The sequence below is a fragment of the Stenotrophomonas sp. C9D9 genome (assembly GCF_056491205.1).
The window spans coordinates 53,335-759,168 of sequence record NZ_JBSZIF010000003.1; the positions used below are offsets into that span (position 1 = coordinate 53,335).

584 protein-coding genes, 4 tRNA genes, 1 other RNA gene, 48 pseudogenes and 3 riboswitches (1 of these 640 only partly in view) are annotated in these 705,834 nt (G+C 67.1%); of the genes and pseudogenes, 293 read left to right on the forward strand and 344 right to left on the reverse strand.

Translation table 11 applies throughout. From position 1 onward, the window contains the following. The 4 genes from ACXI0D_RS02245 to ACXI0D_RS02260 all read right to left on the reverse strand — a co-directional run. On the reverse strand, nucleotides 1-600 hold the 5' end (the start) of the coding sequence (locus ACXI0D_RS02245) for a phage tail tape measure protein (RefSeq protein ID WP_233490794.1). It extends 1,776 nt beyond the left edge of the window; the window shows 600 of its 2,376 coding nt (coding positions 1-600); it begins with the start codon at nucleotides 598-600; its stop codon lies beyond the left edge, outside the window. A 34-nt stretch (nucleotides 601-634) separates the two neighbouring features. After that, complete coding sequence (locus tag ACXI0D_RS02250; protein WP_233490795.1) at nucleotides 635-877, reverse strand: phage tail assembly protein T; 243 nt, start codon at nucleotides 875-877, stop codon at nucleotides 635-637. Nucleotides 878-957: 80 nt separating this feature from the next. Next, a complete protein-coding gene (locus tag ACXI0D_RS02255; protein ID WP_014037991.1) occupies nucleotides 958-1,302 on the reverse strand; it encodes a hypothetical protein in 345 nt (114 codons plus the stop codon). Further along, nucleotides 1,302-1,760: a hypothetical protein gene (locus tag ACXI0D_RS02260; protein ID WP_014037992.1), complete on the reverse strand. Its 459-nt coding sequence runs from the start codon at nucleotides 1,758-1,760 to the stop codon at nucleotides 1,302-1,304. The genes ACXI0D_RS02255 and ACXI0D_RS02260 overlap by 1 nt, the downstream gene beginning before the upstream one ends. Nucleotides 1,761-2,125: 365 nt before the next feature. Here ACXI0D_RS02260 and ACXI0D_RS02265 point away from each other — a divergent pair, with 365 nt between their 5' ends. Genes ACXI0D_RS02265 through ACXI0D_RS02275 form a run of 3 tightly spaced genes read left to right on the forward strand, consistent with a single transcriptional unit; the run spans nucleotide 2,126 to nucleotide 3,399 of the window. After that, nucleotides 2,126-2,797 carry a dienelactone hydrolase family protein gene (locus ACXI0D_RS02265; protein ID WP_049445708.1) on the forward strand — a complete coding sequence of 224 codons (672 nt, stop codon included), beginning with the start codon at nucleotides 2,126-2,128 and terminating at the stop codon, nucleotides 2,795-2,797. Continuing rightward, entirely contained in the window at nucleotides 2,794-3,216 is a 423-nt protein-coding gene (locus tag ACXI0D_RS02270; protein ID WP_014037994.1) for an HIT domain-containing protein, read from the forward strand. Before ACXI0D_RS02265 ends, ACXI0D_RS02270 begins: the two co-directional genes overlap by 4 nt. 15 nt (nucleotides 3,217-3,231) lie before the next feature. After that, nucleotides 3,232-3,399: a LiaI-LiaF-like domain-containing protein gene (locus tag ACXI0D_RS02275; RefSeq protein WP_005418011.1), complete on the forward strand. Its 168-nt coding sequence runs from the start codon at nucleotides 3,232-3,234 to the stop codon at nucleotides 3,397-3,399. 65 nt (nucleotides 3,400-3,464) lie between these two features. On the opposite strand, the gene dcd is transcribed toward ACXI0D_RS02275, so the two are convergent. Both dcd and apbC read right to left on the reverse strand, forming a co-directional pair. After that, a complete protein-coding gene (gene dcd, locus ACXI0D_RS02280) occupies nucleotides 3,465-4,037 on the reverse strand; it encodes a dCTP deaminase (protein ID WP_014037995.1) in 573 nt (190 codons plus the stop codon). Nucleotides 4,038-4,115: 78 nt separating this feature from the next. Then, a complete protein-coding gene (gene apbC, locus ACXI0D_RS02285) occupies nucleotides 4,116-4,970 on the reverse strand; it encodes an iron-sulfur cluster carrier protein ApbC (RefSeq protein WP_049445600.1) in 855 nt (284 codons plus the stop codon). A 213-nt stretch (nucleotides 4,971-5,183) separates the two neighbouring features. Here apbC and ACXI0D_RS02290 point away from each other — a divergent pair, with 213 nt between their 5' ends. Both ACXI0D_RS02290 and ACXI0D_RS02295 read left to right on the forward strand, forming a co-directional pair. Further along, complete coding sequence (locus ACXI0D_RS02290) at nucleotides 5,184-7,973, forward strand: TonB-dependent receptor plug domain-containing protein (RefSeq protein WP_049445602.1); 2,790 nt, start codon at nucleotides 5,184-5,186, stop codon at nucleotides 7,971-7,973. 412 nt (nucleotides 7,974-8,385) lie between these two features. After that, nucleotides 8,386-11,193: a TonB-dependent receptor domain-containing protein gene (locus ACXI0D_RS02295; RefSeq protein ID WP_049445604.1), complete on the forward strand. Its 2,808-nt coding sequence runs from the start codon at nucleotides 8,386-8,388 to the stop codon at nucleotides 11,191-11,193. 118 nt (nucleotides 11,194-11,311) lie between these two features. On the opposite strand, the gene ACXI0D_RS02300 is transcribed toward ACXI0D_RS02295, so the two are convergent. Beyond that, nucleotides 11,312-14,428 carry a TonB-dependent receptor domain-containing protein gene (locus ACXI0D_RS02300; protein ID WP_049445606.1) on the reverse strand — a complete coding sequence of 1,039 codons (3,117 nt, stop codon included), beginning with the start codon at nucleotides 14,426-14,428 and terminating at the stop codon, nucleotides 11,312-11,314. A 560-nt stretch (nucleotides 14,429-14,988) separates the two neighbouring features. Between ACXI0D_RS02300 and ACXI0D_RS02305 the strand changes: the two genes are divergently transcribed. The 4 genes from ACXI0D_RS02305 to ACXI0D_RS02320 all read left to right on the forward strand — a co-directional run bounded on the left by ACXI0D_RS02305 (nucleotide 14,989) and on the right by ACXI0D_RS02320 (nucleotide 21,601). Continuing rightward, a complete protein-coding gene (locus tag ACXI0D_RS02305) occupies nucleotides 14,989-17,091 on the forward strand; it encodes a M13 family metallopeptidase (protein WP_049445607.1) in 2,103 nt (700 codons plus the stop codon). Nucleotides 17,092-17,313: 222 nt separating this feature from the next. Continuing rightward, on the forward strand, nucleotides 17,314-19,323 hold the full coding sequence (locus tag ACXI0D_RS02310) for a M13 family metallopeptidase (RefSeq protein ID WP_119006577.1): 2,010 nt from the start codon (nucleotides 17,314-17,316) through the stop codon (nucleotides 19,321-19,323). 124 nt (nucleotides 19,324-19,447) lie between these two features. Continuing rightward, nucleotides 19,448-19,942, forward strand: coding sequence for a VOC family protein (locus ACXI0D_RS02315; RefSeq protein WP_119006578.1), 495 nt, complete (start codon nucleotides 19,448-19,450; stop codon nucleotides 19,940-19,942). A 75-nt stretch (nucleotides 19,943-20,017) separates the two neighbouring features. Further along, complete coding sequence (locus ACXI0D_RS02320) at nucleotides 20,018-21,601, forward strand: phytoene desaturase family protein (protein WP_479642262.1); 1,584 nt, start codon at nucleotides 20,018-20,020, stop codon at nucleotides 21,599-21,601. 80 nt (nucleotides 21,602-21,681) lie between these two features. Here the strand turns inward: ACXI0D_RS02320 and ACXI0D_RS02325 are convergent, their stop codons facing one another. The 7 genes from ACXI0D_RS02325 to ACXI0D_RS02355 all read right to left on the reverse strand — a co-directional run bounded on the left by ACXI0D_RS02325 (nucleotide 21,682) and on the right by ACXI0D_RS02355 (nucleotide 28,325). Continuing rightward, a complete protein-coding gene (locus ACXI0D_RS02325; RefSeq protein WP_032128229.1) occupies nucleotides 21,682-22,356 on the reverse strand; it encodes a rhomboid family intramembrane serine protease in 675 nt (224 codons plus the stop codon). 93 nt (nucleotides 22,357-22,449) lie between these two features. Then, nucleotides 22,450-22,878 (reverse strand): MGMT family protein, encoded by a 429-nt coding sequence (locus ACXI0D_RS02330; RefSeq protein ID WP_406753028.1) that lies wholly within the window; start codon nucleotides 22,876-22,878, stop codon nucleotides 22,450-22,452. Further along, on the reverse strand, nucleotides 22,785-23,705 hold the full coding sequence (locus tag ACXI0D_RS02335) for a DMT family transporter (RefSeq protein WP_049445615.1): 921 nt from the start codon (nucleotides 23,703-23,705) through the stop codon (nucleotides 22,785-22,787). Before ACXI0D_RS02335 ends, ACXI0D_RS02330 begins: the two co-directional genes overlap by 94 nt. Nucleotides 23,706-23,889: 184 nt before the next feature. Continuing rightward, the gene (gene gorA, locus ACXI0D_RS02340) at nucleotides 23,890-25,248 is read right to left on the reverse strand and encodes a glutathione-disulfide reductase (protein ID WP_049445616.1); all 1,359 of its coding nucleotides are present in this window, start codon (nucleotides 25,246-25,248) and stop codon (nucleotides 23,890-23,892) included. Beyond that, nucleotides 25,245-26,495: an NAD(P)/FAD-dependent oxidoreductase gene (locus tag ACXI0D_RS02345; protein ID WP_049445618.1), complete on the reverse strand. Its 1,251-nt coding sequence runs from the start codon at nucleotides 26,493-26,495 to the stop codon at nucleotides 25,245-25,247. The genes gorA and ACXI0D_RS02345 overlap by 4 nt, the downstream gene beginning before the upstream one ends. 3 nt (nucleotides 26,496-26,498) lie before the next feature. Continuing rightward, the gene (locus ACXI0D_RS02350) at nucleotides 26,499-27,743 is read right to left on the reverse strand and encodes a DUF418 domain-containing protein (protein ID WP_119006580.1); all 1,245 of its coding nucleotides are present in this window, start codon (nucleotides 27,741-27,743) and stop codon (nucleotides 26,499-26,501) included. Between the two features lie 99 nt (nucleotides 27,744-27,842). Then, entirely contained in the window at nucleotides 27,843-28,325 is a 483-nt protein-coding gene (locus ACXI0D_RS02355) for an FKBP-type peptidyl-prolyl cis-trans isomerase (protein WP_014647924.1), read from the reverse strand. Between the two features lie 111 nt (nucleotides 28,326-28,436). Here ACXI0D_RS02355 and ACXI0D_RS02360 point away from each other — a divergent pair, with 111 nt between their 5' ends. Further along, the gene (locus ACXI0D_RS02360) at nucleotides 28,437-28,976 is read left to right on the forward strand and encodes a C40 family peptidase (protein ID WP_479642263.1); all 540 of its coding nucleotides are present in this window, start codon (nucleotides 28,437-28,439) and stop codon (nucleotides 28,974-28,976) included. Nucleotides 28,977-29,107: 131 nt separating this feature from the next. Next, nucleotides 29,108-29,881 (forward strand): C40 family peptidase, encoded by a 774-nt coding sequence (locus ACXI0D_RS02365; RefSeq protein WP_479642264.1) that lies wholly within the window; start codon nucleotides 29,108-29,110, stop codon nucleotides 29,879-29,881. A 289-nt stretch (nucleotides 29,882-30,170) separates the two neighbouring features. Here the strand turns inward: ACXI0D_RS02365 and ACXI0D_RS02370 are convergent, their stop codons facing one another. Next, on the reverse strand, nucleotides 30,171-31,505 hold the full coding sequence (locus ACXI0D_RS02370; protein ID WP_479642265.1) for a dicarboxylate/amino acid:cation symporter: 1,335 nt from the start codon (nucleotides 31,503-31,505) through the stop codon (nucleotides 30,171-30,173). Nucleotides 31,506-31,659: 154 nt separating this feature from the next. Here ACXI0D_RS02370 and ACXI0D_RS02375 point away from each other — a divergent pair, with 154 nt between their 5' ends. From ACXI0D_RS02375 to ACXI0D_RS02395, 5 genes are all read left to right on the forward strand, one after another. Then, entirely contained in the window at nucleotides 31,660-33,366 is a 1,707-nt protein-coding gene (locus tag ACXI0D_RS02375) for an alkaline phosphatase (protein WP_014038013.1), read from the forward strand. Further along, a complete protein-coding gene (locus tag ACXI0D_RS02380) occupies nucleotides 33,363-33,908 on the forward strand; it encodes a WG repeat-containing protein (RefSeq protein ID WP_119006581.1) in 546 nt (181 codons plus the stop codon). The genes ACXI0D_RS02375 and ACXI0D_RS02380 overlap by 4 nt, the downstream gene beginning before the upstream one ends. 534 nt (nucleotides 33,909-34,442) lie before the next feature. Continuing rightward, nucleotides 34,443-35,729: a tRNA lysidine(34) synthetase TilS gene (tilS, locus tag ACXI0D_RS02385; protein WP_119006582.1), complete on the forward strand. Its 1,287-nt coding sequence runs from the start codon at nucleotides 34,443-34,445 to the stop codon at nucleotides 35,727-35,729. Between the two features lie 36 nt (nucleotides 35,730-35,765). Beyond that, complete coding sequence (locus ACXI0D_RS02390; RefSeq protein ID WP_006381978.1) at nucleotides 35,766-36,026, forward strand: exodeoxyribonuclease VII small subunit; 261 nt, start codon at nucleotides 35,766-35,768, stop codon at nucleotides 36,024-36,026. Next, entirely contained in the window at nucleotides 36,016-36,894 is an 879-nt protein-coding gene (locus ACXI0D_RS02395) for a polyprenyl synthetase family protein (RefSeq protein WP_049447171.1), read from the forward strand. Before ACXI0D_RS02390 ends, ACXI0D_RS02395 begins: the two co-directional genes overlap by 11 nt. Nucleotides 36,895-36,981: 87 nt before the next feature. Here the strand turns inward: ACXI0D_RS02395 and ACXI0D_RS02400 are convergent, their stop codons facing one another. Further along, complete coding sequence (locus ACXI0D_RS02400) at nucleotides 36,982-37,353, reverse strand: DUF4870 domain-containing protein (RefSeq protein ID WP_014038018.1); 372 nt, start codon at nucleotides 37,351-37,353, stop codon at nucleotides 36,982-36,984. A gap of 87 nt (nucleotides 37,354-37,440) precedes the next feature. Next, on the reverse strand, nucleotides 37,441-38,808 hold the full coding sequence (pmbA, locus tag ACXI0D_RS02405) for a metalloprotease PmbA (protein ID WP_049447169.1): 1,368 nt from the start codon (nucleotides 38,806-38,808) through the stop codon (nucleotides 37,441-37,443). A 68-nt stretch (nucleotides 38,809-38,876) separates the two neighbouring features. Between pmbA and yjgA the strand changes: the two genes are divergently transcribed. Continuing rightward, on the forward strand, nucleotides 38,877-39,464 hold the full coding sequence (yjgA, locus tag ACXI0D_RS02410) for a ribosome biogenesis factor YjgA (protein ID WP_014038020.1): 588 nt from the start codon (nucleotides 38,877-38,879) through the stop codon (nucleotides 39,462-39,464). A 41-nt stretch (nucleotides 39,465-39,505) separates the two neighbouring features. Here the strand turns inward: yjgA and tldD are convergent, their stop codons facing one another. From tldD to ACXI0D_RS02430, 4 genes and pseudogenes are all read right to left on the reverse strand, one after another. Next, nucleotides 39,506-40,951 (reverse strand): metalloprotease TldD, encoded by a 1,446-nt coding sequence (gene tldD / locus ACXI0D_RS02415; protein WP_049447167.1) that lies wholly within the window; start codon nucleotides 40,949-40,951, stop codon nucleotides 39,506-39,508. A gap of 58 nt (nucleotides 40,952-41,009) precedes the next feature. Beyond that, a pseudogene (locus ACXI0D_RS02420) lies at nucleotides 41,010-44,866 on the reverse strand (YhdP family protein). A gap of 30 nt (nucleotides 44,867-44,896) precedes the next feature. Next, nucleotides 44,897-46,384 carry a ribonuclease G gene (rng, locus tag ACXI0D_RS02425; RefSeq protein ID WP_005418079.1) on the reverse strand — a complete coding sequence of 496 codons (1,488 nt, stop codon included), beginning with the start codon at nucleotides 46,382-46,384 and terminating at the stop codon, nucleotides 44,897-44,899. Beyond that, nucleotides 46,377-46,985: a Maf family nucleotide pyrophosphatase gene (locus ACXI0D_RS02430; protein WP_479642266.1), complete on the reverse strand. Its 609-nt coding sequence runs from the start codon at nucleotides 46,983-46,985 to the stop codon at nucleotides 46,377-46,379. Before ACXI0D_RS02430 ends, rng begins: the two co-directional genes overlap by 8 nt. 130 nt (nucleotides 46,986-47,115) lie before the next feature. Here ACXI0D_RS02430 and ACXI0D_RS02435 point away from each other — a divergent pair, with 130 nt between their 5' ends. From ACXI0D_RS02435 to arcD, 4 genes are all read left to right on the forward strand, one after another. Then, the gene (locus tag ACXI0D_RS02435; RefSeq protein ID WP_101765886.1) at nucleotides 47,116-47,853 is read left to right on the forward strand and encodes an SIMPL domain-containing protein; all 738 of its coding nucleotides are present in this window, start codon (nucleotides 47,116-47,118) and stop codon (nucleotides 47,851-47,853) included. Between the two features lie 216 nt (nucleotides 47,854-48,069). Beyond that, on the forward strand, nucleotides 48,070-48,720 hold the full coding sequence (locus ACXI0D_RS02440) for an energy transducer TonB (RefSeq protein WP_479642267.1): 651 nt from the start codon (nucleotides 48,070-48,072) through the stop codon (nucleotides 48,718-48,720). A 197-nt stretch (nucleotides 48,721-48,917) separates the two neighbouring features. After that, nucleotides 48,918-51,713, forward strand: coding sequence for a TonB-dependent receptor (locus ACXI0D_RS02445; protein ID WP_479642268.1), 2,796 nt, complete (start codon nucleotides 48,918-48,920; stop codon nucleotides 51,711-51,713). A gap of 106 nt (nucleotides 51,714-51,819) precedes the next feature. Beyond that, nucleotides 51,820-53,241 carry an arginine-ornithine antiporter gene (arcD, locus tag ACXI0D_RS02450; RefSeq protein WP_119006586.1) on the forward strand — a complete coding sequence of 474 codons (1,422 nt, stop codon included), beginning with the start codon at nucleotides 51,820-51,822 and terminating at the stop codon, nucleotides 53,239-53,241. Between the two features lie 20 nt (nucleotides 53,242-53,261). Here arcD and ACXI0D_RS02455 read toward each other — a convergent pair whose 3' ends face one another. The 9 genes from ACXI0D_RS02455 to ACXI0D_RS02495 all read right to left on the reverse strand — a co-directional run bounded on the left by ACXI0D_RS02455 (nucleotide 53,262) and on the right by ACXI0D_RS02495 (nucleotide 61,236). Further along, nucleotides 53,262-54,020, reverse strand: a complete 759-nt coding sequence (locus ACXI0D_RS02455; protein ID WP_479642386.1) for an alpha/beta hydrolase — start codon at nucleotides 54,018-54,020, stop codon at nucleotides 53,262-53,264. A gap of 323 nt (nucleotides 54,021-54,343) precedes the next feature. Then, a tRNA-Asn gene (locus tag ACXI0D_RS02460) sits at nucleotides 54,344-54,420 on the reverse strand. A gap of 22 nt (nucleotides 54,421-54,442) precedes the next feature. Then, nucleotides 54,443-54,913 carry a 23S rRNA (pseudouridine(1915)-N(3))-methyltransferase RlmH gene (gene rlmH / locus ACXI0D_RS02465; protein WP_014038029.1) on the reverse strand — a complete coding sequence of 157 codons (471 nt, stop codon included), beginning with the start codon at nucleotides 54,911-54,913 and terminating at the stop codon, nucleotides 54,443-54,445. A gap of 66 nt (nucleotides 54,914-54,979) precedes the next feature. After that, nucleotides 54,980-55,390, reverse strand: coding sequence for a ribosome silencing factor (gene rsfS, locus ACXI0D_RS02470; RefSeq protein ID WP_005418109.1), 411 nt, complete (start codon nucleotides 55,388-55,390; stop codon nucleotides 54,980-54,982). Between the two features lie 58 nt (nucleotides 55,391-55,448). Next, nucleotides 55,449-56,114 (reverse strand): nicotinate-nucleotide adenylyltransferase, encoded by a 666-nt coding sequence (gene nadD, locus ACXI0D_RS02475; RefSeq protein WP_014647945.1) that lies wholly within the window; start codon nucleotides 56,112-56,114, stop codon nucleotides 55,449-55,451. A 3-nt stretch (nucleotides 56,115-56,117) separates the two neighbouring features. After that, complete coding sequence (gene holA, locus ACXI0D_RS02480) at nucleotides 56,118-57,155, reverse strand: DNA polymerase III subunit delta (protein WP_049447154.1); 1,038 nt, start codon at nucleotides 57,153-57,155, stop codon at nucleotides 56,118-56,120. Between the two features lie 12 nt (nucleotides 57,156-57,167). Next, nucleotides 57,168-57,752 carry an LPS-assembly lipoprotein LptE gene (locus ACXI0D_RS02485; RefSeq protein WP_014038032.1) on the reverse strand — a complete coding sequence of 195 codons (585 nt, stop codon included), beginning with the start codon at nucleotides 57,750-57,752 and terminating at the stop codon, nucleotides 57,168-57,170. Between the two features lie 136 nt (nucleotides 57,753-57,888). Continuing rightward, a complete protein-coding gene (leuS, locus tag ACXI0D_RS02490; RefSeq protein ID WP_119006991.1) occupies nucleotides 57,889-60,531 on the reverse strand; it encodes a leucine--tRNA ligase in 2,643 nt (880 codons plus the stop codon). A 105-nt stretch (nucleotides 60,532-60,636) separates the two neighbouring features. Continuing rightward, nucleotides 60,637-61,236, reverse strand: a complete 600-nt coding sequence (locus tag ACXI0D_RS02495; protein ID WP_479642269.1) for a DUF998 domain-containing protein — start codon at nucleotides 61,234-61,236, stop codon at nucleotides 60,637-60,639. A 156-nt stretch (nucleotides 61,237-61,392) separates the two neighbouring features. Here ACXI0D_RS02495 and ACXI0D_RS02500 point away from each other — a divergent pair, with 156 nt between their 5' ends. From ACXI0D_RS02500 to ACXI0D_RS02525, 6 genes are all read left to right on the forward strand, one after another. Next, complete coding sequence (locus tag ACXI0D_RS02500; protein ID WP_049447147.1) at nucleotides 61,393-61,644, forward strand: hypothetical protein; 252 nt, start codon at nucleotides 61,393-61,395, stop codon at nucleotides 61,642-61,644. A gap of 127 nt (nucleotides 61,645-61,771) precedes the next feature. Further along, the gene (trxA, locus tag ACXI0D_RS02505) at nucleotides 61,772-62,629 is read left to right on the forward strand and encodes a thioredoxin (RefSeq protein ID WP_014038035.1); all 858 of its coding nucleotides are present in this window, start codon (nucleotides 61,772-61,774) and stop codon (nucleotides 62,627-62,629) included. 107 nt (nucleotides 62,630-62,736) lie between these two features. After that, entirely contained in the window at nucleotides 62,737-64,437 is a 1,701-nt protein-coding gene (locus ACXI0D_RS02510; RefSeq protein ID WP_479642270.1) for a FecR family protein, read from the forward strand. Beyond that, on the forward strand, nucleotides 64,434-66,059 hold the full coding sequence (locus tag ACXI0D_RS02515; RefSeq protein ID WP_119006590.1) for a CHASE2 domain-containing protein: 1,626 nt from the start codon (nucleotides 64,434-64,436) through the stop codon (nucleotides 66,057-66,059). Before ACXI0D_RS02510 ends, ACXI0D_RS02515 begins: the two co-directional genes overlap by 4 nt. Nucleotides 66,060-66,125: 66 nt before the next feature. Next, nucleotides 66,126-66,578: a DUF4442 domain-containing protein gene (locus ACXI0D_RS02520; protein ID WP_049447139.1), complete on the forward strand. Its 453-nt coding sequence runs from the start codon at nucleotides 66,126-66,128 to the stop codon at nucleotides 66,576-66,578. A gap of 47 nt (nucleotides 66,579-66,625) precedes the next feature. Further along, nucleotides 66,626-67,342: a hypothetical protein gene (locus tag ACXI0D_RS02525; protein ID WP_119006591.1), complete on the forward strand. Its 717-nt coding sequence runs from the start codon at nucleotides 66,626-66,628 to the stop codon at nucleotides 67,340-67,342. A gap of 8 nt (nucleotides 67,343-67,350) precedes the next feature. Here ACXI0D_RS02525 and ACXI0D_RS02530 read toward each other — a convergent pair whose 3' ends face one another. Beyond that, nucleotides 67,351-68,667 carry a hypothetical protein gene (locus ACXI0D_RS02530; RefSeq protein WP_119006592.1) on the reverse strand — a complete coding sequence of 439 codons (1,317 nt, stop codon included), beginning with the start codon at nucleotides 68,665-68,667 and terminating at the stop codon, nucleotides 67,351-67,353. Between the two features lie 76 nt (nucleotides 68,668-68,743). Between ACXI0D_RS02530 and ACXI0D_RS02535 the strand changes: the two genes are divergently transcribed. The 9 genes from ACXI0D_RS02535 to rnfB all read left to right on the forward strand — a co-directional run bounded on the left by ACXI0D_RS02535 (nucleotide 68,744) and on the right by rnfB (nucleotide 77,878). Continuing rightward, the gene (locus tag ACXI0D_RS02535; protein ID WP_014038041.1) at nucleotides 68,744-69,427 is read left to right on the forward strand and encodes a DUF502 domain-containing protein; all 684 of its coding nucleotides are present in this window, start codon (nucleotides 68,744-68,746) and stop codon (nucleotides 69,425-69,427) included. Continuing rightward, entirely contained in the window at nucleotides 69,424-70,209 is a 786-nt protein-coding gene (locus tag ACXI0D_RS02540; protein ID WP_014038042.1) for a queuosine precursor transporter, read from the forward strand. The genes ACXI0D_RS02535 and ACXI0D_RS02540 overlap by 4 nt, the downstream gene beginning before the upstream one ends. Before the next feature lie 94 nt (nucleotides 70,210-70,303). Continuing rightward, nucleotides 70,304-72,244: a DUF885 domain-containing protein gene (locus tag ACXI0D_RS02545; protein WP_119006593.1), complete on the forward strand. Its 1,941-nt coding sequence runs from the start codon at nucleotides 70,304-70,306 to the stop codon at nucleotides 72,242-72,244. 16 nt (nucleotides 72,245-72,260) lie between these two features. Further along, nucleotides 72,261-73,331: a serine hydrolase domain-containing protein gene (locus ACXI0D_RS02550; protein ID WP_049447132.1), complete on the forward strand. Its 1,071-nt coding sequence runs from the start codon at nucleotides 72,261-72,263 to the stop codon at nucleotides 73,329-73,331. Beyond that, entirely contained in the window at nucleotides 73,328-73,732 is a 405-nt protein-coding gene (gloA2, locus tag ACXI0D_RS02555; RefSeq protein ID WP_479642271.1) for an SMU1112c/YaeR family gloxylase I-like metalloprotein, read from the forward strand. Before ACXI0D_RS02550 ends, gloA2 begins: the two co-directional genes overlap by 4 nt. 410 nt (nucleotides 73,733-74,142) lie before the next feature. After that, a complete protein-coding gene (locus ACXI0D_RS02560) occupies nucleotides 74,143-74,586 on the forward strand; it encodes a DUF2147 domain-containing protein (protein WP_014038046.1) in 444 nt (147 codons plus the stop codon). Nucleotides 74,587-74,688: 102 nt separating this feature from the next. Further along, nucleotides 74,689-76,770 (forward strand): methionine--tRNA ligase, encoded by a 2,082-nt coding sequence (metG, locus tag ACXI0D_RS02565; RefSeq protein ID WP_101765892.1) that lies wholly within the window; start codon nucleotides 74,689-74,691, stop codon nucleotides 76,768-76,770. Between the two features lie 78 nt (nucleotides 76,771-76,848). After that, nucleotides 76,849-77,439 (forward strand): HAD family hydrolase, encoded by a 591-nt coding sequence (locus ACXI0D_RS02570; RefSeq protein ID WP_049447126.1) that lies wholly within the window; start codon nucleotides 76,849-76,851, stop codon nucleotides 77,437-77,439. A gap of 25 nt (nucleotides 77,440-77,464) precedes the next feature. Further along, nucleotides 77,465-77,878: an Rnf electron transport complex subunit RnfB gene (rnfB, locus tag ACXI0D_RS02575; protein WP_119006595.1), complete on the forward strand. Its 414-nt coding sequence runs from the start codon at nucleotides 77,465-77,467 to the stop codon at nucleotides 77,876-77,878. Between the two features lie 52 nt (nucleotides 77,879-77,930). On the opposite strand, the gene ACXI0D_RS02580 is transcribed toward rnfB, so the two are convergent. Next, nucleotides 77,931-78,278: a RidA family protein gene (locus ACXI0D_RS02580; RefSeq protein ID WP_005418155.1), complete on the reverse strand. Its 348-nt coding sequence runs from the start codon at nucleotides 78,276-78,278 to the stop codon at nucleotides 77,931-77,933. 193 nt (nucleotides 78,279-78,471) lie between these two features. On the opposite strand from ACXI0D_RS02580, the gene mprF reads away from it, so the two are divergent. Next, nucleotides 78,472-81,036 (forward strand): bifunctional lysylphosphatidylglycerol flippase/synthetase MprF, encoded by a 2,565-nt coding sequence (mprF, locus tag ACXI0D_RS02585; protein WP_101765894.1) that lies wholly within the window; start codon nucleotides 78,472-78,474, stop codon nucleotides 81,034-81,036. 83 nt (nucleotides 81,037-81,119) lie between these two features. Here mprF and ACXI0D_RS02590 read toward each other — a convergent pair whose 3' ends face one another. The 4 genes from ACXI0D_RS02590 to ACXI0D_RS02605 all read right to left on the reverse strand — a co-directional run bounded on the left by ACXI0D_RS02590 (nucleotide 81,120) and on the right by ACXI0D_RS02605 (nucleotide 83,984). Continuing rightward, on the reverse strand, nucleotides 81,120-82,466 hold the full coding sequence (locus tag ACXI0D_RS02590) for a virulence factor family protein (RefSeq protein ID WP_479642272.1): 1,347 nt from the start codon (nucleotides 82,464-82,466) through the stop codon (nucleotides 81,120-81,122). Nucleotides 82,467-82,544: 78 nt separating this feature from the next. Beyond that, the gene (locus ACXI0D_RS02595; protein ID WP_049447121.1) at nucleotides 82,545-83,162 is read right to left on the reverse strand and encodes a DUF998 domain-containing protein; all 618 of its coding nucleotides are present in this window, start codon (nucleotides 83,160-83,162) and stop codon (nucleotides 82,545-82,547) included. After that, a complete protein-coding gene (locus ACXI0D_RS02600) occupies nucleotides 83,159-83,332 on the reverse strand; it encodes an oxidoreductase-like domain-containing protein (RefSeq protein WP_032958663.1) in 174 nt (57 codons plus the stop codon). Before ACXI0D_RS02600 ends, ACXI0D_RS02595 begins: the two co-directional genes overlap by 4 nt. Before the next feature lie 49 nt (nucleotides 83,333-83,381). Next, nucleotides 83,382-83,984: an HD domain-containing protein gene (locus ACXI0D_RS02605; RefSeq protein WP_119006597.1), complete on the reverse strand. Its 603-nt coding sequence runs from the start codon at nucleotides 83,982-83,984 to the stop codon at nucleotides 83,382-83,384. A 229-nt stretch (nucleotides 83,985-84,213) separates the two neighbouring features. Here ACXI0D_RS02605 and ACXI0D_RS02610 point away from each other — a divergent pair, with 229 nt between their 5' ends. After that, on the forward strand, nucleotides 84,214-85,365 hold the full coding sequence (locus ACXI0D_RS02610; RefSeq protein WP_479642273.1) for a transglutaminase-like domain-containing protein: 1,152 nt from the start codon (nucleotides 84,214-84,216) through the stop codon (nucleotides 85,363-85,365). Between the two features lie 7 nt (nucleotides 85,366-85,372). Here ACXI0D_RS02610 and ACXI0D_RS02615 read toward each other — a convergent pair whose 3' ends face one another. After that, complete coding sequence (locus ACXI0D_RS02615; RefSeq protein ID WP_014038055.1) at nucleotides 85,373-85,708, reverse strand: zinc ribbon domain-containing protein YjdM; 336 nt, start codon at nucleotides 85,706-85,708, stop codon at nucleotides 85,373-85,375. A 192-nt stretch (nucleotides 85,709-85,900) separates the two neighbouring features. Between ACXI0D_RS02615 and ACXI0D_RS02620 the strand changes: the two genes are divergently transcribed. The 3 genes from ACXI0D_RS02620 to ACXI0D_RS02630 all read left to right on the forward strand — a co-directional run bounded on the left by ACXI0D_RS02620 (nucleotide 85,901) and on the right by ACXI0D_RS02630 (nucleotide 87,979). Continuing rightward, complete coding sequence (locus tag ACXI0D_RS02620; RefSeq protein WP_119006599.1) at nucleotides 85,901-87,262, forward strand: Hsp70 family protein; 1,362 nt, start codon at nucleotides 85,901-85,903, stop codon at nucleotides 87,260-87,262. 229 nt (nucleotides 87,263-87,491) lie between these two features. Further along, nucleotides 87,492-87,785 (forward strand): YkgJ family cysteine cluster protein, encoded by a 294-nt coding sequence (locus ACXI0D_RS02625; RefSeq protein ID WP_053462562.1) that lies wholly within the window; start codon nucleotides 87,492-87,494, stop codon nucleotides 87,783-87,785. 11 nt (nucleotides 87,786-87,796) lie between these two features. Continuing rightward, on the forward strand, nucleotides 87,797-87,979 hold the full coding sequence (locus ACXI0D_RS02630) for a hypothetical protein (RefSeq protein ID WP_005410566.1): 183 nt from the start codon (nucleotides 87,797-87,799) through the stop codon (nucleotides 87,977-87,979). A gap of 49 nt (nucleotides 87,980-88,028) precedes the next feature. Here the strand turns inward: ACXI0D_RS02630 and ACXI0D_RS02635 are convergent. From ACXI0D_RS02635 to ACXI0D_RS02645, 3 genes and pseudogenes are all read right to left on the reverse strand, one after another. Then, nucleotides 88,029-88,910 (reverse strand): annotated as a pseudogene (locus ACXI0D_RS02635) (DUF4097 family beta strand repeat-containing protein). An 11-nt stretch (nucleotides 88,911-88,921) separates the two neighbouring features. Next, nucleotides 88,922-89,453, reverse strand: a pseudogene (locus ACXI0D_RS02640) (hypothetical protein). Next, on the reverse strand, nucleotides 89,450-90,028 hold the full coding sequence (locus ACXI0D_RS02645; RefSeq protein ID WP_049447108.1) for an RNA polymerase sigma factor: 579 nt from the start codon (nucleotides 90,026-90,028) through the stop codon (nucleotides 89,450-89,452). Before ACXI0D_RS02645 ends, ACXI0D_RS02640 begins: the two are co-directional and overlap by 4 nt. Nucleotides 90,029-90,152: 124 nt before the next feature. Here ACXI0D_RS02645 and ACXI0D_RS02650 point away from each other — a divergent pair, with 124 nt between their 5' ends. Next, nucleotides 90,153-90,332: a hypothetical protein gene (locus ACXI0D_RS02650; RefSeq protein WP_049447107.1), complete on the forward strand. Its 180-nt coding sequence runs from the start codon at nucleotides 90,153-90,155 to the stop codon at nucleotides 90,330-90,332. 34 nt (nucleotides 90,333-90,366) lie between these two features. Then, nucleotides 90,367-90,939 (forward strand): annotated as a pseudogene (locus ACXI0D_RS02655) (mechanosensitive ion channel domain-containing protein); the annotation flags it as partial. A gap of 579 nt (nucleotides 90,940-91,518) precedes the next feature. On the opposite strand, the pseudogene ACXI0D_RS02660 reads toward ACXI0D_RS02655, so the two are convergent. Continuing rightward, a pseudogene (locus ACXI0D_RS02660) lies at nucleotides 91,519-91,789 on the reverse strand (DksA/TraR family C4-type zinc finger protein). 171 nt (nucleotides 91,790-91,960) lie between these two features. Next, a complete protein-coding gene (locus ACXI0D_RS02665) occupies nucleotides 91,961-92,518 on the reverse strand; it encodes a DUF2058 domain-containing protein (protein WP_479642274.1) in 558 nt (185 codons plus the stop codon). Nucleotides 92,519-92,581: 63 nt separating this feature from the next. Between ACXI0D_RS02665 and ACXI0D_RS02670 the strand changes: the two genes are divergently transcribed. The 3 genes and pseudogenes from ACXI0D_RS02670 (at nucleotide 92,582) to ACXI0D_RS02680 (ending at nucleotide 95,525) form a co-directional block, all read left to right on the forward strand. After that, nucleotides 92,582-93,082, forward strand: coding sequence for a M48 metallopeptidase family protein (locus ACXI0D_RS02670; protein ID WP_043035443.1), 501 nt, complete (start codon nucleotides 92,582-92,584; stop codon nucleotides 93,080-93,082). A gap of 47 nt (nucleotides 93,083-93,129) precedes the next feature. Beyond that, nucleotides 93,130-93,830, forward strand: a pseudogene (locus ACXI0D_RS02675) (RNA pseudouridine synthase). Nucleotides 93,831-93,935: 105 nt separating this feature from the next. After that, on the forward strand, nucleotides 93,936-95,525 hold the full coding sequence (locus ACXI0D_RS02680; RefSeq protein ID WP_479642275.1) for a phospholipase D family protein: 1,590 nt from the start codon (nucleotides 93,936-93,938) through the stop codon (nucleotides 95,523-95,525). 3 nt (nucleotides 95,526-95,528) lie between these two features. Here ACXI0D_RS02680 and ACXI0D_RS02685 read toward each other — a convergent pair whose 3' ends face one another. Next, nucleotides 95,529-96,605 (reverse strand): HDOD domain-containing protein, encoded by a 1,077-nt coding sequence (locus ACXI0D_RS02685; protein WP_075676981.1) that lies wholly within the window; start codon nucleotides 96,603-96,605, stop codon nucleotides 95,529-95,531. 278 nt (nucleotides 96,606-96,883) lie between these two features. On the opposite strand from ACXI0D_RS02685, the gene ACXI0D_RS02690 reads away from it, so the two are divergent. After that, nucleotides 96,884-97,981, forward strand: a complete 1,098-nt coding sequence (locus tag ACXI0D_RS02690; RefSeq protein WP_008264553.1) for a Glu/Leu/Phe/Val dehydrogenase dimerization domain-containing protein — start codon at nucleotides 96,884-96,886, stop codon at nucleotides 97,979-97,981. 46 nt (nucleotides 97,982-98,027) lie between these two features. On the opposite strand, the gene ACXI0D_RS02695 is transcribed toward ACXI0D_RS02690, so the two are convergent. Next, nucleotides 98,028-100,880 carry a S8 family serine peptidase gene (locus ACXI0D_RS02695; RefSeq protein ID WP_479642276.1) on the reverse strand — a complete coding sequence of 951 codons (2,853 nt, stop codon included), beginning with the start codon at nucleotides 100,878-100,880 and terminating at the stop codon, nucleotides 98,028-98,030. A 182-nt stretch (nucleotides 100,881-101,062) separates the two neighbouring features. Between ACXI0D_RS02695 and ACXI0D_RS02700 the strand changes: the two are divergent. The 3 genes and pseudogenes from ACXI0D_RS02700 to ACXI0D_RS02710 all read left to right on the forward strand — a co-directional run bounded on the left by ACXI0D_RS02700 (nucleotide 101,063) and on the right by ACXI0D_RS02710 (nucleotide 103,272). Then, nucleotides 101,063-102,239 (forward strand): annotated as a pseudogene (locus tag ACXI0D_RS02700) (thiolase family protein). A 124-nt stretch (nucleotides 102,240-102,363) separates the two neighbouring features. Continuing rightward, nucleotides 102,364-102,705, forward strand: coding sequence for a hypothetical protein (locus ACXI0D_RS02705; RefSeq protein WP_014038070.1), 342 nt, complete (start codon nucleotides 102,364-102,366; stop codon nucleotides 102,703-102,705). Nucleotides 102,706-102,861: 156 nt separating this feature from the next. Beyond that, nucleotides 102,862-103,272: a hypothetical protein gene (locus ACXI0D_RS02710; RefSeq protein ID WP_010482846.1), complete on the forward strand. Its 411-nt coding sequence runs from the start codon at nucleotides 102,862-102,864 to the stop codon at nucleotides 103,270-103,272. Between the two features lie 314 nt (nucleotides 103,273-103,586). Here the strand turns inward: ACXI0D_RS02710 and ACXI0D_RS02715 are convergent, their stop codons facing one another. Further along, on the reverse strand, nucleotides 103,587-105,224 hold the full coding sequence (locus tag ACXI0D_RS02715) for an acyl-CoA dehydrogenase family protein (RefSeq protein WP_479642277.1): 1,638 nt from the start codon (nucleotides 105,222-105,224) through the stop codon (nucleotides 103,587-103,589). A gap of 113 nt (nucleotides 105,225-105,337) precedes the next feature. On the opposite strand from ACXI0D_RS02715, the gene ACXI0D_RS02720 reads away from it, so the two are divergent. The 4 genes and pseudogenes from ACXI0D_RS02720 to pdeM all read left to right on the forward strand — a co-directional run bounded on the left by ACXI0D_RS02720 (nucleotide 105,338) and on the right by pdeM (nucleotide 111,026). Beyond that, the gene (locus ACXI0D_RS02720) at nucleotides 105,338-106,336 is read left to right on the forward strand and encodes a ligase-associated DNA damage response exonuclease (protein WP_479642278.1); all 999 of its coding nucleotides are present in this window, start codon (nucleotides 105,338-105,340) and stop codon (nucleotides 106,334-106,336) included. Beyond that, nucleotides 106,333-107,939, forward strand: a pseudogene (locus ACXI0D_RS02725) (ATP-dependent DNA ligase). The gene ACXI0D_RS02720 and the pseudogene ACXI0D_RS02725 overlap by 4 nt, the downstream one beginning before the upstream one ends. Continuing rightward, entirely contained in the window at nucleotides 107,936-110,395 is a 2,460-nt protein-coding gene (locus ACXI0D_RS02730) for a ligase-associated DNA damage response DEXH box helicase (RefSeq protein WP_479642279.1), read from the forward strand. The pseudogene ACXI0D_RS02725 and the gene ACXI0D_RS02730 overlap by 4 nt, the downstream one beginning before the upstream one ends. Beyond that, the gene (gene pdeM / locus ACXI0D_RS02735) at nucleotides 110,385-111,026 is read left to right on the forward strand and encodes a ligase-associated DNA damage response endonuclease PdeM (RefSeq protein WP_049447088.1); all 642 of its coding nucleotides are present in this window, start codon (nucleotides 110,385-110,387) and stop codon (nucleotides 111,024-111,026) included. The genes ACXI0D_RS02730 and pdeM overlap by 11 nt, the downstream gene beginning before the upstream one ends. 1 nt (nucleotide 111,027) lies before the next feature. Here the strand turns inward: pdeM and ACXI0D_RS02740 are convergent, their stop codons facing one another. The 9 genes from ACXI0D_RS02740 to rlmD all read right to left on the reverse strand — a co-directional run bounded on the left by ACXI0D_RS02740 (nucleotide 111,028) and on the right by rlmD (nucleotide 118,355). Continuing rightward, nucleotides 111,028-111,297 (reverse strand): hypothetical protein, encoded by a 270-nt coding sequence (locus ACXI0D_RS02740; RefSeq protein WP_014038076.1) that lies wholly within the window; start codon nucleotides 111,295-111,297, stop codon nucleotides 111,028-111,030. Nucleotides 111,298-111,477: 180 nt separating this feature from the next. Further along, nucleotides 111,478-112,746: an FAD-dependent oxidoreductase gene (locus ACXI0D_RS02745; protein WP_101765906.1), complete on the reverse strand. Its 1,269-nt coding sequence runs from the start codon at nucleotides 112,744-112,746 to the stop codon at nucleotides 111,478-111,480. Nucleotides 112,747-112,875: 129 nt separating this feature from the next. Continuing rightward, on the reverse strand, nucleotides 112,876-113,082 hold the full coding sequence (locus tag ACXI0D_RS02750) for a cold-shock protein (protein ID WP_005410590.1): 207 nt from the start codon (nucleotides 113,080-113,082) through the stop codon (nucleotides 112,876-112,878). An 88-nt stretch (nucleotides 113,083-113,170) separates the two neighbouring features. Continuing rightward, nucleotides 113,171-113,917 (reverse strand): S-methyl-5'-thioinosine phosphorylase, encoded by a 747-nt coding sequence (locus tag ACXI0D_RS02755; protein WP_006461208.1) that lies wholly within the window; start codon nucleotides 113,915-113,917, stop codon nucleotides 113,171-113,173. Nucleotides 113,918-113,999: 82 nt separating this feature from the next. Further along, a complete protein-coding gene (locus ACXI0D_RS02760) occupies nucleotides 114,000-114,554 on the reverse strand; it encodes a hypoxanthine-guanine phosphoribosyltransferase (RefSeq protein ID WP_014038078.1) in 555 nt (184 codons plus the stop codon). Continuing rightward, complete coding sequence (gene nagZ, locus ACXI0D_RS02765; protein WP_049447084.1) at nucleotides 114,554-115,561, reverse strand: beta-N-acetylhexosaminidase; 1,008 nt, start codon at nucleotides 115,559-115,561, stop codon at nucleotides 114,554-114,556. Before nagZ ends, ACXI0D_RS02760 begins: the two co-directional genes overlap by 1 nt. A 131-nt stretch (nucleotides 115,562-115,692) precedes the next feature. Further along, nucleotides 115,693-116,388, reverse strand: a complete 696-nt coding sequence (locus ACXI0D_RS02770; protein ID WP_101765908.1) for a DsbA family oxidoreductase — start codon at nucleotides 116,386-116,388, stop codon at nucleotides 115,693-115,695. A 113-nt stretch (nucleotides 116,389-116,501) separates the two neighbouring features. Continuing rightward, the gene (locus ACXI0D_RS02775; protein ID WP_049447080.1) at nucleotides 116,502-116,987 is read right to left on the reverse strand and encodes a CYTH domain-containing protein; all 486 of its coding nucleotides are present in this window, start codon (nucleotides 116,985-116,987) and stop codon (nucleotides 116,502-116,504) included. Nucleotides 116,988-117,020: 33 nt separating this feature from the next. After that, nucleotides 117,021-118,355, reverse strand: coding sequence for a 23S rRNA (uracil(1939)-C(5))-methyltransferase RlmD (gene rlmD / locus ACXI0D_RS02780; protein ID WP_101765909.1), 1,335 nt, complete (start codon nucleotides 118,353-118,355; stop codon nucleotides 117,021-117,023). A 127-nt stretch (nucleotides 118,356-118,482) separates the two neighbouring features. Here rlmD and ACXI0D_RS02785 point away from each other — a divergent pair, with 127 nt between their 5' ends. Beyond that, nucleotides 118,483-119,211 (forward strand): response regulator, encoded by a 729-nt coding sequence (locus ACXI0D_RS02785; RefSeq protein WP_014647994.1) that lies wholly within the window; start codon nucleotides 118,483-118,485, stop codon nucleotides 119,209-119,211. Between the two features lie 701 nt (nucleotides 119,212-119,912). On the opposite strand, the gene recO is transcribed toward ACXI0D_RS02785, so the two are convergent. The 9 genes from recO to rpoE form a co-directional block, all read right to left on the reverse strand. Further along, nucleotides 119,913-120,632, reverse strand: coding sequence for a DNA repair protein RecO (recO, locus tag ACXI0D_RS02790; protein ID WP_049447075.1), 720 nt, complete (start codon nucleotides 120,630-120,632; stop codon nucleotides 119,913-119,915). An 18-nt stretch (nucleotides 120,633-120,650) separates the two neighbouring features. Next, nucleotides 120,651-121,547 carry a GTPase Era gene (gene era, locus ACXI0D_RS02795; protein WP_005410599.1) on the reverse strand — a complete coding sequence of 299 codons (897 nt, stop codon included), beginning with the start codon at nucleotides 121,545-121,547 and terminating at the stop codon, nucleotides 120,651-120,653. Next, nucleotides 121,544-122,224 carry a ribonuclease III gene (gene rnc / locus ACXI0D_RS02800; RefSeq protein ID WP_049447073.1) on the reverse strand — a complete coding sequence of 227 codons (681 nt, stop codon included), beginning with the start codon at nucleotides 122,222-122,224 and terminating at the stop codon, nucleotides 121,544-121,546. Before rnc ends, era begins: the two co-directional genes overlap by 4 nt. Then, nucleotides 122,214-122,597: a DUF4845 domain-containing protein gene (locus ACXI0D_RS02805; RefSeq protein WP_014038086.1), complete on the reverse strand. Its 384-nt coding sequence runs from the start codon at nucleotides 122,595-122,597 to the stop codon at nucleotides 122,214-122,216. Before ACXI0D_RS02805 ends, rnc begins: the two co-directional genes overlap by 11 nt. 52 nt (nucleotides 122,598-122,649) lie before the next feature. Continuing rightward, a complete protein-coding gene (lepB, locus tag ACXI0D_RS02810) occupies nucleotides 122,650-123,444 on the reverse strand; it encodes a signal peptidase I (RefSeq protein ID WP_014038087.1) in 795 nt (264 codons plus the stop codon). Nucleotides 123,445-123,497: 53 nt separating this feature from the next. Beyond that, nucleotides 123,498-125,291, reverse strand: a complete 1,794-nt coding sequence (gene lepA, locus ACXI0D_RS02815) for a translation elongation factor 4 (RefSeq protein WP_014038088.1) — start codon at nucleotides 125,289-125,291, stop codon at nucleotides 123,498-123,500. Nucleotides 125,292-125,471: 180 nt separating this feature from the next. After that, nucleotides 125,472-127,007, reverse strand: a complete 1,536-nt coding sequence (locus tag ACXI0D_RS02820; protein WP_119006609.1) for a DegQ family serine endoprotease — start codon at nucleotides 127,005-127,007, stop codon at nucleotides 125,472-125,474. Between the two features lie 74 nt (nucleotides 127,008-127,081). After that, nucleotides 127,082-127,960 (reverse strand): sigma-E factor negative regulatory protein, encoded by an 879-nt coding sequence (locus tag ACXI0D_RS02825; RefSeq protein WP_014038090.1) that lies wholly within the window; start codon nucleotides 127,958-127,960, stop codon nucleotides 127,082-127,084. After that, entirely contained in the window at nucleotides 127,957-128,577 is a 621-nt protein-coding gene (gene rpoE, locus ACXI0D_RS02830; protein WP_014038091.1) for an RNA polymerase sigma factor RpoE, read from the reverse strand. The genes ACXI0D_RS02825 and rpoE overlap by 4 nt, the downstream gene beginning before the upstream one ends. Nucleotides 128,578-128,813: 236 nt before the next feature. On the opposite strand from rpoE, the pseudogene ACXI0D_RS02835 reads away from it, so the two are divergent. The 4 genes and pseudogenes from ACXI0D_RS02835 to ACXI0D_RS02850 all read left to right on the forward strand — a co-directional run bounded on the left by ACXI0D_RS02835 (nucleotide 128,814) and on the right by ACXI0D_RS02850 (nucleotide 133,880). Beyond that, a pseudogene (locus tag ACXI0D_RS02835) lies at nucleotides 128,814-130,878 on the forward strand (3-hydroxyacyl-CoA dehydrogenase NAD-binding domain-containing protein). Nucleotides 130,879-131,520: 642 nt separating this feature from the next. Continuing rightward, a complete protein-coding gene (locus ACXI0D_RS02840; RefSeq protein WP_049443043.1) occupies nucleotides 131,521-132,384 on the forward strand; it encodes a pirin family protein in 864 nt (287 codons plus the stop codon). Nucleotides 132,385-132,504: 120 nt separating this feature from the next. Next, nucleotides 132,505-133,224, forward strand: coding sequence for an aquaporin Z (gene aqpZ, locus ACXI0D_RS02845; RefSeq protein WP_119006611.1), 720 nt, complete (start codon nucleotides 132,505-132,507; stop codon nucleotides 133,222-133,224). Between the two features lie 197 nt (nucleotides 133,225-133,421). Continuing rightward, nucleotides 133,422-133,880 carry a hypothetical protein gene (locus ACXI0D_RS02850; protein WP_119006612.1) on the forward strand — a complete coding sequence of 153 codons (459 nt, stop codon included), beginning with the start codon at nucleotides 133,422-133,424 and terminating at the stop codon, nucleotides 133,878-133,880. A 131-nt stretch (nucleotides 133,881-134,011) separates the two neighbouring features. On the opposite strand, the gene ACXI0D_RS02855 is transcribed toward ACXI0D_RS02850, so the two are convergent. Continuing rightward, nucleotides 134,012-134,863 carry a pirin family protein gene (locus ACXI0D_RS02855; RefSeq protein WP_119006613.1) on the reverse strand — a complete coding sequence of 284 codons (852 nt, stop codon included), beginning with the start codon at nucleotides 134,861-134,863 and terminating at the stop codon, nucleotides 134,012-134,014. A 215-nt stretch (nucleotides 134,864-135,078) separates the two neighbouring features. On the opposite strand from ACXI0D_RS02855, the pseudogene ACXI0D_RS02860 reads away from it, so the two are divergent. Together ACXI0D_RS02860 and ACXI0D_RS02865 are read left to right on the forward strand one after the other, a co-directional pair. Further along, nucleotides 135,079-137,157, forward strand: a pseudogene (locus ACXI0D_RS02860) (carbon starvation CstA family protein). Beyond that, nucleotides 137,157-137,382: pseudogene (locus tag ACXI0D_RS02865) on the forward strand (YbdD/YjiX family protein). The pseudogenes ACXI0D_RS02860 and ACXI0D_RS02865 overlap by 1 nt, the downstream one beginning before the upstream one ends. A 203-nt stretch (nucleotides 137,383-137,585) precedes the next feature. On the opposite strand, the pseudogene ACXI0D_RS02870 reads toward ACXI0D_RS02865, so the two are convergent. The 3 genes and pseudogenes from ACXI0D_RS02870 to ACXI0D_RS02880 form a co-directional block, all read right to left on the reverse strand. Further along, a pseudogene (locus ACXI0D_RS02870) lies at nucleotides 137,586-138,839 on the reverse strand (DUF819 family protein). Between the two features lie 121 nt (nucleotides 138,840-138,960). After that, on the reverse strand, nucleotides 138,961-140,247 hold the full coding sequence (locus ACXI0D_RS02875) for a sensor histidine kinase (RefSeq protein WP_049443039.1): 1,287 nt from the start codon (nucleotides 140,245-140,247) through the stop codon (nucleotides 138,961-138,963). Continuing rightward, nucleotides 140,234-140,946, reverse strand: a pseudogene (locus ACXI0D_RS02880) (response regulator transcription factor). The gene ACXI0D_RS02875 and the pseudogene ACXI0D_RS02880 overlap by 14 nt, the downstream one beginning before the upstream one ends. Before the next feature lie 131 nt (nucleotides 140,947-141,077). Between ACXI0D_RS02880 and ACXI0D_RS02885 the strand changes: the two are divergent. The 4 genes from ACXI0D_RS02885 (at nucleotide 141,078) to ACXI0D_RS02900 (ending at nucleotide 147,865) form a co-directional block, all read left to right on the forward strand. Continuing rightward, complete coding sequence (locus ACXI0D_RS02885) at nucleotides 141,078-142,781, forward strand: ArnT family glycosyltransferase (RefSeq protein ID WP_049443049.1); 1,704 nt, start codon at nucleotides 141,078-141,080, stop codon at nucleotides 142,779-142,781. Nucleotides 142,782-142,892: 111 nt separating this feature from the next. Further along, nucleotides 142,893-143,645, forward strand: coding sequence for a phosphatase PAP2 family protein (locus ACXI0D_RS02890; RefSeq protein WP_479642280.1), 753 nt, complete (start codon nucleotides 142,893-142,895; stop codon nucleotides 143,643-143,645). Further along, on the forward strand, nucleotides 143,642-145,291 hold the full coding sequence (locus ACXI0D_RS02895) for a phosphoethanolamine transferase (RefSeq protein ID WP_479642281.1): 1,650 nt from the start codon (nucleotides 143,642-143,644) through the stop codon (nucleotides 145,289-145,291). The genes ACXI0D_RS02890 and ACXI0D_RS02895 overlap by 4 nt, the downstream gene beginning before the upstream one ends. Nucleotides 145,292-145,900: 609 nt before the next feature. Further along, entirely contained in the window at nucleotides 145,901-147,865 is a 1,965-nt protein-coding gene (locus ACXI0D_RS02900) for a M2 family metallopeptidase (protein ID WP_014038105.1), read from the forward strand. Nucleotides 147,866-147,986: 121 nt separating this feature from the next. Here ACXI0D_RS02900 and ACXI0D_RS02905 read toward each other — a convergent pair. The 3 genes and pseudogenes from ACXI0D_RS02905 to ACXI0D_RS02915 form a co-directional block, all read right to left on the reverse strand. After that, nucleotides 147,987-148,380: pseudogene (locus tag ACXI0D_RS02905) on the reverse strand (hypothetical protein). 68 nt (nucleotides 148,381-148,448) lie between these two features. Then, nucleotides 148,449-149,343 (reverse strand): annotated as a pseudogene (locus ACXI0D_RS02910) (siderophore-interacting protein). Nucleotides 149,344-149,484: 141 nt separating this feature from the next. Further along, nucleotides 149,485-150,711: a multidrug effflux MFS transporter gene (locus ACXI0D_RS02915; RefSeq protein WP_479642282.1), complete on the reverse strand. Its 1,227-nt coding sequence runs from the start codon at nucleotides 150,709-150,711 to the stop codon at nucleotides 149,485-149,487. Nucleotides 150,712-151,010: 299 nt separating this feature from the next. Continuing rightward, nucleotides 151,011-151,113, forward strand: a riboswitch (glycine riboswitch). A gap of 62 nt (nucleotides 151,114-151,175) precedes the next feature. Here ACXI0D_RS02915 and gcvP point away from each other — a divergent pair. Beyond that, nucleotides 151,176-154,042, forward strand: a pseudogene (gene gcvP, locus ACXI0D_RS02920) (aminomethyl-transferring glycine dehydrogenase). 92 nt (nucleotides 154,043-154,134) lie between these two features. On the opposite strand, the gene ACXI0D_RS02925 reads toward gcvP, so the two are convergent. The 3 genes from ACXI0D_RS02925 to ACXI0D_RS02935 all read right to left on the reverse strand — a co-directional run bounded on the left by ACXI0D_RS02925 (nucleotide 154,135) and on the right by ACXI0D_RS02935 (nucleotide 156,821). Continuing rightward, entirely contained in the window at nucleotides 154,135-154,545 is a 411-nt protein-coding gene (locus tag ACXI0D_RS02925; protein ID WP_049443033.1) for a VOC family protein, read from the reverse strand. Between the two features lie 103 nt (nucleotides 154,546-154,648). Further along, nucleotides 154,649-156,016, reverse strand: a complete 1,368-nt coding sequence (locus ACXI0D_RS02930; protein ID WP_014038111.1) for an amino acid permease — start codon at nucleotides 156,014-156,016, stop codon at nucleotides 154,649-154,651. Between the two features lie 82 nt (nucleotides 156,017-156,098). After that, a complete protein-coding gene (locus tag ACXI0D_RS02935) occupies nucleotides 156,099-156,821 on the reverse strand; it encodes an AraC family transcriptional regulator (RefSeq protein ID WP_014038112.1) in 723 nt (240 codons plus the stop codon). A 107-nt stretch (nucleotides 156,822-156,928) separates the two neighbouring features. On the opposite strand from ACXI0D_RS02935, the gene ACXI0D_RS02940 reads away from it, so the two are divergent. Beyond that, a complete protein-coding gene (locus ACXI0D_RS02940; RefSeq protein WP_119006616.1) occupies nucleotides 156,929-157,288 on the forward strand; it encodes a hypothetical protein in 360 nt (119 codons plus the stop codon). 9 nt (nucleotides 157,289-157,297) lie between these two features. Here the strand turns inward: ACXI0D_RS02940 and ACXI0D_RS02945 are convergent, their stop codons facing one another. Beyond that, nucleotides 157,298-157,999 (reverse strand): alpha/beta fold hydrolase, encoded by a 702-nt coding sequence (locus ACXI0D_RS02945; protein WP_119006992.1) that lies wholly within the window; start codon nucleotides 157,997-157,999, stop codon nucleotides 157,298-157,300. Between the two features lie 132 nt (nucleotides 158,000-158,131). On the opposite strand from ACXI0D_RS02945, the gene ACXI0D_RS02950 reads away from it, so the two are divergent. Then, a complete protein-coding gene (locus ACXI0D_RS02950; protein ID WP_119006617.1) occupies nucleotides 158,132-158,419 on the forward strand; it encodes a hypothetical protein in 288 nt (95 codons plus the stop codon). An 86-nt stretch (nucleotides 158,420-158,505) separates the two neighbouring features. Here the strand turns inward: ACXI0D_RS02950 and ACXI0D_RS02955 are convergent, their stop codons facing one another. Further along, on the reverse strand, nucleotides 158,506-160,629 hold the full coding sequence (locus ACXI0D_RS02955) for a methyl-accepting chemotaxis protein (protein ID WP_119006618.1): 2,124 nt from the start codon (nucleotides 160,627-160,629) through the stop codon (nucleotides 158,506-158,508). Between the two features lie 433 nt (nucleotides 160,630-161,062). Between ACXI0D_RS02955 and ACXI0D_RS02960 the strand changes: the two are divergent. Further along, a pseudogene (locus tag ACXI0D_RS02960) lies at nucleotides 161,063-161,826 on the forward strand (L,D-transpeptidase family protein). 4 nt (nucleotides 161,827-161,830) lie between these two features. Continuing rightward, nucleotides 161,831-162,511: a M23 family metallopeptidase gene (locus tag ACXI0D_RS02965; RefSeq protein ID WP_119006620.1), complete on the forward strand. Its 681-nt coding sequence runs from the start codon at nucleotides 161,831-161,833 to the stop codon at nucleotides 162,509-162,511. On the opposite strand, the gene ACXI0D_RS02970 is transcribed toward ACXI0D_RS02965, so the two are convergent. From ACXI0D_RS02970 to hflK, 5 genes are all read right to left on the reverse strand, one after another. After that, nucleotides 162,441-163,103: a hypothetical protein gene (locus tag ACXI0D_RS02970; protein ID WP_119006621.1), complete on the reverse strand. Its 663-nt coding sequence runs from the start codon at nucleotides 163,101-163,103 to the stop codon at nucleotides 162,441-162,443. The two genes, ACXI0D_RS02965 and ACXI0D_RS02970, sit on opposite strands and share 71 nt — an antisense overlap. Before the next feature lie 117 nt (nucleotides 163,104-163,220). Continuing rightward, the gene (locus ACXI0D_RS02975; protein WP_014038120.1) at nucleotides 163,221-164,513 is read right to left on the reverse strand and encodes an adenylosuccinate synthase; all 1,293 of its coding nucleotides are present in this window, start codon (nucleotides 164,511-164,513) and stop codon (nucleotides 163,221-163,223) included. Between the two features lie 293 nt (nucleotides 164,514-164,806). Further along, complete coding sequence (locus ACXI0D_RS02980) at nucleotides 164,807-164,992, reverse strand: DUF2065 domain-containing protein (protein WP_049443025.1); 186 nt, start codon at nucleotides 164,990-164,992, stop codon at nucleotides 164,807-164,809. 67 nt (nucleotides 164,993-165,059) lie between these two features. Then, the gene (gene hflC / locus ACXI0D_RS02985) at nucleotides 165,060-165,923 is read right to left on the reverse strand and encodes a protease modulator HflC (RefSeq protein ID WP_010482785.1); all 864 of its coding nucleotides are present in this window, start codon (nucleotides 165,921-165,923) and stop codon (nucleotides 165,060-165,062) included. After that, nucleotides 165,920-167,053 (reverse strand): FtsH protease activity modulator HflK, encoded by a 1,134-nt coding sequence (hflK, locus tag ACXI0D_RS02990; protein WP_032127819.1) that lies wholly within the window; start codon nucleotides 167,051-167,053, stop codon nucleotides 165,920-165,922. The genes hflC and hflK overlap by 4 nt, the downstream gene beginning before the upstream one ends. A gap of 154 nt (nucleotides 167,054-167,207) precedes the next feature. On the opposite strand from hflK, the gene ACXI0D_RS02995 reads away from it, so the two are divergent. Then, a complete protein-coding gene (locus tag ACXI0D_RS02995; protein WP_479642283.1) occupies nucleotides 167,208-168,203 on the forward strand; it encodes a YhdH/YhfP family quinone oxidoreductase in 996 nt (331 codons plus the stop codon). Between the two features lie 88 nt (nucleotides 168,204-168,291). Next, entirely contained in the window at nucleotides 168,292-168,663 is a 372-nt protein-coding gene (pilH, locus tag ACXI0D_RS03000) for a twitching motility response regulator PilH (RefSeq protein ID WP_005410644.1), read from the forward strand. Between the two features lie 130 nt (nucleotides 168,664-168,793). Here the strand turns inward: pilH and ACXI0D_RS03005 are convergent, their stop codons facing one another. Beyond that, nucleotides 168,794-169,684: a DnaJ C-terminal domain-containing protein gene (locus ACXI0D_RS03005; protein ID WP_135967611.1), complete on the reverse strand. Its 891-nt coding sequence runs from the start codon at nucleotides 169,682-169,684 to the stop codon at nucleotides 168,794-168,796. Nucleotides 169,685-169,945: 261 nt separating this feature from the next. Between ACXI0D_RS03005 and ACXI0D_RS03010 the strand changes: the two genes are divergently transcribed. Beyond that, on the forward strand, nucleotides 169,946-170,428 hold the full coding sequence (locus ACXI0D_RS03010; RefSeq protein ID WP_032127816.1) for a peroxiredoxin: 483 nt from the start codon (nucleotides 169,946-169,948) through the stop codon (nucleotides 170,426-170,428). A gap of 29 nt (nucleotides 170,429-170,457) precedes the next feature. Further along, the gene (locus ACXI0D_RS03015) at nucleotides 170,458-171,033 is read left to right on the forward strand and encodes a ferritin-like domain-containing protein (RefSeq protein WP_049443020.1); all 576 of its coding nucleotides are present in this window, start codon (nucleotides 170,458-170,460) and stop codon (nucleotides 171,031-171,033) included. Between the two features lie 114 nt (nucleotides 171,034-171,147). Here the strand turns inward: ACXI0D_RS03015 and pbpC are convergent, their stop codons facing one another. The 9 genes from pbpC to prpB all read right to left on the reverse strand — a co-directional run bounded on the left by pbpC (nucleotide 171,148) and on the right by prpB (nucleotide 186,880). Then, nucleotides 171,148-173,529, reverse strand: a complete 2,382-nt coding sequence (gene pbpC / locus ACXI0D_RS03020) for a penicillin-binding protein 1C (protein ID WP_479642284.1) — start codon at nucleotides 173,527-173,529, stop codon at nucleotides 171,148-171,150. Between the two features lie 64 nt (nucleotides 173,530-173,593). Next, nucleotides 173,594-178,501 (reverse strand): alpha-2-macroglobulin family protein, encoded by a 4,908-nt coding sequence (locus ACXI0D_RS03025; RefSeq protein ID WP_479642285.1) that lies wholly within the window; start codon nucleotides 178,499-178,501, stop codon nucleotides 173,594-173,596. A gap of 169 nt (nucleotides 178,502-178,670) precedes the next feature. Then, on the reverse strand, nucleotides 178,671-180,131 hold the full coding sequence (locus ACXI0D_RS03030) for a bifunctional 2-methylcitrate dehydratase/aconitate hydratase (RefSeq protein WP_119006626.1): 1,461 nt from the start codon (nucleotides 180,129-180,131) through the stop codon (nucleotides 178,671-178,673). Between the two features lie 71 nt (nucleotides 180,132-180,202). After that, nucleotides 180,203-181,381, reverse strand: a complete 1,179-nt coding sequence (gene prpF, locus ACXI0D_RS03035; protein ID WP_119006627.1) for a 2-methylaconitate cis-trans isomerase PrpF — start codon at nucleotides 181,379-181,381, stop codon at nucleotides 180,203-180,205. Nucleotides 181,382-181,404: 23 nt separating this feature from the next. After that, complete coding sequence (locus tag ACXI0D_RS03040) at nucleotides 181,405-181,731, reverse strand: type II toxin-antitoxin system RelE/ParE family toxin (protein ID WP_119006628.1); 327 nt, start codon at nucleotides 181,729-181,731, stop codon at nucleotides 181,405-181,407. After that, a complete protein-coding gene (locus ACXI0D_RS03045; RefSeq protein ID WP_006384133.1) occupies nucleotides 181,718-181,975 on the reverse strand; it encodes a type II toxin-antitoxin system ParD family antitoxin in 258 nt (85 codons plus the stop codon). Before ACXI0D_RS03045 ends, ACXI0D_RS03040 begins: the two co-directional genes overlap by 14 nt. 101 nt (nucleotides 181,976-182,076) lie before the next feature. Then, entirely contained in the window at nucleotides 182,077-184,695 is a 2,619-nt protein-coding gene (gene acnD, locus ACXI0D_RS03050) for a Fe/S-dependent 2-methylisocitrate dehydratase AcnD (RefSeq protein WP_479642286.1), read from the reverse strand. Between the two features lie 97 nt (nucleotides 184,696-184,792). Beyond that, entirely contained in the window at nucleotides 184,793-185,950 is a 1,158-nt protein-coding gene (gene prpC / locus ACXI0D_RS03055) for a bifunctional 2-methylcitrate synthase/citrate synthase (protein WP_014038133.1), read from the reverse strand. 36 nt (nucleotides 185,951-185,986) lie between these two features. Further along, nucleotides 185,987-186,880, reverse strand: a complete 894-nt coding sequence (gene prpB / locus ACXI0D_RS03060; protein ID WP_049443047.1) for a methylisocitrate lyase — start codon at nucleotides 186,878-186,880, stop codon at nucleotides 185,987-185,989. Between the two features lie 153 nt (nucleotides 186,881-187,033). Here prpB and prpR point away from each other — a divergent pair, with 153 nt between their 5' ends. Then, entirely contained in the window at nucleotides 187,034-188,617 is a 1,584-nt protein-coding gene (prpR, locus tag ACXI0D_RS03065; protein ID WP_479642287.1) for a propionate catabolism operon regulatory protein PrpR, read from the forward strand. 136 nt (nucleotides 188,618-188,753) lie between these two features. Here prpR and ACXI0D_RS03070 read toward each other — a convergent pair whose 3' ends face one another. From ACXI0D_RS03070 to pdxH, 3 genes are all read right to left on the reverse strand, one after another. Further along, nucleotides 188,754-189,215, reverse strand: a complete 462-nt coding sequence (locus ACXI0D_RS03070) for a DoxX family protein (protein WP_049443011.1) — start codon at nucleotides 189,213-189,215, stop codon at nucleotides 188,754-188,756. A gap of 122 nt (nucleotides 189,216-189,337) precedes the next feature. After that, the gene (gene aacA / locus ACXI0D_RS03075; protein ID WP_049443010.1) at nucleotides 189,338-189,805 is read right to left on the reverse strand and encodes an aminoglycoside 6'-N-acetyltransferase; all 468 of its coding nucleotides are present in this window, start codon (nucleotides 189,803-189,805) and stop codon (nucleotides 189,338-189,340) included. Then, nucleotides 189,802-190,401 carry a pyridoxamine 5'-phosphate oxidase gene (gene pdxH, locus ACXI0D_RS03080; RefSeq protein WP_479642288.1) on the reverse strand — a complete coding sequence of 200 codons (600 nt, stop codon included), beginning with the start codon at nucleotides 190,399-190,401 and terminating at the stop codon, nucleotides 189,802-189,804. Before pdxH ends, aacA begins: the two co-directional genes overlap by 4 nt. Before the next feature lie 40 nt (nucleotides 190,402-190,441). Between pdxH and ACXI0D_RS03085 the strand changes: the two genes are divergently transcribed. Next, on the forward strand, nucleotides 190,442-191,269 hold the full coding sequence (locus ACXI0D_RS03085) for a kinase (protein WP_101765929.1): 828 nt from the start codon (nucleotides 190,442-190,444) through the stop codon (nucleotides 191,267-191,269). A gap of 6 nt (nucleotides 191,270-191,275) precedes the next feature. Here ACXI0D_RS03085 and ACXI0D_RS03090 read toward each other — a convergent pair whose 3' ends face one another. Next, nucleotides 191,276-191,479 (reverse strand): dodecin family protein, encoded by a 204-nt coding sequence (locus ACXI0D_RS03090; protein ID WP_005410663.1) that lies wholly within the window; start codon nucleotides 191,477-191,479, stop codon nucleotides 191,276-191,278. Nucleotides 191,480-191,577: 98 nt separating this feature from the next. Here ACXI0D_RS03090 and ACXI0D_RS03095 point away from each other — a divergent pair, with 98 nt between their 5' ends. The 5 genes from ACXI0D_RS03095 to mdtD all read left to right on the forward strand — a co-directional run bounded on the left by ACXI0D_RS03095 (nucleotide 191,578) and on the right by mdtD (nucleotide 196,222). Next, nucleotides 191,578-192,120, forward strand: coding sequence for a shikimate kinase (locus ACXI0D_RS03095; protein WP_014648049.1), 543 nt, complete (start codon nucleotides 191,578-191,580; stop codon nucleotides 192,118-192,120). Further along, on the forward strand, nucleotides 192,117-193,229 hold the full coding sequence (gene aroB / locus ACXI0D_RS03100; RefSeq protein ID WP_479642289.1) for a 3-dehydroquinate synthase: 1,113 nt from the start codon (nucleotides 192,117-192,119) through the stop codon (nucleotides 193,227-193,229). The genes ACXI0D_RS03095 and aroB overlap by 4 nt, the downstream gene beginning before the upstream one ends. A gap of 143 nt (nucleotides 193,230-193,372) precedes the next feature. Further along, nucleotides 193,373-193,612: a WGR domain-containing protein gene (locus ACXI0D_RS03105; RefSeq protein ID WP_014038141.1), complete on the forward strand. Its 240-nt coding sequence runs from the start codon at nucleotides 193,373-193,375 to the stop codon at nucleotides 193,610-193,612. Nucleotides 193,613-193,637: 25 nt separating this feature from the next. Continuing rightward, a complete protein-coding gene (gene hemE, locus ACXI0D_RS03110) occupies nucleotides 193,638-194,720 on the forward strand; it encodes a uroporphyrinogen decarboxylase (RefSeq protein WP_479642290.1) in 1,083 nt (360 codons plus the stop codon). Between the two features lie 92 nt (nucleotides 194,721-194,812). After that, entirely contained in the window at nucleotides 194,813-196,222 is a 1,410-nt protein-coding gene (gene mdtD / locus ACXI0D_RS03115) for a multidrug transporter subunit MdtD (protein WP_101766438.1), read from the forward strand. Between the two features lie 616 nt (nucleotides 196,223-196,838). Here the strand turns inward: mdtD and ACXI0D_RS03120 are convergent. Together ACXI0D_RS03120 and ACXI0D_RS03125 are read right to left on the reverse strand one after the other, a co-directional pair. Next, nucleotides 196,839-200,366, reverse strand: a complete 3,528-nt coding sequence (locus ACXI0D_RS03120) for a hybrid sensor histidine kinase/response regulator (protein WP_119006635.1) — start codon at nucleotides 200,364-200,366, stop codon at nucleotides 196,839-196,841. A 96-nt stretch (nucleotides 200,367-200,462) separates the two neighbouring features. Continuing rightward, nucleotides 200,463-204,005: a sensor histidine kinase gene (locus ACXI0D_RS03125; RefSeq protein ID WP_049443003.1), complete on the reverse strand. Its 3,543-nt coding sequence runs from the start codon at nucleotides 204,003-204,005 to the stop codon at nucleotides 200,463-200,465. Nucleotides 204,006-204,169: 164 nt separating this feature from the next. On the opposite strand from ACXI0D_RS03125, the gene ACXI0D_RS03130 reads away from it, so the two are divergent. The 3 genes from ACXI0D_RS03130 to ACXI0D_RS03140 are packed head-to-tail and all read left to right on the forward strand — an operon-like array spanning nucleotide 204,170 to nucleotide 205,959. Next, nucleotides 204,170-204,814, forward strand: coding sequence for a YceI family protein (locus tag ACXI0D_RS03130; protein ID WP_014038146.1), 645 nt, complete (start codon nucleotides 204,170-204,172; stop codon nucleotides 204,812-204,814). After that, nucleotides 204,811-205,383 (forward strand): cytochrome b, encoded by a 573-nt coding sequence (locus ACXI0D_RS03135; protein WP_005418388.1) that lies wholly within the window; start codon nucleotides 204,811-204,813, stop codon nucleotides 205,381-205,383. The genes ACXI0D_RS03130 and ACXI0D_RS03135 overlap by 4 nt, the downstream gene beginning before the upstream one ends. A 3-nt stretch (nucleotides 205,384-205,386) precedes the next feature. Then, entirely contained in the window at nucleotides 205,387-205,959 is a 573-nt protein-coding gene (locus ACXI0D_RS03140; RefSeq protein WP_049443002.1) for a YceI family protein, read from the forward strand. Nucleotides 205,960-205,992: 33 nt separating this feature from the next. Here the strand turns inward: ACXI0D_RS03140 and ACXI0D_RS03145 are convergent, their stop codons facing one another. After that, nucleotides 205,993-206,265 (reverse strand): glutaredoxin family protein, encoded by a 273-nt coding sequence (locus tag ACXI0D_RS03145; protein WP_080347449.1) that lies wholly within the window; start codon nucleotides 206,263-206,265, stop codon nucleotides 205,993-205,995. 99 nt (nucleotides 206,266-206,364) lie between these two features. Here ACXI0D_RS03145 and ACXI0D_RS03150 point away from each other — a divergent pair, with 99 nt between their 5' ends. After that, the gene (locus tag ACXI0D_RS03150) at nucleotides 206,365-207,747 is read left to right on the forward strand and encodes an L-serine ammonia-lyase (RefSeq protein ID WP_049443000.1); all 1,383 of its coding nucleotides are present in this window, start codon (nucleotides 206,365-206,367) and stop codon (nucleotides 207,745-207,747) included. Nucleotides 207,748-207,841: 94 nt separating this feature from the next. Continuing rightward, nucleotides 207,842-208,837 carry an alpha/beta fold hydrolase gene (locus tag ACXI0D_RS03155; protein ID WP_432592346.1) on the forward strand — a complete coding sequence of 332 codons (996 nt, stop codon included), beginning with the start codon at nucleotides 207,842-207,844 and terminating at the stop codon, nucleotides 208,835-208,837. A gap of 107 nt (nucleotides 208,838-208,944) precedes the next feature. Here ACXI0D_RS03155 and ACXI0D_RS03160 read toward each other — a convergent pair whose 3' ends face one another. The 3 genes from ACXI0D_RS03160 to metX are packed head-to-tail and all read right to left on the reverse strand — an operon-like array spanning nucleotide 208,945 to nucleotide 212,272. Continuing rightward, nucleotides 208,945-210,012 (reverse strand): homoserine dehydrogenase family protein, encoded by a 1,068-nt coding sequence (locus ACXI0D_RS03160; protein WP_479642291.1) that lies wholly within the window; start codon nucleotides 210,010-210,012, stop codon nucleotides 208,945-208,947. Further along, the gene (locus ACXI0D_RS03165; protein WP_101765934.1) at nucleotides 210,009-211,244 is read right to left on the reverse strand and encodes an O-succinylhomoserine (thiol)-lyase; all 1,236 of its coding nucleotides are present in this window, start codon (nucleotides 211,242-211,244) and stop codon (nucleotides 210,009-210,011) included. The genes ACXI0D_RS03160 and ACXI0D_RS03165 overlap by 4 nt, the downstream gene beginning before the upstream one ends. Continuing rightward, nucleotides 211,241-212,272: a homoserine O-succinyltransferase MetX gene (gene metX, locus ACXI0D_RS03170; RefSeq protein ID WP_049442996.1), complete on the reverse strand. Its 1,032-nt coding sequence runs from the start codon at nucleotides 212,270-212,272 to the stop codon at nucleotides 211,241-211,243. Before metX ends, ACXI0D_RS03165 begins: the two co-directional genes overlap by 4 nt. Before the next feature lie 77 nt (nucleotides 212,273-212,349). Then, nucleotides 212,350-212,468, reverse strand: a riboswitch (SAM riboswitch). Nucleotides 212,469-212,616: 148 nt separating this feature from the next. Between metX and ACXI0D_RS03175 the strand changes: the two genes are divergently transcribed. From ACXI0D_RS03175 to ACXI0D_RS03190, 4 genes are all read left to right on the forward strand, one after another. Then, on the forward strand, nucleotides 212,617-213,501 hold the full coding sequence (locus ACXI0D_RS03175; RefSeq protein WP_119006636.1) for a M23 family metallopeptidase: 885 nt from the start codon (nucleotides 212,617-212,619) through the stop codon (nucleotides 213,499-213,501). 66 nt (nucleotides 213,502-213,567) lie between these two features. Further along, nucleotides 213,568-215,172: a peptide chain release factor 3 gene (locus ACXI0D_RS03180; protein ID WP_014038155.1), complete on the forward strand. Its 1,605-nt coding sequence runs from the start codon at nucleotides 213,568-213,570 to the stop codon at nucleotides 215,170-215,172. Between the two features lie 177 nt (nucleotides 215,173-215,349). Then, nucleotides 215,350-215,988, forward strand: coding sequence for a PAQR family membrane homeostasis protein TrhA (gene trhA, locus ACXI0D_RS03185; RefSeq protein WP_014038156.1), 639 nt, complete (start codon nucleotides 215,350-215,352; stop codon nucleotides 215,986-215,988). Nucleotides 215,989-216,068: 80 nt separating this feature from the next. After that, complete coding sequence (locus ACXI0D_RS03190) at nucleotides 216,069-218,042, forward strand: AsmA family protein (protein WP_479642292.1); 1,974 nt, start codon at nucleotides 216,069-216,071, stop codon at nucleotides 218,040-218,042. Between the two features lie 488 nt (nucleotides 218,043-218,530). Here the strand turns inward: ACXI0D_RS03190 and ACXI0D_RS03195 are convergent, their stop codons facing one another. The 3 genes from ACXI0D_RS03195 to mtgA all read right to left on the reverse strand — a co-directional run bounded on the left by ACXI0D_RS03195 (nucleotide 218,531) and on the right by mtgA (nucleotide 220,755). Then, nucleotides 218,531-218,962 carry a CBS domain-containing protein gene (locus tag ACXI0D_RS03195; protein ID WP_014038158.1) on the reverse strand — a complete coding sequence of 144 codons (432 nt, stop codon included), beginning with the start codon at nucleotides 218,960-218,962 and terminating at the stop codon, nucleotides 218,531-218,533. Continuing rightward, nucleotides 218,922-219,941, reverse strand: a complete 1,020-nt coding sequence (locus tag ACXI0D_RS03200; RefSeq protein WP_101765936.1) for a glycosyltransferase family 2 protein — start codon at nucleotides 219,939-219,941, stop codon at nucleotides 218,922-218,924. The genes ACXI0D_RS03195 and ACXI0D_RS03200 overlap by 41 nt, the downstream gene beginning before the upstream one ends. A 64-nt stretch (nucleotides 219,942-220,005) precedes the next feature. Beyond that, nucleotides 220,006-220,755 carry a monofunctional biosynthetic peptidoglycan transglycosylase gene (mtgA, locus tag ACXI0D_RS03205; protein ID WP_014038160.1) on the reverse strand — a complete coding sequence of 250 codons (750 nt, stop codon included), beginning with the start codon at nucleotides 220,753-220,755 and terminating at the stop codon, nucleotides 220,006-220,008. A 77-nt stretch (nucleotides 220,756-220,832) separates the two neighbouring features. Here mtgA and hslO point away from each other — a divergent pair, with 77 nt between their 5' ends. The 3 genes from hslO (at nucleotide 220,833) to ACXI0D_RS03220 (ending at nucleotide 225,963) form a co-directional block, all read left to right on the forward strand. Next, nucleotides 220,833-221,726 carry an Hsp33 family molecular chaperone HslO gene (gene hslO / locus ACXI0D_RS03210; RefSeq protein WP_049442992.1) on the forward strand — a complete coding sequence of 298 codons (894 nt, stop codon included), beginning with the start codon at nucleotides 220,833-220,835 and terminating at the stop codon, nucleotides 221,724-221,726. 116 nt (nucleotides 221,727-221,842) lie between these two features. Then, entirely contained in the window at nucleotides 221,843-222,691 is an 849-nt protein-coding gene (locus ACXI0D_RS03215; RefSeq protein ID WP_014038162.1) for an XOO1806 family protein, read from the forward strand. A gap of 383 nt (nucleotides 222,692-223,074) precedes the next feature. After that, complete coding sequence (locus ACXI0D_RS03220) at nucleotides 223,075-225,963, forward strand: TonB-dependent receptor domain-containing protein (protein WP_049442991.1); 2,889 nt, start codon at nucleotides 223,075-223,077, stop codon at nucleotides 225,961-225,963. A 141-nt stretch (nucleotides 225,964-226,104) separates the two neighbouring features. On the opposite strand, the gene ACXI0D_RS03225 is transcribed toward ACXI0D_RS03220, so the two are convergent. Next, entirely contained in the window at nucleotides 226,105-226,707 is a 603-nt protein-coding gene (locus ACXI0D_RS03225; RefSeq protein ID WP_479642293.1) for a TetR/AcrR family transcriptional regulator, read from the reverse strand. Nucleotides 226,708-226,860: 153 nt separating this feature from the next. Between ACXI0D_RS03225 and ACXI0D_RS03230 the strand changes: the two genes are divergently transcribed. The 3 genes and pseudogenes from ACXI0D_RS03230 (at nucleotide 226,861) to ACXI0D_RS03240 (ending at nucleotide 230,794) form a co-directional block, all read left to right on the forward strand. Then, nucleotides 226,861-227,778 carry an alpha/beta fold hydrolase gene (locus ACXI0D_RS03230; RefSeq protein WP_479642294.1) on the forward strand — a complete coding sequence of 306 codons (918 nt, stop codon included), beginning with the start codon at nucleotides 226,861-226,863 and terminating at the stop codon, nucleotides 227,776-227,778. Next, on the forward strand, nucleotides 227,775-230,252 hold the full coding sequence (locus ACXI0D_RS03235) for an acyl-CoA dehydrogenase (RefSeq protein ID WP_014038165.1): 2,478 nt from the start codon (nucleotides 227,775-227,777) through the stop codon (nucleotides 230,250-230,252). The genes ACXI0D_RS03230 and ACXI0D_RS03235 overlap by 4 nt, the downstream gene beginning before the upstream one ends. Nucleotides 230,253-230,327: 75 nt before the next feature. After that, a pseudogene (locus tag ACXI0D_RS03240) lies at nucleotides 230,328-230,794 on the forward strand (hotdog fold domain-containing protein). 477 nt (nucleotides 230,795-231,271) lie between these two features. Here ACXI0D_RS03240 and ACXI0D_RS03245 read toward each other — a convergent pair. Then, a complete protein-coding gene (locus ACXI0D_RS03245; RefSeq protein ID WP_479642295.1) occupies nucleotides 231,272-231,622 on the reverse strand; it encodes a DUF1304 domain-containing protein in 351 nt (116 codons plus the stop codon). 30 nt (nucleotides 231,623-231,652) lie between these two features. Beyond that, nucleotides 231,653-232,981, reverse strand: coding sequence for an NTP/NDP exchange transporter (locus tag ACXI0D_RS03250; protein WP_479642296.1), 1,329 nt, complete (start codon nucleotides 232,979-232,981; stop codon nucleotides 231,653-231,655). 284 nt (nucleotides 232,982-233,265) lie between these two features. Between ACXI0D_RS03250 and ACXI0D_RS03255 the strand changes: the two genes are divergently transcribed. Beyond that, nucleotides 233,266-234,666, forward strand: a complete 1,401-nt coding sequence (locus ACXI0D_RS03255) for a serine hydrolase domain-containing protein (protein WP_075676850.1) — start codon at nucleotides 233,266-233,268, stop codon at nucleotides 234,664-234,666. 168 nt (nucleotides 234,667-234,834) lie between these two features. Here ACXI0D_RS03255 and ACXI0D_RS03260 read toward each other — a convergent pair whose 3' ends face one another. Then, nucleotides 234,835-235,593, reverse strand: coding sequence for an SDR family NAD(P)-dependent oxidoreductase (locus tag ACXI0D_RS03260; RefSeq protein WP_479642297.1), 759 nt, complete (start codon nucleotides 235,591-235,593; stop codon nucleotides 234,835-234,837). 114 nt (nucleotides 235,594-235,707) lie between these two features. Between ACXI0D_RS03260 and ACXI0D_RS03265 the strand changes: the two genes are divergently transcribed. Then, entirely contained in the window at nucleotides 235,708-236,601 is an 894-nt protein-coding gene (locus ACXI0D_RS03265) for a LysR family transcriptional regulator (protein WP_479642298.1), read from the forward strand. A 119-nt stretch (nucleotides 236,602-236,720) separates the two neighbouring features. Here the strand turns inward: ACXI0D_RS03265 and ACXI0D_RS03270 are convergent, their stop codons facing one another. Then, nucleotides 236,721-237,239, reverse strand: a complete 519-nt coding sequence (locus ACXI0D_RS03270) for a hypothetical protein (protein ID WP_032130057.1) — start codon at nucleotides 237,237-237,239, stop codon at nucleotides 236,721-236,723. A gap of 183 nt (nucleotides 237,240-237,422) precedes the next feature. Between ACXI0D_RS03270 and ACXI0D_RS03275 the strand changes: the two genes are divergently transcribed. Beyond that, nucleotides 237,423-237,722 (forward strand): hypothetical protein, encoded by a 300-nt coding sequence (locus ACXI0D_RS03275; protein ID WP_135967637.1) that lies wholly within the window; start codon nucleotides 237,423-237,425, stop codon nucleotides 237,720-237,722. A gap of 292 nt (nucleotides 237,723-238,014) precedes the next feature. On the opposite strand, the gene gcvH is transcribed toward ACXI0D_RS03275, so the two are convergent. The 7 genes from gcvH to nudE form a co-directional block, all read right to left on the reverse strand. Continuing rightward, entirely contained in the window at nucleotides 238,015-238,410 is a 396-nt protein-coding gene (gene gcvH / locus ACXI0D_RS03280) for a glycine cleavage system protein GcvH (protein ID WP_006464497.1), read from the reverse strand. A gap of 93 nt (nucleotides 238,411-238,503) precedes the next feature. Continuing rightward, the gene (gene gcvT, locus ACXI0D_RS03285; protein ID WP_119006641.1) at nucleotides 238,504-239,616 is read right to left on the reverse strand and encodes a glycine cleavage system aminomethyltransferase GcvT; all 1,113 of its coding nucleotides are present in this window, start codon (nucleotides 239,614-239,616) and stop codon (nucleotides 238,504-238,506) included. A gap of 155 nt (nucleotides 239,617-239,771) precedes the next feature. After that, nucleotides 239,772-240,074 carry an Mpo1-like protein gene (locus tag ACXI0D_RS03290; protein WP_049442982.1) on the reverse strand — a complete coding sequence of 101 codons (303 nt, stop codon included), beginning with the start codon at nucleotides 240,072-240,074 and terminating at the stop codon, nucleotides 239,772-239,774. 107 nt (nucleotides 240,075-240,181) lie between these two features. Beyond that, nucleotides 240,182-240,511: a YnfA family protein gene (locus ACXI0D_RS03295; protein ID WP_049442981.1), complete on the reverse strand. Its 330-nt coding sequence runs from the start codon at nucleotides 240,509-240,511 to the stop codon at nucleotides 240,182-240,184. After that, on the reverse strand, nucleotides 240,508-241,347 hold the full coding sequence (gene mazG, locus ACXI0D_RS03300) for a nucleoside triphosphate pyrophosphohydrolase (protein WP_049442980.1): 840 nt from the start codon (nucleotides 241,345-241,347) through the stop codon (nucleotides 240,508-240,510). Before mazG ends, ACXI0D_RS03295 begins: the two co-directional genes overlap by 4 nt. Nucleotides 241,348-241,360: 13 nt before the next feature. Next, entirely contained in the window at nucleotides 241,361-242,164 is an 804-nt protein-coding gene (cysQ, locus tag ACXI0D_RS03305) for a 3'(2'),5'-bisphosphate nucleotidase CysQ (RefSeq protein WP_014038179.1), read from the reverse strand. Beyond that, the gene (nudE, locus tag ACXI0D_RS03310) at nucleotides 242,161-242,724 is read right to left on the reverse strand and encodes an ADP compounds hydrolase NudE (RefSeq protein WP_005418435.1); all 564 of its coding nucleotides are present in this window, start codon (nucleotides 242,722-242,724) and stop codon (nucleotides 242,161-242,163) included. Before nudE ends, cysQ begins: the two co-directional genes overlap by 4 nt. A 77-nt stretch (nucleotides 242,725-242,801) precedes the next feature. On the opposite strand from nudE, the gene bioA reads away from it, so the two are divergent. Together bioA and ACXI0D_RS03320 are read left to right on the forward strand one after the other, a co-directional pair. Then, nucleotides 242,802-244,193 (forward strand): adenosylmethionine--8-amino-7-oxononanoate transaminase, encoded by a 1,392-nt coding sequence (gene bioA, locus ACXI0D_RS03315; RefSeq protein ID WP_479642299.1) that lies wholly within the window; start codon nucleotides 242,802-242,804, stop codon nucleotides 244,191-244,193. Beyond that, nucleotides 244,184-244,921 carry a 16S rRNA (uracil(1498)-N(3))-methyltransferase gene (locus tag ACXI0D_RS03320; RefSeq protein ID WP_049442978.1) on the forward strand — a complete coding sequence of 246 codons (738 nt, stop codon included), beginning with the start codon at nucleotides 244,184-244,186 and terminating at the stop codon, nucleotides 244,919-244,921. The genes bioA and ACXI0D_RS03320 overlap by 10 nt, the downstream gene beginning before the upstream one ends. A gap of 102 nt (nucleotides 244,922-245,023) precedes the next feature. Here the strand turns inward: ACXI0D_RS03320 and ACXI0D_RS03325 are convergent, their stop codons facing one another. From ACXI0D_RS03325 to pilG, 7 genes are all read right to left on the reverse strand, one after another. After that, nucleotides 245,024-245,488 (reverse strand): chemotaxis protein CheW, encoded by a 465-nt coding sequence (locus tag ACXI0D_RS03325; RefSeq protein ID WP_014648089.1) that lies wholly within the window; start codon nucleotides 245,486-245,488, stop codon nucleotides 245,024-245,026. Next, complete coding sequence (locus tag ACXI0D_RS03330; RefSeq protein ID WP_197622086.1) at nucleotides 245,485-246,822, reverse strand: chemotaxis protein CheB; 1,338 nt, start codon at nucleotides 246,820-246,822, stop codon at nucleotides 245,485-245,487. Before ACXI0D_RS03330 ends, ACXI0D_RS03325 begins: the two co-directional genes overlap by 4 nt. Then, complete coding sequence (locus ACXI0D_RS03335; protein WP_479642300.1) at nucleotides 246,809-253,540, reverse strand: Hpt domain-containing protein; 6,732 nt, start codon at nucleotides 253,538-253,540, stop codon at nucleotides 246,809-246,811. The genes ACXI0D_RS03330 and ACXI0D_RS03335 overlap by 14 nt, the downstream gene beginning before the upstream one ends. A gap of 100 nt (nucleotides 253,541-253,640) precedes the next feature. Next, nucleotides 253,641-255,677: a methyl-accepting chemotaxis protein gene (locus ACXI0D_RS03340; RefSeq protein WP_014038185.1), complete on the reverse strand. Its 2,037-nt coding sequence runs from the start codon at nucleotides 255,675-255,677 to the stop codon at nucleotides 253,641-253,643. A gap of 41 nt (nucleotides 255,678-255,718) precedes the next feature. Further along, nucleotides 255,719-256,249: a chemotaxis protein CheW gene (locus ACXI0D_RS03345; protein WP_479642301.1), complete on the reverse strand. Its 531-nt coding sequence runs from the start codon at nucleotides 256,247-256,249 to the stop codon at nucleotides 255,719-255,721. Beyond that, nucleotides 256,249-256,611: a response regulator gene (locus tag ACXI0D_RS03350; protein WP_005410717.1), complete on the reverse strand. Its 363-nt coding sequence runs from the start codon at nucleotides 256,609-256,611 to the stop codon at nucleotides 256,249-256,251. Before ACXI0D_RS03350 ends, ACXI0D_RS03345 begins: the two co-directional genes overlap by 1 nt. An 18-nt stretch (nucleotides 256,612-256,629) precedes the next feature. After that, nucleotides 256,630-257,031, reverse strand: coding sequence for a twitching motility response regulator PilG (gene pilG, locus ACXI0D_RS03355; protein ID WP_005418455.1), 402 nt, complete (start codon nucleotides 257,029-257,031; stop codon nucleotides 256,630-256,632). 240 nt (nucleotides 257,032-257,271) lie between these two features. Between pilG and gshB the strand changes: the two genes are divergently transcribed. Both gshB and ACXI0D_RS03365 read left to right on the forward strand, forming a co-directional pair. Continuing rightward, on the forward strand, nucleotides 257,272-258,219 hold the full coding sequence (gene gshB / locus ACXI0D_RS03360) for a glutathione synthase (protein WP_014038187.1): 948 nt from the start codon (nucleotides 257,272-257,274) through the stop codon (nucleotides 258,217-258,219). After that, nucleotides 258,219-259,103, forward strand: coding sequence for an energy transducer TonB (locus ACXI0D_RS03365; protein ID WP_049442974.1), 885 nt, complete (start codon nucleotides 258,219-258,221; stop codon nucleotides 259,101-259,103). The genes gshB and ACXI0D_RS03365 overlap by 1 nt, the downstream gene beginning before the upstream one ends. A gap of 262 nt (nucleotides 259,104-259,365) precedes the next feature. Here the strand turns inward: ACXI0D_RS03365 and tsaB are convergent, their stop codons facing one another. The 7 genes from tsaB to ACXI0D_RS03400 all read right to left on the reverse strand — a co-directional run bounded on the left by tsaB (nucleotide 259,366) and on the right by ACXI0D_RS03400 (nucleotide 270,648). After that, nucleotides 259,366-260,079, reverse strand: a complete 714-nt coding sequence (tsaB, locus tag ACXI0D_RS03370; RefSeq protein WP_075676828.1) for a tRNA (adenosine(37)-N6)-threonylcarbamoyltransferase complex dimerization subunit type 1 TsaB — start codon at nucleotides 260,077-260,079, stop codon at nucleotides 259,366-259,368. A 9-nt stretch (nucleotides 260,080-260,088) separates the two neighbouring features. Next, nucleotides 260,089-262,137: a DNA repair helicase YoaA gene (locus ACXI0D_RS03375; RefSeq protein ID WP_119006995.1), complete on the reverse strand. Its 2,049-nt coding sequence runs from the start codon at nucleotides 262,135-262,137 to the stop codon at nucleotides 260,089-260,091. Between the two features lie 561 nt (nucleotides 262,138-262,698). Next, nucleotides 262,699-263,235, reverse strand: a complete 537-nt coding sequence (locus ACXI0D_RS03380; protein ID WP_049442971.1) for a hypothetical protein — start codon at nucleotides 263,233-263,235, stop codon at nucleotides 262,699-262,701. Further along, a complete protein-coding gene (mrcB, locus tag ACXI0D_RS03385; protein ID WP_101765945.1) occupies nucleotides 263,232-265,673 on the reverse strand; it encodes a penicillin-binding protein 1B in 2,442 nt (813 codons plus the stop codon). Before mrcB ends, ACXI0D_RS03380 begins: the two co-directional genes overlap by 4 nt. A 76-nt stretch (nucleotides 265,674-265,749) precedes the next feature. Next, the gene (locus ACXI0D_RS03390) at nucleotides 265,750-266,703 is read right to left on the reverse strand and encodes a glycosyltransferase family 2 protein (protein WP_049442969.1); all 954 of its coding nucleotides are present in this window, start codon (nucleotides 266,701-266,703) and stop codon (nucleotides 265,750-265,752) included. Between the two features lie 186 nt (nucleotides 266,704-266,889). Then, nucleotides 266,890-268,461: a hypothetical protein gene (locus tag ACXI0D_RS03395; protein ID WP_479642302.1), complete on the reverse strand. Its 1,572-nt coding sequence runs from the start codon at nucleotides 268,459-268,461 to the stop codon at nucleotides 266,890-266,892. A gap of 30 nt (nucleotides 268,462-268,491) precedes the next feature. Continuing rightward, a complete protein-coding gene (locus tag ACXI0D_RS03400) occupies nucleotides 268,492-270,648 on the reverse strand; it encodes a RelA/SpoT family protein (protein WP_075676820.1) in 2,157 nt (718 codons plus the stop codon). A 130-nt stretch (nucleotides 270,649-270,778) separates the two neighbouring features. On the opposite strand from ACXI0D_RS03400, the gene ACXI0D_RS03405 reads away from it, so the two are divergent. Beyond that, on the forward strand, nucleotides 270,779-271,303 hold the full coding sequence (locus ACXI0D_RS03405; protein ID WP_479642303.1) for a hypothetical protein: 525 nt from the start codon (nucleotides 270,779-270,781) through the stop codon (nucleotides 271,301-271,303). Nucleotides 271,304-271,378: 75 nt separating this feature from the next. On the opposite strand, the gene hrpA is transcribed toward ACXI0D_RS03405, so the two are convergent. Beyond that, nucleotides 271,379-275,461 (reverse strand): ATP-dependent RNA helicase HrpA, encoded by a 4,083-nt coding sequence (gene hrpA / locus ACXI0D_RS03410; protein ID WP_479642304.1) that lies wholly within the window; start codon nucleotides 275,459-275,461, stop codon nucleotides 271,379-271,381. A gap of 86 nt (nucleotides 275,462-275,547) precedes the next feature. Here hrpA and ACXI0D_RS03415 point away from each other — a divergent pair, with 86 nt between their 5' ends. The 6 genes from ACXI0D_RS03415 to ACXI0D_RS03440 all read left to right on the forward strand — a co-directional run bounded on the left by ACXI0D_RS03415 (nucleotide 275,548) and on the right by ACXI0D_RS03440 (nucleotide 282,496). Continuing rightward, nucleotides 275,548-276,096, forward strand: coding sequence for a Dps family protein (locus tag ACXI0D_RS03415; RefSeq protein WP_006439098.1), 549 nt, complete (start codon nucleotides 275,548-275,550; stop codon nucleotides 276,094-276,096). 592 nt (nucleotides 276,097-276,688) lie between these two features. Beyond that, complete coding sequence (recQ, locus tag ACXI0D_RS03420) at nucleotides 276,689-278,494, forward strand: DNA helicase RecQ (RefSeq protein ID WP_119006647.1); 1,806 nt, start codon at nucleotides 276,689-276,691, stop codon at nucleotides 278,492-278,494. Nucleotides 278,495-278,648: 154 nt separating this feature from the next. Continuing rightward, nucleotides 278,649-279,032 carry a CopL family metal-binding regulatory protein gene (locus ACXI0D_RS03425; RefSeq protein ID WP_049442964.1) on the forward strand — a complete coding sequence of 128 codons (384 nt, stop codon included), beginning with the start codon at nucleotides 278,649-278,651 and terminating at the stop codon, nucleotides 279,030-279,032. Between the two features lie 75 nt (nucleotides 279,033-279,107). Continuing rightward, nucleotides 279,108-280,895, forward strand: a complete 1,788-nt coding sequence (locus ACXI0D_RS03430) for a copper resistance system multicopper oxidase (protein ID WP_479642305.1) — start codon at nucleotides 279,108-279,110, stop codon at nucleotides 280,893-280,895. After that, nucleotides 280,892-281,902: a copper resistance protein B gene (locus ACXI0D_RS03435; RefSeq protein ID WP_119006649.1), complete on the forward strand. Its 1,011-nt coding sequence runs from the start codon at nucleotides 280,892-280,894 to the stop codon at nucleotides 281,900-281,902. The genes ACXI0D_RS03430 and ACXI0D_RS03435 overlap by 4 nt, the downstream gene beginning before the upstream one ends. A gap of 81 nt (nucleotides 281,903-281,983) precedes the next feature. Then, entirely contained in the window at nucleotides 281,984-282,496 is a 513-nt protein-coding gene (locus tag ACXI0D_RS03440; RefSeq protein WP_101765950.1) for a GNAT family N-acetyltransferase, read from the forward strand. 43 nt (nucleotides 282,497-282,539) lie between these two features. On the opposite strand, the gene ACXI0D_RS03445 is transcribed toward ACXI0D_RS03440, so the two are convergent. After that, nucleotides 282,540-282,842, reverse strand: coding sequence for a TFIIB-type zinc ribbon-containing protein (locus tag ACXI0D_RS03445; protein WP_119006650.1), 303 nt, complete (start codon nucleotides 282,840-282,842; stop codon nucleotides 282,540-282,542). A gap of 149 nt (nucleotides 282,843-282,991) precedes the next feature. Between ACXI0D_RS03445 and ACXI0D_RS03450 the strand changes: the two genes are divergently transcribed. Further along, complete coding sequence (locus ACXI0D_RS03450) at nucleotides 282,992-283,759, forward strand: CPBP family glutamic-type intramembrane protease (protein WP_119006651.1); 768 nt, start codon at nucleotides 282,992-282,994, stop codon at nucleotides 283,757-283,759. Nucleotides 283,760-283,853: 94 nt separating this feature from the next. Continuing rightward, nucleotides 283,854-284,279 carry a response regulator gene (locus ACXI0D_RS03455; protein WP_006385818.1) on the forward strand — a complete coding sequence of 142 codons (426 nt, stop codon included), beginning with the start codon at nucleotides 283,854-283,856 and terminating at the stop codon, nucleotides 284,277-284,279. A 37-nt stretch (nucleotides 284,280-284,316) separates the two neighbouring features. Here the strand turns inward: ACXI0D_RS03455 and ACXI0D_RS03460 are convergent, their stop codons facing one another. The 7 genes from ACXI0D_RS03460 to ACXI0D_RS03490 all read right to left on the reverse strand — a co-directional run bounded on the left by ACXI0D_RS03460 (nucleotide 284,317) and on the right by ACXI0D_RS03490 (nucleotide 288,255). Then, nucleotides 284,317-285,255, reverse strand: a complete 939-nt coding sequence (locus ACXI0D_RS03460) for an alpha/beta hydrolase (protein ID WP_119006652.1) — start codon at nucleotides 285,253-285,255, stop codon at nucleotides 284,317-284,319. 84 nt (nucleotides 285,256-285,339) lie between these two features. Beyond that, on the reverse strand, nucleotides 285,340-286,203 hold the full coding sequence (locus ACXI0D_RS03465) for an alpha/beta hydrolase (protein WP_479642306.1): 864 nt from the start codon (nucleotides 286,201-286,203) through the stop codon (nucleotides 285,340-285,342). Between the two features lie 49 nt (nucleotides 286,204-286,252). Continuing rightward, a complete protein-coding gene (locus tag ACXI0D_RS03470) occupies nucleotides 286,253-286,717 on the reverse strand; it encodes a hypothetical protein (RefSeq protein ID WP_049443439.1) in 465 nt (154 codons plus the stop codon). A 3-nt stretch (nucleotides 286,718-286,720) separates the two neighbouring features. After that, nucleotides 286,721-287,257 carry a glycoside hydrolase family protein gene (locus tag ACXI0D_RS03475; RefSeq protein WP_119006654.1) on the reverse strand — a complete coding sequence of 179 codons (537 nt, stop codon included), beginning with the start codon at nucleotides 287,255-287,257 and terminating at the stop codon, nucleotides 286,721-286,723. Next, complete coding sequence (locus ACXI0D_RS03480; protein ID WP_014038210.1) at nucleotides 287,254-287,451, reverse strand: hypothetical protein; 198 nt, start codon at nucleotides 287,449-287,451, stop codon at nucleotides 287,254-287,256. The genes ACXI0D_RS03475 and ACXI0D_RS03480 overlap by 4 nt, the downstream gene beginning before the upstream one ends. 125 nt (nucleotides 287,452-287,576) lie before the next feature. After that, complete coding sequence (locus tag ACXI0D_RS03485) at nucleotides 287,577-288,005, reverse strand: hypothetical protein (RefSeq protein WP_014038211.1); 429 nt, start codon at nucleotides 288,003-288,005, stop codon at nucleotides 287,577-287,579. Next, on the reverse strand, nucleotides 287,995-288,255 hold the full coding sequence (locus ACXI0D_RS03490; RefSeq protein WP_049443441.1) for a helix-turn-helix domain-containing protein: 261 nt from the start codon (nucleotides 288,253-288,255) through the stop codon (nucleotides 287,995-287,997). Before ACXI0D_RS03490 ends, ACXI0D_RS03485 begins: the two co-directional genes overlap by 11 nt. An 85-nt stretch (nucleotides 288,256-288,340) precedes the next feature. On the opposite strand from ACXI0D_RS03490, the gene ACXI0D_RS03495 reads away from it, so the two are divergent. Next, complete coding sequence (locus ACXI0D_RS03495) at nucleotides 288,341-288,847, forward strand: hypothetical protein (RefSeq protein ID WP_014038213.1); 507 nt, start codon at nucleotides 288,341-288,343, stop codon at nucleotides 288,845-288,847. A gap of 88 nt (nucleotides 288,848-288,935) precedes the next feature. Beyond that, a complete protein-coding gene (locus ACXI0D_RS03500) occupies nucleotides 288,936-289,169 on the forward strand; it encodes a hypothetical protein (protein ID WP_032958956.1) in 234 nt (77 codons plus the stop codon). A 513-nt stretch (nucleotides 289,170-289,682) separates the two neighbouring features. On the opposite strand, the gene ACXI0D_RS03505 is transcribed toward ACXI0D_RS03500, so the two are convergent. Continuing rightward, entirely contained in the window at nucleotides 289,683-290,183 is a 501-nt protein-coding gene (locus ACXI0D_RS03505; RefSeq protein ID WP_119006655.1) for a hypothetical protein, read from the reverse strand. A gap of 110 nt (nucleotides 290,184-290,293) precedes the next feature. On the opposite strand from ACXI0D_RS03505, the gene ACXI0D_RS03510 reads away from it, so the two are divergent. The 4 genes from ACXI0D_RS03510 to ACXI0D_RS03525 all read left to right on the forward strand — a co-directional run bounded on the left by ACXI0D_RS03510 (nucleotide 290,294) and on the right by ACXI0D_RS03525 (nucleotide 293,353). Further along, nucleotides 290,294-290,959, forward strand: a complete 666-nt coding sequence (locus ACXI0D_RS03510; protein WP_119006656.1) for an SOS response-associated peptidase — start codon at nucleotides 290,294-290,296, stop codon at nucleotides 290,957-290,959. An 825-nt stretch (nucleotides 290,960-291,784) separates the two neighbouring features. Then, nucleotides 291,785-292,294 (forward strand): hypothetical protein, encoded by a 510-nt coding sequence (locus ACXI0D_RS03515; protein ID WP_479642307.1) that lies wholly within the window; start codon nucleotides 291,785-291,787, stop codon nucleotides 292,292-292,294. Nucleotides 292,295-292,325: 31 nt separating this feature from the next. After that, nucleotides 292,326-292,742: a hypothetical protein gene (locus tag ACXI0D_RS03520; protein ID WP_479642308.1), complete on the forward strand. Its 417-nt coding sequence runs from the start codon at nucleotides 292,326-292,328 to the stop codon at nucleotides 292,740-292,742. After that, nucleotides 292,739-293,353 (forward strand): hypothetical protein, encoded by a 615-nt coding sequence (locus ACXI0D_RS03525; protein ID WP_479642309.1) that lies wholly within the window; start codon nucleotides 292,739-292,741, stop codon nucleotides 293,351-293,353. Before ACXI0D_RS03520 ends, ACXI0D_RS03525 begins: the two co-directional genes overlap by 4 nt. A gap of 45 nt (nucleotides 293,354-293,398) precedes the next feature. Here the strand turns inward: ACXI0D_RS03525 and ACXI0D_RS03530 are convergent, their stop codons facing one another. Genes ACXI0D_RS03530 through ACXI0D_RS03545 form a run of 4 tightly spaced genes read right to left on the reverse strand, consistent with a single transcriptional unit; the run spans nucleotide 293,399 to nucleotide 297,039 of the window. Then, nucleotides 293,399-294,100: a DNA-methyltransferase gene (locus ACXI0D_RS03530; protein WP_032975090.1), complete on the reverse strand. Its 702-nt coding sequence runs from the start codon at nucleotides 294,098-294,100 to the stop codon at nucleotides 293,399-293,401. Continuing rightward, a complete protein-coding gene (locus ACXI0D_RS03535) occupies nucleotides 294,018-294,272 on the reverse strand; it encodes a Com family DNA-binding transcriptional regulator (RefSeq protein ID WP_081794528.1) in 255 nt (84 codons plus the stop codon). The genes ACXI0D_RS03530 and ACXI0D_RS03535 overlap by 83 nt, the downstream gene beginning before the upstream one ends. Then, on the reverse strand, nucleotides 294,272-295,282 hold the full coding sequence (locus tag ACXI0D_RS03540; protein ID WP_032975091.1) for a phage portal protein: 1,011 nt from the start codon (nucleotides 295,280-295,282) through the stop codon (nucleotides 294,272-294,274). Before ACXI0D_RS03540 ends, ACXI0D_RS03535 begins: the two co-directional genes overlap by 1 nt. Next, a complete protein-coding gene (locus ACXI0D_RS03545; RefSeq protein WP_200867495.1) occupies nucleotides 295,282-297,039 on the reverse strand; it encodes a terminase ATPase subunit family protein in 1,758 nt (585 codons plus the stop codon). Before ACXI0D_RS03545 ends, ACXI0D_RS03540 begins: the two co-directional genes overlap by 1 nt. Before the next feature lie 154 nt (nucleotides 297,040-297,193). On the opposite strand from ACXI0D_RS03545, the gene ACXI0D_RS03550 reads away from it, so the two are divergent. From ACXI0D_RS03550 to ACXI0D_RS03675, 26 genes and pseudogenes are all read left to right on the forward strand, one after another. After that, on the forward strand, nucleotides 297,194-298,063 hold the full coding sequence (locus tag ACXI0D_RS03550; RefSeq protein ID WP_479642310.1) for a GPO family capsid scaffolding protein: 870 nt from the start codon (nucleotides 297,194-297,196) through the stop codon (nucleotides 298,061-298,063). A gap of 33 nt (nucleotides 298,064-298,096) precedes the next feature. Continuing rightward, nucleotides 298,097-299,119, forward strand: coding sequence for a phage major capsid protein, P2 family (locus ACXI0D_RS03555; RefSeq protein WP_479642311.1), 1,023 nt, complete (start codon nucleotides 298,097-298,099; stop codon nucleotides 299,117-299,119). A 4-nt stretch (nucleotides 299,120-299,123) separates the two neighbouring features. Further along, complete coding sequence (gpM, locus tag ACXI0D_RS03560) at nucleotides 299,124-299,831, forward strand: phage terminase small subunit (protein WP_032975095.1); 708 nt, start codon at nucleotides 299,124-299,126, stop codon at nucleotides 299,829-299,831. Nucleotides 299,832-299,934: 103 nt separating this feature from the next. Continuing rightward, nucleotides 299,935-300,402 carry a head completion/stabilization protein gene (locus tag ACXI0D_RS03565; RefSeq protein ID WP_032975096.1) on the forward strand — a complete coding sequence of 156 codons (468 nt, stop codon included), beginning with the start codon at nucleotides 299,935-299,937 and terminating at the stop codon, nucleotides 300,400-300,402. Next, a complete protein-coding gene (locus ACXI0D_RS03570) occupies nucleotides 300,402-300,617 on the forward strand; it encodes a tail protein X (RefSeq protein WP_032975097.1) in 216 nt (71 codons plus the stop codon). Before ACXI0D_RS03565 ends, ACXI0D_RS03570 begins: the two co-directional genes overlap by 1 nt. A 1-nt stretch (nucleotide 300,618) precedes the next feature. Then, complete coding sequence (locus tag ACXI0D_RS03575; protein ID WP_032975098.1) at nucleotides 300,619-300,975, forward strand: putative holin; 357 nt, start codon at nucleotides 300,619-300,621, stop codon at nucleotides 300,973-300,975. Next, complete coding sequence (locus ACXI0D_RS03580) at nucleotides 300,968-301,243, forward strand: phage holin family protein (protein WP_479642312.1); 276 nt, start codon at nucleotides 300,968-300,970, stop codon at nucleotides 301,241-301,243. The genes ACXI0D_RS03575 and ACXI0D_RS03580 overlap by 8 nt, the downstream gene beginning before the upstream one ends. After that, nucleotides 301,243-301,878, forward strand: a complete 636-nt coding sequence (locus ACXI0D_RS03585; protein WP_479642313.1) for a glycoside hydrolase family 19 protein — start codon at nucleotides 301,243-301,245, stop codon at nucleotides 301,876-301,878. Before ACXI0D_RS03580 ends, ACXI0D_RS03585 begins: the two co-directional genes overlap by 1 nt. Before the next feature lie 20 nt (nucleotides 301,879-301,898). After that, complete coding sequence (locus ACXI0D_RS03590) at nucleotides 301,899-302,381, forward strand: hypothetical protein (RefSeq protein WP_191077448.1); 483 nt, start codon at nucleotides 301,899-301,901, stop codon at nucleotides 302,379-302,381. Further along, nucleotides 302,374-302,865, forward strand: coding sequence for a phage tail protein (locus tag ACXI0D_RS03595; protein ID WP_119006666.1), 492 nt, complete (start codon nucleotides 302,374-302,376; stop codon nucleotides 302,863-302,865). The genes ACXI0D_RS03590 and ACXI0D_RS03595 overlap by 8 nt, the downstream gene beginning before the upstream one ends. Continuing rightward, nucleotides 302,858-303,325 (forward strand): phage virion morphogenesis protein, encoded by a 468-nt coding sequence (locus ACXI0D_RS03600; RefSeq protein WP_191077428.1) that lies wholly within the window; start codon nucleotides 302,858-302,860, stop codon nucleotides 303,323-303,325. Before ACXI0D_RS03595 ends, ACXI0D_RS03600 begins: the two co-directional genes overlap by 8 nt. Before the next feature lie 81 nt (nucleotides 303,326-303,406). Further along, nucleotides 303,407-304,297 carry a baseplate assembly protein gene (locus ACXI0D_RS03605; protein ID WP_479642314.1) on the forward strand — a complete coding sequence of 297 codons (891 nt, stop codon included), beginning with the start codon at nucleotides 303,407-303,409 and terminating at the stop codon, nucleotides 304,295-304,297. Next, nucleotides 304,290-305,039: pseudogene (locus ACXI0D_RS03610) on the forward strand (phage head spike fiber domain-containing protein); the annotation flags it as partial. The gene ACXI0D_RS03605 and the pseudogene ACXI0D_RS03610, both read left to right, overlap by 8 nt. Before the next feature lie 111 nt (nucleotides 305,040-305,150). Continuing rightward, nucleotides 305,151-305,705, forward strand: a complete 555-nt coding sequence (locus ACXI0D_RS03615) for a phage tail protein I (protein ID WP_032975207.1) — start codon at nucleotides 305,151-305,153, stop codon at nucleotides 305,703-305,705. Then, nucleotides 305,702-307,156, forward strand: a complete 1,455-nt coding sequence (locus tag ACXI0D_RS03620; RefSeq protein ID WP_479642315.1) for a phage tail protein — start codon at nucleotides 305,702-305,704, stop codon at nucleotides 307,154-307,156. The genes ACXI0D_RS03615 and ACXI0D_RS03620 overlap by 4 nt, the downstream gene beginning before the upstream one ends. Before the next feature lie 9 nt (nucleotides 307,157-307,165). After that, nucleotides 307,166-307,780, forward strand: coding sequence for a hypothetical protein (locus ACXI0D_RS03625; RefSeq protein ID WP_191077431.1), 615 nt, complete (start codon nucleotides 307,166-307,168; stop codon nucleotides 307,778-307,780). 5 nt (nucleotides 307,781-307,785) lie between these two features. Then, the gene (locus ACXI0D_RS03630) at nucleotides 307,786-308,355 is read left to right on the forward strand and encodes a phage baseplate assembly protein V (protein WP_479642316.1); all 570 of its coding nucleotides are present in this window, start codon (nucleotides 307,786-307,788) and stop codon (nucleotides 308,353-308,355) included. Between the two features lie 7 nt (nucleotides 308,356-308,362). Continuing rightward, nucleotides 308,363-308,827, forward strand: a complete 465-nt coding sequence (locus ACXI0D_RS03635; protein ID WP_032975106.1) for a hypothetical protein — start codon at nucleotides 308,363-308,365, stop codon at nucleotides 308,825-308,827. Between the two features lie 138 nt (nucleotides 308,828-308,965). Next, nucleotides 308,966-309,325: a GPW/gp25 family protein gene (locus ACXI0D_RS03640; protein WP_032975107.1), complete on the forward strand. Its 360-nt coding sequence runs from the start codon at nucleotides 308,966-308,968 to the stop codon at nucleotides 309,323-309,325. Between the two features lie 15 nt (nucleotides 309,326-309,340). Beyond that, nucleotides 309,341-310,507 (forward strand): phage tail sheath protein, encoded by a 1,167-nt coding sequence (locus tag ACXI0D_RS03645; RefSeq protein WP_479642317.1) that lies wholly within the window; start codon nucleotides 309,341-309,343, stop codon nucleotides 310,505-310,507. A gap of 26 nt (nucleotides 310,508-310,533) precedes the next feature. After that, entirely contained in the window at nucleotides 310,534-311,043 is a 510-nt protein-coding gene (locus ACXI0D_RS03650) for a phage major tail tube protein (protein WP_032975109.1), read from the forward strand. Nucleotides 311,044-311,094: 51 nt separating this feature from the next. Further along, entirely contained in the window at nucleotides 311,095-311,442 is a 348-nt protein-coding gene (locus ACXI0D_RS03655; RefSeq protein ID WP_191077434.1) for a phage tail assembly protein, read from the forward strand. A 50-nt stretch (nucleotides 311,443-311,492) separates the two neighbouring features. Further along, entirely contained in the window at nucleotides 311,493-311,567 is a 75-nt protein-coding gene (locus ACXI0D_RS03660; RefSeq protein WP_425507120.1) for a GpE family phage tail protein, read from the forward strand. A 70-nt stretch (nucleotides 311,568-311,637) separates the two neighbouring features. Continuing rightward, nucleotides 311,638-314,508: a phage tail tape measure protein gene (locus tag ACXI0D_RS03665; RefSeq protein ID WP_479642387.1), complete on the forward strand. Its 2,871-nt coding sequence runs from the start codon at nucleotides 311,638-311,640 to the stop codon at nucleotides 314,506-314,508. An 11-nt stretch (nucleotides 314,509-314,519) separates the two neighbouring features. Continuing rightward, a complete protein-coding gene (locus tag ACXI0D_RS03670; protein ID WP_032975110.1) occupies nucleotides 314,520-314,918 on the forward strand; it encodes a phage tail protein in 399 nt (132 codons plus the stop codon). Beyond that, complete coding sequence (locus ACXI0D_RS03675) at nucleotides 314,915-315,913, forward strand: phage late control D family protein (RefSeq protein WP_479642318.1); 999 nt, start codon at nucleotides 314,915-314,917, stop codon at nucleotides 315,911-315,913. The genes ACXI0D_RS03670 and ACXI0D_RS03675 overlap by 4 nt, the downstream gene beginning before the upstream one ends. An 80-nt stretch (nucleotides 315,914-315,993) precedes the next feature. Here ACXI0D_RS03675 and ACXI0D_RS03680 read toward each other — a convergent pair whose 3' ends face one another. Further along, the gene (locus ACXI0D_RS03680) at nucleotides 315,994-316,461 is read right to left on the reverse strand and encodes a helix-turn-helix domain-containing protein (RefSeq protein WP_479642319.1); all 468 of its coding nucleotides are present in this window, start codon (nucleotides 316,459-316,461) and stop codon (nucleotides 315,994-315,996) included. An 84-nt stretch (nucleotides 316,462-316,545) separates the two neighbouring features. On the opposite strand from ACXI0D_RS03680, the gene ACXI0D_RS03685 reads away from it, so the two are divergent. Genes ACXI0D_RS03685 through ACXI0D_RS03705 form a run of 5 tightly spaced genes read left to right on the forward strand, consistent with a single transcriptional unit; the run spans nucleotide 316,546 to nucleotide 320,354 of the window. Further along, nucleotides 316,546-316,761: a DNA-binding protein gene (locus tag ACXI0D_RS03685; protein ID WP_479642320.1), complete on the forward strand. Its 216-nt coding sequence runs from the start codon at nucleotides 316,546-316,548 to the stop codon at nucleotides 316,759-316,761. Nucleotides 316,762-316,770: 9 nt separating this feature from the next. Continuing rightward, complete coding sequence (locus ACXI0D_RS03690; RefSeq protein ID WP_032975113.1) at nucleotides 316,771-317,097, forward strand: ogr/Delta-like zinc finger family protein; 327 nt, start codon at nucleotides 316,771-316,773, stop codon at nucleotides 317,095-317,097. A gap of 11 nt (nucleotides 317,098-317,108) precedes the next feature. Further along, entirely contained in the window at nucleotides 317,109-317,429 is a 321-nt protein-coding gene (locus tag ACXI0D_RS03695; protein ID WP_241876258.1) for a hypothetical protein, read from the forward strand. Then, nucleotides 317,426-317,644: a hypothetical protein gene (locus ACXI0D_RS03700; protein ID WP_032975115.1), complete on the forward strand. Its 219-nt coding sequence runs from the start codon at nucleotides 317,426-317,428 to the stop codon at nucleotides 317,642-317,644. Before ACXI0D_RS03695 ends, ACXI0D_RS03700 begins: the two co-directional genes overlap by 4 nt. Before the next feature lie 7 nt (nucleotides 317,645-317,651). Beyond that, nucleotides 317,652-320,354, forward strand: coding sequence for a toprim domain-containing protein (locus ACXI0D_RS03705; RefSeq protein ID WP_479642321.1), 2,703 nt, complete (start codon nucleotides 317,652-317,654; stop codon nucleotides 320,352-320,354). 196 nt (nucleotides 320,355-320,550) lie between these two features. On the opposite strand, the gene ACXI0D_RS03710 is transcribed toward ACXI0D_RS03705, so the two are convergent. Continuing rightward, nucleotides 320,551-320,898 (reverse strand): BrnA antitoxin family protein, encoded by a 348-nt coding sequence (locus tag ACXI0D_RS03710; RefSeq protein WP_479642322.1) that lies wholly within the window; start codon nucleotides 320,896-320,898, stop codon nucleotides 320,551-320,553. Then, nucleotides 320,867-321,151 (reverse strand): BrnT family toxin, encoded by a 285-nt coding sequence (locus tag ACXI0D_RS03715; RefSeq protein ID WP_479642323.1) that lies wholly within the window; start codon nucleotides 321,149-321,151, stop codon nucleotides 320,867-320,869. The genes ACXI0D_RS03710 and ACXI0D_RS03715 overlap by 32 nt, the downstream gene beginning before the upstream one ends. 89 nt (nucleotides 321,152-321,240) lie before the next feature. Here ACXI0D_RS03715 and ACXI0D_RS03720 point away from each other — a divergent pair, with 89 nt between their 5' ends. The 8 genes from ACXI0D_RS03720 to ACXI0D_RS03755 all read left to right on the forward strand — a co-directional run bounded on the left by ACXI0D_RS03720 (nucleotide 321,241) and on the right by ACXI0D_RS03755 (nucleotide 325,548). Further along, the gene (locus ACXI0D_RS03720) at nucleotides 321,241-322,026 is read left to right on the forward strand and encodes a KilA-N domain-containing protein (protein WP_479642324.1); all 786 of its coding nucleotides are present in this window, start codon (nucleotides 321,241-321,243) and stop codon (nucleotides 322,024-322,026) included. A 288-nt stretch (nucleotides 322,027-322,314) separates the two neighbouring features. Further along, entirely contained in the window at nucleotides 322,315-322,551 is a 237-nt protein-coding gene (locus tag ACXI0D_RS03725; protein ID WP_479642325.1) for a hypothetical protein, read from the forward strand. Continuing rightward, nucleotides 322,548-322,820, forward strand: a complete 273-nt coding sequence (locus ACXI0D_RS03730) for a hypothetical protein (protein WP_119006683.1) — start codon at nucleotides 322,548-322,550, stop codon at nucleotides 322,818-322,820. Before ACXI0D_RS03725 ends, ACXI0D_RS03730 begins: the two co-directional genes overlap by 4 nt. A 70-nt stretch (nucleotides 322,821-322,890) precedes the next feature. After that, nucleotides 322,891-323,298 (forward strand): hypothetical protein, encoded by a 408-nt coding sequence (locus tag ACXI0D_RS03735; protein WP_479642326.1) that lies wholly within the window; start codon nucleotides 322,891-322,893, stop codon nucleotides 323,296-323,298. Then, on the forward strand, nucleotides 323,291-323,671 hold the full coding sequence (locus ACXI0D_RS03740; RefSeq protein WP_479642327.1) for a hypothetical protein: 381 nt from the start codon (nucleotides 323,291-323,293) through the stop codon (nucleotides 323,669-323,671). Before ACXI0D_RS03735 ends, ACXI0D_RS03740 begins: the two co-directional genes overlap by 8 nt. A gap of 274 nt (nucleotides 323,672-323,945) precedes the next feature. Next, complete coding sequence (locus tag ACXI0D_RS03745) at nucleotides 323,946-324,149, forward strand: DUF7696 family protein (RefSeq protein WP_479642328.1); 204 nt, start codon at nucleotides 323,946-323,948, stop codon at nucleotides 324,147-324,149. Beyond that, entirely contained in the window at nucleotides 324,146-324,367 is a 222-nt protein-coding gene (locus tag ACXI0D_RS03750; protein WP_032975126.1) for a hypothetical protein, read from the forward strand. The genes ACXI0D_RS03745 and ACXI0D_RS03750 overlap by 4 nt, the downstream gene beginning before the upstream one ends. Continuing rightward, nucleotides 324,367-325,548: a site-specific integrase gene (locus ACXI0D_RS03755; RefSeq protein WP_479642329.1), complete on the forward strand. Its 1,182-nt coding sequence runs from the start codon at nucleotides 324,367-324,369 to the stop codon at nucleotides 325,546-325,548. The genes ACXI0D_RS03750 and ACXI0D_RS03755 overlap by 1 nt, the downstream gene beginning before the upstream one ends. A gap of 248 nt (nucleotides 325,549-325,796) precedes the next feature. Here the strand turns inward: ACXI0D_RS03755 and ACXI0D_RS03760 are convergent, their stop codons facing one another. From ACXI0D_RS03760 to ACXI0D_RS03770, 3 genes are all read right to left on the reverse strand, one after another. After that, nucleotides 325,797-326,429 (reverse strand): hypothetical protein, encoded by a 633-nt coding sequence (locus ACXI0D_RS03760; RefSeq protein WP_479642330.1) that lies wholly within the window; start codon nucleotides 326,427-326,429, stop codon nucleotides 325,797-325,799. A 111-nt stretch (nucleotides 326,430-326,540) separates the two neighbouring features. Then, the gene (locus ACXI0D_RS03765) at nucleotides 326,541-329,060 is read right to left on the reverse strand and encodes an autotransporter family protein (RefSeq protein ID WP_479642331.1); all 2,520 of its coding nucleotides are present in this window, start codon (nucleotides 329,058-329,060) and stop codon (nucleotides 326,541-326,543) included. 310 nt (nucleotides 329,061-329,370) lie between these two features. Then, nucleotides 329,371-329,446, reverse strand: a tRNA-Lys gene (locus tag ACXI0D_RS03770). Nucleotides 329,447-329,625: 179 nt separating this feature from the next. Here ACXI0D_RS03770 and ACXI0D_RS03775 point away from each other — a divergent pair. Beyond that, nucleotides 329,626-330,582: a DUF2268 domain-containing putative Zn-dependent protease gene (locus tag ACXI0D_RS03775; protein ID WP_119006691.1), complete on the forward strand. Its 957-nt coding sequence runs from the start codon at nucleotides 329,626-329,628 to the stop codon at nucleotides 330,580-330,582. 90 nt (nucleotides 330,583-330,672) lie between these two features. Here the strand turns inward: ACXI0D_RS03775 and queC are convergent, their stop codons facing one another. From queC to aspS, 18 genes are all read right to left on the reverse strand, one after another. Continuing rightward, nucleotides 330,673-331,338, reverse strand: a complete 666-nt coding sequence (gene queC / locus ACXI0D_RS03780) for a 7-cyano-7-deazaguanine synthase QueC (protein WP_119006692.1) — start codon at nucleotides 331,336-331,338, stop codon at nucleotides 330,673-330,675. A 78-nt stretch (nucleotides 331,339-331,416) separates the two neighbouring features. After that, nucleotides 331,417-332,118, reverse strand: coding sequence for a 7-carboxy-7-deazaguanine synthase QueE (gene queE / locus ACXI0D_RS03785; protein ID WP_479642332.1), 702 nt, complete (start codon nucleotides 332,116-332,118; stop codon nucleotides 331,417-331,419). A gap of 300 nt (nucleotides 332,119-332,418) precedes the next feature. Continuing rightward, the gene (gene ybgF, locus ACXI0D_RS03790; protein WP_101765957.1) at nucleotides 332,419-333,237 is read right to left on the reverse strand and encodes a tol-pal system protein YbgF; all 819 of its coding nucleotides are present in this window, start codon (nucleotides 333,235-333,237) and stop codon (nucleotides 332,419-332,421) included. A gap of 3 nt (nucleotides 333,238-333,240) precedes the next feature. Next, complete coding sequence (pal, locus tag ACXI0D_RS03795; RefSeq protein WP_014038219.1) at nucleotides 333,241-333,759, reverse strand: peptidoglycan-associated lipoprotein Pal; 519 nt, start codon at nucleotides 333,757-333,759, stop codon at nucleotides 333,241-333,243. A gap of 64 nt (nucleotides 333,760-333,823) precedes the next feature. After that, nucleotides 333,824-335,143 carry a Tol-Pal system beta propeller repeat protein TolB gene (gene tolB / locus ACXI0D_RS03800; RefSeq protein WP_014038220.1) on the reverse strand — a complete coding sequence of 440 codons (1,320 nt, stop codon included), beginning with the start codon at nucleotides 335,141-335,143 and terminating at the stop codon, nucleotides 333,824-333,826. A 285-nt stretch (nucleotides 335,144-335,428) separates the two neighbouring features. After that, a complete protein-coding gene (tolA, locus tag ACXI0D_RS03805; protein ID WP_049442640.1) occupies nucleotides 335,429-336,481 on the reverse strand; it encodes a cell envelope integrity protein TolA in 1,053 nt (350 codons plus the stop codon). Beyond that, nucleotides 336,471-336,899: a protein TolR gene (tolR, locus tag ACXI0D_RS03810; RefSeq protein ID WP_006438804.1), complete on the reverse strand. Its 429-nt coding sequence runs from the start codon at nucleotides 336,897-336,899 to the stop codon at nucleotides 336,471-336,473. Before tolR ends, tolA begins: the two co-directional genes overlap by 11 nt. A 24-nt stretch (nucleotides 336,900-336,923) precedes the next feature. Further along, entirely contained in the window at nucleotides 336,924-337,703 is a 780-nt protein-coding gene (gene tolQ, locus ACXI0D_RS03815; RefSeq protein ID WP_006438802.1) for a protein TolQ, read from the reverse strand. 10 nt (nucleotides 337,704-337,713) lie between these two features. Beyond that, nucleotides 337,714-338,145, reverse strand: a complete 432-nt coding sequence (gene ybgC / locus ACXI0D_RS03820) for a tol-pal system-associated acyl-CoA thioesterase (RefSeq protein WP_014038222.1) — start codon at nucleotides 338,143-338,145, stop codon at nucleotides 337,714-337,716. Beyond that, on the reverse strand, nucleotides 338,135-339,175 hold the full coding sequence (gene ruvB / locus ACXI0D_RS03825) for a Holliday junction branch migration DNA helicase RuvB (protein WP_014038223.1): 1,041 nt from the start codon (nucleotides 339,173-339,175) through the stop codon (nucleotides 338,135-338,137). Before ruvB ends, ybgC begins: the two co-directional genes overlap by 11 nt. A gap of 466 nt (nucleotides 339,176-339,641) precedes the next feature. Then, nucleotides 339,642-341,561, reverse strand: coding sequence for a potassium transporter Kup (locus ACXI0D_RS03830; protein WP_014038224.1), 1,920 nt, complete (start codon nucleotides 341,559-341,561; stop codon nucleotides 339,642-339,644). Nucleotides 341,562-341,610: 49 nt separating this feature from the next. Then, nucleotides 341,611-342,204, reverse strand: coding sequence for a Holliday junction branch migration protein RuvA (gene ruvA, locus ACXI0D_RS03835; protein ID WP_014648163.1), 594 nt, complete (start codon nucleotides 342,202-342,204; stop codon nucleotides 341,611-341,613). 13 nt (nucleotides 342,205-342,217) lie between these two features. Further along, the gene (gene ruvC, locus ACXI0D_RS03840) at nucleotides 342,218-342,739 is read right to left on the reverse strand and encodes a crossover junction endodeoxyribonuclease RuvC (RefSeq protein ID WP_049442642.1); all 522 of its coding nucleotides are present in this window, start codon (nucleotides 342,737-342,739) and stop codon (nucleotides 342,218-342,220) included. A 105-nt stretch (nucleotides 342,740-342,844) separates the two neighbouring features. Beyond that, nucleotides 342,845-343,576, reverse strand: coding sequence for a YebC/PmpR family DNA-binding transcriptional regulator (locus ACXI0D_RS03845; protein WP_479642333.1), 732 nt, complete (start codon nucleotides 343,574-343,576; stop codon nucleotides 342,845-342,847). Nucleotides 343,577-343,738: 162 nt separating this feature from the next. Continuing rightward, nucleotides 343,739-344,371: an esterase/lipase family protein gene (locus ACXI0D_RS03850; protein WP_014038228.1), complete on the reverse strand. Its 633-nt coding sequence runs from the start codon at nucleotides 344,369-344,371 to the stop codon at nucleotides 343,739-343,741. Between the two features lie 75 nt (nucleotides 344,372-344,446). Next, on the reverse strand, nucleotides 344,447-344,968 hold the full coding sequence (locus ACXI0D_RS03855) for a GNAT family N-acetyltransferase (RefSeq protein ID WP_119006695.1): 522 nt from the start codon (nucleotides 344,966-344,968) through the stop codon (nucleotides 344,447-344,449). Nucleotides 344,969-344,999: 31 nt separating this feature from the next. Then, complete coding sequence (locus tag ACXI0D_RS03860; RefSeq protein ID WP_049442643.1) at nucleotides 345,000-345,320, reverse strand: hypothetical protein; 321 nt, start codon at nucleotides 345,318-345,320, stop codon at nucleotides 345,000-345,002. A 16-nt stretch (nucleotides 345,321-345,336) separates the two neighbouring features. After that, nucleotides 345,337-347,088: an aspartate--tRNA ligase gene (aspS, locus tag ACXI0D_RS03865; RefSeq protein ID WP_049442644.1), complete on the reverse strand. Its 1,752-nt coding sequence runs from the start codon at nucleotides 347,086-347,088 to the stop codon at nucleotides 345,337-345,339. A gap of 159 nt (nucleotides 347,089-347,247) precedes the next feature. Here aspS and ACXI0D_RS03870 point away from each other — a divergent pair, with 159 nt between their 5' ends. Beyond that, complete coding sequence (locus tag ACXI0D_RS03870) at nucleotides 347,248-347,994, forward strand: DUF3011 domain-containing protein (protein ID WP_049442645.1); 747 nt, start codon at nucleotides 347,248-347,250, stop codon at nucleotides 347,992-347,994. 145 nt (nucleotides 347,995-348,139) lie between these two features. Here ACXI0D_RS03870 and ACXI0D_RS03875 read toward each other — a convergent pair whose 3' ends face one another. The 4 genes from ACXI0D_RS03875 to blaL2 form a co-directional block, all read right to left on the reverse strand. Then, nucleotides 348,140-348,781 carry a hypothetical protein gene (locus tag ACXI0D_RS03875; protein WP_014038233.1) on the reverse strand — a complete coding sequence of 214 codons (642 nt, stop codon included), beginning with the start codon at nucleotides 348,779-348,781 and terminating at the stop codon, nucleotides 348,140-348,142. Nucleotides 348,782-348,840: 59 nt separating this feature from the next. Then, a complete protein-coding gene (locus ACXI0D_RS03880; protein WP_119006697.1) occupies nucleotides 348,841-350,397 on the reverse strand; it encodes an ArnT family glycosyltransferase in 1,557 nt (518 codons plus the stop codon). A 104-nt stretch (nucleotides 350,398-350,501) separates the two neighbouring features. Continuing rightward, nucleotides 350,502-351,731, reverse strand: a complete 1,230-nt coding sequence (locus ACXI0D_RS03885) for a cation:proton antiporter (RefSeq protein WP_101765961.1) — start codon at nucleotides 351,729-351,731, stop codon at nucleotides 350,502-350,504. 85 nt (nucleotides 351,732-351,816) lie between these two features. Beyond that, complete coding sequence (gene blaL2 / locus ACXI0D_RS03890; RefSeq protein ID WP_479642334.1) at nucleotides 351,817-352,731, reverse strand: L2 family extended-spectrum class A beta-lactamase; 915 nt, start codon at nucleotides 352,729-352,731, stop codon at nucleotides 351,817-351,819. Between the two features lie 175 nt (nucleotides 352,732-352,906). On the opposite strand from blaL2, the gene ampR reads away from it, so the two are divergent. Next, nucleotides 352,907-353,773, forward strand: coding sequence for a LysR family transcriptional regulator AmpR (ampR, locus tag ACXI0D_RS03895; protein ID WP_119006699.1), 867 nt, complete (start codon nucleotides 352,907-352,909; stop codon nucleotides 353,771-353,773). Nucleotides 353,774-353,846: 73 nt separating this feature from the next. On the opposite strand, the gene ACXI0D_RS03900 is transcribed toward ampR, so the two are convergent. After that, nucleotides 353,847-355,712: an ABC-F family ATP-binding cassette domain-containing protein gene (locus ACXI0D_RS03900; RefSeq protein WP_075676456.1), complete on the reverse strand. Its 1,866-nt coding sequence runs from the start codon at nucleotides 355,710-355,712 to the stop codon at nucleotides 353,847-353,849. A gap of 336 nt (nucleotides 355,713-356,048) precedes the next feature. On the opposite strand from ACXI0D_RS03900, the gene ACXI0D_RS03905 reads away from it, so the two are divergent. Together ACXI0D_RS03905 and ybaL are read left to right on the forward strand one after the other, a co-directional pair. Beyond that, complete coding sequence (locus tag ACXI0D_RS03905) at nucleotides 356,049-358,436, forward strand: TonB-dependent receptor plug domain-containing protein (RefSeq protein WP_479642335.1); 2,388 nt, start codon at nucleotides 356,049-356,051, stop codon at nucleotides 358,434-358,436. A gap of 152 nt (nucleotides 358,437-358,588) precedes the next feature. Continuing rightward, the gene (gene ybaL / locus ACXI0D_RS03910; protein ID WP_049443065.1) at nucleotides 358,589-360,286 is read left to right on the forward strand and encodes a YbaL family putative K(+) efflux transporter; all 1,698 of its coding nucleotides are present in this window, start codon (nucleotides 358,589-358,591) and stop codon (nucleotides 360,284-360,286) included. Nucleotides 360,287-360,777: 491 nt separating this feature from the next. Here ybaL and ACXI0D_RS03915 read toward each other — a convergent pair whose 3' ends face one another. Beyond that, a complete protein-coding gene (locus ACXI0D_RS03915; protein ID WP_479642336.1) occupies nucleotides 360,778-362,064 on the reverse strand; it encodes an O-acetylhomoserine aminocarboxypropyltransferase/cysteine synthase family protein in 1,287 nt (428 codons plus the stop codon). 180 nt (nucleotides 362,065-362,244) lie between these two features. Here ACXI0D_RS03915 and ACXI0D_RS03920 point away from each other — a divergent pair, with 180 nt between their 5' ends. From ACXI0D_RS03920 to ACXI0D_RS03930, 3 genes are all read left to right on the forward strand, one after another. Then, nucleotides 362,245-362,982, forward strand: a complete 738-nt coding sequence (locus ACXI0D_RS03920) for a winged helix-turn-helix domain-containing protein (RefSeq protein ID WP_075676450.1) — start codon at nucleotides 362,245-362,247, stop codon at nucleotides 362,980-362,982. After that, entirely contained in the window at nucleotides 362,979-364,268 is a 1,290-nt protein-coding gene (locus ACXI0D_RS03925) for an ATP-binding protein (RefSeq protein ID WP_479642337.1), read from the forward strand. The genes ACXI0D_RS03920 and ACXI0D_RS03925 overlap by 4 nt, the downstream gene beginning before the upstream one ends. 140 nt (nucleotides 364,269-364,408) lie before the next feature. Further along, complete coding sequence (locus ACXI0D_RS03930; protein WP_014038243.1) at nucleotides 364,409-365,209, forward strand: MipA/OmpV family protein; 801 nt, start codon at nucleotides 364,409-364,411, stop codon at nucleotides 365,207-365,209. A gap of 72 nt (nucleotides 365,210-365,281) precedes the next feature. Here the strand turns inward: ACXI0D_RS03930 and clpB are convergent, their stop codons facing one another. Both clpB and ACXI0D_RS03940 read right to left on the reverse strand, forming a co-directional pair. Then, nucleotides 365,282-367,867 (reverse strand): ATP-dependent chaperone ClpB, encoded by a 2,586-nt coding sequence (gene clpB, locus ACXI0D_RS03935; RefSeq protein WP_101765967.1) that lies wholly within the window; start codon nucleotides 367,865-367,867, stop codon nucleotides 365,282-365,284. Nucleotides 367,868-368,048: 181 nt separating this feature from the next. After that, nucleotides 368,049-368,870 (reverse strand): DUF3014 domain-containing protein, encoded by an 822-nt coding sequence (locus ACXI0D_RS03940; RefSeq protein ID WP_479642338.1) that lies wholly within the window; start codon nucleotides 368,868-368,870, stop codon nucleotides 368,049-368,051. A gap of 170 nt (nucleotides 368,871-369,040) precedes the next feature. Here ACXI0D_RS03940 and ACXI0D_RS03945 point away from each other — a divergent pair, with 170 nt between their 5' ends. Then, nucleotides 369,041-369,751, forward strand: coding sequence for a glutathione S-transferase (locus ACXI0D_RS03945; protein ID WP_101765969.1), 711 nt, complete (start codon nucleotides 369,041-369,043; stop codon nucleotides 369,749-369,751). A gap of 79 nt (nucleotides 369,752-369,830) precedes the next feature. Here ACXI0D_RS03945 and ACXI0D_RS03950 read toward each other — a convergent pair. The 4 genes and pseudogenes from ACXI0D_RS03950 to ACXI0D_RS03965 form a co-directional block, all read right to left on the reverse strand. Beyond that, a pseudogene (locus tag ACXI0D_RS03950) lies at nucleotides 369,831-371,437 on the reverse strand (SulP family inorganic anion transporter). A gap of 655 nt (nucleotides 371,438-372,092) precedes the next feature. Then, nucleotides 372,093-373,811, reverse strand: coding sequence for a thiamine pyrophosphate-dependent enzyme (locus tag ACXI0D_RS03955; protein WP_432592314.1), 1,719 nt, complete (start codon nucleotides 373,809-373,811; stop codon nucleotides 372,093-372,095). A gap of 132 nt (nucleotides 373,812-373,943) precedes the next feature. Next, on the reverse strand, nucleotides 373,944-374,801 hold the full coding sequence (locus ACXI0D_RS03960; RefSeq protein ID WP_479642339.1) for an SH3 domain-containing protein: 858 nt from the start codon (nucleotides 374,799-374,801) through the stop codon (nucleotides 373,944-373,946). A gap of 36 nt (nucleotides 374,802-374,837) precedes the next feature. Beyond that, the gene (locus tag ACXI0D_RS03965) at nucleotides 374,838-375,320 is read right to left on the reverse strand and encodes a DUF3574 domain-containing protein (protein WP_479642340.1); all 483 of its coding nucleotides are present in this window, start codon (nucleotides 375,318-375,320) and stop codon (nucleotides 374,838-374,840) included. Between the two features lie 213 nt (nucleotides 375,321-375,533). Between ACXI0D_RS03965 and ACXI0D_RS03970 the strand changes: the two are divergent. From ACXI0D_RS03970 to otsA, 4 genes and pseudogenes are all read left to right on the forward strand, one after another. Further along, nucleotides 375,534-377,968, forward strand: a pseudogene (locus ACXI0D_RS03970) (TonB-dependent receptor plug domain-containing protein). A gap of 166 nt (nucleotides 377,969-378,134) precedes the next feature. Further along, nucleotides 378,135-378,893, forward strand: a complete 759-nt coding sequence (gene otsB / locus ACXI0D_RS03975) for a trehalose-phosphatase (protein WP_479642341.1) — start codon at nucleotides 378,135-378,137, stop codon at nucleotides 378,891-378,893. 41 nt (nucleotides 378,894-378,934) lie between these two features. Beyond that, nucleotides 378,935-380,716 carry a glycoside hydrolase family 15 protein gene (locus ACXI0D_RS03980; protein WP_101766442.1) on the forward strand — a complete coding sequence of 594 codons (1,782 nt, stop codon included), beginning with the start codon at nucleotides 378,935-378,937 and terminating at the stop codon, nucleotides 380,714-380,716. After that, nucleotides 380,713-382,077 (forward strand): alpha,alpha-trehalose-phosphate synthase (UDP-forming), encoded by a 1,365-nt coding sequence (gene otsA / locus ACXI0D_RS03985; protein ID WP_014038253.1) that lies wholly within the window; start codon nucleotides 380,713-380,715, stop codon nucleotides 382,075-382,077. The genes ACXI0D_RS03980 and otsA overlap by 4 nt, the downstream gene beginning before the upstream one ends. 69 nt (nucleotides 382,078-382,146) lie before the next feature. Here the strand turns inward: otsA and ACXI0D_RS03990 are convergent, their stop codons facing one another. From ACXI0D_RS03990 to rluD, 4 genes are read right to left on the reverse strand one after another with little or no spacing between them, the layout of a single operon-like run. Continuing rightward, complete coding sequence (locus tag ACXI0D_RS03990; RefSeq protein ID WP_479642342.1) at nucleotides 382,147-382,584, reverse strand: thiol-disulfide oxidoreductase DCC family protein; 438 nt, start codon at nucleotides 382,582-382,584, stop codon at nucleotides 382,147-382,149. Beyond that, nucleotides 382,559-383,065: a DUF4166 domain-containing protein gene (locus tag ACXI0D_RS03995; protein WP_197587939.1), complete on the reverse strand. Its 507-nt coding sequence runs from the start codon at nucleotides 383,063-383,065 to the stop codon at nucleotides 382,559-382,561. The genes ACXI0D_RS03990 and ACXI0D_RS03995 overlap by 26 nt, the downstream gene beginning before the upstream one ends. A 20-nt stretch (nucleotides 383,066-383,085) precedes the next feature. Further along, a complete protein-coding gene (gene pgeF / locus ACXI0D_RS04000; RefSeq protein WP_197587938.1) occupies nucleotides 383,086-383,856 on the reverse strand; it encodes a peptidoglycan editing factor PgeF in 771 nt (256 codons plus the stop codon). Continuing rightward, nucleotides 383,856-384,845, reverse strand: a complete 990-nt coding sequence (gene rluD / locus ACXI0D_RS04005) for a 23S rRNA pseudouridine(1911/1915/1917) synthase RluD (protein WP_479642343.1) — start codon at nucleotides 384,843-384,845, stop codon at nucleotides 383,856-383,858. Before rluD ends, pgeF begins: the two co-directional genes overlap by 1 nt. Nucleotides 384,846-384,958: 113 nt before the next feature. On the opposite strand from rluD, the gene ACXI0D_RS04010 reads away from it, so the two are divergent. After that, the gene (locus tag ACXI0D_RS04010) at nucleotides 384,959-385,846 is read left to right on the forward strand and encodes an outer membrane protein assembly factor BamD (RefSeq protein ID WP_101765979.1); all 888 of its coding nucleotides are present in this window, start codon (nucleotides 384,959-384,961) and stop codon (nucleotides 385,844-385,846) included. Nucleotides 385,847-386,035: 189 nt separating this feature from the next. Further along, nucleotides 386,036-387,238, forward strand: coding sequence for a lipase family protein (locus tag ACXI0D_RS04015; protein WP_119006710.1), 1,203 nt, complete (start codon nucleotides 386,036-386,038; stop codon nucleotides 387,236-387,238). Between the two features lie 350 nt (nucleotides 387,239-387,588). On the opposite strand, the gene ACXI0D_RS04020 is transcribed toward ACXI0D_RS04015, so the two are convergent. The 3 genes and pseudogenes from ACXI0D_RS04020 to sucC all read right to left on the reverse strand — a co-directional run bounded on the left by ACXI0D_RS04020 (nucleotide 387,589) and on the right by sucC (nucleotide 391,496). Next, complete coding sequence (locus ACXI0D_RS04020) at nucleotides 387,589-389,223, reverse strand: NAD+ synthase (RefSeq protein ID WP_101766443.1); 1,635 nt, start codon at nucleotides 389,221-389,223, stop codon at nucleotides 387,589-387,591. Between the two features lie 205 nt (nucleotides 389,224-389,428). Beyond that, nucleotides 389,429-390,304: a succinate--CoA ligase subunit alpha gene (gene sucD, locus ACXI0D_RS04025; RefSeq protein WP_005410793.1), complete on the reverse strand. Its 876-nt coding sequence runs from the start codon at nucleotides 390,302-390,304 to the stop codon at nucleotides 389,429-389,431. Between the two features lie 20 nt (nucleotides 390,305-390,324). Further along, a pseudogene (gene sucC / locus ACXI0D_RS04030) lies at nucleotides 390,325-391,496 on the reverse strand (ADP-forming succinate--CoA ligase subunit beta). A gap of 405 nt (nucleotides 391,497-391,901) precedes the next feature. Between sucC and ACXI0D_RS04035 the strand changes: the two are divergent. Together ACXI0D_RS04035 and ACXI0D_RS04040 are read left to right on the forward strand one after the other, a co-directional pair. Continuing rightward, a complete protein-coding gene (locus tag ACXI0D_RS04035) occupies nucleotides 391,902-393,515 on the forward strand; it encodes a sensor histidine kinase (protein ID WP_087923443.1) in 1,614 nt (537 codons plus the stop codon). A gap of 60 nt (nucleotides 393,516-393,575) precedes the next feature. Next, nucleotides 393,576-394,949: a sigma-54-dependent transcriptional regulator gene (locus ACXI0D_RS04040; protein ID WP_479642344.1), complete on the forward strand. Its 1,374-nt coding sequence runs from the start codon at nucleotides 393,576-393,578 to the stop codon at nucleotides 394,947-394,949. A 125-nt stretch (nucleotides 394,950-395,074) separates the two neighbouring features. Here the strand turns inward: ACXI0D_RS04040 and pilB are convergent, their stop codons facing one another. From pilB to ACXI0D_RS04055, 3 genes are all read right to left on the reverse strand, one after another. Next, complete coding sequence (gene pilB, locus ACXI0D_RS04045; RefSeq protein WP_119006711.1) at nucleotides 395,075-396,805, reverse strand: type IV-A pilus assembly ATPase PilB; 1,731 nt, start codon at nucleotides 396,803-396,805, stop codon at nucleotides 395,075-395,077. Between the two features lie 224 nt (nucleotides 396,806-397,029). Then, nucleotides 397,030-397,437 (reverse strand): pilin, encoded by a 408-nt coding sequence (locus tag ACXI0D_RS04050; RefSeq protein ID WP_119006999.1) that lies wholly within the window; start codon nucleotides 397,435-397,437, stop codon nucleotides 397,030-397,032. 115 nt (nucleotides 397,438-397,552) lie between these two features. Beyond that, nucleotides 397,553-397,960: a pilin gene (locus ACXI0D_RS04055; protein ID WP_119006712.1), complete on the reverse strand. Its 408-nt coding sequence runs from the start codon at nucleotides 397,958-397,960 to the stop codon at nucleotides 397,553-397,555. A 356-nt stretch (nucleotides 397,961-398,316) separates the two neighbouring features. Here ACXI0D_RS04055 and ACXI0D_RS04060 point away from each other — a divergent pair, with 356 nt between their 5' ends. Genes ACXI0D_RS04060 through coaE form a run of 3 tightly spaced genes read left to right on the forward strand, consistent with a single transcriptional unit; the run spans nucleotide 398,317 to nucleotide 401,070 of the window. After that, complete coding sequence (locus tag ACXI0D_RS04060) at nucleotides 398,317-399,576, forward strand: type II secretion system F family protein (RefSeq protein WP_119006713.1); 1,260 nt, start codon at nucleotides 398,317-398,319, stop codon at nucleotides 399,574-399,576. A 7-nt stretch (nucleotides 399,577-399,583) separates the two neighbouring features. Then, on the forward strand, nucleotides 399,584-400,447 hold the full coding sequence (locus ACXI0D_RS04065) for a prepilin peptidase (RefSeq protein ID WP_005418626.1): 864 nt from the start codon (nucleotides 399,584-399,586) through the stop codon (nucleotides 400,445-400,447). An 11-nt stretch (nucleotides 400,448-400,458) separates the two neighbouring features. Continuing rightward, on the forward strand, nucleotides 400,459-401,070 hold the full coding sequence (gene coaE, locus ACXI0D_RS04070) for a dephospho-CoA kinase (protein WP_119006714.1): 612 nt from the start codon (nucleotides 400,459-400,461) through the stop codon (nucleotides 401,068-401,070). Between the two features lie 146 nt (nucleotides 401,071-401,216). On the opposite strand, the gene ACXI0D_RS04075 is transcribed toward coaE, so the two are convergent. The 9 genes from ACXI0D_RS04075 to ACXI0D_RS04115 form a co-directional block, all read right to left on the reverse strand. Next, on the reverse strand, nucleotides 401,217-401,603 hold the full coding sequence (locus ACXI0D_RS04075) for a hypothetical protein (RefSeq protein ID WP_119006715.1): 387 nt from the start codon (nucleotides 401,601-401,603) through the stop codon (nucleotides 401,217-401,219). A gap of 481 nt (nucleotides 401,604-402,084) precedes the next feature. Beyond that, complete coding sequence (locus ACXI0D_RS04080) at nucleotides 402,085-403,455, reverse strand: sensor histidine kinase (protein WP_075676409.1); 1,371 nt, start codon at nucleotides 403,453-403,455, stop codon at nucleotides 402,085-402,087. Then, a complete protein-coding gene (locus ACXI0D_RS04085) occupies nucleotides 403,418-404,095 on the reverse strand; it encodes a response regulator transcription factor (RefSeq protein ID WP_005410804.1) in 678 nt (225 codons plus the stop codon). Before ACXI0D_RS04085 ends, ACXI0D_RS04080 begins: the two co-directional genes overlap by 38 nt. Nucleotides 404,096-404,258: 163 nt before the next feature. After that, nucleotides 404,259-404,720, reverse strand: a complete 462-nt coding sequence (locus tag ACXI0D_RS04090) for a hypothetical protein (protein WP_119006716.1) — start codon at nucleotides 404,718-404,720, stop codon at nucleotides 404,259-404,261. A gap of 115 nt (nucleotides 404,721-404,835) precedes the next feature. Further along, entirely contained in the window at nucleotides 404,836-405,306 is a 471-nt protein-coding gene (locus ACXI0D_RS04095) for a hypothetical protein (protein ID WP_049442672.1), read from the reverse strand. A gap of 95 nt (nucleotides 405,307-405,401) precedes the next feature. Further along, complete coding sequence (locus tag ACXI0D_RS04100; protein ID WP_049442673.1) at nucleotides 405,402-405,881, reverse strand: hypothetical protein; 480 nt, start codon at nucleotides 405,879-405,881, stop codon at nucleotides 405,402-405,404. A 259-nt stretch (nucleotides 405,882-406,140) separates the two neighbouring features. Then, complete coding sequence (gene rimK, locus ACXI0D_RS04105; RefSeq protein ID WP_005418651.1) at nucleotides 406,141-407,019, reverse strand: 30S ribosomal protein S6--L-glutamate ligase; 879 nt, start codon at nucleotides 407,017-407,019, stop codon at nucleotides 406,141-406,143. A gap of 177 nt (nucleotides 407,020-407,196) precedes the next feature. Beyond that, nucleotides 407,197-407,415, reverse strand: coding sequence for a hypothetical protein (locus ACXI0D_RS04110; RefSeq protein ID WP_041863763.1), 219 nt, complete (start codon nucleotides 407,413-407,415; stop codon nucleotides 407,197-407,199). A 137-nt stretch (nucleotides 407,416-407,552) separates the two neighbouring features. Next, a complete protein-coding gene (locus ACXI0D_RS04115) occupies nucleotides 407,553-408,890 on the reverse strand; it encodes a serine hydrolase domain-containing protein (protein ID WP_479642345.1) in 1,338 nt (445 codons plus the stop codon). A 184-nt stretch (nucleotides 408,891-409,074) separates the two neighbouring features. Between ACXI0D_RS04115 and ACXI0D_RS04120 the strand changes: the two genes are divergently transcribed. Next, nucleotides 409,075-409,671 (forward strand): ArsR/SmtB family transcription factor, encoded by a 597-nt coding sequence (locus ACXI0D_RS04120; protein ID WP_080347439.1) that lies wholly within the window; start codon nucleotides 409,075-409,077, stop codon nucleotides 409,669-409,671. On the opposite strand, the pseudogene ACXI0D_RS04125 reads toward ACXI0D_RS04120, so the two are convergent. The 3 genes and pseudogenes from ACXI0D_RS04125 to ACXI0D_RS04135 all read right to left on the reverse strand — a co-directional run. Continuing rightward, a pseudogene (locus tag ACXI0D_RS04125) lies at nucleotides 409,657-409,811 on the reverse strand (integrase); the annotation flags it as partial. The gene ACXI0D_RS04120 and the pseudogene ACXI0D_RS04125 overlap by 15 nt on opposite strands. 54 nt (nucleotides 409,812-409,865) lie before the next feature. After that, nucleotides 409,866-409,939: transfer RNA gene (locus ACXI0D_RS04130), tRNA-Gly, on the reverse strand. Nucleotides 409,940-410,054: 115 nt separating this feature from the next. Continuing rightward, nucleotides 410,055-411,890 (reverse strand): autotransporter domain-containing esterase, encoded by a 1,836-nt coding sequence (locus ACXI0D_RS04135; RefSeq protein WP_049442679.1) that lies wholly within the window; start codon nucleotides 411,888-411,890, stop codon nucleotides 410,055-410,057. 207 nt (nucleotides 411,891-412,097) lie between these two features. Between ACXI0D_RS04135 and thiS the strand changes: the two genes are divergently transcribed. From thiS to ACXI0D_RS04155, 4 genes are all read left to right on the forward strand, one after another. Next, complete coding sequence (gene thiS / locus ACXI0D_RS04140; protein WP_014038278.1) at nucleotides 412,098-412,298, forward strand: sulfur carrier protein ThiS; 201 nt, start codon at nucleotides 412,098-412,100, stop codon at nucleotides 412,296-412,298. Nucleotides 412,299-412,416: 118 nt separating this feature from the next. Beyond that, entirely contained in the window at nucleotides 412,417-413,211 is a 795-nt protein-coding gene (locus ACXI0D_RS04145) for a thiazole synthase (RefSeq protein ID WP_005418798.1), read from the forward strand. Next, nucleotides 413,211-413,945 (forward strand): tRNA (guanosine(46)-N7)-methyltransferase TrmB, encoded by a 735-nt coding sequence (gene trmB / locus ACXI0D_RS04150; protein ID WP_008268324.1) that lies wholly within the window; start codon nucleotides 413,211-413,213, stop codon nucleotides 413,943-413,945. The genes ACXI0D_RS04145 and trmB overlap by 1 nt, the downstream gene beginning before the upstream one ends. Nucleotides 413,946-413,972: 27 nt before the next feature. Next, nucleotides 413,973-415,820 carry an SLC13 family permease gene (locus ACXI0D_RS04155; RefSeq protein ID WP_049442680.1) on the forward strand — a complete coding sequence of 616 codons (1,848 nt, stop codon included), beginning with the start codon at nucleotides 413,973-413,975 and terminating at the stop codon, nucleotides 415,818-415,820. A 312-nt stretch (nucleotides 415,821-416,132) separates the two neighbouring features. Here the strand turns inward: ACXI0D_RS04155 and ACXI0D_RS04160 are convergent, their stop codons facing one another. Next, the gene (locus ACXI0D_RS04160) at nucleotides 416,133-416,468 is read right to left on the reverse strand and encodes a Rieske (2Fe-2S) protein (protein ID WP_049442681.1); all 336 of its coding nucleotides are present in this window, start codon (nucleotides 416,466-416,468) and stop codon (nucleotides 416,133-416,135) included. 178 nt (nucleotides 416,469-416,646) lie between these two features. Between ACXI0D_RS04160 and ACXI0D_RS04165 the strand changes: the two genes are divergently transcribed. The 5 genes from ACXI0D_RS04165 (at nucleotide 416,647) to ACXI0D_RS04185 (ending at nucleotide 420,479) form a co-directional block, all read left to right on the forward strand. Further along, entirely contained in the window at nucleotides 416,647-416,928 is a 282-nt protein-coding gene (locus ACXI0D_RS04165; protein WP_005410817.1) for a hypothetical protein, read from the forward strand. A 75-nt stretch (nucleotides 416,929-417,003) separates the two neighbouring features. Next, the gene (locus ACXI0D_RS04170; protein ID WP_019660190.1) at nucleotides 417,004-417,720 is read left to right on the forward strand and encodes a fumarylacetoacetate hydrolase family protein; all 717 of its coding nucleotides are present in this window, start codon (nucleotides 417,004-417,006) and stop codon (nucleotides 417,718-417,720) included. 55 nt (nucleotides 417,721-417,775) lie between these two features. Then, nucleotides 417,776-418,180, forward strand: coding sequence for a large-conductance mechanosensitive channel protein MscL (mscL, locus tag ACXI0D_RS04175; protein ID WP_049442682.1), 405 nt, complete (start codon nucleotides 417,776-417,778; stop codon nucleotides 418,178-418,180). Nucleotides 418,181-418,334: 154 nt separating this feature from the next. Continuing rightward, nucleotides 418,335-418,892: a hypothetical protein gene (locus ACXI0D_RS04180; protein WP_152682111.1), complete on the forward strand. Its 558-nt coding sequence runs from the start codon at nucleotides 418,335-418,337 to the stop codon at nucleotides 418,890-418,892. Nucleotides 418,893-419,057: 165 nt separating this feature from the next. Then, nucleotides 419,058-420,479 carry a M28 family peptidase gene (locus tag ACXI0D_RS04185; protein WP_049442684.1) on the forward strand — a complete coding sequence of 474 codons (1,422 nt, stop codon included), beginning with the start codon at nucleotides 419,058-419,060 and terminating at the stop codon, nucleotides 420,477-420,479. 126 nt (nucleotides 420,480-420,605) lie between these two features. Here the strand turns inward: ACXI0D_RS04185 and ACXI0D_RS04190 are convergent, their stop codons facing one another. The 10 genes from ACXI0D_RS04190 to ACXI0D_RS04235 form a co-directional block, all read right to left on the reverse strand. Next, on the reverse strand, nucleotides 420,606-422,057 hold the full coding sequence (locus tag ACXI0D_RS04190) for an alanine/glycine:cation symporter family protein (RefSeq protein WP_049442685.1): 1,452 nt from the start codon (nucleotides 422,055-422,057) through the stop codon (nucleotides 420,606-420,608). Between the two features lie 10 nt (nucleotides 422,058-422,067). After that, nucleotides 422,068-423,060, reverse strand: a complete 993-nt coding sequence (locus ACXI0D_RS04195; RefSeq protein ID WP_101765993.1) for a hypothetical protein — start codon at nucleotides 423,058-423,060, stop codon at nucleotides 422,068-422,070. A 256-nt stretch (nucleotides 423,061-423,316) separates the two neighbouring features. Further along, nucleotides 423,317-424,153 carry a TrmH family RNA methyltransferase gene (locus ACXI0D_RS04200; RefSeq protein WP_101765994.1) on the reverse strand — a complete coding sequence of 279 codons (837 nt, stop codon included), beginning with the start codon at nucleotides 424,151-424,153 and terminating at the stop codon, nucleotides 423,317-423,319. Beyond that, the gene (locus ACXI0D_RS04205; RefSeq protein WP_049442688.1) at nucleotides 424,154-425,665 is read right to left on the reverse strand and encodes an alanine/glycine:cation symporter family protein; all 1,512 of its coding nucleotides are present in this window, start codon (nucleotides 425,663-425,665) and stop codon (nucleotides 424,154-424,156) included. Between the two features lie 213 nt (nucleotides 425,666-425,878). Continuing rightward, on the reverse strand, nucleotides 425,879-426,475 hold the full coding sequence (locus ACXI0D_RS04210) for a GNAT family N-acetyltransferase (RefSeq protein WP_049442689.1): 597 nt from the start codon (nucleotides 426,473-426,475) through the stop codon (nucleotides 425,879-425,881). After that, entirely contained in the window at nucleotides 426,468-429,593 is a 3,126-nt protein-coding gene (locus ACXI0D_RS04215) for an efflux RND transporter permease subunit (RefSeq protein ID WP_049442690.1), read from the reverse strand. Before ACXI0D_RS04215 ends, ACXI0D_RS04210 begins: the two co-directional genes overlap by 8 nt. Continuing rightward, on the reverse strand, nucleotides 429,590-430,696 hold the full coding sequence (locus tag ACXI0D_RS04220) for an efflux RND transporter periplasmic adaptor subunit (protein WP_014038290.1): 1,107 nt from the start codon (nucleotides 430,694-430,696) through the stop codon (nucleotides 429,590-429,592). The genes ACXI0D_RS04215 and ACXI0D_RS04220 overlap by 4 nt, the downstream gene beginning before the upstream one ends. 271 nt (nucleotides 430,697-430,967) lie before the next feature. Beyond that, the gene (locus tag ACXI0D_RS04225; RefSeq protein WP_049442691.1) at nucleotides 430,968-433,031 is read right to left on the reverse strand and encodes a TonB-dependent copper receptor; all 2,064 of its coding nucleotides are present in this window, start codon (nucleotides 433,029-433,031) and stop codon (nucleotides 430,968-430,970) included. Between the two features lie 72 nt (nucleotides 433,032-433,103). Next, a complete protein-coding gene (locus tag ACXI0D_RS04230; protein ID WP_049442692.1) occupies nucleotides 433,104-433,535 on the reverse strand; it encodes a DUF2946 domain-containing protein in 432 nt (143 codons plus the stop codon). 613 nt (nucleotides 433,536-434,148) lie between these two features. Further along, nucleotides 434,149-435,132, reverse strand: coding sequence for a LysR family transcriptional regulator (locus tag ACXI0D_RS04235; protein WP_101765999.1), 984 nt, complete (start codon nucleotides 435,130-435,132; stop codon nucleotides 434,149-434,151). A gap of 208 nt (nucleotides 435,133-435,340) precedes the next feature. Here ACXI0D_RS04235 and cysK point away from each other — a divergent pair, with 208 nt between their 5' ends. Next, complete coding sequence (gene cysK / locus ACXI0D_RS04240; RefSeq protein ID WP_046432270.1) at nucleotides 435,341-436,300, forward strand: cysteine synthase A; 960 nt, start codon at nucleotides 435,341-435,343, stop codon at nucleotides 436,298-436,300. A gap of 271 nt (nucleotides 436,301-436,571) precedes the next feature. Continuing rightward, nucleotides 436,572-437,171: an O-acetyl-ADP-ribose deacetylase gene (locus tag ACXI0D_RS04245; protein ID WP_479642346.1), complete on the forward strand. Its 600-nt coding sequence runs from the start codon at nucleotides 436,572-436,574 to the stop codon at nucleotides 437,169-437,171. A 90-nt stretch (nucleotides 437,172-437,261) separates the two neighbouring features. Here the strand turns inward: ACXI0D_RS04245 and ACXI0D_RS04250 are convergent, their stop codons facing one another. The 8 genes from ACXI0D_RS04250 to gap form a co-directional block, all read right to left on the reverse strand. Continuing rightward, a complete protein-coding gene (locus ACXI0D_RS04250; RefSeq protein ID WP_049442694.1) occupies nucleotides 437,262-438,404 on the reverse strand; it encodes a hypothetical protein in 1,143 nt (380 codons plus the stop codon). A gap of 129 nt (nucleotides 438,405-438,533) precedes the next feature. Then, a complete protein-coding gene (locus ACXI0D_RS04255) occupies nucleotides 438,534-439,538 on the reverse strand; it encodes a class I fructose-bisphosphate aldolase (RefSeq protein WP_006465625.1) in 1,005 nt (334 codons plus the stop codon). A gap of 196 nt (nucleotides 439,539-439,734) precedes the next feature. After that, the gene (pyk, locus tag ACXI0D_RS04260; protein WP_479642347.1) at nucleotides 439,735-441,201 is read right to left on the reverse strand and encodes a pyruvate kinase; all 1,467 of its coding nucleotides are present in this window, start codon (nucleotides 441,199-441,201) and stop codon (nucleotides 439,735-439,737) included. A 174-nt stretch (nucleotides 441,202-441,375) separates the two neighbouring features. After that, on the reverse strand, nucleotides 441,376-442,029 hold the full coding sequence (locus ACXI0D_RS04265) for an HAD hydrolase-like protein (RefSeq protein ID WP_014038298.1): 654 nt from the start codon (nucleotides 442,027-442,029) through the stop codon (nucleotides 441,376-441,378). Beyond that, nucleotides 442,026-443,201 carry a phosphoglycerate kinase gene (locus tag ACXI0D_RS04270; RefSeq protein WP_049442696.1) on the reverse strand — a complete coding sequence of 392 codons (1,176 nt, stop codon included), beginning with the start codon at nucleotides 443,199-443,201 and terminating at the stop codon, nucleotides 442,026-442,028. Before ACXI0D_RS04270 ends, ACXI0D_RS04265 begins: the two co-directional genes overlap by 4 nt. A gap of 581 nt (nucleotides 443,202-443,782) precedes the next feature. Further along, the gene (locus ACXI0D_RS04275; protein ID WP_119006723.1) at nucleotides 443,783-445,159 is read right to left on the reverse strand and encodes a DUF3999 domain-containing protein; all 1,377 of its coding nucleotides are present in this window, start codon (nucleotides 445,157-445,159) and stop codon (nucleotides 443,783-443,785) included. Further along, nucleotides 445,156-447,834 carry a DUF2339 domain-containing protein gene (locus ACXI0D_RS04280; protein ID WP_119006724.1) on the reverse strand — a complete coding sequence of 893 codons (2,679 nt, stop codon included), beginning with the start codon at nucleotides 447,832-447,834 and terminating at the stop codon, nucleotides 445,156-445,158. The genes ACXI0D_RS04275 and ACXI0D_RS04280 overlap by 4 nt, the downstream gene beginning before the upstream one ends. A gap of 125 nt (nucleotides 447,835-447,959) precedes the next feature. Next, nucleotides 447,960-448,964 (reverse strand): type I glyceraldehyde-3-phosphate dehydrogenase, encoded by a 1,005-nt coding sequence (gap, locus tag ACXI0D_RS04285; RefSeq protein ID WP_005414333.1) that lies wholly within the window; start codon nucleotides 448,962-448,964, stop codon nucleotides 447,960-447,962. A gap of 193 nt (nucleotides 448,965-449,157) precedes the next feature. On the opposite strand from gap, the gene ACXI0D_RS04290 reads away from it, so the two are divergent. The 3 genes from ACXI0D_RS04290 (at nucleotide 449,158) to ACXI0D_RS04300 (ending at nucleotide 451,651) form a co-directional block, all read left to right on the forward strand. Beyond that, nucleotides 449,158-449,787, forward strand: coding sequence for an OmpW/AlkL family protein (locus tag ACXI0D_RS04290; RefSeq protein WP_049442699.1), 630 nt, complete (start codon nucleotides 449,158-449,160; stop codon nucleotides 449,785-449,787). A gap of 233 nt (nucleotides 449,788-450,020) precedes the next feature. Further along, on the forward strand, nucleotides 450,021-450,839 hold the full coding sequence (locus ACXI0D_RS04295) for a S1/P1 nuclease (RefSeq protein WP_479642348.1): 819 nt from the start codon (nucleotides 450,021-450,023) through the stop codon (nucleotides 450,837-450,839). Nucleotides 450,840-450,850: 11 nt separating this feature from the next. Then, nucleotides 450,851-451,651, forward strand: coding sequence for an MBL fold metallo-hydrolase (locus ACXI0D_RS04300; RefSeq protein ID WP_049442701.1), 801 nt, complete (start codon nucleotides 450,851-450,853; stop codon nucleotides 451,649-451,651). A 53-nt stretch (nucleotides 451,652-451,704) separates the two neighbouring features. Here the strand turns inward: ACXI0D_RS04300 and ACXI0D_RS04305 are convergent, their stop codons facing one another. From ACXI0D_RS04305 to ACXI0D_RS04315, 3 genes are read right to left on the reverse strand one after another with little or no spacing between them, the layout of a single operon-like run. After that, nucleotides 451,705-452,268, reverse strand: coding sequence for a hypothetical protein (locus ACXI0D_RS04305; RefSeq protein ID WP_049442702.1), 564 nt, complete (start codon nucleotides 452,266-452,268; stop codon nucleotides 451,705-451,707). Further along, a complete protein-coding gene (locus ACXI0D_RS04310) occupies nucleotides 452,265-453,506 on the reverse strand; it encodes a M56 family metallopeptidase (RefSeq protein WP_049442703.1) in 1,242 nt (413 codons plus the stop codon). Before ACXI0D_RS04310 ends, ACXI0D_RS04305 begins: the two co-directional genes overlap by 4 nt. After that, entirely contained in the window at nucleotides 453,499-453,864 is a 366-nt protein-coding gene (locus tag ACXI0D_RS04315; RefSeq protein ID WP_479642349.1) for a BlaI/MecI/CopY family transcriptional regulator, read from the reverse strand. Before ACXI0D_RS04315 ends, ACXI0D_RS04310 begins: the two co-directional genes overlap by 8 nt. A gap of 118 nt (nucleotides 453,865-453,982) precedes the next feature. Here ACXI0D_RS04315 and ACXI0D_RS04320 point away from each other — a divergent pair, with 118 nt between their 5' ends. Next, nucleotides 453,983-454,540 carry a flavin reductase family protein gene (locus tag ACXI0D_RS04320; RefSeq protein ID WP_049442704.1) on the forward strand — a complete coding sequence of 186 codons (558 nt, stop codon included), beginning with the start codon at nucleotides 453,983-453,985 and terminating at the stop codon, nucleotides 454,538-454,540. 33 nt (nucleotides 454,541-454,573) lie between these two features. Beyond that, nucleotides 454,574-456,526 (forward strand): acetyl-CoA hydrolase/transferase C-terminal domain-containing protein, encoded by a 1,953-nt coding sequence (locus tag ACXI0D_RS04325; RefSeq protein WP_049442705.1) that lies wholly within the window; start codon nucleotides 454,574-454,576, stop codon nucleotides 456,524-456,526. Nucleotides 456,527-456,614: 88 nt separating this feature from the next. Here ACXI0D_RS04325 and ACXI0D_RS04330 read toward each other — a convergent pair whose 3' ends face one another. From ACXI0D_RS04330 to ACXI0D_RS04400, 15 genes are all read right to left on the reverse strand, one after another. Continuing rightward, nucleotides 456,615-456,920, reverse strand: coding sequence for a HigA family addiction module antitoxin (locus tag ACXI0D_RS04330; RefSeq protein ID WP_049442706.1), 306 nt, complete (start codon nucleotides 456,918-456,920; stop codon nucleotides 456,615-456,617). 11 nt (nucleotides 456,921-456,931) lie between these two features. Continuing rightward, nucleotides 456,932-457,210 carry a type II toxin-antitoxin system RelE/ParE family toxin gene (locus ACXI0D_RS04335; protein WP_049442707.1) on the reverse strand — a complete coding sequence of 93 codons (279 nt, stop codon included), beginning with the start codon at nucleotides 457,208-457,210 and terminating at the stop codon, nucleotides 456,932-456,934. A gap of 316 nt (nucleotides 457,211-457,526) precedes the next feature. After that, complete coding sequence (tkt, locus tag ACXI0D_RS04340; protein ID WP_479642350.1) at nucleotides 457,527-459,524, reverse strand: transketolase; 1,998 nt, start codon at nucleotides 459,522-459,524, stop codon at nucleotides 457,527-457,529. A 214-nt stretch (nucleotides 459,525-459,738) separates the two neighbouring features. After that, nucleotides 459,739-461,058 carry a dicarboxylate/amino acid:cation symporter gene (locus ACXI0D_RS04345; protein WP_119006726.1) on the reverse strand — a complete coding sequence of 440 codons (1,320 nt, stop codon included), beginning with the start codon at nucleotides 461,056-461,058 and terminating at the stop codon, nucleotides 459,739-459,741. A 57-nt stretch (nucleotides 461,059-461,115) separates the two neighbouring features. Further along, on the reverse strand, nucleotides 461,116-462,831 hold the full coding sequence (locus tag ACXI0D_RS04350) for a BatD family protein (protein WP_049442710.1): 1,716 nt from the start codon (nucleotides 462,829-462,831) through the stop codon (nucleotides 461,116-461,118). Further along, nucleotides 462,828-464,666 (reverse strand): VWA domain-containing protein, encoded by a 1,839-nt coding sequence (locus ACXI0D_RS04355; protein ID WP_049442761.1) that lies wholly within the window; start codon nucleotides 464,664-464,666, stop codon nucleotides 462,828-462,830. Before ACXI0D_RS04355 ends, ACXI0D_RS04350 begins: the two co-directional genes overlap by 4 nt. Continuing rightward, the gene (locus ACXI0D_RS04360; RefSeq protein WP_049442711.1) at nucleotides 464,663-465,667 is read right to left on the reverse strand and encodes a vWA domain-containing protein; all 1,005 of its coding nucleotides are present in this window, start codon (nucleotides 465,665-465,667) and stop codon (nucleotides 464,663-464,665) included. Before ACXI0D_RS04360 ends, ACXI0D_RS04355 begins: the two co-directional genes overlap by 4 nt. Then, nucleotides 465,664-466,113, reverse strand: coding sequence for a DUF4381 family protein (locus ACXI0D_RS04365; protein ID WP_049442712.1), 450 nt, complete (start codon nucleotides 466,111-466,113; stop codon nucleotides 465,664-465,666). The genes ACXI0D_RS04360 and ACXI0D_RS04365 overlap by 4 nt, the downstream gene beginning before the upstream one ends. After that, on the reverse strand, nucleotides 466,110-467,039 hold the full coding sequence (locus ACXI0D_RS04370) for a DUF58 domain-containing protein (RefSeq protein ID WP_119006727.1): 930 nt from the start codon (nucleotides 467,037-467,039) through the stop codon (nucleotides 466,110-466,112). The genes ACXI0D_RS04365 and ACXI0D_RS04370 overlap by 4 nt, the downstream gene beginning before the upstream one ends. Before the next feature lie 8 nt (nucleotides 467,040-467,047). Then, nucleotides 467,048-468,073: an AAA family ATPase gene (locus ACXI0D_RS04375; protein ID WP_049442714.1), complete on the reverse strand. Its 1,026-nt coding sequence runs from the start codon at nucleotides 468,071-468,073 to the stop codon at nucleotides 467,048-467,050. Nucleotides 468,074-468,246: 173 nt separating this feature from the next. Further along, on the reverse strand, nucleotides 468,247-470,220 hold the full coding sequence (locus ACXI0D_RS04380; protein WP_479642351.1) for a type IV pilus secretin PilQ: 1,974 nt from the start codon (nucleotides 470,218-470,220) through the stop codon (nucleotides 468,247-468,249). Nucleotides 470,221-470,241: 21 nt separating this feature from the next. Next, complete coding sequence (locus ACXI0D_RS04385) at nucleotides 470,242-470,775, reverse strand: pilus assembly protein PilP (protein WP_005418914.1); 534 nt, start codon at nucleotides 470,773-470,775, stop codon at nucleotides 470,242-470,244. Continuing rightward, nucleotides 470,775-471,431: a type IV pilus inner membrane component PilO gene (locus tag ACXI0D_RS04390; protein ID WP_005418916.1), complete on the reverse strand. Its 657-nt coding sequence runs from the start codon at nucleotides 471,429-471,431 to the stop codon at nucleotides 470,775-470,777. Before ACXI0D_RS04390 ends, ACXI0D_RS04385 begins: the two co-directional genes overlap by 1 nt. Then, entirely contained in the window at nucleotides 471,428-472,321 is an 894-nt protein-coding gene (locus tag ACXI0D_RS04395; protein ID WP_049442716.1) for a PilN domain-containing protein, read from the reverse strand. The genes ACXI0D_RS04390 and ACXI0D_RS04395 overlap by 4 nt, the downstream gene beginning before the upstream one ends. Further along, nucleotides 472,321-473,379, reverse strand: coding sequence for a pilus assembly protein PilM (locus ACXI0D_RS04400; RefSeq protein WP_014038321.1), 1,059 nt, complete (start codon nucleotides 473,377-473,379; stop codon nucleotides 472,321-472,323). The genes ACXI0D_RS04395 and ACXI0D_RS04400 overlap by 1 nt, the downstream gene beginning before the upstream one ends. A 219-nt stretch (nucleotides 473,380-473,598) precedes the next feature. Here ACXI0D_RS04400 and ACXI0D_RS04405 point away from each other — a divergent pair, with 219 nt between their 5' ends. Next, nucleotides 473,599-476,022, forward strand: coding sequence for a penicillin-binding protein 1A (locus ACXI0D_RS04405; protein WP_119006729.1), 2,424 nt, complete (start codon nucleotides 473,599-473,601; stop codon nucleotides 476,020-476,022). Nucleotides 476,023-476,305: 283 nt separating this feature from the next. Then, nucleotides 476,306-476,950 (forward strand): hypothetical protein, encoded by a 645-nt coding sequence (locus ACXI0D_RS04410; RefSeq protein ID WP_012511978.1) that lies wholly within the window; start codon nucleotides 476,306-476,308, stop codon nucleotides 476,948-476,950. A 289-nt stretch (nucleotides 476,951-477,239) separates the two neighbouring features. Here ACXI0D_RS04410 and ACXI0D_RS04415 read toward each other — a convergent pair whose 3' ends face one another. The 16 genes from ACXI0D_RS04415 to gmk all read right to left on the reverse strand — a co-directional run bounded on the left by ACXI0D_RS04415 (nucleotide 477,240) and on the right by gmk (nucleotide 498,632). After that, complete coding sequence (locus ACXI0D_RS04415) at nucleotides 477,240-477,983, reverse strand: hypothetical protein (protein WP_119006730.1); 744 nt, start codon at nucleotides 477,981-477,983, stop codon at nucleotides 477,240-477,242. A gap of 69 nt (nucleotides 477,984-478,052) precedes the next feature. After that, the gene (locus ACXI0D_RS04420; RefSeq protein WP_479642352.1) at nucleotides 478,053-481,574 is read right to left on the reverse strand and encodes an ESPR-type extended signal peptide-containing protein; all 3,522 of its coding nucleotides are present in this window, start codon (nucleotides 481,572-481,574) and stop codon (nucleotides 478,053-478,055) included. Between the two features lie 58 nt (nucleotides 481,575-481,632). After that, on the reverse strand, nucleotides 481,633-482,340 hold the full coding sequence (locus ACXI0D_RS04425; protein ID WP_119006731.1) for a pilus assembly protein: 708 nt from the start codon (nucleotides 482,338-482,340) through the stop codon (nucleotides 481,633-481,635). Nucleotides 482,341-482,358: 18 nt separating this feature from the next. Continuing rightward, on the reverse strand, nucleotides 482,359-483,492 hold the full coding sequence (locus tag ACXI0D_RS04430; protein WP_479642353.1) for a CfaE/CblD family pilus tip adhesin: 1,134 nt from the start codon (nucleotides 483,490-483,492) through the stop codon (nucleotides 482,359-482,361). Next, the gene (locus ACXI0D_RS04435; protein ID WP_119006733.1) at nucleotides 483,489-486,221 is read right to left on the reverse strand and encodes a TcfC E-set like domain-containing protein; all 2,733 of its coding nucleotides are present in this window, start codon (nucleotides 486,219-486,221) and stop codon (nucleotides 483,489-483,491) included. Before ACXI0D_RS04435 ends, ACXI0D_RS04430 begins: the two co-directional genes overlap by 4 nt. Nucleotides 486,222-486,272: 51 nt before the next feature. Then, nucleotides 486,273-486,782: a CS1 type fimbrial major subunit gene (locus tag ACXI0D_RS04440; protein WP_101766015.1), complete on the reverse strand. Its 510-nt coding sequence runs from the start codon at nucleotides 486,780-486,782 to the stop codon at nucleotides 486,273-486,275. A gap of 336 nt (nucleotides 486,783-487,118) precedes the next feature. Beyond that, on the reverse strand, nucleotides 487,119-487,481 hold the full coding sequence (locus ACXI0D_RS04445; protein ID WP_101766016.1) for a NirD/YgiW/YdeI family stress tolerance protein: 363 nt from the start codon (nucleotides 487,479-487,481) through the stop codon (nucleotides 487,119-487,121). A 342-nt stretch (nucleotides 487,482-487,823) separates the two neighbouring features. Beyond that, complete coding sequence (locus tag ACXI0D_RS04450) at nucleotides 487,824-488,894, reverse strand: hypothetical protein (protein WP_101766017.1); 1,071 nt, start codon at nucleotides 488,892-488,894, stop codon at nucleotides 487,824-487,826. Nucleotides 488,895-489,187: 293 nt separating this feature from the next. Next, the gene (locus tag ACXI0D_RS04455) at nucleotides 489,188-490,465 is read right to left on the reverse strand and encodes a citrate synthase (RefSeq protein WP_053461289.1); all 1,278 of its coding nucleotides are present in this window, start codon (nucleotides 490,463-490,465) and stop codon (nucleotides 489,188-489,190) included. 295 nt (nucleotides 490,466-490,760) lie between these two features. Then, a complete protein-coding gene (locus ACXI0D_RS04460) occupies nucleotides 490,761-491,003 on the reverse strand; it encodes a type B 50S ribosomal protein L31 (protein WP_010484049.1) in 243 nt (80 codons plus the stop codon). A gap of 87 nt (nucleotides 491,004-491,090) precedes the next feature. Beyond that, nucleotides 491,091-492,029: a nucleoside hydrolase gene (locus ACXI0D_RS04465; protein WP_049442726.1), complete on the reverse strand. Its 939-nt coding sequence runs from the start codon at nucleotides 492,027-492,029 to the stop codon at nucleotides 491,091-491,093. A 463-nt stretch (nucleotides 492,030-492,492) separates the two neighbouring features. Then, on the reverse strand, nucleotides 492,493-494,604 hold the full coding sequence (recG, locus tag ACXI0D_RS04470) for an ATP-dependent DNA helicase RecG (protein WP_101766018.1): 2,112 nt from the start codon (nucleotides 494,602-494,604) through the stop codon (nucleotides 492,493-492,495). Nucleotides 494,605-494,611: 7 nt separating this feature from the next. Then, nucleotides 494,612-494,998 carry a RidA family protein gene (locus tag ACXI0D_RS04475; protein WP_005410875.1) on the reverse strand — a complete coding sequence of 129 codons (387 nt, stop codon included), beginning with the start codon at nucleotides 494,996-494,998 and terminating at the stop codon, nucleotides 494,612-494,614. A gap of 289 nt (nucleotides 494,999-495,287) precedes the next feature. Next, nucleotides 495,288-497,450: a RelA/SpoT family protein gene (locus tag ACXI0D_RS04480; RefSeq protein ID WP_005418955.1), complete on the reverse strand. Its 2,163-nt coding sequence runs from the start codon at nucleotides 497,448-497,450 to the stop codon at nucleotides 495,288-495,290. A 106-nt stretch (nucleotides 497,451-497,556) separates the two neighbouring features. Further along, nucleotides 497,557-497,856, reverse strand: coding sequence for a DNA-directed RNA polymerase subunit omega (rpoZ, locus tag ACXI0D_RS04485; protein WP_005410877.1), 300 nt, complete (start codon nucleotides 497,854-497,856; stop codon nucleotides 497,557-497,559). Nucleotides 497,857-497,966: 110 nt separating this feature from the next. Beyond that, complete coding sequence (gmk, locus tag ACXI0D_RS04490) at nucleotides 497,967-498,632, reverse strand: guanylate kinase (RefSeq protein WP_014038334.1); 666 nt, start codon at nucleotides 498,630-498,632, stop codon at nucleotides 497,967-497,969. Nucleotides 498,633-498,922: 290 nt separating this feature from the next. Between gmk and fdnG the strand changes: the two genes are divergently transcribed. From fdnG to selD, 8 genes are all read left to right on the forward strand, one after another. Beyond that, nucleotides 498,923-501,991: a formate dehydrogenase-N subunit alpha gene (fdnG, locus tag ACXI0D_RS04495; RefSeq protein WP_147416415.1), complete on the forward strand. Its 3,069-nt coding sequence runs from the start codon at nucleotides 498,923-498,925 to the stop codon at nucleotides 501,989-501,991. Between the two features lie 10 nt (nucleotides 501,992-502,001). Continuing rightward, on the forward strand, nucleotides 502,002-502,919 hold the full coding sequence (fdxH, locus tag ACXI0D_RS04500; RefSeq protein WP_012481154.1) for a formate dehydrogenase subunit beta: 918 nt from the start codon (nucleotides 502,002-502,004) through the stop codon (nucleotides 502,917-502,919). Next, nucleotides 502,916-503,563, forward strand: coding sequence for a formate dehydrogenase subunit gamma (locus ACXI0D_RS04505; RefSeq protein WP_014038337.1), 648 nt, complete (start codon nucleotides 502,916-502,918; stop codon nucleotides 503,561-503,563). The genes fdxH and ACXI0D_RS04505 overlap by 4 nt, the downstream gene beginning before the upstream one ends. 376 nt (nucleotides 503,564-503,939) lie before the next feature. Next, nucleotides 503,940-504,923: a formate dehydrogenase accessory protein FdhE gene (fdhE, locus tag ACXI0D_RS04510; RefSeq protein ID WP_049446530.1), complete on the forward strand. Its 984-nt coding sequence runs from the start codon at nucleotides 503,940-503,942 to the stop codon at nucleotides 504,921-504,923. 3 nt (nucleotides 504,924-504,926) lie between these two features. Next, nucleotides 504,927-506,351, forward strand: a complete 1,425-nt coding sequence (selA, locus tag ACXI0D_RS04515) for an L-seryl-tRNA(Sec) selenium transferase (RefSeq protein ID WP_101766019.1) — start codon at nucleotides 504,927-504,929, stop codon at nucleotides 506,349-506,351. Further along, nucleotides 506,348-508,279 (forward strand): selenocysteine-specific translation elongation factor, encoded by a 1,932-nt coding sequence (gene selB / locus ACXI0D_RS04520; protein ID WP_101766444.1) that lies wholly within the window; start codon nucleotides 506,348-506,350, stop codon nucleotides 508,277-508,279. The genes selA and selB overlap by 4 nt, the downstream gene beginning before the upstream one ends. Before the next feature lie 24 nt (nucleotides 508,280-508,303). Further along, a tRNA-Sec gene (locus ACXI0D_RS04525) sits at nucleotides 508,304-508,399 on the forward strand. Between the two features lie 26 nt (nucleotides 508,400-508,425). Continuing rightward, nucleotides 508,426-509,505 (forward strand): selenide, water dikinase SelD, encoded by a 1,080-nt coding sequence (gene selD, locus ACXI0D_RS04530; RefSeq protein WP_101766020.1) that lies wholly within the window; start codon nucleotides 508,426-508,428, stop codon nucleotides 509,503-509,505. Nucleotides 509,506-509,562: 57 nt separating this feature from the next. Here selD and ACXI0D_RS04535 read toward each other — a convergent pair whose 3' ends face one another. Beyond that, a complete protein-coding gene (locus ACXI0D_RS04535) occupies nucleotides 509,563-510,423 on the reverse strand; it encodes a YicC/YloC family endoribonuclease (RefSeq protein WP_019661992.1) in 861 nt (286 codons plus the stop codon). 124 nt (nucleotides 510,424-510,547) lie between these two features. Between ACXI0D_RS04535 and rph the strand changes: the two genes are divergently transcribed. The 7 genes from rph to pepQ all read left to right on the forward strand — a co-directional run bounded on the left by rph (nucleotide 510,548) and on the right by pepQ (nucleotide 517,794). Further along, nucleotides 510,548-511,273: a ribonuclease PH gene (rph, locus tag ACXI0D_RS04540; RefSeq protein ID WP_012512000.1), complete on the forward strand. Its 726-nt coding sequence runs from the start codon at nucleotides 510,548-510,550 to the stop codon at nucleotides 511,271-511,273. Then, complete coding sequence (locus tag ACXI0D_RS04545) at nucleotides 511,270-511,659, forward strand: VOC family protein (RefSeq protein ID WP_032956062.1); 390 nt, start codon at nucleotides 511,270-511,272, stop codon at nucleotides 511,657-511,659. Before rph ends, ACXI0D_RS04545 begins: the two co-directional genes overlap by 4 nt. Continuing rightward, complete coding sequence (rdgB, locus tag ACXI0D_RS04550; protein ID WP_049446541.1) at nucleotides 511,656-512,252, forward strand: RdgB/HAM1 family non-canonical purine NTP pyrophosphatase; 597 nt, start codon at nucleotides 511,656-511,658, stop codon at nucleotides 512,250-512,252. Before ACXI0D_RS04545 ends, rdgB begins: the two co-directional genes overlap by 4 nt. A 56-nt stretch (nucleotides 512,253-512,308) precedes the next feature. Next, nucleotides 512,309-513,535, forward strand: coding sequence for a radical SAM family heme chaperone HemW (gene hemW, locus ACXI0D_RS04555; RefSeq protein ID WP_049446544.1), 1,227 nt, complete (start codon nucleotides 512,309-512,311; stop codon nucleotides 513,533-513,535). A gap of 201 nt (nucleotides 513,536-513,736) precedes the next feature. Then, nucleotides 513,737-516,016 (forward strand): DUF1631 family protein, encoded by a 2,280-nt coding sequence (locus tag ACXI0D_RS04560; RefSeq protein WP_119006736.1) that lies wholly within the window; start codon nucleotides 513,737-513,739, stop codon nucleotides 516,014-516,016. Then, nucleotides 516,013-516,387, forward strand: coding sequence for a PilZ domain-containing protein (locus tag ACXI0D_RS04565; RefSeq protein WP_014038349.1), 375 nt, complete (start codon nucleotides 516,013-516,015; stop codon nucleotides 516,385-516,387). Before ACXI0D_RS04560 ends, ACXI0D_RS04565 begins: the two co-directional genes overlap by 4 nt. A gap of 75 nt (nucleotides 516,388-516,462) precedes the next feature. Further along, nucleotides 516,463-517,794: a Xaa-Pro dipeptidase gene (pepQ, locus tag ACXI0D_RS04570; RefSeq protein WP_119006737.1), complete on the forward strand. Its 1,332-nt coding sequence runs from the start codon at nucleotides 516,463-516,465 to the stop codon at nucleotides 517,792-517,794. Between the two features lie 538 nt (nucleotides 517,795-518,332). Here pepQ and ACXI0D_RS04575 read toward each other — a convergent pair. Both ACXI0D_RS04575 and ACXI0D_RS04580 read right to left on the reverse strand, forming a co-directional pair. Continuing rightward, on the reverse strand, nucleotides 518,333-519,655 hold the full coding sequence (locus ACXI0D_RS04575; RefSeq protein WP_119007000.1) for an aminopeptidase P N-terminal domain-containing protein: 1,323 nt from the start codon (nucleotides 519,653-519,655) through the stop codon (nucleotides 518,333-518,335). A gap of 5 nt (nucleotides 519,656-519,660) precedes the next feature. After that, nucleotides 519,661-520,209: a YecA/YgfB family protein gene (locus ACXI0D_RS04580; RefSeq protein WP_014648288.1), complete on the reverse strand. Its 549-nt coding sequence runs from the start codon at nucleotides 520,207-520,209 to the stop codon at nucleotides 519,661-519,663. A gap of 153 nt (nucleotides 520,210-520,362) precedes the next feature. On the opposite strand from ACXI0D_RS04580, the gene ACXI0D_RS04585 reads away from it, so the two are divergent. The 8 genes from ACXI0D_RS04585 to ACXI0D_RS04620 all read left to right on the forward strand — a co-directional run bounded on the left by ACXI0D_RS04585 (nucleotide 520,363) and on the right by ACXI0D_RS04620 (nucleotide 524,513). Next, complete coding sequence (locus ACXI0D_RS04585; RefSeq protein WP_005410898.1) at nucleotides 520,363-520,584, forward strand: TIGR02449 family protein; 222 nt, start codon at nucleotides 520,363-520,365, stop codon at nucleotides 520,582-520,584. Next, nucleotides 520,581-520,877: a cell division protein ZapA gene (locus tag ACXI0D_RS04590; RefSeq protein WP_005410899.1), complete on the forward strand. Its 297-nt coding sequence runs from the start codon at nucleotides 520,581-520,583 to the stop codon at nucleotides 520,875-520,877. The genes ACXI0D_RS04585 and ACXI0D_RS04590 overlap by 4 nt, the downstream gene beginning before the upstream one ends. Nucleotides 520,878-521,030: 153 nt before the next feature. Continuing rightward, a non-coding RNA gene (ssrS, locus tag ACXI0D_RS04595) (6S RNA) lies at nucleotides 521,031-521,216 on the forward strand. A gap of 83 nt (nucleotides 521,217-521,299) precedes the next feature. Continuing rightward, the gene (locus tag ACXI0D_RS04600; protein ID WP_101766023.1) at nucleotides 521,300-521,893 is read left to right on the forward strand and encodes a 5-formyltetrahydrofolate cyclo-ligase; all 594 of its coding nucleotides are present in this window, start codon (nucleotides 521,300-521,302) and stop codon (nucleotides 521,891-521,893) included. Next, entirely contained in the window at nucleotides 521,890-522,369 is a 480-nt protein-coding gene (locus tag ACXI0D_RS04605; RefSeq protein ID WP_119006738.1) for an EVE domain-containing protein, read from the forward strand. The genes ACXI0D_RS04600 and ACXI0D_RS04605 overlap by 4 nt, the downstream gene beginning before the upstream one ends. 22 nt (nucleotides 522,370-522,391) lie before the next feature. Further along, nucleotides 522,392-523,039 carry a ribose-5-phosphate isomerase RpiA gene (gene rpiA / locus ACXI0D_RS04610; protein WP_014038355.1) on the forward strand — a complete coding sequence of 216 codons (648 nt, stop codon included), beginning with the start codon at nucleotides 522,392-522,394 and terminating at the stop codon, nucleotides 523,037-523,039. 21 nt (nucleotides 523,040-523,060) lie between these two features. Further along, nucleotides 523,061-523,504 carry a DUF192 domain-containing protein gene (locus ACXI0D_RS04615; RefSeq protein ID WP_014038356.1) on the forward strand — a complete coding sequence of 148 codons (444 nt, stop codon included), beginning with the start codon at nucleotides 523,061-523,063 and terminating at the stop codon, nucleotides 523,502-523,504. Between the two features lie 163 nt (nucleotides 523,505-523,667). Continuing rightward, nucleotides 523,668-524,513, forward strand: a complete 846-nt coding sequence (locus ACXI0D_RS04620) for a SirB1 family protein (protein WP_049446553.1) — start codon at nucleotides 523,668-523,670, stop codon at nucleotides 524,511-524,513. A 90-nt stretch (nucleotides 524,514-524,603) separates the two neighbouring features. On the opposite strand, the gene ACXI0D_RS04625 is transcribed toward ACXI0D_RS04620, so the two are convergent. Further along, complete coding sequence (locus tag ACXI0D_RS04625; protein ID WP_080347542.1) at nucleotides 524,604-524,828, reverse strand: rubredoxin; 225 nt, start codon at nucleotides 524,826-524,828, stop codon at nucleotides 524,604-524,606. A 34-nt stretch (nucleotides 524,829-524,862) separates the two neighbouring features. Here ACXI0D_RS04625 and thiE point away from each other — a divergent pair, with 34 nt between their 5' ends. Next, nucleotides 524,863-525,489 (forward strand): thiamine phosphate synthase, encoded by a 627-nt coding sequence (gene thiE, locus ACXI0D_RS04630; RefSeq protein ID WP_049446557.1) that lies wholly within the window; start codon nucleotides 524,863-524,865, stop codon nucleotides 525,487-525,489. Nucleotides 525,490-525,505: 16 nt separating this feature from the next. Next, nucleotides 525,506-526,795 carry a glutamate-1-semialdehyde 2,1-aminomutase gene (gene hemL, locus ACXI0D_RS04635; protein WP_049446559.1) on the forward strand — a complete coding sequence of 430 codons (1,290 nt, stop codon included), beginning with the start codon at nucleotides 525,506-525,508 and terminating at the stop codon, nucleotides 526,793-526,795. 120 nt (nucleotides 526,796-526,915) lie between these two features. Here the strand turns inward: hemL and azu are convergent, their stop codons facing one another. Continuing rightward, a complete protein-coding gene (gene azu, locus ACXI0D_RS04640) occupies nucleotides 526,916-527,365 on the reverse strand; it encodes an azurin (protein ID WP_049446560.1) in 450 nt (149 codons plus the stop codon). 123 nt (nucleotides 527,366-527,488) lie between these two features. Here azu and ACXI0D_RS04645 point away from each other — a divergent pair, with 123 nt between their 5' ends. Then, nucleotides 527,489-528,091: an HAD-IA family hydrolase gene (locus ACXI0D_RS04645; protein ID WP_119006742.1), complete on the forward strand. Its 603-nt coding sequence runs from the start codon at nucleotides 527,489-527,491 to the stop codon at nucleotides 528,089-528,091. A gap of 53 nt (nucleotides 528,092-528,144) precedes the next feature. Here ACXI0D_RS04645 and ACXI0D_RS04650 read toward each other — a convergent pair whose 3' ends face one another. Further along, entirely contained in the window at nucleotides 528,145-529,371 is a 1,227-nt protein-coding gene (locus tag ACXI0D_RS04650) for an acetylornithine transaminase (protein ID WP_006467246.1), read from the reverse strand. Between the two features lie 63 nt (nucleotides 529,372-529,434). Here ACXI0D_RS04650 and ACXI0D_RS04655 point away from each other — a divergent pair, with 63 nt between their 5' ends. After that, entirely contained in the window at nucleotides 529,435-530,307 is an 873-nt protein-coding gene (locus ACXI0D_RS04655; RefSeq protein WP_014038363.1) for an ion transporter, read from the forward strand. 106 nt (nucleotides 530,308-530,413) lie between these two features. Here ACXI0D_RS04655 and ACXI0D_RS04660 read toward each other — a convergent pair whose 3' ends face one another. From ACXI0D_RS04660 to ACXI0D_RS04670, 3 genes are all read right to left on the reverse strand, one after another. Then, nucleotides 530,414-531,355 carry a YiiG family protein gene (locus ACXI0D_RS04660; RefSeq protein WP_014038364.1) on the reverse strand — a complete coding sequence of 314 codons (942 nt, stop codon included), beginning with the start codon at nucleotides 531,353-531,355 and terminating at the stop codon, nucleotides 530,414-530,416. 160 nt (nucleotides 531,356-531,515) lie between these two features. Further along, nucleotides 531,516-532,508 carry a YiiG family protein gene (locus ACXI0D_RS04665; protein WP_119006743.1) on the reverse strand — a complete coding sequence of 331 codons (993 nt, stop codon included), beginning with the start codon at nucleotides 532,506-532,508 and terminating at the stop codon, nucleotides 531,516-531,518. 93 nt (nucleotides 532,509-532,601) lie between these two features. Further along, entirely contained in the window at nucleotides 532,602-533,420 is an 819-nt protein-coding gene (locus tag ACXI0D_RS04670) for an SDR family oxidoreductase (protein ID WP_014038366.1), read from the reverse strand. A 108-nt stretch (nucleotides 533,421-533,528) separates the two neighbouring features. On the opposite strand from ACXI0D_RS04670, the gene ACXI0D_RS04675 reads away from it, so the two are divergent. After that, nucleotides 533,529-534,212: a hypothetical protein gene (locus ACXI0D_RS04675; RefSeq protein WP_119006744.1), complete on the forward strand. Its 684-nt coding sequence runs from the start codon at nucleotides 533,529-533,531 to the stop codon at nucleotides 534,210-534,212. A 45-nt stretch (nucleotides 534,213-534,257) separates the two neighbouring features. Here the strand turns inward: ACXI0D_RS04675 and ACXI0D_RS04680 are convergent, their stop codons facing one another. The 7 genes and pseudogenes from ACXI0D_RS04680 to ACXI0D_RS04710 all read right to left on the reverse strand — a co-directional run bounded on the left by ACXI0D_RS04680 (nucleotide 534,258) and on the right by ACXI0D_RS04710 (nucleotide 542,078). Further along, nucleotides 534,258-534,620 carry a DUF4288 domain-containing protein gene (locus ACXI0D_RS04680; protein WP_479642354.1) on the reverse strand — a complete coding sequence of 121 codons (363 nt, stop codon included), beginning with the start codon at nucleotides 534,618-534,620 and terminating at the stop codon, nucleotides 534,258-534,260. An 8-nt stretch (nucleotides 534,621-534,628) separates the two neighbouring features. Beyond that, a pseudogene (locus ACXI0D_RS04685) lies at nucleotides 534,629-535,303 on the reverse strand (RHS repeat-associated core domain-containing protein); the annotation flags it as partial. Nucleotides 535,304-535,318: 15 nt separating this feature from the next. Then, entirely contained in the window at nucleotides 535,319-535,486 is a 168-nt protein-coding gene (locus ACXI0D_RS04690) for a hypothetical protein (RefSeq protein ID WP_479642355.1), read from the reverse strand. A gap of 7 nt (nucleotides 535,487-535,493) precedes the next feature. Then, the gene (locus tag ACXI0D_RS04695) at nucleotides 535,494-540,278 is read right to left on the reverse strand and encodes an RHS repeat protein (RefSeq protein WP_479642356.1); all 4,785 of its coding nucleotides are present in this window, start codon (nucleotides 540,276-540,278) and stop codon (nucleotides 535,494-535,496) included. Beyond that, nucleotides 540,253-540,729, reverse strand: a complete 477-nt coding sequence (locus ACXI0D_RS04700; RefSeq protein WP_479642357.1) for a hypothetical protein — start codon at nucleotides 540,727-540,729, stop codon at nucleotides 540,253-540,255. The genes ACXI0D_RS04695 and ACXI0D_RS04700 overlap by 26 nt, the downstream gene beginning before the upstream one ends. 183 nt (nucleotides 540,730-540,912) lie before the next feature. Then, nucleotides 540,913-541,419, reverse strand: a complete 507-nt coding sequence (locus tag ACXI0D_RS04705; protein WP_479642358.1) for a DUF2867 domain-containing protein — start codon at nucleotides 541,417-541,419, stop codon at nucleotides 540,913-540,915. After that, nucleotides 541,416-542,078: a serine/threonine-protein kinase gene (locus tag ACXI0D_RS04710; protein ID WP_197587781.1), complete on the reverse strand. Its 663-nt coding sequence runs from the start codon at nucleotides 542,076-542,078 to the stop codon at nucleotides 541,416-541,418. The genes ACXI0D_RS04705 and ACXI0D_RS04710 overlap by 4 nt, the downstream gene beginning before the upstream one ends. An 85-nt stretch (nucleotides 542,079-542,163) precedes the next feature. Between ACXI0D_RS04710 and ACXI0D_RS04715 the strand changes: the two genes are divergently transcribed. Then, complete coding sequence (locus ACXI0D_RS04715) at nucleotides 542,164-544,161, forward strand: bifunctional DedA family/phosphatase PAP2 family protein (protein WP_479642359.1); 1,998 nt, start codon at nucleotides 542,164-542,166, stop codon at nucleotides 544,159-544,161. A 167-nt stretch (nucleotides 544,162-544,328) separates the two neighbouring features. On the opposite strand, the gene ACXI0D_RS04720 is transcribed toward ACXI0D_RS04715, so the two are convergent. From ACXI0D_RS04720 to ACXI0D_RS04730, 3 genes are all read right to left on the reverse strand, one after another. Beyond that, nucleotides 544,329-544,907 (reverse strand): LON peptidase substrate-binding domain-containing protein, encoded by a 579-nt coding sequence (locus ACXI0D_RS04720; RefSeq protein WP_119006748.1) that lies wholly within the window; start codon nucleotides 544,905-544,907, stop codon nucleotides 544,329-544,331. Further along, entirely contained in the window at nucleotides 544,904-546,268 is a 1,365-nt protein-coding gene (gene mpl / locus ACXI0D_RS04725) for a UDP-N-acetylmuramate:L-alanyl-gamma-D-glutamyl-meso-diaminopimelate ligase (RefSeq protein ID WP_049446580.1), read from the reverse strand. The genes ACXI0D_RS04720 and mpl overlap by 4 nt, the downstream gene beginning before the upstream one ends. Before the next feature lie 331 nt (nucleotides 546,269-546,599). Continuing rightward, nucleotides 546,600-547,163 (reverse strand): adenylate kinase, encoded by a 564-nt coding sequence (locus ACXI0D_RS04730; protein ID WP_014038375.1) that lies wholly within the window; start codon nucleotides 547,161-547,163, stop codon nucleotides 546,600-546,602. A gap of 136 nt (nucleotides 547,164-547,299) precedes the next feature. On the opposite strand from ACXI0D_RS04730, the gene ACXI0D_RS04735 reads away from it, so the two are divergent. From ACXI0D_RS04735 to ACXI0D_RS04745, 3 genes are all read left to right on the forward strand, one after another. Continuing rightward, complete coding sequence (locus ACXI0D_RS04735) at nucleotides 547,300-548,556, forward strand: 6-phosphofructokinase (RefSeq protein WP_049446582.1); 1,257 nt, start codon at nucleotides 547,300-547,302, stop codon at nucleotides 548,554-548,556. A 165-nt stretch (nucleotides 548,557-548,721) separates the two neighbouring features. Further along, entirely contained in the window at nucleotides 548,722-549,516 is a 795-nt protein-coding gene (locus ACXI0D_RS04740) for a hypothetical protein (protein WP_479642360.1), read from the forward strand. Nucleotides 549,517-549,636: 120 nt separating this feature from the next. Then, nucleotides 549,637-550,026 carry a DUF488 domain-containing protein gene (locus tag ACXI0D_RS04745; protein ID WP_479642361.1) on the forward strand — a complete coding sequence of 130 codons (390 nt, stop codon included), beginning with the start codon at nucleotides 549,637-549,639 and terminating at the stop codon, nucleotides 550,024-550,026. Between the two features lie 122 nt (nucleotides 550,027-550,148). Here ACXI0D_RS04745 and ACXI0D_RS04750 read toward each other — a convergent pair whose 3' ends face one another. Further along, the gene (locus tag ACXI0D_RS04750) at nucleotides 550,149-550,652 is read right to left on the reverse strand and encodes a hypothetical protein (RefSeq protein ID WP_049446586.1); all 504 of its coding nucleotides are present in this window, start codon (nucleotides 550,650-550,652) and stop codon (nucleotides 550,149-550,151) included. A gap of 283 nt (nucleotides 550,653-550,935) precedes the next feature. Between ACXI0D_RS04750 and ACXI0D_RS04755 the strand changes: the two genes are divergently transcribed. Beyond that, nucleotides 550,936-552,963, forward strand: a complete 2,028-nt coding sequence (locus ACXI0D_RS04755) for a sodium-translocating pyrophosphatase (RefSeq protein WP_479642362.1) — start codon at nucleotides 550,936-550,938, stop codon at nucleotides 552,961-552,963. A 497-nt stretch (nucleotides 552,964-553,460) separates the two neighbouring features. On the opposite strand, the pseudogene ACXI0D_RS04760 reads toward ACXI0D_RS04755, so the two are convergent. From ACXI0D_RS04760 to ACXI0D_RS04780, 5 genes and pseudogenes are all read right to left on the reverse strand, one after another. Then, nucleotides 553,461-554,024, reverse strand: a pseudogene (locus ACXI0D_RS04760) (TonB family protein); the annotation flags it as partial. A gap of 127 nt (nucleotides 554,025-554,151) precedes the next feature. Continuing rightward, nucleotides 554,152-554,577, reverse strand: a complete 426-nt coding sequence (gene exbD, locus ACXI0D_RS04765) for a TonB system transport protein ExbD (RefSeq protein ID WP_049446592.1) — start codon at nucleotides 554,575-554,577, stop codon at nucleotides 554,152-554,154. A gap of 9 nt (nucleotides 554,578-554,586) precedes the next feature. Continuing rightward, nucleotides 554,587-555,315, reverse strand: a complete 729-nt coding sequence (gene exbB / locus ACXI0D_RS04770) for a tonB-system energizer ExbB (RefSeq protein WP_479642363.1) — start codon at nucleotides 555,313-555,315, stop codon at nucleotides 554,587-554,589. Beyond that, the gene (locus ACXI0D_RS04775; protein WP_479642364.1) at nucleotides 555,302-555,769 is read right to left on the reverse strand and encodes a YbaN family protein; all 468 of its coding nucleotides are present in this window, start codon (nucleotides 555,767-555,769) and stop codon (nucleotides 555,302-555,304) included. The genes exbB and ACXI0D_RS04775 overlap by 14 nt, the downstream gene beginning before the upstream one ends. A gap of 31 nt (nucleotides 555,770-555,800) precedes the next feature. Then, nucleotides 555,801-556,388 (reverse strand): biliverdin-producing heme oxygenase, encoded by a 588-nt coding sequence (locus ACXI0D_RS04780; RefSeq protein WP_479642365.1) that lies wholly within the window; start codon nucleotides 556,386-556,388, stop codon nucleotides 555,801-555,803. A 106-nt stretch (nucleotides 556,389-556,494) separates the two neighbouring features. On the opposite strand from ACXI0D_RS04780, the gene ACXI0D_RS04785 reads away from it, so the two are divergent. After that, nucleotides 556,495-556,752, forward strand: a complete 258-nt coding sequence (locus tag ACXI0D_RS04785; RefSeq protein ID WP_010483993.1) for a DUF2789 domain-containing protein — start codon at nucleotides 556,495-556,497, stop codon at nucleotides 556,750-556,752. 64 nt (nucleotides 556,753-556,816) lie between these two features. Here the strand turns inward: ACXI0D_RS04785 and ACXI0D_RS04790 are convergent, their stop codons facing one another. The 5 genes from ACXI0D_RS04790 to ACXI0D_RS04810 form a co-directional block, all read right to left on the reverse strand. Then, complete coding sequence (locus ACXI0D_RS04790) at nucleotides 556,817-559,735, reverse strand: TonB-dependent receptor (protein WP_479642366.1); 2,919 nt, start codon at nucleotides 559,733-559,735, stop codon at nucleotides 556,817-556,819. Between the two features lie 290 nt (nucleotides 559,736-560,025). Beyond that, nucleotides 560,026-560,961 carry a FecR family protein gene (locus ACXI0D_RS04795; protein ID WP_119006752.1) on the reverse strand — a complete coding sequence of 312 codons (936 nt, stop codon included), beginning with the start codon at nucleotides 560,959-560,961 and terminating at the stop codon, nucleotides 560,026-560,028. Nucleotides 560,962-561,065: 104 nt separating this feature from the next. After that, the gene (locus ACXI0D_RS04800) at nucleotides 561,066-561,566 is read right to left on the reverse strand and encodes an RNA polymerase sigma factor (RefSeq protein WP_014038389.1); all 501 of its coding nucleotides are present in this window, start codon (nucleotides 561,564-561,566) and stop codon (nucleotides 561,066-561,068) included. Between the two features lie 83 nt (nucleotides 561,567-561,649). After that, nucleotides 561,650-562,126 (reverse strand): hypothetical protein, encoded by a 477-nt coding sequence (locus tag ACXI0D_RS04805; RefSeq protein WP_101766036.1) that lies wholly within the window; start codon nucleotides 562,124-562,126, stop codon nucleotides 561,650-561,652. Continuing rightward, nucleotides 562,126-562,596, reverse strand: a complete 471-nt coding sequence (locus ACXI0D_RS04810; protein WP_246864208.1) for a hypothetical protein — start codon at nucleotides 562,594-562,596, stop codon at nucleotides 562,126-562,128. Before ACXI0D_RS04810 ends, ACXI0D_RS04805 begins: the two co-directional genes overlap by 1 nt. Nucleotides 562,597-562,802: 206 nt before the next feature. Between ACXI0D_RS04810 and ppa the strand changes: the two genes are divergently transcribed. Together ppa and ACXI0D_RS04820 are read left to right on the forward strand one after the other, a co-directional pair. After that, nucleotides 562,803-563,339, forward strand: a complete 537-nt coding sequence (gene ppa, locus ACXI0D_RS04815) for an inorganic diphosphatase (RefSeq protein WP_005410935.1) — start codon at nucleotides 562,803-562,805, stop codon at nucleotides 563,337-563,339. A gap of 152 nt (nucleotides 563,340-563,491) precedes the next feature. Beyond that, nucleotides 563,492-564,613: an HDOD domain-containing protein gene (locus ACXI0D_RS04820; RefSeq protein ID WP_014038392.1), complete on the forward strand. Its 1,122-nt coding sequence runs from the start codon at nucleotides 563,492-563,494 to the stop codon at nucleotides 564,611-564,613. A gap of 59 nt (nucleotides 564,614-564,672) precedes the next feature. Here the strand turns inward: ACXI0D_RS04820 and ACXI0D_RS04825 are convergent, their stop codons facing one another. The 6 genes from ACXI0D_RS04825 to thiC form a co-directional block, all read right to left on the reverse strand. Next, nucleotides 564,673-564,882, reverse strand: coding sequence for a hypothetical protein (locus ACXI0D_RS04825; RefSeq protein WP_049446606.1), 210 nt, complete (start codon nucleotides 564,880-564,882; stop codon nucleotides 564,673-564,675). Between the two features lie 169 nt (nucleotides 564,883-565,051). After that, nucleotides 565,052-567,898: a TonB-dependent receptor gene (locus tag ACXI0D_RS04830; protein ID WP_049446608.1), complete on the reverse strand. Its 2,847-nt coding sequence runs from the start codon at nucleotides 567,896-567,898 to the stop codon at nucleotides 565,052-565,054. 49 nt (nucleotides 567,899-567,947) lie between these two features. Continuing rightward, nucleotides 567,948-568,847: a helix-turn-helix transcriptional regulator gene (locus ACXI0D_RS04835; RefSeq protein ID WP_049446610.1), complete on the reverse strand. Its 900-nt coding sequence runs from the start codon at nucleotides 568,845-568,847 to the stop codon at nucleotides 567,948-567,950. 115 nt (nucleotides 568,848-568,962) lie between these two features. Further along, nucleotides 568,963-571,287, reverse strand: a complete 2,325-nt coding sequence (locus ACXI0D_RS04840; RefSeq protein ID WP_479642367.1) for a winged helix-turn-helix domain-containing protein — start codon at nucleotides 571,285-571,287, stop codon at nucleotides 568,963-568,965. Nucleotides 571,288-571,546: 259 nt separating this feature from the next. Continuing rightward, nucleotides 571,547-572,218: an ion channel gene (locus tag ACXI0D_RS04845; RefSeq protein ID WP_135966832.1), complete on the reverse strand. Its 672-nt coding sequence runs from the start codon at nucleotides 572,216-572,218 to the stop codon at nucleotides 571,547-571,549. Nucleotides 572,219-572,312: 94 nt separating this feature from the next. After that, nucleotides 572,313-574,157 (reverse strand): phosphomethylpyrimidine synthase ThiC, encoded by a 1,845-nt coding sequence (gene thiC / locus ACXI0D_RS04850; RefSeq protein ID WP_049446615.1) that lies wholly within the window; start codon nucleotides 574,155-574,157, stop codon nucleotides 572,313-572,315. A gap of 82 nt (nucleotides 574,158-574,239) precedes the next feature. Further along, nucleotides 574,240-574,341: riboswitch (TPP riboswitch) on the reverse strand. 246 nt (nucleotides 574,342-574,587) lie between these two features. Here thiC and ACXI0D_RS04855 point away from each other — a divergent pair. Further along, nucleotides 574,588-576,165, forward strand: coding sequence for a BCCT family transporter (locus ACXI0D_RS04855; RefSeq protein WP_014038399.1), 1,578 nt, complete (start codon nucleotides 574,588-574,590; stop codon nucleotides 576,163-576,165). A gap of 303 nt (nucleotides 576,166-576,468) precedes the next feature. Here the strand turns inward: ACXI0D_RS04855 and ACXI0D_RS04860 are convergent, their stop codons facing one another. Next, a complete protein-coding gene (locus tag ACXI0D_RS04860) occupies nucleotides 576,469-576,642 on the reverse strand; it encodes a hypothetical protein (protein ID WP_479642368.1) in 174 nt (57 codons plus the stop codon). 110 nt (nucleotides 576,643-576,752) lie between these two features. Beyond that, nucleotides 576,753-578,410, reverse strand: a pseudogene (ggt, locus tag ACXI0D_RS04865) (gamma-glutamyltransferase). 749 nt (nucleotides 578,411-579,159) lie between these two features. On the opposite strand from ggt, the pseudogene ACXI0D_RS04870 reads away from it, so the two are divergent. From ACXI0D_RS04870 to leuB, 11 genes and pseudogenes are all read left to right on the forward strand, one after another. Then, nucleotides 579,160-579,599, forward strand: a pseudogene (locus tag ACXI0D_RS04870) (NAD(P)-binding domain-containing protein); the annotation flags it as partial. Beyond that, nucleotides 579,573-579,860: a hypothetical protein gene (locus tag ACXI0D_RS04875; RefSeq protein WP_479642388.1), complete on the forward strand. Its 288-nt coding sequence runs from the start codon at nucleotides 579,573-579,575 to the stop codon at nucleotides 579,858-579,860. The pseudogene ACXI0D_RS04870 and the gene ACXI0D_RS04875, both read left to right, overlap by 27 nt. Then, nucleotides 579,742-580,140 carry a hypothetical protein gene (locus ACXI0D_RS04880; RefSeq protein ID WP_479642369.1) on the forward strand — a complete coding sequence of 133 codons (399 nt, stop codon included), beginning with the start codon at nucleotides 579,742-579,744 and terminating at the stop codon, nucleotides 580,138-580,140. Before ACXI0D_RS04875 ends, ACXI0D_RS04880 begins: the two co-directional genes overlap by 119 nt. Nucleotides 580,141-580,178: 38 nt before the next feature. Next, nucleotides 580,179-581,915 (forward strand): acetolactate synthase 2 catalytic subunit, encoded by a 1,737-nt coding sequence (gene ilvG / locus ACXI0D_RS04885; RefSeq protein WP_049442927.1) that lies wholly within the window; start codon nucleotides 580,179-580,181, stop codon nucleotides 581,913-581,915. Continuing rightward, the gene (locus tag ACXI0D_RS04890) at nucleotides 581,899-582,150 is read left to right on the forward strand and encodes an ACT domain-containing protein (RefSeq protein WP_014038403.1); all 252 of its coding nucleotides are present in this window, start codon (nucleotides 581,899-581,901) and stop codon (nucleotides 582,148-582,150) included. The genes ilvG and ACXI0D_RS04890 overlap by 17 nt, the downstream gene beginning before the upstream one ends. A gap of 96 nt (nucleotides 582,151-582,246) precedes the next feature. Next, a complete protein-coding gene (locus ACXI0D_RS04895) occupies nucleotides 582,247-583,338 on the forward strand; it encodes a threonine dehydratase (RefSeq protein ID WP_049442926.1) in 1,092 nt (363 codons plus the stop codon). After that, nucleotides 583,335-584,921 (forward strand): 2-isopropylmalate synthase, encoded by a 1,587-nt coding sequence (locus tag ACXI0D_RS04900; RefSeq protein WP_049442925.1) that lies wholly within the window; start codon nucleotides 583,335-583,337, stop codon nucleotides 584,919-584,921. The genes ACXI0D_RS04895 and ACXI0D_RS04900 overlap by 4 nt, the downstream gene beginning before the upstream one ends. Before the next feature lie 10 nt (nucleotides 584,922-584,931). Then, nucleotides 584,932-585,711 carry a class I SAM-dependent methyltransferase gene (locus ACXI0D_RS04905; protein WP_049442924.1) on the forward strand — a complete coding sequence of 260 codons (780 nt, stop codon included), beginning with the start codon at nucleotides 584,932-584,934 and terminating at the stop codon, nucleotides 585,709-585,711. A 60-nt stretch (nucleotides 585,712-585,771) separates the two neighbouring features. Continuing rightward, complete coding sequence (gene leuC / locus ACXI0D_RS04910; RefSeq protein ID WP_049442923.1) at nucleotides 585,772-587,190, forward strand: 3-isopropylmalate dehydratase large subunit; 1,419 nt, start codon at nucleotides 585,772-585,774, stop codon at nucleotides 587,188-587,190. Next, a complete protein-coding gene (leuD, locus tag ACXI0D_RS04915) occupies nucleotides 587,190-587,768 on the forward strand; it encodes a 3-isopropylmalate dehydratase small subunit (protein WP_049442922.1) in 579 nt (192 codons plus the stop codon). The genes leuC and leuD overlap by 1 nt, the downstream gene beginning before the upstream one ends. Further along, nucleotides 587,758-588,819 (forward strand): 3-isopropylmalate dehydrogenase, encoded by a 1,062-nt coding sequence (gene leuB, locus ACXI0D_RS04920; RefSeq protein ID WP_119006757.1) that lies wholly within the window; start codon nucleotides 587,758-587,760, stop codon nucleotides 588,817-588,819. Before leuD ends, leuB begins: the two co-directional genes overlap by 11 nt. Before the next feature lie 48 nt (nucleotides 588,820-588,867). Here leuB and ACXI0D_RS04925 read toward each other — a convergent pair whose 3' ends face one another. Both ACXI0D_RS04925 and ACXI0D_RS04930 read right to left on the reverse strand, forming a co-directional pair. After that, nucleotides 588,868-589,902 (reverse strand): hypothetical protein, encoded by a 1,035-nt coding sequence (locus tag ACXI0D_RS04925; protein WP_479642370.1) that lies wholly within the window; start codon nucleotides 589,900-589,902, stop codon nucleotides 588,868-588,870. A gap of 206 nt (nucleotides 589,903-590,108) precedes the next feature. Further along, the gene (locus ACXI0D_RS04930; RefSeq protein WP_119006759.1) at nucleotides 590,109-590,882 is read right to left on the reverse strand and encodes an SDR family oxidoreductase; all 774 of its coding nucleotides are present in this window, start codon (nucleotides 590,880-590,882) and stop codon (nucleotides 590,109-590,111) included. A 117-nt stretch (nucleotides 590,883-590,999) separates the two neighbouring features. Between ACXI0D_RS04930 and ACXI0D_RS04935 the strand changes: the two genes are divergently transcribed. Beyond that, complete coding sequence (locus ACXI0D_RS04935; protein ID WP_049442919.1) at nucleotides 591,000-591,905, forward strand: LysR family transcriptional regulator; 906 nt, start codon at nucleotides 591,000-591,002, stop codon at nucleotides 591,903-591,905. Between the two features lie 204 nt (nucleotides 591,906-592,109). Here ACXI0D_RS04935 and ACXI0D_RS04940 read toward each other — a convergent pair whose 3' ends face one another. Then, complete coding sequence (locus ACXI0D_RS04940) at nucleotides 592,110-595,271, reverse strand: efflux RND transporter permease subunit (RefSeq protein ID WP_479642371.1); 3,162 nt, start codon at nucleotides 595,269-595,271, stop codon at nucleotides 592,110-592,112. 4 nt (nucleotides 595,272-595,275) lie between these two features. After that, complete coding sequence (locus tag ACXI0D_RS04945) at nucleotides 595,276-596,406, reverse strand: efflux RND transporter periplasmic adaptor subunit (RefSeq protein WP_119006760.1); 1,131 nt, start codon at nucleotides 596,404-596,406, stop codon at nucleotides 595,276-595,278. A gap of 119 nt (nucleotides 596,407-596,525) precedes the next feature. Here ACXI0D_RS04945 and ACXI0D_RS04950 point away from each other — a divergent pair, with 119 nt between their 5' ends. From ACXI0D_RS04950 to ACXI0D_RS04960, 3 genes are all read left to right on the forward strand, one after another. After that, complete coding sequence (locus ACXI0D_RS04950) at nucleotides 596,526-597,206, forward strand: TetR/AcrR family transcriptional regulator (RefSeq protein WP_479642372.1); 681 nt, start codon at nucleotides 596,526-596,528, stop codon at nucleotides 597,204-597,206. A 136-nt stretch (nucleotides 597,207-597,342) separates the two neighbouring features. Further along, a complete protein-coding gene (locus tag ACXI0D_RS04955; RefSeq protein ID WP_014648346.1) occupies nucleotides 597,343-597,990 on the forward strand; it encodes a protein-L-isoaspartate O-methyltransferase family protein in 648 nt (215 codons plus the stop codon). 16 nt (nucleotides 597,991-598,006) lie between these two features. Further along, nucleotides 598,007-599,365, forward strand: a complete 1,359-nt coding sequence (locus ACXI0D_RS04960) for a TolC family outer membrane protein (protein ID WP_049442915.1) — start codon at nucleotides 598,007-598,009, stop codon at nucleotides 599,363-599,365. A gap of 100 nt (nucleotides 599,366-599,465) precedes the next feature. Here ACXI0D_RS04960 and ACXI0D_RS04965 read toward each other — a convergent pair whose 3' ends face one another. After that, nucleotides 599,466-600,710, reverse strand: coding sequence for a hypothetical protein (locus ACXI0D_RS04965; protein WP_049442914.1), 1,245 nt, complete (start codon nucleotides 600,708-600,710; stop codon nucleotides 599,466-599,468). Between the two features lie 223 nt (nucleotides 600,711-600,933). Beyond that, a complete protein-coding gene (gene waaA / locus ACXI0D_RS04970) occupies nucleotides 600,934-602,232 on the reverse strand; it encodes a lipid IV(A) 3-deoxy-D-manno-octulosonic acid transferase (RefSeq protein WP_049442913.1) in 1,299 nt (432 codons plus the stop codon). Nucleotides 602,233-602,292: 60 nt separating this feature from the next. Here waaA and ACXI0D_RS04975 point away from each other — a divergent pair, with 60 nt between their 5' ends. After that, nucleotides 602,293-603,210 (forward strand): LpxL/LpxP family Kdo(2)-lipid IV(A) lauroyl/palmitoleoyl acyltransferase, encoded by a 918-nt coding sequence (locus ACXI0D_RS04975; RefSeq protein WP_049442912.1) that lies wholly within the window; start codon nucleotides 602,293-602,295, stop codon nucleotides 603,208-603,210. A 42-nt stretch (nucleotides 603,211-603,252) separates the two neighbouring features. Here ACXI0D_RS04975 and ACXI0D_RS04980 read toward each other — a convergent pair whose 3' ends face one another. The 4 genes from ACXI0D_RS04980 to ACXI0D_RS04995 form a co-directional block, all read right to left on the reverse strand. After that, nucleotides 603,253-603,702 carry an REP-associated tyrosine transposase gene (locus ACXI0D_RS04980; protein WP_049442911.1) on the reverse strand — a complete coding sequence of 150 codons (450 nt, stop codon included), beginning with the start codon at nucleotides 603,700-603,702 and terminating at the stop codon, nucleotides 603,253-603,255. A gap of 137 nt (nucleotides 603,703-603,839) precedes the next feature. Beyond that, nucleotides 603,840-605,171, reverse strand: a complete 1,332-nt coding sequence (locus ACXI0D_RS04985; protein WP_049442910.1) for an O-antigen ligase family protein — start codon at nucleotides 605,169-605,171, stop codon at nucleotides 603,840-603,842. Continuing rightward, entirely contained in the window at nucleotides 605,152-606,267 is a 1,116-nt protein-coding gene (locus ACXI0D_RS04990) for a glycosyltransferase (protein WP_049442909.1), read from the reverse strand. Before ACXI0D_RS04990 ends, ACXI0D_RS04985 begins: the two co-directional genes overlap by 20 nt. Before the next feature lie 15 nt (nucleotides 606,268-606,282). Beyond that, nucleotides 606,283-606,480, reverse strand: a complete 198-nt coding sequence (locus ACXI0D_RS04995; RefSeq protein ID WP_005410967.1) for a zinc-finger domain-containing protein — start codon at nucleotides 606,478-606,480, stop codon at nucleotides 606,283-606,285. 420 nt (nucleotides 606,481-606,900) lie between these two features. Between ACXI0D_RS04995 and ACXI0D_RS05000 the strand changes: the two genes are divergently transcribed. Next, nucleotides 606,901-610,245 carry a GH92 family glycosyl hydrolase gene (locus ACXI0D_RS05000; RefSeq protein WP_479642373.1) on the forward strand — a complete coding sequence of 1,115 codons (3,345 nt, stop codon included), beginning with the start codon at nucleotides 606,901-606,903 and terminating at the stop codon, nucleotides 610,243-610,245. Further along, a complete protein-coding gene (locus ACXI0D_RS05005; protein ID WP_479642374.1) occupies nucleotides 610,242-610,985 on the forward strand; it encodes a basic secretory protein-like protein in 744 nt (247 codons plus the stop codon). Before ACXI0D_RS05000 ends, ACXI0D_RS05005 begins: the two co-directional genes overlap by 4 nt. Before the next feature lie 443 nt (nucleotides 610,986-611,428). On the opposite strand, the gene ACXI0D_RS05010 is transcribed toward ACXI0D_RS05005, so the two are convergent. After that, nucleotides 611,429-613,720, reverse strand: coding sequence for an NADP-dependent malic enzyme (locus ACXI0D_RS05010; RefSeq protein WP_087923578.1), 2,292 nt, complete (start codon nucleotides 613,718-613,720; stop codon nucleotides 611,429-611,431). A 230-nt stretch (nucleotides 613,721-613,950) separates the two neighbouring features. After that, nucleotides 613,951-615,294: a dicarboxylate/amino acid:cation symporter gene (locus ACXI0D_RS05015; RefSeq protein ID WP_014038427.1), complete on the reverse strand. Its 1,344-nt coding sequence runs from the start codon at nucleotides 615,292-615,294 to the stop codon at nucleotides 613,951-613,953. 332 nt (nucleotides 615,295-615,626) lie between these two features. Between ACXI0D_RS05015 and ACXI0D_RS05020 the strand changes: the two genes are divergently transcribed. Beyond that, entirely contained in the window at nucleotides 615,627-616,796 is a 1,170-nt protein-coding gene (locus ACXI0D_RS05020) for an OprO/OprP family phosphate-selective porin (RefSeq protein ID WP_049442905.1), read from the forward strand. A 66-nt stretch (nucleotides 616,797-616,862) separates the two neighbouring features. Continuing rightward, nucleotides 616,863-619,505 (forward strand): hybrid sensor histidine kinase/response regulator, encoded by a 2,643-nt coding sequence (locus ACXI0D_RS05025; protein ID WP_119006763.1) that lies wholly within the window; start codon nucleotides 616,863-616,865, stop codon nucleotides 619,503-619,505. A gap of 559 nt (nucleotides 619,506-620,064) precedes the next feature. Here the strand turns inward: ACXI0D_RS05025 and ACXI0D_RS05030 are convergent. From ACXI0D_RS05030 to ACXI0D_RS05045, 4 genes are read right to left on the reverse strand one after another with little or no spacing between them, the layout of a single operon-like run. Continuing rightward, entirely contained in the window at nucleotides 620,065-620,715 is a 651-nt protein-coding gene (locus ACXI0D_RS05030; protein ID WP_049442935.1) for a response regulator, read from the reverse strand. A gap of 28 nt (nucleotides 620,716-620,743) precedes the next feature. Next, complete coding sequence (locus ACXI0D_RS05035; RefSeq protein ID WP_049442903.1) at nucleotides 620,744-621,799, reverse strand: ABC transporter substrate-binding protein; 1,056 nt, start codon at nucleotides 621,797-621,799, stop codon at nucleotides 620,744-620,746. After that, the gene (locus ACXI0D_RS05040) at nucleotides 621,796-623,187 is read right to left on the reverse strand and encodes a sensor histidine kinase (RefSeq protein WP_101766049.1); all 1,392 of its coding nucleotides are present in this window, start codon (nucleotides 623,185-623,187) and stop codon (nucleotides 621,796-621,798) included. Before ACXI0D_RS05040 ends, ACXI0D_RS05035 begins: the two co-directional genes overlap by 4 nt. Further along, nucleotides 623,180-623,869 (reverse strand): response regulator transcription factor, encoded by a 690-nt coding sequence (locus ACXI0D_RS05045; RefSeq protein WP_014038433.1) that lies wholly within the window; start codon nucleotides 623,867-623,869, stop codon nucleotides 623,180-623,182. Before ACXI0D_RS05045 ends, ACXI0D_RS05040 begins: the two co-directional genes overlap by 8 nt. A gap of 242 nt (nucleotides 623,870-624,111) precedes the next feature. Here ACXI0D_RS05045 and ACXI0D_RS05050 point away from each other — a divergent pair, with 242 nt between their 5' ends. From ACXI0D_RS05050 to ACXI0D_RS05065, 4 genes are all read left to right on the forward strand, one after another. Beyond that, nucleotides 624,112-625,251: an OprO/OprP family phosphate-selective porin gene (locus ACXI0D_RS05050; RefSeq protein ID WP_101766050.1), complete on the forward strand. Its 1,140-nt coding sequence runs from the start codon at nucleotides 624,112-624,114 to the stop codon at nucleotides 625,249-625,251. A 75-nt stretch (nucleotides 625,252-625,326) separates the two neighbouring features. After that, on the forward strand, nucleotides 625,327-626,655 hold the full coding sequence (locus tag ACXI0D_RS05055; RefSeq protein ID WP_012481220.1) for a CitMHS family transporter: 1,329 nt from the start codon (nucleotides 625,327-625,329) through the stop codon (nucleotides 626,653-626,655). Nucleotides 626,656-626,679: 24 nt separating this feature from the next. Continuing rightward, nucleotides 626,680-627,420: an acetoacetyl-CoA reductase gene (gene phbB, locus ACXI0D_RS05060; protein ID WP_005419193.1), complete on the forward strand. Its 741-nt coding sequence runs from the start codon at nucleotides 626,680-626,682 to the stop codon at nucleotides 627,418-627,420. Nucleotides 627,421-627,648: 228 nt separating this feature from the next. After that, nucleotides 627,649-629,946, forward strand: a complete 2,298-nt coding sequence (locus tag ACXI0D_RS05065) for a TonB-dependent receptor (protein ID WP_479642375.1) — start codon at nucleotides 627,649-627,651, stop codon at nucleotides 629,944-629,946. A gap of 438 nt (nucleotides 629,947-630,384) precedes the next feature. Here ACXI0D_RS05065 and ACXI0D_RS05070 read toward each other — a convergent pair whose 3' ends face one another. Together ACXI0D_RS05070 and rsgA are read right to left on the reverse strand one after the other, a co-directional pair. Further along, the gene (locus ACXI0D_RS05070; protein ID WP_049442898.1) at nucleotides 630,385-631,638 is read right to left on the reverse strand and encodes a flavohemoglobin expression-modulating QEGLA motif protein; all 1,254 of its coding nucleotides are present in this window, start codon (nucleotides 631,636-631,638) and stop codon (nucleotides 630,385-630,387) included. 237 nt (nucleotides 631,639-631,875) lie between these two features. Next, entirely contained in the window at nucleotides 631,876-632,985 is a 1,110-nt protein-coding gene (gene rsgA / locus ACXI0D_RS05075; RefSeq protein ID WP_479642389.1) for a ribosome small subunit-dependent GTPase A, read from the reverse strand. A gap of 114 nt (nucleotides 632,986-633,099) precedes the next feature. Between rsgA and ACXI0D_RS05080 the strand changes: the two genes are divergently transcribed. The 3 genes and pseudogenes from ACXI0D_RS05080 (at nucleotide 633,100) to ACXI0D_RS05090 (ending at nucleotide 635,717) form a co-directional block, all read left to right on the forward strand. Beyond that, entirely contained in the window at nucleotides 633,100-634,374 is a 1,275-nt protein-coding gene (locus ACXI0D_RS05080) for a pyridoxal phosphate-dependent aminotransferase (protein WP_432592924.1), read from the forward strand. 3 nt (nucleotides 634,375-634,377) lie between these two features. After that, nucleotides 634,378-634,995, forward strand: a complete 618-nt coding sequence (locus tag ACXI0D_RS05085; RefSeq protein WP_119006769.1) for an SGNH/GDSL hydrolase family protein — start codon at nucleotides 634,378-634,380, stop codon at nucleotides 634,993-634,995. A 4-nt stretch (nucleotides 634,996-634,999) separates the two neighbouring features. Beyond that, nucleotides 635,000-635,717 (forward strand): annotated as a pseudogene (locus ACXI0D_RS05090) (methyltransferase domain-containing protein). 44 nt (nucleotides 635,718-635,761) lie between these two features. Here ACXI0D_RS05090 and ACXI0D_RS05095 read toward each other — a convergent pair. After that, nucleotides 635,762-636,542: pseudogene (locus ACXI0D_RS05095) on the reverse strand (polysaccharide deacetylase family protein). A gap of 60 nt (nucleotides 636,543-636,602) precedes the next feature. On the opposite strand from ACXI0D_RS05095, the pseudogene grxD reads away from it, so the two are divergent. Next, nucleotides 636,603-637,533, forward strand: a pseudogene (grxD, locus tag ACXI0D_RS05100) (Grx4 family monothiol glutaredoxin). A gap of 74 nt (nucleotides 637,534-637,607) precedes the next feature. Here the strand turns inward: grxD and ACXI0D_RS05105 are convergent. Beyond that, complete coding sequence (locus tag ACXI0D_RS05105; RefSeq protein WP_049442892.1) at nucleotides 637,608-638,147, reverse strand: DUF924 family protein; 540 nt, start codon at nucleotides 638,145-638,147, stop codon at nucleotides 637,608-637,610. Nucleotides 638,148-638,190: 43 nt separating this feature from the next. Then, nucleotides 638,191-638,967, reverse strand: coding sequence for an AMP nucleosidase (locus tag ACXI0D_RS05110; protein ID WP_005414446.1), 777 nt, complete (start codon nucleotides 638,965-638,967; stop codon nucleotides 638,191-638,193). 158 nt (nucleotides 638,968-639,125) lie between these two features. On the opposite strand from ACXI0D_RS05110, the gene ACXI0D_RS05115 reads away from it, so the two are divergent. The 5 genes and pseudogenes from ACXI0D_RS05115 (at nucleotide 639,126) to ACXI0D_RS05135 (ending at nucleotide 643,901) form a co-directional block, all read left to right on the forward strand. Continuing rightward, the gene (locus tag ACXI0D_RS05115) at nucleotides 639,126-640,535 is read left to right on the forward strand and encodes an amidohydrolase (protein WP_049442891.1); all 1,410 of its coding nucleotides are present in this window, start codon (nucleotides 639,126-639,128) and stop codon (nucleotides 640,533-640,535) included. Next, nucleotides 640,535-641,795 (forward strand): annotated as a pseudogene (locus ACXI0D_RS05120) (amidohydrolase family protein). The gene ACXI0D_RS05115 and the pseudogene ACXI0D_RS05120 overlap by 1 nt, the downstream one beginning before the upstream one ends. Before the next feature lie 20 nt (nucleotides 641,796-641,815). Beyond that, entirely contained in the window at nucleotides 641,816-642,448 is a 633-nt protein-coding gene (locus ACXI0D_RS05125; protein WP_479642376.1) for a DsbA family protein, read from the forward strand. Nucleotides 642,449-642,543: 95 nt separating this feature from the next. After that, on the forward strand, nucleotides 642,544-643,485 hold the full coding sequence (locus ACXI0D_RS05130; protein WP_479642377.1) for a DegV family protein: 942 nt from the start codon (nucleotides 642,544-642,546) through the stop codon (nucleotides 643,483-643,485). A gap of 77 nt (nucleotides 643,486-643,562) precedes the next feature. After that, nucleotides 643,563-643,901, forward strand: coding sequence for a hypothetical protein (locus ACXI0D_RS05135; RefSeq protein WP_049442934.1), 339 nt, complete (start codon nucleotides 643,563-643,565; stop codon nucleotides 643,899-643,901). A gap of 89 nt (nucleotides 643,902-643,990) precedes the next feature. On the opposite strand, the pseudogene ACXI0D_RS05140 reads toward ACXI0D_RS05135, so the two are convergent. The 4 genes and pseudogenes from ACXI0D_RS05140 to ACXI0D_RS05155 all read right to left on the reverse strand — a co-directional run bounded on the left by ACXI0D_RS05140 (nucleotide 643,991) and on the right by ACXI0D_RS05155 (nucleotide 649,108). Next, nucleotides 643,991-645,404, reverse strand: a pseudogene (locus tag ACXI0D_RS05140) (efflux transporter outer membrane subunit). Next, nucleotides 645,401-646,483: an HlyD family secretion protein gene (locus ACXI0D_RS05145; protein WP_479642378.1), complete on the reverse strand. Its 1,083-nt coding sequence runs from the start codon at nucleotides 646,481-646,483 to the stop codon at nucleotides 645,401-645,403. Before ACXI0D_RS05145 ends, ACXI0D_RS05140 begins: the two are co-directional and overlap by 4 nt. 23 nt (nucleotides 646,484-646,506) lie before the next feature. Then, a pseudogene (locus ACXI0D_RS05150) lies at nucleotides 646,507-648,018 on the reverse strand (MFS transporter). A 177-nt stretch (nucleotides 648,019-648,195) separates the two neighbouring features. Then, nucleotides 648,196-649,108 (reverse strand): annotated as a pseudogene (locus tag ACXI0D_RS05155) (LysR family transcriptional regulator). 142 nt (nucleotides 649,109-649,250) lie between these two features. On the opposite strand from ACXI0D_RS05155, the gene ACXI0D_RS05160 reads away from it, so the two are divergent. Both ACXI0D_RS05160 and ACXI0D_RS05165 read left to right on the forward strand, forming a co-directional pair. Next, entirely contained in the window at nucleotides 649,251-649,700 is a 450-nt protein-coding gene (locus ACXI0D_RS05160; protein WP_479642379.1) for a universal stress protein, read from the forward strand. A 5-nt stretch (nucleotides 649,701-649,705) separates the two neighbouring features. Beyond that, nucleotides 649,706-650,176 (forward strand): hypothetical protein, encoded by a 471-nt coding sequence (locus tag ACXI0D_RS05165; protein WP_049442883.1) that lies wholly within the window; start codon nucleotides 649,706-649,708, stop codon nucleotides 650,174-650,176. A gap of 54 nt (nucleotides 650,177-650,230) precedes the next feature. On the opposite strand, the gene ACXI0D_RS05170 is transcribed toward ACXI0D_RS05165, so the two are convergent. The 6 genes from ACXI0D_RS05170 to ACXI0D_RS05195 form a co-directional block, all read right to left on the reverse strand. Then, nucleotides 650,231-651,676 carry a GGDEF domain-containing protein gene (locus ACXI0D_RS05170; RefSeq protein WP_049442882.1) on the reverse strand — a complete coding sequence of 482 codons (1,446 nt, stop codon included), beginning with the start codon at nucleotides 651,674-651,676 and terminating at the stop codon, nucleotides 650,231-650,233. Nucleotides 651,677-651,824: 148 nt separating this feature from the next. Then, on the reverse strand, nucleotides 651,825-652,655 hold the full coding sequence (gene fghA / locus ACXI0D_RS05175) for an S-formylglutathione hydrolase (RefSeq protein ID WP_049442881.1): 831 nt from the start codon (nucleotides 652,653-652,655) through the stop codon (nucleotides 651,825-651,827). 22 nt (nucleotides 652,656-652,677) lie between these two features. Beyond that, a complete protein-coding gene (locus tag ACXI0D_RS05180) occupies nucleotides 652,678-653,022 on the reverse strand; it encodes a YqcC family protein (protein ID WP_049442880.1) in 345 nt (114 codons plus the stop codon). 8 nt (nucleotides 653,023-653,030) lie between these two features. Beyond that, the gene (locus tag ACXI0D_RS05185) at nucleotides 653,031-654,140 is read right to left on the reverse strand and encodes an S-(hydroxymethyl)glutathione dehydrogenase/class III alcohol dehydrogenase (RefSeq protein ID WP_049442879.1); all 1,110 of its coding nucleotides are present in this window, start codon (nucleotides 654,138-654,140) and stop codon (nucleotides 653,031-653,033) included. A gap of 65 nt (nucleotides 654,141-654,205) precedes the next feature. Beyond that, nucleotides 654,206-654,481, reverse strand: coding sequence for a formaldehyde-responsive transcriptional repressor FrmR (frmR, locus tag ACXI0D_RS05190; RefSeq protein ID WP_005411009.1), 276 nt, complete (start codon nucleotides 654,479-654,481; stop codon nucleotides 654,206-654,208). A gap of 71 nt (nucleotides 654,482-654,552) precedes the next feature. Continuing rightward, entirely contained in the window at nucleotides 654,553-655,458 is a 906-nt protein-coding gene (locus tag ACXI0D_RS05195) for a LysR family transcriptional regulator (protein ID WP_049442933.1), read from the reverse strand. A 130-nt stretch (nucleotides 655,459-655,588) separates the two neighbouring features. On the opposite strand from ACXI0D_RS05195, the gene ACXI0D_RS05200 reads away from it, so the two are divergent. Together ACXI0D_RS05200 and ACXI0D_RS05205 are read left to right on the forward strand one after the other, a co-directional pair. Then, nucleotides 655,589-656,692 carry an alkene reductase gene (locus ACXI0D_RS05200; protein ID WP_049442932.1) on the forward strand — a complete coding sequence of 368 codons (1,104 nt, stop codon included), beginning with the start codon at nucleotides 655,589-655,591 and terminating at the stop codon, nucleotides 656,690-656,692. A 59-nt stretch (nucleotides 656,693-656,751) separates the two neighbouring features. Beyond that, complete coding sequence (locus ACXI0D_RS05205; RefSeq protein ID WP_049442878.1) at nucleotides 656,752-657,168, forward strand: VOC family protein; 417 nt, start codon at nucleotides 656,752-656,754, stop codon at nucleotides 657,166-657,168. 12 nt (nucleotides 657,169-657,180) lie between these two features. Here the strand turns inward: ACXI0D_RS05205 and ACXI0D_RS05210 are convergent, their stop codons facing one another. After that, nucleotides 657,181-657,876, reverse strand: a complete 696-nt coding sequence (locus ACXI0D_RS05210; protein WP_049442877.1) for a DAPG hydrolase family protein — start codon at nucleotides 657,874-657,876, stop codon at nucleotides 657,181-657,183. 77 nt (nucleotides 657,877-657,953) lie between these two features. Between ACXI0D_RS05210 and ACXI0D_RS05215 the strand changes: the two genes are divergently transcribed. Next, nucleotides 657,954-658,616 (forward strand): TetR/AcrR family transcriptional regulator, encoded by a 663-nt coding sequence (locus ACXI0D_RS05215; RefSeq protein ID WP_049442876.1) that lies wholly within the window; start codon nucleotides 657,954-657,956, stop codon nucleotides 658,614-658,616. A 109-nt stretch (nucleotides 658,617-658,725) separates the two neighbouring features. On the opposite strand, the gene ACXI0D_RS05220 is transcribed toward ACXI0D_RS05215, so the two are convergent. Next, nucleotides 658,726-659,610: a LysR family transcriptional regulator gene (locus ACXI0D_RS05220; protein ID WP_049442875.1), complete on the reverse strand. Its 885-nt coding sequence runs from the start codon at nucleotides 659,608-659,610 to the stop codon at nucleotides 658,726-658,728. 107 nt (nucleotides 659,611-659,717) lie between these two features. Between ACXI0D_RS05220 and ACXI0D_RS05225 the strand changes: the two genes are divergently transcribed. After that, complete coding sequence (locus tag ACXI0D_RS05225) at nucleotides 659,718-660,776, forward strand: NAD(P)-dependent alcohol dehydrogenase (protein ID WP_005419275.1); 1,059 nt, start codon at nucleotides 659,718-659,720, stop codon at nucleotides 660,774-660,776. Between the two features lie 91 nt (nucleotides 660,777-660,867). On the opposite strand, the gene ACXI0D_RS05230 is transcribed toward ACXI0D_RS05225, so the two are convergent. After that, on the reverse strand, nucleotides 660,868-662,232 hold the full coding sequence (locus ACXI0D_RS05230; RefSeq protein WP_014038468.1) for a glutamate--cysteine ligase: 1,365 nt from the start codon (nucleotides 662,230-662,232) through the stop codon (nucleotides 660,868-660,870). A gap of 152 nt (nucleotides 662,233-662,384) precedes the next feature. Between ACXI0D_RS05230 and ACXI0D_RS05235 the strand changes: the two genes are divergently transcribed. The 3 genes and pseudogenes from ACXI0D_RS05235 (at nucleotide 662,385) to ACXI0D_RS05245 (ending at nucleotide 665,573) form a co-directional block, all read left to right on the forward strand. After that, on the forward strand, nucleotides 662,385-663,089 hold the full coding sequence (locus ACXI0D_RS05235) for a VIT1/CCC1 transporter family protein (RefSeq protein WP_049442874.1): 705 nt from the start codon (nucleotides 662,385-662,387) through the stop codon (nucleotides 663,087-663,089). Next, a pseudogene (locus tag ACXI0D_RS05240) lies at nucleotides 663,086-663,905 on the forward strand (helix-turn-helix transcriptional regulator). Before ACXI0D_RS05235 ends, ACXI0D_RS05240 begins: the two are co-directional and overlap by 4 nt. A gap of 696 nt (nucleotides 663,906-664,601) precedes the next feature. After that, complete coding sequence (locus ACXI0D_RS05245) at nucleotides 664,602-665,573, forward strand: MBL fold metallo-hydrolase (RefSeq protein ID WP_101766069.1); 972 nt, start codon at nucleotides 664,602-664,604, stop codon at nucleotides 665,571-665,573. A 73-nt stretch (nucleotides 665,574-665,646) separates the two neighbouring features. Here the strand turns inward: ACXI0D_RS05245 and yihA are convergent, their stop codons facing one another. After that, entirely contained in the window at nucleotides 665,647-666,249 is a 603-nt protein-coding gene (gene yihA, locus ACXI0D_RS05250; protein WP_049442873.1) for a ribosome biogenesis GTP-binding protein YihA/YsxC, read from the reverse strand. Nucleotides 666,250-666,405: 156 nt separating this feature from the next. Here yihA and ACXI0D_RS05255 point away from each other — a divergent pair, with 156 nt between their 5' ends. From ACXI0D_RS05255 to ACXI0D_RS05270, 4 genes are all read left to right on the forward strand, one after another. Beyond that, nucleotides 666,406-667,206, forward strand: coding sequence for a c-type cytochrome (locus tag ACXI0D_RS05255; protein WP_101766070.1), 801 nt, complete (start codon nucleotides 666,406-666,408; stop codon nucleotides 667,204-667,206). 106 nt (nucleotides 667,207-667,312) lie between these two features. Continuing rightward, nucleotides 667,313-667,963, forward strand: coding sequence for a thiol:disulfide interchange protein DsbA/DsbL (locus tag ACXI0D_RS05260; RefSeq protein ID WP_101766071.1), 651 nt, complete (start codon nucleotides 667,313-667,315; stop codon nucleotides 667,961-667,963). A 106-nt stretch (nucleotides 667,964-668,069) separates the two neighbouring features. Then, nucleotides 668,070-668,906, forward strand: coding sequence for a thiol:disulfide interchange protein DsbA/DsbL (locus ACXI0D_RS05265; RefSeq protein WP_101766072.1), 837 nt, complete (start codon nucleotides 668,070-668,072; stop codon nucleotides 668,904-668,906). A gap of 53 nt (nucleotides 668,907-668,959) precedes the next feature. Beyond that, nucleotides 668,960-669,697, forward strand: coding sequence for an endonuclease/exonuclease/phosphatase family protein (locus ACXI0D_RS05270; protein ID WP_182474396.1), 738 nt, complete (start codon nucleotides 668,960-668,962; stop codon nucleotides 669,695-669,697). Between the two features lie 58 nt (nucleotides 669,698-669,755). On the opposite strand, the gene ACXI0D_RS05275 is transcribed toward ACXI0D_RS05270, so the two are convergent. Further along, complete coding sequence (locus ACXI0D_RS05275; RefSeq protein ID WP_032128972.1) at nucleotides 669,756-670,631, reverse strand: EamA family transporter; 876 nt, start codon at nucleotides 670,629-670,631, stop codon at nucleotides 669,756-669,758. A 72-nt stretch (nucleotides 670,632-670,703) separates the two neighbouring features. Between ACXI0D_RS05275 and ACXI0D_RS05280 the strand changes: the two genes are divergently transcribed. The 3 genes from ACXI0D_RS05280 to fhuE all read left to right on the forward strand — a co-directional run bounded on the left by ACXI0D_RS05280 (nucleotide 670,704) and on the right by fhuE (nucleotide 674,106). Further along, entirely contained in the window at nucleotides 670,704-671,186 is a 483-nt protein-coding gene (locus tag ACXI0D_RS05280; RefSeq protein WP_049442868.1) for an Lrp/AsnC family transcriptional regulator, read from the forward strand. A gap of 11 nt (nucleotides 671,187-671,197) precedes the next feature. Then, nucleotides 671,198-671,749 (forward strand): M23 family metallopeptidase, encoded by a 552-nt coding sequence (locus ACXI0D_RS05285; protein WP_049442867.1) that lies wholly within the window; start codon nucleotides 671,198-671,200, stop codon nucleotides 671,747-671,749. A gap of 197 nt (nucleotides 671,750-671,946) precedes the next feature. After that, nucleotides 671,947-674,106 (forward strand): ferric-rhodotorulic acid/ferric-coprogen receptor FhuE, encoded by a 2,160-nt coding sequence (gene fhuE / locus ACXI0D_RS05290; RefSeq protein ID WP_101766073.1) that lies wholly within the window; start codon nucleotides 671,947-671,949, stop codon nucleotides 674,104-674,106. A gap of 642 nt (nucleotides 674,107-674,748) precedes the next feature. Here the strand turns inward: fhuE and ACXI0D_RS05295 are convergent. From ACXI0D_RS05295 to ACXI0D_RS05305, 3 genes are all read right to left on the reverse strand, one after another. Further along, nucleotides 674,749-677,610 carry a TonB-dependent receptor gene (locus tag ACXI0D_RS05295; protein WP_479642380.1) on the reverse strand — a complete coding sequence of 954 codons (2,862 nt, stop codon included), beginning with the start codon at nucleotides 677,608-677,610 and terminating at the stop codon, nucleotides 674,749-674,751. A gap of 271 nt (nucleotides 677,611-677,881) precedes the next feature. After that, complete coding sequence (locus tag ACXI0D_RS05300; protein ID WP_233490800.1) at nucleotides 677,882-678,256, reverse strand: ExbD/TolR family protein; 375 nt, start codon at nucleotides 678,254-678,256, stop codon at nucleotides 677,882-677,884. A gap of 104 nt (nucleotides 678,257-678,360) precedes the next feature. Then, entirely contained in the window at nucleotides 678,361-678,768 is a 408-nt protein-coding gene (locus tag ACXI0D_RS05305; RefSeq protein ID WP_014038483.1) for an ExbD/TolR family protein, read from the reverse strand. Nucleotides 678,769-678,919: 151 nt separating this feature from the next. Between ACXI0D_RS05305 and ACXI0D_RS05310 the strand changes: the two genes are divergently transcribed. From ACXI0D_RS05310 to ACXI0D_RS05320, 3 genes and pseudogenes are all read left to right on the forward strand, one after another. After that, the gene (locus ACXI0D_RS05310; protein WP_479642390.1) at nucleotides 678,920-680,905 is read left to right on the forward strand and encodes a transglycosylase SLT domain-containing protein; all 1,986 of its coding nucleotides are present in this window, start codon (nucleotides 678,920-678,922) and stop codon (nucleotides 680,903-680,905) included. Nucleotides 680,906-681,011: 106 nt separating this feature from the next. After that, nucleotides 681,012-681,248, forward strand: a complete 237-nt coding sequence (locus ACXI0D_RS05315; RefSeq protein ID WP_049442860.1) for a hypothetical protein — start codon at nucleotides 681,012-681,014, stop codon at nucleotides 681,246-681,248. A 113-nt stretch (nucleotides 681,249-681,361) separates the two neighbouring features. Continuing rightward, a pseudogene (locus ACXI0D_RS05320) lies at nucleotides 681,362-682,580 on the forward strand (multifunctional CCA addition/repair protein). Between the two features lie 241 nt (nucleotides 682,581-682,821). Here the strand turns inward: ACXI0D_RS05320 and ACXI0D_RS05325 are convergent. The 5 genes and pseudogenes from ACXI0D_RS05325 to ACXI0D_RS05345 form a co-directional block, all read right to left on the reverse strand. After that, on the reverse strand, nucleotides 682,822-683,829 hold the full coding sequence (locus tag ACXI0D_RS05325) for an RHS repeat-associated core domain-containing protein (RefSeq protein ID WP_479642381.1): 1,008 nt from the start codon (nucleotides 683,827-683,829) through the stop codon (nucleotides 682,822-682,824). A 60-nt stretch (nucleotides 683,830-683,889) separates the two neighbouring features. After that, a complete protein-coding gene (locus ACXI0D_RS05330) occupies nucleotides 683,890-684,099 on the reverse strand; it encodes an SseB family protein (protein WP_479642382.1) in 210 nt (69 codons plus the stop codon). Between the two features lie 134 nt (nucleotides 684,100-684,233). Further along, nucleotides 684,234-684,374, reverse strand: coding sequence for a hypothetical protein (locus ACXI0D_RS05335; protein WP_479642383.1), 141 nt, complete (start codon nucleotides 684,372-684,374; stop codon nucleotides 684,234-684,236). Between the two features lie 49 nt (nucleotides 684,375-684,423). Then, a pseudogene (locus tag ACXI0D_RS05340) lies at nucleotides 684,424-684,758 on the reverse strand (hypothetical protein). Between the two features lie 3 nt (nucleotides 684,759-684,761). After that, nucleotides 684,762-685,794, reverse strand: a pseudogene (locus ACXI0D_RS05345) (S41 family peptidase). A 694-nt stretch (nucleotides 685,795-686,488) separates the two neighbouring features. On the opposite strand from ACXI0D_RS05345, the gene ACXI0D_RS05350 reads away from it, so the two are divergent. Then, nucleotides 686,489-686,641 carry a hypothetical protein gene (locus ACXI0D_RS05350; protein WP_479642384.1) on the forward strand — a complete coding sequence of 51 codons (153 nt, stop codon included), beginning with the start codon at nucleotides 686,489-686,491 and terminating at the stop codon, nucleotides 686,639-686,641. A gap of 157 nt (nucleotides 686,642-686,798) precedes the next feature. Here ACXI0D_RS05350 and ACXI0D_RS05355 read toward each other — a convergent pair. The 6 genes and pseudogenes from ACXI0D_RS05355 to ACXI0D_RS05380 all read right to left on the reverse strand — a co-directional run bounded on the left by ACXI0D_RS05355 (nucleotide 686,799) and on the right by ACXI0D_RS05380 (nucleotide 696,038). Then, nucleotides 686,799-689,834, reverse strand: a pseudogene (locus tag ACXI0D_RS05355) (autotransporter family protein). A gap of 541 nt (nucleotides 689,835-690,375) precedes the next feature. After that, a pseudogene (locus tag ACXI0D_RS05360) lies at nucleotides 690,376-691,458 on the reverse strand (acyltransferase family protein). Beyond that, nucleotides 691,458-692,606, reverse strand: a complete 1,149-nt coding sequence (nagA, locus tag ACXI0D_RS05365; protein ID WP_101766084.1) for an N-acetylglucosamine-6-phosphate deacetylase — start codon at nucleotides 692,604-692,606, stop codon at nucleotides 691,458-691,460. Before nagA (ACXI0D_RS05365) ends, ACXI0D_RS05360 begins: the two are co-directional and overlap by 1 nt. After that, the gene (locus tag ACXI0D_RS05370) at nucleotides 692,606-693,634 is read right to left on the reverse strand and encodes an SIS domain-containing protein (protein WP_049442851.1); all 1,029 of its coding nucleotides are present in this window, start codon (nucleotides 693,632-693,634) and stop codon (nucleotides 692,606-692,608) included. Before ACXI0D_RS05370 ends, nagA (ACXI0D_RS05365) begins: the two co-directional genes overlap by 1 nt. Before the next feature lie 7 nt (nucleotides 693,635-693,641). Continuing rightward, nucleotides 693,642-694,709 (reverse strand): LacI family DNA-binding transcriptional regulator, encoded by a 1,068-nt coding sequence (locus ACXI0D_RS05375; RefSeq protein WP_006391719.1) that lies wholly within the window; start codon nucleotides 694,707-694,709, stop codon nucleotides 693,642-693,644. A gap of 39 nt (nucleotides 694,710-694,748) precedes the next feature. Then, nucleotides 694,749-696,038: a sugar MFS transporter gene (locus tag ACXI0D_RS05380; RefSeq protein WP_049442850.1), complete on the reverse strand. Its 1,290-nt coding sequence runs from the start codon at nucleotides 696,036-696,038 to the stop codon at nucleotides 694,749-694,751. 376 nt (nucleotides 696,039-696,414) lie between these two features. Here ACXI0D_RS05380 and ACXI0D_RS05385 point away from each other — a divergent pair, with 376 nt between their 5' ends. Together ACXI0D_RS05385 and ACXI0D_RS05390 are read left to right on the forward strand one after the other, a co-directional pair. Then, nucleotides 696,415-697,431: a glucokinase family protein gene (locus tag ACXI0D_RS05385; protein ID WP_479642385.1), complete on the forward strand. Its 1,017-nt coding sequence runs from the start codon at nucleotides 696,415-696,417 to the stop codon at nucleotides 697,429-697,431. Nucleotides 697,432-697,574: 143 nt separating this feature from the next. After that, nucleotides 697,575-697,853: pseudogene (locus ACXI0D_RS05390) on the forward strand (TonB-dependent receptor plug domain-containing protein); the annotation flags it as partial. 4 nt (nucleotides 697,854-697,857) lie between these two features. Here ACXI0D_RS05390 and ACXI0D_RS05395 read toward each other — a convergent pair. Together ACXI0D_RS05395 and ACXI0D_RS05400 are read right to left on the reverse strand one after the other, a co-directional pair. Continuing rightward, nucleotides 697,858-698,144: pseudogene (locus ACXI0D_RS05395) on the reverse strand (TonB-dependent receptor plug domain-containing protein); the annotation flags it as partial. Nucleotides 698,145-698,287: 143 nt separating this feature from the next. Next, nucleotides 698,288-699,308: pseudogene (locus ACXI0D_RS05400) on the reverse strand (glucokinase family protein). Nucleotides 699,309-699,687: 379 nt separating this feature from the next. Here ACXI0D_RS05400 and ACXI0D_RS05405 point away from each other — a divergent pair. From ACXI0D_RS05405 to ACXI0D_RS05425, 5 pseudogenes are all read left to right on the forward strand, one after another. Then, nucleotides 699,688-700,977, forward strand: a pseudogene (locus tag ACXI0D_RS05405) (sugar MFS transporter). A 39-nt stretch (nucleotides 700,978-701,016) separates the two neighbouring features. Further along, nucleotides 701,017-702,082: pseudogene (locus ACXI0D_RS05410) on the forward strand (LacI family DNA-binding transcriptional regulator). Nucleotides 702,083-702,089: 7 nt separating this feature from the next. After that, nucleotides 702,090-703,119 (forward strand): annotated as a pseudogene (locus tag ACXI0D_RS05415) (SIS domain-containing protein). Further along, a pseudogene (gene nagA, locus ACXI0D_RS05420) lies at nucleotides 703,119-704,266 on the forward strand (N-acetylglucosamine-6-phosphate deacetylase). The pseudogenes ACXI0D_RS05415 and nagA (ACXI0D_RS05420) overlap by 1 nt, the downstream one beginning before the upstream one ends. Next, nucleotides 704,266-705,356 (forward strand): annotated as a pseudogene (locus ACXI0D_RS05425) (acyltransferase family protein). Before nagA (ACXI0D_RS05420) ends, ACXI0D_RS05425 begins: the two co-directional pseudogenes overlap by 1 nt. Nucleotides 705,357-705,834: the final 478 nt, after the last annotated feature.

Consider the following 705,834-nt stretch of genomic DNA (forward strand, 5'->3'; position numbering starts at 1 on the left):
ATGGACGACCGAGCCCTGCAACGCCTTCTCGCGCGCCTCCAGCTCGCGCAGCGCCTTGGCCTGCTCATGCAGCGTGGCGACCGCCTGCTCCAGGGGCAGCGTGCCCGCCCCCATGCCGAGGCCGGCCTGGTCCATCGAGAACGACATCTGCTGCAGCGACTGCATCTGCTCCTTGTACTCGGCGCGCGCACGTTCGGACGCCTTGACCATGTCCACGTACGCTTCGCCCAGCTTCTGCACCGACGCGATGGCGATGCCCCATGGGCCACCGGCGGCCGTCAGCAGGCCGCTGCCCAGCTCCTTCAAGCCGCTGCCGAGCACATCGCCGCCGACGTTGGCCTTTGCCTTTGTCCCGGCCTTGCCCGTTGCGCCCTCCGGTGCCGCATGCACGCGCGCCAGCGCGGCGGCCGTCCGCTCGGCCTCCGCGCGCAGTGTCTTGAGATTCTGCGTCGCCAGGCGACTGGCCTCCGCCATTGCGGTACGGAAGCCCGTCGTATTGACCCGCAGTACTACGTCTAGATTCTGGTTAGTGGACGCCATACGCGTTCCTCCAAGAATGATGAGGGGCCCCGCAGGGCCCCAGGTTCGATTGCATGCCACACATCGGAGAAGCACTGCCCTGCCCCGCCCGGAATCACGCCGCAGCGTTGCGTCGCGATGCGCTGCCGAACAGTTCAAGCAGCTGCTGCGAGCGCTCCTTTGCCGCCTTCTCGGGCGAAGTGCGGGGACGCACCAGCAGGAAGTCTTCGGCAGTGGTCGTATTGCCGTGCACCTGCGCCAGCACGCTGGTCAGCTGGGCGAGCATCCCCTGCAGGGGCTGGTCCAACGGCTCCAGGCGTGCGAACGCGTACATCTCCGAGAGCTGGCGGGAAGTCACTCCCGCCAGCAGGTGGTCCGGATGCGGGAGGCCCAGCCTCCACGCGATCCGGAACTGAAGCCGGCGCTCAGGCCGGCGGATCAGTTTTTTTCCAGCTCTCCCACGGCCGCATCGCCGAGCGCATTGAGCGTCTGTGCGACACGGAACACGCGATCCAGCGCCGCGGCCGATTTGGTGCCCAGCTGGGCCACCTCATGGTCGGAGAACAGGCGCTCGCCCATTTCATCGACCAGGCACAGGCCGACGAATCGCGCACGGAAGTCATCCACCTTGGGCGTGTCGCCGCCATAGGTCTCCTGCTCCCAGCGATCACGGTCGCGGGCCGACATCATCGCCACGCGCACGTTGCCGCCCCATTCGGGTACGGCGACGTCCTCGTGCCGGCGATCCTGTGCGTCCAGGATCTGCTGCTTGCCCAACAGCATCACGGGGTGCCGCCAGCGGCCACGGTGACCAGCGCGAACTCACGCGGCAGCAGGTCCGCAGTGAAGGTCAGCACCTGGTTGGTACCCGGGGCCACGTTGAAGGCGGCGACCTTGGCGACGAAGGTGGCCGCATCGCCGGTGGGCAGCACCATCAGGAAATGCAGGTCGGCATCCGGATCGGCGTCGCGCAGGATCTCCTGGCCTGCCGAGCTGCCGACCGGCCAGCGGTGGCCGGACACCTGCACGGCCTGGCCGCCGGACAGGCCCGCGATGTTCTCCATCTGCTTCGAACGCAGGTTGGTGGCATCGAGGGTGTTGGCCTGGCCGCGGCCGAACGGGAAGGCAGTCAGGCCGTCGATTTCGGTATAGCCGGCCGGATTGTTCGGCGCGGTCGGGGCGGTGCCGGCCTTCACGTACAGCGCGGAGTCCTGGGCGGAAATGGCTTGATTGATGGACATGGTGTTGAATCTCCTGGAAATGAAAAAGCCGCCTTGCGGCGGCTGGGGTTCGGGGTGATCAGGCTCGGGGCTGCCTGCAGTGGGTCATCGTGGCTGGCCCGTCACAGCCACCGGTTGCGTGTTGCGATCGGCAACACGCGGACAACAAAAAAGCCCCCGGCTCGCGCCGGAGGCTTGTATGTCATCGTGGCTGAAAGCTTAGGCTGCGGGTGTGCACCGGTCAATGCAGAAACAGCCCTCTGCACCGCCTTGGGAACGCACTGCCGCACGCCCGCAGCCGCCCGATCCGGCACAGCCGCTGACGCCGCGCTAACCGGCGCAGCACCGACAATGCAGCTCTGTTCCCAGCAACGAGGAAGATGACGATGGCCGAGTGGATCACCCTGGATACGCATCACGGCCCGGTACGGGCCTGGCAGGCCCTGCCGGAAGGCACCGCGCGCGGCGGCCTGGTGGTGGTGCAGGAAATTTTCGGCGCCAATCCGCACATCCGCAGCGTGGCCGAGCGCTTCGCGGCTGAAGGCTATGCGGTGCTGGCGCCCTCGTTCTTCGACCTGCTCGACGGCCCCGACGCCGATCCGGACGCGTTGCCCTACGACGCCGAAGGCGTGAAACAGGGCCTGGAACGGGTTGGCGCGCTGGGCATGGAACGGGCGCTGGAGGTGGTGCGGGCCGCGGCAACCCGGCTGGCACCGCAGGGCAAGGTCGGCACCGTCGGCTACTGCTGGGGTGGCACGGTGGCGATGCTGTCCGCAGTGCGCCTGGGGCTGCCGTCGGTCAGCTACTACGGTGCGCGCAACGTGCAGTTCCTCGACGAAACGCCCAAGGCCCCGGTGATCTTCCACTTCGGTGCCCAGGACCGCAGCATCCCGCCGGAAGCGGTCCAGGCCCACCGTGAGAAGCTGCCGCAGATGGCCACCTATGTCTATCCGGCCGATCACGCCTTCAACCGGGAGGTCGGACATGCGTATGATCCAGACAGCGCCGCCCTGGCGCTGCAACGCACCCTGGACTTCTTCTCGGAGCATCTTGGATGAGCGAATTCGAACTCGATTCACGCCTGGCCACCGATAGCGTGCTGGTGGCGGAAGGACCGTTGTCGCAAGTGCGGCTGATGAACGACGAACGATTCCCCTGGCTGGTACTGGTACCGCGCCTGGCCGGGGTGACCGAGTGGATCGAGCTGGACGGCGAGCAGCAGGACAAGCTGCGCACCGAGCTCAACCGCGCCTGCAAGGCCCTGAAGGGCTCCGACGGGGTGGAAAAGATCAACATCGGGGCGCTGGGCAACATCGTGCGCCAGCTGCACTTCCATGTGATCGGCCGCCATGACGGTGATCCGGCCTGGCCGGGCCCGGTCTGGGGCAGCGGCCCGGCGCACCGTTACGAGCCGGCGGCGCTGGACCAGCATGTCGCCTACTGGAAGGAACGGCTAGGATATCCGGCCCAGTCCTGAGCCTTCGCCGACCCGATGCGATTCAACCTCGTTGCCGCCGTCCTGCTGATCCTGATCGGCCTGTTCATGCTCGCCAGCAATCTCGGCTGGACGCACCTGAACCTGTCCAAGCTGCTGCTGACCTGGTGGCCGGTGGCCCTGGTGGGTGTCGGCATCGCGATGCTGTTCGGTCGCGGCAAATAAGCAAAGGCGGCGCAAGCGCCGCCTTCGCCCATGCAGAGCCGAGCCTTGCTCGGCTCCAGAACAACTCAGGTCCGCGGCAGGGTCACGCCGGTCTGGCCCTGGTACTTGCCGCCGCGATCGCGGTACGACGTCTCGCAGACGTCATCGGCGGCCGCCTGGAAGAACAGCATCTGCGCCACGCCTTCGTTGGCATAGATGCGCGCCGGCAGCGGCGTGGTGTTGCTGAATTCCAGGGTGACGTGGCCTTCCCATTCCGGCTCCAGCGGCGTCACGTTGACGATGATGCCGCAGCGCGCGTAGGTGCTCTTGCCCAGGCACACCACCAGCGTATCGCGCGGAATGCGGAAGTACTCGACGGTACGCGCCAGCGCGAAGCTGTTCGGCGGGATGATGCACTCGTCGGCGGTGATGTCGACGAAGCTGCCCGAGTCGAAATGCTTGGGGTCGACAATCGTCGAGTTGATGTTGGTGAACACCTTGAACTCGCGCGAGCAGCGCACGTCGTAGCCATAGCTGGACGTGCCATAGCTGACGATGCGCTGGCCGTTGGCCTGCTTCACCTGCCCGGCCTCGAACGGCTCGATCATGCCGTGCTGCTCGGACATGCGGCGGATCCAACGGTCACTCTTGATGCTCATGCTTTGTCCTGGGGGTACGAGGGGGCGCGAGGATTCTAGCAGGGGCCCGGCCTGCGCCGGCGGCCCCTGCACCCGCACTTACAGCAGCGACGACAGGATCGGGATCGAGGCCCGTGGGCGCTTGCCGACTTCCTCGATCAGGCGCTGTGCGGCATGGCGGTAGGCCTGGGCCGGCGCCGAATCCGGCTGGGCGACGGTGATCGGGGTGCCTGCATCGCCCTGTTCACGGATGCCGATCTGCAGCGGCAGCGAACCCAGCAGCGGCACGCCGTACTGCGCGGCCATGCGCTCGCCACCGCCCTCGCCGAACAGGTGCTCGATGTGCCCGCAGCTGCTGCAGGTGTGCACCGCCATGTTCTCCACGATGCCCAGCACCGGCACCTCGACCTTCTCGAACATCTTCAACGCCTTCTTCGCATCCAGCGTGGCGATGTCCTGCGGCGTGGTGACGATCACTGCACCGGCCAGCGGAATCTTCTGGGTCAGGGTCAGCTGGATGTCACCGGTGCCCGGCGGCAGGTCGATCAGCAGGAAATCCAGGTCGTCCCACAGGGTATCGTTGAACAGCTGCGTCATCGCCGAGGTGGCCATCGGGCCACGCCAGATCATCGGCGTGTCCTCTTCGATCAGGTAGCCGATCGACATGGTCTCCACGCCGAACGCACGCAGCGGCTCGATGCTCTTGTTGTCCGGGCTTTCCGGGCGGCCGGACAGGCCCAGCATGGCCGGCACGCTGGGGCCATAGATGTCGGCGTCGAGCACGCCCACGCGCGCGCCAAGCTGCTGCAGCGCCACGGCCAGGTTCACCGAGGTGGTGGACTTGCCGACGCCGCCCTTGCCCGAACCGACCGCGATCACGTTGCGGATGCGGGCATGCGGCGTAAGTCCCTTCTGGACCTGGCTGACATGGGGACGGCGGGGAGAACTGTTCACAACGAGCACCGGCGGGGTCAGGGGGATAACCCGACATCATACAAGCTGGACGTAACCTGACTGAAATTCAGGATTGCGACAGATTCGTGCACAGATTGTTAAGTTCATGTTACGTTCGATAAGCACTGTTTTGAGCTGTGGAGCCGGTTGTTCCGGCCCGCGCGATGGCGCATGCGCAGTGCCGTTTTTGTTTTTGCTCTCCAATGGAACTACATGAAACACGTCAGCAATACCGCACGTCGCAACACGCTCACCGTCGCCCTGATTTCCGCTCTGATGGCCGCCGCCCCGGCAATGGCCCAGGACAAGGCGACCAACCTGGACAAGATCACCGTCACCGGTTCGCTGATCCCGCAGACCCAGGTTGAAACCCAGACCCCGGTGATGTCCATCACCGCCGAAGACATCCAGACCCGCGGCTTCAGCAGCGTTGCTGAAGTGCTGCAGCAGTCGTCGCTGACCACCGGCGGCCTGCAGGGTGGCCAGACCTCGGGTGCGTTCACCCAGGGCGCCGAAGCCGCCGGCATGTTCGGCCTGAACCCGGGCTACACCAAGTACCTGATCAACGGCCGCCCGATGCTCTCGTATCCGGCGCTGTACAACGGCAGCGAGTCGTTCAACAACATCAGCGGCATCCCGATCGACATCGTCGAGCGCATCGAAGTCCTGCCGGGCGGCCAGTCGTCGCTGTACGGTTCGGACGCGATCGCCGGCGTGGTCAACATCATCCTGAAGGAACGCATGGACGGCGGCACGATGTCGATCCGTGGCGGCACCTACACCGAAGGTGGTGGCAGCAACATCCGCTTCAGCGCCGCCAAGGGCTTCAACGCGTTCGACGACCGCTTCCACGCGCTGGTCAACGTGCAGATCGAAAACGGCAGCCCGATCTGGGGCTACCAGCGTGACATCACCAAGCAGAACAACCCGGTCGGTTACACCGCGCAGCTGCCGTCGAACGACTTTGCCGTCATCGGCAACGCCGACAACAAGCTGTACATGATGGACCCGACCCGCTGCGCCAACGTGGCAGGCCTGTACGACGGCACCACCACCGTCGGCAAGCGTGCATCGGGCGAATCGTGCGGCTCGGTGTACAGCGCCGGCTACAAGACCCTGAAGAACGGCAAGAACAGCGGCCAGTTCTACTCGTCGATGACCTTCGACGTGAACGACAATTTCCAGCTGTTCGCCGACGTGCTGTACAGCAAGGAAAAGACCGAGTTCACCTCTGGCTCCAGCGCCCTGTGGTGGGGCACCAAGTCGGTGATGGGCGGCTTCTACGACCAGGGCCTGGGCAAGGTCGTGAACCTGCAGCGCGCGTTCGCACCGGAAGAAATCGGCCCGGGCCACTACAACAACATCCTGAACTCCGATGAGAGCCGTTCCTACCAGGTCACCCTGGGCGGCAAGGGCATGGTCGGCGACTGGGACTACAGCGCCAGCTTCACCCGCGGCGAATACCGCCTGGACCAGAACCGCTTCGCGCGCTGGAAGGACAAGATCGAAGGCTTCTTCGGCGACACCGTGCTGGGCCCGCGCCTGGGCACCACCGCCGATGGTTTCGGCATCTACAACCCGAACTACGCCGCGTTCTATTCGCCGATCACCCCGGACCAGTTCGCCAGTTTCACCGGCTATGGCACCCACCGCAGCAAGACCTGGCAGAACCTGGGTCGCGTGCAGGTGACCAACGGTTCGCTGTTCTCCCTGCCGGGCGGCGACGCCGGCCTGGCCGTCGTGCTGGAAGGCGGCAGCGAAGGTTGGGACTACTCGCCCGACCAGGCCTTCATCGATGGCAACGCCTGGGGCGCCAGCGCCGTGGCCGGTGCCGGCCACCGCAGCAACTACGCGGTGACCAGCGAACTGCGCATGCCGGTGTTCGAGTCGCTGACCATCAGCGCCTCGGGCCGCTATGACGCCTTCAAGATCGCCGACAAGACCGTCGACAAGGCCACCTACAGCATCGGCCTGGAATACCGCCCGGTTGAAAGCCTGCTGCTGCGCGGCAAGTACGGCACCGCGTTCCGCGCGCCGACCCTGTCCGATGCCTTCCAGGGCATGAGCGGCTCGTTCGCCTCCGGCCAGAACGATTACTACCGCTGCAGCCAGATGGGTTACGCCCTGCGTGACGAAGCCTGCTCGTTCTACAAGACCACCTCGGTGTACAGCGAAAAGTCCGGCAACCCGGACCTGAAGCCGATCACCGCCGACGTGTGGAGCGCAGGCGTGGTGTGGGCCCCGGTGAGCAACTTCTCGCTGTCGGTCGACTACTACAACTGGAAGATCAAGAACGAGGTCAAGACGCTGAGCACCGACCAGCTGCTGCTGGCCGAGTACCAGTGCCACAACGGCCTGCCGAACAACACCTCGGCCAGCTGCCAGAACGTGACCGACTGGGTGACCCGCGACGCCGGTGGCAACCTGACCCGCGTGTACACCCCGAAGCTCAACGTGGCCAGCCAGAACCTGGAAGCGGTGACCGTCGGTGCCAAGTACCAGCAGGATCTGGGCCGCTTCGGTTCGCTGATGTTCTCCGGCAACTACACCAACATGCTGAAGCGTGAAGTGGTGGCCCTGCCGGGTGCGCAGAAGCTGGACCTGCTGAGCGATCCGTACAACATGTGGTACTACGACAACTTCGCCAAGGTCCGTGGCGACGTGTCGGTGGGCTGGGCCATCTCCAAGTTCACCACCACCGTGTACGCCAACTACGTCGGCAGCACCCCGAACTACCTGGCCTACACCGGCCGCAGCTATGACTATGTCCACTCCTCCGGCGCCAAGGCCGGCAAGTGGGGCTCATACACCACGTACAACATGAGCCTGAACTACCAGGCGCAGGACGATCTGACCCTGTCGCTGATGGTCAACAACGTGTTCAACAAGCTGCCGGAAGGCCAGCGCTACAACTACCCGGGCAACGAATCGACCCCGTTCAACGACGGCTTCTACAGCGTCTACGGCCGTCAGATCTCGGCCCAGGTCAAGTACGACTTCTAATCCCCGTCGTATTCCGGACTCCGTGTCTGGACCAGGCCCCGCTTCGGCGGGGCCTTTTTTTTTGGAGCGCTGAACGCCTCGACCGGCCTGCAGCAAAAAGCGTGATCGACACCGCACAAACATCTGCGTTCAAGGGAACGCCGGTGGATCACAACGCATTGATTCTGAAGGGACATTCGCAACGTCGACATGCTCCCTTGCACGTCGCCATCTTTTGAAACATGCCAAAACAAATCACCTTACCCATTGATTCAGAAGCTTTTTTCCGCTCTACGGACGCACGTGGATGTGACAGGCCCGTGTTGGCAACGTTAACGACGTGTTACGGTCGACCTGAATGGAATCACACTGAACGAATCATTAATGCGCAGGGAGTGCGCCGCCAAGACATTGCTCACTACGGGGATCCACCATGTCTCGCCAACGTTCCACGCTGTCGCGCCACCCTCTGACCCTCGCCCTGCTCGGCACCCTCCTGGCCTCTGGTACCGCCCTGGCCCAGGACGGCAATGCGCCGACCCAGCTTGACCGTGTGACCGTCACCGGATCGCTGATTCCGCAGACCGAGATCGAGAACCACACGCCGGTCCTGACCGTCACCGCCGAGGATATCCAGACCCGCGGTTTCACCAGCGTCGCCGATGTCCTGCAGCAGTCCTCGCTGTCCACCGGCGGCCTGCAGGGCGGCCAGACCTCCGCATCCTTCACCCAGGGCGCCGAAGCGGCCGGCATGTTCGGCCTCAGCCCGGGCTACACCAAGTACCTGATCAACGGCCGCCCGATGCTCTCGTATCCGGCGCTGTACAACGGCGGCGATACCTTCAACAACATCAGCGGCATCCCGATCGACATCGTCGAGCGCATCGAGATCCTGCCGGGCGGCCAGTCCTCGCTGTACGGTTCGGACGCGATCGCCGGCGTGGTCAACATCATCCTCAAGGAGCGCATGGATGGCGGCGTGCTCAATGTGCGTGGTGGCGCCTACAGCGAAGGCGGCGGCAACAGTTTCCGCCTCAGCGGTGCACGCGGCTTCAATTCGAAGGACGACCGCTTCCATGCACTGGTCAACGTGCAGTATGAAAAGACCAGCCCGATCTGGGGTTACCAGCGTGACCTGACCAAGGTCAACAACCCCGACGGCTACAGCCCGCAGTACGTCTCCAATGATTTCCTGGTTCTGCTGCCGGCCGCCAACAACCGCTACGCGATGATGGACCCGAACCTGTGCGCCAACGTGGCGGGCCAGTTCGACGGCACCACCGTGCTCGGCACCCGGCCGACCGGCCAGGCCTGCGGCTCGGTCTACGGCACCGGTTACAAGACCATCAAGAACGGCAAGGAAAGCGGGCAGATCTACAGCTCGGCCACCTTCGACGTGAACGACAATTTCCAGCTGTTCGGCGATGCGCTGTACAGCCTGGAAGAGGTCAAGTACGCAACCGGTTCCGGCTACACCTGGTGGGGCACCTCCTCGGGGTGGGGCCGCTTCTATGACCAGGCCAGCGGCCAGTACATGAACCTGCAGCGCGTGTTCGCGCCAGAGGACATCGGTGGCGGTGGTTACCGCGACATCATGAACACCGACCGCAACAAGGCCTACCAGGTCACCCTCGGCGGCCGCGGGACCGCAGGCAACTGGGACTACAGCCTCAGCTTCACCCGTGGCGAGTACAAGCTGACCGAGCGCAATTTCGTGCGCTGGAACGACCCGATCAACGATTACTTCGAGCAGCGCGTGCTGGGCCCGGTACTGGGCACCACCAGCACCGGCTATGACATCTACAGCCCGAACTGGGAAGCGTTCTATGCGCCGCTGCCCGCCGGCGACTTCCAGAGCTTCACCGGCTACAGCTACAGCGAAAGCCGCACCTGGCAGAACCTGGCCCGTGCCCAGGTCACCAATGGCTCGCTGTTCAAGCTGCCCGGTGGCGATGCCGGCTTCGCCGTGGTTGTCGAAGGTGGCAGCGAAGGCTGGGATTACACGCCCGACCCGGGCCTGATGGACGGCAGCGTGTGGGGCACCACCGCCGTGTCCGGTGCCGGCCATCGCAGCAACTACGCGGTGACCACCGAACTGCGCATGCCGCTGCTGGAAACGCTGACCGTCACCGGTTCCGGCCGCTATGACGCCTTCAAGATCGGCAGCAACACCGTCGACAAGGCCACCTACAGCGTCGGCATCGAGTTCCGTCCGATCGAAAGCCTGTTGTTCCGCGGCAAGTACGGCACCGCCTTCCGCGCACCGACCCTCTCCGATGCCTTCCAGGGTCGCAGTGGTTACTACGCCAACGGCTCCACCGACTACTACCGCTGCGGCCAGCTGGGCTACGACCCGGCCAACACCACCGGCTGCCCGTACGACAGCGTCTCGGTGTTCGGCACCCGCTCGGGCAACCCGGACCTGGAGCCGATCACCGCCGATGTCTGGAACGCAGGCGTGGTCTGGGCACCGATCAACAACCTGTCGCTGTCGGTCGACTACTACAACTGGAAGATCAAGAACGAGGTCGACACGCTCAGCTCCGACCAGCTGCTGCTGGCCGAGTACTACTGCCGCAACGGCCAGTCCAACAACACCTCGGCCAGCTGCCAGAACGTCAGTGACTGGATCACCCGTGATGCATCGGGCGTGCTCGATGAGATCTACACGCCGAAGATGAACGTCGCCCGCCAGAACCTGGAAGCGCTGACCGCCAGCTTCAAGTACGTGCAGGACATCGGTCGCTTCGGCTCGCTGCAGTTCTCGGCCAACTACACCGACATGCTCAAGCGCAAGCTGCAGCCGCAGCCGGGTGACGAGTACCTGGACCTGCTGCACGACCCATACGCGATGTGGGTGTACGACTCGTACGCCAAGGTGCGCGCGGACGGCTCGATCGGCTGGGCCAAGGACAACTGGACCACCACCCTGTACGCCAACTACATCGGCAAGACGCCGAACTACATGGCTTACGTGGGCAATGGTTATGACTACGTCCACAGCTCCGGCTACAAGGCTGGCAAGTGGGGCTCCTACACCACCTACAACCTGAGCGTGAACTACCGCGCGATGGAGAACCTGACCCTGTCGCTGATGGTCAACAACGTGTTCAACAAGATGCCGGACAACCAGCGCTACAGCTACGCCGGCACCAGCGGCCAGCCGTACAACAACTACCTGTACAACGCCTACGGGCGCGCGATCTACGTGCAGGCCAAGTACGCGTTCGGCGTGAAGTAATCCAGCAACCGTAGCAACGGAAAAGCCCCGCCATGGCGGGGCTTTTTCGTGTCCAGCATGACCGTCCGGAAGAACAGGCCCTGGTACACCAGGGCCTGCCGATTTCCGGCCCTTCCGCTCAGCGGAAGCTGTAGCGCAGGCTGGCCATGTAGCGACGGCCCAGCGCGTCCAGCACGTACGGGAACGGACCGATGTCGTCGGACAGGTTCAGCACCGACAGGTTCACGCGTGCGTTGTCGGTCAGGCGGTAGCTGACATTGGCATCCCAGGTCGTCCAGCTGTCACGCTTGAAGTACTGCCGGCTTTCCGGGGTTGCAGTCAGGCTGAACTGCGAGCCGCTGGTGTAGTTGGACGTAACGCCATAGCTCCACTTGCCGATGGCATGCTGCGCCGTCCAGCGGAACTGGCGCTTGGGCTCGTCGAACGTACCCACGCGCTCCACGAACGGCACATCCGCGTTGGCGGCCTGGCCACGGTTCTTCGGCATGTAGCCGTAGAAGCCCAGTGCCACCTGGCCGAATCGGCCCATGTCCCAGTTGTAGTCCACTTCGGCCGTCCAGCCGCGGAACATCAGCACCGGGCCATTGCCGTACTCGGTACGGATATCGGTGGCCGCACCACTCAGCGGATTACGCGTCACCAGGCTGCAGAAGCGGTTGGCGTTGGGCACGTCGGAGGCATTGAAGTCCGGGTTGTCGAAGCAGCCGGTGATGATGTCGGTCGGGCTGAGGCTGGTGATCACATCGGTGATCTTGATGTCATACCAGTCGGCCGCGACCCGCAGGCCCTTCGCCCAGTCCGGTGCGAACACGATGCCCGCTGTCCAGGACTTTGCCTTCTCGTTCTTCAGGCCGGTATAGCCGTTGACCGAGCCGAGGGTGTTGGTCGGCGACGCCTGGAACGTTGCCGGGTCCGCACCCGGGTAGGCCTGGAAGAAGGCTTCGCAGTTGCGGCGGCGAATCGCGGGATTGGTGCCGCCGTTGATGGCCGACACCGAGCACACTTCCGGGATGTTGTAGTACGCAGGCTGCAGCGAGGTGTAGAGCTCGGCAATCGAAGGTGCACGCAGCGACTGGGTCTTGCTGCCGCGCAGCTGGATTCCCGCGAACGGCTCGTACTGGATGCCATAGGTGTACGCATTGAAGCCACCGGCCACCGAGTTGACCACACGGCGGCCCTTCAGGGTCACGTCCAGGCGGTGCAGGCCCGGCAGATCCCAGTCGGGATTGAACAGCGGTGCAAGGAACTCGGCGAAGATTTCATTGGTGTGATAGTCGCCCTTGGCGCCCTGGATCGGCACCGAACGCCCCTGCCCCAGCCGCTGGTACTCGCTCGGAGTAAATGAACCTTCTTCGCGACGATGCTCCACGCCTGCGGCGAAGGAGAACTCGCCGCCCGGCAGGTCGAACAGGCCACCGGTCACCGACGCGTTGAACACAGTCTGGCGCGTCCGTGCCTTGGCCAGGGTCGGCGTCGACACATAGGCCAGTGCTTCAGGCGATGCCTGGTTCTCGCCGAACAGGTTCAGCGGGCGGCAGTTCGGATCGGCAGTGGTGCCCGGGGCGGATGCATCACAGACGATGTTGCCGCTGGCATCGCGCTTCACGTTGAGCGCATTGATGAAGTTCTGCTGGATCAGGCCGGTTCCCTTGTAGTCGAAGTCGCCTCGACCGTGGGTCACGCTGGTTTCCCAGTTGAAGCGGCGCTCGCCGATATCGAAGAAGCCGTCCAGGCCGAGCACGATGCGGCTCAGGCGCGTATCGGTGCTGGCGTTGTTCATGCTCAGGTCGCGCGAGGAGCGCGACAGGCGGAACGAGGTGATGCCGTTCTCAGCCAGGATGCGGCGCGACTCGGCACTGAGGAACGGATTGTTCGCGCTGAACAGCATCGCGCCGCTCTGGTCACCACTGCCATCGGGGTTTGCGGCACCAAAGCCGGCGGCGTTGTAGACGTTCTGGTCCAACGTCTCGCGCGCGGTGGCGCTGTAGTGCGACAGTTCGAAGAAGCCACGCACGTTGTCGTTGAAGTCGAAGCTGCCGGTCGAATAGACCGTACGGCGTTCGAGGTCAGCGATCAGCGGGACGGTCTCATTGAGGTTGAGGCCATCGCCACCGGACGCATTGCCGCTGGGATAGGAGATGCCCGGATCGAAGGCAACCAGGTCGCCCTTGTTGTTGAAGTGCCAGAGCTTGTTGTTCGGGCCGAAGCCGTTCAACTCACCCGTGGCATTACGCTGGTAGCTGCGCCGCACCTGGATGTCCGATGGCATGATCAAGCCACCGAAGGTCATGCTGGAGATGCGCCGGTTGCGGATCCAGACCTGGTCGGCGATGCCGTCAGCCGGCCCGGTATTGAACGGGATGCTGGGATCGATGCGGCCGTCATTGCCCGGGGTACGCCATGGTTGGAAGCGCGCCACGTTCGCTGCCGTCGGATTGGTCTGCAGGCTGTAGCCGTTGCGGTAGAAGTCGCGCTGGAGCGCGTTCACGCCTTCGCTGTTGTCCAGTTCGGCAGCGATGGTGAAGTGGCCACGACCATCGGCGAAACCGCTGCCGAAAATGGCGGACCACGAGTAACGGTCATTGTCGTTCTTGGTGGTCCTGCCAAAGCCGATCTCAACTTCAGCGCCTTCAAACTTGTCACGCAGGATGATGTTGTTCACGCCGGAGATGGCGTCGGAACCATACGTGGGGGCGCCACCGATGCTCAGACTTTCCACACGCTCGACCATCACGGTCGGGATCGAGTTCATGTCGACCTGGATGCCCGAGCCACCGCCCGCACCGAACACGGTTGGCGGTGCGGAGGTCACGAAGCGGCGACCGTTGACCAGGGTCAGCAGGCGGTTGCTGCCGAGACCGAAGCGGCTGGCGAAGTTCACGCCTGCGCCGAAGCCGGCCTGATCACCGCGCGAGGAGACGCCGGCAGAAACACCGGGAATCTTGGTCAGCGCATCGATCAGGTTGGTGTGCCCGTACGCCTCGATGTCCTGGCGGGACACCACGGCGGCCGGTTCCAGGGTGTCATAGCCGGCGCGGTAGATGTGCGAGCCCGTTACCGTGATGCGGTCCAGCTGGGTGGCCGCGGCTTCATTGGAAGCCTTCTTCGCGCTCTCGGCAGTCTCCTTGGCAGCCTCTCCCTCCTGCGCGAAGGCAGGCAGGGCGACGGCAAGCAGGATGGCCGAGGTGAGCGCGAGACTCAACGGATTACGGGGTAGTGGGCGAGTCTTCTCCATGTCTCTCTCTCTGAAAGTGAAGGCATAAAAAGCTCTGCATCGGCAAGACAGAGGAAAAGTAGTCAGCAACTGTTCACGTGCCGATAACGGAATTCATACACAGATCGACACGAAACGGCAACATTCAGCAAAAGTTCAATTTCATATGACACACCGTGGAATAGAGCATGAGGGCGTGAGCTGGCCCGAGGATTTCTCCAATAATCCTTTCCAATCAGCACCTTGAGTCGACACCACCAGAACCCGCGGCAACCATCGCACGCCCTGGACAGGGTTCCGGACACGTCCTGTCCCGGCAGCCATCCAGCGCCTGCATCCTCGGCAACTGCGAACACGGATTCATAATCAATTCACCCAATGCAACTGGAGAGGGCCGGCCTTCGTTCGGCGCTTCGGCGGAGCCTGGGGTGCCCTTCTGCGCCGCCCTTCTGGCGTCTGTGCGCCCCTTGCGCAGGGGCATGACCTTCGACACCCTTGCAGGTCTGGCCGGCGGCGTATCGTTCGGCCCACGGTCGCACCTGCGGCCACTCCCTGACTCACTCGGCCTGGAGGCCATTCAAGTGACCCGTACTCCCAAGATCGTGCTGCTGACCCTGGCCGTTTCGGCCGCGCTGGTTGGCTGCGGCAAGACTGAAACCCCGGCCAAGGACGCCGCCGCCTCCGCCCCGGCCACCGCCGAAGCCACCAACTACACCTTGGACGACAGCAAGCTGCCGGCCTACAACGCCTTCCAGCCGAGCGACCTGGACACCACCAAGGACGCCTGCACCGCCTTCGGCGACTACGTCAACAGCAAGTGGCTGGCCGCCAACGAAATCCCGGGCGACCGCACCAGCTGGGGCGCGTTCACCATCCTCGACGAGCGCTCGGTGGCCGTGCAGCACCAGCTGGCCGAACAGGTCGCGCAGGTCAAGAATCCGAACCACATCGAGAAGATCGTCGGTGACCTGTGGGCCACCGGCATGGACGAGGCAAAGATCAATGCCCAGGGCATCGAGCCGCTGAAGGCCGACCTGGCTGCGATCGACGGCCTGCAGGACAAGGCGGCCATCGCCAACTACCTGCGCACCAGCGCCGCCAAGGGTGACAACATCCTGTTCGGCTTCGGCGCCGAAGCGGACTTCAAGAACTCCGCCATGAACATGGCCTATGCCAGCCAGGGCGGCCTGGGCCTGCCGGATACCACCTACTACACCGATGCCAAGAACGCCGACAAGCTGAAGGCCTACCAGGCGCACGTCGCCAAGGTGCTGGAGCTGTCCGGCGTGGCCGCGGCCGATGCGGCCAAGCAGGCCGAGGACGTGGTCAAGTTCGAAACCCGCCTGGCCAAGGCCTCCAAGTCGCGCGTGGAGCTGTCGCGCAACGTCGAGCTGTACTACAACCCGGTCACCCTGGCCGACGCCGACAAGCTGACCCCGAACTTCAGCTGGACCGAGTTCTTCAAGTCGCAGGGCGTGGCCGCGCCGGAGAAGTTCTCGCTGGCCATGCCGGCCTTCCATGAGGAAGTGAGCAAGTCGCTGGCCGACACCGATCCGTCGGTGTGGCGCGCCTACCTGCGCTTCCACACCGTGGACAGCGCCTCGCCGTACCTGGCCGATGCCTTCGTGCAGGAGAACTACGAGTTCTACGGCAAGACCCTCAACGGCCAGAAGGAACAGAAGCCGCGCTGGAAGCGCGTGCTGGGCACCATCGAGAATGATGCCGGTGAAGCCTTCGGCCAGCTGTACGTGAAGGTTGCCTTCTCGCCGGAAGCCAAGGCGAAGATGGAAGAACTGGTGAAGAACCTCGCCGCCTCGCTGAAGGACCGCATCCAGGGCCTGAGCTGGATGAGCGAAGAAACCAAGGCCAAGGCCATCGCCAAGTGGGAAACCTTCACCCCGAAGATCGGTTACCCGGACAAGTGGCGTGACTGGGCGGGCCTGCAGACCCAGCGCGACAGCTTCCTGGGCAACGTGCGCGCGGCCAACGAGTTCAACTACAAGTTCAACCTGTCCAAGATCGGCAAGCCGGTGGACAAGACCGAGTGGGGCATGACCCCGCAGACCGTCAACGCCTACTACAACCCGCTGCAGAACGAGATCGTGTTCCCGGCCGCCATCCTGCAGCCGCCGTTCTTCGACCCGAAGGCCGACGACGCGCTGAACTACGGCGGCATCGGTGCGGTGATCGGCCATGAAATGACCCACGGTTACGACGACCAGGGCGCACGCTTCGGGCCGACCGGCAACATGGAAGACTGGTGGACCCCAGCCGACAAGAAGAACTTCGAAGGCCTCACCGGCAAGCTGGTCAAGCAGTTCGACCAGTACAAGGTCGACGGCCAGGCAGTGAACGGCCACCTGACCCTGGGCGAGAACATCGCCGACCTGGGCGGCCTGGCCACCGCCTACGACGCCCTGCAGAAGGCCACCGCCGGCAAGGAAGATGCGAAGGTCGACGGCTTCACCCGCGACCAGCGCTTCTTCTTCAACTGGGCCACCGTGTGGCGCACCAAGTACACCCCGGAAAACGCCAAGGTCCGCCTGGCCACCGACCCGCACGCCCCGGCGCAGTTCCGCGCCATGGGTGCGCCGTCGAACCTGCCGACCTTCGCTGCCGCGTTCCAGTGCAAGGCCGGTTCGCCGATGGCCCGCACCGGCGAGCAGCAGGTGGTGATCTGGTAAGCCACGGCTGACGCTGCGGCAGACCTGCAAAGGCCCGGGAATTCCCGGGCCTTTGTTTTTCCGGGGTGTTTTTCATCCACGCATGGCGTGGATCTACTGATCTCGGCACTCCCCGGTAGCGGCCGACCTTGGTCGGCGAAAGCAGCGTGATGCGTGCATGCCGCGCCCATGCCCGGCTTGCTATAGTGCGCGCGCCCTCAATCCATCACGGATTCGTTCCACATGCCCAATTTCCGTCCGCTTGCCATCGCCCTGGGCATCAGCCTGGCGACCCTGGTCCCGACCCACGATGCGTTCGCCGCCGCCAAGAAGAAGGCCGCGCGCGCCCCGGCCGTCAGCGCCCAGTGCAGCGACTTCTACGACGCCACCAATGCAGGCTGGCTGAAGGCCAACCCGGTGCCGCAGACCGGTGCCACCACCGCGCTCGGCCAGCTGGTCGACCGCAGCCGCCAGCAGCAGCGTGAACTGCTCGACGCCGCAATGAAGTCGCCGCAGGGCAACGTGCAGAAGCTGCTGGGCGACTTCTGGGCCAGCGGCCTGGACGAAGCCGCCGTGGAAGCGGACGGTTCCAACCCGATCGCGCCGCTGCTGACCCGCATCAACGCCATCAAGAAGGCCAAGGATGTGCCGGCCTCGATCGCCGCGCTGCACCAGATCGGCATCCCGGTCGCCTTCAACTTCGGCCCGGACGTCGACCTGAAGGCACTGGACCGCCACATCGGTTACTTCATGCAGGGCGGCATGGGCCTGCCGGATCCGGCGTTCTATACCCGCACCGACGCCGACACCGTGGCGCTGATGGGCCGCTACCGCAACTACGTCAAGCAGATCCTGGCGCTGACCGGCACCCCGGCGGCCAAGCTGGATGCCGAATCGCAGTCGGTCATCGCGCTGGAGACCGAGCTGGCGCGCAATGCGCAGTCGCTGGCCGGCATCAACAACCCGTTCAACAACTACGCGCCGATCTCCACCAAGGAGCTCAACAGCCGTTACCGCAACCTGCAGCTGGACGCGTTCCTGAAGGCACAGGGCGTGGACGACGACCTGGTCTCGCTGGCCGACCCGGGCCTGTTCAAGCAGCTCGATGGCATGGTCACCAAGCTCAAGCCGGACCAGTGGAAGGCCTACCTGCGCTGGCGCGTGGGCGACTCGATGGCGCCGTACCTGTCCAAGGCCTACCGCGACGCAGAGTTTGAGTTCCGTGGCGGCGTGCTGCGTGGCGAAACCCTGCCGCCGCAGCGCTGGGAAGACGTGCTGGACGCGATCAACGTGGCCGCCGGCCCGATGGTCGGCCGCGAGTATGCGGCCCGTTACCTGTCGGCCGAAGACCGTCGCCAGGCGGCGTGGATCGTCGACAAGCTGCGCGAAGTGCAGATCGAGGCGGTCAAGAACAACAGCTGGATGAGCGCCGAAGCCAAGACCGAAGCGCAGGCCAAGCTGGCCGCGCTGAAGATCGAGATCGGCACCCCGCTGCGCGACCTCGACTACAGCGTGCAGCCGATGGGCCGCGGCTCGTTCGGCGGCAACATGCTGATCGCTTCGACCTGGCGCCACCGCGAGGAAATGAAGCGCATCGGCAAGGGCAACGCCGACCGCCGTTGGGATGTGCTGCCGCAGCAGCCGTCGCTGGCCTACGACCTGGCACAGAACCGCCTGATCGTCACCGCCGCGATCCTGCAGGGCCCGGTGTTCAACGCCAAGGCCGACGCCGCCGACAAGTTCGGCAGCTTCGGTGGTCTGGTCGGCCATGAGCTGACCCGTGCGATCGACGCCAAGGGCGCGCTGGTCGACGCCAAGGGCGAACTGCGCAGCTGGTGGACCCCGGCCGACAAGACCGCCTGGACCCTGCTCGGCAACCGCGTGGCCGCGCAGTACAGCGCCTACGACTTCCCGGGCGTGAAGGGTGCCAAGGTCAACGGCACGCTCACCCAGGAAGAGAACCTGGCCGACATCGCCGGCCTGGAGCTGGCCTGGGCGGCCTATACCGCGCAGGAGCCGAAGGCCAAGCAGGCGCAGCAGCAGGGCTTCTTCCGCGCCTGGTCGACCCTGTGGGCACAGCAGCTGTCGCCGAACGAAGCGGTGCGCCGCCTGACCGCCGACATCCGCGCGCCGGGCCTGTGGCGCAGCAATGGCACGCTGGCCAATCTGCCGGCCTTCGGTGCCACCTTCAGCTGCAAGGCCGGCCAGCCGATGCAGCGCAGCGAAGCCGACCAGATCAAGGTCTGGCGCTGAGCCAACCGCCGTACCCGTAATACAGAGGGCGCCTTCGGGCGCCCTTTTTTTGCGGGTGCAGCACGATCCCGGGTTAACACCGCGCATGCTATCGCTGCGCCTTCGTCCATCGCGGAGCCCCGACATGGCACACAAGAACACGATCTGTGTCTGGTACGACAACGGCGCGCTCGAGGCCGCCACCTTCTACGCCAGCATCCTGCCCGACAGTGCGGTGACCGCCGTGCATCACGCCCCCGGTGACTTTCCGGACGGCAGGGAAGGCAACGTGCTGACAGTCGAGTTCACGGTCTGCGGCATTCCCTGCGTCGGCCTCAACGGCGGCACCGCGTTCAAGCACAGCGAAGCGTTCTCCTTCCAGATCCAGACCGAGGACCAGGCCGAAACCGACCGCCTGTGGAATGCGATCGTCGGCAACGGTGGCCAGGAGAGCCAATGCGGCTGGTGCAAGGATCGCTGGGGCATCTCCTGGCAGATCAGCCCACGCATGCTGATCGAAGCGGTGACCAGCAAGGACAAGGCATTGGCCAAGCGCGCCTTCAACGCGATGATGCCGATGAAGAAGATCGACATCGCCACCATCGAAGCGGCAATCAAAAAAGGGGACGGAGGGGATTAAGTCGTTTCTCCCCATCCCTGTGCGCAGATGCAGATTGCGACTTAATCCCCTCCGTCCCCTTTTTGCGAGGTGCTGATGACCTGGGATGCGATCGTCGTTGGTGGTGGCCACAACGGCCTGGTCTGCGCGGCCTATCTGGCGCGCGCTGGAAAGAAGGTGCTGGTGCTGGAACGTCGTGGCGTTCTCGGCGGTGCCGCAGTCACCGAGGAGTTCCATCCCGGCTTCCGCAACTCGGTGGCGTCGTACACGGTGTCATTGCTGCAGCCAAAGGTGATCGACGACCTGCAGCTGCATGCGCATGGGCTGCGCATCGTCAATCGTCCGGCCAACAACTTCCTGCCGCTGGAGGATGGTCGTTACCTGCTGTCGGCCCCGGGCCGCACCCAGGCCGAGGTCGCGAAGTTCTCCGAGCGGGATGCGCAGCGGCTACCCGAATACGAAGCGCGCCTGGAGATCTTCGCCGACGTGCTGCGCGCGTGGGCTCTGCGCGCGCCACCGGATGTCGGCGTTGCCGGTGGTTGGCGCGCGCTGCCTGCGCTGTGGCAGATGGGCCGTCTCGGTCGTGAACTGGCGACGCTGGATGCCTCGCTTCGGCAAGAACTGCTGGACCTGTTCACGCTGTCGGCCGCCGAGTACCTGGACCGCTGGTTCGAGAACGAGCCGATCAAGGCGCTGTTCGGCTTCGATGGCATCGTCGGCAACTACGCAAGCCCGTATACACCGGGCAGTGCCTACGTACTGCTGCACCACGTATTCGGCCAGTGCAATGGCGTGAAAGGTGCATGGGGCCACGCGATCGGCGGCATGGGCGCAATCAGCCAGGCGATTGCGGCCTCGGCACGCGAGGCCGGTGCGGAACTGCGCGTGGAGGCCGGGATGCAGCGCGTGCGGATTGAACAGGGCCGCGCGGTGGGTGTGGAACTGGCCAACGGCGAGATCCTGCGCGCACGCGCGGTGGTCGCCAACGTCAATCCGAAGCTGCTGTACGAACAATTGCTGGAACCGGCACAGGTACCCAACGCAACGCGCGAACGCATGGCGAACTGGCGCTGCGGTTCGGGCACGTTCCGGATGAACGTGGCGCTGTCGCGGCTGCCGGATTTCAGCGCCCTGCCCGGCCCCGGCGATCACCTCAGCGCCGGCATCATCATGGCACCCAGCCTGGACTACATGGACCGCGCCTGGCTGGACGCGCGCCGCGACGGCTGGTCGCGCGAACCGATCGTGGAGATGCTGATCCCCAGCACGCTGGACGATTCGCTGGCGCCGCCCGGGCAGCATGTGGCCAGCCTGTTCTGCCAACACGTGGCGCCGGTGTTGCCTGAAGGCCGCCATTGGGATGATCACCGGGAGACCGTGGCCGACCTGATGATCGCCACCGTCGAACGGCATGCGCCCGGCTTCACCGCCAGCGTGCTCGGTCGGCAGGTGCTGTCGCCGCTGGATCTGGAACGCACCTTCGGCCTGGTCGGCGGCGACATCTTCCACGGCGCACTGAGTGCCAACCAGTTGTTCTCGGCGCGGCCGATGGTCGGCCAGGCCGGCTATCGCGGCGCCCTGCCCGGGCTGTACCTGTGCGGTTCGGGCACCCATCCGGGCGGCGGCGTCACCGGCGCACCGGGGCACAATGCCGCGCAGGTGGTGTTGCAGGATGGGTAGGTGCCAACCTTGGTTGGCACAGAGCGGCAGAGCGAACGCCAACCAAGGTTGGCACCTACCGCGTCAAATGATCCTTCGGATCATTTGACGCTGCGCAGATGGTTCGGGCGCTTCGGTGGGCCGGGCGGGCGGCGCTTGTTGAACGGCGACTGCCCCCGCCAGTAGCGGATCAGCAACCAGCCGAACAGCATGCCGCCCAGGTGCGCGAAGTGGGCCACGCCCGGCTGCCAGCCGGTCATGCCCAGCACCAGCTCACCCACGCCGAACAGGATCACAAAGGTCCGTGCCTTCATCGGGATCGGCGGGAACAGCAGCATCACCCGCTGGTTGGGGAACAGCATGCCGTAGGCCAGCAGCAGGCCGAACACGCCGCCGGAAGCGCCCAGCACCGTGGCCGGGTTTTCCAGCAGCGTCCCCACCAGCAGCTGGCAGACACCGGCACCGGCCACGCACACCAGGTAGTACAGCAGGAAGCGCTTCTCGCCCCAGGTCTGCTCCAGCGGCGCGCCAAACATGAAGACCGCCAGCATGTTGAAGAACAGATGGCCGAAGCTGCCATGCAGGAAGCCGTAGGTCAGCAGCTGCCAGGGCTGGAAGTTGCCGCCCGGCGAGAATGCGTCGAAGCCCTGCTGCAACGGTTGCAGCATGAAGGGCTCGAAGGTCTGCATGCCGAGCAGGAACGGCTGCTGCAGCAGGAACAGGATCGCGTTGGCGATCAGCAGGGCCTTGGTGACGGTTGGCAGTCGCGGGAACATGGGAGCACCGGCATGGAACGGCCTCCATCATAGCCGCAGCATCGTGTCTTGTTGGCGACCCGCAGGTCCGGCCTGTTCAGTCGCCAGCGATGCTCAGCCCGGGCCCCACACGGCCGCGTCCAGCGCCGCCGCCGGATCGGTCGCCGGCATCCGCACCCGGCCGTTCTCCACCACCACGCCCTCGGCGCGCAACCGCTGTGACTGCTCGCGCCAGCCGGCCGACCCTTCTTCCATGGCAATGCGCCCATCCGAGCGCAGCACGCGGTGCCAGGGCAGGTCCGGGTCGTCGTTCTGGCCAAGGATGCGCGCGGTCAGGCGTGCACGCCCGGGCAGGCCTGCACGCATCGCCACCTGGCCGTAGCCCATCACCTGCCCCGCCGGGATCGCGCGGATCACCGCCAGGATGCGCGCACGCGCCTGCTCCGGCGTCAGCGCCGCAGGCGGGTCACCAGCAGAACGCCGATCAGCACCAGCACGGTGCCGGCGATCTGCGCCGGCCCCATCGGTTCGTCGAGCAGCCATAGGCTCATCACGATCGTGGAAACAGGGCCCAGCATACCGACCTGCGCGGCCAGCGACGAACCCACGCGCTGCACCGCCAGCATGATCGCCAGCACCGGCAGCACCGTGCACACGGTGGCATTGACCAGCGACAGCCACTGCACCGGTGCCGGTGCCTGCCACAGCAGTGGCAGCGGATGGGTCACCGCGAAATGCAGCAGCACCAGCACGCTGGCCACGCAGCTGGCATAGGCGGTCAGCCGCACCGCCCCGATGCGCGCGACCACCTGCCCACTGCCGAACAGGTACAGCGCATAGCTGAGCGCGCTGCCCAGCACCAGCAGGCTGCCGACGATGATCTGCCCACCCTCGCGCTGCAGGTCATGGCCGAAGGCCAGCAGCACGCCCAGGTAGCTCAGCACCAGCGCGCCGATCTGCCAGCGGCCCGGTCGCTGGCGCGCCAGCAGCACGTTGATCAGCAGCACCAGGGTCGGGTTCAAGTACAGGATCAGCCGTTCCAGGGTCACGCTGATGTACTGCAGCCCCTGGAAGTCGAGCAGGCTGGACAGGTAGTAGCCGGTGAAGCCCAGCCACAGCACGCGGGTACGGTCAGCCCAGGACAGCGGCTCGGCCCGGCGCGCGGCCCACACGGCCATCAACGCGAACAGGGGCAGCGCCATCAGCATGCGTAGCGCGAGCAGCGTGGTGGCATCCACGCCATGGCGCAGCCCGAGCTTGACGATGATCGCCTTGCCGGAAGCAGCGATGGCGCCGATCGCGGCCAGGCCGATACCCCCCAGCGCGATGCGAGGGGAGGCGGTAGCGATACGGGAAGCGGTGTTGGACATCAGGACGACGGCGGGCCGCGTGGAGCGGCTGGGAAAAGCGTGGGGGCGGCCATTGTCGCATGGGGGCGTCCGGTGCCCGCCCCGGTAGCGCTGAGCGTGCCCGAATGCCGCCTTCTGTAGAGTCGAGCCATGCTCGACTGCTTTCGCACGGCAGTCGAGCATGGCTCGACTCTACAACCGCAGGTCAGCGCATCAGCACCACTTCCTCGGCCGAGGTCGGGTGGATCGCCACGGTGTCGTCGAACTGGGCCTTGGTCGCGCCCATCTTCACCGCCACCGCGAAGCCCTGCAGGATCTCGTCGGCCGCTTCACCCAGCAGGTGGATGCCCACTACCCGTTCGTCCGGGCCGGCGCAGACCATCTTGAACAGGCTGCGCTGGGTGCCGTTGGCCAGCGCCTGCAGCATCGGACGGAAGCGGCTGTGGTACACGCTCACCTGCTCGAAACGCGCGCGCGCTTCCTCTTCGCTCATGCCCACCGCGCCGAGCGGCGGATGCGAGAACACCACGCTGGCCACATTCCCGTAATCCATCTTCGACTGCGGGCGCCCCCCGAACAGCCGATCCATCAGCCGCCGCGATGCGGCTACAGCCACCGGCGTCAATCCGACCTTGCCGGCGATGTCACCCACCGCATGCACGCTCGGCACGCTTGTGGTCTGCCATTCGTCCACCTGCACCTGCTGGTGTTCGCCGATGCCGATGCCGAGCGCTTCCAGGCCAAGGTCACGACTGTTGCCGCGGCGGCCGGTCGCGAAGAACACGGCATCGAACACGTTGTCGAGCGGGCCGTCGTTGCCGAACGCGCGCACGCGTTCGCCATCGCGCTGCAGCTCGCGCAGGCGGTAGTCGAAATGGATGCGCACGCCCTGCTGCTTCAGGTTCTCGGCCAACTGGTCGGTCAGCTCGTAGTCGAAGCGCTCCAGCAGCCGCTTGCCGCGCACCAGCAGGCTCACGCGGCTGCCGAGTGCCTGCAGCAGGCCAGCCAGTTCCACCGCGATGTAGCCACCGCCGATGATCGCCACCTCGGCCGGCGCTGCACGCAGGTCGAAGAAATCATCGGAGACCAGGCCAAGTTCGGCACCGGGAATGTCGGGGCGCAGCGGATGCGCGCCGGTGGCGATCAGGATGTGCTCGGCGCTGTAGCGCACGCCATCGCTGCAGGCCACGGTATGCGCATCAAGCAGATGACCACGTGCCGGAATGCGCACCACGCCGGTTTCGTCCAGGCGCTTGTGGTAGCTGGTATGGATGTTGCTGATGTAGGCCTGGCGATGGATCACCAGTTCCTTCCACGACAGCGCCGGGCGCGCTTGAACATCGAACCCCATCGCGCTGGCCAGGCCGATGCGCTCATGCAGGTCAGCCGCCAGCCACATCGCCTTCTTCGGCACGCAGCCAACATTGACGCAGGTCCCGCCCAGCTCACCGGGTTCCAGCATTGCCACGCGCTTGCCGTGCTGCGCGGCGCGGATCGCACCGGCCAGGCCGGCGGAGCCGCCACCAAGGACGATCAGGTCGTAATCATAGGATGCAGTGCTCATCGGAATCGCTCGGGTCGGTAAGGGGCAGGATCGATCGCTGGCGTGCGGCCGCAGACGAGATCGGCGATCAGCTGGCCGGTGCCGGCGCTCATGCTGATGCCGAGCATGCCATGCCCCGCTGCAAGCCAGACGTGAGGATGCGCGGGCGCGCGGCCGATCAGCGGCACGTCGTCCACGCTCATGGGGCGCCACCCGCACCACTGCTCCTGCAGCTGCGCACCGCGCGGCGCGCGCAGGTAGTGGTCGGCGGCCTGCTGCAGGGCCTGCAGGCGACGCGTGCGCAGCTGCGGGTCGGCGCCGGCGAACTCCATGGTGCCGCCCAGGCGCAGCGCGTCGCGCCAGGCAATCACGAACACGGAATGATCCTTCAGCACGACCGGACGCTGCGGCACCTGCTCCGGTCGTGACCAGGTCAGCGAATAGCCCTTGCCGGGCTGGATCGGCACGCGCAGGTCCAGCTGCCGTGCCCAGTCGCGCGACCACGGGCCGGTGGCCAGCACCAGCTCACGCGCCCGCACGGTCTGCTGGCCGGCCTGCACGCGTACGCCCTGCGCATCGTCACTGAATCCCTGCACGTCCACCTGTTCGTCGATCACTACGCCCTGCGCGCGCAGCACGCGCGCCAGCTCAGCGGTGTAGCGGTCCGGACGCAGCTGCGCATCGCCAGGAAAGTGGATCGCACCGGCGAGGCGATCATGGAACGCGGGATTGTCGCGCGCATAGTCGCCGCCATCGATGCAGGCCGTGACAATGCCCTGCGCGTTCAGCGCCTCGCACTCGGCCGCATGATGGTCGAAGTTGCGGGCGTCACCGAACACATAGTCCAGCCCGCGCGCAGCGAATTCGCAGTCCAGCGCATGCGTCTGCACCCAATGGGCCAGGCGCAGCCGTGAATCATTCAACAACGCGCCGCGTGCCCGTGTGGAGTGCAGCCAGTCGCGCGCATTGCAGCGCGCCCCGAACTGCAGCAACCAACGCCACAGCGTCGGATCCAGCCGCGTACGCACGTACAACGGCGCACGCGGATCGAGCATCCAGCGCAGCGCACGCAACGGCACGCCGGGGGCCGCCAGCGGTGGCGCATGGCTGGGCGTGACGGTGCCGCAGTTGCCATGCGACGTCGCACCGCCGACGCGCCCACGGTCGATCACCCGCACCTGCCGCCCCTGCGCACGCAGCGCGAGCGCGGCGGCCAGTCCAATGGCACCGGCGCCGACCACGATCACGTCCTCGTGTGCGCCCTGCATCGATCAGCCCTGCGCGGCCCCACGCCGCATCGGTGGCCATTGCCGATAGGTCATCGCACGCCATACCCACTCGATCGGGCCGAAGCGGAAATGACGCAGCCACAGGTGCGAAATCACCACCTGGGCGGCAAACAGCAGCAGCGCGAACAGCAGCTGCACGCTGCGCGGCATCATCTCGAACCTGCCCAGCCCATAGTGGTAGAAGGTCCAGGTACACAGCAGCGACTGGCCAAGATAGTGGGTCAACGCCATGCGCCCCACCGGCGCCAGCCACGCCAGCCGCGTGCGCCAGTGCACGATCCACGCCAGGTAGCCCAGGCACATCGGCAGCCCGCCAACCGTGACCAGGGCCATCGCCGCCGTCACTGGCAGGTTGTACGCGCCGGGGGCCAGGTAGGGTTTCCAGGCGACCCCCAGCAGCGTGACCAGCAGGCCCAGCGGCAGTGCGATCCAGCGCAGCGACGCGTACAGCCGCGGGAAGCGCTCCGGCGTCGCCAGCGCACCACTCCTGGCGAACCAGCTACCGATCAGGAACATGCCCAGCACTTCCGGGCCGGTGATCAGCAGCGCGCCCATCGAGGTGCCGAACTCGCTCAGGCGCTGCACGGTGGCCTGCGCCCAGCTGCCCTGCCCGTACACCTGCCGCTGCAGGTCGATGCTCTGCTGCGCCTCGGCAAGCATGCCCCGCACCTCTTCGGCCGAAGCCATCGACACCATCGCGCCCACCAGCAGCATCATCGCTACACCGCCGAGGTAGACGATCACGCCCATCCACGGCAGCCAGCTGCGCGGCGCCTCGCGGCAGGCCAGCAGCGGCAGCGAGATCAGTGCATACATCACCAGGATGTCACCGGACCAGACCAGCAGTGCATGGCACAGGCCGATCAGCAGCAGGCCGGCGCTGCGGCGCAGGTAGAACGGGGTGAAGTCGCGCCCGGCCACCTCGGCGCGTTGCGCCATCACCGCAAAGCCGGCGCCGAACAGCAGCGAGAACAGGGTGAAGAACTTCCCCTGCACGAACACGTAGACGAAGGCGTCGGCCCAGTAGTCGATGCCCCGCCAGTGCACGTCGATGCCGGTGAAGGCCAGATCCAGCGGGCCACTGAAGGCCTCGATGTTCATCAGCAGGATGCCCAGCAACGCGGCACCGCGCAGCACGTCCAGCACGGCGATGCGTTCGCCGGAAGCCACCGGCTGCAGGGAAGGAAAAGCGGCGTTCACGGGGGGTCCGTCGGACAGGTCCGCCATTATGCCGCCGGCCCGTGCACCATGGATGGCCGCGCCGTGTTCCACATACGCAACGGCCCGCCGAAGCGGGCCGTTGCTGCCATCACGATCGCACTGCGATCAGTGCTGGTGGCCGCCGTCACCGTGGACGTGGCCGTGGTCCAGCTCTTCCTTGCCGGCTTCGCGCACGTCGACGATTTCGACGTCGAAGTGCAGGTCCTTGCCGGCCATCGGATGGTTCAGGTCAACGTCGACGACGCTCATGCCGACCTTCTGCACGGTCACCGCACGCGGGCCGAAGTTGGTCTGCAGCACGACCTGCTGGCCCGGAGCCAGCTTGGTGTTGCCGAAGTGCTTCTTCGGCACGCGCTGGGACAGGCCTTCACGACGCTCGCCGTAGGCATCGGCCGCCTTGACGTCGACGTTGAAGGTCGCGCCGGCTTCCTTGTCCATCATGGCGTTTTCCAGGCCCGGGATGATGTTGCCGTGACCGATCAGGATCGCCAGCGGCTCGCCGCGGTCCTTGGACGATTCGATCGGCTCCTGGCCGACTTCGGAAACGGTGTAGTGGAAGCGGACAACGCGGTCTTTTTCGATCTTCATGCGCAACTCTGTCTGGATCTGCCGGAGGCAGGCGGGTTGGGGCGGGTTGTCGCCCGACGGGGACGCCGCCATCATGACGGCCAATCCAAGGTGGCGCATTATCCGGAGATCATGCACATCACGCCAGTTTCGTCCGGCCTGCGCCGGTTCCTCGCCCCGGCCCTGCTGCTGGCCCTGCCCCTGTTGATGACCGCCTGTGGCGGTGGCAAGGCCACCCGCCCGGCGCCGCCCCCGCCCGCGGCGAACTGGCCAAAGACCGTGCCGGACAACCCCGAGGCTGCCAACTCGGTGCTGATGCGCGCCATCAGCCTGGTCGGCACGCCCTACCGCTACGGCGGCAACACCCCGGATTCGGGCTTCGACTGCAGCGGCCTGGTCGCCTATGTCTATCGCGAGATGCTGGACCTGCGGCTGCCGCGCACCTCGCGCGACCTGGCGGCGGTACAGGGCCCGAAGATCGACCCGCAGCGCCTGGCCACCGGCGACCTGGTGTTCTTCGGCAGCCGCGGCAGCGTCACCCATGTCGGCATCTATGTAGGTGAAGGGCGTTTCGTGCATGCGCCGAGCACCGGCGGCACCGTGCGCCTGGACTCGCTCAGCGGCCCCTACTGGAAGGACCACTACACCGGCGCGAAACGTGTCCTTCGCTAAAATGAACAGGCGATATGTTCAAAACTGTGACGCACATCACCCTGAAACTAACGGTTTACTAACGGAATTTTTAACTTATTGCCGCTTTTACAGGGCATGATGCCCCATCGTTTTTTTCCTGTGACCGACGCGTGACGACTGACGACCTGAAAAGCGAAGGCCAGACTTCCGTATCTTCACGTAGTGCCCGCCTGCTGTTGCTTGGCCTGGCACTGTGTCTGACCAGCCTTCCGGCCTGGTCGCAGACTGCTCCGAACCGTTCCGATGTGACCCCGGCCCCGGTGGCCGAGAGCACCGCCCGACCGGCCGCCAAGGCCGAGGCTGCCGCTCCGCAGCGCAGCCGCGTCGATGCCGCCGCCAGTGCCACGCTGGCCGCCCTGCTGCCGCACCTGGCCGCCAACGACACCATTCCGCTGATGGACCGCTCGGCCGTGGTGGCCGGTGATCTCAGCCGCCTGCTCGCCAACTACGACACCAGCAGCGCCGCCAATGGCAGCGTTGTCGGTACCGCCGCCGACAACGGCAAGGTGCAGTCGCTGCTGCGCCGCGCGATGACCCTGCTGGGCACCCCGTACCGTTGGGGTGGCAGCAACCCGGACAGCGGTTTCGACTGCAGCGGCCTGGTCGGCTATGTGTTCCGTTCGGCCCTGGGTATCGAGCTGCCGCGCGTCTCGCGCGAGATGGCCCACGATGACAACGCCGAACTGATCAACGACCGCACCGCGCTGGCTGCCGGTGACCTGGTGTTCTTCGGCCGCAAGGGCCGTGTTGACCACGTCGGCATCTATGTCGGCGACGGCCGCTTCCTGCACGCACCGAGCTCAGGCAAGGACGTCCGCGTGGACACCCTGCTCAGCGGCTACTGGGGCAACAAGTTCATGCAGGCCCGCCGGGTCGATCTCTGATCTGAGCGGTTGGCGCTACCGCGCCGCCTGACACGAGAAAAGCCGCTGCCTTGCAGCGGCTTTTTTGTTGGGCCCACAATGACGGATGGGCGCCGGTCGGCCCCGGTGGGTGCCATCCACGCATGGCGTGGATCTACTGACCTCTGGTGGGTGCCGACCGTTGGTCGGCACTGCCGCCATCCACGCATGGCGTGGATCCACCAGGTGCCCGCCTCGGCCGGTACCGCGTCGGCCATCTCCCAAACAAAAGGCCCGCCGGTCAGGGCGGGCCTTTCGTCTCCACGCAACCTCAGCCGCGTGGCGGTGTCGGGTCAGGATCGTCCACACCCACATTGCTGGACGGGTTGTCATACACCGCCTGGTCGAGCAGCCCGGTTTCCTTGGCCACGATCACCGGCACCAGCATCTGGCCGGTCACATTGGTCATCGTGCGCATCATGTCCAGGATGCGGTCGATGGCATACAGGTAGCCGATGGTCTCCAGCGGCAGGTTGGCTGCGCTCAGCACCACCGTGGCCATGATCACCGCGGTACCCGGCACGCCGGCCGTACCGAAGCTGCCCAGCACCGACGCGATCAGCACCACCACGTACTGCTCCGGGGTCAGCGGCACACCGCTGTACTGCGCGATGAACACTGCGCACAGCGCCGGATAGATCGCACCGCAGCCGTCCATCTTGATGCTGGCGCCCAGCGGCACCGCGAACGAACCGTAGTCCTTGTTCACGCCCAGGTTGTGGGTGATCGAACGCAGCGCCACCGGCATCGCGGCGAAGCTGGACGAGCTGACGAAGGCGACCTGCATGCCCGGCGCCGCGCCACGGAAGAACTTCAGCGGGCTCAGTCCGTGCGCCAGCAGCAGTGCGCTGTAGACCACCACGATGTGCAGGGCGCAGGCCACGTACAGCGCCAGCACGAAATGCCCCAGCGGCAGCAGCTTCTCGAACCCGTAGCTGCCGACCAGGCCGGCGATCAGGCCGAAGGTACCGATCGGGGTGACTTCCAGCACGAAGCGGGTCACCTGGATCATGATGTCGCTCATCTGGCCGACCAGCTTGCGCGCCTCGGTCACCTTCTCGCCCAGCTTGACGATGGCAAAGCCCACCAGGCCGGCGAAGAAGATCACCGGCAGGATCGAGCCGCGACCGGCAGCCAGCACGGTTTCACCGGCCGCATTGACCTTGGTGCCGATGCCGGACAGCGCATAGAAGACATTGGCCGGCACCACGTCCAGCAGCACCTGCACCACGCTGGGCACTTCACGCGGCACGTAGTTGCTGGCCATCGACAGCTGCAGGCCACCGGCGCCGGGCTGCAGCACGGTGCCCACGCCCAGGCCCACGCACACCGCCAACGCAGCGGTGATCACGAACCACAGGAAGGTGCGGCCACTGAGCGCAGCGACCGACTTCTGTCCGTGCAGCGACGAGATCGCGTTGATGACCGCGAAGAACACCAGCGGCACCGCAATCATCTTGATCAGGGTGACGTACAGTTCACCGAGCGGGCCGAACCACGTTTCCGCGGCCGGGCCAAGCGCCCAGCCGGCCAGCGCGCCGAGCACGAAGCCGCCGACCACGCGCTGCCAGAATGGAATCCGCAGCCAGGCAGAGACCAGCTTCATAGGCAATCCAGAGGGGAAGGAAGGGATGCTGGCACGATAGCCCAAGGCGGCCCGCAGAACGACCGCCCGGCCGGCAAATCAGTGTGTCATCGGCGTGCCTTGCAGGGGCGGGCATAATGAACGTCCCGTTACAGTTTGTGAGATCCCAGCGTCCATGCGCCGTTCCGTCTCCCTGTTGGCCGCCTGCGCCACCACCCTGCTGCTGGGCGCCTGCGCCAGCACCGCCCCCGCGTCCGCCCCGGCCGGCCTGAAGGTCGCCGTCGATCCCGTCGCCCATCCGGCCGGCGAGACCCCGCAGTGGTGGTACCGCAGCGGCGCCGCCCAGGCCGCCGCCAACGGTGCGATGTCCGGCAAGGCCAAGAACGTCATCCTGTTCCTCGGCGACGGCATGAGCCTGACCACCGTGGCGGCCTCGCGCATCTACGAAGGCCAGCAGAAGGGTGGCTCGGGCGAGGAGAACCTGCTGTCTTGGGAGCGCTTCCCGGCCACGGCGTTCAGCAAGACCTACAACACCGATTCGCAGACCCCGGATTCGGCCGGCACCATGACCGCCATCACCACCGGCGTGAAGACCCACATGGGCGCGATCGGCGTCAGCGCCGGCAGCCGCACCGACTGCGCCGACAGCCTGTCCAAGGGCCTGCTGACCTGGCTGCAGCTGGCCGACAGCGCCGGCCTGGCCACCGGCGTGGTGTCCACCGCGCGCCTGACCCATGCCACCCCGGCCGCCACCTATGCGCACTCGCCCGAACGCAACTGGGAAAACGATACCGACCTGACTGAAGCGGCCAAGGCTGCAGGCTGCAAGGACATCGCCCAGCAGCTGCTGTCGACCTCGCGCTACGGGCGCGGCCCGCTGGTCGCCCTCGGCGGCGGTCGCGGTGAATTCACCACCGTGGAAGAGCGCGATCCGGAATACGACGACAAGGTCGGCCAGCGCCTGGATGGCCGCAGCCTGGTGCAGGAATGGCAGCAGGCGCACCCGCAGGGTGCCTACGTGTGGAACAGCAAGCAGCTGGCCGCCGCCGCCAACGCGCCGGCCATCCTTGGCCTGTTCGAACCGGACCACATGCGCTACGAGTACGAGCGCCCGCAGGATCCGGGCGGTGAGCCGAGCCTGGCCGAACTGACGGCCGCAGCGATCAAGAATCTGGCCAAGCACCAGGAAGGCTACGTGCTGATGATCGAAGGCGCGCGCATCGACCACGCCAACCACAGCGGCAACGCCTACCGTGCCCTGACCGAGACCGTGGCGCTGTCCGACGCGGTGCGCGTGGCCAACGAGCTGACCTCGGCCGACGACACCCTGATCATCGTCACCGCCGACCACTCGCACACGCTGAACTTCGTCGGCTACCCGGCACGCGGCAACCCGATCCTGGGCAAGGTGAAGGACAAGGGTGGCGAAGACGGCGCCGGCAAGCTGGACTACGCGCTGGACGGCAGCGGCCAGCCGTACACCACCCTGACCTACGCCAATGGCCCGGGACATACCGGCGCCAGCAACCAGCAACCGGCCGGCGCCAAGCGCTACCCGCACAACCCGAGCAGCTTCGAGCCTGCCAACGGCCGCCCGAACCTGCGCGAGGTCGACACCGAGCATCCGGACTACATGCAGGAAGCGCTGGTGCCGATGAAGGCCGAATCGCACGGCGGTGAAGACGTCGGCATCTGGGCGCGCGGCCCGGGCAGCAAGGCGATCCGCGGCACGCTGGAACAGAACGCGATCTACCACATGATCGTGCAGGCCACCCCGGCGCTGCGCGAGCGCCTGTGCCAGGCCGGCACCTGCGATGACAAGGGCGTGCCGGTGCAGCTGCCGGCACCGACGGCCTTCGAACGCAAGGCCGAGGCCAAGTGATCGTGCAGCAGGCCCACCCTGCCCCCGCCCGCGGCCGTTTCGCACGGTCGCTGGCCCTGCTCGGCGCGCTGGCCAGTTCCAGCGCGCTGGCGCAGGCACCGGCCTGCAAGCTGCTGACCGACGAACACGGGTTGTGGCCGCTGCCCAACTGCGAGGTGGTCGATCACCGGCCGAAGATCAGCGCCGACACGCTGAAGGACCTGAACTACGACGACCACGGCCTGGCCGTGGTGTATGCCGACCAGGGCTTCCACTACGTCGACCGCAAGGGCCGCAGCCTGCCGGTGCTGACCTGGGACAACGGCCCGGAAACGCCGCAGGAAGGCCTGCTGCGCGCCCGCGTCGGCCACCGCGTCGGCTACTTCGACCTGAAGTTCCGCCAGGTGGTGCCCGGCACCTTCGATTTCGGCTGGCCGTTCCAGGATGGCGTGGCCGAGGTCTGCAACGGCTGCCGGCGCGGCACGCCGGATGCCGATGGCCACACGCCGATGGAAGGCGGAGAGCGGTTCCGGATCGACCGCTCGGGCCGTCGGGTGAAGTAGGTTTTTGGCAGGGCTGCGCCCTGCACCTGCTACAAGCCAGAGCAACAGCAACAGCCAAAGCGGCTCTGGATTTCCGTTGGTTGGGCGGGGCGGTGTGGGTGGGCAGGACACGCCGTAAACCCGTCCATGGGGGCTCGATGACGCCATCCATGGCGCCAACGGTCCTGCCCACCCACACCGCCCCACCCCCGACAGATTTCCGGTGACGGTTGGATCATCCACGCCATGCGTGGATGAAATCTGTCAGATATCGAATTGAATCCGGGGTCAGATCCGTTTTCCTGCGGAAAACGGATCTGACCCCAAGAGCATTTCCGACAGATCGCGAATATCTGTCGAAGGCGGGGTGGGTCCGGTTGCGGGAGTGTCCGCGGCATGGATGCCGCGGCCAAGCCCCCATGGACGGGTTTACGGCGTCTCCCGCAACCGGACCCACCCCGCCAACCCTCAGGAAACCAGCTTCTGCTGTTGCTGTTGCTCTGGATCGTAGCAGGTGCAGGGCGCAGCCCTGCCGAGCAACCCTATACTTGCCCCGTGACTGCCTTCCCTGCCCTCGTTCCGCTGGATGCGCCGCTGCTGGTGGGCTACAGCGGCGGTGTCGACTCGACCGTGCTGCTGCACTGGCTGTGGCGCTGCGCCCAGGCTTCCGGCACTGCGTTGCGTGCGGTGCATATACACCATGGCCTGCAACCCGATGCGGACGGCTGGGTGCTGCATTGCCAGCAGCAATGCGCAGCACGGGGCATCGAACTGGCCGTGCATCGCGTGCAGGTCGACAACAGCGCGGGCCTTGGCCTTGAAGGTGCGGCACGGCAGGCGCGACGCGCCGCGTTCGCCGCCGAACTGCGCGACGGCGAAACGCTGGCGCTGGCGCAGCACCTGGACGACCAGGCCGAGACCTTCCTGCTGCGGGTCCTGCGCGGATCCGGCGTCGATGGCCTTGCCGCGATGTCCGCGCACAGCTGCCTTGGCGAACAGCCTCTATGGCGGCCGCTGCTGGCGGTGCCACGCAGTGCACTGCTCGACTACGCACGCCAGCACGCGCTGCGCTGGATCGAAGACCCCAGCAACGCCGACGATCACGCCGATCGCAACTTCCTGCGTCTGCAGGTGCTGCCGTTGCTGCGCCAGCGCTGGCCGCATGCCGCCGCGGCACTGGCGGGCAGCGCCCTGCATTGCCGGCAGACCCGCGAGCTGCTGGACGAGGAAGACGCCGAGCTGATCGCGCACCTGGAGGTGGCACCGCGCGTGCTGTCGCTGCAGCTGCTGCGCCAGGTGTCACCGGGCCGCGCGGCGCGCGTGCTCCGTGCCTGGGTGATCGGCCATGGGGCCGCGCCACTGCCGGCCACCGTGCTGCAGCAGGCACTGGACGAGCTGCTGCCGGCCGGCAACGATCGCCAGGCGCGGGTACGCTGGCACGATCATGCGATCCAGCAATGGCGCGATCATGCCTATCTCCTGCCCGCGCAGCTGCCGGCGCTTCCCCATGATTGGCAGGCCGGATGGGATGGACGCGCGCCATTGGCGCTGCCCGATGGCGGTCAGCTGCGCCTGCAGGGCGCCGTGGCCTTCGAACGCCCGCTCCAGGTGCGTGCGCGTGTGGGCGGCGAACGCATCCTGCTGCCCGGTCGCCAGCATTCGCATGCGCTGAAGGACTGCCTGCAACGCGAACACCTCGCGCCCTGGCGACGCGCCCAGCTACCGCTGGTCTTCGATGGACCACAGCTGCTCGCCGCCGCCGACGTGGTCATCGCAGCTCCCCTGCAGGCCTGGTTGCAGGCCCACGACGCGCAGCTGCAGTGGCGTCCGGGCGGCTGGTGAATTGACCCCCGCGCGCAGCCCGTCCACACTTGCCGCATGGCCAAGAAGTCCCCCGAAAACGCCTCCCCGGTCGCCCAGTTCGAGCAGTCGCTCGAATCGCTGGAGCAGCTGGTGGAGCAGATGGAAACCGGCGAGCTGAGCCTGGAAGCGTCGCTCAGTGCTTACGAACGTGGCGTCGGTCTGTACCGCCAGTGCCAGCAGGCGCTGGAGCAGGCAGAACTGCGTGTCCGCCTGCTCAGCGATCCGGCCCAGCCGGAAACGGCCGAGCCTTTCGATCCGCCCAGCCATGACGGCTGAGGTTCTGTTCGCGCGCTGGCGCGACCGTATCGAAAGCCAGCTCGACGCTGCCCTGCCCTCGCCTGCCGAAGCCCCGCAGGGCCTGCACCAGGCCATGCGCTATTCCGTGCTGGGTGGCGGCAAGCGCATGCGCCCGCTGCTGGTGTACGCCAGTGGCCACCTGTTCGGCGCACTGCCTGAAAACCTGGATGCGGCGGCGATGGCTGTCGAGCTCATCCACGCCTATTCGCTGGTGCATGACGACCTGCCGGCGATGGACGATGACGCCCTCCGACGCGGCAAGCCGACCACCCACATCGCCTTCGACGAAGCCACCGCGATCCTGGCCGGCGACGCCCTGCAGACCCGTGCCTTCGGCCTGCTGGCCGATGCGCCGCTGCCGGCCACGCTGCGCGTAGCCTGCCTGCAGACCCTGGCCCACGCGTCCGGTGCCTCCGGCATGTGTGGCGGCCAGGCGCTGGACATCGATGCCACCGGCCAGCAGCAGACCCTGGCGGCACTGACCCGCATGCATGCACTGAAGACCGGCGCGCTGATCCGTGCAGCGGTGCGCATGGGGGCGCTGTGTGGCCAGGCCCACGAACCGCAGCTGGCCCAGCTGGACGGCTTCGCCGACGCGCTCGGCCTGGCCTTCCAGGTGCGCGACGACATCCTCGATGTCGAAGCCAGTTCCGAACAGCTGGGCAAGACCGCCGGCAAGGACCAGGCGCAGGACAAGAGCACCTTCCCCGCGCTGCTCGGCATGGACGGTGCGAAGGCGCAGCTGCGCGAACTGGCGGCACGCATGCAGGCCACGTTGGCCGGCTATGGCGAAGAGGCCGATGCGCTGCGCGCACTGGCGACGCTGGCGGTGGAACGCGATCATTGAATCCACCCGCCGGACAGGGCCCGGCCCTGCCATCCAACAAAAACGCCCGGCACTGCCGGGCGTTTTCGTATCCGCATGTGGCCGGTCTTACTTGACCAGGCGCAGCGCGAACGGGTAGCGGTAGGCTTCGCCGTTGTTGGCCTTGACTGCGGCAATGATGCAGAACACCAGGTTCAGGATGCCGACGATCGGGGCCAGGATGCCGCCGATGATCACGATGGTCAGCACGATGCAGATCAGCATCGCGATGGTGATGGTGATCTGGAAGTTCAGCGCTTCCTTGGCCTGGTCGGTCACGAAAGCCTTGCTGGCGTCATCCTTGTTGATCAGCCAGATGATCAGCGGACCGATGAACCAGGTGAAGATGCCCAGCAGGTGCGCAGCCAGCGCCATGGTGCGCTGGTCGGCCGGAGCCTCGGTGGTGGCCGGCGGCGGCGGGACGTTATCGAATTCACTCACGACAAAACTCCTTTTCATTGGGTGGTCTTGACCCACCAGCACCAAGCTGGTTGCGTCAGGCGCGCATAGCTTACGCCATCAATGCCATCAATCATTACCGGCGATGGTCATCCGCCCCAGCAGGATCGAACCGGTCCGGATGTGCGAGCGCGGGTCGACGTCGCTGCCGACCGCCTCGATGCTGCTGAACATCTCGCGCAGGTTGCCGGCGATGGTGATGCCATCCACCGGGTACAGGATCTCGCCGTTCTCGACACGGAAGCCGCCCGCGCCCCGCGAGTAATCGCCGGTCACCCCGTTCACGCCCTGCCCCATCAGCTCGGTCACCAGCAGGCCATCGCCCATCTGCCGGGCGATCTCCTCCAGCGGGCCGGCATTGGCCGCCAGCTGCAGGTTGTGCACGCCGCCGGCATTGGCGGTGGTCTGCAGGCCCAGCTTGCGCGCCGAATAGCTGCCCAGCACGTAGCGCTGCAGCACGCCGTCACGGACCAGCGCCGAAGCACGGGTGGCCACGCCATCGCCGTCGAACGCGGCCGAGCGCAGGCCGCGACGCAGGTGCGGCAGTTCGTCGATCTGCATCCATTCCGGGAACAGGCGCTGGCCGACGCTGTCCAGCAGGAAGCTGGCCTGGCGGTACAAGGCGCCGCCGGACACCGCCGACAGCAGGTGGCCGACCAGGCTGCGTGCCACTTCCGGGGCGAACAGCACCGGCATGCTGCCGGTGGCCAGCGAACGCGGCTGCAGGCGGGCCACGGTGCGCTCGGCGGCGCGACGGCCGACCAGGCCCACGTCTTCCAGGTCCTCCCGGGCCAGCGCGCTGGTGTACCAGCCATCGCGCTGCATGCCATCGCCCTGCCCGGCGATCAGCGCGCAGCCGACCGAATGGTGGGTGCCGCGCTCACGGCCGAAGAAGCCGTGCGAATTGGCGTACACCGACAGGCTCTGCATGCTCGACACCGAAGCGCCATCGGAATTGCGGATCTGCGCATCGGCCTCGCGGCCGGCGACCTCGCACGCCAGGGCCAGGTCCACTGCCTCATCGGCCTGCAGCGCCCACGGGTGCCAACCGTCCAGCTCCGGGAAGTCGGTGGCCATCAGTGCGGCCTCGGCCAGGCCGGCAGCCGGGTCATCCTCGGTATGCCGGGCAATCGCGCAGGCCTGCTCGACCGTAGCGGTCAGGCTCGCCTCGTTCAGGTCACCGGTGCTGGCACTGCCCTTGCGCTGGCCGAAATAGACGGTCACGGCGATGCCGCGGTCACGCGTGGACTGCACGGTCTCGACCTCGCCGAGGCGGACATTGACCTCCAGGCCGCGGTCCTCGCTGCAGCTGACCTCGGCCTGGCTGGCGCCCAGCGCGCGGGCGCGGTCGAGCAGCTGCTGGGAGAGGTCGGCCAGCCGTTCCAGCCGGGCCGGGCTGTCGTCGCCGACGGCCACTTCAGGGGCGATCACGTTCAATGCTTTATCCTGTACGGGTTGGGCCCGGCATCACGCCGGGCGACTTTTTTTGAGATCAGGTAGGGACGATGCGCGGACGCGACGAAGAAACCGGTGAATTCCACGACAAGAGCCGCAGCCAGAACCGGCGCGACGCACTCGACGTGCTGGCCCTGGGCGAGAAGCTGGTGTCGCTGACCCCGGCCCAGCTGGCGCGCCTGCCGATTCCGGAAGACCTGCTGCCGCACATCGCCGAGTGCAAGCGCATCACCGCCCATATCGCCCACAAGCGCCAGCTGGCGTTCCTGGCCAAGCACATGCGCCGCGAGGAAGACGCCACGCTGGACGCGATCCGCGATGCGCTGGACGCCAACAGCGAAACCGGCCGCCGCGAAGTGGCGATGATGCACCGCGTGGAAGACTGGCGCGACCGCCTGCTGGCCGAGGGTGACAAGGCGCTGGCCGCCCTGCTCGACGACTACCCGCAGGCCGACCGCCAGCAGCTGCGCACCCTGCTGCGCAACGCGCAGACCGAGAAGGCGAAGAACAAGCCGCCGCGCGCCTACCGCGAGATCTTCCAGGTGCTGCGTACGCTGATGCTGCCGGCGGCGCTGGGCCTGAAGACGGCGGGCGACGAACACGCCGGCGATCCGGTCGACGAGGCCGACGAGGACTGAGTCCGCGCCGGCCAGGGCGGTGGCCGCGGCCATCGCCATGCTCAGGCCTGGGTACCGCCGACGGTGATGCCCTCGATCAACAGCGAGGGCTGGCCGACACCCACGGGCACACTCTGCCCGTCCTTGCCGCAGATGCCCACGCCCTCGTCCAGGGCCAGGTCGTTGCCGACCATGCGCACCTTCTGCATGGTTTCCGGGCCGTTGCCGATCAGCGTCGCGCCCTTCACCGGCGTGGTGATGCGGCCATCCTCGATCAGGTAGGCCTCGGTGGCCGAGAACACGTACTTGCCGCTGGTGATGTCGACCTGGCCACCACCGAAGTTGACTGCGTACAGGCCCTTCTTCACCGAGCGGATCATCTCCTGCGGGTCATGCTGGCCGGCGCGCATGTAGGTATTGGTCATGCGCGGCATGGTCAGGTGCGCGAAGGATTCGCGGCGCCCGTTGCCGGTCGGCGCCATGCCCATCAGCCGCGCATTGAGGCTGTCCTGCATGTAGCCGACCAGGATGCCGTCCTCGATCAGCGTGGTGCACTGGCTCGGGTGGCCTTCGTCGTCGATGTTCAACGAACCACGGCGTCCGTCCAGCGTGCCGTCATCGACGATGGTCACGCCCGGGGCGGCAACGCGCTCGCCGATGCGGCCCGCGTAGACGCTGGTGCCCTTGCGGTTGAAGTCGCCTTCCAGGCCATGGCCGACCGCTTCATGCAGCAGCACGCCGGGCCAGCCCGGACCAAGCACCACCGGCATCATGCCGGCCGGCGCCGGCACCGCTTCCAGGTTCACCAGCGCTTGGCGCAGCGCTTCCTGGGCGAGCGCTTCGGGGCGGCCGCTGGCAAACAGGTCTTCGTAGCCATAGCGGCCACCGCCACCGGCATAGCCGGACTCGCGACGGCCGTTGTGCTCGACGATCACCTGCACGTTCAGGCGCACCAACGGGCGCACGTCGGCCACCAGCACGCCGTCGCTGCGGGCGATCAACACCGTGTCGACGCCGCCGGACAGGCTGACCATCACCTGCTTCACGCGGGGATCGGCGGCACGCAGGTAGCCATCCAGGCGCTTGAGCACCTCGACCTTGGCCTCGTTGCCGATGCCGTCGATCGGGTCCAGCGCCGGGTACAGCGCGCGCGCATTGCCGCGCAGCAGCGATCGCCCGGACTGGGCGCCGCCCTCGCGCGAGATCGCGCGCGCCGACTGCGCCGCCGCCAGCAGCGCGTCGGCATGGATGTCATCGGAGTAGGCGAAGCCGGTCTTCTCGCCGGAGATCGCCCGCACGCCCACGCCCTGCTCGATGGAATGGGCGCCGTCCTTGACGATGCCGTCTTCCACGCTCCAGCTCTCGCGGCGGGCGTGCTGGAAATAAAGGTCGCCGAAGTCGACACCGGGGCCGAGCAGCTGGCCGAAGGTGCGCTCCAGACCAGCGGTATCCAGGCCGCCGGGGCGCAGCAGGCGATCTTGGGCAAGCGTCAGGGCGATATCAGTCATGGTCTCGATCTGGGGGTGCGGGGGCGCTCAGGCAAGCCCCGTTAACAGGGAAACGCGCTCAGCGCGAGCGCGGCAGGTCGGTGACGGTCGGCGGAATGGCCGGTGCAGGTGCCGGCACGGGCGGTGATGGGGTCTTGTCGCGGCTGCGCTCGATCACTTCCACCTTCGGCTCCTTCCATGGACCGGTCACCTTGTAGGTACGGGCGCCGATCTCGCCCAGCGGCTTGGACAATACCGCATTGGTGGCCGCACCCAGCGCGGCGCCCACCGGGCCACCGGCCACCGCACCGACCACGGTCAGCAGGTTGCCCGCGCGCGGGTTGACGTCGATGGTCTGGTCGAACTGCTGGTTGCGCAGGTCGGCCTGGCCACGGATGGTGATGTTGGCCGCGGGGCCTTCGATCAGCACCTTGTCGGTGCGCGCCATGCCCTGGCCGAACTGCATGCTGCCGTCGATCTGGTTGAACGCGAAGCCCTTGGAGAAGAAGTCGCGGAAGTCGAACATCAGCCGCCGCGGCAGCTGCGCGACGCTGAGCAGGCCCAGCACGCGGCCGGCGCCCGGATCCAGCTCCAGCAGCTGGCCATTGCGCGCGTGCAGGTCGAGGCTGCCCTGCAGGTTGCCCAGCTGGAAGTCCGACGGACCACCGCTCCACGAGGCCTGCAGCTGCGCCTGGCCGGAACCACCGCGCAACTGGCCGCCGTAATCGAGGTTCTGCATCAACCCGCCCAGGTCCTCGCTGCGCACCTGTGCAGTCAGCTCGGTACGCGCACCACCGGTACGGCCCAGCCAGCGACCGCTGATGTCGATCTCCTGGTCCGGCGCACGGAAACGCAGCTCGTCCACGTTCAGGCCATTGGCCAGCGGTCGCGTGCGCAGTACCGCCTGGCCCAGCACCACCTTGCCGAACTTCAGGTCGGCGATGTCCAGCGCGAACGGCGGCAGCTTGGCCGGATCCATGTCATTGGCACCGGCCTGCACCCGCGCCGGTGCGGCCGGCGCACCCGGTGCCGTCGGCAGTGACTGCCAGTGCACGCGGTCAAGCTGGCCACTGATCGTGCCGCCCTCGGCATTGGGGACGGTCAGGCGCCCGGCCAGCGACGGGCCGTCCAGGCGCACATCCAGTGCCTGCGGGCCCGGGTGCAGCTGCAGCCGGGTCTGCTCGAACACCCCGCCGATCAGCTTCAGCTGGCCGACCTGCACATCCACCGCACGCAGCGGCATGGCATCGTCGTCACCGCCGCCGCGCGCCAGGCTGATCCACTCCAGCGCATCCAGGGTCGGGCTGCGGCCATTGACCGACAGTCCGTTCGGTGGCGGCTCACGGTCGACATGATCGCTGCCCAGGGTGACCTGCACGCCGGTCTGATTGTTGTGGCTGCGTGCGGCCAGGGCCAGGCGCTGGCCGAAGGCCACATCGATGCGGCCAGCCCCCATCGGCAGCTGCGCGGCCACCGTGGTCGCCAGCGGCTCGGAGGCCGGCTTGTCCAGCGGCGCCGGCAGGTCCAGCCGGGTGCCGACCAGGTCCGAACTCAACCGAAGCTCGCTCGGCGGCGCCGGCGCGCCCGGGGCCACCTGGGCAGGTTGACCGCGATGGTCCACGCCGAATTGCCGGAGATGTAAGGCTTGAGCCAGGCCATTTCCGGAGCACGGTCGATCAGTACGCCGGCATCAAGATGGGCCGTCAGCTGCGACTCGAAGGCCCGCGTGCTGTCGTGCACGTAGCCGCCGGCACGCAGGCTCAGGCGACCGTCCTGGCCGAGGTGGCGCACCGCCAGTTCCTCGGCGTCGAAGCCGCCATTGCTGTAGCGCGCCTGCCCATGCATGTTGTCGAAGGTCAGCTGGAAGCGCTTGTCGACCAGCTTCACGCCGGCCAGGTCGACCGTGCCCTGCAGGTGGCCCTCGCCTTCGTCCAGGTGCAGCGGCTGCAGCAGGTCGAAGGTCACATGCGCCGGACCACTGGCGACCAGATTGTCCAGGGTATCGCCGTAGTCCTTGTGCAGCGGGCTCTGGCGCAGCATCGCCAGCAGCTTGCCGGCCTCGCTCGGCGCATCGGCGCGCACGTACAGCGGCTGGTGGCCGAAGTCCGGGATGCCGGCTTCGAACTTCTGCACCGCCACGCCCGCCAGGTCGCCCCGTCCGCGCATGTCGAAGCCGGGGCCGATGAAGGCGATATCGGCATCGACCTGGCTCATCAGCGGCCAGTCGTGCTGGAAACGGATGTCGCCATTGGTGATGTGGCCGGTCGCCTCGAAGCGGCCATCGTTGTTGTCGAACGGCCAATCGTCCAGGTCACCGGTGACCAGGCCGACGCCGCCACGTACCTGGCCGCCGGCCAGCGCCATGTCCAGCCAGTCGGTGGCGCCCTTGCTCATCTTGGAGTGGATCCAGAAGCGCTTGGCCGCCGTCATCGGCACGTCGTCCAGCTTGGCGGCCAACTGCAGCCACGGCCGCGTGCCGTCGCCCTGGAACCAGACCCCGCCACGCACGTCGGCCGCGTAGTCGGTGCCTTCCACGCGCATGGCCGGCGTTCCGATCCGCCAACCGCCACCCTCGTCGCGCCAGCCCACGATCTGTCCGGCCAGGTGCAGGTCATGGCGCACGCCGAAGCCGGTCGGCCAATCGAACTGCAGCTGGCGTTGCGGCAGCAGCTGCAGGCTGAAGCCATCGGCATCGCCTTCGAAACGCCCGCCCAGGCCGCGCAGGCCCGGGGAATCGCCGACGCTGGCAAAGCCCAGCGACTGCAGCTCGCCCTGTGCCCACAACGGGCCATCGCGTTTGCCTGCCAGCTGCAGCTCGCGAATGTCCAACTGTGGCTTGGACAGGAACAGCCAGTGCCGCAGCCCCGGCTCAAGGAGACTGCTCAGGGCCAGTCCGCGCAGCGCGGTTCCGGCCTGCACCGCACCGGCGTTCACCCGCAGCTGCTGGCCGACCTGGAGCTGCAGGCCATCGAGCTGCTGTTCGCCGTCTTCGGTCTTCAGGCGCAGGCGCGGCACCAGCAGCGCCCAGCCATCGGCCTGGCGCTGCCAGCGCAGGCGGGCCTGCAACCGTTGCAGCTGCAGCTGGGGTGCCGCCACGCCGGGCATCGGGGCGCCGTCGATACGCACGTCCCGCAGGTCCGAATCGGTGGTCAACGCCACCGGCGCGAAATCACGCAGGGTCAGCCACAGGTTGAGCTCGCCCTTGCCCTCGCGCAGGCGCACACCGCCGGCCGCCAGCAAGGGCGACCAGGCATGGAAATCGACCGGGTCGGCACCCAGCCAGGCCTGGCCGTTGCCGCGCATGCGGTCCACGTCCAGTACCGCGGTCAGCGGCAGCGCTTCGGCCTGCGCCCAGGCGCGTACACCCACGCGCAGGCGATCGCCATTGACCCGCATGCGCAGGTCGATGCGCGGCAGCGTGGTGTCGATGCCCAGCGCTGGCGCGTGCACGCCCAGGCGGCCCCCGATCACCTGCAGCTCGCCCAGCCGGCGCAATGCATCCAGCGGATCACCGCCGTTGTCGGACTGCGGCAGCCCCCGCACCGTCCAGCGTCCGTCCTCGCCCTGCTGCAGGTCCAGCGCCAGGCCACGCAGGCGCAGCTCGGTCAGCGAGCGCCCGGGCAGCAGCCCGCTGTACATCGATACCAGCACCTCGGCCTCGCCGATCGCCAGGCCCTGCCCGGTGCCGATGCGCAGGCCCTTCAGCTGCAGCAGCGGGCCACGACGGGTCCAGGCTGTCTGCAGCTGGTCGAAACGCACCGGTTGGCCGGCACGCTCACTCAGCCAGGCGGCAATCCTGTCGGGATGTCGCTCAGCCAGCGGCAGCAGCTGGCTGAGCGTGCCCACCAGCAGTGCAAGCCCGACCAGGCCCACCGCACAGGCGGCAATGAAATGACGGCGGATCCTTCGCAGTCGCAGGCGCGGCGGCGCGCTCATCGGCCACCGCCGGCCTGCAGCCGGCGAGGATCAGAGCAGAACGACATCGAATTGCTCCTGCAGGTACTGCTCGTCCGCCTGGAAGCGGATGCTCTTGCCGAGGAACTCTTCCAGCTCGGCCACCGCCGAGGATTCCTCATCGGTGATGCGCGCGACCACCTTGGTCGATGCGATCACCAGCAGGCGCGCGGCATCGAACTGGCGCACGGCACGGGTGATCTCGCGGAAGATCTCGTAGGTCACCGTCTCGGTGGTCTTGATGCTGCCGCGGCCGCTGCACTGCGGGCAGGTCTCCGACAGCTGGCGTTCCAGGCTTTCCACCGTGCGCTTGCGGGTCATCTCCACCAGGCCCAGCGGCGAAAAATCATAGACCGTGGTCTTGGCATGGTCGCGGGCCAGCGCCTTCTCCAGCGTGCGCAGCACCTGGCGGCGATGCTCTGCATCATCCATGTCGATGAAGTCGATGATGATGATGCCGCCCAGGTTGCGCAGCCGCAGCTGCCGCGCCACCGCCTGCGCCGCTTCCAGGTTGGTGCGGAACACCGTTTCTTCCAGGTTGCGCTGGCCGAGGAACGAACCGGTGTTGACGTCGATGGTGGTCATCGCCTCGGTCTGGTCGATCACCAGGTAGCCACCGGATTTCAGCGGCACCTGCTTGTCCAGCGCGCGGCCGATCTCGTCCTCCACGCCGAACATGTCGAAGATCGGGCGGTCACCGGAATACAGCTCCAGCTTCTCGGCCAGCACCGGCATGTACTTGGCGACGAAGGCCTGCAGCTGGCCGAAGGTCTCCTTCGAGTCCACCTTCACCTTGTCCACGTCCTTGCGGATCAGGTCGCGCACCGACCGCAGCGGCAGGCTCAGGTCTTCATAGATGATGCTGCACGACGGCGCTTCGCGGCCGCGGCGTTCGACCACGTTCCATACGCGCGACAGGTAGGCGATGTCCTCGGCGATGGCCTCGGCCGGCTGGCCTTCGGCGTTGGTGCGCACGATGTAACCGTAGCCACCATGCTGCGCCGACAATTCAGTCACCAGCGCCTTCAGGCGGGCGCGCTCGGTTTCGTCCTCGATGCGCGCCGACACGCCCACCACCTTTGACTGCGGCAGCAGCACCATGTAGCGCGAGGGAATGCTGATCTGCGTGGTCAGGCGTGCGCCCTTGGTGCCGATCGGGTCCTTCACCACCTGCACCACGATGTCCTGGCCGTCACGCAGCAGCTCGACGATCGGCACGCTGGCCGGCGGCGGCAGGGTGGTGTTCTCGGTGTCGGCGCTGGCCACCGGTGCCGGACGCACCACGTCGTTGGCGTGCAGGAACGCGGCGCGCTCCAGGCCGACTTCGACGAAGGCGGCCTGCATGCCGGGCATGACCCGCTGCACCTTGCCCTTGTAGATGTTGCCGACCACGCCACGGCGCCAACCGCGCTCGATGTGCAGTTCCTGCAGCATGCCATTTTCGATCACCGCGACCCGGGTCTCGCGCGGGGTCACATTGACCAGGATTTCCTCAGACATCGGCAGCCTCCCTGGCGGCATCGGCAGTGGGGGCCGGCACGCCACAGCGTGCCAGCAGACGATCGGTGTGCAGCAGCGGCAACCCCATGACGCCGGAGTAGCTGCCGGAAAGGTGTTCGATCCAGCGTTCGGCCCCGCCCTGGATGGCGTAGGCACCGGCCTTGTCCAGCGGCTCGCCGGTGGCGACATAGGCAGCAATGTCGGCGGCGTCGATCGGGGCGAAGGTCACCTCGGATATGACCAGCTCGCTGTCCAGGCCGTTGGCATCGACCACCACCACCGCGGTCATCACCTGGTGGGTGCGCCCGGCCAGCCGCGCCAGCATCGCCCGCGCGTCGGCGGCATCGGCCGGCTTGCCGAAGACCTCGCCCTCCAGCACCACCTCGGTGTCCGAACCGAGCACGCGCGCCTGCGGGTCGTCGGCCAGCACCTGGGCCAGGCCGGCGCGCGCCTTGTCGGCGGCGACCCGGCACACGTACTGCTCGGCACTTTCCGTCGCCGCGCGCTGCTCGACGACCTCCAGGTCAAGGGCCTGGAAAGGGCGTCCGAGTCGGGCCAGCAGCTGGTTGCGTCGGGGGGAGCGGGAAGCAAGATAGAGCATCGGCACAGCATAACCTGAGGCCGCCACCTGAATCGTCGGCAACCCGTTACGGAACGCGCACAACCCCGAACAGGCTCACAGCGCGTTCATCGCTACGACACCACCCTCACTGCCACAACAAGGAGATCCCATGCGCCTGACCGCCACCCCGCTGCTGCTTGCCCTGTCCCTTGCCCTTGGAACCTCGATGACCGCCCATGCCGCTCCGTCGTCGCCGTCGATCGCCGCCGCGGCCGAAGGCACCCTGCTGAACATCTCGGCCAACGCCGAGGCGACCCGCGTGCCGGACGTCGCCACCCTGTCGGCCGGCGTGGTCACCCAGGCCGCCGACGGCAACAGCGCCATGCGCCAGAACGCCCAGCAGATGGACAAGGTGCTGGCCGCGATCAAGGCCGCCGGCATCGCCGAACGCGACGTGCAGACCAGTGGCGTCAGCCTCAACCCGCAGTACCGCTATGCCGACAATGAAGCACCGAAGATCACCGGCTACCAGGCCAGCAATACGGTCAGCCTGAAGGTCCGCGACATCGCCAAGCTCGGCAAGGTACTCGATGCGCTGGCCGCGCAGGGCGCCAACCAGATCAACGGCCCCAGCTTCGAGATCGACCAGCCGGAACCGGTCTATGACGAAGCCCGCCTGGCTGCCCTGAAGAAGGCCCAGGCCCGTGCCCAGACCTATGCCAAGTCGCTGGGCCTGCAGGTGCGCCGCATCGTCAGCATTTCCGAGAACAGCAACGGCGGTTTCCGCCCGATGCCGATGATGCGCACCATGGCCGCCGGTGCGGCGATGGACAAGGCCACCCCGGTCGCACCGGGTGAATCGACCGTCTCGGTCAACCTGGACGTGGTGTTCGAACTGGGCCGCTGATCGCGTCCACCACGGCCGGCACAGGCGGGTCCCGCAGGGGGCCCGCCTTTTTCATGCGCGGTGCCGGCGCTGGCTGAAGGCCAGCCCAACGATCATGCCCCTGCCTCTAGGCAGTGGCCGCCATGCCGCGCTACTGATGGACTGCCAGCCGCGTGCGGCAACCCCGCCACGGGCCCTGGTGCGTTGAGGACTTCGTCACTGGCATGGAGGTGGATCATGGTTCGTACGTATCCCGTTGCATCCCCGCACTTCGACCCCGCCCGCGTAGCCGCCTGGAGTGCGGCGATCGCCCTGCATCTGCTGGCCTTCCTGTTGTTGCTCATCCCTGCGACCTACCAGGCCGTGCAGGCCCCGCGTGACAAGACCCCGATCCGGCTGATCGAGAAGATCCCGCCGCCGCCGACACCGCCGGTTCCGGTCCCGCCGAAAGAGATCGTCCAGGTGGTGCCTAAACCGCGGACGCAGCCGGTGGTACCGCCACTGCCCGCCCCCACCGCGACCGTGGAAGAGACGCAGGGCATCGCGTTGCCGGCCGCCGAACCGGCCCCGCCGCAGCTGGCGCCCAGCATCGACACCTCCACCCCATTGGCTGGCGCCCAGCTGCAGTACCGCAGCGCCCCGCCACCGACCTACCCGATCCAGTCCCTGCGCAACCACGAACAGGGCACGGTGCTGTTGCGGGTGGAAGTGGACACCCGTGGCCAGCCGGTCGCCGTCAGCATCGAGCGCAGCAGCGGCTCGCGCAACCTGGACCAGGCCGCCCGCCAGCAGGTGCTCAAGCACTGGCGCTTCGAGCCTGCCCAGCGTGACGGCGTGGCGGTTCCGGCCATCGGCATGGTGCCGGTGCAGTTCTCGCTGCCGGACTGAGCGACCCCACCGGCCCGGCCTTGCGCCGGGCCGGCCCCTGCCTCAGCCGTAGGGAATGCGGACAGTCGAGGACCAAGCGTTACCGATTAAGCAAAAATTCACGACTTCGTCACCTGCTGGAAACCTAGATTGGCGCGTCCCGGTATCGATCCGGCGACAGCCCTCAACGCTACGGTTTTCCAGTTAGGAGAGAAGCTGTGAAACACCCGATCCAACGGCCCGCCAGCCGCCGCAGCAGCACCCTGGCATCGTCCATCACCCACATCCTCACCGGCGGCGCCCTGCTGCTGGCCGGCGCCGTCGCTTCCTCCTCCGCCTTCGCGCAGGAAAAGGCCACCAACCTCGACCGCATCACGGTCACCGGCTCCAACATCCCGCGCACCAACACCGAGACGCCGTCCCCGGTGCAGGTCGTTAGCCGCCAGGAGATCGACCGCAGTGGCAAGACCACGCTGGCCGAGTACCTGCAGACCATCACCGCCGATGGCGCCGGCTCCATTCCCAAGACCTTCGGCAACGGCTTCGCCGGTGGCGGCGCCGGCATCTCGCTGCGCGGCCTCGGTGCCGGCTCGACGCTGGTGCTGTTGAATGGCCGACGCATGGCGACCTACGGCCTGGCCGACGACGGCCAGAAGGTGTTCACCGACCTCAGCACCATTCCGCTCGATGCCGTCGAACGCGTGGAAGTGCTGAAGGACGGCGCCTCGGCGATCTACGGCTCCGACGCCATCGCCGGCGTGGTCAACATCATCCTGCGTAGCGACTTCGAGGGTGCGATCCTGCGCGCGTCCTACGGTTTGTCCGGTGACAGCGACGGCGATACCAAGAAGGCCACCCTGACCGCTGGTACCGGCGACCTGTCCAAGGATGGCTGGAACGCATTCTTCAGCCTGGATGTCGGCAAGTCCGACGCGATCAAGATCAGCGACCGCAAGAACCGCAAGTGGATCGGCACCGGCGACACGCGCCCGTGGGGCTATGCCGCCACCGACGCGCAGTTCCTCGGCGGCGCCTACCTCAGCGGCCGTACCAACGGCGGCGTCGGCCCGAACGGCTCGGTGTTCAACAATGATGCGCCGTCGCCGCACCTGGTCGCCCTGCCGGGCTGCGCCAACCTGAGCACCATTCCGGGCCAGACCGAAGCCTCTTCGGCGGCCCAGGGCTGCCTGTGGGATCCAGCGCAGCAGTATCGCGACCTGACCCCGGAAGAGAAGTACATCAACGTGTTCGGCCGCGCCACGTTCGCCTTCGGCGAAGGCGGCGAGATCTACACCGAGATCGGCTACTCGAAGAAGGAAACCATCTTCAGCAATACCCCTTCCGGCGTGTCCGGTGGCTGGGGCTTCCCCGGCGGCCCGAAGAACGCCAGCAGCGGTGACGGCGCGACGATGCTCTATGCCGGACATCCGGACAACCCGCTGCCGTATGCGGCGCGCCTGCGCTACAGCGCGTGGGACGTCGGCCCGCGCGTGACCGACAACACCAATGAGTTCAACCGCTTCCTGGTCGGCGTCAAGGGCAACTGGGGTGACTGGAGCTACGACACCGCCTACCTGCATTCGGGCACCGACCTGGTCAACAAGCGCACCGGCTTCCTGCGTTACAGCTCCGTGCTGTGCGCGCTGGGCAATCCGAACTGCGCCGGCGGTACATGGCGCATCGGCGACAACGCCAACCTGAACTCGCAGGCACTGTACGACTACATCTCGCCGACCATCAGCGCGCGTGCCAAGTCCAGCCTGGACATGTTCGACTTCACCGTGTCACGCAGCCTGGCCGACCTCAAGGGTGGCCCGCTGGGCCTGGCCATCGGTACCGAGTGGCGCAAGACCAGCAACAGCCTGACCCCGCAGACCTACACCGACCAGGGTGACATCATCGGCCTGGGCTACTCGGCCTACGACGGCACCCAGAACGTGTACGCCGGCTACGTCGAGTTGTCCGCGCCGGTGCTGGAACAGCTGGAACTGTCCGGCGCGGTGCGTTACGACAAGTACGAAAGCGGTGAAGGCAAGGCCACACCGAAGCTGGGCGTGAAGTGGACCCCGGCCGACTGGATCGCCCTGCGCGCCAGCTACGCCGAAGGCTTCCGCGCGCCGAACCCGGCCGAGAACGGTGACGGTGGCCTGGCCGCCTTCTCCAATGCCCGCGATCCGGTGCGCTGTGCCATCGATGCAGACGAGTGCACGCCGCGCTCGATTGCGATCATCACCCGCCCGAACAAGGACCTGAAGCCGGAAGAGTCCAAGAGTTACTCGGTGGGCCTGGTGCTGCAGCCGACCTCGACCACCTCGATGACCGTCGATGCCTGGCAGATCAAGCGCACCAACGAGATCGTGCAGGGCAACACTGCGGCCGCCATCCTCGCCGGCAACGTGCTGCGTGACTCCAACAACATCGGTGGCGTGCCCAATTCCGGCAGCATCCTGGCCGTCAACACCGGCTACGTGAATGCCAGCTCGTCGCGGGTCCGCGGTATCGATACCGATATCCGCCAGACCTTCGATATCGGCCCGGGCCAGCTGGAACTGGACCTGCAGTGGAGCCACATCCTGAAGTTCGAGCGCACCGAGGACGGTGAGACCGTCGACTATGCCGGCACGCACGGCAACTGCGACGTGACCAACTGCATCGGTACGCCGAAGGACAAGATCAACTTCGGCACCACCTGGAAGCAGGGTGCGTGGAGCGTCAGCGGTGTTGCCAACTACATCAGCAAGATGGACAACACCGACAAGCGCGGCGGCGACTACCAGGCGTCCTACGAGGATGGCACGCCGGTGACGAAGATCTCTTCGTTCACCACCTTCGATCTGTCCGGCCGCTGGAACATCACTGATTCCTTCGAGCTCAATGCCTCGGTGGCCAACGTGTTCGACCGCATCGCACCGCTCGACCCGACCACCTACGGTGCGGTGAACTACAACCCGATGCACTTCTCCGGTGCGCTGGGCCGTTACTTCACCGTGGGCGCCAAGTACACCTTCCGCTGATCCATCGCGGCGCGTCACCTGCAAAGGCCCGGGTTCACCCCCGGGCCTTTGCTTTTGCGCACACGCGGCAACGGCGATGATGCAGTCCCTGACCAGAGTTCCATCCATGCCCGCTTCCAACCAACGTCTCGGCCTGCCCGCGTTGACTGCACTGGTAGTCGGCTCGATGGTCGGCGCCGGCATCTTTTCACTGCCGCAGAACGTCGCGCGCAGCGCCGGCCCGGCCGCCGCCTTGATCGGCTGGGCGGTCAGTGGCGCCGGCATGCTGATGCTGGCCTTCGTGTTCCAGGCCCTGGCCAATCGTCGCCCCGACCTGGATACCGGCATCTACGCCTATGCGCGCGAGGGCTTCGGCAACTACATCGGCTTCTCTGCGGCGTGGGGCTACTGGGTGGCGTCGGTGCTCGGCAACGCCAGCTTCTTCGTGCTGATCTTCAGTGGCCTCGGCCACTTCATACCGGTCTTCGGTGAAGGCAATACACCCGCCGCCGTGGCCGCTTCATCACTGCTGCTGTGGACCGTGCACCTGCTGGTGCTGCGCGGCCTGCGCACGGCCGCCATCGTCAACGGCCTGGTGACCGTGGCCAAGCTGCTGCCGATCGCGCTGTTCCTGATCCTGGCGGCAGGCGCGTTCCGCATGGACGTGTTCCGTGCCGATTTCCTCGGCAGGCCCGCACTCGGCGACCTCGGCCAGCAGCTGCGCGGCATGATGCTGGTGACCGTGTGGGTGTTCATCGGCATCGAAGGCGCCAGCATCTATTCGCGGCGTGCCGCGCGACGTGCCGACGTCGGCCGTGCCACGGTAATCGGTTTCCTGGGGGTCTGGCTGCTGCTGGTACTGGTCAGCCTGCTGTCGATGGGCGTGCTGTCGCAGGCAGAACTGGCCGGGCTGCCCAATCCGTCGATGGCCTATGTGCTGCGCGCCATCGTCGGCGAATGGGGCGCAACGGTGATCATCATCGGTTCGATCATTTCAGTACTCGGTGCACTGCTGGCGTGGGTGCTGCTGTGCGCCGAAGTGCTGTACGCCGCGGCCGGCGACGGCACCATGCCGGCCTTCCTCGGCCGCGAGAATGCGCGCGGCGTGCCGGCCAATGCGCTCTGGCTGAGCAACGGCCTGATCCAGCTGTTCCTGCTGCTGGTGCTGGTCAATTCGGGCAGCTACACCGGGTTGGTGTTGCTGGCCGCGTCGATGAGCCTGGTGCCCTACTTCCTGTCCACCGCGTTCGGCGTGCAACTGGCCTGGCGTGGGCAGGCCTATGCCGGGGAACCAGGCGTGCGCTGGCGCGATTTCGTGGTCGCACTGCTGGCCAGCGCCTATGCGCTGTGGCTGGTGTATGCCGGCGGCCTGGACAACCTGCTGCTGTCGGTACTGCTGTACGTGCCCGGCGTGGTGTTGTTCGCATTGACCCGGCGCCAGCGCGGCGAGCAGGTGTTCACGCGCTGGGAGTGGGTCCTGTTCGGCGCGATCCTGGCGGTGGCGATCGCCACGCTGGTGGCGTTCTGCAAGGGTGACCTGAAACTGTAGCGCGGGGCCTACGTTCGGCTCTACAAGGACCTGGGCAACATGCCGATATCCTGCATCCAGCGCTCGGCCAGCCGCGGCCACGCCGCGACCGGTGCATCCTTCAGGCGCAGCCCGAACGCGTGGCCGCCGCGTGCGAACAGATGCATTTCCACCGGCACGCCCGCGTCGACCAGGGCACGGTAATAGGCCAGTGATTCGCGCACGTCGTCGGTGCGATCGTCGGTGGCCTGCGCGATGAACGTCGGCGGTACCTTGTCATCCACGGTGATGTCCCTGACCAGCGACAATCCCTTTCCGTGCCCCGCCCACAGGTGCCCGGAATACATCACCATCGCGAAATCGGGGCGGCTCGGCTGCTCATCCGCCGCATCGACCGGCGCGTAGCTGCGCAGCGCGTGCGTGCTCAGTCCCGCCACCACGTGACCACCGGCGGAAAAGCCGATCACCCCGATCCGCTTCGGATTGATTGACCAGCGCCCGGCCTGTGCGCGCAGCAGGCCCATTGCACGCTGTGCATCCTGCAGGGCCATCGGCACCTTTGGAATGTCGCGGCAGTTGCACTCGGGGTCCCAGTTCGGGCCTGAGGCTGGCACCCGGTACTTCAGCAATGCACAGGTGATGCCCTGTGCGACCAGCCAGTCGCAGATCTCGCTGCCTTCCAGGTCCATCGCCAGCACCCGGTAGCCTCCGCCAGGCACCACCATCACCGCGGTGCCGGTGGCCGGCCCCTTCGGCGGAAACACGGTGAGGGTCGGCACAGCGACGTTCTGCAGCATCATCCAGTGTTCGCCACTGGCTTCGGAGGTCACTTCGCTGACCTGCTCGGGCCCCTTCAACTTCGGCGGCGCGCTCACCGTGCCCTGCGGCCACAATGGAAGCTCGGTAGTGCCCTGTGGTGGATGCCAGGTGGAAGGCGCGGCCTTCGTTGTGGCGAACGGCACCATCGCAAGCAGCAGGGAACCCATGAGCAGGCGTGCGCGCACAATCAACATCCGTAGTCGATGACGCTGCATTGTAGAGTCGAGCCATGCTCGACTGACGCAGCGCGATGCTACAACACGGCAAAAAAAAACCTGCATCTCGCGATGCAGGTTTTTCAAGGTGGCGCCCGAAGTTGGACTCGAACCAACGACCCCCTGATTAACAGTCAAGTGCTCTAACCGGCTGAGCTATTCGGGCAGACGACTAGTATAACCACTCTTCACGCGCGATGGTAGGGGTGATTGGCAATCATTGCGGCGGCCCGATACAACTGCTCGGCCACCACCAGGCGCACCAGCATGTGCGGCAGCGTCAGAGGTCCGATCGACCACTTCTCATCGGCCAGCGCGGACACCTCCGGCGAATGCCCTTCCGGGCCACCAATCAGGAACGCCAGGTCGCGGCCCTGCCCGCGCCAATGCTCCAGCCGCTGTGCCAGCTGTTCGGAACTCAGCTGCCGCCCCGGCACATCCAGTGCCACCACATAGGCGTTCTTCGGCAGCGCAGAGATGACCCGCCTGCCTTCATCTTCAGTGGCGCGGCGCGGATCACGCCCCTTGCCGCGCAGGCCGGGCTCGATTTCCACCAGCTCGAACGGCAGCCAGTGCGACAGCCGCTTCTGGTACTCGGCGAAGCCCTGCGCGACCCAGCTGGGTGCGCGTTCACCGGTGGCGATCAGGCGGGCTTTCATCTACACGGTCCTCCAAAACGTCGACGGCGCCATCGGCGCCGTCGAAGGGATGCATCAACGTGCGGCTCAGGCCACTTCGTCGTCGCTGGACGGCGGCTGGTCGCCAACGGTCCACAGGCGCTCGAGGGCGTAGAACTCACGCACGCGCGGCAGCATCACGTGAACGATCACGTCGCCCAGGTCGACCAGCACCCACTCGGCTTCGCGCTCGCCTTCAACACCCAGCGGCATCACGTCGATGTTCTTGGCGAAGCGCACGACTTCATCGGCGATCGACTTGACGTGGCGGGTCGAGGTGCCCGAAACGACGATCATGTAGTCGGCAACGCTGGACCGGCCGCGCACGTCGATCTCGACCAGGTCCTTGGCCTTCAGGTCTTCGGTGGCTTGGCGGACGCTGGCCAGCAGTTCCGGCACGGACGGCGGCGGGCTGGGCAGATCGACCTTGATGGTCTGGGGCTGGGTCTGGTTGCTCAAAGTGGATCGACTCGATAAACGTGGGGGCGATTATACGGGGATGGCGCGGCCGCGCCATTCACGCTGTGGCCGGGCGGTACAGCCCGTGTGCAGCGACGTAGTCCGCGACGGCCGGCGGCAGCAGGGCGCGCCAGGGGCCACCGGCGGCGATCTGCGAGCGCACGGCGCTGGCCGACTCCTCGCGCAGCGGGTGGTGCAGGCGCAGGATGCGCCCGGCTGGGCTGGCGAACAGGGCCTGCTCATTGTCGGCCCAGCGCCCCTGCAGGGCACGCCCCAGTTCGCCGTCGATCGACGCCTGCAGCGGACTGCCCGGCCGTTCGGCCACCACGAAGTGGGCCAGCCCGAACAGGGCCTCCCATTCGTGCCAGCCGGACAGGCCCAGCAGGCTGTCGGCGCCCACCAGCCAGGCCAGCGGCCGGCTCGGGCCCAGCTCGCCACGCAGCTCGCGCAGGGTATCGACGGTGTAGGACGGACGACCGGGATAGCGCGTGGCACGGTCCAGTTCACGGCGGTCCAGCAGCAGGCCCGGCTCGTCGCCGATGGCCAGCGACAACATGGTGCAGCGCTGCTCGGCGGTGGCGCCGGGCACCGCACGGTGCGGCGGATCGCCTGCCGGCAACATGCGCACGGCCACCTGCAGTTCGTCCCGGGCGGCCCGCGCGATTGCCAGGTGCCCCAGGTGCACCGGATCGAAGGTGCCCCCGTAATAGATCCGCAGGCTCATCGCTCAGGCCCGCGCCAGCAGGCGCACGGCACGCGGTTCGGCCACGGCCACCAGCAGGCGCTCCAGCGCCAGCCAGGCATCGCCGTCGGCCCGCCCCTTGGCGATGCGGTCGACCAGACCGGCTTCGGCCACGAAGCGTTCCCAGCGCTTGCCTTCCGGGTGCCGCTGCAGCGCGCGCTTGTAGGGCGCCTGCCGCGATTCCCAGATACCACGCGATTTCATTTCGGCGGCCAGGTTGCCGCCACGGGCCTGCACCCGGGCCAGGCCGGCACCGGCCAGCAGTTCACGGATCACGATCGGCATCAGTGCGGCCACTGCCTCGCCTTCACCGCGCAGGCCAGCCAGCATGCGCAGCACGGCTGGCGGCTGGCCGGAGAACGTCGCCTCCACCAGCCGGAACACGTCGTAGCGGGCAGCATCAGCCACCAGCGACTCCATCCGCTCCACATCCAGCGGCTGGCCATCGGCCAACAGCGCCAGCTTGTCGATTTCCTGGGCGGCGGCCAGCAGGTTGCCCTCCACCCGCTCGGCCAGGCGCTGCACGGCGGCCGGGTCGGCACGCAGGCCCTTGCCGCGCAGGCGGCGCTCGATCCAGTCCGGCAGTTCGTGCGGCTTGATCGCCCAGGCCACCGACAGCACGCCGATGCGGCTGACCGCCTCGGCCCACTTGCCCTGATGGGCCTTGCTCCATTCATTGGCGGTGATCATCAGCACCACGTCCGGCGCCGGATTGGCGCAGAACTGGCTGATCACCTCGGCGCCGTCCTTGCCGGGCTTGCCGCTGGGCAGGCGCACCTCGACCAGGCGGCGGGCGCTGAACAGGCTGGGCGCATTGAAGCTGGCGTCGAGCTGGTTCCAGTCGAAATCTCGCCCGTCGGCGTCGAACACCTCGCGTTCGCCGATGCCCGCGGCGCGCGCGCGCGCGCGGATGGCATCTGCCGCCTCCAGCACGCGCAGCGTTTCCGGGCCTGCGATCAGGTAAACCGGCGCCAACGGGGTATCAGCGCCCTGGCTGGCCAGCTGCTCCGGACGCAGTTCCATCGTCGCTGCCGCTCAGTGCTTGACGGCAGCGGCCGGCGCGGCCGGCACCGCACCCTCGATCGGCTTGGCCTTCGGCGCGGACAGGCTGCCACCCTTCTCGATCTCAGCACGGACCACGCTGTCGATACGGCGGATGATCGAGGCGGACATTTCCCGGCGCAGCTCCGTGGCCAGGATTTCGCGTTCGGTGGTGGTACCGGTGGCGTCGGTCGGCGGCGACACATAGTCGCGCGACAGTTCGATCACCTGCTGCGGCACCAGTTCGCTGCCATCCTCGCGGCGGAAGATGAAGATCACGGCGTAGCGCAGGCTGTATTCCTGTGCACGGCCCTGCGAGTCGATGGCGATCGGCAGGTCACCCCAGCGCTCGGACAGCACCTGCAGCTGGGCGCTGGGTTCCTTGCTGTCCTCATCGGCCAGCTTGGCACCGGAGGCCAGCAGGCTGCGGTTGAGCAGCTTGACCAGTTCACTGTACGGAGCGGTGGAGACCACCTTCACCGGGGCGGTGTCGGTCGGCAGCATCAGCTTGTTGCGCAGATGGAAACCGCAGCCGGCGAGGCCGAGGACAAGAACGAGGGCAAGCAGGATTCGGGTCATGGAGACAGTCTGGCGGAGCCGGGCGATCACGGCAACACACAGCGTGCCCGAAGCCGCGTGAATGCAGGGCCATCAGGCACCCGGCCCTGCTTCTGGAAAGGCACCGGCCACCGCGCGGGTGACCGGTGCGGGGACATCAGGCAGCGACGATGTTCACGATCTTGCCGGGGACGATGATGATCTTGCGCACCGTCAGGCCTTCCATGAACTTGGCCGCGTTGGGCTCGGCCAGGGCCAGCGCCTCGACCTGCTCGCGCGCGGCATCGGCCGCCACCTCGATAGTGCCACGCAGCTTGCCGTTGACCTGTACCGCCAGGGTCAGCGCATCGCGCACCAGCGCGCTGCTGTCGGCCTGCGGGAACGGCTGGTCTTCCAGCAGCGTCTCGCCATGGCCCAGTACCTGCCACAGGGCGTGGCTGGCATGCGGGGTGATCGGGTTGAGCAGCAGCACGATGGCCTGCAGCGCTTCCTGGCGCACCGCGCGGCCCTGCTCGCTGCCGTCCTCGAACTTGGCCAGCGCGTTCATCAGCTCCATCACCGCGGCGATCGCGGTGTTGAAGCTGTGGCGGCGGCCATAGTCGTCACCGACCTTGCCGATGGTTTCGTGGGTCTTGCGGCGCAGCGCCTTCTGGTTGGCATCCAGCACCGCGGCATCCAGTGCCGGGGCGGCACCGTCGGCGGCGTGCTTCTGCACCTGGGCCCACAGGCGGCGCAGGAAGCGGGCCATGCCGTCCACGCCGGCTTCGTTCCATTCCAGCGACTGTTCCGGCGGCGCGGCGAACATCGAGAACAGGCGCACGGTGTCGGCGCCGTACTTGCCGACCATCGCCTGCGGGTCCACGCCGTTGTTCTTCGACTTGGACATCTTCTCGGTGCCACCGACCACCACCGGCTGGCCGTCGGCGATCAGGGTGGCGCCGGTGATGCGGCCGCGCTCGTCGCGCTGCACTTCCACGTCGGCCGGGTTGATCCAGTCCTTCGAGCCGTCCGGGTTCGGGCGGTAATAGGTTTCGGCGATCACCATGCCCTGGCACAGCAGGTTGCGCGCCGGCTCGTTGCTGTCCACCATCCGCGCGTCGCGCAGCAGCTTGTGGTAGAAGCGGAAATACATCAGGTGCAGGATCGCGTGCTCGATGCCACCGATGTACTGGTCGACCGGCAGCCAGTAGTTGCCGCGCTTGTCGACCGCATCACGGGCACCCGGCGAGGTGTAGCGGGCGTAGTACCAGCTCGACTCCATGAAGGTGTCGAAGGTGTCGGTCTCGCGCTCGGCCGCGCCGCCGCAGTCCGGGCAGGTGGTCTTGCGCCATTCCGGGTCGGTCTTGATCGGCGAGCCGGTACCGGCGAAGGCCACGTCTTCCGGCAGCACCACCGGCAGCTGTTCTTCCGGCACCGGCACCGCGCCGCACTTGGCGCAGTAGATCACCGGAATCGGGCAGCCCCAGTAGCGCTGGCGGCTCACACCCCAGTCGCGAAGGCGGTAGTTGACGCGGCGCTGGCCCTGGGCCTTGCGCTCGAAACGTTCGGCCAGGGCTTCGAAAGCGCCCTGGAAATCCAGCCCGTCGAACTCGGCCGAATTCACCAGCTCGAAGGCACGGCTCTTGTCGCTGTACCAGTCCTGCCAGCGGCTGCCGTCCCAGCTGCGCTCCTCTTCGGTGCGCGCATCCTTCAGGGCGATGACCTGCTTGATCGGCAGGCCGTACTTGTTGGCCACTTCATTGTCGCGCTGGTCATGGCCCGGAACGGCCATCACCGCGCCGGTGCCGTAGCCCATCAGCACGAAGTTGGCGACCCACACCGGCACCGGCTCGCCGGTGACCGGGTGCAGCGCGCGCAGGCCGGTGTCCATGCCGCGCTTTTCCTGGGTTTCCAGTTCAGCCTCGGACACGCCGCCCTGCCTCAGGTCGGCCAGCATCGCCGCCAGCTCCGGGTTGTTCTTCGCCGCATGCAGCGCCAGCGGATGCTCGGCGGCGATCGACACGAAGGTCACGCCCATCACCGTGTCCGGGCGGGTGGTGAACACGCGCAGCGGGTCCAGCGCGCTGCCATCGACATCGCGCACGTCGAACTGGATCTCCAGGCCTTCGGAACGGCCGATCCAGTTGCGCTGCATGGTCTTGACCGATTCCGGCCAGCCCTCCAGCTCATCCAGGCCGTCCAGCAGTTCCTGGGCGTAGTCGGTGATGCGCAGGAACCACTGCGGGATCTCGCGCTTCTCCACCAGCGCACCGGAGCGCCAGCCGCGGCCGTCGATGACCTGCTCGTTGGCCAGCACGGTCTGGTCGACCGGGTCCCAGTTCACCACCGCGTTGCGGCGATAGGCCAGGCCCTTGCGCATCAGGCGGGTGAACATGCGCTGCTCGTGGACGTAATAGTCCGGGCGGCAGGTGGCGAACTCGCGCGACCAGTCGATCGCGTAGCCCAGCGACTTCAGCTGGCTGCGCATGTGGTCGATGTTCTTGTAGGTCCACGCCGCCGGCGCGGTCTTGTTCTTGATCGCAGCGTTTTCCGCCGGCAGGCCGAACGCGTCCCAGCCCATCGGCTGCAGCACGTTGTGGCCGGTCATGCGCTTGTAGCGGCTGATCACGTCGCCGATCGTGTAATTGCGCACGTGGCCCATGTGCAGCGCACCGGACGGGTACGGAAGCATCGACAGGCAGTAGTACTTCGGCTTGTCCGAAGTCTCGTCGACCTCGAAGGCACGGGTGGCGTCCCAGTACTGCTGGGCGGCGGATTCAACCTGCTGCGGGTCGTAGGCGTTGGTTTCAGCGCTGGTCATGGAACACGCGGATGCGGCGGCAAAGCGGTACAGCGTACCGCAGTGCGGCAAATGGCTCCAATCCTGCCTGCCGGACGCCGGCGCCGCGGCGCTCGGGGAGGCGTCTCAGCGCGGTCGCGACAGCGGCAGGGCCGCCGCCAGCCAGACCAGCCAGCAGGCGAAGGCGAGCCGTTGTGCCATCGGCGCCGGCAGCGTGCCCTGCAGGGCAAACGCCGCCAGCGCGGCCAGCACGCCGCAGCCCAGGGCCACTGTGCCCAAGGCCCGGCCATGCGCCTGGCGCAGATGGGACACGCCCAGCAGCACGGTGCCGGCGGCGAAACCCAGCACCCAGATCATCCAGGCGCTCGCATGCAGCTGGCTGGCGGGCCCGTGCAGGTCATCCACGTCCAGTGGCAGCAGCCCCATCGCGGCAAAGGCCAGACCGGCCAGCAGCAGCATCTGGCTGCCGACCCGCGGCGCCCAGCCGGCGGTCGTGGGCAGGCCGCGGCGCAAGCGCTCAGCCACCACCACGGCTAGCACGCCGGGCAGCACGAAACCCAGCAGATTGAAGGGCAGCGCATGCGGCACACCGCGCGCGCCCAGCAACGCCACCGGGTGGCGGGCCTGCGCATAACCCTCCAGGCCGGCACCGAAGCCGGCCACAGCCAGGACGAATACGACGGCCGCAAGCAGCCCCAACCAACGATCAAGCCGGACCACGGACATTGCGCGCAATCACCCGGAAAGGAATGGATCACCGCATTGTCGCGGCAGCGACGCGATGCGCCAAGCGCCGCGCATTTCAGATCATTTCGATATCCGCGCGCGCCTCCTCCAACGATGCTCGCGGAGTGGCAGTTCTGCCATGCAGGGAATTCCCCCATGATCCGACGCATCCTCGCCGCCGCGCTCAGCCTGGGCCTGGCCAGTGCTGCCCAGGCAGCCGAGTTCAGCTGCTTCGCCAGGGTCGGCCCGCCCAGCGCCGGCCAGAACAGCAGCATCCTGATGGGCAGCGTCAGCGCCGGCGGCCTGCAGGCGGCCGAGGCCGAGTACCACCGGCGCACCTCGACCAGCAAGCCGGTCAGCGCGGGCAGGTGGGTGATCCACGAGCTGTACTGCATGCCGCGCTCATGAGGGTGTCACGGCGGGCCTGCGGGCCCGCCAACACCACCTCGAGGGCGTACTCCGTGATGGCAGGGTTGAGACCGACATCGATCGTCACCATAGAATCGGTCTCCAGATGCCAAGCGATGCCTCCCCCATGACCGAGACGACCTACGTATTCGACGCCACCACTGCGACCTTCGAGGCCGAAGTCCTGCAGAAGTCGCTGCAGACGCCGGTGCTGGTCGACTTCTGGGCCACCTGGTGCGGGCCGTGCAAGACCCTGGGCCCGATGCTGGAAAAGCTGGCTGCCGAGTACAACGGTGCCTTCGAGCTGGCCAAGGTCGATGTCGACAAGGAACAGCAGATCGCTGCGGCCTTCCAGATCCGCTCGGTGCCGACCGTGTTCCTGGTCAAGGGCGGCCAGCTGGTGGATGGCTTCCCCGGTGCCATTCCGGAAGGCCAGCTGCGTGAGTTCCTGGCCCAGCACGGCATCGTGCCGGCCGATGTCGGCGATGCGGCCCCCGAAGATGACGCCCCGCTGGACCCGCAGGCGCAGGTCGACGTACTGCGCGCGCAGATCGCCGCCGAGCCGGACAAGGATGAGCTGAAACTCGACCTGGCCCTGGCCCTGCTGCAGATCGGCGGCGTGGACGAGGCCGGCACCCTGATCGACGGCCTGCCGGCCAATCTGGCAACCGACGACCGCGCCGTGCGCGCCCGCGCCCGCCTGGCCTTCGCCGCCGCGCTGAAGGATGCCCCGGCGGCCGAGGTGCTGGAAGCCCGCATCGCCGCCGATGGCAAGGATCTCAAGGCCCGCCACCTGCGCGGCGTGCAGCTGCTGCTCGGCGGCCATGACGAGGCCGCACTGGCGCAGTTCCTGGAAATGCTGCGGATCGACCGTGGATTCGAGGAAGGCCTGCCACGCAAAGCCCTGATCGACGCCTTCAATGTGATCTCCGACGAGGACCTGGTGGGCCAGTACCGCCGCAGGATGGCGTCGCTGCTGTTCTGAACGGGAGCCCGCTCCGTTCAGAATCCCTGCACTGAACGCGGGCAATAATGCGCGCGCTGGCGGCCTTGCGGTCGCCGCGATCCGTTCGGGGGGATGAGGTCGGGGCCATGGGGTCTTGCAGCTGCACCCCCGCATTGCCGGGATTGCAAACTGTGACCGTCGTCCGCTCTCTGTCGTTCGCCATGCGTTTAACGGGCGCCCTGCTCTGCGCCCTCTTCCTGCTGCCTGCCATCGCCGGCGCCCAGGACTGGAACTACCGGGTCCGGCCCGGCGACACCCTGTGGGACCTGGGTGGGCTGTACCTGAAACCCTCGGTACGCTGGCAGCAGCTGCAGCAGCACAACCGCATCGACAACCCCTACCAGTTGCCGCCGGGCCAGCTGCTGCGCTTCCCGATCAGCTGGCTGCGCACCGAACCGGCGCCGGCCCGGGTGCTGTCCGTGCGCGGCAAGGTCGAGCTGTCCGGTGCCGATGGCACCGCGACCCGTGCCATCCAGGCCGGCGAGCAGCTGCATATCGGTGACACCGTGGAAACCGAAGGCGATTCCAGCATCACTCTGGAATTCGCCGATGCCTCGCGCCTGCAGCTGCGCGAATACTCGCGCCTGCGCCTGGACCAGCTGAGCCGCTACGGCCACACCGGCATGGTCGACACCCGCCTGCGCCTGCAGCAGGGGCGTGCCAGCAACCGGGTAACGCCAGCGCGCGGTCCGGCCTCGCGTTACATCATCGATGCGCCCACCGCGACCAGCAGCGTGCGCGGCACGGTGTTCCGGGTCAGCGCCGGGGATACCGGGCACGTCGGCGCCACCGAGGTCCTGCAGGGCAAGGTGCAGGTCGGCAACCCCCATGGCCAGCGCCTGGTCCGGCCGGGCCAGGCCACCCGCAGCAGCAGCGCCGATGCGGCTCCCGCCGCGGTCTCGGCCCTGCTGCCGGCGCCGGCGCTGCGCAATGACGCGCTGCGCCTGGCGCCGCTGCCGACCCTGCTTGCTTGGGAACCGGTCGCTGGCGCCGATCACTACCGGGTGGAAGTGGTGCAGGCGGCAACGCCGGAGATCCTGCTGTTCGCCGCCACCACCGCCGACACCCGGCTGGCGATCGGCGACCTGCCGCCCGGCCAGCTGCGCATCCTGTTGCGCGCGGTCGACGCACAGGGCGTCGAAGGCCTGGATGCGAGCGCCGATTTCGAACTCAGCGACCAGCCACCGCCGCCGCTGACCGTATCGCCGCTGCATGGGCAGACGATCAGCAGCGACCGCCCGCGGTTCCGCTGGAGCCAGGCCCCCGGTGCGCGCAGCAGCGTGCTGCAGATCGCCGCTGAACCCGGCTTCCAGCAGCCATTGCAGGAGCAGGCCACCCATGCGACCGACCTGCGCCTGGCGCAACCGCTGCCGCCCGGCCAGTACTACTGGCGCGTGGCCTCGCGCGATGCCGAAGGCCGCCAGGGCCGCTACGGCCAGGCGCTGCCGCTGCAGCTGAGCAATGAACCGGTGGACCCGGCGCTGCAGCCGCCCGAGGCCGCGCATGGCGAGCTCACCCTGCGCTGGCAGGCTGGCAGCGAAGGCCAGCGCTACCGGGTGCAGGTGGATCGCCGCGGCGACTTCAAGGCCCCGTTGGTCGACGAGACCGTGGCCCAGCCGCAGGTGAGCTTCAAGCGCCCGTGGAGCGGCACCCTGCACGTACGCGTGCAGTACGTCGACGATGACGGCCACGCCGGCGAGTTCTCCCCGGCCCAACAGATCCCGCTGCCATGCCGCCTGTGCTACGGCGCCGGTGGCGGTGCGCTGCTGCTCTGGCTGTTGTTGTGAGGCGTTCGCCGCTGCCATGGTCGAAGCGGATCCTGCTGGCCCTGCTTGCCGGCGTGCTGACCGTCGTGGCCAGCCAGGGCCAATGGCTGTGGCGGCAGGACGAGGCGGCCTATGACGCGCTGGTCGGCAACTGGGACTACCGCCCCGACCCCAGCGTGCTGATCGTGGCCATCGACGAAGGCAGCCTGCAGCGTATCGGCCAGTGGCCCTGGCCGCGCTCGGTGCACGCCCGCCTGCTGGACCGCCTGACCGATGCCGGCGCCGAACGCGTTGCGCTGGACCTGATGCTGTCCGAACCCGACCGTCGCGACAGCCGCCAGGATGACGAGCTGGCGGCGGCGATCCGACGCAATGGCCGGGTGGTGCTGCCGGTGCTGGCGGCACCGGCGGCCGGCGACCGCATGGCCGAGGAAATGCTGCCGATCCCGCAGATCGCCGCCAGTGCCGCCGCGATCGGCCACACCGATGTCGAGGTGGATGGCGACGGCGTCGCCCGCGGCGTCTATCTGCACGCCGGCATCGGCCAACCACATTGGCCGGCACTGGGCCTGGCACTGGCCGACCTGCCTGCGGGTGCGGTACGCGGCCTGCCCGACCCCGACCCGGCGCTGGGCTCGCCCTATCAGTGGCGTCGCGACGATTACGTACGCGTGCGCTACGCCGGCCCGCCCGAGCGGTTGCCGCAGGTGTCCTATGCGGACGTGCTCGATGGCCACGTGGACATGGCGATGCTGCATGGCCGCCGCATCGTGGTCGGCATGACGGCGAGCGGCATCGCCCCCCGCCTGCTGACCCCGACCACCCGCGAATTCTGGATGAGCGGCAGCGAATACCAGGCCAACATCACCTCGATGCTGCTGCAGCACAAGCAGATCGATGTGCTGCCGCACGCGTGGCAGCACGCCATCAGCGGCGTGCTGGTGGCGCTGTGCGTGATCCTGCTCGGCCTGCGCCTGCCCTGGCTGGCCGCGCTGTGTTCATTGCCGATGCCACCGCTGCTGAGCTGGCTGCTGCTGCGCACGGGAGACCTGTGGTGGGCACCGGCCAGCGCGATGCTGGGCGTGGTGCTGGCACTGCTGGTCTGGGCGGTGTGGCGGATCTCGGCCTGGCACCGCCTGGCCAACCGCGATGCCCTCACCGGCCTGGGCAACCGCCTGCGCTTCGAGCAGTCACTGCAGCAGGAATGCGATGCCGCGCGGCGCAGTGGCAAGCCATTGAGCCTGGCGTTGATCGACGTCGACCATTTCAAGCGCCACAACGACCGCCATGGCCACCAGGTCGGTGACCGCGTGCTGCGTGATGTCGCCCGCCTGATCGGCGCGCATGCCCGTCGCCCGCGCGACATGGCGGCGCGCTACGGTGGCGACGAATTCGCACTGGTGCTGCCGGATACGCCGGCCGAGGGCGCGCGCCGCGTGATCGAGGACCTGATTGTCTGCGTGCGTGCACTGCCGGCGCCGGGCGATGGCAGCGATGACGGCGTCACGCTCACCATCGGTGTATTCACCCGCGTGCCCGACGGTGACCTGCAACCGCACCATTTCGTGGAGGGCGCCGACACCGCCCTGTACCAGGCCAAGGCCAACGGCCGCGACGGGTACATGATCGACGGCGGGACGTGACCCCGGGGTGCAACATACGCATGCGAATGGTTAGACTGGGCGCCTCGCCTCGCGCCCCGGACCCGCATGAACGCCCGCCTGTTCCGCTTCGGCATCAACCTCTGGCCGCCGTTCCTGTTCACCGGCATCCACGTCACCCGGATCACGCCCGATTACCGGCAGATCGACGTGGCGCTGCGGATGCGGCCCTGGAACCGCAATTACGTGGGCACGCATTTCGGCGGCAGCCTGTTCGCGATGACCGATCCGTTCTGGATGCTTGGCCTGCTGCACATCCTGGGCCGTGACTACTATGTGTGGGACCGGGCCGGTGCGATCGATTTCCTCAAGCCTGGCCGGGGCACGGTGCGCACCTCTTTCCGCATCGACGATGCATTGCTGGCTGAACTGCGTGCCGAAGCGGCCGGCGGTGAGAAGGTGCTGCGCTGGTTCAGCAACGATGTCGTCGACGAAAGCGGCGAGGTGGTCGCCCAGGTACGCAAGCAGGTCTACCTGCGGTTGAAGCCGCACGCACGCTGATCCAGTACGCGGGCGCTATCCTCTGCCTCCCTGCCATGGAGGCTCCGATGCGCCCGTATGCTCTCGCCACACTGCTGACCACCCTGCCCTTCGCCGCCCACGCCTTGGACCTGCCGCCGGTGCGGTATCCGACGCTGCCGGCCCAGGCGGCCACTGCCGCCGGTTTCGTACCCCAGGGCTGGACACTTGAATCGAGTATCGAAGGCGATCTCGACCAGGATGGCCGCGCGGACCTGGTGCTGGTGCTGCGCCAGCAGGAGCCACGCAACGTCATCGAGCACGATGGCTTCGGCCCCTCGCCGTACGACAGCAACCCGCGCATTCTCGCCGTGGCGTGGTCGCGCCCATCCGGCTATGTGCTGGCGGTGCAGGACCACCAGCTGATACCGCGCCCGGACAATCCGGTGATGAGCGATCCGCTCGAAGACGGCAACGTCAGCATCCAGCGCGGCACCCTGAAGGTCGCGCTGTTTTCATTCGCCAGCGCGGGAAGCTGGTCAATGGGAACGACCGCCTTCACCTTCCGCTGGCAGGACGATGCCTTTGTGCTGATCGGCTACGACCAGAATTCGGTGATGCGCAATTCCGGGCAGACCGAATCAGTGAGCGTGAATTTCTCCACCCGCAAGGTAAAGCGGAGCGAGGGCAGCATCGAGGACGACAAGGACAGCGTGCGCTGGGAGCCCCTGCGCAGCAGCCGCCGCTGGACGCTGCAGACCGTCGGTGATGGCTGGGCATTCGATCCGCTGGCGGGCAGCAACTGAGAGGCTACTCAGTCGCGCGCAGCGGCGGCCGGGGCGCCCTCCATCACCAGCGGCACCGACAGCCATGGGCTCTCGTCGCTGCTGCGCGACGGTGAACGCCGCGGCACCTGCAGACGGCGGCCATCGGCCGACAGCTGCGGTGCCCGCACCGGCGAGCGGAACTGGGCGGGCAGGCGCTGCAGCGCATCCACCGGGTCCTCCGCCTGCTGCCGCAGCCAGCGCTGCGCGCCGATCAGCCGCACCATCGCGGCGGCATCCTGGGTCCGTGACGAATAGGCGGGATAGACCGGGCGGGCGATATCGGTCAGCACGCAGCCCATGATGTTCGATAGGCAGCCGAAGTCATGCTGCGGCGGTGCCGGAACCGGCAGCGGGCGATCCGCTTCCAGCGCGGCCATCGCCGCCGCGCCGCAGGCCCAGCCCAGATTGCCCGCCGCACGCGCCAGGGTGCTGCTGCGATCGAGTACCAGCACCCCGCCGAATTCCTGCGCCGAGGTTTCGATCGCGGCCCGGCTCATCGCGTACTCACCCTGCATCGCACGGCACAGGCTCTGTTCGGCGGCCAGCATCGGCTGCATCGCCTGCTCGCATTCCGCTGGCAGCGGATGGTCGGCCGGCAGCTCGACCAGCATGTCGGCCAGCAGCTGGGCATTGGCCTGCACCAGGCTGGTACCGATGATGCTCTCCACCAGGTAGCTGCCGCCCGTCACCAGCCGGCGGCCCAGTTGCAGCCCACGGCAACTGCCACGCAGCGCGCCATCGATATCGCCCTGCACATAGGCCAGCGCGCGCGCGCTGGTGGCATCGATCATCAGGCCATAGGTCGGCAGCGGCACCAGGATGCCCTCGCCCTTGGGCTGGAACGGCGATGCGAAGTGGTCCGCATCGGCCAGCTGGTCCAGGCGCACATGCAGCTGCTGGTGGCCAGCGTGGGCATCCATGAAGCGCTGCGGGTCGGCGCGCACCTGGCCCAGGCAGTCGCTGGCGGTCGGTCCACAGCTGGCCGCCGGTCGTGATCGCAGCTCGTCATGGCCCTCCGCCAGCTGCGGTCCGGCGCCGCCATTGCCGCGCGGATCCGCCTCCCAACGCTGCACATCCGCGGCCAACGCCTGTTCGCGCTGGCCTGTGTCGAGATCATCGAACGCGAGCGTCCACAGCAGCGCGAAGCCGTTGTGGCCGTGGACGGGCAGGCGGGCCTGCAAGCGCTGCTGGGCCTGCAGCCGCGATTCCGGCACCGGCCACATGCGCGAGGCGCACCACACCACGATGGCCAGCACCAGCAGGCCTGCCAGGGTCCAACCCAGTCCGCGCAGAATCTTCAACACAGCTTCCCTTCCATGTGCCGTTGCCGCAGTCGATTCCCCAGCGTAATCGACCGGCCGTGACCGCTACAATGCGCACATGTCGCTCGAAGCCCCCGCCCTGGTCCCCCGCCCCTCCCTGCAGCGCCTGTTCCTGACCGGCCTGCTCACCCTGCTGCCGATCTGGCTGACCTGGGTCGTGGTCAAGTTCGTGTTCGTGCTGCTGTCGGGCATCTCCAGCCCGTTGGTGGTGCCGCTTTCCGAGCAGATCGCGACAAGCTTCCCGCATTACCTCGGCTGGGTCCGTGCCGAGTGGATCCAGGACACCATCGCCCTGCTGGCCACCCTGCTGGTGATCCTGGCGGTGGGCGTGGCCAGCCGCCGCGTGCTGGGCCAGCGCCTGCTGCGCTGGGTGGGCGCGGTCATCAAGCGCATTCCGCTGGCCAGCATCATCTATGACAGCGCCAAGAAACTGCTGGACATGTTGCAGACCGAACCGGGCAGCACCCAGCGCGTGGTGCTGATCGACTTCCCGCACCGCGACATGAAGTCGGTCGGGCTGGTCACCCGCGTGATCAAGGAACACGGCACCGACCGTGAACTGGCCGCGGTGTACGTGCCAACCACGCCGAACCCGACTTCGGGTTACCTGGAAATCGTGCCGGTGGAGCTGCTGACCCCGACCGACTGGACCGTCGACCAGGCCATGAGCTTCATCATTTCCGGCGGCGCCGTCGCGCCGTCCAGCGTTCCGTTCACGCGCGCCGGCGATCGCAGCGAATGACCGCGGCGCCGATCGAGCGCCCGCTGCAGGACCGCGCGGTCCTGCTGTTCATCGTGTTGGCCGCGTTCTTCTGCGGCAACGCGGTGCTGGCCGAACTGATCGGGGTGAAGATCTTCGCGCTGGAAGACACCCTGGGCATCGATCCGTTGAACTGGAACCTGTTCGGCCAGACCGGCTCGCTCAGCTTCACCGCCGGCACCCTGCTGTGGCCGGTGGTGTTCATCATGACCGACACCATCAACGAGTTTTTCGGCAAGCGCGGCGTGCGCTTCATCTCGTGGCTGGCCGTGGTGCTGATCGCCTATGGCTTCCTGTTCGCCTTCGCGGCGATATCGCTGGCGCCGGCCAGCTGGTGGGTCACCTCGATGGACGGCCACGGCGTGCCGGACTACCAGGCCGCATTCGCAGCGGTGTTCGGCCAGGGCATGTGGACCATCGCCGGTTCACTGGTGGCCTTCCTGCTCGGCCAGTTGATCGACGTGGCGGTATTCCATCGCATCCGCCAGGCCACCGGCGAGCGCCACGTGTGGTTGCGTGCGACCGGGTCCACCGCGATCTCGCAGGTGGTGGACAGCTTCGTGGTGATCTGGATCGCCTTCGTGCTCGGCCCGCAGCACTGGCCGACCTCGCTGTTCCTGGCCGTCAGCAGCGTCAACTACATCTACAAGATGGGCTTTGCGATTGCCTTGATTCCGCTGCTGTACCTGATGCGGCGCGCGATCACCCGCTATCTGGGCGCAGACAGGGCCGCTGCGTTGCGCGCTGCTGCGGCGGCTGACTGAAGCCCCAGCGGCGGCAAGCTGACTGCGCCTTCACGCTGGCCGTACGCGGCCGGATCGTGCAAGCTCCACGGTCTGTGTTCCACGGAAGCTCCTGATGCCGCATCCCACCCGCGCCCTGGCCGCCGCCATCGCCGCGTTGTTCCTGTTCAGTGCCGTGCCGTCGGCCGAAGCAGCGAAGAAGAAGGCCAGCCGCCCTGCCGCCGCGCAGACCCGCCAGGCTGCCAAGCCCAAGGCCAAGCCCGCCCGCGCCACCGCGCCGGCGCGTGGCAGCTCGGCACGCCGCGCCGCGCCGCGCCCGGTCGCACCGGCCCGTGCCGTACCCAAGCAGGTACAGCTGGAACGCCTGTACGACGAATACTGGGATGCCTCGATGCGGTTGAACCCGCTGCAGGCCACCTTCCAGGGCGAACCCCGCTACAACGACCAGCTGCCCAACATCCTCTCCGCCGCCTGGCGCCAGCAGTCGCACGACTTCACCACGCAATGGCTGGGCAAGGTCGAGAAGCTCGGCAGTGACGGTCTGCAGGGCCAGGACCTGCTCAGCTACGAGATCTTCGTGCGCGACGCACGCGCCTCGCTGGCCGCCGAGCGCTACCCGAGCTGGATGATGCCGATCAGCCAGTACTACAACATCGGCAGCATCATGGCGATCCTCGGTGCCGGCGCCGGCGCGCAGCCGTTCAACACCGTGCAGGACTACGACACCTGGTCGCGCCGTTCGCTGGGCATTCCCGAGCTGTTCGACCAGGCCATCGACAACATGCGCCAGGGCATGAAGGCCGGCGTGGTACAGCCGCGCGACCTGATGGAAAAAGTGCTGCCGCAGCTGGATGCAGTGATCAAGCCGACCGCCGAGGAAAGCATCTTCTGGTCGCCGATCCGCACCATGCCGAACACCATCCCGGCTGAGGACAAGGCGCGCATCAGCGCCGAGTACAAGCGCATGATCGAACTGCGCATCATGCCGGCCTACCGCGCCCTGCGCGGCTTCATCGCCACCGAATACCTGCCCGCCACCCGCGCCAGCAGCGGCCTGGGCGCACTGCCCGATGGCCAGGCCTGGTACGCCAACCTGATCGTGCAGACCACCGCCAGCGACCAGACCGCCGCGCAGCTGCACGCGCTGGGCGAACAACGCGTGCAGGAACTGCAGGCCCAGATCGCCACGGTGATGAAGGATGCCAAGCTGCGCGGTACCCCCACCAAGCTGCTGCGCAGCATGCGCAACGACCGCCAGTTCCAGTACGGCGATGCCAACGCGCTGATCAACCGCTACCGCCAGGTGCAGCAGCAGGTCAACGCACGCCTGCCGCAGGTGCTGGATACGATGCCGAAGGCGCCGCTGGACGTACGCGCGGTGGAACCGGAGCGCGCACTGACCGCCGCTGCCGCGGCCTACCAGCCGGCACTGCCCGGGCAATCCGCGGTGCTGTACGTGAACACCCGCGACCTGCCCAGCCGCAAGCGCTGGAACGTGCCGGTGCAGTACCTGCATGAAGCGATCCCAGGCCACCACGTGCAGCTGGGCCTGCAGCAGGAGCTGGCCAAGCTGCCGCGCTTCCGCCGCCTCGGTGGCGATCTTGCCTTCGTCGAAGGCTGGGGCCTGTACGCCGAAACGCTGGGCGAAGACCTGGGCATCTACACCGATCCCTACGACCGCATCGGCTACCTGTACTCGCGCCTGCTGCGCGCCGCCCGCGTGGTGGCCGATACCGGCGTGAACGCACAGGGCTGGAGCAAGCAGCAGGCCGTCACCTACCTGCAGAAGACCGTGGACATGAGCAGCGACGATGCCAACGCCGAAGTCGAGCGGATCATGGCCCAGCCCGGCCAGGCGCTGTCCAACGTGGCTGGCCTGACCACCATTGTTGCCCTGCGCGACAAGGCCAAGGCACGCCAGGGCGCCGCCTTCGACCTGCGCCGCTTCCATGCCGAACTGCTGAAGGACGGCTCGATGCCGCTGGATGTGCTGGACCGCAAGATGGAGCGCTGGATGGTTCAGCCCGCCAGCGCCACGCCCGCCCCGTCACCCTGACCCTTCCGGAGCCGCCATGCGTCCTGCCGTCGCCCTGTTCGCCGTCGTGCTGGGCCTGCTGCCGCTGGCCACCTCCGCCGCTCCGGTGCTGACCCCACCGGATGCGGGCATCGACGGCCTGATGCAGGCCTACGACGGCCAGGTGCCCGGCGCCGCCGTACTGGTGCTGCATGACGGAAAGCCGGTATTCCGCCGCGGCTATGGCCTGGCGGTGGTCGAGGACGGCACCGCGGTCACCGCGGCCAGCAACTTCCGGCTGGCCTCGGTCAGCAAGCAGTTCACCGCTGCGGCGGTACTGCTGCTGGTGGAAGATGGCCGGCTCGGGCTGGATCAACCTGCCCGGCAATGGCTGCCCGAACTGCCACCGGCTGCCGCCGCCATCACCATCCGCCAGCTGCTCTCGCACACCGGTGGCCTGCTCGACTACGAAGACCTGATGGACCCGGCCGACAGCCGCCAGGTGCACGACGCCGATGTACTGACCCTGCTGTCGCACCAGGACCGGCTGAACTTCGCGCCCGGCACGCAGTACCACTACAGCAACAGCGGCTATGCGCTGCTGGCACTGATCGTCGGACGTGCCTCCGGCCAGGATTTCGCAGCCTTCCTGCAGCAGCGCATCTTCCGCCCACTGGGCATGGCGCACACCGTGGCCCACCAGGACGGCGTCGATACCATCGCCGCACGCGCCTATGGCTACAGCTGGATCGATGGCCGTTGGCAACGCACGGACCAGAGCACCACCAGTGCCGTGCTCGGCGATGGCGGCATCTATTCCTCGCTGGACGACCTGGCCCGCTGGGATGCGGCGCTGTACGACGACCGCCTGCTGTCGAAGGCCTCGCGCCGCGCGATGTTCAGCCCGGCCACGGCAACACCCGAACCGGACGTACCGCACTACGGCTTCGGCTGGCGCCTGAATGGCCCGGTGCAATGGCACAGCGGCGAGAGCATCGGCTTCCGCAACGTGATCGTGCGCCACCCGGAGAAGCACCTGACCGTGATCGTGCTGACCAACCGCAACGACCCCGAACCCTATCCGCTGGCGCTGAAGATCGCCCAGCGCTGGCTGGACACCCTGCAATGACCCGCGATGCCGACGCCCTGCTGGGCATCCACCACGCCGCACTGATCTGCAGCGACTACGCACGCTCGAAGGACTTCTACGTGCGCATCCTCGGCCTGCGCGTGCTGGCCGAGAACCACCGCAGCGCGCGCGATTCCTGGAAGCTGGACCTGGCCCTGCCCGACGGCGGGCAGCTGGAACTGTTCTCCTTCCCCTCCCCGCCGCCCCGGCCCAGCCGCCCGGAAGCCCTGGGCCTGCGCCACCTCGCGTTCCGCGTGGCCGCGCTGGAGCCATTCATCCAGCGCCTGGCCGCGCATGGCGTGGCGTGCGAGCCGATCCGCGTGGACGAGTACACCGGCCGCCGCTTCACCTTCTTCGCCGACCCCGACGACCTGCCGCTGGAGCTGTACGAAGTCGGTTGACGCCCCCGGGGGTCAGATCCCTTTTCCGTCGGAAAAGGGATCTGACCCCATCGCCGTCACCGGAAACGCCATCCACGCATGGCGTGGATCTACCGTGTCGACCAAGGTCGACACCTACCCACAGCACACGGAACCTGTCGAAGGCGGGGTGGGTCCGGTTGCGGGGGTGTCCGCGGCATGGATGCCGCGGCCAAGCCCCCAGGGACGGGTTCACGGCGTCCCCCGCAACCGGACCCACCCCGCCATACCGCGGAATGCTGGCTGTTGCTGTTGAGGTTGCCGGCCAGCGGCCGGCACTACCGCGGGTGCAGGGCGCAGCCCTGCAAAGCCCCCCTTTCCCATACCCCGCCGAATGGGTATACAGTCGACCCATGCCGGCAGCGTGCCGGAATGAACCCTGGGAGGGGACCATGCGCAACACCTTCAAGACCCTGCTGCTGGCACTGCCGCTGTGCCTGGCCGCCCTGTCGGCCCAGGCCGCCGACGGCGCCGCCGGCCGCTGGAAGACCATCGACGACAAGACCGGCAAGGTGAAGTCGATCGTCGAGATCACCGAGGCCGCCAACGGCACGCTGACCGGCAAGGTGGTCGACATCCTGCACTCGGACAAGGGCCCCAACCCGGTCTGCGATGGATGTGAAGGCGCCAACAAGAACAAGCCGGTGAAGGGCATGACCATCCTCTGGAACCTGAAGGCCGACGGCGCCAACAAGTGGTCCGGCGGCACCATCCTCGACCCGGCCAACGGCAAGACCTACAAGTCGAAGATGGAGCTGCAGCCGGGTGGCACCAAGCTGGACGTGTCCGGCTGCATCGCCTTCATCTGCCGCGCGCAGACCTGGCAGCGCGAATAAGCGCCCCCGTTCCCGCTTCATCCCCGTGACCCGGCCCCGGCCGGGTCACCTCGTTGCGGGCATGCGATACTCTGCGGTTCCCCTCGGCTTCACCCCGCGACCATGACCCGTACCGCGCTCGTCACCACCGCCCTGCCCTACGCCAACGGCCCGCTGCATCTGGGCCACCTGGTCGGCTACATCCAGGCCGACATCTGGGTGCGTGCGCGGCGAATGAGCGGCGGCAAGGCCTGGTTCGTCTGCGCCGACGACACCCACGGCACGCCGATCATGCTGGCTGCGGAAAAGGCCGGGGTCACCCCGGAAACCTTCATCGCCAACATCCAGGCCAGCCACGAACGTGACTTCGCCGCCTTCGGCGTGGCCTTCGACCATTACGACTCGACCAACTCGGCGGCCAACCAGGCGCTGACCGAGCAGTTCTACCTGAAGCTGGAAGCGGCCGGCCACATCAGCCGCCGTTCGGTGGCGCAGTTCTACGACCCGGCCAAGGGCATGTTCCTGCCCGACCGCTACGTCAAGGGCATCTGCCCGAACTGCGGCAGCCCCGACCAGTACGGCGACAACTGCGAAGTCTGCGGCGCCACCTATGCGCCGACCGACCTGAAGGAGCCGCGTTCGGTCATCTCCGGTGCCACGCCGGAAATGCGCGATTCGGAGCACTTCTTCTTCGAGGTGGGCCACTTCGATGCGTTCCTGCGCGAATGGCTGGCCGGCGATGTCGCCCTGCCGGGCGTGAAGGCCAAGCTCGGTGAGTGGCTCAATGCCGAAGGTGGCCTGCGCGCGTGGGACATCTCGCGCGATGCACCGTACTTCGGTTTCCAGATTCCCGGCCAGCCGGGCAAGTACTTCTACGTCTGGCTGGATGCGCCCATCGGCTACCTGTCCAGCTTCCAGACCCTGTGCGGCAAGCTCGGCGAGGACTTCGAAGCGCACCTGCGTGCCGGCACCAGCACCGAGCTGCACCACTTCATCGGCAAGGACATCGTCAACTTCCACGGCCTGTTCTGGCCGGCGGTGCTGCACGGTACCGGCCACCGCGCGCCGACCCGCCTGCACGTCAACGGCTACCTGACCGTGGACGGCGCCAAGATGAGCAAGTCGCGTGGCACCTTCGTGATGGCCCGTACCTTCCTCGATGCCGGCCTGGAGCCGGAAGCGCTGCGCTATTACTACGCCGCCAAGTCCGGCGGCGGCGTCGACGATCTCGACCTGAACCTGGGTGACTTCATCGCCCGCGTCAACGCCGATCTGGTCGGCAAGTTCGTCAACCTGGCCAGCCGCTGCGCCGGCTTCATCAGCAAGCGCTTCGACGGCCTGTTGGCCGCGCAGCTGCCCGATGCGGCGCAATACCAGCGCTTCGTCGATGGCCTGGCGCCGATCCGTGAAGCCTACGAGCGCAATGACCCGGCCGCGGCGATCCGCCTGACCATGACCCTGGCTGACGAAGCCAACCGCTACATCGACGACGTCAAGCCGTGGGTCATCGCCAAGCAGGAAGGTGCCGACGCACAGCTGCAGGCCGTATGCAGCCAGGGCCTGAACCTGTTCCGCGTGCTGGTCACCGCACTGAAGCCGGTGCTGCCGGCCACCGCCGCGCAGGCCGAGGCCTTCCTGGCCGCGCCGGCAAACGACTGGACCGACCTGGTGCAGCCGCTGCTGGGCCACCGCATCACTGACTACACCCCGCTGTTCACCCGTATCGACCCGAAGAAGATTGACGCCATGATCGACGCCTCCAAGGACACCCTGCAGCCGGCCGCCGCTGCCGCCCCCGCCGCCAAGACCGATGCGGTCAAGCCGGCCGCACCGGCACCGGCCAAGGAAGAAGCCAAGAGCACCGACGCCCCGGCCTACATCGGCATCGACGATTTCGCCAAGCTCGACCTGCGCATCGGCAAGGTGCTGGTGTGCGAGTTCGTGGAAGGCTCGGACAAGCTGCTGCGCTTCGAACTGGACGCCGGCGAACTGGGCAAGCGCCAGATCTTCTCCGGCATCCGTGGCAGCTACGGCGAGCCGGAAGCCCTGGTCGGCCGCAGCGTGGTGTTCATCGCCAACCTGGCCCCGCGCAAGATGCGCTTCGGCCTGAGCGAAGGCATGATCCTGTCGGCCGGTTTCGACGGCGGCGCGCTGGCGCTGCTGGACGCCGACAGCGGCGCACAGCCGGGCATGCCGGTCCGCTGATGCCCGCAGCGGACGCGGTTATCGCCGCGCCCGCCGGCAGCACCGGCCACCGGACGCAACGCGATGGGAAGCAACGGAATGGAACTGGCGCTGTTCGACTTCGACCACACCGTGACCACCTGCGATACCTATGGCCGTTTCCTGCGCCGCGTGGCCACGGCCGAACAGCTGGCGCAGGCGTGGTGGAAGGTCGGCCCGTGGCTGGCCGCGTACAAGCTGAAACTGATCTCGGCCGAACGCATCCGTGCACGCGTCACCCGCCTGACCTTCAGCGACCGCCACAGCGATGACATCGCCACGCTGGCGGCCGGCTTCTCGCGTGAGTTCCTGCCCGAGGTTGTGCGCCCGGAGATGCTGGAACAGATCCGCTGGCACAAGGAACAGCAGCACACCGTGGTGATCGTGTCCGGCTCGCTGGACCTGTACCTGCGGCCGTGGTGCGAGCAGCTGGGCCTGCAGCTGATCTGCAACCGGCTGGAAAGCCAGGACGGCCGCCTGACCGGTCGTTATGCCGGCGGCGACTGCGGCCCGCGCAAGGTCGAGCACATCCGCCGCCAGTTCGATCTGTCGCGCTACGTGCGCATCCATGCCTACGGTGACAGTTCAGAAGACAAGCCGATGCTGGCGCTGGCGCACGAGCGCTGGTTCCGTGGCAAACCCCTGAAGTAATCCCAACGCGCAGCCTTCGCCACGCATGAGCCTGATCCCGCCCCTGACCGAACGCCTCGACCGCCTGCTGCCGCAGACCCAATGCGGGCAATGCGGCTACGACGGCTGCCGCCCGTACGCGCAGGCGATGGCGCGCGGCGAGGCGGGCGTGGACCGCTGCCCGCCGGGCGGCGATGCCGGCGCGCGCGCATTGGCGCAGGTACTGGGCGTACCCGCCGTTCCGTTTGATCGTTCGCGTGGCGAACACAAGGCGCCGCAGGTGGCGCTGATCGTGGAAGCCGACTGCATCGGCTGCACCAAGTGCATCCAGGCCTGCCCGGTGGACGCCATCGTCGGCGGCGCCAAGTACATGCACACGGTCATTGCCGATCTGTGCACCGGTTGCGAGCTGTGCATTCCACCGTGCCCGGTGGATTGCATCGAGATGGTGCCGGCATAGCCGGGGTCAGATCCCTTTTCCAACGGGAAAGGGATCTGACCCCGTTCAATGATTACGGCACCGCGGCCGTCACCACGATCTCGACCTTCCACTCGGCGTGGGCCAGCTTGGCTTCGAACGTTGCGCGGGCCGGGGTCGCACCCTCTACCACCCACTCGTCCCACGCCTTGTTCATGCCGTCGAAGTCGGCGATGTCGGCCAGGAACACTTCGGCGCGCAGCACGTGCTGGCGATCACTGGCGACCAGCGCCAGCAGCTTGTCGATCTCGGCCAGCACCTGCCGGGTCTGCCCGGTGATGTCCTGGCTGGTGTCTTCCGGAATCTGGCCGGAGAGATAGGCGACCTTGTTGTACACGGTCATTTCGGACATGCGCGGTCCGACGTCGTAACGCTCCATCATGGGCGTGGCTCCTGCGGGTGATCAGGCCTGCATTGTCCTCCAAACCGGTAAACGGTGGGTGCAGGGGGAACCTTCGCGCAACATCACTACCGGGCTCCGACACACCTGCTGGTCAAATGACCGCGACAGGCGCACGATGCGCCACGCCCCGCGTTGACACTGCCCTCGCCCCTCCTGACGCACCCTTGCGCCGATGACCCCAGCCACCGACCCCGCCACCGCTTCCTCCCCCCCGGCATGGAAGCGGGTCCTCACCATCGTCGTTCCCCTGCTGATCCTCTCGCTGGCCCTGCATGGCCTGGCCAGTGAATTCGATGAGCACGGCTACCGTGCCATCCGCCAGGCGTTCCGCCATCTCAGCGGCGCCCAGATTGCGCTCACCGTGGCACTCGGCCTGGCCAGCTACGCCTGCCTGATCGGCTTCGATGCCATCGGCCTGCGCCGCAGCGGCATCCGCGTGCATCCGGCGCGCATCGGCATCACCGCCTTCCTCGCGCACACGCTGGGCCAGACCGTGGGCTTTGCCGCGTTGACCGGTGGCGCAGTGCGCCTGCGCGGCTATCGCAGCGCCGGCCTCGACCTGGCGCAGATCGGCCAGGTGGTGCTGATGAGCACGCTCGGCTTCGTGTTCGGTGCGTGGCTGCTGATCAGCGTGGCGTTGTGCATGGAACCGGCGGCGGCGGCGTTGGCATTGCCATTGAATCCCGATGCCGTGCGCATCGTCGGCATCGTCGCCCTGCTCGCCTATCTGGGTACCGTGCTGCTGGTCGGCCGCGATGGCCGGCAGTTCAGCGTGTTCGGCCATGCGTTGTGGCTGCCCGACCGCCGCACCATGATCGGCGTCACCGTGCTCAGCGTGATCGAGCTGGTGCTGGCCAGTGCCGCCTTCTACGTGCTGCTGCCGGACTCCACGCCGACCGGCCTGCCCGGCTTCGTCGGCCTGTACCTGGTGGCGGTGCTGGCCGGCCTGGTCTCGACCGTGCCGGCCGGCCTGGGCGTGTTCGAGTGGAGCCTGCTGAAGCTGCTGCCACAGGTGGCACCGGCGGCGGTGCTGGCGGCGGCGCTGATCTACCGCGTTACCTACTACGTGCTGCCGCTGGTGCTGGCCACCCTGCTCGCCCTTGCGCCCGCCCTGCGGCAGCCGCTGCAGGCCAGCGCCGGCGCCACCCGCGCCGGCTGGAACGCGCTGCGCCCATGGCTGCCGCAGATCATCGCGCTGGCGGTGTTCAGCATCGGCGCGGCGCTGGTCATCGACGGCACGCTGCCGACGCCACGCCGTCACCTGGTGAACGCCTCGCTGCCGATCCTGGAAACCTCGCACCTGATCGGCAGCCTCAGTGGCGTCGCGCTGCTGCTGATCGGCCAGGGCCTGGCCCGGCGCAGCCACGCCGCGTGGATGCTGGCGATGGCGGTGTGCGTGATCACCCCGCTGCCGCTGTGGCTGCGTGGCGGCCAATGGCTGATCGCAGTTTCCGCAGTGCTGGCGGCGATGGCGCTGTGGGCCGCGCGCCGCGAGTTCTACCGCCAGGGCGCACTGCTGGATGAAGCCTGGTCGTGGCCGTGGCTGCGCAACCTCGGCCTGGTGCTGGTGGCGGTGACCTGGCTGCTGTTCTTCACCTACAGCCATGTCGAATACCAGAACGAGTTGTGGTGGCAGTTCGCGGTGTCGGGCAACGCACCGCGCGCGTTGCGTGCACTGCTGGTGGTGGCCATCGCGCTGGTGATGTTCGGCCTGGCGCGGTTGCTGCACAGCACGCGCAGCCCGCTGCAACCCGCCGACGAAGCCACGCTGCAATCGCTGGCGCCGGTACTGGCCGGTGCCACCGATACCCAGGCCTGCCTGGTGCTGACCGCCGACAAGGCGGTGCTACGCGATGATGCAAAGCAGGGCTTCGTGATGATGCAGCGCTACGGCGGTTCGCTGATCGCGATGGGCGATCCGGTCGGCCCGCCGGACGTCGCCCGCGCATTGATCTGGCGCTTCCGCGAGGAAGCCGACCGGCTCGGCCTGCGCCCGGTGTTCTACCAGGTCGGCGAGACCTACTGGCAGACCTATCTTGACCTCGGCCTGGGGCTGGTCAAGCTGGGCGAAGAAGCGATGGTGCCGCTGCACGACTTCGGCCTGGAAGGCCGCGAACGCGCCGACCTGCGCCAGGCCTGGAACCGCGGCAAGCGCAGCGGCCTGTCGTTCCGCGTGGCACAGGTGGAAGAAATTCCCAGCCTGCTGCCACGCCTGCACGCGATCTCCAACGCGTGGCTGGAAGACAAGGCCGGCGACGAAAAGGGCTTCTCGCTGGGCAGCTACGATCCGGACTACCTGGTGCGCTTCCCGGTGGCGCTGGTCGAGGCCGAAGGCCAGATCGTGGCGTTCGCCAACCTGTGGCAGGCACCGGCCGGTGCCGAGCTGTCGGTGGACCTGATGCGACACGTCAACGAGGCGCCAAAGGGCACGATGGACTTCCTCTTCATCGAGCTGTTCCTGTGGGGCCGCGCGCAGGGCTATGCACGCTTCTCGCTGGGCATGGCACCACTGTCCGGGCTGGCACAGCATCGCCTGGCCGGCCGCTGGAACCGCCTGGCCGGCCTGCTGGCGCGGCACGGCGAACGCTTCTACGGGTTCAGTGGCCTGCGCCGCTTCAAGTCGAAGTTCGACCCGCAGTGGCGGCCACGCTATCTCGCTGCGCCGGGTGGCATGCACCTGCCGGCGGCGCTGCTCGATGCCACGCGCCTGATCTCGCTGGACCCGCGGCGCAACTGAGGCCGCGGTAGCGTCGGGCATGGCTCGACGCTACCGCGGCTCGTTCTGGTGGGTGCGAACCGTTGGTTCGCACGCTCTCCGGTTCACGCCCCGCCCTTGAGGATCACTTCGGCCAGGCGGTCGTAATCACCATTGAAGTGGTGGTCGCCAGGCAGCTTCACCTTCTGCACGCCGTCGTTGGCCGGCAGGCCGGGGCACAGCGCGTCATCGTCGTCCTGGCCGTACACGCACAGCGTCTTGCCAGTCGGGAGTCTGGCCACTTCCGGCGCGATCGGCAGGCCGTCGCCGCCACCGCCCAGCCAGTTGCTGACGTGGAATTCGAAGTCGGCCTTCTTGCCTACCGACAGCAGCACGATACGGTCCAGCGCCGCACGGGTATCGGCATCGAGCTGGTTGATGGTCGCCGGCAGCACGTCGGCGCCCTGCGAGAAACCGATCAGCATCACCTTGTCGCGGTGCCACTGCTGGCGGTAGTGGTCGATGATCTTCTGCAGGTCAGCAGCGAAGCCCTTCGGCGTGCGCTCGCTCCAGAAGTAGCGCAGCGAGTCGATGCCGACCACGGCCACGCCATGCTCGTTGAGCGACGATGCCACGTCCTTGTCCAGGCCGGCCCAGCCACCATCGCCGGAAACGAACACGGCCAGCGTGTCGCCGTTGCCGGTCGCCGGTACTTCCACCACCGGCAGGCCCTTCAGCGCGGCCGGCGGCGGTGCCAGGCTGACGCCCACCTGCGCACCCATCACCCGCGCGGCAGCCACCAGGCCCGGTGAGGCATCACCACGCGCGGTGCGCTTGAACTCGCGCGCCATCGCGACCTGCTGCACGAACCCGCTGGCCTCACCCACCTTGCAACCGTGATCACCCGCTGCACTCAACCATGGGAAGTTCAGTTCGGCGGGTTGCAGCGTGTTGCGCTTCACACCATCGCCGCAGACCATGCGCTCGTGGTTGTGGTCCGGGCAGAAGCCGGTGGTGAGCAGGCCGGCGAACACCTGGGTGTCGGCCTGCGCGGCCAGTGAGTAGGCCATTTCTGCACCTTCACCATCGCCGCCGACCAGCGGCAGGTGGTAGCCGGGCAGATGCAGGGAGGCCTGCAGCCAGCGCGAGAAGTTCTCGACGTCGCCGGAGCCGAACGAACAGGTGGGGTCGCCCTCACGCTTGAGCACCCCGCGCAGGTGCGCGATGTCCACGGCTGCGACCATCACACCATCGGCACGCAGGGCCTCGATCGGCAGACGGCTGGTATCGCCACCGGCGGAAGGTTCATGGAACCAGATCACCACCCGCTGCGGCGTTCCCGATGGCATGTGCACCGGAATCTGTTCGAACCGCCCGTGGCTGAACTGCTGCACGGTCGCTGCCGCTGTTGCCGGCAGTGCGGCCAGCGCCAGCACCACACCCATTACCCTGACCAGCCCTGCACGCTTCATATCGCAGCCCCGATGGAATGCGCACACGATACGCTGCCTCCACGTGCACGGCACGTACCGGTGCAGGCTGTTGGGCTTTCAGCAGGCTGCGGCGCGACGACTGCGCCGATACAGCGCCAGCGCCAGATACAGCAGCCAGCCCACGATCACCACGATCACCACTTTCTGCCCCAGCCCGCGCGGCGGCCCGCCACGCCACAGCACGTGCAGCCACAGCAGCACGAAGGCCAGCCAGGCCCAGCCCCAGAGCAGGCCGGCGGCAGATTGCCAGCCCGGTTCGCGGCGCAGGTACCAGGCCTGCAACAGCATGCCGACGCTGGCGCACAGGAACGCGGTGTTGGCCGCCAGCCCATGGATGAATGGTGCCAGCAGCGGCGTGGCTTCGGGCAGCCAACTGTCACCGATGGCGACCGTGGCCAGGCCCAGCGCCGAGACCGTGAACAGCAGCGGCGCTGCCGCGCTGCGCCGTGGGCCGATGCTGCCGCGATAAAGGGCGATGCCGAGCAGGGCGATCGCCAATGCCAGCAGGCAGTAGGCCGCGCGCAACGCCAGCCCCCACGGCCCATGCAGGTAGAGGCTGAGCGTGGCCCGCACCCAGTCCAGGTCGGTGCGTGCGAACTGCGTCCACAGCGCGGTGGCCAGGAACAGAACCAGGGCTGCCAGCGCCAACAGCGCCGCCGGACGCGCGCGGCTCATGCGGAGGCCTCCGGGTGCCGCGCCTGCCATTCGGCCAACGCCTTGCGGTAGCGCTGCAGCTCATCGGCATACAGATCCAGCACGCACAGCGGGCAACCGCTGCCGCAGCATTCGTTGGGACCGGGCTCTTCCGGCGGCAGCGGACGGGGATCGGGATCAGGGACGGACACGGTTGGAAGCGGCGATCGGTGGAAACAGGCCCCAGTGTACCGGGCTGGCTCAGTGGTCCAGCTGGCGGCGCAGGTTGTCGCGCGCGGCCGCGTCGAGGCGCTGGTGGAAGAATTCGCTGAGGAAGATGCGCGGTGCGCGCAGCAGGCCCTGCAGGAAACGGCGACGGCCGGCGCGATACAGGAAGCCCGGCACCACGCCCTTGTACTCCTCGGCCACGCCACGGTCATAGGCAGTGAACACCGGTTCCGGCGCGGCCAGGATCGCCATGTCGCAGTCCAGGAACAACGCGGCCTCGGCATCGACATCGTCCGGGCCGAGCGCGCCATGGCGGGCGGTCAGCAGGATCAGCTGCTCGACCCGGGCGGCATCGACGGCGGCGAGTTCCGGCGCCTGCGCGATCGCCTGCAGGGCCAGCTGCGCCGAACGCGCCTCGTTGTCCTTTCGCCCCGCCACGTAGATCGCATCGTGGTAGAGCACGGCCAGGTAGACCTCGGCCGGTTGCTGCCAGCCGGGGCCGTCGGCAACCTCCTGGCAGTGCTGCAGCACCGCGCGCACGTGGCCGAAGTGGTGGTAGGCCCGTGGCGGCGTTGCATAGCTGTCCTGCAGCGCCTGCCACTGCACTGGAGCGAGCGTCAGCGGGGAAAAGTCCATGCGCGGATCATCCCGCCTGCGCCGGTGGCGGGCAAGCTGTCACTTTTTTCACCACGCCCTCACAAGGCCCTTCGCACTAGGCCGCAGCACGGTTGTCCACAGCTTTGTCGAGCGCTGGTCCACACCGGTTGTGGATGAACCCGCGGACCGACCAGCGGTCGCTGCAGCGGTGCGCGCACAGGTCTACACTCGCCTCAGGCGGGAGCGCCCGCCGCTGCCGGGAGCCGTCATGTACCGTCCTGCCGCCCGATCCGTTCTGCTCGCACTGGCCGCATTGGCGGCACCGTCCGCGATCGCACTCAACCCTGCCGCGACCGAAGCCCCCGCGGTTGTTGCCAGCACCGCCGCGGCGACGATTCCGACGCCGCAGCAGGTGTTCGCAATTCCGCCGGCGATGCGCGACATGCTGCGCACGCAGGTGATCAATCGCAGTTACTCGCGCGAGCAGCGCCTGCAGGCGCTGGTGGAAATGATCTTCGACCGCCACGGCCTGGACCTGCAGTACGACGCCGATGCGACCCTCACCGTCAGCGAGATCTGGCAGCAGCGGCGCGCCAACTGCCTGGCCTTTACCCTGATGTTCGTCGCGCTGGCACGCGAAGCCGGCATCCAGGCACGCGTGCAGGAAGTCGGCCAGGTGGTGTCGTGGTACCAGGACCAGGCCCAGGGCCTGGTCTACAGCGTCGGCCACGTCAATGCCGGGGTCGGCTTCGCCGGCCGCTTCGCCACCGTCGATCTGGATCGCAACGTGCTGTACGACCGCCGCGGGCCGCTGCCGATCAGCCAGGCACGGGCATTGGCACACTTCTACAACAACCGCGGCGCCGAACGCATGGCCAGCGGCGATCTGGTGGGTGCACGCACCTTCTTCAATGCCGCGCTGGCACAGGACAACAGCTTCGCCGCCACCTGGAACAACCTGGGCGTGCTGGAAAACCGTACGGGCGATACCGCCGCCGCGCGCCGGGCACTGGAAACGGCGCTGCGACTGGACGGCCGCCAGGACGCTGCACTGACCAACGCCAGTGCGTTGTACCGAAAGCTGGGCATGGTCGTGCAGGCGCAGGCGCTGGAGCAGCGGCTGCAGTCAGTGCAGCGCGAGGATCCGTTCGCGCAGTACATGCTCGGCGCCGAGGCCGAACGCGCCGGCCAACTGGATCAGGCGATCCGCTATTACCGGCAGGCCGTGCGCCTGTACGACACCGCACACCAGTTCCACTTCGGGCTGGCGCGGGCCTACTTTCTGGCCGGCCAGCTCAAGCGCGCCGATCGTGAACTGCTGCGCGCGCAGGAGCTGGGCGGTGCCCCGCAGCAGGCGCGCTACCAGGCCAAGCTGGACAGCCTGGCCCGCTGGCGCGCACAGCAGCAGGCCAGGCGTTGAAAGCCGCTCAGGCCTTCTTGAGGAAGCAGGTCTTCAGGACCAGGCCCTTGATCTTGTCCGAGTTGCCTTCGATGTGCTCGGCATCGTCCTCGACCAGGCGGATGTTGCGGATCACGGTGCCCTGCTTGAGCGGGATCGAGGAACCTTTCACCTTCAGGTCCTTGATCACGGTGACGGTGTCACCGGCCTGCAGGGTGTTGCCGTTGCTGTCACGCACGACCAGGGTCGAACCGGCACCCTCCTCGGCGGTCCATTCGAAGCCGCAGTCGGCGCAGATCCACAGCGCGCCATCGGCATAGGTGTTTTCCAGGGTGCACTGCGGGCAGGCGGGGGCAGAAGACATCAGCAAGTACCTCAAAGTGAATCAACAGCCGCCATTGTAACCGCCCGGCTCCCCTGCCCTTTTCCGGGCGGCACCCGGCGGACCGCATGACCCGATCCAGAACCCCGATCCGGATCGGGAGGCCGCAGGAACTTGCAGTCGGCGGCGAACTGCAGCAGAGTGCGCGGCCCCTGATCGCCCCCGGAACTCCCCATGCGCCTCGGCATCGACTTCGGTACCAGCAATTCCGCCGCCGCCATCGTGCATGAGGGGAAACTGCTGCCGATCCGCTTCGGCGACGCCGAGCAGTTCCGCACCAGCGTGTATTTCCCCGGCGTGGTACCCGACCCGGACGACTTCCAGCTCGACGACGGCCAGGAACACCAGCTGCAGCAGATGATCGACAGCGCCGCGCGCGCGGCGCGTGCCGCCGGCCAGGAACGCACGCCGCAGGCGCTGCGCCGCGAAGCCCTGCGCGCGCTGCGCCGGGAATGGATGGAAGCCCGCGCCGGCAAGGAACGCAGCGCCAACGACCTGCTGCAGAACGCGGTCTACGGCGACGAAGCGCTGGAAGCCTATTTCGAGGAACACGAAGGCAACCTGGTGCAGAGCCCGAAGTCGATGCTCGGCTACAACCTGCACCCGCGCGCGAAGCAGACCATCACCGGCATCGCCGCGCACATCCTCGAACACATCCGCCTGACCGCCAGCGCCCAGCTCGGCCAGCCGCTGCGCGCCGCCCTGCTCGGGCGTCCGGTGCAGTTCCGCAGTTCGATCGGCGCAGCCGGCAACGACCAGGCGCTGGACATCCTGCGCGAAGCGGCCACCCAGGCCGGCTTCGACCAGATCGATTTCCTCGAGGAACCGGCCGCGGCGGCCATGCACTACCACGCCGAAAGCCGCGAGCGGCACCAGGCGGTGATCGTCGATATCGGCGGCGGCACCACCGACATCGCCCATGCCGAGGTCGGCGGCAACGACGCTCCGCGCATCCACCGCGCCTGGGGTATCGCCCGCGGCGGTACCGATATCGACCTGGCGCTGAGCCTGTCCAGCTACATGCCGCTGTTCGGCCGCGGCATCACCCGCGTGCCCGCCCACCACTACGTGGAAGCCGCCACGGTGCAGGACATGACCCGCCAGCGCGACTTCCGCCTGCACAAGTACGACCATGTGGACGCGCCCTGGGGCGACCGCCTGCAGGCCCTGCAGGACACCGGCAACACCGCCCGCCTGTACCGCGATGTCGAACGCGCCAAGATCGCCCTCAGCGCTGCCAGCGAGCACCGCAGCACGCTGGACTACATCGCCCGCGACCTGCATGCCGACAGCAGCGCCGACGGCCTGGCCGCCGCCGCCCATGGCTACCTGGAGCAGATCCGGGAGCTGCTGGCCCAGGTCCGCAGTGACATCGGCGGCGACCCGGATGCGGTGTTCCTGACCGGTGGCATGTCCCGCGCCGGCTACCTGCGCCAGGCAGTGGCGGCCGCCTTCCCGGGCGCCCGCGTGGTCCACGGCGAGCCCTCGCTGGGGGTGGTCCAGGGCCTTGCGCTGGCGGCAGCCAGCCAGGATTAACAAAACGTTACGCGGTCTAAGTTACTCTTGGTCGGCTAGAACCCTGCTGCACCTTCCACCGGCCACGCCGGTGTGTGTCCACGGTGCAGCCTGGCCCGCCCAGCGGGCCTAGCGGCCATGCCTTCCTGGCTCGTTCATGGTCCGCGCAGCACCTGAGCCGCCATCGAGACCCGCTTTGGGCACCCGCCAGGCCCCTGAGGCCTTACAACCTGACACAGCACCTGCACCCATCGACTGCCGCCGTTGTGACGCGGTCTGTTGCCGGTTGCCCGTGCTGCTGCAGCCCGGCGACCACGTGCCCGGCCAGTTCCTGTCACGCGACACCCACGGCCGTGCCGTGATGGCGCGCAACGAGGAAGGCTGGTGCGCGGCGATCGATCCCTATCACCTGCGCTGCACGATCTATTCGCAGCGCCCGGCGATCTGCCGCCAGTTTTCGATGGGCGGCGATGACTGCCGCCGCGAGCGGCAGGACTACCTGCGCCAGGCCGACGCCTGGGCGCTTTCCTCCCCTTCCACCTGACAGGAGCAACCATGCCCCGCAAGGCAAAGACCCCCGCGAAGGCCAGCAACAGCATCCGCAGCGAACGCAAGGGCGCGGCCGCCAGCACCGTGGTCAGCAGCGATTCGATCGCTTCGGACCTGGCAGCGTTCCGCAAGGCCGGTGGCAAGATCGAAGTCCTCGGCACTACCTGGGCGCTGAAGAAAGCCAGCTGACCCAGCTCCGACCGCGGCGGCGCTGCCGCCGCGGCCTGCCGGATCGCGCTCAGCGATCCAGGCGTACCCGGACACTGCCCGAATGCGACTGGATGCGGATGTCACCGTCGCCATTGCCGAGCCGTGTATCGAGATGGCTGCCGGGGCCGTAGCGCGGCCGCTCCACCTGGCCGGCATCGCTGTTGATCGACCCGCTGAAGCTGTTCACCGACAGCTGCGCCGAGACCGTGCGCGGCAACCGCAGGTTGACCGACGCACTCACCGATTCGACATTGATACGGCCACCTGGTGCCAGCCCGGCCGCCGACAGGTCGATGCTGCCCGACACGGTTTCCACCGCCAGCCGCTGCACCCGCCCGGCATCGACCTCGACCCGGCCGGATACCGTCTGTGCACCGATGTCACCGGACACGCCGCCGCCAGCTTCGATGCGGCCACTGACCGTGTTCACGTCCAGCTTCGGCGTCTGCAGGCGCGCGATGACACCGCCGCTGACCGTATTGAGCTTGCTGTCGCCGCTGCGACCGGAGGCGCTCAGGCTGCCGCTGACCGTGTCGGCCTGCAGGCGGCGCACATCGATGCCGCTGATGTCCTGGCTGGCACTGACCGTGCTCAGCAGCAGTTCCACCGAGCGCGGCACGTTCAGCACCAGGGTGGCGCCACCGTTGTTGTTGCGACGCGGGTACTCGATCTCCCAGCGCACGCGGTTGGCACTCTTCTCCTGGCGCAGCTGCAGGCCATCGCTGAGCGTACCGGTGAGCTGCACGTCATTGCGGTCCGGCCGCGCACGGTCACTTTGCCGGCCACGTTGCTCAGTTCGATGCGGCCACCGGCAGGCCAGGTTGTGGCGCTCGTCGATCTGGGTGTCAGCCAGGGCCACCGCCGGCAGCAGCAACAGCGCGGCGCAGCAGGTCATCAGGAATCGTGTCATCAGGGGTCTCCTCAGGTCGTCAGGCCGGACTCGGCGGCATAAGCCGCCTGCCGGGTCAATTCCAGCCGCAGCGCGTAGGTGCGCTTGAGCTGGCCAAGCAGATGCGGCGCACGCGGATCCTGCGCCAGCGCGGCCTGGATCTGTGCCGCGCTTTCATCGAGTTCGTGCAGCGCCGGCTGCCATTCCGGCGCCCGGCCTGCGGCAACGAGGCCACTGCCTGCTGGTACTGCGCGGTCATCGCCGCGGCCTGCAGCTGCAGGGCAGAGGGCACCGGCGCGTCCGGCTGCGCATGGCGCCACGGCGCCACCGCGTAGAGCGCCAGGCTTGCGGCCAGTGCGGCCCCCACCGGCAACCACCAGCGCCGGCGCGAACGTGCAGGCATCGCCACAACGTTGTCGGCCGGCGCAGGCGCCGCCTGTGGTTCACGCGGCGGCAGCTGCGCGCCAACCGCGCCCAGCCATCGGCGGGCAGGCTGCGTTCGGGCGGCAGCGCGCGCAGTCGGGCCGCCAGATCGTGGTCGGAATCGTGTTCGCGTGTACTCATGTCATGTCTCCCAGCCGTGCGCGCAACAGGCCGCGCGCACGATGCAACTGTGCCTTGGAACTGCCGACGGCCATCTGCAGCTGCTCGGCGATCTCGTGGTGTTTCCAGCCTTCGATGTCATGCAGCACCAGTACCGCGCGCGCCCGTGGTGGCAGCGTCGACAGCGCCCGTTCGAGGTCGCGTTCGGTGCCAGCACAACTGTCATGCACCGCCAGCTCCTGCAGTCCTCCGTCCACATCATCAAGACTGTCGTGGTCCTGCCCGGCGGCGCGCCCACGCAGTTCCATCAGCGCAGCGTTGACGCCCAGACGATGCAGCCAGGTCGACAGGCTGCTCTCGAAACGGAACCCGGGCAGCGCCTTCCACGCCTGCAGGAAGGCTTCCTGCAAGGCATCTTCGGCACGCGCCTGCTGGCCTCCGCACAGGCGCCACAGCACGGCGAACACGCGCGGCGCATGCCGCCGGTACAGTAGTTCATAGGCCGAGGTATCACCAGCAGCCGCCGCCCGCACCAGGGCGGGTTCATCGACGGCGTCGTGGGCGGCAGGCGGCGCGGGCATGGTGGTGTCGAGCATATCGCTTGGATGCGGCGGCCCGGGAAAAGGTTTAGAGCCGGACGACGATCACTGCCGTGCAACCTTTTTGATGGCTGCTGCATCCATGGAAGGTCCTTCGCGAAATTGCCGTCAGGATCCCTGCATGTCCAGCCCATCCTGCGCCGCCCTGCTGGTGATCGCCGCCTGTGTCGTGCTGCAGGCGCTGGGCCTGTCGCTGCACCTGCACCCCGACAACGGCCGCGCCTGCCTGCAGCAGCATCGCCAGGAGCTGGTCTGCCTGGCCTGGGTACCGGCAGTCGAAACCGGATCACACGCCGGGTAACATCGGGGGCCGTTTCCCCCTCCGTAGTCACCCCATGATGTTGTCGCTGAAGGATCACCTGCCGCCTTGGACCCACCCCTGGCTGAATGACGTGGGCATCGCCGTGAAGATCCTGCTGACCCTGCTGGCGGCCTGGCTGCTGCGGGTGCTGGCACGGCGCCTGATCCGCCGCTTCGCCGAGCACTACACGCTGCCACCGGAGATGGCGATGGGCGCGCGCCGGATCACCAGTTTCGTGGTCTATTTCAGTGCCCTGCTGTACATCCTCAGCCTGCTCGGCGCATCGCCATCGGTCCTGTGGACCGCCTTCACCGGCTTCGCGGCCGTGGGCGCGGTGGCCTTCTTCGCCGCCTGGAGCGTGCTGTCCAACATCTTCTGCACGCTGCTGATTTTCACCGCCCGTCCGTTCCGCCTGCACGACTACATCGAGGTGCTGGAGAACGGCGAGAAGCCGGGCCTGAAGGGCCGGGTGATCGACGTGAACCTGATCTACACCACGCTGCAGGAGACCGGCGACGGCCACGAGGGCACGGTGCTGCAGCTGCCGAACAACCTGTTCTTCCAGCGCACGGTGCGCCGCTGGCGCGACCCGGCGCAGGCCCCCGGCGGCATCCAGAGGCGACGGCTGGGTGGTTTTCGGCAGGGCTGCGCGCCCTGCACCTGCCGAAACAACGTCAACTTCAACATCAAGAACGGGCATTCCGTGGGATGGCGGGGTGGGTCCGGTTGAGGGGGGCGCCGTAAATACGTCCATGTAGGCTCGGTCGCCGCATCCATGCGGCTCACGCCCCCTCAACCGGACCCACCCCGCCCTCGACAGTTTCCCGCGATCTGCCGGAACGGCGTTCCGCTCTGGTGGGTGTCGACCTTGGTCGACACAGTAGAGCCACGCCATGCGTGGATGATTCATTCGATATCTGGCAGCAAAATCGTGTCGACCAAGGTCGACACCTCCAACAGCCGCGCGTTCCAACAGCCGCGTGAACCCGTCGAAGGTGGGGCGGTGTCGGAGTGCGGGGTGTCCGCGGCATGGATGCCGCGGCCAACCCCCATGGACGGGTTTACGGCGTCCCCGCGCTCGACACCGCCCCGCCATCCCGCGGAATGCCAGCTTTTGCTTTTGCTGTTGATGTTGCCTTGGCTTGAAGCATCTGCGGGTGCAGGGCGCAGCCCTGCCGAGCAACCTTCACCTCAACTGGCTGTCCTTGCTGCCGCGCCGGTTGTAACCGGCATGCGCCTGCGCTTCATCATCATGTGCCTGCTGGCACACCACGCACAGCCGAACACCAGGCACAGGCCTGGCGCCGCGCCAACGGGATCGGCGCGTCAGCCATTCCTCACAGTGTTCCAGACCCGGGCCCTCGCGCAGTTGGCGCCGCGCGCGGGCGATCGCATCGTCGACGGTGGCGTCGATCTAGGTCCTGGACCGCGCCGTCTCCCGCCCAACCGGTGGCCATGGCCATCCTCCGCAGGTGTGTCGCCTGATATGGGGACGATACACCACGCACAAAGGAACAGACCTGTGGCGAGCCGAGCCATGCCCGGCGGGCCTTCAGCAGGCCGAGCAGTAAAATGAACGGGTCCGATCAGGCCGATTACGGCTTAATCCCCTCCGTCCCCTTTTTTGCTTACCAGACCAGGTCGTCCGGCACCTGGAACTGCGCGTAATAGGCGTCGTCCTCGGCGTTGCCGGTGGAGATCTCGGCGGTCGAGCCCGGCTGGCCGTGATCGACGATGATCGCCTCCGGCGCGCGCTCACGCACCTTCTCGGCGGCAGCACGCGGCAGCAGGGCGTAGCCCTCGCCATGGGCAACGATGACCAGCACGCCCACCGACAGCGCCTTGCGCAGCTTGGGGTCGATCAGCAGGGTACGGATCGCCGCGCCGTCGCTGAAGCGGTACTCGTCGTCGCCTTTGTGGGGTACGGCGCGGGCCGTGATGATCTGCCTGGCCTGGGCCTTCTGTTCAGCCTGCCTGGCCTGGGCATTGCGTTCGGCGGCCAGTGCGCGGTCGCGCTCGACCTTCTCGGCGCGGGCACGTTCAGCCTCCCGCTGGACCTCGGCCGAGGTCGATTCGGCCTTGCCCTGGCGGGCCTTGGCCTGGGCGCTCGCGGCGGCGCTGGCCTGCGACTTCTTGGCCAGGCCGGCCTTGAGCAATTGTTCCTGCAGCGCGTTGGGCTTTGCCATGGTCGGTGCGTACCGCGTGTAATCTTGGATGTCCCCATTCTACCGACGCCCCGCCGCCCCTGCATGGCAGTCCTGAAGTACCTCACCGGCTATCCCGAACCCCTGGTCGCCCAGGTCAGCGAACTGCTGGCGCAGGGCAAGCTGGGCCCCTGGCTGCAACAGCGCTACCCGGACCCGCACGAGGTGCGCAGCGACCGCCAGCTGTACGACTACACCCAGGAGCTGAAGGACCGTTACCTGCGCAAGTCGGTGCCGCTCAACAAGGTCTGCTACGACAACACACTGGAAGTGATCAAGCACGCGCTGGGCACCCATACCGCCATTTCCCGCGTGCACGGCGGCCGCCTGAAGGCCAGCCGCGAGATCCGCATCGCTACTGTGTTCCGCCAGGCGCCAGCGGCGTTCCTGCGCATGATCGTGGTGCATGAGCTCGCCCACCTGAAGGAAGCCGACCACAACAAGGCCTTCTACCAGCTGTGCCAACACATGGAACCCGATTACCTGCAGCTGGAGTTCGATACCCGCCTGTACCTGACCGAGCTGGCCAACCGCGGCCAGCGCTGACCGGCCGCAGCAGCTACACTGCGCGCCCCCTGCCCGACCTGCCTGCCATGGAACCGATCCGTCTCGACAAACGCCTGTCCGCCCTGCTCGGCATCCCGCGCGGCGAAGCGCGGCGCTACATCGAAGGCGGCTGGGTCACGGTCAACGGCGAAGTGGTGGAACAGCCGGCGAGCGCCCGGTCGATGACAGCGCGGTGATCGTGGTGGCCGAACAGGCCAGCGATGAAAAGGCCGAGCGGGTCAGCATGCTGCTGCACAAGCCGGCCGGTGTCGCCACCGAAACCCTGTGTGCCCTGGTCAGCAGTGACAGCCGCAGCGAACTTGATGCCAGCGACATCCGCCCGCTGCAGCGTCACTTCCACGGCCTGCAGCTGGCCGCCTCGCTGCCGGCCAGCGACAGCGGGCTGGTGGTGGTCAGCCAGGATCCGGCCACGCTGGCCCACCTGCAGCGCAACCTGGGCCGCACCGAGCAGGAATACCTGATCGAAGTGGCCGAAGGCGGTCCCGAGCGCGGCCCCTGGCTGATGGCGCGGCTGCAGCAGGAATCGGGCGGCGCCAAGGTCAGCTGGCAGAGCGAGCAGCGCCTGCGTTTCGCCGGCAAGGGGCTGACTGCCAAGGGCCTGCGCGTGGCGGTCACCGCCGCCGGCCTGCAGGTCACAGCCGTGCGCCGCCTGCGCATCGGACGCGTGGCGCTGGGGCCGCTGCCGCCGGCGCAGTGGCGCTATCTGGGCAGCGACGAGCGGTTCTGACGCTTCATCCCTCGGGGTCGGATCCCTTTCTGCGGGAAAGGACTCCGACCCCGTCCACGCGTGGCGTGCGTCTACGGCGATAGCTCTGCCGGCTTTCATCCACGCATGGCGTGGCTCTACCATCGGGGCATGAGCCTGCCCACACCCTTGTGGCGACGCCTGCTGCGCGTCGCTGCGATCGTCATCGCCGCATTGTTGCTGCTGGTCCTGTCCGGCCTGCTGCTGGCCGACCACCTCACGCCGCAGGCGCACGGCGCGCCCTCGCAGGTGCTGCCACTACAACCCGCGCAGACCCGTATCGACCAGCAGATCGTGCCATTGCAGGAGGCCCATCCCGGCCAGTCGGGCGTGGCGTTCCTCAGCGATGGCATGGATGCGTTCGCCGCGCGCGCGCTGATCACCACCCACGCCGGCCGCAGCCTGGACCTGCAGTACTACATCTGGCACGACGACCTGATCGGCCACCTGATGGCCAAGGCGCTGTATGACGCCGCCGAGCGCGGTGTGCGCGTGCGCATCCTGCTCGACGACATGAACGCCAAGGACAAGGACGCGTTGATGATGGCACTCGATGCGCACCCGAACATCGAGATCCGCCTGTACAACCCGTTCCGCAACCGCAGCGGCATCGCACGCACGCTGGAACTGGTGCAGCGCGCCTTCAGCGTGAACCACCGCATGCACAACAAGAGCTGGATCGCCGATGGCCGCGTCGCGATCGTCGGTGGCCGCAACATCGGCGAGGAGTACTTCAGCGCGCGCGACGATGTGAACTTCCAGGACCTGGACCTGGTGGTGGCCGGCCCCGCCGTGCAGCAGGCCAACCGGATCTTCGACGACTACTGGAACAGCAGCGCGGCGATCCCGATTTCCGCGCTGGCCTCGTACAGCGATCAACAGCTGCGGCAACTCGTGCGGCAGTCGGACCTGGATGCGATGCATGCCAAGGCGCAGCCCTACCTGCAGCGCGTTGCAGAGTCGCGCCGCCTGCAACGCCCCAGCCCGGAGCCGCTGCACTGGAGCGCGAACGTGCGCATCGCCTCCGATCCGCCGATGAAGCACCGCGACGATGATCGCCGCAACTGGCTGGTCAACACGCTCAGCGACGAGCTGGCAACCGCCCGTCGCAGCGCACTGCTGATCTCGCCCTACTTCGTCCCTGGCAGCGAAGGCGTTGAAGGCCTGTCGGCGCTGGCCGCGCGCGGTGCGCAGGTCGGGGTGGTGACCAACTCACTGGCCGCCAACGACGTGGCGGCAGTGCACGGCGGCTACATGGGTTACCGCGTTCCACTGCTGAAGGCCGGTGTACAGCTGTACGAACTGAAGGCGCACGGCCAGCTGGATACCAGCCTGTTCGGCAGCAGTGGCGCCAGCCTGCACACCAAGGCGTTCGTGGTCGATGATCGCCGCGGCTTCGTCGGCTCGTTCAACCTCGACCCGCGCTCGGCCTACCTCAACACCGAGATGGGCGTGCTGTTCGACGATCCGGTGCTGGGCGCGCAGCTGCGCGACGAGTACCTGCGCCTGGCCAGCCCGGATCACAGCTGGTGGCTGGCCCTGGGACGCGATGATGGGCTGCGCTGGCTGCAGCGGCAGCCGCCACCGCATTGGGTGGAGGCCGAACCCGGGGCGAGCCTGGGCAAGCGCTGGACCGCGCGGGTGATCAGCTGGCTGCCGGTGGAATCGCAGCTGTAGCGCTCAGGACGCCGGACTGGCCTCGTCCTGTCCGGCCTCATCCAGCGTTTCCACGTTGCGCCCATGCAGGCGCCGCCAGATCCAGCGCAATGCATGCGGCGGTGCCGAAGGCAGCTGCTCCAGCAGGGCCAGCATGCGGCTCTGGCTGGCATGCCCATGGCGGCACAACAGGCTGGCCGCTGCGGCCGCGCTGGCCAGGCGCAGGCTGTCGGCCAACGGTCCTTCCGCATCCACCGCCAATGCCTGGTGAACCGGCTCAGGCAACTCCCATGCGGCGGCGACCCGCTGCGCCAGCGGCAACGACCACTGCTGCAGCAGCTGCAGGGCCAGGGCCGGCTCCACGGCCTCGCCACGGGCCTGCGCCTCCTGCAGCAGCTGACGCATCACCAGTGCCGCACCCAGCCCCTGCACCAGGCCCAGCCACTGCGCGGCGAAGGCATCGCCGAAGGTGACCGTGCGTGCGTGGTCGGCTGCTGCACGCGATGCCAGCAGCGCGTGCTCCCAGATGATCGCGCTGAACTGCGGGAATACCTCGCATTGCACCTGCATCACCGGCTGCACCAGTACCGCACTGATGATCTGGCGCACGCCCTCGGTGCCGACCAGCGTCACCGCCCGTTGCAGGCTCTCTACCGGGCGCTCGTGGACCTTGTAGGCCGGGCTGTTGGCGATGCGCAGCAGGTTGCCGGTCAGCACCGGGTCCTGGCCGATGATCGCGGCCATCACCCGGGCCGAGGCGGCATCGTCGTTGACGGTCTGGATCAGCTGCGGCAGCAGCTGCGGCCGGCGGGGCAGCTGCCTGGCCGCCCAGTCGCGGTCCTGCAGCGCGCGTGCCACCGCCTCGCCCAGGCCGGGGTCCTGCACCGGCGTTGGCTCGCCGGCCAGCCGTGGGTACAAGGCAAGCGCATGCAGCCCGCGTTGCAGGTGAGCGGCGATCTCCGCCGAGGGCAGCGCCTCGCCCTGCAGGCTTGCGGCTGCGGCGGCCACCGCCTGGCGGGACGCGGCAACCAGCCGCGCCGGTGCCGTCCCGGTCGAACGTGTCAGCCAGCCGCGCAGCGAGCGCCACCAGGCCGCTGTCATCGCCGCCCGTCCTGTCGTTGTGATGCCCTTGCCGTCACTGACCGCCCTGCCTCTTCACGCCCATCCGGCCACCCGCCGTCGTCGCAGCATCGGCCGCACTTTCATCTTCTTTAACCGGACGGCCGCCAACGTCGACGGCACCGGCCGGGGGAATGGACTAGAATGGCGCCGCGCGACCCGTCCCCCAGCCATGACGACGTCGCTTTTTTTGTTTTGGGACCCTACCGTTCACTGGCCGTTCGCTGCAGTTCGCCGCTGTTCGCGCCATCGGAGACGCCATGCTATTCGAAACCCTCGCCACCACCGGCCACGAACAAGTGGTGTTCTGCCACAACCACGACGCCGGCCTGAAGGCGATCATCGCCATCCACAACACCACCCTGGGCCCGGCCCTGGGCGGCGTGCGCATGCGCCCCTACGCCAGCACCGACGAGGCACTGGCCGACGTGCTGCGGCTGAGCCGGACGATGACCTACAAGAATGCGCTGGCCGGCCTCAACGTCGGTGGCGGCAAGGCGGTGATCATCGGCGACCCGAAGGTGGACAAGACCGAGGTGCTGTTCCGCGCCTTCGGCCGTTACGTCGACTCGCTGGGCGGCCGCTACATCACCGCCGAAGACGTCGGCACCGACGTCAACGACATGGAGAACATCTACCTGGAGAGCCAGTTCGTGACCGGCGTGCACCAGGTCCATGGCGGCTCTGGCGATCCCGCCCCGTTCACCGCCTACGGTGCGCTGCAGGCGCTGATGGCGGCGATGCGCTTCAAGTTCGGCCATGAGGAAGTGGGCAAGACCAGCATCGCGGTGCAGGGCCTGGGCCACATCGGCATGGAGCTGGTGAAACTGCTGCGCGACCGCGGCGCCAAGCTGTATGTCACCGACCTGGACAGCGCGCTGGTCGATCGCGCGGTCAGCGATTTCGGCGCCGAAGCGGTCAAGCCGGACGAGATCCACGAAGTGAACGCCGACGTGTTCGCACCGTGCGCGCTGGAAGGCGCCATCAACGCCGACACCCTGCCGCGGATCAAGGCGAAGATCATCTGCGGCACCGCCAACAACCAGCTGTCGAGCCTGGAAATCGGCGATGAACTGCACGCGCGCGGCATCCTGTATGCACCGGACTATGCGGTCAACGCCGGTGGCGTGATGAACGTGTCGCTGGAGATCGATGGCTACAACCGCGAACGCGCGATGCGCCTGATCCGCAGCATCTATCACAACCTCACCCGCATCTTCGAACTGTCGCAGCGCGAGAACATCGCGCCGCAGCGTGCGGCCGACCGCATCGCCGAAAGCCGCATCCTGTCGATCGGCAAGCTGAAGATGCCGCTGGGCCGCAGTACCCCGCGCCTGGGCAACCTGCGCGGCGGCTGAGCCTGCGATGTCGCGCCGGGGCTGACGTCCCGGCGCGACCGCCCACTCAGAACCCGGTGCTGTAGCGCAACGCCGCCTGGCGCGCGCCTTCGCCACCGACGCGCTGGTCGAAGCCCAGGCTCAGGCGGCCATTACGGCCCCACCACGACTCCAGCGCCACGCCGAACAGCGCACTGCCGCGCGGCGCGTTCCAGCCCGCCAGCGGCGCCCAGGCATCGACACCGACGAAACTGGCCTGCCAATCCGCATCGGCACCATCAAGCCGCTGCTGCCACTCGGCATGCCCACGCAGGGTCCAGCGCCCCCAGCCGCGTTCGCCACGGATACCGGCCAGCATCTGGCTGCGCTGTACGCGGTTGGCATCGCCACGCAGGCCGAAACCGAAACCACCCAGCTCGTTGAAGGCATCGGTATCCACGCGCGTGGTGCTGGCACCCAGATACGGTGTCAACGACGCACCCGCGCGGCCGAAACGATAGCCGCCTTCGACGCTGGCACTGCTGAAGCGTCCGCCATAACGTGCGGAAACACCGTAGGCGCCTGCGCCCAGCAGCAGTTGCCGATCCAGCGCACGGGTGAACTGGCCGCTGCCGACCTGGGCCAGCGCATAGCCCCGGCCCAGGTTCCAGCCGGCGTACAGCTGCGCCTGCGCCTGGCGATCACGCCCGCGATCACCGCCGAAGCTGCTGCCACCATTGCTGCGGGTCTCGCCAAAGGCCACGCCCATCAGTCCATTGCTGCCCAGCGGTAGGTCCTGACCGGCCATCCAACCGCGGCTGTCGGCGGCATTGCCTGCAAAACTGCCCTGCCCGGCCTCACCGAGCGCGCTCTGCCAGGCCCCGCGCAGTCGCGGCGCCGCCTGCACGCGATCGAAGCGCTCGGCGATGGCACGGCGCGACATGTCGATGCTGTCGAAGGTGGCCGACTCGGCCCGCGCATGCGCCTGCCCGGACAGGCTCTGCAGGCTGGCTGCCAGGCCCTCGCTGCCACCGCCGGTCCACTGCAGCGCACCGGCCGCCGTACCGAATGCCGAGCCCTGCAGGGCGGGACTGCCATCGAGCACGCTGAACGCACCTTCCAGTCGTTGCGCAGCGGACTGCGCCGAGGCCGTGAGCCCGGTCGCCGCCGCCGTGACGCTGACCTGGGTCAGGTTCAACCAGGCATTGTTGCTGTCATAGCCATAGCTGCTCTGCAGCAGCGACAGGCCCTGCAGGCCGCTGGAGGTGGCCGGGCTGCTGAAGGTGCCGCTCAGGCCACCGGCCGCATGGACCAGATCCTGGCGGCTGCCGTTCTGCGGCACATAGCCGGAGACGAAGCCATGCACGCGCACGCCACCATTGATCGAGGCGGTGCCGGTCACCTGCAGCGCATTGGCACCGAGCGCGATCATCAGCTGGCCACCTGCCTGCTGCGTGTAGTTGCCCTCGATGGTGCCGGTGGTGCTGCCGGTGGTCAGGAACACGCTGCTGCCGTTGACCACGTTGCCGATCACGCGCGGCGTGCCACCATTGAACTGCAGGCCGGTCGAATCCGGATCGGGCTGGCCAAGGATGGTCACGTTGGAACGGATGACACCGCCGTTCTGCAGCGACAGGATGCCGCGCTCGATGCGGGTGGCGCCGCTGTAGCTGTTGTTGCCCGCGAGCACCAGGGTGCCCCCGCCCTGCTTGACCAGTCCGCCGCTGCCGACAATGTCGTTGCTCCACGTCGAACCGGTCGAGGCCACATCCACGTTGGCCACCACATCGCCCCAGTCGAAGCGGCCCGGGCCCTTGATCGCCCGCGAGATGTCGAGCAGGCCGTAGCCGAACACCGCATCCACGCCGGGCGCGCCGATGTCCTTGGCGGTGCCCAGCAGGGTCTGCCGCACCAGGTTGTTGTCGAAGTAAGGGTAGCGCTGCCAGACCAGCGCAGCGGCACCGGAGATCAACGGGGCGGCGAAGGACGTCCCGTAGTTCCAGTAGTAGGTGCTGCCATTGGCATCGGGATAGACGGCGCTGCCCGGCGCCGCCAGGCAGTAGCGCGCTGCCTGGCCGCAGGCATTGGCATAGCTGGCCAGGGTGCCCGGTGCATAGGGATCCACCGCGGTCGCCACCAGCCAGCCACGCTCCAGGTCGGCTGCCGGCAACGAGCCGGCAACGCCCTGCTGGCTGGGCAGGGCGGCCAGGCTGCTCGGCTCGGTGCGCGCATCGTTGCCGGCCGCGAACACCACCAGGCCGCCATGGTTGATGACGAACGGACGGTACTCGGCCGCCACCTGCGCGGTGGTCGGCAGGTCGGTCCAGTACAGGCCACCCCACGAGTTGTTCATCACCTTCACGTTGTAGCTGATCAGGTCCTGGTGGACCTGCGCCACGCCCAGCGGGCCACTGAAGGAATTGCCCTTGCCGCTGCCGTCATCGACAGGTGGCTTGTCGGCGATGATCCGCGCCGAGACGATCTGCGCACCGGGGGCGATGCCGCCCGGCCAGGATCCCACCGACGCGCCGGCAGCCAGGCTGGCGACCGCCGTGCCGTGGCCCACCACGTCGTCCACCAGCAGGTTGTTGCGCGCCGGATCGATGTAGTTGAGGTTGGCGACCACGCGCCCGTTCAGCGCCGCGGCATTGCGCTGCACACCCGAATCGACGATGCCGATGCGTACGCCCTGCCCGGTCAGGCCGGCGGCCTGTGCGGCACGCGCATTGGTCACTGACAGGTGCGCGTCGAAGGCCGGCTCCTGCGGCTTGGCCGGCGGCGGTGTCGTCGGAGGGGGCGTGGTCGGGGGTGTCGGGGGTGTCGGGGTGGTCGGGGGGGGATCGATGCGGACATTGCCGCCGCCTCCGCCGCCGCCACATGCCGTCATTGCCATCGCCAGCGCCGTTGCCAGCGCGGACCTCACCATCATCGTGCGTTCCATCGATTCCTTCCCATGAACGTTGGCCTGCCTACATCCCGGCAGGCGTGCGGTGCCGCCCAGCGGCGGCCCTCCCCGACCCTCTATACTTGGGCCGACCCCCACGCAGTCTGCCGGGAAACCGGGGCGCTTCCAACGTCCGCGGTCTCCTTTCCGAACATTGCTTACGCATCAACGAGATTGCCATGTCCAACATCGTCATCGCCGCCGCCAAGCGCACCGCCATCGGCTCCTTCCTCGGCCAGTTCAACGGCGTGCCGACCCCCACCCTCGGCGCGGCCGCCATCGCTGCCGCCCTGGAACAGTCGGGCGTACCGGCCAGCGACGTCTCCGAGGTCCTCATGGGCTGCGTGCTGCCGGCCAACCTCGGCCAGGCGCCCGCCCGCCAGGCGGCGATCGCCGCCGGCATTCCGGTGTCGACCGGTGCCACCACCCTCAACAAGGTGTGCGGCTCGGGCATGAAGACCATCATGCTCGGCCATGACCTGATCAAGGCCGGTTCGGCCAGCATCGTGGTCGCCGGTGGCATGGAATCGATGTCCAACGCCCCGCACCTGCTGCCGAACTCGCGTACCGGCAACCGCTTCGGCAACTTCCAGGCGGTCGACCACATGGCCCACGACGGCCTGGTCAACGCCTACGACGGCAAGGCCATGGGTGAATTCGCCGAATGCGCCGTGGACAAGTACCAGTTCAGCCGCGAGGAGCAGGACGCCTACGCGATCGAATCGGTCAAGCGCGCGCAGGCCGCACAGGCCAACGGTGCGTTCGCCGACGAGATCGTCGCGGTGAAGGTGGCCACCCGCAAGGGTGACGTCGAGGTCGCCACCGACGAACAGCCGGGGCGCTCGGACATCGCCAAGATCCCGACCCTGCGCCCGGCCTTCAAGAAGGACGGCAGCGTCACCGCCGCCAGTTCCTCCAGCATCTCCGACGGCGCTGCCGCGGTGGTCCTGCTGACCGAGGAAGACGCGGCCGCACGTGGCATCACCCCGCTGGCCCGCATCGTCGGTCACGCCACCCATTCGCAGGAACCGGAGTGGTTCACCACCGCCCCGATCGGCGCGATCCACACGCTGCTGGCCAAGACCGGCTGGTCGCTGGACCAGATCGACCTGTTCGAAATCAACGAAGCCTTTGCCGTGGTGGCAATGGCGCCGATGCGTGAGCTGGGGCATCCCGCACGACAAGCTCAACGTGAATGGCGGTGCCTGCGCGCTGGGTCATCCCATCGGTGCCTCCGGTGCACGTCTGGTGGTGACCTTGGTCAACGCCCTGCGCACGCGCGGTGGCAAGCGCGGCATTGCCACCCTGTGCATCGGTGGCGGCGAAGCAACGGCAATCGCCATCGAATTGATTTAAAAAGATTTAACGATGATTTCGCAAAAATGAATGCGGGATCGCTTGACACCCAATCTTGGCTTGTCATCATGTTGTCGGCGCGCAGCATGCGCGTTGCCTAATTCTAACGACGAGGATTTACACAATGAGCATCAACAAGCTGCTGGTCGCGATGTCCCTGGCTCTGGCCCTGGCCGCCTGCTCGAAGCAGGAAGCTGCCCAGGACGCCGCTGCTTCGGCCAACGAAGCCGCCACCGAAGCCCAGGCTGCTGCCGACCAGGCCGCCGCTGCCGGCGCCCAGACCGCCGACGCTGCCCAGCAGGCTGCCAACACCGCCGCCACCGCTGCTGACGCTGCGACCGACGCTGCTGCCAACACCGCTGCTGCTGCCACCGACGCTGCTGCCGGCGCTGCTGCCGACGCTGCCAAGGCTGCCGAAGGCACCGCCGAGAAGGCCAAGGACGCTGCTGAAGAAGCCAAGAAGTAATAACTTCTTTCTTCACGCTGTTCTGGAAAAGCCGCTGGTTCGCCAGCGGCTTTTTCTTTGCGCCGATGCCACCGCGCAGCGCGGGCATCGCGACCCCGCCTTCACAACGGCATGAATAGGCTGGCGTCCCCATCCATTGCAGTACCGGAGACCGCCATGAAGATTCGCCCGATCACCACCACCCTGCTGGCCGCCTCCCTGCTGCTGGCCCTGGCCGCCTGCAAGGGCCCGGAAGCCGAACAGGCCAAGCAGGACGCACAGCAGGCCGCTGACAGCGCGGGCGCTGCCGCCCGTGACGCCGTGGACAAGGCCGCCGAAGCCACCCGCAACGCCGCCGACAAGACCGCTGCCGCCTCCGAGCAGGCCGCTGCCGATACCCAGCAGGCGCTGGACAAGGCTGCAGACGCCACTGCCAACGCTGCCGACAAGGCCAAGGACGCGGCAACCGACGCTGCCGCACACGCCAGCGACGCCACTGCCAACGCCGCGCAGAAGGTGGCCGACAAGGCCCGCGACGTCGCCAATGACGCCAAGGCCAACGCCGCCAAGGAAGAAGCCAAGCACTAACGGTTCGTTCGCCGGGCATGGCCCGGCGCTACCGACCAGCCGAGCATCGGCTCGGCTCCACAGGAAAAGCCGCGGCATTGCCGCGGCTTTTCTGCTTTTCGCTCTCCGCTCTTTCTGTTGATTCCGTGGTGGACGGCACGGAAACCGTCCAAGGCCGCGCGGGTGGGTTGCGCAGGGGCGTGGGCCGCATGAATGCGGCGACCGAGCTTGCATGGACGTACTTGCAGCGCCCCCTGCGCAACCCACCCGCGCGGCCCGCTCACGACGCAGACTCCGCGCCGCCCGCCACGAAGGGCTCCGCCGTTGGCTGTCCCCTACGGCAGCGCGCGCACCAGCATCGCCGACAGATCCACGCCCGCCGGCAGCGTCCCGAACACCAGCCCATGCTCCCCTTGCAGCCGGCTGCGCACGAACGCCTCTGCCATCGGACTGCGCGCACGCAACAGCAGCGCGGCCTGCAACAGCAGCGCAGTGCGCTCGCAGAACAGCCGCGCCTGCGACTCATCCGGTGGTGGCGCCGCTGCCCAACGCTGCAAAGCCGCTGCGTAGCGCGCATCACGATCAGCCACCGCCGCCAACTCAGCGCGCAGCGCCGCCAGCGCCTCCGGTTCGCGCGCCAGCGCGCGCAGCACGTCCAGGCACTGGATGTTGCCGCTTCCTTCCCAGATCGAATTCAATGGTGCCTGCCGGTACAGCCGCGGCAGCATCGATTCCTCCACATAGCCCGCACCGCCCAGGCATTCCTGTGCTTCATTGACGAAAGCCGGCGCGCGCTTGCACAGCCAGTACTTGCCCAGCGCCGTCCCCACACGCGCCAACGCGGCTTCGTTGACATCCACGCCGGCCCGGTCCACCGCACGCGCGATGCGCATCGACAGCACCGTGGCCGCTTCCGACTCCAGTGCCAGGTCGGCCAGCACATTGGTCATCAACGGGTGCTCGACCAGCAGCTTGCCGAACGTGCGGCGATGCCGCGCGTGATGCAGTGCCTGCGCCAGCGCCATGCGCATTTCCGCCGCCGCGCCCAGCATGCAGTCCAGGCGGGTCATCATCACCATGCCGATGATGGTGGCCACGCCGCGTCCTTCCTCGCCCACGCGCCACGCCTGCGCCCCGCAGAACTCGACTTCGCTGGAGGCATTGGCCCAATCGCCAAGCTTGTCCTTCAAGCGCATCAACCGGAAGGCGTTGCGGTCACCGTCGGCCAGCCGGCGCGGCATCAGCAGGCAGGTCAGTCCTCCCGGCGCCTGCGCCAGTACCAGGAAGCCATCGCACATCGGTGCGGAAAAGAACCACTTGTGACCGACCAGGCGATAGCGCTCGCCATCGATCGGTTCGGCGCGCGTGCTGTTGGCGCGCACATCCGAGCCTCCCTGCTTTTCGGTCATGCCCATGCCCAACGTGATGCCGGCCTTGTCCGCCACCGGCACATCGCGCGGGTCATAGACCGGTGCTGCGGCCTTGCGTGCCCACTCGGCCAGGTGTGGCTGCGTGTGCAGCACCGCTACTGCCGCATGGGTCATCGTCAACGGGCAACTGGTGCCGGCCTCGGCCTGGTGGTGCAGGTAGCTCAACACCGCACGCGCGACATGCGCGCCGGGTTGCGGCTCGTGCCAGGACAACCCGGCGACGCCGTGCGATTTCGCCGTGCCCATCAACTGGTGATAGGCCGGATGGAACTCCACCGTATCGATGCGATGGCCCTGCGCATCATGCGTGCGCAGGCGCGGCCGATCGCGGTTGGCATCGAAGCCGAGCCGGTACAGCTCGTCACCCGCCAGCCCGCCATAGACCGCCAGCCGCGGCGCGAAGCTGCCAGCACCTTCGCGCTGCACCGCCTCCATCAGCGCCACGTCATCGGTCCACAACTGGCGCCCCGCGAATGGCGGCGGCTGGTTCAGCACCACGTGGGTTTCGTACGGCGCGCTGCTGCTGAAGCTGGGTCCACTCATCCGGTCCGTCCTGGCGGCAAGAGGTGTGCGGTTCGATTGTGCCGCATCGCCTGCCAAGCCCGTGTTCAGGCCGATTCTCACCCTGTGCACGAGCGGCCGGCCACAGTGACCGAATGGCAGTCAACGACGATCTGGTGGTCCTGCGCCCGGAAGGGCTGTACTGCGCCGCCGGTGATTTCCACATCGATCCCTGGCGACCGGTAGCGCGCGCGGTCATCACCCATGGCCACGGCGATCACGCACGCCCCGGCATGGGTGAATACCACTGCAGTGACGGCAGCCTGCCGATCCTGCGCTGGCGCCTGGGCGATGTGCCGGTGCAGGCGCATGCCGAGGGCGTACCGTTCCGCCTGGGCCAGGTGCAGGTGTCGCTGCATCCCGCCGGCCATGTGCTGGGGTCTTCGCAGGTGCGCATCGACGACGGGCGGCAGGTCTGGGTGGCGTCCGGCGACTACAAGCGCCAAGCTGACCCAACCTGTGCGCCATTCGAAGTGGTGTCCTGCGATACCTTCATCACCGAGGCCACCTTCGCCCTGCCGATCTACCGATGGCCGGACACGCCCGCCGTCGCTGCGGAGATCGTGGCGTGGCGCCGCGAATGCGAACAGCGCGGCGAAGCTGCCATCCTGCTGTGCTATGCACTGGGCAAGGCGCAACGGGTGCTGGCCGAACTGCTGCCGCTGGAGGACCGCCCGGCCTGGCTGCACGGTGCCATCGCCAATGGTGTGGAGGTGTACCGGCAGGCCAACGTACCAATGCTGGAGACGCTGGCGGTGGCCGAGCAGGGTCGCCAGCCGGATGCCGCCGGCCAGTTGATCCTCGCCCCGCCCTCGGCCGCCGGCACACCGTGGATGCGCCGCTTCGGTCACCACCAGCTGGGCTTTGCATCCGGTTGGATGCAGCTGCGCGGCAACCGGCGGCGCCGCAACGTCGATCGCGGTTTCGTCATTTCCGATCACGCCGATTGGCCCGCACTGCTGCAGACCATCGAACAGACCGGCGCGCAGCGGGTGATCGCCACCCATGGCAATACCGATGCGTTGATTCCCTTCCTGCGCGAGCGCGGCATAGCGGCTGAAGCCTTCCGTACCGATTTCGGGAGCGAGGAATGAAGGCCTTCGCGGCGCTCTACCAGCGGCTGGATCGCAGCACCGCCACGCTGGACAAGCGCGCAGCGCTGATCGATTACTTCCGCCAGGCAGGCGCGCATGATGCGGCGTGGGCGCTGTACCTGCTCAGCGGTGGCAAGGTGGGCGGCGCACGCCGCAAGATCGCCGCCAGCGGCGAACTGCGCGCCTGGATTGCCGAAGAATCCGGCTTGCCGCCATGGCTGGTGGAAGACAGCTATGCGCAGGTCGGTGACCTCGCCGAGACACTGACCCTGCTGCTGGATGATCCACCGCAGCCTTCGCCCGACCGCCCATTGGCCGAATGGATCGAACAGCATCTGCTGGCGGTGGCCAACCAGCCCGAAGCAGTGCGCCGCGCGGCGGTCGTCGCGGGCTGGCAGCAGCTGTACAACAGCGAACGCCTGGTGTTCAACAAGCTGCTGACCGGCGCCCTGCGCGTTGGCGTCTCGCAGCGGCTGGTGCAGCAGGCACTGGCGGAGTGGTCCGGCCTGGACATCGCGCGCATCGCCCAGCGCATGCTGGGCGAGTGGGGTGCCCTCGCCCGGACTGCTGGGCCAGCTGCTGTCGCCGGATGAACTACCACTGGACCGGCAGCAACCCTACCCGTTCTTCCTCGCCTCCCCCCTGGAAGGCGACCCTGCCGAACGCCTCGGCCCTGTCGAAGAGTGGCGCTGGAATGGAAGTGGGATGGCATCCGCCTGCAGCTGCTGCGCCGGCGCGGCGAGGTCGCATTGTGGTCGCGCGGCGAAGAGCGGCTGGATGGCCGCTTCCCCGAAATCGAACAGGCGGCGATGGCGCTTCCCGATGGCTGCGTGCTGGACGGAGAGCTGCTGGCCTGGGACGAAGCCACGGACCTGCCGCGTGCCTTCACCGCGCTCCAGACCCGCATCCAGCGCCGCAAGCCCGGTGCGGCCACCCTGCGCAACACGCCGGTGCGCGTGCTCGCCTATGACCTGCTGGAACACGATGGCGCGGACCTGCGTGAGCTGCCGTTGCGGGAACGGCGTGCACGGCTTGCCGACATCGTCGGTGCCCTGGGTGATGCACGGATCCAGCTCTCACCCGGCGTTGCTGCCGAAGACTGGCCGCAGGCGGCAGCGATGCGTGACATGGCACGCGACCGCGGCGTGGAAGGGCTGATGCTGAAACGTCGTGCCTCGCCCTACCAGGCCGGGCGACGCCGCGGTGACTGGTGGAAATGGAAGGTCGATCCGCTCACCATCGATGCGGTACTCCTGTACGCGCAGGCCGGCCATGGGCGGCGCAGCACGCTGTATACCGACTAACCTTCGGCGTCTGGGACGGCGACACGCTGGTACCGGTAGCCAAGGCCTATTCGGGCCTGGATGACAAGGAAATCCTCGCGCTCGATCGCTGGATCCGCGCCAACACCCGCGAGCGCTTCGGCCCGGTGCGCAGCGTCCGCGCCGAACATGTCTTTGAACTGGGCTTCGAGGCGGTCAACCGCAGCAGCCGGCACAAGTCCGGTATCGCCGTACGCTTTCCACGCATCCTGCGCTGGCGCCACGACAAGCCGGCCAGCGAGGCCGATCAGCTGGCTACCCTGCAGGCGCTGGCGCGATGAACCGCAGCCAGGCACTACGCCGGCTGGAAGACTGGTTCGCGTCGAAAGGCTGGCGCTCGTTACCGTTCCAGCGCGCGATGTGGCGGCGCTATCTCGCCGGCGGATCCGGGTTGCTGCACACCCCCACGGGCAGCGGCAAGACACTGGCGATGTTCGGGGGACCGCTGCTGCAGGCCATGATCGACCCTCCGCCTTCGCCCCGCCGCGCCAGTGCGGTACGCCCGCTGCAGGTGCTGTGGGTGACGCCCTTGCGCGCATTGGCCAGCGACACCGCGCGCGCACTGCAGGCCGTGGTCGATGGGCTCGGGCTTGGATGGCGTGTCGGCCTGCGCAGTGGTGACGCCAGCAACCGCGAACGACGGCAGGCGCGCGAGGGCCGCATCGACGTACTGGTCACCACGCCGGAATCACTGGCGCTGCTGCTGAGCTATGCGGATACGTTGCCGCGCATGCGCCAGCTGCGCTGCGTGGTGGTGGACGAATGGCATGAGCTGCTGGGAAACAAGCGCGGTGTGCTGCTGCAGTTGAATCTGGCCGTGCTACGCGATGCCGCGCCTGCAGTGCAGCTGTGGGGGCTGTCGGCCACGCTGGGCAATCTGGATGAGGCGCGCGACGTGCTGCTGCCCGGACAGCCCGACGCGGCGATCGTGCAGGGCGTGCGCCCGCGCGCGATCAGCGTGCGCAGCCTGCTGCCGGACCCTGGCGAACGTTTCCCCTGGGCGGGGCACCTGGGACTGGCGCAGCTGCCGCGCGTGCTGGATGCGTTGATGCGGGCGCGCAGCAGCCTGCTGTTCACCAACACCCGTGCGCAGGCAGAACTATGGCATCAGGCGCTTGCCGCAGTCTGGCCGGAAGACCAGGGCACGCTTGCGCTGCACCACGGCTCGCTGGATCCGGCGCTGCGCCAACAGGTGGAAGACGGACTGCGCGCGGGCACGCTGCGCTGCGTGGTTGCCACCTCCAGCCTCGACCTCGGCGTGGACTTCCCAGAGGTTGAGCAGGTACTGCAGCTGGGCAGCCCGAAGGGCGTGGCCCGCCTGCGCCAACGCGCTGGACGTGCACGTCACCGCCCGGGCGCCAGCGGTTCCATCCTGTGCGTGCCCAGCCATGCACTGGAGCTGGCCGAATACGCCGCGGTACGCCGTGCGTTGGCCGAAGGCGTGGTCGAAGCACGCAGGCCGCCGACGCTGCCGCTGGATGTGCTGGCCCAGCATGCGGTCAGCCGCGCGCTGGCGGGCGGCTTCGACAGCGCCGCGCTGCTGGCGCAGGTACGGCGTACCCATGCCTTCGCGTCTCTCGGCGACGATCAATGGCAGGCCGTGCTCACGTTCATCGTGCAGGGCGGCCAGGCGCTGGCCCAGTACCCCGATTTCCACAAGGTCGTGCGTGATGCCGATGGCCGGTACCGCATGCACGACCGTCGCCAGGCGCTGCGTCATCGGCTGTCGATCGGCACCATCAGCAGCGATGGCAGCGTGCGCGTGCAGTTCCTGCGCGGCGGCAGCCTGGGCGCCGTAGAAGAACAGTTCGCCAGCCGCCTGCGCCGTGGCGATCGCTTCCAGTTCGCCGGGCGCCTGCTGGAGCTGGTGCAACTACGCGACATGACCGCCTTCGTGCGGCTGGCACGAGGGCGCGGTGATGGTGTGGTGCCACGCTGGCAGGGAGGCCAGTTGCCGCTGTCGATGCCGCTCGGCCGCGAGCTGGAGTGGGTCCTGTCCGGCGCCGACGACAGTGCCGAATCACGCTGGTTGTCCCCCTTGCTGTCACTGCAGCAGCAGTTGTCGGCGCTTCCCGGCCCAGAGCATCTGCTGGTCGAAGAGGTGCGGCGCCGCGAAGGCCAGTTCCTGTTCGTCTACCCTTTTGCCGGCCGTCACGTGCACGAGGCGCTGGCCGCCTTGCTGGCACTGCGCTGTACCCGCCGGCAGCGCAACAGCATCGGCTACGCAGTGAACGATCATGGCCTGGTGCTGGCACCGGCGCAGGCGATTGATCTGGATGCGGCGGAATGGAGGGCGCTGTTCACCACCGATCAGCTGCTGGACGACCTGCGTGCCGCAGTGAACCTGGGCGAGCTGGCGCGGCGCCAGTTCCGTGGCATCGCACGCGTAGCGGGCCTGCTGGTGCCCAGCCTGCCCGGCGGCATGCCGCGATCACTGCGCCAGTTGCAGGCCTCGGCAGGCCTGCTCTTCGACGTACTGCGCGAGCACGATCCTGACCATCTTCTGCTGGCGCTGGCCGAACGCGAGGTGCTGCACGACAGCCTCGATCTGGCCGGACTACAGCAGGTACTGGCAAGGATCGGCACACGGATTCTCTCGATGCAGCGTCCATCGTCACTCACGCCACTGGGCTTCCCGTTGTGGGCCGAACGCCTGCGTGGGCAGTTCAGCAACGAGGACTGGCGTACCCGCGTGCAACGCGCGGCCCTGCAGCTGGAGCGTCGCCATGGCCGATGAACTGCCGCTGCTGCGCGCGGGCGAATCGCTGATTCTGCTTGGCGCGCGTGCACTTTACTGGCCCGCGCGGCAGGCGTTGTTGATCGCCGACCTGCACCTGGGCAAAGCCGATGTATTCCGCCGCGCCGGCATCGCGCTGCCCGCCGGCGGCACCGGCGAAGACCTGCACCGCCTGCAGGGTCTGCTGGACAGGCATGCCTGCCGCGAGCTGTGGATCCTGGGCGACATCCTGCATGGGCCGGCGCATCGCGCCGCCTGGTACCAGCAATGGCTCGGCTGGCGCGAACGCAACATCGCACTGGACGTGCATGTCCTGCGCGGAAATCATGACCTGCAGCTGCCGCATGCCCAGCTGCAGGTACAGATCCACGACGAAGTACGGCTGCAGCCGTTCCTGCTCCGCCATGAGCCGATACCCGATGCAGACCTGCATGTGATCGCCGGACATCTGCATCCGCAGGTCGCCTTGACGCCATTGCGAAGGCGCTTCCCCGCATTCTGGCTGCGTGACAGGATGACGGTGCTGCCGGCCTTTTCCGCGTTCACCGCCGGACTCGTGCCTGTTCCCAACGGTGGCGAACAGATGGTCGCCTGCGTGGAAAACGGCCTGGTGGAACTGCCGGTGGCTTGAATCAAGCCGGACGAACGCCCAGCTGCGGCATCAACTGGAACTCAGGCGTGTCATCTTCACGTCGTCGCGGCAATGCCTGGACCGCCGCCAGCATTTCCTGCGCGCAGGTGCGGATGCGTGCGTGGTGCTCCGCTGGCGCATGACTGATCAGGCTGCCGACATGGAACTCGAACACATCCTCCAGTACGTCGGGCTGGTCCTCGTGCAGCATCTGCAACAGTCCGCGCAGCTTGCAGATTTCCGATTCCAGCTCCTCGACCGCGAACAACATGGCGTCCTCCTCTTCAACGACAGGCGGCACGTCCGGGCCGCAACAGGCCGCAACGGCAGCGCCTCCCGGGCCACGCGCGATATTGATCACGGAAAGGAAAACGGGCGACGCGCAATCGCGTGCAACCTACTTCTCGCATATCCGCGGTGAGGCAACCGTTAATTCACGTGACGGCGTACTTCACGCCGTTGCCGCAGCCACGTGTGCGCGAGGCGGTTCGGCCGCAGTGGCCAGCGCATCGATGAAGGCCGGATCCAGCACAAGCGAACCGAACCAGCCATGCTGGGTACCGCTGAGCACGCGCAGCATGTGGCCACGCCCACCCGGCAGGCGCCCCATCGGGCCGAGCAGTACGTCGCGCGCCTTCGCCCAGGCATCGCGGTCGGACTGGAACAGCGGCGTGAGCCAACGGCTCCAGCGCTGGTAGACCGCAACGTGGGCCCTGCGTTGCGCCTGGTAGGCCTGCAATGCAGCGGCACCACCGCCATGCGCGCGCATGGCATCGCGCAGCGCCAACGCATCGAGCAGTGCCATGTTCACGCCCTGCCCCAGCTGCGGGCTCATCGCATGTGCGGCATCGCCGGCCAGCACCATGCGGCCGCAATGCCAACGCGTCATCACAGCGTCGCGGTAGACCGCGCGCGCCAGCTGGCCAGCGTCACGCAGATGCGCGAAGCGTGCACTGGCCTGCGGCCACAGGGTGTGCAGTTCGTCCAGCCAGGGCGTCATGCCCTCCGCCTGCCAACGTTCGAAGTCGGCGCGTGGCAGGCTCCAGAAGAAGCTCAGGCGCGGCGTGTCGTCACCGGGCCGCGTGCCGACCGGCAGCAGCCCGATCATCTTGCGCGCGGCCACGTAGCGCTGCCGCAGCTCCTGCAGGTGCGGCCAGTCTTCGGCCGGCAACAGGCACCACAGCGCACCCCAGGGATACACGCGATCCAGCCCGGCACCGCCTTCGATCGTGCCACGCAAGGTCGAGGCCGCGCCATCGGCAGCCACCACCAGGTCGAATGGACCATGCATGCGCCCTTCGCTGTCGCGCAGGCGGCCCTGCTCGGCATCCACCGCGGCAATGGAGACGCCGGCATGCAGCTGGCCCGCACCTGCACGCGCTTGGTCCAGCAACGAGAACAACGCTCCGCGCTGCATGCCGAGGCCGTGCAGGCGCGCATCCAGGCCGTCGTAGCGCATGTCCATCACCGCGCGTTCGCACGGCGTATCGCCATACAGGCGGTGCACCGGCGCGGCATGCGCACGAACTGCATCGAGCAGGCCCATCTGCCACAGCACCTGCAGGCCGCTGGGTTGCAGCAGGAAACCGGCGCCAACCGGCCCCGGCGTGGGCACGCGTTCGAAGATCTCCACCTCGTGGCCATCACGGGTGAGCAGGATGGCCAATGCCTGGCCAGCAGTACCGTAGCCGATCACGGCGATGCGCAGTCGTTCCTTCATGGGCGCATTGTGCCCGAGGTGGGTTGCGAATGGAGAAGGGAGGCCGCGCACGGCATCCACGCATGGCGTGGATCTACTGCGCAAAAAAAACCCCGCCGAAGCGGGGTTTTCAACGCACTGTCGAGTGGATCACTCGGCCGGCGTGATGTTCGAAGCCTGGGCACCCTTCGGGCCCTGGGTCACGTCATAGGTGACACGCTGGCCTTCCTGCAGGCTGCGGAAGCCCTTGGAGTTGATGGCGGAGAAGTGCGCGAACACGTCGGCGCTGCCATCCTCCGGCGAGATGAAGCCAAATCCCTTGGCGTCGTTGAACCACTTGACGGTACCGTTCGGCATGGTGATGCGAGACCTTATGCAATGAATGGGTGGTGTACGCTGAACCCGCGCACAAGCTGAGTATGCAAAGCTTGCTCGGGGAAGACAATCACCCCCGCGCCAATTCGCCCACCAGTTCCGGAAGTCCGTTGCTTGCCGCCTGCACATTGGCCAGCACTTCGGCCATCGTAATCTCCTCGCCATCACCGCAGCCGGCGGCCCAGTTGGCGATGATCGCCAGGCAGGCGTAATCCAGCCCCAGCTCCCGCGCCAGCGCGGCTTCCGGCATGCCGGTCATGCCCACCAGGTCGCAGCCGTCACGGCGCATGCGGGCGATTTCGGCGATGGTCTCCAGGCGCGGGCCCTGTGTTGCGCCATAGCAGCCACCGTCATGGACCGTGACACCGGTCACTTTGGCTGCCGCCAGGATCTTGCTGCGCAGCATCGGCGTGTAGGGATGGCCGAAATCGACGTGGACCACGTCGGTGCCCTCTTCTTCACAGATCGTGCTGATGCGGCCCCAGGTGTAGTCGATGATCTGGTCCGGGCAGGCCAGCACGCGCGGGCCGAAGTCTTCGGTGATGCCACCCACCGTGTTCAATGCCAGCACCCGCTGCGCACCCAGCTGCTGCAGCGCGGCCAGGTTGGCACGGTAGTTGATCTTGTGCGGCGGCAGTGAATGCCCCTCGCCATGCCGCGCCAGGAACGCCACGCGATGGCCGAGCAGCGTGCCCACGCGCACCGGGCCGGACGGGCGGCCGAAGCGGGTGTCGACCTCGTGGGTCTGCACGTCGTCAAGCTTGGCCAGGTTGTAGACACCGGTACCGCCGATCACGGCCAGGGCGATCTGTTGCATTCGAAGCACTCCATGAAAAGACGAACGCCGGCACCCGAGGATGCCGGCGATGGAAGAAGACGCGCTGTGGGCGGCTGCGCCGTTATTCCTTCATTGCGTAGATGGCCGGCACGCAGCGCAGGGTCTCGTTGACGTCCATGCCGAAGCCGAACACGTAGCGGTCCGGCAGCTCGATGCCGGCGTAGTCGGCGGTCACGTCCGGCAATGCGCGGTCGTGCTTCTTCACGGTCATCGCGGCGATGCGCACGTCGGTCGCGCCCTGCTCCAGGCACCAGGTGCGCACGCCCTGCAGGGTGTAGCCCTCGTCGAGGATGTCGTCGATCAGCAGCACGCGGCGGCCGAACAGCGAGGTAGCCGGCTTGTGCTTCCAGACCAGGTCGCCGCCGGTGGTTTCACCGCGGTAGCGGGTCGCGTGCAGGTAATCGAACTGCACGTCCTGGCCGCGCGCGCCCAGTTCCAGCGCCAGCTGGCCGGCGAACGGCAGCGCACCATGCATGATCGACAGGAACAGCGGCACCTCGCCCTTGTAATCGCGCGCGATGGCGTCGGCGATACCAGCGATGGCCTTGTCGATGGTGGGGCGGTCGACCAGCAGGTCAGCCTGGGCCAGGGCCTGGGAAATGGTGAGGTTGGGCATCAGACGGTTCTTCCAAGGGTTTCAAGCAGACGGGATTGGGTGTCGCCATGGCGGGCATCGGCCAGCAGGCCGTCCCAGCCGAGCGCGCCGCGGCCCAGCAGGCCGAGCAGCGCAGCAGTATTGAGGGAGCGTCCCTGCACCGCGTGCAGGGCTTCATCGACCAGTTCCGGGTGGCAGACCAGCACCACGTCGCAGCCGGCATCCAGGTGCGCGTGCACGCGTGCCGGCACGCCACCGGCGCTGTGCGAGGCGGCCATGCCGATGTCATCGGAGAACACCACGCCGCGGAAGCCGAGCTCACCGCGCAGGATGTCCTGGATCCAGCGCGGCGAGTAGCCGGCCGGCTCCGGTGCCACCTGCGGATAGATCACGTGGGCCATCATCACTGCATCGGCACCGGCGGCGATGCCGGCCTGGAACGGCACCAGGTCCTGCGCGCGCAGTTCGTCCAGCGCGCGCGGATCGATCGCAGTATCGACGTGGGTGTCTTCCAGCACGGTGCCGTGGCCGGGGAAATGCTTGAGCGTGGCGGCCATGCCGACCGCATGCATGCCACGCACATAGGCGGCGGTGAACGCGGCTACCACCTGCGGGTCTTCACTGAAGGCGCGGTTGCCGATGGCGCGGTTGCCGCGGCCAAGGTCGACCACCGGCGCGAAGCTCAGGTCCAGGCCGCTGGCGCGCACTTCGCTGGCCATCAGCCAGGCGTGCTGCTCGGCCAGGGCCAGGGCCTGCTGCGGGTCGGTGGCGTACAGTGCACCGATGTCCTGCAGCGGCGGCAGCTCGCTGTAGCCTTCGCGGAAGCGCTGCACGCGACCGCCTTCCTGGTCCACGCAGATCAACTGCGGGCGCGGGGCAGCGGCACGGATCGCCGCGCTCAGATCGGTCACCTGCTGGCGCGAGGCGAAGTTGCGCTTGAACAGCACCACCCCGGCCACGGCATCGTGCTGCAGCCAGTCACGTTCCTGGGCGGTCAGTTCGGTGCCGGCAACGCCGATCAGCAGCATGGTCGATCTCCACAACGCGCGCCCGGATGGCGCAGTGCCGCATTGTCGCAGAACCGGCCGACAGGCGCAGTGGTCAAGGCAAAAGCGAGGTGTGGGGTCAGATCCCCACAGGGGCTCTGACCCCGATCTGCTCAGACCTTGCAGCCGTCCGGGCCGCAGGCCTCGTCGCCGTCAGCCGGGGTGGCCGGGGCGCCCTGTTCGGCCGCGATCTGCTGCAGGGCCTGGGCGAACGCTTCCGGCGGCTGGGCCCCGGAAATGGCCCACTTCCCATCGATGACGAAGGTCGGCACCGAGGAAATGCCCAATGCATGGGCCTGTGCAAGCTTGGCTTCGACCTCGGCCAGACCGCGGTCGGAGGCCAGCATCTGCGCGATTTCACCACCGTCCAGGCCGCCCGCCACGCCGGCCTTCACCAGCACCGCGGTATCGGCCAGATTCTGGCCATGCTCGAAGTGGGCACGGAACAGTGCTTCGCCGACTGCATCCTGCACGCCGTGCTCGCCGGCCAGCCACAACACCCGATGCGCCGGCAGCGTGGTCACCCGCACCTGGCCCTGGCTGAAATCCATCGGCAGGCCCTCGCCCCGCGCGGTGGTCTGGGTCTGGCCGAGGATCTGCTCGGTGCGCTCGACGCCACCGAACTTGCGCACATAGGCCTCGCGCAGCGGCACCGGGGTGTCGTCCGCGTCCGGGTCCAGCTGGAACGGCTGCCAGTGGATATCGAGTTCAGGCGCATTGGCGCCCAGCAACTGCACACCCTGCTGGAAGCGATGCTTGCCGATCCAGCACCAGGGGCAGACCACGTCGGAGTAGATGTCGATTCTCATCCCCACCACATGGGGCCCGCCTCCCTCGAAAAAAGGGGACGGAGGGGATTAAGTCGTTTCCAGCACAGCTGGGGTAAAGACGACTTAATCCCCTCCGTCCCCTTTTTGCGGCTTCACCACTGTGAATAGGGGTGACTGGCCAGCGCGACGTTGTAGTAGCGCGCATCGTCGGTGACTTCGGCACCCACCCAGTCCGGCAGGTCGATCGCCTGGTCGGCGCTGTCCAGCTCGACTTCGGCCACCACCAGGCCGGCGTTGTCGCCGAGGAACTCGTCCACTTCCCAGGTCAGGCCGGCGTGTTCGACCAGATGGCGGCGCTTGTCGATCAGGCCCCCCACGCACAACGCCAGCAGTGCGCGAGCATCGTCCACCGGGATCGGGTAGTCGAACTCCTGGCGGGTATGGCCGATGGTGCGCGACTTCAGGTTCAGCGCGGCGTGGTCGCCTTCGATGCGCACGCGTACCGAAGCATTCTGGGTGCCGCGGTCGAGCGCGCCCATGTCGTTGATGTAGCCCTGCGCCATCGGGATCACCCGGTGCGCGGCGGTGCGCCAGCCATCACTGCTGACGAGGAATTTGCGTTCGATTTCAATGCCCATCGCGCCATTATGCGCGATGGGCATGACAGCCGATCAGCGCTTCTCGAACACCGCGATGCTTTCCACGTGCGCGGTGTGCGGGAACATGTCCATGGCACCGGCGCTGACCAGGGTAAAGCCCTGTTCGTTGACCAGGTAGCCGGCATCGCGCGCCAGCGAGCCCGGGTGGCAGCTGACGTAGACGATGCGCTTGAACTGCTTCAGCGGCAGCTGCTGCAGCACTTCGATCGCGCCCGAGCGCGGCGGGTCCAGCAGCAGCTTGTCGAAGCCCTGGCGCATCCACGCGGTGCTGCGCTGGTCCTGGGTCAGGTCGGCGCTGAAGAACTGCGCGTTGGCCAGGCCGTTGCGCTCGGCGTTCTCTCGCGCACGCGCCACAAGGCCGGCATCGCCTTCCACGCCGACCACCTCGCGCACGCGGCGGGCCAGCGGCAGGGTGAAGTTGCCCAGGCCGCAGAACAGGTCCAGCACGCGCTCGTCCTCGCCCGGTTCCAGCAGGTCCAGGGCGTGGGCGATCATCTTCTCGTTCAGCTTGGCATTGACCTGGATGAAGTCCAGCGGGCGGAACGCCAGTTCGACATCCCACGGCGCCAGACGGAACGACAGCGGCACGCCCTGCCCGTCCAGCGGCTGCACGGTGTCCACGCCGCCGGACTGCAGGTAGATCACGAAGCCATGCTGCTGGCCGAAGGCCGCCCAGGCCGCGCGGTCGGTATCGCTGAGCGGCTGCAGGTGGCGCACGGTCAGGACCACGGCCTGGTCGCCAGCGATGAATTCGATCTGCGGGATGTCACGCTTGCCATCGAGCGATTCGATGAAGGTGGACAGCGCCTCGACCTTGGTGCCGATCTCGGGGATCACGGTCAGGCACTGGCTGAGGTCGGCGACGAAGCGCGGATCCTGTTCACGGAAGCCGACCAGGGTCTTGTCCTTCTTTTCGACCCGACGCACCGAGAAGCGACCCTTACGGCGGTAGCCCCAGCTCTCACCGACCAGCGGCGCCAGCACGGTGCCCGGCTTCACATGGCCGATCCGCTCCAGGTTGTCCATCAGCACGCGCTGCTTGGCGACGATCTGCTGGTCCTCGTCCAGGTGCTGCAGCACGCAACCGGCGCAGGTACCGAAATGAGGGCACTTGGGGCTCACCCGCTGCGGCGAGGCCTGCAGCACCTCCACGGTGCGCGCCTCGTCGAAATGGCGGCTGCGGGCGGTCTGTTCAGCCATCACCACCTCGCCGGGCAGGGCGCCACTGACGAAGGTGACCTTGCCGCCCTCGCCTTCACGGCGGGCGACACCGCGACCATCATGGCTGAGGTCGAGGATCTCGGTCTGGAATGGGGTACGGTCGGTGCGGGAACGGGATCGGGCCACGTGGCAACAGGCTGCGGGCAAAAATGGGGGCGTATTGTCGCAGATCCTGACCGGCGGGGCCCGGACCCGCTTGCGCCCGTGGCCGCCGTGCTTGATGATTGGGACAGCTGACATGGAGGCAGCCCTGATGCAGATGACCCCGCGGGCCGCACGGCCCCGCTTCCTGCTTGTCGAGGACGACATCATCAGCCGCGGTTTTTTCAAGGCGGCGTTGGAAACGTTACCGGCGGATGTGGATACCGCAGATTCGCTGGCCAGCGCCCTGGCCAGTGCCGAACCCGGCGCGCACGACCTGTGGCTGATCGACGTCAACCTGCCGGATGGCAATGGCGCGCAGCTGCTGCGTGAGCTGCGCCGTTCACACCCCGACACGCCGGCGCTGGCACATACCGCCGACGGCGATACCTCCATCCACGCCCGCCTGCGCGAAGCCGGTTTCAGCGACACCCTGGTCAAGCCACTGGGCCGCGACCAGCTGCTGAAGGCGGTGCGCCGTGCGCTGGTCAACAGCCCGGCGGGAATCTTCGTGGCACAGGCCCCGGCCGCGGTCGAGCTGGCCGTGCAGGACTGGGACGAGACCGCAGCCCTGGCCGCGCTCAATGGCCAGCGCAACCACCTGATCGCCCTGCGCGAGCTGTTCCTGGCCGAGTTGCCGGGCGTGCGTGATGCGGTGGAGCAGGCGGTGGACCAGCACGACGAGCGCCAGCTGCGCAGTCAGCTGCACCGGTTGCAGGCGAGCTGTGGCTTCGTGGGGGCGGCACGGTTGGGACGGGCGGTGCGCCAGCTGCATCATGCGCCCGAGTCCGGGCAGGCCCAGGATGGATTCCGCGCCGCGGTGGCTGCCCTGCTGCACTGAGGGTTGCTCGGCAGGGCTGCGCCCTGCACCTGCAGAAGCTTTCAAGCCAGAGCAACACCAAAGGCCAGAGCCAGAGCGGCTCTGGCTTTCTGCTTGTTGGGCGGGGCGGTGTGGATTGGCAGGACACGCCGTAAACCCCGCTCCGCGGTCCGGCCCAGCCGCTGGCGGCTGTGCGTTCGGGCGCTTGCGAAGCAGTGCTTCGCAAGCAAAGCGCCCTCACCCCTGGGGGCTCGATGGCGCCATCCATGGCGCCAACGGTCCTGCCAACCCACACCGCCCCACCCCCGACAGATTCCGTGTGACGGCTGGTAGATCCACGCCATGCGTGGATGAATCTCTGTCAGATATCGAACTCCAAATTGGGGTCGGATCCGTTTTCCTTCGGAAAACGGATCTGACCCCGTCGGCACGTCCAACAGCTCGCGAGAAACTGTCGAAGGCGGGGTCGGTCCGGTTGAGGGAGTGTCCGCGGCATGGATGCCGCGGCCAAGCCCCCATGGGTGAGGGCGCTTTGCTTGCGAAGCACTGCTTCGCAAGCGCCCGAACGCACAGCCGCCAGCGGCTGGGCCGGACCGCGGAGCGGGGTTTACGGCGTCTCCCGCAACCGGACCCACCCCGCCTACCCACAGATAGCCAGCTTTTGCAGTTGACGTTGACGTTGATTCAGCGGGTGCAGGGCTGCAAGCCCTGCCGAACACCCCTCAACGCCTGGGCGCGAGCTGCTCGAGCATTTCCCAGGACTTCAGGCCGCGCGGCCCCAGGTGATGGGCCAGCACCCGCCGCATCGGCAGGCGCAGGCTGGCCAGGTCGGCGGCATCCGGCTCTTCATCTGCCGCCAAAGCCAGCAGCGCCGAGCCAGTGGCCGCTGCCCGGCGTTCCCCGCCGCGCTCGCTCAGCAGGCGTTGCGCGCCCTCCTGCGGATCCAGTTCGTAGCGCGCCGCCGGGTCGATCGGCTGGCCATCGCTGGCACTGTCCAGCTCGAAGCCCAGGCCCAGCGCGGACAGCAGTTCGCGTTCGAAACGGCGCAGGGTCCAGGCCAGGCCGGCACCGACCGCCAGCCGCGCGCGCGCCTCACCATAGGCGAGGTACAGCTCCGGCAGCGGGTCCTGGCGCGGAGCCAGGCGCAGGGTCAGTTCACTCAGGTAGAAGCCGGCCAGCATCGCCTGGCCGACCAGGCGTGGCGCCGCATCCAATGCCTCTGCACCACGCAGCTGGGCCAGTTCACCCCGCTGCTGGGCACTGAAGCGGATCCACTGCAACGGCTGCAGGGCAGCACGCAGCACCTGACCCTTTGCGGTGGACACGCCACGCGCGAGCAGGCCGATACGACCATGCTGCGCGCTCAACACTTCGACCAGCAGGCTGGTCTCGCGGTAGGCCCGTGCGTGCAGCACGAAGCCGGTGTCGTCCTCGATCATCATCGAAGCGACCGCAACGCGTTACTCGTAACCGAAGGCCTTCAGCGCGGCCTCGTCGTCGGACCAGCCTTCACGCACGCGCACCCAGGTTTCCAGGAACACCTTGGCCCCGAACAGACGCTCCATCTGCAGGCGGGACTTGGCGCCGATCTCCTTCAGGCGGGCGCCGCCCTTGCCGATCACGATGGCCTTCTGGCCCTCGCGCTCGACCCAGATCACCGCACCGATGCGCAGCAGGTTGCCATCCTCGGTGAAGCGCTCGATCTCGACGGTGGTGGCGTACGGCAGTTCCTCGCCGAGCTGGCGCATGAGCTGCTCGCGCACCAGTTCACCAGCCAGGAAACGCTGGCTGCGGTCGGTGATCTCGTCCTCGCCGAACATCGGCGGGGCTTCCGGCAGCAGCTTCAGCACGTCGCGCACCAGCGCTTCCAGGCCGTTGCGCTTCTGCGCGGAGATCGGGTGCACGGCGGCGAAATCCCGACCTTCGGTCACCTGCTGCAGGAACGGCAGCAGCGCGCCCTTTTCCTTCAGGCGATCGATCTTGTTGACCACCAGAACGACCGGAATGCCGGCGTCACGCAGCACATTGAACGCCAGGCTGTCCTCTTCATCCCAGCGACCGGCTTCGATCACCAGCAGGCCGGCATCGACGCCTTCCAGCGAACCGCGCGCGGCGCGGTTCATCACCCGGTTCATCGCCCGCTTCTGCACCTTGTGCAGGCCGGGGGTGTCGACCAGCACCAGCTGGCCTTCCGGATAGGTGGCGATGCCCAGCAGGCGATGGCGCGTGGTCTGCGGGCGGTTGGAGACGATGCTGACCTTGGCGCCGACCAGGGCATTGGTCAGGGTCGACTTGCCCACGTTCGGGCGGCCGATGACGGCCACGCTGCCGCAATGATGGGGAGTTTGTTCGCTCACTTGGAATCCAGTTGTTCTAGGACGGCCGCAGCCGCCTGTTGTTCGGCAAGCCGCCGCGAGGCGCCTTCGCCCTCGGTGCTGGCGGCCGGGTCGGCTACGTTGCAGCGTACCCGGAAGTGCTTGGCGTGGTCGTCACCGGATTCTGACACCAGTTCATACTGCGGCAACGCCTTCTGTCGGGCCTGCAGCCATTCCTGCAGGCGGGTCTTAGGGTCCTTCTCGGGCCGGCCGGAGGCCGGCAGTGCCTCGATCGAAGCGCTGAACCAGGGCAGTACCACCGCCCGGCAGGCCTCGAAGCCGGCATCCAGGTAGATCGCAGCCACCACGGCTTCCACCGCGTCGGCCAGGATCGAATCACGACGATGGCCGCCGGACTTCATTTCGCCCGGGCCCAGGATCAGTCGATCGCCCAGTTCCAGGGTGCGCCCGATCACCGCCAGCGCGCCTTCACGCACCAGCTCGGCGCGGGCACGGGTCATCGCGCCTTCGTCAGCCTTGGGCCAGCGTTGGTACAATGCCTCGGCCGCCATCATGTTGACGATGCTGTCACCCAGGAACTCCAGGCGCTCGTTGTGTGGCGCACCGGCACTGCGATGCGTCAGCGCCTGCTTCAGCAGCGCCGGGTCGCGGAAGGGATGACCGATCAGGTCACCACGATGGAAAGGTTTATTCGGCACCGCTTCGGGTCAGGTCCTGGGATGAATCGAATTTGCCAACCACGTCCAGGTTGCCGACCAGCGGACGGCGCACTTCGTAGTTGACCTTGAGGGTCCAGCCATTGTCGCGACGGTCGAACTTCACGTTGGCCGGCTTCACGTTTTCCGAGTAGTTGATGTACAGGCGCTTGAAGAACAGATCCTGGATCCGGGCCGGCTCCATGCTGCCCACCCCGGGCTCCTTGGCCAGGCTCTTCATCGCCGAGCGCACCGCGTAATACTCCTGGTACATCGGGAACAGCTTCATGCCGATGTAAAGGAAGAAACCGACCACGATCAGGACCGCCAGGAACGAGGTCAGGGTCATGCCACGCTGCGTGTTCATCGTCTTCATTGCGTTCTCCCCAGATACGCGTTGGATGTGAAAATACTCGGTTGGTGCCCGATCAGTTGATGCTCGAGCCGATCCGCGACGGCTCGAAGCCATCCTTGCAGAACCAGCCCTGGCAGTTCAGCCAGATCAGGAAGGCCTTGCCGCGCAGGTTTTCTTCCGGCAGCAGGCCCCAGAAACGGCCGTCGTCGCTGTTGTCACGGTTGTCGCCCATCACCAGGTACTTGCCGGCCGGCACGGTCCACTGGCCCTGGCCACGCGGGTAGTCGGTCTCCAGCACGGTGTGGGTACGGCCCGGCAGGTGCTCGACCAGCAGGTTGGCGCCCTCGCCCTGGCCCTTGTGGCCGGCATAGATGCCCTTGTTGTCGTACTTCAGCGGTTCGCCGTTGAGGATCACGCCGTCGCCTTCGAAGACCACGGTGTCACCCGGCACGCCGATCACGCGCTTGATGAAGTTCTCGCCCTTGGCCGGGTCGTTGTCGCTGTGGCCGGGGAAGTGGAACACCACCACGTCACCGCGCGACGGCTCGCCGAACGGCACGATCTTGGTGTTGCTGATCGGCAGGCGCAGGCCGTAGGAGAACTTGTTGACCAGGATGAAATCGCCGATCAGCAGGTTCGGCATCATCGAGCTGGACGGGATCTTGTACGGCTCGGCGATGAAACTGCGCACGATCAGCACGATCGCCAGCACCGGGAAGAACGCACGCGAATAATCCACCAGCACCGGCTCGGAATCGAGCAGGCCCGCGCGCTGGGCGCGACGCTTGGCGAGATACAGCTTGTCCGCGAGCAGGATCAGGCCCGAGGCCAGGGTCAGCACGACCAGGAGGATCTCAAACAGTTTCATTCAGGGTCCTTTGCAACGTCACCAGACGACCGGCCCGCAGGGCCGGTGCGGGCTTACTTGTTGTCCATCTGCAGGACGGCCAGGAACGCTTCCTGCGGAATCTCCACGCGTCCGACCTGCTTCATGCGCTTCTTGCCTTCCTTCTGCTTTTCCAGAAGCTTCTTCTTGCGCGAAACGTCGCCACCATAGCACTTGGCCAGCACGTTCTTGCGCATGGCCTTGACCGTGGTGCGGGCGATGATCTGCGAGCCGACGGCGGCCTGGATGGCCACGTCGAACATCTGGCGCGGGATCAGGTCCTTCATCTTCTCGCACAGCTCGCGGCCGCGGCGATCGGCGTGGCTGCGGTGCACGATCAGCGACAGCGCATCGACCTTGTCGCCGTTGATCAGCACGTCCACGCGCACGAACGGGCCCGCGTCGAAGCGCACGAAGTGGTAGTCCAGCGAGGCATAGCCACGGCTGACCGACTTCAGCTTGTCGAAGAAGTCCAGCACCACCTCGGCCATCGGCAGCTCGTAGCTGATCTGCACCTGGCTGCCCAGGTAGTTGATGCCGATCTGGCTGCCGCGCTTTTCTTCGCACAGCTTGATGATGTTGCCGATGTACTCCTCGGGGGTGAGCACGTTGGCACGGATGATCGGCTCGCGGATCTCCTCGACCTGGTTCACCGGCGGCAGCTTGGCCGGGTTGTCCATGTTGATGATCGAGCCATCGGTCTTCAGGACTTCATACACCACCGTCGGCGCGGTGCTGATCAGGTCCAGGTTGTATTCGCGCTCCAGGCGCTCCTGCACGATTTCCATGTGCAGCATGCCAAGGAAGCCGCAACGGAAGCCGAAGCCCATCGCCTCGGAGCTTTCCGGCTCGAAACGCAGCGCGGCATCGTTCAGGCGCAGCTTGTCCAGCGCTTCGCGCAGGTCCGGGTAGTCTTCGGCATCAACCGGGAACAGGCCGGCGAACACGCGCGGCTGCATTTCCTGGAAGCCCGGCAGCGGCTTCGGCGCCGGGTCGCCGGCCAGGGTGAGGGTGTCGCCGACCGGCGCACCGTGCACGTCCTTGATGCTGGCGGTGACCCAGCCCACTTCACCGGCACGCAGCGCCGGCAGCACCTTGCGCTTCGGGGTGAACACGCCGACGTTGTCGACCTGGTGGTTGCGGCCGGTCGACATCACCTGCAGCTTGTCACCGGCCTTGATCTCGCCCTGCATCACGCGCACCAGCGAGACCACGCCCAGGTAGTTGTCGAACCACGAGTCGATGATCAGCGCCTGCAGCTTGTCGGTGTCGCGCGGTGCCGGCGGCGGGATGCGATGGACGATCGCTTCCAGCACGTCCTGCACGTTGAGGCCGGTCTTGGCGCTGACCGGCACGGCGTCGGAGGCGTCGATGCCGATCACGGCCTCGATCTCGGCCTTGGCGCGCTCGATATCGGCGGTGGGCAGGTCGATCTTGTTGATCACCGGCACCACTTCCAGGCCCTGCTCCACCGCGGTGTAGCAGTTGGCCACCGACTGCGCTTCCACGCCCTGGGCCGCGTCGACCACCAGCAGCGCGCCTTCGCAGGCGGCCAGCGAGCGGCTGACTTCATAGGAGAAGTCGACGTGGCCGGGGGTATCGATGAAGTTCAGGTGGTAGGTCTGCCCGTCCTTGGCCACGTACGGCAGTGACACCGACTGCGCCTTGATCGTGATGCCACGCTCGCGCTCGATCGGGTTGGAATCGAGCACCTGCGCTTCCATCTCGCGGGCCTGCAGGCCACCGCAGAGCTGGATGATGCGGTCGGCCAGCGTGGACTTGCCGTGGTCGACATGGGCGATGATGGAGAAGTTGCGGATGTTCCGCATCGAATCAGAAGACATAGGTGGCGGCGGCGCGCGGCGTCGTCAGGGTAACGGTCGATTATCGCACGCCCGGCGCCCAGCCGCGAAAACTGCCTCATCGGGCCGGACGCTGAACGACCGAAGCCCCGCCGGGGCGGGGCTTCGGGGGAGACGCAGGGGCCGCCGCAGCGACCCCGGCAGGCCTTACTGGCCGGCCTTGACCGCCACGAAGGCGCTGTTGCCATTGGCCGTGCGGACCAGCAGCATCACCACGTCGTCCTTCTTGAAGCTGGACAGCGCCCGGTTCAGGGCATCCACGCTGCCGACCGCGACGCGGCCGACCTGCAGGATCACCATGCCCGGCGACAGGCCGGCATCACGCGCCGCCTGGCCCTTGACCCCGGTGATGCGCACGCCTTCGTTGCCGTTGAGCCCGAACTGCTTGCGCTGGGCCGCGTTCAGATCGCTGACGTCCAGCCCCAGCAGGGCATTGGCGCCGGTCTGCGGAGCCGCCTCGGCACTGCCGGCCGACGGCCCGCGGGCATTGGCCTGCCCGTCTTCACTCAGGGCGGTCAGCGTGGCACTGAGGTCATGCGGCTTGCCGTCGCGGTACACCACCAGGTTCACCTTGCTGCCCGGTGCCATCGCACCGATCAGCGGCGGCAGGTCGGACCAGCTGTTGACCGCGCTGCCGTTGACCGAGCGGATGACATCGCCCACCTGCACTCCGGCCTTGGCGGCCGCACTGCCGGCCACGATCTGGTTGACCAGGGCGCCACGGCTGTCCGGCAGGCCCAGGCCCTGCGCCTTCAGCGAATCGATCGGCTCGACCACCGCGCCGAGCTGGCCGCGGGTGACCTTGCCGCTCTTCTTGATCTGCTCGACCGCGCTCATCGCCAGGTCGATCGGGATCGCGAAGCTGATGCCCATGTAGCCGCCGGAGGCGGAGAAGATCTGCGAGTTGATGCCGACCACTTCGCCGCGGGTGTTCAGCAGCGGGCCACCGGAATTGCCCTGGTTGATCGCCACGTCGGTCTGGATGAACGGCACGTAGCGCTGATCGGCACCGCCGGTGCTGCGGCCGAGCGCGCTGACGATACCGGCCGTGACCGAGTGGTCGAGGCCGAACGGCGAACCGATCGCGACAACCCACTGGCCCGGCTTCAGGGTGTTGGAGTCACCCACGCGCACGGTCGGCAGGTTCTTGCCGTCGATCTTCAGCAGAGCCACGTCGTACTGCTGGTCGCTGCCCACCACCTTGGCGGTGAACTCGCGGCTGTCGCCCAGCTTGACCTTCACGTCACTGGCGTCGGCCACCACGTGGTAGTTGGTCAGCACGTAGCCGTCGGGCGAGATGATGAAGCCCGAACCCATGCCACGGCCCTTGATGCTGGGACCGCCATCCTGCCCACCCGGCCCCTGCCCCGGCATCGGGAAGTCAGGGCCGAAGAAGCGGCGGAAGAACTCCGGCATGTCATCGTCGCCGCCCATCGGGCCCCGCGAGGCCTGGCGGTTGTTGCGGACGATGGTGGTGTCGACGTTGACCACGCCCGGGCCAACCTGTTCGACCAGGTTGGTGAAGTCGGGCAGGCCGCTGACCAGCGGCTGCGCGGGCGCCCGCGGTGCCGCAGCCGGCGCAGGCTGGGGCTGGGCGGCAGGCGCAGGCGCCTGCGCGCAGGCCATCAGGGGAAGGGTCAGGGCCAGCAGGCCAATGGCCTGCGTGCGGAGTCGGGGAGTCATCGGACGGCAACCTCCGGGTCGGATGGAAAGAGGAATATGGGCCCCGCCGACGGCGGGGCGTGAAGGCGCCCGGCTCAGTCGCGCGGGCGCGGCGGCACCGGCAGGTCGTCCTGCAGGCGCGGCTCGAACGGGTAGAACGCGGCACCACCGGCATGGGCCGGGAAGCTGGCATTGAGCGCACCACCGGCGGCGGGCGCCAGGCTGGAGCGCGGCCATGGCCGGGCCTGCAGCCCACCGACCTCACCAAACGGCAGGTTGCGGTTGGCGTTGGCCGGCACGGTCGGGGTCAATGGTGCCTGCGTGGATGCCACGGCACGCTGCGGAAGATCGTCACGCTGGGCGGCACGCGCGGCCTGCTGGCTGCGGGTGGCACTGGCGCGGCGGGCATCCTGGCGGCGGCTGGCCGCCATCGCCACGGCCGGCGCAGCCACCACGGCCATTGCCGCGGTATCCACCGATGCTTCGGTGACCGGCGCCGGCTGGGTCGGTGCCGGCGCCAGCCGGGCCTCGCTGGCGATCACCTGCGGTGCCAGCGGCTCGCCCGGCGTGGCTTCCTGCAGCTTCTCGCCGCCCATGAACAGCGCCACGGCCGCCACCGAGGCGGCCAGTGCGGCACCACCGCCCCAGGCCCGCCAACCGCTGCGCCGCACCTGGCGACGGGGCTCGGCCTGCGGCACGGGCTCAGCGGCAACTGCGGCGGCCACGGCGGCGCTGAAACCGGCCGGTGCCAATGCCGAGGCCTGCCCGCGCATCACGTCGCCCAGCAGCTGCCAGCGTTCCTGGCAGCCGGCCAGTTCGGGGTCGTGCTCCATCCGGCGCAGCAGGAAGCGCGCTTCATCGGCGCCCAGCTCGCCATCGACCAGGGCCGACAGCTGCTCGCGATGGCGCTGGTCCAGGCGCTGCCCGGCGGGCGATTGATGGTTCTGCGATTCGTTGAACGGATTACTGGTCATACGCGGCTCTTCTCACGGGTGGCGCTGCCGATGTCCAACAGCGGCCGGAGTTCGGTGTCGATCGCCTCGCGCGCCCGGAAGATCCGTGAACGCACGGTGCCGATCGGGCACCCCATCTTCTGCGCGATATCCTCGTAGCTCAGGCCTTCCACCTCGCGCAGGGTGATCGCCGACCGGAGTTCTTCCGGCAGCGCGTTGACGGCCTTCATGACCGTCTGTTCCAGCTCCTGGCGCATCAACTCGCGCTCGGGCGTGTCGGTGTCGCGCAGGCGGGTACCGCTGTCGAACTGCTCGGCGTCACCGATGTCGATGTCATCGGTCGGCGGACGTCGATTGTGTGAAGCCAGGTAGTTTTTGGCGGTATTCACGGCGATTCGATGCAACCAGGTTGAGAACTGGGCATCGCCACGGAAACTTCCGATCGCGCGGTAGGCACGGATGAAAGTGTCCTGGGCGACGTCCTGACATTCGCTCCAGTCGGCGATGTAGCGACCGACCAGGGCCACGACCCGATGCTGGTACTTGCGCACCAGGACATCGAACGCGGCACTCTCGCCGTGCTGCACGCGCCGGACCAGCTCCAGATCCAGCTCCTGAGGTGTATCAACATCGGCCATGAGGGGCCGCACTCCTGTCAGCCCAACCGACGTCGGGCAATGAGACTGCCAATCCCGGGAAAAGTTCAGTCGCCGATCACCTGGCGCCGCACCAGCTTTTAACCACCGTTCCGTTAGCGTCCCGGTCCACGGCCATGGATCCGGGGGCGCCAGCTCCCCTGCTATTGGGATTTGACGCGGGGGAAACAACCTCTGGATCATAGCCGCTTCTCCATACACAACCGGATGGAACGTCCATGCTCTCAGGCTTCGATGGTCTCCGCTTCAGCCACTGGCACCCCGAGATCCGCGACGACGGCGTGGTGGTTCTCTCCCTGGATCGTCAGGACAGCAGCGTCAACGCGATGTCGCAGGACGTGCTGCTGGAACTGGGCGACCTGCTTGAGCGCATCGCGCTGGACCCGCCCAAGGGAGTGGTGATCCAGTCGCTGAAGAAGGCCGGCTTCATCGCTGGCGCGGATCTGAAGGAGTTCCAGGAATTCGACCGTCGCGGCACCGTCAACGACGCGATCCGTCGTGGCCAGGCCACCTACCAGAAGCTGGCCGAGCTGCCCTGCCCCACCGTGGCGGCCATCCACGGCCACTGTGTTGGGCGGCGGCACCGAGCTTGCCCTGGCCTGCCGCTATCGCGTGGCCTCCAATGACAGCAGCACCCGCATCGGCCTGCCGGAAACCCAGCTGGGCATCTTCCCGGGCTGGGGTGGCAGCGCCCGCCTGCCGCAGCTGGTCGGCGCACCGGCGGCGATGGACATGATGCTGACCGGCCGCACTCTGTCGGCCTCGGCCGCGCGTGGCACCGGCCTGGTCGACAAGGTGGTGGCACCGGCAGTGGTGCTCGACACTGCCGTCGCACTGGCGCTGTCCGGCACCACCCGCCCGTTCAAGCAGCGCGCGACGGCCTGGGCCACCAACACCTGGCTGGCACGCACGCTGCTGGCACCGCAGATGGTCAAGCAGGTCGCCCGCAAGGCAAGGAAGGACCAGTACCCGGCGCCGTACGCGCTGATCAGCACCTGGCAGCGCAGCGGCGGCAAGCCGATCCAGGCACGCCTCGACGCCGAACGGCGGGCCGTGGTGAAGCTGGCCAGTACACCGACCGCGCGCAACCTGATCCGCATCTTCTTCCTGACCGAGCGCCTGAAGGGCCTCGGTGGTGGTGAGTCCGGCATCCGCCACGTGCACGTGGTCGGCGCCGGCGTGATGGGTGGCGACATCGCCGCGTGGGCCGCCTACAAGGGCTTCGAAGTGACCCTGCAGGACCGTGAGCAGCGCTTCATCGACCCGGCCATGGAACGCGCGCAGGCGCTGTTCGCCAAGAAGGTGCGCGACGAGAGCAAGCGCCCTGCCGTGGCCGCGCGCCTGCGTGCCGACCTGGAAGGCAACGGCGTGGCCGAGGCCGACCTGGTGATCGAGGCGATCATCGAGAACCCGGAAGCCAAGCGTGCGCTGTACCAGACGCTCGAACCGAAGATGAAGCTGGATGCGCTGCTGACCACCAACACCTCATCGATTCCGCTGGTGGAGCTGCGCGACCATATCCAGCGACCGGCACAGTTCGCCGGCCTGCACTACTTCAATCCGGTCGCGCAGATGCCGTTGGTGGAGATCATCCATCACGACGGCATGGCGCCGGAGACCGAGCGCCGCCTGGCCGCGTTCTGCAAGGCGCTGGGCAAGTTCCCGGTGCCGGTGGCCGGCAGCCCGGGCTTCCTGGTCAACCGCGTGCTGTTCCCGTACATGCTGGAAGCCGCCACTGCCTACGCCGAAGGCATCCCAGGCCCGGTGATCGACAAGGCCGCCGTGAAGTTCGGCATGCCGATGGGCCCGATCGAACTGATCGACACCGTCGGTCTGGACGTGGCCGCCGGTGTCGGCCGCGAACTGGCGCCGTTCCTGGGCCTGCAGATTCCGGCCGCGCTGCAGACGGTGGAACCGGACAAGCGTGGCAAGAAGGATGGCCAGGGCATCTACACCTGGGAGAACGGCAAGCCGAAGAAGCCGGACGTGGCCAGCGACTACCAGGCCCCGGCCGATCTGGAGGACCGCCTGATCCTGCCGCTGTTGAACGAAGCGGTGGCGTGCCTGCACGAAGGCGTGGTGGCGGATGCGGACCTGCTGGATGCCGGCGTGATCTTCGGCACCGGTTTTGCACCGTTCCGCGGCGGTCCCATCCAGCACATCCGCGCGGTGGGTGCCGATGCGATCGTCGAGCGGCTGAAGGCGCTGCAGCAGCGCCACGGCGACCGTTTCGCACCGCGCCCGGGCTGGGACAACCCCGCCCTGCGCGAACCGGTGGTGTGAGTTGATCGGCCGGGCCTGCGGCCCGGCACCCGCAGAGGCAACCGCCGAAGCAAAAGCCAGAGCCAGAGCCGGAGCCGGAGCAACAGCCGGCTCTGGCTTTTCTGTTTGTTGGGCGGGGCGGTGTGGGCAGGCAGGACACGCCGTAAACCCGTCCATGGGGGCTCGATGGCGCCATCCATGGCGCCAACGGTCCTGCCTGCCCACACCGCCCCACCCCTGACAGTTTCCCGGTGACGGTCGGTTAATCTCGATTCCGGTGTGGATCACTACGAACTGGTGGGTGGCTACCTTGGTCGACACGAGGAGCGAAGCGACCGGCGTTTGATTTTGATTTTCTTTTTTCTTCTCCGTGGCTGGACGCACACGGAAACTGTCAGAGGTCGGGCGGGTGGGTTGCGCAGGACCGTTGGCGCCATGGATGGCGCCATCGAGCCCCCATGGACGGGTTTACGGCGTGTCCTGCGCAACCCACCCGCCCGGCCAAGCGCGGCTTTTGATCTTGCTTCCGCCTTCAGCGACCACCCCCACAGCCACGAGGGGCTGCGCCGTTGGCTGGAACAACCTGTTACCCATACGGGGCATGTCCCCGTCACAGCTGCATGCGATGCTGATCGCCTGATCCCTGCCAGCGAGAACGCCCGCATGACCACCATCATCGCCCCGCGCGTGCACGACATCGGCGGCCTCGAAGTCCGTCGCGCCGTACCCACCCTGCAGGCGCGCAGCATCGGTTCGTTCGTGTTCGTCGACCAGATGGGCCCGGCACTCATGCACCCCGGCACCGCCATCGACGTGCGCCCGCATCCGCATATCGGCCTGGCCACGGTCACCTACCTGTGGTCGGGCGCAATCGGCCACCGCGACACGCTGGGTTCGGATCAGGTGATCCGTCCCGGTGACGTCAACTGGATGACCGCCGGCCGCGGCATCGCCCATTCCGAGCGCACGCCACAGCCGGACCGCGACCATGACAACCCCATCCACGGCATGCAGACCTGGGTCGCGCTGCCGAAGTCGCACGAGGAAATCGAGCCGGCGTTCTACCACCACGCCGCTGCCACCCTGCCCGAGCAGCGCCGCAATGGTGCCTGGCTGCGGGTGATCGCCGGCCGCGCCTATGGCGAGGAATCGCCGGTGAAGGTGTTCGCCGACACGCTCAATGTGGCGATCGATCTCGACCCGGAGGCGGAGATCGATATCGACGACGGCCACCGCGAGCGCGCGTTGTACATCCTCGAAGGTGAGGCGCAGCTCGATGGCGTGGACATCCCCGCACAGCACCTGGTCATCCCCGAAGCCGGCGCACGTGGCCGCCTGCGTGCGAAGACGCCGGTGAAGGCGATGCTGTTCGGTGGCGAGCCGCTGGATGGCCCGCGCCACCTGTGGTGGAACTTCGTGTCCAGCTCGAAGGAGCGCATCGAGCAGGCCAAGCACGACTGGGAAGCCGGTCGCTTCGGCACCATTCCGGGCGACGACAAGGAGTTCATTCCCCTGCCCCAGTACTGAACATCGCGTGTTGCACACATCCCAAGGTGTATCCCTGCACCTGGCGTTGACGCTACAGTCACCCGCTGATCATTGAAATGTGACATAAATCACACTTTCGACGTCAAAGGAGTGCAACACATGAGCATGGGTAAACGCTTGTCCGCCGAGTTCCTCGGCACGTTCTGGCTGGTTCTGGGTGGCTGTGGCAGTGCGGTGCTGGCCGCCAAGTTCGGTGGCGACGGCAATCCGCTGGGTATCGGTTTCCTCGGCGTGGCGCTCGCCTTCGGCCTGACCGTGGTGACCGGCGCCTATGCGTTCGGCCATATCTCCGGCGCGCACTTCAATCCGGCGGTCAGCGTCGGGCTCTGGGCCGGTGGTCGTTTCCCGACCAGGGACCTGGTGCCGTACATCATCGCCCAGGTCGCCGGCGGCCTGCTGGCCGGCTTCATCCTGCTGCAGATCGCCTCCGGCGCCAGCGGCTTCGCCATCGATGGCAGCCAGGCCGGTGCGTTCGCCAGCAATGGCTATGGCGCGCTGTCGCCCGGTGGCTACAGCGTGGCGGCCGCCTTCCTGTGCGAAGTGGTGCTGACCGCGGTGTTCCTGATCGTGATCATGGGTTCCACCCACGGCAAGGCACCGGCCGGTTTCGCCCCGCTGGCGATCGGCCTGTCACTGACCCTGATCCACCTGATCAGCATTCCGGTCACCAACACCTCGGTGAACCCGGCCCGCTCCACCGCCGTGGCCTTCTTCGCCGGCAGTGGCGCGGTCAGCCAGCTGTGGCTGTTCTGGGTCGCCCCGCTGCTGGGCGGCGCGATCGGCGGCATCATCTACAAGTGGATCGGCAGCGACCGCTGATCCACGCGGCACCCATTGCGGCCGACCCTCGGCCGCAATGGTTACTTCTGTAACCGCGAATTGTGCGATCGCTCACGTTCCGTTAAGGTTGAGTTGACCGTCCGTGCACATGCCGGATGGGGCGGCATCCGGGGATGGGATGCCATGGCCGCCGGCCCTGCTGGCGGAGCCAAACAACTCATCACCTTGGGGGATGCATGAAGTTCGCGCCTGTCATGTTGTCGAGCCTGCTGTTCGCTGCGGCCCAGGCCGCCGCACAGGCACCGTCCGAATGTCCTTCGCTGCCAGCCAGCAGTGGCCTGCAGTGGCAGCAGCAGGTGCAGGCCGATTTCCTGGTCTGCCGCGCCAGCACCACGGATGGCCGCGAAGTGCTGAGCCTCATGCTCAGCGCGCGTGATCCCGCCATTCCGCTGAGCCGCTCGCTGCGCCAGGAAAAAGGCAGTTTCGGCGGTGAATCACTGTACTGGTACCAGCCCGACCTGGGCGGCCAGCAACCGCCGGGGTATGCCGAACGGCGCATCAGCGTGGTCAAGATCGACAAAGGGCGTTACGCGCAGATTTCGCTGTATCCGGACAGCGCGCAGGAGCTGGGCTCACTGCAACAACTGGCGCAGGGCATGAGCCTGACCCCGTCGGCCGTGGCCGCCGGGCGCTGACGGTGATGGGGATGACTGCCTGGCAGCGTCCCCGCAACGCGACCCGCCGATCCGACGGTAGTGCCGGCCGCTGGCCGGCACACCGATCCGCCTTCGTCCGAGGCTGCTGCCGGCCAGCGGCCGGCACTACCTCAGAACTTGCCTTCCTGGAAATCAACGAAGGCCTGCATCAGTTCCTGCCGCGTGTTCATCACGAACGGGCCGTGGCGCATCACCGGCTCACGCAGCGGACGGCCTGCTACAAGGATCAGCCGCGCGCCTTCGCCGCCGGCCGAAACATGCAGCTGTTCGCCGCCGCCCAGCACCGCCAGTTCCTGGCGCGCGACATCGCGCGCAGCATCCTGCTCACCCACCGTCAGCGCACCTTCGAAGACATAGGCGAAGGCGTTGTGGCCTTCCGGCAGCGTGTAGGTCCAGGCCCGGTCGGGCGCCAGCGTGATGTCCAGATAGAGCGGCTCGGTGGCCGGCTGGACGATCGGGCCGCGGGTGCCGTCGACCGTGCCGGCGATCACCTTCACTTCCACCCCGGCGTCCGGCTTCACCACCGGAATGCGCTCGGGCGCGAACTCCTGGTACTTCGGCTCGGTCATCTTCTCCTTCGCCGGCAGGTTCACCCACAGCTGGAAGCCGCGCATCTGCCCGCTTTCCTGCTCGGGCATCTCCGAATGCACCAGGCCGCGGCCGGCGGTCATCCACTGCACGCTGCCCGGGGTCAGCAGGCCTTCGTTGCCGTGGTTGTCGCGATGCCGCATGCGCCCGTCAAGCATGTAGGTGACGGTCTCGAAACCGCGGTGCGGATGCTCCGGGAAGCCTGCGATGTAGTCTTCGGCGCGGTCGGTACCGAACTCATCAAGCAGCAGGAACGGATCCAGGTCGGGCAGCGTGGGGCCGCCGATGACGCGGGTCAGGCGCACGCCGGCACCGTCGGAGGTGGGCATGCCACGGATGGTCCGCAGCACGCGGACCGGTTCGGGAAAGCTCATGGCGACTCCTGTTGGATGGATGCCAGTGAAGATGGACGCCACATGGCCGTACGCCAATGGATGGCACCGCAACCGATTGTTCCATCCCTGATGTTCGCTGCACGTCAGCGCAACCGCCGTACGACCAAAGTACTACCGCAGATTCGTCCTGTGCCAATTGACCCTGTCGTGGGCAAGCAGGACTCTTTGACTGTCTTTCCGGGAGAGAGCACCTCATGAAAGGGTTTTCCAAACTGGGCTGGGCGGCACTCGCCCTGCTCGGCGCATTCTGTCTGGGCACCGTGGCGCTGCGCCGCGGTGAACACATCAACGCACTGTGGATCGTGGTGGCAGCGGTTTCGCTGTACCTGGTCGCCTACCGCTTCTACAGCCTGTTCATCGCCAACAAGGTGATGCAGCTGGTCCGACCCGGGCCACCCCGGCGGTGATCAACAACGATGGCCTGGACTACGTGCCGACCAACAAGCACGTGCTGTTCGGCCACCACTTCGCCGCCATTGCCGGTGCCGGTCCGCTGGTCGGCCCGGTCCTGGCCGCGCAGATGGGCTACCTGCCCGGCCTGCTGTGGCTGGTGGTGGGTGTGGTACTGGCAGGTGCAGTACAGGACTTCATGGTGCTGTTCCTGTCCAGCCGCCGCAACGGCCGCTCGCTGGGTGACCTCGTCCGCGAGGAGATGGGCCAGGTGCCCGGCACCATCGCCCTGTTCGGTGCGTTCCTGATCATGATCATCATCCTGGCGGTGCTGGCGATGGTGGTGGTCAAGGCACTGGCCGAAAGCCCGTGGGGCATGTTCACGGTGATCGCGACGATGCCCATCGCGATCCTGATGGGCGTGTACATGCGCTACATCCGCCCCGGCAAGATCGGCAGATCTCGGTGGTCGGCCTAATCCTGCTGCTGGCTGCGATCTGGTACGGCGGCAAGGTCGCCGCCGACCCGGTGTGGGGCCCGGCGTTCACCTTCACCGGCACCCAGATCACCTGGATGTTGATCGGCTACGGCTTCGTCGCCTCGGTGCTGCCGGTGTGGCTGCTGCTGGCTCCGCGCGACTACCTGTCGACCTTCCTCAAGATCGGCACCATCATCGCGCTGGCCATCGGCATCCTGGTGGTGATGCCGGAGCTGAAGATGCCGGCACTGACCCAGTTCGCCGCCAGCGGTGATGGCCCGGTGTGGAAGGGCGGCATGTTCCCGTTCCTGTTCATCACCATCGCCTGCGGTGCGGTCTCCGGTTTCCATGCACTGATCTCCTCCGGCACCACGCCGAAGCTGCTGGCCAATGAAGCGCACATGCGCTACATCGGCTACGGCGGCATGCTGATGGAATCGTTCGTGGCGGTGATGGCGCTGGTGGCGGCCTCGATCATTGATCCGGGCATCTACTTCGCGATGAACAGCCCGGCGGCGGTGATCGGTGCCGATGCGGCTTCCGCGGCGCACTACATCACCAACACCTGGGGCTTCACCATCACACCCGAGCAGCTGACCGCGACCGCGGCCGCCATCGGTGAACCGACCATCCTGCACCGCGCCGGTGGTGCACCGACGCTGGCGGTGGGCATCGCGCAGATCCTGCACGAAGCGATTCCCAGTGGCAGCGACGCGATGATGGCGTTCTGGTACCACTCGCGATCCTGTTCGAAGCATTGTTCATCCTGACCGCGGTGGACGCCGGTACCCGTGCTGGGCGCTTCATGCTGCAGGACCTGCTGGGCAACTTCGTGCCGGCCCTGAAGAAGACCGAATCGTGGACCGCCAACATCATCGGTACCGCCGGCTGCGTGGCGCTGTGGGGCTACCTGCTCTACACCGGCGTGGTCGATCCATTCGGCGGCATCCAGACGCTGTGGCCGCTGTTCGGCATCTCCAACCAGATGCTGGCTGGCATCGCGCTGATGCTGGGCACGGTGGTGCTGTTCAAGATGAAGCGTGACCGCTATGCGTGGGTCACCGCGGTACCGGCGGTGTGGCTGCTGATCTGCACCACCTATGCCGGCTTCATCAAGATCTTCGACAGCAACCCGGCACAGGGTTTCCTGGCGCAGGCACACAAGTTCCAGGCTGCGCTCGCCAGCGATACGATCACCGCACCCGCCAAGTCGGTGGCGCAGATGAAGCAGATCGTGGTCAACGCCTACGTCAACACCGGCCTGACCGCGCTGTTCCTGCTGGTGGTGGGCGCGGTGCTGGTGTATTCGATCAAGACCATCCTGGCGGCACGCCGCAACCCGCAGCGTACCGACCGCGAGACCCCGTACGTGGCGCTGAAGCCACATGAAATGGTGGATCTGTGATGAGTACGCAACTGGTTCCCGCCGGCCAGTACCAGGCCCACCGCCGCATCTGGCGGCGCCTGGTGCAGACCGCACGACTGTGCTGTGGCATTCCTGATTACGACAACTACGTCCGGCACATGCTGGAAAAGCACCCGGACCAGGAGCCGATGGACTACAAAGACGTTCTTCCGCGAGCGCCAGGAAGCGCGTTACGGCGGGCGCAACGGCGGCCGCTGCTGTTAAGGGTCGGGTTCAACAGCTCTCGAGTGACGTTGAGTAGATCCACGCCACGCGTGGATGAAACCTGGCAGATATCGAGTTGAATCGGGGTCGGATCCGTTTCCTGCGGGAAACGGATCCGACCCCTTCCTTGTTCATGGAGACCCATGAAATGCATCCACGCATGGCGTGGATCTACGGAAGCATGACGCCAGGGCGGTCCGAACTCAGCCGATGGCCATCCACTTCAGGATCAAACCGGTGACGTAGGCCAGGCCGGTGCCGGTGGATAGCCCACCGTACCTTCAGCAGCAACCGCCCACCGGGGCCAACGTCGGATGGAAGGCTGCGGCCACCACGGGGGCCGAGGCGGCCGCACCGATGTTGCCCTGCGAACCGATCGCGAAGAAGAACAGCGGCGCGCGCAGCAGCTTGGCCACCACCCACAGCACCAGCACATGCGTGGCCATCCAGATCGCGCCCAGCAGGAACAGCCACGGCCGATCCAGCAGCGACAGCAGGTTCATCTGCATACCGATGCAGGCGATCAGGAAGTACAGGAACACCGTGCCCAGCCGCGAAGCACCAGCCGCTTCCAGCCGGCGTGCACGGGTGAAGCTCAGGCCCAGGCCCATCGCCGTGGACAGCAGGATCACCCAGACGAACTGACTGTCGAGGCTGAACTGGCTGGCCCAGCTGACATTGGCCTTGAACCAGCCCGACAGCGGCGCGGCGATGGCGTGGGCCAGGCCGACGCCACCCAAGGCCACGCCAACGATCACCATCAGGTCGGTCATGCTGGGAATGTGCGCGTTCTGTGCCTCGTAGGCGCTGATGCGTGCCTTCATCTCATCGATGGCACGGGTGTCGGCACCGTTGCGGGTGTCGATCTGCTGCGCGCGGTTGGCCAGGAACAGCAGGATCGCCATCCACAGGCTGGCGCAGGCCACGTCGACCACCGCGAACTGGCCGAAGGTGGTGGCATCGGTGCCGAACACTTCGCGCATGGCGACCATGTTGGCGCCGCCGCCGATCCAGCTGCCGGCCAGCGCGGCCATGCCGGCCCAGGTATCACCGGCCACCGTCTCTGGATGGATCAGCTTCATCAGCTGGAACGACACGATGGCGCCGAGCATGATGCCAACGGTACCGGCACAGAACACGACCAGCAGCTTCGGGCCGAGCTTGATGACGCCCTTCAGGTCGATCGAAAGCGTCAGCAGGACCAGCGCGGCCGGCAGCAGCACGTCGCGCGCGACCGGGTTGTACAGCGAGGTGTTGTGGCCATCGATGACACCGGCGGTATTGTAGATGGCGGGGATGAAGTAGCACAGCAGCAGCGCCGGCACCCAGGCGAAGATCTTCTTCAACAACGGGGTCGGACCACTGGCAGCCCAGAAGATCAGGGCCAGGGTGGCGGCAATCAGGCCCAGTCCAACGATGTCGTTGCTGATCAGGGCAGTAGCGGGTTCGGTCGGCATGGGATCCTCTGTGGATCGAAAGAGCGGAGAAAAAAAAGCGCCGCTTAAAGCGGCGCAGATCGAGATTAACATTGTCTTCACGCCGGGTCATGCCGCAGCGCGAAGCAGGTTGGGACGCCGGTCAGGCCGGGCGCGAAGCGCCGAAGTCCAGGGTGACGCGTGTCCCGCGAGGCTCGCAGGGCTGCAGCTGCAGGGTCCAGCCGAGGTGCTCGCACAGCCGCGCGATCAGGTCCAGGCCGATGCCACCACCACGATCGGCGCGCTCGCCGCGGGCCATGCGCGCGTGGATGGCCGCGATCTCCTCCGGGCTCATGCCATGCCCAGGATCCTGCAGGGTCAGCACCGCCGACGAATCCAGCTGCAGCTCGATATGGCCGCGGCCGCTGTTCTCGATGGCATTGCGCAGCAGGTTGCCGATTGCTGCCTGCACCACCGCCATCGGCGCAACGATATCCACCGGCGCCGCCTGGATGCCGATGCTCAGGTCCTTGTCACCGAGCAGGTGGCGATGGTCGTCGACGATCTCCGGCAGCAGCTGGTCCAGGGCGATGCGCTCGGCACGCGCAGCCAGGCGCGCCGGATCACGCGCCAACACCAACAGCAGCTCGATCAGCTGCTCCACGCTCTGCGCCGTGCGCAACACCCGCTGCATCTGCTGGCGGGCACGCTCGGGCAGGCCCGGTTGCTCCAGCGCGAGCTCAGCGGCACCGGTCATCACCGCGATCGGCGTGCGCAGTTCGTGGCTGGCGGTGCTGATGAAGACCCGCTCGCGCTCGACGAACTGCTCGTTGCGGTCCAGGTAGTCGTTCAACGCACCGGCGATGGTATGCAGCTCTGAGCTGCCGCGCGGATCGACCTCGATACGCTGGCCCTGCACGCCCGGCCGCAGCCCGGCAATGTGCTGTGCCAGCAGGCTCAACGGACGCACCATCCGCTCCATGCCGAACGAGGCCATCAGCACGGTGACGAAGATCATGATCACCCCGGCCAGCATCACCCAACGTGTGGCGAACTGTTCCAGATCATGGAAATCGGAGATGTCCAGCGCCAGCGCCACCCGCCCCATCGAGCCGGTGTCACGCACCATCACCGCAGTCTGCCGATCCTTGATCGGCACGCCATCGTGCAGCCCGGGATGCAGCGTGCGCACGCTCTCGGGCATGTTGCCCTCGTCGAAGCGGAACAGGCTGAGCGTGTCCGAATCCTGCCAGCGGTAATGCGGCTCGTGCTCGGTGTGGTCGACAATGCTGTCCAGTTCGGAATTGAGCAGCGCGCGCCAGGCGGCGTGCTCGGCATGTTCGTGCACGTAGTTGCCGACGCTGAACACGGCAATCGACAGCAGAGCCAGGTAGCCCAGCAACCACCACACCACGCGCCGGTACAGCGGGCCCGGCTTACGCGCCTTCATCGTCTTCCCGGGTTGCGTCGCTGGCCGTGGTCACCGCCAGGCGATAACCGACCCGCGGCAGGGTGTGGATCAGCTTGTCGGCGAACGGACCATCAACGCTGCGGCGCAGCTCGTAGACATGCGAGCGCAGCAGGTCGCCATCCGGTGGCTCGTCGCCCCACAGGGCGAATTCCAGCTGCTGGCGGGTCACCGCCCCAGGGCTCGCGCGCATCAGCACTTCCAGCAGCTTGCGGCAGGCCGGGTACAGATGCAGCACCTGGCTGCCGCGCTGCGCCTCCGGGTTGCCAGGTCCAGCACCAGGTCGCCCACCTGCAGGCGCTTGCGCGGATTGCGGCCCTGCGCACGCAGCAGCAGCGCCTCCAGCCGCACCTCCAGCTCGGGCAGGGCGAACGGCTTGGTCAGGTAGTCGTCGGCGCCGGCGCGGAAGCCGGCGATCTTGTCCGGCAGCTCGTCGCGCGCGGTCAGCATGATCACCGGCACCTCCGACGCGTGCTCGGCGCGCAGGCGACGCAGCACCTCCGGCCCCTCCATGCGCGGCAGCATCCAGTCCAGGATCACCGCATCGTAAGGGTGGCTGCCGGCCAGGTGCAGGCCGGTGATGCCATCCGGGGCCACGTCGAGCACGTGCCCGCGCGACTCGAAATAGTCGAACAGGTTGGCCACCAGCTGGCGGTTGTCCTCGATCACCAACAGACGCATGCACGAAAGATCCACGGAAGTTCGTACCATGGTAGCGCCGACCATGTCGGAATGCGGTCGCCGTGCGCCCGCTCCGACGCCTTTCCTACCCCAGCCACGTCAGAGTGGCCGTTTTGCTCCCGGAGCCTGCCGTGCCCGTAGCCCTGCCCCGTCATTGGCGCCTGCCCCTGTTGTGGCTGCTGATCATCGCTGCGTTGGCGGCCGGTATCGGCCTGCGCCAGCCGCAACCGCCGGACGAGCCGCGCTTCGTGCTGGCGGCCCGCACCATGGTCGAAAGCGGGGAATGGCTGCTGCCGCACCGGGGCGTGGAGCTGTACGCGGAGAAGCCGCCGGTCTTCATGTGGCTGCAGGCGGCCGCCTACGAGATCGTCGGCAGCTGGCAGTGGTCGTTCCTGCTGCCGTCGCTGCTGGGCGCCCTGCTCAGCCTGTGGCTGGTCTCGGACCTGGCACGCCGGCTGTGGTCACCGCGGCATTCCCTGTACGCCCTGGCGGCGCTGTTCTGCACCCTGCAGTTCGGCCTGATGGCCAAGCGCGCGCAGATCGACATGGTGCTGGTCGGCATGACCACGGTAGCCCTGTGGGGATTGATGCGCCACCTGTGCGAGCGCCGCAACCTGCCCGCGCTGTGGCTGGCCGGTTTCGCCGCTGGCCTCGGCACGGTGACCAAGGGCGTGGGTTTCCTGCCGCTGCTGATGGTGCTGCCGTGGTTCGGCTGGTGGCTGTACCAGCGCCGCCGCGGGCGCAGCGTGGACGGTCCGCACCCGGCAACGCTGCTGTGGCTGATCCCGGCCTTCCTGGTGGGCGTGGCGGTGTGGCTTGCCCCGCTGGGCTGGGCATTGCTGCATGAGCCCAGCGCGTCCCTGCAGTCCTATGCCCACGAACTGCTGTTCAAGCAGACCGGCACCCGCTATGCCAACGCCTGGCACCACCGCCAGCCGGCCTGGTACTACCTGCAGGTGATCCTGACCTTGTGGCTGCCGGGAAGCCTGTTGCTGCCGATGCTGTTCAAACCCTGGTGGCGCCGCATCCGCCGTGGCGACCGACGGCAGTGGCTGTTGCTGGGCTGGGCGCTGCTGGTGCTGGTGTTCTTCAGCGCCAGCCCCGGCAAGCGCGAGGTCTATGTGCTGCCGATGCTGCCGGCGATGGCGCTGGCGGTGGCCCCGCTGTTGCCGGGCCTGTTGCGCCGGCTGTGCGTTCGGCGCTACCTGTTCGGCTACAGCGTGGTGCTGATGCTGGCCACCGGCGTGCTCGGCGTGATGCTGATGACCGAGCATTCGTGGGCCGTGGCGCAGCTGGAACGGCGGGCGATGCCCGATTCGCTGCTGCCGGTGCTGGGGGATGGCTTGCTGACCTTTGCCATTGCCCTGGCCACGTTGATCGTGTGGCTGCGGGTGCGCCGTGCCGCAACGCTGGTGCTGCTGACCCACGGCATGCTGTGGATGCTCTACGGCCTGGTGCTGATCCCGGCACTGGATCCGTACGCGTCGGCGTCGGCGGTGATGCGCCGGGTGGGCGCGCGGATCGGCCCGGACGCCGAGCTGGCACTGGTCGCCTGGCGCGAACAGAACCTGCTGCAGGCAGATCGGCCGGTGCGCGAGTTCGGTTTCAAGCGCCCGTGGGCCGAGCAGTGGCATGACGCCGGCCCGTGGCTGGCCGAGGCACCGGGCAAGCGCTGGCTGCTGGTGCTGGACGATGCGATGAGCCCCTGCGTGGACCCGGCCAAGGTGATCGACATCGGCATTGCCAACAGGAATCGTTGGCAACTGCTTCCTGGTACGGCCTGGGACCCGGAGTGCCACGCCGAGCGGACAGGATCGACCGCCGAAGAAGACTGAACGTTGACATGTCCCGGGCAAACATTAACCCGGCACGAACGAGCGTCCGACCCTTCTCCGACATCCAGGTGACGAGCATGACTGCGGATTCCCGAACCGCCCCTTCCCAGCATGCCTGTTCGTCCCATTGATGCGGTAGCGCCGCTTGCGACATCACCACTGGCGTCAAGATTTGCCGTAACCCACCTTTGGCTGCCTGTCGCAATCGGTCTACCCGTGTTTACGCTGCTGATGGGCTTCGGCGGCGACCAATGGGTGGCCGATCACCTGCTCCGCCTTGAAGGTGGCCACTGGGCATTGCAGGACGCCTGGATCACCCGCACGGTGGTGCACAAGGTGGGCAAATGGCTGAGCACGGCAGCGGCGCTGGTGGCGATCCTGCTGTGCTTCCACCACTGGCGCAAGGGACGCGATCGCACCCTGCGATGGGCGTTGCTCTATGTCGTGATTGCCATGGCACTGGGCACCGGCGTGATCTCCCTGCTGAAGGCGCTGGTGCCGATGGAATGCCCGTGGGATCTGCTGCGCTACGGCGGCCATGAGCCCTTCATCGGGCTGTTCACGCTGCGCCCCGACGGTATGGCCCCTCGGGCCTGCTTCCCGGCCGGCCACGCCAGTGCGGGCTATGCCTGGCTGTGCCTGTACTATTTCGCCCTGCTGTGGCGCCCGTCGTGGCGCTGGGCCGGGTTGTGGATCGGCCTTGGCACCGGCCTGGTGTTCGGCATCAGCCAGCAGCTCCGGGGCGCGCATTTCCTTTCGCATGACGTTGCCACTGCATTGATATGTTGGCTGCTTTCGCTCGGCCTGTATGTCCTGATCCGCCGTCAGCTGGACCGTCCCAACCGCCAGGAGGCAAACGCATGAGTGCATCGGTCCAACGCCCCGCCCGCCTTCCCGCGTTGGCGAGTCTTCGCCGCTGGCGGCCGCAGCTGTCCACCGAAGCACTGATCGCACTGACCAGCCTGTTCTTCGCGGTGGCCGGCAACGGCCTGTTCTGGCACAGCGCGATGGCCAGCCATCCGGGCAGCCTCCGCTACGCGCTGTCGCTGCTGCTGTTGCTGCTGGGTGCGCACGGCGTGCTGCTGGGCATCCTGGTCTGGCGCTGGAACGCCAAGGTGGTGATCAGCCTGCTGCTGCTGGTAACCGCATTCGCCGCGCACTACATGAGCCGCTACCACATCTACCTGGATGCGGACATGCTGCGTAACGTGCTGGCGACCGACCCCAAGGAAAGCCGCGAGCTGATGACCGTGTCACTGCTGTGGCCGGTACTGCTGCTGGCGGTGCTGCCGATGATCGTGCTGTGGCGTGTGCAGCTGCGTCGGCGCAGCTGGGGCCGCAGCCTGTTGTGGCGGCTGGGCTTCCTGGTAGTGGCGGCGGTGACTGCCGTCGGCGGCGCGTTGATCTCGTTCCAGGATGTCTCGGCACTGATGCGCAACCAGCGCGAAGTGCGCTACCTGGCGACACCGGCCAACGTGCTGCTGGGCATGCCGCGTGCACTGCGCGGTGACAACCCGGTGCAGCGCGCGCCGAAGCTGCCGATCGGCACCGATGCCAAGGCCACCCCGCGCGCGCCGGCCAGCAAGCCCCGCCTGCTGGTGATCGTCATGGGCGAGACCGTGCGCGCGCAGAACTGGGGGCTCAACGGTGGCCGCAACACCACCCCGGAACTGGCGCAGGCCAGCGTGATCAATTTCCCGGACATGCACTCGTGCGGCACCAGCACCGAGGTTTCGCTGCCGTGCCTGTTCTCGCCATGGGGTCGCCACGACTACGACGAAAAGAAGATCCGCGCGCACCAGTCGCTGCTGCACGTCCTGAACCGCGCCGGCATCGCGCCGTTGTGGCGTGACAACCAGTCCGGCTGCAAGGGCGTGTGCGAAGGCCTGGACTTCCAATCGCTGTCCGATGCCACCACACCAGGTCTGTGTGCCGATGGCCGCTGCATGGATGAGATCCTGCTGCAGGACCTGGCCACCCAGGTACGTGCCAGGCCCGGTGACCGGGTGGTGGTGCTGCACCAGCTGGGCAACCACGGCCCGGCCTACTTCGAGCGCTATCCGCCCGCGTTCCGCCGCTTCACCCCGACCTGCGATACCCGTGACATCGGCCGTTGCTCGCGCGAGGAGATCACCAACAGTTACGACAACGCCGTGCTGTACACCGATCACTTCCTGACCAGGACCATCGGCACGCTGCAGGGCATGCAGGACTACGACACGGCGATGATCTACCTGTCCGACCACGGCGAGTCGCTGGGCGAGAAGGGCCTGTTCCTGCATGGCGTGCCCTACGCCATCGCCCCGGCCGAGCAGACCCGGGTACCGATGACGATGTGGTTCTCGCCGGGCTTCGCCAGCAGCCGCGGGCTGGACCTGCAGTGCGTGCGCAAGCGTTCGGCGGCCTACACCGACCATGACAACCTGTTCCCGTCGGTGCTGGGCCTGATGCAGGTGAAGACCTCGCTGTACGAGCGCGACCGCGACGTGTTCGCCAGCTGCGAAGGCTGAGGGTTGTTCGGCAGGGCTTGCAGCCCTGCACCTGCAAAGGCAACTGCAACCGCAACGGCAACGGCCGAAGCAACAGCAACAGCGTGCATTCCGAGGGATGGCGGGGTGGGTCCGGTTGCGGGGGACGCCGTAAATACATCCATGTAGGCTCGGTCGCCGCATCCATGCGGCTCACGCCCCCGCAACCGGACCCACCCCGCCTTCGACAGTTTTCCGCGATCGGTTGGAACGACCTTGGGGTCAGATCCGTTTTCCTCCGGAAAACGGATCTGACCCCATTTTGATTGTCGATACCTGACAGATGTGTCGACCAAGGTCGACACCTACCGACAGCACACGGAATCTGTCAGAGGTGGGGCGGTGTCGGAGTGCGGGGCGTCAGCCGCATGGATGCGGCTGCCAAGCCTACAGGGACGTACTTGCGGCGTCCCCGCAGTCCGACACCGCCCCGCCAAACCACGGGTAGTCCGCTGTTGCTGTTGCTTCGGCCTTTGCCGTTGCTTGAAGGCCTCTGCGGGTGCCGGGCGCCGCCCGGCCGACTTCCGCCACTTGCGGTGGCAGCCACTGCCCACTAGCCTTCGGCCGTCGTTCACCACCCAAGGACCGCCCGTGAAACACCGTCATCTCCTGCTGGCCTCGGCAATCGCCGCCGCCACGCTGGCCCTGGCCGCCTGCAAGAAGGAAGCTGCCCCAGGCACCGATACCGCCAGCAGCAGCGCCCCGGCCGGCGAAACCGCCGACCAGTTCGTGGCCCGCATCAATGCCGAATTCAAGGCCGCCTACCCGGAGATGACCTCGGCGCAGTGGCTGTCCTCCACCTACATCAACAGTGATTCGGAACGCATCGCGGCCAAGGCCAACGAGCGCTCGCTGACCCAGCTCAACAGCTGGATCGAACAGGCGGCCACGTTCGACGGCAAGCCGATGAGCGAGGACAGCAAGCGCGCGATCCACCTGCTGAAGCTGATGTCGTCGATGCCGGCACCGCGCGATCCGGCCAAGCTGGCCGAGCTGACCCAGATCGCCACGCGCATGGAAGGCAGCTACGGCGCCGGCAAGTACTGCACCGATGCCAACGATCCGAACTCCTGCCGCCAGTTGGGCGAGCTGGAGCAGGTGCTGGCACGCAGCCGCGACTACGACAAGCAGCTCGATGCCTGGCAGGGCTGGCACAGCACCACCAAGAGCATGCGCGGCGACTACCAGAAGTTCGTCGGCCTGGTGAACGAAGGCGCCAAGGGCATGGGTTTCACCGATGCCGGCCAGATGTGGCGCAGCGGCTATGACATGCCGCCGGAACAGATCGGTCCGGAAACCGACCGCCTGTGGGAACAGGTCAAGCCGATGTACGAGCAGCTGCACTGCTACGCACGCGGGAAGCTGGACAAGACCTACGGCAAGGACAAGGCCGAAGTGGGCAATGGCCTGATCGCCGCGCATCTGCTCGGCAACATGTGGCAGCAGGACTGGTCGAACCTGTGGGACCAGCTGGAACCGTACCCGGGTGCCGGCAGCCTGGACATCACCGCGGCGCTGGAAAAGCAGTACCAGACCAACCTGAGCGCAGCGCTGGCCAAGGCCGGCAAGGACGCCAACGTGGCCGCGCAGTACAAGGCGCAGCGCGAGGCCGAACTGCGTACCGCCAAGCAGATGACCGAACGGGCGCAGGACTTCTACGTGTCGCTGGGCATGCCGTCGCTGCCGCAGTCGTACTGGGAACGCACCCAGTTCATCAAGCCCGACGACCGCGACGTGGTCTGCCACGCCAGCGCCTGGGACATGAACATGGAAGGCGACGTGCGCACCAAGATGTGCATCAAGCCGAACGAAGAGAACTTCACCACCATCTACCACGAGCTGGGCCACATCTATTACGACCTGGCCTACAACCCGCTGCCGCCGCTGTTCCAGGGCGGTGCCAACGATGGCTTCCATGAAGCGATCGGCGACACCATCGTGCTGGCGATGACGCCCAAGTACCTCAGCTCGATCGGCCTGGTCGACGCGCCGACCGAGAGCCGCGAAGCGGTCATCAACAACCAGATGCGCATGGCGCTGTCGGGCGTGTCGTTCCTGCCGTTCGGGCTGATGATCGATCGCTGGCGCTGGGGCGTGTTCGATGGCTCGATCACCGCCGACAACTACAACAAGGCATGGTGGGACCTGAAGGCCAAGTACCAGGGCGTGGCGCCGGCCAGCACCCGTGGCGAAGAATTCTTCGACCCGGGCGCGAAGTACCACGTGCCGGGCAACACCCCGTACACGCGTTACTTCCTGGCGCGCATCCTGCAGTTCCAGTTCTACAAGGGCCTGTGCGATGCGGCCGGCTACAAAGGTCCGCTGCATGAGTGCACCTTCTACGGCAACAAGGAAGCCGGCCAGAAGTACTGGGCGATGCTGAGCAAGGGTGCCAGCCAGCCGTGGCAGGCCACGCTGAAGGAGCTGACCGGCACCGACAAGCTCGATGCCGGCCCGATGATCGAGTACTTCACCCCGGTCAACGAGTGGCTGAAGCAGCAGAACGAAGGCCAGATGTGTGGCTGGCAGGCCAACGCGGCACCGGCGGCGAAATGAAAAAAGGGGCGGATCCGCGAGGATCCGCCCCTTTCTGGTAGTGCCGGCCGCTTGCCGGCAACCACGCGATGAAGACCGCAGAACGGCAGCCGGCCAGCGGCCGGCTCTACCGAAGTGCCTGTCAGCTGTTCTTCTTCGCCGCCATCGCTGCAGCCAGCTCGGCCTTGAATTCCTCGAAGGTCTGGCCCTTCTCCTTCGCTTCGGCCTGCGCCGCATCACGCAGCGCGTCGGAGTACATCAGGGCGCACCGGCGTGCCGTTGCGCTCGTGCAGCTCACCGGCCTGCATGATCAGCGCCAGCACCTGCGCAGCGCTCTCGCTGTGGCCCGCGATGCGGCCATCCATGCCCAGCACCCATTCGCCATCACGGCGCACGACACCGGCCAGCAGGGTGCGCTGCGCGTCGCGCAGTTCGGCATGCGGCTCCACCGGCGAGGCCTGGGCAGCGGCCTTGTTGGCGGCCTGCTTTTCCTGGCGACGGCGCTGGTCGCGGCGGGTCTTGGAGCTGGTGGACATGGTGCGGTACCGCTGCGAGGGGGGCGCAAGGATAGCGCACCCCGCCCGCAGCGCTGCTTCACGTCGCCTCAGTCCAGCACTTTGCCGTGGCGCCAGTACCCCATGAAGGTGATCGCGCGGCGGTCCAGCCCGCAGTCACGGACCAGATGGCGACGGATCGCCATCACGGCCCCAGCTCACCTGCGACCCAGGCGTACAGCGGCCCCGCCACGCGGCTATCGGCCTGCTCCCAGAGGATCTGCGTATCGACGTCGATCTCCTCCAACGCATCGCCGGCAGCCACGCCCGAGGCCGCAGCCAACCTTGCCTGGACTGCCTGCAGCAGGGGCTGCCCGTACGCCGCCTGCCCGCGCGGCAACCAGACCAGCTCGGCCGTGGCCGGCGCCTTCAGGGGAACCGCATCACCGGCCTGCGCCACTTCCAGCAGGGCCAGCGTGCGCGGCGGATCCACCATGGCCGCCAGTTCCTCGAGAATCCCGGCCACTGCCGGCAACGCGGTCTCGTCAGCCACCAGCAGCACCTGGCCAACGCCCGTCGGCGGCTTCCATTCCCAGCCCTCGCTGCTGTCGGCGCAGTCGGCATCCGGGCCAGCAGCACCACGCGGTCGCCCGGCCGGGCATGCATGGCCCAGCGCGAGGCGGGACCGGTCACGCCGTGGATGACGAAATCGACATCGACCTCGCCCTGCTCCGCACGCAGCTGGCGGATGGTGTAGGTGCGCATCGGCGGGCGCTGATCGTCCGGCAGGGCCCGGTAGCGTGGATACCAGTCGTCGCCCCTGGGGACCTGCGGCACCTCCTGGCCGGGCAAGGGGAAGAACACCTTGATGCGCTGGTCCGGCCCTTCGGTCTTCATCCGCGCCACGTCGGCACCGGTGAACACCATGCGGTCCAGGGAAGGGGAAAGAACGCGGCGCTCCTTCAGCGCCACCTCGAACAGGCGGTAGGTCTGCTGCGCAGCCATGGGGGAACCTCATGCAACGACATTGGATCGGCTGGCTGTCGTGCACCTGTGCACCGGCTGGCTGGAGTGCCCAGCCTAGTCCGGTGGTTTCCCGTCGCAAGCGCTGCGGGCGTCGCGGCCTGCCCTACCCCTGCACGCTGCTCAGTGACCCGTGCAGGCCGCCTGCGCCGTGCGTTCACGCTGGTGTTCCCAGTACCAGAACACGAAGCCGGCGCCGAAGAACGCGGCCTGGCCCAGCGCCAGGTGCAACGGGCTGGCGCTGAGCAGCGGCGACACCACGCCGGCCACCACGGTGCTGATCATCAGCTGCACGAACGCCTGCAGCGACGAGGCCAGGCCACGCTGGTGCGGGTACATGTCCAGCACCGCGAGCGCCAGGATCGGGAAGATCAATGCCATGCCCATGCCGCCCAGGAAGATCGGCAGCACCGCCCACGGCAGCACGAACTGCGGCGCCAGCGCCACGTAGCCAACGTTCAGCAGCACCGACAGCGCGCACAGGCCGAAACCGATGGCGACCTGGCGGGTGGGCGTGGTGTGCCCGGCCATGCGCCCGGACAGGAACGAGCCGGTGGTCATGCCGCCGATGGTGGGGATGAACAGCCAGGCGAAGCCGCCCTCGCCCAGGTGCAGGTGCTGCATCACGAACACCGGCGCCGAGGAGATGTACAGGAAGATGCCGCCGAAACCGATGCTGCCGGCCAGCGCCAGGCGAAGGAAACGCGGATCGAAACCGATGCGCACGTAGTCACGCATCAGCACGCGCGGCGACAGCGGCACCCGTGCCTCGACCGGATGGGTTTCCGGCAGGTAGCGCGCGGTCGCTGCCAGCAGGACCAGTGCGAACACCACCAGGAACCAGAAGATCAGCGGCCAGCCCGCGCCACTGAGCAGGATCCAGCCACCGATGATCGGTGCAATGGCCGGGGCGATGCCGAACAGCATCGACACCTGGCTCATCAGCCGCTGCGCGTCGTGGCCGTGGTACAGGTCGCGGATCACCGCGCGGCCGACGATCATGCCGACGCCCGCGGACAGGCCCTGCAGCGCGCGGAACGCCAGCAGCGTGGTCAGGTCGGTGGAAAGCGCACAGCCGACCGAGGCGCCGACGAACACCACCAGGCCGCCGAGGATCACCCGCTTGCGGCCCCAGGCATCGGACAGCGGGCCGTGTGCCAGGCTCATCAGGCCGTAGAACAGCAGGTACACGCTGATGGTCTGCTGCACCGCCACCTCGTCCACCGCCAGGCGCTGGGCCAGCTGCGGGAACGCCGGGAAGATGGTGTCGATCGAGAACGGACCGAACATGGCCAGGCCGGCGAGCAGCAGTGCCATGCGGCGGGTGGAAGGAGCAACAGCGGCGGTCATGGAGAAGGCGTCCGGCAGGGCCATGCGCGGCACGCACGGCGGGCGCCGGTCCCCTGCAGCAGGGACGGCGCCAGATGAATTCGGGTATTCGCCCATCATAGGTGGGGATTGCGCCTGACGCCATGCAGCAGTGCACAAAACGCACGGACGGGCCATCGGCCATTCAGGCGCCGCGGCCGGGCCCGGAGGCGGCTGGCGCGCCCGCAACGGGCTATAATCGGCGGGCAACACGGTGGGAGAAGCGGAACACCGCTGCCGAAGGCGCAACGCCCGTAATCGCTCAGGCCCGATACCACCCGTAACACAACTCTGGAGAGACCGGTTCGATCCGGCGCCGAAGGGGCACGAAGCCGCGGTTTTCCGCGCTTCCAAACTCTCAGGCAAAAGGACAGAGGGGCGCCCCGCAGACCGCCGACCGGCGGCTTGTGCCCGTGCGTGTGCCCTTTCCTGACGGATCCTTCGCCATGTCCCAGAACACCCCTTCCCTGCGTGAGCTCGAGCACCACAATGCGTTCGTCGAGCGCCACATCGGCCCCAACGATGCCGAGATCGCGCAGATGCTCGACGTCGTCGGCCACGCATCGCTGGATGCGATGACCGATGCCATCGTACCGGCCAAGATCAAGTCGCCGGCGCCGCTGGCACTGCCGGAATCGATGACCGAAGTGCAGGCACTGGCGAAGATCCGTGCGATCGCCGACAAGAACACCGTGCTGCGCAGCTTCATCGGCCAGGGCTACTACGGTACCCACACGCCGAACGTGATCCTGCGCAACATCCTGGAAAACCCGGCCTGGTACACCGCCTACACCCCGTACCAGGCGGAAATTCTCGCAGGGCCGCATGGAAGCGCTGATCAACTTCCAGACCCTGTGCGCCGACCTCACCGGCATGGAAATCGCCAACGCCTCGCTGCTGGACGAAGCCACCGCCGCCGCTGAAGCGATGACCCTGGCCAAGCGTTCGGCCAAGTCGAAGTCGGACACCTTCTTCGTGCACGACGCCGTGCACCCGCAGACCCTGGAGCTGCTGCGCACCCGCGCCGAGCCCATGGGCATCGTGCTGCGCGTCGGCACCCCGGCCGAGGCACTGGAAGCGGAAGCCTTCGGCCTGCTGCTGCAGTACCCGGACACCTTCGGCCAGGTCGGCGACTACAAGGCGCTGGTCGATGCCGTGCACGCACGCGGCGGCCTGGTGGCCGTGGCCAGCGACCTGCTGGCGCTGACCCTGCTGGCCGCCCCGGGCGAATGGGGCGCGGACATCGTGGTCGGCAACAGCCAGCGTTTCGGCGTGCCATTCGGCTTCGGCGGCCCGCACGCCGCGTTCATGGCCTGCCGTGACGCCTACAAGCGCTCGATGCCAGGCCGCCTGATCGGCGTCTCGGTCGATGCGCAGGGCAACCCGGCCTACCGCCTGACCCTGCAGACCCGCGAGCAGCACATCCGCCGCGAGAAGGCCACCTCCAACATCTGTACCGCACAGGTGCTGCTGGCGGTGATGGCCTCGATGTATGCCGTCTACCACGGCCCGGAAGGCCTGACCCGCATCGCCCGTCGCACCCACCGCCTGGCCTCGATCCTGGCCGCGGCACTGCGCACGGCCGGCGTGCAGGTCGGTGGCGACTTCTTCGACACCCTGCATGTCACCGGCGTGCACGCCGATGAGATCCACGCCAAGGCCCGCGCCGCCGGTTACAACCTGCGCGCGATCGACAGCGACTCGGTCGGCATCAGCCTGGACGAGACCGCTACCCGCGCCGACGTGGTCGCGCTGGCCGCCGTGTTCGGTGCGCAGGCCGACGTCGACGCGCTGGATGCCAGCACCGCCGATGCGCTGCCGGCCGGCCTGCTGCGCCAGTCCGCGTTCCTGACCCACCCGGTGTTCAACACCCACCACAGCGAGCACGAACTGCTGCGCTACCTGCGCTCGCTGGCCGACAAGGACCTGGCGATGGACCGCACGATGATCCCGCTGGGCTCGTGCACCATGAAGCTCAACGCCACCGCCGAGATGATCCCGGTGACCTGGCCGGAGTTCTCGCATCAACCCGCTGGTGCCGGCCGACCAGGCGCTGGGCTACAAGGAACTGATCGACACGCTGGAAGCGATGCTGGTGGAATGCACCGGCTACGACGCGGTCAGCCTGCAGCCGAACTCCGGCGCACAGGGCGAGTACGCCGGCCTGCTGGCGATCCGCGCCTACCACCGCTCGCGCGGCGAAGACCACCGCGACATCTGCCTGATCCCGGACTCGGCGCACGGCACCAACCCGGCCTCGGCACAGATGTGCGGCATGAAGGTGGTGGTGACCAAGACCGATGCCAACGGCAACGTCGATGTCGAGGACATCCGCCTCAACGCCGAGAAGTACAGCGACCGCCTGGCCGCGATCATGATGACCTACCCGTCCACGCACGGCGTGTTCGAGGAAGAGGTGGTGGAGATCTGCGAGATCATCCACAAGCACGGCGGCCAGGTGTACACCGACGGTGCCAACATGAACGCCCTGGTCGGCGTGGCCAAGCCTGGGCAAGTGGGGTTCGGATGTTTCGCACCTGAACCTGCACAAGACCTTCTGCATCCCGCACGGCGGTGGCGGCCGGGCGTCGGCCCGTGCGCGGTCAAGGAGCACCTGGCCCCGTTCCTGCCGGGCAAGCTGGGTGACAACGGCCCGGTCGGCATGGTCAGCGCGGCCAGCTTCGGCAGCGCTTCGATCCTGCCGATCAGCTGGATGTACATCGCGATGATGGGCCGCGACGGTCTGCGCAAGGCCACCCAGGTCGCGCAGCTCAACGCCAACTACATCGCCAAGCGCCTGGCCCCGCACTTCAAGACCCTGTACACGGGCCGCAACGGTCTGGTGGCACACGAGTGCATCCTGGACGTGCGCCCGCTGGAGAAGACCAGCGGCATCGGTGCCGAGGACGTGGCCAAGCGCCTGATCGACTTCGGCTTCCATGCCCCGACGCTGAGCTTCCCGGTGGCCGGCACGCTGATGGTGGAGCCGACCGAGAGCGAATCGCTGCACGAACTGGATCGCTTCATCAACGCGATGATCCAGATCCGCGAAGAGATCACCGCGATCGAAGACGGCCGCCTGGACCGCGAGGACAACCCGCTGAAGAACGCGCCGCACACTGCCACCGCAGTGACCGCCAGCGAGTGGACCCACGCCTACCCGCGCGAACTGGCCGCCTTCCCGCTGGCCAGCCTGAAGCAGAGCAAGTACTGGCCGCCGGTGGCGCGTGTGGACAACGTGTACGGCGACAAGAACGTGATGTGCGCCTGCATCCCGGTCGATGCCTACAAGGATGATGAAGTCGAGGCTTGATTCCTCACTGCATCGGTAAAGAAAACGGCCCGCGCAAGCGGGCCGTTCTCATGAGGGCGTGTGGACCAAGGTCCACACCCACACACATCCGGTCACGGGTCCGGCATCTGCCCCAGGCTCAACTGCCACGACACGCCGAAGCGGTCCTGCACCCAGCCGTAGCGGTTGCTGAAGTCATAGTCGCCCACCGGCATCAACCAATGGCCGCCCTCGCCCAGTACGCGTGCGGCACGTTCGAACTGCTCGGCACCGGAACACTCGACGAACAGCGAAATCGACGGTGAGAAGGTGAAATCGTGCACGTCCAGGCTGTCGAAGCACAGGTAGTGGGTGCCACCGAGCAGGAAGATGGCCTGGCGGACCTGCCCGGGCACGCCGGCGCCGGCGCCCTCGGGGTGGCGTTGCAGGGCCAGCAGGCGGAAATCGGCAAAGGCTTCGGCGTACAGGGCCAGCGCGCCCTCGGCCTGGCCGGTGAACATCAGGAAAGGACGGCTGCGCAGCATGCGGTGCTCCTGGTCGACGGGCCGATGACAGCCCACGCGATCAGGATGGCACGGCGGATGTGCAGCCCCCGTGGTAGTGCCGGCCGCTGGCCGGCAGCTTCAATCAGGCCTCGCGCATGCGCCGTGCGATGGCGCTGCTGGCGGCGATCGTGGCGGTCAACGCCACCATCGACAGGAACTGCAGGCGGGTGTGCGACTCACTCAGCAGCAGGCCGAAGATCAGCGCCAGGATCGCCAGTGCACAGCAGGTCAGCCACGGGAAGCCGGCCATGCGGAACGGCAGTCGGGTACCCAGGCGATCCGCGCGACGGCGCAGCACCAGCTGCGAGACCAGCGACAGCGTCCACACCAGCAGGCAGGTGGAACCGACGATGTTCAGCAGCACCGGCAGCACACGGTCCGGGAACAGCAGTTCCATCACCGTGGCGGCAAAGCCGAACAGCACGCTGGCCAGCACGGCGATCACCGGCACCTGGCGCGGGTCGGTCCAGCCGAGCACGGCCGGCGCTTCGCGGCGCTGCGCCAGCGAATACATCATGCGCGAGGCGCCGTAGAGGTTGGCATTGAGTGCCGACAGCAGCGCGATCACGGCGATCAGGGTGATGGCGGTACCGGCGCCCGGGATGCGGGCGATGTCCAGCACCGCGGCGAACGGCGACTTCAGCGCCTCGCTGGTCCACGGCACCACGGCGATGATCACGCTCAGCGAGCCGATGTAGAACACCAGGATGCGCCAGGCCACGGTGCGGATGGCACGGGCAATGCTGCGCTCGGGATCTTCGGTTTCGGCCGCCGCCACGGCCACGATCTCGGTGCCACCGAAGGCAAAAACGACAACCAGCAGCGCTGCACCGATCCCGGCCAGGCCCTTCGGTGCGAAGCCACCGTGTTCGGTGAAGTTGCTCAGGCCCGGCGAGGTCACCTGCGGCAGCCATCCCATCAGCAGCGCCACGCCGATGGCGATGAAGGCCAGGATCGCCGCCACCTTGAGGATGGCGAACCAGAATTCGAACTCGCCGAAGTTCTTCACTCCGAGCAGGTTGATCGCGGTGAAGAACAGCATGAAGGCCAACGCCGCCATCGGTACCGGTATCGCCGGCCAGACCGTGGCCAGCAGCCCGGCTGCACCCACGGCTTCGGCGGCGATCACGATCACCAGCTGCACCCACCACAGCCAGCCCACGGTGGCACCGGCGGTAGCGCCCATGGCGTCGGCTGCATACACCGAGAACGCGCCACTGGTGGGCTTGGCCGCCGCCATCTCACCCAGCGCGTTCATCACGATGATCACCAGCGCGCCGGCCACCAGATACGACACCAGCACCGCCGGGCCGGCCGCCTGCACACCCACGCCCGAGCCGAGGAACAGGCCGGCGCCGATGGCGCTGCCCAGGCCCATCATGATCAGCTGGCGGGGCTTGAGCGAATGTCCGAGGCGGGACGGCGAAGCGGTCGGAATCGAGTTGGGCATCGGCGGGGCTGGCGGCGGGCTACAGGGGCGACACCTTACCCTGTCCCGTGCCCACGGGGATAGGCACAGCGCAGCAGGCGGCTCAGGCCAGCGCCGGCTCGCCGACGTTCCCACCGATACGGGCACGATAGGCACGCGGCGAGAAACCGGTTTCAGCCTTGAACTTGCGGGTGAAGGCGCTCTGGTCGCTGAAACCGCAGGCCTGGCCGATGCAGGCGATGCTGTCGTCGCCATGCAGCAGGTGCATGGCCATCTGGATCCGCAGCCGGGTCAGCACCTGCTGCGGGGTCATCTGGAACACCTTGCGGAAGCTGCGCTCCAGCTTGGACAGCGAGAAACCGGTGATGTCCAGCAGGGTCTGCATGCGCACATTCTCGGCGTAGTGCGCATTGAGGTGGGCCAGCGCCAGCCGCAGCTGCTCGTACTGGGTGCCGAGGCTGTCCTTCTGGCCGAGGTCGCGGGAAATGCCGATCAGCCCCTCGATGGCCCCATCGACCACCAGCGGGCGCTTGCAGGTCAGGCACCAGCCCGGTTCGCGGTTGGCGAACAGGTGCAGCTCCATCAGGTTCTCGATCACCTCGCCGGACAGCACGCGGGCGTCCTGGTCGACGTAGTCCGCACTGAGGCCGGTCGGGTAGATCTCGGCCGCGGTACGCCCGATCACGTCCTTGCGCGCGCGCAGGCCCAGCCGCCGCAGCATGGTCTGGTTGACGTGGGTGTAACGCCCCTGGCGGTCCTTGATGAAGAACAGCACATCCGGGATGGCGTCGAACAGGGCTTCGATGTCGGCGGGCTCGACTCGCATGCCACAAGCATAGCCGAGGCCCCTTGCCGGTGCGATCACCCTTGCGGGACTTGCGCTTAACGCCGCCAGGCCCACCGTGGGGGCCAGCCCCCACCGGAGAACCGGCCATGCCCCGCGGTGACAAGTCCGCCTATACCGAAAAGCAGAAGCGCCAGGCCGAGCACATCGAAGAGAGCGAGCGCGAACGCGGCGCCAGCGAAAGCACCGCAGAGCGCATCGCCTGGGCCACTGTGAACAAGCAGGATGGTGGCGGCAAGCGTAGTGGTAGCGGGCGCAAGGTGGCGAAGAAGGCGCCGGCCCGCACGACGGCCACGAAGAAGGCAGCAAAGAAGACGGTGGCCAAGAAACCCAGCACCACCGCCTCGCGTAGTGCTGCCGCGAAGAAGGCAGCGAAGACCCGTGCGGCGAAGAAGACCGTGCGCAAGGTGGCGGCGAAGAAAGCAGCACGTACCCGCGCGCGCGGCTGAATCCTTCGATCAGGGCGACAGCGTCCTCATCCACGCGGCAACTTCGGCTGCAGCTGCGTCGGCGCGCGCCTGCAGCAGCAGATGTGGCCCCTCCAACGACACATGGCGGGCATCGGGCAACAAGGCCTGCAGCTCGGCCACGCTGGGCGGCCACAGCAGGCGGTCCTGCCGGGCATGCAGGCACAGCGTCGGCACTTCGATTCCTGGCAGCAATGCGCGTACGTCGACCCGCAGCGTCGCCGCAGCACGCTGGCGCAGGGTTGCCGCTGGCACCTGCGTGATTGCCAGGCTCAGCTCGCGCAGGTTCGCACGCGTCCGCCATTGCCCCAGCAGCAACCGGGCCATCAACGCCAGTGGCGGCAACGGCCATGCCGGGGCCAGTATCCGTGCGCTCGCCGCAGGCAGCGGCACCGGCCGCCGTGCGAAGGTCGTACTCAGTACCAACCCATGCAATCCAGGTAGCCCGGCCACCGCCAGTTCGATGGCCAATGGTCCGGCGAACGACTCGGCCAGCAGCACAAAAGGAGATGCCGGAAGCTGCGGGCGCAGGATCGACGCCAACGTGGAGTAGTCCTGCGGCCCCTGCGCGGGCATCGGCAGTACCTGCATCTGCATGCCCCGCGCCTGCATTGCCTCTACGAAGTGCGCCGACAGCAGGCCGGTGCCATCCAGGCCTGGCAGCATCACGACCGGCAGCATCACGGCATTCATCACGTTGATCACCCTTCAGGTTTCTTCGCACGGCTCCCTGCCTGCAGCTTCACGCATTGGCTCGGCCCAAGGAAGTGCACGGCGGCACACGCGGCGCTACGCTGGTGGTCCCGACGGAACGGAGAAGGCGGCATGCGCAAGCCACGCTGGCTCAGCTGGACCGGCATCGCCGTATGCACACTCTATCTCGCGCTGACCACCTGGCTGGTGCTCGATGCCCAGGCCAACAGCGACCCCAAGGGCGCCTACATCCTCATGCAGCTGCCGGTGATGCTGCAGACCGCAGCACTCAACGTCATCGGCATGGGTGGGTGGCTTTCCGGAAAGACCTGGACGACCGTCTACCTGCTGGTGATGCCCCCTACCCTGGTCGTGCTGTATGCCGTGGGGGCCATGCTCGGCAGTGTTCTTGAACAATGATGGTGATGTGTCGGCCTGTCTGAGCAGGCAATGGGAATACGGCCGCCCAGGGCGGCCGTATTCCTGTCACGGGTTCAGCAGTCTGCTCAGGCTGCGCGACGCGGCACGGCCGAAGCCGCTGCGCCTTCCACCTTGAACACCGACACCGACGTGGTCAGTGCATGCGCCTGTTCTTCCAGCGCGCGGCTGGCCGCGGTGGCTTCTTCCACCAGCGCGGCGTTCTGCTGGGTCACCTGGTCCATCTGCACCACCACCTGGTTGACCTGCTCGATGCCGGCGGCCTGTTCCTTGCTGGCCGCTGCGATGTCGCTCATCAGCTGGGTCGTGCGCGAACTTGCCTGGGCCACACGCGCGATCGCGGCTTCCGATTCAACGGTCACCGCCAGGCCACTCTTCACCTTGGCGGCGGCGTCTTCGATCAGCTCCTTGATCTCCTTGGCGGCGACACCGGCACGCTGCGCGAGCGTGCGCACTTCGCTGGCGACCACGGCAAAACCGCGGCCCTGCTCGCCTGCACGTGCGGCTTCCACCGCCGCGTTCAGCGCCAGGATGTTGGTCTGGAACGCGATGCCGTCGATCACCGTGGAGATTTCCGAGATGCGTGCCGACGACTGGTCGATCTCACCCATCACCGAGGCCATCTGTGCCATCGCCTGCTCGGTCTCGCGCACGGCGGCGCCGGCCGCATGCGCTTCGCTGTCGGCCTGACGCGCCAGCTCGGCGTTCTGGCGCACGGTGGAGGTCAGCTCCTCCATCGATGCGGCGGCCTCTTCCAGGTTGGCCGCCTGCTGCTCGGTGCGGCGCGACAGGTCGTTGTTGCCGGCAGCCAGTTCCTGCGCCGCGTTGTTGATGCTGTCGGCAGCCACCTGGATGCCCCGCACGATGCCGGTCAGCTGTGCGGTGGTGGTGTTGGCATCGTCGCGCATACGGGCGAACACGCCGTCGTACTCGCCGTCCATGCGAGCGGTCAGGTCGCCGTGCGAGATCGCGCGCAGCACGTCGGAGACATCGGCGATGCTGGCCTGCGAACTGGCCATCATGCCGTTGAGGTGCTCGACCATCGCCTTGAACTGGTACTGGAACGCAGCGGCATCGCCACGCATGCTGAAATCACCGGCACGCGCGGCACGGGCCAGTTCATCGATCTGTGCGTTGATCGCCATCAGGCTCTGCTTCACTGCGGCCAAAGTACGGGTCAGCGTCCCCTTCTCGCCCGGGTAGTCCGGCAGGTTGCGGCTGAGGTCGCCGATGGCGTAGCGCTGCATCACCTCGGCCATCAGCAGTTCCACCTGCACGTGCGATTCGACCAGGCTGTTGGTCGCCTGCACCATGCGGCCGAAGTCACCCGGGAATGCACCGGCGTCCATGCGATAGCGGATCGCCCCCGCTTCGTGCTGCTCGGCCATCTGCAGCTGCGCGCCGATCGCCGCCTGCACGCTCTGCCGAACGCTGGCCATTGCCTCGCCCAGTTGGGTCAGTTCGTCACGGCCACCAAGACGGAACTCCTGGTCCAGCTGGCCCTTGGACAGGCGCTCGGCCAGGTTCACCGCGCGGGCCAGCGGGCCGGTCAGGCTGCGGCCGATCATCACCGAGGCACCGATGCCCACCAGCAGCGCGACGCCGCCCAGCACCAGCAGCTGCAGCAGGCTGCGCTCACCCAGGCGGATCGCCTCGGCGGCGGCCTTGCGGCTTTCCTTCTCCTCAAAGTCCACGCCATCGGACAGTGCCTTGTTCCAGCCGTTGGCCGCTTCCTGCACCGGGCCCAGGGTCAGCGCCACGGCGCCCGGGTAGTCGCCCTGCTCCATCAGTTCGCTGGTCTGCTTGTTGAGCGGGCGCGCGATGGCACGCTTGGCTGCGATGGTTTCCGCAATGGCCTTGCCCTCGGCGTCGCTGGGCAGCGCCTGGTAGGCGGTCCAGCTGGCCTCGTAGCGCTTGACCAGATCGGCGATGCGCTGCTCATCGTGGCCGCGGTCATCGCCCTGGCGGATCAGCATCTCGCGCCGCACCACCATCATCTGGTTGTTGGCATCGAGCATCTGCGACAGCAGGCGCACCTTGGCCACGCTGACGTCGACCACCTGCTGCATCGCGCGCTTCTGCACGACACTGGCGGTGGCGCCGGTGGCCACCACGGCGGCGACCAGCAGCAGCAACAGGCCAAAGCCCAGCCCAAGACGCCAGGCAACCCTGACGTTCCTCAAGTAGTTCATGGGGGTATCCAAAACGGGGGGATGAGGCCTTATCGGCGGCCCGGCACGCGATCTTGATCGCCGTCCATCGACGGCGTCGGCCACCGTTCACCTTGGTGAGCCTGCGGCCCAGCGGCACCTGCGCACTGGAAACGGCTGCGATGGCGATGGCTGCTCATGCCGGCATCAGATTCCTTTCACGACGGCTCGGCAGCGGCTGCGGGCAAGGTGGTGGCGTGACCTGCTGGAGATCCCAATGCCCTTGCCCGTGTCCCGATCCACCCTGCTCGCTCTCTCACTGCTGGCGTCGCCAGCCTTCGCACAGGCGCCGCCGCCCGAGCTGCCCGCCCCCATTGCCGAGAAAGCCGGGCCGGATGTGGCCCCACGCTCCGCGCTGCACGCCCAGGTGCTGCTGGATCGTGCGAATTTCTCTCCCGGCCAGATCGATGGCGAAGTGGGCAGCAACCAGCGACGCGCGGTGTCGGGCTTCCAGGCGGCGCATGGGCTGACCGTAACGGGTGAACTGGATGACGCCACCTGGAAGGCTCTGCAGGCCGATACGATCACGCCGCTGGCCAGCTACACGCTGACTGCTGAGGATGTTGCCGGTCCGTTCCAGGCCACACCCAAAGGGCCCGCCGCCCAGGCCAAGCTCAAATCGCTGGGATACGGCAGTGTGGAAGAGGCCCTGGGCGAGCGCTTCCATGCATCCCCTGAGCTGCTGAAGCTGCTCAATCCAGGCGTGGATCTTGCCAAGGCAGGCGGCCGCATCCAGGTACCCAACATCGCACCCGCCGCATTGCCAAAGGCGGCGAAGATCGTGGTCGATAAATCCGACTCCACCCTGCAGTTGCTGGATGCGCAGGGCAAGGTGATTGCACAGGTCCCGGTGTCGTCGGGCAGCCAGCACGACCCGTTACCGATCGGCGAATGGAAGATCCAGGGCGTGTACCGCGACCCGCCGTTCCACTACAACCCGAAGCTGTTCTGGGATGCCCGCAAGGGCGAAAGAAGGCCACCCTGCCACCGGGCCCGAACAATCCGGTCGGGCGGGTCTGGATCGACCTGTCCAAACCGCATTACGGCCTGCACGGCACGTCTGAACCCGGCCACGTGGGCAAGACCGAATCGCATGGCTGCGTACGCATGACCAACTGGGATGCGCTGCGTGTGGCCGATGCGGTGGACACTTTGGTCCCCGTGGTGATGCAGGAGTGAGCCGATGCGCCTTCCGCAGCTGATCGTACTGGGCGTTCTGCTGGGACTGGGTGCAGGTTGGTGGCTGCGCCGCGACGCGAGTGAGCCGGTAGCCGCCTCGCTGCCGGCAGCGCCATCGACGTTGGCCGCCGCGCCGGTGACGGAACCAGTAGCGCCGCGCGCAACAACCCCACCCGCCGCCACCGCGCAGTCGGCCGCGCAGGCTGCGGATGCACCGTCCGGTCTGCTGCTGCCGCTGCAGGGCGTACTGCCCTCTCAGCTGCGCGACACCTTCACCGATGCGCGCAGCGAGGGCCGTGTGCACGATGCCATCGACATCATGGCCGATGCCGGTACCCCGGTACTCGCGGTGGCCGATGGCACGGTGGAAAAACTGTTCGACAGCGAGCGCGGCGGCTTGACGATCTACCAGTTCGAACCCAGCGGACGCTGGTGCTACTACTACGCGCATCTGCAGCGCTATGCCGATGGCCTGGCGGAAAAGCAGGTGATCAAACGCGGGGATGTGATCGGTTACGTCGGCAGCACCGGCAACGCCAGTGCCGACGCGCCGCATCTGCATTTCGAGGTGCATGTGCTGGGGCCGGAAAAACAGTGGTGGAAGGGAGAGTCCATCAATCCCTACCCCCTGCTGAAGTCGGCGGCGCTGATGCCCGGCGCTGCCAGCGCCGCAACACCAGAGTAAAGACAGCCAACGCAGCCCCTGGAATCAGCAGGAACAGCGCCGCCATCTTCCAGAAGAAGAACGGCCACAGCCAGATGTAGTCCAGGTCGGTCAGCTTCAGCAGGTCCAGCGGTGGCTGCAGCTCGATGTCTGCCGCGTGCCCGGCCAGGGCCGGGTCCACCTCCAGCACGGTTACCCGTAGCCATGAGCGGCCGCGTGGCAATGCGTCGCCGCGGCCGTAGCCAAAGTAGAACGCCGTGAGGCCGCTGGACTCAACCGAAGCCAGCGCGCGATTGATGCCCTGCCCGGCCACTCCCGAACGCTCCCCTGCACGGAAGTCTCCCTGATCGGTCGGAGTTTCGATGCGCAGCAGCACCTCGGGGTCAGCCTCCGTACCGTCCGCGGCATAGCGCAGGCGCAACCGCAGTTGGTCATCGATGAGGCGGTAGACGGTGATCTGGGCGGTTGCGCCAGGACTCAGCACCAGCGGCACCGTCTGCGTGCGCGACGCCAGGGCATTGGCGGCCGCACCCAGCAGCAGTACCAGGCAGGCGATGCCCCACAGGCTCCACAGCACCCACAGGGTGATCCGCACGATCGTCTCGCCCTTCACGCTGACATCCTGGTCATTGCGTCGCTTCCCCGCTGGCCTTGGCGACACAGTAACGAAAAAGCCCCGCTTGCGCGGGGCTTTTCCTGTCACCTACGCCGGGCAGCGCCCGGTGCTACCTCAGGCGAACGGATCCTGCAGGACCATGGTGTGGTCGCGGTCCGGGCCGGTGGAGACGATGCTGATCGGGCAGCCGGCCAGCTCTTCCAGCGAGCGCAGGTAGGCGCGCGCGGCCGGCGGCAGGTCATCCCAGTTGGTGATGCCGTGGGTGTTCTCGCTCCAGCCCGGGAACTCCAGGTACACCGGGGTGCAGTCTTCCCAGCCCTGCGCGTCCAGCGGCGCGTACTCGGTGCGCTTGCCGTTGTATTCGTAGGCGATGCAGACCTTCAGCTTTTCCATGCCATCCAGCACGTCCAGCTTGGTGATGCACAGGCCGCTGATGCCGTTGATGGCCACGGCGCGCTTCAGCGCGACGATGTCCATCCAGCCGCAACGACGCGGACGACCGGTCGAGGCACCGTACTCGGCGCCGCGGTCACGGATGCCCTGGCCGACTTCGTCGTCCAGCTCGGTCGGGAACGGGCCGCCGCCGACGCGGGTGGCGTAGGCCTTGGCGATACCCAGCACGTAATCGATCGAATCGGCGCCGACGCCGGAACCGGCCAGCGCACCACCGACGGTGGTGTTGGAGCTGGTGACGTACGGGTAGGTGCCGTGGTCGATGTCCAGCAGTGCGCCCTGCGCACCTTCGAACAGCACGCGCTTACCCTGCTTGCGCAGGTCGTGCAGGATGCCGGCCACGTCGGACTTCATCGGCTGCACGTACTCGCCGAAGGCCAGCGCTTCGTCGAAGGTCTTCTGGAAATCGACCGCATCGGTGTTCAGATACTTGGTCAGCACGAAGTTGTGGTAATCGAGCGCAGTACGCAGCAGCTCTTCCAGCTGCTTCGGGTAATGCAGGTCGGCGATGCGGATGCCGCGACGCGCCACCTTGTCTTCGTAGGCCGGGCCGATGCCACGGCCGGTGGTGCCGATCGCCTTGCCGCCGGCAGCGCGCTCGCGCGCCTGGTCCAGGGCGATGTGGTACGGCATGATCAGCGGCGCAGCCGGGGAGATCTTCAGGCGCGAGCGCACTTCCACGCCGGAGGCTTCCAGCTCGGCGATTTCCTTCTGCAGCGCGGCCGGCGAGATCACCACGCCGTTGCCGATCAGGCACAGCGCATCGTCACGCAGGATGCCCGACGGGATCAGATGCAGGACGGTCTTCTTACCGTTGATGACCAGGGTGTGGCCGGCATTGTGGCCGCCCTGGAAGCGCACGACGGCGCCGATTTCCTCAGTGAGCAGATCGACGATCTTGCCCTTGCCTTCATCGCCCCACTGGGCACCCAACACTACGACAGACTGACCCATGACGGGCTCCTCGATTTGTTGCGGCCATCGGGGCCGCGGACGGGTAAACCGTGGCGGGGCTGGCCAGCACCTGGAGGGCGGCTCCAAACGGGGAGCGGCCGGCGATGGAAGGCCCAGACACGGAAAAAGCCGAACGGGGGAGGCCCGTCCGGCTTTTGTGCATTATCCGGGTTTCCGGGGTCCGCTGCCACCTTTCCGACGGACGGCTTCACCGGCCGGTCAGGCGCCTCCCCGGTAGTGCCGGCCGCTGGCCGGCAATCCCAGGTTGCCGGCCAGCGGCCGGCACTACCCTTTCAATGCCGCACCCACCACAGCAGGCTCAGGCCGGCCAACAGCACCAGTCCGCCGAAGCTGCGCAGGGCCGGGCTGGGCAGGTCCAGCAGGCGTTCGGCCATGCGCTTCCAGGCGAACGGGGCGGCGAACAGGAACAGGCCTTCCAGCACCGCCACCAGGCAGACGGCGGCGAACAGATCTTTCATGGGGGACTCCGGAAAAAGCACGGGGCCCGGCATCTGGCCGGGCCCCGTGGGGTACTGCCCTGCGACCTCAGCGGTCGTTCTTCAGGTACTGCAGGAACGGGTCGTTCTTGTCGAGCACGATCACGCCGTTGCCGTCGGTCATGGAGCCACGGTAGGCCTCCAGGCTGCGGTAGAACGCATAGAACGACGGGTCGGCCGAGCCGGCCTTGCCGTAGATGCGCGCCGCATCGGCATCGCCTTCACCGCGCAGGCGCTGTGCATCACGCTCGGCTTCGGCGATCAGCACGGTGCTGTCACGGTCGGCCTGGGCGCGGATGGTCAGCGACTGCTCCTCGCCCTCCGCGCGCAGCTTCGCTGCTTCCTGCTTGCGCTGGGCGCGCATGCGCTCGTACACGTCGTTGATCACCTGGCTGTCGGTCGGCAGGTCCACCTGCTTGATGCGCAGGTCGATCATCTGCATGCCCAGCCCGGCCACGGCTTCGTTGATCCCCTTCAGCTGCTCGGCGATCAACTCGCTGCGGTCGCCGGACACCAGCTGCTGCAGGGTGCGCGAGTTGATCTGGTTGCGCAGCGAGTCGGTGATGATCGGTGCCAGGCGGGCATTGGCGATGCGCGGATCGCCGCCGGTGGCACGGAAGTAGTCACCCACGTTGGAGATGTAGCCGATGGCGAAGAAGTCGACGCTGACGTCCTTCTGCTCGGCGGTGAAGTAACGCGCCGGGGCGGTGTCGAGCACCTGGAAGCGGCGGTCGAAGACCTTCACCGTTTCCACCACCGGCACCTTGAAGTGCAGGCCCGGCTTGATGTCCGAACGCACCACCTTGCCCAGGTTCAGCACCATGGCGGTCTGGTCCTCACGGACCACGTACACCGAGCCGAGCAGGCCCAGCACCACCGCCACGATCACGGCGATCCAGATAGGACTCTTCATCGGCTGCCCTCCTCACGGCCGCTCGGTCGCCCGGTCGGGCGGCCCACCGGCCGGCCCGGATCACGGGAAGCTTCCACCGCTGCACCCGGCAGCGACGGCATCACCACGTCCGGGTTCGCCACTGCGGCCGGGGCCGAGGTGGTGGGACGGGTGTCGCCGGTCATCGGCACGTAGATCAGCTGGCGGCCATCGCCACCGATCACCTTGCGGTTCTCGCTCAGCACCTGCTGCACGGTCTCCAGCCACAGGCGCTTGCGGGTCACTTCCGGGGCGTCCTTGTACTGGGCCTGCAACAGGCTGAAGCGCTGCGCGTCACCCTCGGCCTTGGAGACCACGGCCTGCTTGTAGCCTTCGGCGGTGGTACGGGCGCGCGAGGCCTGGCCTCGGGCTTCCGGCACGACCTTGGCGGCGTAGGCCTGGGCTTCGTTGATCAGGCGTTCCTTGACCTGCTGCGCACCGTTGACCTCGTCGAAGGCCGGCTTCACTTCTTCCGGCGGACGGGCGTCCTGCAGGGTCAGGCCGGTCACGGTCAGGCCGGTCTTGAACGCCTTCAGCAGCGCCTGCAGGCGCTCCTCGGCAGCCACGGCCAGCGGGCCACGGTTGTTCAGCACGGCGTTGAGGTCGGCACGGCCGACTTCCTCGCGCACCGCGCTCTGCGCCGACTGCTCCAGCACCTGGTTGGCATCGACCGTGCCGAACAGGTACTGCTGCGGGTCGTCGATGCGGTACTGGACGTTCAGCGAGACGTTGACGATGTTCTCGTCGCGGGTCAGCACCGGCACCTGGATCGAGAAGGTCTTGATCTCGGTGGCGTTGACCTTGGTGACCGATTCAATCGGCCACGGCAGCTTGAAGTTCGGGCCGGGCTGCAGGATGCGCGAGAACTGGCCGAAGCGCAGCACCACGCCACGCTGCTGTTCGCCGATCAGCTGGAAGCTGGAGAACAGCACCAGCAGCACCACGGCTGCCACCACCCAACGCATGATGCCGCCGTCGAACAGGTCCTTCAGCGGCCCGGGCAGTCCGCCCCAGCCACCACCATTGCCACCGCCGCGCGACCCGAACGGCCCGCGTCGATTGTCCTCGGGGCCTTGTCCGCCCTTGTTGCCGCCGGGTGTATTCCAGGCCATGCACGCTCCATCAAGATGTGGGCTGCGGCGCGGGCCCTTCCCGCGGCGCCAGCCGTGAAACCATTACCGATCATACAAGATGGGGCGGATCGGCAGGATCGAAAAGGGGGGCGACGGGGTAAGGTGGCGTTTTCCTCGAAGTCAGGCAACGCCGATGGCCCCCACCACCCCGTTCACCGCCTTCCGCATCGAAAACGACGAAGCCGGCTACCGCAGCGGCCTGGCCCAGCTCAGGGTGGACGACCTCAACCCGGGACAGGTGCTGATCCGCGCCCACTGGTCCTCGGTCAACTACAAGGACGCCCTGGCCGGCACCGGCAAGGGGAAGATCCTGCGCCGCTTCCCGCTGGTGGGCGGCATCGACGTGGCCGGCATCGTGGTCGCCAGCACCGACCCGGACTGGCGTGAAGGCGATGCCGTGCTGGCCACCGGCTGCGGCCTCAGCGAGACCCGTGACGGCGGTTACAGCCAGTATGTGCGGCTGGAGTCGCGTGCGGTGATTGCCCAGCCGACCGGGCTGAGCCCGCGCGAGGCGATGGTGCTGGGCACCGCCGGCTTCACGGCGGCGCTGGCCCTGCTGCGCATGCAGGACAACCGGCAGACCCCGGATCTCGGCCCGCTGGCGGTCACCGGCGCCAGTGGTGGCGTCGGTGCGCTGGCGCTGTCGATCTTCAGCCGTGCCGGCTACACCGTGCACGCGGTCAGTGGCAAGCCGGAGCAGACCGACTTCCTGCGCGCCATCGGCGCCACCGAGGTGCTGCCGCGCAAGGCACTGAGCGACACCGGCCCGCTGCAGTCGGCGCGCTTCGGCGGGGGCCTCGACAATGCCGGCGGCGCCATGCTCGCCAGCCTGCTGGCGCAGACCGTGCCCTACGGCAGCGTGGTCAGCGCCGGCCTGGCGGCCAGCCCGACGCTGGACATGACGGTGATGCCCTTCATCCTGCGCGGTGTGTCGCTGCTCGGCGTGTCTTCGGCCAATGCACCGCGCCCGCTGCGCGAAGAGGTGTGGTCGCGCCTGGGCACTGAGTGGAAGCCGCAGCACCTGGACCGCATCTGCACCGCCGAGGTCGGCCTTGATGGCCTGCCGGCAGTGTTCGAGCGGATGCTGGGCGGTGGCTCGCTGGGCCGCACGGTAGTGCGGATCGACTGAACGTCGCAGGCAGGCGACGGACGGCAGATGCCCCCCTCCCGCCGGTAATGAGCCCGCACTACACTGCGGGCATTACATGGGGAACAACATGGCACGCATTCTGATCGTCGACGACTCACCGTCGCAGCTGTTGGGGATACAGCGCATCGTCGAGAAGCTCGGGCACCAGATCCTGACCGCCACCGATGGCGCCGCCGGGGTCGAAACCGCCAAGGCCGAGCTGCCCGACCTGGTCCTGATGGACGTGGTGATGCCCAACCTCAACGGCTTCCAGGCCACCCGTACCCTCGCCCGCGACGAGGCGACCCGGCATATCCCGGTGATCCTGGTGACCACCAAGGACCAGGACACCGACCGCATGTGGGGCATGCGCCAGGGCGCCAAGGCCTACATCACCAAGCCGTTCTCGGAAGACGAGCTGTCCGAGGTGCTGGAGCGCGTGTTCGCCGGGCAGGGCTGAGACGGCGCCTGGTAGTGCCGGCCGCTGGCCGGCAACCACGTATCACCGTCCCGGGTCATGAAATTGCCGGCCAGCGGCCGGCACTACAGGAAGGCGTGCGGACCAAGGTCCGCACCCACCAGAATCGGCCTCAGATTGACTCGCCGAACGCCTTGGCCAGGTTCCGGTACGCCTTCTTCTGCGCCTCGTCGGTCGCAGCCGGAGCCACGATCTCGATTTCGACGATCTGGTCGCCGTCCGGGCTGCCCGGCAGGCCACGGCCACGCAGGCGCAGCTTGCGACCTGCATCGGAATCGGCGGGAATCTTCAGCTCCACCGTGCCGCCCAGCGTCGGGACGCTCAGGCTGGTGCCCAGCGCGGCCTGCCACGGCGTGACCGGCAACGTATAGAGGATGTTGCGGCCATCGACCTCGAACTGCGGGTGGGCGGCGTACTCGACTTCCAGCAGCAGGTTGCCGCCATGGTTGCCCTGCCCGGCCAGGCGGATCACCTGGCCCGGACGGATGCCCTTGGGCACGCGCACGTCCAGCTGCTTGCCGTTGACGGTGATGCGCAGGCTGTCGCCGCTGTAGGCCGCTTCCAGCGGTACCGACAGCTTGGCGCGGGTGTCGCGGTTGGGCGCGTGGCCCTGGCTGCTGAAGCCCGGCCCCGGACCGGCTCCGCCACCGCGCTGGCGCGCGAACAGGCTTTCGAAGAAGTCGCTGAAGCCGCCGTTGGGGCCACCTCCGCCGAACACTTCCTCGAAGTTGAAGCCACCGGCACCGCCGTAGTTCGGCGGCACGTTGAACTCCTCGCCCGGGCGATAGCCCTGCGCGCGCAGCTGGTCGTAGGCCGCGCGCTTTTCCGGATCGCGCAGCGCCTCGTAGGCCTCGTTGACCGCCTTGAACTTGTCTTCCGCCCCGGCCTCCTTGCTGACGTCCGGGTGGTACTTGCGTGCCAGCCGGCGGTAGGCGGTCTTGATCTCCGCCTCGCCCGCGCTCGGTTCCACCCCCAGGGTGGCGTAGTAATCCTTGAATTCCATCCAGCTACCTCGATCTGCTTCGGCCGCGCCGGTGGCGCCGCCCCGGGTTCATTCTACGCGCCGGCGATGCTACGCCGCCCCTCGTGCGGCCCCGGTGAGGCCGACTGATCCTGCGCAATGCGGCTGCCATCCCGATGCCCCAGGCTGTGGCTGGAAGCCCCCGCCGCAAAGCCTGAAGATGGGGCCTGCACACGGGTTTTCCAATGTCTTGACGCCCCTGTCCCATCCGGCCCACTAGCCTGCCCCAGCAAGGAGTTCCCCATGACCATCCATGTCGGCGACCGCATTCCGGAAGTGACCCTCAAGCGCATCCGCGAGGGCATCGAAACGCTCGATACGCATTCGCTGTTCGACGCGCGCAAAGTGGTGCTGTTCGCCGTGCCCGGCGCGTTCACCCCGACCTGCTCGGCGCGCCACCTGCCCGGCTACGTCGAGAAGTTCCAGGCGTTCCGCCAGCGCGGTATCGACGTCTACTGCATGGCCGTCAACGACCCGTTCGTGATGAAGGCCTGGGCTGCCGACCAGAGCGTGCCCGACGGCCTGCTGATGCTGTCCGACGGCAATGCCGAACTGACCCGCGCGCTCGGCCTGGAGCTCGACGCCAGCGCCTCGGGCATGGGCATCCGCTCACGCCGGTTCGCCCTGTACGTGGTGGATGGCGTGGTGCGTGCGGCCTGGATCGAGCAGCCGGGCCAGTTCGAGGTGTCTTCCGCCGAGTACGTGCTGGAGCACCTGCCTACCTGATTCCCCACCGCAAGAGGAAACGGCCAGCCATGTCCAGCAAGCCAGCCAAAGCCGCAAAGCCCGCCGCCAGGGTTCCCGGCATCAGCGACCGCAAGACCCTGCGCGAACGCGCCCGGCGCAACATCGAAGACGGTGCGATCACCGACAGCTACAGCGCCGACCGCAAGGTGGTGATCAAGCTGCTCAACGATGCACTGGCCACCGAGTACGTATGCGTGCTGCGCTACTACCGGCATTACTTCATGGCCAAGGGCATGCTGGCCGACGCGGTCAAGGCCGAGTTCCTCGAGCATGCACAGCAGGAACAGGCGCACGCCGGCAAGCTGGCCGAGCGCATCGTCCAGCTTGGCGGCGAGCCCGACCTCAACCCGGATACGCTGACCGCACGCTCGCATGCCGAATACAAGGAAGGCAGCGACCTGCGCGACATGGTCCGCGAGAACCTGGTGGCCGAACGGATTGCCATCGACAGCTACCGCGAGATGATCAACTTCATCGGCGACCGCGACACCACCACCAAGCGCATCCTCGAAGAGATCCTGGCGCAGGAAGAGGAACACGCCGACGAGTTTGCCGACCTGCTGGATGGGTGGATCGGGGAATGAGCTGGTAGATGCCCACCTTGGTGGGCGCCTTTGCCGCGTGCCAACCAAGGTTGGCACCTACCAGAGCACGGCGGTGTCGTTGGCGTTGGGCCGCGCGCCGACCAAGGTTGGCATCTAGCGGAGGACGTTGAACCGCACCTGCGTCCACGCGCCGTCGGCCGCCAGCGCGGTCAGGGTGTGTGCGCCCGGTTCGGCGAATTCGCGCTGCATCAGCTGCGCGCCGTGGGTCTGCGCGATCCAGCGTCCATCCAGCAACCAGTCCACTGCCTGCTCGCTGCCCAGCGCGCGCAGCTGCAGGCGTACGCCATGTTCCGAATTCGGCGCGCGCGCCAGCGTGGCGCCATCATTGAGTCCGTCCACGTGCAGCGCGACGCTGGCCTCCCGCCCGTCGTCGCGGCAGTCCGGCGACAGCGCCGGCAGCTGCGAGGCCTCGCGCGTGGCCTTGGGCAGCCATGGGGACAACAACGCCGGCCAGCGCGCGATCTCCCGCGCGACTTCCTCATGCGGCAAACGGCAATCCGCGGATACACGCAGTCCGGTCCGCGCGTCGGCCAGGTAACGCTGCCGCCCCGGCTGCCAGCGCCGCGCCTCGCGCTCGGGGAAGGTCGGCGGCGCCGCACCGTCCAGCAGATAGGCCGACATCCGACGTTGGCACAGCGCCGCCGGCAGGCCCTCGGCGCGTTCGCCGGTGGGCCAGCAGATGTCTTCCTGGCTGACACTGGCCGGCATCGGTGCGGCCGCCGAATCGCCGCGCTGGCGCGGCAGGCTGTCCACCACCTCGAACATCAGCGGCAGTGCGGTGACCGCGCCATACTGGCCCGGCAACGGCGTGCCGTCCGGCCGACCCACCCACACGCCCACGGTGTAGTGGCGGGTACTGCCGATCGCCCACGCATCGCGATAGCCATAGCTGGTGCCGGTCTTCCACGCCACGCGCGGGCGGCCACCGACATCGAAGGTGCCGACGCTGTAGCCCGGACGCGGGTTCGATTCCAGCATCTCGCGCACGATCCAGCTGGCGCCCGGCGAGGCCAGGCGCCGCTCGATCATCGGCTCGTCATCGGTGTAGCGCACGCGGCCGGCGATGCCGTTGCGGTTGAGCGCGGCGAACGCACCGACCAGATCTTCCAGCCGCGCACCGGTGCCACCCAGGATCAGCGACAGGTTGGGCGTGCTGCCCGGTGGGAAGCGCAGCTGGATGCCGGCGTGCGACAGGCGCGCGGCGAAGCGCGCGGCCCCGACCCGCTGCAGCAGGTCCACCGAGGGCACATTGAGCGACAGCCGCAATGCGCTGGAAGCACCAATCGGCCCATTGAAGGCCATGTCGAAGTTGCCGGGGCGGTAGCTGCCGAAACTCTGCGGCGCATCGACCAGCAGGCTTTCCGAATGGATCAGGCCATCGTCCAGCGCCATTGCATACAGGAACGGCTTGAGCGTGGAGCCCGGCGAACGCCAGGCCTGCACCATGTCCACGTGGCCCAGCCGCTGGCGGTCACCGAACGCCAAGGTGCCGACATAGGCACGCGCCTGCAGGGTCTGGTTGTCGACCACCAGCAAGGCGGCCGAGGTGCGCTCGGGCAGCGTCGAGAAATAGCTGGCCACGCGTTCTTCCAGCGTGCGCTGCAGGCCGATGTCGATGCTGCTCTGGATGCGTGCCTGGCCGGGGTACGCCGAGTGAAGTCGCTGCGCCAGCAGTGCGGCATGCAGTGGCGGCCGCAGCGAGCGCGCCACCACGTTCTCGATGCGCGCGTCCTCCACTTCCTCCGCTGTCCACGCGCCCAGTTCGGCCATGCGTGACAGCACCTTGTCGCGTGCCTTCTGCGCGGCTTCCGGATGGCGGTCCGGGCGCAGCCGGCTCGGCGCCTGTGGCAGCACCGCCAGCAACGCGGCTTCGGCATGCGACAGCTGCGCCGCCGGCTTGCCCAGATAGGCCCAGCTGGCCGCTTCCACGCCCTCGATGGTTCCCCCGTAAGGCGCGCGCTCCAGGTACAGGGCCAGGATCTGCCGCTTGCTCAGGTGCACTTCCAGCTGCACCGCGCGCAGCATCTGCTTGAGCTTGCCCCACGGCGTGCGCGTGTGCGGGTCGAGGATGCGGGCGACCTGCATGGTCAGGGTCGAGCCACCGGAAACAATGCGGCCACCGCGCAGCAGCTGGCCGCTGGCACGCAGGATCGCCAGCGGGTTGATGCCCGGATGGCGCCAGAACCAGCGGTCCTCGTAGGTCAGCAGCGCCTGCAGATACAGCGGCGAGACGCTGTCGATCGATGCCGGATAGCGCCACACGCCCTCGGCATCGGCAAACGCGCGCAATGGCGTGCCGTCGGCAGCCACCACCAGGGTGCTGGTATCGCGCTGCTTCGGCAGCGGCGGCGGGAAGACGACATCCAGCACCAGCAGCAGCGCCAGCGTGGCGGCCGTGCCCCAGCGCAGCCACGGCCACAGCGGCCGCAGCCAGCGGCGCAGGGCCGCCAGCCGGGTCGTCATCGTGTTCTTCATTGCAGCGTGCCGGATTGGAGCTTGCCAGCGGGACGGGCCGCGCCGTCGCGGCCCGTCCGCGCGGTCACGGCTGCACCACCGTGATCGTGGTCGGGTTGCTGCGGCCGACGCCACGCAGCTGCGGCCGGTACATGTCCTCCACCAGCGGCGGCGGCACCGAGTAGGTTCCCGGCGTCACCGCACGCACCAGGTAGAACACGTTGGCCTTGCTGCCACGCGAGAGCTTCAGCGCGGCCACATAGCGATCGTCGCGGAACTCCTCATGCTTGGTATCGGCAGCTTCGCCGCGGTCGCTGATGGTGATGCCATCGACCACCACGTCGGCCCACTGCTTGGCGTCGCCCAGGTTGAAGTTCTCGATCTCCAGGCCGGCCGGCAGCAGGTCGGTCAGCAGTGCGTCCGGCATCGTAGTGTCGGCGGTGACGGTGACGCGCACGATCAGCGCTTCGCCTTCCTTCAGCGGGCGCGGCGACCACGGCTTGCCATCGGTGCCGTAGTAGCTGCGCTCAACGCCCAGCACGCTGTTGTCCGGTGCCGGTGCGCTGCGCGGAATACCGGCCACGTCGATGCTGGCGAACATCGGCGGCTGGCCCTGCGGGGTGAAGCGTACGCCGCTGGCCAGTTCGCTGGCGCTGAAGGTGCGGCCGAACAGCTTGCGCTCGCCGATGGCTTCGGTGTTGCCTCCAATCACCAGCTCACCGGCCACCAGCGCCTTCTGGTTGGCGGCGAGCGCCTTGCCGAGGCGGGCAATCGCCACCTGTTCCTGCGTGCTCAGCCACATCCAGCCGGCATTGCGGCGCGCATCCAGGCCACGGCCGAGATCCACCGCACGCGCATCCCAGGCCGGCTTGGCCAGCTTGTTTTCGTGGGTCAGCGCGATCATCAGCGCGTCATCACGGATGGCGCTGCCGTAGTCGCCGAAATAGGACGGGCGTTCGCTGCTGGACTTGGCGAAGGCCGCGGCCAGCGCGGCCTGGCCACGCTTGGCATCGCCCTGCAGCGAGAGCGCCACGCCCAGATGGACCAGCGACAGGCCACCGACCGCCTTGCTGCGCTCGTTGTCGTACAGCGTGCGCAGGGTACCCAGCGGCGCACGGTTGACCCGGGCCAGCACGTAGCCCGAATACGCCTGGTTGGCGAACTTCAGCTTCTCGCGGTCGTCCTGGCCGTAGAACTGGTTGCCACCGGACAGCAGGTCCTCGCTGAGCCGGTTCAGTGCCTTCTGCAGCACGTTGTCCGGCACCGCGAAACCGGCGTCCTTGGCATCGAGCAGGAACTCGGTGATGTACGGGGTCAGCCACGGGTTCACGTAGCCGTCGTCACCCCACATCGAGAAGTTGCCGTTGGCCACCTGCATCGACGCCAGGCGACCGAACGCGCCTTCCATGCGCTCGCGACGGGTCTTGGCATCCAGGCCGTCGGCACCGAGCATCGACGACGTCGCCTGGTCCAGGATCAGCGCGGCGTAGCCCTTGCTGGTGGTCTGCTCGGCACAGCCGTACGGGTAGTTCAGCGCGCCCTGCAGCGCACTGGCGAACGGAATCGGCGGCAGCGGGCTGACCAGCAGGCGGGCATTCACCGACTCGGACATCAGGCCATCGGTCAGGCTGTTGTCGAGGCTGACCGCGGCCAGCGGATCCAGCGTACGCACCTGCGAACGCAATACCTGCGGCCACGCCGCACGCACCGGCAGGTCGTAGCGGCGATCAGCCTTGAAGCCGTTGCCATCCACGCGCACGCGCACCTTGGCCACGCTGTGGCCTTCGCGTGCCGACAATGGGAAGCTCAGCGTGGTCTTGGCATCGGCATTCAACTGCACGCTGCGGCTGCCCTCGCCCAGGTTCAACGGGCCTTCGCTTTCCACCTTCACGTTGAACTGGCCCGGCTTGCCGGTGAAGTTCTGCACGTCCAGGGTCACGGTGCTGCGGTCGCCCGGGGCCAGCACGCGTGGCATGCTGGCTTCGGCCAGGATCGGCGCGCGCACGATGGTTTCCACATCACGCTTGCCATACTGGTCATCGCTGTAGACCAGCGCCGACACGCGCAGGGTGCCGTTGAAGTCCGGTACCTTCAGGCGGATGCGGGCATTGCCCTTGGCATCGAGCTGCACCGGGCCGGAGAACAGGTCCACGGTCTGCACGCGTGCCGTCGGGCGCTTGGCCTGCGGCAATGCCTGCAGCGCCATGTCACCACCGAACTTCAGCTTGCCGCTGCCACCATCGAAGCTCTCGATCACCCGGCTGTAGATGTCATAGGCATCGATGCCGAGGCGACGCTGGGCGAAGAAGTGCGCACCGGCGTCGGGCACCGGGAAACGGGTGATGTTGAGGATGCCCACGTCCACCGCCGAGACGGTCACGTGCGCGGTCTTGCCGGCCAGCTGCGGCGCACTGACCGTCACCGGCAGGTCCTGTTCCGGCCGCATCTGCTTGGGCGCGACCAGGCCGACGGCCACGGTGCGGCCCTTGCGGTCCATCGGCACATGCACCACGCCCACGGCGCGGGCCGGGGTGATCCTGCTCGGTGCACTGCCGCCACGGAACACCAGCGCGGTGATGTAGACGTCGTGGCGCTCCCAGTCGGCGGTGACCGGAATCTTGAAGGTCGAACCCGGCTTGGCCTCGATGTCCTGCACGTACAGCATGCGGTCGGTCTCGACCATCAGGATGCCCTTGCCGGCGTGCGGCGGGGTCACCGTCACCTCCAGGGTGTCACCGGCCTTGTAGCCGGTCTTGTCCAGGCCCAGCTTGACCTTGTCCGGGCGCGCGTCCAGGCCGCGGTTGTCGTCGCCCCAGCTCCAGCCGGCGCGGAACGGATAGCGGCTGGTCAGGCCGGTGGACGGATCGAACACGTCCACCCGGTACTCACCCCACTCCACCGGGAAGTCGAAGGCGACCGCGCTGCTGCCGGCATCGACGGTGCGGGTTTCCTTGTTCTCGAAACGGCGGGTGAAGTCGTAGTCCCAGCGGTTGTCGTTGAAGGTCCAGTGGTAGTCGCGCAGTTCGCGCACCAGGGTGATCTTCAGGCCCTTGGCTGGCTGCGGTGTGCCGGCGGCATCCACGCGCATCAGTTCGAAGCGTGCGTTGCCGTTGGAATCAGCGCCATCGTCGGGGTTGAACAGCGGCCGCACGCCGACCAGCGCGTTGGCCGGCCACATCACCCGCTTCAGGGTACGGGTGACCGTGCGGCCACCGGTTTCATACAGGCTGCCGGACAGCACCACGGCGATCGGTGCCTTAGCCTTGGCCGCCTCTTCCGGCAACGCCACGTCCTCACGCAGCTGGCCATTGCCCGGCAGCGTGGTATCGATCACGTCCTTGGCCTCGCGCGGCAGCTGCAGGGTCGGGTCACCGAAGAAATAGCCCGGCAGACCGTCCACCGGCTTCTGCTCGGCGGCCACCGCCATGCGCGCGGTGAAGCGGTTGCCATCGGCCGGCGCGCCATACAGATAGGCGCCATTGGCCTGCAGGCGCAGGTCCTCACCCGGCTTCAGCGTCTTCTGCGCGCTGTCCAGGTCCAGCTTCATGCGCTCGGGCAGGAACTCCTCGATGCGCAGGGTCATGCCCTGGATCGCTTCCTTGCTGGCCGGGTCGGTGCGGAACTCGACCTGCCAACGCCCGGTCGGCGCCTCGGCGGGGATGACCTGCTCGAAATTGATGTAGCCCTGGTCACCCGGCTGCAGCCGGGTCTCGCGGAAGGTCTTGCCATCGGGCTGCTTCAGGCGCAGGAACACCGGCTGGGCCTTGACCGGCTTGCCGTCGTTGTCGCGCAGCAGCGCGGACAGGCGCACGGTCTCGCCCGGCCGGTACAGGTCGCGCCCGGACCAGGCATAGACGTCGAACCAGGCATTGTCACGGCCGGCCACGGCGAATTCGCTCAGGTCCAGCGCCGGCTGGTTGAACGGCAGGAAGCTGGTGTCCTTGCCACTGCTGGCGACCAGCACGTGGGTGGCGTCCAGGGTGTAGTTCAGCAGTGCGTTGCCATTGCCGTCGGTGCTGCCCTTCAGTACCACCTCGCCCTTGGCGTCGAGCACGCGCAGGTCGATGCCCTTCAGCGGCGCACCGTCCTTGAGGCCGGCGGTGTGCACGAACAGCTTGTCCTTGTAGGCGCGGGTATGCAGGCCGATGTCGCTGACCGAGAAGAACGCGGTATCGAACTCGCCTTCGTAGTCACCGGTGCGCTTGAGCAGGGCGAAGTACAGGCCCGGCTCCTGCAGTTCCTTGATGTCCTGGGTCGGCAGGTAGGTCAGCACCCGCTCGTTCTTCTTGCCGCCAAGGATGAAGCGGTTGACGTAGACCGGCTCGGCCAGCTTGTTGATCGGGCTGCGTTCGTAGTCGCTGCTCAGTTCCCAGCTGCCACGGCGGCCGCCGCGCTGGTACTGGCTGAAGAAGGTCGGCAGGTCCTTCTCGCGCACGCGCAGGAATTCGACGTCGACTTCCGGCACGTTCACCGAGACCACGGGCAGGCCGCGGCTGTCCTTGGCCGGCAGCACGCTGCCCTGCGACGCGAAACCCACCACCGGCTTCAGTTCGCCACTGAACACCTTCTGCTTCAGTTCCTTGCCCAGGCGGCTGCCATCGGCGGCCAGCAGGTCCGGCGAGACCACCAGGCTGAACTCCTTGCCGGCCTCTACGAACGGGTAACGCAGGGTCAGGCCGTCATCGGACAGCGTCCAGCTGCTGTCGGAGGTGCCGACCTTCTCCTCGAAGCGCACCAGTTTGTCGAAATCCTGGGTGCCGACCAGCGGGCGCGAGAACTCCAGCGCCAGCGACAGGCCGTCATTCTTCTGGTCCGGGTAGGCGCGCAGCAGGGTGAACTCCTTCACCTGCTCGGCCTTGGTGGTGATGGCTTCACCACTGGCCTTGGGCAGCTGCCCGCTGTCGTTGCGGCAGCCGGCCAGGCCCAGCAACAGGCCTCCTGCCAGTATCGCCGCCGCCCATCCCCACCGCTTCCGCCGTGCCGGACCGCTCATGTCGTCACTCCTTGATCGAGGCGGCCATTATAGGCAGGCCGCGTCAAGGTGTTGACGCGAATCCGGCAATTGCCCGGGACGGGTAGTGCCGGCCGCTGGCCGGCAGGACCGGTAGCCGCCAACCCTGGTTGGCGTCGGCCGTGCCAACCAGGGTACCCACCAACGTTCCCTACCCCGGCAGGTACAGGTCCACGTAGTCGGTCACCGGCATCGCCGCCAGCGCCACCGGGTCCAGCGAGGCGGCCAGGATGCGCTGCTGCTGGGCGGTCGGGAAGCGGTGGGCCAGGTGCCGCCGGAACTTGTCCATCAGCAGTGGAATGCCTTCCTCGCGGCGTCGAGCGTGGCCGAGCGGGTATTCCACCAACACCTCCGGTAGCTCGGTGCCATCAGCGAAGCGCACGCTCAGGCCATTGGCAATGCTGCGCTTGTCCGGGTCCAGGTAGTCGGCACTGAGCTGTGCGTCCTCATGGCAGGACATCTTCGCCCGCAACGCGTCGATGCGCGGGTCGGCGGCAACGTCATCCTCGTAGTCCTCGGCCACCAGCCGTCCATGCAGCAGCGCGATGGCGACCATGTACTGCACGCAGTGATCGCGGTCGGCCGGGTTGTGCAGCGGCCCCTGCTTGTCGATGATGCGGATGCAGGCTTCCTGGGTGCGGATCGCGATGTGCGCGATGTCCTCGACCCGCCGCCCCGTCGCACGCAGCTGCTGGTGCAGCACGATCGCTGCCTCCACTGCGGTCTGTCCGTGGAACTCGGCCGGGTAGCTGATCTTGAACAGCACGTTCTCCATCACGTAGCTGCCCAGCGGTCGCCCCAGCGTCAGCCTCTGGCCATGCATGGACACCGCCTCGAAGCCCCAGGTCGGCGCGCTCAGCACGCTGGGATAGCCCATCTCGCCGCTGGCCGCCATCAGCGCCAGGCGCACGCCACGGCTGGTCGCGTCGCCGGCCGCCCAGCTCTTGCGCGAGCCGGTGTTGGGCGCATGCCGGTAGGTGCGCAGCGCCTGGCCATCGACCCAGGCCAACGACAGCGCATTGAGCATGCGTTCGCGATCCAGCCCGAGCAACTGCGCGACCACCGCGGTGGTGGCCACCTTGACCAGCACCACGTGGTCCAGCCCAACCCGGTTGAAGGAATTCTGCAGGGCCAGCACGCCCTGGATCTCGTGTGCCTTGATCATCGCCAGCAGCACGTCATGCAGGGTCGGCGCCGGGCGGTGCAGGGCCTGCGCGTTGCGTCCCAGCCAATCGCAGACAGACAGGATGCCGCCCAGGTTGTCCGACGGGTGGCCCCATTCGGCGGCCAGCCAGGTGTCGTTGAAATCCAGCCAGCGCACCATCGCGCCGAGGTTGAAGGCCGCCTGCACCGGGTCCAGCACGTAGTGCGTACCCGGCACGCGCGCACCGTTGACCACGCTGATGCCCGGCACCAGTGGACCGAGCAGCTTGCTGCAGGCCGGGAAGGATAGCGCTTCCAAACCGCAGCCCAGCGTGTCGAGCAGGCAGTGGTGCGCGGTCTGGAACGCCAGGGGTGAGTCGATGCGCGCGTCGCGCACGTAGTCGACGATGTCCACCAGCAGCGCGTCCCACGCTGCACGCTCGTTGGAAGGGGTGTGGTTGTCGGACATCGTCGATCTCCTCGTTGCGGTGCACGGTTGCCCATGCACCCTGCCAACCAAGGTTGGCATCTACCAGAGCACTATTCGGCCGGTACCCGCACCTTGCCTTCCATCAGCACGCGGGCACTGCGGCTCATGATGGCCTTGGTCACCGTCCACTGGCCGTCAACGAGACCGGCCTGCGCGCCCACGCGCAGCGTGCCGGAGGGGTGGCCGAAGGTCACCGCTTCGCGTTCGCCGCCGCCGGCGGCACGGTTGACCAGGGTGCCCGGAATCGCTGCTGCGGTGCCGATCGCCACGGCGGCAGTTCCCATCATCGCGTGGTGCAGCTTGCCCATCGACAGCGCACGCGCATGCAGGTCGATCGCCGACGCCGGAATGGCCTTGCCGCTGGACGAAACGTAGTCCTGTGCCGGCGCCACGAAGGCCACCTTCGGCGTGTGCTGGCGGGTCGCTGCGTCTTCAAGTTTCGAGATCAGGCCCATGCGCATCGCGCCATGCGCGCGGATGGTCTCGAACTTCTGCAGTGCGGCCTTGTCCTCATTGATCGCCGGCTGCAGCTCGGTGCCGGTGTAGCCGAGGTCGGCGGCGTTGAGGAAGATGGTCGGGATGCCCGCGGTGATCATCGTCACCTCGAAACTGCCCACGCCGGGAACATCGAGGGTGTCGACCAGGTTGCCGGTCGGGAACATCGCGCCCGCATCGCCGTCATCGGACGGATCGATGAATTCCAGCTGGATCTCGGCGGCCGGGAAGGTCACGCCGTCCAGCTCGAAATCGCCGATCTCCTGCACTTCGCCATCGCGCATCGGCACGTGGGCGATGATGGTCTTTCCGATGTTGGCCTGCCAGATGCGCACGGTGCACAGGCCATCGCGCGGTACGCGGGCCGGATCGATCAGCCCATTGGCGATCGCGAACGGACCGACAGCGGTGCTGAGGTTGCCGCAGTTGCCGCTCCAGTCGACGAAGGCGGTGTCGATCGAGACCTGGCCGTACAGGTAGTCCACGTCGTGGTCAGGCACCGAGGCGGTGGAAATGATCACGCACTTGCTGGTGCTGGAGGTGGCGCCGCCCATGCCGTCGGTCTGCTTGCCATACGGATCGGGCGAACCGATCACGCGCATCAGCAGCGCATCGCGCGCGGCGCCGGGCACCTGCGCGGCTTCGGGCAGGTCCTGCAGGCGGAAGAACACGCCCTTGCTGGTGCCGCCGCGCATGTAGGTGGCGGGAATACGGAGTTGCGGAAGAAAATTCATCGTCGGATCCAAGCGTTTGGATTTCAGGAAATGTCTTGCATCAGTGCGTCAAGGCCACGATCAACGCACCACACTCGCATGACGTCCACGCGGTCCGGCAGATCGAGGTAGTAGACGAGATAGCGTTCGAAGCCCGGAACCTGCATGAAGCGCAAGAGTGCCGGCAACTGTGCGGCGAGGTCGGCATGGCGGACGGAACCTGACGCAGGGAATATCGCAATACGTTGAAGCGTGGCCTCCAGCTCGGCGAGAAAGCGCCGACCCAGTACCAGGCCACCCTGCCGTGCGAACCACAGCGCGGCGTCGGCTGCGTCGGCTTCGGCCCGGGGCCTCCATTCAATCGCCTTCACGCTCCATCCTTTCGGTCAGTTCGCGACGCATCCGCTCGAATGTGGCCGCAGTCACCGGAACGGCAGGCCCCGACGCCAGCCCCTCGGCTATCAACTGCTTGAGCAGCTCTTCAGCCTTGCTGCGCTGACGCTGGCGGATCAGGTCACGCACGTAGTCCGACGTACTGGAGTAGCCGCCTTCGCGCACTTCCTCGTCCACGAACTGCTTGAGCGGGTCAGTCAGCGAAATGTTCATGGTGGCCATGAAACTCTCCTTTGGCAGTTTTTGCCAAGTCAGTGTGCGCCCCGTCCTGGTATCGGACAAGCCCGCCCCCGGCGGCCGGGGGGCAGGCATTCAGCACGGCATCACGCCACCTTGGCGCCTTCCAGGAAGTCCTGGGCGAAGCGCTGCAGCACGCCACCGGCTTCGTAGATCGCCACTTCCTCGTCGCTGTCCAGCCGGCAGGTGACCGGCACGATCACGTCCTGGCCGTCGCGGCGGTGAATGACCAGGGTCAGGTCGGCGCGCGGGGTGCGCTCGCCGATCACATCGAAGGTCTCGGTGCCGTCAATGCCCAGGGTCAGGCGGGTGGTGCCCGGCTTGAACTCCAGCGGCAGCACGCCCATGCCGATCAGGTTGGTGCGGTGGATGCGCTCGAAGCCTTCGGCCACGATCGCCTCCACGCCAGCCAGGCGCACGCCCTTGGCGGCCCAGTCACGCGAGCTGCCCTGGCCATAGTCGGCACCGGCAATGATGATCAGTGGCTGCTTGCGATCCATGTAGGTCTCGATCGCTTCCCACATGCGCATCACCTTGCCTTCCGGCTCCACGCGCGCCAGCGAACCCTGCTTCACGCTGCCGTCGTCGTTGCGCACCATCTCGTTGAACAGCTTCGGGTTGGCGAAGGTGGCACGCTGCGCGGTCAGGTGGTCGCCGCGGTGGGTGGCGTAGGAATTGAAGTCCTCTTCCGGCAGGCCCATCTTCGCCAGGTACTCGCCGGCGGCACCGGACGCCAGGATGGCGTTGGACGGCGACAGGTGGTCGGTGGTGATGTTGTCCGGCAGCACCGCCAGCGCGCGCATGCCAGACAGCGTGCGCTCACCGGCCAGTGCGCCCTCCCAGTAAGGCGGACGGCGGATGTAGGTGCTCTGCGGGCGCCAGTCGTACAGCGGGCTGACCGCCGCACCGTGCTCCACGCGCACGTTGAACATCGGGTTGTAGACGCGGCGGAACTGCTCCGGCTTCACCGAGGCCTTCACCACCGCGTCGATCTCGGCGTCGCTCGGCCAGATGTCCTTCAGGCGCACCTCGTTGCCGTCGGCGTCCACGCCCAGCACGTCCTTCTCGATGTCGAAGCGCACGGTGCCGGCGATGGCATAGGCGATCACCAGCGGCGGCGAAGCCAGGAAGGCCTGCTTCGCATACGGGTGGATGCGGCCATCGAAGTTGCGGTTGCCCGACAACACGGCGGTGGAATACAGGTCACGGTCGATGATCTCCTGCTGGATCGCCGGATCCAGCGCGCCACTCATGCCGTTGCAGGTGGTGCAGGCGAAGGCGACGATGCCGAAGCCGAGCTTTTCCAGGTCCGGCAGCAGGCCAGCCTCTTCCAGGTACAGCTGCACCGCCTTCGAGCCCGGCGCCAGCGACGACTTCACCCACGGCTTGCGCAGCAGGCCACGCTCGTTGGCCTTGCGCGCCAGCAGTGCGGCGGCGATCACGTTGCGCGGATTGGACGTATTGGTGCAGCTGGTGATGGCGGCAATGATCACCGCGCCATCGGGCATCAGCCCCTGCGCCTGCTCGGCCTTGCCCGCTTCCAGTTTGGCTTCGTCGGCGATGCCGCGCTCGGCCAGCTCGGCGGTGGCCACGCGCTTGTGCGGGTTGGACGGGCCGGCCATGTTGCGTACCACGCTGGACAGGTCGAAGCGCAGCACGCGCTCGTACTGCGCGGTGGCCAGGTCATCGGCCCACAGGCCGGTGGTACGGGCGTAGTTCTCCACCAGCGCCACCTGCGATTCCTCGCGGCCGGTCAGGCGCAGGTAATCGATGGTCTGCCCGTCGATGTAGAACATCGCGGCGGTCGCGCCGTACTCCGGGCACATGTTGGAAATGGTGGCGCGGTCACCGATGGTCAGTGCCGCAGCACCCTCGCCGAAGAATTCAAGATACGCACCGACCACGCGTTCCTTGCGCAGGAACTCGGTCAGTGCCAGCACCACGTCGGTGGCGGTAATGCCCGGCTGCGGCCTGCCGGTCAGCTCGACACCGATGATGTCCGGCAGGCGCATCCACGACGCGCGGCCCAGCATCACGTTCTCGGCTTCCAGACCGCCAACACCAATCGCGATCACGCCCAGCGCATCCACGTGCGGGGTATGGCTGTCGGTACCCACGCAGGTATCCGGGAAGGCCACGCCGTCCTGCACGTAGACCACCGGCGACATCTTCTCCAGGTTGATCTGGTGCATGATGCCGTTGCCCGGCGGAATCACGTCCACGTTCTCGAACGCCAGCTTGGTCCAGTCGATGAAGTGGAATCGGTCTTCGTTGCGGCGATCTTCGATGGCGCGGTTCTTCTCGAACGCCTGCGGATCGAAACCACCGCACTCCACTGCCAGCGAGTGATCGACGATCAGCTGCACCGGCACCACCGGATTCACCTTGGCCGGGTCACCGCCCTTGTCGGCGATCGCATCACGCAGGCCGGCCAGATCGACCAGCGCGGTCTGGCCGAGGATGTCGTGGCACACAACGCGTGCAGGGAACCACGGGAAATCGAGGTCGCGGCGGCGCTCGATCAGCTGCTTCAGCGAATCGCCGAGCGTGGCCGGATCGCAGCGGCGCACCAGGTTCTCGGCCAGCACGCGCGAGGTGTACGGCAGGGTGGCATAGGCGCCGGGCTGGATCGCATCGACGGCGGCACGCGCATCGAAATAGTCCAGCGCGCTGCCGGGGAGGTTCTTGCGGTAATCGGTATTCATGGGCTGGCGGAGTGCTTGGGGCGGGCCGGGTGCCGGCGGTGCGGCGGCGAAAGCATCCGGCCGGCACGCGGCCGGCCGGATGGGTACAGCAGGTGGATCAGACGCGCTTGTCGATGGCGACGAAGTCGCGGTCTTCCGGACCGATGTAGTTGGCGCTCGGGCGGATGATCTTGCCGTCGATGCGCTGCTCGACGATGTGCGCGCTCCAGCCGGCGGTGCGGGCGATCACGAACAGGGGAGTGAACATCGCGGTCGGCACGCCCATCATGTGGTAGCTGACGGCGCTGAACCAGTCCAGGTTCGGGAACATCTTCTTGATGTCCCACATCACCGATTCCAGGCGCTCGGCGATGTCGTACATCTTCATGCTCGACTGCTCTTCGGACAGCTCGCGGGCCACATCCTTGATCACCTTGTTGCGCGGATCGGAGACGGTGTAGACCGGGTGGCCGAAACCGATCACCACTTCCTTGCGCTCAACGCGCGCCTTGATGTCTTCCTCGGCCTCATCCGGGTTGTCGTAGCGCTTCTGCACTTCGAACGCCACTTCGTTGGCGCCGCCATGCTTCGGGCCGCGCAGCGCGCCGATGCCACCGCAGATCGCGCTGTACATGTCGCTGCCGGTACCGGCGATGACACGGCAGGTGAAGGTCGAGGCGTTGAACTCGTGTTCGGCGTACAGGATCAGCGAGGTGTGCATCGCCTTCACCCACGACTCCTGCGGCTTCTCGCCGTGCAGCAGGTGCAGGAAGTGGCCACCGATCGAGTCGTCGTCGGTTTCCACGTCGATGGCGCGGCCGTTGTGGCTCCAGTGGTACCAGTACAGCAGCATCGAACCGAGGCAGGCCATCAGCTTGTCGGCGATGTCGCGCGCGCCCGGATGGTTGTGGTCGTCCTTCTCAGGCGCCACGCAGCCGAGCACGGACACGCCGGTGCGCATCACGTCCATCGGGTGCGCCGACGGCGGCAGTTCTTCCAGCGCCGCCTTCACCGCGGCCGGGATGCCACGCAGCGACTTCAGCTTGGCCTTGTAGGAAACCAGCTCGGCGCGGGTCGGCAGCTTGCCGTGCACCAGCAGGTAGGCGATTTCCTCGAACTCGCTGGTGTTGGCCAGGTCCAGGATGTCATAGCCACGGTAGTGCAGATCGTTGCCACTGCGGCCCACGCTGCACAGCGCGGTGTTGCCGGCAGCGGTGCCGGACAGGGCGACGGACTTCTTCGGCTTGAAGGTCGGGGTTGCGGTCGTATCGTTCATGTTTCCCTCCGAAAACTTGATGGTGCAGGGTACTGCTTATTTCTTGGCGGCGAACAGTGCATCGAGCTGCTGCTCGAACGCGTGGTAGCCGATGCGGTCGTAGAGTTCTTCGCGGGTCTGCATGGTCTCGACCACATTGCGCTGGTGGCCATCACGGCGCACCGCCTGGTAGACGTTCTCGGCGGCCTTGTTGGCGGCACGGAACGCCGACAGCGGGAACAGCTGGATGGCAACGCCGGCCGAGGCCAGTTCATCGCGGCTGAACAGCGGGGTGGCGCCGAATTCGGTGATGTTTGCCAGCACCGGCACCTTCACCGCGTCGACGAAGCGGCGGTAGGTATCCAGGTCGTAGGCAGCCTCGGCGAAGATGCCATCGGCACCGGCCTCGACACAGGCGATGGCGCGCTCGATGGCCTTGTCCACGCCGTCCACCTGGATGGCGTCGGTGCGTGCGATCAGGAAGAAGCCCGGATCGGTCTTGGCATCGGCGGCGGCCTTCACGCGGTCGACCATTTCCCCCTGCGAGACGATCTCCTTGCCCGGACGGTGGCCGCAGCGCTTGGCGCCGACCTGGTCCTCGATGTGGCAGGCGGCTGCGCCGGCCTTGATCAGCGACTTCACGGTGCGCGCGATATTGAACGCGCTCGGGCCGAAGCCGGTATCGATGTCGACCATCAGCGGCAGGTCGCAGACATCGGTGATGCGGCGCACATCAACCAGCACGTCTTCCAGGGTGTTGATGCCCAGGTCCGGCAGGCCCAGCGAGCCCGCGGCAACGCCGCCGCCGGACAGGTAGATGGCGCGGAAGCCGGCGCGCTTGGCCAGCAGGGCGTGGTTGGCGTTGATCGCGCCGATCACCTGCAGCGGCGATTCGGCAACCAGCGCCTCACGGAAGCGGGCACCGGCGGAGAAAGGGGCGGAAGCAGTCATGCGGCAATCCAGGTTGAAGAACGGATGGGTAGGCGCAAGCACCATGCCAAGCTGCAAGCAGTTGATTTCACGGGGATGACCGGCATGCAGCAGTGAAACAAATGAAACATTGAAACAGATGTATCATGAAACACCCCACCCGGACCCGCCGCCATGTATCTGCCCCGCTCACCCCTGCGCCATGCAGATGCCGACCCCGGCCGCCCGGTGATCTGGACGGTCAGCGTCTCGCGGCTGACCGGCCTGCTCGGCGACGTCATTCCCGAGTTCGACCGCCGCGCGCGCATCGAGCAGATCAACCTCGGCTTCGAGGAAGCGGTGGAGGTGATCGGCCAGCGCCTGCGTCGCGAGCACTGCGATGTGGTGATCGCGGGTGGCTCCAACGCCGCCTGGCTGCGCGGCCGGCTGGAGCTGCCGCTGGTGCCGATCCAGGCCAACGGCTTCGACCTGATGGAGGCGCTGGCCCGCGCCCGCCGCATCGCCAGCCGCATCGGCCTGGTCACCCACGCCAGCGACGTACCGGTGTTCAGCAACTTCCAGCAGAGTTTCGGCCTGGATATCGAGCATCGCCGCTTCGTCACCCGCGAGGACGCTCGCGACTGCATCGCCGACCTGCGCGCCAACGGCATCGAAGTGATCGTCGGCACCGGCATGGCCATCGACCATGCCGAGCAGGCCGGCCTGCCCGGGGTGCTGCTGTATTCGGCCGACTCGGTGCGGCAGGCGTTCGAACATGCGCTGGAACTGACCCAGACCCTGGCACGTTCCGGCAGCAACCGCCCTGCCCCGCGCCGGCGCCCGGCAGCGCGTGCCGATGCGCATGAACTGCTCGGCGACAGCGACGCGATGGCGCAGGTGCGCGCGCAGATCGCGCTCTACGCCCCACATGACAGCACCGTGCTGGTCAGCGGCGAAACCGGCACTGGCAAGGAACTGGTGGCGCGCCAGCTGCACGCCGCCAGCGGTCGTCGCGGACGCTTCGTGGCGCTGAACTGCGGCGCGATCAGCGAATCACTGCTGGAAGCGGAGCTGTTCGGCTACAGCGATGGCGCCTTCACCGGCGCACGCCGTGGCGGCCGCGTTGGCCTGGTTGAAGCCGCAGACGGCGGCACCCTGTTCCTGGACGAAATCGGCGAACTGCCGCTGCCGCTGCAGACCCGCCTGCTGCGCGTGCTGGAGGAACGTGAAGTGCTGCGCGTGGGTGCCACCGAACCGACGCCGGTGGACCTGCGTGTGGTCGCCGCCACCCTGCAGTCGCTGGAGCAGCGCGCGGCCGTCGGCAGCTTCCGCCGCGACCTCTACTATCGGCTGGCAGCACTGCGCATCGTGCTGCCGCCGCTGCGCGCCCGACGCGGCGACATCCCGCTGCTGGCGCAGCATTTCTTCCGCCAGCTGCGTGGCATCGACGCGCCATTGGATGAGGATACGCTGGCGGTGCTGACCGCCGCCGAGTGGCCCGGCAACGTGCGTGAGCTGCGTAATCTGGTGGATCGCCTGCGCATCCACTGGCAGCCAGGAGAAGGCCTGATTGATGCTGCACGACTGCTGCAGTTGGCCCCCGAACTGGTGAATGAGGGCGCTGCAGCATTGCCGGTGGAAAGCAACGGCAAGCGCCCGCCGCGTGCGCAGCTGGAGACGCTACTGCAGGAACATCGCAATGATCGCGAGGGGATGGCGCAGGCGCTGGGCGTCTCACGCACTACGCTGTGGCGCTGGCTGCGCGCGGAGGGGTTATAACCACTCGTTGCCTGGTGGGTGCGAACCTTGGTTCGCAACGCTCTTCCGTCAAGCATCTCATCCACGCATGGCGTGGATCTACCGGAACATACCAAATGCTACAGACGCGCTCCGGCTGCGTGCGGACGAGGAACGCTCACCGTGCCCAACGCGCCTCGATGGCGAACCGACCGCTCCCTACCGCCGCAACCCATAGCAGCAGCACGCCCAGCGGCACTTCGCTCAGGTAGAAGAACCAGCTCAGCCAATCGGGCACGCTCAATCCCGCCGGAATGCGCGCGATGCCATCAGTCATTGCGGCCACCGCACAGATGCCCGCCAGCAGCAGCGCCGAGGGGCGGCTCAACAGACCCAGCACCAGCAGGCCGCCGGCGATCCATTCGATCGCACCGAGCACCGGCGCACTGAATATCGGGAACGGGATGCCCGCATCAACCAGCGTATGCACCATGCGCTCGCGCCCTGCGTCGGTGAACACCTTGTTCCAGCCGGATACGCAGAACATCACGCCGGCGACGATGCGGGCAAGCAGCAGCAGGAAGGCTTCCATGCCGCGGCGTGGCGGCGGCACGGCAAACAGGCAACGCCAAGAGGGCATGGCGACTCCGGAAGTCGAGGGCATCCAGCCGAGTGTGCCGGTCACTGGCCTGCTCGCAGATGAAGCGAACCCGTCGGTTCGCGACAATCTGCTCCTGTAGCGTCGCCAACCAAGGTTGGCGGCTACCGGGGCAGCTCGGCGTCCAACACCATGCGGAAATACACCACGCGCTCGGTTTCCTCGAAACCACACGCACGATGCGCGGCATGCGCCTGTACGTCTTCCACGCGACTGTCAGACGCCAGCTCGCTGCAGCCGGCCGTGCGCGTCCACGCCTGCACTGCCGCCAGCAGAGCGCGGCCCACGGCGTGGCCCTGCCACTGCGGCTGCACGTACCAGCCTTCCAGGAAGCCGACCGGCGAAGACTCGGTGCCATTCACGTAGTCGTGGCGCAGGCGCACTTCGGCGAACCCCACCGCTTCGCCACCGGCCAGACAGGCAAGGAATACCGCGCCTTCGGCATCGGCCAGCGACTCCGCCAGTTCCTCCAGCGGATCATCGGCATCGGGCCACAGGCCGAGACGCAACTGCGCCCACGCGGCCACATCGGCCGGCGTGGCCTGGCGGATCGTGGGCACACTGTCGATCACGGGTACAGCAGGCGCTTGCTCCAGCGCCCTTCGGCACCGGCTTCATAGCACCAGCGTTCATGCAGGCGGAACTGCGCGCCGTACCAGAACTCGATACGGTCAGGCACCACGCGCAGGCCGCTCCAGCCGGCCGGGCGCGGTACGTCCCTGCCCTCGAAACGGGCTTCGATTTCGGCCACGCGCGCGTCGAATTCCTCGCGGCTTGCCAGCGTCTTCGACTGTTGCGAGGCCCACGCACCGATCTGGCTCATGCGCGGGCGGCTGGCGAAATAGGCATCGGCCTCTGTGTCTGCCACCTGCTCGACACGGCCTTCGATGCGCACCTGGATGCCAGCCTCGCGCAGGCTGCGCCACAGGAACAGCAGTGCGGCCTGCGGATTGGCCTGCAGTTCCTGGCCCTTGTGGCTGTCCAGGTGGGTGTAGAAGACAAAGCCGCGCTCGTCGAAGGCCTTCAGCAGCACGGTACGCGCCGAGGGACGGCCCTGCGCATCGGCGGTGGCCACGGTCATCGCGTTCGGCTCGACCTCGCGGCTCTGTTTGGCCTCTTCGAACAGGCCGGCAAACGTGGACAGGGCTTCGGCGTACAGGTCGCTCATGATTGCGTTCTTCTCACACGGATTGGGCTATTGTGGCTGCATGGCCGCTGCTGCGTATATGCCCCAGGTGAAAGGATTCCCCGAAACATTGGCCGAACAGGCGCTGGACGATGCACTGGCCAGCGGTGCAGCGGTTCCAGTATTGGCGATCAGCGGCCTGCAGGGGAGCGGCAAATCGACGCTGGCTGCGCAGGTGGTGGCGCGCGCCCAGGCACGCGGCCTGAACGCGGCCACGCTGTCGATCGATGACGTCTACCTGACCCGCGCACAGCGCCAGCGACTGGCGCGCCAGGTGCACCCGCTGTTGATCACCCGCGGCCCGCCGGGCACCCATGACCTCCCGCTGGCCCACGCCGTGCTGGACGCGGTGGCCGCACGCCAGCCTTTCGCGATGCCGCGCTTCGACAAGCTGGCCGATGAACGCCTGCCCGAAGCGCAATGGCCGCAGCTGCAACAACCGCTGGACCTGCTGGTATTCGAAGGCTGGTTCCTGGGCACGCCTGCGCAGGATGACGACGCGCTGGACAGCCCGCTGAACGCGCTGGAGCGCGAGGCCGACACCGATGGCCGCTGGCGTCGCTGGTGCAACCAGGCGCTGGCCCGCGACTACCCGGCACTGTGGCAGCGCTGCAACCGCCTGTGGTTCCTGCAGCCACCGGATTTCTCGGTGGTGCCACGCTGGCGCTGGCAGCAGGAGCAGAACCTGCAGGCCGCGCAGCCGGGCCGGCACGGCATGAGCCGGCCACAGCTGGAGCGTTTCGTGCAGTACTACGAGCGGGTCAGCCGGCAGGCGCTGCACGCCCTGCCCACCCTCGCCGACCATGTGGTGGTGCTGGACGGCCAGCGCCAGGTGCAGGACGTGCGCTGAGCGCGACTACTCCACCAGGAAGGTCACCCGCAGGTTGACCCGCCATTCGGTGATCTCGCCGCTGCCGTTGGTGACCACCTTGGTCTCGTTCACCCAGGCGCCCTGGATGCCCTTGACCGTCTCGGAGACCTTCTTCAGCCCGCTGCGCACGGCGTCTTCCACGCTCTTCGGCGAGGAGGCGGTGATTTCGATGACCTTGGCGACCGTCATGGCCTGTACTCCGGCTGGCGCGGGAGACCCCGCAGGAACGCCTACCCTGACGTGAAGAACGTAAAGGCCGGGGCACGGAGGTGTTAGCATCAGAGGGCATGAATCCTGCTCCGAACCTGATCCTGATCGGCCCGATGGGCGCCGGCAAAACCTGCATCGGCCGCCGCCTGGCCGAGCGTTTCACGCTGGATTTCGTCGATGTCGACCAGGCCATCGTCGATGCCGCCGGCGCCAGCATTCCGACCATCTTCGAGCACTCCGGCGAAGCCGGCTTCCGCAGCCATGAACGCCAGGCGCTTGCGCGGGTGCTGGAAGGCCGCGGCCAGCTGGTCTCCACCGGTGGTGGCGCCGTACTGGATCCGGACAACCGTGCACTGATCGCCCGGCGCGGCTTCGTGGTCTATCTGCGGGTGAGCGTGGCCGAACAGCTCGAGCGCCTGGCCCGCGACAAGGGCCGGCCGCTGCTGCAGCGTCCGGACCGCGAGCAGGTGCTGCACGATCTGGCCGCACACCGCGACCCGCTGTACCGCGAACTGGCCGACCTCACCCTCGACACCGACCCGTATACCGCTGCCGATGCGACCGCCCAGCTGGTGGTCAAGCTGGCCACGCAATGGCAGCGCCAGGACCTGACCGCATGACATCCCCCGCCCTGCTGCAGGTCGCCGTTGGCGGCGACCGCCCCTACTCCATCACCATCGGCGCCGGCGCCCAGGCCGACGGCAACGCGCTGGCCTCGCACGTGCGCGGCCGTCATGTGCTGCTGCTCAGCGACAGCGAAGTCGCCCCGCGCTATCTGGCATCGGTCAAACAGACGCTGCTGGCCGCACGCGCGGACCTGATCATCGGCGAGCACGTGCTGGCCGCCGGCGAGGCCTCCAAGACCCTGGCCGAGTTCGGCCGCGCGATCGAAGCGCTGGCCGCGCTCGGTGCCACCCGCGACGCCTGCGTGTTCGCCCTCGGCGGCGGCGTGGTCGGTGACCTTGCCGGTTTCGCTGCCGCCTGCTGGATGCGCGGCGTGGACTGCGTGCAGCTGCCGACCACCCTGCTGGCGATGGTCGATTCGTCGGTGGGCGGCAAGACCGCCGTCGACATCCCGGCCGGCAAGAACCTGGTCGGCGCCTTCCATCCGCCGCGTGCGGTCATCGCCGATACCCGCGTGCTGGCCACCCTGCCGCCTCGCGAGCTGCGCGCCGGCCTGGCCGAAGTGGTGAAGTACGGTGCATTGGGTGATGCGGTGTTCTTCGAGTGGCTGCAGCAGCATGCCGATGCGCTGCTGGCCGGCGAGGATGCGGTGCTGGCCGAGGCCATCGCGCGCAGCTGCCGGCACAAGGCCGCCATCGTCGAGCGCGACCCGTTCGAGAAGGGCGAGCGTGCCCTGCTCAACCTCGGCCACACCTTCGGCCACGCCATCGAGACTGAGCAGGGCTACTCGGCCCCAGGCCGCGATGCGCTGAACCATGGCGAGGCGGTGGCGGTGGGCATGGTGCTGGCGGCGAAGCTGTCCACCGACCTGGGCCTGGCCGACGATGCCGACCGCGCACGCTTGCAGGCCCTGCTGGAACGCCTCGGCCTGCCGGTGGCGATCCCGGCCGGGCTGGACCCGCAGGCCCTGCTCGGCCGCATGCGCCTGGACAAGAAGAACGTGGCCGGCCGCCTGCGCCTGGTGCTGTGGCGTGGCATGGGCCGTGCCGAAGTGGTACCGGACGTGGATGAGGCAGCGGTGCTGAAGGTGCTGTCGGCCCAGTAGTGCCGGCCGCTGGCCGGCAATCCTGCCGCGCAGCCTGGTAGTGCCGGCCGCTGGCCGGCTTCCCCGTTGATGACGTTGCTGGCCAGCGGCCGGCACCACCGCGTTGCGGCCGGGGTCACCCTGGCCCCGCTACAATCGGCGCCATGCACGTCTACCTGCAACATCCCGACGCCGGTGCGCAGGCACCGCGCTTCCTGCGCCTGAGCCTGCTGCCGGACCTGTTCGGCGGCTGGGAGCTGCTGCGCGAGAGCGGCCGCGTCGGCAGCCGCTCGCAGCTGCGGCGCGAGCTGTTCCTGCAGGCCGACGAAGCCCGCCACGCCTTCGAGAAGGCCCGCGATGCTGAACTGCATCGCGGCTTCCAGATCCTTTCGCACGGCGACTGACGCCGCTGCTCCTCCCGTCCAAGGAATGCCCACCGTGACCAGCCCTCTCCGCAACGATCGCCTGCTGCGCGCCCTGCGCCGCGAACCGGTGGACTGCACCCCCGTCTGGCTGATGCGCCAGGCCGGCCGCTACCTGCCGGAATACCGCGCGACCCGGGCCAAGGCCGGCAGTTTCCTGGCCATGGCCAAGACCCCGGAGATCGCCTGCGAAGTCACCCTGCAGCCGCTGCGCCGGCTCCCGCTGGACGCGGCCATCCTGTTCTCGGACATCCTCACCATTCCCGATGCGATGGGCCTGGAGCTGTACTTCGTCGAAGGCGAAGGCCCGAAGTTCCGCCATCCGGTGCGTGATGAAGCGGCCATCGCCAGGCTGGCGGTGCCGGACATGGAACAGGACCTGGGCTACGTGATGGATGCGGTACGCCTGATCCGCCGCGAGCTGGACGGCCAGGTGCCGCTGATCGGCTTCTCCGGCAGCCCGTGGACGCTGGCCTGCTACATGGTGGAAGGCGGCGGCAGCAAGGATTTCGCGCGCATCAAGGCGATGGCGCTGAACCATCCGCAGGCCCTGCACCGCCTGCTGGAAGTCACCACCGACGCGGTGATCGCCTACCTCGGCGCGCAGCGCGCGGCCGGCGCACAGGCGCTGCAGGTGTTCGACACCTGGGGCGGCGTGCTGTCGCCGGCGATGTACCGCGAGTTCTCGCTGCGTTACCTGCAGCGGATTGCGCAGGGCCTGGACCGTGGCGAGGGCAGCGAGCGCACCCCGCTGATCCTGTTCGGCAAGGGCACCGGCCTGCACCTGGAAGCGCTGTCGCAGACCGGCGCCGATGCACTGGGCCTGGACTGGACGCTGGACCTGGACGAAGCGATGCGCCGCACCGGTGGCCGCGTCGCCCTGCAGGGCAACCTCGACCCGACCACGCTGTACGCCTCACCGGATGCGATCGCCGCGGCCGCCGCGCGCGTGCTCGACACCTATGCGGCCGGCAACGGCGGTTCGCGCGAGGGCCATGTGTTCAACCTCGGCCATGGCATGTCGCCGGACATGGACCCTGCGCATGTACAGGTGCTGGTCGACGCGGTGCACGCGCACAGCCAACGCTGAGCATTCCGCATGCAGGTACGGCGCGACCTTGATCGCGCCGTGACCCGCATTGCGCGATCATGGCGGCCCCCACGCTGCACCGGCCGCACGCCATGCCTACATCGTCATCGACCTACAACCGCCACCGCCCCCTGCTGTGGCTGGTGTCCTTGGCGATTTTCATGCAGATGCTGGACTCGACCATCGTCAACACGGCGTTGCCGGCGATGGCGGCCAGCCTGGGCGAGAGCCCGCTGCAGATGCAATCGGTGGTGTTCAGCTATGCGCTGGCGGTCGCCACCTTCATTCCCGCCTCGGGCTGGATCGCCGACCGCTATGGCACCCGGCGCACCTTCCTGGTGGCGATCATCCTGTTCACCCTCGGCTCGCTGGCCTGCGCGCTGGCCCAGCACCTGCACCAGCTGGTCGGTGCACGCGTGCTGCAGGGCATCGGCGGTGCGATGCTGCTGCCGGTCGGTCGGCTGGCGGTGATGCGTTCGGTGCCGCGCGAGGATTTCCTGCGCGCGATGAGCTTCATCGCCATCCCCGCGCTGGTCGGTCCGCTGATCGGCCCGACACTCGGCGGCTGGCTGGTCGAGATCGCCTCATGGCACTGGGTGTTCCTGATCAACCTGCCGATCGGCGTGATCGGTTTCATCGCCGCGATGAAGATCATGCCCGACCATTACGCCAGCCATCGCACCCGCTTCGACCTGCGCGGCTACATCATGCTGGCCTTCGCGATGGTGGTGCTGTCGCTGGCACTGGACGGCATCTCCGGGCTCGGCACGCCACACGCACTGGTGATGCTGATGACCGTGGCCGGCCTGGCCGCGCTGGTGGGCTACTGGCTGCACGCCGCCAATTCGACTGCGCCGTTGTTCTCGCTGGCACTGTTCCGCGTGCCCAGCTACCGCATCGGTATTCTCGGCAACCTGTTCTCGCGCATCGGCAGCAGCGCCATGCCGATGCTGATCCCGCTGCTGCTGCAGGTCGGCCTCGGCCTGGGCCCGATGCATGCCGGCCTGATGATGGTGCCGGTGGCGGCGGCCGGCATGGTCTCCAAGCAGCTGGCGGTGAAGCTGGTCGAACGCTACGGTTACCGCCGCGTGCTGATGGTCAACACCGTGCTGGTCGGCCTGGCGATGGCCAGCTTCATCCTGATGACACCCGGCCAGCACCTGGCCTGGCGCCTGATGCAGCTGGCGTTCTTCGGTGCGGTCAATTCCCTGCAGTTCACCGTGATGAACACCGTGACCCTGCGCGATCTCGATCGCGAATTCGCCAGTTCCGGCAACAGCCTGCTGTCGATGGTGATGATGCTGGCCGCCGGTTTCGGCGCCGCAGCCGCCGGCAGCCTGCTGGCCGCGTTCGGCACCCACCTGGACAGCACCGACGCCACTGCGGCGTTGCATGCCACGTTCCTGTGCGTGGGTGCGATCACGCTGACCTCGACAATGATCTTCTGGCAGCTGCCCGACACCAAGCCGGAGCCACGGCAGGTCGAGCACGTCGCGGAGTGAGGGGTTCGGCAGGGCCTGCGGCCCTGCACCCGCAGAGGCCGAAGCCGAAGCCGAAGCAACAGCAACAGCAACAGCAACAGCAACAGCAACAGCGAGCATTCCGTGGGTTGGCGAGGCGGTGTCGCAGCGCGGGGACGCCGCAAGTACGTCCCTGTAGGCTTGGCAGCCGCATCCATGCGGCTGACACCCCGCACTGCGACACCGCCCCACCTCTGACAGATGGTCGCTGCTGTTGGTGGGTGTCGACCTTGGTCGACACATCTGTCAGATATCGAAATACATCTGGGGTCAGATCCGTTTTCCTTCGGAAAACGGATCTGACCCCGAGTGTCGTTCCGACAGATCGCGGAAAACTGTCGAAGGCGGGGTGGGTCCGGTTGCGGGAGTGTCCGCGGCATGGATGCCGCGGCCAAGCCCCCATGGGTGAGGGTGCTTTGCTTGCGAAGCACTGCTTCGCAAGCGCCCGAACGCACAGCCGCCAGCGGCTGGGCCGGACCGCGGAGCGGGGTTTACGGCGTCTCCCGCAACCGGATCCACCCCGCCATCCCACGGAATGCAGGCTTTTGACGTTGACGTTGATTCTGCAGGTGCAGGGCTGCAAGCCCTGCAATAATCCCTACCTTCCCATCACCCTGGCAATCGCTTCCACCAGCAGTTCGCCGGTCACCGGCTTGCGCAGGAAGCCGCCGATGCCGGCCGCTTCCACCTGCTGCTGAAGGTCCGGATCGGTGCGCGCGGTCACCGCCAGCAACGGCAGCATGTAGCCCTGGTTGCGCAGGTGCTGGGCCAGTTCGAAGCCGCTCAGGCCCGGCAGGTCCAGATCCAGCAGGCCGACGTCGAAATCGCCGGCACTGATCTCGCGCAGCGCCGCCAGCGCATGACCGGCATGCACCACCTCGTGGCCGCGTGCGCTCAGCAGCCCCCGCACCACATCGGCCACGGTGGCATCGTCCTCGACCAGCAGCACCCGCAGCGGTGGCATGTTCGCCGCTTCATCACGATGTCCCTCGGCGGACGCCTCGGCATCACTGTCCACCACCAGCGGCAACGGCAGGGTCACGCCAAAACAGGTGCCCCGGCCCAGCTGGCTCTCCACCTGGATCCGCCCCTGCATCGCATGTGCCAGCTCGCGGCAGATCGCCAGGCCTAGGCCGCTGCCACCGTATTGCGCTGCGGTACGTGCACCATCGGCCTGCTCGAAGCGGCGGAACAGGCGCTGCTGCTGTTCCTGGCTGATGCCGGGGCCGGTATCGCGCACTTCGAAATGCAGCGCGCGCAGCTCGCCATCGCAGCGCGCGTGCAACGTGATGGTGCCGCGGCTGGTGAATTTCACTGCGTTCGACAGCAGGTTGAGCAGGATCTGCCGCACGCGCATGGCATCACCGGTCGCCTGCAGGCCCGGCGGCAGCTGGTTGTCGAGGGTGAAGCGCAGGCCCTTCTGGGCGGCCAGCGGGCCCATCAGCGCCGCCAGATCCTGCAACAGGCCATTCAACGCAAACGACTGCGACTGCAGTTCCAGGCGCCCGGACTCGATCCGCGCCAGGTCCAGCGCATCGTTGACCAGGTGCAGCAGGTGTTCGCCAGCATGCCGGATCGACTGCGTGTAGCCGCGCTGCTGCGGGTCCAGTGGCGAGGCCAGCAGCAGCTCGCTCATGCCCAGCACGCCGGTCATCGGCGTACGGATCTCATGCCCAAGGTTGGCCAGGAAGCGGGTCTTGGCCGCCGAGGCCTGCTCGGCCAGTTCCTGCTTGTGCAGCGCCAGCTGGTAGGCGTGGCGCCGCTGCAGGCGGCGTCGGTACAACCAGGCGAACCAGCTGGTCAGCAGCAACCCGACCGACGCCAGCACCAGCAGGCCGGACAGGCTGCGCCACCATGGCGGTTGCACGCGGAATTCCAGGCTCTGCACCCGCGACCACACATGGTCGGCCGAGCGTGCCTGCACTTCCAGCCGGTAGCTGCCGGGCGCCAGGCGCGAGAACAGGCGCTCGCCCGCCGGACCCACTTCGACCCAATCCGGGTCGTAGCCGGCCAGGCGGTAACGGTAGGTATTGGACGCCGAGTCGGCGAAGGACAGCAATCGCGCGACGATGCGCAGGTCGCGGTCGCCATCGGCGATCTGCAACGGTGCATCGTGGGTCATGTCCAGCACCTGCTCATTGCGGCGCACTTCCACCCGCTCGATCACCAGTGGCGCGCGGCGTACTGAAGGCCGCACCTGCTCCGGGTCGAACACCACTGCGCCTGCCGCCGTTCCGGCCACCAGGTGGCCATCGGCGGCTGCGATCAAGGTGTGTTCGCGGAATTCCTGGCTGGGCAGGCCGTCGTGCACGCCGTACAGGCGCACGCTCTGCCCATCGGCACTGACACGTACCAGGCCGCGTGCGCTGGTCGCCCAGGCCACGCCCTGCGCATCCACCACCAGGCCAGAGGCGGAGATCGCCGGATAGCCCTGTTCGGCACCGACCACCGCCTGCCGTTCCAGGCGCCCCTGGCTCCAGCGGTAACGCGACAGGCGCCCGTCCTCGGACAACCAGACCTGGCCATCGCGGCCCACGTGCAGCGCATGGATGGCCGTTGCCGGCGCACCCGGCACCGGCTGGAAGCGCTCGCTTTCCGGCAGCCACTGCAGCAGGCCACGGCTGCTGGCCAGCCAGATATGGTCCTGTGGACCGCATTCCACATCGAGGTTGAGCTGGCCCTGCTGCAGGCCACGCTGGCCATTGTCCAGCTCGCGCCGCACGCGCCCGTCGAGGTCGCGCTGCTGCAGGCCTGCGGGCAGCATCAACCAGAGGCTGTCGCCGTCGCAGGTCATCATCGCTTCGATGACACCTTCCATCGCTGCATCGGCACCGGCGTCACGCCCCCAGCGACGCAGCTCGCGCCGTTGCGGGTCGTAGCGCACCAGCGCATCGGTCGAGCCGATCCAGACCTGGCCACGCCGGTCCTCGCGCACCGACGACAGCCAGTGCATGCCGTTGACCCAGGTACGGTGCTGCTCGATCCTGCCGGTTTTCGGATCGAAGCGATCCAGCGCGCCATGGCTGCCCACCGTCCAGACGCCGCCATTGCTGGATGGGCTGGTGCCCAGCACGAGCGCATTGCGCAGCGAGCTGGGGTCGTCCTCCAGGCGCGACAGCACCGAGAACTGCCACCAGCGTGGCAGCAGGTGCCACAGCCCGGCATTGGTGCTGGCCAACCAGATGCCACCTTCGCGGTCCTCGTAGGCACCGGTCCAGTTCGGCCGCACCGGACCGCGCGCGATCGCGCTGTACAGCGGCACGGTCTGGTACTGGCCATCGACCGCACGCCCCAGCCCAGTGCGCGTGTCCAGCCAGTGCCCGCCCTGCTCGTCGCGCAGCATCATGCCCAGCACCTGCTCGCCCGGCGGCAGCTTCCACGGAGGGGCTTCGAAGCGCCCATCCGGACGGCGCACGGTGGCCCCGGCCATCGTGCTGATCCACAGGCTGCCATCCGGTTCGGCGGTCAGCCCGTTGATCAGCAGGCTGGGGATGATGTCCGTACCGACACGCTCGAAGTCGGTCCCGGTCCAGCGCGCCACGCCATGCTTGGTGCCGATCCACAGGCTGCCATCGGCCAGCGTGGCCAGGTAGGGCACCGACGACGAGGGCAGGCTGCGCGGATTGTTCGGCTCGGGCAGGAAGCGCTGCAGGCGGTCCTGGCTGTCCAGGCGGTACAGGCCGCCCTCATGGGTACCGAACCAGATCGAGCCATCAGGCGTGCTGGCCAGGCTCCAGACCGTGTTGGTGCCCATCAACGGCTGGCTGCTGCGGTCGTAGAAGTGCAGCTGCCGGCGGTCGGCGGACATCCGCACCAGGCCGGCATTCTCGGTGCCTATCCACAGCTGGTTGCGGGCATCGACCAGCACCGTCCAGATGCGGTTGTCACGCAGCCCGTCCTCCGAGCGCCACACCCGGTAGGTGCGACCGTCATAGCGGGCCAGGCCATCGTTGGTGGCGATCCACAGGTAGCCGTACCGGTCCTCGGCCATGCGGTTGACGGTATTGGACGGCAGGCCATCGAACACCGTCACCTGCCGCGGGCTCGGAGGCACCGGCTGTGCCGCAGCGGGCAACGCGCAGCACAGGAGGACCAGCAGCAGCATCGCCGCCCGCAGATACACCACCGATTGCCTCCTCACGCTGGTCCTGATGATTCCCGCGCTGCGGGCGTCGGCATGGTAAACCGAAAGTCGCGCCGTTCACGCCCGGCGCCGGCACAGTCACGCAGTCGCTTGCCGTTTCGCACGCGCCTGGGCGATGGCCGCCACCAGCAGATCGCCGGTCACCGGCTTGCGCAGGAAGCCATCGAAGCCTGCGGCCAGCACCTGGGTTTCAGCGTAGGCATCGGAACGGGCAGTCACTGCCACCAGCGGCAGTTCATAGCCCATGGTGCGCAGCTGGCGGGCGATGGCCGTACCGTCCAGCGCGGGCAGATCGAGATCGAGCAGGCCGACGTCGAAACCATCGGTGGCGATCTCCGACAGCGCGCCCAGGCCATGCAGCACGTGGACCACCTCATGCCCGCGCACCCGCAGCAGGCCGGCGATGACCTCGGCCACCGTGGCATCGTCCTCGACCAGCAGGATGCGCAGCGGCGGCAGTTCCGGCAGGGCCGCGACCTCGCCCGCGGTGCTGGCGGCCTGGCGCGTCCAGGGCAACGGCAGGCGCACGCGGAACCGCGCGCCCTTGCCCGGCTGGCTGTCTACTTCGATGCACCCGCCCATCGCCATCGCCAGCTCCTGGCAGATCGCCAGCCCCAGCCCGCTGCCCCCGTAGCGCGACGCGGTGCGCGGGCCGTCGGCCTGTTCAAAACGATGGAACAGGCGCTGCTGCTGTTCGGCATTGATGCCCGGGCCACTGTCATGCACTTCGAAACACAGCCCGCCCTTTTCTTCCAGGCGCACGGCCAGGCCGACGTGGCCACGCTCGGTGAACTTGATCGCGTTGCCGAGCAGGTTCAGCAGGATCTGGCGCACGCGCATCTCGTCGCCGCTGACACTCACCGGCCCGGGCGGATCTTCGCCGCGCTGGAACTCCAGCTGGCGCTGCTGCGCCATCGGCTGCATCAGGCCCTGCACCTGGTCGAGCAGCTCCCCCAGATCGAACGGACGCAGGTCCAGCTCCAGCCGCCCGGCTTCGATGCGGGCCAGGTCCAGCGCATCGTTGACCAGCCGCAGCAGATGACTACCGGCCTGCTGGATCGACCCCGCGTAGCCGCGCTGCACCGGATCCAGCGGGGTCGCCAGCAGCAGCTCGCTCATGCCCAGCACGCCAGTCATCGGCGTGCGCACTTCGTGGCCCAGCGTGGCCAGGAAACGGCTCTTGGCCTGCGAGGCCTGTTCGGCCAGCTGCTGCTTGTGCACCGTCAGCTGCCATTGCTGGCGACGGCGCAGCCGCGCGCGGACCGACCAGACCAGGACCACCAGCAGCAGCGACCCCAGCAGGATGTAGCCGAAGATCGCCATGCCGCTGCGCCACCACGGCGGCAGCACCTTCACCTGCAACTGCTGCGAAGGTGTCCACGCGCCCCGGGCGGTCGCTGCCTGCACCTCGATGACGTAGCTGCCGGTCGGCAGCCGCGACAGGGTGCGCTGGCCATCGCCGCCCTGCTCCACCCAGTCCTGGTCGTAGCCCTGCACGCGGAAGCGGTAGCGGTTGCCCTGCGGGCTGGCATAGGACAGCAGCCGCGCATCGATCTGCAGATCGCGGTCATCCGGTCCCAGCAACAGGGTGCCGGTGAGCGGCAACGGTTGCCAGCCGCGCGCGTCGTCGCGGCGTACCCGCACTTCGGCGATCACCAGCGATGACGACGGCAGCACGGTGTCGTCGGCATTCACATCGAAGGCAACCAACCCGGTCTGGGTGACGGCCAGCACGCGGCCATCGGCATTCACTGCTGGTGGCCGGCCGGTGAACTCCGCATCGGACAGTCCATCGCGCTCGTTGAACTGCTGCAGGCGCCGCGTTTTAGGGTCCCAACGCAGCAGGCCGCGCGGCGTGGTGGCCCACAGCTGGCCATTGTCGGCCAGCGCCAGCCCCCCCATGGTGACCGGCGGCACGCCTGCACTGCCGTCGATGCGCTGGATCAGGCGCAGGCTCATGCCATCCCACTGGTAGCGCTCGAAGGCGCCTTGGCGCGCCAGCCACAACTGCTGCGGATCGATCCACACCAGGTCGTAGATGGGCCCGCGCGAAACACCCGGCACTGCCTCGAAGCGTCCAGCCTGCTCGCGCCAGATGCCCATGTCGCCCATCACCCAGGGCCGGCCATGGGCGTCGAAGCGGATCTGCTCGATCGGCGCATCGGCGGTCCCGCGGAAATGCTCCAGCGGATAGCTGTGCAGCAGCCGGCCCTCTGCATTGCGCTGCTGCAGGTCCAGGCCCATCACCGACACCCACACCGTGCCGTCGGGCGCCTGCCGCATCAGGTCGATGCGCTGGCGCAGATCGGCACTGCCATCGATCCGCAGATCGCGCAGCGCGCCGGTGGCCGGATCGTAGACGGTGATGCGACCGCCGCGCCCCAGCCACAGGCGACCATCCGGGCGCGGCAGCACCGACCACACCACGCCGTTGCCCAGCTGCCGGTCGCTGGCCAGCAGGCGCAGGGTGCCCTGCGCATCCAGCTGATAGACCCCTCGCGCCGAGCCGACGTAGTAGTTCTTGCCGTCGCTGGCCGCGCTCAACAGGTACTGGCTGTCCAGCGGCTTGCCGTCGAGCTGGTTCCAGATCGAGAAGCGCCGCCAGTCCGGTGGCAGATAGGCCAGGCCCTGGGTCAGCAGCGCCACCCACAATCCGCCCTCGTGGTCCTGCAGCAGATCGAGCACACCGCTGTGCGCGGTCAGGAAGCCGCTGCCGCGGTCGCCCTCCAGCCGGCGCAGCGCCGCCGCATCCCCCCGCAACAAACCATCGGAGGTGCCGGCCCAGTAGCCCCCCTGGCGATCGGCCAGGACCAGGGCCGAGCGCAGCTGGGCGCTGTCGGCCCATCGCGGACGACTGACCCGGTCCTGCCCGTCGATGCGGTACAGGCCATCGTTCTGGCTGCCCACCCAGATCGAACCCTCCGCATCACGGCTCAACCGGAGCACGCTCAGCGTGCCCAGTTCCCGCGCGGCCACCGGCTCGAACCCGCTGCCGTTCCAACGCGCCACGCCGGCTTCGGTGCCCACCCACAGGCGGCCCCGCGTATCGACCAGGCTGGTGAAGATGCTGTTGCTGGGCAGGCCCCCCGGCTGCGCTGGATCATGGGTGTAGAGGCGCACGCTGCCGTCTTCGCCAAGCCGGCAGACGCCATGGTTGTTGGTCCCGATCCACAAGGCATCGTCGACATAGGCCAGTGCCCAGAACTGCCCCTGGCAGGTGGAATTGACCGTGTCGAAGGTCCGGAAGCGCTCGCGGTCGGCATCCAGGCGGGCCACGCCCTTGCCGTTGATGCCCACCCAGACCCGGTCCAGCGGATCGATCAGCAGGGTCTCGATCTCGTTGCCAGGCAGCGAGCCCGGCTGTTCCGGATCGTGCTCCCAGACTCGCAGGCTGTTGCCGTCATAACGGGCGAGCCCACCATCGGTGGCGGCCCAGATGTGGCCCTGGCGGTCCTCGGCCAGCGCCACCACCATGCGCGACGGCAAGCCTTCGGCGGCACCGAAGCGGCGCAGGCGCGGTGTTTCTGCCATGTCCAGGGTCGCAGCCGCCGTGGCCATCGCCATCAGCAGCAGTCCCATACCTGCGATGCCACGGCACCACCGGCGCCAGCCGCTCGTCATCCTGAACCCCCTGTCCTGGGCCGATTGTCACACAGGGCCGGGTTCATGGCTGCAACAGGCTGTTTCCAGCGGTGGCACCACCACGAACTGTTGCAGCCATGCACGCAACGTTGGCAGGGGGCTGTGCGTATGATCACAGCGTCCCCTTCCGGAGCCCGCCATCGATGCGTCCCTGCCTGGCCCTGCTGCCGATGCTGCTCGCCACCGCCCCTGCCTGGGCGGCCGCTGACACCTATCGCCTCGATCCGGTGCACACGCGGGTGCTGTTCTCCATCGACCACGCGGGCTACTCGCAGGCCATGGGCACGGTGTCCGGCAGCGAAGGCCGCGTGCTGTTCGATCCCGACAACTGGCGCGATGCCACCCTGGAAGTGGACATTCCTGTGTCGCGTCTGGACCTTGGCGACGCCAAGTGGAACCAGGCCACGCTGGCCCGCAGCCTGCTCGATGGCGAGCGATTCCCGACCGCGCGTTTTGTCTCCAGCCGGGTCGAACCGATCGACGCCAAGCATGCGCATGTGATCGGCACGCTGACCCTGCGCGGGGTCAGCCAGGAAGTCACCCTGGACGTGACCCTCAACGCGCTCAAGCGCTACCCGCTCCCTCCCTTCCGACGCACCGCCGGGTTTTCCGCCAGCACGACGCTGAGCCGGCGCGCGTTCGGCATCACCGCCTGGCCGGGCGTCATCGGTGATGCGGTACAGGTGCGGATCGAGGCTGAGGCCACCCTCGACCGCAGCGACGCCCCGGGAACTCCCGCTCCCGTTCCACACTCCGACCACACGACGGCCCCCAAGGACCCTTCATGACCGCCAAGAACACCCCCGCCGCCTGGGGGAGTGTCAGCCAGATCCTGCACTGGTTGATCGCACTGCTGATCCTCGCCTTGGGCGTGGTTGGCCTGACCATGGGCGAACTGCCCAAGACGCCCAAGTACTTCTGGGTCTACACCGCGCACAAGTCGATCGGCATCACCGTGCTGGCGCTGGTGCTGTTCCGTCTCGGCTGGCGCCTGTATGCCGGTGCACCGAAGCCGGTGCCGGGCGTGCCCAGCTGGCAGGAGCGCATCGCCAGTGCCACCCACGTGCTGCTGTATGTGCTGATGTTCGCCATCCCGCTGTCGGGCTGGCTGTACGATTCGGCCAGTGGCCTGCGCCCGTTCCGTTGGTTCGGCCTGGTCGACGTGCCCAAGCTGAGCGGCCCCGACCCGCAGGTCGTCGCGGTATCCCATGCCCTCCACGAGTACGGCTTCTGGCTGTTGATCGCGGTGGTGCTGGCCCATGCCGGCGCTGCTTTCTACCACCACCTGTTCCAGCGCGATGCAACGCTGTCCCGCATGTTGCCGCGCGGCTGGCTCGCCTCCCCTCAGAAGGACTGACCGATGAACCTGAAACTGACCACTCCGGCCGCCGTGGCCGCCGCCCTGGCCGGCATGCTGGCCACCGCCCCGGCGCTCGCTGCGGACTATGCGCAGGCCCCGGGTGCCGGCTCGATCCTGGTGTTCGCCACCAAGTACGACGGCGAAGTGTTCACCGGCAGCTTCCCGGGCTTCGCCACCAAGCTCAGCTTCGACCCGGCCAACCCGGCCGTCGGCTCGCTGGATGTGGTGATTCCGCTGGCAGGCGCCAAGAGCGGCAACAGCGACCGTGACTCGACCCTGCAGGGTGCCGACTTCTTCAATGTCGGCAAGTTCGCTACTGCGCGTTACACCGCCAAGGGCTTCCGCGCCGTGGGCAACGACCAGTTCGCCGCCGATGGCACCCTGGAACTGCGCGGTGTCAGCAAGCCGGTCACCCTCACCTTCACCTGGAAGCCGGGCACACAGCCGGTGCTGACCGGCAAGGCCACGGTCAAGCGTCTGGACTTCGGCGTCGGCGGCGGTGACTGGGCCGATACCAAGACCATTCCGGACGACACCGCGATCAGCACGATCGTGAAGTTCGACGCGAAATAAGACGCTTCCGGTAGTGCCGGCCGCTGGCCGGCATTAACGGATATCGGGTGGTTGCCGGCCAGCGGACGGCACTACCTGACCGCCTTCGGCCAACCACGCCTGCACCGTGGCCGCATCGAACGGCCAGTCCAGCTCGCGCTCGCCGCGCTCGTCGCGCAGCACCGGCACCCGCGCGCCATAGCGCGCTTCCAGCGCCGGCTGGTCATCCAGGAACACCGATTCGAACTCCGGCGCCCGCGCTTTGGCCAGTTCGGCCAGGGCCAGGTCGCACAGGTGGCAATCGTCACGCTGGATCAGGGTCAACACCAGTCAGGCTCCCGTGGTGGAAATGCTGCGCCGCAGCCATCGGATGGCCCGGCAAGCCGCTAGAATAGCCGCTTGTCCGGTACCCGCAGTTTGGCATCCATGGCTGTCAGCACGTTCGACGTTTTCAAGATCGGCATTGGTCCGAGTTCCTCGCACACCGTCGGGCCGATGAAGGCCGCCGAGCGATTCATCCATCGCTGGCTGCTCGATCCGGGCCGCCTGCACGAGGTCGCGCGCATCCGCTCCGATGTCTATGGCTCGCTGGCGCTGACCGGCCGCGGCCATGGCACCGACAAGGCGATCCTGCTGGGCCTGGAGGGCCAGCGGCCGAACCTGATCGACCCGGACATCATCCCGGCCACCCTGGAGCGCATCCGCAGCAGCAAGCGCATCCAGCTGATGGGCCAGCACGAGATCGCCTTCGACGAGAAGCGCGACCTCGGCATGAACAAGCGCCAGAAGCTGCCGTACCACACCAACGGCATGCGCTTCACCGCGTACAACGCCGACGATGAAGTGATCGCCACCCGCGATTACTACTCGGTCGGTGGCGGCTTCGTGGTCAACCAGGACGACGCGGCCGATGACCGCATCGTGCCCGACGAGACCCCGCTGCCCTACCCGTTCAAGAGCGGCGACGAGCTGCTGGCGCAGACCGCGCGCAGCGGCCTGAGCATCGCCCAGCTGATGTTCGAGAACGAGAAGTGCTGGCGCAGCGAAGACGAGATCCGCGCCAACCTGCGCGAGATCTGGAGCGCGATGCAGTCGTGCGTCGCGCGTGGCATCCGCGAGGAAGGCGTGCTGCCGGGTGGCCTGAAGGTCGGCCGTCGCGCACCGGCGCTGTACCGCGAACTGTCGTCGAAGCCGGAAGCGGCGATGCGCGACCCGCTGACCACGCTGGACTGGGTCAACCTGTACGCACTGGCGGTGAACGAAGAAAACGCCGCCGGTGGCCGCGTGGTGACCGCACCGACCAACGGCGCCGCCGGCGTGCTGCCGGCGGTGCTGCATTACTTCGACCGTTTCTGCCCCGGCGCCAACGAGCAGCGCGTGTTCGACTTCCTGCTGACCTCGGCGGCGATCGGCATCCTGTACAAGGAAAACGCTTCGATTTCCGGCGCCGAAGTCGGCTGCCAGGGCGAAGTGGGCGTGGCCTGCTCGATGGCGGCCGGTGGCCTGGTCGCGGCGCTGGGCGGCAATCCCAGCCAGATCGAGAACGCCGCGGAAATCGGCATGGAACACAACCTCGGCCTGACCTGCGACCCGATCGGCGGCCTGGTGCAGATCCCCTGCATCGAACGCAATGCGATGGGCGCGGTGAAGGCGATCAATGCCTCGCGCATGGCGATGCGTGGCGACGGCAAGCACAAGGTGTCGCTGGACAAGGTCATCAAGACCATGCGCGATACCGGCCGCGACATGCAGGACAAGTACAAGGAAACCAGCCGCGGTGGCCTGGCGGTGAACGTCATCGAGTGCTGAGTTGTGGAGCCGGGCCCCTGCTCGGCTCTACATCGGACGACACCGTCACCGCGTTCCGGTTAGGCTCGGGGCTACCCTGCCCCGGATTTGCCCCATGCGCGTGATCGCTGCTGCCCTGCTTGCCTGCCTGCCGCTGTCCGCGTTTGCCGCGCCGACCTATGGTCCGCGGCTGGAGGGCTTCGACTACGGCTATCCGGTGAAGATCTTCGCGCTGGAGTCGCAGCGGCAGCCACTGGAAATGGCCTACCTGGATGTCCTGCCCAAACGCCGCGCCATCGGCGTGGTGGTGCTGCTGCACGGCAAGAATTTCTGCGCAGCCACCTGGCAGCAGACCATCGCGCCGCTGTTGAACGCCGGCTACCGGGTGATCGCCCCGGACCAGGTGGGGTTCTGCAAGTCCAGCAAGCCGGAGCGCTATCAGTACACGTTCGCGCAGCTGGCCGCCAACACCCATGCGCTGTTGCAGCAACTGCAGCTGGGTGATGTACCGGTGCACCTGGTCGGGCACTCGATGGGTGGCATGCTGGCGGTGCGCTACGCGCTGATGTTCCCGCAGGACCTGCGCAGCCTGTCGCTGGTCAACCCGATCGGCCTGGAAGACTGGAAGGCGCTGGGCGTCCCCTGGCGCAGCGTCGACGCGTGGTACGCCGGCGAAATGAACATCAGCTATGACAGCATCCGCCGCTACCAGCTGGAGGTGTACTACGACGGCAAATGGAAGCCGGCCTACGAACCGTGGGCGCGGATGCAGTCGGGCATGTACGAAGGCCCGGGCAAGCAGGCCGTTGCATGGAGCCAGGCGCTGGCCTCGGACATGGTGTTCAACCAACCGGTGGTGTACGAACTGAAAAACCTGCAGGTGCCGACCACGCTGTTCATCGGCCAGAAGGACCGCACCGCGATCGGCCGTGACCAGGCACCGCCTGCGGTGAAGGCGGCGCTGGGCAACTATCCGGCACTCGGCAAGGCGGCGGCCGCAGCGATTCCCGGCGCGACGCTGGTCGAGTTCGCCGAACTGGGCCATTCGCCGCAGGTGCAGGACCCGAAGCAGTTCAATGCGGCGTTGCTGAAGGCATTGAAAGCGCATTGAACGGCAGCCCTCCCCTGTAGAGCCGAGCCCACGCTCGGCTCATCCGGCAGGAGGGGATTTTGCCAGCAGCAGCCGAGCGTAGGCTCGGCTCTACAGAAGCGGTGCGATCAACCCACGATCCGCAGCACGTCATCCAGCAACGCGGCCGCAGTGACTTCCGCGCCGGCGCCCGGCCCCTGGATCAACAACGGCTGGCGGCGGTAGCGATCGCTGTGGATGGCCACGCGGTTGTCGGTGCCCGCGCCCTGCGCCAAGGGATGATCGGCAGGCAGCTCGCGCAGGCCCACCTGCGCACCTTCGCCGTCAACACGGCCAACGAAACGCAGCACGCGACCGTTGTCACGTGCCTGCTGCCAACGCGCCTGCAGCGGCGCATCCAGCTGCTCCAAGGCAGCCACGGCATCTTCCAGTGGCAACGCCTCCAGCGCATCAGGCACCAGTGAATCCACCTGCACCTGCGAAGCATCCAGCGCCAGCCCGCTGCTGCGCGCCAGGATCAGCAGCTTACGGCGCACGTCCTCGCCGGACAGGTCCAGGCGCGGGTCCGGTTCGGTATAGCCGGCCGCCAGTGCCTCACGCACCGCAGCCGAAAACGGCGACTGGCCGTCATAGCGATGGAACAGCCACGCCAGCGAACCGGACAGCACGCCTTCGATGGCGTGGATGTGATCACCACCGGCCACCAGCGCGCGCAGGCTGCTCAGCAGCGGCAGGCCGGCGCCCACGGTGGCGCTGTCGCCATACCGCGCGCCACTGTCGGCACAGCTTTCGGCAATGGCCTGCGCGCGGGCGAGCTGCGCGCCTCGGCCCAGCTTGTTGGCGGTCACCACGTGCACGCCGCGCGCCAGCCATTGCACGTGGCGGGCGGCCACGTCTTCACTGGCCGTGGCATCGACCACCACGTCGCCACGCTCCAGTCCTTCGGCGCTGGCCCACGGCGGCGAGTTGAGGCCGCCACGCGGTGCACGGCGTGCCAGTTCCAGCGGCAACGCCAGGTCGCGATCGATCTCCAGCGCGGTGCGCGAGTTGGCCAGCCACTGCACGCTGGGCAGTTCCAACCCGCGTGCCTGCAGCGCCTGGTAGCGCTGCACGAAGGCCGAGCCGACCGTACCGGTACCGAGCAATGCCAGGCGTCCCGCGCCCAGCGCAGGAATGTCAGCGGCGAGTGCGCTCATGCGTCCACCACCTGTTTGCGACGTGCGGCGGCATCGATCACCGCTTCGGCGCGCTGCAGCGCGGCACCGAGATCGGCCAGCAGGTCACGTTCGGCCTCGATACCGACCGACAGGCGCAGCAGTCCTTCGCTGATGCCGGCCGCCGCGCGTGCTTCGGCCGTCATCGCTGCATGGGTCATGGTGGCCGGATGCGCGATCAGGCTTTCGACGCCGCCCAGCGATTCGGCCAGGGTGAAACAGCGCAGCCCGTCGACAAACGCACGCACTGCCGCGTGCGGATCATCGCCTTCGCAGTCGGCCAGTTCGAACGACAGCATCGCGCCGAAGCCATGTTGCTGGCGCGCGGCGATGGCGTGGCCCGGGTGATCGGCCAGGCCCGGGTAGTACACCGCGCCGACCGCCGGATGCTGGTCCAGCAGGGCAACGATCGACGCCGTGTTTTCCTGGTGCACGCGCAGGCGCGCATCCAGCGTGCGCAGGCCGCGCAGGGTCAGGAACGCATCGAACGGCGAACCGGTCAGGCCCAGCGCGTTGCCCCACCACACCAGTTGCTCGTGCAGCGCCGGATCGCGCGCGACCACCGCACCGCCGACCACATCGCTGTGGCCATTGATGTACTTGGTGGTGGAATGCAGCACCAGGTCCGCACCAAACGACAGCGGCTGCTGCAGCGCCGGCGACAGGAAGGTGTTGTCGACCACCACGAGTGCACCGGCCTTGTGCGCGGCATCGATGACGAAGCGCAGGTCGGTGATGCGCAGCAGCGGGTTGGACGGGGTTTCCACCAGCACCAGCTTCGGCTGCGTGGCCAGCGCCTGCGCCAGCGCGCGCGGATCGGTCAGGTCGGCGGTGACCAGTTCGAAGTGGCCCTTCTTCGCCAGCGCATTGAACAGGCGCCAGCTGCCGCCGTAGGCATCGTGCGGCACCACCAGGGTGTCGCCCGGCTGCAGCAGCGCGTTCAGCACCAGATTGATCGCGCCCATGCCCGTCGCGGTGATGACGCCGCCGGCGCCGCCCTCCAGTTCGGCCAGCGCTTCACCCAGCAGATCGCGGGTGGGGTTGCCACTGCGCGTGTAGTCGTACTGGCGCTTGTTGCCGAAGCCTTCAAAGCTGAAGTTCGACGACAGCACGATCGGCGGCGTGACTGCGCCATGCGCGGTGTCCCGATCGATGCCCGCACGGACGGCGGCAGTGGTACGACTACAGGACGGCTCGTTGGCGTGCAGGCTCATGTGGACTCTCCAGAAGTGCGGAAGGCGGTGGCGAGGATCGCGTCGATGCGATCGGTTTCTTTGAGGAAGGCGTCGTGGCCATAGGGCGAGCGCAGCACGCGCAGGCTGCCACGCGGGCCCAGCCCTTCGACCAGGCCGACCAGGTCGGCCAGCGGCACCAGGCGGTCGCCCTCCACGGCCACCACCACGGTCGGCGGCAGGATCGCGGTGGGGTCGACGCGGTGCAGGTCGATCGATTCGGACAGGCGCAGGTAGGCGGTCACCGGCGTGCGCGCGACGTACTGCGCACCGGCCGCATCGAGATAGTCTTCGGCGGCTACACGTACACGGCCATTGATGACCTCCGGCGCGGCATCGAAGCGCTCGCCGAATTCCTCCGGCGTGCGATAGCTGAGCATGGCGAACTGCCGGGCCAGGGCCAGGCCGTGGTCTTCGCCGCACTGCAGCTGGCCCAGCGCGACCGCGCGGCGCTGCAATGCGCGCCAGGCGGCGGCATACGGATGCGGGCGATGCGCACCGCTGGCCAGCACCAGCTGGCGCACGCGGGCACGATGCCGGATCGCGAACTGCTGGCCGACCAGCGCACCATACGAATAGCCGACGAAGGCCTTCAGCGCGCGGATACCGAGATGGTCCAGCAGCAGCGCCAAGGCATCGGCCTGGTCGGCGGTATCGATCGGCACATCCAGTGCACCGTCGGCACCGATGAAATCGAAGGCCAGCACGCGCAGCTGCTGCGGATCCAGCGCGCGGCCGCTGCCCACCAGGTCTTCGGCCCAGCCCTTCTCGCTGAACTGCGCGTTGGACGCCACGTGGCGATGGGCGGAAATGCCGCCGGCCAGCACCACCACCGGTGCGTTGGCCGGGCCGACCCACTCATAGCGCAGGCGCACCGGGCTGGGGCCGGCGTGGCGCATCGACAGCACCGCGGCGAACTCACCGCGCTCGGCATGCACGCGGTCTTCAACCGGCACGCTGACGGGGACAAAGGGTTCGGGGCGAAGCGCGGTACTGGCGGCGAAGCTCATGGCGGGATCCGGTTGGGGAATCGGCCATCGAGCCTTCGCGGGGCCCGCGTTCGAGATGCACGTGTGGTGCATGGTTCGAACCATCTTTCGGTGGACGCCACGGTCCCCGCAGGATTTGGCACCTACGCAGATGCTTGCGCGCCTGCGGGCTGCCCCGGCTTCAAAGGGCCTGTCCCTCTGCCGGTCTCGATGGTGGGGCCACGATGCCAGCCCTTTCCGGCACTGTCAATCCCTTCATGCGGATAAAGCGATGAATATTTTTGGCGCCGCTATGCGAAGGCCGTCCCGGTCGCCCCGTTCAGGATCAGCTACAGTCCCGGCGGTCCTTTTCGCTGGAAACGCCGATGCCGCGCCTGCCCCTGTCCTGCCTGCTGCTGCCTCTGCTGGCGAGCGCGACCGCACACGCCGGCGACTGGCGCCAGGGCTGGGGACTGGTTGCCTCGCCTGCCTCGGCAACCCGCTCAGGCAGCGCCGGAGGCGCCGCCCCCATGGCCCAGTTGCGCCTGCAGCCGGTCGGTACGCAATGGCAGGCCCGGATCGACAACGGGCTGGCAGGGCCGCTGCAGATCCAGCTGCGCGCCGCCCCCGGACACCCGGTCGAAGGCCTCCCGGTCGAATCGCTGATCCAGGGCGACAGCAGCCTGGTAGTCGGCCACCTGACCGCCCCGATCGATGGCCGCACGCTGGACCTGCGCCTGCAGTCGGTGCCGGGCAACCCGGCCGCACAGGCCGAAGATGTCGCCTACCGCCTGCCTTTCGATGCGGCCCGCCTGCGCGTGGACCAGGCGCCGCAGGGACGCTTCAGCCATGACGACGAGGAGAACCGCGACGCGGTCGACTTCGCGCTGCCGGAGGGTACCCTGGTGCTGGCCGCGCGCGAGGGCACGGTGATGCAGATCCAGGATGGCTTCCGTGGCAACGGCCAGGACCGCGAACGCGATGGTGCCCGCGCCAACTTCATCCGCGTGCTGCACAGCGACGGCAGCATGGCCCTGTACGGCCATCTGCAGGCCGGTGGCATGCGCGTGCGCCGTGGCCAGGCAGTGGGCGCCGGGCAGCCGATCGGCCTGTCCGGCAACAGCGGCTACAGCAGTGCCCCGCACCTGCACTTCGTGGTGCAGGTCAACCGCGGCATGGGCCTGCGCTCGGTGCCGGTGCGCATCTTTGCCGAGCAGGGCCAGTTGCAGTTCGCCCGCCAGGGCGAGGCCGACGGCGGTACCGGGCGCTGACCGGCCCCGGCCGGTATAATCGGGCGCTTATCTCTTTGAAAAGCGCCCCGGGCGGGCGCCACTGCCATGTCCGAAGTCGCCAACGAAGCGTCGCGTCGCCGCACCTTCGCCATCATTTCCCACCCTGACGCCGGCAAGACCACGCTGACCGAAAAGCTGCTGCTGTTCGGAGGCGCGATCCAGATGGCCGGTTCGGTCAAGGGCCGCAAGGCCGCCCGCCACGCCACGTCCGACTGGATGGCGCTGGAAAAGGAGCGCGGCATCTCCGTCACCTCCTCGGTGATGCAGTTCCCGTACGAAGGCAAGATCGTCAACCTGCTCGACACCCCCGGCCACGCCGACTTCGGCGAAGACACCTACCGCGTGCTGACCGCGGTGGACTCGGCGCTGATGGTGATCGACGTGGCCAAGGGCGTGGAAGAGCGCACCATCAAGCTGATGGAAGTCTGCCGCCTGCGCGACACCCCGATCATGACCTTCATCAACAAGCTCGACCGCGAGGGCAAGGACCCGATCGAGCTGCTGGATGAAGTGGAAACCGTGCTCGGCATCCAGTGCGCGCCGGTCACCTGGCCGATCGGCATGGGCCAGCGCCTGAAGGGCGTGGTCCACCTGCTGACCGGCGAAGTGCACCTGTACGAACCGGGCCGCAACTTCACCCGCCAGGACTCGACCATCTTCCCGTCCATCGATGCCCCGGGCCTGGCCGAGAAGATCGGTGCACAGATGCTGGCCGACCTGCGCGACGAACTGGAACTGGTGCAGGGCGCCAGCCACCCGTTCGACCTGGACGCCTACCGCGCCGGCAAGCAGACCCCGGTGTTCTTCGGGTCCGGCGTGAACAATTTCGGCGTGCAGCCGCTGCTGGACTTCTTCGTCGAGCACGCACCGTCGCCGCAGGCGCGCTCCACCACCGGCCGCGAGATCGCCCCGGAAGAAAACAAGCTGACCGGCTTCGTGTTCAAGATCCAGGCCAACATGGACCCGCAGCACCGCGACCGCGTGGCCTTCATGCGGGTCTGCTCGGGCCGTTTCAGCGCTGGCATGAAGACCTTCCACGTGCGTACCGGCAAGGAAATGAAGCTGGCCAACGCGCTGACCTTCATGGCCAGCGACCGCGAGATCGCCGCCGAGGCGTGGCCGGGCGATGTGATCGGTATCCACAACCACGGCACCATCTCCATCGGCGACACCTTCACCGAAGGCGAAGCGGTGACCTTCACCGGCATCCCCAACTTCGCCCCGGAACTGTTCCGCCGCGCCCGCCTGCGCGATCCGCTCAAGCTCAAGCAGCTGCAGAAGGGCCTGGCCCAGCTGTCCGAGGAAGGCGCGACCCAGTTCTTCCGCCCGCTCACCAGCAACGACCTGATCCTGGGTGCCGTCGGCGTGCTGCAGTTCGACGTGGCCGCCTACCGCCTGAAGGATGAGTACGGTGTGGAAGCCACCTTCGAGCCGGTCAGCGTGACCACTGCGCGTTGGGTCCACTGCAGCAACGAGAAGAAGCTGGAAGAGTTCCGCGAGAAGAACGCGCTGAACCTGGCGCTGGATGCGGCCGGCCACCTGGTCTACCTGGCACCGACCCGGGTCAACCTGCAGCTGGCCCAGGAACGCTCGCCGGACGTGCGCTTCTCGGCCACCCGCGAAGCAGCGCATACCGTTTCGGTAGGCTGATGCCACGGGGTCGGATCCCTTTCCGGCAGGAAAGAGCTCTGACCCCAGCCGTCGCGGGCGGTTCATCCACGCAACACAGGGATTCACCGACCATACGGTGACGGGCGTGCACATGTCGCCCATCGCGGCGATGATAGAGGGGTGCGGGTCCCCCTCCCCGCGAACGATGCCTACGTCATGTCCACGACTTCCGTTGCTTCGATCCGCGAAGAAATCGCCAGCGCCCTGACCCACGGCCTCGGTGCCGTGTTCGCACTGGGTGCCGGCGCGGTGCTGATCACCCTGGCCGCCATCTACAGCGATGGCTGGCAGCTGGCCGGTGCCATCGTGTTCGGCATCGCGCTGCTGCTGCTGTACACCGCCTCCACCCTCTACCACGCCATCCAGCACCCGGTCGCCAAGGGGCGGCTCAAGGTGTTCGACCACTGCGCGATCTACGTGCTGATCGCCGGCACCTACACCCCATTCACCCTGATCGGCCTGCGCGGCCCGTGGGGCTGGGGCCTGTTCGCCGCGATCTGGACCCTGGCCCTGGCCGGCGTGGTGTTCAAGCTGTTCTACACCGGCCGTTTCAAGCGCCTGTCCACCGCCATCTACGTGGCCATGGGCTGGCTGGTGATCGTGGCGGTCAAGCCGATGCTGGCCTCGATCGACGGCTGGACGCTGGGCTGGCTGCTGGCCGGCGGCCTGTCGTACACGCTGGGCACCTATTTCTACCACCGCGAATCGATCCCCTATTCGCATGCGATCTGGCACCTGTTCGTGATCGGTGGCAGCGTCTGCCACTTCGTCGCGGTCACCATGCAGGTGCTGTAGATCCCAGTCCATGTGTGCGTGCACACCGCGCACATGGACGCTTCGCGCCCCGTCCACGATGAGGGAGCAACCATGGCCGCGTGAATGCCGCCGCCTCCCCCGCCGCGCCGCGCACCTCGCGCTGGCGCCTCCGTCGACCCGGCCCACGTGGCCGACGCTGGCTGACCGCCCTGGTCTTTCTGCTGGCGGCGATCCTGGTGCTGATCGCCCTGTGGGACTGGAACTGGTTCAAGGGACCGGTCGAGCGTGCCGTGCAGGCGCGTACCGGCCGTGTGCTGCACATCGGGAACCTTGATGTCGACCTCGGCCGTACCAGTACGATCCGCGCCGATGCGATCACCTTCGCCAATGCAGGCTGGGCGAAGCAGCCGAACATGGCCAGCGCCGACCGCGTCGAGATCGACGTGCGGGTCTGGCCCCTGCTGCGCGGCAGCGTGCAGCTGCCCGAAGTGCGCCTGACCCGGCCGGACGTGCTGCTGGAAACCGCCCCGCGCAAGGGCGAACCGGGCAACTGGGATTTCCTCGGTGACAGCGCCGGCGGGGCAAGCCCGCAGCTCAAACGGCTGCGCATCGATGACGGCCGCCTGCAGTTCCTCGATGCGCTCGGCCGCACCGATATCCGCGTGGACGTGCGCAGCGGCCAGCCGAAGCAGGCCGACGCCGCACCGCCTCTGCTGGTGCAGGGTAAAGGGCACTGGCAGGGCAATCCGTTCACCCTTCGCGGCGGCACCGAATCTCCACTGCAGCTGACCGACAGCGACCACCCGTTCCGCATCCACCTCGACGGCCGCGCCGGCGCCACCCACGCCGTCGCCAGCGGCACATTGACCAACCCCTTCCAGCTGCGTGTGTTCGACCTGCAGTTCGCGCTCAGCGGCCAGGACCTGGCCGACCTCTACCCCTTGCTCGGCATCGCCATTCCGCCGTCCCCGCCCTATGCGTTGAACGGTCGGCTCAAGCGTGACCACAACCTCTGGCGTTATGAGCAGTTCACCGGCAAGGTCGGCGACAGCGACCTCGGCGGCAACCTGCAGTTCGAAGTGGGCGGCGCGCGCCCGCGACTGACGGCCACGCTGGAATCCAGACGCCTGGACTTCGATGACCTGGCCGGCTTCGTCGGTGCGCCACCGAAGACCGGCGGCGGCGAAACCGCCAATGCGCAGCAGAAGGCCGAGGCCGCACGGGTGGCTGCCCGTGCGCGCGTGCTGCCCGACACGCCCTACAACCTCGGCAAGCTGCGTGCGATGGATGCCGACGTGCGCTGGAAGGCCCATCGCATCAACGCGCCCTCGTTGCCGCTTGACGACATGGATGCACACCTGTTGCTGGATGACGGCGTGCTGCGGCTGGACCCACTGAACTTCGGCGTCGCCGGCGGCGACATCCGCAGCACGATCCGCATGGACGCGCGCCAGCCGCAGATCAGTACCGCGCTGAAGGCCAGCGTGCGCGGCGTGCAGCTCGGCCAGTTGTTCCCCGACGCCAAGCTGGCCGAACAGGCCAAGGGCGGCATCGGCGGCGAGGTGGACCTGAGTGGCCGCGGCAATTCGATCGCCGCGATGCTCGGCAGCAGCAACGGCAAGGTCGGCCTGGCGATGGGCCGTGGCCATGTCGGCAACCTGGTGATGGAGCTGGCCGGCCTGGATATCACCGAGTCGCTGAAATTCCTGGTGACCGGCGACAAGCAGATCCCCCTGCGCTGCGCCTTCGCCGACTTCGGCGTGCGCGACGGCCTGATGACCAGCCAGGCGCTGGCGGTGGATACCACCGACACGATCATCATCGGCGAGGGCACGGTCAGCCTTCGCGATGAGACCCTGGACCTGCTGTTGAAGCCACGGCCGAAGGACAAGAGCATCCTGGTGCTGCGCTCGCCGCTGCACATCGCCGGCACCTTCAAGGACCCGTCATTCCGCCCGGACTTCAAGGCGCTGGGCATCCGCGGCGCGGTGGCCCTGGCGCTGGGGAGCATCGCCCCGCCGGCGGCATTGCTGGCGACCATCGAACTGGGGCCGGGCAAGGATGCCGACTGCGGCGGGCAGTATGCGAAGTAGGAGCGGGTGTTCGCGGCGCCTCGTTTTTCCGCGCGTAGAGCAGGAGCAAGGCGACAGGCAGGACACGCCGTAAATACGTCCCTGTAGGCTCGGTCGGCGCATCCATGCGCCTCACGGTCCTGCCTGCCGCCTTGCTCCGGCTCCGGACAGTTTCCAGCGCGCGGAACGAGAGCGGAAATTCAAAGTCAAAAGAAAAAAGCAAAGTCAAAAGCGGTTGCCAACCAAGGTTGGCAGCTACCAAAAGCAGATCGCCTGCGACAAAGCTCACCGCGCTCGCGGCAATGTATCCAGAGGCTGAGGGCATGGGCGTGCAGGACCGTTGGCGCCATGAATGGCGCCATCGAGCCTACAGGGATGTACTTGCGGCGTGTCCTGCACGCCCATGCCCTCAGCCTACCGACGTATCAGGAAGGCGCTGCTTTGGCTTTGGCTTTGGCTTTGAGCTTCAAAAAGCGGGCCGGCGGGCCGCAGGCCCGCCAGCGAACAATTCACCCTGCCACGATGTACTGCTGCAGCTGGTCCAGCTCGCGCCGCTGCGCATCGATCACCGACTTCACCAGATCGCCGATGGAGATCACCCCCAGCACCTGCGCGCCCTCGACCACCGGCAGGTGGCGGATGCGGTAGTCGGTCACCAGTTGCAGGCAGTGCTCCACCTTCTCGCCCGGCGACACGGTCACCACCTGCGCCGTCATGATCTCCGCCACCGCGGTATCGCGCGACGAACGATCACGCAGCACGATCTTGCGCGCGTAATCACGCTCGGACAGGATCCCGACCAGCCGCGGCCCGTCCATCACCAGCACCGCACCGATGCCCTTTTCCGCCATCAACCGGATCGCATCGATCACCGCCGCATCCGGCGCGACCGCATGTACTTCAGGAGACTTGCCGTCCAACAGTTGCCGTACCGTCGTCATCTGCCTGCCCTCCGAGGGTGGGTTGCAGGGCCGAGTCTGCCACGGCGGATGCTAGCCACGCGTCAACCAGGTACAACGGCCGCTGCTTGGACTCTTCGTACAGCCGCCCCAGGTACTCGCCGATCAGGCCCAGCGCGATCAGCTGCACCCCACCCAGGAACAGGATCACCGCCATCATCGTCGGCCAACCCGCCACCCGGTCGCCATACAGCGCCGCCTTCACGATCACCCACAGCCCGAACACGAACGCGACCGCTGCGGTTGCCAGGCCCAGGTAGGTGGCGGCTCGCAGCGGCACGGTCGAGAACCCGGTGATGCCTTCAAGGGCGAAATTCCACAGCCGCCACAGGCTGAATTTGCTGGTGCCGGCCACGCGCGCGTGGCGGTGATAGGGCACGGCAATCCGCTTGAAGCCTACCCAGCTGAAAAGCCCCTTCATGAAGCGGTGGCGCTCACGCATCCCGCGCAGGGCGCTCAGCGCGCGCGGCGACAGCAGGCGGAAATCTCCGGTATCAGCCGGAATCGGCGTACGCGACAGGCGGCCCATCACCCGATAGAACACCGCTGCCGTGGCGCGCTTGATCCAGGCCTCGCCATCGCGGGCCATGCGCGTGCCGTAGACATTGTCATGGCCCTCGCGCCAGCGCGCGACGAACTGCGGCACCAGCTCCGGCGGATCCTGGCCGTCGGCATCGAGGATCATCGCAGCACCCTCGTGCACCAGATCCAGGCCTGCGGTCAGCGCCGCCTCCTTGCCGAAGTTGCGCGACAGCTTCAGCGCCGAGACGCGCGCATCGGCCTGGGCCAGCCCGGCGATCACCTCCCAGGTGCGATCGTGGCTGCCGTCATCCACATAGAGGATGTGGCCGTCGATGTCGGGCAGGCCGTCCAGCACCGCGCACAACCGCGGATGCAGCAGCGGCAGTGCCAGGGCCTCGTTGTAGGCGGCGATGACAAAAGTGAGCCGTTCGCGGGTCATGCCCGGATTGTACGTTGCCCGCCGGGCGCACGGCCCGTCGCCTGTCGATCACGCCACGCCTGTCTCAGTCCTCCGACAGGTATGACGCGCCCCCCAGCTGGCGCGCCTGGCGCTGGATCCATGCGGCGCGCCGCTGCACATACGGCCCCGGTGCGGCCGCGTTGTAGCGTCGCGGTGCCGGCAGTACCGCCGCCAGTCGCGCGCTCTCGGCCGGGCTCAGCCGGGCCGCGTCCTTGCCCCAGTATTTCTGCGCTGCCGCCTGCGCGCCGTACACACCATCACCGAATTCGGCGATGTTGGCGTACATCTCCAGGATGCGCTCCTTCGGCCACAGCGCCTCGATCAGCACCGTGTACCAGACTTCCAGGCCCTTGCGGATCCAGCTGCGGCCCTGCCACAGGAACAGGTTCTTGGCCACCTGCTGGCTGATCGTGCTGGCGCCGCGCAGGCGCCCGCCCCTGGCGTTGTGGTCGCGGGCCTTTTCGATGGCCTGCAGGTCGAAGCCATTGTGGTCGGGGAAGCGCTGGTCCTCGGCCGCCACCAGCGAGATCGGCAGGCTCGGGGCCATCTGGTCGAGGTCGCGCCACTGGTAATGCAGCCGATAGGACCAGTCGGCCTCGCCCAGCGCCTCGCCATAGCGCCACAGCATCACCGTGGACACCGGCGGGTCGATGAACCGCAGCACCAGCACCTGCAGGCAGCTGAAGGCGGCCAGCAGCACCGGCAGCCACAGCAGCCGCTTCCAGCGCCAGCGTCGCCGGCGCGGCGCGGCCACCACCGCCTCTACCTTGTGCTGCTCTCCCGCTGCCCCCATTACTGGTGCATCCTTCTTCTGTCTGGTTGTCGGCGCATTATCCGGCAACCGCCCCCGTTTACGCGCGATGTGAGCCGATGACCGCCAACTCCGATTCCCTGATCCGTTTCCTGCTCCCCGACGCCGGCGTCCGCGGCGTGCATGTGCGCCTGCAGGCCACCTGGCAGGAAATCCTGTCCCACGCCGCGTACCCGGACGCCGCTGCCGAGCTGCTCGGCGAGGCCTGTGTCGCCTCGGCACTGTTCACCGGCCACACCAAGATCGACGGCCGCCTGTCGGTGCAGCTGCGCAGCAGCACCGCCCTGCGCACCCTGTTCGCCGAATGCACCGCCGCCGGCACCCTGCGCGGCATCGCCCAGCTCAGCGAAGGCGCCGACGCGCCGCGTGACCTGTCCAGCCTCGGCGAGGACGCCATCCTGGCCATCACCATCGAGAACCCCGGCCTGGACCCGCGCGAGCCGCAGCGCTACCAGAGCCTGGTCGCGCTGACCGCGCCGGAACTGGACGAGGCCTTCGAGGACTACTTCCGCCAGTCGGAGCAGCTGCCGACCCGCCTGCTGCTGGCGGCCGACCGCAACGGTGCCGCTGGCCTGCTGCTGCAGAAGCTGCCGGGCGACGAAGGCGACGAGGATGGCTGGGCCCGCGCCAGCGCCTTGTTCGAGACCCTGGGCAAGGCCGAGCTGCTGGCGACCCCGGCCGAGCAGCTGCTGCACCGCCTGTTCCACGAGGAGCGGCCGGAACTGCTGGGCGACAAGCCGCTGTCCTTCGCCTGCTCCTGCTCGCGCGAGCGGGTGGCCGGCATGCTGCAGTCGCTGGGGGAAGAGGAGGCCCGTGCGGCCGCCGAGGACACTGGCGCCGTCGAGGTGCGTTGCGAATTCTGCGGGCGCGAGTATCACTTTCCATTGACGGAGTTCGGCATACTGTTCCACGGCGCCCAGGGGGTTGTACCGGCGCCTGAACGACTTCAGTAAACGGCAGTCTTGTACCTGGGGAGGATCAAGGCTTGTTAAGAATTCATAAACACCCTAGGATCAGGTTCCCGTCCCCACGGGAACTTCCGTTGTCCGTCCCTGTCTGAACTGGTCCGATGCGTACCTACCTGCGTCTACCGCTGGCCCTGCTGATCGCCCTTGGCGCGATCACGGGCGTGCATGCGCAGAGCAAGGACACCCGCACCGTCCTGCCGGTATGGAACAAGGGCAGCGGCAAGGTCGAGGCGCTGCTGTACCTGGAACCGACCGGTGAACAGGCAGCCGGCGCCCGCTGGCATTTCGGCCGCAATTCGCTGGACGCGGCCTTTGGCCTGTCCTCCGGCGATTCGCTGGGCCTGCTCTGCAACAGCAGCAGCGGCACCAGCATTAGCGGCCTGGCCAGCCATTGCATGCTGGCCAGCCTGGGCGACGAGGATGATCTGAACAGCCGTCGTTTCAGCGGTACCGCCGCGCTGAACCGGGGCAACAGCCGCCTTGGCATCACCGCCGGCACCGGCCGTGAAACCCTGCCCGCCTGGTTGTCGGGCCCGAACAAGACACCCTCGCTGCGCGCCGAGCAGAACGATCTGACCGTGTTCGCGCAGAAGAACATCGGTCGCGAAGGCTTCGTCTCCATTGCCGGTACCTACGCCAAGGCGCGCCTGGTTCCGCTGGCCGACGCCTCGCCGGCCATCGTCGACCGCTGGGACAGCAAGAGCCTGAGCATCGGCGCCGGTTACGGCAACTTCACCGGCAGCATCATCGGCCGCGTGGTCGACGTCCCGGGCAAGCCCGGCAAGTGGGAAGGCCTGGGCATCGGCCTGACCTGGCGTACCCCGTGGTCCGGCCAGCTCACCGTCGGCGCCGAGAATGTGATCAGCCGCGGCAAGAATCCGTTCTCCCCGCGCAACGAAAGCAACGACGACGGCACCGTGCCGTATGTGCGTTACGAACAGGATCTCTGATCCCGGTAAACAGGCTCAGCAACGATATTCCCAAAGGCGCCGAAAGGCGCCTTTTGCATAAGCATGCCTGCTACGCACTTACGTAATCGGTATCGCCACTGGGCGATGAAACAGTGCGCATCGACATAGTGAGATACATTTCAATCGAAACTTTTTTCATCATTCTGCGTTAACAAACGAGGCAGAACGTCATGCCCATACCAGCAACCTTTTGATTGGCATGGAGAAAGCGCATTTTTACCAAAATCACAGACTTGATTAACACAGCTTTAATTCTTGGCGAACGCCCGTTACTATCGGGTCAGCCTCGCGATTTGGGAGCGCTTTTTCGCTCCCCCGCCGGGCATTAACCCCAGCCAAGATTTCTTGGAGAGAGAGAGCCAATGAAACTCAAGTCCAGCCAGCTGCGTGACGCAGTTGTGATCGCGCTTGTCGCCGGTGCCACCACCGCGACGGCCCACGCCCAGGAAGCCACCAACCTCGACCGTATCGAGGTCACCGGTTCGCGCATCCGTCAGGTCGATACCGAAACCGCCCAGCCCGTCCTGAGCATCAGCCGCGCTTCGATCGAGAAGAGCGGCTTCAAGACGGTTGCCGACGTCCTGCAGAACATCTCTGCCGCCGGCAGCCCGGCCATCAGCCGTTCCGAGCCGCTGTCCTCCGGTGAAGCCGTCGGTGGCTTCTACATCGACCTGCGCAACCTCGGTGCCGAACGCACGCTGGTGCTGGTCGACGGCAAGCGCCTCGGCGCCAGCGTCAGTGGCCTGCAGGACGTGTCGCAGATTCCGTCCTCCATCGTCGAACGCATCGACGTGCTGAAGGACGGCGCCTCGTCGATCTACGGCTCCGACGCGATTGCCGGCGTGATCAACATCATCACCCGCAAGAACTTCCAGGGCCTGGAAGCCAATGCCTACGTCGGCCAGTACGGCGAAGGCGATGGCCAGAAGAGCAGCTTCGACTTCGTGGCCGGCTTCACCGGTGATCGTGGTTCGGTCACCATCGGCGCCGAATACGCCGAAGAAAAGGCCGTCTGGGCCAAGGATCGCTGGTTCAGTAAGTCCCAGCGCACCAACCGCCACCCCGACCGCGGTTGGACCTCGGTCAGTCAGTGGGGCGCGCTCTATGATCTGAATGATGAAGAAGCACCGCTGCTGACGCTGAACCGTGGCGGAAATCCGTTCGATCCGAACGCCTATCACGAGACCGACCTCACCCCGATCACCGGTGACGTCAGCAACTCGAACGAGCAGATGCACCTGCTGACGCCGACCAAGCGTCGCTCGGTGTTCGCAAACGTGCAGTACGACCTGACCGACAACATCCGCTTCGTCTCCGACCTGCTGTACACCCGTCGCGAGTCGCAGGCCCAGGTCGCCGGTTATCCGCTGCAGTCGGCCGACTACGAGCGCCAGCTGGGTACCGTGCTCTCGCAGGACAGCTACTACAACCCGTTCGGCACCGACATGGGCTTCATCCGCCGTGGCTGGGAAGTGCCGCGCCTGTCGACCAACAAGCTGACCACCTTCCGCTTCACTGGCGCCCTGCAGGGCAGCTTCCAGTTCAATGACAAGTACTTCGACTGGGAAGCCGGCTACATCTACCAGAATTCGGAGAACCTGCAGACCCAGACCGGCAACTACAACATGCTGGCGGTCACCCAGGCCACCGGTGCGTCGTTCCTCAACCCGGCCACCGGCCGCGTCGAGTGCGGCACAGCCGCCGGCCTGGCCGCAGGCACCAACCCGATCTATGGCCCGGGCCCGGGCGGCTGCATTCCGTGGAATCCGGCCATTCCGTACGGACGTACCGGCGACGGCGGCCTGACCGGCAATCCTGCCCTGCAGCAGTTCCTGTTCCCGACCACCAAGAACACCGGTGAAGTCACCACCAAGACCTACTACGCGAACATCGCCGGCAGCCTGTTCACCCTGCCCGCCGGCGACCTGGGCTTCGCACTGGGTTACGAGTACCGCGAAGACAAGGGCACCTACGTTCCGGATGCGCTGTCGCAGTCGGGCTACTCGACCGATCTGGCCGCCGGCCCGACCGGTGGTGGCTACAACGTCAACGAAGTCTATCTGGAGCTGAACGTTCCGATCCTGGCTGACCTGCCGGGTGCCAAGGAACTGAGCTTCAACGCCGCATCGCGCTACTCGAAGTACAACACCTTCGGCAACACCACCAACAACAAGTTCGGCCTGAAGTGGAAGCCGATCGACCAGCTGCTGGTGCGTGCAACCTACGCCGAAGGCTTCCGCGCGCCGACCATCGACAACCTGTACGGCGGCAGCTCGCAGACCTTCGCCTACTTCACCGATCCGTGCGATACCGATTTCGGTCTGGCTGCCAGCGATCCGGCCACCGCCCAGCGTTGCGCCGCCGCCCTGGGCGCACTGGCCCCGAATTTCCGCCAGCTGAAGCAGGGTTACGTCCCGGCGGAAGGCCAGGATGAGCAGAGCCCGGTGCCGTTCAACGCCGTCTCCAACCCGAACCTGACTCCGGAAAAGTCCAAGTCCAAGACCGTCGGCCTGGTGTGGAGCCCGACCTTCGCCCAGGGCCTGAACATGAGCCTGGACTGGTGGAACATCAAGATCACCAACACCATCGTCACCGACGATCCGACCACCCAGCTCAACGACTGCTACGTGCTCGGCATCGCCGACCGCTGCAACTCGTTCACCCGCGACGCAACCCGCGGCATCGTGACGAACCTGACGTACGCACCGCGTAATGCCGGTTACCAGGAAACCGAAGGCTTCGACTTCGATGTGGCCTATCGCTTCGAAACCAGCAGCTGGGGCAGCTTCAACGCCAACCTGCAGAACACCTACGTCAGCAAGAACGTGCTGAAGACCACCAATGCCGAGTCGGTTCCGGTGTCGGTGCTCAATGGCTTCAGCAGCAACTTCCGCCTGCGTTCGAACCTGGTGCTGGGCTGGGAATATGGCGATTGGGGCATCACCTGGGGTACCCGTTACTTCTCCAGCGTGAAGGAACAGTGCTACTTCTCGACCGAGTGCAGCCTGCCTGACTTCGGCTCGCCGGATCCGGCACGCAACCAGCCGATGAACCGCCGTGGCGCCACCACCTTCCACGACGTCCAGGTCTCCTGGAACGCACCGTGGAATGCAACCATCGCCGTGGGCGCGCGTAACGTGTTCGACCATTACGGCCCGCAGATGTACTCGGCACCGAACTCGCAGTACTCCTACTACGGTGGTTACGACATCGGTCGCTTCATGTACATGCAGTACAAGCAGAAGTTCTGATCGGCAGCCTGATCAGCTGATGCAGCAACGGCCCCGCAAGGGGCCGTTGTTCTTTGTGCCGCATGGAAACAGCTGGCCAGCGCGCAACAAAAAAAGGCCGCGGCATCGCCGCGGCCTTGCTTCGACATCATTCCCTGGCGCTCATCCGTTCGGAATCAGCGTCTCGATCAGATGCTCGACGTACGCCTCGAAATCCTCGCGCGCCTGCTTGGGTTGCTGCAGCTGCAACGACAACTGCAGGAAGCCGACATAGGCGGCGTAGGCAAGACGTGCGCGATGACGCGCATCGGTCGAGCTGAGCCCGGCCTGGCGGAACGAGGCGACCAGATAATCAAGGCGGCGCTGCGAGACGCGGTCGATCACCGGCCGCACCATCGGATGATCCAGTGCCTTCAGCAGCTCGCTGTAGATGATGTGCGGCTGCACTTCATGCGCCACCATCTGGAACAGCTGGCGCAGGCGCACGCGCGGATCCCTCACGTCTTCCAGGCTGCCGAACACCTGTTCCTGTTCGAACAGTTCCCAGCGTTCCAGCGCCGCCTGCAGCAAGGCATCGCGCGAAGGGAAATGCCAATAGAAACTGCCCTTGGTGACGCCGAGCCGCCGTGCCAGCGGCTCCACCGCGACGGCGCCGACACCTTGTTCAGCAATCAGATCGAGGGCCGCCTGGGCCCAGTCTTCGGCACTCAGGCGGCTGTTGCGGCCGGCGCGCGGTTCGCCGGCGGAAGCGTCAGGTTGATTCATGGGCTGATTTAACCATACGCCGGGGTTCGTTGCAGTACGCGGTTGCGGTCGAAACCGTCGCAGATCCCTCGGGAGGGTCAATTCAGGCGCGTTCCGCAGCGCACCATACCGTGCAGTATTGACTTCCCCCCGAAGCGATCCATACTAGCAAGTATGGTTACGTCCCCACCTCCCGCTGCGTTCCATGACCTGCACCTGGACGCCGCCCATGGCGCCCGTCTGGCAGCCACCGCCAGCGACCATGGCCGGCGCGGCCGGGTGCTGTTCGCGCATGGCTTCGGCCAGACCCGCCACGCCTGGAATGCCACCGCTCGCGCGCTGAACGCGGCCGGCCTGCAGACGCTGGCCTATGACGCCCGCGGCCACGGCGATTCGGACTGGAATGCCGCCGACCTGCCCTATCACGGCGAACAGTTCGCCGATGACCTGATCGTGCTGGCCGGCGAGCAGCCGCGTCCGCCGGTACTGGTTGCAGCATCGATGGGCGGGCTGTTCGGCCTGCTGGCCGAGTCGCGCTGGCCGGGCCTGTTCTCGGCGATGGTGCTGGTCGACATCACCCCGCGCTGGGACACCGCCGGCGTCGAGCGCATCCTGGCCTTCATGACCGCCCATCCCGACGGCTTCGCCTCGCTGGCCCAGGCCGCCGACGTGATCTCGGCGTATATGCCGCACCGCCCACGCAAATCCGAGCAGTCGTTGCGTGCACTGCTGCGCGAGGACGGCCACGGCCGCTGGCGCTGGCACTGGGACCCGCGCCTGGTGGCCGAACTGGCCCGCGACAGCGAGCAGCACCAGGATGCACTGGCCGAGGCCGCGCGCCAGGTGAAGTGCCCGCTGCTGCTGGTCAGCGGCGGACGCAGTGACCTGGTCACGCCGCAGACCGTGGCCGAATTCCTGGCGTTGGCGCCGCATGCGCGCCATGTACAGCTGCCGCAGGCCACGCACATGGTCGCCGGCGATGACAACGACGCCTTTACCGCTACTGTGTTGGACTATCTGGACGTGTTGCCCGCAGCGGACGCTGCGGCTTCGTCCGCCACAAACGAGCACGTCACCGGAGCACGCTCATGAGCATCGTTCTTCCCTTCCTCGCCCTGCTGCTGGCAGGCGCGTTCGTCGCCTACCACCGCATGCGGCTGGTTACCTGGACGCTGATCAGCGTGGCCCTGCTGGCCGCCTGCTGGTTCATTCCCTACGTCAACCAGACCGCCACGATCGTCGCGGCCGCCGTGCTGGCCGTCATCGCCGTGCCGCTGCTGCTGCCGTTCATCCGCAAGCCGCTGCTGACCGGCCCGATGATGAAGGTGTTCCGCAAGGTGCTGCCGCCGCTGTCGCAGACCGAGCGCATCGCGCTGGAAACCGGTTCGGTCGGTTTCGAGGGCGAACTGTTCACCGGTGATCCGGACTGGAACATCCTGCTCAACTATCCCAAGCCGCAGCTGACCGCCGAAGAACAGGCCTTCCTTGATGGCCCGGTGGAAGAGCTGTGCACGATGGTCAACGACTGGGAAATCACCCACGTCCACGCTGACCTGCCGCCGGAACTGTGGGCCTTCATCAAGAAGAACAAGTTCTTCGGCATGATCATCCCGAAGGAATATGGCGGCCTGGGCTTCTCCGCGCTGGCCCACCACAAGGTCATCCAGAAGCTGGCCTCGGTGTCCTCGGTGGTCAGCTCCACCGTCGGTGTGCCCAACTCGCTGGGCCCGGGTGAGCTGCTGGTGCATTACGGCACCCAGGAACAGAAGGACCAGTACCTGCCGCGCCTGGCCGATGGCCGCGAAGTTCCCTGCTTCGGCCTGACCGGTCCGTTCGCCGGCTCCGACGCCACCTCGATCCCGGACTACGGCATCGTCTGCAAGGGCGAGTGGAACGGCGAGCAGGTGCTCGGCGTCAAGCTGACCTTCGACAAGCGCTACATCACCCTGGCCCCGGTCGCTTCGCTGATCGGCCTGGCCTTCCGCATGTACGACCCGGATGGCCTGATCGGCGAAACCCGCGACATCGGCATCACCCTGGGCCTGCTGCCGCGCGACACCGCCGGCGTTGAAATCGGCCGTCGCCACTTCCCGCTGAACTCGACCTTCCAGAACGGTCCGATCCGCGGCAAGGACGTGTTCATCCCGCTGACCCAGCTGATCGGTGGCGCTGCCATGGCCGGCAAGGGCTGGAACATGCTCAACGAGTGCCTGGCCGTGGGCCGCTCGATCACCCTGCCGTCCACCGCCAGCGGCGGTGCCAAGGCCGGTGCTGCGGTGACCGGCGCCTATGCGCGCATCCGCAAGCAGTTCGGCCTGTCGGTCGGCCGCTTCGAGGGCGTGGAAGAAGCGCTGGCCCGCATCGGCGGCAAGGCCTACAAGATCAGCGCACTGTCGCAGGCCACCGCCGCCGCGGTCGATCGTGGTGACGTGCCGTCGGTGCCGTCGGCGATCGCCAAGTATCACTGCACCAACATGAGTCGCGAAGTGATCTCGGACATGATGGACGTGATCGGCGGCAAGGGCATCATCCTGGGGCCGCGCAACTTCGCCGGCCGCAGCTGGCAGGCCGCGCCGATCGCGATCACCGTGGAAGGCGCCAACATCATGACCCGCAGCCTGCTGATCTTCGGCCAGGGTGCGATCCTCTGCCACCCGTGGGTGCTGAAGGAAATGAAGGCCGCGCAGGATCCGGATACCCGTGCCGGCCTGCAGGACTTCGACCGCAGCCTGTTCGGCCACATCCGCTTCGGCATCTCCAATGCCGTGCGTTCGTTCTGGTTCGGCCTGACCGGCGCGCGCTTCGGTGCCGCCCCGGGCGATGCCTATACCCGCCGCTACTTCCGCAAGCTGGACCGCTACTCGGCCAACCTGGCGCTGATGGCCGACATCTCGATGATGACCCTCGGCGGCAAGCTGAAGTTCAAGGAATCGCTGTCCGGCCGCCTGGGCGATGTGCTGAGCCACGTCTACATGACCAGCGCCATGCTCAAGCGCTACCACGACGAAGGCGCACCGCAGGCCGACCAGCCGCTGCTGGCGTGGGCCTTCCATGACAGCGTGCACAAGATCGAAGAGTCGCTGTCGGCCGCACTGCGCAACTTCCCGATCCGTCCGATCGGCTGGCTGATGTGGGCGCTGATCTTCCCGCTGGGACGTCGCGCCGAGGCTCCGGGAGATCGCCTGAGCCGCCGTGTCGCCGCCCTGCTGATGGCACCGAATGAAGCCCGCGACCGTCTGGCCAGCGGCGTGTTCCTGACCCCGTGCGAGAACAACCCGGGCGGCCGCATCAACAGCTACCTGAGCAAGGCGATCATGGCCGAGCCGGTGGAGCGCAAGTTCCTGAAGGCACTGAAGAGCAAGGGCATCGAGGCGCTGGACTTCAAGGCGCAGCTGGACGAAGCCGTGGCCGAGGGCGTGATCACCCAGGACGAGCGCAGCCTGCTGGAAGAGCTGCGTACGCTGACCCTGGACACCATCACCGTGGACGACTTCGACACCCACGAACTGCGCGCGGCCAGCTACTACGACCGCCAGCACAAGGATCCGCATTCGCAGGCCGCCTGATCGCCCGCGAAACGCGTTGCCTCGACGGCGGGCCTCGGCCCGCCGTCGCTTTATCCGCCGACCGGAATACCCCTCATGTCCACGTCCCTGCTCTCGCTCTACCACCGCCTGCAGCGCTGGCCCGCGGGCAACTGGCTGTTCTCACGCGCGGTGTGCTTCAAGGCGCCCTACTTCGCCAGCATCGCGCCGCGCATCACCCCCTGGAGCACGGCCGCTGCGAAGGCACGCTGGCCGACCGCCGCAGGGTGCGCAACCACATCGGCACGGTGCACGCGATCGCGATGTGCAACCTGGCCGAACTGACCGCCGGGTTGATGGTCGACGCGTCGCTGCCAAAGGGCATGCGTTGGATCCCGAAGGGGATGCAGGTGCAGTACCTGGCCAAGGCACGCGGCACGCTGCAGGCGGTGGCGCTGCCGGCACAGCCGATTGTCGTCGCGGCCGAGGGCTATGCGCTGCCGGTGACAGTGAGCGTGCGCGACCGTGCGGGCAACGAGGTGTTCAGCGCGGTCATCGACATGTGGATGTCGCCGGCGAAGTGAGGTTCCCGCGAACGGCGCAGCCCCTCGTGGGTGGACGGCGAAAGCGGTTTATCGGTTGGGCCGGAGGGATGGGTCCATGCGGGGACGCCGCAAGTACGTCCCTGTAGGCTTAGCCGCGCCATCCATGGCGCGGATACCCCGCCCGGCCCCACCCCTCCGGCCTCGGACAGATCACTGCGGCGTCCAGCCACGGAAGAGAAAAAAGAAGAGCAACAGCAAAAGCGGCCCACCGGCCGCTTTTTGCTGTTGCTGTTGCTGTTGCTCTTGATCTTCTTTTTCTTCTCCGTGGGCTGGCCGCGCACGGAAACTGTCAGGGGCCGGGCGGGTTGGGTTCGCGGGGGTGTCCGCGGCATGGATGCCGCGGCCAAGCCTACAGGGACGTACTTGCGGCGTCCCCCGCGAACCCAACCCGCCCGGCCAACCCCATGACAAGCTCCACGCGACCAACCCACGAGGGGCTGCGCCGTTGGCTGGAAACTACGCTACCGCGCGAAACACCAACGCCAGGATCGCAGGCACCGCCTGGATCATGAAAATGCGGCGGCTCACGCTGAAGGCGCCATAGCACCCGGCCACCACCACGCAGGCCAGCGAGAACGTCACCAGCACCGGTTGCTCGATCATCAGCCCCACCACGATGCCCGCCGCCAGGAAGCCGTTGTACAGGCCCTGGTTGGCCGCCAGCACGCGCGTGGTCTCGGCCTTCTCCGGCGTGTTGCGGAAGGTCTTCAGGCCCAGCGGGCGGGTCCACAGGAACATCTCCAGCACCAGGAAGTACAGGTGAAGCACCGCGACCAGTACGGTCAGCAGCAGCGCGATCAGCGACATCGTTTCTCTCCTCGGGAAGATGGGGCCGCGTCAGCGGTCGCGCGGCAGTTTCTTTTCTTCGCGCAGCACGCCGAACGCAGCCAGGGTCATGAAGCCGGCCACCAGCACGCCGCCGATGAACACCACGTGCGAACCGAACAGGGTCAGCGCCTTGTGGACCCAGGTGAAACCCAGGTCCGCGCCGCGGTACACCACGGTATCGATCGCCGCGCCGGCCTTGTAGCGCCACTGCCGGTCCACGCGCGTGTAGATCGTCTCGCGTGCCGGCTTGGCCAGCGCGAACTCGCTGGCACGGGTCATCACCTGCACCACCGCGACCATCAACGGCATCGGCGAGGCTGCCAGCACCGAGAAGCCGATCAGGATCGCGAACCCGGGAATCAGCAGCGCCGGCGCGATGCCATGGCGTGACAACAGCCAGCGGGTCAGGCCCACCTGCATCAGCAGCGCCAATGCATTCACTGCCAGGTCGATGCGCGAGAAGAACGCGGTACTGGCCGCCGGGTCGGTGAAGGACGCGCGCACGATGCTGGCCTGCTGGTTGTACAGCAGCGTGCCGACGCCCACGCCGAACACCACCATCACCGCCAGCCAACGCAGCAGCGGCTCGCGCACGATCAGTTTCAGGCCGTCGAGCACGCTGCCGCCCATCGGCTGCTCGCCGGAGACCAGTTGCTGTTCGCGCTCGCGCAGCACCGCCCAGTGACGCAGCCGCCAGATGCACAGCAGGCACACGACCAGGAACCCTGCCGAGACCAGCATCAGGTTGGCGATGCCCACGCGCTGCACCAGCGCACTGGTGATCAACGGGCCCAGGAAGGCACCGAGGGTACCGGCGGCGCCGATGTAGCCGTAGTAGGCACGCGCCTGCGCATTGGAGAACACATCGGCCATGAAGCTCCAGAACACCGCCACCGCAAACAGGTTGAACACCATGACCCAGAAGAAGAAGGCCATGCCCCGGCCGGGTACGCCGCTGTCGAACAGCACGTAGAACCCCAGCAGGGTGACGATGAAGAAGCCATACACCGCCGGCAGGAACACCCGCCGCGGGAAGCGGCTGACCAGCCAGCCGTACACCGGCTGCAGCGCCAGCATGATCACGAACACGCAGGAGAACAGGAACTGCAGGACGAAGTCCTTCAACGCGACGCCGTGGCTGGCGAACCAGGCGATCAGCACGGGCGGGAACACCGTTTCCAGGTCCGCCGAGGCGGCCATGGCCTCACGCACCGGGCGCAGCACGTAGTAGCCGCTGAGCAGGCAGAAGAAGTACAGGAACGACCACCACAGCGCCGGCGACTCGCGCAGCGCCGCCGTCAGGCCTCGCAGCGGCCCCTTGCCCGGTGCAGCGCTCACGCAGCGCCCCTCGCCCACAGACGGCGGTTGGACAGCAGCATGGCAGGCTCCGGGGCAGTGAAGCGCGTACGTTAGCCAATGCACCGCAACATCGCCAGCGTGACGCGCCCCCGCGCCTGCGGATGGGCACGACGACCGGCCGGGATGACACGTTCCGATACACACTTTCGGGGCGTCAAAATTCCAACTTTTTCAACAAGATGCGCATTCATCTTCGCTTTGTTTGTGCACAGGGGAAAAGCGGCGCTAGAATCGCCATCAGCAGTCGCGCACGGGTCCAACCGATGAAAAAGAACAGCCTGCGTCGTCCGATCCGTTCGGCGGCCACCGGTTTGCTGGGCATGTTGATGCCCGTTGCCTTGTCCACCACCGCGCAGACACCGCCGGCATTGCCGCCGATGCCGACCAACATCGAATCCGCGACGGCTCCCACCGTCGCCCACACCCAGCCTGCGGCCTACCGCACCGGCCTGGTGCCGCACGTCCAGGCGCCGGCGGCTGGCTTCAACGTCGCCAACATCGAATCGATGGCGCAGCAGCTGACCTATGGCGAGCGCGTGCCAGGCATGGCGGTGGCGATCGTGCAGGGCGGCCGCATCCTCAGCGCGCGCGGCTATGGCGTCACCGACGTCAACAACCCGCTGCCGGTCGATGCGCACACCGTGTTCCGCCTGGCCTCGCTGTCCAAGGCCTTCGCCGGCACCATGGCCGGCCTGCTGGTCAACGACGGCACGCTGCGCTGGGACAGCAAGGTCACCGATTACGTGCCGGGCTTCCGCTTGAACTCGCCGGAAGCCACCGATCGCCTGACCGTGGCCGACGTGCTCAGCCATCGCGTCGGCCTGCCGTACAACGCCTACGACCGCGACATCGAAGGCAACGCCGAGTACTACTCGCTGACCCAGAAGCTGGCCAACACCAGCCTGAAGTGCCTGCCGGGCGACTGCTACGCCTACCAGAACGTGGCCTTCAGCCTGATCGGCGACGTCGTCTATGCGGCCTCCGGCAGCTTCTACGAGCAGTCGGTCGAGCGCCGCATCTTCAAGCCACTGGGCATGAACGATGCCAGCCTCGGCCTGGCCGGCATCCAGGCCAGCTCGCGCTGGGCGCGCCCACACGTGCGCAGCCGTAACGGCTGGGTTTCGCTGACGCCGAAGCCGACCTACTACCGCGTTGCTCCGGCGGCCGGCGTCAACGCCAGCGCCAGCGACATGGCGCAGTGGCTGCTGGCCCACACCGGCCATCGCCCCGACGTACTGCCGGCCCCCCTGCTGGCCACCCTGCATTCGAGCCTGATCAACACCCCCGGCGAGATGCGTTCGGGCTGGCGCCGCGAGCGCCTGCATTCGGCCGGCTACGCACTGGGCTGGCGTACCTTCGACTACGCCGGCCACGACGTGGTGTTCCATGCCGGTGCCGTGCAGGGCTATCGCGGCCTGGTCGCACTGGTGCCGGAACGCGATCTCGGCATCGCCATCCTCTGGAATGGCGAAAGCGGCCTGCCCAGCGGCCTGCTGCCGACCGTGCTCGACTCCGCGCTCGGCCTGCCGGCGCAGCGCTGGCTGGACGTGGACACTGACTTCGGCAGCGACAACCTGATGGCCGAGGGCGCCAGCCCGGCGCAGCAGGACAAGCGCAAGGGCAAGGGCGCCTCGGGCAATCGCGCGGTGGCTTCGCCGCGCTGATCAGCCGGGCTCGACAGTGAGCATGAAGGGCGGCCTGCGGGCCGCCCTTTTTGTTGGCCGTTGTAGCGTCGAGCCCTGCTCGACTGTTCGTGCAAAGCAGTCGAGCACGGCTCGACTCTACAGACACGAAGAAGCAGTCGAGCACGGCTCGACGCTACACATGCGGAACTAGTGCGCGAAGTAGTGCATGCCGCCGTCCACCGGAATCACCGCACCGGTGATGTAGGCGGCCAGCGGCGAGGCCAGGAACGCCACCAGCGGCGCCACTTCCTCCGGTTCACCGAAGCGTCCGATCGGGATGTTGCGGGCGATGAACGCGCGTCGGCTTTCCTCGGTGGGGTGCAGGCGGTCCAGGATCTGCGCGCTGTTGATGCGCCCCGGTGCAATCGCGTTCACCGTGATGCCCTGCCCGGCCACCTCCGACGACAGGCCCTTGCTCCACAGGTGCAATGCCGCCTTCGCCGCGGTGGCAGCGTTCACCGCCCGCGGTTCCATCGAACCGCTGAAATTGATCACCCGTCCCCAAGCCTGCGCCTGCATGCCGGGCAACAGCGCCTGGGTCAGCCGTCGCGCGGCGGAGAAGTTCAGGGCGATCGCTTCGTCCCAGATATCGTCATCGGCATCGACCGTGGTCGGCCGGGAACCGCCTGCGGCATTGACCAGGATGTCGACACGTTGCAATGCCTCTCGGGATGCGTCCGCGATGCGCCGGACGTCGCCGGCAACCGTGACATCGCCAGCCACGATGACAGGTGTGGCGCCGCCTTCGGCTTCGATCCGTGCCGCCAACGCCTGCAGGGGTGCCTGCTGACGCGAGGTGATGGCAACGCGCACGCCCTGGGCCGCCAGCTGCCTGGCGACGGCAGCACCGATGCCACTGGCCGCGCCCGTCACCAACGCGGTACGGCCTGCAAGATTCAAGTCCATGGTGTTCTCCTGTCAGCATGGCCGGCACATCCGGCCCGTGCACGACATGCTGTTTGATCACCCCTGATTGATAAACTCCGCGCAGGTTTCAGCATTCAACACCCGGGGTGTCAGATGAACCTGCTGGAAAGCATGCAGGTCTACGTGCTGATCGTGGACAAGGGCAACCTCAGTGCCGCAGCCGCGGCGATGGACATCTCGGCGACGATGGCCGGCAAGCACCTGCGAGCATTGGAAGCACGGCTGGGCATGCAGCTGTTGAGCCGTACCACGCGCCGCCAGCACATGACGCCGTTCGGCGAAGACTATTACACCCGCTGCCGGGAGATCCTGCGCCTGGTGGAGGAAACCGACGCGCAGGCGCAGCACCAGCACCTGGCACCGGCGGGCACGCTGCGCATCAGTGCACCGGTGATCTTCGGCACGCATGCGCTGGTACCGGCACTGGCCGAGTACATGGGGCGCTATCCGGATGTCCGGGTCGACGCCACGCTGACCGATCGTGTGGTCGACCTTGCAGAAGAGGGCTTCGAAGCGGCGCTTCGGATCGGCACGCTGGCCGACAGCAGCATGCTGGTGGCGCGTGCGCTGACCCCTTATCGCCTGATGATGTGCGCCTCGCCGGCGTACCTGGCCAGGCATGGCACGCCACTCAGCGTGCAGGCACTTGCCGGCCATCAATGCCTGTCGTTCGAACCCAGCGCACTTGCACAGTGGCTGCAGGCCGATGCTGGCGGGCTCGACCGCGTGCCCGATGGCAGGCTGCAGATCAACAATGGCGAAGCCCTGCGTTCGGCGGCGCTGCAGGGTCTGGGCATCGTCCTGCAATCGACGCTGCTGCTGGCCGGCGATGTCGAGGCTGGGCGCTTGGTGCAGCTGCTTCCAGAACACGGCCAGGCCGGTCGGCCGATGCACGTGGTCTATGCGCACGACCGTTACCACTCCACCCGCCTGCGCAGCTTCCTCGACTTCCTGGTGGAGCGCTTTCCAGCGGCGCCGCAGGGCTAGCGCCGATCGTCAGCAAAACAGTCGAGCCTGGCTCGACGCTACAAACGGCCCATAAAAAAACCCCCTCCCCGCTGGGCAGCCAGGGAAGGGGGTTTCAGGATGCGGCTATCGGGAAGTACTTAGATCAGCGGCGCCGGGGTTGCCGGCAGAGCGACCGGAGCGGCCTTCTTCTTGCGGGCGGCCGGCTTGCGCTTGGCAACCTTCTTCGCTGCCTTCTTCGGGGCAGCCTTCTTGGTGGCCTTCTTCGCGGTCTTCTTTACTGCCTTCTTGGCGGTCTTCTTGACGGCCTTCTTGGCAGTCGCCTTCTTTGCGACCTTCTTGGCCGGCTTGCGGGCCGTAGCCTTCTTGGCAGTCTTCTTGGTGGCCTTCTTGGCTACCTTCTTGACGGCCTTCTTCGCGGTCTTCTTGACGGCCTTCTTGGCAGTGGACTTCTTGGCTACCTTCTTCGCCGCCTTCTTCACTGCCTTCTTCGCAGTGGTCTTCTTGGCGACCTTCTTCGCAGCCTTCTTCACTGCCTTCTTGGCGGTCGCCTTCTTCGCGACCTTCTTCACTGCCTTCTTGGCAGCGGCCTTCTTCGCGACCTTCTTCACCGCTTTCTTGGCGGCGGGCTTCTTCTTCGCAGCTTTCTTGGTTGCCATGGGATGGCTCCTCGTCAGTGATAGGGAGTTGAAACGCCCAGTTGGATCAAACCCGCGGATGCTGCGTGCGGGGACCGCCGGCGCGTCAGGCGCGCCGTTACGGATGCGGCAATGCCCGCCTCGATCGGCGGAGCGGGCATCGGAACGGGAGTTGCCTTGCATTTCTCCGGGGGAAGCGGGGCCATGTCCACCGTCATCAGGGTCGCGGTGGTCTTGAAGGGGCTGCTTCGCATCGGACGATTGATTCTGCGCACTCGGTTGGGCAGGCAAGGTCTGCTGAGGCGAAACCTAATCACGGTTTTTTTTACTGTCAACAACCCCCGCGAAAAATTTTCACATCCGCGCCGTCCCGGGCGCCGCCGGCGCCACCACTCTGCACGGCCTGCAACGACGGCGGAAGCGGCGCGCACGCGCGTTGCCTGCATCGATGCCAATGCAGGCGTTGATCAAAAAACACTTGAAATAAGCACTCCGCGCAGATAGGCGCAGGTTGGGCACAACAGCGCACGCGCAACGTCGATGGTCACCGGCACCGCCGCCAACGCCAGCACAACGGCGCCGCAACGGGGGGCGAAAAGTTTTCACATTCGAACGCTTCGGCGCGGGGCTGAAACGCGGATTTGCGCAAAACTGCGCACGCCCATCGGCACCGTTCGTCTGTCGGCTGATGCCACGCCGAGGGTGCGCAGCGAACCCCGCGTCATGAGTCCGACGCGGTCGCCAAAACAAAAACGGCCACCCGAAGGTGGCCGTTCCAGAATCCGGAAACGACGACTCAGTGGTCTTCGTTCTCCAGGGCTTCAGCGTATGCGTCCGGGTCCAGCAGCTCGTTGACCTCTTCGGCGTTGGTCAGTTCGACCACGAACATCCAGCCTTCGCCGTAGGCATCTTCGTTGATGGTTTCCGGCTTGTCAGACAGGGCCGAGTTGACCTCGACGACCTTGCCGCTGATCGGGCTGTAGACGTCCGAGGCGGCCTTCACCGACTCGACGACGGCGATCTGCTCGCCGGCCTTGGCGTCGGCGCCGACTTCCGGCAGTTCGACGTAGACCAGGTCACCCAGCAGGCCCTGGGCGTGGTCGGAAATACCGACGGTGACGCGGCCATTGCCTTCGACACGGGCCCACTCATGGGACTTGAGGAACTTGAGGTCGCCGGGGATCTCGCTCATGGGACTGCTCCAGAGATATGCAGGGGTGGAAAAAACGGGGCTAGTGTAACCAACCGGCCGCCACTGCTGTCAGTGACGACCGGCACGTTCGGATCAGGCGTCGGCGAGCACGCCGGGCTGGGCCTGGCCTTCGCGCACGAACGGGAACTTGACCACGCGCACCGGCACCTGCCGGCCGCGGATGTCGACGGTGACCTCGCCGAGTTCACCGGCCGGCACGCGGGCGAAGGCGATGCCCTTGGCCAGGGTCGGCGAGAAGGTGCCGGACAGGATCTCGCCCTGGCCGCCTGCGGTGGTCACCGCCTGGCCGTGGCGCAGCACGCCCTTCTCGTCCATCACCAGGCCGATCATCTGGCGCGCGGTGCCGGCGGCCTTCTGCGCCTCCAGCACGTCGCGGCCGATGAAGTCGCGGCCTTCATCCAGCGACACGGTCCAGGCCAGCGCCGCTTCATACGGGCTGATCGCTTCGTCCATGTCCTGGCCGTACAGGTTCATGCCGGCTTCCAGGCGCAGGGTGTCGCGCGCGCCGAGCCCGGCCGGCTTCACGCCTGCCGCCAGCAGGCGGTTCCAGAAGGCGACCACGGCATCCTGCGGCAGCAGGATCTCGAAACCGTCTTCACCGGTGTAGCCGGTGCGGGCGACGAACAGCTCGACGCCGTCGTCGGACTGCGCCTGCAGGGCGGCGAAGCGGCCCAGCTTGGTCAGCGCTGCACGGTCGACTTCGCGGGCCAGGCCGATCACGATGTCGCGCGCCTGCGGGCCCTGCACGGCGAGGATGGCCAGGTCCGGGCGCTGCTCGACGGAAACGCCGAACGGTGCCGCCTGCTCGCGCAGCCACGCCAGGTCCTTCTCGCGGGTGGAGGCGTTGACCACCATGCGGAAGAAATCGTCGCCCAGGTAGTAGACGATCAGGTCGTCGATGACGCCGCCGCGCGGGTTCAGCATGCACGAGTACAGCGCCTTGCCGGTCACCTTCAGCTTGTCGACCGAGTTGGCCAGCAGGCGGCGCAGGAACGGCTTGACCTGGTCACCGCGCAGGTCGACCACGGTCATGTGGCTGACGTCGAACACACCGGACTCGCGGCGCACCAGGTGGTGCTCGTCCAGCTGCGAGCCGTAGTGGATGGGCATGTCCCAACCCCCGAAATCGACCATCTTGGCGCCAAGGGCGCGGTGGGTATCGTTGAGCAGCGTCTTCTGGGTCATGACCGGATCCGGCAGCAGAGGAAACAAGAATCCCCATTATCCCAGATCGGTCGCCCGCAGGCGTGCCGCAGCGCAGCGGTTCGTGGAAGCGGAAGCGCGGCCCGCCCCACCCTTTCCCTTTCGGGCGAGGCAATGGCTTCCCCCGCAACCGCCTGCTACAGGCGCACCCGCCCGCGCAGGATGTCGGCGAACATCACCCAGTCACCCATGAATGAATACAGCGGATGCCGAAAGGTCGCCGGGCGGTTCTTCTCGAAGAAGAAATGACCGACCCAGGCGAATCCGTAACCGCAGAACAACGCGGCCAGCAGGAGCAGCGGCTGGCCGCGCAGCACGGCAGCAGCCACCAGCAGCAGCACTCCGCAGCTGCCGATGAAATGCAGTCGCCGCGAGACCGGGTGGCGGTGCTCGCTGAGGTAGAACGGGTAGAACTCGCGGAAGCTGGCGAAGCGGGACATGTGCGTGCTCCGGGGCCGTGGTCACTGCCATCATGCGCCTTCCGCGGAGGCGCCGCTGCGCGCTTGCCGGGCGTGGCCCGGCGGCCGTTGTAGAGCCTGGCTCGACGTTACACCGGGGGCGTGCGTGGACCGAACATGATCACCGCCATGCCGGCCAGGCACAGGGCTGCACCGAACAGGTCCCAGCGGCTGGGGCGGATGCCGTCGACCAGCCACAACCAGAACAGCGCGGTGCCGATGTAGACGCCACCGTAGGCGGCATAGACCCGTCCACTGGCGGTGGGGTGCAGGGTCAGCAGCCAGGCGAACAGCGCCAGGCTGGCCGCCGCCGGCAGCAGCAGCCAGATACTGCCGCCCTTGCGCAGCCACAGCCACGGCAGATAGCAACCGATGATCTCGGCCAGCGCGGTCAGCAGGAACAGGCCGAGCGTCTTCACGCTTTTTCCGCTGCCTTGGCGTGCTGCCACAGTGCTTCCTGCGCATCCAGGTCCAGTGCGGCCAGCGCCTCGCCCTGGGCGGCGGCCTGCGCTTCCATCGCGCGGAAGCGCCGCTCGAACTTGTGGTTGGCCCCGCGCAGTGCGGCGCCCAGATCGATATCGGCGTGCCGGGCAAGGTTGGCGCAGACGAACAGCAGGTCGCCCAGTTCTTCCTGCAGGCGCGCCTTGTTGCCGGCGATATCTCCGCGCTCGAATTCCTCGCGCAGCTCCTGCAGCTCCTCGGCCGCCTTGTCCAGCACCGGCAACGGGCCCGGCCAGTCGAACCCGACCTTGGCCGCGCGCGACTGCAGCTTCACGGCGCGCTGCCATTCCGGCAGGCCACGCGAGATACCGGCCAGTGCGGAGGTGTCCTGCTCGCCCTTGGCGGCACGCTCTGCGCGCTTGATCGCCTCCCAGTTGCGCATCACCCCATCGGCATCGTCGACGCTGACATCGGCGAACACGTGCGGGTGACGGCGCTGCATCTTGTCGCTGATCGCACGGGCGACCTCGGCGAAGGCGAATGCCCCCTGCTCCTCGGCCATGCGTGCGTGGAACACCACCTGCAGCAGCAGGTCGCCGAGCTCGTCGCAGAGATCGTCCAGGTCCCCCCGGTCGATCGCATCGGCGACCTCGTAGGCTTCCTCGATGGTGTACGGCGCGATGGTCGCGAAGTCCTGTTCCAGGTCCCACGGGCAGCCGCCCTGCGGATCGCGCAGTCGCGCCATGATCGACAGCAGGCGCTCGAGTTCGTTGCTGGCGGCACTGCCGGTGGTGGGGGTATCGTGCGCGCTCATGCGGGCTCCAGGTTCAGTCGGATAACCAGTCGCGCCACGGCAGACTGGTATCACCAAGGGCAATGAAATCGCCGTTCAACAGGGTCTCGCGGCGGTTGTAGCGGAAGGGCTTGCCGGTCGCCGCCGACAGCACCGCGCCACCGGCGGCATGCAGCACGCACTGGCCGGCGGCGGTATCCCATTCAGAGGTCGGGCCGAGCCGCGGATAGACATCCAGGCCGCCTTCGGCAATCCGGCAGAATTTCAGCGACGAGCCCTGCGCGATGGTCTCGATGCGGCCCATGCGCGCCAGCAGCGCCTCGGTTTCCGGCGAGCGGTGCGAACGGCTGGCGGCGACGCGCAGCGGAGCAGTGGCCGGCGTGCGGGTACGCAGCACGGTGTCGTGCAGGCCCTGCCGCCGATAGGCAAGTTCACCGCGCATGGCATGCCAGACGATGCCGGTGACCGGCGCCAGCACCACGCCGAAGGCCGGCGCGCCCTGGTAGATCAAGGCGATGTTGACGCTGAACTCACCGTTGCGCTTGACGAACTCGCGGGTGCCGTCGAGTGGGTCCACCAGCCAGTAGGCGCCCCAGTGGCGGCGCTGCTCCCAGCCCACCTGCGCCGATTCCTCGGACAGGATCGGCAGGTCCGGGGTCAGCTGGCGCAGGCCCAGCTCAATGACCTGGTTGGCGGCCAGGTCAGCGGCGGTGACCGGGCTGTTGTCGTCCTTGATCTGCACGTCGAAGCCATCGGCATACACCTGCATGATGGCCTGTCCGGCTTCCTGGGCGATGGCGATGGCGGTCTCGCGCAGGTCCGTCGTCAGCTTGATCATCGCGTTCCCTGCAGCCACTGGCGGGCAATGAACAGCGCCGCCAGCGAGCGTCCCTCGGAGAAGTCCTCGCGCAGCATCAGCTGGTCCAGTTCGGCCAGCTTCCACGGCACCACTTCCAGCTCTTCGGGCTCGTCGCCGGCCAGTTTTTCCGGGTACAGGTCGCGCGCCACCACCAGCCACGACTGGTGGCTCATGTAGGTCGGAGCCAGGGTCATCGCGCGCAGCACGTCGACCCGGCGCGCGCCATAACCGGCTTCTTCCTTCAGTTCGCGGTCGGCCGCCTGCTCAGGCGTCTCGCCGGCATCGATACGGCCCTTCACCAGCCCCAGCTCGTAACGGTGCATGCCGGCGGCGTATTCACGCACCAGCAGCACGGTTTCGTCATCGAGCATCGGCACCACCACCACCGCACCGTGCCCACGGCTGACGAGGCGCTCGAAGCGGCGGCGTTCGCCGTTGGAGAACTCCAGGTCCAGGTGCTGGCGCTGGAAGGGGCCGTTCTCCTCATCGGTGATCCGATGGATGATCGGCAAGCGACGGCCGGCACGGTCATCGTTCATGCGGAATCTCCGCGGCGCCCGGCGGCTGCGCCGGGGCCGATAGAATGTGCAGGCAGCAACATGTTCATGAGCCCGAAATGCTAGCAGACCCAACCCCCTCCCCGCTGGCCCGCCACTGGCGGCAGCGCGACCTGCAGGTGCTGTGGCACCCGTGCACGCAGATGCGTGAGCATCCGGACACCCTGCCGCTGGTGCCGATCGCCCGTGGCGAAGGTGCCTGGCTGATCGACCACGACGGCAACCGCTATCTGGATGCGGTGAGCAGCTGGTGGACCAATCTGTTCGGCCACGCCGAACCACGCATCGGTGGCGCCATCGCCGCCCAGGCCGGGCAGCTGGAACAGGTGATGCTGGCCGGCTTCGGCCACGAGCCGGCGATCACCCTGGCTGAGCGCCTGCTGGCACTGGCCCCCCGCCAGCCCGGCCGCGCGCCGCTGGCCAAGGTGTTCTATGCCGACAATGGTTCAGCCGGCGTGGAAGTGGCACTGAAGATGGCCTTCCAGTATTTCCAGAACCGCGGAGAGCCGCGCCGCACGCGCTTCATCGCGCTCGAGAATGGCTACCACGGCGAGACCCTGGGCGCGCTGGCGCTGGGCGACATTCCGCTGTATCGCCGCGTCTATGCACCGCTGCTGGCCGAAGGCCTGTTCGCACCCTCACCCGATGCCTACCTGGCCGAACCCGGCCAGAGCGCGGCCGATCGCGCGCGGCAGGCGGCCGATGGCCTGGCCACGCTGTTCGACCAGCACCCGGGCGAGATCTGCGCGGTGATCCTGGAACCGCGCCTGCAGTGTGCCGGCGGCATGCGCATGCATGACCCGGTCTACCTGCAGCGCGTGCGCGAACTGTGCGATGCCCATGGCTCGTTCATGATCGCCGACGAGATCGCCACCGGCTTCGGCCGCACCGGCACCCTGTTCGCCTGCGAGCAGGCCGGGGTGATGCCGGACCTGATGTGCCTGTCCAAGGGACTGACCGGCGGCTTCCTGCCGCTGGCCGCGGTACTGGCCACGCAGGCACTGTACGACGCCTTCCTCGACGACTCGCGCGAGCGCGCCTTCCTGCATTCGCACAGCTACACCGGCAACCCACTGGCCTGCGCCGCAGCGCTGGCGACGCTGGACATCTTCCGCGACGACGATGTGATCGCGCGCAACCGGGGCATCGCCTCGGTGATGGGCACGCTGGCGGCACCGTTTGCCGACCACCCGCACGTGGCCGACGTGCGCCAGGCCGGCATGGTGGTGGCCTTCGAGCTGTCGCGCGACGGCGACAAGCGCACGCCGTTCGATCCGGGCCTGCGGCTGGGCCTGCAGGCCTACAAGGCCGCGCTCAAGCGCGGCGTGGTGCTGCGCCCGCTGGGCGACGTGCTGTACTGGATGCCACCCTATTGCGTGGATGACGAACAACTGGAGCTGCTGGCACACACCACGCTGGCGGCCATCGACGAGGCGATTGCATGCGCGTGACCCGCTGCCCCATCGACCTGGCGCTGCACAGCGGCCAGACCGTGACCCTGCCGGAAGAGACCGCCAACCATCTGGTGCGGGTGATGCGCCTGCGCGAGGGAGACACCTGCGTGCTGTTCAACGGCGACGGCCATGACTACAGCGCCACGCTGACCGTGGCCGGCAAGCGCGAAGTGCAGGTGCGCATCGACGCGGTGCAGGCCATCGACAACGAATCGCCGCTGGCGATCACCCTGCTGCAGGGCATCGCCCGTGGCGAGAAGATGGACCTGATCCTGCAGAAGGCGACCGAACTGGGCGTGGCCTCGATCATTCCGGTCAACGCCGAGCGCACCGAGGTGAAGCTGGATGCGGCACGGGCCGAGAAGCGCGTGGCGCACTGGAACAACGTGGTGACCTCGGCCTGCGGCCAGTCCGGGCGTGCGCGCATTCCGCAGGTGGGATCCCCGCTGTCGCTGGCGCAGGCTGCGGCGGCGCTGCCAGCCGATTCGCTGCGGCTGACCCTGGATCCGCAGGGGGCGCATCGCCTGTCGACGCTGGAAGCTGCTCCGGCCGGCGGCATCGTGATTGCGATCGGCCCGGAAGGCGGCTGGTCGCCGCGCGACCGCGATCAACTGGCCGCGGCAGGATTCCAGGGGCTGCAACTGGGGCCGCGGATCCTGCGCACGGAAACGGCCGGGCTGGCCGCGATCGCGGCGTTGCAGGCGCGGTTGGGCGATCTGGGGTAATGCTGGTTCGTGGTAGTGCCGGCCGCTGGCCGGCATCCAGGGAATAACGAGATTGCCGGCCAGCGGCCGGCACGACCGGGAATCCGACCGGCGGGTTCCCGATCAGGCCGCCAGCGAATCCAGCGCCGCTTCCAGCGCGTCCAGGTTCGGCAGCAGCGCGCTCTGCTCACCCAGCAGCACGCGCATGTGCACGATCTGCGGCAGGGTTTCTTCGGAGGCGTCGGCCAGCAGGCCGTCGCGCGGCACCGAGATCAGCTGCGGGAAGTTCTGCGTCAGCAGCGCGTAGTACGGGCGCTGCGCATTGCCGCTGAGGGACTTCAGTACCACCACTTTGTTGTGGCCGGCCACCGTCTCTTCGCCCAGCCCGGAAAGACGTGCGAACGACACCAGCGGTACCTGCCAGCCATGCCAGCCGATCTCGCCGACCAGCCAGCGCGGCGCATCGGAGACCGGCTGCACCGGCACGCGCGACATCATTTCGGCCACGGTGGCATTGGGCAGCAGTACGCGCTCGTTGCCGGCCTGGATCAGGACGCCGCGGATTTCGTCATTGCTGGCGTAGCTCATGGTGCTTCTCCGTTGTCGTCCTGCTCACCCCAGCGCGCGGCAATCGCCTGCGCCAGTTCCTGCGGTTCACCGGCCACCATGCCGGCAGCAACCACCGCAGTGGCTGCAGCCGGGTCGTAGCAGCCCTCGCCCACCTGCCCGGCCACCCAGGCACCGGCAGCCGCCAGGTCCAGCGCCGGGCCGACGTGAGCCAGGTCGGCACCGCTGAGCAGCACCAGCGCGGTGTGTTCGGCCGGCAATGCAGCGAGCGAAATACCAGTGGCATCGCTCTGGAAATGCAGGCCATCGCTGGCCGCGCGCACGCCGATATCATCGGCCAGCACGTGGACCTCGCCCGGCACGGCGTGCTGGCCGGCCTCGGCCAGCTGCACCGGCAACGGCGAAACGCGCGACATCTGCTTGACCAGGTTGCCGTAGCGGCCACCATCCAGGCGCATGTGCACCAGCACCGGCACGCTCAACGACGCGGGCAGCGCGCCGAGCAGGCGACGCAAGGCATCCGGGCCACCGATGCCGGCCAGCACCAGCAGCGATGCGGCGCGCGCACCGGCCGGGGCGGTGGCATCCAGATCGACCAGGCTCAGATGATCGGTATCGAAGGAGGGCTGCGGCACGGCGACCGATGCCACGGCTTCTGCCGGTACCGGCGCTTCGATCGATTCCTCGACCAGCGACCAGGCGGTGTGATCGAAGGAGATCGGCGGTGCCGCAGGCGCCACCGGTTCGGCCAGCGCCTGCGGCGGCGAAGGCGGCTCCAGGGGTTCGGGCACGACCGGCTGCAGCGCCGCCAGGGCCTGCTCCAGCGCGATCGGTTCGTGCAGGTGTGCCGGAGGCGAATACAGGCCGTCTGCCGGAACCTCATCGGCCCAGCTCAGCGCCTGCTCCAGGTGCGGCTGCAGGGCTTCTTCCTGCGGCGCCGGCGCGGGCGCCGGATGGCCGGGCTCCAGCTGCAGGCTGGGCTCTTCCTCGGCACCCGGCGGCAACACCTGCTGGTGGCCATGCAGCTTGGCGGCCAGATGGCGCCCCCAACGCTGGGCCTCCCAGCCGTCGCGGCGTGCGGCCAGCTCGGCCTCATCGAACACCAGAGTCAGCCCCGGTGCCGAGAGCACGGCTTCCAGCCGTTCCAGTGCGTCCTCGATGGCAGCTTCCAGCGCGATCACCACGAACTGTGGATCCGCAGCCTGCAGGACCTGTGGCTCCAGGCCGTTCGGATCATCTTCCAGGACCAGCTGCACATCTGCATGCGACAGCGCCTCGCGCAGGCGTTCGCGCGCCGCACCAGGGCGGGCCAGCAGGGCAACGGCCGGGGCCGGATGGGTTTCACTCACGGACACGGGCGATCCCCAGCAGGTCGTACACGTTACGCATCAGGTCCAGTTCCTGGTACGGCTTGCCCAGATAACGCTGGACACCGATCTCGAAGGCGCGCTGGCGGTGCTTGTCGCCGCTGCGCGAGGTGATCATCACGATCGGCACATCCTTGTAGCGCGGGTCGGCGCGCATCGCGGTGGCCAGCTCGTAACCGTCCATGCGCGGCATCTCGATATCCAGCAGCATCAGGTCCGGCACGCGCTCTTCCAGCCGCTCCAGTGCTTCCACGCCATCGCGGGCGACACTGACTTCGAAGTTGTGGCGTTCCAGGATGCGGCCGGTCACCTTGCGCATGGTCAGCGAGTCATCGACCACCATCACCAGCGGTACCTGGCGTTCGTCGCGCGGCGCATTGGCCAGCACCGGTGCCGTCGGATTGGCCAGGAAACGGCGCACCAGCGGCGCGACGTCCAGGATCACCACCACGCGGCCATCGCCGGTGATGGTGGCACCGTAGATGCCCGGTACCGATGCGATCTGCAGGCCGACCGGCTTGACCACGATTTCGCGGTTGCCCAGCACCTGGTCGATCGCCACGGCAGCGCGCAGGTCACCGGCGCGGACCAGCAGCAGCGGCACCTGGTCCTGGCCATCGGCACGCGCCGGGGCCTGCCCGACCAGGCTGCCGAGGTCGTACAGCGGATAGTCTTCGCCGCTGTAGCGGTAGCTGCTGTCGGCGGCCTCGAAGCGTTCGCGCGACAGGCGGCCGATACCGCTGACCGAGGCCACCGGCACGGCGAAGGTGGTTTCGCCGATCTGCACGAACACCGCCTGGGTGACGGCCAGCGTCTGCGGCAGGCGCAGGGTGAAGCGCACGCCCTGGCCACGCACCGACTGGATGTCGACCGAGCCGCCGAGCTGGCGCACTTCGTTGCGCACCACGTCCATGCCCACGCCACGACCGGCCAGCTGGCTGACCTGGTCGGCGGTGGAGAAACCGGAGGCGAAGATCAGGTTGTCCAGTTCCTGCTCGTTCGGCTGCGCATCGGCGGCCAGCAGGCCACGATCGATGGCACGGCGGCGGATCGCTTCGCGGTCCAGACCGGCACCGTCATCGGCCACTTCCAGCACGATTTCCGAGCCTTCACGGTGCAGGCGGATGGCGACCTCGCCCTCTTCCGGCTTGCCGGCGGCACGACGCTGTTCCGGCGCTTCCAGGCCGTGGGCCACCGAGTTGCGCAGCATGTGCTCCAGCGGCGCGACCATGCGGTCGAGAACGTTGCGGTCCAGTTCGCCGTGGGTGCCTTCCAGGGTCAGGTGCACCTGCTTGCCGGTATCCATGCCGGACTGGCGGACCACGCGGCGCAGGCGCGGGACCAGGCCATCGAACGGCACCATGCGCGCACGCATCAGGCCGTCCTGCAGCTCGGAGCTGACGCGCGACTGCTGCTGCAGCAGCGAGTCGTACTGGCGTGACAGATCGTCGAGCACGCCCTGCAGGCCGCCAAGGTCGGCCGCCGATTCGTTCAGCGCACGGCTGAGCTGCTGCAGGGTGGAGAAGCGGTCCAGTTCCAGCGGATCGAACTTCTGATCGGCCTGGTCCTGCTCACGCTGGTAGCGGGCGACGATCTGCGCTTCGGTTTCCAGGTCGAGGCGGCGCAGCTGGTCGCGCAGTCGCGCATTGGTGCGCTCCAGTTCGCCCATCGCGCCGCGGAAGGCGCCGAGCTGCTGTTCCAGGCGCGAGCGGTAGATCGCCACTTCGCCGGCATGGTTGACCAGGCGGTCGAGCAGATCCGCGCGCACGCGCACCTGTTCCTGCTGCGGGCGCGCCAGCGGATCTTCATCGACCACGCCTTCGGCCGGCAGCGGTGCCGACAACGGCGCATCGAGCAGTGCCGGCGCCGGGCTGGCGACAGGTGCCGACGCGGCTTCTACGACGTTCGCCACGTTGGCTGCCGCTGCCGCCGCCGCAGCAGCGATATCGGTCGTGGTACGCACTTCGAACGCGTCGACCAGATCCTGCGCCGGTTCCACCACGCGGTGGTCACCGGTGCGGGTCAGCAGCTGGTGCAGGCGATCGAATCCGCGCTCCAGCAACTGCACATCGCGGCGTTCGATCTCGGTGCGACCGGCGGCGACGGCTTCCAGCAACGATTCGATGCTGTGGCCGAGATCGCCGATGGCGTTGATGCCAGCCATGCGTGCACCACCCTTCAGGGTATGCAGGTCACGCTGCAGGCCGGCCAGCACCTCGCGGTCCTGCGGTGCATCACGCAGCTCGCTGATCAGGCCATCGCAGTGGTCGAGCAGGTCCTTGCCTTCCTCGACGAAGATGTCGACCAGCTCGCGATCGTAGACGCTGAAGTCGAGCGCATCGGCGCTGTCTTCCAGCACCGGCATGGCAAGGACGTCAGGTGTCACGGTTTCAGGCACGTCGGCTTCAGGCGTGCCGGCTGCCACGGCATCCGACACGGCAACCGCATCGACGTCGGCGGCTTCGGCTTCGGCGTGGACATCCGCCTGGCCCGGCGCGTCTTCCAGTTCGAAGAAGCGCACCGGTTCGGCGGTGGCCGGCGCAGCGGACTCCGCGATCTCCTCATTCACCGTCGCCGGGGACGGCTGATCGGCGCTCTCTCCTTCACCGATCGCCGCCTCCCCGCCGACGTCCGCATCCTCGGCAAAGGCTTCCGCCTCGCCCGGCGCGAGTTCGCTGGCCTGCAGGCCGAGCACGGGCCATTGCCCGTCGTCGGCCAGGGGCTGCTCTTCGTCGATCACGTGCAGGCCGGCCTCGAGCGCGGCTTCCAGCGAGACCGGTTCTGCAAACCCCGGCGCAGCCATTTCATCCTGCAGGCTCGACAGCTCGCTGTCGAGTGGCAGTGCAGCAGGCATTTCGAACGCCACGGCATCAGCGGCGTGCGCGTGATCGGCCGAGGGCGCATTCAGGTCAGATGCGACGGCTTCGACAGCGACCGGGATCTCTTCGGCGTCGCGGTCGTCGACCGGCAGCGCACTGGCATCCAGGTATGGCGACAGATCATCCACGACGGTCAAACCGGCATCGTCGGACAACGGCGGCACGCTTTCGGACTCCGCCTCGGCGCCGGCTACGGCAACGCCTGGAACATCGTCGGCCACCTGGATCGATTCGACCACCGGCAGCGACGCCTCCTGCTCACCCGGCACGGACGGCCATCCGGCATCGAAGTAGCGCGAAAGATCGTCGCTGGCCGTCAGCTCACCGACCTCCAGCCCGGCTTCGATCGCCACGTCGGCGACCGGAGCTTGCGCAGCATCGTCATGTGCCTCCGGTTCCTGCTCCGGTGCGACAGACGAAAGCGGTACAGCATCGGTTCCGGACGCGATGGCCGTCGATGCTTCCACATCCGATTCCGCTGTGGGTTGGTCATCCAGCGCCAGATCGTCTTCTTCGTCTTCCAGGCCCACCATCGGCCAGCGCGCTTCCGGCAGCTCGCCAGCAAGCGCCTGCAGGCGCTGTACCAGCACCTGTTGCGGCGCAATGCGCGGCTGTTCGGCCTGCAATGCTTCCATGGTGGCGGTGATCGCCTGCGCGGTCGCATCCAGGGCGGCCACGCCTTCATCACCCGGGACCACCTCGGCGGCCAGTGCGCGCTTGATGTAGGACTCCGCGCCGCCGGTCACAGCCGTGATCTCGGGCACTTCGGTCATCGCGAAGGCGCCGTTCATGGTGTGCACCGCGCGCAGCAGTGCATCGCTGACCGGTTGCGGTGCCTGCTGCGCCGAACGCAGCCAGTCCTGCAGGGTGGCCTGGTGGACTTCCACCTCGGCCTCGAGAATCTCGCGCAGCACACTGTCGATGTTGGCCGGCGTGCCGACGACTTCGGCCTCCACGACGGCATCGGTCGGCGCCGAAGCGGCGGACTCGGCGTCGAGAATGCGGCTGATCTCGTCTTCACCGTCGGCTTCGGCAACCGGTACAACCGGCGCAGCCGCACCCGGCAGCGGTACGTAGTAGGTTTCCTCGCCTGCACCGACACGATCGGCGATGGCCTGCATGGCCTGCAGGTCAACGCTGATGCGCTGGCCATGGCGCAGCGCCGCGTTCAGCTGCGGCAGCGCCGCATGTGCGTTGTCGACCATCGCCAGCACCGCCGGCGACGCGGCGCGGCTGCCATCCAGCACGCGGTTGAGCATGCCTTCGATCTTCCACGCGAACTCGCCCAGCGTGCGTGCGCCCACCAGGCGGCCACTGCCCTTCAGGGTATGGAAGATGCGGCGGATCGGACGCAGCCGGTCCATGTTGTCCGGCTGCACGCGCCACGCCGGCAGCAGCGTGCCGAGATTGGCCAGCTCGTCGTCGAACTCTTCCAGGAACACCTCGCGGATGTCCTCGTCGATGTTCTCGGCGTCGTCGTCGAAGCCGGCGTCGAAGCCCGCATTCGCGTCGGCATTGGTGTCGGCGTCGGTCGCAACCACCGCCTCCGGTGCCGCCGCCGCAGGCATCGCCTGCGGATTGAAGCCGGCAGCAGCTGCACTCAGCTCGGCGAAGAACTGGGCATCGGCTTCACTGAAATCGATCGGCGCGATGGTGTCGATATCGATCACCGACACGGCCGGTGCCGAGGTTTCCGCTGCCGGGGCGGGCGCTTCGATCGACGGCGGCGTGAACGACGGTGCCGGCAGGTCATCCGGAGCTTCGTCCACCTCGACCTCCGCCGCAGGCGATGCATCGACCGGCGGCAGCACCACGGCATCGACGATCTCCAGCGCCGGATGCAACCCGGCGTCATCGTCCAGCGACAGCGTTTCCATCGCATGCAGCGACAGTACGTCGTCAGCGTTGTCCAATGCGTCGGCGTCGAAGCGGAACACCACGTCGTCGGACTCGGCAACCGCGTCCTGCTCGGCCGCTACCGGATCGAACACCGGTGCAGCATCGAATCCGGTCGCGGACGAAACCACGGCGTCCGTCGTCTCGTCGATCGCAGGCGCTACGGTTTCCTCAAGCACCTGCGGTGCCTCGGACAGCGACCACTGCGGTGCACCGGAGTGGCCACTGTCTGCCAGCTCGAAGCTGACCGGATCGAAACTGGCGAAGGTCGGGCTGCGTTCGTCATCGGCAGGCGCGACCACGTCGCCCTCCGAGTGGAACGGCGCCAACTCCCACTGCGGGACATCCGGTGCAGGTGCGCTGGACGCCGCGAAGACCAGCGATGCCTCGGCATCATCGTGCGTCGGCAACGGCGAGGCGTCGGCATCACCGGTGCTGGCGGCCACGGCGGCCACAGTGCCCAATGCACCGAACATCAGGCGGTTGTCGGACACCATCGGCGCCGGGGTGGCCGGCGGCGGATCAAAGGTGAAGTCCGGCAGCGGCGTCGGCATGTCGCCGGCAGCGGGCGCGGCAGGCTGCACCGGAATCTCGATGCGTTCCGGCTGCAGCGGTTCGGCCTGCAGGGTAACCGGCTCCGGTTCGACCGCCAGTACCGCCAGCGCATCCGGCGCGACGGCATTACGCTCGGGCAGCGGCCAGTAGCGCAGCGCCTCGAGGCTGCTGCGGGTGATTTCGAGGATGTCTTCGCGGCCCGGGCGACGATCGCGCAGGGCTTCCAGGTAGTACTCCAGGCTGGCCATGGCATCGGCCAGGGTGTCCAGCTGGCGGCCGCTGGGCACGCGCTGGCGGCCGATCAGTTCGGCCTCGATGTACTGCTGCACGCCACGCAGGTAATCGGCGGCGGTGCCCAGGTCGAGCATGCGCAGGGCGCCGGACACATCGCCCAGCAGGCGCGGCACGTCCTGCAGCTCGGCATGGTTCCAGCTGGTTTCGATGAAGGCGACGAAATGCTCGCGGGCGGCGGCAAAGTTGGCGATGGCTTCATGGGCCAGCACTTCCACCGTGCGCCGGTTCTCCACCGCGCTCGGATCGTCCTCGCCACTGCCGCCGGCGCCCAGATGGGCAACCTGGTCGTCCAGCGAGGCATCGACGTACAGCAGCGCACCGGCGATATCCAGCAGCAGGTTCTCGTCGATCTGCTGGCGCCCCTCGACCACGCCACGCAGCGCGTCGCGCTGCTGCACGACCACGCCGCGGGCCACGCCCAGGCCCATCATGCCCAGCGTATCGGCTACCGCGCCCAGCTCGTTGGCCTGGGTCTGCAGCTGTTCCGGCGCACCGCCGGTGCGCAGGTGCAGGTCAAGCGCATCCTTGATGCGCAGCAGTTCTTCCTTCACCGCGCTGCCGACCGTGTCGAGCAGCTCGCGGTTGCGCCCGCTCAGGCTGCCACGGGCATGGTCCAGCTCGGCCTCGGTGGCGGTGACGCTGTCCGGCGCAAAGGCCAGCAGCACGCTGTCATTGACGCCCTCTTCGCCACGCGACGCGCGGATCTCGTTGAGCAGCGGCATCAGCACGATCGGAATGTCGCGATGGCCGTTCTGCAGGCGTTCCAGATAGTCCGGCAGCAGCACGCTGCCGCGCATCAGGGTCGCGCAGGCTTCATCACGGTCGGCCACACGGCCGGCGCCGATGGCGTTGGCCAGCTGTTCCAGCTCTTCGGCCACCATCGCCGGGGCATACAGCTCGACCATGCGCAGGGTGCCCTGCACCTGGTGCAGGTAGCCGGCGCAGATGCGCATGCGGCTGGCATCGGTGGGATCTTCCGCGTAGTACTCGACCTCGTTGCGCACCTGGCGCAGGGTCTCGTCCAGCTCGGGCTTGACCCAGCCCAGCGCTGCGTGGCTCATCGCATCGCGCAGACTGCTCATGGACGCGCTCCGTTCGCCGCCGCGCGGAAGCCGCGCGAGTTCTGGCGTGGGGAATGGAAATGCTTCATCGACTGGTTCCTTGCTCGCCGCCCTGCCCGCGTCACGCCGGCAGCTTGAAGTCGGCGACCGAACGGCGCAGGTCCGCCGCCAGCTGCGCGAGGTGGCCGATCGACTCTGCCGTCTGCCCGGCACCCTGCGACGTCTGGCCGGTGATCTGCCGGATCACGCCCATGGTGCGGGTGATGTCCGAGGCGGCGGCCGACTGCTGCTGGGCGGCGATGGAGATGTTCTTGATGAGGGTGTTCAGGGCGTTGGACACGCGCTCGATCTCGGTCAGCGCGGTACCGGCGTCCTCGGCCAGGCGCGCACCGGACACCACTTCGGCCGTGGTCTGCTCCATCGAGGTGACCGCCTCGTTGGTGTCGGCCTGAATGGCCTGGACCAGGTTTTCGATGCGTCGGGTCGCACCCGAGGTACGTTCTGCCAGGCGCTGCACTTCGTCGGCCACGACCGCGAAACCGCGGCCCGCTTCACCGGCCGACGCCGCCTGCACGGCCGCGTTCAACGCCAGGATGTTGGTCTGCTCGGAAATGTCGTTGATCAGTTCCACGATCGAGCCGATTTCCTGCGACGACTCGCCCAGGCGCTTGATGCGCTTGGAGGTTTCCTGGATCTGGTCACGGATCTGGTCCATGCCCTGGATGGTCTCGCGCACCACGCCGGCACCTTCGGCGGCGATCACCACCGAACGCTGTGCCACGTCGGCCGACTCGGCCGAGTTGCGCGACACCTGCTCGATGCTCGCCGCGATTTCGCCGATGCGGTCCGAGGCCGAGGTGATCTGGTTGGCCTGGTGGCCCGCCGCCTCTGCCAGCTGCATGGCGGTGGCCTGCGTTTCCTGGGTGGACATCGCGACCTTGGCCGAGGTGTCGTTGATGGTGGTCACCAGGTGGCGCAGCTCGTCCACCGCGTAGTTGATCGCGTCGGCGATCGCGCCGGTCATGTCCTCGGTCACCGAGGCCTTCACCGTCAGGTCACCCTCACCGAGCGAGGAGATTTCGTCCAGCAGCCGCATGATCGCCTGCTGGTTGCGGCTGTTGAATTCCACCTGGGTCTGGTAACGCAGTTCCTGCTCGCGCGAGCGGCTGCGCACGTTGGTGGAGACGAAGCCGATGATCGCGATCAGCGACAGCGCACCGGACACCACGCCGATCCAGAAATTCGGGAACAGGCGGGTGTCGGACACCGAGCCGAACGAGGAGAACGCATCGAACAGCTTGCGGCTGTCGTCCAGCATGTGTGCCGAACCCTGGCCCAGCGCGGTGGCCGCCGACTGCGCCGCGAACAGCTGGCGCGAGCTGGCCAGGATCGCGTCGGCGTCCTGCTTCATCGCTTCCCACTTCTGCTGCGACTGCTCCAGCGCGGCAACGGCAGCGGCACCGCGCACGGCGGTGATGCCCAGTTCCTCGTTGCCGTTGCGCAGGCCGTCGAGCACCTGCGAGAACACGGTGATGTCACGCGCCAGCGCATCGCCGGAGGTCGCTGCGGCGCTGCCACCGGCACGCATTTCGGTCACGCGGCGGGCCATCGAACCGGCCACCACGACCTGCTGCAGTGCGCTGTACACCTGCGACGACGGCGCGCCGGAGGCGGACATCGCGCGCACCAGCTCGTTCAGCTGGGCCTGCAGGCCCGGCACCGCGCCGGTGAAGTTGTTGGCATTGCCAGCCAGCGCCAGCACGGCGGGCTCGCTGGCCACCAGCTGCCCGGCCTGCTTGCCCAACGGTGCCCAGGTCTCGCCCAGGGTGGCGATGGCACCGGACACGCCCGGCTCCTTGCCATAGCGGCCCTGCAGCGTCGACACGTTCTGTTCGATCGCGTTGCGGGTGGCCTTGAAGGCGGTGAAGGCCTGGGCGTTGCCGCCGACCGCGTCACGTCCCTGGTTGGCCAGCTGCTGCGACAGCACCTGCAGGTCGGCGGCCTTGGAGCCGGCGTCGGCAAGGCGGCTGCCCTGCCAGGTGGCGACGCCGGTGTTGACGCCGAACAGGATCATCGATGCCAGCAGCAGGAACAGCCAGAGGTTGCTGCCGCCCAGCCGCAGCTTGCCGGTCTTGGTGGCGTCCGAAGCAGTACTCATCGTTCAACCTCGATCTTCAATGCAGGGGGCGATGCCCGGCCTCAGGCCGCGGCTTGCCGGAATTCAGGGGTGCGCGACAGCAGCGAGAGCGAGAACACGCCCCAGTCATGGCCATCGGCATGGAAGGCACGGTCAACGAAATGGCCGTAGCGACCTTCGGCCAGGGTGCCAGCCTCGATCTGCTGTTCCAGCTCGAAGCTGCGCTGGCCGAACAGTTCATCGATGGTCAGTGCGACGTCGCCGCCGGCCTGGCGCATGATCAGCACGCGCTGGCCTTCCTGCTGCACGGTGCGCGTGCCTTCCAGGAAGTACTTCAGGTCGACCACCGGGAACAGGTTGCCGCGCAGGTTGCCCACGCCCAGCAGCCAGGGCTGCGCACAGGGCACCGGGGTCACCGGCGGCATCGGTACGATTTCCACCACTTCGCGGAAATCGGACACCAGCCGGCGGTGGCCGACGCGGAAACCGACGCCACGCCACAGGTCCTGGGCGAACTGCCGCCCGGGCAGCTGCACCGCGTGGGCCAGGCTGCGCCGTTCGTAGGCTTCAAGGATGTCGAAGGGCGAGCGCATCAGGCCACCAGTTCGTTGATCCGCGCGATCAGTTCATCCTCGCGCGGCGGCTTGACGATGTAATCGGCTGCGCCCTGGCGCAGGCCCCAGGCCTTGTCGGTTTCCATCGCCTTGGTGCTGACGATGATCACCGGGATGTGCTTGATCGCCGCATCACGGGCCATTGCACGGGTGGCCTGGAACCCGCTCATGCCGGGCAGGACCACGTCCATCAGCACCAGCTGCGGCACCTGGTCGCGGACCAGCTGCAGGCCATCCTCGGCGTTGTCCGCTTCCAGCACCTCGTGGCCGGCACGGCGCAGCCACTGGGTGAACACCGCGCGGTCGGTCGGTGAATCCTCGATCAGGACGATACGAGCCATTGTGCCTTTCCCCCCTGGTCAGGCGTTGACGTATGTGCGGATGGCACCCAGCAGTTCTTCGCGCGTGAAAGGCTTGGTCAGGTATTGCTCCGAGCCGACGATGCGCCCCCGCGCCTTGTCGAACAGACCATCCTTGGATGACAGCATGATCACCGGGGTCGCCTTGAACAGCTGGTTGCCCTTGATCAGCGCACAGGTCTGGTAGCCATCCAGGCGCGGCATCATGATGTCGACGAAGATGATCTGCGGCTGCTGGTCTGCGATCTTGGCAAGCGCCTCGAAGCCGTCGGTGGCGGTGACCACCTCGCAGCCTTCGCGCTTGAGCAGCGTTTCCGCAGTCCTGCGGATGGTCTTCGAATCATCGATGACCATCACCCGGAGTCCTGCGAGTTCCCCGCCCGCAGTCGTGTTTTCAGTCATTGCCTATCCCCAAGCGCACGGCCCAATCTCTGGCGGGAGCCGCTGCGAAAGCGTATCTATATCGCACTTTCCGCGCCCGCTTCAAGGCCGGCTTACCGCGCAGGGGGTGGCGCCCGGCTGAACGTGACCGGGTTCGCAATGACTGCGCTGCCGGCAGGCGGACGCTGCGTTGCAGTACGGCGGGGAGGCGCGCGGCCGGCGTTGCCGCTACCATCAACGCCTTGCCTGACAGGTGCGCCCATGCCGTTGAACGTCATCGTGGTGATGGACCCCATCGCCCACATCAAGATCGCCAAGGACACCACCTTCGCCATGCTGCTGGAAGCCCAGCGCCGCGGCCATGCCCTGCACTACGTGCGGCCGGGCGGGCTGGCCCTGGAAGGTGGCGTGGCGGTGGCCCAGACCGCACCGCTGCAGGTTCGCGACGACCCGGCCGGCTGGTATGAGCTGGGCGCGTTCAGCCGTACCGAGTTCGGTCCCGGCCAGATCGTGCTGATGCGCAAGGACCCGCCGGTCGACGCCGAGTACATCTACGACACCCAGGTGCTGGACGTGGCCGCCGCTGCCGGTGCCTGCGTGGTCAACAACCCGCAGGGCCTGCGCGACTACAACGAGAAGCTGGCCGCCCTGCTGTTCCCGCAGTGCTGCCCGCCGACCCTGGTCAGCCGCGATGCCAAGGCGTTGAAGGCCTTCGCCCTGGAACACGGCCAGGCCGTGCTGAAGCCGCTGGATGGCATGGGTGGCCGCTCGATCTTCCGCAGCGGCCAGGGCGATCCGAACCTGAACGTGATCCTGGAAACCCTGACCGACGGCGGCCGCAAGCTGGCGCTGGCCCAGAAGTTCATTCCCGACATCACGGCCGGCGACAAGCGCATCCTGCTGGTCGACGGCGAACCGGTCGACTACTGCCTGGCGCGCATTCCCCAGGGCGACGAGTTCCGCGGCAACCTGGCGGCCGGCGGCCGTGGCGAAGGGCGCCCGCTGAGCGAGCGTGACCGCTGGATCGCCGGCCAGGTTGGCCCGGAGATGAAGCGTCGTGGCATGCGCTTCGTCGGCCTGGACGTGATCGGCGATTACCTGACCGAGGTCAACGTGACCAGCCCGACCTGCGTGCGCGAGCTGGACGCGCAGTACGGCCTGAACATCGCCGGCACCCTGTTCGACGCGCTCGAGGCCGGCCTGCGCTGATGGCGGCCGCACCTGCCGTCCTGCCCCCGCCGCCTCGCGAAGCGCAACGGCTGGGCGCGACCATCGCGCTGTCGGTCGTGGTCCACGCCCTGCTGATCCTGGGCGTGGGCTTTGCGGTGAAGGGCGACGCACCCCTGGTGCCGACGCTGGAGGTGATCTTCAGCCAGACCCGCACCGCACTGACGCCGAAGCAGGCCGATTTCCTTGCCGCCGCCAGCCAGGAAGGTGGTGGCGAGCACGACCGTGCGCAGCGCCCGCGCGACAACCAGGCCGGCATCGTGCCGCAGGCGCAGGCGGGGCTGAGCCCAGTGCCACAACAGCAGCAGTCGGCCGCGCCGGTTCCGCCGCCACAGGCACGCGTGGTGAGCAGCCGCAATGGCGAAGAGACGGTGGCCCAGGCCCAGCCGCGGCCGACACCGGAGCAGCCCGAACCGGATGCACCGCTGACCGCGCGCGAACAGCGCGACGCCGAGATGGCACGGCTGGCGGCCGAGGTGCATCTGCGTTCCGCGCAGTACGCCAAGCGCCCGAACCGCAAGTTCGTGTCGGCCAGCACGCGCGAATATGCCTATGCCAACTACCTGCGCGCCTGGGTCGACCGCGCCGAGCGCGTCGGCAACCTGAACTACCCGGACGAGGCCCGGCAGCGCCGGCTCGGCGGCCAGGTGGTGATCAGCGTGGGCGTGCGCCGCGATGGCAGCGTGGAAAGCAGCCGGATCCTGCGTTCAAGCGGGACACCGTTGCTGGATGAGGCGGCGTTGCGGGTGGTGCAGCTGGCGCAGCCGTTCCCGCCGCTGCCGAAGACCGAGGACGAGATCGACATCCTGCAGGTCACCCGCACGTGGGTGTTCCTGCCCGGCGGCACCCTGCACGACGACCGGTAGGGTTTTGTTGCCCGGGCCTGCGGCCCGGGACCCGCAGAGGCGACGGCCACAACCGAATCAACAGCAGAAGCGGCGGCGGAGATGCCGGACCTGGCGGGGCGGTGTGGGCTTGCAGGACACGCCGTAAACCCCCAGACCGGCCCAGCCGCTGGCGGCTGGGCCGGACCGCGGAGCGGGGTTCACGGCGTCCCCCGCGAACCCACCCCGCCCGGCCAAGCGCGGCTTTTGATTTACGCGATCAACCCACCCCGCCACGAGGGGCTCAGCCGTTGGCCTTCGCCTTCGCCTCGCGCGCCGCCTGCTGCTCGACCAGGGTCAGTGCCACGTTGTCGCGCAGGTAGGCCGGCTCGACCTTCTCCGGTGCGATGGCTTCACCGCGTGCGAAGGCCGGCACCGCCAGCGCCAGTACGTCCGACGCGCGCGGCAATGCGGCGGCATCGAATCCACGCAGGCCAGCCCCAAGTTGCGCCACCAGTGCGCCCTCGGCTGCGCCGAAACCGGTACCCACACCGTAGGCGGACAGCCCTTCCGGCAACGCCACCGCGGCAGGCGCGCATACGCGCTCGGCATCGCGCGCGACCGGCAGGCCGTCCACCCGCTCGAAACGTGCGACGTAGAGTTCGCCCATCCGCGCATCGATCGCCGACAGGATCTGCGTTTCTTCCGCCGGTGCCCGCAGCGCCAGCACCTGCAGCGTCGAGACCGGCAGCAGCGGGCGGTCCAGTGCCAGTGCGATGCCCTGGGCTATGGCAATCGCCAGGCGCACGCCAGTGAACGCACCCGGACCGCGACTGAGCGCGATACCATCGAGCTGGCGACGGCTGATGCCGGCGTCGGCCAGCAGCGCCTCGGCCCACGGCAGGCTCAGTTCGGCGTGCCGGCGCGGGGCGATCTCGAAGCGTTCCAGCACCTGCCCATCGACATGCAGGGCAACGGAACAGGCTTCGGTGGCGGTTTCAAAGGCGAGCAGTTTCATCGGATCAGGTCAGAACAAGGGGAACGTGGCACCGGGAGCCGGCTCCGGCCCTGCCGCAACGGCGGCCGGGACAGGCGCATCATCGGCCACGGGTAGCCATTGTGGCGTAAAGAAGGCCTGCACATCGGCCAGGCTGCGGGTGCGCCGGAACGGCGGCAGCGACTCAAGGAAGACCCGGCCGTAGCCGCGGTTGAGCAGGCGCGGGTCGCACAGCACCAGCACGCCCCGGTCGCTTTCGCTGCGGATCAGGCGGCCAACGCCCTGCTTCAGTGCGATCACCGCCTGCGGCAGCTGCTCGTCGCGGAACGGGTTGCCGCCCTGGCTGCGGATCGCCTCCAGCCGCGCCTCGTAGACCGGGTCATCCGGCGCCGCGAACGGCAGCTTGTCGATCATCACCACGCTCAGCGCTTCGCCGACCACGTCCACGCCCTCGCGGAAACTGGCCGAGCCCAGCAGCACGCCATTGCCCGATTCGCGGAAGCGCTGCAGCAGCGTCGCGCGTGGCGCCTCGCCCTGCACGAACAACGGCCACGGCCCGTCGCGCAGTGCCTCGGCGGCCTCACGCAATGCACGGTGCGAGGCGAACAACAGGAACGCCCTGCCCTGCGAGGCCTGCAACACCGGCCGTAGAGTCTGGATCAGCGCGGTGCCAAACCCGCGCGCCGCCGGATCGGGCAGGCCTTCGGGCAGGTAACACAATGCCTGCTCGGGCCAATTGAACGGACTCGGCTGGACCAGCGTGTGCGGATCGTCCAGGCCCAGGCGCGTGGCGATGTGGTCGAAGCCACCGCCAACGGTCAGCGTGGCCGAGGTGAAAATCCACGCCGCGCGGCTGCGCTCGCGATGCTCGCGCAGCGGGCCGGACACATCCATCGGCGTACGCTGGCAGCGGAAACCCCGCGGGGTGAGCTCATACCAGAGCACATCGGCGGCACTGGGAGTCTCCGCCGGATCGGTATCGAAATCGAGGGTGGGCTCATCATCGCCCAGCCAGCGCTGGAGCCGCGACACAGCTTCGCGCGCCCGCGCATGACAGGCGTCCAGGCCCGCCGCCGCTTCCCGCAGCGGCTGCAATGCCTGCTCCAGCGTCACCAGGCCGGCCATCACCGTATCGAATCCATCGCGCACCTGTGGCATCGCCAGCGCGCGCCACTGCGTACCACGTGGCGGCAGCCCCTCCATCGCCGAACGCAACGCCAGCAACGCCTGCTGCAACTGGTCGACCGGTTCCTGCAGGGCCGACTGCGCACCGCCCACGCCGCGTGCTTCGGCCAGGCAGTCGCGGCCCAGCTCCTGCCACGGGCGCATGCCGAAGCCTTCGCCGAAGAACTGCGCGGCCAACTCGGGCAGCTGATGCGCCTCGTCGATGACAAAGGCCTGCGCCCCCGGCAGCAACTCACCGAAGCCATCCTGCTTCAGTGCCAGGTCGGCCAGCAGCAGGTGATGGTTGACCACCACCACGTCGGCCGCCTGCGCACGCTGGCGCGCACGCACCACGAAACAGTCATCCCAGAACGGGCAATCGGTACCCAGACAGTTGTCGACGGTGGAGGTGACCATCGGCAGCAGCGGCGAGTCATCGGCCAGGCCTTCCAGTTCGGCGATGTCGCCGAACTCCGAGCGGCCGGACCAGGCCAGGATGCGCTGGAACTGCGCGGCCTGCTCGGGGCTGGAAAACCGCGGTTCACCCCGCGCCTGCTGCAGTCGGTAGCGGCACAGGTAATTCGCGCGTCCTTTCAGCAGCGCGCTGCGCAGGCCGACGCCCAGCGCCTGGCGCACACGCGGCAGGTCGCGGTGGTAGAGCTGGTCCTGCAGCGCGCGGGTGCCGGTGGAGATGATGGTGCGCAACCCGGACAGCAGCACCGGCACCAGATAGGCGAAGGTCTTGCCGGTGCCGGTACCAGCCTCGGCCAGCAGCAGGTCCCGCTGCTGCAGCGCATCGGCGATGGCTTCGGTCAGGTGCAGCTGTGCCGGACGCGGGACAAAGGCATCCAGGTGCGAGGCGAGCGCGCCGCCTTCGCTGAGGGCTTCGCGGCTGGCATGGACAAGGTCGGACATCAGAGGGAAAGGATACCCGGCCGGGCGCTGCCCGGCACCCGTTTCAAGCCGGAGCAACAGCAACAGCAACAGCAACAGCGGTGTTCATGGCTCTGGGTTGTACTGGGGACTGGCGGGGGACTGTGGGTTTGCGGGGACGCCGTAAACCCGTCCCTGGGGGCTTGGCCGCGGCATCCATGCCGCGGACACCCCGCAAACCCACAGTCCCCCGCCTCCGACAGTTTCCCGGTGACGGAGGGACGCACTTCGTAGCGTCGAGCTTGCTCGACTGGGATGTCAAAAGCGGTGGAGGGAACGGGAAGAACGATGAGTTACCGCGAGTGCGCGCAGCGTGCGACCCGCTTTTGATTTTGATTTTGTTCTTGCCTGCGGCCCGCGCGATGTATGGCGGGCCGGGTGGGTGGGGCGTGCAGGACCGTTGGCGCCATGGATGGCGCCATCGAGCCCCCAGGGATGGGTTTACGGCGTGTCCTGCACGCCCCACCCACACGGCCCATCACGACCATCCATCAGTGCGAGCGCTTGCCGCAGAGGGGGCAGCGCCCGATGGAGTGGAATAACTCAGTACCGCTTGATCCCCGGCACGGTGCAGCCTTCCAGCTGCGCATGCGCCGACACCGCATTCTCCTTCTCGCCCCGCGCCAGGCGCGACTGCTCGATCGTCGCCCAGTGCCGGCGGCACAGCGGCCCGGTCTTCGAACCCAGATCCACCGCCTTGCGCGCGAACGTCTCCGCCTGTGCCCACTGGCCCTGCAGCAGTGCCAGCTCGGCACGTTCCTGCAAAACCGCCGGGTCGCCGGCGACGATTTCCAGCGCATGGTCCAGGCTGCTGGCCGCGCCGGCCAGATCGTTTGCCTGGCGCTGCGCCTGTGCGGTCAACCGCAGGTCTTCCACCTGCGAATCACGCAGCGGCTGCACCGACAGTTCCTTGTCGTCCGGGCCTGCTGCTGCATCCACGGCAGCCAGGCGCTGCGCCGGCGTGGTGGTGTCGACCGGCTTGACCACCGGCGGTGCGCTGCTCACGCAGGCGGCCAAGGCCAGGCTGAGGCCGGTCAGGGCCAGGGGCTGCAGCAGGGATCGCATGTTCATCGGCATCATCGGCTCGGGGGAGGAGTAGCGGCGGCGGGTGCCGCGGCAGGTTCGGCAGGTGCTTCCGGCTTGCGGTCCAGGCCGAACCAGCTGCGCCAGCCACCGCCCTCGCCTTCGGCCCCGCCCTGCCCGTCCGGCGACACCGCCGGTGCGCACGGCGCATAGGCCGGCGCATAGCCAACCACGAACGGGAAACGACGCGCGCCGGGGCAGCCTTCATCGGTGCTGTTGAGGCCGGTGGGCGCCACCGACTGCCAATCCAGGCCCTTGTTGCTGACCCGCAGCGGCGCGCTCGGCAGGCGCTGGAAGATGCCCGACCAGACCCGCATCGCGCCGGTGGCGCCATACAGGCCGGCCTGCTCGTTCTGATCGTTGCCGATCCAGATCACCGCCAGATGATCACCGGTGTAGCCGGCATACCAGCTGTCACGGCCATCGTTGGTGGTGCCGGTCTTGCCGGCGGGCTGCAGGCGGCCGAGGCCATCGGCATTGAGCCGCTGCGCGGTACCGCTGGCGACCACCTGCTGCAGGCCGACACTGATCAGGTTGGCGGCAATCGAATCGCCTTCCTGCGCCGGTGCCGGGGTCTTGTCGTATCGCTTGAGCAGCTTGCCCTGCGGATCGAGCACGCCACGCACCGCGTGCAGCGGCTGGATCTCGCCGCCGGACGCAAGGAACTGGTACAGCTGCGCCATCGCGTACGGGCTCTGGTCGGTCGAGCCGAGGATCACCGCCGGGTTGGCCTCGGCCTTGATGCCGGCCAGCACGTGGATCAGCTGGGTCACGCGCTCGGGGCCGACCTGCATGCCCACGCGCACCGTGGCCTGGTTGTAGGAATGCGCCAGTGCGTCGATCAGGCGCACCGTGCCGTGGCTGCGGTTGTCCGCATTGCCGGGGTTCCAGTTGCGGCCGCGGCCGAGCTGCACCGTCACCGGCGAATCATCCACCCAGCTGGCCAGCGAATAGCGGTCCGGCTGCGCCAGGGCCAGCAGGTACACGAACGGCTTGAGCAGCGAACCGACCGGGCGCTGTGCCTCGATCGCGCGGTTGAAGCCGACCTCGGACACCTCGCGGCTGCCGATCACCGCCAGCACGTCACCGTTGTGCACGTCGGTCAACACCATGCCGGCCTGCAGTTCAGGGCGGCGCTGGCTTTCCAGCGACTTGATGGTGCGGGTTACCGCGCCTTCGGCATAGGCCTGCGCGGACGGCGACATGCCGGTCATCACGCTCAGGCCCGCGCCCTGCAGCGCCGATTCCGGATAGTCATGGCCGAGCTGGCGGCGAACCAGGTCAACGTAGGCGGGGAAGCGGTTGGCTGCCACCAGGCCCGGCGTCTTGGGCACGCCCAGCGGTGCCTTCAGCGCGCGCTGGTACTCGGCATCGTCGATCAGCGTGGCCTCGTGCAGCTTGCCCAGCACGAAGTTGCGGCGATCCAGCGCGCGCTCCGGGTTGCGCCGCGGGTCGTAGAAGGACGGGCCCTTGACCAGGCCGATCAGCAGTGCGATCTGCTCGGTCTCCAGCGACTGCAGGTCACGGCCGAACCAGAACTCGGCGCCGGAAGACATGCCATGGATCGCCTGGCTGCCGCGCTGGCCCAGGTACACCTGGTTGAGGTAGGCCTCGAAAATGGTGCGCTTGTCGTAGCGCGCTTCCATGATCAGTGCGTACAGCACCTCATTGAACTTGCGGGTGACCGTCTGTTCCTTGCCGATGCCGAGCAGGCCGCTGCGGGCCAGCTGCTGGGTCAGCGTCGAAGCGCCCTGGCGGCTCTGGCCACCGGAACGGATCGTCACCCACACCGCGCGCGCGATGCCGGACAGGTCGATGCCGTGATGGCGGTTGAAATCCTTGTCTTCCACTGCCTGCAGGCCCGTCACCAGCAGATCCGGCGCCTCGTCCATGCGGATCAGGCGGCGCTCTTCCTGCTTCTGGCCGTACAGGGTGGCGATGCGCGCCGGATCCAGCCGCGCGGCCTTCAGCGCCTTGCGGTTGTCAGCGTCGCGCAGCGAGGCCACGCCGCCGTCGGCCAGCGACAGCTCCACCCGGCGCGGGGCCACCCGGCCGTCAACGTCGTTGAAGCCGCGGCTGGAGATGACGAAGCGCCCGCCGTTCACCGCATAGGTGGCCGGCTCCTTGCCCTGCCCGTCATCGCGGTAGGCAGAGGCGGCCAGCTCGGTCTTCAGCGTGGACGCATCCATCGCCTTGCCGGGAGTCAGCACCAGCGGGCGCGCGTACACGCGCGTCGGGATCTGCCAGCGCAGTTCACCGAAACGCTGGGTCACCTGTTGGTTCAGGTACAGCGTATAGGGGATGAGGAAACCCAATCCCAACGCGACCGCAGCCATGCTCCAGGTGATCAGCCGGCGCCGCCACAGCGGACCGTTGTCCTGCTGGTCGTCGTCGTCGAAATCGTCGATGTCGTCGGAATCGTAGCGTCGGGGCACGGGAGAAGCATGGCAGGGGCGTCAGCGGAGTCTACCCCAGCCCATTTCCCCAAGGCAGGTTCACCAAACTGCCTGTTCAGTGATTTACCGGAGGCAGGGGCCCGGCCTTGCCCCGAAGCCCATCCCACAGCCCTCTCAACATGAACCGCAACCGAATCCAGCGAGGGGCGAGGAACACGCCGTTGCCTACCAGCTTCAGCAGCAGGCGCGGCACATCCTGGGCAATCCACACCCGTGGCGTATAGGCACGCGCGTAGAGCAGAACGCGATTGCGCATGATGAAGTAAAGGCGGAAGGGCTTGTGCACGATCACGCCATCCGGCTTCGTACGTGATGGCAGCAGCTCCTCGCCGATGCTATGGGTCATCTGCGCGTCGCAGATGCCATACAGGGAATAACCATGGCGCTTGGCCCTGAAACACCAGTCCATGTCCAGGTTGTCAATGAACAGGGATTCGTCCATTGCACCGATATCCTGCAATGCCGACATCGGCACCAGCGAACCGGAGGTAATGAGGAAATCGCAGGAGATGCGCTGGCCCGCTCCCCCCCGCAACTTGTGGTTGAACGGGAAGCCAAAGCGAACGAACGGGGCAAGCATGCCACTGCGCGAATCGCGGAACTGCGGGCCGACAGCGGCCACGCGCTCTGCGCGGGCCAATTCGATCAGTGCAGTCCCCAGGACATCCACCATCCCTGGCGCCAGCACACTGTCCTGATCCATCAGCAGCACATAGGCAAAGCCGAGCGCCTGTGCCCGCTCATAGGCCCGGTTCAAGGCACTCCCGAGGCCAACGTTGTGCGCCGAGGCAACTACGCTGATTCCGCCCTTTCCGGCCAGCAGTTCGTCGACATCAACACCCGTGCTGCCATTGTCGAACACCACAAGATGCCCCACCTGCTGCAGCACACTGTCAACCACCCGCCGCAACAGGTCCGGCTCGGGCCCATAGGTGACGATGACAGCGCAGACAAGGGAGGCATCGAAGGCGGACCCCGGACCGGGTCCCTGCGGAATCACTGGATTCATGACGTCATGTCGCTGGCTGCGGAACGCAGGCTGTGTGAAAAACGATGAAAACGACCGAAGGCCATCTCCCGCCAAACCTGCAGCAATAACATTGACAGCAAGACTGACAACTCACTGCACCGCTTGAGCGTGATGCAGCGGCTGGACTATACCCGACCAGTACGACCTGCACGAATCCTGTCGATATCAGTGTGGTCGCAGCTCACCACCGGCGCGGCGCAGGCGGTCTTCGAATGCCGGCAGTTCGGCCAGGTCGGGTTGCAGCAAGCGCGCCTGTTCGGCGGCGTGCGCAGCGAAGGCCAGGTCGCCATTGCCGAGCCGTTCGCTGCCGATCGCCAGCCAGCGCTGGGCCAACCGCAGCCGCGCCGAGGGCAGCCCGGCCGCAGTCGGTGACAGGGTCTGCCAGGCCTGCAGGCAGGCGCCTGCCGCCTGTACACGATTCTGACGCAGATTGTCGTCGAAGCAGCGGCGGCTGGCGGGCAGCAGGCGCGCGGCGGCGGCCTTCACCCGCACGTCGCGAGGGGCCAGTGACTGGGCTTCGCGCAGCGCGTCGAATGCGCTGTGCCCCGGTGGGCTGATCCATTGCCCTGCACGCTCGGCACGCTCGATCTTCCGCAGATGGTCGCGCAGCTGGCGTTCGCGCTGCGCCGTGCTGGTCGCCGGCTGCTGCAGGGCCCGTTGTGCCTGCTGCGCGCGCTGCAGGCGCTGCGTCAATTGCTGTCGGATTGCCTGCGAAGCCCCCAGCTCCGCCGCCAGGGCCGCATCGCGTTGCGCCGCATCGAACTGGAAGTCGTCGGCGGATGTCTGGCTACGCGCGACCACCGCCTGCAGTGCCTGCTCACGCCCGCGCTGTGCATTCGGATCATCGGCAGCCACCGCAAGCACTGCCAGGAAGCCCTTGGCCGCGGCTTCCAGCTGCTGTCGCTGCAACGCACGCTGCGCCTGCCGCAAGCGCTGGTCCACCGCGCGTGCCAGGGCTTCCTCGCTGGCCGGCAGATCGGCATGACCGGCATCGAACTGGCGGGCACGACGCAGGATCACGGCCGCCTCGGCCAGCTCTCCGCGCCCCGCCAGCGTGCGCGCCTGCAGCAGCAGGTCGCTCAGCGCATCTTCGCGCCCTTCCAGCGCCGGCAGGTTGTCCGGCTGCAGGGCAAGGATGCGCTGGAACAAGGGCAACGCACTGCTGTCGCCGTCATCCAGGCGTCCGGCCGCGAACGCGTTGCGCGCCTGTGCCAACAACGCACCAATACCCGCTCCGGCACTGCGTCGCGCCTGCAGCTGGCGGGCGACCGCATCGGCTTCGCCCTGCGGCACCTGCAGCTCACGCGCCAGTGCCAGTGCCTGCGCGCTGCCGTCCAGGTCATCGGCCTGCAGGCGATCGCGCGCCTGTTGCAGCGCTGCCGCACCGGTATTGGCCAGGCCCTGGCGCGCCTGCGGACGATCACCGTCCAGCGCCAGCACTGCCTGGTAACGCTCACGCGCACCACTGCCGTCGGCATCGCTCAGGCGACCGGCGGCCAATGCACGATCCCCCTCGGCCAGCAGTTGTTCGATCTGCGGCTCGTCCCAGAACCAGTCTGCCAACGGCTTGCGCAGCAGGACCAGCAGCACGAACACGGCCAGCGCCGCGAGCAGCGCCCAGCGCCAGATCCGGCGCGCATGGCGCGCCTGCAGCCACCACCAACGGCCCTCGCGACGGACGCGGTCCAGCGCAGGATGTTCAGCGCCATGCGGGCGATGCGGGGGCTCGCGTTCCATGCGTGCAGGGTAGCCGGGGCAGCGTGAAGCTCAGCCGAGGCGACGCGCCTCGCTCACGCCCGGCAGCGCATCCAGCTTGCCCAGCAGGGTCGACAACTGCCCGTAGTCGCTGACCTTCAGCCGCAGCCGCAGATGGGCGCGGCCACTGTTGCGCACGTTGTCGCTGTGGATGTCGAGCACGTAGGCGTCTTCCTGGGCGATCAGGTTGGTGATGTCCTTCAGCAGCCAGCGGCGGTCGACGGCAGTGACCACCACGTCCACTTCATAGCCACCGCCGGCCTGGCCCCATTCCACCGGCAGGATGCGCTGCGGGCTGGTGGCGGCCAGCCGGGCCAGCGCGGCACAGTCTGCACGGTGCACGGTGACACCACGGCTACGGGTCAGGTAACCGACGATCGGCTCGCCGGCCACCGGCTGGCAGCAGCGTGCCAGCTGCACCAGCAGGTTGCCCACGCCCTGCACGGTGAACTTGGACTTGCCTAGGTTCTCGCGGCGCGCGGTCGGCCGCGGCAGGCTCGGCGCGGGCGCCGGCTGGCTGGCGGCACGCTCTGCTTCCAGCAGCGTACGGCTGACCTGGTTCGGGCCGGTATCGCCCAGCGCCACCTGGATGTACAGGTCATCGACACTGTCGGCATGGAACTTCTTCGCGGCGACGGCCAGGTCCGAGTGCTGCAGGCCCAGCCGCTTCAGTTCGCGCTCGAGCAGCTCGCGACCGGCCTGCACGTTGCGCGCACGGTCGAGCTTGTGGAACCAGCTGCGTACCTTCTCGCGCGAGCGGTTGCTGGCCAGGAAGCCGTTGGCTGGCATCAGCCAGTCGCGGCGCGGGTCGGCCTCCTTGCCGGTCAGGATCTCGACGCGATCGCCGCTGCGCAGCCGATAGGTCAGCGGCACGATACGGCCGTTGACCTTGGCGCCGCGGCAGCGGTGCCCGACCATGGTGTGCACCTGGTAGGCGAAATCGAGCGGCGTAGCACCCTGCGGCAGGTCCAGCACTTCGTCCTTCGGGCTCAGCGCGTAGACCCGGTCCTCGGTCAGCTCGGCATCGAGCGCCCCGGCCAGTTCATTGCCCTGCCCGTCCTGCGCCTGTTCCAGCAGCTGGCGCATCCAGGTGATCTTGCGGTCGAAGGACTTCTCCGCGCCCTTGCCACCTTCCTTGTACTTCCAGTGCGCGGCCACGCCCAGCTCGGCCTGCGAGTGCATCTCGTGGGTACGGATCTGTACTTCGATGGTGCGCCCTTCCGGACCGACCACGGCGGTGTGCAGCGAGCGATAGTCATTGGCCTTGGGCCGGGCGATGTAATCATCGAATTCGCTCGGCACCGGCGCCCACAGCGCGTGCACCACGCCCAGCGCGGCGTAGCAGGCGGCGACGTCGTCGACCATCACGCGCACCGCACGGATGTCATACAGCTGGTCGAAGGCCAGCCGCTTCTTCTGCATCTTCCGCCAGATGCTGTAGATGTGCTTCGGGCGGCCACTGACTTCGGCCTTGATGCCCTGGGCGACCAGCTCGCGCGACAACACCTTCTTGACGTTCTCGACGTAGCGCTCGCGGGCGATGCGGGTTTCGTCCACCTCGCGGGCGATACGGCGGTAGGTCTCCGGCTCCAGGTGGCGGAATGCCAGGTCCTCCAGCTCCCACTTCAGCTGCCAGATGCCCAGGCGGTTGGCCAGGGGCGCGTGGATATCGCGGGTCAGCTGGGCCAGCGCACGGCGCTGCTCTTCGTCCAGCTTGTCGGCCGCACGCATCCGCGCCAGCTGGCGTGCCAGCAGGATCGGCACCACGCGCAGGTCGCGGATGATCGCCAGCAGCAGCCGGCGCAGGCCTTCACTGTTGCGTCCGGCCTCGCGGCCGGCATGCAGTGCCCACACCGGGTCGGCGGCGTCCTGGCCATCAAGCAGGCCGATCACTGCCGCCTTGTGGCTGCCCAGCGGCAGCTGGTCCAGGCTGGCGCGCAGGCCCGGCAGGTCGAACAGCAATGCTGCCACCACCGCTCCCTCGTCAGCCGAGAGCATCGCCAGCGCATCGAGGGTATCGCCCAGCACCGACCAGGTGGCGCGCATCTGGTGGTCGCAGTCCGGCGCTTCCCAATGCTCGCGCAGGGCCTGGCGCAGCGGAGCAGGCAGCACGGCTGCCGAGGGACGGTTCAACAAGGCATCCAGGCCAGGGACGGAAGCGCGGTTCACAGCATCGAGCAGGCAAGACAGAGGCCCCTACACTAGCGCCGGCGCCGTTCAGGGACAATCACCGCGGCCACCATCACCCGGCATGAAGACATGCCGCTACACTCGCCAGCACACCCAGGAGAGACCTGCCATGCCTTCGATTGCCCTGCGCGTCCGTCCCCGGATGCTGGCCTGTGCCGCCGTGCTGCTGTCCCTTTCCGCGCCAGCGCTGGCCCAGCGCGTGGTGGAGGGCGACCTGCAGCAGCAGATGTCGCCCGCTGAGTTCAAGGCCGCCGGTCTGGAAAAGCTCAGTGCCAACGAACTGGCCACGCTCAATCGCTGGCTGCAGGGCAAAGTGGAGGCGGCCACCATCCAGGCCGTCGCCGCAGCGCGCGAAGAAGGCCGCCAGGAAGTGATCAAGAAGAACCGCGGCTTCTTCGATTTCGGCAGCAGCGAGCCGATCGAAAGCACCCTGCAGGGCGAATTCCGTGGCTTCAGCCAGGGCCGCCGCTACGTGCTGCAGAACGGCCAGGAGTGGGAGCAGATTGATGCCACGCACTATTCCGGTGGCCGCAAGGAAGCTCCGAAGGTCAGCATGCGCCCGGGCGTGATGGGGGCCTGGTACATGAAGGTGGACGGTGTGAACGTGCAGCCGAAGGTTCGCCGCGCCAAGTAACACCCGGGCATTCCAGCCGCGCCGGGTCCATGCCCGGCGGCAATGGCCGCCCGATGGGGCGGCCATTGCACGCATTTACGCCTGGCGCAGTGCGGCCACCCGCTGCGCCAGCTTCTTCGCCGAGATGCCGGTACGTGCGCCCAGCTCCTGGGCGAACAGCGATACCCGCAGTTCTTCCAGGTCCCAGCGCAGGGCCTGCCACTGCGGCCGCTCGCGCAACCCCTGCTGCTCGCCCGTCTCCAGCGCCTCCAGGAACGGATGCAGTTCCAGCATGCGCGCCTGGTCGCGCGGCGGATCACGCTTGGCGCGCTCGGTGCGCAGGATCATCGCCTTCAGGTAGCGCGGGTACTGCGCCAGCGCGTCGGCCGGCGTATCGCGCAGGAAGCCGGGATGGATCAGGCCGACCAGCTGCGCTTCCATATCGTCCAGGTTGCCGCGCGCCCAGCCCATCAACGGTGCTTCCAGCATCGGCTTCAGTTCTGCCACCAGCGCCAGGATGCTCTCGGCCAGCTTCAGTCGCGACATCGCCTCGCCAAACAGGGCCTTGGCGGCATGCTCGCGGCGCTGCTCGAAGGCCGCCGCATCGCGGATGTCTTCCAGGCCCTCGGCCAGCACTGCGTTCATCGCCGCATCGACCAGGTCACCGCGCAGGCGCTCCTGCGATTCGATGGCGGCATACAGCAGGCCGGTCTTGGCACCGACCGGCAACTGCTTGCGTGCCTGCTTCACCTTCTCGGCCAACGCGATCTCCAGCAGCCGGCGCACACCCAGCGGGTGGGCCTCCTGCGCCTGCAGGCGGTCGGCGAAGATGCGCAGCGCCACGCTGTCGCCCTCGTCCAGCAGCGCCGGATAGGCCGGTACGCCGGCTTCGCCGGGCACCTGCAGCGGAACCGGTGTGGCCGGGAACGTGCGCAGGCCATCGGCCGCCATCTCGCGGCCAGCACGTGCAGCGAAGGCATCGCCGGCACGGCCGCCGAACTTCGCGCGCAACGCATCGAGGTCGCGCGAGGTCGCGAGCACCTTGCCCTGTTCGTCGCGCAGGCGCAGATTCATGTGCAGGTGCGGTTCGATCGAACCGGGTTCGAAATCGAGCGCGGTCACCGTGGCGCCGGTGGCGCGTGACAGGAAGCGCGCCAGTTCGCCGGTGATGGCATCGGCGCTGGGCTGCGGGAACGCCTCGTAGAACGCGCGGCCGAAGTCCGGCGCCGGCACGTAGTTGCGGCGCATCGCCTTGGGCAGGCTGCGGATCAGTGCCGAGGCCTTGTCGGCAACGAAGCCCGGCGCCAGCCAGCCCAGCTGCACCGGATCCAGCGCATTGAGCAGGTGCAGCGGCACGTCCAGGGTCACGCCGTCATCGTCGGCCCCCGGCTCGAAGCGGTAATGCAGCGGCAGGCGTGCCTGGCCCAGCGCCAGGTACTTCGGGTAGCGCTCCTGTTCGCTGCCCTCGCCCGGCAACAGGTCGACCAGCGACCAGTGCAGGGTCTTGCGCTGTTCCGGTGCAAGCCCCTTCCACCAGGTATCCAGTCCTGCGGCCGAATGGATCTGCGGCGGCACCCGGTCCAGGTACCAGCGCGCCTGCCAGTCCTCGTCGGCCACGATGCCGGCGCGGCGCAGCTTGGCTTCTTCCTCGCGGGCGATCTCCAGCACTTTCTGGTTGTCGGCCACGAAACTGGCGCGGGTGTTGATCTCGCCGGTCACCAGCGCCTGGCGCACGAAGATGTCATGCGCTTCGCCCGGTTCGATGCGGCCGTAGTGCACCGGCTTCTTTGGCGCCAGCACCAGGCCGAACAGGCTGATCTGCTCGGAGGCCAGCACCTGGCCCTGCGCGCGCGACCAGTGCGGATCGAAGTGCTTGCGCAGCAGCAGGTGCGGCAACTCGGCGATGACCCAGTCCGGCTCGATCGCGGCCAGGGTCATGCCCCACACCTTCTGCGTATCCAGCAGGTTGGCCACCAGCAGCCACGGCGGCGGCCGCTTGGACAGCGCCGAACCCGGGAACGGCAGGAAACGGCGCTGGCGTGGCGCCTGGAAATCGCCCTTCTCGGTGCGGTGACCGATCTGCGTCGGCAGGCCTGCCACCAGCGCGCGGTGCAGGGTCTGGTACGCAGCGGCACGCACGCGCTCGCTGAAACCGCCGCCCACCGGCGCCTGTTCCTTCTGTGCACGCACGGCCAATGGCGCCGGCGCCGCTTCGGCCTTGCCTTCGCGGGCCAGCCGCGCGGCACGGTGCAGCTGGCCACGGGTGGCTTTCACTGCGGCGGCATCATCACGCGCCGGGGCCGGTGCACTGCTGCCGGCCAGCAGCGGTGCCATCGAGGCATCACTGGCTTCTTCCTTCCAGCCCAGTTCCTCGCACAGCAGGCGCAGCTGGCGGTGCAGCTCGCGCCACTCGCGCATACGCAGGAAGCCGAGGAAGTGACGACCGCACCAGTCGCGCAGCTTGGATTGGGTCAGGTCTTCGTGGGCCTGCCGGTAGGCGTCCCACAGGCGCAGCACTCCGACGAATTCCGAACGCCCATCGGCGAACTGCGCATGCGCGCTGTCGGCCGCGCCGCGCGCTTCGGGCGGGCGTTCGCGCGGGTCCTGGATGCCCAGGAACGAGGCAATCACCAGCATCGGCCGCAGGCAGCCGGCGGCCTGCGCGGCGACCAGCATGCGCGCCAGCTTCACGTCCACCGGCAGGCGTGCCATCTGCTTGCCAATGGTGGTCATTCGCCGCTCGGCGTCGATCGCGCCCAGTTCGGTCAGTTGCTGCCAGCCGTCGGCCACCGCGCGCTCATCCGGCGCTTCCAGGAACGGAAACTCCTCGATGCGGCCCAGGCCCAGCTGCAGCATGCGCAGGATCACCCCGGCCAGGCTGGAGCGGCGGATTTCCGGATCGGTGAATTCCGGCCGTGCCTGGAAGTCGGCCTCGGCGTACAGGCGGTAGCAGATGCCCTCGGCGATACGGCCGCAGCGGCCCTTGCGCTGGTTTGCGCTGGCCTGCGAGATCGGCTCGATGTGCAGGCGGTCCAGCTTGTTGCGCGGGCTGTAGCGCTTGACGCGGGCGAAGCCCGGATCGACCACGTAACGGATGCGCGGCACCGTCAGCGAGGTTTCCGCCACGTTGGTGGCCAGCACGATGCGCCGGTTCGGCCCGGGATTGAACACCCGGTCCTGGTCCTGGTTGGACAGGCGCGCGTACAGCGGCAGTACCTCGGTATTACGGTACTTGCGCCGTTCCAGCGACTGGTGCGCATCGCGGATCTCGCGCTCGCCCGGCAGGAAGATCAGCACATCGCCACGCGCATCCAGGCGGGTGATCTCGTCGATGGCCGACACGATGGCGTCGTTGACGGTGCGTTCGCCCTGGTCTTCGCCCTCGCCTTCCAGCGCGCGATAGCGCACTTCCACCGGGTAGGTGCGGCCTTCAACGCTGATCACCGGCGCATTGTCGAAATGCTGGGCGAAGCGTTCGGTGTCGATCGTGGCCGAGGTGACGATCAGCTTCAGGTCCGGGCGCTTGCGCAGCAGCTGCTTCAGGTAGCCCAGCAGGAAGTCGATATTGAGGCTGCGTTCGTGCGCCTCGTCGACGATGATCGTGTCGTAGTTCGACAACCAACGGTCACTGGCGATCTCCGCCAGCAGGATGCCGTCGGTCATGAACTTGATGCGGCTGTCTTCGCTGACCTTGTCGTTGAAGCGCACCTGGTAGCCGACCAGCTGGCCCAGTTCGCTCTGCAGTTCCTGCGCCACGCGGCTGGCCACCGCACGTGCGGCAATCCGTCGCGGCTGGGTGCAGCCGATCATGCCGGCCTGGCCACGGCCTGCGGCCAGGCACAGTTTCGGCAGCTGGGTGGTCTTGCCCGAGCCGGTTTCACCGGCGATCACCACGACCTGGTGGTCGCGGATCAGCCCGATGATGGCGTCGGCTTCACGCGCAATCGGCAGCTGCGGGTCCAGAGTAATGGACGGCTGCTGCTGCGCCCGTGTCATTCGGCGCTGCACCGATGCCTGCAAGGCCTGCTCGAAGGTGGCGGCCAGTGCCGCATCCTGTGGCTTGGCCTGGCAACGCGAGAGCATCCCCAGCAAACGGCCCCGGTCGCGGCTCATGGCGCCGTCGATGGCGGCACGCTGTTGGCGCAGGCGGGGCGATGGATTTTTATCGATAGAGTTCATCAATCGGTTCGTTCAAAACTTTGAAAGCGACCAGTCATCACGACCGGTTTATTGTGAAGGCCAACGATTCCACAAGGAGGAACCCCATGGCGAAGACCAAGAGCACGACCAAGGCCAAGACCGGCAAGCAGAAGCTTGCAGCGGCGGCACCGTCGGCGCCGAACATCGATATCGGGATCACCCAGGGCGACCGCAAGAAGATCGCCGACGGTCTGTCGCGCTTCCAGGCCGATGCGTTCACGCTCTACCTGAAGACGCACAACTTCCACTGGAACGTGACCGGGTCGATGTTCAACTCGCTGCACACCATGTTCGAGACGCAGTACACCGAGCAGTGGGCTGCACTGGACGACGTGGCCGAGCGCATCCGCGCGCTGGGCTTCAATGCCCCGGGCTCCTACCGGGAATTCGCTGCGTTGACCTCGATCGCCGAGGAACCGGGCCTGACCGACAGTGCGGACTGGCGTGAAATGGTACGCCAGTTGGTGGTCGCCAACGAAGCGGTCTGCCGTACGGCACGTGAAGTGCTGGACGTGGCGGCCAAGGGTGACGACGCCCCGACCGAGGATCTGATGACCCAACGCCTGCAGACGCACGAGAAGTACGCCTGGATGCTGCGTTCCCTGCTCCAGTAAGGTTTGAGGGGGGGCGGCAGGGCTTGCAGCCCTGCACCCGCAGAGGCAACGGCAACGGCAACAGCCGGAGCAAAAGCTGGTTTCCTGTGGGTAGGCGGGGTGGGTCCGGTGGCAGGGGACGCCGTAAACCCCGCTCCGCGGTCCGGCCCAGCCGCTGGCGGCTGTGCGTTCGGGCGCTTGCGAAGCAGTGCTTCGCAAGCAAAGCGCCCTCACCCATGGGGGCTTGGCCGCGGTATCCATGCCGCGGACACCCCTGCCACCGGCCCCACCCCGCCTTCGACAGGTCTCCGCGATCTGCCGGCAAAGCCATTGGGGTCAGATCCGTTTTCCTGCGGAAAATGGATCTGACCCATTTTGTTTGTCGATATCTGACAGATTTCATCCACGCATGGCGTGGATCTACTGGCCACCGGGCCAAGTCTGGGGGAGAGCCCCCTGAGTCAGGGGGCGGCCGCGAAGCGGCGGGGGTCTGGGAGCTGGTAAGTGGGCCCGCGTTTCGCGCAGCGAAGCGTGGGAGCGGCAGCGCGCATGCGATGGCGCGTTCCCAGGGCGCAGCCCTGCCGAGACACCCCCGCCGGGGTAAACTAGCCGGATGGCTTCCCGTCCCGCGCACGACCTGCTCCAACGCGTCTTTGGTTACGACGATTTCCGTGGTCCCCAGCAGGACATCGTGGAGCATGTGGCTGCCGGTCACGATGCCCTCGTGCTGATGCCCACCGGCGGTGGCAAATCGCTGTGCTACCAGGTCCCGGCCCTGCTGCGTGACGGTTGCGGCATCGTCATCTCGCCGCTGATCGCGCTGATGCAGGACCAGGTCGAAGCCCTGCGCCAGCTCGGCGTGCGTGCCGAATACCTGAACTCGACCCTCGACGCCGAGACCGCCGGCCGCGTCGAGCGCGAGCTGCTCGCGGGTGAGCTGGACATGCTCTATGTCGCCCCCGAGCGGCTGCTGACCGGTCGCTTCCTGTCGCTGCTGTCGCGCAGCCAGATCGCCCTGTTCGCCATCGACGAAGCACACTGCGTGTCGCAGTGGGGCCATGATTTCCGCCCCGAGTACCGCCAGCTGACCGTGCTGCACGAACGCTGGCCGCAGATCCCGCGCATCGCGCTGACCGCGACCGCCGATCCGCCGACCCAGCGCGAGATCGCCGAGCGCCTCGATCTGCAGGAAGCGCGCCACTTCGTCAGCTCCTTCGACCGCCCCAACATCCGCTACACCGTGGTGCAGAAGGACAACGCCCGCAAGCAGCTGACCGATTTCCTGCGCGGCCACCGTGGCGAGGCCGGCATCGTCTACTGCATGTCGCGGCGCAAGGTCGAGGAGACCGCCGAATTCCTCTGCGGACAGGGCTTCAACGCCCTGCCCTACCATGCCGGCCTGCCGCCGGACGTGCGCGCGAACAACCAGCGCCGCTTCCTGCGCGAGGACGGCATCGTGATGTGCGCCACCATCGCCTTCGGCATGGGCATCGACAAGCCGGACGTGCGCTTCGTGGCGCATACCGACCTGCCGAAGTCGATGGAAGGCTACTACCAGGAAACCGGCCGCGCCGGCCGCGATGGTGAGGCCGCCGAAGCCTGGCTGTGCTACGGCCTCGGCGACGTGGTGCTGCTCAAGCAGATGATCGAGCAGTCCGAGGCCGGTGAAGAGCGCAAGCAGCTGGAGCGGGCCAAGCTCGACCACCTGCTGGGCTACTGCGAATCCATGCAATGCCGCCGCCAGGTGCTGCTGGCCGGCTTCGGCGAGACCTACCCCCAGCCCTGCGGCAACTGCGACAACTGCCTGACACCACCGGCCTCCTGGGACGCCACCATTCCTGCACAGAAAGCGCTGAGCTGCGTCTACCGCAGCGGCCAGCGCTTCGGTGTCGGCCACCTGATCGACATCCTGCGTGGCAGCGAGAACGAGAAGGTGAAGCAGCAGGGCCATGACAAGCTCAGCACCTATGCGATCGGCCGCGACCTGGATGCACGCACCTGGCGCAGCGTGTTCCGCCAGTTGGTCGCCGCCAGCCTGCTGGAAGTGGACAGCGAGGGCCACGGTGGCCTGCGCCTGACCGATGCCAGCCGCGACGTGCTGACCGGCCGTCGCCAGATCAGCATGCGCCGCGATCCCGCCAGCAGCACCAGTGGCCGCGAGCGCAGTGCGCAGCGCACCGGCTTGTCGGTGCTGCCGCAGGATCTGGCCCTGTTCAAAGCCCTGCGCGGCCTGCGTGCCGAACTGGCCCGCGAACAGAACGTGCCGGCGTTCGTGATCTTCCACGACAGCACCCTGCGCAACATTGCCGAACAGCGCCCGACCAGCCTGGATGCGCTGGCCCGGGTCGGCGGCATCGGTGGCACCAAGCTGAGCCGCTACGGCCCGCGCCTGGTCGAGATCGTGCGCGAAGAAGGTTGACGCCGGGCTTCCTGCAGAGCCGGGGCGACGCTCGGCTGCCGTTGCCGCAGAAGCAGCCGAGCATGGGCTCGGCTCTACACTGGTGCTGCTCCAATCTTGAACCGGCCATTCAGCCGGAAGTGCATCCGCGCCCACTTGCAGCTAGATTAGCGCCATGTCCCTGGCCTCGACCCTGCTCCGTGTCGTGCTCATGCTCAGCCTGTTGCTCAACGGGCTGAACGCGGCCATGGCCAGCGGTCACGAGGAAATGGGCCGGATGGCCCACGCCGCAGCCGCTGCTGTTGATGGCGGCACCCCTGATTGCCACCACCACGCCGGCATGCAGGCCGACCCGGCCCCACAGGCCAAGGCCCCGCCCCACGACGCCCACTGCCAGATCAAGGACTGCGTGCGCAGCTGCGCCCAGCACCCGCTGCTGGTGGTGCTGCCGCTGCCGGTCATGGCCGGCCCGGCACTGTCACTGGCACCGCAGCCGATGCCGGCCACTGGCCGTCCGGCGCCGCCGCTGCCGCCGATCTCTCGTCCTCCCATCGGCTGATTCCACACGCACCGTGCGCCCTGCGCACCGTAGCCGGCCGCCTGCCGGCGTCTTTACGTGTCTGGAGTCACCACCATGAATACCCGCATTCCCCCCGGTCCGGGCGCTGTGCCCATGCCGTCGCGCCGCCTGTTCGTACAGGGCCTGGCCGCCGGCGGCGTGGTTGCCGGCATCGCCGCTGTCGGTGTGCCGCAGCGCGCGCTCGCCGCCGCCACGGCCGCCCCACGCCTGGCCGGCGCCCCCGCCGTGCTCAGCGACACCCGCATCGAACTGGCCATCGGCGAATCGCTGGCCAACTTCACCGGCCGCACCCGCCCGGCGATCACCGTCAATGGATCGCTGCCGGCACCGATCCTGCGCTGGCGCGAGGGCCAGACCGTGGACCTGTTCGTGCGCAACACGCTGGAACGCCACCCGACCTCGATCCACTGGCACGGCATCCTGCTGCCGGCCAACATGGACGGTGTGCCGGGCCTGAGCTTCAACGGCATCGGCCCCGGTGAGACCTACCACTACCACTTCGAGCTGAAGCAGTCGGGTACCTACTGGTACCACAGCCACTCGATGTTCCAGGAGCAGGCCGGCCTGTACGGCGCGCTGATCATCGATCCCGCCGAGCCGGCGCCGTACCGGCACGACCGCGAGCACGTGATCATGCTGTCCGACTGGACCGACATGGACCCGGGCGCGCTGTTCCGCCGCATGAAGAAGCTGGCGGCGTACGACAACTACTACATGCGCACGCTGCCGGACTTCCTGCGCGACGTGAAGCGCGACGGCTGGTCGGCGGCGCTGTCCGACCGCGGCATGTGGGGACGGATGCGGATGACGCCGACCGACCTGTCCGACGTCAACGCCAACACCTATACCTACCTGATGAACGGCACTGCCCCGGCGGGCAACTGGACCGGGCTGTTCCGCAGTGGCGAGAAGGTGCTGCTGCGCTTCATCAACGGTGGGTCGATGACCTACTTCGACGTGCGCATTCCTGGTTTGAAGATGACCGTGGTCGCCGCCGATGGCCAGTACATCCATCCGGTGAGCATCGATGAGTTCCGCATCGCCCCGGCCGAGACCTACGACGTGCTGGTGGAACCGAGCGGCCAGGATGCCTACACGATCTTCTGCCAGGACATGGGCCGCACCGGCTACGCCGCCGGCACACTGGCCGTACGTCATGGCCTGCAGGCGCCGATTCCCGAGCGCGACCCCCGCGTGCTGCTGACCATGGCCGACATGGGCCACGGCATGTCGGGGCACGACATGGGCGGCGGTGGCCACGGCGGCCACGACATGGCCGCGATGAAGGGAATGGAAGGTGGCTGCGGCGCCAGCAAGGCGCCGAAGCACCCGGCCAGCGAGCGCAACAACCCGCTGGTGGACATGCAGAGTTCGGCCACCGAACCGAAGCTGGACGACCCCGGCATCGGCCTGCGCGACAACGGCCGCCAGGTGTTGACCTACGGTGCGATGCGCAGCCTGTTCGAGGATCCCGATGGCCGCGAACCCAGCCGCGAGATCGAGCTGCACCTGACCGGCCACATGGAGAAGTTCTCCTGGTCGTTCGATGGCATTCCGTTCGCCAGCGCCGAACCGCTGCGGCTGAACTACGGCGAACGCATGCGCATCGTGCTGGTCAACGACACCATGATGCAGCACCCGATCCACCTGCACGGCGTGTGGAGCGATCTGGAAAACGCGCAGGGCGAGTTCCAGCTGCGCAAGCACACCATCGACATGCCACCCGGCACCCGCCGCAGCTACCGCGTGCGCGCCGATGCGCTCGGCCGCTGGGCCTACCACTGCCATCTGCTGTACCACATGGAAGCGGGCATGATGCGCGAAGTGAGGATCGAAGAATGAGCCGCTCACTGCTTTCCGCCAGCCTGCTGGCGCTGGGCCTGGCCGCCGCGCTGCCGGTGTTCGCGCAGTCGCACGAAGGTCATGACATGACCGCGATGGATCCGCCGGCGAAGACCGCGAAGACGCCGGTCGCACCGGTCGATCATTCGAAGATGGATCCGGGCGCGATGGACCACTCAGCCATGGATCACTCGAAGATGGACCATGGCGCGATGCAACCGGCGGCGATGGACAACACCACAATGGACCCTTCCAGGATGGATCATGCGGCGATGGGTCACGGCACGCCCGCGCCCACCGAACCGCGCGAACCCATCCCGGTACCGACCGATGCCGACCGTGCCGCTGCCTTCCCGCCCATCGCCCACGGTGCGATGGAGCATGCGCCGGAGATCAACAGCCTGCTGCTGATCGACCGCCTCGAACACTGGGATGGCAAGAGCAGCAACGGCCAGGCCTGGGAGGCGACCGGTTGGATCGGCGGCAACATCAACCGCCTGTGGCTGCGCACCGATGGCGAACGCAGTCGTGGCCGCACCGAATCGTCGTCACTGGAAGCGCTGTACGGCCGCAGCGTGTCGCCGTGGTGGGACGTGCTGGTCGGCGTGCGCCAGGACTTCCGCCCGGCCGACTCGCGCACCTGGGCAGCGGTCGGCATCCAGGGCCTGGCGCCGTACAAGTTCGAAAGCTCGGCCACGTTGTACATGGGCTCCGGTGGCCAGGTGCTGGCCAAGGCCGAGGTTGAGTATGACGTGCTGCTGACCAACCGTTTGATCCTGCAACCGCTGCTGGAAGCCACCGTCGCGGCCAGGGATGAACCGGAGTACGGCATTGGTCGCGGACTGAACAAGGTGGAGGCCGGTCTGCGCCTGCGCTATGAGTTCAGCCGCCGCTTCGCGCCGTACATCGGCATCAGCCACGAACGCACGTTTGGCGACACCGCCGACTACGCCGGTGACCACGCGCGCGACACACGCTGGGTGGCCGGCGTGCGCATGTGGTTCTGAGCAGCGGTTCGTGAGCAATGGCCAGCCCCGGCAGTCGCCGGGGCCGGCTACACTGCGCCACGCTCCATTGCAGGCCCCGCCATGTCGTTGCAGATCCGCCGCGCCACCCTTGCCGATGTCGACGCCCTGTCGGCGATCGCCATCACCACCTACAACGAAACCTGGGGCGACTCGTACCCGGCGCAGGAGCTGCATGATTTCCTGCAGGCGCACTACAGCCGCGAACCGCAGCGCATCGAACTGTCCGACCCACGCAGTGCCATCTGGCTGCTGATGGACGATGAAACCGTGGTCGGCTATCTGGCGGCCGGTGCCAACACCCTGCCGCATGCGGATGCACGCGAAGGCGATATCGAGCTGAAGCGGTTCTACATCCTGGCCGCGCACCAGAACGGCGGCCACGGCGCGCGCCTGATGGACGCGTTCATGACCTGGCTGGACCAGCCGCAGCGCCGCACCCTGTGGGTGGGCGTGTGGGAGGAGAACTTCGGTGCGCAGCGCTTCTATGCACGCTATGGCTGCGAAAAGGCTGGCGAGTACGACTTCATCGTCGGCGACACCCACGACCGCGAGTTCATCCTGCGCCGGGCGTGATCATGCGATCCATGCAGCGTCGAGCCATGCTCGACGCTACAAATTAGAAATCGAACAGCTCCGACAGGAAGCTGTCCTTCTTCTTTTTCTTGTAACCGTGGCCACGGTTGTCCTCGTAGCGCTGGCCGAGGTGGCGGGTATCACGGTGCATCACCGGTGGCGGCGCGGATGCTGGCTGAGCCTGCACGGGCGCTGGCGGCGGCACGGCCGTACCTGCACGTTCGATGATCTTGTCCAGCTCGCCACGATCCAGCCATACGCCTCGGCAGCCCGGGCAGTAGTCAATCTCGATGCCGTGGCGTTCGGCCATCTGCAGGGTCTGGGTCTTGCACACGGGGCACAGCATCGGCGTCGCTCCTGTCGGTCTGGCCTCGACTGTACCTGCGTGGTGATGACTGTGCGGCAACGCATGACCGAAGGCACAGGGACTTCCGGCGCGTGCCCGCCTGCATGCCGCGCAGCACACTGCGGCCTCACCCCGCAGGAAGTACGTACATGACTGTGCTGTCCCGCCTGCCCACTGCGGCGCGCCTGGTGCTGGTGCTGTCCGGCGTCGCCCTGGGCCTGAACCTGCGCGACATCGCCGCAGCCGCAGGGACTCCGATTCCTGCCCTGCCCATGCCCTACGGCGGCAGCCTGCTGGACAACGCACTGGCCGTGCTGGTGGCACTGCTGCTGGCCGTGCTGCTGCGGCCCCGTGGCATGGGTCTGTTGGCCAGCCTCGGGCTGTGCGGCAACGGCTGGGCCGGACCGTTGTGGGTGCTGCTGGCCAGCCTGCCCTGCTGGCTGGGACTGGCGCTGCTCGGTACTCCGAACACGGCGCTGACCGCGCTGGATGCCACGATGCTGGCCGTGCTGTTCCCGCTGGCTGAGGAAGTGCTGTTCCGTGGCCTGGGCTTCGTGCTGCTGGTGAAGATCGTGCGCGGTCCGTGGCCGCTGCTCGCGCTGCCGCAGGCACTGCTGTTCGGCATGGTGCATTGGCTCGGCTTCGGCGGGTTCGACGGCGGCGGCATCGCACTGTTCATTGGCGCGGTGATCGCGCTGGGCGGCTTCATCTTCGCCTGGCTCGACCACTTCGACGGCGACACCCTGTGGTGCGGCCTGGTCCTGCATGTTTCGATGAACCTCGCCTGGAACGTGTTCAGCCTCGACGACGCCGTCGCACTGGGTTGGCAGGCCACCAGCCTGCGCATCGGCACCGCGCTGCTGGCGGTCGCGGTACTGGCCTGGCACGTGCGACGTCGGCGCCAGACACGCCTGTAACGCCCACTTAGCCTGCCGTGCACGCCGGGCTCACTACCGGCTTGCGCATACTTGCGCGCCTTTTGCTCCCCCTGTTGTCCGGAGTTGCCGCGTCATGTTGCTGTCCAAGCGCTTTGTGGAACCACGCGTCCTGCTGATCGAGGACGCCGAGGAAACCCAGGAACTCAGTCGCCTCGCCCTGGAAAGCCAGGCCTGCCAGGTCACCGCTGTCAGCAGCGCCGAGGCCGCGCTGGGCCTGCTCAACGCCGGTGAACCGTTCGACCTGCTGTTCACCGACGTCTGCCTGGGCGGCATCAGCGGCATCGAAACCGCCAACCGCGTGCGCGAGCACCTGCCGCAGCTGCCGATCCTGGTCACCTCTGGCATGGACCAGCACCGCGTGCTGCCGCAGCTGCGCGCCGGCATCCACTTTCTGCCCAAACCGTACAGCATGAGCGAACTGCTCGATGCCATCCGCCTGTGCTTCCGCCATGCAGCGGATGCCACGTTGATGCCGCCGCCGCAGGCCAGCGCGGCCTGAGGCAATCATCCACGCATGGCGTGGATTGAACCTGCGATCAACCGCTGCTGTACGGCCCCGTGCCCGGGAACACCTTCAACAGCGCGCGGGTGATCATGTCCGGGTACACCGTGAAGTGGTCCTCGTCGTCGATCACCATGTTGTCCACCGTCAGCGAGCGGCCACTGCCGCGCAGCTGCTCGGCGAACTCGGCGTTGTGCCGCAGCATGTCGTTGCGGGTGAAATAGCGCGGCTCCGGCTTGACCGTTTCAAAGCTGCCGATCGACAGCATCACCGTGGTCGACTGCGTGGGCGCCTTGGCCTCGGCCTGCAGGCGCGGCACAAGGTGGTTGTCGAACCACAGCGACGGGCTGGACAGGATGTAGGTACGGAACATGTCCGGACGCGTGGTCAGCACGTAGGCACCGAACAGGCCGCCATAGGAATGACCGGCATAGGCACGCCGTGCCGGATCGGTGCGGTAGCGCGCATCGATCATCGGCAGCACGCGCTCAGCGAGGAAGTCGCGGTAATGTGCGGCACCGCCGTAACTGACGTCATCGCTGTAGTCACGCGGATCGGTACGCGCTGGGTCGCTGGGCGTGTAATCCCGCGAGCGGCTCTGCTTGGACGTCAGGCCTTCCTGCGGCGGCAGCCCGACCAGGATGAAATCCTCGATGTTGACGCCCTTCTGCCCGACCATGTTGCGCACGCTGCGCACCAGCGGGAAGCTGTACAGCGCATCGGTCACGTACAGCACCGGATAGTGCTTTTCCGGATGTGCGGCGTAGTCGGCCGGCAACGCCACCCAGATCGGGTAATCGCGGCCGACCGGATCGTGCACGCGCAGCGCCTCGGTATCCGGCAGCACCACGCCCGGCGCGGCGGTGGCCGCGCTTTCCTTCGCTTCCTTCTGGGTTGCTGGTGGCGCCACCGACATCGCACAACCACTCACGGCCAGGCAGGCCGCCACACTCCATCCACGCACACGCTGCATCCACACTCTCCCGTTGCGGGCGACGCACCCGGGTGGCGTCGCTACCGCATCCTCACACGTCGCGCGGCGCCGCGCCACGCGCGGTCAGGGCGAGGCCGGCGGCGGCGCCGGAAAAAGGGTGCGCAGCGCCTGCAATGCGGCCGGGTGGTAGATCGTCGCGTGGGTTTCCTCCGGCAGCGGCAGGTACTTCACCAGCGGCGACGGCGAAGCCTGCTGCAGCAGCGCAGCCAGTCGTGCCGTGGAGGCGGCCAGTTCCGGCTGCCCGCTGCTGGCCAGGAACACGTGCGGCTGTGCACGCGTCACCGCCGGTAGCTGCTTGGCCGCCCCGGCCAGCATCGCGCCACGGTTCCACCACAGGCTGGGGTCCAGCGCGATATAGCTGTTGAACAGCGTCGGCTCCTGCAGCAACGTCTCGACCACGAACAGGCCAGCCAGCGACTCACCGATCAGCGCGCGCTCGTCGGTGGTCGGGTAGCGCTGGCGTACCTGCGGCATCAGTTCATCGCGCAGGAAGCTGCGGTAGGCCGCCGAGCCACCGATGCGCGGCGCGATCTTCTGGTCCTGCGGGTCGCTGCTGGGGCCGGTCATGTCGCGGCGGCGCTCGGTGTTCTCGATGCCGACCAGCAGGAACGGACGCATGCTGCCGTTGCCGGTCAGCACCTGCACCAGCCCTGCCACATGCAGGAAGTCCTCGCCGATACCGCCATCGGCCATATACAGCACCGGCAGCGGCGCCTTCGGATCCAGGCCCCAGGGCTGCGGTCGATAGACATTGATACGGCGGGTTTCGCCCATCGCCTTCGACTCGATGGTGAAGGTCTCGCCGATCACCAACGGTGCCGCCGCCGTGACCGGGTCCGGCGACGTCGCCTGCGCGGCGGGTACAGCAGCAATACATGGCCCGGCGGTGGCCAGCAGGACCAAGGCGGACAAAACAACGACGCGCATGCGAACTTCCATTTTCGAGAGAACGGCCAGCATAACTGCACCGGTGTCCTCAACGGCGATCCAGCTCGATCACGGCCTGGCACGCGCGGAGCTGGTCGTCGGCATCGCGTCCGATTCGAACAAGCGCTGCCGCAACCTCTGCTCGTAACTGGGCGCCCGCATCACGTTCGCCGGTGCGGGCGGCGGCTTCGGACAGACGGCCGGTGTGGCACGCGGCAAGGTCGTCGCGCAGGCGGAGAGTGCCAGCACGCAGGGCAGCCACCACGTCGGCATCCACCGCCGCCGCGCGCTCACGATCATGTTCATGTTGTTCCCCCAGTGAGGCCATCGCCTCGCTCCGTTCTTCCTGATCCCGGCGCAACCGTTGCTCGGACTGCACCGCGCCGGCGTGACGTGCCGCATCGGCCCGCGCCATCGCCAGATCACTGCGATCACCGCGCCAACGCCAGCCGGCCACGAACATCAGCAGCGACCACAGCAGCAGCGACGCCACCATCATCAGCATGCGCGGCATGGGTCACTGCTCCGACAGGCAACGTGCATGGCGCTGCTGCTGGCGCTCCCACACCCCCCAGCACACGGTGTTGGGCCGACCATCGATGCGGGCCGAACAGTCGTAGCCCCCTGCCCGCTTCCACAGCAGCAACGCATCGCAGGCCTGGCGATACTCACCCTGCAGCAGATGCCGGCGCATCGACGACGTGCGCCAGTTGCCGATGCCGTACTGGTAGAGGAAGTCGACATAGACGTCGTACTCGCCCTGGCTGAGCGCCACGCCGGGTAGCGACGCGCGGAACTGCCCTTCCTCCCTGGCCAGATGGGCCTGCACGGTATGCAGCGCACGTACCGGCGTGGTGCGGTCGCCCATTCTCACCGGAGTGCCATCCTCGCGAACGGTCGAGCCGAAGCCATAGGTTGGACGGTCATTGCGCGTCGGTACCACTGCGGCGTCGGTGTATCCCTCGCGGTCAACGATGGCGATCAGGCCCGCAGCACTCAGCGCAAGCGCGGCGACCAGGCTGCGCACCGGCAATGTACTGCTGGGCCGGCTCATTCGCGCTCCCTGCGGCGCCATTCGCGCAGCCAGCGCCAACCCAGATAGGCAATCTGCGCCGCCAGGTAGATGATGGTGAGGACCACGACCAGGCGGTCCAGGGTGATGCCGGCTGCAAGCGCACCGGCGACGGTGACCGGCGGCGCCGACTTGATGGCCGCCGCGCCGGCCGTACTGATGATTTCTTCTTTCATGATGGGTCCTGGAAGGAATGCAGGCCGCGTCGCATCGACATGGCCCGAAGAGATGCCCGCCCCGCTGCCGGCTCGGCACGAGGGTTGTTCCGGTCGGGAGGCGGGCGAAAGATCGGATCCGCCGCTCATGCGGCCTGGGCGATACCCTCCATCCAGCCGCGCACGCGCTGGAAGCCAAGTTCGACCAGGTTGAGGTAATGCCGGTTGGATACCGGTCGCTGCCCGCTGTTGGCCAGCAGCAGATTCGCCGTTTCGAATCGTTCGACCTTGCGTCGGCCACGGCCGCAGTAGTAGCCGCGCAGCGCACAGGCCATCGCCACGTTGTCACGCGCGACCGCCGTGATGATGTCTTCGATCTGCTGCGCCAGCTGATCGGTTTCCAGAGGCTTGTAGCCCTGGGCCCGCCCCGGCATGTCACCACGATGCTCGATCAGCACCGCCAGCAGGTTGCGCGACTGGAAGCCGAGGTATTCGCAGTCGCGATGCAGCGCATATTCGCCGCCCCAGTGCTCCAGGCGGCTGCGGACATACTCACCGAACGTATCAAGCTGCATGGGGGGCTTCTCCTTTGAGGGACGACGGGGCCGGACCGAACACATCCGGGCGCAGGGTTTCGCGGCGCACGGCGCCTGCCGTGGCCAGCTCGATGCGCCGGCACAGTCGCGCGCCGGGCAGCTTGTGGCCGCGGGCGATCATGTAGAGGGTCCGCAGCGCGCAACCGGTCTGGTGGGCCAGGCGGCGCATGACGGGGCAGCTGGGGGTGCCGTAGCCCCCTTGGGAGATGGCGTAGTCGATGAGGTTCATGGCCCACACATTACCGTCAAGGTAATGAGTAGTCAATACCGTTTTGGTCATTTGCTGGATTGGTAATGCAGCGCACCATCTACAGATGGACGCCAGTACCGCTCGCACCCTCAACATGCGCCTACGCGTGGCCGCCGCCGGCGGCCCGGCCGAATGGGCCCGCCTGTTCGGTGGCACCCGCTGGGCGCAGCCCCAGGTCAGCCAGTGGATTTCCGAGAGCAACCCGAAGAGCATCGGCCATCGTCTTGCGCGCGACCTTGAATCAGTGATGCAGCTTCCGCATGGAACGCTGGATCGCGTCGATCAGGACGGGGACGTGTCGCTTCAGTCTCAATCTACGGGACTGGATTTCGCGAAAATGAGCGCTGCGGTCAAGGTGCTTTCGCACTACCTGGAGCTGGTCGGCGATCCACCGGAATGGATCTACGATCCCGTGCTGCTGGAGACCGCATTCATGGTCGTGGACGAGTTCGGTCAGCCCTCTGCGCCGGACAATGTGCTCGACCTGACGAAGCTTCTGGCAAGACGGATCAGGGAGGCAAAGGATGACTCACACGCGACTCGAGGAGCTCGCACAGCGGTTGGCCGCTAGGACCCAGGAACTGCGCGGCGAGCGCACCCCGGCCCCTGCACTGCGGGTGGTGGCGGGAGACGCACATGTGGTTCGCGGGGAGAGGCGCATGGACGCGATCATGCGCGAGTGGCATTGCCGCATGATCCGCAACGTACGCCGGCGCTGGGGCGAGCCCATGCAGCATGTGATCGACCAGGCCTGTTGCGGTGTGGTCAACATCGAGCAGCTTGCCGACGACGCACTGATCCAGTTGCACAAGGACATGGAGCGCGCGGAGGAGTGCATCCGGGAGGGTATTTCCTTCCACGACGCCGGGCTGTTGCGCGCGCATTACGGCTGACGGCGGCCCTGACCGGCCGGCAACGGCCGGCTTGGGCCACGCATTCATTACCAAAAGTTACCTAAACATTACCATTTAGGCGCAAAGATTGACGCAGACGACATGGCGCCAGCAGTGATGGGAGCGCGCGCAAAGCGCCTCTTTCCCGCGACTGCCGACCTGATGGCGCACGCTGCCAGCGGGTAGGTACCCGGGAGCCTATGGCACCTGCAGCACCGTGTCGTTGCTGCGGCACTTCCGCGCATTGCAGACGTGCTTTCGAGGGGCAATAAAAAAGGCGCCCCATGGGCGCCTTGATCATCACTGCAATGGTGGGCCGTGAAGGATTCGAACCTTCGACCAAAAGATTAAAAGGCATCACGTTTACGCTTTGAAATCAACGATATGGCGCCTTCAATTTTTCCGGCGCCGCGTCGTGAAACGCCTGCCATGCATAGTGAGCGTGAGGCATTTTTCCGGTCATCGAGCGTCGGATCGCGCCTCAATCCTGGTCTACACGCTGGCTAGGGTGCATCAGACCCCGCGCCGTAGATCCCGCAGCGCTGCGGTCACTCGCGCCTTTTGCGGGTCCCTCGCCCTTGGCTTCGTCGCCGCCGGCGGACGGATTGGATCAAGCGCTGCCTTAACTCGCTCCAGCTCCCTCGTCCCCGCCTCGGCCAAGCGGCGGGCCTGTTGCTGCTGCTCGCGGGTCGGCGGCAGCCCAGGCATCGGTGGCGGCGGCTGGATCGGGGTGCTGTCGGTCAGACGGGCAACGGCCTCACACAGAGGCAGGTCGGGGTAGAGCCTGGCGGCGCACCAGCGCTCGGCGTAGCGCTTCGCCTGCCGGACGTTGGCCGCGCGTACTTCCTTCACGTGCCACATCTTCCGGCCTTCCATCCACAGGCGCACTCCGGGGCGACCGTCAGGGGTAACGCTGGCCGTCTCCCGGCCGTTGTACCAAAGCGCCCACCGCTCGTCCGTCTGGACCCAGCCAGAGGGGATCAGGGCGGTGCGGAAGCCATGGGAGGACTGCATGGCCGGAAGAATACGGCCGGCGGTCGCAAAGGCTGCGACAAGGGATCGTTCACCGGCTGAACCGTTCGGGATCACACGCCGGGCACGGCCGGGCGGACTACGCTTCGGCCATGTGTGGCCGATTCGTCCAGCTCCCCGTTGTCGACTTTGGCCAGCCCGGCCTGGCTGACCTTGCCCCCGGCCTGGCTGAGATCCAGCCCAGCTACAACCTGGCGCCGACGCAGCGCGCCTCGATCATCCTGGACCGTGGCGAAGGTCGGCAGGTCACCCGGCTGGCCTGGGGTCTGCTGCCGTTCTGGGCGAAGGCCAAGGGCCTGCAGGGCTCGACCATCAATGCCCGGATCGAGACGGTGGCCACCAAGCCAGCCTTCCGGTCGGCGTTCAAGAAGCGCCGATGCGTGATCCCCATGGCCGGCTACTACGAGTGGTCAGTGAGCCCCGAGGACGGCAAGAAAGACCCGTGGTTCATCCACGCAACCGGGACGCTGCTGGCCGCCGGCCTGTGGGAGGACGCCAGCCCCCTGCTGCCCGAGGGGAACCTGGGCACCTTCACCATCATCACCGGCGACAGCAGCGGCGTGTCGGCAGACATCCACGACCGCATGCCCGTCTGGTTGCAGGCCGGCCAGATCGATGAGTGGATGGCCGCCAGCGCGGACGATGCCATGGCGATGCTGCTAGCCAGCGAGACGCCGGCAATGGAGGCCTATCGCGTCAGCAGGGCAGTGAACACCCCTCGCAACAACACCCAGCAGCTGCTGCTGCAGGTCGCCTGACGCCGGGGCGGCATGCGCCGGGCACAAGCGGCGGCAGAGCGGCAGCATGGGGGTGTGGGTAGACCCTCCCCCCCTTTATAAGGCAATTTTCGATGTGCCCACGGCAAAAGGGTAATTCAGGTAACCACCCTCGGGAACTGCTCGCAAATTCCTTATATTTCAGATAGATAGAATACTTTTCATAAGGTAATAATAGGGTAACCTTTGAGTAACCACGTTACCTTTCGAGAGGGTAACCAACGGGCCAAAAATAGTCCTTTCAAATCAATCACATAACCTTTCCTGGCTTTAGAAATTACCCAGAATTACCCCCTGAGGTAACCCCGAAAAGCCTTGCGGCAGTAGGGCCATCGGCGTTCGCCGCCGCTTGGGTTACCCGATTACCCGGTTCCGATGGGCACATCGAGAAACGGCCAGACGTTGAGCCACGCCGTCAGGCGCCCTGGGAGCGCCTACAAAGGGCCGTTCCGCGCAGGGTTCCGCAGGGCCGACCGAAGGCTATAAACGCCCCGTGCAGCCATAGCGGGCGGGGCTTGGCCGGTTGTGCAGGGCATGCAGAAAAAGCACCCCATGAAGTGCGCAGGCGTGGCGGGGAGACGAGTGCGCGCGCGGGGCGCGGGATCGCACAAACCGTACGCATCTCAGTCCAACGGTATGCTCTGCCCCAAGCCATCCTTCACCTTCGGGCCTTTGCGTTGGGGTTGGGGTTGGGGTTGGGCATTGACATCAAGCTCTTTCCCTGAACGGATCGCCAAGCTCCGCTACAATCGGTCCGCCAGCGCGCTAAGGCGTTCCCGGCGCCCCTAAGACATTTCAAGGAAAGGAATGGGCACCATCCTCAGAAGCCTTCAACTCAAGAAGCTTGTCGCCATCGACGGTGACCGTTACCCCGCCATCGCTCCTCTCGAGGTCCACAAACATTTGCGGAAGGCGCTAAATGCCGCAAAAACTGTCGGCGATAGGCACTGTCCAGTGGTTGCCAAGGTGAACCCCGGCAAGACGTGCGTCTTTCTCGAGCCCTCCAAGAAGGCTGGCGACAGCCTTTTGTTCCACGCCTTCATCTATACGGCCGGTAAGACACCGGACCAAGTAGTGCAGGACTTTGGCGCGGCGAGCGCAGATATCACGGCAGAGCAGATCAAGACAGAGGATGGCGATCCCGTCGAGATCGTGGATCGAGTGGCCTGCCTGGTGTATGGCGAAAGCCTGATCATCGAGAACGCCCGTGTTTACGGCTCTCTTCATCTCGTTCTGACGGCCATCCGCGAACTGATCCGCCCGGCATGCCGTTGCGAACTATCCGAGACTTGTCGCCGAGGATGTACCCGCCCGTGACTTCAAGACGCTCGCCAAGCTTCATCGAGGGGTGAAGAGTGTGACCGCTCGCGTAAAGGGTGATTTCAACCCCGAACCGGCCTCCTTTGGCGCCACCCTGGAATCGATGTTCACCAACGCTGGGGTGAACAAGTTCAAGCAGATCACTGCAACTGTCGAAGCCGAAAAGAACGGCGAACTTGATGTTGACACCGTTCTGGATTGGGTCGACGAGAGCGAAGGCGGCACGGGACTATCCGGCATCTCTGTCACCTTCAACGATAAGACCGGGCTGGCGGATCTCGACAGCTACCGAGAGAAGGTTCAGGTAGAAATTCAGGAAGTTCGCCCTGGCGTACCCGCAGTCACAGAAATTGAGACGGAGATGGTTAAATATCTCAATGAACTTGCCACCGCCGCTGACGTTAAGGCACGGCTGATAGACTCAAAGGGTGTCTTCCTCCAATGACTATGCAGAACGGGCGTCTCGCTATGCCTCTCTTCGATAAGTTTCTGCCCGATGATCTGCTTGCAGCGGTCAGGACCATCAAGAGTGCTGCGAGTGAGGCAGCGCCGTCCCCAGGTGTCTGGATTCGCTATGCGATTTTCTATGGTGTCGTTTTTGCCCTAGGCGTCCTTGCAGGCCACCTCCTGCAGCACTTTGGAGTCATGAGTAGTGCATCTGCCGATGGTTGGAAAATGGCGACCACCCTCTTAACTATCGTGACCGGCTTTATGATCACCACCATGCTGTTTACCGGAAAAGTGGAAGCAGCCAAGAGCCTAAATTCCATCCAGATCGAACGTTTCACCAAGAAGAGTAATCACCTTCTTTTCTCGCAGTGGATTACGTTGATCAATCACATTGCAAGTTTGCTGGGTGTTGCAGCCATACTCGCCCTCGGTGATGCTCAACCAGAGATCTCGTACTGGCTGGTCTGCGGCGTTGTTGGCCTATTCTTTCTATCATTTCTCAGATCGATGCTGATACCCGTTCAGATAATTGAACTGCATCGCTTTGTGCATGCAGCACTAGTACGTGAGAAGCAAGAAGAAGAAGGCAACAAAACGATCACTTGAACAAGTAAGAAAGCCGCCCTAGGGCGGCTTTTTTGTTTGCGCCGATTACTCAGAAGGCAACCTACGCTCAGCTACACCGAAGTAGTGCTCTGTCATTTCAATCCCCGTCCAGCTGTAGCCCTCCTGATCCGCCGCGACCAACGTGGTTCCTGAGCCAGCGAACGGGTCGAGGATTCGGCCGCCCTCCTCGCAGATGCGCACAAGCTGTCGCATCAGGTCCGTGGGCTTGCCAGTCATGTGATGCTTATCGGCCTTGCGCACGCTCTCGCGGATCACACCTGGCAATACCGGGGCGCGCCGGCCCAGCGGCATGTTGCCCTTGCTGCCCCACACCACGTACTCGGCCTGGTTGCGGAAGCGCCCCAGCTGGGGACGAACCCCTTCCGTCTTGTCCCACACCGCCACACCGCGCCAGGTGAAGCCGGCACACTGCAGCGCATCGGTGGTGAGCGGCAACTGGCGCCAGTCCGTGAACAGCAATACCGGTGCACCGTCCTTCAACACGCGGCTGCACTGGGCCAGCCACAGCCGCATCCATGCCAGGTGCGACCGCTGGTCGCGCTCGTCTCCAACAAAGTCGTCATGCAAGCCGCTGCGTACGTACTTGCTCGATGGCGCCTGCTGCCGGGAGGCGGCATGCACACCGCCGCTGGCATAGGGCGGATCAGTGATGAGGGCGTCGAAGCTCGCCGCCGGCAGGGTCGGCAGGACGGTCAGCGCATCGCCGTGGATCAGTTGGTTCTTCATGGGTAGAGCCTTCTTCGTGGTGTCGCTCGCGGCGATCCATGGAGAGGCTCGTGGCCTTCATATGATTCAGGCACCCGCAGCGTGGGCACTTCATTTGTAGGTCATGCGGTCCAGCAGCTTTCGCCAGCAGGCGGGCACAGTCGCCGCACCGCAGATTCACGCGCGCATCCATCAGGCGGCCGCTCCCAGCTCAAATGGATCGAACCGGATCACCTCTTGGCCCAGCCACTCGTTGATGGCCGTCATGCGCGTCTGCAGCGGCGCCAGCTCCATCGCAGCCCACACCATCGCGGCTTCGCGGATCGAGCCGAACCCGCCACTGTTCTGCGGCACGATCCCCAGCAGTTGCGGCGGCGTGCGCAACGACGCGAGCATGTCGTCACGCGTGACGCTCTTAATGCCAGTGAATTCGTCCTTGGCCGCCACTTCGCTGACCGGGATCAGCTTCAACCCATCCTTGCTGCCGCCCGGCGAATGGACGAACAGATTGCGGAAGTTGCCGGGGCCACGGGACTGCCGCAGCGCCTCGCGAAGATTGTCCACGTCACCGCTCTCGGGCTGACTGTCGGTCAGGTACAGGATGAAACCGGCGTGCGAGCCGTTGTTGTAGTACTTGCGGCGGAACAGCGTCGCCGATTCGTTGAGCAGCGCGGACTGAACCGCCGGCATCCATTCCGGCAGGCCGTACACCTCCTGATCCACATCGGCCTCACGCAGCTGGAACACCTCGCCTGCGGCGAATTCATGTTCGATCCTGCCCGCGCGAACCTGAAAGAACTCGCCCTGCTCTACCCCGCGCCGCATGTACTGAGCGAGCGGGACCGCCAGGCTGTACGCCACACCTGACAGGGCACGGCGGCGCTCCACATAGGCCATCCCAAAAGTGGTGTAGTCCAGAGCCAGCTGCGCGAATGCTTCACGACTGAGCAGCCGATGCGGGCGATAGGTGCGCACCAGCATGTTGCGCTTGAAGGTCAATCCGCTATGCAGATACGGATTCGCCCGCGTAGTGCGCGACAGACCATGCAAATCCACCGGGGGCTCGTAGAAGCGGCCATTGCGCCAGCATTCCAGGTAGTCGAGGATTCCGCGCTGGTCGAGGACCGGGGTAGGGTCGCCAAACGTGAATGCCTCGATGTTGGTCAGGGGGGGCGCAACCGCGCCCTGGTCGATGTCTGCCATTAGAAAATCTCCATGGAGCCGCGAGCGACGCTACCGCCTTCCAGCGGCTCGTTCTGCAGCGCGTGCATGAGTGCCCACGCCAGATCGGCGTGGCCTGTGGTGCGCGAACGACCGGCGGTGTAGGTCACCTGCCGCCCGCTGGGGGTAAGCGTCTTCTGAATTGCCAAGAGCGATTGGGTCAGATCGGTCCACCCGGCGTCGTACTGCAGGCGCTCGTTCTTGATGACATCGAACGCCTTCAACACCAGCCGGGTCTTGACCTCGGGGGAGTAGCTGAACGTGGTCACGCCGGGGAAGAATTGGCGTACCAACTGCGCCACGCCGGTGCCCATGCCGGTGGCATCGATGCCGATATAGGTCACCCAATAGCGCTGGGTGATCTGACGGATAAACGCGGCCTGGGCGGCGAAATCCATGCCCTTGAACTGATGGCGCTCCAGAATGCGGAACGTGCCACCGGGAACGAGCGGAGGTGCAACCACCACGATGCCCGCGCTGTCGCCTGTTTCGGCCGGGTCATACCCGATCCACACCGGGCGATCCCCATAGGGCCGAATCGCCAAGGGGCGGAAGTCGTCCGACCATTCCACCCAGCTGTCGACCTGGCACGGCTGCAGCATGGTGAGGGGGAAGATACTGGCGCTATCGTCCACGAACTCGCACATGAGCAGATTGGCGAATTCATCGGCACTGTAGTCGCGGCGTAGCTCTTCGATGTCGAACAAGTCGCAACCGCGGCCGGCAGCATCCAGCACGGTCACGATCTGGCGCCACATGGCGTCCTCGCATCGACGTCCCCCCATCAACCGCGCATGGCTCACGTCCAGCTGGATCTGCTGGGACACCGGGCGGCCCTTGTTGAAGCGCTCACCGGTCCAGAAATCGAACGCTTCGTGGGCCATCGTGGAGGGCGTACTGAAGTAGGTTTTGCGCCACTTCTTGTGCATCGCCATGCCGCTGGCGACCTTGTTCAGCTGGTTGAAGCCATGGGTCCAGAAGAATTCATCGAAGTAGAAATTGCCGTGGTAGCCCTGCGCGGTGCGTGCGTTGGTTCCGAGGAAGAACAGCTCTGCACCATTTGCCAAGGTGATCGGATCGCCGGTCAGGTCGCGGTCCAGCACCTCGCGCACGAAGCCACGCATGTAGCCAAGGAAGATGTGAGCCTGGCTCTTGGAGGCACTGAGAAAAATCTGATTGCGGCCGGTGGTCAGCGCATCTATCAGCGCCTCGCGGGCGAAGTAGTAGGTCGCGCCGATCTGGCGGGACTTGAGGATGATGCGCGTACGTTCGTTGCCGGCGCGGAGCCAATCGCGTTGATAGTCGAAGCACCCATCCACAAACGCCGTCTGCAGACGCTCGACCTCTTCTTCGCTGAACTCGTTCTTGCGGGCCTTCTTCTTTGGCTTGGCATTGCGGTTGGCGACAGCCGGATTCAGGTCGCCCTCGTTGCCGCCGCCTTGGTATCGCTGGATGCGTGCCTGTCGTTCCAGCTGGCGATGCAGAAGATCAATCTCTTTGAAGTCACCGCCCGTCTTCCCTTCCTTGTGGATGAGAATGGCAAGGCGTGCTTCCAGCGCACCACCGATGCGCTCGACCGTGTCGGCGCGATCCCACTCGTCGCGCGTTTTCCAGCTGTGAACGGTCTTCTCTTTCTCGCCGATCAGCGAAGCGATATCGCACACGCGCCAGCCCATCCAGTACAGAAACTTGGCTTGGCGGCGTGGATCTACGTGGAGTTGTTCGGCTACGCTGGTCACCTGAACAGGTTGCCGCGCCACTCGCGCGCGCGACATGGAAAGGCCACGTAGTTCGGCGCGTTACACGCGGACCGCGTTGCTGCGCATTCGCCCTCAATCGACCATGGGTCATCGCATCGAAAACCGATGCGCACCGACACCAGCAGAGGGCGATATGGCCAACAAGACCGACAATAAGAAGCTGCGTTCGAAGTTTTTCCGCGTAGCCGTCGAAGGCGCAACCACCGATGGCCGCGTGATCGAGCGCCAGCACATCGCAGACATGGCCGCTTCCTACGACCCGCAGCTGTATGGCGCCCGCATCTGGGTGGAGCATCTGCGCAGCCTGATGCCCGATGGCCCGTTCAAGGCATACGGTGACGTCCTGGCCGTGAAGGCCGAGGAAGTCGACGTGGGCGGCGTCAAGAAGCTGGCCCTGTTCGCGCAGATCGAACCGACCCCGGCGCTGGTGGCGATGGTCAACAACGACAAGCAGAAGCTCTACACCAGTATCGAGATTGCCCCGAAGTTCGCCGACACCGGCAAGGCATACCTGCAGGGCCTGGCAGTCACCGACACCCCGGCAAGCCTGGGGACCGAAATGCTCGCCTTCGCGGCACAGCATCCGGACGCAAACCCGCTGGCCGGTCGCAAGATCGATGCCGACAACCTGTTCACTGCCGCCGAAGAAGCGCAGATCACCTTCGATGAAATCGAGCAACCGGCACCGCGCAAGAACCGCCTGGCTGTACTGCTCTCGGGCATGGGCCTGATCGCCAAGCCCCCGGCCGCACCCGAGCCGAAGGAGGACGATGCGGATGTCGCCAAATTCGGTCAGCAGCTGCTCGAAACCTTCGCCGAGCAGGATGTCCGCCTCGAAAAGCTTGCGGCCGAGAACCAGAATCTGTCCGCCAAGGTGCAGGCCCTCGCCGGTCAGGTTTCATCCATCCGCGAGACGCTCGACAGCACGCCCCAAACCTTCGCGCAGCGCCCGCCGGTCGCTGGCCCCGGCGGCAGTAAGGCCGGCGACGCCACCGACTGCTGACCCCCAACGGCCCCCTACTCACGGAGCAACGCAATGCGTACCGAAACCCGCACCCATTTCAGCCAGTTCACCCGCCGAGTTGCCGAACTGAACAACGTCGAGACCGCCAGCCTGGCGTTCTCGGTTGAACCGTCCGTGCAGCAGACCATGGAGCAGCGCATCCAGCAGAGCAGCGCGTTCCTGTCGGCGATCAATATGCCCGGCGTCATCGACCTCAAGGGCGAGAAGATCGGCGTAGGCGTCAACGGCACCATCGCCGGCCGCACCGACACCAGCGGCAACGCCGAGCGTACGCCGGCCGATGTGACCGCACTGGACAGCTTCGGCTACGAGTGCGTGCAGACCGACTACGACACGGCGATCCCCTACGCACGCCTTGACGCCTGGGCGCGTCAGCCAAACTTCCAGACCTTCCTGCGCGATTCGATCATCCAGCGCCAGGCGCTGGACCGCATCATGATCGGCTTCAACGGCACCAGCATCGCCAAGACCACCAACCGCGCAACCAATGCGCTGCTGCAGGACGTCAACAAGGGCTGGCTGCAGAAGTACCGCGAGCATGCCGCCAAGCGCGTCATGGCGAAGGGCAAGACCGATGGCGTCTTGCAGATAGGCGGTAGCGACAAGGCGAAGCAGGACTATGCGAACCTCGATTCGCTGGTGATGGACGTGGTGTCCTCGCTGATCGACCCGTGGCACCAGCAGGACCCGGGCCTTGTCGTGGTTCTGGGCCGCGACCTCGTGTTCGACAAGTATTTCCCGATCATCGACAAGGACAACGCGCCCACCGAACAGCTGGCCGCTGACCTGGTGCTGGGCACCAAGCGCATCGGCGGCCTGAAGCCGGTCATCGTGCCTTTCATGCCGTCCAACGCGCTGATGGTCACCTCGCTGGACAACCTGTCGCTGTACTGGCAGATCGGCGGTCGCCGCCGCTACATTCAGGAGCAGCCGCAGAAGAACCGCATCGCGAACTTCGAATCGTCCAACGACGACTACGTGGTCGAGGACTACGGCCGTGGCGCGGTGGTCGAGAACATCAAGGTCGGGGACTAAGCCAATGGCCGATAGCCCCGCCAAGCGCCACCTGCAGCGCGTCGCCGCCGAGGAAGCGGCGGCGCGCTCGGCCGGCAGCGCCCTGATGGAAGGCACCACCGAATACCAGCAGATGCAGCTGCAGCTCGCCCACGACCGTGCCCGCCTGAAACAGATCCAGTCCACGCAGGCCAAGGCGGCGCTCAAGGTCGCGCTGCTGCCGACCTACGGCCCTTACGTTGAAGGCGTGCTTGCCGCCAATCAGGGCGGTGCTGACCTGGTGGTGTCCACCGTCATGCTCTGGAGTCTGGACGCGGGCGAGTATGCCCAAGGGCTGGATCTGGCCGAGTACGTCCTGGCCCATGGCCTGCCGATGCCGGATGAGTTCAGCCGAACGGCTGGGTGCGTGGTTGCCGAAGAAATCGGCGTGGCCGCGCTCAATGCCCAGAAGACCGGCGCTGAGTTCGATCCGGCGGTGCTGACCCGTGCGATGGAACTGACCGAGGGCCAGGATATGCCCGATCAGGTCCGCGCCCGGCTGCTGCTGGCTCGCGCACGCGGCCTGCTTGCAACCGGCACCGAGGCGGCGCCGTTGGATGCTGAGGCTATGTCCACGGCGATTGATGATCTGCGCCGGGCCATCCAGCTGCACGACAGCTGCGGCGGCAAGGAAGACCTCAAGCGCGCCGAGCGCCTGCTGAAGAAGATCGAGGGTAATCAGTCCGACGACTGACCCTCACACCGAGCGTACCCCGCGACCCCGCCGGCTCGGGGCCGATCACCAGCATCTCTCCCTGGTGTGACGCCCCGACCACCGGCGACCTATCGAGGCAACCATGAGCAGCTTCACCGCCAACACGTCACCTGTCGCCAAGCAGCAGCCTGTCACTGCCGGGCCGTTCTGGCCGGAGATCGACGTCGGCGTGCTGCGAGAGTCGGTGCGCGTCGCAGGCGATGTCCCTGCGCCGCGTATGCGGGCCACGGTGGTCATGGCGGTTATGTCCGTCACGCGGGAACTGGAACAGTGGCAGGCGGCCAAGGTGGCCGCCGGTTACGCCACCCTGGGCGATGTGCCGGCACAGGAGGTCGACGGCACATCACGCCTGGTCCAGCTGTATCTGCGCGCCGTGTACTGCGCCACGGCAGTGGAACTGCACGAACGCTACCGCTCCTATGACGCTACGGGCCAGGGCAACCAGCGTGCAGACGATCTGGCGCCCACGATCGATGAGATCCGCCGCGACCTACGCAACGCGATCAGCGACCTGCTGGGCACCCGGCGCGTCACAGTCGAGTTGATCTGATGCGCGTTCATGCCCAGCAAGGCGACACCATCGACCAGCTGTGCTGGCGTCACCTGGGCGCCACGGCGGGCATGACCGAACAGGTGTTCGCGCTGAATCCCGGCCTGTCCTTGCACGGGCCAATCCTTCCGATGGGGACGCCGGTAACGCTGCCGGCCCTCCCCCCATCCCATTTGATCGCCACCGAGCGACCGCTGATCCAGCTCTGGGACTGAAATGACCGAACCAACCTCCCTCACCGGCACCGTAATGGTCGCCACCGGCCTCGGCCTGGCCTCTCTGGTGCCCGGCATCGACGGCGATGCCCTGATTGGCGCCTTTGCCGGGGGCACGTTGTTCGTCGTCTCGGCCAAGGATCTGCCCATCTGGAAGCGCCTTGTGTACCTGATCGTCAGCGTGATCGCCGGATACTACGGCGCCGGCGAGGTACTGCGCTGGGTGCCGCTGCAGTCCACCGGCATGGCCGCCTTCGCCGCCGCAGCCTGCGGCATCACCGTCACGCTCGGCCTGATTGAGCGCGGCCGAACCTTCGACCTGTCCCGTATCCGGCGCGGAGGGCCACCCAGTGCATAACCTGCTTGTCGTCGCCACCCTGGTCAGCAGTCTCGCCATCTGCGTGCTGCTGATTACCTACCGGCCGGGGCCTGATGCCCGGCACCGCGTTGGGGTGTCGTGCTGTGCGTGGCTGCTGATCGCCTGTACCGGCGGCCTTGCCATCAACGTTGCATTGTTTGGCGCAGCCGCACACGTCAGCGTATGGCAGCTGGGCCTGTTGCTTGTCCTACTGTTGGTGACCTACCGCGCCCGAGGCAACGTGGCGCGCATTCTGAGGGTCGAGTAGTGGTCACCGCCGAGCAACTGAGTCAGATCATGCAATGCCCGCTGCCGCGTGCGCAGCGTTGGGTGCCCGCGCTGAACGCGGCCATGGTGCGTTTCAGCATCACCACCAAGCGCCGTGCCGCGCACTTCCTCGCGCAGATCGGCCACGAAAGCCTGAGCCTGTCGCGGGTCGAAGAGAACCTCAGCTACAGCCGCAAGCGCCTGCCGGAAGTATTCGGCAAGCGCATCGCCGCCACCGAGCTCGACGCATTCGTCCACCAGCCGGAGAAGCTTGGCAACCGCGTGTATGCCGGCCGCAACGGCAACGGCAACGAGGCCAGCGGCGATGGCTACCTCTATCGTGGCCGCTGCCCCGTGCAGATCACCGGACGCGGCAACTACCGGCACATCGGCCAGCTGATCGGCCAGCCGCTGGAACAGCAGCCGCAGCTGCTGCTGGATGTGGAAGTGGGCGCCGCAGCCGCTGCCGCGTACTGGAAGGACGCCGGCCTGAACACTATCGCCGATGGCGGCGACGTGCTGGCGGTCAGCCGCCGCGTCAACCTCGGCTCGGTCACGTCCAAGGCCACGCCCGAAGGCATGGCCGACCGGATCAGCCGCACCAATCGCGCCTTGCAAGTCCTGGGGGCTGCGTGATCTCCCGACGCCTGGCGGCGATCCTGGCCGCGTTGCTGGTGATCGTGCTGCTGCTGGGCGTTGCGGTCGCGCTGGTGCAGCAGCGACGCATTGATGGCATTGGCCGTCAACGCGACAACGCCGAGGCCGAGCGTGATGCGGCCAAACAGGAGCGCGATGCGCTCAGCGGCGACGCCAAAGTCGTCACGCGCTACGTCGACCGCGTGCAGTACGTACGCGAAGCCGGCGCCACCATCGTCAAAGAGGTTCCCGTCTATGTCACGCCCGAAGCTGATCGCGCTTGCCTTGTGCCTGCTGGCTTTGTCCGCGTGCACGACGCAGCCGCCGAAAACCGCCCCCTGGCCGGACCTGCCGGAGATCCTGATGCGCCCGCCGCCGGCACTGCGCTCTCTACCGTCGCCAGCACCGTCACCGACAACTACACCACCTGCCACGCCATCCGCGAGCAGTTGATCGGCCTCCAGGACGCGGTGCGCCAGCGGCAGGCGTCCGGCCGTGATTAAGCCGGACTCGCTGCGCACGCACCTGCTGGCGGCCGTCCCCGGTCTGCAGGAAAGCGCCGAGCGTCTGCTGGTGTTCGTGGAGGATGGAAAGCTGCAAAGCAGCTACCAGCCCGGCCTGTCGTTCCAGTACCAATACACGCTGGCCCTGATCCTCACCGACTACGCCGGCAGCCCCGATTCGCTGATGCTGCCGGTGCTGCAGTGGCTAACCCGGCACCAGCCGGAACTGCTCGCCAATCCGGCCCGGCGCGACGATATAGGTTTCGATGTCGACGTACTCGCCGACAACCTGGTCGACGTCGCGCTCAAGCTGCCGCTGACCGAGCGCGTTGTGGTGACGCCGCAGCCCGATGGTTCGTTCCTGCTCACCCACGTGGGCGAACCCGCCACCGAGGACTATCACGCCGCGTCGCTGGCCGGCGGCCAGGTGGTCGACGCTGAGGGCGCGCTGGTCGCCTGCCTGCCTGGCATTCCCCTTGTCTGAGGATCTGCGCGCCTTGGAGCAGTGGGTAGAACCCCTGCTGGCGCGCCTGCAGCCCGCTGAGCGCGTCCGCCTTGCCCGCCGCGTAGGTACGCAGCTGCGACGCGCCGAGCAGCGCCGTATCGCTGCACAGCGCAATCCTGACGGCAGTGCCTACGCACCCCGTCGCAAGCCCTCTCCGGCCCGGCAGAAGGCGGGTCGCATCAAACGCGCGGCCATGTTCGCCAAGCTGCGCCAGGCCAAGCATCTGCGCGTGCGCGCTGATGCGCAGCAGGTATCGGTGGGCTTCGTCGGCCGCGTCTCCCGCATCGCAACCGTTCATCAGGAAGGCCGAACAGATAGCGTCATCCGCGGCGGCCCGCGCGTGCGCTACGAGCAGCGCCGCCTGCTGGGCTTCTCCGACAGCAGCCTCGCCCTGGTACGCGACGCGATCATGGACCACCTCACCGCCGGAATGGCGTAGGCGTAGCGGTTACACACGCCGGGAATGGCTACGGGCATGGGGCGATGACAGCCTTGATACGCCCCTGCGCCTGGTGTCGCCATGTCCACCTTTACCGCTGTCGAATTGTCCAAGCTGCCCGTCCCGGACCTGACCGAACAGGTCAGCTTTGAGCAGTCCTACGCCGATCTGAAAGCCACCCTGTACCTGCTGGCGCCTGAGTACGCCACGCTGCTGGAATCGGACCCGATGAGCGTGCTGCTGCAGGTCTGCGCGTACCGCGAAGTCCACCTGCGGGAATCGTTCAACGTGCGCGGCAAAGGCAACATGTTGGCCTATGCCGGCGGCGCTGATCTGGACAACCTCGGCGCCTTCTTCGGCGTGGTGCGCCAACAGATCACGCCTGCCGATCCCAAGACCAATACCCCGGCTGTGATGGAGAGCGACGTCGAACTGCGGCGCCGCATCCAGCTCGCCCCGGAGGGCTACAGCGTCGCTGGCCCGGAGGGCGCCTACCTCTTCCATGCGTTGTCGGCAGATCCAGACGTGCTTGATGTGAGCGCAATGAGTCCCACCCCCGGCGAGGTGCTGGTGACGCTGCTCTCGCGCAGTGGTGATGGCGTTCCCTCGTCCGGCCTGGTCGAGCGCGTAGCCGCTGCTCTGATGGATGGCAACGTGCGCCCGCTGACTGACCTCGTCACTGTCCGGGCCGCCGAGATCATGCGCTACACCGTGAAGGCGGAGATCGTCACCTACGCCGGCCCGGATGCCGCCGTTGTGCTGGAAGAGGCGAACCGCCGGCTGCGCGCCTACGTGGATGAGTCGCACCGGCTGGGCCGTGACGTACCGCGCTCGGGCCTCTATGCCTCGCTGCATGTTGAGGGCGTTCAGCGGGTGAACCTGATCGAACCGGTGGATGACCTGTTCATCGCCAATCACCAAGCCGCGCACTGCACCTCCTTCGACATCGTGCACGTGGGTAACCATGAATAAGCGCATCACCAAGCGGCTGACCGATGAGCCAGTCGGGATCGGCGATGGCGCGCGCACTGTGTTCGCACCGACGTTCCTGGGCAAACCCACACGCCTTGCCACAGAGGTAACGTCGATCTATCGCCGCGACTGGCGTGGCCGGCAGCGGCTGTCGCGCGAGCCCCGCCACAACCTGCTGGCCGACTCCGACGTTCTGGCGGCCAAGGTCGGCAGAATTGGCACCACCGGCGCCTTCCCACCTGGCTGGTCCTTCCCACCCGGCCCGTTCGGCGGCTGGACCCGCGAAATTGTTGCTGTCGGAACGCTGGAGGACGGCACCCCCTACTTCGATCTGCGCCTGGCAGGCAAGAGCGTCGCATCCTACGTTCGATTCTTTGATGTGATCTTCCAGACCACACCAATTCCGGCTGCACGGGGCAGCATCTGGACGGTAAGCGTTGGTCTGCAGATCGTCGCCGGTGACCCGGAGGCAGGCTTCCGTGAGCCGCTGCGCCAACTGGTATTGGCTGAGTGCGATCGGAACGGTCAGTACCTGGTCAGCAGCACCAGCACCAAGCCCAATCCGGCCACGCTGCAGCGCCTTTCCGTCACCCGAAAGCTGAGCCACGAGGACGTGGCCGGCATCAAGTGCTACATCGGAATGGCAGTCGACCCGGATAGCAGCGTTGACGTGACGTTGCGCATATCCCAGCCGCAACTGGAACCCACCAGCGGCCCAACGCCGTACATTCCCACGCGCGGCGGCGCGCGTACCGTCACCGACTATGTGCTGGACGAGCGCAAGCAGATCCACCTGGGCGAGGCGCCGCCAATTGGGGCGACACTGGCGTGGGACGGCAGCGTCGGTGTTGACGTGGGCACCAGCCTGCTGCCGCCAAACGCCACCGCGTTGGAACGAACCGCCGAGGCGGTCACCGCGCGCAGCTTCGACATCGGCACAGTCGTCGGGCTGCTCTGGAACCCCGCCACCTGCCCCGAGAACCTGCTGCCATGGTTGGCATGGACGATGTCCGTGGACACATGGCGCAACAGCTGGCCGCTGGCGGTGAAGCGCGCCCGCGTCGCCAACTCGCTGATCGTGCAGCGCCGTAAGGGCACTGCGCGCAGCATCGCGGACGTGGTGGACAGCTTCGGTGGCGTGGTCGACATCACCGAGTGGTGGCAGACAACGCCACGCGGCACCCCACACACATTCGCGCTGACGCTGACCCTTGGCGGCCAGGACGGCGAAACCACCACCGCGCAGTACGTCGATGACGTCATTGCCGAGGTGAACTTCACCAAGCCGGTACGCAGCCACTTCACCTTCACCCAAGGCATCAACCTGGCCGGTCGCGTGGGCGTCATCGCGGCCACCCGAGCCGCTGTGTTTGTCCGCCTTCAAGCTACGGAAGCCACCACTCCATGACCGGCCTCAGATTCATCGTTACCCGCCGTGGCCGCGAGGCCATCGTCAACGCCGAGCAGAACGGCACCGCCCCGGTGCTGGCCCACTCTCTGGGCCTCACCGCCGAAGTGGTCGAGGCGCACCGCGAAATGCAATCACTGCCCGGTGAACACACCCGGCTGCAGTCGATCAGGGGAGGGGCCACGGCGCGGGACACGATCCACGTCACGGCCCGCGATGCCACCGATGCCACGTACTCGGTACGCGGCATCGGTCTGTACCTGGCCGATGGGACGCTGTTGGCGGTCTACGGCCAGCCGGCCGTGCTGGCGGAGAAGTCGACGCAGGCGGTTCTGCTGCTCGCCGCCGATATCCAGTTCGCCGACATCGCAGCCACCGATATCACCTTCGGCGACACCAACTTCGACCTCAACGTGGGCACCGAGGAAAAGGCCGGTGTGCTGGAGTTGGCCACCCCGACTGAAACAGCTACCGGCACCGACGCGACGCGCGCCGTCCATTCGAAAGGCCTGCGCGAACTGCTCGACGCGCGGTTCGGCCCTGGCGCGCCCACCGCGCTCGCCAAGAAGCTGATCGCTACCGCAACGGAAAGCGCTGTACGCCAGCTGTTGGGCCTGAAAGGAGCGTCGCTCAAAGACGATGGCGAGGGCAACGGCTTGGATGCTGACCTGCTGGACGGCAAGCACGGTGCACACTACCTCGCTTGGGAGAACCTCATCGGCGTGCCTGCCAGCGCCTACATGCCCGGCCAGGTGATTACCTTCGCCGGCAAGACCGCGCCCTCGGGCACGCTGGTGTGTGACGGTCGTGAACTGCTACGCACGGACTACCCACGCCTCTTCGCGGCCATCGGCACCACCTACGGCGGCAATGCCGAGGGAACCACGTTCAAGCTGCCCAAGGTCGATGAGGACAGCGGCGTCATCCATACCGGCGATCCTGCCAAGGTCGGCCAGAGCAGCGCCGGCTCAGTGATTGCGCACACACACAGCGCGAGCGCGAGCGCAGCCGGCGCTCATGCTCACTCTGCCGGTGCCGATGCGGTGGGCGATCACGCTCACGGCGCCTGGACGGATGGTCAGGGCCACCACGGCCATACGGGCGGCACCAACTGGGTCGGTGACCATCAGCATCTGGTCCCGTTCGCAGACGCCGGCATCGCCTATCCGTGGGGCGGCGACTACAACAACCATGCTGGTTCACGCGGCAATGTCGACTACGACAACCCTTGGCCGAACACCAGCCCTGCCGGCGGCCACTCTCATGCCTATTCAACCGATGGCAACGGCACGCACGCCCACAACATCGGCATGAATGGTGCCGGTAGCCACAGCCACACCATCAACGTTGCAGGCGTTGGCGATCACTCACACGCCATCACCGTGGGTAGCACCGGCTCGGCCCGCAACCTGCCCGCCGGCATCCGGATGCTGTTCTGCATCGCCTTCTGAGAGAGAACCATGCAACTGAAAACCGACCACGAAATCTATGGCCACTCGTTCGATGCGTTGACCGGTCTGTACGTACTGCCAATTCGGATCTACCCGGAAGCGGACGGCAGTTGCCCGCTTCCCAACAACACGGTTGATTTTCCGCCAGTGGAGCAGGCCGGCGCCCATCAGGCGTGGCGGATCAATGCTGAGCGCACGGCATGGGAGACGGTCGCCGACTTCCGGGGCGTGATGCTGTGGGACAAGAACACGGGCGTACCCGCGCCCAACCAACTCGCCTTGGGGGAACTGCCCCCGCCAAGCGTGACCATCCAGCGACCGCAGCCTATCGAGCCGGGCGAGCCGCTGGCGAACCGCTGGAACGATGCGCTCGATGCGTGGGAGCTGGTGCCCGACTACACCCAGACCCCGATCTGGGATAAGGCAACCGGCTTCTACCTGCCGCAGTTGGCCGTGGGCGAGCCGCTGCCGGCCACGGCGACTGCGCTGGCACCACCGCGCGACCACACCGGGCCGTGGCGCTACAGCGAGACTCAGGGCGGTTGGGAGAGCGTGCCGACGCCAGAGCCGATTGAACCCGCCCCGGTACCGCCGGAGTCCGCCACCGATCCTGCGGCGGGCTGACCGCCATGGCGCGCGGCGACATTCCAGCCGAGGTCAGCAACATGCTCCGCTGGGGCACGGTGATTGCCGTGCGCACCACAGCGCCAGCACGCGTCCGCGTCCAGACGGGCGAGATCCAAACCGACTGGATCGCCTGGCTGGAACGCAGGGCCGGGCCGAACGGCCGCACCTGGCACGCGCCAGGCAAAGGCGAGCAGGTGCTGCTGGCTTGCCCCGATGGGGACATCTCACAGGCGGTCATCATCGGCAGCACGTCACAGGACGCGTACCCGCAGCCGGCTAGCGGCGAGGACGTCGACCGCACAACCTATCCCGACGGGAGCGTTGTCGAGTTCAACCACGCAACCTCGACCCTGTCGGTCCATGCCGGCAAGGGCCAGGTCATCGTGAACTGCCAGCAGGCCGAGGTGCATGCGAGCGCGGCGGTGGTGCTGGATTCGCCCACGGTGCACGCCACCGGCAGCGTCATGGCGGATGGCAACGTGTCCGCCGGCACCGGCGCTACGGGCACCTTCACTACCGGCACGGGCCAGGTCGTGAGCGTGGAACGCGGCAGCGTCACCAACATCTACTGAGGCACCCATGAACCCACAAGGCTCCCTCCCCTTCAACGCCGAGACATTCGAGCGCTTGGCGGACCAGATCAACGCGGTGCAGTCCTGCGCCGAACTGCAGGCGCTCACTGACGAAGCCATGCAGTCGGCCAACGCGCTGCTCGCCGGCATCGGCGCGCAGATGGCGGCGTTACAGCCGATGATGGCGCTGCTCAGCCCGCCGGGCATCAATCCCGCTGAGATCGTGACGTGGATCAACGGCTTGATTAGCGCTGTCATTCAGCCCTACGTGAAGCCTATGCTGGTGCTTCCGCTGCAGATCGCCCAGATAACCGCGGCTATCGCCAAACTGCAGGCTGCGATTGATTCGGCCGCTTCGCGCATCGGCTCCTGCAGCATCGAGATGCCGTCCGTCACCGTCCCCGAGCTGCCCAAACTGCCAGAGGTCCCTGAGCTGCCGTCTGTAGAACCGCCGAATCTGTCCGGCTCGTAGCCCGCAGGTGTTTGCGTAGCTGATACACGCCAACGGGAGCGCCTTCGGCGAAGGCCGTCCACAGAATGAGGTCATGGCTTCGACCTCGCCCCATCTGCCCCACCTGCGCCGTCGCGCTCCCTTGTGGAGCGCGGTGCAATGAGGGGCATGGATGCATCCACTGGCCGCTGGCTGGACGATGACGCGCACCTGGTGCAGTCCATCGCTCGCATCCTGACCACGCCCATTGGCACACGGGTGCAGCGCCGCGACTTCGGATCGCTCCTGCCCGAGCTGGTCGACCAGCCATTCAACAGCACCACACAGCTGCGCCTGTACGGCGCCGCTGCCACGGCGCTCATGCGCTGGGAACCTCGCCTGCAGATCAAGCAGCTGTCGCTGTCACGCGGCGAACGGCCGGGCGCGTTCGTGCTCGATGTCACCTGCCGTCGCGTGCGCAGCCAGCAGTCCAACGAGTTCACCCGGCTGACTGTCCCCCTCCGCTACCGCGAAACCTGACCCAAGGAGCCAGCAATGGACCAGTACCACCACGGCGTACGCGTCGTCGAAGTAAACGGCGGCACCCGCCCGATCCGCACGGTGGCCACCGCCATCCTGGGCATCGTCTGCACGGCCGAGGACGCCGACGCATCCGTATTCCCGCTCAACAAGGCCGTGCTGCTGACCGACGTGCGCGGCGCCGTCGCCAAGGCCGGCACCAAGGGCACGCTCGCCGCCAGCCTGCGCGGCATCGCTGACCAATCCAATCCCGTTGCCGTGGTCGTGCGTGTCGCTGAGGGCGCGGCAGATCCGGAGACGACCACCAACGTCATCGGCAGCAAGGACACCGGCACCTACACCGGCCTGCAGGCGCTGCTGGTGGCCGAGGCGCAGCTGGGCGTCAAACCGCGCATCCTGGCCGTGCCGGGGCTGGATACGCAGGAAGTAGTCGCTGCGCTGGCCCCCATCGCCAAGACGCTACGCGCCATGGCTTACGTCAGCGCGTCGGCCGCCGGCAAGGTGTCCGATGTCATCGTCTACCGCGATCAGTTCAGCGAGCGCGAACTGATGATGATCTGGCCCGACTTCCTCGCCTGGGACACCATCAACAGCACCCCGGCGATGGCCTACGCGACCGCCCGCGCCGCTGGCCTGCGCGCACGCATCGATCAGGAGCAGGGCTGGCACAAGTCGATCTCCAACGTTCCGGTTTCGGGCGTCACCGGCATCAGCCGCGACGTGCATTGGGATCTGCAGGACCCCAACACCGATGCCGGCCTGCTCAACTCCAAGGACGTGACCACGCTGGTCAACGTCAACGGCTACCGCTTCTGGGGCAACCGCACCCTGAGCAGCGATCCGCTGTTCGCCTTCGAAACGGCCACGCGCACCGCGCACATCCTGGCCGACACCATCGCAGAGGCGATGCTGGTCTACATGGACAAGCCGCTGCACCCCAGCCAGGTCAAGGACATCTTGGAGAGCATCAACGCCAAGTTCCGCGAGCTGAAGAACGGCGGCTACATCATCGACGCCAACGCCTGGTACGACGAAGCCGCCAACCTACCCACGTCCCTGTCGGGCGGAAAGCTGGTCATCGACTACGACTTCACTCCGGTGCCCCCGCTGGAAAACCTGCAGCTGAACCAGCGCATCACCGACCGCTACTTCGCCGACTTCCCGAGCCGCATCAACGGCTGATCGGCACGACATAGGAATCCACGAACATGGCAATGCCCAGCAAGCTGAAAAACCTCAACCTGTTCAACGATGGCGAGAGCTACCGGGGTCTGGTGACCGAGTTCAAGCTGCCCACGCTGACCCGCAAGATGGAGGAATACCGTGCCGGTGGCATGGCTGGCCCCATCGATATCGACATGGGCCAGGAGAAGATCGAGGCCGAATGGAAGTGCGGTGGCCTGTCCCGCGAGGTGTTGCGCCAGTACGGCAAGACCACGCACAACGGCGTGCAGCTTCGCTTTGCCGGCGCCTACCAGCGCGACGATACCGGCGAGGTGGATGCGGTGGAGATCGTGCTGCGCGGTCGCCACAGCGAGATCGACGCCGGCACCGGTAAGGCCGGCGACGACACAGAGTTCAGCGTGAAAACCTCCGCCAGCTACTACAAGCTGTCGATCAACGGCCGCACGGAAATCGAGATCGACATGGTCGCCATGATTTTCATCGTGGACGGCAACGATCTGCTGCAGGAACAGCGCCGCGCCATCGGCATCTGATCCGCCCACCACGGCCCGGCACTGCCGGGCCTTGCTTCCACTGGAGAGACTATGAGCCGCAAGACCCCCGACAACGCCCTGCTGGACACCACCACCGGCAAGGTCAACGCCCCCGACTACGTCACGTTCGAACTGGATGCGCCCATCCATCGCGGCGATCAGGTCATCGAGAAGCTGCAGCTGCGCAAGCCCGATGCCGGCACCCTGCGCGGCGTGAAGCTGGTCGACCTTCTGCAGCTGGATACCACCGCCATCCGCATGCTCGCACCGCGCATCACCACCCCCAGCCTGACCACCGCGGACGTCGACAAGCTGGACCCCGCCGACCTGGTCACGCTCGGTACCGAGATCGCCAGTTTTTTCATGAAGAAGGCGGACCGGGAATCCCTGAACGCGTAGAGGATGCGATGGCCGATGTGGCTGTCATCTTCCACTTTCAGCCCAGCGAGATGGACCGCTGGACCGTGACCGAGTTGATGGAATGGCGGGAGCGAGCCGTCGAACGTAGCGGAAACAACACATGATCCCCACCAGCGCAGCCCCCTCCCCGTCTACCCGCCGTGATCGTTCGGCGGCCCACACCGAGGGGCTGCGCTGATGGCCGCCGACAACCTGCGCATGCAGGTCATCCTGTCCGCAATGGACAAGGCGACCGCGCCGTTCCGCAAGATCCAGCGCGGCGGCAAGGGGCTTGCTGACCAGCTGCTGCAGTCACGCGATGCGCTGCGCAAACTCAATGCAACCCAACGCGATCTGGGCGCCTTCCGCCAGCAAGTAGCTGCGTCGCGTGAATCGGCTACTGCCTACGCCGCACAGCAGGCCAAGGTGCGCGGACTGGCTGCCGCCGTCGCCGCTGCCGCGCAGCCTTCCCGCGCACTGACCAAGCAGTTCAAGGACGCCACCCGCGTCGCCGGACTGATGAAGGACAAGCAGCAACAGCAGGCGGCAGAGTTGCAGCGCCTGCGTAGCGGTCTGGACCGCGCCGGTATCAGCACGCGTAACCTGGGCAACGACGAGCGCCGCCTGCGGGCGGATATTGCCCGTACCAACGAGAGCATCAAGCGGCAGGAGACACATCTTGCCGCCGCTAACCGCATGAAGGAGCGCGCAGCGAAGCTGCAGAGCGCCGGCATTGGCATGGTGGGCACTGGCGCCGGGCTGGCATTCGGCGGCCAGCGCGCCTTGATGGCCGGGGCCCTGCCGCTTTCCGAAGCGATGAGTTTCGAATCTGCGATGGCCGATGTCCGCAAGGTCGTCGACTTCGACACGCCCCAGCAGTTCAAGGAAATGGGTCGGGAGGTGCAGAACCTCTCGACCAAGCTGCCAATGCTGTCCACCGACATTGCCAAGATCGTCGCCGCTGCCGGCCAGGCCGGCATTGCCAAAGCTGAGCTGGTCCGCTTCGCCGAGGACGCGGCCAAGATGGGCGTTGCCTTCGACACGACCGCCGAGGACGCCGGCCAAACCATGGCGACCTGGCGCACTGCGTTCCGCATGGGGCAGGACGATGTCGTCGTGCTGGCCGACAAGATCAACTACTTGGGCAACACCGGGCCCGCCAGCGTCCAGAAGATCAGCGAAGTGGTGAACCGCATCGGCGCGCTCGGCGAGGTCGCCGGCCTCGGTAGCGGCCCGCTGGCCGCGCTGGGTGCGACGGTCGCCGGCATGGGCATCGAGTCCGAGGTGTCTGCGACCGGCATCAAGAACATGCTGCTCACCCTGTCGTCGGGCGAGGCCGCCACCTCGCGCCAGGTCGCTGCATTCAGCAAGCTGGGCATCAAAGCCACCGATATGGCGCAGGCCATGCAGAAGGATGCAGGCGGCGCCATTCTGAGCGTGCTGGACAAGCTGAAGCTGCTGCCCAAGCACGAACAGGCCGCGACGATGACCACCCTTTTTGGGCGCGAATCCATCGGCGCGATCGCTCCGCTGCTGACGAACCTCGACCTGCTGAAAACCAACTTTGACAAGGTCACCGATGCCACCCAATACAGTGGCTCGATGTCGGCCGAATACGCCTCACGCGTGGCGACGTCTGAGAACGCGCTGCAGCTGCTGAAAAACACGGTGAACGTCACCGGCCAGGCCATCGGCGAGACGCTCCTGGGCGACTTCAAGGCGCTGGCCGAACGCACGGCAGAAGTGGTTCAACGGGTGATCGAGTGGGTCCGCGAGAACCCTGAGCTGGTGAAGATGCTGGCAAAGGCGGCCATTGTGGGCGCCGCCCTGGTGACGGTCTTCGGTGCATTGATGGTGACCGCTGGCGTGGTTGCCATGTCCTTCTCGCAGATCAGCGCGGCCATGGCGCTGCTGTCATCTGGCGGTGGCATGGGTGGTCTGGTCACCCGCGTAATGTCGCTGGGCGGTCGCGCGTTCCCGATGCTGCTCAACGTGGGGCGCATGCTGCTGCCGCTGCTCGGCGGCATCAGTCTCCCGGTGCTTGCCATTGGCGCCGCTGTGGCCGTGGTCGCCGCCCTGGTGTGGAAGTATTGGGAACCGATCAAGGCCTTCATGATCGGCGTATGGGAGGGCATCCTCGACGTGGTAAATCCGATCATGGACGAACTCATGACCGCGCTGGAACCACTGGGCCCGGTGTGGGACATGATCTCCAATGCCATGAGCCAGGCTTGGGATTGGGTCAAGAAGCTGTTCGAACCCTTTGAGGCCACCAGCGAGCAGCTGCAGGGCGCCACTGACGCCGGCCGAGGCTTCGGCCAGATCCTCGGCAACGTGCTTACGGTGAACCTGCGGCTGGCGGTGAAGGCCATCGGTTGGCTGGTCGACGCGTTCACCACCATCCTGCCGATCATCAAGAACGCCATCGGCGGCGCGTGGAAGTATCTGCAGGGCGCATGGGATCTGATCGTGGGCCTGTTCACCCTTGACGGCGATCTGATCCGCAACGGCTTGTCGTCCATGTGGGACGGCATCAATCAGATCCTGGTGGGCTGGCCCGCCAAGATGCTGCAGTCCGGCAAGGACATGATCTCTGGCCTGATCGACGGCATCCGCTCGATGGCCGGTTCCGTTGGCGATATCGTCAGCAACATCGGCAGCGGCGCCGTCTCCGCGTTCAAGAGCGTGCTGGGCATCCACAGCCCGTCGCGCGTGTTCAAGCAGCTGGGCGACTACACCATGCAGGGCTTGGCCGGCGGTCTCGACGGCGGCCAGGATCGCGCTGTGCAGTCCGTGGTGGGCCTTGGCGACCGTATGAAGCGTGCCGGTGCTGGGATGGCGCTGGCGGCCGCTGTGACGCCCGTGGTGCCTGTCAGCAGCGCGCCGGTCATGGCGCCGTCTGCCGGCGGCGCGGGCATGGCGCAGGCCGGTGGCAACACCTATCACATCACCATCCAAGCCGGTGCCGGCGCCGATGCGCAGGCCATTGCGCAGGCCGTCCGCGCCGAACTGGATCGCCGCGACCGCGAAGCGGGTTCACGGCACAACGCCCGCCTTACTGACTGAGCACTGCCACCATGATGATGTCCCTGGGCACGTTCGTTTTCTCGCTCTCCACCGCCGCCTACCAGCAGTTGCAACGCCAGATGTCATGGCGCCACCCAACCAGCGAGCGCGTGGGCGCGCGTGCGGCCCGGCAGTACGTTGGCCCCGGCGAAGAGACCATCGACCTCTCCGGTGTGATCCACGCCGAGCTGGCCGACGATCTGCTCACGCTGGACGTACTGCGGGAGCTGGCCGCCGAGGGCCGCCCGCTGGCGCTGGTGGAGGGCAACGGCACGGTCTATGGCGCCTACGTCATCCTCTCGATCAACGAAGGCCGGACAGAGTTCTTTTCCGATGGCACGCCGCGCCGCATTGATTTCCAGCTGCAGCTGGCGCGTACCGACGATGACACCGAGGAAGCGGCAGCATGAGCGCCTTCTACCCGATTCCGCAGTGGCGCGCGACACTGGACGGTGTAGACATTACCGACCGGATCGCGCCGCGCCTGCTGGATCTGAGCCTGACCGAAAGCCGGGGCGATGAGGCCGACCAGGTTGACCTGCGCCTGCATGACCATGACGGACGCCTGGCGCTGCCGCGTCGCGGTGTGACATTGGCGCTGGCATTCGGCTGGGCTGACAGCGGCATGGTCAACAAGGGCACGTTCGTGGTCGATGAGGCTGAACACAGCGGCCCGCCCGACATCATCACCATTCGCGCCCGCAGCGCGGATCTGACGCACTCGATCCGCACGCGCCGCGAGCGCAGCTGGCATGACACCACGCTCGGAACAGTGCTGCGCGCCCTGGCTGGGGAACACTCGCTGAAAGCAGCCATAGCGCCTGCGCTCGATAGCGTGGCGCTACCGCATCTGGATCAGGCAAACGAAAGCGACGTGAACCTGCTCACGCGGCTGGGCAAGCGATTCGATGCCGTGGCGACCATCAAGGCCGGCACGCTGATCTTCAAGCCCATCGATGGCACTACGACCGGTGACGGCATCAGCCTGCCGGTGCAGAAGCTGACACGCGCATCGGGGGATTCGCACCGGTACGCCGTGGTCGACCGCGATGCGGTGACCGGCGTGCGTGCCTACTGGGGTGATCGCGGCGCGGCGCGGCGCAAGGCCGTGCTGGTGGGCACCGACAAGAACGAGAAGAAGCTGCAGGCGACCTACGCCAGCGAGAGCGAGGCGCGGCAACATGCGACGGCGGAGTTGCAGCGGTTGGCACGGGGTACAGCGACACTATCGTTCAAGTTGGCGCTAGGCCGTGCCGATCTTTATCCCGGTCAGACGGTGAATGTCGCGGGCATCAAGCCCGAGATCGACGGCACGGACTGGCTGGTGGTGAAGGCGACGCACACCATTGATGCCGGCGCCGGCTTTACCACGTCCCTTGAACTTGAACGCGGGGCAACGACGTAGGCGCCTGTCGCGTTTGCCTCTACAGGCGCCCTTGCCACGGTCGATATTTTGACCAACAGCCAGTATCAGCTGTCCGATATTCAGCTCGAGCGTTTCCGACCGCCCTTGTTGCGCGAGCCGATCTGGAAGCTGACATCGCCCTGGGTCACCGTGCCCGCATTGACCTGGCCGGAATTGTTGCCGCCCACCACCGGCGCCGCGCCAGCGTCGGCGTGCTTCGCAGCGGCCTCCTTCGGCGCCGTCAGCATCAGCCGCACCGCAAAGCGCATTTCAGGCGATGCCGACCGGAAGCGGGCCAGCATCTCGCCGTCCTCGTCGTCCAGTTCCGTCGGGAAGCCTGTCAGCACATACCCGATATCCACACCGAGCGCGGCCAAGTCGTGCAGGTAGGCGGCGGTGGGCGAGTTCACGCCCGTCTCGTAACGCATCTGCGTGTTCTTGTTCTTGCCGGCGCGCGAGCCCATTTCCTCTTGGCTCAGGTCCAGCCGCTCGCGCTCCGCACGCAGTCGTGCGCCTACGCCGAGCTTGGGATCTTCAGTAAGTGACATTTTTCGAACTCTCCATGTTGACTGGTGCGCTTTTTCGCACTATTGTTGCCCCAAGTACACAATAATCACACTTTGGTGCCCGATATGTCCAAACCTGTCCTAAAAACCGCACCCGAGGTGCGAGAGGAACTTGACCGGAAGGGCATCTCTATCGCCGAGTTCGCCCGCACCCACAATCTCGACCAGCGCGCCACATGGCTGGTGCTGTCCGGCCGCAACAAGGGTCGCCGCGGCGAAGCGCACAAGGCCGCAGTCGTGCTGGGCATCAAGGCCGGCACCATCGATCCCGCGTCGAACTGAGGGCCGGTCATGTCTTCGCACAGCGCACGCAGGAAGGTGGTCTTTCGCTGCCCCTTCTGCCATTCCCCTTTGGTGAAGCGCACCAGCCACCTGAGCCATGACCACCTTCGGCACGACTCGTTCAACTGCACCAACCCGGTCTGTTCTGCCGCTTTCACCGGGCACACCGAACTGACCGGCGTTGCCAGTCCCAGCGGCCTGCCTGATGCACGGCCGACTGATCTTCCCCCAAGCCCCGCCTATGCCCGCGAGATCGCCCAGCGCGCTCACCGCATGCAGCACAGCGGCAACCAACCCGATCTGCTGGACGCATTGCCGCTCCCCGCCGACCACTGAGGTAATCAACCATGGCTGTTCTTGAACTGGCGATGCTCTCGCCAATGGCGAAGCTTTGCCTGCAATCCACCATCCGTCACGGCGGGTTGGTGGTTGGCGCACGCGGCTACACCGGCCGTCAGGCCGAGGCCGGCGAAGCATTCACCGCTGCGCCCGTGTGGCAGTTGATGGCCTTGGGCCTTGTGCGCTGCGCCCCCGGCAATGACCGCCTGCTGGAAGCGACTGATCGCGGTATCGAGTTGAACGACTGCGGCGTGGTCGAAATCAAGAACCCGCCCGAGGGGCTGGGCCTGATCGACGCCGAGGCCGACCAGGGCGAGGCCACCCCATGAGCCAGCGCGACGCATGGTCGACCGCCCAGGTGCCCTTCCTCGTCCCAGGCCCTGCCGGGTACGTGCCTACCGATCCTGCCAAGAAGGCAGAGGACGCCGCCACGCTGGCCGCGCGGGTAGCCGCGTTCCGCAAGGCAGGCGGCAAGGTCGAAGTCATCACCGAACCCACCTACCGCCCGCAGAAAAGCAGCAAGCGCCGCAGCGCGAAGGCCTGAACCGATCATGCAAGAAGACATCCGCCAGCAAATTCTGCAGCGCATCGAGCGGGACTACGGCCTCAAGCACCGCCCCAGCACGGAATACATGCGCGGCGGCAAGTGCCCCGCCTGTGGTCAGAAGGAGCTTTACACCAGCTTCCAGAATCCGTGGGTGCTGCGCTGTGGGCGCCAGGCCAAGTGCGGGCATGAGGTCAGCGTCAAGGATGTCTACGACGATCTGTTCGATGACTGGTCAAAGCGCCACGAACGCACGGAGACGGCGCCGCACGCTGCGGCGGACGCCTACCTGCGGTACTCGCGCGGCTTCGATCTAACCGCGCTCCGTGGCCTCTACACGCAGGAGAGCTACTTCGACCGAAAGTCCAGGGAAGGCACCGCGACGGTACGGTTCCCGCTGACCAAGGGCGGCTATTGGGAGCGCCTGATCGACCGCGCTCACCGCTTCGGCAAGCAAAAAGCGCGCTTCATGCCGGGCCAGAGCTATGCGGGCGCCTGGTGGATCGCCCCCGCTGCGGCCGACATGCTTCCGACCGCGCGTGAGGTCTGGATCACCGAGGGCATCTTCGACGCTATCTCGCTCCTGCAGCATGGCATTGCGGCTGCATCCGGTATGTCCAGCAACGGCTACCCCGAGGATTCGCTGCGCGCCCTGCGCGACCAGCGCGGCGGCAAGCTGCCGGTGCTGGTATGGGCCTACGACAACGAGCCAACCGCACGTGATTACGTGCGCAAGCATGCGCGCCGGGCCGGATCGCTGGGCTTCAAGAGCCGTGCAGCACTGATCCCGCAGAAGCCGGGGAAAAAGACCGATTGGAACGACCTGCATCTGCGCGCGTCGACCATCAACGATGCCGACGCACGCCAGGCTCAGTGGGATGCCGACATCGCGGAGGCGCGCTATCACGGCGACGTGCTGCTGGCGAAGTCCGCCATCGAGAAGGGCCTGCTGATGTATGCCCACACGCAGCGCCGCGAGTTCCACCTTGAGCACCGCTCGCGCCTGTTCTGGTTCAGCTTCGACAGCGTGAAGTTCGACAAGCTGTGCCAGGAGCGCGCCAAACGTAGGGAAGACCCGGACGAGGAACTGGACGCCGACGAGGCCGAGAAGATCCGCCGCGCCTGCTGCAGCGTGGAAGAAATCGCCAACTGCTATCCAGAGGCGCTCTACTTCCAGAGCCATGAGGTGACCGACGAAAGCTGGTACTTCTTCCGCGTCAGCTTCCCGCACGATGCGCCGCCCGTAAAGGGCACCTTTACCGGTGCGCAGGTCGCCAGCGCCAGCGAGTTCAAGAAGCGTCTCATTAGCATGGCGCAGGGCGCCGTGTTCACCGGCACCGGCCACCAACTGGACTGCATCATCCGGGACGTGCTGTATGACATCACCAAGGTCCAGACCATCGACTTCGTGGGCTACAGCGAGGATCACAAGTCCTACATCCTCGGCGACGTGGCGGTGCGCGACGGCGAACTGAGCATCGCCAATGCAGAGGACTACTTCGAGTTCAAGAACCTGCGTGTGAAATCCACGCAGAAGTCGATCCGACTGGACATTCAGCGCGACCCCGAAAAGCAGCGCAACGACTGGCTGGCGTGGCTGTGGATGTGCTTCGGCACCCACGGCATGATCGCGCTCACGTTCTGGTTCGGCTCGCTGTACGCCAACCAGATCCGCAGCGCGCACAAATCGTTCCCCTTCTTGGAGGCGACGGGCGAGGCCGGCGCCGGCAAGACCACGCTGCTGACCTTCCTGTGGAAGCTGCTCGGCCGCAGCGACTACGAAGGCTTCGACCCGGCGAAGTCATCCAAGGCCGGCCGCGCCCGCGCCATGGGCCAGATTTCCGGCATGCCGGTAGTGCTGCTGGAGGCCGACCGCAGCGATGCCGATCGATCGCACGCCAAGTCGTTTGAATGGGATGAACTGAAGGATTACTACGGCGGCGGCACCCTCGCCACGCGCGGCGTGCGCAATGGCGGCAACGACACCTACGAGCCCCCATTCCGGGGCACCATCGTCATCAGCCAGAACGCCGCCGTGGACGCCAGCGAGGCAATCCTGACGCGTATCGTCAAGCTGCACTTCCGCAAGCCGCAGGTCACCACTGAAAGCCGCATCGCAGCCGACAACCTCAACGCCCTGCAGGTGGAGGAACTGAGCCACTTCCTGATCCGCGCCGTCCGCGCCGAAAGCCAGGTGATGGAGAAGTTCGGCGAGCGCGTGCGCTTCTACGAGGGCAAGCTGCGCGAGCGCGGCGAGCTACGCATGGAGCGCGTCATAAAGAACCATGCGCAGATGCTGGCGCTGTTCGACGCCCTGCGCCTGGTCATGGAGATCCCCGAGGAAATGGTGGTCGCCACGCGCGAAGCGCTGGTTGCGGCCGCACTGGAGCGCCAGAGCGCGGTGAGCGCCGATAACGCCCTGGTCACTGAGTTCTGGGAAGTCTACGAGTATCTGGAAACCACCAACGGCGGCATGCCGGCGGTGAACCACTCGCGCGATGCATCGCGGATCGCCATCAACCTCAACGAGTTCGCCGCCAAGGCAGCGCACCATTCGCAGCAGCTGGCAGACCTCAAGGTGCTGCGCACGCTGCTGCGTGACTCGCGCCGGCACAAATGCCTGGACACGAACGTCGCCGTAAACAGCGCTATCCGTCAGGGCACCATGGGCGCCGCCGCCACAGTCAAATGCTGGGTGTTCAAGGCATGAACACGTTAAGAACTGCGCGAGTTCCAGCGTGCCCTTGCTCTTTCGCAGGCTGCCATCGCAGATGCAATAAAGGCAGCATCGTCGCCAGCCTCTTCACGGCAAGCAGCCATGTACATCGCGATCTCCTGTTCGTCTCGCAGGTGATCTGCAACATCGAAGTCCTGCAGCGAGGGTGCGCCCGGCTTTACGCCGGGCATCACCTCTTGGCCGCCATGGGCCGCTTGGCGACCGCCGCACGCTTGGCAACAGTTGCACGCTTGGCGACCGTCGCCGGCCGCTTGCCCTGGCGCGCCACCACCCAGTCCTTCAGCACCGCGTCGATCTTGGTCTGCCAGCCGGCACCGGTTTCGCGGAACGCGTCGAGCACATCCGGCGACAGGCGGATGGTGATGCGTTCCTTCGTTTCCGCTGCCTTGGGCCGGCCACGGAGCTTGCCCTGCAGCCCCGCCGGCAACCCAGTGAACGCAACCGCGCGGGCCACATCGCCTGCGGTCCATTCCGGGTTGTCCTTGTCAGGCGTCTCGCTGTTCTTGTGCTTGTTCATAGCTTTTGACCTCTCGTTTGTTGGCCTTGCGGAAGCTGATGACCCGGATGCCCCCGGCGGTTTCGGTGAAGACCAGCGCATGTACCCGCTCGCCTACCAACCCCAGCCCCCGGTAGCGCACCTCGCCGTAGTCCTTTCGGTCATCAACGACGAACAAGGCGGTCTGGAAATCGAACGCACGCACCAGCTCGAAGGACAGGCCGCGCTCTTCAACGTTGCGGGCGTTCTTGGCGGCGTCGTAGGTTATTTCCATGGCATTTATTGTATGCACATTAATTCGATGACGCAACCCCAGCCGCGCCCCACCGTGTTTGTGCGCCGTCTCCAGCCGAGGTATCTCGCATGAACCTCCAACACTCCACCACCGCGCCTCTCCTGATCGGCAACCTGCAGATCCGTCGCGACCATGCCGGCCGCTACTGCCTCAATGATCTTCATCAGGCTGCCGGGTTGCAGCAGCGCCACAGGCCCTCTCGTTGGGCCGAGAACGCTCAGACCACCGAGCTTGCGAGGATCGCAACGATCAAAGCCGGAATTCCGGCTTTGGTGAGCCAGCGTGGCGGAACCGTGCCATCCACCTACGCTGTCAAGCCGCTGGTCTACGCCTACGCAATGTGGATCTCCCCAGAGTTCCACCTGGCCGTCATCGCCGCCTACGACGCCCTGGTCACCGGCCAGGCCGGGCCTGCAGGCCACACCGCCGCCTCGGCCGCGTTGCACACCGCCCGCGCCCGAGTGGTCAACCGTCTGTACCGCGCGCAGGCGCCCGGCGAGATTCATGCCCTGCACGCCCAAGCCGCCCAGTTGTCGCTCGGCCTTGGCCTTCCGATACCGGACGTTCCCTCCGCGCCCGTGTCGCGCGTCGAGAGTGTGCTGGCTGGATTCTGGACGGTAGTAGACGCCGGCATCGCCGCCGGCACGCTGCATAGTCACGCCCGCAACCCGGCATGGCTGGCCCTGAACCTGCCCGAGGTGCGGCATGCGGCCGACCTCCAGGGCGCGGCACTTCCGGCCTCGACCGGCCTCACCTGGGCGCTGATCGCGTGTCCGCGACTGCTGCACCGTAGCCGCGCGGTGAACAGCCCGTATCAAGCTGGACCGATCAAGTGCTGGGTGTTCAGCGCATGACCCGTTCTGTCTTGACTTGCACAAAAAACGAGGGCAAAGTCCGCTGCAAGGAGACTCAAAACTCCGAGAACGAAGCGGAAACCGCGCCCGTCAGCATTGCGGTTTTTTTGCGCCTGAAATTCAAGCGCACCGACGTCTTCTGCGTCGGGAGGGCGGCAGCCATACAACACCCGAAAGGGGAAAACTGCCCGCCGGTCTTCGTTCCGGTTTTGAGCCTCCCGACACCCTCGTTGCGACGACTCAAAACGTCTCTGCGAGGTCACATCTCAAACGAAGGAGACGTCACCCATGGCACACAGCCACGGAGCGCCCGCGCATGCCGCGCGCCAGCTCGCACATTTTTTCGGCCAGATCGCCGACACCACCGAATGGAACCACGCCTGCTGGCAGGGTCTCTTTGCGCGCCTGCTCGGCGCGGGAAAGACGCCGGCAGAGTTGACGCTGGGCGAGATCCAGAACGCCGTCGATCAGGTAAAGGCCCGGTGGGCAGATTGCCAGGGCACCGGCCCGAGGGCGCTGTCATGAGCGCGCACACCCGCAACGGCACCCGCACAGCGGCGGATGTGGTGAACAGCATCCACTTCGTGGTGCACGAAAACGACATCGACCGTCTCTGGCAGGCCCAGCAGGCCATTGACCTGCTCGCGCTGCTCGACACCGATCAGCCCTCCCCCATCACTCTCGACCACATCGCCGCAGTCGCGGCGTACGTGGCGGAGGATCTGCGCCACGTGTTAGGCAATGCCCACCGGGCCGACCAACTGCCAGCCGTAGACCTGGCGGACACCCTGTAAGAACGGGTCCGGCCGGTGGCGCGCCAACGCCACCGCTGGGCCTTCCCTCCACGACGCTCGGAGAAGAGCCATGTATCAGCAAACTGAGTCACCCCCAGCCGCCGCATGTTCGCAGGGGGCCGACACCGGACCCGCCGCGCAGGCTACCACGCAGCCGGAACTCACCCCGGCACCCGACAACAAGGCTGTGCTGCAGTTCACCATCAGCCCCAATGAGATCGTCGTGACCGCGATTCTCGCCATGGGGCCGACGCGCTGCATCGAGCAGCGCTGGAAGCGCCGGACCCGCAGCAGCTTTCTGCTTGCGGCAGGGCCGGTACTTTGGGAGATGGAGAAAGACGCCATCGGTCGCGACCTGGCCGACTTCCTCGACCGTGCCGGCGTGCCCCTTGCCATCGCAAACATGCTGCCTCGGCCTGCCAGTACCGCCGCGTCCGCGGCTATCGCTGCAGCAGCGCAGGAGGTGGCCTATGTTTGAGAGCAAGCCCTGCCGATGCGCGCGGTGCGAGACGACACCGGCCAACGCCGGCCACTGGGTGAAGCACCTGACCGAGCAAGCGGAGTATGCAGCGGAGCTACCACCCTACGAGCGCGTGGTCGGGCTGCATCAAGCCCAGCAGGCCCTGGCGGCCGTGCTCACCGCACGCACCTCGCCCGCAGCTCAGCCGCCTTCTGGGCGGGAGGTTCTGATGGCTGCGGTGATCGCTGCGGTGAAGCGTCATCGCTCCCTGGTGCACTCGCCGCACAGTGTCTATACAACGGAACTGGCCGCTGCGAGCCAGCAGGTCGACGCCGCTTTGGCGGCACTGGCCGCCCACGACTTCGATACCGGCGAGGTGGTCACCGCATGAAGTACCACACAACCCAACGGCAGATAGCGGCACCGTGGCCGATGCCTAGCTGCAGGGCTGGGCATACGGCTCGACTGATGGAAGACCGGCGCAGGGCCGATGCCGGCGGCGGCCATTTCATCGAATGCCAATGCGGCCGCACCCACAAGCACCCCAGCACACACCTGGCGTTGCAGGAGTGGACCCGCCTGTACGGGCGCGCAACACCGGTAGCGCCCACAGCCAACAACGTGATCCAGCTGGGGCTGGGCCTGGGTGATAGAAGCACCGGGTAATGGATGACGCCACAGAGCAGCATCGGCGGGCCTGTGAGGCCCGCCACTGGATCAGGCAGGGCTACAACAGCGGCAGATGGGTGGACGAACTGATTGCCCGCATTGCGGGTAAACGTGGCGCCGCTGCCGCCGAAGCCTTGCGGGAAGAAATGCGCCGGCAGTGGCCACGTCGGCGCGAGTGGATGGAGGCGTCCGAGCTTTGAGCAGCCGCATTGTGCAATTCAACATCCTGCAGGAGCTGTGCACCCCGCACGGCCCCCCACCCCGTGCGGCGACCGTGCGGCGCTGGGCAGAACGGCAGGGTATCCGGTACAAGTACGACCGCCACGGCGGGATCTGGACCACCCTCGACGCGCTGAACGCCGCGCTGGGGCTGGTCGAACCGCTCCAGCACGAAGTACGGGAAGAGGACAACATCTGATGACACGCGGCAGAAAGAGGAAGTTCAATCCGGCCATACCTGGGCACATCGAGCAGGGAGCATTGCCGAAAGGGATCTACTGGCACGACGGCCGCTGGTTCATCTACGAAGACCACGCGGAGGGCGGCCGGCGCGTAAAGCGTACGGTCGCCCACGCCAGCGCCCGCCTGTCGGATCTGCACGCCATCGTGGAAGAGATGCGCACAGGTGCAGGGCGCGGCACGCTACGCTTTCTCTTCGACCGCTACCACGAATCCAGCGATTTCAAACGACTCGCCGCCGGCACCCGCAGGAACTACGAGGGCTACGCGGAGGTGTTGGCCACCTACGTCCGCAAGGATGGAACGTCGCTGGGATCTATCCAGGTCGACCGCATCACAACACCGGTTGTACAACGGCTGGTGGAGACTTTTGCTGTAGGCCGCCCGGCGAATCGCACCCAGCCCGCCCTCCCTGCGTACCCCAGCAAGGCTAATCATCTGCACCGCTTCCTGCGGCTGACCTTGTCGTGGGGTGTACGCATGGGCTACTGCAAGACCAACCCGGCCAAAGGCGTGCGCCAGGCGAAAGAACGGGGCGACGCGCGCATGCCGTCGCAGGAAGCGTTTCGCGCAGTGCTGGCTTTCGCACGGGAACGCGGCGCGCTCCCTTCCAACGCCAAGGGCAGCTTTCCCGACTACCTGGCCCCGGTGATGATCCTGGCCTACAGCGTCCGCCTGCGCGGCATCGAGGTCTGCACGCTGACCGACGCGCACCGCCAGGCCGAGGGGGTGCATAGCAATCGCCGCAAAGGATCGCGTGACAACGTGACGGAGTGGGACGCAGCGATGATCGAAGCATGGGAGCAGCTGCTGGCGCGGCGCCACCGCATCTGGAACCGAAAGGGCCGAGTGCGCCCTGTTCCCCTGCGCGCCAACGACAGGTTCTTGCTGGTGGAGCGCAGCGGCGAGCCGATCACCAAGTCTGCGCTCGACAGTGCATGGCAGCGCTTCATCACCGAGGCGGTTCGCGTAGGGGTGATTTCCAAGGCCGAGCGCTTCGCACTGCACGGCTTGAAGCACCGGGGCATCACAGATGGTGACAACAAGGCTGCGGGCGGCCACGTTTCGGAACAAATGCGGCAGCGATATGACCATGAACTGCCCGTGGTCCAACCGCCCAGGCAGGAGGAACGCGCTTGAGTGCGGAACCACCTAATTCTTCCGAAGAACCTCCCTACGAAACGAAGAAGGCGCCGCTAGGGCGCCTTCGTTGTTGATGCAGTTCGTAGGCAGTGGTGAATTTGACCCATACACCGTCGAAATGTGGGGTGCCTGGGCCAATCCCGGGAGACATGAGCTAGAGGGCCAACCGCCGGTGCGCTGACCTGCCTGTTCTCTGCAGACCAGACTGCGCGGATGCGGGACAATCAGCCTCGCATGCGAGCAACCTACTTCTGCTCACTATCCAGTTCAGCCTGCTGGCCAGCATCATCTTCAAGCCGCCGGATTTCGGCCCCGATGAGGCGCTGGGCATTGGCAAATGAGATGTCGGCTCGCTTCCAATTCTCCTCAGCGACTTCAAGAGATTCGGCCTTCAATGCCGCTGTCACCTCATCGATCAGATCGTCTAGCCGGATGCAAACCTTGGCTGCGTGAATTCGATACTGCAGCACAGTCATTTCAGCCTTGCTTGATTGAATGGCGCCATTCACTGCGTGATCCATACGAACGCGGGCCCAAACTCCATTGATACCAAGGGCATCCAACATTGCGCCATGCGCTTCGGACGCGCCTAGATAGTACTTTGCTACAGCTTGCTGAAGAGCAAGCAGATTGGCTCTCTCCGCATCACTTCGTTGCATCCTCACGTGATCTAGCCGCAATTCCTGCCGCAGGAGCCTCTGGGATTGCTGCCTCTTTCCTTCAGAGAGGTTCTCCTGCACCCATCTCAGCGCAAAGCCCAAGATCAAGGCCAACACAGGGATCACCCATTTCCAATCATCCGTGCAGACCGCGCTTGCGGGCTGTGCACACAGATTGGGAGCGGCTTCCAACCCAAAACTAACCGGTGCCCATTCCATGAAATCTCCTTGTCCAAGCACGGCTGCATAGTTGCAGCCGTGCTTGCCTATCGACCTACGAAGTAGATCAAGAATCCCCGCGCAAAAGCACTCTGGAGTGCTTGATGCAGGTCACCAACTGTAGCTAATACCAACCTGAGCGCTCGTCTGATGGAATCCGCTTGCCTTCTGCAGCAATAAACCGCCCCACGCGCCCAGTCCGTTGGCGAATTTCAACGAAGCACCCGCGCCGAACTCACCACGGCTACGTGGGATGCGCGCATCCACGGCTTCACCGTCCATACGGATCTGCGATTCGGCGCGGGTGTGCAGCCAGTGGGCCGTGACGTACGGCTGCACCTCAGCGGCGCCGTTGCCCCAGCGCGTCACACTGGATAGACGCACACCGACTCGACCGAAGAGACCGTCAGCATCCTCGGTAGTCACCACTGTACCGTTGGCTTCGGTATGGCTGCCGCTGTCCCAGCGGTTGTAGCCAATCTGCAGCTGCGGCTCCAGATACACCCCACCATTGCTGGGACCGCCGGCGCGGAAGGCATATCCGGCCTCCACGGCCCCTTGCCAGGCGCGACTGTCGTAGCGCTCCTGAGCCAAGCCGACTCCGTCCACACGATTGCGGAACTGGGCACGCTGCACAGAACCGTCCAAGTAGAACCCCGCGTACGGATCACTCATACCTGCGCGACGCCACGTGCCATACACACCCAGCGCCTCACCTTTCACCTTGCCACGGGCGTAGTAGCCAGTCAGTTCATTGACAGAGGTGCTGGTCGCATTTCCGCTGGACAGCATCAAACCCACGCTGCTACCCGAATCATCACGCCACACATCGGCACCCACACTCAGGCTTTGGCTGTTGCCACGGATGTCGAGCTGACGGCTGATCGCGTCGAAGCCGTTGCGCGAGCCGTCGACACGCGCCCAAGCCCGCCCACCATTCTGACCTGCATTGCGATCATGGTAGCCCAGGCGGAACATTGTCTGCGCCGCCTGCAGGTTGGCCAAGTACGCGCCCGGTTCGGGACGGAGCAGCGGCTCCGGCTCCGGCTCCAGTTCTGGATTCGGATTCGGGTTGGGATTCGGGTTGGGATTCGGGTTGGGGTTGGGATTGGGATTCGGATTCGGATTCGGATTCGGATTCGGATTCGGATTCGGATTCGGGTTCGGGTTCGGATTCGGATTCGGATTCGGATTCGGGTCGGGATTACATTGCGGAAGGCTGGGATCTACCTCGCAGGGGTCTGGCGGAGTCGGCACCTGTGATCGGAGATACCAGTTCCCGTTGGAGTCATTTTTAGTGAGGAAATAATCGTACGGGCCACCAACCGCACGCCCGGCCAGCTGAAATACAGCTCCCGATTGCCCCCCAACCTGAATCAGCTCAATTCCGTTGGTCGTCTTGGCTCCTGCTCCCCCTACATTCGCAACCTTTACGTACGCCTGGCCACTGGAGTCTCCCAGCACATGCAGGTGATCCGTGGCCGATGCATCTCCGGCCAGCACAGTGTTGAACGCGAGTGTCCCACCGCTGCCAACGAACGAGCCTGCAGTAAGGCTATTGAACTGCGAACCGTCACCCATGGTTACGGTGCCACCAGCTTGAAGGTTCAGATTGGCAACATCGCTCGCTCCGGTAAGTTGCCAATGCCCTCCGTCCATCACAGTTGCGTTTGCCACGTTGTCGAATGCGCCAGTGATGCTCCCTCCGCCTCCAAGCGTCACATTGCCGAAGCTCAGCCCGTCGCGAGACGCCCAAACATTGCCTTGAAGCGCACTGTTTGTAACGGTGAAGTTTGTCGTAAATGGAGATTTGGCAACGCCGTCAACGATACTGGTCGTTACGTGCAGCAGAACGCCGTTCCCGGCAACCAGTTCGGAGCCGTTCTCAACAAAAATGTTGACTGCCATTATTTGACCCGGCGCCCCTCCGCCGCTGCTCGAGGCGGTTAGTGCGGCTTCCGTCCTGCCAACCACTTTCGACGCATTGATGATCAGCGCTTCATCGCCGCGCAATCCCGCCGAGCTACCACCTAAGCTCAATGAAATCCCTTTGCTGCCTTCAACAACCGAACCATTCGAAACGATGATCCCAGCCGAGTTGCTGGCAAGCAGCCCAGCTGACGAATAGGTGGGCTCAGTAGTACTGAGGGTTGAGTTAGACAGGAGAATACGGGCGCCGCTATTCGCCAGGATGCCATAGTATTTCCCAACCACAGAGCTATCAAAGAGCTCTGCATAGCTAGGATCTAGAGTGCCGTCGCCCTGAGACAGTCGAGAAAGAAAAATGCCCTGCTGTCCACTGTGAACAATGCTGCTCGAAAACAAGCGAACTCCCGAAGAACCCCTGACCACCACGGCCCCGAGTAAAAAATTTGCGGAAGGACTTGCGCTCACACTTGCGTGGTCGAAGTTGGCGACGGAGTTTGTTTCGACTAGGACCGCGCCCGTTTGCGCGCCAGGAAGTACATTCAGAGTGGAATCGTACGCGACGTACCAGTCCTGTAGCGGCGTTGCTGGGTCTACGTCTACTGTGTCGCCATTGAGCGCATTCCCGGCGAAAGCACCGGGGGCGGCGAGCGCGATTGCAAACGCGAAGAAGAGCGCCGAACGAGAGGTTGGTCGAGATGACATGCGTGCTGCCTCAGTTTGGTGAAGGGCAATCAACGCAGCAGAAGCTAGACCTACATGGAAGATGCCTTCGTGAATTTGATTGCGTGATGTGCATCACACAAATTCCGAGAAGACACAGGCTAACACAACGCAATTTTAACAAGCTGAATCGACAGTCATGTTCGGCATGATTCTTGCAGCGCTCACTACTATCCATCGCTGATGCAGCTGTCAGCTGGCGTAGTGGAGCGCGGGACGCTCTAATTTTTCCGCCAATTTTTCCGGACCCACAAAAAAGGCGCCCTGAAGGCGCCTAAGTTGTTGTCACAATTGGTGGGCCGTGATGGATTCGAACCATCGACCAAAAGATTAAAAGTCTTCTGCTCTACCGACTGAGCTAACGGCCCGCTGCATTGCCCCGGCCTTTCGGCGGGGTCCGCATTCTACCCTACTTTGCTGGGTCGCGCGAAACCACGGTGTGTCGAGACTGCCGGCCAGCGGCCGGCACTACCCGATCGGGCCAGCCCACTTAAACCTTCCGGCCCCTCTACGCATCCCATCAGCGATCCCCACCGCGGAACTTCGGATGCGTCTGCCCTTCATCCTGCTCGTCGCCCTGCTGTTGCCCTGCAGCGCTCTGGCCGCCCCGTCCCAGGTCGTCACTGACGACATCGCCCGCTTCTGGGCCACCTACGATGCGGTGCGCGCCGAACCCGATGCAGCCCAACAGGTGGTCCTGGTGCAGCAGCGCTACATCGATCCGGGCAGCCCGGGACTGCATGCACTGATGCAGGTCCGCAATTACACCGCCCGCGAATACGCCGAGGCCATGCAGTCATGGCCACGCTTCTGGACCTCGGTACGGCCGTTGACTGCGAACGCTCAGCAGGCCAGCGCCACGCTGGAGCGGGATCTTGCCGCGTTCCACGCGCTCTACCCTGCCCTGCGCCCGGCCACCATTACCTATGCGGTCGGTGTGCTGCGTACCGGCGGCACCACGCTGGGCGACAAGGTGTTGATCGGCGCGGAGATGGCGCTGGGCGATGAGCGCGTGGACGTGAGCGAACTGCCCGCGCCGATGCGCGACCGCCTGCGGATCTTCTACGACAGCCGCCCCGGTGCGAACAACGCGCAGAACAACCTGCACGAATACGTGCATACCCAGCAGCGCGAGACCACCGGCAACCTGGCCCAGTACGCGGTGCGCGAAGGCGTGGCCGAGTACGTGGCCGAACGCATCAGCGGGCGTCGGCCGGCGCTGCCCTTCTACGACTATGGTGCAACCCACGAGGCGGGGATCCGCGCGCGCTTCATCGCCGCGATGGACAGCGATGACCTGGACAACTGGCTCTACAACAGCGCCCGTAATCCATTCGGTGTCAGTGATGTGGGCTACTACGCCGGCTATCGCATCGCGCAGGAGTACATGCGCCGGCAGTCGGACGAGAAGGCGGGTATCGCGCGGATGATCGAGCTGGATTATGCCGATCCGGAGGCGGTGCGGGCGTTTATTGAAGCGTCGGGGTGGTTGCAGGCCCGGTAGGTCAAGGAGTGCGAACCAACGGTTCGCACCCACCGGGAGAGCGATTCGCACCCACGGGAATGCCGGCCAGCGGCCGGCTCTACCGCATGGTCAGGCGTACAGCGTCGGGTCGGCGACGCCGGCCTCGGCGAAGCCCTGCGCGCGCAGGCGGCAGGCGTCGCAGTGGCCGCAGGCGGCGCCGTTGGCGTCGGCGTTGTAGCAGGACACGGTCAGGCCGAAGTCCACGCCCAGGCGCACGCCTTCGCTGACGATCTGGCCCTTGCTGAGGAACTGCAGCGGTGCGTGCACCTTGATGCCCGCACCCTCCACGCCCGACTTGGTGGCCAGGTTGGCCAGCGCCTGGAACGCCGCCACGAACTCGGGGCGACAGTCCGGGTAGCCGGAATAGTCCACGGCGTTGACGCCGCAGAAGATGTCGTTGGCGCCGAGCACTTCGGCCCAGCCCAGGGCCAGCGACAGCATGATGGTGTTGCGTGCCGGCACGTAGGTAACCGGGATGCCGGAACCGCCGGCCTCGGGCACGTCGATGTCGTCGGTCAGTGCCGAACCGCCGATGCTGCGCAGGTCCACGTCCACGGTCTTGTGCGTGACCACGCCCTGGGCCTTGGCCACGCGGGCGGCGGCATCCAGTTCGGAGGTATGGCGCTGGCCATAGCGCACGCTCAAGGCATGCACGGCAAAGCCCTGTTCCTGGGCCATGGCGATGACGGCGGCTGAATCCATGCCGCCGGAGAGAAGCACGACTGCCTTCTTCATGGGAAAAACGTCCGGTTGGGAGGGGAAAGCCAGCACGCTGTCCCGCGCCGGAGCTACATCAGGGAACGCTGCGCCGGCTCATCGACCCGGCTCGTCGTTCCACAGGATTTTATGCAACTGCATCTGGAAGCGCACCGGCAGCCGGTCTTCGACGATCCAGTCGGCCAGCTGCCGCGAGGTGATCTCGCCCTTGCTCGGCGAGAAGAACACGGTGCAGCGCTTCACCAGGCCGTGCTCGGCGACCATGGCCTTGGCCCAGTCGTAATCCTCACGGTTGCAGATGACGAACTTGATCTGGTCGCGTGCGGTCAGCAGCGGCAGGTTTTCCAGGCGGTTGCGGGCGGCTTCGGCCGAGCCTGGCGTCTTGATGTCGACCACGCGCGACACGCGCGGGTCCACAGCGCTGACGTCCAGCGCGCCGGAGGTTTCCAGCGAGACGTCCATGCCGGCGTCGCACAGCTTCTGCAGCAGCACCAGGCAACGCTTCTGTGCCAGCGGCTCGCCACCGGTCACGCAGACGTGGCGCACGCCCTGGGCCAGCACCTCGGCTACGATGTCGTCGATATCCCACCAGGTGCCGCCGTGGAAGGCATAGGCGGTGTCGCAGTACTGGCAGCGCAGCGGGCAGCCAGTCAGGCGCACGAACACGGTCGGCCAGCCGGCGGTATCGGCTTCGCCCTGCAGCGAGGTGAAGATCTCGGTGATCTTCAGGCGTGGCAGGGGCGACTGCACGATCTCACTGGGCGTGGCGGCGGCGCTGGACGGGGTAACGGCGGTCATGGCGGGTACTTCTTGGAGGGACACGTGGCGGGGGAGCTACCGTGGCCGGTAACGAAAGCAGCCGAGCATGGCTCGGCTCTACAACAGCAACCGGGCGGGTGAACCCATCCGGTAACGAAAGCAGCCGAGCATGGCTCGGCGCTGCAACAGCAGCCGGTCGGGTGTGGCCCAGCCGGTAATGCGAGCCGTCGGGCATGGCCCGGCGCTGCCGGATCCGGGCGGGTTTGCCGAGCCGGAAACGAAAGCAGCCGAGCGTGGGCTCGGCTCTACAGGACACGTATTGTACGCCCGGTCAGCGGATCAGCGGATCTGCCTGCCGAGGCGGATCGACTGCAGGCGGTCCTGCGCGGTGCGCGCGGCGTCCGAGCCGGGGTACTGCGCCACGACGGCCTCCAGCGTCTGCTGGGCCTGGTCGACCTTGCCCTCGCCATACTGCGAGAGGCCGACCTTGAGCAGGCCGCCTGCGGCCTTGTCGTGGGTCGGATAGCGCGAGAGCAGTTCACGGAACTGGGTCTCGGCCATCGGGAAATTGCGGGTGGCGTAGTAGCTCTCGCCCAGCCAGTACAGCGCGTTCGGCGCGTAGACGCCGTTCGGGTACAGCTGCAGGAAGCTCAGGAACAACTGCGCCGAATCATCGTACTTGCCGGCCTTCAGTGATTCGAAGGCAACGTTGTAGGAGGTGCGCTCGTCGCCGGTGGCGGCAAGGCTGCCGGCATCACCATGGACGGAAGGCGGCCGCTCGGAAGTGGCCGCCGCTGCGGGTTTTACCGGGGCCGGGGCGGCCTTCGGCGCGCTCGCCGGAACGGGCGGCAGGGCCGGGGCGGCATTGCCCCCTTCCAACCGGTTCAGGCGGCTGTCCAGATCCAGGTACTGGTCCTGGGCGGACTGCTTGAGCTGGGCGTTGTCGTGCTGCAACTGCTCGATCGAGGCCTGCAGGCTGGTGACCTGCTGCCGCAGCTGATTGATCTGGTTCAACAGGTCCTGGTTGGCACTGTTGTTGTACATCTGCTGCTCGAGCGCGCCGACACGATCGGCCAGGCTCTGTCGCTGTGCATGCGCCGGTGCGGCAGCCACGAGGGCTGCCGCAACGACCAGCATCAATTTGATGCCAATGCGCATGGATTACTGCGCGGTGTAGACGATTTCGACGCGACGGTTCTGCGACCAGCAGGACTCGTTCGACTCGGTGCAGACCGGACGCTCTTCACCGTAGGACACGACGGTCAGCTGCGAAGCCGAGCCACCGTTGGCCTGCAGGGCCGAGTTGACGCCGTTGCCACGACGCTCACCCAGGGCCTGGTTGTACGCGCGCGAACCGCGCTCGTCGGTGTGGCCCTGCAGGGTGATGCGCGAGGACGGACGGTCACGCAGGTACTTGGCGTGGCAAGCCATGATGGCCTGGAATTCCGGCTTCACGTCTTCCTTGTCCAGGTCGAAGTAGACAACGCGCTGGCGCAGGCAAGCGTCGGTGTCCAGGTCGCCCGGGCCGTACAGGCCGGAGGTCGACGGACCGGTCGGGGTGGTGGTCGAGGTGCCGGTGTCGACCGGAGCCGGCACTTCTTCCTTGACCTTCTTCGAGCAACCGGCCAGGACGGCCACAGACAGCAGGGAAACAAGCAGAACGCGGGTGGACTTGTTCATGGCGATACCTTTGTGGCTCCTAGGCCGATGAGGGGTTCAAGACAGCGAAAATATTAACACTCTTTTAGCGCTGGGTACGGTATGGGGACCATGCCGGTTCGCGCACATCTCCGTCAGCCAGAACCAACCGCTGGCGCACGCGCGCATCGGCGGAAACGGCGTACAGCACACCACGGCCACCCTCGCGGGCGGCGTACAACACCATGCTTGCGTTGGGCGCAAAGCTCGGAGATTCATCCAGCGAACCCGGGGACAGCGTGCTCCAGCGGGGCGAACCCAGCGAGCTGTCCATCATCGCGATCTTGTAGCTGTTGCCCGAGCCCTGCGCGACGGCGATCTTCTTGCCGTCGTAGGACACCGAGGGCTTGGCATTGTAGTTGCCCTGGAAGGTCACGCGCTCGGCGCTGCCGCCACCTGCACCGACCTTGTAGACCTGCGGACGGCCGCCACGGTCGGAGGTGAAGTACACCGCGCTGCCATCCGGCGCCCAGGTCGGCTCGGTATCGATGGCGAAGTGGTTGGTCAGCTGGGTCAGCTGCTTGCTGCCCAGGTCCATCACGTAGATTTCCGGATTGCCCGAACGCGACAGGGTCAGGGCCAGCTTGCGGCCGTCCGGCGAGAACGCCGGGGCGCTGTTGATGCCGCGGAAGCTGGTGACCAGCTCGCGCGCGCCGGTGCCGATGTTCTGGATGTAGATCGCCGAATTGCCACGCTCGAAGCTGACGTAGGCCAGCTTGCTGCCATCCGGGCTCCACGACGGCGACAGCAGCGGCTCGGCCGAACGCACGATGGTCTGCGGGTTGTAGCCGTCGGAGTCGGCCACCATCAGCGCATAGCGCATGGCGTCGCCCTTGCCGCTGGCGGTCACGTAGGCGATGCGGGTCCAGAAGGCGCCGCGCACACCGGTGATCTTTTCGTAGATGGCGTCGGCCATCTGGTGGGCGACGTCGCGCATGGCGTTGCCACGGGCGGTCATCGCCAGGCCCAGCAGGCGCTCGCCCTTGGGCACGTCGAACAGTTCGTACTCGACGCGATAGGCGCCGGCACCGGCGTCGAGCACGCGGCCGACCACGATGTAATTCTGCTTCAGCGCACGCCAGGTGGCGAACTGGATGTCGCCGCCACGCACGGGCTTCTCGACGATCTGCGCTTCCGGCAGCGTGCGGAACTGGCCCGAGCGCTCCAGGTCGGCGCGGACCACGCCGGCGACGTCGGTCTGCGGAGCGGCCGACGAACCCTGGTAGGGCATCGGCACGATGGTGATCGGCAGGGCGGAGGCATTGCCGCCGATGATGTCGATATCCAGCCCCTTCTGCTGCGCGACGGCAGCAAAGGGCAGCAACAGGGCCGCAAACACGGCAAGCCAGCGAGGCATCTTTTTCATGGAGCGCTCAATAGGGGGAAACCGGAACGAGGGATAACAAAGCGGGAGTGAACCGCTTCGCAATCATGAACCAAGGGTACGTGAATTCCGGGTCAGTTCCAGCCCGTCTTCTCACGTACCGTTAACGTCGTGGCTAACATCGCACCTGCCTGCCCCGGCCACACCGCCCCTAGCAGGCAGTGTTCGACAGCAGCCCACAGCCTGCCCGGTCGAAACCGAGCGCACCAGAGGCAAGCGCGACAGCCGTGGGCGCGGGCGGCCTGATGACCGCCCTGCCCCACTCGATCAATCCTGTGCAGTGAAGGTCAGGTTGAGCGTGCGGTTGAACACCGACTCGAAGCCCCGGTATGGCAGCGGCTGGGCGTTGAGCACGGCGGCCTCGATCGAGCGCTTGCCGGCCTCGTCATAGGGGCAGTTCGCGCCGACCTTGGCCTGCAGCACCTGCCCACCCGGGATCTGGGTGATGGTCACCTGGCACTTCTGCCCCAGCGGCACGCTGTCCGGGCGGGTCCAGGTGTCACGCACCTTGGCCTGGATCGCCGCAGCGTACTTGGCGGTCAGATCATCGCTGCTGCCGCCCCCACCGGCGGCCGGCCGGGAGGCGCCAGTGGCACCGGCAGCCGCACTGCCGGCCGCGTTGCGCGCGGCGGCGACCTCGCGCAGCTTCCGCTCGGCCAGCTTGGCTTCCTTCTCGGCCTGCTCGCGGCGGGCACGGATCTCGGCGATCTTCTTCTGCTTCTCGGCCTCGGCCTTGTCAGCCGCCACGCGCTCCTGCTCGGCCTGCTTCTTCTTCTCGTCGGCTTCCTGCTGCTTGGCCAGGCGCAGCTTCTGCTCCGCTTCCTCCTGGCGCTTGCGTTCGGTCAGGTCGATCTGCTCCTGGCGGCGCTTGGCTTCCTGTTCCTGCTTGGCCTTCTCCTGCGAGATGGCCAGCGCACTCACCGCTTCCTGGTCCTTGGTATCCGGCTGCGCGACACGCTCCTGCGCCTGTTGCTGCTGCGGCGTGGGGGCGTCCTGCGGGCGCGGTTCGGGAATCGGCTGCGGCGGCGGAATGGTGTCTTCAGGGACCGGAATCGGCTCGGCGACCGGCGGCGGCAGGTCCTCCAGCTTTTCCGACTGGCGCAGGGCCTGGCGCGCAGCGGAGGCCTCGGATGCGGACAGCGCCAGGCTGGCCTCGACCGAGGGATCGCCGGCGGCGGCATCGGTGTTGCGCTCGGGCGACCACAGCCAGGCGCCGATGAAGACCAGCGCAACCAGCAGGTGCACCAGCAACGCCAGCGCCAGGGGCAGGCCCCAGCCGGGTTCGCGCTGATGCGGAGGTGGCAGGGCGTCAGCGTGCATCGGTGGCCAGGCCTACCTTGTCTACCTTGGCGCGCTTGATCACATCCATCGCGGCGATGACCTTTTCATAGGCCACGGCGCGGTCGGCGGCGACGATCACGCGCACGCCCTTGTCCTGGGCGGCGATGCCGGCCAGGCGACCTTCCAGTTCCTCGGCCGACACGGCGGCCGGTTCCTTGGCGTCGGGCAGCTTCAGGCTGAGCTGGCCGTCCTGGCGCACCGAGACGATCACCGGGTCCTGCTTGCTCTCCAGCGCCTTGGCGTTGGACTGCGGCAGGTCGACGTCGAAGCTCAGGGTGAGCAGCGGTGCGGTGACCATGAAGATGATCAGCAGCACCAGCATGACGTCGATGTAGGGAACGACGTTGATTTCCGATTTCAGCTTGCGGCGCTTGCGGCGACCGATGGCAGCGGACATGGCTTGGACTCCCGGGTCAGGCGCTTACTCGTCGCCAGCGCTCTGGCGCTGCAGGATGGAGCTGAACTCTTCGGCGAAGGTTTCGAACCGCACCGACATGCGCTCCACGCGGGTGGTGAAGCGGTTGTAGGCCCACACCGCCGGGATCGCCACGAACAGGCCGATGGCGGTGGCGAACAGCGCTTCGGAGATGCCCGGCGCGACGGCGGCGATACCGGCCTGCGCACCGCTGCTGATCATGTCGTGCATGGTCACCATGATGCCGAACACGGTACCGACCAGGCCCACGTACGGCGCGGTCGAGCCGATGTTGGCCAGCAGCTCCAGGTTGCGCTCGAGCTGGTCCACTTCGCGGGTGTAGGTGGTGCGCATGGCGCGCTGCGCGCCTTCCAGCTGCGCACGGCCATCCAGGCGACGCTTGTCGCGCAGGCGGGTGTACTCGCGGAAACCGGCTTCGAAGATGGCTTCCAGGCCGCCGACATTGCGGCTGCGGTCGGTGGCCGAGCTGTACAGCTTGCCCAGGTCGGCGCCGGACCAGAAGCGGTTCTCGAACTCGTCGGCTTCACGGGTGGCCTGCTTGAACACGCGGGCCTTGCGGAAAATGATCACCCAGCTGACGAACGAGCCGACCAGCAGCAGCAGCACGATGATCTTCACCGGCAGGCTGGCCTTGGCCATCAGTTCGAGGTAGTTGATGCCGCCGCCGGTGGTGGCCTGGGCAAGGGTCTGTGTCGCGGCGTTGCTGACGTCGGCCGGCAGTGCCTCGGTGACCGTGGCCTGCAGGGCCAGGAGCGTTGCGATCATCCGTTGTTCCTCAGTGTTCGGATTCGGGGTGGAGGTGGGGTTGCAGCACGGCAAGGACGGCGTCGTCCATGCCACGCGGGCGGAAACTGGCCGCTTCCAGTGCGGCAATACGGACCTGCGCCGACAGCAGCAGCTCGCCGTCGCGCAGGATCTGCTGGTCGAAGACCATGCTGGCCTTCTTCAGCTGGACCAGGCGGGCGCTCACCTGCAGGGTGTCATCCAGCCGTGCCGGCCTGATGAAATCCATCTGCATCGAGCGCACCGCGAAGACCATCCCGTGCTCGGCGCGCATGCGCTCCTGGCCGTAGCCCAGCGCACGCATCCATTCGGTCCGGGCCCGTTCCATGAAGGCCACGTAGCGGGCGTGGTAGACCACGCCACCTGCGTCGGTATCTTCCCAGTAAATGCGTGTCGGCCAACTGAATCGGGGCTCAACCGACATCGGGAACCTCCGCGAACAGGTCCTGCGGCGGGTTCTTGGGCTTCAGGCCCATGTGCCGGTAGGCCTTGTGGGTGGCCATGCGGCCACGCGCGGTGCGCACCAGGAAGCCCTGCTGGATCAGGTAGGGCTCGACCACGTCTTCCAGCGTGCCGCGCTCTTCGGACAGCGCCGCGGCCAGCGATTCGATGCCGACCGGACCGCCGTCGAAGTAGTCGACCATGGTCTTGAGCAGGCGCCGGTCGAGCTCGTCGAAGCCCTCCGGATCAACCTTGAGCATTTTCATCGCGGCCTGTGCCACGGCCTCGTCGATGTGGCCGCCCGCCTTCACCTGCGCATAATCGCGCACGCGGCGCAGCAGGCGGTTGGCGATACGCGGGGTGCCACGCGCGCGGCGAGCGATCTCGCCGGCGCCATCGGCGGTGCAGTCGATGCCGAGGATGGTGGCCGAGCGGCGCACGATCCGGGTCAGCTCTTCGACGCTGTAGAACTCCAGGCGCTGGACGATGCCGAAGCGGTCGCGCAGCGGCGCGGTCAGCAGGCCGGCGCGGGTGGTGGCGCCGATCAGGGTGAACGGCGGCAGGTCGATCTTGATCGAACGGGCCGCGGGGCCCTCGCCGATCATGATGTCGATCTGGAAATCTTCCATCGCCGGGTACAGCACTTCCTCGACCACCGGCGACAGGCGGTGGATCTCGTCCACGAACAGCACGTCGTGCGGCTGCAGGTTGGTGAGCAGTGCGGCAAGGTCGCCGGCCTTCTCGATCACCGGGCCGGAGGTGACCCGCAGGGCCACGCCCAGTTCGTTGGCGATGACGTGGCTGAGGGTGGTCTTGCCCAGGCCGGGCGGCCCGAAGATCAGCACATGGTCGAGCGCGTCGCCACGGGCCTTGGCCGCTTCGATGTAGATCTCCAGCTGCTCGCGCACCGGGGCCTGGCCGAGGTAGTCGGCCAAGCGCTTGGGGCGGATGCTGGCGTCGGCGGCGTCATCCTCGCGGGTGGCGCCGGCGCCGATGATGCGGTCGTCGGTCATGTGCTGATTATGCGGCAAAAGCGCGGGTTTCGGCCGGGCTGCGCCCGGCACCCGCAGAGGCAACGGCAACGGCAACATCCAGAGCAACAGCCGAAGCGGGCTTCCTGGGGAATGGCGGGGTGGGTCCGGTTGCGGGGGACGCTGCAAGTACGTCCATGCAAGCTCGGTCGCCGCATCCATGCGGCTCACGCCCCCGCAACCGGCCCCACCCCGCCTTCGACAGTTTCCTGCGGTCTGTCGGAACGGCGTTCTGCTTTGGTGGGTGCCGACCGTTGGTCGGCACGGTAGATCCAGGCGTGGAGGAAACTGGAGAGCAGAGTGGGCCAAGCTTCAAGCACGCGGCATCTCCGCAAGCGGAGCCCCCTTGTTGTTCAAGGGGGTGCGCCGACAGGCGCGGGGATAAGGTGGAATGCGCGCGGGGCCCACGGTTTACGCAGCAAATCGTGGGACGTAGCGCAGGTGGAGATTAGATCTCCACCTGGGCGCCCAGTTCCACCAATCTGTTGCCCGGAATCCGGAAGAAGCCGGTGGCCGGGGCGGCATTCCGGTGCATCAGCGCGAACAGCTTGTCACGCCAGATCGGCATGCCGCGGTTGGCGGTGGCGACGATGGTCTCGCGGCTGGCGAAGAAGGTGGTGTCCATCGGGTCGAAATAGATGCCGCCGTGGTCGCACGAGCGCATCAGCGCCAGTGGCACGTCCGGGGTCTCCATGAAGCCGAAGCGGACGTAGACGCGGTAGAACTCGTCGCCCACCGATTCGATCTTCAGCCGCTGCCCTTCCATCGCATACGGGATCGGCAGGGTTTCCACGTGCAGGAACACGTTGCGCTCGTGCAGCACCTTGTTGTGCTTGAGGTTATGCATCAGCGCATGCGGGGCCACGGTCGGGTCGGCGGTGAGGAACACCGCGGTGCCCGGCACGCGTACCGGCGGCGCCAGCATCAGGCCCGGCAGGAAGGTGTCCAGGCGGATGCCGTCCTTGCGGATCTCATCGCGCAGCAACTCGCGGCCACGCCGCCAGGTACGCATCATGGTGAACAGGAAGATGCCCAGCACCACCGGGAACCAGGCGCCCTGCAGCAGCTTGGCACCGTTGGCGATGACGAAGCCGAGGTCGATGATGAAGAACACCACGCACAACGGCAGGATCCATTTGCGGGCCTTCGGCCACAGCGAACGCGCGACCAGGGCCAGCAGCAGGGTGTCGATCAGCATGGTGGCCGACACCGAGATGCCGTAGGCCACGGCCAGGTTCGACGAGCTGCGGAAGGCCAGTACCAGGCCGATCACCATCACCGCGATACCCCAGTTGATGCCCGGGATATAGATCTGGCCGATGGTGTCGTGCGAGGTGTGCTTGATGCGCATGCGCGGGATGTAACCCAGCTGCATGGCCTGGCGCGAGACCGAGAACGCACCGGTGATGACCGACTGCGATGCGATCACCGCCGCCATCGTGGCCAGGATGATCATCGGGTACAGCGCCCACGGCGGCACTGCCTCGAAGAACGGATTTTTCAGCGCCTCGGGGTGGTTGAGCACCAGTGCGCCCTGCCCCAGGTAGTTCAGCACCAGGCACGGCAGCACGAAGAAATACCAGGCGTGGCGGATGGGTTTGGCGCCGAAGTGGCCCATGTCGGCGTACAGCGCCTCGCCACCGGTCACCGCCAGCACCACCGCGCCAAGGATGAAGATGCCGTGCCAGCTGTGCTCCATGAAGAAGCGGATCGCCCACCACGGGTTGAAGGCCTTCAGCACTTCCGGCGCGTCGACGATGTTGTAGATGCCGATCGCGGCCAGCGAGATGAACCAGACCGAGGTGATCGGGCCGAACGCCTTGCCGATCTTTTCGGTACCGAAGCGCTGCGCGGCAAACACCATCAGCAGCACCACCACGGTGATCGGCACGATGAAGGCATGCAGGCCGGGCGCGGCCACCTCCAGGCCCTCGACCGCGCCAAGCACGGAGATCGCCGGGGTGATCACGCCGTCACCGAAGAACAGCGAGGCACCGAAGATACCGAGGATGCCGACCACGTAGGCCGAGCGCGACCCGTTGCGCAGCGTGCGCTGGGTCAGCGCCATCAGCGCCATGATGCCGCCCTCGCCGTCATTGTCGGCGCGCATGATGATGGTCACGTACTTCAACGTAACCACGATGTTCAGTGCCCAGAACGCCAGCGACAGCACGCCCAGCACGGTGTCGTGGTCACTGTTGAGCCCGTAGTGCGGCGAGAACGCCTCCTTCAGGGTGTACAGCGGGCTGGTACCGATATCGCCGAAGACCACGCCGATCGCACCGATGATCAGCGCCATGCCTCCGGCGGGAGGGGCGTGACCGTGGCCGCCGGGGGCAGCTGCGTGCGGGGTTTGACTGCTGGACATGGGACTCCTGGCGAAGCTCAGGCGGTTCGTTGAGGGAAAGGGAGGCGGGTCAGCGCAGCGCCGACTGCAGCGCCTTGCGGATCACGGTGGCCACTTCGTCGCCTTCATTGAAGGCGTCGCGGGCCATGCGTGCCGCTTCGGCCGGCTTGTAGCCCAGCTGCTGCAGGGCCACGGTGGCATCGGACAGCGGATCGGCCGGCGCCGGGCCACTGCCGGTGGGCAGCGCGCCGCCGGCACCGAACTGGGCGGCGCGGTCACGCAGCTCCAGCACCATGCGTTCGGCAGTCTTCTTGCCGATGCCGGGGATGCGGGTCAGCGCGGTGATGTCGCCGGCCTGGACCATGCGCGCGAACTCCTCGACGCTGACACCGGACAGCACGGCCAGCGCGATCTTCGCGCCGATGCCGCTGACCTTCTGCACGTCGCGGAACAGGCGCCGCTCACCCTCGCGCAGGAAGCCGTACAGCGAGACGCTGTCTTCCTTCTGCGAGTAATGGGTGTACAGGGTGACCTCGCGGCCGAGCTCGGGCAGGTCGTAGAAGGTGCTCATCGGCGCCTCCAGTTCGTAGCCCACTCCGTTCACGTCCACCACCAGCCACGGCGGCGCCTTGTAGGCGACGATGCCGCGCAGTCGACCGATCATTGCGTGCAGCTCCTCATTTGCGGCCCCACGCCTGGCGGGCGCTGAGCCCCAGGCGGTTGGCCGTTGCCCTTACGTGGGCATGGGTGATCGCCACCGCCAACGCGTCGGCCGCGTCGGCCTGCAGCTTGGTTTTCAGGTTGAGCATGAGCCCGACCATGTGTTGAACCTGTTGCTTTTCGGCGCCACCGCGCCCGACCACTGCGAGCTTGATCTCGCTGGCGGCGTATTCGTGCACCGGCAGGTCGCGCAGCACCACGGCCGAGATCGCCGCGCCCCGGGCCTGGCCCAGCTTCAGCGCCGAATCGGGATTGCGGGCCATGAACACCTTTTCGATGGCCACTTCATTGGGCTGGTATTCCCGGCACAGGTCAGCCAGGCCCAGCACCAGCAGCTTCATGCGCTGCGGGAAGTCGTCGGCACCCAGCAGCACCAGCGGCTGGTGGTGCACGTGGCTGACGCGGCCGGTGGCGTCGACATCGATGATGCCGACCCCGGTCCGCTGCGAACCGGGGTCGATGCCGAGGATGCGGGTCATGCGGCACTCCTGGCGGGGCGGAACGGGGTGCGCTGGCAGGCGTATGGGCTCATGACTGTCCGCGGTGACCGTTCAACGGCCCGCGCCCAGGCCGTCGAGGACGGCTCAGGCGTAGGCGTCGGCGCCGAGTTCGGCGTTGGAATACACGTCCTGCACGTCGTCCAGGTCTTCGAGCATGTCGAGCAGCTTCTTGACCTGCAGGGCGACGTCGCCTTCGACCTTGATGTCGTTGTCCGCGCGGAAGGTGACCTCGGCGTGGTCGGCGACATGGCCGGCGGCGGCCATTGCGTCCTTAACCGCGTTGAACGCGTCAGGGCTGGTGACCACGTCGATCGAGCCGTCGTCCGGGTAGACCACGATGTCATCGGCGCCGGCCTCGATGGCCGCTTCGGTGATGGCTTCCTCGTCGGCACCCGGGGCGAAGCTGAGCACGCCCAGGCGCTTGAACATGAAGGCGACCGAGCCTTCGGTGCCCATGTTGCCGCCGCACTTGCTGAACGCATGGCGGACATCGGCCACGGTGCGCACGCGGTTGTCGGTCAGGCAGTCGACGATCACGGCAACGCCACCCGGGGCGTAGCCCTCGTAGCGGACTTCCTCGTAGTCGACGCCTTCCAGTTCACCGGTGGCCTTCTTGATGGCGCGCTCGATCACGTCCTTGGACATGTTCACGGCCAGGCCCTTGTCCACGGCCACGCGCAGGCGCGGGTTGTTGTTGGGGTCGCCTCCACCGCCGCGCGCGGCCACGCCGATCTCGCGGATGATCTTGGTGAAAATCTTGCCGCGCTTCGCGTCGGACGCGTTCTTGCGGGCTTCGATGGAGGGGCCTCTACCCATGGGTGCTACCGTCTGGCTGCTTCAGGATCAAGGCGCGGATTCTACCTGATCGGGCGCTGCAACCGTGTCTAGGGCGGAGGGATGCTGCCAGGTCATGCCCGGCGTAGAGCGTGCGAACCATCGGTTCGCACCCACCGAGGCAGGCCGGTCGCACCCACTCAATCATGCGGCGGCGGCGTCGCGGCTGTGGTCGAACTGGCCGTGGCGCAGGAAATGCGCGGTCTGCCGCGCGGCATCGGGCGACACCACCAGGCCACTGTGGCTGGTACGCACCACGCAATGGTCGGCCAGGCCCGGCAGGCGGGTCTCGGCCAATGCCACGGTGCCATCAGAGGCATCGTCGATCGCCCCCAGCAGGCTGCCCAGCCCATGCGGTACCGAGCCGGCGATCAGCCCGACTTCGGCCTTGCCCTGCCAGTCCGGCAGGCCATCGAGCAACAGTTCGCTGCTGCGGCCCAGCGCCAGGCCCCACCCGTGCTCGGACAATGAACGCGCAGTGCCGCTGCCGCGCAGCGGCGAGCCCAGGCAGACCACGCGCTGCACATCCAGCTGCGGCTGGCGGCGCAAGGCCTCCAGCGCGAGCAATCCGCCCAGGCTGTGACCGACCAGCGACAGCGGTCCGGCATCGGCCAGGCGTTCCAGCAGCTGCGGCACGGCCACGTCGGGGCCACCGAACACCGAGGAATAGCCGAACGCGTGCACCTGGAAACCACGCGCGCGCAGGCGCCAGGCCAGCGGCCCGACCCAGGCACGGGCATTCCAGATGCCATGCAGCAGCAATACGGGGGGAGTCATGCAAACAGCCTGGCGGTCAGCGGGGCAGGAACGTGAGGTGATTGAACACGCGCGCGCAGCAAGCGGCGGTGAACGTCAGGCCGCGCGCGGCGCGCGGCGCAGGATGAATTCGAGGTCCTGGGTGTCACCGACCGGGAACAGGTACTCGCCGGCCTTCTCGAAACCGTAGCGGGCGTAGAAGCGTTGCGCGCCGAAGTTCTCCGACCACACGCCCAGCCACAGCGTGCGCGGGCCTTCGTGTTCCAGCCAGGCCAGCGCGGTTTCCAGCAGGCGGCTGCCCCAGCCGCAGCTCTGCTGCGTCTTGATCAGGTACAGGCGCTTGAGTTCGCCGTCACCGTGTTTCACATCCGGATGCGGCAGGCCACAGGGGCCGGCGGCGGCGTGGCCGACCGCCTCCCCATCCAGTTCCAGCAGCCACACCGCGTAGTCCGGGTGGGCCAGGATCACGCGCTGGCGCTCGACCGTGTAGGCCTCCTCGAGGAAGGCCTGCAGGTCCTGCGGCGGATACAGATGGCCGAAGGTTTCGGTGAACGTGCGCGCGGCCAGCGCCGACAGGGTCGGCGCGTCGTCCACAGTGGCGCGGCGGATCGAATACATGCAGGAAGTTGACGTCAGGGCGAAGCGCGGGTCAAGCCTTTTCAGACGATTCCGCTGCTTCTTCCTCGTCCTCTTCCTCGTATTCCTCTTCGTCTTCGTCCTCTTCTTCCTCGCCTTCCTCGTCCTCGTCGTACTCTTCCTCTTCGTCGTCCTCGTAATCCTCGACGCCGAAGTCTTCACCGTCCCAACGGCCTTCGCCGTCGGCGACGAAGGTCAGGGCCATCGCCGCCGGGTTGGTACCGACGCGGACCAGCCAACCACCGAACACGCGTGCACGCTCGGTGACCAGGGTGGCCTCGGAGCCTTCATTGCCCAGCTTTTCCCACTCCAGCGAAAACGCAAACTCGGTCATTGCCTGGATCTCCTGATCAGTTGGTCTTGGGGCGAACCTGGATGTGCACTTCGGCCAGCTGCGTATCGACGATCGGCGACGGCGCGTCGGTCATCAGATCCTGTGCACCGGTGGTCTTCGGGAACGGGATGACGTCGCGGATCGATTCGGTGCCGGCCATCAGCGCAGCGATGCGGTCGATGCCGAAGGCAATGCCACCGTGCGGCGGCGCGCCGTAGTTCAGCGCGTCGAGCAGGAAGCCGAACTTGGCGCGGGCTTCCTCGGCACCGATGCCGAGCAGCTCGAACACCGCGCTCTGCATGTCCGGACGGTGGATACGGATGGAACCGCCGCCGATTTCATTGCCGTTGAGCACCATGTCGTAGCCGCGCGAGACGGCGGTACGGGCATTGGCGCGCAGATCGGCGATGTCGTCCACGGCCGGTGCGGTGAAGGGGTGATGCAGGGCGACGTAGCGCTGTTCTTCCTCGTCCCACTCGAACATCGGGAAGTCGGTGACCCACAGCGGGGCCCAGCCGTCGGCGACCAGGCCGAAGTCCTTGCCGGCCTTCAGGCGCAGCGCGCCCATGAAGTCGGAGACCTTGTTGTAGCCACCGGCGCCGAAGAACACGATGTCGCCGTTGCCGGCGCCGACGTGGGCCACCAGCGCAGCGAAGGATTCCTCGCTGAAGAACTTCTGGATCGGCGAGCTGACTTCGCCGTTGTCGGCGATCTTGATGTAGGCCAGGCCCTTGGCGCCGTACTTGGCGGCATGCGCGGCGTACTCGTCGATCTGCTTGCGGCTCAGCGACGCACCGCCCGGGATGCGCAGCGCGGCGACGCGGCCTTCGGCATCATTGGCCGGGCCGGTGAACACCGGGAACTCGCTGTCCTTGACCAGCTCGGCCACGTCGACCAGCTCCAGCGCGATGCGCAGGTCCGGCTTGTCCGAACCGTAGCGACGCATCGCCTCTGCCCAGGTCATGCGCGGGAAGCTGGCATCCAGCTGCACGTCGACCACTTCCTTGAAGATGGCGCGGATCATGTCTTCGACGAAGTCCTGCACGTCGCGTTCGCGGACGAAGGCGAACTCCATGTCCAGCTGGGTGAATTCCAGCTGGCGGTCGGCACGCAGGGCTTCATCGCGGAAGCAGCGCGCGATCTGGTAGTAGCGGTCGAAGCCGGCCACCATCAGGATCTGCTTGAACAGCTGCGGGCTCTGCGGCAGGGCGTAGAACTCGCCCGGGTGCATGCGCGCCGGCACCAGGAAGTCGCGCGCGCCTTCCGGAGTGGCCTTGGTCAGGATCGGGGTCTCGATGTCCTGGAAGCCCTTTTCGTCCAGATGGCGGCGCAGCGCCTGCACCAGCTTGATGCGGGTGCGCTGCATGCGCTGCATTTCCGGGCGGCGCAGGTCCAGGTAACGGTACTTCAGGCGGGTTTCCTCGCCCGGGTTCTCGTGGGCGTGGAACGGCAGCGGCGCGGCCTTGTTCAGCACGGTGATGGCGGTGGCGATCACTTCCACCTTGCCGGTGCGCATCTTGTCGTTCACCGCGTGGCGGGCGCGCACGACGCCTTCCACCTGCAGCACGTCCTCATAGCCCAGCGACGCGGCCACGGCGAACACTTCGGCGTTGTCGACCTCCACGGTCACCTGCACGATGCCTTCATGATCCCGGAGATCGATGAAGCAGACGCCGCCCTGGTTACGGGCCACGTCGGTCCAGCCGGCGAGGGTGACAGTCTGGCCAATCAGGGTCTCGTCGACCAGGCCGCAGAAGTGGGTACGCATTGGGGGGAAGCTCCGCTGGAGAACGCCGGCACCGGATGGGGGCCGGAAAGCCTCGTATTCTGCGGCCGAGGCCCCGGCCGGGGCAAATCCGGCCAGTCACACCGGCTTGATCGCCCCCTTCCCTATAGTCAGGCACCTGCCACCGTATGGGATGCCGCCATGAAACCGCTGTCCCTGGCCAGCCTGGCCGTGACCCTGAGCCTGGGCACCATCGCCACGCTCGCCCTGCCCTCCGCCCCGGCCGCCGCGCAGGACGGGGTGATCCGCTGCGAGAGCCAGAACAACCGCGAACGGGTCTGTAACACCGGCTGGCGCAATGCGCAGCTGGTCCGCCAGCTGTCCGGCAGCGCCTGCGACGAAGGCCGCACCTGGGGCAGCCGCAATGGCAGCATCTGGGTCACCAATGGCTGCCGTGCCGAATTCGTCGAGGCCCGTGGTGGCTGGGGCGGCGGCAATGGCGGTGGCTGGGGAGGCAACAACGGCCGGCCCGGCGAAACCATCCGCTGCGAAAGCCAGAACAACCGCGAGCGCAGCTGCCCGGTCGGCTGGCGCAATGCCCGGCTGGTCCGCCAGCTGTCCGGCAGCCCCTGCAACGAAGGCCGCACCTGGGGCGTGCGCAATGGCGCGATCTGGGTCAGTGGCGGCTGCCGCGCCGAATTCGCCGAGGCCCGCGGCTGGGGCGGTAGCGGCGGTGGTGGTTGGGGCGGCGGCAACAGCAACTACTCGATCACCTGCAGCAGCAACAACAACCGCACGCAGAACTGCGACTGGGATGAACGCCAGGGTCGGCCGGTGCTGCAGCAGCAGCTGTCCGGCAGCGCCTGCCAGGAGGGCCGCAGCTGGGGCTACGCACGCGGCCAGGTGTGGGTGAGCAATGGTTGCCGGGCGCGCTTCGGCGCGCGCTGAGTGCTGGTTTGAGCATGGGGTCGGATCCCTGGCCGACGGCCAGGGCTCTGACCCCGGTCAGGTATCCCGCATCCACGCATGGCATGAATCTACTGGGAATTTTTCCGGGCTCGGAGCCCTCCTCGGGAGGGATCCGACCCCGGGATCAGGGTGCGGGCGCCTTCTCGTCGCCCCACGGTGCGGGGGGCAGGTCGACCGGCTTGCTCAGGTCGAACTTCACGCGGAAACGGCGGCCCTCCGGGCGCGTCAGTTCATAGACGAAGGTCTGGTCGGGGTCGATCTCCATCGCCCAGGTGTTGTGCGTGGAGGCCAGCATGTCGGCACGACGGAACATCGCCACCGAGTCGGCGTCGGCCGGGAACTGCTGGCGCTCGGCGGTGCCCGGTGGCGTGCTGTCACCGCCGTAGAGGGTGATCGCATCCGCGCTGCCATCCTGATGGCGGTGATCGTGCTTCAGGCGCAGGCCATTCTCGGTGCGGGTCAGCACCCAGGTGCGCGAGTGGTCATCCCCCACGTGGAAGGGAATCCGCAATTCATGGGCAGGATCGGCACAGCCGCGCACATGCATCACCAGGCGCTGGCCGGCGAACGGGTCCTTGCCGGTCGGTGCCGGCGTGTCCTCCACCACCCGGCCTTCATAGGCCTGGCCGCAATGCGCGGCGATGGCGGCCATGAAGGCATCGGCCGGTGCGGTCGCCAGATCATGCGCGACCGTATCGGAACGCTGCGAGCAGGCAGCGAGGCTGAGCAGGAGGGCGGAAGCGGTAACAACGGCAGGCAGTCTCATGCCCCAACCCTAACCACCCGGGCCGGAGCACGCAAACCGCGCGGACCGGCCACGTCACCTCAGGGGTGCAGCCAGACCTCGCAGCCACCCAGCTCCTGCTTCTGGCCACCGGCGGCATAGCGGCGGGTGATCTCGGCCAGCCATTGCACGCGCTCGGGGCTGCTGCCCAGCTGGTTGGGGCAGTTGACCAGTGCGGCCAGCGGCAATCCACCCAGTGCCGCGTCATCTGCAGCCAGCGATGCGAGTACGTCGTCCGATGCCCAGTCCGGAATCATCACGGCGCGGCGGCCGGAGAAATACGGCAGTTCGGAGGACCAGTCCTGTCCGAATGCGATCACCACGCCCTGCGCCGTCGTACCGGCGCGGATGACATCGGCGATCTGCGAAACCGGTGTCGGCTGGCGTGCTTCCTTGATGTCCTTCAGCGACTTCACCAGGCCAAAGCCCACCGACAGCACGCACAGGAAGATCGCCAGGGCGACGCCACGGCGAGGCTTGCCCGCCGCTTCGGCCGCCAGCACCGTCGACCACAGCACCAGGCCGATGATCGAAGTGGCGAACACGATGTTGGCCGCCTGGTAGTAGGGATGGGCGATGTGCAGGTTGGTGAAGACCAGGAACGGCGCCAGGTAGGCCAGCAGCAGGATCCCCACCGCCACGCGCGTGCGCTTCTGCCACAGCCCGGCGATGACGAAGATCAGGAAGATCCAGTTGGAGCCGATCGCACCGGAGAAGCGCTTTTTGAACACGGTGCCCCACCAGGTGGCCGGATCCAGGCGCTGCTGCAGGGTGCCGTAATTCCACGCGGACAGCGCATCGGAGGTGATGTGCTGGCCCAGCGCCGACTGCGCCTTCAGCGCGTCGGCATGCTGCAGCCACAGGCTGAGCGTGGCCAGCACGGCAAGCGCGGACAGGCCACCCCAGAACAGCAGCCGCCAATGCTGCTGCAGCCACTGCGGGCGCCAGCCATGCTCGCGCAGGGCCAGCCACAGGAAGGCCAGCGCAACGAACGCGGCAAAGCCGAAGAACGAGGTGACCTTGATGGCCGCCGACAGCACGGCTGCGACGATGGCGACCAGGCCCACCCACGCGCGCGACTGGCTACGCAGGCGTGCCATCGCCCAGACGAAGAGGAGGCCGAAGAACACGGCGCTGGACTCCATCATCACCGAGCGCCCCCAGAACTGCGCGTACGGCGAGACGGCAAAGGCGCCGGCCACGCACAGCGCCAGCGTGCGGTCAGGGCGCCACGCCAGCAGCGTGCGGTAGACCAGCCAGATGCAGCCGACATGGAAGACGGTGGAGACCAGCCGCCCGCTGTTGTCGGCACTCATGCCGGTGATGCTGGACAGCAATGCCGCCAACCACTGGTAGAACGGGAACTCGAATGGAATCGACCAGGGTGCGCCCAGCACCGGGGTCACGTAGTCCAGCCAGGGGCCACCGCGCAGCAACCAGTCGATCGACAGTGCAGTCTGCGTCTGCCGGAAACCGGAAGCATCGACCGGTGGCATCGACCAGCTGCAGACCAGCAGGATCAGCAGCGCGACCGCCGAAAACCACAACAGGATCTTGCCCGGCAACAGGCTGCGGTCTGGGTTGCTTTCCTGGGTCACGCCTGTTGCTCCTGACTGTGGCCGCCCACGACAGGGCGCGCTTCACGGGCGCGCAGTGTCTGTGTTGGCGCACGCGAGTGCAAGCCGCTGCGCGCGGCTGCGGCTCAGCCCTGCGGTGGCAGCGGCGCCTTCAGCGGCGCGGCGTGGATGACTTCGGTGGCCGCGACCGGCGCGGACTCGCCCTCGCCCGCCGGTTCCTGCTCCACCGGATCGACGTCGAACGGCGTGCGGAACACCAGCGACGGCAACAGCGTGGTCAGTGCGGCATACAGCAGCAGCGCGCCGAACAGCACCGCCGGAATCTGGAAACGCTCGCGCATGATCGCCGCCAGCACCAGGGTGAAGATCAGGGTCGGGGCCAGCGCCAGCGAGACCCGCAGGCTGCTGCGGAAGCTCTCGCCGAACATCACCCGGCGCTGCAGCCAGACCACGCCGATGCGCAGCGGCAGCACCACCAGGGTGATCACGATGCCCAGCCCCAGCGCCTCGAAGCTCAGTGCTTCGCTGGGCACCTTGGTGCCGGCGTTGAAGAAGTAGAACGGCACGAAGAACGAGGCGAACAGGCGCAGCGCATGCAGGTTCTCGTGCGAGGCCAGCAGCGGCATGCGCTGGTGCAGCAGGCGCGCGACCAGGCCGGCGATGAAGGCACCGACCAGGTAATACACACCCAGCAGATAGGTGATGTACGCCGCGACCATGCCGACCATGACCAGCAGCGAGAACTCCGAACCCGGCGCGTGCGGCGCCACCCAGCGGCCCAGCGCGATGAACAGCAGCGGCAGGCCGACCATCATCGCCAGCAGGGCCAGGCTGGACAGCGCCATGTGCCCCGGGTCGCCGGCCTGCAGCACGATGAACAACGCCGCCAGCGCCAGCAGTTCGCCGGCGATGGCCTTGCTGGTCACCCAGAACCGCTCGTCTTCGCTCAGGCCCAGCCGCGACAGCGAATCCATGATGAAGCCGGTGGAGGGCGTCAGCAGCGCCAGCGCCAGCAGCCCGGCGGCCTGCCACGGCAGCCCCGCGTAGCGCCAGGCCAGCCAGCCCACGCCGAACAGCGTGCCGGTACGGATCACCAGGTGCGCCAGCAGCGGCCACATGCCACGGCGCAACGCCTGCAGATCCACTTCCAGGCCGGCAAACAGGAACAGCGAGGAAATGCCCAGCGTGGCCAGCAGGCCGATCACCGCGTCGTGTGCCTGGTCGCCCAGCCAGAGCATGCCGATGATGCCGAACAGCAGGCAGGTCAGCGGCGCCGGCAGGCTGAAGCGCTGCAGCGCGCGCGGGATCACCAGCAGCGCGAAGATCAGCAGCAGGTAGATCAACTCATGGCTCATCGGGGTCTTCCGTGGGGTTCGAACGCGCGCAGGATGCGCGTGCCCGACCGATCCGGCAAGCCATTTTCGAATGACCCCGGTTACCTCATCCGATCATCGCATCGGCCAGCGCCCCCACCCGTGCAAGCACCGCTGCACGCTGATCGTCATCGACCGATGCGCCCTGCAGGTAGGCGGTGACCACCCACGCCGCGCCGCCCGCATGCGGCCACAGCACGGCGATGTCGTTGCGCGTGTCATCACCGTTGCTGCCGGTCTTGTCCCCCACCCGCCAGCGCTTGCCCAGCCCGGCGCGCAGGCAGGCATCGCCGGTCTGGTTGTCGATGAGCCAATCGGCGAACTGCTGGCGCGATACCGGCTGCAGGCCATTGCCCACCGCGAAGCGGGCCAGGCTGGTGGCCATCGCGGCCGGGCTGGTGGTATCGCGCGGGTCTCCTTTCGCGAACAGATTCACGTCCGGCTCGTTGCGGTCATTGCGGGTAACGCTGTCGCCCTGCCCGCGCAGGAATGCCGTCAGCGCCGACGGCCCGCCCACCACGTCCAGCAGCAGGTTGGCCGCGGTGTTGTCGCTGGTGGTCAGCGTGCCCCGGCACAGGTCGCGCACCGTCAGGTCCTTGCCCACATGGCGGCGCGCCACCGGGGCGTAGGACAGCAGATCCTGCTCGGCGATGGGCACACGGGTGTCGAGCGAAACGCGGCCTGCATCGGCAAGGCTCAGCACATGGGCAACCAGCATCGACTTGAACGTGCTGCACATCGGGAAGCGCTCGTCCTGCCGATGCCCGCCGATGCGACGGCCATTACCGGTGTTCAGCACGGTGACGCCCAGGCGGCCACCGCTGGCTTTCTCCAGCGCGGCGAAATCGGCGGCGCCGGCAATGGCGGCGTTCGCGGCGGGTGTGCCGGACGAAGGGGCAACAGCTCGCGCCAACGCCGGGGCAAGCAGCGAGGAAGCAACGGCAGCACCACTGAACTGCAGGAATCGGCGACGGGCGAGCATAGGGGTTCTCCTGGTGACCGCTCGATTATTGGCGCCTCCACTGCAGCCGAACAGCGCGAAAAATCAAGGCAAGCCATAAGTTGAATTCATACCTGTCGCAATCAACTCATTGAGATTTACGAAATTCCTCAGTGAACGGGTAGGATCAGCCATCACCCTGGCTCACGGCTTTCCGATGCTGCACCCGACCCTGCCGCTGAACGCGCTGCGCGCTTTCGAAGCCGCCGCCCGCCACCAGAACTTCACCCGTGCCGCGCTCGAGCTGTGCGTCAGCCAGGCCGCGCTGAGCCACCAGATCCGGGGGCTGGAGGACCGGCTCGGCATCCGCCTGTTCCATCGCCTGCCGCGCGGCGTGGCGCTGACCGACGAGGGCGCGGCGCTGTATCCGGTACTCAACGAATCGTTCGAGCGCATCTCGGCCAGCATCGCGCGCTACACCGGCGGGCCGGCCCGCGAAGTACTGACGCTGGGCGTGGTCGGCACCTTCGCCACCGGTTGGCTGCTGCCACGGCTGGCGGCGTTCGAGGCCGCGCACCCGGACATCGAGCTGCGCCTGCAGACCCACAACAACCGCATCGACCTGGCCGGCGAAGGGCTGGACCTGGCGATCCGCTTCGGCGATGGCGACTGGCAGGGCCAGGCCTGCACGGCGATCCTCGATGCGCCGTTCACACCGCTGTGCGCCCCGGCATTGGCGCGGCGACTGAAGCAACCGCGCGACCTCGCCACACTGCCGTTGTTGCGTTCCTACCGCAGCGACGAATGGCCGCGCTGGCTGCAGGCAGCCGGGGTCAGCGGCGTGGAAGCCCGCGGGCCGGTGTTTGATTCGTCGCTGACGGTGGCGATGGCTGCCGCCGGGGGTGCCGGCGTGGCCTTGCTGCCCTTGCGCATGTTCGAGCAGGAACTGGCCGAAGGCCGCCTGCTGCAGCCCTTCGGCACCACCCTGGAGCTGGGCCGTTACTGGCTGACGCGGCTGCGCTCGCGCGCCGAGCGCGAGCCGGCCAAGCGCTTCCGCGAGTGGCTGCAGGCGCAGGGCACATAACAAAAAGGGGACGGAGGGGATTAAGTCGTATGTGCACATACGACTTAATCCCCTCCGTCCCCTTTTCGCGGAGTCAGGACTCCAGCAGCTCCATCCAGGCGGCTTCGGCCTTTTCCAGCTGCGCGGCGGCGGTTTCGCGGTCGCGGCCGATCACTGCCATGCGGGTGGCGTCGGCGTAGTTGGCCGGGTCGGCCAGCTGGCGGTCCAGCTCGGCCACCGCGCCTTCCAGCTCGGCCACCTTGGCCTCGGCGGCAGCCAGCTTGTGCGGGTTCACCGGCTTCTTCTGCACCACCTGCGCCACCGGGGCGGTCTTGACCACCACCGGCTCTTCCACCTGTTCCATGCGCGCCTTGGTGCCCTGCGCCTGCGGACGGGTGCGCAGCCATGCGGCGTACGCATCCAGGTCGCCGTCGAACGGCTCGACCACGCCATCGGCCACGCGCCAGTAGGTATCGCAGACCAGGCCGATCAGATGGCGGTCATGCGAGACCATCACGATCGCGCCTTCGAAGGTGGCCAGTGCTTCGGCCAGCGCTTCGCGCATTTCCAGGTCAAGGTGGTTGGTCGGTTCGTCCAGCAGCAGCACATTCGGCTGCTGCCAGGCGATCAGCGCCAGCGCCAGGCGCGCGCGCTCGCCGCCGGAGAAACCATCGACCGGCTCGAACGCGCGGTCGCCCGGGAAGTTCCACTTGCCAAGGAAATCGCGGAACGACTGGTTCGGTGCGTCCGGCGCGATCTCGCGGAAATGCTCCATCGGCGACTGGCCTTCGTGCAGCGACTCCACCGTGTGCTGGGCGAAGTAGCCGATCTTCAGGTCCGGGTGCGCCATGCGCTCGCCGACGATCGGCGCCAGCTCGCCCACCAGGGTCTTCACCAGGGTGGTCTTACCGGCACCGTTGGGGCCGAGCAGGCCGATGCGCTGGCCCGCTTCCAGGCCGAAGCCGACGTTGTGCAGGATCACCGCGTCCTTGCCGTAGCCGGCCTCGACGTGGTTCAGGCGGATCAGCGAGAACGGCAGCTTGGCCGGCGGCGCGAACTCGATGCGGAACTCGCGCTCGGCACGCACCGCTTCGGTGCCGGCCAGCTTGGCCAGGCGCTTCATGCGGCTCTGCGCCTGCGCCGCCTTGCTGGCCTGCGCCTTGAAGCGGTCGATGAAGCTCTGCAGGTGGGCGCGCTCGGCCTGCTCCTTCTCGTGCGCGATCTGCTGCTGGCGCAGCTGTTCGGCACGCTGGCGCTCGAAGTCGGTGTAGCCGCCCGGGTAGAGCTTGGCGCCGCCACCATGCAGGTGCAGGGTGTGGGTGGCCACGTTGTCGAGGAACTCGCGATCATGCGAGATCAGCAGCAGGGTGCCCGGATACTTCAGCAGCCACTGTTCCAGCCAGTACACCGCGTCCAGATCCAGGTGGTTGGTCGGTTCGTCCAGCAGCAGCAGGTCGCTGGGCATCATCAGCGCGCGCGCCAGGTTCAGGCGCACGCGCCAGCCGCCGGAGAACGAGGACACCGCGCGGTGGTGGGTCTCTGCCGGGAAACCGAGGCCGTGCAGCAACTTGCCGGCGCGCGCTTCGGCGTCGTAGGCATTGAGCTCGGCCATCTTGGTGTGCGCCTCGGCCACCGCTTCCCAGTCTTCGCGGGCGGTCGCGTCGGCCTCGGCGGCCAGCACCGCGGCCACCTCGATGTCACCGCCGAGCACGAAGCTCAGCGCCGGGTCGGGCAGCGACGGGGTTTCCTGGGCAACGCTGGCGATGCGCACCTTACCGGGCAGGTCGACATCGCCCTTGTCCGCCTCCAGCTCGCCCTTCACCGCCGCGAACAGGCTGGACTTGCCAGCACCGTTGCGGCCGACCACACCCACCCGGTAACCGGCATGCAGGGTCAGGTCGACATTGGACAACAGCAGCCGCTCGCCGCGGCGCAAGGCGAAATTACGAAGCGAAATCATGGGGGAAGGCGTCCATATAACCGAATGGAATGTGCTGGTGAGCACTGTTCCTGCGACGCAATTCTAGCGTTAACGAATACTTGACGCGCCCCGGGATGCGCGGCGGCTGGCGTTCCTCTCTCCCGCGTCCTCGCCGCGCGCCTCCCGGGCCCCCTCCCCACGAGTGCCGATCCGGGCTAAATGGTTGCTGCTGCAACGTTTTTCCCGATGACCGGCATTTGACAGCCACTGAATATCCCGTTAATTCCTGCTTTGCGCACCGCAACAACCGCCGTCCGCCTCACCCCCGTGATGTCGATTCCGGTGCCGCCCCCCGCCAACCGGAGCCCCATCCCGATGACCCGCAAGACCAGCCTGATCGCCGCCGCCGTCGCTGTCGCACTCGGTGGCTCTCCGTTCGTCGCCGCTGCCCAGCAGACCGGCACCGCCGCCAACACCCTGGACACGGTTATCGTCACCGGCACCCGCGTGGCCGACCGCACGGTCGCCGAATCGCAGTCGCCGATCGACATCATCACCCCCGAAGCCCTGCAGTCCACCGGCACCAGCGAACTGGCCACCGCGCTGTCGCGCGCGCTGCCCTCGCTGAACTTCCCGCGCCCGGCCCTGACCGACGGCACCAGCGGCGTGCGCCCGGCGCAGCTGCGCGGCCTGTCGCCGGACCAGGTGCTGGTGCTGGTCAACGGCAAGCGCCGCCATACCTCGGCGATGATCAACGTCAACGGCAGCATCGGCCGTGGTTCGTCGGCAGTGGACATCAACGCGATCCCGATCGCCGCCATCGAGCGCGTGGAAGTGCTGCGCGACGGTGCGTCGGCGCAGTACGGCTCGGACGCCATCGCCGGCGTCATCAACATCGTGCTCAAAGGCAGCGGCAGTGGCGGCAGCCTGGCGGTGGACTACGGCCAGTACTCGGCCGGTGACGGCAACAAGTACCAGCTTTCCGGCGATACCGGCGTCGAGTTCGGCAACGGCCGTGGCCGCGTGCACGTGGCCGGCCAGATCAGCCAGCAGGACGAGAGCAACCGTGCCGGCCCGTACCGCGGCACCACCCCGAACACCGGCAACTACCCGAGCATCGGCCAGAAGACCTTCATCGTCGGCGACCCGCGCGTGGATGCCACCGCTGCCTCGGTCAATGCCAGCTTCGACTTCAGCGACCGCGTGACCGGCTACGCCAGCGCGCTGCTCAGCAACCGCGACATCACCTCGTTCGCGTTCTACCGCTCGCGCAACCACAACGGGCAGACCGCGCTGCTGGCGCAGACCTACCCGGACGGCTTCGTGCCGGAGATCAACCAGTACTCCAAGGACCGCTCGCTGGTGGCCGGGGTCAAGGGCAACACCGACAACGGCTGGACCTGGGACCTGAGCCTGAACCACGGCGAGAACACCCTCGACTTCCACACCCGCAACAGCATCAACTACAGCCTCGGCGCAACCAGCCCGCGCTCGTTCTACGACGGCACGCTGAAGTACCAGCAGGACATCTTCAACGCCGATCTGACCAAGTCGCTGGACTGGGGCCTGGCCTACCCGGTCACGCTGTCCTTCGGTGGTGAATACCGCAAGGAGAAGTGGGACCAGAAGCCGGGCGAGCTGAACTCGTACACCGGCAGTGGCGCGCAGGGCTTCGGTGGCTTCACCCCCACCAATGAAGTGCATGCCGACCGCCACAACTACGCGGTCTATGCGGGTCTGGAAGCGGACCTGACCGAGAAGTTCTCGGCCGGCATCACCGGCCGCTACGAGGATTACTCGGACTTCGGCGACCGCTTCTCCGGCAAGCTGTCGGCGCGCTACGCGTTCACCGACAAGGTCGCGCTGCGGGCCACTGCCTCCAGCGGCTTCCGTGCTCCGTCGCTGGCGCAGCAGGGCTACCAGGCGGTCACCAGCCAGTTCACCAACGGCGTGTTCGTCGAGCGCGGTACCTTCCCGACCACCAGCCAGGCCGCACAGGCACTGGGCGCCTCGCCGCTGAAGGCCGAGACCTCCACCTCCTACAGCCTGGGCCTGGTGCTGCAGCCGGTCGACCGCCTGTACATCACCGTTGATGCGTATCAGATCGACATCGACGACCGCATCGCGCTGTCATCGAGCATCACCACCAATGCCGCCAGCAGCGCGCTGCTGACCACGCTCGGCCTGCCGCAGGTGACCGCGTTCTCGTACTTCACCAACGGCCTGGATACGCGCACCCGTGGCGTCGACTTCGTGTCCAGCTACACGGTGCCGTTCAGTGCCAGCAGCCTGGAACTGACCGCCGCGTACAGCTACAACGACACTGAAGTGCGCCGCGTCGGCGGCACCCCGGCGGTATTCGGCACGCTGGGCCTGAACCAGTCGCTGATCGGCCGCGATGAGATCGGCCGCATCGAGGACAGCTACCCGCGCGACAAGGCGATCCTGAGCGGCACCTGGCGTTCGGACCACTGGGAACTGGGCCTGGCCGCCACCCGCTACGGCAAGTTCACCGTGCGCAACTCGGCCACCGCGCTGCGCGACCAGACCTACGGTGACAAGTGGGTGCTGGATGCCTCGGCCAGCTACAAGCCGAGCAGCAACTGGACGCTGACCGTCGGTGCCGACAACCTGCTGAACGAGTACCCGGACCGCACCGAAGACCTGCAGAACTCCACCTTCGGCATGCTGCCGTACAGCAACTACTCGCCGTTCGGCTTCAACGGCGCGTACGTCTACGGGCGGATCAAGTACACCTGGTAAGTGGTAGCGCCGGCCGCTGGCCGGCAATCCCCTGGTGGGGTCAGATCCCTTTTCCTTCGGGACAAGGGATCTGACCCCATTCGCATTTAAGGTTTGCCGTATCTGGCCTCATCGGTGAAAATCGGGATACCCCCGATTGCCTGCGAGTGCCGATGCACCATGACACCGACCTGATCAACATCGTTGCCGTTGGCCTCGGGCTCGCCTTCATCTTCGGCGCGCTGGCCAACAAGCTCCGCTTGTCTCCCCTGGTCGGTTACCTGGTTGCTGGCATCTGCGTAGGTCCGTTCACTCCCGGCTTCGTCGCCGACCAGGCGCTGGCCAACCAGCTGGCCGAGCTGGGCGTGATGCTGCTGATGTTCGGCGTCGGCCTGCACTTCTCGCTGAAGGACCTGATGGCGGTCAAGGCCATCGCCATCCCCGGTGCCATCGGCCAGATCGCCGTGGCCACCCTGCTCGGCTGGGGCGTGGCCTCGCTGATGGGCTGGCCCGCCATCCATGGCGTCATCTTCGGTTTCTCGCTGGCCACCGCCAGTACCGTGGTACTGCTGCGGGCGATGGAGGAACGCCGCCTGCTGGAGACCATGCGCGGCAAGATCGCGGTCGGCTGGCTGATCGTGGAAGACCTGGCCTGTGTGCTGGCGCTGGTGATGATGCCGGTGATGGCCGGTGTGTTCGGCCCCGACGCGGCCAAGGAATCGCACTCGCTGGGCAGCGTGCTGGCCGACATCGGCTGGACCTTCGTGCAGCTGGGCCTGTTCGTGGCGGTGATGCTGGTGGTCGGGCGCCGGGTCATTCCGTGGATCCTCGAACGTATCGCCGGTACCGGTTCGCGCGAACTGTTCACCCTGTCGGTGCTGGCGATCGCGCTGGGCGTGGCGTTCGGCTCGGCGATGCTGTTCGGCGTCTCGTTCGCGCTGGGCGCGTTCTTCGCCGGCATGCTGCTCAACGAATCGGAGCTGAGCCACAAGGCCGCGCATGATTCGCTGCCGCTGCGCGATGCGTTCGCGGTGCTGTTCTTCGTCTCGGTCGGCATGCTGTTCGACCCCAACATCCTCATCCAGCACCCGTGGCAGGTGCTGGCCACCGTGCTGATCATCATGTTCGGCAAGTCGGCCGCCGCCTTCTTCATCGTGCGTGCATTCGGCCACCCGACCAGCACCGCACTGACCATCTCGGCCAGCCTGGCGCAGATCGGCGAATTCGCCTTCATCATCGCCGGCCTCGGCGTGGCACTGCAGATCCTGCCGAAGGAAGGCCAGTCGCTGGTGCTGGCCGGTGCGCTGGTGTCGATCATGCTCAACCCGCTGGTGTTCGGCCTGCTGGACCGTTGGCAGGCCAAGCAGGAACAGCAGCCGCAGCCGGCCGAGCCGGAAGAAGCCATCGGCCCGTCGCGTGACCTGAACGCGCACGCCATCGTGATCGGCTACGGCCGGGTCGGCAGCGAGCTGGCGCAGGTGCTGCGGGATCGCGGCGTACCGGTGCTGGTGATCGATGACAACAAGGACCACGTGGAGCGAGCGCATGCCAATGGCATCGCGGCGATCCGTGGCAGCGCCGCCGCCGACCGGGTACTGGCCGAGGCCCATCCCGAGCGCGCGAAGATCGCAGTGCTGGCGATTCCGCAGCCGCTGGAAGCCGGCGAGGCGCTGGCCAAGCTGCGTGCGATCAACCCGGAGCTGACCCTGCTGGCGCGTGCGCACAGCGATGCCGAAGTGAAGCATCTGCTGGAGCACGGCGCCGATGGCACGGTGATGGCCGAGCGCGAGCTGGCGTATTCGCTGGCGGAGATGATCATGTCCACGCCGCCGTACCGGAATCTGGGGCAGCACAGCATTCCGGTGGTGTGAGGGGTGTGCGTGCGGCAGGGCTTGCAGCCCTGCACCTGCCGAGACAACTTCAACTGCAACGGCAACGGCAACGGCAACAGCAAAAGCTGGCATTCCGTGGGATGGCGGGGCGGGTCCGGTTGCAGGGGACGCCGTGAATCCGTCCATGGAGGCTCGGTCGCGCCATCCATGGCGCTCACGCCCCTGCAACCGGACCTACCCCGCCTTCGACAATTTCCTGCGATCTGCAGTAGATCCACGCCATGCGTGGATGCTGTTCGATGAAATGTCGGAATGTTCGATTCCGATGGAGATACATCCACGCATGGCGTGGATCTACCGGGTTGGATGCCGGCCAACGGTGCATGGGAAACAAAAAATCCCCGGTCGACCCGCATCGACCGGGGATCTGGATCGCCACGTTGCCACTGCCTTGGAGAGGCAGTTCCACCGTAGCGCATCGCGTTGCCAGTGGTGATCGCCTGTGGCGATATGCACCAAGCGTGCGGCTATCAGGCGCCGGCCAGGGCCTGCTCCAGGTCGGCGCGCAGGTCGCCGATGTGTTCGATGCCGATCGACAGCCGCACGGTGTCCTCGCTGACACCGGCCTTTGCCAGCTCCGCTGCATCCAGCTGGCGATGGGTGGTCGAGGCCGGATGGGTGGCCAGTGACTTCGCATCGCCCAGGTTGACCAGGCGGGTGAACAGCTTCAGTGCATCGAGGAAGCGCGCGCCGGCCTCGCGCCCACCGGGCAGGCCGAAGGTCAACACGCCCGAGCCGTGCCCACCCAGGTAGCGCTGCGCGGCGGCATGCTCCGGGTCGTCGGCCAGTCCGGCGTAGCGCACCCAGGCCACCTTGGCATGCGCCTTCAGGAACTGCGCGACGGCCAGCGCATTGGCATTGATGCGTTCCATGCGCAGGGCCAGGGTCTCGATGCCCTGCAGGATCAGGAAAGCATTGAACGGCGACAGCGCCGCACCGGTATTGCGCAGTGGCACCACGCGCGCGCGGCCGATGTAGGCCGCCGGCCCCAGTGCTTCGGTATAGACCACGCCGTGGTAGCTCGGATCAGGCTGGTTGAGGCGGGCGAAGCGCGTGGGTTGTGCGGCCCAGTCGAAGCGGCCCGAATCGATGATGGCACCGCCCAGGCTGTTGCCGTGGCCGCCCAGGTACTTGGTCAGCGAATGCACCACGATGTCGGCGCCGTGCTCGAACGGACGCAGCAGGAACGGGGTGGCCACCGTGTTGTCGACGATCAGTGGCACGCCAGCGGCATGCGCGACCTCGGCGATGGCCGCGATGTCGGTGACGTTGCCGCGCGGGTTGCCGATCGATTCGACGAACACCGCCTTGGTGCGGTCGTCGATCAGCGCGGCGAACGCAGACGGATCGGCGGGGTCGGCGAAGCGCGCCTGGATGCCGTACTGCGGCAGCGTGTGCGCCAGCAGGTTGAGGCTGCCGCCATACAGCGCGCTGGAGGCGACGATGTTGTCGCCGGCCTCGGCGATGGTCTGGATGGCATAGGTGATCGCGGCCTGTCCCGAGGCCAGCGCCAGCGCGCCGATGCCGCCTTCCAGCGCGGCAAGGCGCTGCTCCAGCACGTCGGTAGTGGGGTTCATGATGCGGGTGTAGATGTTGCCCGGCACCTTCAGGTCGAACAGGTCGGCACCGTGCTGGGTGTCATCGAACGCATACGCTACGGTCTGGTAGATCGGCACCGCCACCGCGCGTGTGGTCGGGTCGGGACGGTAGCCGCCGTGCACGGCCAGGGTTTCCAGTTGCCACTGCGGGTCGCTCATTGCACCAGGCTCCATCCGGGGAAACCGCCACCATAGGCCAGCCGGGGCCGGCCGCTGAAAGCCGCTGGCGATGACGTCCGTACCCGCGGTTATCAGGTTGGCCGCGATTCAGGCAGCCGTCATGGGCCGTTGCTAGGCTTCGCCGCCGGGCGCTCCTGCCCGGGCACGGAGGCCCCACGCATGCAGCCATCCCCCTGGACTCCCCCTGCCAGCAGTTCGCCCACGTCGGTCCTGCTGGTGGAGGACGACCGTCGCCTGGCCGAACTGGTAAGCGACTACCTGCACGAACATGGCTTCGCCGTGCAGCACGTGCCCCGTGGTGACCTTGCCGGTGCGGCCTGCCGCCAGCATGCCCCGGAACTGGTGGTGCTGGACCTGATGCTGCCCGGCCTCGGGGGCATCGATGTGTGCCGGCAGATCCGCAGCTTCTCCGATGTGCCGATCCTGATGCTGACCGCTTGCGAGGACGACATCGAACAGGTGCTGGGCCTGGAATCGGGTGCCGATGACTATGTGCACAAGCCGATCGAACCACGCCTGCTGCTGGCCCGCCTGCGCGCCCTGCTGCGCCGCCGCCATGGCAGCAGCAACACCGGCACGCCCAGCCGGCTGATGCATGGGCAACTGCTGATCGATCGCATGCAGCGTGAAGTGCATCTGCACGGTGCGGCGGTGGATGTGGGCACCACCGAGTTCGAGATCCTGTGGCTGCTGGCCAGCCAGCCCGGGCAGATCCTGTCGCGTGACCAGATCCTGCAGGCGGTGCGCGGCATCGGCTTCGACGGCCTGGACCGCAGCGTTGACGTCTGCATCGGCAAGCTGCGCCGCAAGCTCGGCGACGATGCGCGCGAACCCCGGCGGATCAAGACCGTGTGGGGGCGCGGCTACCAGTTCAATCCTGCGGCCTGGTCGGAATGAAGCGGCTGTTCCTGTGGCTGTGGTTCGTCACCGGCGCCTGCTTCCTGGCCTCGGTGTTCTTCCTCAACCACATCCTGGATGGCATCTACACGCCCGTGCAGGATCGCGTGTTCGTGGAGCAGGTACGCGGGCAGGTGTACGCCCTGCGCAGGGACCTTGCGGGCCTGGACGCCGGCCAGCAGCGTGAGCGCCTGCAGCAGTTGCAACCACACTACGGCATCACCCTGACCCTGCTCGACAATCCTCCCGCGCTCGACCGGCAGGAACAGGCGGCCGTGCAGGCCGATGGCTTCATCGTGCGCGATCAGTACCAGCAGGTGCTGCTGCCCATCGAGGGCATCGGCGGCCGCTGGCTGCACCTGCGCCTGCCCGGCGCGGTGCAGATGACGATGTACATGACCATCGCGGCCTACCTCAGCATCCTGCTGCTGGTCGGCGCCAGCCTGTATGCCTGGGTACGCCTGCTCTGGCGCGATCTGGAAGCCCTGCGCCGGCACGCCGATCGCATCGGTGCCGGCGATCTGCAGGCGCGCGCGCAGGTTTCGCCACGCTCGCAGATACGCGTCATCGTCGACCATTCCAACCGCATGGCCGCACGTGTGGCCGAGCTGGTGCAGCGCCAGCGCGACCTCACCCACGCCATTTCGCACGAACTGCGCACGCCCATCGCGCGCGTGGCCTTCGGCCTGGACCTGATGCAGGACAGTGATGATCGCGAACGCCGCGCGCGCCTGGCACAAGGCCTGCACGGCGACCTGGCCGAGCTCAACCGGCTGGTCAGCGAACTGCTGGCCTACGAACGGTTGGAGCATTCCAGCGAAGGCGAACCAATGCAGCGAATTGAAGCCAACGACTGGCTGCAGGCCTGCCTGGCCGATGCCCGCCGCGATGCCGAACGTGCCGGCCTGGTGTTGCGCGTGCAGCCCAGCGCCCTGCCGCGCGTGGATGCCGAGCCACGCCTGCTGCAGCTGGCGCTGAGCAACCTGGTCGGCAATGCGCTGCGCCACGCGCGCTCGCAGGTGGAAGTGTCGCTGGTGGGTGTGGGCGGACGCGCCTGCCTGCGCGTGGACGATGACGGCCCGGGCATCGCCGAGGCCGACCACGAAAAGGTGATGCGCCCGTTCACCCGCCTGGATGGCAGCCGCAGCCGCGACACCGGCGGCTTCGGCCTGGGCTTGGCCATCGTCGGCCGCATTGCAGCCCGCCACGGCGGCGAGCTGCGCATCAGTCGCGCCACGCTGGGCGGCGCACGCCTGGAAATGCACTGGCCGCTGGCTGCCAGCTGAACGCGCTGGGCCGCGATTACAGTTGATTACAACTCCCGCACAACTGCGGACGGATCGGTCGCCGGCGTATCGCCACGCTGGCGACCCTGCAGCACTCGCCGGATGCGCGCGCTGCTTTCCTCCCATTGCCGAGAGTTTCCATGTCCCAGCTTCGCCGTTCCCCCACCCTGCTCTGCCTGGCCCTGCTGCCGCTGTTTGCCACGCCGATCGCCCACGCCAAGGATGACCACTGGACCTTCGAGCTCGCCGCCGGTGGTGGCGTGACCCCGCGTTACAGCGGCAGCGAGGAGTATCGTGCGACGCCGTCGCTGTCCTTCGATGTCACCTCGCCGGGGGGCTGGTTTCTGGGCACCAGTGGCATCGGCTGGGGCACCGCCCTCGGCGAGCACACCCGCGTGCGCGCCTACGTCGGCGCCAGCGGCATCCGCAAGGACAAGGACTCGCTGCTCGGCGGTTCGGACTTCCTGCGCGGCATGGGCGATATCGATACCCGTCCCCTGGTCGGTGTCTCGGCTGGTTATACGCTGGGCGAAGCCGTGCTGAGCGGCTCCTGGCAGTTCACCCGCAAGGACGAGGACAAGGCCGAGAACGGCCTGGCCACCCAGCAGATCCACCTGAACCTGACCCTGCCGCTGTTCGACCTAGCCGGAGGCGTGGTCAGCGGAAGCGTGTCCACCGACTACGGCAACCGTGGCTACATGCAGACCTGGTACGGCGTCAGCCCGGAACAGGCCAAACGCACGGGCTTCGCCGAGCACAAACCGAAGGCCGGCCTGGTCAGCGCCGGTGTCGGCCTGAAGTGGAGCCACCGCGCGGGCCGCAACGGCAACTGGTACATCTCGGCCGAAGGCACGCGCCTGCTCGGCGATGCGGCCAACAGCCCGATCGTGCAGAAACCCAACCAGTTCGGGCTGATGAGCGGGTACACACACCGCTTCTGAGGACGCGCCGGGCCGGGCCCGGCGTTACTCACAGGAAACGGGGCGCTGCGGTCAGGCAGCGCCCCGATGGACTCACGCCTTGGCGAACACCAGATGGCCACCGTCGTTGCCGACTTCGATGGTGTCGCCGTTGACGAAGGCGCCGGACAGGATCTTCTGCGCCAACGGGTTTTCCAGCTGCGCCTGGATCGCGCGCTTCAACGGGCGCGCGCCATACACCGGATCGAAGCCAACGTTGCCAAGCAGGTCGAACGCTGCGTCGGACACCATCAGCTTCAAGCCACGCTCGGCCAGGCGCTTTTCCAGGCCACGCATCTGGATGCGCGCGATCTGCTTGATCTGCTGCTTGTCCAATGGGTGGAACACCACGATGTCGTCCAGGCGGTTGATGAACTCCGGGCGGAAGTGCGCCTGCACCACGCCCATCACCGCCGCCTTCATCTGCGTGTAGGCCTCCGGACTGTCGTCGGCGCTCATGTCCTGGATCTGGTGCGAACCCAGGTTCGAGGTCATCACGATGACGGTGTTGCGGAAGTCCACGGTACGGCCCTGGCCATCGGTCAGGCGGCCGTCGTCCAGCACCTGCAGCAGGATGTTGAACACATCCGGATGCGCCTTCTCCACTTCGTCCAGCAGGATCAGCGAATACGGACGGCGACGCACCGCTTCGGTCAGGTAACCGCCTTCCTCGTAGCCGACGTAGCCCGGGGGGGCACCGATCAGGCGGGCGACGCTGTGCTTCTCCATGAACTCGCTCATGTCGATGCGGATCATCGCGTCGGCACTGTCGAACAGGAACTCGGCCAGCGACTTGCACAGTTCGGTCTTGCCGACGCCGGTCGGGCCGAGGAACAGGAACGAACCGGCCGGGCGATTCGGATCGGACAGGCCAGCGCGCGAACGGCGCACGGCATCGGAGACGACCCTGATCGCTTCTTCCTGGCCGACCACGCGGTTGTGCAGCACCTCTTCCATGCGCAGCAGCTTGTCGCGCTCGCCTTCGAGCATCTTGTTGACCGGAATGCCGGTCCAGCGCGAGACGACCTCGGCGATTTCCTCGTCGGTGACCCGGTCCTGCACCAGCTTGAAGTCCTTGTGTTCGGCCTCCTGCGCAGCGGCCAGCTGCTTTTCCAGCTGCGGCAGCAGGCCGTACTGGATCTCGCTCATCTTGGCGAAATCCTGGCGGCGCTGCGCCGATTCCAGCTCCAGCTTGGCCTGCTCGACCTGCTCCTTGATCTTCGTTGCACCCTGCAGCGCGGCCTTCTCCGACTTCCAGATTTCATTGAGGTCGGAGAACTCGCGCTCCAGCGCATCGATGTCGTTCTCCAGGTCAGCCAGGCGCTGCCGCGAGGCCTCGTCCTTCTCCTTCTTCAGCATCTCGCGCTGGATCTTCAGCTGGATCACCCGGCGTTCCAGGCGGTCCAGCTCCTCCGGCTTGGAGTCGATCTCCATGCGCAGGCGCGAGGCGGCCTCGTCCATCAGGTCGATGGCCTTGTCCGGCAGCTGGCGGTCGGTGATGTAGCGGTTGGACAGCGTCGCAGCGGCAACGATGGCCGGGTCGGTGATCTCCACCCCGTGGTGCACCGCATACTTTTCCTTCAGCCCGCGCAGGATGGCGATGGTGTCCTCCACCGACGGCTCACCCACGAACACCTTCTGGAAACGGCGCTCCAGCGCAGCGTCCTTTTCGATGTACTTGCGGTACTCATCCAGCGTAGTGGCGCCCACGCAGTGCAGTTCGCCACGTGCCAGCGCCGGCTTGAGCATGTTGCCGGCATCCATCGCACCGTCGGCCTTGCCGGCGCCGACCATGGTGTGCAGCTCATCGATGAACAGGATGATCTGCCCTTCGCTCTTGGCGAGGTCGTTGAGCACGCCCTTCAGGCGTTCCTCGAATTCGCCACGGAACTTGGCGCCGGCGATCAGCGCGCCCATGTCCAGCGACAGCACGCGCTTGCCGCGCAGGCCCTCGGGCACTTCGTCGTTGATGATGCGCTGGGCCAGGCCTTCCACGATCGCGGTCTTGCCAACGCCAGGTTCGCCGATCAGCACCGGGTTGTTCTTGGTCCGGCGCTGCAGCACCTGGATGGTGCGGCGGATTTCCTCGTCACGGCCGATCACCGGATCGAGCTTGCCGCTCTCGGCACGCGCGGTCAGGTCGATGGTGTACTTCTCCAGCGCCTGCCGCTGTTCCTCGGCATTCTCCGACTGCACGTTCTCGCCGCCACGCAGCTTGTCGATCGCGGCCTGCAGGCGGGTCTTGTCGGCACCGGCGGCGCGCAACGCCATGCCCAGCGTGCCGCCGTCGTCCAGCGCCGCCAGCACGAACCACTCGCTGGCGATAAAGGCATCGCCATTCTGCTGGGCGAGCTTGTCGGTCTGGTTCAGCAGGCGCCCCAGGTCATTGCCCATCGAGACGTTGCCGGCCTGCCCGGACACCTTGGGCAGTGCGTCCAGCGCCTCGGTCAGGCGCTCGCGCAGCACCGGCACGTTCACCCCGGCCTGGGCCAGCAGCGGGCGCGTGCTGCCGCCCTGCTGGTCCAGCAGTGCGCTGAACAGGTGAACCGGTTCGATGATGCTGTTGTCGCGGCCCACGGCCAGCGACTGTGCGTCTGCCAGCGCCTGCTGGAAACGCGAGGTGAGCTTGTCCATCCGCATTGCGAATCCTCATCGGTCATCAGGGCCGGCCCGCGCCGGCGATGCTGGAAAGATGCGGTTGCCCCACCCCGTTTCAAGGGTGGCTGCGACTGCACCCCGAGGCCAGTCAGCCTGTGGCCAGCATGCCGGAACGGGTGTGGTCGGCGCGTTGATCCCGATCAGTTCCGTGCGGTGGACGGGCTCAGCGCGTGATCGCGCTGCGGATCGCCCGCAGCTGCTGCTTGACCGCCCGCGCCTGCGCCGGGTCCATGCGCAGCAGGGCCTTCTGCCCGATCGAGCGTGACTGCAGGGTGGGATCGACGAATCGATAGCGGCCGCGTTCATCGCGCTGCACCAGTGGCGCCTGGGCCAGTTCCGGGGTCTCCAGCAGGTGGTCGATCACCGTGACCAGGCGGTCGTTGAAATAGCCCTCGGGCCGCCCAAGGTCGACATAGGCCTGCTGGATCAGCGGATAGAAGCGTTTGTAAGCGGTAGCCGTTGCCGCCGGGTCCAGCGCAGTGAACGCCTGCACGTAGGGCGCATAGCGCGCCGCATTGCTGGCGGCGATGCGTTCGCCACCCTCGCCCGGCTCGACCTGCAGGTTGCCCGGCAGCGGGCGCGCGGCCAACGCGGTCGGCGGCACGCTGGGCTTGTCCAGGTTGTCGACCTGGGTGACCAGGCGCTGGATCAGATGATCACGCAGCAGCAGGGTCAGCGGCCCCTCGCCCTGGAACAGCTGGCTCAATGCGCCCCAGGCCGCGGCATCGCTGTCAGCCAGCTTCGGCAGTGCCGGATCCGCCGCGGCCTCGGTATCCAGCGGATGCCTGATTGATGGTGGTGCCGGCGCGGGCTCTGCAGCTGCCGTCGGTTGTGGCGGTGTGCCGGTACTGGCGGGGGTCGATTGCACCGGCACCGAAACACCGTCTGCCAGGCTCTTCAGCTGATCGCGGAACAACCAACCACCCGCGCCACCGATCACCACCACGCCCAGCACCCAGGGCCAAACCGCCTTTCCACTCTGCATGATGCAGCACCTCGTTTCACACGCATGGAGAAGGTGTGACCCCATCGATTGCAGCCGGTTCCCCGCCTGTTCCGCTGCCGTTCGGGTTCAGGCCTGCACCAGAACCGCGCTCACGCCTGCTTTGCACTGCCCGCGCGAGGCTATAAGTTCTGTCCTGTGGAGACGCTGCCATGCAGTACGCGCTGTATTACTGGACCGGCATCCAGGGTCGTGGCGAGTTCGTGCGCCTGGCGCTGGAAGATGCCGGCGCCGACTACATCGACATGGCACGGGTGCACGGCGATGCGGTGATGCAGCCATTCCTGGATGGCAGCAGCGAGGGCCCGCAGCCCTTCGCGCCGCCGTTCCTCAAAGCGGGCCGCCAGGTCATCGCACAGGTCGCGGCCATCCTGGATTTCCTCGGCCCGTCGCTGGACCTGGTGCCGCAGGCCGCCTCACGCCGGCTGCAGGCGCTGCAACTGCAGCTGACCATCGCCGACCTGGTGGCCGAGGTGCACGACACCCACCATCCGATCGCCGCGTCGAAGTACTACGAAGAGCAGAAGACCGAAGCCAAGGCACGCGCCGCGTCCCTGCGCAGCGAACGACTGCCGAAGTTCCTGGGCTACTTCGAACACGTGCTGGCCGCCAACGGTGGACGCCATGCACTGCGCGAGCATTCGTATGTGGATCTGTCGCTGTTCCAGCTGCTGAGCGGGCTGGACTACATGTTCCCGCGCCGCATGCAGGCGCTCGGCCCCACCCTGCCCCGGCTGCGCGCGCTGCAGGAGCGGGTGGCGAAACGACCCAACATTGCCGCCTATCTGGCCTCGGCGCGGCGGTTGCCGTTCAACACCAACGGCATCTTCCGCCACTACCCCGAGCTGGATGCGGAGCGGTAGTGCCGGCCGCTGGCCGGCAACTGCACACTGCGTCCGAGGTCCATGAGCATGCCGGCCAGCGACCGGCACTACCGTGGGGTCAGCGGCTCTCACCCAGCGGCTTCACCGCCTGCTTCTGCAGTGACAGCAGGCCCAGCAGCAGCGCCAATGCCACGTAGGCACCGGCGAACTGCCAGCTGATGATGCGTGCCAGCCCGTCCAGGTCCCACGGCAGGTAGATGCCACCACGCGGATCCACCGAATGGATCAGGCCGAACAGGGTCAGACCTGCGGCCACCAGCAGGAAGCCGCAGGCACGGCGCAGGCGGCCATCGACCATCGCGGCTACCGCCGAGATCCACAGCATCGACGTGATGATGAAGCCGTTGCCGAGGGTGAAGATCACCGCCAGCTCAGGCAATCCGTGGCCATCCAGTTTGGTCAGCAGTTGCGGCAGCTGGTCCGGCGCGATCCAGCCCGGCGCCTTGATCGCCAGCAGGTACGCCACCGACGAGCAGGAAACCGAACACCATCGCGCCGGTGTGGTGGCGCAGCAGTGGCCTGGAAGGCCTGGGTGGTGATGTCGATGGCCACGTACACGATGATCGGTGCCAGCACCGCCAACGGCAGCCACTGCACCAGCCCGGAGATGATGCCGAGCATGCCGCCGATGCCGACGAACAGGCCGGTCAGCAGCGTGTAGCCGCTGCGGGCGCCCATGTGCTTGTACGCCGGCTGGCCGATGTACGGTGTGGTCTGCGCCACGCCGCCGCAGACACCGGCCACCAGCGTGGCCACCGCTTCCACCAGCAGGATGTCGCGGGTGCGGTAGTCATCGCCGGCCGCGCGCGCGCTTTCGGACACGTTGATGCCACCGACCACCATCAGCAGGCCGAACGGCAGCAGCAGCGGCAGGTAGGTCATCGCGGTGGGCAGGCCGTCGAGGAAGCCCAGCGTCGGCAGCGGCAGCACCACCTGCGGCGGCACCCACGCCGGCACATGGAAGCCCGGTGCGCCCAAGCCGGCCAGGCCGAGGCCGTAATACAGCACGGTGCCGAACACGAAGGCCAGCAGCACGCCCGGGCCACGCACCGGCAGCTTGCCCTTGGCGATCAGCACGTACAGCAGCAGGCCCAGCGTGGTGAAGCCGACCAGCGGCGAGCGCAGCGTTTCCAGCAGCGGCAGCAGGCCCATCAGCACCAGCGCGATGCCGGCGATGGAACCCAGCAGTGCGGCACGCGGCAGCGCGCGGGTGACCGCTTCGCCGAAGAACGACAGCACGAACTTGAGCACGCCCATGATCACCAGCGCAGCCATGCCCAGCTGCCAGGTAGCGATGCCCGCGGCATGCGGATCCATGCCCTGCTGCTTGAACGCGAGGAAGGCCGGGCCGAGCACCAGCAGGGCCATGCCGATGCTGGTGGGTGCATCCAGGCCCAGCGGCATGGCGGTGACATCGTCGCGGCCGGTACGCGCGGCCAGCCGGCGCGCCATCAGGGTGTACAGCAGGTTGCCGACCAGCACGCCAAAGGCGGTGCCGGGGAACATGCGGCCGAACACCACGTCGGCGGGGAACTGGAAGATCCCGACCAGGGCCATGGCGATGAAGCCGAGGATGGAGAGGTTGTCGACGACCAGGCCGAAGAAGCCGTTGAAGTCGCCAGCGACGAACCAGCGACGCGGTGCGGCGGAAGCGGGAGCGGACATGGAAGGGGCGGTGGGGGTGGGGACCGCCGATGGTAGGCCCAGCGGGGCCAGCGCGCCAATTCCGTCGTGGAATGATGGGTTCCAGCCAACGGCGGGGCCCCTCGTGGCTGGGTTGGTCGCGGACAGCGATTTCTGGGTTGGGCCGGTCGGGATGGGCTGCGCAGGACACGCCGTAAACCCGTTCCTGGGGGCTCGATGGCGCCATCCATGGCGCCAACGGTCCTGCGCAGCCCATCCCGACCGGCCCCTGACAGTTTCCTGCGCGTGCCAGCCACGGAAGAGAATCAAAAGATCAAAAAGCAAAAGCGGGTCGCTTCGCGCTGAGCCGAGCATGGCTCGGCCCTACAGAAGATCATTTCGATCGTTCTTCCGTTATCCACATATGGCGTGGATCCAACGTGTCGACCAAGGTCGACACCCACCAGTGCAATATGCCGTTCCGACAGATCGCAGGAAACTGTCGAAGGCGGGGTGGGTCCGGTTGCGGGGGTGTCCGCGGCATGGATGCCGCGGCCAAGCCTCCAGGGACGGGTTTACGGCGTCCCCCGCAACCGGATCCACCTCGCCTACCCACGCCAAACCTGCTTTTGATCTTGCTTCGGCGGTTGCCGTGGTTTCGGCGGGTGCAGGGCGCAGCCCTGCATCGACCAACCCCCTACTTTTTCAGGAAGTTGTCCACCAGCAGATGCTTCACGTCGTCGAAGCGGCCGTTCAACACGGCCTTGGCGGCGTACAGCGCCGTACCGGCCACCTGCTTCGCCTCGATCTGCGGCGGCATCACCAGCTCGGCGCGGCTGGTATGCACGTCCAGCAGCGCCGGGCCGCGCTGCACCAGGAAGTCCTGCACCGCTTCCTCCAGGTCCTCGCTGCGTGTCACCGTTCGGCCATGGAAGCCGATCACTTCGGCCAGGCGGCCGAAGTCCGGGTTCTTCAGGTCGGTGTAGTTGTCCAGAAGGCCTTCCACCTTCTGCTCCAGCTCGACGAAATTCAGCGAGCCGTTGTTGAACACCACCACCTTGATCGGCAGGTTCTCCTGTACCGCCGTCAGCAGGTCGCCCAACAGCATCGCCAGGCCACCGTCACCGGACAGCGAAATCACCTGGCGGCCGGGGAACGCCTTCTGCAGGCCGAGTGCCTGCGGCATCGCGTTGGCCATCGTGCCGTGCAGCAGGCTGGTCAGCGTACGGCGGCGACCATTCACCCGGATATGCCGCAGCACCCACACCATCGGCGAGCCGCCGTCGGCGGTGAACAGCGCGTCGTCTGTTGCGTACTTCGACAGCAGCGCGGTCAGGTGCTGCGGGTGGATCAACTCGCCCTCGCCCGGCTGTTCTTCCTGCTCGCGCTTCTTCAGCGCCTTGTCGCGACGCTCGATGCATTCATCCAGGAAACTGCTGTCCTCGCGTGGCGGCAGCATTGGCAGCAAGGCATCCAGCGTCGGTGCGATGTCACCGACCACGCCCAGGTTCACCGGATGGCGGCGGCCGAGGTGGCTGCCATCACGGTCGACCTGGATGATCGTGGCCTTGTCCGGATAGAACTGGCCCCACGCGAAATCGGCGCCGAGCAGCAGCAGCGTGTCGCACTCCATCAGCGTGTGGAAGCCGGATTCGATGCCGAAGATGCCGGTCATGCCCATGTTGTACGGGTTGTCCGGCTCGACGAAGTCCTTGGCGCGCGAGGTGTGCGCGATAGGCGCCTGCAGGCGCCGGGCCAGCTCCAGCAGTTGCGCGTGCGCGCCCTGGCACCCGGCACCGGCATAGATGCCGATGCGCTTGCCCTGCCCCAACAACTCGGCGATGCGCTGCAGCTCGGCATCGGATGGACGCAGTACCGGCTGCGTGTAGTGCACCGAGAACGGCACATCGTGCTTCACCTCGGCCTGGCTGATATCGGCCGGCAGGATCACCACCGCCACGCCGCGGCGGCTGATCGCGGCCTGGCAGGCCAGCGTGACCACGCGTCGCGCCTGTTCGGCGCTGTGCACCTGCTCGCAGAACACCGAACAACTGGCGTACACCGCCTTGAAGTCCACTTCCTGCGGGAATTCCATGCCCAGTTCGCTGGTCACCACCTGGCTGGCGATCAGTACCATCGGCGCGCGGTTGCGGTTGCTCTCGAACACGCCGTTGATGAAATGCAGGCTGCCGGGGCCGCAGGAACCGGCGCACGCGGTCAGCTCGCCGCTCACCAGCGAATCGGCGCCGGCGGCGAACGCTGCCACTTCTTCATGGCGCACATGCACCCACGCAATCTCGCTGCCATGCATCGCATCGGTCACATGGTTGAGCGTATCGCCCACGATGCCGTAGCAACGGCGGACACCGGCCTGCTGCAGGGCGTCCACCACGATTTCGGCCACGCGCTTGCTCATCGGATACTTCCTCGAACGGGGGAACGTCCGAGGCTAGACCTGATGAAGTGATGCTTCCGCAAAAAAAGGAGACGGAGGGAATTAAGTCGTTAACGGCACAAACGACTTAATTCCCTCCGTCCCCTTTTTTCTTCAATCGTTGACGTTGATCCAACCTTCCACCGCGCCCTGCTTCGGGTTGCGGTAGCGCAGCTTCACCCAGCCGTCCTGTTCATCCAGCATCTCCACGCGGTCGCCCTGCACCAGATAGCGCTTCGTGCTGGATGCGCCGGGTCGGTCGAACAGGAACAGCCGCGCGGGCACCACGGTGGCCTGCTGGCCACGCAGCGGCCCATCCGGAGGTGCGCCCAGGCCATCGGCAATCGCGCTCTCCAACACACGACCAGGGGGATCATAGGTGCGCCAGACCGCCAGCGGCCCCTGCTCGTCGGTCTGTTCCCAATGCAGGGCGGCATTCAGCGTATCGCCCAGCATCAGCACAGTCTCGCTGCGGTAGAGGTAGAGCGTTGCACCCGAAAACCGGTACTGGTCGGTGTACCACATCGGGCCGCTGCGGCAGCTGCTGGTCAGGGTGCGGCTCGGACGGTCGACACTCAGCCCCATCAGGTCACCGCAGCTGTCCTTGCCATGGGTTTCGGCCTGCAGCGCGCGGAACCCGGCACTGGCCGGATCGAAGCGGTACACCGCCACCGCCTCGTTGACCATGCCTACCGAGGCGCGCGCGACCAGTTCCGGGTAGCCATCGAAATCGACGTCTTCCAGCGACCATTGCGAATTGCCGTCGGCATCCGCCGCACCCGCCAGCGTCTGGCGCTTGCCCGACGGTGACAGCTGCACCACGATGCTGCCGTCCTGCTGGGGATCGGCGTGCGCCTGCACGTGAGCGGCCACCTGGAACCGCAGCGTTTCGCCGTCATCCCCACGCGCCTGCGCCGTCGGTGCCAGCACGCCTGCCAACACCAGGCCCAGCATGCATTCCCTGTAGTTCATCATCGCTCCCTGCGGCACCGCGCTGGCACCTTCACCTCAGAACGATACCTCGACCGGCTGCCGCGACCACAGCACCGATTGATGCTTGGTCTGCTGCTTCCACGCCAGGCGGATCGCCTCGATGTCTGCGCGGCGCTGCGGGGTGTCCTCGTGCAGCACCACCAGCACCTTGGTGCGCAGGCGGTTGGGCGAGGCATCGCCGCGGAACAGCCACTGGCCGTAGGCATCGAACACGGTCAGGCCATCCGGGAAGCGCGGGGTGACTTCCTTGTCCAGGAAGGTGCGCCACTGCGTCTCGCTGATGGTGTCGGCCTGCGGGCGGTTGCCGGCGCCCTGCTCTTCACCCACGCCGAAGTACAGCTCGCTGCGCACCCAGCCGTGGCCGGCGGACGGGCGTGCGGCATCGCCCTTCAGTTCGGCGGTGGTGGCCGTGGTATAGGCGCTGGGCGCCTGCGAGGACAGGCTGGCGCAGCCACTGGTGGCCAGCAGCACGGCGAAGACGAGGCCAAGGTGTTTCATCGGTACAGCTCCGGGGAAGGGGGACAAGGCGAGCCGGCAGCGTACAGCGCCACAGGCCCGGCGTGCTGATGCCAACCGGGCATCAGCTCATGCCGGACCGGCAGGGGCTTGCATCGGCACCGGTCATCACGCGAAGATAATATATCGCTTCATCCGGATGGATGTAAGTGAAACTATCTCCCCTTCCCCGTCGTCGTTGTTGCTGGAGCCCCCATGTCCGCCCGCCTGCCCGCGTCGCCGCTCGGCCTCGCCATCGCCCTCGCGCTTTCCTCCGCTGCCGTCCCGGCCCTGGCCCAGGACGCCACCAACCTGGACACCGTGATCGTCACCGGCACCCGTGCCGCCGACCGCACCGTGCTCGAATCCACCTCGCCGGTGGATGTGCTCAGCGCCGAGGACATCCGCAAGGCCGGCGTGGTCAATGGTGAACTGGGCAGTGCGCTGCAGGCGTTGCTGCCGTCGTTCAACTTCCCGCGCCAGTCCAACTCCGGCGGCGCCGATCATGTGCGCGCCGCACAGTTGCGCGGCCTGTCGCCGGACCAGGTGCTGGTGCTGGTCAACGGCAAGCGCCGCCACCACACCGCGCTGGTCAACACCGACAGCAAGATCGGCAAGGGCACCACGCCGGTCGATTTCAATTCGATCCCGGTCAGCGCGATCAAGCGCATCGAAGTGCTGCGCGACGGCGCCGGCGCGCTGTACGGCTCGGACGCGGTGGCCGGTGTGATCAACGTGATCCTCGACAACGGCGGCGACGGCGGTGAGATCGAGGCCAGCTACGGTGCCAACCACACCGACCTCAAGCCGATCGGGCGCACCCTCACCGACGGCCAGACCGGCAACATCAGCGCCAAGGTCGGCACCTCGCTGGGCGAGGACGGTGGCTTCCTTCGCGTGGGCCTGGAGTACAAGCACCGCAACGGCACCAACCGCGCCGGCTTCGACCAGATTCCGCCGTGGGACCAGACCCCGGACAACCTGGCGCTGCTGGGCAAGCGCAACTATGTGCTGGGCGATGGCAAGAGCAAGGACATCAATCTGTGGCTGAACACCGAGATCCCGGTGGGCCAGACCTCGACGTTCTACGCATTCGGTACCTTCAACCAGCGGGATACCGAAGGCGCGAACTACTTCCGCTATCCCGATGGCGATGCCAACTGGAAGCAGGTCTATCCGAACGGCTACCGGCCGATCTCCGAAGGCGAGAACCGCGACGTGCAGGCCGTGGCCGGCGTGCGCGGGCAGTGGGGTGAATGGAGCTACGACGGCAGCCTGGATTACGGCCAGAATGACTTCACCTACCGCCTGCGTGATTCGCTCAACGCCTCGCTGGGCCCGACCAGCCCGACCCGCTTCAAGACCGCCGACTACGAGTACGCGCAGACCGTGGGCAACCTCGACCTGAGCCGCGTGTTCACCCAGAGCGACAGCATCAGCCACACCCTGGGCCTGGGCGTGGAAGCGCGCCATGAGCGCTACCAGACCCGTCCCGGCGACCCGGCCAGCTACGCCGCCGGCCCCTACACCGATCGCCCGACCGGCTCGCAGGCCGGTGGTGGCCTGACGCCGCAGGATGCGGCCCGCCTGTCGCGCGACGTGGCCAGTGCCTACGCCAGCCTGTCCAGCCAGTTCGGCGAGAAGTTCTCCACTGATCTGGCCGCGCGCTACGAGCACAACGACGACTTCGGCGGTGAACTGACCGGCAAGCTCGGCCTGCGCTATGAATTCACCCCGGCGTTCGCGTTGCGCGGTGCCATCTCCAACAATTTCCGCGCGCCGTCGCTGGCGCAGATCGGTTACGAGTCCACCTCCACCGGCTACAACGCCGGCGGACAGCTGGTGCAGGGCCGCCTGCTGTCGGTCAACAATCCGATCGCACGCGGCCTCGGTGCGCAGGACCTGAAGCCGGAAAAATCGATCAACACCTCGCTGGGCTTCACCAGCCGCATCGGTGAGCACTTCGACCTGTCGCTGGACTTCTTCCAGATCGACATCGACGACCGCATCGCGCTGTCGGAGAGCATCACCGGCGATGCGCTGACCGACTACGTGGCGGCCAACTACGGCGTCAGCGGCCTGCAGAGCGCCAGCTTCTTCGTCAATGCCGCCGATACCCGCACCCGCGGCGCCGAGCTGGTGAGCAACTGGCGCCAGTCGCTGGGCGATGGCCAGCTGCTGCTGACCGGCACCTATGCATACACCAAGACCACGCTGAAGAACGTGCTGGCCACGCCGGCGCAGCTGCGCGCGCTGAACCCGGACTACGTGCTGTTCGGCATCGAAGAGACCAACACGCTTACCGATGCCACGCCGCGTACGCGCGGCAGTTTCTGGCCGCCTGGAGCAACGACCGCTGGTCGCTGAGCACCCGCGTGAACCGCTATGGCAGCGCCACCCGCGTGTTCAACTTCGGTGATGGCTACATCCCGCGCCAGACCTACCAGGCCGAATGGCAGCTGGATGCGGAAGTGGAGTACCGCATCACCCCGCGCTGGAGCGTGGCCATCGGCGGCCAGAACCTGACCGACAACTACCCGGATCGATCCAACAGCGATATCCACTACTTCGGCAACCTGCCGTACGACGTGCTGTCGCCGATCGGCAGCAACGGCGCGTACTACTACGGCCGGGTCCGCTATACGTTCTGATTGCATTGGGTGTGATTGCCTTGGGTGGGTGCGGACCGTTGGTCCGCACTGCCTGGGCTCGATGCAGGGTGACCTGCCGTGCCGACCAACGGTCGGCACCCACCGAAGCAGGGTCGTAGCCTGCCCTCGACCCCACGTACACGCCCACGCTGGCAAGCTGGGCGTCATGGCTGAACCGCTCCCCCTGCGTCCGCCACCGCCATTGCTGGACGACGCCTGCGCGTTGTTCCTCGATGTCGACGGCACCCTCATCGAATTCGCTGCACGCCCGGATGCCGTGCAGCTGCTGCCGGATGTGCGTGAAGCCATCGGCCGCATCAGCGACCGCCTGGAAGGTGCCGTGGCACTGGTCAGTGGTCGCCCGCTTGCACAGCTGGATCAACTGTTCGCACCTTTGAAGCTGCCCGCCGCCGGCCTGCATGGACACGAACTGCGTGGCGAGGACGGTCGTGTGCTGCGCGACGAACACGACGACGACACCGCCGAGTGGCTGCACGCACTGCACCAGCAGGCGATGCGCTTTGCCCACGGCCATCCCGGCGTACTGGTGGAAGACAAGGGCGTCGGCCTGGCCCTGCATTGGCGCGGTGCGCCGCACGCGGCAAGTGATGTGCGCGCCTTCGCCGACCGCCACGTCCGTGGCCGTGCCAGCTACCGCCTGCAACCGGGTGACCACGTCGTTGAATTCGTTCCCGTCGGCACCGACAAGGGCCGCGCCGTGCGGCGGATGATGCAGTACCTGCCCTTCCGCGGCCGCCTGCCCGTGTTCATCGGTGACGACCTCACCGATGAATTCGGCTTCGACGCCGCCAATGGCCAGCATGGCTGGAGCGTGCTGGTGGGCGAACGTGAACCCAGCAAGGCGGTGTTCGCGCTGCCCGACATACGCAGCGTGCACGCCTGGCTGCGTGAGAATGCCTATTGACCCGGCCAACCCCCACGGCCGCAACCGAGATGTACCGCGTGATGACCCAACCCGATCTTGATCTGGGCGTGGTCGGCAACGGCAGCTTCGGCGCCCTGGTCGACAAACGTGCCCGCGTTGTCTGGAGCTGCCTGCCCACCTTCGACGGCGACCCCACCTTCTGTGCCCTGCTCGGCCCCAACCAGCAGAGCGGTGGCGACTTCGCCATCGAGCTGGAGGACTTCGCCAGCAGCGAGCAGGAATACCTGACCAACACCGCAATCCTGCGCACCGTGCTGCGCGACGCGCACGGCGGTGAACTGGAAATCCTCGATTTCGCCCCGCGCTGGCGGCAGAACGACCGCTTCTACCGCCCGGTCAGCCTGATCCGCCAGGTGCGCCCGCTGGCCGGCAGCCCACGCATCACCGTGCGCGCACGGCCGCTGGCGGACTGGGGCGCGCGCGTGCCCGAGTCCACCTGGGGCAGCAATCACGTGCGCTGGATCCTGCCCGAGCACGTGCTGCGGCTGACCACCGATGTGCCGGTGCGCTTCATCCGCGATGGCCTGCCGTTCGTGCTCAACCATCCCATCCACCTGATCCTGGGCGTGGATGAGTCGCTCAACCGCTCGATCAGCGGCTATGTGCAGGAAGCCTTCCAGCGCACCCGCGACTACTGGCGTGAATGGGTGCGCTACCTGTCCATTCCGCTGGAATGGCAGGACGCGGTGATCCGCAGTGCGATCACCCTGAAGCTGTGCCAGTACGAGGACAGCGGCGCGATCATCGCGGCGATGACCACCTCCATTCCGGAAGCCCCCGGCAGCGTGCGCAACTGGGACTACCGCTACTGCTGGCTGCGTGATGCGGCGTTCGTGGTGCGTGCGCTGAACCGCCTCGGCGCAACGCGCACGATGGAACAGTTCCTCGGCTACATCTTCAACCTGGCCACCACCGACGGCACGCTGCAGCCGCTGTATGGCATCGGCTTCGAGGCCAAGCTGGACGAAGACGAAGTCCCCAGCCTGTCCGGCTATCGCGGCATGGGCCCGGTGCGGCGCGGCAACCTGGCCTGGGTGCAGCGCCAGCACGATGTCTACGGCAGCGTGGTGTTGGCCTCCACCCAGCTGTTCTTCGACCGCCGCCTGCAGGACCCGGGGGACGCGCATACCTTCGCCCGCCTCGAACCCTTGGGCGAGCAGGCATTCGCCCTGCACGACGTACCCGATGCCGGCCTGTGGGAATTCCGCGGCCGCACCGAAGTGCATACCTACACCAGCGCGATGTGCTGGGCGGCGTGCGACCGCTTGTGCAAGATCGCCGTGCGCCTGAAGCGTGATGACCGCGCCCATTACTGGCGCGAGCGCGCCGACACCATCCACGCGCGCATCATGGCCGAGTCCTGGAGCGAAGAACTGGGCCACTTCACCGATACCTTCGGCGGCCATCGCCTGGACGCTTCGCTGCTGCTGCTGGCCGACATCGGCTTCATCGATGCGCTGGACGCGCGCTTCATCGCCACCGTCGAAGCCATCGGCCGCGACCTCAAGCATGGCAATTCGTTGTACCGCTATGTCGCACCAGATGACTTCGGTGAGCCAGAAACCAGCTTCACTATCTGCACCTTCTGGTACATCGATGCGCTGGCCGCCATCGGGCGCCTCGACGAGGCACGCGGGATGTTCGAACTGCTGTTGAAGCAGCGCAACCATCTGGGCCTGCTGTCGGAGGATCTGGCCTTCGACAGCGGCGAAGCCTGGGGCAACTTCCCGCAGACCTATTCGCACGTCGGCCTGATCACCGCCGCGATGCGCCTGTCGCGGTCCTGGCAGGAGGCATCGTGAGTCGTCTGGTCGTGGTTTCAAACCGCGTGGCCGTGCCGGGCGAGAACCGTGCCGGTGGCCTGGCGGTGGGCCTGCTGGCCGCGTTGAAGGAACGCGGCGGCATGTGGTTCGGCTGGAGCGGCAAGAGCGTGCGCGACGGCAGTGGCACGCTGCACACGCAGAAGGACGGCGACATCGAGTTCGTCACCCTGGACCTGAGCAAGCGCGAGGTCGATGGCTACTACAACGGCTTCGCCAACCGCACGCTGTGGCCACTGCTGCACTTCCGCCTCGATCTGGTCGACTACGACCGGGGCACCCGCGAGACCTACCACAAGGTCAACGCGCTGTTCGCCGACAAGCTCGCGCCGCTGCTGCGCGAAGATGACATCGTCTGGATCCACGACTACCACCTGATCCCGCTCGGCGCGCTGCTGCGCGAGCGTGGTATCGGCTGCCGCATCGGCTTCTTCCTGCATATCCCAATGCCGTCGGCCGACCTGCTGCAGGCCATGCCCGACCACCTGCGGTTGTTCTCGGCGCTGTACGCCTACGACCTCGTCGGCTTCCAGACCCAGCGCGATGCGGATCGCTTCCAGACCTACCTGCGCCTGTTCGGCGGCGGTCGCGTACTCGACAACGGCGAGCTGGAAGCACCGGGCGGCCGCCGCTTCCGTGCGGCCGCCTTCCCGATCGGCATCGACACCGAGCTGATCGCGCGCCAGGCCGGTACCGCCGCCACCAAGGCCGCCGTAAAGAACCTGCGCGCCAGCCTGCGTGATCGCCAGCTGGCGATCGGCGTCGATCGCCTGGATTATTCCAAGGGCCTGCCCGAGCGCTTCCTCGGCTTCGAACGGTATCTTGAGCGCCATCCCGACCAGCGCGGCTCGCTGACCTACCTGCAGATCGCCCCGGTCTCGCGCGGCGATGTCACCGAGTACCGGCAGCTGCGCAGCCAGCTGGAGCAGATCGCCGGCCACATCAACGGTGGCCACGCCGAGCCGGACTGGACGCCGCTGCGCTACGTCAACCAGAACTTCACCCATGCCACCCTCACCGGTTTCTACCGTGCGGCGGCAGTCGGCCTGGTCACGCCGCTGCGCGATGGCATGAACCTGGTGGCCAAGGAATACGTGGCCTCACAGGACCCGGAAGATCCCGGCGTGCTGGTGCTCTCGCTGCTGGCCGGCGCCGCCGATGAACTGAAGCAGGCGCTGCTGGTGAACCCGCACGACCTGGATGGCGTGGCCGACGCCATCGCCACCGCGGCAACAATGTCGCTGCGCCGGCGCAAGGAACGCTGGCACGCGATGATGGAGCACCTGCGCACCTACGACATCAACCACTGGCGACGCAGCTACCTGGACGCGCTGGAAGGCTGAGGGAAAAGGGGACGGAGGGGATCAAGTCGTTTGTGCACAAACGACTTGATCCCCTCCGTCCCCTTTTCTTCAATCCAGGAACCGCGCAGCCTGCTCCGGTGCAGGCAGATGGCAGGCGTCATGCCGCCCGAACCAGCGATAGCGATTGCGCGCCAGCGTCCGATACGCCGCATCACGCCAGCGACGCGGAACCATCCGGAGCACAGCGCTCAGGCGCCAGACGCCACCCAGCCGAGCCAGTACGCGCAGGATGGCATCGGTATCGGTCCAGGCGCCCTGTGCGTCCAGCAGCAGGAACGACATTGGGTCCTGCGGGTCAAGCCCATGCGCGCGCAGCATCGCGCTGCCCTGCTCCCCCTGCATCGCCGCAAAGCGGTAGCGCCCCTTGCGGTCGAAACGCAGCAGGAAGCGCACCCAGCGGTTGCACAGTGCGCACACGCCATCGAACACGATCACCGCGCTGCCCGCTTCAGCGGCGCGGTCACTGCGGTTCGAGCCAGCCTTCATAGCGGATCAGGGCTCCGGCCCAGGGCAGCGTCACATCGACCAGGAAAGTGTAACGCTCGCCCTGCCAGGCTTCACGGCAGCGCACACCGCCAAACCAGCGCGTCGGCAGCGGCAGCAGCCCGAAGGCCCAGACCCGCCGCACCGACCAGTCGATGCCACCGTCGCGGGCCTGCAGGTCGAACTCGAAGCGCACCGCGCCCAGTTGCTCGCGCAGATGCCCCTCATGCGCCCACAGCCGCGACACCATCGGCCAGCGGCCAAACCGCCGCGCCCATTGCTCGCCCTGCCCGCGTGCACTGAACGCCACTTCGGTGGGCAGCGCGTCACCGTCCTTCGGCAACCGCGCCAACGCGGCCAGCAGCGGCACCAGCCAGTGCCGTCCCCTCACGATGCGCGCCTGCCCCACGTAGCGGCACGGCAACGGCGCGGCATGCAGCGCCTGCACCGGCGCTGCCAGGGTAGCGAAGGCCGGCCCCAGCACGCGCGCGAACAGCGGCGCGGTCAGGGCGCGATCCAGGCCAGGGTCGCCATGCGCCCGGTACGACGGTCGCGCCGGTGCGAATACAGGTCAGGATCGGCCATGGTCGACACCGTGCCGCCATACACCTGCGCCGGGTCCATCCCCGCCGCCTGCAAGCGCTGTCGCGCCAGCGCGAACAGGTCTACCTTCCAGTGCCCCGGACGGGTAGCCACGAACGCCGCCTCGGCGGCCGGATCATGGCCGACGAAGGCGTGGTAGACCTCCTCGCCGATCTCGTAGTCGGCCGGCCCGGCGGCCGGGCCCAGCCACGCGCGCAGCTGCGCCGGCGACGTCTGCATGGCGGCCACCGTGGCCTCCAGCATGCCGTCGGCCAGCCCACGCCAGCCGGCATGGGCCGCGCCCACCTCGCTGCCATCGGCCGCGGCAAACACCACGGGCAGGCAGTCGGCGGTCAGGATCGCCAGCACCACGCCCGGCACCGAGGTCACCGCGGCGTCGGCCACCGGTTCGCTGGCGCCGGCCACCGGCGGCGCGGTGAAGCGCAGCACGGTGCTGCTGTGCACCTGGCGCAGCCAGTGCGGTGCCGAGGGCAGCGCCAGCCCCTGCTGCAGCAGCTGGCGGTTGTGCTCCACGTTGGCCGGGGTATCACCATCGGCCGCGTGCCGGTTGCCCAGGTTGAACTGCGCGAACGGTGCCGGCGAGATGCCCGCGCCATGCCGACGCGTGGTCAGCGCATGGACGCCTGCGGGCGCCGGCCAGTCCGCCTGCAGCAACGGCAGCGCGGCCGCCATCACCAGCGGTCCCGCTCGCGGGCGGCGAAGGCTTCGCTGTCTTCGCGCAGCACCTTCATCAGGTGCAGCATGTCCTCCGGCACCGGCGCGGTATTGCGCACCGGCTCACCGGTGATCGGGTGCATGAACTCCAGGGTCTCGGCGTGCAGGGCCTGGCGCTTGAAGCCGCGCAGCGCGGCCACCAGCTCGTCGCTGGCGCCCTTGGGCAGCTTCAGCGCACCGCCGTACAGCGGGTCGCCGATGATCGGGTGGCGCACGTGCGCCATGTGCACGCGGATCTGGTGGGTACGGCCGGTTTCCAGGCGGCACTCCAGCGCGGTGTGCGCACGGAAGCGCTCGCGCAGGCGGTAATGGGTCACCGCTTCCTTGCCGTCTTCACGCACCGCCATCTTCAGGCGGTCGCGCGGGTGGCGATCGATCGGGGCATCGGCGGTACCGCCCGCCACCAGCGCGCCCATCACGATGGCCAGGTACTGGCGGTGCACGTCACGGGCCGCCAGCTGCTCGACCAGTGCGGTCTGCGCTTCCAGGGTCTTGGCCACCACCATCACGCCGCTGGTGTCCTTGTCCAGGCGGCGCACGATGCCCGCGCGCGGCAGCACCGCCACCGACGGGTCGCGGAACAGCAGGGCGTTGACCAGGGTGCCGCTGTGGTTGCCGGCACCGGGGTGGACCACCAGGCCGACCGGCTTGTTGATCACCAGCACGTGCTCGTCCTCGAACAGCACGTCCAGCGGAATGTCCTCCGGCTGGGCGTCGGTCTGGGTTTCCAGCACCACATGGAGGGTCACCACCTCGCCGCCGCGCAGCGGATCGCGCGGGCGCACCTGGGCACCGTCCAGCAGGACGTCACCGGACTTGATCCACTCGGTCAGGCGTGAACGCGAGTATTCGGGGAACAGTTCGGCCACGACGGCGTCGAAACGACGGCCGGCAGCGGTGTCGGGGACGATGGCCTGGCGGGCCGATTCAGAGGGTTGTTCAGACATGGCAGGGGGCATTCTTTGAAATTTTGGGGTCCCGGCGGCCGGTTTCAGTCGCTGGACAGGACACTAGGCTATCATCGACCCTCCGTATTCCAGCCGCGTCCCGCCTCGACCCCATGATCCGACGCTCCGCCATGCTCTCCGCGCCCGTCCGCCTCACCGCCCTGCTGCTGGTGCTGGTCATCGCCGCAACCGGCTGCCATCGCGGCGCCAAGAAGGGTGATCGCCCCGATGAAGGGACGCCGGTCGAACAGCTGTACGAGAAAAGCCACAAGCTGATGCAGGGCGGCAACTGGAGCGGCGCCGAAGCCAGCTTCCGCCGCCTGGTGGCCCAGTACCCCTACGGCCCCTACACCGAGCAGGCGATGATCGAAACCGCCTACGCCCAGTACAAGGCCGGCAAGCACGATGACGCGGTGTCCAGCATCGACCGCTTCATCCGTACCTACCCGACGCACCGCAACATCGCCTACCTGTACTACCTGCGCGGCCTGGCCAACTCCAACCGCAGTACGGTTTTCCTGCGCCGCGTATGGTCGCTGGACGCCAGCCGCCGCGATCTGTCCACGCCGCACCAGGCGTACTCGGACTTCAACATCGTGGTTGATCGCTACCCGAACAGCCGCTACGCCGCCGATGCGCGCCAGCGCATGCTGGAGCTGCGCGACGTGTTCGCCCAGCACGAGCTGGACAACGCCCTGTACTACATGCGCCGCGGCGCCTGGGTCTCGGCCGTGGGTCGCGCCAACTACCTGCTGGAAACCTACCCGCAGAGCGCCTTCCAGTACGACGCCGTGGCCGTGCTGGCCGATTCCTACACCCACCTGGGCAACAAGACCCTGGCCGACGACGCCCGTCGCGTCCTGCAGCTGAACCAGCCGGACCACCCGTGGCTGGAAGGCAAGTGGCCGAAGTACCCGTGGATGGTCCGCAAGCTGAACCCGTTCGCCGGCGAGAAGTCCGCCAGCACCGGCCAGCGCAACGCGCGACTGGAAAAGAAGTAAGAGAGGGCCCCGAAAGGGGCCTTTTCTTTATCGGTAGATCCACGCCATGCGTGGATGGTTCGGGCGCAGATGGACCACGACACTAGGAGTTCTACGAATCCCCGGCGGATGCGACGCCGGTCGCAGCCCGCCCGGGCGAGGCCCTCCACACTGCGGCGCAACGGTCATCCCGGCCGTCAAGGAGCGCCCATGTCCCGACTGCCCCTGCGTTTCCGGCCTCTCTCGTCCGTCCTCGCCACCGCCCTGCTGGCGCTGTCCTCGGGCCCCCTGACAGCTGCACCGGTCGCACCGGGCGACCTCCTGTCTGCCTCTCCCTATCGCGCGTCATGGGTTCCGACCCAGGCCGCGCAGGCCTACAAGCTGCACTACCGCACCCCGGATCATCGCGGCCAGCTGGCCGAAGGCACGGGCCTGCTGTACCTGCCCGCCGGCGCGGCGCCTGCAGGTGGGTGGCCGGTGGTGTCCTGGGCACATGGCACCCAGGGCATTGCGGATCGCTGTGCGCCCTCGGTGTCCGGACCCTACCAACCCGAACGCGATGGGCGTTTCCTCGATCAGTTCCTGGCCCAGGGCTATGCCGTGGTCGCCGCGGACTACCAGGGGCTAGGAAGTCCGGGCAACCATGCCTATCTGCATGTCCGCACGGCGGCACGCAACGCCATCGATCTGGTCAAGGCCAGCCGCCAGTACCTGGGCAACGCAACGCTGTCGCCGCGCTGGGTCTCGGTCGGCCATTCGCAGGGCGGTGCCGCCGCGCTCACGGCCGGGCATCTGGCGTCCAGCTACGGTGGGCCGTCGTTGCAGTACCGTGGCAGCTTCACCACCGGCACGCCCACGGCGGTTGAATTGACCGCATTGGTGATGACGCCGGACAACCGCACCGCCAATCCTGGCGCACTCAATGCGTATCACGCGTATCTGCTCGACGGGCTGCTGCAGGTCGCACCGCAGATCGATCGCGTCCTCAGCGACACAGGCCGCGCCCGCGTGGCAGTGGCACGCGAGCAGTGCCTGGGCGAACTGGCTGCCACCCTGGACGGCGCGGATACCGGCAGCATGTTCACCGCACCGCTGACCAGCGTGCCAAGCATCTGGGCGGTGCTGTACGACTATCTCGGCGTACCGCGCCGCGGCTTCGGCCAACCGCTGATGCTCGGCCATGGCAGCGAGGATCGCGATGTGCCCTATCTGACCACCCTGCTGTATGCCGCAGGCCTGGCCCTGCGTGGCGAGCCGGTCGCGTTCCAGCGCTACCCGGTCGACCATCGCGGCACGCTGGACGCAGCAGCGGCCGATGGCCTGGCGTTCGTGCGTGCACGACTGGGGGACGGCCAGTTCGATGAAGCTGCCGAAACCGCCGGCCTCGAACAACTGCTCGACGACGTTCGGTAGATCCACGCCATGCGTGGATACACGGTGTACGGGTTGCCGGCCAGCGGCCGGCACTACCGATCCCGGTAGATCCACGCCATGCGTGGATACGCGGTGTACGGGATTGCCGGCCAGCGGCCGGCACTACCGATCCCGGTAGATCCACGCCATGCGCGGATGCGCGGTGTACGGGGTTGCCGGCCAGCGGCCGGCACTACCGATCCCGGTAGATCCACGCCATGCGTGGATACGCGGTGTACGGGGTTGCCGGCCAGCGGCCGACACTACCGATCCCGGTAGATCCACGCCATGCGTGGATACGCGGTGTACGGGTTGCCGGCCAGCGGCCGGCACTACCGCCAACCGCTGCCTCAGCCCTTGTAGCCGTTGCTGATCGGGTAACGACGCTCGCGGCCGAAGGCGCGGCGCGAGACCTTCGGCCCCGGCGCGGCCTGGTGCCGCTTCCACTCGCTGATGCGCACCAGGCGCAGCACGCGGTCGACCACGGCCGCGTCATAACCGGCCGCCACGATCTCCGTGCGCGACTGCTCCTGGTCGATGTAGCGGTACAGGATGCCGTCCAGCACGTCATAAGCCGGCAGCGAGTCCTGGTCCAGCTGGTTCTCGCGCAGCTCGGCCGACGGCGGGCGGCTGATCACCGCCGGCGGGATCACCGGCGCGCCGCCCACCGTGTTGCGCCACTTGGACAGGCCGAACACCTCGGTCTTGTACAGGTCCTTCAGCGGCGCATAGCCACCGCACATGTCGCCGTAGATGGTGGCGTAGCCGACCGCATACTCGCTCTTGTTGCCGGTGGTCAGCAGCAGGCCGCCGAACTTGTTGGCCAGCGCCATCAGGATCACGCCACGGCTGCGCGACTGCAGGTTCTCTTCGGTCACGTCCGGCGCGGTGCCCTCGAACATCGGCGCCAACGCTTCCATCAGGCCCTTGAATGCCGGCTCGATCGACACTGCCTCCAGCTTCACGCCCAGCGCCTGGCACTGCTCGGCCGCCAGATCGTTGGACAGGCCTGCGGTGTAGCGCGAGGGCAGGCGCACGGCGGTCACGTTCTCCGCACCCATCGCGTCCACCGCCATGGCCAGCACGATCGCCGAGTCGATGCCGCCGGACAGGCCCAGCCACACCTTCTTGAAGCCGTTCTTGCGGCAGTAATCCTGGATGCCACGGGTCACGGCGCGCCAGGCCAGCGCGTCCATGCTCTCGTCGCCGTCGTCCATCCACACGTGCGGCATGAAGCGGCGGGTTTCACCGTCGTACTCCACCACCAGCCACTGGTCGACGAAGGCGGCGGCGGCCGGGTGCACCGTGCCGTCGCCGTCGGCCACCACCGAGGCGCCGTCAAACACCAGCGCATCCTGGCCACCGACCACGTTGAGATAGGCGATCGCAGCCCCGCTTTCGCGGGTACGCGCGGCCAGCACCGCGTCGCGCTGGGCGTGCTTGCCACGCTCGTACGGCGAAGCATTCGGCACCACCACCAGCTGCGCACCGGCGCGCATGGTGTCGGCCAACGGCTCGGCAAACCACAGGTCCTCGCAGATCAGCAGGCCGACCGGAATGCCATTGACCTCGAACACGCAGCTGCCGCCGTCCGGATCGACATCGAAGTAGCGGCGCTCGTCGAACACGGCGTAGTTGGGCAGCTCGCGCTTGCGGTAGGTCTGCTCGACCAGGCCGTCACGCAGCACGCTGGCGGCGTTGTAGACCACCGCGCCGGCGGCCTGCGGCCAACCGACCACGGCGGTGATGCCACGGCAGGCGGCGGCGATGCGGGCCATCGCCTGCTCGCACTCGTACAGGAAGCCCGGGCGCAGCAGCAGGTCCTCCGGCGGGTAGCCGCTCACCGCCAGCTCGGGGAACATCACCAGCTCGGCGCCGTACTCGTCGCGCGCCTGGCCGATCATCTCGATGATGCGCTCGGTGTTGCCGGCGACATCGCCGACCGGGAAGTCGAACTGCGCCATCGCGATGCGGATCGAAGCCATGGGAATCCAGCCTGTGGTTGCAATGCCGCCATTGTAGCGCCGCGCCATGCGCGCGCCGGGTACCTCTGGGCTCAGATCCCTTTTGCTGCGCGAAAGGGATCTGACCCCGCACCAGACGCAGAAAGGCCGCCCGGAGGCGGCCTTTCTGTTTCAGCAGCCGGCCAGCGGCCGGCTCTACAGCATCGTCTGCCAGAGGCAGTCGATCTTATTTCACCAGCTTGGCGATGGCAGCGCCCAGGTCGCCCGGCGAACGGACGGTGACGACGCCAGCGGCTTCCATCGCGGCGAACTTGCCTTCCGCGGTGCCCTTGCCGCCCGAAGCAATCGCACCGGCGTGGCCCATGCGCTTGCCGGCCGGAGCCGACGCACCGGCGATGAAACCGACGACCGGCTTCTTCACGTGGTTCTTGATGTACTCGGCGCCGGCTTCTTCAGCGTCACCGCCGATTTCGCCAACCATGATGATGCCTTCGGTCTGCGGGTCTTCGTTGAACAGCTTCAGGCAGTCAACGAAGTTCAGGCCGTTGATCGGGTCACCACCGATGCCGATGCAGGTGGACTGGCCCAGGCCAACTTCGGTGGTCTGCTTGACCGCTTCATAGGTCAGGGTGCCCGAACGCGACACGATGCCGATCTTGCCCGGCTGGTGGATGTGGCCCGGCATGATGCCGATCTTGCACTCACCCGGGGTGATGACGCCCGGGCAGTTCGGCCCGATCAGCACGGTGTCCGGATGCGAACGGGTCAGCACGTTCTTGACGCGCAGCATGTCCAGCACCGGGATGCCTTCGGTGATGCAGACGATGACCTTGATGCCGGCAGCAGCGGCTTCCAGGATCGCGTCGGCCGCGTACGGCGGCGGCACGTAGATGACCGAAGCGTTGGCGCCGGTGCTCTGCACGGCGTCGGCAACGGTGTTGAAGACCGGCAGGTCGATGTGGGTGGTGCCACCCTTGCCCGGGGTCACGCCGCCAACAACCTGGGTGCCGTACTCGATCATCTGAGTGGCGTGGAAGGTGCCCTGCTGGCCGGTGAAGCCCTGCACGATCACCTTGGTGTTCTTGTTAATCAAAACAGACATGGGAATTCCTTGGTGTCGAATCAGGCAGCGTTCTTGACAGCTTCAACGATCTTCTTGGCGCCATCGTTGATGTTGTCAGCCGGGATGATGGCCATGCCGCTGTCGCGCAGCAGCTGCTTGCCTTCTTCCACGTTGGTGCCTTCCAGGCGCACCACGACCGGAACCTTGACGCCCACTTCCTTCACGGCGGCGATGATGCCTTCGGCAATCATGTCGCAGCGGACGATGCCGCCGAAGATGTTGACGAAGATGCCTTCAACCTTGTCCGAGGACAGGATCAAGCTCTGAACGCTTCGATGACGCGCTGCTTGTTGGCACCGCCGCCCACGTCCAGGAAGTTCGCCGGCTCGCCGCCCTTGAGCTTGATGACGTCCATGGTGGCCATGGCCAGGCCGGCGCCGTTCACCATGCAGCCGATGTTGCCGTCCATGGTGACGTAGTTGATGTCCAGCTCCGAAGCGATCACTTCGGTCGGATCTTCCTGGGTCTTGTCGCGCATGGCGACCAGGGCCTTCTGGCGGAACGCGGCGTTGTCGTCGCTGTCGAACTTGCCGTCCAGCGCGTACAGGTTGCCGTCGTCCAGGATGGCCAGCGGGTTGATTTCAACCAGGGCCAGGTCCTTTTCGTTGAACAGGCGGTACAGGTTCACCATGATGCTGGCGAACTGGCCGGCCTGCTTGGCGGTCAGGCCCAGCTTGAAGCCGAAATCACGGCCGTGGTAACCCTGCACGCCTTCGACGAAGTCGACGTTCAGCGAGTGGATCAGCTCCGGGGTTTCAGCAGCGACCTGCTCGATTTCCACGCCGCCTTCCGAAGAGGCGATGTAGGTGATGGTCTTGGTGCCACGGTCGACCAGCACCGACAGGTACAGTTCCTTGACGATCTCGCCGGCGGTGGTCACCAGCACCAGGTTGACCGGCAGTTCAACGCCAGCGGTCTGGTAGGTGGCCATCTTGGTGCCGAGCATCTTGGCCGCAGCGGCCTTCACGTCGTCGGTGGTCTTGCAGAACTTGACGCCGCCAGCCTTGCCGCGGCCGCCAGCGTGGATCTGCGCCTTGACCATCCAGGGGCCCTGGCCCAGGGAGTTGGCAGCGGCAACCGCTTCGTCCGGGGTCGCAGCGACCTTGCCGGCCGGGACCGGGATGCCGTACTCGGCAAGCAGTTGTTTTGACTGGTATTCGTGGAAATTCATGCGTCACCGTGGGAATAGGAACGACCGCACGCAATTCCTCAGGGCCCCGGCGGGGCGCCGGCATGGACCGCGGCGGGCCCACTATTGTGGCCGAGCCAGCGCCGGGGCGCAAAGAAGTCTGTACAAAACGCCAGGCCTGGCCAGATTTCCGCCGCCATTCAGACAGTTGCGCCCGGGGGCGCACTGGACACCGGTATCCATCCCGGGCCAAATGCGCGATCCGGGCCGCTCCGGCGGCGCCGGGCCGGGCGCCCTATACTGGTCAACCAAGGTGTGTAGAGTCGAGCCAGCTCGACGGCTTCCACCGCAGGCCACATCGAAGCGTCGTGCCCGCCCGGCTTCAGGGGACGCCGGGCAGGCCCGCCGCAGATTCCAGACCCAGGCAGCCAGAAGGGGAGTTCCGGCGTGTCACCCAGTGCTTCATTGATCGACCGCATCGAATCGATTCCGCGGCGTGAGCTGTATTTCTTCGCGCTGTACCGGGTGCTGATCGCCTCGGTCATCGCCGCCCTGCTCTACAGTCCGCTGTCGGCCATGGTCGGCGAAGCCCACCACCCGCGGCTGGCTGACACCGTCGCCGCCATCTACCTGGTGCTCTCGCTGCTGGCCCTGGTGATCGGCCGCAACGAACGCTGGCTGCGCCCGATCGTGGTCAGCGGCGTGCTGGTGGACATCGTCGCCGCCACCCTGTTGTCGCATGCCCTGCCGGGTGCCAGCGCCGGCATCTCGATGTCACTGCTGTTCAACATCGCCGCCGCCGCCACCCTGCTGCCGCTCAGCCTGGGGCTGGGCCTGGCGCTGGCCGCCAGCCTCGCCACCGGCGTCGAATACACCTGGAAACTGCTGGAAGGCGGCGACCCCACCCGTACCCTGGCCGAGCTGGCGATGTTCGCCACCAGCTACCTGGCACTGGCCTTCATCAGTTACCAGGTCGGCAGCCGCGCGCGCCGCAACCAGCAGCTGGCCAACCAGCGCGGCGACGAAGTGGCCAACCTGTTCCAGATCAACGAGTTGATCATCCGCCGCATGCGTACCGGCGTGCTTGTGGTCGACGCCGACAACCGCGTCACCCTGGCCAACGAGGCCGCCTCGATGCTGCTCGGCGACAGCGATGGGAGCGGCGAAAGCGGCCGCCTGGACCTGGCCAGCGCCGCCCCGGAACTCGCCCGTCGCCTGCAGCGCTGGCGCAATGGCTGGGCGCAGGACGAACTGCCGCTGCAGCTCAATCCCGACCAGCCTGAAGTGCAGCCGCGCTTCGCACGCCTGCTGGCCGGCAGCGAGCTGGCCCTGGTGTTCCTGGACGACTCCAGCGTGGTCTCGCGCCGCGCCGAGTCGCTCACCTTGTCAGCCATGGGGCGCTTCTCGGCCAGCCTCGCCCACGAGATCCGCAATCCGCTGGCCGCGATCAACTACGCGGTGCAGCTGCTGGAAGAAGGCACCGGCTTCAACGAAAGCGACCGCCGCCTGCTGCAGATCATCCGCCAGCAGTGCCAGCGTACCAACGGCATCGTCGAAAGCGTGCTGGGCCTGGCCCGGCGCGAGCGCGCCACGCCCGAGAACGTCGACCTGGCCGCCTTCGTGCGCCGCTTCGTGCTGGAGTACAAGCAGGGGCAGACGCTGGAGACCGACAGCATCGAGCCGATCATCAACGACACCTCGGTGCTGGCCCAGGTCGACACCAAGCACCTCTACCAGGTGCTTACCGTGCTGGTGCACAACGCGCTCAAGTACGGGCGCATCGGCCAGCAACCGGCACGGGTGCGCCTGCGCGTGGCCCAGCACGAGCGCAGTGCGGTCATCGACGTGATGGATCGCGGCCCCGGTATTCCCGAGAGTGTCGCCGCGCAGTTGTTCCGGCCGTTCTTCACCACTTCCGAGCATGGCACCGGGCTGGGCCTGTACATCGCCCGCGAGCTGTGCCGGGCCAACCAGGCACGGCTCGACTACATCCCGGTGCCCGCCGGTGGCTCCTGCTTCCGCCTGGTGCTGCCCGGCCCGCATACGCTGTTGCCCACCTGATCTCGATTCCGTGCGTCAAACATTTGTCGCTTCCAGCCCCCTCGTTTATCTTTCACGCCCATGAACGAAACCCGCAGCGCCCTCGTCGTCGACGACGAACGCGACATCCGCGAACTGCTGGTACTGACGCTCGGCCGCATGGGGCTGCGCATCAGTACGGCAGCCAACCTTGCCGAAGCGCGCGAACTGCTGGCCAGCAATCCGTACGACCTGTGCATCACCGACATGCGCCTGCCGGACGGCAATGGCATCGAGCTGGTCAGCGAGATCGCCCAGCACTACCCGCGCACGCCGGTAGCGATGATCACCGCCTTCGGCAGCATGGACCTGGCCGTGGAAGCGCTGAAGGCCGGCGCCTTCGACTTCGTCAGCAAGCCGGTGGACATCGCCGTGCTGCGCGGCCTGGTCAAGCACGCGCTGGAGCTCAACAACACCGAACGCCCCGCACCCGGGCCCGCCGCCGAACAGGGCGCGCGCCTGCTTGGCGACTCGCCGGCCATGGACGTGCTGCGCATCACCATCGGCAAGGTCGCGCGCAGCCAGGCGCCGGTCTACATCCTCGGTGAATCCGGCGTGGGCAAGGAACTGGTCGCGCGCACCATCCACGCCCAGGGCGCCCGCGCGGCCGGCCCGTTCGTGCCGGTCAACTGCGGCGCCATTCCCGGCGAGCTTATGGAGAGCGAATTCTTCGGCCACCGCAAGGGCAGCTTCAGCGGCGCCCACGCCGACAAGCCCGGGCTGTTCCAGGCCGCGCATGGCGGCACCCTGTTCCTCGACGAAGTGGCCGAACTGCCGCTGCAGATGCAGGTGAAGCTGCTGCGTGCGATCCAGGAAAAATCGGTGCGTGCGGTCGGCGCCGCCAACGAAGAGCCGGTGGACGTGCGCATCCTCTCGGCCACCCACAAGGACCTGGCCGAACTGGTCGAGGACGGTCGTTTCCGCCACGACCTCTACTACCGCATCAACGTGATCGAACTGAAGGTGCCGCCGCTGCGCGAGCGTCGCCAGGACCTGCCGGAACTGGCCGCATCGGTGCTGGCACGGCTGGCCCGCAGCCACGGCCGCCCGACGCCGCTGCTGGCCCCGTCGGCACTGGACGCGCTGGCCCAGTACGCCTTCCCCGGCAACGTGCGCGAACTGGAGAACATCCTGGAACGCGCGCTGGCCCTGGCCGAAGAAGACCGCATCGGTGCCGACGACCTGCGCCTGCCGCAGCATGCCCCGCGCACGCCCGGCAGCGCAGCACATGCCGAAGCCGTGGTGGACCTGCAGCCCGGCAGCGCTGCCCTGCCCTCGTACATCGAACAGCTCGAACGCAGCGCCATCCAGCGCGCGCTGGAAGAAAACCGCTGGAACAAGACCCGCACCGCCGCGCAGCTGGGCATCACCTTCCGCGCGCTGCGCTACAAGCTGAAGAAGCTGGGGATGGAGTAAGCCCAGGGTCGGATCCCTTTCCGAAGGAAAGGGCTCTGACCCGGCGCATGCCACCAACCTGGTAGTGCCGGCCGCTGGCCGGCAACCTCATGCATCGCGACATCCACGCATGGCGTGGATCTACCTCAATCCTTGGTAACGCGATTGATCTCGGCCAGGCTGGTCACACCTGCAGCCGCCTTCTTCAACGCCGACTGGCGCAGATCGTTCACCCCGATCTGCTGTGCGGCCTCGGCAATCTGCAACGCATTGCCACCGGCCAGCACGATCGTGGCGATCTCGTCGGTCATCGGCATCACCTGGTACAGACCGGTACGGCCCTTGTAGCCCTCGGTACACTCATCGCAGCCGACCGCCTCATACAGCTCGATGCCCGCGTCCAGCTGTGCCTGGGTGAAGCCTTCGGCCAGCAGCGCATGCTCGGGCAGGTTGGACGGGCGCTTGCAGTTGTTGCACAGCCGACGCGCCAGACGCTGGGCGATCACCAGGGTCACCGAACTGGTGATGTTGTACGGCGCGATGCCCATGTTCATCAGGCGCGCGATGGTCTGCGGCGCGTCGTTGGTATGCAGCGTGGACAGCACCATGTGGCCGGTCTGCGCCGCCTTGATCGCGATCTCGGCCGTCTCCAGGTCACGGATTTCGCCGACCATGATGATGTCCGGATCCTGTCGCAGGAACGAGCGCAACGCTGCGGCGAAGGTCATGCCGCGCTTGTTGTTCTGCTGCACCTGGTTGACGCCAGGCAGACGGATTTCCACCGGGTCTTCGGCGGTGGAGATGTTGCGCGTCTCGTCGTTGAGGATGCCCAGCGCGGTGTACAGCGACACCGTCTTGCCCGAACCGGTCGGGCCGGTCACCAGCACCATGCCGTACGGCTTGTGGATGGCTTCCAGGAACAGCTTCTGCTGGTCCGGCTCGTAACCCAGCTTGTCGATGCCCAGCTTGGCCGCGCTGCCGTCCAGGATACGCAGCACCACCTTCTCGCCGAACAGGGTCGGCAGCGTGCTCACGCGGAAGTCGATCTGCTTGGTCTTGGACAGGTTGAGCTTGATGCGTCCGTCCTGCGGCACGCGCTTTTCGGCGATATCCAGCTGCGCCATCACCTTCAGGCGCGCGGCGATGCGCTGGTTCAGCTTCACCGGCGCGCGCGCGACCATCTTCAGCAGGCCGTCGATGCGCAGGCGCACGCGGTAATCATCTTCATAGGGCTCGAAGTGGATGTCCGAGGCGCCCTTGCGGATCGCGTCCACCAGCACCTTGTTGACGAACTTCACCACCGGGGTGTCATCGCCCTTGGCATCGATGCCGGAGTCGCCACCGGCGCCGAGATCCTCGTCTCCGGCCGCAACGTCCAGGTTGCCCATGCCATCGTCGTCACCGCCCAGGGCGTCGCCCAGCGTGTCATGGCTGGCATGCCACTGCTCGAATGTGCGGCGGATCTGGTCCTCGTCCACCAGGATCGGCTCCACCACCAGGTTGGTGTGGAACTTGATCTCGTCCAGCGAATGGGTCGGGTTGCTGGTGCCCACGAACAGTTTGCCGCCGCGTTTGAACAGCGGCAGCACGTTGTGCTTGCGCAGCAGCTCCTCGCTGACCAGGCTCATCGCGTTCTGGCTAGCGTCGAACGTGGACACGTCGAACAGCGGCATGCCGAACTCGACCGCGTTGGCGGCCGCCAACTGGGCCGCCCCAACCACCTTGTTCTGCGCGAACCAGGTCGGCAGCGGCTGCCGGGCGGCAGCGGCCTTGGCCATGGCATCGCGGGCGGAAGCCTCGTCCAGCGCACCATCCTGGACCAGGCGACGGGCCAGGCCGGTGATGCCGACGAGATTGGCGGTGGTTACGGCGTTCATATGGATCCTTGGCTCATCATGGGTCAGGCAGTGCGGCGCGCCTTCCAGGGGCACCGCACAGGGCAGCAGAACCTGCCGCGACCCGATGGCCGACGACGACGCCAATCCTTCAGCATGACTGCCACGCCCGGCACTCCCAGCCCGGCAGGCACGATCCTGACTCCCCCGGGGATGATAGCCCCGTCAACGGCCCGCCAACATCCCATTGGCAGACCGAAGTGTGATCAACAGCCGGTTGGGCGATAGCGCGCTTCGAAGGCGCTGCCGTCGCAGGTCCAGATGCCGTCGGCTGCGCGGCGGAGGATGAGGTCTTTGCCTTGCACTGCCCCGCCTCCGCTCACCGTGCATGCGATGCTCCCCACTCCGGCATCGGTAAGCTCAGCCTTTACTGCGGAGCAACGTTCCGTCGCCTTCAATCCAATATATGCGGCAGTAACGTCAGCAGCGTTCCTGCTGTCTTGCGCCACCGCTTCAAGCGTGGTCTTACCTGGGCGTATGTCGGAAAGCGCGGCGGCCAATTGCGCCCGCGACACATAGTTCATATAGATTGGAATGGAGACCGCAGCGAGGATTGCGATGATTGCGACGACAATCATCAACTCAATCAACGTAAAGCCATTGCTTCGCTTCATGCCCCCCTCCCCAATGAGAGACTTGTTCACGAGATGTCTGCCCCTATGCATTTCATTAGCCACTAAACAAAAGGCCCCGATATACGGGGCCTTTTGCCATAACCGCTGCTAGCTATTACTTGCAGCCGCCCGGAATGTACTTAGCGTCCAGATCGGTCGCGGTGCAAGCCCAGGTACCATCTGCTGCACGAGCCAGAGCCAGCGAGCCCTTGGCAACCTTGGAATTACCCGACAGCTTGCAGGTGATCGATGCGGTGCCAGCGGTCGCATCGCCGTCAACCGAAATCGCGCAGCGATCCGAGTTCTTCAGGCCAATCTGCGCCGGGGTCTTGTCGAAGGCCTTGCCTTCATTCAGCAGCACTTCGGCCTGGGTCTTGCCCGGGGTGATTTCGGCCAGACCAGCAGTAGCCTGCGACTTGGCCACGTAGTCCTGGTACATCGGCAGGGCGATGGCGGCCAGGATGGCGATGATCGCAACGACGATCATCAGTTCGATAAGGGTGAAGCCCTTCTGGTTCTTCATTTTGGTACATCCCCAAGATAAGTGGTGGTTGATTTCAGAGCACAGGATCGGTCTGGCCAGCGGCCAGCTGAGCGGGTCCTGCCCCCTGCGGGTGGATCAACGCAGGTTGCGTGCCAACCCCGGCACGCCTCCCCCTGGATTTCCCCGCGCCCATGATGGCAGCTATTTCACGGATGGGAACCCCCCGGATGCGAATCTGCGATGGACGCGGCAATGTGACGCAGTGCGTCACCTTTGGTCGGCACCCGGCACGAATTCGCATGATGGCGCCCCCAACAACTGCCCAGACGGGCATGAACCCGCTACCATCGACGGCTAGACGCCCGCCTGGGGATGGCGGGTCTTGGGGAGCCGATATGTCTGTCAGTCGCAGTGCGATCAAGAAGGAGCCCGTGGCGCGCAGCACCACGGAACTGCAGCCGTTTGTCTGGGAGGGGACCGACAAGCGGGGCGTGAAGATGAAGGGTGAGCAGACCGCGAAGAATGCGAATCTGCTGAGAGCAGAGCTACGTCGTCAAGGCATCACCCCAGGCACAGTAAAGCCGAAGCCTAAGCCGCTGTTCGGCGCTGCAGGCAGCAAGATCACGCCGAAGGAAATCGCCTTCTTCAGCCGGCAGATGGCCACCATGATGAAGTCGGGCGTACCCATTGTGGGATCGCTGGACATCATTGCGAACGGGCACAAGAACCCACGCATGAAGAAGATGGTGGATGGCCTGCGTACCGATATTGAAGGCGGCTCGTCACTCTATGAGGCCATCAGCAAGTATCCGGTGCAGTTCGACGAGCTCTACCGCAACCTTGTACGGGCTGGTGAAGGCGCTGGCGTCCTCGAGACGGTGCTGGACACTGTCGCCAACTACAAAGAGAACATCGAAGCCCTGAAGGGCAAGATCAAGAAGGCGATGTTCTATCCCGCCATGGTGCTGGCGGTTGCCCTGCTGGTCAGTGGCATCCTGCTGGTCTGGGTCGTGCCGCAGTTCGAGGACGTGTTCAAGGGATTCGGCGCGGACCTGCCCGCCTTTACCCAGATGATCGTGAACATGTCGAGGTTCATGGTCTCGTGGTGGTGGCTGATCCTGTTGGTCATCATCGGTTCGATCGTCGGCTTCATTGCCGCCTATAAACGGTCGCCGAAGATGCAGCACAGCATAGATCGGCTGGTCCTGAAGCTACCCGTCATCGGGCAGATCATGCACAACAGCTCGATCGCCCGCTTTGCCCGTACCACCGCCGTGACCTTCAAGGCCGGCGTGCCGCTGGTGGAGGCCCTGGGCATCGTGGCAGGCGCCACCGGCAATACGGTTTACGAGCATGCCGTATTGCGCATGCGCGACGACGTGTCGGTCGGTTACCCGGTCAACATGGCCATGAAGCAGACCGCCCTGTTCCCGCACATGGTCATCCAGATGACCGGCATCGGCGAAGAGGCGGGCGCCCTGGACGCCATGCTGTTCAAGGTGGCCGAGTACTATGAGCAGGAGGTCAACAATGCCGTTGACGCCCTGAGCAGCCTGCTGGAGCCGATCATCATGGTGATCATTGGTACCATCGTCGGCGGCATGGTCATCGGCATGTACCTGCCGATCTTCAAGCTCGCTTCCGTCGTCGGATAATCACTACATGGCATTTCTCGACCAGCATCCCGGCCTCGGCTACCCCGCCGCGGCCGCCCTGGGGCTGCTGCTGGGCAGTTTCCTCAACGTCGTCATCCTGCGCCTGCCGAAGCGGCTGGAGTGGCAGTGGAAGCGCGATGCGCGCGAGGTCCTGGAAGAACCGGACTTCTACGAACCCCCGCCACCGGGGATCGTGGTCGAGCCCTCGCACTGCCCGCACTGCAAGCACAAGCTGAGCTGGTACGAGAACATCCCGCTGTTCAGCTGGATCATCCAGGGCGGCAAGTGCCGCCATTGCAAGGCGCCGATCTCGCTGCAGTACCCGCTGGTCGAGGCCCTGACCTCAGTGCTGGTGCTGGCCTGCGTCTGGCAGTTCGGCTTCGGCTGGCAGGGCTTCGGCGCCATCGTGCTGACCTGCTTCCTGATCGCCTTGTCTGGCATCGACCTGCGCACCCAGCTGCTGCCCGACCAGTTGACCTTGCCCCTGATGTGGCTGGGCCTGATAGGCAACATCGACAACCTGTACATGCCGGCCAAGCCTGCCTTGGTCGGCGCCGCGGTGGGTTACCTGTCGCTGTGGATGGTCTGGTGGCTGTTCAAGCAGCTGACCGGCAAGGAAGGCATGGGCCACGGCGATTTCAAGCTGCTGGCCGCCCTCGGCGCCTGGTGTGGGCTGAAGGGCATCCTGCCGATCATCCTGCTGTCATCGGTGCTGGGCGCCATCATCGGCTCGATCTGGCTGTACACCCGGGGCCGTGACCGCGCCACGCCGATCCCGTTTGGCCCGTACCTGGCCATCGCGGGCTGGCTGTACTTCATGTGGGGCGCGCCCGTGGTGGAGCAGTACCTGGTGTTGAGCGGACTGCGCTGAGGGGAATCCCCATGAGCCGGTATGTGGTTGGCCTGACCGGCGGCATTGCCGCCGGCAAGAGCGAGGTGACCCGGCGCTTCGAGGCGCTGGGCATCGTGGTGGCCGACGCCGATCTGGCCGCCCGTGCGGTGGTTGCTGCCGGCAGCCCCGCCCTGGGCCGCATCGCCGAGCGCTTCGGCGCCGATATGCTGCTGACGGACGGCAGCCTGGACCGTGCGCGCCTGCGTGCCCATGTATTCGCCGACCCGACCGAACGGTCGGCGCTGGAAGCGATCACCCACCCGGCCATCCGCCTGCTGATGCAACAGCAGTGCGAGCAGGCCGCCAGCCCCTATGCGATTGCCGCCATTCCGCTGCTGACCGAGGTCGGTGGGCGGCAGGCCTACCCGTGGTTGGACCGGGTATTGCTTGTGGATGCGCCTGAAGCCGTGCAGCACGCGCGGCTGATGCAGCGCGACGGCATCGACGCCGCGCTGGCCGACAAGATGATCGCCGCCCAGGCCAGCCGCACGCAGCGGTTGGCACTGGCCGATGATGTGGTGGTCAACGATGGCCACCCCGAGGACCTGCAGGCGCAGGTGGAAGCGCTGCATGAGCGGTATCTGGGGTTGGCTGGGGGTTGAGGCCGGGTTGCCGGCCAGCGGCCGGCACTACCGAAGCGAATCCACGCATGGCGTGGATCTACTGGACGGTTTGGTTGCCGGCCAGCGGCCGGCACTACCGAAGCCAATCCACGCATGACCGAAGCGCATCCACGCGTGGCGTGGATCTACTCCAGCTGCAGGCGGGCATAGCGGGCCAGTTCGCGGGCGCCGAGCAGCAGGCCGTCGACGACATCCGGGCTGAGCTGTTGGTGGGCACCGCCCTGCTCGCGGGCGGCTTCGGCGGCGTGCAGGACCTGCATGAGTGCGTTCAAACCGGCCAAGGTGCGGCTGAGCCCGGCCATGGTGGTCGCCTGAGCCGGGCTGAGGCCCTGCACTTCCAATCGCCTGCCGTCGGCGGCATCGCGGCCGTCCATGCGGGCCAGCAGCGCGGGCAGCAGATCCTTGGGATCATCGAGCAGGGTTTCGATGCGCTCGGCGACGTCGGCCGGCAGCAGGTCGGCGGCTTCGCCGATCAGGGCGTGCAGTTGGGGGAACATTGGGCGTGCGGACATGGTGAGGCTCCTCGCAGTCGGCAGGCCACCTGCGGATGCAAGGTGGCGGACGGTGCGGGTTGGCGTACCGGAGACCCAACAACTCAAAAGCTAAGGAAAAAGACTCCAGCGGATTCTGATGAATCCCCACGCACCGTCCGCCGAAACGAGGCAGGCGATGCATTTTCCATGATGGCCGCGGCGCATCTGGAGCTTTTGAATTGTTGGTTTTTTTCAGGACGCCAATCCCGGCCAGGGCACCTGCCCCAGCCGCTCCATCTGGCCATCACGCAGCAGCGTGATCTGTAAGGAAATTCTCAAGCCGCAGTTGGGTGCACGAATGCGTGCATGCGGGCACGCACGCGGCGTGGCGGCGATCACGGTGATGTCGTGTTGGGCTTCTGCCCGATCATTCCCGCGAGGGTGACGCGGTGGCACAAGCGACACAGGGCGCGGTGCAACGTCGGCAGGGTTCGTGCCGACCAAGGTCGGCACCCACCACTTACAACGGCTTCGGCGAGAACGTCAGGGTGGCGATCACGCCGCGCTCGCCACCGGGGCGCACGCTCACCTGCCAGCCGTACAGATCGCACAGGCGACTGACGATCGACAGGCCGATGCCGCCGCCCTGCGAATGGCCGGCGTGGGTGCCGCGATAGCCGCGCTGGAACAGCTTGGCGGCATCCTCTTCGCTCAGGCCCGGGCCACTGTCAGTCACCGACACCGAATTGCTGCCGACAAAGACGCGCACTTCGCCATCCTGCGAGTACTTCACCGCGTTGCCGATCAGGTTGCCCAGCGCCACCGACAAGGCCGCCTCGGGCGCATCGATCACCAGGTTGCGCTCGCCTTCCAGTGCCAGTTCCAGCGGCTTGCCACCCAACTGGGCGCGGTGCGCGTCCAGCAGCTGTTCGGCCACGCGGGCGACGTTGCTGGTGCCCTGCCCGCGCTCGTTGCGCGACAGCAGCAGCAGTGCGCCGATCAGGTCGCTGCACTGTTGTTCGGCGCGCTGGATGCGCTGCAGGCGCTGCAGCACCTTCTCATCCAGGCCGGGCCGGGTCAGCAGCAGTTCGGTGGCGCCACGGATCACCGCCAGCGGCGTGCGCAGCTCGTGGCTGACGTCGGCATTGAACTCACGGTCGCGCTGCACCACTTCGGTCAGCCGAGATGAGTAATCATCCAGCGCCTGCGCCAGCTGCCCCACTTCGTCATCGGGGAAGCGCGGCGCCAGCGGCTCGGGGTCACTGGTGCCGCCGCGATAGGCACGCAGCCGCGCGGCCAGGTCCGAGACCGGCTTCATCACCTTCGACGCCGACCACCAGCCCAGCACCAGCGACAACAGGCTGAACACCAGCACCGACAGCACCAGTGCGCGGTTGAGCTGCTGCCCACCGCGCACGCTGTCGGTCATGTCGTAGGCCAGGAATGCCCAGGCGTCGGGCGTCTTGCGCACGGCCAGCTTGTAGGCGTACGGCTGCCCACGTTCGTCAGTGCCCGAGATATTGTGGTTGCCATCAGGCAACGCTGCCCAATCAGGCTCTTCCTCGCGCAGCGCATCGAACTTGTCGGGTTTGACGAGGCGCGCACGCATCTGCTGCACGGGCAGGTCGGGGTTGCGATCCGGGCTCTCGTAGAACCGCCGCACGTACTCGTTGATGTTGCGGTTCATCACGTCTTCCACCAGCTGGTTTTCCACGCGCATGCGGGCCCAGTTGGTGGCGAACGCAAACAGTGTTGTCAGGCAGAAGCCCAACAACACGAACGAGACGATGATGCGGCTGCGCAGGCGCCGCCGATACGGCGAACGCCGGCGCTCCCCCTTGGTTGCCACGGAATCAGGCTTCCGGGGTGGCGATGCGGTATCCGATGCCATGGCGGGTCTGGATCAGCGGCACTTCAAACGGCTTGTCGACCACCGCACGCAGGCCGTGGATGTGGACGCGCAGCGAATCCGAGTCGGGCAGCTCCTCGCCCCAGACGCGGGTTTCCAGCTCCTGGCGGGTGACCACGGCCGGCGCGGCCTCCATCAGGGCCTGCAGGATCTTCAGCGCGGTCGGGTTGAGCTGCAGCAGCTTGCCCTGGCGGCGCACTTCCAGCGTGTCCAGGTTGTATTCCAGATCGCCGGTCTCCAGCACGCGGGTCTGCACGCCCTTGCCGCGGCGCGACAGCGCGTTCAAGCGCACTTCCACTTCCTGCAGCGCGAACGGCTTGATCAGGTAGTCATCGGCGCCGGAATCGAAACCGGCCAGCTTGTTGTCCAACGAGTCACGGGCGGTCAGCATCAGCACCGGGGTCTGCTTGCGCGCTTCGTTGCGCAGCTTGCGGCACACTTCGATGCCGTCCATGCCTGGCAGGTTCAGGTCCAGCACGATGGCGTCGAACTCGTGGACCACGGCCAGGTGCAGGCCGGTCACGCCGTCGGCGGCGAAGTCCACGGTGTGGCCACGATCCTCAAGGTAGTCGCCAAGGTTGGCGGCGATGTCGCTGTTGTCTTCGATTACGAGAATGCGCACTGGGACCTCTGGTTCTTGAAGGGTCGTCGGGGGGCCAGGCCCACCCGCTCAGGATGCCCCTGTGCGAGTGGACGCGACGTCTACCTGCTGAACGATACAGGTTCCATTCTTAACATTTCGTACCGAAGGGGCGACACCGGCAAAAGCCCCCGCGTCAGCCGGTTCAGCGGCTGATGCGCTGCTGGTCCGTCAGCGCCTGGCGGCTTTCTTCCTGGGCCTTGCGACGCTGGGCGACCGTCAGGCAGACGCTGGTCGGCATGTTGCTGCCGGTGAGGCGCTCGCGGCGGCAGATCATGCGGCTGTCGGCCTGGGCACGGGTCATGATGGTGTTGACGATCTCCTGCTCGTTGAACAGGTCGTTGCGCTCCTGCGGCGCCAGCTCATCCACCTTCTCGCGGCCATTCATCTTGACCCGGATCCGGTTCAAGGCCTGCTGCACGCGGCTCTTGTCCTCCAGCCCGATCTCGCTGTAGTCCTCGCTGCCCATGGCCGTTTCAACGCGGCGGATCTGTTCGGACACCGGGGTGAAGGAATCCATCTGCACGGTGTCCTTCTGCGCCTTGGCCTGCACGGTGGCAACCAGGCCCAGCGACAGCATCAGGGCGAGAGTGGTCTTGCGGTACATGACGAGCTCCATGTTCGTCCATGAATAGGGTCTCGACTTTACGATTCCGCCGATGCGTCCACAAGGGACGCACGGCAGGGTGACCGATGGCGGCATGCGATCGGTCCGGCAGCGATCAGGGCTTGTAGTTGTTGAAGCGCTGGTTGTCGTTGAGCGCCTTGCGGCTGTCTTCCTGCGCCTTGCGGCGCTGGGCCACGGTCAGGCAGACGCTCTGCGGCATGTTGCTGCCGGTGGTGCGTTCGCGGCGGCAGACCATGCGGCTGTCGGCGTGGGCGCGGGTCATGATCGTGTTGATCACTTCCTGGTCGTTGAAGATCTCGGTGCGGTCCTGCGGACTGACCTGCTCCACGCGTTCGTGGTCGCCCATCTTGATCTTGATGCGGCCCAGCGCCTGCTGCACGCGGCTTTTGTCTTCCAGCCCGATCTCGCTGTAGTCCTCGGTGTTGATCGCCGCTTCAACGCTGCGGATCTGTTCGGCCACCGGGGCGTTGGCGTCGAACTTCACCTGCCCTTTCTCGGGCTTGGCGTGGACGGTGGTGGCCAGTGCCAGGCCCAGCATCAGGGCGACGGGGGTCATGCGCTGCATCGTTACCTCCAGGTTCTTCCATGAGTGGAACATCGACCCTGCGGTGCCACCGATACGCCATGACCGCACGCTCGGTGGACCGAAAGGCAGTGCGGTCAACGCCCGGCGGGCGGTGGGCTGAGCGTGTTGTAGCTGCGCTGGTCGTTGATCAGCGCCTTGCCTTTCTCTTCGATCCGGCGCCGTTCGGCCACGGTCAGGCAGCGGCTCTTGGGCATGTTGCTGCCGGTGGTGCGTTCGTACTTGCAGATCTGGCGGCTGTCTTCATGGCCACGCGCCAACAGGGTGTTGATGCGTTCCTGCTCGTTGAAGACCTCGGCCTGCAGCTGCGGCGGCAGCTCCTGCACGGTCTGGCGTTCGCCCATGTGCTGGCGGATACGCAACAGCGACTGCTGTACCTGGCCGCGATCCTCGGCAGACAGTTCGGCATAGTCGGGGGCGGCCAGGGCGGTTTCCACCTGGCGCACCTGCTCGGCGACCGACCCTTGCCGGTCCATCTGTACAGCGACCTTCTCCGGCTTGGCGGCAACAGCGCCAGACAGGCCCAGCAGCAACGCGATCGTCATGATGCGGTACATCGCCAACCTCCCGATCCATCCCGGAACGAAGGGCCAACTCTACGACCGTCACGCGGCGTCCACAAGAGACCTTGGGCACAGGGCCGACAGGCATCAAAAAAGGCCCAGACGGTGCACCCGCCTGGGCCTGAAGTCGTATCCCGATACCGATCCTGCTGAGAGGCAGAGCTGCGGTTCGCTGAAGCCTACGCCGGGGCCGATTAAAGCCTCGTTAAAGCCGTGGATCATTTGCCAATGAGATTCATAACACAATGAATAATCAAGGTTTTTTGATCTTTTCCACATGCTCGATGATGCGTGTGGCCACGTCGACCCCGCAGGCCGCTTCGATGCCTTCCAGCCCGGGCGTGGAGTTGACCTCCAGCACCAGCGGGCCGCGCGCGGAGCGGATCAGGTCCACGCCGCACACCGACAGGCCCAGCGCCTTGGCCGAACGCACCGCCACCTGCTGCTCGGCGCGGCTGGCCTTGGCGGCCACGGCGGTACCGCCGGCGTGCAGGTTGGAGCGGAAGTCGCCCTCCGGTGCCTGCCGCTGCATCGACGCCACCACCTGGTCGCCCACCACGAAGCAGCGCAGGTCGGCGCCCTTGGCCTCGCCGATGAATTCCTGCATCAGGAAGTTGGCGTACAGGCCGCGCAGCGCTTCAACGATGCCGCGCGAGGCACTGGCCTTCTCGGTCAGGATCACACCGCGTCCCTGGGTACCTTCATTGAGCTTCACCACATGCGGCGGCGGGCCGAGCATGGACAGCAGATCGACGGTGTCGTCGGGGTTGTCGCCGAACACGGTGACCGGCATGTCGATGCCCTTGGCCGCCAGCAGCTGGTGCGCGCGCAGCTTGTCGCGCGAACGCAGGATGGCATCGGACGGATTGGGCGTGCGCGCGCCCATCAGCTCGAACTGGCGCAGCACCGCGGTGCCGTAGCGGGTGATCGAGGCACCGATGCGCGGGATGACCATGTCCACGCCGGTCATCGGCCGGCCCTTGTAGTGCATGGAAAAGCCATCGGCAGCGATGCGCATGTAGCAGCGCAACGGGTCCAGGATGCGCACGGTGTGGCCGCGCGCGCGCGCCGCCTCGACCAGCCGACGGGTGGAATACAGGGAGCTGTTGCGGGACAGGATGGCGAGCTTCATCGCAGTGGGATCGGTCGGCAGGCGCGCAGCATAGCGCGGGCGTGTGGCGGGTGGATGATGCCAGGCCCGTGCTGCCTGCACCGCCGGTGGTCGGCTCCTGCGGCGGCGATTCCGGCGAGGGAGTAACCGCCGCCAGATACACCACATGCCCGCATCACCATGCGGGCTGATTCTGCTTCAGAACCCGCGCGCGGATTCACCCAGCGCCGCGATGCAGGTCATCTGCGTAGCCGATCCGGCCGAGGTGCTCTTGTAGATCTGCCACAGCAGCTGCGCGGCCTTCGGCCCACCGGCGCGACCCAATGCACGCAGCGCTTCCAGCTGCCGGGAGGTGCCGGCACCGGAGTTCTTGTAGATCTCGTGAATACTGCCGACGACGTCGTCCTTCGTTTCCATGCGCTGCTTCCCGTGTAGAAAATGCGGCAACGCTAACCGGGCGCGGATGGCCGTGGATATGAAACTAATCAGAAATGAAGAAGGCCGCAGATGAGTGGCCTTGCTGGGCACGCCAAACGTCTGTGCACAGGGCCCTGTCATTCGATCGCGAATCCCGCAACACGGCCTTTCTCGTCCAGCCGTACCGTGTAACCGATGAACGCCCCCGGGCCGAACTCGGCCACATAGCTGTACATCGTTCCTTTTTCGCCCTGGCGTGTTCCCTTGAACACCATGGCGGTCGGTGCGCCGTAGGGGCCCAGGGAACGCATCATGCCGGCACCGATGCCGGCCACCAGCTTGCCACGCAGGTCGTCGCTGAAGGCGCTGTAATCGGTGCCGTCCTGCAGCTGGCGGAACGATGCCTTCGCGCTTTCGCCAATGGCGGCAACCTCGCCGGCAACAGGCCGTTCCCAGGCCGCGACGATGTCGGGATGCAGTGCGGCGAACACCAGGTTGGTCATGGTGATGCCGGCCTCGGGTTTCTTGTCGCCCAGATTGCTGAAGGCCACGATGCGCAGGCCAAGATCCGGGAAGTACATATCGGCGGTGGTGAAGCCCTGCGTGCCGCCGGTGTGTCCGACCCGCGCCTGCCCGTACACCGAATCCACGAACAGGCCGAGGCCGTAGCCCACGGGCTTGCCATCGGCGGTGGCGAAGGAGGTCTTCATCTGCACGTAGCCGGCTGCGGACACCACCTTGCCACTGCCCAGGCCAGCGTCCCAGCGCGCCAGGTCGTCCAGGGTACTGACCAGGAAGCCGGCCGCGCCGCTCCAGTCCGGGTGGAAGTACGGCGCGCGCTGCAGCGTGCCTTGCTCATGCCGGTAGCCAACGGCCATGCCGGCCAGGCGGTCGGTGTCGGCCAGGGTAAAGGTGTGCGTCATTCCCAGCGGCGCGAGCAGGTGCTGCTGCAGGTAGTCACGGTAGCGCTCGCCCGATACGGTTTCGATCACCTTGCCGAGCAGTGCGTAGCCGGTATTGGAGTACGACCAGCGCGTGCCCGGCGCAAAGTCCAGCGGCTGGTCGGCAATGCGCGCGATCAGGTGGTCGAAGTCGATGGGTTGGGTCACCAGAGCGTCGACTTCCGCATCCGGCCCGTCGAAGTAGTCGTGCAGCCCGCTGGTATGGGTCAACAACTGGCGCAGGGTCACCTCGCTGGCGTGCGGCGCATGCGGCAGATAGCGTGCCAGCGGGTCGTCCAGCTGCAGCTTGCCCGCTTCCTGCAGCTGCACGATGGCTGCGGCGGTGAACTGTTTGGTGATCGAGCCGATCTCGAACGGTGTATCGGTACGCGCCGGCAGCGCGCGCTCGCGATCGCGCAGGCCGTAGGCGCTGGAATAGACAGGCTTGCCGTCAACGGTCACCGCGATGGCCGCACCAGGCACCTGGAAGCGCTGCATGACCTGCTGCATATCGGCATCGATGCGCCGTGCCATGGCGGGGTCGATGGCGGTGGCATGAATGCCACTGCCGCCGGCAGGTCTGGACGCCATCGGGGGCGAGGCCGAGGCGCCGCCGCAAGTGACGACAGCGGCAGCAAGGCCGCTGACAAGGATCCACAGGTATCCAGTACGCATGTCCAGGCCGCCATTTATTCAATTTTGATCTATAGTTTGAATTATGAGCAGACCCCCAGCAAGCCCCCCTGCCCCGCGCGGACTGAAGCTGACCCCGGACCAGCTGGGCGCCATGGCGTCTTCGCCGCGGTTGGCGATCCTGCAGCGCCTGGATGTCGACGGCCAGGCCACCGCGCGCGAGCTGAGCGAGCGCCTGGGGCGCCCGATCACCGCGCTCTATCACCACTTGGAGCGGCTGGAAGCGGCGGGCCTGGTGCAGGTGGTTGAACGGCGCAGCACCGGCCGCCGGCCCGAAGCGGTCTATGCCGTGGTATCGCGGCAGCTGTCTTCGGCCGACGCGCTGCGCACGCCGGGTGGGCGCAGGAACCTGATCAAGGTGGCCAGCAGCGTGGTGGGCGCCAGCCTGCGCGCGTTCGCGGCGGCCGCCACGCAGGCGGCGGCGTGCTTCGAGGGAAGCCAGCGCAACTGCACCGTGCGCCATCTCGCTTTCCGTGCCGACGCTGCCCAGTTGGCGCGCGTCAACGCGCTGATAGGCGAACTCGAACAGGCCACCCTGGAAGGCAGTGAAGCGGCCGGGGATGGCCAACCCCTGCTGTTGACGGTGGTGCTGGCCTCGGTGCCGGATAAGCGCAAGAGCTGAGTCTTGATCGGCGGGGGCACGCCGGACGTGGTCCCACGGCGATTCCCCCTCGAGCGCACGAGGCAACGCGAGTCGCTCAGGGCTCGAAGATCGGTGGGAACAAGGAAGCGCGCATATCCGCCGGATGAGCGCGGAATCATCAATCAGCCCGAATCTTCAATCCGGTCAATTCGTTGCGAACTGGGAGATTGAAGTGGAGCGGGCGATGGGAATCGAACCCACGTCAGTAGCTTGGGAAGCTACAGCTCTACCATTGAGCTACGCCCGCAGCGCGGATGAAAGTCTATGCGGTGGGGCCGGTGCAGCGCAATGGTGGCCACTGCATCCGCGAGGGGTCAGAGCCCTTTCCTTGCGGAAAGGGATCCGACCCCGGCGGTTGCTGCTTAGAACGTGCCGCTGAAGTTGGCGAACAGGGTGGCGTCCTGCGCGCGCTTCTGGCCGGTCGAAGCACTCAGGCCGAAGTTGCTCTGCAGGCCGAACAGTTCGGTGCGGGCACCCAGCACGACGGTGGCGTAGTTCTTGTCGAAGTTCAGGCCCGGCACGCGGTAGTTGCCCAGTTCCGGCAGGGTCTGCAGCCAGGCGCTGGCCTGCTTGGTGTCCTCGAACTCGTGATCGTAGGTCACCTGCGCGTACGGCTTGACGGTGCCGCCATCGAAGCGGGCCTGCCAGCCGATGCGGCCGACGGTCGAATCGACGTTCTGGCGGTCGTAACCCAGCGCGGTGGCCAGGGTGCCGGCCGCGGCGCTTTCGGTGTAGCCGTCGATCTTCACCTTCTGCCAGATCACCGAGGCGATCGGGCCGTGGCGGAAGCCGCCTTCGGTGCCGAACTCGTAACCGGCGTTCAGGGCGGCAGTCAGGTTGCTGCCGTCCGGCGAACCGCCGTGCTCGCGGGTGGCCGGGCCCAGCTGGACCTTGCGGTTCACGTCATAGGACAGCCAGGTGTAGCTGACCTGGCCGTTCACCCAGATGCGGTCCCCATACCAGCCGGCGAACAGACCGGCGGTGGTGTCCTTCTGGGTGAAGTCGCCACGGCTGTTGCCGAAGTCGGCATTGAGGCGGCCGAAGCCGGCGAAGCCGCCGAACACCATGCCATCGCGCGCCCAGTCGATACCGAACAGGCCGGCCGGGGCCAGGCCGTCGTACAGGTCGGCGTGGTCGTAGCGCTGCAGGTCGCCACGCACGCCACCCCACCAGGACAGGCCGTCAGCCGGACGACCGCCCAGGTGCATGCTGACCTGGTCGGCACGCGAGCGGCCGATGGTCTGTGCCGAGTGGCTCAGCACCTGCTGCAGGCGCGGCGCTTCCAGCACCGAGACCGCGTACTGGCCCAGCAGCTGATGGCCGGCGGTGGTCGGGTGCACGCCATCGGCGAACAGGTAGGTGTTGGCCGCATCCGGGCTGACGTAGCTGGTCGGGTTGCAGGTCAGGATGCTCTGCGTCGAGTTGGCTGGATCGATCTTGCAGCCGGTGCTGGTGACGTTGGTGAAGCCGTACATGCCCGGGTTGGCAGCGACTTCGCCCAGCACGGTGAAGGTATCGAGCGGAATGAACTCGATGCCGGCCTGCTTCAGGCCGCCGTACAGCGCCTTGTTGTAACCGGCCGACAGCGCGGTGGCGGTAGCGGCATTCGGGCCGCGGAAGGCCGGGGTCAGGCCGACGTTGGGCAGGTTCGGCACCAGCACGTATTCGGCACCGGCCTGCTTCAGCGCGCCCACCAGGGCGATCTGGTCGGTGACGGCCGCGCCGATGATGGCCTGTGCCTGCGCCGGCGCAGCAGCGGCTGCAAACAGGTCGTTGGCACCGCCCCACACCGTGTACAGGACGTTGGCGTCAGCCTTGCCGCCATTCGCGGCCAGGTAACGGGCCGCCTGCGACTTCAGCGACGGGATGGTGCCCATCGCGCTCGGCACGTCCACGCCGACGCGTGCGCCGCCGACCGCATAGTTGTCACCGCTCTGGCCGTTGCCGTTGGCGCCGCCGTTGACGCCGTAGTAGTTGGCGACCTGCTGCGACCACACCCAGCCCGGGTTGGTGGTGAACTGGCCGGTGACCGGCTGCACGCCGGCCGGCAGCAGCGGGCGGAAATAGCCGGCATCGGTGAGGCTGTCACCGAAGAACACGGCCTTGGAATACGGGGATTCGCCTGCCATGGCCGGAAGCGCGGCCAGCGCGATCGCGGCCGCCATCAGGGAGCGGATCGGGCGTTTGCTGAGCAGCATGTAAGAAACTCCTGTGGGGAAATCGTTGAGGACCCGGCGGACGTACGCCGGCGCACGGTGAATGGTTTCACTGCGCCGCGTTTTGCTCACGCTGCGCCGCCGCATGGATTGTCGCCTGACCACGTGAAAACACGCTGTGCCAGAGCTGGCGCCCGGTTCAAATTGCAAACGTTCCGATCCCGGCGGGCTATCAGCGACAATGACCGGATGAACATCCAGCTCAATGGCGAACCCCGTACCCTGCCCGCTTCGGCGACCCTCCACGACCTGCTGCTGGCCGAGCAGCTGCTGCAGCGCCGGGTGGCGGTGGAGGTCAACGGCGAGATCGTCAGCCGCAGCCGCCATGGCGAGCACGTCCTGGCCGAAGGCGACGTGGTGGAGATCGTGCACGCGCTGGGTGGGGGCTGACGCCTGCGCGGGTGTTCAGGGGTGAGATCCGTTTGCCGGTGGCAAAGGGATCTGACCCCACGCTCGACTCCGCCCTCTGCGTGACCCCATCTTCAGGCGGATAAGCGATAATCGCGCCATGAACGTTCATGTCTCCCCCGATTCGCTGGTGATCGCCGGCAAGACCTATGGCTCGCGGCTGCTGACCGGCACCGGCAAGTTCAAGGACCTGGAAGAAACCCGCCTGGCCACCGAGGCCGCTGGCGCCCAGATCGTCACCGTGGCCATCCGCCGCACCAACATCGGGCAGAACCCGGGCGAGCCGAACCTGCTGGACGTGCTGCCGCCGGAGCGCTTCACCATCCTGCCCAACACCGCCGGCTGCTACACCGCCGAGGACGCGGTGCGCACCTGCCGCCTGGCCCGTGAGTTGCTGGACGGCCACAACCTGACCAAGCTGGAAGTGCTGGGCGACCAGAAGACCCTGTACCCGGACGTGATGCAGACCCTCAAGGCGGCCGAGCAGCTGGTCAAGGACGGCTTCGAAGTGATGGTCTACACCTCCGACGACCCGATCCTGGCCAAGCGCCTGGAAGAGATCGGCTGTGCTGCGGTGATGCCGCTGGCCGCGCCGATCGGCTCGGGCCTGGGCATCCAGAACAAGTACAACCTGCTGCAGATCATCGAAGACGCCAAGGTGCCGATCATCGTCGACGCCGGCGTCGGCACCGCGTCGGACGCGGCGATCGCGATGGAGCTGGGCTGCGACGGCGTGCTGATGAACACCGCCATCGCCGGCGCACGCAGCCCGGTGCTGATGGCCAGCGCGATGCGCAAGGCGGTCGAGGCCGGCCGCGAGGCCTTCCTGGCCGGGCGCATTCCGCGCAAGCGCTACGCCAGCGCCTCCTCCCCGGTGGATGGGCTGATCGGCTGATGACCAATCCTTTTGACAGCGCCGGTTCCAAGGCCCCGCCCAAGCCCTTCACCGTCAGCGAAGGCCGCCGCGAAGTACGCAGCTTTGTGCTGCGCCAGGGCCGTTTCACCCCTGCCCAGCAGCGCGCGTTCGACGAACGCTGGCCGCGCTTCGGCATCGACTACAACGGCCAGCCGCGTGACCTGGACGCCACCTTCGGCCGCCCGGCACACAAGGTGCTGGAAATCGGCTTCGGCAATGGTGCCGCGCTGCGCTTCGCCGCCCAGCACGACCCGTCGCGCGACTACATCGGCATCGAAGTGCACGCGCCCGGCGTGGGCCGGCTGCTGAATGCGCTGGCCGACGACAACGCCGACCACGTGCGCCTGTACCACCACGATGCGGTGGAAGTGCTGCAGAACGAGATCGCCGACGGCGCGCTCGATGAAGTGCGCATCTACTTCCCGGACCCGTGGCACAAGAAGCGCCACAACAAGCGCCGCCTGCTGCAGCCGGCGTTCGCCGACCTGCTGGTGCGCAAGCTGCGCCCGGGTGGCCGTCTGCACTGCGCGACCGACTGGGAAGACTACGCCGAGCAGATGTGGGACGTGCTCGATGCCACCGCCGGCCTGGTCAACCGCGCCGGCCCGCGTGGCAGCGTGCCGCGCCCGGACTGGCGCCCGCAGACCCACTTCGAGACCCGCGGCCAGAAGCTCGGCCACGGCGTCTGGGACCTGCTGTACGACCGCACCTGACGATCGCCTGAGGACACTGCGCCCCACATGGATACCGCGCTGACGCTGACCAACGACATGAAGCTCGTGCTCGGGCTGGTCGGCTTCACGATGGCGATGTTCCTGTTCGAGCGCATCCGCGCCGACGTGGTCGCGCTGGTGGTGCTGGTGGTGCTCGGTGTCACCGGCCTGATCGCGCCGGAGGAGATCTTCGGCGGTTTCTCCGGTAACGCGGTGATGAGCATCATCGCCACCACCATCCTCGGTGCGGGCCTGGACCGCACCGGGGCGCTGAACCGGCTGGCCGCCTGGCTGCTGCGGCGCGGCCATGGTGTCGAGCAGCGGCTGCTGATGATGACCACGGCCATTGCCGGCCTGAACTCGTCCTTCATGCAGAACCCGTCAGTGATGGCGTTGTACCTGCCGGTCGCCTCGCGACTGGCGGCGCGCACCGGGCTGACGATGCAGCGGCTGCTGCTGCCGATCTCGGCGGCAATCGTGATGGGCGGCGCGCTGACCATGGTCGGCAATTCGCCGCTGATCCTGCTGAACGATCTGCTGGCCTCGGCCAACAACAACCTTCCCTCCGGCCTGGCCACGATCGAGCCGCTGCGCATGTTCGCGCCGTTGCCGATCGGCGTGGCGCTGCTGATCGCCTCGCTGCTGTACTTCCGCTACTACGGCGACCGCAAGCTGATCGAAGAGGAAAGTCTGGTCAACGACGGGGTCACCCCGGCGCGCACCGAGAGCTACTTCGCCAAGACCTACGGCATCGAAGGCGATGTGTTCGAGCTGGTGGTGACCGCCGAAAGCCCGCTGGTGGGCATGACCCTGGGCGAGGCCGAGACCCTGCACGACGCGCCGCTGCTGCTGGCCCTGAAGACCGGCAACGACACCCGCCTGGCACCACCGGCGGAGATGCGCATCTGGGTCGGCAGCGTGCTCGGTGCGATGGGCCCGCGCGAGCAGATCAGCGACTTCGCGCAGAACCAGTTCCTGCGCATGTCCTCGCGCCTGAAGCACCTGGGCGACCTGTTCAACCCCAGCCGCGCTGGCATTTCCGAGGCGGTGGTGCCGCCGACCTCGAACGTGATCGGCAAGAGTGCGGCCGACCTGCGCCTGCGCAAGGAGCGCGGCATCAGCCTGCTGGCGATCAACCGCGACAAGCAGGTGATCCGCGAGGACGTGCGCGACGTGCAGCTGCGCGCCGGTGACATGCTGGTGTTCCACAGCATCTGGACCGACCTGGCGCAGGCCGCCCGCAGCCGCGACTTCGTGGTGGTGACCGACTACCCGACCGGCGAGCAGCGCCCGCACAAGTTCAAGATCGCGATGGCGATCTTCGCGCTGACCATCCTGATCGCGCTGACCAGCAAGCTGCCGGTGGCGCTGACGCTGATGACCGGCGTGGCCGGCATGCTGCTGACCGGCGTGCTGCGCATGGACGAGGCCTATGCCTCGATCAACTGGAAGACGGTATTCATGATGGCCGGGCTGATTCCGCTCGGCTGGGCGATGGACTCCAGTGGCGCGGCGGCGTGGGTGGCCGGCCACACCATCGACAAGCTGCCGACCGGCATTCCGGTGTGGGTGCTGGAGGTGGCGCTGGCGCTGCTGACCACGGCGTTCTCGCTGGTGATCAGCCATGTGGGCGCGACCATCGTGATGGTGCCGATCGCGGTGAACCTGGCGTTGGCGGCAGGTGGCAACCCGACCGCGTTCGCGCTGATCGTGGCGCTGTCGGCGTCCAACAACCTGATGACGGCCTCCAACCCGGTGATCTCGATGATCACGGGGCCGGCCAACTACACCCCACGCGAGATGTGGCGGGTCGGCGGACCGTTGTCGCTGATCTACACCTGCGTGGTGGTGCTGATGATCAACCTGATGTTCTGAGAGTTGGGTTTGTTGGCAGGGCTGCGCCCTGCACCCGCAGAAGCCGAAGCAACAGCAACAGCAACAGCGGGCATTCCGTGGGATGGCGAGGCACTGTGGGTTTGCGGGGACGCCGTAAACCCATCCATGGGGGCTTGGTCGCGGCATCCATGCCGCTCACACCCCGCAAACCCACAGTGCCCCGCCTTCGACAGTTTCACGCGGCTGGTGGTGGGTGCCGACCGTTGGTCGGCACGGATCTCGCTCTGGTAGCTGTCGACCTTGGTCGACACGGCTTTTGTAGAGTCGAGCCGTGCTCGACTGCTTCTGGCCTCAGGCCAGATAGACCTGCCCATCACGCACGTCCACCGGCACCGCACGCAGGCGGTCTCCCTTGCACGGGCCGGCGATGCAGTCACCACTGTCCAGCGCGAACGAGGCGCCGTGCGCGGCGCACACCAGATGACCCTCGCGGCTCTTCAGGAATTGCCCCGGCGCCCAGTCCAGGCGGCGGCCGGCGTGCGGGCAGATGTTCAGGAACGCGCGCACCTGCGCGCCGTCGCGGTACAGCACCAGCGATTCGGCATCGCCATCGACCACCGCTTCGACCTCGGCAAACGTGCCATCGGCAATGGCATCAAGGGCGATCAGGGCAGCAGCGGCAGTCATGGTGAAGGCTCGGACAGTAAACTCGCATTGTCGCACGCCCACTCAGGTGACTGGCTGCGACATGAACACAAGTCATTGATCCGTAATAAGCACAGGCTATATTTAACGAGTTTTTCACTCAATGACAGTGGCGCGTCCCGATACTCTGGTTTCGCTGATCCCAGCCTATCGAGCCGCCATGTTCAATCGCGCATCCGCCTTCAACCAGTTCCGCACCCTGTTCGCGCCGCGCAAGCCGCGCCACCCGCTGGTGCGCGTTGCCGTGGGCCTGCTTGGCCTGGCGATCCTGGCGGCAATGGTGTTCATCGGTGTGTTCGTCGGTGCGGCGATGATCCTGGTCGGCCTGGCGTGGAAGCTGCTGGCCTCGCGCAAGCCGGGCGTCGCCCGTCCGGTCGACCCGACCGTGGTCGAAGGCGAGTACCGCGTGGTGCGCAAGCCGGTGTTGCCGGCCTCGCGCTGATCCACCTGTTGCGAGCCCGCTGACGGCGGGCGCCATGCGTTCTAGACTGCGGGCACGCCCTTCCTGGATGCCCGCATGTCCGATGTCTCCGATGTGATCCCTGCCGTTGCCCTGCCGCGTGTGCCGGTAGCCGGTGGCGGCAGTTTCCCCGTGCACCGCATCTACTGCGTCGGCCGCAACTTCGCCGACCACGCCCGCGAAATGGGCGCGGCGGTGCCGGCAGCCGATGACCGCGGCCGCCCGATGTTCTTCAGCAAGCCGGCCGATGCGATCGTGGTCGGCCACGACGATGCCATCCCCTACCCGCCGGCGACCGCCAACCTGCACCACGAAGTGGAACTGGTGGTGGCGATCGGCCGCGATGCGCCCGCCGGCGAGCTGGCGGTGGCCGATGCCGACGCACTGGTCTATGGCTACGCCGTCGGCCTGGACCTGACCCGCCGCGACCTTCAGGCCGCCGCCAAGGACAAGGGCCACCCATGGGATGCGGCCAAGGGCTTCGATGCCTCCGCGCCGATCAGCGAAATCGTCCACGCCGAGGAAGTCGGCGACCTGGCCGCGCTGAACCTGTCGCTGGAAGTCAACGGCGAGGTGCGCCAGCAGGCGCTGCTCGACCAGATGATCTGGAACGTGCCGGAGATCCTGCATGAGCTGTCCAAGCTGTGGCAGCTGCGCGCCGGCGACCTGGTGTTCATGGGTACCCCGTCCGGGGTGGCTGCACTGAAGCCCGGCGACCGCTTCAGTGCCCGCCTGGAAAACGTGGCCGAGCGCCACGGCGTGATCGCCGGCTGACATCACCTGCGCTACCCTGCGCGCTGTCCACTTCCCCCACCGGAGAAAAACAACAATGGGAATGCTCACCGAGTTCAAGGAATTCGCGATGCGCGGCAACGTCATCGACCTCGCCGTCGGCGTGGTGATCGGCGCGGCCTTCGGCAAGATCGTGACCGCACTGGTCGAGAAGATCATCATGCCGCCGCTGGGCATGCTGATCGGCAAGGTGGATTTCTCGCAGCTGGCCTGGACGTTGTCACCGGCCAGCGTCGGCGCCGATGGCAAGGAGATCCCGGCGGTGGTGATCGGCTACGGCGATTTCATCAACACGCTCATCCAGTTCGTGATCGTGGCCTTCGCCATCTTCCTGGTCATCAAGGTGATCAACCGCCTGTCGCGCAAGAAGGAAGCCGCGCCGGCGGCACCGACCGAGGAAGTAGTGCTGCTCCGCGAGATCCGCGACAGCCTGAAAAGATAACGGAACGGGCTCCTGCGGGCGCCCTTTCCATCTGCGTGTCTGCGACGCTGCCCATGCGGTGTTGCTGTTATCCTCGTGCGCCCGCGCGGTGCCCTCGCACCGCGCGGGAAGCACGAAACCACCGCCCTTTGCGGTGGATGCCAGGAGGCACCGCTTGAACACCCCCACCCCGCGCATGGGCGCACTCGCCATACCCCTGCTACTGTCTGCCTGCATGTGCGTGGCCGGCACCGCGCAGGCGCGCGATATCTCTGTCACCGATGGCAAGGGCCATTACCTGCCCTACAAGCCGGGGATGGCACTGCCCAAGGGCGTAGCCGCGCCGCTGGACGGCTACAGCCACGCCGACCTGCTGCTGGCGGCCGCGCAGCCGATCGAGGCACAGATGAAAGCGCGCGGCCTCGATCCGACGCTGACCCGCGAGTCTCTGTTTGCAATGGCCGGCGTGCTGAACGAGGCGCTGGAAGCCAAGAGTGCCGAGTACCAGATCGCCACCGATCTGCAGAAGGCCGGCGATTCGCCAAAGGCCCGCCATGAAGCAGTGACTGCGCTGGCGAAGCGCTTTGGGCTGCTGACAGTCGATGCCACCTACGATTCGCTGAAGGGTTCGCCACTGTTGTCGCTCGACAAGCAGTTCCTGAACGACTACATCAACAACGCCGGCAACGGTGTGGCCAGCTACATCATGAAGCTAGATACCGCAGCCAGGTAATTCCCTCGGGCGCCATGGAAGCATGTGAAAGCCCCGCCCCGGCGGGGCTTTCGCTTTGCCGGACATGGCGGAAAACAGCGTTCGCGCCAGCCATGACCTCCCACCCATGCGCCGGGCTGAACGACTGTTAAGCTCCAAGACTTAGGTCCCTTCCCGGAGTTGTCCATGCGTCGCCGCATCCTTGCCATCGCATCCTCCCTCGCCCTGCTGGCCGCCCCGGCCTTCGCGGCGCCGCACACCACCACCCTGCCCCCGGCATCGCTGGCCACCGCCGCACAGCTGCGCGACCAAGCGCTGGCCGATGACACCGGCTGGAAGGTGGTCGAATCGCTCACCACCGAGATCGGCCCGCGCATCGCCGGCGGCGAAGCCGACGCCCGCGCCGTGGCTTGGGCCGAAGCCAAGTTCAAGGCCCTGGGCTTCGACAAGGTGTGGAAGGAGCCGGTGACCTTCCCGAAGTGGGAGCGCCGCAGTGAACACGCCGCCGTGACCGGCAAGAATCCGCAGCCGCTGCAGATCACCGCATTGGGCGGCAGCCCGGGCGGCACCGTGGAAGCCGAGGTGGTGCGCTTCGCCGACCTGGCCGCGCTGCAGGCCGCACCGGCGGGTTCGCTGAAGGGCAAGATCGCCTTCGTCGATTACCAGATGCTGCCCTTCCGCGATGGCCGCGACTACGGCCGTGGCGGCGCGATCCGCAGCAAGGGCCCGTCCGAGGCGATCCGCAAGGGCGCGGTCGGCTTCCTGATGCGCTCGGCCGGCACCGACTCGCACCGCGTGCCGCACACCGGCATCACCCGCTTCGACGACGGCCTGACGCCGGTGCCGTCGGCGGCGCTGTCGGTGCCCGATGCCGACCAGCTGGCCCGCCTGCTGGCGCGTGGCAGCACCACGGTGAAGGTGGCGCTGGATTGCGGCTGGGACGGCACCGCCACCTCGTACAACGTGATCGGCGAGATCACCGGCCGCAGCCTGCCGAAGGAAGTGGTGGTGATCGGCGGTCACCTGGATTCGTGGGACCTGGGCACCGGCGCAGTGGATGACGGCGCGGGCGTGGGCATCACCATGGCTGCCGGCCACCTGATCGGCCAGCTGAAGCAGGCGCCGAAGCGCACCATCCGCGTGATCGCCTTCGCCAACGAGGAACAGGGCCTCTACGGCGGCAAGGCCTATGCCGAGGCACACGCCAAGGACGTGGCCCTGCACCAGTTGGCCGCCGAGAGCGACTTCGGTGCCGGCCGCATCTATGCCTTCAACACCGGTTCGCCGAATCCGGAAGGCTCACGTGAAGCGACGAAGCAGATTGCCGAAGTGATGAAGCCGCTGGGCATCGAGTACCAGGCCGACAAGGGTGGCCCGGGCCCGGACGTCGGCCCGCTGGCCGCCAAGGGCGGTGCGTGGGCGTGGCTGGCGCAGGATGGCTCGGACTACTTCCACCTGCACCACACCGCCGACGACACGCTGGACAAGATCGACCCGAAGGCGCTGGCACAGAACGTCGCCGCGTACACGGTGTTCGCGTACCTGGCGGCGGAAGCCGACGGCAGCTTCGGTAGCGAGGCCAAGGCGACCACGCCGCCGAACGAATGATGCACTGGCGCCGGGCCATGCCCGGCGAGCGCAGCGGAAAGAGCGGTGCGAACCGAGGTTCGCACCCACCGGGCAATGGCGCGGGTCAGATCCCTCGCCTTGGCGAGGGATCCGACCCCGATCCTGTCAGCCTTCCCACACGCTGGTGTTGCGCACACCCAGCAGCTTCGGGTTGTACAGCGGATCCTTGCCGGCCTGGCGATGCTGCTCGTAGTCGCGCAGCGCCGCCAACGCCGGTTTCTGCAGCAGCAGGATGGCAATGATGTTCAACCAGCTCATCAGACCGACGCCGATATCGCCCAACGACCACGCGATCGTTGCACTGTTCACCGCCGAGTAGCCGGTCGCGGCCAGGAACAGCAGCTGGAACACGCCCATCGCCCACGGCGCGGGACGATCACGGCACAGGTAGCTGACGTTGGTCTCGGCCATGTAGTACAGCGCCAGGATGGTGGTGAACGCGAACGGCAGGATCGCCAGCGCTACGAACGAACGGCCGAAGCCCGGCAGCGCGGATTCCACCGCATGCTGCACGAAGCGTGGCCCAGCCTCGACGCCAGGCAGGCTGCCCAGCAGCAGGCGCGCCTCATCCGGAATGCCGTTCACCGCCGGGTCGTAGACGTTGTACAGGCCGGTGGACAGGATCAGGAAGGCGGTGGCGCTGCACACCACCATGGTGTCGATGTAGACCGAGAACGACTGCACCAGGCCCTGCTTGACCGGATGCGAGACTTCGGCGGCGGCGGCCGGATGCGCGCCACTGCCCATGCCGGCCTCGTTGGACAGCACGCCACGACGCACGCCCCACTGGATGGCGGTACCGATCATTGCGCCGAACGCCGCATCCACGCCGAAGGCACTGCGCAGCACCAGCATGATCACCTCCGGTACCTTCTCCGCGTTGAGCACCATCACCAGCGCCGCGACCAGCAGGTAGGCCACCGCCATCAGCGGCACCACCCATTCGGCCACGCGCGCGATGCGCCGCACGCCGCCGATGAGGATGGCGCCCAGCACCAGCAGCAATACCGCAGTAGTGGTCATCACCGGCACGTTCCAGGCTTCGTTCACCGCACTGGTGATCGCGTTGGACTGCGTGCCGGCCAGCATCGCGCCCGCCAGCACCGTCACCAGTGCGAACAGCACCGCATACCAGCGCTGGCCGAGGCCTTTTTCGATGTAGTAGGCCGGGCCGCCGCGGTACTGCCCCTTGGCATCGCGATCCTTGTAGATCTGCGCAAGCGTGGATTCGATGAAGGCACTGGACGCACCGAGGAAGGCAACGATCCACATCCAGAAGATCGCACCAGGACCGCCGAAGGCGATGGCCATGGCGACGCCGGCAATGTTGCCGACGCCCACACGGCTGGACAGCGAAAGCGACAACGCCTGGAACGGCGAGACGCCGGCGTCGGAACGCTCATGGCGGAACATCAGGCGCAGCATGTCAGGCAATGCCCGCAACTGGATGAAGCGCGTGCGCACGCTGAAGTACAGGCCGGTGAGCAGGCACAGCACCACCAGATAGGGGCTCCAGACGACGCCGAGGATCGCGTTGACGATGGATTCGATGTTCATCGATAGCCCCTCAGAAGAACATGCCCAGGGCGACCTGGGGGCTGATGATGCGGCCGGTGTTGCGGCCGGCCACGCTGAACTCCACGCCCGCGATCAGGCCCAGTGACGGGCTGAAGTGGTACTCCACGGCCGGCGCCAGGGTGACGCTGCGGCTGGCCGGGCGATGCTCTTCGATCCGTTCGATCGCACCGCTGCTGTTGCGTGCGAAGCCACTCAGGCGCTGGCCTGTCTCGCGGCTGGCGGCCACCTCCATCACGCCCACCCAGCGCGAATTGAAGCTGTACTCGGCGCCGACCGACAGGCCCAGCACCGACCCGCGGGAGATATGCCCCTGGAAGCTGTCATCGGTGCCGTAGACGCTGGTGCCGGAAATGGCGGTGCGCGACGGTGCCGGCCCGGCACTGAGCTGGGCACGCCAGCGCACGGGGCGGTCATTGCCCAGCCACACGACCTGCTGCACGCCCAGCGCTGCGGTGGTGCGCTGCACGCCGTCGCCCTGCGCATCGAGCGGATTGCCGGTGATGCGATCGTGGCTGCCGGTGCTGAAACGCTGCACCAGCGCGACCGAGATGGCCGGACGGGTGCCATCGGCATTCGGCGCCTGCAGCAGGTACTGCAGCCGCGCGGTGGTGTCACCGGCGCGGAAGCCGCTGCTGCGCGCACTACCGGACTCCGAGCGCGAGGCGCTGAGATTGACCTGTCCCATCACGCGGTCGCTGAAGCCATAGATGATCGGCACCACGGTCGCCCATGCGCCGCTGTGCTCGGCACTGCGGCGGCGATCACCGTTGTTGTCGTAGTGGTCGCGACTGTCGACCCGCACCAGATAGGGTTCGATGTACCAGTTGCCCTGCGGCAGGCCGGCCGGATTGGGGGTGATCAACGGCCCGGTGAAATTGACCCCGTCCATGCTGCGCTCTTCGGCCTGCACCGCGGGGGCTGCAAGCGCGCACAGCACCAGCAGCAGGGATGCGCGCATCGCGTTGGGTTGGATTCGATGCATGGGAACCACTCCTGTTCGACGTTGGATGGACGTCCACCGTGCGATGCAGGATGCGGCTCAACAATGAGACAAATTCTAAAAGCGCGTACTCATGCATCAAGCATGCTTGATGCATCGTGATCGGTCGCAATCAGCATGCTTTGCAGGTGGCATCCCGCGTGCGATCCGCACGATCACGCCGAGTATTGCGGAATCCGCGCAAAAAACCCGGCCACGAGGGCCGGGTTCCAGGTCACCACGCGATGAAACAGCCGCGTCAATCGGCGCGACGGCTCGCCCACTGCGCCAGCAGCACCGCCGTGGCCGAGGCCACGTTCAGGCTCTCCACTGCACCGCTGCCGGGAATCGAGACCTGCAGGTCGCATGCACCCGCCAGGCTGCGGTCCATGCCCTCGCCTTCGGCGCCCATCACATACACCAGGCGGGCCGGCAGCGAAGTGCGGAACACGTCGTCACCGCCCTCCACCAGGGTCGCCGCCAGGCCGAAGCCGGCCGCACGCAGCTGCGCCATCGCCTGGGCTGTATCCGGCAGTTGCACCAGCGGCACCGCTTCCGCACCGCCTTCTGCAACGCGCGCGGCGGCACCGGACAGCGCCAGCGTGCTGCCGGCCGGCAGCAGCAGCGCCTTGGCGCCGAAGTGCGCGGCCGAGCGCAGGATCGCACCGAGGTTATGCGGGTTGCCCACGCCATCCAGCCACAGCGCCAGCGCCGGGCCGTCGCCGACCTGCTCCAGCCACTGCGCCAGCGGCAGTGCCGGAGCACGCAGCACATCGGCCACCACGCCTTCGTGATGGGTGGTACCGGCGAGCTTGTTCAGATCGCCGTCTTCAACCACGCGGTACCCCACACGGTTGGCCACGCACCACTTCAGCAGCGGCTGCAGGCGCGGAATGCGCGCCTCCAGCAGGTACAGCTTGCGCAGCGCCTGCGGCCGCGCTTCGAACGCGGCCAGCACGGCATTCAAACCGTACAGGCGCAGCTCGTCGCTGCCACCGCGCCCACCACCGCCCGTAGCCGGCGCCTCCGGGCGCGGCAACGGCGTTGCGCGCGGCGGACGGGCGGACGGGCGGCGGTTGTTCCAAGGGTTGTTCACTTACACACTCTCCTGCTTGCGCTGGCGCCAGAAATCGGCGTTCTTGATGCCCAGGGCATCAGGGTCGAACACCGGATCCAGGCCCAGCTTCTTCTGTCGTTCGTAGTCACGCAGGGCCAGCATCGCCGGCCTCTGGATGATGAGGATGGCAATGATGTTCAGCCAGGCCATCAGGCCCACGCCGATGTCACCCAGCGCCCAGGCCAGGGTCGCATTATGGAACGCGCCGAACACCACCATGGCGATGATGCCCAGGCGCAGCACCAGCACGGTCAGCGGGCGCTTCTTGTTGTGGTTCACATAGCTGAGGTTGGTCTCGGCCATGTAGTAGTACGCCATGATGGTGGTGAAAGCGAAGAAGAAAATGGCGATGGACACGAACGCCGAGCCCCAGCCCGGCAACACGGCTTCCACACCAGCCTGCGCGTAGCCAGCACCTTCCGGAATACCGGCCAGGCCCTGGAAGATCGGCGGGGCACTGGCGCCTGCCGCCGAATATACGTTGTAGGTGCCGCTGGCCAGGATCAGGAACGCGGTGGCGGTGCACACCATCATGGTGTCGAAGTAGATGGCGAAGGCCTGCACATAGCCCTGCTTGGCCGGGTGCGAGACTTCCGAGGCGGCTGCCGCGTGCGGGCCCGAGCCCTGGCCAGCTTCGTTGGCGTAGATGCCGCGCTTGATACCCCACTCCACCGCCAGGCCCATCATCGCGCCGAACGCGGCGTGAGTGCCGAAGGCGCTGCTGAAGATGATGTTGAACATCTCCGGCACGCGGTCGTAGTTGATGATCATGATGACGATGGCCATCAGGATGAAGCCGGCTGCCATGAACGGCACCACCACTTCGGCGAAATTGGCGATGCGCTTGACGCCACCGAAGATCACCACGCCCAGCAGCAGCGCCACCACGATGCCGATGCCCAGCTTCAGCGCCTGCACCGACTCCATGCCGAAGGCCTGGCCATCGAGCGGGCCGCACAGTGCGGTGCCACGGCAGGCGTTGATGATGCTGTCGGCGATGGCGTTGGCCTGCACGCCCGGCATCAGGAAGCCGGCGGCGATGATCGTGGCAAAGGCGAAGGCCAGCGCGTACCACTTCAGGCCCATGGCTTTTTCGATGTAGTACGCCGGGCCACCGCGGTAACGGCCTTCGGCATCCTTGGTCTTGTAGATCTGCGCCAGGGTGCATTCCACGTACGAGGTGGACGCGCCGAGGAAGCCCATCACCCACATCCAGAAGATCGCACCGGGGCCGCCGAAGGCGATGGCGGTGGCCACGCCAGCGATGTTGCCGATGCCCATGCGGCCGGCCATCGACATGGCCAGCGCCTGGAAGGAAGACACGCCGGCGTCGGATTTCTCACCCTTGACGGTGAGGCGGCACATTTCGAGGAAACCCCGGATCTGCATGAAGCGCGTGCGCAGGCTGAAGAACAGGCCGGCGCCCAGGCACACGAAGATTAGTGCCTTGCTCCAGATGATGCTGTTGATGAAGTGTACGGTTGCTTCCACGCGCGCTCTCTCCAGTCGGCGGGTTGTAAGGACGTCCCGTCGGCTGGAAGGGACCGGTCGATTCTCCCTGATCGAAGGCCGCTGCGGTAGCGCCAGAAGGATGGGGTCGGATCCCTTGCGCGCTGCGCAAGGGCTCTGACCTTGGTTCTACCGTTTGGCGGGTTGGGGGTCAGAGCCCTTTTCTGGCGAAAAGGGATCCGACCCCGCGCCTGTTCAAGGCAGCTGCATGCGCACCCGGGCGAAACGGCGCAGGTCGTGCAGCACGCCGCGCTTGTAGACCGCACAGCGGTCCACGCCCTCCTCCTGGAAGCCGTTCTTTTCCAGCACCCGGGCCGAGCCGAGATTGAAGTCGACCACCCCGGCCTGCAGCCTGAACAGGCGAAGCTCGTCCATCACCCAGGGTGCGAACAGGCCGACCACCCGGGTCATCACTCCTTGGCCCCAGTAGGCCTGGCCCAACCAGTAGCCCAGCTCGGCCATGTGTCCGCGCTCGGCCACGCCCTGCTGGGCACCGACGCTGCCGCAGGCCTGGCCGTCGATCTCGATGGCCAGGTTCAGGGTGCCCGGGGCCAGCACGCGGCCGGCGAGGAAGGCCTCGCCATCCTCGCGCGTGTACGGATACGGGAAGCGGTCGCGCAGGCCGCGCGACACCTCGGCGTCGTTGGCGTGGTGCAGCAGGGATTCCAGATCGTCCGGGCGCCAGGGGCGCAGGAGGAAACCTTCACCCTGTAGTGGCGGGGTCAGAGACCTTTCCGTTCCGGAAAGGGATCCGACCCCTGGTCCGACCCCGTCGGCAGGCCGGTCAGGCATGACCGCCCACCGACGGCGATTCCGCTTCCTGCTTCTCCAGCTCGCGCTTCACCGCTTCCGGCGAACGGGTGTACGGAGCCAGCCGCGCGTAGAACGCCGGCACCACGAACAGCGACAGGAAGGTCGAGAGGGTCACGCCGAAGATGATCACGATGCCGATCGTGCCACGGCTGGCCGAACCGGGACCACCGGCCACCACCAGCGGAATGGCGCCGACCACGGTGGCGATCGAAGTCATCAGGATCGGGCGCAGTCGCACCATCGCCGATTCGATGATCGCCTCGCGCACGCTGCGGCCGTCGTCGCGCAGCTGGTTGGCGAATTCGACGATGAGGATGCCGTTCTTTGCGGCCAGGCCGACCAGCATCACGATGCCGATCTGGCTGAACAGGTTCACGGTACCGCCACTCACCCACAACCCGACCAGCGCACCGAGCACGCCCAGCGGCACGGTCAGCATGATGGTCAGCGGATGGATGAAGCTCTCGAACTGCGCAGCCAGCACCAGGTACACCACCAGCAGGGCCATGGCGAAGGTGAGCAGCACGGCGCCACCGGCGCTCTGGTACTCGCGCGATTCGCCCTTCCAGTTCACCTGCGCGTACTGCGGCAGTTCTTCCTGCGCCACGTTCTGTGCCCAGGCAATGGCCTCGCCCAGCGGATAGCCCGGCGCCAGGCCGGCACTGATGGTGATCGAGCGCAGGCGGTTGAAGCGGTTCAAGGTGCCGGCCTCGGCCACTTCACTCAGCGTGACCAGGTTGGACAGCGGCACCAGCTCGCCGGAAGTGGCGCGCACGCGGATCGCGGCCAGGTCGGCCGGGCTGGCGCGGCCGTCACGTCCGGCCTGCACCAGCACGTCGTACTCCTCGCCGTTGTCGACGAAGGTGGTGACGCGACGCGAGCCCATCATGGTTTCCAGCGCCGAACCGATCGCGGTGACCGGCACGCCGAGGTCGGCCGCACGCTGGCGGTCGATGTTCACCCGCATCTGCGGCCGGGTTTCCTTGTAGTCCGAGTCCGGGCCGACCAGGCCGGGGTTGTCGGCCATGCGCAGCAGGATGCGGTCGCGCCACTGCGCGATCTCCGCGTACTCCGGCCCGCCCAGTACGATCTGGAACGGCTGCCCGCCACTGCGCACCAGGCCGCCACCGACCTGGGTACGCACGCGCACGCCACGGATGGTGTTCAGTTCCTTCTGCAGTTCGTTGGCCACGTCCGGGGTGGCCTCGCTGCGCTGGCGCCACGGCTGCAGGAAGATGCTGACGCGGCCGGTATGCATTTCCTCGCTGGCACCGAAGCCACCGGGCACGCGCGGGTTGGCGCGCACGATCGGCTTGTCCGGGCCGACATGCGGGGCCAGCAGCGCTTCCACCTGCTGCACCTGCTGCACGGTGTAGTCGTAGCCGGCGCCTTCCGGGCCGTCGATCATGATCTGGAACGAACCGCGGTCTTCGGCCGGTGCCAGCTCCGACGGCAGCAGCTTGAGCAGGCCCCAGCTCGCGGCCAGCGCGGCCACCATCACCAGCAGGTAGATCCAGGTGCGGTCGACATGGTGATCGAGCATCCGCCCATAGGCACCCGCGAGGCGTTCCAGGTTGCGGTTGATGAAGCCGTGCAGGCCCCGCGGCGCCTGCCCGGTGTGCGGCTTGAGCAGCTTGGAGGCCATCATCGGCGTCAGTGTGAGCGCCACGAACGCGGACAACGCCACCGCGGCGGCCAGCGCCACTGCCAATTCGCGGAACAGGCGCCCGGTGTTGCCTTCCAGGAAGCCGACCGGCAGGAACACTGCCACCAGCACGGCGGTGGTGGCGATCACCGCGAAGGCGACCTGCGCGGTACCGCGCTTGGAGGCCACCAGCGGTGGTTCGCCCAGGTCGATGCGGCGCTGTACGTTTTCCACCACCACGATCGCATCGTCCACCACCAGGCCGATGCACAGCACCAACGCCAGCAGGGTCAGCAGGTTGATCGAGAAGTCGAACGCATACAGCGCGATGAACGCCGCGACCAGGCAGACCGGCACCGTCACCGCCGGAATCAACGCGGCGCGGAAACTGCCGAGGAACAGCCAGATCACCGCCAGCACCAGGATCATCGCTTCCACCAGCGTGGCGTAGACGCGGTCCACCGCCGCTTCGATGAAAGTGGTGTTGTCGAAGGCGACGAAGATCTGCGTGCCCTTGGGCAGGGTCAGCGCCACCCGCTCGGCTTCAGCGCGCGCGGTGCGCGCCACGTCCAGCGAGTTGGCGGTGGAGGTCTTGACGATGCCCAGGCCGATGCCCGGCTCGCCGTTGCTGCGGTAGTACGCGCGGCGTTCGGCCGAGGCCAGCTCGATCTTCGCCACGTCGCCCATGCGCACTACGTAGCCATCGCGGCCCTTGCCCAGCGGGATGGTCGCGAAGTCTTCGGGCTTGATGTAGTTGCGCTCCACGCGCAGGGTGAAATCGCGGTCGGTCGACTCGATGCGGCCGGCCGGCAGCTCCACGTTCTCGTTGCGCAGCGCGGTTTCCACGTCGCCGGTCGTCAGGCCGCGTGCAGCCAGCTGGTCGCGGTCCAGCCAGATGCGCATCGCATAGCGCTGGCGGCCGCCGATGCGGACCTGGGCCACGCCATCAAGGCTGGAGAAGCGATCGACCACGTAGCGGTCGGCGTAGTCGCTCAGCTCCAGCGTGTCCATGGTCGAGGAGACCATGTTGAACCAGATGATCGGGTCGGCATCGCTTTCGACCTTGGCGATTTCCGGCGGCCGCGCCTCTTCCGGCATGCGGTCGGCAACACGGCTGACCGCATCGCGCACGTCGTTGGCCGCCGCTTCGATATCGCGGTTGGAAGTGAATTCGATGCTGACCTGCGAGCGGCCGTTGGTGCTGCGCGCGTTGATCGTATCGATGCCTTCGATGCCGGCCAGCGCATCTTCCAGCACCTGGGTGATGCGGCTTTCGATGACCGCCGCCGAGGCGCCGGTGTAGTCCACCGACACCGAAACGATCGGCGGATCGATGGCCGGCAGTTCACGCAGGGTCAGGCGGGTGAAGGACATCACGCCCAGCACCAGCAGCAACAGGCTCATCACCACGGCGAACACCGGCCGCTGGATGGAGATGTCGGACAGCTTCATCCGCCGTGGCCCTCTGCCGCGACCGGTGCCGGTGCATCAGCGGGCTTTGCACCACTGGCCGGTGCCGCGTCCTTGGCAGCAACCTTCAGGCCGGGACGCAACTTGCCGGTGCCATCGACCACGATGCGCTGGCCCGCTTCCAGGCCCTGCCTGATCTCGACCACGCCGGCACGGCGCGCGCCGGTCACCACGTCCACGCGCTCGACGCTGTCGTCTGCGGTGATGCGATACACGTAGGTATCGCGGCCGACCTGCACCACGGCGATTTCCGGAATCACCAGCGCCGGGCGCTCGGGGCGGAACAGGCGCACGTCCAGCAGCATGCCCGGGCGCAGCGCATGGTCGCCGTTGGCGAAATCGGCGCGCACCGTCACTGCACGGGTGGCCGGATCGATGCGCGCATCGATGGTGCTGACCACGCCCTCGAAAGTGCGGCCGGGCCACGCCACGCTGGTGGCACTGACCTTGTCACCGACGCCCAGCGCGGCCAGCTCCACTTCAGGCACCTGGAAATCGATATGCATGTGCTCGATATCGTCGAGCGTGGCGATCACCGTGGTCGGCGTCAGCAGCGTGCCCGGGCTGACCTGGCGGATGCCGAGCACACCGGCGAACGGCGCACGCACGCGGCGGTCACCGATGTCCGACTGCATCTGCGCCACGCGCGCTTCGGCGGCATCGCGGATCGACTTCTGCGTATCCAGTGTGGCACTCGACACCAGCCGCTGCGTGGCCAACTCACGCTGGCGCTTGTACAGCTGGTCGGCCTCGTGGAACGTGGCCTGCGCCTGCACCAGCGCGGCCTCCTGGGCCTGGCCGCGCAGGGTCACGATCGGCGCGCCGGCCGCAATGTGCTGGCCGCTTTCGAAATGCACTTTCTCGACGATCTCGCTGACCTTGGCGGTCACGCTGATCGACTCGCGCGCCTTGGCCGTGCCCAGCGCCTGCAGGGTGTCGCTCCACTGGCGGGACTGCACGACCTGCGCGGTGACCGGCACCGCTTCTCCCTGCCGACGTGCGGCGGCCTCCTGTTTGCCTGCGCACCCGGCCAGCACGGCCAGGCTGAGGCCAAGGGCCAGGGTCGAAGCGATACGAGCCAACATGAACGGTCCTGATTGATCCACGGCCGCCGAGTGTAGGCAAGTGCCCCTGAAAGCGGTATGTGCCAAGCGTTTACCGGCGTGGAACCAAGGCCGCGATAGCGCCTTGAACCCGTTCCGTGCAAGGCTGCCACGGGCGGTGTCGGCGTGTGTCGGGGTGTATCCAGCCGTGCACCGCCCGGGCCGTCATCGTAGAGTCGAATCTGCCCGACGGAGGGCGTCGGGCGGGGACGGATCCTGGCGGGGATCCGGCCCCGTTTTTTTGCCCGTTGCCTCAATACCGGTAATTCAGCTTCATCCAGACGCTGCGCCCCGGCTCATTGATGCGCACCGGATCGGCGGGGAAGCCGAAGTCGGCGCTGCCGGCCAGATTCAGGTGCTCGCTGTAGGCACGGTCGAACAGGTTGTCGACACCCGCGCTGAGCTGCAACTGCGAACTGAAACGGTACGCGGCATTGAGCGCGAAGGTGGCAAAGCCAGCGCTCGGCCCGAGGTCCTGTGCGACGACATTGCCCTGGCCATCTGCGACACGATGCTGGTGGGTCACCGCGCGCAGCAGCGCACCGGCGCTCCAGCGCTGGCCTTCCCAGTTCGCACTCAGGCGCGCTTCCAGCGGCGGCATCTGCGGCAGCGGACGCTGCTGGTCGCGGTTCTCGCCCCAGGCATAGGCCAGCGTGCCGCCCAGCTTCCACTGTTCGGCCACGCTCACTTCCAGCCCCGCTTCGGCACCGGCAATGCGCGCATCGACGTTGCTGGCCTGGCTCATCCCCATCATGCCGCTGCCGTGGTAGGTGAACAGGATGTAGTCCTGGATCTGCCCGGCGTACGCCGAAACCCATGCCTGCACGCGCGGCCCCTTGTACTGCAGGCCGACGTCAAGCTGGGTCGTACGCTCGGGCTGGATGCCGGCAAACGCGTTCACCGCACCGGCCGGGCCGTGGTCGGGCGAGAACAGCTCCCAGTAGTCCGGCATGCGCTCACTGTGGCCGAGGCCGGCATACCAGGTCAGGCCATCGGCCAGGTCCTGCTCGTAGCGCAGGAAACCACTACCGAGCCATTCCTTGCGGCGCTGGCCTGCGGTCGGATTGGGCATGTTGCCCATCATCCCGCGGATCGACTGCCGCTCGTCGCGCACGCTGGCACGGTCGATGCGCAGGCCGCTGATCCAGCGCTGATCGGTGCCGGCACCGAGGGTCAACTCGGTGAACACGCCATAGCGACGGAAGTTGGCATCGGTCTCCCAGGCCGCCTGGCGATAGGTGCCGCGGCCCATGCCCATGCGGCCACGATGGCGGCTGTCTTCGCCATCCACACCCGCCACCAGCTGCACGTCCTGCCAGCGCCACTCGGAACTGACCCGGCCGCCCTGGGTACGGCGGTCCACGTTCGAGGCCATCGGCATCGGCATCATGCTGTTCGGGTTCGGCGTGCGCAGCGTGTAGTTGTCCATCACGTGATCGGCCTCGTTGTAGTACACGTTGGCCTGCACCGTGTCCCACGCCCCCGGCAGGTTGCGCTTCTCGAAGCGCGCGGCATAGCTGATGCGTTCGAACGCAGCCCCGTCCATGCCGCGTCCCGCGTAGCGTGCGATGGCATCACCGGCACCCGCAGAAATTTCCAGCAGGGTGTCGGCATCCGGCGTCCAGCCGATCGCCACGTCACCGTTCCACTTGCGCCACTTCGATGGCACCACATCGCCGTGGCCGTCCTTGTAGTCGTCGGCTTCGGAACGGTTGCCACTGGCGCGCACGTAACCGGTCGGGTTGCCCAGGGTCAGGTCCAGCACCTGGTCGTTGCGGTTGCGCGAACCGACCAGCGCACTGGCATCGGCACGCAGGCCCGGTTCCTCGAAGCGCGGTGTATCGCGCTCGAAGCGCACGGTGCCGGCCGAGGCACCGGCGCCCCAGCGCACGCTCTGCGGGCCCTTGATGATGGTCAATCGATCGAAGCTTTCCGGCGCGATGTAGGACAACGGATTGTCCATGCGCGACGGGCAGGCACCGATCAGGTTGCCGTCGTTGCTGAGGATGTTCAGGCGCGAACCGAACATGCCGCGCAGCACCGGGTCACCGTTGGTGCCGCCGTTGCGGATGGCGGAGAAACCGGGAACGGTCTTCAGGTAATCGGCGCCATCACTGGCGGGCACCGGCTGCCGCGGCAGGCGCGGGTCGGTCACCCAGTGCAGCGGCGAGGACGGTGCGGCGGCGGTCACCACCAGCGTGTCGAGGGTGCGCGCCTCTTCGGCGGGCGCGGCGTGGGCCACTGATGCGGCCACGGCCAGGCCGAGGGCAACCGGCAGGCGCGCACAGGCGCCCGCGGGGCGGGAAGTCATTTTCATTGGAACAGCTCCAAGTTACGCACGCGCGCACGGCGCCCGGTCAGGCGTCGTGTGGCAGATTCGGTAGGGACATCAGCGAACGATGGAGAAACGCGGCGGCCCGCGCGCGGCATGCGCCGGCCAGCGCAGCGCGGGCAGTACCTGCTGTGACCACGGGAATGCCAGCCGCGGCCGCCACAGCAGCGGCAACAGCAGCACCAGCACGGCCAGCCACGGCAGCAGGCGCATGGCCAGTACGCAGTATTCGCAGGCTTCGCCGTGCATGGCGTGGGGATCGACCGGGCGGTTGCGCTCTGCCGGCGCGCTGCCGTGCTGATCGTGCCCGGCCATGGCCATGTCGTGCATGTCATGGCCCATGGCAGCGTGGTCCATGCCTGCCATCGCGGCGTGGTCCATCGGCGACGCCTGCAGCGCGCGGCTGACCAGTGGCGCAAGCACCATCAGCAGCGTCGCCAGGACGGCGAGCTGGAGCAGAAGGCGCTGCGGGCGGGACAGGCGGGTCACCCCGCTAGTGTAGAGCCGGGTCCAGGGTTGCCCGTGCGACGAACCGTCGCAGGCATTTACGACACCCCGTCGCGGGGGTGTTCGGCAGGGCTGCGCCCTGCACCCGCCGAATCAACGTCAACGTCAAAAGCGGGCAATCCGTGGGATGGCGGGGTGGGTCCGGTTGCGGGGGACGCCGTAAATACGTCCATGTAGGCTCGGTCGCGCCCTCCATGGCGCTCACGCCCCCGCAACCGGCCCCACCCCGCCTTCGACAGATTCCTGCGGTCTGTTGGAACGGCTCTTGGGGTCAGATCCGTTTTCCTTCGGAAAACGGATCTGACCCCAGATGTATTTCGATATCTGACAGCTTCATCCACGGCATGGCGTGGATCTACCGTGTCGACCAAGGTCGACACCTACCAACAGCCATCGGAATCTGTCAGAGGTGGGGCGGTGTGGGCAGGCAGGACCGTTGGCGCCATGGATGGCGCCATCGAGCCCCCATGGATGGGTTTACGGCGTGTCCTGCCTGCCCAGCACCGCCCCGCCATCCCACGGAATGCCGCCTCTGCTGTTGCTGTTGCTTGCGCGCCGCAGCAGGTGCAGGGCTGCAAGCCCTGCTCGACCCACCTCACACCGTGATGGTCTGGGTCAGCGACTCCCAGGTCGGTGGCACCGGCCACGCGGCCACCTGGTTGCCATCCAGCACCCGCCGCAGGTCGCGCGGATCAATCTGCGGTGCCAGCACATGCACCAGCTCCAACGCGTAATCACGCAGCACGCGGTCGCGCGGCAGCACTGCCCATGCAATGCACTCGCTGATCGGGTCCGGCGCCGGCCACGATCTCAGGTCTTCGTCGTTGGAACTGACCGCCATTTCGGCCAGCAGGCCCACACCCAGGCCGGTACGCACATAGGTCTTGATCAGATCGGCATCAAGCGCGGTCAGTGCCAGATCCGGCACCAGCCCATTGGCGGCGAAGGCGCGCTGCAACGACGAATTCGGGCGGGTCGAGGATTCGTAGCTGATCAATGGTTGCCGGGCCAACGCGGCCAGGTCCGGTGCGCGTCCGGCGCGATCCAGCGGGTGGCCCTTGGGTACCACCACCAGCCGCCGCCAGCGGAACAGCGGCACGGCAATGCCATCGGTGGGCTCACCGCCAGCGGTGCTGATGATCGCAATGTCGGCATCACCCTGGTTCAAGCGATCCAGCGCGTCGGCTTCACCGGCCTGCTGCAGGTGCACGCTCACCTGCGGATACGCCTGCTTGATCGCCGCCACCGCCGGCGGCAGCACGAAGCGCGCCTGGGTGTGGGTGGTGGTCAGGATCAGCTGGCCCTGGCTCTCGCGCCGCTGGTTGGCCGCGTAGGTGCGGATGTTGTTGGCCTCGGCCAGCACCGCGCGGGCGCGGGCGATGACCTCGGTGCCGGCCGGGGTGACCGACTCCAGGCTGCGGCCCTTGCGCACGAACAACAGGAAACCCAGCTCGTCCTCCAGCTGCTTGAGCTGCTTGGACAGGCCGGGCTGGGTGGCGTGCACGCGCGAGGCGGCCAGCGTGATGTTCAGCTCGGCGTCGGCGATGGCAACCAGGTAGCGCAGCTGGGTCAGCGTCATGGGCAGGCAGGCGGCGTGGGGCGGAGGTCCACTCTAGGGTCAATTGCCGTCACCAGCTTATAACCAAAGGTTGTTTAAGAAAGGTATCTGGTCATTTCCGGGCGTCATATGCCGGCGCTACGGTCAGCCGGCAGCCGCTGGCCTGAACAGCCAGCCCTCCCCCTTCGCCCGCCGAAGCCCGGCGCGGCCCCGTTTCCGGAGCGCTTCCATGGCCCTGTACGACTCCATCCTCGATACCGTCGGCAACACCCCCATCGTCAAGCTGCAGCGTCTGGCACCGCCGCAGGTCAGCGTCTACGCCAAGGTCGAGTCGTTCAATCCGGGCGGCTCGGTGAAGGACCGCCTGGCGCTGGCGATCATCCTCGACGCCGAAGCGCGTGGCCTGCTCAAGCCGGGCGACACCATCGTGGAGGCCACCTCGGGCAACACCGGCGTGGCCCTGGCGATGGTCGCCGCCGCGCGCGGCTACAAGTTCGTCGCGACCATGGTCGAGACCTTCTCGGTCGAGCGCCGCAAGCTGATGCGTGCCTATGGTGCCAAGGTGATCCTGACCCCGGCCGCCGAGCGCGGCAGCGGCATGGTGCGCAAGGCGGCCGAACTGGCCGAACAGCACGGCTGGTTCCTGGCCAGCCAGTTCGCCAACCCGGCCAACCCGGCCTATCACCGCAACACCACCGCCGCGGAAATCCTGCGCGACTTCGCCGGCAAGCGGCTGGACTATTTCGTCAGCGGCTGGGGCACTGGCGGCACGCTCACCGGTGTTGGCGAAGTGCTGAAGGTCGCGCGCCCGCAGACCCGCATCATCGCCACCGAGCCGGCCGGCGCCGCCCTGCTCAAGGGCGATGACTGGAAGCCGCACAAGATCCAGGGCTGGACTCCGGACTTCGTGCCGGACGTGCTCAACCGCGATGTGGTGGACGAACTGGTCTCGGTCGAAGATGACCGCGCGATCGCCACCGCGCGCCGCCTGGCCGCCGAGGAAGGCATCTTCGTCGGCATCTCCGCCGGCGCCACCGTGGCCAGTGCGCTGGACGTGGCCGCGCGCGCTGAACCGGGCTCGGTGATCCTGGCGATGCTGCCGGACACCGGTGAACGCTATTTCTCCACGCCGCTGTTCGCCGATGTGAACGAAGGCTCCGACGACGACTGGCTGGCCGGCCTGCCGTGATGTACAGGGTCGGATCCCTTTCCCGTCGGGAAAGGGCTCTGACCCTGCCAGCTCACCATGGAACTCGGGGGTCAGAGCCTTTTCGCGCGGAAAAGGATCTGACCCCTTTCTGCTTCAGCCTGCGTGAAGGCGTCGCCCGCCATCGTGCGTGAAGGCCGTCGGATCGCAGCGCGTGAGACGGTCATGACGCAGTATCGATGCCCTGTCCCCTACCGTGGGAACAGCCGGCGCAGATGCTGCGCGGATCACCTCACAGGCAGGAGACGGACGCATGAAGATCGAGGTTTGGCAGGGCGACATCACGACCCTGGCGGTGGATGCGATCGTCAACGCGGCCAATGAAACACTGCTCGGTGGCGGCGGTGTCGACGGCGCGATCCATCGCGCAGCCGGCCCCGCACTGCTGGCCGAGTGCGAGCAGTTGCCGGAGCTGCGCCCGGGCGTGCGTTGCCCGACCGGCGAAGTGCGCGCCACCGCCGCCCACGCGTTGCCGGCGCACCATGTGCTGCACACGGTGGGCCCGGTCTGGCACGACGGCCAGCGCGACGAACCGGCCTTGCTGGCCAACTGCTACTGGAAATCGCTGCAACTGGCCGAGTCGCTGGGCGTACAGTCGATCGCGTTCCCCGCGATCAGCTGCGGCGTGTATGGCTACCCGCTGTACCAGGCGGCGCAGATCGCAGTGACGGAAACACTGGCGTGGCAGCGCAGCCATGCACAACCGATGCGCATCGTGCTGGTGGCGTTCAATACCGCTACGGCCAAGGCCTACCAGCAGGCGTTGAGCGCCGCCGGGCAAAGCGCGGACAGCGAACCGCGCGTGTCGATGCTGCCGCCCCTGGGTGATGCAGGCTTTGCCGCCGCGCACTGAATCAGCGATGCGAGCAAAAGAAAAGGCCGGGCATTGCCCGGCCTTTTCCGTTGCACCATTGTCCTCATCCACGCGCGGCGTGGATCACGCTCAACGGCTGGCGGCTTCCACCGCGGCGGCGTCATCGGCCACGGCGGCCGCGTCGGCAGCCGCACGTGCCGCGGAGGCCGCAGCCCCATCGGCGCTGGCGCCATCCACCTGCACGCGCACTTCCACCATGCCCGCACCATTGTTCAGGCTGGACACGTCGACCGTGTAGTGACCGGCCGGCAGGGTCTCTTCCAGGCGCGAATTGGTACCGTTGCCACCGTCATCATCGGTCAGTTCGACATCGCCACCGACCACGCGCAGCACGGTATCGACCTGGCTGGAGATCGCATCCAGGCGCACATCGGCCGGGCGGTCCAGCGACAGCAGGAAGCGGCGGCGGCCATCGTTGTCGAGCATCGTGTACACACTGCCCGACTTCGGCAGCGCCGTGCCATCGCGCTCGACCAGATTACCGGGCAGCTCGATGCGGTTGGCCGACAGGGTGAACATGCCCGTGACACCGTCGCCGAGGCCACGCGCGGTCAGGGTGTACTTGCCCGGCTTCAGCGACAGGGTCAGGCGCGAGTTGGTGCTGTCGCCACCGTCGTCATTCTCGGCATCCACGCCCTGGCCCGACAGCTTCAGCACCGGATCGAAGACGTCCGACACCAGGCGGATCTCGTACAGGCCGGCCTTGTCCACCTGCAGGGTGTAGTCCTGGGAACCACCGGCCAGCATGTCGACGATCTCGCCACCACCCGCCAGCGGCCTGCCGTCATACGGCACCAGCTTCTCGGCGCGCAGGCGGTACGGACCGTAATCGGTCGAGCCGTTGGCGTTGACCGCCACCTGATAGGTGCCGCCACCGTTGGCACGGAAGGCCAGCGAGACATCGCCTTCGCGCTCGTAGCCGGTGTTGCTGCTGGCCACCAGGCTGCCGTTGCTGAACACGGCGATCGAGCCGCTCAGCGAACCGGTCAGTTTCAGCCCGACCAGCTGCTTGTCTTCCAGCTTGATCTGGTAGAGCTGGTGGTGGCTGCCGTCGTTGTAGTTGATGCCGCTGCGCGAGGTGATCTCGCCGGACACCGGCTTGTCGAAATCGAGTGACGCGGCCTTGCCCGCATCCGCGCCGCCGCCGATGCGGTTGCAACCGCCGGCGACCAGGACCGTGGCAACGGCCAGTGTGATTGCTGCCAAACGCATGTTGTTTCTCCTTGGCCTTCCATGTGGTTCCCGCATGCCGGCCGGGCACGTGGGGGCGGAAAAGATACCCGCAAAAGCAAACGCCGGCGTAAAGCCGGCGTTGCCCTGTTCATCCTGCAAGGGAACGGATCAACCGTTCCACTTGCCCAGCGCGGCCAGGCCGTTGTCCTTGGCGCGCTCGTACACGGTCTTCTGGGCGGCAGCGTAGTTGCCCTTCATGTCCTTGGCCCACAGCTTCAGCGCGGCCTGCTGCATGGCGCGGCCGTAGGAGAAGCTCAGCGGCCACGGCAGGTTGCCCAGCTGGTTCATCGCGTTCAGGTGCTCGGTGGACTGCTCGTCGCTCTGGCCACCGGACAGGAACACCACGCCCGGCAGGATCGCCGGCACGGTGCTCTTCAGGCACATCACGGTCGACTCGGCCACTTCCTCGACGTCGGCCTGCTCATCGCAGCCCTTGCCGGAGATGACCATCGAGGCCTTCAGGATGGTGCCTTCCAGCAGCACGTTCTGCTGGTACAGGGCATCGAACAGCGAACGCAGGGTGGCTTCGGTGACTTCGTAGCAGGTCTCGATGTCGTGGTCGCCGTCCATGATCACTTCCGGCTCGACCATCGGCACCAGGCCGCATTCCTGGCACAGCGCCGCATAGCGGGCCAGCGCGTGGGCGTTGGACTCGATGCAGGTACCCGACGGGATGCTCTCGCCGATGTTGATGACCGCACGCCACTTGGCGAAGCGCGCACCCAGCTTGTAGTACTCCTGCAGACGCTCGCGCAGGCCGTCGAGGCCTTCGGTGACCAGCTCGCCCGGGCAGCCGGCCAGCGGGTGCGCACCCTTGTCCACCTTGATGCCCGGAATCATGCCGTGGTCGGCCATGTACTTGGCGAACGGCACGCCGTCCTTGGTCGACTGGCGGATGGTTTCGTCGTACAGGATGGCGCCGGAAATGTGCTCGTTGAGCTTCGGCGTGGTCAGCAGCAGCTCGCGGTAGGCGCGACGGTTCTCCTCGGTGTTCTCGATACCGACGCCGGCGAAACGCTTGGCGATGGTAGCGGTGGATTCGTCGATCGCGATGATGCCCTTGCCCGGGGCGACCATGGCCTGGGCGGTTTCAGCCAGCTGTTCGATGCTCATGTATTTCCTGTGGCGGGTGCGGGAAAAACGTAAGTATAGCCCCGCTGCCCGTTGCCTCGCCGTGGAGGACAGGATGGAAACGCTTCCACGCTGGCGCAGGACAAAAGTTGTCCTGCGGCATGGGGCCGGAGCCCCTGCGGGGATCTGACCCTGGGGTCGGACCCGCAACGCGGCTCCGACCCCGGGCCAACACTACTTACAGATCGCCCAGGCCGCTGGCGCGGCCATCTTCGCCCACTTCCAGCAGGCGCAGGGTGTTGGTTGCACCCAGGGTCTCCATGTGCTCGCCGCTGGTGAACACGACACGGTCACCGGCCTGCAGCAGCTCGGATTCGACCAGCAGGCGGATGCTGCCGCGCGCGGCTTCGCGCGGGGTCAGGCCGCGGCTGTCGAAGTTGATCGGATAGACATCGCGCATCAGCGCCATCTGGCGACGCGCGCCGTCATGGCGGGTCACCGCGAACACCGGCGCCTTGGCGCGGAAACGCGACAGGTAGCGCGCGGTGCCGCCGGATTCGGTCATCGCCACGATCGCACGCACGCCCACGTGCTGCGACAGGAACATGGTAGCCATGGCAATCGCCTGGTCGGCACGTTCCAGGTTGCGCGGCGAGGCGTTGAAGTCGGTCTCGGTCTGGAACTGGCGCTCGGCCCCCAGGCAGATGCGCGCCATCGCTTCCACGGCCTTGACCGGATAGGCACCAGCGGCGGTTTCCGCCGACAGCATCACCGCATCGGTACCGTCGATGACCGAGTTGGCCACGTCCAGCACTTCGGCGCGGGTCGGGATCGGGCTTTCCACCATCGACTGCAGCATCTGCGTGGCGGTGATCACAACCTTGTTCTGCGCCAGCGAGGCCTTGATGATCTTCTTCTGCAGGCCCGGCAGCTCGGCATCGCCGATTTCCACGCCGAGGTCGCCACGGGCGACCATCACCACGTCGCTGGCCTCGACGATTTCTTCCAGGTTCTCGATCGCTTCGGTACGTTCGATCTTCGACACCAGCGCGGCATCGCAGCCGTGCGAACGGGCGATGTCACGCGCGTCGTTCATGTCCTGCGCGTTGCGGCAGAACGACACGGCAATGAAGTCGACGCCGATCTTGGCAACGATGCCGATCAGTTCCTTGTCGCGCTCGGTCAGCGCGCCCAGCGACAGGCCACCGCCCTGCTTGTTCAGGCCCTTGCGGTCGGACAGCACGCCATCGTTGAGCACGGTGTTGACGATGCGGTCGCCCTGCACTTCCACCACCTGCAACTGCATCAGGCCGTCGTCGAGCAGCAGCACATCACCCGGGCCCACGTCCTGCGGCAGGCCGAGGTAGCTCACGCCCACCTGGCTGGCCGTGCCCGGGCCGGCGTTCTCGCTGGCGATCAGGTCGAAGCGGTCGCCCGCCTTCAGTTGCACCTTGCCTTCGGCGAAGCGCTCGATGCGGATCTTCGGGCCCGGCAGGTCGGCCAGGATGCCCACTTCCACGCCCACGCGGGCCGCAGCAGCACGCACTTCGGCGGCACGCTTGGCCTGGCCGGACGGATCGCCATGGCTGAAGTTCAGGCGCACCACATTGACGCCGGCGCGGAACAGATCCTCCAGCACGCCCGGCGCATCAGTGGCCGGACCGAGGGTGGCAAGGATCTTGGTGCGACGCTGACGCTCGAACATGGTGGATGGGCCTCTCCCGTTAAAGAACGGAAATTAGCACATCCTTCACGCCGCATGTATACGGTTACAGCCTTGTGCTGCCTGACTCCGCGGGTCATGGAACGGACATGGTCCGGACATACGCTGGCGCAGGGAGTTCGGTAGAGCCGAGCCCATGCTCGGCTCTACAGGGGACTAGGCCAGCAGCGTTTCCAGCTGTACCGGCTCACGGGCGAGCTGGCCAGCACCGGCGGCAGTGAGTTCCTCCTCACCACCAAAGCCCCACAGCACGCCGACGCTGCGCAGGCCGTGATGGCGCGCGCCTTCGATGTCCATGCGGCGGTCGCCGATCATCCAGCACTGCGCAGGCTGCACCTGCAACCGACGCAATGCTTCGCCGACCAGTTCCGGCTTGTGGCTGCGCGAGCCATCCAGGGTCGAACCAACGATCTCCTCAAACAGCCCGCCGAACGGCAGGTGGGCGAGGATGCGACGCGCGTGCGGCTCGTTCTTGGCAGTGACCACCGCCAGGCGGTGGCCACGGCCATGCAACGTGCGCAGGGTGTCTTCCACCTGCGGGTACACCGTGTGCTCGCGCCAGCCTTCGGCGTCGAAGCGTTCACGGTAGTAGCCCACCGCCTGTTCCACCCGCGCCGGTTCGACGAACAGCGGCGCGAAGGTGGTGCGCAGCGATGGACCGATCCAGCCCAGCAGCGTTTCCTGCGGCGGCACCGGATGGTCCATCTTCTGCAGCGCATAGGCGATGCAGGCGGTGATGCCCACCTGCGAATCGATCAGCGTGCCGTCGAGGTCGAAGAACAGGACATCCTTGCTGCGGTCGGCACTCATGCGCCGCGCGCGTCGAGCGCGGCGACGGCCGGCAGGGTCTTGCCTTCCAGGAACTCCAGGAACGCACCACCGCCGGTGGAGATGTAGCTGACCTGCTTGGCGATATCGAACTTGTCCACCGCCGCCAGGGTGTCACCACCGCCGGCGATGGAGAATGCCGGCGAGCTGGCGATGGCGCGGGCCAGCGCTTCGGTGCCCTTGCTGAAGGCTTCGAACTCGAACACGCCGACCGGGCCGTTCCAGACCACGGTGCCGGCCTTCCCGATCAGCTGCGCGTACTGCGCAGCGGTCTGCGGGCCGATGTCCAGGATCAGATCGTCCTCGGCGACGGCGTCGACCGCCTTCACTTCGGCAACAGCATCCGGCATGAACTGCTTGGCGGTGACCACGTCGACCGGCAGCGGGATATCGGCGCCACGCGCCTTGGCGTCGGCCACGATCTTCTTCGCGGTGTCCAGCAGGTCCGGCTCGTACAGCGACTTGCCGACCTTGTAGCCGGCGGCAGCGATGAAGGTGTTGGCGATGCCACCACCGACGATCAGCTGGTCGACCTTGCCGACCAGGTTGGCCAGCAGTTCCAGCTTGGTGCTGACCTTGCTGCCGGCGACGATGGCCAGCAGCGGCTTGGCCGGTGCGTCCAACGCCTGCGCCAGCGCGTCCAGCTCGGCCATCAGCAGCGGGCCACCGGCCGCCACCGGGGCGAAGCGGATGACGCCATGGGTCGAGGCCTGCGCGCGGTGTGCGGTACCGAAGGCATCCATCACGAACACATCGCACAGGGCGGCGTACTTCTTCGACAGGGCTTCGTCGTCCTTGCCCTCGCCGACATTCATGCGGCAGTTTTCCAGCAGCACCAACTGGCCCGGCTGCACGTCGACACCGTCAACCCAGTCACGCACCAGCGGAACCTCGCGGCCCAGCAGCTCGGACAGGCGCTGCGCGACCGGCGCCAGCGAGTCGGCCTCGCTCCACACGCCTTCCTTCGGGCGCCCCAGGTGCGAGGTGACCATCACCGCCGCACCCTGCTCCAGCGCGCGCTTGAGCGTCGGGAGCGAAGCGGTGATGCGCTGTTCGGAGGTGATGCGGCCATTCTCGATCGGCACGTTCAGATCCTGGCGGATCAGCACGCGCTTGCCGGAGAGGTCGAGGTCGGTCATGCGGACGATGGACATGGGCAACTCTTTGGCTCAGGGACGGGATGCCGGGTACGGCAGACGGCCATTGTATCGCGGGTGGTGGGAGGGCCGATGCCTGCGGCAGGCAGAGGCGCACAGCAACTGCAACAGCAACTGCAACGGCAACGGCCAAAGCGCTGGCGCTTCGTGATGCTGGGGCTGGGCCGGGGTGGTGTGGGCTGGCAGGGGACGCCGTGAATCCGTCCTTGGAGGCTTGGCAGCCGCATCCATGCGGCTGACACCCCTGCCAGCCCACACCACCCCGGCCTCGACAGGTTCATGTGGCGGAGCGGATGGCAAAGGCAGAAGCGGTTTCTGATGTCGGTTGGAAAAGGAAGGGGTCAGATCCGTTTTCCTGCGGAAAACGGATCTGACCCCGAGGGCCGTCGAGCGAAGCGACCCGCTTCCGCTCTTGCTCTTCTTCTTTCTCTTCCGTGGATGGACGCACACGGAAACTGTCAGAGGCCGGGCGGGGTGGGTTCGCGGCGTCCCCCGCGAACCCACCCCGCCCGGCCAAACGCGGCTTTTGCTTTTGCTTTACACGGCCACCCACGAGGGGCTGCGCCGTTCGCTGGAACCTATTCCGAAGGCGCAGGCTTCTGCCGAAGCAGGCTGAGCGCCAGCCCACCCACCACCAGCACGCCCAGCCCCAGCAGCGCCCACAGCAACCACGCCTTCCAATCGTGCTGCGGCTTCAGCGCCGCATCGCCCGCCAGCGGTTCCGGGCTGCCTTCCAGTCGCGCCAGCGTCGGCTGCCACGACGGATCATTGCGCTGCCGCAGCTCTTCGATCAGCACCCCGATCGGCGCGTCCGTGCGGTGTGCGGTCGCGCTACCCACCGCCAGTGCGTAGGGCGCTGCCCCCTGGCTCAGGAACACCAGCACTTCCGGCTGGTAGCCCAGGCGCAGTGTCGGCGCGGTGGCGGTTTCCGCCGGATTCGCCACCAGCTTCCAGTAGCGGTCGCGGTGCACGCCGCCCAGCGGCTGCGCCGCCGACTGCTGGCGCTGGCCCTGCGTGCCCTGCTGCACCTGGTAGGCGATCCACGGCGCGCTGCGGCGCTGCCACTCCGCACTCTCATCATCGCGGCTGAACAGCGTCCATTGCACCAGGCTGTTGTCGGTGCTGGCCACATCGGCGCGCGCCACCGGGAACCGGCCATCCATCTCGAAGGTGTACTCGCCCTTGCCCTTCGACGTCGGCTCCAGCGACAGCCATTCCCACGGCAGCGTCGCCGGCGCTGGCGGCAATTCCGCCAGTACGCCACGCAGGGTCGGCAGGCGCGAATCGCCCTGCGCCAGGATACGCAGGTAGCGTGCAGTGCCGTCCACCTGCAGGCGGCGCTGCAGCAGGCGCTTGCCGGCGCGCTGCAGATCCACCAGGGGCACGTCGCTGCCAATCGAGCGCCAGTGCTGCAGGTCTTCGCTGGCGTCCAGCTGCACCTGTGCCTGCAGTGGCTGGCCGCTGTCGGCCCAGTCCAGCACCAGCGCTGCCAACGGCTGCTGGTCGAGCATGCTGGCGTCGATCAGCCAACCGCCCTGCCCGTTCGCCACCGCCCCACCACTCACCCGTGCCTCGACCCGGCGCACGCGGCCATCGGTATCGCGCTCGGTCAGCAGCTGCAGGTCGTTGCGCTGGGCATCGGCCAGCGGCGGCAATGCGAACCACGGCAGTTCACGCTGCACCGGCGGTTGCGCCAGCGGCTGGTCCGGTGCCAGCAGTGCCGACGGCAACAACTGGCTGGCCGCATTGAACACCTGCAGATCGCTGAGGTCGGGGCTCACGGCACGGCGGTAGATCGCCGGCTCCAGCACGATGCGGTAAGCGCCGGACTGCGCGCTGGACAACGTCAGCGGCCATTGCTCGGCATATTGCGTGCGGTAGTCGGCCGCCTGCACCACGACGGCGGCCAGCATGCCGAACATCGCCGGCAGCAGCGCCCTGCTCCACTTCCTCATTGTTTTTCCTCCACGGACGGCGCCGCGCTCGGCGGTGCCGGTGCCAGATAACCCACGACCGTGCACAGCAGGCCGTAGGCGATGAACGATGCGATGCCGAGCAGATTGCCCAGGTGCTGGCGATCGACAACAACCAGCTTGGCCAGCACCACACCCATCAGCACGGCACCGACCATCCACAACACACGCTGGCCACGACGCGAACCCCACACCCAGGCAATCACGCCCAGCACGCTCCACAACACGGTCAGGCTGGTCTGCGCCAGGCTGAAGCGCATCATCGACGCGTTCCAGGTCAGCCCCCCCCACTGGTGCACGCCATGCAGCACCAGGCTGGTCAGTGCGACGAAGGCCGCCAGTGCCAGCAGCGGCATGCGGATGTTCAGCAATGCCTGCGGCGCCTGTGGTCGCTGATCGCCGTACAGCCAGCGCGCCAGCAGAAGCAGGCTCAACCACTGGCCGATCTCGGCCGGATTCAGCACCGGCAGCCACAACAGCGGCGCGGCGTCGCCCGGCAGCAGCTGGCCGAACAACCATCCGATCGACAACAGGCCGAACAGCACGCATTGCAGCGGCACGCGCACGCTGTCGAAGGCCTGCCCCAGCGGCCAGCGCAGCGCGTTCCAGCGCCACAGCGACAGCGCCGCCATCAGCAGCCACGGCAAGGTCACCAGCAGGGTGGTCCAGCCCTGCGCCAGATCGGCTTCGCCACCGCCCCACAGGGCCAGCAGCGAAAGCAGCGACGGCCACAGCAGCCACCACAGGAACTGCGCGATGCGGGCCACGGTGTCACCGCCCTTGCGCAGGCACAGCAGGGTACGCACGCCCAGCACCGCGAACACCGCCCAGGCCAGCGCGCCGTAGCCGGCGAACGGCTGGTGGTGCGCATCGCTCTGCATCAGCGCCAGCGGGAAGCCCAGCGCGAGCATGGCCAGTGCGGTCACGCCCAGCGCACGCGCCGGCTGGCGACGCTGCACTTCGGCGGCCAGCCAGGCAGTGACCGCAGCCAGCACCAGCAACGCGTCCACTTCGGTGCGGTAGGGGAAGAAGCGGGTGATCTCATGGACCAGGCCGCCCAACCACCACAGCAGGCCCCACAGGTAATACACCAGTGCGACCTCATGACGCGGCCTGCGCTGATAGCTCCACGCCGACGCGAAGCCGGCCAGGGCCAGCAACAGCGCGCCAATGGCGGTCGGGTTGATCAGGAAGCGCAGGTCTTCGTGCCAGTGGTCACCGCCGGCAACGAAGGCGAATGCGGCGCCGATCTGCAGCAACGCGCCGGACACCTGCGGCAGCCAGCGCTTCTGGCGCAGCCCCAACCAGGCCAGGCCTGCACCTTCCAGTGCAAACACGGCACCGGTGGCGCGCGCCGACAGTGCCAGCGGCACCGCCAGCGTGGCGAAGCCCACCGCAAGCACGGCATGCGATTGCGCCAGCATGGTGTACGACGCACGTGCGATCAGTGCCCGCGCCAGTACCGCGTAGATCGCGGCCAGGCCCAGCGCGCACAGTGCCAGCGTCATCGGCTGCTCGTGCAGCATGCCCGCCTGCAGCGAGAACGCGACCAGCGGCGTGCCGAACACCAGGCTGCCATCGATCAGTTCGCGCCGGCCGGCCGGCTGGCGGCGCGCGTACAGCAGCGGAATCAACAGGTAGAACACGAAGAACAGCACCAGGAACGGCTCGGTGCTGCTGAACTTGTCCGGTGCGTATTGCAGCACGCCCCAGAAGGTGCCGATGCCGAAGGTGAAGGCGAAGCCCAGCAGGTTCAGCGCGCGCCATGGACGGAACCAGGCGATGGCGAAGATGCCCGCGTTGAGCACGGCGTAATAGCTGAACAGCCCCACGTGGTTGCCACTGCCGGTGGACAGCCACAGCGGTGCCATGAAGCCGGCCAGGATGCCCAGCACGGCCAGCGTGCGCGAGTTCTGCACCACCGCCAGCACACACAGCCCGGCCACCAGTGCAATGGAGCTGACGAAGGCAAAGCCCGGGGGAATCAGGTCGAAGCGCTTGAAGGCCGCGAAGATGGTCAGCAGCAGCACGCCGACGGCACCGCCCTGCAACGCCAGCGCAAACAGGCGCCGGCGCTCGCGCTGGTGCCAGCCGAAGGCCAGCAGGCCCAGCGCACCCACGGTGATACCGGCCATGCGCAGCTCGATCGGCAACACCAGCCAGCCCTGGTCGCTGACGTACTTCAGCAGTGCCGCGACACCGGCCAGCAGCACCAGCATGCCGATCTTGACCGGCACGTTGCCTTCGGTAAACCAGCGCTTGACCGCACCGATGCCGCGCTCGATGACGTTGGGCAGTGCCGGTTCGGAAGGCAGCGGCGGCTGCACCGGAACGGGTGGTACCGGCGGTGGCGCAGCAGGTCGGGGAACAGGCGCCTCGGTCGGCGCTGCGTCGCGCACCGGTGGCTGCGGGGGTTGCGGCGCAGCAGCGGCGACCGGCCGCAGGAACGGTGGATCGGCGCCGGCCGCAGGCGTGGCCACAGGCCGTTCAGGCGCGGGCGCGGTAGCGGCCGGCCTGGCGGTGGCAGGCGCGGCGGCCATGGCGCTTTCCAGCGCAGCGACGCGGCGGCGCAGGCCGGCGATCATCACCAGCGCCACCACCAGCAGCAGCGGGATGGCCAACAGGACCAGTACGACCAGGGCGATCAGTGCTTCCATTGCGTGCTTCCATTGCGTTCCCGCGCCCCAGCGGCAGCGGTCGACCGCCCCATGCTACGACAGGGTGGGTCCCATAAACGACGAACCCCGGCCAAGCCGGGGTCCGTCTGCGATCTTCGCCAGTCTTACTTGGCGGCGATGACCTTGGCCATTTCCAGGCACTTGTTCGAGTAGCCCCACTCGTTGTCGTACCAGGTCACCAGCTTGACGAAGGTACCGTCCAGGGCGATGCCGGCATCGGCGTCGAACACCGAGGTGCAGGTTTCGCCGCGGAAATCGGTGGCCACGACCTTGTCTTCGGTGTAGCCCAGGATGCCCTTCAGCGGGCCTTCGCTCTGTGCCTTCACTTCAGCGCAGATCTCGGCGTAGGTGGCTTCCTTTTCCAGCTCGACGGTCAGGTCGACCACCGACACGTCCGAGGTCGGGACGCGGAAGCTCATGCCGGTCAGCTTCTTGTTCAGTTCCGGGATGACCACGCCGACGGCCTTGGCCGCACCGGTGGACGAGGGAATGATGTTTTCCAGGATGCCACGGCCGCCGCGCCAATCCTTGTTGGACGGGCCATCGACGGTCTTCTGGGTGGCAGTGGCCGCGTGCACGGTGGTCATCAGGCCGCGCTTGATGCCCCACTTGTCGTTGATGACCTTGGCCAGCGGGGCCAGGCAGTTGGTGGTGCACGAGGCGTTGGAGATGATCGCCTGGCCGGCGTAGGTCTTGTCGTTCACGCCGTACACGAACATCGGCGTGTCGTCCTTCGACGGAGCCGACATGATGACCTTCTTGGCGCCGGCATCGATGTGCTTCTGCGCGGTTTCCTTGGTCAGGAACAGGCCGGTGGCTTCCAGCACCACGTCGGCGCCGACTTCGTCCCACTTCAGGTTGGCCGGGTCGCGTTCCTGGGTCAGGCGGATCTTCTTGCCGTTGACCAGCAGGTCGTTGCCCTGCACCGCCACGTCGGCCTTGAAGCGGCCGTGCACGGAGTCGTACTTGAGCATGTACGCCAGATAGTCCGGCTCCAGCAGATCGTTGATGGCCACGATTTCGATGTCGTCGCCGAAGTTCAGCACCGCCGAGCGCAGGACGTTACGCCCGATGCGACCGAAACCGTTGATACCAACCTTGATTGCCATGTTCTCAAGCTCCTGCGGCCGCGACAGGTGCGGCGGGATGGATAGGGCCCACAAGTCTAGCAAACCGGGGCTGGCCACCGTGGGCCGGCCGGGGCCGGCAGCAGGCCGGCGGACAGGATTTGATCCGGATCAAAGCGTTAGCGCGGCGTGAGGCCGACACTGGCCCCATCCACCCAGCAACGAGAACACCCCCATGCGCAAGAGCTCCCCCCTGATCGTGGCCAGCCTGGCCGCCGCCCTGTCGCTCGCCGCCGCCCCGGCCATGGCCCAGTCCAAGGGCGACTGGACCGTCTCGGCCGGCGTACACCAGGTCGCGCCGAAGTCGAACAACGGCTGGCTGGCCGGCGGCACCCTGAAGGTCGACGTCGACAATGACGTCAAGCCGACCATCACCGGCGAGTACTTCATTGCCGACAACCTGGGTATCGAAGTGCTGGCCGCGCTGCCGTTCAAGCACGACATCAACATCAATGGCCTGGGCCGCGTCGGCAGCACCAAGCAGCTGCCGCCGGTGGTGACCCTGCAGTACCACTTCAACAGCAAGGGCAAGGTGTCGCCGTTTGTGGGCGCGGGTGTGAACTACACGACCTTCTTCAGCGAAGACACCACCGGTGCGCTGGCTGGCAGCAAGCTGAAGCTGCAGGATTCGTGGGGCCTGGCCGCACACGCCGGCGTGGACTTCGCGATCGGCGAGAAGGGCGCACTGCGCGTGGACATGCGCTGGATCGACATCGACAGCAAGGTGAAGTTGAACGGCGAGAAGATCGGCACGGTCAACATCGATCCGCTGGTCTACGGCGCGTCGTACGTCTTCAAGTTCTAAGCGGTGTGTTGAGTGCGGGGGCTTCGCCCCCGCTCCCCCGCTACCAGCAAAACCCTCGCAGCATGTTGCCCCGGTGATTGCCGGGGCTTTTTTTTGTTGCTGGGACTGAAGCGGTTCCGGAGCTGGGGCGAGGCGGGGAGCAGAGCCGGGACACGCCGCCCCTCCCGCTGTGCTCCCACTTCGGAACAGGAACGCGCCGCTCCTCAATCCACCTACCCCGCTAGAATGTGCGCATGAAAGCCCTGCACTCCCTCTTCCTCGCCGCCGCCCTGGCGCCGGCCCTGCTGTCCGTCTCCGCCCCCGCCCATGCCTGGGGCGCGCAAGGCCACCGCCTGGTTGGCGAAGTCGCCGACGCCCGCCTCACCCCCACCGCCCGCGCCGAAGTGGACCGCCTGCTGGCCACCGAACCGGACGCCACGCTGGCCAGCATCGCGCCGTGGGCCGACCAGCTGCGTGCCAAGGACCCGGGCCTGGGCCGTCGTTCGGCCGGCTGGCACTACGTCAACATCGCCGAAGACAACTGCCATTACGAAGCACCGAAGCACTGCAAGAATGGCAACTGCATCGTCGAGGCCCTGAAGGCACAGAGCGCGATCCTCGGCGATCGCAGCCTGACCGATGGCGAGCGCCTGCAGGCACTGAAGTTCGTCGTGCATCTGGTCGGCGATATCCACCAGCCGATGCACGCCGGTTATGCCCACGACAAGGGCGGCAACGATTTCCAGCTGCAGTTCGGCAACCGTGGTACCAACCTGCATTCACTGTGGGACAGCGGCATGCTCAACACCCGCAAGCTGGACGATGCCGGCTACCTGCCGCTTCTGCAGAGCCAGCGCGCACCGAAGCTGGCGCGCCAGTCCAACCCGCAGCGCGACCCGCAGACGTGGGCCGAAGCCAGCTGCCGCATCTCCATGCAAGCTGGCGTTTATCCGGCCTCGCATAAAATCGGTGACGAATATACCGAGCGCTACCGGCCGCTGGCCGAAGCGCAGCTGCGACTGGCCGGTGAAAACCTGGCGCAGTTGCTGAACCGCGTGCTCGGCACGCGCTGAGGAGGGTTCCGATGCCGGTCCAGGTGCAGTCGTTCTTCCACCGTGACAGCAATACCTTCAGCTACCTGGTCAGCGACCCGGCCAGCGGCGAGGCGGCGCTGATCGACCCGGTCCTAGACTACGACCCGGATACCGACGCCAGCAGCGAATCACCGCTGCGCGCGGCATTGCAGGCCATCGAGCAACAGGGCCTGCAGCTGCGCTGGCTGCTGGAGACGCATGCCCACGCCGACCATGTGTCGGCCGGGCGCCGGCTCAAGCAGCGCTTTCCGCAAGCCACGCTGGCCATCGGTGAGGGCATCCGCGCGGTGCAGGCGACCTTCGCGCCACGCTATGGCCTGCAGCTTCCAGGTGCAGATGAGATCTTCGATCACCTGTTCAGCGATGGCGAGACCTTTGCGCTTGGCGAACTGCGCGGCCAGGTGATCGCCGTGCCCGGCCACACCAGCGACAGCATCGCCTACCTGATCGGCGATGCGCTGTTCACCGGCGACTCGCTGTTCATGCCCGACGGCGGCACTGCCCGCTGCGACTTCCCGGGCGGTGATGCCGCACAGCTGTACCGCTCGATCCAGCGTCTGCTGGCGCTGCCCGATGCCACCCGCGTGTTCGTCTGCCACGACTACGGCCCAGGCGGCCGTGATTTCGCCAACGAAACCACCGTCGGCGAACAGCGCGCGCACAACATCCACGTGCATGACGGCGTGGCCGAGGCGGAGTTCGTCAGCGTGCGCCAGGCACGCGATGCCACGTTGGAAGAACCCAAGCTGATGCAACCGGCGGTGAAGGCCAACATCCAGGGCGGGGCCTGAGGTACGCCGGGCAGAGCCCGGCGCCATCGGTTTCCATCACGGACCGTGAGCGATCATTTTCCCTGCGTCCGCACCACATGCCGGCCCTTCACGATCTCGAAGGTGAAGGCGTACTGCAGGGTCACCGCCACCGGCTCGACCCGTTCGGCGCCGCGACAGTCGCCGCGGTTGGCAGGCACCTTGCCAGCCGCGAAGTGGCAGACCGCTGCGGACGAGTACTTCCACATCGCCACCGCCTCCTGAGCAGCTTGCAGCAGAGGCGCATTCTCGCGTGCAGCCCCTGCGGCGCAGTCCTGGCGATCGGTCAGCGGCATGCTGCGTTCGACGCTGCCCTGCGCATCAACCACCACCTGCAGGCAGATGGTGGTCGGCGCCAGTTCCGCGCGCGGGTCACGATCGCCGACCTCCGGGTCCGGTGCCGCGTACAGCTGTGGCATCCGGTAGCCCTCGGTCGCACCCAGCGAATACACCTGCAACTGTCCACTGCCACCGCCCGCCTGTGGCTGCAGGCGCTGATGGCCGACATTCTCACTGCGGGTATCCACCATGGTCAGCCGCTCCTGGCTCGCGCATCCTGCCAACAGCGCCACCGTCATGAGCAGCGGCGCACACTTCACTTCGCGTCCTCAGCGTCGTCCATGGCGAAGGTGATCGGAATCTTCACCGCCCCTGCAACCGGCTGGCCATGCTTGATCGCCGGCCGATAGGTCCAGCTGCGCGCCGCAGCAATCGAGACCGCATCAAACACACCCGGATTGGTAGCACTGAGCACCTGGACGTCAGTGGGATGGCCCTTGGCGTCCACTTCCACGCGCAGGTTCACCACGCCCACCTGGCGCTGCTCGACCGCAGACTTCGGATAGGACGGCGGTGGCATCTTGTCGACCTGGATCGGACGATCCAGTCCAGCCTTGGCCGCATCTTCTTCCGCAGTCGCGTACGGCTCGACACCGATCCTCGGACTCCCGGCCGTGCCGCCCTGGCTCGCCCACGCCACCGCTCCCATGCCCACGCACAACCCGACCACCAGCACCTGTCCGGACACCCACGGCAATGCCTTCCGCTTGGACTGCTTCAACATGGCAACACGCTCCTTCAACACGGGTTGGCTGCGCCAATGGCAGACCGCGGGCGCAACCGGATGGACCAGCTGCGCCTTCAGCAGCGTGCTGGCGTAGAGGCCGCGCAGCGCCGGCTGCGGGGCCATGGTGCGGGCGTCGCAGGCCAGTTCCTGGTCGCGCAGGAAGCGGCCCGCAGCCCACGGCAGGAGCGGGTGGAACCAGAACACCGCGCGCACCAGCAGCAGCGCCCCATTGGCCCAGTGATCGCCATTGCGCCGGTGGCTGTGCTCGTGCTGCAGGATCAGGCCCTGTTCCTGCGCAGTGAACTGCTGGTCGAAGTCGGGACCGACCACGATCCGTGGGCGCCACAGGCCAACCAGCGCGGGCAGGCCAGGATCGCCGCTGGCCTGCCAGCTGCCATCGGTGCGCGGCTTCAGTGGGCCCATGCATCGTTCGAAACGACGCTGTGCGCGCAGGTCGCGCAGCAGGCAGAGGCCCATGCCCAGCGCCCAGGCCAGCAGCAACAGTCCAGCCCCAGGCACCGACCCACCCGCTCCACCGTCGGTGGCCCCCGGCATCACTTTCAGCGGCAGCGTGGGTACCTGCTGCAACAACGCAACCTGTGGCAACGGCAGCATCAGTGCCACCAGCAGCATCGGCAGCAGCCACCAGCTGCGGTAGGCCAACCCAGCGCCCCCCATCCGCACCAGCAATGGCCGCAGCATCGCCAGCAGGACCACCCCCACTGCCAGCCACAGGCTGGCCTGCCACAGTCCGTCGAGCAGCTCAGTCATGGTCCAGCTCCTGGATAAGCTTCTTCAGTTCGGCGATGTCCTGCGCGCTCAACTGGCCGCGCTCGCTGAAGTGCGCCACCAACGGCGCCACGCGTCCTTCGAACACACGGCCAATGAAGTCCTGGCTCTGCGCCTCCACCCACGCCTGGCGCTGCAGCAGCGGCCGGTACAGGTAGCGTCGGCCATCGCGCTCGGCGGCGATCGCGCCCTTGGTCAGCAGGCGGTTGAGCAGGGTCTTGATGGTCGGCTCGGCCCAGTCACGATGGGCCAGCGCGGCCACTACCTCGTCGGCGCTACGCGGTGCCTGCTGCCACAGCACCTCCATCACAACGGCTTCGGCTTCGCTGACCGGGGTCATGGTTTACATCCGTAATCGACGTTTCGATTACGCGCGTAATCAAATCTCCTGTCAAGCCCCTCGACTCCGGGTTCATCCCGGCTGCGCGAGCATCGATTCCTCCCGCCCCAGGCATCGGATGAAGGCGCTGCCCAAGAAGGAGTTCCCGGTCGAGCAGGCCCGCCGCTTCCTCGAACCCGGCCCGATCGTGCTGGTCAGCACGGCGTGGCGCGGCCAGCGCAACCTGATGACGATGGGCTGGCACATGGTGATGGGCTTCTCGCCTTCACTGGTCGCCACCTACCTGTGGCACGAGAACTACAGCCACGCGTTGGCGCGCGGCAGCGGCGAGTGCGTAATCAATGTTCCCGGGATAGAGCTGCTCGATACCGTGGTGGACATCGGCAACTGCAGCGGCCGCGAGGTCGACAAGTTCGCGCGTTTCGGGCTCGACGCACTGCCCGCACGCGAGGTCGGTGCGCCGCTGGTCGGGCAATGCCATTCGTGCTTCGAATGCCGCCTCTACGACGACAGCCAGGTGGCAGCGAGCAATCTGTTCATCTGGGAAATCGTGCGCGCCCATGTTGCGCCCCGGCCGAAGCTGCCGCGCACGGTGCATTACCGCGGCGATGGGCAGTTCATGGTGTCCGGCGCGGAAGTCTCGCGTCGACGGCGGTTCAAGCCCGACATGCTGTAATGCCCGCACTCCCCACACGCAGGACCGCCGCGCATGACCGAACACCTCACCGACCTGGACGCCGCCGTCGACTGGTTGTTTGCGCGCGTGGACGGGCCGCTGCGGATCGGGGCACCGCTGGCACTGGGCAAGCCGCATCGGTTGCTCAATGCCCTCTACGCACGTGTCGAGCACGACCCTTCGCGGCCGCTGCAGCTGTATACCGCGTTGTCACTGAATCCACCGAAGGCGCGCGGCAACGGCCTGGAAGCACGCTTCATGGCCCCGTTCGCGCAGCGTCACTTCGGCGACGATTTCCCGCGCCTGGCCTATGCCGATGCGATCGCACGCGACGCGTTGCCAGCGCATGTGCAGGTGGAAGAGTTCTACATGCAGTCCGGCGCCCTGCTCGGTTCGCGCCAGGCGCAGTCCAGCTATACCAGCCTGAACTACACCCACGCCGCCGATGCGGTGGCGCAGCGCGCGCCGCAGGTGATCGTGCAGAAAGTGGCGATGCGGCCGGATGACCGTCGGCTTTCGCTGTCGTGCAACAACGACATCACCCAGGACACGCTGGATGCGATGACCGCTCGCGGGCTGCCGCGCCCGCTGCTGATCGCCGAAATCGATCCGCAGCTGCCCTACCTCGGCGGCACGGCCACGGTCGATGTGTCGTTCTTCGATCTGGTGATCACTCCGCCTCCGCCGTACCCGGCGCTGTTCGGGCTGCCGCGGCAGCCGGTCGGCGATGCCGACTACGCCATCGGCCTGTACGCCAGCACGCTGGTGCGCGACGGCGGCACCCTGCAGATCGGCATCGGCACGTTGGCTGATGCACTCAGCCATGCGCTGGTGCTGCGCCACACCGACAACGCGCGCTACCGCCGCGTGCTGCATGCGCTGGATCCGCAGCTGGCCAGCCATCCGCTGGTGCAGGAAATCGGTGGTGTGGACCCGTTCGAAGTGGGACTGTACGGCTGCAGCGAGATGCTCAACGAAGGCTTCCGCAGGCTGGTGCAGACCGGGGTGATCAAGCGCAAGGTGCACGACGACCTGGCGCTGATGCAGCGCATCGAGAATGGCAGCACGCTGTCGATCGACCACGCCACCCTGGCTGCCGAAGGCGAGTACCTCCACGGCGCGTTCTACCTGGGTTCGCCGGAATTCTACGAATGGCTGCGCACGCTGCCGGAAGACGAGTGCCGTGCGATCGGCATGCGCCGGATCAGCGAGATCAATCAGCTGTACGGTGGCAACGAGACGCTGGAACGCCTGCAGCGCCGGCACGCGCGCTTCTTCAACTCCTGCATGATGGCCACCGCGCTGGGCGCGGCGGTGTCGGACGCGCTGGACGATGGACGCGTGGTATCCGGTGTAGGCGGCCAGTACAACTTCGTGGCGATGGCACATGCGCTGCCGGAAGCCCGCAGCGTGCTGATGTTCCGCGCCGCGCGCGATGACAAGGGCCAGCGCGAATCGAACGTGCGTTGGAACTACGGCCACACCACCATTCCGCGCCACCTGCGCGACATCTACCTCAACGAATACGGCATCGCCGATCTGCGCGGCCTGACCGACGAGGACTGCGTGCATGCGATGACCGCGATCACCGAGGCCCCGTTCCAGGGCGGCCTGCTGCAGCAGGCACACGCTTCGCGCAAGCTGCTGGCGGCCACGCAACCGGATCCGCAGCGCCAGCAGCGCAACACGCCGCAGGCACTGGCGACGGCACTGGCCCCATTCCGCGCCGATGGCAGCCTGCCCGACTATCCACTGGGCAGCGATTTCAACGAGATCGAGCAGGTGCTGGTGAAGGCGCTGGGCTGGCTGAAGGCCAACACGCAGACCCGCGGCGACAAGCTGCGCACGGTCTGGGCAGCGCTGCGCCAACCCGCCGGCGATGGCGATGCGGTGTACCTGCAGCGCATGGGCCTGCAGGCGCCGAAGGATTTCGCAGAGCGCCTGGACGCGCGCCTGCTGCGGCTGGCGCTGGCACGCACCGCCTGAGAAAAGGGGACGGAGGGGGATCAAGTCGTTTGTGCACAAACGACTTGATCCCCTCCGTCCCTTTTTCTCATCCACGCATGGCGTGGATCTACCGCTCTATCCTCACTGCATCCTCAAGATACAGACGGGCAATCGGTGGATGCGCTCGATGCTCGACCTGCCACAGGTCGTATGCCGCCTGCATCGCCAGCCACATGCGGGCATTGCCCAGACCTGCAAGCTCAAGGCGGAATGCGAGTTCCGCGGAGATGCCGGCGTGCCCGTTGATGATCGTCGACAGCTGTCCGCGCGAGTAGCCAAGATGCTGCGCCAGCGCACTGATCGACATACGGATTGCTGGCAGGATGTCTTCGCGCAGCGATTCCCCGGGATGCGGCGGATCATGCAACGGCATCGGGCAGACTCCTAGTGGTAATCAAGATAATTGACCAATTCGACGTCGAGCCCACGAAAGCGGAACACCAGTCGCCAACTCGCCGAGACACTTACAGCCCAGTAGCCGCTATAGCTCCCGCGCAGTGGGTGCAAGCGATTTCCGGGCAGCCCCATGTCCCCAGGCACGCGGGCCTGATCCAGCTGCAGAAGCAAACGCCGCAACCGGGCCACATGATCGGCACGGACTCCGGAAATGTCGCCCCGCTCATAGAGCGCCTTCAGGCCCTTATGCCTGAAGCTGACGATCATGCGGCGCCAGTGTAAGGCATCACCTTACACCCCGCAAATCCACCATGGGTTTCTGCGCCGCTCTTCTTGTCCATGACCACTTCTGAGGGTCCCTCGGCAGGTCCTTCTTTTTCGCAAGGAATGCAGCTCAGATGAAGAGGCCAACGCGACACTGGTGCCGCCGGGTGGAGCATTCCGGGCAAAGGAAAAGGGGACGGAGGGGATTAAGTCGCATGTGCACAAACGACTTAATCCCCTCCGTCCCCTTTTTCTCTACTCAGGAGAACGAGAAAGGCCGGCTTGCGCCGGCCTTTCCTTTGTTGCGCCGAGAGGAGGCTTACAGCGCCTTGGCGGCTTCCACCACGTGGGCAGTGGTGATGCCGAAGTGCTTGTACAGCTGGTCGGCCGGGGCCGAGGCACCGAAGGTGTCGATACCGATCACCGCACCGTCCAGGCCAACGAACTGGCGCCAGAAACCGGTGACGCCGGCTTCCACGGCCACGCGCTTGCGCACGGCGTTCGGCAGCACCGATTCACGGTAGGCCGCATCCTGTCGCAGGAACACGTCGGTGGACGGCATCGAGACCACGCGGGTCTTGATACCGGCCGCGTCCAGCTGGGCCTTGGCTTCGGTGGCCAGCGAGACTTCCGAACCGGTGGCGATCAGGATCACGTCCGGGGTGCCGGCGGCATCGGCCAGCACGTAGCCACCGCGCTCGATCTGGGCGATCTGCTCGGCGTTGCGCGGCTGGTGCGGCAGGTTCTGGCGGCTGAACACCAGGCAGCTCGGGCCGTCCTGGCGGGTGATCGCGGCCTTCCAGCTCACCGCCGACTCGACCGCATCGCACGGACGCCACACGTCGTTGTTCGGGATGTAGCGCAGCGAGGCCAGGTGCTCCACCGGCTGGTGGGTCGGGCCGTCTTCGCCCAGGCCGATCGAGTCGTGGGTGTACACGTGGATGGCGTGGGCCGGGATCAGGGCGCTCATGCGCACGCCATTGCGGGCGTAATCGCTGAACACCAGGAAGGTGGCGTCGAACGGAATGAAACCACCGTGCAGGGCCAGGCCATTGGCAATCGCGGTCATGCCGAACTCGCGCACGCCGTAGTACACGTAGTTGGCGTTGGCGTCGTCGCTGGCGACCGACTCGCCGCCCTTCCACAGGGTCAGGTTGGAATGCGCCAGGTCGGCCGAGCCGCCGACGATTTCCGGCAGCAGCGGGGCATAAGCTTCGATGGCCAGCTGCGAGGCCTTGCGCGAGGCGATCGTCGGGCCTTCAGCGGCCACCTGGGCGATGTAGGCATCGGCCTTGGCAACAAAGTCGGCCGGCAGCTCGCCGTGCGAACGGCGGGTCAGCTCGGACGCTTCAGCCGGGTACTGGCTGGCGTACTTGTCGAACAGTTGTTCCCACTCGGCCTGGCGCAGGGTGCCGGCGCCATTGGCGCGCCAGCCATCGTAGATCGCCTGCGGGATCTCGAACGGACCGTATTCCCAGCCCAGCTGCTTGCGGGTGGCTTCCAGCTCGTCCTTGCCCAGCGGTGCGCCGTGGCTGGATTCCTTGCCCGCCTTGTTCGGCGAACCAAAACCAATGGTGGTGCGGCAGCAGATCAGGGTCGGCTTGTCGCTCTGCGACAGCGCGGCCTCGATGCCGGCCTTGATGCTTTCCGGGTCGTGGCCATCGACGTCGCGGACCACGTTCCAGCCGTAGGCCTCGAAACGCTCCGGGGTGTTGTCGGTGAACCAGCCCTCGACGTTGCCGTCGATGGAGATGTGGTTGTTGTCCCAGAAGCAGACCAGCTTGTGCAGGCCCCAGGTGCCAGCCAGCGAGGCCGCTTCATGCGACACGCCTTCCATCAGGCAGCCATCGCCCATGAACACCCAGGTGCGGTGGTCGACCACTTCCAGCTCCGGGCGGTTGAAGCGCTGTGCCAGCAGCTTCTCGGCCAGAGCGAAGCCCACGGCGTTGGCGAAACCCTGGCCCAGCGGGCCCGTGGTGGTTTCCACGCCCGGGGTCTCGTGGCGTTCCGGGTGACCGGCGGTGTGGCTGCCCAGCTGGCGGAACAGCTTCAGCTGCTCGATCGGCAGGTCGTAACCGCTCAGGTGCAGCAGCGCGTACTGCAGCATCGAACCGTGGCCGTTGGACAGCACGAAACGGTCGCGGTTGAACCAGTGCGGATTGCTCGGGTTATGGCGGAGATAGTCGTTCCAGAGGACTTCGGCGATGTCGGCCATGCCCATGGGCATGCCGGGGTGGCCGGACTTTGCGGTTTCAACCGCATCGGCGGCAAGGAAGCGGATGGCGTTGGCCAACTGGCGACGGGTAGGCTGCGTCATGGTTCTGTCGGAATCGGGAGGCGGCCGCGGACGTGCGGGCGGCCTATTGTCCCATAGTCGCCGGGCGGGGGGTCGGTTCACCTTGCCTGGTCGTGCCGGTCGCTGGCCGGCACTTCATGATCTCCGCCGGATTCCGCATGTGAAAAGGGGTCAGAGCCCTTTCCCTGCGGAAAGGAATCCGACCCCGATCAGGTCGCCAGCAGTGGTTCCGGACTCAGTCCTGCTGCGGGCCCAGCGCCGGGCCGTCGTGGGACTCGCCCTTGGCCACCAGCGTGGTCAGGGCCAGGTCGCCGGTCACGTTCAGCGCGGTGCGGCACATGTCCAGGAAGTGGTTCACGCCCAGGATCAGGCCGATGCCCAGCGGGTTCACGCCGACCATCGCGCAGATCATCGCCACCACCGGCAGCGAGCCCGACGGCACACCGGCGGTACCGATGCCACCGAGGATGCAGACTGCCATCACCATGAACTGCTGGCCGATGCTCAGGTCCACGCCGAAGAACTGGGCCAGGAAGATCACCGTCACGCCCTCGAACAGCGCGGTGCCGTTCTGGTTGGCGGTGGCGCCCACGGTCAGCACGAAGCGCGACACGCGCTGCGGCAGGCCCATCTGGTCGGCCACGCGCAGTGCGGTCGGCAGGGTGGCATTGCTGGAGGCGGTGGAGAACGCCATCACCGTCGCTTCCTGGGTATCGCGGAAGAACGACAGCGGCGAGCGACCGGACAGCCACACCGCGGTACCGTAGGTCACGATCATGTGCAGGCCCAGCGCCAGCACCACCACGCCCACGTAGGCACCGAGGCGGATGATCAGCTCGAAGCCGAACAGTGCAGCCAGGTTGAACATGAAGCAGGCCACCGCATACGGGGCCAGGCGGATGACCAGGTTGATCAGGGTCATCGAGATTTCGAACACGCCTTCGATGGCGCGGCGCAGCGGGGCGACCTTCTCGTTGTCGGTCAGCACCATGCCGATGCCGAACATCAGCGCGAAGAACATCAGCGACAGGATCGCGCCGTTGTCCGAGGCCGCCTGCAGCACGTTGCTCGGCACGATCGACAGCAACATGTCCATGCCCTTCGGCGTGCCATGGATGCCCGCGACGATCTCCTTGCTGCGCTCGGCGTTCTCCGACAGCATCATCGCGGCGACCTGCGGGTCGACACCGGCGCCCGGCTTGAGCACGTTGACCAGCACCAGGCCGATGCCCACCGCGATGCCGGACAGCAGCACGGTGTAGGCCAGCGTCTTCCAGCCGATGCGGCCGAGGGCGCGGATGTCGCCCATCTCCGACACGCCCATGATCAGCGCCGAGAAGATCAGCGGCACGATCAGCATGAAGATCAGGTTGAGGAACAGGCCCGACGCCGGGGTGGTGACGTAGTCCATTACCCACTTGGCACCGGCCTGCAGACCATCGACGCTGCCGCCCAGGGCGTGCACGATCAGTCCCAGGACCAGGCCGATCGCAAAGCCGATGCCCATCTTCCAATGCAGGGGCAACTTCTTCTTGTCGGCAGCAGCTGCTGTCATACGCGGGTTTCCTCGAAAAATGAATGCACTCTAACAAAGCGCGCAAGCGGCGCCGGTTCAGGTTCGCCGCGGTGGATACAGCGGCGCCAGGCCAGTGTCGGCGGTGCCTGCGGCCGCCGACCAGTGCGGTCCGTCACGGAAGACCTCGCGCAGGCGCGCACGCAGCGGCGCCAGATCACCCTGCCCGCCCCAGCGTGCCTGCTGCAGGTCCTGCAGCACCTGGCGCTGGGCTGCATCCCCAAGCCGCGCGATGACCTGCTCGATGCGTTCAACGCCGGCCATCGCACACAGCTGTGCTTCCACCTGGTCGAAGCCCTCGCCATCCAGCGCGCGGCGCAGTTCGGCCAAGCCGGCACGCCCGCTCGCCACAGTCGGCACAGAGGGTTTGCCGGCTGCAGGTGCCGCCGTACGCGGGCGGCGACCGCGCTGCCAGCCCCACAGCAGGGTCAGCAGCCACAGCAACGCCAGGCCGATGGCCGCCGCCATCCACGGCCACGGACGCTCGGACAGGCCGCTGGCACGCGGATCGGTCGCCGCGATGCGGCTGTCCTGGCCATCGGCGCCCGGCAGCGCGGCGTCGGTGTCGATCGGTGGCAACGGTGGCGGTGAGGCAGTGCCAGTACCCGTGCCGGCCGCGACGGCAAGCGTCAGGTCCGGCAGCTTCGCCTCCTGCGCCTTGCCGTTACGCACATCCCACCAGGGCAGGCGCGGCCCCGGCACCACCAGCGCGCCCGGCTGGCGCGGCACGATCGAATAGCGGCGGGTGATCTTCAGGCGCGGCGTGCTGCCGTTGAAGGTCTCTTCGTACTGTGCCGGTTCGGCGAACACCTGCGCATTGGCGCCGACATCCGGCACCGGCAGGTCGGTGAACTGCGCACGCGTCGCGCCTTCGGCAACCGCTTCGACCACCACGTTGGCCGCCTCACCGGTGCGGGCACTGGTCGGCGCACTGGTGTAGCGCAGCTGCAGGCTCTGCAGGGGCAGCCACGGCTGCGGGGCCTGCGCCGGCTGTGCCTGCACCTGCAGCGTGCGGTCGGCGCTGGTGGCATTCATGCGACCGTCGCCACCGCCGAAGAAATCATCGAAGAAGCCACCGGCGCTGCGGCCACTGAAACGCGCACCGGCCAGCTTCAACGCGCCACTGCGCTCGGGGATCAGCAGGAAACGCCGTTCGACCACGTTGTAGCGGCGCCCGTTGACCTGGCGCACATCGGTGCGGTCGTCGCCCACGCGCTGCAACGACGCGCCCGCCGGGGTATCCAGCACCAGTTCGCCGGAGGCAAGCTGCGAGGCGAAGTACAGGCGCACCACCACGCCCACGCTCTGCTGCACATACGGCGTATCGTCATCGACAACGGTTTCGATGAAGGCCATCGCATTGCTGTCGGGCCCCGCCACGGCGGCCGCATCGACCTGCAGCGTCAGCGGCGCGGTGCGCACACTGCCCACCTGCAGGCCCGGCACCACCAGCGCACCACTGCGCCGTGGCGTCAGCGCCACGCCATACAGGTTGCGCTGCTGCATGCTGCCATTGCTCCACTCCACCTGGCGGCTGCTGGTCTGCCCGCTCAGATCGAAGTCGGTACGCAATGGCGTGAAATCCGGCGCGCCCTGATCGCTCTCGACATTGAGGGTCACCGTATCGCCCATCGCGATGCGGTCGCGGTCCAGCCACGCGCGCGGCTGCGCCCAAGCGAGGAGCGGCAGCCACAGCAGCAGTGCCGCCAGTACCTGTAGTGGCCAGCGCCCGTGCATCTTGATCGCCCGCGTCATCGCCCTTCCCTCTTCCTGCGTTCGTTTTCCAGCTGGAACTTGGCCCGCAGCAATGCGCCCGGATCATCCGGCACACGTCGCATCCACGCCTCCACGGCCTGTTGCTCCTCGCGCTGGCGCGGGGTGGCGCCCTCGCTGCCTGGCACGGGCTTGCCCTCCTGCTCGCCCTTGCCCTCACGTGCCTGCTGCATTGCCTGCTGCATGCGCTGGCGCTGCTGCTCATCGGCCTGCGCCTGCGCCTTGGCATCCTCCACCTGTGGCGGTGCCTGCTGGCCATCGCGGCCACGCTCGCCAGGCTGAGGCTTCGACTGCGCGTTGTTGTCACCCGCCTTGGGCGGGTCCTGCGGGCCCGACGACGGCTGGCCCTGGCTGGGATTCTGCTGGCCCTGCTGCGGCTGCCCCTGTGGGTTCTGCTGGCGCTGCGGGCTCTGTGGTTGCTTCTGCTGCCCGTTCTGCGGCGGCTTCTGCTGATCCTGGCCCTGGCCGCCACCGGATTGCTTGCGCTTGCGTGCGGCATCGACCACGGCACGGTTGGCCACCGCATCGGCCATGCCCGGATGCAGTGCCAGCGCACGGTCGTAGGCAGCAATCGCGTCGTCGTAGTTGCCTTCGCGTGCCAGTGTGTTGGCCAGGTTGTACCAACCGGCATCGTTGTCGATGCCTTCGAACTGTTTGCGTGCAGTGGCGAAGTCGCCCTTGCGGTAAGCCTGAACCCCCTCGGCCAGGCGCTGGTGCTGCACCTGGTCGCTTCGCTTCCACAGCGTGCCCTGCACCGGCTGCGAGGCAGGCGTCGCAGGGGCCTGCGCCTGCGCGTCATTCATCCATGGCAGCAGGCCGACCGCGAGCACCGCGGCCAGCACCGCGCGACGACGGAAGGCCAGCAATGCCAGCAGCATCACCGGCGGCAGCAGCCAGAAGCCTTCGTCACGCCACTGCTTGCCTTCGCCCGGCCGCTGCGCCGCCGTGCCTTCGCGCGCGTCGAGTACACCGAGCGCACGAAGATCACTGTCATCGGCGGAGATGCGTGCATAGCGGCCGCCACCTGCAGTGGCTACCGCACGCAGGCTGCCCTCATCCAGCGCAGCCTGGCGGATCTGCCCACTGCCATCGCGGTAGGCCGCACCGGCAGGCGTGCCCAGTCCCAGCACCGACACCTGCAAGCCCAGGCCGCGCGCCTGTGCCGCCGCCAGTGCAGCTTCGCTATCCGCCTGATCGCTGACCAGCAGGATCTGCCCCTGCAGCGCACCGATCTGCCGCATCAAGCGTGTTGCCCAGTCGATGCCGCGGTCGGCACGCTGGCCATCGCGCGGCATCACGTCCGGCGACAGCGCATCCAGATACAGCGCGACGTTGCTGCCGTCGTCGGTCAGCGGTGCCACCGTGTAGGCATCATCGGCATACACCACCAGCCCCACCTGCCCGCCCTGGCGCGCGCGCAGCAGCTCGCCCACTTTCGCCCGCGCCTGCAGCAGGCGCGACGGTGGCAGATCGGTTGCGGTGATCCGGCTGGACAGGTCCAGCACCACCAGCAACGGTGCGCTGGCCTGGAACATCGGCTGTGCCTGCTGGCGCCAGCTCGGCCCGGCCATGGCCAGCGACGCCAGTGTCCAGCCGAGCAGCAACACCCAGGGCAAACGTGCCCGCCGCCTTGCACCGGCGGCCAGCAGGTGCGGCAACAGGTGCGCGTCCACCGCCTGCCGCCACACATCACTGCGCCGTTGCCGGTACAGCGCCAACGCGATGATCAGTGGCAGCGCCAGCAGTGCCCACAACCACTCGGGCCGCAGGAAGTGCAGCGCGTTCCAATCGGGAAGATTCGAAGCAAACGCGATCATCGGCGACGCTCCGGCCACAGCCATGCCAATGCGCCCAGCAGCAATGCCAGGCCCAACGGCCACGCATAGCGTTCCTCGCGCGGGCGCAGGCTCGGGCCCTTTGCGGCCACTGGCTCCAGGCGATCGAGCTCGGCATAGATGCCGGCCAGCTGCGCGGTGTCCCGCGCACGGAAGAACTGGCCACCGGTCATGCTGGCGATCTTCTTCAGGGTGGCCTCATCGACCGGATCCTGGTCGGTGGAAATCGGAATGCCGAACAACCGCATGCTGCCATCGCCGCCAAACGCGACCGTGTGGATGCGCACGCCCTCGGCGCGCGCCACTTCCGCAGCGCGCAACGGCTCCAGCACACCGGCATTGCTGACACCATCGGTCAACAGGATCAATACGCGCTGCCCCTCCGGCTGGCTGCGCAGGCGCTTCACTGCCAGGCCGATGGCATCACCGATGGCGGTCTCGCGCCCGGCCAGGCCGACCACGCTGTCGCGCAGCTGGTCGCGCACGCTGGCCAAGTCTGCGGTCAGCGGCGTGAGCGTGTAGGCGCGGTCGCCGAAGATCAGCAGGCCGACGCGGTCGCCGGCACGACGATCAAGGAAGTCGGCCAGCACGGCCTTGGCCGCGGTGAGGCGATCGACCGCCTGGCCGCCCAGCACCATGTCGCCCTCGCCCATGCTGCCGGACACATCCATCGCCAGCATCATCTGCCGCCCCTGCTGCGGCGGCGTGATCGCTTCGCCCAGCTGCTGCGGTCGCGACAGCGCGATGCACAGTGCACACCAGCCCAGCCACAGCAGCAACGTGCGCAGCCACGACACGTCAACACGGCCGCCACCAGACAGCGCTTCCAGTTCGGCAGCCGCATAAGGCACACGCAGTGCGGCGCCCGGTTCTGCACGGCGCTTCCACCAATGCATCAGCAGCGGCAACGGCAGCGCCAGCAAAGCCAGCGGCCATGCCAGCTGCAGGTCCGGCCATGGCCAATAGGTCGTCCACAGGTTCATCGACGACGCTCCAGCAGCATCGCCAGATAGCGTTCGCGGGCCCAGCTGCGCACAGCGGCCACGTCGTTGCTGTCGACGTGCGGGCGATAGGCGCCTTCGGCAAGCAGACTGCGGCGCGCATCGGGCAAGGTGCCCTGCGGGTCCAGGCGTTGCCACCAGGCATCATCGCGCAACGATTCGCTGCCCGGCTTCGCATGGCGTGCGGCACGGCGCAGCAGCCCCGCAATGGCCGCCAGTTCGGCCGCGGCGTCGCTGGTAGTTGCCAGTTCCTGATCGAATTGCTGCAACCAGTGCTGGCGACGGCGGCGACGTCGCCACATCACCACGGCGATCACCAGCAGCACCAGCACGACCACCGCGCCGATCATCAGGTAACCGGGGGCTGGCGGCCACCATGACGGTGCCGGCGGCAGCTGCACATCGCGCAACGGCAGAGCGGCGCTCATGCCGGCACCTCAGTCGGCGACGGCGCCAGCCAGGCGTCGCTGGGCGCATCGGAGGACAGCACCTGCACATCGACACGGCGTGCGCCGAGCTGGCGTCGCAGTTCCTGCAGCGGCTCGACGAAGTGTGCCTGCCAATGTGCCTGCACCTCGCTGCGACGCAGGTCGAGACCGATACGCTGCTGTGCGGTCTGGAACTGCAGCGCCGCCGAGGGGGGATGCAGCTCCAGCGGATCGACCAGCAGCACCAGGCTGAGGTCGTGATGCTGGGCCAGTGCGCTCCAGCGCGCCGGTGCAATGCGGATGGCCTGCTGCGGATCGGCCAGTACCAGCATGCGTGCCCCCGGGCGCAGCACGCGACCGGCATGATCCAGCGCGCGCTCCAGGCCCAGATCGTCGGCTGGCGGCTGTGCGTACCAGCGGGTCAGCGCGTCGAGCACGCGCAGCACGCCGCGTGGACCACCTGCGGGGGCGATCGGCGCTTCGCGGTCGCTGCCACGCAGCGCACCCACACGATCGCCACGGCGCTGCGCCGACCACGCGGCGACAGCACCCGCGCGTGCGGCCTGCACCGATTTGAAGCGCACGCGGGTACCGAAGTACAGCGCCGGCGACGTGTCGGCCACGATCAGGCTGACCCGCTCGCGTTCGGCCTGGAACAGTTTGGTGTGGGCCCGGCCAGTGCGTGCGGTCACGCGCCAGTCGATGTGGCGCGCGTCGTCGCCGGCCACGTACTCGCGCGACTCGGCGTACTCCATGCCGCGGCCGCGCAGCGGGGACGGCGCCTGCCCTGCATTGCCGGTGCGTCCACGTCGCGGCGGCGGTGGCCGCTGCGCCAGCCGGCGCAGCGCGACCAGTTCGGCCAGCTGCGGGCGCAGCCCGTCACCTTCGAGCGCAGACGGTGCGTGTTCCAGGGATGGATCGGTCATGCGCAGGCTCAGGGTGCCGGCACCCGGGCCAGCAGCTCCTGCACCAGGCGCTCGCCGTCCCAGCCCTCGGCGGTGGCTTCATAGCTGGGCAGCACGCGATGGCGCAGTACGTCGGCGGCCACCGCACGCACATCATCGGGGGTGACGAAGTCGCGGCCGGCCAGCCAGGCGCGCGCACGTGCGCAGCGTTCCAGTGCGATGGAGCCACGCGGGCTGGCCCCCCAGGCGATGCGACGGCCGAGGCCGGCGTCGTAGCGCGATGGATCGCGCGAGGCCAGCACCAGTTCGATCAGGTAGCGCTCCAGCGCCGGCGCCATGTGCAGGTCCAGCACTTCGCGGCGGGCGTCGAACACGTCCTGCATCGGCATCTTTTCGGGCGCCGGCGCGGCCTCGCCCAACGCGCCACGGGCGCGCTCGCGGGCCAGCCGCAGGATTTCCGATTCGGCCGCCTGGTCCGGGTACCCGATGCGCACATGCATCAGGAAGCGGTCCAGCTGCGCTTCCGGCAGCGGGAAGGTGCCTTCCTGCTCGATCGGGTTCTGCGTGGCCATCACCAGGAACAGCGGCGGCAGCGCATAGGTATGGCGGCCAACGGTGACCTGGCGCTCGCCCATGGCTTCCAGCAGCGCCGACTGCACCTTGGCCGGCGCGCGGTTGATCTCGTCGGCCAGCAGGATCGGGTGGAAGATCGGGCCGGGCACGAACTCGAAGCGGCCCTCCTGCGGGCGCCAGATCTCGGTGCCGGTCAGATCGGCCGGCAGCAGGTCCGGGGTGAACTGCACGCGGGCAAAGTCCGCTTCCAGGCGCGAGGCCAGTGCACGGATCGCCGTGGTCTTGGCCAGGCCCGGCGCGCCCTCCACCAGCAGGTGGCCGTCGGCCAGCAGCGCGATCAGCAGGCGTTCGACCAGTGCCGCCTGGCCGACGATCTCGGCCGACAACGCATCGCGCAACTGGGTGAACGCCGCATGCAGGCGGGAGGTTGCCGGCGCGGGCGGCGGCGAGACAGTTTCGGGCATCGGCGGTGGCAGGTTCATGGGGGCCTTTGACCGGCGCAGGACGGCACGGGTTCCCGACATCATCGCAGGGTGCCTTGCGATTGGCATCAAGAACGGCTGAACGGCCCATCCACGCATGGCGTGGATCTACTTGTGGAAACGAAGAAGGGCCGCGCATGGCGGCCCTTCTTCGTTTCGCGGGTGGCGCGGGCTCAGTTCTGCTTGGCCACGCGCAGCACCTTCGGGGTGACGAACACCAGCAGCTCGGCCTTGTCCTTGTTGCGGCCGCGCTTCTTGAACAGGTTGCCCAGGAAGGGCACGTCGCCCAGGAACGGCACCTTGCTGATGCTGTTGCGATCGGTGAACTCGTAGACGCCACCGATCACCACGGTCTGCCCATCCTCGACCAGCACCGCGGTGTTGACTTCGCGGCGGTTGATCGACGGCACGGTGCCGTAGCCTTCCAGCTGGATCAACTGGTCGACTTCGTCCTTCTTCACCTGCATGTTGAGGAACACGCGGTTGTCGTTGGTGATGGTCGGGGTGACCTTCAGCTCCAGCACCACTTCCTTGAACTGCACGTTCGGCGTCGCCACGCCGCCAGCGGTACCACCGCTGATGGTGACATAGCCGATTTCCTTGCCCTGCTTGATCATCGCTTCGCGCTGATTGGTGGTGACCACGCGCGGGTTGGAGATCACCTCGCCTCGCGACTCCTGCTGCATGGCCGAAAGCTCCACGTCCAGCAGGTAACCGGCATTGAGGATCGACAGTGCCAGCGAACCCGGGTTGCTGGCGGCGGCCACCGGCAGGTTCCAGTTCAGGCCACGGGTGATCGCCGAGCCGGATTTCACCGGCGGCGGGCCGACCCGGCCACCGGCTTCCCAGTCACGCTCGGCCTTGGCATTGGCCAGGTCGGTCGTGACCTGCGACTCGCGGGTCTTGGCATTGGCATCCAGGCTGCCGCTGAAGTACACGTTGTCACGGCTGCCGCTGACACCGAACTTCGCGCCCAGCTCACGGGCGAAGGTATCGGTGGCGATGACGATGCGGCTTTCGATCAGCACCTGGTCGACCGGGCGGTCGATCACGTTGATCAGCTCGCGCATGCGCGCGATCTTCTTCGGGATGTCGCTGATCATCAGCGTGTTGGTGCGCTCGTCGGCCACGATGCGGCCGCGCGAGGACAGGAAGCCACTGTCTTCCTGCGAGGAGGAACCACCACCACCACCGCCGCCACCACCACCGCCACTGCCGCCGATGCCCTTGGCCTCGGTCAGCGCTTTGAAGATCTGCGTGGCGCTGTGGTAGTTGATCTGGATGTAGTCGGTCTGCAGGTCTTCGCGGTTCTCGATGGCGATGCGCGCGTCTTCCTTCTCCTGCTCGAACTTGGCCAGTTCAGCCTGCGGAGCCACCCAGATCACGCTGCCGTCGCGACGCTTGTCCAGGCCCTTTGCGCGCAGGACGATGTCCAGCGCCTGGTCCCACGGCACATTGACCAGGCGCAGGGTCACATTGCCCTGCACCGAGTCGGACGCAACCACGTTCAGGTTGGACTCCTCGGCGATCAACTGCAGCACGGTGCGCACCGGCACGTCCTGGAAGTTGAAGGTCACCGGCTTGCCGGTGAAGCCGCGCTGGCCGACGGCCTTGGCCGCCTGGGTAACGCTGCCGGCGGTGACCGCGCCGACGGCGGCCTGGGCCTGCCGCGGGCTGATCTCGACCACGTACTCGTTGCCGCTCTGGTAGGCCAGCGATTCCACCGCGCCACCAGTGCTCAGCACCAGCTGGGTGCCGGCACCGGACGGCTTGGCGTCGATGCGCTGCACCGGCGTGGCGAAGTCGGTGACGTTCATCGGCTTCTGCAGGTTGGCCGGCAGTCGGGCATTGCCGACGTCGACCACCACGCTGTTGCCCTGCGTGCGCAGGTCAGGGATCGCGCCCTGCCCGTCGAACTGCACGATCAGGCGCCCGGCACCGTCATCGCCACGCTTGAAATCGATCTTGGCCACCGACAGGCCAGCCGGCGCGGCGGCCGGTGCCACGGTGGCGCCCACCGGCTTTTCCGCCGGTGCGGCAGCCAGCGCCGGAGCGCAGGCCAGCATCAGCGCGACTCCCAGCGCGCTGACACGGTTCAAGGTAGAGCGCCGGATGGGACGCAGCCCCTTGGCTTGGTGAAAGGTCATCGTGCTATCCCCAGTAAACGATCATTGATCTTCAAGCGAGAGCGTTGCCGGCCGTTCCAACCAGCCACCCGCGCCATCCGGCACCAGTTCAATCAGCTCCACGCGGTCTTCGAAGACCGCCGTGACCCGCCCGTCGCTCTGCCCCAGGTAACCACCCGGGCGAACCCGGTAGGTGACCTTGTCCGGCCCCATCACCAGCGCCACGGTGCCTGCACCGGTGCCGATGGTGCCGACCATGTCCAGCGCATCCAGCGGGAAGCCTTCCAACGGCTCCTTGCGCCGGTTCGGGTCCGGTCGCAATCCGCCATTCCCCTGCTGCGGATTGGTCCAGGCATCGGTGAACGGATCGCGCATGCCCTGCGCGGAGTATTCAAAGGTCTCGAACTGCTGCATCACCGGCAGCGGCTCCAGCGGCTGCGCCGGTCGCGCACGCTCGCCTTCCACCCACTTCTCAAGGTTAGGTGCGTCGCCAGGCGTGCTGGTCACGCCACGGCCGCAACCGGCCAGCAGCAGCACAGCCAGCACCATCGCACCACGTACGGTCTGCGCGCGCATCACTTCTTGCCCTCCTTGCCAGCGTCGGCCGCCTGCTGCGCCTGCACCTCGGTCTCGTCCAGGTAGCGGTAGGTCTTGACCGTACCGGACAGTTCCAGTGCACCGCTGCGGACGTTGCCGCCGGTCTTTTCCTTGGGCTTGAGGTTGATGTCATGCATGGTCAGGATCACCACCCGCGGCAACGAGGCCACGCCACTGACGAACGCGCCGAACTGGTGGTAACTGCCCACCATGCGCAGCTTGATCGGCTTCTCGGCGTAGAACTCCTTGATCTGCTCCTGCTCCGGCTCGAACAGCTCGTTGGTCAGGCCGCTGGACAGCGCGGTCTGCGAGATGTCGATGATCAGGTCGGGCATTTCGGTCTTGCTCGGCAGCTGCCGCAGCATCTGCTGCAGCACCTGCTCCATCTGCGCCAGCTGCTGCTTCAGCGGCCCCAGGTTCACCGCGCGTTCCTGCTGCTTGGTGAACTCGGTGCGCAGCTCGACTTCCTTCGATTCCAGGCCGGCCAGTTCCTCGCGCTTGCCGCTGATCAGCAGCATCCACGCCACGAACATGATGACCAGTGCCAGCAACGAGCAGAAGACGATCTTGGCCTTCTGCGGCCAGTTGCCGATGTCGTTGAAATCCAGGTTCTTGATGTCGATCTTCTGGCTCATGCGCGGTCCCCCTGCAGCAGCGCATTGAAGGCCTGCGGCGGCTGCGCCAAGCGGCTGCCCTCAGGCTTCGGGGCAGGTGCCGGGGCCGGCGCGGCGGCCGGTGCGGCCGGCTGGTTGGGCTTGGCCGGAGTGGTCGGAGTGGCCGACGGTGCAGCGGCCGGTGCGGCGGGAGCCGCTGCCGGCTGGCCCGCTGCCGGAGCCGCAGGCGTCGCGGTATCCGGACCTGCGGCCAACGGAGCCACCGGTGCCGGAGCAGCCGTCGCCACCGAGCCATCGGCGTTCAGGCCCGGCGTCGCCGAAACCTCTTCGCTCTGTGCCGGCAGCTTCACCTTGACCACGAACACGTAGGGCAGCGCCTTGATGTCGGCCAGCGGGCCGGCCTTGCCGTCCTTGTCCTTCTCCGGGTCACGCGCTTCGATGATCGACAGCTCCGGGTTGGTCATCCAGCCGGAGGTCTCAAGGTTGCGCATGTAGGCCGAAACGCGGGCGTTGGACTGGGTGCGGCCTTCCAGCGTCAGCACATCCCCTTCCTGCTTCAGCGCAGTCAGCACCACGCCGTCGGGGATGGTGCGCACCAGCGCGTCGAACAGGTGGACCATCTGCGAGCGCTTGGCCTGCAGTTCCTCGATCACCTTCTTGCGGGCCAGCAGGCGTTCCTTCTGCGCGTCGAGACGATCGATCTCCTTGTTCTGTTCCTTGACCTTCTCGATCTCGGCTTCCAGATAGGCGTTGCGGTCCATCTGGCCGCTCACCTGGCGGTCGTAATAGAACCAGATCATCAGCGACAGCAGCAGGCCACCGACAGCGGCCATGCCCAGCATTGCGTAGAACTCGCGCTGGCGTTGCTTGCGCCGCTCGGCGCGCCAGGGCAATAGATTGATGCGTGCCATCAGTCGAAGCTCCTCAGCGCCAGACCGGTCGCGATCATCAGCGCGGGGGCATCCTGGGCCAACGCATGCGCGTTCACCTTCGGCCCCAGGGTCATCTGCGCCAGCGGGTTGGCGACCACGGTCGGCACGCCCAGCTGTTCCTCGACCATCTCCGGCAGGCCACCGAGCACGGCGCAGCCGCCGGCCAGCACGATGTGATCGACGCGGTTGAATTCGCTGCCTGCATAGAAGAACTGCAGCAGGCGGCTGATCTGCTGGACCGTGGCTTCCTTGAACGGCTCCAGCACTTCCATCTCGTAGCTTTCCGGCAGGCCGCCCTGGCGCTTGGCCAGCCCGGCTTCCTCGTAGCTCAGGCCGTAGCGGCGCATGATCTCGTCGGTCAGCTGCTTGCCACCGAACACCTGCTCACGGCTGTAGAGGCTACGGCCGCCGCGCAGGACATTGAGGGTGGTCATGGTGGCGCCGATGTCGACCAGCGCGACCACGCCGTCGATGGACACCGGCAGCTCGCTGGCGACCAGAGCGTAGGCGTTCTCGACCGCGAAGGCCTCCACGTCCATCACCTTGGCCTGCAGGCCACCGAGTTCCAGCGCGGACTGGCGCAGCTCGACATTCTCCGAACGCGACGCGGCCAGCAGCACCTGGACCATCTCCGGGTTGTTCGGGATCGACCCGATCACCTCGAAGTCCAGGTTCACTTCCTCGATCGGATACGGAATGTAGTTGACCGCTTCCAGCTCGATCTGGGCTTCCATGTCGTTTTCGTCGAGATCGGCCGGCATCGGGATCACCTTGGTGATCACCGCCGACCCCGCGACGGCGGCAGCGGCCAACTTGGCCTTGCTGCCTGAACGGTTCATCGCCCGGCGGATGGCCTCACCCACGGCCTCCACTTCAACGATGTTCTTCTCCACCACCGCATTCGGCGGAAGAGGTTCCACAGCGTAATGTTCCACGCGGAAACGATTGCCGCTGCGGGACAGCTGCAAAAGCTTTACCGCAGTCGAACTGATGTCGACGCCAACAAGCGGCGACTGACTTTTTGGGATGAGCCCCACGGTTTCTCCCCTGCCGACGGGCACTTGGACGCAAGAGCTGCGTCCGCGCATTAATAACGTATTCTTAGCAAATGGCAACCGCCCTGCTGTGAAATCCCTCACGGATTCACGATGCAGCCCCTGGCAATTCCCCTTGCGCTCCCCGGTGCCGACCCCAGCCGCCACCTTGCGTAATCTATACTCTGCGACCACGAAATTCGCAATCGGAATCTGAACCCGATGACTCGACTCCGCCGCTGGCTGCGCTGGATCTTCCTGATTGTCCTGGTCCTGGCGCTGATCGGCGCGGCCGCCGTGGGCGGTCTGTACTATGCCGTTTCCTCCAAGCTTCCCGACGTGCAGACCCTGCGCGACGTGGAAATGCAGGAGCCGATGTACGTCTATGCTGCCGACGGCAAGCTGATGGCGGTGTTCGGCGAGACCCGGCGTACCCCGATCACCATGAAGGACGTGCCGGAAAAGCTGAAGCAGGCCTTCCTGGCGACCGAGGACGCCCGCTTCTACGAGCACGGCGGCGTGGACTACATGGGCATCGGCCGTGCGGTCTGGCTGCTGGCCACCACCAACGACAAGCGCGTGCCGGGTGGTTCCACCATCACCCAGCAGGTCGCCCGCCAGTTCTTCCTCAGTTCCGAGTACAGCTACACCCGCAAGCTGGCCGAGATCCTGCTGGCGCGGAAGATCGAGTCCGAGCTGAGCAAGGACGAGATCTTCGAGCTGTACCTGAACAAGAGTTTCTTCGGCAACCGCGCCTACGGCGTGGCCGCTGCCGCCGAGTTCTATTACGGCAAGAAGCTGAACGAGCTGGACCTGGACGAGATGGCCTCGCTGGCCGGCATCCCCAAGTTCCCCTCGTCGGGCAACCCGATCTCCAACCCGGAACGTGCCCGCCAGCGCCGCGACAACTACGTGCTGCAGCGCATGGCCGACCTGAAGTTCGTCAGCCAGGCCGAGGCCGACGCGGCCAAGGCCGTGCCGATGCACGCCACCGCGCATGAGCCGCCGGTGCAGGTCGATGCGCCCTACGTGGCCGAGCTGGTCCGCCAGGAAATGATCGCCCGCTTCGGCGGCGACGTGGTCAACAAGGGTTATCACGTCACCACCACGATCGACTCCACCCTGCAGACCGCCGCGAACCAGTCGGTGCGCGACGGCCTCCTGCTGTACGACCACCGCCACGGCTGGCACGGCGTGGAGAAGCAGGTGCAGCTGGGTGCCGGTGACGACACCGCCGCCCTCGCCGAGCACCTGCGTGGCATGTTCGGCCAGGCCGGCCTGCTGCCGGCGATCGTCGCCAGCACCGGTGCCGACGGCAGCGCTACTGTGGTGCTGGCCAACCGTACCGAGATCGTGCTGCCGGCCGGTGCCGCCAAGTGGACCAACAAGACCCCGGGCAAGCTGGTGCAGCGCGGTGACATCGTGCGCGTGCGCGCCGGCGCCAAGGAAGGTGAGTGGCTGCTGGACCAGATTCCGCGTGGCCAGTCGGCACTGGTCTCGCTGGATGCCCACAACGGCGCGTTGAAGGCGCTGGTGGGTGGCTTCAGCTTCTCCGGCAACAAGTTCAACCGCGCCACCCAGGCCCGTCGCCAGCCGGGTTCGAGCTTCAAGCCGTTCGTGTACGCAGCCGCCTTCGACAAGGGCTACAACCCGGCCTCGATCGTGCTCGACGCCCCGGTCGTGTTCCGCGACCGCCGCGGCAAGACCTGGGCCCCGCAGAACGACGGCGGTGGTTTCCGCGGCCCGATGCGCCTGCGCGAAGCGCTGGTGCAGTCGCGCAACCTGGTCTCGGTGCGCCTGCTCGATGGCATGGGCGTGGACTACGCGCGCAAGTACATCAGCGAATTTGGCTTTGCCGAATCGGAGCTGCCGCCGAACCTGTCGATGTCGCTGGGCACCGCCTCGCTGACCCCGCTGTCAGTGGCGCGTGGCTACGCCGTGTTCGCCAATGGCGGTTCGCGCGTGGATACCTGGCTGATCGACCAGGTCAACGACCGCGACGGCAACCTGGTGTTCAAGGAAAACCCGGCACTGGCCTGCCGCGACTGCGCCGGCAGCAGCGACCAGCCGGTCAACCAGGTGGTGGACGGCTTCAACTTCGGCGCCCCGGCCCCGAAGGTGGACCCGGCCGCCGCGGCCAAGGCCGAAGCCAAGGTCGAAACCCCGGCGGCACCGGCCAACCCGGATGCCCGCACCGCCCCGCGCGCGATCGATGCCCGCACTGCCTACCAGCTGGTGTCGATGATGCGCGACGTGGTCCAGCGCGGTACCGGCGTCCAGGCCAAGGTGCTCGGCCGCGAGGACGTGGGCGGCAAGACCGGCTCCACCAACGACCACCGCGACGCCTGGTTCTCCGGCTTCGGCGGCCCGTACGTGACCACCGTGTGGGTGGGCCGCGACGACTTCCGCTCGCTGGGTTACCGCGAATACGGTGGCAAGGCCGCCCTGCCGATCTGGATCGACTACATGCGCACCGCGCTGAAGGACACCCCGATCGCGCAGAACGACCCGCCCAGCGGCATGGTCCAGGCCACCCTCAACGGCGCGACCGAGTGGGTGAAGGTGGAAGACATGGATCGCCTGACCGACTACGACCTGAACCTCAATACGCCGCAGGCCGACGCCGCCGCGTTCGATATCTTCTGAGGAACGGTTTGATGGGTGCCAACCGTCGGTTGGCGCCAACGCGGCTCTGGTAGCTGCCAACCTTGGTTGGCGCCTCGTGCCGACCAAGGTCGGCACCTACCGAAGCGTTGGTGGGTGCCAACCGTGGGTTGGCATCGACGCTGCCCCTGGTAGCCGCCAACCTTGATTGGCGCCCCGTGCCGACCAAGGTCGGCACCCACCAAAGCGGTTGCATCCGCCATACCCACGCAGATGTCACATCCGTGCGCTAGTCTGTAGCCAGGTCGCAACAGGGAGTCATCGCATGCATCGCGCCCGTCAGCATGCTGCCAGCCAGACCCGCGAGCGGCGCCACCGCCTCGCCCACGAAGCCGCCCGCCTGATGGCCGAAGGCGGCATCCGCGACTACCACCAGGCCAAGTTGAAGGCCGCCAGCCGGCTCGGCATCCACGATGATGCCTCCCTGCCCCGCAATACCGAGATCGAGGACGCCCTGCGCGAGTACCAGCGGCTGTTCTCCGGGCCCCAGCATGGCAACGAACTGCAGCGCCGCCGCGAAGCCGCGATGCGCGCGCTGGAGTTCCTGCACGGCTTCGCGCCGCGCCTGGCCGGTCCCGTGCTGGATGGCACCGCCGACGCCAACAGCCCCGTGCAGCTGCACCTGCACAGCGACGACCCGGAGGCCGTGCACCGCTTCCTGGACGAACACGGCATTCCCGCCGAGTCGCGGACGCGTCGCCTGCGCATGGACCGCGAGCGCTGCCTGGACGTGCCGGTGTGGGTATTCAGTGCCGAAGAGCTGACCTTCGACCTGGCGGTGTTGCCGTACGACGCCCTGCGCCAGGCGCCGCTGTCACCGGTGGATGAGAAGCCGATGCGGCGCGCGTCCGTGGCGCAGCTGCGGCAGGTGCTGGCCGAGGCGGAGATCACCGCGTACATCGGCGGGTGACGGTAGCGCCGTTCTTTTGGTGGGTGCGGACCGTTGGTCCGCACGGTGCTTCAGGCGTCCGGATACCTGACCGAAGAGCAGTCGAGCATGGCTCTTGCCTTTGGTAGGTGCGGACCGCTGGTCCGCACGGTGTTTCAGGTGTCCGGATGTCTGGCCGGAGGGCAGTCGAGCGCGAATCATGCCCTGGGCCCGGCGGCAGGTTCCGCGCGCATGGCGATGCGTTCATCAGGAGTGCGCCCACAGATCCTTCGGCGCGGCTCGACTCTACTGGTGCGCGCGCTTGCGCTGCCTACCGGAGCTCATGGGGCTCCTTTGCATCGCCAGTCAGCAAGCGTGCCAGCCACGGCGCACCCGCGCGCCGTGGGTACTCCACCATCATCCGGGCGTGCATGTCCTGCAGATCAGCCAACAGCCAGGTCTGGTTGTAGACGTCGCCGAACGTGTCGGACCAGGCCGTCTGTATCCGCGCGCGCTCCCCCCCGTTGAGGTTGGGCATCCTGTCCAGCGGTACCTCCAGCACCGGCGCCAGCGCCTCGTTGATGGCCGTGTTTTCCGCCTGCGCTGCGCGGAGCAGTGACAGCCGATGCTTCAGCTGCCAGCACGGGTACGGGAAGCAGCTTCCCGTGGCCTCGATGTACGCCGCCATGTCGGCCAGCATATGGGCTTTCAGCTGCCACACCATCCCACTGTCCAGCAGCTCCCGTACCCGCATCGTGCGCAGCGTACCGGCCCGGACTTCTTCCGGCGTGGTGAACGGCTCGCCGGGTGTGGTGCCGCCATGCTGCACCAGCACGATGCGATGGATCGCCTCGCCGGTGATGTTCTCCACGCGCAGCGCTGCCACCTCCGGGTGCACGCGCGGCGGCGGGACGCTCACCACCCGCCAGTGGTACCAGAGCACCAGCACCATGCCGGTCAGGCACAGCAGGGTGAACAGCACCCAGCTGTCCAGATTGCGGGTGTAGTAGAAGTACCGCGCCCGCCACAGATAGAACGTGCGGTAGCTGATGAATCTGCTTACCCAACCATACATTGCCATCTCCTCGGCAAGGACCCCGGCGCGACGGGGTGGATTACGCGCGTCACGCCAGGGCTCCATGGCTTACCAGCCGATGCCCACACCCACGCCCATGCTGCGCTCACCGCTGTTGGTGAACGCCCCATTGAGGCTGAAGGTGGCTGAGCCCTTCTCGTTGAGCACACGCTGGTAGCCCACCGCCATGGCCGACTCACCCTCGCTGTAGCCCACGCCCGCACCGAGGCGGTTGTAGGTGGCCAGGCCGGCAGTGTTCATCGCCATCGCCGTCTGTGCACTGCTCATCGCCGCCATGCGGTTGAAGCGCTTGTCCATCTTGTCCAGGCGGCGCTCGAAGTTGCTGATCGCTCCATCGGTGTACTCGTTGGCGCGAGCCAGCATCTTCTCCAGCTCGGCGGTGTCCACCTGCGGCTTGGGTGAGTCGTCCTTGTTGGCCTTCGGCTGCGGTGTGGGCTTGTCACCCTCGCCTACCGAGGCGACCTGCTGGGAGTCCTTGCCTTCCGGTACCACAGGGGTGTCTTCGGCCTGTGGCTTCGGTACCGAGGACGACGCCAGTGCACGCGGCGGCGGGGCATCGTCGATGCGCTGCTCCAGCCCATCCATGCGGCCGTTGAGCTGCTGCTGCATCGAATGCAGCTGGCCACCGTTGACCGCATCACGGCTTCCTGGCGCCACTCGGCCGTCGGCAAGATTGGTCAGCACCATGCCGTTCACGCCATTCAGCGCGATCTGGCTCATGCCGTCGGCACGGGCCGAGGGTGAATCCTGGAAGATCGAGCTGAGCTGACTTTCTACCTTGTCTGCACGGCGGCCGGCGGTGATGACGGCGCCATCGAGTGCCATCAGCGCATCTTCGACAGTGTTCTGCGTTCCGCCCTGCACCGCGTAGGTCGGGGCGATGATGCTTCCGTTGCCGTCCAGACCGGCACCGCCGCCAAGGGTGGCGAGGGAATCCTTGAGCTGGGAGACAGTGGTGGCATTGTGGTCGGCGGTGCCTCGAGCAACGTTCACTAGGCGGCGATAAGCAGTTGCACTTCCAAATGATGCAACTCCAGCCTCATTGGCTTGCGAGCCTTCACCAATCGCCAGTGAGCCATCTGCCCCTTTCCCAACCTTGGCTCCAGCGCCAATCGCAACCCCTCCCCTCGCACCACCTTCCGCAATGCCAACCTCGGCCCCAACCCCGAGGGCGAAGCCATTTTCGGAACCTTCATGCACGGTTGAAGCACGCCCAACTGCCACCGAATTCCTGCCCAGTGACTTCGCGTGCGTTCCCACTGCGGTCCCACCTTCGCTCCCCGTTTTAGCCGAATTACCTAAGGCAACGCCAACTGGCCCGGCATCAGCACGTTCGCTGGAGGGGGCCACACCAATACTCACAAATTGACTTACGCCCTCCAGAGCCAATACTCGCGAATTGGTTGAGTACAGCTGCTTCCCAGACACAGCTTCATTGCTGCTTGCGTTCAACAATCCATCCGCCACACCACTAATCTTCCTATTGGCATTGACGCTGTTGCGCACATCCAACGTCGTACCGCTGTTCTTCTCACCCAGACGCACGCTGCCAGACGCAGACACCTGCGCCACCAGCCCGCCCAGCACTGCTGTCTCGGCCAGCGCCTTGGCTGCATCCGTCTTTGCCGCGGCAGCTTCCGCTCCCGCAGACTTGGCAATGCCCTCCACCATCGCCACCTTGTCATTGGTGGCATTGAGCTGCCTACCATTGACGGCCTCATAGCTGCTGGCGCTGACCACTCCATCAGCCACGCCAGTCAGCTTCCGATTCACGCTTGCGCTGTTGCGCACATCCAGAACGGTGCCGCTGTTCTTCTCACCGATCCGGACATTACCGCTGGCACTGCCCTGGCTGAGCAGCCCGTTGAGTGTTCCCACCTGGGTCAGAGCGGTGTTCGCAGTAGTCTTGGCTGCGCTGGCGTCACTCAGTGCGGTGCTGACGTTGCTGTTGGTGGCATTGAGCTGCCGGCCCGTCACCGCATCGGTGCTGGTGCTGGACAACGCAGCATCGACAACACCGGTGATCTTGCGGCTCGCATTGGCGCTGTTCCGCACGTCCAGTACGGTGCCGCTGTTTTTCTCGCCCAGCCGGACATTGCCCGAGGCAGAGGTCTGGCTCAGAAGCCCGGAGAGAGTGTTGGCTTTGGTCAGCGCACTGTCTGCATTGGTCTTCGCGGTGTCAGCAACGGATCGGGCGGTCGTGACATTGCTGTTGGTAGCATTGAGCTGCTTGCCAGATACGGCCTCAGTGCTTGTGGCACTGAGCACGGCATCTGCCACGCCCGTAATCTTGCGGCTGGCGTTTGCATTGTTGCGGACGTCCAGTACGGTGCCGCTATTGCTTGCACCCACACGGACGTTGCCCGAGGCGGACGCCTGACTCAGCAGCCCAGTGAGCGTGTTGGCTTTCGACAACGCACTATCCGCGTTGACCTTCGCGGAGTCAGCGACGGATCGTGCGGCCGTGAGGTTGCTGTTGGTGGCGTTGAGCTGCTTGCCCGAAACGGCCTCAGTGCTTGTGGCGCTGAGCGTGGCATCAGCCACGCCGGTGATCTTGCGGTTGGCGTTAGCGCTGTTGCGGACGTCCAGAACGGCACCGCTGTTGCCGCCGCCCAGGCGGACATTCCCAGACGTGGATGCTTGGCTCAGTAGTCCACCCAGCGTGTTCGCCTTGCTCAGCGCGCTGTCGGCATTGGTCCTCGCCGTATTGGCCGTAATCTGGGCCGTACTTGCGGTTGAGTAGGCCGAATTCGCAGTATTCCTCACCGAGCTAACGGCTTGATTGGTTTCGTATAGCTGCCCACCGGTTACCGCATCAGAGCTTCCATATGAAGTATTGCCTGCGGCGACATTCACGATCTTTCGCTTTGTAGTGCTGTTCCCCACCGAGACGGTATAGCTACTATCGGCAACAGAATTGGCACCGATAGCAATCGAATTGGACGAACTAGCGTAGGAGCCGCTGCCAATCGCCACTGAATTGGTTTGCATGGCGAGTGCGTTGTTACCCAGCGCAGTAGCGCCGATCCCGCTCGTCTGGGCCCGAGCACCAATCGCTGTACTGTAGCCATTGCCTATCACGGCATTGTAGCCAACCGCAGTATTGTATTCACCGCTGGTACTTATCGCGCTTCCGTAACCCACGGAGTAGTTCCCTCGTAGCGAAGAGCGAGAACCAAGGACCAGCATGTGGTTTCCACTTATAGTCGAATCGCGATAGTTGGTATCGGAAACAATGGCGAGCTGAAGGTATTGTGAGGACATCTGTGCTGAAAGCGGCGAGACGGACATAGTGCCGAGCGCGCTAGAGAAAGGAACGGCTACGCTGACGATATCCTTGGCTTCCGTGTTACGGAGGCCTAGTGATTTCGCGTATTCCCGCTCTTCCACCTGTTCCTGCACCTCACTGGCAGCAACGCCCGCTGGCACCAGACCAATCACCGACAGCACAATCAACCCATGCGCGGTGGCTCGACCACTCGCCCGTTTTCCGCGCGCAGAACTCAGTTCACTACCAACCACCCAGCATTGCTTGGCGTGATTCCAGATACGACGATAGATGTGATTCATTTTTTTCCTTAACAGGACAAGGGAAATGAAGCCCCGCGCTTGCGCGGGGCGATGAAGGTCAGGCGCTTGGCGCCAGGGTCGTTACGTGATCGCGATAGCTGTCGTTCGACAGTCGGTACTGCAGCTGCAGGGTGCTGCCCGGCTGGAGTTGGAACGGCAAGGTCAGCGCAGCGTCGGGGTAGAGACTTCTGGACAACTCAAGCGGCGTGCACACGCCACCGGCGTTGCACTCGGCAGCACCGGTGATGCCCACACGCAGCGTGCCGGTGTTGCGCAGGGTGTTGCCCTGCAGTTGCAGATCCACGCTGCCTTTGGCGGGCACTACGTTCACCAGCGCGCCCCAGACCAGGCTGACGCCGACGTTGGCCTGCGCCGCCTGCTCATCGCCTTCCAGGATCGTGCCGTCAGGGCCCTTCACGCCCTCGAAGTAGATGCGGTAGGCCGCCTCTTTCTCCACCGTCTGCAGCGGAATCACCCGGATCAGGCGATTGCCACCACCGCTGAGTGCGAACTTGCCAGGCGTGATGGCAATCGCCGCATCGGCAGCTTCCACTTCGATCTCTTCCTCACCCGGCTGTGCCGGATTGTCGATACGCAGCAGCCGCGCCTGCACGTACTGCGGTTGGGTGGATTGCGAGTACACGCGAATCTTCGTGCCGTGCTTGGCGTCCACCGCTGCACGCATCGGATGAATGGACAGATTGGCCTGTGCCGGCGGGGCCAGCAGTGCGCTCAACGGCAACAGGCAGAACAGCAGCTTCTTCATGATGGGCCTCGGTGGGGATCAGGGTTTGGCGGTCGGCACGCGCAGCTCTACCGTCAGCTCGCCCTCGTACAGACCTGGGCGCTTGCTGGCGATGGGCGTGGGCGGTGTTTCCAGCGTCAGTGGCGTGGGCACGCAGTACACGGATTGGCTGATGCCGGGCAGCAGCACCATGCGCAGCTGTGCGCTGTCGATGCCGCGCAGCAGCTGTTCCTCACCGTGCTTCATGGCCAGCAGGTTGCCGCCGTAGTTCAGGCCGACCTGGTAGTCGAGGCGCTGGGTATCGTCGCTGCCGCCGTCCTGATGCCAGACCGCGAAGTCACGCCCAGGCGGTGGGCGTGGCCCGCTGTCGCGCACGGTGACGCCGAGGAACTCGCTCTGCGAACCCACGCCGTCGTACAGGCACATGTCCACGTCCTTGCGCCCGGCGACGACCTTGCGGATGGGGTCGTAGCGCAGGTCCATATTGACCAGGGGTGCAACGCCGTCGAAACCGGGGAAGTAAATCGAAATGGCGTCGTAGTCGGTGACGGTGAAGTCGAAGTTGAAGACGGCGGTGGCTGCCGGAGCTGCGGCTGGGTCGGCTTTGATGTTCAGGCGCATCGTTGCCTTCCAGTGGCCTGCAACGAGTCTGGAAAGCTCGGTTGCTGGGAGCTCCAGATGCACCCCTGTGCCAACTGGCTGACCCGAACTGCATATGTACCAAAAGGACGCATTCAACTGCCTTCTGAGTGTGTCCCAGTAGTCGACAGCGCAAATCCAATCCGACATGACTCTCTGCAAATATCCCTGAGCCCGAAGTTCACTGCGCAGGCCAGTCCTCTGCTCCACGAACAGCAGATCGACATTGCTACTACCAAGCGACACTCCCGGCTCACCATCGACAGGGCACTTCCCAAACTCACTATCAGAAGCAGACCCACAAACCACATGGATCTGCCCATACTTCATCGCCAGGTCGTGACTGAATCCCAACACCGTCCGCGGCGCCCAAAGCTCCACATCACCCGGCATCGCCGAGCGATCCCAGGTCATCACGATGTCCCGGCTCTGATCCACCGGATGCGTCTCCGGCGGCCACTGCGCCCACGCCCTCGGCGCCAGCACGACCAGCGCACACACCAGCATCAACACCAACAACACACGCCGGTTCATGGCGTTCCTCCTGCAGCAGCGGTCTGGGGCGTGGCGGCAATCAACGCGCGTTCCTGCAGCAGGCGGGTCACGCGGGCCTGCTGGCGGATCTCCGCCGGCAGCTGGGCCACGGCCAGCGGCTCGCAATGCACCGCGCCGACCAGCAGCACCACCTGGCGGCGCTCGCGCACCTGCAGCGGGCAATGCAGCAGGCGGTCGTCCTGCAGCAGGTACAGCGTTGATTCGCGACGCGGGAAATCGGCGACGAAGCCGCCGTTGGCGCTGGTGCCGGGCACCGGCGCATTGAGAATGCGGGCGCCACCCAGCGGCGCTCCGGCAAGATCCTTGGCGTTGCCGATGAAGGTGTAGGTCACCTCGATCGGCACCGGCATGCGCATCAGCCGCCCAGGACTGAGGAACATCGGCCGTGCGCCACCCACGCCGGTCACGCGGATGGCGGCGATGCTGTCCAGCGTGCTGGCGTCCTGTACTTCGGCGCGGTGCGACTGATACGACGACAGCGGCAGCAACCGGCGCTCACCAATCTGCAGGCGTTGCCTGCGCAAGCCGCCCACCTGCAGTTCGGCCGCCACGCCACGCAGGTCGACGTCGTCGGTGTCGGCCACCTGCACGGCCAGGCCGGCGTCGGCGCCGTTGCTGCCGCTCCAATAGAAACCGCGCTTGCCCAGTGCGAAGCCGGAGCTGTGCATGCCGCTGTAGGCGGTCTCGCTGCGGCCACGCTGCTGGTAGTGCGCCAGCGTGGCGCCACTCTGGCCGAGGCTGTTCTGAAGCTGGCCGCTGAGCGTGGCGCTGTAGCGGTCACTGTTGTTGGCGCGCAGTTCGGCCGACAGCTCGCGGTACTGCGCATCCACGTCCTGGCGCAGGCTGTGGCCGACGCTGTAGTTGATGTCCGGGCGCTGGTGCTGCGGCTGGCGCACGTCCACGCTGTAGCGGCGCTGGCCGCTGCCGGCGGTGCCGCGCGGCAGGCGGGTCAGACTCAGGTTGAAGTAGATGCCACGATCGCGCTGGTCACTGCCGCGCAGGCTGTCGCTGGCGCGCTGCTGCCACACGCCCACGCGGGTGGAGACACTGAAATCCTGCCAGCGATGGCTGCGGCTGAAGCTGGCCTGCCAGGTACGACTGAGCTGCGGCTCGCGGCGCGGTTGCCATGGCGGCCGCGGTGGCAGCAGCGGGTCCAGCCCCGCCAGCGGATCGTCTTCTGCGCCCGGCAGGATGCGTCCTGCGCGCCAGGTCTGGCGCCGCGTGTAGCCCACATAGGCACTGCCACCAGCCAGCGGCAGCGCCATCGAAGCGCTGAGCGAGTTGGTGCAGCCCAGCTGGTCGCGGGCGTCGGCCTCGAACTGGCAGGCCTTGCCGCGCATGCGCTGCTGGTAGATGTTCCAGGACGCGGTGCGGCGGTACGACAGCTGGTGCTGCTGGCCGGTGCTGCCATCGTTGCCGCGCATGCCGCCGAAACTGGCGCGCAGTTCCTGGGTGGCGTACACGCGGCGCAGGTCCACGCGCAGCTCGCCGTAGCGGAAGCCGCCGAGGTCGGCGGCGCCGGCCACCATCGCCACGTCGCGGCCCAGCGGCACGCGCATGCCGGCCACGGCCACGCGTTCGCCATCGAAGCGGTCACTGCGGCGCTCGTTGCGCTTGCCGCCCTGCACGAACCATTGCCACTGGCTGTTGGTCCAGTCCCCGCCCTTGTCGAATGGCGCATCTTCGCTGCGCACCAGCACGCCGTCTTCGTAGATGCGCAGGGTGATGGTGTAGTTGCCGAACGGGAAGTTACGGGTGTCGATCTGGTTGATGCCGGCCTGCAGGTAGGAGGTCTGCAGCAGCCGCGTGCCGTCGTAGGCATCCACGCGTGCATCGCGCGCCAGCAGCACGGTCAGCGGCGTGGCCTGCACGGCGGCGTCGGAATCGACATAGGCCTGTGTGGTGCCCACGCGCAGGCCCTGCAGGCGGTCCAGCGGCAGCATGCTGAAACTGAAAGTGCCGCCCTGCGGGCTGGACAGGTTGCGGCGGTCCATGCGCCCGGCCTGCAGGTAGTGCGCCTGCCCCAGGTCATGGCGGTAATAGACGTTGTCGAACTGGAACGCGCTGTCACTGCCGCGGCTGCGATAGCGCTGCTGGTTGAAGTTCCATTCGGCGGAAACATGCCCGCGATCGAACAGGCCCAGCACGCCGGTGCCACGCGCGGACAGCGTCTGGTAGTCGCGGCTGCCACTCACATTGATCACCTGCTGGTGCAGGAACGCGTTTTCGGCGTTGGCGCTGACGGTGTGGAAGCGCTCGGCGGCCGGCTTGCCGGGAATCCACTGGCGGGCAACGAACAGGCGCACTGCGCCCTCGCCTTCGTCGTACAGCGCGCGCACGGCGGCGGGGTCTTCCGGCGGATCGAGATAGCCGCAGCCGGCGGTGGCGCCACCGAAGCGGCAGGCCAGATGGCTGTTGCGCGGCATGGGCTGCGACAACGCGGGCAGCAGTGCGGCCTGCGCCTCGGCCGGGAGGTCGAGTGACTGCAGCACGCTTGCTGGATCTTCCAGCTGCACGTGGTCCAGGGTCACGCGCACCGGCGACAGCCCGGCCGAGCGGCCGAACAGCTGGATATCGAGTTGCTCGGTCTGGCCTTCGACCAGATCCTCGAAGCCGGGCGGGACGCCGCGCGCGGCCACCAGCGGCGTTGCCAGCGCCAGGGCGAGCGCGACCGCCAGCCGGGTGACGGCGGGGGCGTGTGATGTCATGGGGGTACCGCGGGTAAGGCAGCCGGCCCGGCGTACGGGCCGGCGCGGGAATTACGGCGTGGTGGCCTTCTGGTTCAACACGATGTTGACGACGCCGGTATACGCACCCTTGGTGGCGATCGGGGCCGGGGTGGTCTGTGAGATGACCAGCGGCATCGAGATCGACGCACCCGGGGTGGAGCCGGCACCGGTGAACAGATCGGCGGCAGCGTACTCAATCGGGGTGAGGCCCAGATCGCGACCGTTGAGGCTGACCGTCATCGGCACGGTGACCTTGCCGTCACCATTGGCGAGCACGAATGCGCCGCCGATCTTGGCTTCGATATCGGCGTCCTGATCGTTGGTATGGATGCGAACGCGCTGAGTGTCCGGAATCAGGCCGCGCATCGGGTCATGAGTCAGAGTGATCAGATCGGGCAGCGCGCTGCCATCATCACGCAGCAGGGCCAGGGTCGGGTCGACGTCGGCGTAGACGGAGATCTTGGTTTCCACGGCGTGCGCGGACAGCGAAGCCGTGGCCAGCGCTGCAGCGAGCGCGGCCTTCTTGATAGTGGCGTGCATGGGTTGTCTCTCTCGGACAAGGGGGAATATGAAAGCTCCCCTCCCCAAGGAGAAAAGGGAGGGAAGCGCCGCCCGCGGGGATGGGTGCGGGCGACGGAGAGAATGTTAGAAATCCCTTGCTGTGCAGGCCATTCAAGCTTTCCTAAAACATTGAACGTTAAGGAGAATCCTTGAAGGCGTTCAATGTTTGAGGGTTATGCAATTTCCCTCATCCGGTAAATGCAAAAAACCTCATTGCTTTGCTTTTGTAGAGTCGAGCCGTGCTCGACTGCGGTTCGCGCTGCATGCGTGAGTCGAGCATGGCTCGACTCTACATGTCGCAATTGCGAGCGATCCTCAACCGGCGGGCGCCACGGTGACGTGATCAACATCAATGTCGGTCGGCTTGAACCGATGCGTGTCGACCTTGCCACGCAGCTCGACCACGGTATCGGCACCGATGGCCTGCGGCGGCAGGTCTTCGTCGTCGATCTCCACTTCGATCTGGCCACTGGCGTCGCGGAACTGGTAACGCTCGTGGCCAAGCTTGGCAACCAGGGTGCCTCGCAGCACCACCGGGTGGTCGTCGCGCTGGGCGCGCGCATCGGCGACGGTACTTGCAGCGCTTCCTGCACCTGGACCGGTGTACTGCGCGAAGGCCTGTGGGCTCAGCAGGGCCAACGGTGTGGCAATGAGGGCAATGGCAAGCAGTCGGTTCATGGGTGTTCTCCATGGCTGGGTAGGTACCCTCAGGTTCTATCGCCCCGGATGTGACGCCTATGCAATAGATCCGAAAAGATGTGAAAGCGACACTCAGTGTCAGAATTCGTTCAGATCCTGAAGCAAGGTTTTGTAGATTCGAGCCTGTGCTCGGCTGCTGTCCGCGCTGCACGCGGGAGTCGAGCACCGCTCGACTCTACAAATAGCCATCCACGCATGCGTGGACCTCGCATTGGCGCGCGATCAGAAGAAGATCGCGTACAGGATCAGCAGCGGAATCGGCACGCCCAACAACCAGAGCAGAATCATTTTCATGGCAGGTCTCCTTGCATGGAACGGGGGTTACAGGTCGCGACGGCGGCCGCCCCAGGTGGCGCTGAGGCTGGCGAAGAACGCGCCGATCAGCAGGGTGATGAACAGCCACAGCGCGGCATACGCTGCTGCCTTGCGGGCGTCGTCGGCCGCCTGCTTTGCGGTGTTCTTGGCTTTTTCCAGTGCAGCACGCATGCGCGTCTGCACCTCGGTCACGCGCGCCTGCGCTTCGGCCTGACTCATGCCGGTCTCGCGCGCGATCAGCTGGGACAGGTACTGGGTGTCGGCCGGGTCCAGGCCGTCCCCCTGCAGACTGTTGACGATGATGCGATTCACCTCGGCACGCACTTCACGGCGGTCAGCCACCGGGCCATTGCCCGGCATCGGACGCGGCGGTGCGGCCATGCGCGCGTCGCGCGGGTCGACGCTTGCGACCGGCGGTGGCGGGGCGGCATTCGGATCCATCGGCGCACCCGGCGGAGGCGGCGTTGCAGGATCAGACGGCCCTGCGCTGGTGGCGCTGCGGAACAGCGAGTCCACCCAGTAGTTGAGGTCGCCTTCCGGCGCAGCCGCCGCAACGCTACCGGCGCCCGCTGCGGCAACGCCGGCGGTGGATACTGCAGCACCAGCCGTGGCACCTGCCACCTTCGCGCCCGTGCCCAGCACCCCACCGATGGCCGACGTGAGCAGACCGGCGGTGAGCAGCGTGGCCACCGCCCACGACACGAAGCCATGCGCGGTATCGCGGAAGTAGGTTTCATCGCCGTGGATCTGCGTCCACTTGGTACGCAGGCGACCGGCCAGATAGCCCCCCAGACCCGAAGCCGCCAGCGCGGTGAAGGTGAGCCAGATGATGCTGGACCAACCGAAGGTTTCCTTGCTGACGCCTTCGAACGACCACGGCGACACTGAGGAGAGCCCCAGGCCCACGCCGAGAATCAGCAGGATGAGGGAGAGTGCAGCGGCGGCGGCGGCACCGGCGAAGATCGCGCCCCAGGACACGGCGCTTTCGCTGGGAGGGGCGACGACAGGGGCGGTGACAACAGTGGCGACGTCTGGGCCGAGCGGGCCGCGCTCGGGTGGGTCGAATCGGGTACTCATGGGACGGACGCTCCGGATCAGATGCTGCGGATGCAGCTGGCGTCCTGAGGCTGCGCGAGCGCTTGTGAAGCTGGCGAGACCCTTGAATCACGCGGTCTTGCCGCGGTGAAGAGCGTGCCAACCAAGGTTGGCACCTACCGGAAGCGGAAGGCCGTAGTAGATCCACGCCATGCGTGGATGATTTTTCGCGGGCGCCGAAATCGTGCGGACCAACGGTCCGCACCTACCAGGTCCGCTCCAAAAAAAACGCCCCGCGGACGCGGGGCGTTCTCGGCACAACCTACGCGGGGCGATCAGCCCTGGTAGTCGCGCACGTCGCTGCCGGTGTAGACCTGGCGCGGACGGCCGATCTTCATTTCCGGGTCAACCTGCTGTTCCAGCCAATGCGAGACCCAGCCGGAGGTACGGCCCAGGGCGAACATGACGGTGAACATTTCGGTCGGGATCTGCAGCGCCTTGTAGATGATGCCGCTGTAGAAATCGACGTTCGGGTACAGCTTGCGGGCGACGAAGTACTCGTCCTGCAGCGCGGCCTGTTCCAGCTTCACGGCCACGTCCAGCAGCGGATCCTGCACGCCCAGCTGCTTGAGCACCTTGCTGGTCATCTCGCCGATGACCTTGGCGCGCGGATCGAAGTTCTTGTAGACGCGGTGGCCGAAGCCCATCAGGCGGAAGCCGGAGGTCTTGTCCTTGGCCTTGACCACGGCGGACTCGACGTTGTCGGCGGTGCCGATCTCTTCCAGCATCTTCAGCACGGCTTCGTTGGCACCGCCGTGGGCCGGACCCCACAGCGCGGTGACGCCGGCGGCGACCGACGCGTACGGGTTGGCACCGGTCGAACCGACCAGGCGCACGGTCGAGGTCGAGGCGTTCTGCTCGTGGTCGGCGTGCAGGATGAACAGCAGGTCCAGCGCCTTGACCACGTCCGGGTTCAGATCGTACTGGCCGTCAGCCGACTCGAAGGTCTGCTTCAGGAAGCGGCTGACGTAGTCCAGCGAGGTGTCCGGCTTGTTGGCCGGCAGGCCCTTGCCGTGGCGGTAGATCAGCGCCGACAGGGTCGGCACCTTGGCGATCAGGCGCACGGCGGCCTGGCGGCGCTGTTCGGCGTCGGACAGGTCCAGCGAGTCGTGGTAGATGGCCGACAGCTGCGCGATCGCGGCTGCCAGGATGGCCATCGGGTGGGCATCCTTGGCGAAGCTGCCGATCAGCGTGTTGATCGAATCATCGACGTTGGCTTCGGCGGTCAGCTCATCGGTGAAGGCCTTCAGCTGCTCGGCGCTCGGGCGCTCGCCGTTGATCAGCAGGTAGGCCACTTCGACGTAGCTCGACTTTTCCGACAACTGTTCGATCGGGTAGCCGCGGTACAGCAGCACGCCCTTGTCGCCGTCGATGTAAGTGATGGCGGACTTGCAGCTGGCCGTCGCGGTGAAGCCGGAATCGTAGGTGAAGAACCCCGTTTCCTTGGTCAGCTTCGCGATGTCGACGCAGTCGTTGCCAAGGGTGGGTTTGATGACGGGCAGAACGACGGACTTATCGCCGGCGTTGAGCGTGACCTGATCAAGATCGGACACTGTGTGCGCTCCTTCATGGGAAGGCGCCTGCCCAAGCGCATTGGTCAGGCACGTGAATGACGTCCTCGGCCTGTGCCGGGGATCACGCCATTATCGCACAGCAGCATTTGCCCGGCGCTAGACAGAAGTCGTAGACGGCAGGCGGCCAGAACCCGGCCAGCAAGCGGCCCGGATCGGCAAAAGCGTTGTCACACGAACGCAGTGTTCCGTCCATCCAAACGCCCGTTGGGTAGGCGTTGGGGAAAACAAACGGCCGCGCAGAGCGCGGCCGTCGGTTCGAAGCTGGATCGACAGATCAGCGCGCGTAGCGCTTCTGGAACTTGTCGATACGGCCCGAGGTGTCGATGACCTTGTGCTTGCCCGTGTAGAACGGGTGCGAAGCAGAGGAAATTTCAACCTTCACCAGCGGGTAGTCGTTGCCGTCTTCCCACTTGATGGTTTCCTTCGTCGCCATGGTCGAGCGGGTCAGGATCTTGAAATCGGAGGTGACGTCATGAAAGACGACGTCGCGGTAGTTCGGATGGATATCGGCCTTCATGGGCTCACACCGTAAATGGGCTGGTGGTCAAGAGCGGCATTATAAGCACCGGTTGCCGCCGGGGCAACCGGTGCCGGTCAATCGGCTTCAGTCCGCGCCCAGGGCCTGGCGCACCAGGGCCTCGAAACGCTGCTGGTCGTAGGCCATCAGCAGATCGCAGTTGTCCGGCTGGCCGGTCTGGCGGTTCCAGTCGACGATGGTGGCGCCGCGGCTGAACGTGCCGTTCAGCTCCACGTTCAGCGGCCGCGATTCGACCTGCAGCTGCCCTTCCGGGTTCAGCGCCCAGGCCATGGCGACCGCATCGGCGGTGTACCAGCGGCCGCCCTTGCTGTCTTCGGACAGGCCACGGGTCTTGCGCGAGATCAGCTCGTAGAAGCGGGCGCGATCGGAGTCGGCCTGCAGCCACTTCTCGGCTTCTTCCAGCGGCAGGCCGTGGGCGACGGTGGCCTCCCAGTCCGACACCAGCAGGTGCTTGAACGAGGTAAACACCACATGCGCCGCTTCCGGATCGAAGGCAATGTTGAATTCGGCCGCCGGGGTGATGTTGCCGTGGCAGGTGACCGCCCCGCCCATCACCACGATGCGCTTGATGCGCTGGGGCAGGGTCGGGTCCAGCTTCAATGCCAGCGCCAGGTTGGTCAGCGGGCCAAGCATCACCAGCATCAGTTCGCCGGCATGCTCGTGCGACAGGCGCAGGATGGCCAGCGCAGCGTGCTCGGCCTCAGCCTGGCGGCTCGGCGGCGGCAGGTCCACGTCGCCGTAACCATCACGGCCGTGCACATGGGCAGCGTCGACGGAGGGATGCAGCAGCGGATCCGGGCTTCCGGCAAACACCGGCACGTCGGCGCGGCCGACGATGTCGCAGAGCTTGAGGGCGTTGCGGACGGTGTACTGCAGGCCGACATTGCCGGCGGCGATGGTCAGGGCGACCACGTCATGCCGTTCATCGGCAAAGGCCATCAGCAGGGCCAGGGCGTCGTCCACACCGGGGTCGGTGTCGATCAACAGGGGGATCTTGTGGGTCATCGTTGCCGTCTTCAGATCGGCAACGAAGTGTGGACCGGGATGATGACCGTTGCAAGTACGGGTGTGGGGGTTCTGGCAGGGCTGCGCCCTGCACCCGCCGAGGCAGGAGCAACGGCAAGAGCAAAAGCTGGCTATCCGTGGGATGGCGGGGTGGGCCCGATGGCGGGGGACGGCGTGAATACGTCCATGTAGCCTCGGTCGCGCCATCCATGGCGCTCACGCCCCCGCCACCGGACCCACCCCGCCTTCGACAATTTCCCGCGGCCTGTCGGAACGGCGTTCTGCTCTGGTAGGTGTCGACCTTGGTCGACACATCCACGGATTGATCGAATCGGCTCTCTGTAGAGTCGAGCCATGCTCGACTCACACGCGCAGCGTGCAGTAGATCCACGCCATGCGTGGATGAGCGTCCCGGGGATGGGGTCGGAGCCCTTTGCTGTGCAAAGGGCTCTGACCCCGCCGCTTACGCCGAGGCGTAGCGCACGGCGGTGCCGATCCAGCGCTGCACCACGCGGTCGGCCAGCGCGGGCTGCTGGTCCAGCAGGCGCTCGGCCAGGTCATGCACGCCAGGCAGCAGGCCGGCGTCGCGCGCGAGATCAGCAATGCGGAAACCGGCCAGGCCGGTCTGGCGGGTGCCCAGCAGTTCACCCGGGCCACGCAGCTCCAGATCCTTCTCGGCGATGACGAAACCATCGTTGGTTTCGCGCATGGTCTGCAGGCGCTCGCGCGCCATCTGCGAGAGCGGTGCCTGGTACAGCAGCACGCAGCGCGACACGGCCGAACCACGGCCCACGCGGCCACGCAGCTGGTGCAGCTGCGCCAGGCCGAGGCGTTCGGCGTTCTCGATCACCATCAGCGAGGCATTCGGTACGTCCACGCCCACTTCAATCACGGTGGTCGCCACCAGCAGGTCGATCTCACCGGCCTTGAACGCCACCATCGTCGCCAGCTTCTCGGCGGCCTTCAGGCGGCCATGCACCAGCCCGACGCGCACGCCCGGCAGCAGCGCCTGCAGCGACTCGTAGGTGGCCTGTGCCGGGGTGGCGTCGAGCTCTTCGCTTTCCTCGATGAGCGTGCACACCCAGTACACCTGCCGCCCTTCCTGGCAGGCCAGCGCGATGCGCTCGATCAGTTCGGGACGGCGGTCGTTGTTGAGTGCCACGGTCTGCACCGGGGTGCGACCTGGCGGCAGTTCGTCGATGGCCGAGACATCCAGGTCGGCGTACTCGGACATCGCCAGCGTGCGCGGAATCGGCGTGGCGGTCATCACCAGCTGGTGCGGCACGCTGTTGCCGCCCGCGCCCTTGTCGCGCAGCGCCAAGCGCTGGTGCACGCCGAAGCGGTGCTGTTCGTCGACGATGGCCAGGGCCAGATCCTGGAACACCACCGCCTCCTGCATCAGCGCGTGGGTACCGACCACCACCTGCGCTTCGCCGTTGGCGACCTGTTCCATCACCTTGGCGCGCGCCTTGCCGGTGACCTTGCCGGCCAGCCAGGCGATACGCACGCCGAGCGGTTCCAGCCAGCCGCGCAGATTGTTGAGATGCTGCTCGGCCAGCAGTTCGGTGGGGGCGGCCAATGCGACCTGCTTGCCCTGCTCCACCGCCAGCATCGCGGCCAGTGCGGCCACCACGGTCTTGCCGGAGCCGACATCGCCCTGCACCAGCCGCAGCATCGGGCTGGGGCGCGCGAGGTCTTCACGGATCTGCTTGAACACGCGCGCCTGTGCGCCGGTCAGGGCGAACGGCAGCTGCTTCAGCAGCGCCCTGGCCAGCTTGCCGGGGCCGGCCAGCGGCGGCGCATGGTGCGCCTGCAAGGCAATGCGCTGGCGACGCAGGCTGAGGTGATGGGCCAGCAGTTCTTCCATCGCCAGGCGACGCTGCGCCGGGTGGGTACCTGCTGCCAAGGCGGCCAGATCGGCATCCGGCGGTGGCCGGTGCACGGTCAGCAGCGCGCTGCGCAGCGACGGCAGGCCGAGGCCATCCAGCCAGCCGCTGGGCAGCAGTTCCAGCGTGCTTTCCTCGGGCAGGCGATCCAGGGCCTGGCCGATCAGCTTGCGCATCGTCATCGGGCCCACGCCTTCGACGGTGGGATACACCGGGTCGAGGCGGTCGCCGAGTTCGGGATCGTCGTTGCGGCCCAGCACCTGGTAGCTGGGATGGACGATTTCCAGGCCGAGATGGCCGGGTTTGGGGGTGCCGAAGCAGCGCAGCCGGTTGCCGACCGCGAACTGGCCGACCTGCTGCTGGCGGAAATGGAAGAAGCGCAGCACCAGGGTGCCCTGCCCTTCGTCTTCCATCGCCACTTTCAGCATCGGCCGGTAGCGCATGCCGCGCTCGACCGCGACCACCCGCCCTTCCACCTGCGCCGGCACGCCGTTGCGCAGGTCTTCGATGCGGGTCAGCCGGGTCCGGTCTTCATAGCGCAGCGGCAGATGAAGCCAGAGATCCTGCAGGGTGGCCAGGCCACGCGCCTGCAGTTTGGCGGCCACGGCCGGGCCCACGCCCGCAAGCATCGCCAGGGATGCTTCGCCGGACGGTGACAGGACCGGGGTGACCGCCGCCTTGCGTGCCACGTGGCGGTCAGTCGATGACCATCACCGCGTCGACCTCGAAGTTGGCGCCCTTCGGCAGGCCGGAGACTTCGATGGTGGAACGGGCCGGGTACGGGGCCTGGAAGTAGTCCTGCATGACCGCGTTGACCTTGGCGAACTCGCCCAGGTCGGTCAGGTACAGGCCCAGGCGCACGACCTTGTCCAGCGAGCCGCCGGCGGCTTCGGCCACGGCCTTGAGGTTGTCGAAGGCGCGACGGGCCTGCGCTTCGACGTCGCCGGCGCCGACGATGTCGCCGGTGGCCGGGTCGAGCGGGATCTGGCCGGAGAAGTACACGGTGTTGCCGGCGCGCACGGCCTGCGAGTACGGGCCGATGGCGGCGGGTGCCTTTTCGGTGTTGATGATCTGGCGGGACATGGGTCGCTCCGGTGCTTGGGGGAAAACAGAGCGGTGATTGTACCGGGTGGGGGCGGTATCGGCTGGGGTCGGATCCGTTTCCCGGCGGGAAACGGCTCTGCCCCCGCACGGTGATGGTAGTGCCGGCCGTTGGCCGGCAACTCCATGAACGTTTGCCGACATCGCGAGGTTGCCGGCCAGCGGCCGGCACTACCGGGAACATCCACGCATGGCGTGGATCTACTGCGATGCAACCGGTAACGACGGGCCATTCCCGGCGAGCACGCAATCATCCACGCATGGCGTGGATCTACTGGCGGCGTACCGACTGCACGACCGACAGGCGGCGCAGGCGGCGCATCACTTCGGCCAGGTGGTTGCGGTCGCGGACCTGGATGTTGAACGCCAGCACGGCGGCGTTGAAGTCGCGGTCCAGGTAGTCCACGCGCTCGATGTTGGAGTGGCTTTGCGCGATGGCGGCGGCCAGCTGCGCCAGCACGCCGGTGCCGTTCTCCACTTCCACCACCAGCGAGGTGTCGTAGTCGCCGGAGACGGTGGTGTCCCAACCGATCGGCACCCAGCGCTCGGGCGACTTGCGCAGTTCGGCCAGGTTCGGGCAGTCCATGCGGTGCACCACGATGCCCTTGCCGGCGGTGTGGTAGCCCATGATCTCGTCGCCCGGAATAGGCTGGCAGCAGCCGGCGAAGGTCACCACGCCGCGCTCGCTGCCGTTGATCAGGATCTTTTCCTGCGAATGGTGGCGCGAGTGCGGGCCGCCACGCAGTTCGGCGTAGGCCATCAGCGCCTGCGCGGCCTGGGTCGGCATCCAGTTGCCCAGTGCGACCTCGGCCAGCAGCGCCTCCAGGCGCGGGAAGCGGTGTTCGGCCAGGAACGCATCCAGGCGCCCCTTCGGCAGCCGCTCCAGCGACGAATCCATCGCTTCCAGCGCACGGTCGAGCATGCGGTGGCCCAGCTGCACGGCGTCTTCATGCTCCAGCTGCTTGAGCTGGTGGCGGATGGCGGTGCGTGCCTTGCTGGTGACCACGAATTCCAGCCACTGCGGTTTCGGCGTGGCCGAGCGCGCGGTGATGATCTCCACCGACTGGCCCGACACCAGCTTGGTGCGCAGCGGCACCAGTTTCTTGTCCACGCGCGAAGCCACCGCCATGTTGCCGACGTCGGTGTGCACGGCGTAGGCGAAGTCCAGCGCGGTGGAGTTGCGCGGCAGGGCGAGGATCTTGCCCTTCGGGGTGAACAGGTAGACCTCGTCCGGGAACAGGTCGACCTTGACGTTGTCGAGGAACTCAAGCGAGGAACCGGCGGCGCGCTGCGAGTCGATCAGCTCGACGATCCAGGCGTGGGCGCGGCTCTGTGCACTGTTGGGCGAATCGCCACCGAACTTGTAGGTCCAGTGCGCGGCCACGCCGCGTTCGGCGATCAGGTCCATTTCCTCGGTACGGATCTGCACTTCGATCGGCGAGCCATACGGCCCGAACAGCACGGTGTGCAGCGACTGGTAGCCGTTGGCCTTGGGAATGGCGATGAAATCGCGGAAGCGCCCATCCAGCGGCTTGAAGGTGGCGTGCACCGAACCCAGCGCGTGGTAGCAGCTGGGCACGCTGCGCACGACCAGGCGGAAGCCGAACACGTCCATCACCTGGTCGAAGGATTTGTTCTCGTCGCGCATCTTGTTGTAGATGCTCCACGGGGTCTTGATGCGGCTGATCAGCCGATGCTCGATCCCCTCCTTGGCCAGGCGCTGCGACAGCTGCACCTCCACCTGCGCCATCGCTTCGCGGCGCACCACCGGCTGGCTGCGGATGTGTTTTTCGATGATGGCGTGGCGCCACGGGTACAGCGCCTTGAATCCCAGATTCTGCAGCTCGCTCTTGACCAGGCTCATGCCCAGGCGCTGGGCGATGGGCGCGTATATCTCCAGCGTTTCGCGGGCGATGCGGCCGCGTGCTTCGCGGCTCTGCGCGCCCAGCGTGCGCATGTTGTGCAGGCGATCGGCCAGCTTGATCATGATCACGCGCAGGTCGCGCGACATCGCCAGCAGCATCTTGCGGAAGCTCTCGGCGGCAGCCTCCTGGCGATCGCGGAACTTCAGCTTGTCCAGCTTGGTGACGCCGTCGACCAGTTCGGCCACGGCTTCGCCGAACTCGGCGGCCAGCGCCTCACGGGTCAGCGGGGTGTCTTCGATGGTGTCGTGCAGGATCGCGGCGATCAGCGCTTCCACGTCCAGGCCGAGCTCGGCCAGCACCTGGGCCACGGCCACCGGATGGGTGATATAGGGCTCGCCCGACTTGCGCGTCTGCCCAGCGTGCGCGGAGGCTCCGACTTCCCAGGCACGGCGCAACAGCGGCAGCTGTTCCGGCGGCAGGTAATGGGCGGCGCGTTCAAGCTGGAGGACGTAGTCGGGTACGGCGGCAGTGGGGGCTGCGGCGACCTTGGCAGTGGGGCCTGGGTTCATGCCCGCAGCCTATTCCAGCGCGACGTTTACGGCAAATCCTGAATGCGAAACAGCCCGCACGGGGCGGGCTGTTCGGCACATCCAACGATTACGTTGATCGATGCGATCAATCGTCGTTCTTGGACATGTCTTCGTCGGCGACCACTTCCGCGGCGGCCCACTCCAGCGCTTCGCGCTCGGCGCGCTCACGCTCGGCCTTCTCGACTTCGTCGATCAGCGCGTTGTCGATCTTGCGGGCGGCGATTTCGCGCAGCGCCAGCACGGTCGGCTTGTCCTCGGTCTCGCTGTTGTCCAGCGTGGCCTGCACGCCGTTGGCGAGCTGGCGGGCACGCTTGGAAGCCATCATGACCAGTTCGAAACGGTTGTTAACGACTTCCAGGCAATCTTCTACGGTGATGCGGGCCATACGGGCTCCCGGCGACCGGTCGGCCGCTCAGTCGAATGAGGGAAAGGGGACGGAGTGTACTGGCAGGGGCTGGACAAAATCAAGCCAACCCCTACCCGATTCTTTTGGAATCAGTCAGTTGCGCCCGGATCGGGGGTCAGCAGGGCCTGGATCAGGCCGGCGTGGCGGACCTTCTGGGCCTCCCGGCGCAGGCGGCTGGCGGTGAAGATGGCGCACAGCTCGTCCACCGCGGTGTCGAACACCTCGTTGACGATGACGTAGTCGAACTCGTTGAAGTGCAGCATCTCATCGCGGGCCGCGCCCAGGCGCTGGGCGATGACCGCCTCGCTGTCCTGGCCGCGCTTGCGCATGCGGTCCTGCAGGGCCTGCTTGGACGGCGGCAGGATGAACACGGTGACCGTGCCCGGCACCAGCTGGCGCACCTGCTGCGCGCCCTGCCAGTCGATCTCCAGCAGCACGTCCTGGCCGGCGGCCAGCTGCGGTTCCACCGACTGGCGGGCGGTGCCCTTCCAGTCGCCGTGCACCCAGGCATGCTCGAAGAAGTCGCCAGCGGCGATCATTTCCTCGAACTTTTCCGCAGAGACGAAATGGTAGTGCTGGCCGTTCACCTCACCCGGGCGCATCGCGCGCGAGGTGAAGGAGATCGACAGGGCGATCTGCGGGTCACGCGCCAGGGTGGCATTGACGATGCTGCTCTTGCCGGCACCGGACGGGGCGGCGACGATGTACAGCGTGCCGCGCGCAACGGCGTCCGACGGCTTCGACGGGGCGCTCATGCGGGGGATCCAACGGGTTGATTTCGCAAGATTTTTCCTCGATGTTCCAGATCCGGCGCGGAGGATCGCGCCAGGACGGCGGGGGCTGCGCGGAACATCCTGGAACCAGGCCCGGCAGACGCTTCCCCGGGGGGCGGGCACGCAACTTTACCAGAGCGGCCCGGTTGCGCGCCCGTCCGGCAGGCGCCGGGCCTTGTGCCACATGGGCATCCGGGGGCCTGTGCTATAACCGGGCCGTACCCAACGACAGCCCGGAGGCCTGCGCCTCCCCGCCATCCCAGGAGAACGGCATGCCATCGATGAGCCGCCGCCAGTTCCTGAAAGTGACCGGGACAACCCTGGTCGGCTCCAGCCTGGCATTGATGGGCTTCGCGCCCGGCATCGCGCTCGCGGAGGTCAGGCAGTACAAGCTGACCCGCGCGACCGAGACCCGCAACACCTGTACGTACTGTTCGGTGGCCTGCGGCATCCTGATGTACAGCCTCGGCGACGGTGCCAAGAATGCCGAGCCGAGCATCTTCCATATCGAGGGCGACCCGGACCACCCGGTCAACCGCGGCACGCTGTGCCCGAAGGGTGCCGGCCTGGCCGACATCATCCACAGCAAGTCGCGCCTGCTCTACCCCGAGTACCGCGCACCGGGCTCGAACGAGTGGAAGCGGCTGAGCTGGGACGATGCGCTGGACCGCATCGCGCGGCTGATGAAGGAAGACCGCGATGCCAACTTCGTGCAGAAGAACGAGGCCGGGCAGACGGTCAACCGCTGGCTGACCACCGGCATGCTGGCCGCCTCGGCCACCAGCAATGAAACCGCGGTGCTGACCCACAAGGTCGTGCGCTCCCTTGGCATGTTGGCATTCGACAACCAGGCACGTGTCTGACACGGCCCGACGGTGGCAGGTCTTGCCCCGACGCTAGGCCGTGGTGCGATGACGAATCACTGGGTCGACATCAAGAATGCCGACCTGATCCTGATCATGGGTGGCAATGCCGCCGAGGCGCATCCGTGCGGGTTCAAATGGGTGACCGAGGCCAAGGCACACAACAAGGCCCGGCTGATCGTGGTCGATCCGCGCTTCAACCGCTCGGCCGCCGTGGCCGACGTGTACGCGCCGATCCGTACCGGCACCGACATCGTGTTCCTGGGCGGCCTGATCAACTACCTGTTGACCGAGGACCGCATCCAGCACGAGTACGTGCTGAACTACACCGACATGTCGTTCCTGGTGAAGGACGAATTCGCCTTCAAGGACGGCCTGTATTCGGGCTACAACGAGGAGAAGCGCAGCTACGACCGCTCCAGCTGGGACTACGCGTACGGTGACGATGGCTTCGTGCGCAGCGACCCGACGCTGAAGGACCCGCGCTGCGTCTACAACCTGCTCAAGCAGCACTACGCGCGCTACACCGTGGAGATGGTCGAACGCATCTGCGGCACGCCGGCCAACAGCATCCGACAGGTGTGGGAGATGATCGCGTCCACCGCCGGCAAGGACAAGGCGATGACCATCCTGTACGCGCTGGGCTGGACGCAGCACTCGATCGGCGCACAGAACGTGCGCGCCGGCACCATGGTGCAGCTGCTGCTGGGCAACATCGGCGTGGCCGGTGGTGGCATGAACGCGCTGCGCGGGCATTCCAACATCCAGGGCCTGACCGACATCGGCCTGATGTCGGACCTGCTGCCCGGCTACCTGACCCTGCCGAAACAGGACGAGCAGGACTACGACGCCTACATCGCCAAGCGCACGCAGAAGCCGCTGCGCGCCAACCAGATGTCGTTCTGGCAGAACTACCCGAAGTTCCACGTCAGCCTGATGAAGTCGTGGTGGGGCGACGCCGCCACCGCCGACAACAACTGGTGCTTCGACCACCTGCCCAAGCTCGACAAGCCGTACGACATGCTGCAGGCGTACGAGCTGATGAACGAGGGGAAGATCCATGGCTACATCTGCCAGGGTTTCAACCCGCTGGCTTCGGCGCCGAACAAGGGCAAGCTGATCAGTGCGTTCTCCAAGCTGAAGTTCATGGTCAGCATGGACCCGCTGGAAACCGAGACGATTGCCTTCTGGCAGAACCATGGCGCGCTGAACGACGTCGACCCGAGCACGATCCAGACCGAAGTATTCCGCCTGCCGACCACCTCCTTCGCCGAGGAGAACGGCGCGGTGGTGAATTCCTCGCGCTGGCTGCAGTGGCACTGGAAGGGGGCCAATCCGCCGGGTGAAGCGCGCAGCGACATCGAGATCATGTCCGAGCTGTTCCATCGCATCAAGGCGATGTACGAGAAGGATGGCGGTGCATGGTGGGAGCCGGTGCGCGACCTGGCCTGGAAGTACTCCAACCCGGAACTGCCGACGCCGGAAGAACTGGCGATGGAATACAACGGCAAGGCGCTGGCCGACGTGTTCGATCCGAAGGACCCGACCAAGCTGGTGCGCAAGGCTGGCGAGCAGCTGGCCGCATTCGGCGACCTGCGCGACGACGGCAGCACGTCCTCCGGCTGCTGGATCTACATCGGCGCCTGGGGCCCGACCGGCAACATGATGGCGCGGCGTGACAACAGCGACCCCACCGGCATCGGCAACACGCTGGGCTGGGCCTGGGCGTGGCCGGCCAACCGCCGCGTGATGTACAACCGCGCGTCGTGCGACGTGGCTGGCCAACCATTCGATCCGCGCCGCACGCTGCTGGCCTGGAACGGCAAGAACTGGGGCAGCGTGGACGTGCCGGACTTCAAGGCCGACGAAGATCCCGCCGGCGGCATGGGCCCGTTCATCATGAATCCGGAAGGCATCGCCCGCTTCTTCGCCAAGGCCGGCATGGCCGAGGGACCGTTCCCGGAGCACTACGAACCGTTCGACACCCCGCTGCGCAGCAACCCGCTCAGCCCGGGGCAGGCACTGACGCTGAACAACCCGGCGGCACGCGTGTTCGCCAGCGATCGCGCACAGATCGGCTCCCCGGACGAGTTCCCGCATGTGGCCACCACCTACCGCCTGACCGAGCATTTCCACTTCTGGACCAAGCACGGCAAGCTCAACGCGATCATCCAGCCCGAGCAGTTCGTCGAGATCGGCGCGGCCCTGGCCGACGAGCTGGGCATCAACAACGGCAGCCGCGTGCGGGTCAGTTCCAAGCGCGGGCATATCGAAGCGGTGGCGATGGTGACCAAGCGCATCAAGGCCCTGCAGATCGATGGCCGGACCGTGCACCAGGTGGGCGTGCCGATCCACTGGGGCTTCCTGGGTGCGGCCAAGCCCGGATACATCGCCAATACGCTGACCAACGCCATCGGTGACGGCAACTCGCAGACCCCCGAATCGAAGTGCATCCTGGTCAAGGTCGAGAAGGTGTAGGAGACACGCCATGTCACTGCAATCCCTGGACATCATCCGCCGCTCGGCCACCACCACGCCCTCGCCGGAGGCGCGCGGTGCGCACACCGGCCAGGTCGCCAAGCTGATCGATGTGAGCAAGTGCATCGGCTGCAAGGCCTGCCAGGTCGCCTGCATGGAATGGAACGACCTGCGCGACGAGGTCGGCAGCTGCGTCGGCAGCTATGACAACCCGCCCGACCTGAGCGAACAGTCGTGGACGGTGATGAAGTTCCGCGAGTACGAGGACGAGAAGGGCAAGCTGGAGTGGCTGATCCGCAAGGAAGGCTGCATGCACTGCAGCGACCCGGGCTGCCTGAAGGCCTGCCCGTCGCCGGGCGCGATCATCCAGTACGCCAACGGCATCGTCGACTTCCAGGAAGAGAACTGCATCGGCTGCGGCTACTGCGTGACCGGCTGCCCGTTCGACGTGCCGCGCATCTCCAAGAAGGACCACAAGGCCTACAAGTGCACGCTGTGTTCGGACCGGGTGGCGGTGGGCCAGGAACCGGCCTGCGTGAAGACCTGCCCGACCGGTGCGATCACCTTCGGCAGCAAGCAGGCGATGACCGAGCATGCCGCCGGCCGCGTGGAGGACCTGAAATCGCGTGGCTACGAGAACGCCGGCCTGTATGACCCGCAGGGTGTGGGCGGCACCCACGTGATGTACGTGCTGCAGCATGTGGACAAGCCCGAGCTGTACGCCGACCTGCCCAAGGACCCGCGTATCAGCCCGATGGTGGAAGTCTGGAAGGGCGTGGCCAAGCCGCTGGGCGTGCTTGCAATTGCCGCTACCGCCTTCGCCGGCTTCCTGCATTACATCGGCATCGGCCGCAACACGGTCAATGACGAGGAAGAAGAGGAAGCCGAGCACGAGGCGAAGAAGATCGAAGAGGAGCAGCGGCCATGAAGTACGCCCCGCACCCGCGGCAGATCATCCGCTACCGCGCGCCGACCCGCATCAATCATTGGATCGTGGCGATCTGCTTCGTGCTGACGGCACTGTCCGGGTTGGCGTTGTTCCACCCTGCCCTGTTCCCGTTGACCCAGCTGTTCGGCGGCGGACCATGGACGCGCATCCTGCATCCGTTCATCGGCCTGGCCATGGTGGTGGGTTTTGCGCTGCTGGCTTTCCGTATGTGGCGCGACAATCTGCCGACCGCCGACGATGGCAAGTGGATGCGCGGCATGCGCGATGTGCTGCGCAACGAGGATGAGAAGCTGCCGCCGGTGGGCCGCTTCAATGCCGGCCAGAAACTGCTGTTCTGGGCCATCATTGGTTGCCTGTCGGCGCTGCTGCTGACCGGCTTCGTGATCTGGCGGCAGTACTTCAGCCACTTCTTCCCGATCGGGGTGATCCGCTTCTCGGTGCTCGCCCATGCGTTGTTCGGCTGGGTGCTGGTGTGCGCGATCGTGGTGCACATCTATGCAGCGATCTGGATCAAGGGCTCGGTGCGGGCGATGACCCAGGGCAAGGTGACCTACGGGTGGGCGTACAAGCACCACCGGCAGTGGTTCCGGGACATCCTGCGCGGACGGCGGGAACAGGGGTAGCGGCAGGGCCTGCGGCCCTGCACCCGCAGAAGCAACGTCAACGTCAACGTCAACGTCAAAGACAGGTCTCCTGCGAGATGGCGGGGTGGGTCCGGTTGCGGGGGACGCCGTAAACCCGTCCATGGGGGCTTGGCCGCGGCATCCATGCCGCGGACACCCCCGCAACCGGACCCACTCCGCCTTCAACAGTTTCCCGGTGCTGTTGGTGGGTGTCGACCTTGGTCGACACGATGAACACGGCAACAACCGATGGGGTCAGATCCGTTTTCCTATGGAAAACGGATCTGACCCCAACCATTTCAAATGGCCGTCTGTGCGCTGGACGCCGGCGCCTACAACGGCGAGGATGGAGGCTGGTTCTTCTGGCTGGCCCTGCATGGCGCAACGCATCCTTGAACCCGGTGAGATCGAGACGCTGGCCTCGCGCGATGTTCCGCGCATCATCCTGCCCGATACCGAGTCGCTGTTCGCCGCGCGCGCGGACCGGCTGCGCAGTCTGGCGGGAAACAGCGCCATCGGCGGTTACCTGCAGCTGCTGGCGGCACTGGCCGATGCGCAGCAGGCGCTGCTGGAGGATCTGACACCGCAGCAGCGCGAGGAACTTCAGGCGCAGGCGCGGACGCAGCAGTCGAGTGCGGCGGCCGGCGCCGGCATGCCGTTGCGACCTGCCAATACGCTTCAGCTGGATGGGCGTTGGCGCGACTGGCTGCGCACGCTGTGCCGGCACTGCGCCGACGAGGCCAGGCTGCCGGCGGAAACCCGGCACGAACTCCTGCGCGTCGCCGCCGCCGAGGATGCCTGGTTGGATGCACAGGCCCACGCCGTGCTGGAACGCGATGACGCGCCCGCGGTCGACGCAGTCGCTGCGCTGCTGGTGATGAATGCATTGCAGGTGTACTGGACAGTGCTGGCGGCCAGCTTCCGCCCCACCGACCTGAAGCCGCTGGCCGATGCGCCGGGGCTATGCCCGCTGTGCGGCACGTTGCCGGTGACCAGCGTGGTGCAGGCTCGTCCGCCCTACGCCTCCTACCGCTACCTGTCGTGCTCGCTGTGCGCCTGCCAGTGGCACTACGTGCGCGTGCAGTGCAGCCAGTGTGGTGCCGCCGGCAAGGACATCGCCTACCGCGCCCTGGCCGATGCCGACGGCGATACCGGCCAGGCCGTGCGCGAGAGCGCGGTGCGCGCGGAAACCTGCGACCACTGCCACAGCTACCGCAAGATCCTGTATCTGGAAAAGGACCCGTCACTGGAACCGGTGGCTGATGACCTCGGCACACTGGCGCTGGACCTGCTGCTGGGCGAGGAAGGCTACGCGCGTGCCAGCCAGAATCCACTGCTGTGGCAATCCGACAGCGACTGACCGATGCCACGCACGCCCCGCACCCCGGCATCGGCCGCCGCCCTGCCTTCGCTGGACAAGCTGCTGCGCCTGCCGGCGCTGTCGGCACTGATCGAAGATCACGGTCGCAGCCGCGTCACCCTGCTGCTGCGTTCGCACCTGCAGGCGCTGCGTGAGCGCATCAGTGCCGCGCAGCTCTCGGCCGAGCAGTTGCATCAGGCCATTGAAGGCCCGGCTCTGGTCGCGGCGCTCGACGCCGCCCTTGCCGCCGATGCACGGCTGGACCTGCAGCCGATGTTCAACCTGACCGGCACCGTGCTGCATACCAATCTTGGCCGCGCGCTGTTGCCCGATGCTGCCGTGCAGGCGGTCACCCGCGCGATGACCGCGCCGGTCGATCTGGAATTCGACATCACCCGCGGCCGCCGCGGCGACCGCGATGCACGGGTCCAGGCGCTGGTCTGCGAGCTGACCGGCGCCGAAGCCGCCACCGTGGTCAACAACAATGCCGCGGCGGTGCTGCTGCTGCTCAACAGCCTGGCCAACCGCCGCGAGGTGGTGGTATCGCGCGGCGAACTGGTGGAGATCGGCGGTGCCTTCCGTATTCCCGATGTGATGCGCAGTGCCGGCGCGCGGCTGCTGGAAGTGGGTACCACCAACCGCACTCATCCGGCCGACTTCGCCCATGCCATCGGCGCGCGCACCGCACTGCTGATGGAAGTGCATGCCAGCAACTACGCGATCACCGGCTTCACCGCCAAGGTCGACACGGCGGCAATGGCTGCCATCGCGCACGACCATGGCCTGCCGTTGGTGGTGGACCTGGGCAGCGGCAGCCTGTGTGACCTGGCGGCATTCGGCCTGCCACACGAGCCGACCGTGCAGGAAACACTGGCGGCCGGCGCCGATCTGGTCTCATTCAGCGGCGACAAGCTGCTGGGCGGGCCTCAGGCCGGCATCATCGCCGGCCGCGCCGACCTGATTGCACGTATCAACCGCAACCCGCTCAAGCGCGCGCTGCGCATGGACAAGATGGGCCTGGCCGCGCTGGAAGCGGTGCTGGCGCTGTACCGCGAAGCGGAGCTGCTGGCGAAACGGCTGCCGACCCTGCGCACCCTGTCGCGCACGCAGGATGACATGGATGTGCAGGCCCAGCGCCTGCTGCCGCCGATGCGGTCCGCGCTCGCCGCCGACTACGGTCTTGAACGGGCATCGATGCACAGCCAGATCGGCAGCGGTGCACAGCCACAGGCGCAGCTGGCCAGTGCCGGGCTGCGCATCACCACTGCGCACCGTGGCGGACTGGATCGCCTGGCCAAGCGCTTGCGTCAGCTGCCGCGCCCCGTGCTGGGACGCATCGCCGATGACGCGCTGTGGCTGGACCTGCGCTGCCTGGAACCGGCCGACGAAGCGGACTTCCTCGCCCAATGGAGCACGCTGCAGGCATGATCGTCGGCACCGCCGGGCATATCGACCATGGCAAGACAAGCCTGGTGCGGGCACTGACCGGCATCGAAACCGATCGCCTGCAGGAAGAGCGCACGCGCGGCATATCGATCGAACTGGGCTATGCCTATGTCCCGGTGGAAAGCTCGGACGGCACAGGCCCCGCCGCGACGCTGGGTTTCGTCGATGTGCCGGGCCATGAGCGTTTCGTGCACACGATGGTGGCCGGCGCCACCGGCATCGATGTCGCCCTGCTGGTGATCGCCGCCGACGACGGCGTGATGCCGCAGACCCGCGAGCATCTGGCGATCCTGCAGTTGCTGGGCGTGGATCGCGGCGCGGTGGCGCTGACCAAGATCGACCGCGTGGACGCCGCGCGCATCGCCCGGGTCGAGATCGAGATCGCCGCGCTGCTGGCCGCGACGCCGCTGCAGGATTCCCCCGTATTCGCCTGCAACAGCACTTCAGCCGATGACGCAGGCATCAACGCCTTGCGCGCCCACCTGCACGCATGGGCCGCGGGCGATGCCAACGCGCGCCAGGCCACGCTACGCGGCGAGCTGTTCCGCATGCCGGTGGACCGCGTGTTCTCGTTGGCGGGCCACGGCACATTGGTGACCGGCGCGGTGCATGGCGGCGTCGCCACAGTGGGCGAGCACCTGCAACTGATGCCCGCCGCCACCGATGTCCGCGTGCGCAGCATCCACGCGCAGAACCAGCCCAGCGAACACGCCATGGCCGGGCAGCGCTGCGCGTTGAACCTGGCCGCCATCGCCCGCGACGAGATTCATCGTGGCGACTGGATTGCCGACCCGCGCGCGCTGCTGGCCACCACCCGCATCGATGTGCGCCTTCGGCTGTCCCCACGGGCAGCTCCACTGCGCGACTGGGCACCCCTGCACATCCATTGGGGCACGATGCACCGGCAGGCTCATGTGGTTCTGCTGGAGGACGACGATCACGGCAATGGGCAGCTCGTGCAGCTGGTGTTCGAGGCGCCGGTCTGTGCGATGTGTGGTGATCGCTTCATCGCCCGCGATTCCGCCGCGACCCACACGCTGGGCGGTGGCGTCGTGCTCGACCCGGACCCGCCACAGCGGCGTCGGCGCAGCCCGGCACGGCTCGCATGGCTTGGGGCGCTGGAGCAGCTGGCCGCAGGTGCGGGAATCGGCCCGCCGTTGCAGCAGGCTCCCTTCGGCATTGCGATGGCCGCGTTGCAGCGTTACTGCCGGCGCGCCGCCGGTCAGATCGATCTGCCTGCGGACGCACAGCGTATCGTCACCCGCGATGACACGGTGATCATCCTCGCCTCGCACTGGCAGGCATTGCGCGAGCAGGTGATTGCCTCGCTGCGCGACTGGCACGAGCGACGCCCGGACGAACCCGGTGTCGACAGCGGCCGCCTGCAGCGCAGCACCCTGCCCGCACTGGCGAGCAACCTGTGGAATGCCCTGCTGCAGGACCTGCTGGCCGATGGCACGCTGCAGCGCGTGGGCGCCTGGTGGCGCCTGCCCGGCCATGACCATGCGCCACCGGAGCGCGAACGTCTTCTGCTGGAACGTGTGCTTCCGCAGCTGCACGCCGGTGGTTTCGATCCGCCGTGGGTGCGCACCCTGGCCGCCGACTTCGGCCTGGCCGAAGACGAGGTCCGCGCGATCCTGCGCCGGGCCGCAGCCCGCGGCGACCTGTTCCAGGTGGTGCCTGACCTGTTCTATGCACCGGCCCGCATCACCGAGCTCGCCGCGATCGTCGCGCAGCTGTCACAGGCCACCGGCACGGTGGATGCGGCGGCCTTCCGCGATGCCATCGGCCTGGGCCGCAAACGCAGCATCCAGATCTTGGAGTTCTTCAATCGCGTTGGCTACACTCGACGCGTCGGTGACCAGCATCGTCCGCGCGGCGACCTGCAGTGGAACGCAGCGCGCGACTGAGCCCACCGGTACCGCCGTACTTTCGGAAGGCATGCGCATCCGGGCATGCGGCTGGGCTTCAAACCCAGTAGGGGGCGTCGATCGTTCCCTGGTAGGTTCGACTCCTGCTGCCTTCCGCCATTCGTGTTTCCGCAGGAGATGTCGGCATGGCCACGCACGCGCAGTCCCCCGCTCCTTCAACGGCCGATGCCCCGCAACGACTGACCTCGCTGGCCCACGGTGGCGGCTGCGGCTGCAAGATCGCCCCGGGCGTGCTTTCCGAACTGCTGCGCGGCGTTCCAGCGCTTCCGGCACCGGCCGAACTGCTGGTCGGCCGTGAGACCAGCGACGACGCGGCGGTGTACCGCCTCGATGACCGACAGGCGATCGTCGCCACCACCGATTTCTTCATGCCGATCGTCGACGATCCGTTCGACTTCGGCCGCATCGCCGCCACCAATGCCTTGTCGGACCTGTACGCGATGGGCGCACGCCCGCTGTTCGCACTGGCCATCGTCGGCATGCCGATCAATACGCTGCCGCAGGACACCATCCGCGGCATCCTGCAGGGCGGCGAACGCGCCTGCGCCGATGCCGGCATCGTGGTGGCTGGTGGCCACAGCATCGATTCGGTGGAACCCATCTACGGCCTGGCCGCGATCGGCGTGCTCGATCCGCAGCGGCTCAAGCGCAATGCCGATGCCCGCGCCGGCGATGTGCTGGTGCTGGGCAAGCCGCTGGGCGTGGGCGTGTATTCGTCGGCGTTGAAGAAGGAAGTGCTGGACACCGACGGCTACCGGCAGATGATCGAGTCGACCACCCGCCTGAACAGCGTGGGCGTGCCCCTTGCCGCGCTGGAGGGCGTGCATGCGATGACCGACGTCACCGGCTTCGGCCTGCTCGGCCACCTGCTGGAAGTGTGCCGCGCCAGTGGTGTCGCTGCCGAGGTGGACAGTGCACAGGTGCCGCTGCTGCCACAGGCGCTGGACCTGCTGCAACGCGGCTGCGTGACTGGCGCCTCGAACCGCAACTGGGCCTCGTATGGCGCCGAGGTGCGCTTCGACGAGGGCTTGGCCGCCCACTGGCAGCCGCTGCTGACCGACCCGCAGACCAGCGGCGGCCTGCTGGTGTCCTGTGCCCCGGAAGCGGTGGATGCGGTGCTGGCCTGCTTCCACGACGCCGGGTTCGGCCAGGCGGCCGTGGTGGGGCGTTTGGGCGAAGGAGCGCCGGGCGTCAGCGTGCGCTGATGCACTGAAACGACAAGGGCGCCCGAAGGCGCCCTTGCTGTATCGCTGGATGCAACATCACTCGATGTTCTGCACCTGTTCGCGGATCTGGTCGATCAGCACCTTCAGCTCCACCGCGGCATTGGACGTACGGCTGTCCACCGACTTCGACCCCAGCGTATTGGCTTCGCGGTTGAACTCCTGCAGCAGGAAGTCCAGGCGGCGGCCGACCGGCTCGCGTTGCTTGAGCACGCGGCGGATCTCGACGATGTGGCTGCCGAGGCGGTCCAGCTCTTCATCCACGTCCAGCTTCTGCAGCCACAGCACCAGCTCCTGCTCGGCGCGGCCGGGGTCGACCGGGTGCGGCAGGTCAGCCAGGCGTGCGGCCAGCTTGGCGCGCTGGCCGTCGCGAATGGCCGGAATCAAGGTGCGCACTTCGGTAGCGATGCGTTCGATACCGTCCACGCGTTCGCTGATGGCAGCCGACAACTTGCCGCCTTCGCGCTCACGGGCCTCGACGAAGCCGTCCAGCACCTGGTCCAGCAGGGCCAGTGCCTCGACCTGCAGGGCGGCGGCGTCGGTCGCCTCGCCACGGGTCACGCCCGGCAGCTGCAGCAGGTCGGTGAAGCTGACCTGCAGGTTCGGGAAATCGGAGGTCAGGCGGTGGGCCAGGCGGCCCAGCTGGCCCAGCAGGGCCTCGTCCACCTGCAGGTTGGCGGCGGCTTCCGGCGCGCGCAGGCGCATCACCAGATCCAGCTTGCCGCGGCTCAGGCGCGCGGCGATACGCTCGCGCAGCTGCGGTTCGAGCGCCCGCAGTTCCTCGGGCAGGCGGGTGCCGACCTCCAGGAAGCGGTGGTTGACCGAGCGCAGCTCGCAGCCCAGCGTGCCCCACGGGGTGACCCGCTCGCCGCCGGCGTAGGCGGTCATGCTTCGAATCATGGATTGTGTCCGGTGCGTGCAAAGGGGGAATGGTACCCTAGCGCCCTCACCAGAGCCCCCTTGCCCGCCCCGTGAAGGCCGCGGGCGTGGCGGCGTACTCCCTCGCCATTACGGAACCCGCACCATGTCCGATTCCCGCCCCAGCGGCCGCCAGCCCGACCAGCTCCGCCCGGTCGTCATCCAACGCGGCTTCACCCGCCACGCCGAAGGTTCGGTACTGGTCTGCTTCGGTGAAACCCGCGTGCTGTGCACCGCCAGCGTCGAGAACCGCGTGCCGGGCTTCCTGCGCGGCAAGGGCGAAGGCTGGGTGACCGCCGAGTACGGCATGCTGCCGCGCGCCACCCACACCCGCAGCGACCGCGAAGCGGCCCGTGGCAAACAGGGCGGCCGCACGCTGGAGATCCAGCGCCTGATCGGCCGCAGCCTGCGTGCCTGCGTGGACCGCAACGCGCTGGGCGAGCGCACCATCACCCTCGACTGCGACGTGCTGCAGGCCGACGGTGGCACCCGCACCGCTGCCATCACCGGCGCCTACGTGGCCCTGGTCGATGCGGTGAACGTGCTGATGAAGCGCGGCGACATCAAGCGCAACCCGATCCTGGGCGCGGTGGCAGCGGTGTCGGTGGGCGTGTACCGCGGCACCCCGGTGCTGGACCTGGACTACGCCGAAGACAGCGACTGCGACACCGACATGAACGTGGTGATGAACGACGGTGGCGGCTTCATCGAACTGCAGGGCACCGCCGAAGGCCATGCCTTCCGTCGCGACGAGCTGGACGCGCTGCTGGGCCTGGCCGAAAAGGGCGTGCGCGAACTGCTGGACGCACAGCAGGCGGCGCTGTCGGCATGAACCGGCGCATCGCCCTGACCACCCTGGTGGTAGCCGACTATGACGAAGCCATCGCCTGGTACACCGGAAAGCTCGGCTTCGCGCTGCTGGAGGACATCGACCAGGGCCACAAGCGCTGGGTGGTGGTGGGGCCGACCGACGGCAGCGCTGCCGCCCTGCTGCTGGCCCGTGCCAGCGACGAGGAACAGCGCAGCCGCATCGGCAACCAGACCGGTGGCCGCGTCGCCTTCTTCCTCAACACCGACGACTTCCACCGCGACCACGCGGCGATGCTGGCCGCCGGGGTCGAGTTCCTGGAAGCGCCGCGCGAAGAACCCTATGCAACGGTCGCGGTGTTCCGCGACCTGTATGGCAACACCTGGGACCTGCTGGAGCCCCGTCAATGAAGAAACTGGTACTGGCCAGCCACAATGCCGGCAAGCTGGTGGAGATGCAGGAGATCCTCGCCGACCTGCCGCTGCAGATCACCTCGGCCGCCGAGCTGGGCCTGGGCGACGTGGAAGAGACCGGCCTGACCTTCGTCGAGAACGCGCTGCTGAAGGCGCGCGCGGCCTGCGAAGCGACCGGCCTGCCGGCGCTGGCCGATGATTCGGGCCTGATCGTCGATGCCCTCGGCGGTGCACCGGGCCTGTACAGCGCGCGTTATGCCGGCCACCCGACCAACGCCGCAGCCAACAATGCCAAGCTGCTGGAAGCGATGGCCGACATTCCCGATGGCCAGCGCGGCGCCCGCTTCTATGCGGTGATCGTGCTGCTGCGCCACGCCACCGACCCGCAGCCTCTGATCTGCGAAGGCCGCTGGGAAGGGCAGATCATCCGCGAACTGCGCGGCACGAATGGTTTCGGCTACAACCCGGTGTTCCTGGACACCACCCACGGCCTGACCGCCGCGGAGATGGAGCCGGCCCTGAAGAACGCCATCAGCCACCGTGCCATTGCCCTGCAGCAGCTCAAGCAGCAGCTGGCGACGCTGTACTGACGCCACCCGATCGAACCAGGGAAGCCGGCCAGCGGCCGGCACTACCGAAGAAGCCCATGCCGCACGCCCACGATCACTGCAACCACCTGCCCGGCGAAGCCTGCTCCGCTGACCACGACAGCCCGCCGCGACTGGTGCCACCACCGCTGTCGTTGTACGTGCACCTGCCGTGGTGCGTGCGCAAATGCCCGTACTGCGATTTCAATTCGCACCAGGCCAAGGGCGAACTGCCGTTCGATGCCTACATCGATGCCCTGCTGCGCGACCTCGACCAGGACCTGCCGCTGGTCTGGGGCCGGGTGGTGCACAGCGTGTTCTTCGGTGGCGGTACCCCCAGCCTGTTCCCGCCGGAAGCGATCGACCGCTTCCTGCAGCAGGCCAGCGCACGCCTGCGCTTCGCACCCAACGCAGAAATCACCCTGGAAACCAACCCGGGCACCGCCGAGCATGGCCGTTTCGACCGCTACCGCGCGGCCGGCGTGAACCGCCTCAGCTTCGGCATCCAGAGTTTCGACGACGCCATGCTCAAGCGCCTGGGCCGCATCCACGACAGCGGCGAGGCCGAGCGCGCGGTGAAGATGGCGCAGGACGCGGGCTACGACAATTTCAACATCGACCTGATGTACGCGCTGCCGGAACAGACCCTGGCCGGTGCCGAGGCTGATCTGGAACGTGCGTTCGCGCTGCAGCCGGCGCATATCTCGCACTACCAGCTGACCCTGGAACCGAACACGGTGTTCTTCGCGCGGCCGCCGCAGGGTATTCCCGACGAAGACAACGCCTGGGACATGCAGGAACACTGCCAGGCGCTGCTGGCGCAGGCCGGCTTCGGCCAGTACGAGGTCAGCGCCTATGCGCGCCCCGGCCGGCAGAGCGCGCACAACCTGAACTACTGGCGTTTCGGCGATTACCTGGGCATCGGTGCCGGCGCACACGGCAAGATCAGCTCGGGCGCCGAGGAACACGTTCTGCGCCGCTGGAAGCTGAAGCACCCGCAGGCCTACCTGGACAGCGCCGGCACTCCGGCCTCGTTCGGTGGTGACGACGTGATCGCAGCAGAGCGCCTGCCGTTCGAGTACATGCTCAACCTGCTGCGCCTGCACGAAGGTTTCGGCCTGCGCGATTTCGAGTCGCGCACCGGGCTGCCACGCAGCGTGCTGGATGCCCCCCTGGCCGAGGCCGTTCAGCGCGGCTGGCTGGACGTGACGGATGGCCATGTGCAGCCGACCGAGCTGGGCCGCCGTTTCACCAACGATGTGGTGAGCCTGTTCCTGGAGGAATAAGGCTTCCGCCGTAGCCGGTAGTGCCGGCCGCTGGCCGGCATTACAGTGAAGACAGCGCTGCCGGCCAGCAGCGGGCACTACCGTTCATCCGTCGGCGCTGCCCAGCGAACGTGAGACACGTTCACCCTAAAGTAGCGCCGACTGCGGCCGACACGGTAGATTCACAGGATCGATCCGCGGGAATCCGGGTACCGCTCGCCGATGTCAGCTGTCTTTTCCATCACCTCTGCCGACAAAGCCCGCCTGGCCGCCAGCGACCTGCCACCGCGGGTGCGTGAGCTGCTGGGTGCGTTGATCGGCCTGTGCCGGCAAACGCTGGCCGCGCCCCTGATCCTGACCGTCGAAGCGCTGGAGCAGACGCTGCTGCACGACGCCGACCGCGCACGCAATCCGATGCAGCAGGCGGACCTGATGGCCCAGCGCGGCCAGCTGCACGCCTTCGCCGGCCACTTCGCCGACCGCATGCTTGATGCCGTGGCCGAGGCGCTGGTGGGCCTGCGCGCGCCGTCCACCGCCGCGGCGGCCCATGCTTCGCCGCCGCCGCTGCCGGGCATGCTCGGCCTGTCGCTGGTCGATGAGCATGAGGTGGATCGCGACCTGCTGCTGACCGAGATGATCCGGCGCGAGACGCTGCGTTCAACCAATACGCTGAACCTGCTGGGCCAGCGCCTGGGCGTGCTTGCAGCGGCGCCGGCGTTCGAGGCCGACACCCTGCCACTGGCACCACAGGCCCTGTGCGCGATGGTGCGCCGGATCGCCGAACAGGACGCGCTCGGCGTGGAGGTGCAGCTTGCGCTGTACCGCAGCTTCGAGCGGCAGGTGCTGGAACGCCTGGGCGATGTGCTGGACCGCGCCAATGCGCTGCTGGCCCAGCACGGCGTGCTGCCGGGCCTGGTCTACACCCCGTACCTGGCGCGCTCGTCGAGCACCCGGCGGATCATCACCCAGTCAGTGGGGGGCGGCCGCGCAACCCAGCCAGCCAAGCGTGCCGCCGCGCCGTTGACCGGCTGGAACGGCTCCGCTCCCGCCGGTTCCTGGTCGAACCTGGTGCAGGACGCCTTCAACGATGCGGTCGCCCCGGGTGCCGCAGCCCCGGGCGTGACCACGTCCACCGGCAGTGCGCTGCATGAACTGCTGCAACAGGCGCGCCACGCCACGGCGCCCCCCGCGGATGCCGCTGCCGTGCCCAGTGCAGCCGTCGATGCGGTCCTCGCGCGGCTGCAGGCCCAGTCCAGCGCGGCCACCGGCGTCGCCGACCTGCAGGCTGCGGTGGTCGCCCAGCTGCGCAGCGAGCACGGCGCGCAGGCCCAGCTGGGCAGCCACGACCGCGACAACCTCGACCTGCTGCGCATGCTGATGCAGCAGGTGCAGCAACAGCAGCGCCCCGACCCGGTGCCGGCCGCCCTGCTGGCGCGCCTGCAGGTACCGCTGGCGCGTGCGGCGATGGCCGACCCTGGCTTCTTCGTGCGCGACGAACACCCCGCACGCGAACTGCTCAACCAGATTGCCGAAGTCGGCGCCAACTGGCTGGGCGACGATGATGTGGACCCCCAGCTGCTGCAACGCATGGCGCAGAGCGTGCAGGGCCTGCTCGGCCAGGACGCGCGCTCGCCCGAGGCCTTCGCCACCGCCAACGAAGACGTGCAGCAGCACCAGCGCGCGGCGGCCCATCGCGCCGAATTGGCCGAGCGCCGCCACGTCGAGGCAGCACGCGGCAAGGAACGACTGGAACTGGCACGTCGCCAGGCCAATGCGCAGATCGACCAGTGCTGCGACGCACAGGAACCGCCACGCTTCGTGCAGACCCTGCTGCGCCAGGCCTGGGCCGATGCACTCACCCTCACCCGCCTGCGCCACGGCGACGATTCACCGCAGTGGCAGGAGCGCCTGCACCAGACCGAGCGCATCGCTGCGGTGACCGCGCAGGCCGTCGACGCGCCCGGTGGTACCGATACCTCGCTGGCCAGCGATGTGGAGTCCGCGCTGGTGCAGGTCGGCTATCACGCCGAAGAAGCAGCCGCCGTTGCCCGCCGCCTGGCCACGCCCGGTGGCGAGGACGAAAGCACCTCGCGCACTGAACTCAGTGCCCGGCTGAAGGCGCGTGCACGGTTGGGCGAACATGCCGCCAGCGGCGGCGGCAATGCGTCGCTGGCACCGCGCAGCAGTGCTGAAGAGGCCGCCTACCAGCAGCTGGCCACCCTGCCCTTCGGCAGCTGGTTCGACATCGACAGCGGTGACGGCACCCTGCGCCGGCAGCGCCTGTCCTGGTACAGCCTGCTGACCGGCCACGCCCTGTTCGTCAATCCGCGCGGGCAGAAGATCGCCGATACCGACCTCGACACGCTGGCCCGGCAGATCAGCGCCGGGCGCGCGCAGCTGGTCACCGAAGAAAAGGGCCGGCTGGTCGATCGCGCGTGGCAGGCCAGCCTCGGTGCGCTGCGCGCGCTGGCCGGCGGCCGTTCCAGGGAGACCTCCGTTTGAACACCCAACCACCGCAGGACACGCGCCGCGCGCCGCGCCGCCAGGTCTCGGACCTGGTACCGGTCACCGACCAGATGCGCGAAAGCGTGGTGGGCCGGCTCGGCAATGTCTCCGAGACCGGCATGCTGATGCTGGCCAGCACGCCGCTGCGCGAGGATGCGCTGTACCAGTTCCGCTTCCCGTTGCCGATGGGCGACGGCCGCCACGAGGCCATCGACGTGGGCGTGCACCTGCTGTGGAGCGAACCGGCGCATGCGCCGGGCCAGAGCTGGACCGGCTTCCGTTTCCTCACCCTGTCACGCGAGCATCGGCAGCTGCTGCGCCAGTGGGTCGGCGAAGACAGCGACGAGGGGCCGGTTTCGACGGCCTGAGTGCCGGTTCCAGCACAGCGGTTTTTCCCGGTATGCGGCAGAATCTAGGGCCGTTTTCCGTGTCGAGCCACCGCAATGACCCAGCAAGACCCCGGCGCCCTTTATCCCGACCACCTGGCCGTGCTGTGCCGACGTGCCGAACAGGCGCTGGCCCGCGGCGGCTTCGATCACCTGGTGGTGCCCAGTGGCACCCTGCACTACCAGGTGTTCGACGATCGCGACTACCCGTACGCGGTCAATCCGCAGTTCAAGGCCTGGCTGCCGCTGACCCGGGTGCCCAACAGCTGGATCGTGTTCACCCCCGGCAAGCGCCCGGCGGTGATCTTCCACCAGCCCTTCGACTACTGGCACGTGGTGCCGGGTGCGCCGAGCGGCTGGTGGGTGGAGCACTTCGACATCCACATCATCCGCAAGTCCGAAGACGCGCTCGCCCTGTTGCCGGCCGATCCGTCGCGCTGCGCGATCCTCGGCGAGCCGCAGAGCGCGCTGGGCAACTACGTGCCCAACAACCCGGCGGCAGTGGTGAATTACCTGGAATGGCACCGCGGCAGCAAGACGCCGTATGAAATCGCGCTGATGCGCCAGGCGCAGGTGCTGGGCGTGCGCGGCCACCGCGCCGCCGAGGCCGCATTCCGCAACGGCGCCGACGAATTCAGCATCCACATGGCGTACTGCCAGGCCGTCGGCCAGGATGCCAACGAGCTGCCCTACGGCAACATCGTGGCGCTGAATGAACATGCCGCCGTGCTGCATTACACCGAGCTGGGCCGCAAGGCACCGCAGCCGCTGCGCAGCTTCCTGATCGATGCCGGCGCCAGCGCGCACGGCTATGCCAGCGACATCACCCGCACCTACGCCGCGCAGGGCCACGACGAATTCGCGGCGATGATCGCCGCCGTCGACGCCGCCCAGCAGCAGATGTGCGCGGCGGTGCGGCCGGGCTTCGACTACAAGCAGCTGCACGTGGACGCACATCTTTCACTGATGGGCGTACTGAAGGACTTCGGCGTGATCAAGGTGTCGCCGCAGACCGCAGTTGAAACCGGCGTCAGCGCCGCGTTCTTCCCGCACGGCATCGGCCACCTGATCGGCCTGCAGGTGCACGACGTGGCCGGTTTCGCAGCCAGCGACGAGGGTGGCCGCATCGAGCGCCCGGCGGGCCATCCGTACCTGCGCCTGACCCGCGTACTGGAACCGGGCATGGTGGTGACCATCGAACCGGGCCTGTACTTCATCGACATGCTGTTGAACGAAGTGAAGGACGCCGGCCATGGCGATGCGATCAACTGGGACCGCGTGGACTTCTTCCGTCCGTATGGCGGCATCCGCATCGAAGACGAGGTGCTGTGCACCGAGGGCGAAGCGGACAACCTGACGCGGCCGGAGTTTGCGGCGGCCAACGGCTGAGCCCCTCGTGGTTGGCCGCTTGGAGCAAAAGCCGCGCTTGGCGGTGCGGGTGGGCCATGCAGGGGACGCTGCAAGTACGTCCCTGTAAGCTCGATGGCGCCATCCATGGCGCCAACGCCCCTGCATGGCCCACCCGCCCCACCTTTGACAGTTTCCTGCGCGCGTCCAACCACGGAAAAGACAAAAGAAAGTCAAAAGCGGGTCGCTCGCTGCGCTCGCTCCGTGTCGACCAAGGTCGACACCTACCAACAGCCGCAGCAGCCAGTAGATCCACGCCATGCGTGGATGATTCATTCGATATCTGACAGATGTGCCGACCAACGGTCGGCACCCACCAACAGCCGCGTGAACCTGTCGAAGGCGGGGCACTGTGGGCTTGCGGGGTGTGAGCGGCATGGATGCCGCGACCAAGCCCCCATGGACGGGTTTACGGCGTCCCCGCAAACCCACAGTGCCCCGCCGTCTCACGGAATGCCCGCTGTTGCTGTTGCTCTGGCGTGTAGCAGGTGCAGGGCTGCAAGCCCTGCAGAAAAGCCCCTTACCCCGCCATCACCGCTTCGATCTCGTCGGCGCTGCGCGCCAGGCCTTCGGTCAGCACGCGATGGCCGTCATCGGTGATCAGCACGTCATCCTCGGTACGGATGCCGATACCGCGCCAGCGCGGTTCCACCGTCGTATCGTCCACGCCGACATACAGCCCCGGCTCGATGGTGAACGCCATGCCCGGCTCCAGCAGGCGCGAATCGCCCGCCAGGCGGTAGTCGCCCACATCGTGCACGTCCAGCCCGATCCAGTGCCCGGTCTTGTGCCGGTAGAAACGCTGGTACTGACCTTCGGACAGGTTCTTTTCCAGCGTACCCTTCAGCAGCCCCAGCCGCAGCAGGCCCTCGGTCAGGGTCTGCACCGCCGCCAGGTGGCCGGCCTCGTACGGCACGCCCGGCTTGGCCTGGGCCAGCGCCGCGGCCTGCGCATCGCCGACCAGGTCGTGCAGCGCGCGCTGCTCGGCACTGAAGCGGCCGTTCACCGGGAAGGTGCGGGTGATGTCGCTGGCATAGCCGCGATATTCCGCGCCGGCATCGATCAGCACCAGCTCGCCGTCGCGCGAACGTGCGTTGTTGTCGCGGTAATGCAGGATGCAGCCGTTGCGGCCCGCACCGACGATGCTGCAGTAGGCCGGCACGGCATCGTTGGCGCGGAACACGCGCTCCAGCTCCGCCTGCAGTTCGTACTCGTGGATGCCGGCCCTGGCTGCCTTCATCGCGGCCAGATGCGCACGCACGCTGATCTGTGCGGCGTGGTGCATCAGCGCCACTTCGGCACCGGACTTGAACAGGCGCTGCTCGTGCAGCAGGTGGCCCAGCTCCAGGAACTCATGCGGCGGCTGCGCGCCGTGGCGCACCTGCGAACGCACGCGGTTGACCCAGCCGATCAGCTTCAGGTCGAAATCCGCGTCACGGCCGAAGTGGTAATAGACGCGCGAACGTCCTTCCAGCAGGCCCGGCAGGATGTCGTCCAGATCGTCGATCGGGTACGCATCGTCCATGCCGTACTGCGCCACCGCGCCTTCCTGGCCGGCGCGGCTGCCGTCCCAGGCCTCGCGCTCGGCATCGCGCTCGCGGCAGAACAGGATGGCCTCGCCGTGGCGTCGCCCCGGGATCAGCACCAGCACCGCTTCCGGCTCCGGGAAGCCGCTCAGGTACTGGAAGTCCGAATCCTGCCGGAACGGGTAATGGGTATCGAGGCTGCGCACCTTCTCGGCCGCGGCCGGCAGCACCAGGATCGCGTCCTCGCCGGCCATGTCCATCAGCTGGCGGCGCCGACGCTTGTATTCGCCGGCCGCGATGCCGGTGCGCTGCTTGATATCCATCAGTTCAGGCGCTGCCGATGGCGCGAGGCCAGCACCACGTCACCGTGCAGCAGCAGCACCGCCACGCGGATGAATTCCTCGATCTCCGACAGGGCTTCGTCATCGTCATCGCCGCCGGCCTCGAAATCCTCGCTGGAGGCACGGGCCAGGCTGGCCATGTCGGTCAGCGCTTCTTCGCCCTCTTCGGACAGGGTCGGGCGGCGACCACCGCTGCCCAGGCCGAAGCCGCCCAGGAACGAGCGGGTCCAGCTGAACATGGCATCGGCCTGCGCGGATACGTCGTCGCCATCGGTCAGCAGCAGTTCGAAGGCGAAGTCGCGGTCTTCCAGCTGCTTGATGGTCGCCTGCAGCAGCTGCCCCAGCACGCTGTCGGCGGCCACCGGTGGCAGGTTGTCGTCGGCCAGCACGCGCGCCGGCCAATCGTTGCCGGGGGCGCCGCCGGCGGCCAGCCAGCCACACAGCGCGCCGTGCAGCTCGGCAGCGGTGGCGCCCAGGCCCAGTTCCTGGCTGGCGCGGGTAACGTCGTCGACGGAGGGAAGTTCGGTCATCGTGCGGCTCGTTCGGAAAGGAAACCCGGGGCGCGCACGCGCGCGCCCGTGAGACCCCGTAGTGTAGCAACCCCACGGCATCCTCTCTGCGGCCGTCAGGCCTTGCTGCGACAACGCTTGACCACCCTTACCCGGCTTGCCTATCGTGCCCGCATGGAACCCGCCGATCCCCTTGCCCAGCTGCAGGACTTCGCCGCCCGCGTGGAAGCGTTGCTTGAACGCAACCAGCGCCTGGCCGAGGAGAACCGAAGCCTGCGCCACCAGCAGGAACAGCTGGTGGCCGAGCGTTCCACGCTGCTGGCCAAGAACGAGCAGGCACGCTCGCGGGTGGAAGCAATGATCAGCCGGCTCAAATCCCTGGAGCAGCACACATGAGCGCCGAACCGGTCAGTGTCCGCATCCTCGATCGTGAATACACCGTGGGTGTCGGCGGCGATGAACGCGACAGCCTGATGGCCGCCGCGCGCCTGCTCGATGCGCGCATGCGCGAAATCCGCGGCAGCAACCGCATGGCCGCCGTCGACCGCGTCGCGGTGCTGGCCGCATTGAACCTGGCCCATGAACTGCAGCTGCTGCGCGACGAGAACGCCCGCCAGGCGGTGGCCCTGCAGCAGACGCTGGCCGACCTGAACCGGCGCCTGGACCGCGCCATCGACGGCACCCCGTAGAAAAAGGGGACGGAGGGAATCAAGGCGCATTCGCCCCTTCCGTGCCGGAAACGTCTTAATTCCCTCCGTCCCCTTTTCGCGTATCTGAATTCGCACGGACTGTTGCCGACGAACGGCCTATCCAGATCCTGCGCGCTGGCTATAATGGCCACGCGTTCTCTGCGGTACTCGACGGCATGTGCAAACATTCGCCTTGTCCCTTAAGAACGACACCGGGAGCGCGACAGCGCCGGGAGTGCAGGTCCGCCTTGTAGCGGGAAGCCCGATGGTTCTCCAGCGTTCCCACTTGAGCCCCCGGGTTCAAGGTCGTTTCGCATGCATCGACATTGCGGAGAATGCAATATTCCAGCAAGGGCGGCGTCTTCGGGCGTCGCCCTTGTTCTTTCCGGCACAATGGCAGCTGATCCTTGCCGCACGCTGCCATGACCGACCCGCGCCAGGCCCTGCGCCACGACCTGCGGCAACGCCGCCGGGACCTTTCCGCCGGTGAGCGCATCGCCGCCGCCGAATCGCTTGCCGATGCCCTGCTGGCCCTGCCGTTCGCCCCGCGCGAAGGCGCCGTGGCCGGCTACTGGGCGCTGGATGGCGAAATCGCCCTGCACCGCTGGCAGCTGCAGCTGCCCGAAGGACTCACCTACTGCCTGCCGGTGCTGGCCGGCGACGTGCTGCGCTTCGCACCGTGGCGGCCGGGGCAAGCACTGACCAGCAACCGCTATGGCATTCCCGAGCCGGACGTGGCCATGGAAGACACCCTGGAACCGGCGCAGATGGCGCTGGTGGTGACCCCGCTGGTGGGCTTCGACACACAGTGCCGGCGGCTGGGCATGGGGGGCGGCTGGTATGATCGCAGCTTCGCCTTCCGCCACGACCGGCCGGCGCCGCCCTGGCTGGTCGGTGCTGCATTCGCGGTGCAGCAGGTCGAGTCCTTGCCGGTGGCGTCCTGGGACGTGCCGGTGGATGCGATCTGCACCGAAGACGGCACCCTGTTCCCCTCCGCTGCCCCCGTGAACGCATGACCGCCCGCACGCGCTACTGGCTGATGAAGTCCGAACCGGACGCCTTCTCCATCGATGACCTGGCCAAGGTCAAGGTCGAACCCTGGAACGGGGTGCGCAACTACCAGGCGCGCAACTTCATGCGCGACGGCATGCAGGTGGGCGACGGCATCCTGTTCTACCACTCCAATACCAAGGTCCCCGGCATCGTCGGCCTGGCCACCGTCGCCAGCCCGGCCTATCCGGACGACACCCAGTTCGACCCCAAATCCGACTACCACGACCCCAAGAGCACGCGCGAGAACCCGCGCTGGATGCTGGTGGACGTGGCCTTCGACCGCAAGCTCAAGCAGGTGATCGCGCTGGACGAGATCAAGCTGCACGCCGAAGCGCTCGGCGAAGGCTTCCCGCTGGTTGCCAAGGGCAACCGCCTGTCGGTGTTCCCGGTGACCGCCGCGCAGTGGAAGCTGCTGCTGTCGCTGGAAAAAAAATCCTGATTCCCTGCCTGAGAGTTCTCCCATGTCCGAAGCCAAGCGCCTGGCCGCCGAGAAAGCCATCGAGTACGTCGAAGACGGCATGATCGTCGGTGTCGGCACCGGTTCCACCGTGGCCTATTTCATCGATGCCCTGGCCCGCATCCAGCACCGCATCAAGGGTGCCGTGTCCAGCTCCGAGCAGAGCACCGCGCGCCTGAAGCAGCACGGCATCGAGGTGATCGAGCTGAACCACAGCGGCAATCTGTCGCTGTACGTGGACGGCGCCGACGAGTGCGATGCCAACAAGTGCCTGATCAAGGGCGGCGGCGCCGCACTGACCCGCGAGAAGATCATCGCCGAGGCCAGCGAGCGCTTCATCTGCATCGTCGACCCGAGCAAGCAGGTGCCGGTGCTGGGCAAGTTCCCGCTGCCGGTGGAAGTGATCCCGATGGCGCGCAGCCTGGTCGCCCGCCAGATCCGCGACATGACCGGCGGCCAGCCAACCTGGCGCGAAGGCGTGGTCACCGACAACGGCAACCAGATCCTGGACATCCACAACCTGCAGATCACCGATCCGGAAAAGCTGGAGCGCGAGCTCAACCAGCTGCCGGGCGTGGTCTGCGTCGGCCTGTTCGCGCGCCGTCGCGCCGACGTGGTGATCGTCGGCGGCGAGCCGCCGATCGTGCTCTGACCCTTCCGAAGGATCCTGACGATGTCGCTGTTGCGTTCGCTGCTGATGCTTCCGCTGCTGGCTCTGGCCGGCTGTGCCACCGACGCGGCCCGCCATTGGGTCGAGCTGGATGGCGCCCGCTACCAGGTGGAGCTGGCCACCAACGATGAAACCCGCGCGCGCGGGCTGATGTTCCGCGACCAGATGTCGGCCGACCACGGCATGCTGTTCATCCACGACCGCGAAGAAATGCAGGCGTACTGGATGAAGAACACCAAGATCGCGCTGGACATCCTGTACTTCGACAGCCAGCGCAAGCTGGTCAGCCAGCAGCGCGATGTGCCGCCGTGCTCGGCCGGCGACATGTGCCCGCCCTATCCCAGCGGTGGCCCGGCGCGCTACGTGCTGGAGCTCAACGCCGGCCAGGCCGAGAAGCTGCAGTTGAAGGACGGCACTCAGCTGACCTTCGGCCCGGGCATCGAGTAGTAAACGATGCGGCCGGCCAGCGGCCGGCACCCGCGGTAGTGCCGGCCGCTGGCCGGCAACCCTGCGGGGGTCAGATCCCTTTCGCACGCGAAAGGGATCTGACCCCTGACTTTTTCACGCGGCACCGCTTGAAACCGCCTGCGAATGACGCCAGTCTGTGTCCATGCAGGACCGGATCACACTCCCCGACTGGGATGCACTGGCCGACCTCGAAGACGAGGCACTGCCACTGTTGCCGACCGCGCTGCTGATCGCGCGCGATGAATACCCCGATCTGCAGCCGTCGACCTACGACGCGCTGATCCAGAGCCATGTCGAGCACCTACGTTCGGAAGTGGACAGCATCGACAACAGCCCGTTGAAGATGGCGGCGATCAACCGCCACCTGTTCGACGAGCTGGGCTACAGCGGCGACCACGACGAGTACTACGACCCGCGCAACAGCTACCTCAACCAGGTATTCGAGCGCCGCCTGGGCAACCCCATCTCGCTGGCACTGGTGCAGATGGAAGTCGCGCGCCGGCTGGGCATTCCGCTCGACGGCGTGTCCTTCCCCGGCCATTTCCTGGTGCGCCTGCCGGTGGACGACGGCGTGCTGGTGATGGACCCGTTCAATGGCGGCCGCCCGCTGGACGTGGACGAACTGCGCGAGCGGGCCAAGTCACACCTGGGCGGGCAGATGCCCGACGACCAGGTGCTGGCGCAGATCCTCGACCCGGCGCCAGCACGCGCGATCCTGATGCGCATGCTGCGCAACCTGCACGGCGTGTATGCCGAGGCCGGCGAATGGGACCGCGCCGCGCGCAGTGCCGACCGCCTGCTGAAGCTCGCCCCGGAGCAGGACGATGCGCTGCGTGACCGCGGCCTGGCCTACCTGCAGCTGGAGTACCTGGCCGGTGCCCGCCACGATCTGGGGCAGTACCTGAAGCGCAACCCGGAAGCCAGCGATGCGCAGTGGCTGCGCGAGAAGCTGATCGACCTCGGCGGGCCGGTGCCACGGCTGCATTGATTCTGTCAGGTGTGCGGACCAACGGTCCGCACCCACCCCAACGGTCCGCACCCACCGCTAGCGCCGGGCCATGCCCGGCGGCCATTGCGATCAATCGACCTCGACCATCTCGAAATCGGCCTTGGTCACGCCACAGTCCGGGCAGGTCCAGGTCTCGGGAATGTCCTCCCAGCGCGTCCCCGGCGCGATGCCCTCCTCCGGCAAGCCTTCCGCTTCGCTGTAAAGGAAGCCGCAGACCACGCACATCCAGGTGCGCAAGGTGGTGGGGGTGGCATCGCTCATCGGATAATCGGGTCTGGATTCACGGGCCGCCATTGTCCCATCGCGGTCCACTCACCGGTAGCCATCGATGACTTCTGCTTCCCCGGCGCCCCGCGGCGTCTACCTGATCACCCCGGACGAGCCCGATACCGCGCGCCTGCTGGCCCGCACCGCGCCGCTGCTGGCCGCGGGCGCCACCTGGCTGCAGTACCGCAACAAGACCGCCAGTGACGCGCTGCGGCGCGAGCAGGCCACCGCCCTGCAGGCGCTGTGCGTGGAACACGGCGTGCCGCTGATCGTCAACGACGACCCGGCGCTGGCCAAGGCGGTCGGCGCGGCCGGCGTGCACCTGGGCGGCACCGACGGCGACATCCCCAGCGCGCGCGCCCTGCTCGGTGCCGAGGCCATCATCGGCGCCTCCTGCTACGACCAGCTGGCCAATGCCGAAAAGGCCGTGGCCGCCGGCGCCAGCTACGTGGCCTTCGGCGCGTTCTTCCCGACCACCACCAAGATCACCAGCAGCCGCGCCCATACCGACCTGCTGCGGCAAAGCGCCGCACTGGGCGTGCCGCGGGTGGCGATCGGCGGCCTGACGCCGGACAATGTCGGTCCCATCATCGACGCCGGCGCCGATCTGGTCGCCGTGGTCAGCAGCGTGTTCGCCGCCGAAGACCCGGTTGCGGTCCAGCGCGCCTACCTCGCCCAGTTCGCGTAATGCCCAGGAAATCCGCATGAACCACGACCAGTCCCACGCCCTGTTCTCCCGCGCCCAGCAGCTGCTGCCGGGCGGCGTCAATTCGCCGGTACGCGCGTTCAAGTCGGTCGGTGGCGAACCGTTCTTCGTCGAGCGCGCCGACGGCGCCTACCTGTACGACGTCGACGGCAACCGCTACATCGACTACGTCGGTTCCTGGGGCCCGATGATCGTCGGCCACAACCACCCGGCCGTGCGCCAGGCGGTGAAGAAGGCGATCGACAACGGCCTGTCCTTCGGTGCGCCGTGCGCGGCCGAAGTGACCATGGCCGAGACCATCACCCGCCTGGTGCCGTCGTGCGAGATGGTGCGCATGGTCAACTCCGGCACCGAGGCCACGCTGTCGGCGATCCGCCTGGCGCGTGGTGCCACCGGCCGTAACCGCATCGTGAAATTCGAAGGCTGCTACCACGGCCATGGCGACTCGTTCCTGGTCAAGGCCGGCAGCGGCATGCTGACCCTGGGCGTGCCGACCTCGCCGGGCGTGCCGGCCGGCCTGAGCGAACTGACCCTGACCCTGCCCTACAACGACTTCGAAGCGGCCACCGCCCTGTTCGAGCAGCAGGGTGACGACATCGCCGGCCTGATCATCGAGCCGGTGGTCGGCAACGCCAACTGCATCCCGCCGCGCGAGGGCTACCTGCAGCACCTGCGCGAACTGTGCACGAAGCACGGCGCGCTGCTGATCTTCGACGAAGTGATGACCGGCTTCCGCGTGGCCCTCGGCGGAGCGCAGGCGCACTACGGCATCACCCCGGACCTGACCACCTTCGGCAAGATCATCGGCGGCGGCATGCCGGTGGGTGCCTACGGCGGTCGTCGCGAACTGATGCAGCAGATCGCGCCGGCCGGCCCGATCTACCAGGCCGGTACGCTGAGCGGCAACCCGGTGGCGATGGCCGCCGGCCTGGCGATGCTGGAGCTGATCCAGCAGCCGGGCTTCCACGCCGACCTCGCCGAGCGCACCGCGCGCCTGTGTGCCGGCCTGGAAACGGCCGCTGCCGAAGCCGGCGTGGCCGTGACCACCACCCGCGTGGGCGCGATGTTCGGCCTGTTCTTCACCAGTGAGAAGGTGGAGACCTATGCGCAGGCCACCGCCTGTGACATCCCGGCGTTCAACCGCTTCTTCCACGCGATGCTGGACCAGGGCGTGTTCCTGGCGCCGTCGGCGTACGAAGCCGGCTTCCTGTCCAGCGCGCATGACGATGCGGTGATCGAAGCGACGCTGGCCGCTGCACGCATGGCGTTCAAGGCCGCCAAGGGCTGATCGCAAAAAGGGGACGGAGGGGATTAAGTCGTAAGTGCACAAACGACTTAATCCCCTCCGTCCCCTTTTCATCCACGCATGGCGTGGATCTACTGGTAGAGCCACGCCATGCGTGGCTGCTCAACCGAAGACGAATTTGCCCTTCATCATCGCGAAGTGGCCGGGGAACGAGCAGAAGAAGGTGTAATCGCCGCCCTTCTGCAGGCCCTGGGTAGAGAAGCGCACGCGCGTGGTCTCGCCGCCGCCGATCACCTTGGTGTGCGCCAGCACGCGCTTGTCAGCCTTCGGCAGGTAGCTGTCGGCCAGGGTCATGCGCATGCCCGCCATGGCCACCGGCTGGTAATCGGCGGTGCGGGTCAGCACCCAGTTATGGCCCATCGCGGTGGCGGCCAGCTTGCCGGTGTGGCGCAGGGTCAGGTCCACCGCACTGCAATCGGCAGCAATCTTGATCTCGCGGCTGCTGAAGCTCATCTGGTCGGTGCTGTCGATGCTCACCGCACACACTCGTGCCATCGCCGACGGCGCCAGCATCAGCGCACCCAGTCCCACTGCCACCATCCAAGCCTTCATCGCTGCATCTCCTGCGGATTCAAGCGCCATTCTAGGCATGCCCCTGCGGCGCCGTCTGCGACCGTCTGTCGCATGCCAACTCCAGGGTTTCCCACGCATTCACTGCAATGGCATGCTCGGCCGATGCGGATCGACCTGTTGCTGCTGGATGTGGATGGCGTGCTGGTGCAGTACCAGCGCGCGCAGCGCGTGCTGCACCTGGCGCAGGCGCTGGAGGTTCCTACGCCGGCCGTGCAGGCCGCGCTGTACGACAGCGGGCTGGAAGCCGCGCACGACAATGGCACGCTGGACGGTCCAGCCTACCTCGCTCGGCTGGACGCGCTGCTGGGCAGACCCGTCGATGTGGCGACATGGACCGCCGCGCGCCAGGCCGCCAGCCATCCGCAGCACGCGGTGCTGCAGCGGCTGCAGGCCCTGCAACTGCCAATCGCGGTGCTGACCAACAATGGCGCACTGATGGTGCAGGCGTTGCCCATCCTGTTGCCGCAACTATTCCCTGCGCTGCAGGGCCGCGTGTTCTGCAGCGCGGATTTCGGCCTGCGCAAACCGGCGCCCGCGGTATTCCTGCGCACACTCGACGTACTGGGCGTGGCGCCTTCGCGCACGCTGTTCATCGATGATCTGTTCGCCAATGTGCGTGGCGCACGCGCTGCCGGCCTGCACGCGGAAACCGTGCGCGATGGCCGTGGGCTGGGCAAGGTGTTGAAGCGTTACGCGGTGAGCTGATTGGGGTCAGAGCCCTCTCCGCAGGAGAGGGATCCGACCCCAGCGCCATGGCTTCAGCGCGCGGCGATGAACGCAGCAATCGCTGCGCGCAGGCGCTTAAGGCCTTCGGCCACTTCTTCGTCGGTGATGTTCAGCGACGGCACAAAACGCAGCACGTCCGGGCCGGCCTGCAGGGTCAGCAGGCCCTGCTCGGCGGCATGGTCAAGGATCGCACCGGCCTGGCCGGCGAAGTCCTTGCTCAGCACCGCGCCCAGCATCAGGCCACGGCCACGCACGTCGCTGAACACGCCGAACTCGTCGTTGATGCGGGCGAAGCCATCGCGCAGCGCCTTCGACTGGCGGCTGACGTTGGCGGCGATCTCCGCCGAGGCCAGCTTGCGCAGTGCCACGCGGGCCACTGCGGCAGCCAGCGGGTTGCCACCAAAGGTGGTGCCATGCGCGCCGAATTGCATGGTCTCGGCCACCTTCGGGCCGGCCAGCATCGCGCCGATCGGGAAGCCACCACCGAGTGCCTTGGCCAGGGTGACCATGTCCGGCACCACGTCGTCCTGCCAGTGCGCGAACAGCGTGCCGGTGCGGCCCATGCCGGCCTGGATCTCGTCCAGCACCAGCAGTGCATTGTGCTGGTCGCACAGTTCGCGCACGCGCTTGAGGAAACCGGATTTGGCCGGCATCACGCCGCCCTCGCCCTGGATCGGCTCCAGCATCACCGCCGCCACATCACCGGCGGCCATCGCGGTTTCCAGCTGCACTTCATCGTTGAAATCGATGTAGCGGAAGCCACCGGGCAGCGGCTCGTAGCCTTCCTGGTACTTCGGCTGGGCGGTAGCGGTCACCGCGCCCATGGTGCGGCCGTGGAAGCTGCCACGGAAGGTGATGATCACCCGCTTGTCGGCCGGGCGGCCCTGGCTGGAGGCCCACTTGCGGACCATCTTGATCGCCACTTCGTTGGCTTCGGCGCCGGAATTGCACAGGAACACGCGCTCGGCGAAGCGGCTGGCCTTCACCAGCTCCTCGGCCAGGTGCAGCGGCGGTGCACTATAGAACACGTTGCTGGTGTGCCAGAGCTTGCCGGCCTGCTCGACCAGTGCGGCCACCAGGTCCGGATCGTTGTGGCCCAGGCCACACACGGCGATGCCGGCGGCCAGGTCGATGAACTCACGGCCCTGGCTGTCCCACACGCGGGCGCCCTGGCCTCGCTCCAGAACCACCTGGCGGGGCTTGTAGACCGGCAGGTAGTAGTGCGAAAGGGAGATCAGCGGATCGGTAGCGGCGGTCATGGCAGTCGGCAGGGTTCAGGAATCCCCATTCTCGCGCCGGAACCCCTGCGGCACAATGCGCCCATGCGACCGTTTTCTGCCCCCCAGCTGAACCCCGCCACCGAGACCGGCTGGCGCCGCCGGTGGTTCGACATCATCTACCGCCACGACTCGCGGCCCTCGCGCAATTTCGACCTGATCCTGGTGGTGGCGATCATCGCCAGCATCCTGGTGGTGATGATCGACAGCGTGCAGCACCTGCACGCCGAATGGTCCACCGGCCTGTACATCCTGGAATGGGCCTTCACGATCATTTTCACCGCCGAGTACCTGCTGCGGCTGGCGGTGGTCAAGCGCCCGCTGCGTTACGCGGTGAGCATCTGGGGCATCATCGACCTGCTGTCGATCCTGCCCGCCTACCTGTCGATGTTCATCCCCGGCGCGCAGAGCCTGCTGGTGGTGCGCGCGCTGCGCATCCTGCGCGTGTTCCGCATCCTCAAGCTGACCCGCTACATCGAGGAAAGCGGCGTGTTGATGACGTCGCTGTGGCGCAGCCGGCGCAAGGTGCTGGTGTTCCTGTTCACGGTGATCACCATCACCATCATCGCCGGCGCGCTGATGTACGTGATCGAGGGCCCCGAACACGGCTTCACCAACATCCCGGCCAGCATGTACTGGGCAGTGGTGACCATGGCCACGGTCGGCTTTGGCGACATCGTGCCGCAGACCGTGCTCGGCCGCTTCGTCACCTCGGTGCTGATCCTGATCGGCTACAGCATCATCGCCGTGCCCACCGGCATCTACACCGCCGAACTGGCCAGCACCATGCGCGAAGCCGAGCTGGCCGCACGTCGGGATTCCCGCGGCTGCCCGCACTGCGGGCTGGAAGGGCATGAACCGGATGCGCGCCACTGCCGCAAGTGCGGGGGTGAACTACCGGATGCGTTCAGCCATTGATTGAGGGTCATGCCGGCCAGCGGCCGGCACTACCGAAACAACAGGGTGCGCGCCGGGCATGGCCCGGCGCGCCCCTCGGTAGATCCACGCCATGCGTGGATCCTCCTCAACGCATGCGGTTGCTGGTGGTCACCAGGTCGTTGTAGGCATCCAGAATCGTCGACTGCGCCCCCTCAGGATCGGTGGTGAGCCAGCTGCCCGATGCCTTGCGCTCGGCCGCCAGCGCATCGGCGGTGATCGGCTTGCCCTGCTCCAGGCGCTCGAGACCGCGCCCGGCCGTGCGTACCAGCTTGTCCGCCGAGCGCTGCACATGGCCCCACATCGGGTCGTCCTTGCCGACACCACCATTCTGGATTTCCGTCACCAGCGCCTGATAGTCGGCCAGCTGGCCGCGCAATGCCGCCACATCCGGTGCGTCGCCCTGGAACGCCATCGCCAGCTGCTTGCCGTCACCGACAAGGCGCAGATGGTAATACGCCAGCGAGCGGCCCTCGCGTTCCTCGATCTGCTTCAGCTGCGCGGCGCGACGATCGTTCTCGTTCTTTTCCAGCGCCGCATCCATCGCTTCGCTGGCCTTGAAGAAATCAGCATAGGCCTGCATCAGCGGGGCATGCTGGCTGCGCATCCCTTCACCACCATCGCGACGATAATCTTCGCGGGTGAAATAGCCATCAGCGCGCTCGACCAGGGTGTTCAGTGCCTGGAACGCCTGCTGGTACTGCCGCGCGGGCGCATCCAGCGAGGTAGCAGGCGTCTTTGCCAGCGCATCGGTCAGCGGCTGGCCGCAGTACTCGACGCGGTGCGACAACACCTTGCCAGGTGAGCGCGGCTGCGCTTCCTTGCCGGTCGGCCCCGCCTTGGGGTCCTTCATCCAGCCCGTGTAGGTCTGGAAACCTTCGTGGATGGGCTGTTCGACGCCGTTGTAGCACTCGATGTAGGCGTTGATCTTTTCCAACCCCGGATCGGCAACAGCCAGGCCTGCCGGGTTGTTGCAGCCGGCCAGCGCGCCGAGCAGGAGGACAGGAATCAGGCGTGTGGATGCGTTCAAATCAGTTCCTTGCACAAGTGAAAACTGCAGGCATCGTCATGCATGGCGCAAGAACGCGCTCCAGCACCTCGCCAAGGTGCTGGCATTCAGGGCCACGCGATGCGTCATGCCGCAATCAACCTGCTCGATTGCGACAAAAATGAATCGCTGAACACTCCGCTTACTGGCGGTTGCTCTGGAAAACGAGCGTGTTGTATTCCTGCATCAGCTTGTTGGCAGAGCCGCGCGGCGCCATCGACGGCGAATCAAGCATGCGTCGTTCGAAATCGCTGTAAGGCTTTTTCTCACTGACGCGCTGCAGCCGCTCCTTGCCCTCGCGTCGGAAATTCTCGGCCCCACGTTCGAAGCCTTCCCAGTCCGACTTGCCCGGTTCCTGGTCGGCAACCTTGGCGTGCGCTTCATCGGAAATGCGGTTGAAGGCATCCAGGCGCTCGCGGGCCTTGGCCTGATCAAACGCGTCCTCGGTCATCAGCTCCACGATGGCCTTGGCTTCCAGCATCATTGCCAGACGGTAGTACTCGCGCGTGCGCCCCTCGGCCTGCTCCAGCGCCTTGAGCTGCTCGCGCTGGGCAGCATCGTTCTGGCGCTCCAGCTCGGCATTGAACGTTTCGCTGGCAACCACGAAATCCTTGAAGGCGGCCATCAAGGGCGCGTGCAGCTGCTTGCCCTTGGCAAACTGGTCGTCTTCGTAGTCCTGGCGATCGTAGTAGTCGTGGGCGTCCTTGCTGAGCGGCGCCAGCGCCTTCAGCACCTGCTGGTAATGGCTGGCAGCGGCATCGAGATCGGCCAACGCCGGCTTGGCAGCAATCGCCTCGGTCACCGGGGCGTCGCACTGCTTCATGTCGTAGTCGCTGATCTCGAACGGCCCGTACACATGCGTCTCGCGACCGGTCGGGCCGGCCTCCACGTCCTTGATCCAGCGCGTGTAGGACTGGATGCTGCCATGGGTTTTCGAATCCAGCGCGTTGAAGCAACCGATGTAAGCGTTGAGCTTTGCGGTCAACTGCTGTTGTGCGTCAGACGGCGCCGCGCTGGCGTCCGGCGTGCCGGAGGCAGCGGCGGCGCCCGCAGCTGCGGGGGCCTTGCCACCGCAGGCGGTCAGGATCAACGACAGCGAAGCGGCCAGCGCCGCGACGGAAAGAGTGCGTGACATGAGCTCACATCCCTGTTGAAAACGATTACAGCCGCGCATTCTAGCGCAGCAGGCCGAGGGTCGCAGCCCTCGGCCTCATCCCGCGGCGCGCGCTCAATCCAGGAACAGATCCGGCAGCAACGGCCGCGACGGATCCACTGCATAGCCGGACAGATCGGTGACACCGGCCTGCGCCAACACTTCATCGTCGATCAGGAACTGGCCATGGAAGCCGGCCGCTTCACGCACCAGCACCGCGTGCGCGGCGTCGGCCATGATCTGCGGCGTACGGCAGCCGGCCGCATCCACGCCCGGAATCATGTTGATCGCATCCGTGGCGATCACCGTGCGCGGCCATAGCGCGTTCACCGCCACCCCCTGCGGGCCGAATTCCGCGGCCAGGCCGAGCGTGACGAAGCTCATGCCCATCTTCGCCAGCGTGTAGCCGGTATGCGCGCCCCACCACTTGGGCTCCAGACTCGGCGGCGGCGCCAGGGTGAGGATGTGCGGGTTCGGCGCCTGCAGCAGGTACGGCAGGCAGGCCTGCGCACACAGGAAGCTGCCACGCGAATTGACCTGCTGCATCAGGTCGAAGCGCTTCATCGGCGTATCCAGCGTGCCACGCAGCCAGATCGCGCTGGCGTTGTTGATCAGGATGTCGATGCCACCGAAGGTGTCGACCGTGGCCGCAACTGCGGCCTGTACCTGCTCCTCCTCGCGGATGTCGCACTTCAGCGCCAGCCCCTGGCCACCGGCGGCGGTAACGGCCTCGGCCGCGGTGTGGATGGTGCCCGGCAGCTTCGGGTTCGGCACCGACGACTTGGCCGCGATCGCCACGTTGGCCCCGTCGCGCGCAGCGCGCAGTGCGATGGCCAGGCCGATGCCGCGCGAGGCACCGGTGATGAAAAGGGTTTTGCCCTGCAGACTGCCCACGTTCCACACTCCAGCGTATGCAATGAGCCGCTAGTATGCCGCGCCGACGCGGAGTTCACCCGGCCTTGACGATACTCGGGCCTCCAGTCAACGCACGAGGTCCACGCCATGCGCCGTTCCCGCCTGCTGCTGCCTGCCCTGGGGCTTGCCCTGCTGACCGCCTGCCAGGGCCGTTCGCCGGAACCCGGCAAGGAGCCGCCTGCCGGTGACGCGCCGAGCGCAGAGCAGGCCGCCGCCGACGGCAAGCTGCGCTGGAGCGAGGCAGTGGTGTGGGATGGCGACCTCAACGCCTGCCGCCAGGGCGAGAATGCGGCCACCCGCGAGTGCCTGCGCGATGCGATGCGCGCCGGCGGCGCCAGCGCCGATGCGATCACCGCCGCCGAACAGCTGTCCACCGGCGGCGAGCTGGCCTATGTGACCGCCTGGCACGAGAACGGTGGCCTGGGCGTGGCCACGGTCGAATACCCGTTCCGCGCCAACACCAACGAGGGCACCCGCCTGATCGATGCCAGCGGCAAGCGCATCGACGTGGATGCCGTGCAGTTGGACGACACCCTGCGTGCCGACCCCACCGTGCAGGAACTGCTGAAGGCCAACCCGCAGGCCACGCCGTTCGCACCGGCGCAGTCGGCCGGGGCCACGCCGCTGGAGAACGGCGGCATCCGCGTGATGTACCGCACGCCACTGCGCGACTGCCACGCCTGCCCGGATGTGGGCCAGCTGCAGATCGCCTACGACTTCGATGCGAAGCGCAACTTCATCGGCCAGCAGGTGGTGCCGGCGACTCCCTAAGGTCACCGGCGTCCGTAGAGCCGGGCCATGCTCGGCTCTATATTTCTATTCCTGGTACAGCACTTCCACGCCATCGCCACGGGCAAGACGTCTCACCTGATCCAACGTATCCACCGCCATGACGGAGTACGTGACCTCCACACCGGAGTGCAGGCGTCCCTCGGCAGTGTCCTCATCAGTCTCTACTGATATCAGCTTGCGGATTCCGGCGAATCGATAGAGCGACGGTCTACCGTCTTCACCCATCAGGCGGCCGCTCAGATCCTCATACTCAGAGGCAAGCGCTTTCGCATTGTTGAGAGCTTGCTCTTCGCTATCCGCACTGAGGAGATAGACGTTCTCGTGGACAAGAATCGAGTCCTGCCCTTCGCATTCGTAGTAAAAAATGGCATGTGCGCAATACCACATACATCACCTCAATAGTTCTCTTGCCGCTTGTTTTTGTTTCGAATTCCGCGAGCCTTCTGCTCAGTCTGATAGCGCCTTTTTTCGCCCGCGGAAGTACTTGGATCCCGCGCACGTCTATTAATCTCCTCATCAGACACATCACGCAACCCACTATCCCTCTTATTTTCCTTCCCTTTTGAATAGACCACGTTCGCACCGCACGGAGGCCCCCCGGAGAACTCGCAAGGGGAAGCTCCCATTTCTGTCGGCCAAAGTAACAGCAGTGGTAACGAAGCGCGCGAGACCACAACCTCGCCTACAGCCGACCAAGAAACGGGCGCCAATGGAACAGGACGCGTGGCTGTCGCAAAAACAGTGGGCAACGTTGTAGTACCCGGCATGACGATGGCCGGCGCCGCTGCCCGGACAGGCGGCAAGTCGGTGGGCGCGGCAGGCGGTGGCTGCTCCTCCTTCTTCTCAGGCAAGCGACCGTCTGGATCCGTGTAGTAGTAAGGATTGCTGGACGCATATTCATAACGACTGAATCCAGCCCCACTCTTAGTATCAACACCGACGGGGTCAGCGGAATAAAATGCGCCCACCTCAGGATCATAGTACCGCTGCTGCATGTACGTCAGACCCGTCGCCGAGTCCGACACATGCCCGGTGAACCCAGGCCGATCGCCCTTCGCGCCACCTACAACCGCACCATAGGGCTCCTACACCGTGCGCTCGATGATCGCGCCGTTGGCATCAGAGATGGCGACCGGGGACCCCAGTGCGTCGGTATGCACATACTGGACGATCTCCTGCGCCGAGGCACTCACCGTCCCCAGCAACATTCCCGACAGGACAGCGACACCAACCAGAATCTTCTTGATCTTCATTTTCAGGTCACCAAGGGTTGGTCAGGTCGCCGTAATCCACGACGCTCTGCGGATACGGGTTGGACCAGGCTGAACAACCGCTGGCATTGCAGGCGCGCACAATCTGTACTTCCGCGCAGTAGACCGCGCCCTCGGCTTCGATTGAGCTCTCCGGACCGGAATACTCGAGCCTTCCGCCGTAGGCCATCATCTCGTAGTTGGTTGCACCCGGCATGCTGGTCCACTTCACCTCGCAGGAGATCTTGGTGGCGCGCCCCTCCTTCCATTGCGACTTGATGGAATGAATGAACTGCGGCGTACCCGGGGGCGGATTGGAAGCGACGACCACCGTGTTGGAGAAGTCACTGCAGCCAGAGATGTTGCATGCCCTTACGCGATAGGCGTAGTTGCCGAACACCAGACCATTGCGCTGCGACTGGGTCGAACCATCGTTCTGGACCGCCGTCCAGGTTCCGCCATTGACACTCTCATCCAGCAGGTAGCTGGCCGCCATGGCAACGCCCGTCCAATTCAACGTGACACTGCCCGACGAGGTTCCTGCGGGCGCACTCAGGCTGGGCGGTGCCGGTGGCCGGATCACTGAAACAACACTCGTCGCCGAGTACCCGCCCCACCCCGCATCGTTGCCGGCCCGGACGCGGTAGGCATAGTTGCCGGTCCCCTTGCCACCGAATGCCTGACTGGTGCTGGCCAGTGAGGCAACCTGTGCCCATGCACCATTGTTGAAGCTCTCCTCCAGTGCATAGCGCAATGCGCCGTCGACGCTGCTCCACGCAATCGTATAGTTGCCATCGAGACTCTGCCCCGGCACGTTGATCGAAGGTGCCGCTGCAGGCGGATAGATCACCTGGGTCCGGGCAACATCTGATTCAGGACCACAGCCCGCTGGGTTACAGCCAAAGACCCGGTACCCATACGTCCCGGCCGGCTTGCCGGAGACCGCGAGACTGCGCGCCGCGCTCTCCTGCACCGTCTGCCAGGCGCCCGCTCCCACCTGCTCCTGCAGGCGATAGGTTGCCGCGCCCGCCGCTTCCGTCCAAGTAATGCTGTAGCTGCCATTGAATGCCGTTGCGGGCGCGCTTACAGCAGCCTTTGCCGCAGGAGGACGCTGCACCACGACACTGGACGTCGCCGACCAGCCACTGCAGCTGTCCTGTTGGCAAGCGCGGACAGCATAGCCAAACGTTCCTTCCGCCTTCGCGGACGTGTTCCAGCTACGTTCGGCGCCGTTGTAGATCGTGGCCCAAGCTCCGCCAGCTGCCTGCTCTCGCAGTTCATAACGGCTGGCGTAAGACACCGCCGTCCACTGCAGTGCATAGGCACCGTTGTTGCTGAACGCGGGCGCGGTCAGGACCGGCGTAACCGGCGCGACGACCTGAATGGCCTGCGCCACCAGGCTGCCATTGAGGTGGATGTACTCGATATTGCGGCCCTCCCGGGCATTTTCCTGCCGGCGCAGCACACCATCGTTGCCGTACAGCGATCGAATGGTGGCACCGTCATTGGCGCCCGCCGACAGAATGCGCCGGCCATGTGCGTCGTATCGGTATCGCTCCGCGCTGGCCACACTGCGCAGGCGGTTGCCGAAGTCGAAGCTGTAGCCGACGCCGTTGCGGCTGGACAGGTTGCCCTGTACGTCGTAGCTCAAGCCCAGAGTGGTGGCGCCTCCACTGTTCTGTACGTTGGTAAGCCGGTTATGGGTGTCGTACCAATAGACGTGATCCTTGACACCGGTCAGCGCGGCCGAACGCAGGTTGTCCACAGCATCGTAGGTGTAGCGGTACACGCCATCTCCGCCAAACGAAGGCGAGGTGGCCTGAATCAGACGATCCAGTCCGTCGTAGGCCATGGTGCGCGTGCGCTGCCCATCCAGATTGTCGACGATACGCGCGACGTTGCCATTGGCGTCGTACTCATAGGTCGTGTCCAGCGCTCCGGCACTGTCGACCACTCTGGTAGGCAACTGGCGCTGGTTCTGCGCCATCGTGTGCACGATGCCATTGCCATAGGTGAATTGCTTCATGCCCCCATTGGCGTAGTAAGTCACCCCTGAGGCGTAGCCTCCCGCCTTGGTCGGCTGGCCCAGCGCGTTGGGCGCATAGTCAACGAAGCGCCCACTCGGATAGGTCAGGCCTGAAAGTGCGCCATTGGCGTTGTAGGCATATCCCAGCGACTGGATGCCGAGGGTACTGTCACTGGAGGTTTCGGCCGTCAACAACCCACGCTTGTTGTAGGTATAGGTGTTGATCGCCTGCGTCGTCCCCGCATCGTTTGCCGTGGTCACCGTGGCCGGCTTGCCGTCCCTTGTATACGTCCAGCCCTGGTTGCCATTCCCATCCGGGAACGCGAGTGTCGACAGCCGATTGCGCGCATCGTAGCCACGAACGATCCTGCGAGCCGCAACCGGTCCAGCATCAGCGTCGCATGCCGTGGTGCTGGAAAGGTCCAGGCCAGCCGCGCTCCAGGCAAGATTGCCCGCTGCGTCGTAACCCATCAGCGTTGCGCCGGTCTCCGGCTCCACACTCTTGCAGAGCTGCTGATGACCGTCATACACATAATTGCGGGCAATCCGGGCGCTGCCGTCCTGGTTGCGGCGCACGATCGAGCGCGGTTTGCCGAAGATGTCGCGATCGATATCGGTGAACGCGCCTGCCGGGTGAATGATCGACACCGGGGATTCCGTCGACGGCGCACCGAACGCCTGGAAGGTGGTCAGCGTCGTATTGCCCTTGGTGTCGACCACTTTCAGGCCACCACCCGCCAGATAACTGGTCAGCGATGTCAGCAGACCGGCCTCGCTGTCGACGGACACAGAGGTCTGTCGCCCCAGCGCGTCGTAGCCCGTCCATGTACCTGTACTCAGCACAGCAGACTCGCCAGGGTACGAGGCAAACACCTGCCGGCCCGCTTCGTCGTAGGCAAACCTCTGGTAGCGCTGAGTCACGCCACGCGAGGACTCGTCATATTCCTCAGTCAGCAGCGGACGCCAGAAGGCATCGAAATAGACGTTGCGCCGCGCGCTTCCAGTTGCGACGGTCTGCCGCCAATGACCCGCTCCGATACCGTACTCGTCGCCGTTGATGGCGCTGAAGCTCTGTGTCGTACGTGCCCAAGCCACACTGTCGCCCGCCGGCCAGTCGATGGTGGCCACGCGCCCCATCGCGTCATAACCGTACTGGGTGGTTGCACCGTTCTCATCGGTAATGCTGCTGACCCAGCCATTGTCGTCCACCACCGCGGACTGCACAGCGCCGTCGGCAAACTGGATCTGCTGTGGCGTACCGCGCTTCCAGCCGGAAAGCGTAGTGCGATTGCCACGACCATCGTCCACCGTGGCCACGGTTCCGTCAGGGTTGTAGCCCAGTACCTGCTTCAACAAGCCATACGAGCGCACTTCCGTGGGCCGCATCAGGGCATCGAACGTCGTCTGCTCGACCACCACGCCGGTATTTTCGTTGGTGACCTTCGCGGTCGCACCCAGAATCCATCTGCTTCGGTCGTCCGCATACTGAGTGGCATCGGTGCGGCTGCCCAGAGGACTGGAGCTATTGACACGCAATGGGCGAGCCAGATCATCGAACGACAACATGCTGGTCTGGTAGGTCACGCCATCCTGCTGGATGGCCTCGGCCACGACCGGCCGCACCTGAGCTGTGCTCGGCTCGTCGCCACTGTAGATCATCCCGTGAAGCGGGGCGAATGGCTGTGATTTCACTTCGTCTTCGGTCATGTAGACCGAGGTGCTGCTCTTGACCACGTTCCCGGACGCGTCAATGACGCTGCTACCCAGCAGCCGCCCTTCATTCAGCGCGTACTGCGAGCCATAGCGGTAGGCCGTGCGGGTTCCGTCGGGATTTGAGATCGTGACCTGTTTTTCCTTCTTGCAGGTCGTGCAGGGGTAGATGGCTGCACCGCCCACGCCGCCCCAGAGTGGCTCGTAGCCGCTGCCATAGTCATAGCTCCACTGCAGGACCTTCGGTAGGCCCGGCCCCCAGATCTTCTTGGCTCTCAGCGAGACTACGTCGTAGAAAAACGGGGTGACGATTTCGTAGTAGTACGCCGACTGTGCGATCCGACGGATGCACTCGCTGGCATGGACGCCACTGCGGTATTGGCGACCGTTCGAGAACTGGAACTCGCCCATCGCGCCGGACGGATGCTTGATGGTCATGACCAGCGAACCGTCACGCTCCGGCGGCTGCTCCTGACAGGTCTCGTTGCTGTTGCCGTCCCAGTTCACCTTTTCCCAGGCGCGCAACGCACTGGAGTAGGCGTAGGACCAGGTGCTTCCATCGGGCTGGGTAACTGCGGTGAGGCGGTTCTGGCCTTCGACCTGACCGTAGCCATAGTTCCAGGTACGGCCCGCTGCAGTCACCGACACCAGAAGCGTGCCGTTGTAGGCCAGCATGATCTCACGGCCATCACTGGACCAGATCCGGGTCGGGTGACCGTTGCCGTTGTACTCGTACTGTACCCAGTTGCCCGACCGGTCCTCGACACGGCTGGCCATGAGGTAGATGCGCGTGCGAGCGATCTTGGTCCTGTCTCCTTCGCCGCCCGAGCGCTCCAGCGTGCCGCCAAAGCGCGTGAACGCGGTATCGAAGAAGTACGACTCGCCTGAGGTGGTCCTGACCCGATAGCCCTCGCCAGCCAGACCCGACTTCATTGGAATACAGTCGATGGCATCGCGATGCGAGGTACTCCACTTGCGTGCAACGCCGTCTGTCGGCATCGGCGTGTTGTTCCAGGCCCCCAACATGGTGCGATCACCACCACCTGGGACATGGATCATGTTGCCCTGCCAGACTTCGTTGAGCCGGAAGGAAATGGGCCACTCGAGGCACCATGTCGCCACTGCAACGATTGTTCAGCCAGGTGCTCGCGCCGGGGAACATGCCGGTGATGTACGGCGTGTCGACCTCCCAGCCGCCCACACCATCGAGACTGGCGTTGAAGCTGCCACTCCCGACCAGGTCCATCTCGACACTGAACCGGCGCCGCATCTGCACCGGCAGGGCGTTGTTGCCTGGCAGGCTGACGTCGGTGACGGCAAACTCAGTCTTGCCGTTGTAGAGGCTGACGCTCTCGCCGAAAAGATCATCCTTCAGCGCCGTCAGGTTCTGGGCGGACTCAATGAGCTTGCGGTATTCCTGGTAGGGCTCGACTGCCGAGACCGAACCTGCGACCACGCACAGCGTCAGTGCCGTAGCAACACGGCACTGCCAAGCAGCAACTCGCTTCACAATTTTCCCCTCGCGTCCGCATGCGTAGCCGCGCCAGGACGGCGCGACGTTGCTTCCATGCGACTCTCTCGTTCCTGATTCTAGGCGAGCGCTGCGAACAGATGGAAGGGGTCGTCAACGGCAATCATCTGGCACTGGCACGCGACCATTGAATTGCTTAATGCACCCACGCATGGCGTGGATCTAGCGGTACGCCTCCACCTGCTTCCTCAGCAGATGCGGCACGATCAGCCGATGCACCGGGGCAACCGGCAGCATGTACACGCGCCCGAACGCGTTGTGCGTATGCACCACCGTCGCCACCTCCAGCACGTCGCCCTGCCACTGCAGGGCCAGCTGCACACGCAGGTGGCGGTCGTCGTCTTCCAGCACGATGGCATCATCGTCCAGCGACTGCAGGCTGAAGATGCCCAGCCGTTGCCCCGGACGCGGCTGCGCGATGTCCTGTACCGCACGCAACGAGCCCAGGTGCTTCATGCCGAGCAGGCGCATGCCGCGATTGCGCAGCGCCATCAGCCCATCGAACCAGCCGGGAATGGTCGCCGCCATGTCGCGATAGGCCTGCAAGGCCGAGCGCCCATCGCGACGGGTCGTCGCCTGGCAGGCGTGCACGAAGTCGGCGCCGGCCAGCTGTGGGCGCAGGACGCTGCCCGCGCTCGGCGGGCCGGTCACCACCTGCGCAGGGTTCACGGCTTCGGCCCCTGCCCCTCGTTGTCTTCCCAATGCAGGATGCGGCGGGTGACGAAGCGGTAGACCGGCTTGCCGGTGGCGAACCACAGTTCGCGCACCCACGAGGTGCGCTTGAGCACGCGCTTTTCCACCGGGGTGAGCGACTCGCGGCAATACATGCGCTTGTGCTTGAGCAGGTGGCGCAGGTCCTCGCGGGCCAGCAGGCGCATCCAGCGCGAGCGCGGGTTGCCGATCACCGCCAGCTGGAAGTCGATCAATGCCGGGCGGCCATCGTCGGTGACCAGCCAGTTGGCTTCCTTGGCCAGGTCGTTGTGTGCCACGCCATTGCGATGCAGCCGCTGCAGCAGGCGACGCGCGGCGCGGAACCAAGCCAGGTCACCGCGTGGCGGACGCTGGTACATGGCATCGCCGGCCATGAAGCTGCGGTCCAGATGACGGCCATCCCACGCCAGCAGCTGCGGCACATCAGCCATGCCGTGGATGTGGCGCAGCGCGCGTGCTTCGCGGCGGGCCAACCACCAGGCCGGCAGCCGCAACCACAGCGGCGTCGCGCCCAGATCACGGCGTACGAAGGGGCCGGCAGGCCCTTCCACAAGGAGGATGCGACCGAAGCTGTCGGCCTTCAGGGCGTGCGAGGGCGTGTCTGGCGAATGCGGCATGCGCCCATTCTAGGCGATGGCGCCCGTTGCAAACGGTCACGAAGCGGCTGGGAACCAGTCACCTTCACGCCCCTATAATCGGGCAATGGACTCTTCATGGATCGACGCCACCCTCGCGTGGATTGCCGCTCACCCCGTGCTGGCGGGTGCCGTTATCTTCCTCATCGCCTTCTGCGATGCGGTGATCATTCTCGGTGCCATCGTGCCGGCCCTGCCGCTGTTGTTCGCGGTGGGCGTGTTCATCGGCCTGGGCCAGATCTCCGGGCCGTATGCGGTGGCGGCGGCGGCGCTGGGTGCGTTCGCCGGTGATGGCATCAGCTACTGGATCGGCCGCCGCTGGGGCGACCGCCTGCGTGGCGTGTGGCCGTTCAGCCGCTACCCGCAGCTGCTCGACCGCGGCGAGAACCTGTTCCGCCGCAATGCCTTCAAGAGCATCCTGATCGCACGCTACGTGGGCGCCATCCGCCCGTTCGTGCCGGCCATCGCCGGCATGATGAAGATGCCCGCCAGCCGTTACATGCAGGCCAGTGGTATCGCCAGCATTTCGTGGGCGGTACTGTTCCTGGCACCGGGCTGGGTGCTTGGCGAGGCCTACGACGCGGTGGCTGCAGTGGCCGGGCGGCTGGTGGTGGTGGTCGGCCTGCTGGCGGTGATCCTCGGCCTGGTCTGGGCCATCGTGCTGTACGGCTACCGCTGGTCGGCCGCGCGAATGGACAACTGGCTGGCGCGCCTGCTGGACTGGTCCAACCGCCACCCGACGCTGGGCCGCTATACCGTCGGTGTGCTGGACCCGAAGCGACGTGAGTCGGTGCCACTGGCGATGCTGGCGCTGATGCTGCTGGTGCTGGGCTGGGGCTGGTTCGCACTGCTGACCGTGGTGGTCGCGCACGGTGAACCGCTGGCCATCGACCTGCTGGTGCACCAGGCCATGCTGGCCCTGCGCAACCCGTTGGCCGACTACCCGATGGCCGCGCTGGCGTCGCTGGGCGCCTGGCAGGTACTGCTGCCGGCCACCGCGGCGGCGATGGGCTACCTGATCTGGCGCCGGCGCTGGATGGCGGCCGCGCACTGGCTCGCCGCCCTCGCCTTCGGCCTGGCATTGACCATGCTGCTCGGTGCCACCGTTGATGTGGTGCGACCGATCGACGCCAGCAGCGGCTTCGGCTTCCCGTCGGTGTCGGTGACCATGGCCACCATCACCTTCGGCTTCTTCGCAGTGCTGATCGCCCGCGAGATGCCCGGCCGCACCCGCGTCTGGCCCTACCTGGTGTCGGGCATCGTGGTCAGCCTGATCGGCTTCTCGCGGCTGTACCTGGGCGCGCATTGGCTGAGCGATGTGATCGGCGGGATGCTGTTCGGCACGTTCTGGCTGCTGGTGCTGGGCATCGCCTATCGCCGCCGCTTCAACCGCTCGTTCTGGGTGAAGCCGGTGGCATGGCTGTTCTATGGCGTCTTCGCCGTCGCCGCGATGTGGTACGCACCGCGCCACATTCCGGTGAAGCTGGAACGCTTCGAGCCGACCCTGCCGGCCCCGCAGGCAATGGACACGCAGGCCTGGTGGCAGCACGACTGGGCGAAGCTGCCCGCGCGCCGCAACGAGTTCGATGATGACCAGCGCTGGCCGCTGGACGTGCAGGTGGCGGGCCCGCTGGCGCCGCTGCAGGCGCAGCTGGAAGCACGCGGCTGGAAGCGGCAGGAACAGGCCGGCTGGCAGGAGGCGCTGCTGATGCTGGACAAGAACACCGGTGCCGACGAACTGCCGGTGCTGCCGGCCACGCTGGAAACACGGGTGGAAGCGCTGCTGATGGTGCGCCAGGGTGCGCAGGCGGATGAGCGCTATGTGCTGCGCCTGTGGCCGGCGCCGGCCCAGCTGCAACCGGGCAACATGCCGCTATGGCTGGGCAGCGCGCAGACCCTGCGCTACGAGCGTCATTTCGAGTGGATCGGCATGTGGCACCCACTGCGTGGCGTCGATCCGGCGCTGAACGCGGTGAAGGACGCCGTGCAGGACCTGCCGCAACGCGAGGACGTGCACAGCGAAACCGGGCTGCCGGTGCTGCGGTTGAAGACCACAGCGCCCTGACCGCAAGCGACGTACTGTGGAGCCGAGCCCATGCTCGGCTGCGCTTCGCACGGTCCAACAAGCCGAGCATTGGCTCGGCTCTACAGTAGATCCACGCCATGCGTGGATGGCATTCCACGCATGCCCCAGCGTGTGCACCAAGGTGCACACCCACCCAAGGCAGGCTGCTACGGCATCCAGCCCAGCAACTGCTGCAGGCGCTGGTGCGGGTCGTCCATCTGCAGCAGCTGCAGGCGCTGCTGCTCGCTCAGCGGCAACAGCTCGGCCAGCCGCCAGCCGACCCAGCTGGCCTGGTCCAGCAACGCCGGGTTGGCCGGCGCATAGGCCTCGCCGGCCTGTTCGATGATGTGCCCCAGCACCGTGGCCAGCAGCGCGTGCTGCGGCCGCAGTTCGTCGTCGGGGTCTTCCTCGCACCAGCGCACGTCGGCCACCACCAGGCCGTTGTCGCGCACGCGGGTATGCTCGACGTGGAAACGGCGGGTTCCGCGCAGGCGCAGCTGCAGCACGCCATCGGCGCCGACATCGAAGTCTTCGATGCGCACCTGCACGCCATAGGCCGCCGGTGTCGCTGGTGCGCCGACTTCCTCGCCATCGAGGATCAGGCAGACACCAAACCCCTCACCACTGCGGCCGCTGTCGCGGACCAGGTCCAGATAGCGCCGCTCGAATACACGCAGGCCCACCGCCGCACCCGGTACCAGCGTGGTGTGCAGCGGAAACAGCGGCAGCGGGCTGTCGACGCTCATCGGGCCTGCAGCGCGGCGAGGAAGCGGCGCGGGGCGCCGTCGAAGCCACCGTTGGACATGAACACCACGTGGTCGCCGCTGCGCACGCTGGACTGCAGCTGCGCCAGCAATGCGCCGGTGTCCGGCACTGCGTGCGCCTCACCGCGCACCGCGGCGATCACCGCAGCGGCATCCCAAGCCAGTTCCGGGCGATGCAGGAAGACGACTTCATCGGCCAACGCCAGCGACGGTGCCAGCGCCTGCGCATGCGCGCCCAGCCGCATCGAGTTGCTGCGCGGTTCCATCGCGACCACGATGCGCGCATCGCCCACCTTGGCACGCAGGCCTTCCAGCGTGGTGGCGATTGCGGTCGGGTGATGGGCGAAATCGTCGTAGACGGTGATGCCGTCATGGCTGCCGATCACTTCCATGCGGCGCTTGACGCTGCGGAAGCGCGCCAGCGCCGGAATCACCTCGGCCGGCGCCACGCCCACTGCATGCGCGGCGGCCAGCGCGGCGAGCCCGTTGAGCACGTTGTGGCGGCCCAGCAGCGACCACTGCACGTCGCCCAGCGCCTGCCCACGATGGTGCACGCGGAACGCGCTGCCATCGGCGACCAGCAGTTCGGCATGCCATTCCAGCGACGGATCGAATCCGAAGCGCTCGACCGGGGTCCAGCAGCCCATCGCCAGCACTTCGGCCAGATGCTGATCCTCGCCGTTGACGATCAGGCGGCCACGCGCCGGCACCGTACGCACAAGGTGGTGAAACTGGCGCTGGATCGCCGCCACGTCCGGGAAGATGTCGGCGTGGTCGTATTCAAGATTGTTGAGGATGGCCACCAGCGGCCGGTAGTGCACGAACTTGCTGCGCTTGTCGAAGAAGGCAGTGTCGTACTCATCGGCCTCGACCACGAACTCGCGGCCCTGGCCCACGCGGGCGGAGACACCGAAATCCTCGGCGACGCCGCCGATCAGGAAGCCCGGTGATCGCCCGGCGCTTTCCAGCAGCCAGGTAAGGATGGTGGTGGTGGTGGTCTTGCCGTGGGTGCCGGCCACGGCCAGCGTGTCGCGCCCCGGCAGCACCTGCTCGGACAGCCACTGGGCGCCGGAAATGTAGCGTTGGCCGGCATCGAGCACGGCCTCGACCGCGGCATTGCCGCGCGACAGCGCGTTGCCGATCACCACCTCGTCGGTGCCGGCCGGCACGCTGTCGGCGCGGTAGCCCTGGTCCAGGGTGATGCCCAGCTGTTCGAGCTGGGTCGACATCGGTGGGTAGATGGCCTGGTCGCTGCCGCTGACCGAGTGGCCCAGTTCCCGCGCCAGGGCGGCCACGCCGCCCATGAAGGTGCCGGCGATTGCAAGGATATGTACGCTGCTCATGACCGAGGATTGTGACCGATGACGGCTGTATAGGGCCAATGTCCGATCCCGGGTAAGACAACCCCTACACGGGATGTGAGAAAACTCCAATCAGCTGTCAGGGAATTCCCGATAGCGATGTTCTGTGAACCCGGACACAATTCGAACTGCCAGCCGCAGTACCCGAACCGGTCCTACTCCCCAAGAGGCCATCCCCAAGGGAGCTCATGCTGCGGGGCCCTGAGCAAGCCCTTCGCTGGCGCCTATCAAACGACACAGGCCTGATCCTCGCGGACCAGGCCTGTGTTTTTTTGCGCCCGATGAGCCGGCAGTTCGCGCCGGCCCAGCCGGATCAGGCCTTGATCGCCGCCAGGATGCGGGCTTCGATCTCGTCCAGCTCACCGACGCCATCGACGCGGGCCAGGGTGCCACGGCCGGCGTAGAAATCGACCACCGGGGCGGTCTGGTCGTTGTAGACCTGCAGGCGCTGGCGCACCGCTTCCGGATTGTCATCGGCGCGGCCCTGCTCCTTGGCACGACCAGCGATGCGGTCGACCAGCAGCTCGGTGGCCACGTCCAGCTGCACCACGGCATCCAGCGGCTGGCCGATCTTGGCCAGCAGGCCGTCCATCGCATTGGCCTGGGCCACATTGCGCGGGTAGCCATCGAGGATGAAGCCCTTGGCGACATCAGCCTGGGTCAGGCGCGACTCCAGCATGCCCAGCAGGATGTCGTCCGACACCAGGTTGCCGGCATCCATCACCGTCTTGGCCTGCTTGCCCAGCTCCGTGCCGGCGGCGATTTCCGCGCGCAGCATGTCACCGGTCGAAATGTGGGCGATCCCCAGCTTTTCCTTCAGGCGCGTCGCCTGTGTCCCCTTGCCCGAACCGGGCGGTCCCAACAGAACCAATCGCATTGACCTGACTCCAACGTGTTGAAAACAAAGAAGGTTCGCGTCCCGGACGGTCCGGTATCGCTGCACCGCAATAGCGCCACTTTACCGCATCCGGGTAATGTCCCTGCAATGTCCCCTCCCCCGAGCAGGTAGCAGCATGCGCAACGGTACTCTCCTTTATGCCCAGTCCGGCGGTGTCACCGCCGTCATCAATGCCACGGCGGCAGCGGTGATCGAGCAGGCGCGGGCCAAGGGCATCAAGGTCCTGGCCGCCCGCAACGGCATCCTCGGCGCCCTGCGCGAGGAGCTGATCGACACCAGCAAGGAGAGCGCCGCGGCCATCCGCGCGCTGGCCCACACCCCGGGCGGCGCCTTCGGCTCGTGCCGGGTCAAGCTGAAGTCGCTGGACGCCGACCGCGCCCGCTACGACCGCCTGCTGGAGGTGCTGCGCGCGCACGACGTGCGCTGGTTCCTCTACAACGGTGGCAACGATTCGGCCGATACCGCGCTGAAGGTCTCGCAGCTGGCCAAGGCCTCCGGCTACGACCTGACCTGCATCGGCGTGCCCAAGACCATCGACAACGACCTGGCGGTGACCGACACCTGCCCCGGCTTCGGCTCGGCGGCCAAGTACACCGCCGTCTCGGTGCGCGAGGCGGCGCTGGACGTGGCGGCGATGGCCGAGACCTCCACCCGCGTCTTCATCTACGAGGCGATGGGCCGCCACGCCGGCTGGCTGGCCGCGGCCGCCGGCCTGGCGGGCAACGGTGATGACGAAGCGCCGCACATCATCCTGCTGCCCGAGCGCGCCTACGACGAGGCCGCGTTCCTGGCCAGGGTGAAGGCCGTGGTCGAGCGCGTCGGCTACTGCGTGGTGGTGGCGTCGGAAGGTATCGCGACCGCCGATGGCCGCTTCGTCGCCGACGCCGGTGGCGGCAAGGACTCATTCGGCCATTCGCAGCTGGGCGGCGTGGCTGCCCACCTGGCCGCACGGGTCAAGGACCAGCTGGGCCTGAAGGTGCATTGGGCCCTGCCCGACTACCTGCAGCGCTCGGCCCGCCACCTGGCCAGCAAGACCGACTGGGAGCAGGCGCAGGCAGTCGGCAAGGCCGCCGTGCAGCTGGCGTTGAAGGGCCAGAACGGCGTGATGCCGGTGATCGTGCGCAGCAGCGATGCGCCCTATCGCTGGAAGATCGAAGCGGCGCCGCTGTCGAAGATCGCCAACCACGAGAAGAAAATGCCGGCCGGCTTCATCCGCCGCGATGGCTTCGGCATCACCGCCAAGGCACGCGCCTACCTGTCGCCGCTGATCAAGGGCGAGGCACCGCTTCCCTATGGCGCCGATGGCCTGCCGAAGTACGTCACCCTGAAGAACGTGGCGGTGAAGCAGAAGCTGCCGGCCTTCGAAGGCTGAGGTGCACCTGCGCCCTGTGCGGAGCACGGGGCGCATTGCGGCGACCGCCGAAGCACCCCACAATCGGGCTCCGGCCCGGGGCAAAGGGGCCGCCGCAAGCCAGATTCGACGCCGCCCGGCCTGCAAGGCCAGGGCCTGTGCTGCCATTCCACAAGGACTGTAACCATGAAGCACCCGATCCTGATCGCCGCGCTGCTGTGCGGTGCTGCCACGCCGGCCTTCGCTGCGACCTGCGAAAGCAACTTCCAGAAGAAGGGCAATCCCTTCGTCGGCACGACCTTCACTTCATCGGTCACCCATCCGGACCTGACCGTGGCCAGTGCCATCGGCCAGATGCGGGTGATCGCCAAGAACGCCAACATGGACGTCCTCAGCGAGGACGTGGAAGGCGGCTCGATGCTGATCGAAGAGCCGGAATCCATGGCCCACAAGCCGATTCCGATGATCATCAGCGCCACCTCCGAAGGCGGCCAGGGCACCGTCGGCATGGTGGTGAAGGTCAACAAGGGCGCCATCGCCCCCGCCGACGGCGTGCGCGAAGAAATGTGCAAGCTGCTGAACCAGATCAAGCCGGGCAAGGCTGGCGAACAGGCGGCCAAGGCCACTCCGCAGGCGTCGGTGGTGACCATTGCCGCCGACCGTTTCGGCTTCCAGCTGCGCAACCAGAACAAGGACAACCCGGCCGCGATCGAGCCACGCTACAAGGGCAAGACCTACGCCATCACCGGTCGCATCACCACCGTGCTGCGCAGTGGCGGCACCTACAACACCAGCTTCGACCTGCCCAGCGATGGCAGCATCGACTTTGAGCGCGTGGCCATTTCCTGCTCGTTCGCAGCCAACCAGGCCGCGTATGCGCTGGCCCTGCGCCCGCGCGAGAAAGTCACGCTGACCGGCGCGGTCGACAATTACGACCAGATCGGCCGCGTGCTGTGGCTGAAGGACTGCCGCGGCAACTGACCGCTGCCGGCTTGAGCGAAGGCCCGGGTGCGCAGGTGCCCGGGCCTTTTCATTCCCGCAGCGGTTCACGCTTGGCGCACGTGCATCGCAGGATGATGGATGCCCCGCCTGGAGATCATCATGGCACTGCGTGTTGTTCGACTGGGTACGCCGCGCCAACCCGGCGAGGGACTGCGTATCGGCACCGTCAGGCGCCCGCCGCGCGGCGTGCCACGCAGCGAGTTCGCCCGACAGGACTGGTACGACGTCTGGTTTCCGACCCTGTCACCCAGCGCGGAGCTGGTGAAGCGGGCGCATGAAGCGAAGACCGCCGCCGACTGGACTGCTTTCTTCCGCCACTACAAGGCCGAGATGAAGGCGCCCGATGCCGCCCACGCGCTGGACCTTCTGGCCGCGATGTCGCAGCACAGCGACATCAGCGTGGGGTGCTACTGCGAGGATGAAGCGCACTGCCACCGCAGGGCATTGCGCGAGCTACTGGTGGCACGTGGGGCAATGCTGGCGGAGTGATGGTTACAGGGTTGCCGGCCAGCGGCCGGCACTACCAGGTTGCCCGCCGGGCATGGCCCGGCACTACCGATGCGCAGCGAAGTAGATCCACGCCATGCGTGGATGCGCGCTACTGGACGGCCTCAATTGCAGGCCTTGCCTTCCATCTGCAGCTCCGCGGCGAACATCGTCACCTGCGGAATCTGGCCGGCCGCCGCCTGCTTCTTCGCCTCTTCCAGATAGATGCGCGACTGGCCCTGCCCATCCAGCTCGACCTTGTTGCTCGACGGCAGGCGCCACACCCGTACCACCGCCTGTTGCGCCGGGCACGCGGCGTTGGGCACGCGGATCACATCATTGAGCTTCCAGCCCTTGTCGGCACTCGGCTGGGCCTTGGTGTAGTCGACAAAGCGTGCACGTGGCTGGCACTGCTCGCTGGTACGCACGGCGGAGAAGCGGTACGGCGCAGCGGCATCGCCGGTGAACGCACCTTCCAGCCGCGCGCAGGCCTCGGGAATCTGCCGCAGCGTATGCACCGCGCCCACGGCCTGGGGGGCGCCCACTGCGCGCTGGAGTTCCGGGGTTTCTGCGGCGAGTGCCGGCACAGCCGGGACCAGGGCGGCGAGCATCAACAGGGACAGGCGCATGGGGGATCTCCTACGGGGCTGTGCGCAGGCTTGCAGAGGCTGGCTTAACGGGGTGCAAAGGCGCATCTATCGAGCAGCCACCGCGCTCGCCGGGCATGGCCCGGCGCTACCATCCGGGCGCAGGTGCACGCATACTGCGGGCACCAGGGAATGCTGAACACCGCCATACGTCGGACGACCACCAAGGTCGGTACGGGTTGGTTCCAGGCTGCAGCCCGTCGTCCCCCTCGTGGTGCCGTTGCATCGCCACTGGATGCCTACATCCATTCTGCGGAGGGGTCTAATGCTGGAACGTCACGGGCTGTCACTGGCGCTGGGCTGCGCCATTCTCGCGATCCTGTTCGGAATCGTCTCGGCGCGCTGGATCCTGCGCCAACCCACCGGCAATGAGCGCATGATCGCGATCGCCACCGCGATCCAGGAAGGTGCGCGCGCTTACCTCAACCGCCAGTACCTGACCATCGGCATCGCCGGCGTGGTGCTGTTCGTGCTGGTCGGCATCTTCCTCAGCTGGTACACCGCGATTGGATTCGCGGTCGGCGCGGTGTTGTCCGGCGCCGCCGGCTATATCGGCATGAACGTGTCGGTGCGCGCCAACGTGCGCACCGCAGAGGCGGCACGCCACGGCATCAGTGCAGCGATGGACGTCGCCTTCCGCGGCGGCGCCATCACCGGCATGCTGGTGGTCGGGCTGGGCCTGCTCGGTGTGGCCGGTTACTACGCGCTGCTGCTGCGCATGGGCCTGCCGATGGAACAGGCGCTGCACGCGCTGGTCGGCCTGGCCTTCGGCTCCTCGCTGATCTCGATCTTCGCGCGTCTGGGCGGCGGCATCTTCACCAAGGGCGCCGACGTCGGTGCCGATCTGGTCGGCAAGGTGGAAGCCGGCATTCCCGAGGACGATCCGCGCAATCCGGCGGTGATCGCCGACAACGTCGGTGACAACGTCGGCGACTGCGCCGGCATGGCCGCCGACCTGTTCGAAACCTATGCGGTGACCGTGATCGCCACCATGCTGCTGGGCAGCCTGATGCTGGCCGAGGCCGGCGCCAATGCGGTGCTGTATCCGCTGGTGCTGGGCGGCGTCTCGATCATCGCCTCGATCATCGGTGCGCTGTTCGTCAAGGTGAAGCCGGGCGGTTCGATCATGGGCGCGCTGTACAAGGGCGTGATCGTCTCAGGCGTGCTGGCCGCCATCGCCTTCTATCCGATCACCACCGGGCTGATGTCCGACAACGTGCATGGACCGATGGCGCTGTACGGCTGCGCGTTGATCGGCCTAGTCCTGACCGGTCTGATCGTCTGGATCACCGAGTACTACACCGGCACCCAGTACAAGCCGGTGCAGCACGTGGCGCAGGCGTCGACCACCGGCCACGGCACCAACATCATCGCCGGCCTCGGCATTTCAATGAAGTCGACCGCGCTGCCGGTGGTGGCGGTGTGTGCGGCGATCTGGGGCGCGTTCGCGCTGGGCGGCCTGTATGGCATCGCCATCGCCGCCACCGCGATGCTGTCGATGGCGGGAATGATCGTTGCCCTCGATGCCTATGGACCGATCACCGATAACGCCGGCGGCATCGCCGAGATGGCCGAGCTGCCTTCGGAGATCCGCGACATCACCGATCCGCTGGATGCGGTGGGCAACACCACCAAGGCGGTGACCAAGGGTTACGCGATCGGATCAGCGGCGCTGGCCGCACTGGTACTGTTTGCCGACTACACCCACAACCTGCAGGCAGCACATCCGGGGCAGGAATTCCGCTTCGACCTCAGCGACCACACGGTGATCATCGGCCTGCTGATCGGCGGCCTGATCCCCTACCTGTTCGGTGCGATGGCGATGGGAGCGGATGGCCGCGCGGCGGGTGCAGTGGTGGAAGAGGTGCGGCGCCAGTTCCGCGAGATCCCCGGCATCATGCAGGGCACCGGCAAGCCGCAGTACGACAAGGCGGTAGACATGCTGACCCGCTCGGCGATCCGCGAAATGATCGTGCCGTCGCTGCTGCCGGTCGCCGTGCCGGTGGTGGTCGGCCTGCTGCTGGGGCCGCGCGCACTCGGCGGTCTGCTGATCGGCACGATCGTGACCGGCCTGTTCGTGGCCATCTCGATGACCACCGGTGGCGGCGCCTGGGACAACGCCAAGAAGTACATCGAGGATGGGCACTTCGGCGGCAAGGGCAGCGAAGCGCACAAGGCCGCGGTGACCGGCGATACCGTCGGTGACCCGTACAAGGACACCGCCGGCCCGGCGATCAATCCGCTGATCAAGATCATCAACATCGTGGCGCTGCTGCTGGTGCCGCTGTTGTAGATCCACACCATGTGCAAACCCGTAGAGTCGAGCTTCTCGACTCTACAGGTTGCGCCCGCCTCAGCCACCGGACGACAAGCAGCACGACGGCGATCATCCAACAGGCGTAGATCGGCCGGTCCCAGCCATCGAAGAGGCTCAGCGGGCTGCCGATGAAGGCGAACGAGGCCAGCCACGCGCAGAGTACGCCGGGCAGCCACCAGCCACGCCAGATGCAGAAGGCCGCGAACAACAGCAAGGGCAAGGCCAGGATGATCGCCGGCGTGAACGGTGCCAGCGAAAGAACGGCCACGCATGCAGCCAGGAACACGCTGCACCAGGGCCAGCACCCGTATCGTCCGTGTCGCCATGCCAGCCTCCGCGCGTCCATTGACGGTCGTGCACGAGCATAACGCCTGCGCGCTGCCGTGAATTCCGGTTGGGGTCAGAGCCCTTTCCTGCGGAAAGGGATCCGGACCCCGATAGCGATCACCAGCTTCGCGCAGGAAGAAGGACACCGGCACCATCACGTCCACCGGGTCGCCGGCCACTTCGGCCGGCGGCGCCGTTGCCGGGCTTGCCCGCTGCACCGTGCTGCCAGCGTCTCCTGGTCGAGCAGCGCGAAGCCAACTGCTGCGGCCCAGCTTCAACCCCGAGACCGCGCCATCGCGGGCCACGGCAAAGCGCACGTAGACCACGCCCTGCTGGCGCAGCCGCTCGGCCTGGCGCGGATAGCGCCGGTGCTTCTGCAGGTGCCCGAGCAGGCGTCCTTCCCAGGTCGCCTCGGCACGACTGCGCTCGCCGGCCGTGGTCTGCGGTGCGGTGTAGCGTGCGGCCGCGTCAGCAGCCACCTGCGGCGGTGCGCTGGTCTGCGCGACATTGGCCTCGGCGGTATCCGGCGACGGCGTTGGCTCCGGTGTACGCGGTGGTGGCAGGTCACCCTGCGGCTGTACCGGCGCCTTGGGTTGCTCACGCACGGCTGGCGTCGGCGCCTGGCGCTGCTGTTGCTGCTGCAGCAGCCCGGTCGCGACCTCGCGCGGCGGCACCGGCGGTGCCTGTGCCATCGGCGCCAGTTCCAGCATCAGTGCTGCGGGCGGCGCCGTTGCAGCCAGTGCTGGCGCACGGGCCGCCCACCAGCAGGCCGCGCCGATCAACAGCGCATGCACCAGCAGCACGATCGCCAGGCTGGTCGCCCAGCGCCGCAGTCCATCATCGTGCGCCCTGCTCCAGGCCAACCAGCGCCACCTTCAGGTAGCCCGCTGCACGCAGCGCGTCCAGGGTAGCCATCAGTTCGCCATAGGGCACACGGGTATCGGCACGCAGGAAGATGCGCTGCGCACTATCGCCATGCGTGGCTGCCTGCAAAGCAGCGGCCAGCCCGTCGCGCCCCACCGGCTGCTCGCCAACGCGCACCGACAGATCGGCCTGCACGGTCACGTACACCGGCGCCTGTTCCGGCGGCGTGGCGCTGGCACTGCTGGCCGGCAGCTGGACCGGCACCGACACGGTGGCCAGCGGTGCGGCCACCATGAAGATGATCAGCAGTACCAGCATCACGTCGATGAAGGGCGTGACGTTGATCTCGTGCGCTTCTTCCGGTGCATCGTCACGGTCGGACGCGGTCCTGATCGCCATCGTCGTGCCTCAGTGCACCGCACGCAGCGGTGCCGCTGCGGTACGCGGCACGGCACGATCGAGATCACGCGAGACCAGCTGCTGCACGGCCGCCGACAGATCGCCGAGCAGCCCACGCAGGCCAGCCAGCACGCGGCTGAAATGGTTGTAGACCAGCACTGCGGGAATCGCTGCGACCAGACCCAGCGCGGTGGCCAGCAGGGCCTCGGCGATGCCGGGCGCGACCACCGCCAGGTTGGTGGTGTTGCTGTGGGCGATGCCGATGAAACTGTTCATGATGCCCCACACCGTGCCGAACAGGCCGACGAACGGCGCCACCGCGCCGATGCTGGCCAGCACGCCGATGCCGCGCCGTTGCACGCGCGCGGTTTCCAGTTCGATGCGGTCCAGGCGCGAGGCAACGCGTTCCTTGATGCCATCGCGGCTGTCCAGATCCTGCGACAGGCGCAGCTCGGTTCGCGCCGCGTCCAGCATGGCGAGTGCGGTGCCCTGCTGCAGGCTGGCCTCTGCGCTCCCGCCGGGCAGGCTCGGCGCCTGCAGCAACAGCGCGCGCGCTGCACGCAGCTGCCGGCCCTGCCGGGCCAGCTCCCAGCCCTTGGACAGCAGCACGGTCCAGGTGGCCAGCGAGGCAAGTGCCAGCGCGATCATCACCATCTTCACCACCACGTCGGCGGCCAGGTACATGCCCCACGGGGTCAGTGCAGGAGCAGCCACGGGGGCCAGGTCAGCAGGCAGCATCGTCTCGGTTTCCATCAGCATCAGGGGTCGCGGCGCGACGACGGGCCGCGCGCGGATCATTGGCGTCGTCCACTTCCACGACCGGATTGGGCTCCAGCCGCGGTGCCGGGCGGCTGAGCACGTAGCCGGCGCTGACCGCGAAGAACAGGCCCACGCCCAGCAGCAGGCGCCACGACGGATGCGCTCCCCAGCAGAACAGCGCGAAGCCGACCGCCATGCCTGCGCTGGCGAACGCCTTGCCCTTGCGCGACACCGCGCCCTGTTCGCGCCACAGCCGCAGCGACGGGCCGTAGCGCGGATGCGCCAGCAGGCGCTGCTCGAACTTCGGCGAACTGCGCGCGAAGCACCCCAAGGCCAGTATCAGGAAGATGGTGGTCGGCATCACCGGCAGCAGCGCGCCGATCACCCCGAGGCCGACCATCAGCCAGCCCAGCACGAACCAGAGCCAGCGCATCAGCGGTGCGCCGATAGGCGGGAGGCGTGCATCAGGCGAATTCCACTTCAACGTGGCCGTGCACGCTGCGGAACGCAGCATCGGCCGCATCGATCACCTGCTGCTCCTGCTCGGCGCTCAGCGGCACCGCGTCCAGCGCAGCAGTGAATTCACGCCAGTGGCGCGCCGCGCCATCCGGGTGTGCGGCCAGGTGACGGGCACCAAAATCGCGGTCCAGGCCGAGCTTGGCGGCCATCTTGTACAGAATGGTGCCGCCGAGATTGGATCCCTCGGCCACATACAGCCACCCCAATGCGGCGGGCAGTTCCAGATCGGACGGCAACGCCGCGATGTCGGCCGCCGGCAGGGTCTGCTCCAGGTCCTGCAGGTCGCGCGCCACATGGGTCAGGCGGCGGCGTTCGCCCAGGTCGGGCAGCAGTGCATCCAGCGCAGGGTTGGCATACAGCGCATCGATACTGCGGTGGAAGCGGTACTGCACGCGCAGGAAACGGGCGAAGTTGCTGCGGTCGGCAAAGATGTCGCCGGCCATGATGCGCTTGTCCAGCGCGCCATGGCTGTCGCGGGTGGCGGCCTTGAGCCGCAGGCTGCGGCTGTCTTGAGGGGCGATGTGTGCGTTCATGGGGGATGCCAAGGGGGTCGTCCTGCTGTAGACGTTCGCCATGGGGCTTTCCCCAAGGCCATGTACACCGATAATGGCGTATCCCTTCTTCCCGCAGGAACCGACGATGATCACCACCGAACCGCGCATGACCAACCTGTTCCTGCAGCTGGGCCTGGACGCCAGCGCCGAGGGCATCGCCCGCTTCATCCGCGAACACCAGCTGGCCACCGATGTGGAAGTGGTCGAAGCGCCGTACTGGAACGATGCCCAGCGCCAGTTCCTGTCCGAGTCGCTGCAGGCCGATGCCGCATGGAGCACGGTGGTGGATGAGCTGAACGAGTCGCTGCACGAAGATGCGGTGAAGGCGGCGACCGGGCTGTAAGCGGGCTAAGCAGGCTCGCTGGGGTCAGAGCCCTTTCCACAGGAAAGGGATCCGACCCCGCCGATCAGTACTTCCAGGTCAACGCCAACCGTGCGGTACGGCCCGGGGCCGGCATCACGCCCAGGGCCAGCGGGTCCAGGTAATAGCGGTCGGTCAGGTTGTCCACGCCCGCTTCCACCGAGAGCTGGTCGTTGAAGCTCCAGCTGGCGAACAGGTCGACCAGGGTGTTCGGCTGGTACAGCTGCTGGATCGCCGACAGGCCCACGTTCCAGTCCTTGTCCAGCTTGCTGATCGGACCGGCGTTGTGGACCACGCGAGTACCGAAGGTCAGGCGCTCGTCGAACAGGCGCGAGCCCAGGGTCAGGTTGACCATATAGCGCGGCGGATTCTGCGTGTTGGTGTACGAACCCTCGAAGCCGCCGTCCACGCAGTTGGGCGTGTTGGCCAGCTCGCCATTCTTGCGCTGCGCCCCATAGGCGCGGCGCTCGGCGGCGATGTCCGGCGCACAGGTCTTGGCCTTGAAGTAATAGTGCGCGGACAGATCGGCAAACACCTTGCCGCTGTCATAGCTGGACTGGAACTCCATGCCCGAGACCTTGAACTGGTCGACGTTGCGGATCAGGCCGGCCGACAGCGTGCGGTAGTCACGGGTGATCAGGTCGTCGATGCGGGTATCGAAATACGCCAGCTTCAGCGCCAGGCGGTCGCCGGCGGTGAACAGGTCATAGCGGATGGTGCTGGCGCCGATTTCCCAGCTGCGCGCGCGCTCCGGCTTCAGCTCGCCCACCGGTTTGGCGGCGGTGAACAGGCCCAGCGTGGTCTCGAACAGGCTCGGCAGCTTGGTACCTTCGGCGTACTTCACGTAGACCATGGTGTCTTCGTTGAAGCGGTAGGCCACGCTGGCGGTCGGCGAGAACGCGCTGTCGCGACGGCGGATCGGTTGCGACCAGCTCCAGCTGACCGGCACTTCCAGGTCCTGCGGCTTGCCGGCGTCGTAGAAGTTCCAGCCGGCGATGTCGCCCACTGTGCCCTTCTTGTACGGCGAGGCCAGCAGCGAGGCCTGGGTGAAGTTGCCGTTGGCATCCGGATACCAGTTCAGCAGCGCGATGCGCTTGGCGCGCCACGACGGCAGCGCCGGGTTGCCATTGAGCAGTTCGGTGTAGCGGTACTGGCCCTGCACCTCGTAGGCATCGGGCGTGGCCAGGCGGTTGCGGTCATGCACATCCACGCGGTTCCAGCGACCACCGGCCAGCAGCTCCCAGTGCTCGTCGGGCTGCCACTTCAACGAGGCCACGGCACTGTATTCCTTGCGCTCGGCGTTGCGCAGGAAACGGTTGTTGACCAGGTCGTCGTGCATGACCGGCCCCGAACTGCCCGGCGCGATGTCTTCGTCACTGTAGGACAGGCCGTAGTCGAGCGTGAATGCACCGGCACGGGTATCAAACCTGGAAGTGTTGCTGGCATCCAGGCCGAAGCGCTTCTGCCGCAGCGGATTGCGGTAGGCATCCTTGTAGCCGGGGTCACCGCTGAAGCTGGGCGCGTCATACCACTCGGTGCGGCGGTCGAAGTACCACGGCGTGATGCCGGTCAGGCTGTTGTACATCACGCTGTCGGTGTCGGTGTACGCGGCATTGACGCGCAGGTCGATCAGTTCGCTGTCCGGGTTGAAGCGGTAGCGCAGGCTGTAGCTGTCCATGTCGACATGGCCCGGATCCCATTGCGGAATGCGGTCACGATCCACGCGGATGATCTGCGAGGCCATGATCTCGCCAGCGGTACCTTCGTAGCGGCGGTAGCCGGCCTCCAACGTCTGCGCGTCGTCGATGCGCCAGGTGCCCTTGAGCAGCGCCGACTTCGAGCGCGAGGAGGTATTGAACACCTCGGTACGCGGCGGATTCAGCGGCGCCAGCGTGCGCCGGTCCTGCGGGAAGTCGTCGTAGCCATGGCGGCCGGAGAAGTAGTTGCCGTTGTCGCGGTAGGCGTAGGCGGCGACCAGATCGAAGCGGTCCCAGTGCCCTGCGCCGGCCACGTTGAAGAACTGGCTGCCGGTGGCGCTGCGATCGTTGCGCGGCGCAGCACTGTAGGACGGCAGGTTGTTGGCACTACCGTTGGCGAGACCACCGCGCACGCGCACGCCGAAGTCGCGGCCCTCGCGCAGCACGTCACCGATCTTCAGCGTCTCCATCTCGACCACGCCGCCGATGCCGCCGGAGGCATTGGCCTGCAGGCTCGGGCCCTTGGTGATGGTCAGGCTGGAGATCAGGTCCGGGTCGAGGTAGGTGCGCTGTGACTGGCCGGCATAGCCACGGTAGGTATCCATGCTGGACTGGCCACCGTCGATGATCACCGGCACGCGGCCCTGGCCCTGGATGCCACGGATGTTGACGTCGAAGCCGTTGCCCACGCGCGGATCACCAGCCGTGACACCGGCCACGCCCTTGACGATGTCGCCGTTGGAGGTACCACGGAAACGCTCCAGGTGCGTGCGGTTGAGCGTGGTGGTGGAGCCCACGCTGCGGTAGCTGTCGAGCAGGCGCGCTTCATCACTGGTCGCACCGCTGTCGACGCGGTCACCGGCCACGATCAGCGTGTCGGTGACAATCACGCCGTCCCCGGCCTGCGCCGACGTCGCCGCTTCCAGAGTGACCGCATCGGCACTGACCCGGCGCACCGCCAGGCCACTGCCCTGCAGCAGGTGCTGCAACGCCTCGTTGGCCGACAGGCTGCCGCTGACCGCGCGCGAGGTTACGCCACGCGCCAGCGATGCGGGGTACACCACCTGCACGCCGGACTGGCGCATGTAGCTGCGCAGCGCGTCATCCAGCGGTTGCGCCGGAATGTCGAAGCGCTGCACGGCGGCGTGGTCGCCGCTGGCGCTCTGCGCCAGTACGGACGGCGCGGCACTGGCCAGGCCAGCCGCCAGCAACGCGATGCACAGGCGGGACGGGCGCAGCACGCGGCCCGGACGATGGGAGTCGAACATGGGGGAACCTGTCAGGTAATCGGTGCCGCGAACGCGGCGTCATCCGCAACACGGGCGGACACGGCGACGTACGTGGCGGCGGCGGGTACGTTCGCGGAGTAAGACGGATGAAAGCGTGGCAACCCCAAGGGGATTTGCAGTCGCGGCAGGTACCTACGGTTGCTCGGCCGGTTGTAGCGGTAGGTGCCGAACGTTGGCCGGCTGCTTGCAGCGGTGGGTGCCGACCGTTGGTCGGCTGGTTTCAGTGGTGGGTGCCGACCGTTGGTCGGCACAGGGGGAATGGCGTCGATCTACCGATGGACGATGGCGACGCCGAGCGGCAGCCGGGTCACCTGCAATCCGGCCGTCGCGGCCAGCGCATCCAGCGCCTGTTCCGGGCGGTCGATGCGCAATGCAGCACTGACCGCCGGCAGCTGCGACAGATCACCACGCACGAAGGTCGGGCCAGCGCGATAGCGTCCCACCCACTGCACCGCGTCGGCGACGCGGGCCTGTTCCAGCAGCAGCTCGCCCTGGCGCCAGACGCCGACGCTGTCGGCCGCCACGTCCCCCAATCGCCTCACACCACTGTGTTCACCGTAGACCGCACGCTGGCCCTGCTGCAGGTAGGTCCAGCCACCGTCAACCGGGCTGGCCATCCGTACCCTGCCCTGCCCGACCTGGGTTTCCACCTGGTCCTGGCCCCGCGCCACAGTGAAGGCGGTCGAGATGTCCTCGACCACGCCATTGCCGGCGCGCACGCTGAAACGTCGCTGCGCATCCGGACTGACCTCGAACCAGGCACGTCCGCGCAGCAGCTCGACCTGGCGGGCGTTCGCATCAAAACGCACCGCAATCGCACTGTCGGCATCCAGCACCGCGCGACTTCCATCAGGCAGCAGCACATTCTGCACCTGGTGCGTGCTGCGATGATCGGACTGCAGGCGCAGCCACGCCTCCGGCCATGCCACCAGCATCGCCAGCATTGCCGCCGCAGCCATCGCCCAACGCAGTCGGCGCGGGCGTCGGCGATCCACGTGCGTGGCCGGCACGCGCGGCCCAACGCTGCGCCACAGCGCGCGCTCGTGTTCGAAGGCCCGGCGGTGCCCCGGCTGTTGCAGCCAGAATTCGAACGCCTGCATGCGCGCATCGGTGATATCGCCCGAGGCCAGCCACGCGATCCAGCCCCGGGCCTGTTCGGCCAGGGCATCGTCATTGGCGGCGGGCAGCATGTTCGGCGGGCTCATCGGCTGGCGGACAGGCGCATTCAAGCGCGGGCGGGGGAACTAGACCGCATCCACGGTCCAGAGATCAAGACGTTTGTGCGAAGGCCAGCCCCAAGCTGGCGCGATCATCGACCGCTGCGCGCCCAGGCCAGGCGTTGCAGCGCGGTGCGTACGTGATTCTCCACCGTGGTCACCGATACCCCAAGGCGACGCGCGATCTCGGCCTGGGTCAGGCCCTGAAGGCGGTTGAGCCGGAAGATGGTGCGGGTCGGCTCCGGCAAATGGCCGGCTGCATCGAGCACCCGCTGCAGTTCGTCCTGCGCCATGGCCTGCTCCTCGGTGGAGATCACCTCGTCCGGGCCCCATAGATAGTGGTCGGCCAGCAGCCGGTTGCGGCGGGTCGATTCGCGGCCGTGGTCGGTGGCCAGGTTGGCGGCCAGCCGATACAGATAGGCGCGCGGATTGTCGATCGCCTGGCTGTCATCGACCCCACGGGCCTTGAACCAGACCGCCTGGATCACGTCTTCGGCGCCGTTGTCGCCCCCAAGTATCCGCTGCACACGACGCAGCAGCGCTGGCCGCTCGCGGATCAGCAGTTCGGTGAGGGAGGCAGCATTGGAGGACATGCGCGGAGCCGGGACGACAGACGGGGGCGCCGCGCATGCTACTCCACTAATGCGAATCAGTCACGTTCGCATCATCCTCAGGATCATAGGCATTCAGTCAATCCGTCATAGACATGGGTCCGGGTGCCCGGCAGCGTCGCATGCAGGGCGTCGTACCCGGTTGCTGCATCCCACACACCCAGCAGCTCGGCCAGACGGGTTCCAGGTGCAAGCGGGAGCACGCAGGCATAGGTCCCATGGTCGACGTCGATCTGCCCGGTCTGTTGCACCTGGGTATAGCTTCCAGCGAAGGTCCAGATGCAGCTACCCACGACGCCGGAGGCTCGATGCACCGAACAGCGCAGGCGCATGGGCCGGAGGTTGTAGTACTGCCCTTCGCAGAAGGTATCGCCGCAGATATCGTCGAAGCCGCGCACCAACAGGCGCTCAGCGGCAAGGAAGCGCTCACGGCCGGCCGCCGGATCGGGATGGTCACGGGCATCGACAAATTGAGGGGTCGCCTGGGCGCCGCTTGCCATCAGCAGCCCGCAGGCCAGCCATCGTGCCGGGAAGATGCGCATCAGCCCACCCTCCCGGTCTTCCGGATGCAGTCAGGCAGCGCGTCGAACAGGCCATGGTCGAGGCCAGGCAGGGCGGCGGTCAGACCATCAGGCGCTTCCAGCGAAGCGTGGAAGGCTTCTACAGGCACGCCCGGCCCCAGCTCCACCGGACAGGCCCAGCGGCCATTGTCGACCTGCACCTCCCCCGTATCGCCCTGCACGGCCAGCTCGCTGGCCACCACCACCCAGGCGCATCGCTGCACCGTTCCGCGATGAGCCAGCACCGCGCAGCGGAACTCCATCACCCGGTAGTTGCTGTACTCACCTTCGCACCAGGTATCGGCACAAAGCCGGTCGAACTCCCTGGCCAAGGCGGCCTTCAGCCCGTAGCCACGCTCCCAATTGGCCTCGGGCCGGGGGTAATCGATCAGGTCCACGTGCAGGCCGCGGGCGAAGACAGGCAGGGACGCCAGCAACAGCACGGCTGCCATGCATCGGGCATACCAGGACATCGGCAGTACTCCTTGGGAATGGGCGTCCAGCCTGCGCCGGCACACCCCGCGGCCCCATCGGCCAAGGCCGGTGCGACCCGTCAGGCCTTGCCGCGCCAGCAGGTCGGTGCCCTCCCCCTGCACAGCGCCCGGCAAAGGCATAAAATGGTGAGCTATCCGTCTACATCCCCCACCTGGAGCACACCATGGGTCTGGAACTCGTCTCGCCCGGCAAGAACCCGCCGGAAGAAATCAACGTCATCATCGAGATCCCGAAGGACTCGGAGCCGGTGAAGTACGAAGTGGACAAGGAAACCGGCGCGATCTTCGTCGACCGCATCCTCTCCACCCCGATGCGCTACCCGTGCAACTACGGCTACGTGCCGAGCACCCTGTGTGGCGACGGCGATCCGGCCGACGTGCTGGTGGTGCTGCCGCTGCCGCTGGTGCCGGGCTCGGTCGTGCGCTGCCGCCCGGTCGGCGTGCTGAAGATGAGCGATGAGGCGGGCAGCGACGAGAAGATCCTGGCCGTGCCGGTCTCGAAGATCTTCAGCGGCTATGCCCACGTCGAAGACATCGCCCAGGTCTCGAGCCACTGGCTGGAGCGCATCGGCCACTTCTTCGAGCACTACAAGGACCTGGAGAAGGGCAAGTGGGTCAAGCTGGACGGTTGGGGCGGCGCCGCTGAGGCCAAGCAGATCCTGATCGAGGCGCATCAGCGCCATCTCGACAGCAAGGCCTGAGCCTGAACCGGATCGCTCCGGCGGTACCCTGCCGGAGCGATGCGGGTCACGTTTCATGACGACGGCACATCACTCTTGCTGCCGTATTAGGTAAATTGCGTCACTTCACACGTCATCGACATCCATCGTCGAGACAGCCAGGGGAATGTGTCGTGCGTATTCTGCTTGTTGGGGATGCAGCCAGCCTGCCGGCCGAGCTGACCGAATTCATTGCCGATCTTGGGGAAGACTGGCAGCCGTTGACCGCCACCGATGGCCAGGCCGCGATGACCGCGGTGGCCACGCAGGGCGTGGATGCGGTGATCGTCTGCCCGCAATTGCCAGATCTCAATGCCACCACGCTGCTGGGGCAGATCCGGACGTTGCGCCCGGAGACCATCCGCATCGCGCTGGTCGATGCACAGCATGGCAACCGCCCGCCGCCGGCGCGCCTGATCGGTGTCGCCCACCGCTTCCTGCCGCTGCCGCTGGCACCGGAAGTGCTGCTGGAGGCGCTGACCAGCCTGGAAGAACTGCGCGAAGTGCTGGACAGCCCGCGCCTGCGCGATGCCATCGGCCGTATCGAGAAACTGCCCTCGCCGCCGCACCTGTACCTGAGCCTGACCCAGGCCCTGGAACATGATGACGACGCCGACAGTGCCGATGTAGCCAAGCTGGTCGCCGCCGATCCGGCGATCGCTGCCAAGGTGCTGCAACTGTCGAACTCGGCCTTCTTCAGCCAGGGCCGCACCATTGCCGACCTGCGCACCGCAGTGACCCGGCTGGGCCTGGCCACGCTGCGTGACCTGGTGCTGGCCAGCGAAGTGTTCTCCGCACCGACGCTGTCGGCCGCCGAGCGCAACTCGCTGCAACAGCGCGCACTGCTCGCCTCGCGGCTGGCCGCACGCCTGCTGCCCGAATCCAGTGCCGAACTGGGAGCGACCGCTGCGCTGCTGGCCGACATCGGCCTGCTGCTGCCAGGTGTGCGCAACGAGCGCAGCGAGCCTTCGCTGGCCGGTGACACCCGCCCCGGCCATGCCGAGGCCGGCGCCTACCTGCTGGGCCTGTGGGGCCTGCCGATGCCGATCATCGAAGCGGTGGCATTCCACCTGCAGCCACAGCGCGCCAACACCCGCAGCTTCTGGGTGACAGGCGCGGTGCACGTGGCCCTGGCGCTGGTCAATGGCGATCCGGTGGACGAGGACTACCTGCAGCGCGCAGGCGTGCTGAACAAACTGCCGCAATGGCGCGAGCACGCCAATGCACTGATGGGTCTGGTGCCCAGCGACGCCTGAGCGCGTTGCATGATTTCCGGATGACAGGGGGCGCACCCGCAAGGTGCGCCCTTTCTACGTCAGCGGGTACCGCAGGCGTCCTGCACGCAACGACGGTACTGCGACTCGCAGATGACCGCTGACTTGCCACTGGCCAGGCACTGCTGGCGGAACTCTTCGCAATAGAGCCCGCCACCGCAGACCCCGAGACCCTGCGCGAACACCGCGCCCACCAGCGTTGCATAGATCAATGCAGCGGCAGATGCCTGGCGCAACAACGTGTTCCTCATATCCCTCTCCACATGCAAGCGTCCGGTAGTGGACCTCCTGACTGTGTTGATTACGACACGACGGGACCGTGACTGCGCTCACCTTCCAACAGTTTCCGGAATTCCCCTACAAAAAAAAGGGCGGACCTTGCGGTCCGCCCTCCTTCTGTTGCTACCGCACTTCGATGGATCAGAAGCGCTGGGTGTACTTCATGTACAGGAAGCGACCCACGTCGAAGCCGCCGTAGTAGGCGAACGCCGAGTTCGGAGCCGAGTACTGCAGCGGACCCTTGTGGTCGAACACGTTGTTCGCGCCCAGGGCGATCGTCGCATCCCACGGTGCCTTCCAGCTGACCTGCAGGTCGTGGAAGGTGTTGGAACCGGTGTGACGCAGCGGATCGGTCTCACCGTTGGCCATGTGGTTCGGAGCATCGCACCAGCCGTCAGCCAGCGAGATGCAGCTTTCCTTCATGCCCGAGTAGTAGCGCGCGGTGTAGTTCACACCGAAATCGCCGTACTGCCAGTTGACGCCCAGGTTCGAACGCACGCGGAACAGGCCCGGCTCGCCAACGCGGCCGATCATGATGTTGTCGCCTGCGCTGTTCTGGCCCTGCTCGTCGTACTTGGCGGTGTAGCTGGTCTGCCAGTCGATGCTGAACTGACCGATGGCCAGTTCCGGCAGGCGGTACTTGACGCCCAGGTCGTAACCTTCGGTCTTCATCTTGCCGAGGTTGGCGGTGCCGTAGGTGATCGCACTGACGTGGCCGTCAGCCGCACGGGTCACGCTCGAGCAACGCTCGGAGTTGCCCAGCACGTAGCAGTCACGCAGGATGCGGTCGACGCTGTCAGCGATGATCATGTCGCTGATTTCGTACTTGTACCAATCCAGCGACAGGTCCAGGCCCTGCACCCAACGCGGGCTCCACACCAGGCCGAAGGTGGTGCTCTTGGAGGTTTCCGGCTTCAGGTTCGGGTTGGCACCCGAGACGAACTGGTCACCCGACTGGCACGGCAGGGTCGAGCACGGCAGGTTGCCCTGGCCCAGCTGCACGTAGTTGGCCGGAGCGCCAGCGGCGGTGCACGCGGCATTGCCGGCAACGCTGCCCGGAGCCTTCACGCCGCACGGATCGATGTACGACTCGAAGCTCGAGCTCAGGCCACCGTACAGGTCGCTGATGGTCGGAGCACGGAAGCCCTGGGCGTAGGTGCCGCGGACCAGCAGTTCATCCAGCGGACGCCAGGTCAGGCCGAACTTGCTGTTGGTGGTGCCACCGAAGTTGCTGTAGTCCGAGTAACGGCTGGCAACGTTCAGGGTCAGTTCCTTGGCGAAGGCCATGTCGGCCAGCAGCGGCACGTTCAGTTCGAGGTAGACCTCGTTCAGATCGTACTGGCCGCGGGTCGGCTTCTGGCCCAGGCCGGTGGACTGGCCCGACTGCGCGAAGGCGTCCGGCACGTAGTTGCCTTCTTCCTTGCGGTGCTCGACACCCAGGGCGAAGCCCAGGTCGCCGGCCGGCAGGGTCACGATGGAACCCGACAGGTTGGCGGTGAAGCTGGTGGTCTTGGTCACGCCACGGGTGGTGAAGGTCGGGAACAGGAAGTCCTGCAGCTCCTGGTTCGCCAGCGAACCCTGGCCATCAACGCCGTACGGCAGCAGCGGGTTCCACGGGCGGCAGTCGCCCAGGATCGGCTTGGCCGAGGTGCCGCAGCGGGCAACGCCGCCGGCATCGATGAACGACGGGCCCAGGGCCTGGCCTGCAGCGATCAGGCTCATGTCACCACGGTTGGTCTTGATCGACTCGTTGCGGTTCCACAGCGCGCCGACATCCCAGTCGAAGGTCTTGCCGCCCAGCTCGAAGAAGCCGGTCAGGGTCGGAGCGAAGCGCAGGGTCTTCAGCTGGCTGTCAGTGGTACGCGGCACTTCCCACAGGCGACGGCGGAAGCTGACGTCCTGGCCGACCGGGTTGAAGGCGCTCGAGCCCTCCAGCGGGGTGCCGAAGGAGTTCGACTGGAACGGGTAGCCGGCGATCTGCTGGAACGTCTGGCGCTCGTTGTAGAGCACGTCGGTGTTCAGGCTGATCGAGTCGGTGAAGTCGTAGGTGCCGTTGATGTAGACCGACTTGCGCTTCACACCGGTGAGCAGGGTCATCTGCTCGTTGGAGTTGGCGAATTCGTCCGCCGTAATGACGTGGTAGTCATTCGGGTTCTTCGGGTTGCCGCCGGCGTTCAGGGTCTTCCAGACTGCCTTCTTGGAGTCGCTGCAATCGACCTGGGTCGGGTTGCACCAGCTGCCGTTCTGGCTGATCGGGCTCCAGGTGGCCGAGGTCGAGTTCGGACCCAGCGAGCCATCACGGCTGTACCAGCGGTCCTTGGCCCACACCGGATCCTGCTTCGAGTACTCGGCCGACAGGGTCAGGCTGCCACGCTCGCCGCGGGCACCGAGGGTCATCGAATAGGTTTCGGTGTCGCCGTCGCCCTTGCCGTACTGGCCGACGTAGACATTGGCTTCGCCGCCGTCGAAGTTCTTGCGGGTGATCACGTTGACCACGCCGGCGATGGCGTCGGAACCGTAGATCGAGGACGCGCCGTCCTTCAGGATTTCGATGCGCTCAACGGCCGACATCGGGATCTGGCTGAGATCCTGGTAACCGGCGGTGGTTGCGCCCAGGCGCTTGCCGTTCATCAGCACCAGGGTGCGCTGGGCGCCCAGGTTACGGATGTCGACGTAGTAGCCGCCCACGTTCTCGCCCGAAGCCAGCGATTCCGAGCGCGAGATGGCCGGGGAGCCGGCCGAGGTCAGGTTGTTCAGCACGTCGGCGACGCTCGAGAAGCCCTGCTTTTCCAGGGATTCGCGGGTCATCGTCAGGATCGGCTGCTGGGTCTCCACCGAGGCGCCGCGGATGCGCGAGCCGGTGACCGAAATGCGGTCCAGGTCGGTGGTGCCCTTTGCTTCCTGAGCCGAAGCAAAGGCCGGCGCCAGCGCCAGCGCAATGCCGGCCGGCAGCAAGCCGAACCGCACTGCGGGATTACGAACGTTCATCTATCTCTCCAAGGTACGTGTTAGCAGCGTGTTAAAACACCCCAGCACGTTACGATTGCGTTGCAGCGCTGTATTTGCGCGAACCAACCGGAGACTTTGCGGATTGTGGCGGGAGCAAGCCACCGTTCTCCCTGAAGCGCGATGCGGACTGGCCGTAGCGGGCGCGGAACGCACGCGCGAAGCTGCAGCAGTTGTCGAAGCCACTGGCGGCGGCGACCTCGCCCACCATCATGTCGGTGTCGCGCAGCAGGTCAGCAGCGCGTTCGAGGCGCAGTCGTGCTGAAAGCGACTGCGGGCTTTCCTCGTACAGGCTCTGGAAGGTCTTGGAGAGGTACCAGCTGGAGAAGTTGGTCAGCTCGGCCAGTTCGCCGATGCGCACCACCCGGTGGCTGTTGCCTTCCAGATAGAGGCGCGCGCGCTGCATGCGGCCGAACACCTGGCGCTTGCGGCTGCGCGAGCGGCCCGGGCAGCGCTGTACGTTGTCGGCCAGGCCACGCTGCAGGCCAGCCAGGTGCAGCAACAGCGGACGCAGGGCCTGGGCCGGCTGGCCGCTGGCCAGCGCATCGCGCCACAAGCGCAGCGCCACGCGGGCGTCACTGCGGTTCATGCGGCCACGACCGGCATACAGGCCGCAGTCGGCCATCTCGGTCAGCACACGAAGCGCTTCGACGTTCAGGTTCAGGCCGACGCACAACCCGTTGCGACCAGCCTGCACCAACGGCCGCGATTCCTTCTCGAAGGCGATCCACTCGCCCTGGCGCAGGCGGAAGCGCCCTTCCTTGGCCTCCACCCACGAACTGCCACGCACCTGCATCCAGACGGTGAAGCTGGAGCCGGCGGTCTGCAGGCTGCCCAGCCGGGCCACGCCCAGGCAGGTCGGCGCGACATCATCGAGCGACCGGTCCAGGGAGACGGTTTGGCCGCGATCGGCCAGCGAGAGTTGACGCATGGGGGCACCACGGATTTGCCTAGTACAGGACTCCGTTTTGCCTAATCAGGTGGCACCGCGTCAGGAAAGTCCGACGAGATCGCCACGAATTCGCGACGAGATCCCGACGAAGAAATTACGAAGGGCCATTTCCCTTGAACAACAACAACTTGGAGAACGCCGGGAACAGCGCGGGCGGGCGTTCGGGCAACCGCATCACGCCGATGTCGGCACCATCGCTGACCGCCATCGCCACGAACAGGTCATGTCCGTCAGCGCTGGCGCTGAGTCCGTTGCCGGCGCTGAGCCGTTCTGCGTCCAGGCAGCGTTCCGGCTCCTCGCGGCCGGGCAGGATGCGCACGAAGGTGGTGCCACACGTGGTCGAGGTGCCGAGGTAACCGATGCCGCTGTTGCCGGCCACGGTCCAGGCCCGGTATCGCCAGCGGCTGGGCCGGTCATCGCTGATCTGCTGCACGCTGCCCGACGACAACGTGGCATCGGCCGACCACAGGCCACCGGCGGCCAGGCGGGTGAACAACACGCGGCCACTGCTGCGGTCGAAGCGCGCCTGCGACACCCCATCGATGCTGGCCAACCGGCGCCAGGGCTGGGTGCTGCGGTCGAACAGGCTCAACCGGGTGCGCTGGTCGGCATCGCGTTCGACCACAAACAACTGCTCCGGCGACGCGCCATACAGCGCCTGCAGCGGCTGTTCGGCCGGGATCGGCAAAGGTTGCAGTCGTTCATCGCGTGGCGCGATCTCGTAGACCACCGTGCGCCCATGCGCGTCGCGGCCGACCACGAGCAGCTGACGGCTGTCGGCCGACCAGTCCGGTGCCTGCCGCGCTTCCGGCCGCAGCCCTTCAATGGGGCGCAGCGAATCCGGCCGCTGCATGTCCGCCCACCACAGGGCGAAGCTGCCGGAGCGATCCGAGGTGAAGACCAGCTGGCGGCCATCCGGCGCTGCCATCGGCTGCCCATCGCGGCCACTGGAGGCAAACAGTCGCTCGGGCGCACCGTTGCCCTGCATCGGCACCTTGAACACGCCGAACTGTGCGCGTCGGTGGACGAAGGCCAGCATGCCACCGCGTCGCGACACGGCGGGCCACTGCGCATCATCCAGGCCAGCATCGCGCAGCGTGTGCCGCTCAACGTCCAGGTAATAGAGCCGCGCCTCGCTGTCGACGCGGCGGCCGAACACGATGGTGCGGCCATCGTCCAGCCAGGCCCAGCCGCGCAGCTCTGCCGCTTCGTTGGTCAACTGCTCGGGCGTACCGCCCGTGGCCGGCACCCGCCACAGATCGCCCAGCTGCGGGTTGCGCACGAACACCAGCCATTGCCCGTCGGGCGAATAACGCGGTGCGTAGTCGAAGTCATCCTGGTCGACGCTGTAGGCCAGCGCGCGCCACTCGCCGCTGGCCAGGTCCAGCACGCGGATGCCACGGTGGGCGTAACGCCCGACCATGCTGCCGAACACCAGGCCGCGACCATCGGGTGTCCAGTCAAAACTGAGCAGTTCGGTGCCATCGCAGCGCGTGGCCTGGCGCAGTGCGCCGCCGGTGGCGCTGGCGATCAGCACCTGGCAGCCACCGTCGGCGGAAAACCGTGCGAAGGCGATCTCGCGACCATCCGGCGACCAGTTCGGGAATCGATCGACCGCGCCGGCCGGTGGCACCAGCAACTGGCGCGCCGGCGCGTTGCCGGAGGTCTGCACCTTGATCGCACCACCGCCGTTGCCATCTTCGTTGGCGCCTTCATAGGCGACCAGTGAACCATCCGGTGACAGCGTGGGATAGGTTTCAAAGCCGCTGGTCGCGGTGATCAACCGATAGGGACGCTGCGGGCTGCCGATCACCCGCGTGCCGTTCTCCACGGCGGCCTCCACCGGTGAACTGCTGGCCGGTGCACGGCGCAGCAGCAGCGCGGTCATCACCAGCAGCGTGGCCAGCATCAATACGCCCAGCGCCAGCAGCACGCGGCGGCGGACATGGCGCCAGCGGCGGCGCGATTCCTGCGCGCGCGCGGGCAGCACCGCGGCGTCGGCGGGTGCCGGCTGCACTTCCACACCTTCATCGTCAGGCAAGCCCGCAGCCGTTGGCTCCGCATCGTCCAGCGCCTGTACCGGCACCAAAAGCCGATAACCAGTCTTGGCGATGGTTTCGATGTAGGCCTGGCCGTTGTCGTCGTCGTTGCTGAACGCCTTGCGCAGCTGGGTGACGGCCTGGGTCAGCACATCGTTGGTCGGCAGCGTGTCCGGCCACACCTCGGCGAACAACTCGTCTCGGGTGACAACGCGGCCCGGCTGCCGCAGCAGCACGCGCAGCACGCCCAACGCCTTCGGCGTCAGCCGGCGCGGGCGACGCGCACCGACGACCTCGACTTCGCGCGAGGACAGAGTGACGATGCACTCTCCTATCCGTATCCGATCGGATACGGGTGGCTGTATTTCGCTGCTGTTCATTTTCTGCTACACAGTAGAGACAGGTCCCGGGCAGTGTTTGCCTTCGTTACGGTCCCGTCCTGGGAACAGCGAAAAGCCAGACTCCGCACAAAGCATCGGCGCATACCGCAAAAACAATCGAGCGCGCGAATACTAGCCTATGCAAGTTACCTCGCCTATCGCGTGGTCGACATCAGGCTCTCTCTCGCCGACGCATTCACATAATTCGCGACACCATTCGCGCCCTCTTGGGCGCGAAATTTTTATCTGGCGTTCATTTTCACATGCGCCGCAACATGGTCAATCCGACCAGACGCGAAACCACCAAAGCCACGTACATCACGCCGGAAAACTGCTCCAGCATGACCAATGCGCGTGCCTGTGGATGCAGGGGTACGACGTCACTCAAGCCCACTCCAGACAGCAAGCTGAAGCTGAGATAAAGCAACTCCATCCAGCTGCGCTGCGCACCCCCGCCAGTACCCTGGAAGCTGCCCGGATACCACTGCTGGCACACCGCGAACGCGAAGGCGAAAGCCCACGCCAGCAGGGTGAAGGTTGCGCCTGCGGCGAACAGTTCGTCGCGGGTGACCTTGTGGTCCTGGAGCATGTAGGCGATCAGGGCGCCGGCCGTATAGAAGTACAGCAGGCTCTCCAGCAGCTGCGCGGTGGTCAGCATTGCGGTGCGATCGAGCAATGCGCCTGCCAACGAGAACACCACCGAGGGAATGGCCAGCAACAGCGCCAGCCAGGTGCCCAGCGGGCTGCGCTGGACCACCCACAGCGCCAGGCCGAGTACCGCCATGCCGAACATGCCCAGTGCGGCGCGGCCCGCAGCGGTGTCATCCAGCGCGGGATACAGCAGCACCGCCAGCAGCTGCGCGCCCAGCAACCAGGCCGAAGGATGACGGCGGGCGATGGCCAGCCAACGGGTGGTCATGGCAACGGGCATGGCGTCCTTTCCCCCTGGGCGATGGACGCAGCATAGCCGGGCACGGCGTGATGAACGGTCGTGCCGGCCGTTGGCCGGCACGACCGTTTCCACATCAGCCCTGCCGGTAGACCTCGGCGCCGGCGGCGCGGAACTCCTCCGACTTCTCCTTCATGCCGGCCTCGGCGTAGTCACGCACGTCCTGGGTGATCTTCATCGAACAGAAGTGCGGGCCGCACATCGAGCAGAAGTGCGCCAGCTTGTGCGCATCCTTCGGCAGCGTCTCGTCGTGGAACTCCTTGGCCTTCTCCGGATCCAGGCCAAGGTGGAACTGGTCCTCCCAGCGGAACTCGAAGCGCGCCTTGCTCAGCGCGTTGTCGCGCACCTGCGCACCTGGATGACCCTTGGCCAGATCAGCGGCGTGCGCGGCGATGCGGTAGGCCATGATGCCGTCACGCACGTCCTGGCGATTGGGCAGGCCGAGGTGCTCCTTCGGCGTCACGTAGCAAAGCATCGCCGTGCCGAACCAGCCGATCATCGCCGCACCGATCGCGCTGGTGATGTGGTCGTAGCCCGGTGCGATATCGGTGGTCAGCGGCCCCAGCGTATAGAACGGTGCTTCGCCACACTCGCGCAGCTGCTTTTCCATGTTCTCCTTGATCAGCTGCATCGGCACGTGGCCGGGGCCTTCGATCATGGTCTGCACATCATGCTTCCAGGCGATCTTCGTCAGCTCACCCAGCGTCTCCAGCTCACCGAACTGCGCCGCGTCGTTGGCATCGGCGATGCAGCCCGGGCGCAGGCCGTCACCCAGCGAGAAGGTCACGTCGTAGGCCTTCATGATCTCGCAGATCTCTTCGAAGTGCGTGTAGAGGAAGTTCTCCTTGTGGTGCGCCAGGCACCACTTGGCCATGATCGAGCCACCGCGGCTGACGATGCCGGTGACCCGCTTGGCGGTGAGCGGCACATAGCGCAGCAGCACGCCGGCGTGGATGGTGAAGTAGTCCACGCCCTGTTCGGCCTGCTCGATCAGCGTGTCGCGGAAGATCTCCCAGGTGAGTGCTTCGGCACGGCCATCGACCTTCTCCAGCGCCTGGTAGATCGGCACGGTACCGATCGCCACCGGCGAATTGCGGATGATCCACTCGCGGGTTTCGTGGATGTGCTTGCCGGTGGACAGGTCCATCACCGTGTCACCGCCCCAGCGGATCGCCCACACCAGTTTCTCCACTTCCTCGGCAATGCCCGAGGACACGGCGCTGTTGCCGATGTTGGCATTGATCTTGGTCAGGAAATTTCGGCCGATGATCATCGGCTCGCTTTCCGGATGGTTGATGTTGTTGGGCAGCACCGCGCGGCCGCGCGCGATTTCATCGCGCACGAACTCCGGTGTGATGATCTTCTGGATCGAAGCCCCAAATGCCTCGCCCGGGTGCTGCTGCAACAGGCCGGCATCACGGATCGCTTCCATCCGCTGGTTCTCGCGGATGGCGACGAATTCCATTTCCGGCGTGATGATGCCGCGGCGCGCGTAGTGCATCTGAGTGACGTTCGCGCCTGCGCGTGCACGCCGCGGCAGGCTGCGCGCAGGGAAACGCACGGCATCGAGCTTCGGATCATGCTCGCGGTCGCGGCCGAACGACGAACTCAGGCCGTCGAGCTGTTCGGTATCGCCGCGCTCCTCCACCCAGCCACGACGCAGCGCCGGCAGGCCCGCCGACAGATCGATACGCACATCCGGATCGGTGTAGGGGCCCGACGTATCGTAGACCGTGACCGGTGCATTCTCTTCGCCGCCGAACAACGTCGGCGTGCGGGTCAACGCGATCTCGCGCATCGGCACCTGCAGATCCGGACGCGAACCGGGTACGTGGATCTTGCGCGAACCGGGAATCGGCCGGGTCACGGATTCGGAGAGTTGCTGGGCCTGTTGCTGCAGGGCGGAGAGCTGTGCGTTCATCGGGCATCGTCCAGGAAGGTCAGGGACGAAGCGGCGGCGCACTGCGCCCGCGCGCGGACGGTCCTTGGGCGGAGTCCGGGCACGGCTGCACTGCAAAGCTTCCCTACGCCGGTATGAGCCGGATCAGGTTCCAAGGGACTGTCTCAACCGTGGCCACCTGGCCGCGGTACCCCCGCTTCTTGGCGTGCATTAGAGCATAGAAAGCACTGCAGCTCATGGCGGTTGCAGCCGCGCATCGCGTGGATCCGCAGTTTCTGTATTAACAGAACCGTGACATCGCGTTCAGTAACGTGCACGTCCGTCGCGTTCCAGCGACCGATGCGTCCTTCGCCGCCTTCGCGGCCCCTGCCCGGTTCGCGATGCATGCCACCGGCCCTTCGCTGCAAGCTCTGCTCGCTCCCCTCAATCCCTTGATCGGAGAAGCTCCTTCATGGTGTTTCGCGTTTCCATCGCACTGGTTCTGCTGCTGGTGCTGCTTGCCGGTATTGCACCGGGCCCCTTCAATGCCGTGGTGCAGTCGATGCTGGCAGAAGTCATCCGCAGCGTCGGCTGGCTGTACCTGCTGGTGGTGTTCCTGGCCCTGGTGTTCCTGATGTACCTGGCCTTCGGCCGCTTCGGCAACCTGCGCATCGGTGGCGAAGACGCCGAGCCCGAGTTCTCGCGGGCCAGCTGGATGTCGATGCTGTTCGCCGCCGGCATGGGCATCGGCCTGGTGTTCTGGGGCGCCGCCGAGCCCATCTCGCACTTCAGCAAGCCACCGGAAGGGCTTGCTCCGCAGAGCCTGGATGCGGCACGCGCCTCGATGCGCTATGCATTCTTCCACTGGGGCCTGCATCCGTGGGCCATCTACGCGCTGATCGGCCTGGCGATGGCCTGGTTCCAGTTCAACCGCAACGGCCGCGGCCTGGTCAGCGACATGCTGCAGCCGATCATCGGCCGCCACCATCGTGGATGGATCGGGCGCGTGGTCAACATCGCTGCAGTGGTCGCCACGGCGATCGGTGTCGCGACTACGCTGGGCTTCGGCACCATCCAGATCGCCGCCGGCATCGAGCGCGTGTTCGGCGTGCAGGCGACCGTCGCAGTGCAGATGACCATCATTGCGGTCGCCTTCGTGCTGTACATGGCATCCACCGCCAGTGGCGTGGAGCGAGGTGTGAAGTGGCTGTCCAACTTCAACCTGGCATTGGCTGCCCTGCTGGCAGCCATCCTGCTGGTGCTGGGGCCGACCGGCTTCATCTTCGATACGTTCACCACCACGCTGGGCTCCTACCTCAACCAGCTGGTGACGATGAGCCTGCGCATGTCACCGTTCTCCGGCAGCACCTGGGTGGCGGACTGGACGATCTTCTACTGGGCCTGGTGGATCTCGTGGGCACCGTTCGTGGGGTCGTTCATCGCACGCATCTCGCGCGGCCGCAGCGTGCGCGAGTTCGTTATCGGCGTAGTGCTCGCGCCGACTCTGCTGGGCTTCTTCTGGTTCGCGGTATTCGGTGGCACCGCGCTGTGGGCGCAGATCTTCGGCCATGCCGACCTGGTGCAGGCGCTGGGCAATGGCTACGAGACAGTGCTGTTCACGCTGTTCGACAGCATGCCGCTGCCGCTGCTGCTGTCGTGCATCGCACTGGTACTGCTGATGATCTTCTTCGTGACCTCGGCCGACTCGGCGGTGCTGGTGCTGGCCAGCATGTCCACTGACGAAGCAGGCGATCCTCCGTTGAAGCGCAAGCTGGCCTGGGGCATCGCGGTGGCGTTGATCGCAGCGGCGTTGCTGCTGGCCGGTGGCCTGGATGCACTGCAGGGCATGATCACGATTGCGGCGTTGCCATTCGCGCTGCTGATGGTGCTGGTGATGGTGTCGCTGTACCGGGTGCTGGACCAGGAGTACACGCGTGAGCGGCGGCAGGCGCAGCGCCAGCGGCACATGATCGATGCGTGGATCGCACGCGAGATGGCGGCGCAGGAAGAGACGCAGGCGGAGGCCGCACGCGCGCAGGATTCGGATTGAGGGTGTTTTGCAGCCTGCGGCTGCACTGCTTCTTTCAGGCAAGTGCAAGTGCAGGAGCCAAAGCGGCTCTGGGTTTCTGCTGGTTGGGCGGGGCGGTGTGGGTTGGCAGGACACGCCGTAAACCCGTCCCTGGGGGCTCGATGGCGCCATCCATGGCGCCAACGGTCCTGCCAGCCCACACCGACCCACCCCCGACAGTTTCCGTGTGACGGTGGGTTTTCCACGCCATGCGTGGATGAGGTGTATCGGAAAACAGGAAGGGGTCGGATCCGTTTTCCTTTGGAAAACGGATCCGACCCCAATTCACAGCACGCGGCTGTTGCTGTTGCTCTTGCTGTTGCTCTTGCTGTTGCTCTTGCTGTTGCTCTTGCTGTTGCTGTTGATCTTTCTCTTCCTGCGGTGATGGCCACGGAAACGGTCAGGGGCCGGGCGGGTGGGCTGGGCGGGGGTGTCCGCGGCATGGATGCCCGCGGCCAAGCCTCCAGGGACGGATTCACGGCGTCCCCCGACCAGCCCACCCGCCCGGCCAAGCCAAGCATCGCTGAATCACCACCGCAGAGGGGGCTGCGCCCGTTGGCCGGAAAACCTCAATACCCCGCCGCCTGCCCATCCTTGCGGCTCTCCGAAGCACCGTAGTAAACCCCGGTCTCGGGATCACGCATGATCGCCTGGTATCCGCCATAAGGACCATCGGCGAACACGATGCGATGTCCCTTGCGCATCAACGCACGCACCGTTTCATACGGGAAGCCGGTTTCCAGATTCACCTCACCACCGTCGGTCATCGCCGTGGCCTGCCCGGTCGGTTCGGTCGAGCCCTCATGCTGGATGCGCGGTGCATCACCGGCCTCCTGCAGGTTCATGCCGAAGTCCACCAGGTTCATCACGATCTGCGCGTGGCCCTGCGGCTGCATCGCGCCGCCCATCACGCCGAAGCTGGCGTACGGCTTGCCGCTCTTGGTGATGAACGCCGGGATGATCGTCTGGAACGGCCGCTTGCCCGGTGCATAGCCGTTGGGATGATTCTTCTGCAGCACGAACATCTCGCCACGGTCCTGCAGGATGAAGCCCAGCCCCGGCGGCGCCATGCCGCTGCCCATGCCGCGGTAATTGGACTGGATCAGCGACACCATCATGCCGTCGGCGTCGGCCACGGTCATGTAGATGGTGTCGCCCTCTTCCAGCTGCTTCGGCGTGCCCGGCTGCACTTCCTTCAGCGCCTTGTCCATCGAGATCAGCGCGCGGCGCTGTGCGGCGTACTCCTTGGAGATCAGCTTCTGCACCGGCGCCGGCTGGAACGCCATGTCGGCGTAGAAGCGCGCACGGTCGGCGAAGGCAAGCTTCTTCGCTTCGACGAACAGGTGCACGTGTTCCGGTGATCCGAACGGGATCTTCGAGAAGTCGTAGCCTTCCAGCACGTTGAGGATCTGCAGCGCAGCGATGCCCTGGCTGTTCGGCGGCAACTCCCACACGTCGTAGCCACGGTAATTGCTGCTGACCGGTTCGACCCACTCACCGTGGTGGTCGGCCATGTCCTGGTAGCTCAGGTAGCCACCGTTGGCCTTGAAGTAGTCGCCGATGGTGCGGGCGATATCGCCCTTGTAGAAGGCATCGCGGCCGCCGTCGGCGATCTTCTGCAGGGTGCTGGCCAGGTTCGGGTTCTTCCACATCTCGCCCTTGCGCGGGGCGTGGCCGTTGATCGTGAACTGTTCCTTGAAGCCCGGGTACTGCGACAGCTTGGGCACCGAGCGGTCCCAGTAGTAGGCGATCACCTCGGCCACCGGATGGCCCTCGCGGGCGTAACGGATCGCCGGCGCCAGGTTGTCGGCCATCGGCTTGCGGCCGAAGCGGTCGTGCAGCGCGAACCAGCCGTCGACTGCGCCGGGCACGGAGACCGGCAGCGGGCCGAGGCCGGGATGTCCTTCAGGCCACGGCGCTGGAACTCGGCCAGGGTGAGCGACTTCGGCGAACGGCCCGAGCCGTTGTAGCCATAGAGCTTCTGCGTCTTCGGATCCCAGACGATGGCGAACAGGTCGCCGCCGATGCCGTTGCCGGTGGGCTCCATCAGGCCAAGCGCGGCATTGGCGGCGATCGCCTCGTTCACCGCCGAGCCACCGCCCTTCATCACGTCCAGCGCGATCTGGGTCGCCAGCGGCTGTGAGGTGGCAGCCATCGCATGCGGGGCGATCACCTCCGAACGCGTGGCAAAGGTGTGGCCGGTGATGCGGTCGGCGGCGGAAGACAGTGCAGAGCGGCCAGCAGAGCAGCGGCCAGCAGGGAACGGGCAAGGCGTCGGGACACGGTCGGGTTCCGATGGAAGGGTGGTCCCTCGATCTTCGCCGCTGCGGCCTTCATGCGGTATCGGGCAGAGGTCATGGACGTTGAATCCTGGGGTGGGTGCGGAAGGTCCGCACCCGCCAAGGCGAAAACCCGCCGGATTTCTGCCGCGCAAAAACCAGCGATTGAAAAGAGTGAATTCGGGTTCACCGAAACACTTTCAGCGGCAACCATCCTTGCGCCACAAGCAATTCCGCTGGATACAACGGAAACCGACAAGAATTCCGTCGCGAGGGTTGACATCGCCGAAACGGCTGTGTTTCTCTCGATCACATGTTGCATCACAACACGCCACCGCGAACCCACATCGAAGCCGCCGACACCGGCGCCGCCTCGCTGCGTTCGATTCTTGTGCTCGTACTTATTACCCAACCAACAGGTGCGGGACGAGCCAGCGTGTAAGCAACAAACACACCGGAACTCTTTCAAAAACCCACACCCGCCCCGGTGCGGGTTTTTTCATTTCAGGACCTGGTTTCAGACGCAACCACCATGCACAACGCCCAACGCAAAACCCGGACCCACACCACCACGACGCCTCGTGGTGGCTGTGCCTGTGCGATGCACGGCGCCTCCTCCACCGCTTTCCCCTGACCGGCCGGCACGTCACCCCGACGACCGGCCGTTCTTTTTCTTCCACCGCAAGGAACCTCCCCCATGAGCACCAACGACCTGCCCCAGACCAAGATCGCCCGCCTCATCGGCTACGGCAGCCAGGGCCGCGCCCACGCACTGAACCTGCGCGAATCCGGCTTCGACGTGGTGGTAGGCCTGCGTCCGGGTGGCCCGACCGAGGTCAAGGCACAGGCCGATGGCTTCACCGTGAAAGCACCGGCCGACGCGGTGAGGATGCCGATCTGGTTGCCGTGCTGAACCCGGACATGGTGCAGAAGAAGCTCTACGACGATGTGTTGGCCGCGAACATGAAACAGGGTGCGGTGCTGTTGTTCGCGCACGGCCTGAACGTGCACTTCGACATGGTACGAAGCCGCGCGAGGACCTGGATGTCGTACTGGTCGCGCCGAAGGGCCCGGGTGCGTGGTGCGCCGCGGACTGAAATCGGCCGTGGCGTGCCGTGCATCTGGGCGGTCTATCAGGACAAGAGCGGCAAGGCGGCCGAGTACGCCCTGGCCTATGCGGCCGGACTGGGTGGCGCGCCTGGCGCCAACCTGATCCAGACCACCTTCAAGGAAGAGACAGAGACCGATCTGTTCGGCGAGCAGGCGGTGCTGTGCGGCGGTGCCTCGGCACTGGTGCAGGCCGGTTTCGAAACCGCTGGTCGAAGCCGGCTATCAGCCGGAGATCGCCTATTACGAAGTACTGCACGAGCTGAAGCTGATCGTCGACCTGTTCTATGAAGGCGGTATCTCGCGCATGCTGGAGTTCATCTCCGAGACCGCGCAGTACGGCGACTACGTCAGTGGCCCGCGGGTGATCGACGCCGGCACCAAGGCGCGCATGAAGGAGGTCTTGAAGGACATCCAGGACGGCACCTTCACCAAGAACTGGGTGGCCGAGTACGAAGCGGGCCTGCCGAACTACAACAAGTTCAAGCAGGCCGACCTGGAGCACCCGATCGAAAAGGTGGGCAAGGAACTGCGCGCCAAGATGGTCTGGTTGCAAGGACAGGCCGCGTAACCGCGCGGCCTCCCCCACCCGCTTTGCAAGGTTCCCCCATGAACTCTTCCACACATCGCAGCGCGCCGCCCAACGGCGCGCGCTGGCTGACCCAGGCGCTGGAGGCCGAGGGCGTCCACACGCTGTTCGGCTATCCCGGCGGCACCATCATGCCGTTCTACGACGCGCTGGTGGATTCGTCGCTGAAGCACGTCCTGGTGCGCCATGAGCAGGGCGCGGCACTGGCCGCCAATGGCTTTGCCCGCGCCAGCAACCAGGTCGGCGTCTGCGTGGCCACCTCCGGCCCGGGCGCCTCCAACCTGGTCACCGGCATCGCCGACGCGATGCTGGACTCGGTGCCGATGGTCTGCATCACCGGCCAGGTCGCCACGCCGCTGCTGGGCACTGACGCCTTCCAGGAACTGGATGTGTTCGGCCTGACCCTGCCGATCGTCAAGCACAGCTGGCTGGTGCGCAGCGTCGACGACCTGCCGCGCGTGGTCGCCGATGCGTTCCGCATCGCCCGCGAGGGCCGGCCCGGCCCAGTGCTGATCGACCTGCCCAAGGACGTGCAGCTGGCCGATGCCAGCCATCTGCCGGCGCACGTGCCGAGCAGCGTCGAGCCGCCGCCTGCGCCGGCCGAAGCGGCCATCGCCGAAGCCATCGCCGCACTGGCGGCCGCCGAAAAGCCGGTGGTCTACGCCGGTGGCGGCATCGCGCTGGGCGATGCGGTGCAGGACCTGCGCGCTTTCGTCGAAGCCAGCGCCATCCCCACCGTGATGACCCTGCGCGGGCTGGGCGCGCTGCCGGCCAACCACCCGCAGTCGCTGGGGATGCTGGGCATGCACGGCACCCGCGCGGCCAACATGGCGGTGCAGGAAAGCGACCTGCTGCTGGTGCTGGGGGCGCGTTTCGATGACCGCGCCACCGGCAAGCTGGCGGAGTTCGCACCGTTCGCCCGTGTCGTCCACATCGATGCCGACGCCTACGAGATCTCCAAGCTGCGCAGCGCCGATGTCGCCGTGCCCGGCAATGTCGGCCATGCCATCCGCGCCCTGCGTGCGGCCTTCCCCTCCCCCAAGGCCCACCAGGACGCATGGCGCAGGCGCTGTGCACAGCATCGCGATCGTTTCGCAGCGCGCTACGACGCACCGGGCCAGCACATCTACGCCCCGGCGCTGCTGAAGCGCCTGAGCGAGCTGGCACCGGCCGATGCGGTGATCGCCTGCGATGTCGGCCAGCACCAGATGTGGGTGGCGCAGCACTGCCGCTTCAACCACCCGCGCAACCACCTGACCAGTGGCGCGCTGGGCACCATGGGCTTCGGCCTGCCGGCAGCGATGGGTGCGCAGTTCGCCTGCCCCGATCGCACCGTGGTGCTGGTGTCCGGCGACGGCAGCTTCATGATGAACGTGCAGGAGCTGGCGACCATCGCGCGTTGCCGCCTGCCGGTGAAGATCGTGCTGCTGGACAACAGTTCGCTGGGCATGGTGCGGCAGTGGCAGGAGCTGTTCTTCGCCGAGCGTTACAGCGAGATCGACCTGTCCGACAACCCGGACTTCGTGGCGCTGGCGCAGGTGTTCGGCATTGCCGCGACCCGCATCGATGCACGCGATGACGTCGAGGGTGGGCTGGCCGCGCTGCTGGCCGAGCCCGGCCCCGCGCTGCTGCACGTGGCCATCGATGCACGCGCCAACGTGTGGCCGCTGGTGCCGCCGAACACCGCCAACAGCACGATGCTGGAAAGCAACCCTGCCCATGCCCGCCAGGAGACCCCCAATGCAATACCGGCTTGACCTGGTGCTGCACCCGGCCGAAGGCGCGCTGCTGCGCGTGATCGGCATGGCCGAACGCCGTGGCTTCGCACCGCGTGCGATCAGCGGTGCGCCGGTGGCCGCCGACGATGGCCGCTGGCACCTGCAGCTGGTGGTGGATGGCCAGCGCCCGGCGGAAACGCTGTGCCGGCAGATCGAGAAGATCTACGACTGCGTGTCCGTGCAGGTCACCGCCGTGGAAGGAGCATCCGTATGAACACCCGTACCGTAGTGACCACGGTGCCGGTACGGAGGCGTCTTCTTCGCCGCCCGTGCCCGCATGCGGCGGTCGCCTGCACCCCGCTGGTGGCCCATGCCGGCCGCTGATGCCAGCCAGGAAAGCGATGTCGGCGACGTAAGCGTCGCCGACGTACTGGCGGCGCAGGCCCGGCTGCGCCGCTTCCTGCCACCCACCCCGCTGCACCATGCCGAGCGCTTCGGCACCTGGCTGAAGCTGGAGAACCTGCAGCGCACCGGTTCCTACAAGGTACGCGGCGCATTGAATGCGCTGCTGGCCGGCCGCGAGCGCGGCGATACCCGGCCGGTGATCTGCGCCTCGGCCGGCAACCATGCCCAGGGCGTGGCGTGGGCGGCCTACCGCCTGGACGTGCCGGCCATCACCGTGATGCCGCACGGCGCGCCCGCCACCAAGATCGCCGGCGTCGCCCACTGGGGCGCGACCGTGCGCCAGCACGGCACCAGCTATGACGAGGCCTACGCCTTCGCGGTTGAACTGGCACAACGCCACGGCTACCGCTTCCTGTCCGCGTTCGACGATGCCGACGTGATCGCCGGCCAGGGCACGGTCGGCATCGAGCTGGCCGCGCACGCGCCGGATGTGGTGATCGTGCCGATCGGCGGCGGCGGCCTGGCCTCCGGCGTTGCTCTGGCGTTGAAGTCACAGGGCGTGCGCGTGGTCGGCGCGCAGGTGGAGGGCGTGGATTCGATGGCGCGTGCGATCCGTGGCGACGTGCGCGAGATCGCCCCCGTCGCCTCGCTGGCCGATGGCGTGCGGGTGAAGATTCCCGGCTTCCTGACCCGCCGCCTGTGCACCTCGCTGCTGGACGATGTGGTGATCGTGCGCGAGGCCGAACTGCGCGAAACCCTGGTCCGGCTGGCGCTGGAGGAACACATCATCGCCGAGGGCGCGGGTGCGTTGGCGCTGGCGGCCGGCCGCCGCGTCGCCGGTCGCCGCAAGTGCGCGGTGGTCTCCGGCGGCAACATCGATGCCGGTGTCCTGGCCGGCCTGCTCACCGACATCCGTCCGCGCCCGCCACGCAAACCGCGGCGACGGCGCAGTGAAACCCCGCGCTCGCCGGCCAAGGCCAGCGCTCCCGCATCCCCCACGTCTTCCCCTTCCCCCCTGCAAGCCGTCGCACCCGCTGTCGAGGAGATTTCCCTGTGACCACCATCGAACGAATTACCACCCCGCGCATCCGCATCTTCGACACCACCCTGCGTGACGGCGAGCAGTCCCCCGGCTGCAGCATGAGCCCGCCGCAGAAGCTGGTGATGGCGCGTGCGCTGGACGAACTGGGCGTGGACATCATCGAGACCGGCTTCCCGGCCAGCTCGCAGTCCGACCGTGAGGCGATGGCACTGATCGGCCGCGAACTGCGCCGCCCGAGCCTGAGCCTGGCGGTGCTGTCGCGCTGCCTGCAGGCCGACATCGAGACCTCCGCACGTGCGCTGGAGGCCGCAGCCAACCCGCGCCTGCACGTGTTCCTGTCGACCAGCCCGCTGCACCGCGAGCACAAGCTGCGGATGACCCGCGAGCAGGTACTGGAGTCGGTACGCAAGCACGTCTCGCTGGCCCGCTCCTACATCGACGACGTCGAGTTCTCTGCCGAGGATGCCACCCGTACCGAGCTGGACTACCTGATCGAGGTTTCGCGCGTGGCCATTGCCGCCGGCGCCACCACCATCAACCTGCCCGACACCGTCGGCTTCACCACGCCGGAAGAGATCCGCGCGATGTTCCAGCAGGTCATCGCCGGCGTCGCCGACGTGCCCAATGCCGCCAATGTGATCTTCAGCGCGCACTGCCACAACGACCTGGGCCTGGCGGTGGCCAACTCGCTGGCCGCCATCGAAGGCGGTGCACGCCAGGTCGAGTGCACCGTCAACGGCATCGGCGAGCGCGCCGGCAACTGCTCGCTGGAAGAGATCGCGATGGTGCTGAAGGTACGCCAGGCCTTCTACGAGCAGGACAGCTCGATCAACACCCCGCGCATCGTCGGCACCTCGCAGCTGCTGCAGCGCCTGGTCGGCATGCCGGTACAGCGCAACAAGGCCATCGTCGGTGCCAACGCGTTCGCCCACGAATCGGGCATCCACCAGCACGGCATGCTGCGTCATCGCGGCACCTACGAAATCATGCGTCCGGAAGACGTGGGCTGGGAAGATTCGCAGATGGTGCTGGGCCGCCACAGTGGCCGCGCCGCCGTCGAAGCGCGCCTGCGTGCGCTGGGCTTCTGGCTGGACGAAGACGAACTGAAGCTGGTGTTCGAGCAGTTCAAGGGCCTGTGCGAACAGCAGCGCGTGGTCACCGATGCCGACCTGCAAACCTTGATGCAGGGCGGCTCCAACGCGCAGGGCTATCGCCTGGCGTCGATGACCATCAGCGACGTCGGCAGCCGCGCCAATGCACTGGTCGAACTGTCCGACCCGGACGGCAACCGCGTGGCCGAGACCGCGCAGGGCGACGGCCCGGTCGATGCGCTGTTCGGCGCGCTGTCGGCTGCCACCGGCGTGCAGCTGATGCTGGACAGCTACCACGTGCACAGCGTCGGCATCGGCGCCGATGCGCGCGGCGAAGCCAACCTGAGCGTGCGCCACGAGGGCGTGGAGTACGACGGCACCGGCACCAGCAAGGACATCATCGAAGCCTCCGCGCTGGCCTGGCTGGATGTGGCCAACCGCCTGCTGCGCCAGCGCCAGGCCACCACCCACAGCAGCACCGACGTTCCCACCCCCGCCACCGCCTGAGGAACCCGACATGAGCGCCTTCGACACCCCCACCCCGACCAGCGCCGCTGGCCAGCAGTGGAACGCCCAGGATTATGCGATCGACGCCGGCTTCGTGCCGCTGCTCGGCGGCGCGGTATCGCGCCTGCTCGACCCGCGCGCCGGTGAACGCATCCTCGACCTGGGCTGTGGCGATGGCGTGCTCAGCACCGAGCTGGCGCTCAGCGGCGCGCACATCCACGGTGTGGATGCCTCACCGGAACTGGTGATCGCCGCGCGTGCGCGCGGCGTCGATGCGCAGGTGATGGATGGCCACGCACTGACCTTCAACGCTGAGTTCGATGCGGTGTTCAGCAATGCGGCACTGCACTGGATGGGCACCCCGGACCGCGTGCTGGAAGGTGTGCGCCGCGCGCTGCGCACCGGCGGCCGCTTCGTCGCCGAGTTCGGTGGCCATGGCAACGTGGCCACGATCATCGCGGCGGTGCAGGCCGCGCGAGTGGCCCACGGCCATGGTGCCAGCGCCTTCCAGTGGTACTTCCCCACTGCCGATGCCTACGCCGATCGCCTGCGCCAGCATGGCTTCCAGGTGCAGCTGATCGAGTGCACGCCGCGCCCGACCGCACTGCCGACCGGCGTGGCCGGCTGGCTGCGCGTGTTCGCCGCACCGCTGCTGGACGACCTGCCGGCCGAGGCACGCGCCACCGTGCGCGAGGCCGCCACCGCACTGCTGGCCGATCTGCCGCGCAATGCTGCTGGCCAGCCGCTGGCCGACTACGTGCGGCTGCGGGTACTCGCCCGTCGCCGCTGACATGATCCATTCGTTATCTTTCCCGATGTCCGCACCTTCGTACTTCTGCCAGGCACACGCATGACCTCCGCACCCCGCACCCTGTACGACAAACTGTGGGACGCCCACGTGGTTGTCCCTGAATCCGACAGCGCGCCCGCCGTGCTGTACATCGACCTGCACCTGATCCACGAGGTGACCTCGCCGCAGGCGTTCACCGAGCTGCGCGAACGCGGCCTGTCACCGCGCAGGCCGGACCGCACCAAGGCGACGATGGACCACTCCACGCCGACCCTGCCGGCCGCCGCGGACGGCACGCTGCCCTACGCCAGCGCCGCCTCCGAGGCGCAGGTCGCCACGCTGGCGCGCAATTGCGCCGAGCACGGCATCGAACTGTTCGACATGGCCTCGGACAACCGCGGCATCGTCCACGTGATCGCGCCGGAACAGGGCTTTACCCAACCCGGCATGACCATCGTCTGTGGCGACAGCCACACCTCCACCCATGGTGCGTTCGGCTCGCTGGCGTTCGGCATCGGCACCAGTGAAGTCGGCCACGTGCTGGCCACGCAGTGCCTGCTGCAGCGCAAGGCCAAGACGTTCGCCATCACCGTCGATGGCCCACTGGCGCCAGGCGTCGGCGCCAAGGACGTGGTCCTGCACATCATCGGCGTGATCGGCGTCAACGGTGGCACCGGCCACGTGATCGAGTTCCGAGGCAGCACCATCGAAGCGATGGACATGGAACAGCGCATGACCCTGTGCAACATGTCGATCGAGGCCGGCGCACGCGCCGGCATGGTGGCGCCGGACCAGGTCACCTTCGACTTCGTCGCCGCGACCCCGCGTGGTCCCAAGGGCGCCGACTTCGACGCCGCAGTGGCGCGCTGGCAGCAGCTGCGCAGCGATGAGGGCGCACGCTTCGACAGCGAAGTGCACATCGACGCCGCTGATATCCGTCCGACCCTGACCTGGGGCACCCATCCGGGCACCGCCATCGCAGTGGATGCGCCGATTCCGGCGGCCAACGATGCCGCCGCACAGAAGGGCCTGGACTACATGCACTTCCAGGCCGGCAGGGCGTTGGCGGGCACGCCGGTGGACGTGGTATTCGTCGGCTCGTGCACCAATGGCCGCCTGAGCGACATGCGCGAAGTGGCTCAGGTGCTGCGCGGCCGTCGCGTCGCCGAGCGGGTACGCATGCTGGTGGTACCGGGCTCGGAGATCGTCAAGCGCGAGGCCGAGGCCGAAGGCATCCACGAGATCGTGCGCGCGGCCGGTGCCGAGTGGCGCGAGCCGGGCTGTTCGATGTGCATCGCCATGAACGGCGATCTGGTTGCGCCCGGCCAGCTGGCCGTGAGCACCAGCAACCGCAATTTCGAAGGCCGCCAGGGCCCCGGTTCGCGCACGCTGCTGGCCTCGCCGATGAGCGCGGCATGGGCCGCGGTGAACGGGCACGTTGCCGATACCCGCGAACTGTTCGCACAGGAGGTGGCGTGATGGCCGGCTTCCGTACCCTGACCTCGGCCAGCGTGGTGCTGCGCCAGACCAACATCGACACCGACCAGATCATTCCGGCGCGGTTCCTGTCCACCACCGAGCGCGCCGGCCTGGGCCGCAATGCGTTCAATGACTGGCGCTGGCAGGCCGACGGCGCACCGGTGGCCGACTTCGCCTTCAACCAGCCGCACAACGCCGGCCGCAGTATCCTGCTGGCCGGCCGCAACTTCGGCTGCGGCTCCTCGCGCGAGCATGCGCCGTGGGCACTGACCGACCTGGGCCTGCGCGCCATCGTCAGCAGCGAGATCGCCGACATCTTCCGCGGCAACTCGCTGAAGAACGGCCTGCTGCCGATCGTGCTGGACGAGGCCGACGTGCAGGCGCTGATGCAGCGCCCGGATGATGAGCTGACCATCGACGTGGCCTCGCGCGAACTGCGCACCCCGGATGGCCGCGTCTATTCCTTCCCGCTGGATGGCTTCTCGCAGACCTGCCTGCTGGAAGGCGTCGACCAGTTGGGGTATCTGTTGGGCCGTGTCCCTGAAATCGAACGCTACGAGAGTGAGCATGCACGCTGAAATTGTTGTCCTGCCCGGTGATGGCATCGGCCCGGAAGTGGCCGCCGCGGCAGTGGCCGTCCTGAAGGCGGTCGCCGAACGCTTCAACCGCACCTTCACCTTCAGCGAGCACGACATCGGTGGCATCGCCATCGACCGCCACGGCGAGCCGCTGCCGGCGTCGACCCTGGCGGCTTGCCAGGCCGCGAATGCGGTGCTGCTGGGCGCGGTCGGCGGCCCGAAGTGGTCCGACCCGAACGCCAAGGTGCGCCCGGAGCAGGGCCTGCTGGCGATCCGCAAGGCGCTGGGCCTGTATGCCAACCTGCGTCCGGTGCGTACCCATGAAGCCGCCCTGCACGCTTCGCCGATCAAGGCGGAGCTGCTGCAGGGGGTGGACTTCGTGGTGGTGCGTGAACTGACCGGCGGCATCTACTTCGGCGACAAGACCCGCGATGCCGACAGCGCCAGCGACCTGTGCCGCTACACCGTGGCCGAGATCGAGCGCGTGCTGCGCAGTGCGTTCCGTCTGGCGCAACAGCGTCGCGGCAAGGTCACCTCGGTGGACAAGGCCAACGTGCTGGAAACCTCGCGCCTGTGGCGTGACGTGGCGGCACGCATCGGCCGCGAGGAGTTCCCGGACGTGGCACTGGAACACCAGCTGGTCGATTCGATGGCGATGCACCTGCTGGCCAAGCCGCGCGAGTACGACGTGATCGTCACCGAGAACATGTTCGGCGACATCCTCACCGATGAGGCGTCGATGCTGGCCGGCTCGCTGGGCCTGCTGCCGTCGGCCTCGCTGGGCGAACCCGGTGCGGTCGGCATCTACGAGCCGATCCATGGTTCGGCCCCGGACATCGCCGGCAAGGGCATCGCCAATCCGTACGCGACGATCTTCAGCGCGGCGATGCTGCTGCGCCATTCGCTGGGGCTGGAAGCGGAAGCCGCCGCGGTGGAAGCGGCGGTGCACGCCGTGCTGGATGATGGCGTGTTCACTGCCGATCTGGCCGCGAAGGGCCAGGCGGTGAGTACCGCCGCCGCCACGGATGCGGTGCTGGCGAAGCTGGGCTGATGCATGACGGTGTCGGGCACTGCCCGGCACCGGCGCGCCCGCATAGGGCTACCGTCCGCTGTGGATCGCCTTGGACGTCGCACACCCCATCAGTGTGCGCCCATCGGCGGTGCGCACCACGAAGCGCTCGCGCGGCCGCTCCTGCAGAGGTGCTGCCGGCAAGGTCCAGATGATTTCCCCGGCCGCCGTAGCACCTGGAATCGCCGCCTGAAGTGCATCGTCGACGGGCACCATGCCCAGGTCCGCTGCAACATGGCCTGATGCGTAACTGGGCTCGATCATCACCGACGACACGGCCAGGCCATGCACGCTGATCGGCGCATCTAGCGTTATCCGCTCGCAACGGGAGCCGCCTTCGCGAGCCATGCATGCAGGTGCGTCCAGCGCGCGTACCTGCGCCGGCCACCCAAGCGGGCTGTGCGCGCTGACGCGCGTCCAGAATTCGCCAAAGCGCTGCCAGGCCGCCGTGTCCGCGCGGCACTCCAGAACCGCTACCAGGTCCTCGCGCAGGCGGTCGGCCGCCTGCTGGTCGTCCAGTTTCTGATATCGCTCCCGGTAATCACACGACAGGCGGTTGCCTGCGCCCTCGCTTCGTATCACCCGCCAGGCCTGTGCCGCCGCAGCATCATCCGACGATGGTCGCCACCAGACCCGGAACGGCTCGTGCAGCGTGCTGGTCCGCATCTGCAGGCCGTCCTCGGCCACGATGCGGTCACGCTGGACCGCGTTGATGGACATGCCCAGGCCAAGGTCGTCGGCCAGCAGCTCGCCGGTGGTGATGCCATTGGCGGTGATGGGCGCAGGCAGTTCGATGCGCGTCGCCGCGCTCTCGATCTCGGGGTGATCGGCTGCGATGAAGCGCCAGCCACGCAGGTGCGCCGGTCGTTCCGTTGCTACACCATAGCGTGCGGCACGCAGCTGGCTGCCCAGTGCCTGCCGCTCCGTCGGTGTCGCGCGGCATTCCAGCACGGCGATCAGGTTCTGCTGGAACCGCAGGGCATCGGTGTCTGCCGGCCTTGCATCGGCAACGCCGCTGGAGGCAATCAACATCAACGTGAAAGCGTGGAACGTGCGAGGGAACATGCTGGCACTCCGGGCCCCAGGACAGCCGCCTATTGTGCCGCGATCCCAGCCAGGATCGCGGCACTTTCTATTGTCCACTCAGACTGCTGCAAATCTGCCGATGGTTGGCCGTAGATCCACGCCATGGGTGGATGTTCCTGGCTCCGGTTACGCTCATCCACGCATGGCGTGGATCTACTGGACCCTTGCGCTCGCGCGACGCGTCTCTACTTGGTGGTGTAGCCACCATTGACGAGGATGGTCTGCCCGGTCATCCACCAGCCATCGGTGACCAGGAAGCGGATCCACGGCACGATGTCGGCGATGTCGGTCAGGCCGGTACGGGTGAACGCCGAAAGCGCCGCCGCGGTCTTGTGATACGCCTGCGCATCGGCGCTCTCGGCCGGATAGAAGAAAGGCGTGTCCATCGGACCCGGGCCGATCGCGGTCACCGAGATGCCGCGTTCGCCGAACTCCTTCGACGCCGCGCGGGTGAAGTGCTCGACCGGTGCCTTGGTGCCGGCGTAGCTGGAATAGAACGGCGTGAATGCGCCCAGCAGTGAGGTGACCAGGGTGCAGATGCGGCCACCGTCGTTGACGTGGCGGCCGGCCTCCTTCAGGAAGAAGAAGGCAGCCTTGGCGTTGACCGCGCTCATTTCGTCGTACTCCGCTTCGCTGATCTCCAGCAGCGGCTTCTTCAGTACCTTGCCGACCGTGTTGATGGCGATGTCAGGGCGACCGACCGCTGCCACGGCATCGGCGAACAGGCGCTCCATCGCTGCGGCCGACGTCAGGTCACCCTGAAAGGCAACGGCCGTGCTGCCGGCGGCCTGCACGGCGGCAACGGTCGCCTCTGCATCGGCCTGGGTGGCGGCGCTGTTGTAGTGGATGACGATGGCTTTGGCGCCCTGGCTGGCGAAGTCGCGGGCCAGCAGGCCGCCCAGGTTCTTGGCGCCACCGGCGATCAGCACGGTCTTGCCCTTGAGGGAATGGTCGGTCATGGCGTCTGTCTCGGGAGGGGGCTGCCCGGGGTGGCAACCCTGCCCTGCCGACGATATCGTGCAGAAAATGCGGATAAAGCCCGCCACATTGACTTAACTTTCCAGAGCAAGCGAACAATGGACCGGATCGATCGCTTCCGCATCTTCACCCGGGTCGTGGAATGCGCCAGCTTCACCCGCGCCGCCGACCAGCTCGGCCTGCCCCGCTCCACCGTTTCCGCGGCAGTAGCCGAGCTGGAGCAGCGCCTCGGCACCCGCCTGCTGCAGCGCTCGACCCGGCGGGTCTCCACCACCCACGACGGCGACGTGTTCCATGCCCGCTGCCTGCGCCTGATCGCCGAAGTTGAAGACGCCGAATCGCTGTTCCGGCAGGACGACGCGCAGCCGGTGGGCCTGCTGAAGATCGATGTGCCCAGCCGCATCGGCCGCCGCATCCTCGCCCCGGCGCTGCCCGACTTCTTCGCGCGCCATCCGCAGGTGGAAGTGGACCTGGGCATGACCGACCGCGCGGTGAACCTGATCGAAGACGGCTGTGACGCGGTGCTGCGGGTCGGCCAGCTGGGTGATTCCAGCCTGGTCGCGCGCATGCTGGGACAGCTCGACTTCGTCAACGTCGCCGCGCCGGCCTACCTTCGCGAGCACGGCGTACCGCAGCATCCTGCCGACCTGCAGCAGCACCGCGCGGTGAACTACGCATCGCCGACCACGGCGCGGGTGGAACCGTGGGAATGGCAGGACAGTGGCCAGCTGCGCACGCTGCCGATGCCTGGCTGGGTACGGGTGAACAGCGCCGAGGCCTCGATCGCGTGCTGCGTGGCGGGGCTCGGCCTGCTGCAGATTCCGCGCTACGACGTGCAGGCCGAACTGCAATCCGGTGCGCTGGTTGAAGTGATGCCACAGCACGTGGCGCAACCGCTGCCGGTGACCCTGTTGCAACCGCATCGGCAGCACCGCGCGCAACGCGTGCAGGTGTTCATCGAATGGTTGCTGCCAGTGCTGCGGAGCGGCCTGCAGCTGCAGTAGATCCACACCATGCGTGGATGCACGCCGCGCAGATCAGTAGATCCACGCCATGCATGGATGCACGCATCAGTGCCAACCAAGGTTGGCACCTACCAGGCCCACCGCGGTAGATCCACGCCATGCGTGGATGTGCACAACGTGGATGGGGTCAGAGCCCTTTCCCAGCGGGAAAGGGCTCTGACCCGGGCCTGAAAACCCGGGGCATCAAGCCCCGGATTCATCCGACTTGACCCGGAACCACGCCGCGTACAGCGCCGGCAGGAACACCAGGGTCAGTACCGTGCCCACGATCAGGCCACCCATGATCGAGATCGCCATCGAGCCGTAGAACGCACTGCGCGACAGCGGAATCATCGCCAGCACGGCCGCCAGCGCGGTCAGCACGATCGGGCGGAAACGGCGCACGGTGGCATCGATGATCGAATGCCAGCGGTCATGCCCGGCATCGATGTCCTGCTGGATCTGGTCGATCAGGATCACCGAGTTGCGCATGATCATGCCGGCCAGTGCGATCGTGCCCAGCAGCGCGACGAAGCCGAACGGCGCGCGGAACAGCAGCAGGAACAGGGTCGCACCGATGATGCCCAGCGGCGCGGTCACCAGCACCATCGCCGCACGCGAGAAGCTGCGCAGCTGCAGCATCAGCAGCGTGGCCACCACCACCAGGAACAGCGGCATGCCGGCCTTGATCGAGTTCTGCCCACGCGCCGAATCCTCCACGGTGCCGCCGGTCTCCAGCAGATAGCCGCTGGGCAGCTCGGCACGGATGTCATCCAGCGTGGGCACGATCTGGTGCACCACGTCCAGCGCCTGCATGCCATCGCTGATGTCGGCGCGCACGGTCACGGTCGGCAACCGGTTGCGGTGCCAGATGATGCCGTCCTCGAAGCCGTACTCCATCGTCGCCACCTGCGACAGCGTGATGCTGCCGCCGTTGGCGGTCGGCATCGACAGGCTGGACAGCAGCTCCAGCTGGTTGCGTTCATCGGCCGGTCCACGCAGCAGCATCTCGATCTGGCGGTTGCCTTCGCGATACACGCTCACCGACTGGCCGGCCAGCGAACTGGCCAGGAACTGGCTGACCTGGGCGCTGCTCACGCCCAGCGCGCGGGCACGCTCCTGGTCGATCACCAGCCGCACCACCTTGCTCGGCTCACTCCAGTCCAGGTTGACGTTCATCACGTGCGGGTTCTCACGCACCTTGGCCTCGACCTGGCGCGCGATCGCCTGCACCTTCTCGATGTGCTCGCCGGAGATGCGCATCTGCACCGGATAACCGACAGGCGGGCCGTTCTCCAGGCGGGTCACGCGCATCTGCACGTCCGGGAACTTCGGGATCACCTCGTGCAGCAGCCAGTCACGGGTGCTTTCGCGCGATTTGATGTCCTTGGCCAACACCACGAACTGGGCGAAGTTGGTCGCCGGCAGCTGCTGGTCCAGCGGCAGGTAGAAGCGCGGCGAACCGGTGCCCACGTAGGACACGTAGTTGGCGATGCCCTCGCGGCTGGACAGCAGCTTCTCCAGCTTCTCGGCCTGGGCCTGGGTCGAGCGCAGCGACGCCCCCTCGGCCAGCTCGATGTCCACCATCAGTTCCGGCCGGGTCGAGTCCGGGAAGAACTGCTGCGGCACGAAGCGGAACATCATCAGCGAGAACACGAACAGCGCGATGGTCGCGGCGATCACCCACCAGCGGCGGCGCAGGCAGGCGTCGAGGAAGCGCCGGAAGCTGCGGTAGAACGGGCGCTGGTAGGGATCGTGGTCGTGCCCGTGCTGCGGCGGTGCGATCAGGTTGGCCAGCGCCGGATAGCGGTCGGCCCACTGCTGGCGCCTGGCCAGCCAGCGCGCGGACAGGCTGCCCGGCTTCGGCGGCTGCGGATTGAACAGGTCCGGCAGCATCTTGTCGCCCAGGTACGGGATGAACAGCACCGCTGCGATCCACGACACCACCAGCGCGATGGTCACCACCTGGAACAGCGAACGGGTGTATTCACCGGTGCTCGATGCCGCCGTGGCGATCGGCAGGAAGCCGGCCGCCGTGATCAATGTGCCGGTCAGCATCGGGAATGCGGTCGATTCCCAAGCGAAACTGGCCGCGCGCAGGCGATCGAAGCCCTGCTCCATCTTGGTGGCCATCATCTCCACCGCGATGATCGCATCGTCCACCAGCAGGCCCAGCGCCAGCACCAGCGCGCCCAGCGAGATCTTGTGCAGGCCGATGTCGAAGTAGTGCATGACGAAGAAGGTCATCGCCAGCACCAGCGGAATGGTCACGCCCACCACCAGGCCGGTACGCAGGCCCAGCGAGAAGAAACTGACCAGCAGCACGATCACCACCGCTTCGGTCAGCACCTGCACGAACTCGCCGACCGACTCCTCCACCGACTGCGGCTGGTCGGACACCTTGCGCAGCTGCATGCCGGCCGGCAGGGTCTTCTGCAGCCGCTCGAACTCGGCATCGAGGTTGGCGCCCAGCTTGAGGATGTCACCGCCGTCCTTCATCGCCACCGCCAGGCCGATCGCCTCCTCGCCCATGAAGCGCATCTTCGGCGACGCCGGGTCGGCGAAGCCACGCTTGACCTCGGCGATGTCGCCCAGGTGCACGGTGCGGTCGCCAGCACGGATCGGGAACTGGCGGATGGCGTCGATGTCGTTGAACTGGCCGGTCACGCGCAGCTGCACGCGATCGGTGGCGGTCTCGAAGAAACTGGTGCCGGTGATCGCATTCTGGTCGGCCAGCGCCTGCTGTACCTGCTGCATCGACACACCCAGCGTCGCCAGCCGGGTGTTGGACAGCTCGATCCACACCTTCTCGTCCTGCAGGCCGACCAGGTCGATCTTGCCGACGTCGGGCACGCGCTGCAGTTCCAGCTGGATGCGATCGGCGTAGTCGCGCATCACCGCGTAGTCGAAGCCCTTGCCGGTCAACGCATAGATGTTGCCGTAGGTGTCGCCGAACTCATCGTTGAAGAACGGGCCGACAATCTCGCGCGGCAGCGTCGCACGGATGTCGCCCACGCGCTTGCGTACCTGGTACCACAGGTCCGGGATCTGCCTGGAACGCAGGCTGTCGCGCGCCATGAAGATGACCTGCGATTCGCCGGGGCGCGAATACGAGCGGATGAACTCGTACTCGCCGGTGTTCATCAGCGCCTTCTCGATCGGCTCGGTCACCTGCCGCGAGACCTGTTCGGCGGTGGCGCCCGGCCACAGCGTGCGCACCACCATCGCCTTGAAGGTGAATGGCGGATCCTCGGACTGGCCCAGATGCTTGTACGACCATGCGCCGATCAGCGCGAAGGCAAGCATCGCGAACAGCACCAGCGGACGGTTGGACAACGCCCACTCGGAAAGATTGAAGCGGCGCACCGGCTTACTCCTTGGCCTTGGCGGCAGCGGCCGGCGTGGCCGGCTTCAGCACCGGGCGGTTCTGGCGGTCCACGGCGATCACCGGCTGGCCGGCGCGCAACAGGTGTCCGCCGGCAGCGACCACCCAGTCAGCGGCACCCACGCCGGACAGCACCGGCACCGTCTCACTGCCGTAGGCACCGGTGGTGACTGCTGCGGCCTTCAGCGTGCTGTTGGCCGGATCGACCACCCATACGCTGGCGGCACCGTTGGCACCGCGCTGCAGCGCGCCGAGCGGCAGCTGCAGGGTGCCGCGGCGGCCGGCGCTGCTGTAGACGCGCGCGCTCTGGCCCAGTTCGACATCGGCCAGCGCATCGGCGGGCAGGCTGACCCGGGTTGCATAGGTACGTGCCTGCGGATCGGCGGCGGCAGCGATCTCGCGGATCGTGCCCGGCAGGCGCTGGCCGGGGCGGTTCCACAGCTCCACCTCGACCGGCTGGCCCACCGCATAGTCGCGGATGGTGGCCTCGGGCAGGTCGATCAGCACTTCGCGCGCACCGTCGGCGGCCAGGTTGAAGATGGTCTGGCCGGCGGACACCACCTGCCCGGCTTCGGCCTCGCGGCTGGCGATCACGCCGTCGGCCGGCGCGCGCAGCTGTGCGTATTCGGCCTGGTTGCGCAGCACATCGAGGTTGGCGCGGGCCGCGTTGGCCTGCCCCTGCGCGGCCTTGAACGCGGCGGACTGCTGGTCCAGCTGCGAGCGGCTGACCAGTTGCTGGTCGGCCAGCACCTGGTAGCGCTTGAGGTCATCGCGGGCACGCACCAGATCGGCTTCGGCCGCCGCCAGCTGCGCCTGCGAGGCGCGCGCCTGCAGCGCGAAGTCGGCCACGTCCAGTTCGGCCAGCACGTCGCCCTTCTTCACCCGTTGCCCGGCATCGACGTGGCGCTTGACCAGGTTGCCGCCGACGCGGAACGACAGCGGACTTTCCTGCCGCGCACGCACCGTCCCCGGGAACGCCGCCGGCGCCTGCCCGGCCTGCTCGCCGGGGTGAACCACCAGCACCGGCACGGCCGCCTGGGGCGCCTGTTCCTGTCCCGAACAGGCTGCCAGCGCAGCCATCCACACCATACCGCCCATCCAGCGCACGATCTTCATCGGTCAACGTCCTGAAAACGCAGGGTTGCAACTAAGGGAGGAGCCGCGACTGCCGGCCCAATTTAATAAACCGGCCGGTATAGTATAAATATCGAACCGCTTGGTCTAGTATTGTCGTGATGAGTTCTCACACTTCCCGCAAGCCGTCGGCCAAGCCCGCTGCCAAGGCCGCCGGACCCGGGCGCCCCAAGGACCTCGGCAAGCGCGCGGCGATCCTTGAAGCAGCCAAGGCACTGTTCATCGAACAGGGCTATACCGGCGTGAGCATGGACACCATCGCCGCTCAGGCCGGCGTCTCGAAGCTGACTGTGTACAGCCACTTCGGCGACAAGGAGACCCTGTTCTCCGAGGCCGTGCAGTCAAAGTGCATCGAAATGCTGCCCGACGCGCTGTTCGTGGCCGACGCGGACGGTCCGCTGCGCGACCAGCTGATCGGCATCGGCCTGGCCTTCTTCGAGCTGATCACCTCCGACGCGGCGATCTCGATCCAGCGCATGATGATGGCGCCGGAGACCGACGAACGCCTGCGCGAGCTGTTCTGGCAGGCCGGCCCGGAGCGTACCTGCGAGGCCCTGGCCGACTTCCTGCGCGCCCGCGGCGAAGGCGGCGAGCTGGAGATCCCCGACTATTACCTGGCTGGCCAGCAGTTCCTGACCCTGGTCAAGGGCGAAGTGCACATGCATATGATGTGCGGCATGCCACTGTCACCGGTGGAGTGCGACCCTCTCACCCACGTGACCGCCAGCATCGACTTCTTCCTGCGCGCCTATGCGCCGCGAGGGGCCGGGACGGCTGAATAACCAAAACTGAACGAACCGGAGGTCGCGATGACTTCCGGCACTGCGACCCCGGCCCCCCGGCAGCTGATGCTCTGGGCGCGCCGCCGGCCTCCGGCACCGGTAAAATGGCCGGCCCACTGCGCTGGATTTGAACCTCATGACGATTGATTACGCCCACGCCCGCGAACTGATGGTGGAACAGCAGATCCGTCCCTGGGACGTGCTGGACATCAAGGTGCTCGACGTCCTGGCCCGCCTGCCGCGCGAGGCCTTTGTCGCCGATGCACACCGGGCACTGGCCTACGCCGATGTCGAACTGCCGATCGGCCATGGCCAGAAGATGATGAAGCCGGTCATCGAGGGCCGTACCCTGCAGGCGCTGGACCTGCAGCCGGGTGACGAAGTGCTGGAAATCGGCACCGGCAGCGGCTTCCTGTCGGCCTGCATCGGCGCGCTGGCACGCGACGTGCTGAGCCTGGAAATCGACCCGGAACTGGCCGCCGCCGCGCGCGCCCGCCTGGACGCCTCCGGCCTGGGCACCAACGTCCGCGTAGAAGTGGCCGACGCCCTGTCCTGGCAGACCGAACGCCGCTTTGACGTGATCTGTGTCACTGGTGCGGTCGACGTGGTGCCGTCACAGTTCGCTTCGTGGCTGCGTCCGGGTGGTCGCCTGTTCGTGATCCATGGCCGTTCGCCGGCGATGGAGGCCCTGCTGGTCAAGGCCGACGGAAGCAGCGAGTCCCTGTTCGAGACCGATATCGATTACCTGCGTGGTGCCGCCCCGGCCCCCCAGTTCCACCTCTGAGTCCAAGGAAGCCGCAATGATCCGCCGATCCCTCGCTGTTGCGCTGGCCACTGCCCTGCTGCCGTTGTCCGCCCATGCCGCCGACCTGCTGCAGGTCTACGAAATGGCGCGCAATGGCGATCCGCAGCTGTCCGCCGCCGAATCGACCCGGCTGTACGACAAGGAAGGCGCCGTGCAGGCCCGCGCTGCCCTGCTGCCGCAGATCAACGGCCAGGCCCAGCTGAACCGCACGCGCAGCGAGCCCAATGCCGACGCCAACTCCGGCTCGTTCACCAGCAAGCGCCGCACCTACACGATCGACGGCAGCCAGACGCTGTTCAACTGGACCCAGATCAACAACCTGCGCTCGCAGCGTGAGCTGAGCAAGGCGGCGGACTTCACCCTCGATTCGGCCAACGACAGCCTGATCGTGCGCACCTCGGCGGCCTACTTCAACGTGCTGGTGGCGATCGAATCGCTGAACGCCGCACAGACCAATGAAGCGGCCGCGAAGAAGCAGTTCGACTTCGCCGACAAGCGCCTGGAAGTGGGCCTGGCGCCGATCACCGACGTGCACGAAGCACGCGCCCAGTACGACCAGGCGCGCGCCAACACCATCGTTGCGCAGAACACCCTGGCCGATAACTACCAGGCCCTGACCGAACTGACCGGCCAGCCGGTGGTCAACCTGCGCGGCCTGCCGGCCGACTTCCGTCCGGAAGTGCCGGCCAACCGCGGCAACATCGATGAGCTGGTGCACCAGGCCACCAACCAGAATCCGGCGCTGAAGGCGCAGGAACTGAAGGTCAGCGCCGCCGAAGCCGGCGTGCAGGCTGCCCGTGGCGGCCATTACCCGACCCTGTCGCTGGGCGGCAGCTGGGGCAAGAGCGCGACCTGGGGTGACAGTACCGGCGCCGGATCGTTGTCGCCGGATGCACGCACCAACAGCATCGGCCTGACCCTGAGCGTGCCGATCTTCTCCGGTGGTGCCACCCAGTCCGGCGTGCGCCAGGCGCTGGCCCAGCGTGACATCGCCCAGGACGGCTACGAGCAGCAGAAGCGCGCCCTGGACCGCAACACCCGCAATGCCTACCAGACCCTGGTTCAGGGCATCAGCGAAGTGGAGGCACGCCGCCTGGCGGTAGTCTCGGCGCAGAGCGCATACGACGCCTCGCAGGTCGGCCTGGAAGTCGGTACCCGTACCGTGCTGGACGTGATCCAGAACCAGCGCATCCTGTTCTCGGCGCAGCTGGACTACGCCCAGGCCCGCTACACCTTCCTGCAGAACCGCCTGCTGCTGAGCCAGTCGCTGGGTGCGCTGGACGTGGCCGAACTGCAGGACGTCAACCGCCTGCTGACCCAGGACGCGGGCAACCCGGCAACGACCACGCACTGATCCGTCGCCCTGCCGGCAACGAAGAAGCCACCCGCAAGGGTGGCTTTTTTGCAGGCGGTGCATCCACACGCACCGACCCGTTGGGTGGCCCCGCGAACCGTCAGCCCGGCCATGCCCGCAGTCGCTCCAGCGCCGCAAGCAGGCATAGCGCGGCCGCCACGGGCGCCAGCATCGGCAGCACCAGTTCGCGACCGATTGCACCCTGCCCCGTGCCACTCCGCCGCCGCAGCACCGCCAGGCACAGCGCCGCCATCACCAACAGGGTTGCCGGACCCGGCAGCGCCGGCAGGCTGCCCAACGGCAGCCACAGCACCAGCATCACCGCCGGCAGCCCGACCCCCGCCGCGATCAGGCCGCGGGAACGTCCCACTGCTTCCCTCTCCCCCGGCCATAGCGACGTTGCCAGCCGCACGGCCAGCATCAGCAGCACCAGCTGCAGGGCGGCCAGGCCCGCTGCCCCAGCCAGGGGCAACAACGGCAGCATCCACTGCAACTGCGGATGCATCTGCAGCGCCACGGACAGGGGCCGGGTACTGGCCAGCGCGGAAAACTCGACCAGCCCGGCCTGCAGTGCCGCCAGCACGATCAGCAGCAACATCGCCAGCAACGAGACCAGCGCCAGCACAGCCGGCTGCCACATCGCGCCCTGGCGGCGCGGCGCAGGAAAGCCCAGTGCCAAGCCGACGCTGGCAAATACCCCCAGCAGCGGCACCGCAGCCGCCAGCACACCGCCCAGCCCGAAGCGATACGGCGCGGTCGCCGGTGGCAGCCAGGGAATCCAGTGCGCGTAGTGCACATGACGTGCCGCCAGCGCCAGCAGCAATACCCCGACACCGATCTTCACCGTCAGCAGGGCACAGGCCACCAGCACCGCACGCCGAGGCGGCAGCAACGCCAGCGCGCCCAGCACCAGCAGACCCACCACCGCCGTCACCTGTTCCGGCAGCCAGTCGCTGGCCTGGAGGCCTCCCGCGGCCAGCACCGCGTGTACATGGTGGGCCATGGACTGCGCCACGCCCGCCGTGGTCGCCACCAGCTCCAGCAGTAGGGCCACGCCCAACACGCCAGCCACCCGCGGCCCCCAGCTGGTGGCCAGCAGCCCATGCAGGCCCTCGGCCGCAGGCAGCTGCAGCACCAGATCCTGCAGGCAGCACAGCACCAGGCCAGCCCCCAGTGCGGCCAGCAGCAGGCTCAGCACGATGGCCGGGCCGGCCTGCGCCGCCGTTTGCTGGCCCACCAGCGCGATCACGCTGCCGCCCACCAGCAGCGTCAGCGCCACCACCGCCAGATGGTCCATGCCCAGCCGGGCCCCACCGGTGCCGTCCCTGCCCCTGTCGCCGTCCATCGCAAGTTCCCTTGATATCCGCCCAAGCGCGGTCGACAGCAGGCTGGCAGCCTGCGTCGCCCTGCGGAATCAGAATCGGTGCCGTGTGCGCCACGATGTGATGGCAGGCACGCTGCCAGTGGCAGGGTCGGTCCAGCAACGACAGAAAAATCGTCGCTAAGCAGAATTGATGAAGTTGATCACGACAATGCTCGACAGCGCCGCTGACGCCGCGCTGCCGCGATCACTCGCGCGGCGGTGGCAGGTGCGGCGCGACCAGGGCAAGCGTGCGCTGCAGCGCGCCGCGGCCATTGCTGACCAGCGTACAACCGGCGCGTGCCATGTCCTCGCGGGCCTGGGCATCGTCGAGCAGGTGCTGCAGCAGATCGCCCACCGCCTGCGCATCCTCGCCGATCAGCAGCGCACCGGCCTCGCGCATGCGCCGGGAGATTTCCGCAAAGTTGTGCAGGTGCGGACCGGTCACCGCCGCCGTTCCCATCGCGGCCGGCTCCAGCAGGTTGTGGCCGCCGATGGCCTGCAGGCTGCCGCCGACGAAGGCGACCTGGGCGCAGGCATAGAACGGCATCAGCTCGCCGAGGGTATCGATGACGAACACATCGGTGGCCGCGTGCGGCCACTGGTCCACGCGGCGGGTCGCCACGCTCCAGCCCTGTTCGCGCGCCAACGCTTCCACCTTCGGGAAACGCTCGGGATGTCGCGGTGCCCACAGCAGCAGCAGGTCCGGATGCTGCTGGCGCAGGCGCCGGTGCAGGTCGATCACCGCCTGCTCCTCGCCGTCATGGGTACTGGCGGCGATCCATACCGGGCGAGCGGCCGGTACCCGCGCATGGAACTGTTCGACGAAGCCCTGCACATCCGGCGTGGCGATGTCGAACTTCAGGTTGCCCAGCGCCTGCACCTGGCCAGGCTCCGCCCCCAGCTGCACGAAGCGCTCGGCATCGTCCTGCGACTGCGCGGCCACGCAGGTGACGGTGCGCAGCGCGCGGCGGATCAGTGCGGCCAGCAACCGGTAGCCGCGCAGCGAACGCGCCGACAACCGGGCATTGAGGATGTAGACCGGAATACCGCGGTCACGGCAGCCGAACAGCATGTTCGGCCACAGCTCGGTTTCCAGGATCAGCGCCAGGCTGGGCTGGAAATGGCCGAGGAAGCGGTTGACGCTGCCCGGCACGTCGTACGGCAGGTAGACGTGGTCCAGGGCGTCGCCCCACAGCGCGCGTACGCGCTCGGAGCCGGTCGGGGTGATGGTGGTGATCACCCAGCGGATGTCCGGGCGCTGCTGGCGCAGGGCATTGACCAGCGGTGCGGCGGCATTGACCTCGCCTACCGAGACCGCATGCAGCCAGACCCGCGGCTGGCCGGTCGGCTGCGGATAGGAGGCGTAGCGTTCATCCCAGCGCCGGAAGTATTCACGGACCCGGAAGCCGCGCCAGACCAGGTGGTACACGGTGATCGGCAGCAGGATGTAGAGCACGACCGAATACAGGCCGCGCAGGATCCATTCGACAGGGTCTTTACGCATGCGGCAAGGATACGGGAGCCCCCGGGGAAAGACACGCGGCCGCCTTGGTAGAATGGACCCATGTCAGATGCCTCCACCGCCGTCCGCCCATCGCTGCGCGATCCGCGCAACTGGCCGATGTTCGCCGCCATGTTCGGCGCCTTCGCCATCGCCCGCCTGCCGTGGATGCTGCAGCGCGCGCTGGGCCGGGGCGTCGGCTGGATCACCTGGCGCCTGCTCGGCAGCCGCCGCCGCGCCGCCGAGGTCAACCTGCAGCTGTGCTTCCCCGAGAAGGACGAAGCCTGGCGCCAGCGCCTGGTGCGCGACAGTTTCGATGCGCTGGGCGTCGGCGTGTTCGAGTGCATCCGTGCCTGGTGGGGCAGCATTGACCGCATCCGCCCGCAGGTACGGATCGAAGGCCTGGAACACCTGCGGCAGATGCAGGCTGAAGGCCGCGGCGTGCTGCTGGTCTCCGGCCACTTCATGACCCTGGAAATGTGCGGACGCCTGCTGTGCGACTACGTCGACCTGTCCGGCATGTACCGCAAGCACAAGAACCCGGTGTACGAGTGGGCGGTGAAGTTCGGCCGCCTGCGCTATGCCAAGGCGATGTTCGCCAACGAGGACATCCGCGCGACCGTGCGCCATCTGAAGAAGGGTGGTTTCCTCTGGTACGCGCCGGACCAGGACATGCGTGGCAAGGACACCGTGTTCGTGCCGTTCTTCGGCCACACCGCGTCGACCATCACCGCCACCCACCAGCTGGCGCGGATGACCGGTTGTGCGGTGATTCCGTACTTCCACCGCCGCGAAGGCGGGAAGTACATCCTGAAGATTGGTGCCCCGCTGGAGAATTTCCCCAGCGAGGATGTGGAAGCCGATACCACGCGGGTCAACCAGGCCATCGAGGAGATGGTGCGCGAGGCCCCCGACCAGTACCTGTGGATCCACCGCCGTTTCAAGCGCCAGCCCGGCGGCCGGAGCGATTTCTACAAGTAGATCCACGCCATGCGTGGATGCTCTACATTCGGGCACCGGCACCTACAACGGCCAACGGCACCATGCGTGCGGGTACTCACCCAACGCGCTGGCCAGGCCCGCACGGACCGGATTGGCCAGGATGTACATCGCCTTCTCATGAAGGGATTCATCACTGCGTACGGCGTGATCGTGGTACCCGTGCTGCCACAGCGCCCCTCGCCGCTCCAATCGCCGGTTCAGCAGCCGACTGCTGCGCGACTTCAGCAGGGCCATGCACTCGGCCAGGGTTTCGCTGCGCAGCTCCATCAGCCAGTGCAGATGATCGGGCATCACCACCCAGGCGAGGCTGTGGCTGATACCGCGGCGCTCAACGAAGCGCAGGCAGTCAACCAGGATCGCCACGTTGGCGGCGTCGGCGAAGAGCGGTTCGCGTCCAAGGGTTGCCGTGGTCAGTGAATACACGTTCCCGGATCGGGAAAATCGACCGTAGCGGAGTCTGGGGCTGGCCATGCCTCCAGCGTGCGCGACCGGTGAGGACACCGATAGTGGAGATGTCGCCGTGTTCGGGTCGGGAAAGCCCCATCCACGCATGGCGTGGATCTACTGATCGGCGCCATGGTTGATCCCTGCCATGCGCGGGTGCGCGGTCACTTCAGCGGCGGGGAATCATCTGCGTCGCGGGCCAGCAGGCTGCCGGCGAACAGGGCCGCCAGCAGCACGGTCAGGCCACCCCAGAACGCGGAATAGAACGCCAGGTGTGTATTGAGCGGGAACACCGTGACCGCCAGCGCCAGCATCGCCGGTCGGGCGCGGTCACGCGCGGCCGGCGGAGCATAGCGCCAGGCCCGCCAGGCCTGCGCCACTGCCGCCAACCACAGCAGCAGGCCCAGCACGCCGGTCTCGGCAAGGATTTCCAGCACGATCTGGTGGGCGTGCAATGCCGGTTGGTTGCCCCACACGGCGGGGCCTTCGTCGGCCACGCAGGCCGGATACGCATCGCGGAAGCCGCGCGCACCGACACCGTTGACCGGATGCTCCTCGATCATGCACACGGCCGCGGTCCAGATCCGCGCGCGTCCCGAAAGCGCTTCGTCAACGCCCTGCCCGTCTTCGTTCCATGCCTGGGCCGTGCGCGCAACACGCTCGCGCAGCTGCGGCACGCCCACTGTCAGTGCGGCCGTGCCCAGCGCTGCCACCAGGGCAAGCAGGAGCAGCCGCTTCCAGCCGAACTGGCGCACGCCGCTGTAGGCCAGCACCAGTGCAAAGGTGATCCACGAGGCGCGCGAACCGGCCAACAGCAACACGCATCCCAGTGCGGCAGCGGCCAGCAGCCACCCCGCGCTGCCGAACCGCCGCGCCATCGGCAGCAGCAGGAACGGTGACAGGCTGGCCAGCACCTGGCCGAATTTCAGGTTGCACGGCCCGAGCGCGCCGCTGAGGCGGTCGGCCAGCGCGGCTTCGTCGGCCGGGCACAGCGCGTGGCCACTCACGGCCAGCTTCAGTTGTTCCAACGACCAGAACCATGGGCTGGTGCCGGCCAGCGCCTGCACCAGTGCGTCCAGCGTCCACGCGCCGGTGATCAGTGCCAGGCCACCGAAGGTCAGCCGCCGCCGTTCCGGTGTGGCCACCGCGATCGCCACCAGCCACATGAAGGGCAGGTAGCGCAGTCCGGCAGCGGCCTTGGTCCACGAGGCCGACGGATCGATGGCATCGATGGCCGAGAACGCCTGCGGCAGCCAGTAGCCAAGGAACAGGATCGAGGTCAGCGCCCAGGCTGCCGTGCTCAACAGGTGCGGGCGGCGCTGCAGCCGGCGCATGACCATGCGCGCGGCGGCATAGAGCGCGCCAAGGCCCAGCACGGTTTCGGCGATGCCCGGCAACGGCCACATCGTCACGTACGCCAGCACCCACCACGGCGCCCAGCGCCCGGCACGGTCGTCGCGCACGATGGCAGCGGGGTCAGCCGGCGAGATCGGCATAGAGGCGGAGGGTATCGCGCTGCATGGCCTGCAGGGTAAGCGGGATGCGGGTCGGCAAGGACGGCGGCTGCGCCAGCAGGGCCAGCGCACGTTCACCCAGCGCGCGCGCATCACCGAGCGGTACCGCGCCGCTGGGCTGCAGCTGCTGCAGCAGTTCGCCGACGCCACCGTGGTCCCAGCCCAGCACCGGGCGGCCGACCGACAGCGCCTCGACCACGGTGCGGCCAAAGGCTTCCGGCTTGTCCGACAGCTGCAGCACCAGATCGCTGGCGGCGTAAGCCTGGGCGATGCGTGCGGTCGGCGTGCTGATCTGTACGGCCTCGGCCACGCCCAATGCCGCAGCCTGGCGGCGCAGCTCAGCCACATAGGCCTCGCGCCCGGGTTCGTCGGTGCCCAGCATCCACAGCTGCGCAGGCACGCCGGCGGCACGCACGTCGGCCAGCAGCTGCAGCGCGTGGGCGTGGCCCTTCAGCCGGGTGCCGCGCCCGGGCAGCAGCAGCAGCGGGCCTTCAACCTGGGCCAGCCAGGGGTAATCGGCCGCCAGGGCCAGCCGCGGGCGACGGTCGGCACGCGCTACGCGTGGGAACTGGCCGACATCGACACCACGGGGAATGACCTGCAGTTTCTCTTCCGGCACCGTCGGGTAGTGGCGTTGCACGTAGGCGCGCACGGTATTGGACACGCAGATCACGCGTTCGCCGCTGGTCATCACCGCGCTGTAGCGGCTGGGCGAATTCAACCCGTGCACGGTGGTCACCCAATGCGGGCGCTGTGCGGCGGGCATGGCGCGGATCGCGTACAGGCCCAGCCAAGCCGGCAGCCGCGAACGGGCATGCACGATGTCCGCGCCAACCTCGGCAAACAGCCGGCGCAGGGTCGGCAGGTGGCGCAGGGTCAGCAGCGACTTGCGGCCAATGTCCAGGGTGAGGTGCTCGGCACCGCTGTCCAGCAGCGGCTGCACCAGGCGGCCGCCCGCGGATACGACCAGCGCGCGATGGCCGGCGGCAACCAGGGCCGCAGCAATTTCAAGGGTCGAGCGCTCGACACCGCCGGAGTGCAGCGCCGGCAGCAACTGCACCACGGTCAATCGGCGCATCGAAGGGGCCGCCGTTTAGTCGGCCAGCACGAACACGGAACCGCAGTACGGGCACTGCGCTTCGCCGTTGGGCTCGTCTTCGATCGGCAGGTACACGCGCGGATGCGAGTTCCACAGCGCCATTTCCGGGGTCGGGCAGCTCAGCGGCAGATCGCTGCGGTGCACGGTGTAGCGCTTCTCGGCGTTGGCGGGCGCGGTGGCGGTATGGCTCATGGCGGATGTCGGTGAACGGGTTGCGAGGCCTGTGATTCTAGCATCTGGGCCGCACCGACATTGCGCCGCAACGGGTCTTCGCATGCACCCGTCGATGCCGCACACCGCCCCGCCGCACGCCGGGCGGCGGCGCCAAGCGGGATTTCGCGGTGGTTCCGGCAGGTTCGCTCGCCGGAATCGCCTCCAGCGATATTTCCCGCATTTGGATCGAACTAAATGGCACTTGTCAGCGCGCGGCGGCTGTTGCAGGATCGGGCCAGGTCGCACCCCGACCCCTCCAATCCGACCCGATCGCATGGCCCGCCCCCACCGGACCGGCATCGCCTCTTCCACTGCCAGCCTGGCGGGCGGAGCGATGCTGTCCGTGGTGTCCGCCGATGCGGGTTCTGCCCGCCGCCAGCCCTTCCGGGAGACCCTTGCATGACCCTGTCCGATCCGCGCCGCGCCCTGCTTCCACTCGCCCTGGCCCTGGCCTGTGCGACCACTGCGATGCCGGTGCTGGCACAGGGGCTGCAGACCTCGTTCGAACCGGGCGAACCTGCCCCGACGCAGGCCGCGGGTGCACTTCAGGTCACGATCGGCAATGGACCGGCCGCCCCCTACACCGCCAAGCGCAACGCCGGCTACAGCGGCCTGCATGCACTGCACTACAGCAGCGAGGGCGGCAGCGCGCGGCGCGAACTGTTCAAGGCCGACCTGCCCATCGAGGCCGATACCACCCTGTCCTGGCTCGTGCTGCCGGAGATCGTCGGCAAGGACACCGTCGCCTCGACCTATGTCTCGCTGGACCTGCTGCTGGACGATGGCAGCCGCGTTTCGGCCGGTGCGGCGCGGGACCAGCATGGCGTGGCGATCGGCGCACGCGCGCAGGGCGAGTCGAAGACGCTGTACCCGCAGCAGTGGGCACGCAAGGCGGTGCGGCTGGGCGACGTACCCACGCTGAAGGGTCGCCGCGTGGTGGCGATCGAACTGGAGGTGGCCAGTGCCGAGGGCGCGCCGGTCTCTGGTTGGATCGACGATGTGCGCCTGGACGCACAGCCGAGGCAGCAGCCACAGCGCGTCTCCGACTGGGTGCTGACCACCCGCGGCACCCAGGCCAACGGCACCTTCTCGCGCGGCAACAATTTCCCGGCCACGGCGGTGCCGCACGGGTTCAACTTCTGGACCCCGGTGACCGATGCCGGCGCACTGAACTGGCTGTACCGCTGGAACGAGCAGAACGATGCGCAGAACCGTCCGCAGCTGCAGGCGCTTGCGCTGAGCCACCAGCCCAGCCCGTGGATGGGCGACCGCCAGACCTTCCAGGTGATGCCCTCGTCCAGCCGTGGCGCGCCGGACGCCGACCGCCGCAAGCGCGCGTTGTCGTTCGACCGCAGCCATGAAAGCGCGCGCCCCTACCGCTACGACGTGCGCTTCGACACTGGCATCGCCGCCGCCATCGCGCCGACCGATCATGCCGCGTTGTTCCGCTTCGACTTCCCCGAGGACGGTGACGCCAACCTGTTGTTCGACAACGTCGATGCGCGTGGCGGCCTGACCCTGGACGCCGCCACGCAGACGCTGTCCGGCTACACCGATACGCGCAGCGGCCTGTCCAACGGCGCCAGCCGCATGTACGTGGTGGCCAGCTTCGACAAGCCCTGGCGCAGCAGCGGCCGTCTCGACACCGGGCGCCCGACCGGCTACATCAAGTTCGACGCCGGCAGCGACCGGCGGGTGACGATGCGCATCGCCACCTCGCTGATCTCGGTGGAGCAGGCGCGGCACAACCTGGCACTGGAGATCGCCGCCACCGATACGCTGGAGAGCGTGGCCGGCCGCGCGCAGGATGCATGGGACGCGCGCCTGGCCCGCTTCGACATCGGCGATGCCAGCGACGACCAGAAGACCACGCTGTACTCCAGCCTGTACCGGCTGTACCTGTACCCCAATTCCGGCCACGAGAACGCGGGCAGCGCGGCCGCACCGGACTGGCGCTACGCCAACCAGGCCAGCGCCAGCGATGACAACACCGAAGGCAGTGCGAGCCGCAGCTTCACCGGCGTGCGCGATGGCAGGGTGTTCGTCAACAACGGCTTCTGGGACACCTTCCGCACCACCTGGCCGGCCTATGCACTGTTCACGCCCGACGATGCCGGGCAGATGGTGCAGGGCTTCATCGAACAGTACCGCGCCGGTGGCTGGATCGCGCGCTGGTCGTCGCCGGGTTACGCCGACCTGATGGTCGGCACCAGCTCGGACGTGGCCTTCGCCGATGCATGGCTGAAGGGCATCGGCGGCTTCGATCCGGCCGAGGCCTATGCCGCCGCGCTGAAGAACGCGACCGTGGTCCCGCCCGACCGCCATGTCGGCCGCAAGGGCATGGACCGTTCGACCTTCCGTGGCTACGCCAGCGCGGACGTGCACGAAGGCATGTCGTGGACGGTGGAAGGCGCGCTCAACGATTTCGGCATCGCCAACATGGCCGATGCGCTGGCCAGGCGCGCGACCACGCCGGCCGCACGCGAGCGCTACAGCACCGAGGCCGACTACTTCCGCTACCGCGCCGCCAGCTACGCGACGATGTTCGATCCGGCCGCCGGCTTCTTCCAGGGCCGCACTGCCGATGGCCATTGGCGCGTGGACGCGAAGGACTACGACCCGCGCGTGTGGGGCCACGACTACACCGAATCCAATGGCTGGACCTTCGCCTTCACCGCCGCCCACGATGGCGAAGGCCTGGCCGCACTGTACGGTGGCCGCGACAAGCTGGCGGCGAAGCTGGATGCGTTCTTCGCCACGCCGGAAACCGCGGACCCGGCACTGGCCGGCTCCTACGGCGGCACCATCCACGAGATGACCGAAGCGCGCGACGTGCGCATGGGCATGTACGCGCACAGCAACCAGCCGGCGCATCACATCCCGTGGATGTACCTGTACGCCGGGCAGCCGTGGAAGACCCAGCAGCATGTGCGCGAGATCCTGGCGCGGCTGTACGTCGGCAGCGAGATCGGCCAGGGTTATCCAGGCGACGAGGACAACGGCGAGACCTCGGCGTGGTACGTACTGGCCTCGCTGGGCCTGTACCCGCTGCGCATGGGCGCCCCGGAGTACGTGATCGGCTCGCCGGCCTTCCGGCACGCACGGGTGGAACTGCAGGGCGGCGCGGTGCTGACCGTGAACGCGGCCAACAACTCGCGTGAGAACGTCTACGTGCAGTCGCTGAAGATCAACGGCCAGCCCTGGACGAAGACCTGGGTGCCGCACGCGCTGATTGCCAAGGGTGCAACGCTGGACTTCGTGATGGGGCCGCAGCCGTCGCGCTGGGGCAGCGGTGTGGATGACGTGCCGCGCTCGCTGACCGCGCGTGGCCAGCGCCCGCAACTGCTGCACGACCTGCTCGGCAGCGGCGCGAAGGCAACGCTGGCCGATGGCCGCGCCCTGCCGGCGCTGGTCGATGACGACGCGGCCACCAGCGTCGGCCTGGGCGGCGGTGCAACCATCGCGCTGACCGGCCTGAGTGACGGCACGCCGACGATGTACACGCTGACCAGCGGTGACGGCCGCATCCAGGGCGGTGAGTGGGCGCTGGAAGCGCGCAACGGCAGCGGCCGCTGGGCCGTGCTCGACCAGCGCAGCGGCGAAGCCTTCGAATCCGCCCGCCAGACCCGTCCGTTCCGCATCGCCAAACCCGGTCGTTACAGCGAGTACCGGCTGCGCTTGGCCGCACCGGGCCGGCTGCCGCTGGCGGAGATCGAACTGTTGGCGCCCAGCGCCGTACAATGAGCCCCATGCGCTACCGTCTGTTGCCTCTGGCCCTCGTTGCCCTTTCCTTCTCCAGCTTCGGCCAGACCCAGGCCTTTGATGCGCAGCTGACCCGCGACGGCGTGACGCTGAACTACCAGGACGCCCGTGGCGCCCTGGCCGCGCCGCAGCGCAAGCGGGTGATCGATACGTTCTACTTCGCCTACCTGCGCGAACGTGCGGACTTCCACCCGGCCGCGCCGTCGATGGTGCGCATCGTGATCGATCCGGCCTACACCGGGATCGCATTCGTCGGCGACAAGGACCAGGCGGCGACGATCACCATCAACCCGGGTTGGCTGGCGCAGCACCCGAATGACATCGACCTGGTCACCCATGAGGCCATGCACATCGTGCAGGGCTATCCGGGCTATGGCGACGCACGGGTGCCGGGCTGGCTGGTGGAAGGCATCGCCGACTACGCACGCGACCGCTACGGCATGGACAATGCCGCAGCCGGCTGGGCACTGCCGGGCAAGGTCGAGAAGGGGCAGAACTTCGACAGCGGCTACCGTGTCACCGGCGCCTTCCTGAAGTGGGCCGACGCCGAACACCCTGGCCTGGTGCTGGCACTGGACAAGGCCCTGCGCGCCGGCCGCTATGCACCGGCGCTGTGGCAGAAACACACCGGCAAGGCACTGCCGGCGTTGTGGGCGGAGTACGCCAAGCCGCGTTCCGACGCACCGCCGCCGGCCCCGGCACGCCGCGGCAAACGGCACTGACACCTACGCACCACACGTTCGCCGGGCATTGCCCGGCGCTACCGCATCGCTGCCTCAGCGCGACTGCACGAAACCTGCGTACAGCGCGAACAGCTGCTGGAAATACCGCCGGGTCACTCGATTGCGCATGACACTTTCGCCGATGGGGAGGTGGTCGGGCCCAGGGTGGGAAGGCCGGTCCGGTCCCTTCCCACGGCCGGGCCGCGTGGGCGTATTGGGCCGCAATGGCGTTGCAGGGAGATGACCGGGTTGCGTAGCGCGTGTGGCAGGTTCGGCGGCCGTTGGCACAGACCGGGGTAGAGCCGGCCGCTGGCCGGCTGCCGTTGTGCGCCTGGACATCATCGGGGTTGCCGGCCAGCGGCCGGCACTACCGGTTTCCGCTGCGCGGAAACAGAAGCGCGCCCCGAGGGGCGCGCTTCTGCAGCTGGAATCGGAAAGAAGGCTTACGCCTTCTTTTCCGCTTCCAGCTGCTTGCGGATCTGCGCATCGACCGCGGCAATCGCGGTCATGTTCAGGATCCGGCGCGAGGTCGCGCTGGTGGTCAGGATGTGCACCGGCTTGTTCACGCCCATCAGGATCGGGCCGATCGCCACGCCGTCGGTGAACACGCGCACCAGGTTGTAGGCGATGTTGGCCGCTTCCAGGTTCGGCAGCACGAACAGGTTGGCGCGGCCCTGCAGGGTCGAGCCCGGCAGCAGCTTCTGGCGCAGCGCTTCATCCCACGCGGTGTCGCCCTGCATTTCGCCATCCACGTTCAGACGCGGGTTGCGCTTGAGCAGCAGCTCGCGCACCTGGCGCATCTTCAGCGCGTCCTTCGAATCATGGCTGCCGAAGTTGGAGTGCGACAGCAGCGCGACCTTCGGCTCGATGCCGAACAGCTTCATGCGGTAGGCCGCCTGCAGGGTCGCTTCGCACAGCTGCTCGGCGGTCGGGTCTTCCTGCACGTGGGTATCGACGAAGAAGAACACGCCCTGCTGGTTGATCACGCCGGTCATCGCCGAGGTCGAGGTGACCTTCGGCTCCAGCGGCAGCACGCTGCGCACGTAGCCCAGCTTCTTGTGGAAGCGGCCGACGATGCCGGTCAGCATCGCATCGGCTTCGCCACGCGCCACCATCACCGCCGCGATCAGGGTCGGGCGCGAACGCATCAGGTTCTTCGCCGCGGCCACGGTCACGCCACGACGGCCGGTCAGGCCGTGGTAGTACTGCCAGTACTCGTTGAAGCGCGGGTCGTCGTTGATGTTGGTGACTTCAACGTTCTCGCCGATCTTCAGGCGCAGGCCGAGGCGCTCGATGCGCGATTCGATCACTTCCGGGCGGCCGATCAGGATCGGGTGCGCCAGGCCGTCATCGACCACGTTCTGCACCGCCTGCAGCACCACTTCCTCTTCGCCTTCGGCGTACACCACGCGCTGCTTGTCGCTGCGCGCGCGGTCGTAGACCGGCTTCATCATCAGGCTGGTGCGGTAGACGAACTGGGCCAGCTTGTCGCGGTAGGCGCCCATGTCCTCGATCGGGCGCGAGGCCACGCCCGAGTCCATCGCGGCCTGGGCCACGGCGGCCGACAGCTCCACCAGCAGGCGGCGGTCGAACGGACGCGGGATCAGGTATTCACGGCCGAAGCTCGGGGTGTCGCCGCCGTAGGCCGAGCCCATGTCGGTGGCGGCGCGGCGGGCCAGTGCAGCGATGGCACGCACGCAGGCGATCTTCATTTCCTCGTTGATCGCGGTGGCGCCCACGTCCAGCGCACCACGGAACAGGTACGGGAAGCACAGCACGTTGTTGACCTGGTTCGGGTAGTCCGAACGGCCGGTGCCGATGATCGCGTCCGGACGCGCGGCGCGCGCCAGTTCCGGCATGATTTCCGGGGTCGGGTTGGCCAGCGCGAAGATCACCGGATCCGGCGCCATGGTCTTGACCATGTCGGCAGTCAGGATGCCCGGCGCCGACAGGCCCAGGAAGATGTCCGCGCCGTCGACGATCTCGGCCAGGGTGCGCTTGTCGGTGTCGCGCGCATAGCGCTGCTTTTCCGGGTCCAGGTCGGTACGACCGGTGTGGATCACGCCCTCGCGGTCGAAGGCCAGGATGTTCTCCGGCTTCAGGCCCAGCTGCACCAGCATGTTCACGCAGGAAATGCCGGCCGCGCCCATGCCCGTGGTCGCCAGCTTCACTTCCTCGATCTTCTTGCCGGTGATCGCCATGGCGTTGAGCACCGCCGCGCCGACGATGATCGCCGTGCCGTGCTGGTCGTCATGGAACACCGGGATCTTCATGCGCTCGCGCAGCTTGCGCTCGACCACGAAGCATTCCGGCGCCTTGATGTCTTCAAGGTTGATGCCGCCGAAGGTCGGCTCCAGCGAGGCGATGATGTCGACCAGCTTGTCCGGGTCGGTCTCATCGACTTCGATGTCGAACACATCGATGCCGGCGAACTTCTGGAACAGCACGCCCTTGCCTTCCATCACCGGCTTGCCGGCCAGCGCGCCGATGTTGCCCAGGCCCAGCACCGCGGTGCCGTTGGAGATCACCGCCACCAGGTTGCCGCGGGCGGTCAGCTCGCTGGCCTGCTGCGGGTCGGCCTTGATCGCTTCACAGGCGTACGCCACGCCCGGCGAATACGCCAGCGACAGGTCGCGCTGGGTCAGCATGGGCTTGGTAGCGGAAACCTTGATCTTTCCCGGCGGGGACATCCGGTGGTAATCGAGGGCGGCCTGTTTGAAATCTTCGTTGGACATCGATGTGGGTTACATGAATGGGCAGAAGGGACAGGGGATGATACCCCCGTTGGAGCGTCTGGACCTGTCGCTATCCTGTCGCAGGCATGCTGCGACCGCACAATTCCGTGCCGTATGCGACGGTACCGCGACACCAGCTTCGGCGCTGCCCATGACAGCCATGGGACGCCCTGAAACGCCGCGGGGCCGTACCACTGTCGTGACCGGCCCCGCGGTACCACACACCTGGATCAGCCCTTGGCCGGCAGTGCCTCGGGCAGCGCATCGACCGGCGGCGGCAGTTCGCTTTCGCGGCCATCCAGCGCCAGCTTCAGGCGGTTGCGGTCCAGCGCGCCTTCCCAGCGCGAGACCACCACGGTGGCCACGGCATTGCCGATGAAGTTGGTCAGCGAGCGGCACTCGCTCATGAAGCGGTCCACGCCCAGGATCAGCGCCATGCCGGCCACCGGCACTTCCGGCACCACGGCCAGGGTGGCGGCCAGGGTGATGAAGCCGGCACCGGTGACGCCGGCCGCGCCCTTGGAGCTGAGCATGGCGACCAGCAGCAGGGCGATCTGGTGGCCCAGGGTCAGTTCGGTGTTGGTGGCCTGGGCGATGAACAGCGCCGCCAGGGTCATGTAGATGTTGGTGCCGTCCAGGTTGAACGAGTAGCCGGTCGGGACCACCAGGCCCACCACCGACTTGCTGCAGCCGGCGCGTTCCATCTTCTCCATCAGCGACGGCAGCGCCGACTCCGACGAGGAGGTGCCGAGCACCAGCAGCAGTTCGGCCTTCAGGTAGCGCGCCAGCTTGAACACCGAGAAACCGCACAGGCGGCAGACCAGGCCCAGGATCACCGCGACGAACAGGAACGCGGTGAGGTAGAACGAGCCCACCAGCCAGGCCAGGTTGATCAGCGAACCGACGCCGTACTTGCCGATGGTGAAGGCGATCGCACCGAAGGCACCGATCGGGGCGGCCTTCATCAGGATGTGCACCAGCTTGAACACCGGGGCGACCAGCGCCTCCAGGAAGTTCAGCACCGGCTTGCCCTTCTCGCCCACCATCGCCAGCGCGATGCCGAACAGCACGGCCACGAACAGCACCTGCAGGATGTTGCCATCGACGAAGGCGCTGAGCAGCGTCTTCGGGATGATGTCCATCAGGAAGCCGACCAGGGTCAGGTCGTGCGACTTCTCGACGTAGCTGTGCACCGCGGTCTGGTCCAGCTCGGCCGGGTTGATGTTCATGCCGGCGCCGGGCTGCACCACGTGCGCCACGATCATGCCGACGATCAGCGCCAGCGTGGAGAAGAACAGGAAGTACGCCATCGCCTTGGCGAACACCCGGCCCACCGTGCGCAGGTGGGTCATGCTGGCGATGCCGGTGACGATGGTCAGGAAGATCACCGGCGCGATGATCATCTTCACCAGGTTGATGAAGGCATCGCCGAGCGGCTTCATCTTCTCGCCGATCAGCGGCTCGTAGTGGCCGAGGATGGCGCCCAGGACGATCGCCACGATCACCTGGAAGTACAGCTGGCGATAGATCGGCAACGGCTTTGCAGGCACCGGTGCTGCGGTCGGGATGTGCATGGCGGACTCCGGAAGGGGCGTTTTCAGGCACGTACGGCCCCGGGACTGCACGGGAACCGTTACCGTGGAAACTGATCGCAGGCCCTGTGCAGCACGCACAGGGGGTGCGACCAATGGACGCCTTTGTACGCGCCAGGCACGCCGGCGCAGATAACCTATTGGTACTAGCCCCCCAGTTCAGGTGGCACAGGTGCCTACACTGGCGCCGCACCGCCCGATACCGGGGAGGCTGGTGGCCCGGGCTGAACGGCTGGGCGAGTCTTTGCGAAAGTTCCGGCCCTCGCGGCCGTTGATGTCCTGTCCACACGCAATCTGAGAGAGCCGCACCCAACATGCGCCCGAATCCCACCTTGCTGGCCCTGTCGCTGGCCGCCCTTCCCGCCTTCGCCTCGGCCGCCGATTTCGACAACTGGCCGACCAAGTACACCTTCGGTGATGGCACCGAGCTGGCGGCCACCGCCAACATCGCCTACGACTACAACGACTTCTCCTCGGCCAGTGGCCTTGAGGACGACGATGCCGTGCGCCGCAAGGAATTCGGCGCGACGCTGAAAAAGAAGGGCGTCTACGATGCGATGGTCTACTACGACTTCCAGGCCGATACCTGGCTGGACGTGTTCGTGCGCTTCGAGAGCAAGGCCTTCTTCGGCCGTGACGTCGGCCGCTTCCGCTTCGGCTACATGAAGACCCCGGTCGGCCTGGATGCGAACACCTCTTCGCGTGCCGGCAGCTTCCTGGAAACCTCGCTGCCGGTGCAGGCCTTCTACGAAGGCCGCCGCACCGGTGTGGAGTGGGTGCTGGAGCGCCCGCAGTACCTGCTGCAGGCCGGCGCCTATGGCGGCAAGGACCTGCAGGGCGACAACCCCGGCACCACCCAGGCCGTGCGTGCGGTGTGGACGCCGGTGAAGGCACCGGGTGATGTGATCCACCTGGGCCTGGCCTACTCGCAGGAAAACCCGCGTGGCTACAGCGATGGCCGCGACGTGCACCACGAGGCCAGCGCCCGCCTGCGCGCGCGCCCGGAAGCCGGCCTGACCGACATCCGCTACGTCGATTCCGGTGCGCTGGTCACCGCCGACCAGATCCGCCGCACCGGCCTGGAAGGCATCTGGATCCGCGGCCCGTTCTCGGTGCAGGCCGAAGCGCTGCGCGCCACGGTCACCCGTCATGACGGCAAGCCCGACTACACCGGCAGTGGCCAGTACGCGATGGCCAGCTGGGTGCTGACCGGCGAATCGCGCCCGTACAACGCCGGCGCGGTGGCCAACATCAAACCGGCGCACAACTACGGCGCGGTCGAACTGGTGGCACGCTACAGCCGCCTGGATCTCGATGACGGCGACATCCTCGGTGGCCGCCAGCATGACCTCACCCTGGGTGCGAACTGGTACCTGACCAGCCACTTCAAGTTCCAGGCCAACTACGTGAAGGTCGACGCCAGCCGTCGTGGTGTGCACAGCACGCCGGAGATCTTCGAACTGCGCGCGCAGATGCACTTCTGACCCCTTCCACGTCAGACCCCGGCGGGCGTGCACGCCACGCCCGCCGGCCCTGCGTAGACTGCCGCCATGTACTGGCTCAGCCGCCATCGGATGCTGTTGCTGACGATCCTGGTGATGGTCGGTGGCACCGTGCTGTGCGCGGTCGCCGCTGGCCACTACGCCTGGCGGCGCGCGCTCGGCGAGGAAAGCAGCCAGGTGCAGCGCCAGCTGCAGTTGTACGGCCAGGGCCTGCAGCAGCGCATCGACCGCTTCGGCACCTTGCCGCAGGTGCTGGCGCTGGACCCGGATCTTCTGCACGCACTGCGCGTGCCGCCCTCGCCCACCGAACGGCAGCGGCTGAACCTCAAGCTGCAACGCGCCAATGAAGTCACCCGTGCTTCGACGCTGACCCTGGTCGGCCATGACGGCGTGGCGGTGGCGGCCAGCAACTGGGACCAGCCGACCACCAATGTCGGCGAGAACTACAGCTACCGCCCCTACTATCGCCAGGCGCTGGCGAAGGGCCGTGGCCGCTTCTACGGCATCGGCATGACCACCGGCGTGCCCGGCTATTACCTTTCGCAGGCCATCGAAGAAGACGGCAAGCGGCTGGGCGTGGTGGTGATCAAGGTCGAGCTGTCCGCGCTGGAACAGGAATGGTTGAGCAGCCCCGACGTGGTGCTGGCCAGCGACGACCACGACGTGGTGTTCCTGGCCAACCGTGACAGCTGGCGTTACCGGCTGCTGCGCCCGCTGGGCGCCGATGAGCGCCGCGAGATGCTGGACGCCCGCCAGTACGCCGACCGCACATTGCAGCCGCTGCGCGCACGCACCGAAGACGTGCTGGCCGACGGCGGCCGCATGGTGCGCCTGCTGGATCCAGCGCTTCCGCAGCCAATGCTGTGGCAAAGCCTGCCGCTGCCCGCCGAAGGCTGGAACCTGCACCTGCTGCACGACGCCAGTGCCGCCACCGCTGCCGGTCGCGCCGCGGCACTCACCGGTGGCGCCGCATGGCTGGCGCTGGGCTTCCTGGTGCTGTTCGTGCAGCAGCGCCGGCGCCTGGCCAAGCATCGCCTGCGCAGCCGCCGCGAGCTGGAAACCCTGCTCAAGCAGCATGCACAGGAACTGCGCACCGCGCAGGACGGCCTGCTGCAGGCCGCCACCGATGCCGACAGCGGCCTCAGCCGCAGCCTCGAACACCTGCCCCAGGGCGTGGTGGTGATCGACCGCGAACTGCGCCTGGTCGCGTGGAATTCGCGCTATCTGGAACTGTTCCGCTTCCCGCTGGACCTGGTACGCGTGGGCCGGCCGATCGAAGACCTGTTCCGCTTCAACGCCCGCCGTGGCCTGCTCGGTCCCGGCCCGGTGGACGAGGCCATCGAGCGCCGCCTGAACCACCTGCGCAGCGGCCGCCCGCACATGCGCGAGAGCGAGAAGGACGACGGCACGGTGCTGGAAATCCGCGGCAATCCCCTGCCCGATGGCGGCTTCGTCACCAGCTATGCCGACATCACCAGCTACAAGAACGCTGCGCGCGAACTGCGCTCGCTGGCCGACGCGCTGGAACACCGCATCGCCGAGCGTACCCACGACCTGGACGAAGCACGCCGCGAAGCCGAACAGGCCAACCGCTACAAGACCCGCTTCGTGGCTTCGGCGGTGCACGACCTGCTGCAACCGCTCAATGCGGCGCGCATGTTCGTCTCGGTGCTGCGCGGCAAGCTGAGCGACCCTGCGCAGCAGCAGACCAGCGATCACATCGACGCTGCATTGGCCGCGCAGGACGCGATTCTCAACAGCCTGCTCGACATTGCGCGGCTGGAATCGGGCAGCCTGCCGACCCGTGTGCAGGCGTTCCGGCTCGGACCTTTGCTGCAGACGCTGGCGCGCGAGTTCGGTATCGCCGCGCACTCACGCGGCTTGGTGGTCGACTGGATCGATACCGATGCGGTGGTGGTCAGCGACGAAGCACTGCTGCGGCGCATCCTGCAGAATTTCCTGTCCAATGCACTGCGCTACAGCGAACGCGGCCGCGTGCTGCTCGGCTGCCGTCGCCGCGAAGGCATGCTGTGGATCGAAGTGCACGATCAGGGTCCCGGCATTCCCGACGCGTTGCAGAGCGAGATCTTCGAGGAGTTCCGCCGCCTGCACGACGGGCAGCAGCGCGGCGCCGGCCTTGGCCTGGCCATTGTCGACCGCATCGGCCGCCTGCTGGGACATCCGATCCGGCTGCGCTCGCAGCTGGGCCACGGCAGCGTGTTCGCCGTAGGCGTGCCATTCGGTGAAGCCAGCGCGATTCCCGCTTCTGCACCCGCGCCGGTACTGGTGCAGGAACCGGCCGCGGACAATCCGCTGCGCGGGCGCCGGGTGTGGGTGATCGACGACGATCCCCACGTCTGCGCAGCCAGCCGCGCGTTGCTGGAGCGCTGGGGCTGCGAGGTGATGCTGGCCGATGGCCCGCAGGCCGCGCTGCAGCTGGCCAGTACCACGACCGTGCCGGAGCTGGTGCTGCTGGATGTGCGCATGGGCGATCACCACGGCCCGGTGCTGTACGAGACGTTGGCGGAGCTGTGGCAGGCACGCCCGCCAGTGGTGCTGGTCACCGCCGAACGCGATGCGGGATTGCGTGAGATGGCCGCCGAGCGTGGCTGGGGAATGATGGCCAAGCCAGTGAAGCCGCCGGCGCTGCGGGCGCTGATGAGTCAGTTGCTGGTCCGGCATCGCGGGTGATCCCAGCCAACGGCACAGCCCCTCGTGGGTGGTGTCTGGTTGCTCGTGAAAAGCAAAAGCCGTGGGTGGGCCGGTCGGGTTGGGTGCGCGGGGGACGCCGTGAATCCATCCCTGGAGGCTTGGCAGCCGCATCCATGCGGCTGACACCCCCGCGAACCCAACCCGACCGGCCTCTGACAGATTTCGGTGGCCTGCCACCCACGGAGAAGAAAAAGAAGATCAAAAGCGGATCGCGCGCTGCGCTTGCTCCTGTAAAGCCGAGCCCATGCTCGGCTTCGCGGACCGGCCGCAAAGCAGCCGAGCGTGGGCTCGGCTCTACAAAAGGCAGCCTGCCAGGCTGCCTTTGCTTTTGATCTTCCTTTCTCTTCCGTGGATGGATGCGCACGGAACCTGTCCGTGGCCGGGCAGGTGGGCTGCGCAGGGGCGTGAGCCGCATGGATGCGGCGACCGAGCTTACATGGACGTACTTGCAGCGGCCCCTGCGCAGTCCACCTGCCCGGCCTCACTCATGAACTACTCTACGTGTCCACCCACGAGGGGCTTCGCCGTTGGCTGGAAACTACAACCCGATGCCGGCGTCGCCCTCGGGCTCCAGCGCCTTCACCAGCACTGCCGCCTGCGTTCGGCTATGGCACTCGAGCTTCTTCAGGATCGCGGTGACGTGCACCTTCACCGTGTTCTCGGCCAGCCCCAGCGTGTAGGCGATCTGCTTGTTGAGCAGGCCATCGGCCAGGCACAGCAGCACGCGGAACTGCTGCGGGGTCAGCTGGGCCAGGCGGCTGGCCAGCAGTGCGTCGGCCTCCGAGCGTTCGGCGGCCATCGCCGGGAACCACAGGCCACCATCCAGCACCGTCTGCACGGCCTCGCCGATGGTCTCCGCCGGGGCAGACTTCGGGATGAAACCGGCCGCGCCGAACTGCTGCGCGCGGCGGATCACCCGCGGATGGTCATTGGACGAGAGGATCACCACCGGAATGTCCGGATGCGAGCCACGCACGTGCAGCAGCGCGGAAAAACCATGTGCACCGGGCATGGTCAGGTCGAGCAGCACCAGGTCCACATCCGGCTGCGCGTCGAGCGCCTCAGCCAATGCCTCAGCGCTGGCGACCTCGCGTACCTGCGCCAGCGGCAGGCTCTGTCGCAATGACTGCACCACCGCCGAACGCAGCAGCGGGTGGTCATCGGCGATCAGGATGGTGTATTCGCTCATGCCGCCATTGTACGGGCAGGCCGCCGCGTCAGCGCCCTGCCGGCTCCACGCTGCTGCGCCAGGCATCAAGGAACTGGCGGCGCTTGAGCGCATCCAGGTACACCAGCAGGCCCGGGCCGAGCTGGATCGGACGACGGCTGCGGCCGGGCGCATCGTCGCCACGTGCGTTGCCGGTCACGATCGGCATCAGCCGCGCCTCGCGCGACAGCACCTGCTGGCCACGCGGTGACAGCAGGTAATCGAGGAAGCGCCGGGCTTCTTCCGGGTGTGGGCCGGTACGCGGAATCACCGCGGTGCGCAGCACCACCAGCGTGTAGTCCTCGGGCTCGACGATGGCCAGCGGCGCGCCGGCATCGACGCGTGCCTGCGCATAGGAGCCGAGCACGTTGTAGACCAGCGACAGCTGGCCGCTGGCCACCTTGTCCAGCAGTACGCCGGTGCGCTCCTCGCGGACCACGTCGTTGTCGCCGAGCGCACCCAGCAACGCGCCGGCGATGCTGCCACGCTGCGCATCCTGGGTCGCCAGCAGGTAGCCGACACTGCTGCGCTCGATGTCATAGGTGCCGACCTTCCCGCGCAGCGGTGCGCCCTCGGCGCGCAGCCGGTCCAGCAGCTGGCGGCGCGTGTGCGGCACCTTCGCCGACGGCAGTGCACGGGTGTTGTAGACCATCACCACCGGCTCGTAGCTGATGCCGAACGCCTCGTTGCGCCACTGTGCCCAGGCCGGCAGCGCAGCGGTCTGCGCCGAGCGATGTGGCAGCGCGTGGCCATCGTTGACCAGCTTGGTCTGCAGGTCCATGCCGCTGGAGATCAGCAGGTCCGGCGATGCCTGCCCGGCACGATCATGCAGGTACCGCGCGTACAGGTCCTGGGTGATGATGTCCTCGTACACCACCTCGGTGCCCGGGTGCAGGCGCTGGTAGTCGGCGATGACCACCGCGAACACTTCGATGTCGGTGGTGCCGTGGATGCGCAGCTGCGCGGTGGCGGCTCCCTGCGCAGGGAAACGGCGCACATCGCCCGGTGCGGCCAGCACCGGCAGGGCCAGCAGCAGGGCAACGGCCGTGGCGAACAGGCGGATCATGAACTGCTCCGGGGCAGGCGGATGGTGGCGATCAGCCCGCCCTGCGGGCGGTTGCTGAGGTCGATGCGGCCGCCATGGCTGTCGACCACGCGCTTGACGATGGCCAGGCCTAGCCCGGCACCGCCGGACGGCGCGCCTTCGCCACGCGCGAAGCGTTCGAACACGCGTTCGGCATCGGCGGCCGCGATGCCTGCGCCATGGTCGGCGATGGTCAGCACGGCCTGCCCGCCTTCCACGGTCAGCGCGATCTGCAACGGGCCCTCGCCGCCATACTTCAATGCGTTGTCGACCAGGTTCTTGATCGCCTCGCGCAGCAGCAGTGCATCGCCGTGCACCTGTACGGGTTCGGCGGTCATCGCCAGTTGCACACGAGGCGCAGGGGCGGCCTGCGGCAGCGCTTCATGCAGGGCCTGGTGCACGGTCTCGGCCAGGTCCACTGCAGCAAAGCGCTGCAGGTGCGAACGATGGATCACGCTGGCATCGCTGAGCAGCTGGTTGAGCAGCCGGCTCATGTGGGTGGCGTTGCGCTCGATCGCCTGCAGGCTGCGCCGCATGTCCTCAGGATCGTCGTCGTCCAGCGCCAACTGCGCCTGTGCACGCAATGCCGCCAATGGCGTACGCATCTGGTGTGCGGCCTCGGCCATGAACGCGCGCAGTGTCTCGTTGCTGCTGGACAGGCGCTCCATGAAGCGGTTCAACGCGGCCACCATCTGGTCCATCTCACGCGGCACGCGGGCATCCAGCGGCTTCAGGTCGGAAGGCTCCCGTCGCGACAGCTCGCGTTCCACCCGCACCAGCGGACGGAATGCGCGATGCACGCCGAAGGCCACCAGCGCCAGCAGCAGGCCGGACAGCACGCCGATCGCCAACAGCGCGCGATTGACCATGTCCTGCGCGACGGCTTCCCGTGCACGCCGGGTCTGGCCAACCTGGACCTGTACCTCGCCCTGCGCCGACGCGGCGGCGAAACTGCGGCCGACCACCACGAAGCGCACGGTCTCGCCGCTGTAGGGGGCGTCAAACAGCTGCGGTTGCGTGCCGGGCCGGCGCGGCGGTGCCGGCAGATCGCCGTAGCCGGTGATCAGGTTGCCGCGGTTGTCGGCCACCCGATAGAACACGCGGTCTTCCGGCGCCATCGCCAGCAGGTCCAACGCCGCATACGGCAGATCGACCTGCCACTGGCCATCGACCAGGGCCACCGAATCGGCAATGGACAGCGCCGAGGACACCAGCAGGTGATCGTAGGATCGATTGGCGGCGCGCTGGCCGTAATCGCGCGCGGCGAACAGCAGGGCCACTGCGAACACCGCCAGCAGCACACCGAGGTAGAGCAGCAGCGTGCGCCGCAGCGAGCCCGGCGCGGCCGTTGCAGCGCGCATGTCAGCCATCGGCGTCGGCACTGGCGTCGCTGGCTTCCAGCAGATAGCCCACGCCACGCACCGTAGTGATACGCAGCGGTGCGCCGGCCAGCTTCTTTCTCAGGCGGCCAACGTACAACTCGATGGCATTCGGGCCCGCTTCGTCATCGAAGCCGAACAGGCCGTTGCCGATCTCGTCCTTGCCGACCACCTGGCCAAGGCGGCCGACCAGGATCTCCAGCAGGCGGTATTCGCGGTTGGGCAGTTCGATCGGCTCCCCGTCGAGGCTGACCCGGTGCGCAGCATTGTCGAACTGGAAGCCGCCGATCTGCACCACTTCGCTGGCCTGGCCGCGCGCACGCCGCAGCAGCACGCGGCAGCGCGCTTCGAACTCGCGGAAATCGAACGGCTTGCCCAGGTAGTCGTCGGCGCCGACGTCCAGCGCCTGCACGCGATCTTCGATGCCATCGCGCGCGGTCAGCATCAGCACCGGCGTGCTGTCGCCGCGCTCGCGCATGCCGGCCAGCACGCGCAGGCCATCGAGCTTGGGCAGGCCGATATCCAGCACCACCAGGTCGAAGCTCTGGTAGCGCAGCACGCTGGCGGCGGCCAGGCCATCGGCCTGCCAGTCCACGGCATGCCCGCTGCGGCGCATGCGACGGATGATCGCATCGGCCAGATCCGGGTTGTCTTCGACCAGCAGCAGGCGCATGGGCACACGGGTGGGAGGGGAAACGAATGCTACCGCATGCCGCCGCTGACCTTGCCGGGCGTGGCCCCGTGAGCGCAGCGGCCGGTTTTACGCTGCACCGCACAAACCGTTGACAGGACGATGACAGCTTGCCCGACCCAGACTGCGGCCGCGCACCGTCCGGTGCCCACGATTGCCGCGCGCCTGGCGCGCACCTGGGAGGGTTTGTGGAATTCACGTTTGCCTGGCGGCGTCCTGCCGCCATGATGGCTCTGGCTGCCCTGTCGGCGCCGGCCTTCGCCGCCGAAGACGACCGTCCGGTCACCGCCACCCTCGGTGGCCGCCTGCACCTGGACTTCGCCACCTTCGACAACGACAACCGCGGCACGCCGAACAAGGACGACACCGAGATCCGCCGTGCCTGGGTCGATGTGTCCGGCAAGTTCTTCGTGGTCGACTACAAGCTGGAAGCCGACTTCTCCGGCGACCGCGTCGAGGCCAAGGACGTGTACCTGGCACGCAGCTTCGGCAAGGCCGGCAAGCTGACCGTCGGCCAGTTCAAGCAGTACTTCTCGCTGGATGACCGCACGAGCTCCAACTACGGCAGCTTCCTGGAGCGCGGCAACGCCGGCACCACGCTGGCGCCGCTGTACCGCCTGGGTGCGTCGTGGCAGGCCAACCCGGGGGACTTCACCTGGGCCGCCAGCCTCTACAGCCTGGAGAGCATCGACGCCTGGCAGGTGAAGGGCCGCGCCGCCGGTGGCCGCGTCACCTGGGCACCTTCGCCCAGCGAGGGCGACGTGCTGCACCTGGGCCTGTCGCTGGCCCGCGAGGCCTATGACAACCCCGGCGCCAACGGCACCCCGGGCCTGAGCATCCGCCCGCGCCCGGCCGGCCATCTGTCCGATGAAAGCCGCCTGACCCTGGTCAACTTCTCCGCCGGCCGCGATACCGACGTCAACAAGTGGTCGCTGGAATACGCGCAGGTGCGCGGCCCGCTGTCGTGGCAGGGCGAATTCAGTGGCGCCACCTTCGATGACGGCGCCCAGCGTGGCGACGTGATGGCGGCCTACGGCATGCTCAGCTGGTTCGTCACCGGCGAAAGCCGCGCCTACGACCGCAAGACCGGCCGCTTCGCGCGGGTGAAGGACATCCGCCACAAGGCCGGTGCCTTCGAAGTGGCGCTGCGCTACGACCAGATGTGGGGCGCACAGCACCTCGACGGTGCACCCGACCTGCGCCGCGGCAGCACCGAAGCGTGGACGCTGGGCGGCAACTGGTACCTGCGCGACAACCTGCGCTTCATGCTCAACGTGATCGAAAGCCGCAACCGCGACCGCCTGGCCGGGGTCACGGTGGACCGCACGCGCGCGGTCACCGGCCGCCTGCAGTACGACTTCTAAGCCCGGCATCCCGGGCACGCCGCCCGGGCCCCTTCCACTCCCCCACGTCCTGTTTTCGCAAGGAGTCCGCAGATGATGCTGAGCATCCTCGGCTTTGGCATGGTCATTACGTTCATGTACTTGATCATGAGCAAACGCCTGTCGCCGCTCGTCGCCCTGATCACCATCCCCATCCTGTTCGCGCTGATCGGTGGCTTCGGCGCCGGCATCGACGAGATGATGCTGGAGGGCATCAAGAAGATCGCGCCGACCGGCGTGATGCTGATGTTCGCCATCCTCTACTTCGGCGTGATGATCGACGCCGGCCTGTTCGATCCGCTGGTGCGGGTGATCCTGCGCTTCGTCAAGGGTGATCCGATGAAGATCGTGCTCGGCACCGCGGTGCTGGCGATGCTGATCTCGCTCGACGGCGATGGCTCGACCACCTACATGATCACCGTCTCGGCGATGCTGCCGCTGTACCAGCGCCTCGGCATGAACGCGCTGAACATGACCTGCGTGACCATCCTCGCCGGCGGCGTGATGAACCTGACCCCGTGGGGCGGCCCGACCGCACGCGCGGCCACCGCGCTGCACGTGGACCCGGCCGATGTGTTCGTGCCGCTGATCCCGTCGATGGTGATCGCCTGTGCCGGCGTGCTGCTGCTGGCCTGGTACCTGGGCCTGAAGGAACGCCGTCGCCTCGGCGTGGTGACCCTGCCCAAGGGCGGCAGCTGGATGGACAACAGCGTGTCCGACGACAGCAACCCGCTGCCGACCGTGGAAGACGCCGAGGACATCAAGCGTCCGAAGCTGCTGTGGGTCAACCTGGCCCTGACCGTGGCGCTGATGACCGCGCTGATCATCGGCGTGCTGCCGATGCCGGTGCTGTTCATGGTCGGCTTCGCCATCGCCCTGGTGATCAACTACCCGAACCTGGCCGAGCAGCGCCGCCGCGTGGTCAACCATGCCGGCAACGTACTGTCGGTGGTGTCGCTGATCTTCGCTGCAGGCATCTTCACCGGCATCCTCAACAACACCGGCATGGTCGAAGCGATGTCGCACAGCTTCCTGGCGGTGATTCCGGAATCGTGGGGCCCGTACCTGGCGGTGATCACGGCCGTGGCATCGATGCCGTTCACCTTCTTCATGTCCAACGACGCGTTCTACTTCGGCGTGCTGCCGATCCTGTCCGAGGCCGCCGGCAACTACGGCATCACCCCGGTGGAAATGGCGCGCGCCTCGCTGGCCGGCCAGCCGGTGCACCTGCTCAGCCCGCTGGTGCCGTCCACCTACCTGCTGGTGGGCCTGGCCAAGGTCGAGTTCGCCGACCACCAGAAGTTCACCCTGAAGTGGGCCATCGCCATCTCGATGCTGCTGATGGTCGGCAGCCTGCTGTTCGGCCTGTACCCCCTAGCCGCCTGACCCTTTGCCAAGGAGCCTTCTGCAATGACGCTTCGAATCGCTTACGTCACCAGTGGAATGGGCAGTGTCGGTACTGCCATCTGCCAGAGCCTGGCCCGCAGCGGCCACACCGTGGTCGCCGGTTGCGCACCGAACTCGCCGCGCAAGGCCAACTGGCTGCGCGAGCAGCGCGAACAGGGCTTCGACTTCATCGCCTCCGAAGGCAACGCGACCGACTGGGCCTCGACCAGCGCCGCGTTTGCCAAGGTGCGCGCCGAAGTCGGTGAAGTGGATGTACTGGTCAACAATTCTGGCGGCAGCCGCGACCTGCTGTTCCGGCAGATGACGGTGGAGGACTGGAACGCGGTGATCGCCTCCAACCTCAATGCGCTGTTCAACCTGACCAAGCAGGTGGTCGACGGCATGGCCACGCGGGGCTGGGGCCGCATCATCAACATCGGTTCGGTCAGTGCGCACAAGGGCCAGATCGGACAGGTGAACTACGCCACCGCCAAGGCCGCGATGCATGGCTTCAGCCGTGCACTGGCCGCGGAAGTTGCCTCGCGCGGCGTCACCGTCAACACGCTGTCGCCGGGCTACATCGCCAGCCAGGCGATCAGCAGCTTCCCGCCGGATGTGCTGGACCGGCTGGCCGCTTCGGTGCCGGTGCGTCGCCTCGGCCGCCCCGAGGAAGTAGCCGGCCTGTGCGCGTGGCTGGCCTCGGACGAAGCCTCGTACGTGACCGGCGCCGACTATCCGGTCAACGGTGGCCTGTACATGGGTTGAGCCCTCCTCCACGCGACGCGTGGAGCGCCTCCCCCACGGAGTGCGCGGGGGCCGGTGAACCTTCGCTCGCGAGGGGGATCCGGCCCCTTTTTCATTCGGCGGCGGGACATGCGCGGGTGCCCTGCACCGTTCGTTGGTTTTTCGTAAAGAAGGTTTCATGTTCCGTTCGCATAGTGGCCATGCACCGCGCACCCGTGCCGGTGACCACCCCCAATGCAACGGACCACCATGCAGACCCGACACCTGACGATCGCCGTGGCGATCGCGCTCTCCGCCGCCGCCAGCGCCCATGCCGCCAACGCCGCCGATACCGGCGCCAGCACCGAGGCCGCGCTGAGCGCGCAGACGCTGGATACCGTCTCCGTGATCGGCCAGGGCGAGACCCGCCAGGTGCAGCGCATCACCGCCGTCGACAAGCAGGTGCTGCCGCCGGGCACCAGCGGCCAGAAGATCCTCGATCGCCTGCCGGGCGTGTCGGTGCAGTCCAACGATGCCTTCGGCGCCAACGAGGAATCGCAGACCATCAGCCTGCGTGGCTTCGACAAGAGCCGCCTCGGCTACACGCTGGACGGCATCCCGCTGGGCGACAACAGCTACGGCAACTACAACGGCCTGAGCATCGCCCGCGCGATCATCGCCGAGAACCTGGCCGGTGCCGAGCTGTCGCAGGGCATCGGTTCGCTGGGCGTGGCCTCGACCAGCAACCTGGGCGGCACCATCCAGTACTTCTCGATGGACCCGTCCACCGAATTCGGTGGTCGCGCCAGCGTCACCGTCGGCGACAACAACCAGCGCCGTGGCTACCTGCGCGTGGATACCGGCGACATCAATGGCTTCTCGGCCTATGTGTCCGGCGTGCACCAGGACCAGGACATGTGGGCCGCGCCGTACCAGAACCAGACCACCCGCCAGTTCAACGCCAAGGCAGTGTGGAATGTCGGCGACCACCGCTTCGGTGCGTTCGTGGCCACCTCGCGCGCCAGCCAGGCCAACTACGCCTACCTGTCCAAGGACATGCTGGCCCGCGGCCTGGGCTATGACTGGAACATCTACGCACCGGACTGGGACCGCGCCGTCGCTGCCGCGTACTGCGCGCCGGGCACCTACAACAAGGCGCGCTGCGCGTTCAGCGGCGGCGTCAACAGCATCGACGATGCGTACTACCAGAGCCGCGCGCTGCGTGACGACAACCTGTATTCGGTGGATGCCGACCTGCGCCTAGGCGAGCAGGGCCGCCTGAAGCTGCTGGCTTACCACCACGACAACCGTGGCCAGGGCCACTGGTGGGCACCGGGCCAGCCGTCCTACCCGGGCACCGACAAGATGCTGCCGATCTCGATCCGCAGCACCAACTACACGATCAACCGCGATGGCCTGACCGCCGCGCTGTCGTGGACGGTGGGCATCCACGAACTGGAAGCCGGCCTGTGGTACGAGCAGAACGACCACAACGTCTCGCGCAACTTCTACTACATCAGCGGCCCGTTCCTGGACGACCTGTACCTGAAGAACCCGGACCGCCTGCTGTTCAACCAGGACTTCGACATCCGCACGCGCCAGTTCTACGTGCAGGACCGCATGCGCTTCTTGGACCAGCGCCTGACCGTGGACGTGGGCATCAAGAGCCCCAACACCCGCATGCGCGCCACTGCCAAGCCGGGCGTGGAAACCAGCATCGCCTCGGGCACGCTGACCGCCAAGGAATCAGTGCTGCCGCAGGTGGGCGTGGGCTTCAAGCTCAACGCCAACAACGAGCTGTTCGCCTCGTATGCCGAGAACATCGCTGCCTTCGTCGGCGGTGGCAGCGGCGGCCCGCTGCAGGTGTCGCCGGAATCGTTCGCGGCCAGCGCCGGCCTGGAACCGGAGAAGTCCAAGAGCCTGGAAGCCGGCTTCCGTACCTTCGGCGAGAAGTACCAGGCCTCGATCGCCGCCTACAACGTGAAGTTCGACAACCGCCTGCTGTCGCTGAACCCGTGCTCGAGCATCGAAGTGGGCACGCGCCCGGAGTGCGTGACGCGCTTCATCAACGTCGGTTCGGTGAAGAGCTACGGTGCGGAACTGACCTTCATCTTCAAGCCGATCGACGGCCTGCAGTGGTACAACGCGCTGTCCTGGAACAAGTCCACCTACGAGGATGACTACACCTCGGGCGGCGCGATCGTTCCGGTGGCCGGCAAGATCACGGTGGATACGCCGCAGCGCATGGCCTCCAGCGAAATCAGCTGGAACCGCGACGGCTTCTTCGCCAGCCTGCGTGCCAAGTACACCGGCAAGCGCTACTACACCTACACCAACGACCAGTCGGTGCCGGGCGTGACCACCTTCGACGCCGGTGCGGGCTACGACTTCGGCCCGGGCCTGGGCCTGCGCAACGTGCGGGTGTCGTTGAACGCGACCAACCTGACCAACAAGCGCTACGCCGGCCAGCTGAGCTCGTTCGCACCGACCGATCCGAAGGGCACGCGTTATGCGATCCATGCGAGTGCACCGCGGCAGCTGTTCATGACGGTGGCGGCGGAGTTCTAAATCGAAAGCGGGCGCTGCGGCGCGTTGATTGTTCCTGCATGGCGTGGGTAGGCAGGCCCATGCAGGACACGCCGTAAATCCATCCATGGGGGCTCGATCGGCGCATCCATGCGCCTCACGGTCCTGCATGGGCCTGCCTACCCACGCTGGACAGTTCCCCGCGCCGGCGCGGAGGCAATGAAAAGCAAGAGCAAAAGCAAAGAGCCGGGCATTGCCCGGCTCTTTGCTTTTCAAGCTCTTCAAGCGCAATCCCTCTGGTGGATTGCTGGCCGTCTCGCGGGAAATTGTCTGGAGCGGGGGGCTTGCGCTGGCCAGGACCGTCCACGGCATGGATGCCGTGGCCGAGCCTACAGGGACGTACTTGCGGCGCGTCCTGGCCAGCGCATGCCCCCCGCTCTCCCCGATATCAATCGAGACGCCACAAGCCGCCAACGCATTTCATTCCGGCGCCAGCTGGTCCATCCGTATCCGGTTGGCGAACAGCGAGAACGCCAGCATGCCGGCCAGGCCGTTCGCCCGGCTCACCCAGTGCGGCAGCCAGCGCGGTGGCTTCAGTACACCCGCCTCGAACAGCGGCGCGAACGCGATCGCATCGGTCAGGCTCATCTTGCCCGCGAACAACCAGCGGCAGACCTGCAGGCGATCCTCGGCCAGCATGTGGCGGAAGAAGGTGTGCACCGACACCAGGCCGCGCAGGTACACCGTGTCCTTGGTGAACGCCAGGCCGCCACTCGGCGGCACGCCGCGGAACACGCGCTGTGCCGAGGCGAAGCTCTCTTCCGTGTTCTGCCCGGCATCGCAGAAATAGCGGAACACTTCGATGAAATCAGCGCCTTCGCGTGCCATCGCAATCGCTTCGGTACGCAGGCTGATGCGCTTCAGGCGTTCGATGTCGATGCTGCCGGTGATCTGCTCGGCGAAGGTGGCCAACCCTTCCTGGGTGGCCGTCACCCGCGGCGACGACAGCGCCAGGCTCGGCAGCACCGGCTGTTCGCGCCCGTTCAACGCGGTCAGCGAATGCACCAGCGCTTCATGGTGGAACAGCTGCGCGCGGTCGTAGGCGCTGAAGCGTGCACTGGTGCGCAGGCGGATGCGGGTCGGGCCGGCAGCGGCCTTGGAGACCAGCTCCGGGTCGAGCTGCACCTGGATGATGCGTGATTCGAAGAAGGCGTCCAGATCGTTCTGCAGCTGCAGCTGCAACGCAATGGCCGAGACCGGCACCTGCTCTTCCGGTGCCAGCAGTTCGTGGTCCAGCTCGGCGGCGATCTGGATGAAGTGGCGCGCCGCTTCGCGCGTGCTCGGGCCATTGCCCGGCAGCGGTTGCTCCGGCGCGCCGAACAGCTGCACCGAACAGGTATCGACGGCGGCGGTACCCAGCCCCTCAAGCAGCTGCGCGGCCAGGTCCCAGCTCTGCGCCGACTGTCGCACGTAGTGGCCCAGCGGATGGCTGTCATCGCAGTCGGCAGCGATCGCGGCCAGCGCGCGGCGTTCTTCGCTGAAGTCGAGCCGGGGGTAATCCACCTTCGGCAGCACCGGCTGGCCACGCGCCACGCTGTCCAGGAACGGTGCCTGCAGCGTGGCCGGCCAACTGGTCAGACCCAGCAGCCGGATGCCTCCCACGGCCTCGACCAGGCGCGCATCGAGCGCTGCATGGTGGGCCACCTCACGGTCCAGCGTCGCGGTCGGTTCCATGCGCGGACTATAGCGCTCTGCTCTTGCTTTGGGACGGGCGGAGCATCGGGCAGCTGCCAGCCTTGGTTGGCACCTACCATGAGCAGGCAAAGGCAGGCTTCGGACACATTCGTGCCAACCAAGGTTGGCACCTACCATGAGCGGGCAGTTAGCACCCACCCGAAGCAGGCAGACGCGAGTTCATTGCAGGGGTCAGAGCCCATTGCGGTGCAATGGGATCCGACCCCGCGATACCAATCAGCGCCGGCGCGGCTTGCCTGCCGGACGGAACTGCTGGCCCTTGCCCTTCTTGCCGCCGCGCTCCTGCGCGGTCTCGGCCTGGCGTACTGCCAGCTTGGCGGCAGCGGCGGCCACTTCTTCCTTCAGTTTGAAGTAGTTCAGCAGCCGGCTTTCTTCGATCTCACCCGCCTCGATCGCCGCACGTACGGCACAGCCCGGTTCCTGCTGGTGCTTGCAGTCGTTGAAACGGCACTGTGCGGCCAGCGCTTCGATGTCGGCGAAGCCACCTTCGGACAGCGTTTCTTCGCCGGTCGGCTTCAGCTCGCGCATGCCGGGGGTGTCGATCAGGCAGGCGCCGGTCGGCAGCGGCATCAGCGCGCGATGGGTGGTGGTGTGGCGGCCGCGCGAATCATTGGCACGCACCGCGTTGGTCTTCATCCGCTGCTCGCCGAGCAGGGTGTTGGTCAATGTGGACTTGCCGGCACCGGAGGAACCGACCAGCACCACCGTGCGACCAGGACCCAGCCACGGTTGCAGCACCGCCACGCTGTCGGCGTCCAGGCCGTTGATCGCATGCAGCGCGATGCCCTGCATCTCCAGCTCTTCCAGCACCGCCAGCGCATCCGCGCTGTACTCGGTCTGGTCGGCCTTGGTCAGCACCACCACCGGTTCGGCACCGCCACCGCCGACCAGCAGCAGGTAGCGTTCGATGCGGCGCGGATTGAAGTCGGCATCCAGGCCGCAGACGATGAACACCGTATCGATGTTGGCCGCGATCACCTGCTGGTGGTAGTGCTCACCGGCGGCGCCACGCTTGATCGCGGTGCGACGCGGCAGCAGCGCGACGATGCGGATGCCGTCCAGCAGCACCCAGTCACCCACGGCCGGCCGCTCATGGCTGGGGAAGCGCGGGCGCTGCCATTCCGGCAGCGACTCGGCCTTGATCGCCGCATCCGGGCCATCGGCCACCACGTAGTGGGTACGGTGCTGTTCGATCACCCGTGCCGGGCGGGCCTGCGGGTGCGCGGCCATCACGGCCTGCCAGTCGGCCTGCTGCGCCGGGCCCGGCCAGGGCCAGCCGATGGTCTGCAGGGCGATGAAATCGGGGGTCTGGGTCATCGCCGCCATTCTACCTGCGCCGGCGCCCTGCCAGCCCAGCAATGACAAGCCCGGAGCCCTTGCCATGCACTGCAGCAATTCCGGTAGGATGGAATCCCCATGCCTTTTGACGGCCCAGCCCCCATGTCCACCCTCTCGCCCAAGCCCCTGGCCATCCGCGAGCGCCTTTCCGAAGTGCGCTACGAAATCCGCGGAGAACTGGCGCGGCGAGCCCGGGAGCTGGAGGCGCAGGGCCGCAAGCTGATCAAGCTCAACATCGGCAACCCGGGCAACTTCGGTTTCCGCGCGCCCGAGCACCTGCAGCGCGCGATCGCCGACGACATGGGCCGCACCGACCCGTACACCCACCAGCAGGGCCTGCCGGTGGCACGCGAAGCCATCGCGGCGTACTACGCCCGCCGTGGCGCACCGGATGCGCATCCCGACCGTGTGTTCGTCGGCAACGGCGTCAGCGAACTGATCGACCTGTCGCTGCGCGCGCTGCTCAACCCGGGCGACGAAGTCCTGGTGCCCTCGCCGGACTACCCGCTGTGGTCGGCCTCGACCATCCTCAATGATGGCCGCCCGGTGTACTACCGCTGCGCTGCCGAGAACGGCTTCCAGCCGGACCCGAGCGAGATCGAGACGCTGGTGTCCTCGCGCACCCGCGCCATCGTGCTGATCAACCCGAACAACCCCAGCGGCGCCAGCTACCCGCGTGAACTGCTCGAGCGCGTGGTCGAGATCGCGCGCCGCCACAACCTGCTGTTGCTGGTCGATGAGATCTACGACCAGATCCTGTACGACGATGCGGTGTTCCAGCCGGTCGCGCCGCTGGCCGGCGACCACCCGTGCCTGACCTTCAGCGGCCTGAGCAAGGTGCACCGTGCCTGCGGCTGGCGCGTGGGCTGGGCCCACCTCAGCGGCGACGACGCGCGCCTGGGCGACTTCCGCGCCGCGCTGGACCTGCTCGGCGCGCTGCGCCTGTGCGCCAACGTGCCGGGCCAGTACGCCATCGAGGCCGCAGTGAATGGCCCGGACACCATCTCCGAGCTGTGCACCCCGGGTGGCCGCCTGTATGAAACCCGCCGCGCGGTGATCGAAGCCTGCGAAGCCAGCGAGCACCTGTCGCTGGTTGCGCCGGCCGGTGCGCTGTACGCGTTCCCGGCCGTGGTCGGTGCCGCCGCCAAGGGCTTCGACGACCACAACTTCGCGCTGGACCTGATGAACAACGAAGGCGTGCTGGTGGTACCGGGTTCCAGCTTCAACGTGCCCTACCGCCATCATTTCCGCGTGACCCTGCTGCCGGAAGCCTCGGTGATGCGCGATGTGTTCGCCCGCATCGACCGCGTGCTGGCCCGCCGTGCCGAGGACGCCACCAAGGTCGTGCCGCTGAAGCCACGCCGTTCGGTGGCCTGAGCCGTGGCGCTGTCCTACCTGGCGCTGGGCGACTCGTACACCATCGGTGAAGCGGTTGCAGTCGAAGGCCGCTGGCCACACCAGCTGGCCGCCGCACTGCGTGGGCAGGACGTGGCGCTGGCCGACCCGCAGACCATCGCCACCACCGGCTGGACCACCGACGAGCTGGACGCCGGCATCGATACGGCCGCACCACAGGGCCCGTTCGATTTCGTCAGCCTGCTCATCGGCGTCAACAACCAGTACCGCGGCCGTCCGCTGGACGAGTACCGCGTCCAGTTCGAGGCCCTGCTGCGGCGAGCGATCGGCTTCGCCGGCGGCCGCCCCGGGCGGGTGCTGGTGCTGTCCTTCCCCGACTGGGGCGCGACCCCGTTTGGCACGGGCAGTGGCCGGGACCTGGCCACCATCGAGATCGAAACCGACGAATTCAATGCGGCCGCCGAGGTGATCAGCACCCAGCAGGGCGTGGCCTTCGTCGACATCACCGACATCAGCCGTGACCACGGTGACGACCCGGCGATGATCGCCGAAGACGGCCTGCACCCTTCGGCGCGGATGTACGCGCTGTGGAGCGCGCGCGCGCTGCCGGTCGCCGCACACCTGCTCGGCGGAACGGACTGAGGCGATGGATGGCACGCCACGGAACGGCCCGCCCCTGCCCTGCACACCCCTGAGCGCCGCGCAGGCCCGCGCGATCGCCGAGGCGTTCCGCCCGGTACAGGCCTGGGGCAGCCGCCGCGACTACTACTACACCCGCGGCAAACTCGGCAGCGACCCGTTGTACGACGGCGTGCTGCAGCATCTGCCTGACGACGGGCATCCACTGCTGGACCTGGGCTGCGGGCTGGGCCTGTTCGCCCATGTGCTGCGCCAGCGCGGCCGTACCCAGCGCTACCTGGGCGTGGACGTGGATGCCGGCAAGCACCCGCGCCCAGCGTGCCGCCACCGGCCTGCACGATGTGCGCTTCGACTGCCTGGACGTGCAGGCACCGCTGCCGGCGCAGGTCGGGCACGTGCTGCTGCTGGATGTACTGCAGTACCTGGATGCGGGCCCACAGCAGGCACTGCTGCGCGCGGCCAGTGCACGGGTCGCTCCCGGCGGCCGCCTGCTGCTGCGCACGCCACTGGCCACCGGCGATGGCCGCGACCGCACCACGCGGGTGGCGGACCGGCTGGCCTGGCTGGTCGGCTGGATGGGCACGCGGCCGCGTCATTACCCCGACCCGCAGGTGCTGCAGGCGACATTGATCGAGGCCGGATTGCAGGTGACGGCGCCCCGGCCGCTGCATGGGCGAACCCCGTTCAACAGCTGGTTGCTGGTGGCCGAACGCCTTGTGCTGTAGAGCCGAGCCCATGCTCGGCTGCCCCAAGCGACCAGAACCCTGGGTCACAGGGCCGGCAGCTGCGCCTTCAGGCCACGCTCGTCCAGCGCCTGCAGCACGCGCTCGATGATCGCCAGGTTGTGGCCGTGGGCGGCCCCTTCATGCAGCAGCACGATGGCGCCCGGGCGCAGGTCCGGCAGCAGGCGGTCGAGCACCCCCTGCGCCGTGCAGCCGATACCGTCGAAGCCGCGTGCGCTCCAGCCGACCCGGACCAGGCCCAGCCGTTGCAGCACCGGTGCCACGAACGGATTGGTCATGCCCACCACCGAGCGGTACCAGCGCACCGGGCGGCCGCTCACCGCCTGCAGGGCATGCTGGCAGCCCTCGATCTCGGCGCGCATCGCCGCCGGGCCCAGCCGCCAGAAGCGCGCCTGCGGATGGCTGTGGCTGTGGTTGCCCAGGTCGTGGCCGCGGCGCAGGATCTCCTGCACCAGTTCCGGCTGCGCCAGCGCGCGCTCGCCCACCAGGAAGAAGGTGGCACGGGCCTGGTGGCGGTCCAGCAGGTCGAGCACGGCACGGGTTTCCGGGCCAGGACCGTCATCGATGGTCAACCAGACGCTGTCCCCGGCCTCCGGCATCCGGCTCAGCACCGGCGCGTAGAAGCGGCTGTTGGGCAGGAACACCGGCACCATGAACAGTGCGTGGCTGGCCACCATCAGCGGCAGCCCCCAGTGCCAGCCGGCCAACGCCCAGGCCAGGATCATGGCCAGCTGCGACGCCACCAGCCAGGGCAGCCAGCGCCAGGGCCGGGTCGGGATGCTACGGCAACGTTCCTGCGTTGCTCATCCCCCATGATGCCATGAGGGTTAGAATTGATGATCTCGAATTCCCGGAACCCCGACGTCCATGTCCCTCGATCCCGCCCTGCGTTCGCGCATCGAATCCATCCTCAACGCCAACCGCGTCGTGCTGTTCATGAAGGGCCAGCCGTCGATGCCGCAGTGTGGTTTCTCGGCCAAGGCCGTGGGCGCCCTGCAGGACCTCGGCGTCGAGTTCGCCCACGTCAACGTGCTGGCCGACCAGGAAATCCGTGAAGGCATCAAGGCCTATGGCGACTGGCCGACCATCCCGCAGCTGTACATCGACGGCGAACTGGTCGGCGGCAGCGACATCGTGCTGCAGATGGCGGCCAGCGGCGAGCTGAGCAGCGTGCTGGGCCTGGCCGCGCCGGACCGTACCCCGCCGAGCATCACCGTCACCCCGGCAGCCGTGGAAATGCTCAAGGGCGCGCTGGCCGATGCCCCGGGCGCGGCCCTGCAGCTGTCCATCGACGCCGGTTTCCAGCCGATCTTCCAGCTGGCCCCGCACGACGAAGGCGCCATCGCCGCCGAGTCCAACGGCCTGCGCGTGCAGTTCGACCTGGCCAGCGCCCGTCGCGCCAACGGCATCACCATCGACTGGGTGGACGACATCCGCGGCAAGGGCCTGGCCATCGACAACCCGATACGCGCCCTGAAGCCGGTGCAGGAAATCAGCGTGCGTGATGCCGACGACCTGGTGCGTGCCGGCAACATCACCCTGGTGGACGTGCGCCCGGCCGACGAGCGTGAAATCGCCGCCGTGGGCGTGCCGTTCAAGACCTTTGACGGCACCGGCCGCGCCGCGCTGGAAGCCCTGCCCAAGGACACCGCGCTGGCCTTCATGTGCCACCACGGTGGCCGCAGCGCGCAGGCCGCCGAGCAGTTCCGCGCCCTGGAGGTTCACCAAGGTGTTCAACGTCACCGGCGGCATCAACGCCTGGTCGGAAGACGTCGACAACGGCGTGCCGAAGTACTGATCGGCAGCGGTTGAAACCTGCGAAAAACGCCGGCGAACGCCGGCGTTTTTTTTGCATCCACGCACGGCGTGGATCTACCCCGCAAACCCGCCTTCGGCCAGGTAGTCCAGCTCTTCCGGCGAAGGAATGCGGCCCAGCACGGCGTTACGGTGCGGGAAGCGACCGAAGCGGCGGATGATGTCGCGGTGCAGCTCGGCGTACTGCAGGTATTCCTTGTCGCCCAGCACATCGAACATCGCTACCGAGCGGTCCTGGTCCAGCGGATCCTCGGAGTGCTCGAACGGCAGGTAGATGAAGGCGCGCAGCTTGGGTACCAGCTGCAGGTCCAGGCCTTCCTCGATGGCGCGCATGGCGTAGTGCCGGGCCAGGCCGTCGGTGGCATAGGAATGGGCGCTACCGCGGAAGCAGTTGCGCGGGAACTGGTCCAGCAGCAGCATCAGCGCCAGTGCGCCCTCGGCACTGGCCAGCCAGTGTTCGCGCGCGCGCGAAGCGGCTGCGAAATGCTCATCCAGGAACAACTGGCGGAACTGCGCGTCGAACGCATCGTCGCGGGCGAACCACTTCGCAGGGCCCGCCTCCTTCCAGAATTCCACCACTTGCGCGGCAACGTCCATCACCTACTCCCCAGGGCCGGCGCGCCGCGCCAGGCCATCATCATCATTCGTCGAAGCGCAGGTGGCGGACCGACTTGCCGTTGCGCCGGATAAGCTTAAGCGCCTCGATACCGATCTGGATATGGTTTTCCACGAACTGGGAGCTGACCTTGGCATCGGAGGCCTCGGTCTTGACCCCGTCGGGGATCATCGGCTGGTCCGACACCAGCAGCAGCGCACCGCTGGGGATGTGGTTGGCGAAGCCGGCGGCGAACACGGTGGCGGTTTCCATGTCGATGGCCATGCAGCGCATCGCCCGCAGCCGCTCCTTGAACGCCTCGTCGTGCTCCCAGACCCGGCGGTTGGTGGTGTAGACGGTGCCGGTCCAATAGTCGTGGCCGAGGTCGCGGATCATGGTCGAGACCGCACGCTGCAGCGCGAACGCCGGCAAGGCCGGCACTTCCGGCGGCAGGTAGTCGCCCGAGGTGCCCTCGCCGCGGATCGCCGCGATCGGCAGCACCAGGTCACCCAGCTGGTTCTTGCGCTTCAGGCCACCACACTTGCCCAGGAACAGCACCGCCTTGGGCATCACCGCCGACAGCAGGTCCATGATGATCGCGGCATTGGGGCTGCCCATGCCGAAGTTGATCATGGTGATGCCGTCGATGGTGGCACTGGCCATCGGCCGGTCCAGGCCGATGACGGGGGCGCCGGTCAGCTCGGAAAAGGTATGCAGGTAGCCCCCGAAGTTGGTCAGCAGGATGTGCTGGCCGAACTGGTCGAGGGGCACGCCGGTGTAGCGCGGCAGCCAGTTGTCGACGATTTCCTGCTTGCTCTTCATGGGCGGTGGTCCGGTGTACGGCGTGGGGACCGGCTATTTTCAGCCAGCCGGGCGGCCCCGTCGAGGCATTGCCGGCACGCGTGTGAAGAAGGTCACTTGGCAAGCACGCCGCCGTCCGGCTAGCGTCGGCGGCTGGACTACGCTGCGAGGGGAACTGCATGGCATCGACGTTGTTGCGCGCCGGAGTAACACTGGCGCTGCTTTCATTGAGCACCGCGCCCGCAGTAGGCGCCTCGCGCTTCGTGGCTGATCCCTACCCCAGTACCTACCAGGCCCATCCCGATGCGCCGGTACTGATCCAGAACGCCACCGTGCTGACCGGCACCGGCCAGCGCCTGGACAACGCCGACGTGCTGCTGCGCGAGGGCCGCATCGTCGCCGTGGGCCGCCAGCTGCAGGCCGATGCCGGCGTCACCCGCATCGATGCGCAGGGCAAGTGGGTCACCCCGGGCCTGATCGACGTACATTCGCACCTGGGCGTGTACCCCAGCCCGGGCGTCGGCGCGCACAGCGACGGCAACGAGATGACCGCACCGGTCACCGCCAACGTCTGGGCCGAGCACTCGGTGTGGCCGCAGGACCCGGGCTTCGCCACCGCATTGGCCGGCGGCGTGACCAGCATGCAGGTGCTGCCGGGCTCGGCCAACCTGGTCGGTGGCCGTGGCGTGACCCTGAAGAACGTACCGGCCATCACCTACCAGGCGATGAAATTCCCGGGTGCTCCGTGGGGGCTGAAGATGGCCTGCGGCGAAAACCCGAAACGGGTCTACGGCGAAGGCAAGGGCGTCGCCCCGGCCACGCGGATGGGCAACGTCGCCGGCTATCGCGCCGCCTTCATCGATGCCGCCGACTACATCGCCAAGAACAAACCCAAGCCGGCCAAGCGCACGGGCTGGTTCGGCAGCGACAAGGGCGACAGCGCCGGTGATGCCGGCGGCAAGCGCGATCTCAAGCTGGACACGCTGGCCGGCGCGATCGAAGGCGACATCCGCGTGCATATCCACTGCTACCGTGCCGACGAGATGGCCACCATGCTCGACCTGGCCAAGGAATTCGGCTTCAAGGTGGCCGCGTTCCACCACGGCGTGGAGGCCTACAAGCTGGCCGACCGGCTGGCCGCCGACGGCGTCTGCGGTGCGCTGTGGGCTGACTGGTGGGGCTTCAAGATGGAAGCCTTCGACGGCATTCCGGAGAACATCGCACTGGTCGACCGGCCGAAGAACAGCTGCGCCATCGTCCATTCCGATTCACCCGAAGGCATCCAGCGCCTGAACCAGGAAGCGGCCAAGGTGATCGCCGCTGCGCGCCGCGCGCACATGCCGGAGATCAGCCCTGAACACGCCATCACCTGGATGACCGCCAACGCCGCCAAGGCGCTGGGCATCGAGGGCCAGACCGGCACCCTGGAGGCCGGCAAGATGGCCGATGTTGTGGTGTGGAACGGCAACCCCTTCAGTTCCTACGCGCTGGCCGAACAGGTCTTCATCGACGGCCGCCGCCTGTACGACCGCAGTGCGCCGGCAGCGACGCCGCGTTCCGATTTCCAGCTCGGCCAGGAGGTGCACTGATGGGCGCGTTGAACAAGCGTCGCCGGGCATGGCTCGGCGCTGCGGCCGTGGTGCTGGCCTGCATCTCCGCATCCGCGCAGGCGCAGGACCTGCTGGTCCGCAACGCCACCGTGCATACCGCCGGCACGCGCGGCAGCCTGCAGCACACCGATGTGCTGGTGCAGGGCGGCATCATCCGCGCAGTCGGCAGCGGGCTGTCCGCACCGGCCGGTGCCAGCGTGGTCGAGGCCGATGGCCGCCCGCTGACACCGGCGCTGTTCGGCGGCATCACCGAGATCGGCATCGAAGAGGTCTCCGGCGAAGCGAGTACGGTCGACAGCACGTTGAAGATCGGCGAACAACCGTTGCGCCCCGAATTCGATGTCACCCTGGCCTACAACCCGGCCTCGGTGCTGATCCCGGTGGCACGCCTGGACGGCATCGGCTTCACTGCCCTGGGGGCGGCCACCGGTGGCGGCTTCGTTGCAGGCCAGGGCGGCGTGATGCGGCTGGACGGCACGCCGATCCCCTCGGGCCGCGCGCGCTGTTCCTGCGCCTGGGGTCGGCCGCAGTGGAGCTGACCGGGCATTCGCGTGCGGCGCAATGGATGCTGCTGCAGCAGATGGTGGACGAGGCGCGCGGCCAGGTCGCCGCAGACTCACCGCATGCACTGCTGACGCCGGCCGGGCGCCGCACGCGGGCCGCTACCTGGCAGGCCAGGGCCGCATCGTGGTGGAGGTGGACCGCGCGGCAGACATCCGCCAGCTGCTGCGCTGGGCCGCCCGCGAGAAGGTGAAGATCGCCATTGCCGGTGGCAGCGAAGCCTGGCAGCTGGCGCCGGAGCTGGCGGCCGCGCAGGTGCCGGTGTTCGTCGACGTGCTGTCCAACCTGCCGGCCAGCTTCGACCAGATCGGTGCAACGCTGGAAAACGCGGCACGCCTGCAACGTTCCGGCGTGGGCATCTCGTTCGTGCAGCGTGGCGACGCCTCGCACAATGCACGCAAGATGCGCCAGCTGGCGGGCAATGCCGTGGCCAATGGCCTGCCCTGGGCCGACGGCCTGGCCGGCCTGACCCGGGTGCCGGCGCAGGCGTTCGGCGTGGGCGACCAGATCGGCAGCATCGAGCCGGGCAAGCGCGCCGACCTGGTGCTGTGGGAAGGTGACCCACTCGACGTGGCGCACTATGCCGAACAGGTCTGGCTGGGCGGCCGGGCGATGCCGATGCGCTCGCGCCAGACCGAACTGCGCGACCGCTACCTGCTGCGCAACGCGCAGCCCTGACTGCTTGCAAGGAACCGCCAATGGCCACGCTGCGCTGGTACTTCGACTTCGTCTCGCCCTATTCCTACCTGCACTGGCAGAAGCTGAAGCGGTTGCCACAGTTTGCCCAGATCCAGACCGTGCCGATTGCCTTCGGTGCCGTGCTGCACCACCTGGGCAACCTCGGGCCGGCCGAGATTCCGGCCAAGCGCCGCTTCATCTACCGCCAGCTGCAGTGGACTGCGCAGGCCGAGGGCACACCGCTGCGGTTCCCGCCGGGCCACCCGTTCAATCCGCTGTCCGCCCTGCGCCTGTGCCTGGCCGCCGGTGGCAGCGTGCAGGCGGTGGACATGCTGTTCGACTGGATCTGGCGCGACGGCAATGCCGCCGACGGCGCCGAGGCCCTGCGCGAACCGGCTGCGCGACTGGGGATCGAGGATGTCGCCAGTGCCGTCGCCGACCCGGCGGTCAAGGAACAGCTGCGGCGCAACACCGAGGCCGCCATTGCGGCCGGCGTGTTCGGCGTGCCGACCCTGGCCATCGATGACGAACTGTTCTGGGGCAACGACCCCCACCCGCTGATGGCGGCGGTGCTGGCCGATCCAGGCCTGCTGCAGCAACCCGAATGGCAGCGCCTGGCCAGCCTGCCGGTAGCGGTGCAGCGCAGTCGCTGAACAGGGCGTGGCGCGTTTCGCTCGCGCGCCACGCCAGGATTTGAGATAGATTTCACGTTTCCGAACCTACAACCGCCCTGGAGGGGGAGCCGCGGATGCGCATCGGAATCGTCGTCGACTCGGCCTGCGATCTGCCGCAGGACTTCATTGCCGAGCACAACATCGTGCTGCTGCCGATCACCGTACGCATCGGCGAAGCCGTGCTGGCCGATCATCGCGATAAGCAGGCCACCCTGAGCTTCCTGCACGCGCATGTGGCCGAACATGGCGCTGAAGCGGAGACCATCCCCTTCAGCGTCAACCAGATCCGCGACCTGTTCCTGCAGCAGCTGGTGATCGATTACGACCACGTGTTCTGCATGACCATCACCAAGACCCGCAGCCCGATCCACGACAATGCGCTGCAGGCCAGCTTCGCCATCCTCAATGATTACAAGCCGGTGCGGCAGGCAGCGGGCTACAACTCGCCGTTCGCGCTGCGCGTGCTCGATACCCAGAACCTGTTCGCCGCGCAGGCCGTGACCGCGGTGGAGGCGGTGCGCCTGCGTGACAGCGGCGCCAGTGTGCAGCAGATCCGCGAGCGCCTGGAAGAACTGGCCGGCAACGTGCACGGCTACATGATCACCCGCGACCTGTACTACATGCGCGCACGTGCACGGCACAAGGGTGACCGCAGTGTCGGCCTGCTCAGCGCGGCGCTGGGCAGCGCGCTGGACATCAAGCCGGTGCTGCACGGCTACCGGGGCGAGACCGGGCCGGTAGCCAAGATCAAGGGCTTCGACAGTGCCGTGCAGAAGCTGTTCGCGGTGGTCGGCCAGCGCGTGCGCGCCGGGCTGATGACGCCGACGGTGTGCGTCAGCTACGGCGGCGAACTGGACGAGCTGCGCACCCTGCCCGGCTATGCACAGATGAAGGAGGTCTGCGCCGGCCACGGCGTGACTGTGTACGAATCGGTGATGAGCCTGACCGGCATGGTCAACGTCGGCAAGGGCGCGGTCACCGTGGGCTTTGCCGATGGGCCGCATCGGTTCGAATGAGCGCTGGCCACGGCCGGAATCTGCACATCGATTCCACCGCGGTTGTGCCAGCCTTGCCGCACTTCAAGGAGAACTCCATGCCTGCGCAGTACCACATCAGCCTGCCCGACCCGTCCAAGGCCCGCGGCAACGACCCCGACCTGTCCTTCCATTCGCAGGGCGCCGCCGGTTTCGCCGAAGAGCTGCAGGACGCCCTGCGCAGCGGCACGCTGTTCGAGCGCTGGAAGGCCAAGCAGCCCGACCCGGATGCGGTGGAACCGCAGTGGGGCGTGACCGACCCGGATGCCATCGTGACCGGCGAGCAGAAGGACCTGCGCATCAACCTGGTCGCCATCACCCGCATCGACAGTGACGTGTTCAAGCAGCGCCTGCGCCTGCTGGCCGGCCACCACTGGGAACTGCGCGACGTGCGTTGAGGCCCCGCTCTGGTAGTGCCGGCCGCTGGCCGGCAACCGCAACAGCCATCAAGGTGCCGGCCAGCGGCCGGCACTACCCCAACGATTCCCTACCAGCCGCCGCCCAGCGCGCGGTACAGCTCCACCCGTGCGATCGCGGCCGTGGCCTGGCTGTTGGCCAGCGCGGCCTGGTTGTCCAGCGCAATGCGCTGGGTACTCAGCACATCCAGCATGTCGACCACACCGGCCTGGTATTGCCGGCGCGCGGCACCCAGTGCGGTCTCGCTCTCGTCCACCGCCACGTGCAGCTGCACGGTGCGCTGCTGCTCCGCTGCGTAGCCATCGATGGCGTCGTCCACTTCATGCCACGCCTGCAGCACGGTGCGGCGGAACTGCAGCGCCGATTGTTGCTGCTGCAGCCGGCTCAGCGCCAGATTGGCCTTCAACCGGCCACCCTGGAGAAGATCGGCAGGCTGATCGACGGCCCGATGCTGAAGCGATGTGCGTTCCAACCGTCCAGATCATCCAGCTGCTTGGCCTGGAAACCAGCGTCGCCATTCAAGGTGATGCGCGGCAGGAAACTGGCCTTGGCCACGCCGATGCCGGCCGTTGCCGCATGCAGTGCCGCTTCGGCACGACGGATATCCGGGCGACGCTCGGCCAGTTCGCTGGGCACGCCCACCGCCACGGCCGGCAACGACGGCCAGTCACGGCGTACATCCTGCAGCTGCGCGTCCAGCGCCTGCGGCGGCTGTGCCAGCAGGAACGCCAGTGCATTGCGCAGCTGCGATTCACGATGCCGCAGCGGCGCGATGCGCGCCTGCAGCGATGCCACCTGCGCTGATGCGCTGGACACCTGCAGCGTGCTGGCCACGCCCTGGCGCTGGCGCGCCTCGGTCAGGCGCTTGATGTCATGCGCGATGCTGAGGTTGTCCTCGGTGATCGCCCGCAGCTGCCGGGTCGCGCGCAGCTGCAGGTAATCTCGCGCGGTTTCCGCCAGCAGCGCGATGCGCACCGCGTGTGCATCTTCCTCGGCCATCTGCACGCGTGCATCGGCCGCTTCCACCTGGCGGCGCACGCGGCCCCACAGATCCAGTTCCCAGCTCAGGCCAATGCCGGCCTGGAACAGCCCGTAGTCGTCACGGCCACCGTTGCCGGACGGATCGTTCAGGCCCACTTCGCTGTTGCGTGCACGCACGCCACTGGCACTTGCACTGACACTGGGCAGGCGATCGGCCGCGCTGATGCCACGCGCGGCGCGGCTCTGCTGCACGCGGTTGGCCGCCAGCTGCAGGTCCAGGTTGGCCTCCAGCACCTGGCTGGCAAGCTGTCCCAGCAGCGGGTCGTCGAAGCCGGCCCACCATGCGGCGTCCCGATCGATGGCGTTGCCGGCGACAGCCTCACCCTGCCAGTGGCCGGGCAGCTCCGCCTGCGGGCGTACGAAGTCCGGACCCATCGTGCAGGCAGCCAGGGCCGTGCACAGGTGGCCGCAACGATGGTGCGGAACACGGTGGCGGCGCTCATGCGCCCTCCCCGCCCTTGTGGCCCGGTCCGTGCTGCACGCTCTGTGCGCGTGCGCGGCTGCCCAGGTCAACGCTGGCTTCCACCGACATGCCGGCACGCAGCTGGTCCAGCAGCGGCTGGCCCGGCTCCAGCACGATCTTCACCGGAATACGCTGCACCACCTTGGTGAAGTTGCCGGTGGCGTTTTCCGGCGCGACGGCTGCAAAGGTGACGCCGGTGGCCGGCGCGATGCTGTCGATGTGCCCGCGCAGCGGCGTGCCCGGGAACACGTCCACCTTCAGTTCGACCTGCTGGCCGGCCTGCATGCGGGTCATCTGCGTTTCCTGGAAGTTGGCGACCACGAAGGCGCGCTTCAGCGGCACCACCGCAGCCACCGGCGTCCCCGGGGTCAGGTAGGCACCCACGCGCATTGCACGACGACCGACCATGCCATCGATCGGCGCGCGCAGCACGGTGTGCGACAGATCCAGTTCGGCGCGTGCCTGCGCCGCTTCTGCGCGCTGCACCGCCGCCTGCGCGGCCTGCACGCCGGCGGTCAGGATGTCGGTGCGCTGGCGTGCGGTCGACAGTGCGGCCTGGCCCTGCTGCAGATGGGCACTGGCCACGGCCTGCTTCGATTGCGCCTGCTGCGCGTTCTGTACGGTGCCGGCGCCGTCGCGGGCCAGTTCGCGGTAGCGCTGCTGGTCGGCGCTGGCCAGGGTCAGTTCGGACCGGCTGACATCGACACTGGCCCTGGCCTGCTCGATCAGCGAGTCCTGCTGGGCCAGTGCAGCCTGTGCGTTGGCCAGCTGTGCACGGGCATTGGCGAGGTCGGCGCGGGCTGCCTGCAGGGCGACCTGATAGTCGCGGTCGTCGATGCGGGCGAGCACGTCGCCGGCCTTCACCGACTGGTTGTCCTCTACTTCCACGGCACTGACGAAGCCGGCCACCTTCGGTGCGACCACGGTGAAATCCGCATTGACGTAGGCGTTGTCGGTGCGCTGGTAGCGCCCGTCGCGCAGCAGCAGCCAGCTGCCGATGGCCAGGACCAGCACGCCCAGCACAAGGCCGGTGTTGAGGGTTGTCTTGTTGAGGCTCATGAGGGAGTCCTTACGAGTGAGGGTCAGGCCACGGCACGTGGCGGATGGACACGGGTGGCCCACGGCAGCAGCGGCAGGCAGCCGAGGGACACCAGCGCGACCAGCCAGTACAGATCCGCCGAGGTGAGCGCCTGTACCTGGGCGTGCAGGCGCGCGGGCAGATCGGCGCTGGCTGACAACCACGGCTGGTTGCCCAGGTGGTCGACCAGCGCGGTGGAATGGAGGTGGCGCCGTGACTGTCCGACCGCATCAAGCACGCCACCGGCAAACACCGCCGAAAAGCCTTTCACGGTGTTGAACCAGGCCGAGGCATAAGGACCGTCCTGCGGCGCCAGGCCGGTGGTCGCCAACAGCAGCAACGGCAATACCGCCATCGGCTGCGCCACGACCTGCAGCAGTTGCACCCACAGGAAGGTGTCGCGGTTCCACTGCACATCCAGATGTGCCCCCATGAAGCATGCCGCCGCCAGCAGCACCAGCCCGGCCGCCTGCACCCAGCGGCAATCCACCGCATGCTGGTTCATCAGCGCAGCCACCAGCGGCAACGCAATCGCCTGCGGCAGCGCCACCCACAACAACATCGGCGCGGTCTGCAGCGGGCGGTAGCCCTGCACGCCGGCCAGGAAGCCGGAGGGGATGGCGATGACCGCCAGCAGTACGAACAACACGCCCACGCAGGTGACCAGCGAATAGCTCAGATTGCGATGGGCCAACAGTTGCAGCTTGAAGAACGGCAGCGGGTGGAACCACTCGTTGATGAAGAACAACGCCAGCAGGCCGGTGCCGCCGCCCAGCAGCACCGCGATCAGCGGTGAGTCGAACCAGTTCAGGCGTGCGCCCTGGGTCAGGCCCAGCACCAGCATCACCAGCGCCGGCAGCCCCAGGGCCAGGCCCACGCCGTTGAACTGGGCAAAGCGCTCCAGGCGCATCGGGTCCTGCGGCAGGCCCCAGCCGACCATCACCATACCGGCCATGCAGAACGGCACGATCTGCCAGAACGCGAACTGCCAACCCGCGTGCTCGACCCATAGCGCGGCCAGCGGCGTGCCCATGCTCGGCCCGAATGTTGCGGTGAGCGCGTAGCCCGCCAGGCCATACAACTTGATGCCCGGCGGCAGGAAGCGCAGCGCCACGCTCATCAGTAGCGGCGGCAACGCACCACCGGCCAGGCCCTGCAATGCGCGCAGCAGCAGGAAGGTCGGCAGGTTCGGCGCCAGCGGACAGCACGCCCAGCACCATGAAGGCGGCGATCATCACCAGGCCGAAGCGGCGCAGCGAAAAGGTGGCCGCACACCAGGAGCGAGGCCATCGCGCTGACCGACATGGCGCTGTAGATGCCGGTGATCCAGTTGCCGTCATCGGCACTGAGATCCCATCCCACCGCGGATGTCGGCCAGCGCGACCTTGGTGACGTTCTCGTTGAAGCCCGACAGCAGCACCACCAGCAGCACGCCGCACAGTCCGACCACGATGCGGCGATCGAACGCAGGGGCAAGTGGGGCGGCCGGGGCCTGTGGCACGGTGATCGCGCTCATGGGCGCGGGCCGATCCGTGCAGCGCACGGCAGGTGAAGCGACATGGCGTGCGCTCCGTGAATGTGGGGAGCGCAGTCTAGGTCGGCCTACTACTGCAAAAAATGGCGTGGAGGCAATGCCAGGCGTGCGCTGGGCGCACGGGTCTGGCGGGGGTGCCGACCGCTGGTCGGCACACGATTACACAGCGTCGGCGTCGCACATGCTCTTGATCGCACGGCGCAGCCAGCGGTGCGCCGGGTCGTTGTCCAGAGCGCGGGTGCCAGGCCTGCACCAGCGCCACCGTGCGTACTGGCACCGGCAATGGGAACATGCGCAGTGGCAGCCCCATGTAGGCGATGCGATCGAGCATCACGCTGGGCATCTGCGGCAGCACCAGGTCCGAGGCGGCTGCAGCGAAGATCGCGCCATGGAAGGTGGGGATGACCATCGCCACCCGCCGCTGCAGGCCCAGCTGTGCCAGTTCGTCGTCGATCGGCCCATGCGCGATGCCGCGCCGCGAGACGGCGATGTGGTCACAGGCGGCAAACCGCTCGGCGGTGATATCGCCGTCGAACAGCGGATGATCCTTTCGCGCAGCGCCCAGCAGTGCCGTGGTGAACAGGTTCTGCACCTTGGTTTCCTGCGTATGCTTGCCGGCAGTGCTGATATACAGATCAATCCGGCCCTGCACCATCGCGTCGTCGTCGGTATCGCCTTCTGGCATGAACCGCAACGTGCAGCCTGGCGCCTGCTGGCGGAACACTTCCCGCAGGCGGCCGCCGTAGCTGCCGATGAACACGTCGTTGGCGTGGATGCTGAAGGTATGTTCCAGAGTCTGGATGTCCACCTCACGTCCATCGTTCAACACCCGGTGGGCCTGCTCGATCACATCGCGTACCCTGCTCGCGCAGTTCCAGCGCGCGCGGCGTCGGCGCCAGGCCGCGACCGGCGCGTACCAGCACCGGGTCGCCCAACGCGTCGCGGATCCGCCCCAGCGTGCGGCTCATGGCCGGCGCGCGTACAGATTCATGCGCCGGGCCGCTCCGGCAACGCTGCCCTCGTCCAGCAGGACATCCAGGGCCAGCAGCAGGTTGAGGTCGGGCAGGGGCATGGCAGTCTCCAATGGATGGAATGGACTCTACGACACTCCAAGTAAAAATCGATTGTATTCGGTGCACTTATTGCCTGCACCGCACGGCATGGGTGCGCGCGGCGACATCGGCGACCATCCCCGGCCTGCCAAGGAGACACCCATGTTCAACACCCTGCTGGTCGCCCTCTTGGACGGCGGCCCCCAGCACGCACGCGTGCTGGACCTGGCCGCGGCCATCGCCGGCCCGCGCAGCCGCCTGCACCTGGTGTGCGTGCTCGACCCCGAATTCGCGCTGGCCGCCGACGCCAGCGACGCCGACCGCCTCGAGTACCCGGAAGCCGCGCGGCAGCGCTCGCAGGCCGAGGCGGTGCTGGCCCAGGCCCTGGCCGAGCTGCGCGAGCGCGGCGTCGATGCCATCGCACAGATTCCCACCGGCGACCCCGGCGAAGTGATCAGCGAACAGGCGCGGCGCCTGAAGTGCGACCTGATTGTCATCGGCCATCGCCACCTGTCCCGGCTGGAACGTCTGTTCGAACCCTCGATCGGGCAATGGACCATCGACCACGCGCCCTGCCCCGTGCTGGTGGAAACCCGCGACCCACACCCCTAGCCCCCATGGCCCCACGTTCCCCGTTGTTTCCTACCCGGGTCAGCTACCGCGCCTTCGGCCGCCAGTTCGGCCGCGGCGAACAGGCACTGCTGAGCGCGATCCGCCAGCTGCGCGATCCCGATCTGCAGCCTGACGGCCTCGCCCAGCTGAGCGCGCTCGGGCTCGATGCGGCGGGCTGCGACGCCTTCATCGGCCTGTTGCCGCTGCTGGCCACGCCCGCCGCCCCCATCGATCTGCTGCCGGCCGGCTCGCCGTTCATTGCCGCCAGCGAACTGGACCTGCTGGTCTGCCTGCTGCGCATCGCGCAATGGCGGCATGCACGGCCTCGCGAGGATCAACCGCTGGCAGCGCTGCGCCAACAGCTGGCCCGCTGCGCCAGCGCCGTGCAGGCGGCAAGCCTGCCGCTGCGGCAGCGCTCGTTGTCACCGGTCGGGTTGAGGCTGCTCGATCCCGGCGGCTGGGTGCGACAGCGATGAGCCAACCGCTGTACGACCGCGCCATCGCATACCGGGGCGGGACACAGAACGTGGTCAGCAATCCATCCTTCCGTGCGCACTGCCCTCGTCGTCCAGCACATGCGCATGCAGGATCACCTGGTTGCGGCCGGCACGTTTGGCGGCATACAGGCCGGCATCGGCGTCGGCCAGCAACTGATCGGCACTGGCCAGGGCCGGTGGATGCAGGTAGCCCACGCCAATACTGATGCTGACCGATCCTTCCGGCAACGGCAGCGCTTCCACCGCCTCGCGCAGGCGCTCGGCCAGCGCCAGCACGCCCGACAGCGCGCTGCCGGGCACGATCACCGCGAATTCCTCGCCGCCATAGCGCGCAACACTGTCACCGGCGCGGCCGGCGCTCGCCTTCAGCACCGCAGCCACGGCCTGCAGGCAGCGGTCGCCAGCGGGATGACCGTAGCGGTCGTTGAAGACCTTGAAATGATCGATATCCAGCAGCAGCAGGCCCAGCTCGGTACCACTGCGCCGTGCACGGTTCCACTCGGCCAACAGCAGGGCATCGAACTCGCGGCGGTTGGCCACCCCGGTCAGACCGTCCCGTCGCGCCAGCTGATCCAGCGCCGCCTGCCGTTCCAGCAGGTCGGTCTGCAGCAGGATGCTGCGCAGGCCGAAACCGAGCGTCGCCACCACGAATCCGGCCACCGCCAGGGGGCGTGCATGGTCGACCACCAGGGTGCCGACCACCAACAGCAGCAACGGCAGGATCATCGGGCCCGCCGCCTGCACGGTGCGCGCCATCCGCGGGTGCGGCACGAACACCGGCGCGGGCGCCTGGCTCAGCGCCAGCAACGCCAGCAGCAGGAATGGTAGGTCGATCAGCAGGTCGTTGTAGGCGCCGAATGCATCCCCCGAGGTGTAGTGGTTGATGTAGAACGCCACCACCAGGTACGCCAGCGCGTACAGCGCCAGCGCGCGGAACACGCTGCGCCGCTCGGGCACATCGCCGGCCAGCCATCGCACCACCGCAAAGCCGGCAATGCACAGGTTCTGGATGTCGAACATGCGCTGCATGCTGACCATCGCCATCGGGTCGACCTCCACCCGGTCGGCGAAGGACTGCGTGTGCACGAAGAACAGCACGCCCAGCAGCGCCGCCATCGCCGCATCGATCAGGCTGATGCTGAGCCGCTCGCGCCGCGCGCGGGCAAGGATGAATACCAGCGGCACGCCGTACAGCACGTACAGGAGCAGGCTTGCCTGCGGGGTGATATCGGCACGGCCGGCCCCCAGCGCATCGATCATGTTGAAGGCCATGCCGCCCGCCCACAGCAGCAGCGCCAGCGCGGTGGCGCGCCAGCCCAGGGCCGCCCGGTCGCGGCGCGCCCGCCACAGGCAGGCGGCCGCCGCCAGCAACGGTGCACCGGTCAGGAACACGAACGATCCCACCCCGGCGGGGCCCGGCCACAGGGTCAGCACCAGGCCATGGCACAGCACATACAGCAGCGCCAGCACTACCGGCATGCATCCCCCGATCCACAAGGCCGTACGCGCGCACCATAGCCCCGCCCGCGCCACGGCCACGTAAAAAAAGGGGACGGAGGGGATTAAGTCGTTTGCGGCACGGCGGCAAAAGCGACTTAATCCCCTCCGTCCCCTTTTTTCGGGGGCGTCAGCCGTGCAGGGCGCGGGCGTGGTGCGCGATGTGCTCGCCGATGAAGCTGCCAATGAAGTAGTAGCTGTGGTCGTAACCGGGCTGCAGGCGCAGGGTCAGCGGATGGCCGGCGGCTGCGCAGGCCTCCTGCAGACGCTGCGGCTGCAGCTGGGTCTGCAGGAACTCGTCCGCCTCGCCCTGGTCGACCAGCAGCGGCAGGCGCTCACTGGCCGTCGCCACCAGCGCGCAGGTATCCCACTGCGTCCAGTCGGCCGGGTTGTCGCCCAGATAGGCGGTGAACGCCTTCTGCCCCCACGGCACGTGGCTGGGCGCGACGATCGGCGAGAACGCCGACACGCTGCGGTAGCGCCCCGGGTTGCGCAGCGCGATCACCAGCGCGCCATGGCCGCCCATCGAATGGCCACTGATCGCGCGTGCATCGGTCACCGCGAAGTTCGCCTCGATCAGCGCCGGCAGTTCCTGCGCCACGTAGTCGTGCATGCGGTAGTGCTTCGCCCACGGTGCGCGGGTGGCATTGAGGTAGAAGCCTGCCCCCTTGCCCAGGTCGTAGCCCTCGGCATCGGCCACGTCATCACCACGCGGGCTGGTGTCGGGCGCGACGATGATCACACCGTGCTCGGCCGCATAACGCTGCGCCCCGGCCTTGGTGATGAAATTCTGCTCGGTGCAGGTCAGGCCGCTCAGCCAGTACAGCACCGGCAGCTTCTGCGTTTCCGCCTGCGGTGGCAGGTACACGGCGAACTGCATGTCGCAGCCCAGCGCGGTCGAATGATGGCGGTAGACGTCCTGCCAGCCGCCGAAACAGGCGCGGTGTTCAATGCGTTCCATGGCACTCTCCTGCGTACCGGCCTCAGCCGGCGCGTGTATTGATCAGTTCATCCAACTGCGACAACAGCTGCAGCAGGGGTTCGACACCGGGCTGGCCGTCCAGGTTGCGATATGCCGCCACCGCCACGTTGCTGTGTGGCGGCCATTGGCCATCCGCGCGGGCTTCGTGCAGGCGCGGCAGGAACACCTGCGCCAGCCAGTGCTCGAACGGCATCTCGTCGATGCCGAAGGCGGAATCCACCGCGCGCGGCGGCCCGACCACACCCTCGACCCAGCCCAGTGCACGCAGGGCCTGCTCGATCGGATCGACCAGGGCCGCGCGCGGATCGTCCGCACGCGGCCTGCGCAGGGCATCGAACCAGCCCATGCCGCGGCTCAGTAGTGGACCACCGAACGGATCGACTTGCCTTCATGCATCAGGTCGAAGGCATCGTTGATCTTGTCCAGGTCCATGGTGTGGGTGACGAACGGCGCCAGTTCGATATCGCCCTTCATCGCGTCCTCGACCATGCCGGGCAGCTGGCTGCGGCCCTTCACGCCACCGAAGGCGGTGCCCAACCACTTGCGGCCGGTCACCAGCTGGAACGGACGGGTGGAGATCTCCTGGCCCGAACCGGCCACGCCGATCACCACGCTCTGGCCCCAGCCACGGTGCGCGCATTCCAGCGCCGCGCGCATCACGTTGACGTTGCCGATGCACTCGAAGCTGTGGTCCACGCCCCAGGTGGTCATCTCGACGATGACCTGCTGGATCGGCTTGTCGAAATCCTTCGGATTGATGCAGTCGGTGGCGCCGAATTCGCGGGCCAGCTCGAACTTGGACGGATTGGTGTCCACCGCGATGATGCGGCCGGCCTTGGCCTGGCGCGCGCCCTGGATCACCGCCAGGCCAATGCCACCGAGGCCGAACACCGCCACGCTGTCGCCTTCCTGCACCTTGGCGGTGTTGTGTACCGCGCCGATGCCGGTGGTGACGCCGCAACCCAGCAGGCAGACGTGCTCCGGGTTGGCGTCCGGATTGATCTTCGCCAGCGACACCTCGGCCACCACGGTGTACTCACTGAAGGTCGAGCAACCCATGTAGTGGTACAGCGGCTCGCCGTTGTAGCTGAAGCGGCTGGTGCCGTCGGGCATCACGCCCTTGCCCTGGGTAGCGCGCACCGACACGCACAGGTTGGTCTTGCCGCTCTTGCAGAACAGGCACTCGCCGCACTCGGCGGTGTACAGCGGAATCACGTGGTCGCCCGGCTTGACGCTGGTCACGCCCTCGCCCACTTCCATCACGATGCCGGCTCCTTCATGGCCCAGCACCACCGGGAACAGGCCTTCCGGATCATCGCCGGACAGGGTGAACGCATCGGTGTGGCAGACACCGGTATGGGTGATCTTCACCAGCACTTCGCCCTTCTTCGGCGGGGCGACGTCGATCTCGACGATCTGCAGCGGCTGGCCGGGACCAAAGGCGACGGCGGCACGGGACTTCATGGTGGCTTCTCCAGGATCAGGCGGGAATGGGGTACAGCGTGATCAGCGCAATGTTGCGCCGTCGTTTATTTCAGGTACGAGCGGATCAACGCGCTCATGTCGCGCACGCGCTCGGCGCGTTGTTCGTCGGAGGCTGCGGGTTGCCCGAACTCCTCGCGCAGATGGGCCTCCATCACCTCGGACATCAGGCCATTGACCGCGCCACGGATGGCGGCGATCTGCTGCAGCACCGGCCCGCAGTCGGCACCGGCTTCCAGCGCGCGGTCCAGCGCATCGCACTGGCCGCGGATGCGGCGCACGCGGGCCAGGACCTTCTTCTTCTCTTCGGGGGAGTGCGGCACGGCGGGGCCACCTCGGAACTATACTGGGGGATAGTATACAAGCCACGGTCACGGACTCAATCCCGGCCGGCTCAATCGAACAATCCCTCGCCCGCCAGCCGCGCCAGCTCATCCACCACATAGCGAACTTTCGGCCGCAGGTGCCGGGTTGGCGGCCACAGGGCATGGATGTCGATGTGCCGCTGCATGTGTTCGTCCAGCACCGATTGCAGCGCGCCGGAATCCAGATGGCGGCGCACCAGTGAAATGGGCATCTGGCAGATGCCCAGCCCGGCGATGGCGCCTTCGATGACCGCGTCGCCGTCGTTGAGCTGGTAGGCCGCGTTCGGAATGAAGGTGGCCTCGGCATCGTCGCTGCCGACCCGCCACGCCACCGGCTGCCCGTGGCGGAAACCAACGATGCTGCGGTGCTGCGCCAGGTCCTCGACGGTCGCCGGCACGCCGTGCGCCTGCAGGTACTCCGGCGATGCGCAGGTGACCAGACGCTGGCGACCCAGCCGGCGCGCGACCAGATGCTCGGCCTGGTGCAATCCGCCGAAGCGGATCAGCAGGTCGATGCCCTCTTCGACCGGATCGACGAAGTGATCGGTGAAGGTCATCGTCAGCTGCAGGTCCGGGTACTGCCGGCACAGGCGCAACAGCACCGGCAGCACCACCAGCCGCCCGAACGAGGACGGCATGTCGATGCGCAGCCGCCCGCTGGGCAGGCCAGCCGACCCCAGGCAGGCCTCGGCCGCGGAGATTTCTTCCAGTGCCGCCGCACACGACGCGTAGTACGCCTCGCCATCGGTGGTCAGCGCGATGCGCCGCGTGGTGCGGTGGAACAGGCGCACGCCCAGCCGCGCTTCCAGCCGGGCGATGGCCTTGCCCACCGCCGAGCGCGAGATGCCCAGCGCGTCGGCAGCCTCGGTGAAGCTGCCCGAGCGGGCCGTGGTGACGAAGGTCACCAGGCCATTCAACGATTCCAGCGGCAGCATCATCTCATCCCACATTGGGGACAAATAGTCCCGCACCAAGGGAGATCGAAGCGCTTTATGCGCCCGCATGTCAACTCCATCCTGTGTGCATCGCGCCGCTGGCGCTCTTCCCCGCACCGAGATGACCAACATGACCGCCGCCCTGTTCCGTCCGTTCGACCTGACAGGCATCGCCCTGCGCAACCGCATCGCGATGGCCCCGATGACCCGTGCCCGCAACCCCGGCTCGGTCGCCAATGAGCTCACCGCGCAGTACTACCGGCAGCGCGCCAGCGCCGGCCTGATCATCAGCGAAGGCACGCCGGTCTCGCCGCAGGGCCAGGGCTACATCGACGTGCCGGGCATCTGGTCGGCCGAGCAGGTGGCCGGGTGGAAGCTGGTCACCGAGGCGGTGCATGCCGCGCAGGGCACGATCTTCGCCCAGCTCTGGCACGTCGGCCGCATGTCGCATTCCTCGCTGCAGCCCGGGGGTGGGCAACCGGTCAGCGCCGGTACCCGGCCGGTCGCCAGCGCAGCGAAGAACACCTCGTTCGTCTATCTGGAAGACGGCAGCCGCGGCCATGCCGATCCCACCCCGGCGCGTGCGCTGGCCACCGAAGAGATCCCCGGCATCATTGCCGACTTCGCACGCGGCGCCGACAACGCGATCGCCGCCGGTTTCGATGGCATCGAACTGCATGCCGCCAACGGCTACCTGTTCGAGCAGTTCCTCAACCCGCTCATCAACGAACGCGAGGACCGCTACGGCGGCTCATTGCCGAACCGTGCGCGGTTGATCCTGGAGACGGTCGATGCGATGGCCGAGCGCATCGGCGCCCACCGCATCGGCGTGCGCCTGGCGCCGAACAACCTCACCTTCGACATGCCGTACTACCCCGACAACGAGGCCACCTATCTGTACCTGGCCGAGGAACTGGGCAAGCGCGGGCTGGCCTATGTGCATCTCAACGACAACCTGCAGGCGGGGCAGTCGGTGCTGGGCGAAACGTTCCTGCAGCAGTTCAAGCGGGCCTACGGTGGCAACGTGATCCTGGCCGGTGGCATGACCCGCGAGCGCGCCCTGCAGCTGGTCGAGGCCGGCACCATCGACCTGGCCGCGTTCGGCCAGCCGTTCATCGCCAACCCGGATCTGGTCGAGCGCCTGCAGCGCGACATCGCGCTGGCCACTCCGGACCGCAGCAGCTACTACGGTGGCGGCGAAGCGGGCTACCTCGACTACCCGCGCGCGCAGTAGACCCACGCCCTGCGTGGATGCGGGCGTACACTGCCCACCCGCATCCAGCGGATCTGCCCATGGATACGCCCACCGCATCATTCATCGTCAACCTCGACGTCCCCGATCTCGCCGCAGCCGAAGCCTTCTACACCACAGCCTTCGGCCTGCGCATCGGCCGCCGCCTCGGCCCGGGCGCCGTGGAGCTGCTCGGTGGGCCAACCCCGCTCTACCTGCTGCAGAACGAGGCCGGCAGCGCCGCCACCGAGGATGGCGACGTGCGCGACTACGAGCGCCACTGGACCCCGCTGCACCTGGACTGGGTGGTGGATGACATCGAGGCCGCACTGGCACGTGCGGTTGCGGCCGGGGCGACGCTCGAACAGCCTGTGCGCGAGCGTCGCTGGGGCCGCATCGCCGTGCTGGCCGATCCGTTCGGGCATGGCTTCTGCCTGATCCAGTTCAGTGGCGAAGGCTACGACGCGCTGGTTGACTGACCGGCGCGCCGTTCACCACGGCAACGGCACTGCTTCGCCGTTGGCACGCTCGCCGTAGTACAGCGACGGCAGCAGGCGCGACAGGAAACTGAACTCCGTGTAGCAGTGCCTGAGCAGGCCCAGGCCGACTGCATCGCCGGCATCGCGCTGCGGATCGGCGCTGTCCAGGCCGAGTACGAAGCGGCTGCGCAGCACGCAGCCAAACGGCGTATCGCGTGCGACATGCAGCATCTGCCCGTCGCAGGGGTCACCGTGCGCATCCAGGCGCACGTGATCGCCGAAGCCGATGCGTGCGGCGATCACTGCCGACACATCACCGGCATCCTGTGCCGCCTGCAGGCGCTCTGGCACCAGCAGCGTGCGCGGGTCATGGAACTTCAGCCGCGCCGCCATCGGCGGAATGTCGGCCAGCGATTCCACCGCATGGATGCTGGCGCCGTGGTAGCTGCGCCCGCGCTGCCAGGCCGCGTCCCAGCCGCGATGCTCGACATGGTCGACCGGATGCCACCAGCGGATGTGCTGGGTGGTCTCGAAGAAGGTGAACCACCAGTCCAGCATGCGGCCCTTGCAGCCGTGCAGATCGGTGCGCACCGCCACCAGCAGGGTGCCGTCTTCGCGGCGCTGGATGCCGGTTTCCAGGTGCATTGGCGCCGGGTCCAGCAGATCGTGGTGGTCCAGCCAGGCGCGGGCGTTCACAGCGGTATCCATCGGGGGTTTCCTGCGGGGTTGGGAGGCCTGACAATACGGAAACGTTCAACGTTTCGCAATTAACCCAATGCGGTAAGATGGGCGCAATGAACAGCACCGCCCTGCCCGAGCCCACAACGCCGACCCGCCGCCGCGGCCGCCCTGCGCGACCGGAAGCCGAAGTCCGCCACGCGGTGCTGCAGGCCACGCTGGCGCTGTTGCTGGCACAGGGTTACGAGGCCACCACCATCGAAGCGGTGGCGGCGCACGCCGGGGTGGCGAAGAAGACCGTGTACCGCCATGCCAGCAACCGCGAGGAACTGGTCGGGTTGGCGGTGCGCGAGTGGACCGACGGCTTCGCGCCGCAGCTGCAGCGTGATGCCCGCAACGCCGACGAAGTGCTGCCGCTGCTGCGGGCGATCCTGCAGGCGGTGTGCGCACAGGCGCTGTCGGCGCAGGCGGTGCAGGTGTTCCGGCTGCTGGCCACCGACTTTCCCGGCAAGGACGCGCTGCTGCAGGCCTATCTGGACAACGGCATCGAACGCGGCCGTTCGCTGCTGGCCGACTGGCTGGCGCGGCAGCAGCAGCGTGGGCTGCTGCGGAAGGGAGATGCCGCGTGCATGGCGCGGCTGATCCTGGCGATGGCCGTGGCCGAGCCGCTGCGCGAACGCGTGATCGGCGTGGTGGCCGAGGATGCGCCGGTGGAGGTGCACCTGCGTGATTGCCTGGTGTTGTTGGCGCCGGTGCTGCAGGGGCCGTAGCGTGGTGCCATCCACGCATGGCGTGGATCTACCGGCCGATCCCGATTCGTCGGTCGGCAATGGCCTGCCCCGGTGGGTGCCGACCGTTGGTCGGCACTCCTGCAGCAACTCACTCGCGCAGCATGTCCACGAACGCGCGCAGCGCACCGGGCATCTGCCGCTGCTTCGGGTAGTACAGGGCGAAACCGGCGAACGGTTCGCTCCAGTCTTCCAGCACCGCCACCATCTGCCCGGATTCGATGTACGGCCGTGCGGTGTCTTCCAGCACATAGGCCAGGCCGATGCCATCGAGCACGGCACTGACCACGGTGCCCTGCTCGCCCAGGGTCAACCGCCCCGGCACGTCGATCTCCAGCGCCTGCCCCTCGCGTTCGAACTGCCACTTGTACAGATGGCCGCTGGCGAAGCGGAAGCGGATGCACTCGTGCGTGGCCAGGTCGCGTGGATGCTGCGGCGCCGAGCGTCTGCGCAGGTAGTCCGGCGAGCCGACGATCAGCCCGCGCAGCGGTGGCCCCATCGGCACCGCCACCATGTCCTCGGGGATGAACTCATGCAGGCGCACGCCGGCGTCATAGCCCTCGGCGACGATGTCGACCAGGCCATCGTTCTCGGTCAGCTCCACCCGCACGTCGGGATGGGCGTGCAGGAAGCGCGCCAGCCGTGGTCCCAGCTGGGTCGCCACCGCCGCACGGGTGGCGTTGATGCGCAGCAGGCCGGCCGGGGCGGCGCGGAACTGGTTCATCTCTTCCAGCGCGTCATGCACCTGGCCCAGCGCGGGTTGCAGGCGCTCGAGCAGGCGCTGCCCGGCCTCGGTCAGGGCCACGCTGCGGGTGGTGCGATGGAACAGGCCTACGCCCAGACGTTCTTCCAGCGCGCGGATCGCATAGCTCACCGCCGAGGTCGACAGCGCCAGCTCGGCGCCGGCGCGGCGGAAGCTGCGGTGGCGGGCAACCGCCGCGAACGCGGCCAGGTGGGAGAGGTTGTCAGTGGCCATGATTGTGCAGTTTCACTTGATGAATCATGCCGATATCCGGGCTTCTTGCCGCTGGGTACGGGGCGTATTGTAAAACGCCTTTCGACAAACCCTGCCAAGGATTCCCCATGTCCCTCGCCCGTGGTTACGCCGCCCATTCACATACCGACCCACTGATCCCGTACGAGTTCGAACGCCGCGCGGTCGGCCCGGACGATGTGCGTATCGAGATCCTCTACAGCGGCATCTGCCACTCCGACCTGCACCAGGCCCGCGACGACTGGGGTGGCTCGATCTACCCGATGGTGCCGGGCCACGAGATCATCGGCCGCGTGACCGAGGTCGGCAGCAACGTCACCCGCTTCAAGGTCGGCGACCACGCCGGCGTCGGCTGCATGGTCGACTCCTGCCGCCACTGCGACGCCTGCGAGCACGATCTGGAGCAGTACTGCGCCGAAGGCGCGACCTGGACCTACAACGGCCGTGAACGCGAAAGCGGTGCGCCGACCTACGGCGGCTATTCCGACCACGTGGTGGTCGAGCAGCGCTTCGTGGTGAAGGTGTCCGACACCCTCGACCTGAAGGCGGCCGCGCCGCTGCTGTGCGCCGGCATCACCACCTGGTCGCCGCTGCGCCACTGGAAGGTCGGCCCGGGCCAGAAGGTCGGCGTGATCGGCCTCGGTGGCCTCGGCCACATGGGCGTGAAGTTCGCCAAGGCACTCGGCGCGCACGTGGTGATGATCACCACCACGCCGGAAAAGGGTGCCGACGCCAAGCGCCTGGGCGCCGACGAAGTGCTGGTCTCGCGCGACGCCGCGCAGATGAAGGCGCACGCCGGCAGCTTCGACTTCCTGCTCAACACCATCCCGGTTGGCCATGACACCAACCCGTACATGGGCCTGCTCAAGCGCGAGGCCACCATGTGCCTGGTCGGCGTACTGACCGAACTGGACCCGCCGCTGACCGGCGGCAGCGTGATCTTCGGCCGCAAGCACCTGACCGGCTCGGCAATCGGCGGCATGGCCGAGACCCAGGAAATGATGGACTTCTGTGCCGAGCACGGCATCGTCAGCGACGTCGAGATGATCGACATCAAGAACGTCAACGAGGCCTGGGAACGCATGGCAAAGAACGATGTTCGCTACCGCTTCGTGATCGACATGGCGACGATGAAGAACGCCGCCTGATCCAAGGTAGATGTGGAAACGAAAAACCCCGGCAATGCCGGGGTTTTTCTTCTGGTAGTGCCGGTCGCTGGCGGGCAACCCCGCATCGCGGTCAGTACGCGAACTCGCGGAACACCGGATCCACATCGCCGTGCCAGCGGCCATGGAACAGCGCCAGCTTGCGCTCGGCCGGGGTCAGGCCGGACTCGACGATCTCCTGCAGCACGTCCAGGAACTTGCTCTCGTCCTGGCCGTCGGCGTTGCGCGCCGCGCGGCGCTTGAGGCCTTCGACGGAAATCTTCACCGCTTCGCGGGCCAGGTCGCGCACGCTGCCATTACGGAACGGCAGGTTCATCGCATGCTTCGGCACGCCATCGCGCAGTGCATGACGCTCGGCCAGGGTGAAGTCCCGCACCAGGTCCCAGGCGGCATCCAGTGCGGTGTCGTCGTACAGCAGGCCCACCCAGAATGCCGGCAGCGCACACAGGCGGCTCCACGGGCCACCGTCGGCGCCACGCATCTCCAGGTACTTCTTCAGGCGCACTTCCGGGAACGCGGTGGTCATGTGGTCCGACCAGTCGCGCAGCGTGGGCAGCGCACCGGGCAGCACCGGCAGCCTGGCCTGCATGAAATCGCGGAAGCTCTGCCCGCTGGCGTCGTGGTAGATGCCATCGCGGTAGGAGAAATACATCGGCACGTCGAGCAGGTAGTCGACATAGCGCTCGTAACCGAAGCCATCCTCGAACACGAAGTCGAGCATGCCGGTGCGGTCGGCGTCGGTGTCGGTCCAGATGTGCGAGCGGTAGCTCAGGTAGCCGTTCGGCTTGCCTTCGGTGAACGGCGAGTCGGCGAACAGCGCGGTGGCGATCGGCTGCAGCGCCAGCGACACGCGGAACTTCTTCACCATGTCCGCTTCGGTGGCGTAGTCCAGGTTCACCTGTACCGTGCAGGTGCGGGTCATCATGTCCAGGCCGAGCGAGCCGACCTTGGGCATGTACGCGCGCATGATCTTGTAGCGGCCCTTCGGCATCCACGGCATCTCATCGCGCTTCCACTTCGGCTGGAAACCCATGCCGAGGAAACCCAGCTGCAGTTCGCCGGCCACCTGGGCCACTTCATTGAGGTGGGTGCCAGTCTCCACGCAGGTCTGGTGGATGGTCTCCAGCGCCGCTCCGGACAGTTCCAACTGACCGGCCGGTTCCAGCGTCACCGAGGCGCCATCGCGCAGCAGGGCGATCGTGTTGCCGTTTTCCTGCACCGGCTCCCAGCCGAAGCGGACCAGGCCGTTGAGCAGGGCTTCGATGCCGCGCTCGCCCTCGAAGGTCGGCGGGCGCAGGTCATCCAGGCGGAACCCGAACTTCTCGTGCTCGGTACCGATGCGCCACTGCGCGCGGGGCTTCTCGCCGGAGGCGATCACCTCCACCAGCTGCGAGCGGTCGGTAATGGGGGTATCGGCGACGTGGCTGGGGCTCGACAAGGGGAAGGCTCGCTGGACAGTGGCGGGGGATGTGGGGCCCGGGGCCTTCCATCGCAAGGGCGCACTATAGCGTGGCGACCCGTTGCGTCATGCGACGGTGGCAGGTTTCAGCATCCTACCGACGCCCACTTGACCCTCGTACACTCAGAGCCATGAGCCGTCATTCACGACACCCCGAACTGCACCGCTCCGAGCGCGTCGGCTGGCTGCGTGCCGCCGTGCTGGGGGCAAACGATGGCATCGTCTCGGTGGCCGGCCTGGTGGTCGGCGTGGCCGCCAGCGGCGCCTCCGCTACGACCATCCTGGCCACCGGCGTGGCTGGCACCGTGGCCGGCGCGATGTCGATGGCCGCCGGCGAGTATGTCTCGGTGCAGACCCAGGCCGACACCGAAGACGCCGACCTGGCGATGGAAAAGCGCGAACTGCACGAAGACCCGCACAGCGAGCTGGAAGAGCTGGCCGCGATCTACCGCCACCGCGGCCTGGAGCCTGCCCTGGCACGGCAGGTGGCCGAACAGCTCACCGCCCACGACGCGCTGGGCGCCCATGCCCGCGACGAACTCGGCATCACCGATACCCTGCGCGCGCGCCCGTTGCAGGCGGCGCTGGCCTCGGCCGGTGCGTTCACCTGTGGCGCGGCGCTGCCGGTGCTGACCGCCCTGCTCGCGCCGGTCGACAAGGTCGCGATGATGACCACCGCCAGTACCCTGCTCGGCCTGTGCCTGACCGGCGCGATGGCGGCGCAGGCCGGCGGCGCCCCGCCTGTTCGCGGCGCAATCCGGGTGATGTTCTGGGGCGCGTTGGCGATGGCCGCGGCCGCAGGCGTCGGTCGCCTGCTCGGTGCCCACGTCTCGTGACCGGCATGCTGCCCCCGGCCACCGCACTGCTGGCCGAGATGGCCAGCCTGGCTGGCTGCGCACGCGCCGAGGGCTATGCGTGCATCACCGCTCGCCGGGAACATGGCGCCAGTTCGGTGGAGATTCCGCAGCCGCAGTTCGCGATCCTGCTGGAAGGCCAAGCAGGTGCGCACCGCACACCAGTCACTGGAATTCTTCCCCGGCGACATCCTGCTGCTGACCCAGCGCTGCCGCATCGATGTGGTCAACAGCCCCGATCCGCGCAGTGGCCGCTACCTCAGCGCGATCGTGCCGCTGTGTGCCGAAGTGCTGGCGGCCGCACGCACGCTGTGGAGCGAGGAATCCGCCCCTGGCCAGGCGATGGCACGACTGCCGCTGATCGACCATGGCGCGGTGCTGCGCCAGTGGCGCCAAGCGCTGCAGGACGGTCGTTACAGCGACGCGCGGCTGGCCCTGGCCTCGCTGGTGTTGACCCTGTGCCGGCAGGGCCACGGCAACCTGCTGCTGCCGCAGGCGCCGAGCCTGGGCGAACAGATCCGCGATCGCATCGCCGCCGAACCAGCCCGCGACTGGCAATCGCGTGATGTGGAAGAACAGTTCGCGCTGAGCGGTGCGACCCTGCGCCGTCACCTGGCGGCCGAGGACACCAGCCTGCGCCAGCTGCTCACCGAGGCCCGGCTGGCGCATGGCATGCAGCTGCTCTACACCACCGACCTGCCGTTGAAGACCGTCGCCGCACGCGCGGGCTACCGGTCTGCGGCCAGTTTCAGCAAGCGCTTCGCCGAGCAGTACGGACTGGCTCCCACAGACATTTGAGGGGGTTCGGCAGGGCTGCGCCCTGCACCCGCAGAAGCGAGTGCAAGAGCCGGAGCAACAGCAACAGCGGCTATCCGTGGGATGGCGGGGCGGTGTGGGTGGGCAGGACACGCCGTAAACCCATCCATGGGGGCTCGATGGCGCCATCCATGGCGCCAACGGTCCTGCCCACCCACACCGCCCCACCTCTGACAGATCTCCGCGGCTGTTGGTAGGTGTCGACCTTGGTCGACACATCTGTCAGATATCGAATGAAATTCCCGGGTCAGATCCGTTTTCCTCCGGAAAACGGATCTGACCCCAAGAGCATTTCCAACAGATCGCGGAAAACTGTCGAAGGCGGGGTGGGTCCGGTTGCGGGAGTGTCCGCGGCATGGATGCCGCGGCCAAGCCCCCATGGGTGAGGGCGCTTTGCTTGCGAAGCACTGCTTCGCAAGCGCCCGAACGCACAGCCGCCAGCGGCTGGGCCGGACCGCGGAGCGGGGTTTACGGCGTCTCCCGCAACCGGACCCACCCCGCCATCCCACGGATAGCCGCTGTTGCTTCGGCTGTTGCTCTGGCTCGTAGCGGGTGCAGGGCGCAGCCCTGCAGCCCCCCCCTCCCTGAACATTCCGCGTAGTGGTTTGAGCGCCGTGCACACGCCGGCCACGGCACGCTGGGCACAACGGAACCGCCCGTCATCCACCGAGAACCGCCATGACCCTGCGTTACCTGCCGCTGCGCGGCGCCCTGCTGCTGGCCCTGTCGTCCCTGCCGCTGGCCGCACTGGCCGAAGCCACCTCGCCCGCTCCCACCCAGCAGGTGCCCGGTGTCTACCACCAGCGCGTCGGTGCGCTGCAGGTCACCGCCCTGTTCGATGGCGTGGTCGCATTGGGCCGGCAGGAAGTGGTCGACGTGCCGCCAACGCTGGTCAGCCGCCTGTTGGAAGGCCGCTACGTACCCGAAGACAAGAAGGGCCTGCAGACCGCGATCAACGCCTTCCTGGTGCGCCAGGGCAACCACCTGACCCTGGTCGATACCGGCACCGCGCAGTGCTTCGGCCCCGGCCTGGGCCAGGTGCTCGGCAACCTGCGTGCCTCCGGCGTGGACCCGGCCGAGGTGGACGAGGTGCTGCTGACCCACGCCCATCCGGACCATCTGTGCGGGGTGCTCGACGCGCAGGGCAAGCCGGCCTACCCGAATGCCACCGTGTGGCTGTCCAAGGCCGATGCCGACTACTGGCTCAACCCGGCCAGCGAGGCCACGGCGCCGAAGGGCGTGCGCTTCGCCTTCCCGCTGGCGCGCAACGCGGTCGCGCCGTACCAGGCCAGCGGCCACCTGCGCACTTTCAGCCCCGGCGATGCGCTGCCCGGTGGCGCGGTGGCGATGGACACCCATGGCCATACCCCCGGCCATGTCTCCTACCGGTTCGACAGCCAGGGCCAGTCGCTGCTGGTATGGGGTGATGTGCTGCACTTCCATGCGGTGCAGTTCGCCCACCCGGAGGCCGCGTTCGAAGCCGATTCGGACCGCAAGGCGGCCATCGCCAGCCGTCGCGGGCTGCTGCAGCAGGCCACCGCCAACGGTTGGTGGGTGGCCGGTGCGCATCTGCCGTTCCCCGGCCTCGGCCATGTGCGTGGCGAGGGCCAGGCCTATGCCTGGGTGCCGGCGGAGTATTCGCCGTTGTGAGGGTGTGCCGACCCAGGTCGGCACCCACCCGATCGGGTAGCGCCCGGCTGCCAGCCGGGCGACCGGAAAGGCCTTATTCCAGCCCCAGCCAGCCGCCGATCACGCCGCGGGCTTCGTCCACGCCGGTGCGGTCCTCGCCGGAGAACACCTGCACGCTCACGCTGTCGCCATAGGCCGAGTGCAGTTCCTTGCGCACCTTCTGCAGGGACTGCATCTGCTGGCTGCGGCTGAGCTTGTCGGCCTTGGTCAGCAGCGCGTGCGCCGGCAGGCCACGCTGCACGGCGTAGGACAGCATCTGCCGGTCGTAATCCTTCAGCGGATGGCGGATGTCCATCACCACCACCAGCCCCTTCAGGGCCTCGCGGGTGCGGAAGTACTTGTCGATGAAGGCCTGCCAATGCGCCTGCAGGTCCAGCGGCACCTTGGCGTAGCCGTAACCGGGCAGATCGACCAGATGGGCTTCCGGGGTGACCTGGAAGAACACCAGCTGCTGGGTGCGGCCGGGGGTCTTGGAGACACGGGCCAGGGCGTTCTGGCGGGTCAGCGCGTTGAGCGCACTGGACTTGCCGGCGTTGGAGCGGCCGGCAAAGGCCACTTCGGCCCCTTCATCGGGCGGCAGCTGCCGCACGTTGTGGGCCGAAAGGTGGTAACGGGCGCGTTCGATGAGCAATGACATGTGCCTAGGATCGCATGTTGCGGCGCCGCGCGCCCGTGCCGGCGGCCGCTGCGGCCATTTTGCTGCACTGCTGCGTTGACCGTGCGCGGAAACGGCGTTGATAATCCGGGCGATGCCGGCGGCCACCGCCCGGCCCGGTCCATACGGAGCTTTAGCATGCGCCACGCTCGCGTTCTTGCCGTATCCGCCCTTGCCACTGCTGTAGTCGTTGCCGCTGCTGCGTTCGCGCAGACCACGTTGACCCCGCTACCCGACAACGGGCCGATCCGTACCGCCTCGCTGGAGGTGGATTTCAGCAAGACCCACTGGGGCGATGCCAAGGCCGGCCAGACCAAGGCGACGGCCTGCGCCGCCTGTCATGGTGCCGACGGCAATTCCACGGTGGAGATGTACCCGTCCATCGCCGGCCAGAGCGAACGCTACGTGGCCCAGCAGATGGCCCTGATCGCCAACGGCCAGCGCAGCTCGGGCGCGGCGGTGGCGATGGTGCCGTTCGTGCAGAACCTCACCCCGCAGGACATGCGCGACATCGGCGCGTTCTTCGCCACGCAGAAGGCCACCGCCGGCATCGCCGATGACACGGCGGTGACCGATGGCCCTTACAAGGGCATGAAGTTCTACGAGATCGGCCAGCAGTTGTACCGCGGCGGCGACGCCAAGCGCGGCCTGCCGGCCTGCATGGCCTGCCACGGCCCCAGCGGTGCCGGCAATCCCGGCCCGGCCTATCCGCACCTCGGGGGGCAGCACGCCAGCTATGTCGCGCGCCGCCTGCAGGAGTACCAGGCCGGCCAGACCAACGAGACCGACAAGGCGCACTTCCAGATCATGGCCACGGTTGCCCAGAAGCTCAGCGAGCAGGAGGTGCAGGCGCTGTCGAGCTACCTGCAGGGCCTGCACAACAAGGCCGATGACGTAGCCGCGGCCACCCCGCCGGTGCAACCGGCTGCCGCCCCCTGACCACCACTGGTCGGCCCGGGCCGCCACGTCGGCCCACGGCTGCGGTATGTTTCCTTCACGCCGGCGGCTGCGCCGGCGTTGCTTTTTTCAACGGAGATGCGTGTCGATGAGGTTGATTTCCCGCCTGCTGTTGTCCGTGCTGGTGCTGCTGCCGCTGGCAGCCTACGCCGCCACCCCCGCCAATGCCCCGCTGGTCGAGGGCAAAGACTACGAGCGCATCGCCCAGCCGGGCCCGTTCCAGCCGCTGGCCGGCAAGATCGAGGTGGTCGAGGTCTTCGGCTACACCTGCCCGCACTGCGCCCATTTCGAACCGCAGCTGGAAGCCTGGGCGGCCAAGCTGCCGGCCGACGTGCGCTTCACCCCGGTCCCGGCCGCCTTCGGTGGTGCCTGGGATGCCTGGGCACTGGCCTACTACGCCGCAGACGAAGTCGGCGTGGCCAAGCGCAGCCATGCCGCCGTGTTCAAGGCCCTGCACGAACAGGGTTCGCTGCCGATGCAGAACGTCTCGGCCGATGAGCTCGCCACCTTCTACAAGGCTTACGGCGTGACCCCGGACCGCTACATCCACGCCCTGCGCGGCGATGCCGTGCAGAAGAAGGTCGAGGCCGCGCGCGCGTTCGCCCAGCGCACCAAGATTCCGGGCACCCCGGCCATCATCATCAACGGCCAGTACCTGGTGCGCGGCAACAGCTTCGACGACCAGCTGCGCATCGCCTCGGCGCTGATCGCCCAGGCCCGCGCTGCCCGCGGCCGCTGAACCCAGCCCCACCACCGACACGGCGCTGTCGCCGCCGCGTGTCATCATTTCCCTCTGGCCGGCGCCTGCCGCCGGCCCCACCATTCCAGATGCTGGAGACGTTTCCATGAAGATCCGTTACGCCCTCGCCCTCGCAGCGCTGCTGCCGATCCTGGCCGCCTGCAAGGCCGACGACGGCAGCACCAACACCACCGCGGCCCCGGCCGAACCGGCAGCCGCCCCGGCCGCCACCACTGAACCGGCTGCTGCACCGGCCGCGGGCAGCGAAGGCGCCGCTCCGGCTGCCGCCGAAGGCGAGAAGGCCCCGGCCGAAGCCGCCCCCGCCGCGGCGCCGGCCCCGACCACCGCCGCGCTGACCGGCCCGGCCCCGGTGGAAGGCGCCGATTACCAGGTGATCCCGAACGGCCAGCCGTTCCAGCCGGCTGCCGGCAAGATCGAAGTAACCGAGATCTTCGGCTACGTCTGCCCGGCCTGCGCCGCGTTCCAGCCGCTGGTCGGCCCGTGGAAGGCCGGCCTGCCGAGCGACGTGAACTTCGTCTACGTGCCGGCCATGTTCGGCGGCACCTGGGATGACTACGCCCGTGCCTTCTACGCCGCGCAGACCCTGGGCGTGCAGGAGAAGACCCACGAAGCGCTGTACGCCGCCATCCACTCGCAGAAGACCCTGAAGGGCGAGCGCGGCCGTGACTCGGTGGAAGACATCGCCAAGTTCTACACCGCCTACGGCGTGGATCCGAAGCAGTTCGCCGCCACCATGGGCAGCTTCGCAGTGAATGCCAAGACCAACTCGGCCAAGCAGTTCGCCCAGCGCAGCCAGATCAGCGGCACCCCGTCGATCATCGTCAACGGCAAGTACCTGGTGAAGGGCAAGAGCTTCCCGGACATGCTGCGCATCGCCGACCACCTGATCGCCCGCGAACGCGGTGCGGCCCAGGCTCACTGATCCAAGAGAAGCGTTTCCCGGCCGTGAATTCCCCCCGTACACGGACCCTGCGCTTGCTGACGGCCAACATCCAGGCCGGCTCAAGTACCCGCCGCTACAGCGACTATGTGACCCGCAGCTGGTCACATGCGCTGCCGGCGGGTCGCAAGCGCAGCAGCCTGGACGCGATCGCCACCCTGGCGCGCGAACATGACATCGTCGGCCTGCAGGAGGCCGACCCGGGCAGCCTGCGCTCGGGCTTCACCAACCAGACTCACTACCTCGCCCAGCGCGCCGGCTTCAACTACTGGAGTCACCAGCCGAACCGGCGCATGGGCGGGGTCGCCTCCAGCGCCAATGGCCTGCTGAGCAAGCTGGAACCGGTGGAAGTGCAGGACCACGCCCTGCCCGGCCGCATCGGCGGGCGTGGCGTGCTGCTGGCCAAGTTCGGCGACGGTGCCGATGGCCTGGCGGTGGCGGTGGCCCATCTGTCGCTGGGCGCGGGATCGCGGATGTCGCAGCTGGGTTTCATCGCCGAGCTGCTGTCCGACCATCCCAACGCCGTGTTGATGGGCGACTTCAACTGCCTGGCCGAACGCCCGGAAATGCAGGTGCTGTACCAGAAGACCCGGCTGCAGCCCCCCGGCTGCATCGTGCCGACCTTCCCCAGCTGGCGCCCCGACCGCGCCATCGACCATATCCTGGTCAGCAGCGGCCTGCAGACCCGCACCGTGGAAGCCGTACCGGCCGCGTTCTCCGATCACCTCGCGCTGGCGATGCAGATCGACGTCCCGGCCAACGCCCTGCGCTGACCATTCCTGGTGGGTGCCAACCTTGGTTGGCACGCTCTCCGCCGGGCATGGCCCGGCGCTACCCGGCCTGCACCACCGGTACCTTCAACCGCCGCGCGGTCATCGTGCTGCCCACCGAGGCCAGCACCGTGCAGCCGATCGCCAGCCACTGCAACCCGTGCAGGTGCTCGTGCAGCAGCAGCATCGCCCACAGCGCGGCCACCGCCGGCTCCATGCTGATCAGGATGCCGAAGGTCTCCTTCGGCAGGCGCTTGAGCGCCATCATCTCCAGCGACATCGGGATCGCGCTGGACACCAGCGCCACCAGCAGGCCGGCCGCCAGGATCTTCGGATCGAGCAGCGCGGCACCGGCATGCACCACGCCCACCGGCACCACCACCAGCGAGGCCGCCAGCAACCCCAGCGACACCGAATGGCCGGCGTGCAGGTGGCCGGCACGCTTGCCGAACACGATGTACAGGCCCCAGCACGCCGCTGCGCCCATCGCATACAGCACGCCGGCCGGATCCAGCGCCGGGCCGCCGCCGATCGGCAGCAACAACAGCAACCCCACCGCCGCACAGCCCACCCAGAGGAAGTCGATCGGTCGTCGTGATGACAGCATCGCCACCGTCAGCGGCCCGGTGAACTCGATGGCCACCGCGATGCCGAAGGGAATCGTGCGCAGGGCCATGTAGAACAGCAGGTTCATCAGGCCCAGGGTGAGCCCGTAGCGCAGGATCGTGATCGCATCCACGCGGCTGGTCTTCCAGCGCCACGGCCGCCAGAACAGCAGCAGCAACAGCGCCGAGAAGCCCACGCGCAGCGCGCTGGTGCCCTGGGCGCCGATCAGCGGGAACAGGTGTTTTGCGTAGGAGGTGCCGATGGCCAGCGAGGTGACCGAGCCAAGCACCGCCAGCGCCGGCAACATCGGCGCAAGTCGTGAGGTCTGCATGGGCAAAGTCTATTGCGCCAGCGCCGAGCACTTGGCTCAATTGACAGCCCGTTCGTGCAACTTCTGCTCGCCATGGCCACCGCCCCCGTGCTCGACAGCTTCGACCGCGCCATCCTCGACCTGCTGCAGCGGGACAACACCCTGCCGCAGCGCGAAATCGCCGAGGCCGTGCACCTGTCCCCCCCGGCCGTGCAACGCCGCATCAAGCGGCTGCAGGACAGCGGCGTGATCGCGGCCAATGTGGCAGTGATCGATGCCGCAAAGATCGGCCGGCCGCTGACCATCATCGTCGAGGTGCGCGTGGTCAGCGAGCAGCGCGAGCGCGTGGCGCCGTTCAAGCGCCGCGTGCAGGACGATCCTGCCGTGCAGCAGTGCTACTCGATCACCGGTGACGGCGATTTCCTGCTGCTGCTTTCGGCGGCATCGATGGAAGAGTACGAGGCGATCACAGAGCGGTTGTTCGGCGGCGATGACAACATCGAGCGCTTCCGTACGTCGGTCGCGCTGGGTACGTTGAAGCGCAGTTTCGAAGTGCCGCTACTACCGGTTCCGTAGCGTCGGAGATCATGAACACATCGCCCTCCCCTGCCCGTCGCCTGCGCCGCTGGCTGCTGCGTGGCCTATGGCTGGCCATCGCCATCGTCGCCGCGTTGATGCTGTGGAACAGCCCGTGGGCCGCTGCACCGAAGCTGCTGTGGACACTCTCACGGATGCCTCCGGCCACCGAACTTCCGGTGCCGGTGGAGGGTGTGCGCCCCCGCCAGATCGCCGATACCTTCGGCGCACCGCGTGGCCGTGACCGCTCCCACGCCGGCATCGACATCTTCGCCAAGCGCGGTACCCCGGTACGCAGTGCCACCGCCGGCGTCATCGCGGATGTCAGCGAGCGCGGGCTCGGTGGCCGCCAGGTGTGGGTGATCGGGCCCGGGCGCGAGCGCTACTACTACGCCCATCTGGACGACTGGGCCGAGGGCCTGGCGCGCGGCCAGGTGGTCCAGGCCGGCGACCTTCTCGGCCACGTCGGCGACAGCGGCAATGCCAGGGGCACGCCGCCGCACCTGCACTGGGGCATCTACGGCGCCGATGGCGCCCGCGATCCACTGCCGCTGCTGCGCTGAACCCGGTTTGTAGCGCCAAGCCAGCTCGATACCACGGGGCAGCGGGCCCATTCGTTCACGATTTGTAAATAGGAATAGTTCGTATTACCATTTCTTTCGTTTCCGGTGGTGCCAGGACGGCCTACCCGCCCGTTTCCCACCCGTAGCGCCTCGCCTTCTGGATGCCGGCCGAGCGCGCGTGCTCGTCCAGGACCCCCATGACCCGTTCCGCCATCCGTACCCCGCAGCCGCAGCGGCTGTCCGTCGCCGTGCTCGTTGCACTCTGCACCCTGGCCCCGGCCGCCTTCGCCGACACCGCCGCCGACCCGACCACGCTCGACAAGGTGGTGGTCAAGGGCGAACGCGCCGAAGGCTATTCGGTGCGCCGCACCTCGGCCGGTACCCGCTTCGACCTGGCGCCGCGCGAGATCCCGCAGTCGGTCAGCATCATCAGCCACCAGCGCATTGAAGATCAGAAGCTGGACGACATCATCGACGTGCTGGCCAACACCACCGGCGTGACCAGCACCCAGTCCGACAGCGAGCGCACCGAGTTCTACGCGCGCGGGTTCTACATCGACGCCTACCAGTTCGATGGCCTGCCCACGCAGATGGTGCAGAACTGGAGCTATGGTGACTCCGGCCTCGATCTGGCCCTGTACGACCGCGTGGAAGTGGTGCGCGGTGCCACCGGCCTGCTCAGCGGCGCCGGCAACCCGTCGGCATCGGTGAACCTGGTGCGCAAGCACGCCGACAGCGCCGAGCTGGCCGGCAGCGTATCGGTAAACGTGGGCAGCTGGGGCCGCACCCGCACCACGGTGGACGTGGGCAGCGCACTGAACGCCAGTGGCACGGTGCGCGGCCGCGTGATCGGCAGCTACCTGGACACCGACGGCCAGATGGACCGCTACAACCAGCGCAAGACGCTGGGCTACGCCGTCATCGACGCCGACCTGACCCCGGATACGCAGTTGAGCGTGGGCTACGACTACCAGCAGAAGCGCGCCAATGGCGCGACCTGGGGCGGCTTCCCGATGCTGTACTCCGATGGCTCGCGCACGGGCTACGACGAATCGTTCAACGCCAGCCCGAACTGGACCTACTGGGATACCACCAGCAAGCGCGCCTTCGCCACCCTGCAGCACGCCTTCAGCAACGGCTGGAAGTTCAAGGTGGGTGCCACGCACGATGAGACCAAGGCCGACGACAAGCTGTTCTACCCGGCCTACAACGACTGGACCACGGGCGCATCGAACTTCGACAAGGCCACCGGCACGGGCATCTCGCCGTCCGCGGGCTTCTACAACACCGAGCGCAAGGTCACCGGCGTCGACGGCTACGTTGATGGTCCGTTCCAGCTGTTCGGCCGCGAGCACCAGTTCATGGCCGGCCTGAGCTACAACAAGCGCGAGTACGCCAACTACGGCGACTACCAGGTCGGTGGCGCCGGCCAGACCTGGGACCCGTTCGCCAGCTATCTGAACTGGACGGGCAACATCAGCGAACCGAACTGGAACCCGCTGGCACTGGCCAGCGAGGGCACCATCACCCAGAAGGCCGGCTACGCGGCCGCCCGCCTGTCACTGGCCGCCCCCCTGAAGCTGATCATCGGCGCCCGCTACACCGACTGGAAGAGCGAGGGCGAAGGCGCCGACCGCGCGCACAAGGTCACCACGCCCTACGCCGGCCTGGTGTTCGACATCAACGGTACGTACTCCACCTATGCCAGCTACACCGAGATCTTCCAGCCGCAGACGCTGAAGGACCGCAACGGCAGCTACCTCGATCCGGTCGATGGCAAGAGCTACGAAGTGGGCGTCAAGGGCGCATGGTTCGACAATCGCCTGAACGCCTCGCTGGCCGTGTTCCGCATCGAACAGGACAACGTCGGCCAGGCCACCGGTGAACCCGTGCAGGGCAGCCAGAACGAGTTCGCCTATCGCGCCGCGCGTGGCACGGTCAGCCGTGGCTTCGAGTTCGAGCTGAACGGCGAGCTGGCACCCGGCTGGAACGCGACTTTCGGTGCTTCGCGCTATGTGGCCAAGGACATCAACGGCGCCGACATCAACACCAACCTGCCCCAGACCGCACTGAAGCTGTTCACCAGCTACACCCCGCAGTCGCTGCAGGAACTGACCGTCGGTGGCGGTGCCAACTGGCAGAACCGCATCTACTACCCGGTACCGGCCTACGGCCGCATCGAGCAGAGCGGCTACGCACTGGTCAGCGCCTTCGTGCGCTACCGCATCTCGCCGGAGTTCAGCGTGCAGGCCAACCTCAACAACCTGCTGGACAAGAAGTACCTGTCGCAGATCAACGGCTACGGTGCGTACGGCGATGGCCGCAATGGCTCACTGACGTTCACCTGGGCGTTCTGATGGAAATGGCGCCGGGCCTGCCCCGGCGCCATCGCGTTGCGGCGGCGACCTTGCAGGTGTAGCTTCGCGCACACGGTGGCCAGCAGTCCTGCCCCGTGCCATGCGGACACATGATGCGCTTCCACTCTCAAGGACGACCGGCCATGCGTACCGGTACGAAACTCGGTCTCTCGCTCACGGCACTGCTCCTGTCGCTGCCCCTGATGATCATCACGGGCAATGGCTATTTCATCCTGCTGCTGTTGGTCGGACTACCTGCCGCGATCCTGTTCTGGTTCGACCTCGGCCGGGAACTGCGGGCCCTCCCCACACCCAGCCGCGCTGAGCGGGCGCTGGGTCTGGCAATGGGCGTTCCGCAGGTGCTGTTCGGGCTGTCGTGCGCGGGAATCGGCCTGATCCTGGTGATCTGGATCCTGTACAACCTGTTGATCGAATCCCGGCCGCACTTCCGCGTTCCGTCACTGCCAGGGTTCGCAGTCGGGCCGATGATGATCGTGATTGGGCTGGGTTGGGCCCGCACCGCGTTTCGCCGCGTGGCGCCCCAGCATGACAGTGTCGAACAGGAGGCTCCGGACCAGGACATTCCGGATCGACCGCCGATGATGGCCGGTGCCGGGAACATCCCGGCACCGGCCGCTTGCATCAGAACCGCAGGTCCGCGCGCAGGTACCAGTAACGGCCACGCGGGATGTCGTAGGTCGAGGCGTCGTACCCGTTCAACGAGCACGACAGGCAGATCGGCGGATCCTTGTCGAACACGTTGTTCAGGCCCGCGGTCAGCTGCAGCCCCTTCATCCAGTCGATCTTGTAGCCCACCTGCATGTCGTGGAAGGTGGTGGCCGAGAGCGTGTTGGTGCCGGCGGCCTGGTTGCTGCACACCGGGAATGCAACGGCATCGCCGCAGTTCTCGGTCAGCTCGGAGATGTGCCGCACCGTCCAGTTCGCACTCCAGCGGTCCATCGTCCAGGCGATGCTGGCGTTGCTGGTCCACTCCGGAATGGAGCTGTCGGCCACTTCCACGCCCGGCTTCTGCGGCTGCTTCTGCCCGGCCGCGCCGGTGGCTTCGTAACGGCCGACGAAGGTGTTCTTCCAGGCCAGCTTGAACTGGCCGACGGAAGTCTGCGGCAACGTCCAGAACAGGTCCACGTCCCAGCCGTCGGTCTTGATCGAGCCGAGGTTGGTCAGGCGGTTGTTGAAGCTGCTGACCGCACCGGTGCTGGCGCGGGTGATGCCATTGCAGTACACCGGATCGAGCGTGTCCACGCACAGGTCCAGCTGGGTCTGCGCGTTGATGGCCTGGATCGCACCATCGATGGCGTGGCGGTAGAAGGTCACTTCCACGTCGAAGCGCTCCGACCACGATGCGTTGTTGCCGAACCACGGGCTCCACACGAAGCCGGCGCCGAAGCTGCGCGAGCGCTCGGGTTCCAGCTCGCGGTTGCCGCCGGTGGTCACCGAGATCTGCGAATTGGCCTGCTGGAAGCCGGCCGGCACGCCCAGCGCGGCACAGTTGCCGGCGCTACCACGCGGCGGCGTACCGCCCAGGCCCACCGAGCACGGGTCGAACAGCTGCAGGTCGGCGCGCGCGGCCGAGCCGTACAGTTCGCCGATCGACGGCGCACGGAAGCCCTCAGCATAGGTGGTGCGCAGCACGAAGTCGTCGGTCACCTGCCAGCGCAGGCCGTACTTGGGCGTGAACTCGCCGCCGAAAGTGGAGTAGTCCGAGTAGCGGCCAGCCAGGCTCAGGTCCAGCTTCTTGCCCAGCGGCGAGTCGGCGAAGATCGGGACGCTCAACTCCAGGTACGCTTCGTTGACGTCATACGAACCAGACGTCGGCTGCGACGGCACGCCGTTGTAGTGGCCGATCACCGTCAGCGGATCAGGCTGGTACCAGCCCTTGTACTTGCGGTACTCGTAGCCGCTGGCGAACGACACCGGACCGGCCGGCAGGGTGAACAGGTCGCTGGACAGGTTGGCGGTGAACAGGCTCAGCTCATTCTGGCTGCGATCACGCACCACCGGCTGGATCCACTTCAGCATGTCCGGGGTGATCGAGCCGACGCCGCCGAAGATGTTCAGCGGCACGCAGCCCGGCGTCGCCGCGCACACCGCCGGATCACCCAGCGCCATGTTGACGTTGTAGATGTTGTAGCTGCCGTAGTTGGTCTGTTCGGCCTTGTTCTTGCTGTACATGCCGTTGACATCCCAGTACCAGCTGCGGTCGGCGGCATGGAAGTTGCCGACCAGGCCGGTGGCCACGTAGGTCGTGTTGACCTCCTGCTTGAACACGCGCGCGCCACCTTCGACCGGACGGCGGCCGATCAGGCTCATGTTGCCCGAGGACACCAGGTCGAAGCCGAACGGGTTGTACGGGTTCAGGCGCGAGACCACGATGTTGTCGGCCAGCGGGTTGCCGGTGGCACCATCGGGGCCGAAGAACAGCGGCTCGGGGCCGGCCTGGTTGGTCGACTCGCGGCGGTTGCCCAGCGCCTTGATGTACCACTGCACGTTGTCGGTGATGTCGAAGCGGAACTGGCCGAACAGGCCCTTACGCTCGGACGGGGTCAACACCATGTTGTATTCGGCGAAGTTGAAGCGGTCGGCGCTGGTGAAGCAGTGGTAGTCGTCGGTGCGGTTGCAGCCGGCGCTGCCGTCGTAGCGTGGGCTGCTCACACCGGTATTGGGCACGATGTCCTGCTCGGCGCCGGTATTGGGGTCGACGAAGGCGAAGCGGCCCTGCGGAATGCCGCCGCTGCCAAAGGCCAGGCCGGTGCCCGGAATCGGGAAGCGCGACTGCTCGCGGTCGCGGGCGAACACCGGGTCCTGCTTGGTCCAGCTGGCGCCCAGGAACAGGCTGTAGCGATCGCCACTCTTGCCCCACGCCAGGTCCACGCCCTTCTGCGTGCCGTCGCCCTTGCTGTATTCGCCGTAGTTCAGGGTCACCTGGCCGCCATCGAAGTCGCGGCGGGTGATGATGTTGACCACGCCGGCGATGGCGTCGGAGCCATACAGCGACGATGCACCGTCTTCCAGCACCTCGATACGCTCGACGATGGCCAGCGGAATGGTGTTGAGGTCGGTAGCCGCGCCCACGCCCGATGCCGACGACTCATTGACCCAGCGGATGCCGTCGACCAGCACCAGCACGCGCTTGGCACCGAGGTGGCGCAGGTCGACCTGTGCCGAACCAGCACCCACGCCGCTGCCATCCGGCGGGAAGCCGAAGTTGCCGGATGAATTGAACTTGGCATTGAGCGCCGAACCGGAACCGGTGAGCTGCTGCAGCACCTCGCTGATCGAGTTCAGGCCGGTGCGTTCGATGTCGCCGCGGGTCAGCGTCTGGATCGGGACCTGGCCCTCGACCTCAGCGCGCTTGATGCGGGTACCGGTGACTTCCACCGCGTCGAGGTTGGTGGTGGATTGTGCAGCGGCACCCAAGGGTGCCAGGGCCATCACGCACAGCGTGACGGCAACCGCCAACGGGCGGTGGTGCAGGTGCTTCATTCGCTCTCTCTCCAAAGGAATGTCGGGACATGGGCTGCCGCGCTCCCCCCTGCATGGCGGCAGCGTCTCCTTTGTAAACAAGCGGTAAAAATCACGGCGTGATGATCGACACTCTTTCACGCGGAATTGACGCAATTGACGGCCATTTGCGACAGATGAGGGCCGTTTAGAACCGGACGGTACTGTTCACCGCCCTCCACGTTGATGCCGGCTGCGACAGCGCGCGCCGAGATCCGCCACAGCTCATCAAGGGGACTTGTCGGTGCAGGCGCTAGTGGCCGGGCGCGTCGACGCGTAGCCCATGCTGGCTCACGGCCAGCAGCACGCGCGCCATGTCTCCGTAGTCGGTGTCGTCGGCGGTCGCCAGGTGCACCCAGGGGCGATGCTGCTGCGGCATCTGTTGCGCCTGCGCAAGGTACTGCTGCAATGCGGGGGCATCCAGCGGCTGGCCATTCCAGAACACCGCGCCCGCTGCGTCGATGCGCAGGTTGATCGGCTGGGGCGAGGACGCCGGCCAGGGTGGGCACGAGGTGCGCTGCTGGAACGCCAGCAGGCCGGTCGCCTGCGCCATCGGCAGCGTGGTGACCACCAATGCCAGCAGCACCAGCAACACATCCACCAGCGGTGCCAGATTGGGGGTGGCCATCAGTGAGGTCGCGCGCTGTGTCCCGTATCGCATGCCACGTTCCCTCGCAGGAAGAGCGGCCCGCCGATGGCAGGCCGCCCGTTGCGGGATTCACCGCATGAAACTCACCGCACGAAGGCGATGCGCTCCATGCCGGTGGCCTCGGCCGCAGCCAGGATCCGCGCCATGCCTTCGTACTCGGCCGACGGATCGGTGGCGATGCGCAGCTCCGGCAGGTTGCCGGCATGCTCGCCGGCCTGCGCCTGCAGGCGCGCCTGCAGATCGCCGATGGCCATCGGCTGGCCATCCCAGCTCAGCTGGTTCGACGCATCCAGGCGCAGCTCGATCGGCGGCGGCGGTTCGGGGCGATCGATCGTGCGATCGGTGGCCTGTGGCAACTGCACGGCAATCGGCCGGGCCACGATCGGCGCGGTCACGATGAAGATGATCAACAGCACCAGCATCACATCCACCAGTGGCGTGACATTGATGTCCGCCAGCGGGCCGCTTCTTCCTGCGCTACTGAACGCCATGTGCCGCTCCCTGCAGCCGGGCCGTTCGCCCAAGACCGACGTTACGACGCCTGCGATCACCTGCGGCAGTGGCCTGCGCGGGTTCATTCAGCTGTCGTTGCCGACGCCCGGCGTGCACGCAATGCGAAACTGAATTCAGCCATTGCCCGCTATGCTGCCCGCCATGACCCGACGCTCTTCGACCGCCCTGTCCCTGCTGCCCTTGGCCACCACGCTGCTGATCGGCTGCGCCAATGCCCAGTCCCTCGATGCCCAGAACGCGCAGCTGAAGGCCGCGATCGCGGCCGCCGAACGCGGCCAGTTCGATCCCGGCCAGGCCGCTGCACTCAGCCGCCATCCGGCTTACGGCTGGCTGGAGTACGCCAACCTGCGCCGCAACATCGACACTGTCGATACCGCGCAGGCGCAGGCCTTCCTCAAGCGCTACGACGGCCAGGCCGTGGCTACCACCTTCCGCGGCGTGTGGCTTCCCTCGGTCGCACGCCGCCAGGACTGGCCGACCCTGCTCGCCAACTGGGTGCCCACCGACAACGCCGGCCTGCGCTGTGCGCAGCTGACCGCACGGCAGGTGACCGGCAAGGTTGATCCGCAGTGGATCAGTGAAGCGCAGGATCTGTGGCGCAAGAACGGCAAGTCGCTGCCGGACGGCTGTGATGCCGTTTTCGCCGTGCTGCAGGCCCAGGGTGGGCTGAGCGACGCCCTGCGCTGGGAACGCATCGATGCCGCCGCCGACGCGCAACAGCCGGCAGTGATGCGCAGCGCCGCACGCGGCCTGCCCGCCACCGACCTGGCACTGGCCAACAATTACGCTGCCTTTGTCGACAAGCCCAATGCCAGTGCGCTGAACTGGCCGCGCAACGAGCGCAGCCGGCGCATCGCCACCGATGGCCTGGCCAAGCTGGCCAAGGCCGATCCCGGCGCCACCGAACAGCAGCTGCCGCAGTATGCGCAGGCACTGGGCCTGAGTGCCGACCAGCAGGGCCAGGTGCTGTACCAGATCGCACTGTGGACGGTGGCGTCCTACCTTCCGGATTCGGCGCGCCGCCTCAACGCAGTACCCGAATCGGCGTATGACGAGCGCCTGCACGAATGGCGCGTGCGCGAAGCGATGTCGCGCGGCGACTGGCCGGCGGCGCTGACCGCGATCCGCAAGATGGGCAGCAAGCAGCGCAGCGACCCGCGCTGGCGCTACTTCGAAGGCCGCATGCTGGAGAAGACCGGCCAGGCCCAACAGGCGCAGCCGCTGTTCCGCGATGCGGCACGTGCACCGACCTTCCACGGGTTCCTGGCCGCCGACAAGCTGCAGCAGGGCTATACCCTGTGCCCCTGGAAGCCGAATGACAGCGCGCAGGCGCAGGCGGTGATCGCACGCGATCCGGCCATCCAGCGTGCGATGGCGCTGTACCAGATCGATCGCGCCGGTTGGGCCGTGGCCGAATGGAACAGTGCGCTGTCGCGCTTCGATGACACCCAGCGCCGCCTCGCCGTACGCGTGGCGCAGGACAACGGCTGGTTCGACCGCGCCGTGTTCGCGCTCGGCAAGCAGCCGCAGGAACAGCGCCTGTACGACCTGCGTTTCCCGCTGCACCACGACGCCACCATCCGTCGCGAATCGGCGCGCAACGCGATCGATCCGGCCTGGGTGGCGGCGGAGATCCGCGCCGAGAGCACCTTCACCCCGCGCGCGCGCTCGCCTGCCAACGCCATGGGCCTGATGCAGGTGCTGCCGGCCACCGGTGCCGGCGTGGCCAAGTCGATCGGCCTGACCGGCTACGGCGGTGCCGACAGCCTGTACGACCCTGACACCAACATCGCCATCGGTACCGCCTACCTGCGCCAGCTGATGAACAAGTACGACGGCCTGCCGTACGTGACCATTGCCGCCTACAACGCCGGCCCGACCCCGACCGCGCGTTGGCAGGGCCAGCGCCCGGGCTTTGATCCGGACCTGTGGATCGAGACCATCAGCTACAAGGAAACCCGCGAGTACGTCGCCCGCGTGCTGGCCTTCAGCGTGATCTACGACTGGCGCCTCAATGGCGATGCACTGCCGCTGAGCGACCGCCTGATGGGCCGCCTGGTGGACAAGCGCAAGAGCTTCAGCTGTGCAGCCAACGCTGACCAGGGCGGCGACTGATCGCACCACGGTCGTGCCGGCCGCTGGCCGGCTTCGGCCATTATCCAAGGGTTGCCGGCCAGCGGCCGGCACTACCCGGCATCCGTTTCCCGGGGAGGGGAAAGCGATGAGCCTGCTGGCCTGGATCGGGATATTCGCCGCCTGGAGCCTGTTCGCCACCTGGGTGCTGCGCTGGGGTGGCGCGGCCTGGATGGAAGGCTGGAAGTCGCTGGCCTTCATCGACAGCTGGGGCAGCCTGTGGGACGAAGCGCAGATCAAGCTCTATTTCCTCTGCCTGTGGATCGTCTACGGCCTGTGGTTCCTGGCCGGCCTGTTCGTACCGGAGTGGCGCGGTTTGCCGTGATGCCGTTGCATCGGTAGTGCCGGCCGCTGGCCGGCAGCTTCGGGATGACTGCGGTTGCCGGCCAGCGGCCGGCACTACCGATGCTCATGCACCTACCGTGCGATCATCCCCCCATGAAGATCTATCTTGTCGGCGGCGCCGTACGCGACCGCCTGCTGCAGCGCCCTGCCGGCGACCGTGACTGGGTGGTGGTTGGCGCCACGCCCGCGCAGATGGAAGCGCAGGGCTACACCGCCGTCGGCCGCGATTTCCCGGTGTTCCTGCACCCGAAGACCGGCGAGGAATACGCGCTGGCGCGCACCGAGCGCAAATCCGGCCGTGGCTATCGCGGCTTCGTGGTCGATGCCGATCCGGCGGTGACGCTGGAAGAAGACCTGCAGCGCCGCGACTTCACCATCAACGCGATTGCCTGTGACGAAGACAGCGGCACGCTGGTCGATCCTTACGGTGGCGTTCGCGATCTTGAGCAGCGTGCTGCGCCACGTCGGCCCTGCGTTCGTGGAAGATCCACTGCGCGTGCTGCGCGCGGCGCGCTTCATGGCGCGCTTCGCGCCACTGGGCTTCACCGTCGCCGAAGAGACCATGGCGCTGATGCGCGAGGTCGCTGCCAGTGGCGAGCTGGACGCGCTGGTGCCGGAACGCGTCTGGCAGGAACTGCGCAAGGCGCTGGTCAGTGAACGGCCCTCCGCCTTCCTGCGCACGCTGCACGATGCGCAGGCACTGGGCCCGATCCTGCCCGAGCTGGAAGCGCTGTATGGCGTGCCGCAGCGTGCCGAATTCCACCCGGAAGTCGACACCGGCATCCATCAGGAAATGGTCAGCGACATGGCCGCGAAACTGGCACCGGGTGATGACCTGGTCGGCTTCGCTGCCCTCACACACGACCTCGGCAAGGGCCTGACCCCGCCGGAGGAATGGCCGCGCCACATCATGCACGAGCAGCGCGGCATCAAACCGCTGAAGGTATTGTGCGCGCGGTTGAAGATTCCCACCGAGCACCAGCAGCTGGCCGAAGCGGTCTGCCGCGAGCACTTGAACGTGCACCGCATCGACGAACTACGCGATGCCACCGTGCTGGAACTGCTGGGCCGCTGCGATGCATTGCGCAGGCCAGAACGCGTGGCCCGCATCGCGCTGTGCTGCGAGGCCGACAAGCGCGGCCGGCTCGGCTTCGAGGATGCCGACTACCCACAGGGCGAAACGCTCAAGCGCCTGCATCAGGCGGCGCTGTCAGTGCAGGCGCGGGATCTGGATACCACGCATCTGAAAGGTCCGGCCATCGGTGAGGCACTGGCCAAGGCGCGGGTGAAAGCCATCGCCGCCGCCCGCTGAAGCACCGGGTAGTGCCGGTCGCTGGCCGGCACCTTCACATCTCCCGTCTATCGACGGCGCTTGCGCGAAAAATGGTCGACAGCATGAGCACCCAACAAGATGGGTTGCATCAAGAGGAACAGCCATCCACCCAACCGGAGCGTCTCCACCGGATTGAACCGGGTGATGAAGAATGCGACCAGTATGAATACGACTAGAAGCCCAAGCTCGTACACAAGGAGAGATCGATTAAAAAATCTCATCACTTCAACCTGTCCTCAGCGATTTTCTGTCCAGTTCCAACTGCGGCATCAGCACCGCGTTGGCCCGCATTAGACAATGCACCCTGTACCGCCCCTTGCTTTGCTCCAATTGCGCCGGCGCTCGCAGTCGCCTCTGCAATATGTGCACCGATGCCAGCAGGTGAACTCACTGGCGCCTTCATCATATTACTCACTGCCCCTTGAGTAGACGCCTGCGAAAAGTCTCCAGCGAGTTTTCCAATTCCGCTGCCCGCCAAACTGCCAACACTCCCGCCGACAGCCGATAAGCCCAGTTGAGCGCTTGTCACTGGTGTTCCTTCGATTGCGCCCTGTGCAGCCGTACCCGCAACACCAGTCGCGGCACCCACCGTCGCTTGAATTGCTACGACCTGACCGATCGAAATCGTCCCTCTCGCCAGGGCTCCAACCACCAGGCCGCCGGTACCACCAGTTACAACTCCAGCAACGCCGGCAATTGCCAGCTCTGTCTTGTTGATTGGCTTTCCGGTATTCATGTACTTCTGAATCCCATAGTCCACCGCCATGCCACCGGCGCCTCCAAACAGGGCTGGGCAGATTGGACAACGGCCATCAGGATCTTTGAATGTGTAGGGTGAGTTGAATCCATATGCATAGGCATTGAAATGTCTCCCATCTCCATTCCCGTACATTGTGACTGGATCCACTGACAAGAAACGCCCCAAGCCTGGATCGTAATAGCGCTGCTGCATGTAGCTCAGCCCAAAGCTCGCCGAATCACTCACGTGCCCGGCGTAACCCACTCCATCTTCAATACCAGTTCCAATCTGCGCTCCGTACGGCTCATAGCTATAGCGCTTTGTCACCCGGCCAGTCTCATCTGACTCGGCAACTACTGACCCCAGAGCATCAGTATGAATATATGTAACTGTTTCCGCTTTGGATTCAAAAGCATAGATTACAGAGAAAACAGCGAAAACTAGACCAACACCTATCGACCGCATAGCTACTCTCTCCTTGAACAGCATATTCGCTCTTAAGCTCTTCACCAATGCTCTTGCTCTTACATTCCCAAATTGAATGGCATATCAATGCCTAGCAGCGAGGAACGAAGACGACGGTTCGATTTCTATGCCATCAATCTCAATGCGCCATGCCACGTGTGATCGCTGAGCCCGCTGCTTCAGCTGGGCCACGGCATCGGGAATCATCTCCATGCCCACGTCCAGGCCCGGGTTCAGCACCAGGCCGACGCCGTCGCCGATACCGGCCAACAGCGCGTGCACCGCAATCGGCATGGCATGGGCGAACTGCGGGCAGCTGCTCGTGCCACAGGCCAGCACGCTCGGGCGCGGTGAACACCGCGAACATCGGCTCGCCGCTCTCGCTGGTCAGCACCAGCGGCGAGATGCTCTCGTCCCAGGCGCCATCTTCACCAATGGCCTTGTCCAGCAGCACGAACGCCGTCGAGCAGGCCGTCGAGGAACTGCGCTGCGGTCAGCGTGCCGTCCTGGGCCTGCAGCAGGCGCACCTCGAGGTCGTTGAGGGGTTCGAACGGGGTGTCGTGGTCCATGGTCGGTTCCGGTACGTGATTGCAGGACAGACTTTAACAGCCCCGGCCCTCAACCGATGAATCCGTGCCGCCACAGCCAGCCCAGCGCGGCCAGCCCGGCCACGACCACCAGCATCAGCGGCAGGCCGAAGCGGTGCCGCCACGGGATCGGTACCCCGCCCAGCTGCTGGTCCATGGTCTCGGTATCCAACACCCAGCCGTGGCGCACCGGGTGCAGGCCAGTTCGTAACGGCGCTGGTAGGTGAAGCCGAGCAGCAGGTCGATGCGCGCCATCTTGTAGCGCAGCTGCGGGGCGAACTCGGGTTCCGTCTGGCAGCGCAGGCAGTGATGCGCTTCGGTGGGGCCGACGATCACCACCCGTTCCTGATGGCCGATCAGGATCATGGCTCAGTGGCCCTGGCAGGCGGGCTGGGCCAGCAGCCACGCTTGGGCGGCAGCCACGGTGGCGGCCTCCCCCTCCACGCGCTGGTCGGGCTCGATCTTCAAGCCATCACCACGATCATTGCGGTCCCGCATCACGCTGGTGGTCAGCAGCAGGCGACTGCCATCGGCAAGCGTGTGCACGACATTGCCGGTGGAGACACCTGCGGTTGTGGCCGAACTCGCGCCTGCGGGCGGCCACGCCACGCCAGCACCGAGGCCTCGCCCGAACTGCCGGTGCGGGGCCCGAACAGCACCGCCACCGGCGCGCCAGGCTGCCGCAGCACATAACCGGACTGGCCGAAATCCAGCAATGGCTTGCCTGCCAGCTGCACAGCGGTCGCCGTCAACGTCCAGCGCTGCGGCCCGTGCGCGGTTTCGAACGAGCCGACGTCCTCGTTGTTCACCACGAGGTGCGCAGCAGCGGGGCCATGCCCAGCAGCATCGGCCACATGGCGCCACCGCCGTTGTCCCGCAGGTCGACGATCCAGCCACAGCGCGCGCCGTCGTCCTTGCTGCGGATGACCTGCTGCCAGCGCGCGGCACGCTGGATGTCCTGACGGAACTTTTCCTGCGGCGTCGCGCCGGGCGTGGAGGCGTAGCCCTCGATGACCACCCAGCCGATGCGCGCATCCACCGCATCAGCGGCCTTGGCCCGGTCCACGGCGGCGGCGCCGGCCTGCTGCGCACGTGCAAGGGATTCGCGCTGGCGCTGGGGCGTGGTCCATGCACCATGGTGGCCGGTGCTGAGCGCAATGACTTCGCGCAGAACGGCCAGCCGTTGCGCGGGGTCGCCCTGCGCCGATTGCAGGCGTACGCGAGTGGCGGGCCAGTCCACCCGGTCGCGATACAGCGCCTGGCGTTCAAGCAGGGCGAGGATCTCGGCCTGGGCCTCCGGCGAGGGCACCTCGACCACGCTTGGCGTATCGGCCATGGCGCCGGTCGCCAGCAACACGAGCAACAGCGCGCCGATGCGACGCACTCCCTTGCAAACCTGCATGCGACGTTTCCTTGTCGTTGAATCAGGACCGCAGCATAACCGGGGCATGATCGCTTGCGCCACGCGCGAACTGTCGTGTCTGACTCTGCCGCGACCTGCAGTAAAGCAGGCGCCAGGCGATCGCAACATTGCAACTTTGCCCATGTCATCGCGGTGTACAACGCGCCAAGGTGGCCGCGTGGCGTTCCTGCGCTGACCGGGATTGGCGTCCTGAATGAAGCTACCTAAAGGCGGGCTTGCGTCCATGTCGCAGGCTCGAATACTGCGCCGTCTGTCGTTCTGCGGCGGGCGGTGCGTGGGGATCCTCCCGATCCGCCGGCTTCGTTTCCTTTGGGTAGCTTCACCGGCACGCCAACCCGCACCGCCCGCCACCTTGCACCCCGCAGGTGGCCTTGCCCTGTGAGGTTGCCGCCATGAACACGCCCTACCCCACCTATCCACGCCTGCAGGCACTGCTCGGCGCAGCATTGCCCGGTCTACATCTGCCCAATGCCGCAGCCGAAGCGTTGGAGGACGCACTCACCGATACCCACGAACAGGCGCCGCCATCGGCATTCTTCGCGCGGTTGGCGGCATCGCGCACAACCAAGCGGCCGATGGGCAGCCGTGGCGCGAGCGGCAACTCAGCGAGGCGCGCGGTCGGGAACTGGCCGAGGCCACGCGCTGTCTGGCGGCGTTGTCTGCGTGTGGGGGTGTGTTGCTGGCCGCACAGTCGGCACGCGAGATGGACGATGCGGCGGCGCAGTGCCCGCCGCAGGTGGAGGAAGGGTTGCTGCATGCGGTGGTGGTGCTGGCCGATCATGCCGGGGCGTTGGTGGAACCGGATGCGTGCGCACCGCCGCTGTAGAGCCGAGCCTTTGCTCGGCTGCGCGGAGGTCGCGGTGTCGGTGGGTTCTGTGCTGACCAAGGTCGGCACCTACCAGAGCAACGTCATGGCAGCGGAGGGCATCGTGTCGACCAAGGTCGACACCCACCAGAGCGGGTCATGACATCCATACCCGGCGCTACCAATCCGCGCGCAGGCCGATGTTGCCTTCGATGATGCGGCGCTTCTCGTTGCGGTCGCCACCTAGCTCGCGCGTGTAATCGGCCACGGCATAGGCGCTGATCGTGCGGTTGAAGCGCCCGACCACACCCACGCCGGCTTCCAGTGCGCGCGAGCGCTGCGAATTGACGATCACGTCATCGTCGAAGCCGATGCGATCCTCGCCGGAACGGCCATGCCAGTAATTGAGCTTGAGATACGGGCTGCCATCCGTTGTCGGCCAACTGGTAATCGCCGCCCAGGCGCAGGCCGATGCGGCCGGTCCAGGCATTGTCGTTGTCGAAACGCACGCTCGACACCTCATCGCGGCGGTCGTCCAGCGCGGTGCGCTGCCAGATCACCTGCACCTGTGGTTCCAGCCACCATGCGGACTGACCGAAGTGCAGCAGCGGTTTGCCGGCTTCCACCGATACGCTGGTGCCATCGCCCTTGATGCCGAAGCCAAGCCCGCGCGAGGAACGTACGCGGCCGTCGTAGCGGCTCTGCATCGCCACGGCGTCGATGTAGCCCCCACTGCTGTCGGTGAACGTCCAGTACAGGCCCACGTGCTTGTTGTCCAGGCGGTTCTGGCCCACCTGCACATTCTCCCAGCCCAGCGCCAGGCCGGTGGTCTTGCCCTGTGCGCGGGTGCGGCCAACGAACACGCCGATCTGGTTGCGATGATTGTCAGACGCTGCGGCCCACACATCCAGACCGGCCTGCAGGCCCATCACATCGCCATCGAAGCCCGGCTGCGCATCCCCCTTCCAGTGGATCTCGCTGCTCTGCCCCACCAGACGGCCCCGAGGCAGTGCGGAATGCGCCCTGGTTGTACAGCAGGCGCTGCTCGCCCTGCCGTTCGTGGAACGTGCCGAGGCTGGCCAGCGAGGTCTCGCGCAGCAGCGGCGGCACCACGGCGTAGGTGGCGGTCTCCACGCGGTACAGCGGCACCACTGCGCCCTCGGCGGGGCGTGCACCCGGCGTTGGCGGCGCACCGGTACCGGGCAGGCTGCCACCCGCCACCGGCACGTCCGGCAGGCGCCGGTTCGCCGGGCGGCGCCACCGGAGCGGGTTCCGGTGGTGGCGGTGGCGGCGCGGGTCCCGCCCGCGGCCAGGTCTGGATCGGTAGCGCCTTCGGGCGGCGGTGGCGGCGCCGGGGTGATTGGCGGTGGCGGTGCCACCGGCGGCGTCAGGGGCGGTGGCGTGGCACTGCCGCCGCCATTGGGTGCCGGCGTCGGCCCGGTCACCAGCGTCGAGCGCAGGTACCAGTTCTCGCTGGTACCGGCACTGACACCGCCCTTGAACAGGAAGTACTCGTAGGCACCGGCCGCGACCGGTGCGAACAGCGAGAACGCGCCCGGCGCGGTACGGCCACCATTCAAGGCCTGCACCACCAGAATGCCATCGGCCAGCGTGGCAGCACCACTGCCGCCGGCATTGAGCACACCGATGCCGGTGGTGCCGGTGGCAGTACCGCCATCGATCACCAGGCGGTCGCTGGTGGAATTGTCCGCGCCCAGCACGGTGCGCAGGTACAGGCCACCACCGTCACCGCGGTAGTTGCCACGCACGGTGAACACGTCGCCAGCGCCGGTACCGGTCAGGTCGATGCGCCCGGCATTGACCATCTCCACCAGTGCGCCACTGTTGAACGGCCGGATGGCATGACCGCCACTGCCCGCGTAGACGGTACTGGTGTCATCCACCGTGAGCACGGTACCGGTCCCGCTGTCGCCCAGCACCAGATCGCCGTCGAAGGTCAGCTCGGTGCTGTTGGCCAGGCTGATCGCTTCCCAGTTCTGGAAGCGGCCCACGCCCGCGGTCTTGACGTTGCTGAGGTTGAGCTGGTCGATGCCACTGCCGCCATCGAACAGCGGTACCGCACCGAGGTTGCCCTGGTTGAGGTTGCTGAGGTTGGCCACGTCATTGTCCGGCCCCATGTCGATCGCGCCGTAGACGATGCCGCCGCCATTCCAGTTGAAGGTGTCGTTGCCGGTACTGAGCAGCACCTGGCCCACGCACGGTGCCGTCGGTGATGGTCACGCTGTCATTGCCGCCGCTGACGCTGATGTTGCCACCGATGTAAGCCGTACCCGAGATGATGATGGTGTCGGTATCGAAGCCGGTCACCACGTTGCCGTCCACGGTGCCGCCGGACTGGTCCCACAGGTTCTTTTCTGTCCAGCTTCATGTTGACGCAGCCGATGCGGCCACCGGTCATCCACGCCTGGTCGCCATCCTCGAACGCGCCGATGATGCGGCCACCGCTCATGCGGAACGTATCGATGTTGTCGCCCTGCTGCAGCGCGCCGATCGTGCCGCCACTCATGACGAAAAAATCGTCGCGGCCACTGCCCTGCGCCACCACACCGGTGACGGTGCCGCCAGTGACGGTCATCTGGTCATCGCCGCTGCCCTGGTCGACGCTGTCGATGGTGCCATTGCTCAGCAGCAGCACATCATTGCCCTCCCCCTGCAGGACACCGCCGGTGATGCTGCCGGCCTGCATTTCCAGGCGATCGTTGCCCGCATCGAACTGTACGCCGGTGCGCCCGCTGATCGTTCCGCTGTTGACCAGCACGCTGTCGCCGGCGCCAACGAACTGCAGGGCCGTGTTGTTGCCGGTGCTGATGCTGCCGGCATTTTCGACGCGGCTGCCACCGCCAAAGTGGACCGCCACGCCACCCACCGAACTGATCGCGCCGAGGTTGGACAGCAGGTGCCCGCCGGCCCCGACCAGCGAAATCGCGCTGCCACCACTGCTCTGTTGCAGTTGTGCCGTGCTGGCGACATTGACGGTGATGCCGGCCGCACCAGTGGCAGCGACGGGGACGGTCTGCGGATTCGGCGCGTTGGCATCGCAGGTGACCGTCTGGCCTGCGGTCGGAGTGGCATTGTCACAGCCGGCCCAGGCGACACTGGCGGTCAGCAGCATGACGGACGGGACAGCCAGGGCCTGCCACACGGAAACAGTGAGGCGGCGCGGGCGGAAAGCGCGCGGGACGGCACGGGACATACAGCACTCCTGGACAGGGGATCAGGAACTGCGGGGATGCGGTACTGCGAAGGCAGTCTGCCGTGTGGTGAATGGTTTCGATAGGTGAAATTCAGTGCCAGTTATCACAGTTCAGATGCGAACTTGATCGGGCATCACCTCGACTCTACGTGGCTGAAACCGTTCATCAAGGCGGCGATCGCAAGCCCGCGGAGAGCATCCACGCATGGCGTGGATCTACTGACCATTCCGCCTCCATCGCGTTCGCCCCTCGCCCTGGTAGATCCACCCCATTCACCGATGAAACACATCGCACAGTAGATCCACGCCATGCGTGGATGAGACCGCCGACACACCGGGTTGATCCACCCCATGCACCGAGGAAACACAGCACACAGTAGATCCACGCCATGCGTGGATGAGACGGCCGACACACCGGGTTGATCCACCCCATGCACCGAGGAAACACAGCACACAGTAGATCCACGCCATGCGTGGATGAGGTGCCCTCCCGGGAAGGGTCAGACCCCCTTCCTGCGGAAAGGGATCCGACTCCGTGCCGTCAGATCTTCAGATAGATCTTCCGCCGGTCCAGCCACCACGCCACGCCCCACCACAGCGCGACGAACACCAGCGCCTGCAGCATCGACGCCAGTTCCAGCGACTGCGGCATCGCGTTGGCCAGCTGCTGCCAGATCCAGCCCCAGGCGCCGGTTGCCATCAGCACCACCCGACATCACCGATGCCCCCAGGTACGCGGTGATCGCGTTGACCCGAAGCGCCGGCCCAGCGCCGGCCAGCTCTTCTGGTCGATCAGCACGTGACCCAGCCACAGCGCCAGCGCGGCCAGGCCGCCGGTCCACAGCACATAGCTGGGCGTCCACAGCTGCTTGTTCAGCGGCAGCACCGTAGCCAGCAGCAGGCCCAGCACGCCGGTCGCCACGCCCAGCCCGGCCAATGCCGCCGAACGCCCATTGCGCAGCAGGCCTCCGGCAAGCAGGCCAAGCACCGTGCTGGCCAGCGCGCCCAGCGTGCTCAGCAATCCTTCCGGGTCATGTCCGAGCCCGGTATCGGCATGCCACTGGTAGATCCACGGTGCGAACAGCGTGGTATCCAGGCGGCTGGCCGGATTGGTCCACGGCGCCAGATAGCCGACGCCCAGCAGCAGCACGGTATACCCCACCAGCAGACTGACCAGTACGGCCGCCTGTGCGCGCGGACGGGCATACACGGCCAACACCCCCACCAGCGCCGCACATACCGCGATTCGCTGCAGCACGCCCCAGATGCGGAAGTGATGGGTATGCAGTGCCCACCAGATCAACAGGTGCAGTAACACACCCGCTAGCAGGATGCGCAGCGCGCGCTCCAGCACGCCACGCGCCAGCGCTGGACGTGCAGCGGCATCCAGCGCGCGCGGTGCCACGCTGAAGGCCATCGACACGCCTACCAGGAACAGGAAGAACGGGAACACCAGGTCGGTGGGCGTGCAGCCATGCCATTCCGAATGGCGCAGCGGTGCGAACACCGCACTCCAGTCACCCGGGTTGTTGACCAGCAGCATCGCCGCCACGGTGATGCCGCGCAGGGCATCGATCGAGCCCAGGCGGCGCGGCGGCATACTTCCCTTCAAGGGATCGGCCATCAGGCGGCCTCGTACTGTCCGGCAATCCAGGTACCACGCACCTGCAGGGCGTCATCCAGCAGGACCAGGTCGGCCTGGTAGCCCTCGGCGATGTGGCCGAGGCGGTCGTCGACGTTGAGGAACTGCGCCGGATAGGTCGAGGCCATGCGCGCCGCTTCGGCCAGCGGTTGGCCCAGCAGCTGCACGGTATTGCGCACGGCGGTGGCCATGTCCAGTGCAGAACCGGCCAGCGAACCGGCGGCATTGCGCACCACGCCATCGATGGCGGTGATGGTTTCGCCATACAGCACGTAGCTGGGATCATCCGCACCGACCGGCGGCATCGCATCGGTCACCAGCAGCAGGCGGCCGCGCGGCTTGGCCGCCAATGCCACGCGCAGGCTGGCCGGATGCACATGCACGCCATCGACGATGATGCCGATCCAGCTGTCGCGGTCTTCCAGCGCAGCGCCCACCGCGCCGGGCTCACGGCCCTGCAACGGCGACATCGCGTTGTACAGATGGGTGAAGCCGCGCACGCCGGCATCCAGACCCTCGCGGATCTCTTCGTAGGTGCCTGCCGTGTGGCCGGCGGCAACGATCACGCCGCGCTCGACCAGCGCACGGATCGTCTCCAGCGGCACGCGTTCCGGTGCCAGGGTCAGCAGGGTCACGCCGTTGTCGAGCGATGCGGCCAGCGCGATCTCTTCTTCGTCCGGCACGCGGAACTTGCTGGCATCGTGCGTGCCCTTGCGCGCCGGCGCGATGTACGGGCCTTCCAGATGGATACCGATCACGCCCGGCACCCCCTGCGCGATGGCCTCGCGCAGCGCACCGATGGCCTCGCGCATCACGCCCACGTCATCGCTGATCAGCGTCGGCAGCATCGCGGTGGTACCGAAACGACGGTGCGCCTGCGCGATGGTGCGCAGTGCCGCCACGTCCGGCGTGTTGTTGAACAGCGCACCGCCACCACCGTTGACCTGCACATCGATGAAACCGGGCAACAGCCAGCCACCGCCCAGGTCCACCTGCTCGGCGGCCTGGCCGAGCTGCGGCGCAGCGTCAGGCAGCAGCGCGCTGATGCGACCGTCCTCGATCACGACCGCCAGATCGTCGCGGAACTCATCGCCGGCGAGAATGCGGGCGTTGCGCAGCACCGTTGCCATCACACCGTCTCCGTAACCTTGTTCAGATGCGGCGGCAGATCCGGGTTGAAGCCACGACGCAGCGCCAACGCGTTGATCGCGCGATAGAAGCTCTGCACGGTCAGCAGCGGTGCGCATAGCGGGTGCGGCGCGGCGGCCACCGGCAGGTTGCCACCGGCACCGGCCATCCACACCTGCGCGCCGCGTGCGGTGAACTCATCGACCACCGCACGGGTTCCGGCACCAGTTTCGTCCGGCTGGGCGAAGGCCAGCACCGGGAAACCACGGCCGACCAGCGCCATCGGGCCATGCTTGACCTCGGCCGAGCTGTAGGCTTCGGCGTGCAGGCTGCAGGTTTCCTTGAACTTCAGCGCCGCTTCCTGCGCCGCGCCCAGACCCAGGCCACGGCCGAGCACGAACAGGTTGGTGGCATCGACCAGGCCTTCGGTCACCACGCTCCAGTCGCACTGCCAGGCCTCGCGCATCGCGTCCGGCAGCAGGTCCAGCGCCGCACGCAGGCTGCTGTCCTGCTTCCAGTACGCGGCCAGCTGCAGCAGTGCCGCCAGCGAGGCCAGGTAGCTCTTGGTGGCCGCCACGCTCTTTTCGGCACCGGCATGCAGCGGAATGACCGTGTCGGCCAGCTGCGCCAGCGGCGAATCCTCGACGTTGACCAGCGCGATCACGCGCGCACCGGCGGCCTTGGCAGCTTCCGCGTTGCGCAGCAGGTCCGGGCTCTTGCCCGACTGCGAAATGACGATGAACAGCGCACCGCGCAACTGAAGCGGCGCGGCATAGACCGAACCCACCGACGGCGAAGCCGATGCGACCACCAGGCCCAGCTGGGTTTCCAGCAGGTATTTGCCATAGGTGGCGGCATGATCGGAGCTGCCGCGTGCGCAGGTGACCACGAACGGCGGCGGCGCGGCGCGCAGGCTGGCGGCCAGGGTTTCCATGGTGGCGTGGTTGCGCGAGAACTGGCGCGCGACCACGTCGGCCGCTTCAGCGGCCTCGGCGAACATCAGGGTGGACGTGGGGTCTGACAGCGACATGGCAGGCTCAGGCAGGATCGGAAGGAAGGGGGCGTGCGCCGGCCGGGCGCATCGGCGCGGTCGAACCGCGCACCACCAGCTGCGGCACGAAGCCCTGGTTGTGCAGCGGCGCGGGCGCGTCGTCATAGGCGTCGCTGCGCAGCTGCGCGATCAGCAGGCGCGCGGCATGGCGGGCGATGTCTTCGGTGGCCTGCTTGGCGGTGGTCAGCGGCGGCCACGACTGGCGCGAGAATGGACTGTCCTCGAAACCGGCGATGGACAGGTCGTACGGCACGTTCATGCCGGCTGACTTCGCGGCGGCCAGCACGCCGGCGGCGATTTCGTCGTTGGAACCGAAGATGGCGGTGGGCGGTTCGCGCAGCGCCAGCAGGCGGCGCGCACCGCGGAAGCCATCGTCGAAGGTGTAGTCGCCCTGCACCACCAGGTGCTTGTCCACGGTCATGCCGTAGTCCTTCAGCGCGGCTTCGTAACCGGCATAGCGCTCGCCCGAGGAACGGTGCGAGATGCCGCCCCAGAGGAAGCCGATGCGCTGGTGCCCCAGCTGGATCAGGTGCTCGGTGATCTCGTAAGCGGCCTCGCGGTCGTCGACGAACACGCAGGCACCGTCAGCCGGGTCTTCGGTGGCGGCGATGATGCGCACCAGCTTGATGCCACGCGCGGTCAACGCCTGGATCAGGTCGCGGCGCTCGGACATCGGCGCGGTCAGCACCAGTCCGGCCAGGCGCGAACGCTGCACCCAGTCGGCCAGTTCATCGGCCAGCAGCGGCGAGCTGGAATCGCAGGGATGGATCTGCAGGCCGAAGCCGGTCTCGCGGCAGGCGGCCAGCACGCCGTTCTGCACGCCGATGATGTGGTACGGGTTCGGGTTGTCGTAGACCAGCCCGATCACGAAGGTGGTGCCGCTGCGCAGGTTGCGCGCGGACGGATCGGGCTCGTAATCGAGTTCGGCGATCGCACGCAGCACCCGCGCACGGGTGGCCTGCATCACCGAGGGCTCGTTGTTGATCACCCGCGAGACCGTCTTCAGCGAGACCTTGGCCTTCTCCGCAACGTCCTTGATGGTCGCTCTGCGCATGGGTTTTCCCTGGGGTTGGCTGCCGTCCATCATCGCCGATCAGGCCTTGTCCTGCGGCAGGCCGGCGCGATGGCCGATCACCGAGTAGAACAGGATGTACAGGTAGCAGGGCACCATCAGCAGCACGAACACCAGCTGGAAGTCGATGTGCTGCTTGAGCACGGCGAACAGCTGCGGAATGATCGCGCCGCCGGCAATACCCATCACCAGCAGGGCCGAGCCGGTCTCGGTGAAGCGGCCAAGGCCGCGAATGGCCAGCGGGAAGATCGCCGGCCACATCATGGCGTTGGCGAAGCCCAGCAGGGCCACGAAGGCCACCGATACGTAGCCGTGGGTAGCCCAGGCGCCCAGGCAGAACACCACGCCCAGCACCGCCGAGAAGGTCAGGTAGCGCGACTGCGACACCACGGTGGGAATCACCAGCAGGCCGACCACGTAGCCGACCAGCATCGCGCCCAGAGTGAGCGAGGTGAACATCTTGGTCTGGTCCAGCGGCAGGTCGAAACCATGGCCGTAGGTACCGATCGCATCACCGGCCATCACCTCCACGCCCACGTAGACGAACAGGCACAGCACACCCAGCCACAGATGCGGGAACTGGAAGATGCTGCGGCGCTCGGCGGCACCGGCCGCGACCGGCGTGGCGTTGGCTTCGGACGACTTGATTTCCGGCAGCGGTGAGAACAGCACGGCCACTGCCAGCACCACCAGCAGACCCGCCATGGCCAGATACGGCGTGTGGATCTTGGCAGCGAATTCGTTCAACAACTGCGCCTTGGTGGCTTCATCCGCAGCGGCCACCGTGGCCGAGAGATCACCGATGCCATGCAGCACCACGGTGCCGATCAGCACCGGCGCCAGCATGCCGGCGATCTTGTTGCAGATGCCCATCAGCGCGATGCGGCGTGCCGCCGTCTCGATCGGGCCGAGGATGGAGATGTAGGGGTTGATCGCGGTCTGCAGCAGCGCCAGGCCGCTACCGATCACGAACAGGCCGCCGAGCGCCCCCGGATACCAGCGCTGGGTGGCGAATTCACCGAACAACGCAGCACCACCGGCCATCACCAGCAGGCTCAGGCTGAGGCCCTTCTTCATGCCGGTGCGGCGCAGGATCCACGACGCTGGCAGGGCCAGGAAGAAGTAGGACAGGTAGAACACCATCAGCACCAGGAAGGCGCCGACCTCGCTGAGTTCGAAGGCCAACTTGACGAAGGTGATCAGCGGGCCGTTGAGCCAGGTGAAGAAGCCGATCAGGAAGAACAACACGCCAACGATGGCGATGGAGGTGGCCACGTTCGGGCGCGCGCTTGCAGCGGGGACGGCGGACATCAGGAGGGCTCCTGCGGCGACGGCCGCAGAACGCGGCGTCGGAGAGTGGCTGGGAACAACGTTGTCACATTCTTTCGATGGACAACAGCGGTTTGTCAACTTCCCTGCACGCCCCCGTGAACCTCGTGCTGCACTGCGCAAGCCGATTGCCGTGCACCGCGCTGAATGCGCTGCGGGCCTTGAGCCCCGTGCTGCAACGGTTCCCATGTGAATCCAGCACTCACGCCATGTAAACGTTTACCGCATGCCGCATTCGTTGCGGCGCAGCAACGAAAGTGTCACGAACTCGTTGACATCGTTGTCAGCGGGGTTACAGACTCCGCCCCAATCGCCGCCCCCAATCCCGGGGCCGGCCCCACCTGCAGCAGGAGCCCGCGTGACCGCCAGCCACCCCGCCCCCTCGCATGTCCTGTCCCGCGTCGCGCCCTCGTTCCTGGCCGCGGACGTCGGTGGCACCCATGTGCGCGTGGCCCGGGTCCAGGCCAGCGGTGACACCGCCCATCCGGTGCAGGTGCTGGAATACCGCAAGTACCGCAACGCCGACCATGCCGGCCTCAGCGCGATCCTGTCGGACTTTCTTGGCCAAGGCCCGCGGCCCACGCATTGCGTGGTTGCCAGCGCCGGCTACGCCCGCGAGGACGGCACGGTGATCACCGCCAACCTGCCGTGGCCGCTGTCGGCACGCCAGGTGGAAGCGGACGTCGGCCTGCAGCGGGTCTACATCGTCAACGACTTCGAAGCGGTGGCCTATGCCGCCGCGCAGGTGGACGCCAGCGGCGTGCTGCACCTGTGCGGGCCGGACACCGCCGCGCGTGGCCCGACCCTGGTGGTCGGCCCTGGCACCGGTCTCGGCGCCGCGCTGTGGATTCCCACCGCGCATGGTCCGGTGGTCCTGCCGACCGAAGCCGGCCAGCCGACCCTGGCCGCCAGCACCGAACTGGAAATGGCCATCGTCCGCCACATGCAGCGCGACCGCGCGCACGTGTCGATCGAGCATGCGATCTCCGGCCCGGGCCTGATGAACCTGTACCGCGCGGTGTGTGCGCTGCAGGGCCAGGCACCGACGCTGGCCAGCCCCGATGCGGTCACCGCCGCGGCCATGGCCGATACCGATGCGCACGCGCGCCAGGCGCTGGATGTGTTCTGCGGCCTGCTCGGCAGCACCATCGGCGACATGGCGCTGTTCTATGGCGCCCACGGTGGCGTCTACCTGGCCGGCGGCATCCTGCCGCAGATCCGCGAATACCTGCACGCCAGCACCTTCGTCGAACGCTACCTGCAGAAGGGGCCGATGGGCGAAGCGCTGGCACGCATCCCGGTGAAGGTCGTCGAGCACGGCCAGCTGGGCGTGGTCGGCGCTGCCAGCTGGTACCTGCAGCAGTCGGCCGCCTGACACCGCAACAGGCTTCAACGCAATCGCAGCACGCTGTACGTGGCACGCCAACGCACGGGACTTCGCCGCCGCCCCGCGCCTGTCTTCGCAACCGTAATCGAACACCGCCGCCGGCATCCAATCGAGTGATGAGGAGAGACATCATGAACACCCGCAAGACCCTGCTTTCGGCCGCCATCGTCAGCTGCATCGCCTTCAGTGCGCACGCGCAGCAGGCCGCCCCGACCGCCACCGACCTGGACACCGTGACGGTTACCGGTATCCGTGGCTCGATGGAAAAGTCGCTGGACACCAAGCGCGAAGCCAATGCGCGCGTGGAAGTGGTCACCGCCGAGGACGTGGGCAAGCTGCCGGCGCACAACGTCGCCGACACCCTGCAGCGCCTGCCGGGCGTCAACATCAGTTCGTCCAGCGCCGATGACCGCCGCCGCCTTCATCTGCGCTGGACGAACTGATGTTGACGCCCGGCAGGCGCTGCAGGGTGTCGGCGACGTCGTGCGCCGGCAGCTTGCCCACGTCCTCGGCGGTGACCACTTCCACGCGCGCATTGGCTTCGCGCTTGGTGTCCAGCGACTTTTCCATTCAGCTCAACGGATACCGGTAACCGTCACGGTGTCCAGGTCGGTGGCGGTCGGGGCGGCCTGCTGCGCGTGCGCACTGAAGGCGATGCAGCTGACGATGGCGGCCGAAAGCAGGGTCTTGCGGGTGTTCATGATGTCTCTCCTCATCACTCGATTGGATGCCGGCGGCGGTGTTCGATTACGGTTGCGAAGACAGGCGCGGGGCGGCGGCGAAGTCCCGTGCGTTGGCGTGCCACGTACAGCGTGCTGCGATTGCGTTGAAGCCTGTTGCGGTGTCAGGCGGCCGACTGCTGCAGGTACCAGCTGGCAGCGCCGACCACGCCCAGCTGGCCGTGCTCGACGACCTTCACCGGGATGCGTGCCAGCGCTTCGCCCATCGGCCCCTTCTGCAGGTAGCGTTCGACGAAGGTGCTGGCGTGCAGGTATTCGCGGATCTGCGGCAGGATGCCGCCGGCCAGGTAGACGCCACCGTGGGCGCCATAGAACAGCGCCATGTCGCCGATGGTGCTGCCGAGCAGGCCGCAGAACACATCCAGCGCCTGGCGCGCGTGCGCATCGGTATCGGCCATGGCCGCGGCGGTGACCGCATCGGGGCTGGCCAGCGTCGGTGCCTGGCCCCTGCAGCGCACACACCGCGCGGTACAGGTTCATCAGGCCCGGGCCGGAGATCGCATGCTCGATCGACACGTGCGCGCGGTCGCGCTGCATGTGGCGGACGATGGCCATTTCCAGTTCGGTGCTGGCGGCCAGGGTCGGCTGGCCGGCTTCGGTCGGCAGGACCACCGGACCATGCGCGGTGGGAATCCACAGCGCGGCGCCGAGACCGGTGCCAGGGCCGACCACCAGGGTCGGGCCACGCGTGGCGGTGTCCGGCCCGCACAGGTGCAGCACGCCGCTGGCGTCCACCTGCGCGGCGGCATAGGCCACCGCTTCGAAGTCGTTGACGATGTAGACCCGCTGCAGGCCGACGTCCGCTTCCACCTGGCGTGCCGACAGCGGCCACGGCAGGTTGGCGGTGATCACCTGCGCCGTCCTCCGCGGGCGTAGCCGGCGCTGGCAACCACGCAATGCGTGGGCCGCGGGCCTTCGCCAAGAAAGTCCAACAGGATCGCGCTGAGGCCGGCATGGTCGGCGTTGCGGTACTTGCGGTATTCCAGCACCTGCACCGGATGGGCGGTGTCACCGCTGGCCTGGACCCGGGCCACGCGCACATGGGTGCCACCGACGTCCGCGGGCCAGGAACGAGGGCGCGACGCGGGACAGGACATGCGAGGGGGCGGGGTGGCTGGCGGTCACGCGGGCTCCTGCTGCAGGTGGGGCCGGCCCCGGGATTGGGGGCGGCGATTGGGGCGGAGTCTGTAACCCCGCTGACAACGATGTCAACGAGTTCGTGACACTTTCGTTGCTGCTGCGCCGCAACGAATGCGGCATGCGGTAAACGTTTACATGGCGTGAGTGCTGGATTCACATGGGAACCGTTGCAGCACGGGGCTCAAGGCCCGCAGCGCATTCAGCGCGGTGCACGGCAATCGGCTTGCGCAGTGCAGCACGAGGTTCACGGGGGCGTGCAGGGAAGTTGACAAACCGCTGTTGTCCATCGAAAGAATGTGACAACGTTGTCTCCCAGCCACTCTCCGACGCCGCGTTCTGCGGCCGTCGCCGCGGAGCCCTCCTGATGTCCGCCGTCCCCGCTGCGAGCGCCAGGCCCGAACGTGGCCACCTCCATCGCATCGTTGGCGTGTTGTTCTTCCTGATCGGCTTCTTCACCTGGCTCAACGGCCCGCTGATCACCTTCGTCAAGTTGGCCTTCGAACTCAGCGAGGTCGGCGCCTTCCTGGTGCTGATGGTGTTCTACCTGTCCTACTTCTTCCTGGCCCTGCCAGCGTCGTGGATCCTGCGCCGCACCGGCATGAAGAAGGGCCTCAGCCTGAGCCTGCTGGTGATGGCCGGTGGTGCTGCGTTGTTCGGTGAATTCGCCACCCAGCGCTGGTATCCGGGGGCGCTCGGCGGCCTGTTCGTGATCGGTAGCGGCCTGGCGCTGCTGCAGACACGCGATCAACCCCTACATCTCCATCCTCGGCCCGATCCAGACGGCGGCACGCCGCATCGCGCTGATGGGCATCTGCAACAAGATCGCCGGCATGCTGGCGCCGGTGCTGATCGGCACCGTGGTGCTGCATGGCATCGGTCATCTCTCGGCCACGGTGGCCGCTGCGATGAAGCCACCAAGGCGCAGTTGTTGAACGAATTGGCTACAAGATCCACACGCCGTATCTGGCCATGGCGGGTCTGCTGGTGGTGCTGGCAGTGGCCGTGCTGTTCTCACCGCTGCCGGAAATCAGAGTCGTCCGAAGCCAACGCCACGCCGGTCGCGGCCGGTGCCGCCGAGCGCCGCAGCATCTTCCAGTTCCCGCATCTGTGGCTGGGTGTGCTGTGCCTGTTCGTCTACGTGGGCGTGGAGGTGATGGCCGGTGATGCGATCGGTACCTACGGCCATGGTTTCGACCTGCCGCTGGACCAGACCAAGATGTTCACCTCGCTCACTCTGGGCGCGATGCTGGTCGGCTACGTGGTCGGCCTGCTGGTGATTCCCACCGTGGTGTCGCAGTCGCGCTACCTGACCTTCTCGGCGGTGCTGGGCGTGGTGTTCTGCCTGGGCGCCTGGGCTACCCACGGCTACGTATCGGTGGCCTTCGTGGCCCTGCTGGGCTTCGCCAACGCCATGATGTGGCCGGCGATCTTCCCGCTGGCCATTCGCGGCCTTGGCCGCTTCACCGAGACCGGCTCGGCCCTGCTGGTGATGGGTATTGCCGGCGGCGCGATCATTCCGCAGCTGTTCGCCGTGCTCAAGCAGCACATCGACTTCCAGCTGGTGTTCGTGCTGCTGATGGTGCCCTGCTACCTGTACATCCTGTTCTACTCGGTGATCGGCCATCGCGCCGGCCTGCCGCAGGACAAGGCCTGATCGGCGATGATGGACGGCGGCCAACCCCAGGGAAAACCCATGCGCAGAGCGACCATCAAGGACGTTGCGGAGAAGGCCAAGGTCTCGCTGAAGACGGTCTCGCGGGTGATCAACAACGAGCCCTCGGTGATGCAGGCCACCCGTGCGCGGGTGTGCGTGTGATCGCCGAACTCGATTACGAGCCCGATCCGTCCGCGCGCAACCTGCGCAGCGGCACCACCTTCGTGATCGGGCTGGTCTACGACAACCCGAACCCGTACCACATCATCGGCGTGCAGAACGGCGTGCTGGCCGCCTGCCGAGACCGGCTTCGGCCTGCAGATCCATCCCTGCGATTCCCAGCTCGCCGCTGCTGGCCGATGAACTGGCCGACTGGGTGCAGCGTTCGCGCCTGGCCGGACTGGTGCTGACCGCGCCGATGTCCGAGCGCCGCAGTACCTGATCCAGGCGTTGACCGCGCGTGGCATCAAGCTGGTGCGCATCATCGCCGCCACCGAAGACCCGGCTGACGGTGCCTGCGTGTTCGTCGACGACCGCGAGGCCGCTTACGAGATCACCGAGCACCTGATCCAGCTGGGGCACCAGCGCATCGGCTTCCTCTGGGGCGGCATCTCGCACCGTTCCTCGGGCGAGCGCTATGCCGGTTACGAAGCCGCGCTGAAGGACTACGGCATGACCGTGGACAAGCACCTGGTGGTGCAGGGCGACTACACCTTCGACGATGGCTTCCGCGGTGCGCGCCGCCTGCTGGCGCTGCGCGAACCGCCCACCGCCATCTTCGGTTCCAACGACGAAATCGCCGCCGGCGTGCTGGCCGCCGCGAAGTCGAGCCGGCATGAACGTGCCGTACGACCTGTCCATCGCCGGTTTCGAGGACAGTCCTTCGCGCCAGTCGTGGCCGCCGCTGACCACCGCCAAGCAGGCCACCGAAGACATCGCCCGCCATGCCGCGCGCCTGCTGATCGCGCAGCTGCGCAGCGACGCCTATGACGACGCGCCCGCGCCGCTGCACAACCAGGGCTTCGTGCCGCAGCTGGTGGTGCGCGGTTCGACCGCGCCGATGCGCCCGGCCGGCGCACGCCCCCTTCCTTCCGATCCTGCCTAAGCCCGCCATGTTGCTGTCAGACCCCACGTCCACCCTGATGTTCGCCGAGGCCGCTGAAGCGGCCGACGTGGTCGCGCGCCAGTTCTCGCGCAACCACGCCACCATGGAAACCCTGGCCGCCAGCCTGCGCGCCGCGCCGCCGCCGTTCGTGGTCACCTGCGCACGCGGCAGCTCCGATCATGCCGCCACCTATGGCAAATACCTGCTGGAAACCCAGCTGGGCCTGGTGGTCGCATCGGCTTCGCCGTCGGTGGGTTCGGTCTATGCCGCGCCGCTTCAGTTGCGCGGTGCGCTGTTCATCGTCATTTCGCAGTCGGGCAAGAGCCCGGACCTGCTGCGCAACGCGGAAGCTGCCAAGGCCGCCGGTGCGCGCGTGATCGCGCTGGTCAACGTCGAGGATTCGCCGCTGGCGCAGCTGGCCGACACGGTCATTCCGCTGCATGCCGGTGCCGAAAAGAGCGTGGCGGCCACCAAGAGCTACCTGGCCTCGCTGGCGGCACTGCTGCAGAGCTGGCCGTACTGGAAGCAGGACAGCAGCCTGCGTGCGGCGCTGGACCTGCTGCCGGACGCGATGCGCGAGGCCTGGCAGTGCGACTGGAGCGTGGTGACCGAAGGCCTGGTCGATGCCACCAACCTGTTCGTGCTCGGCCGTGGCCGTGGGTCTGGGCGCGGCGCAGGAAGCGGCGCTGAAGTTCAAGGAAACCTGCAGCCTGCACGCCGAAGCCTACAGCTCGGCCGAGGTCAAGCATGGCCCGATGGCGCTGGTCGGCCGTGGTTTCCCGGTGCTGGCCTTCGCCCAGCCGGACGAAACTGGTGCCGGAACCCGTGCGGTGGTCGATGAGTTCACCGCACGCGGCGCGCAGGTGTGGATGGCCGGTGCCGGTGGCAACCTGCCGGTGGCCGCCGCGCCGCACCCGCTATGCGCACCGCTGCTGACCGTGCAGAGCTTCTATCGCGCGATCAACGCGTTGGCGCTGCGTCGTGGCTTCAACCCGGATCTGCCGCCGCATCTGAACAAGGTTACGGAGACGGTGTGATGGCAACGGTGCTGCGCAACGCCCGCATTCTCGCCGGCGATGAGTTCCGCGACGATCTGGCGGTCGTGATCGAGGACGGTCGCATCAGCGCGCTGCTGCCTGACGCTGCGCCGCAGCTCGGCCAGGCCGCCGAGCAGGTGGACCTGGGCGGTGGCTGGCTGTTGCCCGGTTTCATCGATGTGCAGGTCAACGGTGGTGGCGGTGCGCTGTTCAACAACACGCCGGACGTGGCGGCACTGCGCACCATCGCGCAGGCGCACCGTCGTTTCGTATGACCGCCATGCTGCCGACGCTGATCAGCGATGACGTGGGCGTGATGCGCGAGGCCATCGGTGCGCTGCGCGAGGCCATCGCGCAGGGGGTGCCGGGCGTGATCGGTATCCATCTGGAAGGCCCGTACATCGCGCCGGCGCGCAAGGGCACGCACGATGCCAGCAAGTTCCGCGTGCCGGACGAAGAAGAGATCGCGCTGGCCGCATCGCTCGACAACGGCGTGACCCTGCTGACCCTGGCACCGGAACGCGTGCCGCTGGAGACGATCCGTGCGCTGGTCGAGCGCGGCGTGATCGTTGCCGCCGGCCACACGGCAGGCACCTACGAAGAGATCCGCGAGGGTCTGGATGCCGGCGTGCGCGGCTTCACCCATCTGTACAACGCGATGTCGCCGTTGCAGGGCCGTGAGCCCGGCGCGGTGGGCGCTGCGCTGGAAGACCGCGACAGCTGGATCGGCATCATCGTCGATGGCGTGCATGTGCATCCGGCCAGCCTGCGCGTGGCATTGGCGGCCAAGCCGCGCGGCCGCCTGCTGCTGGTGACCGATGCGATGCCGCCGGTCGGTGCGGATGATCCCAGCTACGTGCTGTATGGCGAAACCATCACCGCCATCGATGGCGTGGTGCGCAATGCCGCCGGTTCGCTGGCCGGTTCTGCACTGGACATGGCCACCGCCGTGCGCAATACCGTGCAGCTGCTGGGCCAACCGCTGGCCGAAGCGGCGCGCATGGCCTCGACCTATCCGGCGCAGTTCCTCAACGTCGACGACCGCCTCGGCCACATCGCCGAGGGCTACCAGGCCGACCTGGTCCTGCTGGATGACGCCCTGCAGGTGCGTGGTACCTGGATTGCCGGACAGTACGAGGCCGCCTGATGGCCGATCCCTTGAAGGGAAGTATGCCGCCGCGCCGCCTGGGCTCGATCGATGCCCTGCGCGGCATCACCGTGGCGGCGATGCTGCTGGTCAACAACCCGGGTGACTGGAGTGCGGTGTTCGCACCGCTGCGCCATTCGGAATGGCAGAACGGTCACGCCCACACTCACCTGGTGTTCCCGGGTTCTTCCTGTTCCTGGTAGGCGTGTCGATGGCCTTCAGCGTGGCACCGCGCGCGCTGGATGCCGCTGCACGTCCAGCGCTGGCGCGTGGCGTGCTGGAGCGCGCGCTGCGCATCCTGCTAGCGGGTGTGTTACTGCACCTGTTGATCTGGTGGGCACTGCATACCCATCACTTCCGCATCTGGGGCGTGCTGCAGCGAATCGCGGTATGTGCGGCGCTGGTGGGGGTGTTGGCCGTGTATGCCCGTCCGCGCGCACAGGCGGCCGTACTGGTCAGTCTGCTGGTGGGGTATACCGTGCTGCTGCTGGGCGTCGGCTATCTGGCGCCGTGGACCAATCCGGCCAGCCGCCTGGATACCACGCTGTTCGCACCGTGGATCTACCAGTGGCATGCCGATACCGGGCTCGGACATGACCCGGAAGGATTGCTGAGCACGCTGGTGGCGCTGGCCAGCACGGTGCTTGGCCTGCTTGCCGGAGGCCTGCTGCGCAATGGGCGTTCGGCGGCATTGGCCGGGCTGGGCGTGGCGACCGGCGTGCTGGGCCTGCTGCTGGCTACGGTGCTGCCGCTGAACAAGCAGCTGTGGACGCCCAGCTATGTGCTGTGGACCGGCGGCCTGGCCGCGCTGGCGCTGTGGCTGGGTCACGTGCTGATCGACCAGAAGAGCTGGCCGGCGCTGGGCCGGCGCTTCGGGGTCAACGCGATCACCGCGTACCTGGGGGCATCGGTGATGTCGTGGGTGGTGCTGATGGCAACCGGCGCCTGGGGCTGGATCTGGCAGCAGCTGGCCAACGCGATGCCGCAGTCGCTGGAACTGGCGTCGATGCTGCAGGCGCTGGTGTTCGTCGCGCTGTGGTGGGGCGTGGCGTGGTGGCTGGACCGGCGGAAGATCTATCTGAAGATCTGACGGCACGGAGTCGGATCCCTTTCCGCAGGAAGGGGGTCTGACCCTTCCCGGGAGGGCACCTCATCCACGCATGGCGTGGATCTACTGTGTGCTGTGTTTCCTCGGTGCATGGGGTGGATCAACCCGGTGTGTTGGCTGTCTCATCCACGCATGGCGTGGATCTACTGTGTGCTGTGTTTCCTCGGTGCATGGGGTGGATCAACCCGGTGTGTCGGCGGTCTCATCCACGCATGGCGTGGATCTACTGTGCGATGTGTTTCATCGGTGAATGGGGTGGATCTACCGGGCGAGGGGCGAACGCGATGGAGGCGGAATGGTCAGTAGATCCACGCCATGCGTGGATGCTCTCCGCGGGCTTGCGATCGCCGCCTTGATGAACGGTTTCAGCCACGTAGAGTCGAGGTGATGCCCGATCAAGTTCGCATCTGAACTGTGATAACTGGCACTCAATTTCACCTATCGAAACCATTCACCACAC

What these genes read in the sequence shown, in the direction of transcription:
- ACXI0D_RS02255 (WP_014037991.1), bottom strand. Translation starts at nt 1,302, where the DNA reads ATGCTGTTGGGCAAGCAGCAGATCCTGGACGCACAGGATCGCCGGCAC.
- ACXI0D_RS02260 (WP_014037992.1), bottom strand. Translation starts at nt 1,760, where the DNA reads ATGTCCATCAATCAAGCCATTTCCGCCCAGGACTCCGCGCTGTACGTG.
- ACXI0D_RS02265 (WP_049445708.1), top strand. Translation starts at nt 2,126, where the DNA reads ATGGCCGAGTGGATCACCCTGGATACGCATCACGGCCCGGTACGGGCC.
- ACXI0D_RS02270 (WP_014037994.1), top strand. Translation starts at nt 2,794, where the DNA reads ATGAGCGAATTCGAACTCGATTCACGCCTGGCCACCGATAGCGTGCTG.
- ACXI0D_RS02275 (WP_005418011.1), top strand. Translation starts at nt 3,232, where the DNA reads ATGCGATTCAACCTCGTTGCCGCCGTCCTGCTGATCCTGATCGGCCTG.
- dcd (WP_014037995.1), bottom strand. Translation starts at nt 4,037, where the DNA reads ATGAGCATCAAGAGTGACCGTTGGATCCGCCGCATGTCCGAGCAGCAC.
- ACXI0D_RS02290 (WP_049445602.1), top strand. Translation starts at nt 5,184, where the DNA reads ATGAAACACGTCAGCAATACCGCACGTCGCAACACGCTCACCGTCGCC.
- ACXI0D_RS02295 (WP_049445604.1), top strand. Translation starts at nt 8,386, where the DNA reads ATGTCTCGCCAACGTTCCACGCTGTCGCGCCACCCTCTGACCCTCGCC.
- ACXI0D_RS02300 (WP_049445606.1), bottom strand. Translation starts at nt 14,428, where the DNA reads ATGGAGAAGACTCGCCCACTACCCCGTAATCCGTTGAGTCTCGCGCTC.
- ACXI0D_RS02310 (WP_119006577.1), top strand. Translation starts at nt 17,314, where the DNA reads ATGCCCAATTTCCGTCCGCTTGCCATCGCCCTGGGCATCAGCCTGGCG.
- ACXI0D_RS02315 (WP_119006578.1), top strand. Translation starts at nt 19,448, where the DNA reads ATGGCACACAAGAACACGATCTGTGTCTGGTACGACAACGGCGCGCTC.
- ACXI0D_RS02320 (WP_479642262.1), top strand. Translation starts at nt 20,018, where the DNA reads ATGACCTGGGATGCGATCGTCGTTGGTGGTGGCCACAACGGCCTGGTC.
- ACXI0D_RS02325 (WP_032128229.1), bottom strand. Translation starts at nt 22,356, where the DNA reads ATGTTCCCGCGACTGCCAACCGTCACCAAGGCCCTGCTGATCGCCAAC.
- ACXI0D_RS02330 (WP_406753028.1), bottom strand. Translation starts at nt 22,878, where the DNA reads ATGGCTGCTCGACGAACCGATGGGGCCGGCGCAGATCGCCGGCACCGT.
- ACXI0D_RS02335 (WP_049445615.1), bottom strand. Translation starts at nt 23,705, where the DNA reads ATGTCCAACACCGCTTCCCGTATCGCTACCGCCTCCCCTCGCATCGCG.
- gorA (WP_049445616.1), bottom strand. Translation starts at nt 25,248, where the DNA reads ATGAGCACTGCATCCTATGATTACGACCTGATCGTCCTTGGTGGCGGC.
- ACXI0D_RS02345 (WP_049445618.1), bottom strand. Translation starts at nt 26,495, where the DNA reads ATGCAGGGCGCACACGAGGACGTGATCGTGGTCGGCGCCGGTGCCATT.
- ACXI0D_RS02350 (WP_119006580.1), bottom strand. Translation starts at nt 27,743, where the DNA reads ATGGCGGACCTGTCCGACGGACCCCCCGTGAACGCCGCTTTTCCTTCC.
- ACXI0D_RS02355 (WP_014647924.1), bottom strand. Translation starts at nt 28,325, where the DNA reads ATGAAGATCGAAAAAGACCGCGTTGTCCGCTTCCACTACACCGTTTCC.
- ACXI0D_RS02360 (WP_479642263.1), top strand. Translation starts at nt 28,437, where the DNA reads ATGCACATCACGCCAGTTTCGTCCGGCCTGCGCCGGTTCCTCGCCCCG.
- ACXI0D_RS02370 (WP_479642265.1), bottom strand. Translation starts at nt 31,505, where the DNA reads ATGAAGCTGGTCTCTGCCTGGCTGCGGATTCCATTCTGGCAGCGCGTG.
- ACXI0D_RS02375 (WP_014038013.1), top strand. Translation starts at nt 31,660, where the DNA reads ATGCGCCGTTCCGTCTCCCTGTTGGCCGCCTGCGCCACCACCCTGCTG.
- ACXI0D_RS02390 (WP_006381978.1), top strand. Translation starts at nt 35,766, where the DNA reads ATGGCCAAGAAGTCCCCCGAAAACGCCTCCCCGGTCGCCCAGTTCGAG.
- ACXI0D_RS02395 (WP_049447171.1), top strand. Translation starts at nt 36,016, where the DNA reads ATGACGGCTGAGGTTCTGTTCGCGCGCTGGCGCGACCGTATCGAAAGC.
- yjgA (WP_014038020.1), top strand. Translation starts at nt 38,877, where the DNA reads ATGCGCGGACGCGACGAAGAAACCGGTGAATTCCACGACAAGAGCCGC.
- tldD (WP_049447167.1), bottom strand. Translation starts at nt 40,951, where the DNA reads ATGACTGATATCGCCCTGACGCTTGCCCAAGATCGCCTGCTGCGCCCC.
- rng (WP_005418079.1), bottom strand. Translation starts at nt 46,384, where the DNA reads ATGTCTGAGGAAATCCTGGTCAATGTGACCCCGCGCGAGACCCGGGTC.
- ACXI0D_RS02430 (WP_479642266.1), bottom strand. Translation starts at nt 46,985, where the DNA reads ATGCTCTATCTTGCTTCCCGCTCCCCCCGACGCAACCAGCTGCTGGCC.
- ACXI0D_RS02435 (WP_101765886.1), top strand. Translation starts at nt 47,116, where the DNA reads ATGCGCCTGACCGCCACCCCGCTGCTGCTTGCCCTGTCCCTTGCCCTT.
- ACXI0D_RS02440 (WP_479642267.1), top strand. Translation starts at nt 48,070, where the DNA reads ATGGTTCGTACGTATCCCGTTGCATCCCCGCACTTCGACCCCGCCCGC.
- arcD (WP_119006586.1), top strand. Translation starts at nt 51,820, where the DNA reads ATGCCCGCTTCCAACCAACGTCTCGGCCTGCCCGCGTTGACTGCACTG.
- ACXI0D_RS02455 (WP_479642386.1), bottom strand. Translation starts at nt 54,020, where the DNA reads ATGATGCTGCAGAACGTCGCTGTGCCGACCCTCACCGTGTTTCCGCCG.
- rlmH (WP_014038029.1), bottom strand. Translation starts at nt 54,913, where the DNA reads ATGAAAGCCCGCCTGATCGCCACCGGTGAACGCGCACCCAGCTGGGTC.
- nadD (WP_014647945.1), bottom strand. Translation starts at nt 56,114, where the DNA reads ATGAGCCTGCGGATCTATTACGGGGGCACCTTCGATCCGGTGCACCTG.
- holA (WP_049447154.1), bottom strand. Translation starts at nt 57,155, where the DNA reads ATGGAACTGCGTCCGGAGCAGCTGGCCAGCCAGGGCGCTGATACCCCG.
- ACXI0D_RS02485 (WP_014038032.1), bottom strand. Translation starts at nt 57,752, where the DNA reads ATGACCCGAATCCTGCTTGCCCTCGTTCTTGTCCTCGGCCTCGCCGGC.
- leuS (WP_119006991.1), bottom strand. Translation starts at nt 60,531, where the DNA reads ATGACCAGCGCTGAAACCAACGCCTACGACCCGCAGCAGGTTGAATCC.
- ACXI0D_RS02495 (WP_479642269.1), bottom strand. Translation starts at nt 61,236, where the DNA reads ATGTCCGTGGTCCGGCTTGATCGTTGGTTGGGGCTGCTTGCGGCCGTC.
- ACXI0D_RS02500 (WP_049447147.1), top strand. Translation starts at nt 61,393, where the DNA reads ATGATCCGACGCATCCTCGCCGCCGCGCTCAGCCTGGGCCTGGCCAGT.
- trxA (WP_014038035.1), top strand. Translation starts at nt 61,772, where the DNA reads ATGACCGAGACGACCTACGTATTCGACGCCACCACTGCGACCTTCGAG.
- ACXI0D_RS02510 (WP_479642270.1), top strand. Translation starts at nt 62,737, where the DNA reads ATGGGGTCTTGCAGCTGCACCCCCGCATTGCCGGGATTGCAAACTGTG.
- ACXI0D_RS02520 (WP_049447139.1), top strand. Translation starts at nt 66,126, where the DNA reads ATGAACGCCCGCCTGTTCCGCTTCGGCATCAACCTCTGGCCGCCGTTC.
- ACXI0D_RS02525 (WP_119006591.1), top strand. Translation starts at nt 66,626, where the DNA reads ATGCGCCCGTATGCTCTCGCCACACTGCTGACCACCCTGCCCTTCGCC.
- ACXI0D_RS02535 (WP_014038041.1), top strand. Translation starts at nt 68,744, where the DNA reads ATGTCGCTCGAAGCCCCCGCCCTGGTCCCCCGCCCCTCCCTGCAGCGC.
- ACXI0D_RS02540 (WP_014038042.1), top strand. Translation starts at nt 69,424, where the DNA reads ATGACCGCGGCGCCGATCGAGCGCCCGCTGCAGGACCGCGCGGTCCTG.
- ACXI0D_RS02545 (WP_119006593.1), top strand. Translation starts at nt 70,304, where the DNA reads ATGCCGCATCCCACCCGCGCCCTGGCCGCCGCCATCGCCGCGTTGTTC.
- ACXI0D_RS02550 (WP_049447132.1), top strand. Translation starts at nt 72,261, where the DNA reads ATGCGTCCTGCCGTCGCCCTGTTCGCCGTCGTGCTGGGCCTGCTGCCG.
- gloA2 (WP_479642271.1), top strand. Translation starts at nt 73,328, where the DNA reads ATGACCCGCGATGCCGACGCCCTGCTGGGCATCCACCACGCCGCACTG.
- ACXI0D_RS02560 (WP_014038046.1), top strand. Translation starts at nt 74,143, where the DNA reads ATGCGCAACACCTTCAAGACCCTGCTGCTGGCACTGCCGCTGTGCCTG.
- metG (WP_101765892.1), top strand. Translation starts at nt 74,689, where the DNA reads ATGACCCGTACCGCGCTCGTCACCACCGCCCTGCCCTACGCCAACGGC.
- ACXI0D_RS02570 (WP_049447126.1), top strand. Translation starts at nt 76,849, where the DNA reads ATGGAACTGGCGCTGTTCGACTTCGACCACACCGTGACCACCTGCGAT.
- rnfB (WP_119006595.1), top strand. Translation starts at nt 77,465, where the DNA reads ATGAGCCTGATCCCGCCCCTGACCGAACGCCTCGACCGCCTGCTGCCG.
- ACXI0D_RS02580 (WP_005418155.1), bottom strand. Translation starts at nt 78,278, where the DNA reads ATGATGGAGCGTTACGACGTCGGACCGCGCATGTCCGAAATGACCGTG.
- mprF (WP_101765894.1), top strand. Translation starts at nt 78,472, where the DNA reads ATGACCCCAGCCACCGACCCCGCCACCGCTTCCTCCCCCCCGGCATGG.
- ACXI0D_RS02590 (WP_479642272.1), bottom strand. Translation starts at nt 82,466, where the DNA reads ATGAAGCGTGCAGGGCTGGTCAGGGTAATGGGTGTGGTGCTGGCGCTG.
- ACXI0D_RS02595 (WP_049447121.1), bottom strand. Translation starts at nt 83,162, where the DNA reads ATGAGCCGCGCGCGTCCGGCGGCGCTGTTGGCGCTGGCAGCCCTGGTT.
- ACXI0D_RS02605 (WP_119006597.1), bottom strand. Translation starts at nt 83,984, where the DNA reads ATGGACTTTTCCCCGCTGACGCTCGCTCCAGTGCAGTGGCAGGCGCTG.
- ACXI0D_RS02610 (WP_479642273.1), top strand. Translation starts at nt 84,214, where the DNA reads ATGTACCGTCCTGCCGCCCGATCCGTTCTGCTCGCACTGGCCGCATTG.
- ACXI0D_RS02615 (WP_014038055.1), bottom strand. Translation starts at nt 85,708, where the DNA reads ATGTCTTCTGCCCCCGCCTGCCCGCAGTGCACCCTGGAAAACACCTAT.
- ACXI0D_RS02620 (WP_119006599.1), top strand. Translation starts at nt 85,901, where the DNA reads ATGCGCCTCGGCATCGACTTCGGTACCAGCAATTCCGCCGCCGCCATC.
- ACXI0D_RS02630 (WP_005410566.1), top strand. Translation starts at nt 87,797, where the DNA reads ATGCCCCGCAAGGCAAAGACCCCCGCGAAGGCCAGCAACAGCATCCGC.
- ACXI0D_RS02645 (WP_049447108.1), bottom strand. Translation starts at nt 90,028, where the DNA reads ATGCTCGACACCACCATGCCCGCGCCGCCTGCCGCCCACGACGCCGTC.
- ACXI0D_RS02650 (WP_049447107.1), top strand. Translation starts at nt 90,153, where the DNA reads ATGTCCAGCCCATCCTGCGCCGCCCTGCTGGTGATCGCCGCCTGTGTC.
- ACXI0D_RS02665 (WP_479642274.1), bottom strand. Translation starts at nt 92,518, where the DNA reads ATGGCAAAGCCCAACGCGCTGCAGGAACAATTGCTCAAGGCCGGCCTG.
- ACXI0D_RS02670 (WP_043035443.1), top strand. Translation starts at nt 92,582, where the DNA reads ATGGCAGTCCTGAAGTACCTCACCGGCTATCCCGAACCCCTGGTCGCC.
- ACXI0D_RS02680 (WP_479642275.1), top strand. Translation starts at nt 93,936, where the DNA reads ATGGCGTGGCTCTACCATCGGGGCATGAGCCTGCCCACACCCTTGTGG.
- ACXI0D_RS02685 (WP_075676981.1), bottom strand. Translation starts at nt 96,605, where the DNA reads ATGACAGCGGCCTGGTGGCGCTCGCTGCGCGGCTGGCTGACACGTTCG.
- ACXI0D_RS02690 (WP_008264553.1), top strand. Translation starts at nt 96,884, where the DNA reads ATGCTATTCGAAACCCTCGCCACCACCGGCCACGAACAAGTGGTGTTC.
- ACXI0D_RS02695 (WP_479642276.1), bottom strand. Translation starts at nt 100,880, where the DNA reads ATGGAACGCACGATGATGGTGAGGTCCGCGCTGGCAACGGCGCTGGCG.
- ACXI0D_RS02705 (WP_014038070.1), top strand. Translation starts at nt 102,364, where the DNA reads ATGAGCATCAACAAGCTGCTGGTCGCGATGTCCCTGGCTCTGGCCCTG.
- ACXI0D_RS02710 (WP_010482846.1), top strand. Translation starts at nt 102,862, where the DNA reads ATGAAGATTCGCCCGATCACCACCACCCTGCTGGCCGCCTCCCTGCTG.
- ACXI0D_RS02715 (WP_479642277.1), bottom strand. Translation starts at nt 105,224, where the DNA reads ATGAGTGGACCCAGCTTCAGCAGCAGCGCGCCGTACGAAACCCACGTG.
- ACXI0D_RS02720 (WP_479642278.1), top strand. Translation starts at nt 105,338, where the DNA reads ATGGCAGTCAACGACGATCTGGTGGTCCTGCGCCCGGAAGGGCTGTAC.
- ACXI0D_RS02730 (WP_479642279.1), top strand. Translation starts at nt 107,936, where the DNA reads ATGAACCGCAGCCAGGCACTACGCCGGCTGGAAGACTGGTTCGCGTCG.
- pdeM (WP_049447088.1), top strand. Translation starts at nt 110,385, where the DNA reads ATGGCCGATGAACTGCCGCTGCTGCGCGCGGGCGAATCGCTGATTCTG.
- ACXI0D_RS02740 (WP_014038076.1), bottom strand. Translation starts at nt 111,297, where the DNA reads ATGTTGTTCGCGGTCGAGGAGCTGGAATCGGAAATCTGCAAGCTGCGC.
- ACXI0D_RS02745 (WP_101765906.1), bottom strand. Translation starts at nt 112,746, where the DNA reads ATGAAGGAACGACTGCGCATCGCCGTGATCGGCTACGGTACTGCTGGC.
- ACXI0D_RS02750 (WP_005410590.1), bottom strand. Translation starts at nt 113,082, where the DNA reads ATGCCGAACGGTACCGTCAAGTGGTTCAACGACGCCAAGGGATTTGGC.
- ACXI0D_RS02755 (WP_006461208.1), bottom strand. Translation starts at nt 113,917, where the DNA reads ATGCAACAGATCGCCCTGGCCGTGATCGGCGGTACCGGTGTCTACAAC.
- ACXI0D_RS02760 (WP_014038078.1), bottom strand. Translation starts at nt 114,554, where the DNA reads ATGCCCAACCTCACCATTTCCCAGGCCCTGGCCCAGGCTGACCTGCTG.
- nagZ (WP_049447084.1), bottom strand. Translation starts at nt 115,561, where the DNA reads ATGCTGCTGATCGGCGTTGCCGGCACCGAACTGACCGCCCAGGAACGT.
- ACXI0D_RS02770 (WP_101765908.1), bottom strand. Translation starts at nt 116,388, where the DNA reads ATGAGAATCGACATCTACTCCGACGTGGTCTGCCCCTGGTGCTGGATC.
- ACXI0D_RS02775 (WP_049447080.1), bottom strand. Translation starts at nt 116,987, where the DNA reads ATGGGCATTGAAATCGAACGCAAATTCCTCGTCAGCAGTGATGGCTGG.
- ACXI0D_RS02785 (WP_014647994.1), top strand. Translation starts at nt 118,483, where the DNA reads ATGCAGATGACCCCGCGGGCCGCACGGCCCCGCTTCCTGCTTGTCGAG.
- recO (WP_049447075.1), bottom strand. Translation starts at nt 120,632, where the DNA reads ATGATGATCGAGGACGACACCGGCTTCGTGCTGCACGCACGGGCCTAC.
- ACXI0D_RS02805 (WP_014038086.1), bottom strand. Translation starts at nt 122,597, where the DNA reads ATGAAGACGATGAACACGCAGCGTGGCATGACCCTGACCTCGTTCCTG.
- lepB (WP_014038087.1), bottom strand. Translation starts at nt 123,444, where the DNA reads ATGAAACTGTTTGAGATCCTCCTGGTCGTGCTGACCCTGGCCTCGGGC.
- lepA (WP_014038088.1), bottom strand. Translation starts at nt 125,291, where the DNA reads ATGCGGAACATCCGCAACTTCTCCATCATCGCCCATGTCGACCACGGC.
- ACXI0D_RS02820 (WP_119006609.1), bottom strand. Translation starts at nt 127,007, where the DNA reads ATGACTCCCCGACTCCGCACGCAGGCCATTGGCCTGCTGGCCCTGACC.
- ACXI0D_RS02825 (WP_014038090.1), bottom strand. Translation starts at nt 127,960, where the DNA reads ATGACCAGTAATCCGTTCAACGAATCGCAGAACCATCAATCGCCCGCC.
- rpoE (WP_014038091.1), bottom strand. Translation starts at nt 128,577, where the DNA reads ATGGCCGATGTTGATACACCTCAGGAGCTGGATCTGGAGCTGGTCCGG.
- ACXI0D_RS02840 (WP_049443043.1), top strand. Translation starts at nt 131,521, where the DNA reads ATGACCACCATCATCGCCCCGCGCGTGCACGACATCGGCGGCCTCGAA.
- aqpZ (WP_119006611.1), top strand. Translation starts at nt 132,505, where the DNA reads ATGAGCATGGGTAAACGCTTGTCCGCCGAGTTCCTCGGCACGTTCTGG.
- ACXI0D_RS02850 (WP_119006612.1), top strand. Translation starts at nt 133,422, where the DNA reads ATGAAGTTCGCGCCTGTCATGTTGTCGAGCCTGCTGTTCGCTGCGGCC.
- ACXI0D_RS02855 (WP_119006613.1), bottom strand. Translation starts at nt 134,863, where the DNA reads ATGAGCTTTCCCGAACCGGTCCGCGTGCTGCGGACCATCCGTGGCATG.
- ACXI0D_RS02875 (WP_049443039.1), bottom strand. Translation starts at nt 140,247, where the DNA reads ATGAAGGCGCGTAAGCCGGGCCCGCTGTACCGGCGCGTGGTGTGGTGG.
- ACXI0D_RS02890 (WP_479642280.1), top strand. Translation starts at nt 142,893, where the DNA reads ATGCCTGTTCGTCCCATTGATGCGGTAGCGCCGCTTGCGACATCACCA.
- ACXI0D_RS02895 (WP_479642281.1), top strand. Translation starts at nt 143,642, where the DNA reads ATGAGTGCATCGGTCCAACGCCCCGCCCGCCTTCCCGCGTTGGCGAGT.
- ACXI0D_RS02915 (WP_479642282.1), bottom strand. Translation starts at nt 150,711, where the DNA reads ATGACCGCCGCTGTTGCTCCTTCCACCCGCCGCATGGCACTGCTGCTC.
- ACXI0D_RS02925 (WP_049443033.1), bottom strand. Translation starts at nt 154,545, where the DNA reads ATGCTGCGCAGCCGTCCTTTCCTGATGTTCACCGGCCAGGCCGAGGGC.
- ACXI0D_RS02930 (WP_014038111.1), bottom strand. Translation starts at nt 156,016, where the DNA reads ATGCCCAACTCGATTCCGACCGCTTCGCCGTCCCGCCTCGGACATTCG.
- ACXI0D_RS02935 (WP_014038112.1), bottom strand. Translation starts at nt 156,821, where the DNA reads ATGCGAGTCGAGCCCGCCGACATCGAAGCCCTGTTCGACGCCATCCCG.
- ACXI0D_RS02940 (WP_119006616.1), top strand. Translation starts at nt 156,929, where the DNA reads ATGCCCCGCGGTGACAAGTCCGCCTATACCGAAAAGCAGAAGCGCCAG.
- ACXI0D_RS02945 (WP_119006992.1), bottom strand. Translation starts at nt 157,999, where the DNA reads ATGAATGCCGTGATGCTGCCGGTCGTGATGCTGCCAGGCCTGGATGGC.
- ACXI0D_RS02950 (WP_119006617.1), top strand. Translation starts at nt 158,132, where the DNA reads ATGCGCAAGCCACGCTGGCTCAGCTGGACCGGCATCGCCGTATGCACA.
- ACXI0D_RS02955 (WP_119006618.1), bottom strand. Translation starts at nt 160,629, where the DNA reads ATGAACTACTTGAGGAACGTCAGGGTTGCCTGGCGTCTTGGGCTGGGC.
- ACXI0D_RS02965 (WP_119006620.1), top strand. Translation starts at nt 161,831, where the DNA reads ATGCGCCTTCCGCAGCTGATCGTACTGGGCGTTCTGCTGGGACTGGGT.
- ACXI0D_RS02975 (WP_014038120.1), bottom strand. Translation starts at nt 164,513, where the DNA reads ATGGGTCAGTCTGTCGTAGTGTTGGGTGCCCAGTGGGGCGATGAAGGC.
- ACXI0D_RS02980 (WP_049443025.1), bottom strand. Translation starts at nt 164,992, where the DNA reads ATGAAAGATCTGTTCGCCGCCGTCTGCCTGGTGGCGGTGCTGGAAGGC.
- hflC (WP_010482785.1), bottom strand. Translation starts at nt 165,923, where the DNA reads ATGAAGAGTCCTATCTGGATCGCCGTGATCGTGGCGGTGGTGCTGGGC.
- hflK (WP_032127819.1), bottom strand. Translation starts at nt 167,053, where the DNA reads ATGGCCTGGAATACACCCGGCGGCAACAAGGGCGGACAAGGCCCCGAG.
- ACXI0D_RS02995 (WP_479642283.1), top strand. Translation starts at nt 167,208, where the DNA reads ATGGCCCCCACCACCCCGTTCACCGCCTTCCGCATCGAAAACGACGAA.
- pilH (WP_005410644.1), top strand. Translation starts at nt 168,292, where the DNA reads ATGGCACGCATTCTGATCGTCGACGACTCACCGTCGCAGCTGTTGGGG.
- ACXI0D_RS03005 (WP_135967611.1), bottom strand. Translation starts at nt 169,684, where the DNA reads ATGGAATTCAAGGATTACTACGCCACCCTGGGGGTGGAACCGAGCGCG.
- ACXI0D_RS03010 (WP_032127816.1), top strand. Translation starts at nt 169,946, where the DNA reads ATGACCATCCATGTCGGCGACCGCATTCCGGAAGTGACCCTCAAGCGC.
- ACXI0D_RS03015 (WP_049443020.1), top strand. Translation starts at nt 170,458, where the DNA reads ATGTCCAGCAAGCCAGCCAAAGCCGCAAAGCCCGCCGCCAGGGTTCCC.
- pbpC (WP_479642284.1), bottom strand. Translation starts at nt 173,529, where the DNA reads ATGAAGAACACGATGACGACCCGGCTGGCGGCCCTGCGCCGCTGGCTG.
- ACXI0D_RS03025 (WP_479642285.1), bottom strand. Translation starts at nt 178,501, where the DNA reads ATGAGCGGTCCGGCACGGCGGAAGCGGTGGGGATGGGCGGCGGCGATA.
- ACXI0D_RS03030 (WP_119006626.1), bottom strand. Translation starts at nt 180,131, where the DNA reads ATGTCCGACAACCACACCCCTTCCAACGAGCGTGCAGCGTGGGACGCG.
- prpF (WP_119006627.1), bottom strand. Translation starts at nt 181,381, where the DNA reads ATGAATTTTCTTCCGCAACTCCGTATTCCCGCCACCTACATGCGCGGC.
- ACXI0D_RS03045 (WP_006384133.1), bottom strand. Translation starts at nt 181,975, where the DNA reads ATGGCCACCATGAACATTTCGCTGACTGACCCGCTCAAGCAGTTCGTG.
- acnD (WP_479642286.1), bottom strand. Translation starts at nt 184,695, where the DNA reads ATGAATACCGATTACCGCAAGAACCTCCCCGGCAGCGCGCTGGACTAT.
- prpC (WP_014038133.1), bottom strand. Translation starts at nt 185,950, where the DNA reads ATGAACGATACGACCGCAACCCCGACCTTCAAGCCGAAGAAGTCCGTC.
- prpB (WP_049443047.1), bottom strand. Translation starts at nt 186,880, where the DNA reads ATGACTGCTTCCGCCCCTTTCTCCGCCGGTGCCCGCTTCCGTGAGGCG.
- prpR (WP_479642287.1), top strand. Translation starts at nt 187,034, where the DNA reads ATGTATCTGCCCCGCTCACCCCTGCGCCATGCAGATGCCGACCCCGGC.
- ACXI0D_RS03070 (WP_049443011.1), bottom strand. Translation starts at nt 189,215, where the DNA reads ATGCCCTCTTGGCGTTGCCTGTTTGCCGTGCCGCCGCCACGCCGCGGC.
- pdxH (WP_479642288.1), bottom strand. Translation starts at nt 190,401, where the DNA reads ATGAGCGACCTGTACGCCGAAGCCCTGTCCACGTTTGCCGGCCTGTTC.
- ACXI0D_RS03085 (WP_101765929.1), top strand. Translation starts at nt 190,442, where the DNA reads ATGGCCGCTGCTGCGTATATGCCCCAGGTGAAAGGATTCCCCGAAACA.
- ACXI0D_RS03090 (WP_005410663.1), bottom strand. Translation starts at nt 191,479, where the DNA reads ATGACGGTCGCCAAGGTCATCGAAATCACCGCCTCCTCGCCGAAGAGC.
- ACXI0D_RS03095 (WP_014648049.1), top strand. Translation starts at nt 191,578, where the DNA reads ATGAATCCTGCTCCGAACCTGATCCTGATCGGCCCGATGGGCGCCGGC.
- aroB (WP_479642289.1), top strand. Translation starts at nt 192,117, where the DNA reads ATGACATCCCCCGCCCTGCTGCAGGTCGCCGTTGGCGGCGACCGCCCC.
- ACXI0D_RS03105 (WP_014038141.1), top strand. Translation starts at nt 193,373, where the DNA reads ATGCACGTCTACCTGCAACATCCCGACGCCGGTGCGCAGGCACCGCGC.
- hemE (WP_479642290.1), top strand. Translation starts at nt 193,638, where the DNA reads ATGCCCACCGTGACCAGCCCTCTCCGCAACGATCGCCTGCTGCGCGCC.
- mdtD (WP_101766438.1), top strand. Translation starts at nt 194,813, where the DNA reads ATGCCTACATCGTCATCGACCTACAACCGCCACCGCCCCCTGCTGTGG.
- ACXI0D_RS03125 (WP_049443003.1), bottom strand. Translation starts at nt 204,005, where the DNA reads ATGACGAGCGGCTGGCGCCGGTGGTGCCGTGGCATCGCAGGTATGGGA.
- ACXI0D_RS03130 (WP_014038146.1), top strand. Translation starts at nt 204,170, where the DNA reads ATGCGTCCCTGCCTGGCCCTGCTGCCGATGCTGCTCGCCACCGCCCCT.
- ACXI0D_RS03135 (WP_005418388.1), top strand. Translation starts at nt 204,811, where the DNA reads ATGACCGCCAAGAACACCCCCGCCGCCTGGGGGAGTGTCAGCCAGATC.
- ACXI0D_RS03140 (WP_049443002.1), top strand. Translation starts at nt 205,387, where the DNA reads ATGAACCTGAAACTGACCACTCCGGCCGCCGTGGCCGCCGCCCTGGCC.
- ACXI0D_RS03150 (WP_049443000.1), top strand. Translation starts at nt 206,365, where the DNA reads ATGGCTGTCAGCACGTTCGACGTTTTCAAGATCGGCATTGGTCCGAGT.
- ACXI0D_RS03155 (WP_432592346.1), top strand. Translation starts at nt 207,842, where the DNA reads ATGCGCGTGATCGCTGCTGCCCTGCTTGCCTGCCTGCCGCTGTCCGCG.
- ACXI0D_RS03160 (WP_479642291.1), bottom strand. Translation starts at nt 210,012, where the DNA reads ATGAGCGCACTCGCCGCTGACATTCCTGCGCTGGGCGCGGGACGCCTG.
- ACXI0D_RS03165 (WP_101765934.1), bottom strand. Translation starts at nt 211,244, where the DNA reads ATGAGCCTGCACGCCAACGAGCCGTCCTGTAGTCGTACCACTGCCGCC.
- metX (WP_049442996.1), bottom strand. Translation starts at nt 212,272, where the DNA reads ATGAGCTTCGCCGCCAGTACCGCGCTTCGCCCCGAACCCTTTGTCCCC.
- ACXI0D_RS03175 (WP_119006636.1), top strand. Translation starts at nt 212,617, where the DNA reads ATGCCGCGCCTGCCCCTGTCCTGCCTGCTGCTGCCTCTGCTGGCGAGC.
- ACXI0D_RS03180 (WP_014038155.1), top strand. Translation starts at nt 213,568, where the DNA reads ATGTCCGAAGTCGCCAACGAAGCGTCGCGTCGCCGCACCTTCGCCATC.
- trhA (WP_014038156.1), top strand. Translation starts at nt 215,350, where the DNA reads ATGTCCACGACTTCCGTTGCTTCGATCCGCGAAGAAATCGCCAGCGCC.
- ACXI0D_RS03195 (WP_014038158.1), bottom strand. Translation starts at nt 218,962, where the DNA reads ATGACGACGGTACGGCAACTGTTGGACGGCAAGTCTCCTGAAGTACAT.
- ACXI0D_RS03200 (WP_101765936.1), bottom strand. Translation starts at nt 219,941, where the DNA reads ATGACCCGCGAACGGCTCACTTTTGTCATCGCCGCCTACAACGAGGCC.
- mtgA (WP_014038160.1), bottom strand. Translation starts at nt 220,755, where the DNA reads ATGGGGGCAGCGGGAGAGCAGCACAAGGTAGAGGCGGTGGTGGCCGCG.
- hslO (WP_049442992.1), top strand. Translation starts at nt 220,833, where the DNA reads ATGACCGCCAACTCCGATTCCCTGATCCGTTTCCTGCTCCCCGACGCC.
- ACXI0D_RS03215 (WP_014038162.1), top strand. Translation starts at nt 221,843, where the DNA reads ATGCGTACCTACCTGCGTCTACCGCTGGCCCTGCTGATCGCCCTTGGC.
- ACXI0D_RS03220 (WP_049442991.1), top strand. Translation starts at nt 223,075, where the DNA reads ATGAAACTCAAGTCCAGCCAGCTGCGTGACGCAGTTGTGATCGCGCTT.
- ACXI0D_RS03225 (WP_479642293.1), bottom strand. Translation starts at nt 226,707, where the DNA reads ATGAATCAACCTGACGCTTCCGCCGGCGAACCGCGCGCCGGCCGCAAC.
- ACXI0D_RS03230 (WP_479642294.1), top strand. Translation starts at nt 226,861, where the DNA reads ATGGTTACGTCCCCACCTCCCGCTGCGTTCCATGACCTGCACCTGGAC.
- ACXI0D_RS03235 (WP_014038165.1), top strand. Translation starts at nt 227,775, where the DNA reads ATGAGCATCGTTCTTCCCTTCCTCGCCCTGCTGCTGGCAGGCGCGTTC.
- ACXI0D_RS03245 (WP_479642295.1), bottom strand. Translation starts at nt 231,622, where the DNA reads ATGTCGCTGATCGCGCTGCTGCTGACCGTACTGGTCGCGGTGCTTCAC.
- ACXI0D_RS03255 (WP_075676850.1), top strand. Translation starts at nt 233,266, where the DNA reads ATGAAAAAGAACAGCCTGCGTCGTCCGATCCGTTCGGCGGCCACCGGT.
- ACXI0D_RS03260 (WP_479642297.1), bottom strand. Translation starts at nt 235,593, where the DNA reads ATGGACTTGAATCTTGCAGGCCGTACCGCGTTGGTGACGGGCGCGGCC.
- ACXI0D_RS03265 (WP_479642298.1), top strand. Translation starts at nt 235,708, where the DNA reads ATGAACCTGCTGGAAAGCATGCAGGTCTACGTGCTGATCGTGGACAAG.
- ACXI0D_RS03270 (WP_032130057.1), bottom strand. Translation starts at nt 237,239, where the DNA reads ATGGCAACCAAGAAAGCTGCGAAGAAGAAGCCCGCCGCCAAGAAAGCG.
- ACXI0D_RS03275 (WP_135967637.1), top strand. Translation starts at nt 237,423, where the DNA reads ATGTCCACCGTCATCAGGGTCGCGGTGGTCTTGAAGGGGCTGCTTCGC.
- gcvH (WP_006464497.1), bottom strand. Translation starts at nt 238,410, where the DNA reads ATGAGCGAGATCCCCGGCGACCTCAAGTTCCTCAAGTCCCATGAGTGG.
- gcvT (WP_119006641.1), bottom strand. Translation starts at nt 239,616, where the DNA reads ATGACCCAGAAGACGCTGCTCAACGATACCCACCGCGCCCTTGGCGCC.
- ACXI0D_RS03290 (WP_049442982.1), bottom strand. Translation starts at nt 240,074, where the DNA reads ATGTCCCGCTTCGCCAGCTTCCGCGAGTTCTACCCGTTCTACCTCAGC.
- mazG (WP_049442980.1), bottom strand. Translation starts at nt 241,347, where the DNA reads ATGAGCGCGCACGATACCCCCACCACCGGCAGTGCCGCCAGCAACGAA.
- cysQ (WP_014038179.1), bottom strand. Translation starts at nt 242,164, where the DNA reads ATGATCAAGCTGACGACGGACCTGCGCGAGACCGCCATCGCCATCGCC.
- nudE (WP_005418435.1), bottom strand. Translation starts at nt 242,724, where the DNA reads ATGAACGATGACCGTGCCGGCCGTCGCTTGCCGATCATCCATCGGATC.
- bioA (WP_479642299.1), top strand. Translation starts at nt 242,802, where the DNA reads ATGCTAGCAGACCCAACCCCCTCCCCGCTGGCCCGCCACTGGCGGCAG.
- ACXI0D_RS03320 (WP_049442978.1), top strand. Translation starts at nt 244,184, where the DNA reads ATGCGCGTGACCCGCTGCCCCATCGACCTGGCGCTGCACAGCGGCCAG.
- ACXI0D_RS03325 (WP_014648089.1), bottom strand. Translation starts at nt 245,488, where the DNA reads ATGAGCTACGCCAGCAATGACGAAATCCGCGGCGTCCTGATCCAGGCC.
- ACXI0D_RS03335 (WP_479642300.1), bottom strand. Translation starts at nt 253,540, where the DNA reads ATGAGCAGTCTGCGCGATGCGATGAGCCACGCAGCGCTGGGCTGGGTC.
- ACXI0D_RS03340 (WP_014038185.1), bottom strand. Translation starts at nt 255,677, where the DNA reads ATGAGTACTGCTTCGGACGCCACCAAGACCGGCAAGCTGCGGCTGGGC.
- ACXI0D_RS03345 (WP_479642301.1), bottom strand. Translation starts at nt 256,249, where the DNA reads ATGCGCTCGCCCTTCGACATCCTTGAAGCCTACGAACGGCGCAGCCTG.
- ACXI0D_RS03350 (WP_005410717.1), bottom strand. Translation starts at nt 256,611, where the DNA reads ATGGCTCGTATCGTCCTGATCGAGGATTCACCGACCGACCGCGCGGTG.
- pilG (WP_005418455.1), bottom strand. Translation starts at nt 257,031, where the DNA reads ATGACTGAAAACACGACTGCGGGCGGGGAACTCGCAGGACTCCGGGTG.
- gshB (WP_014038187.1), top strand. Translation starts at nt 257,272, where the DNA reads ATGCCGTTGAACGTCATCGTGGTGATGGACCCCATCGCCCACATCAAG.
- ACXI0D_RS03365 (WP_049442974.1), top strand. Translation starts at nt 258,219, where the DNA reads ATGGCGGCCGCACCTGCCGTCCTGCCCCCGCCGCCTCGCGAAGCGCAA.
- tsaB (WP_075676828.1), bottom strand. Translation starts at nt 260,079, where the DNA reads ATGAAACTGCTCGCCTTTGAAACCGCCACCGAAGCCTGTTCCGTTGCC.
- ACXI0D_RS03375 (WP_119006995.1), bottom strand. Translation starts at nt 262,137, where the DNA reads ATGTCCGACCTTGTCCATGCCAGCCGCGAAGCCCTCAGCGAAGGCGGC.
- ACXI0D_RS03380 (WP_049442971.1), bottom strand. Translation starts at nt 263,235, where the DNA reads ATGATGCCGATGAACATGCGATCCCTGCTGCAGCCCCTGGCCCTGACC.
- ACXI0D_RS03390 (WP_049442969.1), bottom strand. Translation starts at nt 266,703, where the DNA reads ATGAATCCAGTGATTCCGCAGGGACCCGGTCCGGGGTCCGCCTTCGAT.
- ACXI0D_RS03395 (WP_479642302.1), bottom strand. Translation starts at nt 268,461, where the DNA reads ATGGAACGCGAGCCCCCGCATCGCCCGCATGGCGCTGAACATCCTGCG.
- ACXI0D_RS03405 (WP_479642303.1), top strand. Translation starts at nt 270,779, where the DNA reads ATGCCTTCGATTGCCCTGCGCGTCCGTCCCCGGATGCTGGCCTGTGCC.
- hrpA (WP_479642304.1), bottom strand. Translation starts at nt 275,461, where the DNA reads ATGAACTCTATCGATAAAAATCCATCGCCCCGCCTGCGCCAACAGCGT.
- ACXI0D_RS03415 (WP_006439098.1), top strand. Translation starts at nt 275,548, where the DNA reads ATGGCGAAGACCAAGAGCACGACCAAGGCCAAGACCGGCAAGCAGAAG.
- recQ (WP_119006647.1), top strand. Translation starts at nt 276,689, where the DNA reads ATGGCTTCCCGTCCCGCGCACGACCTGCTCCAACGCGTCTTTGGTTAC.
- ACXI0D_RS03425 (WP_049442964.1), top strand. Translation starts at nt 278,649, where the DNA reads ATGTCCCTGGCCTCGACCCTGCTCCGTGTCGTGCTCATGCTCAGCCTG.
- ACXI0D_RS03430 (WP_479642305.1), top strand. Translation starts at nt 279,108, where the DNA reads ATGAATACCCGCATTCCCCCCGGTCCGGGCGCTGTGCCCATGCCGTCG.
- ACXI0D_RS03435 (WP_119006649.1), top strand. Translation starts at nt 280,892, where the DNA reads ATGAGCCGCTCACTGCTTTCCGCCAGCCTGCTGGCGCTGGGCCTGGCC.
- ACXI0D_RS03440 (WP_101765950.1), top strand. Translation starts at nt 281,984, where the DNA reads ATGTCGTTGCAGATCCGCCGCGCCACCCTTGCCGATGTCGACGCCCTG.
- ACXI0D_RS03445 (WP_119006650.1), bottom strand. Translation starts at nt 282,842, where the DNA reads ATGCTGTGCCCCGTGTGCAAGACCCAGACCCTGCAGATGGCCGAACGC.
- ACXI0D_RS03450 (WP_119006651.1), top strand. Translation starts at nt 282,992, where the DNA reads ATGACTGTGCTGTCCCGCCTGCCCACTGCGGCGCGCCTGGTGCTGGTG.
- ACXI0D_RS03455 (WP_006385818.1), top strand. Translation starts at nt 283,854, where the DNA reads ATGTTGCTGTCCAAGCGCTTTGTGGAACCACGCGTCCTGCTGATCGAG.
- ACXI0D_RS03460 (WP_119006652.1), bottom strand. Translation starts at nt 285,255, where the DNA reads ATGCAGCGTGTGCGTGGATGGAGTGTGGCGGCCTGCCTGGCCGTGAGT.
- ACXI0D_RS03465 (WP_479642306.1), bottom strand. Translation starts at nt 286,203, where the DNA reads ATGCGCGTCGTTGTTTTGTCCGCCTTGGTCCTGCTGGCCACCGCCGGG.
- ACXI0D_RS03470 (WP_049443439.1), bottom strand. Translation starts at nt 286,717, where the DNA reads ATGCCGCGCATGCTGATGATGGTGGCGTCGCTGCTGCTGTGGTCGCTG.
- ACXI0D_RS03475 (WP_119006654.1), bottom strand. Translation starts at nt 287,257, where the DNA reads ATGAGCCGGCCCAGCAGTACATTGCCGGTGCGCAGCCTGGTCGCCGCG.
- ACXI0D_RS03480 (WP_014038210.1), bottom strand. Translation starts at nt 287,451, where the DNA reads ATGAAAGAAGAAATCATCAGTACGGCCGGCGCGGCGGCCATCAAGTCG.
- ACXI0D_RS03485 (WP_014038211.1), bottom strand. Translation starts at nt 288,005, where the DNA reads ATGCAGCTTGATACGTTCGGTGAGTATGTCCGCAGCCGCCTGGAGCAC.
- ACXI0D_RS03490 (WP_049443441.1), bottom strand. Translation starts at nt 288,255, where the DNA reads ATGAACCTCATCGACTACGCCATCTCCCAAGGGGGCTACGGCACCCCC.
- ACXI0D_RS03495 (WP_014038213.1), top strand. Translation starts at nt 288,341, where the DNA reads ATGGACGCCAGTACCGCTCGCACCCTCAACATGCGCCTACGCGTGGCC.
- ACXI0D_RS03500 (WP_032958956.1), top strand. Translation starts at nt 288,936, where the DNA reads ATGGACGCGATCATGCGCGAGTGGCATTGCCGCATGATCCGCAACGTA.
- ACXI0D_RS03505 (WP_119006655.1), bottom strand. Translation starts at nt 290,183, where the DNA reads ATGCAGTCCTCCCATGGCTTCCGCACCGCCCTGATCCCCTCTGGCTGG.
- ACXI0D_RS03510 (WP_119006656.1), top strand. Translation starts at nt 290,294, where the DNA reads ATGTGTGGCCGATTCGTCCAGCTCCCCGTTGTCGACTTTGGCCAGCCC.
- ACXI0D_RS03515 (WP_479642307.1), top strand. Translation starts at nt 291,785, where the DNA reads ATGGGCACCATCCTCAGAAGCCTTCAACTCAAGAAGCTTGTCGCCATC.
- ACXI0D_RS03525 (WP_479642309.1), top strand. Translation starts at nt 292,739, where the DNA reads ATGACTATGCAGAACGGGCGTCTCGCTATGCCTCTCTTCGATAAGTTT.
- ACXI0D_RS03530 (WP_032975090.1), bottom strand. Translation starts at nt 294,100, where the DNA reads ATGAAGAACCAACTGATCCACGGCGATGCGCTGACCGTCCTGCCGACC.
- ACXI0D_RS03535 (WP_081794528.1), bottom strand. Translation starts at nt 294,272, where the DNA reads ATGGATGCGCGCGTGAATCTGCGGTGCGGCGACTGTGCCCGCCTGCTG.
- ACXI0D_RS03540 (WP_032975091.1), bottom strand. Translation starts at nt 295,282, where the DNA reads ATGGCAGACATCGACCAGGGCGCGGTTGCGCCCCCCCTGACCAACATC.
- ACXI0D_RS03550 (WP_479642310.1), top strand. Translation starts at nt 297,194, where the DNA reads ATGGCCAACAAGACCGACAATAAGAAGCTGCGTTCGAAGTTTTTCCGC.
- ACXI0D_RS03555 (WP_479642311.1), top strand. Translation starts at nt 298,097, where the DNA reads ATGCGTACCGAAACCCGCACCCATTTCAGCCAGTTCACCCGCCGAGTT.
- gpM (WP_032975095.1), top strand. Translation starts at nt 299,124, where the DNA reads ATGGCCGATAGCCCCGCCAAGCGCCACCTGCAGCGCGTCGCCGCCGAG.
- ACXI0D_RS03565 (WP_032975096.1), top strand. Translation starts at nt 299,935, where the DNA reads ATGAGCAGCTTCACCGCCAACACGTCACCTGTCGCCAAGCAGCAGCCT.
- ACXI0D_RS03570 (WP_032975097.1), top strand. Translation starts at nt 300,402, where the DNA reads ATGCGCGTTCATGCCCAGCAAGGCGACACCATCGACCAGCTGTGCTGG.
- ACXI0D_RS03575 (WP_032975098.1), top strand. Translation starts at nt 300,619, where the DNA reads ATGACCGAACCAACCTCCCTCACCGGCACCGTAATGGTCGCCACCGGC.
- ACXI0D_RS03605 (WP_479642314.1), top strand. Translation starts at nt 303,407, where the DNA reads ATGTCCACCTTTACCGCTGTCGAATTGTCCAAGCTGCCCGTCCCGGAC.
- ACXI0D_RS03620 (WP_479642315.1), top strand. Translation starts at nt 305,702, where the DNA reads ATGACCGGCCTCAGATTCATCGTTACCCGCCGTGGCCGCGAGGCCATC.
- ACXI0D_RS03625 (WP_191077431.1), top strand. Translation starts at nt 307,166, where the DNA reads ATGCAACTGAAAACCGACCACGAAATCTATGGCCACTCGTTCGATGCG.
- ACXI0D_RS03630 (WP_479642316.1), top strand. Translation starts at nt 307,786, where the DNA reads ATGGCGCGCGGCGACATTCCAGCCGAGGTCAGCAACATGCTCCGCTGG.
- ACXI0D_RS03635 (WP_032975106.1), top strand. Translation starts at nt 308,363, where the DNA reads ATGAACCCACAAGGCTCCCTCCCCTTCAACGCCGAGACATTCGAGCGC.
- ACXI0D_RS03640 (WP_032975107.1), top strand. Translation starts at nt 308,966, where the DNA reads ATGAGGGGCATGGATGCATCCACTGGCCGCTGGCTGGACGATGACGCG.
- ACXI0D_RS03645 (WP_479642317.1), top strand. Translation starts at nt 309,341, where the DNA reads ATGGACCAGTACCACCACGGCGTACGCGTCGTCGAAGTAAACGGCGGC.
- ACXI0D_RS03650 (WP_032975109.1), top strand. Translation starts at nt 310,534, where the DNA reads ATGGCAATGCCCAGCAAGCTGAAAAACCTCAACCTGTTCAACGATGGC.
- ACXI0D_RS03655 (WP_191077434.1), top strand. Translation starts at nt 311,095, where the DNA reads ATGAGCCGCAAGACCCCCGACAACGCCCTGCTGGACACCACCACCGGC.
- ACXI0D_RS03670 (WP_032975110.1), top strand. Translation starts at nt 314,520, where the DNA reads ATGATGATGTCCCTGGGCACGTTCGTTTTCTCGCTCTCCACCGCCGCC.
- ACXI0D_RS03675 (WP_479642318.1), top strand. Translation starts at nt 314,915, where the DNA reads ATGAGCGCCTTCTACCCGATTCCGCAGTGGCGCGCGACACTGGACGGT.
- ACXI0D_RS03680 (WP_479642319.1), bottom strand. Translation starts at nt 316,461, where the DNA reads ATGTCACTTACTGAAGATCCCAAGCTCGGCGTAGGCGCACGACTGCGT.
- ACXI0D_RS03685 (WP_479642320.1), top strand. Translation starts at nt 316,546, where the DNA reads ATGTCCAAACCTGTCCTAAAAACCGCACCCGAGGTGCGAGAGGAACTT.
- ACXI0D_RS03690 (WP_032975113.1), top strand. Translation starts at nt 316,771, where the DNA reads ATGTCTTCGCACAGCGCACGCAGGAAGGTGGTCTTTCGCTGCCCCTTC.
- ACXI0D_RS03695 (WP_241876258.1), top strand. Translation starts at nt 317,109, where the DNA reads ATGGCTGTTCTTGAACTGGCGATGCTCTCGCCAATGGCGAAGCTTTGC.
- ACXI0D_RS03700 (WP_032975115.1), top strand. Translation starts at nt 317,426, where the DNA reads ATGAGCCAGCGCGACGCATGGTCGACCGCCCAGGTGCCCTTCCTCGTC.
- ACXI0D_RS03705 (WP_479642321.1), top strand. Translation starts at nt 317,652, where the DNA reads ATGCAAGAAGACATCCGCCAGCAAATTCTGCAGCGCATCGAGCGGGAC.
- ACXI0D_RS03710 (WP_479642322.1), bottom strand. Translation starts at nt 320,898, where the DNA reads ATGAACAAGCACAAGAACAGCGAGACGCCTGACAAGGACAACCCGGAA.
- ACXI0D_RS03715 (WP_479642323.1), bottom strand. Translation starts at nt 321,151, where the DNA reads ATGGAAATAACCTACGACGCCGCCAAGAACGCCCGCAACGTTGAAGAG.
- ACXI0D_RS03720 (WP_479642324.1), top strand. Translation starts at nt 321,241, where the DNA reads ATGAACCTCCAACACTCCACCACCGCGCCTCTCCTGATCGGCAACCTG.
- ACXI0D_RS03725 (WP_479642325.1), top strand. Translation starts at nt 322,315, where the DNA reads ATGGCACACAGCCACGGAGCGCCCGCGCATGCCGCGCGCCAGCTCGCA.
- ACXI0D_RS03730 (WP_119006683.1), top strand. Translation starts at nt 322,548, where the DNA reads ATGAGCGCGCACACCCGCAACGGCACCCGCACAGCGGCGGATGTGGTG.
- ACXI0D_RS03735 (WP_479642326.1), top strand. Translation starts at nt 322,891, where the DNA reads ATGTATCAGCAAACTGAGTCACCCCCAGCCGCCGCATGTTCGCAGGGG.
- ACXI0D_RS03740 (WP_479642327.1), top strand. Translation starts at nt 323,291, where the DNA reads ATGTTTGAGAGCAAGCCCTGCCGATGCGCGCGGTGCGAGACGACACCG.
- ACXI0D_RS03745 (WP_479642328.1), top strand. Translation starts at nt 323,946, where the DNA reads ATGGATGACGCCACAGAGCAGCATCGGCGGGCCTGTGAGGCCCGCCAC.
- ACXI0D_RS03755 (WP_479642329.1), top strand. Translation starts at nt 324,367, where the DNA reads ATGACACGCGGCAGAAAGAGGAAGTTCAATCCGGCCATACCTGGGCAC.
- ACXI0D_RS03760 (WP_479642330.1), bottom strand. Translation starts at nt 326,429, where the DNA reads ATGGAATGGGCACCGGTTAGTTTTGGGTTGGAAGCCGCTCCCAATCTG.
- ACXI0D_RS03765 (WP_479642331.1), bottom strand. Translation starts at nt 329,060, where the DNA reads ATGTCATCTCGACCAACCTCTCGTTCGGCGCTCTTCTTCGCGTTTGCA.
- ACXI0D_RS03775 (WP_119006691.1), top strand. Translation starts at nt 329,626, where the DNA reads ATGCGTCTGCCCTTCATCCTGCTCGTCGCCCTGCTGTTGCCCTGCAGC.
- queC (WP_119006692.1), bottom strand. Translation starts at nt 331,338, where the DNA reads ATGAAGAAGGCAGTCGTGCTTCTCTCCGGCGGCATGGATTCAGCCGCC.
- queE (WP_479642332.1), bottom strand. Translation starts at nt 332,118, where the DNA reads ATGACCGCCGTTACCCCGTCCAGCGCCGCCGCCACGCCCAGTGAGATC.
- ybgF (WP_101765957.1), bottom strand. Translation starts at nt 333,237, where the DNA reads ATGCGCATTGGCATCAAATTGATGCTGGTCGTTGCGGCAGCCCTCGTG.
- pal (WP_014038219.1), bottom strand. Translation starts at nt 333,759, where the DNA reads ATGAACAAGTCCACCCGCGTTCTGCTTGTTTCCCTGCTGTCTGTGGCC.
- tolB (WP_014038220.1), bottom strand. Translation starts at nt 335,143, where the DNA reads ATGAAAAAGATGCCTCGCTGGCTTGCCGTGTTTGCGGCCCTGTTGCTG.
- tolA (WP_049442640.1), bottom strand. Translation starts at nt 336,481, where the DNA reads ATGCACGCTGACGCCCTGCCACCTCCGCATCAGCGCGAACCCGGCTGG.
- tolR (WP_006438804.1), bottom strand. Translation starts at nt 336,899, where the DNA reads ATGTCCGCTGCCATCGGTCGCCGCAAGCGCCGCAAGCTGAAATCGGAA.
- tolQ (WP_006438802.1), bottom strand. Translation starts at nt 337,703, where the DNA reads ATGATCGCAACGCTCCTGGCCCTGCAGGCCACGGTCACCGAGGCACTG.
- ybgC (WP_014038222.1), bottom strand. Translation starts at nt 338,145, where the DNA reads ATGTCGGTTGAGCCCCGATTCAGTTGGCCGACACGCATTTACTGGGAA.
- ruvB (WP_014038223.1), bottom strand. Translation starts at nt 339,175, where the DNA reads ATGACCGACGACCGCATCATCGGCGCCGGCGCCACCCGCGAGGATGAC.
- ACXI0D_RS03830 (WP_014038224.1), bottom strand. Translation starts at nt 341,561, where the DNA reads ATGTCCAGCAGTCAAACCCCGCACGCAGCTGCCCCCGGCGGCCACGGT.
- ruvA (WP_014648163.1), bottom strand. Translation starts at nt 342,204, where the DNA reads ATGATCGGTCGACTGCGCGGCATCGTCGCCTACAAGGCGCCGCCGTGG.
- ruvC (WP_049442642.1), bottom strand. Translation starts at nt 342,739, where the DNA reads ATGACCCGCATCCTCGGCATCGACCCCGGTTCGCAGCGGACCGGGGTC.
- ACXI0D_RS03845 (WP_479642333.1), bottom strand. Translation starts at nt 343,576, where the DNA reads ATGGGTAGAGGCCCCTCCATCGAAGCCCGCAAGAACGCGTCCGACGCG.
- ACXI0D_RS03850 (WP_014038228.1), bottom strand. Translation starts at nt 344,371, where the DNA reads ATGACTCCCCCCGTATTGCTGCTGCATGGCATCTGGAATGCCCGTGCC.
- ACXI0D_RS03855 (WP_119006695.1), bottom strand. Translation starts at nt 344,968, where the DNA reads ATGTATTCGATCCGCCGCGCCACTGTGGACGACGCGCCGACCCTGTCG.
- ACXI0D_RS03860 (WP_049442643.1), bottom strand. Translation starts at nt 345,320, where the DNA reads ATGACCGAGTTTGCGTTTTCGCTGGAGTGGGAAAAGCTGGGCAATGAA.
- aspS (WP_049442644.1), bottom strand. Translation starts at nt 347,088, where the DNA reads ATGCGTACCCACTTCTGCGGCCTGGTCGACGAGACCCTGATTGGCCAG.
- ACXI0D_RS03870 (WP_049442645.1), top strand. Translation starts at nt 347,248, where the DNA reads ATGAAACCGCTGTCCCTGGCCAGCCTGGCCGTGACCCTGAGCCTGGGC.
- ACXI0D_RS03875 (WP_014038233.1), bottom strand. Translation starts at nt 348,781, where the DNA reads ATGAGACTGCCTGCCGTTGTTACCGCTTCCGCCCTCCTGCTCAGCCTC.
- ACXI0D_RS03885 (WP_101765961.1), bottom strand. Translation starts at nt 351,731, where the DNA reads ATGAGCCATGAGTTGATCTACCTGCTGCTGATCTTCGCGCTGCTGGTG.
- blaL2 (WP_479642334.1), bottom strand. Translation starts at nt 352,731, where the DNA reads ATGCTCGCCCGTCGCCGATTCCTGCAGTTCAGTGGTGCTGCCGTTGCT.
- ampR (WP_119006699.1), top strand. Translation starts at nt 352,907, where the DNA reads ATGCTGCACCCGACCCTGCCGCTGAACGCGCTGCGCGCTTTCGAAGCC.
- ACXI0D_RS03900 (WP_075676456.1), bottom strand. Translation starts at nt 355,712, where the DNA reads ATGATTTCGCTTCGTAATTTCGCCTTGCGCCGCGGCGAGCGGCTGCTG.
- ACXI0D_RS03905 (WP_479642335.1), top strand. Translation starts at nt 356,049, where the DNA reads ATGACCCGCAAGACCAGCCTGATCGCCGCCGCCGTCGCTGTCGCACTC.
- ybaL (WP_049443065.1), top strand. Translation starts at nt 358,589, where the DNA reads ATGCACCATGACACCGACCTGATCAACATCGTTGCCGTTGGCCTCGGG.
- ACXI0D_RS03915 (WP_479642336.1), bottom strand. Translation starts at nt 362,064, where the DNA reads ATGAGCGACCCGCAGTGGCAACTGGAAACCCTGGCCGTGCACGGCGGC.
- ACXI0D_RS03920 (WP_075676450.1), top strand. Translation starts at nt 362,245, where the DNA reads ATGCAGCCATCCCCCTGGACTCCCCCTGCCAGCAGTTCGCCCACGTCG.
- ACXI0D_RS03925 (WP_479642337.1), top strand. Translation starts at nt 362,979, where the DNA reads ATGAAGCGGCTGTTCCTGTGGCTGTGGTTCGTCACCGGCGCCTGCTTC.
- ACXI0D_RS03930 (WP_014038243.1), top strand. Translation starts at nt 364,409, where the DNA reads ATGTCCCAGCTTCGCCGTTCCCCCACCCTGCTCTGCCTGGCCCTGCTG.
- clpB (WP_101765967.1), bottom strand. Translation starts at nt 367,867, where the DNA reads ATGCGGATGGACAAGCTCACCTCGCGTTTCCAGCAGGCGCTGGCAGAC.
- ACXI0D_RS03940 (WP_479642338.1), bottom strand. Translation starts at nt 368,870, where the DNA reads ATGCAGAGTGGAAAGGCGGTTTGGCCCTGGGTGCTGGGCGTGGTGGTG.
- ACXI0D_RS03945 (WP_101765969.1), top strand. Translation starts at nt 369,041, where the DNA reads ATGCAGTACGCGCTGTATTACTGGACCGGCATCCAGGGTCGTGGCGAG.
- ACXI0D_RS03955 (WP_432592314.1), bottom strand. Translation starts at nt 373,811, where the DNA reads ATGAGCAAGCGCGTGGCCGAAATCGTGGTGGACGCCCTGCAGCAGGCC.
- ACXI0D_RS03960 (WP_479642339.1), bottom strand. Translation starts at nt 374,801, where the DNA reads ATGAACTACAGGGAATGCATGCTGGGCCTGGTGTTGGCAGGCGTGCTG.
- ACXI0D_RS03965 (WP_479642340.1), bottom strand. Translation starts at nt 375,320, where the DNA reads ATGAAACACCTTGGCCTCGTCTTCGCCGTGCTGCTGGCCACCAGTGGC.
- otsB (WP_479642341.1), top strand. Translation starts at nt 378,135, where the DNA reads ATGGCTGAACCGCTCCCCCTGCGTCCGCCACCGCCATTGCTGGACGAC.
- ACXI0D_RS03980 (WP_101766442.1), top strand. Translation starts at nt 378,935, where the DNA reads ATGACCCAACCCGATCTTGATCTGGGCGTGGTCGGCAACGGCAGCTTC.
- ACXI0D_RS03990 (WP_479642342.1), bottom strand. Translation starts at nt 382,584, where the DNA reads ATGAAGGCTGGCTCGAACCGCAGTGACCGCGCCGCTGAAGCGGGCAGC.
- pgeF (WP_197587938.1), bottom strand. Translation starts at nt 383,856, where the DNA reads ATGGCGGCCGCGCTGCCGTTGCTGCAGGCGGACTGGCCGGCGCCCGCA.
- rluD (WP_479642343.1), bottom strand. Translation starts at nt 384,845, where the DNA reads ATGTCTGAACAACCCTCTGAATCGGCCCGCCAGGCCATCGTCCCCGAC.
- ACXI0D_RS04010 (WP_101765979.1), top strand. Translation starts at nt 384,959, where the DNA reads ATGATCCGACGCTCCGCCATGCTCTCCGCGCCCGTCCGCCTCACCGCC.
- ACXI0D_RS04015 (WP_119006710.1), top strand. Translation starts at nt 386,036, where the DNA reads ATGTCCCGACTGCCCCTGCGTTTCCGGCCTCTCTCGTCCGTCCTCGCC.
- ACXI0D_RS04020 (WP_101766443.1), bottom strand. Translation starts at nt 389,223, where the DNA reads ATGGCTTCGATCCGCATCGCGATGGCGCAGTTCGACTTCCCGGTCGGC.
- sucD (WP_005410793.1), bottom strand. Translation starts at nt 390,304, where the DNA reads ATGTCTGTTTTGATTAACAAGAACACCAAGGTGATCGTGCAGGGCTTC.
- ACXI0D_RS04040 (WP_479642344.1), top strand. Translation starts at nt 393,576, where the DNA reads ATGAACGAAACCCGCAGCGCCCTCGTCGTCGACGACGAACGCGACATC.
- pilB (WP_119006711.1), bottom strand. Translation starts at nt 396,805, where the DNA reads ATGAACGCCGTAACCACCGCCAATCTCGTCGGCATCACCGGCCTGGCC.
- ACXI0D_RS04050 (WP_119006999.1), bottom strand. Translation starts at nt 397,437, where the DNA reads ATGAAGCGAAGCAATGGCTTTACGTTGATTGAGTTGATGATTGTCGTC.
- ACXI0D_RS04055 (WP_119006712.1), bottom strand. Translation starts at nt 397,960, where the DNA reads ATGAAGAACCAGAAGGGCTTCACCCTTATCGAACTGATGATCGTCGTT.
- ACXI0D_RS04060 (WP_119006713.1), top strand. Translation starts at nt 398,317, where the DNA reads ATGTCTGTCAGTCGCAGTGCGATCAAGAAGGAGCCCGTGGCGCGCAGC.
- ACXI0D_RS04065 (WP_005418626.1), top strand. Translation starts at nt 399,584, where the DNA reads ATGGCATTTCTCGACCAGCATCCCGGCCTCGGCTACCCCGCCGCGGCC.
- coaE (WP_119006714.1), top strand. Translation starts at nt 400,459, where the DNA reads ATGAGCCGGTATGTGGTTGGCCTGACCGGCGGCATTGCCGCCGGCAAG.
- ACXI0D_RS04075 (WP_119006715.1), bottom strand. Translation starts at nt 401,603, where the DNA reads ATGTCCGCACGCCCAATGTTCCCCCAACTGCACGCCCTGATCGGCGAA.
- ACXI0D_RS04080 (WP_075676409.1), bottom strand. Translation starts at nt 403,455, where the DNA reads ATGGCATCGGATACCGCATCGCCACCCCGGAAGCCTGATTCCGTGGCA.
- ACXI0D_RS04090 (WP_119006716.1), bottom strand. Translation starts at nt 404,720, where the DNA reads ATGTACCGCAAGACCACTCTCGCCCTGATGCTGTCGCTGGGCCTGGTT.
- ACXI0D_RS04095 (WP_049442672.1), bottom strand. Translation starts at nt 405,306, where the DNA reads ATGCAGCGCATGACCCCCGTCGCCCTGATGCTGGGCCTGGCACTGGCC.
- ACXI0D_RS04100 (WP_049442673.1), bottom strand. Translation starts at nt 405,881, where the DNA reads ATGTACCGCATCATGACGATCGCGTTGCTGCTGGGCCTGTCTGGCGCT.
- rimK (WP_005418651.1), bottom strand. Translation starts at nt 407,019, where the DNA reads ATGAAGCTCGCCATCCTGTCCCGCAACAGCTCCCTGTATTCCACCCGT.
- ACXI0D_RS04110 (WP_041863763.1), bottom strand. Translation starts at nt 407,415, where the DNA reads ATGGAAACGAAGGACGACGTCGTCGGCAGTATTCACGAGATCTACAAG.
- ACXI0D_RS04115 (WP_479642345.1), bottom strand. Translation starts at nt 408,890, where the DNA reads ATGGCACGGCGCATCGATGCCGATATGCAGCAGGTCATGCAGCGCTTC.
- ACXI0D_RS04120 (WP_080347439.1), top strand. Translation starts at nt 409,075, where the DNA reads ATGAGCAGACCCCCAGCAAGCCCCCCTGCCCCGCGCGGACTGAAGCTG.
- ACXI0D_RS04135 (WP_049442679.1), bottom strand. Translation starts at nt 411,890, where the DNA reads ATGCTGCTCAGCAAACGCCCGATCCGCTCCCTGATGGCGGCCGCGATC.
- thiS (WP_014038278.1), top strand. Translation starts at nt 412,098, where the DNA reads ATGAACATCCAGCTCAATGGCGAACCCCGTACCCTGCCCGCTTCGGCG.
- ACXI0D_RS04145 (WP_005418798.1), top strand. Translation starts at nt 412,417, where the DNA reads ATGAACGTTCATGTCTCCCCCGATTCGCTGGTGATCGCCGGCAAGACC.
- trmB (WP_008268324.1), top strand. Translation starts at nt 413,211, where the DNA reads ATGACCAATCCTTTTGACAGCGCCGGTTCCAAGGCCCCGCCCAAGCCC.
- ACXI0D_RS04155 (WP_049442680.1), top strand. Translation starts at nt 413,973, where the DNA reads ATGGATACCGCGCTGACGCTGACCAACGACATGAAGCTCGTGCTCGGG.
- ACXI0D_RS04160 (WP_049442681.1), bottom strand. Translation starts at nt 416,468, where the DNA reads ATGACTGCCGCTGCTGCCCTGATCGCCCTTGATGCCATTGCCGATGGC.
- ACXI0D_RS04165 (WP_005410817.1), top strand. Translation starts at nt 416,647, where the DNA reads ATGTTCAATCGCGCATCCGCCTTCAACCAGTTCCGCACCCTGTTCGCG.
- ACXI0D_RS04170 (WP_019660190.1), top strand. Translation starts at nt 417,004, where the DNA reads ATGTCCGATGTCTCCGATGTGATCCCTGCCGTTGCCCTGCCGCGTGTG.
- mscL (WP_049442682.1), top strand. Translation starts at nt 417,776, where the DNA reads ATGGGAATGCTCACCGAGTTCAAGGAATTCGCGATGCGCGGCAACGTC.
- ACXI0D_RS04185 (WP_049442684.1), top strand. Translation starts at nt 419,058, where the DNA reads ATGCGTCGCCGCATCCTTGCCATCGCATCCTCCCTCGCCCTGCTGGCC.
- ACXI0D_RS04190 (WP_049442685.1), bottom strand. Translation starts at nt 422,057, where the DNA reads ATGAACATCGAATCCATCGTCAACGCGATCCTCGGCGTCGTCTGGAGC.
- ACXI0D_RS04195 (WP_101765993.1), bottom strand. Translation starts at nt 423,060, where the DNA reads ATGCATCGAATCCAACCCAACGCGATGCGCGCATCCCTGCTGCTGGTG.
- ACXI0D_RS04210 (WP_049442689.1), bottom strand. Translation starts at nt 426,475, where the DNA reads ATGCCTGACCGGCCTGCCGACGGGGTCGGACCAGGGGTCGGATCCCTT.
- ACXI0D_RS04215 (WP_049442690.1), bottom strand. Translation starts at nt 429,593, where the DNA reads ATGAAGCTGTCCGACATCTCCATCCAGCGGCCGGTGTTCGCCGTGGTG.
- ACXI0D_RS04220 (WP_014038290.1), bottom strand. Translation starts at nt 430,696, where the DNA reads ATGTTGGCTCGTATCGCTTCGACCCTGGCCCTTGGCCTCAGCCTGGCC.
- ACXI0D_RS04225 (WP_049442691.1), bottom strand. Translation starts at nt 433,031, where the DNA reads ATGAAAATGACTTCCCGCCCCGCGGGCGCCTGTGCGCGCCTGCCGGTT.
- ACXI0D_RS04235 (WP_101765999.1), bottom strand. Translation starts at nt 435,132, where the DNA reads ATGACGCTGACCCAGCTGCGCTACCTGGTTGCCATCGCCGACGCCGAG.
- cysK (WP_046432270.1), top strand. Translation starts at nt 435,341, where the DNA reads ATGGCCCTGTACGACTCCATCCTCGATACCGTCGGCAACACCCCCATC.
- ACXI0D_RS04245 (WP_479642346.1), top strand. Translation starts at nt 436,572, where the DNA reads ATGAAGATCGAGGTTTGGCAGGGCGACATCACGACCCTGGCGGTGGAT.
- ACXI0D_RS04250 (WP_049442694.1), bottom strand. Translation starts at nt 438,404, where the DNA reads ATGCGTTTGGCAGCAATCACACTGGCCGTTGCCACGGTCCTGGTCGCC.
- ACXI0D_RS04255 (WP_006465625.1), bottom strand. Translation starts at nt 439,538, where the DNA reads ATGAGCATCGAACAGCTGGCTGAAACCGCCCAGGCCATGGTCGCCCCG.
- pyk (WP_479642347.1), bottom strand. Translation starts at nt 441,201, where the DNA reads ATGTTCGAGCGTCAGCGTCGCACCAAGATCCTTGCCACCCTCGGTCCG.
- ACXI0D_RS04265 (WP_014038298.1), bottom strand. Translation starts at nt 442,029, where the DNA reads ATGAGTGCCGACCGCAGCAAGGATGTCCTGTTCTTCGACCTCGACGGC.
- ACXI0D_RS04270 (WP_049442696.1), bottom strand. Translation starts at nt 443,201, where the DNA reads ATGTCCATCGTCCGCATGACCGACCTCGACCTCTCCGGCAAGCGCGTG.
- ACXI0D_RS04275 (WP_119006723.1), bottom strand. Translation starts at nt 445,159, where the DNA reads ATGAGGAAGTGGAGCAGGGCGCTGCTGCCGGCGATGTTCGGCATGCTG.
- ACXI0D_RS04280 (WP_119006724.1), bottom strand. Translation starts at nt 447,834, where the DNA reads ATGGAAGCACTGATCGCCCTGGTCGTACTGGTCCTGTTGGCCATCCCG.
- gap (WP_005414333.1), bottom strand. Translation starts at nt 448,964, where the DNA reads ATGGCAATCAAGGTTGGTATCAACGGTTTCGGTCGCATCGGGCGTAAC.
- ACXI0D_RS04290 (WP_049442699.1), top strand. Translation starts at nt 449,158, where the DNA reads ATGCGCAAGAGCTCCCCCCTGATCGTGGCCAGCCTGGCCGCCGCCCTG.
- ACXI0D_RS04295 (WP_479642348.1), top strand. Translation starts at nt 450,021, where the DNA reads ATGAAAGCCCTGCACTCCCTCTTCCTCGCCGCCGCCCTGGCGCCGGCC.
- ACXI0D_RS04300 (WP_049442701.1), top strand. Translation starts at nt 450,851, where the DNA reads ATGCCGGTCCAGGTGCAGTCGTTCTTCCACCGTGACAGCAATACCTTC.
- ACXI0D_RS04310 (WP_049442703.1), bottom strand. Translation starts at nt 453,506, where the DNA reads ATGACTGAGCTGCTCGACGGACTGTGGCAGGCCAGCCTGTGGCTGGCA.
- ACXI0D_RS04315 (WP_479642349.1), bottom strand. Translation starts at nt 453,864, where the DNA reads ATGACCCCGGTCAGCGAAGCCGAAGCCGTTGTGATGGAGGTGCTGTGG.
- ACXI0D_RS04320 (WP_049442704.1), top strand. Translation starts at nt 453,983, where the DNA reads ATGAAGGCGCTGCCCAAGAAGGAGTTCCCGGTCGAGCAGGCCCGCCGC.
- ACXI0D_RS04325 (WP_049442705.1), top strand. Translation starts at nt 454,574, where the DNA reads ATGACCGAACACCTCACCGACCTGGACGCCGCCGTCGACTGGTTGTTT.
- ACXI0D_RS04330 (WP_049442706.1), bottom strand. Translation starts at nt 456,920, where the DNA reads ATGCCGTTGCATGATCCGCCGCATCCCGGGGAATCGCTGCGCGAAGAC.
- ACXI0D_RS04335 (WP_049442707.1), bottom strand. Translation starts at nt 457,210, where the DNA reads ATGATCGTCAGCTTCAGGCATAAGGGCCTGAAGGCGCTCTATGAGCGG.
- tkt (WP_479642350.1), bottom strand. Translation starts at nt 459,524, where the DNA reads ATGACGCAGCCTACCCGTCGCCAGTTGGCCAACGCCATCCGCTTCCTT.
- ACXI0D_RS04345 (WP_119006726.1), bottom strand. Translation starts at nt 461,058, where the DNA reads ATGACAGCAGCTGCTGCCGACAAGAAGAAGTTGCCCCTGCATTGGAAG.
- ACXI0D_RS04350 (WP_049442710.1), bottom strand. Translation starts at nt 462,831, where the DNA reads ATGACGCGGGCGATCAAGATGCACGGGCGCTGGCCACTACAGGTACTG.
- ACXI0D_RS04355 (WP_049442761.1), bottom strand. Translation starts at nt 464,666, where the DNA reads ATGATCGCGTTTGCTTCGAATCTTCCCGATTGGAACGCGCTGCACTTC.
- ACXI0D_RS04360 (WP_049442711.1), bottom strand. Translation starts at nt 465,667, where the DNA reads ATGAACCTGTGGACGACCTATTGGCCATGGCCGGACCTGCAGCTGGCA.
- ACXI0D_RS04365 (WP_049442712.1), bottom strand. Translation starts at nt 466,113, where the DNA reads ATGAGCGCCGCTCTGCCGTTGCGCGATGTGCAGCTGCCGCCGGCACCG.
- ACXI0D_RS04370 (WP_119006727.1), bottom strand. Translation starts at nt 467,039, where the DNA reads ATGACCGATCCATCCCTGGAACACGCACCGTCTGCGCTCGAAGGTGAC.
- ACXI0D_RS04375 (WP_049442714.1), bottom strand. Translation starts at nt 468,073, where the DNA reads ATGAACCTGCCACCGCCGATGCCCGAAACTGTCTCGCCGCCGCCCGCG.
- ACXI0D_RS04380 (WP_479642351.1), bottom strand. Translation starts at nt 470,220, where the DNA reads ATGACCTTTCACCAAGCCAAGGGGCTGCGTCCCATCCGGCGCTCTACC.
- ACXI0D_RS04385 (WP_005418914.1), bottom strand. Translation starts at nt 470,775, where the DNA reads ATGCGCGCGCAGACCGTACGTGGTGCGATGGTGCTGGCTGTGCTGCTG.
- ACXI0D_RS04390 (WP_005418916.1), bottom strand. Translation starts at nt 471,431, where the DNA reads ATGAGCCAGAAGATCGACATCAAGAACCTGGATTTCAACGACATCGGC.
- ACXI0D_RS04395 (WP_049442716.1), bottom strand. Translation starts at nt 472,321, where the DNA reads ATGGCACGCATCAATCTATTGCCCTGGCGCGCCGAGCGGCGCAAGCAA.
- ACXI0D_RS04405 (WP_119006729.1), top strand. Translation starts at nt 473,599, where the DNA reads ATGACTCGACTCCGCCGCTGGCTGCGCTGGATCTTCCTGATTGTCCTG.
- ACXI0D_RS04410 (WP_012511978.1), top strand. Translation starts at nt 476,306, where the DNA reads ATGCATCGCGCCCGTCAGCATGCTGCCAGCCAGACCCGCGAGCGGCGC.
- ACXI0D_RS04415 (WP_119006730.1), bottom strand. Translation starts at nt 477,983, where the DNA reads ATGTATGGTTGGGTAAGCAGATTCATCAGCTACCGCACGTTCTATCTG.
- ACXI0D_RS04420 (WP_479642352.1), bottom strand. Translation starts at nt 481,574, where the DNA reads ATGAATCACATCTATCGTCGTATCTGGAATCACGCCAAGCAATGCTGG.
- ACXI0D_RS04425 (WP_119006731.1), bottom strand. Translation starts at nt 482,340, where the DNA reads ATGAAGAAGCTGCTGTTCTGCCTGTTGCCGTTGAGCGCACTGCTGGCC.
- ACXI0D_RS04430 (WP_479642353.1), bottom strand. Translation starts at nt 483,492, where the DNA reads ATGAACCGGCGTGTGTTGTTGGTGTTGATGCTGGTGTGTGCGCTGGTC.
- ACXI0D_RS04435 (WP_119006733.1), bottom strand. Translation starts at nt 486,221, where the DNA reads ATGACATCACACGCCCCCGCCGTCACCCGGCTGGCGGTCGCGCTCGCC.
- ACXI0D_RS04440 (WP_101766015.1), bottom strand. Translation starts at nt 486,782, where the DNA reads ATGCACGCCACTATCAAGAAGGCCGCGCTCGCTGCAGCGCTGGCCACG.
- ACXI0D_RS04445 (WP_101766016.1), bottom strand. Translation starts at nt 487,481, where the DNA reads ATGAACCGACTGCTTGCCATTGCCCTCATTGCCACACCGTTGGCCCTG.
- ACXI0D_RS04450 (WP_101766017.1), bottom strand. Translation starts at nt 488,894, where the DNA reads ATGAGTACCCGATTCGACCCACCCGAGCGCGGCCCGCTCGGCCCAGAC.
- ACXI0D_RS04460 (WP_010484049.1), bottom strand. Translation starts at nt 491,003, where the DNA reads ATGAAGGCCGATATCCATCCGAACTACCGCGACGTCGTCTTTCATGAC.
- ACXI0D_RS04465 (WP_049442726.1), bottom strand. Translation starts at nt 492,029, where the DNA reads ATGACCCACAAGATCCCCCTGTTGATCGACACCGACCCCGGTGTGGAC.
- ACXI0D_RS04475 (WP_005410875.1), bottom strand. Translation starts at nt 494,998, where the DNA reads ATGTCCCGCCAGATCATCAACACCGAAAAGGCACCCGCCGCCATCGGC.
- ACXI0D_RS04480 (WP_005418955.1), bottom strand. Translation starts at nt 497,450, where the DNA reads ATGAACCCAGGCCCCACTGCCAAGGTCGCCGCAGCCCCCACTGCCGCC.
- rpoZ (WP_005410877.1), bottom strand. Translation starts at nt 497,856, where the DNA reads ATGGCCCGCATCACCGTAGAAGATTGCCTGGAAGTCGTTAACAACCGT.
- gmk (WP_014038334.1), bottom strand. Translation starts at nt 498,632, where the DNA reads ATGAGCGCCCCGTCGAAGCCGTCGGACGCCGTTGCGCGCGGCACGCTG.
- fdxH (WP_012481154.1), top strand. Translation starts at nt 502,002, where the DNA reads ATGTCACTGCAATCCCTGGACATCATCCGCCGCTCGGCCACCACCACG.
- ACXI0D_RS04505 (WP_014038337.1), top strand. Translation starts at nt 502,916, where the DNA reads ATGAAGTACGCCCCGCACCCGCGGCAGATCATCCGCTACCGCGCGCCG.
- fdhE (WP_049446530.1), top strand. Translation starts at nt 503,940, where the DNA reads ATGGCGCAACGCATCCTTGAACCCGGTGAGATCGAGACGCTGGCCTCG.
- selA (WP_101766019.1), top strand. Translation starts at nt 504,927, where the DNA reads ATGCCACGCACGCCCCGCACCCCGGCATCGGCCGCCGCCCTGCCTTCG.
- selB (WP_101766444.1), top strand. Translation starts at nt 506,348, where the DNA reads ATGATCGTCGGCACCGCCGGGCATATCGACCATGGCAAGACAAGCCTG.
- selD (WP_101766020.1), top strand. Translation starts at nt 508,426, where the DNA reads ATGGCCACGCACGCGCAGTCCCCCGCTCCTTCAACGGCCGATGCCCCG.
- ACXI0D_RS04535 (WP_019661992.1), bottom strand. Translation starts at nt 510,423, where the DNA reads ATGATTCGAAGCATGACCGCCTACGCCGGCGGCGAGCGGGTCACCCCG.
- rph (WP_012512000.1), top strand. Translation starts at nt 510,548, where the DNA reads ATGTCCGATTCCCGCCCCAGCGGCCGCCAGCCCGACCAGCTCCGCCCG.
- ACXI0D_RS04545 (WP_032956062.1), top strand. Translation starts at nt 511,270, where the DNA reads ATGAACCGGCGCATCGCCCTGACCACCCTGGTGGTAGCCGACTATGAC.
- rdgB (WP_049446541.1), top strand. Translation starts at nt 511,656, where the DNA reads ATGAAGAAACTGGTACTGGCCAGCCACAATGCCGGCAAGCTGGTGGAG.
- hemW (WP_049446544.1), top strand. Translation starts at nt 512,309, where the DNA reads ATGCCGCACGCCCACGATCACTGCAACCACCTGCCCGGCGAAGCCTGC.
- ACXI0D_RS04560 (WP_119006736.1), top strand. Translation starts at nt 513,737, where the DNA reads ATGTCAGCTGTCTTTTCCATCACCTCTGCCGACAAAGCCCGCCTGGCC.
- pepQ (WP_119006737.1), top strand. Translation starts at nt 516,463, where the DNA reads ATGACCCAGCAAGACCCCGGCGCCCTTTATCCCGACCACCTGGCCGTG.
- ACXI0D_RS04580 (WP_014648288.1), bottom strand. Translation starts at nt 520,209, where the DNA reads ATGACCGAACTTCCCTCCGTCGACGACGTTACCCGCGCCAGCCAGGAA.
- ACXI0D_RS04585 (WP_005410898.1), top strand. Translation starts at nt 520,363, where the DNA reads ATGGAACCCGCCGATCCCCTTGCCCAGCTGCAGGACTTCGCCGCCCGC.
- ACXI0D_RS04590 (WP_005410899.1), top strand. Translation starts at nt 520,581, where the DNA reads ATGAGCGCCGAACCGGTCAGTGTCCGCATCCTCGATCGTGAATACACC.
- ACXI0D_RS04600 (WP_101766023.1), top strand. Translation starts at nt 521,300, where the DNA reads ATGACCGACCCGCGCCAGGCCCTGCGCCACGACCTGCGGCAACGCCGC.
- ACXI0D_RS04605 (WP_119006738.1), top strand. Translation starts at nt 521,890, where the DNA reads ATGACCGCCCGCACGCGCTACTGGCTGATGAAGTCCGAACCGGACGCC.
- rpiA (WP_014038355.1), top strand. Translation starts at nt 522,392, where the DNA reads ATGTCCGAAGCCAAGCGCCTGGCCGCCGAGAAAGCCATCGAGTACGTC.
- ACXI0D_RS04615 (WP_014038356.1), top strand. Translation starts at nt 523,061, where the DNA reads ATGTCGCTGTTGCGTTCGCTGCTGATGCTTCCGCTGCTGGCTCTGGCC.
- ACXI0D_RS04620 (WP_049446553.1), top strand. Translation starts at nt 523,668, where the DNA reads ATGCAGGACCGGATCACACTCCCCGACTGGGATGCACTGGCCGACCTC.
- ACXI0D_RS04625 (WP_080347542.1), bottom strand. Translation starts at nt 524,828, where the DNA reads ATGGCGGCCCGTGAATCCAGACCCGATTATCCGATGAGCGATGCCACC.
- thiE (WP_049446557.1), top strand. Translation starts at nt 524,863, where the DNA reads ATGACTTCTGCTTCCCCGGCGCCCCGCGGCGTCTACCTGATCACCCCG.
- hemL (WP_049446559.1), top strand. Translation starts at nt 525,506, where the DNA reads ATGAACCACGACCAGTCCCACGCCCTGTTCTCCCGCGCCCAGCAGCTG.
- azu (WP_049446560.1), bottom strand. Translation starts at nt 527,365, where the DNA reads ATGAAGGCTTGGATGGTGGCAGTGGGACTGGGTGCGCTGATGCTGGCG.
- ACXI0D_RS04645 (WP_119006742.1), top strand. Translation starts at nt 527,489, where the DNA reads ATGCGGATCGACCTGTTGCTGCTGGATGTGGATGGCGTGCTGGTGCAG.
- ACXI0D_RS04650 (WP_006467246.1), bottom strand. Translation starts at nt 529,371, where the DNA reads ATGACCGCCGCTACCGATCCGCTGATCTCCCTTTCGCACTACTACCTG.
- ACXI0D_RS04655 (WP_014038363.1), top strand. Translation starts at nt 529,435, where the DNA reads ATGCGACCGTTTTCTGCCCCCCAGCTGAACCCCGCCACCGAGACCGGC.
- ACXI0D_RS04665 (WP_119006743.1), bottom strand. Translation starts at nt 532,508, where the DNA reads ATGTCACGCACTCTTTCCGTCGCGGCGCTGGCCGCTTCGCTGTCGTTG.
- ACXI0D_RS04675 (WP_119006744.1), top strand. Translation starts at nt 533,529, where the DNA reads ATGCGCCGTTCCCGCCTGCTGCTGCCTGCCCTGGGGCTTGCCCTGCTG.
- ACXI0D_RS04680 (WP_479642354.1), bottom strand. Translation starts at nt 534,620, where the DNA reads ATGTGGTATTGCGCACATGCCATTTTTTACTACGAATGCGAAGGGCAG.
- ACXI0D_RS04690 (WP_479642355.1), bottom strand. Translation starts at nt 535,486, where the DNA reads ATGAAGATCAAGAAGATTCTGGTTGGTGTCGCTGTCCTGTCGGGAATG.
- ACXI0D_RS04695 (WP_479642356.1), bottom strand. Translation starts at nt 540,278, where the DNA reads ATGATCCATGTCCCAGGTGGTGGTGATCGCACCATGTTGGGGGCCTGG.
- ACXI0D_RS04710 (WP_197587781.1), bottom strand. Translation starts at nt 542,078, where the DNA reads ATGCCGCATTCGCCAGACACGCCCTCGCACGCCCTGAAGGCCGACAGC.
- ACXI0D_RS04715 (WP_479642359.1), top strand. Translation starts at nt 542,164, where the DNA reads ATGGACTCTTCATGGATCGACGCCACCCTCGCGTGGATTGCCGCTCAC.
- ACXI0D_RS04720 (WP_119006748.1), bottom strand. Translation starts at nt 544,907, where the DNA reads ATGAGCGTCGACAGCCCGCTGCCGCTGTTTCCGCTGCACACCACGCTG.
- mpl (WP_049446580.1), bottom strand. Translation starts at nt 546,268, where the DNA reads ATGAGCAGCGTACATATCCTTGCAATCGCCGGCACCTTCATGGGCGGC.
- ACXI0D_RS04730 (WP_014038375.1), bottom strand. Translation starts at nt 547,163, where the DNA reads ATGCGATTGGTTCTGTTGGGACCGCCCGGTTCGGGCAAGGGGACACAG.
- ACXI0D_RS04735 (WP_049446582.1), top strand. Translation starts at nt 547,300, where the DNA reads ATGCGCAACGGTACTCTCCTTTATGCCCAGTCCGGCGGTGTCACCGCC.
- ACXI0D_RS04740 (WP_479642360.1), top strand. Translation starts at nt 548,722, where the DNA reads ATGAAGCACCCGATCCTGATCGCCGCGCTGCTGTGCGGTGCTGCCACG.
- ACXI0D_RS04745 (WP_479642361.1), top strand. Translation starts at nt 549,637, where the DNA reads ATGGCACTGCGTGTTGTTCGACTGGGTACGCCGCGCCAACCCGGCGAG.
- ACXI0D_RS04750 (WP_049446586.1), bottom strand. Translation starts at nt 550,652, where the DNA reads ATGCGCCTGTCCCTGTTGATGCTCGCCGCCCTGGTCCCGGCTGTGCCG.
- ACXI0D_RS04755 (WP_479642362.1), top strand. Translation starts at nt 550,936, where the DNA reads ATGCTGGAACGTCACGGGCTGTCACTGGCGCTGGGCTGCGCCATTCTC.
- exbD (WP_049446592.1), bottom strand. Translation starts at nt 554,577, where the DNA reads ATGGCGATCAGGACCGCGTCCGACCGTGACGATGCACCGGAAGAAGCG.
- exbB (WP_479642363.1), bottom strand. Translation starts at nt 555,315, where the DNA reads ATGCTGCCTGCTGACCTGGCCCCCGTGGCTGCTCCTGCACTGACCCCG.
- ACXI0D_RS04775 (WP_479642364.1), bottom strand. Translation starts at nt 555,769, where the DNA reads ATGCGCTGGCTCTGGTTCGTGCTGGGCTGGCTGATGGTCGGCCTCGGG.
- ACXI0D_RS04780 (WP_479642365.1), bottom strand. Translation starts at nt 556,388, where the DNA reads ATGAACGCACACATCGCCCCTCAAGACAGCCGCAGCCTGCGGCTCAAG.
- ACXI0D_RS04785 (WP_010483993.1), top strand. Translation starts at nt 556,495, where the DNA reads ATGATCACCACCGAACCGCGCATGACCAACCTGTTCCTGCAGCTGGGC.
- ACXI0D_RS04790 (WP_479642366.1), bottom strand. Translation starts at nt 559,735, where the DNA reads ATGTTCGACTCCCATCGTCCGGGCCGCGTGCTGCGCCCGTCCCGCCTG.
- ACXI0D_RS04795 (WP_119006752.1), bottom strand. Translation starts at nt 560,961, where the DNA reads ATGAGCCCGCCGAACATGCTGCCCGCCGCCAATGACGATGCCCTGGCC.
- ACXI0D_RS04800 (WP_014038389.1), bottom strand. Translation starts at nt 561,566, where the DNA reads ATGTCCTCCAATGCTGCCTCCCTCACCGAACTGCTGATCCGCGAGCGG.
- ACXI0D_RS04805 (WP_101766036.1), bottom strand. Translation starts at nt 562,126, where the DNA reads ATGCGCATCTTCCCGGCACGATGGCTGGCCTGCGGGCTGCTGATGGCA.
- ACXI0D_RS04810 (WP_246864208.1), bottom strand. Translation starts at nt 562,596, where the DNA reads ATGGCAGCCGTGCTGTTGCTGGCGTCCCTGCCTGTCTTCGCCCGCGGC.
- ppa (WP_005410935.1), top strand. Translation starts at nt 562,803, where the DNA reads ATGGGTCTGGAACTCGTCTCGCCCGGCAAGAACCCGCCGGAAGAAATC.
- ACXI0D_RS04825 (WP_049446606.1), bottom strand. Translation starts at nt 564,882, where the DNA reads ATGAGGAACACGTTGTTGCGCCAGGCATCTGCCGCTGCATTGATCTAT.
- ACXI0D_RS04830 (WP_049446608.1), bottom strand. Translation starts at nt 567,898, where the DNA reads ATGAACGTTCGTAATCCCGCAGTGCGGTTCGGCTTGCTGCCGGCCGGC.
- ACXI0D_RS04835 (WP_049446610.1), bottom strand. Translation starts at nt 568,847, where the DNA reads ATGCGTCAACTCTCGCTGGCCGATCGCGGCCAAACCGTCTCCCTGGAC.
- ACXI0D_RS04840 (WP_479642367.1), bottom strand. Translation starts at nt 571,287, where the DNA reads ATGAACAGCAGCGAAATACAGCCACCCGTATCCGATCGGATACGGATA.
- ACXI0D_RS04845 (WP_135966832.1), bottom strand. Translation starts at nt 572,218, where the DNA reads ATGCCCGTTGCCATGACCACCCGTTGGCTGGCCATCGCCCGCCGTCAT.
- thiC (WP_049446615.1), bottom strand. Translation starts at nt 574,157, where the DNA reads ATGAACGCACAGCTCTCCGCCCTGCAGCAACAGGCCCAGCAACTCTCC.
- ACXI0D_RS04855 (WP_014038399.1), top strand. Translation starts at nt 574,588, where the DNA reads ATGGTGTTTCGCGTTTCCATCGCACTGGTTCTGCTGCTGGTGCTGCTT.
- ilvG (WP_049442927.1), top strand. Translation starts at nt 580,179, where the DNA reads ATGAACTCTTCCACACATCGCAGCGCGCCGCCCAACGGCGCGCGCTGG.
- ACXI0D_RS04890 (WP_014038403.1), top strand. Translation starts at nt 581,899, where the DNA reads ATGCAATACCGGCTTGACCTGGTGCTGCACCCGGCCGAAGGCGCGCTG.
- ACXI0D_RS04895 (WP_049442926.1), top strand. Translation starts at nt 582,247, where the DNA reads ATGCCGGCCGCTGATGCCAGCCAGGAAAGCGATGTCGGCGACGTAAGC.
- ACXI0D_RS04905 (WP_049442924.1), top strand. Translation starts at nt 584,932, where the DNA reads ATGAGCGCCTTCGACACCCCCACCCCGACCAGCGCCGCTGGCCAGCAG.
- leuC (WP_049442923.1), top strand. Translation starts at nt 585,772, where the DNA reads ATGACCTCCGCACCCCGCACCCTGTACGACAAACTGTGGGACGCCCAC.
- leuD (WP_049442922.1), top strand. Translation starts at nt 587,190, where the DNA reads ATGGCCGGCTTCCGTACCCTGACCTCGGCCAGCGTGGTGCTGCGCCAG.
- leuB (WP_119006757.1), top strand. Translation starts at nt 587,758, where the DNA reads ATGCACGCTGAAATTGTTGTCCTGCCCGGTGATGGCATCGGCCCGGAA.
- ACXI0D_RS04925 (WP_479642370.1), bottom strand. Translation starts at nt 589,902, where the DNA reads ATGTTCCCTCGCACGTTCCACGCTTTCACGTTGATGTTGATTGCCTCC.
- ACXI0D_RS04930 (WP_119006759.1), bottom strand. Translation starts at nt 590,882, where the DNA reads ATGACCGACCATTCCCTCAAGGGCAAGACCGTGCTGATCGCCGGTGGC.
- ACXI0D_RS04935 (WP_049442919.1), top strand. Translation starts at nt 591,000, where the DNA reads ATGGACCGGATCGATCGCTTCCGCATCTTCACCCGGGTCGTGGAATGC.
- ACXI0D_RS04945 (WP_119006760.1), bottom strand. Translation starts at nt 596,406, where the DNA reads ATGAAGATCGTGCGCTGGATGGGCGGTATGGTGTGGATGGCTGCGCTG.
- ACXI0D_RS04950 (WP_479642372.1), top strand. Translation starts at nt 596,526, where the DNA reads ATGAGTTCTCACACTTCCCGCAAGCCGTCGGCCAAGCCCGCTGCCAAG.
- ACXI0D_RS04955 (WP_014648346.1), top strand. Translation starts at nt 597,343, where the DNA reads ATGACGATTGATTACGCCCACGCCCGCGAACTGATGGTGGAACAGCAG.
- ACXI0D_RS04960 (WP_049442915.1), top strand. Translation starts at nt 598,007, where the DNA reads ATGATCCGCCGATCCCTCGCTGTTGCGCTGGCCACTGCCCTGCTGCCG.
- ACXI0D_RS04965 (WP_049442914.1), bottom strand. Translation starts at nt 600,710, where the DNA reads ATGGACGGCGACAGGGGCAGGGACGGCACCGGTGGGGCCCGGCTGGGC.
- waaA (WP_049442913.1), bottom strand. Translation starts at nt 602,232, where the DNA reads ATGCGTAAAGACCCTGTCGAATGGATCCTGCGCGGCCTGTATTCGGTC.
- ACXI0D_RS04975 (WP_049442912.1), top strand. Translation starts at nt 602,293, where the DNA reads ATGTCAGATGCCTCCACCGCCGTCCGCCCATCGCTGCGCGATCCGCGC.
- ACXI0D_RS04980 (WP_049442911.1), bottom strand. Translation starts at nt 603,702, where the DNA reads ATGGCCAGCCCCAGACTCCGCTACGGTCGATTTTCCCGATCCGGGAAC.
- ACXI0D_RS04985 (WP_049442910.1), bottom strand. Translation starts at nt 605,171, where the DNA reads ATGCCGATCTCGCCGGCTGACCCCGCTGCCATCGTGCGCGACGACCGT.
- ACXI0D_RS04990 (WP_049442909.1), bottom strand. Translation starts at nt 606,267, where the DNA reads ATGCGCCGATTGACCGTGGTGCAGTTGCTGCCGGCGCTGCACTCCGGC.
- ACXI0D_RS04995 (WP_005410967.1), bottom strand. Translation starts at nt 606,480, where the DNA reads ATGAGCCATACCGCCACCGCGCCCGCCAACGCCGAGAAGCGCTACACC.
- ACXI0D_RS05000 (WP_479642373.1), top strand. Translation starts at nt 606,901, where the DNA reads ATGACCCTGTCCGATCCGCGCCGCGCCCTGCTTCCACTCGCCCTGGCC.
- ACXI0D_RS05005 (WP_479642374.1), top strand. Translation starts at nt 610,242, where the DNA reads ATGAGCCCCATGCGCTACCGTCTGTTGCCTCTGGCCCTCGTTGCCCTT.
- ACXI0D_RS05010 (WP_087923578.1), bottom strand. Translation starts at nt 613,720, where the DNA reads ATGTCCAACGAAGATTTCAAACAGGCCGCCCTCGATTACCACCGGATG.
- ACXI0D_RS05015 (WP_014038427.1), bottom strand. Translation starts at nt 615,294, where the DNA reads ATGCACATCCCGACCGCAGCACCGGTGCCTGCAAAGCCGTTGCCGATC.
- ACXI0D_RS05020 (WP_049442905.1), top strand. Translation starts at nt 615,627, where the DNA reads ATGCGCCCGAATCCCACCTTGCTGGCCCTGTCGCTGGCCGCCCTTCCC.
- ACXI0D_RS05025 (WP_119006763.1), top strand. Translation starts at nt 616,863, where the DNA reads ATGTACTGGCTCAGCCGCCATCGGATGCTGTTGCTGACGATCCTGGTG.
- ACXI0D_RS05030 (WP_049442935.1), bottom strand. Translation starts at nt 620,715, where the DNA reads ATGAGCGAATACACCATCCTGATCGCCGATGACCACCCGCTGCTGCGT.
- ACXI0D_RS05035 (WP_049442903.1), bottom strand. Translation starts at nt 621,799, where the DNA reads ATGATCCGCCTGTTCGCCACGGCCGTTGCCCTGCTGCTGGCCCTGCCG.
- ACXI0D_RS05040 (WP_101766049.1), bottom strand. Translation starts at nt 623,187, where the DNA reads ATGGCTGACATGCGCGCTGCAACGGCCGCGCCGGGCTCGCTGCGGCGC.
- ACXI0D_RS05045 (WP_014038433.1), bottom strand. Translation starts at nt 623,869, where the DNA reads ATGCGCCTGCTGCTGGTCGAAGACAACCCGGATCTGGCCGATGCGATC.
- ACXI0D_RS05050 (WP_101766050.1), top strand. Translation starts at nt 624,112, where the DNA reads ATGATGGCTCTGGCTGCCCTGTCGGCGCCGGCCTTCGCCGCCGAAGAC.
- ACXI0D_RS05055 (WP_012481220.1), top strand. Translation starts at nt 625,327, where the DNA reads ATGCTGAGCATCCTCGGCTTTGGCATGGTCATTACGTTCATGTACTTG.
- phbB (WP_005419193.1), top strand. Translation starts at nt 626,680, where the DNA reads ATGACGCTTCGAATCGCTTACGTCACCAGTGGAATGGGCAGTGTCGGT.
- ACXI0D_RS05065 (WP_479642375.1), top strand. Translation starts at nt 627,649, where the DNA reads ATGCAGACCCGACACCTGACGATCGCCGTGGCGATCGCGCTCTCCGCC.
- ACXI0D_RS05070 (WP_049442898.1), bottom strand. Translation starts at nt 631,638, where the DNA reads ATGGAACCGACCGCGACGCTGGACCGTGAGGTGGCCCACCATGCAGCG.
- rsgA (WP_479642389.1), bottom strand. Translation starts at nt 632,985, where the DNA reads ATGGCGGCGATGACCCAGACCCCCGATTTCATCGCCCTGCAGACCATC.
- ACXI0D_RS05080 (WP_432592924.1), top strand. Translation starts at nt 633,100, where the DNA reads ATGTCCACCCTCTCGCCCAAGCCCCTGGCCATCCGCGAGCGCCTTTCC.
- ACXI0D_RS05105 (WP_049442892.1), bottom strand. Translation starts at nt 638,147, where the DNA reads ATGGACGTTGCCGCGCAAGTGGTGGAATTCTGGAAGGAGGCGGGCCCT.
- ACXI0D_RS05110 (WP_005414446.1), bottom strand. Translation starts at nt 638,967, where the DNA reads ATGAAGAGCAAGCAGGAAATCGTCGACAACTGGCTGCCGCGCTACACC.
- ACXI0D_RS05115 (WP_049442891.1), top strand. Translation starts at nt 639,126, where the DNA reads ATGGCATCGACGTTGTTGCGCGCCGGAGTAACACTGGCGCTGCTTTCA.
- ACXI0D_RS05125 (WP_479642376.1), top strand. Translation starts at nt 641,816, where the DNA reads ATGGCCACGCTGCGCTGGTACTTCGACTTCGTCTCGCCCTATTCCTAC.
- ACXI0D_RS05130 (WP_479642377.1), top strand. Translation starts at nt 642,544, where the DNA reads ATGCGCATCGGAATCGTCGTCGACTCGGCCTGCGATCTGCCGCAGGAC.
- ACXI0D_RS05135 (WP_049442934.1), top strand. Translation starts at nt 643,563, where the DNA reads ATGCCTGCGCAGTACCACATCAGCCTGCCCGACCCGTCCAAGGCCCGC.
- ACXI0D_RS05145 (WP_479642378.1), bottom strand. Translation starts at nt 646,483, where the DNA reads ATGAGCCTCAACAAGACAACCCTCAACACCGGCCTTGTGCTGGGCGTG.
- ACXI0D_RS05160 (WP_479642379.1), top strand. Translation starts at nt 649,251, where the DNA reads ATGTTCAACACCCTGCTGGTCGCCCTCTTGGACGGCGGCCCCCAGCAC.
- ACXI0D_RS05165 (WP_049442883.1), top strand. Translation starts at nt 649,706, where the DNA reads ATGGCCCCACGTTCCCCGTTGTTTCCTACCCGGGTCAGCTACCGCGCC.
- ACXI0D_RS05170 (WP_049442882.1), bottom strand. Translation starts at nt 651,676, where the DNA reads ATGCCGGTAGTGCTGGCGCTGCTGTATGTGCTGTGCCATGGCCTGGTG.
- fghA (WP_049442881.1), bottom strand. Translation starts at nt 652,655, where the DNA reads ATGGAACGCATTGAACACCGCGCCTGTTTCGGCGGCTGGCAGGACGTC.
- ACXI0D_RS05180 (WP_049442880.1), bottom strand. Translation starts at nt 653,022, where the DNA reads ATGGGCTGGTTCGATGCCCTGCGCAGGCCGCGTGCGGACGATCCGCGC.
- ACXI0D_RS05185 (WP_049442879.1), bottom strand. Translation starts at nt 654,140, where the DNA reads ATGAAGTCCCGTGCCGCCGTCGCCTTTGGTCCCGGCCAGCCGCTGCAG.
- ACXI0D_RS05195 (WP_049442933.1), bottom strand. Translation starts at nt 655,458, where the DNA reads ATGCTGCCGCTGGAATCGTTGAATGGCCTGGTGACCTTCGTCACCACG.
- ACXI0D_RS05200 (WP_049442932.1), top strand. Translation starts at nt 655,589, where the DNA reads ATGACCGCCGCCCTGTTCCGTCCGTTCGACCTGACAGGCATCGCCCTG.
- ACXI0D_RS05205 (WP_049442878.1), top strand. Translation starts at nt 656,752, where the DNA reads ATGGATACGCCCACCGCATCATTCATCGTCAACCTCGACGTCCCCGAT.
- ACXI0D_RS05210 (WP_049442877.1), bottom strand. Translation starts at nt 657,876, where the DNA reads ATGGATACCGCTGTGAACGCCCGCGCCTGGCTGGACCACCACGATCTG.
- ACXI0D_RS05215 (WP_049442876.1), top strand. Translation starts at nt 657,954, where the DNA reads ATGGGCGCAATGAACAGCACCGCCCTGCCCGAGCCCACAACGCCGACC.
- ACXI0D_RS05220 (WP_049442875.1), bottom strand. Translation starts at nt 659,610, where the DNA reads ATGGCCACTGACAACCTCTCCCACCTGGCCGCGTTCGCGGCGGTTGCC.
- ACXI0D_RS05225 (WP_005419275.1), top strand. Translation starts at nt 659,718, where the DNA reads ATGTCCCTCGCCCGTGGTTACGCCGCCCATTCACATACCGACCCACTG.
- ACXI0D_RS05235 (WP_049442874.1), top strand. Translation starts at nt 662,385, where the DNA reads ATGAGCCGTCATTCACGACACCCCGAACTGCACCGCTCCGAGCGCGTC.
- ACXI0D_RS05245 (WP_101766069.1), top strand. Translation starts at nt 664,602, where the DNA reads ATGACCCTGCGTTACCTGCCGCTGCGCGGCGCCCTGCTGCTGGCCCTG.
- yihA (WP_049442873.1), bottom strand. Translation starts at nt 666,249, where the DNA reads ATGTCATTGCTCATCGAACGCGCCCGTTACCACCTTTCGGCCCACAAC.
- ACXI0D_RS05255 (WP_101766070.1), top strand. Translation starts at nt 666,406, where the DNA reads ATGCGCCACGCTCGCGTTCTTGCCGTATCCGCCCTTGCCACTGCTGTA.
- ACXI0D_RS05260 (WP_101766071.1), top strand. Translation starts at nt 667,313, where the DNA reads ATGAGGTTGATTTCCCGCCTGCTGTTGTCCGTGCTGGTGCTGCTGCCG.
- ACXI0D_RS05265 (WP_101766072.1), top strand. Translation starts at nt 668,070, where the DNA reads ATGAAGATCCGTTACGCCCTCGCCCTCGCAGCGCTGCTGCCGATCCTG.
- ACXI0D_RS05275 (WP_032128972.1), bottom strand. Translation starts at nt 670,631, where the DNA reads ATGCAGACCTCACGACTTGCGCCGATGTTGCCGGCGCTGGCGGTGCTT.
- ACXI0D_RS05280 (WP_049442868.1), top strand. Translation starts at nt 670,704, where the DNA reads ATGGCCACCGCCCCCGTGCTCGACAGCTTCGACCGCGCCATCCTCGAC.
- ACXI0D_RS05285 (WP_049442867.1), top strand. Translation starts at nt 671,198, where the DNA reads ATGAACACATCGCCCTCCCCTGCCCGTCGCCTGCGCCGCTGGCTGCTG.
- fhuE (WP_101766073.1), top strand. Translation starts at nt 671,947, where the DNA reads ATGACCCGTTCCGCCATCCGTACCCCGCAGCCGCAGCGGCTGTCCGTC.
- ACXI0D_RS05295 (WP_479642380.1), bottom strand. Translation starts at nt 677,610, where the DNA reads ATGAAGCACCTGCACCACCGCCCGTTGGCGGTTGCCGTCACGCTGTGC.
- ACXI0D_RS05300 (WP_233490800.1), bottom strand. Translation starts at nt 678,256, where the DNA reads ATGGCCACCCCCAATCTGGCACCGCTGGTGGATGTGTTGCTGGTGCTG.
- ACXI0D_RS05305 (WP_014038483.1), bottom strand. Translation starts at nt 678,768, where the DNA reads ATGGCGTTCAGTAGCGCAGGAAGAAGCGGCCCGCTGGCGGACATCAAT.
- ACXI0D_RS05310 (WP_479642390.1), top strand. Translation starts at nt 678,920, where the DNA reads ATGCTGCCCGCCATGACCCGACGCTCTTCGACCGCCCTGTCCCTGCTG.
- ACXI0D_RS05315 (WP_049442860.1), top strand. Translation starts at nt 681,012, where the DNA reads ATGAGCCTGCTGGCCTGGATCGGGATATTCGCCGCCTGGAGCCTGTTC.
- ACXI0D_RS05325 (WP_479642381.1), bottom strand. Translation starts at nt 683,829, where the DNA reads ATGCTGTTCAAGGAGAGAGTAGCTATGCGGTCGATAGGTGTTGGTCTA.
- ACXI0D_RS05330 (WP_479642382.1), bottom strand. Translation starts at nt 684,099, where the DNA reads ATGCCGATTGCGGTGCACGCGCTGTTGGCCGGTATCGGCGACGGCGTC.
- ACXI0D_RS05335 (WP_479642383.1), bottom strand. Translation starts at nt 684,374, where the DNA reads ATGGACCACGACACCCCGTTCGAACCCCTCAACGACCTCGAGGTGCGC.
- nagA (WP_101766084.1), bottom strand. Translation starts at nt 692,606, where the DNA reads ATGGCAACGGTGCTGCGCAACGCCCGCATTCTCGCCGGCGATGAGTTC.
- ACXI0D_RS05370 (WP_049442851.1), bottom strand. Translation starts at nt 693,634, where the DNA reads ATGTCGCTGTCAGACCCCACGTCCACCCTGATGTTCGCCGAGGCCGCT.
- ACXI0D_RS05375 (WP_006391719.1), bottom strand. Translation starts at nt 694,709, where the DNA reads ATGCGCAGAGCGACCATCAAGGACGTTGCGGAGAAGGCCAAGGTCTCG.
- ACXI0D_RS05380 (WP_049442850.1), bottom strand. Translation starts at nt 696,038, where the DNA reads ATGTCCGCCGTCCCCGCTGCAAGCGCGCGCCCGAACGTGGCCACCTCC.